734 protein-coding genes, 6 tRNA genes, 1 pseudogene, 1 CRISPR repeat array and 1 riboswitch (1 of these 743 only partly in view) are annotated in these 836,800 nt (G+C 39.3%); of the genes and pseudogenes, 416 read left to right on the top strand and 325 right to left on the bottom strand.

The window, feature by feature from the left end; genetic code table 11:
* The first annotated feature begins 510 nt into the window (after positions 1-510).
* Complete coding sequence (locus ACEXOE_RS05870) at positions 511-948, top strand: DUF5655 domain-containing protein (RefSeq protein WP_394747808.1); 438 nt, start codon at positions 511-513, stop codon at positions 946-948.
* Positions 949-1,031: 83 nt separating this feature from the next.
* Here the strand turns inward: ACEXOE_RS05870 and ACEXOE_RS05865 are convergent, their stop codons facing one another.
* The 4 genes from ACEXOE_RS05865 to ACEXOE_RS05850 all read right to left on the bottom strand — a co-directional run bounded on the left by ACEXOE_RS05865 (position 1,032) and on the right by ACEXOE_RS05850 (position 4,448).
* Positions 1,032-2,456: a Gfo/Idh/MocA family protein gene (locus ACEXOE_RS05865; protein WP_394747807.1), complete on the bottom strand. Its 1,425-nt coding sequence runs from the start codon at positions 2,454-2,456 to the stop codon at positions 1,032-1,034.
* Between the two features lie 92 nt (positions 2,457-2,548).
* The gene (locus ACEXOE_RS05860) at positions 2,549-3,217 is read right to left on the bottom strand and encodes an HD domain-containing protein (protein WP_394747806.1); all 669 of its coding nucleotides are present in this window, start codon (positions 3,215-3,217) and stop codon (positions 2,549-2,551) included.
* Positions 3,214-3,951 carry a lysophospholipid acyltransferase family protein gene (locus tag ACEXOE_RS05855; protein WP_394747805.1) on the bottom strand — a complete coding sequence of 246 codons (738 nt, stop codon included), beginning with the start codon at positions 3,949-3,951 and terminating at the stop codon, positions 3,214-3,216. The genes ACEXOE_RS05860 and ACEXOE_RS05855 overlap by 4 nt, the downstream gene beginning before the upstream one ends.
* Before the next feature lie 86 nt (positions 3,952-4,037).
* The gene (locus ACEXOE_RS05850) at positions 4,038-4,448 is read right to left on the bottom strand and encodes a BrxA/BrxB family bacilliredoxin (protein ID WP_394747804.1); all 411 of its coding nucleotides are present in this window, start codon (positions 4,446-4,448) and stop codon (positions 4,038-4,040) included.
* 144 nt (positions 4,449-4,592) lie between these two features.
* Between ACEXOE_RS05850 and ACEXOE_RS05845 the strand changes: the two genes are divergently transcribed.
* The 4 genes from ACEXOE_RS05845 to ACEXOE_RS05830 all read left to right on the top strand — a co-directional run bounded on the left by ACEXOE_RS05845 (position 4,593) and on the right by ACEXOE_RS05830 (position 8,148).
* Positions 4,593-5,327: a tellurite resistance TerB family protein gene (locus tag ACEXOE_RS05845; protein WP_394747803.1), complete on the top strand. Its 735-nt coding sequence runs from the start codon at positions 4,593-4,595 to the stop codon at positions 5,325-5,327.
* Positions 5,328-5,358: 31 nt separating this feature from the next.
* On the top strand, positions 5,359-5,943 hold the full coding sequence (locus tag ACEXOE_RS05840) for a HupE/UreJ family protein (protein ID WP_394747802.1): 585 nt from the start codon (positions 5,359-5,361) through the stop codon (positions 5,941-5,943).
* 121 nt (positions 5,944-6,064) lie between these two features.
* Positions 6,065-6,511 carry a deoxycytidylate deaminase gene (locus ACEXOE_RS05835; RefSeq protein WP_394747801.1) on the top strand — a complete coding sequence of 149 codons (447 nt, stop codon included), beginning with the start codon at positions 6,065-6,067 and terminating at the stop codon, positions 6,509-6,511.
* On the top strand, positions 6,508-8,148 hold the full coding sequence (locus tag ACEXOE_RS05830) for a S41 family peptidase (protein WP_394747800.1): 1,641 nt from the start codon (positions 6,508-6,510) through the stop codon (positions 8,146-8,148). Before ACEXOE_RS05835 ends, ACEXOE_RS05830 begins: the two co-directional genes overlap by 4 nt.
* A 16-nt stretch (positions 8,149-8,164) precedes the next feature.
* Here ACEXOE_RS05830 and ACEXOE_RS05825 read toward each other — a convergent pair whose 3' ends face one another.
* The gene (locus ACEXOE_RS05825) at positions 8,165-8,368 is read right to left on the bottom strand and encodes a hypothetical protein (RefSeq protein WP_394747799.1); all 204 of its coding nucleotides are present in this window, start codon (positions 8,366-8,368) and stop codon (positions 8,165-8,167) included.
* Between the two features lie 28 nt (positions 8,369-8,396).
* Positions 8,397-8,969 (bottom strand): MarC family protein, encoded by a 573-nt coding sequence (locus ACEXOE_RS05820; protein ID WP_394747798.1) that lies wholly within the window; start codon positions 8,967-8,969, stop codon positions 8,397-8,399.
* Between the two features lie 122 nt (positions 8,970-9,091).
* Between ACEXOE_RS05820 and ACEXOE_RS05815 the strand changes: the two genes are divergently transcribed.
* On the top strand, positions 9,092-9,661 hold the full coding sequence (locus ACEXOE_RS05815) for a DUF3109 family protein (RefSeq protein ID WP_394747797.1): 570 nt from the start codon (positions 9,092-9,094) through the stop codon (positions 9,659-9,661).
* Here ACEXOE_RS05815 and ACEXOE_RS05810 read toward each other — a convergent pair.
* Both ACEXOE_RS05810 and ACEXOE_RS05805 read right to left on the bottom strand, forming a co-directional pair.
* Positions 9,654-11,585 (bottom strand): tetratricopeptide repeat-containing sensor histidine kinase, encoded by a 1,932-nt coding sequence (locus tag ACEXOE_RS05810; protein ID WP_394747796.1) that lies wholly within the window; start codon positions 11,583-11,585, stop codon positions 9,654-9,656. The two genes, ACEXOE_RS05815 and ACEXOE_RS05810, sit on opposite strands and share 8 nt — an antisense overlap.
* Before the next feature lie 9 nt (positions 11,586-11,594).
* Positions 11,595-12,329 (bottom strand): LytR/AlgR family response regulator transcription factor, encoded by a 735-nt coding sequence (locus ACEXOE_RS05805; protein ID WP_394747795.1) that lies wholly within the window; start codon positions 12,327-12,329, stop codon positions 11,595-11,597.
* 359 nt (positions 12,330-12,688) lie between these two features.
* Here ACEXOE_RS05805 and ACEXOE_RS05800 point away from each other — a divergent pair, with 359 nt between their 5' ends.
* The 4 genes from ACEXOE_RS05800 (at position 12,689) to ACEXOE_RS05785 (ending at position 17,806) form a co-directional block, all read left to right on the top strand.
* Positions 12,689-12,844, top strand: coding sequence for a hypothetical protein (locus tag ACEXOE_RS05800; protein ID WP_394747794.1), 156 nt, complete (start codon positions 12,689-12,691; stop codon positions 12,842-12,844).
* Positions 12,845-12,877: 33 nt separating this feature from the next.
* Positions 12,878-13,420 carry a hypothetical protein gene (locus ACEXOE_RS05795; RefSeq protein ID WP_394747793.1) on the top strand — a complete coding sequence of 181 codons (543 nt, stop codon included), beginning with the start codon at positions 12,878-12,880 and terminating at the stop codon, positions 13,418-13,420.
* Between the two features lie 695 nt (positions 13,421-14,115).
* Positions 14,116-15,102 (top strand): ribonucleotide-diphosphate reductase subunit beta, encoded by a 987-nt coding sequence (locus ACEXOE_RS05790; RefSeq protein WP_394747792.1) that lies wholly within the window; start codon positions 14,116-14,118, stop codon positions 15,100-15,102.
* 226 nt (positions 15,103-15,328) lie between these two features.
* A complete protein-coding gene (locus ACEXOE_RS05785) occupies positions 15,329-17,806 on the top strand; it encodes a ribonucleoside-diphosphate reductase subunit alpha (RefSeq protein WP_394747791.1) in 2,478 nt (825 codons plus the stop codon).
* A gap of 838 nt (positions 17,807-18,644) precedes the next feature.
* Here the strand turns inward: ACEXOE_RS05785 and ACEXOE_RS05780 are convergent.
* Entirely contained in the window at positions 18,645-19,295 is a 651-nt protein-coding gene (locus ACEXOE_RS05780; protein WP_394747790.1) for a gluconate 2-dehydrogenase subunit 3 family protein, read from the bottom strand.
* Positions 19,295-21,007 (bottom strand): GMC oxidoreductase, encoded by a 1,713-nt coding sequence (locus ACEXOE_RS05775; protein ID WP_394747789.1) that lies wholly within the window; start codon positions 21,005-21,007, stop codon positions 19,295-19,297. The genes ACEXOE_RS05780 and ACEXOE_RS05775 overlap by 1 nt, the downstream gene beginning before the upstream one ends.
* A gap of 132 nt (positions 21,008-21,139) precedes the next feature.
* Between ACEXOE_RS05775 and ACEXOE_RS05770 the strand changes: the two genes are divergently transcribed.
* From ACEXOE_RS05770 to ACEXOE_RS05755, 4 genes are read left to right on the top strand one after another with little or no spacing between them, the layout of a single operon-like run.
* Positions 21,140-22,144 carry a sugar phosphate isomerase/epimerase family protein gene (locus tag ACEXOE_RS05770; protein ID WP_394747788.1) on the top strand — a complete coding sequence of 335 codons (1,005 nt, stop codon included), beginning with the start codon at positions 21,140-21,142 and terminating at the stop codon, positions 22,142-22,144.
* A gap of 13 nt (positions 22,145-22,157) precedes the next feature.
* Complete coding sequence (locus ACEXOE_RS05765; protein WP_394747787.1) at positions 22,158-22,604, top strand: DinB family protein; 447 nt, start codon at positions 22,158-22,160, stop codon at positions 22,602-22,604.
* 10 nt (positions 22,605-22,614) lie between these two features.
* Positions 22,615-23,841: a nucleoside permease gene (locus tag ACEXOE_RS05760; protein WP_394747786.1), complete on the top strand. Its 1,227-nt coding sequence runs from the start codon at positions 22,615-22,617 to the stop codon at positions 23,839-23,841.
* A gap of 14 nt (positions 23,842-23,855) precedes the next feature.
* On the top strand, positions 23,856-24,992 hold the full coding sequence (locus ACEXOE_RS05755) for a Gfo/Idh/MocA family protein (protein ID WP_394747785.1): 1,137 nt from the start codon (positions 23,856-23,858) through the stop codon (positions 24,990-24,992).
* Positions 24,993-25,058: 66 nt separating this feature from the next.
* Here the strand turns inward: ACEXOE_RS05755 and ACEXOE_RS05750 are convergent, their stop codons facing one another.
* Positions 25,059-25,517 carry an ASCH domain-containing protein gene (locus ACEXOE_RS05750; RefSeq protein ID WP_394747784.1) on the bottom strand — a complete coding sequence of 153 codons (459 nt, stop codon included), beginning with the start codon at positions 25,515-25,517 and terminating at the stop codon, positions 25,059-25,061.
* 297 nt (positions 25,518-25,814) lie between these two features.
* On the opposite strand from ACEXOE_RS05750, the gene ACEXOE_RS05745 reads away from it, so the two are divergent.
* The 6 genes from ACEXOE_RS05745 to nadD all read left to right on the top strand — a co-directional run bounded on the left by ACEXOE_RS05745 (position 25,815) and on the right by nadD (position 30,681).
* On the top strand, positions 25,815-26,867 hold the full coding sequence (locus ACEXOE_RS05745; protein ID WP_394747783.1) for a sugar phosphate isomerase/epimerase family protein: 1,053 nt from the start codon (positions 25,815-25,817) through the stop codon (positions 26,865-26,867).
* 83 nt (positions 26,868-26,950) lie between these two features.
* The gene (locus ACEXOE_RS05740) at positions 26,951-27,709 is read left to right on the top strand and encodes a 3-keto-disaccharide hydrolase (protein WP_394747782.1); all 759 of its coding nucleotides are present in this window, start codon (positions 26,951-26,953) and stop codon (positions 27,707-27,709) included.
* A 3-nt stretch (positions 27,710-27,712) separates the two neighbouring features.
* Positions 27,713-28,540, top strand: a complete 828-nt coding sequence (locus tag ACEXOE_RS05735; protein WP_394747781.1) for a 3-keto-disaccharide hydrolase — start codon at positions 27,713-27,715, stop codon at positions 28,538-28,540.
* Positions 28,541-28,607: 67 nt separating this feature from the next.
* A complete protein-coding gene (locus tag ACEXOE_RS05730; RefSeq protein WP_394747779.1) occupies positions 28,608-29,465 on the top strand; it encodes a YicC/YloC family endoribonuclease in 858 nt (285 codons plus the stop codon).
* Positions 29,465-30,049, top strand: a complete 585-nt coding sequence (gene gmk, locus ACEXOE_RS05725) for a guanylate kinase (RefSeq protein WP_394747778.1) — start codon at positions 29,465-29,467, stop codon at positions 30,047-30,049. Before ACEXOE_RS05730 ends, gmk begins: the two co-directional genes overlap by 1 nt.
* 47 nt (positions 30,050-30,096) lie before the next feature.
* Positions 30,097-30,681 (top strand): nicotinate (nicotinamide) nucleotide adenylyltransferase, encoded by a 585-nt coding sequence (gene nadD / locus ACEXOE_RS05720; protein ID WP_394747777.1) that lies wholly within the window; start codon positions 30,097-30,099, stop codon positions 30,679-30,681.
* Positions 30,682-30,695: 14 nt separating this feature from the next.
* Here the strand turns inward: nadD and ACEXOE_RS05715 are convergent, their stop codons facing one another.
* The gene (locus ACEXOE_RS05715) at positions 30,696-31,097 is read right to left on the bottom strand and encodes an STAS/SEC14 domain-containing protein (RefSeq protein ID WP_394747776.1); all 402 of its coding nucleotides are present in this window, start codon (positions 31,095-31,097) and stop codon (positions 30,696-30,698) included.
* Between the two features lie 169 nt (positions 31,098-31,266).
* Positions 31,267-31,737: an inner membrane protein YiaA gene (gene yiaA, locus ACEXOE_RS05710; RefSeq protein WP_394747775.1), complete on the bottom strand. Its 471-nt coding sequence runs from the start codon at positions 31,735-31,737 to the stop codon at positions 31,267-31,269.
* Positions 31,738-31,893: 156 nt separating this feature from the next.
* Here yiaA and ACEXOE_RS05705 point away from each other — a divergent pair, with 156 nt between their 5' ends.
* Entirely contained in the window at positions 31,894-33,354 is a 1,461-nt protein-coding gene (locus ACEXOE_RS05705) for a hypothetical protein (protein WP_394747774.1), read from the top strand.
* Between the two features lie 129 nt (positions 33,355-33,483).
* A complete protein-coding gene (locus tag ACEXOE_RS05700) occupies positions 33,484-35,973 on the top strand; it encodes a zinc-dependent metalloprotease (protein WP_394747773.1) in 2,490 nt (829 codons plus the stop codon).
* A 546-nt stretch (positions 35,974-36,519) separates the two neighbouring features.
* On the opposite strand, the gene ACEXOE_RS05695 is transcribed toward ACEXOE_RS05700, so the two are convergent.
* The 5 genes and pseudogenes from ACEXOE_RS05695 to ACEXOE_RS05675 form a co-directional block, all read right to left on the bottom strand.
* Positions 36,520-37,245 (bottom strand): DUF6503 family protein, encoded by a 726-nt coding sequence (locus ACEXOE_RS05695; protein WP_394747772.1) that lies wholly within the window; start codon positions 37,243-37,245, stop codon positions 36,520-36,522.
* A gap of 1,270 nt (positions 37,246-38,515) precedes the next feature.
* Positions 38,516-38,920 (bottom strand): hypothetical protein, encoded by a 405-nt coding sequence (locus ACEXOE_RS05690; protein ID WP_394747771.1) that lies wholly within the window; start codon positions 38,918-38,920, stop codon positions 38,516-38,518.
* 162 nt (positions 38,921-39,082) lie between these two features.
* Positions 39,083-39,352, bottom strand: a pseudogene (locus ACEXOE_RS05685) (transposase); the annotation flags it as partial.
* A gap of 555 nt (positions 39,353-39,907) precedes the next feature.
* Entirely contained in the window at positions 39,908-40,141 is a 234-nt protein-coding gene (locus ACEXOE_RS05680) for a hypothetical protein (protein ID WP_394747770.1), read from the bottom strand.
* 797 nt (positions 40,142-40,938) lie between these two features.
* The gene (locus tag ACEXOE_RS05675; RefSeq protein WP_394747769.1) at positions 40,939-43,194 is read right to left on the bottom strand and encodes an inorganic phosphate transporter; all 2,256 of its coding nucleotides are present in this window, start codon (positions 43,192-43,194) and stop codon (positions 40,939-40,941) included.
* Positions 43,195-43,368: 174 nt separating this feature from the next.
* On the opposite strand from ACEXOE_RS05675, the gene ACEXOE_RS05670 reads away from it, so the two are divergent.
* Positions 43,369-44,712 (top strand): deoxyguanosinetriphosphate triphosphohydrolase, encoded by a 1,344-nt coding sequence (locus ACEXOE_RS05670; RefSeq protein ID WP_394747768.1) that lies wholly within the window; start codon positions 43,369-43,371, stop codon positions 44,710-44,712.
* A gap of 18 nt (positions 44,713-44,730) precedes the next feature.
* Here the strand turns inward: ACEXOE_RS05670 and ACEXOE_RS05665 are convergent, their stop codons facing one another.
* Positions 44,731-45,783 carry a DUF3078 domain-containing protein gene (locus tag ACEXOE_RS05665; RefSeq protein WP_394747767.1) on the bottom strand — a complete coding sequence of 351 codons (1,053 nt, stop codon included), beginning with the start codon at positions 45,781-45,783 and terminating at the stop codon, positions 44,731-44,733.
* Between the two features lie 3 nt (positions 45,784-45,786).
* Entirely contained in the window at positions 45,787-47,556 is a 1,770-nt protein-coding gene (locus tag ACEXOE_RS05660; protein WP_394747766.1) for a 1-deoxy-D-xylulose-5-phosphate synthase, read from the bottom strand.
* A 149-nt stretch (positions 47,557-47,705) separates the two neighbouring features.
* On the opposite strand from ACEXOE_RS05660, the gene ACEXOE_RS05655 reads away from it, so the two are divergent.
* Together ACEXOE_RS05655 and ACEXOE_RS05650 are read left to right on the top strand one after the other, a co-directional pair.
* A complete protein-coding gene (locus tag ACEXOE_RS05655; protein WP_394747765.1) occupies positions 47,706-48,821 on the top strand; it encodes a hypothetical protein in 1,116 nt (371 codons plus the stop codon).
* Between the two features lie 95 nt (positions 48,822-48,916).
* On the top strand, positions 48,917-49,366 hold the full coding sequence (locus ACEXOE_RS05650) for a nucleoside deaminase (protein WP_394747764.1): 450 nt from the start codon (positions 48,917-48,919) through the stop codon (positions 49,364-49,366).
* A 63-nt stretch (positions 49,367-49,429) separates the two neighbouring features.
* Here ACEXOE_RS05650 and ACEXOE_RS05645 read toward each other — a convergent pair whose 3' ends face one another.
* From ACEXOE_RS05645 to aspS, 4 genes are all read right to left on the bottom strand, one after another.
* Positions 49,430-49,624, bottom strand: coding sequence for a cold-shock protein (locus ACEXOE_RS05645; RefSeq protein WP_394747763.1), 195 nt, complete (start codon positions 49,622-49,624; stop codon positions 49,430-49,432).
* Positions 49,625-49,716: 92 nt separating this feature from the next.
* The gene (locus tag ACEXOE_RS05640; protein WP_394747762.1) at positions 49,717-49,974 is read right to left on the bottom strand and encodes a hypothetical protein; all 258 of its coding nucleotides are present in this window, start codon (positions 49,972-49,974) and stop codon (positions 49,717-49,719) included.
* Between the two features lie 26 nt (positions 49,975-50,000).
* On the bottom strand, positions 50,001-51,785 hold the full coding sequence (locus ACEXOE_RS05635; protein ID WP_394747761.1) for a chloride channel protein: 1,785 nt from the start codon (positions 51,783-51,785) through the stop codon (positions 50,001-50,003).
* A gap of 78 nt (positions 51,786-51,863) precedes the next feature.
* Positions 51,864-53,618, bottom strand: a complete 1,755-nt coding sequence (gene aspS / locus ACEXOE_RS05630) for an aspartate--tRNA ligase (RefSeq protein ID WP_394747760.1) — start codon at positions 53,616-53,618, stop codon at positions 51,864-51,866.
* Between the two features lie 179 nt (positions 53,619-53,797).
* Between aspS and ACEXOE_RS05625 the strand changes: the two genes are divergently transcribed.
* The 3 genes from ACEXOE_RS05625 (at position 53,798) to ACEXOE_RS05615 (ending at position 58,764) form a co-directional block, all read left to right on the top strand.
* Complete coding sequence (locus tag ACEXOE_RS05625; protein ID WP_394747759.1) at positions 53,798-56,734, top strand: SusC/RagA family TonB-linked outer membrane protein; 2,937 nt, start codon at positions 53,798-53,800, stop codon at positions 56,732-56,734.
* Positions 56,735-56,740: 6 nt separating this feature from the next.
* Entirely contained in the window at positions 56,741-58,054 is a 1,314-nt protein-coding gene (locus ACEXOE_RS05620; protein WP_394747758.1) for a RagB/SusD family nutrient uptake outer membrane protein, read from the top strand.
* Between the two features lie 359 nt (positions 58,055-58,413).
* Complete coding sequence (locus ACEXOE_RS05615; RefSeq protein WP_394747757.1) at positions 58,414-58,764, top strand: toxin-antitoxin system YwqK family antitoxin; 351 nt, start codon at positions 58,414-58,416, stop codon at positions 58,762-58,764.
* Between the two features lie 182 nt (positions 58,765-58,946).
* Here ACEXOE_RS05615 and ACEXOE_RS05610 read toward each other — a convergent pair whose 3' ends face one another.
* From ACEXOE_RS05610 to ACEXOE_RS05595, 4 genes are all read right to left on the bottom strand, one after another.
* Positions 58,947-62,459 (bottom strand): efflux RND transporter permease subunit, encoded by a 3,513-nt coding sequence (locus ACEXOE_RS05610; RefSeq protein ID WP_394747756.1) that lies wholly within the window; start codon positions 62,457-62,459, stop codon positions 58,947-58,949.
* A gap of 5 nt (positions 62,460-62,464) precedes the next feature.
* Positions 62,465-63,634, bottom strand: a complete 1,170-nt coding sequence (locus ACEXOE_RS05605; protein ID WP_394747755.1) for an efflux RND transporter periplasmic adaptor subunit — start codon at positions 63,632-63,634, stop codon at positions 62,465-62,467.
* Between the two features lie 62 nt (positions 63,635-63,696).
* Entirely contained in the window at positions 63,697-65,052 is a 1,356-nt protein-coding gene (locus tag ACEXOE_RS05600; RefSeq protein ID WP_394747754.1) for a TolC family protein, read from the bottom strand.
* A complete protein-coding gene (locus ACEXOE_RS05595; protein WP_394747753.1) occupies positions 65,053-65,658 on the bottom strand; it encodes a TetR/AcrR family transcriptional regulator in 606 nt (201 codons plus the stop codon).
* A gap of 278 nt (positions 65,659-65,936) precedes the next feature.
* Between ACEXOE_RS05595 and ACEXOE_RS05590 the strand changes: the two genes are divergently transcribed.
* On the top strand, positions 65,937-66,911 hold the full coding sequence (locus ACEXOE_RS05590) for a polyprenyl synthetase family protein (protein WP_394747752.1): 975 nt from the start codon (positions 65,937-65,939) through the stop codon (positions 66,909-66,911).
* 1 nt (position 66,912) lies between these two features.
* Here the strand turns inward: ACEXOE_RS05590 and ACEXOE_RS05585 are convergent, their stop codons facing one another.
* Entirely contained in the window at positions 66,913-69,006 is a 2,094-nt protein-coding gene (locus ACEXOE_RS05585; RefSeq protein ID WP_394747751.1) for a DUF4910 domain-containing protein, read from the bottom strand.
* A 228-nt stretch (positions 69,007-69,234) separates the two neighbouring features.
* Here ACEXOE_RS05585 and ACEXOE_RS05580 point away from each other — a divergent pair, with 228 nt between their 5' ends.
* From ACEXOE_RS05580 to ACEXOE_RS05565, 4 genes are all read left to right on the top strand, one after another.
* Positions 69,235-72,090, top strand: a complete 2,856-nt coding sequence (locus ACEXOE_RS05580) for a ligand-binding sensor domain-containing protein (RefSeq protein WP_394747750.1) — start codon at positions 69,235-69,237, stop codon at positions 72,088-72,090.
* A gap of 289 nt (positions 72,091-72,379) precedes the next feature.
* Entirely contained in the window at positions 72,380-72,901 is a 522-nt protein-coding gene (locus ACEXOE_RS05575; RefSeq protein ID WP_394747749.1) for a hypothetical protein, read from the top strand.
* Positions 72,898-73,488 carry a hypothetical protein gene (locus ACEXOE_RS05570; protein WP_394747748.1) on the top strand — a complete coding sequence of 197 codons (591 nt, stop codon included), beginning with the start codon at positions 72,898-72,900 and terminating at the stop codon, positions 73,486-73,488. The genes ACEXOE_RS05575 and ACEXOE_RS05570 overlap by 4 nt, the downstream gene beginning before the upstream one ends.
* Positions 73,485-74,144, top strand: coding sequence for an outer membrane protein (locus tag ACEXOE_RS05565; RefSeq protein WP_394747747.1), 660 nt, complete (start codon positions 73,485-73,487; stop codon positions 74,142-74,144). Before ACEXOE_RS05570 ends, ACEXOE_RS05565 begins: the two co-directional genes overlap by 4 nt.
* A 138-nt stretch (positions 74,145-74,282) precedes the next feature.
* On the opposite strand, the gene ACEXOE_RS05560 is transcribed toward ACEXOE_RS05565, so the two are convergent.
* Together ACEXOE_RS05560 and ACEXOE_RS05555 are read right to left on the bottom strand one after the other, a co-directional pair.
* Positions 74,283-76,502, bottom strand: coding sequence for a M1 family metallopeptidase (locus tag ACEXOE_RS05560; protein ID WP_394747746.1), 2,220 nt, complete (start codon positions 76,500-76,502; stop codon positions 74,283-74,285).
* A 43-nt stretch (positions 76,503-76,545) separates the two neighbouring features.
* Positions 76,546-77,709 (bottom strand): lycopene cyclase family protein, encoded by a 1,164-nt coding sequence (locus tag ACEXOE_RS05555; RefSeq protein ID WP_394747745.1) that lies wholly within the window; start codon positions 77,707-77,709, stop codon positions 76,546-76,548.
* A gap of 173 nt (positions 77,710-77,882) precedes the next feature.
* On the opposite strand from ACEXOE_RS05555, the gene ACEXOE_RS05550 reads away from it, so the two are divergent.
* The 5 genes from ACEXOE_RS05550 (at position 77,883) to ACEXOE_RS05530 (ending at position 82,724) form a co-directional block, all read left to right on the top strand.
* Positions 77,883-78,545, top strand: a complete 663-nt coding sequence (locus ACEXOE_RS05550; protein WP_394747744.1) for a metal-dependent transcriptional regulator — start codon at positions 77,883-77,885, stop codon at positions 78,543-78,545.
* 77 nt (positions 78,546-78,622) lie between these two features.
* Complete coding sequence (locus ACEXOE_RS05545; protein WP_394747743.1) at positions 78,623-79,537, top strand: metal ABC transporter solute-binding protein, Zn/Mn family; 915 nt, start codon at positions 78,623-78,625, stop codon at positions 79,535-79,537.
* Positions 79,538-79,543: 6 nt separating this feature from the next.
* Entirely contained in the window at positions 79,544-80,281 is a 738-nt protein-coding gene (locus tag ACEXOE_RS05540; protein ID WP_394747742.1) for a metal ABC transporter ATP-binding protein, read from the top strand.
* Positions 80,282-80,443: 162 nt separating this feature from the next.
* Positions 80,444-81,571, top strand: a complete 1,128-nt coding sequence (locus ACEXOE_RS05535; RefSeq protein WP_394747741.1) for a metal ABC transporter permease — start codon at positions 80,444-80,446, stop codon at positions 81,569-81,571.
* Positions 81,564-82,724 carry a metal ABC transporter permease gene (locus ACEXOE_RS05530; RefSeq protein WP_394747740.1) on the top strand — a complete coding sequence of 387 codons (1,161 nt, stop codon included), beginning with the start codon at positions 81,564-81,566 and terminating at the stop codon, positions 82,722-82,724. Before ACEXOE_RS05535 ends, ACEXOE_RS05530 begins: the two co-directional genes overlap by 8 nt.
* Positions 82,725-82,741: 17 nt before the next feature.
* Here ACEXOE_RS05530 and ACEXOE_RS05525 read toward each other — a convergent pair whose 3' ends face one another.
* Complete coding sequence (locus ACEXOE_RS05525) at positions 82,742-83,449, bottom strand: hypothetical protein (protein WP_394747739.1); 708 nt, start codon at positions 83,447-83,449, stop codon at positions 82,742-82,744.
* A gap of 138 nt (positions 83,450-83,587) precedes the next feature.
* Here ACEXOE_RS05525 and ACEXOE_RS05520 point away from each other — a divergent pair, with 138 nt between their 5' ends.
* The 3 genes from ACEXOE_RS05520 to ACEXOE_RS05510 all read left to right on the top strand — a co-directional run bounded on the left by ACEXOE_RS05520 (position 83,588) and on the right by ACEXOE_RS05510 (position 86,229).
* Positions 83,588-84,022 carry a hypothetical protein gene (locus ACEXOE_RS05520; RefSeq protein ID WP_394747738.1) on the top strand — a complete coding sequence of 145 codons (435 nt, stop codon included), beginning with the start codon at positions 83,588-83,590 and terminating at the stop codon, positions 84,020-84,022.
* A 45-nt stretch (positions 84,023-84,067) separates the two neighbouring features.
* On the top strand, positions 84,068-84,865 hold the full coding sequence (locus ACEXOE_RS05515; protein WP_394747737.1) for a LytTR family DNA-binding domain-containing protein: 798 nt from the start codon (positions 84,068-84,070) through the stop codon (positions 84,863-84,865).
* A gap of 89 nt (positions 84,866-84,954) precedes the next feature.
* Positions 84,955-86,229 carry a S41 family peptidase gene (locus ACEXOE_RS05510; protein ID WP_394747736.1) on the top strand — a complete coding sequence of 425 codons (1,275 nt, stop codon included), beginning with the start codon at positions 84,955-84,957 and terminating at the stop codon, positions 86,227-86,229.
* A 118-nt stretch (positions 86,230-86,347) separates the two neighbouring features.
* Here the strand turns inward: ACEXOE_RS05510 and ACEXOE_RS05505 are convergent, their stop codons facing one another.
* The 4 genes from ACEXOE_RS05505 to ACEXOE_RS05490 all read right to left on the bottom strand — a co-directional run bounded on the left by ACEXOE_RS05505 (position 86,348) and on the right by ACEXOE_RS05490 (position 89,260).
* Positions 86,348-87,583 carry an RNA polymerase sigma factor gene (locus ACEXOE_RS05505; protein WP_394747735.1) on the bottom strand — a complete coding sequence of 412 codons (1,236 nt, stop codon included), beginning with the start codon at positions 87,581-87,583 and terminating at the stop codon, positions 86,348-86,350.
* Positions 87,584-87,931, bottom strand: coding sequence for a YciI family protein (locus ACEXOE_RS05500; RefSeq protein ID WP_394747734.1), 348 nt, complete (start codon positions 87,929-87,931; stop codon positions 87,584-87,586).
* Positions 87,932-88,034: 103 nt separating this feature from the next.
* Complete coding sequence (locus ACEXOE_RS05495; protein ID WP_394747733.1) at positions 88,035-88,493, bottom strand: GyrI-like domain-containing protein; 459 nt, start codon at positions 88,491-88,493, stop codon at positions 88,035-88,037.
* A gap of 68 nt (positions 88,494-88,561) precedes the next feature.
* On the bottom strand, positions 88,562-89,260 hold the full coding sequence (locus tag ACEXOE_RS05490; protein WP_394747732.1) for a helix-turn-helix transcriptional regulator: 699 nt from the start codon (positions 89,258-89,260) through the stop codon (positions 88,562-88,564).
* A 921-nt stretch (positions 89,261-90,181) separates the two neighbouring features.
* Here ACEXOE_RS05490 and ACEXOE_RS05485 point away from each other — a divergent pair.
* Positions 90,182-91,945, top strand: a complete 1,764-nt coding sequence (locus ACEXOE_RS05485) for a helix-turn-helix domain-containing protein (RefSeq protein ID WP_394747731.1) — start codon at positions 90,182-90,184, stop codon at positions 91,943-91,945.
* A gap of 3 nt (positions 91,946-91,948) precedes the next feature.
* Here ACEXOE_RS05485 and ACEXOE_RS05480 read toward each other — a convergent pair whose 3' ends face one another.
* The 5 genes from ACEXOE_RS05480 to ACEXOE_RS05460 all read right to left on the bottom strand — a co-directional run bounded on the left by ACEXOE_RS05480 (position 91,949) and on the right by ACEXOE_RS05460 (position 96,094).
* On the bottom strand, positions 91,949-92,761 hold the full coding sequence (locus ACEXOE_RS05480; protein WP_394747730.1) for a hypothetical protein: 813 nt from the start codon (positions 92,759-92,761) through the stop codon (positions 91,949-91,951).
* 811 nt (positions 92,762-93,572) lie between these two features.
* On the bottom strand, positions 93,573-93,920 hold the full coding sequence (locus tag ACEXOE_RS05475) for an SdpI family protein (RefSeq protein ID WP_394747729.1): 348 nt from the start codon (positions 93,918-93,920) through the stop codon (positions 93,573-93,575).
* 6 nt (positions 93,921-93,926) lie between these two features.
* Positions 93,927-94,985 carry a branched-chain amino acid aminotransferase gene (locus ACEXOE_RS05470; RefSeq protein WP_394747728.1) on the bottom strand — a complete coding sequence of 353 codons (1,059 nt, stop codon included), beginning with the start codon at positions 94,983-94,985 and terminating at the stop codon, positions 93,927-93,929.
* Between the two features lie 111 nt (positions 94,986-95,096).
* Positions 95,097-95,666: a hypothetical protein gene (locus tag ACEXOE_RS05465; protein WP_394747727.1), complete on the bottom strand. Its 570-nt coding sequence runs from the start codon at positions 95,664-95,666 to the stop codon at positions 95,097-95,099.
* Positions 95,667-95,677: 11 nt separating this feature from the next.
* On the bottom strand, positions 95,678-96,094 hold the full coding sequence (locus tag ACEXOE_RS05460; protein WP_394747726.1) for a DUF6559 family protein: 417 nt from the start codon (positions 96,092-96,094) through the stop codon (positions 95,678-95,680).
* A 179-nt stretch (positions 96,095-96,273) separates the two neighbouring features.
* On the opposite strand from ACEXOE_RS05460, the gene ACEXOE_RS05455 reads away from it, so the two are divergent.
* Positions 96,274-96,696 carry a hypothetical protein gene (locus tag ACEXOE_RS05455; RefSeq protein ID WP_394747725.1) on the top strand — a complete coding sequence of 141 codons (423 nt, stop codon included), beginning with the start codon at positions 96,274-96,276 and terminating at the stop codon, positions 96,694-96,696.
* 100 nt (positions 96,697-96,796) lie between these two features.
* The gene (locus tag ACEXOE_RS05450; RefSeq protein WP_394747724.1) at positions 96,797-97,207 is read left to right on the top strand and encodes a DUF2141 domain-containing protein; all 411 of its coding nucleotides are present in this window, start codon (positions 96,797-96,799) and stop codon (positions 97,205-97,207) included.
* A 37-nt stretch (positions 97,208-97,244) separates the two neighbouring features.
* Here ACEXOE_RS05450 and ACEXOE_RS05445 read toward each other — a convergent pair whose 3' ends face one another.
* The 6 genes from ACEXOE_RS05445 to ACEXOE_RS05420 all read right to left on the bottom strand — a co-directional run bounded on the left by ACEXOE_RS05445 (position 97,245) and on the right by ACEXOE_RS05420 (position 105,469).
* Positions 97,245-98,237, bottom strand: a complete 993-nt coding sequence (locus ACEXOE_RS05445) for a phosphotransferase (protein ID WP_394747723.1) — start codon at positions 98,235-98,237, stop codon at positions 97,245-97,247.
* A 154-nt stretch (positions 98,238-98,391) separates the two neighbouring features.
* Positions 98,392-99,723 (bottom strand): S41 family peptidase, encoded by a 1,332-nt coding sequence (locus tag ACEXOE_RS05440; RefSeq protein ID WP_394747722.1) that lies wholly within the window; start codon positions 99,721-99,723, stop codon positions 98,392-98,394.
* A 37-nt stretch (positions 99,724-99,760) separates the two neighbouring features.
* A complete protein-coding gene (locus ACEXOE_RS05435; RefSeq protein WP_394747721.1) occupies positions 99,761-100,195 on the bottom strand; it encodes a MarR family winged helix-turn-helix transcriptional regulator in 435 nt (144 codons plus the stop codon).
* Between the two features lie 105 nt (positions 100,196-100,300).
* Positions 100,301-100,777, bottom strand: a complete 477-nt coding sequence (locus ACEXOE_RS05430; RefSeq protein ID WP_394747720.1) for a GyrI-like domain-containing protein — start codon at positions 100,775-100,777, stop codon at positions 100,301-100,303.
* A 272-nt stretch (positions 100,778-101,049) separates the two neighbouring features.
* A complete protein-coding gene (locus tag ACEXOE_RS05425) occupies positions 101,050-104,289 on the bottom strand; it encodes a S41 family peptidase (RefSeq protein WP_394747719.1) in 3,240 nt (1,079 codons plus the stop codon).
* Positions 104,290-104,362: 73 nt separating this feature from the next.
* The gene (locus ACEXOE_RS05420) at positions 104,363-105,469 is read right to left on the bottom strand and encodes an XdhC family protein (protein WP_394747718.1); all 1,107 of its coding nucleotides are present in this window, start codon (positions 105,467-105,469) and stop codon (positions 104,363-104,365) included.
* A gap of 152 nt (positions 105,470-105,621) precedes the next feature.
* Between ACEXOE_RS05420 and moaA the strand changes: the two genes are divergently transcribed.
* From moaA to ACEXOE_RS05380, 8 genes are all read left to right on the top strand, one after another.
* Complete coding sequence (gene moaA / locus ACEXOE_RS05415) at positions 105,622-106,605, top strand: GTP 3',8-cyclase MoaA (RefSeq protein ID WP_394747717.1); 984 nt, start codon at positions 105,622-105,624, stop codon at positions 106,603-106,605.
* Position 106,606: 1 nt separating this feature from the next.
* Positions 106,607-107,821: a molybdopterin molybdotransferase MoeA gene (locus tag ACEXOE_RS05410; RefSeq protein ID WP_394747716.1), complete on the top strand. Its 1,215-nt coding sequence runs from the start codon at positions 106,607-106,609 to the stop codon at positions 107,819-107,821.
* 9 nt (positions 107,822-107,830) lie between these two features.
* On the top strand, positions 107,831-108,274 hold the full coding sequence (locus tag ACEXOE_RS05405) for a hypothetical protein (RefSeq protein ID WP_394747715.1): 444 nt from the start codon (positions 107,831-107,833) through the stop codon (positions 108,272-108,274).
* Between the two features lie 390 nt (positions 108,275-108,664).
* Entirely contained in the window at positions 108,665-108,982 is a 318-nt protein-coding gene (locus ACEXOE_RS05400; RefSeq protein WP_394747714.1) for a hypothetical protein, read from the top strand.
* A gap of 636 nt (positions 108,983-109,618) precedes the next feature.
* Complete coding sequence (locus ACEXOE_RS05395) at positions 109,619-110,644, top strand: AraC family transcriptional regulator (protein WP_394747713.1); 1,026 nt, start codon at positions 109,619-109,621, stop codon at positions 110,642-110,644.
* Between the two features lie 316 nt (positions 110,645-110,960).
* Positions 110,961-112,004, top strand: coding sequence for a helix-turn-helix domain-containing protein (locus ACEXOE_RS05390; RefSeq protein ID WP_394747712.1), 1,044 nt, complete (start codon positions 110,961-110,963; stop codon positions 112,002-112,004).
* Between the two features lie 124 nt (positions 112,005-112,128).
* Positions 112,129-113,187, top strand: coding sequence for an AraC family transcriptional regulator (locus tag ACEXOE_RS05385; RefSeq protein WP_394747711.1), 1,059 nt, complete (start codon positions 112,129-112,131; stop codon positions 113,185-113,187).
* A gap of 230 nt (positions 113,188-113,417) precedes the next feature.
* Positions 113,418-114,434 (top strand): helix-turn-helix domain-containing protein, encoded by a 1,017-nt coding sequence (locus tag ACEXOE_RS05380; RefSeq protein WP_394747710.1) that lies wholly within the window; start codon positions 113,418-113,420, stop codon positions 114,432-114,434.
* Here the strand turns inward: ACEXOE_RS05380 and ACEXOE_RS05375 are convergent.
* The 4 genes from ACEXOE_RS05375 to dinB form a co-directional block, all read right to left on the bottom strand.
* Positions 114,431-115,132 carry an SOS response-associated peptidase family protein gene (locus ACEXOE_RS05375; protein WP_394747709.1) on the bottom strand — a complete coding sequence of 234 codons (702 nt, stop codon included), beginning with the start codon at positions 115,130-115,132 and terminating at the stop codon, positions 114,431-114,433. The genes ACEXOE_RS05380 and ACEXOE_RS05375 overlap by 4 nt on opposite strands.
* Before the next feature lie 157 nt (positions 115,133-115,289).
* Positions 115,290-117,347, bottom strand: coding sequence for a polyphosphate kinase 1 (gene ppk1 / locus ACEXOE_RS05370; RefSeq protein ID WP_394747708.1), 2,058 nt, complete (start codon positions 117,345-117,347; stop codon positions 115,290-115,292).
* 454 nt (positions 117,348-117,801) lie between these two features.
* Positions 117,802-120,813: a DNA polymerase III subunit alpha gene (locus tag ACEXOE_RS05365; RefSeq protein ID WP_394747707.1), complete on the bottom strand. Its 3,012-nt coding sequence runs from the start codon at positions 120,811-120,813 to the stop codon at positions 117,802-117,804.
* 11 nt (positions 120,814-120,824) lie between these two features.
* Entirely contained in the window at positions 120,825-122,045 is a 1,221-nt protein-coding gene (dinB, locus tag ACEXOE_RS05360; protein WP_394747706.1) for a DNA polymerase IV, read from the bottom strand.
* A 228-nt stretch (positions 122,046-122,273) separates the two neighbouring features.
* Here dinB and ACEXOE_RS05355 point away from each other — a divergent pair, with 228 nt between their 5' ends.
* Entirely contained in the window at positions 122,274-122,528 is a 255-nt protein-coding gene (locus ACEXOE_RS05355) for a hypothetical protein (protein ID WP_394747705.1), read from the top strand.
* Between the two features lie 3 nt (positions 122,529-122,531).
* On the opposite strand, the gene ACEXOE_RS05350 is transcribed toward ACEXOE_RS05355, so the two are convergent.
* Together ACEXOE_RS05350 and ACEXOE_RS05345 are read right to left on the bottom strand one after the other, a co-directional pair.
* The gene (locus tag ACEXOE_RS05350; protein ID WP_394747704.1) at positions 122,532-123,077 is read right to left on the bottom strand and encodes a TetR/AcrR family transcriptional regulator; all 546 of its coding nucleotides are present in this window, start codon (positions 123,075-123,077) and stop codon (positions 122,532-122,534) included.
* A gap of 2 nt (positions 123,078-123,079) precedes the next feature.
* A complete protein-coding gene (locus ACEXOE_RS05345) occupies positions 123,080-124,036 on the bottom strand; it encodes an alpha/beta fold hydrolase (protein ID WP_394747703.1) in 957 nt (318 codons plus the stop codon).
* Between the two features lie 396 nt (positions 124,037-124,432).
* On the opposite strand from ACEXOE_RS05345, the gene ACEXOE_RS05340 reads away from it, so the two are divergent.
* Positions 124,433-125,284 (top strand): phosphatase PAP2 family protein, encoded by an 852-nt coding sequence (locus ACEXOE_RS05340; RefSeq protein WP_394747702.1) that lies wholly within the window; start codon positions 124,433-124,435, stop codon positions 125,282-125,284.
* A 21-nt stretch (positions 125,285-125,305) separates the two neighbouring features.
* Here the strand turns inward: ACEXOE_RS05340 and ACEXOE_RS05335 are convergent, their stop codons facing one another.
* From ACEXOE_RS05335 to ACEXOE_RS05325, 3 genes are all read right to left on the bottom strand, one after another.
* A complete protein-coding gene (locus ACEXOE_RS05335) occupies positions 125,306-126,493 on the bottom strand; it encodes an acetate/propionate family kinase (RefSeq protein WP_394747701.1) in 1,188 nt (395 codons plus the stop codon).
* 10 nt (positions 126,494-126,503) lie between these two features.
* On the bottom strand, positions 126,504-128,591 hold the full coding sequence (gene pta / locus ACEXOE_RS05330; protein WP_394747700.1) for a phosphate acetyltransferase: 2,088 nt from the start codon (positions 128,589-128,591) through the stop codon (positions 126,504-126,506).
* Between the two features lie 164 nt (positions 128,592-128,755).
* On the bottom strand, positions 128,756-130,258 hold the full coding sequence (locus tag ACEXOE_RS05325) for an aminotransferase class V-fold PLP-dependent enzyme (protein ID WP_394747699.1): 1,503 nt from the start codon (positions 130,256-130,258) through the stop codon (positions 128,756-128,758).
* A gap of 105 nt (positions 130,259-130,363) precedes the next feature.
* Here ACEXOE_RS05325 and ACEXOE_RS05320 point away from each other — a divergent pair, with 105 nt between their 5' ends.
* From ACEXOE_RS05320 to ACEXOE_RS05310, 3 genes are all read left to right on the top strand, one after another.
* On the top strand, positions 130,364-131,821 hold the full coding sequence (locus ACEXOE_RS05320; RefSeq protein WP_394747698.1) for a hypothetical protein: 1,458 nt from the start codon (positions 130,364-130,366) through the stop codon (positions 131,819-131,821).
* A gap of 256 nt (positions 131,822-132,077) precedes the next feature.
* Positions 132,078-144,398 (top strand): T9SS type B sorting domain-containing protein, encoded by a 12,321-nt coding sequence (locus tag ACEXOE_RS05315; protein WP_394747697.1) that lies wholly within the window; start codon positions 132,078-132,080, stop codon positions 144,396-144,398.
* Between the two features lie 205 nt (positions 144,399-144,603).
* Positions 144,604-145,455, top strand: a complete 852-nt coding sequence (locus ACEXOE_RS05310) for a hypothetical protein (RefSeq protein ID WP_394747696.1) — start codon at positions 144,604-144,606, stop codon at positions 145,453-145,455.
* Between the two features lie 79 nt (positions 145,456-145,534).
* On the opposite strand, the gene ACEXOE_RS05305 is transcribed toward ACEXOE_RS05310, so the two are convergent.
* A complete protein-coding gene (locus ACEXOE_RS05305; RefSeq protein ID WP_394747695.1) occupies positions 145,535-145,699 on the bottom strand; it encodes a helix-turn-helix transcriptional regulator in 165 nt (54 codons plus the stop codon).
* Between the two features lie 4 nt (positions 145,700-145,703).
* Positions 145,704-146,237 carry a cytochrome b gene (locus tag ACEXOE_RS05300; protein WP_394747694.1) on the bottom strand — a complete coding sequence of 178 codons (534 nt, stop codon included), beginning with the start codon at positions 146,235-146,237 and terminating at the stop codon, positions 145,704-145,706.
* A gap of 207 nt (positions 146,238-146,444) precedes the next feature.
* Here ACEXOE_RS05300 and ACEXOE_RS05295 point away from each other — a divergent pair, with 207 nt between their 5' ends.
* Positions 146,445-146,783 (top strand): winged helix-turn-helix transcriptional regulator, encoded by a 339-nt coding sequence (locus tag ACEXOE_RS05295; protein WP_394747693.1) that lies wholly within the window; start codon positions 146,445-146,447, stop codon positions 146,781-146,783.
* Between the two features lie 163 nt (positions 146,784-146,946).
* Here the strand turns inward: ACEXOE_RS05295 and ACEXOE_RS05290 are convergent.
* A tRNA-Asn gene (locus ACEXOE_RS05290) sits at positions 146,947-147,020 on the bottom strand.
* Between the two features lie 194 nt (positions 147,021-147,214).
* Positions 147,215-148,534: an RIP metalloprotease RseP gene (gene rseP / locus ACEXOE_RS05285; protein WP_394747692.1), complete on the bottom strand. Its 1,320-nt coding sequence runs from the start codon at positions 148,532-148,534 to the stop codon at positions 147,215-147,217.
* 161 nt (positions 148,535-148,695) lie between these two features.
* Here rseP and ACEXOE_RS05280 point away from each other — a divergent pair, with 161 nt between their 5' ends.
* The 8 genes from ACEXOE_RS05280 to ACEXOE_RS05245 all read left to right on the top strand — a co-directional run bounded on the left by ACEXOE_RS05280 (position 148,696) and on the right by ACEXOE_RS05245 (position 156,488).
* Entirely contained in the window at positions 148,696-149,370 is a 675-nt protein-coding gene (locus tag ACEXOE_RS05280; protein WP_394747691.1) for an SCO family protein, read from the top strand.
* Positions 149,371-149,462: 92 nt separating this feature from the next.
* Positions 149,463-149,708, top strand: a complete 246-nt coding sequence (locus ACEXOE_RS05275; protein WP_394747690.1) for a FeoA family protein — start codon at positions 149,463-149,465, stop codon at positions 149,706-149,708.
* Complete coding sequence (feoB, locus tag ACEXOE_RS05270; RefSeq protein ID WP_394747689.1) at positions 149,705-151,942, top strand: ferrous iron transport protein B; 2,238 nt, start codon at positions 149,705-149,707, stop codon at positions 151,940-151,942. The genes ACEXOE_RS05275 and feoB overlap by 4 nt, the downstream gene beginning before the upstream one ends.
* A gap of 290 nt (positions 151,943-152,232) precedes the next feature.
* On the top strand, positions 152,233-152,769 hold the full coding sequence (locus tag ACEXOE_RS05265; RefSeq protein WP_394747688.1) for an RNA polymerase sigma factor: 537 nt from the start codon (positions 152,233-152,235) through the stop codon (positions 152,767-152,769).
* Between the two features lie 2 nt (positions 152,770-152,771).
* Positions 152,772-153,566, top strand: coding sequence for a zf-HC2 domain-containing protein (locus ACEXOE_RS05260; RefSeq protein ID WP_394747687.1), 795 nt, complete (start codon positions 152,772-152,774; stop codon positions 153,564-153,566).
* A 19-nt stretch (positions 153,567-153,585) separates the two neighbouring features.
* Entirely contained in the window at positions 153,586-154,338 is a 753-nt protein-coding gene (locus ACEXOE_RS05255; protein WP_394747686.1) for a DUF4097 family beta strand repeat-containing protein, read from the top strand.
* Positions 154,339-154,357: 19 nt separating this feature from the next.
* Positions 154,358-155,071: a DUF4097 family beta strand repeat-containing protein gene (locus ACEXOE_RS05250; RefSeq protein WP_394747685.1), complete on the top strand. Its 714-nt coding sequence runs from the start codon at positions 154,358-154,360 to the stop codon at positions 155,069-155,071.
* A gap of 28 nt (positions 155,072-155,099) precedes the next feature.
* Positions 155,100-156,488: a S41 family peptidase gene (locus tag ACEXOE_RS05245; protein WP_394747684.1), complete on the top strand. Its 1,389-nt coding sequence runs from the start codon at positions 155,100-155,102 to the stop codon at positions 156,486-156,488.
* 21 nt (positions 156,489-156,509) lie between these two features.
* Here the strand turns inward: ACEXOE_RS05245 and ACEXOE_RS05240 are convergent, their stop codons facing one another.
* Complete coding sequence (locus ACEXOE_RS05240; protein ID WP_394747683.1) at positions 156,510-156,896, bottom strand: DUF423 domain-containing protein; 387 nt, start codon at positions 156,894-156,896, stop codon at positions 156,510-156,512.
* A 209-nt stretch (positions 156,897-157,105) separates the two neighbouring features.
* Between ACEXOE_RS05240 and ACEXOE_RS05235 the strand changes: the two genes are divergently transcribed.
* Entirely contained in the window at positions 157,106-158,002 is an 897-nt protein-coding gene (locus ACEXOE_RS05235) for a glycoside hydrolase family 16 protein (RefSeq protein ID WP_394747682.1), read from the top strand.
* A gap of 221 nt (positions 158,003-158,223) precedes the next feature.
* Positions 158,224-159,759 (top strand): carboxypeptidase-like regulatory domain-containing protein, encoded by a 1,536-nt coding sequence (locus ACEXOE_RS05230; protein ID WP_394747681.1) that lies wholly within the window; start codon positions 158,224-158,226, stop codon positions 159,757-159,759.
* A 117-nt stretch (positions 159,760-159,876) separates the two neighbouring features.
* Here ACEXOE_RS05230 and ACEXOE_RS05225 read toward each other — a convergent pair whose 3' ends face one another.
* Positions 159,877-161,055, bottom strand: a complete 1,179-nt coding sequence (locus tag ACEXOE_RS05225) for a cysteine desulfurase family protein (RefSeq protein ID WP_394747680.1) — start codon at positions 161,053-161,055, stop codon at positions 159,877-159,879.
* A 175-nt stretch (positions 161,056-161,230) separates the two neighbouring features.
* Here ACEXOE_RS05225 and ACEXOE_RS05220 point away from each other — a divergent pair, with 175 nt between their 5' ends.
* From ACEXOE_RS05220 to ACEXOE_RS05180, 9 genes are all read left to right on the top strand, one after another.
* Positions 161,231-162,100 (top strand): FAD binding domain-containing protein, encoded by an 870-nt coding sequence (locus tag ACEXOE_RS05220; protein ID WP_394747679.1) that lies wholly within the window; start codon positions 161,231-161,233, stop codon positions 162,098-162,100.
* A gap of 4 nt (positions 162,101-162,104) precedes the next feature.
* Positions 162,105-162,584 (top strand): (2Fe-2S)-binding protein, encoded by a 480-nt coding sequence (locus tag ACEXOE_RS05215; protein ID WP_394747678.1) that lies wholly within the window; start codon positions 162,105-162,107, stop codon positions 162,582-162,584.
* 17 nt (positions 162,585-162,601) lie between these two features.
* Positions 162,602-164,959 (top strand): aerobic carbon-monoxide dehydrogenase large subunit, encoded by a 2,358-nt coding sequence (locus ACEXOE_RS05210; RefSeq protein WP_394747677.1) that lies wholly within the window; start codon positions 162,602-162,604, stop codon positions 164,957-164,959.
* A gap of 114 nt (positions 164,960-165,073) precedes the next feature.
* Complete coding sequence (locus ACEXOE_RS05205; RefSeq protein WP_394747676.1) at positions 165,074-165,544, top strand: SRPBCC family protein; 471 nt, start codon at positions 165,074-165,076, stop codon at positions 165,542-165,544.
* A gap of 67 nt (positions 165,545-165,611) precedes the next feature.
* Positions 165,612-166,487, top strand: a complete 876-nt coding sequence (locus tag ACEXOE_RS05200; RefSeq protein ID WP_394747675.1) for an AAA family ATPase — start codon at positions 165,612-165,614, stop codon at positions 166,485-166,487.
* Positions 166,488-166,502: 15 nt separating this feature from the next.
* Positions 166,503-167,636 (top strand): vWA domain-containing protein, encoded by a 1,134-nt coding sequence (locus ACEXOE_RS05195; RefSeq protein WP_394747674.1) that lies wholly within the window; start codon positions 166,503-166,505, stop codon positions 167,634-167,636.
* Positions 167,629-168,627, top strand: coding sequence for an XdhC family protein (locus ACEXOE_RS05190; RefSeq protein WP_394747673.1), 999 nt, complete (start codon positions 167,629-167,631; stop codon positions 168,625-168,627). Before ACEXOE_RS05195 ends, ACEXOE_RS05190 begins: the two co-directional genes overlap by 8 nt.
* A gap of 20 nt (positions 168,628-168,647) precedes the next feature.
* The gene (locus ACEXOE_RS05185; RefSeq protein ID WP_394747672.1) at positions 168,648-169,805 is read left to right on the top strand and encodes a helix-turn-helix domain-containing protein; all 1,158 of its coding nucleotides are present in this window, start codon (positions 168,648-168,650) and stop codon (positions 169,803-169,805) included.
* Positions 169,806-169,927: 122 nt separating this feature from the next.
* Positions 169,928-171,493 carry a serine hydrolase domain-containing protein gene (locus tag ACEXOE_RS05180; protein ID WP_394747671.1) on the top strand — a complete coding sequence of 522 codons (1,566 nt, stop codon included), beginning with the start codon at positions 169,928-169,930 and terminating at the stop codon, positions 171,491-171,493.
* 213 nt (positions 171,494-171,706) lie between these two features.
* Here ACEXOE_RS05180 and ACEXOE_RS05175 read toward each other — a convergent pair whose 3' ends face one another.
* On the bottom strand, positions 171,707-173,605 hold the full coding sequence (locus tag ACEXOE_RS05175; RefSeq protein WP_394747670.1) for a M56 family metallopeptidase: 1,899 nt from the start codon (positions 173,603-173,605) through the stop codon (positions 171,707-171,709).
* On the bottom strand, positions 173,605-173,964 hold the full coding sequence (locus tag ACEXOE_RS05170; RefSeq protein WP_394747669.1) for a BlaI/MecI/CopY family transcriptional regulator: 360 nt from the start codon (positions 173,962-173,964) through the stop codon (positions 173,605-173,607). The genes ACEXOE_RS05175 and ACEXOE_RS05170 overlap by 1 nt, the downstream gene beginning before the upstream one ends.
* 235 nt (positions 173,965-174,199) lie before the next feature.
* On the opposite strand from ACEXOE_RS05170, the gene ACEXOE_RS05165 reads away from it, so the two are divergent.
* Positions 174,200-174,271, top strand: a tRNA-Arg gene (locus tag ACEXOE_RS05165).
* 143 nt (positions 174,272-174,414) lie between these two features.
* Here ACEXOE_RS05165 and ACEXOE_RS05160 read toward each other — a convergent pair.
* From ACEXOE_RS05160 to ACEXOE_RS05150, 3 genes are all read right to left on the bottom strand, one after another.
* Positions 174,415-175,437 (bottom strand): hypothetical protein, encoded by a 1,023-nt coding sequence (locus ACEXOE_RS05160; protein WP_394747668.1) that lies wholly within the window; start codon positions 175,435-175,437, stop codon positions 174,415-174,417.
* A gap of 664 nt (positions 175,438-176,101) precedes the next feature.
* Positions 176,102-176,410 carry an SOS response-associated peptidase family protein gene (locus ACEXOE_RS05155; protein WP_394747667.1) on the bottom strand — a complete coding sequence of 103 codons (309 nt, stop codon included), beginning with the start codon at positions 176,408-176,410 and terminating at the stop codon, positions 176,102-176,104.
* Positions 176,383-176,535: a hypothetical protein gene (locus tag ACEXOE_RS05150; RefSeq protein ID WP_394747666.1), complete on the bottom strand. Its 153-nt coding sequence runs from the start codon at positions 176,533-176,535 to the stop codon at positions 176,383-176,385. Before ACEXOE_RS05150 ends, ACEXOE_RS05155 begins: the two co-directional genes overlap by 28 nt.
* A 114-nt stretch (positions 176,536-176,649) precedes the next feature.
* On the opposite strand from ACEXOE_RS05150, the gene ACEXOE_RS05145 reads away from it, so the two are divergent.
* On the top strand, positions 176,650-176,853 hold the full coding sequence (locus ACEXOE_RS05145; protein WP_394747665.1) for a hypothetical protein: 204 nt from the start codon (positions 176,650-176,652) through the stop codon (positions 176,851-176,853).
* A 197-nt stretch (positions 176,854-177,050) separates the two neighbouring features.
* Here ACEXOE_RS05145 and ACEXOE_RS05140 read toward each other — a convergent pair whose 3' ends face one another.
* The 5 genes from ACEXOE_RS05140 to ACEXOE_RS05120 form a co-directional block, all read right to left on the bottom strand.
* Entirely contained in the window at positions 177,051-178,058 is a 1,008-nt protein-coding gene (locus ACEXOE_RS05140; RefSeq protein ID WP_394747664.1) for a tetratricopeptide repeat protein, read from the bottom strand.
* A gap of 38 nt (positions 178,059-178,096) precedes the next feature.
* Complete coding sequence (locus ACEXOE_RS05135; protein WP_394747663.1) at positions 178,097-178,939, bottom strand: DNA/RNA non-specific endonuclease; 843 nt, start codon at positions 178,937-178,939, stop codon at positions 178,097-178,099.
* A gap of 156 nt (positions 178,940-179,095) precedes the next feature.
* Positions 179,096-179,956, bottom strand: coding sequence for a hypothetical protein (locus ACEXOE_RS05130; protein WP_394747662.1), 861 nt, complete (start codon positions 179,954-179,956; stop codon positions 179,096-179,098).
* A 706-nt stretch (positions 179,957-180,662) separates the two neighbouring features.
* The gene (locus tag ACEXOE_RS05125; protein ID WP_394747661.1) at positions 180,663-181,697 is read right to left on the bottom strand and encodes a carboxylesterase family protein; all 1,035 of its coding nucleotides are present in this window, start codon (positions 181,695-181,697) and stop codon (positions 180,663-180,665) included.
* A gap of 141 nt (positions 181,698-181,838) precedes the next feature.
* Positions 181,839-182,147: a hypothetical protein gene (locus ACEXOE_RS05120; protein ID WP_394747660.1), complete on the bottom strand. Its 309-nt coding sequence runs from the start codon at positions 182,145-182,147 to the stop codon at positions 181,839-181,841.
* Positions 182,148-182,902: 755 nt separating this feature from the next.
* Here ACEXOE_RS05120 and ACEXOE_RS05115 point away from each other — a divergent pair.
* Together ACEXOE_RS05115 and ACEXOE_RS05110 are read left to right on the top strand one after the other, a co-directional pair.
* Positions 182,903-183,385 (top strand): DUF6886 family protein, encoded by a 483-nt coding sequence (locus ACEXOE_RS05115; RefSeq protein WP_394747659.1) that lies wholly within the window; start codon positions 182,903-182,905, stop codon positions 183,383-183,385.
* 65 nt (positions 183,386-183,450) lie between these two features.
* Positions 183,451-184,002 (top strand): AAA family ATPase, encoded by a 552-nt coding sequence (locus ACEXOE_RS05110; protein ID WP_394747658.1) that lies wholly within the window; start codon positions 183,451-183,453, stop codon positions 184,000-184,002.
* 68 nt (positions 184,003-184,070) lie between these two features.
* Here ACEXOE_RS05110 and ACEXOE_RS05105 read toward each other — a convergent pair whose 3' ends face one another.
* From ACEXOE_RS05105 to ACEXOE_RS05060, 10 genes are all read right to left on the bottom strand, one after another.
* Positions 184,071-185,852 carry an eCIS core domain-containing protein gene (locus ACEXOE_RS05105; RefSeq protein WP_394747657.1) on the bottom strand — a complete coding sequence of 594 codons (1,782 nt, stop codon included), beginning with the start codon at positions 185,850-185,852 and terminating at the stop codon, positions 184,071-184,073.
* A gap of 243 nt (positions 185,853-186,095) precedes the next feature.
* On the bottom strand, positions 186,096-186,629 hold the full coding sequence (locus ACEXOE_RS05100) for an adenine nucleotide alpha hydrolase family protein (RefSeq protein WP_394747656.1): 534 nt from the start codon (positions 186,627-186,629) through the stop codon (positions 186,096-186,098).
* A 28-nt stretch (positions 186,630-186,657) separates the two neighbouring features.
* A complete protein-coding gene (locus ACEXOE_RS05095) occupies positions 186,658-186,963 on the bottom strand; it encodes a hypothetical protein (RefSeq protein ID WP_394747655.1) in 306 nt (101 codons plus the stop codon).
* Between the two features lie 70 nt (positions 186,964-187,033).
* Complete coding sequence (locus ACEXOE_RS05090) at positions 187,034-188,104, bottom strand: glycosyl hydrolase (RefSeq protein ID WP_394747653.1); 1,071 nt, start codon at positions 188,102-188,104, stop codon at positions 187,034-187,036.
* 95 nt (positions 188,105-188,199) lie between these two features.
* Entirely contained in the window at positions 188,200-188,928 is a 729-nt protein-coding gene (locus tag ACEXOE_RS05085; protein WP_394747652.1) for a DUF6896 domain-containing protein, read from the bottom strand.
* A gap of 33 nt (positions 188,929-188,961) precedes the next feature.
* On the bottom strand, positions 188,962-189,474 hold the full coding sequence (locus ACEXOE_RS05080) for a hypothetical protein (RefSeq protein ID WP_394747651.1): 513 nt from the start codon (positions 189,472-189,474) through the stop codon (positions 188,962-188,964).
* 5 nt (positions 189,475-189,479) lie between these two features.
* A complete protein-coding gene (locus ACEXOE_RS05075; protein ID WP_394747650.1) occupies positions 189,480-189,827 on the bottom strand; it encodes a hypothetical protein in 348 nt (115 codons plus the stop codon).
* A gap of 65 nt (positions 189,828-189,892) precedes the next feature.
* Complete coding sequence (locus ACEXOE_RS05070) at positions 189,893-190,471, bottom strand: hypothetical protein (RefSeq protein ID WP_394747649.1); 579 nt, start codon at positions 190,469-190,471, stop codon at positions 189,893-189,895.
* 31 nt (positions 190,472-190,502) lie between these two features.
* Positions 190,503-190,940 carry a T6SS immunity protein Tdi1 domain-containing protein gene (locus ACEXOE_RS05065; protein ID WP_394747648.1) on the bottom strand — a complete coding sequence of 146 codons (438 nt, stop codon included), beginning with the start codon at positions 190,938-190,940 and terminating at the stop codon, positions 190,503-190,505.
* Between the two features lie 405 nt (positions 190,941-191,345).
* Entirely contained in the window at positions 191,346-192,449 is a 1,104-nt protein-coding gene (locus tag ACEXOE_RS05060; RefSeq protein ID WP_394747647.1) for a DUF2235 domain-containing protein, read from the bottom strand.
* Positions 192,450-192,678: 229 nt separating this feature from the next.
* Between ACEXOE_RS05060 and ACEXOE_RS05055 the strand changes: the two genes are divergently transcribed.
* The 4 genes from ACEXOE_RS05055 to moaC are packed head-to-tail and all read left to right on the top strand — an operon-like array spanning position 192,679 to position 194,795.
* Complete coding sequence (locus ACEXOE_RS05055; protein ID WP_394747646.1) at positions 192,679-193,269, top strand: DUF4202 domain-containing protein; 591 nt, start codon at positions 192,679-192,681, stop codon at positions 193,267-193,269.
* Positions 193,270-193,301: 32 nt separating this feature from the next.
* A complete protein-coding gene (locus ACEXOE_RS05050; RefSeq protein WP_394747645.1) occupies positions 193,302-193,889 on the top strand; it encodes a precorrin-2 dehydrogenase/sirohydrochlorin ferrochelatase family protein in 588 nt (195 codons plus the stop codon).
* A 19-nt stretch (positions 193,890-193,908) separates the two neighbouring features.
* Entirely contained in the window at positions 193,909-194,352 is a 444-nt protein-coding gene (locus ACEXOE_RS05045; protein ID WP_394747643.1) for a molybdenum cofactor biosynthesis protein MoaE, read from the top strand.
* A gap of 2 nt (positions 194,353-194,354) precedes the next feature.
* Positions 194,355-194,795 carry a cyclic pyranopterin monophosphate synthase MoaC gene (moaC, locus tag ACEXOE_RS05040; protein WP_394747642.1) on the top strand — a complete coding sequence of 147 codons (441 nt, stop codon included), beginning with the start codon at positions 194,355-194,357 and terminating at the stop codon, positions 194,793-194,795.
* Positions 194,796-195,465: 670 nt separating this feature from the next.
* On the opposite strand, the gene ACEXOE_RS05035 is transcribed toward moaC, so the two are convergent.
* Positions 195,466-196,404 (bottom strand): NAD-dependent epimerase/dehydratase family protein, encoded by a 939-nt coding sequence (locus tag ACEXOE_RS05035; RefSeq protein ID WP_394747641.1) that lies wholly within the window; start codon positions 196,402-196,404, stop codon positions 195,466-195,468.
* Positions 196,405-196,468: 64 nt separating this feature from the next.
* On the opposite strand from ACEXOE_RS05035, the gene ACEXOE_RS05030 reads away from it, so the two are divergent.
* From ACEXOE_RS05030 to treF, 3 genes are all read left to right on the top strand, one after another.
* A complete protein-coding gene (locus tag ACEXOE_RS05030) occupies positions 196,469-196,963 on the top strand; it encodes a hypothetical protein (protein WP_394747640.1) in 495 nt (164 codons plus the stop codon).
* Positions 196,956-197,456, top strand: a complete 501-nt coding sequence (locus ACEXOE_RS05025) for a nuclear transport factor 2 family protein (RefSeq protein WP_394747638.1) — start codon at positions 196,956-196,958, stop codon at positions 197,454-197,456. The genes ACEXOE_RS05030 and ACEXOE_RS05025 overlap by 8 nt, the downstream gene beginning before the upstream one ends.
* Positions 197,457-197,542: 86 nt before the next feature.
* On the top strand, positions 197,543-199,135 hold the full coding sequence (gene treF, locus ACEXOE_RS05020) for an alpha,alpha-trehalase TreF (RefSeq protein ID WP_394747637.1): 1,593 nt from the start codon (positions 197,543-197,545) through the stop codon (positions 199,133-199,135).
* Positions 199,136-199,180: 45 nt separating this feature from the next.
* Here the strand turns inward: treF and ACEXOE_RS05015 are convergent, their stop codons facing one another.
* From ACEXOE_RS05015 to ACEXOE_RS05000, 4 genes are all read right to left on the bottom strand, one after another.
* Positions 199,181-199,882 (bottom strand): hypothetical protein, encoded by a 702-nt coding sequence (locus tag ACEXOE_RS05015; RefSeq protein WP_394747636.1) that lies wholly within the window; start codon positions 199,880-199,882, stop codon positions 199,181-199,183.
* A 143-nt stretch (positions 199,883-200,025) separates the two neighbouring features.
* Positions 200,026-200,400, bottom strand: coding sequence for a hypothetical protein (locus ACEXOE_RS05010; RefSeq protein ID WP_394747635.1), 375 nt, complete (start codon positions 200,398-200,400; stop codon positions 200,026-200,028).
* Between the two features lie 124 nt (positions 200,401-200,524).
* Complete coding sequence (locus ACEXOE_RS05005; RefSeq protein WP_394747634.1) at positions 200,525-201,334, bottom strand: SDR family oxidoreductase; 810 nt, start codon at positions 201,332-201,334, stop codon at positions 200,525-200,527.
* Positions 201,327-203,609, bottom strand: a complete 2,283-nt coding sequence (locus ACEXOE_RS05000) for a M28 family peptidase (RefSeq protein WP_394747633.1) — start codon at positions 203,607-203,609, stop codon at positions 201,327-201,329. The genes ACEXOE_RS05005 and ACEXOE_RS05000 overlap by 8 nt, the downstream gene beginning before the upstream one ends.
* A gap of 126 nt (positions 203,610-203,735) precedes the next feature.
* Here ACEXOE_RS05000 and ACEXOE_RS04995 point away from each other — a divergent pair, with 126 nt between their 5' ends.
* Positions 203,736-204,203 carry a CBS domain-containing protein gene (locus ACEXOE_RS04995; protein WP_394747632.1) on the top strand — a complete coding sequence of 156 codons (468 nt, stop codon included), beginning with the start codon at positions 203,736-203,738 and terminating at the stop codon, positions 204,201-204,203.
* A 10-nt stretch (positions 204,204-204,213) separates the two neighbouring features.
* Here the strand turns inward: ACEXOE_RS04995 and ACEXOE_RS04990 are convergent, their stop codons facing one another.
* The 8 genes from ACEXOE_RS04990 to ACEXOE_RS04955 all read right to left on the bottom strand — a co-directional run bounded on the left by ACEXOE_RS04990 (position 204,214) and on the right by ACEXOE_RS04955 (position 211,600).
* Positions 204,214-204,564, bottom strand: coding sequence for a hypothetical protein (locus ACEXOE_RS04990; RefSeq protein WP_394747631.1), 351 nt, complete (start codon positions 204,562-204,564; stop codon positions 204,214-204,216).
* Positions 204,565-204,672: 108 nt separating this feature from the next.
* Positions 204,673-205,248, bottom strand: a complete 576-nt coding sequence (locus tag ACEXOE_RS04985) for a pentapeptide repeat-containing protein (RefSeq protein ID WP_394747630.1) — start codon at positions 205,246-205,248, stop codon at positions 204,673-204,675.
* A gap of 5 nt (positions 205,249-205,253) precedes the next feature.
* The gene (locus ACEXOE_RS04980) at positions 205,254-208,412 is read right to left on the bottom strand and encodes a WD40/YVTN/BNR-like repeat-containing protein (RefSeq protein WP_394747629.1); all 3,159 of its coding nucleotides are present in this window, start codon (positions 208,410-208,412) and stop codon (positions 205,254-205,256) included.
* 148 nt (positions 208,413-208,560) lie between these two features.
* Positions 208,561-209,097, bottom strand: a complete 537-nt coding sequence (locus ACEXOE_RS04975; protein WP_394747628.1) for a GNAT family N-acetyltransferase — start codon at positions 209,095-209,097, stop codon at positions 208,561-208,563.
* Positions 209,098-209,107: 10 nt separating this feature from the next.
* Positions 209,108-209,974 carry a DUF2911 domain-containing protein gene (locus ACEXOE_RS04970; protein WP_394747627.1) on the bottom strand — a complete coding sequence of 289 codons (867 nt, stop codon included), beginning with the start codon at positions 209,972-209,974 and terminating at the stop codon, positions 209,108-209,110.
* Between the two features lie 129 nt (positions 209,975-210,103).
* On the bottom strand, positions 210,104-210,625 hold the full coding sequence (locus tag ACEXOE_RS04965) for a GNAT family N-acetyltransferase (protein WP_394747626.1): 522 nt from the start codon (positions 210,623-210,625) through the stop codon (positions 210,104-210,106).
* A 47-nt stretch (positions 210,626-210,672) separates the two neighbouring features.
* A complete protein-coding gene (locus ACEXOE_RS04960; RefSeq protein ID WP_394747625.1) occupies positions 210,673-211,206 on the bottom strand; it encodes a hypothetical protein in 534 nt (177 codons plus the stop codon).
* Between the two features lie 16 nt (positions 211,207-211,222).
* Positions 211,223-211,600: a nuclear transport factor 2 family protein gene (locus ACEXOE_RS04955; protein ID WP_394747623.1), complete on the bottom strand. Its 378-nt coding sequence runs from the start codon at positions 211,598-211,600 to the stop codon at positions 211,223-211,225.
* 799 nt (positions 211,601-212,399) lie between these two features.
* On the opposite strand from ACEXOE_RS04955, the gene ACEXOE_RS04950 reads away from it, so the two are divergent.
* The 9 genes from ACEXOE_RS04950 to ACEXOE_RS04910 all read left to right on the top strand — a co-directional run bounded on the left by ACEXOE_RS04950 (position 212,400) and on the right by ACEXOE_RS04910 (position 228,434).
* Positions 212,400-212,744 carry a single-stranded DNA-binding protein gene (locus tag ACEXOE_RS04950; RefSeq protein WP_394748494.1) on the top strand — a complete coding sequence of 115 codons (345 nt, stop codon included), beginning with the start codon at positions 212,400-212,402 and terminating at the stop codon, positions 212,742-212,744.
* A gap of 214 nt (positions 212,745-212,958) precedes the next feature.
* Positions 212,959-215,052, top strand: a complete 2,094-nt coding sequence (recQ, locus tag ACEXOE_RS04945) for a DNA helicase RecQ (RefSeq protein WP_394747622.1) — start codon at positions 212,959-212,961, stop codon at positions 215,050-215,052.
* Positions 215,053-215,202: 150 nt separating this feature from the next.
* Positions 215,203-215,388 carry a hypothetical protein gene (locus ACEXOE_RS04940; protein WP_394747621.1) on the top strand — a complete coding sequence of 62 codons (186 nt, stop codon included), beginning with the start codon at positions 215,203-215,205 and terminating at the stop codon, positions 215,386-215,388.
* Between the two features lie 219 nt (positions 215,389-215,607).
* On the top strand, positions 215,608-216,621 hold the full coding sequence (locus ACEXOE_RS04935; RefSeq protein WP_394747620.1) for a GntR family transcriptional regulator: 1,014 nt from the start codon (positions 215,608-215,610) through the stop codon (positions 216,619-216,621).
* Between the two features lie 216 nt (positions 216,622-216,837).
* The gene (locus ACEXOE_RS04930; protein ID WP_394747619.1) at positions 216,838-219,900 is read left to right on the top strand and encodes a SusC/RagA family TonB-linked outer membrane protein; all 3,063 of its coding nucleotides are present in this window, start codon (positions 216,838-216,840) and stop codon (positions 219,898-219,900) included.
* A 33-nt stretch (positions 219,901-219,933) separates the two neighbouring features.
* Positions 219,934-221,517 (top strand): RagB/SusD family nutrient uptake outer membrane protein, encoded by a 1,584-nt coding sequence (locus ACEXOE_RS04925; protein ID WP_394747618.1) that lies wholly within the window; start codon positions 219,934-219,936, stop codon positions 221,515-221,517.
* 121 nt (positions 221,518-221,638) lie between these two features.
* Entirely contained in the window at positions 221,639-224,980 is a 3,342-nt protein-coding gene (locus tag ACEXOE_RS04920) for a VCBS repeat-containing protein (RefSeq protein WP_394747617.1), read from the top strand.
* A gap of 11 nt (positions 224,981-224,991) precedes the next feature.
* The gene (locus ACEXOE_RS04915) at positions 224,992-226,755 is read left to right on the top strand and encodes a glycoside hydrolase family 36 protein (RefSeq protein ID WP_394747616.1); all 1,764 of its coding nucleotides are present in this window, start codon (positions 224,992-224,994) and stop codon (positions 226,753-226,755) included.
* A 20-nt stretch (positions 226,756-226,775) separates the two neighbouring features.
* Positions 226,776-228,434 carry a solute:sodium symporter family transporter gene (locus ACEXOE_RS04910; RefSeq protein ID WP_394747615.1) on the top strand — a complete coding sequence of 553 codons (1,659 nt, stop codon included), beginning with the start codon at positions 226,776-226,778 and terminating at the stop codon, positions 228,432-228,434.
* A 344-nt stretch (positions 228,435-228,778) separates the two neighbouring features.
* Here the strand turns inward: ACEXOE_RS04910 and ACEXOE_RS04905 are convergent, their stop codons facing one another.
* The 5 genes from ACEXOE_RS04905 to metG all read right to left on the bottom strand — a co-directional run bounded on the left by ACEXOE_RS04905 (position 228,779) and on the right by metG (position 236,289).
* Positions 228,779-229,297 carry a ferritin gene (locus ACEXOE_RS04905; RefSeq protein ID WP_394747614.1) on the bottom strand — a complete coding sequence of 173 codons (519 nt, stop codon included), beginning with the start codon at positions 229,295-229,297 and terminating at the stop codon, positions 228,779-228,781.
* A gap of 58 nt (positions 229,298-229,355) precedes the next feature.
* Positions 229,356-230,258, bottom strand: coding sequence for a histone deacetylase family protein (locus ACEXOE_RS04900; protein ID WP_394747613.1), 903 nt, complete (start codon positions 230,256-230,258; stop codon positions 229,356-229,358).
* A 127-nt stretch (positions 230,259-230,385) separates the two neighbouring features.
* Positions 230,386-232,509 carry a Tex family protein gene (locus ACEXOE_RS04895; RefSeq protein ID WP_394747612.1) on the bottom strand — a complete coding sequence of 708 codons (2,124 nt, stop codon included), beginning with the start codon at positions 232,507-232,509 and terminating at the stop codon, positions 230,386-230,388.
* 140 nt (positions 232,510-232,649) lie between these two features.
* On the bottom strand, positions 232,650-234,098 hold the full coding sequence (locus ACEXOE_RS04890) for a hypothetical protein (protein ID WP_394747611.1): 1,449 nt from the start codon (positions 234,096-234,098) through the stop codon (positions 232,650-232,652).
* A gap of 124 nt (positions 234,099-234,222) precedes the next feature.
* The gene (gene metG, locus ACEXOE_RS04885) at positions 234,223-236,289 is read right to left on the bottom strand and encodes a methionine--tRNA ligase (RefSeq protein WP_394747610.1); all 2,067 of its coding nucleotides are present in this window, start codon (positions 236,287-236,289) and stop codon (positions 234,223-234,225) included.
* 280 nt (positions 236,290-236,569) lie between these two features.
* On the opposite strand from metG, the gene ACEXOE_RS04880 reads away from it, so the two are divergent.
* A complete protein-coding gene (locus tag ACEXOE_RS04880) occupies positions 236,570-236,881 on the top strand; it encodes a hypothetical protein (RefSeq protein ID WP_394747609.1) in 312 nt (103 codons plus the stop codon).
* Positions 236,882-236,943: 62 nt separating this feature from the next.
* On the opposite strand, the gene ACEXOE_RS04875 is transcribed toward ACEXOE_RS04880, so the two are convergent.
* Positions 236,944-238,641 (bottom strand): DUF1501 domain-containing protein, encoded by a 1,698-nt coding sequence (locus tag ACEXOE_RS04875; RefSeq protein WP_394747608.1) that lies wholly within the window; start codon positions 238,639-238,641, stop codon positions 236,944-236,946.
* An 11-nt stretch (positions 238,642-238,652) separates the two neighbouring features.
* A complete protein-coding gene (locus ACEXOE_RS04870) occupies positions 238,653-240,164 on the bottom strand; it encodes a DUF1800 domain-containing protein (RefSeq protein WP_394747607.1) in 1,512 nt (503 codons plus the stop codon).
* Between the two features lie 178 nt (positions 240,165-240,342).
* Between ACEXOE_RS04870 and ACEXOE_RS04865 the strand changes: the two genes are divergently transcribed.
* The 3 genes from ACEXOE_RS04865 to ACEXOE_RS04855 all read left to right on the top strand — a co-directional run bounded on the left by ACEXOE_RS04865 (position 240,343) and on the right by ACEXOE_RS04855 (position 241,785).
* On the top strand, positions 240,343-240,702 hold the full coding sequence (locus ACEXOE_RS04865; protein WP_394747606.1) for a YraN family protein: 360 nt from the start codon (positions 240,343-240,345) through the stop codon (positions 240,700-240,702).
* Between the two features lie 51 nt (positions 240,703-240,753).
* Positions 240,754-241,413, top strand: a complete 660-nt coding sequence (locus ACEXOE_RS04860; RefSeq protein ID WP_394747605.1) for an aspartate kinase — start codon at positions 240,754-240,756, stop codon at positions 241,411-241,413.
* 132 nt (positions 241,414-241,545) lie between these two features.
* Positions 241,546-241,785, top strand: coding sequence for a hypothetical protein (locus ACEXOE_RS04855; RefSeq protein WP_394747604.1), 240 nt, complete (start codon positions 241,546-241,548; stop codon positions 241,783-241,785).
* A 104-nt stretch (positions 241,786-241,889) separates the two neighbouring features.
* Here ACEXOE_RS04855 and ACEXOE_RS04850 read toward each other — a convergent pair whose 3' ends face one another.
* The 4 genes from ACEXOE_RS04850 to ACEXOE_RS04835 all read right to left on the bottom strand — a co-directional run bounded on the left by ACEXOE_RS04850 (position 241,890) and on the right by ACEXOE_RS04835 (position 249,749).
* Positions 241,890-243,578, bottom strand: coding sequence for a helix-turn-helix domain-containing protein (locus tag ACEXOE_RS04850; RefSeq protein ID WP_394747603.1), 1,689 nt, complete (start codon positions 243,576-243,578; stop codon positions 241,890-241,892).
* Between the two features lie 208 nt (positions 243,579-243,786).
* The gene (locus ACEXOE_RS04845; RefSeq protein WP_394747602.1) at positions 243,787-245,103 is read right to left on the bottom strand and encodes a thioredoxin-like domain-containing protein; all 1,317 of its coding nucleotides are present in this window, start codon (positions 245,101-245,103) and stop codon (positions 243,787-243,789) included.
* A 53-nt stretch (positions 245,104-245,156) separates the two neighbouring features.
* Complete coding sequence (mfd, locus tag ACEXOE_RS04840) at positions 245,157-248,453, bottom strand: transcription-repair coupling factor (RefSeq protein ID WP_394748493.1); 3,297 nt, start codon at positions 248,451-248,453, stop codon at positions 245,157-245,159.
* Positions 248,454-248,606: 153 nt separating this feature from the next.
* Positions 248,607-249,749 carry an aminotransferase class V-fold PLP-dependent enzyme gene (locus ACEXOE_RS04835; protein WP_394747601.1) on the bottom strand — a complete coding sequence of 381 codons (1,143 nt, stop codon included), beginning with the start codon at positions 249,747-249,749 and terminating at the stop codon, positions 248,607-248,609.
* A 246-nt stretch (positions 249,750-249,995) separates the two neighbouring features.
* Here ACEXOE_RS04835 and ACEXOE_RS04830 point away from each other — a divergent pair, with 246 nt between their 5' ends.
* Entirely contained in the window at positions 249,996-250,427 is a 432-nt protein-coding gene (locus tag ACEXOE_RS04830; RefSeq protein WP_394747600.1) for a TerB family tellurite resistance protein, read from the top strand.
* Between the two features lie 47 nt (positions 250,428-250,474).
* Here the strand turns inward: ACEXOE_RS04830 and fbp are convergent, their stop codons facing one another.
* Positions 250,475-251,476 (bottom strand): class 1 fructose-bisphosphatase, encoded by a 1,002-nt coding sequence (gene fbp / locus ACEXOE_RS04825; RefSeq protein ID WP_394747599.1) that lies wholly within the window; start codon positions 251,474-251,476, stop codon positions 250,475-250,477.
* A gap of 112 nt (positions 251,477-251,588) precedes the next feature.
* On the opposite strand from fbp, the gene ACEXOE_RS04820 reads away from it, so the two are divergent.
* From ACEXOE_RS04820 to ACEXOE_RS04800, 5 genes are all read left to right on the top strand, one after another.
* Positions 251,589-252,059: a GNAT family N-acetyltransferase gene (locus ACEXOE_RS04820; RefSeq protein WP_394747598.1), complete on the top strand. Its 471-nt coding sequence runs from the start codon at positions 251,589-251,591 to the stop codon at positions 252,057-252,059.
* A 5-nt stretch (positions 252,060-252,064) separates the two neighbouring features.
* Positions 252,065-253,315 carry an aspartate kinase gene (locus ACEXOE_RS04815; RefSeq protein WP_394747597.1) on the top strand — a complete coding sequence of 417 codons (1,251 nt, stop codon included), beginning with the start codon at positions 252,065-252,067 and terminating at the stop codon, positions 253,313-253,315.
* 78 nt (positions 253,316-253,393) lie between these two features.
* A complete protein-coding gene (locus ACEXOE_RS04810; protein WP_394747596.1) occupies positions 253,394-254,026 on the top strand; it encodes a hypothetical protein in 633 nt (210 codons plus the stop codon).
* Positions 254,027-254,169: 143 nt separating this feature from the next.
* Entirely contained in the window at positions 254,170-255,960 is a 1,791-nt protein-coding gene (locus tag ACEXOE_RS04805) for a GNAT family N-acyltransferase (RefSeq protein ID WP_394747595.1), read from the top strand.
* A gap of 11 nt (positions 255,961-255,971) precedes the next feature.
* Entirely contained in the window at positions 255,972-256,964 is a 993-nt protein-coding gene (locus ACEXOE_RS04800) for a carboxypeptidase-like regulatory domain-containing protein (RefSeq protein WP_394747594.1), read from the top strand.
* A 124-nt stretch (positions 256,965-257,088) separates the two neighbouring features.
* Here ACEXOE_RS04800 and ACEXOE_RS04795 read toward each other — a convergent pair whose 3' ends face one another.
* The 11 genes from ACEXOE_RS04795 to ACEXOE_RS04745 all read right to left on the bottom strand — a co-directional run bounded on the left by ACEXOE_RS04795 (position 257,089) and on the right by ACEXOE_RS04745 (position 263,426).
* Positions 257,089-257,508, bottom strand: coding sequence for an arsenate reductase ArsC (locus ACEXOE_RS04795; protein WP_394747593.1), 420 nt, complete (start codon positions 257,506-257,508; stop codon positions 257,089-257,091).
* A gap of 52 nt (positions 257,509-257,560) precedes the next feature.
* Positions 257,561-258,052 carry a GNAT family N-acetyltransferase gene (locus tag ACEXOE_RS04790; RefSeq protein ID WP_394747592.1) on the bottom strand — a complete coding sequence of 164 codons (492 nt, stop codon included), beginning with the start codon at positions 258,050-258,052 and terminating at the stop codon, positions 257,561-257,563.
* Positions 258,053-258,062: 10 nt separating this feature from the next.
* A complete protein-coding gene (locus tag ACEXOE_RS04785) occupies positions 258,063-258,548 on the bottom strand; it encodes a DUF6428 family protein (protein ID WP_394747591.1) in 486 nt (161 codons plus the stop codon).
* Position 258,549: 1 nt separating this feature from the next.
* Complete coding sequence (locus ACEXOE_RS04780) at positions 258,550-258,873, bottom strand: ArsR/SmtB family transcription factor (RefSeq protein ID WP_394747590.1); 324 nt, start codon at positions 258,871-258,873, stop codon at positions 258,550-258,552.
* Between the two features lie 88 nt (positions 258,874-258,961).
* A complete protein-coding gene (locus tag ACEXOE_RS04775) occupies positions 258,962-259,342 on the bottom strand; it encodes a TM2 domain-containing protein (RefSeq protein ID WP_394747589.1) in 381 nt (126 codons plus the stop codon).
* Positions 259,343-259,552: 210 nt separating this feature from the next.
* On the bottom strand, positions 259,553-260,326 hold the full coding sequence (locus ACEXOE_RS04770; protein ID WP_394747588.1) for a hypothetical protein: 774 nt from the start codon (positions 260,324-260,326) through the stop codon (positions 259,553-259,555).
* A 328-nt stretch (positions 260,327-260,654) separates the two neighbouring features.
* On the bottom strand, positions 260,655-261,041 hold the full coding sequence (locus tag ACEXOE_RS04765; protein ID WP_394747587.1) for a VOC family protein: 387 nt from the start codon (positions 261,039-261,041) through the stop codon (positions 260,655-260,657).
* A 4-nt stretch (positions 261,042-261,045) separates the two neighbouring features.
* Complete coding sequence (locus ACEXOE_RS04760; RefSeq protein ID WP_394747586.1) at positions 261,046-261,504, bottom strand: DUF1801 domain-containing protein; 459 nt, start codon at positions 261,502-261,504, stop codon at positions 261,046-261,048.
* Positions 261,504-261,962, bottom strand: a complete 459-nt coding sequence (locus ACEXOE_RS04755) for a DUF4199 domain-containing protein (protein WP_394747585.1) — start codon at positions 261,960-261,962, stop codon at positions 261,504-261,506. Before ACEXOE_RS04755 ends, ACEXOE_RS04760 begins: the two co-directional genes overlap by 1 nt.
* Positions 261,963-262,058: 96 nt before the next feature.
* A complete protein-coding gene (locus ACEXOE_RS04750; protein ID WP_394747584.1) occupies positions 262,059-262,478 on the bottom strand; it encodes a response regulator transcription factor in 420 nt (139 codons plus the stop codon).
* A 9-nt stretch (positions 262,479-262,487) separates the two neighbouring features.
* Complete coding sequence (locus ACEXOE_RS04745) at positions 262,488-263,426, bottom strand: 2-hydroxyacid dehydrogenase (RefSeq protein WP_394747583.1); 939 nt, start codon at positions 263,424-263,426, stop codon at positions 262,488-262,490.
* Positions 263,427-263,577: 151 nt separating this feature from the next.
* Here ACEXOE_RS04745 and ACEXOE_RS04740 point away from each other — a divergent pair, with 151 nt between their 5' ends.
* Positions 263,578-264,699: a helix-turn-helix domain-containing protein gene (locus ACEXOE_RS04740; RefSeq protein WP_394747582.1), complete on the top strand. Its 1,122-nt coding sequence runs from the start codon at positions 263,578-263,580 to the stop codon at positions 264,697-264,699.
* Between the two features lie 60 nt (positions 264,700-264,759).
* On the opposite strand, the gene ACEXOE_RS04735 is transcribed toward ACEXOE_RS04740, so the two are convergent.
* The 16 genes from ACEXOE_RS04735 to ACEXOE_RS04660 form a co-directional block, all read right to left on the bottom strand.
* A complete protein-coding gene (locus tag ACEXOE_RS04735; RefSeq protein ID WP_394747581.1) occupies positions 264,760-266,163 on the bottom strand; it encodes a sigma-54-dependent transcriptional regulator in 1,404 nt (467 codons plus the stop codon).
* A gap of 392 nt (positions 266,164-266,555) precedes the next feature.
* Complete coding sequence (locus ACEXOE_RS04730; protein WP_394747580.1) at positions 266,556-267,371, bottom strand: TauD/TfdA dioxygenase family protein; 816 nt, start codon at positions 267,369-267,371, stop codon at positions 266,556-266,558.
* A 35-nt stretch (positions 267,372-267,406) separates the two neighbouring features.
* Positions 267,407-267,967 (bottom strand): RNA polymerase sigma factor, encoded by a 561-nt coding sequence (locus ACEXOE_RS04725; RefSeq protein WP_394747579.1) that lies wholly within the window; start codon positions 267,965-267,967, stop codon positions 267,407-267,409.
* Between the two features lie 127 nt (positions 267,968-268,094).
* Positions 268,095-268,652, bottom strand: a complete 558-nt coding sequence (locus ACEXOE_RS04720; RefSeq protein WP_394747578.1) for an RNA polymerase sigma factor — start codon at positions 268,650-268,652, stop codon at positions 268,095-268,097.
* Positions 268,653-269,142: 490 nt separating this feature from the next.
* Positions 269,143-269,940, bottom strand: coding sequence for a hypothetical protein (locus ACEXOE_RS04715; RefSeq protein ID WP_394747577.1), 798 nt, complete (start codon positions 269,938-269,940; stop codon positions 269,143-269,145).
* A 56-nt stretch (positions 269,941-269,996) separates the two neighbouring features.
* A complete protein-coding gene (locus ACEXOE_RS04710) occupies positions 269,997-270,392 on the bottom strand; it encodes a hypothetical protein (protein ID WP_394747576.1) in 396 nt (131 codons plus the stop codon).
* A gap of 38 nt (positions 270,393-270,430) precedes the next feature.
* Positions 270,431-270,802 (bottom strand): hypothetical protein, encoded by a 372-nt coding sequence (locus ACEXOE_RS04705; RefSeq protein ID WP_394747575.1) that lies wholly within the window; start codon positions 270,800-270,802, stop codon positions 270,431-270,433.
* A gap of 358 nt (positions 270,803-271,160) precedes the next feature.
* Positions 271,161-273,254 (bottom strand): histidine kinase dimerization/phosphoacceptor domain -containing protein, encoded by a 2,094-nt coding sequence (locus ACEXOE_RS04700; RefSeq protein WP_394747574.1) that lies wholly within the window; start codon positions 273,252-273,254, stop codon positions 271,161-271,163.
* Between the two features lie 418 nt (positions 273,255-273,672).
* Positions 273,673-274,038 (bottom strand): cupin domain-containing protein, encoded by a 366-nt coding sequence (locus ACEXOE_RS04695; protein ID WP_394747573.1) that lies wholly within the window; start codon positions 274,036-274,038, stop codon positions 273,673-273,675.
* A gap of 51 nt (positions 274,039-274,089) precedes the next feature.
* Entirely contained in the window at positions 274,090-275,442 is a 1,353-nt protein-coding gene (gene mgtE / locus ACEXOE_RS04690) for a magnesium transporter (RefSeq protein WP_394747572.1), read from the bottom strand.
* A 50-nt stretch (positions 275,443-275,492) separates the two neighbouring features.
* Entirely contained in the window at positions 275,493-276,359 is an 867-nt protein-coding gene (gene rsmA / locus ACEXOE_RS04685) for a 16S rRNA (adenine(1518)-N(6)/adenine(1519)-N(6))-dimethyltransferase RsmA (protein ID WP_394747571.1), read from the bottom strand.
* A 4-nt stretch (positions 276,360-276,363) separates the two neighbouring features.
* A complete protein-coding gene (locus ACEXOE_RS04680) occupies positions 276,364-276,675 on the bottom strand; it encodes a DUF4286 family protein (RefSeq protein ID WP_394747570.1) in 312 nt (103 codons plus the stop codon).
* A 27-nt stretch (positions 276,676-276,702) separates the two neighbouring features.
* Positions 276,703-278,487 carry a tetratricopeptide repeat protein gene (locus ACEXOE_RS04675; RefSeq protein WP_394747569.1) on the bottom strand — a complete coding sequence of 595 codons (1,785 nt, stop codon included), beginning with the start codon at positions 278,485-278,487 and terminating at the stop codon, positions 276,703-276,705.
* A gap of 107 nt (positions 278,488-278,594) precedes the next feature.
* On the bottom strand, positions 278,595-279,866 hold the full coding sequence (gene serS / locus ACEXOE_RS04670; RefSeq protein WP_394747568.1) for a serine--tRNA ligase: 1,272 nt from the start codon (positions 279,864-279,866) through the stop codon (positions 278,595-278,597).
* Between the two features lie 123 nt (positions 279,867-279,989).
* Positions 279,990-281,303 (bottom strand): HTTM domain-containing protein, encoded by a 1,314-nt coding sequence (locus ACEXOE_RS04665; protein WP_394747567.1) that lies wholly within the window; start codon positions 281,301-281,303, stop codon positions 279,990-279,992.
* Positions 281,304-282,230, bottom strand: coding sequence for a bifunctional riboflavin kinase/FAD synthetase (locus ACEXOE_RS04660; protein WP_394747566.1), 927 nt, complete (start codon positions 282,228-282,230; stop codon positions 281,304-281,306).
* A 47-nt stretch (positions 282,231-282,277) separates the two neighbouring features.
* Between ACEXOE_RS04660 and ACEXOE_RS04655 the strand changes: the two genes are divergently transcribed.
* Complete coding sequence (locus ACEXOE_RS04655) at positions 282,278-285,811, top strand: zinc-dependent metalloprotease (protein WP_394747565.1); 3,534 nt, start codon at positions 282,278-282,280, stop codon at positions 285,809-285,811.
* A gap of 36 nt (positions 285,812-285,847) precedes the next feature.
* Here the strand turns inward: ACEXOE_RS04655 and pth are convergent, their stop codons facing one another.
* The 3 genes from pth to ACEXOE_RS04640 all read right to left on the bottom strand — a co-directional run bounded on the left by pth (position 285,848) and on the right by ACEXOE_RS04640 (position 288,172).
* Positions 285,848-286,477: an aminoacyl-tRNA hydrolase gene (gene pth / locus ACEXOE_RS04650; RefSeq protein WP_394747564.1), complete on the bottom strand. Its 630-nt coding sequence runs from the start codon at positions 286,475-286,477 to the stop codon at positions 285,848-285,850.
* Between the two features lie 72 nt (positions 286,478-286,549).
* On the bottom strand, positions 286,550-287,176 hold the full coding sequence (locus tag ACEXOE_RS04645) for a 50S ribosomal protein L25/general stress protein Ctc (protein ID WP_394747563.1): 627 nt from the start codon (positions 287,174-287,176) through the stop codon (positions 286,550-286,552).
* 54 nt (positions 287,177-287,230) lie between these two features.
* Positions 287,231-288,172, bottom strand: a complete 942-nt coding sequence (locus tag ACEXOE_RS04640; protein ID WP_394747562.1) for a ribose-phosphate pyrophosphokinase — start codon at positions 288,170-288,172, stop codon at positions 287,231-287,233.
* A gap of 218 nt (positions 288,173-288,390) precedes the next feature.
* On the opposite strand from ACEXOE_RS04640, the gene ACEXOE_RS04635 reads away from it, so the two are divergent.
* Both ACEXOE_RS04635 and ACEXOE_RS04630 read left to right on the top strand, forming a co-directional pair.
* Positions 288,391-288,636: a GIY-YIG nuclease family protein gene (locus tag ACEXOE_RS04635; protein ID WP_394747561.1), complete on the top strand. Its 246-nt coding sequence runs from the start codon at positions 288,391-288,393 to the stop codon at positions 288,634-288,636.
* Between the two features lie 4 nt (positions 288,637-288,640).
* Positions 288,641-288,721: transfer RNA gene (locus tag ACEXOE_RS04630), tRNA-Leu, on the top strand.
* A 152-nt stretch (positions 288,722-288,873) separates the two neighbouring features.
* On the opposite strand, the gene ACEXOE_RS04625 is transcribed toward ACEXOE_RS04630, so the two are convergent.
* Entirely contained in the window at positions 288,874-290,616 is a 1,743-nt protein-coding gene (locus ACEXOE_RS04625) for a helix-turn-helix domain-containing protein (RefSeq protein WP_394747560.1), read from the bottom strand.
* A gap of 205 nt (positions 290,617-290,821) precedes the next feature.
* On the opposite strand from ACEXOE_RS04625, the gene ACEXOE_RS04620 reads away from it, so the two are divergent.
* Positions 290,822-293,236: an erythromycin esterase family protein gene (locus tag ACEXOE_RS04620; RefSeq protein WP_394747559.1), complete on the top strand. Its 2,415-nt coding sequence runs from the start codon at positions 290,822-290,824 to the stop codon at positions 293,234-293,236.
* Between the two features lie 299 nt (positions 293,237-293,535).
* On the opposite strand, the gene ACEXOE_RS04615 is transcribed toward ACEXOE_RS04620, so the two are convergent.
* The 10 genes from ACEXOE_RS04615 to ACEXOE_RS04570 form a co-directional block, all read right to left on the bottom strand.
* Entirely contained in the window at positions 293,536-294,561 is a 1,026-nt protein-coding gene (locus ACEXOE_RS04615; protein WP_394747558.1) for a redoxin domain-containing protein, read from the bottom strand.
* Between the two features lie 637 nt (positions 294,562-295,198).
* The gene (locus ACEXOE_RS04610) at positions 295,199-295,396 is read right to left on the bottom strand and encodes a hypothetical protein (protein WP_394747557.1); all 198 of its coding nucleotides are present in this window, start codon (positions 295,394-295,396) and stop codon (positions 295,199-295,201) included.
* Positions 295,397-295,700: 304 nt separating this feature from the next.
* Positions 295,701-296,471 (bottom strand): LytR/AlgR family response regulator transcription factor, encoded by a 771-nt coding sequence (locus ACEXOE_RS04605; RefSeq protein ID WP_394747556.1) that lies wholly within the window; start codon positions 296,469-296,471, stop codon positions 295,701-295,703.
* Positions 296,464-297,516: a sensor histidine kinase gene (locus ACEXOE_RS04600; RefSeq protein WP_394747555.1), complete on the bottom strand. Its 1,053-nt coding sequence runs from the start codon at positions 297,514-297,516 to the stop codon at positions 296,464-296,466. Before ACEXOE_RS04600 ends, ACEXOE_RS04605 begins: the two co-directional genes overlap by 8 nt.
* A 30-nt stretch (positions 297,517-297,546) precedes the next feature.
* On the bottom strand, positions 297,547-298,290 hold the full coding sequence (locus ACEXOE_RS04595; RefSeq protein ID WP_394747554.1) for a hypothetical protein: 744 nt from the start codon (positions 298,288-298,290) through the stop codon (positions 297,547-297,549).
* A 138-nt stretch (positions 298,291-298,428) separates the two neighbouring features.
* On the bottom strand, positions 298,429-299,916 hold the full coding sequence (locus ACEXOE_RS04590; protein WP_394747553.1) for a serine hydrolase: 1,488 nt from the start codon (positions 299,914-299,916) through the stop codon (positions 298,429-298,431).
* Positions 299,917-300,022: 106 nt separating this feature from the next.
* Positions 300,023-300,400 carry a hypothetical protein gene (locus ACEXOE_RS04585; RefSeq protein WP_394747552.1) on the bottom strand — a complete coding sequence of 126 codons (378 nt, stop codon included), beginning with the start codon at positions 300,398-300,400 and terminating at the stop codon, positions 300,023-300,025.
* A gap of 61 nt (positions 300,401-300,461) precedes the next feature.
* Positions 300,462-300,911, bottom strand: a complete 450-nt coding sequence (locus ACEXOE_RS04580) for a hypothetical protein (protein ID WP_394747551.1) — start codon at positions 300,909-300,911, stop codon at positions 300,462-300,464.
* Positions 300,908-301,504 carry an RNA polymerase sigma factor gene (locus ACEXOE_RS04575; RefSeq protein WP_394747550.1) on the bottom strand — a complete coding sequence of 199 codons (597 nt, stop codon included), beginning with the start codon at positions 301,502-301,504 and terminating at the stop codon, positions 300,908-300,910. Before ACEXOE_RS04575 ends, ACEXOE_RS04580 begins: the two co-directional genes overlap by 4 nt.
* Positions 301,505-301,666: 162 nt before the next feature.
* Positions 301,667-302,350, bottom strand: a complete 684-nt coding sequence (locus ACEXOE_RS04570) for a DUF6624 domain-containing protein (RefSeq protein WP_394747549.1) — start codon at positions 302,348-302,350, stop codon at positions 301,667-301,669.
* 619 nt (positions 302,351-302,969) lie between these two features.
* On the opposite strand from ACEXOE_RS04570, the gene ACEXOE_RS04565 reads away from it, so the two are divergent.
* From ACEXOE_RS04565 to ACEXOE_RS04460, 22 genes are all read left to right on the top strand, one after another.
* The gene (locus ACEXOE_RS04565; RefSeq protein ID WP_394747548.1) at positions 302,970-303,545 is read left to right on the top strand and encodes a Crp/Fnr family transcriptional regulator; all 576 of its coding nucleotides are present in this window, start codon (positions 302,970-302,972) and stop codon (positions 303,543-303,545) included.
* A gap of 183 nt (positions 303,546-303,728) precedes the next feature.
* Complete coding sequence (locus tag ACEXOE_RS04560) at positions 303,729-304,394, top strand: peroxiredoxin-like family protein (RefSeq protein ID WP_394747547.1); 666 nt, start codon at positions 303,729-303,731, stop codon at positions 304,392-304,394.
* 60 nt (positions 304,395-304,454) lie between these two features.
* The gene (locus tag ACEXOE_RS04555) at positions 304,455-305,240 is read left to right on the top strand and encodes a hypothetical protein (protein WP_394747546.1); all 786 of its coding nucleotides are present in this window, start codon (positions 304,455-304,457) and stop codon (positions 305,238-305,240) included.
* A 74-nt stretch (positions 305,241-305,314) separates the two neighbouring features.
* A complete protein-coding gene (locus ACEXOE_RS04550) occupies positions 305,315-306,394 on the top strand; it encodes a zinc-dependent alcohol dehydrogenase (protein WP_394747545.1) in 1,080 nt (359 codons plus the stop codon).
* 236 nt (positions 306,395-306,630) lie between these two features.
* Positions 306,631-307,053 (top strand): YybH family protein, encoded by a 423-nt coding sequence (locus ACEXOE_RS04545; RefSeq protein WP_394747544.1) that lies wholly within the window; start codon positions 306,631-306,633, stop codon positions 307,051-307,053.
* Positions 307,054-307,113: 60 nt separating this feature from the next.
* Positions 307,114-308,160, top strand: coding sequence for a DUF2911 domain-containing protein (locus ACEXOE_RS04540; protein ID WP_394747543.1), 1,047 nt, complete (start codon positions 307,114-307,116; stop codon positions 308,158-308,160).
* A gap of 96 nt (positions 308,161-308,256) precedes the next feature.
* The gene (locus ACEXOE_RS04535; protein WP_394747542.1) at positions 308,257-309,291 is read left to right on the top strand and encodes an NADH:flavin oxidoreductase; all 1,035 of its coding nucleotides are present in this window, start codon (positions 308,257-308,259) and stop codon (positions 309,289-309,291) included.
* 22 nt (positions 309,292-309,313) lie between these two features.
* Positions 309,314-309,742, top strand: coding sequence for a nuclear transport factor 2 family protein (locus ACEXOE_RS04530; RefSeq protein ID WP_394747541.1), 429 nt, complete (start codon positions 309,314-309,316; stop codon positions 309,740-309,742).
* A gap of 85 nt (positions 309,743-309,827) precedes the next feature.
* Positions 309,828-310,457: an NAD(P)H-dependent oxidoreductase gene (locus tag ACEXOE_RS04525; protein ID WP_394747540.1), complete on the top strand. Its 630-nt coding sequence runs from the start codon at positions 309,828-309,830 to the stop codon at positions 310,455-310,457.
* 204 nt (positions 310,458-310,661) lie between these two features.
* The gene (locus tag ACEXOE_RS04520) at positions 310,662-311,576 is read left to right on the top strand and encodes an MBL fold metallo-hydrolase (RefSeq protein ID WP_394747539.1); all 915 of its coding nucleotides are present in this window, start codon (positions 310,662-310,664) and stop codon (positions 311,574-311,576) included.
* Between the two features lie 437 nt (positions 311,577-312,013).
* Positions 312,014-312,688, top strand: coding sequence for a ZIP family metal transporter (locus ACEXOE_RS04515; protein ID WP_394747538.1), 675 nt, complete (start codon positions 312,014-312,016; stop codon positions 312,686-312,688).
* Between the two features lie 219 nt (positions 312,689-312,907).
* Positions 312,908-313,660 carry an SDR family oxidoreductase gene (locus tag ACEXOE_RS04510; protein WP_394747537.1) on the top strand — a complete coding sequence of 251 codons (753 nt, stop codon included), beginning with the start codon at positions 312,908-312,910 and terminating at the stop codon, positions 313,658-313,660.
* A gap of 99 nt (positions 313,661-313,759) precedes the next feature.
* Positions 313,760-314,602: a helix-turn-helix domain-containing protein gene (locus ACEXOE_RS04505; RefSeq protein WP_394747536.1), complete on the top strand. Its 843-nt coding sequence runs from the start codon at positions 313,760-313,762 to the stop codon at positions 314,600-314,602.
* A gap of 132 nt (positions 314,603-314,734) precedes the next feature.
* Positions 314,735-315,268 (top strand): NAD(P)H-dependent oxidoreductase, encoded by a 534-nt coding sequence (locus ACEXOE_RS04500; RefSeq protein WP_394747535.1) that lies wholly within the window; start codon positions 314,735-314,737, stop codon positions 315,266-315,268.
* 45 nt (positions 315,269-315,313) lie between these two features.
* Positions 315,314-315,814, top strand: a complete 501-nt coding sequence (locus ACEXOE_RS04495; protein ID WP_394747534.1) for a YybH family protein — start codon at positions 315,314-315,316, stop codon at positions 315,812-315,814.
* Between the two features lie 25 nt (positions 315,815-315,839).
* Positions 315,840-316,244 (top strand): nuclear transport factor 2 family protein, encoded by a 405-nt coding sequence (locus ACEXOE_RS04490; protein ID WP_394747533.1) that lies wholly within the window; start codon positions 315,840-315,842, stop codon positions 316,242-316,244.
* A 102-nt stretch (positions 316,245-316,346) separates the two neighbouring features.
* Complete coding sequence (locus ACEXOE_RS04485; protein ID WP_394747532.1) at positions 316,347-316,505, top strand: hypothetical protein; 159 nt, start codon at positions 316,347-316,349, stop codon at positions 316,503-316,505.
* Positions 316,487-316,924 (top strand): redoxin domain-containing protein, encoded by a 438-nt coding sequence (locus tag ACEXOE_RS04480; RefSeq protein ID WP_394747531.1) that lies wholly within the window; start codon positions 316,487-316,489, stop codon positions 316,922-316,924. The genes ACEXOE_RS04485 and ACEXOE_RS04480 overlap by 19 nt, the downstream gene beginning before the upstream one ends.
* A 23-nt stretch (positions 316,925-316,947) precedes the next feature.
* Positions 316,948-317,376: a nuclear transport factor 2 family protein gene (locus tag ACEXOE_RS04475; RefSeq protein WP_394747530.1), complete on the top strand. Its 429-nt coding sequence runs from the start codon at positions 316,948-316,950 to the stop codon at positions 317,374-317,376.
* 52 nt (positions 317,377-317,428) lie between these two features.
* Complete coding sequence (locus ACEXOE_RS04470) at positions 317,429-318,193, top strand: hypothetical protein (protein WP_394747529.1); 765 nt, start codon at positions 317,429-317,431, stop codon at positions 318,191-318,193.
* A 77-nt stretch (positions 318,194-318,270) separates the two neighbouring features.
* On the top strand, positions 318,271-318,819 hold the full coding sequence (locus tag ACEXOE_RS04465) for a carboxymuconolactone decarboxylase family protein (protein ID WP_394747528.1): 549 nt from the start codon (positions 318,271-318,273) through the stop codon (positions 318,817-318,819).
* Between the two features lie 107 nt (positions 318,820-318,926).
* Positions 318,927-319,151 carry a tautomerase family protein gene (locus tag ACEXOE_RS04460; protein ID WP_394747527.1) on the top strand — a complete coding sequence of 75 codons (225 nt, stop codon included), beginning with the start codon at positions 318,927-318,929 and terminating at the stop codon, positions 319,149-319,151.
* A 166-nt stretch (positions 319,152-319,317) separates the two neighbouring features.
* Here ACEXOE_RS04460 and ACEXOE_RS04455 read toward each other — a convergent pair whose 3' ends face one another.
* Both ACEXOE_RS04455 and ACEXOE_RS04450 read right to left on the bottom strand, forming a co-directional pair.
* Positions 319,318-319,881 carry an energy transducer TonB gene (locus ACEXOE_RS04455; protein ID WP_394747526.1) on the bottom strand — a complete coding sequence of 188 codons (564 nt, stop codon included), beginning with the start codon at positions 319,879-319,881 and terminating at the stop codon, positions 319,318-319,320.
* 440 nt (positions 319,882-320,321) lie between these two features.
* The gene (locus ACEXOE_RS04450; RefSeq protein WP_394747525.1) at positions 320,322-321,473 is read right to left on the bottom strand and encodes a helix-turn-helix domain-containing protein; all 1,152 of its coding nucleotides are present in this window, start codon (positions 321,471-321,473) and stop codon (positions 320,322-320,324) included.
* Between the two features lie 150 nt (positions 321,474-321,623).
* On the opposite strand from ACEXOE_RS04450, the gene ACEXOE_RS04445 reads away from it, so the two are divergent.
* The 4 genes from ACEXOE_RS04445 to ACEXOE_RS04430 all read left to right on the top strand — a co-directional run bounded on the left by ACEXOE_RS04445 (position 321,624) and on the right by ACEXOE_RS04430 (position 323,742).
* Positions 321,624-322,025 (top strand): hypothetical protein, encoded by a 402-nt coding sequence (locus ACEXOE_RS04445; RefSeq protein ID WP_394747524.1) that lies wholly within the window; start codon positions 321,624-321,626, stop codon positions 322,023-322,025.
* A 172-nt stretch (positions 322,026-322,197) separates the two neighbouring features.
* A complete protein-coding gene (locus ACEXOE_RS04440) occupies positions 322,198-322,680 on the top strand; it encodes a hypothetical protein (RefSeq protein WP_394747523.1) in 483 nt (160 codons plus the stop codon).
* Between the two features lie 13 nt (positions 322,681-322,693).
* Positions 322,694-323,089 (top strand): hypothetical protein, encoded by a 396-nt coding sequence (locus ACEXOE_RS04435; RefSeq protein WP_394747521.1) that lies wholly within the window; start codon positions 322,694-322,696, stop codon positions 323,087-323,089.
* Positions 323,086-323,742 (top strand): hypothetical protein, encoded by a 657-nt coding sequence (locus ACEXOE_RS04430; protein WP_394747520.1) that lies wholly within the window; start codon positions 323,086-323,088, stop codon positions 323,740-323,742. Before ACEXOE_RS04435 ends, ACEXOE_RS04430 begins: the two co-directional genes overlap by 4 nt.
* 40 nt (positions 323,743-323,782) lie before the next feature.
* On the opposite strand, the gene ACEXOE_RS04425 is transcribed toward ACEXOE_RS04430, so the two are convergent.
* The 7 genes from ACEXOE_RS04425 to ACEXOE_RS04395 all read right to left on the bottom strand — a co-directional run bounded on the left by ACEXOE_RS04425 (position 323,783) and on the right by ACEXOE_RS04395 (position 330,327).
* Positions 323,783-324,322, bottom strand: coding sequence for an exonuclease domain-containing protein (locus tag ACEXOE_RS04425; RefSeq protein WP_394747519.1), 540 nt, complete (start codon positions 324,320-324,322; stop codon positions 323,783-323,785).
* Between the two features lie 94 nt (positions 324,323-324,416).
* Positions 324,417-325,559 carry an NAD-dependent epimerase/dehydratase family protein gene (locus tag ACEXOE_RS04420; RefSeq protein ID WP_394747518.1) on the bottom strand — a complete coding sequence of 381 codons (1,143 nt, stop codon included), beginning with the start codon at positions 325,557-325,559 and terminating at the stop codon, positions 324,417-324,419.
* 57 nt (positions 325,560-325,616) lie between these two features.
* Positions 325,617-326,687 carry a helix-turn-helix domain-containing protein gene (locus tag ACEXOE_RS04415; protein ID WP_394747517.1) on the bottom strand — a complete coding sequence of 357 codons (1,071 nt, stop codon included), beginning with the start codon at positions 326,685-326,687 and terminating at the stop codon, positions 325,617-325,619.
* Between the two features lie 44 nt (positions 326,688-326,731).
* Positions 326,732-327,088, bottom strand: coding sequence for a bleomycin resistance protein (locus ACEXOE_RS04410; protein ID WP_394747516.1), 357 nt, complete (start codon positions 327,086-327,088; stop codon positions 326,732-326,734).
* 126 nt (positions 327,089-327,214) lie between these two features.
* On the bottom strand, positions 327,215-327,982 hold the full coding sequence (locus ACEXOE_RS04405; protein WP_394747515.1) for a class I SAM-dependent methyltransferase: 768 nt from the start codon (positions 327,980-327,982) through the stop codon (positions 327,215-327,217).
* Between the two features lie 7 nt (positions 327,983-327,989).
* Entirely contained in the window at positions 327,990-329,666 is a 1,677-nt protein-coding gene (locus ACEXOE_RS04400) for a hypothetical protein (protein ID WP_394747514.1), read from the bottom strand.
* Positions 329,667-329,829: 163 nt separating this feature from the next.
* On the bottom strand, positions 329,830-330,327 hold the full coding sequence (locus ACEXOE_RS04395) for an MlaD family protein (RefSeq protein WP_394747513.1): 498 nt from the start codon (positions 330,325-330,327) through the stop codon (positions 329,830-329,832).
* 168 nt (positions 330,328-330,495) lie between these two features.
* On the opposite strand from ACEXOE_RS04395, the gene ACEXOE_RS04390 reads away from it, so the two are divergent.
* Positions 330,496-331,740 (top strand): mechanosensitive ion channel family protein, encoded by a 1,245-nt coding sequence (locus tag ACEXOE_RS04390; RefSeq protein ID WP_394747512.1) that lies wholly within the window; start codon positions 330,496-330,498, stop codon positions 331,738-331,740.
* A gap of 73 nt (positions 331,741-331,813) precedes the next feature.
* Here the strand turns inward: ACEXOE_RS04390 and ACEXOE_RS04385 are convergent, their stop codons facing one another.
* Complete coding sequence (locus tag ACEXOE_RS04385; protein WP_394747511.1) at positions 331,814-332,905, bottom strand: NAD-dependent epimerase/dehydratase family protein; 1,092 nt, start codon at positions 332,903-332,905, stop codon at positions 331,814-331,816.
* A 1,106-nt stretch (positions 332,906-334,011) separates the two neighbouring features.
* On the opposite strand from ACEXOE_RS04385, the gene ACEXOE_RS04380 reads away from it, so the two are divergent.
* Positions 334,012-334,629 carry a helix-turn-helix domain-containing protein gene (locus tag ACEXOE_RS04380; RefSeq protein ID WP_394747510.1) on the top strand — a complete coding sequence of 206 codons (618 nt, stop codon included), beginning with the start codon at positions 334,012-334,014 and terminating at the stop codon, positions 334,627-334,629.
* Between the two features lie 221 nt (positions 334,630-334,850).
* Here the strand turns inward: ACEXOE_RS04380 and ACEXOE_RS04375 are convergent, their stop codons facing one another.
* A complete protein-coding gene (locus tag ACEXOE_RS04375) occupies positions 334,851-335,327 on the bottom strand; it encodes a GNAT family N-acetyltransferase (RefSeq protein ID WP_394747509.1) in 477 nt (158 codons plus the stop codon).
* A 242-nt stretch (positions 335,328-335,569) separates the two neighbouring features.
* On the opposite strand from ACEXOE_RS04375, the gene ACEXOE_RS04370 reads away from it, so the two are divergent.
* Positions 335,570-336,166, top strand: coding sequence for a hypothetical protein (locus tag ACEXOE_RS04370; protein WP_394747508.1), 597 nt, complete (start codon positions 335,570-335,572; stop codon positions 336,164-336,166).
* A 15-nt stretch (positions 336,167-336,181) separates the two neighbouring features.
* Here ACEXOE_RS04370 and ACEXOE_RS04365 read toward each other — a convergent pair whose 3' ends face one another.
* Positions 336,182-337,156 (bottom strand): polysaccharide deacetylase family protein, encoded by a 975-nt coding sequence (locus ACEXOE_RS04365; protein WP_394747507.1) that lies wholly within the window; start codon positions 337,154-337,156, stop codon positions 336,182-336,184.
* A 223-nt stretch (positions 337,157-337,379) separates the two neighbouring features.
* Here ACEXOE_RS04365 and ACEXOE_RS04360 point away from each other — a divergent pair, with 223 nt between their 5' ends.
* Together ACEXOE_RS04360 and ACEXOE_RS04355 are read left to right on the top strand one after the other, a co-directional pair.
* Positions 337,380-338,234 carry a LytR/AlgR family response regulator transcription factor gene (locus ACEXOE_RS04360; protein WP_394747506.1) on the top strand — a complete coding sequence of 285 codons (855 nt, stop codon included), beginning with the start codon at positions 337,380-337,382 and terminating at the stop codon, positions 338,232-338,234.
* Between the two features lie 88 nt (positions 338,235-338,322).
* On the top strand, positions 338,323-338,898 hold the full coding sequence (locus ACEXOE_RS04355) for a hypothetical protein (RefSeq protein ID WP_394747505.1): 576 nt from the start codon (positions 338,323-338,325) through the stop codon (positions 338,896-338,898).
* A gap of 11 nt (positions 338,899-338,909) precedes the next feature.
* Here the strand turns inward: ACEXOE_RS04355 and ACEXOE_RS04350 are convergent, their stop codons facing one another.
* A complete protein-coding gene (locus ACEXOE_RS04350; protein ID WP_394747504.1) occupies positions 338,910-339,761 on the bottom strand; it encodes an AraC family transcriptional regulator in 852 nt (283 codons plus the stop codon).
* A gap of 175 nt (positions 339,762-339,936) precedes the next feature.
* Here ACEXOE_RS04350 and ACEXOE_RS04345 point away from each other — a divergent pair, with 175 nt between their 5' ends.
* The 5 genes from ACEXOE_RS04345 to ACEXOE_RS04325 all read left to right on the top strand — a co-directional run bounded on the left by ACEXOE_RS04345 (position 339,937) and on the right by ACEXOE_RS04325 (position 346,573).
* Entirely contained in the window at positions 339,937-340,866 is a 930-nt protein-coding gene (locus ACEXOE_RS04345) for a dihydrodipicolinate synthase family protein (protein ID WP_394747503.1), read from the top strand.
* A 94-nt stretch (positions 340,867-340,960) separates the two neighbouring features.
* On the top strand, positions 340,961-342,544 hold the full coding sequence (locus tag ACEXOE_RS04340; protein ID WP_394747502.1) for an aldehyde dehydrogenase (NADP(+)): 1,584 nt from the start codon (positions 340,961-340,963) through the stop codon (positions 342,542-342,544).
* A gap of 44 nt (positions 342,545-342,588) precedes the next feature.
* On the top strand, positions 342,589-344,289 hold the full coding sequence (locus tag ACEXOE_RS04335) for a DUF885 domain-containing protein (protein ID WP_394748492.1): 1,701 nt from the start codon (positions 342,589-342,591) through the stop codon (positions 344,287-344,289).
* Positions 344,282-345,292 (top strand): 4-hydroxyproline epimerase, encoded by a 1,011-nt coding sequence (locus ACEXOE_RS04330; protein WP_394747501.1) that lies wholly within the window; start codon positions 344,282-344,284, stop codon positions 345,290-345,292. Before ACEXOE_RS04335 ends, ACEXOE_RS04330 begins: the two co-directional genes overlap by 8 nt.
* A gap of 36 nt (positions 345,293-345,328) precedes the next feature.
* The gene (locus ACEXOE_RS04325; RefSeq protein WP_394747500.1) at positions 345,329-346,573 is read left to right on the top strand and encodes an NAD(P)/FAD-dependent oxidoreductase; all 1,245 of its coding nucleotides are present in this window, start codon (positions 345,329-345,331) and stop codon (positions 346,571-346,573) included.
* A gap of 28 nt (positions 346,574-346,601) precedes the next feature.
* On the opposite strand, the gene ACEXOE_RS04320 is transcribed toward ACEXOE_RS04325, so the two are convergent.
* From ACEXOE_RS04320 to ACEXOE_RS04310, 3 genes are all read right to left on the bottom strand, one after another.
* Entirely contained in the window at positions 346,602-347,033 is a 432-nt protein-coding gene (locus tag ACEXOE_RS04320) for a DUF4440 domain-containing protein (protein ID WP_394747499.1), read from the bottom strand.
* A 148-nt stretch (positions 347,034-347,181) separates the two neighbouring features.
* Complete coding sequence (locus ACEXOE_RS04315; protein WP_394747498.1) at positions 347,182-348,246, bottom strand: proline racemase family protein; 1,065 nt, start codon at positions 348,244-348,246, stop codon at positions 347,182-347,184.
* Complete coding sequence (locus ACEXOE_RS04310; RefSeq protein WP_394747497.1) at positions 348,221-349,198, bottom strand: ornithine cyclodeaminase family protein; 978 nt, start codon at positions 349,196-349,198, stop codon at positions 348,221-348,223. The genes ACEXOE_RS04315 and ACEXOE_RS04310 overlap by 26 nt, the downstream gene beginning before the upstream one ends.
* Positions 349,199-349,566: 368 nt before the next feature.
* Here ACEXOE_RS04310 and ACEXOE_RS04305 point away from each other — a divergent pair, with 368 nt between their 5' ends.
* The 4 genes from ACEXOE_RS04305 to ACEXOE_RS04290 all read left to right on the top strand — a co-directional run bounded on the left by ACEXOE_RS04305 (position 349,567) and on the right by ACEXOE_RS04290 (position 355,148).
* Positions 349,567-350,046: a biotin/lipoyl-containing protein gene (locus ACEXOE_RS04305; protein WP_394747496.1), complete on the top strand. Its 480-nt coding sequence runs from the start codon at positions 349,567-349,569 to the stop codon at positions 350,044-350,046.
* 21 nt (positions 350,047-350,067) lie between these two features.
* Positions 350,068-351,540, top strand: coding sequence for an acetyl-CoA carboxylase biotin carboxylase subunit (gene accC / locus ACEXOE_RS04300; protein WP_394747495.1), 1,473 nt, complete (start codon positions 350,068-350,070; stop codon positions 351,538-351,540).
* A 20-nt stretch (positions 351,541-351,560) separates the two neighbouring features.
* Positions 351,561-353,102: an acyl-CoA carboxylase subunit beta gene (locus ACEXOE_RS04295; protein ID WP_394747494.1), complete on the top strand. Its 1,542-nt coding sequence runs from the start codon at positions 351,561-351,563 to the stop codon at positions 353,100-353,102.
* Between the two features lie 768 nt (positions 353,103-353,870).
* Positions 353,871-355,148: an aminotransferase class V-fold PLP-dependent enzyme gene (locus tag ACEXOE_RS04290; RefSeq protein WP_394747493.1), complete on the top strand. Its 1,278-nt coding sequence runs from the start codon at positions 353,871-353,873 to the stop codon at positions 355,146-355,148.
* Here the strand turns inward: ACEXOE_RS04290 and ACEXOE_RS04285 are convergent.
* Complete coding sequence (locus tag ACEXOE_RS04285) at positions 355,145-356,284, bottom strand: hypothetical protein (RefSeq protein ID WP_394747492.1); 1,140 nt, start codon at positions 356,282-356,284, stop codon at positions 355,145-355,147. The genes ACEXOE_RS04290 and ACEXOE_RS04285 overlap by 4 nt on opposite strands.
* 274 nt (positions 356,285-356,558) lie before the next feature.
* Between ACEXOE_RS04285 and ACEXOE_RS04280 the strand changes: the two genes are divergently transcribed.
* The gene (locus tag ACEXOE_RS04280; RefSeq protein ID WP_394747491.1) at positions 356,559-357,254 is read left to right on the top strand and encodes an NUDIX hydrolase; all 696 of its coding nucleotides are present in this window, start codon (positions 356,559-356,561) and stop codon (positions 357,252-357,254) included.
* Positions 357,255-357,447: 193 nt separating this feature from the next.
* On the opposite strand, the gene hutG is transcribed toward ACEXOE_RS04280, so the two are convergent.
* The 4 genes from hutG to hutH are packed head-to-tail and all read right to left on the bottom strand — an operon-like array spanning position 357,448 to position 363,320.
* Positions 357,448-358,443 carry a formimidoylglutamase gene (hutG, locus tag ACEXOE_RS04275; RefSeq protein WP_394747490.1) on the bottom strand — a complete coding sequence of 332 codons (996 nt, stop codon included), beginning with the start codon at positions 358,441-358,443 and terminating at the stop codon, positions 357,448-357,450.
* Positions 358,444-358,454: 11 nt separating this feature from the next.
* On the bottom strand, positions 358,455-360,476 hold the full coding sequence (locus ACEXOE_RS04270; RefSeq protein ID WP_394747489.1) for a urocanate hydratase: 2,022 nt from the start codon (positions 360,474-360,476) through the stop codon (positions 358,455-358,457).
* A gap of 5 nt (positions 360,477-360,481) precedes the next feature.
* Entirely contained in the window at positions 360,482-361,735 is a 1,254-nt protein-coding gene (gene hutI / locus ACEXOE_RS04265; protein WP_394748491.1) for an imidazolonepropionase, read from the bottom strand.
* Positions 361,736-361,739: 4 nt separating this feature from the next.
* A complete protein-coding gene (gene hutH, locus ACEXOE_RS04260) occupies positions 361,740-363,320 on the bottom strand; it encodes a histidine ammonia-lyase (RefSeq protein ID WP_394747488.1) in 1,581 nt (526 codons plus the stop codon).
* Positions 363,321-363,399: 79 nt separating this feature from the next.
* Between hutH and ACEXOE_RS04255 the strand changes: the two genes are divergently transcribed.
* Complete coding sequence (locus tag ACEXOE_RS04255; protein WP_394747487.1) at positions 363,400-364,293, top strand: LysR family transcriptional regulator; 894 nt, start codon at positions 363,400-363,402, stop codon at positions 364,291-364,293.
* A gap of 22 nt (positions 364,294-364,315) precedes the next feature.
* On the opposite strand, the gene ACEXOE_RS04250 is transcribed toward ACEXOE_RS04255, so the two are convergent.
* Positions 364,316-365,239, bottom strand: a complete 924-nt coding sequence (locus tag ACEXOE_RS04250) for a LysR family transcriptional regulator (RefSeq protein WP_394747486.1) — start codon at positions 365,237-365,239, stop codon at positions 364,316-364,318.
* Positions 365,240-365,320: 81 nt separating this feature from the next.
* On the opposite strand from ACEXOE_RS04250, the gene ACEXOE_RS04245 reads away from it, so the two are divergent.
* The 3 genes from ACEXOE_RS04245 (at position 365,321) to ACEXOE_RS04235 (ending at position 366,998) form a co-directional block, all read left to right on the top strand.
* On the top strand, positions 365,321-365,584 hold the full coding sequence (locus ACEXOE_RS04245; RefSeq protein WP_394747485.1) for a hypothetical protein: 264 nt from the start codon (positions 365,321-365,323) through the stop codon (positions 365,582-365,584).
* 31 nt (positions 365,585-365,615) lie between these two features.
* Positions 365,616-366,581: a sodium-dependent bicarbonate transport family permease gene (locus tag ACEXOE_RS04240; protein WP_394747484.1), complete on the top strand. Its 966-nt coding sequence runs from the start codon at positions 365,616-365,618 to the stop codon at positions 366,579-366,581.
* Positions 366,582-366,683: 102 nt separating this feature from the next.
* On the top strand, positions 366,684-366,998 hold the full coding sequence (locus ACEXOE_RS04235; protein ID WP_394747483.1) for a hypothetical protein: 315 nt from the start codon (positions 366,684-366,686) through the stop codon (positions 366,996-366,998).
* A gap of 177 nt (positions 366,999-367,175) precedes the next feature.
* On the opposite strand, the gene ACEXOE_RS04230 is transcribed toward ACEXOE_RS04235, so the two are convergent.
* The 3 genes from ACEXOE_RS04230 to ACEXOE_RS04220 all read right to left on the bottom strand — a co-directional run bounded on the left by ACEXOE_RS04230 (position 367,176) and on the right by ACEXOE_RS04220 (position 370,231).
* Complete coding sequence (locus ACEXOE_RS04230; protein WP_394747482.1) at positions 367,176-368,213, bottom strand: hypothetical protein; 1,038 nt, start codon at positions 368,211-368,213, stop codon at positions 367,176-367,178.
* Positions 368,214-368,343: 130 nt separating this feature from the next.
* The gene (locus ACEXOE_RS04225) at positions 368,344-369,678 is read right to left on the bottom strand and encodes a serine hydrolase domain-containing protein (protein ID WP_394747481.1); all 1,335 of its coding nucleotides are present in this window, start codon (positions 369,676-369,678) and stop codon (positions 368,344-368,346) included.
* Positions 369,679-369,712: 34 nt separating this feature from the next.
* Positions 369,713-370,231: a DUF456 domain-containing protein gene (locus tag ACEXOE_RS04220; RefSeq protein ID WP_394747480.1), complete on the bottom strand. Its 519-nt coding sequence runs from the start codon at positions 370,229-370,231 to the stop codon at positions 369,713-369,715.
* 197 nt (positions 370,232-370,428) lie between these two features.
* On the opposite strand from ACEXOE_RS04220, the gene ACEXOE_RS04215 reads away from it, so the two are divergent.
* The 29 genes from ACEXOE_RS04215 to ACEXOE_RS04075 all read left to right on the top strand — a co-directional run bounded on the left by ACEXOE_RS04215 (position 370,429) and on the right by ACEXOE_RS04075 (position 395,241).
* Positions 370,429-370,791 carry a BlaI/MecI/CopY family transcriptional regulator gene (locus ACEXOE_RS04215; RefSeq protein ID WP_394747479.1) on the top strand — a complete coding sequence of 121 codons (363 nt, stop codon included), beginning with the start codon at positions 370,429-370,431 and terminating at the stop codon, positions 370,789-370,791.
* The gene (locus ACEXOE_RS04210; protein WP_394747478.1) at positions 370,788-372,290 is read left to right on the top strand and encodes a TonB family protein; all 1,503 of its coding nucleotides are present in this window, start codon (positions 370,788-370,790) and stop codon (positions 372,288-372,290) included. The genes ACEXOE_RS04215 and ACEXOE_RS04210 overlap by 4 nt, the downstream gene beginning before the upstream one ends.
* A 70-nt stretch (positions 372,291-372,360) precedes the next feature.
* Positions 372,361-372,933, top strand: coding sequence for an energy transducer TonB (locus tag ACEXOE_RS04205; protein ID WP_394747477.1), 573 nt, complete (start codon positions 372,361-372,363; stop codon positions 372,931-372,933).
* Between the two features lie 22 nt (positions 372,934-372,955).
* Positions 372,956-374,098, top strand: a complete 1,143-nt coding sequence (locus tag ACEXOE_RS04200) for a tetratricopeptide repeat protein (RefSeq protein ID WP_394747476.1) — start codon at positions 372,956-372,958, stop codon at positions 374,096-374,098.
* Positions 374,099-374,194: 96 nt separating this feature from the next.
* Positions 374,195-374,671 carry a hypothetical protein gene (locus ACEXOE_RS04195; protein WP_394747475.1) on the top strand — a complete coding sequence of 159 codons (477 nt, stop codon included), beginning with the start codon at positions 374,195-374,197 and terminating at the stop codon, positions 374,669-374,671.
* Positions 374,672-374,682: 11 nt separating this feature from the next.
* Positions 374,683-375,237 (top strand): crossover junction endodeoxyribonuclease RuvC, encoded by a 555-nt coding sequence (gene ruvC / locus ACEXOE_RS04190; protein ID WP_394747474.1) that lies wholly within the window; start codon positions 374,683-374,685, stop codon positions 375,235-375,237.
* Between the two features lie 41 nt (positions 375,238-375,278).
* Positions 375,279-376,418 (top strand): radical SAM family heme chaperone HemW, encoded by a 1,140-nt coding sequence (hemW, locus tag ACEXOE_RS04185; RefSeq protein ID WP_394747473.1) that lies wholly within the window; start codon positions 375,279-375,281, stop codon positions 376,416-376,418.
* Positions 376,412-377,164 carry a cyclase family protein gene (locus ACEXOE_RS04180; RefSeq protein WP_394747472.1) on the top strand — a complete coding sequence of 251 codons (753 nt, stop codon included), beginning with the start codon at positions 376,412-376,414 and terminating at the stop codon, positions 377,162-377,164. Before hemW ends, ACEXOE_RS04180 begins: the two co-directional genes overlap by 7 nt.
* Before the next feature lie 36 nt (positions 377,165-377,200).
* Positions 377,201-377,836, top strand: a complete 636-nt coding sequence (locus ACEXOE_RS04175; protein WP_394747471.1) for a DUF4230 domain-containing protein — start codon at positions 377,201-377,203, stop codon at positions 377,834-377,836.
* A gap of 90 nt (positions 377,837-377,926) precedes the next feature.
* Positions 377,927-378,259: a Dabb family protein gene (locus tag ACEXOE_RS04170; RefSeq protein ID WP_394747470.1), complete on the top strand. Its 333-nt coding sequence runs from the start codon at positions 377,927-377,929 to the stop codon at positions 378,257-378,259.
* Between the two features lie 9 nt (positions 378,260-378,268).
* Positions 378,269-378,625 carry an MmcQ/YjbR family DNA-binding protein gene (locus ACEXOE_RS04165; RefSeq protein WP_394747469.1) on the top strand — a complete coding sequence of 119 codons (357 nt, stop codon included), beginning with the start codon at positions 378,269-378,271 and terminating at the stop codon, positions 378,623-378,625.
* A gap of 61 nt (positions 378,626-378,686) precedes the next feature.
* Positions 378,687-380,459, top strand: a complete 1,773-nt coding sequence (locus ACEXOE_RS04160; RefSeq protein WP_394747468.1) for a MutS-related protein — start codon at positions 378,687-378,689, stop codon at positions 380,457-380,459.
* Between the two features lie 79 nt (positions 380,460-380,538).
* Complete coding sequence (locus ACEXOE_RS04155; RefSeq protein WP_394747467.1) at positions 380,539-381,543, top strand: metal-dependent hydrolase; 1,005 nt, start codon at positions 380,539-380,541, stop codon at positions 381,541-381,543.
* 122 nt (positions 381,544-381,665) lie between these two features.
* On the top strand, positions 381,666-382,067 hold the full coding sequence (locus ACEXOE_RS04150) for a response regulator (RefSeq protein ID WP_394747466.1): 402 nt from the start codon (positions 381,666-381,668) through the stop codon (positions 382,065-382,067).
* Between the two features lie 77 nt (positions 382,068-382,144).
* A complete protein-coding gene (locus tag ACEXOE_RS04145; protein ID WP_394747465.1) occupies positions 382,145-382,687 on the top strand; it encodes a heme NO-binding domain-containing protein in 543 nt (180 codons plus the stop codon).
* Complete coding sequence (locus tag ACEXOE_RS04140) at positions 382,680-384,278, top strand: sensor histidine kinase (protein ID WP_394747464.1); 1,599 nt, start codon at positions 382,680-382,682, stop codon at positions 384,276-384,278. The genes ACEXOE_RS04145 and ACEXOE_RS04140 overlap by 8 nt, the downstream gene beginning before the upstream one ends.
* Positions 384,275-385,408 carry an FIST signal transduction protein gene (locus tag ACEXOE_RS04135; RefSeq protein ID WP_394747463.1) on the top strand — a complete coding sequence of 378 codons (1,134 nt, stop codon included), beginning with the start codon at positions 384,275-384,277 and terminating at the stop codon, positions 385,406-385,408. The genes ACEXOE_RS04140 and ACEXOE_RS04135 overlap by 4 nt, the downstream gene beginning before the upstream one ends.
* Positions 385,405-386,466 (top strand): sensor histidine kinase, encoded by a 1,062-nt coding sequence (locus tag ACEXOE_RS04130; RefSeq protein ID WP_394747462.1) that lies wholly within the window; start codon positions 385,405-385,407, stop codon positions 386,464-386,466. Before ACEXOE_RS04135 ends, ACEXOE_RS04130 begins: the two co-directional genes overlap by 4 nt.
* A complete protein-coding gene (locus tag ACEXOE_RS04125) occupies positions 386,463-386,783 on the top strand; it encodes an Hpt domain-containing protein (RefSeq protein ID WP_394747461.1) in 321 nt (106 codons plus the stop codon). Before ACEXOE_RS04130 ends, ACEXOE_RS04125 begins: the two co-directional genes overlap by 4 nt.
* Positions 386,784-386,785: 2 nt before the next feature.
* Positions 386,786-387,502: a LytR/AlgR family response regulator transcription factor gene (locus ACEXOE_RS04120; RefSeq protein WP_394747460.1), complete on the top strand. Its 717-nt coding sequence runs from the start codon at positions 386,786-386,788 to the stop codon at positions 387,500-387,502.
* A gap of 182 nt (positions 387,503-387,684) precedes the next feature.
* Positions 387,685-387,778: riboswitch (TPP riboswitch) on the top strand.
* An 89-nt stretch (positions 387,779-387,867) separates the two neighbouring features.
* Positions 387,868-388,071, top strand: coding sequence for a sulfur carrier protein ThiS (gene thiS / locus ACEXOE_RS04115; protein WP_394747459.1), 204 nt, complete (start codon positions 387,868-387,870; stop codon positions 388,069-388,071).
* Between the two features lie 47 nt (positions 388,072-388,118).
* Entirely contained in the window at positions 388,119-389,978 is a 1,860-nt protein-coding gene (gene thiC / locus ACEXOE_RS04110; RefSeq protein ID WP_394747458.1) for a phosphomethylpyrimidine synthase ThiC, read from the top strand.
* A gap of 2 nt (positions 389,979-389,980) precedes the next feature.
* The gene (locus ACEXOE_RS04105) at positions 389,981-390,559 is read left to right on the top strand and encodes a thiamine phosphate synthase (protein WP_394747457.1); all 579 of its coding nucleotides are present in this window, start codon (positions 389,981-389,983) and stop codon (positions 390,557-390,559) included.
* A complete protein-coding gene (locus tag ACEXOE_RS04100) occupies positions 390,556-391,356 on the top strand; it encodes a hydroxymethylpyrimidine/phosphomethylpyrimidine kinase (RefSeq protein ID WP_394747456.1) in 801 nt (266 codons plus the stop codon). Before ACEXOE_RS04105 ends, ACEXOE_RS04100 begins: the two co-directional genes overlap by 4 nt.
* Positions 391,356-392,003, top strand: a complete 648-nt coding sequence (gene thiE, locus ACEXOE_RS04095; protein ID WP_394747455.1) for a thiamine phosphate synthase — start codon at positions 391,356-391,358, stop codon at positions 392,001-392,003. Before ACEXOE_RS04100 ends, thiE begins: the two co-directional genes overlap by 1 nt.
* Before the next feature lies 1 nt (position 392,004).
* A complete protein-coding gene (locus ACEXOE_RS04090) occupies positions 392,005-392,778 on the top strand; it encodes a thiazole synthase (protein ID WP_394747454.1) in 774 nt (257 codons plus the stop codon).
* Positions 392,771-393,892, top strand: a complete 1,122-nt coding sequence (thiH, locus tag ACEXOE_RS04085; protein ID WP_394747453.1) for a 2-iminoacetate synthase ThiH — start codon at positions 392,771-392,773, stop codon at positions 393,890-393,892. Before ACEXOE_RS04090 ends, thiH begins: the two co-directional genes overlap by 8 nt.
* 273 nt (positions 393,893-394,165) lie before the next feature.
* Positions 394,166-394,378: a hypothetical protein gene (locus tag ACEXOE_RS04080; protein WP_394747452.1), complete on the top strand. Its 213-nt coding sequence runs from the start codon at positions 394,166-394,168 to the stop codon at positions 394,376-394,378.
* 17 nt (positions 394,379-394,395) lie between these two features.
* Positions 394,396-395,241 (top strand): hypothetical protein, encoded by an 846-nt coding sequence (locus ACEXOE_RS04075; RefSeq protein ID WP_394747451.1) that lies wholly within the window; start codon positions 394,396-394,398, stop codon positions 395,239-395,241.
* A 58-nt stretch (positions 395,242-395,299) separates the two neighbouring features.
* On the opposite strand, the gene ACEXOE_RS04070 is transcribed toward ACEXOE_RS04075, so the two are convergent.
* The gene (locus ACEXOE_RS04070; RefSeq protein WP_394747450.1) at positions 395,300-395,728 is read right to left on the bottom strand and encodes a DUF1801 domain-containing protein; all 429 of its coding nucleotides are present in this window, start codon (positions 395,726-395,728) and stop codon (positions 395,300-395,302) included.
* A 51-nt stretch (positions 395,729-395,779) separates the two neighbouring features.
* Entirely contained in the window at positions 395,780-396,739 is a 960-nt protein-coding gene (locus tag ACEXOE_RS04065; RefSeq protein WP_394747449.1) for an MBL fold metallo-hydrolase, read from the bottom strand.
* 511 nt (positions 396,740-397,250) lie between these two features.
* On the opposite strand from ACEXOE_RS04065, the gene ACEXOE_RS04060 reads away from it, so the two are divergent.
* Positions 397,251-397,553 (top strand): STAS domain-containing protein, encoded by a 303-nt coding sequence (locus ACEXOE_RS04060; protein WP_394747448.1) that lies wholly within the window; start codon positions 397,251-397,253, stop codon positions 397,551-397,553.
* Between the two features lie 190 nt (positions 397,554-397,743).
* Here the strand turns inward: ACEXOE_RS04060 and ACEXOE_RS04055 are convergent, their stop codons facing one another.
* The 6 genes from ACEXOE_RS04055 to ACEXOE_RS04030 all read right to left on the bottom strand — a co-directional run bounded on the left by ACEXOE_RS04055 (position 397,744) and on the right by ACEXOE_RS04030 (position 406,421).
* Positions 397,744-398,844, bottom strand: coding sequence for a DUF4407 domain-containing protein (locus tag ACEXOE_RS04055; RefSeq protein WP_394747447.1), 1,101 nt, complete (start codon positions 398,842-398,844; stop codon positions 397,744-397,746).
* Between the two features lie 113 nt (positions 398,845-398,957).
* The gene (locus ACEXOE_RS04050; protein WP_394747446.1) at positions 398,958-401,480 is read right to left on the bottom strand and encodes a M56 family metallopeptidase; all 2,523 of its coding nucleotides are present in this window, start codon (positions 401,478-401,480) and stop codon (positions 398,958-398,960) included.
* Positions 401,481-401,536: 56 nt separating this feature from the next.
* Positions 401,537-403,057, bottom strand: a complete 1,521-nt coding sequence (locus ACEXOE_RS04045; RefSeq protein WP_394747445.1) for a M56 family metallopeptidase — start codon at positions 403,055-403,057, stop codon at positions 401,537-401,539.
* 2 nt (positions 403,058-403,059) lie between these two features.
* Positions 403,060-403,425: a BlaI/MecI/CopY family transcriptional regulator gene (locus tag ACEXOE_RS04040; RefSeq protein ID WP_394747444.1), complete on the bottom strand. Its 366-nt coding sequence runs from the start codon at positions 403,423-403,425 to the stop codon at positions 403,060-403,062.
* Positions 403,426-403,507: 82 nt separating this feature from the next.
* A complete protein-coding gene (locus ACEXOE_RS04035; RefSeq protein WP_394747443.1) occupies positions 403,508-404,764 on the bottom strand; it encodes a hypothetical protein in 1,257 nt (418 codons plus the stop codon).
* A gap of 268 nt (positions 404,765-405,032) precedes the next feature.
* On the bottom strand, positions 405,033-406,421 hold the full coding sequence (locus ACEXOE_RS04030; RefSeq protein WP_394747442.1) for a dipeptidase: 1,389 nt from the start codon (positions 406,419-406,421) through the stop codon (positions 405,033-405,035).
* A 107-nt stretch (positions 406,422-406,528) separates the two neighbouring features.
* On the opposite strand from ACEXOE_RS04030, the gene ACEXOE_RS04025 reads away from it, so the two are divergent.
* From ACEXOE_RS04025 to ACEXOE_RS04005, 5 genes are all read left to right on the top strand, one after another.
* A tRNA-Leu gene (locus ACEXOE_RS04025) sits at positions 406,529-406,610 on the top strand.
* Positions 406,611-406,948: 338 nt separating this feature from the next.
* The gene (locus tag ACEXOE_RS04020) at positions 406,949-407,944 is read left to right on the top strand and encodes an SMP-30/gluconolactonase/LRE family protein (RefSeq protein ID WP_394747441.1); all 996 of its coding nucleotides are present in this window, start codon (positions 406,949-406,951) and stop codon (positions 407,942-407,944) included.
* Positions 407,945-408,003: 59 nt separating this feature from the next.
* On the top strand, positions 408,004-408,984 hold the full coding sequence (locus ACEXOE_RS04015; protein WP_394747440.1) for an SMP-30/gluconolactonase/LRE family protein: 981 nt from the start codon (positions 408,004-408,006) through the stop codon (positions 408,982-408,984).
* A 22-nt stretch (positions 408,985-409,006) separates the two neighbouring features.
* The gene (locus ACEXOE_RS04010; protein ID WP_394747439.1) at positions 409,007-409,306 is read left to right on the top strand and encodes a DUF1330 domain-containing protein; all 300 of its coding nucleotides are present in this window, start codon (positions 409,007-409,009) and stop codon (positions 409,304-409,306) included.
* A gap of 168 nt (positions 409,307-409,474) precedes the next feature.
* Positions 409,475-410,356 (top strand): helix-turn-helix domain-containing protein, encoded by an 882-nt coding sequence (locus ACEXOE_RS04005; protein ID WP_394747438.1) that lies wholly within the window; start codon positions 409,475-409,477, stop codon positions 410,354-410,356.
* A 110-nt stretch (positions 410,357-410,466) separates the two neighbouring features.
* On the opposite strand, the gene ACEXOE_RS04000 is transcribed toward ACEXOE_RS04005, so the two are convergent.
* The 3 genes from ACEXOE_RS04000 to ACEXOE_RS03990 all read right to left on the bottom strand — a co-directional run bounded on the left by ACEXOE_RS04000 (position 410,467) and on the right by ACEXOE_RS03990 (position 413,822).
* Positions 410,467-411,576 carry an aminotransferase class V-fold PLP-dependent enzyme gene (locus tag ACEXOE_RS04000; protein WP_394747437.1) on the bottom strand — a complete coding sequence of 370 codons (1,110 nt, stop codon included), beginning with the start codon at positions 411,574-411,576 and terminating at the stop codon, positions 410,467-410,469.
* A gap of 139 nt (positions 411,577-411,715) precedes the next feature.
* Complete coding sequence (locus ACEXOE_RS03995) at positions 411,716-412,831, bottom strand: MBL fold metallo-hydrolase (protein ID WP_394747436.1); 1,116 nt, start codon at positions 412,829-412,831, stop codon at positions 411,716-411,718.
* Positions 412,832-412,958: 127 nt separating this feature from the next.
* A complete protein-coding gene (locus ACEXOE_RS03990; protein ID WP_394747435.1) occupies positions 412,959-413,822 on the bottom strand; it encodes a hypothetical protein in 864 nt (287 codons plus the stop codon).
* A 220-nt stretch (positions 413,823-414,042) separates the two neighbouring features.
* On the opposite strand from ACEXOE_RS03990, the gene ACEXOE_RS03985 reads away from it, so the two are divergent.
* Positions 414,043-414,453, top strand: coding sequence for a winged helix-turn-helix transcriptional regulator (locus tag ACEXOE_RS03985; RefSeq protein ID WP_394747434.1), 411 nt, complete (start codon positions 414,043-414,045; stop codon positions 414,451-414,453).
* Between the two features lie 79 nt (positions 414,454-414,532).
* Here the strand turns inward: ACEXOE_RS03985 and ACEXOE_RS03980 are convergent, their stop codons facing one another.
* The 3 genes from ACEXOE_RS03980 to ACEXOE_RS03970 form a co-directional block, all read right to left on the bottom strand.
* Positions 414,533-415,219 carry a DUF6624 domain-containing protein gene (locus ACEXOE_RS03980; protein WP_394747433.1) on the bottom strand — a complete coding sequence of 229 codons (687 nt, stop codon included), beginning with the start codon at positions 415,217-415,219 and terminating at the stop codon, positions 414,533-414,535.
* 32 nt (positions 415,220-415,251) lie between these two features.
* The gene (locus ACEXOE_RS03975) at positions 415,252-415,650 is read right to left on the bottom strand and encodes an immunity 22 family protein (protein WP_394747432.1); all 399 of its coding nucleotides are present in this window, start codon (positions 415,648-415,650) and stop codon (positions 415,252-415,254) included.
* Between the two features lie 108 nt (positions 415,651-415,758).
* Entirely contained in the window at positions 415,759-417,201 is a 1,443-nt protein-coding gene (locus ACEXOE_RS03970) for a serine hydrolase (protein ID WP_394747431.1), read from the bottom strand.
* A gap of 296 nt (positions 417,202-417,497) precedes the next feature.
* On the opposite strand from ACEXOE_RS03970, the gene ACEXOE_RS03965 reads away from it, so the two are divergent.
* Complete coding sequence (locus tag ACEXOE_RS03965; RefSeq protein ID WP_394747430.1) at positions 417,498-418,079, top strand: TetR/AcrR family transcriptional regulator; 582 nt, start codon at positions 417,498-417,500, stop codon at positions 418,077-418,079.
* Between the two features lie 139 nt (positions 418,080-418,218).
* Positions 418,219-418,671: a hypothetical protein gene (locus tag ACEXOE_RS03960; RefSeq protein ID WP_394747429.1), complete on the top strand. Its 453-nt coding sequence runs from the start codon at positions 418,219-418,221 to the stop codon at positions 418,669-418,671.
* Between the two features lie 365 nt (positions 418,672-419,036).
* Here ACEXOE_RS03960 and ACEXOE_RS03955 read toward each other — a convergent pair whose 3' ends face one another.
* From ACEXOE_RS03955 to ACEXOE_RS03945, 3 genes are all read right to left on the bottom strand, one after another.
* Positions 419,037-420,521 (bottom strand): sodium/proline symporter, encoded by a 1,485-nt coding sequence (locus tag ACEXOE_RS03955; RefSeq protein WP_394747428.1) that lies wholly within the window; start codon positions 420,519-420,521, stop codon positions 419,037-419,039.
* 107 nt (positions 420,522-420,628) lie between these two features.
* Positions 420,629-421,039, bottom strand: a complete 411-nt coding sequence (locus tag ACEXOE_RS03950; RefSeq protein ID WP_394747427.1) for a VOC family protein — start codon at positions 421,037-421,039, stop codon at positions 420,629-420,631.
* An 81-nt stretch (positions 421,040-421,120) separates the two neighbouring features.
* Positions 421,121-422,524 carry an ankyrin repeat domain-containing protein gene (locus ACEXOE_RS03945; protein ID WP_394747426.1) on the bottom strand — a complete coding sequence of 468 codons (1,404 nt, stop codon included), beginning with the start codon at positions 422,522-422,524 and terminating at the stop codon, positions 421,121-421,123.
* A gap of 484 nt (positions 422,525-423,008) precedes the next feature.
* Here ACEXOE_RS03945 and ACEXOE_RS03940 point away from each other — a divergent pair, with 484 nt between their 5' ends.
* Both ACEXOE_RS03940 and ACEXOE_RS03935 read left to right on the top strand, forming a co-directional pair.
* Complete coding sequence (locus ACEXOE_RS03940; protein ID WP_394747425.1) at positions 423,009-423,464, top strand: COG2426 family protein; 456 nt, start codon at positions 423,009-423,011, stop codon at positions 423,462-423,464.
* Between the two features lie 200 nt (positions 423,465-423,664).
* A complete protein-coding gene (locus ACEXOE_RS03935; RefSeq protein WP_394747424.1) occupies positions 423,665-423,886 on the top strand; it encodes a hypothetical protein in 222 nt (73 codons plus the stop codon).
* Positions 423,887-424,390: 504 nt separating this feature from the next.
* Here the strand turns inward: ACEXOE_RS03935 and ACEXOE_RS03930 are convergent.
* The 4 genes from ACEXOE_RS03930 to ACEXOE_RS03915 form a co-directional block, all read right to left on the bottom strand.
* Entirely contained in the window at positions 424,391-426,700 is a 2,310-nt protein-coding gene (locus ACEXOE_RS03930; RefSeq protein ID WP_394747423.1) for a T9SS type A sorting domain-containing protein, read from the bottom strand.
* A gap of 125 nt (positions 426,701-426,825) precedes the next feature.
* Positions 426,826-429,450 carry a hypothetical protein gene (locus tag ACEXOE_RS03925; protein WP_394747422.1) on the bottom strand — a complete coding sequence of 875 codons (2,625 nt, stop codon included), beginning with the start codon at positions 429,448-429,450 and terminating at the stop codon, positions 426,826-426,828.
* 552 nt (positions 429,451-430,002) lie between these two features.
* Positions 430,003-431,316 (bottom strand): sugar porter family MFS transporter, encoded by a 1,314-nt coding sequence (locus tag ACEXOE_RS03920; RefSeq protein ID WP_394747421.1) that lies wholly within the window; start codon positions 431,314-431,316, stop codon positions 430,003-430,005.
* 40 nt (positions 431,317-431,356) lie between these two features.
* Complete coding sequence (locus tag ACEXOE_RS03915; RefSeq protein WP_394747420.1) at positions 431,357-432,655, bottom strand: 3-deoxy-D-manno-octulosonic acid transferase; 1,299 nt, start codon at positions 432,653-432,655, stop codon at positions 431,357-431,359.
* Positions 432,656-432,697: 42 nt separating this feature from the next.
* Between ACEXOE_RS03915 and ACEXOE_RS03910 the strand changes: the two genes are divergently transcribed.
* From ACEXOE_RS03910 to ACEXOE_RS03895, 4 genes are all read left to right on the top strand, one after another.
* Positions 432,698-433,852, top strand: a complete 1,155-nt coding sequence (locus ACEXOE_RS03910) for a DegT/DnrJ/EryC1/StrS family aminotransferase (RefSeq protein ID WP_394747419.1) — start codon at positions 432,698-432,700, stop codon at positions 433,850-433,852.
* Positions 433,849-434,871, top strand: a complete 1,023-nt coding sequence (gene galE, locus ACEXOE_RS03905) for a UDP-glucose 4-epimerase GalE (protein WP_394747418.1) — start codon at positions 433,849-433,851, stop codon at positions 434,869-434,871. Before ACEXOE_RS03910 ends, galE begins: the two co-directional genes overlap by 4 nt.
* A gap of 42 nt (positions 434,872-434,913) precedes the next feature.
* On the top strand, positions 434,914-436,191 hold the full coding sequence (locus tag ACEXOE_RS03900) for a metal-dependent hydrolase family protein (protein WP_394747417.1): 1,278 nt from the start codon (positions 434,914-434,916) through the stop codon (positions 436,189-436,191).
* Positions 436,192-436,254: 63 nt separating this feature from the next.
* On the top strand, positions 436,255-436,611 hold the full coding sequence (locus tag ACEXOE_RS03895) for a hypothetical protein (protein WP_394747416.1): 357 nt from the start codon (positions 436,255-436,257) through the stop codon (positions 436,609-436,611).
* Here the strand turns inward: ACEXOE_RS03895 and ACEXOE_RS03890 are convergent.
* Entirely contained in the window at positions 436,608-437,135 is a 528-nt protein-coding gene (locus ACEXOE_RS03890; protein ID WP_394747415.1) for an alpha-ketoglutarate decarboxylase, read from the bottom strand. The two genes, ACEXOE_RS03895 and ACEXOE_RS03890, sit on opposite strands and share 4 nt — an antisense overlap.
* A 100-nt stretch (positions 437,136-437,235) precedes the next feature.
* Between ACEXOE_RS03890 and ACEXOE_RS03885 the strand changes: the two genes are divergently transcribed.
* Both ACEXOE_RS03885 and odhB read left to right on the top strand, forming a co-directional pair.
* Positions 437,236-440,010: a 2-oxoglutarate dehydrogenase E1 component gene (locus ACEXOE_RS03885; RefSeq protein WP_394747414.1), complete on the top strand. Its 2,775-nt coding sequence runs from the start codon at positions 437,236-437,238 to the stop codon at positions 440,008-440,010.
* A gap of 67 nt (positions 440,011-440,077) precedes the next feature.
* Positions 440,078-441,295, top strand: a complete 1,218-nt coding sequence (odhB, locus tag ACEXOE_RS03880; protein ID WP_394747413.1) for a 2-oxoglutarate dehydrogenase complex dihydrolipoyllysine-residue succinyltransferase — start codon at positions 440,078-440,080, stop codon at positions 441,293-441,295.
* 72 nt (positions 441,296-441,367) lie between these two features.
* On the opposite strand, the gene ACEXOE_RS03875 is transcribed toward odhB, so the two are convergent.
* Positions 441,368-441,814 (bottom strand): retropepsin-like aspartic protease family protein, encoded by a 447-nt coding sequence (locus ACEXOE_RS03875; RefSeq protein ID WP_394747412.1) that lies wholly within the window; start codon positions 441,812-441,814, stop codon positions 441,368-441,370.
* 37 nt (positions 441,815-441,851) lie between these two features.
* On the opposite strand from ACEXOE_RS03875, the gene ACEXOE_RS03870 reads away from it, so the two are divergent.
* From ACEXOE_RS03870 to ACEXOE_RS03820, 11 genes are all read left to right on the top strand, one after another.
* The gene (locus ACEXOE_RS03870; RefSeq protein ID WP_394747411.1) at positions 441,852-442,619 is read left to right on the top strand and encodes a TatD family hydrolase; all 768 of its coding nucleotides are present in this window, start codon (positions 441,852-441,854) and stop codon (positions 442,617-442,619) included.
* A 71-nt stretch (positions 442,620-442,690) separates the two neighbouring features.
* Positions 442,691-443,731, top strand: a complete 1,041-nt coding sequence (locus ACEXOE_RS03865; protein ID WP_394747410.1) for an asparaginase — start codon at positions 442,691-442,693, stop codon at positions 443,729-443,731.
* Between the two features lie 62 nt (positions 443,732-443,793).
* Positions 443,794-443,881: transfer RNA gene (locus ACEXOE_RS03860), tRNA-Ser, on the top strand.
* Between the two features lie 256 nt (positions 443,882-444,137).
* Positions 444,138-445,034: a DUF5777 family beta-barrel protein gene (locus tag ACEXOE_RS03855; protein WP_394747409.1), complete on the top strand. Its 897-nt coding sequence runs from the start codon at positions 444,138-444,140 to the stop codon at positions 445,032-445,034.
* Positions 445,035-445,650: 616 nt separating this feature from the next.
* Positions 445,651-446,415 carry a MotA/TolQ/ExbB proton channel family protein gene (locus ACEXOE_RS03850; protein WP_394747408.1) on the top strand — a complete coding sequence of 255 codons (765 nt, stop codon included), beginning with the start codon at positions 445,651-445,653 and terminating at the stop codon, positions 446,413-446,415.
* A gap of 24 nt (positions 446,416-446,439) precedes the next feature.
* Positions 446,440-446,886 (top strand): hypothetical protein, encoded by a 447-nt coding sequence (locus tag ACEXOE_RS03845; RefSeq protein WP_394747407.1) that lies wholly within the window; start codon positions 446,440-446,442, stop codon positions 446,884-446,886.
* 17 nt (positions 446,887-446,903) lie between these two features.
* Positions 446,904-447,533: an ExbD/TolR family protein gene (locus ACEXOE_RS03840; RefSeq protein ID WP_394747406.1), complete on the top strand. Its 630-nt coding sequence runs from the start codon at positions 446,904-446,906 to the stop codon at positions 447,531-447,533.
* A 25-nt stretch (positions 447,534-447,558) separates the two neighbouring features.
* On the top strand, positions 447,559-448,044 hold the full coding sequence (locus tag ACEXOE_RS03835) for an ExbD/TolR family protein (RefSeq protein ID WP_394747405.1): 486 nt from the start codon (positions 447,559-447,561) through the stop codon (positions 448,042-448,044).
* 119 nt (positions 448,045-448,163) lie between these two features.
* Positions 448,164-448,841, top strand: coding sequence for a porin family protein (locus ACEXOE_RS03830; RefSeq protein ID WP_394747404.1), 678 nt, complete (start codon positions 448,164-448,166; stop codon positions 448,839-448,841).
* A gap of 226 nt (positions 448,842-449,067) precedes the next feature.
* Positions 449,068-449,706, top strand: coding sequence for an ExbD/TolR family protein (locus tag ACEXOE_RS03825; protein ID WP_394747403.1), 639 nt, complete (start codon positions 449,068-449,070; stop codon positions 449,704-449,706).
* Positions 449,707-449,710: 4 nt separating this feature from the next.
* Positions 449,711-450,190 carry an ExbD/TolR family protein gene (locus tag ACEXOE_RS03820; protein ID WP_394747402.1) on the top strand — a complete coding sequence of 160 codons (480 nt, stop codon included), beginning with the start codon at positions 449,711-449,713 and terminating at the stop codon, positions 450,188-450,190.
* A gap of 49 nt (positions 450,191-450,239) precedes the next feature.
* On the opposite strand, the gene ACEXOE_RS03815 is transcribed toward ACEXOE_RS03820, so the two are convergent.
* From ACEXOE_RS03815 to pyrH, 6 genes are all read right to left on the bottom strand, one after another.
* Positions 450,240-450,845 (bottom strand): hypothetical protein, encoded by a 606-nt coding sequence (locus ACEXOE_RS03815; RefSeq protein ID WP_394747401.1) that lies wholly within the window; start codon positions 450,843-450,845, stop codon positions 450,240-450,242.
* On the bottom strand, positions 450,845-452,302 hold the full coding sequence (gene rpoN, locus ACEXOE_RS03810) for an RNA polymerase factor sigma-54 (protein WP_394747400.1): 1,458 nt from the start codon (positions 452,300-452,302) through the stop codon (positions 450,845-450,847). The genes ACEXOE_RS03815 and rpoN overlap by 1 nt, the downstream gene beginning before the upstream one ends.
* 38 nt (positions 452,303-452,340) lie before the next feature.
* Positions 452,341-453,783 carry an asparagine--tRNA ligase gene (gene asnS / locus ACEXOE_RS03805; RefSeq protein ID WP_394747399.1) on the bottom strand — a complete coding sequence of 481 codons (1,443 nt, stop codon included), beginning with the start codon at positions 453,781-453,783 and terminating at the stop codon, positions 452,341-452,343.
* 83 nt (positions 453,784-453,866) lie between these two features.
* Complete coding sequence (locus ACEXOE_RS03800) at positions 453,867-456,284, bottom strand: efflux RND transporter permease subunit (protein WP_394747398.1); 2,418 nt, start codon at positions 456,282-456,284, stop codon at positions 453,867-453,869.
* Between the two features lie 282 nt (positions 456,285-456,566).
* Positions 456,567-457,121 (bottom strand): ribosome recycling factor, encoded by a 555-nt coding sequence (frr, locus tag ACEXOE_RS03795; RefSeq protein WP_394747397.1) that lies wholly within the window; start codon positions 457,119-457,121, stop codon positions 456,567-456,569.
* Positions 457,122-457,211: 90 nt separating this feature from the next.
* A complete protein-coding gene (gene pyrH / locus ACEXOE_RS03790) occupies positions 457,212-457,919 on the bottom strand; it encodes a UMP kinase (RefSeq protein ID WP_394747396.1) in 708 nt (235 codons plus the stop codon).
* Positions 457,920-458,124: 205 nt separating this feature from the next.
* Between pyrH and ACEXOE_RS03785 the strand changes: the two genes are divergently transcribed.
* The 6 genes from ACEXOE_RS03785 (at position 458,125) to ACEXOE_RS03760 (ending at position 464,774) form a co-directional block, all read left to right on the top strand.
* Positions 458,125-459,996 (top strand): M61 family metallopeptidase, encoded by a 1,872-nt coding sequence (locus ACEXOE_RS03785; RefSeq protein ID WP_394747395.1) that lies wholly within the window; start codon positions 458,125-458,127, stop codon positions 459,994-459,996.
* 146 nt (positions 459,997-460,142) lie between these two features.
* A complete protein-coding gene (locus ACEXOE_RS03780; RefSeq protein WP_394747394.1) occupies positions 460,143-460,700 on the top strand; it encodes an RNA polymerase sigma factor in 558 nt (185 codons plus the stop codon).
* Positions 460,700-461,512 carry a HEAT repeat domain-containing protein gene (locus ACEXOE_RS03775; protein WP_394747393.1) on the top strand — a complete coding sequence of 271 codons (813 nt, stop codon included), beginning with the start codon at positions 460,700-460,702 and terminating at the stop codon, positions 461,510-461,512. Before ACEXOE_RS03780 ends, ACEXOE_RS03775 begins: the two co-directional genes overlap by 1 nt.
* A gap of 67 nt (positions 461,513-461,579) precedes the next feature.
* A complete protein-coding gene (locus ACEXOE_RS03770; protein ID WP_394747392.1) occupies positions 461,580-462,449 on the top strand; it encodes a DUF4097 family beta strand repeat-containing protein in 870 nt (289 codons plus the stop codon).
* A gap of 11 nt (positions 462,450-462,460) precedes the next feature.
* On the top strand, positions 462,461-463,267 hold the full coding sequence (locus ACEXOE_RS03765; protein ID WP_394747391.1) for a DUF4097 family beta strand repeat-containing protein: 807 nt from the start codon (positions 462,461-462,463) through the stop codon (positions 463,265-463,267).
* Positions 463,268-463,367: 100 nt separating this feature from the next.
* On the top strand, positions 463,368-464,774 hold the full coding sequence (locus tag ACEXOE_RS03760) for a serine hydrolase (RefSeq protein WP_394747390.1): 1,407 nt from the start codon (positions 463,368-463,370) through the stop codon (positions 464,772-464,774).
* Between the two features lie 72 nt (positions 464,775-464,846).
* On the opposite strand, the gene tsf is transcribed toward ACEXOE_RS03760, so the two are convergent.
* The 4 genes from tsf to rplM form a co-directional block, all read right to left on the bottom strand.
* Positions 464,847-465,812, bottom strand: coding sequence for a translation elongation factor Ts (tsf, locus tag ACEXOE_RS03755; protein ID WP_394747389.1), 966 nt, complete (start codon positions 465,810-465,812; stop codon positions 464,847-464,849).
* A gap of 99 nt (positions 465,813-465,911) precedes the next feature.
* Entirely contained in the window at positions 465,912-466,988 is a 1,077-nt protein-coding gene (gene rpsB, locus ACEXOE_RS03750; protein WP_394747388.1) for a 30S ribosomal protein S2, read from the bottom strand.
* A 221-nt stretch (positions 466,989-467,209) separates the two neighbouring features.
* On the bottom strand, positions 467,210-467,596 hold the full coding sequence (gene rpsI, locus ACEXOE_RS03745; protein ID WP_394747387.1) for a 30S ribosomal protein S9: 387 nt from the start codon (positions 467,594-467,596) through the stop codon (positions 467,210-467,212).
* Positions 467,596-468,051, bottom strand: coding sequence for a 50S ribosomal protein L13 (gene rplM / locus ACEXOE_RS03740; protein WP_394747386.1), 456 nt, complete (start codon positions 468,049-468,051; stop codon positions 467,596-467,598). The genes rpsI and rplM overlap by 1 nt, the downstream gene beginning before the upstream one ends.
* A gap of 253 nt (positions 468,052-468,304) precedes the next feature.
* On the opposite strand from rplM, the gene ACEXOE_RS03735 reads away from it, so the two are divergent.
* Together ACEXOE_RS03735 and ACEXOE_RS03730 are read left to right on the top strand one after the other, a co-directional pair.
* Positions 468,305-470,956, top strand: a complete 2,652-nt coding sequence (locus ACEXOE_RS03735; protein WP_394747385.1) for a DUF5916 domain-containing protein — start codon at positions 468,305-468,307, stop codon at positions 470,954-470,956.
* A 157-nt stretch (positions 470,957-471,113) separates the two neighbouring features.
* Positions 471,114-471,632: a lipocalin family protein gene (locus ACEXOE_RS03730; protein ID WP_394747384.1), complete on the top strand. Its 519-nt coding sequence runs from the start codon at positions 471,114-471,116 to the stop codon at positions 471,630-471,632.
* A 52-nt stretch (positions 471,633-471,684) separates the two neighbouring features.
* Here ACEXOE_RS03730 and ACEXOE_RS03725 read toward each other — a convergent pair whose 3' ends face one another.
* From ACEXOE_RS03725 to ACEXOE_RS03710, 4 genes are all read right to left on the bottom strand, one after another.
* Positions 471,685-472,356: a methyltransferase gene (locus ACEXOE_RS03725; protein WP_394747383.1), complete on the bottom strand. Its 672-nt coding sequence runs from the start codon at positions 472,354-472,356 to the stop codon at positions 471,685-471,687.
* Entirely contained in the window at positions 472,356-473,876 is a 1,521-nt protein-coding gene (locus ACEXOE_RS03720) for a B12-binding domain-containing radical SAM protein (RefSeq protein WP_394747382.1), read from the bottom strand. The genes ACEXOE_RS03725 and ACEXOE_RS03720 overlap by 1 nt, the downstream gene beginning before the upstream one ends.
* Before the next feature lie 91 nt (positions 473,877-473,967).
* The gene (locus tag ACEXOE_RS03715; protein ID WP_394747381.1) at positions 473,968-475,050 is read right to left on the bottom strand and encodes a radical SAM protein; all 1,083 of its coding nucleotides are present in this window, start codon (positions 475,048-475,050) and stop codon (positions 473,968-473,970) included.
* A gap of 210 nt (positions 475,051-475,260) precedes the next feature.
* Positions 475,261-476,043 (bottom strand): sulfotransferase domain-containing protein, encoded by a 783-nt coding sequence (locus ACEXOE_RS03710; RefSeq protein ID WP_394747380.1) that lies wholly within the window; start codon positions 476,041-476,043, stop codon positions 475,261-475,263.
* A 300-nt stretch (positions 476,044-476,343) separates the two neighbouring features.
* Here ACEXOE_RS03710 and cysC point away from each other — a divergent pair, with 300 nt between their 5' ends.
* Positions 476,344-476,892 (top strand): adenylyl-sulfate kinase, encoded by a 549-nt coding sequence (cysC, locus tag ACEXOE_RS03705; RefSeq protein ID WP_394747379.1) that lies wholly within the window; start codon positions 476,344-476,346, stop codon positions 476,890-476,892.
* 78 nt (positions 476,893-476,970) lie between these two features.
* Here cysC and ACEXOE_RS03700 read toward each other — a convergent pair whose 3' ends face one another.
* The 18 genes from ACEXOE_RS03700 to ACEXOE_RS03615 form a co-directional block, all read right to left on the bottom strand.
* Positions 476,971-478,158: a hypothetical protein gene (locus tag ACEXOE_RS03700; protein WP_394747378.1), complete on the bottom strand. Its 1,188-nt coding sequence runs from the start codon at positions 478,156-478,158 to the stop codon at positions 476,971-476,973.
* A 363-nt stretch (positions 478,159-478,521) separates the two neighbouring features.
* Positions 478,522-479,949, bottom strand: a complete 1,428-nt coding sequence (locus ACEXOE_RS03695) for a B12-binding domain-containing radical SAM protein (RefSeq protein WP_394747377.1) — start codon at positions 479,947-479,949, stop codon at positions 478,522-478,524.
* The gene (locus ACEXOE_RS03690; protein ID WP_394747376.1) at positions 479,942-481,207 is read right to left on the bottom strand and encodes a glycosyltransferase family 87 protein; all 1,266 of its coding nucleotides are present in this window, start codon (positions 481,205-481,207) and stop codon (positions 479,942-479,944) included. The genes ACEXOE_RS03695 and ACEXOE_RS03690 overlap by 8 nt, the downstream gene beginning before the upstream one ends.
* Positions 481,200-482,153, bottom strand: coding sequence for a glycosyltransferase (locus ACEXOE_RS03685; protein ID WP_394747375.1), 954 nt, complete (start codon positions 482,151-482,153; stop codon positions 481,200-481,202). Before ACEXOE_RS03685 ends, ACEXOE_RS03690 begins: the two co-directional genes overlap by 8 nt.
* 4 nt (positions 482,154-482,157) lie before the next feature.
* Entirely contained in the window at positions 482,158-483,672 is a 1,515-nt protein-coding gene (locus ACEXOE_RS03680) for a glycosyltransferase family 39 protein (protein WP_394747374.1), read from the bottom strand.
* A gap of 7 nt (positions 483,673-483,679) precedes the next feature.
* Positions 483,680-485,071: a B12-binding domain-containing radical SAM protein gene (locus tag ACEXOE_RS03675; RefSeq protein WP_394747373.1), complete on the bottom strand. Its 1,392-nt coding sequence runs from the start codon at positions 485,069-485,071 to the stop codon at positions 483,680-483,682.
* Positions 485,068-486,177 (bottom strand): glycosyltransferase family 9 protein, encoded by a 1,110-nt coding sequence (locus tag ACEXOE_RS03670; protein ID WP_394747372.1) that lies wholly within the window; start codon positions 486,175-486,177, stop codon positions 485,068-485,070. The genes ACEXOE_RS03675 and ACEXOE_RS03670 overlap by 4 nt, the downstream gene beginning before the upstream one ends.
* Before the next feature lie 14 nt (positions 486,178-486,191).
* Positions 486,192-486,764, bottom strand: a complete 573-nt coding sequence (locus tag ACEXOE_RS03665; RefSeq protein WP_394747371.1) for a D-sedoheptulose-7-phosphate isomerase — start codon at positions 486,762-486,764, stop codon at positions 486,192-486,194.
* Positions 486,754-488,130 (bottom strand): D-glycero-beta-D-manno-heptose-7-phosphate kinase, encoded by a 1,377-nt coding sequence (rfaE1, locus tag ACEXOE_RS03660; RefSeq protein WP_394747370.1) that lies wholly within the window; start codon positions 488,128-488,130, stop codon positions 486,754-486,756. Before rfaE1 ends, ACEXOE_RS03665 begins: the two co-directional genes overlap by 11 nt.
* On the bottom strand, positions 488,130-489,125 hold the full coding sequence (rfaD, locus tag ACEXOE_RS03655) for an ADP-glyceromanno-heptose 6-epimerase (RefSeq protein ID WP_394747369.1): 996 nt from the start codon (positions 489,123-489,125) through the stop codon (positions 488,130-488,132). Before rfaD ends, rfaE1 begins: the two co-directional genes overlap by 1 nt.
* Before the next feature lie 11 nt (positions 489,126-489,136).
* Positions 489,137-489,703 (bottom strand): D-glycero-beta-D-manno-heptose 1,7-bisphosphate 7-phosphatase, encoded by a 567-nt coding sequence (gene gmhB / locus ACEXOE_RS03650; RefSeq protein WP_394747368.1) that lies wholly within the window; start codon positions 489,701-489,703, stop codon positions 489,137-489,139.
* Between the two features lie 44 nt (positions 489,704-489,747).
* Positions 489,748-490,830 carry a hypothetical protein gene (locus ACEXOE_RS03645; protein ID WP_394747367.1) on the bottom strand — a complete coding sequence of 361 codons (1,083 nt, stop codon included), beginning with the start codon at positions 490,828-490,830 and terminating at the stop codon, positions 489,748-489,750.
* Between the two features lies 1 nt (position 490,831).
* Positions 490,832-492,211 carry a B12-binding domain-containing radical SAM protein gene (locus ACEXOE_RS03640; RefSeq protein WP_394747366.1) on the bottom strand — a complete coding sequence of 460 codons (1,380 nt, stop codon included), beginning with the start codon at positions 492,209-492,211 and terminating at the stop codon, positions 490,832-490,834.
* A complete protein-coding gene (locus tag ACEXOE_RS03635) occupies positions 492,208-492,996 on the bottom strand; it encodes a class I SAM-dependent methyltransferase (protein WP_394747365.1) in 789 nt (262 codons plus the stop codon). The genes ACEXOE_RS03640 and ACEXOE_RS03635 overlap by 4 nt, the downstream gene beginning before the upstream one ends.
* The gene (locus tag ACEXOE_RS03630) at positions 492,989-494,452 is read right to left on the bottom strand and encodes a B12-binding domain-containing radical SAM protein (protein ID WP_394747364.1); all 1,464 of its coding nucleotides are present in this window, start codon (positions 494,450-494,452) and stop codon (positions 492,989-492,991) included. The genes ACEXOE_RS03635 and ACEXOE_RS03630 overlap by 8 nt, the downstream gene beginning before the upstream one ends.
* Positions 494,445-495,338, bottom strand: a complete 894-nt coding sequence (locus ACEXOE_RS03625; protein WP_394747363.1) for a nucleotidyltransferase domain-containing protein — start codon at positions 495,336-495,338, stop codon at positions 494,445-494,447. The genes ACEXOE_RS03630 and ACEXOE_RS03625 overlap by 8 nt, the downstream gene beginning before the upstream one ends.
* Before the next feature lie 170 nt (positions 495,339-495,508).
* Entirely contained in the window at positions 495,509-498,340 is a 2,832-nt protein-coding gene (polA, locus tag ACEXOE_RS03620; protein WP_394747362.1) for a DNA polymerase I, read from the bottom strand.
* 57 nt (positions 498,341-498,397) lie between these two features.
* Complete coding sequence (locus ACEXOE_RS03615) at positions 498,398-499,390, bottom strand: isoaspartyl peptidase/L-asparaginase family protein (RefSeq protein WP_394747361.1); 993 nt, start codon at positions 499,388-499,390, stop codon at positions 498,398-498,400.
* A gap of 39 nt (positions 499,391-499,429) precedes the next feature.
* On the opposite strand from ACEXOE_RS03615, the gene ACEXOE_RS03610 reads away from it, so the two are divergent.
* The 3 genes from ACEXOE_RS03610 (at position 499,430) to ACEXOE_RS03600 (ending at position 501,831) form a co-directional block, all read left to right on the top strand.
* Positions 499,430-500,155: a copper homeostasis protein CutC gene (locus ACEXOE_RS03610; protein WP_394747360.1), complete on the top strand. Its 726-nt coding sequence runs from the start codon at positions 499,430-499,432 to the stop codon at positions 500,153-500,155.
* A gap of 54 nt (positions 500,156-500,209) precedes the next feature.
* Positions 500,210-501,439 carry a metallophosphoesterase gene (locus tag ACEXOE_RS03605; RefSeq protein ID WP_394747359.1) on the top strand — a complete coding sequence of 410 codons (1,230 nt, stop codon included), beginning with the start codon at positions 500,210-500,212 and terminating at the stop codon, positions 501,437-501,439.
* Between the two features lie 95 nt (positions 501,440-501,534).
* A complete protein-coding gene (locus ACEXOE_RS03600) occupies positions 501,535-501,831 on the top strand; it encodes a thioredoxin family protein (RefSeq protein WP_394747358.1) in 297 nt (98 codons plus the stop codon).
* A gap of 40 nt (positions 501,832-501,871) precedes the next feature.
* On the opposite strand, the gene ACEXOE_RS03595 is transcribed toward ACEXOE_RS03600, so the two are convergent.
* Together ACEXOE_RS03595 and ACEXOE_RS03590 are read right to left on the bottom strand one after the other, a co-directional pair.
* Positions 501,872-502,669, bottom strand: coding sequence for a PhzF family phenazine biosynthesis protein (locus tag ACEXOE_RS03595; RefSeq protein WP_394747357.1), 798 nt, complete (start codon positions 502,667-502,669; stop codon positions 501,872-501,874).
* Between the two features lie 27 nt (positions 502,670-502,696).
* The gene (locus ACEXOE_RS03590) at positions 502,697-506,011 is read right to left on the bottom strand and encodes a glycosyltransferase family 117 protein (RefSeq protein ID WP_394747356.1); all 3,315 of its coding nucleotides are present in this window, start codon (positions 506,009-506,011) and stop codon (positions 502,697-502,699) included.
* Between the two features lie 265 nt (positions 506,012-506,276).
* Here ACEXOE_RS03590 and ACEXOE_RS03585 point away from each other — a divergent pair.
* The 4 genes from ACEXOE_RS03585 to gwsS all read left to right on the top strand — a co-directional run bounded on the left by ACEXOE_RS03585 (position 506,277) and on the right by gwsS (position 509,698).
* Positions 506,277-506,348, top strand: a tRNA-Gln gene (locus ACEXOE_RS03585).
* An 827-nt stretch (positions 506,349-507,175) separates the two neighbouring features.
* The gene (locus ACEXOE_RS03580) at positions 507,176-507,376 is read left to right on the top strand and encodes a hypothetical protein (protein WP_394747355.1); all 201 of its coding nucleotides are present in this window, start codon (positions 507,176-507,178) and stop codon (positions 507,374-507,376) included.
* Positions 507,377-507,459: 83 nt separating this feature from the next.
* The gene (gwsG, locus tag ACEXOE_RS03575; protein WP_394747354.1) at positions 507,460-508,440 is read left to right on the top strand and encodes a grasp-with-spasm system ATP-grasp peptide maturase; all 981 of its coding nucleotides are present in this window, start codon (positions 507,460-507,462) and stop codon (positions 508,438-508,440) included.
* A gap of 193 nt (positions 508,441-508,633) precedes the next feature.
* Entirely contained in the window at positions 508,634-509,698 is a 1,065-nt protein-coding gene (gene gwsS / locus ACEXOE_RS03570) for a grasp-with-spasm system SPASM domain peptide maturase (RefSeq protein WP_394747353.1), read from the top strand.
* 28 nt (positions 509,699-509,726) lie between these two features.
* Here gwsS and ACEXOE_RS03565 read toward each other — a convergent pair whose 3' ends face one another.
* Together ACEXOE_RS03565 and ACEXOE_RS03560 are read right to left on the bottom strand one after the other, a co-directional pair.
* A complete protein-coding gene (locus ACEXOE_RS03565; RefSeq protein ID WP_394747352.1) occupies positions 509,727-510,668 on the bottom strand; it encodes a DUF6624 domain-containing protein in 942 nt (313 codons plus the stop codon).
* Positions 510,669-511,003: 335 nt separating this feature from the next.
* Positions 511,004-512,344 carry a cation:proton antiporter domain-containing protein gene (locus ACEXOE_RS03560; protein ID WP_394747351.1) on the bottom strand — a complete coding sequence of 447 codons (1,341 nt, stop codon included), beginning with the start codon at positions 512,342-512,344 and terminating at the stop codon, positions 511,004-511,006.
* Between the two features lie 212 nt (positions 512,345-512,556).
* Here ACEXOE_RS03560 and rimP point away from each other — a divergent pair, with 212 nt between their 5' ends.
* The 3 genes from rimP to infB are packed head-to-tail and all read left to right on the top strand — an operon-like array spanning position 512,557 to position 517,112.
* Positions 512,557-513,018, top strand: coding sequence for a ribosome assembly cofactor RimP (gene rimP / locus ACEXOE_RS03555; protein WP_394747350.1), 462 nt, complete (start codon positions 512,557-512,559; stop codon positions 513,016-513,018).
* A 12-nt stretch (positions 513,019-513,030) separates the two neighbouring features.
* Positions 513,031-514,263, top strand: coding sequence for a transcription termination factor NusA (gene nusA, locus ACEXOE_RS03550; protein WP_394747349.1), 1,233 nt, complete (start codon positions 513,031-513,033; stop codon positions 514,261-514,263).
* Positions 514,264-514,307: 44 nt separating this feature from the next.
* A complete protein-coding gene (gene infB, locus ACEXOE_RS03545) occupies positions 514,308-517,112 on the top strand; it encodes a translation initiation factor IF-2 (protein ID WP_394747348.1) in 2,805 nt (934 codons plus the stop codon).
* Between the two features lie 115 nt (positions 517,113-517,227).
* Here the strand turns inward: infB and ACEXOE_RS03540 are convergent, their stop codons facing one another.
* Positions 517,228-517,596, bottom strand: a complete 369-nt coding sequence (locus tag ACEXOE_RS03540) for an SPOR domain-containing protein (protein ID WP_394747347.1) — start codon at positions 517,594-517,596, stop codon at positions 517,228-517,230.
* Between the two features lie 232 nt (positions 517,597-517,828).
* Here ACEXOE_RS03540 and ACEXOE_RS03535 point away from each other — a divergent pair, with 232 nt between their 5' ends.
* The 10 genes from ACEXOE_RS03535 (at position 517,829) to ACEXOE_RS03490 (ending at position 534,337) form a co-directional block, all read left to right on the top strand.
* On the top strand, positions 517,829-519,160 hold the full coding sequence (locus ACEXOE_RS03535; protein ID WP_394747346.1) for a c-type cytochrome: 1,332 nt from the start codon (positions 517,829-517,831) through the stop codon (positions 519,158-519,160).
* Between the two features lie 35 nt (positions 519,161-519,195).
* Positions 519,196-522,309 (top strand): TAT-variant-translocated molybdopterin oxidoreductase, encoded by a 3,114-nt coding sequence (locus ACEXOE_RS03530; RefSeq protein WP_394747345.1) that lies wholly within the window; start codon positions 519,196-519,198, stop codon positions 522,307-522,309.
* 32 nt (positions 522,310-522,341) lie between these two features.
* On the top strand, positions 522,342-524,060 hold the full coding sequence (nrfD, locus tag ACEXOE_RS03525) for an NrfD/PsrC family molybdoenzyme membrane anchor subunit (protein WP_394747344.1): 1,719 nt from the start codon (positions 522,342-522,344) through the stop codon (positions 524,058-524,060).
* Positions 524,061-524,062: 2 nt separating this feature from the next.
* Entirely contained in the window at positions 524,063-524,584 is a 522-nt protein-coding gene (locus ACEXOE_RS03520; protein WP_394747343.1) for a DUF3341 domain-containing protein, read from the top strand.
* Positions 524,585-524,594: 10 nt separating this feature from the next.
* Complete coding sequence (locus tag ACEXOE_RS03515; protein WP_394747342.1) at positions 524,595-525,155, top strand: c-type cytochrome; 561 nt, start codon at positions 524,595-524,597, stop codon at positions 525,153-525,155.
* A 17-nt stretch (positions 525,156-525,172) separates the two neighbouring features.
* Positions 525,173-526,513 (top strand): quinol:cytochrome C oxidoreductase, encoded by a 1,341-nt coding sequence (locus tag ACEXOE_RS03510; RefSeq protein WP_394747341.1) that lies wholly within the window; start codon positions 525,173-525,175, stop codon positions 526,511-526,513.
* Between the two features lie 31 nt (positions 526,514-526,544).
* Positions 526,545-527,648: a cytochrome c oxidase subunit II gene (locus ACEXOE_RS03505; RefSeq protein WP_394747340.1), complete on the top strand. Its 1,104-nt coding sequence runs from the start codon at positions 526,545-526,547 to the stop codon at positions 527,646-527,648.
* 46 nt (positions 527,649-527,694) lie between these two features.
* On the top strand, positions 527,695-529,509 hold the full coding sequence (locus ACEXOE_RS03500) for a cytochrome c oxidase subunit I (RefSeq protein WP_394747339.1): 1,815 nt from the start codon (positions 527,695-527,697) through the stop codon (positions 529,507-529,509).
* Between the two features lie 213 nt (positions 529,510-529,722).
* A complete protein-coding gene (locus ACEXOE_RS03495) occupies positions 529,723-530,547 on the top strand; it encodes a GIN domain-containing protein (protein WP_394747338.1) in 825 nt (274 codons plus the stop codon).
* A 121-nt stretch (positions 530,548-530,668) separates the two neighbouring features.
* The gene (locus ACEXOE_RS03490) at positions 530,669-534,337 is read left to right on the top strand and encodes a T9SS type A sorting domain-containing protein (RefSeq protein ID WP_394747337.1); all 3,669 of its coding nucleotides are present in this window, start codon (positions 530,669-530,671) and stop codon (positions 534,335-534,337) included.
* A 54-nt stretch (positions 534,338-534,391) separates the two neighbouring features.
* Here the strand turns inward: ACEXOE_RS03490 and ACEXOE_RS03485 are convergent, their stop codons facing one another.
* Positions 534,392-536,656 carry an acyl-CoA dehydrogenase family protein gene (locus ACEXOE_RS03485; protein WP_394747336.1) on the bottom strand — a complete coding sequence of 755 codons (2,265 nt, stop codon included), beginning with the start codon at positions 536,654-536,656 and terminating at the stop codon, positions 534,392-534,394.
* 141 nt (positions 536,657-536,797) lie between these two features.
* On the opposite strand from ACEXOE_RS03485, the gene ruvB reads away from it, so the two are divergent.
* Together ruvB and ACEXOE_RS03475 are read left to right on the top strand one after the other, a co-directional pair.
* A complete protein-coding gene (gene ruvB, locus ACEXOE_RS03480) occupies positions 536,798-537,820 on the top strand; it encodes a Holliday junction branch migration DNA helicase RuvB (RefSeq protein ID WP_394747335.1) in 1,023 nt (340 codons plus the stop codon).
* Positions 537,821-537,836: 16 nt separating this feature from the next.
* Positions 537,837-539,204, top strand: coding sequence for a cytochrome P450 (locus ACEXOE_RS03475; RefSeq protein ID WP_394747334.1), 1,368 nt, complete (start codon positions 537,837-537,839; stop codon positions 539,202-539,204).
* A gap of 74 nt (positions 539,205-539,278) precedes the next feature.
* On the opposite strand, the gene ACEXOE_RS03470 is transcribed toward ACEXOE_RS03475, so the two are convergent.
* The 3 genes from ACEXOE_RS03470 to ACEXOE_RS03460 all read right to left on the bottom strand — a co-directional run bounded on the left by ACEXOE_RS03470 (position 539,279) and on the right by ACEXOE_RS03460 (position 545,582).
* Complete coding sequence (locus ACEXOE_RS03470) at positions 539,279-543,256, bottom strand: M36 family metallopeptidase (protein WP_394747333.1); 3,978 nt, start codon at positions 543,254-543,256, stop codon at positions 539,279-539,281.
* A gap of 390 nt (positions 543,257-543,646) precedes the next feature.
* Positions 543,647-544,825 carry an ABC transporter permease gene (locus ACEXOE_RS03465; RefSeq protein WP_394747332.1) on the bottom strand — a complete coding sequence of 393 codons (1,179 nt, stop codon included), beginning with the start codon at positions 544,823-544,825 and terminating at the stop codon, positions 543,647-543,649.
* A gap of 1 nt (position 544,826) precedes the next feature.
* A complete protein-coding gene (locus tag ACEXOE_RS03460) occupies positions 544,827-545,582 on the bottom strand; it encodes an ABC transporter ATP-binding protein (RefSeq protein ID WP_394747331.1) in 756 nt (251 codons plus the stop codon).
* Between the two features lie 152 nt (positions 545,583-545,734).
* Here ACEXOE_RS03460 and queG point away from each other — a divergent pair, with 152 nt between their 5' ends.
* The 9 genes from queG to ACEXOE_RS03415 all read left to right on the top strand — a co-directional run bounded on the left by queG (position 545,735) and on the right by ACEXOE_RS03415 (position 561,105).
* On the top strand, positions 545,735-546,655 hold the full coding sequence (gene queG / locus ACEXOE_RS03455; RefSeq protein ID WP_394747330.1) for a tRNA epoxyqueuosine(34) reductase QueG: 921 nt from the start codon (positions 545,735-545,737) through the stop codon (positions 546,653-546,655).
* Positions 546,656-546,835: 180 nt separating this feature from the next.
* Positions 546,836-548,140 (top strand): MFS transporter, encoded by a 1,305-nt coding sequence (locus ACEXOE_RS03450; protein WP_394747329.1) that lies wholly within the window; start codon positions 546,836-546,838, stop codon positions 548,138-548,140.
* 202 nt (positions 548,141-548,342) lie between these two features.
* The gene (locus ACEXOE_RS03445) at positions 548,343-550,640 is read left to right on the top strand and encodes an NADP-dependent malic enzyme (RefSeq protein WP_394747328.1); all 2,298 of its coding nucleotides are present in this window, start codon (positions 548,343-548,345) and stop codon (positions 550,638-550,640) included.
* A gap of 53 nt (positions 550,641-550,693) precedes the next feature.
* Positions 550,694-551,275: a Holliday junction branch migration protein RuvA gene (ruvA, locus tag ACEXOE_RS03440; RefSeq protein WP_394747327.1), complete on the top strand. Its 582-nt coding sequence runs from the start codon at positions 550,694-550,696 to the stop codon at positions 551,273-551,275.
* Positions 551,276-551,280: 5 nt separating this feature from the next.
* Complete coding sequence (sov, locus tag ACEXOE_RS03435) at positions 551,281-558,462, top strand: T9SS outer membrane translocon Sov/SprA (protein WP_394747326.1); 7,182 nt, start codon at positions 551,281-551,283, stop codon at positions 558,460-558,462.
* A 171-nt stretch (positions 558,463-558,633) separates the two neighbouring features.
* Positions 558,634-559,014 carry a glycine cleavage system protein GcvH gene (gene gcvH / locus ACEXOE_RS03430; protein ID WP_394747325.1) on the top strand — a complete coding sequence of 127 codons (381 nt, stop codon included), beginning with the start codon at positions 558,634-558,636 and terminating at the stop codon, positions 559,012-559,014.
* Positions 559,007-559,414, top strand: coding sequence for a VanZ family protein (locus tag ACEXOE_RS03425; protein WP_394747324.1), 408 nt, complete (start codon positions 559,007-559,009; stop codon positions 559,412-559,414). Before gcvH ends, ACEXOE_RS03425 begins: the two co-directional genes overlap by 8 nt.
* Positions 559,415-559,468: 54 nt before the next feature.
* A complete protein-coding gene (locus ACEXOE_RS03420; protein WP_394747323.1) occupies positions 559,469-560,188 on the top strand; it encodes an energy transducer TonB in 720 nt (239 codons plus the stop codon).
* Between the two features lie 110 nt (positions 560,189-560,298).
* Positions 560,299-561,105, top strand: coding sequence for an energy transducer TonB (locus tag ACEXOE_RS03415; RefSeq protein ID WP_394747322.1), 807 nt, complete (start codon positions 560,299-560,301; stop codon positions 561,103-561,105).
* Between the two features lie 76 nt (positions 561,106-561,181).
* Here the strand turns inward: ACEXOE_RS03415 and ACEXOE_RS03410 are convergent, their stop codons facing one another.
* Positions 561,182-562,087 (bottom strand): MBL fold metallo-hydrolase, encoded by a 906-nt coding sequence (locus ACEXOE_RS03410; RefSeq protein WP_394747321.1) that lies wholly within the window; start codon positions 562,085-562,087, stop codon positions 561,182-561,184.
* Between the two features lie 120 nt (positions 562,088-562,207).
* Here ACEXOE_RS03410 and cyoE point away from each other — a divergent pair, with 120 nt between their 5' ends.
* The 11 genes from cyoE to ACEXOE_RS03355 all read left to right on the top strand — a co-directional run bounded on the left by cyoE (position 562,208) and on the right by ACEXOE_RS03355 (position 571,421).
* Positions 562,208-563,122 (top strand): heme o synthase, encoded by a 915-nt coding sequence (cyoE, locus tag ACEXOE_RS03405; protein WP_394747320.1) that lies wholly within the window; start codon positions 562,208-562,210, stop codon positions 563,120-563,122.
* Between the two features lie 25 nt (positions 563,123-563,147).
* Positions 563,148-563,729 carry a cytochrome c oxidase subunit 3 gene (locus ACEXOE_RS03400; protein ID WP_394747319.1) on the top strand — a complete coding sequence of 194 codons (582 nt, stop codon included), beginning with the start codon at positions 563,148-563,150 and terminating at the stop codon, positions 563,727-563,729.
* 150 nt (positions 563,730-563,879) lie between these two features.
* A complete protein-coding gene (locus ACEXOE_RS03395) occupies positions 563,880-564,854 on the top strand; it encodes a cytochrome c oxidase subunit 3 (RefSeq protein WP_394747318.1) in 975 nt (324 codons plus the stop codon).
* 64 nt (positions 564,855-564,918) lie between these two features.
* On the top strand, positions 564,919-565,302 hold the full coding sequence (locus tag ACEXOE_RS03390) for a cytochrome C oxidase subunit IV family protein (protein ID WP_394747317.1): 384 nt from the start codon (positions 564,919-564,921) through the stop codon (positions 565,300-565,302).
* Between the two features lie 169 nt (positions 565,303-565,471).
* Positions 565,472-566,104, top strand: coding sequence for a hypothetical protein (locus tag ACEXOE_RS03385; RefSeq protein ID WP_394747316.1), 633 nt, complete (start codon positions 565,472-565,474; stop codon positions 566,102-566,104).
* Between the two features lie 2 nt (positions 566,105-566,106).
* On the top strand, positions 566,107-566,835 hold the full coding sequence (locus tag ACEXOE_RS03380; RefSeq protein ID WP_394747315.1) for an SCO family protein: 729 nt from the start codon (positions 566,107-566,109) through the stop codon (positions 566,833-566,835).
* On the top strand, positions 566,836-567,369 hold the full coding sequence (locus ACEXOE_RS03375; protein ID WP_394747314.1) for a DUF420 domain-containing protein: 534 nt from the start codon (positions 566,836-566,838) through the stop codon (positions 567,367-567,369).
* A 50-nt stretch (positions 567,370-567,419) separates the two neighbouring features.
* Positions 567,420-567,632, top strand: coding sequence for a hypothetical protein (locus ACEXOE_RS03370; protein WP_394747313.1), 213 nt, complete (start codon positions 567,420-567,422; stop codon positions 567,630-567,632).
* 97 nt (positions 567,633-567,729) lie between these two features.
* Positions 567,730-568,977 carry an ABC transporter permease gene (locus ACEXOE_RS03365; protein ID WP_394747312.1) on the top strand — a complete coding sequence of 416 codons (1,248 nt, stop codon included), beginning with the start codon at positions 567,730-567,732 and terminating at the stop codon, positions 568,975-568,977.
* 25 nt (positions 568,978-569,002) lie between these two features.
* Complete coding sequence (locus ACEXOE_RS03360) at positions 569,003-570,262, top strand: ABC transporter permease (RefSeq protein ID WP_394747311.1); 1,260 nt, start codon at positions 569,003-569,005, stop codon at positions 570,260-570,262.
* A 43-nt stretch (positions 570,263-570,305) separates the two neighbouring features.
* Entirely contained in the window at positions 570,306-571,421 is a 1,116-nt protein-coding gene (locus ACEXOE_RS03355) for an efflux RND transporter periplasmic adaptor subunit (protein ID WP_394747310.1), read from the top strand.
* 534 nt (positions 571,422-571,955) lie between these two features.
* Here ACEXOE_RS03355 and ACEXOE_RS03350 read toward each other — a convergent pair.
* The 3 genes from ACEXOE_RS03350 to ACEXOE_RS03340 form a co-directional block, all read right to left on the bottom strand.
* Entirely contained in the window at positions 571,956-574,145 is a 2,190-nt protein-coding gene (locus ACEXOE_RS03350; RefSeq protein WP_394747309.1) for a peptidase domain-containing ABC transporter, read from the bottom strand.
* 72 nt (positions 574,146-574,217) lie between these two features.
* Complete coding sequence (locus ACEXOE_RS03345; RefSeq protein WP_394747308.1) at positions 574,218-575,081, bottom strand: thiopeptide-type bacteriocin biosynthesis protein; 864 nt, start codon at positions 575,079-575,081, stop codon at positions 574,218-574,220.
* Positions 575,078-577,327: a lantibiotic dehydratase family protein gene (locus ACEXOE_RS03340; protein WP_394747307.1), complete on the bottom strand. Its 2,250-nt coding sequence runs from the start codon at positions 577,325-577,327 to the stop codon at positions 575,078-575,080. Before ACEXOE_RS03340 ends, ACEXOE_RS03345 begins: the two co-directional genes overlap by 4 nt.
* Before the next feature lie 535 nt (positions 577,328-577,862).
* On the opposite strand from ACEXOE_RS03340, the gene ACEXOE_RS03335 reads away from it, so the two are divergent.
* The 7 genes from ACEXOE_RS03335 to tsaB all read left to right on the top strand — a co-directional run bounded on the left by ACEXOE_RS03335 (position 577,863) and on the right by tsaB (position 585,012).
* Positions 577,863-578,195, top strand: coding sequence for a hypothetical protein (locus tag ACEXOE_RS03335; protein WP_394747306.1), 333 nt, complete (start codon positions 577,863-577,865; stop codon positions 578,193-578,195).
* Between the two features lie 254 nt (positions 578,196-578,449).
* Positions 578,450-579,151 carry an ABC transporter ATP-binding protein gene (locus tag ACEXOE_RS03330; protein ID WP_394747305.1) on the top strand — a complete coding sequence of 234 codons (702 nt, stop codon included), beginning with the start codon at positions 578,450-578,452 and terminating at the stop codon, positions 579,149-579,151.
* Positions 579,144-580,376: an ABC transporter permease gene (locus ACEXOE_RS03325; RefSeq protein WP_394747304.1), complete on the top strand. Its 1,233-nt coding sequence runs from the start codon at positions 579,144-579,146 to the stop codon at positions 580,374-580,376. The genes ACEXOE_RS03330 and ACEXOE_RS03325 overlap by 8 nt, the downstream gene beginning before the upstream one ends.
* A 2-nt stretch (positions 580,377-580,378) precedes the next feature.
* Positions 580,379-581,641, top strand: coding sequence for an ABC transporter permease (locus ACEXOE_RS03320; RefSeq protein WP_394747303.1), 1,263 nt, complete (start codon positions 580,379-580,381; stop codon positions 581,639-581,641).
* A 40-nt stretch (positions 581,642-581,681) separates the two neighbouring features.
* The gene (locus tag ACEXOE_RS03315) at positions 581,682-582,827 is read left to right on the top strand and encodes an efflux RND transporter periplasmic adaptor subunit (RefSeq protein ID WP_394747302.1); all 1,146 of its coding nucleotides are present in this window, start codon (positions 581,682-581,684) and stop codon (positions 582,825-582,827) included.
* 37 nt (positions 582,828-582,864) lie between these two features.
* Positions 582,865-584,223 carry a TolC family protein gene (locus ACEXOE_RS03310; protein WP_394747301.1) on the top strand — a complete coding sequence of 453 codons (1,359 nt, stop codon included), beginning with the start codon at positions 582,865-582,867 and terminating at the stop codon, positions 584,221-584,223.
* 93 nt (positions 584,224-584,316) lie between these two features.
* On the top strand, positions 584,317-585,012 hold the full coding sequence (tsaB, locus tag ACEXOE_RS03305) for a tRNA (adenosine(37)-N6)-threonylcarbamoyltransferase complex dimerization subunit type 1 TsaB (RefSeq protein WP_394747300.1): 696 nt from the start codon (positions 584,317-584,319) through the stop codon (positions 585,010-585,012).
* Between the two features lie 6 nt (positions 585,013-585,018).
* Here tsaB and ACEXOE_RS03300 read toward each other — a convergent pair whose 3' ends face one another.
* The 4 genes from ACEXOE_RS03300 to ACEXOE_RS03285 form a co-directional block, all read right to left on the bottom strand.
* Positions 585,019-585,690 (bottom strand): hypothetical protein, encoded by a 672-nt coding sequence (locus ACEXOE_RS03300; RefSeq protein ID WP_394747299.1) that lies wholly within the window; start codon positions 585,688-585,690, stop codon positions 585,019-585,021.
* A gap of 73 nt (positions 585,691-585,763) precedes the next feature.
* Positions 585,764-586,582, bottom strand: a complete 819-nt coding sequence (locus ACEXOE_RS03295) for a mechanosensitive ion channel family protein (protein WP_394747298.1) — start codon at positions 586,580-586,582, stop codon at positions 585,764-585,766.
* Positions 586,583-586,778: 196 nt separating this feature from the next.
* Positions 586,779-586,979 (bottom strand): dodecin family protein, encoded by a 201-nt coding sequence (locus tag ACEXOE_RS03290; RefSeq protein WP_394747297.1) that lies wholly within the window; start codon positions 586,977-586,979, stop codon positions 586,779-586,781.
* Positions 586,980-587,048: 69 nt separating this feature from the next.
* Positions 587,049-587,951: a NifU family protein gene (locus tag ACEXOE_RS03285; RefSeq protein ID WP_394747296.1), complete on the bottom strand. Its 903-nt coding sequence runs from the start codon at positions 587,949-587,951 to the stop codon at positions 587,049-587,051.
* A gap of 132 nt (positions 587,952-588,083) precedes the next feature.
* On the opposite strand from ACEXOE_RS03285, the gene ACEXOE_RS03280 reads away from it, so the two are divergent.
* Positions 588,084-589,103, top strand: coding sequence for a PorP/SprF family type IX secretion system membrane protein (locus ACEXOE_RS03280; protein WP_394747295.1), 1,020 nt, complete (start codon positions 588,084-588,086; stop codon positions 589,101-589,103).
* A gap of 81 nt (positions 589,104-589,184) precedes the next feature.
* Here ACEXOE_RS03280 and ACEXOE_RS03275 read toward each other — a convergent pair whose 3' ends face one another.
* Entirely contained in the window at positions 589,185-590,363 is a 1,179-nt protein-coding gene (locus ACEXOE_RS03275) for a vWA domain-containing protein (protein WP_394747294.1), read from the bottom strand.
* Between the two features lie 227 nt (positions 590,364-590,590).
* On the opposite strand from ACEXOE_RS03275, the gene ACEXOE_RS03270 reads away from it, so the two are divergent.
* From ACEXOE_RS03270 to acs, 10 genes are all read left to right on the top strand, one after another.
* Positions 590,591-592,831, top strand: a complete 2,241-nt coding sequence (locus tag ACEXOE_RS03270; RefSeq protein WP_394747293.1) for a tetratricopeptide repeat-containing sensor histidine kinase — start codon at positions 590,591-590,593, stop codon at positions 592,829-592,831.
* Positions 592,832-592,875: 44 nt separating this feature from the next.
* Entirely contained in the window at positions 592,876-593,607 is a 732-nt protein-coding gene (locus ACEXOE_RS03265) for a LytR/AlgR family response regulator transcription factor (protein WP_394747292.1), read from the top strand.
* 34 nt (positions 593,608-593,641) lie between these two features.
* Entirely contained in the window at positions 593,642-594,157 is a 516-nt protein-coding gene (locus ACEXOE_RS03260) for a gamma carbonic anhydrase family protein (RefSeq protein WP_394747291.1), read from the top strand.
* A gap of 94 nt (positions 594,158-594,251) precedes the next feature.
* Positions 594,252-595,136, top strand: a complete 885-nt coding sequence (gene fabD / locus ACEXOE_RS03255) for an ACP S-malonyltransferase (protein ID WP_394747290.1) — start codon at positions 594,252-594,254, stop codon at positions 595,134-595,136.
* Between the two features lie 205 nt (positions 595,137-595,341).
* Positions 595,342-598,035 carry an Ig-like domain-containing protein gene (locus ACEXOE_RS03250; protein ID WP_394747289.1) on the top strand — a complete coding sequence of 898 codons (2,694 nt, stop codon included), beginning with the start codon at positions 595,342-595,344 and terminating at the stop codon, positions 598,033-598,035.
* A 17-nt stretch (positions 598,036-598,052) separates the two neighbouring features.
* Positions 598,053-599,027: a PorP/SprF family type IX secretion system membrane protein gene (locus tag ACEXOE_RS03245; RefSeq protein WP_394747288.1), complete on the top strand. Its 975-nt coding sequence runs from the start codon at positions 598,053-598,055 to the stop codon at positions 599,025-599,027.
* A gap of 13 nt (positions 599,028-599,040) precedes the next feature.
* Positions 599,041-600,969 carry an OmpA family protein gene (locus tag ACEXOE_RS03240; protein WP_394747287.1) on the top strand — a complete coding sequence of 643 codons (1,929 nt, stop codon included), beginning with the start codon at positions 599,041-599,043 and terminating at the stop codon, positions 600,967-600,969.
* Between the two features lie 156 nt (positions 600,970-601,125).
* Positions 601,126-601,383 carry a DUF4212 domain-containing protein gene (locus ACEXOE_RS03235; protein ID WP_394747286.1) on the top strand — a complete coding sequence of 86 codons (258 nt, stop codon included), beginning with the start codon at positions 601,126-601,128 and terminating at the stop codon, positions 601,381-601,383.
* 63 nt (positions 601,384-601,446) lie between these two features.
* Entirely contained in the window at positions 601,447-603,138 is a 1,692-nt protein-coding gene (locus ACEXOE_RS03230) for a sodium:solute symporter family protein (protein ID WP_394747285.1), read from the top strand.
* A gap of 60 nt (positions 603,139-603,198) precedes the next feature.
* Complete coding sequence (gene acs / locus ACEXOE_RS03225) at positions 603,199-605,106, top strand: acetate--CoA ligase (protein WP_394747284.1); 1,908 nt, start codon at positions 603,199-603,201, stop codon at positions 605,104-605,106.
* Between the two features lie 55 nt (positions 605,107-605,161).
* Here acs and ACEXOE_RS03220 read toward each other — a convergent pair whose 3' ends face one another.
* From ACEXOE_RS03220 to ACEXOE_RS03140, 17 genes are all read right to left on the bottom strand, one after another.
* Entirely contained in the window at positions 605,162-605,656 is a 495-nt protein-coding gene (locus tag ACEXOE_RS03220) for a hypothetical protein (protein ID WP_394747283.1), read from the bottom strand.
* A 56-nt stretch (positions 605,657-605,712) separates the two neighbouring features.
* Positions 605,713-606,981 (bottom strand): NRAMP family divalent metal transporter, encoded by a 1,269-nt coding sequence (locus ACEXOE_RS03215; RefSeq protein WP_394747282.1) that lies wholly within the window; start codon positions 606,979-606,981, stop codon positions 605,713-605,715.
* Positions 606,982-607,053: 72 nt separating this feature from the next.
* Entirely contained in the window at positions 607,054-607,689 is a 636-nt protein-coding gene (locus ACEXOE_RS03210) for a SanA/YdcF family protein (protein WP_394747281.1), read from the bottom strand.
* Positions 607,690-607,762: 73 nt separating this feature from the next.
* Positions 607,763-608,362 (bottom strand): hypothetical protein, encoded by a 600-nt coding sequence (locus ACEXOE_RS03205; protein WP_394747280.1) that lies wholly within the window; start codon positions 608,360-608,362, stop codon positions 607,763-607,765.
* Between the two features lie 6 nt (positions 608,363-608,368).
* Positions 608,369-608,854, bottom strand: a complete 486-nt coding sequence (locus ACEXOE_RS03200; RefSeq protein ID WP_394747279.1) for an RNA polymerase sigma factor — start codon at positions 608,852-608,854, stop codon at positions 608,369-608,371.
* Positions 608,855-609,006: 152 nt separating this feature from the next.
* Entirely contained in the window at positions 609,007-609,894 is an 888-nt protein-coding gene (locus tag ACEXOE_RS03195; protein ID WP_394747278.1) for a sulfate/molybdate ABC transporter ATP-binding protein, read from the bottom strand.
* Positions 609,891-610,562: a molybdate ABC transporter permease subunit gene (gene modB, locus ACEXOE_RS03190; protein ID WP_394748490.1), complete on the bottom strand. Its 672-nt coding sequence runs from the start codon at positions 610,560-610,562 to the stop codon at positions 609,891-609,893. The genes ACEXOE_RS03195 and modB overlap by 4 nt, the downstream gene beginning before the upstream one ends.
* A complete protein-coding gene (locus tag ACEXOE_RS03185; RefSeq protein WP_394747277.1) occupies positions 610,562-610,966 on the bottom strand; it encodes a TOBE domain-containing protein in 405 nt (134 codons plus the stop codon). Before ACEXOE_RS03185 ends, modB begins: the two co-directional genes overlap by 1 nt.
* Positions 610,959-611,771 carry a molybdate ABC transporter substrate-binding protein gene (gene modA, locus ACEXOE_RS03180; protein WP_394747276.1) on the bottom strand — a complete coding sequence of 271 codons (813 nt, stop codon included), beginning with the start codon at positions 611,769-611,771 and terminating at the stop codon, positions 610,959-610,961. Before modA ends, ACEXOE_RS03185 begins: the two co-directional genes overlap by 8 nt.
* 77 nt (positions 611,772-611,848) lie before the next feature.
* The gene (locus tag ACEXOE_RS03175; protein WP_394747275.1) at positions 611,849-612,913 is read right to left on the bottom strand and encodes a 3-oxoacyl-ACP synthase III family protein; all 1,065 of its coding nucleotides are present in this window, start codon (positions 612,911-612,913) and stop codon (positions 611,849-611,851) included.
* A 169-nt stretch (positions 612,914-613,082) separates the two neighbouring features.
* Positions 613,083-615,932 (bottom strand): aminomethyl-transferring glycine dehydrogenase, encoded by a 2,850-nt coding sequence (gene gcvP, locus ACEXOE_RS03170; RefSeq protein ID WP_394747274.1) that lies wholly within the window; start codon positions 615,930-615,932, stop codon positions 613,083-613,085.
* A 518-nt stretch (positions 615,933-616,450) separates the two neighbouring features.
* Entirely contained in the window at positions 616,451-617,005 is a 555-nt protein-coding gene (locus ACEXOE_RS03165) for a sigma-70 family RNA polymerase sigma factor (protein WP_394748489.1), read from the bottom strand.
* A gap of 229 nt (positions 617,006-617,234) precedes the next feature.
* On the bottom strand, positions 617,235-618,152 hold the full coding sequence (locus ACEXOE_RS03160) for a TIGR01777 family oxidoreductase (protein ID WP_394747273.1): 918 nt from the start codon (positions 618,150-618,152) through the stop codon (positions 617,235-617,237).
* Positions 618,153-618,162: 10 nt separating this feature from the next.
* On the bottom strand, positions 618,163-618,600 hold the full coding sequence (locus ACEXOE_RS03155; RefSeq protein WP_394747272.1) for a hypothetical protein: 438 nt from the start codon (positions 618,598-618,600) through the stop codon (positions 618,163-618,165).
* Between the two features lie 52 nt (positions 618,601-618,652).
* Positions 618,653-619,156, bottom strand: a complete 504-nt coding sequence (locus ACEXOE_RS03150; RefSeq protein ID WP_394747271.1) for a GbsR/MarR family transcriptional regulator — start codon at positions 619,154-619,156, stop codon at positions 618,653-618,655.
* A gap of 146 nt (positions 619,157-619,302) precedes the next feature.
* A complete protein-coding gene (locus tag ACEXOE_RS03145) occupies positions 619,303-619,884 on the bottom strand; it encodes a DoxX family membrane protein (protein WP_394747270.1) in 582 nt (193 codons plus the stop codon).
* A gap of 60 nt (positions 619,885-619,944) precedes the next feature.
* Positions 619,945-620,598, bottom strand: coding sequence for a TMEM175 family protein (locus tag ACEXOE_RS03140; RefSeq protein ID WP_394747269.1), 654 nt, complete (start codon positions 620,596-620,598; stop codon positions 619,945-619,947).
* A 176-nt stretch (positions 620,599-620,774) separates the two neighbouring features.
* Between ACEXOE_RS03140 and ACEXOE_RS03135 the strand changes: the two genes are divergently transcribed.
* The gene (locus tag ACEXOE_RS03135) at positions 620,775-622,406 is read left to right on the top strand and encodes an ABC-F family ATP-binding cassette domain-containing protein (RefSeq protein ID WP_394748488.1); all 1,632 of its coding nucleotides are present in this window, start codon (positions 620,775-620,777) and stop codon (positions 622,404-622,406) included.
* 234 nt (positions 622,407-622,640) lie between these two features.
* Entirely contained in the window at positions 622,641-624,857 is a 2,217-nt protein-coding gene (katG, locus tag ACEXOE_RS03130) for a catalase/peroxidase HPI (protein WP_394747268.1), read from the top strand.
* A gap of 94 nt (positions 624,858-624,951) precedes the next feature.
* On the opposite strand, the gene ACEXOE_RS03125 is transcribed toward katG, so the two are convergent.
* From ACEXOE_RS03125 to ACEXOE_RS03105, 5 genes are all read right to left on the bottom strand, one after another.
* A complete protein-coding gene (locus tag ACEXOE_RS03125) occupies positions 624,952-625,473 on the bottom strand; it encodes a GNAT family N-acetyltransferase (protein WP_394747267.1) in 522 nt (173 codons plus the stop codon).
* 8 nt (positions 625,474-625,481) lie between these two features.
* Entirely contained in the window at positions 625,482-626,174 is a 693-nt protein-coding gene (locus ACEXOE_RS03120) for a hypothetical protein (RefSeq protein ID WP_394747266.1), read from the bottom strand.
* 57 nt (positions 626,175-626,231) lie between these two features.
* A complete protein-coding gene (locus ACEXOE_RS03115) occupies positions 626,232-628,247 on the bottom strand; it encodes a M3 family metallopeptidase (RefSeq protein WP_394747265.1) in 2,016 nt (671 codons plus the stop codon).
* 96 nt (positions 628,248-628,343) lie between these two features.
* Positions 628,344-628,835: a 5-(carboxyamino)imidazole ribonucleotide mutase gene (gene purE, locus ACEXOE_RS03110; protein ID WP_394747264.1), complete on the bottom strand. Its 492-nt coding sequence runs from the start codon at positions 628,833-628,835 to the stop codon at positions 628,344-628,346.
* A gap of 11 nt (positions 628,836-628,846) precedes the next feature.
* Positions 628,847-630,001, bottom strand: coding sequence for a 5-(carboxyamino)imidazole ribonucleotide synthase (locus ACEXOE_RS03105; RefSeq protein WP_394747263.1), 1,155 nt, complete (start codon positions 629,999-630,001; stop codon positions 628,847-628,849).
* 139 nt (positions 630,002-630,140) lie between these two features.
* On the opposite strand from ACEXOE_RS03105, the gene ACEXOE_RS03100 reads away from it, so the two are divergent.
* The 8 genes from ACEXOE_RS03100 to ACEXOE_RS03065 all read left to right on the top strand — a co-directional run bounded on the left by ACEXOE_RS03100 (position 630,141) and on the right by ACEXOE_RS03065 (position 636,936).
* Positions 630,141-631,247, top strand: coding sequence for an adenylate kinase (locus ACEXOE_RS03100; protein WP_394747262.1), 1,107 nt, complete (start codon positions 630,141-630,143; stop codon positions 631,245-631,247).
* 93 nt (positions 631,248-631,340) lie between these two features.
* Positions 631,341-632,342, top strand: coding sequence for a GTPase ObgE (gene obgE, locus ACEXOE_RS03095; protein WP_394747261.1), 1,002 nt, complete (start codon positions 631,341-631,343; stop codon positions 632,340-632,342).
* 70 nt (positions 632,343-632,412) lie between these two features.
* A complete protein-coding gene (locus ACEXOE_RS03090; protein ID WP_394747260.1) occupies positions 632,413-632,937 on the top strand; it encodes a DUF4136 domain-containing protein in 525 nt (174 codons plus the stop codon).
* A 270-nt stretch (positions 632,938-633,207) separates the two neighbouring features.
* On the top strand, positions 633,208-633,348 hold the full coding sequence (locus ACEXOE_RS03085) for a hypothetical protein (protein WP_394747259.1): 141 nt from the start codon (positions 633,208-633,210) through the stop codon (positions 633,346-633,348).
* A 314-nt stretch (positions 633,349-633,662) separates the two neighbouring features.
* Positions 633,663-634,013 carry a hypothetical protein gene (locus tag ACEXOE_RS03080; RefSeq protein ID WP_394747258.1) on the top strand — a complete coding sequence of 117 codons (351 nt, stop codon included), beginning with the start codon at positions 633,663-633,665 and terminating at the stop codon, positions 634,011-634,013.
* A gap of 47 nt (positions 634,014-634,060) precedes the next feature.
* Complete coding sequence (locus tag ACEXOE_RS03075) at positions 634,061-635,152, top strand: sensor histidine kinase (RefSeq protein WP_394747257.1); 1,092 nt, start codon at positions 634,061-634,063, stop codon at positions 635,150-635,152.
* A 6-nt stretch (positions 635,153-635,158) separates the two neighbouring features.
* Positions 635,159-636,214 (top strand): sensor histidine kinase, encoded by a 1,056-nt coding sequence (locus ACEXOE_RS03070; RefSeq protein ID WP_394747256.1) that lies wholly within the window; start codon positions 635,159-635,161, stop codon positions 636,212-636,214.
* Positions 636,205-636,936 (top strand): LytR/AlgR family response regulator transcription factor, encoded by a 732-nt coding sequence (locus tag ACEXOE_RS03065; RefSeq protein WP_394748487.1) that lies wholly within the window; start codon positions 636,205-636,207, stop codon positions 636,934-636,936. Before ACEXOE_RS03070 ends, ACEXOE_RS03065 begins: the two co-directional genes overlap by 10 nt.
* A 31-nt stretch (positions 636,937-636,967) precedes the next feature.
* On the opposite strand, the gene ACEXOE_RS03060 is transcribed toward ACEXOE_RS03065, so the two are convergent.
* A complete protein-coding gene (locus tag ACEXOE_RS03060; protein ID WP_394747255.1) occupies positions 636,968-643,021 on the bottom strand; it encodes an alpha-2-macroglobulin family protein in 6,054 nt (2,017 codons plus the stop codon).
* A 236-nt stretch (positions 643,022-643,257) separates the two neighbouring features.
* Here ACEXOE_RS03060 and ACEXOE_RS03055 point away from each other — a divergent pair, with 236 nt between their 5' ends.
* Positions 643,258-644,139, top strand: coding sequence for a tetratricopeptide repeat protein (locus tag ACEXOE_RS03055; RefSeq protein ID WP_394747254.1), 882 nt, complete (start codon positions 643,258-643,260; stop codon positions 644,137-644,139).
* Positions 644,140-644,152: 13 nt separating this feature from the next.
* On the opposite strand, the gene ACEXOE_RS03050 is transcribed toward ACEXOE_RS03055, so the two are convergent.
* The gene (locus ACEXOE_RS03050; RefSeq protein ID WP_394747253.1) at positions 644,153-644,470 is read right to left on the bottom strand and encodes a cupin domain-containing protein; all 318 of its coding nucleotides are present in this window, start codon (positions 644,468-644,470) and stop codon (positions 644,153-644,155) included.
* Positions 644,471-644,572: 102 nt separating this feature from the next.
* On the opposite strand from ACEXOE_RS03050, the gene ACEXOE_RS03045 reads away from it, so the two are divergent.
* The gene (locus ACEXOE_RS03045) at positions 644,573-645,931 is read left to right on the top strand and encodes a UDP-N-acetylmuramate--L-alanine ligase (RefSeq protein ID WP_394747252.1); all 1,359 of its coding nucleotides are present in this window, start codon (positions 644,573-644,575) and stop codon (positions 645,929-645,931) included.
* 69 nt (positions 645,932-646,000) lie between these two features.
* On the top strand, positions 646,001-646,210 hold the full coding sequence (locus tag ACEXOE_RS03040) for a hypothetical protein (protein WP_394747251.1): 210 nt from the start codon (positions 646,001-646,003) through the stop codon (positions 646,208-646,210).
* Here ACEXOE_RS03040 and ACEXOE_RS03035 read toward each other — a convergent pair.
* Together ACEXOE_RS03035 and ACEXOE_RS03030 are read right to left on the bottom strand one after the other, a co-directional pair.
* Positions 646,201-646,824 (bottom strand): FMN-binding negative transcriptional regulator, encoded by a 624-nt coding sequence (locus tag ACEXOE_RS03035; RefSeq protein ID WP_394747250.1) that lies wholly within the window; start codon positions 646,822-646,824, stop codon positions 646,201-646,203. The two genes, ACEXOE_RS03040 and ACEXOE_RS03035, sit on opposite strands and share 10 nt — an antisense overlap.
* 14 nt (positions 646,825-646,838) lie before the next feature.
* On the bottom strand, positions 646,839-647,282 hold the full coding sequence (locus ACEXOE_RS03030; protein ID WP_394747249.1) for a DUF1569 domain-containing protein: 444 nt from the start codon (positions 647,280-647,282) through the stop codon (positions 646,839-646,841).
* A gap of 167 nt (positions 647,283-647,449) precedes the next feature.
* On the opposite strand from ACEXOE_RS03030, the gene radC reads away from it, so the two are divergent.
* The 6 genes from radC to ACEXOE_RS03000 all read left to right on the top strand — a co-directional run bounded on the left by radC (position 647,450) and on the right by ACEXOE_RS03000 (position 653,134).
* Entirely contained in the window at positions 647,450-648,142 is a 693-nt protein-coding gene (radC, locus tag ACEXOE_RS03025; protein WP_394747248.1) for a RadC family protein, read from the top strand.
* Positions 648,143-648,272: 130 nt separating this feature from the next.
* Positions 648,273-649,520, top strand: coding sequence for a polysaccharide deacetylase family protein (locus tag ACEXOE_RS03020; protein WP_394747247.1), 1,248 nt, complete (start codon positions 648,273-648,275; stop codon positions 649,518-649,520).
* The gene (locus ACEXOE_RS03015; protein ID WP_394747246.1) at positions 649,510-650,202 is read left to right on the top strand and encodes a YjjG family noncanonical pyrimidine nucleotidase; all 693 of its coding nucleotides are present in this window, start codon (positions 649,510-649,512) and stop codon (positions 650,200-650,202) included. Before ACEXOE_RS03020 ends, ACEXOE_RS03015 begins: the two co-directional genes overlap by 11 nt.
* 79 nt (positions 650,203-650,281) lie before the next feature.
* The gene (locus ACEXOE_RS03010) at positions 650,282-650,839 is read left to right on the top strand and encodes a hypothetical protein (protein WP_394747245.1); all 558 of its coding nucleotides are present in this window, start codon (positions 650,282-650,284) and stop codon (positions 650,837-650,839) included.
* Positions 650,836-652,287 (top strand): DUF5723 family protein, encoded by a 1,452-nt coding sequence (locus ACEXOE_RS03005; RefSeq protein ID WP_394747244.1) that lies wholly within the window; start codon positions 650,836-650,838, stop codon positions 652,285-652,287. The genes ACEXOE_RS03010 and ACEXOE_RS03005 overlap by 4 nt, the downstream gene beginning before the upstream one ends.
* A 10-nt stretch (positions 652,288-652,297) precedes the next feature.
* Complete coding sequence (locus ACEXOE_RS03000) at positions 652,298-653,134, top strand: hypothetical protein (protein WP_394747243.1); 837 nt, start codon at positions 652,298-652,300, stop codon at positions 653,132-653,134.
* Here ACEXOE_RS03000 and ACEXOE_RS02995 read toward each other — a convergent pair.
* Together ACEXOE_RS02995 and ACEXOE_RS02990 are read right to left on the bottom strand one after the other, a co-directional pair.
* The gene (locus tag ACEXOE_RS02995) at positions 653,131-654,408 is read right to left on the bottom strand and encodes a replication-associated recombination protein A (protein ID WP_394747242.1); all 1,278 of its coding nucleotides are present in this window, start codon (positions 654,406-654,408) and stop codon (positions 653,131-653,133) included. The two genes, ACEXOE_RS03000 and ACEXOE_RS02995, sit on opposite strands and share 4 nt — an antisense overlap.
* Positions 654,409-654,567: 159 nt before the next feature.
* Positions 654,568-655,305, bottom strand: a complete 738-nt coding sequence (locus tag ACEXOE_RS02990) for a hypothetical protein (protein WP_394747241.1) — start codon at positions 655,303-655,305, stop codon at positions 654,568-654,570.
* A gap of 230 nt (positions 655,306-655,535) precedes the next feature.
* On the opposite strand from ACEXOE_RS02990, the gene ACEXOE_RS02985 reads away from it, so the two are divergent.
* On the top strand, positions 655,536-656,282 hold the full coding sequence (locus ACEXOE_RS02985; RefSeq protein ID WP_394747240.1) for a rhomboid family intramembrane serine protease: 747 nt from the start codon (positions 655,536-655,538) through the stop codon (positions 656,280-656,282).
* Here ACEXOE_RS02985 and rlmB read toward each other — a convergent pair whose 3' ends face one another.
* Entirely contained in the window at positions 656,283-657,020 is a 738-nt protein-coding gene (gene rlmB, locus ACEXOE_RS02980) for a 23S rRNA (guanosine(2251)-2'-O)-methyltransferase RlmB (protein WP_394747239.1), read from the bottom strand.
* Positions 657,021-657,134: 114 nt separating this feature from the next.
* Between rlmB and ACEXOE_RS02975 the strand changes: the two genes are divergently transcribed.
* Positions 657,135-657,881 (top strand): hypothetical protein, encoded by a 747-nt coding sequence (locus ACEXOE_RS02975; protein ID WP_394747238.1) that lies wholly within the window; start codon positions 657,135-657,137, stop codon positions 657,879-657,881.
* Positions 657,882-657,930: 49 nt separating this feature from the next.
* Here the strand turns inward: ACEXOE_RS02975 and ACEXOE_RS02970 are convergent, their stop codons facing one another.
* From ACEXOE_RS02970 to ACEXOE_RS02960, 3 genes are read right to left on the bottom strand one after another with little or no spacing between them, the layout of a single operon-like run.
* On the bottom strand, positions 657,931-658,953 hold the full coding sequence (locus ACEXOE_RS02970) for a hypothetical protein (protein ID WP_394747237.1): 1,023 nt from the start codon (positions 658,951-658,953) through the stop codon (positions 657,931-657,933).
* 25 nt (positions 658,954-658,978) lie between these two features.
* Entirely contained in the window at positions 658,979-660,688 is a 1,710-nt protein-coding gene (locus ACEXOE_RS02965) for a SusD/RagB family nutrient-binding outer membrane lipoprotein (protein WP_394747236.1), read from the bottom strand.
* Between the two features lie 23 nt (positions 660,689-660,711).
* Positions 660,712-663,954, bottom strand: a complete 3,243-nt coding sequence (locus ACEXOE_RS02960; RefSeq protein WP_394747235.1) for a SusC/RagA family TonB-linked outer membrane protein — start codon at positions 663,952-663,954, stop codon at positions 660,712-660,714.
* Positions 663,955-664,393: 439 nt separating this feature from the next.
* On the opposite strand from ACEXOE_RS02960, the gene rpsL reads away from it, so the two are divergent.
* The 39 genes from rpsL to ACEXOE_RS02765 all read left to right on the top strand — a co-directional run bounded on the left by rpsL (position 664,394) and on the right by ACEXOE_RS02765 (position 690,412).
* Positions 664,394-664,768, top strand: coding sequence for a 30S ribosomal protein S12 (rpsL, locus tag ACEXOE_RS02955; RefSeq protein WP_013305196.1), 375 nt, complete (start codon positions 664,394-664,396; stop codon positions 664,766-664,768).
* Between the two features lie 21 nt (positions 664,769-664,789).
* Complete coding sequence (gene rpsG, locus ACEXOE_RS02950; RefSeq protein WP_394747234.1) at positions 664,790-665,266, top strand: 30S ribosomal protein S7; 477 nt, start codon at positions 664,790-664,792, stop codon at positions 665,264-665,266.
* A gap of 8 nt (positions 665,267-665,274) precedes the next feature.
* Entirely contained in the window at positions 665,275-667,407 is a 2,133-nt protein-coding gene (gene fusA / locus ACEXOE_RS02945) for an elongation factor G (RefSeq protein ID WP_394747233.1), read from the top strand.
* A 10-nt stretch (positions 667,408-667,417) separates the two neighbouring features.
* Positions 667,418-667,723: a 30S ribosomal protein S10 gene (gene rpsJ / locus ACEXOE_RS02940; RefSeq protein ID WP_007094989.1), complete on the top strand. Its 306-nt coding sequence runs from the start codon at positions 667,418-667,420 to the stop codon at positions 667,721-667,723.
* Positions 667,724-667,912: 189 nt separating this feature from the next.
* Positions 667,913-668,530: a 50S ribosomal protein L3 gene (gene rplC, locus ACEXOE_RS02935; RefSeq protein WP_394747232.1), complete on the top strand. Its 618-nt coding sequence runs from the start codon at positions 667,913-667,915 to the stop codon at positions 668,528-668,530.
* Positions 668,530-669,159 (top strand): 50S ribosomal protein L4, encoded by a 630-nt coding sequence (gene rplD, locus ACEXOE_RS02930; RefSeq protein ID WP_394747231.1) that lies wholly within the window; start codon positions 668,530-668,532, stop codon positions 669,157-669,159. Before rplC ends, rplD begins: the two co-directional genes overlap by 1 nt.
* A gap of 7 nt (positions 669,160-669,166) precedes the next feature.
* On the top strand, positions 669,167-669,457 hold the full coding sequence (gene rplW / locus ACEXOE_RS02925; RefSeq protein ID WP_394747230.1) for a 50S ribosomal protein L23: 291 nt from the start codon (positions 669,167-669,169) through the stop codon (positions 669,455-669,457).
* Between the two features lie 9 nt (positions 669,458-669,466).
* The gene (rplB, locus tag ACEXOE_RS02920; RefSeq protein ID WP_394747229.1) at positions 669,467-670,291 is read left to right on the top strand and encodes a 50S ribosomal protein L2; all 825 of its coding nucleotides are present in this window, start codon (positions 669,467-669,469) and stop codon (positions 670,289-670,291) included.
* A 13-nt stretch (positions 670,292-670,304) separates the two neighbouring features.
* On the top strand, positions 670,305-670,583 hold the full coding sequence (gene rpsS / locus ACEXOE_RS02915) for a 30S ribosomal protein S19 (RefSeq protein WP_394747228.1): 279 nt from the start codon (positions 670,305-670,307) through the stop codon (positions 670,581-670,583).
* 6 nt (positions 670,584-670,589) lie between these two features.
* Positions 670,590-670,997, top strand: a complete 408-nt coding sequence (gene rplV, locus ACEXOE_RS02910; protein WP_394747227.1) for a 50S ribosomal protein L22 — start codon at positions 670,590-670,592, stop codon at positions 670,995-670,997.
* 10 nt (positions 670,998-671,007) lie between these two features.
* On the top strand, positions 671,008-671,730 hold the full coding sequence (rpsC, locus tag ACEXOE_RS02905) for a 30S ribosomal protein S3 (protein ID WP_394747226.1): 723 nt from the start codon (positions 671,008-671,010) through the stop codon (positions 671,728-671,730).
* Between the two features lie 21 nt (positions 671,731-671,751).
* Complete coding sequence (rplP, locus tag ACEXOE_RS02900) at positions 671,752-672,171, top strand: 50S ribosomal protein L16 (RefSeq protein WP_394747225.1); 420 nt, start codon at positions 671,752-671,754, stop codon at positions 672,169-672,171.
* Positions 672,172-672,189: 18 nt separating this feature from the next.
* The gene (rpmC, locus tag ACEXOE_RS02895; protein WP_394747224.1) at positions 672,190-672,381 is read left to right on the top strand and encodes a 50S ribosomal protein L29; all 192 of its coding nucleotides are present in this window, start codon (positions 672,190-672,192) and stop codon (positions 672,379-672,381) included.
* 13 nt (positions 672,382-672,394) lie between these two features.
* Positions 672,395-672,652, top strand: a complete 258-nt coding sequence (gene rpsQ / locus ACEXOE_RS02890; RefSeq protein ID WP_394747223.1) for a 30S ribosomal protein S17 — start codon at positions 672,395-672,397, stop codon at positions 672,650-672,652.
* 3 nt (positions 672,653-672,655) lie between these two features.
* Positions 672,656-673,024 carry a 50S ribosomal protein L14 gene (gene rplN, locus ACEXOE_RS02885; RefSeq protein WP_066424974.1) on the top strand — a complete coding sequence of 123 codons (369 nt, stop codon included), beginning with the start codon at positions 672,656-672,658 and terminating at the stop codon, positions 673,022-673,024.
* Between the two features lie 12 nt (positions 673,025-673,036).
* Positions 673,037-673,351, top strand: a complete 315-nt coding sequence (rplX, locus tag ACEXOE_RS02880; RefSeq protein WP_394747222.1) for a 50S ribosomal protein L24 — start codon at positions 673,037-673,039, stop codon at positions 673,349-673,351.
* A 2-nt stretch (positions 673,352-673,353) separates the two neighbouring features.
* Complete coding sequence (gene rplE, locus ACEXOE_RS02875) at positions 673,354-673,905, top strand: 50S ribosomal protein L5 (protein ID WP_394747221.1); 552 nt, start codon at positions 673,354-673,356, stop codon at positions 673,903-673,905.
* A 1-nt stretch (position 673,906) separates the two neighbouring features.
* Positions 673,907-674,176 carry a 30S ribosomal protein S14 gene (gene rpsN / locus ACEXOE_RS02870; protein WP_394747220.1) on the top strand — a complete coding sequence of 90 codons (270 nt, stop codon included), beginning with the start codon at positions 673,907-673,909 and terminating at the stop codon, positions 674,174-674,176.
* A 19-nt stretch (positions 674,177-674,195) separates the two neighbouring features.
* A complete protein-coding gene (gene rpsH, locus ACEXOE_RS02865) occupies positions 674,196-674,594 on the top strand; it encodes a 30S ribosomal protein S8 (RefSeq protein ID WP_394747219.1) in 399 nt (132 codons plus the stop codon).
* Positions 674,595-674,614: 20 nt separating this feature from the next.
* Positions 674,615-675,157: a 50S ribosomal protein L6 gene (rplF, locus tag ACEXOE_RS02860; protein WP_394747218.1), complete on the top strand. Its 543-nt coding sequence runs from the start codon at positions 674,615-674,617 to the stop codon at positions 675,155-675,157.
* An 11-nt stretch (positions 675,158-675,168) separates the two neighbouring features.
* A complete protein-coding gene (gene rplR, locus ACEXOE_RS02855) occupies positions 675,169-675,525 on the top strand; it encodes a 50S ribosomal protein L18 (protein ID WP_394747217.1) in 357 nt (118 codons plus the stop codon).
* A 6-nt stretch (positions 675,526-675,531) separates the two neighbouring features.
* Positions 675,532-676,056, top strand: coding sequence for a 30S ribosomal protein S5 (gene rpsE, locus ACEXOE_RS02850; RefSeq protein ID WP_394747216.1), 525 nt, complete (start codon positions 675,532-675,534; stop codon positions 676,054-676,056).
* A gap of 11 nt (positions 676,057-676,067) precedes the next feature.
* Positions 676,068-676,247, top strand: coding sequence for a 50S ribosomal protein L30 (gene rpmD / locus ACEXOE_RS02845; RefSeq protein WP_394747215.1), 180 nt, complete (start codon positions 676,068-676,070; stop codon positions 676,245-676,247).
* Positions 676,248-676,264: 17 nt separating this feature from the next.
* A complete protein-coding gene (gene rplO, locus ACEXOE_RS02840) occupies positions 676,265-676,717 on the top strand; it encodes a 50S ribosomal protein L15 (RefSeq protein WP_394747214.1) in 453 nt (150 codons plus the stop codon).
* A 12-nt stretch (positions 676,718-676,729) separates the two neighbouring features.
* Entirely contained in the window at positions 676,730-678,073 is a 1,344-nt protein-coding gene (gene secY, locus ACEXOE_RS02835; protein ID WP_394747213.1) for a preprotein translocase subunit SecY, read from the top strand.
* 2 nt (positions 678,074-678,075) lie between these two features.
* A complete protein-coding gene (gene infA, locus ACEXOE_RS02830) occupies positions 678,076-678,291 on the top strand; it encodes a translation initiation factor IF-1 (RefSeq protein WP_011710675.1) in 216 nt (71 codons plus the stop codon).
* Positions 678,292-678,300: 9 nt separating this feature from the next.
* Positions 678,301-678,417, top strand: a complete 117-nt coding sequence (ykgO, locus tag ACEXOE_RS02825) for a type B 50S ribosomal protein L36 (protein ID WP_073370549.1) — start codon at positions 678,301-678,303, stop codon at positions 678,415-678,417.
* 3 nt (positions 678,418-678,420) lie between these two features.
* Positions 678,421-678,795 (top strand): 30S ribosomal protein S13, encoded by a 375-nt coding sequence (gene rpsM / locus ACEXOE_RS02820; protein WP_394747212.1) that lies wholly within the window; start codon positions 678,421-678,423, stop codon positions 678,793-678,795.
* 7 nt (positions 678,796-678,802) lie between these two features.
* On the top strand, positions 678,803-679,195 hold the full coding sequence (rpsK, locus tag ACEXOE_RS02815; protein WP_394747211.1) for a 30S ribosomal protein S11: 393 nt from the start codon (positions 678,803-678,805) through the stop codon (positions 679,193-679,195).
* 105 nt (positions 679,196-679,300) lie between these two features.
* Positions 679,301-679,906, top strand: coding sequence for a 30S ribosomal protein S4 (gene rpsD, locus ACEXOE_RS02810; protein ID WP_394747210.1), 606 nt, complete (start codon positions 679,301-679,303; stop codon positions 679,904-679,906).
* A gap of 17 nt (positions 679,907-679,923) precedes the next feature.
* Complete coding sequence (locus ACEXOE_RS02805) at positions 679,924-680,916, top strand: DNA-directed RNA polymerase subunit alpha (protein WP_394747209.1); 993 nt, start codon at positions 679,924-679,926, stop codon at positions 680,914-680,916.
* Between the two features lie 62 nt (positions 680,917-680,978).
* A complete protein-coding gene (gene rplQ / locus ACEXOE_RS02800) occupies positions 680,979-681,479 on the top strand; it encodes a 50S ribosomal protein L17 (RefSeq protein ID WP_394747208.1) in 501 nt (166 codons plus the stop codon).
* Positions 681,480-681,575: 96 nt separating this feature from the next.
* Positions 681,576-682,688, top strand: coding sequence for a glutamine-hydrolyzing carbamoyl-phosphate synthase small subunit (carA, locus tag ACEXOE_RS02795; protein WP_394747207.1), 1,113 nt, complete (start codon positions 681,576-681,578; stop codon positions 682,686-682,688).
* Positions 682,689-682,784: 96 nt separating this feature from the next.
* Positions 682,785-684,074 carry a phosphopyruvate hydratase gene (eno, locus tag ACEXOE_RS02790; protein ID WP_394747206.1) on the top strand — a complete coding sequence of 430 codons (1,290 nt, stop codon included), beginning with the start codon at positions 682,785-682,787 and terminating at the stop codon, positions 684,072-684,074.
* Between the two features lie 125 nt (positions 684,075-684,199).
* Positions 684,200-685,741 carry a glycogen synthase gene (locus ACEXOE_RS02785; protein WP_394747205.1) on the top strand — a complete coding sequence of 514 codons (1,542 nt, stop codon included), beginning with the start codon at positions 684,200-684,202 and terminating at the stop codon, positions 685,739-685,741.
* 145 nt (positions 685,742-685,886) lie between these two features.
* Positions 685,887-687,170, top strand: coding sequence for a citrate synthase (locus tag ACEXOE_RS02780; RefSeq protein WP_394747204.1), 1,284 nt, complete (start codon positions 685,887-685,889; stop codon positions 687,168-687,170).
* A 107-nt stretch (positions 687,171-687,277) separates the two neighbouring features.
* The gene (locus ACEXOE_RS02775) at positions 687,278-688,195 is read left to right on the top strand and encodes a dimethylarginine dimethylaminohydrolase family protein (protein ID WP_394747203.1); all 918 of its coding nucleotides are present in this window, start codon (positions 687,278-687,280) and stop codon (positions 688,193-688,195) included.
* A gap of 316 nt (positions 688,196-688,511) precedes the next feature.
* Entirely contained in the window at positions 688,512-688,877 is a 366-nt protein-coding gene (locus tag ACEXOE_RS02770) for a BlaI/MecI/CopY family transcriptional regulator (protein ID WP_394747202.1), read from the top strand.
* Positions 688,874-690,412: a M56 family metallopeptidase gene (locus ACEXOE_RS02765; protein ID WP_394747201.1), complete on the top strand. Its 1,539-nt coding sequence runs from the start codon at positions 688,874-688,876 to the stop codon at positions 690,410-690,412. Before ACEXOE_RS02770 ends, ACEXOE_RS02765 begins: the two co-directional genes overlap by 4 nt.
* Before the next feature lie 72 nt (positions 690,413-690,484).
* Here ACEXOE_RS02765 and ACEXOE_RS02760 read toward each other — a convergent pair whose 3' ends face one another.
* On the bottom strand, positions 690,485-690,934 hold the full coding sequence (locus ACEXOE_RS02760) for a hypothetical protein (protein ID WP_394747200.1): 450 nt from the start codon (positions 690,932-690,934) through the stop codon (positions 690,485-690,487).
* A complete protein-coding gene (locus ACEXOE_RS02755) occupies positions 690,931-691,287 on the bottom strand; it encodes a PadR family transcriptional regulator (RefSeq protein ID WP_394747199.1) in 357 nt (118 codons plus the stop codon). Before ACEXOE_RS02755 ends, ACEXOE_RS02760 begins: the two co-directional genes overlap by 4 nt.
* A gap of 111 nt (positions 691,288-691,398) precedes the next feature.
* On the opposite strand from ACEXOE_RS02755, the gene ctlX reads away from it, so the two are divergent.
* A complete protein-coding gene (gene ctlX / locus ACEXOE_RS02750) occupies positions 691,399-692,334 on the top strand; it encodes a citrulline utilization hydrolase CtlX (RefSeq protein WP_394747198.1) in 936 nt (311 codons plus the stop codon).
* A gap of 107 nt (positions 692,335-692,441) precedes the next feature.
* Here the strand turns inward: ctlX and ACEXOE_RS02745 are convergent, their stop codons facing one another.
* The 3 genes from ACEXOE_RS02745 to ACEXOE_RS02735 are packed head-to-tail and all read right to left on the bottom strand — an operon-like array spanning position 692,442 to position 695,859.
* Positions 692,442-693,941, bottom strand: a complete 1,500-nt coding sequence (locus ACEXOE_RS02745) for a BCCT family transporter (protein ID WP_394747197.1) — start codon at positions 693,939-693,941, stop codon at positions 692,442-692,444.
* A 14-nt stretch (positions 693,942-693,955) separates the two neighbouring features.
* Positions 693,956-695,395: an SDR family oxidoreductase gene (locus ACEXOE_RS02740; protein WP_394747196.1), complete on the bottom strand. Its 1,440-nt coding sequence runs from the start codon at positions 695,393-695,395 to the stop codon at positions 693,956-693,958.
* A gap of 38 nt (positions 695,396-695,433) precedes the next feature.
* The gene (locus ACEXOE_RS02735; RefSeq protein ID WP_394747195.1) at positions 695,434-695,859 is read right to left on the bottom strand and encodes a hypothetical protein; all 426 of its coding nucleotides are present in this window, start codon (positions 695,857-695,859) and stop codon (positions 695,434-695,436) included.
* Between the two features lie 120 nt (positions 695,860-695,979).
* Here ACEXOE_RS02735 and argS point away from each other — a divergent pair, with 120 nt between their 5' ends.
* Entirely contained in the window at positions 695,980-697,758 is a 1,779-nt protein-coding gene (argS, locus tag ACEXOE_RS02730; protein WP_394747194.1) for an arginine--tRNA ligase, read from the top strand.
* Positions 697,759-697,786: 28 nt separating this feature from the next.
* Positions 697,787-698,638 carry a zinc-dependent peptidase gene (locus tag ACEXOE_RS02725; RefSeq protein ID WP_394747193.1) on the top strand — a complete coding sequence of 284 codons (852 nt, stop codon included), beginning with the start codon at positions 697,787-697,789 and terminating at the stop codon, positions 698,636-698,638.
* On the opposite strand, the gene ACEXOE_RS02720 is transcribed toward ACEXOE_RS02725, so the two are convergent.
* Both ACEXOE_RS02720 and ACEXOE_RS02715 read right to left on the bottom strand, forming a co-directional pair.
* Complete coding sequence (locus tag ACEXOE_RS02720) at positions 698,615-701,170, bottom strand: TonB-dependent receptor (RefSeq protein ID WP_394747192.1); 2,556 nt, start codon at positions 701,168-701,170, stop codon at positions 698,615-698,617. The genes ACEXOE_RS02725 and ACEXOE_RS02720 overlap by 24 nt on opposite strands.
* On the bottom strand, positions 701,151-702,062 hold the full coding sequence (locus ACEXOE_RS02715; protein WP_394747191.1) for a FecR family protein: 912 nt from the start codon (positions 702,060-702,062) through the stop codon (positions 701,151-701,153). Before ACEXOE_RS02715 ends, ACEXOE_RS02720 begins: the two co-directional genes overlap by 20 nt.
* Before the next feature lie 543 nt (positions 702,063-702,605).
* On the opposite strand from ACEXOE_RS02715, the gene ACEXOE_RS02710 reads away from it, so the two are divergent.
* A complete protein-coding gene (locus tag ACEXOE_RS02710; protein WP_394747190.1) occupies positions 702,606-704,354 on the top strand; it encodes a hypothetical protein in 1,749 nt (582 codons plus the stop codon).
* A 65-nt stretch (positions 704,355-704,419) separates the two neighbouring features.
* Here ACEXOE_RS02710 and ACEXOE_RS02705 read toward each other — a convergent pair whose 3' ends face one another.
* Positions 704,420-704,917: an RNA polymerase sigma factor gene (locus ACEXOE_RS02705; protein WP_394748486.1), complete on the bottom strand. Its 498-nt coding sequence runs from the start codon at positions 704,915-704,917 to the stop codon at positions 704,420-704,422.
* A 123-nt stretch (positions 704,918-705,040) separates the two neighbouring features.
* Between ACEXOE_RS02705 and ACEXOE_RS02700 the strand changes: the two genes are divergently transcribed.
* The 3 genes from ACEXOE_RS02700 to ACEXOE_RS02690 all read left to right on the top strand — a co-directional run bounded on the left by ACEXOE_RS02700 (position 705,041) and on the right by ACEXOE_RS02690 (position 708,568).
* A complete protein-coding gene (locus ACEXOE_RS02700; RefSeq protein ID WP_394747189.1) occupies positions 705,041-706,111 on the top strand; it encodes a hypothetical protein in 1,071 nt (356 codons plus the stop codon).
* 149 nt (positions 706,112-706,260) lie between these two features.
* On the top strand, positions 706,261-707,598 hold the full coding sequence (gene ffh / locus ACEXOE_RS02695) for a signal recognition particle protein (protein WP_394747188.1): 1,338 nt from the start codon (positions 706,261-706,263) through the stop codon (positions 707,596-707,598).
* Between the two features lie 85 nt (positions 707,599-707,683).
* The gene (locus tag ACEXOE_RS02690; protein ID WP_394747187.1) at positions 707,684-708,568 is read left to right on the top strand and encodes a bifunctional 5,10-methylenetetrahydrofolate dehydrogenase/5,10-methenyltetrahydrofolate cyclohydrolase; all 885 of its coding nucleotides are present in this window, start codon (positions 707,684-707,686) and stop codon (positions 708,566-708,568) included.
* A gap of 64 nt (positions 708,569-708,632) precedes the next feature.
* Here ACEXOE_RS02690 and ACEXOE_RS02685 read toward each other — a convergent pair whose 3' ends face one another.
* The 4 genes from ACEXOE_RS02685 to ACEXOE_RS02670 form a co-directional block, all read right to left on the bottom strand.
* Positions 708,633-710,135: a TolB family protein gene (locus ACEXOE_RS02685; RefSeq protein ID WP_394747186.1), complete on the bottom strand. Its 1,503-nt coding sequence runs from the start codon at positions 710,133-710,135 to the stop codon at positions 708,633-708,635.
* Between the two features lie 468 nt (positions 710,136-710,603).
* Positions 710,604-711,707, bottom strand: a complete 1,104-nt coding sequence (locus tag ACEXOE_RS02680; RefSeq protein ID WP_394747185.1) for a S1C family serine protease — start codon at positions 711,705-711,707, stop codon at positions 710,604-710,606.
* A 121-nt stretch (positions 711,708-711,828) separates the two neighbouring features.
* Positions 711,829-712,692 (bottom strand): DUF5777 family beta-barrel protein, encoded by an 864-nt coding sequence (locus ACEXOE_RS02675; RefSeq protein ID WP_394747184.1) that lies wholly within the window; start codon positions 712,690-712,692, stop codon positions 711,829-711,831.
* Between the two features lie 11 nt (positions 712,693-712,703).
* The gene (locus ACEXOE_RS02670) at positions 712,704-713,078 is read right to left on the bottom strand and encodes an OB-fold protein (protein WP_394747183.1); all 375 of its coding nucleotides are present in this window, start codon (positions 713,076-713,078) and stop codon (positions 712,704-712,706) included.
* 425 nt (positions 713,079-713,503) lie between these two features.
* Here ACEXOE_RS02670 and ACEXOE_RS02665 point away from each other — a divergent pair, with 425 nt between their 5' ends.
* The 3 genes from ACEXOE_RS02665 (at position 713,504) to ACEXOE_RS02655 (ending at position 716,663) form a co-directional block, all read left to right on the top strand.
* A complete protein-coding gene (locus ACEXOE_RS02665) occupies positions 713,504-713,857 on the top strand; it encodes a hypothetical protein (protein WP_394747182.1) in 354 nt (117 codons plus the stop codon).
* 23 nt (positions 713,858-713,880) lie between these two features.
* The gene (locus ACEXOE_RS02660; RefSeq protein WP_394747181.1) at positions 713,881-714,435 is read left to right on the top strand and encodes a YceI family protein; all 555 of its coding nucleotides are present in this window, start codon (positions 713,881-713,883) and stop codon (positions 714,433-714,435) included.
* A 176-nt stretch (positions 714,436-714,611) separates the two neighbouring features.
* Positions 714,612-716,663 (top strand): GAF domain-containing hybrid sensor histidine kinase/response regulator, encoded by a 2,052-nt coding sequence (locus ACEXOE_RS02655; protein WP_394747180.1) that lies wholly within the window; start codon positions 714,612-714,614, stop codon positions 716,661-716,663.
* A gap of 73 nt (positions 716,664-716,736) precedes the next feature.
* Here the strand turns inward: ACEXOE_RS02655 and ACEXOE_RS02650 are convergent, their stop codons facing one another.
* Positions 716,737-717,594: a DUF4349 domain-containing protein gene (locus ACEXOE_RS02650; RefSeq protein WP_394747179.1), complete on the bottom strand. Its 858-nt coding sequence runs from the start codon at positions 717,592-717,594 to the stop codon at positions 716,737-716,739.
* A gap of 122 nt (positions 717,595-717,716) precedes the next feature.
* Here ACEXOE_RS02650 and ACEXOE_RS02645 point away from each other — a divergent pair, with 122 nt between their 5' ends.
* Together ACEXOE_RS02645 and ACEXOE_RS02640 are read left to right on the top strand one after the other, a co-directional pair.
* A complete protein-coding gene (locus ACEXOE_RS02645; protein WP_394747178.1) occupies positions 717,717-718,631 on the top strand; it encodes a hypothetical protein in 915 nt (304 codons plus the stop codon).
* Positions 718,621-719,073 (top strand): hypothetical protein, encoded by a 453-nt coding sequence (locus ACEXOE_RS02640; protein WP_394747177.1) that lies wholly within the window; start codon positions 718,621-718,623, stop codon positions 719,071-719,073. Before ACEXOE_RS02645 ends, ACEXOE_RS02640 begins: the two co-directional genes overlap by 11 nt.
* 5 nt (positions 719,074-719,078) lie before the next feature.
* Here the strand turns inward: ACEXOE_RS02640 and ACEXOE_RS02635 are convergent, their stop codons facing one another.
* From ACEXOE_RS02635 to ACEXOE_RS02610, 6 genes are all read right to left on the bottom strand, one after another.
* Positions 719,079-719,504: a VOC family protein gene (locus tag ACEXOE_RS02635; protein WP_394747176.1), complete on the bottom strand. Its 426-nt coding sequence runs from the start codon at positions 719,502-719,504 to the stop codon at positions 719,079-719,081.
* A gap of 72 nt (positions 719,505-719,576) precedes the next feature.
* Entirely contained in the window at positions 719,577-720,416 is an 840-nt protein-coding gene (locus ACEXOE_RS02630; protein WP_394747175.1) for an alpha/beta fold hydrolase, read from the bottom strand.
* Between the two features lie 105 nt (positions 720,417-720,521).
* Positions 720,522-720,890, bottom strand: coding sequence for a cupin domain-containing protein (locus ACEXOE_RS02625; protein ID WP_394747174.1), 369 nt, complete (start codon positions 720,888-720,890; stop codon positions 720,522-720,524).
* A gap of 19 nt (positions 720,891-720,909) precedes the next feature.
* On the bottom strand, positions 720,910-721,482 hold the full coding sequence (locus ACEXOE_RS02620) for a DUF1643 domain-containing protein (protein WP_394747173.1): 573 nt from the start codon (positions 721,480-721,482) through the stop codon (positions 720,910-720,912).
* 77 nt (positions 721,483-721,559) lie between these two features.
* On the bottom strand, positions 721,560-722,111 hold the full coding sequence (locus ACEXOE_RS02615; RefSeq protein WP_394747172.1) for a hypothetical protein: 552 nt from the start codon (positions 722,109-722,111) through the stop codon (positions 721,560-721,562).
* 261 nt (positions 722,112-722,372) lie between these two features.
* Positions 722,373-723,887 carry a helicase HerA-like domain-containing protein gene (locus ACEXOE_RS02610; protein ID WP_394747171.1) on the bottom strand — a complete coding sequence of 505 codons (1,515 nt, stop codon included), beginning with the start codon at positions 723,885-723,887 and terminating at the stop codon, positions 722,373-722,375.
* A 94-nt stretch (positions 723,888-723,981) separates the two neighbouring features.
* Between ACEXOE_RS02610 and ACEXOE_RS02605 the strand changes: the two genes are divergently transcribed.
* Both ACEXOE_RS02605 and ACEXOE_RS02600 read left to right on the top strand, forming a co-directional pair.
* On the top strand, positions 723,982-724,434 hold the full coding sequence (locus ACEXOE_RS02605) for a RidA family protein (protein ID WP_394747170.1): 453 nt from the start codon (positions 723,982-723,984) through the stop codon (positions 724,432-724,434).
* A 97-nt stretch (positions 724,435-724,531) separates the two neighbouring features.
* Positions 724,532-725,164 carry a 7-carboxy-7-deazaguanine synthase QueE gene (locus tag ACEXOE_RS02600; protein WP_394747169.1) on the top strand — a complete coding sequence of 211 codons (633 nt, stop codon included), beginning with the start codon at positions 724,532-724,534 and terminating at the stop codon, positions 725,162-725,164.
* A 112-nt stretch (positions 725,165-725,276) separates the two neighbouring features.
* Here ACEXOE_RS02600 and ACEXOE_RS02595 read toward each other — a convergent pair whose 3' ends face one another.
* Complete coding sequence (locus ACEXOE_RS02595; protein ID WP_394747168.1) at positions 725,277-726,098, bottom strand: hypothetical protein; 822 nt, start codon at positions 726,096-726,098, stop codon at positions 725,277-725,279.
* 86 nt (positions 726,099-726,184) lie between these two features.
* Entirely contained in the window at positions 726,185-726,895 is a 711-nt protein-coding gene (locus tag ACEXOE_RS02590) for a class I SAM-dependent methyltransferase (RefSeq protein ID WP_394747167.1), read from the bottom strand.
* A 115-nt stretch (positions 726,896-727,010) separates the two neighbouring features.
* Here ACEXOE_RS02590 and ACEXOE_RS02585 point away from each other — a divergent pair, with 115 nt between their 5' ends.
* Together ACEXOE_RS02585 and ACEXOE_RS02580 are read left to right on the top strand one after the other, a co-directional pair.
* Positions 727,011-727,505, top strand: coding sequence for a YkgJ family cysteine cluster protein (locus ACEXOE_RS02585; RefSeq protein ID WP_394748485.1), 495 nt, complete (start codon positions 727,011-727,013; stop codon positions 727,503-727,505).
* A gap of 49 nt (positions 727,506-727,554) precedes the next feature.
* Positions 727,555-728,379, top strand: a complete 825-nt coding sequence (locus tag ACEXOE_RS02580) for a sterol desaturase family protein (RefSeq protein ID WP_394747166.1) — start codon at positions 727,555-727,557, stop codon at positions 728,377-728,379.
* A 9-nt stretch (positions 728,380-728,388) separates the two neighbouring features.
* Here the strand turns inward: ACEXOE_RS02580 and ACEXOE_RS02575 are convergent, their stop codons facing one another.
* Entirely contained in the window at positions 728,389-729,651 is a 1,263-nt protein-coding gene (locus ACEXOE_RS02575; RefSeq protein ID WP_394747165.1) for an exo-beta-N-acetylmuramidase NamZ family protein, read from the bottom strand.
* A 3-nt stretch (positions 729,652-729,654) separates the two neighbouring features.
* Here ACEXOE_RS02575 and ACEXOE_RS02570 point away from each other — a divergent pair, with 3 nt between their 5' ends.
* From ACEXOE_RS02570 to ACEXOE_RS02550, 5 genes are all read left to right on the top strand, one after another.
* Positions 729,655-730,896 carry an ABC transporter permease gene (locus ACEXOE_RS02570; RefSeq protein ID WP_394747164.1) on the top strand — a complete coding sequence of 414 codons (1,242 nt, stop codon included), beginning with the start codon at positions 729,655-729,657 and terminating at the stop codon, positions 730,894-730,896.
* A 90-nt stretch (positions 730,897-730,986) separates the two neighbouring features.
* Positions 730,987-732,348, top strand: a complete 1,362-nt coding sequence (locus ACEXOE_RS02565; protein WP_394747163.1) for a pyridoxal-phosphate dependent enzyme — start codon at positions 730,987-730,989, stop codon at positions 732,346-732,348.
* A gap of 89 nt (positions 732,349-732,437) precedes the next feature.
* A complete protein-coding gene (locus tag ACEXOE_RS02560; protein WP_394747162.1) occupies positions 732,438-733,733 on the top strand; it encodes a M20/M25/M40 family metallo-hydrolase in 1,296 nt (431 codons plus the stop codon).
* 4 nt (positions 733,734-733,737) lie between these two features.
* Positions 733,738-734,511 carry an aldose epimerase family protein gene (locus ACEXOE_RS02555; protein ID WP_394747161.1) on the top strand — a complete coding sequence of 258 codons (774 nt, stop codon included), beginning with the start codon at positions 733,738-733,740 and terminating at the stop codon, positions 734,509-734,511.
* 73 nt (positions 734,512-734,584) lie between these two features.
* Positions 734,585-735,217 carry a Crp/Fnr family transcriptional regulator gene (locus ACEXOE_RS02550; RefSeq protein WP_394747160.1) on the top strand — a complete coding sequence of 211 codons (633 nt, stop codon included), beginning with the start codon at positions 734,585-734,587 and terminating at the stop codon, positions 735,215-735,217.
* 40 nt (positions 735,218-735,257) lie between these two features.
* Here ACEXOE_RS02550 and ACEXOE_RS02545 read toward each other — a convergent pair whose 3' ends face one another.
* Positions 735,258-736,808 carry a long-chain-fatty-acid--CoA ligase gene (locus ACEXOE_RS02545; protein WP_394747159.1) on the bottom strand — a complete coding sequence of 517 codons (1,551 nt, stop codon included), beginning with the start codon at positions 736,806-736,808 and terminating at the stop codon, positions 735,258-735,260.
* Between the two features lie 252 nt (positions 736,809-737,060).
* On the opposite strand from ACEXOE_RS02545, the gene ACEXOE_RS02540 reads away from it, so the two are divergent.
* The 4 genes from ACEXOE_RS02540 (at position 737,061) to ACEXOE_RS02525 (ending at position 742,290) form a co-directional block, all read left to right on the top strand.
* Complete coding sequence (locus ACEXOE_RS02540; protein WP_394747158.1) at positions 737,061-738,341, top strand: hypothetical protein; 1,281 nt, start codon at positions 737,061-737,063, stop codon at positions 738,339-738,341.
* Between the two features lie 43 nt (positions 738,342-738,384).
* A complete protein-coding gene (locus ACEXOE_RS02535) occupies positions 738,385-739,038 on the top strand; it encodes a hypothetical protein (RefSeq protein WP_394747157.1) in 654 nt (217 codons plus the stop codon).
* Between the two features lie 74 nt (positions 739,039-739,112).
* Positions 739,113-740,846: a SulP family inorganic anion transporter gene (locus ACEXOE_RS02530; RefSeq protein ID WP_394747156.1), complete on the top strand. Its 1,734-nt coding sequence runs from the start codon at positions 739,113-739,115 to the stop codon at positions 740,844-740,846.
* 31 nt (positions 740,847-740,877) lie between these two features.
* On the top strand, positions 740,878-742,290 hold the full coding sequence (locus ACEXOE_RS02525) for an MBL fold metallo-hydrolase (RefSeq protein WP_394747155.1): 1,413 nt from the start codon (positions 740,878-740,880) through the stop codon (positions 742,288-742,290).
* Positions 742,291-742,699: 409 nt separating this feature from the next.
* On the opposite strand, the gene ACEXOE_RS02520 is transcribed toward ACEXOE_RS02525, so the two are convergent.
* On the bottom strand, positions 742,700-744,085 hold the full coding sequence (locus ACEXOE_RS02520) for an exonuclease domain-containing protein (RefSeq protein WP_394747154.1): 1,386 nt from the start codon (positions 744,083-744,085) through the stop codon (positions 742,700-742,702).
* Positions 744,086-744,228: 143 nt separating this feature from the next.
* Here ACEXOE_RS02520 and ggt point away from each other — a divergent pair, with 143 nt between their 5' ends.
* On the top strand, positions 744,229-745,872 hold the full coding sequence (ggt, locus tag ACEXOE_RS02515; RefSeq protein WP_394747153.1) for a gamma-glutamyltransferase: 1,644 nt from the start codon (positions 744,229-744,231) through the stop codon (positions 745,870-745,872).
* Positions 745,873-745,951: 79 nt separating this feature from the next.
* Here ggt and ACEXOE_RS02510 read toward each other — a convergent pair whose 3' ends face one another.
* Together ACEXOE_RS02510 and ACEXOE_RS02505 are read right to left on the bottom strand one after the other, a co-directional pair.
* Positions 745,952-746,599 carry a hypothetical protein gene (locus ACEXOE_RS02510; protein ID WP_394747152.1) on the bottom strand — a complete coding sequence of 216 codons (648 nt, stop codon included), beginning with the start codon at positions 746,597-746,599 and terminating at the stop codon, positions 745,952-745,954.
* 125 nt (positions 746,600-746,724) lie between these two features.
* Positions 746,725-747,594, bottom strand: a complete 870-nt coding sequence (locus ACEXOE_RS02505) for a LytTR family DNA-binding domain-containing protein (protein ID WP_394747151.1) — start codon at positions 747,592-747,594, stop codon at positions 746,725-746,727.
* A gap of 115 nt (positions 747,595-747,709) precedes the next feature.
* Between ACEXOE_RS02505 and ACEXOE_RS02500 the strand changes: the two genes are divergently transcribed.
* Entirely contained in the window at positions 747,710-748,528 is an 819-nt protein-coding gene (locus ACEXOE_RS02500) for an alpha/beta fold hydrolase (protein WP_394747150.1), read from the top strand.
* A 27-nt stretch (positions 748,529-748,555) separates the two neighbouring features.
* On the top strand, positions 748,556-748,972 hold the full coding sequence (locus tag ACEXOE_RS02495; RefSeq protein ID WP_394747149.1) for a nucleoside deaminase: 417 nt from the start codon (positions 748,556-748,558) through the stop codon (positions 748,970-748,972).
* Between the two features lie 50 nt (positions 748,973-749,022).
* Here the strand turns inward: ACEXOE_RS02495 and ACEXOE_RS02490 are convergent, their stop codons facing one another.
* The 12 genes from ACEXOE_RS02490 to ACEXOE_RS02435 all read right to left on the bottom strand — a co-directional run bounded on the left by ACEXOE_RS02490 (position 749,023) and on the right by ACEXOE_RS02435 (position 762,055).
* Positions 749,023-750,003, bottom strand: coding sequence for a hypothetical protein (locus tag ACEXOE_RS02490; RefSeq protein ID WP_394747148.1), 981 nt, complete (start codon positions 750,001-750,003; stop codon positions 749,023-749,025).
* Between the two features lie 9 nt (positions 750,004-750,012).
* The gene (locus ACEXOE_RS02485; protein WP_394747147.1) at positions 750,013-750,936 is read right to left on the bottom strand and encodes a DUF6175 family protein; all 924 of its coding nucleotides are present in this window, start codon (positions 750,934-750,936) and stop codon (positions 750,013-750,015) included.
* Positions 750,933-751,400, bottom strand: coding sequence for a hypothetical protein (locus tag ACEXOE_RS02480; RefSeq protein WP_394747146.1), 468 nt, complete (start codon positions 751,398-751,400; stop codon positions 750,933-750,935). Before ACEXOE_RS02480 ends, ACEXOE_RS02485 begins: the two co-directional genes overlap by 4 nt.
* 1 nt (position 751,401) lies before the next feature.
* Complete coding sequence (locus ACEXOE_RS02475) at positions 751,402-752,250, bottom strand: CsgG/HfaB family protein (RefSeq protein ID WP_394747145.1); 849 nt, start codon at positions 752,248-752,250, stop codon at positions 751,402-751,404.
* A gap of 59 nt (positions 752,251-752,309) precedes the next feature.
* Positions 752,310-753,074, bottom strand: a complete 765-nt coding sequence (locus ACEXOE_RS02470; protein ID WP_394747144.1) for a PP2C family protein-serine/threonine phosphatase — start codon at positions 753,072-753,074, stop codon at positions 752,310-752,312.
* Positions 753,071-754,918 carry a WG repeat-containing protein gene (locus tag ACEXOE_RS02465; protein WP_394747143.1) on the bottom strand — a complete coding sequence of 616 codons (1,848 nt, stop codon included), beginning with the start codon at positions 754,916-754,918 and terminating at the stop codon, positions 753,071-753,073. Before ACEXOE_RS02465 ends, ACEXOE_RS02470 begins: the two co-directional genes overlap by 4 nt.
* Before the next feature lie 27 nt (positions 754,919-754,945).
* On the bottom strand, positions 754,946-755,818 hold the full coding sequence (locus ACEXOE_RS02460; RefSeq protein ID WP_394747142.1) for an LEA type 2 family protein: 873 nt from the start codon (positions 755,816-755,818) through the stop codon (positions 754,946-754,948).
* A complete protein-coding gene (locus ACEXOE_RS02455; RefSeq protein ID WP_394747141.1) occupies positions 755,815-758,166 on the bottom strand; it encodes an FHA domain-containing protein in 2,352 nt (783 codons plus the stop codon). Before ACEXOE_RS02455 ends, ACEXOE_RS02460 begins: the two co-directional genes overlap by 4 nt.
* Before the next feature lie 10 nt (positions 758,167-758,176).
* The gene (locus ACEXOE_RS02450) at positions 758,177-758,995 is read right to left on the bottom strand and encodes a M48 family metallopeptidase (protein WP_394747140.1); all 819 of its coding nucleotides are present in this window, start codon (positions 758,993-758,995) and stop codon (positions 758,177-758,179) included.
* A 161-nt stretch (positions 758,996-759,156) separates the two neighbouring features.
* Positions 759,157-759,828 carry a DUF5932 domain-containing protein gene (locus ACEXOE_RS02445; RefSeq protein ID WP_394747139.1) on the bottom strand — a complete coding sequence of 224 codons (672 nt, stop codon included), beginning with the start codon at positions 759,826-759,828 and terminating at the stop codon, positions 759,157-759,159.
* An 8-nt stretch (positions 759,829-759,836) separates the two neighbouring features.
* Positions 759,837-761,756, bottom strand: coding sequence for a tetratricopeptide repeat-containing sensor histidine kinase (locus tag ACEXOE_RS02440; RefSeq protein ID WP_394747138.1), 1,920 nt, complete (start codon positions 761,754-761,756; stop codon positions 759,837-759,839).
* 149 nt (positions 761,757-761,905) lie between these two features.
* Positions 761,906-762,055 carry a hypothetical protein gene (locus ACEXOE_RS02435; protein ID WP_394747137.1) on the bottom strand — a complete coding sequence of 50 codons (150 nt, stop codon included), beginning with the start codon at positions 762,053-762,055 and terminating at the stop codon, positions 761,906-761,908.
* Positions 762,056-762,267: 212 nt separating this feature from the next.
* Between ACEXOE_RS02435 and ACEXOE_RS02430 the strand changes: the two genes are divergently transcribed.
* The gene (locus ACEXOE_RS02430; protein WP_394747136.1) at positions 762,268-763,050 is read left to right on the top strand and encodes a hypothetical protein; all 783 of its coding nucleotides are present in this window, start codon (positions 762,268-762,270) and stop codon (positions 763,048-763,050) included.
* 7 nt (positions 763,051-763,057) lie between these two features.
* On the opposite strand, the gene ACEXOE_RS02425 is transcribed toward ACEXOE_RS02430, so the two are convergent.
* Together ACEXOE_RS02425 and ACEXOE_RS02420 are read right to left on the bottom strand one after the other, a co-directional pair.
* Positions 763,058-766,702, bottom strand: coding sequence for a glycerophosphodiester phosphodiesterase family protein (locus tag ACEXOE_RS02425; RefSeq protein ID WP_394747135.1), 3,645 nt, complete (start codon positions 766,700-766,702; stop codon positions 763,058-763,060).
* 159 nt (positions 766,703-766,861) lie between these two features.
* The gene (locus tag ACEXOE_RS02420) at positions 766,862-767,386 is read right to left on the bottom strand and encodes an outer membrane protein (protein ID WP_394747134.1); all 525 of its coding nucleotides are present in this window, start codon (positions 767,384-767,386) and stop codon (positions 766,862-766,864) included.
* Between the two features lie 442 nt (positions 767,387-767,828).
* Here ACEXOE_RS02420 and ACEXOE_RS02415 point away from each other — a divergent pair, with 442 nt between their 5' ends.
* On the top strand, positions 767,829-770,234 hold the full coding sequence (locus tag ACEXOE_RS02415) for a hypothetical protein (protein ID WP_394747133.1): 2,406 nt from the start codon (positions 767,829-767,831) through the stop codon (positions 770,232-770,234).
* Between the two features lie 143 nt (positions 770,235-770,377).
* Entirely contained in the window at positions 770,378-771,190 is an 813-nt protein-coding gene (locus tag ACEXOE_RS02410) for a response regulator transcription factor (RefSeq protein WP_394747132.1), read from the top strand.
* 329 nt (positions 771,191-771,519) lie between these two features.
* On the opposite strand, the gene ACEXOE_RS02405 is transcribed toward ACEXOE_RS02410, so the two are convergent.
* Together ACEXOE_RS02405 and ACEXOE_RS02400 are read right to left on the bottom strand one after the other, a co-directional pair.
* Positions 771,520-775,860 (bottom strand): hypothetical protein, encoded by a 4,341-nt coding sequence (locus ACEXOE_RS02405; RefSeq protein WP_394747131.1) that lies wholly within the window; start codon positions 775,858-775,860, stop codon positions 771,520-771,522.
* 15 nt (positions 775,861-775,875) lie between these two features.
* On the bottom strand, positions 775,876-781,293 hold the full coding sequence (locus tag ACEXOE_RS02400) for a hypothetical protein (RefSeq protein ID WP_394747130.1): 5,418 nt from the start codon (positions 781,291-781,293) through the stop codon (positions 775,876-775,878).
* A 362-nt stretch (positions 781,294-781,655) separates the two neighbouring features.
* Between ACEXOE_RS02400 and ACEXOE_RS02395 the strand changes: the two genes are divergently transcribed.
* The 13 genes from ACEXOE_RS02395 to ACEXOE_RS02335 all read left to right on the top strand — a co-directional run bounded on the left by ACEXOE_RS02395 (position 781,656) and on the right by ACEXOE_RS02335 (position 798,082).
* A complete protein-coding gene (locus tag ACEXOE_RS02395; protein WP_394747129.1) occupies positions 781,656-782,825 on the top strand; it encodes a S8 family peptidase in 1,170 nt (389 codons plus the stop codon).
* A gap of 27 nt (positions 782,826-782,852) precedes the next feature.
* Positions 782,853-783,470: a hypothetical protein gene (locus ACEXOE_RS02390; RefSeq protein ID WP_394747128.1), complete on the top strand. Its 618-nt coding sequence runs from the start codon at positions 782,853-782,855 to the stop codon at positions 783,468-783,470.
* Between the two features lie 108 nt (positions 783,471-783,578).
* Positions 783,579-785,372 carry a sensor histidine kinase gene (locus tag ACEXOE_RS02385; protein WP_394747127.1) on the top strand — a complete coding sequence of 598 codons (1,794 nt, stop codon included), beginning with the start codon at positions 783,579-783,581 and terminating at the stop codon, positions 785,370-785,372.
* Positions 785,369-785,983 carry a response regulator gene (locus ACEXOE_RS02380; RefSeq protein WP_394747126.1) on the top strand — a complete coding sequence of 205 codons (615 nt, stop codon included), beginning with the start codon at positions 785,369-785,371 and terminating at the stop codon, positions 785,981-785,983. The genes ACEXOE_RS02385 and ACEXOE_RS02380 overlap by 4 nt, the downstream gene beginning before the upstream one ends.
* Positions 785,984-786,072: 89 nt before the next feature.
* Positions 786,073-786,642, top strand: coding sequence for a hypothetical protein (locus ACEXOE_RS02375; RefSeq protein WP_394747125.1), 570 nt, complete (start codon positions 786,073-786,075; stop codon positions 786,640-786,642).
* Between the two features lie 491 nt (positions 786,643-787,133).
* Positions 787,134-788,660, top strand: coding sequence for a S8 family peptidase (locus tag ACEXOE_RS02370; RefSeq protein ID WP_394747124.1), 1,527 nt, complete (start codon positions 787,134-787,136; stop codon positions 788,658-788,660).
* A gap of 32 nt (positions 788,661-788,692) precedes the next feature.
* The gene (locus ACEXOE_RS02365; protein WP_394747123.1) at positions 788,693-789,337 is read left to right on the top strand and encodes a hypothetical protein; all 645 of its coding nucleotides are present in this window, start codon (positions 788,693-788,695) and stop codon (positions 789,335-789,337) included.
* The gene (locus tag ACEXOE_RS02360) at positions 789,330-791,204 is read left to right on the top strand and encodes a sensor histidine kinase (RefSeq protein ID WP_394747122.1); all 1,875 of its coding nucleotides are present in this window, start codon (positions 789,330-789,332) and stop codon (positions 791,202-791,204) included. Before ACEXOE_RS02365 ends, ACEXOE_RS02360 begins: the two co-directional genes overlap by 8 nt.
* A 178-nt stretch (positions 791,205-791,382) precedes the next feature.
* Positions 791,383-792,486: a M12 family metallopeptidase gene (locus tag ACEXOE_RS02355; RefSeq protein ID WP_394747121.1), complete on the top strand. Its 1,104-nt coding sequence runs from the start codon at positions 791,383-791,385 to the stop codon at positions 792,484-792,486.
* A 188-nt stretch (positions 792,487-792,674) separates the two neighbouring features.
* A complete protein-coding gene (locus tag ACEXOE_RS02350) occupies positions 792,675-793,445 on the top strand; it encodes a hypothetical protein (RefSeq protein WP_394747120.1) in 771 nt (256 codons plus the stop codon).
* 2 nt (positions 793,446-793,447) lie between these two features.
* Positions 793,448-794,116 carry a hypothetical protein gene (locus ACEXOE_RS02345; RefSeq protein WP_394747119.1) on the top strand — a complete coding sequence of 223 codons (669 nt, stop codon included), beginning with the start codon at positions 793,448-793,450 and terminating at the stop codon, positions 794,114-794,116.
* Between the two features lie 484 nt (positions 794,117-794,600).
* Entirely contained in the window at positions 794,601-796,409 is a 1,809-nt protein-coding gene (locus ACEXOE_RS02340) for a hypothetical protein (protein WP_394747118.1), read from the top strand.
* A complete protein-coding gene (locus tag ACEXOE_RS02335; RefSeq protein WP_394747117.1) occupies positions 796,406-798,082 on the top strand; it encodes a hypothetical protein in 1,677 nt (558 codons plus the stop codon). The genes ACEXOE_RS02340 and ACEXOE_RS02335 overlap by 4 nt, the downstream gene beginning before the upstream one ends.
* 221 nt (positions 798,083-798,303) lie before the next feature.
* On the opposite strand, the gene ACEXOE_RS02330 is transcribed toward ACEXOE_RS02335, so the two are convergent.
* The 3 genes from ACEXOE_RS02330 to ACEXOE_RS02320 all read right to left on the bottom strand — a co-directional run bounded on the left by ACEXOE_RS02330 (position 798,304) and on the right by ACEXOE_RS02320 (position 803,669).
* A complete protein-coding gene (locus ACEXOE_RS02330; RefSeq protein ID WP_394747116.1) occupies positions 798,304-802,011 on the bottom strand; it encodes an NACHT domain-containing protein in 3,708 nt (1,235 codons plus the stop codon).
* 66 nt (positions 802,012-802,077) lie between these two features.
* On the bottom strand, positions 802,078-802,800 hold the full coding sequence (locus tag ACEXOE_RS02325) for a hypothetical protein (protein ID WP_394747115.1): 723 nt from the start codon (positions 802,798-802,800) through the stop codon (positions 802,078-802,080).
* The gene (locus tag ACEXOE_RS02320) at positions 802,797-803,669 is read right to left on the bottom strand and encodes a hypothetical protein (RefSeq protein WP_394747114.1); all 873 of its coding nucleotides are present in this window, start codon (positions 803,667-803,669) and stop codon (positions 802,797-802,799) included. Before ACEXOE_RS02320 ends, ACEXOE_RS02325 begins: the two co-directional genes overlap by 4 nt.
* 712 nt (positions 803,670-804,381) lie before the next feature.
* On the opposite strand from ACEXOE_RS02320, the gene ACEXOE_RS02315 reads away from it, so the two are divergent.
* From ACEXOE_RS02315 to ACEXOE_RS02250, 14 genes are all read left to right on the top strand, one after another.
* Positions 804,382-804,588 (top strand): hypothetical protein, encoded by a 207-nt coding sequence (locus ACEXOE_RS02315; RefSeq protein ID WP_394747113.1) that lies wholly within the window; start codon positions 804,382-804,384, stop codon positions 804,586-804,588.
* A 135-nt stretch (positions 804,589-804,723) separates the two neighbouring features.
* On the top strand, positions 804,724-806,595 hold the full coding sequence (locus ACEXOE_RS02310) for a tetratricopeptide repeat protein (RefSeq protein WP_394747112.1): 1,872 nt from the start codon (positions 804,724-804,726) through the stop codon (positions 806,593-806,595).
* A 30-nt stretch (positions 806,596-806,625) separates the two neighbouring features.
* Positions 806,626-807,396, top strand: coding sequence for a LytR/AlgR family response regulator transcription factor (locus ACEXOE_RS02305; protein WP_394747111.1), 771 nt, complete (start codon positions 806,626-806,628; stop codon positions 807,394-807,396).
* A gap of 163 nt (positions 807,397-807,559) precedes the next feature.
* Entirely contained in the window at positions 807,560-808,024 is a 465-nt protein-coding gene (locus ACEXOE_RS02300) for a LytTR family transcriptional regulator DNA-binding domain-containing protein (protein ID WP_394747110.1), read from the top strand.
* A gap of 197 nt (positions 808,025-808,221) precedes the next feature.
* Positions 808,222-808,917, top strand: coding sequence for a hypothetical protein (locus ACEXOE_RS02295; protein WP_394747109.1), 696 nt, complete (start codon positions 808,222-808,224; stop codon positions 808,915-808,917).
* A 75-nt stretch (positions 808,918-808,992) separates the two neighbouring features.
* Entirely contained in the window at positions 808,993-810,273 is a 1,281-nt protein-coding gene (locus ACEXOE_RS02290) for a hypothetical protein (protein ID WP_394747108.1), read from the top strand.
* Positions 810,274-810,276: 3 nt separating this feature from the next.
* Positions 810,277-810,684, top strand: coding sequence for a hypothetical protein (locus tag ACEXOE_RS02285; protein WP_394747107.1), 408 nt, complete (start codon positions 810,277-810,279; stop codon positions 810,682-810,684).
* A 17-nt stretch (positions 810,685-810,701) separates the two neighbouring features.
* Positions 810,702-812,237: a hypothetical protein gene (locus ACEXOE_RS02280; RefSeq protein WP_394747106.1), complete on the top strand. Its 1,536-nt coding sequence runs from the start codon at positions 810,702-810,704 to the stop codon at positions 812,235-812,237.
* 12 nt (positions 812,238-812,249) lie between these two features.
* Positions 812,250-815,894, top strand: coding sequence for a hypothetical protein (locus ACEXOE_RS02275; protein WP_394747105.1), 3,645 nt, complete (start codon positions 812,250-812,252; stop codon positions 815,892-815,894).
* 3 nt (positions 815,895-815,897) lie between these two features.
* Positions 815,898-817,451 (top strand): hypothetical protein, encoded by a 1,554-nt coding sequence (locus ACEXOE_RS02270; RefSeq protein ID WP_394747104.1) that lies wholly within the window; start codon positions 815,898-815,900, stop codon positions 817,449-817,451.
* 11 nt (positions 817,452-817,462) lie between these two features.
* A complete protein-coding gene (locus ACEXOE_RS02265; RefSeq protein WP_394747103.1) occupies positions 817,463-818,599 on the top strand; it encodes a hypothetical protein in 1,137 nt (378 codons plus the stop codon).
* Between the two features lie 162 nt (positions 818,600-818,761).
* Entirely contained in the window at positions 818,762-819,442 is a 681-nt protein-coding gene (locus tag ACEXOE_RS02260) for a hypothetical protein (RefSeq protein ID WP_394747102.1), read from the top strand.
* 94 nt (positions 819,443-819,536) lie between these two features.
* Complete coding sequence (locus ACEXOE_RS02255; RefSeq protein WP_394747101.1) at positions 819,537-821,168, top strand: hypothetical protein; 1,632 nt, start codon at positions 819,537-819,539, stop codon at positions 821,166-821,168.
* 36 nt (positions 821,169-821,204) lie between these two features.
* Positions 821,205-821,804, top strand: a complete 600-nt coding sequence (locus ACEXOE_RS02250) for a hypothetical protein (protein ID WP_394747100.1) — start codon at positions 821,205-821,207, stop codon at positions 821,802-821,804.
* Positions 821,805-821,884: 80 nt separating this feature from the next.
* Here the strand turns inward: ACEXOE_RS02250 and ACEXOE_RS02245 are convergent, their stop codons facing one another.
* Positions 821,885-822,601, bottom strand: a complete 717-nt coding sequence (locus ACEXOE_RS02245; protein ID WP_394747099.1) for a hypothetical protein — start codon at positions 822,599-822,601, stop codon at positions 821,885-821,887.
* A gap of 367 nt (positions 822,602-822,968) precedes the next feature.
* On the opposite strand from ACEXOE_RS02245, the gene ACEXOE_RS02240 reads away from it, so the two are divergent.
* From ACEXOE_RS02240 to cas2, 14 genes are all read left to right on the top strand, one after another.
* A complete protein-coding gene (locus tag ACEXOE_RS02240; protein WP_394747098.1) occupies positions 822,969-823,139 on the top strand; it encodes a hypothetical protein in 171 nt (56 codons plus the stop codon).
* A gap of 82 nt (positions 823,140-823,221) precedes the next feature.
* Complete coding sequence (locus tag ACEXOE_RS02235; protein ID WP_394747097.1) at positions 823,222-825,189, top strand: sensor histidine kinase; 1,968 nt, start codon at positions 823,222-823,224, stop codon at positions 825,187-825,189.
* A 13-nt stretch (positions 825,190-825,202) separates the two neighbouring features.
* A complete protein-coding gene (locus ACEXOE_RS02230) occupies positions 825,203-825,865 on the top strand; it encodes a response regulator (RefSeq protein ID WP_394747096.1) in 663 nt (220 codons plus the stop codon).
* A gap of 647 nt (positions 825,866-826,512) precedes the next feature.
* Positions 826,513-827,577: a type I restriction endonuclease gene (locus ACEXOE_RS02225; RefSeq protein ID WP_394747095.1), complete on the top strand. Its 1,065-nt coding sequence runs from the start codon at positions 826,513-826,515 to the stop codon at positions 827,575-827,577.
* On the top strand, positions 827,574-828,701 hold the full coding sequence (locus ACEXOE_RS02220) for a hypothetical protein (protein ID WP_394747094.1): 1,128 nt from the start codon (positions 827,574-827,576) through the stop codon (positions 828,699-828,701). Before ACEXOE_RS02225 ends, ACEXOE_RS02220 begins: the two co-directional genes overlap by 4 nt.
* A gap of 312 nt (positions 828,702-829,013) precedes the next feature.
* Positions 829,014-829,196 (top strand): YegP family protein, encoded by a 183-nt coding sequence (locus ACEXOE_RS02215; RefSeq protein WP_394747093.1) that lies wholly within the window; start codon positions 829,014-829,016, stop codon positions 829,194-829,196.
* Between the two features lie 11 nt (positions 829,197-829,207).
* A complete protein-coding gene (locus ACEXOE_RS02210; protein WP_394747092.1) occupies positions 829,208-829,468 on the top strand; it encodes an HNH endonuclease domain-containing protein in 261 nt (86 codons plus the stop codon).
* A 51-nt stretch (positions 829,469-829,519) separates the two neighbouring features.
* Positions 829,520-830,347, top strand: coding sequence for an SPFH domain-containing protein (locus ACEXOE_RS02205; protein WP_394747091.1), 828 nt, complete (start codon positions 829,520-829,522; stop codon positions 830,345-830,347).
* The gene (locus ACEXOE_RS02200; RefSeq protein WP_394747090.1) at positions 830,337-830,726 is read left to right on the top strand and encodes a DUF6804 family protein; all 390 of its coding nucleotides are present in this window, start codon (positions 830,337-830,339) and stop codon (positions 830,724-830,726) included. The genes ACEXOE_RS02205 and ACEXOE_RS02200 overlap by 11 nt, the downstream gene beginning before the upstream one ends.
* A gap of 14 nt (positions 830,727-830,740) precedes the next feature.
* Positions 830,741-831,148 carry a hypothetical protein gene (locus ACEXOE_RS02195; RefSeq protein WP_394747089.1) on the top strand — a complete coding sequence of 136 codons (408 nt, stop codon included), beginning with the start codon at positions 830,741-830,743 and terminating at the stop codon, positions 831,146-831,148.
* Position 831,149: 1 nt separating this feature from the next.
* Positions 831,150-832,412 carry an Asp23/Gls24 family envelope stress response protein gene (locus tag ACEXOE_RS02190; RefSeq protein ID WP_394747088.1) on the top strand — a complete coding sequence of 421 codons (1,263 nt, stop codon included), beginning with the start codon at positions 831,150-831,152 and terminating at the stop codon, positions 832,410-832,412.
* Positions 832,413-832,415: 3 nt separating this feature from the next.
* Positions 832,416-833,318 carry a hypothetical protein gene (locus ACEXOE_RS02185; RefSeq protein ID WP_394747087.1) on the top strand — a complete coding sequence of 301 codons (903 nt, stop codon included), beginning with the start codon at positions 832,416-832,418 and terminating at the stop codon, positions 833,316-833,318.
* Between the two features lie 79 nt (positions 833,319-833,397).
* Positions 833,398-834,282, top strand: a complete 885-nt coding sequence (cas1, locus tag ACEXOE_RS02180) for a type II CRISPR-associated endonuclease Cas1 (protein WP_394747086.1) — start codon at positions 833,398-833,400, stop codon at positions 834,280-834,282.
* Positions 834,273-834,602: a CRISPR-associated endonuclease Cas2 gene (gene cas2, locus ACEXOE_RS02175; RefSeq protein WP_394747085.1), complete on the top strand. Its 330-nt coding sequence runs from the start codon at positions 834,273-834,275 to the stop codon at positions 834,600-834,602. Before cas1 ends, cas2 begins: the two co-directional genes overlap by 10 nt.
* Before the next feature lie 106 nt (positions 834,603-834,708).
* Positions 834,709-836,390: a CRISPR direct-repeat array (repeat unit 36 nt; unit sequence AATATCGTGTCTTCCAATCTGAAATCAAACCACAAC).
* 78 nt (positions 836,391-836,468) lie between these two features.
* Here the strand turns inward: cas2 and cas9 are convergent.
* A protein-coding gene (gene cas9, locus ACEXOE_RS02170) for a type II CRISPR RNA-guided endonuclease Cas9 (protein ID WP_394747084.1) crosses the window boundary here: on the bottom strand, positions 836,469-836,800 show its final stretch. It continues 3,061 nt past the right edge of the window; the window shows 332 of its 3,393 coding nt (coding positions 3,062-3,393); the start codon falls outside the window, past its right edge — the gene reads right to left on this strand; it ends in the stop codon at positions 836,469-836,471.

The following is an 836,800-nucleotide window of genomic DNA, read 5'->3' as shown; positions in this document are numbered from 1 at the left end:
TTAGAATCACTAGGTTTGTCTAAGAAACCCTCGAAGTGACAAAAGGCATTGCATATAAAATACTGTCCCCTTGAGGGGACTTTAGGGGTGTTTTTTTGGTGTGAGGGATTGGGTTTGAGGGATGAACAAGACGGTTTTTGTCTCTTCGAGCGCAGTCGAGAAGTTTTTATATGATGACATCTGAAGAGGTCTTGACCCTGTCTGCCGACAGGCAGGTGTGCTCGACCTGACAGCTATTCAATTGCACAGACTTCTCGATACATTTTTAGAATCACTAGGTTTGTCTAAGAAACCCTCGAAGTGACAAAAGGCATTGCATATAAAATACTGTCCCCTTGAGGGGGCTTTAGGGGTGTTTTTTTAGGAATGAGGGATGAGGATTGGATATGGATCTATCGTGCGAAATTGTAAACCTCTCTGAGCATGCATGGAATGACCGGTATCTTTTAATTATCTTAGTAGTTGTAGCCCCTTAGCGTTATTCCAGAAAAAAAGTAAAAACCACAACCAATGTCTATAGAACGACCCATACATCCTGATTTTTTGTACCATCTGAAATACAAAGACCAAAACGTGATCGATCTTTATAAGGGTTTACGAAGCTATATTTTGTCGCTGTGCCCCGAAAGTACGGAATTGCTGTACCATACCCATGCCCTTACTTCTTTATATACGGTTACCGAAAAAATGGGGGATGCCTTTTGCATGATACCGATCTATACACAACATTTAAATTTGGCTTTTTCCAAAGGAACTTTATTATCGGATACGGCTGGACTTCTTAAAGGAACTGGAAAATGGATGCGCCATATTCCCATAAAAACCGTTTCGGACTATGCGAATCCTGAGGTGGAAGGACTTCTCTATGAGGCTATCGCCTTGGCCAAGGAAGATGCAAAACCCCATGAGTTATCTACGGGACAAACCATTTCTAAAATCAAAAAATAAACCTTAATTCCCATCTAAAGCGAAACCCGAAAAGAAGATTCCTTTTCGGGTTTTTTATGTATTCATAGTGGTGGTCCGGGATTTTAAGATAGCTCCCAGCCCTTGCGGTACTCCCGCTTTACCCATTCATTGGCTTTATCATAATTGGTTACTTTCATATTTGGACCATCCCAAATGAGTTTACGTCTACCTGGATATCCAAAGGGATCCCAATCCCCTATTTTCTTCCCTTCTTTCAATACTTTATACTGATAAGCACGAATGGCAAGGTTCCCCATCAATACGGCTTCCGTTAATGGACCTGCCTTGGCAAAATCCGAAGAGGTCGAAGTTCCTTTTAAACAACCTTCTACCCAATTGTTCTGGTGTCCTTGGAAGCTACCCTCCACTCGTGGAAGATACGGTGTGGGAGCATTAAAGAGCTCCATGTTTTTGGAAGGGACCAGGCGCGCATTTTGAGAATAGGTGTCGGTAATCAGAATGCCTTTGGTGCCATAAAAGATACTTCCTCCACCACCGCTACCAATGGTTTCATCGTCCTTTAATTCATCAGGAATATCGGGTTTGATTCCCCCATCATACCAATTCAAGGCAATATCGCCATGAGCTTCGGTATTGAACTTTAAACGCACTATAGAGGAAGGAGGGCAGGAAGCGTTGTAATCGGCTTCTACAAAATCGCCCACCCAAGTAGTGGTACAACTGGCTTCGGCTTCGGTAGGATATCCAAGGTCTAAGACGCTAAAGGGGGTTTCCATAATATGACAGCCCATATCGCCCAAAGCTCCTGTGCCAAAATCCCACCAACCTCGCCATTTGAAGGGAAGGTAAGCGGCATTATAGGGTCGCATGGCTGCAGGACCTAGCCAAAGATCCCAATCCAGCTCCTTGGGAACGCGTTGTTTTCCCACCGGTGTTTTTACACCCTGAGGCCATACCGGCCTGTTGGTCCAACAATCTACCTTATAAATTTTGCCTATAACACCAGATTCTACCCATTCTCGAGCTTGTCTGCTGCCATCATCAGAAGCGCCTTGATTTCCCATTTGGGTGACAATACCATTTTCCCGGGCCACTCGGGTCATCAATCGGGCTTCGTGAATATTATGGGTTAAAGGCTTTTCTACATAGGCATGTTTTTTTGCACGCATAAAGGGTAGGGCAATAGTGGCATGCGTATGATCTGGAGTGGCTACCATAATGGCGTCCATCTCACTTAAATGCTTGTCATAGACCTTTCTGTAATCCTTATATAATTTTGTTTTGGGGTGCAATTCCCGGCTTCCGGCTACCATACGCTCATCCACGTCGCAAAAGGACACAAATTTTACTTTTCCGGTATTGGTCAATTCCCGGATAACGCCACCGCCGCGACCTCCGATACCGAAGGCGCCAACATATAAGGTATCACTGGGAGGTACATGATTTTTTCCCAGAACAAAACTAGGTACAATGGAAAATACGGCTGAAGAAGCCGCTGTATTCTTAATAAAGGTTCTTCTTTTCATTTTTTGCTGGCTGTTGTAATTCTCGACTGGAAGTTACAAAAAAAATGAACGCAAAGATGTACAGCTTTCCTGCTCTTGAGGGGTAGATTTATTCAGCTATTGCCCTCCCATTCCCGATAAAACTGATCGAGATATGCTTCCATGAAACGATGGCGTTCGGCGGCGAGTTGCTTTCCTGTTTCGGTATTCATTTTATCCTTTAACAAGAGGAGTTTTTCATAAAAGTGGTTGATGGTTGGCGCCGTGGATTTTTTATAGGCTTCCTTGGTCATATGCAAATCGGGGGCAATTTCCGGATCATATAATGCTCTGTTCTTAAATCCGCCATAGTTAAATGCCCTGGCGATACCAATGGCCCCAATGGCATCCAATCGATCAGCATCTTGAACGACCTTTAGTTCTAAGGAACTGAATTTTGAACGGGTATCTTGGGGAGAAGCCAAGCTAGATTTAAATGAAATGTTTTCAATGATCTGTACTACATGGTCAATACAAACTTGACCTAGAGCCATGGTATTGAGAAAATCTTTCGCTTTTTTTGGACCCACGGTTTCATCCCCATCGTGAAATTTAGCATCTGCAATATCGTGCAGCAAAGCAGCCAATTGTACGGTTAACGTATCTACCTTTTCGTATTGGGCAATGTGTAGGCTGTTGTTATAAACCCGTTGAATATGAAACCAATCGTGTCCGCCTTCGGCTCCTTCCAAAGTTTTTTTTACAAAGGCGATAGTTTTTGAGATGATAGGATCTTGATTCATTTAAACGAGTTTATACCTTCCTGTATTTGAGTTTCTATTGCAATCAGAAGCTCCTCCATATTTCCATTATTTTCCAAGGGCGGGTGGACATCAAAAGTAAGATGGTTCCCTACACCAGTAGGGTACTTACCATAGCGGAGCATTTTCCAGGAATTATTGATACTGATGGGCACGATCAAGGCCGAAGGGGCATTTTTCATTAATATCTTGAGTCCAGTAGTCTGAAATTTCTTGGGATGCCCGGTACGACTTCGGGTGCCTTCGGGGAAAATAACGGCACTGCGTTGATGTTTTTCAATGTATTTTCCCAATTTGGATATTTCCACCAAGGCCTGTCTACTGTCTTTCCTATCGATCAATACGGATCCGCCATGTCTTAAATTATAGGAAACGCTGGGAATGCCCTTTCCCAATTCTATTTTACTCACAAATTTAGGGTGATGTGCCCGCATATACCATATAATAGGAATGATATCGTACATGCTTTGGTGGTTGGCAACAATGATCAATGGTCTATCTGTTGGAATCTTATGTGGATTGTTAAAGCGATATCGCGTACCTACAAGATGGGTAGATCGCAATAAGGAAAGGTTTAATAAACTCACACTTCGTTTGTGCATTTCATAACCAAAAATATTGAAGGCAATCCACTGGATGGGATGAAATACGAGGAGGACCAATCCAAAGAAAAGTAGGAAAATGGGTGTTAGGAGATGTGCTAAAAGTTTTTGCATGTTGCAAAAATAAAAAACCACGCTTTTACAGCATGGTTTTTAGGTATAATCTTTAATAGGATCTAGCGATTTCTTGAAACGAACGCTTAGCAGAATTCGTTATACGCTTCCATTAGGTTTTCAGCAATCATTTCGGCCGGTCTTCCCTCAATATGATGGCGTTCGATCATGTGCACCAACTCACCGTCTTTAAAGAGCGCCATGCTCGGGGAAGATGGAGGAAAAGGAATCATCAAATTTCTAGCCGTATCTACCGCCTCATAATCCACTCCGGCAAATACCGTGGCCAAAGTAGAAGGGGTTTTATCGTTTTGAAGGCTCAATTTAGCGGCAGGCCGGGCATTGGCGGCGGCACATCCACATACGGAGTTTACAACCACCAAAGTGGTTCCTTCTTTATTGACAGCATTTTCGACTTCCTCAGCCGTATATAATTCTTGAAAACCGGCAGATGCCAGGTCTTCTCTCATAGGTTTTACTAATTCTGCAGGATACATAGTATTTTCTTTTAAATTCAATTGACGACAAATATAACTAATTTGTTGTATTTCAGGGGAGCACTTAACGTTTCCTTTAGGTTGTCATTAAAGCGGAATGCCATATCTTTGGACATTACAAATCGTTAAAAGTTTCAAATACCCATGATCAAATGGCTTGCGGCCCTTCTTGGATTTTCGGTTTTTAGATATCCGGGAGCTATTCTAGGCTTTCTTCTCGGCAGTTTTTTGGACAACCTTAATAGTAGTGGTGGATTAAAAGAAACCATTATGAGGGATGTCGTGCAACAGAAAGTGTCCCCGGCAGATTTTGAATTGAATTTACTTTCCTTATGCTCCATTGTCATCAAGGCCGATGGAACGGTAAGTCAAAGTGAAATGAACTATGTACGCCAGTATTTTGTGCAAACCTATGGCAAGGACAAAGCTAATGCGATATTTAGGACATTTAATGAGGTCATTAAAAAAAGAGAGATTTCTGCCCAACGAATCTGCAGTTATCTCAATCAGCGCACACGTTATGAAGTGCGTCTGCAATTGCTGCATTTTTTGTTTGGTATTGCACAGGCAGATGGGCAGGTAAGCGCTTCAGAGGTAAATAAAATACAGGAGATCGCTGGCTATTTTAGGGTAAATTCGCGAGATTTTGAAAGCATCAAAGCCATGTTTTTTGAAGCCACGGATACGGCCTATAAAATTTTGGAAATAGAACGTTCCGCTTCTGATGATGAGGTAAAGAAGGCGTATAGAAAAATGGCCAAAAAATACCATCCAGATCGGGTGGTCACCGAGAATGAAGCCATAAAGAAAGGGGCGGAAGAAAAGTTTAAAAAAGTGCAAAAAGCCTACGAAAATATCCAAAAGGAGCGTGGATTATAAAGGCGTACAACACCCTTAATCTTGATAGTATATGCTGGAAGACATTACATTTTACACCAAACTTGGGCTTGATCACGTGCTAGATTTCAATGCCTACGATCATATGTTGTTTTTGGCGGCCCTTGCCATTCCATTTACCTTTAAAAACTGGAAAAACGTCTTGGCATTGGTAACCGTATTTACCATCACACATTGTCTGTCCCTGGTACTTGCGGTATATGAGCTGATAGCTGTAAATGTCGAGGCCATAGAATTTGCCATTCCAATTACGATTATATTGACCTGTATTTTTAATCTTCGGTACGCTAAAGAAGGGCAGGGAGTACAACAGAAATGGTTTCATTTGGCTGCCACGGCTTTCTTTGGACTGATACATGGCTTTGGGTTTTCCAATTACTTTAAATTGATCATCAGTGGAGAAGAGGAAAAACTCATGCCTTTATTAAGTTTTGCATTGGGAATTGAACTGTCTCAAGTCCTGATTATTCTCGTAGTTTTATTGCTGACCTATGTACTACAGGATGTCATTGGACTAAGAAAAAAACGTTTTATCCAAATGGCTTCTTTTTTAGTTATCGCTGTAACGACCACAATCTTGGTCAAAATGTTCCTTTGATGGATTTTCACTTAAAATTAACCCTTTTAGGTTGTAAGGCAGCCTTAAAGCAGGTATATTAGTGTTTGTTAGTAGTACTTTTCCACTTTGGATTGTTGTACTATAGAAACAGCGACAGATTTTGACAAAAGAAAACAAACAGGAAAAATACGATAAGGCCTATCTGCGTATGGCCAAAGAATGGGGAAAACTATCCTATTGTAAACGGAAACAGGTAGGCGCCATTATTGTTAAAGATCGTATGATTATTTCCGATGGCTATAACGGAACCCCCACGGGTTTTGAAAATATATGCGAAGATGAAGAAGGCTATACAAAATGGTATGTATTGCATGCAGAAGCCAATGCAATATCAAAAGTAGCCTCATCTACCCAATCCTGTGAAGGCGCAACCTTGTACATTACACTATCTCCTTGTAAAGAATGCAGTAAGCTGATTCATCAGTCTGGCATAAAACGTGTGGTATATCAAGAAGCGTACAAAGACCCCTCGGGTTTAGAGTTTTTACAGAAAGCTGGAGTGATATTAGAACATATGCCCCTCATTGAAAATGCCCCATATTCATGAAAAAGAAATACAATTACATTTGGCCCACCATCATTGCCATGGCACTCGCCATTGGTATTTTTATTGGAGGAAAACTCCATTTTTCCGATAGCCCTGAAAAATTATTCGGGACCAATTCCAAAAAAGATAAACTCAATCGTTTGATCGATTTCATTGACTATGAATATGTAGATGATATTGATACGGATAGTATTGTAGATGTTACGGTAAATAATATTTTGGATAAATTGGATCCCCATTCGGTCTATATTCCCAAAGACGAAATGAAACGGGTCGCCGAGAGTATGAAAGGTGATTTTGTGGGCATAGGAATCCGCTTTTACCGAGTGCAAGATACCATTGCCGTAATGCGAACGGTAGAAGATGGACCTAGTTATCTTCATGGAATTCAGGCGGGAGATCGCCTATTGATGGCCGATAGTGATACGTTGTATGGCCCGGATAAAGATGATGATAAGATTATTGCCTTGTTAAAAGGCAAAAAGGGAACCCCGGTAAAATTGAAGATTTATCGTAAAAAGACCGACAGTATTTTTACCGTAAACCTTAAGCGCGATCGTGTGCCGTTAAAAAGTGTGGATGCCTATTATATGCTGACCGATGATATTGGATATATCAAAGTGAATCGCTTTGCGGAATCTACCTATAATGAATTTAAGGAAGCCCTGAGTTATTTGCAGCGAAAAGGAGCCGAAAAATTGGCCTTGGACCTACGCGATAATCCCGGAGGTTATCTGGGAATCGCAGAAAAAATGGCCGATGAGTTTTTAAAGAAAAATAAATTGATTCTCTTTACAAAAAACAAAAAAGGAGAGATTAAAAAAACCTTTGCGACCTCAAAAGGGAGTTTTGAGAATAAGCCTATCTATGTATTGATCAATGAACGATCGGCTTCTGCCAGTGAAATTATTGCGGGAGCTTTGCAGGATAATGATATTGGTACCATTGTTGGGCGTCGTTCTTTTGGAAAAGGATTGGTGCAACGGGAAATGGAATTGGGCGATGGCTCTGCAGTGCGCTTAACGGTTTCACGGTATTATACCCCCACTGGGAGATCGATTCAAAAATCCTATAAAAACGGAAATAAGGATTATTATAAGACCTTTACGGATCGCTACAAAAATGGGGAGTTGATTTCTGTAGATAGTATTAAAGTGGCAGATTCCCTAAAATTTACCACGCCAAAAGGAAAAGTTGTTTATGGAGGAGGTGGAATTATTCCCGATGTTTTTGTTCCCATCGAAACCAACGGGAAAGAACTGCTGGAGAGTATTGAAAATATTTATGGATACTTCTCAAGATTTATTTTCAGTCACCTTGAAGAAGATCGAAATCGTTATGACGATTATACCGAAGAAATGTTTTTATCCGAATTCAGGGCAGACGACATCCTCTTTGAAGACTTCATCAACTTTTTGGAGCAAAGGGTCGTATTGAAGCCCTTAAATCTGCACTATTACGATTTGGAAGATAAAATTAAATTGACCCTAAAGGCTACCTTGGCCGAACAGTTGTTTACACCCAATCTGCAGGCAAAAATAAAAAGTGTCGATGATGCCATGCTCAGAAAAGTAATGGAATTGGAGGGGTATAAGACGGTGAAAGACGGTATGGGAAATATAAATGTGAACAACTAAGTCACACTTGGTAAACCTAGTTGTCCTCTACTTTCTTTTGGATCTTTTTTGAGGTTACAAAAATCAGGATAAGAACAATAGCACAGAGTGCGGCAACAATCCCAATGAGGGCTATAATGCTGTTGCCTTCCATGGGGTTTTCGAAATCTACCAGGGTGACGTTGTAGGCGATTAGGGCAATGGCGATGACGATGATAATAATGGTGAGTATTTTGTTCATGGTATATAGTATTCTAATAGTTCGATATTCAAAAAAGTTGATTGATATTGGCAGCAAATAATTTTACGGCAATAGCCAATAAAATAACCCCAAATACCTTTCGGATGACACTGAGTCCGCTTTTTCCCAAAAGGCGTTCAATTCGCTTTGAAGACTTTAGGACCAGATATACAAAGATAATATTGATAATGATCGCCACAATAATATTCTGTACGTCATAGGCAGCGCGCAAGGACAGAATAGAGGTCATGGTTCCGGCCCCGGCAATCAGGGGGAAGGCAATAGGGACAATGGATGCACTTTCTACATCATCATCTTTATATAGATGAATGCCCAATACCATTTCAATGGCCAGGAAAAAAATAATGAATGCACCCGCTACGGCAAAAGAATTCACATCTATACCAATGAGGTTCAAAATCTCTTCTCCGATAAATAAAAAGGCAATCATGATACAAGCCGCTACAATAGAGGCTTTTTCAGATTGAATATGACCTACTTTGGCACGCAGACCAATGATGATAGGAATGCTTCCTAAAATATCGATGACTGCAAAAAGAATCATACTGGCGGTGACAATTTGTTTGAAATTAAATTGCATGATGACTGCTTTAAAAATTTCCGCAAATTTACGGTATTAAAGATGGTTTATATCCGTCAAAACAAAATAAATATGGAATGACGTGGACGAAACAAGTATCTTTGTGAGCATACTTTTAAGCCATGTTTCAAATAGGAAAGACCATTGTATCGGAAGAAATCATAGAAAACGATTTTGTATGCAACTTAAATGCCTGTAAAGGGGTATGTTGTGTTGATGGAGAGGCTGGAGCCCCTGTTGAAGATAGCGAGACAGAAATATTAGTAGATATCTATAAAGAGGTGAAACCTTTTTTAAGGGCAGAGGGCATAGCCGCCATAGAAGAACAGGGGGCCTTTATCAAAGGGGAAGATGGGGAATGGGAAACGCCCCTAGTCAATAAAAGTGAATGTGCCTATGTGATATTTTCGGATAATGGAACGGCAAAGTGTGGTATAGAAGAAGCTTATAATCAGGGTGTTGTTTCATGGAAGAAGCCTATTTCCTGCCATTTATACCCTATTCGAGTTACCGAATACACGGAATTGACTGCCGTGAACTATCACAAATGGGAAATTTGCGACCCTGCTTGCTCTTTGGGCGAAGAATTGCAAGTGCCGATATACAAATTTGTTAAAGAAGCATTGGTGCGTAAATTTGGAGAGGCGTGGTATGCCGAATTGGAAGAAGTTGCCAAAGCACATACTAAATAGCAGGGATATATAAGGTCACCTGGGTTCCCGAAGCGGAGCCATCTTCGTTATAGAGATCAATAATATCAATGCTAAAAGTATTTTGGTAATCTTTGGAAAAGTTGGCCAAACGTTCCTTGGTAATGTCAATACCTACAGATTTACGCTTTAAGACCCTGGCCCGCTTTATTTTTTCCGCAGCTTTTCTTCCAATACCATCGTCTATAATACTGATATGAATAAAGTTCTCCTCGGTTTTGCCCGCTTTCAACCAAATATTTTTTTCGCCCTCTTTTGAGGAAAGACCATGCCATAATGCATTTTCCAAGAAAGGTTGAAGAACAAGGGAAGGTATTTTGGCCGTGTGGGTATCAATGGTATTGTCTATTTCAATTTGAAAGTTGATCTCGTTGGAAAAACGGATGTTTTCTATATTCATATAAAGCTCTACGGTTTCCAATTCTTCTGCCAAAGGGATTTCTTTTAAAGAAGAGGCTTCCAAAATCTTGCGGATCAATTTGGAGAACTTATTTAAATAGTGAACCGCATTTTTTTTCTCATTATTGATAATATAAAGTTTAATGGAATTCAGGGAATTGAATAGAAAATGAGGGTTCATTTGGCTACGCAGCATGCTTTGTTCCAAAGTTAAGAGCTTCTTGTCGTTTTTTAATTGGTACTGGCGGTAGAGAATGTATAATATTCCCGCAAGAAGAACTAGGGCAATTATGGTGATCAAATATCTAGATTCCCCTTTTCGCATTTCTAGTTGAAGTTGCTGTATATGATCACTCTGCTTTTTAGATTGATAGCGATATTTAATATCATTTACATAACTCACATTCCCTTCGTTGGAGATAACTTTTTCCAAGGCCGTTGCCTTATGTGTATAGAAAAGTGATTTTTTATAGTCTTCCTTGGCTTCAAAAAGATTGGAAAGCAGGGTGTAGGCCTCTACGGAGATTTCCTGTAAATTATGTTTTTGGGCTTCTTCGAGTCCTTTTAACATATTTTCTTCGGCAAGTTCATAATTTTCACCGATCATCTGGGCCCATCCTAAATTGGAATAGATACGGGAGATTAAAAAACTATCCTTTAGGTCTGTTGCCTTTTGTAATGCCGATTGCAATAAAAAGAGTGCTTCGGTCAACTTCCTTTGTTTGATATAAATTTTGGCAATGCTATTTTGGCAAATGACCCGCCCCATATCCGAATCTATTTCCTCATTATAACGCATAGAGGTTTGGTAACTTTTCAGGGCATCTTCCAAAAAACCTTTTGCTTCAAGACACTCCCCTATATTTTGGTGATTAATGGCAAGGCCAAGCGTATTGCCCAGTTCCGCTTCCAATTTCATGGATTTGGTATAATAGGTTATGGCATCGTCATATTGGTTCAAGGTTTGGTATAGATTACCAATGGAATTTAAAGACACATTAATACTCCTTTTTAGAGATTTTGAAGGATTGGGGACACTTTCGGCCAGTTCAAGGGCCTGTTGGCTATAATCCATTGCCGCTCGTATGGTGGACTTACGACGATAGACAACACCTATCATGTTGAGACTAAAGACTGTGAGTTCCGTGTTCTGCGCCCTATTTGCAATCTCCAAAGCCTGCTCATGAAGGGAGATGGCTTGTTCATACTGGGATGTATTTCTGTATTTTCTTCCTAGTTGATTCAGGGCATAGGATTGTCCTTCTAAATAATTTCGTTGGGTGGCGGTCTTAGCAAAATAACGCATGAGCAAAGTATCGCGTTGATATGGCCGCATCACACGATCAATGGAAATATATCCTCTGGGGCTTATACCAAGGAGGCTATCCGTTATTTTTTCAAAGCTATCTGGAACATCTTGAGCAGTCCCCCAATGAAAGAACACCAAAAAGAACAGGAAAAAGTAACTTTCCCATTTGCCTTTTTTTTTGGTTGGAACAAAATACATCGGAATGAATTATAACAAATCTAGAAAATCAGATTTCTTTTGTCGCGATACAGGTATTTTATCATTGGATTGGAGTACAACATATCCATCAGTTTTTAGAAATTCCTTGATTTTATTCAAATTAATGATGAAAGAATTGTGGATTCTAAAAAAGGAATCTTGAGGAAGAAGCTTTTCCACTTCCTTTAATTTTTTGGTAAGGACTATTTTTTGTCCGTCACTTAAATAAATAGTACTGTAATTTCCATCGGACTCCGCGTATAGAATCTCGTTATTTTCTAGAAATAATAGTTTACCATCGGTGTTAATGGTAATTTTTTTTTGAATGGAATTGGCATTGAAATTTAGGAGAATCTGCTCTAGTTTTTCTGCCGTAAAATTTTTGGCATTGAATCTCTTAACTTTTTCAATGGTCTCCTCAAGATCATCGGTGTCAATGGGTTTTAAGAGATAATCAATGGCCTCGTTTTTCAGTGCTTTGATCGCGTATTGATTGTATGCAGTAGTAATCACTACCGGAAAATCTTTCTTTTTTATTTTTTGAATGAATTGAAAACCATCCATTGCAGGCATTTCTATATCCAGAAAAAGGCAATCAGGACTGTTTTTTTCCAGATAATCCAATGCTTCAAAGGGGTTGGTATATGAGGCTACAACATTAATCTCGTCACTAAAATTGGTCAACTCCCAAGATAAACTTTGGAGGGCTTTTATTTCATCATCTACTATAACTGCTTTCAACATAATCTAGGGGTAAGTTAATCAAAAATAAAATTATTGTGGAAGTTAGCATTAAAATATGTGTCAATGGAAGTATTTCGCGTATGATTGGCAAAAAAAGATCATGTAGCGGTTTTTTAATGATTATGGGGCACAATCTGTGGTATAAAGACTACAAAATGAGCTATTTATGATTATTTTTATATTTAATTCATTGATAATCAGTAACTTAACTGTAATTTTGAATAGAGAGGTGTTTCCATACCATTTACACAATATTTAGAACCGTTTATACATATGCTCATAAACAGAAGGGATATCGATCGTATTTTAGCGGAGCACCAAAAACCCCTGTAAAGGAAATAATAACTAAACTAAAACCAATGAAAAAGTGTGCAATACTATTTTCAATATTTATCATCATGCTGACTTTAGCTGTGATAACAGATAATAGTGATGAAATGACCATAGATGAAAAAATGATGGTAGAAAAAGATAGTACCGATAATATGCTTGCCATAGGCGCTTTGGATAATTAATTAAGGATACAATAACCAAAATTTACGAGAACCATGATACGACACACTTTTTTGAGAATGGGGCGCATACTATTTTGGACCATTGTCCCTATGTTATTTGTATCCCATAATCCTGTAGGAGAAGAGGTTGTAGTTCAATCATTATTAAACTCTAGTTACCACCTTAAAGCAACAGGGGATTTGGAGGAAGATTTGGTAGGGGATTTTGATTTTGAGACTGCCACTAAAATTGCCAATGACGGAACCAAATTCTCGACTTTGGTATTGCGGTTGGAAAATAATAAACTGGATCATGCGGTTGAGTTTTTAATTTCCAAAAAGGATATGGAAGCGAATGCATTTAAAGGTACTTACGAAGTCTCCGAAAATATCAATGGGTTTTTAAATTATTTCGATGGAGTTTTTGGATATGCAGATATAGATGCTTTGGGGGAATTGCCCTTTTTTGCGTCAAAAGGAAGGATTAGCATACAAGAGATAGATAAGGATATGTTGAGTGGAACTTTGTCGGTGACCCTCAGAAATGCAAAGGGAGAAATGATAAACCTTGTAGGGAGTTTTGCTGCAAATAAATAATTTTATTTACGTATTTTCGCAGTATTTACCTACAATATATAGATCAAAGTATATAATCTTTAAAAATTAGAACATAGATTAAGGAAAGAAACATGCGGAAACGCGTCATAGAAATACTGTCAAATCAAAAGTACGATTTAAGGAAGGCATATGATATAATATAGGCCAGCGTTTTAAACGATCCGGATCGATGATATTACAAAGAATTGACCAATCATCCTTACCAATACGTTGGTAATGTATTTGCTGAATTATAGGTTTCGGGGGAACTACCTAGATCGGCGAAAATCAATTCAAGTGATTATAAATTTTGATACATTGATCAAATCGTACGGTTTGACAGTTTTGACATTAGAAGGCAATACCAAAATCAAGCAGCTTTCAAACAAGGAAAACGACTACAAAAAGAGTCGGTTTTCTTTAGAAAATATAAACCAAGGAGTATATCATCAAACATACTTTTTGGTTTATTTTTTTTGTCCAAGCACAATGTTAATTTTATGTAAAATTCGAGCTAGGCCTAAAGGCAATGAACATCACTGGCGAGCCTAGATTTCAACATTCCGTGTTAAAAACTTTGTGGTCTAAAAGCTTAAACGAACTTTAGAAATTGATCGTATTTTTCAATCTTTGTATTCCCTACCGAGAGGTAATTTTCAATCCTATATAGAAAATAACAAAATTTAGAGCAGCTTATGTCCACAGCAGTAGAACCAATTTTAGCGGAAAATCAAGATCGATTTGTAATTTTCCCCATAAAACATCATGACCTTTGGGAATGGTATAAAAAATGCGAAGCTTGTTTCTGGACTGCTGAAGAAATTGATTTACATCAGGACTTGTCTGACTGGAATGACAAATTGAACAATGATGAGCGTTATTTTATCAAGCATATTTTGGCGTTTTTTGCTGCTTCGGATGGTATTGTAAACGAGAATTTGGCCGAAAATTTTGTCAATGAAGTACAATATGCGGAAGCCAAGTTTTTCTATGGTTTTCAAATTATGATGGAAAATATCCATTCGGAGACCTATTCTTTGCTTATCGATACCTATGTGAAGGACGAAAAAGAAAAAAACATTCTCTTTAAAGCCATAGAGAACTTCCCTGCGATCAAGAAAAAAGCGGATTGGGCTTTAAAATGGATCGATTCCCCCAGTTTCGCGGAACGCCTTATTGCATTTGCCGCTGTAGAGGGAATTTTCTTTTCCGGAGCATTCTGTTCTATTTTCTGGTTAAAGAAAAGAGGATTGATGCCAGGACTTACGTTCTCAAATGAGTTGATTTCAAGGGATGAAGGTATGCATTGTGATTATGCGGTGCACCTACACAATAACCACCTGATCAATAAAGTGCCAAAAGAACGTATTAAAGAAATTATTGTTGATGCCCTAAATATTGAACGCGAGTTTATTACAGAATCACTTCCGGTAAGTCTTATAGGAATGAATTCTAAGTTAATGACACAGTACTTGGAGTTTGTTACCGATCGCCTTTTAGTGGAAATGGAATGTGAAAAAGTATACAATGCCACAAATCCTTTTGATTTTATGGATATGATTTCGCTACAAGGAAAAACAAACTTCTTTGAGAAGCGCGTATCAGAATACCAGAAAGCGGGCGTATTGAACAATGATAAAGAAGGAGATTCCCAGAAAATTAGTTTTGACGCTGATTTTTAAATCATCAACATTTTTTTAAGACCATTCGGAAAAAAGAATTTTTCCACTCCCAGATCGAAATGTTAAATTTATTATAATTCCATGAGTATGCTTTGACTGGCATAGTACTGAATGGATTCACTATAACCAATTGACCAAATAAAATTGCTCCGTAGGATTGCCCTTTTTATGAAGAATGCGGATCGATTTTAAACAACTAACGTATCACTAAAAAAGATTGTAGCACATGTATGTATTAAAAAGAGATGGAAGAAAAGAGCCCGTGATGTTTGACAAGATCACCGCTAGAGTTCGAAAATTATGTTACGGACTTAATGGCCTTGTTGATCCTATCAAGGTGGCCATGAGAGTTATTGAAGGATTGTATGATGGTGTGACCACTTCAGAGCTCGATAATTTGGCCGCGGAAATTGCAGCGACCATGACCACCACCCATCCCGATTATACAAAATTGGCAGCTCGTATTTCTGTTTCCAACTTGCACAGAAATACAAAAAAATCCTTCTCGGATACCATGAAGGACCTCTACGAGTATGTGAACCCAAGAACAGGTAAAAAGGCACCTTTATTATCGGATGAGGTGTATCAAGTAATTGCAGAGAATGCGGATCAGTTGGATTCTACCATTATTTATAACCGTGATTTTAATTACGATTATTTTGGATTTAAAACCTTGGAACGTTCTTATCTTCTAAAGTTGAATGGAAAGATTGCAGAACGTCCACAGCATATGTTGATGCGTGTTGCCATAGGGATTCATTTGAACGACTTGAGTGCGGCCATTGAGACCTATGAGTTAATGTCAAAAAAATACTTTACACACGCTACACCGACACTTTTTAACTCCGGGACACCAAAACCGCAAATGTCTTCTTGTTTTTTATTGGCCATGCAAGACGATAGTATTGATGGAATTTATGATACCTTAAAACAAACAGCAAAAATATCCCAGTCTGCCGGAGGTATAGGCTTATCTATACACAATGTAAGGGCAACAGGATCCTATATTGCAGGTACAAATGGAACATCCAATGGTATTGTCCCTATGCTACGTGTATATAACGATACCGCTAGGTATGTAGATCAAGGAGGAGGAAAACGTAAAGGTAGCTTTGCTATTTATGTAGAGCCTTGGCATGCCGATATCTATGACTTTTTGGATTTAAAAAAGAATCATGGAAAAGAAGAAATGCGTGCAAGAGATCTTTTCTATGCCATGTGGATTCCAGATCTTTTTATGAAACGTGTGGAGGCCAATGAAGATTGGACCTTAATGTGCCCTAATGAGTGCCCTAATCTCTTCAGTACCCATGGCGATGAGTTTGAAGCATTGTATTTGGGCTATGAAGCTGAAAACAAAGGAAGAAAAACGGTAAAGGCACGTGAACTTTGGGAGAAAATCTTGGAATCCCAAATTGAAACGGGTACCCCGTACATGTTGTATAAGGATGCGGCAAACCGCAAGAGCAACCAGAAGAATTTGGGAACCATACGTTCTTCCAACCTCTGTACAGAGATTATGGAGTATACCTCACCAGACGAGGTGGCCGTATGTAATTTGGCATCCATAGCATTGCCGATGTTTGTAAAAAATGGGGCATTTGATCATAAGGAACTCTTTAAAGTGACCAAACGCGTAACCAGAAACCTCAACAGGGTAATTGATCGTAACTATTATCCCGTAAAAGAGGCGGAAAACTCTAATATGAGACATCGTCCTATTGGACTTGGAGTTCAGGGGCTTGCAGATGCTTTTATTTTATTGCGATTGCCTTTTACAAGTGACGAGGCCAAAAAATTAAATCAGGAAATTTTTGAGACCCTTTACTTTGCTGCCGTAACTGCTTCAATGGAAATGGCGAAAGAAGAAGGGGCGTATTCTTCCTATGAAGGATCTCCAATATCAGAAGGAAAGTTTCAATACAATCTGTGGGGAATTAAGGATGATGAATTGTCCGGACGCTGGGATTGGGATAAATTACGGAAGAATGTTGTAAAGCATGGTGTTAGAAATTCATTATTGGTAGCTCCAATGCCAACAGCATCTACTTCCCAAATTTTAGGAAACAATGAGTGTTTTGAGCCATATACTTCCAATATCTATACACGTAGGGTACTCTCTGGAGAGTTCATCGTAGTGAATAAGCATTTGTTGGAAGACCTGGTGAAGCTGGGCCTCTGGAATGAAACAATGAAACAAGAATTGATGCGGGCCAATGGTTCTATACAACATATCAATGCTATTCCAGAAGATATTAAAGCCTTGTATAAAACCGTCTGGGAACTTAGTATGAAAGACATCATTGATATGAGTAGGCAAAGAGGGTATTTTATTGACCAAAGTCAATCCCTAAACTTATTCATGGAAAATGCCAATTATGCCAAGTTAACCTCTATGCACTTCTATGCGTGGAAGAGCGGACTTAAGACAGGAATGTATTATTTAAGAACAAAAGCAGCGGTAGATGCCATTAAGTTTACCTTGGATAATACCAAAAAGAAAGAAGTTCCGGTCAGTGTTGCTGCAGAAGCCGAGGTAACTGCGGCCAGCCCTGAAGTGACTGCTGCAATTCAGGTAGAGACAACTCCTGTGGAACAGCAAGAAATAGATATTCAACCGTTGACACCGGAAGAAATGAAAGAAATGATTGCAAGAGCAAAAGAAGGACAAGCAGATGATGATTGTCTGATGTGTGGATCATAATCCATTTTTGTTCCAATCAAAAACGCCTAAAGGAATTTCCTTTAGGCGTTTTTTGGTTTTCGGTTAAATTCAAGAGTGAAAATCTTTTGCTGTCTACCGAGTATCATTAAGATGTCCAAAAAAGCGGATTACGCTTAGCAGACGGTTTTATTTTTTAAAATAAGGCCTAAGCGCTACCGATAATAATAGTGCTGCCGTATAAACCATTAAAATGATGGTATGTTTGTCCATAATTGCCCTTGTTTACAAAACGTCTATAATAGATACGTTATGAAATTCATAAGTGGACTTCAACAAAACGTTAAAAAAATAAAGTTTTTACGATACGGACCAATAGTCCCTATTGTTTCTTAAAATAAGGCTTTAAAACCTTATAAGAGAAGATTAGAATAGCGGTATAAACCACTAAAAGTATAATGTATTTTTCCATATCAGTGCCCCTTTTTGATATATCTATAGTAATATAGCCGTAAATGCCGCTTAAACTTTACAAAAAAGCTTCCCAAAAAATGTTAAAATAACGTAAATCAGACAAATAACCTTCTAGAGATTGCTTTTACGTATCCTCTTTTTGGAATGATTTCGATAAACAATTTTTGCCAAAACCAATAGGCAACAATAGACGAATAATACGTATAGATATGATAACATAGTTACGTATAACGTCAATATAAGAAAAATCTTACAAATTAATGCAATTATTTTAATTTATTTACGGTACTAGACGCTTCATTATATGGGGAGGGCATCTGGCAGAAGAATCATGTTGAACGGGAAAAGTAATTAAAAAAAAGACCCACCATTCCAAGTGGGTCTTTTTTATATAAATTAGAATGCTTTACGATAATGACCATGCTTTGCCCTGGGTCAATGTCTCCACATCGTCACAGGCAACATAGCCTCCTGGGATGGGGTCATAAGCTAACACTTCCTCCCCTATATATTCGCTGGCTCTATATCCTAAAATGGTCATACCTCTAAGACTATCGGCAAAAGCAAATCGGGCAGCTTCATCTGTAATTGTTCCATTTCCGGAACTTGCTTGCGATTCCATAAATGCTCCAATTTGCTCCCTGTACTGCATTTCTTGCGCTTTGTCGAATTTCAATGCACTGGCCAGTACAGGTTCTAAATCCTCGGATAGAAGCGCTTTCGCTTCTTTTTTTCCAGAATCTTGCAAGGCTTTCTCTATAAATTTGCCCAAGCTCATTTTTACAAATTCTTTTTGAGGTTTTTCCATTATCTGATCGGTAAATTGATCGATAAATAGATTTACCTGAACTTCGGAAGCGGAAGGCGTATCAGTTTTTGGAAGAATAATATCAACAAGGTGTGTTATTACTGTTCCTTCTTCCTGTGAAAAGAAATCTGGAGTCCACTCCAGGACCGTCTCCGTTTTACAGCTTTGTACCAGACTCAATAGTGTAGGGGTTGCCACCACATATCCTAAGGACAAGCCCATATTTTTAAGTGCTATTCTTCTATCCATTACAAGTTTCCTTTTTTAAGTTCATTTGCGGCATGATTGGCAGCTCTCGCTGTAAAGGCCATATAGGTCAAAGATGGGTTTACACAGCTAGCAGAGGTCATAAATGAACCATCCGTAACGTAAACATTGGGAACAGCGTGAACCTGATTGTTCCCGTTCAAGACCGAGGTTCTTGGATTTCTACCCATTCTTGCCGTGCCCATTTCATGGATTCCAAGGCCAAGGGCTCCCGGATTGTCATAAGGTTCTACGTCCCGCAAACCTGCATTTTCCAACATCTCTACTGCTTGCTGTTTCATGTCTTTACGCATTTCCCATTCATTTTCTTTGAATTCCGCATCAAAAGTGACCGTAGGCAATCCCCAGCCATCCAATTTATCATAATCCAAAGTCATTCTATTATCTTCATAAGGGAGTACTTCTCCAAAGCCCATCATGCCAAAAGTCCAACCTCCAGGTTCTAGGATTCCTTTCTTAAGGTCCTTTCCGTACGAAGCTTCTGCAATCAGTTCTTCCCAGTTTCCTCTTTTTCCGCCTCCCTGATACCCATATCCACGGATATAATTTTTTTGGTTCGATGTTCCACCTAAATTTCGGAAGCGTGGAATGTAAATACCATTGGGTTTTCGACCCTTAAAATATTTGTCTTTGAAACCATCAAATTTTCCATTGGCCCCTACACCTAAATGATGATCCATAATGTTTCTTCCCAATTGGTCAGAATCATTTCCCATACCATTGGGGAAGCGATCGGATTTTGACTGCATCAAAATGGAAGTAGAAGCAATGGCAGATGCACAAAGGAAAATCACCTTAGCCTTGAATTCAAAAGTTTCTTTGGTAACCCGATCAATAACTTTTACTCCTGTGGCTCTTTTGGTATCCGGATCGTACATCACTTCATGTACAATGGAATCTGGTCTTAAGGTTAGATTCCCGGTGCGTTCTGCAGCGGGCAAGGTAGAAGAGTTACTGCTAAAGTAAGCCCCAAAAGGACATCCCCTGATACATCTGTTTCGATATTGGCATCGGCTTCGGCCATCAAATTTTTTGTCACTATTAATATGGGCGACCCTGCCGGCGGTAACCACCCTTCCATCAAATTTCTCCGCTACCTGCTCTCTAAAATGCTGTTCCACACAATTGAGTTCCATCATAGGCTCAAACTGTCCATCTGGGAGTTGAGGAAGGCCGAGTAATTCTCCAGCCACTCCGATATACGATTCAACCTTGTCATACCAAGGAGCAATATCTTTATATCGTACGGGCCAGTCTACAGCCACCCCATCTTTTCTATTGGCGCCAAAATCAATATCGCTCCATCGATAACTATGACGCCCCCATTGTAAAGATCTTCCTCCTACATGATATCCCCGCATCCAATCAAACCGTTTTGTTTCATTATAAGGATGCTCCGTATCATCTACGAACCAAAAATTATGGGGTGCTCTAACGGTATATCCCGTTCTGGCCTGCTTTAATTGTTTTGCTTTTTGTTCAGGAGAAAGTTCTCCATTATTTGGGAAATCCCAAGGGTCTTTATTGGCCGTTGGGTAGTCTTCAATATGCTTCACCATTCTACCGCGGTCAAGCACTAAAGTTTTAAGGCCATTTTCACATAATTCCTTAGCAGCCCAGCCACCACTTATGCCCGTTCCAACAACAATCGCATCATAAGATTCTTGCTCTTCATTGTAATAAAATTTACCCATCTATTTCAATTGTTTATTTCATAAATTTATTAAATATAAAATTAATTTTCTACATTTAGTCGCTATTATACCGAGGATACCTCACTATAACGTTATAGTTATTCCGAATAATTAAATACTTAAAGGAAAAAGATGAAAAGAAGGCAATTTATTCAAAACGGATCTAAATTTGGACTTGCAGTTTCACTGATGGGAACCTATGCATGTAAAGATGAAAAAAAGAAGGAAAAAGAGACCTCAGAAAATGATACGACCATGGAAAAAGTAGCTGCACCTTTCTTTAAACTTTCTTTGGCACAATGGTCTATTCACAGAATGATTCGTGAAGAGGGTCTGGATCCTTATACTTTTGCCGAAAAAGCAAAAGCATGGGGCTTTGAAGGTCTGGAATATGTAAGTCAGTTATACAATCCGGAATTGTCCGATGCCAATTATTCAGAAGAAGCCATGGCGGCTTTTGTGGCGAAGTCCAATGCGGAAGCAGAAAAACACGGCATGAAAAACTTGTTGATCATGATTGATGGACAAGGGGATTTGGCCGCTGCCGATGCTGGAGAGCGCAAGAAAAATGTGGAAAATCACTTTAAGTGGGTCGACGCTGCCGCAGCCATGGGCTGTCATTCCGTACGTGTAAATCTTGCAGGGGTAATGACCCCGGAGGAATGGATTGCCAATTCGGTAGACGGGCTAACACAATTGGCCACTTATGCCAAAGCCAAAAATATCAATGTGATCGTGGAGAATCACGGTGGGCCTTCTTCCGATGCCAACCTATTATCCCAGGTGATGGTGAAAGTGAATATGGACAACTGCGGTACCTTACCGGATTTCGGGAACTTCTGCGTAAAAAGAGAGGATGGATCCTACTATAATTCACCTTGTATTGAGGAGTACGATAGGTATAAAGGAGTTACGGAATTAATGGTGCACGCCAAAGCGGTAAGTGCTAAATCCCATGATTTTGATGAAGAGGGCAATGAAACCAATACAGACTATGTGAAAATGCTGCAAATTGTAAAAGACGCAGGATATTCTGGTTATATTGGTGTGGAGTATGAAGGAAATGTTTTAGGGGAAGAAGAAGGTATCCTTGCCACCAAGGACTTGATGCTCAAAGCGGCGAAGAAACTCAGTTAAACCAACCATAATTATGAAAGTCTTTCTGAATCAGCTTTTTGATTATAATTTTTATTGCAATAAAAAGCTCATTGAAGAGTGCGGTAAAGTGAAAGACAAACTACCGCAAAAGAGTAAGGCACTTTTCAGTCATATTCTAAATGCCCATCATTTATGGAATGCCCGTCTTTTGGGAAGTACTTCTAAATATGAAGCGTTTCAGTTGCATGACTTTTCCCTTTGGGAAGATTTGCATTATGAAAATCAGCGCAGTTCTTTTGAAGTCATTACACAAACAGAAGATTTTGAAAAACGGGTGGATTATCAAAATGACAAGGGAAGGCTTTTCATTACTTCGGTGAAAGATATTTTATTTCATATCATCAATCACTCTACCCATCATAGGGGACAGATTTCCACAAACTTTAGGGACAATGGTTTAGAACCTTTCCCTATGGATTACATAGAGTACAAACGTTAATTTATATAGAATGAATAGTAAGATTAGAGTACAATTATCCTTAATGATGTTCCTTGAGTTTTTCATTTGGGGGGGATGGTTCGTTACCTTAGGAACTTTTTTGGGAAATAATTTGAATGCTGCAGATGGTCAAATTGCACAGGCTTTTTCCACCCAATCCTGGGGAGCTATTGTAGCACCATTTATTATTGGCTTGATCGCCGATCGCTTTTTTAATGCAGAACGCATTTTAGGCGTGTTGCATATTCTTGGTGCGGTTCTCATGTATTTAATGTCACAAACGACTGACTTTTCTGTTTTCTATCCGTATGTTCTAGGATATATGATTGCTTATATGCCTACCTTGGCCTTGGTCAATTCTGTTGCTTTTAATCAAATGAAAGATCCTTCCAAAGATTTCCCGTTTATTCGGGTTTGGGGTACTGTTGGGTGGATAGTCGCTGGCTTATTAATCAGTTTTCTGGGATGGGATTCAGAGGCTAGCGTTGCCGAAGGGCTATTGTCCAACACCTTCTTAATGGTAGCAATTGCTTCTGGTGTTTTAGGTGTTTTCAGTTTTGTTTTGCCTAAAACCCCACCGAAGGCAAGTGGAGATGAGAAAATAACTATTGGAGATATCATTGGCCTTGATGCTTTGAAATTATTAAAGGATAGAAATTTCTTGGTGTTCTTTATATCCTCCGTTTTAATATGTATTCCTTTGGCGTTTTACTATCAAAATTTGAGTCCATTCTTAACAGAATCAAAGGTAGAAGGATCAACGGCTTGGGCTGCACTTGGGCAAGTTTCTGAAGTGGTCTTAATGTTACTGTTGCCCTTCTTCTTTAAGAAGTTTGGATTTAAGAAGACTATTTTGGTAGGAATGTTAGCTTGGGCGTTGCGCTATTTGTTATTTGCCTATGGCAATGCCGGAGATATGTTTTTTATGATTGTTGTAGGGATTGCACTTCATGGGATTTGTTATGACTTTTTCTTTGTTTCTGGGCAAATTTATACGGATTCCAAAGCAGGAGAAAAATTTAAAAGTGCTGCGCAAGGCCTAATTACATTAGCTACTTATGGTATAGGAATGTTGATAGGTTTTTGGGTTGCAGGAGAGGTTTCCAACGCACATTTACTAGAAGGAGGAGGTCACAACTGGAAGAGTGTTTGGGTATTCCCGGCAATATTTGCGGCGGGCGTAATGGTCTTGTTCGCCTTGTTTTTCAAAAATGAAACAATAGAATATAAAGAATAATAGTAAAGTGCTTTATGGCAAAAAAAATTAGATTAGGAATTTTAGGAGGAGGGGGAGATTCCCTTATCGGAGTGTTGCACCGTGTAGCATCACACATTAATGACAATTATCAGATCGTAGGAGCGGTCTTTAATCCAAATTTTGAGGATAACTTGGGGTTTGCCAAGGAAATTGATATTCCTACAAATAGGATTTATACCGATTTTGATACCTTGGTAGAAGAGGAGTTAAAACTCCCGGTAGAAGAACGTATTCAAGTCTGTGCCGTACTGACTCCTAATTTTCTGCACTTCCCTATGGCGAAGAAGTTGTTGGAAAATGGATTTCATGTGATTTGCGAAAAACCCATGACCACCACTTATGAGGAAGCAAAGATTTTACAGACTACACTGGAACAAGCAGGAACCATATTCGCAGTGACCCATACCTATACGGGTTACCCTATGGTACGGCAGATGCGGGAGATGATCAAGGAAGGGGCTTTGGGCAATATTCAGAAGGTGGATGTTCGGTATTATCAAGGATGGATCAATCCCATTATCCATGATGTGGAGAAACGCGCATCGACCTGGCGTTTAAATCCGGAAAAAGCAGGGATTAGTTGTTGTATGGGCGATATTGGGGTGCATGCCTTCAATATGGTAGAGTTTACAACAGGCCTGCAGGTAAAATCTATTTTGGCGGATTTAAATTACCTCTACGAAGACAATAAAATGGATATTGACGGAACGGTTTTGGTACGTTTTGATGGCAAGGCCAAAGGGGTAATTCGTTCCAGTCAAATTGCAACAGGGGAAGAAAATGGATTGGCCATTGCGATCTATGGAGATAAAGCTGGATTGCGATGGGAACAGGAAAAACCCAACTTCCTATATGTAATGAGCGATGATAAACCGCTTCAAGTATATAAACCTGGACATGGATATAATTCGGAACTGTCTTTAAACGGTACAAAATTGCCACCGGGACATCCGGAAGGAATTTTTGATGCTATGGCCAATATTTATTTAGGTGTGGCTAGAGCCATACGCGGAGAGGCCTATAATTCAGGCGAATTCCCAACAATGATGGATGGAGTGCGCGGTCTTAATTTTATTGAAGGAACCGTGGCCTCACATCAACAAGGAAATGTCTGGTTGGATTTGGATTAAAAACGATATTCATATCACATAAAAAAGTCCCATAGTTTTACATTATGGGGCTTTTTGGTCATATCATTAAAATACCTTTTCAAATTCTTCGCAAACCACGATCATACTTTCTCGGGGAACCCGTCCAAAAGCTTCCAATTCCCTAGTGTAATAGGCCCAATGTACTTCCTTCCAATACGCAAGACTTTTGTCCCCCTCTCCTTCCAACTGCGCAAAGTGCTCACTTACTTGGAAAAAAGGAACCAAAGTAACTTTGGTAGTACGAATAATACATTTGGCAGTGCCTTTCCAATCCGTGATTACGGTAAAGTCCCCTATTTTGGGCAGGGCTTCATTTCTATATTGAAGGCCCAATAAGGAATGGGCCGTTGCCCTTTTGGTTCCTTTAAGAACCAATTGTAGACATTCATTGGCGTCGTCTTCATTATCGCAAAAGTGATCTACCCTAGGCGCATCGCAAGAGGCATATTCCAAATGGGCATCCAAAAAATCGCCCCAAAGGGCTTTAGCGGAGGAATTTTTCATAAGTTGACCAGCAATTTTTAAATAAAATATGGTTGGTTGTCATTTTTTAAGGCTACAATCGCTTCCCAATTTTCAGCCTGCTAAAAATCTTTTTTTACGATAAGGTTTTCGTGAAAACCCCTAAGATATCTACAGGTAAAGGCCTAATTTATCTTGTTGGTTCGTGCTCGTATTCTTATATTTATACCTTCTCTTTTTTAGCAGTGTTTCTCTTGGAAATACCCACTAAATATAAGCTTTAATTCTTAGAATAGAGAATACCGTAACAATTAGAACTAATTTATAGGATATAATAAAATGAAGACAATTAAAGGCCCGGCAGTTTTTTTAGCGCAATTCGTAGATAGTAAAGCTCCTTTCAATACCCTGGAAGGGATGTGTAAATGGGCAGCGGATTTAGGATATAAAGGAATCCAAATTCCGACTTGGGAAAATTTTTTGATCGATTTGGATAAAGCCGCTGAAAGTCAGACCTACTGTGACGAACTTAAAGGAACCATAAATTCTTACGGTCTGGAGATTACAGAGCTGTCGAGTCATCTTCAGGGGCAGTTGGTTGCTGTACACCCGGCTTACGATCTTATGTTTGATAATTTTGCTCCTGATGCAGTGAAAAATAACCCAAAAGCCCGTACTGAATGGGCGGTAGGAATGTTAAAGAAAGCAGCTACGGCCAGTCGCAGGTTGGGATTAAAGGCACACGGAACTTTCTCGGGATCTCTATTATGGCATACCATGCATCCTTGGCCACAACGTCCTGCCGGAATGGTAGAGATGGGATTCGAGGAATTGGCCAAACGATGGATGCCCATTCTAAACCACTTTGATGAAGAAGGCGTGGATGTCTGTTATGAAATACACCCGGGCGAAGACCTGCATGATGGAGATACGTTTGAACGTTTTCTAGAGGCTACCGGAAACCATAAACGAGTGAATATTTTGTATGATCCCAGCCATTTTGTATTGCAGCAATTGGATTATGTAGCCTATATCGATCATTATCATGAGTTTATTAAATCTTTTCACGTGAAAGATTCCGAGTTTAACCCCACAGGGAAAAAAGGCGCCTTTGGAGGCTTTAATGATTGGGGAAATAGAGCAGGACGCTACCGTTCCCTAGGAGATGGACAGATAGATTTTAAAACGATATTTTCAAAGTTGACGCAATACGGCTGTGATGTATGGGCGGTTATGGAATGGGAATGCTGCATTAAGAGCCCGGAACAAGGAGCAAGGGAAGGTGCCAAATTTATTCAAGACCATATCATAGAAGCAACACAGAAAACTTTTGATGATTTTGCCGGAGCGGAAACCGATAAAGAGATGCTTAAAAAAATGTTGGGGTTGTAGGGGGTTTTCATTAAATATACCTATTAGTATTTTATCTTGTAATATTTACATATCTGATTATCAAATAATTAAATATCGAAAAAATGAAAAAACTAGTTTTAGTTGCCTTGATAGGGATAGGAGTGCTAAGCTGCAAGGATAAGGCTCAAAAAGTAGAAGAAATCAATACTGCCTCCAACGAAGAAAAATCAAAAGTAGAAACGAATTCAGAAAAAGACTGGACGGTACTTTTTGATGGAACTTCCTTTGAACATTGGAAGGGTTTTGCTACCAATGAAGTACACCACTCCTGGAAATTGGAAGACGGAGCCATGGTGTTTTATCCTCCAAAAGAGCGAAAGGAAAAAGAGACTTTTGATATTGTAACTAAAAACTCCTATGTAAATTTTGTCCTTTCCTTGGAATGGAAAATTTCAGAAGGAGGAAACAGTGGTGTTTTTTGGGGTGTCAAAGAAGGCGGAAAATTCGATAAGCCGTATCAGACCGGACCAGAGATACAAGTATTGGACAATGAAAAACATCCTGACGCCAAAAATGGAAATACGCATCAGGCAGGATCTTTATACGATATGATTGCAGCTTCCGAAGATGCGACTAAAGCGGTTGGCGAATGGAATACCTATGTGATTTCCGTAAATCACAAGACCAATGAGGGTAGCGTGGTATTGAACGGGAAAGAAATCGTGACCTTTCCCTTACATGGGGAAGCATGGGATAAGATGGTGGCCAAATCCAAGTTTGCCGATTGGGAAGGTTTTGGGAAGTTCAGTCTTGGAAAAATAGGACTACAAGATCATGGAGACATTGTAGCGTATAGAAATATTAAAATCAAGACCTTATAATATATGACCAAATTATGTTCTAGAATTTTTGGGCTACTGTTATGTGCCCTGCTTTTTTTTTCCTGTCAGGAAAAGCAGAAACCAGCTGTTGTTGTAGGCGGGAAAACTGCTGAGAAAGCCATTGTTCACGAAGAATACTCAGGAACCGAACCCACAAAGCCCGAGGAGACCGAGCTTTATACTCCCGTTCCTCCGACCGTTACCCCCGCTACAAATACTAAAATTCCCAGTGATGCCATTGCACTCTTTGATGGTACCAATTTTAACGAATGGATCAGCAGCCAGGATAGCACGGCCGTAGATTGGCATTTAAATTCCGATGGCAGTATGACCGTAAAAGACAAAGTTGGTGATATACAGACCAAACGCGAGTTTGGAAGTATACAACTACATCTGGAATGGCGCTCTCCGGCAGAAATTAACGGAAAGGGACAAAGTAGGGGCAATAGCGGTGTATTCTTGCAGAATAGATATGAAGTGCAGATTTTGGACAATAATAATAACGATACATACGTAAATGGGCAAGTAGGGTCTATTTATAAACAACATATCCCTTTGGCCAAAGCATCTGTCCCTTCTGGAGCCTGGAATACTTATGATATTATCTTTCATGCCCCAGTATTTAATGAAGCCGGCGAGAAAACAACATCAGGAACCGTGACCGTGTTGCACAATGGTATCTTGGTGCAAGATCATGCCGTGCTCAAAGGGTCAACAGAATATATTGGCTGGCCAAAAAATGAAGCCCATGGAAAAGCACCTATACGCTTACAGGACCATGGCGATAATAGTAGGGTGAGCTACAGAAACATCTGGGTTAGGGAACTATAGCGTAAAAACATAGTTTGCCCATAAGAGATTCTTTTATTTTACCTTTGCCAAAATCTAAATAAAATTTATGATTCAATCCATGACAGGGTTTGGGAAGGATGTTGTACAACTTCCCACAAAAAAGATTACCATTGAAATTAAATCCTTAAACAGCAAGAATTTGGATTTAAATGCCAGAATCCCTTCGGCTTATCGGGAAAAAGAATTGGAACTACGAAAAATCATAGCAAGTTCTTTGGTTCGTGGGAAAATAGATTTTGGATTATATGTGGAAGCTACGGGGAGTGAAACCACTTCGGTGATCAATGAGGCTGTTGTGAAGCAGTATATGGATCAATTGCGGGCCATAAGCGAAGGAGAAGACGTAAAACTATTGGAAATGGCCGTTCGCTTGCCCGATGCCCTTAAAACGGAACGAGCAGATATTGATGCAGAAGAATATAAAATTATAAAGGAAATCCTGGAGAAAGCCTTGTTGGCCATTAATACGTTCAGGACAGAAGAAGGAGCCGTATTGGAAAAAGACTTTGTGCAGCGCATAGATAATTTGAGCGCACTGTTGGAGAAGGTAAAGGAGATGGACCCGGAACGCCTTGAAACCATACGTGAACGTTTGGAAAAAGCAGTTGCCGATTTAAAAACCGATGTTGATGCCAATAGATTTGAGCAGGAATTGATATACTACTTGGAAAAGTACGATATTACAGAGGAAAAAGTACGCTTGGCAAATCATTTGGATTATTTCATGACTACCTTAAAGTCTTCCGATTCCAATGGTAAAAAACTAGGGTTTATTTCCCAAGAAATCGGAAGGGAAATCAATACCATTGGTTCCAAGTCCAATTATGCACCCATGCAACAATTGGTAGTGCAAATGAAGGATGAGTTGGAAAAAATTAAGGAACAAATGTTGAATGTACTGTAATGGAGGGAGGAAAACTTATTATTTTTTCGGCACCTTCGGGCAGTGGAAAAACAACGATCGTACGCTATTTGTTGGAACAAGAGGAATTGAACCTGGCTTTCTCGGTTTCGGCTACCTCAAGAGCCCCAAGAGGAGCGGAGAAGCATGGGGAAAATTATTATTTTATCAGTACCTCCGATTTTAAAAAACACATTAAGAATGACGATTTTTTGGAATGGGAAGAGGTATACCGAGATAATTTTTATGGGACACTGAAAACAGAAGTGGAGCGACTTTGGGCCCAAGGGAAAAATGTGATTTTTGATATTGATGTGGTGGGAGGGCTGCGTATTAAAAAGAAATACCCTAAAGAGACGCTCGCCGTTTTTGTAAAACCGCCTAGTGTGGACGAATTAAAAATTCGCCTCAAAAAACGTAGCACCGAAAGCGAGGATAAGATCAATATGCGCGTGGCCAAAGCTTCTGTGGAATTGGCTACCGCGCCTCAATTTGATGTGGTCATAAAAAATTACGATTTGGATGTAGCCTTGCAGGAAGCGCATCAGCTGGTAGCAGATTATGTGGGAGTAACAAAGAAAGCATAGAAATTTCAATGACCCCATGCGTGAAACGAAATTAGAATAGCGTTATAGTGAAGCAGATCGGACTTTATTTTGGAACCTTTAATCCTATTCACATCGGCCATTTGGCCATTGCCAATCATATGGTAGAGTTTTCGGAACTGAATCGGATATGGTTTGTGGTAACACCGCAAAGTCCGTTCAAGCAAAAAAAAACCTTGTTGAGCAATCATCATAGGCATCAGATGGTCTACGAGGCTACGGCGGCTTACCCAAAGCTAGAACCCAGTACCATAGAGTTTGACTTGCCACAACCCAATTATACCATCAACACGCTTGTTCATTTACAAGAGAAATACGGAGAAGAGTATCGGTTTTCCTTAATTATGGGAGAAGATAACCTCAAAAGCTTTCACAAATGGAAGAATTATGAGGTAATTTTAGAACATCACCATATTTATGTATATCCAAGGGTATCCATGGGAGAGGTGCCGGATCAGTTTGTCGATCATCCTAAAATTCATAGGGTTGCTGCCCCAATTATGGAGATTTCATCTTCCTTTATTAGAAAGCATCATAAAGAAGGAAAAAATGTACAGCCTCTACTGCCCCATGCCGTATGGAACTACATGGATGAAATGAACTTTTACCGTTAAAAATACTTTTTTCTTTAGTCCATGACAATGCATTGAGATACCCATGCAACGGCATCCTCCAGTTGGGTAAAGATTTGAACCGGTGCATGTAAAAAAGTTTGCTCCATCTGTGCAATATCTTGACTCATGGCGTCATAGGTAACTACGGCATATCCCTTTAGGTTAGGGAACATAGGAACCGTTTTGAAGTGGGAGGTGGGATTAAAGGAATATGAATTTATCCTATTGGAGATATATACAAAAGGCGTTGTGTTGGAATAATAAGCCTTGCTCAAGGCGAGAAGTTCCGTAGCATTTTCGAAGGAGAAGGCAATGCCCTCTTTTACTTCTACAATCATATAATTTTTATAAAAACGGATCGTACCAATGTCCAATTGGTGCTCTTTAAGAAGTGTTTTGTCGATTTTTGCTGACATTTTAGAGCGCATTAGTCATCCTAAGATACAATATAAGAAGCGAAGAATCAACTGAAAATATATTTTTTGTAAGAAAAAACATATAAAAAGGCGATTGCATGTTGCAATCGCCTCTCCTACTAACATCAAAACGGGAATCTACTGACAAGGTTCCCGTTTTAATATGGGTCTATTCCTCTTTTTCAAAAAGTTGCATGTCCCGCGTGTTTTTTTGTACGGCTATGGAAGCGAATAAGCTTAAGGTAAAAGACATGGCGTAGAAACCTTTTTCGCTCAGGGCCAAATCAACATTCCATAAGCCGATTACCAGAAGTACAATGGAGGTAATAGTGGTAAACCAGCTAATGCCATAGTACATATCCGTAACTTCAAGGCCTTCTTGTCTATCCCGAACACTTTTTTGTACCGAAATCACGGAAAAGAGACCAAAGAGCAGAATGGTAAAATAATAGCCTTTTTCATTCAATAACATATCGGCATTCCATAAACCAATGCAATAGGAAGTCATTCCGATAAGCACGGCAGTCCATGAAGCGCCTATAAAAGCAGCGGTAGGTTTACAAGGAATTACTTCTTTGTTTTCTTTTTGGGTCCCCGAAGATCTTGAATTCTCTTTTTGGGGAAGGATTTGATTGTACATAATCGTATGGTTTTTGATGTTAAATACGATTCAAATTTGCTGGTTTTTCATAAAGGCTGAAATCTAATTTTCAATAGAAACTTATGATTTAATTCAGTCATTTTTGTAGTTTTCTCCTAATTTATTGCCTATTTTTAACTTGTTACTTATGATTAAATGAAAGATTTATACGCTATTGTACATTCCTTGTCCAAAGAAGAGAAGACCGCTTTTTTGAACTATTTAAAACGAAAAAATCGAAGGGGGGATACCAAAAACAGTAGCTTGTTTAAATGTATAGCGAGTGGAAAAACCAAGGATTTGGACGTGCAACTGTATGGAAAACCTTCTAGAAATGCCTATCATGCCCTGTGCAAGCGGTTGCAGGATAGCTTAGTGGATTTTGTGGCCTCCGAAAGTTTTGCGGGAGAAAGTTCTGAAGAATTGGACATTCTAAAATTGCTGCTGGCCAGTCGTATTTTTTTTGAAAGAGCCCAGTATACCATTGCGTTTAAAACCCTGTCCAAGGCAGAACGAAATGCCTATCGGTATGATCTATATGCCATTTTAAACGAGATCTATCACACTAAAATTCAATATGCACATCTTCATCCTGCAATGGATCTCTCCGCCGTCATTGAAGCGGCCAATGCGAATGGGAAGCGCTATCTGCAGGAGCATCAATTGAACATGGCGTATGCAACGATCAAAGAACGTTTGAAAAAGGAGCAAACAAAATCGGCCAATACCATTATAAAGAAGGTTTTTGCCGATTTTCATATTGAAATACATCATACCCTGACCTATAAGTCGTTATTCCAACTCATGAACATTACCACAACTGCGGCCAAATTGCAGAACGACTATCACGTGATTTCACCCTTTATGTTTGAGATGTATGCCATGATCAAGGAAAAAGAAAGTATGGCAGATAAACATCGTTTCTACCATATTGAAATACTACACCTCATGGCCGTGACCAATTTTAGGAATAGGGCTTTTGAGACCTCTAAGTCCTTTGTACGTCATATGGAAGTGGAAATGGATCGAAACAAGCGTTTTTATTACAAACGCTTTTTGGAAAAATTGACCTTGATCAAAGCCTTAAACCTTAACTATACCGGGAAATTTGAACAGGCCATTCAATTGTTGGAATGGTCCCGTAAAGATTCCCTGGAGATACGATTTACCCTATTGTTGTTCTTTTTTCAACAAGAGGATTTTTCATCGGCCTATACCATTTTGAAAAAAATGAATCATAGTGACGGTTGGTATGAAAAGAAAATGGGATGGATATGGGTGTTGAAAAAGAATATCTTGGAACTCTTGTTATTCATTGAATTGGACAAGCTGGATTTGGTGTTGATTCGCTTAAAACGATTCAAACAAAAATTTGCTGCACCTTTGAAGGAAATCAAAGAAACTAGGGTATTGGTCTTTATGACACTTGTAGCTGCCTATTATGAAAAACCAGATGAGGTTACCTCTGAAGAATTTAGACAAGGCGTTGAGGAATCCATCACTTGGAAAGAAACCGAAAGAGAAGATGTTTTTGTCATGAGTTTTTATGCTTGGTTAAAAGCAAAAATGGAAGGTAAAAGCCTCTATAAGACTATTCTGGACCTGGTGCACCGATAAGGTATTTTACCAAATGCCCTAGATTTATCCCTGTTCCCTAAAAAAATGTTAATGTTGATTTAAAAAAGGGGACCGACTTTTCACTTATCATTACTTTCGGCGGAACAACCAAAAAACAGCAGGACAGGTATGAGAAAAATGGTCTTTTTAAGCCTATTGGCTATCTTTTTTAGTATAACGGCAACAACAGCTCAGAAACGAAAGAAGAAAAAAGGAAAAGCAACAACGACTCAGGTAGCAAAACCCAAAAAACCAAAAAAAGGGGGGATAAAAAAATACAGTGAGGTGATTACAAAAGATGCGGTATCCGATCAGGGCGTTTTTGATGTGCATAAAATATCCGATTCCTATTTCTATGAAATTCCCTTCAATCGTTTGGAAAAAGATATGCTTTGGGTGAGCCGTATTTCCCAGATTCCTACAGGTCTTGGGGGAGGTTTTTTCAATGCAGGTACCAAAACCAATGAGCAAGTAGTGCATTGGAAACGGTACCAGAACAAGATACTCTTGAAAATAAAATCCTATACGAACGTTGCAGATAGTACCAAGGCGATAAGCAATTCGGTAAAGGTAAACAACTATGAGCCTACCCTTTTTGCTTTTGATATTAAAGCTTTTAATGCAGATTCAACCGCGGTGGTCATTGATGTAACCAAACTTTTCTCAACAGATGTGGTAGCCATTAGTGGACTCCCTGCCCGATTGCGTACGCAGTACAAAGTACGTCGTTTAGATGCCTCACGCAGTTTTATCAATAGTGTAAAAAGTTTTCCTGAAAATATTGAAGTAAAACAAGACTTCACCTATATTGCTATAGAGCCACCTTCCCAAAGAGCTTCGCAATCCATTAGTTTGCAGATGAATCAGTCCATGATCTTATTGCCGGAGGAACCGATGCAACCCCGTCTTTATGACCCTAGGGTAGGATTCTTTACGGTAAGTCAGTTTGATTATGGGAGTGAAGCTTTAAAAGCGGATCAGAAGACCTATATCCGCCGTTGGCGTTTGGAGCCCAAGGATCCGGCGGCCTATGCCAGGGGGGAATTGGTAGAACCTGTGAAGCCTATTGTATATTATCTAGACCCGGGAACACCAGAAAATTTAAAAGAATACATCAAACAAGGGATAGAAGATTGGCAAAAGCCTTTTGAAACTGCCGGATTTAAAAATGCCATCCTTGCCAAAGATGCGCCTACCCCGGAGGAAGATCCTGAGTTTAGCCCGGAAGACATTCGGTATTCCGTGGTACGTTATGTGGCAAGCACCACAAGGAATGCGGTTGGACCCAGTGTCTCGGACCCACGAAGTGGAGAAATTATTGAAAGCGATATCATTTGGTACCATAACCACCTACGTAGTTATAGAAACCGTTATTTATTGGAAACCGGAGCTGCTAACCCCAATGCACGTACCTTAGATACGCCTGCAGAAGATATTGGCGAGATGATGCGGATGGTCATTGCCCATGAAGTAGGACACGCCCTTGGTTTTCCACATAATATGGCGGCCAGTTTTGCCTATCCGGTAGAATCGTATAGAGATGGCGATTTTACGCAAGAAAATGGTATCGCGGCAAGCCTTATGGATTATGCCCGCTACAATTATATTGCCCAACCTGGGGATCAGAACATCCGATTTATACGTCAAATGGGACCTTATGATCATTATGCGACCAATTGGGGCTATCGTGTGATTCCCAATGCCAATTCTGCAGAAGCCGAAAAAGCAACCTTGAACCAATGGATTATGGAAAAGGCCGGAGATGCCAAATATAAATTTGGACGTCAAAGCAGTCGTTTTGACCCACAATCCCAAACGGAATGTATTGGGGACGATGCTATCGCTGCCAGTGATTATGGAATTAAGAATTTAAAATACGTTGCCAAGAACCTTCCGGCTTGGACTTCGACTGCAACTAATAATTACCAAGATTTGGAAGAATTGTACGGAGAGTTATTAGGCGTCTACAGCCGTTATGTAGGCCATGTGGTGACCAATATTGGGGGTGTGTATGAAAATATTAAAATGCCTTCCCAAGGAGGAAGTATCTACACCCATGTAGACAAGGCCTTACAGAAGAAATCCATGCGTTGGCTACAACGAAATATTTTTGATACGCCAGAGTGGTTGATCGACCCATCCATTCTTCAAAATATTGATCATGCCGGTTATTTTGAGCGCCTGCGTCGCGTACAAACCCGTTATTTAAATAGTTTGCTCACTTTTGACCGTATTGGGAGATTGTTGGATGCCGAGACCACCAATACCAGCTACTATAGTGGTTTGGAAATGCTTCGTGATTTGCGAACAGGAGTGTGGAGCGAAGCTTCCCGTGGAGGTAATGTAGATATTTACCGAAGAAATCTACAGCGTTCGTATTTGGACCGTATGGCCTTTTTGATGACCAATAACGGACCAAGAAACCGTTTTAGTAGACCAGGCTTTGAAGGTACATTTGTATATAATGTAAGTACTTCGGATGTTCGTGCTTTAGTACGCGGGGAATTGAAAAGTTTACGAAGTCGGTTGCGCACCGCCAAAGGAGGTGTCAATACGGTGACTAGATACCATTATGAGGATGCAATCGCAAGGATCGATCAGCTGTTAGATCCTAAATAGGATAATAGCAACTTGAGAAAAAAGGGAGGTTTCGTACAAACGAAATCTCCCTTTTTTTGATTTTTGTATTGTCCATTCAAGCGCAGTCGAGAATGGCCCACCTACCTACCGTCAGACAGGATCGGGAACCAGTTGATAATTTGAAAAATACTTCTCAATACATTTTTGATTTCCCTGCGCTCATCAAGAAACCCTCGAACTGACATAATCTTACAAGGAATTGTCCCCTTGAGGGGACCATAGGGGTGTTCTTAAGGGATTAGAGTAGAGGAATGAGGTTTGAGAGGTGTGTTATAGGATTCCAGTTTCGCAGTTCCTAGTGTAATGGCCTATTCATTGCCGGTACGAAGTCACAGACTTCGCACAGTATAGTTTCAATTGTCAGTTCGAGTGTTTGATTTTGGAATAGCAGATTCAAAAATCAAATGTATCGAGAACAGTTTGAGGTCATAAACGGTTCTCGATACATTTTTCTCCATAATATTCCGAAAAATACTCGAACTGACTCCGCGAAGAAATACTATCGCAATTCAAAATATTATAATGTTATTGACCTCTACCACCCTTTGATAAAATATCTGTTCCGAGGTATTTATCATTGCTGTTGTAATACCAAGCTCGGGTTTTGGGCATTTTTATACCTTGAATGTCTTCGGTTCCACTCAATATAATGTATTCCCCATCATTTTTGGCCTCGTCATGGTAAAACTGATAGACTTCCAAAGCATAGGTTTTTGGATCAAAATAAAAATACCATACATCTTTTCCCACAGCTTCATCATAAGAAGCTTTGAGCACTACATATTCTTTTCCCTTAAAGGTTTTGCTCTGTACCTTTTCATCTAAAATAGTCCCAGGGTCTTTTAATTTCATGGGCAGGCCATAGAGATAGGTATAATAGTTTTTCATGAACTGTCCTCGTTCACAATCCAGCCGATATTTCTTTTTATCCGCGGCTGAAACTTCCGTAAGACCATTTAGGAACACGCTACATTCTTTTCCGCTCAAAGTATAGCCCGTACTAATGGAATCCCGGGTGGCTTCCAATTGAAAGTATTGTTTAGGGAAATCCATATGGATCGCGCTGATGCGATCGCTTCTATCCGGAGTCTGCATCGTCACCCTAAGGTTACCTTGAAAATTTTTCCAAATTCCGTTGGGATCGTGGTGGGCAATGGCTTTATCCAAAAGTTGAGGTCCTGTCAATTCTTGGGCGATGCTGATAGGAGCGATAGCTAAAAAGAAGAGGAGAAGTAGTGGTTTTCGTAACATGATTTTGGTTTTTATACGAAGGTACAAAGAATAAGGATGTCCCCTTGAGGGGACTTTAGGGGTGTTTTTTAAGGAATTAGGGAAGAGGACTGAGGTTTGAAAGGGTATGTTGTGAAGTTCAAGCTTTCTGTCTGTGCTCACTTTGTGAAGTTTGTAACTTCGTAGTTTTTCATTTTTGTCGTCACTCTTTATAGGTGCTAAGTTGCAAACTTTTCACGAAGTCTACGACTTCGCACAGCATTGGCGATATTTTCTAAAAATTAGTTAACCTTTTTAAAACATACTTTGGCAACTTCAGTTTTTCAATTTTACTGGTGTTTGAAAAGTCTACAACATTGCAATTTTTGATTTCCTCCAAATTAGAGTCCAATACCACGTATAGTTCACTATCCAAGATTTGATATCCTTCTTTACAAATTACATATATAAGAATGTTATCGCTATAGATTTGACTGTTGGGTATTACTTTTGCTTTATATAGTCCCGCAAACGAATTGATTCCGCAGCCCGGAGGAGATAAATGTACATTTTCAATCACCACTTTTAATTTTAATGGATTTGAACTTAAATAGGGCCTTATGCTTTTATCCGAGGTTTTACATGAAAAACAAGAAAAGTAAAACCCTAATAAGATTAGTGTTCTGATGTGATTCATTTCATGATAGTTAAATTTTTTAGATAAAATTGATCTTAGTCTTATTTTACTAGATCATTCATTAGTTTGAATTGGTACGCACGAGTAAATTCATGTGCTGGTTCAGGGTGTAAACTTCGTACAGCGGTAAAACGGAAGCATATTATTTTCTTCAATGATTTATTTTTTAGTTTTTAAATAGGAAAATAAAAAGTATAGCTTCATTATAATGGCTGATTGAAAACAAATGTTTAATACCATTAAAGAGATATTAGGAATATTTTCTATGTCGCTATTTGATAAAAATAATGGAAACCCATTTCTAAACATAGAAGTAGGAAAACCAATTAAGTAATTTAAAGATGTATTTCTTATAGTTGCCTCTTGGGAGGGAGATTCACCTCCAATTCCACCAAATAAAACGAAAAAATATGTGCAAACATGTAAAATTGATATCAAAACAATTAACATTAAGTAAACTCGTATTCTTTTATTGTACATTTTTTTGGGTTTTTTGGCCGTGCGAAGTTACAAACTTCACAGAGCAAGGTCTGCCTGCTTCATTTCTGTAATGGATACTTCCTATTAAAGCATGCCATTCTCTTTGATTGACAAGATACGTTGATGTGTCTACAGCTAAGTTTTCTTATAACTCCTAATATTAAAAGTTTTCCAAAATTTATGTTTTAATTTTTGAGGCATCCATTGCACATCAATGGTATTGGCCCATAGTTTTATTTGATAATCTTCATTTAAATTACTATCTCTAAACCAATCTAAGGCCAAAAAACCCCAATAATCCATTTTGTTAGTCAACGGGAATTTAAGTAAAGATATCAACGGGAATCTTTGCATTTTTTCTTTGGGAATATCACGCTGAAAATCGAGGAAATTATCTTCAAGAAGAGGTAGGAGATACATGCTATAATCAGACTGTTCAATATAATATTTTCTGTTTCTGGACTGTAAAACCCAAGATAATTTTTCTTCATCTATATAAAGAAGTTTTTCATCAATGTTATGTTTAAACAGATATTCCATTATTTCCTACTATTTATTGGGATTATACCCCGTATTATTTACATCAATTCCAGTATGTTTTTTCATAAAAACTTCAAATTGATTCCTTATTTCTGGAGTCCAATTCTCTTCTTGCTACCGCCAGTTTGCAACTGGTGGCCACCTCCATTAGCAATGAATTATCTAACCTAAAAAACTAATATTGTCTATTTTCATAATAGTGTGATCCTCATTAAAATTTCGGGCACTACTATACTTCCATTGTATCGGTTCGGTCACAAAACCTGCCTCTACAGGATTTTTATGAATATAATCCATTTTTTGTTTGATTACTTCGGTGCTCCATAGTTCAATGGGTTTATTATGATGTTGCCAAAATTGATATTTCGAAACATTGCTTTTCTTTTTACCGGCCCGTTCAAACATCCATAACAACCATTCTTTTTTACTTTCTCATTCATGGAGGGTAGGAGGTCGCATACTTCGCACAGCAGGGAGGCACGCTAGCGTGATGCGAAAGCCGCTTAAAAATTTAACAGTTATCGCTTGTTTTTATCGTGGAATTCTAGGGGATATTGAGAAGTTTGCACTTTATGATAAGTGTATGCTCAGTATTAAGGGTATCAGCTCTAATTCCAATAAATTTTAAAGATTGATCACAATTTACCATTTCAAGGTCATAATATGTAGTCTTTTTCATTCTAAAAGAAAACTCACCATTTTTATTAGAGCAACCTTCAGAAACTTTATGTCTATGTGCTAACGCATACATATGATCTTCATACTCCCGTATAGTATATTGAACATATGAACATGGCTCATTAGTAAGTCTGTTTATTATTTTAAAAGTAACATAAGAATTTACCTCATTTTTTTCAAAACATCCATAACATAGGACAATTAACAAAAGAATGTACTTACGGACCATACTTAAAGATTTTTGAAATTACGTATAACATAAGAAACTATATTATTATGATTAACACTTCATGTCTACAGTCTAATAAATTACCTTCCTCTTTTATTTAAATAAAGATTTTCTTTAGCCCATTTAATTTTATGCTTAAGTTCAATAATCCATTGTTTTATAGCAGATTTCTTTTTTCCTTGATTTTTGTGGGTTCGTTTTAGTTCTTCTTTTGCTTTCAATTCTTGTTCTTTAAGAATTTGAACATGATCCTTTCTGCCTTTTGAATGTAAACTTAGATTATTCATGGTACCGATAAAGATTTTATAATTCATATTTTGAAATAACACAAAGTATACAGAAATCAGCATATTGACAAATGAATAAGAAATCAAGCGCGTTCTTGTTTTATATTATCAATGCTCACTCATGGCAATACCGGATCGAAAACTAGCACCAACTATTTTTTAAAATACAACTTCATATAATAGCACTAGAATAAGAAGTAAAAAACCTAATAAAAAGAAATACTTTATTGATAAAATAAATTTTTTTAATATCAAATTTTCTTCAAATGTAAGTTCTGGATGATGAGGGGTAAAACCGTTATCAATATAAGTATTGATTAATTTTTCATTCTTGCCCCATACATAAATACTTTTCATTAAAAAAAACTCGTAACTATAGCAGTAATGATTATTAATATTCCCATAGTATTCTTGCTTGAATTTTGAACACTGCTTTATAAGTGATGCCTATTAACATGAAGGCTAAAAAGAAGGGGTGAAGTAGCGGTTTGCGCAGCATGTTTTGGTTTTATACGAAGGTACGAAGAATAAGGATGTCCCCTTGAGGGGACTTTAGGGGTGTTTTTTAAGGGATTAGGGAAGAGGAATGAGGTTTGAGAGAGTATGTTGCGTGTTTTAAATACGGTTATTACTTTTTTATCCAAAGACGGTACGAAGTTGCAAACTTTCGGAGGACTCGTCTATTTTGACAAACAATTTTTGTTTGTCCATAACTAGCACCAACTATTTTTTAAAAAGCAACTTCATATAATACTTACTCATGGACGCCACTAGTTGTAAACTAGCGGTAGCGGGGAGAGTTGTTGTGGATAGTATTTACCCCTTTATACAACAACAGAGGTATTGGCGTTCTGGTCATAGATTTCCAAGAGACTCATGGTGCCGGTCAGTAGATCTTTAGTCTCTAACAGTAGACTAAAGTAAAGGGCCGTGTTTTTAGGACTGGATTCATCCGCTCTTGTACGAGCTACTTGCTTTTCTATTTTTTCGTCTATTTTGACAAACAATTTTTGTTTGTCCATAATCAGAGGGGTCAATTTTGCAAAATCTTTGGTCTCAAAGATGACTTCAATTTCGGAAAACAAACTTTCAATGGTTACATCGGTTTCTTTCAAATCTTTAATTTGATTGAAACGAAGTTTTTTGTGGTTATTGTTTACATGTTTATGGGTAGCCTTTGAGATGTACTGTAAAGACTGCATCATATCCTGTAAATAGCTCAAAGCGGTAATGTAAAAATTACTGGCGCCCACATTGGATTCATCCAGATTTTTAATGAAATAATAGGTGTTGCTGCGAAGCTCTTCCACTTCATCATCTAACTTGTGAATTTCCTTTTTACTTTTCTTGAGGATACGAATATCATGTTTCGCTAAACCATCGATACTCAGGGTGTAAATTTTATTCGCACGTTTTATGGCCAAGGCAATATTGGCAGCACTTTCATCTATAAGGCCTAAAATTGACTTACTTTCCGTTTTCTGGAGTTTTACTTCTTCTTTGGTCTCTTTCATCTTCTTATTGTGCGAAAGATAGTTCCTTCCAATCAATAAGAATGCGATGGTCAATAAAGCTCCTATGGCGTAAATACCTCCAAGGTGAATGCAATAGGCAATAATGGCGGCTGCGGTAAAAGCACTGATCGCCGTAAAAAACCACCCCCCAATTACATTCAATACTCCAGCAACCCTGTAAACCGCACTTTCCGGCCCCCAAGCCCTATCGGCCAAGGATGTTCCCATGGCCACCATGAAGGTCACATAGGTGGTAGACAATGGGAGTTTTAACGAAGTGGCAATGGATATGAGTACACTAGCCACCATTAGATTTACGGCTGCACGTACCAAATCGAAAGCGGGAAGTTCTTGAATCCTATTTTTAGGAACGTATACCTGAGGTTTTTCAAACCTCTGATTCAGTTGTTCCCGTACTTTGATCGGAAGTAATCCAGATAAGTTTTCCGAAGCCTTTATACTAAATTTTACGATTTGTCGGGATAAAAAGTTAGGATGAAAACGTTCGTCCCCCTCATCTTGTCGGGAGAGATCAACACTGGTCTTTACAACATTCTTGGCCTTAGAGGAAAACCACAAGGTAATCACCATAATGGCGCCTGAAGCCAGAAGTAATAATGTTGGTGTGCGTACTGCTGCGGATAGTCCTTCCATGGAATAGGCCGTAGCGGCAGTGCCAGAGGCTTGCCAGGCTTCAAACGACTGAAAAGCAGCAATAGGGACCCCAATGAAATTCACCAAATCATTTCCAGCAAAGGCCATGGCCAAAGCAAAAGTACCCAAGACAATAATGATTTTGTAAATATTAATATTGGATAGTACCGTAATCAACCAAGAGATCAAGGTCCAAAAAACAATATTGCCCAAAAGGAACAATTCTGGATATAAAGCGATAGTTTCATTGATACTGCCCGATAAGATATCAGCACTTTTTAAGCCTTTTACCACAATGAAATATATAATAGCGGTGATGGCAACACCACCAAAAATGGCTCCTATCCATTTGGGCTTTTCGTTGAATTTAAAGGTGATCAATACACGGGAAACAAATTGTACAAAGGCGCCTATAGAGAAGGCAACCACCACAGAAAGTAGTATTCCCAAAATAATACTCGTTGCTTTTTCGGTATTGATATAGGTGCCCAGATCAGAGAATCCCCCGTCAACACCATATATTTTAATCAATGAGATTACCACTGCAGCTCCTAAAAGCTCAAAAACTATGGAAACGGTTGTTGAGGTGGGCATTCCCAGGGTATTAAAGAAATCGAGCAGCAAAATATCCGTGATCATCACGGCCATAAAAATGATCATGATTTCATCAAAATAAAACTCTCCGGGGTTAAAAATCCCTTTACGTGCCACTTCCATCATTCCACTGGAAGACATAGCCCCAAGGGCAATTCCTGCACTGGCCACAATCATAATGGTCTTAAAAGAAATGGCTTTGGAGCCTATAGCAGAATTTAAAAAGTTTACGGCATCATTACTGACGCCTACGATCAAATCTGTAATCGCAAGGATTGCCAAAGCGACAATCATTATTACATAAATATTTTCTCCCATCTGAAAAATCAAATAACCACAAAAATGCTACTATAAATTTTTACTTAGGTTAACATAAGGTTATGAAACACAATATCAGTAGCTTTTAAAAAAGCTAAATGTATGATTTCTTCTGAGATTAGAACATAAAAAACACATCAATTCCTGTATCTTAGCCCCAAATTTCTCGAATACATGAATTGGGAACAATTACTTTCCTTAAAACGCTTTGGCGACACCCATAAAAGATTACGCAAAGAACAAGATGAAACCCGTTTGGGTTTTGAGGTGGATTATGACCGGATTATTTTTTCGGCCGCCTTCCGAAGTCTACAAGATAAGACGCAGGTAATTCCTTTATCGAAGACCGATTTTGTGCATACGCGTTTGACCCATAGTTTGGAAGTTTCTGTAGTGGGACGAAGTTTGGGTAGGGTCGCAGGTAAAAAATTGTTGGAGAAACACCCTTATTTGAAGGAAGTACACGGCTATCAATTCAATGATTTTGGAGCTATCGTGGCTGCTGCCGCATTATCACACGATATTGGAAATCCTCCTTTTGGCCATAGTGGTGAAAAAGCCATTGGAGAGTATTTTAAAACAGGCAAAGGGAAGGCGTACAAGGCTATCTTATCTGAAAAAGAGTATCAAGATATTATTGATTTTGAAGGAAATGCCAATGGATTCAAGTTGCTTACAGCGTCCAAGGAAGGTGTTGAGGGCGGTTTGCGATTGAGTTATGCCACTTTAGGTGCTTTTATGAAGTACCCCAAAGAATCGCTCCCCAAGAAACCCACCAAACATATTGCGGATAAAAAATTTGGGTTTTTTCAATCCGAGAAAAATACCTTTAAAGAAGTTGCCGAAGAATTGGGTTTGTTACAGACACGTAAGGGAAAGGATATTGGATATTCTAGGCACCCCTTGACGTATTTGGTGGAAGCAGCAGATGATATTTGCTATACCATCATTGATTTTGAAGATGGTATTAATCTGGGGTTGATTCCTGAGGAGTATGCGCTAGAATACCTCATTAAACTGGTCAAAAATAGTATCAATACCAAAAAATACAATGCTATTGCCCATAAGGAAGACCGGTTGAGCTATTTAAGGGCCTTGGCCATCAATACCCTGATCAATGATGCCACTGCTATTTTTATTGAAAACGAAGAGGCTATTCTGAAGGGGGAATTTAAGGTGTCCCTTTTGGATAAAAGCAACTATGCGGCGCAGATAGAGGATATCATTCAGTTAAGTATTGCCAAAGTATATCGATCTTCGGAAGTGATCGAAAAGGAAATCGCGGGCTATAAAATTATTTCCGATATTCTTGAGGTATATACGGGTGCTTTAATGCGAAAAAAGGAAAATAAAGCCTCTAATTATGATCGATTAATGCTAGAGACTTTACCGGAATTCTATCGAAAAACAGAACTGTCCCATTATAATATTCTCCTAAACACTTGCTGTTATGTAGCGAGCTTATCCGATAGTGCTGCCGTACACATTCATAATAAAATTATGGGAAGACAGTTGTAAGGAGTCAAAGAAGAACCTCTAAAAATTGTAAACGAGACCGACGCCCAAAAGTTGTTTGAACTGTATTCTGGGGGTGCCATTTTGGGTAACCACACCATCTACGACAACTTCATCAAATAAAATATCATCATCATAGATAATTTGGGTGCCAATCGTGGTGTTTATATATTTATTCACCACCAAATTTAGATTCAATTCCCAATCCAAATCTACATTGCCAAAACTGGTCAGGTAATCGGTATATAAACTTAAGCGGTGTTTTAAGAGCATATTCTTGTAGAGTTTGGTTTCCCAGGTATTGGTCACCAAAAAGCCAAATTCCATGAATATGTTTTCACCCTCTTTGACCACATTGCCATCGGCATCCACCTCGGCTTTTTCAACACCAAAGGCTCCCTGATCGGCTAAATCTTGATCGAGGACAAAAGTGGCTTTTTGCGTAACTGGGGAAATATAAAGGTTAAACTTGTTGTCTTTGGTAATATAGGAGGTTCCGGCTCCAAGGAAGAGGTAGCCTGGAGCCATAAACCTTGAAATTAAAACCGTTCTGTCCTGATCTCTGAACCCTTCGGAAAATTGGGTGTTGAAATTGGCCTTTACCGAATAATACCAATTGCTAATGGTGTCCCTACGATAACCAAAAGTGGAACTGATCCGTATAGCGTCATCTGTTTTTCGGAGTTTCCTTCCCTCTTGGGCATTGAGTCCATAGCGAATATTGAGATCGTTGTTCCACTGGATATATCGAAATTTATAATTGCGTTTAAAATCAGCATTTCCGAGTCCGGAGACAGAGTTGTTCCCTCCGGCATTCCAGTTGACAAAAGCAACCTCACTGACATTGACGCCCAATTTATTTTCTTTTTTCCAGAAGGAGGGAAATTTAAAAGGCTTTACTTTTTTTCGATTGGATTTCACATGCTTAAAGGAGACCCGTGGATTGGCCAACTGAACTCCCCTGGGAATATGATTGATCTTGTCTTGAATAAAACGGATTACAGTAGTGTCCTGTCCTTGCAGGAAATAACAACTTACCATAAAAAAAATAGATAGGAATATTTTTTTTAGCATGGTCTAGTTTAGAATGGATTGTATATATTTTTTAACGGACAACATATCCAACGTGGTCATTTGGTATAATTCCATAACACTTCCGTGAGGTACAAAAACATCATCAATACCAAATAGCTTTATGGATTTATGAACTGCTATACTATTGGCATATTCCAAAATAGCCGATCCAAAGCCGCCTATTTTACAGCCATCTTCTATAGTAATGAGATGCTCATAATGTTCAAAGATAGATTGCAAAAGCGATGTATCCAAAGGTTTTACAAAGCGCATATTATAATGCCCAATGGATTCCCCAAAATTTTCTTCGGAAAGTAAAGCGCTGACCTCATTACCTATGGGCCCTAAAGAAAGGATGGCGATCCGTTTTCCCTGCTGCAGTTCTTCTCCTTTGCCCCATGGAATTTCCTTAAAAGGGCGTTGCCAATCCCTATGAATACCCCTTCCCCTTGGATACCGTATGACAATGGGTTGGGTGAGGCCCAATTGAACGGTGTACAACATATTTCTGAATTCCATGACATTGAGAGGAGAAAAAATGGTCAAATGGGGAATGCAGCGGAGATAAGCAATATCAAAGACCCCATGATGTGTAGGGCCGTCTTGCCCCACCAATCCTGCCCGGTCCAAACAAAAAATTACCGGTAATTTTTGCAAAGCAACATCGTGAATGACCTGGTCATAGGCGCGCTGCAGGAATGTAGAATAAATTGTACAATAGGGAATCAACCCTTCGGTAACCATGCCTGCGGCCAAGGTAACCGCATGTTGTTCGGCAATACCAACGTCAAAGGCGCGGTCCGGGATTTCTTCCATCATAAATTTTAAGGAACTCCCTGTTGGCATTGCCGGAGTGATCCCTACAATTTTTTGGTTTTTTAGTGCCAGTTCCACGAGCGTATGCCCAAACACATCCTGATATTTCGGAGGTTCGTTGTCCACATTTTTTGGGAGAAGGTCACCGGTTTGTTTATCAAATTTACCTGGGGCGTGATAGGTCACTTGATTTTCTTCCGCTTTTTTGAGTCCTTTTCCCTTAGTAGTAATGAGATGTAAAAATTTGGGACCCTTTACGTGCTTTAACCGCTCTAATTCATTGATCACGGCCGCAAGGTCATGTCCATCAATAGGACCGGAATAGTCAAAATTGAGGCATTCAAAAATATTTTCATCCTTAGCTGTACCCTTTTTAACATTGGTCAGGTATTTTTTTAAGGCCCCTACACTGGGATCAATGCCAATAGCATTGTCATTGAGGATAATAAGGATATTGGCATTGGTAACTCCTGCATGGTTTAGTCCTTCGAATGCCATGCCGCTGGCAATCGAGGCATCCCCAATTACGGCGATATGTTGCTTGTCTTCTCCTTTTAATTGGGAAGCAATGGCCATACCCAAAATAGCAGATATGGAGGTGGAACTATGTCCTGTTCCAAAATCGTCATATAGGCTTTCACTACGTTTAGGAAATCCGCTAATGCCTCCAAACTGCCTATTGGTTTCAAAAATGGCTTTGCGCCCCGTCAAAATTTTATGTCCATATGCCTGATGCCCCACATCCCAAATAAGCTTGTCGTTTGGGGTGTCAAAGCAATAGTGCAGGGCAATGGTAAGTTCAACAACGCCTAAACTTGCACCTAAATGCCCTTCTTTTACGGAGACAATATCTATAATGAACGCTCTTAATTCCTTGGCGAGTAGGGGCAATTCCTCAGGGCGCAACCTGCGAAGATCATTAGGGGAATGTATGCCGGAAAGAAGGTTTTTTTGCACGGTAAAAAAAATGAACTACAAAACTACGGTTTTTGATGGTTTTTCAAGGGACAATAGCATTGCTCTCAAAAATTTAATTGGGGTTACAATATAGACTCCTCAATTTGCGTTAGGCATTCAACTTAAAAACCAAAACAAACAACAACAGTATGAAACAAATCATGAGAAGTGCTGCTCTTGCAGCAATGATTATCCTTGCCTCTTGTAGCAAAGATGATACCAATGCGCCCAATGATCCAGAAGGAGAAGAGGTTACCCAATTGGAAAGTACACCCCTGGAAGCAAATATGGTTTCTGACAATGTAGTTATTCCCGGAGGTACAAAGAATACAGGAGAGCTTCCTACACCCAATAATGGCATTAGTTTGGACCTGTCCAATGCAAAGGGTACGGCCTATTTGAATGAAGGCTTTAGTATTCCATTAAGTTCCGACGGTGAAGTTGTAGGGGCATATATTCAGTTTAAAACAAACGATGGTAGTGCTGCCGACAGTTATTATGATATCGATGTGGCTGCGAATGCTCCTTCCAATACCTTTAAGAAATCATTTCGTTCTTTTGGAAAAAAAGAAAGAAACCTTGCCGCCAAAACCGATGATTTGACCTTGGATGTGGATTTTGGAACGCAGATTCCCCCAGGAACTTTTTGCTATGAACTTTGTGTTTATGATGCAGAAGGAAATATCAGTGCGCCTCAGGAAATCTGTGTTACTGTGGAAAGCTGGGGAGGCAACAACGCCTTGGTTGGTGAATGGAATATAGTGCGACAAGAAGAGAATTATGAAGGAATGGATAGGGTGGTCATACCCGGAGAAGAAAGTTGTGATTCTTTTTCTCTTTTTTGCCAAAGTCAGGAAGAATTGTCTGTTGATGATTGTGAGACGCTAGAAAGCGGAATATTAATTTTCAGAGCAGATGGTACGTATAGCTATACTGAAACCTCAAGGGAAACGGAATTGAACTATGGCGCAAGTGAAGAAGCCTGTGAAGCTATTTATAAAGATGAAGTCACGGAAGTATACACCAGTACAGGGTTTTGGGCTTTTGTAGGTAATGAATCCCGTTTGACCATTGTGGAGTATGAATATTCCGAAAACGAAAATGGGGAAGTAGTATATTCCGATACCTATGAACCAGGAGAAGGAGAATTACTGTTTGATGGGATGATCAATGTAAATGGCAATGCGTTTAATATTTCGGAAGAGTTTGATTTTGATGGCGATGGTGTGGCCGATGAGACTTTTGCCATATTTTTTGAGAAATAAACCTTTTTCATTAAGAAAATTAGAAACCCCGATGGCAAGATCGGGGTTTTTTTATGCTTCAGAAATATTACGTACTATTGTGGAAAAACCACAGGATGATCAATCCCTTTGATGATACGTACTTTATGAAGAAGGCCCTACAAGAAGCAGCGGAAGCTTTTAGAAAAGGGGAAGTGCCCGTGGGGGCAGTTATTGTAGTAGAGAATCGTATCATTGCCCGTGCCCACAACCTAACGGAACAGCTGAACGATGTCACTGCACATGCCGAGATGCAAGCCATTACAGCGGCGGCAAATTTCCTGGGCGGAAAGTATTTGAACAAATGCACCTTATATGTTACGTTGGAACCCTGTCAAATGTGTGCCGGGGCCCTATATTGGAGTCAGATTTCCAAAATTGTTTATGGCACTAAGGATGAACAAAGAGGTTGTGGGGTTATGGGGACCAAGTTGCATCCAAAAACAGAAATTATAGGAGGGGTTATGGAAGAAGAAGCCTCGCAGCTTTTAAAACAATTTTTTATTCAAAGACGAAATTTGAATTAAGCACAGGCATAAAAAAACCCCACTGAGGACAGTAGGGTCATTTTCAATACGATTACAATATGGTTATCCGATTACTTGCACTTGTGCAGCAACCACTCCTTTTCTTCCTTCTTCTTCTTGGTATTCCACTTTGTCGCCTTCGTTAAGCTCCGTTCCGTTCAATGCCGTGGCATGGACGAAAATGTCTTTTCCTGTGTCGTCGTTGGTAATGAATCCATATCCTTTAGATTCATTGAAAAATTTTACTGTTCCAGTCATTCAATTAAAATTAAAATAATAAAAAGATTTAACGCTAAGTTATGTTTTTTTAATGAAATCTACTGGAAGAGGAGATCAAAATATTCGTAATATTATTGATTTTCAGGCTTTTCCTCTGTTTTTTGTCGCATTTTTTTAATATTCTCCTCAGTCAGCATATAGTCTTTCATCTTCTTTCCTTTACTTTCTTTAATAAGAAAAAGCGGCATTGCCACTAAAAATAATCCTGCAGTTCCTCCGCCAATAAACTGATTTGCGCGATGAGGTTCTACATCTTTTATGCTGAATCCGTAGACAATGGAACCTAAAGATGCCAAGACAATACTAATGATGATATATTTTGTTTTCATATGCTGAATCATTATAAGTAGGATTATTATTTGGTAAAATTAATCAATTCTCTGCGGTAGGCGGTGAGTAGTTTAGATTTGGAAATAAAACCATGGTACTTTCCATTTTTAATGACGGGGAGATTCCAAGCACCGCTATCCTGAAATTTTTGCATCACTTGTTTCATGGAATCGGTATCATAAAAAATATGTTCCGGGGCACCATGCATAAAGGTGCGAACCGTTGTATTTTCATACAAGGCGGTGTCAAACATAAATTCACGGATATCATCCAATAACACAATACCCACTAAGGCTTTTTGGGCATCAATGACCGGAAAGATATTCCTGCTGGATTTGGCTACGGATTTATGCAGCATTTCCCCTAAAGTCATGTCTGGGCCCACGGTCTTAAAATTCTGTTCTATGACATCGTCCAATTGCATTAAGGTCAATACGGCCTGGTCCTTATTATGGGTCAACAGCGCACCACTTTGTGCCAGTTCCCGGGTATAAATGGTATAATCGATGGCATTTTTGGTCAATAAATAGGAGATGGAAGCGGTAATCATCAAAGGCACAAAAAGTTGATAGCCTCCGGTAATTTCCGCAATGAGGAAAATAGCTGTCAAGGGAGCATGGAGCACTCCGGCGATGAGTCCGGCCATTCCGATCAGTGTAAAATTGCTTTCATTCACTTGAAAACCCAAGCCAAGATTGTTGATTACTTTGGCCAACACATTGCCAAGAGCGCTGCCCATCACCATGGTAGGGATAAATATACCCCCTGCACCGCCAGCCGCAAAGGTAGTAGTCATCGCCACTGCCTTAAAGATCGTAATGCCAAAGAGTAAGGAAATCACTACCCAAATATTGGAAGTATAGGCGTCAAAAGGGGTTATTCCCAAGGCTTCAATATGGTTGCCGTCCAATAGATTGTTGATAAAACCAAATCCTTCCCCATAAAGCGGAGGAATAAAATACAGCATAATACCAATGGTAAGTCCCCCTACCAGCAATTTGTACTTCGGACTTTTAAAGCGTTTAAAAAAGCGTAAAATGGCAAAATACATTTTGGTGAAGTAAATAGAAGCGAAAGCCGTACCTACACCTAAAGCGATATAAAATAAGGTATCCTTTAACTCAAAACCATTGGAAACGCTGTAATTGAAAAGCACTTCATTTCCAAGAAAAAAATAGGAGGTGAGCACCCCAGAGATAGAAGCTAATAATAAAGGAAGCATGGAGAGCATGGTAAGATCCATGCTAAACACTTCTACGGCAAAAATAATGGCAGCAATGGGAGATTGGAAAATAGAAGCAATGGCACCAGCCGAAGCACAGGCGATCAATAAAGAACGTGTTTTGGCATTGATATGAAACAAACTCCCAAAGTTAGAGCTGATTGCGGCTCCGGAGGCAACAGCCGGCCCCAGCAGACCCACAGAACCTCCAAAACCTACGGTGAGGGGAGCAGTAATCAAGGGCACATAGATACCCTTTAAGGGAATGATACCTTTCTTTTTGGACAAGGTAAGGAGAATGGAGGAAATGGCATGTTCCAATTTTTTCTTATGAACGTATTTTACATAGAGATATACCAAGGTAAGTCCTATGATAGGTAGAATGAAATAGAGTTGGTTCTCAGAAAATACAATACCATCCTCTAGCAGGGCTTGAATGAAATAGGTAATGTTTTTAAGGGTTACCGCTGCCAATCCTGCCAAAAACCCCACCAGAATACTAAGAATATGCGTAAAGGTCTTATTGGAAATGTGTTTGTACCGCCAGATGATGAAGCGGGTGAATACGTTTTTTTTGGGATTCGACATTATAAATCAGTATTCCTTAAAAATACTAAAAAATCTTACTAAGCAAATGCATTGCGCATACAGCAAGAGACTATCTTTTTAAGAAGGCGTATCCAGTTTTAAATGCAATTCCTCCAACTGCGCCTTGTCCAAGGCTGCAGGGGCATCGATCATGACATCACGCCCGCTATTGTTTTTAGGAAAGGCAATGAAGTCACGAATAGTTTCCTGTCCACCTAAAATAGCCACCAAACGGTCCAGTCCAAAGGCAATCCCACCATGGGGAGGGGCACCGTATTGAAAGGCATCCATTAAAAATCCAAATTGTGCCTTGGCCTCTTCAGGACTAAAGCCCAAGTGCTTAAACATGATTGCTTGTGTTTCTTTATCATGAATACGGATAGAACCACCACCTATTTCGTTCCCGTTGAGCACTAGGTCATAAGCATTGGCCTTTACGGCACCAGGATCTGTTTCCAATAATTCCAACTGTCCAGGTTTCGGAGAGGTGAACGGATGATGCATAGCGTGATAGTGCCCCGTCTCTTCATCCAATTCCAAAAGTGGGAAGTCCATCACCCATAAAGGGGCAAATTCATCCGCCTTGCGCAACCCTAAACGTTCTGCCATTTCCATACGAAGCGCACTGAGTTGTGCTCTTACCTTATTGGTTGAACCGGAGAGTACACAGATTAAATCCCCCGCTTTAGCACCAGTAACTTCGGCCCATTTTGCCAAATCTTCCTGATTGTAGAATTTATCTACGGAAGATTTAAAAGTGCCGTCCTCATTACAACGTACATAGACCATTCCGAGGGCGCCAACTTGAGGACGTTTTACCCAATCAATAAGCTTGTCAATTTCTTTTCGCGTATAGGTATTGGCTCCGGGAACGGCAATACCTACTACCAATTCCGCCGAATTGAAAACCTTAAAATCTTTGTGTTGGGCAACCGCATTCAGTTCCCCGAATTCCATACCAAAACGAATGTCCGGCTTGTCATTCCCATAACGGCGCATGGCGTCGTCATAGGTGATTCTTGGAAAAGCTTCGATTTCTATAGCATGGATCTCTTTGAGCAAATGACGGGTAAGTCCTTCAAAGGTCTGTAAAATATCCTCTTGTTCCACAAAGGCCATTTCGCAGTCGATCTGTGTAAATTCTGGTTGCCTGTCTGCCCGTAGATCTTCATCTCTAAAGCACTTTACAATTTGAAAATACTTATCCATTCCTCCCACCATCAATAACTGCTTAAAGGTCTGGGGAGATTGTGGTAAGGCATAAAACTGCCCTTCGTTCATTCTACTGGGGACCACAAAATCTCGAGCTCCTTCTGGAGTAGATTTGATCAAATACGGCGTCTCTACCTCAATGAAGTCCTGATCGGAAAGATATTTCCGCACTTCCATGGCTACTTTATGCCTAAAAACAAGACTGTTTTTTACAGGATTTCTACGAATATCCAAATAGCGGTATTTCATGCGGATATCCTCTCCGCCATCGGTTTCATCCTCTATGGTAAAAGGAGGGGTCAAAGAGCTGTTCAATACCTGTATTTCAGAAACCAAAACTTCAATATCGCCTGTGGGGATGTGATTGTTTTTAGAAGCGCGTTCAATAACTTTTCCCTGAACTTGTACCACAAATTCACGGCCTAAGGATCGGGCTTCCTCCAAAATCTTTTTAGAAGATCGTTCTTCGTCAAAAACCAATTGTGTGATGCCATAACGGTCTCTAAGATCTACCCAGACCACAAAACCTTTATCCCTGGTTTTTTGGACCCAACCTGACAGGGTTACTTCCGTATTGATATGCGATGTTCTTAGTTCACCACAAGTATGGTTTCTGTACATATTTATGTCTTTATTTTTCTAAGGGCAAATGTAAGAAGTATACGGGGAAGCAGAAAAAATAAAAGAAGAAAGAGGGCGATTGACAAGAGGTGAGAAAATAAGACAAAAATTATCATTTTATGAATAATTTAATAAATCTTGTGTACATTTGATAAAAATCAAACAAAAAACACATAAAAATGAAACAAAATGTATTTAGGCGGATGATATTTCTTCTGTCATTTTTTTCGTTTCCCTTATTGGTTTGTGCACAAACAACCGTTACGGGGAAAGTCACCGATGCGAGCAGCGGGGAACCTTTGCTCGGTGTTTCGGTAGCCGTTAAGGGAACCACTATTGGAACATTGACCGATTTTGACGGGAACTATTCCGTAGAAGCGCCTTCTGGCGAATCGATCCTAGTATTTTCCTTTATAGGATATGCTAATTTGGAAGTTGCGGCATCTGCAGCTGGGGATGTCCAATTGCAAGTAGATGTAACGAATCTGGATGAAGTAGTCGTAACCGGACTAGTGTCGGGGATCAAAAGATCCAATCTGGCAAATAACATTTCCAAAGTAAGTGCCGAATCCCTTACGGGGACAACCACGGGTTCTACTTTAGATGGAGCCCTTTATGGGAAACTAACTGGGGTGAATATCAATGCGGCAGGAGGTTCTCCAGGAGGGCAAACTGCGGTTCGATTACGAGGTATTTCCTCCTTATCGGGAAACAATCAACCTCTTTTTATTGTAGATGGAGTCTATATCAGTAATGTGCAGTTGACCAATGGTTCTTCTGTAGCTTCGGGAGCAAATGCCGGAAGGGAAGAAGGAGGATCCAATAGGGTTTCTGATATCAACCCAGATGATATTGAGAGTATAGAGGTTCTTAAGGGAGCTTCTGCAGCGGCCATCTATGGAACCAGAGCCAACGCTGGTGTTGTTATCATCACTACAAAAAGAGGTACGGCAGGAAAGACTACCGTGAAAGTCAATCAAGATGTCGGTTTTAATACCATTCAGAATTTTGCAGGAAGAAGACAATTTACATCGGCCACAGTAGCCTCTACTTTCGGAGCTGATGAAGTTCCTATTTTTGAAGCTGCCCAAGCTGCCGGACAGATTTTTAATTATGAGGAAGAACTCTTTGGAGAAGAAGGACTAATCCTAGATACCAGAATATCTGTAGCTGGAGGAAATGAAAAAACAAAATTTTATTTCAATGCGAGTCGTCGGGACGAAGATGGAATCATGTTACGTACCGGATACGAACGAAATTCATTGCGATTGAATCTCGATCATAAGTTCAGTGATGATTTTAAAATAGGCCTTTCCTCAAATTACATTAACAGTAGGGCCGATAGAGGTGCGGTTGGAAATGAAAACAATGGAGGTTTTAGTGTTGGATACAACCTGGCCTTGGTGACCGCGGATTGGGAAAATCTCTTTCCAGATGAAAACGGAGTATATCCTGACGGGCGCTTTGCTGCGACCAATATTATTTTCAATAGAGATCAGGTAGATAACTATGAAGAGATCAACAGATATGTTCAAGGAGCCAATTTGGAATATAAAGCCATTACGGAGCCCAATTTTCAGTTGAAGTTTACCGCAAATGGAGGGTTGGATTATTTCCAGGCCAAAACCTTTGTGTATATCCCAGAAACACAACAAACCCAGCGAGCTACGACCAATGGTTTTGTGAGTGCGGGGAACACCAATTCCCTTCAGTTGAACTACAATGCCTTTGCGGTATTGAATTATTTTACAGAGAGTGACATTAGCATCAACGGGCAGTTTGGTATTTCTTATCTTAACTTTGAAAGTGATGCCGTCATCAACCAGACAACACAGTTATTCCCTACCCAGACCAACTTGGCCCAAGGAAATTCTTTTGCGGTTTTTCAGCGATTGACCGAAGAAGAAGAATTTGGATTTATAGGACAAAGTACGGTGAACTGGGATGATAAACTTATTGCAACAGCAGGAATCAGATTCGATAAATCCAATTTAAATGGAGATCCCAATAAATTCTTTGCCTTCCCAAGAGCATCCCTCGCAGTCAATGTAGCCAATTTTGATTTCTGGAATGTAGATGCCGTAAACCTCTTCAAACTTCGGGTAGCCTATGGTGAAACTGGAAGTAGTGCCCAGTTTGGATCTTTGTTTACGCCCTTAGGGCCCACATCAATAGGCGGAATACCAGGACTTGGTTTGCCAACAGTAGGGCAAAATAATGTGGCGGCACAATTAGGAGATGCTAATCTAGAACCGGAAACTTCCCAAGAAATTGAATTTGGTGCCGATTTCTCTTTTCTCAATGGAAAAGTAGGTTTGGAACTAACAGGATATGTACGGGACGTTAAAAACTTAATTTATCCCTTTTCCTCCATTCCATTGTCTTCCGGATTTGCCAATACCATTAGAAATGATTTTGATTTAAGAAATAAAGGTTTTGAAATTTCTTTAAATGCAAATCCAATAAACAATGCTAAAGTCAATTGGAATACCACACTAAACCTCTGGAAGAATACGGCAGATGTTGAACGTTTGGGAGTGGGTGAATTTCAACCAGCAGGAGAAGGCTTTAGCCTTACTTTTGGTAGTTCTTTCATTCGTGAGGGAGAAACCGCTACTTCTCTTGCAGCAAACATTAACGGGGTAACAACGATCATAGGAGATGCTGCTCCGGATTTTGAAATGAGTTGGTTTAACCAAATAAAACTGTTTAAGAATTTTGACCTTACCTTTTTGTTCCATTGGAAACAAGGAGGAGATGTGCTGAACCTTACCAAGCTCTTGTCCGATTTTGGTGGGGTGACCCCAGATTTGGATGATCCGGATGTCATAGCCAATCCGCGTTTTGCAACTTTTGGTGCGGCCGGATACATCGAGGATGGAACTTATCTTAGATTACGGGAAGCTGGAATCTATTACAATGTTCCATGGAAGACAGACTGGTTCGAGAAAGCTAGAATAGGAATTTCTGGTAAGAACATCTTTACGATTACGGATTATACGGGTTATGATCCAGAAACATCGGCATTTGGACCTTCCGGACTTTCTCAGGGAATTGAGGTTACTCCTTTCCCAAGTGCGAAGCAATTTTATTTTCATTTAGGATTAACGTTTTAAAAAAATATGATGAAGAATATTAAAAAATTAAAAATATTTGGGATAGTGTGCCTACTATTCTCATGCTCTTTGGATGAAGTACCCGATCCAAATCAACCTGGTGTTGAAGGTGTGTTGAACAACCCTACTCAGGAAACGCTGAATTTCTTAATACAAGGATTGGAGTCCAAGGCAAGAAGTGGTGTTGGAGGATTTATTACAGCAACGGGTTCTATTGCGCGCGAATTGTACGATTTTAACGCCTCTGACCCAACCACCACAGCAACACTCATTGGTAAAGATGGTGCCATTTTAACCGGTTCTGAACCACAATTGACCGGAACAATGTTTGCGAGGTATCAAGCGGTGAAGAATGCCGATTTTGTTTTAGATGCCTTGCCCGATACCCCAGGTATTTCTACGGAACAGAGTAATGGATATCGTGGAGTGGCGTTGACCTATAGGGCCTTAATGCTTTTGGACGTGCTGAACCTTTTGGGGGATAACGGAGTTCGATTGGATATTACAGACCCTAATAATTTAGGTCCTTTTGTAGGTAGGGCTGAAGGGTTTCAGGCGCTGAGAGGTTTCTTGGATGATGGTTTTCAAGCCTTACAGAACGCAGAGTTTTCTTTTGAATTTTCTGCTGGCTTTGAAGGATTTAATACCCCGGCTACCTTCGCTCAATTCAATAGGGCCGTAGCAGCTAGAGTAGCCATTTATCAAGAAGATTATGCAGGAGCCTTAACATTGCTTCAAGATTCTTTTTTAACACTGGATGCGGCCAACCTTACGGTAGGACCTAAGCGGATTTATGCCCAGGGGGGAACGGAACTATTGAATCCTATCTTTAAAGCACCTCAACAAAGTGGAGATCAATTGATCGTACACAATAGGTTCATTACAGATATTCAGGCTGGAGATACGAGAATCAATAAATTCCGATTGCGAGATGATCCAGTGCCAAGGGATGATTTAAATGGTACGCATGAGATCAATTTATATGCAAGTGCGACATCTCCTATTGATCATATTAGAAATGAGGAGTTGATCCTGATTTATGCCGAAGCCAATATCCAAGAAGGAAATTTTGCCGATGCAATAACTGCTTTGAACATTATAAGGAATGCCTATGGTCTTGGCGATTATGCCGGAGCTATGACCGAAGGAGAGTTGATCGATGAAATGTTGTACAACAGATCCTATTCCTTTTGGGCAGAAGGGCAAACCATGTTCGATTTAAGGAGATATAATAGGTTAAGTTTAACATTTTTACCCGCAGATAGACCGGGTGATATTGTGCATACGCAATTCCCTATTCCACCTTTCGAAGTGCAATAGCATACTTTAATTAATAACGTTTGAATTTTTAACATCCCATTCCCAATGGGATGTTTTTTTTTGATAGCCTTAAAGTTTGCTGCCAAACCCTGTTCAAAATACATTTTAAATAAGCGATCTACAGTAGCAATAAGAGCTTATTTTTTTGGATAGTCTAGGTTAATTTAATGTAATTTCCGATAAAATGCGAACAATGTAATGCTGTTTTTAATTATTTAATAATGTGATTTACAGCTGTTTAAATTTCCAATGTAAATTTAATGTAAACAAAATGTTACTGAAATGTTGATTTTGGGTAAAATAAATGTATATTTGTTACGTTAAGATAAATGTAGTAATAACGATAATCCCAAATAAATATGAAAAATATAGTAATCATAGCAGCATTTCTTTGCGTTACGGCATTGAGTGCACAAAGCAATAAATCAACTTTTGAAAAGGATGGAGATATGGTGAAAGCTACCTATTTTCACGAGAATGGAGAAATAGCCCAAGTAGGTCATTTTTTAGAAGGAAAGCTTCATGGAGAATGGAAAATGTACAATGAAGAAGGAAAAAAGATTGCCATGGGGGAGTACGTTCAAGGAAAGAAAACTGGAAAATGGTTTTTCTGGCAGAATGAAGCGCTGAATGAGGTTGATTTTGAAAACAGCAAAATTGTAAGTGTGACCAAATGGGACAATAGAAATCCTGTAGTGGTTAATAAATGATAATGACTTCTTTAATTACGAGAAAAGCGCTCGATACTTAGATAGTATCGGGCGCTTTTTTTAACACCTATTGCCGTGCTATAATGTAGATGAGGTTTGGAAAGATAAAGCATGTTAAAAGGCCTCCTTAGTAATATACTAAGGAGGCCTTTTAGGAATTTAAAGTATTGTTGCTCTTAAAATTAAGCGGCAATCTCCGCGTTCTCCGGGGCTGTACTTTCTCTGGAAGGCTTAGCTCCCCAGAGTCTAATTTTTAAGCGATATACTATGGTAAAGAGAACCGGTACGATAATCAGCGTTAAGAAGGTAGCTACGATTAAACCAAAGATTACCGTCCAGGCTAATGGTCCCCAGAAAATAACATTGTCACCACCCATATAGATTTTTGGATCTAAGCTAGAGAATAGCGAAAAGAAATCAATGTTCAGTCCAATGGCCAATGGAATCAACCCAAGAACCGTTGTAATAGCGGTTAGAATAACTGGGCGTAACCTTGCCTTACCTCCCTGCGTTACCAGCGCTACCACTTGATCATTGTTCAATAAGGCCTTTTCATCCATATCCAGCGCTACTTTTTTACGATCAATTAGAATCTGGGTATAGTCTAGGAGTACCACCCCATTGTTCACCACAATTCCTGCTAAGGAAATGATTCCCATCATGGTCATCATGATTACAAAAGACCATCCTGTGAGCATCAGTCCTCCAAATACCCCAATAAAACTGAGGAAGATGGCAATCATAATAATCAAAGGTTTGGATATTCCTCCAAATTGGAATATGAGGATCAGCATGATCAATCCAAGGCCGGAAAAGAATGCCCCGATCAAGAATTGCATTTGTTTGTTCTGCTCCTCTATTTGCCCGGTATAATCAATTTTAACCGTATTGGGAAGGTCTTTATAAGCTTCCATTTCCTTTTTAATTTCATCTACAATGGCTGCAGCATCCGTAAATCCTGGTTTTAAGCCAGAATAAATGGTGACCACGCGTTTCTTCTGCCGGTGCTTAATAGCACTGAAGCCAGAAGTATTGCGTTGCGATGCAACAGCGGATACGGGAATTTCTTTGATCTGTCCAGAGGCTTGATCTCTAAAAATGATGTTTTGGTTAAAGAGCGCATTTTTATCGTAGCGAATATTTTTATTGAAGCGAACATTGATATCATAATCCTCGCCATCCAATTTATAGACGCCCGCTTTTTCCCCAAAGAGGGAACGCCTTAACTGCTGTCCTACCTGTCCTACAGCTACACCTAACTCTCCAGCTTTTTCACGATCTACAACAACCTGTAAGGAAGGTTTCCCTTTGTTCACATCAATTTTTAATTCTTCAATACCGGCAATATTTTTAGTATTGACAAAATTTCGGATATCCTCAGCGGTACTGATCAATTCATTATAATCTTTTCCTTCCAATTCTATATTAATGGGATATCCGGCTGGTGGGCCATTGGCATCTTTTTCCACAGAAATGGCAACTCCGGGATAAATTCCGGTAAGGGCATCTTGGATTTTACCCCGTAATTCTTCCGTATCACGTCCGTCTCTATACTTAAACTCACGCATGGAAACAGTGACCTTGCCTCTATGTGGCATTTCGGCCGAAGATCCCCCATCTGTTTGTGGGTTTCCGGCACCTTCCCCGACCTGGGAAACCGCGGATTCCACTAAATAATTCTCTTCATTCTTTTTTCCATAAGTATATTCACTGCCATTGACTACGGCATAGACCCTTTTTTCAATGGCTTTGGTCAGTTCATTGGTCTTTTCTATGGAAGTCCCTTCGGGATATTCAATATAGGCATAGATCTCATTGGGCGTATTGTCTGGGAAGAATTCAATTTTGGTTCTACCCTCATCTATGGAAACTCCAAAGAGCATGAATGTTACAATCAATAATAAAACGGTAACACTAAAATACCAATAGACGTTATTGCCCTTTAAGGCATGCTTGATCCTGCGTTCATACCAATTCTCAAAGCGCACCATAGTCTTTTTCTGGAAATGCAAGGCCCATTTTTTAATGAAATATTTATAAACCCAGAACATGATGGCCGTAAGAATCAATACAGAGCCAAGTCCTCTTACCGGACCTCCAACAATCAAAATAAAGAGACCGAAACCGCCAAGAATAGCACTAATACGAATTAGTTGTTTTAACTTTAATTCTTTTTCACCGATCTCCATAAATTGGGAAACCAGCATGGAGTTCATAAAGATGGCCACGAAGAGTGAAGATCCCAATACTACGGAAAGGGTAATAGGGAAATATTTCATAAACTGTCCAAAGATACCAGGCCATAGCCCTAGGGGCACAAAAGCGGCCACAGTGGTCAAGGTAGAAATGATAATTGGAAAGGCAATCTCCCCGATTCCTTTTTTTGCCGCTTCGGTACGGGACATTCCCTCGCTCATTAAACGGTATACATTTTCTACGACCACGATTCCGTTATCCACCATCATTCCCAGTCCCATAATCATTCCAAACAGGATCATGGTGTTCAGTGTATATCCCAAGGTATTAAGAATAACAAAGGACATAAACATGGACATGGGGATGGCAAATCCAACAAAAAGAGCATTTCGGAAACCTAAAAAGAACATGAGTACGGTTACGACCAAAATGATTCCGAAAATGATATTATTGACCAGGTCATCCACTTGGTTTAAGGTTCTTCCCGATGAATCATTGGCAATGGAAATATTCAGATCGGCAGGATAATAGTCCTTTTGGGCCGCCTTCACCAATTCCCTTATTTTGGTGGTAGCGGCAATGGTATTTTGCCCAGAACGTTTTTTAATATCCAACATGACCACGCTTTCCCCAAATTCCCGAGCATAGGTGGTTTTGTCTTCTTCAGTGAAAGATACCGTTGCGATATCCTTGAGGTATACTGCCCCATTCTCAGATTTTACTACGAAGTTCTCCAACTCCCTAGGATCGTCAATTTCTCCCAATACGCGGATGGTTCTTCGTTGTTCAGGACTTCGCAGGTTTCCAGCGGACATGGTCAAATTTCCGTTGCTAATAGCACCGATGACATCCTGGAAATTAATTTTGGAGGCCATCATTTTATAGACATCTACGGAAACAGCCACTTCTTTTTCTTGAGCACCCCGAATATCTACTTGTTTGACTTCTGGAAGATCTTCAATTTCATCCTGTAGATATTCTGCAAATTCCTTCAATTTTTCCACAGGATAATCCCCAGTGAAGTTTACGTTCATAATGGGGAAAGATTCCGCTAAATTTAGTTCAAAGACATTGGGTTCTACCTTTGCTCCATTAAAAGTGGGCCAATCTTCACTGGCTTTTTCACTATCCACTTCATCCTTTACCTTTTGCTTGGCCTCGGCAACTTCCAATTCCTCATCGAATTCTACGGTAATAATGGAATAGTCTTCTTGAGAAGTTGAGGTGACTTCCACTACATTGCTCACGTTTTTGAGCTTGTCTTCAAGAGGGTCAGTAATCAATCGTTCAATATCCTCTGCTGTATTTCCAGGAAAAGGCGTACTGATATAAATTTTGGTCTCTACAATCTCAGGGAAATCCTCACGAGGCATGGCAAAATAGGATTTAAGCCCTAACCATAGGAAAATACCGATCATTACATAGATTACCGAAGGGTTGTCAATAGCCCAAGACGATAACCTAAATTCTTTATTGACGTTTTTCTGCTGTTTGCTCATGTTGTTCAGTCCTTTAAAAGTTCTACATTTTGACCTTCTTTCACGCTACGCGCACCTTCTTTGATGAGTTCATCCCCTGCTGTAATTCCAGATAGAACCTCTATGACATTCCCTTGGGTCTTTCCTGTAGTGATAATGTGTTTCTTTACCTGCCGCTCATTTTCGGCTCCTGTTTTTTCTGCTACAAAAACATATTGTTGGCCTTCTGCATTTTCTGAAATAATACTTTGGGGGATAAGAATGGCCTTTTCACTAGTATAGTCATTCAGGCGTACTTTGGCCGTAAGGTTGGGTTTAATGTTCCCACTGGTATTGGGTACGGGAATCTCCACATTAAAGGCACGGTTCCCTGGATTGATAAAGTTTCCGGTCTCCCTAATTTTAGTTTTGATGGTATCGCCCAATACAGGGAAGAATACTTCGGCCTCATTTCCTTTTTGAACCCCTTTTAAATAACGCTCCGGGACATCTACATTAATATACATGTCCGTAAGGTTAATAATACGGAAGACCTCCGATCCAGGGCCAGGAGAAACCACGGTTCCCTGATCTTTGATCACATCATCGATAATACCAGAAAAAGGAGCGACAATAGAGGAGCGTCCCAACTGACTTTGAACTTGTTTTACGCTGTTTTCTGTGGCTTCATAATTGGTTTTGGCCTGCAGGTATTGAATTTCCGAACCAATTTTTTGTTCCCACAAACGCGCTTGTCTTTCATAGGTGGTTTTGGCCAATTGCGCCTGCGTTTTTAATTGTGCCAGTTGACTGCTGATCCCTCCATCATCTATGGTTGCTAAGAGTTGCCCCTTTTTTACACGCTGTCCTTCCTTCACATACACACGCTGCAAGGTTCCGGCCATTTCTGGATAGATCAGTACATTTTGTTTGGTCTGTACTCCGCCTTGAAGCTCCAAGTAATGCCTAAACTGTTGTTCCTTGACTTGAATAGTGGTCACTAAGGGGAGGTTCTTATCAGGATCCATTGCCTGAATGACAGAGTCCAATAAGGCAATTTCATCTTCCAGGATTTTCTTCTGATCGGAAATTTGATTTTTTTGAGAACGTATCTTTTCAAGATCGCCAGAGGCAATAATACTTTCGGTATTTTCTGCTCCACCTCCACATGAGGAAATGAATACGACTATGGCAAGGTAAAATAGAATGTTTTTCATAGTATAAATATTAAGGCGTTGATGAGTGCGATGGTTTAGCTGTTGTGATAAAAAGGCCATACTTAGTTATTTAAAATTCCTTCTAAAATGGTTTTATTGTTGATGACATTGACCATAGATTGCAGGTATTCTTGTTGTGCGGTATACAATTGCGTCTGGGCCTGTCGTAATTCGAAACTTGTAGCAATCCCTTCCAGATACTTCACCTGATTCTTTTGTTCAATACGTTCGGCTAAAGCCAAGTTCTTCTTGGAGGTTCCATATTGTTCAATGGATAGGATATAATTGCTTTTTGCATTTTCCAATTGCAAGCGAATACTGTGTTCTGCCTCCGTCAATTGGGTTTTTGCTTTTTCCAAGGCAATTTTAGCACGTTGGGTCGAAGCACTTCTTTTTAGGGAACTGAAAATAGGAATCTTTAAATCGAACCCTAAAACAGATGACTGAAAGTAGGTCTGACTCAGAAAATCAAATTGATCACTAAAAGCAAAGGCGCTATAGTTTACAAAGGCATTTAAAGTAGGCAAAGCCCTGCTCTTGGCCAATTTTAGTTCAAAATAACGTTGCTCGTTCAAATTGGTGGCCAATTTAAAGTCAACGTTGTTTTCTATGTTGAAATCGGAATCCAAAACACCGCTCGCCATTTGTTTTTGGGCCAATTGATCCAAGTCTTCCAAAAGCTGTGTAGGAGTTTCAATGTCCAAGCCCATAACAAGATTCAGCATCTGAACCGTGATTCTTTCTAGGCGCTCTGCGTTTTTAAGTTGATTTTCCACAGAAAAGAGGGTAATTTGCAATTGCTCTACACTTTCCTCATCTCCCAAACCATTTTCAAAAATCTTCTGGGTTTCAAAAAGATTTTTTTCCAAGGTGGTCTTATTGTTTTTCAGGATAATTACGCTTTCCTTGGCCAAAAGGACATTTCCATAAGCTTCCACCACGGCCTTCTTGACATCTAAAGCGGTCTTTTCCTTATTGTTTGCACTGAAACTTAAAAAAGCCCTGGTAGCCTGTACACCTACAATATATGATCCGTCAAAAATCTGCTGCTGCAAGGTAACCGTAGCGGTGGCCTGTTGTGCCTGTCCAAATACGATGGGAACAAAAGTCTCTGGCCCTTGAACAACACCATCGGGGAGGAATTGCTCCGGAACTAAAATAGAGGGAAACTGGGTTACCGGCTGTTTTAATTGGTTTTGATAACTAATATCCCCGCTAATTTGCGGTAAACCCGTGGCAATGGTTTCCCATTTCTGCTTTTGGGCATCAATAACATCCCGATCGGCATTTATCGCGCTGTAATTGTTTTGTTGTGCATAGGCAATGGCTTCTTCTAAGGTAAAGCTTGTAGCAGGTTGCTGTCCGATTCCAAAGAATCCGCTGAGTAGCCCGATGAAAATCAAAAGGTTGTTTTTCATTTATTCTTGATTTGAATTGATGATTGTGTTTAATATGCTTCTCCCTTTTGGGGTAACAATACCCCTTAGGTGATATTCTAAATAATAATCCATGAGCGTGGTCATGGGAAATATACTTTGCGGGAAATACCGATTGTCCTTTATGCTCGTTACCCCGGAAAAGTAAATCCGTGAAACAAAATCAACATTGAGATTTTCACGATAAATCCCCAGATCGATCCCTCTCTTAATATTGTCAACTACGCAATCCTGCATCACGTCAAATTGTTTAGCGCGTAAAGATTCGTAGAGTTTAGGGTAATACTTTTGCAACTGATATTGGGGAGAAGATTTTTCATCTTTTAGATGTAACATGACAAACTTCTTTATCTCATAAAGTTCTTCGATCGGATTTTTTTTCAAAGCCGATATTTGATCTATCCCCACGGATATTACATTAAAAAGATACATGGTACTTTCTGTGACCAATTTGGTCTTATTCTCGTAATGGGCATAGATCGTCTTCTTGGAAATCCCCATTTCATTGGCTAAATCGTCCATCGTAACACTTTTAAACCCAAGGTTTAAAAATAGTTCTGTTGCTTTTTCTAATATTTTATCTTTCATAGGACTAGGACGTAATTAAGAGGATTTTTTAAGTGACGGTCATTAAGTTAAATCTGTTTGAGGTTCATACTGTAACTTGGTTTTTGGACAGCAAATATACTTCAGGAAACTATAAAAACATTAAAAGTTTCCTAGGTTTTACAGTTTTTTAACATTATGTTGAGGTTTAGCTAAGCCCGCAGTTCCATATTTTATCCCTTTTTAAAAGACTGGATAAAGCATAAAACAGAAAGCCGACCTTGCACTTTTTTAATGTATTTTTGGCAAAAAACCGGTCCATGCACCCAATAGCACATTTTCGCGCGGAATTTACTGCCTACCTAGAAGAAAAAGTTCAAACGAAGAACCCTGTTAACTTATATGAACCCATCACCTATATCCTAAATTTGGGAGGGAAGCGTTTGCGTCCTGTACTGACTTTGATGACTGCCGAAATCTTCGGAGAAGATTATACGAAGGCACTGGATGCTGCACTAGCTATAGAAGTATTCCACAATTTTTCCTTAGTGCATGATGATATTATGGACGATGCACCCCTGCGCAGAGGACAAACCACGGTTCATGAAAAATGGGACATCAATACGGGAATCCTGTCGGGAGACGCCATGCTCATTGAATCTTATCGCTATTTTGAGCGCTACGATGGACCTACCTTTAAGGCTTTGGTACAATTGTTCAGTACCACGGCTTTACAAGTATGTGAGGGGCAACAATTTGATATTGACTTTGAGGACAGGGACGATGTCACTATTCCTGAATACCTTAAAATGATTGAATATAAAACTGCAGTTCTGGTTGCGGCTGCCATGAAGATGGGGGCTATGATTGCAAGAACTTCGCAAGCCTCTCAAGAAGCCATTTATGCTTTCGGAAAATATCTTGGAATTGCCTTTCAGCTTCAAGATGATTACCTGGATGCTTTTGGAGATCCTGAAACTTTTGGAAAGCAAGTGGGTGGTGATATCATAGAAAACAAAAAAACCTTTCTGTATTTAAAATCCATGGACTTCGCTTCTGAGGAACAAAGGAAAGCATTGGACGATCTTTATTCCATACAGCCCAAGGATAGTACGAGCAAAGTGCAGACAGTGAAAGAAATTTTTATGGAGACCGGAGGTGCAGAAAGCACAAAACAGGCTATTGAAGAATACACCAAGAAAGCTTTTACATTTTTGGAACAACTTGAAGTATCTGAAAATAATAAAGAGGTCTTGCGCCAGTTTGGATTACAATTAATGGGAAGGGAAGTATAGTTTATGGGGAGCTCTGAATTATACCAATCTGCTCCAAAGCTTCCAAATATTCCAAGACAGTTTCCAATGGGACAGGTCCAAATTCGGCCGAGAGCAGATTTCGTATGGCTTGCACATTGTTTTTTCCATTTACAAAATTTAAAGCTTCATAGGCATATGTGCTCCCACCTCCACGCAAACCGACATGGCTAAAAAGGACAGGAGGAGTTTTATCTTTGCCGTAATGATCAAAGAAATAATCATAACCAAAAACGGACATGGGACCTTTTACACTTGGGTTTCTTGTATAGATCACCTTAGCTTTTGCATGTTTGGAAAGTATTCTTTTCCCTTTACCGATGGCCTTTTTAAGATGCGTTAGAAATTCCTGATGTTGATTCCAGAGTGTTGTAGGTAAAATAGCATAAGGTGCTATGGAATTCACGACTTCCTCTTCTTGAAGCCAAAAATAGTATTTGGCATTTTCTTGTTCTTCCGAAGGTAAGGATTCGGCATAAGCAAGCATTTTTTTGGCCCGGTTTAAGGTCTGTCGCTTTAAAAGTGCCATGAGACTGGGGAGGTTTTCCCTATCCAAGCTGGCCAGGAAATATGCGGAGGCAGCTCCAATAAAACCGGCCCTTTTTAGTTTCGTAGGATCAATGTTCGCGGGTAGGTCATAGTTGGTATGGATAAAACGATCGGGCCAATCGTGTAAGTAGATGGAGGGAATTCTAAAAGAACCTTCACTGAACACTTGAAAGTCACTTCCCATATGAAACTCCCCCAAAATGGACTGAAGGGATTCTTTGCCGCCTTCTTCAGAAACTAAGGGGAAGGCTACTTTTGCTCCGCTGGCATAGGCATCTGAACTAGCATTGACAAAGGCCCCGAAAGCTTCTCCAATATCATTCATAAAACTAGGGATGCTTTGAGGACTTTTTGAAACGTGAAAGCTAGCCTTGGTCACAGGGCCACCTCCTACCATATCCATATGAATATTGAATTTTATGCGTTGCGCAAGCTCGGGTCTATAATTTAGTAATGCCGTTGTTCCTTCAATTTCAGGCGACCATATAAAGCGGATACTTCGTTTTGGCCTATTCATTTTGCCCTCGTCAATTAATTTTTGAAGGGTTCGGGCCACTTCTAAAATGGCAGTACACCCACTGGCATTATCATTAGCTCCGGGTCTTGGATGATCTAAATGGCACGTAAAGGCGATTTCCTCATTTTTTAAACTAGGATCTGCACCTTCGATCAAGGTGGTTAGAATATCGTAATTTCCCGGATGTTGTGTTGCCTTGACTTTGGCGTGTAATGCAATACGATCTCCCTTTTTCAAACGCTCCTTATAAGCCCTGGCCTGTTTTAGGGATACCATAAAGGCGAAGGTTTTGGTCTCGGAAAAACTCTCCAAATGCCCCCAGCGAATGAGATTCTCGTTTTCCTTCCACCATGCCGTTACCTGATTTTGGGCATAACTGAGAATACCAACGGCACCGTATTTTTCAATGGCTAAAGGAACAATAGCCCCAGGCTGGGAAGAAGTGAGTACCAATTTTCCTTTAACCTCTTTTTGCGCATAGTCAGTATCCAAAGTCCCACTTCCCACATCGATCAAATCGGCAATCACTTCCCCAGTATGGCTATCTTGCGCCAAAACCATAGGAATAGCCGCCCAATCGGCCACTTTTTCATAAGGTGTCCATTTTCCATTCATGTCCTTGACTTCCCAGAGCTCTGCAAAATCTACGTCCCAGGCCAATCTTGATTTTTGGGTGCCGTACATCGTCTTTCCATCCGTAGGGATCTGAATCAATTCTGTTTTGGGCAAATGATATTCCTGGAGCTTCGTACGAATAAAATCAATGGCTTTAGTATAGTCTTCAGATCCCCGCATGCGATGCAGGCGCGAGATGTATTCCAGGTTGCGCTTAGCAATTTCTCCAGACAGTTCTTGATCCAAATGACGTACCAATTCTTCTTGGCCCAAGGGAACCTTTTGTGCAAAGGAAAGCTGTCCTGAAAAAATCAGAAGAAAAAAGATGAAAACAAATCTGTGCTGTTCTAAGATCATACGCTTTAACATGGAGAGGATGGTATTTTGTGCTACCATCTAAATATATTGAATTTACCGAACTTCTAATTCAGAATCTATGATGAATTAAAATATTTTTCCTTGAGGGAGAATGAAACCCAAAAGGGAGATGAAGTTGGGTTTTAGGCGAGACCCATTTGCCCATAGGATTACATCCAAGATCTTATTTAATGCTAACTCCTGCTTTTATAGGACTCTATTTTCCAGATAGTTAATATAATTCATTACTTTGTATAGTGGAACACTATGAGGGTTAATTTACTATTACATACCTGTCTTCTTGTCCCTTTTCTTATCATAGGGCAAAATCAATTATCCAAATTTAGACATCTCACACTCGAAGACGGATTATCCCAATCATCCGTAACCTGTATACTAAAAGATAGTAGAGGGTTTATGTGGTTTGGGACAGAAGATGGTCTTAATAAATATGACGGGGCCGATTTCACCGTATATCGTCATATTCCCAATGATGCGAAGAGCCTTAGCAGCAGCAATATTCAGACAATAGTAGAGCAGGGTGATGGGGTTTTATGGATAGGTACAACAAATGGGTTAAATTCCTTTGACCCGGATACCGAAACGTTTACACGCTATCAGCACCGAGCTGATGCTACTGAAAGCTTAAGCGACAACAATGTCGTAGCCTTAGAGGTACTGAAGGACGGAACCTTGTTGGTGGGTACACAAGATGGTCTCAGCGCCTTTAGTTCTAAAACGGGTTTCGTGCACTATACACCTCAACGACAAGGAGAAAAGTATGCGGTAAGGAGTTTGGTAGAAGACGCTTCGGGACACCTATGGGTATTGAGTTCAGAGGGATTGGAAAAAATATCTTGGAACGGGGAAGTTTTTCGTCAGGTCTATGAACAAAAGACAATTATGGGACCTTTGGGAAGTGCATTGCTTCTGGATACATTAGCGCTATGGATAAGTACTAAAAAAGCCCTTATTCGACTTGACTTAAGGGAGAAGACCACTGAAAAATTTCCGTTTTATACAACAAATGACAGCAAAAGTATTTTGTCCATAAGGCATGGTCCTCAAGGCACTTTGTGGGTCGGCACAAATATAGATGGGTTAATTCAATTTAGCCGCTCCAAGGGCAAGCTGCAACAAATTTCCCACAATCCTTTTAATCCATCCGGCTTAAATTCAAATGCGATTCGGTCTATTTTTTTAGATGAAGAGCTGTTGTGGTTGGGGACCTACGGTGGGGGAATCAATAAATATGATGCAAAAGGATTTAGGTTTGAACATTATAAACATTATCCCGGAGATAAAAATAGTATAAGTGATAACCGGGTGCGGGCCTTACTATATGACCGTGATGGAGAGCTTTGGGCGGGAACTCATGAAGGATTGAATCGCATTAATAGGAACACCAAACAAATTATAGTATATACACATGATTCCTTGGATGTTACAACGATTTCTTCGGGAATAGTCAGGTCTTTGGAAGAAGACGTTAACGGAAAGCTCTGGATTGGGACCTGGTTTGATGGTTTGAATAGTTTTGATAAAAAACGGAAGCTATTTCAGCGATATCTTCATTTTCCGGGAAAGAAGGATACCATAGGTCAGGTCCGTTCCTTGGAAAGTGATGATGAGGGGAATATATGGGTGGGAGCCGCAGATTTGTGGCGCTTTAACCCAAAAACAGGAATAGCTAAAAAGTATTCGCATCAAAAAGGGAATGAAAATAGCCTAAGTGGAGCGGCGGTCAATACGCTTTACTTCGGGAGTAAGGGAAAGCTGTGGATAGGGACCCAGAACGGATTGAACGTTCTCGATACGGTAACGGGAACTATGAAAAGATACCTACATCGTCCAAAAGATACTTTTTCCCTAAGTCATGATTATATTACAAGTCTAGCAGAGGATAAAAATGGGGCATTGTGGATCGGTACCTATGGGGGAGGAATAAATGTCTTGGAACCAAATAGCGCCACATTTCGGCATTATACCATTAGTGAAGGCCTGTTAAACGATGTAATTTATGGGATTTTAATAGATGAAAATAATGCTGTCTGGTTTACGAGCAATGCTGGATTAACCCGATTTGATCCACATACGGAAAGCTTCCGCTATTTTGGCATGGAAGACGGCATTCAAAATGCAGAATTCAATGCGGGAGCCTATGCCAGAGGAAAGAATGGGGAGTTTTTCTTTGGGGGTATTAACGGATTCAATGCTTTTTATCCAGATAATATTAAGGAAAACAGTAAGAGCCGAAGCCTGGTTTTTACAGACTTTAAACTGCTCGATGAGCAAGAGCAAGTCGCCAATACCTTTTTAGATAAACATATATCCAGAGTCAAAGACATTGTACTAAAGCACGACCAGAATACCTTGGCTATTAAATTTGCCGAATTGAATTATGCGGACAAGGTGAATAATACGTATGAGTATCAACTCAAAGGGTATGAAGAAAATTGGAATCTTATTGGAGAAGAACGATGGATCACTTTGGGAAACTTAGACCCTGGATCTTATGTTCTTCAACTTAGAATTCAGAAGGATATCACAAAAAACGCCCTGATGCGCATTAGAATTTTGCCCCCATTATGGCAATCGGGTTGGGCCTATGGGATGTATATAGTATGTATGCTGGTTTTGACGCTTTTGATCTATAGAAATGTAATGAAAGTCAAACGCATTCGCAGGCAATTTGAATTGCGATTGCGAAATTGGGAAAAGGAAACCAATTCGGCACTACAAGCACAGGCCGAAAATAATAGCATGACGCTTTCCCTTCAACAGGTGGAAGTGACATCGGCAGACCAGCAATTTCTGGAGCGCGCTGTGGAAGTAGTGGAATCGCATTTGGAAGATTCCGGTTTTGCCATTGTTAAATTCACATCCGAAATGGGGGTGAGTCGATCAAAACTTCATCGTAAACTCAAGGAGCTAACGGGGTATTCCACGACTAAATTTGTGCGATTGATCCGCCTAAAAAGAGCGGCACAATTGCTTAAGGGCAATTCGGGTACTGTTTCGGAAATTGCCTATAAAGTAGGCTTCGATAATATCGGCTATTTCTCAAAGTGTTTTCGAGAAACTTTTGGAAAATCACCTTCGCAATATTCCGACGAAGAATAAATCTATAAACTCCTGTAATAAGGCACTTTCAATACCCTTTGACACATAATTGTAAAAGTTTGCAACATCTGTGACACTCCATAAAAACCACACTTTCTACATTTGTTTTGAGATAGTCAAGGAACAAAATGAAGCCTGCGGTTCGCTTTGAAAAACCCACAACATTGTTGAAAAGAGACCACCTGCCTATCCCACATTCCCCCTTAAGAATTATGACCTTCACTTTCAGTGGAAAATAACCCTTGTGCCATTGTTTTCTTGATAATGGCGTGCAACTAAAAACCAAACAATGAAGTACTTGATTTCAATACTGTCTTTTGTGATGATTGGGGCAAGCTCTTTTTCCCAAGAAAACAACCAGCGTTCCTATAAAAAGGCCAAGGTCTATTTGGAAGACCATAGGATATTAAAGGTGAACGATCTGCGTTTGAGTGCTACAGAAGCCCTGTTTTCTACTACCGAAGATAAAAGTAAAAATACCTTGCCGCTGGAGGCCATTCGTTTTATTAGAACGCCGAAAGGAAGCTACTGGCTCGAAGGCGCATTGTATGGGGCTGGCACCATGGCTCTTACCGCAGTTCTTATAGATGCGCAACCCGATGCTTTGGGGAGAGATCAAAAGAAAAGTTCTGGATTTTATTTAGGACTTACGGGCGGAGGTGCCGTGGTGGGAGCTCTTGTGGGGTCTATATTCCCAAAATGGAAAGAATTGTATTCCGGAGGAAAGCTTGTAGGGGTAAATCTCCCCTTAAGATTGGATTACGATGCCTTTCATGATCAATTCGTAATTAAAATCACTGTATCCTTATGAACACCTTAAAATGGAATTCAATACTACTGTTCTTCTTTGTATCGATAGTCTGTAGCGGTCAAAATTGTAAGTATTCAAAAAAAGTAGCCAAAAAAGCCAAAAAACAACTCTCAGAAGAGATTGTAAAAGCAACAAAACCAAAAGCCTTGTTTTCTAAATTTAGTCAGGCGGCAAGTGCTAGTTTTATTAAATCCAATAAGGGATACTATCTCGGGTTGGTATTGGCACGCGAATTTGGAGCTAGAGTGGATATTATGAAAAATAACCCTCTTTTGGTGCAATTTCAAAATGACAGTATTGTAACCTTATATCCGGGAAAAGATACTCCAGGGAAATTTACTTTGCCGGTAACTACAGAGATCAACAAACCGTATTATAAAATTACGGAAGAACAATTGGAACTGTTTTCTTCCCAGCGGATTCGTCATATTAAGGTATACTTTACTTCAGATAAGGTGGCCAAAAATAATAGGGGAGAAGATGATTTGGGGACTTTTTTTGATTTCGAAGTATTAAAAGAGCGTTACCAGTCCAATTGTATTGCCCCTGCAAATTGCTTACTTCAAGAATATAGCGGTTCCCAATGATGCGCAGTAAACATTTTTTAACCGCTTTTTTGTTGATGCTTCCTATCATGACGTATGGGCAAGATGGAAAGGACGGCCTTTTTCTTGACCTTGGTTTGGCTTATAACAAGGTAGGCAGTGGTTTTAATGGGGAAAATGTATTGGTTTCCGTTGATGACGTATTCGCCGTACCCAAATTTGATGCAGGAATTGGATTTGGGGTGGCCATGGGATATCGATACTCGGGCTTGTATGTTGAATTGGCCTATCAGCGAACTACACATGATATTGATTTATCGGGAGTTGGAGGGGAAGCAGTGCATAGTATGTGGAGTTTTACTATAAGGAGGTTGTTTCTAAAGGAGTACAGACTACAGCCATTTATACAGCTAGGATGGGTCCCTCTGATGCCAATTAGAGCAAAGGAAAGTGCGTTATTGGTTTCTCAAAATCGTATCAGTGATGCCATTTTTATTGGAGATATTGCGAATTTTACTGCTGGGGGCGGTCTGGAATTTGCCCTGCGCCCAAATATGGCCATACGTCTTAGCGCAATGTATAAACGTGCGCGCTATGTGAGTGTAGAGAGCAGTGAGGAAAATGTGGCGATTTCCCTGGAGGAGGCAATCAATGCCGATGATGTTAATGTTACTTTAGGAGTGATTTTTGTACTTTGAATATGCCTTATATCAAAATAGAAAAATGCATTAAAAACAGCTTCTTGCCTTTAATGCATTTTTATAACTCCAAAGGATGTAACTATGTCAATAGCAGAATAAATTTCAACGCTTTAGAAAAGACATCCCAATAAAAATTTAGTTCTTCTTCATTTGATCAAATTTAGACATCCCCTCCTTTTTAGGGAAACTGTTGTTTTCAAGATCAACATCGGGAAATTCAAAATTTGGATCAAGAACAATAGATACTGCTTCTTTGGATTTAATGAACGTCTTTTTGATTTGATATTCGTTCAATCGCCATATTTCAGCAGGCAAACGTTCAATTTCCGAAGTTCCATCCTTGTACTTCCATTCAATAGTTACTGGCATGACAAGGCCACCGACATTCTTGATGGTCAATTCATAAATATTTTTTCCGGAAAGCTCCCCTCTGATTTTGTCATCATCCAAACGAGATAGGAATTGCCCATAATCCCGATCTCTTGCCGTAATCATGGTGATATCTTCCGGACCGGCAGAGAAATCCTTGGCTTGGGCCGTAGCTCCATTCTCAGCCGCTACCTTAAGGGCAACTTTCTTTTTTTGATTTTCTATATTGCTCTCTTTTTCCAAGACCCTGAACCATTTTACATTGCTTAGTTCCATGTCTACTTGATCCGTGGTAAAAAACCACCCTCTCCAAAACCAATCGAGATCCGTGGCGGTGGCATCTTCTAAAGTCCGGAAAAGATCTCCAGGGTTGGGGTGCTTGTATTTCCATCGGTTGGCATATTCCCTAAAGGCTTCATCAAAGAGCTCCGGACCAATAATGGAATTGCGAAGCATTTGTAAACCTACCGTAGGTTTATTATAGAAATTTGCTCCAATTCTACTCAGGCTCTCACTATCCGAAGAGGTCATAATAGGACGCATTACATTTTTATCCCCACTCATATAAGGAGCAATGTCTTTAGGAGTTATGCTATTATGTTGTGGATAGCGTTCGGCCATGGTTTTCTGATCTAAGTAAGTGTTTAAACCTTCATCCATCCACATCCATTGGCGCTCGTCCGAACTTACGATCATCGGAAACCAGTTATGTCCCACTTCGTGTACAATGGTGCGTACCATTCCTCCAATGGCTTGTTGACTCATTTTCCCATTGGTAGGACGACCTCCATTGAAGCTAATCATGGGAAATTCCATTCCTATATTGGAAGTGTTTACCGAAATGGCAACAGGATAAGGGTATTCAAAAGTGGACTCCGAATACACCTGCAGGGCATTGACTACGGCCTTGGTAGATTCTTTGGGCCATACGGGAAGACCTTCTTTTGGGTAAAAAGACATGGCCATGGTAACATGATCGGAAAATTGTACGGCCTGTGCATCCCAAATAAATTTTCGGGAAGAAGCAAAGGCGAAATCACGAGTGTTTTTGGCCTTGAACTTCCAGGTTTTGGTCTTGCGCGCTTTCTTTTTTTCATTGGCAATGGCCTCTTCCGGGCTAATGATGATTACGGGTTCATCAAAAGAAGTCCGAGCTGCTGCCATTCTTTTGCGCTGTTCTTTGCTAAGTACTGCATCTGCGTTTTGAAGGGCTCCTGTAGCAGCAACAACATGATCTTGAGGCACCTTGATTTCTACATCATAATCTCCAAATTCCAAAGCAAATTCACCCAACTTTTGAAATTGCTTGTTTTGCCAACCTTCTGTATCGCTATAGACAGCCATTCTTGGGAACCAATGGGCAATAAGATACATGGTATTATCATCTGCAGGGAAATATTCATATCCTTCCCGGGAAAGTACAAATTGACTACGATCAGTGATATGATACGACCAGGCAATTGAAAGTTTTAGGGAGGCACCCGATTGTAAGGGTTGCTCCAAACGTACCTTCATCATCGTATTGTTTATGGTAGTGCGCAAATCTTTTCCTGCTGCATTTTTTACATATTTAATGGTATAACCGGCAGGGAAATCCACTGCTCTTGTCAATTGTTGTATTTGACGTGTGGTCATAGAGTCCCGTATGGTTCCTACCATTTCACTGAACCCCTTGTTCTCTTTTCGATTTACATTTTGATCCAATTGCACCCAGAGGTAAGGAAGATCATCCGGGGAATTGTTGTAGTAGGTAATGACTTCTTCTCCATGGAGGATATTTTTGGATTCCTCAATTTCTGCTTTTATCACATAATCCGTGCGTTGCTGCCAATATGCTTTACCCGGGGCGCCACTGGCAGTCCTATACGGGCTTGGGGGACTGATCAAACGATCAATAGGTTCAAACTTGCCCTGCCAAGCTTGCTCTTGGGCTTGCAAGGAAAAAGTAAGTAGAAGTACAAAAAAAGAGGATAAAACAGATTTCATAGTGTTAAAATTTCTTGATAAAAAAATGGGTGATCCAATGCTATTATTTCCTTTCAAAGTTAGCGGAAATCAATCGTCTATACAACGCTTTTATGAAGGGTATTTTGGGAGCTCCAAGAATAACCCATAAGTCCTTTGAAAGTGGGGTCTCTTCATCCAGAAATTGAAAAATCTGTTGTGGAGTCCTATTTTTGAACAAGGCTTCAAAAATTGCGCCTCCCTGGATATTATCGCGATGAAGAATATCCAATAATAAGAGGTCATAATACCAAAAACGATTTCTTTTAACCAATGATTTCAGAGGCTTCCCGTCCTTGAGTTGTTGTACCATTGCCTTTACTTTCTTAGAAGTATTCATAAAGGTATAGCCCGTGCTGGGTTTGGACCATCCGCCAGCCGTACCAATATGGAAGGTGTGTTCTGTGTTGTGCGTGCTAAAATCATAACAAGTCATAGGAATACTGCCTTGCTCTTTTTCCAAAATCTCGTAATCCGAACATTGGAACTTATCATGGAGGTAGGCTTTAATAGCATCCTCATATTCTGCGGTACTTAAAAGCGCTTCAGAAAAAAGCGTGTACTCCACAATGGCTTCGGTTTTAGAAAAAGGAAGCACATACATGAAGCGCGTATTTCCGTCTTGCGGAATGGAAAAATCCATAAAAGTGGCCGTAGTGTCATCAAAGATTTCCTGCCCTGTTTTTAGGCGCCACCCTATAAAATGCTGTTGCAGCACCGGATATTGCTGTTGTTTTAAGAGTTGTTTGTAATCAAAAATGCTATTAAAAACACGTTTTGCAACAAATAGGGTATTGGAAGTCTGAACTTCCACACCTCCTAAAACCTCTTTGGTGTTCAGCACGGTCTCCTGTAAATACGAAACGTTTGGGTGAGACCGAACTCTTTTGGAATATTCATCGTAAAAATCTATGCCCCTGATCATTTTATAGCCGTAGGGTGCAATAGAAAGATTCATGTTGCTCTTTTCCCCCGCGAAATGGATATTGTCCCACTGCCGATACAAGATTTCGTCAAAATCCCCTTCTCCCTTTTCCCAAAAACACCAAGTACGGTCATTGGTGCGTTTTCGGTCTTTATCTAAAAGTAAAATAGAGGTTTCTTTAAAGAAGGAATCTTTTCCCAGGGCATCGGCAAGTAGCAATCCAGCAGCCCCGGCACCAATAATAATATAATCGTACGTAATCATGTTAGACTGCCAGTATTAGGGGCGATATCATAGCTTTGGGGAGGGCCAGGAAATCAGTATTCCAGCAAATATAATGAATAATACAAGGAACAAAATTGTTTTATTTTTTAGGCTTGGCTAAAATATTATTTTGTTCCTTGAAAATTTGTATTTTTGCAGTTCAAATAATTAGTGTGACACATTCAGAGGAAGATTATATCAAGGCCATATACCATCTAGGAAAATACCAGAACAAAGCTGTGGCTACCAATGCCATTGCAGAACAGATGGCGACAAAACCTTCGTCGGTCACAGATATGATAAAAAAGTTATCGGAGAAATCCTTGGTGCATTATAAAAAATATCAAGGAGTGACCCTAACGGAGTTGGGACGGAGCCATGCGCTCGCCATTATTCGAAAACATCGTTTATGGGAGGTTTTTTTGGTAGAGAAGTTAGATTTTTCATGGGATGAGGTGCATGAGGTGGCCGAGCAATTGGAGCATATTAAGAGTGAGAAATTGGTGGACAAATTGGACAAGCATTTGAACTTTCCCAAAGTAGATCCCCACGGAGATCCGATCCCCTCCAAACACGGGGAATTTAAAGAAACCATAAAAATGATCTTAAGTGCAGTGCCGCTGCATAAACAGGGAGTTTGTGTTGGGGTTAAAGATTCCTCGGCTCCTTTTTTGAAATTTTTGGATAAGCATAAAATAGCCTTGGGCGATCGCATTACCGTATTGGAAAAAGAAGAATTTGATGGCTCTTTGACCATAGCTATTGAAAACCGGGAAATCTATATATCCGATCAAATAGCGTCCAACCTCTATTTGAAAATATTGGAGGACGAGTAAGTCAAAACCAAATGGGATGTGTACAGGAATTATTATTTATAAAGTGATTATTAAAAGATAGCATGAATTTGAAATACATGAAAAATTATATCCCTGCCCTAATGGCAATAGTGCTGATCGGTTGTAAGACAGATGCTAAAAAGGATGCAAATGCCACATTAAATGTAGTGACTACAACGACGATGCTCACTGATATGGTACAGAATATAGGCGGAGATGCCATTCGTGTACAAGGACTTATGGGGAGCGGCGTGGATCCACATTTATATAAGGCCAGTGAAGGAGACGTGAGCAAATTGTTCAATGCGGATATGGTGTTCTATAGCGGACTCCATCTAGAAGGGAAGTTGGTTGAGGTATTTGAAAAAATGGAAAGTAGAAATGCCAAAACCGTGGCGGTAGCAAGTACGATAGATGAAGGGAAATTGATAGGGTCGGAATATTTTGCCTCCAATTACGACCCGCACGTATGGTTCAATATTGACTTTTGGAAAGAAATGACACAATATGCTACCACACAATTAAAAGAAGCCGACCCTAAAAATGCAGCTTTGTTTGAAAGCAATAGTAAAAAATATCTTGAATCTTTAAATGCATTGGAAGATGAAATAAAAGCCGTTATTGAAACATTACCTGCTGAAAAACGAATTTTGGTGACCGCTCATGATGCCTTTAATTATTTTGGGGAAGCCTTTGGATTTGAAGTTGTTGGCCTTCAAGGGCTTTCTACGGCAACGGAAGCTGGAGTGCAGGATGTTCAGGAATTGGCAAAATTTATTATAGAAAAAGATGTTAAAGCCATTTTTGTGGAAAGCTCGGTTCCTAAAAGAACCATTGAGGCGCTACAGGCATCCGTACAATCCAAGGGGCATGAAGTAGCTATAGGGGGGACCTTATTTTCGGACGCCTTGGGTACGCAAGGAACTGCGGAAGGAACATATACGGGCATGTTCCGATATAATGTGAGGACTATTGTAAATGCACTGAAATAAGGGATTATGGATAAAAATATTGCTATCAGTATAGATGATCTCACCGTAGCGTATAACTATAAACCGGTACTGTGGGATATTGATCTGGCCGTTCCGGAAAGTATTCTTATGGCAATTGTTGGTCCCAATGGAGCTGGGAAATCTACTTTGATCAAATCTATTCTAGATATTATCAAGCCTATAGCGGGGAGCGTAAAGATTTTTGGAAAACCCTATAAAGAGCAACTCGGGCATGTGGCTTATGTGCCCCAAAAAGGGAGTGTAGATTGGGATTTTCCCACTACGGCTTTAGATGTGGTCATGATGGGCACTTACGGGAGTTTGGGGTGGATCAAACGTCCGGGGCAAAAACAAAAGAAAGCTGCTTTGGAAGCCTTGGAAAAAGTAGGGATGCTGGAATTTAAATCTAGACAGATCAGTCAATTGAGTGGAGGACAACAACAACGAATATTTCTGGCTCGGGCATTGGTGCAGAATGCCAGTATTTATCTCATGGACGAACCCTTTCAAGGCGTGGATGCTACCACTGAAAAGGCCATTATCAACATTCTTAAAGAATTACGGAAAGCGGGAAAAACGGTTATCGTAGTACACCACGATTTACAGACGGTGCCTGAGTATTTTGATTGGGTCACGTTTTTAAACGTGAAGAAAATTGCCACAGGTCCGGTAAAGGATATTTTTAATGATGATAACCTGACCAAGACCTATGGCATTAATTATAAGGTTGCAGTGAATAAATGAGGATATCAGCGTTTGGTTTTTAGCAAGTAGCATGGAAAAAGTGAAGTTCAATTTTGAAGAATTGAAGGGATAAAAAAAAACAACAATGTATTTCGCTGGAAGATCAGGGCTTCAAAAATAGCTGAAAACTAAAGACCAAAGACGAACAAGGAACGATTAGGAATGACCATAACAGAATACATAGAGCTTCTTTTTACAGATTATACCTTGAGGACCATTACTTTGGGGACGGCAGTTTTAGGGGCTGTTTGTGGTATGCTGGGGAGTTTTGCCGTACTTAGAAAACAAAGTCTCTTGGGCGATGCAATTTCACATGCGGCTTTGCCAGGAATTGCCATTACTTTTCTCATTACCGGAGCAAAGAACAGTAATACCCTTTTGATCGGGGCGCTGATCAGTGGTTTGATCGGTACCTTTTGGATCAGGGGTATTGTAAAAAAGACCCATTTAAAATCGGATACGGCCTTAGGATTGATTTTATCGCTATTCTTTGGTTTTGGAATGCTCTTATTGACCTTCATTCAAAAAATGCCAGACGCCAATCAGGCAGGGCTCGACAAATATCTTTTTGGGCAGGCTGCTACACTTGTGGAAAGTGATGTATGGCTCATGTGTATGGTAACCGGAATCAGTTTGCTGGTCGTACTGACGTTTTGGAAAGAGTTAAAATTGTTACTGTTCGATGTGGATTATACAAAATCCCTGGGATTCAATACGCGATTTTTGGATATTTTAATTACCTCCTTTATTGTTTTGGCTATTGTGATAGGACTACAGACCGTAGGTGTGGTTTTAATGAGTGCCATGTTATTGGCTCCCGCCGCCGCCGCAAGACAATGGACCAATAGCCTGGGCATCATGATTTTTTTAGCCGCCATATTCGGCGCCTTTTCGGGAGTCCTGGGAACGGCCATAAGTGCCAGCTCCAACAATTTGTCCACCGGCCCTGTTATTGTTTTGATAGCAGCGGTTTTTGTAATTTTTTCTTTTGTTTTTTCCCCGGGAAGAGGCTTGCTTTTTCGTGAAATTCGCTATTGGAAAAACAGGAATGACTTACAACTTTTTAAAACTTTGGCCTTCATGCATGAGATTGCCAAAAACCATGAAGATATCTCACATCCCCATGCGGTGAAGATCCTGAACAATTTTCAAGGCTATACCAAAAGATCTTTAAAGCGATTGGAGAGTAGGGAATATATTATCGTAAATGGAGCCATGTGGTCCATGACCCAAGCAGGTTATGACAAGGCAGCCAATTTGTACAACCAACAGGAGGAAAGTAATGAGTAGCGCACAGATAGAAATTCAATTGATCGCCTGCATTGTTGCCATTGCTTGTGCCATTCCAGGAACCTTCCTGGTACTTCGGAAAATGGCCATGATCAGTGATGCCATCAGTCACTCTATTCTTCCCGGCATTGTTGTTGGATTCTTTTTAACAGAAGATCTAAATTCTCCTTGGTTGATCCTTTTAGCAGCTGTGACAGGTTTGATTACCGTTTTTTTGGTAGAATTCATTCAAAAAACGGGATTGGTGAAAGAAGATACGGCCATTGGACTCGTCTTTCCGGCCTTATTTAGCATTGGTGTCATCTTAATCGCCAAAAATGCCAATGATGTACATTTGGATGTGGATGCCGTACTCTTGGGAGAATTGGCTTTTGCACCCTTTGATCGCCTGGAAGTAGGCGGAGTGGATATTGGTCCAAAATCCCTTTGGGTCATTGGGAGCATTCTTTTAAGTACTATAGCACTATTGCTTACGTTTTTTAAAGAATTAAAACTAAGCACTTTTGATAAGGGCCTAGCGGCTACTTTAGGCTTTTCCCCAGTAGTAATGCATTATGGTTTAATGAGTGTAGCCTCTATTACGACCGTTGGAGCTTTTGATGCAGTAGGGGCTATTTTGGTGGTCGCTTTAATGATCGCACCTCCGGCTATGGCGTATTTATTGACTACGGATTTGAAGAAAATGCTGTGGTTGTCTACATTGTTCGGTGTAATAGGAGCTTTGGTAGGCTATTGGGTGGCCCATTGGTTAGATGCCTCTATTGCTGGATCGATGACTACAATTCTTGGGGTCCTCTTTTTATTGATTTACCTTTTTGCGCCGAGTAGAGGACTGATTTCTGTGTTGTACCGTCAACGCAGACAGCAAATAGAAGTACATCTGTTGACCTTCTTGCTGCATTTACAAAATCATGAGGAAAAATCGGAACGGCATGTCAATCACCTCAATGAGCATATCAATTGGCAAAAAGTGCGGGCAAGATCGGTGCTGGACCTAGCTATGAAAAACAATATGATCGTTATTGAAAAAGATATCATTTCTTTGACCGAAAAGGGGAAAAGTTTTACGGCAGAAGCCATCAATTATATCATTACCAATAAAAGTGCGGCCATTGAAGAGATGAAAGATCGCTTCTTCCTGTTTAGAGGATGATTCATCTCATTTAAAACTTAATATTTTTCCCCTTTCCTGATTTTCATACCGCTCAAGCTAATAAGATAATTGCAGGCGTCATAAAAACCTCCTTTACTGGGCGACCATTCCCTCACTACGCGATAATTTTTGGTATCATTGCCTTCCATGATCCATTCAGCCCCATCGTTCCCAGATAGTGTGCTACCCAATTCCATATTCCAAAATTTTGATTTTTCGACTAAGGCAATAAAGGTTTGCCATTCTTTTTTGGAGACCACCTTTAGACTATTGATAACAAGTTTTCTTTGCTCATACGCAGGGGCATTACCTAGAACTTTCCAATATAGGACGTACCGATCTTTCCATTTTTCAAACCGAAAACTCATAGGGGCATGAAATGCACGGAGCCACGTAAATCTATATATTTCCTTGATTGTTTTACGATTGAACAAAAGCGGTTCTTTCATCTCAAATAAGGTTTTGGAATACCAGTTGACAGGCAATTCGAAGCGATGATTGAAATCAAAAATAACAAGTGAATCCTTTTTTTGAGTACCGTCTTTCACTTCCGGTTTGATCAATTCCTTGGGAAAATAAGATTGTTTAGCATCCATGGGAACATTTAAAGTGTCCACTTTTATGGTATGATCAATAAACCGATCAACAGATTGCGAAAAAACATTTTGGTGAACGTACAGTCCTAAAAGAAGGAGCATGGCGTTATAGACTAGATTTTTTTTCATGATCAAGTTATGGCCTTATTCCATTTTAGAAATCAAGAATTGTGCCCAATTACCTAGTGAAAGGAGGAGGTATTGTAAATAATTTTTTAAGGAAAAAATTGTACCTTATAGGCTTAGTAACCTAAAAACAAGACCGTTATGAATACCTCCAAACCAAATACCCTATATTGGGTCATTGCCATAATTGCGCTTTTATGGAATCTCATCGGTGTATTTTTCTTCATTTTTGATAATTTTTTGATTACGGAAGAAATTTTGGCTGCGATGCCCGAAGCAGATCGAAATCTTCGGGAAAGTGCTCCCGCGTGGGGACCGGTGGTCTATGGTATCGCCACCATTGGAGGTGTTCTGGCCTCGATCTGTATGTTGATGCGGCGAAAGCTTCAAATACCCCTTTTTTTAATTTCCCTTTTGGCCATTATTGTGCAAATGGGCTATGGGTGGGTCGTACAGAAATCTGCGGAAGTACTGGAACCGGGAATGGGAATTGTATTTCCTGCCATAGTGGTAGCTTTGGGACTTTTCTTTTTCTTCTATAGCAAGCGCATTGTTAAAAAAGAATGGTTGGGATAATAGTTTTTTTGTGCCGGAGCTAGTATTTTTAGGAAAAGCTTTCTTTTGAACCTAAGATTCCCTTTTCAGCCTGTATTTAAGGCTCATATACTATTGGCATTGGGCTTGGCCCTATGGATATTTGGGTTCCTATATTTTACCGAACCGCTGGATGTTGACGAATTTGGAGATCAGGAGAAGTTGATTTACCTACCGCTCTATGGATTAACCGGTGCAATTGCCTATTTGTGCATGCTGCCCTTTCAACGGATACTCTATCGGAAGGAAAAAGAGCAGTGGTTTCTCCGGGATGAACTGCTCTTTTTTATCGTATTCGTTCTGGGGGGATTTCTCCTTTCAAGAGGCGTTTACCGTTATATTATTGTACCCAATGAACCTAATCCATATACGTTGTATTACTATTTATCGGCCATATACCTTCCCGCCATTGCCGTAATGTTGCCCATAATTATCATAGGCCGCTGGGGGATGGGAAAATACTACGAAAAAAAACAAGAGGACCTCAAAGTGAAAATTAATGGGGAGGGAAATTATGAAGGCCTTGCCTTGGCCTTACACGATATTATCTGTATTAAAGCAGATGATAATTATATTGAAGTTTCCTATATCGTTGGCGCTGAAGTAAAAAAACAATTGATTCGGAATCGATTGTCCAGTGTGGAAAAGGACTTGGATACTTTATGTAGAACGCATCGCTCTTATCTGATCAATCCTTATCATTTTGTACAATGGAAAATGGATAAGGGAAAAACGATGATACAGTTGAATCATAATATTTTCGTCCCAGTATCCAAAACTTATGCCCCAAGCTTGAAAACGATGCTAAATTCTACCACAAACTAAGGCTATTTCACCACAAGACCCTATAAATAGGGGATTCCTAAGCTTTACTGTTTTAGGTTTGTTTCTATAATTATGTAAAACAAACCGTCATGAAATCATCAATTTTACAGCAGTTCAATACTCATTTAAAGGTATTGATAGGTATTTTTCTTTGTATAGGAGGACTACATCTAAACGCTCAGGAAAGTGAGTGCAATTGCAGGGCCGATTTTGAGTTTCTTCATCAGAAATTGAAAAAGACACCAGCGTATAGACATCAAACAGAAAAAGAAACTTCCTATACAGCTAGCTATAGGGCATTGCAAGGGGAATTACAAGCAATAAAATCGCCTTTTGAGTGCTATTTTCTTTTAAACAAACTCGTTCTGTCTTTAAAAGACAACCATATGCAGGTATATGGAAAGAAGAATGGGATGAGCACCCAATTGCTTAAGGATAGTATCGGGTTTATGAAATTTAAGAGATCTAAGGCCTATCGGGTTTTACCTAGATTAAGCATGGATTTGGATAGCTTGGAAACGGTATTGAAAACAAAACCCTTTGAAAGCAAAGAAGGCATTTACTACCGGAAAGATTATTTAAAAATAGGCGTGTATTGGGATAAAAGTAGAGGGGCGTTCAATAGCCTTGTACTTTCTTCCAAAACCCCTTTATGGGAGCCTGGGGAATTGTTCAATAGCCTTATTCCCTATGGTCAGAACAATTTAAGGGCCATAGGTGGAGGAATTACCACAAAGCGTTTGATTACTTATGCAGAACGCATTCAGGAAGGACTATTTTTGACCATGCGATTTCAGAAAGATCTTTCAAAATCCAATTTTTCCGTGGCCCCATATCCTAAATTGATCTATAAAAGGGAAGCCTTGTCGCCGGACATCACCTATTTAAAACTGGGGGATTTTGATTCTTTTTATCCTGTGCTTTCCGATGCTGAGGCATTCTATGCCCTTTTAAAGGGTACACTGCAAAAACCAAATCTAGTAGTAGACCTACGGGATAATGGAGGTGGCGGGGATCGAAATTCCAATATTGTCTTCAAAATATTGAAGAAATATAGCAAGACGAATAGCATATTTGTGCTGATCAATCAGAGAACAGGGAGCAATGCCGAACAGTTTGCCTTTAAATTACGGAAGATGGCGAAAGCTGTCGTTCTGGGAGATCAAAGCAGAGGAGTTGTAGCCTATGAAATAAAAAATAGTACCTATACATTGCCTTCAGCGGCCTTCATTGCGCAATTGACATCCAAAAAACATGCAAAATACCTGGAACTGGAATCGGTTGGCCTGACTCCGGATGTATTTCTTGATTACGAAAAAAGCTGGCTGACCCAAGTAAAAGAGTACATTGAAACTAAAAAATAGGAATGGGAAGAACATTATATGGCACTATCGGGACCAATATCATATATGACGGATGATACCATGGTTTTGATGTCTATTAGGGAAGTCAAGCGACTTCCCTTTTGGTTTACCCTTAGGTTTAGACCAAAGCCGCTCTCTTTTTCTGTAAATATTCCTTTTCTAAAGTGTTGGTGACCAAAGCCAAAGCCTGATCAAAAGAAGAGATGGCTTTGAGGGGATGGTTTGTACAAACGTAAAAATCACCCCAAGCGGCATGATATAGATAAGCGCGTTGCGCAAAATCTTCCGCTTTAATTTTTTCAAGATAATTTTTTGCTGCGGCATATTTGCCATATTGTAGGCATACAACGGCCATGGTCAGGACATGGGAAGGCATGGGTTGCAAGGAATGAAGGCAGCTATACCAGTGTAGGATCTTATCCCAATCCGTATGTTCAAAAGTAGGCGCTTTAAGGTGTTCTGCAGCAATGGCCGCCTCGTAATGGTAACAGGAAAACATGCCTTCTTCTACTGCTTTGTTCATCATGGTATTACCTAAAGAAATTAAGGGAAAATGCCATAAGCTCCGATCTTGGTGTTTTAGGTCCAACAATTCATTTTCTGCATTCGTCTTGGCATCCAAACGGGAGGAATGAAAGCACATTAAGGCAAAAAGGGCATAGCTGGCAGGAGATCGGGTATATTCGTTTTTCAATAGCATTTGGCACAAACGCATGGCTTCGCCACATAATTCTTTTTGGATCAATTTTTCTTTCTTATTGGAATGAAACCCTTCGTTAAAAATAAGATAGAGTACTTCCATCACGCTTTCCAGTCGTTTTGGAAGCGCTTTCCCTTGGGGGATATGAAATTTTAAACGCGACTTTTGAATGGTTTTACGGGCACGTGCCAAGCGTTTTTTTACCGTTTCCTCCTTCATTAAAAGAGCTGTGGCAATTTCTTTAATGCTAAAGCCCGATATTGTTTTTAAAGCAAAGGAGATACGATCTCTTGGGTCTAAACTTGGATGACATACGGTGAAGATCATGCGCAATTGCGCATCTTCTATTTCCGTATCCAGAAAGAAATCGTTTAAGGCAATGGCCTGAGGACCATTCGTTAATTGGGGAAGGTATTTTTTTTCTGTTTTTAATCTTCTAAAAATATCAAGAACCCTATTTTTTGAAGCTTGGGTTAACCAGGCTTCAGGATGATCGGGTTGTTGATGACGCCAGGAAAGACTGGCCTTGATAAAAGTATCCTGAATGGCATCTTCAATAATATCAAGATGTTCCAAACCAAAGATACGGGTTAATACAGAGACCATCTTTCCATTATGGTGACGGAAAAGATGGTCTATGAGTTTGGATTCCATTTATTTGTCGAATACCATTATTTCACGAATTTCAACGGTTCCTCCCAAATCGTAATCCGGGAAATCCTGTGCTACTTCCTGAACGGCATCGAAATCCTTTGCTTCAACCAGATAATAACCTCCTACTATTTCCTTGAGTTCGGCTGAAGTAAGATCGGTCACTGTTCTGTTTTCACCTACGATACGCCGAATAGCTGGAGTAAGGGCATTTCCACCTCTTAGGATACCCGCTTGTTCCATTTTGTTGCCCCAGGCAAACCATTTTTCCATACGATTTTGAAGTTCTTCGGGGGAAAGCCCTAAATCGGTGTAATCTGCTCCTAGAAAAATCATCATAAATTCTTTCATAAGTATGTATTTTATATTGTTTATACTACTAAGACGTCTGTATGGTACTGATAGGGGACACTTTTTCTCTAAAATTAAAAAATATCCCCAGCTTTTCTACTTTTTAGGCAATGGCAATTAGAATTTCTGCTTCTCCATCCGTGGGATTCACAGCTTTTTCTCCATAAATCTCCAAATCGTGCGTATAGGCCCTATTTAAATCCGTATTCCAAATATTGACCCAGGCATCGTACACGGCTTCTTTGGTGAGATCGCCTTTGGCCGTAAATTTAGCGTAATTGGCTTCAGGAACCATTTTAACTGTTAAGGCTTCATCTACATTGTCCAAATTTTCAACCTGGTAGCCCAAAAGCATGGTGTAGGGTTGCATATGATCGCCTTCATAATCTGTATATAGCGCATACATAGTGTTATCTACCTTGTTGGGCACTTTATCTCCGATTTTTTCTTCCATGAATTGCTTCCAGAGTTCAGGAATGTCCTTCATTGCCTTTTGATTTTGATTTGTGGTTCGTACAGTAATACCGACTAATGTCAAAGCTTCTTTTTTAGTGTTTTCCATGAGGTTTATTTTTAGTTTTTACAAAAATATTTCATGGCAATGACAAGGGTGTGTCAGGGGTGGGATTTTTATTCGTGTATATAGCGTTTGTAATACTCTTCCAAGGTCATATTGTGCGATTCAAAATGGGTATGGGTTCTTTTTATCTTTGCAATATGATCGATTCTAAATACGCGAAAAGCTGTGCGAAGTCTGCAAAATGCAATCAACAACCACTTTTCCTGGGAACTGTATAGGGCAAAAGGTTCAATACTGCGGGAAGTTTGCTGTTGCTGTAGGGAATGGTATTCAATATCCAACACTTCAAAATTGGTAATGGCCGATTGCAATAACATTAAATAATCACTGGTGCGTTGATAATTATAATTATCCAGGACATAGATGCGCTGGGCAAGGAGGTTTGATTTTTCTTTTTGGGGTTTTCGCAAGGTGGCTTTTATTTTTTGTATGGCCTCCGAGTAATATTTTACAAAGGAAGCATCCTTGTTTTTGAGAACCAACTGTTCTGCTGTGATTAAGGCGTTGGCTTCATTTTCAGAAAGCATAATGGGGGGTAAATGGTACCCGTCCATTAAGGAATATCCCCTTCCTTCCTCAGTGACTATGGGTACGCCAGATCGTTCTAAGGTTCGGATGTCCCTATAAATGGTACGCACACTAACTTGATGTTTATCAGCAAGCATTTTGGCGGTGACCAAGGTGTTGGACTGCAACTGCGTAATAATCGCAGTAAGTCGTGAGATTCGTGGTTTTTCATTGGGCTCCATGGCATTTTTAGGATATCTGGAAATTTAGTTGTGGTCCTTGTCATTGCATTTCTCTGGCCTAGTACGCATAGAAAAATGGACATAAGGATTTAAAATCTGTTTTAAATGTACAACAACCCTTCAAAAAAAACTAAATGCGCCATTTTTCCTAAAAATTTTTCATCTAGGATTATTCTTCATGCCCAAGGATGATTCTAATATTGGGATACATCCGGTAGAATTCCCTCAATTGTTTTAAACTAGCGGTTGCCCTTGGCATCTTTTATCCAAGCGGGAATAATATCATCATCAAAACCATATTTTGTATAGGGGAGCGCCCCTGAATAAAAATTTAAAAGAAAAGCCGACTTCTAAGTCGACTTTTCTCCAGTAAGGGATTAGGATACGCAGATTCCTAACCATTTGTCACATGAAAAGTGAGATCCACAATTGCTTGTACAATCATTATTAGTCTCACAAAATGCAAAACAAGATCCTCCTAGGCCTCCATTGATGTGCATTTGTTGTTGTTTGCTGATCCGTGTGACATTTTTGAGCGATGAGAGTTTTTTCAACATAATTTTAGATTTTTATAATTAATAGACCTCGAATTATTTAAGGACATTCAAGTTTATATGTCCACCATGGATTTAAGAAATTCATTATATAAAACAGCCATAAAGTCTTACTGACTTTGAGCTTAAAAGAATATATTTATTGCTAAACTATAGTTAAAAGGAGTACAGCAAAAAGAAAAAAAACTCAAATTTATAAAATAGAGGATGTATATAATTTTAAAAAACTAGCTGTTGTTATCGAAGTAAAAAGAGATAGGATTATAGCAAGAATAGCCTTTAGAGATGGTTTTTTGATCATGAATAGTTTTATAACCTAAAAGAACCATGCTATATAGATATTTAAATCAAAAAGATGTTTTGATATATGGTGAATAAAAAAGGATACGGTAATTTGGGATTGCACCTTCTTTTGTTTTTGGTATTATCCCTTAGAGGTTTTTCCCAAGAACATATAGCCTTAACCAAGAATCAAATAGACTTTATATCCTCTGCGCCCGAAAAAGAAGTAAATGATTCTTTGCGATATTATTATGATAAAGTAAGAAAAGATGTTCTAGTTGCCTATAGCCATGAGTACTTGAAAAGAGGGGAAATACAGGATAATGAACAAATTAAATATATTGCCAATTTCTATCTAAGCCATTGTTATTTTTATTATAGATCCGATTATTCTACATCCTTTAACTATGCCCATTCGGCATTGATTGCTGCGCGAAAAACAAAAAATCCAAATCGAGTCATACGTGCCTTACAGCTAAAAGGATCGGCATTGGACGAACTGGGAAAGTATCCTGATGCTTTGGAGTGTTTTTTGGAAAGTGCCCGATTGGCACGAGAAAATGGTTTTCTCGTCAGTGAAATCCGGTCAAGATTATATATTGGGAACATAAAAATCCGCTTGAAAGATTATAGCGGGGGAAAGCCTATATATCAGGATATTTTAGAACGCTTAGAGGAACAAAAATACAAATCGCAATATGAGAATAGTGCAATAATAGCGCAATACAACAGAACGTATGCGAGTTCCTTGAATAGGTTGGGCATCTGTTTACGGGGCCTTGAAGAAAGCAATAAAGCTCTTTTGACTTTCAACAAAGCACTATCCTTTATGGAGTCTCGCGAGATGTACGAAAAAGAAATATTGGAAGCATCCATCTATACCAATCTCGGAAAAACACATATTAATCTCGGAGACCATGAAAGAGCGATTTTTTATTTAAGAAAATCGGAGGCATTTCTTTTAGAAACGAAGAATACCTCCAATGTATATTTTCAAAATATTTTTTTTCAAGCCGAAGCGGAATGGAAATTAAATAAACCGCTGAACGCTCTTGAAATTTTGGAGAAAGGATTTGATCATCTTTCCTCAGACGAGTATCCCCCCAAATTGCTGGAAATGTACGACTTGGCTGTTCTGCTTTCCAAAGAACTTGGAGATTTGGAAAAGGAAAATGAGTATAGCAGGCGGAGAAGAGAAGTTTCTGATGCCATTCATGAGAACGATGTTACAACCAGGGTATTGGAAAATAGAGCGCTATCCAAAGAAAATAAGATACTGTCTTCCAAAAATGAAATTATTGGAGACAATCTAAAATTTACCTTAAAACTGCTTGGGATATTGGTAGTGTTACTGCTTATCATCGTGATCATATATCTGCGGAATGCAAAGCTGAACAAGAGAAAGTTTGATGTATTGGCACTAAAAATGGAAAATGAGGTACATATCCCAAAAAAGAATTATCCCTCGCTAAAAATTGCGGATGAAAAAGCAAAAGTAATTCTGGAAAAATTGCAAAAATTAGAGCACGCTCACTTTTATATAAGCAAAGATTGTACGTTGCATAGTACCTCAAAAAAATTAAAGACCAATACCACCTATCTTTCCAAGATCATCAATGGTCATATGCAAAAATCTTTTAATGAATATATCAATGAAATGCGCATTTATTATGTCTTGGAACAGATTAAGGAAAATTCCAAATACAGGAATTATACTATAGATGCAATTGCAAAGGAATTAGGGTATAAGAGCACAAATACCTTTACCAATGCTTTTAAAAAGTACACAGGCCTTAAACCTTCTTTTTATATTAAAAAAATGGAAAAAACGACCGCTTCAAAAGAATAGAATTTAGTTCTTTATAAGTATTCCAGAATCTACTTTTTGTCCTGTATTTGATGTGATCACATAGTAGAACCTTCCTTTGACAGGAGCATTGAAATGGTATTCAAATTTTGAATCCTTTTGAAGTTTTTTCTCCATTTGATCAATGAGAGCACCATTTTCATCGTATATGGTCAGATGGAATGGAGTTGTTGCATCTTTTATGGAAATGCTTGACGCGTTAAAGTCAAAAACAACCTTATTGATAAACGGATTAGGGAAGATGGAGATGCTATCTCTGTCATGAGCATGTATTTTTTCTTCTGATGAAAGGGAAATTGAGAAGTCTGTTTGTTTCTGGGATAAAGATGGAGAAGTAATCTCATGGGTAGACTTTAGAGCGAACGTTATTTTATGATCCCCTTCCCCAAAAGAATATTTTGACGTTTCTTGAGGGAGTTGATCTTTAAATGTCGTATGAGGGCTATTTTCAGGGCCATCCGGTCTAATTGGAATAGGTGTTGTTGCACCTCTTACCATTGAAATGGTAGAGATGGTAGGTCCCGTATGCACTATGTGAAGATAAAAAACTTCTGAACTCTTATTTTGATAACGTACCTCAAAGGGTATAGGGGCATTGTCCTGAAGTACTTTGGGAAATTGAACGATGGAAATTGTATGTTCCAAAGGACCCTGAGATTCCTTTTTATCAATGGTGACCTGTACAATAATTTTGTTTTCCGCTGTTATAATTGGATTTATTTCATTTTGACCTTGAACTTTGAAAAAGAATAATGAAGCAACAAAAAACAGCGGGGATAAGCGGGGTATTCTTTTCATAAGGATGTGATTTAGATGAATAATGAATACTGAATATACCTCTAAATCATTGGGTTTTTAAAAGAAGAATACCTCGTATTTATAAATTTACAGATTAAAAAACCCCTATAAATAATTGATTTTTAATTAACTGCAATGATTAAATAATGATTGCAATTCGCTGGGATAGTAGCTGTTAATATCCTCAAATTTATAAAATTGAAAAGAGGTTATTTTTTTCTGTTACTAAAGCATTTTACCTTCATATTAGTTTTAAACGTGGATATCCATTTTTTACCATACTCATAAAAGGAGTATTTCTTGCAAGAAAAGCCATAGTTTCCAAGTGGCTCTTAATGGATTGGAACAATACAAATTTTAATTTTAATACATGATGGTTAAAACGATAATTAATTTAACAGGTTCTAAAATTTTGAATAAAAAGGAACAACAAGTTATTCATGGCGGAGGACGTCCGCGATGTTTCACAGATGCAGACTGTTTTCAACTAACTGGTGATCCTACAGTGAAATGTTATCATGCGCCTAGGCAAGCAGGTTTTTGCTTGGTTCAGTAGTGCGTTGCGAGTCAATACAGTGACTTGACTCTTGTTCAATGAATCCCGTAAAGGGATACTTTTCGGGATTCATTAAAATTAGATAGGGCATCATACTATTGTCTTAAAATGCAATATTCCCTACCCAAGGAATAATCGCTTTTGGAAATCCCATCTATTCCCATTGGTTTCTTATTGTTTTCACAGGTACCTTTGTTTCAGAATTTAGGAAAATAGCTTCTATTATCCAGATATGCGCTAGGGAACAGTGCTATTTCAGTCCTTGAACCTGGTTTTGATTGCCCTTTCTGTACGTAGCATTAGGATGATAAAGGCAAAAATCATAATTCCCAACCCTATAACGACCCCAATACCAGCCCTGGGCTCCATAAAAACACCCAAAATACAACTTAGGCTGACCATAGCTCCTTGGAACATCATTTCTTTGGCGGAATACTGCTGCGCAAAATCCCAACGTTCCTGGTTTTTCTTGGAGTTTTTTGTACGATAGCCGTAAAATTCATTGATTTTTTTAGGCGGATATTTTTTTAAGATCCAACCGGCTACGAACATTATGGGGCCTGTAAGGATGGGAATAAGGAATAAAGGATTTTCAAAATTCATTTCTTACTACGATGTTACTGGAACCAACCAACCCTTGTCATCTACAATACGTCCTGATCGCAAGCCATTGATTTCAGTATACAGCATTTTTGCAATGCCGCTTTCAAGCGTATCGGCTAAGGTCATTGTGGTGGTTCCATGGGTAATTTCCGAGATATGGGAAACTACCGCCGCGGTGCCTGATCCAAAAGCCTCCTTTAAATTTCCCTCTTTGTAGGCTTGTACCACTTCATCTATATAAATATCCCGGACTTCGACCTTGATATTTTTTTCTTTTAAAAGATCTAGAAAATAACGCCTTGTGGTTCCTTTCAATACTGCTCCGGATAATTTTGGGGTTACTACCGTATCACCGATTACAAAGAAGAGATTCATCATCCCGGCTTCCTGCACTTTGACAAAATCTGGCCCTTCCAACCAAATAATTTGATCGAATCCTTTTTTTTTGGCCAATTCACTGGCCATTAAAGAGCCGGCATAATTCCCTCCTGTTTTGGCTTCCCCTGTTCCTCCGGGGACGGCACGAATCAGTTTTTGTTCCGTAATCAATCGCACCGGTTTTGAAAAATAAGGTTGTACCGGGGCTGTGTAAATATAGAAGGTATAGGTGCTAGAGGGAACAACAGATAAAGCGCTTTCAGAAGCAAACATAGTAGGTCTTACATATAAGGCACTACCTTCTGCGGTTGGAATCCAATCCCTATCCAAATGAATCAAGGTTTTTAGGGCCTGTAAAAAGAGGTTTTCTGGGACAGCAGGCATACACATGCGTTCTGCAGAAAGGTTGAAACGTTCAATATTCAAATCTGGACGTAACAATTTGGGAATGCCATCTGCTCCCTTGGTCGCCTTCATTCCTTCAAAAATACATTGACAATATTGTAGGGCCTTGGATTGGGGATCTAAGGTGAAGCCCTGATAGGGAATGATACGGAAATTATTCCATTCCCCATCAGCGTAATCCATGACAAACATATGGTCTGAAGTATATTTTCCAAAAGGGATATTTTCAAAATCAATAGCGGGAAGTTTACTATTCTCGGTATGCGTAATCGTGATATTCATATTTCTGATAATAAATGTGTCTTGTAATTTGATTTAAAGATAAGCGAGATTTTCTGTTTAGGGGAGATCCAAGACCATTTTAACGCACTCGTCATGCCTCCTTCAAAAGAACTAAAAAGGAATGGCAGGGGAATCAGAGCAATAACTGGCCAAGAACTGATAGTTACCATGTTTAAGTGCCTTAAAGAGGTTTCCTTTCTTGGTTCCCGCTACGAATACTTTGTTATTCCCCACCAGATGGATTTTTCTATCTGGTAATTCATAAACCAGATCCACTTCCATCGAAGCGGAAGAATCCTTAAAATGCCATAAAATTTTTACGATTTTGACATTTACCTTCACAATACTATCCGATGGAAACCCAAGTGCATCAGTATATGCAATTTTCAATTGGGGATTGTCTTTGGCCAAATCTTCGATCGAAGCCCTCATGGTGATATCATAATTGGGATATTCCGAATACCCATAATGCTCTCCGGTATAGGTGACCCGGACAGCTTTGCTGGAAGGGTCCAAAGTAAATTCAAAATTGCTGTCGCAATTAATTTTAGAAGCCAATCTGTTGATTTTCCGATGGGGCGCACAAGCCGAAAAACAAAAAAGAAGGCAAAGAAAGCCAGAAATGGCTTTGATTGTATTATAACTATCTTTTTTCCAATACTGTAAGGATGCTATGCTCATCGAATTTCGAATTAAACATTGGTAAAGATCTCCTCAATAAAACTTCCCAGGCCTTCAAAAACCCCTTCAAAAACTTCTCCAAAATCTAACCATGACGTATCAAGGTCCAAATCGGGAATGTCCATCCAAGATGTCGTTGGGGACTGGGATAATCCATGCAACATTTCGGTTTTCATCGCCTCATAGTTGCAGCTTTCCCCCAACTCGTGGTGATGGGCGGTAAAATCTTCAAGGGAAGAAAACACGCACATGGCCCAGCAAGCATAATCACTTGTTGGGTCAGTGTTGGCTTTACTTTTTTGTGCAACACTCTCTACTTCTGCGGGTTTGTAATACTTTTTCTTTCCATATTCGGCCACCAACGTTTTTCCAATATCTGCGATATATTCCTTTTTGTTCGGGGGAGCAGGAGGGCAAGTTATTGACATAGCTTTGTTGGTTTGGTCCTACGAATATACTATTTAAAGATTTAGCTATAGGCAAATTTCTACAGACGATGTTTCTTTTTGTTCAAATCCCATCTTTTTCCTAAGTTTAGGAATTGAGATAGGCTGTTTTATCAGAAAGCATCCTATGACAGGGATAAAGTGAATGATAAACCTTGAGCATGAAAAAGAAACGACATTGGTTTTGGAATACTTTAATTGTGCTGACCTTGATTACGGTACTTTTGGCGTTCCTGGCGCATTATAAAAATTGGACGAGAATCGAAGAAGGTCATTTTAAGGTGTTGTCAGGAGTCTATTATAAGAAAATCCCCTTAAGTGAAATCAACAGTGTGACCATGGTAGAGAAGATTCCCAGTATGGAACGCATTAATGGGTTTTCGGCGATGGCTAAGGAAAAAGGGGTTTTCAAGGATTCCCTAACACAGGTGAAAACCTATGTGTATGTTGATAATCTGGCCCAGCATAAAATAAAAATTCAGTATCAAGACTCCCTCTATCTCTTTTTTAATTATGCCGATTCTACAGATACGGCAACTTTGTATAAAACCTTTTCCCAAGTAGTGGAAGGGAAAGCAAAATAGTGTCCACAAATGGTAGGAGACATTTCTGAAAAAAAATGGATAGAAAATATACTTTTGGCATAAAAAATGAGTTAATTGTACTAGTAAAACAATGTCGTCAATGAAAAGATTTTGTGTCCTGTTTTTGCTTCTTCCGTGCTTTGCACTGGCTCAAAATACCCTATCCGTCAATGTTTCCGGAGTAAAGACCTCCGATGGTAAAATTAGTGTGGCCGTGTACGATACTTCTGAAGGTTTTTTAAAGTTTGATCAAGTATTTAAGGGAACAAGCGCTTCGGCACAAAAAGGAATTACAAATGTGGTCATCGACGATTTGCCTGATGGGGAATATGCGCTAGCTGTTTTTCATGATAAGAACGCCAATGATGAACTAGATACCAATTGGCTGGGAATTCCAAAGGAAGCCATTGGCTTTTCTAAAGCTAAAATGAAGACTTTTGGCCCCCCGCGTTTTAAAGAATGTGCCATGAAGATAGATGCAGATGCCGAAATTACTATTAAAATTAAGTAATCTTTACCCCTCCTTCCCGTATCGGTTTTCTAATTGATCAGTTTTCTGGTAAAACAATTTTGTGATAGCGCATCCATTTTTTCATGATTCCACACATGCGTTGCAAATGATGGTCATTAAGAAAAATATTGGACCAATCAAAGCGATAACATTGTACCCCAATATAAAATAACATCATCGATAAACATGCTTTTGGGAGTAGTGCCATCTCTTCGTTAGACAGTTGATGGTGTTCTCCATATCCCTTTAGGAAGGCAGAAGCTTTTTGTTCGTAATCCGTCACCTCTGGATGGGTATGGAACAATTGGTACAAGAAGTAAGATACATCATAGGACAACCAACCATTTCCACAGAAATCGAAATCAAAAAGAACAAGTCCGTCATCTGGAGTAAAGTGCATATTGTCAAACCAAATATCAAAATGAATAGCTCCCGTTGGGATGCTGTCCTTTGGAATTGTGGAATGCCAGGAAGTTAAATATACGCCCATTCTTTCTATAAATACGAGAGAGGGGGAAGGAGTTTTGAAAACCGTCTTTATGCGTTTCAAAGATTGTACAAAGAGGGTCTCCCTATCGTAGTTCACGCGTTTTAAAGAAAAGTTTCTGATCATATGATGCATACTGCCCATGACCTTACCTGCATGATAACTGGCTTGTACTGTAAAATGTGGAATCTTTTCTCCTTCCGCAAAAGAAAAGAGCACTGCATAACGCAGACCTTCTGGAGCTTTAAGCTCCTGTATAAAATAACCTTGAATAGCTTCAATGGGATAGGAGACCGGGATTTTGTTTTCTTTTAGATGGATCAAAAGACGTAATTCTTCGAGAATTTCAGTTTTTGTGCGCCAATCTCTGGTATACACTCTAAAAACAAATTTGGCCGAACCATCTGTTACTTTATACAAATCATTCATGCCGGTACGCAATAGTGCACAGGTGGTTGCCCCGCTTAAGGCGTATTTTTTTTGTAGAAAAATAGTCAAATGTGTAGCAGAAAGCGTAGACGAGCTAACCGGAAGAACACTCATGGCAACATAGGTTTAGAAATAGATTACAATAATATTCAATTTTAATGGGAACAAGTACATCTTTCTCAAAATGCAATTCTAAACCATATAGATCGCATACAAAAAAAGGAATCCGATGTGCGGACCCCTTTTAATGGTTCTAGTTTAGTGTTGGTTATTTTGTTTTTAAGTCTTCATCGGTTCTTCCATTGTCATAAAGCCCTTTTATTGCGCTAACCTTGTTTTTTTTGGACAAAAATTGGACTCTAAAATAAGGCACGCCCTCTACCATGAATTTGTCTTTTGTCATGGGTTGGAGCAGGTGTTTTGTTCCAGAACCCCGTTGATAGTACAAGGCCCCATTTTCAAGAGAAACCTTACGTTCTCCATAAATACCGGTATATGATTTTAGCACTTTCTGTGAAAGCGGAATAGGGTTGAGTAGAGCGCGTTGGCCACTTAAACTCCAATCATAACTAAATTTTAATTGAGGATCTTTAGCTTTTTCGGATAGGGCCTCCAAGGCTTTTAGTTGGGCCATCTGCAATGCCTGATCGGCCTTAACGGCAATGTGGGGAGCAACGCCGGTTCCTTCCCAATTGGTATTGGTGATGGGGTTTATGGCCCTACCTGAAGGAACCCAGACCCTAAAACCCTCGGCAGCGTTAACCACACCTCCGGGATGGGCACCACCTCCCGTAGTTTCACCTATTAAAGTAGCGCGTTCCAAGTTTTTTAGGTTATATGAAAACTCTTCGGCTGCAGAAAAGGTACGTCTACTGGTCAAGACGTATACTGCGGCCTTTGGATTCCGCTTTCCACTGATGTGGGGAAGTGTCCAAGTTTGTGTATGGGTGTCCGTTGGTCTCCAATAAAAATTGTTGAGGTGTACAGGTTCTGCATCATACAAATAGCTTGTTATTAATTGGATCATCTTTGGAGATCCACCGCCATTTTGTCGAAGATCTATGATAATGGCATCGGTATTACTTAAAAGATTCATGGCCGCTACGGCAGTTTCTCCAGCATATTGTGGATCCATGAAGGCTCTTAAATCCAAATATCCAATATTCCCATCCAGTATTTTTACCTCTTTGAAGCCAAAGTTTTCGTGTTTCATACGGGCCAGTCTGCGTGCTATAAAAGCAGCACTATCAGCTGCCGTGTGAACCTGTTGTTCTTCGGCAACCCTGGCAGGATCGTAAAGTACGCGAAGGTGTTTATCGTGACTTATGGCTTGTAGCTCTTCCGTTAGTTTTTGCGCAAGTTTTTGGGGATCTTCAATGGTGGAATATGAATTTGTTTGAAGTCCTTTCTTCATTTTTGCGACCATTTGATCGGCGGTTTCCGGAAATATGTAATTCGACGCTAAAATACTGCCAATGGAATCAATGGCCGTGTGGACTTGAGTTGCTGTTAAACGCTTACTGTCCTGCGCAAATATAGCCGCTGTAGATCCGAGAAGCAGCGAGAAAATAATAAGAATTGATGAGGTGATTGTTTTCATGTTGATTTCGTTTAATGATTGATGATAATGAAATGTATTAGGTGCAATTTGCAGTGATTTTTTTAAGAATTTTCTCCAGCTGAATCAGTTCTTCCCGGCTTACTCCTTCGAGAGATTTTTTGCGGTTGTCTAGAACAATGGGGGTTAAAGTTTCCAACACTTGCCTTCCTTTAGGAGTAATCTCAATGTGATAGCGTCTTCGGTTCTCCATATTTATGGAGCGTTTTAAATATTGCTTTTCTACCATAAGATTCAGCATACGCGTCATGGACGCATTGTCCTTAAAGGCTAGCATGGCTATTTCTTTTTGTGTCATTTCCGGATGCTTATCCAGAAAAGCCAGGATCATCCCTTGATCAATAGTGATATCGGAAACCGCTGCGGAAAGCCGTTTTTGCGAAAACCTCCTGTATTCTTTTATGGTTCTTTCAATACGATGAAAAATGGTTTCAGAAGGTAAGGGATTTAGCATTTTTTATATATTTGATACAATAATAATTGATATATCAATTATTTACAATTACAATATATTTTTTAACATTTATTTAAGAATATAATTCTCCTGAAATAGGAGGTATTAAGAAGGCTTAATGGGTATCCAAATCTCTTCTTCGGATTGGGGGTCGTTGTTTTTGTAGGTATCCCCCAAGACTTCAAAATGTGGTCTGTCATCCAAGGTATAGCCCGAATTTGGCAACCAAGTGTTGAAGATGTATTGAAATATACTAGGGTCGCTACTAGAACCTTTATAGTCGAAAACGGCATATGGTCCGGCCATCAATTCAAAAGGTTCCAAACCTTCTGGAATCGCTTCAAAATCTGCTACTTCTACGGTGGCCCATTTTTCAAATGCTGTAGTGGGATTAAAATGGGAATAATACAATTTATCATAGACCTGCATGGAAATTTTATCGGTAGAAAGTCGGTTGCCAATTTCTTTGATTCTAGGCCCAAAACCGGCCCAGAGTTCTGCGGTACGGTTATGGACAAGACTCATGGAAAGTCGTTTTCCTACGAGTTTTTTTTGCTGAAGTTGTTCTATTCTGGGTTGCATCTGTGGTTTTTAAAGCGAATTTGATTGCCGTCCGCTAAAGATAAAGTTTTAGGGGCCATCTGCCAATAGCGTAGAAATACTATGTTCTGCCATTCTCCTTTTGTAGGAATCAGAGGCTTCGCGAGTTATTGAGGATTGAGCAAATGCAAGTCTGGCGGGATACGACTAAGACCCTCGAAGTTAAGACCAGCATTATCGCTATATGATGATACAATAAGAAAAAGGCCAAGAGAGCGCATCCCTTAGCCTATATAGCAATGTCTTCGGTTATCTTAATTCTTAAATCCGGCTGGGCGCTTCCAACGTTTAGGGGCAGCAGGTTCTGGTTTAAGCTCAAACTCCTGTGTTTTGAGCAGGCGCATGGCTTCTTCCACTCCTTTTTCCAATTGTGGATCTTTCCCTTGTAAGACGGCTTTTGGATTTTGAATCACCTCAATATCGGGGGCTATACCAGTTCCTTCCACGGCCCAATTGCCATCCACATCATAGAAACCTCCTCGCGGGGCTACCATACGTCCACCATCGATAAAGGGAGGAGTGTCCCAGGTACCTACTAGGCCTCCCCAGGTACGGGTACCTACCAAAGGACCCAATTGTTTGGCATGGAACATATAGGGCAGTAAATCACCTCCAGAGCCGGAACGCTCGTTGATCAACATCACTTTTGGTCCCCATATTCCTGCAATGGGCGTTGTCCATGGTCTATTGTCATGGGATTTGCTGTTGAAATACCCAAAGAGTTCCCGAGACATGATATCGATCATGTAATCTGCCGCCGCACCACCACCATTGTTGCGTTCATCTACAATAACCCCTTTCTTATCCTGTTGTGAAAAATAATAACGGTTAAAAGAATTGAATCCGCCTCCTCCGGTATTAGGAACATAGACATAGGCCAACTTACCTCCAGAAAGTTTGTCTACTTTCTTACGATTTCCCTCAACCCAAGCAACACTTCGCAATCCACGTTCGCTGCGTATAGGCTTTACTAGAATATCCTTAGCTCCTGTTCTGGAGGGACTACTGTTTACGGTCAATTGAATTTCCCTTCCCGCGGTCTGCTCCAATAGGCTATAGGGGTTGATATTGGCATTTAGCGCTTGTCCATTGATGGCAATGATATAATCCCCGGTTTTTACGCCAAGGCCCGGAACGGCCAACGGAGCCTCCATATTTGGATTCCAACTTTCACCGGTGTAAATTTTACTGATCTTGTAAGCGCCTTTATCCAAAACAATATCACAACCAAGAAGTCCTACCGGGACACGATCAATATCGGGGAGATCTCCCCCGGAAACATACGAATGTCCTATGGAAATTTCTCCGCTCATGATATCCACAACATAATTCAAATCAGTTCTATGGCGCACATGTTTGATCCAAGGGGAATACCATTTATAGATATCGTCCCAAGGAGCACCATGCGTATTGTTCACATAGAGGAAATCGCGCATATACCGCCATCCTTCCTTAAAAATTTGATGGTATTCTGCCGTAGGGTCCACTTTGACACGAATATCCATGCGTAGGCGGCCATCGCTTGGCTTTGGTTTTCCACTGGTCCCTACAATTTGCCAAGATCCATTGCGCTGCAGTAAGATACTTTTCCTATCCGAGGAGGTCACCATTTGTGAAACTCCAGTGGCAAATTCATCTACTTTGTTCTTCTTTAGGTCGTATTTATGCAGGCTCCATCCTCGTTGATTGGCCACATTTTCTGCTACGAAAACCGTGTTTTTCGGTCCTTTGCCGAGTGCAACATAGTTTCGAGCGGGCATATCCAATGGAACAATGCGATTGGCGATACCATCGGTATCAATAGTCACCGTAACCCCGGGAACAACATCTTTTTTGCCACCCGATGTTTTGGCATCACCGACCTTCTCTTCTTTTTCTTCATCAGATTTGGGTGCGGTGGGCGCTTTATCGTTTTTGGACAATACCAATGCATAGAGGCTCCGAACCACACTGGAATCAAAAGAACTCATATCTAACCATCCAGATTGTAAGGCATAATTGGTACTGGCCAGAAAGTAGAGGTACTTTCCATTGGCATCCCAAACAGGGCTAATGGCATCGGCAATGCCATCGGTCAATTGCAGGGTCTTTTGGGTATCAATATTATAAGCAAAAATAGCTTTAAAGTGACTTTTTAATTGCTTGGGATAAGCGATCCATTTACTATCTGGTGACCAAACAGGATTCATCGTTCTTTCGGGGTGGGCATAACTATCCGAAGCTACTTTTTTTGCTTTTCCATTCGTTAGGTTGATGACCCAAATGTTGTAATCAGTGTCCGAATAAGCAATATGTGTACCATCGGGAGACCAATCGGGTTGAAAATAAAAAGTGTGATTGGGCAAGGGATAACTTTTTTGATTCGCCCCATCCTGATCGGCCACTACCAAACGATACTCACCATTGGCATCGGAAAACCAGGCTACCTTATTGCCTTTGGGAGACCAAATCGGAGCGCGATCGGCCACGCCACTGCTTTTGGTCAAATTCCTCCAGCTACCATGCTCTTTAGGAACACTAAAGATTTCTCCACGATGCTCAAAAATGGCTCTTTTTCCGGTAGGGGAAATTTGAGGATTGATCAATTGGCGAGCGGAAATATTCTCCCAACGCGAACGGGCAAAATTCATGTCGCCATTCACATTGATGTTCAATTGCTCGGTGGTTCCAGTGGTAGGATTTAAGAGGTGAAGATAACCTCCTTGTTCATAAACAATGTTGTCCGCACTGGCATCCAAACTCTTAATGTCGAATTTTTTATGAAATGTGAGTTGTTTTTCGGCCTTGGTCTGTGGGTTGAAAGACCAAATATTACTGGCATAGTCACGCTCCGAAAGATAATAGACCGTATTGCCGATCCATACAGGGTCTAGATGACGCTCTTTGGTAGGTTGTGGGGTCCGCACCAAATTTTTGTTCCTCATATTAACAATCCAAATGGGCATGGCCTGACCTCCTCTATAGTTTCGCCATTCTGGATCCCAAAAAGTAATAGGGACATAGGCAATATGCTTTCCGTCTGGAGAAATCTCACCAAATGCCGCTCTTGGAATATCCAAGGCTACGGGTAATCCGCCCGAAGGGGATACGGTAAAGAATTTTGAGGTTTGCGTGGGTCGTGCCTCCCTTCCCGAACGAAAAAGAATCTTGCCATCTGGGGTCCATCCTTGAACGAAATCCCCTCCTGGATGCCAGGTCAGCCGTTTTGGCTCCCCACCTTCCGAAGGGATGACATATACATCGGTATTCCCATCGTATTCTGCCGTAAACGCGATCTGTTTTCCATCTTTGGAGAAATGTGGAAGGGATTCATAACCTTCATTACTGGTAAGACGAATAGCATTTCCACCTTTAATAGAAGTTTTCCAGAGATCGTTTGCATAGACGAAAACAATTTCATTGGAAGAAACTGTAGGTTGTCGCAATAATTGAGTGCCTTGGGCCGTAACCACGAGGCATAGCATGGTGGTTGCCAATGTGAAGAAATATTTCATGTGTGCTCTTGGGTTTAAAGGTCTTGAAGGTATTAAAAAAAAAGTAATAGCGGTGTTTAATAGGGGTTGTAATCTATACGCGTTCATGTATGGGGCCTTCTTTCAGACGTAACATACCTCCAGAATTTCCCGAAAACACCGTCAATATTTCGGAAAAGATGCTTAGGGCGATTTCCTCCGGAGTATTGGCCCCAATCTCTAATCCGCAGGGCGCATAGATACGACTTAAAGCTTGGGAAGATAAAGGTTTCCTTTCTTCTCTAAAGGTGTTCATCATTTTTACAAAACGCTTTTTAGGCCCTAAAGAGGCGATATAAGGCGAAGGACTATCAATCAATTGGGCCATATTTTCACAATCGGTCTTATAATCGTGAGCCATTAGGATAATAGCGGTATGGGCATCAATCGTAGGTCGTTCCTCTTCGTCCTTTAAGTAGATATGCGCTACAGAACGCAAACGTTCTTTTTTTAGTTTTTGAATATTCCCTACCAAACTAACTTCCCAATCCAATACCTCGGCAAGGGAAATCATAGGATAAACATCATAATTATCGCCGTAAATCGCCAAATGAAATTGTGGGGGAATCAACTCAATAAAGACACTGATTTTACTGGATTCTGAAGTAAAATGAGCAGTTTTGGACTTTTTCTTTTCCAATACTTCCGCTACATTTTTGTGGATAAACCCTGCCAATTCAGGATGTTCACAACTTTCTAAAGTATGGGTTGCCGTGTCATAATAGAACTGTTGTCCTAAAGTCACTGAAATATCGTTTCCCGATACTGCCGTAATCGTAATAATAATGTGTTCCCTACGATTGGCTAAACATCGTTCCAATTGTTTGATGGCCGTAGCATCTTCCGTAATGGGAGATATCAGTACATCAATAATGCCATTGCAACCCAAGCCAACTCCGATTTCCTTGTCTTTGGAGGTATCATAGGTAACAATTGAGGGTTCTTGCTTTAGAATGGCGATTTGTGATCGCTGCAAAGCATCACCTTCCAGACAACCCCCACTAATGCCTCCTTCAAAAACTCCAGATTCAAAAACCAACATGCGCGCACCTTCCCTGCGATACGAAGATTCTTCCAAACGTACTACCTGCGCTATGGCCGATTTTTCTTGTAAGCCTACACTGGAATTATAGAGTTTTATAATTGATTTAATTTCCTTCATTGATCTGTTTGTTCTACAATTTTTTCTGCCCTAAAGGAACAATTTTATAAATGTTTGTTAGAAACAAGCCAATATATCCAAAATTTATTATATTCCCTATTCATAGCCTTTTGATAAGGCATCATTTGGCAATATTTTAATAGGCAGAAGAAGTGAAGGATTCCTTTGATCGATCAATAGATTATGTACGGATAGCAGTGACGGATCGCTGCAATTTGAGATGCTTTTATTGCATGCCTAAAGAAGGCATTCCGTATGAACCCAAGGCACATTTATTGAGTTATGAGGAAATCACAAGGTTGCTCACTGTTCTGGCCGACTTGGGATTCAAAAAAGTCCGATTTACTGGGGGAGAACCCTTTTTGCGTAAAGATTTCATGCAGTTATTGGAGAATACGGCACAACTAGCTGCCTATGATTCCATTAATATTACTTCTAACGGAACCCTATTACAAAAGCATATTCCCAAATTAAAGGAATTGGGGATTCAAAAGATAAATCTTAGTATAGACTCTCTAGACAAAGCCCGTTTTCATAAAATTACAAGAAGGGACGACTTTGACAAAGTCATCGATACCTTTCATAAATTACTGGATGCGGATTTTAAATTAAAACTGAATGCCGTAATTATGCATGGCATCAACACCCAGGATATTATTCCCTTGGCGCAATTGGCAGAAAAGTATCCGGTAGATGTTCGGTTTATCGAGGAAATGCCTTTTAACGGAGGCTATAAAGAGAACTTGAAAATGTATAGCGCCCGAGACATTCACAGGGACCTAAAAGAATACTATACGGATTTATCGCCCTTAAAAATGGCTCATGGAGATACCGCAAACCTATATAAGGTTCCTGGACACATGGGGAATATTGGAGTAATTGCAGCCTTTTCCAGAACCTTCTGCAATACGTGCAATAGGCTACGGATATCCTCCAAAGGGGATATTAAAAGTTGTCTTTATGACGATGGTGTTTTTAATATCCGCGATTTTATGCGTTCTGGAGTGTCCGATGATGAACTTCGCTTAAAATTTGCCGAATTGATCAGACAAAAACCTAAAGATGGTTATGAAGCCGAGGCCGCCCGAAAAGATCGTACAAAGGTGTTGGAAAGTATGAGTAGTATTGGTGGATGATATGGAAAATGTATTTATACCTTATGAAAAAGCCCTTGGCATTTTAGAAGCATACAAAGGTGATTTTCCGGAAGAAAACCGCGCGTTGGAGGCATGTACCGGAGCGTATCTTGCCGAAGACCTTTTGGCTGATCGGGATTTCCCTCCCTTTGATCGCGTCACCATGGATGGTATTGCCATTGTTTATGACACTTTTGAGAGGGGACAGCGAGAGTTTCCTATTGAAAGTATAGCCCCGGCAGGAACGCCACAAAGAACACTTCAAAATCCCGCACACTGTATTGAAGTAATGACAGGAGCCATTATGCCCTTAGGTGTAGATACGGTAATACGGTATGAAGACCTTCATATTGAAGAAGGCAAAGCAATCATTCAGGTGGATCAGCTTGTGCATAAACAGAATGTTCATTTTAAGGGAATGGATCGAAAACAAGGGAGCTGTATTGTAGCGAAAGGAAATCGTTTATCCAGTGCCGAAATCAATATTGCAGCTTCGGTGGGAAAGGCGTCCTTAAAAGTAAGAGTCCTGCCCAGGACCTTGATTTTTTCTACGGGAGACGAGTTGGTGCCGATTTTTGAGCAGCCAGCGTTACATCAGATACGTCGATCTAATATTTATGGAATTAAAAATACGCTCCAGGAGTGGGGACTTAAGGCGGATTTGCAGCATTTGCCGGACGATAAGGAAGAAATGCACCGTATTATTTCCAAACAAATGGAAGCCTATGATGTGCTAATTTTTACCGGAGGGGTATCTAAAGGAAAATTTGATTTTTTGCCGGATGTTCTGGAATCCTTACAGGTAAAAAAACATTTTCATAAGATTCAGCAACGCCCAGGAAAACCATTTTGGTTTGGAACCAATGCCAAAGGCAAAAAAATATTTGCGCTTCCTGGAAATCCGGTATCTTCCTTTGTATGTGTCTATGTATACCTACGCTTCTGGCTTAAAAAATCCCTTGGAATAGTAGATCAGGTGCAGCATGTGCGTTTAAAAAAAGATGTGGCCTTTAAGCCAGATCTGGTTTATTTTTTGGAAGCTGCTTTGGAAAGTGATCCCGATGGTAGCTTGTGGGCAGACCCTTTAAAAGGAAATGGATCTGGGGACTTTGCCAATTTAGTAAAGACCGATGGTTTTTTGATACTGCCCCAAAATAAAAGTGAATTTATACGTGGAGAAGTCTATCCTTTTGTATCTTATAGGCTGAAACTATGAAACATAGGCATGGAAACCTTAAAATCGACATCTTGTTGCAAGGCCAAAAAAATCCCCATTGGAAGGGGGATGAAGGCTAATGGAACCTTGTCTTTTTTTTCCACGCTACTGCTGATCTTATTGCCTAAATGTCCTTTGTGCATTGGTGCATATACCGGAGCAGCACTTCTTTTTTTTGATATCAGCAACGCTGAGGTCGCTCCAATTTTATTACATGCAAAACCTGTATTGGGAGCAAGCATTCTTATTATGATTCTGCTAAATAGAAGAGGAAAGAGAACCATCCTGGCCGCCGCTATTGCCAGTACTGCTTTGATCTTATTAATTTTGAGCACCTATTTTTATAGAGCTTATCTTTCGGATGTTATACTGTATTTTGCCTTCTTCTTCGCCATATGGTATAACGGAAACTTTTCACATTTCTATCGCTTTATTCGATTTCGAAAAACTTGAACAGATTCAAAGCCTGGAATTTTATATCACTTTAAGGGGGTTTATAATAAATGTAAACCCTTTCCATGACCATTGATTAAAAATAAGAAGTGGTCTCTTCCAAATGAACAACCAACACAAAGGCGTACAATAGGACCATCCAGAATAGGAAAATTAGGAAGTTCAGGGTTTGCCATAAGGACTCCGGTCGTTGTACTATGAAGAGGTGATGAAGTCAAAACCATGGTAGTGCACCCAACAAAATAAACCTACTAAATATTTGTTTTTCAAAGAATTACTTAATTTTTATGTCGAATAGCGGCAATTTTACATTTGAGTCAAAAGTAAACTCTTTTGAGCAAATCTATCCACACAAATTTGTTTAGCTTTGATTAAATACCTCACCTTGTTATGGATATTCTCTTACAACTCTTGCTTGTGTTAAGTGTGATACTATTCATAGCCTCAGTTATTTTGTTCATTCGATTATCCCCAAAAAACAACTTTAAAAAAAGAACAGCCCAAAAGACCGATGAATTGAAAGAAGCTTCAGATTTTTCTATGGGAACGCTGGATTTTGAAGCAGCGCCTAAAAACAAGATTCTTATGAAATGGTGGGGATTTATTGCAAAAATTAAAAACCTTAATAGCGGACATCGGTATCGAAAAGAGATTAATCTAAGTGATTTTGATTATCGATCAGATAATATTTTGGAAAAAGATATGTAGCATCCAAGAGAGGCAAAATTTGAAGCGAAGAATTTTCGTTTAAGAGAACATTTTAAATACATAAAAATGGAAAAAGGATACTTTCTTACCATATATGATTACTTGGAAAATGAAGGGGATTTTGTTTATGAAAAAGGAAATCTTGAGGAAGTCGTAAATGCCTCCCTATAAGTTTAGTTTTTTTGTTTGGTTAGTTCATATGGGTTCGAGACGTCTTTAGTAGGGTATTTGCGATTTTAAAAGGGCGGTGCGCTTAGTTCAATAAAGAGAGCATCCTTTTTAGAATTTCAATATGGTATGCTGGAGGCGTTCATCGAACTCATTTGAATTATGCTAGCTTTTCTACGGGTTTTTCGGTGCTCTAATTTGAGCTAAACTACTGGCCGATTTGTGGTTTTCTTTCCAATTCTAAATTGCATTGTTACACTTAGAAAGTGCATCAATTGTATCTTTTAATGTTAAACAAAATCGAAAAAAGTACAATTTCTGTGAAAATCATCTAAAATAAGTGCTTCTTGTGTAGTAAGTATTGTAAAGAAAAGGAGGTGAAATTGGAGGTATAGTGTCAATCTAAGGTGCAATAGTGTTAATGCAAAAGAGAGGTTTTGGATTACTTTGATCGCTAAAAAAGTGATTATGAAAGAGTTAATTGTGGATACGTTGAAGCCACAAGAAGTTTTAAAACAACTTCAAATTTATCTAAATGGGAATCTGGAAGAACAATGGGGAGAGTATATTTTAGATTTTAACAGCGAGTTTGGTTCAGGAAAAATACGATGTATAGAGTTTGATTGGGGCGTATCTTTAATGGATTATAATGTGCATTTTAAGGAAGACATCAAGATTGTATTCATGTCTAATATGACCAAACCCATTGAATTTATTTTTGTTACCGAAGGGAATATTAAATACATCAGTGAAGAGAACAATACGGAATTCACTTTGGAGCGCTTCCAGAATATTATTATTTCTAACCACAAGAAGTCCAAAGAGACCTATTTGTTTCCAGGGAAAATTGCCGTTAAAGTAAACTTTATCAATGTACTTCCCAGTGAATATGCGAAGAAGAAAAATAACAATTTAAGTTTTCTAAATGATAAGCTGCGTTCGGCTTTTCAGGGAGCAAAGGATGAGTCATTGTACAATCACTTTGGGAATTTCAACTTAAAGATAGCGGATCAGATCAAGCAGTTGCAGGAAACTTCTGGAAACGGTATCGTGAAGACCTTATCCATTGAGGGGCAATTGAACTTGATTATGGCTATGCAAATGTTGGAGCAGGACAACTTTGAGAAAGGAAATAAACTACCCGATACGTTGCCCAAGGAAGACATCAAAAAAATTCATGAGTTGGCTAGCTATATTGTGGACAATATCTCAGAATCTTTAACGGTTGCTACCCTTTCGGAACGTTCAGGACTGAGTCCAAAGAAATTGCAACTTGGTTTTAGGGTGTTGTATTCCAAATCGGTAAATGAATACATACGTCAAATGAAATTAGAGATTTCCAGGGACTTAATTTTGAATACGGACGATACAATTTCTGAAATCGTATACAATATTGGTTTTAAAAGCAGAAGCTATTTCTCTAAGATCTTCTATGAAAAGTATGGCATATTGCCCACCGAATATCGTAAGAAATCCATTAGACAAGGAGATTGATAGCTTTTGTGAAAAAGCGATATATAGCAAGTTTAATGAGCTCGGGGGTTTATAAAATGAATCCGTTGAAGGCCTTTTTCTAAGAAAGCTTTATATACGGCAATCTTGGAATATTATAAGGGGTAAAACGTTAAACAAAATCCTAAATGAGATAAGCCGTAAAATCCCATATTAGTTAAAGTGGCCCTAAAAAGTGGGGTTTTACTGGCCTAAAAACGTTACATTAAAATTCATAAGCGTCAATATAAGTGAGGAGAAGAGGTTACCTTTGTGTTATACAAACCAAGTGTATCGCACGCTGTTATTGCTTTTTCCTATGGATAAGATGCAATCAAATATTTCCAATAACGTTTCGGACCTAAACTTATTAAAAAAGAAGTTAGGTGGTACGCTTATTCGAAAAGATTATGTTTCTTATCTCATATTGCCTTCAACGGTAGGGACGGGTCAAATTCACTTTTTAGAATTGCAGGAAGGTGTCAAGGTTTTTAATTTTGACGTTAAACTGATTAAAGAGATTGAAATAGAAATTGGAGCGTTCAGTGCCGAAGCCTTACAGTTTCTATATTGTTTGGAAGGAAGTTGTCATCACCAGTTTAACATAGAGGGATCTTTAAATACCATTGGACGATTTCAAACAGCTGTTGCACATAGTACCATGGGAATATCCAGTAAAATTAGGATGACACCTGGTGAGCGATTGATTTTAAATATTATTACCGTCAGCAAGCCCCTATATTTTAAAAAATTCCATGAAGAATCCAACCTCTTTGGACAGCAATTTCAAAAGCTATTGGAAGATTTGGGCTGTAGATCTGGATACTTTCATTTGGGGGGATCCAGTTTGAGAATCGCGGAAGAATTAAAATCTAAAATTACCTCCTATGATGATAATGCCCTTGTCAGGGAGTTTTCGGATAAAGGGCACTATTATATTATTCTGGCAAAGCAAATAGAGCAATTCTGTTCGGAATTAACAGATAACTCCAAGCCTAGTCGTTTTTTGGAGAAAGAATTGCAATGCCTCAATGATATTGGGGAGTATATCAAAGAATTTCCCGGGGAACAATACAGCGTACGTACTTTAAGGGATAAAACAGGAATGTCCCCAGCAAAATTGCAAGATGGGTTTAAGTTTGTTTTTGGTAGAACGGTTTCCGATTTTGTTCGGAATGTACGCTTGGAAAAAGCGGAAGAATTAATTAGGACTACGGATATGAATATTTCTGAGATAGTGTATTCCGTAGGACTTACAAGTAGGAGTTATTTTTGTAAAATATTCAAGCGAAAATACGACTGTAATCCTAGAGATTATAAGAACAAAATATATAGTTCCGAGAAAAAGAGATTGGATAAATAAGGAACTCCTAACTATTTTGTTATAAATCTTTCTTTTTGTTATAAATATAACTTTTAACATAAAATTGTACAAAAGAAATTGATATTCAGTTACTTATGTGTTTTTTTTGCCGAAAAAAAGAAAAATGTCAAGAGAATTACATGTTGAAGATGTTCACGTAAGTGCCATTGTTCTTGATATGGCGCAGGAATTTAATGCGAAATATGAAGTGGATCAGAATCAACATTATCTAAAAATACCAGAGGAATTTGGTGTGGGCTCTATTAAAACAACGGAGTTCTCCAACGGGATCGGTATTGTAGAGGGGAACTTTAGGTTGGATCAGCCCTTCCATTTTAAGGTGAAAAATGGAATCTTACACCCCTTAAAATTTATGTTCAGCAGAAGGGGGTCATTCAAACATTGGTTTAAAGGAGAGAAAGAACAACATGAGGTTAAGAACTTTGAACATCTTATTGTATCCTCTAACCCTGCAAGTGTCAATGAATTTCTTTTTCCGGCCCATAAGCCCATAAGTCTCTTTAGTCTGGAAGTTAATCGCAAAGAATTTGAACCTAAGATTGCCCCTTATCTATTGGAATCCAATGAAGAGCTGGTAGCTTTATTTAGGGATGTCAACGGAATCAATCAATTTTTACATAAAGGGCAATATGGGATCACCATTTCAAAGTTGATCAAGGAGTTTGTGGAATGCCAATTGGAAGGTTTTATGAAATTCGTTTTTCTGGAGAGCAAGGCACAAGAGATACTGGTGTTGCAATTAAAGCAATATTTGGATGATCTGAATGCCCCGGGGAAAATTAAAATGTTGCGACAAGCCACTATTGCAAGCGCTAAAGAAGCAGTACGCATTATTGAAAATGAAATAGAAAATACAGATAAGGTAAGTTCACTAGCAACCAGGGTAGGCCTTAGCACCAATACCTTGCAGCAGGCTTTTCAAGTACTGTTTAAAACATCGGTCAATGATTATATCAGTAATTATAAAATTGAAAAAGCGCGGGAACTTATAGAAACCACGCCCCTTAATATTACCGAAATCACCTATCGTATTGGAATCAATTCCAGAAGTTACTTCTCAAAAAGATTCAAAGAACGTTTTGGGCTTACGCCGAAGCAATATTATACGAAAATAAGGGACAAGAGGATGGCCGAACAGGTAGCCCGACTAAGAGATCTGTAGTATATGGAATAGACTATTCTAAAACAGCTCATTTCTTCTTTGTCGCACAGATTGAAAATGGCGTTAAAATACCTTAAAAAGTGAGGAATGGTCATGGGTACAATAATCCTTTGATTTTTAAAGGGATGTATTCGCATTTGTGTTAATTTGAATTTTGAAAATGTTAAGCTTTTTTTAAAAAATCTAATTTCTTTGTGGAGATCGTTAAACGATAGCTTTAAGATTGACATATGGAAAAAACAATACTTTCTATTTTTAATAGCGAGCAAGTGCTCCGTATATTAAATACATTAATCAAAGGAAATATTTCAGAAGATTACGGGCAATACACACTTAAGTTTGATAATGAAGTTGGAAAGGGAAATATTAAGGCCATGGAATTCGAAAATGGCCTATCGTATCTAAACTTTGAAGTTTTTTTCAATAATACATTTCGGTTAACGCTAGACCAAAAAGAATTCAATCCTATTTTATTTTTATTCCAATGCGATGGCAAGGTATCCTTTGAAATGAAATTCCCGGAAAAAAAAATAAATCTCCACAAGCATCAAAACAGTATTATCAATATGCCTAAGTTTTCTCAAGGCAGTCTTATTTTTCCCAAACAAACCGCAATTGACATTAATGTAATTTCCATAGAAAAAAATATTTTCTTAGAGCAAAAGAATATCTATCTAGATTTTTTAAGCCCTTGCTTAAAAGGTGTTTTTACGGGAGAGACCCATGGGCCCTTTATGCACTTGGGCAAAAGTAATGTGCGCATTGCAAATCAAATTAATGAATTTAAAAACGAATGCTTGAATTCCGGTTTGATCAAAACCTTGGAATTGGAAGGGAGGTTAAAGCTAGTGTTGGCCACACATATTTCTGAACACGAAAGCAGTATTAATGAAGCTGAGGTACTATATCAGTTAAACGATAAGGATTTGGAGAAAATACATAAAATCTCCTCCTATATTTTTGAGAATATCCGGCAACCTATCGATGCCTTATTACTTTCAACCAAGTTCAATTTTCCTTTGAATAAATTACAGCGCGCGTTTTTGTCGGTATATTCTAAGACTATAGAGGCCTATATTGCCGATATTAAACTAAAAATGGCCAAGTATCAAATAGAAAATTCCAATGATTCCATTGCTGAGGTCATGTATGATCTAGGCTTTAGAAAACGAAGTGTTTTTTATAAGGTTTTTATGGAGAAATATGGGATGAACCCAGTGCAGCTCCGAACAAATAAAGAGTGTTAAAGGTTGGGAATCCCATCGTAGTGTACAGGCTCTAACATACTGTCATACGTAATGCCCATATTGTACAATTCCCTAGCTACAGGATGAAAGTCAAGCGTTATTTTTGCTTCTTCATGGATAAGAATTTCCAATTCCATATCCGAAATGTCTAAAGATAACCAACGGTTCTTTTGTGCGGGACTCAAAATTTTTGGAGAATACTCACTGAGATTTTGAATTTTTTTAATGGCGGGATCTACCTTTTGCAATGCTATTGAAAATGTAATAAACCCATCATTTAATCTATTGTAGTAGGCAGCCAAATACAAAGGCTCTTTATTGGCATTGTACACGTGATACGGGTATGTTTTCCCCTGGTGATAATAGGTGGTGAAAAAACCGGTAACGACCACGGTACAGCGTTTTAAGTTATAGGATTCTGCATATAGTGCATTGTCCTGTACCTTAGTGATGTCTATGGTCAAGGTATCCATAATATTTTGAAAAGATTCCCAGTTGCCTTCGTAGTTCTCCGGCAAGAGCCCCCATATGCCATACACAATTTTAGAAGTGTCCTCTTGCACGATAAGGGGTACAATGGTCTCTTCAAATCCTGAAATCAATGGATTTGTTCCATAAAGCTTAGGATATTTTAAGGGGATTCCCGTAAAATTTTCCAAAACTTCCTTAGGAGCCGTATTTGAGATTTTACACTTCATATTGAGAGTGCAAGTAACTCAATTTTAGGCTGAAGTATGGATGGATATGATATAATTTGTAACTCATATAATAGAGAAACTATATTGTTGCCCTATTTTAAAGAATTCTTTGCTGTATTGTTAAAAAAGAACAATAAGGAAATCTACTCCTGTATTTCTATTCAGAAAAGGGTTTTAAATAGTGATATATAGCATATTGGGAGCGTATTGGGTTTTCTCCTTCATTCATTTCAACATAGGGATTTTGGCCTTCTTTTGTGATGCGCCTTGCCTTTTGATTGTCCGAAAATTGAAGCTGAAGAATATCTTTTAACTCTCCAAAAACATCGGGATCCAAAATAGGGGTAAGCACTTCTATACGTCTATCCAGATTGCGGGTCATCCAATCTGCGCTTCCCATGAACATTTTTTCTTTTCCGTTATGATGAAAAAGAAAAACTCGATCGTGTTCTAAAAAACGATCTACAATACTTCTTACTTCTATATTTTCGCTCATTCCTGGAATACCGGGAATCAAACAACAAAAGCCGCGGACCAAAAGTTTGATTTTTACGCCAGCATTACTGGCTTTGTATAACCAATTGATCATTCCCTTGTCTTCAAGACTATTCATTTTAATGTTGATTTCTGCATGGAGACCCGAATTTGCATTATCGATCTCCTCTTGTATACAATGTTCAAATTGTAGTCGGGTATTGTAAGGGGAGACCAATAAAACTTTTAATTTGGGAACAATGATTTCCCGTCGCAGTACTTTGAACACCTGTTCTAAATCTGTTGTAATCTGTGGGTGGGCGGTAAAAAGACCATGGTCACAATACAATTTTGCTGTTTTGGCATTAAAATTTCCCGTACCGATATAAGCAAAACCTTGTGTTCCTCCTGGGCTCTTGCGCTGTATCAGCATTATTTTGGAATGTACTTTGATATTGGGGAAACTATAAAATACTTTTCCACCTCGTTCTTTAAATACTTGGCCCCAGGCCAGATTGTTCTCTTCATCGAAACGTGCCTTGGCTTCCACAAAAATGATAACTTCTTTACCATTGTCCAAGGCGTTTAATAAAGCCGTAGTTAAAAGCGAATCTTTGGCTACCCGATATAAGGAAATATGAATGGATAACACTTCCGTATCATGGGCTGCCTGCATTACCCATTGTTCCAAATAGGAAAAGTGTTGGTAGGGAAAATGCAATATTCGATCTTTGACTGCTATGAGATCGAAAATGGAATTGGCTTGCTCAAAAACCTGTTGCTTTAATTGGGGAAGGGGTTCATAGAATAATTCAGGGTTTTCCAAGAGGCGGGGAAAGCCAAAAAAATCACTAAAGTTATGATGGATGCCGCCTAAGACCATATCTATTTTTCCCAAATCCAATAAGTGTCGGATCTTTTTTTGTACTGCTTTGGGCATTTCTGGCTCAAACAACAAACGTGTAGATTGCCCGGTATCCCGCTTTTCCAAAGATTGGTAGATCTGTTGGATCCATTCACCTTCATAATCATCCTCCAAATAGAGCTCGGCATCCCGGGATATCTTAATGTTGTATTGGGCTTCAATTTCATCTTCAGGGAAAAGAGATTGTGAATTCACTTTGAGGACATCTTCCAGATAGGCATAAGAATAATGTCCTTCTTCAACAGAAGGAAGTGCTATGAACCGATCGAATGAAGTACTGGGGATAGGAATAAAAACAAGCTTTTCTGTATTTTTAAAGGTAACGACTAAATATAAGGCACTATCTTCTAAAGTTTCTGGAGAAATTTCGGTATCATGGATGGGTTGAAGCTCAGAAGCGATATTCTTTTTAAAGAAGACGTCTAACATTTGAAGCTGTTCTTCATTGTATGCATCGTGTTCTAAAAGATGAATACCCTTTTCGGAAAGTTCTGGGAGTATGTGTTCTTTAAAAATAGCGCCAAATTTTTCTTGCTGAAGCTGTACTTCTTCTAAAACAGCTTTTAATGTTTTATTGGGTTTAAGGGCCAAAGGTTTACGAATGGATTTCTTTACTTTTCGTATTTGACGGAGTTTGGAAACCCTTACTTTAAAAAACTCGTCCAAATTGGAAGAAAATATGGCGAGAAACTTAATGCGCTCATAAAGAGGGTTGGTCTGATCCATAGCTTCTTGAAGAACACGCCCGTTAAAATTGATCCAATCAACATCCCTGCTTTTGTATTTGTACGCTTTCTGTACTTCTGTTTTTCCCATGGGATACAAAATAGTGGAAATCCATGAAATGGAGATGAGTTAAAGGTTAATTTAATCAAAGACATCCAATAACTGTCGGATAGGGTAACATTTAGAGGTGTGAACTGGTTTATCGTAGGTTTAAAAAGCTATGATTATATATTCCCTATGGTTCTTGGGGAATTATTCTAGCAAAGACAGAATAATAATGGCCAAGAGATAGGATAATGCAGCGATGACGACCCATATTTCCTTGCTTAAAATGAGTTTTCCGGTGGTTTGAAATTGAAGTTTTTTCATAAGAATGATAGGGTATGTTACTACTAATGTCCCCATTAGTAAAGGATTGATTCAGTAAGAACGTATGCCTGGATAAGGCATAGCAAAATTGCACTTGTAAAATGAAGTTATAATTACCTCAAGATTAGTTTTGGTTTAATTTTTAATGTGTTAAAAAACAGCGTGTATCATCTTTTTATAGGTGTAAGCTTTTATAAGGGTTATTTTTTGGAAACTCGGGATCGGGATCAAACCTTGGATCGGGGATATAAGGCATACGTTCTTGCTTAATGACTTCAATACTCATAAAATCGAATTCCGAAACTACTTTTCCTGTGATGCGATAGATGCCTTTACCTTGAAAAGGATATCTTTTTGCTACAGGGGGGAAATGTACCGTATCGATCCAGGCACCTTCCTGATCCAAGAACGTCCCAAAATGCATTCGTTTCCCTTTAGAGGTTGTCGTATTTTTTGCAGTGATCAAATACCCATAAATAACAATGATTTTGTTGAAATAAGTAGCTAGATGTTTGCTTAATAAAGAACTGGTGGGCGGTTGTTTTAATAAGGAGAAAACATCATAAAGGGTAAAATTTAATAATTCCAATTGATCAAAGGCGTTTTCCAGAGCTGTGATTCCAAATCGGGGCAATTGGAAATCGCGATATTGTACTTTAAAGAGTTGCTGCTGAAGTTCATCCAATACAATATGGTTGCATTTATAATGCGCTTCCCATAAAAGATTTCGCTTTTCTTTTCCTAATGATCTAAAAGCATCTATCCGGATAAGAATGTCCAATTGTTCTATGGATAAAGGAACGCGTTCCATAAAATCGTCCAAGCTAAAGAAAGTTCCTTGCATTCGTACTTGCATTATCTTCAGCATGCTGCGTTTCTCCAACCCCTGTAAGTGTTGAAATCCCAAGTAGATATCTTTTCCAAAAATTGTAGTCTCAATGGCACTGGTATTAATGCAGGGAGCATGGATATGGCCCCCGTTCATACGAGCCTCATGCAAGTATAGCTCTACCCGATAAAAACCTCCTCCATTATTGATGGTAGCCACCATATATTCCAAGGGATAATAGCATTTTAAAAACATACTCTGATAAGATTCCACGGCATAGGAGGCAGAATGCCCTTTGGCAAAGGCATAACCGGCAAAACTTTCTATTTGTCGCCAAACTTCAAAAATAACATCATCCGATTCTCCTTTCTTACGGCAGTTGGAAATGAATTTATTTTTTACGGCTTGAAATTCGGTGCGCGAACGGTATTTCCCGCTCATTCCCCTACGTAATACATCGGCTTCCCCTAAATTTAATCCAGCATAGTAATGGGCCACTTTAATGACATCTTCCTGATATACCATTACGCCATAAGTATCGGGCATAATGTCCCACATAATGGGATGGGCCTGTTTTCTGCGTTCGGGATTCTTATGCCGCAAAATATATTCCCGCATCATACCACTTTTGGCTACTCCCGGACGGATGATGGAACTGGCTGCGACCAAAGTGAGGTAATCACGGACACCTAGTTTTTTAAGAAGCATGCGCATGGCAGGAGATTCTACATAGAAACAACCAATACATTCGGCCTTTGCTATCATGGCATTGATATTGGGATCGGTAAAAAAGGGTTTGGCTTCGTGAATATCGGGAAGTATCACCTCCGGATGATTTTGCTTAATGATACCAAGGGCATCCTTTATTTTTCCTAGACCGCGCTGTCCTAAAATATCGAATTTATAGAGCCCTACATCTTCAGCAATATGCATATCAAATTGTACGGTAGCAAATCCTTTTGGTGGAAGATGGGTGGCGGAGAAATAATGGATCGGGCGTTCGGAAATTAGAATACCCGCGGCATGGATACTCAAGTAGTTGGGTTTTCCTTCCAAATACTTTGCATACCGAAGCACTAATAGGGAGAGTTTATCAAGAGCGTCAAGATGGTATTTGCCACTGCTCAATTTATCGATTTCATGTTTGGGAAGCCCAAAGACTTTTCCCAATTCGCGTACCGCTCCACTGTGTTTAAAGGTCACGTATGATCCCAATAGTGACACCTGTCCCTTAGTCCCAAATTCCTCAAAAATAAAACGAGTGACATCTTCTCTGTCCCAAGTAGAAAAATCAATATCGAAATCGGGGGGATTGGCGCGGTATAAATTCATAAATCGTTCAAAATAAAGATCCAATTCAATAGGGTCTACATCGGTAATCCCCAATAAGTAGGCTACAATGCTATTGGCACCACTTCCCCTTCCTACATGATAATAAGCTTTGGATTTTGCATATTGTACAATCTTCCAATTGATTAAAAAGAAACTGACAAAACCTTGTTGTTTGATGAGGGACAATTCTTTTTCCAAGCGTTTGCGTATAGCATCATCTACGATTCTATAGCGTTTGGGTAACCCAAGGGTACAGAGTGTTCTAAGTTTTTTATAGTCTGCCGATGTATTGGCAAAGACCTGCTTCAAATTTTGATTTTCCCTATCGTCGGAAAAATTAAAATGAATGGTGCAAGTGGAGAGTAAGGCCTTGGTATTTTCCAGAATATAAGGGTGTTCCATAAATGTACTTTCGAGTACCCTTATGGGGTACATCATATCGCTTATTTTTCCTTGCTGGGATTCGGGAAGTTTACTCAACAAGGTATTATTGTCCATAGCACGTAATAAACGATGTATATTAAAATCGCGCTGATTTCTAAAACTGACAGGGTGCAATAGCACTAATTTTTCTTTATGGGCACTTAATTTTGAAAAACGGAGCTTATTGACTTCTTTCATACCTATTCCAATGTATTCATGAGGGAGGAAAGTGGTTTTCTCCAAAGTCAAAAGCACTTCAAAGGGATAGATCACATAGCTATCTTTAAAAGGAGGGGCGATGTCCGGAAAATCGAGTTGATGATGTAAGTGGTGGGAAAGAAAATTATTCAACTCCAAAAAGCCTTCATTGTTTTTGGCAAGAGCCACAAAACATTGTTGGTTGTGATTTCTAAAATCAATACCAAGACAAGGTGTAATACCATATTTGGGTGCTTTACGTACAAAATTGAGGCAAGCGGAAGTGTTATTGATATCGGTCAGAGGAAAATGGGTGCATCCAATTTTTTGAGCCATTTCCAATAAGGTAATCTCGGAAATGGTGCCGTATCGCATACTGTAATAAGAGTGATTGTTGAGATACATTGGATGGTTTTTTATTGATGTCTATGCGCTAAAACAATGGGAGGTTCCCCATTAAATGGATTGGAAAAATTTCCAATGGTACGGGCGCCTTCCCCCATAGTGGCAGCACGCATAATGCTCCGATCTCCGTAGCGGATACGAATATTATCCATGGCTTGGTATAGGTCAACCGTTTTTTTTCCATCATCAAAGAGATTAATTTGATAGGTTCCAGCGGTTAAACTGCTATACCGTACCCCAACAAGACGTATCAATACTCTTCGGTCATAAAGTTTATGGAACAATTCCATAACTGTTGGAATGAGATGATGATCTGCCGAAGTATATGGGATTTTTAGTTGCTTGGAATAGGTCTGGAAATCGGAATACCGAATCTTTACCGTAACACAGGAAGTAAGTTTGCCTCCTCTGCGCAATTGAAAGGCAAGATTTTCGGCCATAGCCGTAATGGTGGTTTTTAATTTGGTAATATCTGTAGTATCCCTTCCATAAGTGCGTTCACTGGAAATAGATTTGCGTTCGTGGTATTGCACTATGGGGCTATGATCGATCCCTTGGGCACGTTCCCATACCACACGGCCATTTTTTCCAAATACGGACAACATCATTTCAACAGGCATTTGTTGTACGGCACGAACGTGCTTAATACCCATATTACAAAAGGTATGATATGTTTTTTCCCCTACCATAGGAATTTTTTTTATGGACAGCGGTGCTAGAAAAGCCTTTTCATAGCCCAGATCTATTTTCAATTGATTATTGGGCTTTGCTTCATTAGTGGCCACTTTGGAAACCATTTTGTTTACAGAAAGTCCAAAGGAGATGGGAAGCCCGGATTCCCGTATAATTTTAGTTCTTAATTCTGTAGCAAATTTATAGCAACCAAAGAAGCGATCCATGCCTGTAAGATCGGCATAAAACTCATCTACACTGGCCTTTTCCAAGGCAGGGACTTCACTTTGCAAAATCTCGGTAACCTGTTTGGAGAATTTGGTATAAGTACCTGCATTTCCACGGATATATATGGCATTGGGGCATAGCTGCCTGGCCATTTTCATAGGCATTCCAGAATGAACCCCATAAGCCCGGGTCTCATAGCTTGCCGCACTGACCACTCCACGATTTCCTGTCCCTCCAACAATAACAGGTTTGTGATTTAGCCTACTGTCCAATAGCCGCTCACAAGAGACAAAAAAAGTGTCTAGATCCAGATGTAATATATTTCGTTGCATTAAATGGAAATTATCCAAAAATATGGAAATTATCCATTTTTTAATAATTAAAATGATGAAATATAGGGTTCCTTATGATAAAAAGGATATAGGATGTAGAAAAACGAAGAAGAAAATGTCAGTCAAAAAAAGAGAAATACAAAAAGTGTAAGAATTTAAGAGCTGCGCTAAAGTGTTCCCGTATAAAATCCAGAATGTGTACTTTTATGTAGAACAAACCAATTGTAAATGAAAGATTTGGAAATTAAATGCCCCAAATGCCATTGGGAACCCGATGGTCAACCCTATTGGCAATGCAGTTGTGGACATGTCTGGGATACCTTTTCCACGCAAGGCGTTTGCCCTCAATGTCATAAGCGATGGCAAGAGACCAGCTGTATATTACATGCAGGAGGGTGTACGGCCTGGTCCCCACATATAGATTGGTACCATATTCCTTTGGATGTAGAAAAGTTGTTGGAAGAAAAAGAAAAAGTAGTGTAAATTTTACACTATGGAGTCGGTATGTTCCATTAAATGCCTGGCAATTTTTTGAAGGCGTTTCACAGGTTCCTGACTCCGATAAAGTTGACTCTCCAAAATGGCATTTTCAAATAGGGAGTAGATGGTATATGCCAATTCCGGATCGGTTATTTCCTGTTCAAAAAAGAGTAAAAAACTCTTTTTGTGATTTTGTAATTCCTCAAATATTGCGGCTTTATGTATTGCGGTTTCAGACAACATATTTAAAAAACTACAGCCGCGATAATCAAATGCGACATTGTTTTCCATAAGAAAATCAAAAGCGCCCAATACTTTTTCTTCCTTATCCTTTATAAAATTGTAGAAATCTGTATTCCACATTTCATTGCGATGTTGCAAATAGGCTACGCAGAGATCATCTTTTGTTTTAAAATGATAATAGAGGCTGGCTTTTGCGACATTAGCTTCTTTGATGATCTGGTTGATTCCCGTTTCATTATAACCCTGCCGATGAAATAATTCATCGGCAGTGTTGAGTATTCTTTTTCTTGCCTCTAATTTGTCTTGCATGCCTATTGTAACTTCTCCATAAAGGAACGCATTTTTTTCATAATAACCTCACCATCTTCTTCTAGGGCAAAATGTCCGGTATCTAAAATATGGTAATCAATATTTTTTAGATCCGCCTTATATGCAGCTGCTCCGGATTCTGGAAAAAAGGCATCGTTCTTTCCCCAAACGATCAGCATGGGAGGTTGATGCGTCCTCATGTACTCTTGCCACTGTGGATACAATTTTAAGTTGTTTTGATAATCGTAAAATAAATCGAGATTTACCTCATGGGCACCTTCTCTGGAGAGGCGTAAATAATCCAGATTCCAAGTGTCGGGATTTACGCTTTCCGGATTGCGCGTTCCATGGGTGTATTGCCATTTTAGGCCTTCTTTGGAAAAAACAGGAAGGAGGGCCGCTCTGTGCTCTTTGGTATCTTCCCGCCATAAGTCGCGCACTCCTGCCCAAGCTTCTCCTAATCCGGCTTCGTAGGCATTGCCATTTTGATTGATGATCGCGTTTACTTTTTCTGGATGTGCCGTAGCAATTCTAAAACCTATTGGTGCCCCATAATCTTGTATCATAAGCGTATAGTTGTCCAGACCAAAACTCTGTACAAAGGCATCCATAACAGTAGCGATATGATCAAAGGTATATTCAAAATCTTCTTTCGATGGGAAATCACTTTCCCCAAAACCGGGATAATCGGGCGCTATCATGTGATAGTCATCGCTGAGCTCATGCAATACCTTTCTGTACTGATGGGAGGAAGCGGGAAAACCATGCAAAAGGATCAATGTGGGGTTATTGCGATTTCCGGATTCCCGATACGCAATATTCACCCCCTGTATTTCCTTGGTTTGATATTGAATCGCTGTTTTTGCGTTACTCATGGGTAGCACTTCTTTTTCTGAAGGGCTAGGTTGATTACAACTGATAAAAGCTATAATAAATGCAAATAATAATAATTGTTTCATGATTTCTATGTTGTTTTCTGTTTTTAAATGGAAGAATAGAATGCTATCTGACTGCTATTCTTTTGGTCAAAAGTAATTTAGAAATTATAGACAGACAAGTCTGTATATATAAATTAACTTTTATTTATGATTTGTAATGTCGATATTAGCCTTAAAACCAAGAGTAGTGGATAAGAGATTTTTGATCACTGGATATCCCTCCATACCGAATGAAAACAGATCTTTTCCCTAGCATTTGAAATAAACAAAAATGCCTCGTATACTTGTATTACGACTTTATTGTTGTTTTCAATACTATGAACCGTATATTGGCGTTTTTTTATTGACCGACCATAACTAGTATCTATGAGAAACCCACATTTTTTCAATTTGTATGTATTCTTTCAAAAGTGTTTTATGATCAAGGGAAAATATTTGTTCGTACTTTTTTTCTTTGGATGTAGCTTTAATGGCACCTTTGGGCAAGTAACCGTTGAAGAGTCTTTTGGAAAAAAGACGCTTTGGCAAATGTTTACCTATGATGTTGGAAACATGTTAAAGGGAGTAGGGCATTCCTATACAAGGCCTTTGCACTGGACTGGAAAGCAGTGGGGGACTTTTGGAGGTATTGCCGCTGGAACCGGGCTGCTCTACGTAGTGGATGAACAAACCTCAGAGTATTTTATCGACCAAGGAGAAGGGGTACCACAATTTTTACGGGATTATGGAGAAAATTATGGAAGTCCACAGAATGTGTATATGCTCACTTCCGGGGTTTATCTTACGGGGCTTTTTCTCAAGAATGAAAAATTGAGAAGAACAGGAGTACTGTTGCTATCTTCTACCACGGCAACGGGTTTGTTTCAGCAGGTTGCCAAAACGGTTACAGGTAGGGCAAGACCCGTCAGTGGAAAATCAAAAGATACTTTTGACCCTTTCAATTCCAGTAGAAATTACCATTCTTTTCCTTCGGGCCACGCTACCATGGCCTTTACCATGGCCTATGGTTTGGGAAAACAATTTAAGAATCCTTGGGTAAAAGCGGGGATCTATACCGTTGGTGCCATTCCTGGGATTTCAAGGTTGTGGGATGGTCAACATTGGCTCTCTGACGTGGCTTTTGGCTTTGCCCTGAGTATTTTTACCGTGGAGGCCATTGATCGGTATTTGGATTCAAAATATGATGAAAAATACAACCGTCAAGACAAAAAGTTGAGTTGGAACCTCAATTTTTCACCTTCTCAAATAGGTGTTGTCGTCAATTTTTGAAAAAGTCTTGAATGCGTTGATCTATCCTTGTAACAAAGCATAGCTCTGTTTGGCAATTTCCAATTCTTCGTTTGTAGGGATAACCAGTATTTTAATGGTACTATCCTTTTTCTGAATTTCTTGGAGCGCGTCTACACGCAGATTATTTTTCGCTATATCCATGTGAATCCCTAGCGCCTCCATATCGGAACATACCATCTCACGAAGCAGTACCGAATTCTCTCCGATACCTGCTGTGAAAATCAGGGCATCCAAACCGTTCAATGCAGCAATATAGGCCCCAATATATTTTTTGATGCGATAGGCAATCATCACTAAAGCCAATTGGCAAGCTTCATTTCCCTGAGCTGCTTGCTGCTGGATTTCCCTAAGATCGGAATGCCCTGTAAGTCCTAAAAGGCCGCTTTGCTGTTGTAGCATTTGGTTGACTTCCGCGGAGGAACGTTTTAGGTTATCCATGAGGTAGAAAATCACAGATTGGTCAATATCCCCACTTCGCGTGCCCATAATGAGTCCGTTCATAGGGCCAAAGCCTAAGGAGTGATCTATACTTTTACCATCTTTAATGGCGGTCATGCTACAGCCATTGCCCAAATGAATGCTGATGATTTTAGCAGAAGGAAATGATAAGTGCGCTATTGCCTGTTCTGAGACATATTTATGACTGGTACCATGAAACCCATATGCTCGGATGTGATGTTCATCGGCCAAGGCTTTTGGAATAGCATAGCGATACGCTTTTTCAGGGAGGGTTTGGTGAAAAGCAGTATCAAAAATGGCTATTTGTTCCGCGTTGGGGAAAACTTCCATGGCCACTCGGATACCGGTAGCATTGGCAGGGTTGTGCAAAGGTGCTAAAGAGGCTAAACGGTCTATTTCCTCCAAAACCGTTTCGTTTATTTTTGTAGGACAATCAAAGCGATTTCCTCCATGGACAACACGGTGTGCTACGACATCAATGGCATCGGCAGCTTGTAAAACCCCTGTTTTAGCATCTAATAGCAAAGAAGTTACGGTTTCAAGACCTTCTTTATGATTGTTGATAGGATGGGTTTTTGAAGAAGTCCCCTCTTTGGTATCATAATGGACTGTAGCATTTTCTGCCCCGATCCGTTCGATCAAACCTTTGCAAATCAAGGTTTCGGAGGGCAGATCCATCAATTGAAACTTAATGGAAGAACTTCCGGAATTTAAAACTAGGATTTTCATGTGCTGGGAATTAAAGTTCTTGGGCCTGGATAGCAGTTACAATTACCGTATTAAAAACATCGTCCACCGTACATCCACGGCTTAGATCGTTCACAGGTTTATTGAGTCCCTGTAACATAGGGCCAATGGCCAAAGCCCCTGTTTCCCGTTGTACGGCTTTATAAGTGTTGTTGCCTGTATTGAGGTCTGGAAAAATCAATACGGATGCTTGTCCTGCAACTTCAGAATCTGGAAGTTTGCTCTTTCCGACCAAGGGATCTACGGCAGCATCATATTGAATAGGCCCTTCGATCTGTAAGTCGGGACGTTTGCTTTTTACCAATGCCGTAGCTTGCCGTACTTTATCTACATCTTCTCCTTTTCCAGAACTTCCCGAAGAATAGGAAAGCATAGCAATCTTAGGCGTAATACCAAAAGCTTGGGCCGAAATGGCAGATGAAATAGCGATTTCCGCCAATTGTTCTGCGGTAGGGTTGGGGTTGATGGCACAATCGCCAAAAACAGAAACCCTGTTTTCCAAACACATAAAAAATACGGAAGACACTACCTTGATACCCGGTCGGGTCTTTACAAATTGTAGGGCAGGACGTATAGTGTGCTGGGTAGTATGCACGGCACCAGAAACCATGCCATCGGCATCACCTTGATATACCATCATGGTACCAAAATAGGAGACGTCGAGCATCATATCTCGCGCCATGTCCATATTTACACCTTTGTGTTTTCTCAAATTATAAAAAGTTTCTGCATACGCATCAAAATTTTCGGCTTCCCCCGGATTGAGGATGGGAATATTGGAAATATCCAGGTTCATTTCAATCGCCTTTTTCTCGATTTTTTCCTCACTGCCCAAAAGTGTTATTCGTACGATACCCAAGCTGTGCAATTCACAGGCGGCTTCTAGGATTCTGGGGTCTTCCCCTTCCGGGAGTACAATATGTTTTTGTTGTTGTTTGGCCCTTTGCAAGAGCATGTATTGAAACATTCTCGGCGTGGTTCCCTTCGGCTCAAAAGTCTTTAATTTATTTAATAGGGATTCCCCATCGATATACTTGTTGAAGAGTGAAATAGAAGTGGCAATTTTTTGCTTGCTCTCTGCATAGATTTTAGACTTTATATTTCCTACGGAATTTGTAGCATCAAAAGTGCCCTGTTGTACCGAAATAATGGGAACATGGGTTTCAAAACCTTCTAAAAGCTTAAGAATGGAAGCTTCTGGAACAAGTCCTCCGGTAAGGACAATACCCGAAATATTAGGATAATTCTCCGATAGATTGGCCTGCAAGGCCCCTAAAATAATATCCGATCGGTCTCCAGGGGTGATCACTAAACTATTATCGCGTAAATAGGTCAGGTAATGGTGTAATTGCATGGCCCCTACACCAAAACTACCGGTTTGATTGTCTAGATTTTCTTTGCCAAAAAGTACCTTCCCGTCTAGAGCATCTAAAATTTCTTTTAGGGTAGGATGCGATAATTGCTTTACCCTTGGCACGGTAAAAGCCAGTGTTTTCTCTTGAAGTTCTTCCACCAAACGCTCTAAAACTACAGTTCTGTTTTCTGGGCGTACCTTATTGGCCACAACGCCCAATACTTCAATATCTTTTTGGATATAGGTATTTACGGCCGATTCCAGATTGCCGCAAAATTCATCTAAAGTCTTTCCCTTGGCATTGTCGATCAGTACTACGGGAATTCCCAAATTCTTGACAATATCAATATTAAGATCAAACTCAATAATACTCCCATCACTGGAAAAATCACTGCCCTCTACCAAAATAAAATCAAATTGCTCTTCCAGCGTCTTATATTTGGCAATAATGATATCTAAAATATCGCCTTGCCTGCCATCATTAAACATGTCTACTACTTGACTTTGGGTCAATGCGTAGGCATCTTCAGCATTAAGGTCCAACGAAAAATGAGAGAGGACCGTATGGATATGATTGTCGATCTCATCGTTTTTTAAATCATCGATAACAGGTCGGAAATAGCCGATTTTTCCTATTTTTCCCAACAACAATTGCATGAGTCCCAGCACGACGAGAGATTTGCCACTGTGGGATTCCAAGGTGGCAATATAAAGGGCTTTGGTCATAATTTTGTAATCCTTTTGTTTGATCCTTAAAGATAAGTCTTTCTTTGGGCAAGCCCATGTCCGCATCTTTAAATATTGATAAATTTAAGGGCGCCCTTAAATCCATAAAAAAACCTCGACGGTCATGTCGAGGTTTCTTTTAAAAGGATTTTATATTCCGTTTTTTATAGCGCAAACCACTTTTCTACGGTTTGTATTATTTTTTCATCCCCAGGGCCGTGAAAATCAAACTCATTGGTTTTGGGGTTGTAGGTATATGCTTTCCTCCACTCCTCAATATTCAGAGCTACCTGTCTAATGGCATCGCATATAAATAGTAGTGCCGTATTTGAGGTAATGGGATGTAGGGATAAGCGTACCCACCCGGGTTTATCGATCAAATTTTTATTGTTGATGTCCTGCATCATATTTTTGGAAGAATCAGCACCAATATCAAATAAATAATGGCTGTAGGTACTGGCACAGGACCAGCCTCCACGAACTTGGATGCCAAAACGATCGTTCAGTAGACGTACCACAAGATTGTAATGGATACCTTTGATTCCAAAAGATACGACTCCAATGCGTTTTTCGTCATTGTCACCCAAAATGAACAAGTCGGGAATTTCTTTGAATTGGGAGCGACAGAGATCCAATAGCTCTTCTTCCCGTTGCGCAATGCGTTCGGTATCCATTTTTTCTTTTAAGCGAATGGCCAGTGCGGTTCGCATCACCTGCAGAAAACCAGGAGTGCCCCCATCTTCTTTGATTTCAATATCATCATGATATTCATAGGCTCCCCAAGGGTCGGTCCATTTTACATTTCCACCTCCGGGCACATCCGGACAAGAGGTGTTGTAGAGCACTTTGTTAAAGACCAAGACACCACAGGTTCCAGGGCCACCTAAAAATTTATGGGGGGAAAATAAAATGGCATCCAAACGCTCCTGCGGATCTTTTGGGTGCATATTCATGGACACATAAGGTGCAGAAGCGGCAAAATCAACAATGCAGATACCTCCATATTGATGCATTACCTTAGCCAGTTCGTGATAGGGTGAAATAATTCCCGTAACATTGGAACAGGCGGTAAAAGCGCCAATTTTTTGAGGCCTATCTTTATATTTTTCAACAGATGCCCTAAGATTTTCAGGGCAAATTAAATGGTTTTCGTCACAAGGTATCATGACCACGTCAGCAATGGTTTCCATCCAAGGGACCTGATTGGAGTGATGTTCCATATGGGAGATAAAAACTACGGGGCGTTGACTTTCCGGAAGTTGTACTTCACGCTTTATCGCATCTGGCCATCGTAGGCCCATTATACGCTGAAGACGGGAAAGTACTCCGGTCATACCCGTACCCGCTGTGACCAATATATCCTCTTCCCCGGCATTGACATGTTGTTTTATAATACTTCGGGCATGTTTGTAGGCGTAGGTAGAAGCCTTTCCGGTCTCGCTGGAAAAAGAATGCGTATTGGCCACCATAGGCCCAATCTGATTTCTCATGGTATCCTCAATGGGACCGTACAACCTACCACTGGCGATCCAATCTGCATATAAAAGCTTTTGGGGCCCATAGACCGATTCAAAAGTGGAATCTTGGCCAACGACTTGATATCTAAAAGGTTCAAAATGCTTTTCCAGGGCCGTTTGTTCTTGTTCTTCTAAAGTAGTATTTGACATGCTTCCCGATTTTGGCGTGTAAATTAGTTAATCTAGATGGATCAACCATTGATGCAATATAAAAAAAGACCTCGCGTTAAACAGAACCAACCAAAACTTTTCTTTATGTTATTTCGAAAAAAAAACCTACTACAATTAGGAATCATTTTATCCTTGACCTTTTCTTCCTGTAGTTCCGAAGATGTTTCAGGAGACATGACTCCCCAGAGTGAGAATCCTACAAATCCATCGTCCCCGGACAATACCCCTCCAGAAGATGGTAGTTCCATGCAAGAAGGCCTTCCGGTAATTACCATTGAAGGAGCTATTTCCAATGAAGAGGCCCAAGCCATTATTGATCGGGACGGAGGCACCTTGACCACTTGGATTACTATAAGTAATACCACTGGATTAACGCAGATCGATCTTTCTACATTCACCGCATTGGGAAATCGGTTATTGATTTTCAATAATGCGGATCTTGAAGAGGTGCTTGTCCCTAATTTAGAACGGGTAGACGATCAAATTCAGTTGAGCAATAATACGGTACTCACCGAAATCAGTTTTCCTGTACTCCGGACTACTGGAGTGCTATCCATTGCAGAAAGCACAGCTTTAAACGAGATTCGCGCCGATCGATTGGAAAGCCTAGATCGATTAAGTTTGGTTGTCGTTGGGAACGGGAATACTAACATAAATTTTCCAAGACTTAGCAATGTAGGACAAGAAATTTTTATTTCTTCCGTTTCCATGCAAAATGCGAATTTTCCACAATTACAAACTATTGATGGGAGGTTATTGTTTCAGGATGTCATAGTGGCCCAAATGAATTTCAATGCCTTGCAAGAAATCAAAAGCTTTACGTTACGTGATGTGGCCCTACTGGAAGAAATCGATTTCCCACAATTGCGCAGTGTGATCGGCGATATAAGTACCGATACGAGCGGGAATAACAATGGTGATGTCCATTTGGGAAGTATGTCCATATCTTCCTGTACTCAGCTTTCACGCATTAACTTTCCACTTTTGGAAGAGATACGTACTGGAAATTTTTTAATAAAGGCCAATCCATTGCTTACACAAAGTAATTTTGAACGTTTGTCGTTCATCAATGCAAACTTGGATTTTTCGGAGAACAATCAACTACAAAATATGGCCTTTCCTGTATTGACAGAGGTGACCAGAGAAATGAGAATTCATCAAAATCCTGCCTTGTTGGCTGCCGATTTTGGAGCACTTTCCCAAGTAGGAACGAAACTAGTGATTTGGGGATCCAATGATTTGGAAGTATTTAATGTAAGTCAGTTGGTTAGTGCAGAGGAAGTCACGCATCTTACCGATCAAGGTATGCCCGCCGATGGAACGTTGGATTTTAGGTTGTCTTCCATTCAAAACGTTGGGAAAATTTTTGCCGATAAATTTGTTTCCGCCGCTCAAGTAGAAGCGTTTCTAGGGAATTTGGTCAATACCAATCCCAATATCCAGAATTTAGATGTGGATGTTCGTGGGGAACTATCTACCAATTCTGCAGGATATGTCCAAAGTTTGGAAGCTAATGGAAATGATATTAGAATATACAATTAACAGGTTTTCTGTCCTGTGAAAATGGAGGTGTTTCCTAAAGCGGAGATACCTCCATTTTTAATTTTAATACGACTGGTATTTCTTCATAGCGGATTTTCGGAAAAGACCGCTATGAACTTCTTACGATCTTGCCGTTTTTCCGACAGGCTAAGGTTACCCACAAAATTGCCTTGTTTGACAACATATTATTGCTGAAGCCATTAAGTTGTATTTGTTTTGGAGTTCAAAGTAGCCAAATCTTATAAACGTTGAACCCATGATACGGAAATTGCTCTATTTGTTATTGGTAATAGGAGCCTGTTTTTCCAGCAATGCGCAATTGAGTGACCTACATTACCTTCCACCTTTAAAACAAGGTCGGAATAATCAGGCCATTCGTCAACAGGCTATTTATTTATCTACTCCAGAACCTACTACCTTTACGGTAAATGCATACCGGGGAACCAATCCCACCCCAGTGGCTACCTTCTCCATTTCTAATGTGAATCCGGCAGTGTATACGCTGGGGAACGGCGATAATAATATTACGCTGGTAAACAATAGCAATACCGGAATTGTACTCAATAATAGTGGACTGCGCTTTGAATCCCCTAGTGGAAATAGATTCTATGTGAATTACAGAGGGTATTCCTCGGCTCAAGCCGCTTCTCTGACCTCCAAAGGTCGCGTGGCTATGGGAACCCGTTTTAAATGGGGAGGTGTTCCCAATTTGGGAGCACACAGCTCCAAATCCAACACCTTGGGAATTATGGCAACGGAAGATAATACGGTTGTCAATGTTTTTGGTTATGACCCGGCATGTGAGTTCAGGCTGCAGAATAATGTTGGAGGCATTACGGCGGACACCTATCAAATTACCTTAAATGCGAATGAATCTTTTGTGTTTGAAGCGTATCTGGCCCAATCTCCGGCGCATCGGGATGGATGGATAGGAGCCTCAATTGTATCTGATAAGGATATCGTGATCAGCAATGGGTCCCTAAATTTTGGGAGACAGCAAAATTCTGGAAACCGTGATGCCGGAATCGATCAGCCGGTACCTGAAAATAGATTGGGAAAAGATTATGTATTTGTTCGGGGGAATGGCGGTACCAATGGCGCTACAGAATTTCCCTTGATTATTGCTACTGCAGATAACACCCAGATTTTTATTAATGGGTCTGCCACTCCGGTAGCCACAATCAACAATGGGGAATATTTTGAGGTTCCCAGCAGTTTTTATTCCTCCAATACCGTGGGTGCCAATATGTTTGTGCAAACCTCAAAAGATGTATACGCCTACCAATGTATGGCTGGTGCAAGTCAAGTATATACCCAAGGCCTTAATTTTGTAGCTCCCGTAAATTGTTTGCTTCCTGATGTTATGGATAATATTCCGGATATCAGAAATATGGCGGGGACGCTCGTAAATGGGGGTGTCACCATTATTGCTGCGGTAAATACACCGGATGCAAATATTGTGGTGAACGATGGAAGTGGTGTTGTGCCATTACCGGCTTCAGTACCGGTAGCGGGATCCACCGATTGGAAAACGTTTTTTATCCCGAATTTAAATGGAGATGTAAGTGTGCGATCTACCGGACCCATTGCCGTTGGATTTTTTGGATTTAATGGTGCAAGAGGTGTCGCAGGATATTTCTCAGGATTCGATACCGTGCCCGAAGTAAACTTGGAAATTAGAGGCGGAGGCGGTTGTTTTGCCGGAGCTTCTATTTTTGAGGCTACCGGAAATTTTGATGCCTATCAATGGTTTGGTGATGGCGTGCTTATTCCTGGCGCCAACGGACCGAGTTATACTCCTACCACTGCGGGAGATTATTTTGTTCGAGGAACCAAAGGACCCTGTACCTATGATTCACAACCTATTTCAGCCTATTATTGTGATCCTGATGTGGTCATCAATAAGACGGTGGACAAGGCAGAAATTATGGAAGGGGAGACGGCTACCTTCAGAATCCACGTTCGGAATTTAGGGATTGGTCCGGTGACCAACCTTCAAATCACCGATAATATACCAACGGGGCTTTCCCTAGTATCCAGCTTTACCATTTCGGGAACATGGAATGGGAATCTCTGGAATATTGGAAGGCTCAATGCAGGCGAAACTGCAGTTTTGGAATTGGAAGTTCGCGGCGATGAGATCGATACCTTGCCCTTATTGAGCCTAACAAATACCGTTACGAACACTCAAGATCAAATAGACAATAATATTACGGAAGACAATCTTTCTGCACATATCACCGTGCACAATGACTATGACAATGATGGAGTTAATGACAGTACAGATTTGGATGATGATAATGATGGTATTTATGATGAAGAAGAGTGCAATGGCTCAAGTTTTAATATTTCTGGAGGCATGGCACATATCAGTCCGCTGTCTAGTACGCCAAATCACCTTATCCTTGATATTTTCAGTCTGGACAACTCTTTAAACCTTCAAATCAATGGAACGGATATCGCAGGGGAAATTCAATTTCAAAATACCATAGGAAACCAAGCTAGGTTTTTGGATGGTACTACCTACGGGGAGAATGGAATAGCCCAGATATATACCTTATCCGGTTCTCCGGGAAGGCCGTTATTGCGTATAGTGATAGACGCCTTAGGGAACTTTGAACTTTTGGGGTCCAGAACTTCCAACGGCCCCTTGGAGCCTATGGTGCTCACCACTCCGGCTATTAGCTATGATTGGAGTTCTTCTGGAAACCATACGCTTACTGTGGGACAGGCCCTTACCGGACCCACCAATATGAGTGGCCTTCTATATACAGCGGCTTGTGATTTGGATACTGATGGTATTCCCAATCATTTAGACTTAGACAGTGATGGCGATGGCTGTAGCGATGCCAATGAGTTCTATAAAGACGCCAATGCCGATGGAGGCGATGGAGGGGTGTATGGAACAGGAGTGCCTATGGTAGATCCTACGGATGGTACAGTCACCACAGCATCTTATACTGCAGTGGTTGCTCCGGAAATCCTTTTGGGAAATACTTCTGAAGACTTGGGAGGCAACGATATCAATGGACAAGGCGTAAGCCTTGGACAAAGTTTTGAATACGTATTGCGGTTTCAAAATACGGGAGACGATAATGCCATAAATTATAGTATTCGGGATGTATTGCCCCATAATGTCACTTTGGACAATGTGGATACCTCGGACGCCATAGGGACGACTTATACTTACGATACAGCTACGCGGACCTTAAACTTTAGCATTCCAGATGCTTTGGTAGAAGTAGGAGATCCGGAATATAGTATTAGAATTGCTGTGACCATTGCATCGAGTTGTTCGGATTTTGTTGCCGCCTGCTCGTCCCAGTTGGAAAACTTAGCTTTTTCTACCTATCAAGGGACAACGAATCCCAATGTTTTTACCGATGAAAATGGATCCAATAGCATAACGGCTTGTCCCAGAACGCCAGAAGTGGCCCGGAATTCCATCCTGAATGATTTGACCAATTGTAATGAATCCAGAACCGTTCAACTTTGTGGTGATGATGTAGTATTGGCCGCCGGAGCGGGATTTGTTACCTATAATTGGGTGTTGGATACCAACGGGAATGGACAAGTGGATGCTGCGGATACGCCTTTGAACGATGGAGATCCAGACGGAGATCCCAGTACGTTGTTGGTCACTGTTGTTGGAGAATATATTGTGGAGAAATCTGCCAATGGAAGCTGTCCTGATCTCGTGGAACGAATTACTGTAGAGCGTTTTGGTGCAACACAAACCAATCCCATTGTAGACTATTTCAATCAAGTGAACAGTGATGTCAATCCAGATAATGATCTACAAGGAGAAATAGCTACCTGTCCTATAGATGGAGATATACTGCCCAAAATCTTTTTATGTGGCGCTAATGATGAAGCTACGATTCAATTGGGAATTACCGATGCCCAGAGTATTGTTTGGACCAAATTGGATGAGGCTAGTTGCTCGGATACCGGAGATGATTGTGCCAATAAAAATAGAAACTGTACCTGGAACACCGTGGCCAATGGTGATAATATTACCCTTAGGGAGGAAGGGGAGTACAGTGTTACGATCAACTACCAAAATGGATGCTTTAGCCGTTTTTATTTTAATGTGTTCAAAAACAATTTGGATATCGATGTAATCTCTTCAGACATCTTATGCAGTACTCCTGGAAACATACGTATTACCAATATAGGAGCTGACTATGGTTTTCAATTGATCGATATTTCAGATAATAGTGTGGTCGTTCCTTTTTCGGCGAACAATGGACCTAATTTTGATATCAACACCAATGGGACCTATAAAGTTCAGGTTACCCAATTAAGTCCTGTTGATGGAACTCCAATAGTAGGCAGCTGTATTTTTGAAACTGCTGATATTGGGATATTGGAGCGGGATTTTAGGGTGAACTTAAGCAGTACGCCGGCAGATTGCAATGACCTGGGAACCATTTCGGTCCAAGCATTGAATGCCCTCCCCAATTATAGTTATGAACTCCGGTTGGACGATGGAAGCAACGGGGGACAGGGATCTTTGGTGAGCAGTCAACCTGCATTGAATGACAATACCTATATCTTTTCCAATGTAAATCCGGAAAACTATATCGTGATTACCCGTACCCAGGATGGTTGTTTTGATCAGCAACAAATTACGGTATCGCGTATTCCCGATCTTAGTTTGGGTGCCGTAACGGCAGCAAATATCACTTGTACTGCGGGAATCGTAAACTTGACCCCTTCTGGAGGACAACCCAATCCGGTATACGAAATGGCCATTTGGAGTAAAGATGGTGTACCCTTATATCCCGATCAACCCAGCGTGCCCAATACAGCCTATCAGAGCACACCAAGCTTTTTGTTTGGATACCGTGGTACCCCGCCGACCTATTTTCCCAATGAAGAAGGAGATTATGTATTTATCGTTCGGGATGGGAGTGGGTGTTATGCTCTTTCCAATACCGTGCGCGTAGAAGATTTGGATGGGTTGTCCATTTCCGCATCCCATACCCCTATTGGCTGTGCAGATAGTGCTACGGCTTCTATGACCGTAGCGGTTACTGGAGGTACCGCACCTTATCAATACAGTTTGGATGGAGGACTTAGCTATCAGGCAGCAGCTACTTTCGTCAATCTTGCAGCAGGGCAATATACCATTACGGTAATGGATTCCAGTGGTAGTGGATCAACGGCCTGTGTAGAAAACTTTGACTATCAGATCGACCAACCTTTTAGGCTTACCGCTTCTTCTGCCATTGTTGAGGATGCTTCCTGTAATCCGAGCGGGGCTTTGGTAAAAATAATCAATGCGAATGGAGGTCAAGCTCCTTATCAGTATAGCTTTGATGGAGGGAGTAGTTTTACGGCCATCAATGAACAACGCCTATCGCCCGGAGATTACCAATTGGTGATTCAGGATGATTTGGGTTGTACTTTCCCAATGGATTTGAGCGTACCCAATGAAGTTCCGGATCCAAGTTTTACCACAAATGTTACCTATGATTGTGATGGTTTGGGTACAATTACGGCCATACCCTCCAATACTGCGGACTTTGGCTATTCTTATGCGCTCAACGGAAGTACTAATACCCCTTCGGATAATGCAATATTTACCAATGTGACCAACGGGACCCACAACCTGACCATAGGGTATAGCCCGATAAATACGCTGAGCCGAACCAATTTGTTCTACGAAGGTTTTGGTGCAGGGCCCACTACATCGATCGCTGAGATAGGACCGGGCTATTGTTATGAACCCCAAGATGGAACAATGACCAATTGTAATCTTGGACCGGCTGGAATTTTGGTCAACGGGGAGTATACGGTTACCAATGTGGTGACCAATCCCATTCCGCTTTGGAGAAATCCCAATGACCATACAGGGCTTACCGATGGAAGGTTTTTGGCCATTGCGGTAAGTACCTTGGCGGGAGATATGAACGTGCTTTGGGCGCGAAGAGGTATTGAAGTTTTGCCCAATAGAGAGATTAATCTTTCCCTTTGGGCCTATAACCTGTTGCGTACTACGGCTACGGGGAATAATCCCGAAATATTGATCGAACTGGTAGATGGTACCGGTACCGTAATTCAGCGTATCGCCACGGCGGAAATTCCTAAAAATTCCAATGCGGACGACTGGCATAATCGCCAGGTTGTTCTAAATCCTGGGGCAAATACTAGCGTGGATATTGTACTGCGCACCAATTTGAATAGTGATTTTGGGAATCACCTTATTTTAGATGATATAGAGGCCTACCAGCTTCCGGAAAGCTGTGAAAAAACCGTAGATATTGCCGTAGAAGTGGAAGATGCCCAAGAATTTAGGGCAACGGTCTTAGGAACCATAGCCCCAAGTTGTCCTGGAAATACTGATGGCGCCATACGTTTTGAAGTGGCCAATTTTGATGCTGCAACGGGCTTTGAATACTCTCTTGACGGAGGGGTAAATTGGATAAGTTCCTTGGTTTCACCTGTTACTACCACGGCAAATTTAGGAGATGGGGCCTACACTATTGATGTCAGACGAGTCAATGATACAACTTGTTCAACAAGCTTAACGGCAACGCTGAGCGAACCCGCGCCTATCGTACCCAGCTTAAGTCAGACCGCCGCATTTAGCTGTTTTACTACAGGAGGGACTTTGGAAGCTTCTGCCACTGGAGGTTCCCCAAGCTATGAATATCAGTTGGAAGATAGCTCCAACACCATAGTTGTAGCCTATCAATCCAATAGCACCTTCACCAATATTGCCGATGGGGATTATGTGGTTCGGGTGAGAGATCAAAATGGTTGTGAGGAAGTTTCCACGACTGCCGTGACCATTAACCCACCGGTTGCGATTGCCTTTGATGTAAGTGCTACCACCTGCTATGATGGACAAAACAATGCGAGCATTACCGTAACTGTAAATGCGGGGAATGGGAATTATAATTTTAGCCTTAATGGTGGGGCATGGGTCGCTCCAACGCCTGCGAGTTCCAATACCTATACCTTCAGTGGACTTTCAGATGGAAGTTATGATGTAGAGGTAACGGATGCCTTTGGCTGTACTTCCAATATAACTATTGTTGATATTCTGCCAAGATTAACGGCCCAAGTGGATGTTTTGAATGTCAGTGCCTGTGCCGATGGGAGTATCGATGTAAATGCTTCAGGAGGCGATGGGAATTTTGTATACGCCTTTGTCAATAATGGAACCACTGTTCAAGATAGCGACTTCGGATCGGCAAGTAGCTTAAGCATTACCAATGCCACGATTGGGGATTATGATGTTTATGTGAGAGACCATAGTGGTACTTCTCCCTATTGTCAATTTATGGAAACGGTTACTGTTTCCAGTAATCCTACCCTTGCCTTTACCGCTACGCCTACCGCAGCGGTCTGCTTTGGAGATCAAGGAAGTATTGACGTCAATATTAGTTCGGGATTGGCACCCTACACTTTTGAATTGATCGATTTGGATCATAGCGTATCCAATCAAATACAGTTTTTTGTGCTTTCGCCCACCAAAACTTATTTCAATCTAACACCGGGGAATTATAACGTTCGCATAACGGATTCCAGTGGTTGTTCGCAAACGATTAGCAATATTGAGGTGACCCAACCCGATGAATTGACGGCAACGGTTACCGGAGTTACTCCGGCTACCTGTACAGGAGATGTAAACGATTTTGGCTTTGAATTCAGTGGATATCCAACCACTTTGGGAACTATTGAATTTAGTGCCGATGGAGGCGCTACCTGGATCGGGGACAACAGTGTTCCCGGAACTACAGATCGGCTTACCGGCTATTTGTCCGGAGATACGGTCCAACCATCCATGCGAACCGTTGATGGTGCAGGGAACACCGTCTGTCAAACCGATCTTCCGCCCTTTATTATTCCTTTTCCTTTGGACGATCTGGATATCACGATTTCGGCCGTTGTGGTGAATTGTGATGAATTACGCGTACGGGTTCAGGGAAGTGAAGGCGTGGCTCCCTACGAATATGCCCTTTCCGACGATCCGGCCAATTTTGATATTGCCACGGCCACCTGGATTCTAGGAGGTGCTACGGATATCCTTGGAAATACGGTGCCGGCAGGACACGGAATGTATGAATGGGTAGGCCTTGTTCCTGGGAAGACCTATGTGTTCTATGTAAGGGACGATAACGGTTGTGTGCGCCAAAGTAATGTCAACGTAAATGATATTACCACAAATCCTATGGAAATTATTGCCACTGTACGGCCTTCCTGTAATGGGGCCAATAACGGTGAAATTACCTATACCATTACGGATACGGACGGAGTCACCGAACCCAATATGAATTGGACCCTATTTGATATCAATGATAATGTCGTTACTTCCAGTGGAGGAAATATTGCCTATACCAATACTGTGACAATTTCCAATTTGGCGGCGGGAGAATATTATATTGTAGTCACTCAGGTCGATGCCGGTGGCCTAACACAATGCTCCAGTGGTAGCGAAAATGATCTTTTGGAAGAATTGGATCCCATTACCGCGAACTTGAACAAAATTCAGGATATTAGTTGTGAGGCAGGGGGGATGATTGCCATAAACGCCATTCAAGGTGGAGGAGGAATGTATACCTATACCGTGACGGGTCCGGCTCCCTTTACCACAATAACAGGAACTACGGATAATCCCGTGGAAATCCCAGCGAACTCCCCTGCAGGAAATTACACGGTGGAAATCAGTGATCAATATGGTTGTTCCTATCCCTTGGGAAGTATTGCTTTGGATCTGTCCCCAAATCCTGTTATTTCCAGTGTGGTCGTCGATAATTGTACTAGCGCTCCCAGTGTTACGATCAATGCGACGAGTAGTGCTCCCCATATATTGTACTCTTTGGATGGGGGGACCACTTATGAAGATAATGCAGGTGTTTTTACCAATGTAAGCCCGGGGAATTATACAGTTTTTATTAGGGATGGCAATGGTTGTACAGCATCGAGCAGCATTGAAGTACATCCAAGCCTACAGGCAACGGCTGTTGTTGCTGAGAACTTGGGATGTGGTGCAGGTCAAGAAGCAGAACTCTTGTTAGAGGTGACTTCCGGTTCGGGAAGTTATGATTATGAAATTCAAGATACTTCCGGGACAGTGGTGGCCCGGCAAGCTTTGGTACCTCCACTAAGGGTGCCGATTACGGCGGCGGAAACCTATACGGTTTCCATTTATGATAACAATACGGCCAGCCCAGAATGTTTCCGAACCTTTAGTTTAGAAATACCGCCTGCAATTGTACCCGATTTTACAGCAATCCCCACAGCTATAAGTTGCTTTGGGAACACGGATGGCACTATCGTGGTGGCACAAGTCAATAATGGGAATAATCCTTTGACCTATAGCTTGATTCCGAACAATGGAAGTTTCAATGCCACGACCAATGCCTTTGAAAACCTCCCTGGAGGAACCTATGAAGTCATAGCGACAGGCCCTAATGGTTGTACCACTTCCATAAGTACTATTGTAGTGGATGAACCCAATGACATTAGTTTTGACCTTCCTACAGTGACCCCTTTTGGCTGTAGTAGCGGAAATACAACAAACAACGCAAGTATCAGCATCAATACGGCAAGTATCCTTGGCGGGAGTGGGAATTTTGTTCGCTTTGAATTTGAGGATGATGGTAGTGGTACGATCCTTCAAAATGGTTCCGATGCTACGTATATTTCTACCGATTTCAACGGTGGAGATATCCTTGTAAGGGTTTATGATGATACAGGTTGTAGTGCGCAAACACGGGTAAATATTCCGGCTTATGATCAATTGATCAATGCTTCTATAAGTATTGATGATGCGATAAGTTGTGGTAATCTGGGAGAAGATATTACCATTGATGTTACAGGAAGTATATCAAACTATACGTCCAATCCAACAAATTATGAATTTGCACTATTGTCCTCAGGTGTATTCCAGGCATCCAATCAGTTTGCCGACTTGGCCGTGGGGAACTATACTTTTGTGATTAGAAATGTAAATACGGCTTGTGAAATTACTATCGATCATGTGGTGGAAGAGCCCAATACCTTTGATGTCACCGTAGAAAAATTATCCGATGCCGTTTGTTTTGGAGACGATGGAACTATTCGCCTTCTGATGGCGGATGCCACGTATTCGGGCAGCTTCAGTTGGAACATTTACAATACCAATGGTACGCCAGCAGATCGCTCGGATGATGGAGCCCCTATTCTTATGGGAACTAGCCCTGATTTTGGCCCAACAATGGCCATAGCTGTCCCGGCCGGAAATTATGTGGTGGAAGTAACACAAGATTCCTTCCCCGCTTGTACACAATTACGAACCTTTAGCATTAGCACGCCCACCGCGGCTATTTCTCTTGCTCCCGTTACAACAATTGGTGTAGGCTGTACCAATGATCAAGGTAGTGCTACCCTTCAACCTCAGGGAGGCATGGCGCCCTATGATATTCAATGGACAAATACCAATACTGGAACATCAGGTACTATAAGCCAGGTGAATATGCATATTTTCCAAAACTTAGTGGCTGGGCAATATGATATTGAAGTGACGGATGCCCTGGGTTGTGTAAGGAATTTTGCCAATGCCTTTGAATTGCTCTTGCCAGATGCCATTTCGGGCAACATTACGGCGACAGCATTGAACTGTGAAGGCGATACGGATGCTTCGGTATCTATCACGCTAGACCCAAGGAATGTTAGTGCGGATTACCGATATATCCTGAATACCTATAGTGATGCTTTAGGCAGTGTTGTATTGCAGCAAACCGCTTCGCAACCTACTCCGACCTTTACGAATCTCGGTGCCGGTTTCTACAGCATTTCGGTCTTGGATGATATGGATTGTACTTTTGAATCTAATATTCTTGAAATTATCGATCCCGTTGCACCCGGTGGGTTCTTGTTGACATCCACTTTGTTGAGCTGCCAGGTGGCCGCAGAATTGGAATTGACAGCTACCGGTGGAACTGCTCCTTATATGTGGAGTGTGGATGGAGTTACTTTCAATGCGATGAATGAAATCAATGGCGCAAATACCCATTTGTTTCAGAATTTGGCGGCAGGAACCTATCAATATTATATCCGGGATAGTTTTAATTGTATTTCCACCCTATCCAATGAAATCACGATCGATCCCATAGAAAACTTGACGCTAACGCTGGATACTTCAGCAGCAGTCATCAATTGTCATGGAGAAAGCAGTGCGCTTATTGAAGCCACTGCGGCTGGTGGATTGGGAAATTACCAATACGGTCTCTTTGCAGATCAGAGCCTTAGCACGGAAATCAGACCGTATCAAAACCAGGGTATTTTTGCAGACTTACCGCATGGAACCTATTATGTTAGTGTACAGAGCGAAGATTGCCAAACCACATCGGTGGAAATTCTTATTGCAGAACCAGCACCCCTGGTAATAGATCCGCTGGTCACCAATATCAGTTGCCACGGAGGAGAAGATGGTAGCATTGTGCTGAATAGTCAAGGCGGATCGGGAAGCTATCAATATGCCATTTCCCCCAACCTGAATCAATTTGATGATGATTCGGTATTCGATGGCCTCAGCGCAGGAGATTATACCGTAATCGCCCAAGATAGTAATGGCTGTTTTGAAGTCTTTGATTTTACGATTACCGAACCTTCCCTATTGGAGATGGATCTTGTTTCAACCCCAGAGATATGCGCCGGAGATCAGGACGGTACTATAGACGTGATGATCACTGGAGGAACACCACCATACAGCACCAGTTTAAACAGCAATAATGATGCAGATTTTGTAACCGGAAGAGTGCGTTTTAACGCCTTGGCTTCTGGAAGTTATGTGGTATTTGTGCGTGATGCCATGGGGTGTGTTACCAATCAGCTAATCGATATTGAAGCGGGGGCCAATCTCAGTGCCCGTGTGGAAATGGTTTATGAATGTAGCGGGGATGTCCCAAACAATCGTATGGTACTTTCCTTGGAAGACGATAGTACATCTGCAGATTTGCTCTATGGCCTGGATACCGTGGATACTTCCAATATGGTCTTAGTTCCCGATTTTCAGAATTTAAGTCCGGGACAACATTTTGTTACCATTGCACATGCCAATGGATGCATCAATACGATCAACTTTGAAGTAGAAGATTTTGCACCATTGACATTAACACTGGAACAACGGGATTTCAATGAGATAACGGCCATAGCTTCAGGAGGGAAAACGGGCTATACCTATTATTTCAATGCTGTGGACAATGGAACGGACAACACCTATTATATTCGGGAAACAGGAACCTATACGGTGCGTGTTGTGGATGATAATGGTTGTGAAAGTACCGCTCAGATTTTTATGGAATTCATTGATATTGAAATTCCCAAATTCTTTACCCCCGATGGGGATGGTGTGAACGATTCTTGGATTCCCAGAAATATAGAGGCATATCCTAATATCTTTATTAACATTTTTGATCGTTATGGCCGAAGAGTCTATAAAATTGAGGATAATGCTGAAGGTTGGAATGGTCTATATAATGATGCCAATCTACCTACCGGAGACTATTGGTACTTGATTAAATTAAATGGGGCAGAGGACCGTCGGGAATTTATTGGAAGTTTTACCTTGTATAGATAACCCCCAAGAAAATAGTAAACAAATAGGCCTTCAGGAGTTTTATTCTTGAAGGCCTATGCTTTATGGGCTTAGCCTATCTCAAAGGAAAACTGGAAAAGGAAGAAGAATACAAGCAATGTTCCTATTTGTCCATTTTTATGCGTCTTCCGTGAATCTATATTTGTTGCCCTTATGGGGTAAAAAAAGAAAAGAAAAAGAAAAAACTATGAAAAATGTAAAATTGGCAGTTGTTGCTTTGGCAGCAATGTCCATCGCTTTCACATCCTGTGAGAGCGAAAGTTTGGAAAACGAATTAAATATTGAACAAGTAAGAACGACATCGGATGTAGATGCTTTTGTAAATATGAAAGCTTCTGACGGTCTTTCTTCCGTAAACGCAACGGCAAGGCTTACTACGGCCCCTACTAGTATTCAGGGATTGCGTGATGCAGGGATCAGCGTGTCCAGAGGGTTGGAATCGTTTATCGGTACCTTTAGGGGAAGTGATTTTGACAATTTGATCTTGGCCTCCGAATTGGCCATTTCAAATCCTAATCTATTGTTACGATTAGGCTTCTTTAGATCTGAAGTTACGGAACTAACGCGCATCAATCGGGAGTATCTCACGTTGTTGGACGAAATCAATAATGTCGGAAGGGAATTTGCTCCGGCCACCGGGCCATTGAACCGTGTTCGCAACCTGTCCGAATTGATCGGATCATGGGAAGTGCAAGGTTTCCGTACAGGAGCTGTACGAACAGGTAAGAATGCGTACGAACTAGCCGCAGATTTGAACAATATCAATAGGGATGCCGTACCATCGGGGTCCGTAAACGGTTTTGAAATTACGGAAACCGAATTTAGATATACGAACAATGGTGTGGTTGTAGATGTGTTTCCAATTACTAGAACAGAAAGCAATTTCTTGTTTGTAAGGGTAAACGGAAGGGAAGAACGTGTTTTCAACCTTCCACTTACGGGTCAGAACGGAAATCTTTTGGTCATTCCTTTTTTCACCGTAGAAGAAGGAGGAAGAGCAAGAGGGCGTGTGGCCAGCTATACGCTAGTGAGACAATAAAAAAATATAATATACTTTTTTGACCCATAAGGGAAAAGGGCTGTTTCTAAGGACAGTCCTTTTTTTGTTTTTGGGAGGATTAAAGGGACAATAAAAAATTGTAGATGTCCTGATCTTTGTCGATGCCCAGTTTCTTTTTTAAGCGATATTTTGAGGTCAATACACTTTGCGGTAATACATTGATTATCAACGCAATTTCTTTGGAGGATAGGTTCTTCAGATATGTATTTTTTATAGCAATCATCGTTCTACCAAAAAATCCTTCGAATTGTGTTTTCTTTTGTTATAATATAATGTTTGATCACGCCAATAACATGCATGACTAAAAGAACCATCATAATGATCGACATTATATTGTGACCTTGTAGTGGCATTACGTCATCTTTATTTAAAATTAAATCAGGATTGTCAGTAATAAGGGCTTCCCCATAACCCCCCAAAATCATCGCTCCTATTCCTGAAATGGATATTCCGAAAAGCAGGAAATAAAATGCATGATGTATCCAAACCGCTAAGATATCATTAAAGCGGGAGCCGGTTTTTAAATCTTCAGGTCTTGGAGCCTTAAAAAACAACCAACTTCTAATGATGGTCATGAGGAACACCAGTATTCCAAGTACGGCATGAATTTTTAGTAATCCCATCTTTTCATTTGGTGCGATATCTGCCATGTATTTTCCCATGGGAAATAATATTAAAATGAGTAATGCGGTAAGCCAATGCGTTATTATTGTCCCACTACCGAACTTCTTTGTGAGGTCGTTTTTGAATGCTTTTTCCATTTCTTTACATCTTCTAATGTCAATTTTCAAGGATTTAAGGTACTCTAGTATTCAAAATTGGACGAATTATCTTTGAATTATTTTAGTACCTTTTAAGGTACTATTTCTTTTGATTTTCTGATTTGAATTCTCTGGGGTTTAAATTAATTTAGTCCTCAAACAGGCCAATTATCGTCAAAGTATTTCAGTGCCTTTTAAAATACGATCATGACCGAGGAAGAAAGAAAAATAAGGATTAGGGATGTAACCGATGTTCTTGAGTTGATCGGAGGTAGATGGCGTGGGCCCATTTTATCCTACTTGTGTGGGGCACCTAAGCGTTTCTCCGAATTAAAGGATACTCTAGGGGCCATTACTCCTAGGATCTTGATCAAGGAATTGAGATACCTTGAAATTAATAAGATGGTGTATTCAGAAAAAAGTACCGTAGCAGGGAATTCTGTAGTTTACGGACTAACCGAGCACGGAGAAAGTATTGAATCTGTCATTGTAGCCATTCATCATTGGGCCAAAGAGCATAGAAAGTTAATGTTGACCGATTTATAGGGGTGGTCTATGATTTGGGGAGATGATGATAAACCCAAAAATTAATATGTAGCTCCCCCTATTGGGCTCCCTTCGGCTTCGCTCAGGATGAACTTCTCGCTAGAGGAACTTATAGTAAATAAAAAAGACCTTACAGTGTTGTAAAGTCTTTCTCCAATTTTTGCTCCCCCTCTTGGGCTCGAACCAAGGACCCTCTGATTAACAGTCAGATGCTCTAACCAACTGAGCTAAGGAGGAGTGTAAGTTGCTGCACTAGTTTACTAGCTAAGCGGGTGCAAATATAAATTGTATTTTTTTAATACCCAAAAGAAAAAAAGCGTTTTATGCATTAAATTTTTAACCGCTTTTTATCCCTTGTTTTTTTGTAAGGCTAAGCCTTGGAATATCACCCATTTGAGGCGGGGATTTCTATGGCTTATGTTCTTGGGCCTCTAATTAAAATAGTTCTTAACCACATTCCAGATATCATTTCCGAAAATCACGGCCATAAGCCCCATGAGAATTACAAAACCTACAATCTGACCGATCTCCAGTACCTTTTCACTAGGCTTTCTCCCGGAAATCATTTCATACAGCAAGAACATCACATGCCCCCCATCCAAGGCAGGAATAGGAAGGATGTTCAGAAAAGCCAACCAGACCGAAAACATGGCCATAAAACCTAGAATGAAGGTCCAATCCCAAGTAGGCGACATTAAACTTACGATGCCTATGGGTCCCTTTACCTGCTTATAGGCACCGGTATCCGTGTTGAATATTACCTTAAATTGCTTTACTTGTTTGGTCAATACTTCTATCGTTCGCGTAAAGCCCGCTGGGATAGCGGCAAAGAAACCGTATTCATCCGTCACGGTAATATCCTTATCGTCTAAACGAACCCCAATAGCTGCTTCTTCGGGTACGGTAAGTTGTATCTGTTCTTTTCTGCCGTTGCGCATTATCTCGATATCTAAAGGCTTATTTGGAGAAGCACCCACAATCTCACGGAATTCGTTCCAGTAGAGCACTTCTTTGCCATTGATGCCCACAATTTCATCTCCGGCCATGATTCCTGCTTTACTGGCTACCGTATTTTCGGTAACGCTCTCGATCAAGGCTTTTCTACGATAGCCCAAAAAGTTTCGGCCCTGGGCTTCAAAAACACTTTTTTTGTTTTCTCCCGTGAGCGGAAATGTCACTTCTTCTCCATTCCTGTTTACTGTAATTTCATCCCCTAAAATGATGTCAATTACAGCTTCGTTGAATTTTTTGGTCTTTTTTCCGTCAATGGCTAAAATTTGATCTCCAGTCCTTAAACCCAATTGCTCTCCAATGGAATCCACCTGAATACCATATTTTAAGCTGTCCGCAGGAATATAGGTATCCCCATTACTAAAGAATAAGAGGGTATAGATAAGCCAGGCCAAGAAGAAATTAACAGTAACTCCGCCCAACATAATGATCAAACGTTGCCAAGCCGGCTTGCTGCGAAATTCCCAGGGCTGTGGTTCCTGTGCCATTTGCTCGGTGTCCATGCTCTCATCGATCATTCCGGCAATCTTCACATAACCGCCTAAAGGTAGCCATCCCACGCCATATTCCGTTTCCCCGATCTTTTTCTTAAAAAGGGAGAACTTTACATCAAAGAACAAATAAAATTTTTCCACTTTGGTCTTGAAATAACGTGCGGGCAAAAAATGCCCCAATTCGTGTAAAATAACCAAGACCGATATGATGAATACAAATTGTACAATTTGAATAAATACTTCCATTAATGCGTGTTTGAATTTTAAACCGATCAAAAGTAAGGCTTTACACGATCTTAAAAAAAGAAACTGGGGTAGCCCCGCTCATTTTAAGAATTTTTTAGGGGCAAAGCGGGTTCAATTGTTGAAAGACAGCCAAAGCTGCCGTATCTTTGCGCAAAAAAAGAATGCGTTCGTTTTTTGCCAAATACAAAGTTTTTGCGCTATTCTTCCTAGTGTTATCAGGAATTATCATCACTTTATTTTACAATGCGCTACAACCGGAAAAAAAGTTAAGGATCTATCATCCGGCAGATTTCAATCCGGAATTGGTAGATTCCACCATTGCCCATGTTAAAAATTACCATACCATTGCCGATTTTTCCCTGATCAACCAAAATGGAAAAACCATCACTCAAGAAGATTATGAGGACAAGATCTATATCGCCGATTTTTTCTTTACCACTTGCCCCACTATCTGCCCTATAATGACCGAAAATATGGTGAACATTCAGGAAGCCATTCGCGATGATGAAGACGTTTTATTGTTGTCCCATTCCGTGACGCCGGTTATTGATTCGGTACCACAGCTCAAAAAGTATGCTATGGAAAAAGGGGTGTTGGATGAAAAATGGAACCTGGTTACCGGAGATAAGAAACATATTTATGAGTTGGCGCGGAAATCCTATTTGGCTGTGAAAACAGATGGGGATGGCGGACCTTTTGATATGATCCATACCGAAAATTTTATTCTGGTGGATAAGGAGCGAAGAATCCGAGGAACCTATGACGGCACAAATCCAGAAGAAATAAAAGAACTTTTGGAGGATTTGAAAATTTTAAAGGCAACCTATGTAAATTAGGCCTTTTCCGCTCATTTTTATCATTTTTTTACACCTTTTATTCGTATTTTTCCGTTATTTTTGCCCTTACTTAAAATCAATCTAAATAAAAATTGATAGTTACCGTTGCCACCTTAGCGCCTGGACAAAAAGGCATTATTCAAGAATTCTCTGAGGGAATTCTTCCCCTGAAATTATTGGAAATGGGATGTTTGCCCGGTAACGAAGTAGAACTGGTCCAAGTAGCTCCCTTAAAGGATCCCATATATATTAATGTAAACGGTTCGCATATTGCCATACGAAGATCAATGGCAGAACAGATAGCGCTTGATCTTATAGAAGACCCTGAATCCTTATGAGCAAGCAAATCAATGTAGCCCTAATTGGAAATCCCAATACGGGAAAGACCTCCGTTTTCAATCAGCTTACCGGTTTAAATCAAAAAGTAGGGAACTACCCTGGAATTACGGTAGAAAAAAAGGAGGGGATCTGTAAGCTTCCTAGAGGCGTTAAAGCGCATATCATTGACCTTCCCGGAACCTATAGCCTTAATACGACCTCCTTGGATGAAAGTGTGGTGGTAGAATTGTTGATGAACCGGAAGAGCAAGGATTTTCCAGATGTCGCGGTCGTGATCACGGATGTGGAGAATCTCAAACGGAACCTTCTCCTGTTCACGCAGATCAAAGATTTAAGAATTCCGACCATCTTGGTCATCAATATGGCCGATAGGATGTCCCGTAAAGGGATTTCGGTGGATATTGAGGCTTTGGAGAAAAGATTAGATACGAAAATCGCTTTGGTCAGTTCCCGAAAAGGAACCGGTATTGATAGGATCAAAGAACTGATAACGAAGTATAAGGAATTGTCGGTGACTCCCAATATAGATACTTCCAGAATTGCTCCGGACTATTTTAAAAGATTGCAAGACGCCTTTCCCAATGAGGATCTTTATAAGTTATGGCTGGTCATAACCCAAGATGTTAATTTTACCTCCATTGAGAAAAAGACAATAAAAGATGCTTCGGATTTTGCCACAAAGTCAAAAGGAGAATTAAAACGACTACAGCAACGAGAAACTATTTTACGGTATCAATTCATTAATAATGCCTTGAAAGAGTCGTATACTGTAGATATGAACGCGGCTAAAGGGTTTCGAGCTTCTTTAGACCGCATTCTGATGCACAAAGTATTTGGGTATGTCATCTTCTTTCTCATTTTGTTGATTATTTTTCAAGCGATATATGACTGGAGTAGCTACCCCATGGATGCCATCGATGGCTTTTTTGCTTCGGTCAGTGAATGGGTAAAAGACACCCTTCCAGAAGGAATTTTAACGACCTTGATCGCTGAAGGTATCCTGGCCGGTATTGGAGGTGTGGTTATTTTCATTCCGCAGATCGCCTTTCTCTTTTTATTCATTGCACTATTGGAAGAATCGGGCTATATGAGCCGCGTGGTTTTCTTAATGGATCGATTGATGCGTCCCTTTGGGTTGAGTGGAAAAAGTGTTGTTCCCTTGATATCCGGTACAGCTTGCGCTATTCCTGCGGTAATGGCTACTCGGACTATCGAGAATTGGAAGGAACGCTTGATTACGATTCTGGTAACGCCTTTTACAACCTGTTCTGCCCGATTGCCAGTTTACCTTATTATCATCGCCTTGGTCATTCCTGAAGGGAGTGTGCTGGGCATCAGTTATCAAGCCTTAACCCTAATGTTATTGTACTTATTGGGATTTGGAATGGCTATTTTCTCGGCCATGGTGCTAAACAAAATATTGAAAATCAAAAGCCGATCTTTTTTTGTTGTAGAAATGCCCAGTTATAAGTTGCCCTTATTGAAAAATGTAGGGTATACGGTATTGGAAAAAACCAAAACCTTTGTTTTTGAGGCCGGAAGGATTATTTTGGCCATTTCCATTATTCTATGGTTCTTGGGATCCAATGGGTATTCTGACAAATTCAAAAATGCCGAAACTATTGTTAAGAATAGAATTGAAACCCAAGGGTATTCCGATTATAACAAGGAGGCTATCGCTACTGTTTTAAAGGAATATGAAGCGCAGTTATATGTAAAAATGACCGATCAACATCATTTAGATACGGCAGCTGCCATTCAAGATTCCTTATCCTTGAAAAGAACAACGCTTTACGAAAAAGCGGAAAGTGAAGAAATCGCGAGTTATAAATTGGAACATTCCTATATTGGCTATGCCGGAAAAGCCATAGAACCTCTGGTAAAACCCTTGGGCTACGACTGGAAAATAGGGATTGCCGTGATTACTTCCTTTGCGGCAAGAGAGGTTTTTGTAGGAACCTTGGCCACGATATATAGTGTGGGTAGCGATGAGGAGGAAACCATAAAAAGTAGGATGGCCGCTGAGGTAGATGTTGCTACCCAAAAACCATTGTTTAATTTGGCATCAGGGATTTCCCTTTTATTGTTCTATGCTTTTGCCATGCAGTGTATGAGCACCTTGGCCATCGTAAAAAGGGAGACGAACAGTTGGAAATGGCCTATGGCCCAATTGGTGTTTATGAGCTTTTTTGCCTATATTGTTGCATTGACGGCCTATCAAATCATAAAGTAATGAGTTATATTCAACCTATATTAGCCTATTTGATTTTAGCAATTGCCTTAGGCTTTCTCCTTAAAAAATTCTTTTTGCCCAAAACCTTGTTCGCTTCCAAAAAAGGAAACACTAAGGGTTGTGGAAGTGATGGTTGTGGTTGCCATTGAGAATTATTTTCTTTCTTTTTTATTGTAAATACCTAATTGTCAGCAAAATATAGTTTGTTGCTGCCTTTTTATTTCTATTTTTTTTAGCTTGCTGTAACCTTTTTCAATTTTCGGACTATATAATACTGAAGATCAACTAAAATGAGCCTAAGGTTGAAGCAACAAACGGACGAGCAATTAATGCAGGAAGTCGCAGAAGGGAATTTGGACACCGTCCGATTTCTTTTTGAAAGACATCATGCCCATCTCTATAATTTTTTACACAAGATGTCTGGAGATGTAAGCTTGAGCGAGGATATTACACAAGATGTCTTTTACAAGATCATTAAATATCGATCGTCCTATAAAAATGGAAAATTTGTTTCCTGGATGTTTACCATAGCTAGGAATAGTTTGGCAACGCATTACTCAAGGGATAAAAACAAGCATGCCGATTTGGAAGTTGTTGCCCATAAGTTAACAGAGGAAACGGTATTGGAAGATGAAGACCATTCCCATTTGCAACGCGCTTTGAATGCATTGCCAGATTCGGATCGGGAATTATTGGTTCTAAATAGATTCCAAGAAATAAAGTACGCGGAGTTGGCGGAAATTGTAGGGAGCACTCCCGGAGCTGTAAAAACAAAAGTAAGCAGGGCCTTGAAAAAATTGCAAGGACTATATTTTAAAAATATCTAAGAATGAAAGAGCATATTCAACAGTTGCTTCCGGCATATCTGGATAAGACTTTAGATCAAAAAGAACGGGCCGAGGTCGAACATCATTTGGAGACTTGTGATGTATGTCGTAAAGAACTGGAGGCTTTACGGGTCTTGTTCCAGGCCTTTGAGACCGAAAAGAAAGCGGAGGTGCCAGATCGTGTAAGAACTAATTTTTATGCGATGTTGGAAGAAGAAAAGACAAAAAATGCGTCCGTGCTGTCTTTGCCCAATTCGGGAACTAAAACCAGAGGTATCGGTTTTGCCAATATGTTCAAGGTAGCGGCCAGTATAGCACTATTGATCGGCGCTTTCCTGTTGGGAAAATATCAGAAAGGACAGGAGTCCAATGCGCTTTTAGCACAAGTGGCCCATGAGAATCTGGCCATTAAGCAAACCGCAATGCTTTCTTTAATGGAAAACAAATCGGCCAGTAAACGCATTCAGGGGGTAGAGTATATCGAAGCTTTTGAGGAGCCCGATGAGGCTATCGTAAAGGCATTGGCTGATCGGGTGCTATATGATGAAAATACCAATGTACGTCTGACAGCAGTGACAGCTTTGCAACAATTCAGGACCTCCGAAATCGTAAAAAACACCTTTATTGAAGCTCTGGGGGTTGAAAAAGATCCAGGGATACAGATTTTGATTATTCAGACTTTGGTGAACCTTCAAGAGAAGAAGGCGGTGAAACCTATGAAAGAATTATTAGAGAATGAAGAAACACAACCGTTTATCAAAACACAGATTCAACAAGCACTACCACAAATAATATAAGATCGAAAAACGAAAAATCATGAAACAAATTATCATTAGTTTAGCAGTAGTACTCTGTGTGTCAGTTCTTAAGGCACAGGATTACTCCAAATCATTGAGCGGTATAGAATGGGTTAAGATAGAATCCAAAGCTACCGTAGTATTAAAAACCCATAATTCCAATGAATTATTGATCAAAGGAAAAAATACCTATGGTACTCCCGACCGGGCAAAAGGATTAAAACTAGTAGGCGCCGGTGGTTCGGACAATACAGACGTGGGTTTTTATGTGGTTGAAGAAGGGAATACTTTGATCGTAAAAAATTTGCGGAAAAATAAAAGCGCCGAAATCTATTTGCCCGAGAACCAAAATGTATCCATTACCAGCAGTTGGAACGGTCATATCAGCGTCAACGGTTTTAAAGGGGAAGTAGAGGCCAGTGCCCAATTGAATGGAGGGATTACTATGAAAGATGTGTCCGGCCCCATTACCGCCAATTCCTTGAATGGAGCTGTAGAGATCCAATTTGTAAAGGTGAACCAAAAGTCGCCCATTACCATTGCTACGACGAATGGCGTTTTGGATGTTACTTTGCCCGGGAATACTCCTGCAGACTTGTCCATGGGTACGGTCAATGGAGAGATCTATACCAACTTTGATTTAAAGACCAAAACGAATAAAGAAGGATATAAGGCCATATCTACAAAGAATGTCAAAGGCAGTATTAACAATGGTGGGGTAAAGATCAAATTGAAATCTGTGAATGGAACCATATACCTGAGAAAAGAATAATCAAAAAAACAGCACAATCATGAAAAATGTACTCACATTACTTTGCATCGGCCTTATGGGTTTTGGTCTCAATGCACAAAAAGTTATCGAGAAAAACCTGGATTATAAAGGAGAATATATAGAAATGAACGTAAAGTTCGCTTCGGAAATAGAAGTAAAGACCTGGGATAAATCCACGGTATACTTTAAGGCCGATATCACCACCAAAGATGGAAAATTCCTAGAGGCCTACCAATTGGATATTGATGAAAGAGGCAATAGTATTGTAATTACTTCGGAAGCAGAACCGGTTTTTAAGAAATTTCAAGAGGAATGGAACAGAAACCATCCAAAAAAGAAAAAAAGATATTACAACACCAATGAGTGGTATGAGTTTAATTACGTTCTCTATGTACCCAAGAATGCCAATTTTAAAGTAAGTAGCATCAATGGGGATTTGAGCGCCGAGCTGATCGAAGGGGATTTTGAAGCTGATTTGATCAATGGGGATATCGATATCAAGCGTTATCAAGGTGATTTAGACCTTAATACGATCAATGGAGAAATAGATGTGAAACTAAAAAACACTAGTGTGGTTGCCGAAACCATTCACGGAGATATCTATGCCGATGAGAATTTGCAATTAAAGACGACCGACCGTCATGTTGGACAGCTAGTGAAAGGAAATTTCGACAACGCCAAGAATAGTCTAAAACTAAAGACGATCAATGGCAATATGTATTTGCGCAAATAAAACCATTGTTCTTATAAACGTATAACCCATGAAAAATACTGCCCTTACCCTATTTCTTTTTTGTACATCCTTGCTTTTTGCACAAATTCCCAATGAGATATCCGAAGAAGAGAAAGTGTACGGGCTTTCCAAGTTTTGGCAGGAAGTCAACTATAATTTTGTGTACTTAAACAAAGTAGATCGGGAAGCATGGGATGCCATGTACAAGAATCTTATTTCAGAAGTACAGCGGACACCCAATGATTATGAATATTATAGATTGTTGCAGAAATTCTGCGCCTCCTTAAAAGACGGGCATACCAATGTGTATTTTCCATCGGAAATTCAAAACAATATATATACCTCCTATTTTGGGGAGTACCGTATTTTCCTGTCCAATATTGAAGGGAAGGCCATCATTACCCGGGTCAATGAAAGTAAAAAAGAAGAACTGCCCCTAGGAACAGAAATTGTAAAGGTCAACGGGGTTCCTGTGAAGGAATACATCGCTTTAAAAGTGCGCCCTTTTATTGCCTCTTCAACCGATCATATTTTGGAAGATTGGGGCATAGAACGAATGCTTCAAGGCTATGTGGGTACTTCCTATGAAGTTGAAATGCGATTGCCCAATGGAAAAAGAAAGACCTTGCGATTGACCCATGCCAAAACGCTGGAAAAAGAGGTCTATCCCCCTTTTGAAAAAAGAGAATTGTTAGATATAAAATGGGTGGGAAAAGACATCGCTTATGTAGCATTGAACTCTTTTTCGGATTGGAAGATTTCTTCGCAATTTCAGGAGCGGGTCAAGGAATTAAAAAAGGCAAAGAAATTGATCGTAGACTTAAGATATAACGGAGGAGGGAATTCCAATGTTGGAAAAGAGATTTTAAAATTTCTCATCAAAGACACTTTACTTTATGGTTCGCGATCTCAGAGTAGGTTGCATATCCCTTCGTTTAAGGCTTGGGGCAAGTGGGCCAAAGCTACGGATACACTCGACAACAGCTGGGGAAAAAAAGCGTATCTATCCTATCGGGATAATGCATTCCATCATTTTGCCTACGAGGCGGATACGGTCAGTAAAGGAGAACTTGTAGGCCTGAAAAAAGACAGATTGGTGGTTCCTACGGCTGTTTTGATCGGACACAATACTGCTTCTGCTGCAGAAGATTTTTTAATATATGCGGACAAACAGGCCCATATGACAAAAATCGGAGAGGCTACTTTTGGCAGTACGGGACAACCCTTTTTGTTTGATCTTCCCCATGGAGGGGTTGCACGCGTATGCACCAAAAAAGACACCTATCCGGATGGACGGGAATTTGTGGGATACGGCATCCTGCCCGATATATGGGTAAAGAAAGAATTACAGGATTACCTAAAGGACAAAGATCCCGTTTTGGATCGTGCCATAGCTTTTTTAAAGACACAAAAATAGATGTCCAACGGGTATAGGACCTTATAGGAATCCTTGTATGAAGGAATAGAGCAAAAGCCCCCAACCCACTACCAAAAAAAGACCGCCTAAGGGTGTTATTGGACCTAAGAATTTAAGTTTTCTTCCCTTGGAAGCAGAAAGGCAAAGACCATAAATACTGAAGGAAAAAAGAAAAGTACCTAGGATAAAACAATAGCTAATGGCATTTTCCAAAGGAGTGGTAAAGCCAAAATTATAGCTTAACATTAAAAGTAAAAGGGCGTGGTACATTTGGTATTTTACACCAGTTTCAAAGCTTTGTAATTGCTCCGGAGTAAATGTTTTTTTTAAGACATGGGCACCGAAAGCGCCAAAAATAACGGCCAATAAACCAAAAAGAGCACCGATAACCTGAACCAATAAAATCATGCTTGTTTTTTCTGCAAATATAACCATTCAAAATATGTGCTTAAGCAAGAATATCGGAGCCGCACGCTATCCTATCGCATTTAAAATACATGGCAGCACTTAATTTCTTTTTTTGAGCTATATTTGTTTCACTTTAAAAATAATATTGGTCTTTATCTATATACTGCAATACCGTTGCCTAGGTAGTGCGTAAAGTTTTAAAAAAAGCTATGATAAAGAAAATTATTTGTGTTACTATTTTAGTCGTATTCGCGTCATGCTCTTCTGATATATCACTTCCTGAAGAGCCCAATATGCCCACAACAGGTGAAAACCCAACTACTCCAGATCCTGTACCTGATCCGGATACCATGCCGATGGGAACAGATGGGGATTGGAATCTAGTATTCGAAGAGAATTTCGATACAGATCTCTCACAATGGAACATATGGGATAGTGGTGCCTTTAACAACGAAATACAATTGTACAGACCCTCCCAACTTTCTATTGCCGATGGTATTTTGAATATCAATGTACAACGCGAAGCGGTAACAGGGGATACCAATCCTTTTGATGCGGCACAAAAGGACTTTGATTATGTTTCCGGACGTGTAGAATCCAAAACCACTTTTGGACCTTCGGAGGGGGAAGGAGAGCGGGAGTATCGTTTTATGGCTCGGATACGAATGCCTCTGGGAAATGGCATGTGGCCTGCTTTTTGGTCTTTTGGAGACCCATGGCCTACCCAAGGAGAGATTGACATTATTGAAGCCCGTGGAAACAATATCTACCAATCCAATTTGTTTTTTGGAAACGAACCCAATATGGTATTGTCCAGAAATGAAGATACGGAGGCCCCGCATACCTTGGATGTAGATTTAACGGCAGATTTTCACACCTTTGAACTCATATGGGGGCAAGATAAAATGACCATCAATCTAGATGGGGAATTGCTTCATGAATACAATGCAGATGAAAAAAACTTTGTAGCTTCTTTTTTTGGGAAAAAACAACAACTGGTAATCAATACCGCTGTCGGCGGGCCTTTCTTTAGAGGGATAGATCCTGCTGACTTTGCCGATAATGCGACTATGCAGGTAGATTGGGTAAGAGTATATAAAAGGTAGTATAAGAAACAATAATAGCATATGAAGCACCCTTTGTAAGGGTGTTTTTTTATGGGATATTCTGAGAGGTCAACATCAATATTTATATTGTTTGGTGTTCAAACCCTAGGAATTCGTACTTTTTTCGTTAAAAAAACAATAAATCTGCCTTAAAAAAATCAAAATCTCTTTTGTAAGAGCAAAGGGATGCTTTAATTCGTGCTCAAACAAACGTACAACATATGACCAAAATTACTTTTCTAACTACTTGCTGTCTTTTACTATTTTTCCACTGGGGAAATGCCCAAGTTATTAGTTCCAAGGTGTTGGATTCGGCTACCCAAAAACCAATTCCCTATGCCACAGTACTCTTATCCAATAAAAAGGGAGTAATCACCAATGAAGAAGGGCGTTTTAGCATCCGTCTTAATGATCAGATGCAACCTACAGATTCGCTCTTCATTTCCTGTATTGGGTACGAATCTATTGGAAAGCCACTAAATCAGTTTACGGAGCCGGTCATCTTTATGCGCTCCAAGGCCATAGAATTAAAGTCGGTCATCCTTACCAACAAGAATTTCACTCCGGAAGAAATCATTGCCAAGGTAAAAGCCAATTTAGATAAGAATTACAACAGGGATTTTACCAAAAAGAAGTTGTTTTTCAGGGAATCTTATCATAACTATTTGGCAAAGACAGATTACACTTTTAAGAAATCTACGATCAAAGAGTTAAACAAGGCCTTTTTGGATAGCGTTATTCAGTCCGTTCCCAAGCGCGATGATCGCTACACCGAGGTCCTTTGCGATTTGTACGGAAACTACGACCGTAAAAATCAAAAGATAAAATTGATAAAAGCTTCTGAACTGTATGATAAAAGCAGTGAATTGGACCTCACTTCTTTAGAGGAACGCTTTAATAAGATCATCAAAGACAACGTAAAACCGAATTCCTATTTTAAGATCAAATCGGGAATTTTCGGAACAAAAGTAGGGGCTGATGAGATTTTTGATGAAGCGGAAGATGAAGAAAAGAACGAAGATGCGGAAGCCTTGAAGAAAGAGTTGGAGGCGAAGAAAAAAAGGGAAGAATTGCGCAAAAAGAATTTTGCCTTGTACCGAAGAAATACCATGGCAGGATTGTTTGATCAGTTTTTCTTTATGGAGGATTCCAAACTCAATTTTTTACGAAAGTCCAAAAGATACGAGTTTACCCAAGTAGATTTTACCTATTTAGGGGATGATGCGGTTTATATTCTTGATTTTAAACCAAAGCGCTCTGCAGATTATAAAGGAAGATTGTATATCAATTCAGATGATTTTGCGATTATCCGCGTGGATTATGACAATGTGAAACCCCTCCGAAACTTCAGGCTATTAGGGATTTCCATGAAAGAATATTTGGATTCGGGAAAAATGATTTTTTCCAAAGGGGCCAATGATAAATACGATCTGCGTTTTCTGGAGTCTGAAAGTGCTAATAGGGTAGGGATACGCAGGCCTTTGAAAATCATTGAAAAGAATAAGTTTGTTAAAGGGAGGCGTAAGCAAAACGAATTGTCGGTCAAAATAGATATGGCCGTGACCAGCAGGAACAAATACGAAATTGTCATTTTTGATACCGAACACGTATCTAACTCCATATTTGAGGGAGTTGCCGAAAACAATGCGGTGCTTCCTACCTATATGCCAAGATACGATGCCTCTTTTTGGGAAGGCTACAATATTATTGAACCAAACCAGGCCATAAAGGAATTTACGGCCACAACCGAGGAATAGGTCACCAAACTTACGTCCTTATCACAAGGGTTTGGAGGTGATTTTTTCTTGTTTTTGTGTATAAATCTAGATGAAATAGGATACCTCTGGACCCTTTTTTTATGGTATGATAGTAGATTATTGCTGCCGTCGTTCCCACAAGATATTGTCCTCACGCAGCGCTTGTACCTCCTTTGAAATAATCGTAATGGCTCTTTTAATGTCGTCCTCCTTGGTATAACGCCCAAGGCTCAATCGCAAGGAAGCATAGGCCAAGTTTTTCTTTACGCCCATAGCGCTTAAGACATGGGAGGGTTCTACAGCAGCAGAATTACAGGCAGAACCATTGGAAACGGCCATAAACTTGCTCAAGCTCCGTAAGAGCGTTTCCCCATCAACATAGGCAAAAGAAATATTGGCGGTATTGGGGAGTCGTGCTACAGCAGTACTATTGGAAGTACTGTGTTCCAAGGCCAATAAACCCTCTTCCAATTGATTTCGTAGCTGTGTTAAATGCTGTATTTCCTGATCAAAATTCGCATAGGCCAATTGGATTGCTTTTGCGAAACCTACAATTCCGGGAGTATTTAAAGTGCCACCCCGCATGCCCTTCTGCTGTCCGCCCCCTTGAATAAAACTAGAGAGAGCTCCCCTACCTTCCAAGTTTTTGATATAGACCATCCCCATCCCTTTGGGGCCGTATACCTTATGGGCTGAAAAACAGCAAAAATCCACCGCTTCAAAAAAGGAGGCTAAAGGAATTTTTCCCAAAGCTTGGGTAGCATCGGCAAAGAGAAAAGTATTGTTCGCCTTGGCCAGAGTAGCAATTTCCCCTAAGGGTTGTACAGCTCCGGTTTCATTATTGGCGTAGAGGAAGGCGGCCAGTACAGTATCCGGACGCAAGGCATCTTTAAAGGCTTTGGGGGAAATAAGACCTTGAGCATCTACATCGAGATAGGTGACTTCAAAGCCTTCTTCTTCCAAAAAAGCGCAAGTATCCAAAACGGCTTTATGCTCTGCCTTGCTCGTAATGAGGTGTTTTCCTTGTTGTTTGTGCGCGCTGCATATACCTTTTAAAATCATATTAATACTTTCCGTAGCACCGGAAGTATATATAATATCACTGGCCGCAATGCCTAAAGTAGCCGCTATGGTCGCGCTGGCCTTGCCTATGGCATCTTTGGCCAACCATCCGTAAGGATGATGACTGCTGGAGGGATTCCCAAAATCTTCATGAAAATAAGGAAGCATAGCTTCTACAACTTCCTGGGCACAGGGAGTGGTGGCATTATAGTCGAGATATATCTGGGAATACATGATTTAAATTTGGATACGGTTAAAATTAAGGAAATAAATCCATTAGCCTAAAAGTGCAGAAATGGATGAATTTTAACATTGCGTTAATTCTTCAGGGATTCTATGCATTTATTGCATTATCAGAAAAAAGTGGCTATATTTAGTAACTACTTTCTAAAATAAATACCTAAAAATTATGATTCCTGCTAATTTCACCTATCATAAGGCTTCCTCTGTCAAAGATGCGATAGCCTTAGCACAAACGCATGGCGAAGAAGCCAAGTATATGTCGGGAGGACATAGCTTATTGCCCATGATGAAGCTTCGCTTTGCCACCCCTGAACATATTATCGATATCAGTAAGATTGAGGGCTTATCCTATATTAAAGAAGAGGATGGGCTACTAAAAATTGGAGCACTCACTACGCAGACCGAAATGGAATATTCCGACTTAATCCGGAACAGCTATCCTATCTTTTCAGATGCGATTAAATTAACGGCCGATCCATCGGTTCGGAATATTGGCACTATTGGAGGAAATATAGCCCATGGAGATGCGGCCAATGATCAGCCGGCGCTAATGTTGGCTATGGGAGCCACTATTGTCGCGGAGGGTGCCGATGGGCGAAAATCCATCCCTATCGACGAGTTTTTCCACGGCTTTTATATGACCGCTTTGGAACCTTCGGATATTTTAGTGGAAATTCAAGTGCCCCAGAGGAAAAAAGGAAGCGGAGGTGCCTATCATAAAGTGGAACGGAAAGTAGGGGATTATGCCACCGCTGGTGTGGCGGTACATGTGGTATTGGATGATGCAGGAGTTTGTCAAGAAATAGGCATTGGCCTTACCAATGTCAGTGCAGTACCGATGCGTTTGGAACGAGGGGAGGCCTTGTTAAAAGGAAAGGAGATTACGGATGAACTTATAGAACAAGTAGGTGTCATGGCCAGTGAGGATTGTGAGCCTACTTCAGATTTGAGAGGGTCCGAAGCCTACAAAAGATCCATTGTGAATACCATAACAAAACGCATGATACATACCGCATTAGAACGCGCTAAAAACTAAAAAAATGAAACACGAGATTACACTAACAATAAATGGGGAAAGTGTCACTGCTGAGGTCGATTCCAGATTGCTTTTGGTGCATTTTATTCGAGAAAATTTAGATTTAACCGGGACACATATTGGTTGTGATACCTCTAATTGCGGCGCATGTACCATACTTTTGGATGGTAAATCCATAAAATCCTGCACCTATCTGGCCGTTCGCGCGGATGGAGCAGAAATTACGACCATAGAAGGGGTAGCTGCCGAAGGAACCAACCATCCCTTGCAAAAGGCCTTTCACGAACAGCATGGATTGCATTGCGGATTTTGCACTCCGGGAATGATCATGCGATCTATTGATTTACTAAAGAACAATCCCAATCCTACGGAAGAAGAGATCCGCTGGGGAATATCAGGGAACCTATGTCGTTGCACCGGCTATAACAATATTGTAAAGTCGATCCAGCAAGCTGCGGATGAATTACAAAATGAATCTGTCTAACCTCAAAAAATACCACTATGTTTAAATGTAAAACATCACCAGAGGTAGGCGGAATGGGTCACTCTGTAAAAAGAAAAGAAGATGCCCGTTTTTTACACGGGAAAGGAAATTATGTAGACGATGTGAAGCTTCCGGGTATGCTCACCATGGTGATGGTACGGAGTCCGTATGCCTATGCAAAGATCAAAAGCATCAATAAAGAAAAAGCCTTGGCTATTCCTGGAGTCCTTGCCGTCATTACCGGGGAAGATTTGGCACAGTACAATTTGCATTGGATGCCCACCTTGTTATCCGATACACAGATGGTGCTGCCAACGGATACCGTAATGCACCAATCCCAGGAAGTATGTGCTGTTATTGCTACAGATCGCTATATTGCCGTAGATGGTGCAGAAGCCGTAGAAGTGGACTATGAGCCCATGCAAGCCATTGTAGATCCCTTTACGGCCTTGAACGAGGATGCGCCTCTGTTACGCCCGGATAAAGAAGGGCAGGAAGACAATAAAATTTACCATTGGGAACGTGGAGACCGGGCCAAGACAGATGAAGTTATTGCCAAGGCCGATGTGGTGGTAAAAGAACGTATCCATTTGCCTAGAATTCATGTAGCTTCCATTGAAACCTGTGGATGTGTAGCTTCCTACGATAAGGATACCCAAAAAATGGTCGTCTATCTCACAACGCAGGCGCCGCATGCCATTAGAACCGTGGTTGCCTTGGTAGCAGGCCATGTAGGGCTTTCTGAGGAGAAGATACGAGTAATCGCGCCGGATATTGGTGGTGGTTTTGGAGGAAAAGTACCGGTATACCCCGCCTATGTGGTGGCCATAGCAGCCACTTTCTTGATCGGGAAGCCGGTAAAATGGATTGAAGATCGCTCTGAAAACTTGGTGAATGGTTTTGCGCGGGACTATCATATGGATTGTGAATTGGCCGCCACAAAAGATGGAAAAATTCAAGCCTTTAAAGTAAGTACTTTGGCGGATCACGGCTATACCGATTCTTCGGCCAATCCTTCCAAATACCCTACGGGAATGTTCTCCATCTGTACAGGATCGTATGATTATGAGCATGCTTTTGCGGAACTAGATGCGGTATATACCAATAAAGCTCCGGGAGGTGTGGCCTACCGATGTTCGTTCCGGGTTACGGAAGCCGTACATGCCATAGAGCGAATGGTAGATAAGCTTGCTGCGGAAATTGGAAAAGATCCCGCCCAATTGCGTATGGAGAATTTCATTAAAAAAGAACAATTCCCTTATGCTTCTCCCTTAGGATGGAGCTATGATAGTGGAGATTACGAAGCCACCTTGAAAAAAGCCATGGATATGGTGGGCTACGACGATTATAAAAAAGAACAGGCCGAAAAACGCAAGGAAGGAAAACTGATGGGCATTGGTATCTGTACCTTTACGGAAGTTGTGGGTGCCGGACCTTCCAAGGATTTTGACATTTTGGGCATTGCCATGTTCGACAGTGCCGAGATCAGGGTACACCCAACAGGAAAGGCTATGGCTCGTTTTGGAACAAAATCACAAGGACAGGGGCATGAAACTACCTATGCCCAGATTCTAGCCGAAGAATTGGGCATCCCGTATACCGACATTGAAATTGAGGAAGGGGATACCGATACGGCACCTTATGGTTTGGGAACCTATGCCAGTAGAAGTACGCCTACAGCGGGGGCCGCTGCAGCTATAGCTGCACGAAAGCTAAAGGATAAAGGAAAGAAAATTGCGGCACATCTTTTAGAAGTGAGCGAAGAAGATATTGAATGGGAAGTAGGGAAGTTCTTTGTAAAGGGAGCTCCTGAAAAATCAAAGACCATTCAAGATGTGGCTTTTGCCGCCTATACCAATATTCCTCCGGGAATGGAACCTGGTTTTGAAGCAACGCACTATTACGATCCGCCAAATTTAACCTTCCCCAACGGCGCTTATATCTGTGTGGTGGAGGTTGATGAACAAACTGGAGCTATTGATGTAAAACGATTTGTAGCCATTGATGATTGTGGAAATATCATTAATCCCATGATTGTGGAGGGACAGGTACATGGAGGCTTAACCCAAGGAATTGCACCGGCGATGTATGAAGGTATTGAATATGACGATGAAGGAAACGTACTGAATGGAACGTTAATGGACTATCTGGTGCCTACGGCAGTGGAATCCCCACATTGGGAAACAGGACATACCATAACACCTTCCCCACACCATCCATTAGGGGCAAAAGGAGTTGCGGAATCGCCAACGGTTGGAGCGCCGCCTGCGATAGCCAATGCTATTATCGATGCTTTGTCACCCTTGGGCATAAAGCATTTGGATATTCCCATTACACCGGCAAAAGTATGGGAAGCCATTCAGGCGCATAAATAACGGTATTGTTAATGTTTGCTAAAACAACTATGATAAACCCAATGATATGAGTTACTTGCAAGAAGCCTAAGATGCTTATCGTTGCTATGACTTGATAATAATGAAAATAACATAATGAAAACAAAATTAGAAAAGTCCTTTGAAGTGCCACAAGGCACGGAATTGGTTTGGGAACATTTGATCGATCCGGAAAAAATTATGGATTGTGTTCCGGGAGTATCCATTGAAGAAAAAGTGGGAGATAACCATTATAAAGGAAAAGTGGGGATGAAGTTTGGCCCTATGGGGGTAAAGTATGATGCCGATATCTACTATGATGAAGTGAATTTGGAAGAGCGAAAAATTGTTCTTACCGGGAATGGTGTCGATTCCAAAGGAAATGGAAATGCGGAAATGAAAATGACCATAGATCTTGATGATGCTTCGGAAGGGGGCGTGAAATTGGACGCCATCATGGATGTTACGATCAATGGAAAAATTGCACAATTTGGATCGCGTTTAATTACCACGGTCTCCAATCAATTGTTTAAGCAATTTGTAACGAATTTTTCTAAAAAATTGGAAGCTGCGGAAGCAGGTGAGTAATCGGTATAAAAACCTTTAATCAAAAGCTGTGTCCATAATGGACATAGCTTTTTTAAAATAAAAACCCTTGAACAAAGAAATTGATGCCCTCATAAGAGATTTTTATACGCACGATTATATCCTGAATGAAGCCTTGGCGACTTCCGTTTTTTTGTTGAAAAATTTAGAGAAGCCCCTATTGCTCGAAGGGAGTCCAGGAGTAGGAAAGACGGTTTTGGCCAAAACTTTGGCTGCGCATCTTGGAACAGACCTCATTCGTTTACAATGCTATGAGGGCTTGGATGTGAGTACTACGATTTACGAATGGAACTATCAAAAACAACTTTTACATATTAAACTCTTTGAACAGGAAGCGGATAAGAAGGCCTTGGGGAATCGGATTTTTGGAATGGATTATATTTTGAAACGTCCTTTGTTACAGGCAATCAGTGCTTCCAAACCGGTGGTGTTATTAATCGATGAGATCGATCGGGCAGATGAGGAGTTCGAGGCCTATTTATTGGAATTACTATCCGATTTCCAAATCAGCATCCCCGAATTGGGGACTATTCCGGCAATTTCAAAGCCCTTGGTCATCCTCACCTCAAACAGAACACGGGAGCTCAGCGATGCTTTGCGCCGACGTTGCCTGTACCATTGGGTAGATTTTCCTTCCAAGACCAAGGAAATCGATATCATTGCCAAGAAATTACCGCATATCGATGAAGCTTTGGCCACCCAGCTTGTTACCTTCATTCATAATTTAAGAAAATCCAGTTTGCATAAACCCCCGGGAATTGCGGAATCCTTGGATTGGGCTAAGACTTTACTCCTAATGAATGCCGATACTATTACAGATGATATTGTACACAATACTATTGGGAGTGTGCTTAAACACAAGGACGATGTGGCTTTTGTACAAAACAAAACGGTACAAGAGTTTTTGTATCCCATAAACGATTAGATCACTTTAAGAAGAATGAAAGAAGTCACCAAAACATTCAAAGAACGCTTGATCGACTTTACGATGTATTGTCGGGAAAGGCAATTTGTTTTGGGGCCACAGGAAACTAGAGATGCTTTCGATATCGCAGAACGCGGATATTTTTTAGATAGAAAGCTATTCCAGTATAGTCTTAAAGCCATTTACTGTAAGCGCAAAGAGCATTTTGATCGATTTGACGAAATGTTCGATCGTTTTTGGAGCCGGTATTATGAGGATAAATTAGTGCAGCGGAAAGCCGCAATCAAGCATAAAAAGAAAGAGCCGGATACAGCTACGATCATTTTTTTAGGGGCCAAATTCAATATTCCCCAAAAAGAAAAAAAAGAAGAGGCCAAAGAGACCAAAGGGGCCAATGAAAGCATCCGTTTACGGCAAACGGATTTTTCAAAAGTTGATGTGGCGGACAAAGAACGGCTGGAAGAATTGGCAGAGGAATTGTTCCATCAAATGAGCATGCGTTTTAAAAGACGTCTCGAAAATGCAAACAAAGGAAGGGTGGATATTCGCAATACCGTACGGCACAGTATTCCCAAAGGGGGGTGGATGTTAGATCTGTCCTATAAAAGAAAACGCAAGGAAAAACGCAAAGTGGTTTTTATTTTGGACATCAGTGGCTCTATGGATACCTATAGTTACTATCTATTGCGCTATGTTATGGTGTTAAAAAAGTATTTTAAGAGTCTAGAGTTTTTTACCTTTAGTACACATTTGACCCATGTGACACCATTGCTTCGCGAAAATAATGAGGAACAAATTTTGAAGCAAATCGGTAAAAAAGTGCATTCATGGTCCAGTGGTACCAAGATCGGGGAATCCCTAACGGAATTTCTTTCGGTCTATGGGAGTAAGTTTTTGAGTCAGAAGCATATTGTGGTAGTGCTCAGTGATGGTCTGGAAACGGGAAATGTGGCCCAACTTAAAGATGCCGTACAGACCATACGCAGGAAGTGCAAGACCCTGATATGGCTAAACCCCTTGAAGGGAATGAAAGGTTATCAGCCCATTCAAAAAGGAATGGTGAATGTGATGCCCCATTTAGATGCTTTTGAGTCGGCCCATAATTTGGATAGTTTATTAAAATTGGAAAAACTGTTGATGGATGTTTAGTGAGTTAGTAGGTAAAATAAAAGAATATCAGGATAAAGGCTTCAATTTTGCCATTGCGCAGATTATTGATCGCAAAGCTCCTAGTTCTGGGAAGATCGGGGACAAAGCCCTTATTTTGGAAACCGGGGAATTGATTGGTTGGATCGGTGGTGGATGCGTTCGGGGCATCGTCATCAAGGAAGCCCTAGAAGTAATAAAAACAAAACGATATCGTCGTGTTCGGATTTCCCCTGAAGGAGGCACGAGCACCTCTGAATATCATAAAAATTATGTGATGTCTTGTCAAAGTGGAGGAACTATTGAAGTATTGATCGAACCTGTTTTCCCCCAACCAGAACTGATTGTGGTAGGAAAATCCAATATCGCCAGGAAACTAGTAACCCTAGCGGCAATCTCAGATTTTAAAGTGACGGCTATGGCTCTTGGAGCAGATAACGAACTGTTTCCACAGGCCACGGAGGTACAGGATAAAGTGAACTTTGACGGTATCGAGAATTTTACCAATCGTTATGTTATTGTGACCACTCAGGGAGAAGACGATGAACTTTCTGTGCAGAAAGCCTTAAATACCCCTGCGCCTTATGTGGGTTTTGTGGCCAGTGAACGAAAGGCAGGGCAATTGCGGGAATATCTAAAAAAGCAGGGACTCCCTGAAGATCGGATAGGAGAATTAAAGAGTCCCGTTGGCATGGATATCAATGCAAAATCGGCCAGTGAAGTAGCCATTAGTATCTTGGCTCATATCATAGCCGACTTTAGAGCGGAAACGACTAAAAGTACTTCTTGTTGCTCTAGCAAAACCGAAGAAACTACAAACAGTGCCTTTGAAGAAGAATATTATATTAATCCCGTATGCAATGTTCCCGTTTCTAGGAAAAACCCAAAACATATTGTGGATTATGAGGGAGAAAAAGTGTATTTCTGTTGCGATGGTTGTAAAGTAAGTTTCGAAAAAAATCCGGCGCAATACATGAGCCCCTCCGAAGGGTAAAATAAAACATTCAGCGTTTAATGTACACAGCGTATATGGATCCCCATATCGATTTTTTATCGGCTATTATTCTCTTTGGAATCGTACAGGGCATTCTTATTTTAATTCTATTCTTTCTGAAAAAGCCAAAGGGGTATATTTTCTTTAGCGTATTGATCGGCATTTTTATCCTGCAGCAAGTGGAGTCCCTACTATACTATTCCGGTTATCTCCTCTATGTGCCACATTTGTATTATACTTCCCTTCCCCTTGTTTTTTTGTGCGGCCCCGCCATCATAGGGTATCGCAATGCAGTATGGGGAAGAAATACCTCTAAAGGCACCATCTTATGGCATTCCGTTCCCTTTGTTCTGTACACCCTGTATACCCTATTTTTTTACCTGCAATCCGGAGCTAAAAAGATACATACCTATATGTTATCCATTGAGGGGACAACCGATCTGCCCAAACCTTCGCAGGCCTTTGATGCCGATCCCCTGGAAATCCACGGCTTTGTTTTTGTAGAAGGAATCGCATTGTACCTCATAGGGTATGGGCTTTTTTTGGTTATCGGTTTGCACAAACGAATGAAGAAAGAGAAGGGCAACAGCTATACGAGCTGGTTAAAGGTACTCTATGCCATTTTGCTAGGCAGTGGTCTGGTGATGCTTATGGCGGAAGGGGGAATCATAGAAGGAGTTAGCCTGTACGAGCCCATTTTGCCTCAATACATGACTCGGGTATATGTCACCTTGAGTATGTATATCATTACGGCTTATCTCTTATTCCATACAAAGCTATATCGGCAAGAAAAGAAATATCAGAAATCTGCCTTAAGCAAGAGTATTCGCGCCGCAAAACTTCAAAAAATCATGGAAGTCTTCGAAAAAGACAAATCTTATCTGGATCAGGAACACTGTTTGAGTCAGCTGTCCCAGCAAACCAATATTTCTGAAAGTCATATTTCCGAGGTATTGAATCAGGAGTTGAAACTGAGTTTTTATGAGCTCACCAATACTTTTCGGATCAAAGAAGCCAAACGCCTATTGGCCGATGATGCCAAGCCCATGAAAATGGAACAGTTGGCCTATGCTCTGGGCTACAAATCCAAATCTACCTTTTTTGCTGCTTTTAAAAAGGAAAGTCGGCAGACCCCTTTACAGTATAAAAAAGCCCTTCAAAACCTAAAAAAGCCCTAGAAAAAGTACTTCTCGGTTGGGAAATACCCGATACCCACCTTAGAATAGTACCGACTTCACCTTGTTGTCATAGTTTTGAGAAACCTTCCTAAAAAGGAAGAAAAACCTTTATATACGAGCTTATGATGAGATTGAAATACCCTATAAACACCATGGGAAATGGAAGAAGTAGAAGAATGCCATGGCGCATGATAAAAGTATTCCTACTGATGAGCCTGCCTTTATTTTCTTGCGGACAAAATAGCACTACCACCAAAAATAAAAAGAGTAGCGCCTCTTTTGAAGTGTTAAAAGAAACACTGGACACTATAGTAGAAGGTGAAATGGAACGTACACATATTCCGGGTGTGGGAATCGCTATTGTAAAGGATGGAAAGACCATCTATAAAAAAGGATATGGGGTTGCCGATATTCGAACCGATAGAAAGGTAGATCCAGATAGTACTATTTTTAGAATAGGCTCCATTTCCAAAGCACTGACCTTATTAGCACTGACCAAGCTTATTGATGATGGAAAACTCGCCATGAATGAAGATGTGTCCCGTTATATCGATGGGATAAAAAATCCTAAAGGGTTTAGTGAAGCGGTAGAAATGCAACATCTATTGACGCATACTACGGGCTTTGATCAAATAGGGATCGGGAGGCATATTTACGATTTTGAATTGCCCTTGGCAGAGCGAAAAGCAAAACGCCCCCACTTGGCCGATTTCCTCAATGCCGGAAATTTAAGAAGGGTGTCCCCGGCAGGGGCCTATTATCGCTACGATACCTATGGAACCACCTTGGCCGGCGCGATTATTGAATTGGTAACCGGATCTCGGTTTCCTGAAGCGATGAAAAAAGAATTTTTTAATCCCTTGGGGATGTATCGTTCCTTTGTGGAGGTGGAAGAGGAGCACCGGAACCATTTGGCCATAGGCCATGGGTATCATGAAGGGCAATATCAAATCGCTCCCTATGAGGTATATCTAACTACCCCAGCCTCATCCATTGATGCCACTCCAGCAGATATGGGAAGGTTATTGGAAGTATTGACTGGGGATGGGGGTGATTTTTTTAGTTCAAAAATGACAAAGGAAATTTTGGGACCCCAGTTTCGTCCACATCCTGAATTTGTGGGGAAGACTCATGGATTGGAAGAATCCCGACTTTGGGGCAGGGCCCCGGATGCCTTTGAAATACATACGGTGGGCCATGGGGGAGATATGTTGGGCTATAAGGCATTTATGTTAGTGGTTCCTTCCTTGAAACTCGGAGTTTTTGTAGCGGCCAATCGGAATAGGGAAGCTGGTGGCGGACCTGTATCGGTTTGGCGCCCACTGATCAATGCGTTGCTGAACCATTATGGAGTGGAAAAGGGCGTCCAAGCTTTTACCGTACCGGAGAAAGATACCGGTATTGACCTCAGGGAGTATGTAGGAGATTATTATTATGGAGTCTTTTGCCATTCTTGTACACCTCAAGAGTTTGATCAAGGGGGGTGGAGCCCTAGCTTTCTCCGGAAGTTTACTCTTGAAAATGGATTGCTGACCTTGGGTGAAGATCACTATTTCCCAGCAGGAAATGATGTATTTGTACGAGCGGATGGCTACGAAAAGCTATTTTTTGGAAGGGATAAGAGGGGCAAGATTGCGTATTTTGTGTTTTCGGATGATCCCAATGTCTTTGAGCGCATAGAAAATTGATTGGGGCAGGGAGCACCTTTCGCTTCAAATATCATCAGCCTATTGCATACCATGTTGGGTCGAGCGCAGTCGAGACCTTTCTCCGAACCTTTGAATTAGATATTTCAGAAAGCATCTTGCTTTTCAATAACACAAAAAAAAGCCCGTTCCAAAAGGAGCGGGCTTTTACGTTTGACTAATAATTGTGTAAGCTTGGTATGAATAGATGCAGTACTATTTCTTGGTCTCGATGACAACTACTCCATGTTTGCCTTTTTTTCCATATTTGCGTTTGGCATTTTTCCCTTTCAGAATGAAGACAGATTTGATGGTATCAGGATCTAGTTTTTCCGCATCAAAATCTCCTTCCACTACTTTACCATCTACAACATACATGGGTTTTTTCCCTCCAGCATTCCGAATCTTGACAACATCTTCAATTTGAATGGATTTCTTGCTATCTGCTTCCGTTCTGTCGGTATCAATAGTGATTTCAACAACACCATCTTTTCCTTTGTCTCCATATTTTTTAGAAGCATTTTTTCCTTTGAGCACATTTATACTCACAATTTGATAGGTTGGTATGGAGGCAATATCCTCTTTCTTGGTCACTTTTCCGTTGACCACATATAAGGGAGTTGTTTCCTGTACCTCATCGGTATCCATACTGACCGCTCCGCTGATATTTATTTCAGTATCATCATCGCCTTGGCTTGAAGTGACCGAAACCGATGTTTTGTTAAAGGCCTTCCCGTTGATTTCAATAGTGGATTCTTCTTCCTTATCCTGAACCTTCAGTACCGCCTTTTTATGGGCATCCAAGTGTTTTTTTGCCTTTTTGTTGAGTTTCCCTGTAGCCTTAAGGTGTTTTTCGTGAGTATCAAAATGCTGTTTCAGATGCACTTTATGCGTATCTGGAGTATCTACACTATACCCAATTTGTTCCACCGTTTTTTCTTGATCGAATTTTACATAGAAATTGAAGGCTTTAATAGGACCCGAACCTGATGCACTATAAGCGCCAGTACTTCCTTGTGGTCCTTTGAAGGTAGAGGATATCCCGATAATTTCCCCTTTATTATTTCGTTGGATACTTGAAAATTTAAGATCGATGCCATCATTTTTGAATTGTGCAATTTCTGCATCCAATTCCTCATCACTACTGTCTTTGTCAATGGTGAGACTAAAAGTTGCCGTGGTAAAGGTAATTTTCACTTCTTCCGCTTCCGCATCATTATCGTTATCATAATTGCTTTCGATAGTGATGGTTTGGGCAACGGTCTCTGTGTTTAAAGTCAGTAAAAATATGGCCAGTAAGGGTATAATGATACTAAATTTAAGGAGATTTCCTTTGTTGGATTTGTTTTTGTTTAACATGACGATTCGTTTTTTGATTAATGAATTAAAAAATGGATTTCCTAGTGCGGATACCGGCATAGGTGCTGCCGATTGCCGCAAGAGCAAATACTGATATTCTTTTTTGTTGGAATTGGTATGCCCCACTTTGTTATCGGCAATATATTCCAGGTTTTGGGACATTAGTTTTTTATAGCCCCAAACAAAAGGGTTCATCCATTGAAAGATGCGCAATAGGTGTACTAAAATAATATCCACAGAATGTTTTTGACGTGAATGGATTTTTTCGTGAGCCAAGATGGTTTCCAATTCCTGTGACGTATAGAGACTAGGGTTGTAGACGATATAATTGAAAAAGGAGAAGGGACTGATCTTTTCCGAAGTTTCTACAAATCTAAAACCATCCTTTTTAAAACGGCTACTTTTAGAGATCAATCTACGAAGCGACAATAACTGGATACAGAAATGTAAAAACAAACAGGAGGCTCCCGTGATATAGGTCACCAAGAGTACGGTCCACCAATCAATATAGTTTTCAGGCATGGCCGGAGCTACAGCATTGACACCTTCAAAAGGAAGGGTTATGGATACCGGTTCTACATAGACCACCTTGGTGATGATGACAAAAGGAAATAACAGGGCAGTACATATCCCTAAGAGGAGAAATAAACGATGCTGCTGAAAAAAAGTATCGCGCTGCAGAAAAAATTGAGAGCAGGCCCAAAACAAAGCGAGCAACAAAGAACTTTTTAAAAGGTAGGTGAAAAATACTTCCATTATTTCTGATTTTCGATGTGTTCAATGATTTCTTTGAGCTCTTCTACACTTATTTTCTCCTGATCTGCAAAAAAGGAAACCAGGTTCTTATAAGAATTGTTATAATAATCGGCAATGGCCTTTTTCATAAAACCCGTCCGATACTCTTCTTTGGCCACAAGTGGAAAATATTGATGGGTATTGCCATAGGCTTCATGGCTCACATATCCTTTTTCTTCCAAGTTTCGAACCATGGTAGATAAGGTATTATAATGAGGTTTGTCCTCCTTAAATTCTGCCATGATATCCTTAACAAAGCCCTTTTGTATGCGCCAAAGGATTTTCATGACCTCTTCTTCCTTATGTGTTAATTTTTTCATATCCGGTAGTTTTTTATTGCTAAAAAGGAATGATTCCAAGATATAGGAATTAAATCTGGTGTAAACCTACAACTATTTTTTTAGTTACGCAACTAAAAAAATAGTTAAGTAACTAAAAAAATAGTTAAATGTTGAAAATCAACAACTTATAAGAATAACAAAATAAGGGAACTTCTTCCGATTTTGTTTTAAAAAATTTTATTTTTGCTTTTCCATTTCAGTGGAATGGAGGAACAGCCTCATAGTTCAACGGATAGAATAGAAGTTTCCTAAACTTTAGATCCAGGTTCGATTCCTGGTGAGGCTACGAACCAGGCTGCGCGCAGCGCAAAAATGCAGGGCATTTTCAATCGAAGTTTATCCTGAAGCCCAACGGTCTGTATATGGTGCGTTGCCGTCCCGTAGGGTGGCTATGCACTATATATCTTATTATGAAGCGTTTTTTGAATATTAATTATCAGAAAACAATGTAGCTAAGTCGGGTGCAGTTGCTAAAATAAAACTTCCTTTATTTCCTTCTATTCCTTCATCTCCATATCCTAAGTTTGGAGGATTTGGAATAGATCCTTTAGAACCTGATTTTCCTCCACCACAATTTCCTTTTCCTCTTCCTTTTTCACCACCCCGACCAGGATTCCCAGGAAAACCGGGAGATCCTCCAGGTCCCCCCAGACCTCCTGCATTTAGAAGTTGAAGGTAGCTAAATGCTTCATTTGCCCCTGAAGTTGATATGATTGTTAAAGATAGCCCATCTCCACCATGTCCGCCATCTCCGCCTTTGCCTCCTTGACCTCCATTACCTCCACGTCCACCATTACCTCCACCTCTTTTGCAATCAGGAAAACCAGGGGCTGCAACTAGACCACTTTCACCATAACCTCCATTGCCACCATTTCCTCCTTCACCACCTTTACCACCTTTTATGCCATTACCAAGAATTGCTAATGGTGCAAACGCAGGAGAGCCATTTGGTGATGTCAATTCTTTAGTAATAATATAAATATGTGGTAAAGTTTTAGTAGTTCCTTTAGTCCCGGTTGTACCTGATTGCCCATGTGCTCCAGGTTTTCCATGTCTTCCACTTCGACCATCAGCGTGTGCACCATTATTCCCATTTGAAGCTTTAAGAGGCTCGGGAATATTAATAGAACCGAATGTAATTCTAGCTGTATGGCTTGGATCACGAAACTTAAATTTTTCAGCAATTAAAATTATCCAAGGTGCATCAACATTCTCAAGCGTAAGGTGTGCATTTTCGGAAAATACTATTTCATTAGCTTTTATAATTTGTCCATCAAAATGTTCATCATTACCGATAGAAAAAATAGAAGTAACATCTGTGATATTCTCTATGGCCTGTATAACTTCTTCTGGAAGAACTTCTTTTACTTTAGATTCAATTATTTGTTGTGCTTTAGATAAATTAATACTTAGAAGTACTATTAAAATTGTAATCAATTTTGATTTTCTCATTATTATTCGACTTTTAAATTATGTTTTATTCTATAATGTAGTATTCTTGGATGAAATGCTTCGCAACTTGTTTATATAGATGTATGATGCACATTTGCATTACCATTTTAGGACATTATAACTGTATTCGTATACTGCTATTACAACAACAAAATCAACTCTAACAGATAATTGCTGTTCCTCGAAGGAGTATTCCCTTCCATTTTTTATGGACTTCATAAAAATCCTTTAAACTCTCCTTCATCGAATTTATCTGCTTTATACTAATTTATGACAAGAGCCAATTCACTATTGAATTATTCATAGATTTGGTCCGCCAAATTATGATTTTACTACCCCCTTACAATACCTATTAATAGGTATTTTGTCTAGTAAAATTGCTTACAAAATAGGTATATAACCTATAGCACTTCAATGTGTTATTTGACGAACAAATACCTCGTTTTAAGGTCTAAACTAATAGCGGCGAGCTGCAAGGGTATTGATGGAATCGATTTTTAAAAAATGTAGAAATATAGCTTAGATGTAAACAGAATAAACTTTCATGTGGTCTGATTTATCGATGAACGGTATATTAAGTATTGAATAAACTATGCCCTACCTAAAATTAATTATTCCAATTGTAGCTGTATTACAGTTTTCCGTAAATCAAAATACAAGTTTGTCAAAATTCTAATTCTTCATACATAAATTCCATACTAATTTCTGCTATGTTGCCCTTATAGGCTGCACCGCATAAACGATTTACAGTATGGTATTTTAGTTTGTCGGATTGGATGGGATTCAATAGGGCGGCAACAGCAGTTTTGTTATTGACTTTTAACCATAGTTCCTCATTTTCTTCATCCAAAATTAGCGGAATCCTAGGTTCTTTCATTTTGGGATTGTTGTGTATTTTTTCCAAAAGAGAATTGGCCTTTGTGGTCGCTATGGCAAAAGTGCTCATTATACCATTGGTGTCGTAGTTTTCCATTCGGTATAGATTGCGGCAAGGGCCAATGGTAAATTGTCTTTTCTACTGATATAGAAGGTTGAACCTGGTGTCAATCCCCAGATGGCCGCAACGGGAGACTCCGGCCGTTCAATGGTGTATATCAAAAGCTTCGCATAATTAATAATTAGGAAATTATTTAAGGTTTTTGTATCTATTAACTTTCATTTAACAGTTTTAAACGTACTTTTTTCTATATATTTATTTAAAAATATCAATATATGAAAACATTAGAGGCTTTAAAAAAATTCGAGATTAAAGGAAAAAGGCAAAAACAAATTATTATCGGAGGTTGTGAGAGTACTTGTATTGGAACATGTAATCATTTTGAGAAAGTAGAAGCAGAGTTCCGAAAATGTTCCGTGCAATGCATAAAACTATGTGGAGGAAATAGCGTCCATGGTGGTTTTCTACAAGATCAGTAGTGCCTTTTTTTAAAAGTTAAAATTTGGCCCGGATATGTGCATACTTCCGGGCTTTATTTATAGTAAACAATAAATTTTACGGAAGAAAAACTAAGTTCCAATGGTTCAATCTCTTCTCCATTAAATAAAAGAACTGGATTTCTACTTTACTTCAAGATCTATTCCTTCCGCTATTACTATTATTCAAATTCAGTATTTTAGACATCTCTAATGCTTTCTAAATACTTCTTTTTAGTCCAAGATCCATCAAGTAGATTAGTTAGACCAATTATTTTTCTTTTCAGTGAATTACTTTCTCTATCTTTTATAGACAATTTTAAATCCGAAAAATCCCAAACAAAATGTTTTTTAACTTCATCAGTATCCATTCCGTCTAGTATGATGGAAATATTACTATTTAATAAATCAACATTTTGCTTATTGAAATTATAAAATGCGTCAAAGAATACGGTTTTTGGGTTTTCTGGATTTAGATCTAATTCGTCTTTGTATGTATTCCTTAGTTGTTCAAATTCTTGATCATCTTTGACTATTAACAGTAATTCTGCTAAATCGAACAGCGAATCATCATTTTTAGGTTCTATTTTAAGTATTTCTTGATGCAGTTTAATTGCCTCTCTGTATTTCTGTAGCCTAAATAAAACAAAAGCTTTAGATTGTTTAAACCCAATTCTTTCTGGATTGATTTCTAAACCAACAGTAATATATTCCAAAGCTTTTATGTATTGTCTGCTTTTTATTAGAGATTCTATTCTTTCTCTAAGGTCAAGAATCTTAAGTGCTATATCCTGTTTTTCATTTATCGAATCAATAGCCTTAATCTTTAAATCTAGTTTATCTAGTTTGTCAATTAGAATTTCATGATCGTTTTCAAACATTGCTTTTAAAGTCCTGATTTCATTTAGCTCGGTTTCATAGTTCTTTTTAAGATTCCAAATGCTTCTAATACCTAAAAAACCTAAAACTGTAAATACACCTAAAATTAAAGTAATTATAGATTGAATTCTTTCATAATTAGTCGTGTACGTCTCTTTAAGTAAATCTTTTTCAATTTTATAATTTAGTTGGTTTTGGCGTATTTGTGAAATTTTATTTTCTAAATCTACTTGTTCTGATTGAAGTTTTTTGAGTGAAACCGAATCTAATTGTGCATTAAGATGAATAGTAAATAGTGCTATTGAAAATAGAATTAATGCATTTTTCATACAGTATTGTATCTTTTAATGAAAAACTATATTGTGTTTTATCCAATATCGTGAATGGTCAAATTTGTACGTTCATTAAATCTCCTCGTTCCCCATATTTCTTTAGCCAATTTAGAATTGACTTTATTTCGATCCGTTTTTGTCATTTTTGGAAAAAAATCAATTTTGGTTTTTTCCTCAATATCCGCTATAGAAGTAATAAATTTATCAGATAATTTGGTATAGCCAGCATTTTGTGGAATTTCAAGGGCCAAGAATTCAACATTAGATACTCTATCAAATGGCCATTTTACTGGATCTACTAAAATGCAGTAAAAACTTTCAGGAATATCAACAAATATCCCTCCTTTTCGTTTTATTTTTTCAGGATTATTGCCAAATATTGGCCCTGTCAAAATCCATATATGGTCTTTTTCGGGCCCATACTCTTTTACTATTTTTTTCTCAAGCCTCTGCCATACACCTCTATTTGTATCTGCTTCTTGCGGACAGATATTACTCATAAAAAAGGTTTCCATTTGGGCTAATCTTCCAAATTGGGTGTTTATTGCAAAGTTTGGAACCATATGTCCCCGGTCATATTTTTTACCGTTAGGTGATTTAAAAGTGTAATCAGAAACCCTATTCTGTTGTGGTAATCTTATGTCATCATAAAAAAGTTGTGGCCGTTCATAATCAACGTCTCTTTTTGCTGCACTTACTCTATAAGCAGTCCAAACGGGCTGATTTCTCGCATAGGAGAAGCCACAGGTATATCCATGATTAACTAGGATGTTAACTTCATTATTAGTGTCTAAGTTTTCAGGTCTTCCTTTAAAACAATATAGGTCTAAAAGGTATTCGAGGTTTTTTGAAGATTCGTTGATTTTTGAATTATCCATAATTTTTGTTTTTAAATTAAAGTCAAAGGTCTTATGAATTAGGAGTAGGAGATTTCTACTCACAAACCTTTCAGTTTTGCACTAACCTTTGTTTTATTTTATGATTTGATTTTTATCACTTAAACCGTTATTACCTAAATACAGTGTTGGCAATAGTTATTTTTTCATCGTTCGGTTTAAGACATAACCTGAAATACCCCCCAATAATGTTCCTAGTACTTCACCAGTAATCATTTTGGCTAAACCTAGAATTAAAATGGTCATAGTTAATAATAGAACGGTTGCAACATCAAGTAAGTACTGTTTGTTATTGGTATTCGGATTATTAGTTTCTGATTTCCTTTCCAAATAATATGGGATTAGAAATAATAACAAGATTGTAACACAGAAAGCGGGAAGCCCCATTAATATTGCAATTCGATGCAAATCTCTATTCTGTCCCTTGTGGCTGTAAAGCTTATTTAGTCTATTGTCTATATCAGAAATCGCAGATTTTATTTGGTCTTCTATTCTATTAAGGTTTCGCAAGTTATCTTCAACAATTTTTTTTGAATTTTCAATATTGCGCTTCAGTTGCTCATCGATTTTGGGAAAATCAGATTCTTTTATTTCATTTATTTCTTCGAATTCATATAAATTGAACTGATAGCTTCTCGGATTGTTTCTTGCAATATCTAACAATTCAAAATTCTCAATTTTTTCATAGACATTTCTACTCATTGTCTTTATTTCAATCTGACGAAGAGAGCTGATTACTTTTTCTTTTGAGTCTATTTTTTCGTGTTTGTAGGAATTAAGACTGTTCAAGTTAGATTGGTTAAGAGATTTTAGTCTTTCTAATTGTATGATTTGTAGATTTTTAGAATTTCTTTGAGCTTCTAATTCACTTACCATTCTTGATATTAAGAATTCATTCTCAGGAATATTAAATTCAATATCTTTTGACTCTTGTGAAAATCCTGAAATAGAGATAACCGATAAGAATATAAATTTTAAAGTAAATTTTAGTATGCTCATTTCTTTATATTTTTTTGAGTTCTTATAATTATTGCCGAATTGTTTATGTAGCTATATAATACACATATACACTGCTATTTTAGGACATTATCACTGTATTCGTATACTTTTACTACATCGGCAAAAATCAACTATAACAAATAATTACTATCTGTAGAATGCCTATTGCCTTCCATTTTTTTATGATGCTCAAAGAGGCCTTTTAATATCTTTTTAAATTCAATCTCATCTATCTGATTTGTTTTATATTGATCTAAAGTGTTGGCCAATGCACTATTAAATTATTCATAAGCTTTGGTCAATCAAATTATGATTTTACTACTTTGCGACAATACCCATTAGTAGGTATTTTATCCGGTAAAATTGCTTACAAAATAGGTATATAACTTATGGCACTCCAATGTGTTGCTTGACGAACGAATACCTCATTTAAAGGTTTTAAAATAATAGCGGGGGAGCTGCAAGAGTATCGATGGAATCGATTTTTAAAAATGTAAGAATATAGCTTAGATATAAACAGAATGATTTTTCAGATATCCGAATTTATCGATAAACGATACATTCAATGTATAATAAGCTGTATCCTACCCAAATTTAAGTATACCCATTGTAGCTGTATTACGGTTTTCCATAAATCAAAAGAAAAGTATAGGAAGGCAGTAATGTATCCTATTTAAATGGCATAGGAATACAATTTTAACGGATTTTATTCATTGATTTTTCGAATCAAAAAGGAAACATAGTCTTCATTGTTTGCATCGTCAAACAAAATAGGATTGCCATAGGTGACCACGGTAGGAACCCCAACGGCATCGGCAAATTCCTTGATTTCCCTGGCGTGAAAGGGATGATGGTTAAAACTACTTTGTGTTAAGGGCTCGTTGTTATGTCCCCCAGTGTTGGTGACCCAGATTTCTGGATCATCTGATGATAGCATCGACAGCATATCCACCCGTTGGCGATAAGCCTCAATTTCCGGACTTTCATATTCCTCCCTAGAGCTGACCCCGTAGAAATTGTAGGTTCTTGCCTCCCCAAATTCTTGAATGATATCTTCTATGGACGTGCCAAATTCGGCAAAAACATCCCCGATCCAGCGTGTTTCAATATCCAGGCTAGATTGGGTTGCGTTCAAGGCAATGCCCTTTACCCGGGTACTTTCTTGTACTACCAAATCGGTACTATTTACTTCCCTTAAATCATTGTTGGTGGCCAACCACAGGGCTGTAGAAGCGCCCGCAGAACTACCGAACAATACAATGTTTTCTTTATCGATATTTAATTCGTTATGAATATATCGGATGTACTGTAAAGCCCTTTTGGAATCATGTAAACTTTTTAAGACACCTTCGGTATCCCCAGTTTCTATAAGTCGATAATTGATGGTGGCCACCGCAATATTCTGGTTTAATAGTGAAATGACTTCATTTTTGAAATTATCATTGTAAATGAAGGTTTTGTCACTTCCGGTAAATCCACCTCCATGAATAAAAATCACCAAACCGGTGGATGTAGTGCTGGTGGGTAAAAAAACATCAAATGTGGTCTTCTCGTAGACGTCATACGAAACATCAGAAGCAAATAGGGCATCTGCGCCCTCAAGATCTATGGGTGGAGTTGTAAACTGTAAGGTTATCAATGGGGCTTGGGCATCGGGATCCGTAAATAGGGTGGATTCATTTTCGCTACAGGAAATGAACGCGACTAATACTAAAAAGTAAGGAATACATGAGGTCTTCATAACATAACATTTTCTTTTTAGACGGTTCTTTGGGGAAATGGTTTAGTAGGGGTATGGAGGACGCCCAACATCTTAGAGTATGATTTTCCGATGTTATAAATGACATAAGGCCCTTAGTTTAGAGGTCATATATGATGGCTTTTACTCCACGGGCCACTTGAATTGAGGCGCTAAATGACTTTTCTTCCACTTCCCATTATCATAGTAGTAGTGTACCCCGTTGTGCTCAAATCTTTGAAAGATATTGATCAGACCCGTAAATATGTTCAGAAGGCTGGCTTTGGATTTGACAGGGGTTTTTAATTGACCTGTATGGTCCATGACGTAATAAGTTCCCAGTTGTATCGCTGCCCATTGGAGTCCGTTGTTCGCTACTTTTAAGTACCCCTTCTCATGGTAGATAAGCTCGAATAAGATGTCTCTAATAAACTTTTGTTGGATATATTCCATAAAATAGGATTTAATCCAAATATAAAAGATCGATTTTGATCTATAAGCGTGGGGAACGCTATATTTATGAACAGATTTGGTAAAGCCCAAAGCCTGTGCGTAGAGATTCTCTGTTTGGTTTTATAAAATTATAAGTAATTGACTACAATAATAAAAATGTTAAACTACATTTTTGTTGGTATTGGTGTAAGAATATATACTTAGCTTTAAAGCATTGTAAATTAAAAATTGTATTGATATGCTTAAAACCATTAAAAAAATCAAAGGCGCTAATTCATTGAGTAAAAAAGAGCAGAGAGAAATCTCCGGAGGATTTTTCGGAGCTTGCCCGGATGCTATATGTAGAGATAACAATGATTGTCGTTGTGGGAGTTGCAGGTTCTTTACCCAAGTCATCAATGGACAGAAAGTATTGTTAGGAGGGATTTGCGTTTGATGGCGGACCATGCAATGCTTATGGAATAAGCGTTTATAAACCGTATTCCTATGCTAAAACAGAACGGTACAGGGAAATTCCTGGGCCGTTTTTTTTTGAATGACCCCATAAGTTTTAAGGTATTCCGCTCTATTTTCTCCAAAACGTCAACACTCGGGGATTTCAGTCGCTCATTCTAGCTGTCTTCCATTCCTTTATTTCTTGATTTCGATCAAGCGCTTCTTGTTTATCTTCTTCTGATATTTGTCTCTAGGCGGAAGATACATTTTGAAAAATTCCCCCTTGTCTTAAAACAAAATGCTTGGAAAAAATAGTTCATATGAGTGAAGAAAAAGGGATTGAAACCTTTGTCCCGCGAAAATCAAAGAAAATATGGGGCTATGAAAATTATGTTTGGGCCATTGGGGAAACCAAAGTGCAAAATTACTACTTGCCTAGAGCCTGCCCGAGAATTTGTATAGATGTAGAAGAACTGCTATGGCATAAAATTTCTTTGGTCGAGTTGAAGGAGGGCTACAAAAAGCTTATCCTAGCGCCGGAAGACTGGCAAAGAAAAATTGAAGAAGTAACCTTATATCAATACGAATTTGCCCGCACTAATTTTAAATGCATCGATACGGTGGCACGCTACTATGTAAGCAATGCGGTGGAAATTCCAAAAAATGTCATTAAAATAGAAGATTGTATTCTTGCGTTGGAAAAAAGAAAGACCCAGTTGGTATTTAGAAAAAGGGGGGATTTGGACCGACTAAAAAAGGAGATCTGGGAAAAGACCCATAAAGTTTCCATTATTCGTTTTTAAGGAAGGCGGACCGTAAAACAACATATTTCAGATGTATAAATCGATTTTAAAGATGTGATGATGCTATGAAAATCATACTATTTGGAGCTTCGGGTTCCGGCACAACAACGCTGGGCAAGGCACTGGCCCAACAAACCAATTTTAAGCATCTGGATGCCGATGATTATTATTGGCGCCCAACCCCCATACCCTATACCGAAAAAGTACCTCTTGAAGAACGGAATAAAAAGATGAAAACCGATTTCCTAAAAAACAAGAATGTACTGGTTAGTGGCTCTTTGGTGAGTTGGGGCAAAGAATGGGAACGCGCATTTGATTTGGCCATATTTCTTTACTTGGATCATCAGATTAGAATGGAACGATTACAGCAAAGAGAAGTGGCACGCTATGGGGAAATACTACAGACTGATAGGGAAAGACGGACACATTACAAGGCTTTTATAGCCTGGGCCGCCCAATACGACAACCCAAATTTTCAGGGAAGGTCCCTACGGGTACATCAGGAATGGATGCAAAAACTGGATGGTAAGCTGCTAAAACTGGTGGGGACCCTAGAGTTGCAAACTAAAGTAGATCGGGTCATAGCAGCAATGCAAAAACTGGATAGCAATGTATAGAGATAGCGCATGCAGTATACATTAAATTTGGTATAATCCTTTCTTTGTCAAGCCCAAGATGGAACACCTTATTCCCATGCGGCTTTTACATCGCTCTCTTGGTCCGTTGCAACTCCCGCTTTTTCGGTATTGCTTTCCTCTGGAACAGTGGCGCTATCACCCTCTTGAAAACCCTTGATTACAAAATAATATCCATAAAGTGCCCCAATTGGACGAACGAAAAGATGATCATCATCGGATTTTACATGTACTTGATAGCCCGGATAGTCGGTAAATCCACGACGATTGATCGTACTATCCAGAGGCCAAAAGTTATTGGGATTATCTTTGCCATCAAACCCCAAATCTTGAATATGATCACCGTCGAGAGCGCTGGATTTTCCCATGGTATGCCCGGACCTGTTTAAGATTTCGTTCAGTTCTCTCTGTTTTTCCCGCTTGCTATCATGACGCACTTTCTTGATACGGTCGTTTAATTGGGTGCCATAACCAGTTCTACCAATAGTGACCGTACTTCCTTTGATATGCGTCTTCGGTCCGGAGTTATATATGGTTGCGGGCCCTGGAAAATCTGTGGTCGTTCTATCATTGTCCGTTGCCTGTTCTTCAGAGGCATAGGCGCTCACGGCGTGATACTTGGTTGCCGGTTTGTACCAGATTATTGGGATTGGATCATCACTGGTTCCTTTATGATAATAGTCTAAGATATCCTCACCTACGCTACTAATATCTACTTGGGCATCTTCTGGTAAAGGTATTTGACCATAGGGAACGCCAAAAACTTCTCTGAAAGCAGCGTTATAGTCTGCGACATTAGTCCGGATTTCTTTGCCAATATCGGGCAGGGCAGAAAGAAAACTTCTTTTTTGCGCACCAATTAATCTATTGTATTTCTGCGATTCTCCCAAGACCAAAGCTGCAAAAGTGCGAAGGTCAATTACTATTTTCGAATGAAATCTTTTTAAAGAACTATAGGTCTTCTTATATAAGGGGAGTTCCTTTGCAGTATCGGCATCCGAAATTTTGGCCTCTATTTGCTCTTCATCATAATACCAGCTATCTATATGGTGTACCCCATCTGATATAGCATTTTCTATTACTGTCTGCTCTGGATGAAGTTTGGCAATTGGTTCAGGAAGAATGACCCCCATTTTTTTGAGGCCATCGAAATACCTTTTTTTCATATGCACATTAATATTATCGCCTGGATGTTGATCGGCATTGGTCTCTGCAATATCACGAGCTTCTTGAATGGTAAAAGTCTGATACGGATTTTTATGTAATTCCTGTATGACTTGCTGTTGCTTCTCCGGAAGCTCTCCATACCAGGCTGCCGCCCTAATATCTACATAAACTCCCGAATCGGCTTTACTAATTTTTCGTTGAACCAATCCGTTATGGGCAATACGACCAGGGACCTCAGTTTGTAGGGTCGGTTGCACGCGTCCCTGCTTTTGCTGTACAACATGCCAAGCTTCATGTGGTAAATGCTTGTCTTGTCCCGGTGCCAAATGAATATCGGTACCATCTGTGTAGGCATGAGCTTGCAATTGGGCAGGTTTATCTGAATTCCGATGTACTTTTACATCATCTAGGGATAGCCCGGATAGGTTCTCCATACCCGTTTTTAGATGATTCGGCAAACCTGTATGATTTATTTTCTTTTGAATTGGTTGAGGCCGTTGTGAAGCATATAGATGTGCCATGGACTGTACTTTCCTTTGAACAATGGCCTCAGGGCGATTATTGGTGAATTGAAAAGCAGCAGTATTTTCAGTGCAAATTTGAGATGTTCCCTGCAAGTAAGGCTGGTTTTTAGACGCTTGCTTTTTTCCAATAAAGGTATGCATATTTGCTTTTCCAGGTTTTGGTTGATCATGGTGTAGCCAAATACAGAGACATGTTGTGCTTTATATAGGGTATACTACTTTCAAAAGGTAGTAAATATAAATTTAATTCAGAAGAATTTTCCTTCGAAATAAATGCGCCTCTCATTTGGGAATAGGAATTTACAGACTGTATGGGGTACTTTCGCTCAGGGTAATCGGTATAAGAATATAGTGTAAGCTACAAATAAAATACTGCAATTGGGGCTATTTGCAGCTAGATTGTGTGATTTTGTTTTTCCATTGGATCCAATATTCCTGTAACCCTTCCGGAGTCGTTTTAAGCGGACTAATGTCTAGTTCATGATGGTCCATCAAAGCGCTTTTAAGCTGTGCCTTTCTGGCCGCTAAGGCGGGCTTGTGGTTCCAACCCCCAACATGGTCAAAGGAGGTATAGGCCTCGCATGGGGTTTCAACCTCTTTAAAAGGGATTTTTAAATAATAGATTACCGTACCACTTCCCATCCCTTTTGTAGTCATTACAATACGATCGAAATCAACCTTGGAGTAGGCTTTCATTTTATACAACAGCTTGAGCTGGTTACCAACAGCAGCCGACATCTTGTTGGAGAATTGATGGGCAATATCCGATCCATTAATGAATTCGGCACCTTCATATTGACCGTAACAGGCTTCGTCGGAGCAACGGATATCATTCTTGGAATCCTTCATGCCACAGGAACATACTAAAGCTAAGAAAGTGATACAACAGATTAAGGATTGTTTTATGAGAATAGTCATGGGTTTTTTTGATGATATCGTGAATACATTAAGAGGCGCGGTCCAAATAGTCTTTCAAGCACATAAGGCATATTGGGGTAAAATCTTCGAAGAAAACTTCAAATTTTTTGAACTCTTTTTGATAGTCAATTTCCAAGTTTTCAATAGAGAGATGATCTATGAGTTTGGAATCTGCCAAGTATGTTCCATCAAAAAGCTTTTCATTGTCGATTACCCTAACTCTTACAAGCTCATTTTTAAGACAGGCCTCCTTTTGCTTGACTCTATCAGCATGATACTTTGATACAAAAGAAGCTACATTTCCACCATGTGCTGAACATTCAATATACGCCATTTGAGTGAGATATTATATTTTCCATATGCTACAAAGTTTGGAAAGCTATGAATAGGCATTCCGATAAAAATTATGGATTGAGTTCTTTAAACCTAAAAAAGCTCATTTTCTTTTCTAAAGTACGGGCATCGATCAATCCGGATCGGGCGTGTGCAGGATTGGCACTTCCTTCTACCAGTTTAAAAAAGTAGGCCTCTTCAACTTCGAGTTCTTCTAAGGTCTCAATGTATTGCACCAATTGATTCGCTTGATATTCTTCGGTTTCTGGCTCAAGATTCACATTTGGACCTCCAAATTCTGTACAAATGATGGGTTTTTGAACCAGGGTTTTAAAATGGGTATAGTAGATGGGCCAATTATCCACATCATCATACAAATGAATGTCCACCAAGTCATAGCGCGCATGCTCCAAAACATAGCTAATCCTATCCTTTACAGATTGAATGACCGGACTAGTACAATTGTTGTCTAGAAAACTTCTGTCATAACGAAAACCCTCATCATCGTAAAATACATCGATGAGTCCTTGGCAGCCGGCTAAAAAACGCAAAGAAATGGTGGTAAAGCCCCCCAAAACAAATTTGGTTTCTGGAGAATACTCCTGTATGGCATCATAGACAATATTACTGACCGTTACAAATTGCTCCGCGTTGCCTATATACCAGAAATCGGATTGCCATTCATTGCCAAATTGAATTTTTTCAATCGTGTTGGGATACCGTTGTAAGAGTTGCTCCACATAGCGCTTAAAAGGTGCATTATCCATGAAAACGCAAGAATTGTCATTTTGTAGTGCGCTGCAGGCCCAATTCGGGCCGTTAGATTGGAGAGTCAGTAAAATTGAAATATTCTGATCTTCGGCCCATTGCATCCGTTCATCCAGGGGCTCCCAATTAAAATTTCCTGCTACGGGCTCCCTTAAGCTCCAATTTTCTCCAATGCGTATACGTTTTACCTTCAGTTCATTTAAAAGAGGGGCCGCAAAATTTCGCTGTTGCACATCGGCCACAGGTGGGAATGATATCCCTAAAGAAATTCCCAAAGGAGATGTTTCTGGAGGAGACTCTGATATAACGGTATTGCTAGAACAGCTGCTTAGGGCCAAAAAAGAAGACACTATGCAGGCATAAATGATATTCATCCTCAAGAAAATAGTTTTGCATTGGGAAAATGATTCAATGAGCTGATAGGCCTTAGAGTAGCAACTGCTTTTTTTATGGAATTCTTCTTTTGGCGTCATACACATTTCGATGTTTTGTAATAGTTCATATACCCGCTGAATTTTAACTCCCCCTTTTCCGTTAAATGTGTCACTACCTTTTTGATTTGGGTTTCATGAGTAAAAAGGGTTTTCACCTTGTTGGTTTGTATAAAGGTCCAAAGTCGATTTGCAGTAAAACCATGGGCCTCCCCAAATTCGCCAAAATCAAAGTCGATTGTATTTTCAGAGTCATGATAATGCAATCCATAACCATGTGGAAATATTGTAATTCCCTGGGTATTTGCGAATGCTGTTTTTTCATAGGTGGTTTGGCTCCAAACCGTCCATTCATCTGCCTTTATGGGAAAAGACATCTGCCATACCCTGGTGAGTTGGGAAACAACCTTGTCCTGGACCTGTCGAAACAATGTTAAGATCTCATAGAATTCGTTGGTTTCAAGGACGGTAGGAAGACTTAATTCAGGAGGGGTACATCCAACTTTAGTAGCGAATTCCGAAATATCATGGAGCAGACTATCGGGCAGATAAATACCTGATTCTTGAATCATATAGACCAGATGCTCATAGGCCAGGGCAAATTCCCGATTTTCTAAAAATTCTGAAATGATTTCCTCACCTTCTAAAATCCCAGACTGGTCAATTTTAGATTGCAATACTTCATTAGCATGAATGAATGTATCAACAGTATTTGACCATTTTAGCAGGGTATTTTTTGTTTTACGGTGTTTTAAGAAGCTGAACATGCGCTATAACATAGTTTTGATTACTATTGAAGCTTATGGATAATGTTTTGGCTCAATTCTATTGAATGGACCAAGTAAGATCAACTTATTGATGTCATCAAATCCAGAAACCTCTAATTCTAGTTCATTTTTTGGATACATCCTATGTTGTCCAAATTTCTTTTCACAAATATGATAATCTGATAATGCATGAAATTCTTCTCCGAAATTTGAGATAATTCCCTTTGGATAGAAACAGAGAATTTTTGTTTTTACCATATCGCCAATTTTGAATTTGTTTTTTAATCGGGACCAATCATCTTCAAATGCCAACATTGATACTTTCCACAGTTGGTTAAATTCTGTTTTTGAACTTAATGTCATATTTGTTACAGCCTCTTTCAGGCTTCCTTCGGGCAGAAAATAAGATTCATCCTCAATGGTTATATAAGTATTGATGATTTCTTTTTTAGTTTTGTATAAAGCTCGTTCACAGTAGAACTCTCTATCCAATTCTAGGAAGCATTCAACTTCATTTGCAGTATTGTATTTGAAATAATGATACATTTCATTTAGTAATTATCCTGATTAAATTTTTTAAGAAACCCATCTATTTCATTATCTGTTGCTTTCCAATGTTCTCCTTTTTTTTTAATTAAATTTGCTAAGCCCAAAAATTCAAGAGGTCCCTCGGCTTTTAGAATCCATGTATCACTTTCCGCAATCCAAATTCCCTCTTGTAGTGTTACCCGGGATCCTTCTTCTACAAGTGTCTTATATGAAGGAACCACTATATTTCCTGAGGTACTTAAATTCTTTTTATTCACTTTTTCGTTTTTTTTAGATAGTACATCATCTAATTCCCCAGAGGGATAAATAAATGCTATACCAACTTTTAATCTCAAATCTCCTTGATCCAATTCGGATTTGTACAATAACTATTTGACAGTGATTAAATCATTGAATGCCACTTGTACGTCTTAGACTACCTTTCTTGTTCAAAAATTTCAACAGGATATTCTAATTCTAAATCCCCATCTAAAAAAAGTTGAATTTCAAATGCTTTTTCAAACTCCATAAACCAACTATTACTTTTATAATATTCACAGATGTGCTTAACAATTTTACCAATAATTATCATTAAAATTACTTGGATATCCCTTCTGTGTTTGGTGAAATTTGGAAATATAGCCAACATATTCCAGTTTACCTTCTCTATTTTCCCCGCATCAGGCTTATACTTTACATTGCGGGAATTCCGTAGTTCAGAAGCGTATTCAACAGAAGCCCAAGCTTCATTTCTAGTGGAATTGAATTCAATTTTAATTCCTTCAATAATTTCGGGTTCCCGAAGAAAAATAATACCTCCGGCAAAGGTATTATGGACATAAACCCGACCTGTATCTTCCAAGTAGAAATCAAAATCTTCTTGGAGCAATAGTTGTTCTTTTTCTGTCAAAAAAGGAAAGACAATGGCAGTAACCCGATTAAAATCAGCATGTAACCTCTCCTTGGACAATCTGTGAAAATCTAATTCTTGGATCTGATCTAATGGTACATTCATTATGATCTAGGCGTTTTTTAGCAATACTCTATTAAGTCTCTCTTTGTATATTCAATTTTATTTTTTGTCCATCTTTCAAATCTTTAATTTGAAACCCCAAACTTCCACTAAAAGAAATCAATTCCTCAAAACTTATTTTTCCGATATTGCTCGCCACGTATTTCCCGCCTATGGCTGCGGGTTTTTTTAAACAATACTTTTGATTTTTGTGTAATTCACCCAGTTCTGATTTGGCAAGGCGTTTAAAATTCGTCATCTCCCAATCCTCAATAAACTGGGAATCATGATAAAGATGATCCAACTCCGATTGCGATGCAGCAATTTTTTTACAGCTAATTTCTTCGGGACATAACCTCCAAAATTCACCATTTTCAGTTTTAAAAATTACATTGCCAAAATCGTTGGTTCCAATGATTTTGGTAGCATGAAATCCTAACCAATGCCATGCTTTATTTATAGAGTCAACCATGTTCCAATGTCTTTTAACGGTCTTAGGTGTTTAAAAAGTCATACTTATTGGGATATCTAAAGATTTTAAAAAGTAAACCACTAACGGAGAGCACTATGAGGATATTAATAATGCCACCGATTATTCCAAAGACTATAGGTGTTATCTTTAAATCAATAATTAACAATGGCATTGCCAGCGTTGTGCCAATTCTTAAAATGAAACTGATAATAACTAGATAAACAAGATATTTTGCTTTCATGAAAAGTTGAGTTTAATAGTGGTATTTATGGAATAAATATGCTTATTCATAAAGTTCCATTTAACACATGAGATTGTTTTCAAGATAAGCTTTTCGTTGTTTTGAACTCCTAATAATCTACTTCTTTTATCTTTTTTCCGCAAATGAAACAAGATATTGTTGGTTTAAGCTTCACCATCTTCTATAAAAATCGTCTCCTTAATCTTCTCTTCCTGGGTTTTCTCGGGCAGATTCTTGGGTTTGTAATCAGATGTTGCCATTCTCTGGAATACGGTTTCATGAACAAAGGCATTGTCCTGTACTTCCCGTGGCCTTCCCCAAGGAATAAACCACTTGCGGTAACCGGTACTGTAATTCACCTTCAGCCTTGGAATGATTTCCAACAGATACCAAATACCGTTTAGCGACTTATGGATCTTTCCATGCGGATCGGGACCCACATAATCTTTGGAATTTTGGAGCACGTACTTGGCGTACCGCTCCGCATCAATTTTTAAATTGGCTTGCTTGGCTTCATTCAGCATCCATTGTAATGTAATTTTGGAAAGACCACTTTCAAGCTCGGGATAAGAGCCCCCAATATCCGAATGTACCCCACTAAACCACACTTCCCGAATACTTTGGCCATCTGTTTTATTAGACCCTAAACTATTCTGATTGTAAAAGGCCCGACGTTCGTCAATAGCCAGGGCATGGCGGACGACCGCTACATTTTTGTTATTGGCCGTGTACGGATAGGATTTCCAATTTCCGAAGTAACCTACGGAAGAAACAGTATCCCATATCCCCATAAAGGCTATGGGACAAGCGCGGGAAAAATTGGATTTGAATCTTCCGGCAATGCGGAAATCCGGTTTTTTTCGAGCATAGATCTGAAAGGCATAGGGGATGAGGTTTTGACAGCCCTTCTCCAGCAATCCCATCATAAAGATGAAACCAGAAAGGACGCGAACCGTATAGGCACCTCGACTAAAACCAAATAGGAAAATCTTATCCCCTTCTTCATAATTCTCCATGAGATAAGAATAGGCTTCATATACATTTTCATAAATGCCGTACCCCGTGGCCACACCCAATATTTTTCGCCACCAACTTTTTATGGAGATAAGAACCCCTGTAGATTTTGTAGTTCCCACTCCCGGGTCGTAGTACGCAATTTGCACTTGGGGATCTCTTTGAATAACACTAAATAATTTTACGACATTGGAGTTGCTATTGCCAAACTGGTTTCCCGTACCGTCACAGCAGATGATAATATTTTTGGACATAATGCTTTAGATTGGGATCGGGGGTGTCCTCGGTTGATTTATTATTGGTTTTGTTTTTCTTGGTATGACTATGGTAGTCAAATACTTATATGGTTTCCCTAAAATACACTTTATTCTGTTACGATAGCAGAAAACTACAGAATTTGTAGTTTTTTCCCCACTATTAATTTCCTTGATCCTATTGCGTATCTACCTATTTCTAAATAGCTTTGGGAAAACCCTTTTGCGCATGTCTACTTCTGAAAAATTAAACAGAGCCTTTGCCCTTTTTGATGCTGCCAATGCTCAAGATCCCAATACTGAATTATGGAAAGGGGAAACCCACCCTAAAGAATTACTCTATGCCTTGCGCATGACGGAAAAATTGAGCGACTTTGCACCGGAAGCTTCGGAGGCCTTGCAACTCACAGCACGTTGCCAACATATCTGCCGTTGGGAAATTCCGCGCGATTCCTATCCCATGGACCGTACGGGTTACTTAAAATGGCGACAGGAACTCAAAAATTTCCATGCGGATAAAGCAGCGGACATCTTGGAAGAAGTGGGTTATGATGTTGAAATCATTGAAAAAGTACGCTTTTTGCTCACCAAAAAACAGTTGAAAAAGAACGAAGAGACCCAACTATTGGAAGATGTGATCTGCCTCGTATTTTTGGAATTTTACTTTGAAGATTTTGCGGTGAAACACGACGAGGCTAAAATAGTGGATATTGTAAAGAAAACTTGGCGGAAGATGTCCGACCAAGGAAGGGAGGCGGCCTTAAAACTGCCTTTATCGGAAAATGGGCTGGCCTTAATACAAAAAGCCTTGGAAGCTTAAGTATCTTTGCAGCAGTAGAAAACAATGGTAACATGGAACGAAACGAACTGTATCCTGTCTTTTTAAAAGTGTCTAACCTTAACATTCTGATTGTTGGGGGAGGCAATGTGGCCCTGGAAAAACTCACTTTTCTCTTAAAATCCAGCCCGGGAGCCCAAGTGGAAATGGTATCCTTGATGTTTCGGGAAGAGACCATTGCCCTAGCCGAAAAGTTCCATATTAAAATGACAGTGGATGCTTATGACAAAAAATACCTCAAAGACAAACATATGGTGGTGGCCACGACCGATAATGTACCGGTCAACGAGCAGGTCTATCACGATTGTAGAGCAGAAAGTATTTTGGTGAATGTGGCCGACAATCCCCCTTTTTGCGATTTTTATATGGGGGGTATTGTGACCAAAGGAAATGTAAAAGTAGCCATTTCCACCAATGGGAAATCGCCTACCACTGCCAAAAGGTTGCGACAATTTTTTGAGGATGTGATTCCCGAGAATATAGATGATCTGGTCAAGAACCTCAATGAATTCCGAAAAACCATCAAGGGAGATTTCGAAGAAAAAGTAGAGACCTTAAATGAATTTACCAAAGGTTTGGTGGAAAAGAAAACGAAAGAATAAAGATGTAACGTAGTAAGCTATGGAAAAGCAAAAAGTAAAAAATGTATTTGTAGAAGGACCGATTAGTCCGGAGTTTATTGCAAATTCCATTAAAAAGCACCAATCCAAGACCCAGATTGGAGCCCATGATATCTTTTTGGGCCAAGTACGGGCCGATGTAATCGAGGAAAAGACAGTTACTGCCATAGAGTATTCGGCCTACGAAGAAATGGCAAATATCAAATTCCATGAGATTCGGGAAAAGGCCTTTGAAAAATTTGAATTGAGCTGCATGCATATCTATCATAGTAGAGGGGTAGTGCCCACTGGTGAGATATGTCTCTTTGTCTTTGTGTCTTCCCCACATCGCAAGGAAGTCTTTGAAGCCCTTCATTTTATTGTGGAAGAAATCAAAGTGGAAGTCCCTGTTTTTGGGAAGGAGCTTTTTGGAGAGGATGGCTATCAATGGAAAGTAAACCGATAATCATGGTAGACATCACCCACAAAAATAATACGCTGCGAACAGCCATTGCCCAGGCTATTGTAAAAGTAAGTTCGGAAGAAACCATTAGTGCAATAAAGGAACAGCGTGTGCCCAAAGGCGATGTGTTTGCCATGAGTAAAGCCGCTGGCCTACTAGGGGTAAAACGCACTCCGGATCTATTGCCCGATTGCCATCCATTGCCCATTGAATATACCGCTATTGATTACGAGATCCAAGGTCTGGAAATCCATGTACGGATGACGGTAAAAACCATTTATAAAACAGGGGTGGAAGTAGAGGCCATGCACGGTGCTTCTGTGGTGGCTTTGAATATGTACGATATGCTAAAACCTATTGATAAAGGCATTGAAATTCTAGCGATACGCTTGTTGGAAAAAACCGGTGGGAAATCGGATATTAAAAATGGAAATGTCCTTATTTAGGAATAGGTCCTTAACATCTTCGTGTTAATTCGGATAAAAAATACAGTGTTCGGTATGTAGTGTCAAGATCAGTTCGAGCCCAGCTATGAACAGAGATGGGGGGATTTATGATAGAGAATATCAATACGAATCTCTACTAGGCTCGATATGACCGTACAATGGTACCATTGTAAAAACATCGTGCATTTAAATTAATCCAACTAAGGACAATGCGGATATCAGTGCTACGCCACACAGGGCTGTGGTGAGTGAAACTACGAGTACTTTTAGATAAAGGGTTGTAAGGAAATGATCTTTCATGGGAATAGAGTTTAAAGTGATACATTTTTGAAAGGGGTATAGGCGTGAAGTCCATATTAAATCAAACCAATTAAGGATAAAGAAGTTCCAAGGGCAACAGATAATAAACCAGCCAATAAGGAAACAATAAGTACTTTTAAATAGGCGATAACGAAGGGATTGTTTTTCATAATATTAAGTTTTAAGTGAAACAGATTTCTTGGTTTTGTTTTCCCTAAATTATAGAAGAATCCTTCTGAATGTGATGCGATTTCGGTCAATGGCAATTTACTGTCGTCCAAAGAAAATAGGAATTAGATAAGGAGCTTAAAACAAAAAATCACCCCGAAGCAAGAGTGATTTTCATGTTGTTAGAAGTACGACAGTTTCCTTATTTTAGGTTTTTCAGCATTGTATGGGTTGTTTTTTCCAAATCAAATCTTGAAACCCATCCCCAATCTTCCCGGGCACGGCTATCATCAATACTACTAGGCCAGGAATCTGCTATGTCCTGCCTAAAATCAGGAGTATACGCTACCTTAAAATCAGGAAGTTGTTGTTGTATACTTTCTGCAATTTCCTTGGGCGTAAAGCTCATGGCCGCCAAATTATAGGAAGAGCGCACCTTTACATTGCCCGCCTCCGTATCCATAAGTTGAATGGTGGCCCTAATGGCATCATCCATGAACATCATAGGTAATTTGGTATTCTCGGAAAGAAAGCAATTGTAGTGGTTTTCTTCTAAGGCTTTTAAATAAATTTCCACGGCATAGTCCGTGGTGCCTCCTCCAGGCAAGGTTTTCCAACTGATTAGTCCCGGATAGCGTACGCTACGAACATCTACCTCGTACTTGTCGTGATAGTAGGCACACCAGCGTTCCCCGGATTGTTTACTAATACCATATACCGTAGAAGGGGCCATGACAGTATCCTGTGGGGTATTTTCTTTAGGGGTATTGGGCCCAAATACAGCAATACTGGACGGCCAGAAGATTTTATCTATTTTTTTATCCTTGGCTAGATTGAGCACATTGAACAGAGAATTCATATTAAGGTCCCAGGCCCGCATTGGGAATTTTTCGGCGGTGGCACTGAGCATGGCTGCCATAAGATATACTTCTTCAATACCATAGTGCATCACAACATCTTCTATGGCATCGTAATTTGTAGCATCCAAAAGCTCAAAAGGTCCTGAAGCCATCAAAGCTTCCGTTCCTTCCCGAATATCACTGGCAATTACCTGATCGTTGCCGTATTGTTCCCGTAACGCCAGTGTGAGTTCCGTGCCTATCTGTCCACAGGCACCTATAATTAATATTGATTTTTGCATCAAAATGAAGTTAAATGAATTTGAAGGTAAAGATAGCTTATCTTAAAATTTGTACATTCGTTCTATGGGAAAATTATTGTTTTTTAGCAGCCTCATGATACTCTTTTTTTCGTGCAGTGAAAAGAAGAGCGATGCTGCCATTACCGATAGTGCTGAGGTAGAATTTGATGTGACCAAATTGCCCAAGAAAATACGCCTGGATTCCAAAGCCACTGCTATTCTCAAAGATTGGCCCGAATTTAATGCCATTGAGGCAAGTTTTGATGCTTTGCTGAAGGTAAAAAACCTAGAAGACCTGGATTTGGCCTTAGAGGCTTTGACCGAGTCAGAGGAGGCTCTGGAACAATCTACCTATCCTGAACGCTTTGATAATCCGGAAATACGAAGCAGGCAAAAAGTATTTAAAACCTATATTTTAAAGGCTAGTGCCAGTTTAGTGGAGTTTTCGGACCCCTTGCCATCGATGTTGGAGATGGTGACGGCCTACAATGCCTATCGAAATCAGTTCAATGTTATTGTCAACAATACGTTGGACATTAATTTAATACTGGATGAATAAGCGAGCCACTGTACTACTCTTTTTAATTGTAACTGCGCTGGGATACGGGCAGCAAACGGAACAAAATACCATTACTACAGTTTTAAATCGATGGCATAAAGCCGCAGCCGATGCGGATTTTAAGGCCTATTTTAATGAAATGACCCAAGATGGGGTGTTCATTGGTACAGACGCCACCGAGAATTGGCAGAATAAAGCGTTTAGAGCATTTTCCAAACCTTATTTTGAGGCTGGAAAGGCTTGGGATTTTACTGCGGTGGAACGCCATATTTACCTGAACGATACTAAAGATTTTGCCTGGTTCGATGAATTGTTGGATACCCAAATGAAATTATGCCGGGGATCCGGAGTCTTAAAAAAAGTAGAGGGTCAATGGAAAATAGCCCACTACGTATTGTCCATTGCCGTTCCCAATGAAAATGTAGCGGAACTGGTAGCGCTTAAAAAAGAAAAAGACAGCCTGTTGTTGCAGAAATTAAAAACCCAGGACTAGGGAGGCTGCTATAACTAGAATATTCCCCTTTCTGCATTCAAGATCTACATTTCAAATTTTGTGCTTACATTTAGAAAAAATAATAAATGATGTCCAAAGCATATATTATACCTGTCTTATTGGTCTTATTTCTAATGAGTTGTGGAAATGAAAAAAAAGAACAAACTCCTGTTAACTTTTACGAAACCGATCTCTTCAAAGCCGTTCAATTGGAAGAAGTTTTTGAGGATTCAAAAACCTTTGTGGATTTGGTACCCAAAGAATCTTATGCAACCCTGAACGCCTTATATCTGGAGCAAAAGGAAACGTCAGATTTCAGTTTAACGGACTTTGTCACCCAGCATTTTAGTGATAAGTCGCTAGCGACACTATCTTTTGCTACGGACACTACCAAAAACATGTATGAGCATATCCATAGCATCTGGCCTAAATTAAAAAGGGGGCCTGACGCTGTACTGCCCTATTCCTCGAGAATAGCCCTGCCCAAGTCGTATATTGTTCCTGGAGGAAGATTTCAGGAGATTTACTATTGGGATAGTTATTTTACATTGGAAGGCTTATTGGTAGATGGGCAAAAAGAACTTGCCAGAAATATGGTAGATAATTTTGCCCACCTTATTGATTCCATAGGATTTATTCCCAATGGAACAAGGGATTATTACCTCACGCGTTCCCAACCCCCCTTTTATACATTGATGGTGGACGCTTTGGCACAAGAAGATCAGGAAATGCTATTGCATTATTTTCCAACCATTCGTAAGGAATATGAATTTTGGATGGAGGACGAAGCGGAGGTTACTGCGTCTTTTCAAGCTCAGAAGAGGGTGTTAAGGACTGCAAATGGGGCTTTTGTGAATCGCTATTGGGATAGTGGCAAAACACCCCGGCCGGAATCGTATAAAGAAGATTATCTGCTGGCACAGGATTTGGGATCTCCAGAAGAAAAAGAAAGATTGTATATCAATTTGCGTTCGGGAGCGGCATCGGGCTGGGATTTTAGCAGCAGATGGTATGCAAAAGAAGGCGATTTTGCCTCTACGGGAACCGCGGATATTGCAGCGATCGATTTAAATTGCCTTCTGTATTTTATGGAATCGAAAATTGCTGAGGGCTATGGTCTACAGGGCGATGATGAAAATGCAGCATTATTCATGAATAAGGCTGAAAAGCGAAAAGAAGCCATACAATTGCTTTTCTGGAATGAAGAATTGGCCTTTTTTATGGATTTTGATTTTAAAGCACGACAGACTACCGATGAGCTTACCTTAGCTGGGGTATTTCCCCTGTTTTTTGAGTTGGCAACACCAGAACAAGCGGAAGCGATTAAGACGCGTGTGATGGATGATTTTTTGAAGGATGGAGGTTTAGTGACCACCTTAAAACATAGTGGACAACAGTGGGATGCGCCTAATGGATGGGCGCCTCTGCAATGGATTGCCGTAAAGGGATTATTGCACTATGGCTATGTTTCGGAAGCAGAAATAATTATGGAACGTTGGTTGGCCCTTAACGAACGGGTGTACAGGAATACGGGCAAAATGATGGAAAAGTATAATGTTGAAGATGTGAGTTTACTTTCGGGTGGAGGAGAATATGAAACTCAGGATGGATTTGGCTGGACCAATGGAGTAGCTTTGGGCTTTAAGGCCTTATTGAGCGAATTGGAAGCTGAAAAATAAAAAAAGCGGGTCTTAAAACCCGCTTTTTTTGAATTGTATTTTGTGCTATTCTTTCGTAGGTTCTGCAGTTCCTGCTTTTCGGGATTCCAAAGCTTGTTTGGTAAGGCTTGCCAAATTGAAGTTTGGTGCTATTTTTAAAGCTTCATCAATGCTGGCTAGAGCACCATCGATATCTGTTTTGTCTTTATTATAGGTCATTAACCCCTTAAGGTGTAGAAAAGCAGCTTTCAAAGGAACCTCATAAGGTTGTTGCCTTTCATAGAAAGCATAGGTCATTTTATCGGTAGCATTAGCAATACCGTATTCAATGTTTATGGCGGCGCCAGCATTGTCACTGGTTTGGATTTTTAAATCGGATAATTCGTAAGCCAGATAGGCGGTAGGATTTCTTTTGTTCAAAATCTCAAACTGTTCCAAAGCTCGTTTGGGCTGGTTCAATGCCTTTAAAGAAACCGCTTTGACTCTTACGGCCAAATCGGAATCATTGGCATTGTTCTCTATACCTATAGTATTCAAAGCCTGTAAATGCTGATTGTTATTGGCATAGACATAAGCCAAGGTATCTTTCCGTTCTTTAGAAGGGGAAATCACATTTAAGTGGGTAAGGGCATTGATGATTCCAATAACATCAGATTGGGATTTCATCTCGTTATAAAAGGCTTCATAGTGCTTTTGTAATTCACTTTTGGTCTGTCCATGGGCAAAAAAACTTCCAGTGAACACAAAAACAAGCAGTAATTTTTTCATCGTCATAATTATTTAGTGGCTAAAACTATTAAAATATTTTCAGTATTCCATTAAGGAAAGCCCGAAACCTTGTCTGGCCCCTATCATCAACCAAAAAAGGTGCCAAAAGCACCTTTTTTCTCCGTATTATGATGGATTGAAACTTATGCGAGCGTCAAATCTGCCTTTTTGCGCTGACGGGCTTGCAAAAGACTGGCATAGAATGCAAGGCTGGCATGGTCCGTAGTCAGGCAGGTTTTTAGAAACTCCCCTAAATTTTTAAAGGTCATATTGGCCCTAAAGGTCGGAAGATGAAGATTCACTGCCTTCTGATCGTAGACCGTATCATCCATGACAATGTCCATATCAATTCTATTCCTGCTATAATCAATAGCAACCTCGGCAGCATTATACGCTTTTTTAAGTATGGCCGTATGTAGATCGTTGAATTCGGAAATGCCATTTAAGTTGGCACAACTCATGGCGATCAATCGTTCAAATTCATCTAAAATTTTCTTTTTTAAACTCAAGCTTTTCATTTTTTTTCTTTTTTTTTGAATACCCTACAAAGTTAGAGGGAAATGCCGTATTCCTTGAGGTTAGCCAATTTTTTTAACGTAAAAAGCAGAGGTTTGTTGTGAAATGATCGTTTTGTGTGGTGTACTATCTTACAATAGAGGTGACAAATTCATAATTTTTAACATTTATCAGCTTTTCCGATGAAATGCACTTGCCCACCATGCTGCTTTTTTCCCCATATTCGGGAGCTTTAAGGCCCCTTTTAAGTGCTTCAGCCGAATAATATTCTTTTTTTGAAGGATGATAGGGGTAAACGGCATTAAAGATGTCGTCCCAATATGCTTCGGCTATAATCCTTTGCACAATACCAATACAATCATCCAAATGAATAAGATTGAGTGGGGCATTGCCATTGGAGAGTCCTTTTCTGCCCGCTAAACGTGTAATAGGATGCCTATGCGGACCTATAAGACCTCCAAAACGAACAATGGTAGTTTGTAATCCCGTCGCATTCCTGAAGATTTTTTCCGAAATAAGCATCTGCTTGCCCGAAGCTGTTTCAGGTTGAGGAGTAGTCAATTCGGTCACTTTTCCATTGATATCGCCATATACCGAGGTGCTGCTTATAAATATAATCTTTCGAACAGTACTGGATTGAATGGCCTCTAACAAAAGCTCCATCTTTTTGGTATAGTCCTCTTGAGATCCACTGCGTAATCTCGGGGGAACATTCACCACCAAAACCTCTAGGCTTTGAAGAAAATCTTGAATAGGTCCGGAGATGCCATTTTCTGAAAGGGAAATCACAAAAGGAAAAATCCCATGCTTTTTTAATTCCTGCGTTTTCGCTGTAGAAGTGGTACTTCCATGGACCAAATGTCCCTCCTTTACCAAAGCTTGGGCTAGGGGCAATCCGAACCAACCACAACCAATAACACCAATATGTTTATTCAAATCGTACGGTTTTAGTGAGCAAAATAGCATCGTTTAAAACAAAAGGCATAGGGATGTTGTCCGCCGGCCGCTCGGGAATGGAAAAGAGTGAATTGCTCAAAAGGTCATTGGAAGCTTCATATAGGGTAAGTTCCAAAACACTGTCCTTGGTCGTATGGATTTCCAATTCCGTATAATTATCTGACCCGGTATAATAGGTAACCAACCTACCGCCATTTCGCTGTTCCATAAAATAGGAAGGCAATGGAACGCTGTTAACTTTAGCTTTGCCGATAGGAATAGCATTGGTAAAGAGTTCCAATCTGTTGATGCTACGCTGAGGAGTGATACAGATGTTCAAGATACGTTCTTCGCCAATGATGGTGTCCCTCGTTTTTTCAATGTGGGGGATAGGAATTGCTTTTACGGGAGCGGGAGCCCTATGGGTAAATCGAGTGCCGTATTTACTACTGATGGTCTTTGCATTTTCAACTTCTTCAGTCCTGTCCACTTTCAAATATTGTTCCGTCCAAGGGGATACACTGTTTTCATAAGTGGCCCATTGGGCCGTATTGGTATCCACATCCAAGACATATAACAAACTGGTGGGTTTGGCATTTTCTTTAGTAAAACCTGCATTGAAATGTGCAGATAGCATAAAACCTACAAACAAAAGCATACTAATATAGGCCAAACGCGATTTGTGTTTATAGTATCCGAAAAGCGGTAAACAGAGGAAGAAAAGGAGTGTGGAAAAGGCCGTGGCCGCCACCATCATTTTTAATCCTAATCCAACCGGGAACATTTTTACAAAAGGAGCCAACATTAAAAGGGCAGGAATACACAGGAACGTAAGTAGATAGGGATTGGGCTTTTCCTGATTGATGGTCACCATAAAGGCAGCCAATAAGGCAAAGACAGGCACGATAAAGAAACTGGCTCCGGGCAAATAGGCCCCTAAAGCACCACAGATAATCAGCCACAGTACTAGCGGAGCTACCAAAAGATTGGCCGTAGTTATTCCTTTAAACCGATGGTAGATCCAAAAACTACTGCCAATGGAAAATAAGGCAAAAGCTAAAATATAGGTATAGCCGTTATAGGTAAAGCCATGCAACATATCCTGATATTGGGGGTATAGCTGTCGTAATACCACCCAACTGTAATACCCCACAATGGCGTTTAATCCTAAAGATAGTAGCAAGGGCAGAAATCCTTTGGACAAATCGGCCAATTTTACGCTTTTCTTGCGAAATCCAATAATCAAAAGAACGATAAAGAGAAATACTGCCAATCCAAACATCGGCCATATCCATTCAAAAGGATAGGAAACCAATTTAAAAAAAGGCACATTGAAATAAATGTAATCGTCCAAGCTTTTTAGATGATCAAGATCTGAATCAGCAAAATAATGTAGTAAGGGCATCAAATAACTTCCTTGATGTGCCAAGGTATTTTTATCCAGTCGGTCATAAGTGTCCTGTGCGGTGTGGTAATCAAAATGATCTCCGATAAAGGCGAAGTTAAAGCCCTCGATATCCCCGTCTTCCCGAAATACGGTAAGATCAGTATCATTGGGAAGCAATTTATAAATGCTGTAGGCCAAGGAATTCGCCACAGGGTACTCGGGAGCTGCCTTGGTAAACTCTTCGATCAATTTCCCATTTCCTCTATTGGTCTCAATGAGCATATATCCTGGACCTCCACTACCTCTGGCTTCAAAATTGAGAACAAGCCCTACTTCCTTGGCCCAAGGATGTTGGTTTACAAAAAGATCGGCCCCATTCAGTCCCAATTCCTCGGCATCCGTAATCAGAATGATAATATCATTTTTAGGGGTCTTCTTTTCAGAAAGAAAGGCTCGGATACCTTCTAAAATAGTAGCGACACCACTTCCGGCATCACTGGCGCCCAGAGAGGAATGCGGATTACTATCGTAATGGGACAGCAAAACCAAAGCTTTACCTTCTTCAGATCCCTCAATGCGGGCCAAAATATTGGTAGCACTACTTAAATTGGCCCAATCTCCTGCGGTATATCCTTCCTGGAGAGAAGTCTCCAGTCCCATTTTGTGTAGTTCGTCGACAATGTACTTTCGTACTTCGGCATGTGCAGGAAAGCCAACGGCATGCGGTTTTTGAGCCATGTTTTTGACATGTTCCATAGCGCGATCGGTAGAGAAAGAACTGGTGGCTATGGAGGCGTCAGGAGTATAGGAAGGCATGGCTGCATTAAAACTCCAATAGATGGCCAATATCACAAAGAGTAGTGTGATAAGTGCTTGTATTCGCTTCATTTTTGTTTGGATTCCAGGGTTTGTATAAAAGTATGAAATTCTAATGGGACGGCGTATTTTGACGAAAAAATTTACATAACCCGAAAAAAATGGTTAGCTTTAGTAATTCACCTAAAAACTAACGCTATGGGAATCAAGAGCTTTCAAGGCGCACGCAAGACCGTGAAAAAAGAGTTCGATGCTCCAATTTTAGTGGAGGACTATATGACAAAAAAATTGATTACGTTCCAAGCGGAACAGTCCATTTTGGAGGTCATGGAACTTTTTACGAAGTATAATATTTCCGGAGGTCCCGTATTGGATGATAATGGATTCTTAGTAGGTATTATTTCTGAGGCAGATTGCATGAAGGAAATTTCGGAGAGTCGCTATTTCAATCAACCTATTTTGGATAAGAGTGTGGCCACGCACATGACCAAAGATGTGGAAACCATCCCACATAACATCAGTATTTTTGATGCTGCGGGAGTTTTTCATAAGAATAATCGGCGCAGATTGCCCGTACTCAAGGATGGATTACTGGTAGGGCAGATCAGTCGCAAGGATATTGTTGTTGCCGCGCTAAAACTGAGTGGTCAGAATTGGAAAAAATAACTGTTTTTCGTTATTCTCGTTTAACAATCATATAATAATCGTTATCCAAGGGCAAGTATCCCAAATCATAAACGAAAAAATAGGTCGTGCCCTTTTTGGTGGTATATATATTGGTGATAAAGTCAAAATCGAAACCTTTATCCAATAAGCGGGTTCGGGTTGTTTTTGTTTTTCCCTCTTTTAAAGGAAAACTATCCAATATCCTATAGTTTTTCCGCAATCTGTTATTGATGTTGCGAATAAGATTTTTACTGTCTTTATTGATTTTATTGTTATAGGCGTTGCGGCAGTAATCCGAGCAAAATTTTTTGTCGATCCTACCGCTGATTTTAGTACCGCATTCTTCACATTTTTTCTTCAAGAGCAGTGTTTTTTATCATGAAACTTCGTGCTTTCGGCAATCCGATTTATTTATAGAAATATTTCGGATAGTAAGATACTGAAAAAAATGGGGAGCACGAAAAATGAATCAATCCTCAATAACAATATCATATGTTCCCAATAAGGATAATGCTCCTTCCCTGGAAAATTTAGCTTTTTTTATCTTGTTTTGTGCCGGGTCAATAGTCATATTGTAGGCGGTGCTAAAATCGGTTTGCATCAGGTCGGTTCGATCAAAAATGGCCCGTGCCAAATTGGAGTTTTCAAAACGACTTTCCGCAAGGACTGCTTCGGCAAAATCCACTTCTTGAAGACTGCAGTCCTTAAACAAGGTTCTGGGTAGGGACAACTGATAAAAGGAGGCGAAATCCAAGCTACAATGCTCAAAACGAAATGCCATAAAAGTCGTATCACAGTCCGAAAATTTTAATCCTAACAATTTACAATCTTGGAATAGCACCTCTTTGAAAAGGGTAAATTTAATATTGGCGTTGCTCAAATTACAATCGATAAATTCACAATCTAAAAAATGCGTATTGGACAAATATGAATTGGAAAAATCGCAACCCTCAAACACACAGGAATCGTATTCGCCCTGTGGTAATCGGGTCGCAGTATAGGATACGCCTTTAAAGGTTTTATCGGCAATAAAAGGTCGGTTCATACCTGTTATTTTTCCGTTTCTTTGATAATGATGGCAGGGAAACCCAAACGCTTATAGAGGGCGTTATAGGCACTCATCCCTTCGTTAATAATGGCATTGCGCTCCGTATTGAAACCCTTCCATTGCTGGCTTAGGTCCTTCAGGCGTTGTTTGGCCCCTTGGGTCAATCTGGGATCGGCAGTATCTATATAACCCTTTAAATTCATAAAGTCCGAATTCAATTGATTCTTATAGTTGATAACATCCTGAAACGTCTTCTGTTGCGGTTGTATCAATGTTTTTTCCCAAGCATCGATACGTTTTAACAATGCCTTGCCCTGAGCTAAGAGCGAATCTGCTTCCGTATTTTCTTTTAAGAGTTTGGCATGTCCCTTTAATTGGTCTTTGGCCGATCGCATTTGATTTACCGCTTCGTGAATGTCACGGATGCTGTTTTCAATTTGAATCAAAGCAGTTTGTTGTTCCTGAAAGTCAGCTGGGGAAACCTGCATATTTGGGTTGGGAAGCACTGTAGCTTGGGTACTGACGCTCTGATCTTCCAGTTTCAATTTTAAGGTATATTCCCCTGGGGCGACCCTTGCACCGGCATAACTTCCAAATACGAAGACATTGGGTACGGCAGGCAAGTTTTCTCGTCTAAAATCCCAAGTGAATCTATTGTGCCCTTTTTTAGAAGGCAATAAAGCCGGTCTTGAAGGACCTCCAGGCCAAGATTTAAATCCTTTTTTCTTTTTATTGGAATAGGATCGCAAAAGCACCTTGTCTTGCCAAACTTCCAAGGTCAAGTCTAGGCTATCTGCAGCTTGAGGCAGGTAGTAGTCAAAAGTAATTCCTGATTTTGGGTTTTGTCCCAGTCCAGGAACGGGACGGGTGCTGCTTCCTCCAAAAAATAGATAGGAATCTTTAGGAGTTACAATACGCAAGGCAGTTTCTGGAGTCATGGGCAATTGTTGTAGACTTCCCAAATCATCCAAGATCCAAAAGGAGCGGCCTGCTGTAGCGGCAATAAGGTCATTGTCTTGGAACGTAAGGTCATTAATGGGCACTACTGGAAGATTCAACTGAAAAGGCTGCCAGTTTAAGCCATCGTCCAAAGAGATATAAAGACCTGTTTCTGTTCCAGCATATAACAATCCCTTTCGTTTGGGATCTTCACGTACCACACGTACAAAAGTGTGCTCACCTTTAATTCCGTTCACTATTTTCGTCCAACTCTTACCATAGTCCGTGGTCTTAAAAATGTAGGGGGCCAAATCCATAAATTTATAGCGCATTACAACGATATAGGCCGTTGCGGGATCATGTGGAGATACTTCAATGCTGTTAATGATGCCTTCTTCCAAATTGGGGGGAGTGACATTGGTCCAGTTTTGTCCCCCATCCTTGGTGAGGTGAAGCAACCCATCATCACTGCCGGCCCAGAGAACACCCTGCTCATGAGGGGATTCCGTGAGGTACATCAAAGTATTGTAGTTTTCACCACCCGCAGCTTCATTGGTGAATGGGCCACCTCCCTTACCATGTTTACTGGCATCGTTGCGGGTCAGATCCGGACTAATAGTTGTCCAGCTTAAGCCTCCGTCCACAGTCTTAAAAACTACGTTTCCAGCATGATAAATGGTATTGCGGTCATGGGGGGAACTAATAATGGGCGCATTCCAGTTGTAACGGTATTTTTGATCCTTAGGAGCATTTCCCAAGCCCAGTTCTGGATACTCCTTGATGGACTTTACTTCCTTGGAACTGGCGATCCATTTGCTAATATTTCCTTGATAGGTACCTCCATAAACCACTTCAGGATTATCGGGGTCAAAGGCCAAGAAAGCACTTTCTCCCCCTGCAACGGGATACCAATCTTTCCAATCTATTCCGCCATCATTGGTTCTACTGGCAATGGCAAGGGTAGAGTTATCCTGTTGTCCGGCATAGAGATGATAGGGCATGCGATTATCGGCAATGACTCGGTAGAATTGCGCGGTATTTTGATTCTGTTGTGTGCTCCAACTGCTTCCGCCAGTATTGCTGATATTGGCCCCGCCATCATTGGAGTTGATCATTTTACGGTTATTCTGAGGGTTGATCCAAAGGTGATGATTATCGCCATGAGGGGTAGGGACAGGGCTAAAGCTTTTTCCACCATCAATCGATCGGGTCATGGGGGCATTGAGTACATAAACCTTGTTTTCATCCTGGGGATCGGCAAAAATTTCCATATAATACCAGGAACGTGTAATGTTGATGCGATCACCGTTGACCTGACGCCATTTTTTACCCGCATCATCCGATCGGTATACCCCTCCTTTTTTCCCTTCTGCTTCAATAACGGCATAGACCCGCTCTGGATTGGCTCGGGAAACCGATATTCCCGCTTTTCCCATCATTTTTGGCAAACCTTCCTTCATTTTTGTCCAACTGTTTCCTCCGTCAGTGGATTTATACAGTCCGGACGATTTCCCTCCCGATTCAATGATCCAAGGGAAACGCCGATGTTGCCATAGGGCGGCATATAGAATCAATGGGTTTTTCATATCCATAGATAGGGAAGATGCTCCCGTAATGCCATCGATATAAAAGACTTTTTCCCAGCTTTCCCCGCCATTGGTGGATCGGTAAATTCCACGATCCGTAGAAGACCCGTATTGTGCGCCTTGTGCGGCGATGAAAATGATGTCCGGATTTGTAGGATGGATAATGACATCTGAAATATGACGGGTATAATCAAGACCAATATGTTTCCAGGTCTTTCCGGCATCGGTAGATTTGTACACGCCATCCCCCATAGAAGTCATTACCCCTCGGGCAGCGTGTTCCCCCATGCCTACAACAACAATATTAGGATTGCTTTCTGCTACGGCAATGGCGCCTACAGTTCCCGTTTTAAAAAATCCGTCCGACACATTTTTCCAACTGATCCCATCATTGGTAGTCTTCCATACACCACCCCCTGTAGTTCCCATATAATAGGTCATGGGTTGACCCACAACACCAGATGAAGCTACACTCCGCCCTCCTCGAAAAGGACCTATATTTCGCCACTTAAGGCCATGAAACGTAGAATCGTTTAAGACAATAGCAGGTGTTTTTTTTCTTTTTTTACGCTTTTGTGCTTGCGTTAGGATAGGAAATAGCAAGAATCCAATAAGGAGGAGTTTGGCAGTTTTCATAGGTGTCGTCTAAAAAAGTTGATTGACGAAAGATAAGGATATTCTTCGTGGAACGAAACAAGGAAGAGAGTGGATCTTATTTTTTATCTAGCAGTATGGTTTTTAAGTGAAAAGATGTTTTTTGACTACTAAAAAAGGAGGGGCCTCATTATAATTTTTCCCATGTCTCACGATCTATCCTGAAAATATACACTGGATTATTGCGATAGATCGTTTGGTAATCTCTATGCATACCGTTTTTAAGCGCTACTTGCTGGGAAGGAAGGTTACTTAGGCTGATGATGGAAATTAGACGATCTGCATACTGTTTTTTAAAAGCAATATCCCTGCAGTGCATTGCTGCTTCGGTGGCAAAGCCTTTATTCCAAAATTGAGGTAGTAAGGAATACCCGATTTCCAGCGCCTGCTGCCCATCTACTTCCTGTACCAGTAATCCACAATGCCCCACCAATAAACCGCTATCTCGTTCAATAAGGGCATTCATTCCGCCTAAACCTTCCTCATAGCGTTGCTTTTGGCGTGCGTACCATTTGTTGCATTCTTTTTCCGGACTTTCATAATTGGCCACCCAGTATTGATGACTCAAAGGATTTTGGAAAAACGGTAACCAATCTTCATAATCCGTAGTTCGGACCTCTCGGAATAGCATACGGGCCGTATGTTCTCCTTGCAGCAAATAGCGCATGTTGGGATACTTAACTTTTTTGTGCGATTTTTTCCAAGAGCAAGGTACATTTGGCAATATAGCCATAGTCGCTCGAACTACTGGCTTTAGCCCCTTCTAAGGACGTGCTGGCATAGGTTTTGGCCGTTTTGTAATCTTTAAGGTGGTAGGCCAATTCAGCCCTGTAATACACATACCAAAAAGCATTGGGCCGCATGGCAATGGCCTTATCGAACCAAGCGGTGGCCGTATCCAATTTTACATTTTTCAGATAATAGAACTGGGCGGCATCAAAATAAGTCTGCGCACTAATATCTCCGGAGGCATTGGTAATTTTAGCATCGATTTCAGCAAAAATAAGGGCGTCCGAATCCACGAACAACGGAATGGCGATTTTCGTATTTTCCCAAGCAATTACCATATCCCCTCCGTTGGTGTTGAAATTTTCAAAATGGATACTAAAGGTTTCCCTGGCATATTTTAGTGGCGTCACGGGAACCGTAAATCGCAATAGATTTTCTTCCGCTTTATAGCCTCCCGCACCCCAAAGTTTACTGTTTTTATGAATAATGATGGTCCAGTCCTTTTTACCTGGGATACTATAAAGGCCGTAGGTACCTGCTGGAATCTTATTGCCTGCTAAGGCAATTTCAGTATCAAAAGTGATTTTTGTGGAGGCATTGGCGCCGGTACGCCATAATTTTCCGTAAGGAATCAAGGCACCAAATATTTTCCGCCCTTGGGCATTGGGTTGCCCATATTCCAAAGTAATATTGGCAAGACCAACCTGTTGTTGGGTAACAATACGGGGGCTTAGACTGGGTTTATTGATTTGCGCTTGAATACCTATGGTACAAAGGAAGAGGGCCAATAAACTACTATAATATCTTTTTTTCATCTGAAGTATTTTTTTCTATAGGAACCTCATAAGATAGACTGAGGAAAATCAATTTTTGGCAAAGATAAAAGTTCTGAAATTCTAATAAGGAAGGATCTCGTTAATGCTATGTGAAATCTAGTGGTAATTTTAGCTTTCAATCGTCTGGCTAGGCACAAAAACCGAGACGAAATTATTTTTGGGGTATTCTGCTGTCCTGTCAAAATGAAGCCCCAGTTTTTGTAATAGCTTTATGGATGCCTTGTTTTCGGGTTTGGTAATGGCGATTATCCTTGGAATGTTCAATACTTGTGTGGCATAAGTCATAGTGGCGGAAGCCGCTTCAAATCCATATCCTTTGCCTGCAAAATTAGGCAAAATGGCAAAACCGATGTCTGCATATTTGAAACGACTTCGCTTCAGCAATCCGCACATACCAATACATTTTCCGTTATGTTTTAGTTGAAGAGCCCAAAGGCCGTACCCATGCTCACGATAACTGTATAAAGGACCGGTTTCCAAATATTTTTTGGCATCCAATACCGTTTTCACACCCCGGTCACCAATAAATTCCAACCATCCGGGCGTATTGAGCAAGCTAAGAATGAAATAGGAATCAGTGATTTCAAATTCTCGAAGGAGGAGGCGATCGGTTTCTAAATTTTTTTTCATAAGTCTAGCCTATAGTTTTAGGAAAACAGCGGTCAATACACCTGATGTCATTTTTTCTTTCGCACTTTTTTGCCGTGAATATATTCCTGAATCAGTACGTCGCCCTCGTCCGTATAACAGAATTCCTGTCCGTGCTTCTTTTTGCCCAAATATTCGCAGCGGTACACTAGTTTTTCGTTTTCAAAGCCCTCTTCCAGTATTTTCTGGCCCTTTTCATTATAACTATTGATTTGACTCCAATCTTTTTTGGATTTTCCATAGATAAATTCTTTTTCAAGGACCCAAAGTTTATAGGATTGGTATAAAGTTTTGCGATAAAGAAATTTCCCTTTTCCGTTATAATACTCATAGGCTTCCCGGATAATGCCATCCTCGTATACTTCTTCATAGACCAAATGCCCATTTTTGCGTTTGTGCTGGACCACGCCACTAAAGCGTTCGTCATTGGATTGGCGGTAGACCAAATCATTTTCCAGATAGATCTCTTTCATTTGGAGGGTATCTTTGGTCTGAGCCCGTAAGGGCAGTGCGGCCAATAAAAGCAGGAAGACGATAATCATATGTCGTACTATAACATTCATTTATGGGAGTAGTTAATCAATACATGGTATTGGGGTTCGCAGATTGCTCGGGAATCTGTTGTATGGCATCCCAATGTTCGCATATTTTTCCTTGTTCATCGAAACGAAAAAAATCCATCGTGACATATTGGTCGTTTCCCGGCCAGGTCTGATGCGTATGCAGCGCCACCAGATTTCCTTCGGCAATGCATCGTACAAAAGAAATGGACTTGTCAGGATATTCGCTTTGCATCCGTTCAAAATAATCAATGAAACCCTGGATGCCGTCGGCCACATCCGGATTGTGTTGAATATATTCTTGTCCAACATATAATGCTATGGCTTCTTTGGGATTGCCCTCATAGGCCATTTTATAAAAGGCTATGGCGTTTTCTTTGTTTTGTTGTACATCCATAGGGTGTTGTGCTTGTATTCCTTTTAAAGGTAGTGAATATAGTGAACTAAAGCGGAATCTTTAGCTCATATCACATAGAGGTATCTTATTCTTATGGATGATATATTGGTACGCTGGCACATATTTTTACCGATCGTATAATTGTATTCTGTCAAAGAAGTCATAGTATTGTGAAAGAAGCTTATGAATTTACGATGAGGACAATCATAAAAAAAGCGAACCGTAGTTCGCTAGTCTCTGTGAATTTCATAGAACAACTCCTAATCCTCTGGCATATCCTCCACTTCACAGTCAGGACAAAGACCACTACTGCTACAGGTTAAATCACAAGGGTCACATGTGCAATTACGATATTTATCGGCGCCATGGATGGATTGTTGTTCTGATTTGGTTAAAACTTTACCTAGGTTTAATACATTTTCCATACTGAATAATTTTAATGATTGTTTAAAGTTGTGCATTAAGTACGATACTATTTCTTTGATTGGGTAACCCCGATTGAGGGATACTTTCCCAATGAACTTGCTACGGATGCCTTAAGGATGATAGCTGATTATTTTATAAAAGTAAGAAAAATATTACAATTAATTATAAAGTATTTTGTTTAGGTGAAATGCATTGATGAATTGAAATAGTCTGTGTTGATGGAAATTATATTCGTTTTCAAACGACTACAAACGTTTACAAACGAAAATAAATGCTTCCTAACCGAATCGTAGGGGAAATGGGGCTTAAGTTTGCCTCGTCGAAACATCAGAACTCGATAGTATCAATTGTTTAACCTTAAAATTTTATTATGATGAATGCACTTAGAAACAAAGTACAGTTGATTGGAAACTTAGGACAGGACCCAGAAATCCTTACCATGGAAGATGGTAAAAAACTGGCAAAATTCGCGCTTGCGACCAATGAGACCTACAAAACGGCCCAAGGCGAAAAAATTACGGATACCCAATGGCACAATATTATTGCTTGGGGCAATACCGCTGAAATTGTAGAAAATTATTTAATCAAAGGCAAAGAAGTGGCCCTTGAAGGAAAACTAACCCATCGTTCCTATGAAACCAAAGATGGGGAACGGCGTTATATCACCGAAATCAAATGTTATGAACTATTGATGTTGGGGAATAAGAGTGCTTCTTAAACCAGAGATAAGATACCAGATACATCAGACAAACTAAAGATAGGTTTCCCTCGAATATGCGTATGGGAAACCTATATTTTGGTTGCCATAAAGTTTTATCGCAATGCTAGAGCAATAGGGAAGATATAATGGTAGAAAATATATTTCCTATGATTCCCATGGAAAGAACGTATTGGAAAAATTACAATTAAAGAACAATCCTTATTTTTAACACATGTCCGAGATACTACCCAAATCTGAATTGCTTGCATTGCTGAAGACGCATTTTGGCTATGATACCTTTCGCCCCAATCAATACGATATTATATCCGATGTGCTATCTGCCAAGGATGTCTTGGCCATTATGCCAACAGGGGGAGGGAAATCACTCTGTTATCAATTGCCAGCGCTGGCCAAAGAGGGCACGGCCATTGTAATATCGCCTTTGATCGCATTGATGAAAGATCAGGTAGATGTACTCAAGGCGAATGGAGTGGCGGCAGCATATTACAATAGTTCCTTAAGACCGGAAGCGCAGGAAGAAACCATTCAGGCATTGAAAAAAGGGGAATTAAAACTCTTCTATATTGCACCGGAAAGTTTGGGAGGACTTCAACTGCTGTTAAAGGACATGGTCATCAGTCTTTTTGCTGTAGATGAGGCACATTGCATTTCTGCGTGGGGACACGACTTCAGGCCTGCCTATACCCAATTGGGGAACCTGAAAAAGGAATTTCCCCAAGTCCCTATGATGGCATTGACTGCAACGGCAGACCGTACTACACAGGATGATATCGTAGCACAATTGAATGTAAAAGAGGCACAGCGTCATATTGCTTCCTTCAATCGACAAAACCTTTACCTTGAAGTATTGCCAGGATTAGATCGAATAGGGAAGATTTTCACCTTTTTGGAACATCGTTCTGAGGAGAGCGGTATTATCTATTGCCTAAGTAGAAAGGGAACCGAAAAATTAGCCCTAAAACTACGGGATTCGGGATATGCTGCCAAAGCCTATCACGCAGGAATGACTTATGAAGAACGAACCCGGGTACAGGAAGATTTTATCAATGACAGAACGCCAATTATTGTGGCGACCATTGCCTTTGGGATGGGGATTGACAAAAGTAATGTGCGTTGGGTAATTCATTATAATTTGCCTAAGAATATCGAGGGCTATTATCAGGAAATCGGAAGAAGTGGTCGAGATGGCCTCCCGGCAGCAACCTTACTTTTTTATAGTTATGCTGATGTGGTACAGTTGCGGAAGTTTATCGATCAGAGTGCAAATGCTGCTGTACAATACGCAAAATTGGAACGCATGCAGCAGTATGCCGAGGCACTGAGTTGCCGGCGAATTGCCTTGCTCCATTATTTTGGGGAAGAGCTTGGGGGTAATTGTGGGCATTGTGACGTCTGTAAACGACCTCCCGCCTATTTTGAAGCTACCGTTCTGGTGCAAAAAATCTGCTCGGCCGTTGCCCGTTTAAAAGAAAAAGAACCAATGGGTGTTCTAGTGGATGTACTGCGAGGGGCTCAAAATGCCCAAATCTATGATAAAGGCTACCAGCAAATCAAAACCTATGGCGCGGTCAAGGACGTATCCTGGCAAGATCTGCAACAATATATCATACAATTACTGAATCAGGGCGTGCTGGAAATTAATTTTAAAATGAACGGACAATTGCAGTTAACATCGTTGGCCTGGGAGATTTTAAAGGGAAAGCGCCCTGTTCAATTAGCGGTATTGCATCAAGAGCCCACCAAAGAAAAAACGCAAAAAAGGAAACGTGCAACCCAAGATACCTTATTCGATAAACTTAGGATGTTGCGATTGCAAATTGCGACTAAGGAAGGTGTTCCGGCCTATGTTATTTTTGGAGATGCCTCACTAAAGGATATGGAAAAGAAATTGCCAGTAAACAGAGCTGAATTTTCGGGAGTTTTGGGTGTGGGAAAGGCGAAGTTGGAGAAATATGCCGACGTCTTTATCGAAGCGATTAAAAATCATCAAAAAGCTGTAACGCCCAAGTTGGCAACGCATAAAAAATCTTTTGCCTTATTTCAAGAGGGATGCTCCGTGGCAGAGATCGCAGAACAACGGGAATTAAAGGAAGACACTGTATATGGTCATTTACAACGTATTCACGAAGAAGGAGGAAAGGTAGATTTACAGCAGTTTTTTGAGGAAGAGGATATGGAAAAGCTAAAAAGTGCAAAAAATGTCTTGAAAGAAGAAGGACTAAAACCGTATTTTGATCATTTTGAAGGAAAATGGCCGTATTGGAAAATAAAACTGGGCTTATATCTGAACGGAGCAAACGAGTAGTTTAAAAAAAGAAAGTAAATTCTTTAAAAAAAGAAAGAATAATAAAAATTAATAGCGAATATTTTCGTATTTTTAAAATATTGAAAATAGACATAGACCGTGCGTGTCTCAAAATGTTCACGGAATTTTAAATCATTAATTTTTAAGACTATGCTAAAGAATGTTTCAAGTTTAGGAAAGGTACTTACACTGCCCGAACAAAAAAAATTGCAGGGAGGACTTTCTCCCAGTGGTGGAGTTGTTTGTAGATCTCCACAATTTAATGCAGATTCCACCTGTCCCGCAGGAACCCATCCACATCCAACCCATGGGGTGTGCATTTGTTGTCAAGACTAAAATAGAACAATGGAAGGTCATTCACAGAATACCTTCCATTGATTTTGAACTATTTTTCCTCTATTGAAATGGTAATCCCACAAGGATGTGAAGAAGCTATTTTCGGCTTTAGATCATGGCTTAGGAATTATTTTGTGCTGAAGCTTCATCTTTTTTTTTGTAATATTATGGACTTAATACCAACAAAAGCCAAGACAAAAGTACTACCGCAAGCCATTCATGGAGTTACTGCAGAACATAAGAAATCTTCAAAATGTAAATACCCTATCCAAGCACGAGCAACTAGTGCATGGGATTATCGAAGCCATCGATGCTGGAGCTCTGGTTACAGGGGATAAGTTACCTTCAATCAATGAAATGGTCCAGGAATTGGGTTTTGCGCGTAAAACCATCGTAAAGGCCTACGAAGAACTTAAGGAACGCGGATTAGTAGAATCCAAGAAATTAAAAGGCTATTATATTATAAGTCAGGAAACCAAGGTTACGCTCAAGATAGCCTTGTTAATGTACTCTTTTCAACGTTTCCAGGAGGAATTCTATAATACATTCCGAAAAGAATTGGGCAAACGATTCCAGATCGATGTTTTCTTTCATCATAACAACAGCGGCATTTTCGAAACTATTTTTTCAAACATCAAAGGAAAATACGGCATGTATGTTGTCGCACCCATTCCCATTCCTAAGATACGTCCTTTGTTGGTGACCATCCCCCCACAAAAATTACTGATTATAGATCGTTATCTGCCCATGCCCAAGGACTATTCCTATATTTCTCAGGAGTTTGAGGAGAATACCTATACAAAGCTGGTTGAACTTTTGCCAAAAATTAATCGCTATGAAAAAATGGTACTGTTTTTCAATGATGAAGCAGACTACCCCATAGGGGTTTTCAATGCCTTCAATACCTTTGTAGAAACCCATGGAATTAACGGAGAGGTAAAAGAAAAATATGCTTCTGGTTCCCTAAAGAAAAATCATCTTTATTTCTTTATCAGTGATACCTTTCTATGGGAAGTACTGCGCGATGCCCATAATAATGACTTCAGCATCGGACGGGATATCGGAATTCTGTCACATAACGATCATGTGGTCAAACAAATTATTTTTGGCGGGATTACCACCATATCCACAGACTTTAACGACATGGCCAAAAAAGCCGCTGACCATGTTAAAAATGGAGGGACTACCCAATTGATTACCTCTTTGAATTTAATCAAAAGGAACTCACTTTAGTATCCTTATAAAATTCCCACAAAAAATAGCAAACAAGCAATTTTTGCAATAGTAAATTGAGTAATAAACGTTTTTTGTACGTTTTATTTTTTGATTTGATAATTTTTATTTTACATTTGCCTTGTAGCATAGAGTATCATAGCATAGATAAAAGCTATCTTTTTTGCTTCAGCTAACTAAGGCTTAAAAGCTAATCAATCTTAAATTCTCAATTTTATGAACAAAAAAAAGCTAAAACAACTGATGGGTTTGGCATTCATTTTTCTCAGTTTTACAATGAGTGCTCAAATACAGGTCTCAGGTACAGTTTCTGACGTAGATGGTCCTTTGGCAGGGGTCAATATCATCGAGAAAGGAACGACCAACGGGATTACAACAGATTTTGATGGTAATTATACGTTAAGTGTTGCCGAAGGTGCAGTACTGGTGTTTAGTTATATTGGGTATGCCACCCAAGAGATTGCTGTGAATGGACAATCTACGATCAACGTAGTACTGGAGATCGATTCCGCGCAATTGGATGAGGTAGTCATTGTAGGTTTTGGTTCTCAGGCTAAGGTAGATATTACTGGAGCCATCTCCCAAATTAAACAGAGAGAGATCAAACAAATTGTAAACGCTGATCCTACAAATGCACTCCAAGGTAGACTTGCAGGGGTCCAAGTAGAAAGCTCTGGTGGGGAACCGGCCGCAGGAACCAATGTTATTGTTCGTGGAATCAGTTCCTTGACCAATACCTTTCCGCTTTATGTTGTGGACGGTACCGTTGTAGATGATATTACCTTTATCAACCCTAAGGATATTGTAGATATTCAAGTGTTGAAGGATGCTACTTCTTCCGCAATCTATGGTACAAGAGCGGCCAACGGGGTAATCATTATTTCCACGAATAGAGGTACAGCAAATACAGCACCTAAAGTTACCGTGGATACTCGCTTTGGTGTAAATACGGTAGGAAGAACTATTGATTTGCTGAACGGACCTGAATTTATCGCTTTCTTAAATCAACGTAGTGCCAATGAAGGCCTTCCGGGAAATATTGCAGACCCTGGAGTCAACACGGATTTTCAAGATTTATCCTTAGATACGGGAATTATTCAGGATTACGGATTTAACATTTCAGGTGGAGGGGAAAATTCTTCTTATTTTTTCTCTGCCAACTACTATGACGAAGAAGCTATTGTAATCAGTAGTGATTTTGAACGAATCAATGTGCGTTTGAATAGTCGCTTTAACTTTGGAAAGTTCTCTGTGGAAGAATCATTCTCTTATAATCAACGCGATTTTACGCAGAATCCATTCTTTGGGAACAACACCTTTACAGCCCCGATCGTGAGAGCGTCTGCTCCAGAGCGGGAAGGCGGATTTGAAGCCATAGATTCCAATTTATTCGATGGTTCTGGAGGAACCAACAACTTCGCTCTGGCGCAATTGGTAGATGATCAAACCACGCAACGCAATGTCCTTGGAAACATCAATGTGAAATTTGAAGTGGTAGAGGGATTGACCCTGGGGCTGAACTACGGGGTGGATTATAGAAATACATACGGCAACTTCTTTAGGCCCACTTTTGATTTGAGTCCTACAGATCAAGAAGTTAATGTCAATGATGCCAATGATTTGACGGAGGTGCGTGGAGAGATTTTGTCGACGAACGTAGAACCGACCATTAACTATAAAAACACTTTCGGGAAGCACAATATCGATGTTTTGATCGGGGGTGCACGGCAGCAAATAGATAACAACTCTCTTGCTGTTCAAGTAGAAGGACTTCCTTCCAATAATATTACCAACGTAGCTGGATTTGCGGACTTGGTACTTAATACTGGAGGAGGTAGATTTCTTTCCCGTTTGTTTTCTGTCTTTGGTAGGGTGAATTATAAATTTGACGACAAATACCTCTTTACGGGAATCCTTCGTAGGGATGCTACCTCCAGATTCTCTTCGGAAAACGGAAACAACTCTGGCGTCTTCCCTTCCTTCTCTGCAGGTTGGGTAACGAGTAACGAAGACTGGTGGCCAGAAGATGGTATTATAAACACATTGAAGTTCAGAGGGGGATATGGGGAATTGGGATCCCAGAATATTGGAGATTTTGTATTCCAATCTGTATTGAACACCTCTTCAAATGTTAGTTTTGGCGATGTGCCTGCGGGCGGATTTGCAATAACCTCCTTAGTAGATGAAAACATTACTTTTGAAACGGCAAGATCCTTAAGTTTTGGTGCAGATGCAAGTTTGTTGGATAATCGTTTAGCGGTGAGTTTGGATTATTTTAGAAGGGATAATGATGATGTCCTTGCTGCAGTTTCTGTACCTTCAACTACAGGTTCGGCCACTCCGGTAATTCAAAATGCAGCATCCATTAGAAACACAGGATTTGAGCTTCAAGCGAACTACAACCATAATTCTGATGGTGATTTTGATTTCAATGTTGGATTTACCTTTGCTACTATAAGCAACGAACTAACCGATCTTCCCAATCCTTTGGTAGGACCTTCTATCGATGAGGAAGGGAATACGCCAAATAGATTTGAGGTGGGGCAACCTTTAGGGTTCTTCTTCGGATTTAGAAATGATGGTATTTATCGAAGCCAGGCAGAAATAGACAGTGACCCGGGCGTTGCCAATGACCCGGAAAGGAGAGCCATATTGCAACCAGGGGATTTTAGAAGAGTGGATTTAGACGGAAACGGAATCATTAATAATGATGATAGAACCAATATTGGAGATCCCATACCAGATTTCACCTATGGATTAACCTTTAACGGAACCTATAAAAATTGGGATTTTGGCCTGGCCTTTAACGGGGTTCAAGGAAACGAAATCTTTAATGCTACACGTTTTACCGGAACATTCTTTTTGGATGGGAATAAGTTTGGTTTCCTGAGAGATGCCTTTGTATTGGGACAAAATGAAAATACCAATGTACCAAGAGCTTCTCTTCCTAATGATGTTGGGAACCAATTGCCTTCTGATTTTTATGTAGAAGATGGATCGTATTTGCGATTGAGGAGTTTGGAAATTGGTTATGATTTAACCAAAGTGGTTAACTTGCCCTGGGTAAGTAGCGCAAGAATATTCTATAACATGCAAAATGTCTTTACCATTACCGGATACTCTGGATATGATCCTGAAGTAGGATCTACACCTTCTGGAACAGGAGGAGGATTTTTCGGAGCTCCTGTGAACACTCCGCCAATTTTTGGTAGAGGTGTAGATTTACGTGCACAACCTAGACCCAGAACCTTTATTTTGGGGTTACAGGCTTCTTTTTAAAATAGTTATGAAAACAAAGAAATTTTTGACACCATGAGAATCAAGACAAGAAAGATTTTAATATTCACACTTTTAGCAGCCCTTTTTGTGCCCATTAATGGCTGTAATGAAGATCAATTGGAGATATCCAATCCCAATACTGTTTCGCAGTTGGATTTCTTTAATACGGAGGCCGATTTTAGAGCTGCCGTAAACGGGATGATTCATCCGATCACTGCAGTATTTTTCTGGGGAAGGGTAGTGCATACGGGGCCTTTGTTACGTTCCGATGCGTTTAACGTAGTGCCCTTTGCCAACAATACCACCTTATCAACACTTCAAGGTGTTCCCGGGGTTAGCCGTTGGTCCGTAGATATGTTCCCACAGTTGTACCAGACTATTTTTAGGGCCAATACCATCTTGGAAGAAGCAAATGATGAAAATTTGCCTACAGGAAGTGCGGCGAGAAATGAAATTCTGGGACAAGCGTATTTTATGCGTGCCTTTGCCAACTGGTATCTTGCCGCTTTTTGGGGGAATGTGCCTTTAATTCTAACGACGCCCCAATCGGACGAAGATTTCTTCCCGAACCAAGCTACTCAGGCTGAGGTGTTCAATTCGGTATTGGCAGATTTGGAACAGGCCGCTAATATGCTGCCTCAAACATGGCCAGATTCGGATATTGGAAGACCTACTTCAGGTTCGGCCCTAGCCCTGAGGGGAAAAACTAATTTGTATATGGGGAATTTTGCCCAGGCTGCTACAGATTTAAGGGCAGTGGTGCAAAGCGGAGTATATCAATTGCTTCCAGCGGCAGAGTATGAAGATAATTTTACCGTAGCCAATGAGAACAATTCGGAATCTGTCTTTGAATTGCAGTTCTCTCCTCAAGACAATTTTGTTTGGGGTGCAGATGTTCCGCAAACAGGTTCTCAGAGTAACTTTTTTATCGATTATTCCCCTCCAACCGTAAGTTTGGATAGAGGACATTATATCAACCCTCACATTCTACAGGTGTTTGAGGATAATGGAGATACCGTTAGAAGAAATGCAACCATCGCATTTGATTACCCTGGTGCTACAGGTTATGGCGGACGTCCATTCCTTGAAGATTTTGCACCGGACATCGAAGCTGCTCAAGTGGCTGGGGTAGATCCTTTATTTACGCGTAAATACGCTTTTCTTTTTGCAGGGAATCGGGAAAGCTTACCTGGATTTGGACATACCGTTGGAGTAAACTGGCGATTGATTCGTTATTCCGATGTACTCCTCATGCTGGCGGAAGCGGAGAACGCAGGCGGGAATTCTGCCGATGCCATAGGCTTGATCAACCAAGTAAGACAACGAGCGCAGATTGCCGATCTTCCGGCAGGATTGGCTCAGAATGAGGTGTTCGATGCCATTGTTGATGAGCGTATTATGGAATTAACGGGAGAAGGACACCGTTACTTGGATTTGGTACGTTGGAACCTGGCTGAAGCAGTTCTGGGAACTGGTTCTACCATTGCTGGAGGAAGACATCCAAAGTCATTGGCCGGTGCTTCAGCCGTCTTTACACCAGGACGTGATGAACTACTTTGGATACCTGTTCCTCAGTTGGATGCCAATCCTAATTTGACACAAAACCCAGGATATTAGATCCTGTTATTTTTTGAGTTTAGTTTAATTTTTTTAAGTTGATTTTTCAAAAGCTAAGCAATTTGTATTGCTTGGCTTTTGTTAAATTAACAATTGCATCGGTTTTTTAGCCAAGCCGCATATGACAAAAAGAGATACATTGCTCATCATGCTGGGAATTCTTTTTCTTTCTTGTACTTCAAGGAAAGAAGGGGAGCTATTTGCCTATGTAGATGCCTCCCATTCCAAAATTACTTTTCAAAATACCATTACGGAAAATGAAACCATTAATGTCATCGATTTTCAATATTGTTATAATGGAGGTGGTGTAGGCATAGGGGATTTCAATGCCGATGGATTGCCTGATATTGTTTTTACGGGAAACCAAGTGTCCTCAAAAATATATTTGAATAAGGGAAACCTGCAATTCGAAGATATCACGGAAAAAGCCGGGCTACAAACACAAAGCTGGGTAACCGGAGTGAGTATTGTGGATATTAATGATGATGGATGGGATGATATTTATTTTAATGTGGGCGGCGCCAATTGTAATCAGGATTGTTACAACCTGCTCTTTATCAATAAAGGGATTCAAAATGACGTTCCCATTTTTAGGGAAGAAGCGGAAGCCTATGGATTGAATGATGGTAACTATGCCCAACAGACTGTATTTTTTGATTATGATGTTGATGGGGATCTTGATGCCTATATCGTTCATAACGGCAATACAAAAATCAATAAAAACACCCCCATACCTAAAGAGTACTATCCCAATACCCTAAAGGATTATCTGATGCAGAACCATTGGGATGTGGAAAAAGGACATCCTGTATTTACCAACGTATCCCAGGCTATGGGCATAGACCATGCGGGTTTTGGTTTGGGGATAGGTCTTACAGACTTTAATGATGATCAATTGCCGGATATTTACGTTTCCAATGATTTCATTACCGAAGATCTGCTTTATGTAAATCAAGGGTATGATAGCATTACCAAGCTGCACAAAGGTTTTAAGGAAGAAAGCAAAGCCTTCTTGGGGCATGAAACCTATAATGCCATGGGCGTGGATATAGCCGATGTTAATAATGATACTCGGCCAGATATCCTAGTGTTGGACATGCTTCCATTGGACTATGAGCGTCAAAAGAAGATGTTGGGGATTATGAATTACGACAAATATATCTTGGGGGTTAAAAACAAGTATACCCCACAGTACATGCACAATACCCTACAATTGAACAATGGTTTTATGGATTCCAAGCCCGTCCGGGCCAGTGAGATTGGTTTTATGAGCGGTATCTCTAGTACGGACTGGAGTTGGGCGCCTTTGGTTATGGATTTTGACAATGATAAGGATAAGGACATTTACATTACCAATGGGTACGTCAAGGATATTACGGATTTGGACTTTATCAATTTCTCCAATCAGAATAACCTCTTTGGTACGCCCGAGGCCAGAAATGCAAAATTGAAAAAATTTGTCAGCGAACTTCCAGGAATTCATGTCCCTAATTTCTTTTATGAAAATACAGGGACGCTCAATTTTAAGGACAAGGCAGGGGAATGGATGGAGCAACAACCTTCTTTTTCCAACGGCGCAGCCTATGCCGATCTGGATTTGGACGGAGATTTGGATATTGTGGTAAACAATATCAATGCCCCGGCTTTTCTTTTGGAGAATACGCTGGAAAATAAGAAAAAGGGACATTACCTCAGGATAGAATTAAAGGCGGAAAAAGGAAATTCCAAGGCCATTGGTGCCAAAGTGATTCTCTGGGAAAACGGTCAACGCCAATCCCAATATCAATCTGTGGTAAAAGGATACTTATCTTCCGTAGAGCCTATCCTTCATTTTGGAAGTAGCAAGACCAGCATTGATTCGCTGAAAATCTACTGGGCCTCCGGAAAAATGACCACACTATACGACCTGGAAACGGATAGGGTATGGACATTTACAAAAGATTCTTTAGTCAATACACCCAAGAAAGAGCATTGGGAAGGGGCAAGACAATTTGTTGAAAATGAAGAAATATTGGAATTTGTACATCAGGAAAATTTTTCCAATGATTACAATTATCAACATCTTCTAATGCGACAGTATTCCCAACAGGGACCTTGTATAGCCGCTGCAGATGTGGATGGTTTGCCCGGAGATGAAATTTTTATAGGTGGTAGCAAGGGGCAAGCAGGGCAATTATGGTTTCAGAATGGAGAGGGGAAATACGAGCCTAGGCAATTTTTCGAGACCCCCTATGAGGATGTCAATGCCGAGTTTTTGGATTTTGATCAAGATGGGGATATGGATCTCTATATTGCTAGTGGTGGAAACGAATATCCTGTAGGTTCTGAATGGTATCAGGACCGTCTCTATGAAAATAATGGAGAGGGAGACTTTACGAAGATAGATAACATTTTACCTTCGTTACATCAAAACAATGGATGTATTCGTCCCTTTGATATCGACCGGGATGGAGATTTGGATCTCTTTTTAGGGGGAAGGATGACGGCACGTGCCTACCCCCATATTCCAGAAAGTACACTCCTGAGGTATACCGAAGGAAAATTTGAGAGCGCCAATATTCCTCTTCTTCGTAATATAGGAATGGTGACCGATGCCAACTGGTCGGATGTGGATAACGATGGATGGGAAGATCTAGTTATTGTGGGCGAGTGGATGTCCATTATGATCTTGAAAAACAACAAGGGAACTTTGGAGCCTATGGATTTGGTTTGGGTTGATGAACAGGGCAATCCCATTACTACGGAGGGATGGTGGAATACTATTGCTGCCAATGATTTTGATGGGGATGGGGATATGGATTTTATCATTGGAAATCAAGGGTTAAACGGGTTTTTACAGCCGCAACAGGGCAAACCCTTGTACCTCTATAAAAATGATTTTGATGCTAATGGAAGTCCTGACCCCGTATTGGCACAATATTACGATACCGCCGAAGGAAGCAGATTGCTGCCTATTCCCACGAGGGACGATATGATGAAGCAATTGGTAAGTTTAAAAAAGCGCTATTTGACCTATGGGGAATTTGCCAAGGTCGATTTTGAACCCATGCTAAATATTAAGAAACTAGAAGAAGAGACGCTGGTAGCCCATACTTTTGCCAGTAGTTACGCCGAAAATTTAGGAGGTGGCCGTTTCAAATTGACAGCCCTTCCAGATGTATGCCAAGTGGCTCCGATCAATGCCATTTTATTGAAAGATTTTGATGCCGATGGAATTATGGATGCCCTGCTCACGGGAAACGATTTTACAGGAGAAGCGCATTACGGAAAACAGGACGCCCTAACAGGGATTCTGTTAAAAGGAAAGAAAAAAGGAGGTTTTGATGCTATTTCCAGCGCGGAATCAGGATTTTATGCGCCTGGGCAAAACCATAACACGATTATGTTTAAGGATAAGGAGGGGAATCCAAGAATACTGACTCCCCAGAACAGTGAAAAGACCCTTGTCTTCAATATCAAATAAAAAGAAAAGAAATGCTTAAAAATACGATGATAGGCACGGATGAGATTACCATACTTGGAGTAGACGAAAAAATGACTTCAAAACTGATAAAATCCCATGATTTAGACGGAATAACGATCTATGATTTGGAGTTTTCCAATACCACGGGTGTTTTTTCGGAAAAGGTGACCTTGGTATGGAAAATCCCATCTATTAATGTAAAGGGAATTTGGAAACCTACAGCCGATTTCTCCAAAAGAATACAGGCAGATTGGGAGTTGCTTCCTATGGAATCAAGAATTTCCATAGATGCTCCCGTACTCAGTATTTTTGGTCATGACGATAGCAATGTTTTTACTTTTGCCTGCTCCGAAGCTATCGAAAAAATAGAAATGAACGCCCAGCTTCGCGAAGAAGATAATTTTATCTATTGCCGCTTAAGCTTATTTACAGAAAGCTGTCATAAAGATAGGTTCAAGGCTCAATTGCGACTGGATCAAAGGGCCGGACATTTTTCAAATGCCCTGAAGCGTGTTGCCGCCTGGTGGGAGAACGACATAGGATTGACACCGGCATCCGTGCCGGCCATTGCTCGTAAACCTTTATACTCCACTTGGTACCAATTTCATCAAAATTTAGAGGAAACAGCACTTCTAAAGGAATTGGAAATGGCAAAAGATATGGGATATCAGTCGGTGATCATTGACGATGGCTGGCAAACCAAGGACGACAATAGAGGGTATGATTTTACCGGGGATTGGAGGCCAGATAGAATTCCTCAAATGGCAGCGTTCATCGCCAAGATCCATGCCCTGGATATGAAAGCTGCTCTCTGGTATTCGGTACCGTTTTGTGGAAAGAAATCGGAAGCCTATCAGCGTTTTAAAGGTAAATTTTTGACAGAGAATCATAGATGGGCACCTGTTTTTGATCCCAGATATCCCGAAGTGCGGGCCTATTTGATCGGCATATATGCAAATGCCCTTAAAGATTGGAATTTAGATGGTTTTAAACTAGATTTTATAGATGATTTTAGAGGGTATGAGGATACAGTTCCCTTCCTAAAAAATGTCATGGATTACACTTCTGTCAATGCCGCTGTAGATCGCCTGATGACAGACATTATCCAGACCTTACAAGGAATCAATCCGGAAATATTTATAGAATTTCGACAAAAATATACGGGACCGGCCATGCGGAAATACGGAAATATGTTTCGTGCTTTTGACTGTCCGGGAGATGCCGTGATGAACCGGGTGCGCATTGCCGATATTAAGATGTTATGTGGAAACACGGCAGTACATTCGGATATGGTGACCTGGCATAAAGAAGAACCTGTGGAAATCGCGGCGCTTCAGATGATAAACACCCTTTTTGGAGTGCCGCAATTATCCATAATGTTGCAGGATGCTCCAAGTTCACATTTGGCCATGATCCAATTTTATACCCAATATTGGATAGCCCATGAAGAAGTTTTACTAGATGGCGATTTTATTCCTTTTAAACCCTTGGCAAATTATCCTTTAAAGAAAATCACTAAAAATGGGTATTTGATTCTTGGAATCTACGATGAATATGTAGCTACCATTGATCAAAAATCAGATAATATTCATATATTCAACGCCCAGATAGCCCATGAAGTGATTTTAAAGTGCCCAGAAGGTTCCCAAATGTATCACAGTGAAGTTTATGATTGTGAGGGGAAAATAGTGGCAGAAGAGAATATCAATTTAGAAAAAGGCTTGCTGCGATTAAAAGTACCTCCTTGCGGTATGGTACAATTAAAGAAAATATAACTAACCCAACGTTTTAGATTATGGAAATACTGTCCATTGGCTCATTTATTGGTTTTACATTATTAGTAGCAGTAATTGCTTGGTTAGGTACCCGGGGTACCAATGAAAAATCGGCCGATGGGTACTTCTTGGGAGGAAGGAGTTTAGGGGCAATAACGATTGCGGGTTCCCTGTTGCTGACCAACCTTTCTGCAGAACAAATTGTAGGCTTAAACGGACAGGCGTTTACCGAAGGTATATTGGTAATGGCCTGGGAAACCTTAGCGGCCATAGCTATGATTTTGACCGCTGTGGTGCTCCTACCAAAATACATGAAACAAGGAATAACCACGATACCACAATTTGTGGAGAATAGGTTTGATGCCAATACGAAATCGATTCTATCTACACTCTTTTTGTTCGCCTATGGTCTTGTCTTATTACCCACGGTATTATATTCAGGTTCTTTGGCTTTTAGTACCATGTTCGATCTTCCCACAGTATTGGGCATATCACAACAGGCCACGATTTGGATCTGCGTGTGGACTATTGGTATTATAGGATCAATTTATGCCATTTTTGGAGGGCTTAAAGCAGTTGCCGTATCGGATTTGATCAATGCCATTGGATTATTGATCGGGGGGCTCTTGATTCCTGTTTTTGGTTTAATGGCCATTGGGGATGATGGGAGTATCAGTTCGGGACTCAATACGCTTTGGGCAGAAAATCCAGAAAAATTTAACCTAAAAGGAGAAGTAGATTCTTCCATTCCTTTCGGCACTATTTTTACCGGTATGATTTTGGCGCAAATGTATTATTGGGGAACCAATCAGGCCATTTTACAACGGGTTTTTGGAGGAAAGAGTTTAAAGGAAGCCCAAAAAGGAGTTATTTTGGCTTCTTTGGTGAAATTCCTTATTCCGGTGATTGTGGTACTGCCAGGAGTCATCGCCTGGAATTTGTTTGATGGAACTTTGGATAATGCAGATTTAGCGTATCCTGAATTGGTAAGAAGAGTACTTCCACCAGAATTTTTGGGGTTCTTTGCGGCCGTCCTTTTTGGAGCCGTACTGAGTTCTTTCAATAGTCTATTGAACAGTAGTGCTACTTTGTTTGGTTTTGATTTATTTAAACGACACTTTAAGACAGATGCCACGGAATTGGAAACGGTGAAGGCGGGGAAAAAATTTGGAATTGGCCTGGCCTTGTTGGCCTTGTTCATTGCGCCTTTTATCGGATATGCCCCGGATGGACTTTTTAGCTATATCCAGCAGGCATTGGGTAGTTTGAGTGTACCTATTTTTGCGGTGATTATTGTTGGGATTTATACCAAACATGTTCCTGCTCTAGGAGCGAAGTTTGTATTGATAGCCGGAGTAATTATGTATTTGATCAGTCTTTTGGGTCTTGGGCCCTATTTTACCAACAGTGCTTTGGAAACTGCCGCGGCAAATGGCATTACAGATCCCAAAGCTTTAAGTGTAATTAAAGCTGAAGCCTATCCGCACTTTTTGCATATCATGGGTATTCTTTTTGTAGTCAATGTAGGAATCATGCTGCTTTTTGGAGCATTGAAACCCAAGACCACTGCCTACGAACCAGAAGTGACCAAGGAAATCGATACCACACCTTGGAAGTATGCAATACTTGCAGGTGGAGCAATAACCATACTGGTATTAAGTACCTATTTTATCTTTTAGATAGCAATAGGGATTCATGCCCAATAAAAAACTCAATACTACTTTTATAGTATCGAGTTTTTTTATATCCAAGAATCTAATTTGGGTTAAGCCACTTGTTTGATTAGGTCAAAACAAGGACAACGCCCACAGCGTTTAGATTCACTTTTTTTATACTTCTTACAGCACTTGGTTTTACATCCTTTGGGGACCATAGCTTTTAGGATACTTTTTTGTTCCTTTTTTAAAGCTTTTTTCAGCTTTTTTTCCGCTACTTTTTTCTTTTTGCCCAATGCTATGGAGTTTATAACCGGGCAAATCTAGTTATTTTAATTCAATCTAAATAAAAAAAGGTGTTAAAAATGTTAAGCACCTTCTCCTCCAGCAGAACTTTCTACGGTAATTTGCTCTACATCGCGATCAAATAAGTATAGCCCTCCCTTGTCATTTCCAATAAGATTGATCTTGTCCAAAATCGTTCTGGCCAAGGCCTCTTCCTCTATCTGTTCGGCCACATACCATTGTAGGAAATTATGGGTGGCGTAATCTCGTTCTTCTAGCGTAATATGTACTAAATCATTAATACTTTTGGAAACAAAAATTTCGTGCTGTAAGGCTTCTTCGAACATACTTTGGAAGGTGCCGAAATCCGTTTTCGGAGCTTTTAAATCAGAAATAAGGGCATGTCCCCCTCTTTCATTTACATATTTTACCAATTTCAGCATATGCATGCGTTCTTCATCTGCCTGTGCATACATAAAGCCAGCAATACCCTCTAGCCCCTGTACTTCGGCCCAAGAAGCCATAGATAAATATATTTGTGAAGACTCGGCTTCTATTCGGATTTGATTGTTCAGTGCAACCTCTAATTTTTCAGATAACATAATCAATAGTTTTAAAGCACAAAGTTACGAATAATAGGAGTTTGAAGAATAATCCCCCTTAGAAATAAATTTGGGTGGCCAATCGGAAGGTATTGGCATGAGCCTCAATAATAGTTTTGATATCTGGAGAATACCCTCCCCCCATACTACACTGCACAGGAATCTTTAAATCATGGCAGGTCTGTAGGACGAAGGCGTCTCTTTTTTTGCATCCGTCCAAACTCAGGCTCAACGTGCCCAATTTGTCACTTTCCAAAATATCCACCCCGGAGAGATAGAAGATAAAATCGGGCTTCAATCGTGTAATTAATTCAGGGAGTGTCTGCTTCAGAATGCTAAGGTAAGTAGCATCCTTAGTGCCCTTTTCCAGAGCGATATCCATATCGGAAGCTTCTTTCTTAAAAGGATAGTTTTTTTCTCCGTGCATGGAAAAGGTGAAAACCTTGGGGTCGTCCTTAAAGATTTCTGCAGTGCCATTGCCTTGGTGCACATCCAAATCGATCATCAATATATTTTGAGCCATGCCTTTTTGTTGCAGATATCGGGCGCCGATAGCTTGGTCGTTCAGCATACAGAAGGCCTCTCCTTTATTGGTGTAAGCGTGATGGGTGCCTCCGGCTATATTCATGGCAATGCCATGTTCCAAGGCAAATTCACAGGCTTTCATGGTCCCATCAGCGATAATACGTTCCCGTTCTACCAAATCTTCCGAAATCGGAAACCCAATTTTTCGAGCTTCTCGAGGAGGAATTTTAATGTTGAGGAGGTCATAGAAATACTCGGGATCATGTACTGCTAAAATATATTTGTCATTGGGGATTTCTGGTTCAAAGAAGTTTTCTGTGGTACATGTCCCTTCATAGATCAATTGTTGTGGTAACAAATCGTATTTGATCATTGGAAAACGATGCTTATCCGGTAAGTCATGACGGTAAATGGGGTGATAAGCAATTTTTAACATGAAAGTATTTCCTTAATAGGGTTTATTTTGCAAGAGCAATTTAGGATATTATTGTATAGGTATTCCCGATGCATCCCATTAACTTTCTTGAAATACCGCAGTAGGTGCACTTTAAGATGTACGCTCCTTATTTGTGCAAAGCCAATTGGATTCGTTTTCTAGAAATGTCCACTTCCAATACTTTAACGATGACCTGTTGATGAAGCGAAACATGCTCGTTGACATCTTTTACAAAACTATCGGATAAATTAGAGATATGAATGAGGCCACTTTCTTTGATGCCAACATCCACAAAGCAACCAAAATTGGTGATATTATTCACAATACCAGGGAGCAATTGGCCAGGACTTAGATCTGTGATCGATTTAATATGCTGATTGAAGGTGAAGACTTTGGCCTTTTCACGACGGTCAAGACCCGGTTTTTCCAATTCTGATAGAATATCTTTCAAGGTGGGGATTCCTACGGTATCCGTGCAATAGGTTTTGGGGTCAATAGTTCTTAATAAGGAGGTATTACCGATTAAAGTTGAAATCGGAACGGCCTGATCTTTGGCCATTTTTTCTACAATACCATAACTTTCCGGATGTACCGCGGAATCATCCAAAGGATTCTTGGGTGCTTTGATCCGTAAAAAGGCGGCACCTTGTTCAAAAGCCTTTCCTCCCAATCGCGGCACTTTTTTTATTCCCGATCTACTGCTAAACGGACCGTTATCTTCTCGGTAGGAAACAATATTTTCTGCCAATTTTGGTCCAATCCCAGAAACATAACTGAGTAGAGGGATACTTGCTGTATTGATATTAACACCAACGGCATTCACGCAACTTGCTACTACGGTATCTAAGGACTGTTTTAATTTTTGTTGGTCTACATCGTGCTGATATTGCCCAACACCAATAGATTTGGGATCTATTTTTACCAATTCGGCCAAAGGATCGGCGAGTCGCCTGCCAATAGAAACAGCGCCTCTTACGGTAACATCGTAATTGGGAAATTCATCCCTAGCTATTTTTGAGGCCGAATAAATAGAGGCTCCCGCTTCGCTGACTACATATACTTCCACCGGCTTTTTAAAGGCGATGCGCTTAATGAGTTGTTCCGTTTCCCTAGAGGCTGTACCGTTGCCTATGGCAATGGCCTCGATCTTATAGGCATCAACCAAGGAACTGATTTTTTTGATAGCCGCTTTAGCCTCATTTTTTGGAGCATGGGGATAAATGGTTTCATTATGCTGTAAATCCCCTTGGGCATTGAGACAAACTACTTTACAACCGGTACGAAAACCAGGATCGATAGCCAAAATATGCTTTTCCCCTAAAGGTGCTCCCAATAGCAATTGTTTAAGGTTTTTGGAAAACACCTGTATGGCCGAGTCATCTGCTTTATTTTTGGCTATTTTTAGGATCTCATTGGACAGGGAAGGAAATAAGAGGCGTTTAAAGGCATCTTGTAGGGCGATTTCAATCTGATCGGCACAAGCATTGTGAGACCGTACAATACGATGCCGCATTTTATCCAAGGCCCGATCGGTATCGATTTCTATTTTAATACGAATAAAGCCTTCGCTCTCTGCGCGCAATATTGCTAACAGACGGTGGGATGGGCAACGACTGAGGGATTCCGTCCAATCAAAATAATCGCGGAATTTTTGGGCTTTTTCCTCTGTTTTTTTGGACGAGACCACCTTAGTAATCAATACCGCAAATTTTTCCAATTGATACCTGATCTGATTGCGGATATCACTGCGTTCATTGATCCATTCGGCAATAATAAAACGTGCCCCTTCCAGGGCTTGATCCACATTTCCAACGGCTGCATTGCAGTATTTTGAAGCAATGTGATCAAGGGTGTCACTGCGTTGACTCATGATAATCTTGGCCAAGGGTTCCAGTCCATTTTTGCGCGCTGTTTCGGCTTTGGTCTGGCGTTTTTTCTTGAAGGGAAGATAGAGGTCTTCCAGAGAGACAAGGTCCGCCGTCTTTTTAATCTTGTTTTGAAGTTCTTCGGTAAGTGCTCCCTGTTCTGTTATGGCTTTTAAAATAGCTGTTTTGCGTTTTTCCAAAGCTTCAAACTGCATTTTAAACTGCACGATGGTACCGATTTGCAATTCATCCAAATTCCCGGTGCGTTCCTTGCGGTAACGTGAAATAAAAGGAATAGTACAGTCTTCTTCTAGAAGCGCAACAGTATTCTCAATACTTTTTTCTGAAATTTCAGTGTGTTTGGCGATATAGGGGATAAGGTTCATTTGGGTTACGATGAAATAGATGATCTAAAATTAATATAGTAACATACGAAGATACGTAAATGTATATATAGAAACTTTCTTCACGCTAATCCCTGTTGTCAAATCCATAATTTTGGTATAAATAGAGAGGCAAGAAGGGACTAAGGATCAAAACGCAATAAGCGATACATTTTTTCCTTTCTTTGATAGTATCCGTAAATAAAGTAATCATCTTTTCTAAAGACGGTTTCAACATTTATTTTTTTCAGCCCTTCGGCATAGTCAAATACAACATCAAACACATTATCTTCAGTAGGGCCCGGAAGATGTTCCAGGGAATTGATGTCAAACAAGCATTTAAAATACACGGAACGAGTACTGCTATAGGCATCGTAAGCAAAAAAAGTAGGATTAAAAGTGACGCTCAGGGCTCCGGCACTTGCCAATGGAATAGATCCAAAGCCTGCAGCAACTGGAAAAGCACCAAATCCACCACCACCGCCAACTTCTGATTTTCCGCCCAATTGTAATTGGAGCAAGTTGTCTTTTTCATAGGCCACCACCCCGATATCTCCTTTGACTACTTTGCGCAAAAATTGCTTGGTCTTTGCCAGTTCCCGTACACCGGAAGAATAGGTGCTGCCATCCTGGAAGATGGCCGAGTTTTTAAAGGGAATTTCTTCCGTATCCTTTGTAAAAGAATATTCCTGAATCAACGTGCCATCCATACTATTTTTAATGGTCAGCTTCAATAATTCCTTGGAAGCGATTACTTGATATAATCGATTCCTATATAAGAAGGAGTTGGATTTTATGTTATAAGTTTTTCCAAAAGGAAGGGTAGAAATACTATGGGCATAGACTTCCGATGAATCCTCCGTTAAATTAAGTTGAATGACTCTGGTAGCGCTATCCCTATGGTCCATAGTAATTAGTAATTGGTTCTTTTTAGGATATATTTTTATAGGTTCCGCGGTAATATCTATGGCACTGGGAACTTCATCTTCTATGATGGGGGCATCTACATTTTTGAAGATATTGGCTAGAGCCGTGCGTTGATCTCTAGTGTTGAAAAAAGACTTCTTGGATAGGTCATAGGTGGTAATTTGGTACTCATCTGCCTGGAATCGGTACAGTTTTAAGATGCTTTTGGCCTTGACAGCAGTAAGAATATAAAAAATATTCTCGTGATTGATAGCTTTGATAAATAGTTCATTTTTAATTTTTAGATCGAATTTCTTTTCGGTCAAGGTTTTTCCGGATTGCAGGGTCTTTACGAAAAAGCGTCTATTTTTTTTGTCCGAGAAATACAAATTGATTTTATCTTTTTCTTCCAAGGAATAGCCCGTTAAGTGATTGAAGGGAGCGACCGGTCTTCTATGGATTTTATGGATAGCAAGATGATAGTTTGCATCGTATTGCAATTGCACAAGGTTGTTCTTTTGAATAAAAAATAAATGCAGATCCTTATTTCCATCGATTACCGAGAACGGAGATTGGGGTAACGGCTGGGAAAATTCCACGGTATCTTTACTCAATTCTTCCTGAGCGGATGCTAGGGATAGGCTAAAAAGAAGGAAGATCGAGATGTAAAAAGAAAGCGTTCTCATAGTGAAATCGTAAGGTTTTTAGGTTTGGCTTGGTTAAATATAGAAAATAAAAACCTATTTAAGCCTATATTTTAGGGCTTAAGGCGATAAAAAATCGAATAAAATCATCGATTTGGAATAACAATTAGCTTATCGCTTCCCCATTGGATACGCCATCGGTATCCGGATTTAAAAAGACCAATTTTCCTTGCGCATCTTCAGTCATAAGAATCATTCCCTCACTTTCTACGCCCCGCAATGCTCTTGGCGCTAAATTTACTAATACCGTGACCCGTTTTCCTATAATTTCCTCAGCGGTGAAACTTTCCGCGATACCCGATACTATGGTACGAGTATCTAAACCAGTATCTATTTTAAGGACCATCAATTTTTTGGTTTTGGCCATTTTCTCGGCACTGATGATAGTCCCTACGCGCATGTCCATTTTGGCAAAATCTTCATAGGAGATGATTTCTTTTTGTGGAGCTACTTCTTTATTGGCGCTTTCATTGGCTTTTTTGGTGGCTTCCAGTTTATCCAATTGTGCCTGTATTTCCTTATCATCGATTTTACGGAAAAGATGTACGGGAGATCCGATCTGATGTTGGGCGGCAAGTAGGACATCCTGAGAGGCCACGAAATCCCATGCTACGGAAGGGAGCTTTAGCATTTGTTTTAATTTATGGGAAGTGAAAGGCAAAAAGGGTTCACTTAATCCGGCTAAGGCAGCAGAAATTTGAAGGGCTACGTACATGATGGTTTGTACGCGTTCTTCATCTTGTTTAATGACCTTCCAAGGTTCGGCATCCGCCAAGTATTTATTTCCAAGGCGCGCCAGATTCATCAATTCCTGTCCGGCTTCCCTAAAACGATAACGATCCAAGGAACTTGAAATGATTTCCGGGAATTTCTTTAAACTGGCCAAGGTTTCTTGGTCAATCGAACTAAGTGCTCCAGGCGTTGGTACAATGCCATCATAGTATTTATTGGTCAGTACCACCACACGATTGATAAAGTTGCCAAAGATGGCTACCAATTCATTGTTATTTCTTGCCTGGAAGTCTTTCCAAGTGAAATCATTGTCCTTGGTTTCCGGGGCATTGGCCGTTAAGGTATAGCGAAGGACGTCCTGCATATCTGGGAATTCCTCCAAATACTCATGTAGCCACACGGCCCAGTTTTTGGAAGTGGATAATTTGTTGCCTTCAAGATTTAAAAATTCATTGGCCGGAACATTCTCGGGTAAAATATAATCTCCATGGGCTTTTAACATGGAAGGGAAGATGATACAGTGAAAAACAATATTGTCTTTTCCAATGAAATGCAACATTTTAGTATCCTTATCTTTCCAATAAGGTTCCCAATCTTTTCCTTCACGGGCGGCCCACTCCTTGGTAGACGAAATATAGCCGATAGGGGCGTCGAACCATACATATAATACTTTTCCCTCTCCACCTTCAACAGGAACGGGAATACCCCAATCCAAATCTCGGGTAACCGCTCTGGGTTTTAATCCATCGTCGATCCAGGATTTACATTGTCCATACACATTGGGTTTCCAATCGGATTTATGCCCCTCCAGAATCCATTCCTTTAAGAAATCCTCATAACGATCCAAGGGAAGGAACCAATGTTTGGTCTCCTTCAAGGAGGGAATTGCTCCTGAAATGGTGGATTTAGGATTGATCAGGTCGGTAGCATTTAAGGAAGAACCACAATTTTCGCACTGATCTCCATAAGCCTCCTCATGGCCACATCTAGGGCATGTACCTATGACAAAACGATCGGCCAAAAACTGATTGGCTTCTTCATCGTATAATTGTGCCGTAGTCTCTTCCAGAAAATCTCCCTTGTCATGCAAGGTTTTAAAAAAATCGGCCGCGGTTTCATGATGTATCTGAGCAGAAGTTCGGGAGTAATTGTCAAAGGATATCCCAAAATCGGCAAAGGACTTTTTGATGATAGCGTGGTACTTGTCGATGATCTCTTGGGGAGATACGCCTTCCCTTTTCGCCTTCATAGAGATGGCCACACCATGCTCGTCACTGCCACATACAAAGGCGACATCCTTCCCCCTAAGGCGAAGGTAACGCGAATATATATCAGCGGGAATATACACTCCGGCCAAATGGCCTATATGTATAGGGCCATTGGTATAGGGTAATGCTGCTGTAATAGTATATCGAGACGGGTGTTCCTGGTTTTGAGACATCAAATTCAAATTTGGCCACAAAAATACAGATTTTGATTTGAGTAATCCCAAATAGTTGCCAAAAGGAGGTCTTTTACAGCCTTCTTTAACCGCTTTTTGTTTTTTCTACAAGGAAAGCACGCTGGAGAAAAGAAATTCTATTTTATGTCCAAGCTATTCTCATTGTTCCTATCGGAATACTAGTTGGGTGCTATTCCCCAATAATTTAAGCCGTATTTTTCCCTATCCAATGCAGTGGTATTGGGAATAACGGAAGTAAAAAATACGAAAAGCGAAAGAAATGATTGTTTGGTCCGGACGGGGATATGTTGCCGTAATTGTGTTGTTGTTAAGTCTCTTTATTGCCTTTAAAATAGTACCTGAAACCCATAAAGACCTAGGCTTTGCCCTTGGGTTTTTAGTGACAGGGGTTTGTAGTTGGATATTGGGAAATAAGTGGAATACCACTTCTGGAAGAAGGGTGGTCGATAAGCGTACAGGAGAAGAGATCATCCTCAAAGGAAATCATAGTCTCTTTTGGATCAAATTGCAGTATTGGGGGATTGTTTTTGGTGTTTTGACCCTGGTATTTTTGATTAAAAACTTTCTTTGAAATGAAAAAGGCCCTCAATACTTGCGTACGTGAAGGCCTTTGTTGCATAATCAGGGCAAGAATTATGCAACCATAACAGATTTGCTCAATTTTTGATTTTGAACTTGTATTCTATAAATATATTTTCCGGTGGCCAGACTAACAGGCATCCGCTCTCTAATATTAATTTCCATGGATCCTTCCAAAACCATCTCATTGAACATAGTGCCCAGGTTTTGTCCCAAAATATTGTATAGCTGAATATCCACATGGGCGGTAAACGGCATTTCCAAATAAATATGGGGCGTTTCTCCCGAAGGATAAAAAGGACGATGTACAATGGCATTGGCCAATTGTGGGTCTAATGGGATATCCGAATCCGGATCGATCGGCGGTGTAGGTGGTGTGGGATCTCCATCGCTCATGGTGATATCGGGGAAATCAACCCCACTACAATTAAAGCCTAGATTAATGGGATTATAAGGATGTCCCAATAAATGTTGTTCCACTAAAGGAATAGGAACACAGAGCCATTCTGCAAGCACGGTGGCATACAGATCTCTAAAATCCATAGTGTATTCCAGATTTCCACGCCCATCGGGATTATCCAATGTAGGATGATCGCCCACAAAAGAACTTCCATTAAGACCGGAACCAAAGAAAAGGGTAGGGGCCGCTTTTCCGTGATCGGTACCATTGGAGCCATTTTCAAAGATTCGCCGTCCAAATTCAGAGAACGTCATACTCAATACCTTATCATCTTGTTGGGTAAAGGCAAGATCTTCGTAGAAATTATTGATGGCTATGGATAAATTGGTCATGAGACGTTGATGCGCTAAAGGCTGATTCCCATGGGTATCAAAACCACCCATAGAGATCATGTATACTTTAGTGCCTAGATTTCCTTTAATCAAGCGGGCCAAAAGAGCCAATTGACGGGCAAAACCATTATTTTGGTATTCAACCTGATTCTGTCCGCGCTCATAGGCTTCATGGATTTTTCCGGAATATTCATAAGTAGTATTGGCGACACCACGTAAAAAACGAAGCTGATCTCCATACATACAATCGTCAAAGAGTGCTTGATCCAAATTGTATTGTACCCCACTTTGGGCAATTTCCTCCAATTGATCAATGTTAGAGGCTACAAAAGCATAATTGGTCTCTTCTCCCTGAAAAATAAGGCTTCCAAAATTACCGATCTGAATCGCAGCTGGGGCTTCTGGTGGATTGACCAAATAATCGGGGAAACAATTTTCAAAATGTCTGCCCATCCAACCCGTGTTCAATCCGTCAAATCCGGTAGTCGTGAGATCCGTATTGGCAAAGATATCGGAGCCTGTAAAATGGGAAAGACTTTGACCTTCATAACCCACTCCATGTACCGCCTTAAATTGTCCTTGGTCCCACATAGGTTCCAAAGGATTCATATAAGAAGGGACACCGAATTCATCGGTCAGTTTCAATATTTTACTCTCAGGGATAAATATATTGGGCCTAGCATTAGCGTAGGTGTCGTATTGTTCTATAGGAATAACGGTACTCAATCCATCATTTCCTCCCGAAAGACGAATAAGAATCAGGATATTGTCCGTTTCCGCACCAGAAATGGCAGCGGTTAAAGGGGATGGGGCTGAAGCCGAAAGTAAGTTACTGCCCAGCATCATAGATCCAGAACCCGCAATGCCCAAGGCCTGCATAAAGGATCGTCTGCTCCAATATTTATGTTCATGATCATGATCATCTTTTAGGTTTGGATTGTTGGGGTGAGTATTGCACATGGTCGTAGGTATTATTTAAGTTGATATTCTGGTTGTCTCACAATATGGAGTAAGAGTAAGTATACTTGTGTAGGGACTTCTATACTAATAGATAGCATCCATAGGGAGAGACCTCCATCAATATAATCGGGGCTATAATATTCTTGAATCAAACCTTCGGCTTCCGCAAACACAGAAAGGGCATTGCCGAAATCAATATCGGTCAATAATCCTTTGGGAAGCAGTTTATTGACAATGGCTTCAACCACAACTCTTGGATTACTGGTATTGTTGTCCGCAGGGCCAACGGCATCCATGGCAAAGGTTCTGAACTGCTCCATATCTTCCTGGAAAAGACGTTCCAACATAATTTCGGAAGTAAGCCAACGTCCGATCATAAAATTGGTATTGATCCAGGTACGATCACGTTGCCATCCGGCCACATCCACGGGATTAAAGAGCTCTTGGCCAATAAGTGCCGAGGCATCAATGATATTGAGAAGCGTGGCATCCGTACATCCAAAATTGGTCTCGTTCATTAAGTTGAGGTACATATCGTATGGACTTTTCAGAATCACGCCAACAGCATCATCATCAAAGAAATGCTGACTGGAAAATAATTCGGTAAGGACAGGCGCTATCTCAAAGTTGTTGGAAACAAAAGTACTTGCCATTCCCTGAATGATCGTTGCCGCATTACCGGCATCATCCTTAGAATCTGGATGAACAAAAAACTCATAGAGTTTTCTGCAAATGAAATTGGCAATCTCATTAGGCCTTTCCTCAAACAAGATGTCCATTACATCATCGTAATCCCAATTACCGGTGCGTCCAAATATGGTTTTGGGTCCAGGATCAAAGCGATCTGCTCTAAAAGTGACAGGGCTACATCCCACCTCACCACGTTCTACATAACCCGTAAGGGCTTTTGCCGTTTCAATGATATCTTGTTCCGTATACCCATTGCCATCGCCCAAAGAAAAAAGTTCGTACAACTCGCGGGCATAGTTTTCATTGGGATTGTTCCCATTGTTGAATACTCCATCCAAATAATAGAGCATGGCGCTGGTCAACCCCATTTCACTGATAAAGGTCTTTAGGTTCCCAATGGCATTGCGCTGTAGGGTATTGGTATAGTAATACAAGAAAGAGTTGCATTCGTATACGCGAAGTTCCGTAACCAAGTGATTGCTCCAAAAGAAACTCAAACGATCACGTAAGTTATTGGTTAGGAGGCCTCGGCTGTATGCCACACGCCATTCTTCTACCTGGGCGTTGACCACGGCTCTGCGAAGATCATCATCTTCCGGATAGTCATCCGCGTTCCAATCGGCCCAAGGCGGGGCAGCCTGTGGTGCCATATTTATCGCTTCATTGATCAAGGTGTTCACCAATGCTGTGGCGGACTGGCCTATAGCGGCATCAATGGTGGCTACTGAAGCACTAAAACCTAATCGCCTGTAGAGGTGCTCTGCTTTTTGTCGATCAAGCGGAGTGGTATAAGGCGTTAAGGGAGAAGTATTACAATTAATGAAATATTCCATAGTCTTAAATGCATTATGTAGGTTACTAGTAATGGGGTTACTACTTAACGTTTGATTGTTTTATATCGTATACGAATTCAATTTTTTTCGCTTATTTACACCTTGATTTACGCTAAGAGGTCGTTTTTGGACGTTGAACTACCAATATTTTCGATAAAATGCACAGTTTGAATACAACATGGGAAAACACAATGAATTTGGACAAGAAGGGGAACAGCTGGCAATTGATCATTTAATAGCCCAGGGATATCGCATTCGTGAGCGCAATTACCGGTATCTAAAAGCAGAGGTGGATATCATTGCGGAAAAAGACGGGCTTTTAGTAGTGGTGGAAGTAAAATCCAGAAGCTCTGAAGCCCTGCAGGATATTGCCGAAACCGTTACGCAGAAGAAAATAAAGCTCTTGGTATTAGCCACGGACCATTATATTACAACAACAGACTTGGATATGGAAGTCCGATTCGATATAATAACGATTCTAAAAGAACATCGGAAGTATACCCTGAAGCACTTAGAAGATGCATTTTATCATTTTTAAAAATTTGTTTTATTTATAACAAATTGTTATTTTTGCATAAATTAATGCAAGATGAAAACAATTTCTTCCGTTGTAGAACAGTATATCAAGAAAAAGCCCTTTTTGCAAAGTGCTTTGGCCCAGGGAATTATTAATTTAACCTCCTTATCCAGAATCGTGAAACCCGAAATTGAGGAGGAGCTGGGGAAAGATATTCGCAACGGCGCTATTGTCATGGCCTTAAAACGCCTATCGGACGATTTGGAATTTAGGGCCACCCACAAGATCATTAAAGTCTTAAAGAATATTGGGGAAATCACGGTACGCTCTTCTTTGACCGACTATACCTTTTTGGCCTCGGAAACCATTCTGCCACGACAGGCCATGTTATTGGAACGGGTGAATGAGAATCAAGATGTTTTTTATACCTCTTCCCGTGGCGTCAATGAAATCAATATTGTGATCAGTAACACTATGGACGCCATTGTAGAAACCTTGTTTGAAAACGAACGGCAGACCCAAAAAGCGGAAAATTTATCTTCAATTACGGTAAAACTGCCCACGGAAAATGTGGACGTTCCCGGAATCTACTATTTTATCTTTCAGCGTTTGGCATGGGAGGGAATTGTCTTGTATGAAGTGATTTCTACCACCAATGAATTTACCATTTTGGTGAATGATGAGCAGGTAGACAGTGCCTTTAAGACCATTAAGGATTTAAAGACCTTGTAACAAACAGGTGTTTAAAAGTTTCTCATATTCCCAATAGGTATCGCTGTATACAAGAATACATCTTCGTCAGAAAAAATAAAGGGTTTCGTAGTTGAGTTCTTACATTTAGAATTCACTTTAAAATTCTTTAGTATGTTAGATCAGATTTCAAAATTAAAAGGCGTTACAACATTAGATAAGAACGCACAATCTCAAATTTATGGACAACTGGGGCCCAGTTTGGCCGGAGAAGAACATTTTAGCTGTCATTGTACCAATGGTACTATAGGCGCCTGGGAAGGGTATTATACTTCAACAGCTCAAAAACACCGATACATTACCCGAAATTGTGGACTCAGCCAATATGGTGGTCCGGGAGGGACTTGTCAGTAGAGAAAAAGTGTTTTGAGAGCCTGTTTTTAATCATTTATCTATTCGTTACTGCATCTGAAGTTTAGGATTGGTAGCGAATAGGTTTTTTTTGGAAAGATTCTTTGTTAGGAACTTTGTTTTTTTAGTTGTTTAATGAAATATGAAGGATAGAGTTGTGTCTGTCTATAAAAAGCTTTGGTGAAAGATTCCGCATTCTTAAAACCTACCTCAAAGGCAATGGCCTTAATGGTGTATTCCCGCAATTTAGGTTGCTCTTTTAACGCTTTTATCGTATAGTTAATGCGTAAGTCAGAGATGTAAGAACTAAAATTTTTCTCTTTATGGTAATTGATGATTTTGGATAGATAATTACTATTGGTGCCCAAGGATTTGGCCAGATGATTTAGAGTAATTTTAGTATCTAAAAATTTTTCCTCTTGTTCAAATACATTCAATTTTTCAAGAATTTCGCGAATGATGTTTTCCGGAATTTGTAAGGCCTCCTTTTTCTCAACAACTGATTTTTTTACCAAGACTGGGGGTAGATGAGTAGTATCTTCCACTAAAGCTTCAAAGCGTTTTTTATATTTTAATCTTTTTTGATAGTTCAATGCGCTTAATACAAGAAGTACTCCAATGAAAACAAGCGTTATATAAAGTGCTATAGATTTTTTATCGCCACTTTTTTCTAGTTTTTCAATAAGATTCTCTTTCTCTTCAAAGAGTTTGGGATTTTCGTATTTGGTTAAAAGTGTATTTTTTAAAAAGAGATTTTGATTATAGAAATTTCTATCAAAGTCAATTAATTTTTCCAAATAAAACAGTTGGTTTTCCATATCCTGATTCTTTCTATAATATTTGTATAATAGATTGTAATTGTCTCTTATTTCTTTAAATACTCCTTTTTTTCTTTTGATTAAAGTATCAACTTTTTTTAGATGAGGAATGGCCTTTTGCCATTTGTTTAACTCGACATAGGATTTACCCAAATAATAGTAAGTAAAGGCAACATCTAGAGTATCCTCATATTTTTCTATCAATGGTAAATACTTTAAAATACTATCTTTGGATTGCTTATATTTCTTAGCGTGATGAGCAATTATAGCTTCATTTACTCTCGCTTTGTTATGATATTCTATATTGTCATATTCAATTGCTTTGTTTATAGTTGAAAGATTGTAGTACATAGCGGAATCCAGCTGTTTCTTTTTCTGAAATGAATGAGCCAAGCCATAAAGAGAGCTCAAATAAAATTGAGATTCATAGATTGTTAAATTCTCTTTTGGCACTAGTCTATGATATTCCCTGAAGCTTTTTATGGCTTGATCTATATCGCCAATACGCAATTGTACGAGACCAATGCTATATTCCAAATCTAATAATACATCTTCATGATTTTCTTCAGTGGCTATTTTTTTTGCCTCCAAATAATTATCCAGTGCCAGTATGTAGTTTTCAAATTGGTATTGTAATACTCCTTTTTCAGAGTATAATAATGCATCGAATTCTGAATAGCCTGTTTTTTTGCTAGCAGCTAAAGCACTGTCTATATAATGAATTGCGATTTTCGGATTCTCATTAAGAAAATATAAATAATAATATCCTTGAACCGTATATTTCAAGTTGTTGTACTTTTTTGCTTTATTTAATAAAGTTTGTATATAATATAGTGCAAGCTCCTGATTTTCTATAGTAAGTGCTTCCCTTGTTTGATCAATAAAATATTCGTAACTCTTACTTTTAAGAGAATCCGGAATTGAGTTTGGAGAGCTTTGTCCATACCCTAAACAAAAAATAAATAGGGCAAAAAACATATTCAAACATCTCATTTTCATACGATAGATAGGACGAGTCGTTGAGGCTAAGAGATCGATAATACATAAATTTTAAGGAAGCATCCAGGCAATACTAACCTTCCAAGTAAGTTAGAGGATGCTTTTGTTTCTTTACCATACAAAATAGCAGAAAATTTTCAGATTGTAAAGCAAATACAAGCTGTCTTTATAGCTTTAAAAGGAAAAATTACTTTAAAAGCCCTAAAACCTCCTCATAATCCTCAGGTTTGGCCCTGATGTTTTTATCTTGATCTAAGATAAAATAGGAAGGGGTACGCCTAATATTGTAGAGTTGGGCATAGACACTTTCCCATTTGCCCAAGGAGATGGCATGGGTAAAGCCGGGAAGTTTGGCCGTTTCTTTTCTCCAATTTCGATCATTGTCTTCCAATCCAATGGCCAAAACCTTAAGCTTGGAATTGCCCTTTAGGGCCTCATGCAATTTGGGCAACTCATTCAAACAATGGGAACAGGTACTGCTCCAAAATACCAGTAAATATTGCGGACTGGAACCCAGAGCACTCAACCTTTTTGTGCTAGAGGCCTCTTTCCATTCTATTTCCGGAGCTTGGGCACCAATACGTAGCCTATTGTGCACTTCTATGGAGGAGATCAAATTGGCATTGCCCGTTTTGGTGGCCAGGGGTTTTAAGAATTGTTGATATACCGCATCGGCAGTGTTATGATAGTCATTACCCGATAAGTCGCTCCAAATAACCTCATACAAATTGGTTTGAAATTTTAGGTCTTCTTTGTTCACCAATTGGGAAACGGTTTGCACATTTTTAAGCAGGGTTTTCTCGGTTGCCGCTGCTGACAACTTGCCCAAGGGAAGGGCCGTAAAAATATAATTGACCACCCGATCTAGGAGAAAACTTGAGTTTTGCAAGATGGGATTACCGAAATCTATCGCATCAAAATAATGTTGGGTCTTGTTTTTAATATATTCTTCTACGGTTTGAAAATGATCGGGCGTATAGGGAACACTGGCCTTAATGAAGTTATGGTTCATTAAGTTGGCCGACTTCCCTTCATAAAAAGTCTGCACTTTTTTGACATTGTCCATGAGGCCTACAAAGGTGGCTTCATCCGTTTTTTTGGCACTGTAAAAATTAAAGATTTCTTGCTCTATGGCCGCCATATCTTTTGCGTAATCGGCATATACTTTATTTTCTTCAGAAGCCGAGAACTTCAACCCGGTATTGGCATCAAAAGTGAGGGTTACGTCTTCTTGTCCGCTGTAAATCACATCAAAATAAAATTCTTCTTGGGGAACGGCATACACCACCCGGTAAGTACCCACGGGATCCTTATCTTTTATTTTTAGCGAAAATTTCCCATTCTTGACTTGCCCATCGGCCACGTAATTTTGTGTCCCCGCGTTTAGGTGATAGGCAATGATCCATTTGTAATCTTCAGCAGGAGTTAGGGTGCCAGAAATGCTATGCTGGGCCTGACTGGCTAGCATGACGAATGCAAAAAGAAAAAATAAGAACTGTTTCATAACCTATAAAAATACGGTTTCTATGCTGTTTATTTTCAAAAATCGCTCCAAACTTATTTGGAAATTACTTCTTGCTTTTGAGCTAAGGGGCGTAGTGCGTTCAATGCCTGATCTATAGCAGTGATATTTTCAAAGACCAGCAACAGGCGCAGCCCGGAACGGGTCTCTTTTTCCTTCATTCTGCACTTATGCGGATGAGCCATGGCAAATTGTACCACTTCTTCAAAAATGGGACTTTGGTAAAATGGGGATTGCTGATCTGAGATAAAATACCCGATGAGTTTTCCCTGCTTCATTACCACCCGTTCCAAACCAATGCGATACGCGATCCATTTGATACGGACGGAGTTCAACAAATCGGATACCTGCGTTGGAAGTTCTCCAAACCGATCGATCAATTGGGCTTCAAAGGTGTTGAGTTCATCCTCGGTCTTGGTGCCATTGAGTTGCGTATACAGGGTCAGCCGTTCCGTTACATTGTTGATATAATCGTCCGGGAACAGGAGTTCAAAATCGGTGTCGATCTGTGTCTCTTTGAGGTAGACTTTTTCCGTATGCCCCTCTACTTCCTCATACAATTCCTTAAATTCATTTTCCTTGAGCTCTTCTATGGCCTCGGCCATAATTTTTTGATAGGCATCAAAGCCTATTTCATTGATAAAACCGCTTTGCTCTCCCCCTAAAATGTCACCGGCGCCTCTAATTTCAAGATCTTTCATGGCAATATTGAAGCCGCTGCCCAAATCGGTAAACTGCTCTAGGGCCTGAATCCTCTTTCGGGCATCATTGGTCATGACATCATAGGGAGGGGTAATAAAATAGCAAAAGGCCTTTTTGTTGCTTCGGCCCACACGTCCCCGCATTTGGTGCAAATCGCTCAATCCAAAATTATTGGCATTGTTGATGAAAATGGTATTGGCGTTGGTCACATCCAACCCACTTTCCACAATGGTGGTGGAAACCAACACATCGAATTCCCCATTCATAAAAGCCAACATTAATTGCTCCAGTTTCTTGCCATCCATTTGCCCATGGCCAATGGCAATTTTTGCATCGGGCACCAAACGTTGTATCATGCCCGCTACTTCCTTGATGTTTTCTATACGATTGTGAATAAAAAATACTTGGCCCCCGCGCTGGATTTCATAGGTTACGGCATCCCTGATGGTCTCTTCGGTAAAGCGAATGACTTGACTTTCGATCGGGTATCGGTTGGGAGGTGGGGTATTGATCACCGATAGATCCCGTGCCGCCATAAGGCTGAACTGTAAGGTTCTGGGGATAGGCGTGGCCGTCAAGGTGAGCACATCTACATTTTCCTTGATCGATTTAAGTTTGTCCTTTACGGCGACCCCAAACTTTTGTTCTTCATCTACAATAAGCAAACCTAAATCCTTAAAAGCTACATTTTTATTGACCAACTGATGGGTGCCGATGATAATATCCACTTTCCCAGCGGCCAAACGTTCCAAGGTCTCCCTTTTTTCCTTGGCAGTCCGAAACCTATTGAGGTAATCTACGGTAATGGGCATTTCCTTTAAACGTTCGGTAAACGTCTTATGGTGCTGAAAGGCAAGAATGGTGGTTGGGACCAATACGGCCACCTGCTTCCCATTGTCCACTGCTTTGAATGCGGCCCTTATGGCCACTTCGGTTTTTCCAAAACCTACATCCCCACAGACCAAGCGATCCATAGGACGTTCACTTTCCATATCCTTTTTGATATCGGCCGTTGCCGTACTTTGATCTGGGGTATCTTCATAGATAAAAGAAGCTTCCAATTCGTGCTGCAAATAACTATCGGGTGCATATTGGAATCCTTTTTCCAAACGGCGTTTGGCGTAAATCTTGATCAGGTCAAAAGCTATTTTCTTGACCCTGGACTTGGTTTTTTGCTTTAACTTTTTCCAGGCAGCAGAACCTAATTTGTAAATTTTGGGAGTGGCCCCATCCTTACCATTGAACTTGGAGATTTTATGGAGGGAGTGAATACTGACATAAAGAATGTCCCGCTCGCCATACATTAGCTTAATGGCCTCTTGTTTTTTCCCTTCTACATCAATTTTTTGGAGTCCCCCAAACTTCCCTATACCGTGGTCAATATGTGTAACATAGTCCCCAATTTCCAGTTTGTTCAGTTCCTTGAGCGTAATGGCCTGTTTTTTGGCATAACCATTCTTTAGCTGAAACTTATGATAGCGTTCAAAGATTTGATGATCGGTATAGCAGGCAATTTTTAAATCGGGATCACTAAACCCTTGATACAATGAAAATACCACCGTCTGATAATGTACTTCCCGTTCCCCTTCCTCAAAAATGTCATGAAACCGCTGCGCCTGTTGCTCAGAAGCACAGAAAATATAATTTTTAAAACCTTGTTCGTGGTTGTTGTTCAGGGTATCGATCAATAGGTCGAACTTTTTATTGAAGGAAGGTTGTGGTTTGGTGGGAAACAAAATAGGAACATCCGAATCTGAAGCGCTGCCATTTCCATAGATACAGATGAAATTTTGGAGCTGGGAGTGCAAGCTTTCCGAGTTCATGAACAGCTCTTCGGGTGTAGCGCGCTTGATGTCTTTGGATAGGGTGTTAAAGGTGCTTTCCGCTTTTTCAAAGAGGCGATCTACCCTGCTGGACAACAAAGTGGTATTCTTGCAAAAAATAACGGTTTTGGAAGCGATGTACTTTAAGAAACTTTCTCTTTTTTCTTGAGTAAACTTATTCTCGACATTAGGAACAATAGTGATTTTTTTTACGGTCTTGGTAGAAAGCTGGGTCTCTACGTCAAAGGTGCGTATACTATCTACTTCGTCCCCAAAAAATTCAATGCGATAGGGTTGGTCGTGGGAAAAGGAAAAAACGTCCACAATACCTCCGCGAACAGAGAATTCTCCAGGCTCGGTAACAAAATCTACCCGCTGAAATTGATATTCAAAAAGAACCTCATTTAAAAAATCCAAGGACAGGGTATCGTCCAAAGAAATTTTTAGTGTGTTCTTTTCAAGTTCTTTCCGGGTCACTACTTTCTCAAAGAGGGCATCCGGATAGGTAATAATGATCGCCGGTTTTTTCTGGGAATTGATCCGATTGAGTACCTCTGCCCTCAGCAGTACATTGGCATTGTCTGTCTCTTCTATTTGGTAGGGTCTCCGGTAACTCCCCGGATAGAACAGCACGTCTTTTTCCCCAACCAATTGTTCCAAGTCGTTCAGATAATAGGCGGCTTCTTCCTTGTCATTAAAAATGAACAAAAAAGGAGCCGAAGACATCTTAAACAGTTGTGAAAACGCAAGGGACAGTGCGGAACCATCAAGCCCCTTTATATAGGTCTTTTTTTGGGCATTGTCCATAGCTTGGCGCAGTTTCAACAAAGGCTGAGACTGTTTAAACAAGGCTAAAATATCAGAAACCTGCAATGCGTATTTTTTTGCAAATATAAGTACTCTTCCTATTTAATGAAAAGGGGAATTCTTCCTAATAAAACCTTTGCGGTATATCTTTCGTTAAAAACAGGATAAAAGCGTTTCCAAATCTTCTTTTGTAGTATACAAATGCATGGAAACCCTAACGGCATTGCCTCTAAAGGAGACATATACATTCTTGTCCGCCAATTTTTTCTTTAGCGCTTCTAAAGAAGTTCCCTCAGGAAGGTATACTCCAAAAAGATGTTTGGCCCTGTAGGCATCTTCTTCCACAAAGTAACCTTTGGTGCGCAAAGCAGCTACCAGAGGTTTGGAAATGGTATCACAATAGGACTGAATATGTTCTGGGCCCCATTCCAATAATTGATCAATGGCATCTGTAAGCATAGGGACCAATACAAAATTACTTCCTTCTCCAACGGAATAACGTCCTGCCTTGGGCTGATACGCTTCTTGATAGTGGGTCAGCGCGCTAAAATCTTCGCTATGCATTCTATTGATCCAATTATCTTCTATTGGAGTCCCATGATCAAAATAATCCCCAAAGTAAGCAACACCCATGGAATAGGGTCCCATAAGCCATTTATATCCTGCACAGATCAAGGCGTCTGGTTGCAATTCCTGTACTGAGAATGGAAGGGCGCCTATACTTTGGGTGCCATCTAAAATCAATAAGGCATCTACGGCTTTTGTTTCCTGTCGAATGCGTTTAAGATCAAATAGGGTCCCATCTGCCCAATGTACATGACACATGGCTACAACTGCGGTACGCTCATTAATGGCCTCCAAAATCGCCTTGTTCCAGGAGGCACCTCTACCTTGGGTGTTTTGTATAGGTTTTACAATCTTTAGATGCGCGCCATCGCGTTCTGCCAGACGTTTCCAGGAATATACATTGCTGGGGAACTGTTCGTCTACCATGAGGATTTCATCACCTTTATTGAGCTTTATGTTGGCTGCAACGTTGGCAATGCCATAGGATACCGAAGGAATAATAGCCATATTACTGGGGTCTGGAGCATCTACAAGGGCGGCAAAACCTTCTTTTAAAAGTTGGGGGAGTTTAAAAAAATCATCTGAAGTCAAAGTGTGGGGCCTACTTTTGCGTTTTAGACTGTGGATACCTATGTCTTCCGTGCTTTTCAGTTGTGGTGCCATATAGGCGCCATTTAAATAGGTGATGTCAGAAGGAAGACTAAAAAGATGTCTTTGATTGGAGAGCATGAACTATAGTTTGAATTTTAGGCTTAAAAATAATGCCAAATTTTGGATTCTTGGACCTTAAGTCACACTTGTTTTTTCGCTTGTCTCACAGGAGAAGGTCAATTCTATATTCTAGAAGAAGAACTGTTGTAAAGGAGAACCCCATACCTCGGGGAATTGGTTTTTCTGTGCTCGAAAATAAATGTGTTTTTTTTAAAATTATGACTTTTAAAAAAATTATATTTGCCCCATTAAATTCTGAATAATATGTCGATTTTAGATTTGTTTGATAGTGGGTTCCAGGAACGTAACCGCAGTCATTTTGCCTCCATTGTGCGCGTCGCAATGAGTGATGGTGTAATCACCGATGAAGAAAAAGCGTTTTTAGACCGCTTGGCAAGAAACCTTGGAATCTCTGAAGAAGAGTACAAAGCGATTTTAAAGGATTATATGACGCATCCCGTAAATCCTCCTATGGAATATAACAGAAGATTAGAGCGTTTGTATGATTTGTCCCGCATGGTCTATGCAGATGATCATTTGGGAGAACGTCAAAAGCCTATTTTGGAGCGCTTGAGCATTGGGCTCGGATTCTCTCCGGAAAACGTGGCTTATGTAGTAGATAAGGCGCTTAAGTTGGTAGATACCGGAGTAGATGTAGACGATTTTATCTCCGCCATTAAAAATATGAACCGATAAGGAGTTCTAAAAATTATAAAAAAAGCAGCGTTGAAACGCTGCTTTTTTTATGGGTTCATAAATTCTTCTGCTTTTTCCACCATCTTTTTGCTGCCGCAAAAGAAGGGTACACGTTGGTGCAATTCTTGCGGTCGTATTTCAAGGATGCGCCTATGACCATCTGAAGCTTTTCCCTTTGCCTGCTCCGCAATAAAAGCCATAGGATTGCACTCGTATAAGAGGCGTAACTTACCGTTGGAGGCCTTACTACTTTTGGGGTACATATAAATACCTCCTTTGATCATGTTTCTGTGGAAATCAGAGACCAAAGAGCCAATATATCTGGAAGTATAAGGGCGGTCTTCCTCTTCGCGCTGGCAATATTTAATATAATCCTTGACGCCTTGGGGAAAATGAATATAATTTCCTTCGTTAACCGAGTAGATTTTTCCGGTTTCAGGAAATTCCATATTGGGATGGGACAAGTAAAACGTTCCAATGGCCGGGTTTAAGGTAAAGCCGTTTACACCATCGCCAGTGGTATATACGAGCATGGTGGATGTACCATAAACAATATAACCGGCGGCAACCTGATTGTCTCCAGGTTGAAGGAAATCTTCCATGGTTACCGGAGTACCTACCGGAGTAATGCGCCGGTAAATGGAAAAAATAGTTCCCACAGAGACATTCACATCAATATTGGAAGAACCATCCAACGGATCGATCAAAACTACATATTTGTTGCGATGCTGTTCATCGTTGCTATTAATGCTGATAAAATGATCCTCTTCTTCGGAAGCAATTCCACAAACAATTTCACGATTCCGTAAGGTCTGAATAAATTTTTCGTTGGCAAGAACATCTAATTTTTGTTGATCTTCTCCCTGCACATTGGTATCCCCTGCAGCTCCCAAAATGTCAATTAAACCTGCTTTGTTTACTTCGTGATTTACTACTTTGGCCGCTAATCGTATGGCATTGATCAATTTAGAGAGTTCTCCAGAAGAGTATTGAAATGACGATTGGTTTTCAATGATGAATTCACCTAAGGTCTTATTCTTTTTATCCATGAATAGAAGCGTGTTTATTTGAGCACAAATATCGGTTAATTTGTGATACTACAACGTTTTCGTCCTAGAATGTTTTTTTAAATTTATAACTTTGTGTTTTATTTATAACATTATGAAACATCACATCAGAGTGGCCACTGCATCCGACATGGAACAAGTGGCGCATCTTATTAAAGAATTGGCCGTATTTGAGAAAGAAGAAAATGCCGTTGAGGTTACTGTAGACGATTTAAAACGGGATGGCTTTGGTGCAAATAAGTTGTTCCATTGCTTTGTTGCCGAAGATGAAGATCGCATTGTAGGGATGGCTTTGGTATATCCGCGATATTCTACTTGGAAAGGACCCGTAATTCACTTGGAAGACCTTATTGTTACGCAAGAAATGCGCGGCAATGGTTTGGGCGGGGCATTATTGGAGGCCGTGGTGCGCTATGGAAAAGAACTTGGCGTAAAGCGCATTTGTTGGGAAGTACTGGATTGGAATGAACCTGCCATAGCTTTCTATGAAAAGAAAGGAGCCAGAGTAATGCGCGATTGGGATGTCGTACAATTGGATGAAAAAGGAATAGCAAATTTTAGTTAGAGTTTATGAGGATTTTTAAGTTTGGAGGCGCATCCGTGAAAGATGCTGATAGTATAAAAAATGTTGTTAGGGTACTACAGGAAGTAGGGTACGATAATACCTTGTTGGTGGTCTCTGCCATGGGGAAGATGACCAACGCCATGGAAACCGTGATCGATGCTTATTTTGAAGATAAAAAGGCCTTGGCTTCTGCCCTTCAAGAAGTCATAAAATATCACAATGAAATACTATTGGAGCTGTTTGAGAACGACCAGCATGCCGTGTTTGAAGATGTAAAACTATTATTTGAGGAAGTACAAGGTTTCTTGGCCTGGAACAAATCCCCTAAATACAATTTTGTATATGATCAGGTCATCGGTTATGGGGAATTGGTATCTACCACCATATTAAGCGCCTATTTAAACGAAGTAGGCATTGCCAATACCTGGTTGGATGTGCGTAATTTTATTAAGACCAATGCCAATTACAGAGATGCCATTGTGGATTGGGAACAGACGCAAGCTCGTATTTCCAAAGGTATTGATGGCACAAAACTGCACATTACACAGGGGTTTTTAGGAAGCGATGAAAATAACTTCACGACGACCTTGGGCAGGGAAGGATCTGACTATACCGCGGCCATTTTGGGCTATTGCCTCAATGCAACCAATGTTACCATTTGGAAAGATGTTCCCGGAGTATTGAATGCCGATCCGCGCTATTTTGAAAACGCACAACTTTTGGATAAAATCTCTTATCGAGAAGCCATTGAATTGGCTTTTTATGGGGCTTCGGTAATCCACCCAAAGACCTTGCAGCCCTTGCAGCGAAAAGAAATTCCGTTACGGGTAAAATCCTTTGTGAATCCAGAAAACGGAGGGACTACCGTAGGGAAAGGGGTAGGGATATCCCCTAAAGTACCTTGTTTTATTGTAAAAAAGAATCAGGTATTGATGAAATTGTCCTCCTTGGATTTCTCCTTCATTGTTGAGGATAGTATTAGTGAGCTTTTTAAATTGTTTCACGATTATAAAATGAAAGTAGATCTGATCCAGAATTCTGCTATTAGTTTTTCGGTATGTATCGATAATAAGTTTGGAAGATTGGAAGGCTTATTAAATCAATTGAAAAGCAAGTTTAAAGTAGTCCATCACGAAGAAGTTTCGCTATATACGATTCGTCATTTTGATGATAAATCTGTAGAAGCCATTCAAAATGGGAAAGAGATTTTATTGGAACAGCGCGGCAAAGAAACCATACAATTGGTCATGAAATAATAGAATTTTAGACGGAATAGGTGGTCCATGGACGAACATTCGTATCTTGTAAGGCGTTGACCATATAAACCAAACCTTATGAGAATACTATTTGCAGCGCTATTGCTATTGTTCACCACAGAAGTCATAATGGGCCAGGAAAAAGGCAATTATATCCTTGTCATTAATAAAGATTCCCTGAAAGTAGCTTTAGACCAAGATTATGCCTACACTACTCCTTCTGGAGAGGAAGTTAGCCTTAAGATTGTTCAACCCAACATTCTCACTTATAGCGATGAGATGATTTCCTTTAAATATGACAAATCCAATAGCGTCTCCAATACAGCAATTGAGAAAGGCATTGCCCAATGCATGATTTTGAAGTCGACAGGGAATGGTTTTATTGTTCAAAAATATGAGAACATGAATCCCAGTAGTCTTACGCAATTCATGTTGAGCGAAATTACCAAGGAAAGTATCTCCTATGGCTATACTATGGAACAAAAAACCTTTAAAAAAGAATTGCAGGGAGGTCAACAATTAGAGGGTGTTGAAGCTATCTTGACGTACAAAGGAGAAAAAGAGGTATATACCGTAGCTACATATGGGCATAAAGATCAGGGCATTATTGTAATTACCATGTTGTTGAGCGAAGATTTTGTAGCAGCGGATAAACCCATGATCGATTTATTTCTTAACAGTCTCCAAGTAAAGATTCCTAGCTTGGATTAATGGCGTATCTGGCCTGAAAGAATACCACTGGGAAAGCACAAAAAGAACCCATTTGAATTGTTCATATTCTATGATAAATAGGTTTTTTACTGCTAGCTTAGGGATTTTTTTATATTTACATTTAGATAAACTTAAATTAGACTATGGGTTTAGTAACCTCAAAGGAAGTAGCAAAGGCTATTCATCTCGATAAATACGGATTTATTGGCACTTTTATAGGATGGATGTTGATGAAGGTTACAAAAATTTCCAGTATCAATAGCTTTTACGATAAGCATAAACACCTTGAAGAAGTCGCATTTTTGGATGCTATTTTGGATTATTATGAAATTAAGTTTGAAGTACCGGAAGAAGATTTTAAACGATTGCCCAAAGATGGCGCCTATATTACGATTTCCAATCATCCCTTAGGAGGGGTAGATGGAATACTACTCCTAAAACTTTTACTGGAACATCGCTCTGATTTTAAGATCATGGCCAATTTCCTCCTGAATCGCATTGAACCCATTGCACCCTATATTATGCCAGTGAACCCTTTTGAAAACCGGAAGGATGTAAAAAGTAGCATTGCGGGCTTTAAGAGTGCAATGTTGCATTTAAAGGAAGGACATCCCTTAGGTATTTTTCCTGCTGGGGAAGTGTCTACTTATCGCGACGGTAAACTCATTGTGGATAAGCCTTGGGAGGAAGCGGCATTGAAATTGATTCGCAAAGCCGAAGTGCCCGTCATCCCTATTTATTTCCACGCAAAAAATAGTCGACTTTTTTATAGATTGTCCAAAATTAGCGATGTCTTCAGGACCGCGAAACTGCCTTCGGAGATCACTACACAGCGCAATCGCCCCATTAAAGTGAGAATTGGGCAACCCATATCTGTAAAACTCCAAAAAGAACAAAAAACCTTGGCCGATTTCACGGAACTTTTGCGAAAGAAAACCTATATCCTTTCCAAAGTATATGTCAAGGAGCGTTTGATCGATAAGGTGCCAACGACCCTTAAATTTCCAAAGGCGCCAAAGAAAATTGTAACCCCTATCGCCAAAAAGGTCTTGGAGGGGGAGATTATCAGTCTACGTGAAAAAGACTGTAGACTGTTGCAAAGTAAAAACTACGAGGTATTTCTGGCGAAAGAAAATCAGATGCCTTATATCCTTAAAGAAATTGGACGACAACGGGAGGTAACCTTCAGGGCAATCGGGGAAGGGACCAATAATTCAATTGATTTGGATGTCTTTGATGCCTACTATCATCATTTGTTTCTCTGGGATAGTGAAGCAAAAACCGTGGTAGGCGCCTATCGCATGGGAATGGGAGCGGATATTTTTGAAAAGTATGGAATAGATGGGTTTTATCTTCAGGATTTATTTCGTGTGGAACCAGAATTGTACGGGATGATGAGTCAGTCCATTGAAATGGGAAGAGCCTATATTGTCAAGGAGTACCAACAGAAACCTATGCCTTTGTTCCTGCTATGGAAAGGAATTGTACATACCACCCTCCGGCATCCAGAACATAAATATCTTATAGGGGGAGTAAGCATCAGCAATCAATTTTCCAATTTCTCCAAGTCCCTGATGATCGAGTTTATGAAGTCTAATTATTGGGATCCCTATGTGGCCCAGTATATTCGGCCAAAAAAGGAATTTAAGGTACAGTTGAAAGATGCGGATAAAGAATTTGTTTTTGATGCGGCCCAAGCTGATTTGAACAAGTTCGATAAATTGATCGATGAAGTAGAACCGGGAAGTCTACGCTTGCCGGTATTGATCAAAAAGTATATTAAGCAAAACGCCAAGGTTGTGGCGTTTAATGTTGATCCACTGTTTAATAATTCCGTGGATGGATTGATGTATATCCGAATAGCGGATTTACCAGAGAGTACGGTGAAACCGGTGATGGAAGAATTTCAAGCAGAATTGGAACGAAAACTCTAAATGCGCAGGCAATGGGACGACTGTGGTTTTTCTTCGTATTGATCGGCACATGCGTACAAGCTCAAGTGAATGTTACTGGCCTAGTGGTGGATGCCCTTAGCCAAGAGCCTTTGGAAGGTGTTTCAGTCTTCTATGATGGCACCACGATTGGTACTATTACGGATCAAGAAGGCAAATTTACTATTCGTTCGACCAAAACACTTACAACACCTTTAGTCATTAGTTTTATCGGTTTTGAATCCCAGACCTTTTTAATATCCAATTCTGGCGATTTGGGAACGGTTTTGTTAAAAGAAAAAGCCGTGGCCCTCGATGAGGTGGTATTGGAGCCCGATACGTGGAGCAGGGAGAAAAAATTGAATATTTTTAGGAGGGAGTTTTTAGGAAAAACCGCAGCCGCCCTACAATGTAAAATCCGCAACGAAAAGGATATCCGATTGTACTTCAATAAAGAGGAAAAGGTATTGTACGCTTATGCCAAAGCCCCTATACGCATACGAAATAACTATTTGGGCTATGATATTGCCTATGAACTTCATGACTTTGAAGTACACTTTAGTATAGGTTCTGGTTTGGAATACGTTTTATCCAGTTATAACGCCGGAACCGTTTTATTTTCGGAAAAAAAAGAAAAAGTAAGGCGCAGATATCAGAAGAATCGGGAGAAGACCTATTTAGGATCGGTGCTCCATTTCATGCGGGCACTTTCCAAAAAGGAGTTGGAGGAAGAAAAATTCAAAGTTTTCAAAGGACGCACACAAATAGGATATTACGATGCCTTTGCCCTAGAATCGGTAAAAGATTTGACTAAGGTGGTTCAGGGTGAAGATGAACTTTCCCTATTGTACAACAATAGACAGCAATCCCTGATCAAAGTGGTGAACAGCACTTTTTTTATTGATCAATACGGGAATCATACCCCAGTTCAAAATGTATTTTTTGGTGGAGAGATGGGGCGTTTACGGGTAGGGGATATGTTGCCTCTAAATTATGCCATAGACTAAAACAACGGCGCATGGGCCTTCTAATAAATTAAGAAATGGCATTTCGTAGTTCCTAAGGGTAAAAAGGGAACACCATAGGGCGTCTATAGTATTCCCATTGTATTTAAAGTCCTTAAGAGGGCAATTAATTTAATTTTTGCGCTACAAAATCACTGAAAAATGCTTTGATTTCTTCCCTAGCCTTTAAAAAAGCAGCATGCTTTTCGCTATCCGTACCCACAACTTTGGAAGGATCAAAGAAATTATGATGAATGCGTTCTGCGTTTTTCGATGGAATATAAGGGCAGTTTTCATTCGCGTGATCACAGACCGTAATGATAAAGTCAAAATCAATATCGCTATATTCGTCTACATGATTGGAGGTATGATGGGATATATCTATACCATCCTCCTTCATAATGGCTAAAGCTCCTGGGTTTAGGCCATGGGTTTCTATGCCGGCACTATAAATAGCGGCTTTGTCTTGTTGAAAGGTGTTGAGGTAGCCATGGGCCATCTGACTTCTACAGGAGTTTCCTGTACATAGCACTAATACGTTTTTCATTGTGAATTAAGTTGTTTATAGGATTGAATTCTAATGTATACTAAAGTTTTGGTCAATCAATTCCAACAGCGGTACTCCTACGTTCAAAGATTAAATTGTCTTGCCAGATTCCCCTACATTTGGCAATTTTTTCACGACGCCCCAAATAGCGGAACCCCATATCTTCGTGTAAAACAATACTGGCCATATTTTCTGGAAAGATGCCGGATTGCAAGGTCCAAAAACCAGCTTCTTCACTGGATTGAATCAGTTGTTTTAGGAGCAATTTGCCAATACCTATACCGCGACTTGATCGTGCAATATACACACTGACTTCTGCTACACCTTCATAAACGCATCTACTGGATACTGGGGAAAGAGCGCACCAACCTGCAATTTTTGCCTGATGAACAGCAACGAGACGTCCTACTTCAAGATGACTTCCATCCCATTGTTCGTAGGAAGGAACTTCGGTCTCAAAGGTGGCAATACCTGTTACTATCCCCTCTTCATATATTTGGGATACTTGAGGCCAATCGGCAGGATTCATTGCTCTAACAATCATAATAAATTATTTAGCAACAACCACTGCCAGGGGCACAGGCATTGGCCTCAGCCGTACTTACCATAGTTATGCCACAGGCTTCTTTGGCCTTGCAATCTGTTTTCTGAACCCCCAATTTCAAGATAAGTTGATCATTGTGCAATACATAGTCGTTCACAAAAAGCTGTGCGGTATGAAAATGGGAGTTGCTATACTCAAATTTCACTTCAGCTTCCTTTACCATGGTTTTTACGCGATCTACTTTATTTAGGATGCCAAGGGCTTTGTAGGTAGACATGAATTCCTGCTTCTCCTTTTCCTCTGGACTTTCCCATAATTGAATAATGGTTTCCTTCCAATAATCAGTGCCCGCTCCGCAATCCACGGAATCTATGGTAATGTTCTTAATTTCAGTGATATGATAATTGGCTCCCACAAATTTCCCTTCCTGATATTCAAATAGCAAACTTTTGTCGGATTGTTCTTTTAACAAGTCTAAAAATTCTATAGTTTTCATACTAACAACAATTTTGATTTATATTTTTAAATAAGGCATTAAAAGATTGATGTAAGGCTTCCCAGTTTTCCTTATCAATGCAATAACACAGGTTTTTTCCTTCATAAGTACCCTTTAGAAGGCCAATTTTTTTTATTTCATTGAGATGTTGGGAAATAGTAGGTTGGGCCAGGCCTATCACATCAACAAGATCATTGCAAATACATTGCTCTTGTGTACTGATGTATTGTAAAATGGCGATTCTGGCCGGATGGGCCAGTACTTTGGCGGCAATGGCCAAGCTATTTTGTGCATCGGTAAAGATGTGCGTTTTAGAGGCGCCCATATTTGATATATATTTATATTGCAATATTACGATGAACAATTGAAATAAAAAAGCCAAATGCATAAAATTTGACTTTTTTGATTGTGTTTTAGAACCAAGGCTTTTGCCCTGCTTGGTATGTATTGTAGAACTCTTCATCAGATTTGGTTAGGTACATAATGCCTTCAATTATACCAATAACGGAAACAATTGCTGTTGGAATGCCACAGAGAAACCAACCCACTACGCCAACTACCGCCATAATTGCACCTTCTTTTGTATACCCCAATATAAATTTGTGTATGCCTAGCCATCCAAACAGTATGGCCAGTATTCCTGCAAGGATTTTTTTGTTATCTCCACTATCGGTATTAAAGGCATCTTTTACTCCATCTGCAAAATCATTTGCAGTTTCTTTGGCGCCTTCTGCAAAATCATTTGCGGCATCTTTAGCCTTTTCACCTAAATCGTTCTTTTCTTCGTCTGACATAATTATTTGATTTTTTGTTGGTTAATTTGAGTTATAAATGTAATAATTATTTACCAATGATAGAAATGAACAACTTTCATTTGAAAGAAGCCTTGTGTTAACCTGCGCTGTGAATTTAAGAAATAAAGAAAGCCATTGACTGTACGCAATGGCTTTCGTGTTATTATGGCAATCTATGACTAGGGTCTAGGTTTTATTGGTGGGTGGTCTTTAGAAAAACCCACCGCCTCCTCCTGGGCCATCGCAGTTAGATGCATTTAGAAGGAACAATTCTGTACGAGAACCTGAATTGTTAGAGGTTACCAAGATTACCCGATATCTTCCAGGTTGTGAAATTCCGACCACAGCTTCATTGCCCGATGGAGCAATAAAGGCGATACCTGGTCCGCTTGGACTTATGGACCAAGTGTATGTATCACAGGGATCAAAAGGTACAGAAAGGATATTGGCAATGGTGGTCGTACAAATTTCATTTCCCCCTAAATTGTTCATGACGTAGCCAGCTGGTACTGGAGGTGCAAAGTCTGAGAATATTGGGGATGGTGTTGGCGGCCCTGGATTACTACAATCTACAATTATGGGGCCTCCCCCTTGGGCAAAAATGTCCAAATCGATGGTACAATCTGTTTGTCCTCCGGGATTATTAATAAATACACGCAGGATACCACCAGTAAATCCACTATTGAATTGTACGGTGACACTATTTTGTGTACTGGAACCTAGAATTTGAAAGTTACCGGAAACTACGGACCATTGTTTGGGAGAACTTGTATTTACGGTATAAGTTCTAGTTTCACCTATAAATTGAATAGGACTTGGGTCTCCCTGTATATCTGGGCAGACTCCAGTTTGAGATCGTACGGTTAGGGAAACTGCTTTAGGATTCTCCTGGACTAAGGGTATGGGTTCTTCCGTTTCTTTTTCGCAAGAAAGAAATATAAAAACCAAAGAAAAAATGGATAAGATTTTGACGGCTTTTTTCATGTCATCGTGTTTTTAAGGTTAAAATAACTTGAATCGTGTACAACGAAATACTACAATACCGCGGAGATTATATAAGCGCTACCGCTTGACAAAATCTTCTTTTTTGCCTAGAACGAAACGATATATAAGGATTTAAATCTATAATTAATGTAGATAATTTTAGATTAAAAAGTAATCTTTAGACTGTTAAATAAAACTTAATTAACATCATTGCAATTGAAGAATAGCTATTCCTACAGAAGGATTTTAATCGGGGGTGTTAACATCAAAAAAGAGGTCCAGGACCATAGCCCGAACCTCTCTTATGATCATTAATGACCTCCTTCTTTTATAGAAAAGCTTTGTCGATGGGTTCCCAAAGCTCTAGTTTATTCCCTTCAGGGTCCAAGATCCAACCAAACTTTCCATAGTCATACTCTTCTATTTCGCCCACAATGGTCACACCTTCTTCTTTTAGGGCCTGCAACAACGCTACGAGGTTTTCTACTCTAAAATTCATCATAAATTGCTTGTCACTGGGCGCAAAATAGGTAGTGTCTTCTTTAAAGGGACTCCATTGGGTACTGCAGTCGTTACCCTCTTTATCTTTCCACCAAAAGGTCCATCCGTATTGATCCGTAGGGATACCTAGTCGTTCTTTGTACCATTGCTTAATTTGATCCGGGTTCTTCGTTTTAAAGAAAAACCCTCCAAGTCCTGTTACTCTATTTTTCATTTGATTATTTTTTTTTGATTGCATTTTCATAGATAGTTATCCATTCCTCAACGGTCATCTTTGTGCAAAGTTCGGCAATGAGTTCATAGGGAATAGTTTCCACTTTCTTAAAACGGACACAGCTTTTCCCCATATCCAATTTTGTTTTTACGTATTTGGGGTATTCGCCCACGAACCAGTCCAATAATGCTTTCTTTGCGTATACTCCGGAGTGGTACAGGGCGATAAAATTTTTTTGGGAAGCAATATTTATAAATGGTAGGGGTGTTTCCGGTTTACAGTGATACCCCTCTGGATAACGCGAATGTGGCACAACATAACCGATCATGCCATAACTCATGGTTTCTTCAAATCCTTCGGGCAAGTTTTTAAGGATAGTACTTCTTAAGGTGCGCATAGGTTCCTGCCTTTCTTCGGGCAATTGTGAAATGTAATCTTCTGGTGAATCTGCTTTGTATTGCATTATGATGGAGTTTTACGTTGTAATATTAAAGAGGAGATCAGGGAAATAATGAAGCCGATTACGAAAACGGTCATGAACATCACCGCGGCCAAGGAAAAACTGCTGTATTCGGGCATATCTGCCTCTCCGCTGGCTTCTATATAATTTTTCATAAAATCGGGATTGATAACTGTAGTATAGAGGTAATCGATACAACCAAAACCGATTCCGGCGAAGACAGAAATCAATAAACCAATAGATAAGGCCCTTCCAAAGGAAACGACTCCATTGTTTTCTTTGTCCCTATAGTGTTTTATTCCAAAGTAGACAAAAATGAGACAGGTGACCATACTGAGATACCCCAAAGCTGCCTGGGTAGTATAATCCAATTCTTTTCCCAGGACCAGTGCTGCCAGGAACAATAGGGCCGCAGTAATCAAGGAATAACTCCCGTATTTTAGTATTGTTTTTTGCATCATTATAAAGTTAAAGATTTTTAACAAATGTAGATTTTGAAGCACAAAAAGTACTCATACTAAAGTACCATACTGCTACTACTTTAGTACAAAATCAACTTATAATGGGATTATGGCCAGGGTTTTGGCAATTTTGATCGCCTGAGTTCGACGTTTGGCATCCAACTTGATCAAAATATTGGAAACATGGGTTTTCACCGTGCTTTCTGATATAAATAAGGTTTCGGCAATTTCTTTATTGGACAGGCCTTTTGAAATTTCCACTAAGACTTCGTATTCCCGCTTGCTCAATCCCAATTGTGCTATTTTTTCATGATCAACGGATGCAGCGTTTGAAGGTGTTTTTCTATGAAGACTTCTTTTGTTTAAATAAACACCAATAAAAAAAAAGATGATTGCTATACCAGAAATGACTATTTCTATGGAAAGATCTCCGGAAATATAGGTGTATTGACTTAATTGGAACAATGCCAAAAGCGCAATAATCAAGGCCGAAAAAATAAAAATTGTTTTTTTCACTGTTTAAAGTTAGCAAAATCTAGCTTTGATTTTGTCAACTATGGTTTGCGCCAATTTTTCTTTGCTTTCAACCGTCCAGCCACCTACATGCGGAGATAATAAGACATTTTCTGCTTTAATAAGATATTGAAATGCTTCGGGTAATTCTTGATCTCTGAAAAGGTGCTCAAAGGAAGATTTTTCATATTCCAGCACATCCAATCCTGCTCCCAGTATCTTGCCCGATTGCAGCGCTGTAACCAAAGCTGTAGTCACTACACATTTTCCTCTTGCCGTATTGAATAACCAAAAAGGCTTTTGAAAGGCATTGATGAATGCATCATCCACCATATTCATGGTCAAAGAAGTTTGGGGTACATGCAGACTAATGATATCCGAACGTTGCTGTAATTCTAAAATGCCTACTTGTCTTGCACTTTCATCGCCTACACCACCTACAATATCATAACAGATAACATCCACCTCAAAGCCACGAAGTTTTTTAGCAAAGGCTTTGCCCATATTTCCATAACCAATAATACCTACGGTTTTGCCATCTAGCTCTATCCCGCGATTGCCTTCCCGGTCCCATATGCCCTGACGCACTTCCCGATCCGATTTGTTCAATTTATTGAAAAGGGACAATAGCATTCCTAAAGTATGTTCCCCAACGGCATTCCGATTTCCTTCAGGGGCTGCGGCCAAATAAATCCCTCGGTTTTTTGCATAGGTTGTGTCAATATTTTCGAGACCTGCCCCAAGCCTGCCAATGAATTTTAAGCGCGTGGCCCGATCTAAAAATTCGGCATCCAAAGAAAAGCGGCTTCGGATAATGATACCGTCGTATTGGTCAATTTTGGCGATGATTTCTTCCTTGGAACTGGTATAATCCTTGTCATTCTGAAACCCTAAAGTTTCAAATTGCGCAATGAGAAGGGGATGGTTGCGATCTACATGTAATACTTTCATAAAAAAAAAGATGATTGCAAATTTACGTTTTCCTGAAGACCTTTATTTTAAAAATAGAAAGAATATATTGGCTTATTTGAGTTGTTTTGTATACAAACGGTCGAATAGAAGCCTCCTAAACCCTTACATTTGGGTATAATTCGGTAGATTCATGAACAGCTTCACTTTTATGGATATTGTGTTGCTCCTAGGCATTGCACAAGGTGTTTTTTTGGCTATTACGCTTCCTATAGTGCATCAAAAAAATACCAAGGCCAACGCTGTTTTGGCCTTGCAATTAGGATTGGCCTGTATTCTTTTGCTCTGTAAAATGGGACTTTATAAGGTGAAAGGGGGAGAAGCGGTACAGTGGTTTATTTTTGGGGAAAGCCTTATTTTTATTTTTGGTCCTTTGGGATATATGTATCTCAAGAGACTGTTGATACAAGGGCAAGAACAGTTTCGTTGTCCCTGGTGGCACTATATTCCTGCAGGGATATATTTTCTTTATTTATTGTACTTGAACCAACTTCCCATGGAGGAATTCGCTCGTCGTGGAGCATCAGGTGAATTCGACTTCATCTTTTTTATTGTAGAAACGCTGGCCTTGATTTTTAATATTGGGTATTGGATGTTGTGTCTAGGGGTAGTGCGAAATTATATGAGAAACGAAAAGGAACAATTGTCCTTTACACAAAAAGCCATTCCCTTTGTGAAGGGAACTTTAATTGGTATTGGAGGTATTCTTTTGGCATGGAGTATTGGTTTTGTCAGTATCTACTTTTTTAAGTATCGACATACCTACTTCAATTATAATGCCGTCTGGATCGGAATTCCAATTCTTATATACGGAATTGGCTACTATGCGTTGAAACAGCCCGAAATTTTCAGAGTTGCCGTGCCCCAACCTAAGACAGGACCTCCCGCTAAAGCCCGTTTGAATGAACCTGAAATAGAGCACTTGAAAGAGAAATTGGAAACCTTGATCGAAACAGATAAGATATACTTGAACAATGAACTTACGCTAAGAGAGCTTTCTATTCAATTGAACACTACGACGAACGATCTTTCCTGGTTGTTGAACAATGTGTACCAAAGCAATTTTTATGATTATATAAATACCTATCGCATAAAAGCTTTTTTGGAGAAAGTAGAGGCGAAAGAACATAAGCGGCATACCCTTTTATTTCTTTCTATGGAAGTAGGGTTTAATTCAAAATCTACATTCAATAAAGCATTTAAGGCCATACTTCAGGATACGCCCAGTAGTTACATAAAGAAAATAGAATGTTGAAACCCTCAGTGAATTGCTACGTTTTAATGGAAAGACTTTTCCCGAGATATCATGAAAGAATTACATGACCTTGTAATCCTTAGTTTTGGTAATGCCCAATTTTTTTATTCTAAAATCCAGCGTATTGGGGTGTAACTTCAGAATTTCGGCAGCTCCCCCTTTGCCTCGTACCTTTCCATTACAGTATTGAAGGGTATGGATGATCTGTTCCCTTTCCATTTCCTCTAAGGACTTCAGTTCAAATTCGTTTTGTACAGCGTTTTTCTCTTGTTTGGAACATTGGCCCACATCTACGGATAATTCTTCGCCTTCTGCCAAGATTACCCCTCTTTCAATACAGTGTTGCAATTCTCTAACATTTCCTGGCCAACCATAGTTGCAAAAACTCTTTACGGTTTGTTTGGAAATGGTCTGGACGCTCTTGTTCATTTGAGCTGCCGTTAATTCCAGAAAATGGTTTGCCAAAGGAATAATGTCTTCCATACGTTCTCTTAACGGAGGAATGCGGATGGGAAAAATATTCAATCTGAAATATAAATCAGCCCTAAATGTTCCTTTTTCTACCTCTTCGGCCAGATCCCTATTCGTTGCGGCAATAATGCGCACATCAATTTTTTTGGTCTGTTGTCCACCAACGGTTTCTATTTCTTTTTCCTGAAGGCAACGAAGTAGTTTGGCTTGACTGGATAGGGGCAGTTCCCCAATTTCATCTAAAAAAATAGTACCGTTATCGGCCAATTCAAACTTACCTATTCTTTTTTCCGAAGCTCCCGTGAAACTCCCTTTTTCATGACCAAAAAGAACAGATTCTATCAATTCATTGGGCAAGGCCGCACAGTTGATTTTAACAAGAGGCTTTGTATTTCTCGGCGAAGCCTGGTGAATAGCTTGCATGAATAATTCCTTTCCTGTACCTGTTTCACCATTTAGGAGGACAGTTACATTGGTGCAACTTACTTGGGCCACTTTCTTAAGTGCAGCTTTTAAAGGAGGACTATCTCCTAAGATGATGGGGCCTTTTTCCAAGGGTGCCTGACTTTTTCTCTTTGGATTATCCTCGGATACAATATTTTGATTCATTTTGGCGAAGGCCATTTCCACCGCCACGCGGATATCTCGCTGATCAAAAGGTTTTAGGATATAACCAGAGGGATTTGTGGCATTCATTTCTTTTAAGGTACCCGTATCCGAATAGGAAGTGACAAAGATGTAGGGAATGCCAAAGCGTTTTTTGATAATTTTTGCAAGATCTATCCCGTTTTTATCGCCAATAATATTAATATCCAACAATACAAGGTCGGCATCTTCCTTAGCGATTTTTTCCAAAGCTTCATCAGCCGATTTGGCCATACCCATCACCGCATAACCTAAATCTGTGAGGATACGCCTTAAATCCTGGGCAATAACAAATTCATCTTCAACAATAAATATTTTACCTTGTATATGTGGTATTGGTTGTGTCACAATGCTTGAATTATACGTTTACTTTTCTTCTTCAGAAATCGGATAGCTCCAATGGTCTAAGAACAATATCTTTTTTGTTTTTCAATACAGAATACCTCATTTGAGGTTCTGAAAAAGCAAAAATCAAAAGGTTCTTTAATGGTTTAGCAATACTTAAAATTAGCATTTATTTTGTAACATATCTTTTTTTTGAGCATTAAAGTCATTATTTGTATGTATAGCGCTCATAATTGTTGTGATTGTGCGTAAAAAGTGCATTTCAACGGATTTTTTAAGAATCAAGGGGTGTTTTCAGATTTTTTAGTCTTAAATAAACACACTTTTAACACAAATGAAGTTAAGTATAGAAGTGTTTTTACAGTTGTATTTAACCTTCAAAATTCGCAGCTATCCTAAAAATAAATGCCCTTGGTCGTTGTTCTTAGCAATACTCTGGTGTCCGATGGATTGTTCAATGCGATGTCCGATTTATGGGCGGCGGCGTAATTGTCAACAATGAGGATATCTCCTGTATTCCATTGATGTTCATAAATAGAGGGTTGATTGGAAAATATAGTATTCAATTGGTTTAAAATCGCATTTGCTTTTTTCAAGGGTAAGGAGTTTGTTTGGCAGGTATCGGTCATAATAGATACAAATCCAAAATCGAAATAAATCGTGTTTTTACCATTAAAAGGGTGTTGCCAAAGAATGGGATGTATAACACTGTTGGCGTATTCTGTGTAATAGCGATTCCATTCTACCTTAGCCGTTTCAGACAAGTCATTATAACTTTCAATTAGGGAAATAAAACTGGTGGTAGTGCCATTCTTAGGAATTTCAACCATTTGAAATATGCTTAAATGTGATGGGTTTTGATGATAAGATCGATCTGAATGCCACATATGTCCGGATTCCTTGACAAAAGTTCTCTTTTCTTTTTCCTCGAAAATTTGGGAAGAAGGAACAGAGTAGGTTATAGGCAATTCCAAGGTTCCCAGATTTTGAGTGAAATTGGTTTGTTCTTGTTCCGTCCATTTTCTTTTACCTCTAAGGACGATCAATTGGGCCCAGGAAATCATTTCTTTAATTTCTAGGAATTGATTTGGGGTGATTTTGGTAATGTCATCCAAGTTGGTGATTTCAATGCCCATATATGGATTGACTTTTTCAAAAATCAATTTTTCGTCAGCAGGCTTTTTCCCAAGTAGTTTTCTAAATAGATCCATATTGGTCTTTTTTATTTTGGCTTGATTTCGCTATCTCACACAAATTCTTCGCGTAAGGATGAAGAAAGTTGTTTTTTTGCTCTGCACATAAGAACCCAAGCATAATCACGCGAAATATTTAGTTTTTCACAGATGGTGTCTGTTTCAAATTCATTGAAAACTTTCATTTTAAACACTTCGGATTGCTTATAGGGAAGTCTTTTTAGGTTAAGAAGAACTTTGCTCTTTAACTCCAGATAGCTTTCTTTTTCAATATAATCTTTTGAGAAAAAAGAGGGGTCTCCGAATTCAGCATGATATATTTCTTTATAGTCCTCATGGGAAATCATATATTTTTCCGTGGCCCCATTCATGGTATTTCCTTTTCTGTAGTAGTCTATAATTTTATGCCTTAGAATAGATAATAACCAAGTTTTTTCGGAAGCTTTTTTTCTATAATTCTCGATGGATTTTAGAGCGGATAAAAATGTTTCTTGAACAATTTCTTCCGCTTCATATTCGCTGGAAACCCTACTGCGAACATAGTTAAGGAAATAATGATGGTATCGTGATACCCAATGTTCCGGGGTCAACTTTCTTGTTAAGGAATCTTGCATAGTGCACGTTTAAAAATTAATACTGAATATGATAAATGCTGTAATCATCTAATTTTGCCCAGATTTCTAGGCGACTTTTACGAATAAAAGAGATCGTTGTTTTCATAATGACTTGGATTCGAACGGGCTAGTTTAATCTGCCTTTTAGACCAATGGATAGATTTGTTTTTGCTTTCCACATTAAACTCCAAGCGTTGTCCTTGGAAATTTCTAGTTTTTCGCAAATGGTTTCGGTTGCAAAGTCATCGAATACCCTCATCTTAAAAACCTGCGCTTGTTTTTTTGGGATGGTCTCCAGATATTTAATGACCATGTCTTCGATATCTGATGAAGGATACAAGTTCTGATATGAAAAATCAAAACAATAATCATCCGCTAGTTCCCTATTGTATAATTCTTTATAATCTTCCTTGGAAATCATATGCTTCTCAACCATTCCCTTTTTAGTGTTTTTACTTCTGTAATAGTCAATGATCTTGTTTTTTAAAATACAGAGTAACCATGTGCGTTCAGTGGCCAGACTTTTATAATTTTTCATAGACTTTAAGCCCGATAACAGTGTTTCTTGAATTAACTCTTCAATGACATATGGGCTATTCACTCTTTTTCTGGTATAGTTGTATAGGTAATCATAATAGTTGGGGATCCACTGCTCAGGATTTAATTCTCTTTGTGATGTTGACATAGTTATTTTTTTAATATTGAAAACTATAAAGTAACTATCATGCCAAAAACCACAAATATTATAAATACATGATAATCAATATGTTATGTATGATATGTTAATAGGTGTTATTGTAGTAGTATCCCATATTTAGGAATTATACCATATGCAGTATGAGAATACCAAAATTGCCCTTGGGCATAAAAGAGATCAAAGAAGAGATCATTGGTCGGGGGTATTAAAATGGAATACTTTTTAGTATGGGTGTTCGCCAAATCGGAAGCTGTAGGAACTGTTATTTGGTATGTTACGAAAAGAACGACTAGCTCGTCTAGGACTGCAGTTTCTCTGGTCAATAGTGCTGGAAATTCAACTAAATTGGTATAGCGCGAGTATAGTTTAGCGTATATATTTTTATAACAACAAAACAGGAGAACCACCGAAGCGATTCCCCTGTTTCCGAATCAATCTAACTCAAACTTAATTAAACAAATCTTTCTACTATCTCGTTTTAGCCTACATCTAGATAAAATTGGTTTTTATAGATATAAATGGTCTCCTCAAAGAAATTGATCATTTCCTGTTTGTTGACCTCTTGTAAGGATACCACGGCACCTTTATTTTCTTCAGAGGACCATTTTCCAACGCTTAAGGCAGGAAAATTGTGGGTAGATACGTTTTCCAAGCCGTGCCACGCGGTCATAAATAGATGATGACTACTATTTTTTATATGAGGTTTGGGGGTTGTCATTCCAAAACTAAGGGTGATGTCCGTTTTGGAATTCAGTAATGCAAAGGCGGAAGTATTGAAATCTTGTGGCCATATGGCTACTTCCATATTGATTTGGTACTTCTCCATAATTTCGTCCAATATTTCCCGGACCGCCTTTCTATATTGGGCAAGCATAGCTAATCGTGCCTTATCTAAAAGTAAAAATTGGAAATCGTTTGTCATAGGGCCATAAGGGAATTCCTTGTTTTGAAGGTATTGATATGGTTTGCCTAAACGGAGTTGTTCCGCACTATTTTTAATCCATTGTAAAACTTCTTTATGGGTTTTGCCATGGAGGAAGAATGGCTTGTTTTTTATATGTTCTTTTTTCCATTGTAGGGAAAAATCATAATTTAAACAAAATCGATCTCCTGCAGCAGTAAGAGGCTGGGTTTGTAAACAATTGTTTTGCTTGCAAAAAGTAATGGTTGCTTGACTTCCATCTGGTCGAGGTTCCAAAAAACTATTCCCAGCCTGGGCCAAATACTGCGCAGCTAAATATAGCATGGCATCCATATTAATTTCATCTTTTTTCATAGTGTTGTTTTTTAGGAGCCCTACAAAGTATCTAATTGGAGACTTTGGTACATGATTTAGGCGGTTAATTTGTTTATGGTTGTTGGCGCATCCAAGATGTTGTTCAAAAATTCCATGGTATTGGATGCTGTAGAATAGCCAAACTTGTCAAAGCGATATGCTTCTTGAATACCCGCTTCCAGAGCCATTATTTCTATCCATCGTACAATTTCAAAATGTGGATTTTCGTGCAATGCTATTTTTCCTCTTACCCCCGTATCAGACCTCCATTCCAAGGTGAAGAAATCATGATTGAAGACCAGCATATCTCCTTTAAAGGTAAATGGACTTGTATGCAGACAATGTTCATTTGTCGAAAACTGAAGTGCAATACCTCTACTTCCGTGCGATGGTAAAAAACTACCCTCTGCTGCAATGAGATACTGAGCAGCGAATTGAATAAATTTTTTCATAGGATTGTATTTAAAAATTCAAATAGGTTTTTCATCATTTAGGTCAATGAATAATCGTATTCTTTGGTTTTATCTGTAATGATATTCAATAGGATGAGAATAGCACCAAGACTTATGCAAAAGGCAATGTCAAAGATTTCCAGATAGGAGAAAAAGAACGCCGGTAGTACAATAAGACTTATGGCAAAACTCAATTCAATACGACCATATGTTCTAATTGTTATGCGCTTAAATAGGCTGTATTTGAAATCGGTAATATTGGTAAGAACGATTAGCAATGTGCCCAGGAAGAGATTAAATTGGATCATCACATCCGATAAAAAATCATAAAGAGCCGATGTTAAAAGGAACAAAGCCAACATGTAATTGACAATGGCTCTTGTGCGGAAATTGAATATGAGGTTTAACATAGAATAGTATTAAAGAGGTTATTGTCCTATAAAAGGCCAAAGTCATGCCAAAACAATGTTAAATATGTAACTTATTGATATATAGTAACTTAGAAATAAAAACGATTTTTTGCAAGTAAGAGGAATCTACTATATACAGTAGACGTACAATATATCATAGTCGATTGGGTTTTTGCAAAAAATCATAGCTAGGGGTGTGAATACAAAAAACAACACTTCTACAGTTTTAACCGTAGTATGATTTATCTGATCAGTACGGATAGACAACAGTGAAATAAGATTTCATTCGTGGAATAACTTGTTTTAGCTAATGAAATTGCTTGTTCCAGAGCAAGGAGACGATCGATATTTTTACATGCTATGCAGCTATAGGTTCTTCCAGATAGATTTGAAAAGCAGCTCCCTTTTCCTGAATCACTTCTATTCTTCCGTGTAACTGTTCTACCAATCCCTGTACCAATTGCATTCCAAAAGAGGACAGCTCCTTCATATCAAAATTTGGCGGTAGTCCTTTTCCATTATCGCGAATCAATAGTTTGAACTGGGAGGAACCTTCTACTTGTTTAAAGTTGAGGCGGATATGGTTGCCTATATCCGTGTGAGCAAAGGCATACTTATAACAATTGGTGATGAGCTCGTTCACAATTAACCCTAAAGGTACTGCCAGCCCCATTTGTATTTCACTAGAGTCAACTTCTATATCAAATTGGATTTCCTTTTTATGCCGCTCAAAACTTTTTTCAATATTGTCGATCAGTTCGGTTAAATATTGTTTAACGGGTACTTTGGCAAATTGGTTGCCCTTATAGAGGTTTTGATGGATAATGGCCATGGATTGTATCCTGTTTTTGCTTTCATCTAAAATCTCCTTGAGGGCCGTATTGTCCTTATGGCTTTCCGTTTGAGCGCTCAGTAGGCCGAGAATGATTTGTAAATTGTTTTTAACCCGATGATGGATTTCACGCATTAATAGAGTGTTCTCTTGGTTTTTTTCCTTGATTATTTTGAAGGCTTTCTTTTTTAATCTAAATCGGTTATAGAGCACTGCCAGTAGCGAAAAAACTAATACCAAACCAATGATTAAACTTAACTGAAGGTTTTGTTGCTGTTTGGCTTCATATCGCTGTCGATCATTGACATTGGCCAATTCCAATATTTCCTTATCTTTTTGCGCCCGTTCTTGGGCAAATTCCAAGCGTTCCGTAATCTTCACATTCTGTTGTGCATTCAGGCTGTCTCGATACACGATATAGTTTTTGTAATGTGCTATACTACTCTGATGGTTTCCTTGAATAGAATCGATTTCATACAAACCTAGATAGGATTGACTAATATCACCAAGATTGACCCCATTTTCACTATTCTTTTGGATACTAGCTAAAAATAGGGAAACTGCCTCGGAAAAATAAGGTTTGGCTTCCCGTGAACGATTTCTGTCGTTATGGATAATACCAATATACTCCATGGCAACCCCTTGCAGGTATAGATTATTAGCTTCTTTGTAATATTCAAGGGATTTTTTAAAGTGGTATATGGCCTTGTCTGGATGATTAAGTTCTTTATGCGCAAAAGCCAACCCTCCTTGAAGTGCTCCTTGGGCATAGGGCATGAGATGAATCTTTTCTGAAACTTCTAAAAAAATATCTAAGGCTTTTTGATGCTCTCCCATCTGATTGTATAGAAACCCTACATTGGACATTGGAATTAGCTGATAAGCCGGATTGTTATCTTTTTTATAATAAGCTATGGCTTTTTGAAAGTTTTGAACGGCTGCTTCATACTTATTGTTCTCCCATTGTACCCCACCCATATTTTCATAAAATATGCCTTTGCTTTCCAATGAAATGGAAGGGTGATCTATGAGATCAATCGCTTCGACCAAGATTTTGGAAGCTTCATTTTCAAAACCCAACATTTGATATTGTGTACTCAGGTCAACGGCGTGATCCAGAATTATATTTTCCGGTTCTTTGTTTTTCTTTGTTAACTCATAGGCCTTTTCAAAGGCAAGTAGGCCTTCGAGATACTCCTGTTGATCCAATAGTATTGTGGCCATGCCCCGATACCCTTTACGTAGGCCCTTCTGATAGTTCACTTTTTTCGATTCGGACAATACTTTTTCCATATAACGCCTTGCCTCATCTAAATTTTCCTCATAGATGTTCACATAACCCATATTGTGCAGGGCGTCTATCCATTTGTTGGAGGTGTTGTTTTTGTGGATTTCACTAATTTTTAGTGCTTTATTTCCATAGTATCGTGCACTGTCTAAATTTTCTGTGTTGATATCCGTATAATACTTGCTGAGCTCCATATAATGGTCGATATTTTCAATATCTGAGCCGCCTTTGGTCAATTTATGCAAGCTATCCAAAGTTGATGTTTGCCCGTGGAGAAACGAGGCAAATGAAAGCCAGAATAGAAGATATAGCTTAAGGATGGTATTTTTCATGAATACAAGTTTGATGGATCATCCAGAATATACCAAAAATATGCCAGATGGATTTTTTTTGTAGAATATGGCCATTTGGGCTTGACAAATGCCCTGCCTATGGGAGCTATTGTAAACGTATTAGGGAGAAAGGATATATCATGGATATACAAAAAATAGATTTTTAACTCCAAGAGACTGTATATATCCAATATGTTGTACTTGAGAACGACTAAAGATGGCCTAGGGAATGAAGTTATTGTTCACCTTGGTATTCGCATTGGATAACTCGATCACAAAAGCTAAAGGAGATGCATATGGGACATGACCCATGTTGTAGGGAAAAGTAAAATAGGCAATATTGATTTATGGGAGTATTGCTTCCCCGTCAAGGATTTCAGGGCACTCAACAGGGAAGAAAATGTGGTGTTTGCCCGCCTTAAATTTTTGGGTATTCGGTCTGCGTCATTTCAGCTTGTACATCTCCGGTATGGGCGGTTGTAAGTTTTTCGAAAAGTAAAATATGCACTTCTTCCCCATCCTTGGTGGATGGGCAGTGTTCCACACCTTTAGGAACAATGATCATTTCCCCTTCGTTAACCACTTCGGTACGGTCACGAAATTTCATGTATAGGGTTCCTTTGGTCACTTGAAACAATTCGTCTTCATTTTCATGGGAATGCCAAACAAATTCCCCTTGGATTTTGGCAATGATGACCTGCATGTCATCTACAATACCGATCTGGTGCGGATGCCATTGTTTGGAAAATTTGGAATGTTTTTCTGCGATATTAATTGGTGTCATAAGCGTTTTTTTATGCCGTTAAAGATACGGTGTTTTGGACTTAAGAAAATCTTAAATCCCCAAAATTAGTTTGGCGACCCAGAAGTAAATGAGAATACCAAAAATATCGTTGCTGGTGGTAATAAAGGGGCCAGTGGCTATGGCAGGGTCTATACCGCGCTTATGCAAAAACAAAGGAATAAAAGTGCCTATAATGCCCGCGACCACAATAACCACAACAAGAGAAATAGAAATGGCCAGGGAGGTCAGGAAATCACCTCTCCAGGCCCAAGTGATCAGTAACAAAAGAATTGCCAATATGATTCCGTTCAAAAGGGCCAAGAGCATTTCTTTGACCAAGCGGTTCCCAATACTGCCGCGTAAGTCGTCATTGGCCAATCCCTGTACAATAATCGCACTGGATTGTACGCCTACATTTCCGGCCATGGCCGCAATCAAAGGAGTAAAATAGAAAAGAGCGGCATGATGTTCAAGAATGGCTTCAAAATTCCCCATGATTCCAGCGGCACCCACACCTCCGATCAATCCCAAAATCAACCAGGGCAAGCGTGCACGGGTCAATTCCCAAATACTATCATCCGCTTCCACCACTTGGGAGATACCCGCCGCCAATTGATAGTCCTTTTCAGCTTCTTCCCGAATCACATCTACAATATCATCAATGGTAATTCTGCCCACAAGGCGCCCTATCTCATCTACCACCGGAATGGCCTCCAAATCGTATTTGGACATAATTTTGGCCACCTCTTCCGGCTTTTCATTCACGGTAACCGAATCTACTTTTGGAATATACACCTCTTTGATCGGCGATTTGGTAGAAGTGGTCAAGAGATCTTTAAGGGAGAGGCGTCCAATTAATTTGTCTTCATCGTTTACGACATAAATAGAATGTACTCGGGTTACGTTTTCCGCCTGCGCCCGCATTTCCTTTACACAAGTGAGTACGTTCCAATTTTCACGAACCTTTACTAACTCCTTGGCCATAAGACCCCCTGCGGAATTTTCATCATAGCGAAGTAACTCTACAATGTCCTTGGCATGTTCTTTATCCTCAATTTCGGAGATAACTTCCTGGACAATATCTTTGGGGAGCTCTGCGACAATATCGGCGGCATCATCTGTGTCCAATTCATCGAGCTCCTCCGCAATTTCCTTGGACGATAGGTTTTTCAGAATAGCTTCCCTAACATCATCATCCAATTCGGTAAGCACATCGGATGTCTTATCGCTATCTAAAAGCTTAATGAGATAGGTGGCTTCATCTTCATTTAATTCATTCAGGATCTCGGCAATATCTGCATAGTGCAATTCCTCCAATAAGGTAACTAAGGAAGATCCCTTGTCCAACTCAATGAGTTGTTCAATACGTGCTAAGAAATCGTCATCTAATTTAAAAGGGGTCATTGCCTGCTGGTTTGATTAACGGTATCGACAGCGCAAATCTAAACAAAGATTTATAAAATATCCTCCTGAATTCTTAAGGTTAGTTGTATAAAATCTGAAACACTGATTTGTTCAGGCCGTTTATCAAAGATGTTCGTTCCGCGTAGCGAATCGGAAAGCTGGAAGGTCTTTAAGCTATTTCGCAATGTTTTTCGCCTTTGATTAAACGTTGCTTTGACCACTTTGAAAAATAGTTTTTCATCACATTCCAAATGATAGCTTTCTTTACGAACAAGGCGAAGTACTCCCGATTGTACTTTGGGTGGGGGATTAAAAACTTCTGGGGCCACCGTAAAAAGATACTCAGCATCATAAAAGGCTTGTGATAATACCGATAAGATTCCATAGGTTTTACTGCCTTCTTTTGCACAAATACGCTCCGCAACTTCTTTTTGGAACATCCCAGAGAACTCTGGTACTAGACTTTTCATTTCCAACATTCTAAAGACAATTTGTGTGGAAATATTGTACGGAAAATTCCCAGTGATGGCAAATGGGGCATTTTCAAAATGTGTTTTAAGATCAAACTTTAGAAAATCAGCCTCAATCACTTCAAAACGGCCTTTGCGTTGCAATAACTTTATATGTTCTATAGGGAAATCTTCGCGTAAATACACAATAGATTCGCTATCCAGGTCCATGGCGGTAAGATCAATATCCTTTTCTAACAAGTACTTGGTAAGAACTCCTGTTCCCGGCCCTACTTCAACAACATGTGTATACCCTATAAACGATAAGGTGTCCGCAATGCGTTGCGCCACGGTTTCATCCTTCAGGAAGTGCTGCCCCAGATATTTTTTGGCTTTTACAGGGCTATGGCCCTGCCGCTCTTTTTTAGTTTTTTTGGAAGTATGGTAATGTTTCTTTCCTTTGGCCATACCCCTAGTGCTCACTAATTACTTCAAGCTCTGTCCTAAAAGAGACCATTTTATCTCCAAATAAGCGCAAGGCATCATTTCTAAGGCTTGCCGCATTCTCCTTGTAATAACGTTCTAAGGTGGCTTTGTCCTGGGTCGTAAATTGTACGGAATAGGTGGTTCCTCCCATTTCTTCTTCAACAAGTACTTTGCACATTTTTGCGGCATGGAACTTCCCGGTAGCCAGCATATCCGGAATATGGGTGTTATTCATCCACTGGATCCATTCGGCTTCAACACTGCTGTCTATATTGGTGGTTACATTATAAATGTACATGCTTTTTTGGCTTAATTATGGTTTTGCTTAGTTAATGGCATCGCCTCTTAGGATGCGATAATTTTTTCTTGCCTGCGGGAAATAATAGCTATCTTGATAATCGTAAATAATTCGTTCGTACTGTTGTTTCGCTTTTTCTGGCATTCCAAGTATATTTTCATAGAGCTGTGCAAGGGCGAAATGCGCATCATCGGCCAAAATACCATTGGAGTAAAATTCTATGATTTTCAGATAACTTAATTCTGCAGCCTCATAATTTTTAATGCGCTCCATAAGTTCTCCGGTTTTCAATAAAGCTTCGTCTTCTATTTTTTCCCCTTTATGGTTTTCCAAAATCCCGTTCAATTCTGCTATGGCATCCCTGGTTTTGTTTTGATAGGCCAATAAATCGGCTCGGGCATATTTTTTTAGGGCTGTTTGCGTAGAATCCTCCAGGGAATTATCAGAGATCAACAAGCTTAATTGCATGGCATCATTGGCAATAAGCTGAGAGGTAGAGCCTCTTAATACTTTAAGCTGTGTCAAGGCCCAGTTGAAGTCTCCTTTGTAAAAACTTGTTTGGGCTACTTTAAAACGTGCGTTTTGCCCGATAATATTATTTTTTAAGGCTTTTTGAACCTGGGAAAAGTAAATCAATGCCTGATTAAAGCGTTTGTCATACACTAAAATATCGCCATAGGCCATTTTTATATGCGCCTTTCCATAGGCATTCAGCGGGAGTTGCAAGCTGTTTTTTAGCAAAGTGATCGCGGCTTCCGGCTCATTTTTTTTGAAAGTAAGGAAATTGGCATAGGCAATTTGTAGCTGCAAGGTCTCGCCCTGATACCCATAAGTTTCCATTAACTGCTCGAAGCTTTTTTGAACTTTGGTATAGGTGTTTTTGTTTTCATCCAAAAGAGCGATATCAATAAGATTTAGGCTTGCATTTAATTGCACTACCGGATTTTGGCCATTTTCAATAATGTACTCAAAAATAGACTTTGCGGTATCGATATCCTGGTTTTCCAAAACCAAATTCCCTAAGCTTTCCAGGCGTTGTAATGAAAGTTGGTCTGTTCTTTTGTACAAGGCTTTTTCTTGATTAAAGGCGCTGCGATATTGTTTTTGTTGTACAAAAAGCCAACTCAATAATTCGTTCCACAACACATCGGGGTTCTTTTGGGCATTCTGCAACAATATTTTTTTCAATTTTATATTGTTCTCGTTGCTCGCATCCGAACTAATAAAGTCATTAATGTTTCGAAGAATGTTCCCTTTGGATACCTGACCAGATTGAATGAGATTGAGATAAGATTGGTACATCTTTTCAATGTCTCCTTTTTCTCCGTAGATACGGGCCAACTGAAAATTGTAATTTAATCTGGGACTTAGCTCCATAGCCCGGGAATAGGCACGTACGGCTTGATCCAAGAGGGCGTATTTTTGAAAACGAAACCCTATGGCATATCCAAGATTAGGATTTTTGTCTATTTTGGATAAGGCCGTATTGTAATAGACCTCGGCTTTATCCGGAAGATTTTGAAGCGCATAATTGTACCCCAATTCAATGTATAGGGTAGGGTAGGCATTTTCATTTTTAATTTTGTCCAGCAGATGGGCCTCTGCATCATCATAACGTTCCAATTGCTGATAACAGGCCACCAAACCTTCAGCGTAATCTGTCCTTCGTGGATTTTTTTCAACCAACTTCTCATAGAAGACTACGGCCTTATCAAAATCCCCATCATTGAAGTATTGTTTGGCCAAAAATTCATTTTGTCCAAATAGGGGATGTATAAAACAAAAAATAAGAATGACAAGAATGGAACGCAATAGGCTATTTTTTCTCAAAGATACACCAAATACCGAAAGTTGGTGTTAAGGTCATTGTAAAGAATTGACCCAATTCCTTCCTCCTCCCGAACAGGGGCTAAAAAATCTTAATCAATACGATCAAATCCACAATAAGGAATCAGCACATCTGGAACACGGATACCATCCTTGGTTTGATAATTTTCAAGGATTCCTGCCAAGACTCTTGGAAGCGCCAAAGAACTTCCATTCAAGGTATGTGCCAATTGACTCTTTCCCTTTTCATCTTTGAAGCGCAATTTTAAACGGTTTGCCTGATAGGTTTCAAAGTTGGAAACAGAACTGATTTCCAGCCAGCGATCTTGGGCTGTGGAAAATAATTCAAAATCATAGGTGAGCGCAGAAGTAAAACCAAGATCACCTCCACAAAGGCGGAGAATTCTATAGGGTAATTTTAATTCCCGCAATATCTCCTTAATATGAGCGACCATACCGTCTAAGGCGGCATAGGAATTATCTGGATGTTCCACGCGTACAATTTCTACCTTATCGAATTGGTGAAGACGATTCAATCCGCGAACATGTGCACCATAGCTTCCGGCTTCTCTCCTAAAACAAGGGGTATATCCGGTATAACAGATAGGAAAATTGGATTTGTCCATAAGTTCTCCTCGAAACAAATTGGTTACCGGAACTTCTGCCGTAGGGATAAGATAAAGATCATCTTCCCCAATATGATACATTTGACCTTCCTTGTCCGGGAGTTGTCCCGTACCATAACCAGAAGCTTCGTTCACTAGATGAGGCACTTGAATTTCAGTATAACCGGCAGCGGTGTTCTTATCCAAAAAATAAGAAATCAAAGCGCGTTGAAGTCGTGCTCCTTTGCCTTTGTATACGGGAAAGCCTGCCCCAGCGATTTTAACCCCTAATTCAAAATCGATAATGTCATACTTTTTTGCCAGTTCCCAATGGGGCAATGCGCCATCTTCCAAAGTGGGGATAGTACCTTCTTTAAAAATTTCCTCATTATCCTCATCGCTATTCCCGGAAGGAACGGAAGGGTGGGGGATGTTGGGGATTTGATATAATAAGTCCTGTAATTTCTCCGCAGTAGCCGCCAATTCCTCATTCAGCACTTTGGCATCTTCCTTAAGGGCACCGGTCTGAGCTTTTATAGCATTGGCCTCTTGCGCTTTACCACTTTTAAAAAGCATTCCTATTTCCTTGGAAAGTTTGTTGGACTCGGATAGGGTTTGATCTAACTTTGTTTGTACCGCACGTCGGGTAGCATCCAAATGTAAGACTTCATCCAATAAAGAAGTCGCATCGAGATTACGTTTTTGTAATGCCGTGACAAAAGCTTCTTTATGATCGCGTATCGCTTGTAGTTGCAACATGGAATTCTTTTTTTAGTGACGCAAATTTAAGGTTAATTCAGGAATGTTACCTATTTAAAATAACCCAATTGCGACAGGATTTTATAAGGAGGTAAAATATACAGTTTTCCGCTCTGAAATGGTCTAAAGTGGTGAAGGTAAGATCCAATCGTGATGGCCAAAATGATTCCAAGGAACATTGGCAATATCTACTTCAGGGTCAATATATTGGCGATAGGGTTTTCCGTTGATGCTTACTCTTGACTTCACATAGACTTCAATGGTTTTTCCTTTTGCGGCATATTCTTTTTTGAGATGCTGGGCAAATTGCCACATAAAATCGGGGTATGCCGCTACACGGCGTTGCTGTTTTTTGGTGAGATAGGTATCAAGGTTTACTACATCCGTAGCCTTAGTTTTAGGGTCTACAACCTTAAATTGAACACGGCCCGTACGACTGCGAAGCATCATGCGCCAACTCAGTCGGTGTCCTTCTTCTGTCCATAGGACATCGTCTTGAATAAAATGATGGCGAACGGGTAGCCCCAATTGTATAATAAAATAAAGTCCTGTAACCACAAACAATAGCCTTTTGGTATTGGGTGGTGGAGCTTCCTGTGTTGGGAAGATTTCTTTGCGCTTGAAAAAGAGTTTTCTAATGGTTTTTGGTTCAAAGAAGAAGACGGTAAAAGCAAGGGCGAGATAAGGAAATATACCTATCTGGAGTACAAATGAATTGAACAAATGAAAAATAATAGCCAATCCAAAGGCAATTTTCCGGGATGGTTTCCACAAAAGTGCGGGAATAATCAACAAATCAAAAACAATTCCCGTTATCCCAATGACCTTATGTACCCATGGAAGCTGTAAAAAACTCCCGACCAAGGGATAATCTGCTCTGCCTTTCATGAGAAGCTCTATGACCCTAAAATCAAGCCAATCTCCATAGACCTTTGCTACGGAAGCATATACGTACACAATGAAGAGTTGCGCAATAATGATCCATTTCACATACCCATACATGCTATGGGTTTTTAGTGCGGGATTTTTTTTGGTCACCCAGGAAATATCCCGATCTGCTGGTAAAAAAATCATTAAAAAGGAAATCAACAGAAGCAGATAGTAATGATTGTTGTACGATGTTTTCTGCATAAAATAGACTCCGGCCCATAGCAGGGTGAAACCTATCATGCTATAACGGTATTTATAGCCTAGGGCAATAAGGACACCCAAAGTGCCCATCACCAAAAAATAATAGTACATCCCATTTCCAGGCAAGGGTTGCAGCCATTCAAAACCAATAAAATTAAAGGTGAATTTAGGCTCTACCAAGGTGCGCCTTACCCATCCGGTGACAATAGCACCGTAACATTCCAGTGCAATGAGGATTCCAAAGAAAACCCGGAAGAGAACCAAGGAAGAATTATCGATTTTTTGAAATAAAAATCGGGATACCATTTATTTGGAAATTAGTGAAAATGAAGTCGCTCTATCTTTCTTCAATTGTTCCGTCAAAGCCGAAACAGAGTCAAATTTGTGTTCATCCCTGATTCGATCTAGAATATCGATTTGGATTTTCTGCCCATAAAGGTCCTCATTGAAATCAAAAAAATGGACTTCAATACTACGCTCGGTACCTCCAACTGTTGGGTTATTGCCAATATTCATCATTCCGTGAACCATGCGGTCGTTTACGGTACTCTTTACGACATAAACGCCATTTTTTGGAATCAACTTATAGCTTTCCGCAATGGCAATATTGGCTGTCGGGAAATTCAATTGCCTTCCTAGCCCTTTACCCTTGGTCACCACGCCCGTAAGCATATAATGATAACCCAGGTAATCATTGGCCGTGCGTACGGCACCTTCCATAAGTGCTTTCCGTATTTTGGTGGAACTTACGGAAACATCATCGATTTCTTGAACCGGAATTTCCTCTACCTCAAAATCGTAGGTGGCTCCAAAAGTGATCAAATCACTAATATTGGCCGTTCTATTTCTCCCAAATCTATGGTCATAACCAATAATTACTTTCTTGGCGCCAATATTATTGACCAGGACATCCCGTACAAATTCTGTGGCGGTGAGTCTGGAAAAATCCATCGTAAACGGATGAATAATGAGGGAATCCAAGCCTATTTTTTCTAGAATCTGGATTTTTTCCTCTACGGTATTTAGCAGTTTAATGTCCGCATCTTTTTGCAGAACCATTCGTGGATGCGGAAAAAAAGTAAGGACTGTAGCTTTTAGGCCAATGCTTTTGGCATCATTTATGAGGCGTTCCAGTATCTTCTTATGTCCGACGTGTACACCATCAAATGTGCCAATGGTTATGGAAGTAGGTTGTGTTTTGTCGTATTTTGAAATGCTTTGAACTGTGACCACCTTTTAGAATAAATAAAAACCTTACATTTGATAATAAAGAACTAGCTATGATTGCAAAATTACGTCTTGTTTTTTCAATTACCATATTATTTCTTTCCTTTTACGGGTATTCACAGACAAATTATTGGCAGTCAGAAGGTAGTTCTAACATTGTTTCACAACGATTTAATGGTAAAACAGGACAAAGATATGCTTTGCAGCAAGCAGCGCTTGAAAAAGAACTGATCGGTATAAACCAGCAAGAAGGGAATGAAGCGCTTGTATATTTCCCCGATTCCCAAGGAAAACTTATTCCCTTTAGGGTTCGGGAAACCCCTGTATTTGCCCCTGCCTTGGCCAAGAAATACCCAAACATAAAATCATATTCCGGATATAGCCTAAAAAATAGCGGGGACAAGGTGCGTTTTAGTGTATCCCATAGAGGCATTCAGAGCATGTTTACTTACCTGGATGGCAAAGCCGATATGTTTCTGGAAAAAGTGGATAGGACCGATACGCACTATACGCTGTATCAACGTGGGGGGGCACAAGAAAAAGATGCAGATTTCATTTGTAATACGACCGCCGAAGTTGAAAAAAGTTTTGATGGCACTACCGCCAGATTAGTAGACGATCAGCGGTTGAGAACGTATAGAATTGCCGTGTCCACTACAGGGGAGTATACCCAATTTCACGGAGGGACAGTGGCAGATGCATTGGCAGCGATCAACGCTACTTTGACCCGAGTGAATTCGGTATTTGAAGTTGATTTGGGCGTCCGATTGGAATTGATAGGGGACAATGATATGCTCATCTATACCGATGGCGCCACGGATCCCTATACCAACAACCTCAATGCCCAGACCCAAACGACCTTGACGAATACGATTGGGGAAGAAAATTATGATGTGGGACATTTGTTTCATAGGGCTGCAAATAATGGAGACGCAGGATTTATAGGGTCGGTATGCTTCGACAATAGAAAGGGAAGTGCTTTCTCTTCTGGAAGTTCCCCCCAAGGGGATCAATTTGATTTAGATTTTGTAGGACATGAATTGGGGCATCAGTTCGGGGCTAACCATACCTGGTCTTTTGCTTCAGAGGGAACCGGTGTACAGGCAGAGCCTGGTAGTGGTACTACGATTATGGGGTATGCAGGGATTGCCCGAAACAATAATATTGCACTTCAAGGCGATGATTACTTTCACTACTATAGTATTCTTCAAATTTCAGAGTATCTGGCCACAACGGCCTGTGGGGGCTTGATAGGTCTTACCAATAATCCCCCTGTGGTTGATCCTTTGGCCAATTATGCCATACCCATGGGCACGGCCTTTGTATTGGAAGCAACAGCTTCCGATGTAGATGGGGATATGCTTTCTTTTGCTTGGGAACAAATCGATAATGGATTAGTGACCAATCTTACTTTTGGACCCGATAATCAGGGTGGGGCAAATTTCAGATCGCAACGCCCTACGACAGATCCTAAACGGTATTTTCCAAGGTTGTCCAGTGTACTCACTGGAGACCTAACACAGTCTAGTCCCACATTGAATTCTGCATGGGAGACCGTATCCAACATTGGACGGGAAATGAATTTTGCCGTAACCGTTAGGGATAATGCCCTCGGAGGGGGACAGGTGGTTTCCGAACAACTAAATATCAATGTAGTGGCCAGCGCGGGCCCATTTGCCCTTACTTCACAAACAGGAGGTGAAAACTATACGGCCGGCTCCACCCAAACAGTGCTTTGGGATGTTGCCAATACTACAGCCGCCCCAATAAATACGCAAACCGTAGATATTTTGCTATCTGTAAATGGGGGAGTGGATTTTTCCATGGTCTTAGCCACGGATGTTCCAAATGATGGTACACATGAAGTACTTATCCCGGGAGTCGAAACAACGAACGCACGCCTTATGGTACGTGCTCATGACAATGTGTTTTTTGCGGTAAATGCAGCGGATTTTGCTATTAGTAGTGCGGATGTTGTGCTTAATTTTGAAGCTTTGGAATACGATATTTGCCAGCCCAATGATACCACCATTCCATTTGATTATGAAACGTTCAATGGTTTTGCCGAAACCAGTACCTTAAGTGTATCGGGTGTCCCTGCCGGACTCAATATTGCCTTTTCTCCAAGTACGGTATCGGGCAATACGACGGTAAATATGGAGATAACCAATGTAAATGCTGTAGTTGAAGGGAGTTATCCTATAACAATAACCGCCACAGCACCAAGTTTTACGAAATCCGTAGACCTCGTACTGAATGTCTACGATGGTAATTTTTCGGAAGTCGTTTTGTCGGCACCTGCAAATGGAGCCTCGGTTTCTGGAATCAATCAAGTACTGCAATGGGAAGCCAATGCTGGAAGTACGGAATATGATGTGGATATTGCAACCGATATGGCTTTTGCGAACATCATAGAAACGGCAACCGTAATTTCCAATACCTATACCACGGTCAATTTAGCAGAAGCCACCTCATATTACTGGAGAGTGCGCCCAAAAAATAATTGTTCCCAAGGTGTTTTTGGGGCGGCATTTCGTTTTACCACAGCCAGTATTAATTGTAGTAGTATTTCATCTACCGATGTGCCTGTTACCATTTCTTCCTCTGGGACCTCAACTGTAATGGCATCCGTTAATTTTCCTAATGATCGCCCAGTCTCCGATGTAAATGTTACTTTAGATCTTGACCATAGTTTTGTGTCCGATTTAACCATCCGATTAACATCCCCGTCCGGGACGTCAGTAGATTTGGTATCGGGTTCTTGTGGTAATGGAAGAAATATTAGTGCGACTTTCGATGATGCCGGGAGTAGTTTAGCCTGTACCAATAATCCTGCAATTACGGGAACCGTGCGCCCTTTAGGGGCACTGGCCAATTTTAATGGGGAATCTAGTTTAGGGGAATGGACCCTAACCATAAATGATACGGCCAATGGTGATGGAGGTACGTTGAACGCGTTCTCTCTGGAGATATGTGTAGAGGGCGATGTTCGTCCGGATGCCGATAATGATGGAGTATTGGACGATGGGGATGACCTTTGTTTAGGAACGCCGGAAGGAGTAGAGGTAGATGCCAATGGATGTCCCGTTTTGCGATTCCCGGATACGAACTTTTCTACCAATGTGCAGAATGAATCCAGTAGGGATGCCAATGATGGGGCAATTGCTATTAATGCTATGGAAATGAACAACTACAGTATTTCCATTACTGGAAATGGTGTAATGGTCAATGATAGCTTTTCTGATGGCTATACCTTAGATAATCTCAGCGCGGGGACCTATATGGTATGCATTAATGCAGAAAGCAACGGAATGATGTTCGAAGAATCTTGTTTTGAGGTCATTGTAAATTTAATTACGTTTTATCCAAATCCTACTACCGATGTTGTGCGTGTGACCATTGATTCGGATATTGATGCTATACGTGTAGGGATTTTTAACCTGAATGGTCGTTTAATGAACGATGAGGTATACGAGACCAATAATGGGGAAGTGATCATGGATCTATCAGCACTTCCATCCGGGGTTTACTTTCTAAAATTTGAAGACCGAAGATTCAATAAAACCTACAAGGTAGTCCGACAATAAAGTTGCCCTCAGGAGTTTCTGAAAAGAGAACGGACTCTAGACACCATTAAACTGATTCATGGTAATTTTGATGCCGGCCAATACAAAAGAACGAATGGTAGCGATTGCTTTTTCCAGGCGTTCGGGCATGGCTTTTTGCTCTTCCTCATTCCATTTGCCCAAGACATAGTCTACCTGCCTACCTTTGCTAAAATTGGCCCCTACGCCAAACCGGAATCTATTGTATTGCGTGGTCTGAAGGATTTGTTGGGTGTCCTTTAAACCATTATGACCCCCATCACTCCCTTTGGTTTTGGTTCTCAGGGTGCCAAATGGAAGATTAAGATCATCTGTGATTACCAACAGGTTTTCCATGGGAATTTTTTCCTTCTCCATCCAGTATTTAATGGCTTTTCCACTTCGGTTCATATAGGTGGAAGGTTGTAACAAAAGGACACTTTTGCCTTTGATTTTTAAAGTGGCAATTGCACCCAATTTGGCAGTTTCAAAGGAAACATCGTGAGCTTCGGCAAGGGTATCTAGTATTTTGAAACCGATATTGTGTCGCGTTTCCCGGTATTCATCTCCTATATTTCCAAGTCCGACGATTAAAAATTTCTTCATATGGTCAGCTTCTTTCAGCACAGTGGCGTTCCTACCAAAAATTACTTTTAACAAATGGAACATAGCACAGTTTTGCTATAAAAATACAAAAGCATCTGCCATGGCAGATGCTTTTTATAAGATTTGCGAGTGGAATTACTCCGTAGCTTCAGCTGCTGGTGCGGCTGCTTCTCCTTCAGTTGCTTCTTCTTCCTCATCTTCCTCTTCCGCTGCTGCGTTTCTGGAAGTTTTCACTTGTACGATAATCGTACTATCCGGGTGAAGGATCGAATAATCATCGCTTAATACAGAAGAAACGGGGATACCTCCACCGATTTTCAGTTTAGAAATATCAACATCAAAGAAATCTGGAAGATTTCCAGGTAATGCTTTGATGGTCAATTTTCTCTTTCTAAATAACAAACGACCACCGTTTCTAACCCCAGGAGAGTTTCCTTCAAGACGTACGGGAATATCCATGGTTACTTCTTTGTCGTCAAAAAGTTGGTAAAAATCTACGTGTAGGATGCCATCGGTTACAGGGTGAAATTGAATATCCTGCATTACGGCGCTAAACGTTTTACCACCTTCCAAATCGATCACAACTGTATGCGCGTTTGGAGTGTACACTAAATTTTTGAATGCTAATTCATTCGCTGAAAAGTGTAATGGTGCATCCCCTCCGTATAATACGCAAGGAACCTTTCCAGCATTACGTAAGGCCTTTGTTGACTTCTTGCCTACGCTTTCTCTTTCTGATCCTTTAATTGTAATAGACTTCATTATATATATTAAAAATTAATAATTCACATTGTGTTTTAATGTACTTCCTATAACTTACATTAAAAATTTAGAGGAAATAGAGGTATTGTGGTGTACTCTTGTCATGACATCTGCGAACAGATCTGCACAACTCAATACATTTACTTTCTCACTTTCTTTTCTAAGTGGAATAGAATCGGTAACGATCAATTCCTGTAAATGGGATTTTTCTATTTTTTCATAGGCATTCCCTGATAATAAGGCATGTGTAGTGATGGCCCTTACACTGGTTGCACCGCGTTCCATCATCAAATCGGCAGCTTTTGCGAGTGTTCCTGCAGTGTCTACCATATCATCTACTAAAACCACATTTTTGCCTTTAACATCCCCAATGAGCTCCATATGCGATATCACATTGGCTTTTGCTCGCTGTTTATAACAGATAACTACATCACATTCCAAGGCTTTGGAATATGCATATGCCCTTTTGGATCCTCCCATATCAGGAGACGCAATTGTAAGGTTATCTAAGTTCAATTGTTTTAGATAAGGTAAAAATAAGGTGGAGGCAAACAAATGATCAACAGGTTTTTCAAAAAATCCTTGTATTTGGTCTGCGTGAAGATCCATAGTAATAATACGTGTAGCTCCAGCAGTCTCCAACATTTTTGCAATTAATTTTGCGGCGATTGGAACTCTAGGTTTATCCTTTCGATCTTGTCGTGCCCATCCAAAATACGGCATAACGGCCGTAATGTGCCTCGCCGATGCTCTTTTGGCTGCATCCAGCATCAAGAGCATTTCCATTAAATTCTCGGAACTAGGGTTCGTGGAACCAATGATAAAGATACGCGCCCCGCGTACCGATTCTTCAAATGAGGGTTGAAATTCTCCATCGCTATATTTGGAGAAAATAACTTTACCTAGATCAGTGCCATATGCTTTTGCTATTTTTTCTGCCAAAGCAGTACTTTGCGTACAAGCAAAGATTTTAGGTTCTGGAACGGTGTAGGACATCGTTAATGTATTGTTATATTGTTTTTTAACCCTCCCTAAAATTAAGGAGGTGCAAATTTAAAAATTTATTTGGGTTGCTAAAGGATAAATGTTGATATTTTTTGTTGCACTAATAAAAATATTTTATAGTTTTGCAGTCCTTAATGAGATGCTCGGGTGGCGGAACTGGTAGACCTGTCTGCCGACAGGCAGGCGCGCTAGGATTGAAATTTTGAATAATGGTTTGGGTTTATGCGATTTCAAGTTTAAATTATAACTATATTTATGTGGGGATGACTATCGATATTGAAGGTAGGTATAACCGGCATAATAGTGGAAGAGAGAAAATCACAAAACCATATATTCCTTTTCGGTTGATATATACGGAAAAGTGCGAGAATAGAATTGAGGCCCGGAAACGGGAAAAATATTGGAAATCTGGAGTTGGCAAAGAACAGCTCAGAATACTGAGAGACAAAAATTAGTAATGCTCGAGTGGCGGAACTGGTAGACGCGCTGGATTCAAAATCCAGTTCCTTTGGAGTGTGGGTTCGATTCCCACCTCGAGTACATCAAAAAAACCTCCTTTTTATAGGGGGTTTTTGCTTTTAGGGATACATAGGCAATCCCATAATCTGATGTGATTATACATAATATTCCCAACAGGCAAAATGATACAGACTCCAAAAAGGAAAATATAAACCGTTTTACCCATCTTAGCACTAGTTCTGTTTTTCCAACGCTTTAATGAAGTAAGAAGGGTAGATACCCGTTTTTTTGTAAAACGCCTTTGAAAATGCACGATCTGTGCTAAAACCGATTTCATTGGCTATAGCTTTGATAGTGAACTTTCTAAATCTCAGGTCGTTTTTTAATTTATCAACCACATAATCTATACGTAAGTCATTTACATATTGACTCACACTTTTACCTTTGGTCTGATTTAGTAGTAGCGATAGGTATTTAGAATTTGTTTTAAAACTCTTTGCCATTTTATCCAGCGTAAGATGCATCTTTAGATACTTCCCTTCATTTTCAAACTGATCCAGGCATTTTGCAATATGATTGATGGTATCTTCAGAGATATCCAATCGTTGCTTTTGCTTTGTGCCGGCAATGGAATCTTTTTTTTGTGTTGCTGTTTTTTCGTTAAGAAGTGATTTAAACCGTTGTTTATAATGTTGTTGTTTCACAAAGAAAAAAAGGAAACCTAAGAAGCTTATTCCTAAAAAAATTGAGATAATTAATCTTGTTTTTGCTGCCTCTACATTTTCATTTTTGAGTGATACTATCAATTTTTCCTTGTCTACAAGGAGGTTGGGAATATCATAGTCCGTTTCTAACCTATCGTTGATGTATTTGTAGTTAATATCAAGTATGCTGTCTACCATTATCAATTTATCTAAATATGCCAATTGCCGTTTATTATCTCCCAATTGTTTGTAATGGTTTACCAACCCTAAATACGCTAATTTCGTCTCAGGTATTAGATAATTGGACGTTGTTGTTAACGAATCAATCCTTTCATAATATAATAGTTTTTGTGTATCGTTACCCAAGGCTTCGTACGATTTTCCCAAATACAAATAAGCTTCGATTAGTTCTTGAATTTCAAATATCTCCCGCTCACTTACATCACTTACCTTGGGTAGAACCGAGGTGATTTTAGCAATACTGCTTTCATAATTTTTATTGTGGCAATCCAAAATACCATCATGAAGTACAAGAAGATGGCCAAAATCGGTATGCAAACCTATTTTTAGGCCTTGATTTGTCAATATTTTTGCAGAATCAATTTCATTGTTAAGTCGATATGTTTTAATTAGTTCAGATAGCGAAAGAATCGATGCTTCAAAATAACCCTTATCATCATTGGGATTATCTTTTAAATAATTTCTTTCGAATGCCAAGTTCTTCTTAAAGATGGATTTTGCACCGTCAAAATCACCATTATCTCTTTTTAGCAAAGCTATGTTGTGATTGAGATAGGTCATTTGAGTACTATTGGGCTCAAAATCTCCAATTTCCAATTTCTTTAAATAGTAATCTAAAGCTTCTTTGAAATTCCCTTTAATCCGTTCTATATACCCTTTTTTACCATACAAAGCAGCTGGATAACTGCGATTTTTAAACCCTGTTTCATGAGCTAAAGTAATTGCACTATCAATATAAATTGTCCCGTTCTCATAGTCATTATCATAAAAATCGGCGAAAAAATGGTATCCCCTTATAATCTCTTTTACATTACTTTCCGATTTGGCTTTTTGTAGATAAGCACTTATATATGACCTGCCCTTAGCGGTATATTCTTGGGAATAATATAGAGAATCTAATACCGTGTAAGATTGGGTTGTCAATGAATCAGAGACCTTTACCTCCTGTGTATAGAGCGGTGATATCATTGCAATAATGAAGACAATTTGAAAGGCTCTTCCAATATACTTTTTCCTCTTGAAGCAATTCATAGGGTAATCGAATTCCACACAAAAGTATCCAAAAATGGGCGATAAAAACCGTATAACACCACAAAAACATATTTAAAAAACAACTATTTGATTATCAGTAAATTAAAACTTGTAATCGTACTGTATTTTCAGGGAAAACGCACTTACTTTTCTTGATTATCTCCTAATCTACGTCTTAGATTTGCTTAAACCATTATAAATAAAAATGAAACATTTACTGCTAATATACATCACTTTAAGTATACATTTAGGCTACACTCAAAATTTAAAAACAACCAAATTATTACCGCCAGATACTACGGCAATTGATGATTTGCGCTTTTTAAAACAGGAGCTCCAAAACAAGTCTTTGGTTATGCTTGGGGAACTTACACATCAATATGGAACAATTTTCCAAATAAAGGCTCGTGTTATTGAATACCTACATCAGGAGTTAGGATATACTACTATTGCTATGGAATCGTCCATGTATACGATGTGGAAGATGAATAAAGGAGGTTTTACGCCAGAAAAATTCAATGAAACCATGTATGGGGTATGGTCAAATACCAAAGAATTTCAACGCTTAGTCAATTATATCGATAAAAATAAATTGAAGGTGGTGGGTTTTGATTCACAAATAGATAATGCGGATGATTTTATAGATGACTTTTTTGATTACTGTGAAGACCGTGATATTAAAATAATGGTTGATGAGGAGGATATGGCCATAGTCATGCAAGGTGTTTTGGATAATTATTCTTTTGAAGAATACGATATGAAATTTTCGGTCTATGAAAAAGAATTGGAGCGTATCATCAAAAAAATAAACACTTTTGAAGCTACTGACCAAAACTATCATTGGAGTCAATTTGCAAAAAATATATTAGCAAATTCAAAAGATGCCTATTATAATCAGGAAGAAATTCGCTCGGTTGACTTTATCAACGAGCAGCATAATATTCGGGATGCACAAATGGCCAATAATATTTTAAGTTATGTGAACAGACATCCTGAAGAAAAAATTGTGCTATGGGCAGATAACATTCATATTGTAAATACTATAAATAGCCTTAAAGTTCCTGTTTTGAACAAGTTTGTCTCTATGGGAAGCAGCATAAAAGTAACGCTGAAAGATAAAGTTTATAGTCTTGCTACACTACATGCCAACGATTCTATTTCCTATCGGGGTACCTGGAGCAAAACACCAATTCAAGAAGGTTCCTTTGAAGATGAATTAAAAAAAATAGGCCATCCTACTCTTTTTGTGAGTTCGAAACAAGAAGCAATGCGCGTTCCAAAAATGCATCGCTTGTTTAGTTATCTGAATTTCTATGAATCTCGTTTAGATGAGCTTCACGATGGTTACATTTTTATAAAACGCGCAGAGGATGCCCAACCAAATAGAAACAAAGGAAAAAAAATAGAAGAATTTGAAGCGGTAGTAGTGGACACGCTCAATACGGAAAAAGCAAAACTAAGAAGAGAAGATAATATAACCTATTTAACCGGTAAAATTACCGATGCTATAACCAATGAACCTGTAGCCTACGCCAATTTAATTTTAAAGGCACAGGAAATCTATAGGATTTCGGACGAAGAAGGAAACTTTAAAATCCCTGTGAACACCAATCTACTGAATAAGGCTTCTGTAGCGATTTCCTCTATGGGATTTTCTACTCAAAGTATACCACTTCAGAAACTACCTAAAGTTGTTCGGCTAAAACCTAGCCTGGATCAGCTTGACGAAGTCGTTGTAACCGGGTATATGCTCCCTCTAACAGTTTTGAAAAAAGCGGTTAAGAAGATTAAAATCAATCACCCAACGACCCCTTTTACGTATCAGAGGTATACAAAAACCTTGATCAATAAAAATGATAAAGATATTCTGGATATTGATTTGTTCACCAAGGAATATGATCAAGGATATCGTCAACTTAATAGAGCATACCGTCGTGTAGACCAGATCAAATGGAATAAAAATGATTTTGGGGAACGGTTAAAAAATACAGGGCAATTATTTGGGTATGCCCGTCAAAATGCAAATGCCTTGCGATACTCTAACATTGTACACCGGAGAAAGTATAAAAAATTTGATTTGGAGTTTGTGAAATCAAACGACCCGAAAGATGATGGCCTTTATATTATTCAATTTAAAACCGAACGGAACAAATGGAATTATACGAATAGAGGGCATCCAACTACCTATAGTGGACTCCTGTATATTAATAGAGACGATTTTGCGATCGTTAAAATTATAGAAAATTGGGAGACGAGGTTAACTGCAGAAGAGATTCTAAAGTATAATGCCTTCAGAAGTAATCTTCCACAAAAAATTGATGAGATAGAAGAAATAAAAGTAAAAGAAGAAAACATCAATGAGTATTCAGTGCACAAAGACGGTAAATATTATGCTAGTCATATATTCAAAAGAGACTATAGAGAACATATTTTAAAAACTGGTGAGAAGTCCAATTATATCTTTGAATCCAATGCATCCCTTTTTAATGTCGAAACCGATAATGTAGAAGTGATCGAATATGATTTTTTAAATGAAAATGAAACTGTTTTAAGACGCGTTAAGTATGACAAAGACTTCTGGAATACGTTTGATAATACATTGTATTTAAGGTTGAAATAGAATTTAAAAATTGATAAACTTCCTATTCGTCTTTGAAGGAGTGAAGGGAGGCCTTCACCAAGAAGGGTTTTCATGAAGAAATGTGATATGCATAGGCACCAATGAAAAAGTATAGTACACTGAATCATCTGCTTAAGGTATTATTCGATTGCCATGCTAGTTCGATTCCCACCTAAAGTATAACTGAAAAAGCCGAGATGTGAATCTCGGCTTTTTTATTTAGGCACAACAAATCAGTTAATTTTAGTGAATGCTTGCTAGTTGTAATTAGAAATTGATTCCCTCACTCCAAAAACACTTTATTCTAACAATTCTGGTAAAATTTGATCCAATGTCGCAACACTAATATCTTTCGCCAATATAATACCTTGTTCATCAACCAAGTAATTCATAGGGATTTCCAATATTTCATAATCATTAACAATATTACTTTCATTTCCCCCTTTACTTATAATATTGGTCCATTCCAAGTCATGTGCATCAATTGCCTTTAACCATCTCTCTTGGGAATCGTCTATGGAAACGCCAATAATTTCAAACCCTTTGTCTTTATATTTGAGGTAAGTTTTGGAGAGTTCAGGAAATGCTTCCCTGCATGGAGCGCACCAAGAAGCCCAAAACTCTATTAAAATAATAGATCCTCTAAAATCTTGTGTTGAAACGCTATTCCCTATTCGGTCATCCAATTCAAAATCCAAAATTTTCTTCCCAACTGTCAAATTTTCCTCTGGAAACAGATTTCCCTTAATTCTTACGTATCTACTAAATTCCTGCGCTTCCCAATTTATATAAGAAAACAATTCTATAAGCTTTTGTTTGGATGCTGTAGGGATAAGGCTTGTCTCAAACAGTAAATCACCACTTAAATTATTGTTAGGATTGTTTTTTATTATTTTCCTTAGTTTTGAATAGTCGATTCCACTGCTCAAAGAATTCATATAATCTGTATAAGTTGAATCGATATTCGACCCCTTAATTTCCACAACCTCAATCCAATCAAAAGTAAAATCCTCACCTCTTTCTTTCTTTTCTATTTTTAGGGATAATTCTATCTCTTGGTTTTCTATGTAGACATTTCTCGCACTAGCAGATGAAGGCGCACTTGTGGCGAAATAAACTGCAGTAGGACTAGCAACGGTTCCTTTAAATTCAAATTCTTCGTTATATACTAGAACACTATCCCTTAAATGATTGTTATCATCCATCATAAAAAGATATTCGTTGTTATACCCCTCTACTTTACCTTTAATTAAATAGGAATCTGTTTTTTCTGCGCAACTTGCGAGGACAAGTAAAATTGATATTACAACTGTTAATCTTAGCATCCCTGATTATCTTTATTACTTTATTTAAAGTTTTTATAAAAAATTACAAGACCTTAAACATTATAATTTATATCGGAAAGTTAAAATATTATTTAATTATTAATAGAAAATATACTGATAATACATTATTAACCGATGGCATTTTCAACTTCATCAAGCAAAGACTCTACTTCTGTTTGATCCATCTGTTCAACTTTTTTCAAAGCTCGCAGTAAATCTATAGATAGTTTTTCTTTTGAGATGTCTATTGCAATGCTCTTTTCTTCGGTGGCTAGGCGTCCTAAACGTCGCGGTAGTGACGTATACCACTTTTGAAGAAACCCATGAATATGGTGTGGTCACCTAGCCCTAGGACAGGCTAGTGCTATTGCAAGGCTTTTGAAAACCATTGAGTGCTTTTTTGGACTGCCACAGATGATTAAAACCCCTTTTAAAAGGGGTTTTAATGTTTTTGCAGATTACTACCTGTTCGTGAAGAAATTGAAGGATAAAAACTTGCAAAAGAAGTTTTTATCCTTCCAAAAAGGATTATAACATAATCTATTTGGAATAAGTTGTTATACAGCTTTTCAGAATTACCTACTTAAACGGTTATTGCGAATAACCTGCCTATTTTATAATGTAACGGAAATGCCTTCTATCCATTCGTTGTAGGCGAGCATACACCGTTTGTACAAAAACCAGTAGGGCAATGTGGCAAGCCTGTTAAACAAGCTAGACCATTGGAACCTAAACCGCAATGTTCCACATATTCTGTTATAAAACCGCCTAAAAGCGCTTTTTGAGCATTTTTTCCTAATTCCTTAACTCCCTGGATTTTCAAGATGTTCTTCATGATAATTTTTTTAGTTAAAAATATTTAATAAACCAACCTTCTAAAGGTATAAATATTTAGGTTTTTACGCTGTTAAATGTAAGTTATTTAATGTTAAAAATTATAGATACTTGCTTTTTAACATGGATTTTCGACAACCGTATTCTTAAATAAGGAAATAAGCTCCATTTAATATTCCATTTAGGTGAGGCATCATTTTTTAATAATCAATTTATTGCACAAGTAGGGTTTAGCCTTGACATAATTGAAGTCAAGAGTTTCTCCTCGCAATAGGTGAGCGATTTATTTAATGAAGCAATGCTACCTATAATCCCATCCAAGCGTTAAAGGACGCGGTAGTACGCTGACTCGTTTTCAAGCGGTGCGACTTTAGGTGAATAACTACCGCATTTTTGGTATAGCGATCTATCTTTTCAATATAATTTCTGTTGACCAATTCACTTCTGTTGATCTTAAAGAAGCTTGTTGGGTTGAGGACCTCCTGTATCTCTTTTAGTGTAGCTTGGTTTAAGAGATGCTTTTTGTTGGCCGAATCATAGGCGAAAACAACACCGTAATCTGCTTGTATAAACACAATATCATCCACTCTTAAGAAGTAAATGCTATTGCTGGATTTTACCGGAATGTACTCTTTATAAATCGGTTTCACGGCTACCTTGCTCTGGTAATAGGCATCCAATTTTTTAAAGAGTTCATTATGGCCAATCCCTATTTTGTTTTTTAAGGAAGTATATTTTTGCCAGGCTTTTTCAAAACGATCAAAGGAATAGGGTTTCAACAGATATTCAATGCCACTGGTCTCAAAAGCATTCATCCAGAATTGATCATAGGCCGTAGCAAAAATAATGGGGCAATCTAGAGTTATTTGATCGTACACCTCAAACACATTACCATCCCTTAATTCAATATCCGAGAAAATTAAATCAACTTCGGGAGCGGTTTCAAAAAATGATTGGGTTTCGTCAAGGGTTTCTATTTCTTTTACGACTTCAAGCGATGTTCCAATTCTTCCCAGATAATTTTTAAGCTTCTTTCTCGCAGGAGCTTCATCTTCTATAATTACTACCTTAATCATTAGTGTTCATTTTAATAAGAGGTAAGCTAACCGCAAAATCAATTTCAGATTCCTCAATGGTAATGGGGTTATTGGTCAATAATTGAAATTGTGTATTTAGGTTTTTTAAGGCCACACCATTGGTTTTTTTCTTTCTGGTTTGTGCTATTTTATTGTTACTGACTTTAATCCCATTTTCAAGTGCAATATTAATGATTATAGGATTTTGAGCTGTTCCTAGATTATGCACGATAGCATTCTCTACCAATACTTGAAGACAAAACGGAGGAACTATGGTATTTGACCCGTAAATACTTTCTGCAATAATTAGCTTATAGTACCCCTGATACTTTGTCTCCATTAATTCAAAATAGTTTTGGGTAAATAACAATTCTTCCTGTAGGGCAATGAGTTCTCTATCAGAGCTCCTTAGGGCATAGCGGTACAGTTCTGAAAAACGACCTAAAAAATTGGACGCTTTCCCTTTGTCTTCCTCGATGAGCTGATCTAAAATGTTCAAATTGTTAAAGAGAAAATGCGGATTTAACTGTGTTTTGAGTTGTTGTATTTTGCTTCTGGCATTGCCTATTTCATAGGCATTTAGTTGCTTCCTATAGTTTTTGTTTTCTTTGAAATACAGATAAGCCAAAGAAAATCCGCCAAAAATAGTGAAATCAATAATTTGATTAAAGACTTTATAGGTCAGTATATAAGAAGAACTATAATTTCTAGAGAAGTTATTGAAAATTAAAGAAATAAAAAGCCCGAATAGATTTGAAAAAAACAAATAGACGATAAGACTTGTTGCGAAAAACTTGAAATATCGTTTAATGGATGGTGTCTTTTGCGCATTATCTTTATCCGCTTTGTTCTTTACAAAATCTATGAACAAAAAAATTAAAACTGCCTGAATAAAAACCCAAAATGGCGCATCAGGGTGAAAGACAAAATCACTCCAAGATGTGGCGTATCCAATTTTATTCTTAAGGGTGAAAATCCAACTAAAAATAAACAGGAAGAAGATAAAGGCTTGATTTTCTTTGAGGTATTGCATGACTTTTTTCATCTCGATTGGGAAAAGTTCAAAGATTCCAATTTATTTTTTTTCGGGCCAAGAGCTGATGATATTTCCTTTTTCGTCATAGGCTACAAGTTTAACACTATTATCCTTATCTACAATAAACTTGGCTCGTGGTCTCCCGTTATCATCATATAAAAATAGGCCATTTTGTTTTCCAGGTGTTTGCCCAAGAGCAACCCGTGGTACCGACCCTATGAGTCCTTTTTTTCGGTATTCGTCATATTTTTTACGTCGTTCTTTTCGGTCTGTTATGCCTTCTAATTCTTTTGAGATTTCCGTCATACTTTCCTTGGTTTCTTTATCTCCACGATCATTAAAGACAAGACGCCCGGATTTATACCTTTCCTCTCCAACCTGATCGTCTGTGGTGATCAATTGCATGACCTGATCTCCATCGTATTGATCATAGGTTAGGGAAAGACCTGCGCTATGACCGTTTTCTGTCTTAGTACCGTCATAGATAAAACCGCCACATTCTTTCCCATCTTCGGTGAAGAATAACATTCCTGCACGCTTTTTACGTTTGTGGTATACCCTGTTATTTATGCTATCTCCAGCGGTAGGGAAGTGATTTGCATTGGTGATCACCATTTTAACCGTTCCATCGTTCTCCACAATATTGATGCGTTCTGCATCGATAGTCCCAAATTTTTGATTGCCGGAATGCGTAAAAGCCACCGAAGCAAATGTCAATATTCCCAAGGCCATGGCAAGGGCAAATGTTCTTAAAAAAATAAGTTCGTTCTTTTTACTTTTCATAATACATGATTTAATGATTAATAATACCCCAAAACTACATTGGATATCATGCTGAAAAAACGAGTTTCTGGCGAACGCAGGAAAAATTAGATAGAACTAAGGAAGAATAGCATATAGCGAAATATTGTAGGGAATGCGTTATTCCTGGGCTTTTAAATCCCTAAGCGCTTTATGGGAGGATGTGCACCAGTGACAATCTTCTTTAGGGGCCAATTGCAGCGCTTTTGTATAACTCCGAATGGCTTCTTTTTTTTGATTATTTGCCAAATAGGCTTCCCCAAGGGAATCCCAAAGATTGCCTTCTTTCGGAAAGAGCGCTGTATTTAATTGAAATAATGCTACGGCTAATTCGGAATTTTTAGTTGTCCTTAAAATAGTATACCCAAGGTCATTTAGACGTTCTGAATTCCTCAAATAAGAACCATACTGTTCTTTGATTCTTGCCATAAGGCGATCGATCTCTTGTAGGTCATGCACGGCTAAATGATCCCAAACGAAATGATATAGGTTCTTTTTTATGGGGGAAGCCTGAAAATTCTTGTCAAATAGCATTCGCTTAATAGGCCAAGCAACTTCATTTTCCCTACTACTGGCATTGGTAAATAATAGAATAAGAACATCTTCTTTGGGCAACCATATAAAATCATGAAAGAAGATGGCATTTCCGCCATTGTGGCTAATGATTTTTGTGTCTCTGTCAGAATTGTAAATGGCCCAACCATAGGCATAATAACTAGATTGTCCTTCGTACTCCAAGACATAGGGCATCGTTAATTTTTCAAACAATGCTTTGGGCAAGATGGTGTTATTTTTTAACGCTAGATACCATTTGTACATATCTTCAATTGTGGAATGAATGCCTCCGTTACCCTTTAACGTCCAGGTTACTTTTTCCATTTTTTCATAGCGCGATAGCATAGTTCCTACATTGGTGATATTGTGATAATATCCATTGGCAACCGTATCTTCGTTCCAGTGCGGAATAAAGTATCCCGTTTTACGCATACCAGCAGGTTTAAACAAATGTTGGTTTAAAAAATGCTCATAGTCTTGGCCGGAAACGATTTCAATAATTCTGGCCAAAATACTATATCCCGAGTTGGAGTAGGCATATTTTGACCCAGGTTGGTGCAGCAGCGTCGTGGCAAATAAGGTTTTGAAAAATTGATCTTTGGGAATATCATCAAAATCTCCATGGCCAATAACATCTACTAATCCGGCCGTATGGGTCAGCAATTGATGTATGCTAATGTTCTTTTTATCCTCTGGCAGATTGTTAAAGAATTGATGTATGCTATCAGTTACTTTTAGTTTATTCAACTCCACCAATTTTAAGATCGCCGTTGCCGTAAACTGTTTGGTAACCGATCCAATAGTAGAAACTGTGGTTGTGGTAAAAGGGATATTCTTTTCTTTATGGGCCATTCCATAACCTTTGGCAAGGAGGATCTTACCTTTTTGAGCCACAAGTACAGATCCGGAAAAACCGTTTTCCACGCCTGCATTGAGGTAATTGTCAAGTTTACTTTTTAACGGGTTATGGCCGCTAATTTGTTGTGCATTCGTCACTAATGAACCGAAGAATACAAGTGCGATAAGGAAGGCGGATAATGGTGTTTTTTTCATGATTTTATCGATTTACGTCGCCCACAATTGGGCATAGGGTTCCATGACCTCAATATCAGGAGGCCCTTAAATGTGTAGTTTAAAAAATGGGAGGGAATCTTTTAGGTTACTTTCCGAAGAGCTTTAAGTAAAGGGTATATACTAGAAATCCAAGCGCAATGCTTATGGTCATTATCCCAATAGAATGTAGGCCTAAAGGCAAGTATTGATTTGTTACAAACAACCCTGCTCCAGTACTTATTAAAATGGCGAACCATTTAACGCTTTGGTGTATTTCGCTGTTCGATGTTCTATGTAAGATAGAAGAAGCTAGTTCTTGGGGTATTTCTTTATCTATAATCCTATTTTTTAATCTGTGGTTCAGCATGGTTTTTAGAATTTTCATGATAAACCACATGACTAAGACTATTATAAAAATGATAACAATTACTTTATAAACGTCCGGGTCAATGCGGGAGATTTGTACGGTGAATATCGGTTTCATTTTAGATTGTTTTAACGTATTAATTAATTAGACCCCTGACTTGCCTAAATGTTGCAAAAGGCTATTCATAATTCAACATTTTTATTTTTTGATGGTATGATCGCAGCATGTCTAGTATTGCTCCTACAGAAATCAAGAGAACAATACCAATGATAAGTGATGTTAAGGGGGCCGAATTACTTTTAAATACTTCAATAAAAATTTCTTTAAAGTAAAATAAACATGATATAATTAGGGCACCTCCCAAGGCAATGATAAAATAGATGAAATAATGGTGTGCCGTCTCCTTTTTTGAGCTTCGCTCCAATTGTTTTACAACTTCATCGGCCAAATTATAATCAAGGATCGGATCGGGTAAGTTTTCAAGAGCTTCGGATACAGAGGAATAGTGCTCCGATCGCATTTTGCATATTTCACATACGGATAGGTGCTGTATAACCTCAGGGCTGCATTGGGATAGGTCAAATGTAAACTCTTGAATGTCTTGGTCACTTAAATGTTTATGTTTCATAAATCTTCCCTTTTGTAGTGTTGTAATAGCTTTTTTCTCAATTGTTTTCTTGCGCGATAGAGATAGTTCTTTAGCGTGCCCTCTGGTAAATTTGTGATTTTGCCAATCTCCTTATAACTTAATTCCTCCTTATGATATAGGGTGATGATTGTTTTATATAAGGGAGGGAGTTTTTCTATGGCCGAAACAAGGAGTTCGGAGCTCTCTTTTTTAAAAAGTGCTGTTTCAGTGGGGCTGCTGTTATGATCTTTAGCTCCTTTTTCTATGGCATCCCATGATTCTATTCCGTCTTCATCAATGACACTGCGTATGGGTATTCTTTTCTTTTCAAGAAATTTTAAACAACTATTATAGGTAATGGTGCCGATCCAGGTAGAGAGCTTTGAATTGAACTTAAAACTTGCGAGTTTATCATAAACTTTTAAATAAACTTCTTGGGCCAGATCTTTTCTGTCTTCCGGGTTTTTAATCATTTTATAAATGATCTGAATGACCAGACCTTGCGTATTCGCAATAATAGTTTTAAAGGCCTTAGAATTTCCTTCTAATACCTCCTTTACAAGTTTTTTATCTGTAGATTGGCCTTGAGTCATTTATCTTGTATGATAAATTAGACCCTAAACTTGGAAAAAGGTTGCAAATTGATCTTTAATAATACATTGAGACGCAAGCTGTGTGTATTTTGAGGGGAACAATAGTTTCGTATGGAGGGTCCTAAGGCGCTACATTTTCTTCAATTTGATACCCTGGAATAATCATTTATTCCTATTTCGGTTTTTTACAAATTCTTCGCTTCTCTTGATCTGTTCTTCAAGATCCCATGGGATATTAAATCTATTTTTTAAATGTTCTGCTATGGGTCCTAAACCTATCTTGGCCCGTCTCTTGTCTATATTGACAGGATCATATACGGGCCACACATCAAAGCGTTTGGTTTCTGGATAATACTTTACCTGACCTCCATATATTTGAAGGTCACCCCGGTCTGTGGCAATGCGATCTTCGGCCCTTACCAAAAACCGAGGGTCAAGTTTTTTACTTAGAACAGCTTCCCTCATCATGGGTAAAAACTGTACCCTTACTTCTGGGCTAGAATGTTGTAGCACATTGCAAATAGTGAGGCTGCCAAGTTCCCCGATACTATCTTTTGAAGGCCAGCCATAGTTGGATAACAAGCCTTTTATTTTAGCTTCATTTAAAATATGGTTCTTTTTGTAAATTTCATTTTGAATTCTTCTTTCTTCAGATTCCATACCAAACTTTTCAGCCAGGGAATCCCTTAATCGTATGGGTTCTTGTTCTGCTCTGTAAATAGTATCCAAAAATGCGATGAGATAGGCGCTGCTTAGAGGTTTTGGATGTGCTAAATCCGTTGTCTTTGTCTTATTGGAACACCCGAATAGACTTATTAGCAGAAAAAAAGGCCATATATATTTCATTATTTTAAGGGATATCGTAACATAGATTTGTCAATACAAGTTAAGAATCTCTTGAAACTTTTGTAAATCACTAAGATGATATGTATCATATGGTGTTAACGCCCCTTTTATTTCTACAGTTGAGGTGGAGTCAAGGCAGCAAAATTCGAACTTTTTGAAGGAAGATATTGAAAGTATTATCAATAAATCATTTCATATCAGAAGCACCTATTTCAATTGAGAGGTATTTAATTTAATAAAAGTGAATGAGTTATTTTTAAAATGTTTTTCGAATAGATATAATTTTTTTTGGATTATGAGCCTAACTTGACCCTGTTTCTTCAAGTTTTTTTTAACTAATTGACTTTTAGGTGTATATGAAAATTAAACTTTGCAAAAAACATCTAAGTATCTACTATAGTGCTTACATCTATTACTGTATTTAAATATGATTTAATGTTATATTGAAAGTAGTTGTTTGAAATAATTAATAACCTTCAAACATATCATGTTAATAAGAATTGAATATAAGCATATTAGGTAAAAAGATTACCTTTGGACCCTATTAGATAGTTTCTGGATAAATCATGGTAATGAGCTTTGGCCCAACACTAGATTATAAGTTAAAAAATGTAAATTGATGAGTAAATACAAAGAAATATTGGATCATGTTGCCAGATATGTTGAGTTATCAGATAGTGAAATCGCAGAGTTTACTTCAATATTAAAAATCACTAGAGTAAAAAAAAGGCAATTTATCATTCAACCAGGCTTTGTATCAGAATATCGAAACTATATAGTAAAAGGTGCTGTAAGGGTTTTTTATTTAGATGGTGATGGAAAAGAACATACAGTAAGTATTGGGATAGAAGATTGGTTTTTCACAGACTTTCAGAGTTACTTAAATAGAACTCCTGCACAGTATTTTGCCGAAGCCCTAGAAGATTCGATAATAATACAAATGAAATATGATGATGTGGAAGAACTTTGCTCAAAAATTCATTCATTATGTCAATACTTTAGATTGTATATAGAAAAAGCCTTGTCTTTTTCAAATCAAAGAGTTATTACCAATATTAGTAAAACTTCAGAAGAACGATACTGGGAGTATGTAAATAAATATCCTCAAATAGCTAATAGAGTTCCACAGTACGTTTTAGCATCTTATCTAGGAATTTCCCCTGAATCAATAAGTAGAATCCGTTCGAAATCATAAAATTGATTTAAATCAATTTTATAGCTTGATAAACATCAAGCGCATTTCTTAATATACGTCATATTTACTTCTTCACGTATGGCGCAACTTTGTCATGTCTATTATTAACTATTCAAAAATAGATAATGAGCACATAGGAAATTTAAAAAACCTACGCTCATTCCTAAAACAAAATTAGTAGTAATGAATAAAAAAGCAATTCCTTCATATAAAAAAGACTCTGAGGAATTAAAAGAAAAGTTATCGCATACACTTCCTGTTGATGCATTTGAGGTTTTTAACTCAGATGCTGAACAAATAGAAAAGGAGTATACTTCTATCTTAAAACTTAAAGCTGGTGATAAAGCACCCAATTTTAGGCTTTTAAATGCCCTTAATGAGTCTGTGATCCTCTATGAACTTTTAAAAACAAAAAGAGTTGTTCTTACTTTTTACAGAGGCATTTGGTGCCCGTATTGCAACTTAATACTAAGTCAGTATCAGACCGTATTTCCAGAAATAGAAAAAGCAGGAGCAACTTTGATAGCTATTTCTCCACAAACACCTGATGCCTCTTTAAATATAAAAGAGAAAAATGCATTGCAGTTCGAAATCTTAAGTGACAACGGAAATATTGTCTCAAAGGAGTTTACCACAATCCATGAGAATCCAGAAAATTCATTAGAAAAAATGGCAGAATTAGGATACGATTACGATTGTTATAACTGTGATGAGAAAAGTGAAATCCCCATCCCTGCCACATTTATCATTGAAAAAGATGGTATAATTTCTTTTGCAAAAACAGAAGGAGGTGACTACAGAAATCGGGTGGAGCCCAAGGATGTTTTAAATGCTTTAAACAAAAAATAACTATCTATTCAAAATTTAATCACAATAAAAACAAAGTAAAACCACAGTAATTAATTTATCATGAAAAAAGTAATATTTAAAATCATATCATTTGTATTAATCACATTCACATTTTCAGTTCAAGCCCAAGAAGCAAAAGAACTAATTGCAAAAGTAGTAGAGGCCAATGGTGGCAAAATAGCATTACATAAATTAAAAGATGTATCCTTTGATTATACATTTAAAGTAGAAGATAAGAATATAGAAGATATTTCTAAAGAGCGGTATATTTTTGATGGAGAAGTTTCCTTTGCAGAATATACCAAAAGACAGGTTTATGCCTTACCGCAAATGCCTGGTAAAACGTATACACAATACTTTAACGGTAAAAATTCTGTATCTAAAATAGATGGGAAAACTATTACAGAACAGCAACCTGCATTTATTGGTCACATTCTTAGAAAAACCAACTATTACTGGTTTACCATGATGTTCAAACTATCTGACCCAGGGGTGAATCACAAAATGTTACCCTCTAGAAATGTTGATAGTATAAACTATAAAATTGTTGAGATGACCTTTGGAGATAATATAGGAGAATCTAGTGCCGATAAATACATCTTATATATTAATCCAAAAACCTATAGAGTAGATCAATTTCTATACAATGCAACAGGATTCGGCATTACTAAACCAAGCATAATGAAAGTAACGTATGAGAAAATAGATGGTGTCTATTTATCAACATACCGTAAATATGCGCCCGCTGACTGGGATGGAAATACGTTGGAAGGATCATGGACCGAGCAGTTTACCAATAATATAAAGTTTAATAATGGATACAATTTAGAGAATATTCAGAAATAAGCCTCTCTATTCAAATCTATCAACAATTTTAATACCTAGAAAAGTAAATTAAAAACAAATTAAATAATAAAAAAATGAAAGCAGTAGCATATAAAGAAAGAGCAAAAATCGAGGTTGTAGATATACCAAAACCTCAATTATTAAAAGATGATGATGTTATCGTACGCATTACCCTTGCTGGTATTTGCGGAGCTGATTTAGAGTTTACTCAAAATGGACCAGAAATGGGCTTATTTGAAGGAATGCGAATAGGACATGAATTTGTGGGCGTCATAGACCAAGTAGGAAAGGATGTTCATACCTTAAAAGTTGGAGACCGTGTTGTGGCTTCTGCGATGTTCGTTGATGGAGATTGTTACTATTGTAAACGTGATTTACCTTCAGCATGTGATCACGGAGGATTATTTGGAACACCACTTTTTGCAGAACATGGAGGTGATGATATCCAAGGAGGACAAGCAGAATATATTCGTGTACCTTATGCTAATTCATCATTATTCAAACTTCCAGAAGGTTTAACCGGAGATGAACATGATACAAAAGTTCTTCCGCTAGGAGATAATTTTGCTACTGGTTATCATGGTGCATTAAATGCGAATATTAAAACAGGAGAAACCGTGGTAGTAATTGGTGATGGTGCTGTAGGACTTAGTGCAGTTATGGCTGCAACATTATTTGGTCCTTCTACTATTATTCTTGTAGGTCGTCATGATAGTCGATTAGAATTAGCTAAAACTATTGGAGCGACGCATGTCGTAAATTCAAAAAATGAAGATCCAGTAGCATTTGTAAAATCACTTACAGAAGGTCGAGGTGCAAACTCTGTTATCGATTCTGTTGGTAATAAAACCGCAATTTCACAGGGTATGGAAATGACTCAAGCTGGTGCATCGATAAGTGTCCTAGGATTTGGACATCTATATGAACCAGTAGATCAGCCATATTCATCGGCTTTGTTTAGAAATATTACCATTCACACTGGTGTGGTAAATGTAGCGGCCTATATGAAAAAATTACTTCCTATAGTAGAAAGAGGTGTTATTGATCCTAGTGTAATTTTTACTGATATTCTACCATTATCTGAAGCAGAAAAAGGCTATGATTTAATGCGTGATCGCACCTCAGGAACGCTTAAAGTAGCATTACGTCCTTAAAATATTTTGTGATGAAAAGATAAAATTGTTTCAAAATTAATGTGTCGAAAAAGGTTCTTTTAAAGCCTTTTTTGACGCATTTTTTATCTAGAAGGTTATTCCTTCTGAGAAACACTATTTTTTATTTTCACTATGCCAGTAAAAAACAGTTAAAATCACGAAGTAAGGTGTTAAAAACACTATTTACAATTATAGCAACAGGACTTTTAGTAGTCTCCTGTACAAATGAGCAAACTATGGAGCAAAGAATAGAACAAAAGAAACAAGAAGAAATCAATTTAATAGAAACCAGTCGAAAATGGTCTGCAGCATTTTCTACCGAAGCATATTTTAGCTTTATACGAGAAGATGGTATCATGATGGTTCCAGATCAACCTCTTTTGCGAGGAACTGAAAAAATTAGGAATGTATTAAAAGAGTTTCAATCATTACCTAGTTTTAGCGTCAAATGGGAACCTCAAGAAGCATTTGTATCTACTAGTGGCGATTTAGGGTATACCATAGACAAAATGTTAGTGAATTTTGATGATGAAGATGGCAACACTGTAAATAAATTTGAAAAAGTTGTTTCTATTTGGAAAAAAAATGAAAAAGGAGAATGGAAAATGGCTGTCGATATTTGGAATGCAGATCCAACCCTAACATCTATTGATAAATAGCAATTTATCGATCATAAAAAAATACTTCATCCATCTTTTAATCTTAATTATTTTTCTAATATGTCAAATTTAAAAGCACAAATTACATTACCTGCTACTAGTCCTGAAGCAGAGGTTAGACAACGTGTAGGAATTACAGATATTACAATTCATTATAACAGACCTTCTGTTAGAGGTAGAAAAATCTGGGGCAATTTAGTGCCATATGGCTTTAATTATTTAGGTTTTGGAACTTCTAAAGCAGCACCTTGGAGAGCGGGTTCAGATTATAATACCACAATTAATTTCACACATGAGGTTAGCATACAAGGAAATAAAGTTTCTGCAGGAAAATATGCGTTGTTTATGGCGCCAGAAGAAAATGGAGAAGTGATGATTATCCTATCCTCTAATACTACTTCTTGGGGTTCGTATTTTTATGATGTAAATGAGGATGTACTTCGTTTTAAAGTTACTTCAATAGATAAAAATACTAGTGCCGAAATGTTGACATATAGTTTTGATTCGGTTACGCCTTATAATACAACAGTTTCTTTGCATTGGGGTACTAAAGAGATACCTTTTAAAATTGACGTAGCAGTAGATGAAATTGTGATGGAAGGAATTCGTAATGATTTAAGGAATCCTAAAGGATTTCAACAGTCTACTTGGGACAGTGCTGCTAATTATGCTTTTAGTATTGGACAATTAACCCAAGCATTAGAATGGATTAATGCATCTATTAAAGGTAGTTTTTTCAGTAAAGAAACATTTAGTAATCTTTCTTTGAAATCCCAAATCTTAGAAAAACAAGGAAAGAATGCTGAAGCAAATAACATGTTACAAAAATCTATTCCATTAGGAAGTGCTGAGGAACTTTATAAATTAGGATTAAGCTTTATCGTAAATGGTCAAGTAGATAAAGCGATAGAAGTTATGCAAGCAAATGTCAAAAATAATGATGGTGCTTTTCCAAGTCATTATGGGTTGGCCAGAGCATATTCGGCTAAAAAAGATTATGCAAATGCTTTGAAGGCTTTAGAAGCAACTGGAACTGATACTCCAGAGCATTTTAAATCTAGATTCGTAAAATATAAAGAACGCTTAGTAAAAGGAGAGGGTATTTAATTCTAAATAACAACTAGATGATTTTAGCTCAATTTCATGAAAACGAATAATCCCATCCAAACTAATGAGGTCTTGCATTTTGCAAACGGAATTAGCATGAAAAACCGATTCATATTAGCACCGCTTACCAATAAACAGAGTCATGATAATGGAATAGTATCTGACCAGGAGTTAACATGGTTAACCATGCGAGCCAAAGGACAATTTGGATTGGTAATGACTTGCGCTGCGAACGTCCAAGCCAACGGTAAAGTTTGGTCTGGACAGTTAGGTATTCATTCGGATACCCAACTTTCAGGACATCGAAGATTAACAGAAAACATTAAGGCCTATGGAAGTCTTGCTGTAATTCAGCTTTTTCATGGAGGAATACGATCTCCAAAAGAATTTATCAAGGGTCAAGCTGTTGGGCCTTCTGACAATATAGAACTTAATGCAAGAGCGCTATCTTTAACCGAGATAAAAGAGCTACGAAACGATTTCATTGCTGCAGCACTAAGAGCAAAAAAAGCAGGCTATGATGGTGTGGAAATCCATGCTGCATATGGCTATTTACTCGCACAGTTTTTAAGCAATGAAACGAATCATCGAAATGATAAATATGGAGGAAGTCTAGAAAATAGAGCACGATTAATTTTTGAAATTGCAGCTGGTATTTATAAAGTTTGTGGTGCAGACTTTCTGGTTGGAGTAAGACTATCTCCAGAGGGATATGGAATGGTATTAGATGAAATAAAATTAGTAGCGCGACAACTTATTGATTCAGGCAAAATTCATTTTTTAGACATGTCACTATGGGATGTCTTTAAAAAACCAGAAGGGCATCCCGATACGAATAAAAGTTTACTCGATCATTTTTTAGAGCTAGATTATAAAAATGTTAAACTAACAGTAGCTGGCAAAATCAACGGAGGTAAAGAAGTTCGTGAGATTCTTAATTCAGGAGTAGATTTTGTTGCTATCGGAAGGTCGGGAATTATTCATCACGATTTTCCTCTTAGAGTTATGAAAGATGACAACTTTATCTCAAAACAATTACCAGTTTCTATTGCACATTTAAAGAACGAAGGATTAGGCCCAAAGTTTATCGAAATGATGAAATCATCTTGGCCTGACTTTATTAGAAATTAAATCATACTCTAAATCAAAACACATGAAAAAAATCCTAATAACACTCATTACAGTAATTACCATGACAATTACAACAGAAACTCATGCGCAACAAACAGATTTAGAGCGTATTGAAACAACTCTAAATTATTATCTCACAGGTCTTGTAAATAACGATGCTAAGACACTTACAAAGGCTTTTCATCCTACAGCAACCATGAAATGGATCGGCAAAGATTACAAAGAAGTGAATGCTATCGAGGGGTTAACTAAAGGAATGGATGGAACTCCATATAAAGAAAAAATAAAAACAAGGGTTGTTTCGGTGAATATTGCAGGAAATACCGCTAGTGCTCAGTTGGAGATTCAATTCCCAACATTTACATACGTTGACTTCATGCATATATTAAAAGTAGAAGAGCAATGGAAAATAGTGAGTAAAATATTTCATACAAGACAAGATTCTGAATAGTGTTTATCAAAGAGTTAATGCAACTTTGAGAAGACCATTAAAAGTAATTAATAAAAAAATCAGTAAAAATTTAATAAATATTAAAATGAAATTAATCGAAAATTTAAAGTGGAGATATGCCACTAAACAATATGATAGTTCGAAGAAAGTTAATTCTGAAGATATAGAAAAGATCAAAGAAGCAATTCAATTATCAGCCACGTCTTACGGATTGCAATTATTTAAGGTTCTTATTGTTGAAGATCCCGTTATACGAGAAAAGCTAAAGCCCGTATCTTGGGGGCAACCTCAAATTACAGATGCCTCTCACTTGTTTGTTTTTTGTGGTTATAATGATATTACAGATGAAGACGTCGAGGCCTATATAAATTTAAAGGCTCAAATACAAGGTGTACAGGTCGCTGACTTAAAGGATGCTAGTGATTTTATGAAAATGAAAATGAAAGAAAAATCAGCGGAAGAAAAACCTTTATGGACGGCCAAACAGACCTACATCGCGTTATCTAATGCTTTAAATGCCTGTGCAGAACTTCAATTAGACAGTACACCTATCGAAGGTTTTGACCCAGAAGCCTACAGTGAAATTTTAAACTTAAAAGATAAAGGGCTTAACGCTAGCGTAGTTTTGGCAATTGGATATAGAAGTGAAGAAGACCATACACAAAACGCAAAAAAAATTAGAAAACCTCTTGAGGCCATTTTTGAAAAAATATAAGCTTACTTACTAATTAATCGGTTCATGATTAAAGATGGATTCATTTACTTAGGTTTAGAATACTGGATGAACCTCCATTGATATAGGTCAATTTTGTTTCTTGATGTAGATCAATCTGTTTTCTTAACATCCGTCATATTTACCTTTTCAAATGCCACATATCTTTACAAAGTCAATTTTAACAAATAATAAAATTTTAATATTATGACTGATTCACAAAAAACAAAACGTCCTGCAGTACCTCAGATAGGTTCTCAGGTCTCGCAGATCTACCGACGAAAACTAGGTTCCTTTGAAATCACTGTACTAGGTGATGGATACGTAGACTTAGGTCATGAAATATGGGCCAATCCTGGTGCTGATAAGCTTGATGGATACTTGACACAAGCTTTCCAGCCACCTGGATCTATCCGTAATGGCGTTAACGCTTATTTGATCAATACAGGTAAAAAACTTATTCTTGTAGACAGTGGTGCTGCTGAATTGTTTGGTCCTGACGCAGGGTTGTTCCCAGGCAACCTCTCTCAAGTTGGACTAAAGCCTGAAGATATCGACAAGGTATTGATTACCCATATGCACCCTGACCATATCGCTGGCCTTTTAACAAGTGAAGGTGGTATGCTTCTTCCTGATGCAGAAATTCACGTCGAAAGCATCGAGTTGGATTACTGGACGAATGCAGAAGCTCAATCTAAGGCCGTAGAAATTACGAAGTCATGGTTCGATTTGGGACGTGGATGGAAAAAAGCCTATGATGGTCGCATCAGTACGTTCCATGGCGAAACGTATCTGGGTGATGGTATCACTGCATTCCCCCTACCTGGACACTCTCCTGGCCACACAGGCTACCGTATTGAAAGTGAAGGCGAAAGTCTACTCATCGTAGGTGATACTGTAATAAGCGCGGCCATTCAGTTTCCTAATCCTGAAGCAGTAGCTATCTGGGATTACAGCTCTGAAGATCTTATCAAAACTCGTAAGAGACTATTTGACATGGCTGCAACAGATCGCACCGCAATCACTGCAACTCATATTCCTTTTCCTTCGTTTGGTTACGTTGACCGTCGTGCTGATGACTCTTACGCGTACGTTCCTGAAGAGTGGCGTTATGGTTTATAAAAAAATGAAGAGACCTTGGCATAAATACCAAGGTCTCATTCATCAAATAGTTGTATTGCTTTCATAGACGTAACTCGTTATCGGTTTTATAAATTACTTTGCGTTAATAGTTTTGATAGTTCCGAAATACTCACCCTATCAGAAATACTAAAATAACTGCTATTTTCGTGTAAAAGTTCGAGTCACTAGAGCGAACCTATCTAATAATCTTATCTGCAGGAGAGATAATCTTAAGTTTACCAGTTTATACTTATTAAATAAACCTTGATATAAATCAAGATTTATTTATGATGAAAGTCAAGCCTTTTTCTTACCACACATCATTTTATTCCTCTTAAACATGAACCAAATTTGCCTTGTTATTAATTAATAAAGCTGGTTTACGTTTTTCTAAACAAATAGTATAAAACTAAGCCCAAATTTTAAATGATATTGAAATGAATTCTTATTTCCTTCCAGTCATTGCCATTTTTATTGGTGTAATCATCGCGTTTATTACTATAAAGCAAAAATCAATAGGCACTAAACTCTTATTGTCATTCAGTGGCGCATTTCTATTGGCATTAGCGCTTTTTGATTTATTGCCTGAAGTCTATCATCATTTAGATTCAAAACAAACGGGTCTGTTTATAATGTTAGGTATTCTATTGCAAATTATTTTAGAATTTTTCTCTAAAGGAGTTGAACATGGTCATCCGAATGTACATAATAAAGATAAAAAGTTTCCATGGGTATTGTTTATCAGTCTCTGTATCCATAGCTTTTTAGAAGGGTTTCCTATACATGAACATAACGATATGGTTTACGGTATCTTGATTCATAAAATTCCGATTGCTACATTAATAACTTCATTTTTATTTCAATCTAACTACAACAAAGTTCAGATTATCGGTTTCTTGGTAGTTTTTGCAGTAATGACACCTTTTGGTACTTACATTTCTAATAATACTGCTTTAGTTGCTGAACACATAGATATAATTAATGCTATAGTAATCGGTATCTTTTTACATATTGCGACAACCATTCTATTTGAAACTGGTGAAGGTCATAAATTCAATGTATCTAAGCTATTAATGATATGTCTGGGCATATCAATTGCCCATTTCATTTAAATATTCTTAAAAAAAGTTAAGCTAGTTGGTTCTTTATAAACAGAACTGGGGAGACCCCTATATGGAATCTTGATTTTTTTGTGATGACACTTCAAATTTTATCAATTACATATTGACCTAATTATCCATCTCTAAGAACGGTTTGTCCATTTAAAATCCTTTCTCTAACCCGAAATTTGTCAAAGTTAAATACTTAACATAAAAATTAAAAAATTAAAAATGAATTTAGCGAATAATATTGAAGGAAAAGTAATTGTAATTACAGGAGCTAGTAGTGGATTAGGAGAAACTACAGCACGTCATTTAGCATCTAAAGGAGCGAATGTAATTTTGGGCGCTCGTAGAGAAGATCGTTTACAAACCATATCAAACGAAATTAATGCAGAAGCTAAGGGTCAAGCTATTTTTGTAAAAACTGATGTTACTCAAAAAGAACAAGTACAAAATTTAGTAGATAAAGCTATAAGCGAGTTTGGTAAATTAGATGTAATGGTTAATAATGCAGGTCTAATGTCTATTGCACCAATGAGTGAGGTTAAAGTAGATGAGTGGGATCGTATGATAGATATCAATGTAAAAGGTGTTTTGTACGGTATAGCATCTGCTTTGCCAATTTTTCAGAAACAAGAATCTGGACACTTTATTAATCTATCTTCTGTTGCAGGGGTAAAAGTATTTAGTCCGGGTGGTACAGTATATAGTGGTACTAAGTTTGCCGTTCGTGCTATTTCTGAAGGTTTACGTCATGAGGTTGGAGGAAATATTAGAACAACTACCATTGAGCCAGGGCTTATAGATTCTGAATTAAAACATGGTAGTTCTCATAAAGAAAGTTCAGATTTTGTAAAAGATTTTTATGAGATTGCTATTCCTTCAGATTCTATTGCTCGAACTATTGCTTTTGCAATAGAACAGCCTAAAGATGTAGATGTAAACGAAATAGTAATTCGTCCAACTTTACAAGATTTTTAAAGTTATGATGATTCGTATTTAAATTTAGAGAACACATCAAATTGTTATTTAAATTTGGATACGGATTTTTTATTTAAACTCAAGTATAAATAGAATTAAATGATTCTTGACCGACAGACATTTGAATACCATGACAAAGTCCTTATTGAAAAGCTGAAGATAGGAACTCCATTTAAATACGAAGCGATTTTTGAAAATAGTGGCTGTTTTATCTATTATAAGGATAGAGCACCTAAGTTAATGTCTGCTAATCAGAATGTTCAGGTAAATAGTCAAGAAGCTGTATTATTAAAATGTGGCAACCACTTTTTAGAAATTTTGAAAGAAACCGATAATGAAGAGGTCGAAGTTATGGTTGTTCATCTATACCCTGAGATACTTAAAAAGCTATATGCAAAAGAGCTCCCTAAAGTTATAGAGAAAAATGATTGTAATGAGCAAAGTGAAGTCGTAGTTTCTAAAGAAGTTATTTCAAGATTTATTGAATCCTTAGAATTTTATTTCGAAAATCCTATTTTAATAAACGACGACCTTCTTGAACTTAAAATAAAAGAACTCATTTTATTACTTATACAATCTAAAAATGTATGTTCTATACAAGAGTTAATTTCAGATTTGTATTCAACTCGAAGTGTACAAGTAAAAAAAGTTATTGATTTACATCGTTATTCAAATTTGGGTCTGGATGAGTTAGCAAAATTATGCAACTTAAGCTTATCTTCTTTTAAACGAGAATTCAAAAAAGTATTTAACGATACACCCAATAACTATATAATAGATCAAAAGCTCAAAAGGGCTAAAGAATTGCTTCAAATCACAGAAATGCCTGTTAGTGAAATTGCTTATGGCGTAGGATTCAATGATCCATTATACTTCACAAGAATTTTTAAAAAGAAAATAGGAAGCTCACCTACAGCATATCGTCATAATAATATACTTTGAACTTAAAGTCCATATCTACGGACTTTTACTCCATTTCTAGCGTTTTCACTCCTTATATCTTTGAAATATAATTTATTATAGACAAATAACACACTCTAAAATTAGAATAGTGGTGTTTGTAACAAAGAAAATATGGGAAAAACATTAGTAATAGTAGCACACCCTAAATTAGGAAGTTCTAGAATAAATAAACGCTGGATTGAGGAGCTTAAAAAACATCCAGATAAAATTATTGTTCACGATGTACACGCTACCTATCCAGATCTTGAGATAGATATAAAAAAGGAACAGGAACTATTGGAATCGGTAGACAAAATCGTACTTCAATTTCCATTTTACTGGTTTAACTGCCCTCCGTTTGTGAAAAAGTGGATTGACGATGTTTTAGCTCATGGATGGGCTTATGGCAAGAACAGTGGTTATAAACTTGCAGGTAAGAAATTTGCATTAGCCATAAGTGCTGGAATCTTAGAAGAAGACTACCGGGCAACTGGACGATATGAATATACGCTAAAAGAGTTGACGGCTCCATTTGAAATAACATTCAAATACGTAAAAGCAGACTATAGACCCCTTTATGCATTTTACGGAGAGGAACATAATCCAACACAAGAGGACATCGATACAAACGCTAAAAATTATATAGATTTTATAGAAAATCTTTAGTACCAAAATTAATTAAATAAGAATATAAATTTAAAAACAGAAACCATGAGAAAAGTAATTTTTATAGCACTTACAGGGTTATTTATAATCTCTTGTGCAAACAATGAAAAAGCAGTTCCAACAGCTGCAGAAATCGCTAAACTGAACCAGAAAGAAGTAGCTAGTTTAATAGAAGCTAGTCGTAATTGGGGAAAAGCAGCAAACCCGGAAGAATTTTTTAGTTACATAGGAGAAGATGCCTTAATGTTGGCACCAGACAAAGGCGTTATAAAAGGTCATAAAGATATTGGCAAAGTGTTACAAGAGTTTCAATCATTACCCGGATTTAAAATCACCTGGGAACCTCAAGAAGCTTTTGTTTCTAACAGTGGTGATTTAGGATATTCAAGAGAACGAATTCTAGTGAATTTTGATGGTGAAGATGGAAAACAAGTTAACCTTTTTGAAAAGGGAATTTCGATTTGGAAAAAGAATGAAAAAGGTGAATGGCAAATGGCCGTTGATATCTGGAATATCGATCAGACAATAACTTCAATTTACAAATAATAATAATTAAATACACATAATAAAAATGGATACAATAACAAAAGAAACAGTACAAGACGAAATTCAGAATTTTAATGCTTATAAAGAAGTAGAAAAAGCACTTCAACCTTATATTGAAAGCGCGAAGAATGGGTCAGGAGAATTAACACGAACAGCCTTTTATGATCATGCACATATTGTAGGCTCTTTAGAAGGTAACTTCTATAATATGGATGCCGATACATTTAAAGACGCAATAGAGTCTGGAGGGCCTTCGGAAAACGTAAAAAGTCATATTGCATGGATAGATATTTCTGGTCCAGCAGCAGCGGCAAAGGTTGAATTTATAGATTGGAATGGGTTCCGTTTTACAGATTTTTTTGTTCTCTATAAAAAGGGTGGGGAATGGAAAATTAGTGGGAAAGTGTACGATTCTCATTCTAAAAATTAAAAAATCATTCTATGAAAATTAGAAACAGACTGTAAAGGTTTTACCTTAAAATCTGTTTCTAATTTTCACTTGACATTCATAGGAATATTAAAAAAAAATATTATGAAGAAATTAAAAGAAGGAGATCCAATAGGCCTCTTTGTTACTTCAACTATAAATGGACGAGAAGTACGTTTAAAAAATTATAAAGGAAAAAAACTGTATTTAGTTTTTTCAGAAAAGCTGCATGTCCATTTTGCAATATGGCATTGCAAAACTTAATAAAAAATTATAATGAATTTGAAAAAAAAGAAATTGAAATACTGGTAATATTCGCTTCACCAATAGAAGAAATTTTCAAGTATGCAGGTAAACAAGTTCCACCTTTTAGCATTATTTCTGATCCAAAATATAAGATTTATAAATATTATGGTGTGGAGATTTCATATAAAGGTATGCTTAAAACTATGTTTAATGTTAATAAGGTTTTAAGAGCCATTAGAGGTGGGTTTTTTAATATTAAATCTACATTTCAAGCCCCAGTACTGCCAGCAGATTTCCTTATTGATGAAAATTTAAAGATTAAAAAAGCGCATTATGGAAAAACTTATGATGATCATTTATCGATTTCAGAAGTTTTAAATTGGAATGTTGACTCCAAGCCAATAAAAGATGCTATAATCAGTCCTATTTCAATGTAATAACAATTTAAAAGTAATTCATTATGAGAAAAATATTTTTAATACTCACAATTATTGGAGTAACGGTAACAAAATTACAAGCACAACAAACAGATTTACAACTTGTAGAGACTACGTTAAATTATTATTTAACCGGATTGGTAAATAATGACGCTAAGATATTAACGAAAGCGTTTCATCCAACTGCAACTATGAAGTGGATAAGCAAGAGTGAGGAATATAAAGAAGTAAACGCGATTGCAGAATTAACTGAAGGAATGAATGGTATACCTCTAAAAGATGTAAAAACGAGAGTAGTCTCTGTAAATGTAGCAGGTAATGCTGCTAGCGCACAGTTAGAAATTCAATTCCCAGCATTTACCTACATAGATTTTATGCATGTGTTGAAAACAGATGGAAAATGGCTAATAGTAAGCAAAATATTTTATACGAGACAAGAACCAAAATCATAGATATAGAGATTTTAGAAGTAGTAAAAGATCATTAAAACAATAAATTATTTCAATGAAAAATTCAATAATAACTTTATGCTTGGCAATTTTTACAATGTCATCAATATCAGCTCAAAATCCTGATAAAATCGTTGATAATATGATTAAAGAATTAGGAGGAAAAAAGACCTTCTATGGCATGAAAAACATCACTTATGATGTAGAGTACAAAGACCCCAATACGCCTATGACACTTGTCAGTAAAGAGGTTTACGTATTTGAGAAAGAGCGTTCTTACGCAGAATACTCTAAACATTCAATCTTTAGTAAGAATGGTAAAGTAACAGAAGCCTATGACGGAGAAAATGTCTGGATAAAGTTTGATGGTAAAATATCTTATGATAAACAAGCTAATAGTATGGCGAGATTTTGGAGAAAAACCAATTACTACTGGTTTGCAATGTTCTTTAAACTTCAAGATGAAGGTGTGAATTTAAAACATGTAGGAACAAAAAAAATAGAAGGACGCGATTACGATTTAATAAAAGTAACTTTTGGTAATGATATAGGAGATGCTCAAGATACTTACATATTATATGTTAATAAAAGAACAAAATTGGTAGATCAGTTATTGTTTACTGTTGTAGCTTTTGGTATTAAGGAGCCAGAACTTTATAAATTTCATTATGAAACAATTAATGGAATTAAAATCCCTACCGAGCGCGTTGAAATATCATCTAATTGGGAAGGTGAGGTTGTCGGTAAAAAATGGGCAACAACGTATTGGACCAATATTAGATTTAATAATAATATTGATATGGCCATATTCTCAAAGTAGTATATGAGTACTATCAAAAGCGTTAATTCCATCGCTTAATATGGATTAAGTGAATTATAAACAAAAAAAAATAAATAATGAAAACGTTTAATGTACCAACAAGAGAGGAAGTAAGTCCTACTAATCAAGCTATCTTTGATCAATTACAAAACACAGTAGGTTTTGTACCAAATCTTTTTGCAACTTATGCTTATTCTGATAATGCATTGAAAAATTATATGGAATTTTCTAATGCTAAAACTTCGCTTAAGGCTAAAGAAAAAGAAGTGGTAAACCTGGCTGTAAGTCAAGTAAACGATTGTCAATATTGTCTGTCTGCTCATACAGCAGTTGGAAAGATGAGTGGATTTACAGATGGTCAAATTTTAGAAATACGTTCTGGAAAATTATCTTTTGACAATAAGCTTGATGCTCTTGCCAGATTAGCAAAGAATATTACAGAAAGTCGCGGAAAAACAGATGATTCAGTAATTAATAACTTCTTCGAAGCTGGATGGACAAAAGAGAATTTAATTGATGTAATTTCATTGGTAGGTGATAAAACAATATCTAACTACATTCACAATACTACTAAAATTCCAATTGACTTTCCAGTTGCCGAACCCTTGAATACGTCATTAGCATAGCTGAGCTAATAAGGGTATTTAAATCGAGTAAAAAGTGATTTACTTATAATCCTTTTACTTAAGCTTAATCTTTTAAAAGAACTTAAATAATTTAAAATACAGAAAATATGCCTACAATTAAAATCAGTACACCGAAAGGAATACTTACTGAAAAAATAAAAAATGAAATCCATAAAGGAATTACCGATGTGATGATTAAAACTGAAGGACGTGGCAATAAAGATTTCGCCCAATTTGTTACAATTATTATTGATGAACAAGATCCGGCCAATTGGAGTATTGGTGGGAATGTAGTTACTCCAGAAATAATTGAAAATCTATCATCATCATAATTAATAATATATATGCTAGTTCAATTTTCTCTACAATCTCAAGTATATCAAGGGATTTGAAGGAAATAAAAAAAGGGAACAACTTCGATATTACGAAATGTTCCCTTTTAAGGCTGGAAAATCTAGTCAAACTTTGCCCAAATGCGCGATGTGATGTAAATATTCCTTAATTGCCATAATGAACAATGGCAGCGCATCTTACGTTAACGATTTCTCCATCTTGCATACCCGGCTTCAATTTGGGCATGAGTTTTAAAACTCTCACGATTTCGGCTAGAATGACAACATTGGGTTCTCTCACTTTGCGATGTGATACTGTGCCGTCTTTGTTCACCATGAAAAATACTTCAACGCTTTGCGGTCCTTTAATCTCCAGCCTATTGGGGATATCCATATTAAATTCGGATGCAATTAAGGAATTAAAACTATCGGTAAAACACTGTTTTGATTCTTCTTGGGAAAGCTCTTCGCACCCTAAATATACAGGGATAGCGTCTACTTCGTCAAAGAGAATGGCATCTTTCAGATCTTCCTGGCTGGAATAGTTTTCATCAGGGGCTACAATACTGGCTAAACTCTTCAAGGCCATTTTTTCCGCTTCGCTTATGTTTCCTTGTTTTGCCATCTGATTTTGGACTGCATTGATTCTCTTGATCAATTCACTTTCCGTGTTTTGGGAGGTGCCTGGGTTTTGTTGGCAGGAAATGCATAATAAGCAAAATAAAGGCATAAAAAATAGGGTTTGCAATAGAGGTTTTTTCTTTAAGTATAGGTTGTAGTACATAGATAAATTTTTTGCGGAAAATTATTTTATTCATTGCCAAAAGTAGGGGTAAGCGGTAATAAATGCTGTATGAAAATAAGGCTTAGGTACAAAATACCCCTTTTTAGGTACAAAAATCACAAAAACAAAATAGCATCGCTATAGGTATTGGCAACCGGGATTTCTATTTTGGCAAGGGAAATAGGAGTGTAACTTTTCCGGAACTTAAAATGTTATGGATAGATGAAGTGTGAAAATTGTTCTTTTTCTCCAATAATGAATGTGTCTTTGGATTTAAGAATCGCATCAAATCCAATCTCTATGGTCTTACTTTATTATTTGATATTCTTTTTTGGGCAAAAGCAGTAGGCTTTATTCTAAGATTATAGTGATGTCCAAAAGAGAACTCAGGAACCCGACGACCTATGGCTTTGAATAAATTCTGAAGGGGTTAGGCCTGCATGTTTTTTAAACACTTTATTGAAGGTGTTTTTATTATTAAAACCGGCATCAAAGGCAATGGCCATGATGGTTAAGTTGTTATTTTTTCGGTCCAGTAATTTTCCTTTGACTGCTTCAAATCTGTATTCGTTGACAAACTCATAGAAACTCTTGCCCAATTCCACATTGAGCACTTGGGAAATAAGGTATTTGGGTTTTCCTAGGGTATCGGCCAATTTTTGAAGAGAGAATTCTGGATCTAAATAGAGGTTTTCATTGCTCATGTGAAATGAGATTTCTTCAAGTATGGCTTTCAAATCAGCGGTACTTGCCTTGGAGGTTTCGTATTTTTTTAGGGCATTGCTCAAGAATATTTGAGAGAAAACCCTGTTATTTTTTAATGCAAAAAGAACAATGGCATTAATGGCAACAGCGCATAAAAGCATCGTAAAATAATACGCTCCTTGATCAATCTCTCCTTTAAAAAAGTACCAGACCGTGGCTATAAAATCAATGGCCCAAAAGAGGAGAAAGGCATAACTGAATTTAACCAGCCAACGGTACTTTTTTTCAAAAGCCCTTGATTTGTTATGGGCCTGCATTCTTGTAAGCATACGCATGCAATAGTAGCTATACGCAAAACTTAGGGCAATTTGTACAAGAAGAAATACAGCGATGGACGGGCTTAGTTCTTGTACCGAATTCTCTAATTGCGTATGTAATATCGCTATCTTTTCCGCACCGCTCTGTATAAAAAAAGGCATAAAAATACCAAGACTCAAAACAAAAGGAATCAGATGTAGAAAATCCGAAATTTTAAAGGAAGGTACTCCTTGAGAAATGGATTTTACGTAGAAATAATAGCAAGGCCCTAGGAGTAACAACATGGGACTGGATAGGTGAACAATATGCGGGATTATGGCATACAGTTTTGTATGTAGCACAAGATAATTCAGCAGGTTAAAGGTGATTATGAACAATAAGAACGCCAAAAGAACATGGGGCACTTTTTTATAGTGCTTGTGCAACAAAATCCCTATGAGAAGTAGCCCTTGGAAAAAGCCAAAAAGCAGTAAGGCCGTCCAAAAATCGAAGCGAATAGGAAATAGATCATCCATGGTCCATGTAATTTATGAAATTACAAATTAACCACAATGCCTCTTTTTAATGGGAGGGAATGATCTGCAAATACGTCATTCTAAACGTAAATACCCCATGAATATCAAAGTTTGGAATACTTTGGATGCTAAATTAACAGCGACATATTTATGAAACATCTTACGCTATTGCGCAGTGCACTCAAAGTGAACGGGTTTTTCTCGTTAACTTCGGCTTTCATAGCCTTACTATTTGGAAATTCGGTTATCGCAGTTTCTGAGATGGTCAATCATCACCCCTTGAGTTTCGCTATCGCTTTATCTCTTTTTGGCCTTGTGGTGTTATTTGCCGGATTTAAGAAAAAAATGTCCATGGCTTTGGTGTGGACCATCATTGTATTGGATTTTATGTACGTATTGCTTGGCTTCGTAAGTCTGGTGTTGCCAAACAACCTAAGTACGGGTGGATTTTTATTGGTGCTGGGGACAAATGTGGCAGTATTGATTTTGGCCGTATTCCAAACGATTGGTATTGTGGGGTATAGCAGGTCGGTGAAAAAACTGGAAACATAATGGTTTGCACCGAAACGAACACCTTGCCCAATACTAAACTTAGCTCGGATGGGGAAAAATGAATGTAGCTGGTGAGTTAAAAAACCTTTCAATTGGTATTCCCTTTGTACATTGCATGATAGAAGAGTTACTTGGGTTGTATGGGAATCAGTAAGAAGATATCTAAGGAAATATGAAGATTCAATTTAAAAAAGGCATTGCAAAGCCATCGGTATTGAACTGTATTCGAGACGATGGGAGTGTCACTTGGGCCAAACTACGCCAAGGTATGGAAACTCACGATTTGGCCCATTACGCTGTGGAAACTGTCATGGAATTTAAAATGGCATTTTTTGGGATTCTTCGTGAAGGCTATGCGATTACCGATTTTGAATTGCCTGCCCATAAAAAGCCTCAGGCCCTCTTGCCGTCAAAAATGCATGAAACGGCACTGCAGACAGAGCATATCGTAAATCTGTTGCAAATTGAATTCTTTAATACCGGACATAACAAAAATTTCTTGTCGGACCTAGAACCTATTCTTGCTGAAAATGAATTGCCTTTTCCCTTAGGTTTGGATGAAGGTAAATTGGAAAAAATAAGAAGCCTGTTCTCCGAATTACTTTTTAAATGGGGAGCTTTGGGAGAAGGGGAAATACTGGAATTAAGGTTTTAATAGGAGGAGTGTGATGCAGATAAGGAAGGGGTTGAAAATTGTAGTTTTAGGTATTTTAATTTGGATGGTTCCATTTCTATTTGGTTTTTTGTTGTATAGCGAAACAGGAGAGTTAAATGTGGATATCTTTCTTTTTAAGTCGATTATGATGATTAATTTGGCTATAATTACGGCTTTTTCCATAAACGTTTATTTAGGAAAGGCAGCATTGAGTTCACTAAAAAACAGCGCTATTGTAGGGGTGCTTTGGATGCTCATTGTACTTCTATTAGATGTATTGATTTTGCTCCCCAGAACTACCATGGATAGCACTGCGTATATTAATCAGATAGGATTGCGATATATGATCATTCCTATTATATGTTTGTCCTCTGGATATTCTTTGATGAAACAAAAACGACTGCCTTGAAAAAAAACATAGACATCCGAACAAAAATTGCTTCTGCCCAGAACAGAAGAGATGAACTTCCCAATCTGGAATTGGCAAAAGAAATCTGCGAAACCGAGGACAAGAAGACAATTGAAGCCTTGATCGAAAATTTGTTCCAAAAAGATAAAGCCATTCAGAACGATTGCATTAAGGTCCTGTATGAGATCGGGGGAGAAAAACCAGAACTGATTGCCCCCCATTTCGAGACTTTTTTAGAACTATTGAATCACAAAAACAACAGAATGCAATGGGGTGCTATGACGGCACTTCATGGTATTGTACAACTAAAGCCCAAAGCGACCTTTGAGAACTTGGGGCGTATTATTGGCGCTGCAGAAAAGGGAAGCGTTATTACCAGAGATCAGGCCATGAACATCATTATAAGTTTGGGAAAGATTCCCCAATATAAAATAGAGGCTTTCGTGTTGTTCAAAGAACAATTGTTAAAAAGCGCTACCAATCAATTGCCCATGTACGCAGAACGGGCCCTTCCCATTATAGATGCAACGAATGGCAAAGCTTTCATTGCCGTATTGAACCAAAGATTGCCGGAACTGGAGAAAGAAACTAAGAAAAAAAGATTGCAAAAAGTCATTGCAAAAATAGCTTCCCTCGATGCTGCTAAGGGATAACTTTAAAAGAAAACTGAGCCTGTACATTGAGCAAAGCTAGTTAGTACGACCACTTACCCAAATACTTCATAAATATTTTGCTGATATTCCGGGCATCATCAATATCGCGGTGATGTGTTCCCTCCAAAGTCAATTGTTCTCTTTGTAAAGCCCCTCCCATGCCCAATGGTCTTCGAAGATTATTCATTTTGGCATATTGATGTTTTAGACTAATGTGGGCATGGGTCCAATTGGCATCTAATGTATGGAGTTTGCAATCGCTTTGAAACTGTTTCTTGTCATAAAAACCCCAACTGCATAAAAGATATTCTTCTTTGGTACCTATCCAGCGGAGAAAATCAGAGCATACCATGGGAAAGGAACTTGCATGGTCTACTTGTAATTGTGTTATTGAAGTAAGGGCTTTGCAAAAATCGGATAAAAAGGGGTTTAATTTGGGTTTGACAAAAGCGTTAAATTCGCCCATACTTTTTCCCGAGGCATCTATCTTAAGGGCACCAATTTCAATAATTTCGCTTTGTTTTGCAATAGATTTTTCTTTCCAGCATGTTGCTTCAAGGTCTAGTATAATATAATTCATTGTAAATTCTTTTTTGATCATCCATACAAGATGCGAGCCGTTACAAAAGGTTGCTTATATTGGTTTGGCCCATATGGACCATAACAATAAGAAGCTATTGGTGTAGGGACATCCATTTTTTTATCACGTCCCTTTCTTTTTGCATCGTATAGTATTTAAGCTGTTTTCCATCCACAATTTCTCCAAATCTAACATCGTCCTTTGGATGTCTGCTTTGATATCCTTTGATTTGGTCTGTAATCATATCTGCCATAGGCCGATGTACGAATCCAGCGGCTAGGGCCTTTTGTACATTAAAATAATAGGATCCGGCAGGGCTCGGTTTCCATAGTGGAACTATTTTATAGGGTTCAAGACCATTTTTTATCAGAAAATCCCCATCGATCCAATGCAATTTTTTGGGCATGGCGGTCGCATGAATAAGCGCGGATACATAATCTTTAAATGGAGTTGGGGGACAAGCAACATTAAATGCGCCGTATGTTTTTGATTGTGAACAATGGACGATAAAATGGGCCAAACTTGTGCTATCTGTAAGCTGTATATGATGATCTTTTACCTTGGGCAATAGTATTTCCCCGCCTCTCAAGAAACGTATGGGCCAGAAAGGTTCGGCATTGGGATCGTTAGATCGTCCAACGCTAAAATCTTTTATGCCGTGTGATCTGTAGATGCTGTAATTGGAAATTCTTGCCCGAATGGCTTCTTCGGCCAAGGTTTTTCGTATGGCATATCTAAAATCTTCACGAATGGTATTCGGAAATTTGGGCAGCGGATTTAAAGCTTCGGTTTCTTCAATGAACTTTTTGTCCCATTTGTCATAAACCGAGACTGTTGATATGTAATGATAATGGCCAAAACGGCCTGCGTATTCTTCAAGAAAATCCGAGACGGCTTTCGGGGATTTTTGCCAAGTATCAATGACAATATCCCAGTAGGAACCCTTGTACTTTTGGGCAATGGATTTAAGTCCCTCTTTGTTTTCCTTTTCCCTATCGCAAATGATGATGGGAAGATTATTGAACAAATGGGTATTGGTCTTTCCTCTATTTAATAGGGTTACCTGATAGCCCGCATCTAAAAAAGTGGTTACAATACGAGGGCCTAGAAAACCTCTCCCACCTAATACCAATACTTTTTTATCCTTGGACAATGGGTTGCCTAAAGCGCGGATTGGATGTAAGGAGGTCCATAATGAAACAGCTCCGGCCGTTTTGATAAAATCTCTTTTGTTCATTGTAGCTTGCTTTGGGACAAAAGAAAAGACTAAAGCTTAATTCATGGAAGTCCTTAATTAATCTGTACCAATTTCCTTCTTAAATTGTCCTGGGGTTTTCCCTGTCTTCTTCTTAAAATTACTGAAGAAAGCAGATTTGGAATTAAAGCCACATTCGTAACCGAGTCCTTCGAGTGTTAAATTTAAATTGTCCTTCTCACGGATTCGTGCCATGGCATAGGCGACTCGTTTCGAATTCACCAAATCATAAAAGGTAGTATTCATCTCTAAGTTAATGATCTGGGAAAGATGATGTTTGGGAATATTTGTTGATTTTGATAACATGGCCAAAGAAAATTCTGGTTTCAAATAGGCATTGTTTTCCTTGAAAAAGCGATCTATGGTTTGCTGAAGCAATGTAATTTCTTTATCCTTAAGAGGACTGTGTTTGTAGCGTTTATCAGCTGTGGCCGCATCGGGAACTAATTCTTCAGCTTTGTACACTACCCCATATTTTAATCCATAAAACCCTATGACCGTAACAAGAATGATATAGCGCAATAAATCCCAAATTTCAAAGTATCGAACACCCACTAAAAGTTCCACAGAAAGTCTAATGATACTGATTCCCGTGCTCACCAAAAACAGAACCGCTATAACTCTGATCCAGGAAAGCTCCAATATTCGCATATCAGCACGTTCTGTCTTTAGCTGTTCCCGTCTTTTGCGATAGCGGTACAGAATATAGATGGGGTAAAAGCTTACAGAGATCAACTTCGTAATTAGAATTATGATTTCCCACGATAATTCAAAATTTGAAGGAATGAAAAAACCAAAAATGGTAAAAAGGACAAAGGTCAAGAAATGCAGGAAATCTATTTGGACAAGCTGCTGACCAAATATGGTTTTGGTATATACATAAAAAAGAGGTCCGTGCAAAAAACCAATGGTCATTATAAATATTTCGGCTATTGGAGTAGGATTTAAGCTTCTGTATATTCCTACGATGAGATGGCTAAAGAACACAAAAAACCATAGCATTAAAATCCAATCAGATAATTTCCTGCTCTTTTTTATGGAAAGTAACAAGAGGAATAAAATGCATTGCGTGGCCCCAATACTTGAAACTATTAAAAATACATTTGACATTATCTGTACTGCGGTTTATCTAAATTAAGGGGTGAGGATTCCTATTAAATAGCCTGACCGAAGGTCAGTAAATTATGATCTGGATCGAGTACTGAAAACTCTTTTTGCCCCCAAGGTTTCACCTCTAATTTTCCGTTGGGATGAATACTCGTTTTACGGTCTAATAAAGAGGTGTAAAATTGGTCAATGTTATTAGTTCTTATATAAACCTGTCCATAATTTTCTTTAGGATCAAGTTCCTTAAATTCAAAAAAGTGAATTTGAATCTGGTCTTTTTTAAGCATTAAATAGCCTTCATAATCGATATTTCCGCATTCTTTAAACCCTAACATATCTATATAGAATTGTCTGGTCAGCTTTTTGTCCCGCATGGGTAATTTTGGATGGATATCATGTAACATAGATGTATTATTAGTATGTGCAAATGAACCAGGTTTAATTTAAGTATTCTAAAATCAATACTGCACTATTGTTTGATCTCTATTTAGGTAGGATACAGCATCCAAAGGAATTCGCAAGCAGGGATGTTACTTTTGCTGTTTCCATGGGCTACTTTTATCCTCCGTTTCTCTTTCGTCTGGATACTCAAATATACCTACCAAAGATTTGCCAAATAAGTTAAGAAAAAACAGATCGAAAAATCTTGACATCGGAATTAGATAGTTGTCCCAAAAGTGGATATTGCTCCTACTTGGAAGTTCTTTTTTTAAAAAAACTTTATTCGCCAAAGATGCAAAAAAACCCATGGAGTCCAGATAAAACAATTTGACCGTGGCGAGTTCGGAGTTGATATCTCTAAGAAGGATTTTCTTATTGTACCTTCTGTAATGCCCAATATGTGTATCAAAGTCACTAAATAAAAAATTATAGGCAGGCACCAAAATTAATAATCGACCATTGGGTTTAAGGCATCGTTTGGCCAATTCAATTTCCTTTCGGGATTCCGCTATATGTTCTAGAACATCAATATAAATGATGGTATCAAATTTTTTATAGGCAACCGATTTAATAGTGCCGTTGTGTACGATTTTTTTTTCAATGGCAATGGCATGGATATTTTCCTGTATTAAAAGGGCCAATTTCTCATCGGGTTCAACACAGGTATATGAGGTAATCTGGGCGGTGTTTTTTGCTAAAAAAACCGAATTAACACCAATTCCTGCTCCAACTTCAAGTACATCGCCATGAATTGAATGCAGTATTTTTTTTGAAAAGTAACGTTTCCAGTTCACTGCATTTTTAAACAACTCGAGCTCATCCCCGATATAGGCTATTTTTTCATTCGTTGCGGTCATTTTTTCTTTACTTCACCATGTCTTTCATAGAATTATTTACACCGGTCATTTCCCAATTGGCCAAGGATATAGGAATATTTCCAATAGTATTTAAAGTGTCAAAAAAGTCTTTTGGCACAAACTCCTTGCCCTGGGATTCCAGTATTCTTGAATAGTCGGCCAATGCATTTTCCAATAAATATTTACCGGTAATATAGCTTGTTCCATATCCGGGTTGGCGCAAATACAGATGTTGTTCAAAAATGAGCAATTCTTTTTCGGTCTTCATCCAACCGCGAGGGGTGTATTCGCTATGAATACCTCCAGCTTCTTCCATGGTCATCTCATTGGCATGGGCATATAACGATCCCAAACCTCTTGCAGCACGTTGCGCAATCATGATATATACAATCTCTTTGGCTCTTGGGCTATCATCGTATAAACCGGCTTGCATAAACATTTCTTCTACAGCGGTGGCTGTTCCTTCATTTCTGGAATCGAAAATGTTGTATAACAAAGGGCCTTTTCGTATGTCACTTTTGTGCGGTTCATTATCCATACGTGCCAATTCAAACCAATGGTAAAAATGGGAATATAGGGGTCTTGGATCATAATGCGCACCGATCAGGAAAAAATTTCGCTTCTCTTTTGGTACGTAGGTGCCCAAATGCTCACGTAAAGCAGGATCAAAATACGATTTTACACTAACGATTTCCTGCTCATCCAAGAAATTCATTAAACTTTTTGCTGCGGCATCGGCCATTTTATTATAGGCCTCTGGAGAGCTCGCGTCAACCAATTTTGGTAGATGTCTATTTCTGTGCTCTTCTAATTTTAGGGAAGTCCAGGCACGGGCCAACTCACGTTTTAAGATCATCACTTCATCTTCCCATGTCAAGGGTACCAGATGTACATTTTGCAGGTACCAGGTATATTGGTCTTTCCCAATTCCCGATGGGCCAGTTTTTGATTGGGATTCTTCCTCTAGCCAAGAAGCGAATGCCTTCGTTGAAGTTATGGCTTCTTCAATTACTGAAACTAATGCTGCATCTTCCGCAATACCTGGCTGTTTTTTTAATTCTTGAAGCACCACCACTTGATTTTGAATGTCTCGAATCCCGGTAACCCATAAATCTCGGGCATTTCCAGTTAAGTTTTGCTTTGCTTGATCATTTAAAGGGGCAATTATTTTTAAGTCCCTTAAGAGTCGGGTTCTTTCTTCTGTAGATAAAGGAAAAGTGTAGGTCCATAGTTCGGTGGTGCCATGATGGGTTGGCCCCTCATGGGCAGGAACATCACTTCTTGCTGTCCAAACTGATTTGTAAAAAGCGGGATCTCGAGTCCAAGGTTTTAAAATGCGATGATTAAAATCATAACCGTTCATTTCGGCCCAAACAATCATCCAATCTACTTTATTTTCTACGGGCCAATCTGTGGTGTCGACCACCTGTAATTGGGCTTGCAGTTCTTTAAACTTGGGCCAGCGTTTTTCAAAGGTTTCCACCGAATAATCAGGAGCACCATGATGTAAAGGCGGTTTTTCAAAGGTTCTCCATGCCTTAAATAAGGCGACCAAGTCCGAATAATCCTTGGACTTAAGATTTTCTGCTGAGGTTTGGGTTGTGGCAATGTCTTCTTTCTTCTCGCTTTGGCAATTAAAAAAGAGCAATACTATAAGAGGAAGAATGATGTTTTTTGTTTTCATTGTACTGGCGTGTTTTTCTGAATTATTCAGAATAGGTTTCGTCGGCGTTATTGTTTTTCTTTTCTCCCCTAAGGGAAAACCTCAAAGCGTTGTATTCTTCATACGAATTTGAATACTTTTCGATAAGGCTCAAAAACCATATAGCTCTTCAGTTTTAGAGGAATCAATAATTTTTCTGCACGCGTATTAAACCTTCAATATTTTTATTCAATCTCCTGAGCTCATAAAGTAAAGAATCCTTTTGTTCGGTATTTGCTAACTTTTCGATCATTTCGTTGATGATATCAGTAAATGAATCTGAAATATCTTTTACATCATTGATTGTCATTTTAATTATTGCTCCGGGTTCCAATAATTCCTTTTCCGTGCCCAATTCAATTCCAATCCCAGTATTCCCTAAAAGGTTTGAATTTTTGATATAGAATTTTGAATTTACGGGGATTTCAACCTCGTTGTTGTCGATCTTACAAATTAAATTTACAGTTCCATTTTCAGCCAAATCCAATTGAGTAACTTGCCCTATTTCAAACCCATTTATCGCTAATTTCGATGCTGTAGTGAATCCTTCGGCATCGGGAGTATTTACAATTATTGTCCGCCCATTCTGGTCGCAGGAAGTCAATAGAATTAGAAAAGCTAAAACCCCAAATAGATTTTTCATGATTGATTACGATTCGTTATCACGCTTCTAATATACACTTTTATCTGCCTAGAATTCTGGCTACAATCTCTTTTAGAATTAATTTTATCCATATTGTTTTTTACGAAATAAATATGTTCTTTCCAGGGCAAAGGGTAATTTTGTAGTATTCTTTCAAAATTGAGGGTTATGAATACGGAAATACGACATTTTTTACGCGATCTCTTTATGGAATGGGGGATGTCTGAGAACATCGCCAATTACCTTAATCTGTTCCTGTTGTTTGTTGCTGCCCTCCTTTTGGTGCTATTGTTGGACTTTGTCGTATGGAAAATACTTAGGGCGCTTTCCTTTAGATTGGCGAAAAGGACAAAGACCGATTTCGATAACTTTTTGGTGAATAATAAGGCCCCGCGTTATTTGGCACATGTTTTTCCGCTTCTGGCCATTTTTGAGTTTATCCCGATTGTCTTTGTAGACTTCCCCTATATTGGGGGGATTATATTGAAATTGGCGCAGATCGTTGCCGTGATTGTTACCCTTCAAATTGCTAAAAGCCTATTGAGAAGTATTCATGATTACCTAAAGACGAAACAACGGTATAAGGATAAACCTATTGACAGCTACATTCAGGTATTTATGATTTTTGCATGGATTACTGGAATTTTGGCGGTATTTGCTATAGTGACCAATATTAGCATTTGGAAATTCTTTACAGGCCTAGGTGCAGCTTCTGCGGTCATCCTATTGATATTTAAAGATTCTATATTAGGATTGGTGGCCAGTATACAGATCAGTATCAATGATATGGTGCGTATAGGAGATTGGATCACCTTTCAAAAATATGGAGCCGATGGGGATGTTATTGAAATTAATTTGGCTACGGTGAAGGTGCAGAATTTTGATATGACCATTACCACGATTCCTACCTATGCCCTGATTTCCGACTCCTTTAAGAACTGGCGGGGAATGAACCAATCTGGCGGAAGGCGAATAAAGCGTTCGCTCATCATCAAGCAACGCAATATTAAGTTTTTGAAACAAGAGGATATCGAGGCCTTGAAAAAAATTGAGTTACTTGCGCCTTATCTGGATACCCGGAGCAACAAGATCATCGCCTACAATACAGAAAACAATATTGATAAGGAGATCTTGATCAACGGGAAAAATCTGACCAATATTGGGGTGTTTCGTAAATATGTGGAATCCTATCTGGAAAATCACAGTGCGCTCAACAAAGATATGACCATGATGACACGACAATTAAGTCCAACACCGCAAGGAATTCCTTTGGAAATATATGCCTTCAGTGCAGATAAGCGATGGCAAAACTATGAGTACATTCTGGCAGATATCTTTGATCATTTGTTGGCAGCAGTACCCTATTTTGATTTGGAGATATTTGAGCTGCCTTCATCCATTCCTGCCCGATAAGCATTGCTGAGGTCTTGCCTTCCAAATACACTTGTTTTTCAACCGTATAGAAACTTATGGACTCTTTGATCCGTTAGACTTTAAGTTTGCCAATTAATTGCAATTCCCTATCCCTTGTAAGGCCTAGGCTTATCTCATTGGTCCCAAATGCTAAGGCAGCACCATTGTCCGTGTACCATCCCATACAGTCTTCCAAAGTCTTGTGAACTGGTGTGAATTTAAATCCGCTTTGAAGCAATTTTACATTGTTTATTTGCATAAATCCGTCTTCGGACAAGGGCGTCCATAAAGGCAGATCGCTAAATGCAGATACTTTATTTGCCCTTAAGAAATCCTCACTTGCCCATATCAGTTCGGTTTTAGAGTTAAACTGTTCTTTTGCAAGTACAAGAAAATCCTTCCAGGTCAATACATTCTCTTGCGGCCCCAAACAATTATATGCCCCTTGAAATTTGTTTTCAGCGGCCATAACAGCGAATCTTCCCACATCGGCCACATCAATAAACTGTAAATGATCCAAACCAGAACCCGGAGCAATAATGGAATCATCGCGATTCAATTTTATGCACCAATACAGTAAATCCATAGCGGGATCTCTCCATCCTTTAATGGCACCAGCACGGATTATGGTATGATTATGCTCAAAACGCGCTTTAACAAATAACTCAGCAGCTAGCTTCTCTTCCGGATACCCCCATTCACTTCTTTCTAGGTCAAGATCAACAAGCTTATATTCTTCATTTAGCCCTACTTGATCAAAATCATGATATACTGCGATGCTCGAAATAAAAACATAGTGCTTTGTATGTTTCATCAATGCCATAGTGGCTTCATTGACCAATTTTGATTTTTGCGGCCAGACATCAATGACAACATCCCACTGCTCTTTAGTCAAAGGATCATAAGATGCTATGCCTTTTTCGCGGTCTCCCTTGATTAAATTTAAATTTGGAAATAGCGTTGGATTGGTAATCCCTCTATTAAATAAGGTGACAGCATGATGGTGTTGCAAGGCAGCTTGTACAATCGCCGGTCCAAGAAAATAAGTGCCGCCTAAAACAAGTATTTTCAACGTATCTGTTGAGGAACTGCAGGAAAATACCGTACCCATGCTAACAAGCATGCTTGCCGCGGCTGAATTTTTTATAAACTTTCGTCTTTCCATTTTGGTACAACTTTAAGGGTCTTTAAGGTGGAGTATGCACATTGCTATATGAGGGTTTTGTAACTATTTTAAAATCAATAATTTAAATATTTAAAAATGGAATTAAAAATTATTTTTCTTAAATAAAACCTTATATTTTCGAGCCCTATGCTTGCAGTAAGGGTTCAGGTATTGTTCAATCCTTTCAATATATTCAGGAGAAATCCTATTCGTTAACCAGTGACCTTAACCCCAATTTGAATACAGGCCATAGTGCTCGTCAAAATCTAATATTTAAGTATTTCTTTTCCATTAATACATGACTTCATGAACTCAATTGTTGAGGATACAAACATTAATGAATTATCTTAGGATTTTGGTCTCATTCAGTTTAGTGGAACCTATAAAAAATAGCGGCATCCTTCCTTTGCATATCGTGCTTGAAAAATAGGATTGCTAAGAAATAGAAACGCGTCAAGGAAAAACGAACCCGATATTTTTAAATTGAGAACCTAGAGAGTTTTAAAAACCATTTGATGTATAGGTACGTAGAATCACAAATGAAACATGAAAGGCTGATCCATATTAAAAATATGAACATTGTTTTTTAGTTTTATAAAACAAAAGCAGTATTGTGAATTAGAATTGTAGACATGAAAATAATTGAGTTCATCTATTTGTTTAGTGCTTTTCATGGATTATTCTTAATCTCCATCCTATTTGTATACAAAAAAACCAAGAATGTTTTTCTTTCATTAATGATCTTGATTTTTTCATATTTTTTGATCGAGAACGTGTTTTTTTTGAATGGTTATATTCGGCAGGCACCTCATTTATATTTGACTTCATCCCATTTAAATTTTCTGATTCCAGCGTTGTTCTATCACTTTATATGTTTTAGCATCAATCCCAATCACAGACTTAAACCTATCCATCTTTTTCACCTGACCCCTTTTATTTATGAACTGATTATTTTAATCCCTTTTTATTTAAGCAATTCTGCATATAAGATTACTGTTTATGAGCGAAATTTAGAAGTGGACGTTGTTCCTGATTTCATGATTGAATTTTGGGTGGGATTTCTATTGTATATGGGATTTGGGTTTTGGTTCTTTAAAACCGCTTTCTTGAAACTAAAAAATCTCCAACCTGTAGGAGTAAAAGATAAACTAAAGAATAAATGGTTAATGAAATTCACCATTGCCTTGATTATCTACTTAATTGCACGGGTCATTTTCACCTTTATCGCTTACTTTGTGACATCCTTGGCCTTTTTTAATGTTCATTTTAAAATATTGGGATTGATTGTAATCATACATGGTCTTGCATATCTGGTATTCTTATTTCCAGAAATCATTCAGAATGCGCCCCCCAAAAAAGAATCGTATAAATTTTCCAAAATAAAGAAGGAAGATGCCAATCTCCTTAAGGAAAGATTGTTGGAACTATTGACAAATAAAAAACTATTCTTGGCGCATGACCTTGCTCCGGAGCAGGTGGCATTGGAATTGGGAATTACAAAAGATAAACTTTCGCAATTACTATCCAACACCTTAAACACTAATTTTTACGGTTTAATAAACTCTTATCGTATAGAAGAAGCCAAGAGGTTACTAGATTCCGAAGCCTATGAAAGGGCAAAAATTATTCATATTGCGTACGATAGTGGTTTTTCCAATAAGTCATCTTTTTTAAGAAATTTTAAAAAACGAACGGGACAAACTCCAAGTGAATACCGATCGTGAAAGCCGGCATAAAGAAATGAGGTTTGATTATTGCCGCTTCAAAATTTCCTTTTCCGAACTGCCTTTTGAGCCGAAATCGCATTCCATAGTTAAAATAGGTTCTTTTATAGTCTTCTTGCCACTACAAGAACGCATAGAAAGTAGTATTGCCAATACTACAATGGCCTTCTTCGTTAACTTTTCTTATTGTGATGATGGAACCCCATTCCTTCCGCTTTGACCTAATTTTTGGTTGGTTTATTCAATTTATATCGGATGAACAATTCGTTTCCAATGGTCAATTCTTTGTCCTTCTTGAATCCCAGGCGCAAGAACCCTTTAATGCGTGTTCTTGAAGGAGGAAATAATACAGTCACAGAGGACAAGTCCATTTCATTAAAGGCGATATCGATGATTTTTTTGTATAAGGTTTTTCCCATACCCCAATAATCCGGATGTAATACCAAAGCCAGATCTACTTCTCCGTCTTCGAGCTGCAATCCGCCCCAACCCCCAAATTGCCCATCTATGATAAAGGCCCAAGGGCCATAACCATATTCCAGCCAAAGTTGTTCTTTGGAAGCGATAAAATTATCACAATGAGTTTCACTGAAATGCCCTTTCAATAAAGGCATCTGCCTTCTTACTAAGGGGTGGTTCATTAAATCTATAATTGCTGATTTTTCAATTTCAGACAGCTTCTTAAATGTAATACTCATGTACTTTTGGTTCGCTGTAAAAATAATATTAATGCTTTAAAGTACATATTTTTACCTAATGTGCTTAGGGTGAATTCCATACGCACATCAAAACCATTGGGTGAAGATGCTCCAATTTCGTTTACGTAAAGGTTGGAGGCTTTTGGTAATTTTAGTTTTTAGGAAGGACCACATTTTATGCTTTTCGTAACTTAGATCCATTGATCCTTTGATGATGGGATTGGATGTAATTATAATCAGCAATGAAGACAGAGGCCTATTTTAAGGAAAAAATAAAGGAGCTTAGGGCAGCACTTTATACAGATATCTATCAACTTGCGACTATGTTTATGGAAGGGGGCGAGGCATGCTTTATGTATCCCCATAAGGGAGAGCAAATATTATTTTATAAGGCGACAACAGATACATTGGAATATCAGGAAGTGGCCGATATTTTAATGGATCAAAAAGGAATCTGTATTTACCCCAAATCCCATGATTTTTTACCCTATCCTTTAACATCGGTGATTCATATTCACGATTTGATGACGCTAAGAGCAATTGTCGAGGGAGATTGTCCTAGGTTTGCCCTATATCAGGAGATAAAGGCACTCGCAATACAATTAAAAGGGGAAAGAAACTCATATAGCCCTCAAATGCCGGTTGAAACGATGAGAATATCGTTTTTACGTACTTCTTTGGATCAATTTGAAAAGGAGGCGGTAAAGAATATTATCGTGCAGGATCAAGATGTTTTTATCTATCCCGTATCGGATGACTTTAAGCCGCATTCTTTATCACGGGTTGCCAATATTCCCGATTTGGAACTTTTAAAAACCTTTCTTAAACAAGAAACATAAACTTCCGTGCCGGTATTATAACCCTAAACCACTCATTTTATCTTTTTCATAACGGCTATCTTCAGCAGGATATCTCAGGGATTGCTGATATTTTCCAGATTGTTTGGCCAATGCATAGATCAAACTTTCTCCTGCAAAATCAGATTTCGGCGATGTCTTGAAAAGATCATCCTGAAAAGCATCCGCTGCGTTAATAACATTCCAACCTTTTTCTTTGAATGCCGCAATTAAGTCGCCCAGAAATAAAGCAGAGGTTAAATTGTGATGAAGGAGCAGGGTATGGGGGATATGCCTTCCGTTGATTTCATAAGAAAGCTTTTCATAATACTGGGCCCGTTCCAGAATATGCCCGATATAGAAGTCCTTATACTTTGTAATTTCGGCATTTTTGAAACCTACTTTCTTAATTCTTCCTATAAGTCGTTGGTTAACGTACCAATCCGATGCATCTATGGTGACATAACCATTGGTATAGTTGTTTTGCGCAAGAATATTGCGGATACTGTCCACTTTCGTTTTATGTTGCCCTTCCTTTAAATAAGGAAAGCGAAAAAGTGGTATTGCATTGCTGTATTTAGAAATAATGGCATCTGTTTTTTTTAATTCAATTTCAAAAAGAGAGGCAGTGTTTTTTGGGGAATTGAAATTGGGATGAGAGTAGGAATGATTGGCAATTTTATGTCCTTTCGCATTCCAGCTTTCCAATAGAAATTGCCCTTTTTTGTCTAATTTGTTCCTTCCTGTTACAAAAAATACGGCCTTTAGCTGTTCTTTTTCTAAGTGCGATAGTATCCTACTATTCCATTCCTCAAACGGGAAATCCAGAATATCAGAAGTATTCCCGTCATCAAATGTAAAACTCACTGTAGGTTGCACTATTGTTGCTTTCTTTGGTACTTTCGTTTCTTTTTCTATCTGCCTTTCCGTAGATTCTTTACATCCTACAAAAAGTATGAGCAATGGAAAAAATAAGCGTTGAATTGATTTCATAGGGGCCTTTAAATTGGTATTTATGCTAAAAAAGAGTCCAGGGCATTCCAATACTCTATCTAAGATACATTTTTATGTCATTGTGGTAGTCAAGTGAATAACTTCTTTTATTTCCTCAAAAAATCTTGGCTTGATTTACAGGACTTAAATCATTATCTTAAAAAAATAGAAATCACTAAAGTAAAGAATCCCAATGCTGAAGGCACACTATAATACTAGGCGCATGCTGTTTTTTCTTATTGTTATCATGACACTATCTATTGTATTTGAAACTTTTCAGCAACAATACTATTTGATCAGGTTTGATTTGGCTCCGGAAGTACGGTTTTTTGAACTTTTAAAAAATCAAAGCTACCGCTGGGTCATATGGGCATTTTTAGCGACACCATTGGTGGTGTATACGTGGAAAAGAAAGGAAACCATACACTTGGGAAAGACCATTTTTCAGTATGGCGTTTTGATCGTATTTCTAGTAATTTTAAATATACTTTTAATTTCAGGAATCTCCTGGTACCTTTCGGGAACTCCATTTCATGGCCCTTCATTTTTTGAAGATTATATGATCTTCTTTGCCTTTCAAAAAGCACCACTGTTTATTTTGGGCTATATTGCTATTTCCTGTATTTTGTTTTTGTATCGAGAGAATAAGGCGCTTTCGGTTAGCATCGAGAGATTGGGGGATTTAAAAAAAATCAACAAGCAACTGTATGCCAAATTGCGGGAAGAATCCCATGACCAGGAAAAAATATTGACCATTAAAATTGGAAACCGATACAAAGCAGTCACCATCAATGACATTCAGTATATTGAAGCGGATGATTATTGCGTGAAAATTATTTGCTCAGGAGATAAAGCCTACGTCATGCGAATATCGCTAAAAGCTTTGGAGCAAAAACTGCCAGATCACTTCATAAGGGTCCACAGGAAACATATTGTGAACGCACAGCTCGTTGCTGAGTTTAACGTAAAAGAAAGGGTGTTGAAATTGAAGAATGGGAAAGCACTTTCCGTATCCAAAAACAAAATGTCCGCCTTACGCACATTCTATTCTAAAACACCAGTGGATTTGGCACCTTAATTCGCAGCATTTTTAGTACGGTTTACTGCATTTTCCTTGTTTCCTGCCCCAATTAAAGGTCTATTTGAGGAAATCAAATAAAAGCAAGATGAAAAAAGTAATAGGTTTCCTGATACTCGGTATGGTTGGTTTTACAGGCTTTGCCCAGTACGAATATGAGCCATCTGTAGAACATCCATATGGACTGCCAAACCCAAAAGCAGCCAGATCGGTTCAGGATTATCAGCAGTTGATTGGGTTATGCCAATGTAGCTCCGTAAGTAGAAAACAAGATCAGACTTGGGCAGAGCCGGTAGAAATGCTATGGAAATTCAAATATATTATGAATGGCATGGCCGTGCAGGATGAAACCCTAAAGGCAGACGGACGACATTCTGGAAGTATACGGCAATTTAATGAAGCCGATGGCAGTTGGTATGTACACTACTATAGTTCAACGGTAGCCTCTCCCCAATTAACAGCATGGAAAGGAGGCATGAAAGAGGGACAAATGATATTGTACAGTGAACAAAAAGCTCCTAATGGAATGGATGGCTTTTTTAAGATTGCCTTTTCCAATATCTCCGATAAAGGCTTCGACTGGCTTGGGGCCTGGGTCAATAAAGACGAAAGCATTGTATACCCCACTTGGAAAATCCAATGTAAAAAACTGCAAAATAAATAAGTCCGATTTTTCTAGGATTTGGATTGATCCCGTTTAAACGCCATCGGATTCATATGCTTGATTGCCTTGAATTGTCGGTTAAAATTAGAGATACTATTGAATCCTGATTTGTCCGCTATTTGGGAAATAGTAAATCCCTTATCAGACTGTAACAATTTACAGGCATTTTCAATGCGCAATTCATTTAAAAATGTAAAATAGGTTTTGTTGGTACGTTTTTTAAAATACTTACAAAATGCATTTTTAGTCATCGCTGCCATGGTGGCAATGTTTTCTAGTGTAATCTCATTATGAAAATTGTTCATGGTGTATTCCATAACGTCCCGCATGCGTTTACCTTCAATATCATTGTATTTTTTGTCGTAAATAAAAGAAGACAAGCTTTCATAGGTTTGCTTAGAGATTACATTTAATATTTCAAATAATAAAATGAACTGGGAGAGCTTGGTAGCATCTTTTAATCTATAGAATAAGAGTTCTAAATTATTTTCATGGGTTTTCACTTTAAAACCATATGCGGCTCTCTTAAAGAATCGATCTAATTCCTTTAAATCTTCCAGTTTAAAAAAGTCTTTCCCAAAAGCATCCTCCGTGAAAAATAAGGTGAGCATATGGGACTGCCCCGTTTTTTTTACATCGCTCTTAAAAACATGGGGGAGATTGCTGCCTATGACAAGAACATCTCCAGTTTTGTAATAATTTATGGTGTCGCCAACAATTAAGGTGCCTTCTCCTTCAATGATCAAACTAATTTGGATTTCCTTATGCTGATGGAATTTATCGTAAAAAATAAGCTCATGATCTTCCTGGAAGACCAGTGCTGCTTGCTCTGGTTTAGGGATGATAAAAGGGAGTACTTTCATGATGGGTTCCTTTTTTTGCTATGCTATTTATTTGATGATAATGTATTCAAAATAAGCAAATACTATTCATTTAATATATTAAAATAAAATTATGGGATAATATAATACCATAAATGGATAAAAAGAGCGTACTGAAATTGAACCATCTAGAAGTACCTTTATAAAAAATTTAAATATGGCTTTACGATGGGAAGGCATTATGCCTGCAGTGACTACAAAATTTAAAGATGATGATACTTTAGATTTTCAAATGTTTGAACGTAATATCAATGCACAACTCGATGCGGGAGTACACGGTATTGTACTTGGTGGAACCTTAGGAGAGGCAAGTACGCTGAGCGACGATGAGAAGCGCCTGCTTACAAAAAATACCATAACAATGGTCAATGGTCGCGTGCCCGTATTAATGAATATAGCAGAACAAACCACCAAAGGAGCTATAGCGGCTGCCCAAAAGGCAGAAGAAGATGGGGCAGAAGGTTTAATGATGTTGCCGCCCATGCGCTATAATGCAGGGGATAGGGAGACGGTAACATACTTTAAGACGGTGGCTAACAGTACTTCCTTGCCCATAATGGTATATAATAACCCAGTGGATTATAAAATTAAAGTGACCTTGGATATGTTTCAGGAACTCTTGGAATGCGATAATATTGAGGCGGTCAAGGAATCTACAAGAGATATTTCGAACGTAACCCGGATTAAAAATCGATTTGGTGATCGCTTAAAAATTTTGACCGGAGTAGATACGCTGGCCTTGGAAAGTCTTTTAATGGGAGCCGATGGTTGGGTTGCAGGTTTGGTTTGTGCCTTTCCTCGGGAAACAGTGGCCATTTACGAGCTGCAAAAAGCGGGAAGAATCAAAGAGGCCTTGGAAATATATCGATGGTTTTTACCCTTATTGGAATTGGATATCAATCCCAAATTGGTGCAAAATATAAAATTAGCTGAAGTAGCTACTGGAATTGGTACAGAAAATGTCCGTGCGCCCAGACTTCCTTTATATGGGGAAGAAAGAGCGCATGTGCAAAGAATTATTGACGAAGGAATGAAAAGCAGGCCTGTACTTCCGGAGTATAAAAACCTAAGTGCCGTTTTAGAGTAGTAATCTGTTGGAGATGGGATAGGGAATCCGGAAAAAAACATCTTGTCAATAGCTAAAAAGAAGGAATACACTCACTTAAAAAGAATCTACTAAAATGATTACAGGAAAGAATTATATCGGCAATCAATTAATGGCTCAAGGAACCAAAACATACACAACCTTCAATCCTCAATTGAATATGGAAAATGAAAATGTGTTTGTTGAGGCCATACCTGATGAGATTGATCGAGCAGTGCAATTGGCTGCTACTGCTTTTAAAGAATACAGCACAGTTTCCGGGATGCGGAAAGCAGCGTTTTTAAATGCTATAGCAGATGAAATAGAAGCGCTAGGCGATGAGCTGATCAACACCTATATTGCTGAAAGTGGACTTCCTTCTGGAAGGGCAAAGGGAGAGCGTGGTAGAACTTTAGGGCAATTGCGTGCTTTTGCGGCCCATATTAGTGAAGGTTCTTGGGTGGAAGCTAGTATAGATACCGCACAACCCGAACGAAAACCCCTGCCTAAAGTGGATCTGCGTAAAATGTTGGTGCCCATAGGTCCCATTGTAGTATTTGGCGCTTCTAATTTTCCTTTGGCATTTTCAACAGCAGGAGGAGATACGGCTTCAGCCTTGGCTGCAGGTTGTCCCGTGATTGTAAAATCGCATCCAATGCATGCCGGAACCGGAGAGTTGGTAGCTTCTGCGATTATTAAGGCGGCAAATAAAACAGGTATGCCTAATGGAGTTTTCTCCAATATCAATAGCAGCGGAATAGAAGTTGGACAGCAATTGGTGTTGCATCCTAAAGTAAAAGGTGTTGGTTTTACGGGAAGTTTAAAAGGTGGAAGGGCATTGTTTGATTTGGCATCCCAACGACCGGAACCCATTCCGGTTTTTGCAGAGATGGGAAGTATTAATCCGGTGGTATTGTTGCCAGAAGCTTTGAAAGAGGAGGGAGGTCATTGGGCCAAAACCTATGCGGGATCCATAACTTTGGGGGCTGGTCAGTTTTGTACCAACCCTGGGTTGATATTGGGGATTAAAGGAGCGGAGTTATCAAAATTCATTACCGTATTACGGGATGAAATAGCAACTATAGCCCCTTCTTGCATGTTGCATCCCAATATCAATACCGCCTACAGCACAAACAAAGAAAAAGCAATGGCCCATGCGACATTGGATGTTGTTATGGATTACGAAAAAGAAGTGCAATCCAACTATGCCAAACAGGCCATTACCAAGGTTTCCGGCGAAAGTTTCATCCAAAATAAAACACTACATCAAGAAGTATTCGGACCCTTTTCAATGATTGTGGAATGTGATGATATTGCACAGTTGGAAAAAGTGATCGATCATCTGGAAGGACAACTTACAGGGACCATCCTTGGAAGTACTACAGATTTTGGGAATAACGCAGGGATCATTTCAGCTTTACAGCAAAAAGTAGGACGTCTTATTTTTAACGGAGTGCCTACTGGCGTGGAAGTATGTCCTTCCATGTTACATGGAGGCCCGTATCCGGCAACTTCGGATGCCAGATTTACCTCTGTAGGAGTAGATGCTATAAAGCGTTGGGTACGCCCATGCAGTTATCAAAATTGTCCCAATGCCCTATTGCCAGATGAACTTAAGAATGAAAATCCATTGAATATTTTGAGACAAGTGAATCAGATCAAGACCCCCATTAAAATTTAAAGCGAGAAAAGATGAATCCTATAAAGTATAGTATTGTTTTTGGAATGATTTTCATCTTTGGTTGTGCTCCCAAGGAGGAATCCCATGATTCATCGGATGCCTTAGGGCGCATCATTGACGAATATCAAAATCACGAAGGCTATGATAAAGAAGAATATCCCTTAGGCCTTTTTACCAGGGAGTATTACAAATCAGAGGCGGCATTTGCAAAAGCCAAACTGGAAGAACTTGCAGAAATCAATAAAGCAAGTTTGGACGAAAACGATGGAATATCTTTAGACGTACTCCAATTTATTTTACAGGATAAAGTCAGCTTTTATGAGTTGGAGCGATTTTTAAACCCTATTTTATCCGATGCAGGTTTTCATAGTAATTTAACTTTTTTGGTACGGCCGTTAACCAACTATGACCAAGTAAAGGAATATCTGAACCAATTAAATGCAGTTCCCAAATTTGTAGATCAGCATTTTGTAATTCTGAGGGAGAGCTTGGAAAAAGGCGTGTCACAACCCAGAGTTATTTTTGAGGGCTATGCATCTACCTATGAAGATCATATTGTAGATCATTATGAAGATAGCTTTTACTATTCTCCTTTTAAGAGCTTGCCAGAAGGACTTACGCAACAACAAAAGGATTCTGTCTTGAGGGTTGCCAAAATGGCTGTTGAAAACCAGGTTACTCCTCAGTTTAAGCGGATAAAGGAGTTTTTTGAAACGGAATACCTTCCAAAAACAAGAACAAGCTTAGGGGCCTCTGACATGCCCAATGGGGCGGCATTCTATCAAGATCGTATTAATTTTTATACTACCAGTACCCAATATACGGCAGATGATATTCATGAAATTGGATTGAAGGAAGTAGCGCGGATCAAAGCCGAAATGGAAAAAATCATTGCAGATCTGAATTTTAAGGGGTCATTTGCCGATTTTTTACAATTCCTGCGTACGGATAAACAGTTTTACGCCTCAACGCCCAAAGAGTTGTTGATGATCGCTAGGGATATGGCCAAGAGAGCCGATGAACAATTGCCTCGGTTTTTTAAAACATTGCCCCGTAAGCCTTATGGTGTAGCCCCAGTTCCCGATGCCTTGGCACCTAAGTATACCGGGGGACGCTATATAGGGACCGCAAAAAATAGTACGGATCCCGGCTATTATTGGGTCAACACCTATGATTTGTCCAGTAGAACATTATATACCCTACCTTCATTAACGGTCCATGAGGCTGTACCCGGACATCATTTACAAGGAAGTCTCAATAATGAATTAGGGGATAGTATTCCAGATTTTAGAAAAAACCTGTATTTATCAGCCTATGGTGAAGGGTGGGGATTGTACACGGAGTTTTTAGCCGATGAAATGGGGATGTACACCACACCTTATGAGCATTTTGGGAAGTTTACCTATGAAATGTGGAGGGCTTGTCGTTTAGTGGTAGATACTGGGATCCATGCCAAGGGTTGGACGCGGGAACAAGTGGTAGATTTTATGGCCTCCAATACGGCCTTATCTATCCATGAAGTGAATACAGAGACCGATCGCTATATCTCATGGCCAGGTCAGGCATTGTCGTATAAAATTGGCGAGTTGAAGATTCGGGAACTAAGAAAGAAGGCAAAAAAAGAACTGCAGTCAAAATTTGATATTCGGGAATTTCATGAAGTCATTTTGGAATACGGTACGGTAACGCTTTCCATTCTGGAAGATAGAGTGAACACCTATATAGAGAAAAAGAAAAATGAGTAGGAAAACCTTTTTTTGTGTGGATGCCCATACTTGTGGGAATCCGGTAAGACTGGTTGCCGGGGGAGGCCCCAACCTTGAGGGCGCCAATATGAGCGAGAAACGCCAGCATTTCTTAAAAGAGTACGATTGGATTCGAAAGGGCCTGATGTTTGAACCTAGGGGGCACGATATGATGAGTGGCTCCATCTTGTTCCCGCCCCATGATCCAGAAAATGATTTTTCCATATTGTTCATTGAAACCTCCGGCTGCCTGCCTATGTGTGGTCATGGTACTATAGGGACGATTACGATAGCCATTGAAGAAGGCCTGATTACCCCCAAGATTCCAGGGAAAATTAGAATGGAAGCCCCTGCAGGATTGGTGCAAATAGAATACGGACAGACCGGGAAGAAAGTAGACTGGGTAAAACTGATCAATGTAAAAAGCTATTTGGCGGCAGAGGGATTGACAGTAGATTGTCCAGAATTGGGCCAAATTACATTTGACGTCGCCTATGGGGGAAATTATTATGCTATTGTTGATCCCCAACATAATTTTTCGGGGGTGCACAATTTCACAGCCAGCACTATCGTACAATATTCCCAGGTGGTACGAGATCGTATCAATGAAAAATATCCGCATATGTTTATTCATCCAGAAAACGAAACCATTCGGGATATTACACATATGTTATGGACAGGGAATCCTATCGATCCCACATCTTCGGGGCGGAATGCCGTTTTTTATGGCGATAAAGCCATTGATCGTTCCCCTTGTGGAACAGGGACCTCCGCACGAATAGCACAATTATATGCCAAAGGAAAGCTTAAGGAAAAAGAAGAATTTATTCATGAAAGCTTTATTGGAAGCAAATTTATGGGACGTATAGAAGAAGTCACCACACTAAATGGCAAGATGGCTGTAATACCCAGTATTCAAGGATGGGCCAAAATCTACGGCTATAACAACATCATTATTGATGATGAGGATGATCCTTATGCTCATGGGTTTCAGGTGATTTAAATCTTTGTATCCCAATGTTTCGAAAAAAGTGATGTCATGAAAAATTGCATAGTTATTGGGGGTGGAATTATAGGATTGTGCACAGCCTATTACCTGCAACAGGAAGGGCATAAGGTGACCGTTATTGATAAATCTGATATCACCAAAGGAGCTTCTTTTGTCAATGCCGGATATATTACCCCAAGTCATATAATTCCCTTATCTGCTCCGGGAATCATTTCAAAAGGAATACAATGGATGTTTGATGCTTCTAGCCCATTCTATGTAAAACCCCGCCTAAACCGGGATTTTTTGGAGTGGTCCTGGGCCTTCAAAAAATCGGCCACCGCTGCCAAGGTGAAGAAAGCCATTCCGGTAATAAAGGAAATCAATCTTTGGAGTAGGGAACTGTATCAAAATCTAAAAGCGTCCCAAGATTTTGATTTTCATTTTGAACATAAAGGCCTCTTCATGTATTATCAAACCGAAAAGGCGGGAGCAGAAGAATGGGAGGTAGGACAGCGTGCTATTTCTGAAGGACTTCAAGTAAGACAATTGTCCAAAGAGGAAGTAAAAGCTTTTGAGCCGCATATGGATTTAAACATTAAAGGAGCCATTTATTACGATTCTGATGCGCATATGACGCCCCATGAATTTATGGGCAACATGTGCCTATTCCTAAAAGCAAAAGGAGTTAAATTTTATACTAATGAAGAAGTAACAGACCTTGTCCTACAAAAATATAAGCTCAGGACGGTGGTTACCCCCCAACGACGATTGGATGCCGATGAAGTAATCTTTGCTGCGGGTTCGTGGACGGCTCGACTTGCCAAGAAGTTAGGGCTAAAAATCACTATGCAAGCAGGGAAAGGATATCGCATCAATGTAGAACGTCCCCTTGATATTAAGATGCCCGGTATCTTGATGGAAGCCAAGGTAGCTGTGACCCCTATGCAGGGGCTGACTCGTTTTGCAGGAACCATGGAGATAGGAGGTATCAACCATGATATTGCCATGAATAGGGTAAGGGCTATTGCCAAAGCCGCAGCCTCGTATTACGAAGGATTGAAAATAAATGAAGCAGAGATTGCCGGTGCCGATTGCGGATTGCGACCATGTTCCCCGGATGGACTTCCCTATATAGGACGGTCAACTACGTATGACAATGTGGTCATTGCTACAGGGCATGCTATGATGGGGTGGAGTTTGGGGCCTGCGACAGGGAAATTGGTTGCTGAAATTATTTCAGATAAAACAACCACAATCGATATAAGTCCTTTTCATCCAGAGCGAAGGTTTTAAAAGAAATGCTAGGAAAAAGAAACTACCCTTAGGAGGACGTATCAGCAATAATTTTCCACTTTCCTTTGATTTTTTTAAAGATAATCATAAAAATACCCTTGGCATCGCCCACCTTTCGAGTAAGGTAATATTCCCCCAGGACAAAATAGGCGCCCGCATTGATTTTGGAGATATCATTGATTTTAAAATTTAAAGTTCCCGTATGGTCTGGCGTGGGATATCTCCTTTTGTAGTTGGCCAAGGTCTTCTTCCATCCATAGGTTAATCCGCTACTCCCATAGAATTTTAAAGAATCAGATTTCCAATAGCCCTCCATAAAGCCCTCTATGTTATTGTTGGACCAAGCTTTTTCTTGTGTTTTTAAAATAGCGAGGATCTTGTCTTTGTCCCCCTGTTCGCCAACTTGTCCAAAACCTTGGGTCACTGTAAGGGTCAAAAATAGGAATACAAATGCTTTCATAGTGTTTGTTTAAAGTGAAAAACTAGAGTTAAATCAGCGGTTTTCCGAATATCAAATTCGATATGGGAATTGTTCAAATGAAATAGAAGATACCACTTAATTTTTTATGAAGGGAAAATCAGGGAAGCGCACTTGGTCTAGCGGGTCCTTATCGAAGTATAAACCCCGACTTCATAGGGTCGTTAGGGTCAATAACAAAGGTTTGCATTCCGGTGATGTAGGCCGACCCTTCTACTTGAGGAATTACAGCAGGGTAAGCGCCATATTTTTCTTCCCTTACCATAGATCCTGTAAAGACGGATCCCACAATGCTTTCAACAGTAAAAGTTTGTCCATAATCCAATTCTTTTCTGGCCCTGTGAAGGGCCACTCTCCCTGAAACCCCGGAACCTGTTGGGCTTCTATCTACTTCTCCTTCGGCAAAAACACAGACATTGGGACTATCTATATCCTTATTCTGAGCATTTCCAATAAAAATGGTGCCGTACAAAAAACTCAAATCTTCCTCATAGGGATGTAAAATGGGATCATCCGCTGCCATTACTGCCTGTTTAATGGCCATTCCTGCGCTGATCAGGGAACGGTAGGAAGCCTTGCTTAAATCAAAATCAAAATGATTTTTGGCCATATCGACATAGGCATAAAAAGCGCCTCCATAGGCCAAATCGTAAGTCACCTTGCCCAAACCTTTTACTTGAATAGTGTTATCCAGGGCCAGCACAAAACTCGGGACACCATAAAAACGCACTCCTATTACTTCCCCATTTTTTACTTGGGCAAAGGAAGTAATGCGACCACAAGGCGCATCAATTTTAATACAATTATCGCCTTCCTGCACATCGATCCAGTACATTTTTACCGCCAAGGTAGCTAGGGCAATAATGGCATGTCCGCACATGGTGGAGTACCCTTCATTATGTAAAAAGATCACCCCAAAATCTCCCTCTTCATCATTTGGGGGCAATAGAATACAGCCATACATATCGGCATGTCCACGTGACTCAAACATTAGTGCTGTTCGCAAATAATCAAAGTGGTCTTTACAATAGCGTCTGTATTCCAATACAGAGTTTCCCTTTAATTCAGGGAATCCATCTACAATGACACGAAGGGGTTCCCCTCCTGTATGCATGTCAATGGTTTTGAGCTGTATCCAATCGTTATTGGGTGTAAATATGGTATTGTTCCTAATATTCTGATATGTTTTCCCCATGACAATATTGGTTATAATAATAGGATGCCGCTACAAGATCTTCCAAGGCATAACCTACCGACTTAAAAACAGTGATTTCAGCCGTATTGGATCGGCCTTTTTTTTCAGCGGTGCACAATTCAAATAGATCGGCTTTGATATCTTCTTCTCGCAAGATGCCATTTTGTACAGGGATAACAATATCCCCACTTTCCTGCATACCTCCCTCATAGGTATCTACAAAAACTGAAGCTTTTTTTATGGTCTCATCATCGGCTTCCCTCATCTCTTTTTTATAGGCGCCTACAAGATCAATATGTTGTCCGGCCTTAAGATACTTCCCTAAAATTAAAGGTGTTTTAGACAAGGTAGCCGAGGAAACAATGTCCACTTCGTTAATTTTATCTGCTATGGTCCTTATGGGGATGCACTCAAAGCTTTCATTTTTCAATTGATTGCTTAAGGCTATGGCTTTTTCATGATTTCTTCCCCATAAATATACTTGTTTAATGGGGCGAACAGAAGCATGTGCCTTGATTAAATTGATGGAAAGGGCTCCTGTCCCGATCATCAAAAGGGAGGACGCTTCTTTTTTGGAAAGAAAGTAGGATGCTAAAGCAGAAGTGGCAGCCGTACGTTTGGCCGTCAAACTTTTAGCATCCAATACTGCCTTTATGGTGCCTTTGAGGGCATCGAAATAAATGTAAGTACCCTGAATGGAAGGAAGATTAAATTGACCGTTTTCTGGATTTACCGTTACAATTTTTACTCCGGAAACCTTGCCGGGAATCCAAGCAGGCATCACTAGTAACGTAGAATCAGCGTTTACCTCAGGATTGGGAAAGTCATGATGATGTCGCATGGGAACAAGAAGCTCTTTAGAAGAAAAACCAGATCGTAAAGCCTGTATCAGAACCTCAAAATCGGTATGCTCTTCTATAAAATCAGCTCCTATTTGCACCATATCATCCATGAACTAAATGTAGCTAAATCTTTAATTGTAATCCTATATTGGCTCAATTTTAAATAAAATGCGCATATTCTTGGATAATATCGTATCAATGGAAATTGCCAATACGTATCCCATTTTCCTTAAAAGCAGATTTGATGTACGAGCCAATATTTGCCGTGGCCCAAGGGCAATTTTACCGATACAAATCGCAAAGTCCAAATCGCATTATTTTTAATAAATCGCAAAAAAAGCAAAGAATTTTACGTCTTTCTTCGATTGCATTAAAAATAGTTATCATAAGTATTTATTTTTGCTTGAATTTTGAATATTTAATAAAAGATAGTTTTTATACCTTTCCGCAAATTGTGGTAACGCGAAAAAAAGAACAAATGGATAATTATAAAGTAACGGTAGGCGATCAAGTCATGGATTATAATTCTGAAGATGTTGCCGCCCTAAATAGTATTCCCAAAAAAAATCAAACTTTTCATGTATTGCGGGAACATGAATCCTATGAAGTTGAAGTAATCGCTACAGACTATTTGAACAAAAAATTTACGATTGCCGTTAATGGAAATTCGTATGAGGTTGGTCTGGAAGATGCCTATGATCAGATGGTACAGCAAATGGGCTTATTGGCAAATACCGCACAAAAAATTAATGAGATCCATGCCCCTATGCCGGGCCTTATCATTGAAATTATTGCCCAAGAGGGACAAGAAATCAAGGAAGGAGATCAACTTTTTATTCTGTCCGCTATGAAAATGGAGAATATCATTTTGGCGCCAGGAGACGGTACGGTCAAAGAAATCAGAGTAAGTACCAATGATGCCGTAGAGAAAGGGCAATTGATCATTGAAATGGAATAATAGCAGCTTTAAAAATTTAAGATGAAAAAAATACTTGTAGCCAATCGTGGAGAAATCGCATTGCGTATCATGAGAACGGCAAAAAAGATGGGAATACGAACTGTGGCGGTATATTCTGATGTAGACCGAAATGCACCTCATGTTACTTTTGCAGATGAAGCTGTAGGCATAGGAAATGCACCTTCGGCAGAATCCTATTTGGTCATGGACAAAATTATCAAGGCAGCCAAAGAAACAGGCGCAGAAGGCATTCATCCAGGGTATGGTTTTTTGAGTGAGAATGCGGTCTTTGCCCAAAAAGTGACGGATAGTGGTATTGTATTTATTGGGCCAAAGCCACATGCCATTGAGGTGATGGGCAATAAATTGGCCGCCAAGGAAGCGGTAAAAGATTATGATATTCCTATGGTGCCAGGCATAGAAGAAGCGATTACCGATGTAGCCCTCGCAAAAAAAATTGCACAGGAAATCGGCTTCCCTATTTTAATCAAAGCCTCAGCAGGCGGGGGCGGAAAAGGAATGCGTGTGGTAAATAGCCTGGAAGAATTACCGGAACAAATGGATCGGGCCATCAGTGAGGCTACGGCAGCTTTTGGTGATGGGGCAGTATTTATCGAGAAATACGTGGCTTCTCCAAGGCATATAGAAATTCAAGTGCTGGCCGATACCCACGGCAATGTAGTTCACCTCTTTGAACGGGAGTGCAGTGTGCAGAGAAGGCATCAAAAAGTGGTAGAGGAAGCACCTTCGGTGGTATTGACTCCCGAGATTCGCGATGCAATGGGAGAAGCGGCTAAAAAAGTGGCCATAGCCTGTGATTATGTAGGTGCAGGTACGGTAGAGTTCTTATTGGATGCAGATAAGAATTTTTATTTTCTGGAAATGAATACACGTTTACAGGTAGAACATCCAGTTACGGAATTAATTACAGGGATGGACCTGGTGGAACAACAGATTAAAGTAGCCCGGGGAGAACTATTGGCCTTTAAGCAAGAAGATTTGTCCATTACCGGTCATGCTTTGGAAATACGGGTATATGCCGAAGATCCCTTGGACAACTTTTTGCCGAGTATTGGAACCTTGGAAACCTATAAAAGACCTGAAGGGGAAGGCATTCGTTTGGATGATGGTTTTGAAGAAGGAATGGAGATTCCTATTTACTATGACCCTATGTTGGCCAAACTGATTACCTATGGTAAAGATAGAAACGAAGCCATACAACGAATGGAAGCGGCTATTGCCGCCTATCAGATTGAAGGTGTTGCTACAACCCTGCCTTTTGGAAAATTTGTATGTGAGCACGAAGCCTTCCGATCTGGAAACTTTGACACCCATTTCGTGAAGAATTATTATACAGCAGATCATTTAAATGCCACCTATGCCAAAGAAAAAGAAATCGCAGGATTAATTGGATTACAACTGTATTTAGAGAATAAAGAGCAATTGAAAAGCCCCGAAATGGCCAACTCCAATTGGAAAAAGAACAGATTGTAACACGGGAAAAAGAAATAGAGATGAAGGATACTAAGAAAATATTGGAAGATAAATTGGCCGAAGCTAGATTGGGCGGAGGGCAAGCGAGAATTGATAAGCAACACGAGAAAGGGAAATTGACAGCGCGAGAGCGGATTCACTTTTTATTGGATGAAGGCTCTTTTGAGGAAATGGGGGCTTTGGTGACCCATAGGACTACCGATTTTGGGATGCAAGATCAACTCTTCTATGGCGATGGCGTGGTTACAGGTTACGGTACCATCGCAGGAAGGAAAGTCTGTGTGTTTGCACAGGATTTTACCGTTTTTGGGGGTGCTCTATCGGAAACCCATGCCGAGAAAATCTGTAAGATTATGGATATGGCCCTTAAAATAGGAGTTCCTGTTATTGGATTGAACGATAGTGGTGGTGCAAGAATACAGGAAGGGGTACGTTCCCTAGGAGGTTATGCCGATATTTTTCATAGAAACGTAATGTCCTCAGGGGTTATTCCACAGATTTCCGCTATTATGGGTCCATGTGCTGGTGGAGCGGTATATTCTCCTGCCATGACTGATTTTACCTTGATGGTGGAGCAGACCAGTTATATGTTCGTTACCGGGCCCAGCGTAGTCAAAACCGTAACTAATGAAGAAGTAACTTCAGAAGAATTGGGAGGAGCGCGAACGCATGCCACCAAATCTGGAGTAACGCATTTAACCTCTGCCAATGAGATACAGTGTATTGCTCAAATCAAGCAATTGTTGAGTTATATGCCTCAAAATTGTGAGGATAGTCCTGCGCGACTTCCATACGATTTACAGGAGGAAACCCGTGAGGAATTGGAAACTATTGTTCCGGAGAATGCCAATCAACCCTATGATATGCGCAAAGTGATACAGGGGATTATAGACGAAAACTCTTTCTTTGAGATTCATAAGGACTATGCAGAGAATATTGTAGTTGGTTTTGCACGCTTGGGTGGACAAAGCATTGGTATTGTGGCAAATCAGCCGATGAGCCTTGCTGGGGTATTGGACGTGGAAAGTTCTAGGAAAGCAGCTCGATTTACCCGTTTTTGTGATTGCTTCAATATTCCCCTATTGGTTTTGGTAGATGTTCCCGGTTTCTTGCCCGGCACAGATCAGGAATGGAATGGAATCATTACCAATGGAGCTAAATTGTTGTACGCTTTGAGTGAGGCTTCTGTTCCAAAAGTGACGGTAATTACACGGAAAGCTTATGGAGGAGCCTATGATGTAATGAATTCCAAACACATTGGGGCCGACTTCAATTATGCGTGGCCTGGAGCGGAAATTGCGGTAATGGGAGCCAAAGGGGCCAGTGAAATTATTTTCCGGAAAGAGATCAAAGCAGCGGAAGACCCGGAAGCTAAACTACAAGAAAAAGAAGCGGAATATGCCGATACTTTTGCGAATCCATACAGCGCCGCGAAAAGAGGATTTATCGATGAGGTAATTCACCCCAAGAATACGCGAAGAAAGTTGATCAAAGCTTTCGCTGTTTTGGAAGATAAAGTGGTAAATATCCCCAAGAAAAAACACGGAAATATTCCTTTGTAAGAATTTAGGAATTGGAAATTAGGTATAAGGTTTGTGCTGTGAAGTTGAAAGGACGTATGAACGATACCTGTCCCTTCGAGCGTACCTGCCTGTCGGTAGATTGGGTCGAGAAGGTTTTACATGATACGGTTTGAATAGGTCTCGACTACGCTCGACCTGACAGAAAGAATGGAGCATAAGGATAATATTGAGAAGTTGCTTCTCGATACATTTTTCTCCATGATATTCCGAAGAAACCCTCGAAGTGACATTCGGGATTAAATGGGAGTTATTGTCCCCTTGAGGAGATTTTAGGGGTGTTTTTTCGGGGAGTTGAAAAGACGTATGAACGATACCTGTCCCTTCGAGCGCACCTGCCTGTCGGTAGATTGGGTCGAGAAGGTTTTACATGATACGGTTTGAATAGGTCTCGACTGCGCTCGACCTGACAGAAAGAATGGAGCAGAAGGATAATATTGAGAAGTTGCTTCTCGATACATTTTTCTCCATGATATTCCGAAGAAACCCTCGAAGTGACATTCGGGATTAAATGGGAGTTATTGTCCCCTTGAGGAGATTTTAGGGGTGTTTTTTCGGGGAGTTGAAAAGACGTATGAACGATACCTGTCCCTTCGAGCGCACCTGCCTGTCGGTAGATTGGGTCGAGAAGGTTTTACATGATACGGTTTGAATAGGTCTCGACTGCGCTCGACCTGACAGAAAGAATGGAGCAGAAGGACTTGCGCTAGAACTTGCAGACTCCACGCTTTTTCTTACCTTGGGGATGATATGAAAAACAATCATCGTAGAAAATTTATACGATCATTGACCAGTGGTATAGCTGGCTCAATGATCATGCCCACTTTCGCCGCAGCAACAACAGATGCACCGATCATTTCCGCTATTGAAGGAGATATTCCTTTGGATGCAGAAGAAGCCTATTGGGAAGCTATTGCCCAACAATTTGTCTTTGCCCCTAAACTGCGTTATTTTAATAATGCTTCCTTGGGGGGATCCCCCATTCCTGTACAGCAGGCCTCAGAACAATTTCGAGCTACCTTAGATGGCTTTCCTTCCAAATATATGTGGGGCGGATGGGCAGACGACAAAGAGGAAGTGCGCGAAAAGTTGGCTCGGATATTCACGGTATCCGCCGAAGAAATTGCTTTGGTACACAATACCACGGAAGGGATGAACCTCATTGCCCGAAGTTTTGATCTGAAAGCTGGGGATGAGGTTATCTTGGCCGATCACGAACATGCCAGTGGAACTATCCCTTGGGAATACTGGCAGGAAACCAAAGGCGTTAAATTGATACGCCCTACTTTGCCGATCCTCCCGGAAAGCGTGGAAGAAGTGGTGGAGGTGTATAAAAAAGCCATTACTCCAAGAACAAAAGTAATTTCCATGTGCCATATCGTCAATACCAATGGGATGATTTTGCCGGTGAAGGAAGTTTCTGAAATTGCCCATGAAAAAGGTATTTTGGTCGCTGTGGATGGCGCACAATCTGCAGGAATGTTTACGATCGACTTGCATGATCTAGGTTGCGATTTTTATGTGGCCAGTTCCCATAAATGGTTGTTCTCTCCAAAAGGCTTAGGCGTGTTTTATGCCAAAAAAGAACAGCAACATCACCTGAAACCTTTAATGGTGGCCAGAGGGTATAAAGACAGCAGCATACGAAGGTTGGAGAATTACAATACCCGAAATTTATCCGAAGTCCTGGGATTGGGAGCAGCAGCTGATTTTCACAATCAGATCGGGAAAAATAGAATACACGAGCGCTCTTATGCCCTAAAAAAATACTTCCGTTCCAAAATCGATGCAAACCCAAAACTTCAACTCAAAACCCCCGCCCTGGATGCTTTGTCCGCAGCCATTCAAGTGGTGGAAGTCAAAGGAAAAGAGGTCAGTATCATCAAAAAACAATTGGGAGACACCTATGGCATTGATTGCCGCCCGATGAACGTTTTTGGCTTAAATGCATTGCGCTTTTCCCTCGCTGTATATATTACAAAAAAGGATATTGATTATCTGGTCCGTGCCTTGGAAGAATTGGCTTAGGATTTGGAAAGCCAAAACTGATCCTTCAAAGGAATCTGTTTCTGTTTTCCCAAGCTTAAAGGATGGAAACCTGTCTTTGCAAAAAGGTACCATACTGTTGAAGAAATGGCAGGAGTACTATCTGCATGTGCCCACAACTTGCTCGTTCCATAGGAAGAACCTAAATTGGAAGCATAAGGAATTCCGGCAATAGAAGCAGCCGCATTTTGCATGATGGCCTTATCCAAATTCTGAAGAATAAGGGCACTTTTTGCATGAAAACCTGCACTTTGAAAGGCTAAGGCCATTTGGGCAGTACCTTCGAACCAAATTACATCTTTATCTTCATCAAAACCATACCCAGTAAGCGGTTCACCAGTCATAGTACTAGCTTGCGTATTAAGGTAACGATCGGCATCCTTCAAGGCCTGCTTTGGAAAATTTTCAAAAATACCATATCCTAAGGAATGTAGATCCATAGCGTAATAATAGGCTTTGTTCGTGGGCCAGGAGACTAAGAGGTGATCCTTGGTGTTCCAGCGATTTTGCTGTAAATACGAAAGAATATTCCTGTGAAAATCGTCATAACCGGGCACGGCATTGAAGGCTGTAATGATGCCTTCGGTCACCTTATGAATTGGGGCTCCATTCGCTTGTTGTCCGCCCCATAACCCGCCATCGGTATCTTGTAAAGAACGGATCCACTGTTCTAAGTGCGTGGAAAGTCCATGATATTTAGTGTTGTTTGTAGCCTTATGATAGTGGTTCAATGCAATGAGCAGCCAAGCGTTGTCTCCCATCCATCTTCGACTCGCATTCTTTCCATTTCGATCACGAAACTGAAAGAATCCACCCTTTCCCTTTAATAATTCACTATGAATTCTGGCTTCAAAAAAATCAAATATTTTCTCGGCACGACTGAACTCTCCTTCTTCAATAAATAATAAGGCTGTTAGGGCATTATCATATAAGGACACGAAATTTCCGTTCTCCGTACTTTCCAATAAGCCATTGGGCAATTGACTATTTTTTAGCCATTGGTATGAACCGCTATACGTGAGTTCTGACTTTTTGGGAATACCTTCCTTTTCCGAAACCATGGAAAAAGAGGATAATAAGAATGCTGTGGCTAGCGTAAAAAGAAATTTGTTGTTCATGTGCGTTCAGTTGTTCAACGGAGACAAAATTAAAGGGAAGCATTGGAGGAATGTCGATTTTAAGATAAGTGACACCAATTGTCGATAAAAACGATAGGATGGAACGGCTCATCCGTTTTATATTCAGTTTATCGCAAGTCGCTTATTTTATGAAAATTACCCTAAACGATTTTTTTCATCCTTTCCTCGGATTAGGCAATCTTATCCGTACAGGATCTTCTAAATTGATGCTAATTTTGATACTTTAGCAAAAACTAAGGAGAAGATAAAGACTTTGGAGAAAAAGCAGGCGTATAGCGAACAGCATAAGCTATTGGTAGCAACCGATTGTATTGTGTTTGGATTTGATGAGGGGATTTTAAAGTTATTGGTGTTCAAGAGGCGAATTGATCCTTTTGCGGGAGAATGGTCTTTGATCGGCAGCTTTGTCAATGAAAATGAAAGTGTCACGGATGCCGCTAAAAGAGTACTTTATGATTTCACGGGATTGCAAAATATTTTCTTAAAAGAATTAAAGGTATATAGCGATGTGCATCGCGATGCGGGAGCCCGTTGTATTTCCATTGCGCAATATGCTTTGATACGGATCGATGAATACGATAAGGGACAAGTAGAAAAGCATGGTGCCAAATGGTATGCGTTTGATTCTCTTCCCACTTTGGTCCTAGATCATGGGAAAATGATAGAAGATGCGCTAAGTGCCCTCCGTGAAAAGGTAAGACATCAACCTATTGGATTTGAGTTATTGCCCCAAAAATTTACCATCCCTCAACTTCAAAGTGTATATGAGGCCATATACGGACGTGCGTTGGACGATCGTAATTTTCGTAAAAAAGTCCTGTCCTTTGGCTTATTGATCAAGCTGGAAGAGAAAGATAAGACCACTTCAAAAAAAGGGGCCTTTCTATATCGGTTTGATCATGAAAAATATAAAAAACTACAAGAATCAGGTTTCGATTTTGTCCTTTAAGCGGATATCCCTTACATAATTGCGAATAATTAAAAAGCTTTCCTATCTTTGCAGCGTTGTGTTGTGTTTCAATAGCAATATTGGAACAAGGTTATAGTTGTCGGAGCTTTTTAAAGTAACGATGCTACACCAATGAAAGGCTTTCCTTCTGATCATGATCAGAAATCGGGAGGCTTTTTTGTTTTTGGAAAAATTAAGGGGATACGCGCGTTTGTTCATGTAGCACCTTATGAATCAATGCTGCTGCTAATTTTGCGGTCTGATGATCGCGATCATAGATGGGATTGTATTCGGCGATATCCAAACTAATGAGTTTCTGGGAATCCATAATCCACTTTAAAACTTCCAGGACGGTGGTTGGAGAAAAACCCATGGGAGAAGCGGCACTAGATCCCGGTGCGTAGGCCGATGAAAATCCATCCAGATCAACAGTGACATAAAGATGGTCTACCTGCTGCATAAAGAAAGAAAGTTTTTCTTGAAGGTGTTCAAAATGACGTGGTGTAAAATCTTCATTTAAAATATAGTGGACGCCCAGTTGTCTAGCAGTTAAGAATAAATCAGCATCATTGGCATCTTCCCGAATGCCTAGGCAACAATACTGAAAGGGGAGTCCCTGTTGTTTGCAATCTTCTGAAATTTGATAAAAAGGAGTGCCGGAATTGCAGGAGTCCAACAAAGGACGCAAATCAAAATGTGCATCAAAATTAATGATGCCAAGGCGTTTTGGTTGTATTCCTTTTTGAAGGTGTTTTTGTATTCCACAATAGTGCCCGTAGGCCATATCATGTCCTCCACCCAAGAGGATGGGGAAAGTTCCTTGTTGGAGTAAAAAACTCACTTTTTCGGCCAATAGTTGCTGAGCCTGTTCCAAATCTTGGGCCATGCAATGTACATTGCCCGCATCAAATACCCTTATGGCAAGGGGAAGATGGTTGGGGAGTTTTCCCAGTTGCTTTCGGATTTCATCAGGCCCTTGAGTAGCCCCTGTTCGGCCTAAATTCCGTCGTACGCCCTCGTCACAGGCATATCCCAAGATGCCAAAACTTCTTTCAAATGACGTAGACTCCAAGGAAGTGCTTAAATCAACACCCTGTATTTTTTCATGAAGGTATAGTTCGCGCCCTGAACTTCGACCTGTCCAAAGGGTTGTGTCAGGAGCTTGATAAGGATGCAGGGATTTTTCCAAAATACAGGATTTTAAATGAATAAGGAATCTAAAACAGTATCATCCACCAAATGTGGCAAGGTTACCGATAACTCGGGTGTACGTTCCATTTCTCGTTTGATGGCGAATAAAGCTTCGTCGTTTCTGGCCCAACTTCTTCGGGAAATCCCGTTGTTTACGTCATAAAAAAGCATATTCTTCAATCGTTTATAGGCTTCTTCGGATCCATCGAGTACCATACCAAAGCCGCCATTAACGACTTCGCCCCATCCTACGCCACCACCGTTATGTATGGAGACCCAGGTAGCCCCCCTAAAACTGTCCCCAATAACATTGTGGATGGCCATGTCTGCGGTAAACTTACTTCCATCATAAATATTACTGGTTTCCCGGTAGGGAGAATCGGTTCCGCTAACGTCATGATGATCCCGGCCCAGCACCACGGGGGCCGAGATTTCCCTTGATGCCACGGCGGAGTTAAATGCAGCGGCTATTTTAGCACGTCCCTCAGCATCGGCATATAATATTCGTGCTTGGGAACCTACCACTAGTTTGTTGTGTTCGGCTTGTCGTATCCATTGAATGTTATCTTGCATCTGTTGTTGGATTTCTTCCGGAGCTTCCTGTTTTATATGCTCCATGACCTGTAATGCAATCTGATCTGTTTTTCGGAGATCTTCAGGGTTTCCGGAAGTACAAACCCAACGGAACGGACCAAAACCATAATCAAAACACATGGGCCCCAAAATATCCTGAACATAGGATGGATACTTAAAACGAATACCGTCCGAAGCCATAATGGCCGCATCGGCGCGGGAAGCTTCCAATAGAAAAGCATTGCCATAATCGAAAAAATAAGTACCTTTTTTCGTATGTCTATTAATGGCCGCGACCTGCCTCCTCAGTGAGGCTTGCACATGTTGTTTAAAGCTTGTGGGGTCTGTCACCATCATGGTATTGGCCGCCTCAAAGGAAAGCCCAATAGGGTAATAGCCACCGGACCAAGGATTGTGCAGGGAAGTTTGATCCGATCCCAGATGAATAAAAAGCCCCTCTTTATAGAATTCTTCCCATACTTCTACCACATTGCCGATATAGGCGAGAGAGATGACTTCTTTGGTTTCTACTGCTTTTTTGGTACGTTCTAGGAGGGTTTCCATGTCCTCAATGAGCTCGTCCACCCACCCTTGTTGGTATCTTTTTAGAGCCGCTTGGGGATTTACTTCAGCACAGATACTGATACAACCCACAATATTTCCTGCCTTGGGCTGGGCGCCGCTCATCCCGCCCAAACCAGCCGTAAGGAAAATTTTCCCGCGGGGATCTTCATCTTTTTTAAGGACCTTTCTAAAAGCGTTCATAACGGTAATGGCAGTGCCATGAACAATGCCTTGTGGTCCAATGTACATATAGGAGCCAGCCGTCATTTGTCCATATTGCGTAACGCCCAAAGCATTGTATTTTTCCCAATCATCGGGTTGGGAATAATTGGGGATCATCATACCATTGGTAACCACGACCCGGGGGGCTTCCTTGGAAGATGGAAATAAACCCATGGGATGCCCGGAATACACATGTAGGGTCTGCTCCTCGGTCATTTTGGCCAAGTATTGCATGGTAATTAGGTATTGTGCCCAATTCTGAAATACTGCGCCATTACCGCCATAGGTAATTAGTTCTTCGGGATGTTGTGCTACCTTGGGGTCTAGATTATTCTGGATCATGAGCATAATACAGGCGGCTTGCCTGGAATGGGCCGGATAAGCTTTTAACGGGCGTGCATACATATCATAGGTAGGCTTAAACCGATACATATATATTCTGCCATAGTCTTGCAATTCCTGGGCAAACTCTGGGGCCAATACCGGATGCCATTCTTCTGGAAAATAACGCAAAGCATTGCGGATGGCCAGTTTTTTTTCGTCCCTGCTAAGAATGTCTTTTCTTTTGGGAGCATGATTGCCGTTTGGGGAATAAGTTTTCTTTGGAGGTAATTTTTTTGGAATACCCTCCAATATCAGAGACTTAAAATCTTTAGGGATTGAATTTTCCATGCGAATTATTTTGCGATGCTGTGTGCTAGTATTCCTTTTTTCCATACCATAGTGGGTTGCAATTCCCCTTGTTGATAAGTGATTTCTTGATAATTTGAAGCAGGGAAGGCGATGAAGTCGGCAATATTTCCCGTTTTTAAGCTGCCGCGGTCATGTAGTTTTAAAGCCAATGCGGCCCTGGTGGTAATTCCAGCAAGGACTTCCGCATTCGTCAATTTTTCAAAAGTTCCCAAAATGGATGCTTGTGATAATAAATTTCCCATGGGGGCAGAACCGGGGTTCCAGTCGCTGGCAATCGCCAAGCAAGCTCCTGCATCCAATAATTTTCGTGCGGGGGTAAAATTACAGCCCAGACCTAGGGAAGCCCCTGGCAAGGCCATGGCAACTACATTGCTTTTAGCAAGAAGTTCTATTTCCTTACCCGTACTCGCTTCCAAATGATCGGCACTTACCGCATTAAATTGTACGGCAAGCTCACTTCCACCCGTGGAAAATTGATCGGCATGTACCGTAAGGTCAAAGCCCATGGCCACCGCTTTTTCAAAATACGACTGAATGGTTTGAGGCGAAAAGGCACTGGTTTCGATAAAAGCATCGATTCGATTACTCAACTTTTCTTTCTTTAAAAGTGGAAAAAGAGTGGTAGCAATTTCCAACAAATAATCCTCTTCCGTACCCTGATAATCTTTGGGTAACATATGGGCAGCAAGACAGGTGGGAATTAAGTCCGTTGGCAAGAGGGCATTTGCATTTTTTATCGCCTTCAGGAGTTTTAGTTCTTCGGCTACGGATAAACCATAACCGCTTTTGACTTCAATGGTCGTGATGCCATTTTTGAGATGGCGCATTGCTCTATCTGCAATAGCACTTTCCAAGGCCGTCTGATCCGCATTTCGAGTCTGGGTTACGGTATCCCAAATACCTCCACCACTTTGGGCGATTTCCAGATAGGTTTTTCCGGCATTTCTAAGGGCATAATCCTTTGCTCGGGATCCGGCAAAGCAAATATGGGTATGGGCATCGATCAGTCCGGGTAGACCTACAAAATCTTCATCCAATACTATTTTTGTGGCATTGAGCGCCTTGGCCTGATGTACAATATTGGTATACTTCCCAATAGCCACAATGAACCCGTCATGTACAATGATACCTCCGTTTTCAATAAGCTCCAAATCGGTATCCTGTAGGGCACCTTTGGCAGGGAGCCCGGTCATGGGCAGTAATTGCTTAAATGGACCTACAAGTTGATAGTTGTTCATGGCATCAATAGGTTTCAAATAGGTTGGTATATGGGGTGTTGAGGCTTCGTTGAGTGCTCTCCATCATCGTATCGATCACTTTTATGATTGTTTTGGCCTGTATCATTTGTATTCCTTTTTCAATATCATGGGCAAATACCCGATCACAATCCGCAAAAGCCACTTCCTTTCGAATTTCTTGATGTATGGCATTGAGAAAAACTCCAGATTTAAGAGGTTTTCTAAACTCGAATGCTTGTGTTGCGGTAAGCAGTTCTATGGCCAAGATTTTTTCCACATTAGTAATGACCTGTAATGCCTTTCTTCCACCAATGGACCCCATGCTTACATGATCTTCCTGCCCCAATGAAGTAGGAATGCTATCGGCGCTGGAAGGAAAACACAAACCTTTGTTCTCGCTAGCAAGGGCAGCAGTAGTATACTGTAAGATCATATAACCCGAATTGATTCCAGTGGCTTCCATTAATAATTTGGGAATGCCAGGGCTATTTCCCTCCAGGGCCAAGTATATCCTTCGGTCCGAAATATTACCGATTTCCGAAGCGGCAAGACAGGCATAATCCAATGCCATGGCCAAAGGTTGCCCATGAAAGTTTCCACCACTTATCGTAAATGTTTCGTCAATAACAATAGGATTGTCCGTAACGGCATTCAATTCTACTTCCAACAATTCTTTTAGGTGTAACCAGGCATTTCTTGAAGCTCCGTGTACTTGGGGAATACAACGCAAAGAATAAGGGTCCTGCACCCGATTACACTTACTATGGTCCTCCATAATTTCAGAGCCGTCCAAAAGCGCCTTGATTCTTGTGGCTACATGAATATTCCCTTTAAAAGGCCTTAAGGCGTGCAACTCGGTATAAAAAGGCTTCACGGAACCTTGTAAGCCCTCGATCATCATTGCGCCGATAATATCTGCTTGGGACAGACAATTGTGGAGTTTTTCCACAACTTTTACGGCGTGTGCTGCAATGAACTGTGTTCCGTTGATCAAGGCCAAGCCTTCCTTTGGCCCTAGATCAATAGGCTTTAATCCGGTCTTTTCAAAGAGTGTTGAACTTTCCATTTCGTTTCCCTTATACCGCACTTTACCCAAACCTATTAAAGGAAGAAAAAGATGGGATAAAGGGGCCAGGTCTCCCGATGCCCCCACAGAACCTTGAGAGGGAACCAAGGGAATGGCATCATGTTGTATATGCCAGATGATCCTATCCAATGTGGCTTCCGAAATTCCAGAATATCCTTTAGCGAGGGAATGTACTTTTAAAATGAGCATTAATTTGGCAATCTCTTCTGTAATGGACTCCCCAACACCCACACTGTGACTTTTTAGAATATTACACTGTAATATTTTGGTTTCTTCTTTGGATATTTTTGTAGTGCACAAAGGACCGAAACCCGTATTGATTCCATAAACGGCTTCGCCTTTTTCAACGATAGCAGCCACGGTTTGGGCACTTTTACGAACCCTTTTACGTGTATCGGGAGATAATACGCCTTTTGTTTTGCCTCCTGCCATGGAAAGGGCCAGACCAGCGGTCAAAAAACCTTCCCCATATAAAAACTGTTTTTGTTGTAATGGCATAGCTCCTACATTTATATTATCAAAGATATTTGCTATTTTTGATAATTACCAATACCATTTTTGTGTATAAATAATAACTATGAGTTATCAACTAGAATTACGACATTTTAAGTATTTCTTGGCGGTTGCGGAGGAACTCCACTATAGGAAGGCTGCAGAAAAATTATTTATTTCTCAACCTGGCCTAAGTAGGCAAATTAAGCAAATGGAGGAAATTCTTGAGACTCCCTTGTTCGTGCGCTCCAAGAAAAAAGTGCGTTTAACGCAAGCTGGTGTATATCTTAAAGGGGAGGTTGAATTTATTTTGAATCATCTTGAAGTAACCAAAAAACAGCTCCGTCTCATTGGCGAGGGTAACTTTGGGGAAGTGCGTATTGGTTTTCTGGGTTCGGCCATGCAAAATGTGATTCCCAAACTTCTATTGGCATTGAAGGAACAATTCCCAAAAATCAAAACAAGTTTGGAAGAACTCTCCAATAGGGCTCAGTTGAATGCCATTTTAAAGGATCAATTGGATATTGGCTTTGTGCGCTTGGCGCGTGCGCCCAAAGGCATCATCATACAAACGGTTTTTGAAGACACCTTCTCTATAGTACTGCCGAAAGATCATCCCATTGATGCCAGAAATTATAGGGAAATGCAACAATTTAGTGAAGAAGATTTTATCCTGTTCTCGCAAGATTACAGCCCTTTGTACTATGATACGGTGATGAGTATCTGTGAAAATGCCGGCTTTACCCCCAAAGTTTCCCATAAGTCGGTTCATGCCCAGACCATTTTTAAATTGGTAGGAAATCATTTGGGGATTGCCATTATTCCAACCTCCCTGCAATACGGTTTTCAAATGGATGTGAAGTTTATAGAATTAAAAAAATTGCCCCAACGTGCTGTTCTCTCGGTCATTTGGAAAGAAGATAATAGAAATCCGGCCATGGCGCATTGTATTGGGATGCTCCTAGGGGATAAGACCTAAAAGTTGAAAAGGTGTAGCTCTTTCAATACTTTTTAAACCAGTCAAAATGGGCATCCATAATGGTAGATTTATTGTTGTTGAGATGTTCAATAAATGTTTTGGCAATACTGGAAAGGTTTTTGGAACTCAACCAAATGAGATTCCAATCGGTCACCATGGGGAGGTTTTTTACCGGGATTACTTGAAGATCTCCATTGTTCAATTCATTTTTTATCCCAATCAGGGGCATTATGGAATATCCCAAACCAGCTATTACCGCCTGCTTTAGCGCTTCATTGGAGGTAAGCTCCATTTTTTTATAGGTAGAAACTTTATGGGAGGCCATAAAACGCTCCATGGCGTTGCGCGTGGCAGAACCTTGTTCTCTATAGATTAGAGGGAGCTGTTCCAGGGTTTTTGGGGTCAGTGCATTTTTCCCTGCTTTGTATTGTTTGCCCCCTACCAAATAGAGCTTGTTTTTCATGAGGGCGATGCGTTCTATCTTCAAATTTTTGGGTATGGTAGAAACCATGGCAAAATCAACATCGTTATTTTCCAATGATCTCACTACTTCAGCCTTATTGGTCACATCCATGACCAAATCAACACCTTGATGTTTTTTGATAAAATCGGTCAAGAAATAGGGCATGGCATATTTGGCCGTAGAGACAATGGCGATTTTTAATTTCCCGGCCAATTCCCCTTGAAAAGACAACGCTTTATAATTGATGGCGTTGACTTCATTCAGGATATTTTTAGCGGCTTCGGCAATTTCTTCACCAAATTCGGTGATGTATAATTTTCTTCCAACAATTTCAAAGAGCGGAATCTGAAATTGATCCTGAAACTTTTTTAATTGAATGGATACTGCAGGTTGTGTAAGGAATAATTCTTCTGAAGCTTTAGTTACGCTGCGTAACTGGGAAATTTTATAAAAAATTTCCAACTGATGCAATGTATAATTCATTAATACAATTTATGAATTTCATTGCAAATATATATAAAAATATATGAATAAAAACAAGGAGCTTTGCAAAAACAAAATGAAATGATTGTACAAAAAATGCACCGAACTACAGGGTTTAGAACGAGCGTAATTGTCTTAGAAACCAGGAGGTATCAGCAGGCATGGATTGTTCCAAATGGGAATATTTTCATGCTCATTGCTTTTAGAATTGACTTCTTATTGACGTCTGTTTGGCGAGGCGGTCTTTTTCTTTTTGAGAAGCTTTTGGGAGAACGTATTATTCTGCTTGCCCTAGACGCTACATCACTGGAAAGGGCAAGTAAAAAAATAGCTCCTAATCGTTAGGGTATATCCTTCATTTAAAAGCTTGAATTTTATGGATTTACATTTGTTGATCGACAATCTTTCCAATCCCGCCCTACTTTTCTTTTTTCTGGGTATTATTGCCGTACAAGTAAAAAGTGATCTTAGCATCCCAGAGAACTCCTCCAAGTTCATTTCTCTTTATTTGCTACTATCTATTGGCTTTAAGGGCGGGCAAGAACTTTCCCATAGTCCATTTAGTATGGAAATCCTATGGTCTTTGCTCTTTGGGGTGCTTTTGGCCTTGCTGGTTCCTGTATATTCGTATTTCATCTTGCGCCGAAAATTCAGTACAGAAAATGCCGGGGCCATTGCAGCTTCCTATGGCTCGGTAAGTGCGGTTACCTTTGTTACTGCGATCGCCTTTTTGGAGATGGAACAAATTGCCTTTAGCGGACATATGGTAGCGGTAATGGCACTAATGGAAGCACCTTCTATTATGGTGGGACTCTTGATGATATCGATTTTCAAGAAGAATAAGGATAAAGCAGAAGTGTCTATGAAGAAGGTCATATTGCATTCGTTCACCAATGGTAGTGTATTGCTTATCATTGGGAGTCTTATTATTGGCTTTTTGGCCAGTGAAGCGCAGGCCGAAGGGATAAAACCCTTTACTACAGACATTTTTAAAGGCTTTCTTGCCGTCTTTCTTTTGGATATGGGGATTACCAGTGGAAAAAAGCTACATGATTTTATGAAGAAAGGGTGGTTTGCAAGTTTGTTTGCCATTCTTGTCCCTATTTTCAATGGAAGTGTAGTAGCGTTGCTGAGTGGATTAACCGATATTAGTATGGGGAATCGACTCCTTTTTGCCATATTGGCCGCTAGTGCATCTTATATTGCTGTTCCTGCCGCTATGAAATTGGCCGCTCCAAAAGCCAGCCCTAGTCTATACATTCCCATGGCTTTGGCGGTAACCTTCCCCTTTAATATTACCTTGGGAATGCCCTTATATTTAGGCCTTATCAATATGTCATAATGATTGTTAATGACTCATATTAATTATATAAATAAAAATATATAAATATTATGTTCGACCTTTGGGGCCAACAAAAAGTGTTAATACGTAGAAATATAAACTATGAAAGTTTTAGAAACAATGCCTCAAACAGCGATTAAAGAACAATCGATCAGACTTATCGATGGTAGTTTTACAGCTTCACAGGCTGCTGATATTATCAATGATGTTTTGGAAGTGAAAATCAACTTTCACAAATTGCAACGTTTGGCTAGAACAGAAGGAAATATTTTGGACCATTGTGAATTTGATAATGGGCGAATCGAAGAATTGATTGCTGAACAAATTATGGCAAAAGAATTTTTGACTCAGGCAAGACTGCAGGGAAAAAAATTGAAAATGAAAAGTACCATACATTTTTCTGTTGAACAGGAATAGTAGAAAAAAGTGTTTTTTGGATATACACTACTTCAGTTATAAGTGTTAGTTTAGTATTGATTGGAAGCGACCCCGTCTCAGGTCGCTTTCTTCATTTTATAGTCATATGAATTTAAAGTGTCATTGTCAAAAACAGAACAATATAAGGCCAAGACGTGCAGATACAAACGCCTTTTTTCATTGAGGAGATGCGCTATAGGGTATGCCTGCCTTGGTCAATAGCTTTAAAAAAGAATCTTTATTGTCTAGATGAAACAACAAAACATCACATTCATCTGTAAAACCATACATTTTTTCTATGGTCTGCGGATATTTAAAGTATAGGGCAAGAGAATGATGGGTGCTTTTTTTGGACAAACCTAAATTCCCAATACGGCTATCTGAAGATGAGATTTCCGCAGAACAGCGCGTTACCGTAGCAATACTGTCCAATGGGATGCGAATATTGGCAAGAAGCCCATTTTTAAGTACAAGTTCTTTTGGAGTCAATAATGAAGGTCGTAGCAGCAGTGCTTTAATATGGGCAATGATCAATACCGCTGTGTACAGGCTACTGCCGGTGAAAATCCAAGCGGCAACCACACTCCACTTCATCAGTAGTATATGAAAGGTAAACGTTTCTATACCTACAACGAGCAATAGCGCCACGGCCATAGCAATACTGGCATTGTCCTTATAATTTGAAAATTCCTGTTTTTGTAATTTTTTAAATCGCCAAGCAAAGCCAGCATAATAGAACATGCTAATTTCAGAGGCAAAGAAAGCGGCAAAAGGTGTTTTGCCGAAAAGCGTTTTTGCACTGGATTTACTAATTTCATAGAAATCGGACCGAGTTTTTGACGCTAAACGAAATGTGCGTATCCCTTTAGAGATTTTAAATACGAGTACACTAAGAACTAAGAGTTCTGTTAAGGGTAAAACGTAAGCTTTTATAGCGTTTAAATGACTTTGCTGTTGTTCAGGCAATATATAAGAGGCTATAATAATTCCAATAACAATGAGGGGGATAAGGGTAATTTTTGGAATATTTCGTTTGCGAATGACAAGAAAATAAGCCAGTGGAGCGGTCAATACCAGGTCATAGGTAATTCCTATAGCAATTTGAGGGTACTGTTGCAGAAGGGGACTTAAACCTATGGCTATAGTGGTCAGTATAATTAGAAGGGGAATCCCATAAGCCAAATTTGAATGCAGAGCCATTTTAGGTAATTTCATCTCATGTCATTTTTTAGAAATAATAATGCACAATCTTACTAAAGTAATACAGCACAAATGCATATAAAAAGAAGCATTCCAGGTTGGGTCAGATAATCCCAAATACTTTTTTTATTTTTTTTCTCCATTTTTATTCTTTGGTAAATGTAAAAGTACCTCCTCCTTGTTTTAAGACCATTTCATTTTTTTCGGGCATGAATTCCATAACCACTCCGGCTGCTTTAAATTCAAAAACAGTTTTACTCTGAGCTTCCAAAGGAAACGCTCCTTGCCCAGTTGCCTGCGCCATCAGGGAGTTATCTTTCTCTGTAATCGTAATTTTTAAGGGGATGTCCGGACTAGCATATATACCCAGATACGGATTTAACTCGTCAGAGGTAAAAACAATATTGGCAAAAACGGGTAAGGTATAAGGGGTGTTGTAAAACGCGCTTAAGGCACCAATGACAATATCGTTATTATTGTAGTTGGTGGCATTGGAGGTAAGGGCAATGCCAAGTTGATCTTCTTTAAAGTAGCCCAACATAGAACCAAAACTATCGATTCCTCCAGTATGCCCTAAAGCCCTCTTCTCGTTAAAAGGAAATTGAAAGATGCCCATACCAAAATTATCGCGTAGCGTGGTCATTTTTGTTAAACTTTCTTTAGTAATGATCTTTTCCGCAAATAAAGCCTCAATGAACTTTAAAAGGTCGGAAGGTGTAGATACCATAGCCCCGGCGCCTAAAGGAAGAGACATGTCTGTTTCGCTTTGTTTGGTCCATTTTCCATCAAATCGGTATGAATAGGCTTCATTGTTATCCGGATCTATTTTGCTGCCTACATAAGTGTTCTGGAGTCCTAAAGGTCCGGTAATGCCTTCTTTAACAATAGTTTTGAAAGACTTTTGGTGTAGATCTTCCAAAATAAAGGTAAGTAAGATATAATTGGAATTACTGTAATCTGCCTTACTATCGGGTTCAAAAATACTGCCCCCTTTGACAATCCTTGCCAAGAGTTCTTTTCTGCTTTGCGGCTTGGTATTCCAACTACCATAGCTGGGGTCATTGGTGATATTAAAGATCCCACTTCGGTGGTTCAATAGATTTCCGACTGTTATTTTTTTGGCGTTTTGGATACTTGGAAAATAGGTAGCTAAAGGGGCATCAAGATCTAGCAGTTTATCCTCTACAGCTTTAAAGATAAGGGCAGAGGTAAACATTTTGGAAATGGATCCTACACGGTAGCGGGAATCAGTGCTCGATTTTTTTTGATGCTCCAAATCGTCATACCCAATGGCACGTTGGTAAATAATGTTGCCTTCATGCGTTAGGGCAATGCTTCCCATGAATCGGTCATTTTTGGCTAAAAGATCAAAAAGACTATCCAGTTTTTGGATATTCATTTTTTGTGCTACTGCTGGGATCGACAATAATAGCAACAGACAAAGGATAACGGTTTTTCTAAACATAGTTTTTGATTTCATGGTGCTGTTCGTATTTCATATATGGTTATAACATCTAGGCATCAAAGAAAGGAAATAGTGCTCCAAAGTGCTCCCAGGAAGTGGAAATGAACAATCCTAAGTATACTATCGTGACCACAAATTTTAAAAAAGTTCCCGTTAAGAAGCCTACAAGAGAGCCAAATGCCGCCTTTAAAGCAGTCTTTTGATCGGCTTTATTGATCAATTCTCCGATCAAGGCGCCTACGAATGGCCAAACGACAATGCCAAAAATGCCGAGAACGGGAAAAACAAGTGCAATGATGAGGCCAATAGTAGTGCCGATCATTCCGGCTTTGGTGCCTCCAAATTTTTTAGTGCCAATGGCAGGAATAATATAGTCTAGGGCAAAAACGATCAGGGCAATACCTAAGGTAATCCCTAGAAATACCCAATCTGTAGGGACAGCTGTGGTAAGATAAAGGAGTAGAAGGCCGATCCAACTAATAGGAGGGCCGGGCAATACGGGTAAAAAACTACCCAATACGCCAATAAACATACAGATAAGTCCGAAGAAAAACAGTACGATGTCCATAGTTTGGTTTTCTATTGGACTAGCTTTTGGGATTTTTGTTACATAAAAAAGGAAGGGAAATGCGTGTTTAGGTCTTCTTTTTTTAAATTATTCAACTAAAAAATTAGTTTAAACTAATTTTTTAGTTATATTAGCCCTGAGAATTAAGGCTCACTTTAGATATAGAGCAGTAAATTAAAATCAAAAAACGAATGAAAATGAAGCAGTTGACCAAAGCAGAAGAGGAAGTAATGCAGTTGTTATGGGACCTGAAAAAATGTAATGTAGCTGCTATTATTGCTGCTTTACCGGAACCCAAGCCTGCTTACAATACCGTATCCACCATTGTACGGATTTTAGAAAGCAAGGGGTTTGTGGATCACGAGCAAGAAGGGAAAGGATACCTTTATTTTCCTATTGTGAAAAAGTCAGATTATAGTCACCAATCCATTAATAAGTTGGTGGACGGATATTTTCAAGGCTCTTTTAAGAGTATGGTGTCTTTTTTTATGAAAAAGAACGATATGAGTCTTACCGAATTGGAATCCATTTTAAAAGAAATTAAAAAAGACGAGAAATGATACAATATATCCTAGAATGTATAGCTTTTCAACTCCTATTTCTTGTGATTTATGAGTTGTTCTTAAAACGAGAAACTTTTTTTCAATGGAACCGGGCCTATTTAATAGGGACCTATGCCCTTTCCTTGATCCTGCCATGGGTAAAGATAGAAGCTTTGGGGCTCAGTGTTCCCGAAAATTATGATATCATTGGTAGGGGTGTGGTGCAATTGGATGCCTTGATTCTTACCCCAGGAACCCTTGTGGAAGAAGCGCCAAAAATAAGCATGGCCATGGGCATGTTTTATATGGGAATGCTGGTAGCAACTCTTGTCTTTGGATACAAGCTCTATACCTTGTATCGTCTGAAACAAAAAGGAGAGCTACGCTATTTTTCGGACTTTACCAGGGTCATTGTTTCACAAAGTAATCTGGCTTTTTCTTTTTTCAAGACCATCTTCTTGGGAGATAAGGTCAGAAAGGAAGATTACGACCATATTGTGGCCCATGAGCTGGTGCATATTCAACAACGCCATTCTTTGGACTTATTATTTTTTGAAGTCATGCGAATCGTATGCTGGTTCAATCCTCTGGTATATATCTATCAAAACCGTATTTCCGAATTGCACGAATTCATTGCCGATGCCCAAGTACCGGAAGAAGATAAAACAGCGCAATATGAATTGTTGTTGTCTCGGGTATTCCAGACACAGCATATTTCCTTTATAAATCCATTTTTTAAATCATCATTAATCAAAAAACGAATAGTTATGTTACAAAAAAAAGAATCGAAGCGTATTGTACAATTAAAATATGTACTGTTATTGCCCCTAGTTTTTGGCATGTTGTGTTATACTTCCTGTGAATTGGACAATGAGCTTACGGAGACCGAAAATGCCAGTGAAATTCCTTTGGAGGAAACCGTTGTTGTTGGTTATTCCTATTCAGGAAATGATATTTCAGGGCAAATAGAGGACGTTCCTTTTGCCGTAATTGAGGAGGTGCCCATTTTCCCAGGTTGTGAAGATGCTACGGATAAGCGCGCCTGTTTCACTGAAAAAATGCAATTGCATATCCGTAAGAACTTCAATTACCCTGCAAGTGCCCAGGCAGAAGGGATACAAGGAAGGGTAAGTGCCCTTTTTACGGTAAATAAAGACGGAGATGTCGTTAACATTAGAAAAAGAGGACCTGCCAAAATACTGGAAGAAGAAGTGGATCGTATCTTAAAAAAGCTTCCGCAAATGACTCCTGGAAAGCAAAAAGGTAGATCGGTCAATGTGCCTTATTCCATTCCAATTACATTTAGGCTGCATGGAACCCCACCGCCGCCGCCAATTTCTGCTCAATCCGTAGCCAAAGGAAATTTGATAAAGTTGTATACGGAACTATATACGGAAAGAGAGCGTCTTTTAAAGAGTGCCGATGAATCTAGTCCAGCCGTTAAAAAACTAGATCAAGAAATGGAAATTTTAGAAAAAAAGCTTAAAGTAGAAATAAAACAGGTCAATATTAATTAGGGATAATGCTCTAGTAAAGTAGTTCCTTTTCAACAATTTTTCGAATCACTAAGCCTTAAAATGAATAGATATGATACAGAAAACCAAGTCAAAAACAATAATGATGGCATTGAAGTATGCCTTGGTACTACCTCTAATTTTTGGGATGTTATGGTCTACTTCCGTAGAAGCTCAATCTCAAGGAACAGATACTAAGGTCGTGATGGGATACCCTACCGATGAAGCTAGGCAAGAACATGATATGATTCCTTTTGTGGTAGTCGAAGAAGTGCCTATTTTTCCAGGTTGCGAGAAGGCTACGAACAAGGGAACTTGTTTTAACAGTAAACTTAAGGCCCACATTAAGGAACATTTCAAATACCCCAAAAAAGCAAAAAATAGAGGTATTGAAGGAAAAGTGAGCTCCATTTTTACCATCAATAAAAAGGGGAATATTGTGGGCGTACGTCAACGGGCTTCTTCCCCAATATTAGAGGAAGAAGTATTGCGCATACTAAAAAAGTTGCCGCAAATGGAGCCAGGTAGGCATAAAGGGAAGGTAGTCAATGTAGCTTTTTCCGTCCCCGTAACGTTTAATTTGCATGGAAAACCGTCGTCCTTCAATATTCCGGAACCTGCGACGCGTACAAAGAAAAAAGAGTAGTACCTTAATATTCATTAGGCCTGTGAAAAAAAATATTGTAATAGTTTTTGTGATAGTCTTGTCTAAAGCCGGAGCTCAGTCTTCGGCTTCGGCTATTGCAGATAGTTTGTATGCCCTTGGAAATTATACGGCTTCCATCAATGCCTATGCCAAGATAAATTCTCCCAAAGCCAAGCAGCAAATTGCCAGGGCTTATAATGCCATAGGGAATTATGACAAAGCCATAGCGGAATACGAAAACTTACTTCAAAAAGAAACTGCCTTGTACCGTGCCGCTTTTGAATTGGGAAAACTGTATTTAAAAACAAAAAAAACAGACCAAGCCTTGACCGTTTTTCAAGAGCTTACGGTGAAGGATGATACAAATCCGGAATATTACTACTATTTGGGGCAAACCCTTCAGAAAGCCGAAAAAGCGAAGGAGGCCAGCACAGCCCATAAGGAGGCCGTAAAAAGGGATAGCACACATCTTAGGAGTCTGTTCCAATTGGGACGGTATTACCTGACCCAACGCGAAAATGATTCCACTTTGAAATACGTTGATCAAGGCCTCCGGTTCTATGAAAACGATGTAGCCTTGATCAATTTAAAAGCCTTGACATTGTATAACAATGATCAAGATGAGGAGGCCATTCCCCTCTTTGAGCGATTGATCGAACTTAAAGAAGAAAAAAAGTACATCTATGAAAAATTGGCGAATGCATATTACAATGTTGGTGACCTGGAGAAGGCAAAAGCGGCATTTAAGCGGATTTTGGTTTTCGATGACGGAGATGCAGAAGCCTATTTTGGTTTAGGAGATGTTTTTTGGGCGCAGAAACAGTTAGACAGTGCAGAAATTTATATCAAGACCTCCATTGAAGTTCAAGAAGTGCTCTTTGTGGAAGAGTACAAAGCTTTGGGAAAATTGGCTAAGGAGCAGGGGGATTTGAAAAAATCCTTAGCCTACTATCAGAAGGCATCGGATGAAAACCCCGAAAACCCGATCAACTATTATCAGGTTTGCATAACGGCAGATCAATATTATAAAGATCCTAAAATTAAGCTTCGATATTATGAGCGCTTTAAAGAGCGCTTTGGAAAGAAAAAGAATTTTTTTCTGCAATTTGCCAATAAGCGTATTGCGGAATTAAAGGAAGAAATATTCTATGCAAAAGAAGAGTAATAGAGAATCCCAGAAGCCTTAAAATACAAGCTGCATAAAGTTGAGGTAGCCTTTACGTCCCCAAAAAATCGTATTTTGCCCAAAAGTAATTTAGGCATGCAAAAGCTTTGGGTAATTTCTTTTCTGATCGTGCTGGGATCCTGTAATTTATTTACTACCAAAGAGGAAAAAATACAGGAATTGGTCGATGTGAAAATGGAGGAGATCAACTGGAATGATGTTGATGTCTATCCGATGTTTGCCAATTGTGATGAAGCTTCAGAAAAGGCAATACAAAAAGCTTGTTTTGAAAGTACTTTTTTAACCCATTTTTCAAAACATCTGACTGCAGAAAACTTTGGGGATGAGATTACCCAAGGCGGAATCATGGCGGTGCATTTTAGCATTGATAATACGGGAATGATTAGCGTATTATCCGTAGAAAAAGATAGTGCCATTGGGACACAGTTTCCGGAATTGAACGATCGAATTGCAAAAATCCTGACCAAAATGCCCAAGATAGCACCTGCGTTGAAGCAGGGCATACCGGTACGGGCAAAGTTTAAATTACCTATTGTGCTCAATACATTGTAAACAAAACTGACTTGGCAAACGAAAAAATTATATTAGGGATAGACCCGGGAACTACTATTATGGGGTTCGGCTTGATTAAAGTGGTGGATAGAAAAATGCACTTTCTTCAAATGAACGAGTTATTGCTTCAAAAGTATAAAGATCCTTATGTGAAGTTAAAACTCATTTTTGAACGTACGATTTCCTTGATCGATACCTATCATCCCGATGAAATAGCCATAGAAGCTCCTTTTTTTGGAAAAAACGTGCAATCCATGTTAAAATTGGGAAGGGCACAGGGCGTGGCTATGGCGGCTGGCTTATCGCGGCAAATTCCAATAACCGAATACTTGCCTAAAAAGATTAAAATGGCCATTACAGGAAATGGGAATGCCAGTAAAGAACAAGTAGCGCGGATGCTCCAAAGTGTTTTAGGGCTTACCTCATTACCCAAGAATTTAGATAGTACAGATGGTCTGGCCGCTGCTGTATGTCACTTTTACAATGAAGGGCGTATTGAAGTGGGGAAAAGCTATAGTGGGTGGGATGCCTTTGTGAAACAAAATGCGAAACGTGTAAAAAAATAAGGATTCCTGCATCAATGATGTAAGGGTCATGATCCATTGAAATGAGCGGTATCTATATTCATATCCCATTCTGTAAACAAGCCTGCCATTATTGCGATTTTCACTTTTCCACGCTCATGCACAAGCAAGAGGAAATGATAACCGCACTATGTTCCGAATTGCGATTGCGCAAAGATGAATTCAAAGGAGAGCCTATTCAAACGCTGTATTTTGGAGGAGGAACCCCTTCTGTTCTAACATCCGAACAGTTAATGCGCCTTATTGAAACAGTTCGCGAGAATTATAAATTGATCGAGGACCCCGAGATTACCCTAGAAGCCAATCCGGATGATTTGTCCACTGAAAAAATTGAAGCGCTGGCACGTTCCCCAATAAATAGATTGAGTATTGGGATACAGTCTTTCTTTGAGGAAGATCTTCGGTTAATGAATCGGGCACATTCTGCCGAGGAGGCCATAAACTGTTTAATAACGGCCTCGCAATACTTTGATAATATTTCCATAGATCTTATCTATGGAATGCCGTATATGAGCGAAGCGCGATGGCAAGAGAATTTGGAAAAGGCCCTATCCTTTAAAGTTCCCCATATTTCCAGTTATGCCTTGACAGTAGAGCCCAAAACAGCATTGGAAAAATTTATTGCTGTCGGGAAGCTGCCACCCTTAGACGACGGCATGGCAGCAAAACATTACCAACAGCTTCTACGTACATTGGAAGTACATGATTATATCCCCTACGAATTTTCAAACTTTGGAAAATCAGGTTTTTTTTCCAAAAACAATACGGCCTATTGGTTAGGGAAAAAATATATTGGTATTGGGCCATCGGCACATTCCTTTGATGGAAAACAACGGGGGTGGAATGTACGCAATAACCATGCCTACATAAAGGCAATTGGAGAGAAGAAACTTCCTATGGAAATGGAGTTATTGTCAGAGCAGGATCAATACAATGAATACATTATGACGGGTCTGCGAACGATTTGGGGGGTTTCCTTGGAAAAAGTAAGATTGGATTATGGGGAGGATTATTATACCTACCTCCTGAAAAGCTCAGAAAAACATGTACAAGAAGGCCTACTTGCATTAGAGAAGGGAACATTGGTAGTGACCACAAAAGGAAAATTTTTAACCGATGGGATTGCCAGTGATTTGTTTATGCTTAATTTAGAATCATGTTGACGACCATTAAACACAATACCAAAAACTATACGATCAACCTTGCAAATCCTTTGGACATCTCCATTCCCATTCGGGGCAATGCCAATAATGTTAATGCTTGGTATATTGATCATCCAAAAATCACTGCCCATCGCGAGGGCGATTTTATTGGAAAAGTAGCCGAAGGCGGAACCACTAATTTCAACAATATCTGGTTTAACCCCCATGCCCACGGAACCCATACCGAATGTTTGGGACATATCACCAGGGAATATTACAATGTAAACGATTGCTTTGACAAATTTTTCTTTTTTGCAGAAGTAGTTACCATTGCTCCCGAAAAGTATCAGGATGATTTCGTGATTTCTAAAAAACAATTACAATATGCTTTGGGGAATAAAAAGCGAGAAGCTGTAATTATACGGACCCTGCCCAATCTCGATGATAAAAAATCCAAGCAATATTCCCATACCAACCCTCCTTATTTATTGGAAGAGGCTGCGCAATTTCTGGTAAATAAAGGTGTACAACATCTTTTAGTGGATTTACCCTCAGTAGACAAAGAGAAAGATGGAGGCGCTCTCTTGGTGCATAGGGCATTTTGGGGTATGGACGATCGGTTACGAAAAAATGCGACCATAACGGAATTCGTGTATGTGGCAAATCAGATATCCGATGGAAGTTATTTTTTAAACTTGCAGATGGCGGCTTTTGAGAATGACGCCAGTCCAAGTAGACCTGTATTATACAAAATACAAAAGCCGTGAAGTTAATTTGTAGATCCAAAGGAAAATATAGAGCCCATGAGTGATATTACAGCGATTTTACTAGGAGGTGTACTCGGGGCTATCGGAATGTATTGGCTGTTCAATTTTTTTAGGCAGAAGAAAGAAAAAGAACGTACGGAACAACAGTCGGTAATTCTGTTGGAAAAGATAAAAACCGTCTGCAAGCTTATTTCGGTAGAAGGCGATTTTACAGAAATCTATACCTATGAGAATACTAAAGAACTCTTTTTAAGCCTGTTCAGTAGCAAAAAGAAAGCCTTGATCGTCGTTAAGGCCAAAGCACACATCGGGTATGACCTCAAGAAAGTACAAATAAAGGCACATCCTGAAACGAAAAAAGTGAGTTTAATGCATTTTCCGCAACCGGAGATTCTCAGTGTTGCTCCGGAGCTTCAATTCTACGATATAAAGAATGGACTTTTTAATTCCTTTTCTCCCGATGATCTAACTTCCTTGAATCAGGAGGTAAAATCCTATATCACCGAAAAAATTCCAGAAAGTGGCTTAATGGAAACCGCCCAGAGAGAAGCCCTGGAAACCATATTGATTATGGAGAAGATTGTAGAAACTATAGGGTGGAAATTAGATTATAGTGCTTTGGCACTTTCCTTGGATGGTGTTGGAATTTTAGAACAAAAAACAGACAATTAATTTTTGAATATGAAAAAAATAGTGCTTGTATTTTTCCTTACTGCAATGGCTTTTACGTCTTGCAAAGAAAACAAATCAAAAGATGCTTCCATGAAGCATTTCGATGCAAATTTTGTACACACCGTATTCTTCTGGTTAAAAAACCCGGAAAGCCCTGTGGATAGAGCAAAGTTTGAAGCCTCTCTCAGTCGTTTTTTAGAAAATTCCAAGTATGCCAAAACCAATTTTATAGGGACACCGCCTAGGGCCACCCGGGAAGTGGTAGATGGCTCTTTTACCTATTCGCTGGTAGTTACTTTTGCCTCTGCCGAGGATCAGGATGGCTATCAAAAAGAAGAGGCTCACCTAAAATTTATTGAGGAATGTCAGGACCTGTGGACCAAGGTCATCGTATATGATTCCAATGGAATTGTACCTAACTAGAACTAAACTATGAATATAGAGCTCTTTAGAGAATATTGCATGCGTAAAAAAGGAGTGACCGAGGAGTTTCCTTTTGATGCGGAAACGCTTGTTTTTAAGGTGATGGGGAAGATGTTTGCCTTGGCCCCTTTGGAAAGACAGCCCTCACAAGTGAACCTCAAATGCGATCCGGAAAGGGCAATTGCCTTGAGAGAAGAATACGACGGGCTTATTATTCCGGGTTTCCATATGAGTAAAGTGCATTGGAACACGCTCTTTCTAGAACAATTACCACCAAGTTTGATAGTGGAGTTGGTAGATCATTCCTATGATTTGGTGGTGGCCAAGTTTACGCGCAAATTAAAAGCGGCCTACGATCTGCTCTAAGCCTTGGGAATATAGGTATATTTGTAGTTGCTGTAATGAATTCTAAATTTCTGTGCCTTCTATGGAGCAACTCCTTTCTTTTTATAAAAATCAAATTGCCGTTCATAAGCAACAACTGGCAGAAGTTAAAAAGCAACTTCTACTATCCAGTATTTTACGTTTAGTTGTTTTTTCTGCAATGGCATTTGGGGTATATATGACCTTTGGTAATGTTAAATTGGTCATGGGTATAGTTTTGGGAGGAATTGCCCTCTTTCTTTTCTTGGTGTCCAAACATACGGATCTTCGCTATAAAAAAGATAAAATAGAGGCTATTCTCAAAATCAATGCCACCGAGATTTTGGTCTTGGAACGTAAATTTCATGACTTGCCGAACGGACAGGAATTTGCGGATTCGGAACATTTTTTTAGTCAGGATATCGACCTCTTTGGGAAGGGATCTTTCTATCAATATTGTAATAGGACTACTTTAAAACAGGGGAGTGAAACCTTGGCGACACTCTTTTTGGCCAATACCCTTACAGCAATTCCTTCCAAACAAGAGGCTATTGAAGAATTGGCAGGTATCCCAGAGTGGCGACAAGAGTTTTCCGCTATTGCTAGCTTGGTGAAAACAGAGACGCCCTATCATAGTATCATCAAATGGTTACAGACCTATACCACCTTTGTTCCTAAAGTGATGAAGCTATTGCCCACGCTATTCTCCGTGATTTCCTTGGTGCTTGTTGGAGGATATTTTTCGGCTTTCCTTCCCGGTTGGCCTGTTTTAATATGGTTTCTTTTGGGATTGGGAATCACAGGACTTTATTTTAAGAGTATTACAAAGCTCGCTATGGATACCAGTAAAGTCCATAGCACCTTTCAACAATATCAGAAGTTGATCGTAGAAATAGAAGGTATTGCGTTTAAGGCCAGCTTATTGAGCGATAAGAAGAATAACGTCATGGATGGGAAGGGAAAAACTTCGGAGCGACTAAAGGAGTTTTCCCGGATTCTAAATGCTTTAGATCAGCGGAACAATATGCTTTTTGGTTTTTTGGGAAATGCCTTTCTGCTATGGGATTTACATCAGGCCTTTAAAATCGAAGCTTGGATCATGAAATACCGTTCTGCGGTGCCGCAGTGGTTCAAAACCATTGCGTTTTTTGATGCCTATAATAGTTTAGGGAATTTTAAATTCAATCACCCCGAATATCGCTTTCCCACCATATCGGAAGAAGCCAATATTGTTTTGGATGCCAAGGCTGCGGCACATCCTTTATTAGATCCTAAAAAAGCAGTGTATAATGATATATTGATCAATGCCGATCAGTTCTTTATTATTACTGGAGCCAATATGGCTGGGAAAAGTACTTTTTTAAGGACGGTTTCCCTGCAAATTGTAATGGCAAATATGGGCTTGCCCATTTGCGCAGAAAAAGCTATCTATAAGCCTATTAAGTTGATTACCAGCATGCGTACCACAGATTCACTTACCGATGATGAATCCTATTTCTTTTCAGAATTGAAGCGTTTGAAGTTTATCGTTGATGAAATACAGCACGACCGTTATTTTATTGTTTTAGATGAAATTTTAAAAGGCACCAACAGTACCGATAAAGCCATTGGATCGCGGAAGTTTGTAGAAAAATTAGTGGGGTCGGGCGCTACAGGGATCATTGCTACCCATGATTTAAGTTTATGTGAAGCTGCAGATGAAATAGCGCAAATTGAAAACCACTATTTTGATGCGGAGATCATAGATGACGAACTGCATTTTGATTATAAATTTAAGAAAGGAATCTGCCAAAATATGAATGCCTCCTTTCTCCTGAAGAAAATGGAGATTGTATAATTGGGAGTTGGCCTTGTGATAAATTAGAAACGAAAAGACAAGGGGAAATGATAGTACGTAAACCCCAATCGTATAGCACATGGATTCTTTAACACAAATTGTATTGGGAGCTGCCGTAGGTGAGGCAGTATTGGGAAAAAAGGTGGGCAATAAGGCCATGATGTATGGTGCCATTGCAGGTACTATCCCGGATTTGGATGTTTTGGCTCGCTACTTCACAGATGCATTGACAACCATAGAAGTGCATCGGGGGTTTAGCCATTCCCTAGTGTTTAGTGTGTTATTTGCTCCTGTTTTTGGATGGCTGATCTCCAAAGTGGAACGAAAACAGCATTTGGGTTGGAAACCTTGGTCTTGGTTAATGTTCTGGGGTTTGGTGACCCACCCTTTATTGGACGCCCATACCACTTGGGGAACCCAATTCTTCTGGCCTTTGGACCTGCGTTTGGCCTATAAAAATATCTTCGTCATAGATCCTTTATACACCCTACCTTTTCTAGTATTTCTGCTGTTGGCCATGCGCCAGAAGAAAACATCCCCTTTACGAAGTTGGTATAATAGCATGGGTTTAATAGTAAGCAGTACCTATTTGGGAGTGACCCTGATGTTAAAAGGGTTGTCCTACACCAAATTTACAGATGCCCTAGAGAAGCAAGGTGTGGCGTATACGGCAATTTCTACAAGAACGACTCCCTTTAATGCAATCTTGTGGACCGCAAATGTGGATGCCGGAGATCATTATCTCATTGGGAACTATTCTTTTTTTGACAGTAAGCCCATACAATTTAGGAGCTATCCTAAAAATCACGCAAAGTTGGGCGCATTACAAGAACATCCTAAGCTGAAACGCTTGATGAAGATTGCAGAATATTGGTTTACCATTTCCGAAAAAGAGGGCAACTTGTATTTTAATGATTTGCGATTTGGATTGGTGAGTCTGGATCCCAAGGAGACCCAATTTGCATTTTCGTACAAACTTACTAAAGAGGAAGAAGTGCTTACCATAGAAGAATCTCCCCGATTTGGCCGTGCAGATGCACGGAAATTATTCCTCGTCCTTTGGGATAGAATATGGGGAAATTAGGGATATCGCTAAAATGTATATCGAAAGTAAATTTCCATTCGTCGACACTTTTCTTCCATTCGTCGACAGCAAATTTTTTTTACATATTTATTGCAGATGTTTGTAGGGCAAAACATACAGTTATGAATATTCTATTTATCGAAGACGACACCATAGAGACGATGAAATTAACACGGACCATAGCAAAAATGGAATGTAAACATCGCGTAGTGGAAGCTAAGAATGGTGAACAAGCCTTGGAAATCTTGAGGTCGGGAGAAGCATTGCCAGATGTAATTCTGCTAGATCTTAATATGCCCAGAATGAATGGAATTGAATTTCTGGAAATCTTAAAAAAGGATGATGTCCTAAAATTTCTTCCTACAATTATTTTGACAACATCCGAAAATCGCGATGATTTATTGAAATGTTATCGTATTGGTATTGCTGGATATATCATAAAGCCCTTAAAATATGAGGATTATGAGCAGAAGTTGAAAAAAGTCTTTGAATATTGGGAAGTAAATGAATTGATAAAAGCCTAACAGAAATCAGGCTTTCACAACATTTATTTTTATTTTAGGTACTAAATTTCCTACATTTATTTCGTAAAATACGTAATATGAAAGGAATAGTTTTTACCGAATTCATGGAAATGGTGGAATCCCAGTTTGGGTTGGAGGTTGCCGATACGATTATCGAAAAATCGAATTTAGACTCCGAAGGTGCCTACACCGCCATAGGAACTTATGATTTTAATGAAATGGTGAGTTTGATCACCAATTTGAGTACAGAGATCAATGTGCCCGCTGACGATCTTATCTATGCTTTTGGACTACATCTTTTTGACAGCTTGAGTAATGCCCACCCCGAAGTAATAAAGAACTACAGGGCGCCCTTGAACTTATTGTACGCCATAGAAGACCATATCCACGTACACGTAAAGAAACTATATCCCGACGCCGAACTGCCCAGCTTTAAAATATTGGAAAAGACAGAGAATAGTCTTTCTATGATTTATTCTTCTTCTAGAGGCTTATATCGTCTGGCTCATGGCCTTATTGAAAAAACATTTGAACATTTTAATGGAACTGCAGAAATCATCTATGAGCTGTTAAAGGAGGATGGGACTGAAGTAAAGTTTGACATCATACAGCATGGATAATAAAGAAGTACTTCTTTTAAAGAAAGCATTGGCCCGACAAAAAAAGGCCCGTATCCAGGCGGAACGCATCTTAGAAGAAAAATCTAAGGAACTGTATGATATGAACAAGCATTTGCAGGAGAGCAATCATAGGTTGCAAAATCTGTTGAATGAGAAAGCTTCTGAACTCGATGGTGTCTTTATCAATATTATTGACCCCTATATTGTCATGGACCTGCAGTTCAATGTGATCAACATGAATGCTTCCGCCAAGAATTTTTTGGGATATGATCATAACGAAGAACACATTAACCTTTCGCAATTGGTGCATAAGGACTATGTAGAATATACCGTGGAATCTATTCGTTCTCTTTTAGAGATTGGAAGCCTTAAGAACTACAAGGCTAAAATTGTAGTAAAGGATGGTACGGAGAAATTTGTGCAGATCAATAGTAGTGTGGTGTATGATGCAAAGGGTGTCCCCATTGCCGCGCAAGGAATTATACGGGATATTACCCAGGAAACGGAAATCAAAAATTTATTGGATGACCAACGCAAAGAACTAGATGTCATTGTTCAAAATTCCCCTTTGGGAATTGTACTTACCACCGAGGGGAAGATAACCAAGGCCAATAAATCTTTTGTAGAACTTATTGGGTACTCCGAAATAGAACTCAAAAGCTTAAAGATTAAAGATATTTCCTCTCCTGAGGATGTGGAGGCTTCCATGGCCTTAATGGAAAAAGTAAACTCTGGAGCGTTGGAGCATTTTTCCATAGTAAAAAAATACGCTAAAAAAGATGGTTCTCGTTTTTTTGCAAAAACTACGGTCAGTGCCTTACGCGATGAAAAAGGAGAACTGAAGCATCAATTAGCATTGATAGAAGATATTACGGCCCAAAGAAATTTGGAGGCGCAGAAAGAAAAACTTTTAAAAGAATTGGAAGCCAGTAATATGGGCCTTCGGGAATATGCACATATTGTATCCCACGATTTAAAATCTCCCTTGAGGAGTTTGAGTGCCCTGGCCACTTGGTTAAATGAAGATTATCAGGACGTCCTTGATGAGAATGGGATATACAATCTTAAAATGATGCAGGAGAAAGTAGAATCGATGGATAAGTTGATCGATGGCATTTTAAAATATTCCACGGCATCCAATGATGCATTGCATGAAGCAGAGGTGGATGTAAACGAAGTGGTCAAAGAGATTCGTGACAGCATCTACATTCCCGAACACGTAGAAGTAAAAATAGCAAACGACCTTCCCACTTTACACGCTGATAAAATCAAAATTCACCAATTGTTTCAAAACTTTTTAAGTAATGCCGTGGTGCATATTGAAGCAAAGAAAGGTCTGGTAGAGATAGGGTGTAAAGATATCCAGACCCATTGGGAATTTTACGTAAAGGATAATGGCGTTGGGATTCCTGAAGAATACCACGAAAAGATATTTAAGATTTTTCAATCCGTTGGAAATAAAGAACGCTCTACAGGAATTGGACTGTCTATTGTAAAAAAGATCATTGATCGCTACAACGGAAATGTCTGGTTGGAAAGTGAAACCGGAAAAGGAACGACCTTTTTCTTCACCTTAAAAAAGAAAACATGAGAATTATTCAGGGCAAAAAAGAACAAGATGGTAATTGGGAGTTTCTATCTGATGAGCGCAATTTAAGGGAACCTCTGGTTTTAGTGTTCGGGAACCGCTACACTTTAGAATCCACGAGTTTGTATGATGAAATAAAAACAATGTTCCCAGATGGACATATTGTTTTTGGATCTACCGCAGGAGAGATTTTAGAAAGCGAAGTATTGGATCAAAGTTTGAGTTTGACCGCTATGGAATTTGAGAAAAGTACCTTTACCGTACAAAGGGCCAATGTGGCCGATTTTACGGATACTGTTCAAGATTTAGGAATGGCTTTGTTGAAAAAACTACCGAAAGAAGGACTACAGCACATTTTTGTAGTATCGGAAGGCAGTAGTGTTAATGGGAGCGGCCTAATTGAAGGAATGGAAAAAGAACTGCCAACTGGAGTTACACTTTCCGGTGGACTTTGTGGAGACGATGCACGCTTTGAACGTACCTTGGCTTCTTATAATGAAAACCCAAAAGAAGGAGAAGTGATCGCTATAGGACTCTATGGAGATACCTTGGAAGTTACCTGTGCCAACTATGGAGGATGGACCGGTTTTGGGCCAAAGCGCACCATTACCAAATCTAAAGATAATGTATTGTATGAGCTCGATGGATTACCGGCTCTGGATCTGTACAAAACCTATTTAGGAGAAAAGGCAAAAGAGTTGCCCCAAGCGGCGCTGCTATATCCTTTAAGTGTAAAAACACTTGATAGTAAGGAGAGTATTGTGCGTACCATTCTAAATATTAATGAAGAAGAAAATACCATGATCTTGGCCGGGGACGTTCCGGAAGGAGCTGAAGTGCAGTTGATGATGTCCACGGTAGATGATATTGTCCACGGAGCTCAGACTGCCGCCACATTTGCCATGAGAGATCGCAAAAATGAACCAGAACTAGGGCTTTTGATCAGCTGTGTGGGTAGAAAATTGGTCATGGACCAGCGTACAGAGGAAGAAGTGGAGGAAGTCATTGAAGTGATTGGGACTAAGGCGAAAGTAGCAGGCTTCTATTCGTACGGAGAAATGGCGCCTTTTGCTGGGGCAGACCAATGTAAATTGCATAATCAAACCATGACCTTAACACTTATTAGCGAATGACACATCCTCTTTTGGAACGGCAGATTCGGAAGTTTCTTTCTGAGGAACTGGCCTCCGCTGAAGAATTACAATCTTTTCTTCAGGCGGTAGGCGCGTCGTATCAAAACAACGATGATAAATTGGCGTTGATCCAACGTTCAACGGTAATTAGTTCCGAAGAATTATCCCAGGCGAATTTAGAACTTAGAAATGAGGTAGAAAACCAGAAGAAAATTTTTAGCGCATTATCCAATGCCATTAAGATGATCGATACCTCGGATACTGCAGATGAAGAAAACCCACTTGCAGATTTCGATGCCTTAAAATTAGCCGCCAAAATAGAACAACAAGCCGATAAATTGGTACAACTTACTTCTGAGAAAAACACCTTATTGGAAGATTTGGAAGTGCAGAATGAATCCTTGAGCAATTACGCCCACATGGTTTCACACGATTTAAAATCCCCAATTCGCAATATAAGCGCTTTGGTAAGTTGGATCGGAGAAGATGAGAAAGAAGGGCTTAGTGAAGACAGCAAGCGGAATTTTGATTTGATTGCCCGAAATTTAACCAAAATGGATAATCTCATCGATGGTATTCTAATGCATGCTACCATTGCCTCCTATGAAGGGGAAAAGACCAATGTAGATGTCACCGGTTTGATCGAGGATATTAGGGAAACCATTTTTGTTCCGGATCACATAAAGATCAAAACAACGGAAGGTTTGCCTACTATTCATACAGAGAAGTACAAACTGGAGCAATTGTTTAAAAATTTGTTGACCAATGCCATTACCGCTATGGAAGATAGTACAGATGGTGCCATTGTAATTTCGGTAAAAGACAACAAGAAATTTTGGGAGTTTAGTGTAAAGGATAACGGTAAAGGAATTCCCAAAAATTACCAAGCCAGCATTTTCGATATGTTTAAAAAGTTGGAAAACAACGAAAATGCCACGGGAATTGGACTGGCCCTAGTCAAGAAAATTGTAAACAGTTATAAAGGAGAAATTTGGTTGAACTCGGATGTGGGAGAAGGCACAACATTCTTTTTTACCATCAAAAAACAAGTAGCATGACAGAAGAACCCAATTTAACTTATATCAAAAATTTAGCAGGAGGAGACAGTGCTTTTGAAAAGAAATTCATAGGCATTCTACAGACCGAATTCCCAATTGAAAAGAAAGAATACCTTGGCAATATCGCCGAGGATATGACTCGGGAAGCTGCTCTGAATGTGCATAAATTAAAGCATAAGTTCAATATCCTTGGTCTAGAAGAAAGCTATAGGTTGGCCGTAACCTATGAAGAAGACCTGAGAACAGGAAATACGGCATTGAAAAATGAATTTCATTCCATTTTGGAAACCATTGAAGTGTATCTTAAAACTATTTAACCATGAATTGTATCATTGTAGATGACGAAGCCGCCGCAAGGGCCATTATGGAACAACTCTGTTCCATGGTGCCAGATTTGAACGTAATGGATTCTTTGCCCAATGCCATGGAAGCCATTAAATTTTTAAATCAACAAACTGTAGATGTGGTGTTTTTGGATATCCATATGCCAGGGTTTACGGGTTTTGACTTTGTACAGACCCTAAAAAATCCGCCCAAAATAGTGCTGATTACCTCTGATACCAATTTTGCCATAGAAGCCTATGAATATGAAGCTATTGTAGATTATTTGGTGAAACCCCTAACATTGGAACGCTTTAAAAAGTCCTTGCAAAAGGTAAAAAATGCCATGGCAAAAACAGTAGTGCCGGCACATGCTTCCGAAGGAGAATTGGAAACCAATTCAGGGGAAGACCTCTATATCAATATCGATCGCAGATTGATTAAGTTGAAGTACGATGAAATTTTACTGATCGAAGCCCAAGGGGATTATATTGACGTAAAAACCCAGAAAGAAAAGTACCGCGTGCATTCCACACTCAAGAAAATCAAGGAGAAATTACCGGACAGTATTTTTCTACAGATTCACCGTTCTTTTATCATCAACTTCTCTAAAATCATAGATATCGAAGACAATAGTGTCTTGATAGAAAAGAATGTCATTCCCATTAGCCGATCCAATCGTCCGGAATTGATGCGACGGTTGAATTTATTGTGAGTTGTTTAGCTTGCTTTTTTACCGTAATAATAAGCCAATACCAACCCTGTCTTTTGTCACTTTTTTTTGAATAAGTGGGACAAAGGATGAGAGCGTGTCCGTTCGTATTCCGTGATTTTCCTTTCCTAAAAAGATTATAAGAAGACATGGATTAAATCCATAGTTTTTAATATATTTACTGCTTTAAGCTTTAGGGGTGTTCCATAAAGGAACTGAGAAATACCCTTTGAACCTGACATGGTTAGTACCAGCGAAGGAAAAAGTAAATGCGAGAACATCGTTGTCCTCCTCTTTTTGGTCAATATCCTCCCGATATTGCTTTCAAAGTCCGTATTGTACCCTGAGTTCATATAATAATTGCAGATATGATAACAATACAGGTCAATGAGGCGGCCATGGAAATCGAAGAAAACCATACCCTTTATCAATTATTGGAACAAATCAATACCACTTCGGACGGTATTGCGGTTGCCATTAACAATAGCATCATTTCCAGAGATACTTGGGCAAGCCAAGCCTTATCAGAGAATGACCATGTATTGATCATACAAGCAGCCCAAGGAGGATAATAATGGTATTTCCTACTTCAAGAACCTTAAAACACTAGTACAAGAGAATGAAAAACAAAGACACAGCACCCAAAGAAGGAATCATCAGTAGAAAACCTTTTCCAAATTCAAAGAAGATATATGTCTCCGGAAAAATCCACCCACAAATAAAGGTGGCCATGCGCGAGATCCATTTGAGTGATACCAAAGATTCCCTTAGTGGAAAATTGATTCCAAACGAACCGGTGACGGTCTATGATACCTCAGGACCTTATACCGATCCGGACAAGGAAATCAATGTGCACCAAGGAATTGAGCGTATACGGGAACAATGGATCTTAGAGCGCGATAATGTAGAGCAGTTAACTTCTTTCACCTCTGAATATTGCAATGAAAGATTAAATGACACTCGCTTAGATCATATGCGTTTTTCACACCTTAAAAAACCGTTGCGCGCTAAAAAAGGAGAGAATGTCACCCAATTGCATTATGCTAAAAAAGGAATCATTACTCCAGAAATGGAGTATATTGCTATACGGGAGAATCAGCGCATTGATGAAATGACCGAGTTGGCAAAACAACATAAGGGAGAGCATTTTGGGGCGGCAATTCCTGCGAAGATCACTCCTGAATTTGTACGCGAGGAAGTGGCAAGAGGGCGTGCCGTTATCCCGTCCAACATCAATCACCCGGAAGCGGAGCCTATGATTTTAGGACGAAATTTTCTGGTAAAGATCAATGCCAATATTGGAAACTCTGCTACGACTTCCTCTATTGAAGAAGAAGTGGAAAAAGCCGTTTGGGCCTGTCGTTGGGGAGCAGATAATATTATGGACCTATCTACCGGACAGAACATTCACGAAACCCGGGAATGGATCATTAGAAATTCCCCTGTGCCCGTGGGTACGGTTCCTATCTACCAAGCTCTGGAAAAAGTGAATGGGGTTGCCGAAGATCTAACCTGGGAGATTTTTAAGGATACGCTAATAGAACAGGCAGAGCAGGGAGTGGATTATTTTACCATCCATGCCGGAGTGCGATTGCGTTATGTTCCCATGACCGCAAAACGCGTTACCGGTATTGTTTCCAGAGGAGGGTCCATCATGGCAAAATGGTGTTTGGCCCATCACAAAGAAAGCTTCCTGTATACCCATTTTGAGGAGATCTGTGAAATTATGAAGTCCTACGACGTCGCTTTTTCATTGGGAGATGGTCTACGTCCTGGATCTATTGCCGATGCCAATGATGAAGCACAGTTTGCAGAACTGGAAACTTTGGGAGAACTTACACAGATTGCCCGTAAGCATGAAGTACAGTGCTTTATAGAAGGTCCGGGCCATGTACCTATGCACATGATCAAGGAAAATATGGAAAAGCAGATCGAACTTTGTGATGAAGCGCCTTTTTATACCTTAGGACCTTTAACCACAGATATTGCACCCGGCTATGATCATATTACTTCAGGTATTGGAGCAGCCATGATTGGGTGGTTTGGTTGTGCCATGTTATGTTATGTGACGCCTAAGGAGCACTTGGGATTGCCCAATAAAGATGACGTACGGGCAGGCGTGGTGACCTATAAACTGGCGGCACATGCCGCAGATTTGGCCAAGGGGCATCCCGGAGCCCAGCACAGGGACAATGCCTTGTCCAAAGCACGATTTGAATTTCGATGGGAAGACCAGTTCAATCTTGGTCTAGATCCAGAATTGGCGCGGGAATATCACGACGAGACCTTACCTGCGGAAGGGGCGAAAATTGCGCATTTTTGTTCCATGTGCGGTCCTAAATTCTGCTCTATGAAAATATCCCAAGAAGTACGTGATTTTGCCGCTACGAACGAAATTGTGGATAATGAGGTCATTCAAAAAGGAATGGATGAAAAATCGCAAGAGTTTAGGGAAAAAGGATCAAAAGTATATCTGTAAACATGATTGTACTCATTGCCCCTGAAACGGATATCCAAGATGAAATACATACCTTGCACCAACTTTTTGAGGCAGGGCTGACGCACTATCACTTTAGAAAGCCAGATAAGGATTATGAAGCGCATTGTGCGTATCTCCATCAGATCGATACGCAATACCATGATCGTATTATGGTACACTATCATCATGAATTGCTTCAGGAATTTGATTTAAAGGGCATTCACTTTCAAGAACAGAAAAGGAGGGATACGCCCCAGATAGCCGAATATCTAAGTGATTTTGAAGGCATAACGGTAAGCTCGTCTTTCCATGAGCCCGAGGAATTGGAGGGTTGTACTTTTCCATTCGACTATCATTTATTGAGTCCCGTATTTGCTTCCATTTCCAAACAAGGCTATGAAGGTAAGGGCTTTGATGTGAATCATAGTGCTAAAAAAATTATAGGTATGGGTGGGGTGACTGCAGATAATATTCCAAAATTTAAGGCATTGGGCTTTCAAGGTGTTGGTGTTTTGGGAGGAATCTGGAAGAGCGCCACACCGATTGCCGATTTTAAACAGATGCAAGGTTTTTTTGAGTGAAGGAACACCATTACATACTATCCATTGCAGGTTTTGATCCTTCAGGAGGAGCAGGGATCATGGCCGATGTGCAAACCTTTCAGGCCCATGGGTTGTACGGATTAGCTGTGTGTACTGCAATAACGGTACAGAACGACATTGAGTTTAAATCTTGTGAGTGGATAGAAGAGCAATTGGTTTTAGATCAGATCGAAATGCTTTTTAAGCGTTTTAAGATTAAAGTGATCAAAATTGGGATTGTTCCCCATTGGAAGAGGCTGCTTAGGATTATTGAAAAGTTGCGGGCTTATGATGCGGAGCTTACGATTGTGGTAGACCCTGTATTAAAGGCAAGTGCGGGCTTTGATTTTCACAGCAAGGATGAGATGGGAATTCTGGATAAAGTCCTGGAAAAAATAGACCTGATTACTCCAAACGATGAGGAGGTCCAGCTGTTGTTCCCTTCAAAATCGGTACAAGATACCCTAGCATTCATGCAAGAACGAACGGCGGTGTATCATAAAGGAGGGCATCGAAAAGATAAAAGGGGTTGGGATGTGCTGTATATGCATCAAGGCGATACTTTGGAAATTCCTCCGGAGGCAGCAACCATTTATGAAAAGCACGGGAGTGGTTGTGTATTATCGGCTGCCTTGGCCAGTCAGCTGGCATTGGGAAATGCTATGGAAAAAGCAGGAATTCTCGCCAAAGCTTATACCGAAGCTTTCTTGAATTCCCATACAGGACATTTGGGAACACATGCCACGATAGCACCAGAAACCTTAACAACATATTGCACAGATAAGAAAGAAGCGTAATGACCATTCCAAAATTACATTATATTTCCCAAGGAGATTCCCCTGAAGCACATTTAGAGGCAATCCAAAAGGCTTGTGCTGCCGGAGCCGAATTGGTACAATTGCGTTTGAAGCATACGGAGCGGCAAATTGTTTTGGATACGGCCGTAGCGGCAAGAAAACTGACCGCACATTTTCAGACCCGTCTGATTATCAATGATGATTATGAGATTGCAAAGGAGGTAAAGGCAGATGGAGTACATTTGGGAAAAACAGATGCTTGTCCCACAGAGGCCCGGGCACATATGGAAAAATGGCAATGTATTGGGGGCACGGCAAACACCCTTCAGGATTGTGAGGAATTAATAGCGAAAGAAGTAGATTATATAGGTTTGGGTCCCTACCGCTATACCAACACCAAGAAAAACCTGAGCCCTATTTTAGGAAGGGAAGGCTATTTGACCATTTTAGAAATTTTAAAAACGGAAACCCCCATTATTGCAATAGGGGGAATCACTTTAGAAGATGTACCCCAGCTATTGACCACTGGAATTCATGGCATTGCGGCCTCCAGTGAAATACATGAAGATTTTAACCGCATAGGGAAGTTCAATCAATTATTAAAAGCACCTGCAACACAAGAGCAAGTTTGGAAACTAGAGCAGTAGTATGAAAGATACGTTGACCATAGCAGATAAAACATTTAATTCCCGACTTTTTACAGGAACGGGGAAATTTAGTAGTGCCGCGCTAATGCGGAAAGCCGTATTGGCTTCGGAAAGTGAGCTGGTAACAGTGGCGCTGAAACGTGTGGATATTGAGGATAAAGGTGATGATATGTTGACCCATCTCAATGCACAACATCTTCACCTACTGCCGAACACTTCTGGAGTACGAACGGCAAAGGAAGCCGTATTTGCGGCACAACTGGCGCGGGAAGCCTTAAAAACCAATTGGGTGAAATTAGAAATTCACCCAGATCCACGCTATTTATTGCCGGATCCCATTGAAACCTTGAAAGCAGCCGAAGAGTTAGTGAAATTAGGTTTTGTGGTGATGCCCTATATTCATGCAGATCCCGTATTGTGCAAACGTTTGGAAGAGGTAGGAGTACAATGTGTAATGCCGCTAGGGGCCCCTATAGGAAGTAACAAAGGGATAAGAACTTTGGATTTTCTTGAAATCATTATCGCCCAAAGCAATGTACCTGTCATTGTAGATGCCGGTATTGGTGCACCTTCCCATGCGGCCCATGCTATGGAATTGGGAGCAGATGCGGTCTTGGTGAATACGGCCATTGCGGTTTCCCAACAGCCCGAAGAGATGGCAAAGGCCTTTAAAATGTCCGTACAGGCGGGAAGAATGGCTTTTAATGCCAAATTGGCCCCTATGAAGAATCATGCAGAAGCCAGTAGCCCATTAACCTCTTTTTTACATGAGTAGTTTTAGAGAGACTTTTGTGCAATACGACTGGGATCAACTGGAAGAGGAAATCTATGGGGTGACTTCCGAAGATGTCCAAAAGGTGTTGTCCAAAGAGAAGATAGGACTGGAAGATTTTAAAGCCTTGATCGCTCCTGCAGCGCAACCTTTTTTGGAAGAAATGGCACAACGGAGCAATCAACGAACCAAAAAGCGTTTTGGAAATACCATCCAAATGTATATTCCCATGTACCTCTCCAATGAATGTCAAAATATCTGCACCTATTGCGGTTTTAGTATGACCAATGCCATCCGCCGAAGAACGCTTACAGATAAGGAGATTTTAGAGGAAGTGGCCCATATAAAAGCCTTGGGCTATGATCACATTTTATTGGTGACCGGAGAGGCGAATAGGAAGGTAGGCGTATCCTATATCAAACATGCCATTGATCTGGTACGGCCTCATTTTTCCAATATCAGTATAGAGGTACAACCCTTGAATAAGGAAGAATATGAGATTTTGATTGAAGCAGGGCTCTATGCCGTATTGGTCTATCAGGAAACCTATCATAAGGCCACCTATAAAATACACCACCCTAAAGGGAAGAAGTCTAATTTTGACTACCGCTTGGAGACCCCCGATCGCCTGGGGAGGGCAGGTATCCATAAAATAGGATTGGGAGCCCTATTTGGTTTGGAAGACTGGAGGGTAGATAGTTTTTATACCGCCTTACACCTTCAATACTTGCAAAAAACCTATTGGAAAACCAAATATTCTATTTCATTTCCCCGCCTACGCCCCCATGAAGGGAATGTGGAACCCAAAGTAGCCATGACCGATGCGGACTTGGTGCAATTGATTTGTGCTTACCGACTGTTGGATGAGGATGTGGAACTTTCCATGTCTACACGCGAAAGTGAAACGTTTAGAAATCATTGTATCCACTTGGGAATTACCTCCATTAGTGCAGAGTCCAAAACCAATCCTGGAGGATATAGCGTTGCCCCGGAATCTTTGGAGCAGTTTGAAATTTCTGACGAACGTTCCACGGCCGAAATCAAAGAAATGATTCAATCCCAGGGTTATGAGGTGGTTTGGAAGGATTGGTCCAAAAGCTATTCGGAAAAATTATAATCAAGAAATTAATCCGTATCCTCTGTTCCCAACAGCTCACCCTACTTAACTTCCCTAAGGGATAGGAGCTATTTGCGATGAGGAGTCCTGTTGCTTCACTACAGCAAGTAATCAGACGCTACCTTGCCCGGCGATCTCCATACATTTCTATTTTTGCATAATCCCATGCTTTTTACCATTCGTCGACAGTAAATTTCCATTCGCCCCTACTGCTCTTTTTTAGTCTTGGGAATACACCATCTTTGAGAAAGTAAAACCTCTAAATCCAAGATTATGGAGAAGCTATTTCAAACAGAAAGAACAGTGGACGACATTATAGAGACTTTGGATACTCAAAATTTAATTGCCATAAAGGATCAATTGCGTCAGCTTATTGACCAAAGTGAGCAATTGTTATGGAGCTTGAAAAAAATTGAGACCCAAACCAAGGAAAATAAAAAAACATACCATAAAGCTAAGGTAATCTCTTTATTGAAAAAGTCTTAAAATAAAAAACAAAAGCGATGAAAGCACTTATGATGCATAGCAGAAAAAAATTCCCCTTGATGCTCTTTTTGGGCAGTCTGCTCCTTTTGTTCGGTGGGGATTACCTCTATAACGAGTTATTGGGGGTAAACGATTTCTTAAACGGGTACTATATTTTTGGTTTATTGTTTTTTGGACTGGTGGCGCTGATTTTCTTAGGAAAGAGAGCGCTGATTTTACCCTTCACTAAAAGGTATTTTTCTAATTTTTTCCAGTTCCAAAAATCAAAGCGACTCTTCCGTTTTATTGCTATGATGTTATTATTTGAGCTCATTCAGATGCTTATGGATTCCAATAATATTTTCCTAATGGATATGTATTTTGAATTTTCCAGCGCTCATTTATATGGTAGTATGGCCTTTGTAGGGAAGTTTCTCCATATCATTGCATGGACTTGTATTTTAGTGTTTTTACCAAGGATTTTCCGGAAAGTTGAAAACGGAATTCGACCAAAGACAATACTCTTGCGTTACGTACGGGCGGTGCTGTTGTTTGCATTGGCTTTTACAACTGCCTCTTATTTTTTTCCCCATACCTTGTCGTATATCATGTACGGAGACGGCTACGCCATGAATGCTGGCCTATTGGGAAAATATATGTTGGTGGTCACACTTTTTATCATCGCTAAAATGTTTACCTATTACTTTTTATATCAGAAACGATACCTACCTGCTTTTTTGACCATAAGCTTAGGGATTTCACAGACCGTGTTGATCGTGCTTTTTCACAGCAGCATTGTTATGGTAGTGCATATGCAACTGATTGTCATGGTAACGCTGGTAGTGGCGCAATTGCTATACTTTGCTCAGAATCAAAATATATGAACCTACTTTATATTGCTTGGATTGAACCAGAAGCTTTTCCCCCGGAGTTTCTGGTTTTTTATATCCCCAAAGAGGGCAGGTGTTTTACCTTGTGATAGGTCAATGCCGCCCTGAGACAGGCTTTCAATGCTGTTAAGGGTAAGGTGTCGGAAAGCTGAAATGTAATTGCTCTATTTCCTTCAAAAGATAAAGTGTCTTTATAGATCATTCTAAAAGTAGGGACTAACTTACTGGTACATTGAAAATACAAGGCATACTGATGCGGTTTTTTGGCTTTCCAATCCATGCGGATGGTACTTCCGTTTTTGGTCAAAAAACTGGGCTCCCCCCATTTTAAGGTTTCTTCTAACTGCCCAATGTCTTGGTGCTCTTTGGCCGTGTTGACGATAAAGGCTCTGAGATCCTGCATCTTTTGGCGTACGTCCTCTGGATAGGCATCAAAGATGGCATCTACCCTAGGGTCGGTTTTTAAAATCAAATCTTTCATAGATACATTTAAATAGGCATTTGTGTCCACATTAGACCATCTAGGCCTTCGCTACAATTCATAAATATCGTGTATTTGGGCAATACGAAATCCATTTTGTATTACTTTTTTGGCTTCCCGACTGCTAGGGTCTAGAATAGGATTGGTGTGGTTAAAATGGATAAAAACTATTTTTTGTTTCTCGGCAGCCGTTAATCCTTTGAACTTTTCCATGCTTTCAATGATAAAAGGATGTGGTATTTGGGAAATATCGCGATTACCGATTTCCTTTCCACTGTAGAAAGTAGCATCTACAAAGGCGTAATCTACCTGGGCAATTTGCTGAATGATGTCTTTGTCCCATTTTTCCCATTTGTCAATATCCGGAATAAATAGAGCAGTTTTATTGGGACCTTTGATACGATAGCCCACGGTTTCAGAATATTCATCGCGGTGCGGCACTACAAGAGGTGTAACACTCAGCGTCTTTGAAAGGGGAATCGATTGCTCATTTTCTAGGGGTAGGAGCGCTATGTTGTTCGTATGCACCAGTTGACTCCAAGGGCCATTCTGGACTAAAAATTGCTGCATTTTAGGCATCGCATATACCGGAGTATTATCGGCATTGGTAGCTTCTTTCCCTAAATACATTAAGCCGGTATAGTGCCCAATGTGGGCATGGGTCAAAAAGATACCATCGGGCAACTCTGCATCTTTCTTTTTTCCAAATTGTTTTAGCGCTTTTAATTGACGTGCAATATCCGGAGTTGCTTCAAAGAGGTATTTTTTTTGAGTTTCTTCATCATATACCCCCAAGGAAACCACTTGTCTTTGTAGGTCTGGGATATCAAATAAGACTTTACAACATTCCCTTTTACAGGCAATATGGGGGGAACCCGCATCTTGAATAGTGCCTAGAATCATCAATGAAGTAGTTGTCTTATGAGGTTGGGAACTTTCTTCCGCTGTATACTTGCCACCGCAAGCTGTCACGAGAATTAGAAAACTTAGACCAAGGAAGTGTTTCATCATATCGGAGAAATATAGGGTTGAAATCCATACAGAAAACAGTGGTAAATTAAAAATATGACAGCTCTTTTTCTAGTAGATTCCCGATAAATGTAGGTATAATTTTGGGGGAATAAGGAAGAAGACTTTTTAAAGTGGATGAGATTTATCAAAACATAAGGGGTACCGGTCTATAGGAAACTGCTACTCACCTAAAATCAAGGGTGGAAATGGGTTTTTTAATGGAAATTTACACTATCAGCAGGATGAAAGAAAGTATCATTTGTTGAAAAAGTATTTTCCAGAATGTTTTGAGGTTAAGTATAAATCTGGAAAATCACTGTAATTATGTGTTTTGGTTAGATAGAAAAGGGGAACGTTGTGGTTAGCGGTTCCCCTTTTCTTATGTTATGAATAAGGTATAGAGCGAATAGTCTAAAAAAGTGTATTTCATCGAAAAATAGGAATATTCTTACAATATAATAATGAATTTACGTTATGATAACACTTTAACCTTAATTTAAAATTAGTAACAATGGCTATCGAAATTAAAAAAGAGAACGGAGCATTTAAAATATTTGGCGCAATTACTTCGCAAAATATGCAATCCTTAAAAAACTATTTTGAATCTGTGATTCACCAAGACGAGCAGATTGTACTGAATGTTGAGCGTCTCAATCATATTGATAAAAGTGGTGCTTTTATGTTGGAAGGATTATACAAAAGTGCAGCTTTTGCCAATAAAGTAATTTCTATAGTAGGAAGACAGAACAAGAAGATTTTCCATAAAATGACAGAAACCAATACCAGTTATATTTTCTGTAATGATCGGGTATAGCTAAATTAGAAATATCCGATTGAATTTATTCGAAATCTACCATTTAGCCCGTATAGGGCTTAAACATAAAAAGATTGCTTGAATTGAAATTGAGGAAATAAGCATGTGACCTCATTGGACTATCGGACGTGCATAATTCCTATTTAAAATGGCCTATGAAGGGCCATTTTTTCTTTTTTAAACAAAAAGGTTATAATCCTTTCACCTGTACATCATGAAAGCTGTCTGCCTGGAGTTTTAGCAATTCTTCGGCCTTTTTCTTCTTATAAGCATAGACTTCCTCTTCTTCGGCAATCTCCCCATATATTTTTTCATTAAGGGAGGCGTCGGTTGCCATGACATGTTTTCGCTGTGCTACCTTCTGTGTTACCCAGGTCTTGAGTACGCTTTCTTCTTCCTCCAATTTTAAATCATATGCCCCTTTGGGGGCTAGTAATTTGGCAATAATAGGAGAAGTTTCGATGGCCAAAAACAAAAGGAAAATGAAAAAGGAAGGTAACCATGGCAATTCTTCCAAAGCATTGATACGTGCCATTAACCCATCAAAACCATCTATAATAGGCTGGGAATCTTTGACCACGCTGGCATATTCCGTGTTTAAAGCCGCAATCTGATCTTCAATGGCCCCTATTTTAGTATTGTTTTTTTCTTTCAGTTGCTGTAATTCTGCGAGGGCGGCATCATGCTTTTCCCTTTTTTCGGCATAGACTGGGCCTTTTCCTAGGAGTTTGGTGCCGGCCGTTCCTTCAGCTTCGGAAATATAAATGTCATATAGGGCATCGGTTGTCGCTTCTTTTTGGGTAATTTCTCGTTTTAAGGCAAGGATATCTTCATTTAAAGCTTCTACCGAAGGCGTATATTGCTGTGCCAATTGTTGTTTATTGGCCAAGGTCATCTCATTCTTTTGTTCCAACAAAACCTGATTGATCTCCTTTTCAAAAATTTTCATTTCCAAAGGCTTGGAAATTACAATAGCAATGATCACGGCCAAGATGATTCGTGGTGTGGCCTGTAGCAGTTCTTTCCAGAAACTGTCTTGCTTTTTTATGGTAGATACAATAAAACGATCTAGATTAAAAATAAGAAGTCCCCATATGAGCCCAAAAAAGATGGCAGTATATACATTGTCAAAAACCGTATATAAAGCATAGGCGCTGGCAATGAAAGCCATGACTGCCGTAAAGAACACTGTAGCACCTATTCCGGCATATTTATTCTGCTCCCCATTGGAGCAAGTGGCTAAAATGTTGGAATCGGCTCCGGAGCAGAGAATGAAAAAGCGCTGTAACATAGTGTTCTGATTTGATTGATAGACTATTAGAACGCGGTTTGAGGTAATTTGTTACAAAAAAGCCTCAAAAAATGAGGCTTTAAGAAATATTTATCACAGCAATGAACTTTTTATCAGGATTTCTTGTAAATCTTGACTTCTGGTTGCTTTGAAGTGTAGGGATAGGTTTCTACTACAATGTCCTTATCACTACGAATGATTTTAAGACCTTCTTCTTGACTAATTTTCTTGTCTTGATAATAAAATTGGGCATTTTTGGCGGCCAATTCTTTACTGTATTTTAGTAAGCTTGAAGGTAGGCGAAATGTAGCAGTATTTTTAGTCTCCCGTATTTCTTCCACTTCTATTTCTTCTCCATCGAAATGAACTTCTTTTACTTCAATTTCTTCCATGATTTCCTCTTCTTCCTCGGCTTCAGGAGCCACTTCTCTCACTTCAATTTCCTCTACAATCTCCTCAATTTCTACCGCCTCTGCTTGTACCTCTTCTACTTCTATCTCTTCCACTTCCACCTCTTTTGCTTCCCGGACTTCTTCAATTTGGATCGTTTTCTTTTTTGGGGGTTTGGGAGCAACCGGTGGTGGAGGTGGAGGAGGCGGAAGCAATGCTTTATCGGCTTCGGTCAATTCGCTTCTTTTTTTATAGGTTTTTTCTCCGTCCTTGATCAAAAGCACATAAGGATGTCTTGGTATGGTAGGACGCCTGGTCTTTCTTTTATCCGTTCTGGCCAATCTAAAATATAAGCTCCCCAATTCGGAGTGGAGTTTTTCCAATTTACGCTGCTCCGCTCTGGATTTATGGATATAGTGGGTCTTCTCATTACGAATACGTTCATAGACTTCCAATTTTTTCTTGTATTCCCCCAATTTGTCCTGGATTTCAATAACTTCAACGAGTACAGGTTTTGGGGGTGGAGGAGGAGCCTGAGGCATGGCCTGTACTTTTTGTTGCTGCTCTGGACTCATGGCGCTATAAATGGCATTCATCCTGTCCCAATCTTTCTTTTTGATGATACGGTCACCTAAAGGAGTGGCATGCATTTTTTTTGCCCAAGCCTCATAGGTCGCCATTTGCTTTGGTGTAGGCCGTTTATCTTGTGGAACGATTACTCTTGGAGCCTCGGGAAGCGTTGGAATCGAATAGCGTTCTTTCTCTTGTTGGGAAAAAGTCTTGTACAATAGTTTCATTTGCGCATGTAAAATGTCACGTTCCAAGGTCTTTTCCGAGGATAAAGCCTTGTATTTCTTCAAAAGCCCTTTATATTCATCACTATCGGATTGCAAGTAGGTTTTGTCGAAGCCCCTTTCGGTATATAAATGATTTTGATAGGCTTGCGGGAAGTTTTTACTACGCGCATTTTTATAGACAAAACTGCTGGTGAAATAGGAAAAATCGCTGGCACGATAATCGTTTAGAACGCTATTGTCCACCACTTTTCCATCGATCCAAAGGGCATATTTGCTTTTGTCTTTCCAGGTTTCCAATTGTGTTTTGGAGGGTTTTTTGCGTTTCACCTCCTTAAGACTGCCTATGGGATTTTCGGGATACTTTTTTACGCTTGCCTTTTGTGCGTCCGTCATCGTGCTATAAATCGCGACAATTCGTTTGTACGCTGCGTAATTGACTACCATTTTTCTGGGGTCCAAGCCAGCCATGAAATCGCGGTATTCTTGCATCATGGCTTCAGAAGCCCCTTTATTCGTGCCTTTTTGTAAGGACCATGGAAGACCTGAAGTGGCTTCGGTGTTAGGGGTAGCTTCTTTTTCGAGTACTACTTTTTCGCTAAAGCTGTACAGCAGTACGGCAACTACCGGGAGGATGATCAATGTCCTCCACAGTGCCGATTTTTTTGAAGTGTTTGTTTTCATGAGTTGAAATCGTTTTTTGATTGATGAATAATTTATAGCATTGGCCAATGCAATGCTCTTCGGATTGGCTGAAAAATCCAATAAGGTTCTTTGATAAGCTGCAGGATCTATCCCTTTGCGGAGTACCGCCTGATCGGCAAGAAATTCATGGTTGAGTTTAATGGCATTCTTCAGCAAATACACTAAGGGATTAAACCAAAGGAGGACCTGCACAAACTCGATCAGCAATACATCGAAACTGTGCTTTTGACGGGCATGGACCTCTTCATGCCAAAATACCTCTTCTGGAATTTCTTGGTGGTCGTATTTTTCCTTGTTCAAAAAAAGATAGTTGAAAAAGGTATGTGGACTGATGAGTTTTTGCAATAACACATGGGTTACCCTATTGTTTTTAAATTTCGGATTCTTGCGTATCCGGAACCAAATACGGATAAGGTTCCTAAAGAATTTAAAGCCAAATAAGAATACGCCAAAAACATAAATACTCCATAAAATTGCAGGGACATAGTCTATAAAACTGGTGGTGCTTATGGCATTAGTAGCTACAGACAGGGTGTTATGTTCCTCCACAATTACCATTTCCAGGGGTAGAGGGGTTACCTCTACATAGGTAGTAAACACCACTAAAGGAATAAGAGCAGAGGCCACAATAGTCCCTAAGAGGTAAAATCGTTTGAACTTATGCATTTGTTCCTGCTCCAAAAAGAGGGTATAGCACAGGAGAAGTACAAAAAGACAAGCACTTGATTTTAACAAGTATATCCACATAATCTATTCTTTTTTAGATCTAAATTGGAATTTAGATATTCTTTATTCGTTTACTGCTATTTGAAAGCTACATGCCCTACCCCTTTTTTCTCTAAGAGTTTGGCTAAGTTTATCGCATAATCCTTTACAATAGGATCTTCTAGAGCAGGAGTTACTATTTTATATGTTGCTTTGAGTTTAGGAAGTTTTGGAGCCAAGTCCCCATACTTATGTTTGGTGTTTTCGGAAGCAATAGTAATATAGGTGTCGTCCAAAGCCCGTATCTGTCCTTTTTTCATGCGGTATCTTTTATAATCCTTATTGCTCATAAATACATAGGTGTTAGAGAGTTCGCGCTTTGAAAATTGATTGATGATGGCTTCAATTTCAGTTATGGTCTTCGGTTCGTCATCTACCATATAGTTGCCGTCATTATCAATGATAATGCTTAAGGATGGCGGACTTTGAGGGTAAGGAGTAGCCTTGTTTATCTGTGCTTTGGTCATTTTGGAAAATATCTGGGCCACGGTAGACATTTCCTTTAGTTTTGTAATAAAAGGCACCTGCGGATAGGGTTTTGCACTATACTTGGCTACAAGTCGTTCGTAGGTGGCCAATTCGGCTGTTGTGGCTCCATTGACTACAGTTTTTGTCGTTTGTTGTACCGGAGAGAGCACAGCAGCTACGGCATTTTCCATGGGCACTTCCCTAACAATTGTTTTGTTGGACGTAAAACCATAGAGTGTAAGGCCCAAAACCGGAATAAGGAATAAGGCTCGTGTAAGGATCGTACGTGTTGAGGTGTGTTTTTTCATGAGTTGAAATCTTTTTTTGATGAATGAATAATTAAGGGCACTGGCAAAGTGCATCTGATGGGTATTGGTTGAAAAAGCCAATAAGGTAGCTTGGTAGGAAGCCGGTTCCATACCCTTTTGGAGTACTGCTTGATCGGCCAAGAATTCATGATTTAATCGAATAGCATTTCTAAAGAGATAGATTAGCGGATGAAACCAAAATACCACCTGTAACAGTTCCATAAACAGGATATCAATACTGTGTTTTTGCCGAGCATGGGTTTCCTCATGCCAAAATACCTCCTGGGGAATATTCCCTTTGTGATAGGCTTTTTCCGGAAAAAACAGATAATTAAAGAAGGTATGTGCTCCGGTCTCATTTGGCAATAACACATGTGTAGTGTGTTTGTTTTTGTATTTTGGATTGTTCCGGATTTTAAACAATAGGTGGTATAGGTTTCGGAGGAATTTGTATCCAAAGAGGAGAAAGCCAATACTATAGACCACACCTAAGAGCACAAGACCATAATTAGAGGACTTTACTGTTGTTATTCCCGTGCTTTCGGACATCATGACCTCAGAATTTCCTCTGGGTGCCACATCGATCAATGATGTGGAGGCAGCTTGTAGGGGCACTTCCACATAGTTCGTAAACACCACCAAAGGTGCAAGGGCCGATAAGAAAATGGCACTCAATAAATAGAAACGTTTAAAGACATGCATTTTTTCCCGCTCCAGAAATAGGGTATAGCAAATCAGAAAGACCAGCAGGCATGCACTAAATTTTAAAAGATAGATCCACATGCTTATTTCTTTTTAAGTTCGTCATCGATCAAGGCCTTTAGCTCTTCCAATTCCTTTTTGCTTAAATCTGTAGCTGTGGTAAAAAAGGATGCAAATTGAGAAGCGCTATCATTAAAGAAGTTTTTGATGAGTCCGTTGACATGCTTGGAGAAATAATCCTTCTTTTTGACAAGCGGATAATATTCCCGCGATTTCCCAAATAAGGTATAGGCTACAAAACCCTTATCGGTCATACGCTTTAATAGCGTGGCAATGGTGGTGGTTGCAGGTTTGGGCTCGGGATAGGCCTCCAAGAGATCTTTCATAAAACCTTTTTCCATTTTCCACAAATGGTTCATCAATTCTTCTTCTGTTTTTGATAACTGCATGTTCTACATTATTAGAGTTTGCTCTACAAACATAGAACATATATTTATATTCTACAAGTGTAGAATGTTAAAAAAACAAAATTTATCGATTTAAGGGTGTCTCATTGATCCAGTGGAAGCCTCGGGAATGTAATAGGAAATCGTCCAAATCCTTGCGTTTTAAGGCAATATGCAAGGTGTCTTTCTCAAGAATACCACGAAGCTCCAGGCGTTCTGGATTGGAGGAAGAATTGCTAAAATTGTATTCCTTCTGATCCGAATTAGATTCATAAAGAGCCAGTTTGGTAAGTGTACTATCAATATCTAAGCGATATCGTTTCACCTGATCATCCATGGTCTGGGCCAAAGTGGCACGTTTATCCACCACAAGGCGCTTCCATCGCTTTGTGGTACTGAGCAAAGGGAGAAGAGTGTCCCCATTCTTGACAAATAGATCAACTTCCCAAATGCCATATAAAGGAGGTTTTTTGCTTCGCTGTTTTTCTAGATTTAAAGCAAAAATACTGGCTCCAATCAAAGCAACGACTAGTCCTACCGACTTTACCCATATAATTATTTTATGATAGGTGGTATTCGCAATGGGATGATAATACTGATACGCTTCTACTGCTTTATTTTTAATGAAGACATGGCTAAACCTCCGGATATCCGTAGAAAAAATTACTGCTGCGATCAAGACGAGATGAATGGAAAATAACTTCACGGGAATATCGAACATCAGATTCATCATAGCTACCTGCGACATTACGCCCATAACGATAAGAGCCCCTAAAGTCTGTGTGCGTTTAGGTATCAAAAGAAGTCCCCCCAGCACTTCCATGATTCCTGCAAATACGCCAAAACCTTTGGAGTAGCCCATATAGGTCCAGGCTAGACCCATAGGGGAAAATTCCCCTAACGGTTGCAACAGGCGAGATAATGATGGAGGTTGAAACTGCACTTGAAAAACTTTGGCAAATCCATATAATAACATGGCACCGACAAGAAGTATACGAAGAACAACCAACAGCCAATAGAACATTTGATGATAATTCTTTGACCGGCGATCAAGCAAGCTCCAAAGTGCCCCGCTAATAATGCCAAGTAGGAGCGTAGCAAAGAGTTTAATATAGGCAAAGGTATTATCCCCACTACCATTGCCATTGGTATCATAATCGTAGTTGATTCCCAAAACCGTTTCTCCCAACCATCGTAAGGGTGTTTCCAGAAAGGCTCCGGCTAAAAAGAACAACAAAAGATACCAGAAAAAGTAGGAGAAGAGGTATCTGAACCATAATTTGTTGATGGTAGACCAGTTTTCTTTGAATTCTTGTGTCAGTCCCGTTTTTGATACCCACATGCTCTACATTTTTAGATGTTACTCTACAAACATAGAATATAAATTTACATACTGGCCGTGTGGAATGTTAAAAAAATGAAATTTTTCTATTTAATGACGTTCTGTTGATTCAGTAAAAAGCTCATAAGAGTACTAGGAAATTATCCCTATCCTTTTGAAGCAATCAACTGTATATAGGTTATAAGCATAATACTATACTTTATCTATTTATGAAGGATTGATGGCGTCGTAGGGAACCACATCTATCAATATTAGAGGAAACAAAAAATCAACGACTCATCGCTGTAAAATGGCGATAAAAGTGGGGGATGGTTTCAATGCCCTTCAGGTAATTCCAGATACCAAAATGCTCATTGGGTGAGTGAATGGCATCACTGTCCAACCCAAAGCCCATCAAAATGGTCTTGCTTTGCAATTCTTCTTCAAAAAGAGCCACAATAGGGATACTACCTCCGCTGCGTTGAGGGATAGGGGTTTTTCCAAAAGTAGTTTCATAAGCCTTGGCCGCGGCACGATAGCCCACACTATCAATAGGCGTCACATAACCTTGTCCACCATGATGTGGGGTAACCACTACGCGAACCCCTTTTGGCGCAATAGCTTGAAAATGGGAGCTGAACAATTCCGTGATTTCCTCCCAATCCTGATGAGGAACCAAACGCATGGAAATTTTAGCATAGGCCTTGCTGGCAATGACTGTCTTAGCACCTTCCCCAATATAACCACCCCAAATGCCATTGACATCCAAGGTAGGGCGGATGGAATTCCGTTCATTAGTGCTATACCCCTCTTCTCCATAGACCGAATCAATATCCAAAGCCTTTTGATAAGCGTCAAGGCTAAAGGGCGCTTTTCCCATTTCTTCCCGCTCTGAAGTAGAGAGTTCTTCTACCTTGTCATAAAAACCGGGAATCGTAATATGATTGTTCTCATCGTGAAGGGAGGCAATCATTTTAGTGAGGATGTTGATCGGATTAGCTACGGCCCCTCCGTATAATCCGGAATGAAGATCTCTATTAGGTCCGGTAACTTCCACTTCCACATAACTCAATCCCCGCAGGCCTGTGGTAATGGAAGGCACATCATTGGCGATCATGCCCGTGTCGGAAATTAAAATAATATCATTGGCCAATTTTTCTTTGTTCGCTGCCACAAATTCTGCCAGGCTTTTACTGCCTACTTCTTCTTCCCCTTCGATCATAAATTTTACATTGCAGGGAAGTTGGTCATTATTCACCATATACTCCAATGCCTTTACATGCATGTACATTTGTCCTTTATCATCGCAGGCACCCCGGGCAAAGATGGCCCCTTCTGGATGAAGCTCGGTTTTTTTAATGACGGGTTCATAAGGCGGGGAATCCCAAAGCTCCAAAGGATCGGCAGGCTGCACATCATAGTGTCCGTACACCAAAACCGTAGGTAATGAGGCGTCCACTATCTTTTCTCCATATACAATAGGATAACCTGTAGTCTCACAGATTTCCACCCCATCACATCCTGCTTGGGTCAAGGCTTCGGAAACGGCTTGGGCCGTATTGAGCACATCCTGGGAATAGGCAGGGTCGGCACTCACGGAAGGAATTTTTAAAAGGGCAATCAGTTCGTCGATAAAACGTTGTTTATGGGTATCCAAATAGGATTTTATGTCTTGCATGCAGCTAATTTTAGGGAAAGTTTAAAATTACGAAAGAACTTTTTAAAGTTTAAGTATTTTTAAATTGATTTTTTGCTATATATTTGCATCCCGAATTATTGGGATATGCAGGCGTGGTGGAATTGGTAGACACGCTAGACTTAGGATCTAGTGCCGCAAGGTGTGAGAGTTCGAGTCTCTCCGCCTGTACATTATAAGAGCTCATAAACTTGATGTTTGTGGGCTTTTTTGTTTTTAGGTGATGTCGTTTTGGAGGGAGAGGCTCGAGGAGTCTCGGAGTTTATCCCAAGCATAATCAAAAAGACTTTACATTTTCTATTCTAAGATATGGTTTACATCGCTTTTCCGTGATGAAGCATTTTTGCTATGGTTGGGCATGCTACTAAACGATCAACAGGATTAAAGGGAACTATACCTCATTTCCATAAATTATTTCTGGACCTGACAATGGGTTTTTTGGACGAAACACGATACCTCTACCCCTCTGTTTCAAGATACTTTTGTGGCATAATTTAAAAACAGAAATAATGAAATTTTTAAAGCATGCGCAAAAGACAATACTGCTATGGATAATTGCAGTTGTTTTTTCATCGGGGAGTCTCTTAGGACAATCCCCTGATCAAATCATAATTAAAGAACCTGGATTGTATCCGGAAGGATTGGTGTACCATCCTGAAACAGGGGCTTTTTACACCACATCAATCGCAAAAGGTAAAATCGTTAAGGTAACCAAAGAAGGAAATGTCACTGTTTTTGCAGCGGATAAGGACTTGATTTCTACGGTTGGACTCGAAATTGACCTTAAAAGAAACAGACTCATTGTTTGTAATAGTGACCCTGGAGCAAGTACTAAGAGTAGTTTGGCTACTAAGGGAACCCTGGCTTCTGTAGTTTTTTACAATCTAAAAACAGCCAAAAGGGAAAAGTATATAGATTTAGCCGCTATTGCTCCAGAAGGAGGGCATATGGCCAACGATGTGACCCAGGATAAAAAAGGGAATTTTTATATTACGGATAGTTTTTCACCAATCATTTATAAAGTCACCAAAAAAGGTAAAGCTACTGTATTTCTTCAGGATGAAAGACTTAGGACCCCTGCAGGTACTTTTGGACTAAACGGATTGACATACCATCCTGATGGCTTTTTTATTGCAGCGGTATACCAAGGAGGAAAATTATTTAAAATACCCTTGGAAAATCCATCGAACCTGGTTGAAATTGAGTTAGGGAATAAGGCCTATCCAACCATTGATGGGGTGCTGCTTTTGAATCATAACACCCTTGCTTTAGCTTGTAACAACCTAACGGGGGCAGATTTTCCCAGTGCCGTGTATAAAGTGCATACCAGTGATAATTGGAAATCTGCAAAAACAATAGCAACTTTTGAAACGGGAAAAACCTTTCCTACAACACTTGCCAAAGCAGGCAATGATACCTATGTCATCTATGCCAAACTGCCATTGCTTTTTGGGGGCAACAACCCCATGGCCCAAGAATTTGAAATAACAAAAGTTAAATTTTAATACGCTTTTATACTCCCAATACAATGAAGAGATTAATGAATAAATGCAATATAATCCTGATGGCAGGATTTACGATCCTGTATAGTTCCTGTAATAGCGATAATGATGTCGCATCATCGACATCTGAGCTTCCGGATACCGTAGTAATTCGTGAATCAGATTTTTACCCGGAAGGAATTGCTTACAATGAAGACGAGCAAGTTTTTTATACAGGCTCTATTAGAAAAGGAAAAATAATTAGTATCGATCTAGACGGAAATCAACAGGTTTTTGCGGAAGATAATACCTTAGTATCCGTTCTGGGCACCGTTATTGATAAAACCAATAACCGATTGATTGTATGCAATACGGATCCTGGTGTGGGAACGAAGTCGGACCCGGCCACCGTAGGACAATTGGCTCAAATTATTAGCTATGACCTGTCTACTGGGAATAAGATTAGGACCGTAGATTTGGGCAGTTTAACCCAGGGGAGTCATTTGGCCAATGATGTAACGGTAGATAATGAAGGGAACATATACGTTACGGATAGTTTTTCTCCTGTAATCTATAAAGTGGATACTTTGGGCAATGCCTCTGTTTTGATCAACGACCCCTTATTTTCCGCACCTCCAGGTTTTTTTGGATTAAATGGTATTGTATATCATCCGGATAACTACCTTATTGTTGGGAAGTACGACGAGGGCCGGTTATTTAGAGTTTCGTTGGATGGTACCTCTAATAGTATCACGGAAATAACTTTGGACGTACCCGTTCATTCTGTCGATGGCCTATTATTAACTGATAACAACACCCTGCTATTGGCTAGTAATAATATCGCGGGAGCTGATTTTGATGAAGCGGTCTATGAAATTACCACTTCGGATGACTGGGTTACAGGAAGCATTGATAATACCTTTACCACTCCTTTAGATGCCTTTCCCACAACCCTAGATCGTGTGGAAAACAATGTGTATGTCGTTTATGCTTCCTTAAGTGCATTATTTGGAGGTGTAACGCCACCAATTGAAGCATTTCCAATTCAAAAAATAACATTTTAACCCCTCTATAGTACAAAAAAATATGTCGGAAAAATCATTAATGATCGTCAATGCCGTATTGAATACGGATCAACAAGAAGCATTTAGATATTATTCGGAAAATGCCGCACCATTATTTAAAGCGGCAGGGGCCACTCCAGTGGCCAAATACAAGGTGACCAAGACCATGGTAGGGACTAAAAGATTGCAAATAGTGGCTATTATGGAGTTTCCAAATGAGCAAGCCATTACCCATGTTTTTGAGTCGGAAGCCTATAAAGCCTTGCTTCCATATAGGGATAAGGCCTTTATGGATTTAGCGGTCTTTATAGGGAATCCATAAAACGAATACAGTATGCGGGAATGAGATAAAACAATTTCCGCATACTTACAACAAAACCCTATCAGCATAGATAATAGATCGACCGTGAGCTAAAGAGGATATTTTTTGACCTAAAAACAATACTATTAAAAGCGTTCATTTTGTAATTTAGAATCCTGATTTTAAGAAATGCTATTAACTATTCCACATGATTTCCATACCGCTCCTTTAGAGAAGGACATTGTGCATACCATAAATGGGAATACGGTTGTTTTATTAGATAGAAATAATGAAACAAGTCGATCTAAAATAAACCTGACACAACATCTGATTGCCTTTGGGATTGAAGGGGAAAAGTATTTTCACTCGCTCGATAATGATACGGTTTTGGGTAAAAATGAAGTTATTTTTCTTAAAAAAGGATTATTTCTGACCACCGAAAAAATAATGGAAAGTAATCGTTATAAGAGTATATTGTTTTTTGTGGATGATCATCTTTTACTTGACTTTTTTGAAAAAAACGGGAAATATTTTCCCTACGCAAATACCTCAAAAGAAGAACCGAGAACGTATTTTAAATTTAACAATAGCATCAATTTAGAGGCCTATATAAAGTCTTTACTCCCTTATTTTGAACACAAAAGTTTACTAACGGAACCTCTTTTCAAGGTAAAGTTCGAAGAACTTCTATTAAACTTGGTCTTAAATGACAAACAGAATATTTTTAAAGAATTTTTGACCAATTTAAACAAGAAAAACACCTATAACTTAAGTGAATTTATGGAGCATAATTTTACTCGTAATTTGAGGATAGAAGATTTTGCTTACTTGAATGGAATGAGTGTTTCTTCTTTTAAGCGGAATTTTGAAAAGACTTTTTATCTATCCCCGGCAAAATGGTTAAAGGAAAAACGTATAGAAAAAGCGGAATTCTTGCTCCAGACTTCAGATAAAAATGTGAGTGAAGTAGCCCTGGAAGTTGGTTTTGAAAACCCTTCTCATTTTATTCATGTTTTTAAATCGCACCACGGACTTACGCCGAAGAAGTTTCAACAGAAATATGCGAGTTAAGCTGTAAGTGTCCATTCAATAGCAAATAAAGTGAAAACGATATTTCCTTCAGACTTTACGTATATCTGCCTGCGCGACTATTTATAAGAAAATCGTATATAAGTTAAGAGTTAAGCATTCATATAGAGGGTCAATTTTTCAAGAATAGTTGTTATATCAGCGGTATCCAACCCCACCAATTCAAAAAACAACGGCTTGTTTTCTTGCTCCGTGTGCAGCACCCAAATTTGGGGATTTCCGGTTTTTAATCGCTGGGCCAATTCCGCAGTGGTTATTGTAGCCTGCGTATTATCCACGGTAATACAGACCCGGGAGAAAGGAAGTCCGGTAGGATCTTTTACGGCCGTGGCTTGGAGTCCCGGGATATCACCAACTTTAGTTACAAAGTCGGCCACCTTTTGACCCTGTTCTTGCTGCCATTCTGGAAGATCCAATTGCTGTCGTGCTTCGATAGCGGCAAGCACTCCTACAATAACTTCCTTGGTAGCTTTCATGGCCCTTCCGATACCTTTTTCATTGGCAAGGACGGCGGCAACATATGCTTTTTTTCCATGAACGATTCCGGCGGTAGGAGCGCGCAGGTATTTTTGGGCACTGTGCAAGATGAGGTCGGATTCCAGGGCTGCTAATGCTGAAATCCTAAAATCTTGGGCCGCGGCATCTAGAATGCTGGGCACCTGATGTTTTTTCGCCAAGACGATAGCTTCTCTTAGATTTAGCTTTGTATCGGCTACCAAGCGAGAAGAGACTAAGAGTAAGCAAGCCACATTAGGGTTGGTCAAAGCTTTTTCCAAGTCGGCCATACTACAGTGATCCGCAGCTCCAACCACAAGAGGCCGCGCTCCAGTTAAACGAATGGCTTGCAAAATGGAATGCCCATAGTTGACCACATGAACTTTGGGAATGATCACGATATGCTTTAAACCATGTACCTCGGGCAAGCCTGCAATGGCTGTTTCGGCAGTGCCGGTCATGATTCCGGCAATGGCCATACTGATGGAAGCGGCGGTACAATGGGTAACTACTCCGGCTTCGGAACCAGTGAAGGCAGCAATCTTTTTGGAAGCTACTGCCTGTAATTCATCTATCCGATAATAGTCGGACAAGGCTTCGGAAACGGCAGCAGTGATAGCAGGAGTGGAACGAGAAACCCCTAAAGGGGTGTAAGTACCCCTAGCATTGATGATCTTGCTCAACTGATATTTCTCGTGAATTCCCATAGAATTTTAAAGTAGCAAAAAGAAAGCGTTTTTAAAAGAAATTCTATTTAAAAACGCTGTATAGGATATCGTTTATTCCGCATAAAACAAACTGCAAGGTCCTTAAGAGCTCCATTCCATATTATTGGAACCCCATGCCTTATAAATTCATGGATTCTTTTTTGGATTCCCACATCTTTTTATCCAACCATTTTACAGTGGCATCGGGCAACCAGGACATGACCTTTTCCAGTCTGGGGTTGAACAACAACCGATGTGTTTCTCCAAAATGCATGCGGGCACTTAAAAACAAAGCCGACTTATGTTCAAGTTTTGGGTATTTTTTGAGCATACTTGCGATCAATTCATCGGAACTACTACTATTTCTCAGAGCGGTTTCATAAGCCTCCAAATACTGCAAACTATGCTTGAGCACCTCTTCTGCTGTCATATGAGGGGTCCAACCACGGGGTACATGTCCCGGAATAACAACTTCCAGGTCCATCTGCATCCACTTTTTGATCTGCTTTCGCTGTTCTGCTAAGCTATGGGGCGTACCACCGCCGGTCATCATATGTCCACCATAATAACAAATGTCGTTGGGCAATAGCGCTTTAAGGTCGGGAATATAGGCTACCGTATGAGGCTCGTCTTCATGGCCGATTCCAACATCTCCGTAGTAATCGTGCCATAGTTGAATTTCCCGACCCTCCAGCATTATTTTATCATGGTCGAAGGCTTCAAAAGGAACCGAGGGTACAGCGGCATTATCCCCATAGCGATCTATGGCCATTGCATCGTCTGCCTCCATGCGTACGTTCTGTATGGCGGCTACTTTAGGTGCAGCGATACACTTGGCTTCTGGAAAACGCTGTTTTAAGATGGAGGCACCTTGCCCATGGTCCAAATGTGCATGCCCTAGGTAAATGTAAGTTAGCTTGCGCCCTAGTTTTTCAATTTCATCGGCCAATCGGGAAGCGGCAGCTTTATTGGCTTGGGCTGCAAAAACCACGGCTTCAGTATTGCCATAGACAATGCTTGAGGATACATTGATTTCCTGAGGCTGTCCTACAAAGTGCATTAGTTTTAATGGGCTTACTGAGTCTATCGCTTCATAGATGCGATATGCAGGCCCTCCGTGAACGACGGGCAAGGATTTGGCGGCGGCTCCTTTATTGCCCCCACTTATCCAAATGCCCAGTCCGATAAGAACAATCAATAGTGCTCCCAAAGTAATCAGAGCAATTTTGATCCCTTTTTTGATGCTTGTTTTCATGATATAAAATGTTAAGAATGTTAATGTTGTTTTTACTTTTGAGTAAGTTGAAATGCAATTGTTGGAATTGGAGTTGAGGTCCATTAAAAGCAACAGTTTTAACCATCTTTTTTAGTGAAATAACTCCTTAGTGTTTTCCTCTGGTCCCCAAATCAGGGTCTGGCATGAGAGCTAGGGGTGGAATTTTGTCTAGAACGATGTCGGAGATTTCTATGGTCTGCGCAATATTATCGTTTTCAGGACCTTTGAGTACCGATGTCATTTTTTGTGGAAATAATACGTTGCCTTTTTCTATATAGGTATCATACTTCCGGGAAGCCTGTGCCGAGGGCATCTTGTCCCGAACGGTATAGTGCAAATACCGCAAACGTTTGGTCTTTCTATCTACCCAAAGGATATATTGGTCCACATCTTTTTGTGGTGCTGCGGCCCCCCAAGTAGCATATACCAAGTCATAGGTATTTCCTTTTAACGAGCGTTCGCCTGCATAACTGATGATATCGGCCTCCAAAATACGCTTTGGTACTTCTATGAAATATTGATAGGTGGGTAGTCCAAATTCAATATCCGAATCATTTTCAACATGGAAAATGGGTTTGGTGGCCCTGCTTCCTTTATAAGTGTGCCAAGATTGAATGCCCCAAATCTGGTCTTTCCATTCACCTGATGCAATGGTCAATCGGCTGGTAAAAGTGCCGGGAATGACATCGAAATGGAAAGTGATTTTATTTTCAGGATAGACATTCATCATCTGGGCGAGAGTGCTCAAATAGTTTTTGGATATCGTGAGGCTATAGCTATGAATGCTATCCCAGTGCTGTATTCCATGGGCTGCTGCCATCTGGTTTAAGATGGTTATTCCTTTTTCCCGATCAAATTGCGCTTTTACCTCTGGAGTTCTAATATCTGCAAGCCGTGTTAGGGAAAAGGCGCCGTAGGCTAGGAGAATGATGAAAAGACCGCCGATAGTTAAAAATATTTTTTTTCTCATGGTTTTGTATAAGATTATAATAATTATATCCTGTGAAGAAAGGGACTCCTTTCTTAAAGGTGTTCTTTCCGGAAGATCCAAGCTAGCATACCAACAGATTTTGGATTACTGCTCAGATACCGGGAGGAATTTATTTTTTATGTTCGTTGTTTCATGAATTTTTATTATTTTTACTTCCAATTTGAAAGCAAAGATATAATAATTATATTTAACTTTCAAAATGAAAGTAATTTTATTGATGAAAAAAAATGAATTTAGATCCTCCTGCCCCATAAGTTCGGCCTTGGATTTGTTTGGGGATAAATGGTCATTACTTATTGTGCGAGACCTATTGGAGCATGGTGAACGTACCTTTAAAGACTTTTCAACAGCGGGGGAGAATATATCGTCTGCCCGATTGTCGGAACGCCTTACCAAATTGATACATTTGGAGGCAATGATTAAAAAGAAACACCCAACAAACAAGAAAGTTTACCTTTATGAGCTGACGGAAAAGGGAAAAGATTTAGCCCCGATAATTGCGGAGCTTGTTCAATGGAGCGATAAATACCTTAACGACCATATCTCGGAAAAAGGAAAAAATGCAGCCGCTTTATTGCGCAAGGAAGATTATAAGTCATTACTCCCTTAGCACGTAATCGGCCATGGGGGATGGGACATCTAATACCTTTATGATTTGCATGCTATGAAAATAAGGGCAGCTGAAGAGGCTATTCTATCTTATATAAGGTAGGCTCAGTGATTCCCTTGTCTAGATAGAGCTGTTTGTTCATTTCAAAATTACTACGACTCATATCATTGAGATACTGCTCTATGGGTTCTAATCCAACAGACTTTCGCCTTTCATTGACCTTGGTACTGTCCGCTAAGTTTTTGGGAAAGGCCTGTGCGATGTCAAAATTGTAATCTACCTGGGTACCATAAATTTGTGGTTTCCCGGTATTCAGTTGTACCCGATCCACCAGAAGGGCATAATTGCTCGAGGATGCATTTCCCTTGTCGACCTCAATTTTCATTTTTTCTAAAATTTGCTGTTGAAAATCGGGATTGTGATCGGAATGCTGTGTCATTAACCAAAAATTGAGCGAACCTTCTTCTCCGACCAAGTCGTAACCGGCAAAGCCAAATTCATTAAAAATTTCTTGCAAGCGCTTTTGATGTGTTCGGTACACACTGTCTTTAAAGGCGTTCCATTCCTCTAGGGAGAGGTGTTGATGGGTTTCGGGGGGATAGGCGTTCCAGGCAGCCAATTGATCTACGACGGTCATCTTTTTGAGTTCATCGGCCAATTCCTGATTGAATGTTGCTTTAGTTGCGGCGGTTTTCGTTGCTTTAGGCTGGTCTTTACATCCCATGAGCAGCAGTACTATGATTGCGAATCCAATGCTATTTTTCATGATGTTGTGGTTTTTAGTTTTCGATTGAGTGTCTATATTTCATATTCAAGCACCCCTATATAGATCAATTCAAAATCCGGCCCTTCAACGGATTGGGGCTTGGCGATTTGATTTTCATTTAAAAAAACCAATACATTGCTATTTTTGGGAATACGGCCTGCACATTGCTGTTCAAGCTCCGTTCCCCAATTTTTGGCGTAGGAGTAGTGTCCAAATTGTTCTTTTATGTGGGCTTGTGGTTCCTCAAATCCCGATTCCATAAAGTCGTGATCAATCCAAACCTCGCCTTGAGAAGCTGCGAATTTAGAAATGGGCACATCATCATAATCTTCCAATTCATAACGGCTATGGTCCTCACCGACAAAATCAAAATACAATTCTTCGGATGTAAAACGGCCTACCCAAAAATGACTTTTCTCTGTTCTTGCCATAGGGTTCTAAAGTAGAAAAAAGGAATCATCCCAGCTACAAATGCCTTCTTAAAAAAGAATTAAAAAATTAATTTCCTACGTCTAACCCATGCATATACAAGCTTTTCCCTAGTCCACCTTTTTGGCTTCATAGCCTGTAACGCTAATGGAATGTACATCCTCTCCTTCAAAAGTGAACCGAAAATACAGGCCCGTAGCTTTACTAAAGAAAGTGGTATCGTTCTCGGGCAAGAGGAAGATAGGGGAATTTGCAGGGCCTTCGGAAAATTCTAAACCATTGTCCTTAATTATAATTTGGGCCTCTCCTGCTTCTTGAAAATCATATTTCCCTACATAGCGTTGAAGTTGGGTAGCAGATTGCGCCCTGTATGTTCGTCGTGTAGGTGCTATCCCCGGCAAGTCATATTCCTGGGCGATACTTAGGAATAGTTCTCTGATTAACGTATTACCGTTATCCGAATTTACCATGATGGCTACCGAAATGGGCTTTTCTTTCCAAGCCATCAAGTCGGCCCGAAATCCTTCATCTGCCCCGCCATGGCCAAAAACGTGTTCAAGTACATAAGGTCCAAGACCCTGATTTCCCTTGTGTTCTGTGAGCATTTCATTAACGGTCTTTGCCTTGAGTATCCCATCTTGCTGATTTTGTGCAATATGCTGTATCTCTTGTGTCCATAAAACCAATTGGGAAGGCGTGGTCCAAAGGCCGGCCGCTGCCATTTCAGGATACACGTGCCAATTGCCTTCTACCTCGCTGCCATCCGAATAATACCCGGCTGCAGCCAGTGTATGGTATTTTTTTGGAAGGGGATTGGCATAGGTACTGGCGGTCATTCCCAAGGGGTTTAAAACATGTTCTTGCATAATGTCCGGAAAAGCTTTTTGTTCCATATCCGTAATGAGCAATTGCATAATAGTATAGCCACCACCTGAATATTGCCAACCTTCTCCCGGGGCTCTAAACACGCGTACGGGAGCCGTATTTCCTTTTCCATCCAAAACGTTCACGATACTAGGGATCGTGTCCTTTCTGGAATAGCCAGGAAAACCGTGCACGGTGAGACCGGCAGCATGGGTCATAAGTCTTCGGGCAGTGGCTTTTTCTTTTTTCGTAAAATCATTATCCGGCAACTTCCAAGTTTTTAGATAATCATTGACGTTGGAATCCAAATGTATTTTGCCTTCTTCTGCAAGTTGTAGGGTCCTAGTGGCGGCAATAGGCTTACTGATGGACCCTGCTTGAAACAAGGTTTTGGGCGTTACTTTACGGTTTTCAGTGCGATCGGCAATGCCGTAACCCTTGGCCCATTCCAGGATACCGTTATTCATTACGGCTATACTCACTCCTGGAATATTCAAAGCTTTCATACGATCTTCAATATGGTAATATGAAATATTGGTATTCTCCCCATCGCGTATTTGTAAGTTGGATTGAAGGCGATTTTCGATTCGGGAAATCCTTTCTTGCAAAGACTTTTTATCGCTAACGGATTGGCCCAAACAGCAATTTAGAAGGAATAGACTGAAGAACAGAAAAAATAATTGCTTCATGATAGCTTGGTTTTAAGTTTCAACTTATAGACAACAACTATTGCAATTGGTTACATGGGACCATAATTTTTAGCTAAATAAAAGTGGGGAACGTCATAGATATGGAAGACACCATAGGGAATTTTAATCTTTGCACAGGGATATCCTTGCGTAAAAAGAATTTTTCCAAATCCTCATAAAGCGTTGGAACTAGGAAAACAATAGGATAATGCAATCTAAGGGAATGGGGCTGAGCGTGTTTGTTGGAAGCTTGGGAAAAAGTTTATATATTTACATTCAATTAGACCGGTCAGTTTATGAACGTCAAATACAATAGAAAAGATATATTGATAAAAGGGATTCAATTGATCCAACAACGAGGCTATGGTAATACGGGTATCCAGGACATCTTAAAAGCCTGTGATATCCCTAAAGGTTCTTTTTATAATTTCTTTTCCAGTAAAGAGGCATTTGCCTTAGAGGCTATTGAGCTCTATAAGGATTATACACTTGGTTTGTTAGAAAAGGCCGATAAAAATGAGGAGTTGTCTCCCAGTAAAAAAATCAAGGCTTTTTTTATGAAATCCAATGAAATATTTATTTCTATGGGCGGACATCAAAATTGTATGTTGTTGTCCTTATCCACGGAAGTGACGCATGAAAACAATACCTTTTCCAAACCCATCATCGACAGCTTTAGGGTATTCAAGACCTACTTGGTAAAATGGATTACAAAGGCTCAAGAAGAAGGCGAAATGCGGAAAGATATGAGCGCCAATGATGTGGTGAATTTATTGTATGACGGGTATCATGGAGCAGTTTTAAGGATGAAGTACAATCAAAATCCAACGCCTTTGCATGAGTTTGTAAACAATACCTTAAGAATATTAATGGTGTAAATTTTTTTATCTCAACGTTAAGTAAACTGGTCTAGTTAATTTGAATTTTAAACGTTGCTTATGGCAAGAACCCTAAAATACAATGTTTTTGAAATGGGCAATACAACACTGATATATGAACTACATAAAAACAAACCGTATGAAAACCTATGTAAAAGCAATCTTTTTAGTATCCTTTTTAATACTACTTTCATCCTTTACAAAACCCGATAATACCCTAAATCAAAAGGTAATGTTGTCAAGGTTATATGTAAATACCTCACAAGGGGAAGGCGTAAAAGAAATATTTCAATTGTATGATGATGGAAACTACAGTTATGACCTTCAGAAAGGGACTCAAGTAGGGGAGTCCGTTACCGGAAAGTTGAGTAAATCTCAGTTTTTTACGATGAAGAAGTTATTGCACAATGGGAAAATAAAATTCCTAAGTAAAAAATATGACTGTAAAAATGATACCACTGATGCCGGAGACTTTTTGTTTTATATCTCCATGCCCTCCGTTACCAAAAGGGTACATGTGGCTGGGAGCTGCACCATGCCCAAAGGACTGAAAGAACTAGATGATTTTGTTCGGGAAATCATCGAAAAATAAGGTTGTTATCGGCAATAGTTAGTAAGAAAGGATGAGTGTATTAGGGATTAAAATGCAAAGAAAAATTCGTAATATCCTCATCCATTTTTCACAAGGGCATGATCAGCCTTCCTGCTGTTGGGCTACCCATGACGCGGCTTCTTCACTTACTGCCCAAATAATGGCATTGGTGATCAAGGCTCTGTATTGTGGGTCTCCGTATACCTGTGGGCCGTGCCCAAATATATGTACGGATGGGTTTTGTTTCTAAGCTGTCAAATTAGATGGTTATGGCAATAATTGGGCGTTTAGAATGTGAAGTAGGGTTTGTTTATGATATGAATTTCTAAGCATTATGAATTGGAAAATAATTCATGGAAAGCGCTTTATCCCTTCTTAGGCGGTGCTATTTTGGAAACAACATAACCTACAATCATGGCCAGGGCAAAAGAAGGGGCCAAAACGTCCAATTCTACAAAGTAAGGGCCTATTCCTTCCATATTGGCGAAAACAAATTTACAGAGGATTACAGATACAAAGCCCGTAATCATAGAGGCTATGGCCCCTTTTTCCGAATAACCTTTCCAGAAAATAGATAAGATGATCACCGGACAAAAAGTAGCGGCAATGCCCGACCACCCAAAAATAATGATCCAGAAAATCTGCCGATCAGGGTATAGGAAATATAAGAGAATGGCAATGCCCAAGGCCGCTAATGCCATACCAATGGTAATTCGTCTTGAGAATTTTGTAAGCTCCTCATCTTTAAGATCGGGCCTAAATATTTTCTGGTAAAAATCCCGTGTAATGGCACTCGAAGCCAAAATAAGCAGGGAATCTATGGTAGACATGATGGCCGAAAGTACAATGGCAATAAAGACAGCCACAAGTAGGGTAGGAAGGAAGGCATTGGTGATCATGCTCAGAACATCTTCCCCGCCCGTTCCCAATATGGCTTCTGGATCCTGCCCTTCTTTGGTAAAATAAATTCGGGTCAGGATACCAATGGTAACGGCAGCCGCATCGGTTAAAAGCGTAAAGAGTAAGGCTACCCATTTTCCTTTATCAATTTCTTTTTCATCTTTAATAGACATAAATCGGACATATACTTGGGGAGAACCCAGGAAGCCCAATCCGATCATGGAAAAACCGAGCAAGGTAAATACATTCATCCACACATCATCACTTCTTCCCATAAACTGGGTTAGTGTAGGGTCAATGGCCAGTAATCCCTCCGTAATTCCCGCGCCTTGATCCATGGAGAACCAGACGACAATGGGCAATAGGACCAGACCAAAAAACATTAAGATACCCTGGAACATATCGGACCAAACAGCGGCCACAAATCCACCAAAGAAAATATAGACAAGCACAATACAGAAACCAATAAGCACCCCAATACGATAATCGATATCGAGCATGGATTCAAAGGCAATTCCGGTAACATCCAATTGGGAGGCTACATATATAACAATAAAAACCACCAAAACCGAAGCAGAAATGATCCGAAGACTGTTTGTGGACGATTTAAAATGCGCCTGGAGATAATCCGGAATGGTAATGGCTTCATAGGTATCCGAGAGTCTTTTAAAACGCTTGGCCATAAATTGCCAGGAAATAAAAACCCCGAGCAATTCCCCTAGAACCACCCAATAGGCAGAATAGCCGGCGATGGCTCCCATACCAGTGAGTCCTATCAAAAGCCATCCCGATTCCCCGGTGGCCCTTGCGGAAAATGCCACGGCCCAAAAGCCCATTTTTTTTCCGCCTAAATAATAATCGCTCATGCTTTTGATTCTACGCGAAGCTACTATTCCAATCAAAAACAAAATGGCCACATAGAGCGCCAGGACTATAATTTTTGTAATCATTCCCTCTGGTTATCTCCTTAAAGATAGCGTTATTCTGCAGATACGAAAGTGTTTGACCTTTGGAGGCAGTTTTTAAAAGGCATTGAGAAGTTGGAACCTGAAATATACTAATACCCTTTTTCTACAAGTCGTTTTGAAATCCACCAATAGTTTCCACTGGGATCTATAATTCCCGATTGCCTGTCTTGATACTCCATATCTGCAGGTTCAAATTCAACCGTCGCCCCATTTTCAATGGCCCTTTGGTGCATTTTGTCCACATCATCTACATACAGGTAAAATGCGGTTCTCATATGGAGGAATTGGCCCCTTGCCTGACTGATCATAAAGCAGGAATCCCCAATTTTAAGAATGACGTTGGCAATGTCTCCACTTTCTGGATGCAGGGAACGATTGACTTCCACCGCATAGAAGGCTTTTTTTAGAAATACAATAAGTTCCTCAGGATTTTCCACGAACAAATATCCATTTACAGTGCCAAACCCTTCTGGTCTATAGGTGTTGAATATGGGTTTCATCTTTAGGAAATTTGTGTGTTAAAGATAACGAATATTCTTCGAGGCGATAAGGATGTGTACCACCCCTTGTGACCAGATTCCCTAATTCCGATATTGCGCTGCTAGGTCATCAATAATTTTTGTGCTTACCCAATAGATATCCTGATTGCTGGTGTAAAAGAAATATTTACCATCCTTAGAGACAAAAGGACAAAGTTCATGATGTTCTGTATTTATTTTTTCTCCCATGCTGGCCGCTTTTGTCCAAGTGCCGTCCAGGTTTTTAAAGCTAATGTAGAGATCTCCCCTACCCAAGCCTTCCGGACGAATACCACAAAAAATAACATAGCGTTCTTCTGGATCTACAAACACATCGGCTTCATAGTCTGGGGTATTGATGGAATTTCCTAAGGAAACCGCCTTTTGAAATGTTCCATTCTTACTTTGCGACGCATAAATATCCAAATCAGAGCTTTTTCTTTCTTCAGGAGCATTCACACTTGAGGAAAAATACATCGTACCATCCTTGGTGAAAGAGATGTAGTATTCGTTGCGATCAGAATTGATGTTTGGTCCGGCATTGATAGGTTGGGACCATCCTTCTTTTATGCGCTCTACGTACCAAATATCATAATCCTTTAAATCTCCGATGCCATCCAAAGCCCTTTCCGATATAAAATACAATCTATTCTCATCCGGAGAAAGAAAAGGGTCATTATACCCATAACGTTCGTGAGAGAGTAGGATTTTGGGAAAGGTCCACAAATCATTTATCCGTTTGGAATATCGAATTTCAGCTTTTCCATTAACATCAACGCCATAATAGAATTCGGTTCCTGCAGCATTGAAAACGGAACCAAATTCATATTCTTCCGTAGATATAAAATTGGGCGCAAAGCGTTGTGGAGTTAACCCGGGGTCCTTTTGTCCCAGATAAGGGCCATTCAATTGAAAGTGTCGTACCCGATTTGAATCGGCACCGCTTGTAAGGAGCCAAGCTGAAATCTCTTTGGCTTGAGTCCGCAAAGCAATTTCTAAAGGAGTACTTCCCCTATCATTCAGAATATGGATGTCTACCCCTTGGGCAATTAACTGTTGAACCATCCTTAAATTTTTGTTCAAAATGGCCTTTTCCAAAAGGGATGCTCCATAGCTAGCGGTCCAATCTGTACTGGTCTGCAACTGGAGAAGTGTATCAAATAATTGCTCATTATTGAAGCGGACCGCCATAAACAATGGAGTGTCTCCCGCCTTATCCTCGAGATTGGTGGCGGCTCCCCGAGCGACTAGAAAGTCAAATACTTTTTTTTGTTTACAGGCCACGGCCCAATGGACCAACGATCTTCCGCGCTGGTCTACCGTATCAATTGCCGTGTTTTGAAGTAGACTATCCAAACGCGTTAGATTCCCTTGACAAGCCGTCCTATAGATATTTTGTGCAGAACTACTGAAAGAGAGGGAAAAGCATAAAAGGAGAAAAAGGAAGTTATGTTTTATCGTGTCCATAGAAATCTAAGCTATATGAGGTATTGAAGAAAAGTTATGGTATTTACGGTCTTAAAAAGTGTTTTGTGTTTGGTTCTAAGTGAGCCATTCTATGCATTTTTCCTTGTTTAAAGATAGCAAATCATGGGAAATACTACTAGATGATAGAAGGGATGTGACTGCTTTTTTGTTCCGTATTACGTACAAGTTATATTCCTTCGACCTGGTTTTGAATTGTGCTACAAACTTTCCTCTGCGTATGCATTTACAAGGGATAGCTGTTTTATGAGACCAAAAATAGCGCATGGAAATTGATGAAAATTGTATCAGATTAACGTTTTGAGCCTAGAGACTTTATGCTTTGATTCTTTATGGAAAAAGGGACGATTTGGCCAATGGTTTAGGCGAAATAGAAACTTTAACGATCATACCATCAATTTTTACGATAATAAATGCTGTAAAAAATAGTTTTGATGACTAGCTTTGTAAATTGCTAAAATAGCTTATGATCAAAGACCTATGTATCGCTATGCTCTGGAGCATTTCACCTTTTGGGGAAGCAAAAGTGGGCATACCGTATGGAATGCTGAAAGATGTAAATGTTTACCTTGTCTTTGTGGCTTGTGTTGCGGCAAATATTCTGGTATTTCCGTTAATGTTGTTTTTCTTGGAATACGTAAACAGGCATCTTTTACGATGGAATTTCTATAAGAAATCTGCATTGTTTATTGCTAGACGGGCGAAGACGGGTTCTGCCGATAAAATTCAAAAATACGGATTTTGGGGCCTTATGTTTTTCGTAATGATTCCACTGCCCGGCACAGGAGTTTATGCCGGAAGTATCGCCACTTATATCTTAAAAATGGAGAAATCCAAGGCATTTTGGGCCAACCTTATTGGCATTATCATATCTTCACTTATCGTCTGGGTCACTACCTTGATATCCATGAAGGCCTATTAATTTTTCTTACCTACAAAGAGTAGTTCTGTTATAGAGAATGGCGTACCGTACTTTGTCAAATGGCGGTGTTCGGAGCCAATGGCATCTAAAATAGTATAGTGCGCTACAACATTGCGGTAGTATTGCTAAAATTATGATAAATTGTAGGAAATTACCTATTATTATGAGTAATTTTAAGGTGCATTCAAAAATAAAACGCTATGGATATTTTAAACGAAGCCTTGGATTTTGAAAATCAAAAAATGAGCCGTATGTCAACAAATGATCGGATTATTGCCTCTAGAAAGGCAAAGGAACTCATTTTAGCCATTAATCAAATTTATAAGGAAACCAAAGACAAAACATTAATGGAATTAATGAAGCGTCTCACGGTGAAAAAACGAAAAATTGAAAAAAGAATTAAAGGAGTCCCGCGGGTATAGATTACGTATTTACGCCCTTATAGAGGAAGGTTTATATAAAAATCGAAAATGAAAAAGGCTTTCCTTTATGGAAAGCCTCTTTACTGCTTCAAAGTAACCTAATTACAACCAAACTTATTAATCCTATTTAATGTTTTATAATCCTAGTAGCGACAAGAGTACACGAAAAGTAATGAAAATCAAGACGGCTTTAAGTGTCACAACAAGCACAGATAGGGTAGTGTTCAATAGTCCGCTTTTGAATGATAAGTTTTCCATACGATATCGAATTTAAATCCTAAGTTGTCTGCTTGTACTAAGATATAAAAAAGAAAGAAAAAACCTACATATAATGTTGTAAAATTATAAAATTATGTGGTCAAGAAGACTTTAAGCACTTTCTAAGGTTTAGAATAGAATTTTAGAAACCATCCAAACCGCTTTGTACTGCATTTTGGGAAAAGACCTGAACTAAAAAACCACGCCCGGGGAAGGGCGTGGTTTTTGCCAAATAATTTTATCTTCTTATTGTTTCACCAGGGGTACCGTACGTTTAATACCACCTGACTGAATTACGAGGTAATAGATGCCCGTATTTCGAGTGTTGAACGACTTTAAGTTGAAAACAGCATTTTCTTGTCCTTCGATTACCGAAACTTTCCCTGTTTCCAATTCTAAACCAGCAGCATTAACTACACTATAAAACATTTCTTGTCCCATATTCTCTGGAATCTGAACAGAAACGGTACTTCCTACTACGGGATTTGGAAAGGCAACAAGTTGTTGCGTACTTGAAGCCGTACCCAAAATTCTAAAAGTTACGGTACGGGAACCCAGTGAGCTTCCGGTCAGGTTACTTCCCGAAAAGGCTTCTGCCCTTAGGGTATAGGTTCCATTTGGAAGGGAACCGTCCAAATAATCATTTCCAACATTTCCGAATAAAGCATAAGGAGCGCCATTTTCAATAGCATCGAAATCTTGTACTCCTGTTAGTTGTATCCCGATACTTCCTACTGCAGCATCGTCATTGGTAGACACTCTAAAGTTAATATTGTTATTTCTTCTGACTGTCGTACCATTTATAACAAACCGGATTGCACGGTCCGTACTGGAATCCATAGCTCTAAAAGTAAATTCTAGCGGATCTTCTCCTTCTTCGCCAGAACCAGCAACAATGGAGAAATCTATGCTTAATGGTGTTCCTGCAGTGCCCGATCTATTGCTACCGCTAAAAGGTGTCGCTGATATCTGATAATTCCCTAAGTTAAAGGCAGCACCGATATAGTTGGTTCCAATGTTCCCAAACAAGGCATAAGGGGCTACATTTTCCGTACGGGAAACAGAAGGGTTCCCCGTTAACGTTAGGGCAACACTACCTACGGTAGTTCCGGTATTGGCCCGAATGTCCAAATTGGTCGTGGGTAAGTCATTGATATTGTACTGCATTCCAGGAGCGATAACACCAATATCTTGATCCGTATCTGCATTGACCAAGACAAAGCTTGTAATAGCACTTTGCGGTGTTGTGGCTGTTACACGAATCGTGTTTGTAGCCGAATCGGAACAACCCGTTGTTGCATCCGTAAAACTATAGGTAATGGTATATGTTCCTGGACCAATCCCGGGGTTGAAGTTACCGTTGCTAACTCCTGTCCCAGAATATGTACCTCCTGCAGGGCTACCCCCTGTCAATGCAAAAGATGCGGTATCTTCTTCCACATCGCTAAAAGAACCCAAGGTTACCGATAACTGAGAACAATCTACCGTAGCATCATCTACTACAGAAAAGTTAATCGTGGTTGTGTTACCTGCAGTTCCACTTTGGGCACTACCGCTATAAGGTGTTACCCTTAAGCTATAATCTCCTTCAGGGAACGCTCGTCCCGTAAAGTTGGAACCGCTATCCCCGAAAAGGGCATAAGGCCTCACATTTTCTGTTCTGTCCGAGTTAATAGGACCGGACAAGGCCATGCGTACACTGCCCACAGTTGAGGGTTGTGTCAAAGCATTGACACTCAATGTTGCATTATTGATATCTGCCAAGTTAATGGTAGTATTATTGGTCAAAGTGCCAATTGCAGTATTGGTATCGGCATTGATCAATTGCAAGGAAGCTATTGCAGGTGCCGGATCTGGGTCTGGTTCTGGATCTTCTCCAGAACATCTTGTCTCTTCTCTGGAAAGACTAGTGGCACTGCTTTCTGAAACAACGCCTTCTCTGTAAAGTACCATGCGATCTATAAAATGACCATTAGATCGTCCGGATACCTGTACCGTATAGGTTCCAGGGGAGCTAAATTCAACAAATATTTCATATCCGATTCCGTCATTGGTTAAGGTAGACCAGGTCCAATTGGTGGAACCGCTTAAATAGGCCTTCAACCAACCATTTCCAGATGCACCTTCGGCTACCTCATTGGATCGCCTGAAGTTTCCGCCTCTAGGGTATACAAAATCGTTCCCTCTTCGCCCAAATAAATCAAAGGCATCTGGAACACGAAACCAAGAATCATTATGTTCGGTACTGTTGCTTCCAATACCTATTCGGCTTCTCCATTGCATGCGATAAACACCGGGAGTGTTAATGCGCACGCTATATTCAATAACACCCCTTCCAGGAGTGTTGAAATTGTCTTGCCCTCTCCAGGCAATAAAGGAATCTCCAGTAAAACCAGATCTTCCAGTTTCTCTTTCCCATCCGGAAGCTAGATTCCCGGATTCCATTTCAATGACGACAATGCCATTTTGTTCTTCAAAATCAGCATTGCACTGTGCTTTGGCTTGATAAAAAAATGCAGCTGTAAATAATAGTAGTAGAGTAGTTTTTAGCCCCATATTAGATTGTTAAATTGTTGAATAAAAGATTAATTGTTATGAAAAATATCTGTGAAAATCCTCTGTCTATAATTTGCCTTAAGGTACGTACGAGTGAGAACCATGAATTGGACTATTTTTTTTGCTTAATTGTTTAAAAAAGAAATTGTTATGGGTTTTTCTAAGGAATTTCCTTCAATTACTAGTCGATATATCCCCTGTTGTAAGACGAGATTGGAAACATTGAAATCGAGAAAATTGCCTTGGCTGTCTATGGTACCCGTTCTCAGTGCTTTTCCAGTGGCATCATAAATCCCATATTCTAGAGGCCCGGTCACATTTTCTGGAATCTTCACCCGATAGCGACCATCCTGGATAGGGTTGGGGAAAATAAATACGCCTTCATTGGTATTTTCAATGACGGTGATGAGCTGTGTTGCCGTATTGGAACAATTGGTGGTTGAATCGGTAAATTCATAGGTAAGTGTAAAGGTTCCAGGTCCTGTTACTGAGGGGTCAAAACGATTATCAACAACCCCTGGACCACTATAAACCCCACCTTCTGGGAAACCTTTGTCCAATACAAGTGGTGTCTCTATTTCCGATATTTCTCGATCAAAAGCGGCAAAGGAAACCTCTGGCAATGTGGTACAAGAATCGGCAATGACAACGATATTCTGTGTTGCGGTATTGGTACACTGCGTGGTACCATCGGTATAGGTATAGGTAATGGTGTAGGTTCCGGGTCCAATGGATGGATCGAACATATTGTTGTTCACCCCTGTACCGGAATAATTTCCTCCTACGGGACTTCCGCCACTGAGGGCGAAGACGGGATCGGTTTCGGAAACATTGGCAAAGGCGGTTAGGGAAACGTTGGGCAGCGCGGGTTCCCCGACGACAATGGAAGCGGAAGCGGGACATCCCGCGGCGTCCATGATGTCCAAGGTGTAAGTCCCCGGTGCGAGTCCGAAGATATTGGGCGTGGTCTCCCCATTGCTCCAGCTATAGGTAACGGCCCCCTGTGCTCCGGATACATTGGAAACGATGCTGCCATCGGTCCCGTTACAGGTAGTTGTGGGCGTAGGGTCAAGGCTGAGCATAAGGTTGCTACAGTCGGTCCCTGCGGGATCTACGGTAATATTCTGTGTAGCGGTATTGGTACACTGCGTGGTACCATCGGTATAGGTATAGGTAATGGTGTAGGTTCCGGGCCCAATGGACGGATCGAACATATTGTTGTTCACCCCTGTACCGGAATAATTTCCTCCTGCGGGACTTCCGCCACTGAGGACGAAGACGGGATCGGTTTCGGAAACATTGGCAAAGGCGGATAGGGAAACGTTGGGTAGCGCGGGTTCCCCGACGATAATGGAAGCGGAAGCGGGACATCCCGCGGCGTCCATGATGTCCAGGGTATAGGTCCCCGGAGCAAGTCCGGAGATATTGGGCGTGGTCTCCCCATTGCTCCAGCTATAGGTAACGGCCCCCTGTGCTCCGGATACATTGGAAACGATGCTGCCATCGGTCCCGTTACAGGTAGTTGTGGGCGTAGGGTCAAGGCTGAGCATAAGGTTGCTACAGTCGGTCCCTGCGGGATCTACGGTAATATTCTGTGTTGCGGTATTGGTACACTGCGTGGTACCATCGGTATAGGTATAGGTAATGGTGTAGGTTCCGGGTCCAATGGATGGATCGAACATATTGTTGTTCACCCCTGTACCGGAATAATTTCCTCCTACGGGACTTCCGCCACTGAGGGCGAAGACGGGATCGGTTTCGGAAACATTGGCAAAGGCGGTTAGGGAAACGTTGGGCAGCGCGGGTTCCCCGACGACAATGGAAGCGGAAGCGGGACATCCCGCGGCGTCCATGATGTCCAAGGTGTAAGTCCCCGGTGCGAGTCCGAAGATATTGGGCGTGGTCTCCCCATTGCTCCAGCTATAGGTAACGGCCCCCTGTGCTCCGGATACATTGGAAACGACGCTGCCATCGGTCCCGTTACAGGTAGTTGCGGGCGTGGGGTCAAGACTGAGCATAAGGTTACTACAGTCGGGCATAGTATTGGTACATACGGTTTCCTCTCTAGAAAGGTCGGTAGCCTGACTTTCTGAAAACTGACTTTCTCGGTATAGCACCATACGATCTATAAAATGACCATTGGAACGTCCGGAAACCTCTATCGTATACACTCCGGCATTATTAAAAGTGGCAAAGATTTCATGCCCATCGTTATCACTGGTCAAGGTAGACCAAGTCCAATTGATCGTTCCATTTAAATACGCTTTCAACCATCCGTCTGAACTTGCTCCTTCAGGTTTCGGGTTTCCTGGGCGATCCCTCGGGAAAACCAAGCCTCCATCGGATGCTCTTCTTCCAAAAAAACTATCGGCATCGTCGATTCGGAGCCAAGAATCATTATGCTCCGTACTATTGGTGCCAATACCCACTCTGCTTCTCCATTGAAAACGATATTCTCCGGGTGTATTGATACGAACGGTATAGGTAATGACGCCATTGCCCGGAGTATTGAAAAAATCACTTCCCCGCCATGCAATAAAAGAATCTCCGGTAAAACCGGCAGAACCCGTCTCTTCATTCCAACCTGTAGGCAGTGTTCCAGATTCCATTTGAATAACAACGATACCGTTTTGTTCTTCAAAATCGGCACCTGTACACTGTGCGTATAGTCCTGAAGGGAGAAAAAGGCATAAGGTCAGGAAAAAAAAGAAATTCTTTTTTATATATTCTGGGACTTCAGAGCAGTTCATATAGCAATTTTTAGAGCGAAAAGCGTCCGTTAATCGAACATTTTGACACTTTAACGACAATCTTACAAAAATATTGCACCTCCTGAAATAGAAAAATATAGTAGCCTTAAGTTATCAACAAATTAACGTTTTTATGCATATAAAACGGTGGAAATTGGAATATGTAGGAATATCCCTGTAAAAAATTGTTTTTCAAGGGCTTAAGAAAAGTATTGGAAAGGGGATACAAGGAAAATCAAATAGGTCGACAGGGTAAGATAGGGGAGGGTTTATTTAGATGATATTAAAGACTGCTAAAAATATACAAATTACAACAGCTGATAAAATACCAATTAAAATTACAACCATAGCGCGAAGGACCGTATTTAGGATCCTTGTACCGACAGATATTTCTTCCATAATCATATTTGTTTCCTCTAATTTAAAAAATAAAAGCGTATAAATACTGAAGGAGGGCACTATTTCGATAAAGGGCTATATAAATCGTATATCTGGAAGATAAACGGCACAAATAATCGATAAAATGCTGATTATCAAATATCAAGATGATTTTTATCTATTGCTTAGTTTTTGATATAGTTCTTCCAAGGAAATTCCTTTGGTTTCTGGCATCATAAAATGAACAAACAGCAGTTGCAGGACCATCATGAACGCAAAAAAAGCAAAAACCAGACCAGGGCCTATCCAGCTGAATAAAAAAGGAATGGAAGATGGAATCAAAGCGGCGAGGACCCAATGGACCGAAGTTCCAAAAGTTTGGCCAGAACCCCTTAGGTGATTGGGGAAAACTTCTGCAATGAATACCCAAATCACAGCGCCTTGGCCTATGGCATGCGAGGCTATGAATAAAAATAGGAAGATGGGAACCATAATACCTTCCCAATTTAATAGAAAGGCCGCTGCCACAAGGGACAGGGATAAAATATAGCCAAAAGACCCATAATACATCAATTTCTTTCTCCCAAGCCTATCGATCAGGAAGATGCCCAAAAGCGTAAAGAGCAAGTTTGTTGCTCCAATTCCCACACTGCTCAAGAGCGCTGTGCTCTCTCCTAAACCTGCGGTTTCAAAAATACGGGGCGCAAAATATAAAAATGCATTGATGCCGGATAATTGATTGAAAAATGCAATGAGAAAAGCAAGGATTAATGGAAATCGATATTTCTTTAAAAAGATATGTTCCTTGTGATTTTCAGCGGTGTCTTCAATGGTTGTCTTTAACATGGAAACCGTAATTTCGGAATCAAATGAAGCTAGAATCTGGGCCGCTTCTTCGTCTCTCTTTTTTGTGACCAGCCATCTGGGGCTTTTTGGGACCCATAAAACGCAAATAGAATAAATGATTGCGGGTAGAGCCTCTATTCCAACCATCCAGCGCCAATCATTTTCCCCGAACCCACTAAAAAGGTAATTGGAGATAAAAGCAATGAGTATGCCCAAAACCAACATGAATTGATAGAAACCCACTAATCTCCCCCGATCTTTGGCAGGTGCAATCTCAGAAATATAGGTCGGTGCCGCTACGGTTGAAGCACCAACACCTAGCCCGCCGATAAACCTAAAAATACCAAATGTGACGGGGTCGTTGGCAAAGGCCGATCCCAAGGCGGAAATTGAATAGAAAACCCCTATCCAAATCAAGGTTTTTTTCCTGCCGAGAGTATTGGTGGGAAGGAACCCTAAAAGCGCACCAACCACGGTGCCATATAGTGCCATTCCTATGACAACAGTGCCGTGAAATACATCTGAGGATCCCCAAAGTTGTTGTAAAGTTTTTTCAGCGCCACTGATAACGACAGTGTCAAAACCAAATAAGAATCCGGAAAGGGCTACAATTAATGAAGCCTGGGTAATTTTTTTGTGCATGGCCAAATACGGTTGATTGCCTTAAATCTATGAAAAATAATTATAGTGGTACAATGCAGGTTTTAATATGATCCATAATTTGGGACGTAGCCCCTATGCTCGCATTGATATATGTGCTGTTGATGTCCCCGGTCTTTTTTAAATATACAGCATCGGAGAGGAAATGGGTCATCTGTTGTTCAAAGGCTTTTGTAGATGTCACCACTATAATTCCCTTTTGGGAAACCAGGTCTTCGGCTTCCTTAAATCCATTATAATGGGGCCCAATGATTACGGGTATACCAAACACAGCTGGTTCTAAAGTGTTATGCAAACCTTTGTTGCCAAAGCCGCCACCTACATAGGCAATATCGGCATAGCTATAAATTTTGGTTAACAACCCAATGGTGTCTATGATCAATACCTCTGTATCTTTTAGTGTTTCAGAAGTGATTTCAGAATAGAGCATCACATTTTTGCTAAAGGACTTTTTTAATATATTAATTTGTTCCGTTTTGATGTTGTGTGGTGCCAAAACATACTTTGTAGAGCTATTGTCGCTATTGATATGCGGAATTAAAATAGCTTCATCCTCGGGCCAGGTGCTGCCGGCAATAAAACAAGGGTATTCTTGTTTAAACTGCATCATAAAATCCAGACTGTTGTCCCGTTCCAAAATCTTGGATACCCGATCAAATCTAGTGTCGCCGCTAATCGTCACATTGCGAAACCCAATGCCGTGCAATCTGGTTTCTGAATCTTTATCTTGTACAAAAAAATGGGTAAACGCTTTTAAGGCATTCCGCATAAATCCCCCATACCATCTAAAGAACACATGGTTTTTTTTAAAAAGGGCAGAGACCAGAAGTGTGGGAGTCCCAGCGCGATCAAGTTGGCGAAGATATCCCGGCCAAACCTCATACTTTACAAAAATGGCCAGTTCCGGATGGGCTATTTTCAAAAATTTGGAAACATTCTTTCGGGTGTCCAAGGGCAGATAGATGGTGCAATCGGCAATCGTATTCTTTTTTTTGACCTCGTAACCCGAAGGTGAAAAAAAACTGAGCAATAGGGTATGGCTAGGATAAACTTCTTTTAATTGTTCTATAATAGGTAAGCCTTGTTCGTATTCCCCCAAGGAGGCTGTGTGTATCCATAATACCCTGTCTTCCGCTGATATGTTTTGGGTCAGTGTAGTCCAAGTAGACTTTCTACCTTGTACAAAAAGCTGGATTTTAGGATTGAAAAGGGCCACAATCTTTAGGAAAAAAGCGGCAATGGACACGGCAAGATTGTAGAGGTGGTACACTTGGTAATCGTTTGTTGCTAAAATACACTCTTTCCATAAATTCATTGGCATCCGTTCCTTATTTTTGTAATTTCGCTATCTTAATACATATAGATGAAGAAAATTCATATGGTTGACCTCAATGGTCAGTACCAAGCCATCAAAACGCAAGTAAATTCCTCTATTGCCCAAATTTTAGAAACATCAGCTTTTATCAATGGTCCGGAAGTCCATGCTTTTCAGAAGGAAATGGAGTCCTATCTCGGCGTAAAGCATGTAATTCCATGTGCCAATGGGACGGATGCTTTGCAAATAGCGATCATGGGACTTGGCCTAAAACCAGGAGATGAAATCATCACAGCAGATTTTACCTTTGCAGCGACCGTAGAGGTTATCGCTCTCCTACAATTAACTCCTGTATTGGTAGATGTGCTGCCCGATACCTTTAATATTGATCCCGCCGCTATTGAAAAGGCTATTACACCTAAAACAAAAGCAATTGTTCCCGTGCATTTATTTGGTCAATGTGCCAATATGGATGCGATTATGGAGATTGCGGAAAAGCATAAATTGTATGTTGTTGAGGACAATGCTCAGGGAATAGGGGCAGATCATATATCGGCCAAAGGCCATAAAAGCAAAGCCGGAACTATAGGGCATGTGGCCGCCACCTCCTTCTTTCCCTCAAAGAATTTAGGTTGCTACGGGGATGGAGGCGCTATATTTACCAATGACGATGCCTTGGCCCATACCTTGAGAGGAATGGTAAACCATGGTATGTACGAGCGTTACCATCACGATGTAGTAGGCGTAAATTCCAGATTAGACTCCATTCAGGCAGCCGTACTTCGGGCAAAATTGCCTTTATTGGATGAGTATAACAACAAAAGGCGAACCGCAGCACGGAAATATTCTGCGGCACTTTCAGGGCATGCCAATATTATTTTGCCTAAAATGGTGAGTGGCTGCACCGAAATTTGCGATAGCTGCAATTGTCATGTATTCCATCAATATACCCTTCGTGTGGTAAATACCGATAGGGATGCTTTGGTACAACACTTAAATGCTGCAGGAATTCCATGTGGGGTATATTATCCTATTCCACTACATTTACAAAAAGCATATAGGGATGAACGTTACAATGACGAAGATTTTCCGGTAACCAATCAATTGGTGAAAGAAGTGATTTCCCTTCCTATGCATACGGAATTGGATGACGAACAAATTGCTTATATAACGCAGACCATATTACAATTTGTAAACAAATGAAAAAAATTCTAGTCACTGGAGGACTTGGTTTTATTGGCTCACATACCGTTGTTGAATTACAACATGAAGGTTATGAAGTAATCATTATAGATGATTTGTCCAATTCTTCAGAAGAAGTACTTCGTGGAATTACATCCATTAGTGGAACAAAACCAGTATTTGAAAAATTAGATCTTCGCGAAAAAGAAAGAGTCAAGGCATTTTTTCAGCAACACCCAACTATTGAAGGCGTCATTCATTTTGCAGCTTCCAAAGCAGTAGGGGAGAGCGTGCAAAAACCTCTGGAGTACTATGAAAACAATATTGGCTCCCTAGTATATTTATTGCAAGAGCTCTCAGCTAAAAAAGGAGCGAGTTTTATTTTTAGTTCTTCCTGTACGGTCTATGGCCAGGCAGATGTGATGCCCATTACAGAAGATGCACCCATAAAGAATGCCATTTCCCCCTATGGAAATACGAAGCAAATTGGGGAAGAGATCATAAGGGATACATGTAAGGTTACCCCTGAGCTTCAGGCAATTTCGTTGCGTTACTTTAATCCGGTAGGAGCGCATCCTTCTGCTCATATTGGGGAACTGCCTACAGGAGTTCCACAGAACTTGGTTCCTTTTATTACGCAGACTGCAGCAGGATTAAGAGAAGAATTGTCCGTCTTCGGAGATGATTATCCTACTTCGGATGGTACTTGCGTTCGGGATTATATTCACGTGGTAGATTTAGCCAAGGCGCATGTTGCTGCCTTGAATAGACTTTTATCGGGAAAGAATGCGGAAAATTACGAAGTTTTCAATATAGGTACAGGTAAGGGGAGTACCGTCTTGGAAGTGATTCAGAGCTTTGAGCGTACGTCCGGAAAATCATTAAATTATAAAGTGGTTGATCGGCGAGAAGGGGATGTTTCGGTGGCCTATGCCGATACAACCAAAGCCAATACGGTTTTAGGTTGGAAAGCCAAAGGAACTTTGGACGAGGCCATAGGGTCTGCATGGGATTGGGAGCGCAAGATCAGAAAGCTATAAAGACCATAGGGTCTCTGGATATAACACTTAATATAGGATAAGATGAAAAAAATAATGCTGCCTTTTGCCCTTTTGTTTGCCGTCTTGGTAGCGGCACAAGATACCTATTTGCAATGTGGGACAATTGTTGATACCAAATCAGGAAAAACCCTTAAGGAAAAGACCATTGTGATTTCTGGGAGTACTATTAAAAGTATCCGTAACGGTTTTGTCAATGGTTCTAAAAAAGACAATACCATCGACTTAAGAAATAAGACGGTGCTTCCTGGCTTCATTGACCTGCATGTTCATATGGAATCTGAATATGATGCCAAGTCCTATGTAGAACGCTTTACCCTCAATGAAGCTGATGTTGCTTTTCAGTCTACAGTTTATGCCGAACGTACTCTTATGGCCGGCTTTACAACGGTTCGGGATTTAGGCGGAACGGGAGTGAATATTGCCTTGCGCAATGCCATTAATGGGGGGAAAGTAGTTGGACCCAGAGTGTACACTGCCGGTAAATCCATTGCATCTACAGGGGGGCATGCCGATCCCACGAATGGAATGAAAAAAGCATTTATGGGCGACCCAGGACCTGAAGAAGGCGTGGTAAACTCTCCGGCGGATGGTAGAAAAGCAGTAAGACAACGCTATAAAAGTGGCGCGGATGTTATTAAAATCACAGCTACGGGCGGTGTGCTCAGTGTGGCCAAGAATGGTCAGAATCCGCAATTTACCCTAGAAGAAATTAAAGCGATTACGGCAACGGCCAATGATTATGGAATGCTTACGGCTGCCCATGCACACGGAGATGAAGGGATGCAACGAGCGGTAAAAGGAGGTATAAAAACTATTGAGCATGGTACCAAAATGAGTGAGGAAACTATGGATTTGATGATTAAGCACGATAGTTATTTGGTGCCAACCATTACTGCAGGAAAACAAGTGACCGAGAAAGCAGAAATCCCTGGTTTTTTTCCGGAGGTAGTTGCAGGAAAAGCCCGAGAAATAGGTCCTTTGATTCAAGATATGTTCGCTAGGGCTTATAAGAAAGGAGTTCCTATTGCTTTTGGTACGGATGCGGGAGTCTTTCCCCATGGGTTAAATGCCAAGGAATTTGGATATATGGTTGAGGCTGGAATGCCTATTATGGAAGCCTTGACTTCGGCCACGGTCACCAATGCAGATCTTTTGGGTGTTGGCGATAGTCTGGGGCAGATAAAAACGGGGTACTTAGCAGATATTGTTGCTGTTGATGGAAACCCTCTGCAAGATGTTGCTTTGTTGGAAGAGGTTAGTTTTGTAATGAAGAATGGAGTGGTCTATAAGAACAAGTAGGCAAGATGCTATAAAAGAAGTAATCAGGGCAACCGTGCTGGGGTATTCCTTCGTACATAGCATATGAAGGAAGATTTTTCAACACCAGTGGAAATGCTCTATAGCGCCATACAGTTAAACCTATACAAAGAAGTGGTAGAGCAGCTGACCAAGGATTTTAACGCGGTTAATATAGCGGTAGATTTTTCTGAAGTGGAGAAGCCCGAAAAATTAGTGGAGCGTTTGCATGAGAAAGTCTATGTTTTACTCTTGGAAAAATTTGATGACTATCTCAATGTGTTGTACCGTATTGATGTTCCAGAGAAAGCGTTTAAGTCCATAAGTCTTACCGATGTGGTCGAAGTGGCTAAAGAAGCTTCTTTTTTGATTCTAAAAAGAGAATTCCAAAAAGTACAGTTTAGAAACAAATACACGTCCTAAAAATAGAGGCGCACAAAGGGTACTATAGAATCGGCATAGATGCTTCGACCTTCCTCGTGTAGAACGTTATAGCGCAAACCAAAAGTAACATTGCGGTTGGTGTAGCCCACTCCTAAAAATAAGGCCGGAGACCAATAGTTATCCGTAATGTCTCCCGCAAAGGTCGCTAGTCTTCTTTGAATGCGAAGTTGTTCAAATTCCTCGGAAAGTTGTAAGAAAGGAAGCGGGTTGTACAGGGAAAGCAAGTTTCCTCCATAAGCCAGTAATCTGTCCTCTGCAAACTTGGCATAATTAACACTTAGGCCCAGGCCAACAGCAACTTGTTGGTTAAACTCGTAAATACCACTTGGAGCTAATACTCCATTGAAGGTGTCGTTTCCAAATCCCAAGCCCAAACCTCCGCCAAATCTAACGTTTTTCCAAAATGCATTGGTGTCGTTCTGGGCACTGCCAATGAAGGGAATAGCAACAAAAAATAACACAAAAAATGCCTTTTTTATGGTAAAGGAATCATTTTTCTTCATTGTCGTTAATTTTTTCCAATAATACCGTCTAAGATAAGACTAGAAATGTTAAATGTTGTATTTTTGATTAAATTTTGTTCTAAAGACAGAGACATCGTTCATGGATAAATATTCCTTTTTAAACGCAGCACATACCTCTTTTTTTTCAGAATTGTATGAAAAGTATGTGAAGAATCCGGATAGTGTAGAACCAAGTTGGCGCGCCTTTTTTCAAGGTTTTGATTTTGGCCAGGAAAATTTGTCTGAGGAAGGTGGTGCAGAACTATTGAGTTCCGCGCAAACTGAGATTCCACAGTCGCTTCAAAAAGAATTTCAGGTAGTAAAATTAATTGATGCTTACAGAGGAAGAGGACATCTTTTTACTAAGACAAATCCTGTACGGGAAAGACGTAAATATAGCCCTACTTTGGATATTGAGAATTTTGGATTGTCCCAGGATGACCTAAAAACGGTTTTTACGGCTGGAGAAATTCTTGGAATAGGGGCAAGTAGTCTAGAAAATATCATCAAGCATTTAACGTCTATTTATTGCGATGCCATTGGTGTAGAGTATATGTATATCCGAAATCCCGAACGATTGGAATGGATACAAAATTGGCTTAATGTTAATGACAATCATCCTATTCTCGATACTTCCCAAAAAAAACATATTCTTCGGAAATTAAATCAGGCCGTATCCTTTGAATCTTTTCTGCATACCAAGTACGTTGGGCAAAAACGATTTTCTTTGGAAGGAAACGAATCTTTGATTCCTGCACTGGATGCCGTAGTGGAAAAAGCGGCGGAAATGGGCGTGGAACAATTTGTAATGGGAATGGCCCATAGGGGAAGGTTAAATGTCCTGACCAATATCTTTGGGAAATCGGCAAAGGATATTTTCAGTGAATTTGATGGGAAAGATTATGAGCAGGAGATTTTTGACGGCGATGTAAAATATCATTTGGGTTGGACTTCCGATCGTAAATCCGATAATGGGAATAAAATAAAAATGAATATCGCGCCTAATCCTTCACATTTGGAGACGGTCGGCGCTGTGGTTGGTGGTATAAGTAGAGCAAAACAGGACACCCACTATCCAGAAGATTTTTCCAGAGTACTCCCTATTGTAGTCCATGGAGATGCCGCTATTGCCGGACAAGGATTGGTGTATGAGGTAGTGCAAATGGCCAAATTAGATGGGTACAAAACCAATGGGACTATACATATTGTGGTTAATAATCAGATTGGTTTTACGACAAATTATCTGGATGCAAGATCATCTACCTATTGTACGGATGTAGGGAAAGTCACCTTGAGTCCGGTATTGCATGTTAATGCAGATGATCCTGAAGCCGTGGTACACGCTTCCTTATTTGCATTGGAATATCGCATGCGATTTAAAAGCGATGTCTTTATAGATCTTTTGGGGTATCGAAAATACGGACATAATGAAGGGGACGAACCGCGTTTTACCCAACCCAAGTTATATAAGGCAATTGCAAAACACAAAAATGCCAGAGATATTTATGCCGCAAAGTTATTGGCAGAAGGAATCATCAAAGAAGGACATGTAAAGCAGTTGGAACAGGAATACAAGGCTTCTTTGGAAGAAGAGTTGGAAGATTCCCGTAAAGAAGATAAAACAGTGATTACTCCGTTTATGGCCGATGAGTGGAGTGGTTTTGTTCCCGTAGGAGAAGTAGAGATGGTGAAAGCTATTGATACCTCTTACGATAAAAAGAAATTAACGGAAATTGCAAAAGTAATTACCACCCTGCCGGAAGACAAAAAGTTCTTGCGAAAATTGGAACGTTTGATCGAAGCACGTAAAAAGATGTTTTTTGACACCAATGAATTGGATTGGGCCATGGGAGAACTTTTGGCCTATGGAACCTTGTTGGAAGAAGGATATGGGGTTCGTATATCGGGTCAGGACGTAGAAAGGGGCACGTTTTCTCATAGACATGCCGTTTTAAAGGTAGAGGAGAGCGAAGAAGAGGTATTGTTGTTGAACAATGTATCGGAGAAGCAGGGGCAATTTCAAATTTATAATTCCCTCTTATCAGAGTATGGTGTTGTAGGATTTGATTATGGTTATGCTATGGCAAGTCCAAATACCTTAACGATATGGGAAGCACAATTTGGGGATTTCAGTAACGGGGCCCAGATCATGTTGGATCAATACATCTCCGCAGCCGAAGACAAATGGAAATTGCAAAATGGATTGATCATGCTCTTGCCACATGGGTATGAAGGACAAGGAGCGGAACACTCATCAGCGCGTATGGAGCGTTATTTGCAATTGTGCGCTAAAGACAATATGTATATTGCCGACTGTAGTACACCCGCACAAATGTTCCATATTTTGCGACGCCAAATGAAGGCTACCTTCAGAAAACCATTGATCATTTTTACGCCTAAGAGTCTTTTGCGACATCCTCAGGCAGTGTCCACAGTAGAAGATTTGGTCTCCGGAAGCTTCCAGGAAGTAATAGACGATATAGTGGCAAAGGTAGCGGCAGTTAAGAGCTTGGTCTTCTGTACCGGTAAATTCTATTATGATTTATTGGCGGAAAAAGAAAAAGAAGGACGAGATGATGTGGCTTTGGTGCGTGTGGAACAATTGTTTCCCCTACCAGCAGATAAGATCAAGGCAATAATGAAAAAATACAAAAATGCGGAAGATTTGGTATGGGCTCAGGAAGAACCTAGAAATATGGGGGCTTGGAGTCATATTCTAATGCATTTTGATGAGGCACATAGGTTTAGAGTGGCTTCGAGAAGATTTTATGCTTCCCCGGCTGCAGGTAGTGCCGTGCGTTCCAAAAACCGACATCAACAGGTCATTGACTATGTTTTTGATAAAACAAAAGATAATATGATAAGGCGTAAATAATAAGTGACGTCTTATTGTGTAGAAGTAAAACAATAGAACCAATTAGGTTAAAACAAAGTAAAGAACGATGATTTTAGAAATGAAAGTTCCCTCTCCTGGAGAGTCCATTACCGAAGTTGAGATTGCGGAATGGTTGGTCAGTGATGGAGATTACGTAGAAAAAGACCAAGCTATAGCCGAGGTAGATTCAGATAAGGCTACTCTGGAACTCCCTGCAGAAGCTAGTGGTACCATTACTTTAAAAGCTGAAGAAGGCGATGCCGTTGCAGTTGGTGAAATTGTTTGTTTGATAGATACTGCCGCAGCGAAACCAGATGGTGCAGCCGCAGAATCGCCTAAAGAAGAGGCGCCTGCAGTAGAAAAGAAGGTAGAGGCCAAAGCTGCAGCCCCAGTAGAAACAAAAACCTATGCTACCGGTTCAACTTCTCCGGCCGCCAAGAAAATATTGGATGAAAAAGGGGTAGCTGCCAATACGGTTCAAGGCACGGGAAGAGATGGTAGAATTACTAAAGAAGATGCAGTAAAAGCTGTTCCTTCCATGGGAACACCAACTGGAGGAAGTAGAGGTGAGAGTCGTTCTAAATTATCCATGCTCAGAAGGAAAGTAGCAGAGCGTTTGGTGTCCGCCAAGAATGAAACGGCCATGTTGACCACTTTTAATGAAGTGGATATGTCTCCCATCTTTGCGTTGAGAAAAGAATATAAAGAAGATTTTAAAAGTAAACACGGGGTAAGCCTCGGGTTTATGTCTTTCTTTACCAAAGCCGTGGTTCGCGCCTTGAAAATGTATCCAGCCGTGAATTCCATGATCGATGGGAAAGAAATGATTTCCTATGATTTTTGTGATATTAGTATTGCGGTTTCCGGACCTAAAGGACTTATGGTGCCGGTTATCCGAAATGCAGAAAACCTTACCTTTAGAGGAGTGGAAGCCGAGGTGAAACGTTTGGCCATTAGGGCAAGGGAAGGGGAGATCACTGTAGATGAGATGACTGGAGGAACCTTTACCATTACCAATGGAGGGGTATTTGGTTCTATGTTATCTACACCGATCATCAACCCTCCACAGAGCGCTATTTTAGGAATGCACAATATTGTGGAACGCCCAATTGCCAAAGATGGTCAGGTGGTTATTGCACCGATCATGTATGTGGCCTTGTCCTACGATCATCGTATCATTGATGGAAAGGAATCTGTTGGCTTTTTGGTCGCGGTAAAAGAAGCTTTGGAAAATCCGGCTACTTTATTGATGGACGATAATATTAAGAAGGCTTTGGAAATGTAATCTAAGCCATTATCCATTGCACATAAAATGCTAAAGCAATCTGCTCTTTTGAATGCAAAAAAGTAGATTGCTTTATTTTTTTTGTTTCAAATACACGCAGTTCTTGTCGTAATCAATAATGGCTTTTCCTTTTCGTAGGATATCGGCACCAATAATACCATCTACGGGAAGCGACTTGTGCGCGGTAAGTGCATGGTTTACATGGCTGAGGTCAAATAATACCAATCGTACCTTCTTTTTACTCCAATGCCCAATTTCAATAATGTTTTTTTTAGAAATCTGGGTCTCCATGTCAATTGCCCCTGCCCCGGCAGCCTTCATTTTGGAATTTTTGGAGATCAGATTAAAAAAAGAGGTTTTATCAAGGCCAACACAGGTACTTGAAGCTCCAGTATCCAAAATGAAACGCCCAGTAATTCCATTGATACTTGCCGTAATTTCAAAATGATTGGTTGCCGTCAGTACTAACGGGATTTTAACGTAATTTTTTTGGGTCAAAAACTTTTTGAGGCCTTTCATGTATTCTTTTTGACAAAGATAAGTCTATTTTTGCAGCATGATACTTACAGATACACATACACACTTATATAGCGAGGCTTTTGATGCCGATCGGGACGAGGTGATCAAAAAGGCTATGGATAATGGGGTAAATCGGTTTTTTATTCCTGCAATAGATTCTACCTATACCCAATCCATGTTTGATCTAGAACAAGCGTATCCAGCTCATGTGTTTTTGATGATGGGGCTTCACCCTACCCATGTAAAAGACAATTATAAGGAAGAGCTGGCGCATGTGGAGCAGCAGTTGGCTTCCCGAAAATTCTATGCTGTTGGCGAAATAGGAGTAGACCTCTATTGGGATAAGACCCTTTTGAAAGAGCAACAAGAAGCCTTCCGGTTTCAAATTAGATTGGCCAAACAATACAAACTTCCTATCGTTATTCATTGTAGGGATGCTTTTGATGAAGTTTTTGAAGTTTTGGAGTTGGAAAAGGGAAGTGACCTATTTGGGATTTTTCACTGTTTTACTGGAACGTTAGAGCAAGCACATCGGGCAATATCCTATCAAATGAAATTGGGTATTGGAGGAGTGGTTACCTTTAAGAATGGAAAGATCGATCGGTTTTTAAATGAAATAGACCTAAAACATATTGTATTGGAAACCGATGCTCCTTATTTGGCTCCGACACCTTTTCGCGGAAAGAGAAATGAAAGCGGTCATTTAATATATGTGCTCGAAAAATTGGCTTCCATTTACGGATTGAGCAAAGAAGAGATTGCCGAAATAACAACGAAAAACTCCCGAGATATTTTTGGGGTTTAATTCAGATTGAAAACATAGTATAGAATGAGGTAAACTTGGGGAAGAAACCTGCTAACAAACAATAATGCAACTTGGAACAAAAGAAAACAAACATACTGCTCATTTATACCGGAGGAACCATTGGAATGGTCAAAGATTACGCTTCCGGAGCCTTAAAAGCTTTTAATTTTAAGAAACTCATCAAGAATATTCCAGAAATCAATCAGTTGGATTGTACGGTGAATAGCATTTCCTTTGAAGAACCTATAGATTCCTCCAATATGAATACGGAACATTGGGCAGCGATTGGAAAAATTATCGAAAGAGAGTATCAAGAGTACGATGGTTTTGTAGTACTGCATGGAAGTGATACCATGAGTTATACGGCATCGGCACTCAGCTATATGTTGGAAAACCTGGCCAAGCCCGTTATTTTTACAGGGTCTCAATTGCCGATTGGGGATTTACGCACGGATGCCAAGGAAAACCTTATTACTTCTGTACAAATAGCGGCGCTCCAGTATCGGAATAAACCGGTAATTAGGGAAGTGTGCTTGTATTTTGAGTATAAATTGTATCGTGCCAATAGAACAACAAAGATAAATGCAGAACACTTTCAGGCCTTTGCTTCCTTGAATTACCCGGCCTTGGCAGAATCCGGTGTCCATTTAAAAGTATACCATGAATATTTGATCGAAAAACCAAAAAGAACAAAGCCCTTGGTGTTGCATACTCAGATGGATAATAATGTAGCTGTACTAAAGCTCTTTCCAGGCTTTAATAAGTTTTTATTGCAAAGCGTATTGCGTACTCCCAATCTTAAAGCCTTGGTTCTGGAAACCTATGGAGCCGGTAATGCTCCAACAGATTCCTGGTTTATCGAATCTCTTAAAGAAGCCAAAAAAAAGGGGCTCTTTATTGTAAACGTTACCCAATGTTCGGGAGGAAGTGTTTTAATGGGGCAGTATGAAACCAGTGAGCAACTGAAGAGTATCGCTATTATTAACGGAAAGGATATTACAACAGAAGCGGCGATCACCAAGTTGATGTACCTCTTGGGCAATAATGTTTCCCCAAAACTATTCAAAACAATATTCGAAACTTCCTTGCGTGGTGAAATGCAAGAAAATTAACGGGTTATATTTTTGTAACTAGTATTTTTTTCGTTTTTTTGCCCACTCTTTTGAAGAGGAATAGAGAGGTGGCCGAGTGGTCGAAGGCGCACGCCTGGAAAGTGTGTATACCCCAAAAGGGTATCGAGGGTTCGAATCCCTTCCTCTCTGCAAAAGAAAAAGTCTATAATGGTATCATTATGGACTTTTTTTGTATCCAAGAATAAGTGGGGTTCAAGGTTAAAATAGTATTTGCGGAATACCCTTTTTTAAAAGTGTATTTTCCAGAAAGGCGATAGGGAATCTAATTTTTTTTGGGACCAAATTGCCCAAATGGAACAGGAGCAGCCTTAAAAAAGACAAAATTTTAAATTTCTATACCTTACTTTTGTGACGGAACGCCGTAAAAAAAACTATAGAGGTTACCATGTTGAATAAGAAGGTTTTGTGTTTTGGTTTTTGCTGTGTTTTTCTCTTTGCTTTTTCCGTTAAGACGGCAGCTCAGACGACTGCTACGCGCACCGCTGAATTAAAAAAAGAAACCGTTTTTGGTGCTTCTAGAATTTTAATAGGGCAATCTACACGAACAAGAGCGGCCGGATCATTTGAAATTACACTTCAAAATAGATTTTGGAATACCCCCGATAGTCGGGAAAATCAAAATGAAAATGCGAGGACCTTTATTGCAGATCGTATCAACTCAAGACTTGAATTGGGCTATAGTGTAAGTGACAGATTAACCCTTGGAGTGGGATATGCGACGAGATACGAATCTATTGATGGTTTTCTAAAATACAAGCTGATCCAACAAGAAGAAGGGACATTGCAGTCTCCTATAACCATTAGCGTATATCAAAACGGGGTATTTCGCAGTAAAACACCAGGTTTTGCTGATATCGATACAGATTCTGGAGGATTAACGACGCAGCTATTAGTATCTCGAAGGTTTACAGAAAACTTTTCATTTCAATTGGCTCCCAGTTATGTTTATGGCCAGATAGCAGATTCTTTTGACAATGGGGTAAGTAAGTTTTTTCTAGGTTTTGGTGCCAGATATAAAGTGGGGAAACGTGTTTCTTTGGCTTCGGAATACTATTATTATATCAATGCACCCGATGATGAGAATGTTTTTGGCCCATTTGCCATTGGGGTGAACTGGCAGGTAAAGCAATTAATACTGCAATTTAGCTTGACCAATGCCGATAAATTGGTGGAGGATAAAATATTGGGTGCTACGGCACGCAATTTCAATTTTAGGGACGGGAATCTTCATTTTGGATTCCAAGCCACGTATCTGTTAAGATTTGGAAAAACAAGATTATAGATAAATTTCCCTGTCCTTTTAAAAGGAACTTTAGGTATAAGTTTCAAGAGCAATGTTATGTTTTTAATAATTCGGGCCCTATTTTGTTAGATGGAGTCTCGGACTAAGGAGAATGTAATTTTTTTTAGTATATTGATAATAAGATATTTATAAAATTGTTTTAAGGATTGATTTTATCCTCAGGCATCATTTACTTTTCCCTATATTGGAGGTGAACAAGTTATTGCCCCCGATGCACTATAGGCTTTTTAGAAGTAGAAATTTAAGGACTTTGTAAGGAATTAGTGACTTGGTCAAATATAAAGTCCCTGTATTGTTTTTGTTTGAAGGAGCCTAATGTTTTTGTTATAGATTACCAAGGGCGGAAAATGCAAGAAAATTAACGGGTTAAATTTCTTTAACTAATATTTTTTTTGTTATTTGGCCCTCCTTAAAAAGTGAAATAGTAGAGTGGTGTAAGATATCCTTCTTTAAAATGGGCTCATCAGAAACGATTATGTAAGAATGGATAGATAGTAGCAAAGCTGCATTCCCATCATTTAAAATTTAATTTTTTAATTATAAAAATTTTTTATCTTTAACCCGATTAACTAACGAATATTTAAGTTTTAAGAAAATGAAAAAATTATTCTCTGTCCTAGCAGTGGCTGGGCTATTTGTCCTAAGTACGAGCACTGTAAGTGCAAAAACAATAGTTTCCAACCTATCTGCAACGGCAGTAATCCTACAAGATGCTCCGGAAGAAGCTGCGAAAGGATTTACGCAAGTTTTAAAAGAGCAGTTTATTCAAGGGGGTGCCGGATTTATGGGTATCGTTCTTTTGTGTTTGATTTTAGGATTGGCCGTGGCTATTGAAAGAATCATCTATCTTAATTTAGCGAGCACTAACAGTAACAAATTGAAGCAACAAGTTGAAGATGCCTTGGCTTCTGGTGGTGTTGAAGCTGCTAAAGAAGTATGTAGAAACACAAAAGGACCTGTAGCTTCTATTTTTTATCAAGGATTAGACCGTGCAGGAGAAAGTATCGAATCTGCGGAAAAAGCGGTAGTTTCTTATGGAGGTGTACAAATGGGACAACTGGAGAAAAACGTTTCATGGCTTTCTTTATTTATTGCTATTGCACCGATGCTTGGTTTCATGGGAACGGTAATTGGTATGATTCAGGCCTTCCAGAAAATTGCAGCTGTAGGTAACTTGAGTGCCTCTCTTATTGCAGGAGATATTCAGGTGGCACTTTTGACTACGGTATTTGGTCTTATTACGGCGATTATCCTTCAGATTTTCTACAACTACATTATTGCAAAAATAGATAGTATCGTAAATGATATGGAAGACTCTTCAATCTCTTTGATTGATATGTTGGTAGACCACAAGAAATAAGTTCAACCTAATACAAAAAGCATTATGCAGAAGATTATAAAAATTGTATTGGTAGTTATTTCATTAATAGGTGCCGTGCTATGGTTTCAATTGCCTTCTAAAGAATTTTCAGAGGCAAATCCAGCAGAAGCTGCCAAGGACGGATATATGGCAGCAATGTTCATGATTACTTATATATTATTGGGTATAGCTGTTGTAGTTAGTGTTTTCTTTACCCTAAAGAATTTGTTTTCCAATCCGGCAGGATTGAAGAAAGCATTATATGTGATAGGAGCATTGGTCGTTGTTGTTGTTATTTCATTTGCTTTGGCAAGTGGGGATGACGTAAATCCTGAGCTAATGGCTGCACAGGAAGTAGATGAGACCGTTGTGAAGCGTATAGGTGTAGGATTAAATGTTTTCTTTATCCTTACGATTGTGGCAGTGGCCTCTATGGTCTTGCCAGGAGTCAAAAAATTATTCAGTAAATAATATAATACTAAGAAGTTATGCCAAAAAGAGGAGCACCACCAGAGGTAAATGCAGGGTCAATGGCAGATATAGCATTCTTATTGCTTATCTTCTTCCTAGTGACCACCATTATCCCAACGGATGCAGGTTTAGATAGAATGCTGCCTCCTATTGAACCACCAGAAGATGACGTTGTGATTAAGCAAAAGAATATCTTTCAGGTTAATATCAATAAGAACGGACAGTTATTGGTCGAGGAGGAATTGGTTCCTTTGAAAGATCTTAAAGCGAAAGCAGTGGCATTCTTGGACAATGGAGGAGCGGCTGCCGGAACGCCGGAATACTGCAATTACTGTAAAGGTAAAAGGGATCCAGAATCTTCGGATAACCCGGGAAAGGCAATTATATCATTAAAGAATGATAGAGAAACCAAGTATGCGATTTATATTACTGTTCAGAATGAATTGGTAGGTGCTTATAATGAGCTTAGGAACCGAGAGGCCCAGCGATTGTTTGGTAAGGATTTTACAGAGATGGAAGCCACCTATCTCAGTCAGGATTCTGGCCTGTCGGAAACGGCAAAGGAGAAATTAAAGGGGCAGGTGAAACAAATTCAGGATCTTTTTCCTCAGAAATTATCCGAAGCTGAAACTTCGGCTTCAAATTAATTGAACGGCTAAAAAAACAAAGAAAATGTCAAAATTTAAAAAGAAAAAAGATGGGGATTTGCCAGCGGTTTCAACGGCATCACTTCCAGACATTGTATTTATGCTCTTGTTTTTCTTTATGACGGTTACCGTGATGAAGGACAGTACGGTAAAAGTGGAGAATACACTACCGAATGCCAGTGAAATAAAAAAATTGGAGAAATTAGATCAAGTAATCTATATCTATGTGGGAGCCCCTACGCGGGAATTTCAAAAAGTATATGGTACGGAGTCGAAAATTCAATTGAATGATAAGTTTTCTGATGTAGATGCCGTAGGGTCATATATCTTGGCGGAAAGAGCGAAAAAAGATCAAGCGTTACAGAACTTTTTAACAACTTCATTAAAAGTTGATAAGAATGCGAATATGGGATTGATTTCCGATATCAAGCAAGAACTTAGAAAGGTGAATGCATTGAAAGTGAACTATACTACGTATGACGGTGATGCATTTATGAATTTGCAGAACTAGATTGTAGAAAATAAGATTTTAAAAAACGCTTCAAAAGTAATTTTGAAGCGTTTTTTTATTGATAGATTTTGAATACTTTTATAAATGGTGCAAGATGCACTCTTAAAACCTTTGTGGCAATGCGTAGATTCTTGGGAGTTTTTCTTTTAATGTGGGCAAGTAGTACAATTGCTCAAGAGGGGGATTTAGACGAGAATTACTTGGAGGATCAGTTTTATGTGGGTATTACGTATAACTTTTTGTTAGAACGGCCCCAGGGAGTTTCTCAGCAAAATTTATCCTATGGATTACAATTGGGTTTTATAAAGGATTTGCCTATAAATAGTGAAAGAACATTTGGTTTTGGAATCGGACTGGGGTACGCTGTGAATTCATACTACAGTAATTTGGTAGCTCAGGAAACATCTACAGATTTTACCTATGCCGTATTCAATGACAATAGTGGTTTTAAACGTAATAAATTAGAAAACCATCTTGTTGAACTGCCTTTGGAGTTGCGTTGGCGTACTTCTAATCCGGAGAGTACAAAATTCTGGAGAATCTACACGGGAATCAAATTTGGATACGCTTTTGGAAATCGCTCCAAATTGGTGCTTGAGGAAACTAAAAACAGCTTTTTTAATAGGGATGCCAGAGATTTTCAATCGGGAGTTACGCTGAGCTTTGGTTACAATACCTTTAATATCCATGCCTATTATGGATTAAATTCCCTGTTTAATGATGGTGTGCAAACCACTACAGGAGAAGATATCGGGTTTAGACCTCTAAGACTCGGAATTATTTTCTATATTTTGTAGAGATAATAAAAATCCATTAGTATAAGTTGTTTACATAAAGCATGTTATAAATGTGTGCTTCCCTTTTTTTACTTTTCCAGTTAAGAAAATAATCACTTGGCATAGAAATTGTTGTATTGATTCTGGCTAGAACCCTTCTTATAAAGAAGTTTAGAAGTCGCCCCATTCCATATTCTAGTTGTTATTGTCATGTATCTATTTTGTTCAATATAAAATCAATACAATTATGTCAAGTAAATCAACTCCTCCAGAGGTCAATGCAGGCTCTATGGCCGACATTGCATTTTTATTGCTTATCTTTTTTTTGGTCACTACGGTAATCCCTACCGATGCCGGTTTGGACAGACAGCTTCCGCGAAAAGATAAAACTCAGCCAGATCCGCCTCCAATTCACCATCGTAATATATTGACAGTAGTCGTTGGGGAAAACAATCAAATCTTGGTGGAAGAAGAGGTCGTCCCCATCACGGCTTTGCGAAAGATTGCCCGAGAATTTTTGGATAACGGGGGCGCAACACCCAATGGAGAGGTTGCCTTTTGTGATTATTGCTTAGGAGCCCGGGATGTACAGTCTTCAGATAACCCGGATAAAGCGGTCATTTCGTTAAAGAGTAATAGGAAAGCATTATATGGAACCTATATTACCGTGCAAAATGAATTGGTAGGAGCCTATAACGAACTTCGCGATAGAGAAGCACAACGGTTGTATCAAATGGATTATACGGCAATGGATGCTAAGTATAACGATGCGAAAACATCGAAAAAAGAAAAAGAAACCCTAAGGATGAAGATTAAGGAAATACAAGCCTTATTTCCGTTAAAACTTTCCGAGGCAGAAACCATTGAAACAAAAACTAAAAATTAATAAGATGTCAAAATTTAAAAAGAAACCAAATGGGGACGTTCCAAAGGTATCAACAGCGTCGCTACCCGATATTGTCTTTATGCTGTTATTTTTCTTTATGACGGTGACGGTAATGAAAGATACCACACTCAAAGTAGAAAATACCTTGCCGAATGCCAGTGAAATTAAAAAATTAGAGAAACAGGACCGTCTGATTTACATCCATATAGGAAAACCAACCCAGGAATATCGCAGAATTGCAGGAGAAGAACCCGTTGTTCAAATGAATGAGTCTTTTCTAAAGCTAAATCAGATAGGTGCTCGTGTATTAGAAGAAATTGGTAAAAAGCCACAGCATATTCAACCTTTTGTCACCGTGGTATTGAAAGTGGATCGAACGGCCAACATGGGTTTAATATCCGATGTAAAGGAAGAGCTGCGAAAGGTAAACGCTTTGAAAATCAATTACACCACCTATGATGGAGATGCTTTTGAAAATTTTTAAGAAAGATAAGTGATGTCCATAAAGAATTGGAGCTAGATATGCGGAATAGTCATATCCAGAATCGCACCGTGAGCAATTGTGATGTAAAACCAATAATAAAACCAATCAATAGCTCCACCTTATTATGCGCCTTTAAATATAGTCGGGAAGTGGCCACAAGTCCAGTCGCCAGGGTCAAAATACTAATGCCTAAAGTGATGTTCATTTCAAAATGAATACTAAGGCTCACCAGAAACATCAGTATGCTTCCCATACCCATCATGTGTATACTGCTTTTAAAGTTGGCAAAGAGCAGTAATAAGGCCATTACCGAAGCTGAAATTAAGCCCAGGAAGTAGTAATTGAGCTCAACGATGAAATTGCTGGGAATCACTTTAAGAAAAACCATAAGTAAGAGCGCAATACTAATATAAAGCGGGTATTTGCGCTCCTTGATCGAGGGCATAAAAATGGAATTGACCAAGCCTATGTTCTTAAGGATAAAAAAGCAGATGATCGGAATAATGACCGTTAGGATAAAAATGGGTAAAATGTTTCCGCTCTGGAGTTCCAAAGGCGTGTATTTTGGGGTTACCCTAAAATAAATAAGCGTACCGACAATAGGAATGAATAAAGGATGGAAAATATGTGAGATTACTTTATGGAAAGCCCTCATTATATCTGTTTTCTAAGCCTTGCAACAGGAATGCCAAGCTGCTCCCGATATTTGGCTACCGTTCTTCTGGCTATAGGATAGCCTTTTTCTTTTAAGATGGTGGCCAATTTATCATCGGTCAAGGGTTTGCGCTTCTCTTCTTCCCCAATGACCGTTTCCAGAATCTTCTTGATTTCCTTGGTAGAAACATCTTCCCCTTGCTCGTTTTTCATCGATTCGGAGAAGTATTGTTTTATCAGTTTTGTTCCGTAGGGCGTATCTACATATTTGCTGTTGGCTACACGGGATACCGTGGAAACATCCATTTGGATGGCATCGGCAATGTCCTTTAAAATCATGGGGCGCAGCTTGCGTTCATCCCCGGTAAGGAAATATTCCTTTTGATACTGCATAATAGCATTCATCGTAATGAAAAGCGTTTGCTGACGCTGTCTTATCGCATCGATAAACCATTTGGCAGCATCTAACTTCTGTTTGATGAAGAGTACGGTATCTTTTTGGGATTTAGATTTATCCTTGGTGTTTTTATAGCCTTCCAGCATATTGTGATACTCTCTGGACACATGAAGTTCGGGAGCATTACGTCCGTTCAGGCTAAGCTCTAGGTTGCCTTCTACAATTCTAATGGAAAAGTCTGGTACAATATGCTCTATGATTCTAGTATTACCGGAATACGATCCCCCAGGTTTAGGGTTTAGTCGCTCAATTTCAGAAATGGCCTCTTTCAATTCTTCTTCGGAGATATTGTATTTTTGAAGAAGTTTTTGATAGTGTTTTTTGGTAAATTGTTCAAAGGATTTTTCAAGAATGCGAATGGCCAGTGCAATGCTGGGAGAAGTCTCTTTTCGTTTCAATTGAATGATAAGACATTCTTCCAAAGATCGAGCTCCAACACCAGGCGGATCTAATTCTTGAACTATTTTTAAGGTTTTCTCTACGGTAGCTTCATCGGTGTAGATGTTTTGGGTAAAAGCCAAATCGTCCGTAATATCCGAAAGTGGTCTTCGGATATATCCGCTTTCATCAACACTGCCCACTAGAAATTCAGCAATGCCCCATTCATCCGGGTTTAGATATACCGTATTCAATTGATTCAGTAGGTATTGATTAAAAGAAGTGCCAGCCGCATAGGGAACACTTTTTTCATCATCATCGGCACTATAGTTATTGGCTTGTGTGCGATATTCGGGAATTTCATCATCACTTAGGTAATCATCAATATTGATATCTTCTGCATTGATGGATTCACTATCCGTATCTCCTTCATAAGTGTCGGCAAAATCGTCCTCTAGGCTATCACTTTGTTCTTTCCCACTTTCCAATGCCGGGTTCTCTTCCAGTTCTTGTTCCAGTCGTTGCTCAAAAGCTTGTGTAGGCAATTGAATCAGTTTCATTAACTGAATCTGCTGCGGTGACAGCTTTTGCGATAGTTTAAACTGTAAATATTGTTTTAGCATCGGGGAATGTTCGTTCCTATAAAGTTAAAGATTTCAATTTAAAATTCCGCATTTTGTGGTGTTCTTGGAAAAGGAATTACATCTCTAATGTTGCCCATCCCTGTGGCAAAGAGCACCAAGCGCTCAAAACCAAGGCCAAAACCGCTATGTACAGCAGTACCGAATTTTCGTAAATCCAAGTACCACCATAATTCCTTTTCATCGATCCCCAATGCCTTTATTTTTTCGAGCAATACATCCAAGCGTTCTTCCCGTTGTGACCCCCCTACAATCTCTCCTATCCCTGGGAATAGGATATCCATGGCGCGTACGGTTTTTCCATCTTCATTCAAACGCATATAAAAAGCCTTGATATTTGCCGGATAATCAAAAAGAATCACAGGGCATTTAAAGTGCTTCTCCACTAAGAAACGTTCGTGCTCACTCTGTAGGTCGGCACCCCATTCGTGAATAGGGTATTTGAATTTTTTCTTTTTATTGGGCTTGCTGTTTTTGAGAATATCGATAGCCTCAGTATAGGAAACACGTTTAAAGGTGTTCTCCGTGACAAATTTTAATTTTTCGATCAGGGATAATTCGCTGCGTTCCGCTTGAGGTTTGGTCTTCTCTTCGTCCAAAAGGCGTTTCTCTAGAAAAGCCAGGTCATCCGCGCAATGTTCCAATACATACGCTAGTACATTTTTGATGAAATCTTCAGCCAGATCCATGTTATCATCCAGATCATAAAAGGCCACTTCGGGTTCTATCATCCAGAATTCTGCTAAATGTCTTGAAGTATTGGAGTTTTCAGCTCTGAAAGTAGGTCCAAAAGTATATACTTTCCCCAAGCCCATGGCGTAGGTTTCGGCTTCTAATTGTCCGGATACGGTTAAATTGGTCTCTTTTCCGAAAAAATCTTGACTATAATCCACCGTCTTTTCTTCATTCAAAGGCGGGTTTTGGGCATCCAGAGTAGTTACTCGAAACATTTCACCAGCACCTTCGGCATCAGAACCTGTTACAATAGGGGTATGTACATAGTAAAACCCACTTTCGCGGAAATATTGGTGTACCGCAAAAGCCAAGGCGGAACGGACCCGCATCACTGCCCCAAACGTATTGGTGCGTACTCTGAGATGTGCCTGCTCACGCAATTTTTCCAAAGTATGTCTTTTGGGGGAAAGAATGGTTAGCTTCAAAGCTTCAGGATCGGCAGTTCCGTGAATCGCAATTTCCTTTACCTGGATTTCTACAGCTTGTCCCTTTCCTTGACTTTCCACAAGGGTTCCCCTTATTTTTAAAGCAGCCCCAATAGTCACTTGTTTTAGCAAATCCTCATCAAATTCCTCAAAGTCAACTACGCATTGGAGCGTATTTAATGTAGAGCCATCATTCAAGGCGATAAAGCGATTGCTTCTAAAGGCGCGTACCCATCCATTGACAATAACTTCCTGTTGTATAAGATCTCCTGTGAGCAGTGCTGCTATACGATATGGTTTCATCTTGATTACTTCTAAATTTGAAGTGGCTAAGATAGCCTTTTTAAGAAAAAAGATGGCCTATAACAGGAGTATAAATGTGCTTTTTACGATGTAGTGCTATCTTCGTCCTCGCTAGTGTTGCCAAGCTCTTCTTTCGGTAGAATATCGATCTGGGGTTTCTTTAGGGTTTCTTTATTGGCTATGCTTTTTTCTAGGGACAATAGGAGTGAAGGCAATAAGGTGAGATTGGCCAACATGGCAAAAAGCAAAGTAGCAGAGACCAAGGCTCCCAAGGCTACAGTACCTCCAAAATTGGAAATGATGAATACCGAAAACCCAAAGAAGAGCACTATGGAAGTATAGAACATACTTACACCCGTCTCTCGCAGGGCAGCATAAACCGATTTTTTAATCTTCCAATTATTTGCAGTGAGCTCTTGCCGATATTTCGCCAAAAAGTGAATCGTATCATCAACGGAAATACCAAAAGCAATACTAAATACTAGAATGGTGGAAGGTTTAATGGGTACACCTACAAATCCCATGACTCCAGCCGTAATCACTAGAGGCAGTAAATTGGGGATCAAAGAAATAATGATCATCCGAAAGGAACGGAACAAATACGCCATAAAAAGGGCAATGAGTCCAATGGCCAGGGCCAATGAGAGCACAAGATTCTTTACCAAATACTTGGTCCCCTTTAAAAATAATAGGGCATTACCCGTCATATGGACCTCATAACGTTCCTCAGGGAATATTTTGGCGATTTCCTTTAAAAGGTCTTCCTCAATTTCCTCCATGCGGTCCGTTTTTACATCGCGCATATAGGTAGTGATACGGGCCACTTGCCCTGTACTGTCTACAAAACTCTTGAGTAAATTGGCATTATTGGAAGATTTTCGGGCTACATCGGTGATAAAGGTATTTTCCTGGGCCGTGGGCAATTGATAATATTTGGGGATGCCACTGTAAAAGGCTTGCTTGGAATATTTCACCAGATTCACCACTGAAATGGGCTTGGAAAGCTCAGGGATATCATCGATGACCTGACCCAGTCGGTCCATTCGTTTTAAGGTTGCCGGTTTTAGAATTCCCCTTGGTCGTTTAGCGTCTACAACGATTTCTACAGGCATGATGCCTTTAAATTCTTTTTCAAAGAAACGTATGTCCTTAAAAAAAGAAGATTTTTTGGGCATATCCTCAATGGGGCTTCCTGAGATATCTATTTGATAAATTCCTATGATACTGGCAACGAGCAAGGCTATGGAAAAAATGTAAACCGCAATTCTTCGTTCCCTAACAATATTTTCCATCCAATTGACAAAACGATCGATCCATCTTTTGTTCAGATGTTTTAGATGTTTGGTCTTGGGAAGTGACATAAAGCTATATACTATAGGAATGATCAGCAAAGAGAGGATAAAAATCCCTATAATGTTTATGGAAGCAACGATACCAAATTCCTTTAATAATTTACTATCCGTAATAATAAAGGTGGCAAAACCTGATGCTGTGGTAACATTGGTCATTAAAGTGGCATTCCCGATCTTGGATATGACCCGTTGCAGGGACAAGGCCTGATTGCCATGTTTCTTGACTTCTTGTTGGTATTTGTTGATCAGGAAAATGCAATTGGGAATTCCAATGACAATGATCAAAGGTGGAATTAAGGCGGTCAATACGGTAATTTCATACTGTAGCAAGCCAAGGATGCCAAAAGCCCACATTACGCCAATAATTACAATACACATAGAAATAAATGTGGCCCTGAAACTACGGAAGAAAAAGAAAAAAATTAAAGAGGTGACTGCTAGGGCCGCACCAATGAATTTTCCAATCTCATCAATAATATTTTGGGAGTTTTTGGTGCGTATGTATGGCATTCCCGAGACACGCACATCCATTTGGGTCTCTTTTTCAAAATCATTGACCAGGTTTGCCAAATCTTCCAGAATAAAGTCTTTTCGCACGGCAGTATTTACAATATCCTGATCCATATACATAATGGTGCGGATCGTCTTAGTCTCTTTATTGTATATGAGATTCTCATAAAAGGGCAAATCATTGAGTAGGTGCTCCACAAGGCTGTCCACTTCCACTTTTGTTTCTAATGTGGATTCAAGAAAGGGCTTGAGGACAAAAACTTCTTCATTGTCGTCCTTGACCAATTCTTGTAAGTTATCTGTGGAAAGCACAAAATCTACCTCTGGAAAGGCTTCTAGTTGCTTACTTAGTTTGTTCCAGCGTTCAAATTTGGATGGCGTGAATAAGGCACTATCGCTAATGGCCATTACAATGGTATTCCCTTCTTCTCCAAAACGCTCCAAAAAAGCTTGGTACTCTTGATTTACAGGATGGTCATTTGGTAAGAGATTGGCCTGAGTGTTGGAAAAACGCATTTTTTCCCATTGGAAGCCCAAGAAGACAGTAATTGCGGCAATGCCAATTAAGATCAGTATTCTATTTCTAAGGATAATTCGTGCTGTTTTGGCCCAAAATCCCTGTGTTAGCTTAGCTACCATTTAAATGTGTTGACTCAAACGAATCCCCTGTATCAATACCATATTGAACCTGGGTAACATACCATTAAAATATGCACATCGCATGCTTTATTTTTCCTTGCGCAAAGGTAAAAAAAGATTGTGAAGCACCTCTATAACCCTGAGGGAGTTTTGGATAAAAATTATGAGGTACAAAAAAGACCTAGATTTTGGGTGAAAACAAAGGGTTTTGTGCGCGTTTTTGTGTACAAAAAAAGGGATGGCATTTAGACCATCCCTTATAAAATCATAGAGAAGCAATACCTATACTTTCATTATTTCTGCTTCTTTTATACTTAAAAGATCGTCTATTTTTTTACTGAAGGTATTGGTTAGTTCCTGAACATCTGCTTCCGCATTTTTTAATACATCTTCAGAAACTTCCAGACTGCGAAGTTCCTTATTGGAATCCTGGCGTACATTTCGAACTCCTATTTTGGCATCTTCCGCTTCCGCTTTTGCCTGTTTTACCAAATCCCGTCTTCGTTCTTCGGTCAAAGGAGGAACATTAATGATAACCGTTTCTCCGTTGTTCATTGGATTGAATCCAAGATTTGCATTCATGATTGCCCTTTCTATTTCTTGAAGCATGCTTTTTTCCCATGGCTGCACCGAAATGGTTCGGGCATCCGGCGTATTCACATTGGCTACTTGTGATAATGGTGTTTGGGACCCATAATAATCCACCATAACATTGGACAACATCACGGGGCTGGCCTTACCCGCTCTAATTTTCACAAATGCCTTTTCCAAATGTTTTATAGAGCCATCCATACTCTCTTTTGTAGTATCTAATATAAAGGTAATGTCTTCGTTCATATATTAAATTTCTGCGATCTCGAAAACTGTGTCGGGATCTAAGTTTAGTTTCCTTTTCTAATTAATACACCCATCATATACCGTACCAAGCTATAAGTCTACCACGGTGCCTATATTTTCCCCAGCAACGATTTTCAATAAATTCCCTTTTTTGTTCATATCAAAAACAACTATGGGAAGTTCGTTTTCCTGGCTTAAGGTAAATGCAGTGGTATCCATAACTTTCAACCCTTTGGTAAGTACCTCATTAAATGAAAGCGTTTCAAATTTGGTAGCGTTCTTATCCTTTTCGGGGTCGGAAGTATAGATTCCATCTACGCGTGTTCCCTTTAAAATAACATCGGCTTCCACTTCTATGGCCCTTAAAACAGCAGCTGAATCCGTTGTAAAATATGGATTTCCTGTTCCTCCACCAAAGATAACGACTCTTCCCTTTTCCAAATGACGCATGGCACGCCTTCGGATAAAAGGTTCGGCAACTTCGTTAATTTTAATGGCAGATTGCAAACGGGTTTCAATGCCCTTGTCTTCCAAGGCTCCTTGTAATGCGAGACCATTGATTACCGTGGCCAACATTCCCATATGGTCTCCTTGTACACGATCCATTCCATTGCTGGCACCGGACAAGCCTCTGAAAATATTGCCTCCACCTATTACTATGGCTACCTGTACACCTTTGTCGACAACAATTTTTATTTCTTCGGCATATTCCGAAAGTCGCTTTGGGTCTATCCCATACTGTCGTTCGCCCATTAAAGCTTCACCACTCAGTTTTAAAAGTATACGTTTGTATTGCATTGTTATGGATTAAAATCAAGCAAAAATAATCAAAATAATTTATGGAAGAGCTCCGTACTATGCTTATATCTGGCAATAATTTTTTAAATCCTAAGCATCAGTTTGATATTATTTTATATTCTTGTAACATAATCGTTGACATCGCGTCAAATACAAGGTTCAAATAAAAGAACTTCATAATCAATAGAATTTAAAAACGGTATTTATGAAAAAAATAATAATGCTATTGACCTTAGGGGTACTGGTATATAGCTGTGGGGGATCCAAAGCTTTGGTTACAGCAGCGAAAACACCTATGGCGACTACCATAGATTTGGTCAATGTTAAAGATGACAAAGTTACCGTTGTGGTGAATCCTGGAGCTTTTACGAAAGATGATGTCAGCTTCTATATCCCAAAAACAGTTCCTGGAACTTATAGTTCTGACAATTATGGGAAATATATTGAGAACTTTAAGGCTTATGATTATAAAGGGGATGAGCTCGCTGTGAGCAAGAAAGATGAAAATACTTGGGTCATCGCAGAGGGAAAGAAGCTGGATTGGGTAAAGTATGAAGTAAACGATACCTATGATACGGAGAGTGAAGTGGCAGATGCTGTTTTTTCCCCGGCAGGAACCAACATTGCCAAAGGAGAGAACTTTATGCTGAATCTACATGGTTTTGTTGGGTATTTTGGAGGATTGAAAGAAGTGCCCTATTCCATAACCGTTGATGTGCCCGAAGGGTTGACCGCGACTACGTCCTTGGAAAAAGTCACTGTTCCCAATGGGAAAGCCAATCAAGATCATTTTAAGGCAAGCCGTTATTTTGAAGTTATTGATAACCCTATTTTGTATGCCAAAGCGGATACGGAAACCTTTCAAATCAATGATATCGCAATTACCTTAAGCGTATATTCTCCTAATAATTTATACACGGCGGCGAGCCTGAAGGATCGTATGCAAAAGATGATGGGGGCTCAAAAATCTTTTTTGGGAACTATCAATAGTACAAAACACTATACGATTTTATTGTATTTATCCACATTGGGAGAAACCGATGCCACAGGCTTTGGCGCATTGGAACATCATACGTCAACAGTAGTGGTCTTGCCCGAACAGATGGCTAAGGACAGATTGGAACAGGCTATGGTAGATGTTGTTTCCCATGAGTTTTTTCATATCGTAACACCTTTGAGTGTGCACTCTAAAGAAATTCAGTATTTTGATTTTAACGATCCAAAAATGTCGGAACACCTGTGGATGTATGAAGGAACCACCGAATATTTTGCCAATTTGTTTCAAATTCAACAAGGCTTGATCGATGAGGCGGAGTTTTACAATAGGATTATGGGTAAAATAACCAATGCCAAGGCGTATGACGATGCGATGTCTTTTACAGAGATGAGCAAGAATGTTCTGGAGGATCCGTATAAAGACAATTATAACAATGTCTATGAGAAAGGCGCTTTGATCAATATGGCTCTTGATATTACCTTGCGGGATTTAAGTAATGGAGAGAAGAGCGTACTGTGGTTAATGAAAGAACTTTCCAATAAGTATGGTAAAATGACCCCCTTTAACGACAGCGATTTACTCGATGAAATTGTGGCCATGACCTATCCGGAAGTGCGTACCTTCTTTAATACACATGTGGTGGGCGAAACGCCTATTGACTATGATGTCTTTCTGAGTCGAGTAGGACTTACCAAAGGGTCTGAGGAAAAAGAAAGTGGTTATTTTTTAGATGGTAATATTCCGTTTATCGATGTGGATCAAGCCAATAATAACGCTATTTTTATTCGCAAGGGAATTACGTTGAATAGTTTCTTTAATAATCTGGGAATTCAAGGGGGAGATGTCATCAAGAGTATCAATGGTACCGCCATTACCTTGGAGTCCATACGGCCCATCATTGGTCAAAGCTTTGGTTGGACTCCGGAGACTGAAGTGAAAATGGTAGTGGAACGCAATGGGGAAGAACTTCAGATAGCAGGAGCTGTGGGGAAACCCATGCTCCAAGTAGAAACTATAAAAACAGCTCCAAATGCTTCAGATGAACAAAAGAAGCTAAGGGAGATTTGGATGAAAGGATAATAAGAAATAAAGTAATAGTTGAAAAAGCGGTTCCGTAAGGAGCCGCTTTTTTTATGATAAATAAGGAGTATCTTAAAAGAAAATAAAATTTTTTGTAACCTTTTTAAAAAGGGGAAGTTTACCCTTTTGAAAATTGAAACACAAGAATGCAAACACTAACCGACAATGCATTAATGCTAAAAGTAAAATCTGGGGAACTAGATAAATTGGGCTTGCTTTACGAACGTCATAAGAGACGTGTTTTTGGGTTCTTTTACAATATGAACGGTAATGCAGCTTTAAGTGAAGATCTGGTACAGAATGTATTTGTACGAATGTTAAAATACAAACATACCTTCACTGGAGAAGGTTCATTTATGGCTTGGATGTTCCGCACGGCTCGAAACGTAAACTTTGACCATTATAAGAAAAATAAAAAAAATAGGTATCAAAGTGAACTCAGTGCGGTAGATTATAAATTAGAGAGTACCGTGAATGTTGAGGAAGGAATTATCAAAAACGATAATCTGAGTCTGTTGAACAAAGCTATGGAGCGATTATCGGTCGAAAAACGGGAAATATTGGTCTTGAGCAAATACAAAGAAATGAAGTTTAGTGAAATAGGGGAGGTTCTTGGTTGTTCGGAGGGCGCAGCAAAAGTGAAAGCACATAGGGCTTTAAAAGATTTGAAAGGAATTTTTATGCAATTGGAAAATAAACAGTGATGGAGGATATGGATAAAGAGCAGTTTGAGATTTGGGCAATGGAATACTTGTCGGAAAAATTGGATGAACAAGGGAGCACGGCATTTGAGGAGTTTTTGGGGAAACATCCAGAATTCCAAGAAAACTTTGAATCGGTATCAGACGCATGGTCAAGAATGGATGACTTTGCCTTTCCGGAACCTTCTGTAGCTATGGATGAAAAGTTTTATGAAGTACTCTATGCAGAAATGGAAAAAGAGAAAGCTAAACCTGCGGCTTGGATGACCAATCTGAGAGATTATTTTGGGTTCTTATTCAAACCTCAATTGGCCTATGGTTTGTTGATATTAATTGCAGGTTTTGGGTTGGGACAGTATATGAGTTCAGGAGAAGATGGGCAGAACGCGAAAGGAGCCTTGACCGGTACGGAGGAAACGCAGGAGGTTAGAGAGCAATTGGTACTGACCTTATTGGAGCAGCCTTCAGCCAATAAACGACTTCAAGGCGTCAATGAGGCTGTAAAATTCAAAGAAGCAGATGATAAGGTCATTAAAGCCTTATTGAAGACGTTGAATAACGATGACAATGTAAATGTACGCTTGGCGGCTATAGAATCCTTAGTAAATTATTTGGATAACCCTATAGTAAGGGAGGGACTGGTAGCATCTATCGTACAACAAGACTCGCCCATTGTTCAAGTAACCCTTGCCGACCTTATGGTAAGCTTGCAAGAGAAAAAATCTATAGAACCCTTTAAGAAATTAATGCGAACATCGGAACTGAACGGAGCAGTGAAGCAAAAGCTCGAAAAATCAATACGGGAAATTATCTAGTTTATTCATCAATAAAGTGCATGATCACATGCCATAATCAAATTACGAACAGTTAAAAACAAATCAAATGAAAACAAAAGTGAGGTATGCCTTCATTGTAGTAGCACTACTAGTGCAATGTGTTACGGCACAGGAAAAAGAGTTTAAAGAAAAGATCAATAAAGAAATCGCTTTTACTACGGAAAGTGCAGAGAATACATTGATCGTACAGAATCTTAATGGATCCATAACCGTAGAAGGTTATAACGGTACCGAGATTCAATTGGTGGTAGAGAAAACCATTCAAGCAAACAGACAGTCAGACGTAGATTTAGGGAAGAAAGAAATTGGACTGGAAGTAGAGAAGCAGGGGAATGAAATTGTGATTTATCCTAGGATTCCCAATATTGAATATAAGAATGGCCATTTAAACTCAAGTTGTAACAATAATTATGAACGTTTGTCCTACGATCACCAAATGGATTTTACTTTGAAGGTGCCCAAGGGAATCAAACTAGTAGTGGGAACTGTAAACCAAGGGGAAGTAGAGGTAACGGATATGGCAGGGAAGTATATCAAAGCCAACAATGTAAATGGAGGTATTGTGCTTACGAATGTTACCGGACAGACCGATGTTCATGCGGTGAATGGAGAGGTACAGATATCCTATGCGAAGAATCCAGAAGCACCATCAAGATACTATGCATTGAATGGGGATATCAACATTGCATATCAGAAAAACTTGTCCGCTGCAATAGCCTTTAAGAGTATGAATGGAGAATTGTTTACGGATTTTGATGTCGTAAAACAATATGCCAAAACATCTAAGAATTCTTCAAATAAGAAAGGGAAAATAAAATTTAAGTTCGAAGCCAGACCTATTGTGGAAATAGGTTCCGGAAGTTTGGATCATAATTTTGAAACGTTGAATGGAAATGTAATTATCAAAAAAATATAAAGGACTTCACCATGAAAAATATAAAACAAATCATTATCGCTTTTGTGTGTTGTATCGTATCTGTGGCGCATGCACAAGAACAAGTAGAATTATTTACGGTTCCTTTAAGTGAACCTGGGAATAAGGGAAAACTGGAATTAGGTCAGATTAAAGGTTCTATTTCCGTAGTGGGCTACGATGGCAACGAAATTATCGTAAAAGCGACTTTGGAAGAACGGAAAACCAGAAACAGTGATGCGGGAAAAGGGATGAAGCGAATTGCAAATTCCTCTCTGTCGATTAGTGCTGAGGAACGAAATAATGTTGTTCAGATTATCAATGAACAACACAACCGAAAAACAGATTTGGAGATAAAAGTCCCGAAGAATTTTGATTTACGATTAAGTACGGTAAATAAGGGGGATATTATAGTTGAAGGTGTGCAGGGAGAAATGGAAATTTCCAATGTTAATGGGGAAATTACCTTAAAGGATATCTCTGGCTCTGCTTCGGCAGACACCACGAACGGTGATATTAAAGTAGTGTTTAATAGCATTACGGAAAATACCAGTATGGCTTTTAGTAGTTTTCAGGGGGATATTGACATTACCTTCCCAGAATCATTAAAGGCCAATGTGAAAATGAGATCGGATATGGGAGAGATTTTTACGGACTTTGATATGGCCATAGAAGATAAAAAACTTACGGTTGAAACCAATAGTAATTCGGATACCCGTAAAATTTCCTTGGAGCAATGGGTGAAGGGAAAGATAAATGGTGGTGGTGCCGAAATGCTCTTTAAGACCTGGCAGGGCGATATTATGATTCGGTCCAATTAAGCCAAAAAAACCTAGTCTAAATCAAAATACGAATCGGATATTCACTCTGGCGGTCGTTTGGAAATGACCGCTAGAGCGAATACACCCTAAAAACAAAGCAATGAAACAAATAGTTACACTTTTGATATTCTTAATGGGGAATAGCTTGACATTTGGTCAATCTTTAGAACAACAGATAGATGATTATATGGATATCAGTATGCAGCGCTATGAAATTCCCGGAGCGGCTGTTGCGGTGATTCAAGACGGAAAAACAATCCATAAGAAATATTATGGAATGGCTGATGTTGAAAAACAGGAACCCGTTACGGCACATACTCGTTTTAAACTGCACTCCCTTTCCAAAGTTTTCGTGTCCACTGCAATTTTTCAGCTCATTGAAAATGGGAAACTCTCTCTAGAAGATGAAATAGGAAGCTATATGAATGAACTCCCAGAAACGTGGAAGGGAATTAAGATTAAGCACCTTTTATCACATTCCTCAGGTTTGCCCGATATGATATTTTTTGATGCTGATAGTGAAGAAGAGCATAAAACGAAGGTGTTTTCAGAGCCCATAGCATTTTCTGCCGGAGACCGTTTTAAATATAATCAGACCAATTTTTGGTTGTTAAATCGCATAATTGCCAAAGTTAGTGGTAGCTCCTTGGAGCAGTTTTTAACAAACCATCAATTTAATGGAGATCACAATGCCTTGGTTTTTGCAGGAGAGAAAGGCATTAGGAAACGGGCTACGGAGTACTTTCCCAATGAGGAAGGCATCGTAGCGCCAAAAATGTATGACATTCCGGAGTACATGTATGGTGCGGCAGGTATTGCGACTACCTTGGATCAGTTCATCGCATGGAATAATGCATTAGATCATAACAAATTACTTAGGGTAGAAACAAAAGCTGGAATGTGGGCACCTTTTGTCTATCAAAACGGTCATGATTTTGCCCATGGTTGGGGAAGAGGAAGCATAAATGGAGAACTTTCCCTAGGATTTTCTGGAGGTACAATAGTGAGTTTAAAGAAGTATCTAGAACAGGATATCACGGTTGTCGTATTGACCAACGGCTATAAGTACTTTCCCAATATCAATGCCATAGCGGATTATATAGGAGGCTTTGCCAATCCTGACTTAAAAGATAAGAGTGCTGTAATTCGGGAAAGGCTGTATACTAGTTTTCTAAATAAATCATTGGGTGTGGCTGTGCAAACGTATCATGAGCAGCGCGCTCAAAATAGTTCGGTGAATTTAGAAACTATGATGAATGGTTTAGGATATGCCTTGGCGGGAAGAAATTTGTTTGATAAGGCCATTGCAGTATTTCAACTCAATACCGAAGAATATCCAGATTCATGGAATGTATGGGATAGTTTGGGGGAAGGGTATGAAATGGCTGGAGATATGGCGAAAGCCATTACCTATTATAAAAAATCCGTAACGCTCAACCCAGAGAATAGTCATGGTCTTGAAAAGTTAAAGTTACTTCAAGAAAAAATAAAGGGTAACGGAAAATGATTTCTATGGATATAAGCATAAAAAAACCGCTTTCGTACGAAAGCGGTTTTTTTTATGAAACATAATGTTTTGTTATCCTAAACTTACACGTTTAAAATCAGAAATAGCAACATCACCATGAGATGAAACATATTTTGCAACATTGATTTTCTCATCTTTAATGAAGTTCTGATCCAATAAACATTGTTCTTGATCTAAAGTAGTGTTGTCTGAAATAAAACGCTCCATTTTTCCAGGAATAATTCTGTCCCAGATTTTTTCTGGTTTTCCTTCAGCAGCCAACTCAGCTTTGGCATCTGATTCCGCCTTGGCCAATACGTCATCGGTCAATTGCGCCATAGAAATATACTGGGGTACGTTCTTTAGGGTTTTTCCTAAACGTCCCAACTCTATATTATCTTTTTCAATGGCCGCAATTCTAGCTTCAGTTTCGGAAGCAACATAGGCGGGATCAAAATCTTTATAGGATAAGGTAGTGGCACCCATAGAGGCAACTTGCATAGATACATCTTTTGCAAGTACTTCTGAGCTATCTACTTTAGCAGATAAACCAACCAAAGCAGCAATTTTATTGATGTGTACATAACTTCCAACATAAGGCGCTTCTATTTTTTCAAATGCCTTAATGTCTAATTTTTCACCAATAACCCCAGTTTGCTCGATTAATTTATCGGCAACGGTCATCCCTCCAAAATCAGCAGCCAAAAACTCTTCTTTTGTATTGTGGTTTAGTGCAAGCTCAGCAAGTTCATTAGCCAATTTGACGAAGTTTTCGTTTTTTCCAACAAAATCGGTTTCACAACCTAGAACGATAGCTGCACCTACGGTGTTGTCAGCATTGGTTTTAGCGATAGCTGCACCTTCCGAAGATTCTCTATCTGCTCTTTTAGCAGCTACTTTTTGTCCTTTCTTACGAAGAACTTCAATTGCTTTGTCAAAATCCCCTTCAGCTTCGACCAATGCATTTTTGCAGTCCATCATTCCTGCACCGGTAGCTTTTCTTAATTTGTTTACTTCTGCGGCGGTAATTTTAGCCATTGTATGATATGTTTTATGATAATGCTAAATATAGATACTGTGTTATCGTATCTCTTTAAGCCAATATTAAATTAATATTCAGTTTAAAAAAAGATATGCCTATTCAACGCCTCCTTTGACGTTATCTTGCCATTCTTTCAGCTCATCCCATTTACCGTCAGCGGCCATCTGAGCCTGCTTAGGCCATGAAGCCGGGTTTTTGGAAGCAAATGTTGAACCTGCCTCAGCCAATACAGCTTTTAATTCCTCTTCTGATTTTCCGGCCAAAATAGCGAATGTGCTGATTTCAGCTGCTTGGAAAATTTCAGCAATCTTAGGACCAACACCTTCTATTTTTGTTAAATCATCTGCGGTTGCAACTGGTGCAGCTTCTGCAGCTACTTTAGGGGCCTCTTCAGTCTTAGGGGCTTCAGCTACAGCCTCTTTAGGGGCAGCAGCTTGTGGTTTAGCTTCTTCCTTACCTTCTTTACCTGCTTGTCTTTCTGATTTGCGCTCTGCCAAACCTGAAGCAACAGCATTAGTAACCTGCGTTAGAATAGCTTCAATGGATTTAGAAGCGTCATCATTGGATGGAATTACATAGTCCACATCTCTTGGGTCGGAATTGGTATCTACCATGGCAAAAATTGGAATGTTCAATTTTTGAGCTTCTTTTACAGCAATGTGCTCACGCATTGTATCTACGATGAATAAAGCTCCTGGTAAACGTGTCATTTCAGAGATAGAACCTAAGTTTTTCTCTAATTTGGCGCGTAAACGATCTACTTGTAAACGTTCTTTTTTAGAAAGAGTGTTGAAAGTTCCATCTTTCTTCATTCTGTCAATGGACGCCATTTTCTTTACCGCTTTTCTAATAGTAACGAAGTTCGTTAACATACCTCCTGGCCATCTTTCTGTGATGTAGGGCATGTTTACTTTAGCAACTTTATCGGCAACGATATCCTTTGCTTGTTTTTTTGTTGCTACAAAAAGTATTTTTCTTCCTGAGGCTGCAATTTTTTTAAGGGCTTCGTTGGCCTCATCTAATTTTGCAACGGTTTTGTAGAGGTTGATTACGTGGATTCCATTGCGCTCCATGTAGATGTAGGGCGCCATGTTTGGATTCCATTTTCTGGTTAAGTGTCCAAAATGAACACCTGCTTCCAATAATTCTTTTACTTCAATTTTGTCTGCCATTTTATTTATAGTTTACGTTCCTTTGAATTAGCAATGCTAAAGTGGCCACCAAATTGATGGGCCTTTAGCATTTAGATGCTAAACTAAATGGGACCTTTATCTCGTAAAGATCTCCATAAATATCGATTGACATATCGATATCTTAATTTACCCGGTATGGGTTATCAATGAACTTATGAAAAAAGTGCCGAAACGATTTCAGCACTTGTATTAAAAATATTTTAACGTTTAGAGAACTGGAATTTCTTACGGGCTTTCTTCTGTCCGAATTTCTTACGCTCTACCATTCTTGGATCTCTAGTCAATAATCCTTCTGGTTTAAGTGTAGATCTATGCTCCACGTCAAGTTCGCATAATGCTCTTGACAAGGCCAATCGGATAGCTTCTGCCTGTCCAGTGATTCCACCACCATATACATTTACTTTTACATCGAAATTGTTTTCATTCTCTGTAAGTACAAAAGGCTGCTTTACTTTATATTGTAAAGTAGCTGTGGTAAAATAGTTGTTCAACTCTTTTTTGTTGACAGTGATATTACCCGTACCTTCGGATACGTATACACGTGCAACAGCTGTTTTTCTTCTACCTATTTTATGAATTACTTCCATTATTTAAGGTCGTTTAAATTAATAGCGGTGGGTTTTTGCGCTTCCTGATCGTGCTCTGATCCAACATACACTCTAAGGTTTCTGAACAAATCAGCACCTAGTCTATTTTTTGGAAGCATTCCCTTAATTGATTTTTCTACGATACGGGCAGGGTTCTTCGCCAAAATTTCTCTGGCAGTTTCAGAACGCTGTCCACCTGGATAACCAGTATAACGCAAATATGTTTTGTCGTTCCACTTGTTTCCGGTCAAATTGATTTTTTCTGCGTTGATAATAACCACATTATCTCCACAATCAACGTGCGGTGTAAAATTAGGTTTATGTTTTCCTCTAAGCAATTTGGCTACTTTAGAAGCAAGACGCCCCAATGTTTCCCCTTCAGCATTAACTAATAACCACTGCTTGTCTACCGTTGCCTTATTGGCCGAAACAGTTTTGTAGCTTAATGTATCCACACTAATATATTTATTGATTAAACATTCCAATCCCTATAAACGGGGTGCAAATGTACAATTATTAACTTGAAATGCAAATGCTTGTTTCAGATTATTTTATAAAATTTTATTTGGCGGTAAGATAAGGCCAAATCCTCCCTGCGAAGATAGATTGAAATAGCGGTTTTTGTTAAATAAAAATTAAAATCCAAAGAAAGGTGTAACTGCTTCCATATTCGCGAGTCCTTACTGTGAATCAATCTAAAACGACAACATGAAACTTCTTATTCCAATGTGCTGCGCCTTTTTTTTGGCGCAGACAACATTGGTGGGCCAAGATACCATCAATACCGTTCCGAAAAAGGTGTATACCACCAAAGCCTTGAACAATTTAAAAGCCCCTGATATTGATGGAATGTTGGATGACGCCTCCTGGGATATCGTAGAATGGACAGGAGACTATATTGAGAATCAACCCGATGAAAACACTGCGCCCAGTTATCAGACCAAATTTAAGATTGTATATGACAAGCGATTTCTATATATAGGAGTACGCTGTTATGATGCAGAACCTCAGAATATCGTTAAGCGCTTATCCAGGCGGGATGGCTTTGAGGGAGATTGGGTAGAGTTCAATATCGATAGCTATCACGATAAACGCACGGCTTTCTCCTTTACGATCACAGCTGCTGGAGTAAAAGGCGATGAATTTATTTCCAATAATGGAGAAGATTGGGATGGGAGTTGGAACCCTATCTGGTATGTAAAAACAAATGTTGACACGGAAGGATGGACTGCCGAATTGAAAATACCGCTAAGTCAATTAAAATTTGGAAGTGGAAAAGAACAGGTTTGGGGATTGCAATCTACCCGACGCTTTTTTAGAGCGGAAGAACGTTCGCTTTGGCAACGAAAACCTATAGATACTCCAGGTTGGGTAAGTGAATTTGGGGAATTGCATGGCCTAATAGGTTTAGAGCCTCAGAAGCAATTGGAGATTCAGCCTTATACGGTTGCCAATAGGGAAACTTTTGAAGCGGAGGACGGGAATCCCTTTAGAGATGGAGACGATAATCAAATTACTGCAGGACTCGATGCCAAAATTGGCGTAACCAACGACCTTACCATAGATCTTACGGTAAACCCTGATTTTGGACAAGTAGAAGCGGATCCCTCAGCCATTGCTCTAGATGGTTTTCAGATTTTCTTTAGGGAGCAACGCCCTTTTTTCGTGGAGAACAAAAACATTTTCGATTATACTGTATCAAACTCCCAAGCGGGCAACACTTTTGGTTTTGATAATGTATTTTATTCCAGGCGCATAGGGAGGAGTCCCCAAGGTTTTCCCAATACCTCGGATGGAGATTTTGTAGATCAGCCCGAAAATACACCCATACTTGGTGCGGCAAAATTTAGTGGGAAGACCCAGGATGGCTGGTCTATAGGGGTATTGGAAAGTGTTACCGCCAAGCGTTATGCTACTATTGCCAATGGCACCGATAGGCGCAAAGAAATTGTGGAGCCGTTGACCAATTATTTTGTCAGTCGAATTCAGAAGGATTTTAATGAGAACAATACCTTCATTGGAGGGATTTTTACGGCAACGAACAGGGATGCCCTAACGGAAAGAGTCAGTTTTTTACACCGTGCTGCTTATTCGGGGGGACTTGATTTTAAGCATCAGTGGAATGAAAGGGACTGGTATTTGGAAGGAAGGTTTATATGGAGTCATGTCCTGGGAAGTGCCGAAGCCATACAAAATACACAGGAGTCTATTACGCATTTATTCCAGAGGGTAGGTGCGGATCATGTGGAAGTGGATCCCGACAAAACTTCATTGACGGGGAGTGGTGGAAACTTAAAAATAGGTAAGATTGGAAATGGTCATTGGAGATTTGAATCGGGGGCAACTTGGCGTTCCCCTGAATTGGAGTTGAACGATATAGGATTTCAACGGCAGGCAGATGATATCAGACACTATACCTGGGTAGGCTATCAAACTCTAAAGCCCGATAATAGTTTTAGAAGAGTGGGAATCAATTACAACCATTGGAGCGTATGGGATTTTGGAGGGAATCATAATAGTTTACGCTTTAATACCAATACATGGCAAAACTGGAAAAACAACTGGTTTTCCAACATAGGGTTCAATTACGCTCCCATTCAATATTCCAACTTTGCCCTAAGAGGTGGCCCCCGATTACGACAATCCCCCGAAATTGGCTTTTTTAACAGCGTGGGCACGGATGGCCGTAAAAAAGTACGTTTGAATATGTTCCATAATGGCCGCAAGGCTACCGATAATTCATACGAATCCTATAATATAGGTTTCGGGGTAACGTATCAACCTATAAATGCCCTTAGCTTTTCGGCGAGACCTTCCTACAATATCAATAACGATCAATTGCAATTTGTAAGCAATATAGATGTGAACGGGGATACGCGATATCTCAATGGTACTATTGCCCAACGCACTTTGAGCATGTCTTTCCGAATGAATTATAATATCAATCCTAATCTCACCATACAATATTGGGGGCAACCTTTTATTTCCAGAGGCAGGTATTCGGATTTCAAAGTGGTGGATAATGCCGAGGCCGCTCGCTTTGAAGATCGATTCTCAGCCTATGGGGGTGGACAGATACAGCTAAACGAAGGCACGTATAATGTAGACGAAAATTTGGATGGTGTAACGGATTTTAGTTTTGGTGATCCGGATTTCGCTTTTGTGCAATTCCGATCGAATTTGGTGGCGCGTTGGGAGTACATCCCGGGCTCGGAGATCTTTTTGGTCTGGTCTCAAGATTTATCGCGTTCAGGGAATCCCCAAGATGGACTTTTTCAAGGCTTGGAGAATACCATTTTTGGCAATGAAAAACCTCAAAATATTTTCTTGATCAAGGCAACATATCGATTTATTCTTTAAAATTATATAGAGTATGCCTCTGTTAAGTGATGAAAATGGAGATTAATCTGACTCTTGGTCGGGGATACCCTGTATTTTATAATAAGAACTTTGAAGTTTTCAAATATACCGATTACATTTACGCCCTAATGAAAAACGAAAATTAAAAAACAAAGTAATGAAACGTAATCTGTTAATTTTATTTTTAGGGACCATGTTCATTTTTTCCTGCTCCAGTGATAGCGAAGTAGACACTTCCGGAGAAACGGAAACACCTCCTGTGGAAGAAGTAAATCCGTTAGTGGGTATTTGGGATTTTTCCGGTTTAGATCTTACTGGGGTCGACGCTACAACGGAATTGGTGTTGATCAATGGTATTTTGACCGCATTGATAGATGATGGCTGTGATATCTCTACCTTGACCTTCAATGAAGACGATACCGCCGTTGTTGAATTCAGGGATTTTTCCGATCAACTTGCCGGCTTAGGCGGGGGCATTCCTATGATAAGCTGTCCTGAAACCTTGCTTACCGAAGAAGCTACATGGAGTTTGGAAGATGATCAATTGACCATCACTCAAGATGGGGAAGAACAAGTGCTTACGGTAGTCTTGGAAGGAGATACCTTGACTATTCCAGCAGAGCTTATTGATGAAAATACCTTGGCAGGGACAGGTGCTGTTTTTACAAGAAGATAATTACATACAGGAACATAATATTTGTCTAAAGTGGGTTCTCATCGGACCCACTTTAATTTTTAGTGCTTAAGGCAAGGGTGTAGATATAATTCATTTCTGCAGCTACCTTTTTTTTATGAATTACTTTCATGGAAATACCTTGGTGTATTGCCAATTTTTGAATTGTGGCTATTTGGCAATCTTCTGAAAGAATCATGTAGGTTTGCGCATTTTCTTCTAAATATGATGGCAATTGCTGAAATAGCTTTTTAAAATATTCAAAATCCTCTCCACAGAACCAGGCCTGCTCTTTTATATTTTTAGCCTTTCGTGGATAATACGGGGGGTTGATAAAAATGTAGTCAAAATGATGTTCCCGTAAATTCTCGAACAAATCGGAATGTCGTATTTCTACAGTGCACTGATTGTGATCCGCCGCTTTTTCCAAAAAAGACAATGCCGTGGTGTTAATATCCGTGGCGGTAACTTTAGCCCCTTTTTTGGAGGCATATAATGCTACTATTCCACTGCCGCAGCCCAATTCTAAAAAACGCTTCCCTTGAAGTTCCATAGGGCTCATGAAATCCAGTAATATTTTAGTGCTGAGTGTTAAATGCGGTGGAAAAACATCGGGATGTACAAGCACTTCAATATCGTCATAGCGGTACTTTCGGGGTTTGGAATAGTACCACTGTGCTCCTTTTTTTAAAAAAGGATGGGTCAGTTTTTTTAGAAATGCTCGCATTATTCAGAATGAAAACCTTCGATTTCGGGCTGGCGATATTTCCATAGCTTGTGCATGGCCTTAATTTCGTAGGGGTATTTATAAAAACCGCTCTTATATCTAAACTTGGATACTCCCCGCAAAAACTGTTTTTTTAATCCTTTGATCCTAAAATCAGAGGCCGTGGGATAATAGCCGTTCAATACCGTTTCAAAGTTTTGGATTTTATCCACCATTGTTGCATTTAACCAAGGTGTTAAGGGGTTCTTGCGTAAATCAAATTTCGCCCAGGCAGGATTCAACCAGTCTTCCAGATCTTGAGGGAACTTAAATCCGGCACTCTGTATTTGCTCATATAGTTCGGATCCTTCCGTGGCAACAGGACTGTAGAGGTAGATAATGATTTCGGTATCCGGATTGATCTCCTTGATTTCTTTGATAAAATTAATATCCCAATCAATTTGTGCCATCACCTCTTCCGGGGTGTCCGCCGGCATACCGAGTACAAATGAAAATTCGGGAATAATGCCAATTGGATATAAGCGTCTCGCAAATTCTTTAATGCCATTTCCAGTTTGCGTACCTCCTTTGTTCATTTGTTTTAGGATGTCATCATTTCCCGTTTCGGCACCCAGAAAAATCATCTTGCAACCCGCTTCCTTCATCAAATTAAGATCGTCGTCACTGTATTTATTGATCGTATCTATTCTACCTTCTCCCCACCAAGTGATATTATCATCTTTAATCAATTGGGCAAATTCAACGACCCTTTTTCTAGAGGTGAAAAAATTATTGTCATGAAATTCAACCGCATCAATATCATATTTATCAATGAAATATTTAACGTCGTCATATACTGTTTGGGCAGATTTTGCCTTCCAACGACCATCATAGATAGGTACTACCGCACAAAAAGAACAGGTAAAGGGACAGCCTAAACTAGAATGGTACGAGAATGTCCGCTTTCCTAAAAAAGTCTTACACAAATAATTGTGTAAGGGGTAAAAAGAATCCAGGTGTTTGTAGGGCAAAGGAGGTAATGAGTCTTGATCCAAAAGAGCTTCCTTTGCTGTTTTGACTATGGTGCCTTCCTCATCTAAATAAATAAGATTTTTAATATTTTTGAGTCCATCCCGATCGTTCTTCTCCAATGCATTCAATAAAGAGGGGAACGTAACGTCCCCCGGACCATTTACAATAAAATCCACAAAAGGGGATTCTATGGATACCTTAAACTGGTTGGAAGCAAAATACCCGCCCCATATGGTAACGGTACCGGGAAAAGACGCTTTTACTTTTTTGGTAAATGGAATAGCCTGACTCAATTGTGGTCCTGGCATTACCGTAGAACAGAAATATTTAAATTCCCCAGTATCAAAATAAGATTTAATCTTAGCCCAAGGATCTTTTTCCAAGTTGCCATCAACAAATACAAAGTCGTACAAACCGTAGATCGATGCACCGACCTGTAAAATGGAATTAGGAATCCGATGCTTGCCTTTAGCACTACGTGGATTAAAAATTAAAGCTTTGTTGCACATGATACGGATAGTTAAAATAAGAGATTGGTAAAGATATTATGATTCTATTGATTTCTCCTTTTGCAATTGCAAGATTTTGAGGATTCCATGATTAAAAGGCACTACAACATCTGCTGCAGGCAGGAAATAACCCTCCCGCTTTATGTAAATCTGTTCTTAATCTTCGCAACACATCGGAAGACCATATTTCCTTCAGTGTTTGTTCGTGCATGTTCCCTAAGGTTAAATTATAACATCTGCCGTGTGCAGGAATGACCGAGCCATCTGATTTTATCATGATGCTTGTGTAGACCGCATGGCACAGTTTGCCAATGATTTTTTCGGTTTGATGATAGTACAATGCTAAGTTTTCCTTTGTAGTGATTTCTGGAGAGAAATATACTTTAAAGGGATAATCCGATTTTTTGATCGTCTGAATTTCCAGAAGCAAACGATCAAGATCCATATTGTCAAAATTCAAAAGATCAATATTGGAGTCGGAAGCAGGATATAGTACGTTCCAAGGAGAATCCTCATGCAATTGCGCAGCTGCCTTGGTGACAAATTGTGTATGCATGAACCCAATATCATGGATAGGTAAATGTTTTAGTGATTCCAGTAATTCGTGTAGTACTTCAATATTCCATTCCGTAATGGCACAAATGATACTGACCCTAGGTTTTTTAGGACCGCTTAAAAGTTCCTCAATACCTTCCAAGGCTTTTTGAAAGGATTTCTTATGCCCTCTTATTTCATTATGAACGTCCTGAGGCCCATCTAAAGATACGTACACTTCATTGATACCTGCATCCACAAGTTTTTTGGCCTTATGCTTTAATGTTAATGCATTGGTGGTAATGGTGGTGCGTAATTGTTTTTTGTCGGCGTATTCTAAAGATTCAATTAAATGTGGATAGACAAGGGGTTCCGTAAAAGCATAGGCCAATTTGGATTTTGGGTAATATGCTGCAGTGTCATCAATTACTTTTTTAATCAAATCCAGAGGCATATTCAAGGGGTGGGTACCTACTAAATTTTGGGCAAAATTACTATCGAGGTTTTGGGTGCCTATATCACACATTTTGCAGTGCAGGTTACAGACATTATTTACCCCTAAAACGATCCATTCGGGATGGAAAAGATAATTCTGAGGTAAAAACTTTTTATTAACCTTCTTTAATACTCCTAAATTCATATAATTTTCTTTATAGCTTTTATACCATTAGTAAGAATCCTTGCGTTGAGAATCTTATAGCTATCGGTATCGTATAAATATCCGAGAAACCCTTGATTTTACCCAAAAATAGGCAAATTTTAACTTTTTACATGCATGTGGTTTCTAAGACAAGAGCCCTTAGCCTTGTTCTTTGATGAAAAAATCTATTTCCCACTATACTATCATTTTTCAATATTTGAAGTGTGAGAATTCTTTTTTCAATGTTTTTAAAAAGAGTTGCTTCTCTGCTGTTGTCAATTCATTTTTCCAATACCCATATTGTCCTTTTCGGAGGAGTTTGGTATCTTCTTTTTTCAGACTTTCGGCTTTTCTATGGGTAAAGGATTGTTTGGAAATACTATCTAATATTTCCTCATCAGTGCGGCTTAATTCAAGATACTCTGTTATTTTTTTACATTCTATTAAAGGCTGACTCAGCATGTTCTCATAAGAAACAAATAGGATATTTTTCTCCAAATAAGGCGTATAATGAGCTTTCCAAGACATCGCACACCATCGATTTAAATTAGGATTCCCTTTTAAGACTGCTTTTATCATTTGTTTTTTTCGATACTTTAAAGGTACAAAGGCATGTAAAAAGCCTTTGAGCATGTGATATAATGCGGTTCCTTTGGGTAGTCTTTTAATAAAAGTTCTAAATGTTGTGGGAAGGAAATCAAAGTAGTGCATCCCAGAGATTACGACATCTCTGGGATCCCGTATGACATAAATAATTTTATGTATACTTTCGGAACTTGCAGAAAATATTTCATCGTAGATATGATGGGATTTACTGCATTGAAATTTGGAGATCCGTTCTAATCCTTCATATTTTTTTTGACTTTGATCAAAATAGCCCCATTCCCCTAGGATAGGACAGTCAGCTAATTCTCCAACCAATCTGCAAATCCAATGCGTTCCACTTTTAGGATATCCTACTACAACGATATTTTTTTTGGGAAACTCAGACATTCGTCCAATTTATGAACGAAGATAGAGAATAATACCAGTTTCTCATTTACAATGACTCCATTTAAAAGTCTTTTTTCTTTCTACTTTCACAAGAAAGAGAAGCTATTACCCTAACTGATCCCAATTTCTCTATTTTTGTGTAAAGAAAAAACATTCCTTCTCTTAGTATCTTTTTAAATGAGAATTAAGAACTGAATCCAAAATATAAAATAAACTTACAATAGTGATAAGGGACAATTGTTTTTGTATTCTGATCAAACAACTATCTTTATGGTTTTCTTGTATGGACATGTATAGGATATGAATTATAAAGAACAAACTCCTTGTGTTATATGGTTTACGGGGCTTTCTGGGTCCGGGAAATCTACCTTGGCAAATGCTTTGGAGAAGGAATTAACGGCCCGTGGTCATCACACCTATGTGTTGGACGGAGATAAAATCAGGAAGGGATTGAACAAAGACTTGACATTCACCCCCTCGGATCGTTCAGAGAATATTCGTCGAATAAGCGAGACCGCAGCTCTATTTTTAGATGCAAAAGTGAATGTGATAGGAGCTTTTATTTCCCCTTATGAGAAAGATAGACTACTTGTAAAACAACGCGCAGGCAGTGATAATTATATTGAGGTATATGTAAGTACCCCAATAGAAATTTGCGAGGCAAGAGATGTGAAAGGGTTTTATAAAAAAGCACGAAATGGAGAAATAAAAAATTTCACAGGTATATCAGCACCTTATGAAGCTCCCGTAAATGCGACTTTTGAAATCGATACAAGCATATTGGATGTCTCGGAGGCTATTCAAATAATTTTGAAATATATTTTAAAAAAAATGAATAGCACCGTGTAGTATATGAGAAATGGCAATAATGTTGAAGCAATGGGGCGGCCATAAAAGTCGGACTTTACCTAAAACCTTTTGGTGCACTTATGAGGTAATTTTCCACCTGCTCTTTTTTATATAAAATAACGCCCCTACACTTATTAGTTGACCTATAACTTTAATAGCAAGAGCACCTTCAATTTTATAGAGAGGAATAGTATAGTATCCTAAAACAATTTGAAATAATGCAATGATTGCAATAACTATGGCAATAGTATATTGTTGATCCCGCTTGTAAAACTCTGTTACTAATATTATGTGTAAAAATAAGGTGGTCACAAAAGTGAATCCCATTGCATAACTGAATATTGTAAAATTAAAGCCATAAACGTAGTGGGTCGTGAAATATAGAACGGGTAAGAATAAAATAGCCGAAATAATACCAATCCATGCTGATTGCCTTTGTATTTTATTTAAAACCATGCTTTTTAAGCGATAGAGGTTTTTTAAATAAGGGTTTACAATATATGCAGTCCCCAATTGTGCTAGGGATAGAATGCTCACAAAAATCTGATAATGACTCAATTCGGATTTCGTAAAGAAAATAGTGCCATAATAGGTGTCAATTCTAGATCTGAAAGTACCCAAGAGCATGGGAAGGAAAAAAGGAATAGATCGTACAATGACTTGCAAGTCGATTTTCATTTTGACATTGGTGAATTTTCTAAGATAGAAAACACTATAGCATACCGCCTTTAGAATACCAGCTATGACTACTAGAGTCAAGAGTAGTCGTAAATCCAATGTTCCATTAAAAATTAGTATGGCGCCGATAATAAATATACTGCGCAATGATTCCACGAAAATACTGAACTTAAAATCCTTCTGGTAGAGGATCAATACTTCAAAAGATTGATTGTAGAATAGCGAGAATGCCCATAAAGAAATGAGAAGGCGATAGTGCTCAAATAATGGTACTAGGAGAATTATGCCTAGACTGACTAGAAACAATAAAATTCTAGAATTAAAATTAGTAACCCAAGATTGATGAATTTTCGAAGGTAATTCACTGAAGGATTTTAATAAAAAACTTTTGTTTTCAAAATATGCGAACAGTACAATTAGATTCACCCATAAAAAGAATTCGACATATTCACCCCATAGAATATCCGAATGCTTTTTTATAATAACATAAGAGATGACCAATTGGGAAAGCGTAGCGATATGTTTTCCTATACCATATAAAGAAGCTATCTTTAATCTTGAAAATGATTTGTATAGATCAAGCTTCATATATCTTTTATTTCGATGAGAATTATGCCTTAGGCAATTTGTGGGTTAAGAAGATAGTATGATGCAAAAAACGGATTAAGGAAAACTTAAGTTTATCATGAATATACATGATACTGGGTTTAAAATGTATTGAAGATGCATGGCGAGAATATTTGGAAGAATATGAAATGTATTTTACACGAGTCTTCATACAATATGGTCGTAGCACCATTGCACTGATTCGAATGTTCCGAAAATGTTCGGGGAATTGGCTTTCAATACACTTTGATTCCAATGTCTTGAAATTCAAAGTATTGACAATCAGACAAACTTTGAAAGGAATCAACATACTATTTCTTATTTGTTGGGTCAATATTAATTAAACTACTCTTTGACCAAAACATGCTTGTAGTTTTTTAAGGCAAATTTAAGCGTTTCCCAAAAATTACGTCTTTCCGATTTAATATATACATGAAAGTAAATCAGGCCAAACCAAGCCCTGAAAAAGATGTTGGAGGGCAAGCGGATCAAACGCTTGATCAAAGGATAGGTCCACGGCCATAAGACAACGGTTTGGAAGAACTTTTGTAAATTTTGAATCTCACGTTTATGTGGAATATCCAATTTAGTTTCTAAGAAGAAAGACTTGTCCAAGGAATCATAATCAAATTCTTTTCCTAAATACCCCTTATTGAAGGCATAATCCGTTAACTCCGTACCCGGGAAAGGAGAAAAAATGGAGCACCATGGATAGTCTGCCTTAATTTTTATATTGAGTTCTACTGTAGAAAAAGCATCTTCCAAGGTTTCGTCGGGCAGTCCCACAATGTTATAGGTTCTAAATGTTATTCCGGCATCGTGAAGCAATTTGGCAGCTTTTAAGATTTGTTCATCCGTTAATTGTTTATTGAGTATTTTATTTCTCAGTTGTTCATTCCCTGATTCAATGCCAAAGAAAACAGATTTACAACCTGCCTCTGCCAATTTATAGGCGTATTGTTCATCCGAAGCAACAATATCGGCTCTTACCAAACAGATGAATTCTACATTGACCTCTTTCTTGTATACTTCCAAGAATTCATAGAGCCATTGCTTTTTCATGCCAAACACATCATCGGCAAAATAGATGATCTCGGCATTTGTTTCTGCAAGAAGTCTTTTACATTCCGCTATAGCCCTATCTATTCCCCGTATTCTAACATACTTGCCTTTTCCTTTGTACATGTCACGCATGGCATCCTCAAAACAAAAGGTACAGTGAAAAGGGCAGCCTCTTGATGTAATTACATTTCGTACTTTTCGTTCTCCCAACTTATTTAAATCGTCATAAAGGGAGCGATCAGGAAAAGGATAGTCATCTAGATCAGGCCTTAAATTCCGCAGTGGGTTATGGGTCTTCTCATTGTTTTCTATAAAAGATACATTGGGAACATCCTGAAAGGACTCGTTGCGATCGATCCTATCCATAATCTCTTTCATTGTTTCTTCTCCTTCACCTCTTACCAGATAATCTACCTCGGGTTCTTCTATAAAATCTTTGAAGAAAGTAGGGTGCGCGCCCCCAAAAATATTTTTGATGCCATATTGCTCCTTAATCTGGCCCGCAATGTTTTTTCCCCAATAATGACTGCCACTCATAATGGAAAAACCTACCAAATCTGGTTGAAACCTTTCTATCCTTTCCTTAAAATCCTCAAAAGTTTGACCTATGGCCAATTCGCATTCATGGCCATGATTTTTTAACATGGATGAGATATACATGGGACCGAGAAATTCATAGTCCAAATTTTGAAGAAACAATAATTTAGCCATAATTCTTTTTCATAGATTTAATATGGTAATAACTAAGGAATAAAAATACACATAATAAGCCCCAAAACCTTGGGTAATGCAGTAATAAATTGATTGTTGGCAATTGACTGAAGTCTGGAATATGATCTGGTCGGATGGTGAGCGTTATAAAAATCAATGCCGAAACGATTATTAGTGCTTGCATTGATTTTACAGAAATGAGCCATTTAAATAGATATAGAATGGGCCATAATAATAGTAAAAAGTGATAGGATGCTGATGCTGGAATTAATACAAAGACTCCAATAATACCAATAGATACTATGACCGGGGTAAGTTGATAGTGATTTTTTTTATAAACAACTCCCATGCACCCAAGAATTATACCGATGAAAAGATATTTTATTAGGGGCTTTAATATAGGTTGATTTACGATCGGAATTGGATTTTTCAATGAATCATAAACAAATAAATTATTAAGTAAGGAGTCGATCGATTGAAAAGCCACGGCATATTTGCCTTGCCCTGGAACATTACCTTGTATGTGGGATGAGAAATGTTGAAAAAAGGCTTCATAAGCTGCCTGATCCAAAAAATAGACTAGCAAGGTAGGTACTGCGATTCCCAAGAAGGTGTAAGCCAGTATGCTCATTCTTTTTTTGTGTTTTAAAAGGTACCCCAAAAAAATAATGGGCAGGTACTTTAATGCCGTTACGATACCCATAAGGAAGCCAATTAATTTAGTTCTGTTTGCCATGTAGTCTTGACCAAACAACTCCATAAGTAAAAAGCCGATAAAAAGATACAACTGCCCAAGATTTATGCAACTGGCAAGAGGAAAAGTAAATAAGGATAGAAAAAAGATGGCCCGCTCTAAGGACCAACCTGTTATTTTTCGAATTCTAAAGGGTAGAATTACTAGCATTAAAACATTAAGTATCAACCAAATTCGTTTGGCCATTAGGGGCTTGAATATGGTTAAGGGCAGATAAACATAGGCAGTAACCGGAGGGAAAGGAGAAAACTTGGCCCCTTTTGGAATGCCCATAGATTCTGCTTCCCCTTTGAACCAATCATTGTCGTAAAATTGATGAATGGATGCTCCTTGGGATAGAAGTTTGGCCGATACATAGTAATTATTAAAATCCCCGGTAGTGGTATTCCAACCATTTACTACGCCTTTAAATATGATTAGGGCCATGGCAATGGAAATCCAAAGCTTGATGACAATGGTATTCGTGAATAGTTTTGTTCCAAGAGTCTTCATAAAACTATTCATTTTCCCCAGTTTTGGTAGACATGCCCTTATTTTTTGTAATGGTCGCATAGAAATCCATATGGCGACCATACGAGTTTTTCAGTAATTGTGTTCCGATTACAAATGCACTTAAGGCAATTAATGCGCCATTAAATAAACCTAAAGTAATGGTACTTGCCCATCCCAGGATGGCATTGCTGGTAAATAATTTTTGGTATAAAATATAAGCCGCAAAAATAGTCAGGCCAATGACTAAAAATATAAATATCCAAAGACATACCAATAGGAGTCGCTCCGAGTATTCAATAAAAGATTTGATGGCATGGTTTAGCAAATCCACTAGATTCATTTTAGATTTTCCATGACCTCTCTTATTTCTGTCAGCCTCGATATATGCTCTACGGGATGCGAATTTGGAAAGAAAAGCGGGAAAATGAACAAAACCAGAAGTAGTAACACGATGTAACATGGTTCTGTTCAATAAGCAAAAGTTCCCAAAATGTATCGCTTGGCCTGTAATCATTTTAAAGATCATTTTATAAATGACATAGCCAAGTTTAAATACAAAGGATTCTTTTCTTTTTTTTCGAATAATATGAACCACATCACAGTTTTTTTGCGCAATCATTGAAGGGATCAGCTTGGTGTCATCTTGGCCATCGCTATCCAAGACTATGAACTGTTTTGAAGTCGAGGTTTTTGCATACATCAAGCCTTGAAAAATAGCTTGTTGATGCCCAACATTAAAATCCAATTCCAACACAGTAAGTACTATGTTTTTGGAGGTAAAAGAAAAGGTGTCCAGTAACTGTGCGGTTTTATCGGTCGACCCATCATTCACAATAACTACTTCAAATAAGGCATCTAAAACCCCGCAACTTTCTTCAAGAGCATGAAGAAAGTTGATAATATTAAGCTCTTCATTGTAACATGGAGCTAAAATTATTATGGAATCATTGCTTATCATGGGACTAAGATTTTTTATAAATTAAATGCCCTTCGGTAGTGTGCTTCAATTCATATTTTTCTGAAAAAATACTATTTATTTCTGGACTATAAGAATTCGCCCAATGCCCGGGAAGTGTTTTCAGGACCACGATCCAATCTGCTTTGTTCGATTGCATATATGCAATTAATTCCTTTTGCCATGCCACAATATGGGAGGGCGTTTTGAAAGTGGGCTCTTTTGTAAGCATTCTACCCTCTCTGGCCAATCTACAGCTTGTAATTGCGCCCAGTTCTAGATAGATATTAGGATCTTGCCCCAATACCAATACTTCATCTTGAGGGTTTACTTGTGTTTTTAAATATGAAACTACCGGTTTACGGAAGCTGTACATGGTTTTGAAATCTGGAGCCAAGAAAGTTTGTCCGGCATCAAAATTGGGGGTGGCAAATCCTGCACGAATAAAAACTGGACCCGTTTTTAAAAGAGGAAAAGCCATGAGAATACAGAAGAGACCCAAGAACACTTTCTGCCTATTTTCTGAAAATCTAGAATGTAAAGTCGTAAACATTTCAATAAGACCCAAGGTCAAAAATGGCCATAAGATGCTATATTGATAGGGGTACAGTCTTCCCTCTACAATGAGCATGAGGCCTATGCCAATGGTCAAAAGTTTTAGCATAGTATTTTTTGAAAAAATAAACAAGCCTAACAATCCGCCAATTCTAAGTACAGGATCATGAAGGAAAGCTCTCCCCGTTTTAGACAAGACCCGGAAACTAATCCGGGATACATTACCCGCATAATTATAAACAGTATCCAATACAACGGCCTCCCAGAAACCGTAGAATGTGTTGGAGAGTAATAAATAGGTTGTAAAAACAATGCTGGGAATCCCTAACCCTAAAAGGAATTGAAATGCTACCTGCCTTTTGGACATGTTCAATGCATTTTTAGATTTCCGCAAGAACGGAAGTAAAAGAGGAACGGCTATAAGTAAGGCGGTAGGTTTTACCCAACAGGCCAACGCAACCAGTATTCCAATGCGGAAATAACGATTTTTCACTGTTGGAGCTATCATATAATAGGCAACTGCAACGTAACAGGCAGTAATGATATTGGTAACATCGGCAGTGTTTCCCGGACCATCAATAAGTACATGTTGCAACCAAAATACAATGGCCATATAACCAATGGATTTTGAATACTTCAGTTGGGATAAGCGAAAGAGAAAAAAACCAATGATTCCTAGGATCAGAAGGTCAAAAAAGCGGTAGGCCATGCTTGTTTCACCAAAAATGAGAGAAGCTAGCGCATAGGTCAATAAACCCATTGGCCCCTTCTTTTCAATAAAACCGGTATAAGGCAATCCCCCGTTTTTCATCACTAAACCTTGATAATGATAGAGTCCCTGATTATAAGCAGATGGAAAGTTAAGATAAAGCACCACGGTCAAAATGATCAATGCTCCTAAAAAAAAGGGTATCCAAAAAGTGGATTTGTAATCAAAAAAGGAATATGAAGGATGACCTATATTCATAAGCTAATTAGTTGAATACTGATTTAAGTACATACCAGCCTTCTCTAAAATGAATTTTGAATTCTGTCCAATTTCGTAAACTGAGCAATTTGTCCCAGATATATTTGGGCCTGAAGTAAAAAGATCGATACGCTTTATTTCTCAACTGTTGCAACTCCTTTTTGCTTAGTATCCCTGTGCCAATAGTCACTTCATTTCCGGATTGGTCCATGATTTCCAAGGAATCATCAATCAATCCGTTGGTGAGCGCCTCTGTTCTGAAAGACGTATTGCTACGCGGTACGGCAACATTAAAGGATGCATAATCAGCCTCAATTTCCTTTGCAAAAACCATGGTATTCAATATGGATTGCTTGGATTGTCCCGGCACTCCGATTAAAAACGTCCCCAGGCGCTTTATCCCAAGTTGTTTTGACAAAGCAAAGGTTGTTTTTATCTGTTCCGTGGTATAGTGTTTTTTATAGTGGGTCAATAACTCATCCTCCGCCCATTCTACACCAAACATAATTAGAGAGCAACCTGCAGCCTTCATCAATTTCAATTCTTTTTCGTCCAACACATCTACCCTAGAAAAGCACATCCAATTTAGACCGTAGTTCTCGGCAACCATCCACTCCAAAACTTCCTTGGTAATGGCTTTGGATTGAAAGAAGGTCTGATCGGAAAAATATAGAAAGCGATATCCATTTTCTTTCAATGTTTTCAATTCGGAAATGATGGAAGCGGCTGTACGTGTGGTATAGGGGAGGGTAGACATAATACAAAATGTACAGGGGTAGGGGCAGGCGTAATTGGTCAAAACTGTAGCTATAGGAAGTGCATTGGCAAAGGGCATTCTATAGTGACCTTTAAAAAGAGATTGTTTTGGCGCGGCCATATCCATTGGCTTGGAACGCTTACTGGGTTTTGTGATAACTCCTTCATTTGATCGGTACACCAGACCTTCAATTTCTTCTTTCCCTTCTAGGAATTGTTTAAAGCCATCCTTGAAAAAATTGGTTATAATGGCATCCAACCAATCATATTTTTGAAATTTCTCCTGATGTTTCTCCAGGAGTGCATCACCAGAACAGGCAATGATAACATTGGGTTTTCTTTTTTTTATGGCTTTGTAAAAGGCGAGGTCTTCGGGTAGGGAAACAGCACCGATCAAGCCAATAATATAATCGGGGTCGGAACGATCAATTTTCTCAAGTGCCGATTTTTCATTTATTTTTTCAGCAATACAGTCTATAACCGAGACCCTATAATCGGGTTCATCGAAAAAGGTAGATTGCATTAATAAATCAACAGGTTGTGGAAGGTAATATGCCTTTGAAACCTTAGAGCAATAGTAGTCCCTGATATAGATTTTTTTTCCGGGAGGATTTAAAAACAGGATGTGTTTGGCTGAACTCATGCTACAATTTCTTTTTCCAGCTTTGCGAAGCTAATTATTTTTGAGGCCATTTCCCCTGTATTTCTCAGCTTAAAGCAGGTGATCTCTCCTTGGCAAGATTTTGCGATTTGAGATTTTGGATGTGTAAAACAAGGCGCACAATCTATTTCTGGGTTAAAGTTAAGCATATGGTTACTGTCTTTATACCCTACTAAACGCGAAGAAGTTGGCCCCCATATACCTACCGTTTTTATCCCAAAGAAATGGGCCAAATGCAAAGGGCCTGAGTCATTGGTAATAAAAAGTTTAGCTTCTTCCAAAAAGGTGATGAACCCGGATAAATTATGTTGGCCAGCAATATTGTATACTTGAGGAGCGGGAATTCCAAGGCTTGTTAAACGATTTTTAAACGCTTCTACATAGTGATATTCAGCCTTTGCTCCGGTTAAATAAAATTCCCAATGGGGGTTTTTATCGTGGAGTGTTTTTATTAAATCGGCATATTTTGAAGGCGTAAATTTGCGTTCGGAAATATAATTTCCAGCATTGATATTTACAAATACTTTATTAGAGCTAATAGGTTTGTTTTCCCGTGCCAAAGGTTCAATATATGTGTGATGGAACATCTCCGCTATAGCCTGTGTTGCGGGTTTATTTTTTAGCGATACAAAGAATTGCCCTGGTCTATTTTGATTTTCCGATTTAAAATGAAAGGAGTGACAAGGTTTTTTAAATCCGATCATCAGTCTAAACAGCCCAGAAATGTTTGAAGCCCGTTCCATATCCAGTATGGTCGTATTTTTTAATTTCCAGATGTGGACAATGAGTTGGAATACACTACGAATAAAAATCAATGGGTGCTTAGTGTTCACATAAAGAGCCTGTAAATCCAAGAGATCAATAACCGATTTGTTTTTATACAGGGTAACAAAGGTCACTCGTTCCTTTGGGAGAGCTATGGCATCCATGACATGAACAATCCTTGTGATACTGCCCAATCCAAAAAACTTTAAAACCAAAAAATGCTGATTTTCAGGAGAAGACTCCCCTTTCCGTTTCAGTGCATTTATCACGGTATAGAAGGGTTTGAAAAGACTGTCGATAAAAATTAAAAATTGATGTTTCATTCAATAAAATGGGCTTATGACGCAGTTTTTATAAAATGTTTATCGATGATATCACAAATGCAATGCGCAATGAATATATGGGTTTCCTGTATTCTTGAGGTGTGCGTTGAGCTTACCACAATGTTTCTGTCGCAAAGGCTGTTCATTGATCCGCCTTCGTTACCACTTAATCCAACGACAAAACTTTGTCTGGCTTTTGCAAGTTTAAGGGCGTTGATCACATTTTTACTTGTTCCACTGGTACTTATGCCAATGACAACATCTTTAGCGGAAACAAAAGCCTCCAATTGCCGGGAAAATACATCGTCATATGAAAAATCATTGCTAATGGAGGTGAGGGCTGAGGTATCTGTTGTTAATGCGATTGCTGGTAATGCCCTTCTTTGCTTGCTGTTGAAATTACCGACAAGCTCTGCAGCCATATGTTGGGCATCTGCTGCACTGCCTCCATTTCCAAATAGGACAATTTTTCCGCCTGCCTCCAGACGTTCAATACAAGTATTTGCGATAAGAAGAATATCCTTTTCATATAACTGAATAGTCTGCTCTATTACCTTAATATGTTCTGTTAATTTTTCAGATATCATTCCTTAATTTGTTAATTATCTCCGATGTGCTTTTGCCTTCTACAAAATCTATGAGCGTAACGGTGTCGGCAATATCACTGCCCACTACTTCTTTATTTTGATAATCGGCGCCTTTGACCAAAACGTTTGGCTGTATCACTTTAATTAATTCGTAAGGCGTGTTCTCATCAAAAAGCACGGTATAGTCAACAGATTTTAACGATTTTAAAAGGTAGGCCCTGTCAAATTCTGGATTAATGGGACGCTTGTTCCCTTTTATTCTTTTCACAGAGTCATCTGTATTTACGCCCACAATTAAAATATCCCCAAGTGCTTTTGCCTTTTCCAAATAGGTGATATGACCAAGATGTAGAATGTCAAAGCAACCATTGGTAAATACTACTTTTTTCTTTTGTCGTTTGGCGTTGTCCGCAATTACTTCGATTTCATCCCGGGTTTTGATATGATGTTGATTGGCATAAATTTCATCAATTGTTGCGGTCGCTACCCCAATTTTACCAACAACAATACCAGCGGCCAAATTCGCGAATTTTATAGCTTCATCAATATGACTATCATGTGCTAATTTATACCCTATGGCAGCAATGACAGTATCGCCGGCTCCAGTAACATCATATACTTCTTTGGCCTTAGTAGGGAATATTCTGAGTTCATCATCAAAAACAGCTATCCCATCCTGACTTAAGGTAATAATGGAAACTTCTAGTTCATAGGCCGATTTGAGTTTTTGAATGCTATCAGATAGATCGGTATTGTTGGGGTCAAAACCCGTAGCAATATTGGCTTCTTTCTTATTGGGAGTTAGCAAATAAGCACCCGTATATTTTGAATAATCACTGCCTTTGGGGTCGGCGATTACTTTGATATTTTCTTCTTTGGCGCGCTTAATGATCTTACTTGTCAATAGGTCTGTTAACACCCCTTTTCCATAATCCGAGAGGATTATTATTTCATAATTTTTAATTATGGACGAATAGATTTCAAAAACTTTGTCTGCACTCTCTTCGGAAATATCTTTTGTGGTTTCCCTATCGTAGCGCACGATCTGTTGATTTGAAGAGAGAATCCTTGTCTTTTTAGTGATTAGCCTACCGTGTTCAACAATAATATAATCTGTGGAAATGTTTTTCTTTTGAAGTAAATTATGCAAGACGGATGCATTGTCGCAACTGCCAATTACGCTGATAACATCTACATGGGCACCAAAAGCCAATAGGTTGTTCACGACGTTGCCCGCGCCACCCAGGACCGATTTTTCTTCACTGATATCAATCACGGGCACAGGGGCTTCCGGAGAGATGCGTTTGCTGCTCCCGATCAGATATTTATCGATCATTAGATCCCCTAAAACTAAAATGTTTTTCATTATTTGTTGCTCCAATTAAACGTTTGTTTGATATAAGGGATATAGTCGCTAATGCCCTGTTCCAAGGTGTATTTTGGTTGGTAGCCTAGAAATTTTTGACTTAAACTGATATCTGCCCTAGTATCCGTTTGATAGGCCGTATAGGGATTTTCAAAATAATCGATTTCGGTATGATTATTTAGTTCTTGTTGCAAGATATGTGCGATGTCATAAAAACTACGACTTATGCCGCTACCGATATTATAAATGCCATTTTTATTTGTAGAGCATGCAAGGATATTGGCGGTGATAACGTCTTTGATGTACACAAAATCGCGCATGATTTTATCCGAACCGATAAATAAACGCGGAGATTTTCCTGCCAAAATTTGGTGTGCTAGTTGAATGACCATGGAAGAAGTCTTGTTTTTATAATATTCTCCCTCCCCATAAACATTGAAATATTTAAGACCTACAATATGCATTTTTGGATATGCTAAACTATAGGTTTTAGCCATTTGATCCATGGCATACTTTGAAAATCCATAGGTGTTTTCCGGGGCATCATCACCAATTTTTTGAGGAGACGGACTGGAACCATAGGTGGCCGCCGAACTGGCATACACAAGTTTTGCCCCATGAGATCGGGTGATTTCCAAAATCCTATGAAAACTATTGACATTGGTTCTCATGATTGCTTCTTGATCATAAACACGTGTATCCGAAATTGCAGCTAAATGGAAAATATAATCGAATTGATACGAGTTCAATGTACCAAGGTCCGCACTATTCGTAATGTCCCCACAGATAATATCTCCTTTAAAACCAATTAAGTTTTTGTAATGCCCAAAACTCCTCAAATTCCCGTTTTCGAAAGTTTCCCCGTTCCTGAACAGATCAAAAACCACGACCTTACTTTGAGGATATACCTCCTCTAAGTGGAGCGCGATGTTGGATCCAATGAATCCGGCGCCACCTGTTATTAATATGGTTTTATTCGTAAAGCTTTCTTCCATTGAAATACGTTCTAACGAATATAATTACTGATTTCATTCAGAGATGGGAGTATAAATTGAGCATCGCTCTTTTGTTTTAAAAAAGTGCGGTCATTTTTAATGAGGATCGTATTGGAAATGCCAAAGGTATTCGCTGCACTAATGTCACTTTCCTTATCACCTATCATCCATGAATTTTTCTTATCTATCTTATATTTCTTATCGGCCTCTTCCAACATGCCCGTTCTTGGTTTTCTGCAATTGCAATTGTCCTCTTGTTTGTGTGGACAATATAGGACATCCAATATTGCTATTCCTTGTTCATTAAATCTATTCAACATCCAATGGGTAAGAATATTAAAATCCTGCTCCTTGTAATACCCTCGCCCAATTCCGGATTGATTGGTCACAATAATTAAATCAAACCCTCTGCTTTTTAAATACTTGAAGCTGTCAAAAACCCCTTCCGAAAATTCAAAATCTTCAATTTTGTGTACATATCCAGTGTCTTTGTTGATTACGCCATCCCTATCTACAAATACAGTTCTCATAATGTAAGCATTTGCCCATTCGTTTATAGGGTCATCTTTTAATTCCATAAAACACTACAGTCTTTTTAAGACCAACACTTTTAGTGATATAGTTACTCCCGAATGCTTTCAGGTGCTTCTTGCACCTGAAAGGGTGCCAAGGCATCGATATCCTTTCTGTGATACGAATCTCCTAAAAACACAAACTCTTCGTAAACATGTGTCTCTAAATGCGATAGTTTCTGTTTTACTTCCGTTACAGGCATATTCCATTCTCTAGATATGCGCTCTGCATTGGGTTCCATAAAAGCAATGTAAAGCAATTCCAATTCGGAATGTAATTTTTTGTTTTTAAAATTTTTGTCCTTCCACAATGAATCTTGATAAGTCTGTAACCTATGGTTAAAATATTTCAAGGTATCATTAAAGGTGGTATATTTTAGATAGGTATCATGATTTTTCTGTGATCTGTATAAGGGTTGTACAACTACCTCATGACACCAAATACACTTTGCGGGCTTTCCGGCCCGGGTAACATTTTTATTGGCAACTCTTTTTATTTTCCCGTCCAAATCGTAAACACCAAATTTTAATTGTCCGTTGGGCATTATCTGCATGGTCTCATATTCTAAGGTATCTTTGCTAATACTATCTATTTCTGCGGATATAAAAGCTTGATTATTTTTTTCATGGATATTGGAAAAAGAAATGATCCGATCTACCTTTGAAATGCTGGAGTTGTCAATATAACCCTTTGCTTCCGAAAACTGATAAAGTTGATCAAATGCCTCGAGATCTTCTGGGACACCTGCAATGGCATAATAATTATGGGAACGCCCAAAGATCAATGATACATACCTGCCAAGGTCAAATGTTTTATTGATAGTATAAGCCTCTGTATTTTTAAAATTGTAATGCAGTTTGGATAGGACGGTGGCCGCCTCTTTGGAAAACCCAAGTTGATTAGCATCTAGCGTAATGATGGAGTCTTTGGGATTAAATTTTAGTAATGTGGAGTCATTCGCTACTGTAGATCCTAAATAGGACAACGCCCATTTTAGCCCTGTAATACTTCTTTCAAAAGTATCCTCATCATGAGCCTTATTCCATTTCAGGGAAATTTCATTGTCTTGCTTAGCGCAGGAAAAACAGACTAAAACCAAGGCAAAAGATAATGTAGAAAGGAATGATTTCATATTATTTAGTGATTTTCATAAAGGCACCGGCAATAGTTGATTTTAATTTATAACGAATCATTTTTTTGAGATTCTTATCACGTTGTTTTTCTCTACTATAATTTACTTCATTCACAATTTTTCTAACCGCATGGTTATAAAACTTTCTGGGGTAGGTTCTTGTAAAGTCGATCTCCCTATCCGTAGACGTTTCCCAATTTGGTTGAACCGTTATTTTATCTTCGATCTCATTGTAAAGCGATGTTCCTTTTATGGGATAGGCAACAGTTATGGTAAAATGTGTTGGATTGGCCGCTTTCAAATAGGTTATTGTTTCACTGATATCCTGTTCGTCCTCACCAGGATAACCTACCATAATAAAAGTGCCGGTTTCTATACCGAGAGCGTTGGTTTTTTGGATGGCCGATTTTACAACATCTACATCAACACGACGATCCATCGCATCAATGATTTTTTGGGAACCACTTTCCGCTCCGATCCAAATGCGATAGCAACCCGCTTCTTTTAATAATTGTAAAATTTCATCGTTAAGCCGTTCGGCTCTGGTAATGCATTCAAAAGGAACAATGATGTCATTTTTAAGAACTTCTTCGTGAAAACTCTTGATCCACTTATGGCTTACGGTAAATACATCATCCACAAACCAAATGGCATCTGGATTATATTTGTGCTTCAACATGGTCAATTCTTCAACCACTAAGTGCGCTGGTCTTCTGCGGTAGCTCTGTCCGTAGACAGCCGTACTGCACCATTTACAGGTGTAGGGACAACCTCTTTGTGTACTTATGGTCATGGAGCTCTGTCCATGATGTGTTTTCCAGGTATCCAAATATTTCTCCATAGGTATGGCATCCCTGTTGGGAAGAGGCAATTGCGACAAATCCTTCATCTTGGTACGTGGAGCTGTTTTTGTAAGCAGACCATCTACAAGATATGCCAGACCGTTAACCGCAGAAACATCGGTTTTTTCTGTTATTGCAGTGTGTAATTCATGCAAGGTTTGCTCGCCTTCCCCAATCACCAAATAGTGGGCTCCCGCGTTTAAATAATTTTCCAGGTTATAGGTGAGATCCGGACCCCCAAGTACAATTTTGGGATGGCCATAGCGGGCGTTATCCTTGAATTCTTTTATAAGTTTAATCACCTCAACTTTGGTCATTAAGTTGGTGTAAATTGCTACGAGGTCGGGTTGTTTTTCTGCGATAAAAGCCAATTGTTCGGCTTTTTTGTAAAAGGTAGTATCAAAGACATGGTTCTCCACGTTGCGCTCGTTCAAATATCCGGAAATATAAAGCAAGCCCAGGGGAGGATAAGGTTTCATGATTTTTTGCTCCTTTTCATCCTCAGCGAGATAATATGCATGTGTCAATACAATGCTCATCGTTTTTCTAATATAATGATAAAATGATCTGCATAGGCACTGAGCGGATTAAAAAAATCCAAACGACGATCAATCCATCCCAAAAGGGAGAGGAGTTTCTTTTTGGTGCTAAAAAAACCTTCTAAATACGATGGGGGAACCAAAAAACCAATAGGTTTAAAGGTCAAGACTTTAAAAGTGTTTTTTGCATAAGCCTTAATATCGGAAGGGTCGTAATACCAGGTTGCTACCTCTTTGCCCTCTACATTGGCCATTACCGGAGTAGTGGTATTTCTTCTAAAAGCTTTTCTTCTATTGCCTTTGATTAAAAAATATAGGCGTTCCATAAACGTTTTCTTGGGCATAATGACTAGGGCCATTTGTCCTCTTTCATTGAGTTTGGAGCCTGCATCTTGAATGAATTTTTCCATTTGCTTTGGAGCGATGCAATTGAGGCCTCCAAAATTCGAAAAAATAAAGTCGAAACCACTTTCGAAAGTCGTTTCCCCAAAATGATTGAGGTCTAAAGTTTTGTAGGTGATGTTGTCCTTTCCCTGGGCTTTGGACTCTGCTTTGGTCAGCATGGCCATGGAAAGGTCTGTGGCAGTAACCCGAGCACTTTTTTGAGACAACCATAGGGCATCTTCACCAGTGCCACAATTTACCTCCAGAACCTCGTTTTTGGGGTTTTGGAAAACGTATTTATTTAAGAAATGATATACTCTGCTTCGCTGTAACCTACCCACATGTGTGTGCGTAAAAGAAACATCATAGTCAGAAGCAGCAAGATCAAAGCCGTTAACCATTGGTCGGTTGCATTCGTTTAAGTTGCGATAAATAGATAGATGCGCTCAAGGCATAATAAAAGTAGAGTGCTGCAGATCTTACTTTTTGATAACTGGCCTTGAGAGGATTCTTTACAATAGTCTTCATATTCTGAATCCCCATGCTTTTGCGATATTCCTTATGGACATATCGATGGAGTTTTCTATAATATTTTGAGTTAAAAGTGCCTTGGAACATCATGGCAAGATCGTCGGAATCTGTCCAATTGGTCTTTAATTTAAGGTCATTCTTTACCTTGTCGTAAAATTTGGTTCCAGGTAAAGGATAGGATACAGATATGCCAATATTATCGGGCAATAGTTCTTTGATCATGGTGATGGTCTTGGCAATATCTTCTTTGGTTTCTCCCAAATAGCCGAACTGGATAAAGAAAGCGATTCGAATGTTTTTTTTCTTCAGCAATCGTGTCGCCTCATAGATTTGCTCAATTTTAGTGCCTTTGTCCATGGCATCCAAAATTTTCTGGGAACCACTTTCGGCGCCAATCCAGACTTCTTGCAGTCCTGAAGCAGCTAAAGCATCTATGTTATCTTCTTTTAATAATAAATCTGCTCTACTCTGTATGTAGTATTTGATGTTGATTTTTTCTTTTTTTAATTCATCCCTGAATTCCTGAACCCAGTTGGGTTTTAATCCAAAAATATCATCGCACATCCAAAAGCGTTTTACGCCAAAGCGTTCTTGTAGTAGCTTTATATGTTGTACGATATAAGATGGAGAATGGGAATTGTAACGATTCCCATAAATAGGTTTCGCACACCAGTTGCATTTATAGGGACAACCCCTGGTAGTGGCAATATTAAGTGTGAACTCTTTATTGCTCTGTTTCCATACTTGTTTATAGGAGGCAATATCTACCAATTCCCATGCGGGCAAAGGCAATTCATCCAAATGATGCATTACCGGTTGTTTGGGATTGGCGATTGTCTTATCCTCCTTTTGGAATACAAGTCCTTTAATTTCTGCCACACTTTCTTCGGCTTCCAGTGTTGTGATCAGTTGCTTCAAGGTCATTTCCCCTTCTCCTTGAATCACGTAATCTGCACCTTCCTTTATGTATTTTTCATAATGATCGGTGGCATCTGAGCTACATACAATGGTAATACACTGATGTTCTTTTCCAATTGCGAGCATTTTAAAAGCCGCTTCGCGCATCGTAGTGAGACACATTTTGGTAAGATAGTTGAACCCATCATCGTATAAGACCAGGTATTTAGGCTTTTGCTCTTCCAACTTAGGCCGTATCGTCATTGGATTATCCAATAAATTGGTGTCAAACAAATCTACACGATATCCTTCTTTTTGCATGAGGGAAGCCGCGTAGAGCGTACCCAATGGAGGGTAGGGAGTCTTGTTTTTCCATTGTTTGCTATCCAGGGGGTAATAGTAGGAATGTGAAAAAAGAATATCAATCATAGAAATGACGATTAAAAACCAACTCTTCTCCAGAGTCAAAATTTTGCTCATATTGCTCGTACATATCCATGATTCTGGATTGGTACGATTTGTTGTGCAATTTAAGAATTCCTTTATTGATTACTTGTTCTTCGTTCTTTTTAATTTTATTCGCGCCCAATTGAAGCCCGGATCTTTTAAGGTAGATTTTTCGCAACTTATCATCAATGGTATCGGCCAGTTTGGTAGATAAGATAAACTCAGAAAACTGTTTTAGTTTACCCGATTTCATGGGTGAAATGCTATTCTGTTCAATGACGGCATTGGGTAAAAAAGTACGGACCCATTCCATGTTCTCCTCCATGAAAGGTTCAAAAAGGCCGGAATCTATGGTAGGGATTAAAGTGGCCATTTCAACGGCGGTATAGATATTTTGCTTTTTGATGTGCAAATTATCTTCACTGATCATATAATTGACACAAAGACTTTTTGAAGCAAAAAACCGTCTAAACAAACCAATCATTGCCTTGGATATGGCAATATTGCCAGATTTCATAATGACAAAAAAATCGATATCCGATGTTTTGTCCATATACCCTTTGGCCAAAGACCCCGATATCATGACCGATCGAACAAAAGGAAACTGACTTAAAATTCGGGACATTCTATTTGCCTTGTCCATTTTTTTTTCAGCAAGCTGATTTCCCTTTATCCTTCGTTTGATCCAGGAGTCGTGATTGTAAGGAAGGTAATACTCTCCAAATTTGTACAAGAATTCTTTTTCTACCAACAGCGCTAAATCTGCATCGATATTATCCGTTTTGTACTGACAGAAGTTTTTTGCTTCTTCTTTTGTGAGGGGATGTTTAAAAATGGCAAAATAAAGAAAGGTCTTGATAAGATCCATTAAATATAGTTTTAATCCATACAATTCCGAACAGGACAACGCTTAAGCAGTCGTAATATAAGGCTAAAACTTAACAGTATTGAGAATTATATTATCTCATTTACGAATACCACTATAAGAAAAACTTAAGATGTTTTCTGAAAAAAGCAGATAACATAAAAGTATTTTTCCTAATGTGCTTCTAGCCAATTGTTTCCGGTTCCCAATTCCACGTCCAAGGGAACGGCCAGGACATGTGCATTTTCCATTTCGGATTTGATCAAAGCTTTAATTTCTTCCAATTCGGGCTTGTACACATCAAAAACCAATTCATCGTGTACCTGTAAAAGCATCTTAGTCTTATAGTTTCCCTTATTTAATTTGCCATGAATATTGATCATGGCAATTTTAATAATGTCCGCGGCACTTCCCTGAATAGGGGCATTGACCGCATTTCGTTCTGCTGCTCCGCGCACAATCGCATTGCTGCCATTGATATTTTTTAAATATCGCCTACGTCCTAAAATGGTTTGCACATAACCGTTATCGCGAGCAAAATCTACTTGCTCGCTCATGTAATTTCGGAGTTTGGGATAGGTTTTATAATAGGTGTCTATCAATTCTTTTGCTTCGGACCGACTTAGGTCGGTTTGATTGCTAAGTCCAAAAGCAGATACGCCATAGATAATTCCAAAGTTTACGGTCTTCGCATTACTTCGTTGTTCTCGTGTAACCTCTTCCAGCGGCACATTAAATACCCTTGCAGCCGTAGAAGCATGGATATCCTCTCCGTTCTTAAAAGCTTCGATCATGGTAGTCTCTTCACTTAAGGCCGCAATAATACGCAGTTCTATTTGGGAATAATCCGCAGCCAACAAAATATAGTCTTCATTGCGTGGCACAAATGCTTTCCTTACCTGCCTTCCTCTTTCGGTACGAATAGGGATATTCTGTAAATTGGGGTTGTTGCTGCTCAGTCTTCCCGTAGCAGCTACGGTTTGCATATAATCTGTATGCACTCTTCCCGTTTCTTGATGGATTTGCTCGGGCAAGGCATCTACATAGGTGCTTTTCAATTTGGAAAGACCTCGGTAATCCAATACATTTTGAATAATGGGATGGTCCTTGGCTAAATACGAAAGTACATCTTCGGCCGTAGAGTATTGACCCGTTTTGGTCTTCTTGGGTTTATCCACCAATTTTAATTTATCAAATAGAATTTCCCCAAGTTGTTTTGGAGAACCTATATTGAACGTAACACCGGCAGCTTCATAAATTTTAGCTTCCAGGGAAGCAATATCATTGGTTAACTCCTCGGAAAGGGATGCTAAGAATTCCTTATCGAGATTTATGCCCTCTAACTCCATGTCACCAAGTACACGAAGTAAAGGAATTTCAATATCCGCAAAAAGACCGTCTGTCTTTGCTTCAGCCAATTCTGGCCTAAAGTGTTCCGCCAATTGAAAGGTGATATCGGCATCTTCAACGGCATATTCGGTTTGTTGCTCCAAAGGCACCTGTCGCATGGACAACTGATTTTTCCCCTTCTTTCCAATCAAAGTGGTGATAGAAATCGGGGTATAGTTCAAGTAGGTCTCTGAAAGAACATCCATATTATGCCGCATATCAGGATTGATGAGGTAGTGCGCCAACATGGTATCGAAAAAAGGACCGTTTACCGTAATGTTATACTTGTGCAATACTTTAATATCGTATTTCAGGTTTTGGCCTATTTTTTCAATATGTTCCGTTTCAAAAAATGGGCGCAACATTTCCACGATTTGTTGTGCTTCATCCCTGTTTTCAGGTATGGGAACATAGAATCCCTTGGTTGCCTCCCAGCTAAAAGCGATTCCCACAAGTTCGGCACTTAAAGGGTCTAAACCTGTTGTTTCCGTATCGAAACATACCGAGGACTGCTTCATCAGATTTTGGACAAAGAGTTTCATGGCCATTCCCGGGGCAATACTCTGATAGAGGTGGGGAACGTTGCTATTTGTTTTTCGTCCAGAAGCTGTGCCAGTGCTGGCAGAAGTGTCTCCGCCTTCTCCAAACAAGGAGAATTGGCCTCCGCCCGCTTCTTTTGATTTTGCCGGACTTGAAGGTGTTGCTTCGGTTGTAGCTCCTTCTTCATTAGGGGTAAAAAATAGTTTTGTGAACTGATCTTTAAGACGTCTGAATTCCAACTCGTCAAAAATCTGTTGTACCTGATCCCCATCTGGTGTAGACATCTTATAATCCTCTGCATTGAATTGTACATCGCAAGTAGTGCATATGGTGGCCAATTTCTTGGAGAGTAATCCCAATTCCGCATTTTGTTCTACTTTCTCCTTCATTTTTCCCTTAAGTTGATCAGTATTCGCCAAAAGGCCTTCCATACTATCAAACTGTTCCAGGAATTTTTTTGCGGTTTTATCACCAACACCTGGAAGTCCCGGAATGTTATCACTGGCATCTCCCATCATTCCCAAATAGTCAATAACCTGTTCCGGACGTTGTACACCAAAGCGTTTTTGAATTTCGGGAATGCCCCAAATTTCTATGCCATTGCCCATTCGAGCAGGGCGATACATGAAAATATTTTCCGAAACCAATTGACCGAAATCTTTATCCGGAGTTACCATGAATACCTTGTAATCCTCTTTTTCTGCTTGTTTGGCCAAAGTTCCTATAATATCGTCGGCCTCCCAACCTTCCAGAACCACCACGGGAATGTGCATGGCTTTTAAGATATTTTGGATATAGGGAACGGCAATCCGTATGGCATCTGGGGTTTCATCCCTATTGGCTTTGTATTCCGGAAATAATTCAGTGCGCTCATGACTTCCTCCTTTATCAAAGCAAACCGCCAAATAATCTGGTTTTTCCCGTTTTATAACGTCAAATAAGGAATTCGTAAATCCCATGATGGCAGAGGTATCCATACCCTTGGAATTAATTCTAGGGTTTTTGATCAACGCATAATATCCACGGAAGATCAGCGCATATGCATCTAATAGAAAAAGTCTTTTTTGTTCTGCCATTTTAGGAATTTTGGTAAGCTTTCAAAGCTACAAAGATTATCTTCTTTTTAAAAAAAATTAAGCGCTAATATAGCTGTCAGAAGGGTTATTGATGTGCCCTTTTTCAGAATAGGTACGATAGGTGAATCCGGGCTGAATACAGTAACCGCCAGTTTCTCCTTTTTTGTTTACCGCGATAAAGCCAATTTGAAAATCGGTATTGTCCTTATTTTTGGCAATAATACGCTTTACGCCCTCCTCGCAGGCCTCTTGAGGTGTTTTTCCCTGCCGCATCAGTTCTACAATAAGGAAACTGCCAACAGTTCGCACAACTTCTTCTCCAACACCAGTAGCGGTGGCACCCCCAATTTCATTATCGATAAAAAGTCCCGCCCCAATAATAGGGGAATCTCCAACTCGGCCTCCTATTTTATAGGCCATTCCACTTGTAGTACAGGCTCCGGAAATATCACCTTTTTGATCAATGGCCAACATGCCTATGGTGTCATGGTTTTCAATATTGATGATGGGTTGGTATTTTGATGTTTTTTTCCACTCGATCCATTCTTGTTTGGATTTTTCGGTAAGCAAATTTTCTTTTTTGAACCCTTTCTCATAAGCAAATTGTTCGGCTCCCTTTCCGGCAAGCATTACATGAGGGGTGTCTTCCATTACTTTTCTGGCAACGGCAACAGGATGTGCAATGTTCTGCATGCACAGTACGGCACCACAGTTCCCATCTTTATCCATGATACAGGCATCTAGGGTGACATTGCCATCGCGATCGGGCCTACCGCCCACACCAACGGTTTGATTATTGACATCTGCTTCTTCAATCATCACGCCCTGTTCCACAGCATCTAAGGCGGTGCCTCCTTTTTCCAATACTTCCCAGGCTTTTGCCGAAGCATTATGAAAATCCCATGTGCAAATAACAATTGGCTTAATGGATGGACTTTCTTCAGCCTCAGTCCTAACAGTAGTGCTCTCCTTACAAGAGGTGGCCAAAGGAGCGGTCATAAAACCAGCAGTGCCGGCAGCAGAATTTTTAATAAACTTTCTTCGTTTCATCTATAAGGTTGCTTAATTTAGTGACTAAATATAAGTAAAATGCTAGTAGAAGTTTGTGCCAATTCTTTGGAATCTGCCCTAGCCGCAGAAAAAGCGGGAGCCGATCGTATTGAACTTTGTTCCGAACTAGGTACGGGAGGGATAACACCTTCTTATGGTCTGCTAAAAGCTGTAAAATCGCATATTTCCATCCCTGTTCACGTATTGATTCGCCCAAGAAGTGGCAATTTTACGTATTCCCAGATGGAATTTGACATTATGAAAGCCAACATTGAACTTTGTCATGAAATGGGATTTGAAGGGGTGGTAAGTGGGGTGCTCTATAAGGATTTTAGATTGGATGTAGAACGCACCAAAGCCTTGATTGCATTAGCAAAACCGTTGAAGTTTACCTTTCACCGGGCTTTTGACTGGGTCTCAGATCCATTGGGGACATTCCAGCAATTAGAGGCTTTGGGAGTCGATTATGTCTTGTCTTCCGGACAGCAAAAGTCAGCTTTAGCGGGAATAGATTTGCTCACTACTTTAACAAAGGATGCAAAAAGCTGCACTGTGCTTCCTGGGGGCGGAGTGCGCGCAGATAACGCGAATACTTTTAAAAACAGGGGATTTAAAGCAATTCATTTTTCAGGAACAACCTTCAAAAAGAGCCTGGAAAGGAAGCCTGAAATCTCGATGAATTCTCCTTCTTTTTTACAAGATGACGCTTTGGCCGTAACGGATGCTGCTATTGTGCGACAAATTATTGAGATTGTTAATAATTAGGTAAAAAAGAGTCCCTTGCCTATGGAAAGGGATACCTTTGTAAAAAAAAGAGGCATGCTACGTTGGATTATCTTTTTAGGGGTATATACTGCATTTGGTTTTTATGCATTTCAAGCATTGAAAACGCTTACGAAAAATCAGTGGATATATGCTTTATTTATTCTTTCATCCCTTCTGATTGTTGGAAACTTTATCTATCAATTTTCCGCAGGAGATACGCCCAATAGGGTTTTGGATCATGGCAGAAGCCTTGCCTTTGGGTTCTTACTTGCAAGTATGGCTTTTTATATGGTCACTATTTTCTTCATATTTTCTGAGGATGTGGTTCGGTTTTTTGTGGCGCTGTATACCAAATTGTTTGGAAGCACCAAGGAGTTTAATGTTCCTTCAAGAAGGAAGTTTGTAAGTGCAATAGCCCTTGGATTGGCCGCTTTGCCCTTTGGGGCCTTACTTTTTGGAATGTACAAGGGAAAGTACAATTTTAAAGTCCTGAACTACGTATTGGAGTTCGATGATCTTCCAGAAGCTTTTGATGGATATAAAATCACGCAGATTTCCGATGTTCATAGTGGAAGTTTTGACGATCGTGAAAAGGTGTCCTATGGGGTAGATCTGATCAACGAGCAGCAGAGTGATGTTATACTCTTTACAGGGGATATGGTAAACAATAGGGCTGAGGAAATGGAACCTTGGGCGGCCTTGTTTTCCAAGTTAGAGGCTAAAGATGGCAAGTTTTCTGTTTTGGGGAACCATGATTATGGGGATTATGTGCGTTGGGAATCCGAGGAAAAGAAGAAAGCGAATCTCCATAGCTTAATGAAACTTCAGAAAGATATGGGCTTTGATCTTTTGCTCAATGAAAACCGATACTTAACCAAAGGAGACGATAAAATAGCCTTGGTCGGTGTTGAAAATTGGGGCAAAGGCGGTTTTAAGAAAGCTGGAGACTTGAAGAAAGCCGCTTCTGGAATTCATAAGAACGATTTTAAGATATTAATGAGTCATGACCCTTCGCATTGGGAAGAAGAGGTGGTTTCCGATGATTATCATTATCATCTTACATTGAGCGGTCATACCCATGGCATGCAATTTGGCATTGAAATCCCTGGATGGTTTAAATTAAGTCCAGTACGTTTTCGATACAAGTATTGGGCAGGCATATATGAAGAACTGGGCCAGTTTATCAATGTAAATAGAGGTTTTGGGTTTATCGGTTATCCCGGAAGAGTAGGGATATGGCCAGAGATTACTGTGATTACTTTAAAAAAGAAAGATCTAGCATAGTATTTTTGCTCGTAGATATGTGATAAAATAGGATATTCGCAGTGTATTAACATTTTTTCTTACATTTGAATATATTAAATTCAGTACTATAAGTTATGTCTAAATTTGGTGAACTAATAGATTTAAAAGTTCCTGTACTGCTGGACTTCTATGCAGAATGGAATGAGCAATCGGCATCCATGCACCCAGTATTGAAAGATGTTGCTGCAGCTCTTGGGGATAAGGGGAAAGTCATTAAAATAGATGTTGATAAAAATAAAGAACTCTCCCAAGCCTTGCGAGTAAAAGGACTGCCTACCTTGATGATCTATAAAAAAGGGGAAATGGTATGGCGCCAAAGTGGAGAACAGGATGCCAATACTTTAATAGGTATCTTGAATGAATATATCTAAACTATGTCAGACATACCTTTTTAATGGACAGATTTAGCCATTATAAGAGCAATTCCCCAATCATATAGGTTACTGCTTTTCCAGTAATTTGAACACGATTCCCTTTCAACGTACAGGTTAATTCTCCTTTTCTTGCAGATAATTGCTGTGCCGATAAGGTGAGTTTTCCCAATTTCTTACTCCAAATGGGCGTTAAGGTAGTATGTGCTGAGCCTGTTACGGGATCTTCGTCAATTCCAGATTGCGGTGCAAAAAAACGAGATACAAAATCAACTTCCTCTCCCTGGGCCGTAATAATTACGCCCCGACTATCACAGCTTTTAATAAGGTTTAAATTAGGTTTTGCCATTTCCACTTCCTTTTGGGAAGAAAAAATAAGCAGATAATCTGTTTTTCCTTTATAAGTTTCAATGGGAACAGCGTCAAAAGCTTCCAGTAGTTCTTGAGGAGGATTTACGCTAGTGTAGCTATCTACAGGAAAATCCAAAGTTAGGGCATCCTCCTTTTTGGTAACGGATAGGACTCCGCTGGCATGGGAATGAAAGTTGACACGATCTAAAGAAAAACCATGATAGGTAAAAAGGACATAAGCTGCTGCAAGAGTTGCGTGTCCGCATAAATCTACCTCGACAGTGGGGGTAAACCATCGAATCTCAAATAAGGCTTTTTCCTTCTGTACAATAAAAACAGTTTCAGCTAAATTGTTCTCATTGGCAATTTTTTGCATTTTCTCTGCGGAGAGCCATTCTTTTAGCAGCAGTACAGCAGCTGGGTTTCCACCGAAAATAGTATCGGTAAAGGTGTCGATTTGAAATAATTGCAATTTTTCAGACATCATGTCTATGGTATTATGCTGCCGGGACCATTATTCAGTGCTATTTTCAAGAAGTGTGTCCAAAACGGCTTCCGGGATGCTATCACTTGGTGGTGGCGTTTCTTCGATACTGTCCTCAAAAGGATTGTCATCACCCATAAAATGCGCGAACTTATCAATATAGGCATTAAAGATTTTTGTTTCTTTTTCTACGTATTCCCGATCTTTATTCTGAATTAAGATATTAATGTTTCGCTGGTAGCCTTCCATATCAGACAGTATATTGTCCAGATATTGATATTGCTCGTCTAAGGGGACTCCGGCATAATAATCCAAGCGTTCTTGGTATTTTTTCTTCAATTGCTCAAAAAGTGCACGCCCTTTCTCTGTTTCCCCAACCTTGTAATAACCATCCAAAAAGGGCTCTACAAACGTATAATAGCCAAAGTAATCCAAGGGCATATTCTCCATGCTGAGATTGATAATATCCTTGGCTTTATCTATCTTGTTCTCATTGATTAAGGTTTCCGTTAAGCGGGCCAAATTCCCTCGATAAGAAAGGCCTTGGGTTCGGGTCTGCGGATCGTGATAGATTTCCGTGCTTCCAGAATTGCCCCAGTCCCAGTTCATGACAATATCATACATAAGATCGGCATCAATTCTACCTAGTTCATAAGGACTTCTGTTCTGTGTTTTTATAGGGACAAGCTTATAAGCAAGACCATCCATCTGCAGATAATCTTTCATCCAAATGTATTCTGCATTGTCAAAACTTCCTCCAGAAAAGTAAATTGGACGTTTCCAATCGTTATTGGCAATAATGTCCAACATCAAAATCCTGTTCTTGGGAAGCGCTCCTTTGGGGAGGTCTATATCAATATAATCCAAGATCAAATCCGCATCTTTTTCCTTTACAATACCACTTTTTAAAACATTTTCCTTATTCACAGGAATTCTAATCTTGTTCGTGGGGTAAAACACCAAATCCAAGGTGCTCTCGGGGTATTGGGAAACATCGGCACCCTGCTTTTGAAGGTGATACTTGATTTTAGTCTGTGGCTTATCGCTATCGATCCAATTCATAAAATCTTTGATGTCCCATCTGGACTCTGTCAGTCCTTGAAAGAGGATGACGTCCCTTGATCCCAAACGATATTTTTCATGGGTCAATTGGGAAGGGATGGGCTCACTATTATAGGCTTTGGCCTTCATCTGATCAATATACCAATCCGTGGCAAAAAGACTGGTGTTGATCACACGAACATCGGTACGGTAATTCTCAATTTCCTGAACATACCAAAGGGGAAAAGTATCATTATCACCAATAGTAAAAATAATAGAACCTACGTTTTCGTGGGTGGAATCTAGATAAGCCTTGGCAGAGGCTCTGGCCGTATAACGTCCTGAGCGATCGTGATCATCCCAATTTTGGTAGGCCATGACCGTTGGTACGGCCAATAGACAAACAACGGTGATAGCGGGTGCCAATACTTTGGGGGAAACTAGTTTTCTAAATTCATCAAAAAGCCCATATACGCCCAAGCCGATCCATAATGCAAAGATGTAAAAAGAACCAACAAGGGAATAATCGCGTTCCCGAGGTTGAAAAATATAGGGGTTGGTGTAAAATTGTATGGCGATTCCAGTAAATATAAAAAACACGAATAGCACCCAGAACTGTTTGGGGTTTCTGGCAATTTGAAATAAAATTCCAATGATTCCTAGAAGAAAGGGAAGAAAGAAATAGGTGTTTCTTCCTTTGTTGTTTTTTACATCACTGGGCAAGTTTTCCTGACTTCCCCTAAACCAATTGTCGACAAAGCCAATACCACTGAGCCAATTGCCATTATTGTTGTATTTTCCTTGAATGTCATCTTGTTTTCCGACAAAATTCCACATAAAGTAACGTCCATACATATAGCCAAATTGAAAGCTGAACATGTATTCAATATTGTCCCATAGAGAAGGAGGTTCCACTTCGATATAGTCGCTGAATTGTTGCAAGAATTGAATATATTGGCCTTCTTCTACCTCACCTCTGGCATAGCCTTCTTTTAATTGAGCCACTGCTTTTCGCAATTCTTCATTGGATTCTTTCATTCTGAAATCCAATCCTCCAAAATATTTCATGTAATTTTCGGCATGCTGTTCGCTCCATAATCTGGGGAGTAGGCCAACATGTTTTTTATTTGGACCTTGAACTGCACCTTCCCAATGGTTTACAATGATATATTTACCCAAAACTTCATCCTTTTCATATTTGGGCTTGTCGTCTTTATCCTCGCCTGCCGAGGCGAATAAATTGGAATAGTAGGTGCCATAAAAAGGACTATCAACACCAGGGTATTGTTCTCGATTGTAATACGCTAATAGGGATCTTGCATCGGAAGGGTCATTTTCGTTAACAACCACATTGGCATTGGCTCGTATAGGGAGCATAAGCCAGGAGGAGAACCCTAGAAAAAGAAACATGAGGCAGAGTACAATGGTATTGGCCGTCCTAAAATCATTTTTCCGCGTATAGTTGAGGCCAAAATAAAAGGCGCCAATAAAAATGAGTCCCATAATGATGGTTCCCGAATTAAACGGAAGTCCAATGCTATTGATGAAGAACACTTCGCTCCACCCAAACAGTTTTAAGACATAGGTCAGCGAGAATTTATACACCAAAATTAAAAGGGTGACCACGGCAATATTGGCCAACAAAAAATTCTTGACCGTTGTGGTTTTGTACTTTTTAAAATAATAGAGCAGTCCAATAGACGGTATGGCCAAAAAGCCCATAAACTGAATTCCAAACGTAAGTCCCACTACAAAGGAGATAAGAATCAGCCATTTATTGCCTCTTGGATGCTCAATATTGTCTGTCCATTTAAGCCCCATCCAAAGCAATAAGGACATAATAAAACTAGCCATGGCATAAACCTCCGTTTCTACAGCATTGAACCAGAAGCTATCCGAAAAAGCAAAAGCTAGAGAACCTACCAAACCACTGCCAAAAACCGCAATGGCACGGGAATTGGTGAAGGCATGGCCCTTAGAGATTAATTTTCGCACCAAATTAGTTATGGTCCAAAACATAAAGAGTACGGTAAAAGCACTTGATACTCCAGAAACATAATTGACCATCAAGGCCACTTTAGAAGGGTCGTTAAAAGCAAATAGGGAGAAGAAGGCTCCGATCATCTGTAATAAAGGCGCTCCAGGAGGGTGACCTACTTGTAATTTTGCAGAAGTCGTAATGTATTCTCCGGCATCCCAAAAACTCCCTGTGGGCTCTACGGTGATTCCATAAACAATAAGTGCAATAAAAAAAACGGCCCATCCTAAGATGGTGTCCCATTTCTGAAAGTTCTTTGAAAACATGAAATACGCGGTTTGTTAGTGAAACACTGATTTCGCAATATGATGATTTTAAAATCATTGGATCATTTCATAAGGTCAATGCCAGATGAAGGTTCCAGTGTTACAATTAAGGGCGAATTTACTAATTTAAATAAAAATTAAACCTACTTTTAAGAAAAGCTTTGGGAACAATTCCAAAGGAATATGAAATTAATCCTAAAATAAATGGTAGAAGTATTTGCGCAAACAAAACTTTGTTTTAAATTTGCACGCTCTTAATAGGTATTGGCCTATGGTGTAATTGGCAACACAGCTGGTTTTGGTCCAGTCGTTCTAGGTTCGAGTCCTAGTAGGCCAACAGAGTTTAAGAATAATCCCGATGTCGTAAGATGTCGGGATTTTTTGTTTTTGGAATTCTCTTGGACGAGAAGTTTATCCTGAGCTTGCCGAAGGGAGTCCTAGTAGGCCAACAGAGTTTAAGAATAATCCCGATGTCGTAAGATGTTGGGATTTTTTGTTTTCGGAATTCGCTTGGGCAAGGAGTTCATCCTTAGCTTGTCGAAGGAGGTCTTAGTGGGCCAACAACGTTTTTAAGAATGATCCTGATACTAAGAAGTGCTCGGATTTTTGTTTTTACCTTACTTGAACAGTTTTTAGTCTTTTATTTCTGTATAAATAAAATAAGATTTTACGTATTTTATTTCGAGTTTGATCTATAATACTTTTTTGAAATAACCTCCGCATTACTACACAGATTTTTAATACATAAATCTACATTTTCAAGCAAATTTTTAGCAGATAGGGCTAAAAAGAATACGAAAGACGCGCACGGCAATGTAATGTTTAATTCTTTCTGGAGAATAGTTCTATATCTGAGGGAAAACTCTAAAAACCCAATGTTTTAGGGAATTTATAGAGGTGAAAGAGTATGTCAGAAGCTGTTTTTTATAAGACAGAAGACCGCTTTCCCTTGATTGGGTACTATAAATACTTGGTAAGTAACGTATAATCAATGAAGTATTGTAATAAAGGCTCGGGAAGAACCAGAGGGTAGAATATTAAATTAAAGTTAAACTTATATTAAACGATGTATTTTCCTACAAATATTTTTTACTTTTAAAAAGTAGGAGGAAGCCGAAAAGCCTTTAAAAAATGAGTAGGCAATAATTGTTTAAATATACTATTATGAAATTAAAAAAGTTTGCAGTTCAGGAAGAAAACATTTTGAGTAAAGACAACTTAAGTATGATTTTAGGAGGCGCAAGTGATGATAGTTCATCCTCTTCTTCATCCTCTTCTTCATCTTCATCTTCTTCTTCATTGACAGATTCTGATTCTGATTCCGATTCTGATTCTGATTCCGATTCTGGTCTAACGAGATTCTAGAATAGTTTTCGGGAAGAAAATATAGAACAAGACGGAAAGCCAATCGTCGCAGATGATTGGCTTTTTGCATAAATACATTGAAAATGATATTGATTCTGACTAAAAGAAACGATGCCTCTACCAATAGAATAATTGATTGGTTGCTCTTTTATAAAGAGGACTTCCTTAGGATTAATGGTGATGATGATGCAACACAATTTACAGAAATAAGCAATGATAAAATTGTTGTGGAACAGCATGGGGTATCCTATAATCTACTGGACTTTGATTGTATTTGGTTCAGGAGAAGTGCTTTTTCTTCCAAATCTTTTAGCTATAATTATGAAGAGGAAGTCTTGAAACAGGTCCTTTTTAATAACACCAAGGCTATTCCAAATAGAATCAAAGCCGAACTAAGGACTATTTTGGATTACGTGTACTACAAAATTGAGGCCAGCGGAGGGAAACTGATTTCGAGTTTTTTTAAGAAAGGTTTGAATAAGCTAATTACCCTGAGCGAAGCAAAGAAAGTGGGGCTAAAGATACCAAATTCGCATATCCTGAACACGAAGGTAAAATTAAAAGAAGTGTTGAACAAAGGTGATGTTATCACCAAAGCAAGTGATGAAGGGATTTATATTACCAATAGGGAGTATGGATATTTTACCTATACCGAGAAAATATCCAAAAAAAATATAGATACGTTATCGGACACTTTTTTTCCTTCGTTCATTCAATCTCAAATAAAAAAAATATATGAGCTGCGCGTCTTTTACCTCAATGGGAAGTGTTATTCAACGGTAATTTTTTCACAAAGCAGAAAAGCTACAAGTGTGGATCATCGGCAGTACACAGAGACACCCATGCGTTACCTTCCCTATGAACTTCCAGTGGAAGAATCTCATAAAATAGATGTTCTTATGAAGAATTTAGGATTGACCATTGGTGCAATAGATCTCATTGTAACCCAAGAAAAGGAATATGTTTTCTTAGAAGTAAACCCTATTGGTCAATTTTCCTTCTACTCGGATAAATGCAATTATTTTTTGGAAAAAGATTTCACGGAAAACCTTATCAAATACTAGCAAATGGAAAAAATAAAACTTAAAAATCGGCAGAAAGAAAAATTGCCTTTATTCTGCAATTTCATAAACTATAAGGCGATGAATTCTTCCAACTATGAATTTGAGTTTTCAGATTCCTCACGCTACAATAGCTACGCTATCTCAGAGCAAACTCAGAAATTAATATCTAAAATAATTGATTATTCCCAAGTAGATGACACCATATAATTCTTACCTTTTTGTATTCACCGATATCTTTTTTGTAAAGGGATATACACGTACAATGATATGTGATATCACAAAAAACACCTGGGAGTTTGTGGATAACGACTATTTTGAATTGTCCCAGTTATTTCGAAAATTTAAAATTGGAGAGCTCTTGGAACATCATGTTGATCACGATTCCCATGAGGCCTTTTTTGACTTCGTTCAATTTTTGATTAAAAATGATTATGCGACCTATGTGGACGATATTCAAAACTTCCCCAAAATTGAATTGAGATGGATAAGTCCGACCCCAATACAAAATGCAATTGTTGATTTGAACGCTCACAGTGTCCATGATTACTATGAAATTGCCAAACAACTAAGTGAACTGCGCTGTGAACATGTTCAAATACGATCCTATGACGATCTAGGATATAAAGAATTGAAGGAAATACTTTTAAGTTTCTCCAATAAAGACTTTAAGAGTATCCATATGATTGTAAAATATACAGCGCATATAGCACTGGAAGCTTATAGGGAGTTTATTCATAATTCTCCCAATGTATCCTTTACAGTGCATTCTTCACCTAAGAATGAATTTAACCCGTCCCCATTAGAGAACCTATTACATGGTATGGGGTATGTGCAATATATAAAACAGCCCATTAACTCTTGTCAGAGTTGTGGTATCATCAACAAAAAAACCTTGCGACTCCCCAACAAATTAGAAACCTTTATAGAGGGAATTACCCATAATAGCTGTTTGAATGGGAAAATTTCGGTTGATGTTCACGGGCATATTAAGAATTGTCCGTCCATGAATGATTCTTTTGGGAAAATTGGAGAAAAATCCTTGAAACAAGTTTTGAGTTTATCAGAGTTCAAAAAGCTTTGGGAAATCAATAAGGATCAAATAGAGGTCTGCAAGGATTGTGAATATAGGTATGTGTGTTCCGACTGCAGGGCATATGTGGATAATCGCTATGCCAAACCGTCAAAATGCGGTTATAACCCCTATAAAGGGACTTGGGAGACTCCAAAAGAGACAGTGCATAAAGAAGTGAAATTGTAAAATAAAGGTGGAAACCCCAATAGTCCAGCTATCTTTTCAGGGTTTTTGCCATTTTCGGTTCGTATAAGAAATTATTCTCCTTAGCATATTCCTCAATGGTGTTCAGTCCCACTGCAGCACGTCGTTTGTTCACACCTTCGTGATTGGAAATGGGATAAATGACATTCTTCTTTTTCATGGGGTCCCATAAAGATTGTGTGCCATAACGTTGCTGTTCCCCTTTGCGCATTAATATTCTATCCTGTAAGAAAGCCAAGTATCGAGCTTTGGACTCTCCCTTGGCTACAGATTTTTCTAACAGGGGAAGATATTTTTCCTGGTCCTCCAAAGGGGCATGTTGAATGACCAGCCAAAGTGTTTGATTGGCCAATTCTCCAACTTTGTTTATTCCTGGCCATCCATTTTTTTGAAGGATGTGTTTTAACTTTGTCAAAACAATACTGTCGTTTCTAGGCATTAATTCATTCCTGAACCAAGAATAGTGATACGAATCCCGGCCAAATCTTTTTTCAGCATCAGGAAGCAATTGTCGTATGCTTTGGTCTTGAACTCTTAGTTTTTCTAAAGCTTCTTTTAAGGGGGTGTCAATAGAGTTCCTATATTCTTCCTGTAAGACCGGAATACTTTCTGTGAATGAGTTCCATTGATCCAATTGCTTTAAGGGAAGGAGGTCGCTATCCTTTTTTAACCATGCAATATCTGTCCAGCCGTTGCGAATGGCTTCTTTTAGGTGAAGCAAGCCCTGTGGTCCCAAACCTGCCAGAGAGAAGGCGCAAGCGGCGTTATAATAATCCGAGGCATATCCTGTATGAATATCGAATGCTTTTTGCCAACGGAGAGCCGATTTTTTGTATTCCTTTTTGGCATGTAATTTTGTAGCTTCAAGTACATGTTCATTGTAGCTCTGCGATACTACAGAAGTATTGATTAATAGGAGTAAAGGGAGAAGAAATATGAATTTGTGTGTCATAGTAGGTTTTTATTAAGATTAAAAATAAGTCAATACGTTTTTATCATATTGCCTCGAAATGGAGCGGAACAAAATAACGTTTGGTCATCACTCGTTTAATGTTGAACATTACAGCAAATAAGACCAGTGTGCCATTTGTTGATAAACTCCTAATTGGGGTTGTTTCTAGCTTGATGAATCCGCAAAGCAATGTAGTAAAAATCTTATAAAAATTAAAAAATAGCCTCGTGTTTAACAGCTTTTTAAGGGGAGGTAACCCCTTATTCTTTATATGATCGGCAACCCTTCAAATTAATTGCGTAAGTTACCAGGAATGGCCTTGAAATAGTCTATCCTTATTCCAAAGGTGTGGGAGGTTCTTCCTCATTACCGATGTCATCTGTTGTCTCGTCTAGGCTGTCATCTATTCTGATTTCAGAGGTGATTTCTTCTTCAATACTGCTTTCATTGGTGATTTCCAGAGGGATGGCTTCAATTTTGGCCTTTTTTATATGTAATCGTTTGTCTCTGATCATCGCCGCTGTCATGATCAAACTGGTGCCAATAATGACAAAAAGTAAAATTCCCGGTTCAAAAGCTTCGGACTGTACCTCCTTGGGAATGGCATAAAATAAAAGTACCGTAATTAAACCGCGAGGCGCGATGAACAATTGTGGAAGAATATCCGAGCCAATAAAAGTGCGTAAAATCACAAATCGTATGGCGTAAATAGAGAGCATGGTCAATACACTGATCAAGGCCACATTAAGGCTCCATAAGGAAGATATGACAATGGTCATTCCAAAAATAACAAAGAAAAAAGTGCGGACCACAAAAGCGGTTTCCAAGGTAATAATATGTAGTTCATGATAGATTTGGTTGATCTTTTCGTTTTCCAAATACTGAGAGAGTCTTCCAGCAAAAAACAATTTCATGTTTGCAATCACCAAACCGAAAATAAGAATGATGATAAGGGAAGATAAATGCATCTTTTTTCCTAGGGCGTACAGGAGTAGCAGTACCGCGATCAATAAGAATAGTTTTACTTGACTTTTTATTTTCTGGAATACCAGAATGATTAGATAGCTAGCTACTAAGGAAACAATAATAGTCAATACAATATTCAAAGAGAAGCCTCCGATGCCATGGTCTTCGGCAGGATTTAATTGTCCTATCAAAAAATAGAACATCATGATACCAAAAATATCGGAAAAAGTACTTTCATAAACATGAAATTCCTTTTTCTTCTGCGCTAGTCCGCCCACGCTCGGAATGATTATGGCACTCGATAATATGGAGAGTGGCGTGGCGTACAGCCAGGCCGATTGCATGGACATCCCGGGGATAAAATAGTGCAAAATGAGGGCGGCAACCCAAGCAGAAGCAATTAAACCTATGAGGGCAATGGCCATGGATTTAAGAATAGGAATCAATTTATCCCGTTCCAGTTTCAATTCCAGAGCGGCTTCCAAAACAATCATGATCAAGCCTACAATGCCAAGAAATTCCAAGCTACTATCCAGATTGGGAGTATCGTCGCTAATAAAGCTGAGTCCAAATTTTAAAAGTATGCCCAAAACAATAAGTAACAGTACCGAGGGAATATTGGTCTTTTTGGCAATGCCATTGAATAAAAAAGAAACAATAATAATGAGGGAGGCAATAATAATAAAATCGTATGGAGAGAGTATGTCCATGGGTTAGCATTTGTGTTTGGCAAAGACTAAAATAAGGGTAATCTTGTAATTTTTTCTATTTAAGGATGTTTTTCGTTAGGGAATGGTATAAATGCTAGGAGTCAAGAGATTCTACCTTGTTGGAGTCATAAAAAGTTGTATATTTGCACTGCTGAAAGGATATCAAGTATTCATGAGGGGACAATTTGTCCCCTCTTTTATTACTTAAATTTATGTTCAAGGAGAAAGTAGCAGCACTTTTGGAAAGTGCATTGAAAGAGAAGGAGTCCATTTTTTTGATTGATTTTACGGTTGGTGCCGATAATAAAATCAACGTTATTTTGGATGGGGATCATGGAGTTACATTACGCGATTGTATGGATGTGAGTAGAGCCATTGAGCACAATTTAGATCGTGAAGAAGAAGATTTTTCCTTGGAAGTTGCTTCGGCCGGAGCAACGGCCCCAATTGTAATGCCTAGGCAATATCGAAAGAATATCGGTAGAAAATTGGAAGTGAGAACACAAGATGAAAATATAGAAGGGCAGTTGACGGCTGCCACTGAGACCAGCATTACCTTGGAGTGGAAGGCGAGAGAGCCTAAACCTATAGGTAAAGGGAAAATAACCGTTCAGAAAAAACAAGAAATTGCAATTTCTGAGATAGAACAAGCAAAAGTTATATTAAAATTTTAAATGTAGATCAAGATGGAAAATATTGCGCTGATCGAATCTTTCTCCGAGTTTAAGGATGATAAATTTATAGACAGGGTAACGTTAATGGCGATTTTGGAGGATGTCTTTAGAAACGCATTGAAGAAGAAATTTGGTTCCGATGACAACTTTGATATTATCATTAACCCGGATAAAGGGGATTTGGAAATATGGAGAAACCGTATTGTTGTTGAGGATGAAGATGTCATGGATCCCAATGAAGAAATATCCCTTACGGAAGCACAGAAAATTGAGCCCGATTTTGAAGTTGGCGAGGATGTTTCTGAAGAAGTGAAATTGATTGATTTGGGAAGAAGAGCTATTTTGGCATTACGTCAAAATCTGATTTCTAAAATTCACGAACATGATAATACTACGATCTACAAGCAGTTCAAGGATTTAGAAGGGGAGATTTATACCGCTGAAGTACATCACATACGCCACAAAGCAATTATTTTGTTGGATGATGAAGGCAATGAGATCATCCTTCCTAAAGACAAGCAAATCCCATCGGATTTCTTTAGAAAAGGAGATAATGTACGTGGAATTATTGAGAGCGTGGAATTGAAAGGGAATAAACCCATGATCATCATGTCAAGAAGCTCTCCTATCTTCTTGGAACAATTGTTTTTTCAGGAAATACCCGAAGTTTTTGATGGGTTAATCACCATTAAGAAGGCGGTCCGTATTCCGGGAGAGAAAGCAAAAGTAGCTGTAGATTCCTATGATGATAGAATTGACCCTGTAGGGGCCTGTGTGGGGATGAAAGGCTCCCGTATCCATGGGATAGTTAGGGAATTGGGCAATGAAAATATAGATGTGATCAACTGGACCAATAATCCACAGTTGTTGGTAACACGGGCATTGAGTCCGGCAAGGGTTTCCTCGGTAAAATTGAACGATGAGAAAATGACGGCCCAGGTTTACCTGAGACCCGAAGAAGTGTCCAAGGCAATCGGTAGAAGCGGTCATAATATACGATTGGCAGGGCAACTTACTGGATATGAAATAGATGTATTTAGGGAAGGTGTTGAAGAAGATGTAGAACTTACCGAGTTTTCTGACGAAATAGAAGCTTGGGTAATCGAGGAGTTGAAGAAAATTGGTCTGGATACTGCAAGAAGTGTCTTAGAGCAAGATGTTAATGATTTGGTAAAGCGTACGGATTTAGAGGAAGAGACAATTTTAGAAGTTGTACGCGTACTTAAAGAGGAATTTGAAGATTAAGCTATATATTAGCAGCAAATTTATAGGACAGGAATAAATTATTTATGGCAGACAATGCAATGATAAGGCTTAATAAAGTTCTCCGGGAACTTAATATTTCACTGGATAGGGCGGTAGACTTCCTAGGGTCCAAGGGACACGAAGTGGAAGCAAGGCCGACTACAAAAATATCCAATGAGGTGTATCAGGTGCTCTTGGATGAGTTCCAGACGGATATGAGCAAAAAAGTTGCGTCCCAAGAAGTAGGAGAAGAGAAACGGAAGGAGAAGGAAGCCATAAGGATTCGCCTAGAGCAAGAACAAGAAGAGCGCAGGTTGGCCCGGGAACGTAGAGCTGCGTCCGATCAGGTTGTAAAGGCAAAGGCAGAGCTTAGCGGTCCTAAGACTGTAGGGAAAATTGACCTGGATGGGGGTAATAAGAAGGTTGAGTCCAATATTGAGGAGAAGACCGAAGAGAAAACAGCACCACCAGTCACCGAAGAAATTAAAAAAGAAGTTGTTTCTCCCGTTGAACCGAAGGAAGAGAAGGAGGCAGCTCCCGTGAAGGTGGAAGTTGAAGCGCCGAAAAAAGAAGTTTCTGAAAGTGTTGAAGCTAAGGTTGATGCTCCAAAAGAGGAAAAAACTGCAGAAAAAGCAACGGATACGGAAAAGCCCAAGACAGAGGATAAACCGGCCGAATCTGGTGCGATTGCCACACAGTATCAAAAACTTAGTGGTCCAAAAATAACAGGAGCTAAAATAGACCTGAGTAAATTTGAGCGACCCAAGAAAAAGAAGGAGCCTGCTAAGGCAAATGAAGGCGCGGATAAGCGAAAGCGAAGAAAGAGAATTGTCAGCAATACCGGAAATAACGCAGGAGCGCGAACAGGGGGTCCTGGTAATAGGGGGAATAGAGGTCCTGCTAAGAAGGGACAGCGTTTTACGCCAGTGGCCAAAGTTGAGCCTACAGAAGAAGAAGTACAAAAGCAGGTGAGGGAAACCTTGGAGAAACTTCAAGGGAAATCCAAGAAAGGAAAAGGAGCGAAGTATAGAAGGGATAAAAGAGATCAACACCGTCAACAGACAGAAAAAGATCTTGAAAAGCAGGAATTGGAAAGTAAAATCCTGAAAGTAACAGAATTTGTTACGGCCAGTGAAGTGGCGACCATGATGGATGTTCCTACGACCCAAATTATTTCAGCATGTATGTCTTTGGGAATCATGGTGACCATGAACCAGCGCCTCGATGCGGAAACCTTATCCATTGTAGCCGACGAATTTGGCTATAAGGTAGAATTTGTAACTGCGGATATCGAAGAATCCATAGTGGAGGAAGTCGATGCGCCTGAAGATTTAAGGCCTAGAGCGCCTATCGTGACAGTAATGGGACACGTAGATCACGGTAAAACATCGCTTTTGGATTATATCCGTAAAGAAAATGTAATTGCGGGTGAAAGTGGTGGAATTACCCAGCATATTGGAGCATATGGGGTTACTTTGGACAATGGACAACGTATTGCCTTTTTAGATACTCCTGGTCACGAGGCCTTTACCGCGATGCGTGCACGTGGTGCGCAAGTAACGGATATTGCCATTATTGTTGTGGCAGCGGATGATGATATCATGCCACAGACAAAGGAGGCAATAAGCCATGCACAAGCGGCTGGCGTACCCATTGTTTTTGCAATCAACAAAGTAGATAGGCCTACGGCAAATCCAGATAAGATTAAAGAAGGTTTGGCCAATATGAATTTATTGGTCGAAGATTGGGGAGGTAAGATACAATCCCATGATATTTCTGCTAAGACAGGTCAAGGCATTAAAGAATTGTTGGAAAAAGTGCTTTTGGAGGCTGAACTCTTGGAGTTACAGGCGAACCCGGATAAACTTGGTTCTGGAACCGTAGTGGAAGCTTTCTTGGACAAAGGAAGAGGGTATGTCTCTACCATTTTGGTGCAAGCCGGAACCCTTAGAATTGGAGATTATGTTTTGGCAGGAACCTGTAGTGGAAAAATCAAGGCCATGCAGGATGAGCGAGGGAACAACGTTAAAGAAGTTGGGCCTTCCACACCAATATCCATTTTAGGATTGGATGGAGCGCCGCAGGCAGGAGATAAATTCAATGTTCTGGAAGATGAGCGTGAAGCCAAGCAAATCGCTGCCAAGAGAGGCCAGTTAATGCGTGAGCAATCGGTTAGAACGCAGCGCCATATTACCTTGGATGAGATTGGAAGACGAATTGCTTTGGGCGACTTCAAGGAATTGAACATTATCTTGAAAGGGGATGTTGATGGTTCTGTGGAAGCTTTGACCGATTCTTTCCAGAAATTGTCTACGGATGAAATTCAAGTGAATATTATTCATAAGGCGGTTGGGGCCATTACGGAGTCCGACGTATTATTGGCGTCTGCATCAGAGGCAATTATTATTGGATTTAACGTTAGGCCAATGGGGAATGCCCGTGCCATAGCGGATAAGGAAGAAATCGATATTAGAATGTATTCCATCATCTACGATGCGATCAATGATCTTAAAGATGCGATGGAAGGAATGCTTTCTCCGGAGATGAAGGAAGAAATTACGGGAACTGCGGAGATACGTGAGACCTTTAAGATTTCCAAAGTGGGAACTATCGCAGGTTGTATGGTGACCAATGGTAAAATCTTTAGAAATTCCAATATCCGATTGATTCGTGATGGTGTGGTGATATTTACAGGAGCCCTATCTTCATTGAAACGATTTAAGGATGATGTGAAAGAAGTGTCCAAAGGTTATGATTGTGGACTTCAGATAAAGAATTATAACGATATTAAGGAATTGGATATCGTGGAAGCCTTCCAGGAAGTAGCGGTTAAGAAAAAATTGAAATAATGCCCATCTTCAGATGAGGAAATAAAAAAGCCACGATATCGTGGCTTTTTTTATGGGATATGATTTTCGGTCCGATTTCTGAAAACCCTAAAAGTTCTTTTCGGTTTCAAGTTTGTTATTTGGATTTGCCTTGAACAACAAAAAAGGCCTGAGGGTATTTTTTTCGAACTTCAACGAGTTTTCGTTCTACTTCCAATTTAGTTTTAAATCTTCCAATCCGCACCTTATAATTAGGCGTGTCAAAATCAATACTGGAACTCAAATTTGGAAAATCAATATTCACTTGATTTTGGATATTTTTTGCATTGCCATATGATCCAAAACCTACTTGAATTCTGTAGTACGTTGCGCTTTGATTGGCGGATTTATAAATTTTGAGTAGTTCTGCTATTTTTTCATCCTGCTGAATGTTTACCTCGCCTTCTTGGGCATGGCTCAAAGCAGTGAAAATGAGAGCAAATAAAGTGGTTAAAACGATTTTCATTGTGTTTAGTGAAGTGAAAATTAATAGCTTATACAAAAGTAAATTTTTAATACGTAAACAAAAGAATTGCCAGTTATTTAGAATAATTATAAATTGTAAATTATAAATAACTTAACATTTCCCAAATAAAGTCTATGTCGTATTTTTGTGCTCGATTTGAGCCGACGATAAACCAAGAACTATTCTTATAACGAAATTATCGTGCCAAAATTTCGATAGAAATATTTTTAATATGAAAAAGGTTATATACCGCAATCGAATTTCTAAAATTTTAGGTATCAGCTTCATAGCTTTTCTACTTCTTTCCACTTCTCTTTTTGCACAAGAGCCAGCCGCGGACGCCGCTGCCGGAGGTGATCATGTAAAAGGGAAATCTATTTTTAATCAAAATTGTGCCGCTTGCCATAAATTAAATGGGAAGTCAACAGGACCCGCTTTGGCAAATGTTGAAGCGCGTTTGGCAGATGAAGGTTTGGACAGGGAATGGATTTATGCTTGGGTAAAGAACAGTGCAGGGGTTATTGCTTCTGGAGATGCCTATGCCAACAAAATTTATAATGAGTATAACCAAACGGCAATGACGGCATTCCCAACATTGACCAATGCGGATATCGATAATATTTTGGCTTATACGGCTTTTGTTCCTGAGCCAACGACTCCAGATGGAGGTGGCTATGTTCCTGCTGCTCAAACTTCTGGAATATCCAATGAGCTTATTTTGGGTGCTTTGGCTTTGGTTTTTGGTTTGTTGGTCATCATGTTGGTGTTGGTGAACAAGACCTTAAAGCGAATTGCAGTGGCCAATGGGGTGCAATTGCAAGAGGAGAAAGAAAAAAGATTGCCGATATGGAAAGCTTTTGTGCAGAACCAGTTCTTGATGATCGTCACCGTAATTTTCTTGTTGTTGGGAAGCGCGTACTTTGTGTACGGTTACTTCATGCAGGTAGGTGTTGATCAGGGTTATGCCCCAATACAGCCTATTCATTACTCACATAAAATACATGCAGGGGACAATAAAATTGAATGTAAGTATTGTCACTCCTCAGCGAGGGTGTCCAAGCATTCTGGAATCCCTTCTTTGAATGTGTGTATGAACTGTCATAAAAATATCAATGAGTATTCTGGTAATCCGGAAGGGCCAAGTAAGGAAGATTTGGCAAATGGGTATACCAATGAATTTTATACCAAGGAAATTAAGAAATTATATAAAGCTGTTGGTTGGGATGAAGAGAATCAAAAGTATACAGGGGAATCTGAACCTGTAGAATGGGTGCGTATACATAATTTGCCCGATTTTGCGTACTTCAACCACTCCCAGCACGTTTCTGTAGCAGGTGTAGAGTGTCAAACTTGCCACGGACCTGTAGAGGAAATGGAAATAATGTATCAATTCTCTCCTTTGACCATGGGGTGGTGTATCAATTGTCACCGTGAAACCGATGTGAATGTTGAAGGAAATGAGTACTACGCCAAAATTCATGAAGAACTTTCCAAAAAGTATGGTGTAGATAAGCTTACGGCAGCTCAAATGGGTGGATTGGAATGTGGTAAATGCCACTATTAATTTAATTTTAAGTAGCTAATTACAGAGATAATCGTATGGCATCAAACAAAAAATATTGGAAGAACGAGGCGGAGTTAAATCCTAACGATTCCATTGTTGAGACGCTAAGACAGAACGAATTTGTTCAAGAAATTCCTGTTGATGAGTTTTTGGGAGATAAGAAAACCTTGTCTTCTTCGGGTACCAATAGAAGGGACTTTTTAAAGTATGTAGGATTTAGTACGGCTGCTGCTTCTTTGGCGGCTTGTGAAGGGCCTGTGGTAAGGTCCATCCCCTATGTGGTGCAGCCGGAACAAATTATTCCAGGTGTTGCTAATTATTATGCTACTACCATAGCGAACGGTTTTGATTTTGCAAGTATCTTGATAAAGACACGCGAAGGAAGACCTATTAAAGTAGAGAACAATACGGATGCAAAAGTGAACGGAAGTGCCAATGCGCGTGTTCAGGCTTCAGTATTGACTTTGTATGATAAAAATAGACTTCAAGGACCAAAAGCAGGGGATGCTGATGTAACTTGGGAGGCTTTGGATGCTACGGTAAAAGGACAATTGAATGCTTTAAGGAATTCTGGAAAACAAATCGCTTTGTTGACGCAGACCTATGCCAGTCCATCTACCACACGTTTGATCGCTGAATTTAAAGAAGCGTATGGGAATGTAAATCATGTAACCTATGACGCGATTGCTGAAGAAGCGGCTTTGAATGCCTTTGAAGCAGCTTATGGTGAGCGTGCTTTGGCGGATTATGATTTTGAAAAAGCGGAAGTTATTGTTGCTTTCGGGGCCGACTTCTTGTCCGATTGGCAAGGAGGGGGTTATGATAGCGGATATGCCAAAGGGCGTGTGCCCCAACATGGTAAAATGTCCAGACATGTGCAGTTCGAGGGGATTATGTCCTTAACGGGTGCAAATGCGGATAAGCGTATCCCGCTAACCGTTGCCGAGCAAAAGATAGCTTTGGCCAAGTTGTATGGAAAATTAAATGGGACCAACGTTGGCGGTACGTTGTCCGCAGAAGTTGAAGCTGCTGTGGATAGTGCTGTTGCTGAGATCAAAAAAGCCGGAGATAAGGCTGTCGTGGTAACTGGTATTGATGATGTGGATGCACAACAAGTGGTTTTGGCCATCAATGCGATGTTGGGAAGCCAAGCTTTTGATCCCAAAGCACCAAAATATACAAGACAGGGAAATGCAAAGGCTGTAGAAGCGCTTATTGCGGATATGAAAAGAGGTCAGATTGGAGCATTGTTGATCGACGGTGTAAATCCAATGTACTCTTTGCCCAACGCTTCTGATTTCGAAGAAGGGCTAAAAAATGTTGACATTTCTGTGACTTTCTCCCAAAATCCTAATGAAACTACAGTGGCTACCACCTATGCTGCCGCTGCACCTCATTATTTGGAGTCTTGGGGAGATGTAGAAATGAAAAGGGGGCATTATAGTTTAATGCAGCCTACTATAAAAGAGATTTTTGATACCAGACAATTCCAATCCTCTTTATTGGGATGGATGGACAGTGATAAAAATTATTATGAGTACATCCGTGAGACATGGGAAGCTCAGATTTTAGTTGGAAATGACTGGAACAAGGCACTTCACGATGGAGCTTATGCGGTTTCTGCAGAACCTGTAATGGTGGATGAAATTGTGGATACTGCAGAAGAGGTCATGGAGGCTCCGAATAGCAATAATATTGTTGCTGCGGTTAGGAATTTGGCAAATGCCAGTGCAAATGGAATGGATTTGATACTGTATTCCAAAGTTGGAATGGGTGATGGTCAACAAGCAAACAATCCTTGGTTGCAAGAATTCCCTGATCCCATTACAAGAGTTTCATGGGATAATTATGTAACGGTGTCCAAAGCCGATGCTACGACACTTGGTTTGGTCAATGAGAATGTGGCCAATGGTGGTTTGGATGGAAGTTACGCTACGTTGACTGTTGAGGGGGCTGAACCTGTGACCGTGCCAGTAATCATACAACCTGGACAAGCAAAAGGAACAGTTGGACTTTCTTTGGGGTACGGAAAAAAGGTAGGGATGCAGGAAGAAATGCAAACCGGAGTAAATGCCTATTCCCTATATAAAGGATTTTCCAATACGCAATCCGTAACGGTTGCCAAGGCTTCCGGAAATCATGAGTTTGCCTGTGTGCAGTTGCACAATACCTTAATGGGTAGGGGAGACATTATCAAAGAAACTACATTAGAGATATTTAATACGAAAGATGCGGCGGAATGGAATCATGTTCCTCAAGTATCTTTGGATCATAACGAAGTCCCTGCGACTTCCGTAGACCTTTGGGAGAGTTTTGATCGTTCCATAGGACATCACTTTAATTTATCGATAGATTTAAATGCATGTACCGGTTGTGGTGCTTGTGTCATTGCTTGTCATGCAGAAAACAATGTGCCGGTAGTAGGAAAAGAAGAGGTACGTAAGTCAAGAGATATGCACTGGTTGCGTATTGATAGGTATTATTCTTCTGAAGATAACTTTGAAGGGGATAATATCAAAAAAGATGAGTTTGACGGATTATCTGGAGATAAAGGTTCTTTGGGTGGTTTCGGGGAATTGGAAGAAGCAAATGCCAATCCGCAGGTCGCTTTTCAACCTGTAATGTGTCAGCATTGTAACCATGCGCCTTGTGAAACAGTATGTCCGGTTGCAGCAACATCACATGGGCGTCAGGGCCAAAACCATATGGCGTATAACAGATGTGTGGGAACACGTTACTGTGCCAACAACTGTCCTTATAAAGTAAGACGTTTCAATTGGTTCTTGTATAATAATAATGATGAGTTTGATTATCACATGAACAATGACCTTGGGAAAATGGTCATTAATCCAGATGTTACCGTTCGTTCCAGAGGGGTCATGGAGAAATGTTCTATGTGTATGCAAATGACACAAAAGACCATTCTGGATGCCAAGCGTGAAGGACGCATGGTGAAAGATGGTGAGTTCCAGACGGCATGTTCTGCGGCTTGTAGTAGTGGAGCTATGGTCTTTGGTGATATCAATGATAAAGAAAGTAAGGTTGCTGACCTTAAGGAAAGCGATCGTATGTATCACTTGTTGGAGCATATAGGGACACGTCCCAATGTATTCTATCATGTTAAAGTGAGAAATACAAACGAAGCATAATAAATTAAGTAACGTAACTATAATAGAGATTTATGGCGTCGCATTACGAAGCACCTATAAGAAAACCCTTAGTTGTCGGAGACAAAGGTTACCACGATGTCACAGTGGATATTGCAGCTCCTGTAGAAGGGGAGGCCAATAAACACTGGTGGATAGTATTTTCCATTGCTTTAGCAGCATTCCTTTGGGGTATTGGTTGTATCATTTATACGGTTTCAACGGGTATCGGTACCTGGGGATTGAACAAAACAGTTGGATGGGCCTGGGATATTACCAACTTTGTATGGTGGGTAGGTATTGGTCACGCAGGAACTTTGATTTCTGCTGTACTATTGTTGTTCAGACAAAAATGGAGAATGGCAATCAACCGTTCTGCGGAGGCTATGACCATCTTTTCGGTAATACAGGCGGGGCTTTTCCCAATTATTCATATGGGACGTCCTTGGTTGGCCTATTGGGTATTGCCTATTCCAAACCAATTTGGATCTTTATGGGTAAACTTTAATTCACCGCTACTTTGGGATGTATTTGCAATATCGACTTATTTATCGGTGTCCTTGGTATTCTGGTGGACAGGACTTTTACCAGATTTTGCCATGATTCGCGATAGGGCTGTACGTCCTTTCCAAAAGAAAATATATAGTTTGTTGAGTTTTGGATGGAGCGGACGCGCCAAAGATTGGCAACGTTTTGAGGAGGTTTCCTTGGTTTTGGCCGGTTTGGCAACACCACTGGTACTCTCGGTACACACTATTGTATCCTTTGACTTTGCTACTTCGGTAATTCCGGGATGGCATACCACCATTTTCCCTCCCTACTTTGTTGCGGGAGCGATTTTCTCTGGATTTGCCATGGTGAACACTTTATTGATCATCATGCGTAAAGTATGTCATCTAGAGGCATATATTACGGTGCAGCATATAGAATTGATGAATATCGTAATCATGATTACAGGTTCCATCGTAGGTTGTGCCTATATTACGGAGCTCTTCATGGCATGGTACTCAGGTGTGGAATACGAACAATACGCTTTCTTGAACAGGGCGACAGGACCTTACGCTTGGGCATACTGGGCTATGATGACTTGTAACGTATTCTCTCCTCAGTTTATGTGGTCCAAAAAGTTGCGAACGAGCATTATGTTCTCCTTCTTTATTTCTATTGTAGTGAACATAGGAATGTGGTTTGAGCGTTTTGTAATTATTGTGACTTCTTTGCACAGGGATTATTTGCCATCTTCTTGGACAATGTTCTCCCCAACTTTTGTGGATATAGGAATATTTATAGGAACCATAGGATTCTTCTTTGTACTGTTCTTATTGTACTCTAGAACGTTCCCGGTAATCGCACAGGCAGAGGTAAAATCAATATTGAAATCTTCCGGAGAACGTTACAAAAAATTAAGGGATGCTGGAAAGCCATTATATGAGGTGAAGAAAATGAATGCTACTACGGTAAAGGAGGAACCAGCTGCATTGGAGGCTGCTCCGGAGAAAGTAGCAGACCTTCTGGGGAGCATAGGAACTTTTGATGCCAATACCCAAACACCGGATGATTTGAAAAAGGTGAAAGGTATTGGACCTCAAATGGAAAAAACATTGAACCAAATAGGAATATTTAGTTTTGCACAAGTAAGTCTGATGACCGAAAAGGAATATGATTTATTGGATTCCATTACAGGGTCTTTCCCGGGAAGGGCGCAACGTGATGATTGGGCAGGACAGGCAAAAGATTTAAATAATAAACAGTAACTATGGCATCTAAAGTTATACAAGCATTATACGACGACGACGATGTGTTGATGCATGCCGTTAAGAAGGTGAAGGCAGAAAAACATCATATTGAAGAAGTATATTGTCCTTTTCCGGTGCACGGATTGGACAAGGCCATGGGATTGGCACCCACACGTATTGCTATCACATCATTTATGTATGGATGTGTTGGACTTACCGTAGCCATCGTGATGATGAATTTTATCATGATTAATGATTGGCCTCAAAACATCGGGGGAAAGCCTAGTTTTAGTTATTTGCAGAACATGCCGGCTTTTGTGCCGATCATGTTTGAGTTAACCGTTTTCTTTGCGGCTCACCTTATGGTAATTACTTTTTATATGAGAAGTAAGTTATGGCCATTCAAAGAAGCTGAAAATCCTGATGTACGTACAACGGATGATCTTTTCCTTATGGAAATTGAAATTCATGATAACGAGAATGAGTTAAGGGATTTATTGGTAGATACCGGAGCAGTAGAGATAAATGTTTCAGAAAAGTAGTCATATAATTATGAATAGTTTTAAAAAGATAATAGTGGTATTGGGATTGGTGCTCGCATTGGCTTGCTGTGCAGATACAAATGCCCCAAACTACCAGTACATGCCTAATATGTATGAGCCCGTAGGCTATGAGACCTATCAAAAGGTAGATTTTCTTAAAAAGGAAATGGAGGCTATGGAACCTGTCGAAAATACCATTCCACGGGGATGGATGCCTTATGAATTTGATAATGGCCCTGAAGGAAAAGAGTTGGCACGTTTACAACCAAGTCCTTTAGATTCTCTAAATAGGGAAGAGAATTTAGCGACAGGGGCAGAGTTATATAATATTTATTGTGCCATATGCCATGGCAATAAGGGAGATGGACAAGGATATTTGGCAAAGAGAGAGAAGTTCGTAGGAGTTCCCAGCTATGATGATGTGGCTAGAAATGTAACTGTTGGAAGTACCTATCATACCATTTATTATGGTTTGAACTCTATGGGTTCCTATGCCAATCAATTGAATATTGAGGAGCGTTGGCAAGTGGCAGAGTACGTTATGAAATTGAAACAAGATTTAACAAAATAATACATAGAGCTAGAAGTATGTACACTTTTTCAAATAGACTAAAAATAGCTTCATTTATTCTGATGGCCGTCGGAGTTTTAGGAATGGCAAGTGGATTTCTTTCCACTCCAGGAACACCTGAAGAAGCCATGAAAATGGTGGCGAGCCATGGTGACGGACATGGAGAAGAAGCTTCTCATGGGGAAGCTGCGGCACATGAGACGAAAGCAGATGGGCATGGTGCATCCGAAGCTGCTGGGGAAGATCATGGAGATGAACATGCGGAACACGTGATGCATCAGTTGCAGAACAAGCCATGGGCCGCGACCTATGTAGCCGCTTTTTTCTTTATGATGATAGCGCTGGGCGTTTTAGCTTTTTATGCCATTCAAAGGGCAGCTCAGGCAGGATGGTCGCCTCTATTATTTAGAGTAATGGAAGGAATAACCTCCTATATGGTGCCGGGGGGTATTATCGTATTTGCATTGTTGGCAATGTCAGTAGCCCATATGAATCACTTATTTGTTTGGATGGATCCAGATGTGGTTGCCCACGACGAATTGCTTCAAGGAAAATCTGGATACCTTAAAGGGTGGTTTTTCCTCTTAAGGGCTGCTATCTTCTTAGGTGGATGGATTGCCTATCGCGAGTATTCCCGCAAGTTTTCTTTGGCTCAGGATAATGCCAATGACAATTCCAATTTCAAGAAGAACTTTAGAATCTCTGCGGCTTTCTTGGTATTCTATTTATATACGGAATCTATAATGTCATGGGATTGGATCATGAGTGTAGATCCACACTGGTACAGTACCTTATTTGGATGGTATGTTTTTGCCAGTATGTTTGTATCTGGAATCACGGTGATTGCTATGGTGACCATTTATTTGAAGTCCAAAGGATATTTGGAAGAAGTAAATAATAGCCATATTCACGATTTGGCCAAGTTTATGTTCGGAATCAGTATTTTCTGGACCTATTTGTGGTTTTCTCAGTTTATGTTGATATGGTATGCAGGTATTCCCGAAGAAGCAACTTACTTTGTGACCAGATTCAACGATTACCAATTGCCTTTCTTTGGCATGGTGGCCATGAATTTCTTGTTCCCTGTACTCTTGTTGATGAACAGTGATTTTAAACGAATGAATTGGTTCGTGGTAATGACGGGTATTGTCATTTTATCGGGACATTATTTAGATATTTATAATATGATTATGCCTGCTACGGTTGGAGATCAATGGTTCATTGGTATTCCGGAGATCAGTGCAATATTATTCTTCGCCGGATTGTTTATTTTCTGGGTGTTTAGAGCATTGGCAAGTGCGCCGATTCAGCCCAAACGCAATCCGTTTATTGAAGAAAGTAGACATTTTCATTACTAGTTAGTTTTTAAAGTATAATATAGATCATACAATGACTGCATTATTAACGATAACCGTTTTAGTCTTAGTGGCAATTGCAATTTGGCAAATGACCAAGATATTTGAATTGTCACAAGTTAGGACAGCAAATTCTGAAATAGCAAACGATACCGATAACAAAAATAATGGGTATCTCATGTTTGCCTTTCTCATCTTTATTTATGGAATTACCATATTTAGTTTTTGGAAATACACAAAATTCCTATTGCCAGAGGCGGCTTCGGAACATGGTGGGGATTACGATTATTTAATGCTGGTATCTTTTGTGATTATCTTTTTTGTACAGACGATTACGCAGGCCTTATTGCACTATTTCAGTTATAAGTATCGCGGAGTTGAAGGTAAAAAGGCCCTTTTCTTTGCAGATAATAATATGTTGGAAGCAGTATGGACCATTATCCCTGTAATTGTTTTGGCGGGCCTAATTTTATGGGGCTTGTACACTTGGACTAATATTATGGATATCAATGAAGAGGATGATCCCTTACATATTGAATTATACGCACAGCAATTTAATTGGACCGCCAGATATGGAGGAGCAGATGACAACACCTTGGGAAAAGCCAATGTTAGAATGATTGATATTGCCAACGCCAATGTGCTTGGTTTGGATATTGCAGACCCCAATGCTGCAGATGATGTTATTGTGAAAGAATTGCATTTGCCGGTAGGTAGAAAGGTGAATTTTGAAATGCGTTCGCAAGATGTATTGCATTCAGCTTATATGCCTCACTTTAGAGCCCAGATGAACTGTGTGCCCGGTATGATAACGCAATTCTCTTTTACTCCAAAATATACCACGGAAGAAATGAGACAGAATCCTGAAGTGGTAGATAAAGTAAAGCGTACGAATAAACTGAGAGCGGAGAAGAACGAGAAAATTCGTGCTGAAAATGCTATCCTACAGGCCAATGGAGAGCCTACAAAAGAATTATTGGACCCTTGGGAGTTTGACTATATCCTACTTTGTAATAAGATTTGTGGAAAATCACACTACAACATGCAGATGAAGATTATTGTAGAAACAGAAGAGGAATACCAAGCTTGGATGGCTAAGCAGAAGACATTTAAAGAGACGATGACTCCTGCTCAATAAGGGGTTGTTTAAAAAGAAAATTTAATTTAAAAATAAATACTGGGTTATGTCAGGAACAGGACACGAACACGGAGAAGATCACGGACATCATCATCATAAAGAAACCTTTGTCACTAAATACATATTTAGTCAGGATCACAAGATGATTTCCAAGCAGTATTTGATTACTGGTTTGATTATGGGATTCATTGGAATCGCTATGTCATTAATGTTCAGAATGCAGTTGGCTTGGCCGGGAGAATCTTTCGCCATCTTTGAAACCTTTTTAGGGAAATGGGCACCAGATGGGGTGATGGATGCAGATATTTATTTGGCATTGGTGACCATTCATGGTACCATTATGGTATTCTTTGTATTAACCGCAGGATTAAGTGGTACCTTCAGTAATTTATTAATTCCATTGCAGATTGGTGCGAGGGATATGGCTTCTGGCTTTTTGAATATGATTTCTTACTGGCTATTCTTCTTGTCCAGTGTTATCATGGTTATTTCGCTCTTCGTTGAGGCAGGCCCAGCATCAGCAGGTTGGACCATTTATCCTCCGCTTAGTGCATTGCCCATGGCGCAGTCAGGTTCTGGAATGGGGATGACTTTATGGCTGGTTTCCATGGCTATTTTTATTGCCTCTTCGCTATTGGGATCCCTGAATTATATTGTTACGGTAATCAACCTTAGAACCAAGGGAATGTCAATGACAAGATTGCCATTGACCATTTGGGCCTTTTTCGTAACAGCAATTATTGGGGTGATATCCTTCCCAGTATTGTTATCCGCAGCTTTATTATTGATCATGGATAGAAGCTTCGGAACTTCTTTCTTCTTATCGGATATTTTTATTCAAGGCGAGGTATTGCATTATCAAGGAGGTTCTCCGGTACTTTATGAGCACTTGTTCTGGTTCCTAGGACATCCGGAAGTATATATTGTATTGCTGCCTGCTCTGGGGATTACCTCAGAAGTGATGTCAACCAATGCACGTAAACCTATATTCGGATATAGAGCCATGGTTGCCTCTATTTTGGCCATTGCTTTCTTATCTACTATCGTATGGGGACACCATATGTTTATCTCGGGAATGAATCCGTTCCTAGGTTCTGTATTTACGTTTACCACCTTGTTGATCGCAATACCATCGGCAGTGAAGGCATTTAACTATATTACCACCCTTTGGAAAGGAAACCTGCAATTGAATCCTGGAATGCTCTTTTCGATAGGATTGGTATCGACCTTTATTTCGGGTGGACTTACGGGAATTATTCTAGGAGATAGTACATTGGATATCAATGTTCACGATACCTATTTTGTGGTAGCACATTTCCATTTGGTAATGGGTATATCTGCACTATATGGTCTGTTTGCCGGAGTTTATCACTGGTTCCCTAAAATGTTTGAAGGAAAGATGATGAACAAAAATCTGGGCTATGTTCACTTTTGGATAACCGCGATTTGCGCCTATGGAGTATTCTTCCCTATGCACTTTGTGGGAATGGCAGGAGTTCCAAGACGTTATTATGAAAATACCGCTTTCCCTATGTTCGATGAATTGACAGATGTGAATGTATTGATTACGGTATTTGCCCTTATTGCCGGTTTGGCGCAGCTTATCTTCCTATACAATTTTATCAGTAGTATCTTCTACGGAAAGAAAGGACCTGTAAACCCATGGAAATCCAATACTTTGGAATGGACAGCTCCTCAAGAGCACATTCATGGAAACTGGCCTGGTGAAATTCCACATGTATATCGTTGGGCATACGATTATAGTAAGACGCAGGAGAACGGGGAGTATATACTTCCAGGGCAGGATTTTGTTCCTCAAAATATCCCCTTACAAGAGGATGAGGAAGAACTCAATCACTAAAACATTACCTTAAAATATAAAGAGAACCCATCTTCACAAGATGGGTTTTTTTATGGTACAATTTGTGATATCCTTTATAATATCACTTTCTTTGTATTAATTAAGTGACTTATAAGCACTTTATGTTTCTTATAATAAAGGAAAGAAAGGAGATCCTTGTATTTTTAAAGAAAATGAAGAATCATATATTCATAAATCAAAAAATCTATCCAAGTGAAAAATAGTATCGTTCTCTTACTCGTTTTATTCAGTATTCAAATACAGGCACAACGTAAGCCAAAGATAAAAGGCAGCAAAAATGTGATTGAAGTCCGCGAAGATTTGCCTCCTTTTAATGCCATAGAGCTTAATGATGACTTGGAAATTAGATTGGTTAAAGGGGCAACCAATGGTTATGATATCAATGCTGATGATAATTTGATCGATGTCCTTAAGTTTAAGGTGTCGGGAGAGACCTTGGTCATTAGTTCGTTTTACAAAATTACCGGAAAGAAGAAATTGGATATCACGGTACGCTATGATCAGTTGCAAAGCATTAGTATAAAGAAAGGGAAGATTGTTGCAGAACAACCTATTGATGCCGATGAACTCTTTATAAACGCTTATGAAAACGCCAAACTGGAATTGAATGCAAATGCTGCGCTTATAGATGTGAATATGGAAGGAAATAGCTCTGGGAATTTCAATCTCGATGTAGATTCCCTATCAATGCATTTGTCGGATAAGATCAACACTAGAATTTATGCGGTAACCGAGCGTACAAATTTAGATATCAAACGAAGTGCAACCCTCAATTTAGAGGGCACCACTGATGTATTGACCGTTGACGCTACGGGCAGTGCCAATATGAAGGCAGAGAAATACGAAGCGGCCATGGCCACTTTAAAAATCAATGGTACGGCAAAGTCAAGAATATACGCCTATAAGGAAATTGAACTCGCGGCAAAAGGATCCGCCAGAATACAACTCTACGGCACACCAAAAATTACCATTACCGAATTCCTGGATACCGCGGTATTGAGCAAGAAAAAGCTTTAGGTGTCCCTTAATTAGTATTTATCTGTAAGAATAGTATTTCTTAACCTATATTTAATAGTTTATTTTATATATATGGATATTATTTTCGTTACTTTGGTTTTAGAAACAAAAGCCAAAGCAAATGAAACAAATTACACTACTACTACTCATCTTATTTACTTTAATTTCTAGTGCACTTAACGGTCAACAGATTGTTCTTGACAACTTAAAAGCCTTTCCTACAGCGGAGGGATTTGGAGAAAATACAACAGGAGGTCGCGGTGGAAGGATAGTTAAGGTAACCAACTTGAATTCAAATGGGCCTGGTTCCCTTGATGCGGCATTGCGAGAGACAGGACCAAGAATTATTGTTTTCACGGTTGGTGGAACAATTATACATACAGGAAACGATTACTTGGATATTAAAGAGGCTAATGGGGACGTTACTATAGCAGGGGAAACGGCGCCTGGAGGTGGAATACTCATTCGTGGAGCTGAGTTACGTATCAGTGCAAGCAATGTTATTGTTAGAAATCTAAGGTTTAGACAGGACAGTATTACAAGTACCGAATCTAATAGGGACGCAATCAAGATACGGGGTTTTAACGAAACTACTGTGAACAATGTCATTATAGATCATTGTTCTATAAGTTGGGCTTTAGACGAAAATGTGGCAATAGCAAATGCTGAAAATATTACTTTTCAGCGTTCCATAGTATCAGAAAATATTAAAAGTTTTTTGATTCAAAGATCTAAAAATGTATCTGTATTAAATACGATACATGCCTTAACGAACGAAAGAAATATAAGAGCGAATACCGTAGACCATTTGGATTTGACTTTTGAACAGATCAATAATTTGATTTATGGGGTTAGGTTCGCAACGCAACCTACTGATGGCCTTAAAGTCACCGTAGAGAATAATGTGTATGAAGGCAGTTCGCAAGTCACTTTAGGAAATTCAAATGCATTTAATAGAGCGGCACCCAATCCGGTAAATGGAGAAACAAATACTATTGAAAATTCTTATTTCTATGTAAACGGAAATGACATAGGCCCTTATAGCAGAGAAATAGCGCCAAACATAGATCCGCAATATGTAAAAACTACACCTTTGTACAGGAGTTCGTATGTTCCTAAGCCAACTGCAGGCCTAAAAGATACCCTATTGTTATATGCGGGTGCTTTTCCTAGGGATAGTCATGATATTCGAATTATTAATCATATTAATTCAGGTACTGGCGTAGTTGCTCAGACAGGTGTTTTTCCTATTATTGCCGGCGGCACGGCAGATGCCGATACTAATAACAATGGGATATCCGATATTTTCGAAAACCAACATAACATTACAGGTGATGGAACAGGAGTTACTATACATTGGGATTTTGGAGCATATCAAGTTGTCAATAATGCGGGATATTCTGATCTAGAAATCTATTTGGCATGGCTGGCAAAAGATTTTGATATTTTGGAAAAACAACAGGTCAATTTAAATGTTAACGGAGAAGATTTAGAAGTCACATCCTATCCTGGAGGGCCAGATCAAGGAGCTTTTGAAGTATTGGAGAATAAGACCACCTTGAAATTATCTGGAAATTCATGGAAAAAGACGGATATGAATTACACCATCACTCCCAATACAGTGGTGGAATTTGAATTCAAGATAAATACCCTTGCAGAGCTACATGGAATAGGGTTTGACAGCGATACCAGTATTGATTTTGCAGGCACTGGATTGCCAGAAGAATTTTTTAAGTTGGCGGGTACCCAAGGAGTCAACTGGGATAATGAAGACTATAACAATTACAGTACTGCCGATATGAATTCCAATGATGGCTGGAAGTCCTATTCCATTCCATTGGGAGATTATCTTACGGGAGATATTGCCCACATTGTTTTTTTTGGAGATAAGGACAATGGCGATAAAAGTTTGCAAGAAAGCTTTTTTAGAAATATTACATTTAGGGAAGAACCATCTGGACTATTGATCAATGGAGAAGATCAGGAAGTCACCTCTTATCCTGGAGGGCCGGATCAAGGGGCTTTTGAAGTATTGGAGAATGGGACGACTTTGAAATTATCCGGAAATTCATGGAAAAAGGCCAATATGAATTACACCATCACTCCGAATACGGTGGTGGAATTTGAATTCAAGATAAATATCCTTGCAGAACTACATGGAATAGGGTTTGACAGCGATACCAGTATTGATTTTGCAGGTACTGGCTTGCCAGAAGAGTTTTTTAAGTTGGCGGGTACCCAAGGAGTAAATTGGGATAATGAAGATTATAATAATTACAATACTACCGATATGAATTCCAATGATGGCTGGAAGTCCTATTCCATTCCATTGGGAGATTATCTCACGGGAGATATTGCCCATATTGTTTTCTTTGGGGATAAGGATAATGGCGATACAAGTTTGCAAGAAAGCTTTTTTAGAAATATTACGTTCAGGGAAGAACCAACGGGCATATTGATAAATGCTATTGAACGTGAAGTAGTAACTTATGCAGATGATAATGGCTTTAATGAAGTTTTGAATTCTGGTAGTACCCTAAGACTTTATGATAATTCTTGGAAAAGAGCAGATTTAAATTATAATATTACGCCCAACACAATTCTGGAGTTTGAATTTAAAGTGACAGGTTTGGGAGAGATTCATGGGATAGGAGTTGACAATGATAATAGCTTTGGAAGCAATTCAAATCAAGCGCAATTCCAGTTGGCAGGAACGCAGAATGCACCTTGGGCTAACCAAACCTATAGGGATTATACTACTGCAGATATGACTGTCAACAATGGTTGGAAAACTTATCGGATTCCTGTTGGGGATTTTGTAACTGGAAATTTTTCGTATGTAACCTTTATTGCAGATAAAGACAGTAACCCAACAGTACAAGAAAGTTTTTTTAGAAACATCAATTTTAAGGAATGTGAATCTATTTTTATTCCTGATGCAAAATTTGAGCAAGTGCTTATTGAAATTGGAGCCGATTCGGATGGCATTGTTAACCAATCTATTTGCCGTTCAGATGCAGAAAGCGTAATTAACTTGGATTTAGATAAATATATGGCCTATCAAGATCCCAATGCAGATGATGACGAACCAGTAGATGTAACAGGATTGGAAGCTTTCATTAATTTGGAGAGTTTAAAATGCGATAGTTGTCTTGGAATTGCAAATCTTGATCTTTCCCCAAATGTCAATCTTAAGACCTTAAGGTTGGTAGTTACCGATGTGAGTACCTTAAATTTGAGTTCCAATACCAATTTAGAAAGTTTGGATATAAGGAATAATGTTTCGTTGAGTAGCCTAAACTTGGCCAATAATCCAAATTTACAGGTGGTAGGTCTATTTTCAAATGGATTGACATCCTTAAATCTTAGAAATGGGAATAATCAAAATATTACAATATTGGATGTACAAGGTAACCCCTCATTGAATTGTGTGGAAGTTGATAACCCCAGTGCAGCAGCAGGGTATTCCGGGTGGTTTAAAAGCTCCCATACGCTATATAGTGCAGATTGTTCTGTAAGTACAAATTTGCAATCCAATTTGATCAATACAGAAGTGGTATCCCCTGAAATGATTATTTTTCCAAACCCTGCAATGAGTAAGGTAACGATTCAAGGAATGCAAGGGAAGAAACAAATACGCTTGATCGATATGACAGGCCGTGTACTGTACGAAACCACTTCTTCCGATTCGGAAAAGGAGTTAGACATGGGGGCATATCCCAATGGATTTTATTTTGTCCAAGTAAAGGGAGCGCAGAAAACGGAAATCCTCAGGCTTGTAAAACAATAAAGATTTTTTTAAGATAAGCTAGAAACGCAGTTGGAATTTTTCAACTGCGTTTTTTTATTGGGCAATAGGCGCCGTAATACAATGTTCGGGAATGCCAAATCCATCAACCAGTACCCCGATATGAGGGCGTAATTCTGTGCAAAGACGCTCTACCCGTTGCCGAATGGCTTTTGATTTTGTGCCACTCAAATATCCCTGTTCCAAATACCAAGAGGCATCCTGTCGTATTTCGTGAAGAGCATATAAGGTACCCAACTTCTCAAACAACAGACGATATTTTTCATCGGTGATAGTTGTTGTGAATGCTGTGAAGGTATCTAGGGCAAGTTCATGACTGTACGCTTTGCCCAGCGCCAGTAAGTGCGTTTGTACCTTTAAAAAGGCCTGATACGATGGAATTCCTTTTTTGATATAGCTGCGAATTCGGGAGGCTAAAGAGTAGGTTAACCTCCTTGTCCTGTAATTAAAGGCGTGTTTGTGAAACTTAGGATTGTATAAATGTTCCTTATCCACCTTGTTGGAATAGATGGGATTGATCGTTGCCAGTTTATCACTTAATTGGGAACTCAACAGTTTTAGGACAGAAGTGAATCCAGCACTATTAAATTCTGCTTTGAAATCGGATAAAACTCCTTTTGCCGCTAACTGAAGAAGTACCGTGTTATCACCTTCAAAAGTGGTGAAGATGTCCACATCGTTTTTAAGGTCACCAAATCTATTTTCCAAAAGATATCCTTTACCTCCACAGGCCTCCCTACAAGCTTGTATAGTGGAATTGGCATACCAAGTAATGACCGACTTCAAACCTGCGGCCTGGGTTTCTACTTTACGTTTGTCGCGAGTACTTTCATCACAATATAAGGCCATCATCTTATCTAGAGTGATATGATAGACAAATGCTTGGGCAATACCAGGGGTCAAACGCAATTGATGGGTAGGGTAGTCCATTAAGAGGTCTTCTTGAACTTTTATACTATCATTGAACTGCCGGCGTTGCAAAGCGTGTTTTACGGCAATCGTCAATGCCATTTTTGCTCCTCCAAGACCTGCTCTAGCCACGCAAATCCTTCCGCCGACCAAAGTGCCCAACATCGTAAAAAAACGTTTGCTCGGTTTGGAAATACTGGAGTAATACGTACCATCATCCCCAATAGATCCATATTTGTCCAATAGGTTTTCCCTGGGGACACTAACTTGGTGAAACCAAATTTTCCCATTGTCAACTCCGTTGAGGCCTAACTTATAACCATTGTCTTCTATAGTCACACCGGGAGAAAGCTTCTGATTCTCGTCGCGAATAGGAACCAATACGGCATGGACACCTTCATTTTTTCCATTGACAATCAATTGCGCAAAGACGGAGGCCATGGTGGCGTGCAAAGCATTTCCAATATACTCTTTATTGTCATTTTTTCCAGGGGTATGAATCACAATGGTATCAGTCTCGGAATCATAGGTGGCCGTGGTTTTGATGCCTCTGACATTAGAGCCATGTCCGGTTTCTGTCATCGCAAAACACCCCAATAATTTTGCTTTACCTGCATCGCCTAAATAGCGATCATGATGTTTTTTTGTGCCCAATTTTTGAATACTTCCTCCAAACAAACCAAATTGGACGCCAAATTTTACGGCAAGACTACCATCGAGGTACATCAAATGTTCAAAAATGTGCGCATAGCCTTCCATATCCCCTGTTCCGCCATATCCCTGGGGATAGGCCAATGCGCCATATCCTTTTTGTGCCAAAAATGCTACTTGATCCAATACTTTTTTCCTAAAACTTTCCTTATCCCTATGAATGCCCCATTGAAACATAGCGTCTTTCATTAGGGTTCTAAAACGATCTATAACAACTGCATTTTCACCATTTAGAATGCTGTCAATATGGGCAGCCTTATAATAATTGGAAGTGATTTCCTCAACAACTTCTACGGAAAATAGATGACTGTAATGATTGGGTTGTATCCCGAGATTGATCTCAATTTCCTTTAGATACTCGTTAAAGGGACATTGCGCTTTATAACTGCAGACCAATCTTTGAGAAAAACTGGTCAAAGGATAGGTATCCCCAGCGATCAACTTTACACCAGCATTGGAAATGGTCTGTTTCCACTGTTTTATTTCGATATCTGAAGGAGGTTGTTTTTTGTCGAGCCAAGCAGAAAGGGTTTTCCGATCCTTCAAGGACAATTCTTGATCCAGTTCTAAAGCTCTTTTGACCACATCGGTTTCCGAAACCGTAAGAAGATCGTCGGACCAAATAATGTAAAAGAAGGGGATGTATTGCAATACGCCAGAAGAATAATCAGTCTTTTTCATGTTATGAAATTACAATATTTTCTAAGAATACCTTCGATAACTAGGCAAAAGGAATTTTATAAAGGGGAGAAGATATCGAACAATTATCCAAAATAGATTTGCTATCTAAAGTACGCTATTTTCCCCTATCTTTGTTAGGATATGAATGAGCATTTAGATCCTACTACAAATAATTTTTCCGATCAGGAATTCGATATAGATAGAGCTTTGCGCCCTATTTCCTTTGATGATTTTACTGGACAAGAGCAGGTGCTGGAAAACTTGAAGGTTTTTGTAAAGGCGGCTAACCTTAGGGGAGAAGCTTTGGATCATACCTTGTTTCATGGCCCTCCCGGTCTAGGAAAAACAACTTTAGCCCATATTTTGGCCAATGAGTTGGGTGTGGGTATAAAAATTACATCAGGGCCCGTTTTGGATAAACCCGGGGACTTGGCAGGGCTGCTTACCAATTTGTCGGAAAGGGATGTGCTTTTTATTGATGAAATACATCGATTGAGTCCTATCGTGGAGGAATACTTGTATTCGGCCATGGAGGATTATAAAATTGATATTATGATTGAAACCGGACCCAATGCAAGGTCCGTACAAATCAATTTAAATCCCTTTACCTTAATTGGCGCTACTACCCGATCTGGATTGTTGACAGCTCCCATGCGTGCCCGTTTTGGTATTCAAAGTCGTCTTCAATACTATTCAACGGAATTGCTGTCTACCATTGTGCAGCGCAGTGCCGAAATTTTAAATGTTCCCATTACCAATGAAGCAGCTATTGAGATTGCAGGGCGGAGTAGGGGAACTCCGAGAATCTGCAATGCCCTTTTGAGGCGTGTACGGGATTTTGCCCAAATCAAGGGAAATGGAAAAATTGATATGGAGATTTCCAAATTTGGATTGAATGCCTTGAATGTGGATGCCCACGGATTGGATGAAATGGACAATAAAATTTTAAGCACTATTATTGATAAATTTAAGGGAGGTCCGGTGGGAATAACAACCTTAGCTACGGCAGTATCTGAAAGTGCTGAGACTATTGAAGAAGTTTATGAACCCTTTTTAATTCAACAAGGCTTTATCATGCGTACCCCTAGAGGTAGGGAAGTAACAGAGTTGGCATATAAACATTTGGGACGTATTAAAGGATCCGTACAAGGCGGCCTATTCTGAAGCCTGCCTCACTACTATGAAAGAAAGCCAAGAAGCTCCGAAAAAAGATACTGAAACGCAGCATCTTCCTACTGTTTCTAATCTACAAGTGCTACTGAACAGCAGGAAAATTTTAAAGAACCCCTTACCGTTTCACCATAAGAATTTTAAGAGGCACGGAAATACGTTTAAAGTGAAGGTGGGTAGTCAAACTTCAGTGGTATTTACCAGAGATCCGGAACTGATCAAACATGTGCTTCAAAAACAGCATAAACACTACCATAAATCCGCATTACAAACCAGGGACTTGGCAAAATACATAGGCCATGGCATCTTAACGTCCAATGGAGAGCATTGGCGTACGCATAGACGAATGATTCAGCCGGCCTTTCATAAGAAGAAATTGTTAGGGCTTATGGAAATTATGCACGAGGCCATTCGTTTTGAACTCCAATCTATTCAAACGGAAAAGGTTCAGGATATTTTTCCCCTAATGGGGGATTTGGCGTTTCAGGTCGTGGCGAAGTCCCTTTTTAGCAGGGCTGATATCCGAAAGCGAATGGCGCGGTTAAAATATATGACTGAAACCAATCAGCAGATGTTGATCAAGGAAATGAGACAGCCTTATCTCAATTGGTGGTTCCATATAAGCGGGAAAATTAAAAGACATTTGAGATTGGCGGAAGATGCACGAACTTTGCTCAATGCCATTATTGAAGAACGTATTGTTTTAGGAGAAGATAAAGATGATCTATTGGATATGCTCTTAAAGGCTCGATATGAAGACGGTACGGCAATGTCTAGAAAGCAACTGATCGATGAAGTACTGATTCTTTTTGCGGCAGGACATGAAACCACCGCAAACACCTTGAGTTTCACCCTGTACTTGTTAGCAAAACATCCAGAGATACAACAAAAAGCCTATCAAGAAGCTAGTAGCGTAAATTTAGGAAATCATGATCTTATGACAAATATCATGCAACTCCCCTACATAAAGCAGTGTATTGAGGAAGCCATGCGTTTATATCCGCCTGCCTATATCATTGATAGGGTCACCATTGCGAATGACCGGTTTAAAGCCATGCTTTTCCCGGAAGACACCATGATTTTGATGTCGATCTATGAGTTGCATAGGAGTCCGGATTTTTGGGAAACCCCATTGGAATTTCGACCGGAACGTTTTGCGGTGGAAGATAAAAAAGTGTACTCGGATTATTATTATCCTTTTGGGGCTGGCCCTAGAATGTGTGTGGGAAACAATTTTGCGATGTATGAAATGGTCATGGCCATTGCAGAAGTGGTGAAATCCTATAGTATTTCAACACCGATGGAAGCCGTGGAAATCAACCCATTAATTTCCATGAAACCCAAGACAGTCCCTTTGCGGTTCACGGCGAGAAAATAAAACCCGATGCTCAAAGGCATCGGGTTTTTGTTAAGGTTAGAATGGTATAGTGTTTCTGGTACTAAAATTCCCATCTACTTTTTTACAAATCGTTTTTGCATTAGGGTCCCTCCCATATCCAAGGTAATCATATACATACCTGTTTCAAGGTTGGAAACATCCATTGTTCTGGTGAATTTTCCAGATTTTACAGCCTGACCAATGATATTATATATGGTATAACTGGTAGGTGTTTCTCCACGAACAGCAATGTTGAGGAGGCCTTGATCTACAGGATTGGGGAACAAGGATAATGTTAGGGCATCATCTTCTTGTATGAATTCATTGCCAATAGATGAAGAAGTTGTGGTTTCCGCAAAACCGGAAGTTACGGAATTAGTCACATTCACGATATAGTCTTCCACTTCCCCAAAGTCAAATGCGCCACAAGGAGATGGAATCGTATTATATCGCATAATAACACGCATACGAGTTTGGCCTTGTGCTGCACCGGCAGGGATATCAAAAGAGCCTGTAATGGGAGTGGTGGTTGAGGCTGCTCTAGTATATACAGTTTCTCCAGCATCTTCAAAGTCTCCATCTCTATTCCAATCCACAAAAACTCCGTACCCTTCCGCGAAAACAGAACCTGTCCAACGTGGTGTTATCGTAATGGTATTGCTGGCACTAAGATCTGTGGAGATATTGGTGAAATCTTCATATCCCCCGGCTCCTCCGGCAGAGGTATTGTCTATGGTACCAATTTGAACACGTTGAATGTATTCTTCCGAATTGTTGTTGGCGTTTGCCGCGCAATAATTGGAAGGTGGATTTGGATCGTTACCGTCACCTGCCACCAAACGGGTATTGTCTATGGCAACATCAGACTGCCATGTACCTCCGGTGATACGGTTAAAGCGTAATTGTATGGATCCTCCAACATAGGGTGTAAGGTCAATATTAACGGTATTCCATTGATTTCCTTGATTTCCAGTTTGGTTCCAAATGCTGGTCCAACTGGCACCATCATCTTGACTCACTTCTAGATTGACACTTCCGCCGTCTGCGGACCCGAACATATGATAATCAAAGATAAAGGATGCGATTGTTTGCGAACTAAGATCAAAACAAGGAGAATTTAGGATGGCCCGTCTATTGGGGAATCCTGTACCATTTCCAGAGGCTTCTACATAAACGTAGAAAGAACCGTCGGATCCTGAAGAAGGTCCTGTACCATTGGAAGGCGTACCTCCGGAGTCTCTCGTCCAATTAAGGTCATCCCCGGCTGCTTGGGTCCAAAGACCAAGACTTGCCTCAAAACTCTCTCCATAAGGCAAACTACTTACTCCTCCAGCGCAACCTGAAGTGCTACCTCCCGAGGTAGAAACATCCAAAGTGTTGCTAAACCCGGAAACATTACCTGCAGCATCTTTGGCCTGTACTCTGAACGAATATGCAGTTCCGGCGGTAAGCCCGGTAATCTGCGCTGTTGTTCCGGTGACTTCACCAAGATTATTGGTTCCTTCAAAAACATCATAGGCAGTAACACCTACATTATCTGTTGATGCCGTCCACGAAAGATCGATTGTGGTATCGGTAACTGCTGTAGATTCTAAGTTTGTAGGATCGCTCGGCGCTTGGGTATCTGCAGTAGTAGCAGTAATTCCAAAAGCATCGATAGCGATATCACCTTGCCAGGAATTCCCTGTGGTGGCACGGTAGCGCAATTGTACCGTATTACCAGCATAAGCAGCAAGATCTACAGTGGCTTCGATCCAATTGGCACCTTGATCTCCAGACTGCGTCCAAATTTCGGTCCATGTGGTTTCCGAATCCAATCGTGCTTCAAGACGGATGGTTCCCACTGCGTTTCCGGTCATTTGATAATGAAAGGAAGCTTGAGGACTGGCCGCTCCCGAAAGATCAAAACAAGGAGAATTAAGGATAGTCGTTCTTCCACCAAAATTTGGATCAGAAGCTTCTACGTACACATAGTGAGTTCCTTCAAATGCACCACTTGGTCCAGTGCCGTTGGAAGGTGTTCCTCCAGTACGCAAAGCCCAATCAAAGTCATCGGTCGCTTCTTGAGACCAATCCCCTAAGGTATTTTCAAAACCTTCGTTATAGGGTAGTGCAGATACCGTGGCATTACAAGTTGGGTCTCCACCGCCTCCGGTATTACATCCATTGACAAAGGAAACGATTTGATCGGAATTGGTATTGGTTCCTCCATTGGAGTTTTCAACAGCATTAAGTCCCACACCTCTCGCAGAGAAGGCAGTCCAAATTAAACAATTGTATTGTCCACCATATAAATCCTGATCGGCCTGAAGAATTCCATCCCTACCTGAAACATACCCTGGATTGTTAGCGGTATTTTTAAGACCTTCAATGACCAAGGCCATTGCAATATTGTTACCTCCCGTACCATTGTAAAGATCGGCATCATAACCTTCCAAATCGATCAATGCCCAGGTCATATCCCAAAGAATGGTGGCAAAACCATAACCAACGCCATGAGGGACGGAAAGACCAGAAATATCGCCATAATCTGTTCCGTTTACAGCTGTATCTGTAGAATAATGTGTAGGGCGTATTCCGCCTCCATTGGGGCCTTGTCCTACTACATACGAACCAACGCCTCTCGGTGTAGCTCCAGTATCTCCGGGTTCAATGGTCATCATCAATCCAAACCAATCGGACCAACCTTCACCCATTTGTTCGGAACCTCCTAAAGCATTTGTTCCAGGACCTCCTACCAAACGGGTAGATATTCCATGGCCATATTCATGGGCAATAACCACATTGTCATAATCCCCATCAATTTGTGGATTTCCATTGAAAAGGAACATCTGCATTCTTGGGTTACTTCCATCTGGCGGGGTGGCAAAGTTAGCATTGTTGGTGCCACTTCCATCTTGGGCATCGGCATTTACAGAATCACTTCCTATACCTCCTCTACCGTAATTGTTTTCTTGAAAGTTTCCACTGGCTTCATTGAATCCATATTGGTACCAGAGATCGTGCATTATATTGTTCCAATAAAATAAATTGGTTGTGGCAGCGTCCAAGGATTGTACAGGAGCTACATTGAGATTCAAGGGGAAGTCAAAATTTAAACTGGTACCACCATCAGGTCTGGCCCCGGATCCATTATTTCCATTGATATCGTCTTGGGCAAGAACATTATTTCCACGCGTTGTGGTAAATTCAGCTCCGGCGGCACCATTGGTATCGTGCCATCCAAACGGAGATGCCGTGGCATCTGCAGGATCGGTTACGATAGTTCTATTTCCATGGATTGGGCTTTCTACTCCCAAAGGAAATACATTGTAAGATCCTCCGCCGACAAGAGCGGGGGCCGGAATATCAAAGGGGAAATCTGCCGCACCCTGAGGATGTGCCTCTCCATTGGCATGGGAATGATCGTGGGCTTCACCGTTGGGATCGTCAAAGTTACACTGGATGACCCAATCTTCGGTACGTAATATTTTTCCGGTTGCAGCGTCTACATTGGCCACCCACCAGTGCTGTCCATCTGCTTGATACAGATTCACCTTCCAAGTCAAATAAAGCGTATCATCCTGATATAGGTATACTCTATCTACTTTAATAGGTTCTCGGGTGATGCCTGAATTGGCATATTCTAAGCTATTGATGCTTTTGGAAGATGCACTGAGATTTGCGGGAGCTTGCAATTGATGTGCATTGACAACGCTCATAATAGCATTTTCTGGAGTGATTGAGGCCTTAGCCGTACTGGCCTTGGTTTCAAGCTCATTAATAAATTGATTGATTTCCCAGCTTACCTGTCCTTTTTTCACGGTTAGCTTATATCTTCCATTATCAATAGGGATACCCTTATGGAATTGCTGTACGTAAACATGTTGAATTTGAGGGTTCAGGGATGGGACAACATCAGTAATCTGCCACTCGGAAAGATCTTTTGCACTAAGGCTGGATTTTTGGGTACTACTATTAAAGTAGTTTTGCACAATGCCATCCATATTTTGGGCATGTAAGCTTGGCCCTATAAGAAAAGCAAATAAGGCCAAAAAGTAGATTTTTTTCATAATTTCAATAGTTTTTTGTCAGTTAATTAGTATTATTCGCGTTAAAATACTTAAAAAAATCACAAAATCCTTAAAATTATCTTAAAAAAATGTATGGCCTATATAGGAACTGGGCTTTATTCGATGAAATGCAAGAAAAATGATTTTTTTTTCTCCTGAAGAACGTTGTGAAACACTTTTTTAATGCGATTTTAGCCTATTGAAGAATATGTAAATTACCTTAGAAATATTTCGTTTTTTTACGAATGTAGATATGAATATGCTAAACTGTTAAACTATCTGTAATGGAAAAGAGTATATGGTGAAAAAAGTACAGCCTGAAATTCTTGTGGAAAGAATCCAGGCTGTACTTCTATTTTACGGTTAAAAACTTAGGTTTCCTAGTTGGTATTATTTAAGGATTGCGTTTTCATCCGAGAATTTTTTATAACTAAAGTAAATAGCGCCAACGGCAAATAAAATAAGAGAGAGCAATATTACCGCATATTGGGCAATGTCTATGGTTCCTGCTGCAATTTCCTTGATGCCCAATCCAATATTGAGAACAGGAACAAATACGGTGGCCCAAGTAAGTTCTACGCCCGGAAGCAATGCCATAACCAAAGGAATAATAATGAGCATAATAACCGGAGTGGCCTTACTTTGCGCTTCCTTAAAAGTAGTGGCGCTTGCAATTATCGCAATTAATAGGCCAGCTAGAAATAGTGCAAACGGGAACAATAGTAATAGAATCATACTTACCGATTGGAAACTTAATAGTTCATTGATGAATTCCAGTATGGCAGGAGGAACATCACTGATCAATTGCAGTCCTACAACCAATCCAATAATATTGAATACGGCAGGGAAAAAACCTAATAGTGAAGCTACGACTGCTTTTCCCATCAAGACCTTAAATTTTGAAATAGGTAGGGATAGCGTAGTCTCAATAGTTTTTCGTTCTTTCTCCCCTGTGACTAAATCAATACATGCCAATAGACATCCACCCCAAAGCGTGAGAATGAAAATGTAAGGAATGAATCCTCCAATTTGTTTTCCAATGGCCTCCTTCTTTTCGCCAACTTCAACATAACTTGGCGTAAAGGGCGTTAATTTTTCAAGTGGAATTTGAAGCTGCGCCACCCTTGTGTTTTTTAAGTTTTCTCCATAGGCACGTATCAGGCTCGATACGCGGTCATTGATACTTCTTCTGGCACCGTTGCGATAAATTTTAATATCGCTAGTGGCCAAAGCACTCATTTGGTTGTCCCAATCTTTTGGAAATACAAGAGCAGTTCCCAGAGTTTCTTCATTGATCAGGGATTTAAAGTCCATTTCCTTTTCATAAGTGGTTACCTTGTTCAAAGTATCCTGAGCCAATAGTTGCTGGAAATCATCTGGAGCATTGACCAAGCCAATTTTCAATGCTTTCTGGCTATCTTTCTCATTGATAAATTGTGAAACTTTAGTAATTCCAATGATAAGGAGAGGTGTAAGTAAGGTTGGGAGAATAATGGAGTTGATCACAGTCTTTTTATCCCGTAAAAGTTCTGTAAGTTCTTTTCTAATGATCAGTAGTATTTCTTTCATCTTATGCTTCTTTTACGCGGTTAATAAATTCTTGGGTGAGGTTATCGGCTTTCATATCCCGTTTGAAATTCTCAAAAGTGTCATTGTAAATAATGCTTCCCTTGTTGATGATCGCCAAATCATCGCATAAAAGATCCACTTCACTCATAATGTGTGAAGAAAAGATGACGGTTTTGTTATTTTGTTTGGATTCTCTGATGAGGTCAATAATACTATCCGCCGTGATGACATCGAGTCCTGAGGTAGGCTCATCAAAAATAAGAACCTCCGGGTCGTGAATCAGGGTACGGGCAATGGATACCTTTTGTTTCATACCGGTACTCATCTGCCCCAATCGTTTTTTACGAAAATCATTGATGCCTAATTTTTCAAATAGATATTCTTTGCGTTCGCTGAAAGTCGCTTCTGGAATATTGTATATTTTGCCAAAAAAATCAATGGTTTCATCGGCATTTAAGCGCTCATATAAGCCCGTGGAACCGGTTAAAAAACCAATGCGCTTTTTGACTTCATCGCTTCCTTGTGAAATATTCACATTGTCCACAATGGCTGTTCCTGAAGAAGGGTTGATGATTCCGGCAATCATACGTAAGGTGGTCGTTTTGCCGGCACCATTAGGACCTAATAGCGAAAAGATACGTCCGGGCTTGCAATCAAAAGAGACATGATCTACTGCATTTACAGTATTCGTTTCTTTTTTAAACCCCTTTTTGGTCGTAGTGGTAAATGATTTAGTTAAATCTTGAACGGTTATCATATATTTATTTGTTTGATACGTTTAGTTAGTGCATAAATTTAAAAAATGTTACATTTTTTCTTTAAATCCATAAAACTATGCTTGGGGAATATGTGAAGAACGTTGGGGAATCTGTACTTTAGCTTCTGAGCTAATAATACCGGGAAAAACCAATGAACCACAAGCAAAACCATACCGATGCCATTAAAGCGGAAGCCAAGCGCTTGGGGTTCTTATCTTGTGGGGTTTCCAAAGCTGGTTTTTTGGAAGATGAAGCTCCGCGTCTGGAAAAATGGCTGAACCAGAATATGCATGGAGAGATGCACTATATGGAAAATCATTTCGATAAACGCTTGGATCCTACCTTATTGGTCGATGGCGCAAAATCTGTAATTTCCCTCTTATTGAATTATTATCCGAAAGAAGCACAGGCAGCAGAAAGCTATAAGTTATCCAAATATGCGTATGGAAAGGATTATCATCATGTCATTAAGGCAAAATTACGTCAATTACAACACTTCATTTCGGAGCATATCGGAGAGGTCAATGGAAGGGCTTTTGTAGATTCGGCACCTGTTCTGGATAAAGCGTGGGCGGCCAAAAGTGGTTTGGGGTGGATTGGCAAACACAGCAATTTATTGACACAACAAACCGGGTCATTTTATTTCATAGCCGAATTGATCGTAGATCTGGAATTGGCTTACGATACCCCCACAACAGATCATTGTGGGACATGTACTGCCTGTATCGATGCCTGTCCTACGGAAGCTATTGTAGCTCCTTATGTGGTAGATGGAAGTAAATGCATTTCCTATTTCACCATCGAGTTAAAAAATGAAATACCTATAGCCGTAAAAGGTCAAATGGATGACTGGATGTTTGGCTGTGATGTGTGTCAGGATGTTTGCCCTTGGAACCGATTTTCCAAAGCACATAACGAACCTCTCTTTGATCCCCATCCAGAATTGTTGACGATGAAAAAGAAAGACTGGGAAGAACTCACCGAAGATGTATTTAAAAAAGTATTTCAAAAATCGGCAGTGAAGCGCACAAAATTTTCAGGATTGCAACGAAATATTAAATTCTTAAAGTGATTGTTATTAACATTCAATCGTTTTCCTGTTCATTTCGTGAGTTTTAAAAAATCAATTTTTTTGCAAGAAGCAGCTAAAATACTATATTGTTTGGCAATAATTTTGTCAAAAGATTGATTTTTGACTGGATAGATTGCAAAGTTTTCAAAAACCTAATTTTAAATTAAGCGCGCTGTATTCATGGAACAACTCAAAAAACCCACCCTGAATTTTTGGCAGATATGGAATATGAACGTTGGATTTTTAGGGATTCAATATAGTTTTGGGTTACAGCAAACAGCCATAAACCCCATTTTTCTATACTTGGGCGCACCTGAAGAAATGTTGCCCATACTAAATATAGCCGGCCCTATTACAGGACTTATTGTGCAGCCGATCATAGGGGCAATGTCAGATAAAACTTGGTCCCCAAGATGGGGAAGACGTAAACCCTATTTCTTGATAGGGGCAATTATAGGGAGTATTTGCCTGTTTGCCTTTCCAAGTAGTCCGGTATTGTGGTTTGCCGTAGGGTTACTTTGGATTTTGGATGTGGGGAATAACATGGCCATGGAGCCTTACAGAGCATTTGTGGGAGATAAATTGCCGGAAAAGCAATTGAGTTTGGGGTATCAAATGCAGAGTCTTTTTGTCGGGGCAGGTATTCTTTTGGCGAACGGATCTATTGTGTTGTTTCAGTACCTGTTTGGTGGAGAGTCTGTAGAAGCAGCTGGGGAAATCCCACAATGGCTTTATTATTCTTTCTATATTGGAGGAATACTGTCCATTACCACCATACTTTGGTCTGTGTTTAAGACCCCTGAGATTCCTCCGAGTAGTGCGGAGTTGGAAGAGATCAATCACAATAGGAGTCAGCCACTGGCTGTCCGAATTGCAACGCCGTTTAGGGAAATTGTTGATGCAGTCAAAGAAATGCCGAAATTTATGTGGAAACTTGGGGCGGTCTATCTGTTTCAATGGTACGCCCTATTCATCTATTGGCAATATATAACGCCGCTGTTTAAGCTTACTTTGGGGTATTCTACCTCCGAAGCTGCATCGCAATCAGCTCAAATGAGCCTGACCTACAATATTGTTACCATGGTCGTAGCCCTTTCTTTAGTCCCGCTGACACTCAAATATGGCGGTAAGAAAATCTATGCCTATAGTTTGGTAGGAACAGGTCTTGCACTTTTTGCCATTCCGTTTATTGAAGATTCATTATTTGTTCTTGCCCCCATGGTATTATTTGGGATCGGCTGGGCAGCCATGATGGGAATACCCTATACCATGGTCTCCAAAGTAGTTCCTCAGGAAAGAAGAGGGGTTTATATGGGAATCTTAAACATGATGATTGTTATTCCAATGGGTATCGAAACCTTGACCTTTGGTCCCATTTACAAGTATTTATTGGGAGGAAGTGCCATTAACGCCATTCTCTTTGCGGGAGCATTTTTTATAATTTCTGCAATACTGGCCATGCGCTTGAATACCGCAAAAACATAAAGAAACTTCTTTTTTTAAGAGCTTTTATAGGGTTTAAGCGCATACTTTTCTACGGGCTTTAAATCACGGGATACGTTACATTTTTCCCATCTGTTGTTTTCTGAATATAAAGCTGTTTTTGTGCGCTTGTTAAGCTTTAAGATTTGCTATGAAATCTTAGAAGAATAGGAGTATATTTGCTATTCACTAAAGAGCAACAGGAATGAGCAATGAAAAAATGAGAAAGGAAGCATTGATTTACCATGCGAAACCCCAGCCCGGTAAAATTAAGGTAGTACCTACAAAGCCCTATGCTACCCAACGTGATTTGGGATTGGCTTATTCTCCTGGTGTTGCGGAACCCTGTTTGGAAATTGCTAAGGATAAAGACAATGCCTATAAATATACGGCCAAGGGAAATATTGTGGCTGTAATATCCAACGGAACAGCAGTATTGGGGCTTGGTGATATTGGCCCCGAAGCTTCCAAACCTGTTATGGAAGGAAAAGGGCTTCTGTTTAAAATTTTTGCAGATATAGATGGTATCGATATTGAATTGGATACTAAGGATATTGACAAATTTGTAGAAACCGTAAAAACCATCGCACCAACATTTGGGGGGATAAATTTGGAAGATATTAAGGCACCCGAAGCCTTTGAGATCGAGCGACGATTAAAGGAAGAATTGGATATTCCGGTAATGCACGATGATCAACACGGTACTGCCATCATCTCTGCGGCAGCACTGTTGAATGCCTTGGAAATTGCAGACAAAAAAATAGATGAAGTCCGTATCGTAGTGAGTGGCGCGGGAGCAGCTGCAGTTTCGTGTACGCGTTTGTACAAAGCCTTTGGTGCAAAAGCAGAAAATATTGTGATGCTGGACAGTAAAGGAGTGATACGGCATGATCGTGAAAACCTGACCAAGGAGAAGGCAGAGTTTGCGTCCTACAGGCAGATCGATACCTTAGAAGAGGCTATGAAGGACGCAGATGTTTTTGTTGGACTATCCATTGCAGATATCGTTTCTCCTGAAATGTTAAAGTCTATGGCCGGTAATGCCATTGTTTTTGCGATGGCCAACCCTAATCCTGAAATTGCGTATGATTTAGCCTGTCGCACTCGTGAAGATATTATTATGGCCACGGGAAGATCAGATCATCCCAACCAAGTGAACAATGTTTTGGGCTTTCCATTTATCTTTAGGGGAGCTTTGGACGTTAGGGCTACCGGAATCAATGAGGCTATGAAGATGGCTGCCGTTGAAGCCCTTGCCAAACTCACTAAGGAACCTGTGCCAGAACAAGTGAATATTGCTTATGGGGAGACAAGATTGACTTTTGGAAAAGATTATATTATTCCCAAACCTTTTGATCCAAGACTTATTGCCGAAATCCCGCCGGCCATTGCCAAAGCAGCTATGGAAAGTGGAATAGCTAGAAAACCAATTGAAGATTGGGATCAGTATAAGGAAGAGTTGAGACAGCGTCTGGGAAGTGACAATAAAGTAATGCGATTATTGCACAATCGGGCCAAGATGAATATCAAGAAAATAGTATTTGCCGAAGCTGATCATTTGGATGTCCTTAAAGCTGCCCAAATTGTATATGAAGAAGGGATTGCCCGTCCTATATTATTGGGTAGGGAAGAGGTGATTTCCGAATTAAAGAAAGAGCTGGAGTTTCATGCTGATATTCCTATCATTGATCCTACAGGAGATGGGTCTAAAGAAAAACGGGAAAAATATGCCCGCACTTTTTTCGAAAACAGAAGACGAAGTGGGGTAACCCTTTATAGCGCCAAAAGAAAAATGCGCCAAAGAAATTATTTTGGTGCCATGATGGTATTGGAAGGCGATGCCGATGGAATGATCTCTGGGTATTCCAGAGCATATCCTACGGTGGTAAAACCAATATTTGAGGTCATAGGAACGGCTTCCAATGTAAAGAAAGCATCCACGGTCCATATTATGATCACCCAGAAAGGACCTTTGTTTTTAGCCGATACTTCTATTAATATCAATCCTAATGCTGAAGAAATTGCCGAAATTGCGCAAATGACGGCCAATGTGGCTTCTACCTTTGGTTTTGACCCCGTTCTGGCATTGTTGTCCTATGCCAATTTTGGATCTTCAACACATCCCAATGCGAAAAAGGTCCGGGAAGCGGTCCGTTTGCTACATGAAACCAATCCGGACTTGATCGTGGATGGGGAAATTCAGACCGATTTTGCCCTGAACAAGAATTTGCGACAAACGCAATTCCCTTTTTCCAAGCTTACCGATAAAAAAGTAAATACCTTGATTTTCCCCAACTTGGAATCGGCAAATATTACCTATAAATTGCTAAAGGAATTGAACAAGGCAGATTCCATTGGTCCTATCATGGTGGGGCTGCGAAAATCTGTACACATTCTTCAATTGGGGGCAAGCGTGGACGAAATGGTGAATATGGCAGCGGTTGCCGTAATTGATGCTCAGGAGCGGGAAAAGAGAAAAAGGGCCAAATTGGGGTATAAGTAGGAAAGGAACCTTAATTTGCGCTGAACAATATAGCATACTAAAGAAAAAAATAAATGATCACCCATTTAAAAGGAAAACTTGTAGAAAAGAACCCTACGGATGTTGTTATAGAGTGCTCGGGGATAGGGTATTTGGTGCATATTTCATTGCATACATTTTCTAAAATTGCCGATGAAGAACAAATTCAGCTGTATACCCATTTGCAAGTACGGGAAGATGCCCATACCTTGTTCGGTTTTGCGGAGAAATCTGAACGTGAGATATTTAGGCTCTTATTGTCCGTTTCAGGTATCGGGGCAAGTACGGCCAGAACAATGTTATCCTCACTTTCCCCTGTACAAGTCAGAGATGCCATTGCCAATAATGATGTAGCTTCCATTCAGTCGGTCAAGGGGATCGGAGCCAAAACGGCGCAGCGCGTCATTTTGGATTTAAGGGATAAAATTTTAAAAGTTTACGATATTGATGAAGTTTCCACTACTTCGAACAATACAAATAAAGATGAAGCGTTATCTGCATTAGAGGTTCTTGGATTTGCGCGAAAACAGTCAGAAAAGATCGTTGACAAAGTACTCATGCAAGATCCTACACTAAGCGTCGAAAATATTATTAAACTCTCGCTTAAAAATTTGTAACAAGTTTGAAAAAAGGGGCAAAATTATTTCTTAAATCATCATCATTTAAGTCTTTCATACTATTCATTATTTTTTCTACGGCAATACACACTTCCTTTGCCCAAGAAACCAATGAACAAGAGACCGATTCGGTTAAAACGGGCTTTTCCTTGGGGAAACTCGCTATAAAAAACCCAAATAGTATTGTGTCCAAGTATACGTATGACCCTAAAACAGATCGTTATATCTATACGGAAAGTGTTGGGAAGTTCAATATCAACTACCCCATTATCCTAACGCCACAGCAATATTATGCCCTCGTAAGAAAAGAAAGTATCAAGGCATATTTCAAAGAAAAAAACGATGCGCTGTCCGGTAAAAAAGAAGGTAGCGAACAGGCGCGAAAAAATCTACTGCCCAATTTTTACGTCAATAACTCGTTTTTCAAAAGTATTTTTGGAGATGGCCCCATTGTTATAGAAACCCAAGGTTCGGTGGCTATGGATTTAGGGATAATTTGGCAGAAAAATGATAATCCGGCGCTTTCTCCTAGGAATAGAACCAATCTTTCTTTTGATTTTGACCAGCGTATCAACCTAAGTCTCTTGGGGAAAATAGGAGAACGCTTAACGGTAACGACCAATTTTGATACAGAGGCTACTTTTGATTTTCAGAATTTGGTAAAATTGGATTATACCCCTACGGAAGATGATATTATCCAGAATATTGAGATCGGTAACGTAAGTATGCCCTTAAATAGTTCCTTGATTACTGGAGCGCAAAGTCTTTTTGGGGTAAAAACCGATTTGCAGTTTGGGAAGACTAAGGTGACTGCTGTTTTTTCGGAGCAAAGATCTCAAAATAGTTCCGTGGTCGCCCAAGGTGGAGGAACATTGAATGAATTTGAACTTACAGCCTTGGATTACGATGAAGACCGACACTTTTTCCTTTCCCAATATTTTAGAGATCAATACGATACGGCCTTAGAGAGTTATCCCTTCATACGGAGTCCGGTGCAAATTAGTCGAATTGAAGTGTGGGTGACCAATAGGAGTCAGCAAACTTTGAACGTGAGAAATGTAGTGGCGATACAGGATTTGGGAGAAACGGTAGCGGAACAAACAAGAATTGGAAGGGAAAATGGAGATCCAGCAGGATTTTTCAATGTTTCAGCGGCTTCTGGTTTTCCCCAAAATAGTGCCAATGACTATGATCCTGGTGCGATAGATGCCGGAGGCGTTTTAAATTCTTCCATACGGGACATTGCTACCGTACAAGCCGGATTTAATATCCCTGGCTATACCGTAAATCAGGGTTTTGATTACGCTATTCTGGAAAATGCAAGGAAACTGGAACAAGGAAGGGATTTTACCCTGAACACCCAATTGGGATATATTTCCTTGAGTCAACGTTTGAGCAATGATGAGGTTTTGGCAGTTGCCTTTCAATACACGGCCAATGGGGAAGTGTTCCAAGTAGGGGAGTTTGCCAATGGTGGAATTGATGCCACTACGGTAGCCCCAGGGGCAGTGGTCACCAATCCTCAAATCAGCAACAATACCTTAGTACTAAAGCTGTTAAAAAGTAATATCACGCAAGTACAAGATCCTATTTGGGATTTGATGATGAAGAATATTTATTCTACAGGTGCTTTTCAATTAAGTGAAGAAGATTTTAGGATGAATATCCTGTATTCCGACCCCACCCCACGAAACTATTTAACACCAGTAGAAGACTTTCCTCCACCAACAGGAGGAAACCGGCCTTTACAGGATAGAATTCTTTTGGATATCTTCAACTTCGACCGCTTGAATGTCTATAATGACATACAGCCAGGAGGAGATGGTTTTTTTGATTTCATTCCCGGAATTACCATAGATACGCAATCCGGAAATATCATTTTTACGAGAGTTGAACCTTTTGGTGAATCCCTATTTGAAATTTTGGGTGGAGGTGTATACGATGTGGAGAACGATCAAGGCTATAACGCCAACCAGGTGCGCTATGTGTTTCGAAACTTGTATACCCAGACCAAAGCGGCTTCCCAAGAAGATGCGGAGAAGAACAGGTTTGTGATGAAAGGACGGTACAAATCGCAAGGGAGTGGGGGTATTCCCATTGGCGCTTTTAATGTACCACAAGGATCCGTACGCGTTACGGCAGGGAATAGGCAATTGCAGGAAGGTATTGATTTTACGGTGAATTATGCGGCGGGGACGGTACAATTGTTGGACCCCAGCTTAGAGGCATCCAATACGCCGATCAATATTAGCGTGGAGAATAATGCTATTTTTAATCAGCAGACCAGACGTTTTACGGGAATCAATGTAGAACATCAAATTAATAAGAATTTTGTTTTGGGAGGTACGTTTCTGAACCTGAGCGAACGTCCTCAGACCCAAAAATCCAATTTTGGACAAGAACCTGTGAACAATACCATTTTTGGGTTTAATGGAAATTTCTCTACAGAACTTCCCTTTTTGACCCGTTTGGTCAATAAACTACCTAATATAGATACGGATGTTCCCTCTAATTTGTCCATTCGTGGGGAAGTGGCGGTTTTAAAACCAAATTCCCCGAAAAATGCAGATTTTCTTGGAGAGACCACGACCTATGTAGACGATTTTGAAGGAGCACAATCCTTAATTGATATTCGTTCTTCATTGGGATGGACGTTGGCCAGTACACCTTTGGAATTTGGAGATGGTTCCAATCAGCTTTTTGGAGTTTCCCCGGAGGATCCCGCAAACCTTCAAAATGGTTTTGGAAGGGCAAAAGTGGCTTGGTACACCATTGACCCTATATTTTATACAAATCAAAGACCGGCAGGAATTGGAGATGACGATATTTCCCTGAATGCCACGAGACGAATTTTTATTGATGAAATTTTCCCTCAAATAGATATTGCCCAAGGACAGACAACGGTGCAGAATACCTTGGATATTGCCTATTATCCCAATCAAAAAGGGCCATATAACAATAGTACGACCTTTAATACAGAAACTCCCGATGATAAATGGGGTGGTATTATGCGTCCGCTGAGCAGTACCAACTTTGAACAATCCAATGTGGAGTTTGTACAGTTTTGGGTGTTGGATCCTTATGTAGATGGTTCGGCTACCAGCTCCGGAGAATTGGTCATCAACCTTGGAAATATCTCGGAAGATATTTTAAAGGACGGTAGAAAGCAATATGAAAATGGATTGCCCGGTGTGGCCAGCAATGACCTTACAGCACCTTCTTCTTGGGGTCAGGTACCCTCAACGCAGTCTTTAGTATATGCTTTCGACGTAGATGAGGCCAGCAGAGCCTTGCAAGATGTTGGTTTTGATGGATTGAACGATACCGAGGAAGCCGCCATTTATACCAGTAATCCAGGAGATGATCCGGCTTTGGACAACTACCAGTATTACCTTAATAGAGAAGGAGGGATTCTGGAAAGATATTTGGATTTTAATAATACGGAAGGAAATTCTCCCATTGCAGTTACCAATACCAATAGGGGATCTACTACTTTGCCTGATGTGGAAGATGTGGATCGGGATCTTACATTGAATACCGTAGACAGTTACTTTGAATACCGGATACAAATTAGACCCAATACCACCATTAATGATCAGTATGTAACCGATATCAGTGAAGGCCTGACTCCAGATTTGCCCAATGGATCTCAATTGAACAGAAGATGGATACAATATAAGATACCCTTGAGCGATTTTACCGCAGCTCTTGGTGGAATAAGCGATTTTAGATCCATTAGTTTTATGCGAATGTATCTTACTGGATTTTCGGATGATATCGTATTGAGATTTGGAACACTGGATCTTGTTCGTGGGGATTGGAGGGCATATACAAGGTCACTTCAGGAAGATGCTGTAGACAACGACCCCTCTGATGACGGCACCTTTACCGATGTAAATGCTGTAAATATTGAAGAAAATAATACAAGAACGCCTATCCCTTATGTATTGCCTCCTGGCGTAGAACGTCAAAGAGCCAATAACAACAATACCATTATTCGTCAAAATGAGCAGGCATTATCCTTTGTCGTAGAGAATTTGGAATCGGAAGACGCCAGAGGGGTATTTAAAAATTTAAATATTGATGTTAGACAGTACGAACGTATCAAGATGTTCTTGCACGCGGAGGAAATTGTAGAATCTGATTTTCCTGAAGGGGAGACCCCTTTGATCGGGTTCCTTCGCATTGGTACGGATTTTACAGAAAACTATTATCAAATTGAAGTTCCGCTACAGTTTACACCTTTCGGCAGTACTGCCAGGGATGTTATATGGCCGGCCATAAACGAATTGGATGTCGCTTTTGATGATCTTTCCAGAATTAAGTCTTTGAGCATCGCCAATCAGACCCTGGACCAAACTACCTTTTATGAAATCATCAATGGGGAATTGGTTCCTGTAGAACAGTTTGCACCTAGGACAGAAGGAGTGCAACGGATCGGAATTAGGGGGAACCCTTCTCTTGGAAGTATCCGAAGTATGATGGTTGGGGTACTCAATACCGATCGATTGCCTGCCCGAGGAGAGGTTTGGTTCAATGAATTGCGTTTGGAAGGATTGGATAATAATGGTGGCTGGGCCGCAGTGGCTGCAGTGGACGCCAATATTGCCGATTTTGCCAACATCACCGCAACAGGAAGTAGAAGTACTTCTGGTTTTGGTTCTATTGATCAACGCCCTAACGAACGATCAAGGGAAGATGCCATTTCCTATGATGTGGTGACCAATGTTAATGTGGGACAATTGTTCCCCAAAAAATGGGGCTTGCAAATCCCGTTCAATTATGGGATTTCGGAAGAATTGATTACCCCGGAATTTGACCCCGTATTTGATGACTTGAAGTTGGAAGATCGTATTGCTGCAGCGGAAACAGCCGAAGATGCCGAAACTATTGAAAAGCAAGCCGAAGATTATACCAAACGGACTAGTATCAATGTCATCGGTTTACGAAAGGATAGAGGAGAAGATGCCGATGCCAATTTTTATGATATTGAGAATTTTACCTTCAACTACTCCTATAATGAAACCGATCATCGGGATTTTGAAATTGCCAATTTGAGGGACCAAAATGTAACTACAGGTTTTGTCTACAATCATAATTTTAAACCTTCTACAATTGCTCCTTTTGCCAAAAAAGATTCGCTGTTCAATGGCGACTATTGGAGGTGGCTAAAAGAATTGAATTTTAATTTCCTGCCCACAAGTGTTTCCGTAAACTCCAATATAAACCGATCGTTTAACCAACAACGTTTTAGAGATGTATTGGAACCCGGTGTGGATGCTTTGCAATTGCCTTTGTTACAGCAACGTAACTATTTGTTCAATTGGCAGTACGCTTTGAATTATACGGTGACCAAATCCCTTCGTGTGAACCTGACGGCCTCCAATAACAATATTGTACGGAACTACTTTAACCTTGACGGAGATGCAGATTCGGGAATAAATCAGGATTTAAATTTATGGGACGGTTTCTTTGATGTGGGGGAACCCAATAGACATTCCCAACAAATGCAGTTGAATTATGAATTGCCTTTTGATAAGATTCCGGGACTTGGCTTTATCAATACCCAATACACCTATACCAGTAACTTTGATTGGCAACGTGGAGGAGATGCCCTTAACGAACTCGCTAGTGAGGAAAGAGGAAGGGATGTGTCCTTGAATACCGTACAAAATGCCAATACCCACAATATTACGGCCACCTTGAATATGCAATCCTTTTATGATAATATTGGATTGAAAAAACGAGATGGAAAGGTACTGGCCAATAGTGCCCCTAGATTGGATAAGGCGGGCAATCCGGCGGAAGGCCAAAAAATCCAGAAAAAAACCAGTAAAGGCTTTAACACCTTGGTGGATATCCTTACCATGGTAAAGCGCGTCAATATCAACTACAGCGAAAACAATGGAAAAGTATTGCCAGGCTATACGCAATCCATTGGTTTTATTGGAACTACGAGGCCTTCTTTGGGCTTTGTGTTCGGAAGTCAGGCCGATGTGCGTTTTGAAGCGGCACGTAATGGTTGGTTGACTACTTTTACCGAGTTCAATCAACAGTTTATTGAAAGAACCACAAAGCAATTAAATATCACAGCCACAGCGCAACCCACACGTGACCTTACTATTGATTTAACGGCGAACCGGCAATTTACAAGTAGCTTCCAAGAGAATTTTAGGGTGAACGATTTAGGAAATGAGCAGTTTGAATTTGAAAGCCTCTTAGGAAATACTTTTGGAAACTTTAGTATCTCTACAGTATTGATAGGAACCGCATTCGGTAAAAGTGATGAGTTTGATTCTAAGACATTTAGGGATTTTCAAGATAGTAGATTGACCATTGCCAATAGAATCGCTGCGGATCGAAATCAGAATACAGGTGTGGTAGATGAAGATGGGTTTCCGGAGCGTTATGGAAAAACAAGTCAGGATGTGTTGCTACCCGCATTCTTTGCAGCCTACTCTGGGCAGAATCCCGATCGAGTAAACCTGGATGCTTTCAGGGACATTCCTATTCCAAACTGGAATATTAAGTATACGGGATTAATGCGCAATAAATGGTTCAAGAAGAAATTCAAGCGTTTTTCCCTAAGTCATGGCTATCGCGCGGCTTATAGCATTAATTCCTTTCAGACCAATTTGGAACGGCAAAATGTTACGATTGACCCTGAGAATGGGGATTTTCTACCAGAGAATATTATTAATAATGTAGTGCTTACCGATCAGTTCAACCCTCTGATCCGTGTAGATTTTGAAATGAAAAATTCATTGAGTGTTATTGCAGAGGTACGAACAGATCGTGCGTTGTCCTTGAGTTTTGACAATAATTTACTCACGGAGGTCAACGGAAAAGAATATACCGTAGGTTTGGGATATCGCTTTAAAGATGTGAAGCTGGTAACCAATATTGGAGGGGAGAAGACCCGCTTCAAGGGAGACCTTAACCTTAAGGCAGATGTGTCCTTGAGGGACAACATTACCATCATTAGAAATTTGGATATCGATAACAATCAGATTACTTCTGGTCAGAACTTACTTTCCATTAAATTTTCTGCAGATTATGCCTTGAGCCAAAGTTTAAATGCCTTGTTCTTCTATGATCATTCATTTTCACAATTCGCTGTTTCTACGGCCTTCCCGCAGACCACGATCAATGCTGGTTTTACACTGCGCTACAATTTTGGAAATTAAGAGCAATATAAAAGGAGGCAAGTGTGTCAATGCATTGGAAATAGAGGGCTGATGTGCGAGTAAAATGATGTCTTTCTGTCAAATAGTTTATCCTTTTGGTTTAGCGCATTTTTTTTTGAATAGCTTGTACTGATCTTATACATTTGCTGCATAACAAATTATAATAGCGATATGAACTTACCATCAGAACTAAAATATACCAAAGACCACGAATGGGTGCGTATAGAAGGAGACATTGCAACCGTAGGGATTACGGATTTTGCCCAAGGAGAATTGGGGGATATTGTATATGTTGAAGTTGAAACCGTAGATGAAACTTTGGATAAGGATGAGGTTTTTGGCACTGTAGAAGCCGTAAAAACTGTTTCCGATTTGTTCTTGCCTCTAACAGGTGAAATTATTGAATTCAATGAAGGATTGGAAGATGAACCTGAAAAAGTGAATACAGACCCTTATGGGGAAGGATGGATGATCAAAATAAAAATTAGTGATGCTTCTGAAATAGATTCTTTGCTTAGCGATGCCGGTTATAAAGAATTGGTAGGTGCTTAAGAAACACTTTTTTAAATTTTTTTTTGTAAGCTGGATGGTGTTGATGACACTGGCCAGCTTACTTAGTATATCGTTCCCGGATAACGATGACGATTCTTTCAAGTTTTTGCATGCCGATAAAGTCGTGCATTTTGTTTTCTACTTTGTCACAACCGTATTAGGAACACTCTTCTTGAGGGAAGTAGGCAAGGGAAGACGGGCTATTGTCCCTACAATTGTTAAGGCTACTCTCTTTGCTATTATTTATGGTGTAATTATTGAGGTAATTCAAGCAGTGTTTACCACGGAAAGAAGCGGTGATATCATGGATGCATTGGCAAATACCATTGGAGCAATAGCAGGTGCATTTTTTATTAAATATTTTTTTTCCGGGAAAAGGCAGTTAAAATGGAGATTATAATTGCTTTTTAATCAAAAAAATAATTAAATTAGCGAACCTTAAAATGTAAGTATTATGGAATTAAAGAAAAATCCAAAGGCAGATTTAAGAAAAAGGAGTAGTCTCTTTTTTGTTGTCGGACTAGCGCTGGTATTGGCTTTGGTCTATGGAGCACTGGAATGGAAGACCTATGATAAAACCAATAACTTTGACTATTCATTGAATGTTGAGGATGATTTGGATGAAGAAGTTCCAATGACAGAACAGATAAAAACACCTCCACCTCCACCACCTCCTGCTGCACCTGAAGTTATTGAGGTTGTTGAAGATGAAGAAGAAATAGAGGAGACGGTAATCGAATCTACGGAGACAAGTCAGGAAGAAGAAGTTATAGAAGTTGATGATGTAGTTGTAGAGGAAGAAATAATTGATGAGGATGTACCTTTCGCGGTAATTGAGGATGTACCAATTTTCCCTGGATGTGAAAAGGAAAAAGGAAAAGGTGCTGATGCCATGCGTGCGTGCTTTAACAAAAGTATGCAAAAACATATCCGTAAGAACTTTAGGTATCCAGAGATTGCCCAAGAAATGGGAGTTCAAGGACGGGTTAGTGTAATTTTTACGATTCAGAAAGACGGAAGTATCGGAAACATCAGAATGAGAGGTCCGGACAAAAACTTGGAAAAAGAAGCGGCTAGAATTATTGGTAAATTACCGAGAATGACTCCAGGAAAACAGCGAGGAAGAGCGGTTCGTGTTCCTTTTAGTATTCCAATTACATTTAAGTTGCAATAGAAAAACCACTTTATAATAGTTAAAAAATCCCCAGCCTAGGTTGGGGATTTTTTTTTGGTACACTTCTTGTGTTTCTTTTATAGTAATAATTCTATAAAATTTTAACTATTATGAAGAAACACACAGCAAAGACTGTTGCTGCCCACGGGAATGGGAGCAATAGCGAAGCAAACCGCAATGCCAAACCCAAAGGGTCCAAGCATGACGCAAATTTACGAAAAAGGGGGTCGCAGCGCTTTCAACTTGGCTTAATTTTAGCACTCCTATTGGTCTATATTGGCCTGGAAGCCTCGTTTAGAAATGTAGCGCCGATAGAATCTAAAGATTCCGCTATTTTGGAAGTATCTCTAATCGAAGTATATCCAGAATTGGAAAAAATTCGGGTAGAGCAACCTAAAGAACCTGAAATAAAGCCTCAGCGGAAGATAGTAAATCCGGATACGTTTAAGGTGGTCGATAATGATACTTTTGTTGAAGAAGCCAAGAAGGTGGTTGAAGTGATCGAAGTTCCAAAAGGGGAATTTAAAATAACGGAAATCCCGGATGAGGAAGAAGATATTATAGATGAGGTTCCTTTTATTTTGGTAGAGGATGTACCCATTTTTCCAGGATGTGAGAAGGTAGAAAAGTCCGAACGAAGAACATGCTTTAATGAGAAGATGAAAAAGCATGTGAAACGCTATTTCAGATATCCCGAAGCTGCACAGGAAATCGGACAGCAAGGAAGAGTGGATGTACTCTTTAAAATTGATACCGATGGCACGGTTACTGATGTTCAAATGAGGGGCCCCGCCAAAATTTTGGAAAAAGAAGCGGCGCGAATCATAGGAAAACTTCCAAAAATGACCCCAGGAAAACAAAGAGGCAATGCAGTCCGCGTACCCTTTAGTATCCCTATTACCTTTAAATTGAATTAGGGATTGAAAGCATATAAAAATCCGCTACAGGGATGAGCAAACTGTAGCGGATTTTATATTCCCTATTATCTAGGACTTAATCTTCTGTATAAAGGCTTTTGTAGAAGGTTTCACGCATTACTTCAGGTTTTATAAAGCCTGTGCCATGTGTCGCATCATAGGCAGCCGTGAGTGAACTGTCTGCTTTGATTTCTTCTTGCGATTTTCCCTCTTGTATTGCGGTAAGTACCTTAGCTTTTATAGTTTCCAACATTTCCAGATAGGCGATCATTTCCTTCTTATTGGAGGGTCGGCCATGCCCTGGAATAACTTTGGTGTCGTCGTTGATGACCATTAAAGCCTTCTTCTGTGCTTCGATCAAACCATCTACACTACCTCCACTTCGGAGGTCAATATAAGGGTATCTTCCTGCAAAATACGTATCGCCCATATGGATTACATTGCTGTCGGAGAAATAAATAATGGCATCCCCATCCGTATGCGCATTGTGGACATGTATGGCCATGATGGTCTCATCCCCATCATGAATGGTTAGGTCATCTGTAAACGTAATTTCCGGTAACATTAAGTCGTAATATTCTTGAGTGATTTTTTGGGCATCTAAATTGCGTTTCATGTTTTCCTGAATACGCACACGGGCTTTTTGATGAGCAATAATAGAAGTCTGGTCGGTGTTGAATTTTGCATTTCCGCCCGAATGATCACCATGCATGTGGGTGTTGAACAAGAAAGAAATGGGTTTGTTGGATAAGCTTTCAATCGCCTTCATGATTTTGTCACTGATGGGAGCAAATTGATCATCGATCATAAATACATTTTTTGTTCCCACATAAATCCCAATATTGCCCCCGCGGCCTGTTAGCATATATACTTTATTGGAAAGCGTGTCAATGGAAATGGTAACTTCATTATTTTGAGCACTCAAGGGAATGCTGCAAAAAAGAAGAGTGAATAATGCAATAAAGAAGGAATTTTTGTTCATGATCAAATCGTTTTGTGTTTCTAAATGAAGGAATAGTCGGTAAAGTTAAGAGAAACATACCCATTTCGTTGCAAAAATAGCATTCTGATCGTATCTTTGCAGCCGTATTAAATAGGAGTAATGAAGACCGCGGTTAGCACAGCAAAAAGTACCTCTTGGTCCTTAATTTTTGCTGATTTTAAGGAGATTACCAAAGCAAGACTTGCGATAAGCGTTGTATTTTCTTCTATTGCAGGCTACCTTCTTGGAGCTCCCGAGATTCACTTTTCAGCCTTGTTTTTGCTTGCCTTTGGAGGGTATTGTATGGTGGGTGCATCCAATGCGTTTAATCAAATCGTAGAGAAAGATTTGGACGTATTGATGAATAGGACGAAGAACCGCCCTATTCCAGCAGGTAGGATGAGCGTGAATGCTGCACTGACTTTGGCTGTAATCTTGACCTTGCTAGGAGTTGTTTCCCTGTATGTACTTAATCCTAAAACGGCAATGTTCGGGGCCATATCCATCTTTTTGTACGCCAGTGTATATACCCCTTTGAAAACAAAAACCCCATTGGCGGTTTTCGTGGGAGCCTTCCCTGGAGCCATTCCTTTTATGTTGGGCTGGGTGGCCGCTACCAATGATTTTGGTATAGAGCCGGGGACATTGTTTATGATCCAGTTTTTTTGGCAGTTTCCACATTTTTGGGCATTGGGATGGATGTTGGATGAAGACTATAAAAAGGGAGGCTTTAAAATGCTCCCCACTGGGAAAAAGGACAAGGGTACAGCTTTGCAAATTATTATGTACACCATTTGGATGTTGGTCATATCGGTAATACCGGCTTTTGGGATTACGGGGGCATTGCACTTATCCGTTGTGGCGGCAATACTCATTTTTTTAATGGGAATGGTAATGTTGTTCTTTGCGTTTAAACTGTACGAAAAAAGAGATAATAAAACGGCAAGACAGCTGATGTTGGCCAGTGTAAGTTATATCACCTTGATGCAGATTGTGTATGTGGCCGATAAATTTATTGTAGACGCTTTATTTTAAAATTGAAGGAATCTAGACAAAGGATATGGATTTAACGAAAGGGACAGAGAGAGAGAAAGATAGTAGGGCTAAAAAAATGATGTTGGCTTTCGGAATCGTAGGCTTATTCATGGGGTTTGCTGGCTGGACCAGTGCATATTTGGTAAGTAGGACAAGGGAAGACTGGGTCAGTACATTAGAATTGCCTTCTTCCTTTTTTGTAAGTACTGCAATTATCGTATTGAGCAGTCTTACTTATATTTTAGCCGTAAAATCGGTAAAACAAAATAAAGTCCAGCTGGGGACCGTTTTTTTGGTGTTGACCTTGGTGTTGGGGGTTTCATTTATTACGTTCCAATACAATGGTTTTACCCAAATGGTGGCGAATGGCTATTACTTTACAGGGCCTACAAGCAACATAAAGTTATCCTATGTTTTTCTAATTACAGCGGTGCATATTGCACATATTGTAGCAGGGATAATCTCCTTGTTGGTGGTATTGACCAATCAGTTGCGCAATAAATATAGTGCAGATAATATGCTTGGATTGGAACTAGGTGCTTTTTTCTGGCACTTTTTAGATATACTTTGGGTGTATTTAATCTTGTTTATGTACTTCGTAAAGTAATAAATAAGGGAGTTTTTGGTTTAGATGTTAGTGAATGCTAAGTCAAAATTTAAGGAATGAAATTTTTTGGCACATTTTGGAAGTCAAAAATTTTCTTTCAAGTAAAAAGATGTAAATTTGTGAAAATTTTATTAAAACGATAATTTATATATGGATTCTACGGTAACAACGGGTACGGAAGAAAACGTTTGGGGAGGTGGCAATGAGCCTTTGAAAGCAAGTTATGGGAAAATGATGATGTGGTTCTTCCTTGTTTCTGATGCCCTTACTTTTTCTGGGTTTTTGGCTTCTTACGGATTCTCTAGATTCAAGTTTATTGAAACATGGCCGATTGCCGATGAGGTATTTACCCACGTTCCATTTTTTCATGGGAATTTCCCAATGTATTATGTAGCCTTCATGACTTTTATTCTGATCATGTCTTCCGTGACCATGGTATTGGCTGTGGATGCTGGACATAAAATGCAGAAAACAAAGGTGATTTGGTATATGTTCCTTACCATCATAGGCGGGGCGATCTTCGTAGGATCTCAGGCTTGGGAATGGGCTACTTTTATCAAAGGGGATTACGGAGCTTTGGAAACCAAGGGAGGTAGAATTTTGCAATTCGTAAAGGCCGATACCGGAGAGCGTGCAAGTTTGGCGGATTTTGCCAAAGTACTTCCTGGAGAACGCGTTACACACGAATCGCAGGAAGGTATTTGGTATGATAGTGAAACAACACTGACGTCGTACTCCTTAGACGAGGTAGTAGCTGGTTTTAAATCCAATCCCAATATATTGATCCGGACCGAAACCATAAACGAGGAAGGGGAAAAAACGTTATTGACAAGAGAAGGTTCCCTGAAGAAAATTAAGGATGCTGTCCAAGTAGTGGAAGGAGCCAATCTGGTGCATAACGAATATGGAAGTCGCCTTTTTGCAGATTTCTTTTTCTTCATAACCGGATTCCACGGATTCCATGTGTTTTCCGGAGTATTGATCAACCTGATTATCTTCTTTAATGTTGTTTTAGGAACCTATGAGAAGAGAGGGCATTACGAGATGGTGGAAAAAGTAGGGCTGTACTGGCACTTTGTAGATTTAGTTTGGGTATTTGTATTTACCTTCTTCTATCTGGTATAAATTTAAAATAAGTATAACATCTGATATTACATCCGTATAGGATCCTATAATAAAAGTATATAAAATGGCACACGAACATAAATTAGCAATTTTCAGAGGTCTTGTAAAGTTTAAGAGTAATACCCAAAAAATATGGGGAGTACTGGCATTTTTAACTTTGGTGACGGCAGTAGAGGTAGCTTTGGGGATTATTAAACCCGAATCCCTTACAGGAAGCTCATTCTTGGGGATGAAGTTGTTGAATTGGATATTCATCATCTTAACGCTGGTTAAAGCCTACTATATCGCTTGGGATTTTATGCACTTGAGAGATGAGAAAAGCGCTTTGAGAAGAGCAATAGTATGGACACCGATTTTCTTGGTATTGTATTTGGTATTTATCCTGTTGTTTGAGGCAGATTATATCTACAATATCTATAAAGACGGTTTTGTAAAATGGAATTTCTAGTATAAGAGATATATAAGGAGAAGCGGTTTTTTAACCGCTTTTTTTATACCATAAACTTTGTTTTGATAGGGATGAATACTTGTTGCTTGCCAATTTATGGCGTATTTTTGCAGTCCCATAACAAAGATGGATATAAGACTTTTTTTTAACCCCTGTTGCGTTTTGTATTATGAAGAAAACCTTTGTTTTAGTCGCTTTGTTCATTCTCCCTATCGTGGCCTATCTTTTCTTTGCTTCAGGGATAAATAATTTTGGAAAATTACCAATCCTTAAAGAAGGAGTGCCAGATTTGATTGCACTGGATGCCAGTGTTACCTTGGATAATAAGATTACGATTTTAGGGTTTTTGGGAAAAGAAACCGAGCTTAACAAAGGGAATGCCTTTAACCTTAATCAAAAGATATATAAACGCTTCCATGAGTTTCATGATTTTCAATTGATCATGGTAGTGCCCAAAGGCACAGAAGAGAAGGTAGGGCAACTTAAAAAAGAACTTGGCGCTTTGGTGTCGATGGAAAAATGGATTTTCGTTTTTGCGGAGGATCAAGACATCAAAAAATACTTTAATGCCTTGGGAACAAACTTAAGTTTAGACAAAACTGTAGGTTCTCCCTATGTATTTATCATCGATAAAGATAGAAATCTAAGAGGAAGGAAAGCGGATGAGGATGAGGGAGTGAAATATGGTTTTAACACCATATCAGTGGCCGAGCTGAACAATAAGATGGAAGACGATGTTAAGATCATTTTGGCAGAGTATCGATTGGCACTCAAAAAGAACAATGCCGAAAGAAAAAAATAAAAATGAAGAATAAGTATACCTATGTATGGGTCTCTTTTGTAATTCTGATCTTCGGAATTATTTTTATCCCGAAAATTGTAAATCGTATTAAAGAAGGATCGGTCGTGGAAAACGATCGGATGAATAGAAAGGACAATAGCGGGGAACTGGCCTATATCATCAATGAACAGGGAATGAAAAGAAGGGTTCCTAATTTTGCCTTTGTGAACCAGGATAGCCTTATGATTACGGACAAGGACTATAGCGGCAAAGTATATGTAGTAGAGTTTTTCTTTACTACCTGCCCCACCATTTGCCCTATTATGAATGAAAATCTAGTAAAGATCCAAAATGAATTTAAAGAGTTCAATGATTTTGGTGTTGCTTCTTTTACAATCAATCCCAAGCATGACACACCCAGAGTATTGAAAGAATATGCAGAGCGGTACGGAATTACCAATATAGATTGGCATTTAATGACCGGAGCACAAGAAGATATCTATGAATTGGCAAACAAAGGTTTTTATATTTTAGCCAATGAAGCTTCAGATGCGCCAGGTGGTTTTGAACATTCAGGACGATTTGCACTCATCGATAAAAAAGGGTTTATCCGCTCTAGGGTAGACAATTTTGGAAACCCCATTATCTATTATCGCGGCACCATTACAGAGGAACAAGGTGTTAATTTAGAGGGGGAAGAGCAGGAAATCAGTATGTTAAAAGAGGATATTAAAAAATTATTGGCGGAATAAATGGAACCTATCTCTCAAAAAGAAAAGCAATTCAATAAATGGATTACCATAGTATCTATTGCTGTTCCACTGGTAGTTGCTGCTTTATTTGGAGTGAAACTGCCCAATGTGGAGCCCTTGGGCTTTTTACCCCCTATATATGCCGCCATAAATGGATTGACGGCCATACTATTGCTGGTAGCGGTATGGGCCATTAAAAATGGACATCAAAAGTGGCATCAAAACATTATGACGACCTGTATAGGATTGTCCTTAGCATTTCTTGTGATGTATATTGCCTATCATATGACTTCGGAATCAACCGCCTTTGGTGGCGAAGGAATTATAAAATATGTGTATTATATTATCTTGATTTCGCATATTCTGCTCTCTATTGTTATTATTCCATTAGTGCTAAAAACCTATGCAAAAGCATATATGAAACGCTATGAAGCACATAAAAAACTAGCTCGGATAACTTTTCCTATTTGGTTATATGTGGCGATAACAGGAGTAGTGGTCTACCTTATGATTTCACCCTATTATGCGTATTGATATGAAGAATGTGGAAAGATGGAATAGAGGTGATGTATAAAAGTTGTAGCATGAGAACAAAAATAGTTGTAGTAAGTGTACTGTTATTTTTAATGCCATTGGTATCGCGGGCACAATGTGCTATGTGCAGGGCAGTATTGGAAAGTGAAGCGGATGGAGCTGCGGCAGAAGGAATCAATAATGGCATTCTTTATCTTATGGCCATTCCCTATATTTTGGTTGGAATTTTGTTTTACTACGTGTTCAAAAAGTTAAAAAATTAACATTTTTTTAAGAACATAACTGTAACAATCCGCTGAATGTGCCGTCTTATGAATGCGCTATACGCTGTATTGTGCATTCATCAATCATACAATCAACATGTTCGATATTGAAAGATGGCAAGAGATCTTTGATACGATTCGTAAAAATAAATTACGAACGTTTCTTACGGGATTATCTGTTGCCTCCGGAATTTTTATCCTCGTTATCTTATTAGGGTTTGGTCAGGGCATGCAGAATGGTATTGCTCAGGAGTTCGAACAAGATGCCGCTACCAGTGTTTGGGTGCGTGGAGGGGTTACTACAAAGAAATTCGGCGGACTTAATCCAGGAAGAAGGATTCAATTCAGAAATGAAAACTACGAAACCGCAGCTACCTTGCTCGGAAATCAAATAGAGTACCAATCCCCTCGTTTTTTTGTGCCTAATACCACCGTTATTTATGGGAAAGAATCCCTAGTATATGGGGTTCGAGGAATTTCCCATCAATTTCAATTTATAGAAAATGAATACTTGTCGGAAGGTAGGTATATCAGTTATTTAGACGAAGAAAATAGCGCTAAGGTAGCCATCATCGGAAATAAAATCAAGCGAGATGTATTTGAAGATGTAGATACCCCTATCGGCGAATTCATTAAAATTTCCAATATTCCTTTTAAAATTGTGGGTGTTTATGGTGATGGGGCAGGAGAACGGGAAGAAGAGCGAATTTTTATACCGATTACTACAGCTCAAACCGTATTTAATGGCGCGGATAGGATAGGTGGAATTGCCTACACGCTTCCCCCTTCGGAAAACTTCAATGAAGCCGTGACCAAATTCCGGAATTTTGAGAAAATTTTGGGGACTTACCTGCAAAAAGCGCATACCGTCTCGCCTGATGATCGTAGTGCCTTGAGAATTTCCGGTTCCATGGAAGACGCACAGCGATTTTATAGCCTTATCGGAAATATCAAATTTTTCTTTTGGTTTGTAGGTATTTGTACCATTATTGCCGGCGTTGTGGGGGTAAGCAATATTATGCTTATCGTAGTAAAAGAACGAACCCGGGAAATTGGTATTCGTAAGGCCTTAGGTGCAAAGCCCTGGTCCATTATCGGCATGATATTACATGAAGCTATTTTTGTAACGGCTATCGCTGGTTTTTCAGGCCTAATTTTTAGTATGGGACTCTTAGAAATTTTTGGACCACAGATAGAAGTAGATTATATCGTAAACCCCTCCGTAAATTTTAATATCGCTTTTACCACCGTAATGGTACTTGTTTTTGCGGGTACCTTAGCAGGTTTTTTTCCAGCTTGGAGAGCAGCTAGAATACAAGTGATAGAAGCATTGCGCGACGAATAACGGAACCAACTAAATACCGTCAAAAATGTTCAACAGAGATCGTTGGAAAGAAATTATAGAAGTGTTGACCAGTAATGTGTTTCGAACATTGCTGACCGCTTTTGGTGTATTTTGGGGCATCCTTATCCTTATTATTTTATTGGCAGCTGGAAAAGGTTTGGAAAACGGGGTGAAATTGGACTTCGGGGATATTGCTACCAATACCATGTTTATGTGGACAAGACCCACCTCAAAGGCCTATAAAGGCTTGCCCGAAGGCCGTAGATTTTCCTTTAAGATAGAGGATGTACAGGCGCTCAGGGACAATGTACCACACCTTAGGTTTATCTCCCCTAGAAATCGTTTGGGAGGTTTTAGAGGAGGTAATAATGTCATCAAAGGAATAAAAGCTGGGGCGTACAATGTTTTTGGGGACTATCCTGAAATTATTGAGCAAGACCCCATGACCATCACTTCCGGACGTTTTTTGAACTATAGTGATATTAAAGAAAAGCGGAAGATTGCCATTATAGGGAATGGTGTTAAAAATGAATTGTATGAGAAGGGAGAGGAGGTACTAGGGACTTTTATCAAAATACAAGGGGTAAATTTCATGGTAGTCGGCACCTACAAGAAAAAAACTAATGATGGAGACGGAGACGAAGGGGAAAAAGAGATTTTTGTACCCTTTACTTCGTTTTCCCAGGCATTTAATAGAGGAGATAATGTAGAGCGAATGGCTATTACAGCTACAGATGGAGCCTCCATTACCGAGCTGTCCGAACAAATTGTGGATCTCATCAAAGAAAATAGAAAGGTCCACCCCGAAGATCAACGGGCTGTTGGTTTTTTCGACCTCTTCAAGCAGTACAATCGGGTGGAAAGCTTATTCGGAGCATTGCGATTGGTAGCCTATTTTGTGGGCATATTGGTATTGCTCTCAGGAATCATTGGTGTGAGTAATATTATGTTGATCGTAGTTAAAGAACGCACTAAAGAAATAGGAATCAGACGGGCTTTAGGGGAAGACCCTTGGTCCATTAAACTTCAAATTTTAATGGAATCCGTATTCCTGACCTTAATTTCAGGAATGACGGGAATTATTATGGGAGCCTTGTTTATCTATGGAGTGAACGCTTTATTGGATTCTGTAGGCCCTGTAGATATGTTTTTAAATCCCAGTGTCAGTGTGGGAGTGGTTGCCGGAGCCTTGGTAATTTTGATTGTGTCGGGTCTCCTGGCCGGATTCATTCCTGCACAAAGCGCCATTAAGGTCCGCCCCATAGACGCCCTGAGAACAGAATAATAATGAATAAATAACAACCAGAACAGCATATAAAATACGAGCCATGAAAAAATCAATAACCATACTCATCTTACTCCTGATCGTCGTTGTCTTTGGCGGGTCCATGTACTATTTATATTCAAAAAATAGTGAAGACCCGGTAGTATACGAAACGGAAACGGCCTCTACCAGAACCATCATAAAAAAAACGGTAGCTACCGGAAGTATTCTGCCTTTGGAAGAAGTCTTGATAAAACCTAATATTTCAGGAGTGATTCAGGAAGTATATGTGGAAGGAGGAGATTTTGTAAAAGCTGGGGATCTATTGGCAAAAATTAAAGTAGTACCAAATCTCAATGCATTGAACGATTCTAAAAATGCGATTGACGAAGCACGCATTGCTCTAGATGATCAACGCCGAAACTTGGAACGTCAGAAGAGTTTGTTTGATAAAGGAGTGATATCCAAAGTAGACCTGGAACGTGCCCAAGTAAGTTATGATCAAGCAAAGCAGGGCTATGGAGCTGCAAATAAGCGTTATGATATTGTAAAGACGGGAACGACCAGTGGTTATGGCAATGCAGCAAATACGCAGATACGGGCTACGGTAAGCGGAATGGTCTTGGAAGTTCCTGTAGAAGTGGGAAATCAGGTTATTGAAAGCAATAATTTTAATGAAGGGACAACCATTGCGGCCATTGCCGATGTAAATAAGATGATTTTTGAAGGGAAGGTGGATGAATCGGAAGTTGGAAAAATCAGTGAGAATCTTCCCTTGGAGATTACGGTAGGGGCCATAGAGAATGCAGTTTTTGATGCGGTCTTGGATTATATCGCCCCAAAAGGCAAGGCCGAGAACGGAGCAATTCAATTTGAGATTAAGGGCACCTTAAAAAAACAAGATTCCATATTTATTAGAGCTGGTCTTAGTGCCAATGCCTCTATTATTTTAGCGAAAGTAGATGATGTAATGGCGGTTAAAGAAGCCTTGGTGCAATATGATGATGAAACAAAAAAGCCTTATGTAGAAGTGGCTACTGCAGGGCAACAGTTTGAGCGTAAGGAATTGGAATTAGGTATCAGCGACGGGATTTACGTAGAGGTGAAATCGGGATTAAGCGCAGAAGACAAAATAAAAATATGGAACAAAGTGGTTCCTGATGAGGTTGAGAATAACTAATTAATAATATTCAATTTTTGGAATTTTAATAAAACTATAGGATATACTTTAGAGGCGTTTCAATATATTACCACTGTTTTTGCTGTTAAAAGGTGTTTATCATATCACTTTATTTTCTTAAAAAGTGATAAAGAAAGTATAAATTTTTTACAAAAATTATACAGTTTGGTAACATTTTTGATGTTAATGACACTAATAATATAATGAGCCACCACTATATGTTTTTGTGTATTGATAAATTTGCCATGTGCAAACCCCATGATAGCGTCTTTGAATCCTATCAATGGTCAGAGTTTGTATATATTACCTTAGTGCTGATTTCCTTAATCATCCTAACCTTGGTTTTAGAATCTCCTGTGCAACAATCAAAATCTCGTCGTTTCTTGGCAAATGCCTTATATCGCTTTCAGCGTTTTTGTAAAAAGAGGGTTAAACTAACACGTTACTTCTTTTATACTTTAGGGAAGAATATATTTGTGAACAAGCGAGAAATGAATGTTCGTCTATAAAGCTCCGGGATAAGATTTCTTTATCCTAACTGCCCAATTCCAATTGATTCTTGACGAGTTTGTAGTAAGCGCCTTTTAGTTGGGTTAATTTCTCATGGTTTCCCACTTCAATGACCTTTCCATGTTCCAAAACCACGATTTGATCGGCATTTTTTACCGTACTTAGTCGATGGGCAATAATAACCACGGTCTTATCCGTAAAAAAGGAATCTAATTTCTGAATGATATGTTTTTCATTGTTGGCGTCCAAAGCAGAAGTAGCTTCGTCAAAAAATAAATATTCAGGGTTTTTGTAGACGGCTCGTGCAATTAAGATACGTTGTTTTTGCCCTGTGCTCAAGCCCATGCCTTCCATGCCTATTTTAGTATTGTAGGATAAAGGCAATTCTTCAATGAATTCTTTGATATTGGCAATATCAATCGCATAAGCCAATCGTTCCTTATCAATATAATCCTCTCCCACCGCTATATTTTTGGCAATGGTATTGCTAAAAATATAGCCTTCTTGCATGACCACTCCGCAAGCATCTCGCCAACCGCGATGCGATAGGGTCTCTAAAGGAGTATTCCCAATAGCAATGTTCCCTTTTTGAGGAGCATAAAATTTGAGGAGCACCTTCATTAGCGTTGTTTTTCCACTACCACTGCTCCCCACAATAGCTGTTACCTTATTCCGTGGGATGCTTAAGTTTACATCTTCAAGAACCAGCGTACTGGTACCCGGATAGCGAAAAGCAATATGTTCCAAATGAATATCTACATCGTCTGGAATAGCAGCACGCTGCTGGCCGGGATTTTCTTCATTGTCCTTATTGTGAATTTCGGAAAGGCGTTCCAGGGAAATTTTGGCATCTTGTAGTTCCCGTACAAAGCCGATCAATTCCGCAATAGGAGAGTTTAATTGCCCTACGATATATGAAATGGCCAACAACATCCCTAAGGTGATTTCTCCATCGATGACCAATTTAGCCGACAATACCGTGATAATAATATTTTTAAACTCATTGATAAAGCCAGATCCAACACTCTGATATTGATTCAAAGCCAATCCTTCCATAGAAATTTTGAAGAGTCGTGCCTGCAAATGTTCCCATTCCCATCGATGTTGCTTTTCAGCATTGTGCAATTTAATTTCTTGCATGCCATTGATCAATTCAATTACCTTGCTTTGTTCTTGACTTACCTGAGAGAATTGTTTGTAGTCCAGGGTTCTTCTCTTTTTCAGGAAAATAATGATCCAACCAAAATAGAGGAGGCTTCCCAACACAAAAATACCAAAGATCAAAAGGTTGTAAAAAGCCAGTACTGCTCCAAAAACAAACAGATTGATCAAGGAAAACAATACATTGAGGGAAGAAGATGTTAAGATGCGTTCTACCCGTTCATGATCATTTATTCTTTGCAAAATATCGCCTGTGAGTCGTGTGTCAAAAAAGGCAATGGGTAGGTTCATCAGTTTAATAAAAAAATCAGAGAGTAAAGAGATGTTGATTCGGGTACTCAGATGCAATAAGATCCAACTACGGATAATCTCAACAGCGGTTTTTCCAAGAAATAAGAACAATTGTGCAACGAGAATAAGATAGATAAAATTGATATCCTGGTTGCGTATGCCCACATCCACTACACTTTGGGTAAGGAAGGGAAATATAAGCTGCAGCAAACTTCCTGCTAACAACCCAAAAATGAGTTGAAAGAGAAAACGTTTGTATTTGATAAGGTATTTGGACAAAAAACGAAAACTCAATCGGTCTTCCTTGGTGTCAAATTCATTCTCATAAAATTCGGGGGAAGGCTCCAATAGCAATATTACTCCTTCTTCTGAAGTTTCTTTGGCATTGTTGCCCATCCAATGTTTCAAAACTTCCTCCTTGGAATAGTGGATCAGGCCATGCGCGGGGTCCGAAATATAGCAGGTGTCCTTCTTTATTTTATAGAGCACCACAAAGTGATTTTTGTTCCAATGAAGGATAGCCGGTAAAGGCACTTCTTTCAGTTGAAGGAAATCTATTTTTGCTGGTAAGGTGCGTAATCCAATATCTTCTGCGGCATTGGTCAGGCCTTGCAAGGTACTTCCAATTCGCGTCGTTTCCGCCAAATCCCGTAAATGTTCAATAGCAATGGCTTTTCCATAATGCTTGGCCACAATTTTTAAGGCTGTGGGCCCGCAATCTTTAGCATCTAATTGTTTATGGAAAGGAAATTTTTTAGGCACGGTTTTGTGTATCGGTGTTGAAGATATAAAATCTTGAAATAGTTTTTTTAAGTAAGGAAAAAAATAGAATTATTAAACCACCACTTTTCGTTTGATACTAGACTTGGTATGACGTTCCAAGAAATCATAAATGACCAGTTCATAAAAACGCTGTTTCCCGCGAAAAGCCCGGTTGACGCACATATGAATGTAACTACTCATTAAACTTTGGATCGGAACTTCCAATGTCCCTTCCTTATTTTTATCCAATAAGGTTGTGATCTCCTTTGAAATGTGAGTGTCCCTGGCTTTCAATAATTCCCAAAGCGGCGCATATTCTGATGCTCCTGAAGATAAAAATTGATCAATTTCTTTACGAAGTCCACGGTACTTTTTATCCAAAGGCAACTTGGAGGACTTATCCATTTTAAACTCTTCCTTAAAGGCAAGAGCATTCTTTTGATAAAAACGCAGTTCTTCTTCCGCTGAAAAAGAAAAAGCCTGTACAAAACTGCGAATACATCGCAGCATAAACAAAAAATACAATTCATCATCTTCCACTAGATCCATAGCCTTAGTGATGAGGATACTGTCGTGAAAAAACAAAGTTTCGGAAAGTTCCATGGTGGTATTGCCATAACGTTCCAATTCGCGGGCGTAGGTGTCCGTTTGTATTTTCCACAGGCGTTTTTCATGGATATAGGGCAAGGTCTCCGTTTTCATTGCTGCAATAACGCTACCAATACTTGAAATCTCCTTAAGTTTAAAACGCAATCGTAAATGCGGTTTTGGATCGGCATATCGAATAAAAAACCACTGCTCAATATGATTTTCGTTCAAAAGCTTTTCTGTTACAGGCAAAATAAGTGTTGAGAGGAGGTGGTCCGCCGTTCGGGCACCGCAATATAATTTGTAATACAACCACTCTTCTCCCAAAATAAATTTTCGTTGTATCATAGGTTCATGTCAGAATTTAAAGCTGTTTTATGAAATGCCAATAGTATTTGATTGGCATAGTTTCCTTGATCATTTTTTACTACGGTATCATCGGCAAACAAAAACTCTTCCAATACAAAGCGATTTCTATTTTTTACCGTTTCAAATAACATAAGGGTAGAATTTTTATTATCGAGATTCACCGTGAGCGTATTGTCACCATCTACCAATTGTACCCATTGTGGAATGTTATACCGCTGCCTCCAGGAAAGAAATTCTTTGGAAGGGAAATTTTGTGTTTTAGTACTCTCTATACTGGCGCGAATCATCTCTTTTTTTACACGCCATTGTGCTTTTGCCAAGATAATATGCTTGTAAACCACTCTAGGTAAAAAATCATATTGGTCAAAAAAGGAACTCCAAGAGAAGCCGTAATGCTGCCGGTGTTGCTGTTGTAAATCACAGAGAAAATGATACACCGGAAGGGCATTATAACTGTAATTATGGGCATTGGTCAATTTAGGAATTACCTCTTTTTGATGTCGCTTGGAATATAGTCGTATACGTTCATGGGTCACAGAAACTTCCAAGTCGGACAATGGGATTTGCTGGTCGAGGGGCATATCTGATTTGCCCAAGCAGGGAATTTCAAAAGCGCGTAAATGCGGTCTTCGTAAAACATTGCCTGTTCGTGATTCTGGTAAGTGAATGATTTCTGCCAAGATTTTATCCGAATGCATCTCGGCTTCTTTGGCCGTAATCTCATGGGCCAGCCGCAGTAAGCCTTTATCTCCATAGCTAAAACGGGCAATGAGGTTAGCCGCACTGGAACCACCTAGATGACTCATGGAGACATAGTTCGTATTGTTGATTTTAACGAGTTCAATGAGAGAAGCTACTGTGTCTGGGGCATTTTTCCAATCAGTTTTCCGTTTCTCGAAATCGCTGTCGGTCAATTCAATACTAGTTGCTTTAGTGTGTGAAAAATTACGAAGCTTGGCATGTAATACGCCTTGCAATGGCGACCACGAGAATTGGGGAATGTTGGTATCTTCTCCTTGGGGAATAATCAAATCGTCTAGAAAAGGCGTAGCTTCCACGGAATTGGGATTTTGGATATAACCGATGCCCGTTTCCACATCCAAGACCTGTAATAGGGGTACTTTTTCGTGTTCATATCGTTCAATAAAAGCAGATTTAAAACGATTTAAATTTTCATTCGAGGGAGGATTGGATATGGTATTTAAAAAAACAATCCCTTCTTTAATCTTTTCCAAGCTTTGCTTGCCCAATGTGTTTTCCTTAGTAGCAGAAAACAGATCCGTTTGGAACAAATATTTATGGTCCACCGCAATATTCAAAGAATCTATAAGTTCACGAACATCTTGATAGGAGTCAATGGGGTTCCCGACCTGTTGATCTAAAGCAACAAGGTGCTTTTTCATGCTTTGGATTAAAGAAAGTTCTTCTGAAACATCTTTTAATGGTTCGAGTTTCTGTTCCAATTGATTCAAAAAATCATCTCCTGTCAAAGTAGGCTCCAGAATACTCTGCAGGATTTGATTTTCTATCAATTCTTGTATAAAACCAGCTGCGGTTTCCTCATCAATATCCATCTCAACCAATACTTGGGACAGCTCTTCCAATTTGGCCCCTTTTGAAGCAGCGGCAATGATATTTTCCAGATAAGGGGAGCATAGCACAGATTCCAGACTATGTATACGGCGTTTTCCCTCATATTGATATTCCACATAGCGATAGCGATCTCCAATTTGGTACAAAGAGGAATTGGGATAGAACAGTAGTTGCGGCTGGATATGTTGTTTTTGTGCTAGGTAATTGGAAAATAATACCAGAAAATGCATGTCGTACCGTGTTACTTTGGTATATGTTTCGCTGGTAAAGGGTTCAATTTTGCGCTCTTCGGCCAATTTTCCCGTGCTGCAATGGGCAAATAACCCAAAAGGCGTGCAACGTGAGGCCATTCTGCTAAGGTATTTTAACAAAGAATGACGTATGCGCTCCTGTTTTCCTTCATTTTTTATAGCCCCTTGACTCCATTTTACAATTTGCGTGTAAAATTCGGGAGAAGCTAAAAAAATAGCTTCTTGCACAAGGGGAATTTCAAACTTTTCTATTAAAACCGAATCTTTAATAGTGGTCGGAGCGGTCAAGTCTTTTAAAAAATCAAAAGGTAAAGTGGGAAGGCGAAGACAATAGGAGGTAAAGGGAGTATAGGGGATTTTTTTCGCTTGCATTAATTTCATTTACTGTAAGATTATGACAATCCCTAAATATACTATTTTCTTATGAAGTCCAATACTTTTTGGCAGAAGATAAGAACCCTCCAAATTCATGAAAAAGGACTCTAAATTCATGAATTGTGACAATGATGGCTTGATTTATAGGTATTTCTAAAATAGTTTTATCTCATCAAAAAAACAATAGCACAAGTGAACATGCTGAAAATAGTCAATCCTTTAAATGGCTGAGTTATGAAAATCAAAATAAATTTTAGTTCAAACCTAATGTTCGCCCGTCTTGTTTAAAAAAAAAGATAAAAGTGTATAAAGAAAGATTTGGTTTAAGGGCCAAACTGAAGTTTGTCCTACGATTTGTGTTACACTTGGTCATTTTACTATGTGTTTGTGTATTGGTATCCATGGCCTATTACACGAATCTTGATCTAAGAACATTAATAAGGTTACAATTAGATTTTATATGGATTACCGTAGGAGTGGCTTTGGTAATGACATGGATGGTGCGCAAATTTTAATATGCAATAGAGAACAATACTGTACTATGATAAGATATATAGATAAATACAAGATGACAACTCCGGGAAACACTTCATGGGATACGGCCGAATGGCGCATTTTAGCATGGATGTTGAGTGCCTTTATGTTGTTTATTTTGGCGAATGTCTTCTGGGAAGTTATTAAAGATAATAGGATGAATAAGGTTCCTACAAGATTCAAAATACCCGAAAGACAAATCGTCATCATTTCCATACGGGAGCAATGCTATCTTTTCCTGCTTAAAACAGGTCACTATCTAATGCTGTTCATACTATTGCTATGGACCTATATTAAGAGTAAACTTCAAGTATTGAAGCATAAAATAGCTATGTTTTAAAAAATTGTCAATTTTTAGTTGGTTAGTAAATTGGTCAGTTAAGGGCCCGCAATAGTAGGCGGGCTCTTTGTATTCGGGCAAGTTCTATGGGCGCTGAAAAAAGCACGGATTGTTTTTTAAGCGCTTTTTAACAAATTATTTAGAAATAAGCTTGTAACAATTCAAAGATAAGGGAGTCATATAACTGGATTTTGCCATGCGAGTTTTAATGGCATAAATCTGGGCAAGACTAAAAATGACTAATATAACTGACCATGATCGAAATTAAAGACCTTCACAAATCTTATAAGATGGGGAGTAACTCTCTCCATGTATTAAAGGGAATCAATTTTTCTGTTGAAGAAGGAGAATTGGTGGCTATTATGGGATCTTCGGGTTCGGGAAAATCTACATTGTTGAATATTTTGGGAATGTTGGATGTGGCAGACCTTGGGGAATATAATTTGGACAATGTTCCCATTAGAGACCTAAATGAGACGAAGGCGGCGCAATACAGGAACAAATTCTTAGGATTTGTATTTCAATCGTTTAATTTGATCAATTACAAGAGTGCTATGGAAAATGTGGCACTCCCCCTGTACTATCAACGAGTAGGTAGAAAAGAACGCCAAAAAAAAGCGTTAAAGTATTTGGATCAAGTAGGCTTAAAAGAATGGGCAGGGCATTTACCCAGTGAGCTTTCCGGAGGTCAAAAACAAAGGGTGGCCATTGCTAGGGCCATGGCAGCAGAACCAAAAGTATTGTTGGCCGATGAGCCAACAGGGGCTTTGGATAGTAAAACTTCGTATGAAGTGATGGATTTGATTCAAAATATCAATGATCAAGGGAATACCATTTTGGTAGTAACCCATGAAGAAGATATTGCCCAAATGTGCAAGCGTATCGTACATTTAAAAGATGGGGTGATTGTTGAAGATAAAAAAGTTGATCAAGTAAGAGCATCACAATATGTTTAATAGAGATACTTGGAAAGAGATTTTCGAAACCATCCAAAAAAATAAGTTACGGACTTTTCTTACGGGCTTTTCCGTTGCTTTGGGGATTTTGATTTTTGTTGGGCTTTTTGGAATGGGGAATGGTTTAAAAAATACGTTTCAAAAGTTTTTTGGAGACGATGCCACGAATGTATTCTTTGTTTTTCCGGGGCAAACAACAGTGCCTTATAAAGGTTTTAAGGCCAATAGGCGTATTGAATTTGAAAATGAGGACTTGGAAGATATCGAAAAGAACTTCGCCTTCTTCATGGAATATATTACCCCACGAATATCTAGGGGGGCATTGGTAAAATATAAAGAAGAGTCCGATAACTATACTACAAGAGCCGTAGGCCCGGCACATCAATTTGCCGAAAAGACCGTAATGATGAAAGGGCGTTACCTGAATGAAACGGATATTCAGGAAAAAACCAAATATGCTGTTATTGGGCGATTGGTGGAAAAAGACCTTTTTAAGGGAGAAAGTAGCATTGGCGAATTTATAGATATCGGTGGCAGTGCTTTTAAGGTGATAGGGGTTTTTCAAGATGATGGAGGAGATAATGAGGAGCGTTATATCTATATTCCCTATACCACCAGGCAGTTGATCGAACGAAATACGGATAAGATAGATCAGATTATTTTAGCTTTTAAACCAGAAATTGGATATACAGGATCTTTAGCTTTTGAAAGAAGCTTGGATAAATATTTAAGGAGCAAGAAAGTTATTAGCCCTAAAGACCCCAATGGTATTTTTATTCGAAATATCGCCGAGCAATTAAAGCAAAATCAACAATTTGCTGGAGTATTGCAAATTATCATATCCTGTATTGCATTGGCCGTAATCATATCAGGGGTTATTGGCGTCAGTAATATAATGTTGTACGTGGTGAAAGAAAGAACTAAAGAAATTGGAATTCGAAAAGCCTTAGGGGCCACACCAAGAAATGTGACCAATACAGTATTGTTGGAGTCTGTTTTTATTACCACGATTTCTGGTTTTCTTGGAATGGTACTGGGTGTTGCGGGATTACAATCCATAGGCACCTCATTGGAAGATGATTATTTTATCACGAATCCATATATAGATATCAAAGTAGCCATTTTTGCTACGATATTATTGATTATTTGTGGTGCCATTGCTGGGTATATTCCGGCAAGAAGGGCCGCTCGTATTAAACCAATTGTAGCACTTAGAGACGAATAATTATGCGACAACTATTTGATAGCAATACCTGGCAAGAAATTTTTCAATCGATCAGTAAAAACAAAGTTCGTACGTTTTTAACGATGGTCGGTGTAATCGTTGGAATCTATATTTATATTGGCCTGTCTGGGGCGGCCAAAGGATTGGATCATGGTTTTGAACGTGAATTTGAAACCGTGGCCATGAACAGTATGTTTGCTTGGGCCCAAAGTACCAGTAAACCCTATGATGGCTTTAAAACAGGTAGGCGATTGCAATTAAAGATTGGGGATGTGGAAGTATTGCAAAATCGCATTCCCGAGATTGAACACATTGCCCCTAGGAATGTACGTGGCGTTTTTGGATCTACACCAGGCGTTATCACTAGAGGTCTAAAGTCGGGAAATTATGCAGTCTATGGTGATTATCCGGTATTTACGAAAATCGCCACCAAAAAGATATATGACGGAGGCCGTTTCATTAATGATGAAGATATTGATCAAAGTAGAAAAGTCTGTGTTATAGGGGAACGCACCCAAAAAGAACTCTTTGAAAAAGATGAAGATCCCATAGGGGGCTATATCAAAATCGATGATATTTATTTTCAGGTCGTTGGGGTGCACAAATTTACCCCTGGAGGTGGGTTTGAAAGTGACAGCGATATTTTTATCCCCTTTACCACCTATAAGAAATTATACAATAGCGGTGATAATGTAGGCTGGTTGACCATTGCGGCTTATGATGACGCTGATGTATTGAAGGTAGAGGAAGATGTAAAGCGCACCTTAAAAAGTATCCACAGGGTAGATCCCACGGACGAAAGGGCTTTTGGCTCCTTTAATTTAGGAGAGATATTTAACAAAATCATGGGCTTTGCCAATGGGCTTACCTTTTTGTCCCTCATCGTAGGAATTGCGACAATTGTGGCCGGAGTCATTGGAATCGGAAATATATTGTTGATATCCGTAAAGGAGCGTACCAAGGAATTGGGGGTGCGAAGAGCATTGGGGGCGACTCCCGCTGAGGTTCGTAATCAAATTATTATTGAATCCTTAGTGCTTACCTTCCTTTCTGGAGTCATTGGAATCATTTTAGGGGCATTGACCTTGAAGTTGATTGATGTTTTGACGGCAGGAACAGATTTTCCCTATGCAAATCCTACAGTGCCTATTAGTTATGTTACAGGGGCATTAATTTTTATGGCTTTCATGGGAACCTTAATCGGACTTATCCCAGCACAACGTGCAGTTAGTATAAAGCCCATAGATGCTTTAAGAGAAGAATAAACAAACCAATATAAATAGAATTCGACTAAATACAATTAAAATGAAAAAAGCTTTAAAATGGACATTAATTATAGTTTTGGTTCTAGGTGGACTGTGGTCTGCTGCCTTTTTTATAAAGTCCAATAGTAAGTCAGCCATTACGTACGAGACCAAACAACCTTTTATTTCTAGTATTGAAAAGAAAACCGTAGCTACCGGAAAAGTGATTCCGGAAGACGAAGTAGCTATTAAGCCTCAAATTTCTGGGATTATAGATAAAATATATCTGGAAGAAGGGGTGCAAGTAAAAGCGGGCGACTTAATTGCAAAAATTAAAGTAGTTCCCAATGAGCAATCCCTGAATCAATCCCGCGGACGTGTTCGAAATGCCGAGATTGCATTGAACAATACCAAGATTGAATATGATCGTAATAAAGCACTTTTTGATAAAGGTGTAATCTCAAGCCAAGATTTCAATAACTTAAAATTGAGATTTGATCAGGCTGAACAGGAATTGGAAAATGCCCGGTCCGATTATCAGATCATACAAAAAGGATCTGCTGGCGGATCATCAACGGCCAACACTAATATCCGAGCAACAGTATCGGGAACCATTTTAGAGATCCCTGTGAAAGAGGGAGATCAGGTGATTCAGAGTAATAACTTTAACGATGGTACTACAATTGCTTCCATTGCCGATTTGGGAAAGATGATTTTTGAAGGAAAAGTAGATGAGGGAGAAGTAGGGAAACTGAAATTGGATATGCCTTTGGAGATTAGCCTTGGGGCCATTGAGAAGAAAAAATTTAAAGCAAGGTTGAAATTCATAGCGCCCAAAGGGGTAGAAGAAGCGGGTGCCGTACAATTTAAAATCGAAGGAGATGTAGAAGTGGAAGACGACTTCGTGATAAGAGCAGGGTACAGTGCCAATGCATCCTTGGTTTTAGAAAAGAAGACCGATGTTTTGGTGATTCCTGAAGCACTTTTGCAATTTGATAAAGATACAGACAAGCCTTATGTTGAATTATCTGTTGGAGATCAACAGTTTGAGCGTAAAGATGTGGAAATCGGAATTTCTGACGGTGTGAATGTTGAAATTATCTCTGGACTTACCGAATCTGATAATGTAAAGATATGGAACAAGACAGAGCCCAAAAAGATAGGCGAAGATGATGAGGATGATGGATCGGATAGTGATGAAGACTAGTAAAAAATCATCAATCATAATATAAAACAATCACCAAATGAAAATTAAGATAGCACTACTACTGATCCTTTTTTCAATAGGAGCAGCGACAGCCCAAGTTCGAAAATGGACCTTGGAAGAATGTGTCACCTATGCGGTGGACAATAACTTGACCATTGAACAATTCGAGTTAGATTTAGAAAATGCAAAAATAGATGAGTCCGATGCTTTAGGAGCCCTGTTACCAAACCTTAATGGTTCGGCAGGAGTAAACTCCAGTACGGGTTTCTCCATTAATCCAACCACCAACTTACCAACCAATAATACGGTATTGAGTGCCAATGGAGGATTTAGCTCCAACGTTACTTTATTCGATGGTTTGCGGAATTACAATAGAATACAACGCGCTAGACTGAATGCCATAGCCAATCAATATCGCTTGGACGATTTAAAAGACGATATCCGTCTGAATGTTGCCAATTCCTATTTGCAGGTACTTTCAAATAAAGAACAATTAAAAGTGTTCAAGGCGCAATATGCTGTTACGGAACAGGATCTAAAGCGTACAAAAGAATTGGTGGAATCCGGAGTGGTGCCCAGAGGAGACCTATTGGAAATTGAGGCCACAGCGGCAACGCAGGAACAACAGGTGGTCAATGGGGAAAGTTTAGTGCTCATTTCCAGAATCAATCTGGCACAATTGTTACAGATAACGGACTATGAGAATTTCGATATTGCCGAAGAATCTTTTGAGATTCCTCCATCGGATATTCTTAGTAATTCGGCTAAAGTGATTTTTGACAAAGCCTTGACGTTTAGAAATGACATTAAATTCTCTCAAGCCAATGTTGAACTGGCGGAAAAAGATTTAAAGATTTCAAAAGGAAACAAATATCCTACACTATCCGCATTCTTTAATTATGGAACGCGATACTCGGATCAGAGTTTCCTTCCGGATCCCAATAATCCTGGGCAAACCTTTTTACCAAGTTTTACAGATCAGTTGTACATTTTTGATGGGATTTCCTATGGAGCAACCTTAAATGTTCCAATTTTTAATGGATTTAGCGTTCGAAATAGTATTAAAAGAGCAAAAATTAATGTAGAAAGATCAAAAATTCAGTTGGAACAGGACAAGCTGGCTTTAGAAACCAATATTAATCAATCTTATGTTGATGTGACCAGTTTTTATAAGGCCTATGAAGCTGCGGAAAAAACACTGGAAGCAAGGCGTTTGGCCTATGATTATGCTAAAGAGCGCTTTGATGTAGGGCTAATGAATTCCTTTGATTTTAGTCAGGCACAATCCCGTTTGGATAATGCCGAAGCCAATGTGGTCCGTACAAAATATGACTATATTTTTAGGCTAAAGATTTTAGAGTTCTACTTTGGAATTCCTTTATCCTTGAATAGATAACAACTTAGAATAATTAAACGGAGAATGTCCTGTTTGACTTTATGTCGGACAGGACTTTTTTATACTTATGGATTCTGGGTATATTTGCCCGATATGGCTATTATTTTAAACATAGAAACGGCAACAACCAATTGTTCTGTCGGTATTTCTAAAAATGGGACGTTGGTTGCGCTTAAGGAAGATAACACGCCCAACTATTCCCATGCGGAGCAATTACATAGTTTTATTCAAACTGTTGTGGAAGAGGCTGCGTTACGATTAACGGATATAGAGGCTATCGCTATTAGCAAAGGACCGGGGTCCTATACAGGGCTTCGAATTGGAGTTTCGGCGGCTAAAGGCCTATGCTTTTCTTTAGGGATTCCCTTAATTGCAGTACCTACCTTGAAAGTCATGGCGCATCAGCATAAATTACAGGAAGGAGAACGCATTATCTCTTTATTGGATGCAAGGCGCATGGAAGTATATTCCGCTATATTCGATCATCACTATAATGAAATACGGGAAACAAAAGCTGAGATTGTGGAAGAAGACAGTTTTAAGGAGTATGTAGGTGAAAATAAAGTATACCTATTAGGTAACGGTGCCGAGAAGTGTAAGACGGTGTTAACAGCTCCTAATTTTGAGTATGATAATTCTATTATGCCTTCCGCAAAACAAATGTCCCTACTTTCCGAACAAAGGTTCCAAGCAGGGACATTTGAAGATGTAGCGTATTTTGAACCCTACTATCTAAAAGATTTTATTGTTGCCAAGCCTTCTAAAACTAAGGTGACAACGAAAAAATGATACGAACTATAAAGAATTATAGTAATCCAATACCTTTATATAATCTTCTTCCTTTTTAAGTTTTATCTTATTGTCTGCAATATATGATTTCACTTCGGAAGACTTATCGCTCAAATACTTGAGAATATCTTTTTTGGACAAGCGTACTCTCTCAGCAGCTTTATCGCCTTTTTTGACGAAATAAGAATTTATCGTAATGTACTTTGGTGGAATATTACGATCATAAGTGGTGGCTGCCGCTCTTCCACGCTTTAATTTAATACGAGGTCTAAATAGCAGCTGAACTTCACCTTTGTTCAATGGATTGAAATAGGATGTTTTTTCCACTTCTCCATCCATAAATCTAAAGATACGGTATGTTTTTCCTTTGATTTCTGCGTAAATATAGGATCTCTTCAACAAAGAATAGGAACTATCATTTCCTTCTTTTACTTCTATCTCACTACGGTATGCATTATACCGCAACAATCCTTCTGCTTTTACTTCTCCACTTACAATTACTCTTCCCGGTAGAAAGGTTTCATTAACGAAAGGAGAACCAGAAGCTTTTTCAGCTGTACTACTGCTACCCGAAGTTTTAAAACTTACAATGCCTCCTTCATCAGGATTCCCAAAACTTATTTGTGCAGTTGCAAAAATGGGTAACAAAAGGGCAAAGATGATTGCTTTTAATTTCATAGTCTTCTTAATTTTTGCGCTAATATAGATATATATTTTAGACGTGCAAAAACTTTAAAACTAACGATGTAGTTTATCGATTAAATTGTACCATATGTGGATAAGGAATTTCTATGCCTTCTGCATCAAATCTGAGTTTAAGTTCCTCTAAAACATGGAAGTGCGCTGCCCAGAAAACATCGTTATTGGCCCAAAAACGCAGCGTTAGTTCAACAGCACTGTCGGCCAAAGCCCCTACATATACCTCGGGCTCCGGGTCACTTAAAATAGTTTCGGTTTCTGCACAGATTTGCAATAAAATATTCTTTGCAGTTTTAATGTTGGCATCATAACTGATGCCGATATCGATCTTATCGCGCCGTGTAGTCTCTACATTATAGTTTACAATATTGTTGTTGGACAATTGCCCATTGGGAATTATGGCCACTTGATTGCCAAATGTATTCAACTTGGTCGTGAAAATAGATATTTCCTTCACCGTACCATCGATGCCCTGGGCCGATATGAAATCTCCAACTTTAAAAGGTTTGAAAATTAAAATTAACACCCCGCCGGCAAAATTGGACAGCGATCCTTGTAATGCTAATCCAATAGCCAAACCTGCTGCCCCTACAATTGCCACTAGGGACGAAGATTTAACGCCTAATTGGGTTACCACCAAAACAAACAATAAGACTTTTAAAGCAATGCTGATAAAACTTTGTAAAAAAGATTCAAGTGTAAGATCATAATCTGTTTTTTCAAAGAATTTATGGACCAGCCGGTTTAGAAACTTAATGACCCACAGGCCAACAACAAAAATTAAAATGGCTAAAATTAGATTAGGTAAGGCATTCCAAATCCAATCAATGGCGTTGGAGATATGTTGCTCGTAATCGGTAAAGTTTTCCATAATTGACAATAGGTGTTTGTGAGGTTTGACTTTTCAAAAATACAATACAGAAAGCTAAAAATGATGTAGATTCTAAGTAAATCCCTTGAATTTTAAAAAGGGCGGTAGGAGGTATATTTTTTAATTTTGGCGAAGGTAGGAAACAAAAAAAGCGTCCAAATCTGGACGCTTAATACGGTATAAAAACATACTTTTTTTATTTGATTTCAAAAGTGATTTTAACGTTCACTCTAAAATCAGAGATTTCTCCATCTTTAACACTTGCGCTCTGATCTTGTACGTATACGGAACGAATGTTTTTTACGCTTTTTGCAGCATGTGCTACAGCTTTTTTTGTGGCATCTTCCCAACTTTTTTCGGAGTTTGCCAATACTTCAATTACTTTTAAAATTGCCATGGTAGTGTTTTTAATATTCCCTTAAAGTTAAGAATTTAAAACCAGGGAATACAAATACAATCCATAAAATTATCCATTTAAGGCAACAACTTCATTTACTTTGTCGCCCATCATATTCTTTAGCATGTTCTCAATACCATTTTTCAAGGTAAAGGTAGAAGATGGGCAGCCGCTACAAGCCCCTTGCAGAATAACATTAACCGTTTTGGTGTCCTTTTCATAGGACTTGAACATGATATTTCCGCCATCACTGGCTACTGCAGGCTTTACATATTCGTCCAAGATGTCAATAATCTGTTTTGAAGTATCGTCTAAATTTTCATCCGCTAATTGTTGTCTAGGTGCTTCCGCGGCCTTTTGGGCAACTTTTTCATGGGAAGCTACTTCTTTTCCATCGGCAATAAAATCCCGAATCATTTCCCGCAAGGAAATAGTGATTTCATCCCAATTGGCAACATCGTACTTTGTGATGGAAACATAGTTTTCGTCAAAAAAGACCTCTTTTACAAAAGGAAGTAGAAACAATTCCTTGGCCAAGTCAGAATCCTTGGCCTCATCAATGTTCTTAAACTCCATAATGGTCGGGACTATTTTTTTGTTCACCACAAATTTCATTACCGATGGATTTGGAGTTACCTCGGCATATACGGTTACCGGCAATTTTTTAGTGTTTTCGGTTTCCAAAACTACCGGCTCTCCAGAATTCAGATAATCCACAAGTTGTTGGGCCACTTCGTCCTTAACGTCTGCCCAATCCACAATATCATAGCGCTCCAAAGCAATAAAACTGGCAGATAAATAGACCGTTTTTATAAAAGGGAGATAAAATAATTGTTGGGCCAAAGGAGAATTTTTGGCGTCGTCAATATTGTTGAACTCATAACTCGTATTCTGAGTGATGAAATGATTGGTGTCAAATTTTAATATACTGGGGTTGCTGGTTTCTACCGTAGTGATGGTATATTCTTTCATTACCTTAATTTTTTACAAAAATACAAAGTAATTCCAACTATAGATCTATATAATAATGTTGTATTTCGTCCGTTATACTATATATTTGAACGTTATAACGCCCTAAACACCAACCTTATCCTTATATCCTAGATGAAACATCTATTTTTTGTCTTAATTTCTTCCTTAATGCTAAGCGTTCCTGCAATGGCACAAGAAGGACTTCCCGTGTATTTTGATTATCTATCGGATAATTACTATTTGGTGTATCCTTCCATGGCTGGGATTGGTGAAGGAGGTAAGATACGTTTAACGGCAAGAAAGCAGTGGTTCGATGTCCGGGATGCTCCTAACTTACAGACGGTTAATGCCCATTTTAGGATCAAGGATAGCAACAGTGGTGTAGGGGGAATCATCTTTAACGACCAAAATGGTTTTCATTCCCAGACAGGCTTAAAGGCAACTTATGCCCATCATTTAAAATTTGCTGGGGATGTCAGAAGTTTAAATCAACTTTCCTTTGGTCTGAGTACTACAGTACTTTTGAGTAGTTTGGATGAAACAGAATTTCGTTCCGTACAACCAGATCCTGCGGTAACAGGAACAAAACAAACAGCGAGTTACTTAAATTTTGATATTGGCGTATCCTACAATTTTTTAGAGTTTTATGCGCATTTTGCAGCCCAGAATGTTTTGGGGGCAGAACGCCGATTGTATAGAATTGGTAGGGCAGATCCGGATAATGTACCCGTTATCGATAACCTGAGACGATACTTGTTTTCTGTGGGATATGTTTTTGGAAAAAAGGAATGGCAAATAGAGCCATCCGTATTGTTTCAATTGACAGAGTTTACCCAGGAAAAAACCATTGACCTCAATGCCAAAGTGTACCGCGATGTGGATTTCGGAAGAGTATGGGCCGGGCTATCGTATAGACGAAGTTTTGACGGAGCACAATTTCAGCAGAATGGTAATTTTGGCGAACAACGCCTTCAATTGTTTACCCCTATTATTGGAGTGAACTATAAACAATTCCTGTTTTCCTATAATTACTCTTATCAATCGGGAGATGTTCGCGTAGGAAGCGGGGGCTTCCATCAAATTACCTTGGGATATGATTTTGGTCAACGGGAAAAAAGATTGGATTGTAATTGTCCCGCAGTTAATTATTGATAGCACCATATCCTGAAAAGGATCTACCCATAAGATATGGATAGATCCCTGACAAACACCAACTACAACTAAATCCTTTGCCTACTCCCAAGTATAATTTTTCTTGGCGGCTTGTTTTTTAATAGCGGTTAACATCGCATTTTCCAACTCTCCTTTAGTACCCTCTTTTTGTTGTTTTGCGATATAGGCTTCGCGTTTTACATTTAAGGCATTGATTTTCTCCTGAATCATTTTTCGATCCGATTTTTTTTGGGCAATGTATTTTTGTATTTGTGCTTCTGACTTTCCTTGAAGTTCTTTGGGCAATTGTTCTTTTGATAGTTTGGACAATTTAAAATCTTTGTCATCACTGGCATCGACCAAATCCCAGGTCGAATTTTTATACAAACGCGAACTCTTGCTTACGGCACGTTTTACTGCGACACCCTCTTCCAATTCCATGGCATTGGAATCCTGGACGGACTGTAACTCCATTTTTGATCTTCCTAAAGAACCATAAGAAATGTAAGTATTATTCAATTTTGAATTGAGTTCAATAATGACCTTGTCATAGGGCGTTTTAATCTGCACCACCTGCCTGTTATGATCAATGGCCATATATTCACCACCTGTAAGGGTTGCCCCTTTTTTCCAATGGGAAGAAATGCCTTGATCGTAATTGCCACAGAAAATAGTGTTGACTACAATGTCTTTTTCTTTGGCATTGGTCACCGCATCCACATAATTTAATTTTCCTTGGGAAAAGGGCTCGTTCCCTGCAATGAAGATCATTTTTAAGTTATCTGGATTCTTGCCCCATTCCAACTGTTTTAGGGAAGTTTGGATTACCTCGCCGCAAAATTCCTCCCCTCCATTGGTCGTTAGGGAAAAGAGTTTTTGGGAAATTTCGTCTAAATCACTACTAAAGCCCAAGACTTGTTGTATGTACCCTTCGTTAGAGGGTAAATCATCATTGCCGTATTGGTATAGGGCTATTTGCAAATTAGGACGGGTTTCATTCCCACATCGTGCATAGGTAAAGTTGTTTACAATGTCCCAAAGTTGCGCTTTAGCCTGATTGATTAATCCGTCCATGCTATTACTGGTATCCAATAACAAGGCAACTTTCACATAATGCTTGGACGGTTTGGATTCCGAAGAAATTGCTTTGGCAATAAGAGTTGGATTTTCCGGTTTTTTTGAATGGAGTTCACACGCTAGCAAAGAGGTGATGGAACAGGCCATAAGACCAATACTTAATATATGTTTTATTGATTTCATTTGTTTGTGATTTTAAAATGATTCTTAATGATGAATAACTGCCTAAAGGTATGTTCAAACTTTTTTGAAAAAAATAGGAAATGAGGGAACGCTCTTTTTTAATGAGGGAAAGGACCCTTTAAGTTCGAGAAGAAGGCAAATAGCTGTTTTTATGGGCTCAAAACCGTATTTCATCATTTTTAAAAACCATTTAAAACCCCTAAGTTTATCCTGTTGAAATGGTTTAAATGCAAAAAATCCACTACATCGTCCTATTTTTTAATCTGCTGTTTTTTTCTGGTTTTTCCCAGTTTGAAAATTCAGTGCGAAAGCCTGCGCCCTTTGAGATTAAAGGAACGGTAAAGGGAAAAGAGAATTATAAACCTATTAAAGGCGTGGAAGTGTCCACGGATAAGGGAAGATATACGGTGACCAATGTTCTTGGGGAATACCGGATCAAAGTGAACATTGGGGATGAATTGAAATTTGAGAGTCCGGAGATCGAAACCTTACGCTATACCGTTATCCAGGATAAAGACAAAAGACTAGATGTGTTGGTCGAGGGCTATGAAGTTGTGGTGCGTAGAAAGAAAGAAGCCCGGTCAGCTACAGGTACAAAGTTAAAAAAGACAGCAGGTTCATTGCACCAAACCTATTTGGATTCCGCGAATAGCTACAAGAAATCCGATATTAAAAAGAGTATTGACTTTATAGCCCAATCCATAGCCAGTTTAGGAAAACGAGGGAACAAAGAAAGTTTGGCAAATTCTTTGGCCCTATTGGGTGAAGTATACCAATACCATGGACAGTATGATTTGGCTATCGCCAACTTCAAAGATGCCTTGAATGCCAAGAAAACAATGGCGGTTTCCTTAGAGTTGGGAAAGACATATTTGCTCAATAAGCAATATAAGGAAGCAGAACTTCACTTTCGTTCCTTAGCTCGGGAAAAAGCTGCGACAGCCTATCAAAAAGTGCAGCTCCATGAAGGCTTGGGAGATGCCTATAAAGGATTAGGGGAATTGGATAAAGCGGTTTCTGAGTACAATATCGCTTTAGAAGTAGCCAAGGAAAATCTAATGTCTCCCCGTATCACCGATTTGAATTCCAAAATTGCCGCGGCCTATGCCGATAACAATCGTTTTCAGGAAGCTGAAGGTTATTTTTCCAACTCTTTGCAATTGGCCGATCAAGAAGCTCCACAAAGGGCGATTCAGGAAAAGGAAAAGGTGGCAGATTTCTACAATAAAAATAACCAATACGATGATGAGATCGAATTGCGTAAGGAAAGTTTGGATGAATTAAAATCACTTCCAAATGCCGTAGTTGAAGATAATGAAGCAGATAAGGTGCTAAAGGATACTATTACAGCACAGCGTATCAATTACAAGATTGCCAATGCCTATATTTCCCAAGATAAGTATGATGAAGCCATTCCGTATTTAGAGGAAAGCATTAATGAGGCGGACAGTAAAAATGATTTGATCGTACAAAAAGATGGTTTGCGCAAATTATCCGAAGTATATGAATACAAAGGGGATTTTACCAAGGCCTATGAAACCTACAGGGCCTACGCCTCCGTTGTAGATACTTTGTATATTAGAAAAGAACAAGAATTGTCTCGTGCTGCTCGATTCAATAGGGAGATAGCTTCAAAACAAGGCCGCATTTCGGGCTTGGAGAAAGAACGGGAACTTTCGCAAAGCAAGTATGATCTAATGCAGGCCAATGAACAATTTGCTCTAGAGAGTAACAAGATGCAGCGATGGGTCATTTATTCCCTAATTTTAGCGATACTTCTTATTGGTTTAACAGCATTCTTTTTTTACAGAAGCAATAATCAACAAAAATTAGCGAATAATCTTTTGGCGTTAAAGTCGCTTCGTTCGCAGATGAATCCTCATTTTATATTCAACGCCCTAAATTCGGTCAATAATTACATTGCAAAAAGTGATGAACGCAGTGCCAATAGATATCTGAGCGATTTTTCAACTTTAATGCGCGCCGTGCTAGAAAATTCCGAAGAAGATTTTATATCCCTATCCAAAGAATTGGAATTGTTGGAATTGTATACCAAATTGGAACATTCCCGTTTTCCAGATAAATTTGATTATAAGATTACTATCGACGAGCATATAGATATTGATGCTTTTCAGATACCACCAATGTTATTGCAACCCTATATAGAAAATGCAATTTGGCATGGACTTCGGTATAAGGAGGAAAAAGGATTTTTGAACATTGATTTAACGCAGAAAACAAAAGGAGTCATAGTGATAACCATTACGGATAATGGCATTGGACGTAAAAAATCCGCTGCTTTGAAGACGACCAATCAGAAAAAGCAAAAATCCAAAGGGATGGGTAATATCAAAAAACGAATTGCTATTCTAAACACTATGTATAAGGATAAAGTAGATGTTCAGATTTCCGATTTGGAAGATGAAGGCAGGGGTACCAAGGTAATATTTACACTAAACAAAGAATAAATGAGGTCTTTTGTAAGACCATTTTCAAGAATAGATCAGCATCAATGGGTATAAAAGCGATAATTGTAGAAGACGAAGCGAACAGTAGGGAGATTTTAAGAAATTACCTAGCAAAATATTGTCCCTCGGTAGATTTAAAGGGTGAGGCCGCTACCATAAAAGAGGGTTTGGTATTGATCGAGAACGAAAAACCCGATCTTGTCTTTCTGGATGTGGAAATGCCTTTTGGGAATGCTTTTGATCTGTTAGATCAGGTTCCCGATCGCAATTTTGAAACTATTTTTGTCACGGCCTACAATCAATATGCCATGGATGCCTTGAATAATCATGCCGCCTATTATCTGATGAAACCTATTAATATTGATGAATTGATCAAGGCTGTGGACTATGTCACAGAAATAAGAACCAAAGAAGATGCCCTTCAAGATAGGGTGCTAAAGCCCAAATTGAAACATGTTGAAGGAAAAATTACCTTGCCTCAGCAAGATGGTTTTCAAGTACTGAATATATCGGATATCCTCTACTGCAAGGCAGACGATAATTACACGGAGATTTATGTGGGGAACAAAAAAATAGTGGTCAGTAAGACGTTGAAATATTTTGAAGACGCTTTATCCCAGTTTTCCTTTGCGCGAATCCATAAATCATATTTGGTCAATGTGAATGAAATTATCAAGTATAAAAAAGGCAAAGGAGGGAGTGTCGTAATATCCAATAATAAGGAATTGCTGGTTTCGGCATCTAAGAAAAAAGAATTACTATCGTATTTTGAATAGTAGGATACTATATTCTAATACCTAAAAATATACTATGATCATAAAAACAGTGAATGGAAAAACTCCTGTGATGGGCTCGGATTGCTATATCGCAGACAATGCAACTTTGTTGGGTGAGGTTAGCATGGGAAATCAATGTAGCATCTGGTTCAATGCCGTTTTACGTGGAGATGTGAACTATATAAAAATGGGAAACAAAGTCAATGTCCAAGACGGTGCCGTTGTACATTGTACGTATAAAAAAGCCGCTACTACTATAGGGAATAATGTATCTATTGGGCACAATGCAATTGTTCACGGATGCACTATAGAAGATAATGTGCTCATTGGTATGGGAAGTATTGTTATGGACAATTGCGTAGTGGAAAGTCATAGTATTGTGGCGGCAGGAGCAGTATTGACCAAAGGTACCCATGTGCCAAGTGGAACGGTGTTCGCAGGCGTACCTGCAAAAAAAATACGGGATATCAGTCCGGAATTGAGTAAGGGAGAAATTGATCGCATTGCCAATAACTACATAGAATATGCCAGTTGGTTCAAAGAAGATTAGTTTAGTGTATTTTACAGAAGGGTGATATCTTACAGCAACGCTATGTGGACTAAGTTTAGAATATGTATTTTTGTTCCACCAAAACACAAAAGTTATGAATGCATATGTATTTCCTGGACAAGGAGCCCAATTTGTAGGCATGGGGCTAGACCTTTATGAGAAATATCCTTTAGCTCAGGAATTGTTTGAAAAGGCCAATGATATTCTTGGTTTTTCTATTACCGATATTATGTTTGAAGGTACCAAAGAAGACCTTCAACAGACCAAGGTCACCCAACCTGCAATCTTTTTACATTCCGTGGTACTCCATAAAATCATGGGAGAGGAATCCAAACCTGATATGGTGGCAGGACATTCTCTAGGAGAGTTTTCGGCTTTGGTAGCAAATGGCACTTTAACGTTTAGTGATGCGCTGCGGTTGGTTTCCCAGCGTGCCTTGGCCATGCAAAAAGCCTGTGAATTACAATCGGGCACTATGGCTGCGGTACTAGGACTGGAGGATAATCTTGTTGCAGAGAAATGTGCCGAAATAGAAGGGATTGTTGTTCCGGCAAATTATAATTGCCCTGGTCAATTGGTGATATCTGGTGAGCTAGCGGCTGTTCAAACCGCTTGCGATCGCTTAAAAGAAGCAGGAGCCAGAAGAGCATTGATTCTGCCAGTGGGCGGAGCTTTTCATTCTCCCTTAATGGAACCGGCACGAGAAGAATTGGCGGCAGCTATAGAAAATACCACTTTTAATGTTCCAAGCTGTCCTATCTATCAAAATGTATCCACTACAGCTATTACAGATTCCGAACTTATCAAAGAAAACTTGATAGCACAATTGACCGCACCGGTTAAATGGACGCAAAGTGTTCAAAATATGGTAAGTGACGGAGCAACAGTATTTACAGAGATTGGTCCTGGTAAGGTTTTACAGGGCTTGGTTAGAAAAATAAGCCCCGGCATTGAAACCACACCCGCCATTATTTCGTAAATAAATGTGCCCTAGTCTTACTTTAAACGATGAATATCGTAATTAACCCCCGTTTTTAGGGTTGTAGACGACTTTTTTAGTAATATTGAACTCTGTTTTTTAGAGATGGGTATGGTATTTAAATCGATCTAAAGAGCACTAGATGAACATTAAAATTAATATGGATTTCCTTTACAAAAAAAAGAGGGTGTCAAAACTAAAGTTTTTGATACCTTTTGTAGCTTGCCTTTTTACCTATGTAAGTGGCTATAGTCAATGTACGGCGGGAACCGCTGCACCTATTCTCGATGCTACCTTGGAAACCTCGTTTTGTAACTCCGCAGGGGTTAACTTAAACGATTATTTTATTGGTACAGAGCCAACACCAGGTTCATTGCGATGGACGACTAATCCTACTCCTGCCATAGGTGATTTGTTAGAGATTACAGACCCCGCCGTGACCAATGCTACGGTTTCCAACACCTATTTTGCGGTTTTTTTGGGGACAGAAGTATCTACCGGAGACCCTTGTTTAAGCCCATTAGCGCCGCTGACATTAACATTTAATATAACACCAACCATAAGCGATGCTGCTGCAGATAGCGCCATTTGTGACTCTGGAACTACCGTTTTGCGAGCGACCACCGATGTAGGTACGCTACGATGGTATGATGTTGCTTCAGGGGGAACACCCTTAGCAACGGGCCCTGTTTTCAATACCCCTAATATTTCCACTACAACTTCCTTTTTCGTAGATGCCATAAACAATGGTTGTGTATCACCAAGAACGGAAGTGGTAGCAGTGGTAAATACAACACCCTCCTTGGGAACTTTAAATCCAAATAATCAATTTTGTAATGTTGCAGCCAATGGGGATACCACTTGGGATTTGGATTTCACCATAATCAATGAATCTATGGGAGGCCCATGGGAGATTGTTTCCACCCCTGCAGGTAGTACGGTGACCATAGGAGCTCAAAATATTGTTGATTTTAATACCCAGCCTTCTGGAGAATATGTATTTCGATATACCACGATCGAGGCCGTTGCACCTTGTGTAGACCAAACGATCGATGTTTCCCTCTTTATTAGTGATTGTGCGCCAGATTGTGATGCAGGAACGATGCGACCTACATTGGATACAGATGTGCCCACGGTTTTTTGTGATGTTATTACCCAAAGTCTTAATGACTATGTCGTGGGAAATGCCCCGGCAGGAAGTGAACTCCGATGGAGTACCAATCCCGATCCCTTGGTAGTGAGTGCACATTTGCCTGATGCCGATGTAGCCAATCCAGCTCCGGGAGGATATTTTGGATTCTTTTTTGATGAGGTGAATATGTGCGCGAGTACTACCTTGGAAATAACGTTGACCCTAAATACAACGCCCACCATTGACGCAGTAGAACCTGATGTCCGTTGTGGAGAGGGAAGTCTTACCTTAGGAGTTAGCGGTAGTGCAGGAGCTACTTTTAATTGGTACGATACGGCGACAAGTACAACTATTTTGTTTTCTGGTCCCACTTTTGTGACACCAAGTATCAATGCTACCAGAAATTATTTTGTAGAAGCTACAGCAAATGGGTGCCCTTCTGCCAGAGTTCCTGTAGAAGCCACTGTAAATATTCAGCCTTCAGCAGGTATCGCAGAAGATATTTTAGCCTGTAGTACAAATAATAGTGCTGTAGGGCCTACCATCGTAGATTTGGATGATCAGCTTATGGGGGCGGACCCTGGAACTTGGGCACTTACCACAGACCCTTCAGCTGGGGAACTGATTATCTTAAGTGGGAATATTATTGACTTTACAGACTTAGCCTCCGGAGATTATGTGTTCACCTACACCACCAATACTGCTACTGCACCCTGTGTGGATGAGTCCACTACCTTAACCATTACGGTGGATCGTTGTATCGTGGATTCTGATGGTGATGGGTTGAGTGATGATGAGGAAACGATGATTGGAACCGATCCCAATAATGAAGATAGCGATGGAGATGGTATCGACGATGCCACAGAAGTGGGGGATGATATTGACAATCCTTTGGATGGAGATAATGACGGTATTATAGATGCGCTGGATTCCAATACCTTGGATGAGGATGGAGATGGTGTCGTAGATCAGCAAGACCCAGGCAATGCAGATCCCTGCGTGCCTGATAATACTATAGGCCTCTGTGATACGGATGGGGATGGAATTCCAGATGGGGTGGAAATTGCTACCGGATCGGATCCTTTAGATCCCTGTGACCCTAACTTAACTCCTGATTGTAACCCAAATCCGGTAGATTTTTCAATTACAAAAGAAGCAGATGTGGGGCAGTCCAATGTTGCTGTGGGAGAAGAAGTAGTGTTCACGATTACCTTGACCAATGAAACTCCGGAAAGAGCCGCAGTGGTTCGTGTCATTGAGTTGATTGAAGAAGAGGCGGGCTTTCGTTATCTGTCACATACCACTTCACGAGGAGAATATACACCTGGAGATGGGGTTTGGTTAATTAATGAGATTGAGGGAGAGGAAGTGAATACCTTGGTTATTCGTACACTGATATTAGATTTGGGGAATCATGTCAATACCGTTAATGTCTTGAACTCTTTTCCTATCGATATGAATTTGGAAAATAACGAGGCTACTGTCGCCATTAATGTGAATCCTGCAGGAATTGTTTTTAATATCTTTTCGCCTAATGGGGATGGTTTTAATGATTTTCTGGTCATAAGCGGAATAGAAACTTTTCCAGGAAACAGTCTGCAAATTTTTGATCGGTATGGCAATGAAGTTTTTAGTGCCACTAATTATGATAATACATGGGACGGTACAGGTAGAAACGGAAACGTACCCAAAGGAACATATTTTTATTTGTTGAACTTGGCCAATGGTACTGAGGTACAAAAAGGCTATATCCAAATTTTAAGATAGAAAAGATGTATAGTTCAATGAATAGGATCTTGTCCTTTAAAAAAATAATGTTTGCCTTATTGGGGTTATGGATTACTTCCGGAATATATGCCCAGCGGGAACCACAGTATACCCAATATGTAAATAACATTGGTAGTTTTAACCCAGCCTACGTAGGGACGGTAGATAAATTTCAGGCCACGGGCCTCTATAGAACACAATGGGTAGATATTCCAGGTGCTCCTAAAACAATTCGTTTTGGATTGAATATTCCGTTTGCGAACGAAAAAACAGGATTAGGGTTCAATGTGGTAAATGAGGAATTGGGAGCCACCACCCAAACTTTTCTGGATATTGCCTATTCCTATCAAGTGAACTTCTCGGAAGAGACCAAATTATCATTTGGCTTAAATGCGGGAGGCGCCTTGTACGATTTTGATTTTTCCAATCAAAATATTGAAGATTTAAATGAACCCCTGTTAAATACATTGCAGTTTAACGAGTTTTACCCTATTGTAGGGGCCGGGGTATTTCTTTATGCAGAAGAATGGTATGTGGGATTGTCTGCACCAAACTTCTTAACAGGAATTGTAGACAGTGAGATCAACAGTATTGTGGATGATGAAACACAGTTGAATTTCATTGGAGGTTATGTTTTTGACCTTTCCGAATCGCTCAGGTTTAAGCCGGCCTTTTTAGCCAATTATACCCAGGGCTTACCCGTAAACCTGAACCTTTCTGCCAATTTTTTAATTCGGGATGTACTTACGTTGGGAGCATCCTATAGGTTAGACAATGCTGTTAGTGGGTTGTTAGGGGTGCAAATATCAAAGGGAATACTGGTAGGCTATGCCTATGATTACAATACAAATCCTTTAGGGGAATTTAGTCAGGGCTCACACGAAATTATCATGAAATTCTCTTTTAGTAAGAAAGAAGACAGACAAAACAAGAAGAAGGCAAATAAAGCCAAGGGCAAACCAAAACAGATCGATTCCCCACGATTTTTCTAAAAGAAAAAAGGATATGAAATTTAGGATCGCCATTATATTTTTAGTAATGAACCTTATGGGAAATGCCCAGGATATTCAATCCAAAGGAGATGCCCTATATTTTCAGTATGCCTATAAAGATGCTATTGTTCAATACAACAAAGAGGCGCTAAAGAAACCCTTGTCCAATACACAGTTATTGAACCTGGCCGATTCGTATCTAAAAGAAAAGAAGAGCGAGCAAGCGTTAGAGGTGTATTTAGAGGTGCATCAAAAAGATTTTGAAATGCCTACCCATGATGTCAATAAAATGCTCCAAAGTATGGCAAAGATCTCAGGGTTAGAAGCGGTACAGTCTTTTTTGAAGGAAGAAGATGTACTTCTTTCCAAAGAATTAACGGAAAACGCCAACTTTAATTTTGAACTCTTGGAATCAGATATGGGCAACGAGAAAGGGATTACTGTTTTTAATAGTGAGGGGAATAGTCCTCAATCCGATTTTTCGCCTAGTTTTTACAAAGAAAAACTGCTTTTTGCAAGTGGAAGACCAAAGCCGTCCAAAAAGAAATTTAGGAGGTCAACTGGTTTTCTAAACATTTATGTTGCCAAGATATCGAACCAGGGTAAACTAATGAATCCAAATGCCTTTGAGGGAATTCCAAAAACAAATTTCCATAATGCAACCCCTTTTTATTCGGAAGCCTTGGAAAGTATTTTATTTATACGATCAAATGCATTTGGTAACGAACTGGCTTATGACAAGAATGGGAAGAATGCCTTAGCTATGGGAATTGTAGATCTTAATGGGGATTTCCGTATGCTTTTAAGTGATTTAAGTACGTCTTTCTATTATCCATATTATGATGCTAAAAATAGCAAGCTTTATTTTACGGCCAATTTTGAAGATAGTTATGGCGGAACAGATATCTACTATGTGCATACCAATAATGGTCAGATTATGTCGGCTCCCATTAACTTGGGCCCAAGAATAAACACTCCTGGAAACGATATGGCTCCTTATATATTTAATAACAGCCTATACTTTTCTTCTGATGTGTTTTATGGGCAAGGAGGTATGGATATATATCGTTCCAATTTCCAACCCGATGGGTCTTTTAGTACGCCTGTGAACTTAGGAGAAGGAATCAACTCAGATTCAGACGATTTTGGATTTATTATTAGGGAAGGAGGCACTCAAGGATTTCAGGGATATTTTGCTTCCAACAGACAAGGGGGTAATGGAGATGACGATATTTATGGTTTTTATGCACAAGAGAAACCGGGCTTGCGCACTATTATTGTTAAAGGACAGGTCCGAACCACAAACTCCGGAGATCGTATTGCCAATGCCCGGGTAAAAGTGTTGGACGCCAACAAAGAAATAATTAAAGAACTTGTTACAGCAAACGATGGGACCTATGCCTTTGAAATCCCTTGGAGAAAAGAAATAGTTATTGAAATTTCAAAAAATAAATATTCCAGCTTTACCAAAGTCTTTGGAGAACAGGCACTGAATGAGAATGAGGAATATGCGGTATTGGATGTGGATATGGTGTTATTGGACGATTTGATCGAGGACAAAGAAAATGAGACCGTACTGAAGCTCAAGAAATTCTATTTTCAACGTTATAAGGCGGTAATAACTCCAGAGATAGCATTGGAATTGGATAGAGTGGTAAGTGCCGTAAAAGCTTTTCCAAAATTACAGTTGCAGATAGAAACACATACGGATAGTAGGGGAGGGAGTACTACCAACTTAAGGCTTTCGCAAAGACGTTCACAAGCCATTCTTAATTACCTTTTGGAAAAAGGAGTGTCCCAAGATAATATTGTTGATGCTATTGGTTATGGAGAAAGTAAAATAATAAATAACTGTACCAACGGGGTATACTGCCTAGATTTCTTACATAAAAAGAACGAACGCTCCAATGTTATCATCAAGAACTACGATCAACTGAAATAGGGAAAATAACTCGAATCAAGCCGTCGAGTTCTTCTTTGCTCCCTTTCTGCAGGAGCCTTCCATTTTATGCATACTATGATTGCCTAAGGGCAAATTAATCGGTTTGCCTTTTTTATAGTTTTCAGGATTAACTATATTTAGAGAAATATAGTGGTCATGGACAAAAAAGCACGCGCCAAGGCATATTGGAAAAAGAATGTATCTTATCTAATACTACTCTTAGGAATATGGTTTTTGGTTTCTTATGGGTTTGGAATACTTCTAAAGGATTTTTTGGATGAGATTTCCTTGGGGGGATTCAAATTGGGCTTTTGGTTTGCACAGCAGGGATCAATTTATGTTTTTGTAATACTCATATTTGTTTATGTTGCTTTAATGAATCGTTTGGACAAAAAATATGGTTTTGACGAATGAATCTTATGGCCATATACCACACTATTTTTTCCTTGAACATACTACATTAAACCTTCCTGAATAATGAGTGTACAACTATGGACTTATATTTTTATACTGCTTACGTTTTCCGTTTATATTGGCATTGCGATATGGTCTAGAGCTGGCTCTACAAAAGAGTTCTATGTTGCGGGAGGAGGAGTGCCTCCTTTGGCAAATGGATTGGCCACGGCAGCAGATTGGATGTCGGCAGCTTCTTTTTTAGGGATGGCCGGTCTAATCTCTTTTGGAGGGCATGATGGTTCGGTCTATCTCATGGGGTGGACCGGGGGATATGTGTTACTAGCCTTGTTGTTGGCTCCCTATCTCCGGAAATTTGGAAAATTTACGGTCCCGGATTTCATCGGAGATCGTTACTATTCCAATGTGGCACGAACCGTAGCCGTTATTTGTGCCTTATTGGTTTCCTTTACCTATGTTGCCGGACAGATGCGAGGGGTAGGTCTGGTGTTTTCCCGATTTTTGGAAGTATCTATAGAGGAGGGAGTAATCTATGGAATGATCATTGTTTTGTTTTATGCCATTTTGGGAGGAATGAAAGGAATTACCTATACGCAAGTAGCACAATACTGCGTACTCATTTTTGCCTTTATGGTGCCTGCAATTTTTATTTCCCTTCAAATGACGGGAAACCCTATTCCACAATTGGGAATGGGTGCAAATCCCCTTGGAGAAGAGATTTCTTTATTGGATAAATTGGATGGTTTGTCCACCGAATTGGGATTCTCCCAATATACAGATGGTTCAAAATCTACAATCGATATCTTTTTTATAACAGCAGCCTTAATGTTGGGTACTGCGGGCCTCCCTCATGTTATTGTACGGTTTTTTACAGTGCCCAAGGTAAAGGATGCTCGTAAATCTGCAGGTTATGCCCTTTTGTTTATTGCAATCTTGTATACTACCGCCCCAGCGGTTGCGGTTTTTGCCAGAGTGAATCTTATTGAAACGGTACGGGATAAGAAGTATGCGGAGATGCCAGAATGGTTCTCGAAATGGGAAGAAACAGGCCTTATTACATTTGAGGATAAAAATAAAAACGGAACCATTCAATATGTTGCCAACGCTAATGAGAATGAACTTACTGTGGATAGGGATATCATGGTATTGGCAAACCCGGAAATCGCCAATTTGCCCAATTGGGTGGTAGCTTTGGTTGCAGCAGGAGGTTTGGCTGCAGCCCTCTCCACGGCAGCAGGCTTGTTGCTTGTTATTTCCACATCCATTTCTCATGATCTTATTAAAAAACAAATAAGACCGGATATTTCGGATAGGGGCGAGTTGATCGTAGCCCGCTTGGCAGCCTTTGTTGCGGTTTGCATAGCCGGCTATTTTGGCATAAACCCTCCAGATTTTGTAGCAGCAACGGTTGCTTTGGCCTTTGGTTTGGCGGCAGCCTCTTTTTTTCCCGCCATAGTCATGGGAATTTTTTATAAAGGAATGAATAAAGAAGGGGCAATAGCCGGAATGATAGGCGGTATTGTGGCCATGTTGTTCTATATGTTGAAGTTTAAATTTGATATGTTCGGAGGCGGAACGGCTGAAGATTGGTGGTTCGGGATTTCCCCGGAAGGCTTTGGTACTATTGCAATGTTACTTAATTTTACAATAGCCTTGGTAACTTGTAGGTTTACTAAGAAAACACCTGAAGAAGTGCAACAAATTGTGGAAGACATCCGTATTCCTTCGGGGGTTAAAGAAGCCTCATTACATTGACAACTAGAATACAAAGCGATTCGGACTAGCGAATGACGTTTTGAAAAAAATAAGAAAAACATGAGTAATTATCACATAAAACATCTGGAAGAATATTTTCAAGTATATCGTAAATCTGTTCGCGATCCAGAGAGTTTTTGGGAAGAAATTGCAGAAGAACATTTTGTTTGGCGAAAAAAATGGGATAATGTTCTACGTTGGGATTTTACAAAACCTGAAGTAAAATGGTTTGAAAATGCCAAATTAAATATTACCGAAAATTGTTTAGACCGACATCTTCCGACCAGGGGCGATAAAACAGCTTTACTTTTTGAACCTAATGATCCAAATGAGGAAGCCCAACACATTAGCTACCGGGAATTACACGAACGTGTATGCCGAATGGCAAATGTGCTTCTGGATAATGGCATTGGAAAAGGAGATCGCGTCTGTATTTACTTGCCAATGATTCCTGAACTGGCGGTTTCCCTTTTGGCATGTGCGCGAATTGGAGCCATACATTCCGTGGTTTTTGCAGGTTTTTCTGCGAATGCCTTGGCTACTAGAATCAATGATTCTGATTGCAAAATGGTGATTACTTCGGACGGTTCCTATCGCGGAAATAAAATGATTGATCTAAAGGGGATTGTAGATGCCGGTCTTGAAGAGTGCAAGGGCATACAGTCCGTATTAGTGGTTAAGCGCACTGGGGCCGAAGTGGCTATGAAGGAAGGAAGAGATCAATGGCTACAACCGCTTTTGGATAATGCCTATGCCGATCATATCGCTGAGGTTATGGATGCCGAAGATCCGCTTTTTATCTTATATACTTCAGGTTCCACTGGAAAACCTAAGGGAATGGTGCATACTTGTGCTGGGTATATGGTCTATACCGCGTATACCTTTAAAAATATTTTCCAATATCGGGAAAACGATGTGTATTGGTGTACGGCAGATATTGGTTGGATAACAGGACATTCCTATATTTTGTATGGTCCTTTGGCCAATGGGGCCACTACGGTGATGTTTGAAGGGGTGCCATCCTATCCCGATTATGGACGCTTTTGGGAAGTGGTTCAAAAACATAAAGTGACCCAATTTTATACGGCTCCAACGGCCATTAGGGCCTTAGCCAAAGAAAGTTTGGATTTTGTTGAAAAATACGATTTGTCTAGCCTTAAAGTTTTGGGCTCTGTAGGAGAACCTATCAATGAAGAGGCCTGGCACTGGTACAATAACAATATTGGAAAAAAGAAAAGCCCCATTGTAGATACGTGGTGGCAAACGGAAACCGGAGGAATTCTCATTTCTCCCATCCCTTATGTAACGCCAACGACCCCCACCTATGCAACATTGCCGTTTATTGGTATACAACCTGCTTTAATGGATGAGAATGGTGAGGAAATTAGAGAAAATCAAGTTGATGGACGCTTGTGCATCAAATTTCCCTGGCCCTCTATGGCTAGAACTATTTGGGGAAATCATCAGCGGTATAGAGATACTTATTTTTCCGCTTATGAAGGGAAATATTTTACGGGCGATGGAGCCTTGCGCGATGCCGTAGGCTATTATAGAATTACAGGAAGAGTAGATGATGTTATTATTGTTTCGGGTCACAACTTGGGTACTGCGCCTATCGAAGATTCGATCAATGAACATCCGGCGGTGGCAGAGTCAGCCATTGTTGGGTTCCCTCACGATGTTAAGGGAAATGCGTTATACGGTTTTGTGATTTTGAAGGAAATAGGACAAAGTAGGGATCGGGATAATCTACGTAAAGAAATCAATCAGCAAATTACGGAACAAATAGGCCCCATAGCTAAATTAGATAAAATTCAATTTGTGTCTGGTTTGCCCAAAACCAGAAGTGGAAAAATTATGCGAAGAATTTTGCGGAAAATTGCTTCTAAAGATACAGCGGCCTTAGGGGATATCAGTACTTTGTTAAACCCTGAGGTAGTAAAAGAAGTGATGGATAATGCTTTGTAATGCACAAGGCATTATCCTTGGGTCTTTTTTCAGTAGGGATGCTATAGGCGCAGGATTATCGAAAGGATTCTGGCAGTATATTCACGTATTCCAAGGTACCATCCGTACTTGTGGCATATAAATAAAAATCGGCCAATCTATAGGTATTGCTCACATCTATTTTCAATTCCACGGCCTTGATATCTTCATTCGCGGTTATGAGACGATAGCGCATGGTTTTCAGAATTTTTTTGTCCACCACTTCAAAGAGCTCATAATCGGTAATGGAACCAATAATAGCTGTGCCCATAACATAGGCTTCATTGTACATATCCAAATTGGACATGATCCTACCATGAATTTTTGGAGTAATGTATTCCTTGTCCAAAAGATACCTCGCCCCATCCGGATGGTTTAAGGAGGTTAGAATATCCCCTACAATCAATTCTCCCCTGTTTTTGAATTTAGGGTCTAACTGATCTAATGGGATGGTTTGATAGTTATTTGGTGCGCATGAAATGGAGACTTGGCAAAGAAAAAGGCCTATAAGGACCATGCATATGCGTCTCACATACAAGATTTTCGCGGGGGAAGAAAATTTCATAAGTAGGTGTTGTTGTACTATATTTAGTCTTTTAAAACGATGACCTTTACACAATAGTATATGGCAAATAAAGATAAAAATAAAATTCCGGCATACGTCAATATACGTAACCCTAATTTAGGTCTATCTGCTTCGGGAAGGTCGGAACTCATCACATTTTTTAAGTTCATATAGCCTACCACGGGGGCTAGAACAAATGAGATAAAAGTGGCTAGGGCCACCAATTGTCCCATATTTCCGCTAAAGGCTGCTATCACAATGAAGTTTACCACCGCCAGTATGATTACTGTAAAGGCAAAAGATTGTTTTTTTCGCTCGCTATAGACTGTGGTTTTTGGGAAAAGCAGCTTTAGAATATCAATGATTACCCGGGCAACGGCATCGTGTGCCGTCATACAGGTGCTGAACATGGTAGCAAAAGCGGAAACAGCGATAAAAATATAGGCCCACTGACCAATGTTCGAAGTAAACAGATTTACCAGTTGGTCGGCAAAAATAACAGAATTGGTACTGAGCTCGGTATTTGTTCCATACAAGGTCATCCATCCTATAATAAGGAAAAAAACAGCGAATAAGGCCGTTAATATATACCCTGTATTGAATTCTTGTAAGGCTTCTTTTAAAGACAGTCTTTTTCCTGTAAGTTTAAATTTTTCAATGCTCCATAGGCTTACCCAACCTGAAGCTTCAACAGCAGTAGGCATCCAACCTACCAAACTGATTAGGAATAGAATACCGGCGTTCTCAAACAAAAAAGGGGCTTTGAAATCAGCTACAGGAGTAACTTTGCCATTAAATATGACCAGGGCAGTAGTGACAATCAAAGCAATGAACAATATGGAAACAACGAATTTTAGGGAGGTTTCTAAAAAAGCATAGCGTCCAATAATCAATAGGGCGCTGATAAAGATGAATAGACCCAAGGCCACAATGCTCACCGAAAAATCGGATATTTTAAATAGATTAATGAAGAGGCCTGAAGTTACTACATATAAAGCTGCCAATATGGTAAAAGTGGTTACTAGGGTAATGAGGGCGTAAATCCATAAATAGGTCTTCCCGCGTTTCAGATACCCATCGATCAGGCTTTCTCCGGTAATGGTCGTATATCTGATTCCAAATTCAAAAAAAGGATATTTTAGGACATTGGCCAGAACAATGGGAATAACCATGATCCAACCATATTGGGCGCCTGCTTTGGTAGATAAAACTAAATGGGAAGTTCCAATGGCCATACTAGCGAATAACAATCCTGGGCCTAGATTCTTTAGAAGCGTTTTTATCGTGGACATGCTTGGGTAACTTATGCCTCTAAAATAGGGTATTTTATTCAAACGATATGCGCTATATCACATCAATATTACCTATTTGATTTCTATTTTTTTGCCATAAAATTTAGGTTGTGTATTCAGCACAAGATCTACAAATACCTTTACCCGTGCAAAATACTCGCGCAATTGCACTTTTAAACCCTGTTTGGTAGAAACATCCTTGGCATTGTAGCCTACAGCAAAGAGGCCTTTCTTTTCGGCCAGGTAAACTGCCCGTTCCGTATGAAATTTCTGTGAAATCACTGTTACACTATCCAATCCAAAAACGGCCTTGGCGCGTACCATGGAATCTAAGGTCCTAAAGCCCGCATAATCCAGAAAAATTTTGTCTTCGGGAATGCCTCTGGCCATGAGATCTTTTTTAATGGTCGTAGGTTCATTATAATAAATACTTCCGTTATCACCACTGACTAATATATACTCTATTTTATGGGCATTGTACAAACGTATTGTTGCATTGATCCGAAACGTATAATAGGGGTTTGCTCCACCTTCGGCCAATCTTTTGGCAGTGCCTAAAACAAGGCCTACCCTGTTTTTGGGAAGATTGTCCAAGTCATAGAAGGTTTTGCCTTTCACCGACCTTTCAATGGCGTAATTGCACAGGAGTAGAATACTTAACGGTGCAAAAACCATAAATAATACTACATTCCTGATTTTTTTCTTCATATATCTTCCACCAAAGATGACCTTAAAGATAATGAAAGCTGTAGGAATTCGTATAGAATTTCTGGACCTTAACTTATTCTTTTAATTCTTCCAAGATGGTATCCGATCGTTTTATGACCCCTTTATAACATCTTGTGACAAATGCGATAAATAGAAAAAAGAACAGGATTCCAAAAGGCAAACTATACAATAATTTGAGGTTAAAAATTTCAAAGAAATCTTTGTCATTGAATAACTTGGAGAATACCGGAATGGTAAGAAACATAAAGACGAAACTTATTCCGATATTTATTTTTTGAAAAAAAACAAAGCGTTTTTTTTCTTTGGCATAGGTTTCCAGAGTTTGCTTATAGTTATTTTTGGAAATATCAATACGTTGCATGGCCCGTATTGTCCTTAGGGAAGCAATGGGTAAAAATGCCATGATCAAAGCACATAGTACGCCTGAAACCTGCAACGGAAAAGAGTCCAATCGGCGAAAATTGACCAATAATAATATAAGGGCCGTATAACAGATAAATGTGCCTATTTTTTCGGGCCATGCAATTTTATTCCATTGATTTTTATAAGCTTGTTGGGTCATTTTTAAAATAATATCGTTCGTTAATTTTTTTTGTGTCTCCAATTGATCGCTCATCTGAGACCAGGCTGCTTGCATTTCTTCTAGTTCCATAAATGATTAGCAATTTGTCATTTGTTTTTTTAATTTTTGTTTTATGCGGGAAATACGTGTTCCTACATTGGTAGGGGAAAGGCCAGTGATATCTGCGATTTCCCCATATTTTTTTCCTTCCAATAGTAATAGGATCAATCCTTTTTCCAGATCACTCAACAATTTGATCTGTTTGTATAGTTGCTTTAATTGTTCTTCAAGCATGGGGTCGTGAACCTCGTAACTCAAATCAATATGATCTAAGGGAACGGCATGCCCTCTGCGTTTGTTCCTCCTTATATGGGTAAAAGCCGTATTTAACGCTACCCGATACATCCAAGTGCTGATTTTTGCATCCCCGCGAAAACGCTCATATCCTTTCCACAATTGGTATACAATCTCTTGGTATAGATCTTTTTGGTCACTGGAATTGCTGGTATATACACTGGTAATCTTGAAAATGACTCCCTCATGTTCCTTGATCATCTGTATAAACGCTCCTTCTTTGCGCATTAAAGAGTATAGTTTGTACTATTAGTATCCCGTTGTTTTAAATTGTCACACTTTTTATGAAATAAATCTTTCGAGGGGCATTATTTGCATTGAAAAAAATAGTGCTACCTGTTTTTTTTGGCAACATCACAAACTTTTGTGCTTGTGTAATGTTATTTTTTAGATTGTTCTATTTTGTACAGGATAGGGTTAAATGCTTTTGAGGCTACCAAGACGCTATCACCAAGCTGTAGTCCTTCAATTTCAGAGGAATCTGCTATAACTTTAATAATAGTATTGTGAACAAGAACAGTAACGATATACACCACATCTTGCTGTTCAATAGCTAGGACTTCGCCGGTAACACTGAATTTTCCACTAATTTTTTTCTGGATGAATACTTCTGTAGGGGTACCTTGCCGTGTGATTGTTCCATTTTTTAACACCACAACACGGTCAGATAATTTAACGATCTCTGGGATATCATGACTGATGAGGATTGTGGTTAAGTTAAATTCACGATGGACCCGAAGTAGGTAGTCTTGTAGTTTTTTTCGAATCTGAAGGTCCAAAGCAGAAAACGGTTCGTCCAAAAGTAAAATGGATGGACGTTGCACTAGGGCACGCCCAAGAGCAACACGCTGCTGTTGTCCACCGGATAAGGTCTGGGGCTTTCGGTCCTGCAACTCCCCAAGGGCAATGATATCCATGATTTCTGCAATGATTCCTTTATCTTTTTTTTGAGGCAATGCAAATTCTAAATTTTGACGAACCGTCATATTGGGGAAAAGGGCATAATCCTGAAATACAAATCCAATTTTTCGTTCTTGAGGACTGCGATTGATTTTTTTTTCTGCATGGAACCAAATCCTATCCTTAACCACAATACTTCCGTGATCAGGCTTTAAGAGCCCGGCCAACATGCGCAAGGTGGAGGTTTTTCCGGCGCCGGAATCTCCGTATAGGGTGATGAATTCCCCTGCTTTGATTTCAATGGGAACATGGAGCTTCATACTGCCCGAGGCTGCTTGCAGTGTTTTGTGGATATCGATTGCTATCATTTCAAAAATCGTTTTAGATAACCTCCGTTAATAAGATACACCGCTAGCAAAATGCAAAAAGTAATGCAAAAAAGGACTAAGGAATAATTATTCGCAACATCATAATTTAGGGCCTCTACTTCGTCGTAGATCGCAATGGAAGCCACTTTGGTTTTTCCGGGAATATTTCCTCCGATCATAAGAACGACTCCAAATTCGCCGATGGTATGGGCAAAACCAAGAACTATTCCGGTGAGCAAGGATGGCTTTATATTGGGGAGTAAAACCCGAAAGAGGGTAGTGAGTTTTGTTTTTCCCATAACATGCGCCGCATCGGTCAAGGAAGAAGGAAGATTGGAAAGGCCAGATTGAATAGGATGAACCATAAACGGTAAACTATAAATAACAGAGGCTAGAACCAGCCCCGTAAAGGAAAAGACCAATTTAAGTCCCACCCAGGTGTCGAGCCAATTCCCAAAAGCATTTCCCGGACTAAAAGCCATTAGAAAATAGAATCCCAAGACGGTTGGAGGGAGCACTAAAGGCATACTCACCAAAGTTTCGATAACTGGTTTTATTCTTGATTTAGAGTTGACCAACCAGTAGGCCAAAGGAATGGAAACCATTAAAAGAATCACTGTAGTTACAGTGGCCAGTTTAAAAGTTAAAAATAAAGGTTCCCAATCCATCATTGTTCTGATAACATTATTTCGTTCAATTTAATCATGGCAACAACAGGAAGTCCTACAGTTAATTTCAGTTGTGTTATCGCTGCGGTACTTACAATAGATACCAATTCCCCAACAGAAGAGTTTATGGTCACTTTGCTGATCAACACCCCTTTGTCCAGTTTTTTTATTGTGCCCTGAATTCTATTCTGAAGACTAATAGCAAGAGGCTCGGCAGCACCAAGAACAACCTCAGTTTCTTTAAAGATAGCCCGTATGGGATGTCCTTTAACCAAATAAGGGGCAGTTTTTGGGGTTTCCACAATGATGGTTTTTAAAAAAACCGAGGTGCCAATTTTCAGACTGACCAGGGATAAACCTCCATGGACTTCAATAGTAGTGATATGTCCGCTTAAACTATTCATCTATAGTATATCCATAAGTTTTTAGTATTTCAGCAGCAGTATCCGAAAATAGAAATTCATAAAACTGTTCGGCGGCTTTGTTTGATTTTTCTTGTCGTTTGATAAGAACCACTCCTTGGGCAATGGGACTGTGAAAATTGGAATTCAAGGGAGCCCACTGTCCTATATCTTTAATTTTAGGAGAACGAACTACAGCCATTGCGGTAAAACCGATGTCTGCAGATTGCGACATGATAAATTGATTGGCCTGGGAAATACTTTCCCCATATACTAACTTATGGGTTACTTGGTCCTTAATCTTATAATGCTCTAAAACTTCCATAGCGGCACTTCCATAAGGGGCAGATTTAGGGTTTGCCAAGGCAATATGATCAATATGTTCTTGTGTTAAAGATGCCATATTTGGATCTAATCCGACTATGGTTGTCCAAAGTACCAACTGCCCATAAGCATATATTTTAGGAGGACTTTCCGTAAAGCCTTTGGAGAACAATTCTTGAGGGTATTTCATGTTTGCCGAAACAAAAACGTCATAGGGGGCGCCTTCTTGTATCTGGGCAGTAAGTTTTCCTGAAGAACTTATGGTCAGTTCACATGTAATTTTGGTGCTCTCCGTAAATTTTTTACTAAGGGCCTCCATGGCAAATTGCATATTTGCTGCCGTAGCAATGACTACTTTATTTACTGAAGGATTACTTTGCCCGCATCCATACAAACATAGGAGAAATATAAAAACAAAATTGCGCAGTTGTTTGCTGTTTTTCATAAAGTATACCTGTAAGGATAGTAAAGCTGCGAGCCGCATAAAATTACAGTTTTCAATTCCTTTTGGCAAGTTGTGCTATGGGAAACAGGGGAAATAAAAAGAAAAGCTGGGAAAAGCTAATAACGATACACAATAGTGTTGATATTCATCCCCGCCCCAACACTCGCAAACATAATAACGTCACCTTTTTGAAGATCCTGATGTTCCAATGCTCCTTTTCGGACCATATCAAAAAGAGTGGGTACTGTAGCAACCGAACTGTTTCCGAACTGGCCAATATTCATGGGCATAATACCTTCAGGAGGTTGACTGCCAAATAAGCGGTAAAAACGCTTTACAATTGCTTCATCCATTTTTTCATTGGCTTGATGGATAAATATTTTTTTGATTTGATGAATGTCTACATGGCTATTGTCCAAGCATTCTTTCATAGCTTGTGGCACCTTGGAAATGGCAAACTCATAAATTTTTCTGCCATACATTTTAATATAGCGGTTGTCATCTCCGGAAGTCTTGGCATAGGAATCCCCGAAGAATAGATAGTTGGCCTCATCATAAGCGTAAGTAGCCGAAGAATGGCATAGAATGTCACCGCTATCCTCATCTTCCTGTGCTTCTAGAATAGTTGCTCCAGCACCATCGGAATAAATCATGGAATCCCGATCAAAATCATCGATGACACGGGAGAGTGTTTCTGCACCAATGACCAGACACTTCTTGGCCATACCACTTTTTATAAAGGCATAGGCTTGGATCATTCCTTCTACCCAACCAGGACAGCCAAAAATAATGTCGTAAGCAACGCATTTTGGATTGCGAATCCTTAAATGATGTTTTACCCGTGTAGCTAAACTGGGCAAGGTGTCGGTTTGGCATTTCCCATGCGTAATGTCGCCAAAATTATGGGCAAAAATAATATAATCAAGGGTTTCCCGATCAATCCCTGCATCCTCAATAGCCTTCTCGGCTGCAATAGCGGCAATATCCGAAGTGTTGAGGTTGTATTCTGCATAGCGCCGTTCCTCTATTCCGGTAATGGCCTTGAATTTCTCAATAATAACCGTATTGTCTTGTTCAAATGCAGTACCGTCACTATTTAGGAATTTATGCCTACCAAAGTTTTCATTTGGTACAACAATAGGGGGTAAATAGCAACCCGTACCAGTAATGCCAATATTCATACAGTTTTATTCTAAGGTTGGTACAAGGTAAGCTAATTTTATTCAAATTACTATGCATGCATAATAATTAATACGATGCCCAGCAAGAAAAATAGAGATTATGCAACAAAAAAAAGCGTTTTTCCGTTTAGGGAAAAACGCTCGTAAGTACTGTTTTTATTACGATTTTCTATGCTTCTACATAAGCTTCGATAGGAGCGCAGGTACAAATTAAATTACGATCGCCATACGCATCGTCTACTCTTCTTACACTGGGCCAAAACTTATTTTCTGCAATATAATCCAATGGGAAAGCTGCTTTTTGACGATCATATGGTAAATCCCAATCGTTTCCGGTCAACATTGCCAACGTATGTGGAGCATTTTTTAGCACATTGTTCGGGTTGTCTATCGTGGCCGCATCAATTTCTTTTCGTATGGATAAAAGCGCCTCACAAAAACGCTCCAGCTCTGCTAAACTCTCACTTTCTGTAGGTTCTATCATTACTGTTCCGGCAACGGGGAAGGAAACAGTAGGGGCGTGAAATCCATAATCCATTAAACGTTTCGCGATATCAGTAACTTCAATACCATTTTGTTTAAAAGGCCTGCAATCCAAAATCATCTCATGTGCAGCTCTTCCTTTTTCGCCTGTATACAGCACATCGAAACTACCTGAAAGTCTGTTCTTTATATAATTTGCATTCAATATAGCAATCATGGTAGCTTTTTTAAGACCACTTTCCCCAAGCATTTTAATGTAGCCATAAGAAATTAGGCAAGCTAACGAACTACCCCAGGGAGCAGCTGAAATTGCCGTAATGCTTTTTCCTCCTCCAGTGGGAATAACCGGATTTCCTGGCAAGAAAGGAACCAATTGCTTTGCCACGCAAATTGGACCTACTCCAGGGCCTCCTCCTCCGTGGGGAATAGCAAAGGTCTTATGCAAATTTAAATGGCAAACATCTGCTCCAATGGTTGCCGGATTGGTGAGGCCAACTTGTGCGTTCATATTTGCACCATCCATATATACCTGGCCACCATGATCATGTATGAGTTGGGTAATCTGCTTTATGGAAGATTCAAAAACACCATGTGTAGAGGGATAAGTAATCATCAAAGCGGCTAAATTGGAAGCGTGCAACTTTACTTTTTCTTCCAAATCCGTAACGTCTATATTTCCACGGTCATCCGTTTTGGTCACCACAACCTTCATTCCTGCCATTACAGCCGAAGCAGGGTTGGTTCCATGGGCCGATGCCGGAATAATACAAATATTTCTATGCTCTTCCCCTCTAGATTCGTGATAGGCGCGAATAGTCATTAAACCTGCAAGTTCTCCCTGTGCTCCGGAGTTTGGTTGCAGGGAAGTTCCGGCAAACCCGGTAATTACATTGAGTTGCTGCTCCAGTTCTTTCAACATAATTTGATATCCTTCGGCCTGTTCAAGGGGAACAAACGGATGTATATTTCCCCATTGTGCGGAACTTAATGGGAGCATTTCCGAGGCAGCATTTAATTTCATGGTACAGGATCCCAAAGAAATCATAGAATGATTCAAGGCCAAATCTTTTCGTTCCAACTTCTTGATATAACGCATCAATTCCGTTTCCGAGTGAAAGCTGTTAAAAACACTATTTTCCAAAAAACTTGTAGTACGTTGCACGCTGTTCGGAATAGCAGAAGAAGTGTGTAATTCGTTTACGGTGAGCGGAGTTTTTTCCAAGGCTTCGGAAAAAATGTCAACAATGCGCTGTACGTCTTTTAGCGCGGTAGTTTCGTTTAGGGAAATTGAAAGTGTCTCTGAATCAATATAATTGAAATTCACTTGATGTTTTTCCGCAATAGGACGAATACGTGTTGTATCTACTTTAAAGGTAATAGTATCAAAGTAAGAAGTATTGGTTTGATAGATGCCCAACTTCTCTAGGGTATCCGCAAGCGTTACAGCCGCTGCATGTACATTTTTAGCAATATATTTTAATCCTTGGGGGCCGTGATAAACGGCGTACATTCCTGCCATTACAGCCAACAATACTTGTGCCGTACAAATATTTGATGTTGCCTTGTCCCTTTTAATATGTTGCTCCCTAGTCTGCAAGGCCATGCGCAATGCCTGTTTGCCATCTACATCTTTGGTCACCCCAATGATTCTTCCAGGAATATTTCTTTTGTAGGCTTCTTTCGTGGCAAAATATGCTGCGTGCGGCCCACCATACCCTAGAGGAATTCCAAAACGTTGCGTTGTTCCCACAACAACATCGGCACCAAAATCTCCTGGGGCGGTCAATAAAACAAGACTAAGGATATCGGCAGCTACCGCTATTTTGATATCATTTTCCTTGGCTTTTTGTGCAAAAGAAGCATAATCATAAACCTGTCCATGTTTTCCTGGATATTGTAATAATACCCCATAGAAATCTTCGTCAAATGTAAAGGCCTCATGATTGCCAACAACCAATTCAATACCTAAAGGGGCTGATCGTGTTTTTAAAACGGATAGTGTTTGTGGTAATATCTCTTCGGAAACAAAAAACTTGAGCACTCCATTTTTTTTCTGGGTTCTGCTACGAAGATCAAATAGCATCGTCATTGCTTCCGCAGCAGCAGTACTTTCATCCAAAAGAGAGGCATTGGCCAATTCCATCCCAGTAAGGTCACAGACCATGGTTTGAAAATTGAGCAGGGCTTCCAAACGCCCTTGTGCAATCTCTGCTTGATAGGGTGTATATGCCGTATACCAACCCGGATTCTCAAGAATATTTCTTTGAATAACCGATGGAGTGATACAGCCATGGTATCCCAAACCGATATAGGTTTTGAATATTTTATTTTTTAAGGATAGCTGATGAATGTGTTCCAGGAATTCATGCTCACTCATAGCGGCATCGAGTTTCAAAGGTTCAGAAAGTTTGATATCATCAGGGATGGTTTCAAAAATCAACTGATCTAAATTTTCCACATCGACTACTTTTAGCATATGCTCATAGTCTTTTTCCTGAATACCTATGTGGCGAAAAGCAAATTCATCTGTCCTCATAATGTAAAGGGTCTTTTTCTAAAATTACGGTGGACAAAATTAGGGATTAATTCTTTGAAAACTATTATTTTGTTCTTAGTATCAGTATTAAAGTTTTTAACGAAAAAGGCAGGTTATAAACAGCTTGAGGGCTTTGATTCGTAAATTGGCCCAGATGTAAGAAAAAAGGGTGCTCTTAGGGAGAATTTAGAGCAGAAAAAAACTCTGGTCATGTTTGAATCCATATCACCAGAGTTTTTATTTTATATCATTGAAATCCCTAGATTGGGATTTCACGAAAGAGAAGTATTAAAATTTTCCTTTTAACTCTTCTTTCATGCGTAATTTTTCTTTTTCAGAGAGGCTCTGCAAGTGTGCATTTTGACATAGTGTCGTAAACTGCGTATTTTTTGCAGAATATTTAGAACATGTTTTGCAATAGGCTAAATGAAATCGAAGTTTTAATTTTTCGAACCACGAAGCCTCGTTATACTGACTTTTATTACAAATGATTGATGCTTTCTCACAAGAAATCATAGCTAATACCAATTTTGATTAAGGCAACCCATAAGAGCGGTTCTCGCTCTATGGATCATTACCCAAAGGTTAGACGGATTAATTCCCAATTCATTACAAATATCTTCCGTACTAACCCCCTGAATCGTTTTCATAGTGAAAACTTGAGACTGTTTTTGGGGCAATTTAGCAATACATTCGTGAATAGCCAAACCTAATTCTTCGTTCTCAATGGCATTGTTTTCCAATTTGCTAAAAGGATCGGCCACCTGTTCCTCGAGCCAATCTCCTTCGGAATCACTATTGGAATTATAATTGACCCTTACCTCGGCTTTTCCTTTATTGGAGTTTATTTTTCTGTAATGGTCAATTACCTTGCGTTTTAGAATAGCAATAAGCCATGTACGTTCGGCGGCATCACCTTTGTAATTTTTCGCGGAATTTAAGCCTGCAAAAAAGGTTTCTTGTACCAAATCTTTGGCAATTTCAGAATTACTTACTCGGGATACTGCGTAATTGTAAAGATAATCTGCATATAAGTCTACCCATTTTTCGGGTTGAAGTTGATGCTCTACCATGTGATCTAATGCCATAATGTTGTCTGTTTTCAAAGATAGGAGATAAAAAGTTAAAAACTGTAATTATCTTTGCTCTAATCGGATATACTTTTAACGCGATACCTTGAGAACTATCTTCAGATTTAATTTGATACAAACAAAATGAAAACTTATCACAGAGTTTTCACAAAAGACTCCAATAAGTGTTTGTAAATGTTAAAATTATCATAATCATTTAATTTTTAGTAGGTTATAGTCGATGAAGACAGTTTTTTATCGCACTTTTTAAAGTAGGATGGTTGTAGGTGAAGCCATGATTTAACAGTATTTTGGGGATGACATTCCTGCTTTTTAAAACCAACTCTGTTTCAGTTCCTATGATGTTCGCGCCTAGGTGAAGAAGCCATTCCGGTAATGGAATTCCCCAAGGTCTTTTCAATGCATTTCGGAAGGTTTTCATAAGTTCAGTATTGGTGGTAATCTGTGGCGCTACAATATTAATGGGGCCTACTAAGGTTTCATGTTCCATGATGTACTCCAGACTACGAAGGAAATCCTTTAAGTGAATCCAACTAAATTTTTGATTTCCGCGTCCCTGGCGACCTCCCAAACCACACTGTACAAGCATTTTCAATGGTTTGAACGCCCCTCCCTGTGGTCCGAGAACAATACTGGTTCTAAGGGCCACTTTTCTTGTTGTGGGAGTAGGGTGTTGGAAAAAGGCTTTTTCCCATGCCCTAGCTACTTCAACCGAGAATCCATGGCCAATTTCCCCTTGGGATTCGCACATTTCAAGATCTAGGGAATGCCTGTAAATGGTAGCCGTGGAGGAGTTTAACCACAATTTTGGCGGATGTTGGGCTAGTGCTATAGCCTTTCCCAAAATAGTGGTGGAGTTCACTCTAGAGTTTAGTATAGTGACCTTATTCTTTGGTGTATACCTACAATCTACCGATTTTCCTGTTAAATTGAGGAGTACATCACAATGATTAATATGAGAGGCCCATGGTCCTAGGCTTTCGGCATCCCAATGCATGTAATCCAAATTATTTGAGGTACGACTTTCCCCACGGGTAAGAACGATGATTTTTTCAAACATAGTTGCAAAATGTTGAGAACAGGCCTGACCTAAAAATCCGCTACCTCCTGCGATGACCAATTTTTTCATAACGTCAATTTTAGTGTATAAATAGCATTAAATTATGTACAAAAAGCCATGAGAACACCACCATAAAGAGAACGAACAAGCAGTTCATACCATAGCTGCCCACTTTAAATAAGGTTTTTTGTGGAATGTCGTACATGGGGTAATAGGCAATTTGCGTAAGCACTTTACCTATCCAATACGCAGCAATGAGTAAGCTAATGGCCAAAGCAAGCTTACTGCCGTTTTGAAGTTCTTCCGTCAATGTTAAGGCGATGATACCAAAGGAGAAATTTAACCCTTGAATATACCTTCCATAGGTCTTTGCAATCTCCTGGTTTAATGGTTTTAGTTGTTTTACATCGGTATACCAGTCAAAAACATGGTGTCTTATATAGGGATAGATCAGAGCGGTAAAGATTTGACCAAGACCCCCAATGATGATAAGATAATGAAGGATGTGTAGTGTCATTATTTTTAGTTTTAAAGTTTCAGAAAATATTGAAAGTATAGAATAAATTTTTTTACTTCATAAATTTTAGAATAGATTTCGTAAGCCAGTTTTGCTCCCTATTGACCATCTTGTGCAACATACTGTCCGCCGTTTGCGCCAAGTCGTGCAGGGCTTTGGTCTGTGTAATGAGTTCCAGAGCCTCTTTACTACCATCGTGTTTTATGCTGGATACTTCCTTTAAGGTTTTTATAACCGGCTGTATTTCCCTTCTACTGCGTTCTTTTGCAATAATACGCGCCAATTCCTGTACATCTTTTTCTGTGGAGAAATACTCTTTCCGTTCACCCATCCTGATTTCTTTGGAAACAATGCCCCAATCGATCAATTGCCTTAAATTGGTGCTGGTGTTTCCTCTTGAAATTTTAAGTTCTTCCATGATTTCTTCCATGGATAGTGAGGCTGGAGTAACAAAAAGTAATGCTTGTATTTGCGCCATGGCCTTATTAATGCCCCACAATGTGCCTAAACTTCCCCAGGTTCCTATAAATTTCTCTTTTGCCTCCTTGAACTCCATAAAGCAAATATATTAATATTTCTGAACTTTCAGTAATTATTGAAAGTTTATTTTTTAATTTTTAGATGAAATACCAATATACTCGAAAAATGACAGCTAATATGTATTGACAATATGAAGGACGATATGCCTAAGGCAGGACTTTGTTAGAATCCAAAAAGAAGACGTAATAAAGCCCCCGGAAGCGCCCCGAAAAACTCTAAAGCTAATGCCATTACCGGTAATATAAGGTAAGCCCACAACGGAAATCTAAACTTGGTGTTCACATTATTCCAAACGGCATTCCCTATCAGGGCCATTTTATCCTTGTAATGCCATAAAATTAGAAAATCCAAAAGTATATAGAAAGAAAGGCGCCAGGTAAAAGCATAGGCCATGGCCTTGGGCATAAAGGTCATGTCTATAATTAAAATAGTACTCACTATAGGGAGAAAAAGAAAAGCTCCAACAAGGGCAGTTCTATTCACCATCAATAGTAGGCCGCATACAAGTTGGGAGATTCCAACGAAGGCTTTAAAGGGTTGCTGGTCAAACAAATACCAAGAAAGTTTAAAAAAGCTCAAATCTTGCACGGGAGTGGCCAATTCTTCAGGAGTGATACCAAATTGTCCATCGGTTAATTTGCCATAGCCATAACTCAGGAATACAAAACCAAGCAGAAACCTACTTACAAGAATAAAATAATCCCAATACTGGGCTTTAGAGATACTTTTAAGATATGTGATCATGGCGTAATTCTTGGTTTGGTGTACATTGACGCCCTATAGGTCTAGCCTTGCCCTACAATGTTACAGCTGTGCTGTTTTTATCTTTTTCTTGAAGTAACGATTGCCAAAGAATTGAAAAATAAAAATCAAAATAAATGCCATCCGGGCCATATTTGGCGCAAAAGGAGCCAACACAGCAGCAAATCCCCATACGAATACGGCATTCAATGCTCTAAACTTTAATAAAGCTCCGGTGATTTTATCCAAACCATTATTCCCCATTTCTTTTTGAACAATGGCTCTTATGATGAGGTAGTTGAAACTTCCTAAAAACACCAGATTGAGGCAGTAAAAAACAAAAGGTGCCGTACCATAAAAATCACCGACATAAATGGCTGTGGAAAAAGGAATGAATACCACAAAAAGTAAAAGGAAAATATTGAGCCATACCAATCGTTCACTCATGGTGGTAACAAATTTGTAGATGCGTAAGTGCGACATCCAATAGAGTGCAATGACGAGAAAGCTTACCAAAAACCCAATGAAACTCGGAATGCGATTGGAAAGAATTGATGAGAACTCCATAGTATTCAGCGTTTCACTGCTTGGCACTTCTATCTCCAGAATCAGCAAGGTCATGGCAATAGAAAAAACGGCATCACAAAATGCGGCTATTCTATTTTTATCGTATACGAAGGTGGGAAGCATATGATTTGGTCTAGTTGGTCTTTGCACAAGATACTGTTTTATGACATAAGATACCAATAGCTTTGTGCTGTACTGCCTTTTCTGGGGTAGAATTTTAAAAAATGGATAACGACCTGACGTCCTTACAATATTTTGCAGTTTTCCTGATTTTTCCACCAACGATTTTAGTAGTTTTGCGGCCAGCAAAGAAAGAAGAAATAGCGATGATTTCAGTAGACGGATTGGAAGTAGGTTTTAGTGGACAAACATTGTTCAGTAAAGTATCCTTTGTAATCAATGAAAATGATAAGATTGCCTTAATGGGTAAAAATGGGGCAGGGAAATCGACCCTAATGAAAATTGTGGCCGGAGTACAAAAGGCCAATAAGGGGCATGTTAGCCGACCAAAAGATACGGTGATTGCCTACCTGCCGCAGCATTTATTAACCGAAGATGATTGTACGGTATTCGAGGAAGCGGCAAAAGCCTTTGCCCATGTCTTTGAGATGCGCGATGAAATGAATCGCTTGAACCAAGCGCTGGAAACTCGTACGGACTATGAATCCGATGCCTATATGAAAATCATTGAGCAAGTGTCCGAGTTAGGGGAGAAATACTATGCCTTGGAGGAAGTAAATTACGATGCTGAAGTAGAAAAGGCACTTAGGGGCCTTGGTTTTAAGCGAAGTGACTTTAATCGTCAGACCAATGCGTTTAGTGGAGGTTGGCGTATGCGTATTGAATTGGCTAAAATACTACTTCAAAAGCCAGATCTGATCTTGTTGGATGAACCTACAAACCATATTGATATTGAATCCGTGGTGTGGCTGGAAGATTTTTTGGTGAATAAGGCCAAGGCAGTGATGGTGATTTCCCACGATCGAGCCTTTATCGATGCCATTACCAATAGGACCATTGAAGTGGCCATGGGACGTATATACGATTATAAGGCAAATTATTCACATTATCTTCAATTGCGCGAAGAACGCAGGGCGCATCAATTAAAAGCATACCAAGAGCAACAGAAGTTCATTGCAGATACCATGTCTTTTATTGAACGATTTAAAGGGACCTATTCCAAAACCAATCAAGTAAATTCCAGAGAGCGTATGCTAGAGAAATTAGAGCGTATTGAAGTGGATGAAATAGATACTTCGTCCTTAAAACTTCGTTTCCCTCCAGCGCAACGTTCTGGGGATTATCCGGTGACGGTAAAAGATTTGAAAAAATCTTATGGAGAACATATCGTATTTAGCAATGCTAATATGTCCATAGCAAGAGGGGAGAAGGTCTGTTTTGTGGGACGCAATGGCGAAGGGAAATCTACGATGATCAAATCTATTTTAGGAGAAATCGATGTAGAAGGAACCTGTACTTTGGGACATAATGTCAAAGTAGGGTATTTTGCGCAGAATCAGGCAGCTTTATTGGATCCGGATTTGACCATTTTTCAAACCGTGGATGAAGTGGCCAAAGGCGATGTGCGTACACAGATAAAAAACATTTTAGGGCGTTTTATGTTCGGGGGAGACGATGTGGAAAAAAAAGTAAGCGTGTTATCAGGAGGCGAAAAAACACGTTTGGCCATGGTGAAACTGCTTTTGGAACCCGTAAATCTACTTATTCTTGATGAGCCTACTAACCATCTGGATTTAAAATCAAAAGATGTGCTGAAAGAAGCGCTCCTATCTTTTGATGGGACACTCGTTTTGGTTTCGCACGATAGGGATTTTTTACAGGGCCTAGCGCAAAAAGTGTTTGAGTTCAAGGAACAACGGGTCATAGAACATTTTGAAACTATTGATGCTTTTTTAGACCGAAATAGGATTGAAAGTGTAAGGGATATTGACCTGTGATCGACAATCTTGTAAAGGTTGGAAATTTACCGTTGACGATCAATTGATCGGATGCTATCTTAAGTCGATTTTTTTTTTAACAAGACTAGAGTATATCGTTAATCTATGATTTTAGATTTAAACTATAGATTTTGTTTATACTACGGTTGCATAATTAAATGAGGAACTATTGTAAGCAGGGGAACTATTGGGTAAATTTGCGACTATTGAAGGCATAAAAACAATTATAATACTATGGAGAACAACAATCACATGAACGGGGACATCAGCAAATGCCCATTTATGGGTGGTGCGCAACCAACCACCGCTGGTAGTGGTACAACAAATCGCGACTGGTGGCCAAACGAATTGAAACTGAACATTTTGCGTCAGAATGCAGAGAAATCCGATCCTATGGGAAAAGATTTCAATTATGCTGCAGCATTTAACAGTATTGACTTTCCAACGTTAAAGCAAGAAGTCATTGATTTAATGACAGAATCTCAAGATTGGTGGCCGGCAGATTATGGTCACTACGGTCCATTTATGATTCGTATGGCATGGCATAGTGCAGGTACGTATCGTGTTGGTGATGGACGTGGAGGTGCTAGTTCAGGGTCGCAGCGATTTGCACCCTTGAACAGTTGGCCAGATAACGGAAACTTAGATAAAGCACGCTTGTTATTATGGCCGATCAAAAAGAAATATGGAAGAAACCTTTCTTGGGCAGATTTATTGATCCTAGCAGGAAACTGTGCCTTGGAATCTATGGGCTTTGAAACTTTTGGTTTTGCCGGCGGACGTGAAGACGTTTGGGAACCGGAACAAGATATCAACTGGGGTTATGAAAATGTTTGGTTGGGAGAAGATGAGCGTTATGAAAACGAAAGAGAATTAAAAGGATTTTTAGGTGCGGTCCATATGGGGTTGATCTATGTGAATCCTGAAGGACCTAGCGGTAATCCAGATCCAGTAGGTTCTGGTCATGATATTAGAGAAACGTTTGGTCGTATGGCCATGGACGATGAAGAGACCGTAGCCTTAGTTGCTGGTGGACATACATTTGGAAAAGCTCACGGAGCTGCCGATCCTGATAAGTACGTAGGTGCAGAACCACATGGTGCACCGATCGAAGAAATGAGCACAGGTTGGAAAAATACCTTTGGTACAGGAGTATTGGACGATGCCATTACTAGTGGTATTGAAGGAGCCTGGACGCCAAATCCAACACGTTGGGACAATGAATATTTTGATGTATTGCTTAATTATGATTGGGAATTGACGAAAAGTCCTGCTGGAGCACATCAATGGACGCCTACTGCAGCTTCTCAAGCAAAAATGGCTCCTAAGGCTGGTGATGCTTCACAGACACAAGCTTTAATGATGACCACTGCTGATATGGCTTTGAAAATGGATCCGGCATATTTGGAAATTTCAAAACGTTTCCATGCCGATCACAAAGCTTTTGAGGATGCATTTGCAAGGGCTTGGTTTAAGTTGACACACCGTGATATGGGACCTATCTCTCGTTACTTAGGTCCAGAAGTTCCTAAAGAGGAATTGGTTTGGCAAGATCCTATTCCTGCAGGAACCAGTGCTTCTGTGAATGATGCGGATATTACAGGGTTAAAAAATAATATAGCAGCGTCCGGCTTGAGTATTTCCGAATTGGTATCTACGGCTTGGGCTTCTGCTTCTACCTTCCGTGGATCGGATAAGCGAGGTGGAGCCAATGGAGGACGTATTCGTTTGGCACCTCAAAAAGATTGGGCAGTAAATAACCCTGCGCAATTAGCAAAAGTATTGGATACTTTGGGAAGAATTCAAGAAGAATTCAACAGTACCTCTGGTAAGGAAGTCTCTATTGCAGATTTAATTGTACTTGGAGGATCTGTAGGTGTTGAGCTAGCTGCTAAGAATGCGGGTCACACCATTAGTGTACCATTTACACCAGGGCGTGGAGATGCTTCTCAAGAGCAAACAGACATACAGTCCTTTATGCATTTGGAACCACGTGCCGATGGATTTAGAAACTATATCCGAAATGGTGAAATTGCTGCTGCAGAAGAATTATTGATCGATCGCGCGCAGTTGTTAACCCTTTCTATTCCGGAGATGACGGTCTTGGTTGGAGGTCTTCGTGTTATAGGGGCCAATTATGATGGTTCCAAACATGGTGTGTTTACAGCAAATGAGGGAAGTCTTTCCAACGATTTCTTTGTAAATCTTTTGGACTTTGCGACCACTTGGAGCTCAGCTTCAGAAGACGATTCGGTATTTGAAGGTCGTAATCGTGCAACAGGAGCGGTACAATGGACAGGTACTAGGGCTGATTTGATTTTCGGTTCAAATACAGAATTGAGAGCCATTGCCGAAGTATATGGTTCAGATGATGCTCAAGAGCAATTTGTAAACGATTTTGTTGCTGCTTGGACCAAGGTAATGAACCTTGATCGTTTTGATGTAGCTTAATAGCTAACGTTATATGATAAGATAAGGCAATCTGGAAACAGATTGCCTTTTTTTATAATAAAAATGGTCAAGGTTTACTAATAAACTCCATTGCCTACTCTTTTTTGAGTTCCCAACGATTCAACTGCAATTCAAAATTCCATCCAGAAGGAGTGTTCTTGTAGCCTTTTTTAAATTCAAATCCCAAGCGATCTAAAGTCTTGTTGGGAGCAGGGTTCAATGCATAGGGTTCGCATATCAAAATCTTTAACTGTAGTTTTTTAAAGAAATGGGGAATAGCTCGTTGTACCATTTCTCTTCCCAGGCCTTTTTGCCTGCGATCCGAGTTCCATACATGCAAATGCATATGCGCCTCTTCCCCAAATTCAATACTATTAACGTAGCAATGTCCATAAGGTTCCTTGTCCAAGAGCCCGATCATAAATAGCGCTTCCTTTTTTGAGTAAGGCAATTGTAGTTGCTTTTTGAGGAAAGGACCTAAGTGTATATACCGTTCTAAAGCTTCTTTGGGAACCCCCATGCTTTCTAGTTGTTCATGGGTCATCGTATTCCAGTAGGAAACAATATGCGGAATATCCTGGGGCTGCATTTCCCGTATATCAAAAGAGTATGTCATGTTTCTATTTATTGGGTTCCTTCCTTTGAATGTAATGCTCTTTGTCGCCGAATACGGGCAATTCCGCTTTTTATGCGATAGGTATGTCCACCATTTTTATCAATTCGGTCCAGGTCTTGGAATAAATCCTCTAACATCGCAAAAACATCCAAAACATCAACGATTTCATAAATGGCTCGTATAGGTTTAAATGTGGGCGTGTTCAAACTTTTGAGATGATTGCTTAAATTAGAAGATTTGGGATGCACCAACTGGTTTCTCCAGCTCACCAATTGTTTCAGTTTTCCATAGTACGATTTGCTTTTATCTAGTTCTTTACCTGTAATCAATCTGGGAATGATCATCCATTTACTAACTAAATCCAGTTTGTCCAAGTGCTTTCTTGAATATTGATCTCCTAAGACAATACCCGATAGATCATTGATGTAAGATTCCAAAAACGTAGCTAAAAATGTTAGGGTCTTTATTACTTCTTTGGTCATACGATCACCACAAGCAAGATATTCCTCCATGCGATCATAAACCATAAATCCTTCATGAAGCTCCCCGCCTTCGGCAACGATGACATCGTGCTCATGCTTGTCCTTAAGGTATTGGACACAGGCGTCAATTGCAATTTCAAGATAGATGTCTATAAAGCCAATTCGTGCATAGGATCGGGGCTTATTCCTATCTTTTAATTTGTCAGTTGTCTTTTTCATAGGGCATGGAAAAGCAATGCCTCACCAATACTATTATTTTTAAATACTACACTTGACTTACAATAATCCCGCCCGTTCTAAAAGAGCTTCTACTTTAGGCTCACTTCCCCGAAAACGTTTGTACAATACCATTGGGTTTTCTGTACCTCCTTTGGATAAGACATGTTCCTTGAATTTTTGGGCAATTGTTGTATTGAATATTCCTTCTTCCTTAAAATAAGCAAAAGCATCTGCATCTAAAACTTCGGCCCATTTATAACTATAATATCCAGAGGAGTAACCGCCTTGAAAGATGTGCGAAAAAGCGGTGCTCATACAGGTTTCCGGAGTTTCCGGATACAAGCTTGTTCCTGTAAAGGCTTTATTTTCATGTGCTTTTACATCATTAATAGCTCTGGGGTCTGCACCATGCCAGGACATATCCAACAAGCCAAAACTCAATTGGCGCAAGGTGGCCATTCCTTCTTGGAAGGTGGCCGAAGCTTTAATTTTTTCAACCAATTCCATTGGAATCACTTCTCCGGTTTCGTAATGGGTAGCAAAGAGTTCCAAAGCTTCTTTTTCATAACACCAATTTTCCATGACTTGACTAGGCAATTCTACAAAATCCCAAAAAACCGAAGTTCCCGACAGACTGGGGTAGGTGGTATTCGCGAGCATTCCATGCAATCCATGTCCAAACTCATGAAATAAAGTGGTTACTTCATTAAAAGTGAGCAAGGAGGGTTTACTTTCTGTTGGTTTCGTAAAATTGCATACGTTAGAGATATGAGGACGTATGTTTTCACCTTCCTGTATGGATTGGGATTTAAAAGAGGTCATCCAAGCCCCACCGCGCTTTCCTGGTCTAGGATGGAAATCGGCATAAAAAAGCGAAATAAAATTGGCTTCTATGTCATATACCTTATACGTTTTAACTTCTTCGTGGTATTTGTCGATATCAAATACTTCCTGGAAGCGTAGTCCAAATAATTTTTCTGCTACGGTAAAAACCCCTTGAATCACATTTTCCAACTTAAAATAGGGTTTCAATTTTTCATCATCCAAACTGAACCGCTTTTGTTTTAGTTTTTCGGAATAAAAGGCCCCGTCCCACTTTTCCAAACGATCAACACCATCAAGGGCTTTTGCAAAGTCTTCCAGTTCTGCAAACTCCCGTTCCGCTGCTGGTTTGGCTTTTTCCAGTAATTCGTTTAGGAAAGCATATACATTTTCTGGGGTTTCGGCCATCCGTTCTTCCAATACAAAATGTGCGTGGGTAGTATATCCCAATAAATTTGCACGTTCATGGCGTAAATTTGCAATTTTCAACACATTCTTTTGATTGTCGTGCGCATTCCCTTGGAATGCTTTACTACCAAAAGCAATGGACAATTGCTTTCGAAGTGCCCTATTTTCGGCATACTTCATAAAAGGAATATAACTTGGGTAATCCAAGGTAATTAACCAACCTTCTTTTTCTTTGGATCTGGCCAATTGGGCCGCAGCTTCCTTGGCGCCCTCTGGAAGTCCTTTTAAATCTTCTTCGTTGGTCAGTACTAATTCAAAAGCATTGGTTTCCGCAAGGACATTTTCTCCGAATTTTAATTTTAATGTGGCAAGTTCAGCATCTATCTCTCGCAAACGATTTTTTTTATCCTCGGCAAGATTAGCACCATTTCTGCTAAAGTTTTTATATTTTTTATCCAATAAAGTACGTTGCTCAGTAGAGAGGTCTAAGTGCTGTCTTTGCTCATATACCGCTTTGATTTTTTGGAACAAGGTCTCATTTAAGTTAATATCATTAGTGTATTCTGAAAGCAAAGGAGAAACTTCTTGCGCTATTTTTTGAATCTCAGCATTGGTTTCTGCTGAATTTAAATTAAAAAACACACTGGAAATACGATTTAATTGCTGCCCAGAGTACTCTAAAGCCTCCAAAGTATTTTGAAAAGTTGCGGGCTCTGGGTTTTGGGTGATGGCCTCGATTTCGGCTCGGGCATCCTGGATAGCTTGTAAAAAAGCAGGCTTAAAATGTTCGTTTTTCAGTTGAGAAAATGGTGCCGTATCAAATGGGGTCAATAATGGATTCATATGGAATACTATTTTTGGGGTTTCGAGTAGAAATCTCGATAGGGATAAATTTAATTTTTAACGATTAAACAAAGGATTGTTTTCTGTATGAACATTTTACTTCATGTTCCGAACTTCCTCTGCTCCGTTGATTACTTTCTGTTTTAGGCCTTCCTTATAAAGAATAATTTTGTCCAAAACACAGTTGTCTGCACTACCGATGATTTGTGCCGCTAATATTCCAGCATTCTTGGCACCGTTCAAAGCTACGGTAGCAACAGGAACACCTCCGGGCATCTGAAGAATAGACAATACAGAATCCCAACCATCTATGGAATTGCTGCTTTTTACCGGAACACCAATAACGGGAAGTGGCGACATAGATGCGACCATTCCAGGTAAATGCGCGGCACCTCCTGCTCCAGCAATGATAACGCTATAGCCATTGGTATGGGCATTTTTGCTGAATTCAAACAATTTTTCCGGGGTTCTATGGGCCGATACAATATCCACATCAACCTCAATGTCAAATCCTTTAAGGATGTCAATGGCATCTTGCATAACGGGAAGGTCACTTGTACTTCCCATGACTACGGCTACTTTACTCATATTCAATTCCTTTATTTACTTATTACTCGTATGGTATCTTTAACTAATTTTGCAATGTTTCGGGCCTTATCCATATTGCTATCAATAATGGTTACATGTCCCATTTTCCGAAAAGGCCTGGTTTGTTTTTTTCCATAGATATGTGGAGTCACCCCATCCAATTCAAGAATCTTTTCCATGTTTTCATAATGGACTTCACCAGTATGTCCTTCGGCACCTACTAAATTGACCATTACTCCAGCTACTTTACTCTGGGTATTTCCTAGAGGAAGTCCTAATATCGCCCTTATATGCTGCTCAAATTGATTGGTATAGCTGGCCTCTATGGAGTAATGTCCGCTATTATGTGGTCGTGGTGCTACTTCGTTTACCAAAATCTCATCTTCCTTGGTTTGAAATAGCTCTACGGCCAAGAGTCCTACATGTTGTATGTTTTCGGCAACTTTTAAGGCCACGGCCCTTGCTTTCTCTGAAATCTCTTCGGGAATACGGGCTGGGCATAGCACGTATTCCACCTGATTTGCTTCTGGATGGAATTCCATTTCCACCACAGGATATGTTTTGATTTCTCCGGTACTACTCCTGGAAACAATAACCGCCAACTCATTTTTGAAAGGAATCATTTCCTCGGCTATACATTCCACATTAGGCAACAGATCCAGATCGGCAAGTGTTCGAATGACCTTTACGCCTTGGCCATCATACCCAAACTGGGCAGCTTTCCATACAAAAGGTAGGTGAAGCCCACCATTGGAAATGCTATCCTTTATTTCGGTGGTATAGGCAAAACGTACAAAAGGTGCGGTGGGAATTTGATGGTCCGTATAAAACAGTTTTTGGGTGGCCTTATTTTGTATCAAACGTAGCGCTTTGCTCGGAGGATATACTTTGAGACCTTCTTCTTCCAAGCGTTCTAAGGCTTCCGTATTTACATTTTCAATCTCAATAGTAAGTAAATCTACTTGTTTTCCAAATTGATATACCGTATCATAGTCCAAAAGACTTCCTTGAGTAAAACTATTGCAGGCTATAGCCGAAGGTGCCTCGGCAGACGGATCCAACACAGCCGTTTGAATATCAAATTTTCTGGTTTCATAGAGCAACATTTTGCCCAATTGTCCCCCACCTAGGATTCCCAATTTAAAATCTGAAGAAAAATAATTCATTCGTATTACTTTATGCCCTTAACCGCAATGGGCAGCCATTAAAAAACAAAAATACAGCTAAATCTTAGAAACCCCTCTAATGCACTTAAAAAAGAGAAATCAAAATGTTATCTTTGCGCACTTATAAATGAGACGTCCATTGCTAAAGTTACACGACAAATATTTTAAGCCCTATCTGTCCGAGACAGAAATCCTTACCGCAGTGCAAACTGTTGCAGATAAGGTAGCGGCTGATTATAAGGACGAGGTTCCTATTTTTGTCGGTGTATTAAATGGAGCTTTTATGTTTGTGGCCGACTTCCTGCGTGCCTATAAACATCCCTGCGAGGTGTCTTTCGTAAAGTTGAGTTCCTATCAGGGACTTACTTCGACAGGAATTGTTGAAACACTTTTGGACATTCCGGATAACCTGGAGGGAAGAAGTGTGATTATTTTGGAAGACATTATAGATACCGGACGTACCTTAAAGGAATTGGTGCATTTATTCTCGGATACGCATGTGAAAGAATTCAAAATTGCAGCACTCTTTTATAAATCCAGCGCGTACAATGGCGAATATGCCATAGACTATTTTGGTATTGATATCCCGGATAAGTTTATTGTGGGATATGGGTTGGATTATAACGAATTAGGAAGAAACCTCCGTGAGGTATACCAATTAAATAATGATCATATGATTAATCTTGTATTATTCGGAAAACCTGGTGCTGGAAAGGGTACACAGGCAGCTTTCCTAAAAGAGAAATATAATTTGAAACATATTTCCACTGGAGATGTTTTCCGTTATAATATCAAAAATGGGACTGACTTGGGCAAATTGGCGCAGTCTTACATGGATAAAGGAGATTTGGTTCCTGATGAAGTGACCATAAAAATGCTGCAGGATGAAGTGGAGAAAAATCCAGAAGCCAATGGATTTATTTTTGACGGTTTTCCTAGAACTACGGCACAAGCTCAGGCGTTGGATGCTTTTCTAAGTACAAAAAATATGAAAATCAATGCTACGATTGCCCTAGAAGCCAACGATGAGGTTTTGATCGAACGCCTTTTGGAAAGGGGAAAGGAAAGTAAAAGACCCGATGATCAGGATGAAGGTAAAATTAGAAACCGTTTTGAGGAGTACAATCAAAAAACGGCACCTTTGCGATCGTATTATGAAGGTCAGGAGAAGTTCCATAGTGTAGATGGAATAGGATCAATAGCCGAAATCACCGATCGCCTGACCACTGTCATCGAAGAACTCTAAGAATACCGCTACCTATTTCATGCCAGTATAGGTGTATTGAACATAGAACAAAGCATTCCGCACGCGCACAACAACTTGTAATATAGGGATAACATGACCGAAGGTAATTTTGTGGATTATGTAAAAATTAGTCTTAGTTCCGGAAATGGAGGGAAGGGCTCTGTGCATTTGCATCGCGAAAAATACATTACCAAGGGAGGACCCGATGGAGGAGATGGAGGTCGTGGAGGACATGTAATTGCTAGAGGAAATAAAAATTTATGGACTTTGGTGAATTATAGATATTCTCGGCATTTCAAAGCAGAGCACGGAGGACATGGAAGTAAAAACAGAAGTTCAGGGGCCGATGGTGCCGATGTGTATCTGGAGGTTCCGCTAGGGACTATTATCCGGGATCGTGAAACCAATGAAGTAGTATTGGAAATCACAGAACACGGAGAAGAAAAAATTATTTTGGAGGGCGGTATGGGAGGTCGTGGAAATTGGCATTTCCGATCGGCAACCAATCAAACTCCGAGATATGCACAGCCGGGAGTACCGGGAAAAGAACTTTTGGTAACACTTGAGTTGAAGATATTGGCCGATGTTGGACTTGTAGGGTTTCCCAATGCGGGCAAATCAACTTTGCTATCTGTGATGACTTCGGCTAAGCCAAAAATAGCAGATTACGAGTTTACAACGCTGAAGCCCAATCTTGGAATCGTAGAATATAGGGATTTTAAGAGTTTCGTAATGGCCGATATTCCTGGTATTATAGAAGGTGCAGCAGAAGGCAAAGGGTTGGGGCATTATTTTTTGCGTCATATAGAACGGAATGCCACACTCCTATTTTTAATTCCGGCAGACAGTGATGACATTGGGAAAGAGTATAAGGTTCTTTTGGATGAATTGCGCAGGTACAATCCTGAACTATTGGATAAAAGTCGCCTGATTGCCATCTCTAAAAGTGATATGCTCGATGAAGAACTCATTGCGGAGATGCGTTTAGAACTAGATAAAGATCTGGATAATGTGCCCTATATGTTTATATCTTCTGTTGCCCAACAGGGCCTGCAAGAACTTAAAGATGCCCTTTGGGGACTGTTGAACGATTAAAGCGGCTTTCTTCCTTTTTGAATTGCTTTTTTTGCTACATTAGTAGATGGTCTTATAATAGATAGTGGTAATGAAAGCTATAATCCTCGTTTTCCTAAGCATTGTATTTTTATCCTGTACTGCCATACGGGTGAATTACGACTACGATAAACAAACGGATTTCTCTAATTATGCTACCTACAATTATTACCCAGAAATAGATACCGGTTTAAGTGAATTGGATGATAAGCGCCTTTTCAAGGTAATTGATTCTACTATGCAAGCGAAAGGATTTCTGTTATCTGAAGAACCCGATTTTTTGATGAATATTCAAAGCTCCACTTTTGTTGCCGGTTCCCGAAATTCTGTTGGAGTTGGTTTGGGAAGTGCTGGAAGAAATGTAGGTGGTGGTATTTCCTTTGGAGTTCCCGTGGGAGGAAGAAAAGTCAATCGTCAAATCATATTTGATTTGATCGATACGAAAAAAGATGAACTCTTCTGGCAGGGTTCTACTGAGAGTGCCTTTAAGGAAAATGCATCTCCTTTGCAAAGAGAACAGGATTTTATAGCGATTGTAGCGAAGGTATTTGCCGCCTATCCTCCTTCTAAGAACTAAAGGGGAGTTGCTTATTTCTTCATAAAGTGTGCTTTCCGATCTATTCCTTAGCTGAAAAACCTTTCTTAAATTACACTAGTTAATGCGTTGTTTTTCAGTAAATTGAGTTGTAAAAATGCGCTAAATTCACTTCAAAACGGCTTTTTCATGATTCAGTAACAGTTTTCTACCATTCAGATTTAAAATTTTACCGTTGGTCATATTCTAATTTCAAAATGCTGACTTTCCACATACTTTTACACCATCAATAACAAACAAAATTTTTATATCATGGAAACAGTAAGCAGAATTCAATTAATCAAAAAGACAGAAATTATTAAGGCGGCAATTATCGCAACCGTAATTGTAGGATCTCTTTTGTACAAATTAGGACATATTTTAGGAAGTGTTGTTTATCAATTCATCAACTAATATTACGTTTGATCGTATGATAGTTTACATAACACTACCACCATATGATTCTTGGTCTATTAAAATTTTTGATGCCGCATTGCAAGAATTCCACAAAATAGGGAAGTTACAATTCCGCTTAGCATGAAAATTTTACCGTTGGCCATATTTTCAGATAAATAGGGGTAGGCCAAGATTACCTTTACCAAACCATAAACCTTAAAACAACAATAACATGATCGCACTTGCTAAACTCGTATTGACATTGATCGTAAGCATTTTTGTATAGCCTAAGAAGACAAAATCAAACGCAAAGTACTAATACAATCCGTGAAATGACACATTCAGGAACTGATACCACTACAAAAACAAGAAACGAAAAGATACTTAAAAGCTTTTTTATCGGAATATTGATAAGTACGGGAATCTTTTTAGGTATGGCTTACGTTTTGGGAAATGGATCTATGTATGGAACTGGTTATGAGTTTGGGAAATTAATAGGATTGACGCTGGGGCAAATCCAAACGTCAATCACAAAGGGAATACAATTAAGCGGCGCACTATTGGCCTTAATGGTCTCTTTTAAAAAAAACAAATCGATTTTGTGGGCGCTAATACATATGGCCTTTGGATGGGGCTACATCCTGTATTTTTTGTACCGGGAACGAGGACAGGAATACTGTTAAAAAGAACCGATTCGTATCCTTATCTTTGAATTTTACAGGGGGGCATTATGTATAAACTACAAGGGAAACATACTTTTTGGATACTACAAATCCTAGGATGGGGAAGCTTGTCCCTATTTTCCATTACAATTACAGGTATCGCTAAAAACTTCACAGCAGCCAGTATTGTTTTTTCGGGATCTTTAATGATCGGTATATTGATGAGTTCACTATTGCGGTGGTATTATAAAAAATACATCGATCTTGATGCGCTGAATCTTTGGAGTTTTGTGAAGATAGCCTTTGGAATCCTTGTCGTTGTATTATTATCACCTTCAATAACCTACTATTTTGGGTACCTCATAGGGTATGTTATCCGATTCTTTATAGAGGATTCAAAAAACTATTTTAACGCTTCAAGAACACCAAACTCCTTACGATATTTCGGTCATTTTATCATTTACTTTGGTTGGTCCGTGCTGTATTTTTCAATTAAAGGCTTTCGCAAGCTAAATAAGCAGCGCATGGCGCGTTTGCAGCTCCGGGATAATGTAAAGCAGGCACAACTGAATACCCTAAAAGGACATATAAATCCGCAGTTTATGTTTAGTGCCTTAAATAATATCAAGGGTTTAATGCTAGAGGATGTTTCCTTATCTCGAGAAATGCTGACAAAACTTTCGGAGATGCTCCGCTATTCCTTGACAAAGAACAATGTGAATACAATTCCCTTGGAAGATGAGTTGGAAATCGTGGAACATTATATTGCATTGAGCCGTGTGCAATACGGTCAACGATTGGCTTTTTCTATGCAGATAGATGCCAATCAGCGTACTACTTCGGTTCCTCCAATGCTGATACTCAATCTTATAGAAAATACAACTAAAAATGGAATCTTTCAAATTCGGGAAGGTGGAAAAGTGATGTTGAAAATCACAATAACCAAAGGATTTCTTAACCTTTTGGTGGAGCATTCCGGGAAAATCGAAAAGAATGAATCTTACAATTTTGGGCTGCAAAAAATAAAGCAACGTTTACGATTATTGTATAAAGATAAGACTACTTTTTCCCTAGAAGAGGGGTCAAATAATGTTTTGGTACACATCGTCTTGCCACTGGAAGGGGCAACCAATGATGATGTATTTTCCAAAACGGCATAACAACATATGGAATTCACACCTAAAAATAGAAATCGACTCTTTTGGACATTACAGCTAGTGGGCTGGGGAATCGTTAACGCCCTGACCTTCCTTTTGGCAGCGGTGTTCAGTGCAAAATACATGCTGTTTTCCTATGCATTGTATACGGTTTTTGGGATTTTGTTGACTTGTATTTATCGGTATTATTTAAAAAAGTATGTTACGATAGATTGGTATGGTAAAAATACCATTTTGCCTTTATTCGTGATTATGGGAATCGCTATTCTGGCCTTTATGGGCGTAGAATATGGGATAGAATACACCTATGAAATCTTTTTTGAACGCACCCCTTCAGAGGAAAAATTTATTGTGGAAGGTATGGGGGTTGTTTCCATTTTTGTTGGTTCGGCCATCTATATCGTAGGATGGACCTTGCTGTATTATGGAATTAAAATTCTTTTAAGATCCAATCAGAATAGACTGGAGGAAATGGAATTAAAGGCAACATTGAAAGAGGCACAGTTGAATACCTTAAAGGGGCAAGTGAATCCCCATTTTATGTTCAATAGCCTAAACAATATACGAGGATTGATGTTGGAAGACGTGGATCGTTCTCGTGAAATGATTACAAAACTTTCGGAGATGTTGCAGTATGCGCTGGTGAAGAATGACGTGGATGCCATACCCATAGCCGAAGAATTGGAGATGGTGGAAAACTACATTGCCCTTTCCAAAATACAAATGGAAGATCGTCTGGAGTATGCGGAAGAGATCGACCCTGATACTTTAAAGATTCCAATACCCCCCATGGTCATTCAATTGTTGATCGAAAATGGAGTGAAACATGGCATTGCCAATCTTAAGGCCGGAGGAAAAGTGAGTTTAAAAACGGCCATTGATGGTGACCGTTTATGTATTAAAGTCATTAATACAGGAACATTGAAGATTGCCGAAAATTCTACCCAATTGGGATTGAAAAATATCAGGCAACGCCTAAAGTTGTTATATGGAACCAAAGCTGTTTTCTCCTTGGATGAAGTAAACACAGAGGTAGTAGCCAACATTAAAATACCATTAACATGATTAAAACTGTCATTGTAGAGGATTCCCGCCTAGCGCGAAATGAATTGAAAGAATTGATCAAAGGCTTCGATGATATTACACTTTTGGGAGAAGCGGAGAATGTGGACGAAGGATATGAATTGATTGAAAAAACGCAACCAGACTTGCTTTTGTTGGATATTAATATGCCCGAAAAAGATGGTTTTGAACTCTTGGAAATGTTGGATGAGGTACCCATCACTATTTTTACTACGGCTTTTGATGAATATGCCATAAAATCTTTTGAGTACAATGCCTTGGACTATCTCTTGAAACCTATAAATACGAAACGCTTTCAACGGGCAATGGAAAAGGTAAGGGCACAATTGGAAGGAGCAGTAGCTAAAGAAGAAACTCCTTCCGAACGTTTAACAGAGAGCAGCCAGATTTTTATTAAAGATGGCGAAAAATGTTGGTTGGTTCGCATCGGGGAGATTTCCCATATGGAAATTGTAGGCAATTATACCCAGGTCTTTTTTAAAGATCAAAAGCCTATGCTCTATAAGTCCCTGAACCAAGTAGAGGGAAAACTTCCTGAAGCAACTTTTTTTAGGGCCAATAGACAACAGATCATCAATATTGGTTACATCAAAAATGTAGTGCCCTGGTTCAATGGAAAACTAAAACTAACCATGCAGAACGGGGACGACATTGAAGTATCCCGCAGGCAATCCTATATTTTTAAGGATAAAATGAGTATCTAAGGGTAGGAGGTAATTCTACCCTCACTACTTCTTAATCTTCGATCATTACCCGAACTCCTTCACTGTGACTGCTAAATTCGGGAGCGTACATACTTTGTATGGTGGTGATACCATTACTGAAATCCCCCGCATTGTTTACCCTTAAGTCATACTCAAAAACGTAGACACCTTTTGGTAAATAATCAAAAAAGAAATTCGTACTGGCATCCTTTGTGCTTTCATAATACCCAAGGCCATCCTGCCATTTATAACGGGAAAATACGTTGATAGGCTCTAGACCGGAAGCTCGCATATCTTTCATATGCACGAATTCCATGGCTCTATCCGCCCTTAGTTCTATGCGAACGCGGACCAGATCTCCAATCTTGAGCCTTGTCTTCTTGGTAATTTCACGAATTTCTTCCCCAGTGTTCGTATTCTTTTTTAGGAATAATTTCTTTTTGAGTTGTAAAGGAGTTTTTGCGGAAGTGATTTTGTCCAAATCTTCAAAATATTGCCAATACAAGGCACCCCAAGCAATTCCTTTTCCTTTTTTGTCTAACGTAATTTCAGCCATCTCGGGCTGTATTTCGTGGGCGTTCCAACTGGTTTTATAATAGCCGGTTCCTGCTTCGACTTTTACTTGGGCCAATTTTTCATTGGAAATGGACTTTCCACCAACCAGAACGTCTACCGCTTCACTTACGGACAACCATTCAGATCCCTGTAGCAGCAGGGCGTAAATAGCATCGGTGGTTGCTTTGGTAGTACTCCATTGATTGGTCTGTTTGTTTTTTAGCAACCATATTTTAAGATTGTCAATAGTAGCGATATCCTGTTGTATTTCAGAAAAAGCCTCTATCATTATAGCTTGGGTTTCTATAGGGGCTTGATGCCAATACCAGGAGGCGGTATTTGCTTTCCAATACATGCCCAATTCCTCACTGACAATACTGTTCTCTTTCAACGAGCGTAAAATTTGATTTGCAGCTGGGGTATCATCCATCCTGTGCAGAATAAGGGATAAAAGGCCTTTGGAATATAAGTTTTTGTTGTTCCAATACTTCTTGGCCTGCCCTTTGTAATAGCTGCGTATTCTAGAAGCTTCCTTGGATAGTGGGATGTCGTTAAAAAAGCTGCGGGTATACAGATAGTGAATTTGTGTATAGCTCAAATGATCTGCGTTGATATTGGAAGTATTTCGCTTCATCACTTCATACTCTTTGATAAACTCCCGATCGAGGTAAGCAATAGCCTTTGATATCATCTGCTTATGTTCTGGAAGATGTACCTTTAATTGCTGTAGATGTCCTATACCTGCTATAATATGTTGGGTAATGAATCTATTGTCGCGCCCCCCCTGAAACCAGGGCCATGCTCCAGAAGAGGACTGATTCCCTTTTAATTTGCTCAGAGATCTTTTTTGTTCATCCTTCATTTTATTCATGTTGAATAAAAGGGCAATGCGCTTTTTTTGTTCGGTTTCCGATTGCGCATCACGTAACCACGGAGTTTCCTGAATTAATAAAGATTTTAATTCTTGATTCTTTTCCAAATTACTGAGTAAGGCATCTGTATTGGCCCATTGCTCAAATACTTGTTGTATCCTAGGATTGGAGTTGGCAATATGACTGGCCAAACTATTGGCGTAAAAGCGTGAAAAGGTTTGCTCATTGCACTCATATGGATATTCCATAAGATAGGGGAGTGCCTGTACAGCATACCATGCGGGATTCGAAGTAATCTCTAGGGTTAATTTATGGTGCTTTAAACTGGTAGAAGTATTGTCCCGAAGCTTTTCCAGACGAAAGCTTTTCCGCTGATCGGAACGAACCCACATCGGTAAGGTTTCCGTAACCAACATTCTATTTTGAAGCACTGGAAGTACATTTTGTTCGGCATCACTATAGTCTCCGGCTTTGGCAATAACCGTATACTGTACTGCCTGTATATTTTCCGGTATGCTAAGTGACCAGGAAATCACGGTATTTCCTTTCGCATCGACTGTAAAATCTTTTTCGGGACTTGTATTGCCCAGTGCATTATCAATAGGTTTTCCCGAAATAGGATCGATCAAGACCAAGCTTGCTTTCCCTTTCAATTCACTCTCCGTAAGGTTAGCAATTTTACTGCTAAATCGGATTTGATCTCCCTCTCTTAAAAAACGGGGCGCATTGGGTACCACCATCAATTCTTTTTGGGTGACCGTATTCAGGCTTAAGGTAGCGCTCTGCAGTGTTTTGGTATGCGCTAAAAGCTGCAATTTCCACTGGGTCAATGCTTCGGGAGAAGTAAAGCTAAAAGAAAAATTCCCTTCTTTATCGGTATGCAATTGGGGGAAAAAGAAGGCCGTCTCCTGAAGGTTTTTCCGAATTTGCACTTCATTTTTCGCCTTTTCCTCCTTATTTTCCTGATGCTCTGGAGCCTGTGTTGGGGCCGGGGCACCTTCTTGAGGACTGGAAGCCACGGCAAACGCAAAACCATCTTCGCTTTCCACTACAATTTCTTCTAATGCGGTTTCATTATCAATTTCTACTCCAGCGGAAAACCCTTCTAGTCTTCTAGATTTATTGCGATACAATCTATACCCTTGACCAAAATAAAACTCAAACCAATCCAAAGCATCATAACCTTGGGAAGGATAGGGGTAACGGTTTGGGTTATGATTATAACTTCTGAAATTGCTTACCCGTAAACTGTTGCGGGCATTGCTATTGGAATTGGTGTAATAATTCCCCCGGTACAAGGGGTTAAATCCCCAATAATGCCCTTGGAAAGCGTCAAGGGAGGCATCGTACATACTGGCAAGGATCTCAGCGGTCACCTGATCTCCCTGAGGCCCTTTTACTTTAAAAGTCCATTGTTCCTCTGTTCCCGGTTTCAGTTTGTCTCTAAACGTAATGGTCTCGAACCGCAATTGCGTATCCGGATAGGGTACCTCAATATTGAGCGAGCCCGAATAAAAACTATTGTGTATGGCGTAACTATACTGAATCCCAAAGCCTCCAAGATCTGCTTCTTTGACCGGAATGCTAAGACTTTTGCTATTGTTCTTTAAATGAATAATATGGGTATCTACAATCTTGTGATCCTTCTCAATATATACGGTGACCTTTAGATTTTTGGCAGCGGACATCAAGGTAAGCGTTACCTTATCTCCTATGTCGTAACCGTTCTTATCCGTTTTTATATGGAACAATTGGTGATCCGAAGGACGTTTGTCAGTGGGGCTAAAAAGAGTGGTTTGGGCAACATCCCGTACAATTTGATCAAGTCGATCTTTAGCTTCCAATTCAATAATGTACTTTCCGGAAACCCATTTTTTAAGATCTCCCAGAGCCACAGTGTTTCGAATTCCCGTATCAAAGGCTTGTTCGTAGCGCAAAGGGCCTTTTTTCCAATTTTTAGCGTCGTTCTCGTCCTGAAAAGCTTCGTAAGGATATTGCTCCTTAAACTCCTCTTCGGTGAAATAATGATAGTCTGGAGCGGGCCAGGGTCTATTTCTAAGTACGCGGCCAGGACCTTCTAATTTATAGACTTTAATGCTTCCCTTGGTAGCAACAAATTGACCGTTGAGGTTTGTTGTCGAAACCACGAGGCTGTCATTTCCTTTCGTTTTATCCAAAAGAGTGGCCACATTGATATTGGCATTGATAAGATGGTAGCCAACATTTACATAAGTGGTAGCGCTATGGGTTTCTCCGTTGATATCAGTAACATCGGCAGTAACTTCATAGGTGAACGTGGGATGATTTTCTTTTTTTGCGGTGAGATCGGGAAGTGCTTCAAAAGGAATGGTATAGCTGCCCTGTGCATCCGTCAAAGTTTCCCCCTTTGCAATGATAACATCGCTGCCCCTATAATAAGAGGAGCTGTAATGCCAGTACCATCTAGGGTAATATACGCTGCGCCTTACCGTATAGCTTACTTGGGCATCTGTAATCATATTACCCGCGTAAGCTTGTGCTTTACCTTGGACAACAACACTATCATTAACTTTGAAAGTTTGTGTAATGGGATCAAAAGAGGTTTCGAACTTTGGGCGTTTATATTCTTCTACGGCGATATTGGCGTAACCACTGAGGTTTACCGAGTTTGCCCGTACTTGAAGCGAAAAGCTTCCGGTTAAACCACCATTGGGAATAATAAATTCTCCTTGAAAAGAACCAAAATCATTGGTTTTGAAAGTTGCTTTGCGCACTTCTTGCCCATTCACATCACGAAGTGTCACGGTAACTTCGGTGTTTTCCAAAACCTTGGAGGATTCTTCATTCTTTTCTATGGCAATCCCCTTAAAATAAAGGGGTTGACCGGGCCTGTAAATACTTCGGTCGGTAAAAAGAAAACTAGTGTATTGCGTGCCAGGTTTTCTTCTTTCACCGCGTTTGTAGAAGTAATATCCATTAAAAAAAGCACGATCTTTTTCATGTCTCACCACGACATTGACATCGCTCCACCGTTGTTGGGGAGAAATCGGAACAAGACCATTTTTATCACTTGTAAATGTTTTGGTATAGCGTTGTCCGTTATAATTTACCTGATAATTAATACTAAGCCTGGCATTGGCCAGAGGTTTGCCATCATTTCGATCAATTACTTGAAAGTCGTTTGCCCCATTGTTCCGGTGCTCTACCAAAAGGATATCGGTGACCTGAAGAGGATTAAAAGCGAAAGAATACGTACCACCTTTCTTTTTTGGCGCCGCAAAGATAAGATACGATCCAACTTCCATGGAAGGAACGGGAACTTCTATACGATGATTTTGATAGTCGCCTTCATTTTTCAATTCAGCACCCCATGTTTTATAAGGGCGCAACTTTTGAATAAAGTCCAGTTTTTTATCCTCCCGGTACAGATCGTTCAATACCCTAATCTGTTCATTGGAAATGTGATAGGCCGTAAATTCAAGGGCATTGTGGTTTTTATAGTCGATCAATAACTTGGCCGGACGATTCACAGGAATATGACTTTCGCTAGCAAGAATGAGGTTCTTGTTTAAAATGGTTTCTTTGAGGGCTTTGGATTTTAAGGTCCCTGTACTTTCGGGATGTTTGTTAATAATGTTATCGCAAAGCGCAAGAGCTTCCTTATGTTTCCATTGATGTGTCTCATTTGTTTTGGCCTGATAGGTATTTCCCTGTTGGTGGTAGAAAGCGGCAACTTCATAATGATACTCTCCTGAAATTTCATGCGTGCTATAACGAGAAGCAGAATTCTTCAATACTTCTACATATTGCTCATCCTTGGTATCAAAAATAGCATGTTGGTGGATAAATTTTAAGCGCTCAATATCTAAATATACCTGTCCTTCAGGGCTAGGATCTTCTTGATGTTGTTGCAAGAGTAATTGATATAATTGCAAGGCGCGTACTTGGAGTGATGCACTGTCCTTGGATGTGATTTTTAATTGTTGAAATTGTGCTGCCTCACAAAGGTATTCGGGATCCGTTAGTTGAAAAGTATAGGATGGCTTGTCTATAGTATTCTCGTTTGTTCGATAAAAACCCAATGCGGTATGCGCTAAAAGATCTAGCAAAGAAGGTCTATAAAGCGTAGAATTATCTTCGGTATCCAAGATGAGTTCATAATCACGAATGGCAATTTTGCGTAAATCCGAGGGGCGTTCCAAAGAATTCTTAAAATGAATTCCAATTTCCGTAAACAAAGTCCGCAAATCCCAAGTCCTAAAATCAAGCGAATCTACTTTGGTTTCAGTAGTGCTGCGGTTATAGAAACGATATCGGTTCTGCTGGAAATACTGCCAATACATATTTCCCAGATAACTTTCCAAAACATTTGTGGTGGGAAATGTGCTTTGTTCAATCTCTTCTTTGAATTGATTTACAATCTTCAATTGGGCATCTTCTTCTAAAATCAATAGGTATTTAGATCTAAATAGTAGTGATTTAATGAGTTGGGGCGTATTATGGTCTTTTCGGGCAGCATGGGAAATGGTATCCACGGTTTGAAGCGCAGATTTGGTCAACCCTTTTTGTTCCTGTAGATGCACTTTGTTCCAAAGTAAGGTATAAGGATCGTTTTGGTCTTGTGTATATCCCATATGTGAAAAGAATAAGAGAACAACTATTGTGGTTATGTGTTTCATACTGTTAAATTTAAGAACAAATATGTAGGTTAGGAATTTTATGTACAATAATAAATGAGCCAATACATATGTTCAATGAGTTAAGGCTTGGAAATTGAAGAAAAACAAAAAAGGTGCCACAAATACTTTTAAAGGGCATGCACCGTTGTAAGTATAGCATTTTAGCAAAGTTCTAACACCTATACGGATTAAGGATACGTATGTTCTTTCGACTATAGAAGTAAAATGTAAAGGCTATGAAACTTAAAGTTGTCATTTTCGCGATGCTATTCTCGGTAATGGGCTTCGCACAGCAAAATACAGTGTCGGAAATTGATGCATACATGGCCGCTAAAGAGTTCCAAAAAGCCGAACAGTTACTTTTGATCCATCACGACATTGACAAGAATGCCATTTTAAGGGATAAATTAGGAGAAGTGTATGCGCAACAAGGAAAATGGGATAAAGCCATACCTATTTACAGCAAGCTAAAGGAAGAATACCCCAAGAATGCCGAGTATTGGTTTAGATATGGGGGAGTGCTTGCAAAAAAAGCACAGAGCAGCAGTAGATTTCGAGCACTGACCATGATCGGAAGGATAAAGTCTTCATTTATAAAAGCGGCCAATTTGGACAGTAAGCACGTGGATACCCGATGGGCTTTAGTAGATCTGTATCTTTCATTGCCTGGCATAGTTGGAGGTAGTGTGTCCAAGGCACGTAAATATGCAGGCCAGTTGAAGGAAATTTCATTGGTAGATGGCTATCTTGCCTTAGGGTATGTCTATGAATATGATGATGAACCGGGAAAGGCAAGGATCAATTACCTAAAAGGACTGGAGTTTTTAGATGGCCTGGACCATATAGGACGTAATCAATTGCGATATCAAATAGGCAAAGTTTGTGGAGATTATGGCGTGAAAGTAGACGAAGGGATACGCCATATGGAAGAATTTGTAGCGCAATACTCGGTAAAAGATGGTGTTCCCATTGAATGGGCCTACTATAGATTAGCGCGTCTCTACCGTCAAAAAATGGATAAGAAAAAGGCCGATGAATGGATTGAAAAGGCTTTGACCATGCGGGGCGATTTTGAGTTGGCCATAGCAGAGCGGGACCGCATCTCTGCCCTGCCATAACCAATGGGTGTTCTTATTTGTACTCTTCCCTCGCAGGGCTAAAAACATCTAATAACTTACAAGCTGTCAATGCCTTTCCACTATGGGGCGCATTCGAAGGAATCACTACAATATCATTGGGTTCGTAAACTTTTGTAACACCATTTAAGGTAAATTCAAAACGGCCTTCCAGAACCTGCATTACCTGTTCGTTCACATGAAAATGCTCGGGCACAGAGGCCCCTTCTTCGGCCGTCCAATAGGCCAAGGTCATGTTTTCGGTGTGAATTAATTTCCCGTGATACCCGGGCATGATTTCTTTTGAGATAACATCGGAAAGTTTAATATCCATAATCTAGTATATTTAGATAGCGAAGATAAAGGAATTTGGAGCGTGAAGAAAGGTTTGTTGCCGACTTTTCAATGCGTATCTTTGGCCCTATAATTTTTATACATGAAGATTCATTTTATTGCTATTGGAGGTAGTGCCATGCACAATTTGGCTTTGGCATTGCGTCATAAAGGATATGAAATTACAGGAAGCGATGATGTTATTTTTGAACCTTCCAAAAGCAGATTGGCTGCCCAAGGAATATTGCCAGAATCTTTTGGGTGGTTTCCGGAAAAAATCCACAAGGGTTTAGATGCTATTATTTTGGGGATGCATGCAAAACCAGATAATGCAGAACTGCAGAGAGCACAGGAACTGGGGTTGAAAATCTATTCCTATCCTGAGTTTTTATATGAACAGTCCAAACATAAAACCAGGGTCGTTATAGGCGGGAGCCATGGGAAGACCACTATCACCTCTATGATATTGCATGTTTTGAATTATCATGAAATAGCCGTGGATTATATGGTGGGAGCACAGTTGGAGGGCTTTGATCGTATGGTACATCTTACGGAAGAAAACGATTTTATTGTTTTAGAGGGAGATGAATATTTGTCTTCCCCTATAGATAGAAGACCAAAATTTCATTTGTACCAACCCAATATAGCCCTGTTAAGCGGCATTGCCTGGGATCATATCAACGTATTCCCCACCTTTGACAATTATGTAGAACAGTTTCGGATTTTTGTAGATGGGATTGTTAAAGGAGGAAGCATAAGTTACAACGAAGAAGACCCAGTAGTCAAGGATGTTGTGGAGGCTTCAGAAAATGCCATTAGAAAACTCGCTTATAAGACTCCGGAATATACGGTAGATAACGGTCAAACCTTATTGGAAACCCCAGAAGGACCTATGCCCATTGAAGTTTTTGGGAGACATAATTTAAACAATCTTGCCGGGGCAAAATGGATTTGTCAAAATATGGGGGTGGATGAAGATGATTTTTATGAAGCGATTACCACTTTTAAAGGGGCTTCCAAACGTCTTGAAAAAATAGCGGAAGGAAAACAAAACGTGGCTTATAAGGATTTTGCGCATTCTCCCAGTAAAGTGGCGGCCACCACCAAGGCTGTAAAGGAACAATATCCCAATCGAGGATTATTGGCTTGTTTGGAATTGCATACCTATAGCAGTTTAAATGCGGAATTCTTAAAAGAGTATAAAGGCGCTCTGGATGATGCCGATACGGCAGTTGTGTTTTACTCTCCCGAATCTGTGAAGATAAAGCAATTGGACGCCGTTACCCATAGTCAGATTTCCCAGGCGTTTGATCGCGACGATATTAAAATTTTTACGGATGCTGAAACCTTTAAAGCGTTTCTGTTCTCCCAGACTTTTGAAGAGTCTGTACTCTTGTTAATGAGTTCTGGAAACTACGGAGGATTGGATTTCAATGCCGTAAAAGAGCGCCTGGAGCACTAATACCATAAATTATTGCTGTAAATCTGTCATGGTTTTCAGGTAGGGAACAGATTTTGAATTATCCTAAGTATGCGATACAAGGGCATACATCTTATTCAGAAAGGTATCTTATTGCTAAAACGAAAATTGGGAGTACTCCTAATTGCTTTTATGCTGGGGATGTCCAATGCTATTTTAGAAGAAACCAGAATGGTAAACGACACTAGAAAACATGTGGAAATAGCAGAAGTGCTTCCAGATGATCTCGAATCCGACAAGGAGGGATTTACTTATTCCTGATGGTGATTTTTAAAGATTTTTGCTACAAATTCGGAAACATCCCGCTGTTGGCTTTTGATCAATTCTTGCTTTGCCAATTCCCGGTCCCTAGCTAATTTGTCTTGTGAAAATTTAAATTTCCCTTCCCAAGCGGTAATCTTAATTTCAAAACCAATGATATAATCAATTAAACCATCCATTCTAGGGTCGTCCTGGGCCAATTGGTATTTGGGATGCTCGCCTTCTAAGAAGGAAGTCATGCGTACCATGGTGCTTTTTACGGCTTCTTTATCCTTTAAAAGATGCACGGTTCCCCTTAAATGAGCAAAAATATAGTTCCATGTGGGCAATTGTTTTGTACTGTAAATGGCCGGGGAAATATAGCAATCCGGTCCATAAAAAACTGTTGTAACCTCTGCATTTTCAGTTAAAGTAGCTACTTGGGGATTGTATTTGTCTATATGGGCCACTAATTTTCCATAAGTACTGCCGTCCTGCTCATACACCATGGGAATATGGGTAATAAAAGGAAGATTGTCTTTAGCTGTAATTAAACTGGCAAAAGGGTAATTTTTCACTACCGTGATCACATTGTCAAAGTAGTGCTCTTGATGATGCTTGGGCGGATATTTCATAGTGTGCAATGTCTTTAAACATTGAATTGTGTGAGGTGATGGTCCAAATGTTTATACTGCATAATGCCCCATTGTTCTGGAGTAAGCTTGCCAAAAACAGGATGGGGGTTCCAATCTTTCTTTTCTTTCAACGCATGGAAACTACTGACCAAATCCAGAAGTTCCTTCTTTTCTACCTGAATATCCTTAGGTTCTTTAGTCTTTAGCATAGGTGAAGTAGGAAGGTTTTTACGAAAAGGTTTTTCGTTGTACATAGATTTCTTAAAGAAAAATATGATCAAGGGATTGGGCTTTTTGGACGGAATTTTATTCTCTAAACCTATTTTTAAAGGGAATTTACAATGCCATGCCATTTGACCTACGGTCATCTTACCCCATTGACGTGAGGAGCCTTCATTAAGATGTTCAATACGTTTCCGTAATTCCTCATGCGTGGCTTCTTCAAAAATTGATTTCATTTGAGTGGCAATTTTGTTTGATACCGGAAATGTACAATAAAATTTCAGATACTTTTACACGCAAAACGATGCTTATTTTCTATTATTTAAAACTGTATTGTTTGACAGATATTAAAATATAGATTAAATTCGTAATTTAATAATATATTTATAACCCCAAAATGATAATGGTATCCAGCTCACTTCCCATAAAATATTGGTCAAAAGATGACAAACCCCGTGAAAAGTTGGCACAAAAGGGGAAAACTACCTTATCTGATGCTGAATTATTGGCCATCCTCATTGGAACAGGAGTAAAAAACGAAAGTGCAGTTTCACTTTCGCGGAAAATTTTAGCCTCTGTATCGCACAATCTACGAGATCTAGGGAAATTATCCGTAACACAATTAAAAGAGTTCAAAGGCATAGGGGAAGCTAAGGCAATTACTATAGTTGCCGCTTTGGAGATGGGAAGGCGAAGAAGAGAGGAAAGAGCGCGAGAGATTGTAAAAATTACGGGGAGTAACGATGTTTTTACCGTGTTGCATTCACATATAGGTGAATTGCCCCATGAAGAATTCTGGATCATCTACTTAAACAATTCCAATAACATTATGGATATTGTACAATTGAGCAAAGGAGGCATTACAGGAACTATCGTAGACATACGATTGGTTCTGAAAAAGGCATTGGAACTTGGGGCAATAGCGTTGATTTTAGCACACAATCATCCTTCGGGAACCTTAAAGCCCAGTGCTTCCGATAAAAAAATGACCAAAAGAATACAATCCGCAGCCGAAGCATTGGACATTAAAGTGTTAGACCACCTCATTATAACACGGAAGGATTATTTCAGTTTTGCCGACAACCAACTCCTTTAAATAAAAATGATCGTATAGGATTTTATATTCTTCTTCCTAATTTGGGGTATCACTAGGATTTAGATGTTATATTTGAACTTCTATGTTATTGATTTATACCCATAAAATTACACCGCGTTTCATGTATATCATGAAACAGTTATTTACGAGGATTCTGGGAATCGAGATCAGTTATACCACAAAAGTGGAGGATTTCATAAAGCATAAAGGACCAAAGATCACCTATACCAAGCAACCTTTACAAAGTGAATTCTTTATAAGAAGTAATGAACTTCTGTTTGAGCAAGGGATCAATGACATTCAAATTACCATGGGCACATGGGAAGATGTTCCCTGCTTTTTTTCTGCGGGAGATCGGAGTACCATCCCCTTTGATATTTTTTCGGCAAGTTTTTATCTCTTAAGCAGGTATGAGGAGTATTTGCCCCATATTAAGGATGTTCATGGACGATTTTCACCAAAGGAGAGCATAGCATATAAGTATAATTTTTTGCAATTACCCATTGTAGAAATATGGGCATTTAAGTTTTTTGAGAAGTTAAGGGAACGTTTTCCGGAGGTGAAGTTGGTACAAAAAAAATATCAATACACTTCCATTATAGATGTTACCAGCTCGCATGGGTTTGCCCATAAAGGGTTGGTGAGAAGCATCGCCGGGGTATTTTTGGACCTTTCCTCTTTTAAAATACGCCGTATGATTCGTCGAATTTTGGTTTGGACAAGAATTCGAAAGGACCCTTATGATAACTTCGCGTTCTTAATAGCACTTCATAAAGAAAAGGCGATTCAGAGCATGTTTTTCTTTTTATTTGCGGAGTATTCTACCTATGATAAAAACGTATCTCCCAACAACAATAAATTTAAATACCTTATAAAGTCCATTGCCGACTATAGCATTGTGTCTTTGGCCACGTCCTATGTTTCCTTTGGAAATATCGATCTTTTGAAAAAAGAGAAGAAGCGTTTGGCAAACGTGATCAATAGACCTATTAACTGTTCCAGGGCCCGTTATAATAGGGTTGATATTCCAGAAACGTATAGGGATTTGGTGACTGCAGAATTTACGGACGACTATACTATGGGATATACGCATGAGATTGGTTTTAGGGCAGGCACTTCCGTTCCTTTTTATTTCTATGATATTTTATTGGAAGTACAACAGCCCATCCGTGTGCATCCGTTTGCAATACATGATTATGCGCTGCGCGATTTTAAACATAAAGAAGAAATTTTAACTCATCTTTCATCAATTCATAAACGCCTAAAAGAGGTCAATGGCCATTTCGTAACCATTTTCTCCAATGAACTTTTAGGCGGGGAACATCCTGTAGATTGGAAAGATCTATATCAATCTGTCATAGAAAAATATGCAGTATAGTACTATTATTACAGACGTTTTTTTTGATTTGGACCATACCTTATGGGATTTTGAAAAAAATTCGGCCTTAACTTTTGAGAAAATTCTAAACAAACATCAAATAGACGTGTACATAGACGACTTCTTGCGCACCTATGTTCCTATCAATCAAGCGTATTGGAAATTGTACAGAGAAGGTAAAGTAAGTAAGGAAGCCCTGCGGTATGAACGTCTAAAAAAGAGCTTTGACGCCATTGGATTCCCTATTTCGGACCAACTTATAAACCGTCTCGCCATTGATTATATTGAAGAACTGGCATCGTTTAATTACTTATTTCCAAATACTTTGGAAATATTGGATTATTTAAAGCCCAAATACCGACTCCATATCATAACCAACGGTTTTCAGGAAGTGCAGAAAAGGAAAATGAAAAATTCCGGAATTCTGAATTACTTTGATCAAATTATTGATTCGGAGATGGCAGGGGTTAAAAAACCGGACCCGTATATTTTTCAATTGGCCTTAGACAGTGCAGGCGTAACTTCTAAAGAAGCAATGATGATCGGTGACAATATAGAGGCAGATATTCTTGGAGCTCAGGCCTTGGGGTTCCATACCTTGCATTTTAACGGACATAACGGACCGAAGCACGAATATTGTCATATGATCCATGGACTGGATGAAATAAAAATGTATTTGTAGAGTTATATATATAGGTCCTGACCGTCACCAAATCATTTTGTGGAGAAGAAGGGATACCTATAATTGCTATACTATGAGAATGTCCAAAAACCATGCTATAACCGTCTTTCTTCTTGTTGCTGCGCTTTTTATTTCCTCTTGTGCGGAAGATCAGGATTTTGACCAAATAGAAAGTGTAGAGCTTAGACCTTCGGTGCAATCCAGCCTTTTCTTAATTGAAGCTCCGGAAAGCTTGGTCAATGCTTCAGCAGGGGCAAATGTATTTACGCAAACTTTTGAATTTGATCCTTTTAATGATAATGTCATTGGAGATCGGGTCATTGATGGTTCCATTACTTATGAAGTAGAAAATTCTACAAGCAAGGAACTACAGGTGATAGTAGATTTTTTGGATGCTTCAGGGACTGCTTTGGATCAAGAAACTTTTACAGTTTCTCCCAGTATACCACCACAACCGTTTATAGAGCGCCGGGAAGTATTTTATGGTCCTGGTGGGAAAGATATCACTATTCTCCAAAACACAACTATTTTGAGCATTGTGGCCACAAATCTAGGAGATAATATAAGCACATCTTCATTGACAGAGCCAAAAATCATCTTACGTTCAAGCGGTAATTTTAGGGTGAGGATTAGATGAGAAAATACAGCTTACTTCTTGTGGGCCTGCTCGGAACAGGCATTTTCTCATATGCTCAAAACAAACAGTTGTTGTATGATTTCGTAGAAATACCACAATCCTTATTGGTCAATCCTGGTGTTGAAACTAATTTTAAATGGTATGCGGGTATTCCTTTAGCCTCTCAGATTTCTTTTCAAATTGGTACTAGTGGGGCAACAGTACAAGATATTTTTGCCAACGATGGGGTCGATTTTAATACCAAGCTAAGAGAGCGTGTTGTTTTTGGTCAAACAGAACGTGATGAACTCAGCGGGACCCTTCAAATAGAACTATTGAGTGGTGGCTTTAGAGGTCCCAATCCGAGGGATTTTTATTCTTTTGGACTTTATCAAGAAGGCGATGGGATAGGCTATTGGTTCCGGGATCTGGCGATTCTGGCTTTGGATGGAAATACATTGGGAAGAAGATTTGATCTTAGTCATTTGAAATTTAGAGGAGAATTGGTCAGTGTTTTTCACTTTGGAATCAACCGCAAGATCAATAAGAAACTTACGGTTGGTGCAAGAGGAAAATTGTATTCCAGTATATTTAACTTTAGCTCCAGTAGGAACAAAGGTTTTTTTGAAACTGTTCCGGGGACCGATAATTTATTGCGTAACACTATAAATGCAGATTTGGAATTAAGAACCTCTGGAGTGGAGGCGGTTAGGGAGATTTTAAGAAGGGATGATGATGAAAACAATGTGGCCAATATTACGGATTTGGTTAGACGCAGGGCTTTATTGGGTGGAGATTTAGGATTGGGTGTTGATTTTGGATTTACCTATAAACTCGATAAGCAAACCGTAGTCACTGCCAGTGTTCTGGATCTGGGATTTATATATCATACTACGGATGTGAAGACCTATACCCTGCAAGGAAATGCATCTGTGGAGGGTGTTGAAGTTATATTTCCAGATATATTGTTAGATCCAGATAATGATTTTATTCAAGAGATTATTGATGAAGTTGAAGAATCGGTTCCCTTTGATTCCAATGAAAACAACTATATCACTTTTCGCCCAACGCGGTTAAATGCCTCGATCCGACGTGATTTTGGAAAACCAGTGGAGAAACGGAAAGATTGTGACTGTAATTATAAGGTAGGAGCAGAAAGCAATAATAAAATTACCTACAAAAACAGTTTTGGAGGTCATCTTTATATGGTGAACCGGCCAAGGGGACCGCAAGCTGCATTGAGCGCTTTTTATCAACATAGGGTAGGAACGGGACTTTCGTTGAAAGCATCCTATACCGTCGATAAATTTACTTTTAGCAATGTGGGACTGGGTATTAATTTACAAGCAGGACCAGTTAATATCTATGCCTTGGCAGACAATCTGCTTTCCTATCAAAATCTTGCCGATACCAATTATCTCTCTTTCCAATTTGGATTAAATATCATATCTTGGGGAAAGAAACAATAGCACTGTATTTATGAAGAATATCGTATGGGCCCTTCTATTTATTGGAAGCGGTATGCTCTATGCTCAAGATGAATTTAATGCATATCAGTATATCATAGTACCCAAAAAATTTGATAATTTTAAAAAGGAAAATCAGCACCAAAGCAGTACGTTGATCAAGTATTTGTTGGTGCAAAAAGGACTCCCTGCGATCTACGACGATGCCTTGCCCAAGGAATTGAGAAATAATAGATGCCTTGCCCTACTTGCCAGTATTGATGAAGTATCTTCTTTATTTTCTACCAAACTTAAGATTGTATTTAAAGATTGCAATGCACAGGAAGTTTTTGTGACCGAGCAGGGAAGAAGTAAAAAAAAGGAATTTAAAGCGGCCTATACTGAAGCTATTGGCAAAGCAATGGCTTCCTTGGATGGTGTTAACTATAAATTTAGTGCAAAGAAAGAAATGAAACGTATTCCAGGAGAACTTATAGTAGAGACCATAGAAGAAAATACAACTTTGGGAAAGCAGAATAAGGTTGTTGAACAAATTGCAACACCCCAAGAACAATCGTATAAAGATAAAAAACCGGTTGATTTGCCTCGCAAAACGAATAATGCGATACAAGAAGTGCCAGCGGTTGCATCCCAAAACGTGTTGTATGCCCAAGCCATTGCCAATGGTTATCAATTGGTAGATAGCACACCAAAAATAAAAATGAAAATTTTCAAAACATCCATGTCCAACGTTTTTCTAGCCAAACAAGATACCGTTAATGGGATGGTCTATGAAAAAAATGGAAACTGGTTTTTTGAATATTATGCTCAAGAAAAACTTGTGGTAGAGGCGCTGAACATTAAATTTTAAAGGTCGTATTTATCTTTCCATCGGTTTTTTAGGAATTCCTTGATGGCTTTCTCTCTAGGGTTTTTACTTGGAGTATAAAAAGAAGTTCCTTCTAAGGTTTCCGGAAGAAACTCTTCTTCCACAAAATTATTGGGATAATCATGGGCGTATTTATAACCTTTACCATAGCCAATATCCTTCATTAATTTCGTAGGTGCATTTCTCAAGGGAATAGGGACCGATAAATCCCCGGTTTCTTTTACGGTATGCTGTGCTTTTTTGATCGCCATATAACTGGCATTGCTCTTGGGGGATGTAGCTAAATAAATGGCACATTGACTCAAGATGATGCGAGCTTCAGGGTATCCAATAGTGGTTACGGCTTGAAAAGTGGTATTGGCTAGAACCAAGGCCGTTGGATTGGCGAGTCCAATATCTTCAGAAGCGGAAATAAGCATGCGTCGGGCAATAAATTTCACATCCTCTCCTCCCTCGATCATGCGGGCCAACCAATAAACCGCACCATTGGGGTCACTACCTCGAATAGACTTTATGAAGGCGGAAATGATGTCATAATGTTGTTCTCCGGTCTTGTCATAACGCACCGTGTTCTTTTGAACTTTGCTCAATACCAGTTCATTGGTAATGGTGACAGTATCTGTTTCCTCAGAATTTACAATAAGTTCAAAAATATTTAACAGCTTTCTGCCATCTCCACCGGAGAGGCGTAATAGCACATCGATTTCTTTTAGGGTAATTTTTTTTGATTTCAAAAAGCGATCTTGCGCTATTGCCTTTTTGAGTAGGGCTTCAAGATCTTTCTTTTCAAAAGCATTTAAGATGTAGACCTGACATCGGGATAGGAGGGCGGGAATAACCTCAAAACTTGGATTTTCAGTGGTAGCCCCTACTAAGGTGACCCAACCTTTTTCCACTGCCCCTAGCAGGGAATCCTGCTGGGATTTGCTGAAACGATGAATCTCATCGATAAACAAAATAGGGTTTTTGGTCGTAAATAAACCCCCGCTCTGTTTTGCTTTTTCAATGACTTCCCGTACATCTTTTACCCCACTGCTTATGGCACTCAAGGTATAAAAAGGGCGTTTGCTCTCATTGGCAATAATATTGGCCAAGGTAGTTTTTCCCGTACCTGGAGGTCCCCAAAGAATTAAGGAAGGAATAATTCCTTTTTTTATTTGTTGCGTCAAAGATCCGTTACTCCCGATCAAATGAGATTGACTCACATAATCTTCCAATTTTTTAGGGCGTACCCGTTCCGCAAGTGGCTCGTTCATGACGTAAAAATAAGCATTATTCCATCAAAAAAATGAATGCCAGATCATGGGAACTTTAAAAAGTTATGCCTATGCTTTCTGCTTTGGAAGTCGATAAGCACTAAAAAAACCATCCATTAGGTATGGATGGTTTTGTACTGTTATAAGATAAAAAGATGCTTATTTGGCAGCATAATCTACCGGAGCAGTATTGACCAAATTCAAAAGTTTGATCAAATCTCTCTCCCGATGTAGTTTAAAAGATCCTTTTTTTACTAGACCCGCAACACTTATTTTATCTGCATTCTTGAATACTTTGAGAAGATCTGATTTTTTGCTCGGCAACTCTAGCATTAAATTGCTCTTGCCATCTCGTACATAATATTCATTTACACTTGTAAAACGTCCTTGAGTATCCCTTTCATACGAGTCTTCGGCTTTTCTACCTTTTCTATACTTTATTTTCACTCTGCGGTACAGGGTATATTTATCCCCATCGGCTACAGTCATCAAATAGTCATATTGTTTTTCACCTTTTCCATTGAGAAAAGAAGCGAATTGTAGTGTTTTGTCATGGTATACTACTTTAACACTTCCGTCTCTGGATAGTGTTTGGTAGGCTTCTTCCTTTAAGGTAGTTTTCTTTACTTGGATTTCCTTTCTATGCGCGTTGTAGCGTGTATAGAACGTACCTACCAGTTTATTGTCCACATAAATTTTGCTAGATTCAAACGAAGCTGTTAAATACGGTGAGCCTGTTGAATTTTTATATACGGAAGCCGCAGCATTGGCGTTTAAGGTGTTGACAATTCTTGTGAGTGGATTTCCAGATTCCAAAGAAGGGATGGCACAGTGTTGTGCCATGGCTACATTTAAACATCCGATTGCCAGGAGAGAGAAAAAATAGTTGATTTTCATATCTAATTGGATTTTAGTGGTTAAGCTAACAAGATATAAAATAATCGTCACAAGGACAAGTTTGAAAACGGTATTTTGTTGATATATAGGTGCTAATGTGCACATCGGAACCTCTTCGTGAGTTTATAAAAGCATCCTTTTTTCGAAATAGTGTTTGATGCTTTCATGACAATATTTCAGAAAAGTAAACTCTGGCTAAAAAATTGTAAAAGAAGTTGTAATTTAATCTTATGTCCGATACCTATTTTAAATTTTCGTACAATGTCATTCTGGTTCCCTTAATGGCCATATTGGCCATGTGGACCGTCTTTTTAGTGGAACTGCGATTTAAGATAAATTTAAACGAATATGGAGTGTACCCAAGAACTCTTTCGGGTTTAAAAGGAATAGTGTTCAGTCCGTTTATCCATAGCTCCGTAGATCATTTGTACAACAATACCTTACCTATTGCAATACTGTCTATGGCCTTAGTATATTTTTACCGAAAAGTGTCCTTAAAAGTGCTCTTTTGGGGAATACTCCTGTCTGGTTTTTTTACATGGGTGTTAGGAAGGCCTTCCTATCATATTGGGGCAAGTGGATTGATCTATGTCCTGGCAAGTTTTATTTTTTTTAAAGGAATATTTACCAAACACTATAGGTTGGTGGCTTTGTCCTTGGTCGTGGTTTTTATTTATGGGAGCCTTCTTTGGTATATTTTTCCAATAGAGGAGCAAATTTCTTGGGAAGGACATTTAGGCGGTTTTGTTGCAGGTCTGTTCTTGGCTTTTCGTTTAAAGACTGCATTACCGGAATTAAAGAAATTCGAATGGGAGAAGGAAGAATTTAAAGAAGAGGAAGATGAATTTCTCCGACATTTTGATGCCGATGGGAATTTTATAGAAACCCAAGAAGAAAAAATTGAAGAGGACAATACCCTGAATCTCAATATCCAATATCATTTTAAGCCGAGCACAAAAAAAGATACCGAAAACTGATTATACCTGCCGTTGTCGTACAGCTTCATATAGGAATACCCCACAAGCAACGGAAACATTTAAAGATCCTATATCGCCCAATAGGGGCAATTTGGCAGTAGCATCGGCCGCTTTCAAAATAGAGGGGGAGATACCAACATCTTCAGCACCCATAATAATGGCACTTCCCTGTTTAAATGAGATGTCGTAAATGGTATTTTCTGTTTTTTCAGTAGCAGCAATTACCTGCACGCCTGAAGCTTGTAGATAATGTACGGCATCTTTAAGATGGCCCACTTTTGAAATAGGAATCTTAAATACGGCTCCGGCAGAAGTTTTTATGGTGTCTGCCGTAACCGGAGCAGTTCCTTTTTTTTGAATAACAATGGCATCGACTCCCGTACATTCAGCAGTTCTGATAATAGCGCCAAAATTGCGGACATCAGATAATTGATCTAATAAGAGAAATAGCGGTTTTTCTTTAGTGGCCACAATCTGTTCCACTAGGGATTCAAAATCATGGAACGAGATGGGAGATATATTGGCAATCACGCCTTGATGATTGTTTTTGGTAAGTCGGTTTAATTTTTCAACAGGAACATAAGAAGAGCCAATGTCATTTTTTCGAATTAAAGATTCCAACTCTTTGGAAAGGTCTCCCCGTAGACCTTTTTGTATAAAGACTTTATCGATTTCTTTTTGGGCCTGTATGGCCTCTATTACGGCCCTTACGCCATAAATTTGAGTGGTGTTCTTCACAAGTTCCTTGAATTTGGGGATAAAGGTAAATCTTTTAATTTATTTTATGATCTATACTTTATTTATATCTTTAAGTGATTGAATAAGAGAATATTGATTTTTAAAATATACGCCATGAAGAAGCTTAAGTTATCTCTAGCATTACTTTTGTGTCCAACAGTAGTGTTGCTTGCTCAAAATCTGCCAAACACCAATTTTAACCCTGGAAATGCCGATTTGGATGCGGTGGGCAGGAATCCCAATCTCGATTTTATCTTCCAACAATATCGAAATCAAAAAGATGCGATACCACTGACCAATATACAAGGATCTCCTTTTTTGGAGGAGAATTTTGTAAAAACGGCTATCTATAGTCCCGATGGTTTGGAAGGATATGCATATAGTAGGTACGATGGGTATAACGAAGAGGTGCAATTGAAGAAATTTTTAGGTCAAAAGAAAATAGAAACATTGTTAAAACGGGAGGATATCTATTGTGTGCGCAATAAGGAAACCATTGTGTATACTCCGTACTTCGATAAAAAACAAAATCGCTTGCAAGGGCATTTATTTCAGCGTATGGCTACGGATGAGCTCGTCATCTATGAACGTATGCGGAAAAGATTCAAAGAAGGAAAAGAAGCCAAGACTTCATTGGAAATTCCAGTACCCGATAAATTTGTGGAAGCTTCGGAATTTTACGTAAAGAAAAAAGAAAGTAAGGTACTTTTTCTCAAACGCTCCAAGAAAGCTTTACTGGAATTGTTTAAGGATGATCCAGGGAAGCAGGAAGCTCTTAAGGCGTATATCACTAAAAATAGGATCAATTTGAAAAAGGGAGAAGGAATGCTGAAAGTCTTGAGTTATTATCAAGAATTATAAATAAAAAGCCCTCCATTTGGAGGGCTTTTTTTATAAATGGTAAACGGTATTAGTTGTTCGCCGTAAAGATGGCTGGCCAATCTGCTCCACCTTCCCTTGTTATAACAACCGTTCCTCTATCCCCTGCAGAACTCGAGAAATCAATGGTCATGTCTGGACCTGTTACATTTGTAATGGTGTAAGAATAGGTGAATTCCTGATCATCATTGTCATCATTTGGTGTTACCACCCCATCTTCATCCAAGTATACCTCTCCATCCGGAGTTAGAAGGGTACAATCCCATACAATGGTAATATCTTCTCCCGCGGCCGGACCTCTGATGGTATAACAATCTTCAAATTGACCAAAACTCATATCCGAAGAAGAATATTCGCCAGGTTCAACTTCGGTCCAAGTAACGGTACCCATAACATTTCCTCCAGAGCACATGCCTCCTGCTCCAGGAGCAGAATCAATGTTGGAAGTTACGTAAGTATGCGTGCCAGCGAGACTCTCGGTAATGGAACAAGCTACTTCAGGGAAATACTCAAAGGGGGCAGAGAAGAAAGAACCTCCACTTACCGGACCTCCAACATCATTATTGGAAAATACTTCGCCATTGGTGAGATTGAGCACCAATCGGAACTCAAATCTATCTTTTCCTACAACCATGGACTCGGTAATCCCTGTAGTAGATACCAACTGATCCGAAGTATAGGATACGGATGCCTCAGGTAATCCGCGTTCTCCTGTAGTAAAATCAGAAGCCATTAAGGTTTGGAGCGGGACTTCTTGTGTGGTCATCTCTCCTCCAGAATTATCTCTATAGGCTACAAAAATCTCTACAGACTCTAATAAAGCACCTTCTTCCTCATCCTGTTCTTCTATGGTCAAGGCGTAATTGGACCCTGCATCGAATGTTCTTGTAACATCGTTAAAAACAAGGTTGTTGGTTTCGCTTCTGGTTCTCAGAATGGCACCAGTGCCTACTCCTTCTAATATCTGATCAACAATCTTGTCATCAGAGGAGCAAGAAAATATAGTACTTACAGCAAGGCCGAAGACCATTATTTTAGTGATATATCTTTTCATAATGTTTATGAATTTTTTATTGTTTTTAATTAGCTATGGGAAAAGTTGGTGCTGCTGGATTGTTGTCCCAGAATACCTGAACCTCCAAATTAGGTTTAGGATCTACGGAAGAATTGTTGTTTGCAAAATCCGCAGGATAGTTCAAGGAACGTACAAAAGCTCCTGGATCCGGCTCTAAATTAGGCTGTAAAGTAGTTGGGAAACCAGCTCTTCTGTAAAAGTTGTACCCATCTGTTCCATTTCCAAATAGGGAGATGAAATACTGCTCCGCAAGAATATTCCATTTTCCAGTATCATCCGCTGCATCAAATGCGGCTCCGATATTGTTTAAATGGTTATCAATAGCTCCTTGAGTAGGGGCGAAGGATAAATCTGCTCCAGAATCCAATGAACCAAAAGCAGCTACTTTCGTTACAGACTGCGTAATACCATTCAAAATAAATGGTCTTCCGGCATCAGCACTGCCTAACATGGCAACTTCCGCTAACATAAAATCTACCCACGAAGACATAAGTATAGGAGTAATACCGGCACCGGCACCACCACCACCTATACTAATTCCTTCGAAACTACTATCATCAAATTGTCCTCCGGCAGGATATACACCGTATACTGTTCTGGTAAATCCATCTGGCGGAATACCTGCATTTTGTCCGTGATCACGTCCCCAGTACCCGTTAGGCAATACGCAGAAGGTAAACCCTCCATCGGTATAGTGCTGCGGTACGGGCTCTAACGAACAGGCAATAGTCTCTTCGTCTGCAGGAACTTCAGCTCCAGGAACCGCATTTACTTGTCTGTAGAAATAATAACGTATTCTTGGATCCCCAGTAGTATCCATTAAATTCATCAACCAATTGGACATATACGTCTGCCCTCCAGAAGCAATATAGTTATTGGCATACTTTGGATGACGTACATCGGGCTGAACCGCATTAGTTCCCCATTGGAATTGAAGATCTCCTGCACTATCTTGAATGTAATCTCCGCTGGCAACTATAGCGTTAAAGCTGGCAACTGCCGTAGGATCTACCAAACGTCTCTGTAAATGAATTTTCATTTTCAAAGTATTGGCCGCATCGATCCAACGACCTGTATTTCCTCCATAGAAGAAATCATTTTCAGGTTCCGTTACCGGATCAAGATTAAAGTTGGCAATGGAGGCATCCAGTAGTGCCAATGCAGCATCGTAAACACTAGATCCTGGGTCTAAAGCAGGGTTTAGAACGGGAGTTTCAGCATTGGCCTGAATAGCTTGGGAATAAGGAATGTCTCCAAAATAATCTACCAAAGTGACTATGGTATAGGCTTCAATAAATTGCCCAATAGCCGTGTGGTGAAACAATTCATTGGCTTCTGCTTCTGGAGCCATTGCTCTGATATCGGCTAGAATACCGTTGATTTCCAATCCTGTAGGAAGTGCTTCCCCTGCATCCGCTTGATACGCAATATTCCACTCTTGATTTAAGTTGGTGGGAGAGTACGCATTTACATTGGGATAACTTCTTCCGTTCATATTTTCAATTCTGACCAATTCTCCTCCATTGTCTCCCATGACTTCGGCGAAAGTTGCGAAATCGACTTGTATCGAATTCAAAAATAAATCCGCAGAAGATTGATCAGGACGCAACTGATTCGGATTTTCGGTAAGATCTAATTCGGTAGTTTCACAAGAACTAAAGAACAAAGCTCCTATGCATAATACCAAACCTAAATAGTTATGTATTTTTTTCATTATCATAAATTTTATTATTGTTATTAGAATGAAGCTTTAAGACTAATTCCATATCTTCTAGAGCTTGGCCCAGCCAAGAAATCAAATCCTCTACCGTTTCCAACACCTAAACCAGCCTGATTTGGATCAAAATTTGTTCCTTTAGGCACGTTTACGGCATTGTAGTATAAGTTGAAACCGGAAACGGATAAGTCTAAAGATCCAAAAGGAGTTTTGTCCAACCATTTCTTTGGTAAGGAATATCCTAGGGAAACTTCTTGTAAACGTATCACGGTTCCATCAAAAACCCCTAATTCATTAGGGCCGAACAATACATTGTTAAAGTAGAATGTAGAGTTGTTGATTTGTTTTGTATTTGGACTGCCATCAGATTCCTGTACTCCCGGAAGAATGAATGTATTCACACGATCAACCGTATCTGTGGTCAATCCCCTTCCTAATAAGGTAGAAACCGTTCTGGAATAAATATCCCCTCCTTGCGTATAATTGATAAGGAAAGAGAAATTAAAATTCCTGTACGAGAATTGGTTGCTCACATTCAATACCCAGTCTGGATTTGGATCACCAATAACAAATTGCCCATTTTCCTCTACATAATCCCCAGCACTGTCTACCAAGAATTCCCCAGCGTCATTTCTGGCAATTCTACTACCCACGATAACGCCTAATTGCTCACCTTCAATGGCTGCATTTCCTAAGTTTCCAAAACCGGCGTATACAATAATATCTGTATCCTGACCTAAATCTACAACTTCAGCGTTGTTTGTGGTGAAGTTACCATTTACGGACCAGTTTACACCACGGGGATCATCACTTCTGAAAATATCTACACCTAAATCAACTTCAAGTCCATCCCCTTTAATTTCACCAACATTGGTCTGTTGAGTAGTAAATCCTGTAGAAGGATCTAAAGGTCTGTCCACGATCAAGTCCGTAGTTGTTCTAGAGTAATACGAGGCTTCAAGGGTTACCCTGTTTTTGAATAAACGGGATTCAACCCCAATTTCAAATTCGTTTAAAAGCTCTGGCTTTAAATCTGGATTACCCAATCTGTTTCCTACGGAGTTGGTTACGATATCTGTTCCTCCATCCTGGAAGAATTGTGTATTGATATTCAATACAGAAACGGTTGGGAATCCGGTTGGGAAGTTTGCGGAAGTACCGAAACCAGCCCTTACTTTTAAGTAGTTGATTCCGTTTTCTGTTTTCAACCCATCAATAACAGATGTTGGTATAACAGAGACACTGGCACTAGGATAGAATACCGATCTGTTCGCCGTGTCTAGGTTGGAAACCCAGTCGTTTCTTCCTGCAAGCGTTAAGTAAGCCCAGCGATCGTAATCAAAATCTGCCTGACCAAAGAGTCCCACAATATTTCTATTTTGTGTGAATTCAATTTCATTCTGATTGGCGAAGTTGACATGTCTGAAGACATCAAAAACTTGTTGTCCATTACTGGAAACACCTACTCTATTGAAAGCTTCCCTTCTTGAAGTAGCTCCCAAGTTGAAGGTCATCCCGATTTTCTCGCTCAAATCAAAATCCCCGTTCAAGATAAAGTCATGATTGGAGATGGTACTTGTATTGTTCCAAGTTTGATAAATTCCACTGACCAAGGCAGCATCACTTTGTCCTCTACCACCTCTATTCTGTCTATTGACATTGTTCTCACTGTAAACATCAAGACCAAAACGATACAAAATGTTTAAGTTGTCATTAATTTCATAGGTAAGGGAAGATTGTCCAAATACCCTATTGGTCGTTTGTCTTGTCTGTGCATTGGCCACCGTCCAAAGTGGATGCTGAATACTATTGTTCTGTCTGTAGTATACACTTGATCCATCAATAGGATTTTGGAAAGGCAGGCCTATAAGGTCAACACTTCGAGGTGTAAAGAACAATTCTCCAAATACGGAAGATCCGTTACCAAAGGCTCCATTCCCCGTACTTGCTGCTACTGGAGGAGATTTGAAATCCGTATTGGAAAAATTCAAAGTTCCCGCTACGGTGAATTTGTTGGATAAAATAGCTCTACCACCTACACCTAAAGTATATCTTCTTAAGTTGTTGCCTGGTGTAAACCCTTCATCGTCCAAATGTCCGAAGTTAGCATTATAAGATACTTTTCCATCGTCCGATGCTCCTCTGAAGTTGATAGAGTTTGTTTTGACCGTTCCAGTTCTAAAGAAATTGTCTACACTATCATAAGGTCTCCACTCGTAACGCGCTCCTGCGAACTCAGGAAATGCTGCTGGAATTCCAGTAGAGCTGGCCGCAGTGGAATACGGATGCGCTAAAGTACCATCCTCATTAAACCCTCTGTTGTCTCTGGCATCCACGCCATTGATCCAACCGGCAACACCATCTCTTTGGAAACTTGGTCCCCAGTTACTAAAGAACCATCCAAACGCTTGGTCAAAACCGTTTCCAAATTCATCTTGATAATCGGGTAATGAAGCAATCTCATTAAAGAATAAGGAAGATTGTACGGTAACCTCGTTCTTTTTGGATGCGCCTTGGGAACTGGAGTTTTTGGTGGTAATCAAAATCACCCCATTTCTACCAGCCGTTCCATATAAGGTGGCCGCTGCCAAACCTTTAAGAACGTTTACACTTTCAATATTGTTAGGGTCTAAATCCAAAAATCTACTGGATCCATTGTTTCCGTTCACAAAACTTCCTTGCGCATTGGTGTCACTTCCAAAAGGAACACCATCCACAATAAATAATGGCTGGTTACTACCACTAAAAGAACTGAATCCTCGAATAATAATATTGGTACCGGAACCGGAAAGACCACTCTGTTGTGTAATGTTCAAACCAGAGGCTTTACCGGTAAGAACCCTACCGACATCTCCTTCTGCCCGTTGTTCCAGTTGTTCGCTGCCGACTTCAGCTACCGAATATCCAAGTGCCTGTTTCTCTCTTTTGATACCCTGAGCAGTTACGATTACTTCTTCCAACGCTTGGGCGTCTTCTACCATCTGTACATTTATCGTATTTTCTGCACCAATGGTTCTTCGGATATCCTTTTGACCAATGTAAGAAAAGAGGAGGGTTTGACCCACATTTCCTGTGATGGTGTAGTTACCATCAAAATCGGTCTGTGTACCGTTATCAGTGCCTTCGACAACGATATTAACGCCCGGTAAGGGGAGACCATCTTGGTCTGTGACCGTCCCTGTAATCGTTTTTTCTTGCGCAAAGGATAAATGCACAACAAACGCGAAAAACAGCGTTAAAATTCCATTTAATTTTGTTCTCATTTTTTATGTTATTTGAATTAGCTACAACTAAAGTCATAAATTCGTGTTAATAATCCAAGACATATTGCATAAACTTTTAACGAATTGTTAAATAATGTGACTTTGTGTAAAAAATGTGTTAAAAATTAACGGGTATGTATATTTACTATATTTTTATTTTCAATGTCGCATTTTAAGCGATAGTGAAACCTCCCTCGATTCCCTTACAACTGTCATCCAAGGCTTACATATTTAACAATCCTTATATAGCCTATAGGGTATATTCCAAGAGGAATTTTAAGCCATAAAAACAGTAGTGTAACGGGTGTTTTTTAAGACAATATTTTGCGAGTGGAAAAAAATATTGAAAATTAATCAGTTGGGGTTTGAATTATAAGAGATAATTACTACATTTGCCAGCCCTTAAAAGAGGGTAATTTATATATACATATAATATAGTATGCCAACAATTTCACAATTAGTACGAAAAGGAAGGGCCACAATTACTAAGAAGAGTAAATCGGCTGCTTTGGATTCGTGTCCTCAAAGAAGAGGGGTTTGTACGCGTGTTTATACTACAACGCCAAAGAAACCAAACTCTGCAATGCGTAAAGTTGCAAGGGTAAGGTTGACCAATGGTAAAGAGGTGAACGCTTACATCCCTGGAGAAGGACACAATTTACAAGAGCACTCGATAGTATTAGTAAGAGGCGGAAGAGTAAAGGATTTGCCAGGTGTTAGATACCATATTGTTAGAGGTGCTTTGGATACGGCAGGTGTTGCCGGAAGAACTCAGCGCAGATCTAAGTATGGTGCAAAACGACCTAAGAAGTAATCAAAACTTTAAAGAGAAGACATGAGAAAAAAGCAGGCTAAAAAAAGACCACTTTTACCAGATCCAAAATTTAATGATCAATTGGTGACTCGTTTTGTCAATATGATGATGTGGGACGGTAAGAAATCTATCGCTTTTAAAGTATTCTACGATGCTATTGATATTGTAGATCAAAAGAAAACTGACGAAGAAAAAACGGCATTGGAGTTGTGGAAAGACGCATTATCCAATGTAATGCCCCATGTAGAGGTTAGAAGTAGAAGAGTTGGAGGGGCCACTTTTCAAATACCAATGCAGATTAGGCCAGATAGAAAAATTTCAACCGCAATGAAATGGTTGATTAGTTATTCTCGTAAGAGAAACGAAAAATCTATGGCACAAAAACTCGCTTCTGAAATTTTAGCGGCTTCCAAAGAAGAAGGTGCTGCGGTAAAGAAAAGAGTTGATACCCACAAAATGGCTGAAGCAAATAAAGCATTCTCTCACTTTAGATTCTAATAACGGTAATGGGAAGAGATTTAAAATTCACAAGAAATATTGGTATTGCGGCACATATTGATGCTGGAAAGACCACAACTACAGAACGTATATTATTTTATACGGGTGTAAGTCATAAAATAGGCGAAGTGCACGATGGTGCTGCTACGATGGACTGGATGGAGCAAGAGCAGGAAAGAGGTATTACAATTACTTCTGCGGCGACAACATGTACATGGAACTTCCCTACTGAAAATGGAAAGCCAACGGCAGATGCTAAAGGTTACCATTTTAATATTATCGATACTCCGGGACACGTTGATTTTACCGTAGAGGTGAATCGTTCTTTACGTGTGTTGGATGGTTTGGTATTCTTGTTCAGTGCGGTTGATGGTGTAGAACCTCAGTCCGAAACAAACTGGAGACTTGCCGATAATTACAAAGTGCCACGTATTGGTTTTGTCAATAAAATGGACCGTCAGGGTTCCAATTTCCTTAATGTATGTAATCAGGTAAAGGAGATGTTAGGTTCCAATGCGGTTCCTATTGTATTGCCAATTGGTGATGAAGCAGATTTCAAAGGTATTGTTGACTTGGCCAAGAATAGAGCTATTGTTTGGCATGATGATAACTTTGGTTCTACTTTCGATGTGATCGACATTCCTGAGGAAATGCAAGCTGAGGTGAAGGAGTATAGAGCTGCTTTGATCGAGGCTGTTGCAGAATATGATGAAGAGTTGATGGAGAAATTCTTTGAAGATGAGGATTCCATTACAGAAGAAGAAGTGCACGCTGCATTGAGAGCTGCCGTTATGGATAGGGCTATTATCCCTATGATCTGCGGGTCTTCATTTAAGAATAAAGGAGTTCAGTTCTTGTTGGATGCCGTATGTAGATATTTGCCTTCTCCTATAGATAAGGATGCAATTGTTGGTACAGATCCTGATACTGGTGCTGAAATTAGTAGAAAGCCGGATGTTAAAGAGCCGTTTTCTGCCTTAGCTTTTAAAATTGCTACAGATCCATTTGTAGGTCGCTTGGCATTTTTTAGAACGTATTCAGGACGCTTGGATGCTGGATCGTACATCTTGAACAATCGTTCCGGGAAGAAAGAGCGTATTTCACGTATCTATCAAATGCACTCCAATAAACAAAATGCTATTGATTTTATCGAGGCAGGGGATATTGGTGCGGCTGTAGGATTTAAGGATATTAAAACTGGAGATACAATGTCTGCTGAAAAGCATCCAATTATTCTGGAAAGTATGGATTTTCCAGATCCAGTAATCGGTATTGCTGTAGAGCCTAAAACAAAGGCGGATGTAGATAAATTAGGTATGGCTTTGGCAAAATTGGCCGAAGAAGATCCTACATTTCAGGTAAAGACCGATGAGGCTTCCGGACAGACGATTATATCTGGAATGGGTGAGCTTCACTTGGATATTATTGTAGATCGTTTAAAGCGTGAGTTCAAAGTAGAGGTGAATCAAGGTGAGCCACAAGTGGAGTACAAAGAATCCCTTACGAAAACAGCTTCGCATAGAGAAACCTACAAAAAACAATCTGGTGGTCGTGGTAAGTTTGGAGATATTATCTTCGAAATGGGGCCAGCTGATGAAGATTTTGAAGGAACTGGATTGCAATTTGTGGATGAAATCAAAGGAGGGCGTATACCAAAAGAATTTATTCCTTCTGTTGAAAAAGGATTCATTGCGGCAATGAAGAATGGACCTTTGGCAGGTTATGAAATGGACACGATGAAAGTAGTGTTGAAAGATGGATCTTTCCACCCAGTGGATTCCGATGCGCTTTCTTTTGAATTGGCCGCCAAAATGGGGTATAAGGCTGCGGGTAAAGCTGCAGGTGCTGTAGTTATGGAACCTATTATGAAATTGGAAGTATTGACTCCAGAAGAAAATATGGGGGATATTGTAGGTGACCTTAACCGTAGAAGAGGGACTATTAGCGATATGAGCGATAGAGCCGGATCTAAGGTGGTGAAGGGAACTGTGCCACTTTCTGAAATGTTTGGATATGTAACTTCCTTAAGAACTTTATCTTCAGGTAGGGCTACATCAACAATGGAGTTTTCACACTATGCGGAAACACCATCCAATATTGCAGAAGAAGTAATTAAGGCAGCTAAAGGTGTAACCGCTTAAATTGTAGAAAATGAGTCAAAAAATTAGAATAAAACTAAAATCTTACGATCACAATTTAGTGGATAAATCTGCTGAGAAAATCGTAAAGACGGTGAAGACTACCGGGGCTGTTGTTACAGGTCCAATTCCTTTGCCAACACATAAGAAGATATTTACGGTATTGCGTTCTCCGCACGTAAATAAAAAATCGAGAGAGCAATTTCAATTGAGTTCATACAAACGACTTTTGGATATCTATAGCTCTTCTTCAAAGACTATTGATGCTTTGATGAAGCTAGAGTTGCCGAGTGGTGTTGAAGTGGAGATTAAAGTATAACTCCTAGTTATTGGGGTTGCTTCACTGAAATCAGTTGAGTATAATGACTTCCGCATTGTGGAGGTAGACATGTCCGGAGCGTTTCGCGAAGGAAAAACGGAAAAAAATACATTCAGGGTTGAAGTGTTTTTGACCCTGTTTTTTTGTCAGAAAAATAAAGAAGAGTAAATAATTTAATTAAATATAAATATGTCTGGGTTAATAGGAAAAAAAGTAGGTATGACCAGCATCTTTGATGAAAATGGAAAAAATATTCCATGTACTGTAATCGAAGCTGGGCCATGCGTAGTTACCCAAGTCAGAACCGAAGAGGTTGACGGGTACAGTGCCCTTCAGCTTGGTTTCGATGACAAGGCAGAGAAGCGTACCAACAAGGCCGAAGCAGGTCATTTTAAGAAAGCTGGTGTTTCTCCCAAGAAAAGAGTCGTTGAGTTCCAAGATTTTGAAGGAGAGTATAAACTAGGAGATTCCATTGGAGTCGATTTGTTTGTAGAAGGAGAGTTTGTTGATGTTGTTGGAACATCAAAAGGTAAAGGTTTCCAGGGTGTGGTGAAACGACATGGCTTTGGCGGTGTAGGACAAGCGACACACGGACAGCATAACAGATTAAGAGCTCCTGGTTCTATCGGTGCTGCTTCGTATCCGGCAAGAGTATTCAAAGGAATGCGCATGGCTGGAAGAATGGGGGGTGAAAGAGTCACTGTTCAAAACCTTAGAGTTTTAAAGATTGTACCGGAGAAGAACCTTATCGTAGTTAAGGGAGCTATTCCTGGGCATAAAAACGCTTACGTAACGATCAATAAGTAATGAAAGTAGCAGTTTTAGATATTAAAGGAAAAGAAACAGGTAGAAAGGCAGACCTTTCTGATGCTGTTTTTGGGATAGAGCCGAATAATCACGCTATTTATCTAGATGTAAAACAATATTTGGCGCATCAGCGTCAAGGGACTCACAAATCCAAAGAGAGAGGTGAGATTGCAGGTAGTACTAGAAAGATCAAAAAACAAAAGGGGACGGGTACAGCGAGAGCTGGTAGTATCAAGTCTCCAGTTTTTAGAGGTGGAGGACGTATTTTCGGCCCTAGACCTAAAGATTATACGCAAAAATTGAACAAAAACGTAAAGCGTTTGGCACGTAAATCTGCCTTGACGTTGAAATCAAAGGAGAACGCGATTATCGTTGTTGAAGATTTTAGTTTTGAGACGCCAAAGACAAAGGATTTTGTTCAGGTTTTACAGTCCTTAGGATTGGAGAACAAAAAATCTCTATTTGTGTTGGGCGATTCAAATAATAGCGTATATTTGTCGTCACGCAATTTGAAGCGTTCTGAGGTTATAACTAACTCAGAATTAAGTACTTACAAGATACTTAACGCTAATAATATTGTTCTTTTGGAAGGTTCCTTGGAAGGAATCGAATCAAATTTAAATAAATAGAAAAGTCATGGGTGTGTTGATAAAGCCAATTATTACGGAAAAAATGACAGCAGATAGCGAATTATTCAATCGTTATGGGTTTGTTGTTGATCCTGGGGCAAATAAAATTCAGATCAAAGAAGCGGTCGAAGCCACTTATGGGGTTTCAGTGAAGAAAGTACGTACCATGAATTATGGTCCTTCCCGTAAATCGCGCTACACCAAGACCGGTGTACAGCACGGTAAGACAAATGCTTATAAGAAAGCGGTTGTTGATGTTGCGGAAGGCGATATTATTGATTTTTACAGTAATCTATAAAGACAAGAAATGTCAGTTAGAAAATTAAAACCAATCACTCCTGGACAGCGTTTTAGAGTAGTAAACGGATTTGACGCCATTACTACTGATAAGCCGGAGAAAAGTTTACTTGCTCCGTTAAAAAAGTCGGGAGGTAGAAACAGTCAAGGAAAGATGACCATTCGCCAAAAAGGTGGAGGTCATAAAAGAAGGTATCGTATCATAGATTTTAAGCGGAACAAACATGGAGTTGAAGCCACTGTAAAATCGATTCAATACGATCCAAACAGAACAGCTTTTATTGCATTGGCGGAATATGCCGATGGGGAGAAGCGGTACATTATTGCTCAAAATGGGTTGCAGGTAGATCAGAAAATTTCCTCTGGAGCAGATGCGGCACCGGAAATTGGTAATGCCTTGCCAATGAGTGCAATTCCTTTGGGAACTATTATTTCTTGTATAGAATTGCGTCCTGGACAAGGAGCTGTTATGGCAAGAAGTGCTGGTACATTTGCTCAATTAATGGCAAAAGACGGAAAATTTGTTACGATTAAATTGCCTTCCGGTGAAACAAGATTAGTACTTGCTGGATGTTATGCAACGATTGGGGCAGTTTCCAATTCCGATCATCAATTATTGGTGTCTGGTAAAGCGGGTAGAAGTAGATGGTTGGGAAGAAGGCCAAGAACAAGGCCAGTAGTAATGAACCCTGTTGATCACCCAATGGGTGGTGGTGAAGGTAGAGCTTCAGGTGGTCACCCAAGATCTAGAAACGGTATTCCTGCAAAAGGATACAGAACCCGTTCCAAGACAAAGAGCACCAATAAGTATATAATAGAACGTAGAAAGAAATAAAAAGTAGAAAGAAATGGCACGTTCACTAAAAAAAGGACCTTACGTTCATCATAGTTTGGAGAAGAAAATCCAGCAAAACGTAGAATCAGGAAAAAAAGCGGTTATTAAGACTTGGTCTAGAGCTTCTATGATTACGCCGGATTTTGTTGGTCAAACAATTGCAGTTCATAACGGAAGACAATTTGTACCGGTCTATGTTACAGAAAACATGGTAGGTCATAAATTGGGAGAATTTTCACCTACACGATCTTTTAGAGGTCATGCAGGGGCTAAAAATAAAGGTAAAAAATAGTAAGCTATGGGAGTTCGAAAAAGACAGATGGCCGAAAGAATAAAGGCTGAGAAAAAGCAGATAGCTTTTGCTAAATTGAACAATTGCCCTACTTCACCACGAAAAATGAGGCTGGTTGCCGATTTAGTGAGAGGAGTTCAGGTAGAAAAAGCGCTTGCTATTTTGAAGTTCAATCAAAAAGAGGCTTCACGAAGATTGGAGAAGTTATTGTTATCTGCCATTGCAAACTGGCAAGCTAAGAATGAGGATGCCAATATTGAAGATGCGGACCTTATTGTAAAAGAAATCCGCGTAGATAGTGGTAGTATGTTGAAGAGATTGAGACCTGCACCTCAAGGAAGAGCACATAGAATAAGAAAACGTTCCAACCATGTTACTATGGTTTTGGGATCTAATAATAACACAGAAAGCTAGAGCATTTAGTATGGGACAGAAAACAAATCCAATCGGAAATCGTCTAGGTATCATTAGAGGTTGGGAATCCAACTGGTATGGAGGAAACGACTACGGTGATAAATTGGCCGAAGACGATAAGATCAGAAAATATGTTCATGCACGTTTGGCAAAGGCGAGTGTGTCTAGAGTGATTATCGAGCGTACGCTTAAACTTATCACAGTTACAATTACTACCGCAAGACCTGGAATTATCATCGGGAAAGGTGGTCAGGAAGTTGATAAGTTGAAAGAGGAGCTTAAGAAGATTACGGATAAAGAAGTTCAGATCAATATTTTTGAAATTAAACGACCAGAGTTGGATGCAAATCTCGTTGCTGCCAGTGTTGCTCGTCAGATCGAAAATAGAATTTCTTTTAGAAGGGCTATTAAAATGGCTATTGCGGCTGCAATGAGAATGAATGCTGAAGGAATAAAGATTCAGATTTCAGGACGTTTGAACGGTGCGGAAATGGCGCGTTCGGAGTCGTATAAAGACGGAAGGATTCCTTTGTCCACTTTTAGGGCAGATATTGATTATGCATTGCATGAAGCACATACAACCTACGGAAGACTAGGGATAAAAGTATGGATCATGAAGGGCGAGGTTTATGGAAAGAGAGAGCTTTCACCATTAGTGGGAATGTCAAAATCCCAAGGAAATAAAGGTGGAAAGTCTCAAGATGGAGGAAAGAAACCGCGTCGTAGAAAGTAATTTTTAAAGAAGTAGAAAGAAATGTTACAGCCAAAAAGAACGAAGTTTCGTAAAGCGCAAAAGGGTCGTATGAAAGGACTTTCCGGAAGGGGTCATCAACTTTCAAACGGGATGTTCGGTATAAAATCCTTGGATTCCAAATTCATAACATCACGTCAAATAGAGGCAGCACGTATTGCCGCGACCAGATATATGAAAAGGGAAGGACAATTGTGGATTAAAATATTCCCGGACAAGCCTATTACAAAGAAACCATTGGAAGTACGTATGGGTAAAGGTAAAGGTGCTCCTGAGTATTTTGTAGCCGTTGTGAAACCAGGAAGAGTAATGTTTGAAATAGCCGGTGTTCCTATGGACATTGCAAAAGAGGCTTTGCGTCTTGCTGCACAAAAGTTGCCGGTGAAAACTAAATTTATTGTTGCTAGAGATTACTCGGCATAACTGAAATAGCAAAGAATCATGAAACAATCAGAAGTAAAAGAATTATCAATTGAAGGTTTGCGAGAGCAGTTGGCTGAATTTAAGAAGCAGCATGAGGATTTAAAAATTGCACATAGCGTTACACCTTTAGAAAACCCACTTCAAATCCGTAAGGTGAGAAGAACGGTGGCTAGATTGGCAACAGAATTAACAAAAAGGGAATTACAATAATTGGTTCTGCTTTATGGAAAATAGAAATTTAAGAAAAGAAAGAGTAGGCGTTGTTACAAGTAACAAGATGGAGAAATCAATTGTGGTTTCCGAAGTTAAGCGAGTAAAGCACCCTATGTACGGTAAATTCGTGTTAAAGACAAAGAAATATGTTGCGCACGATGAAAAGAACGATTGTAACCTTGGTGATACAGTGAAAATAATGGAGACGCGTCCATTGAGTAAGACCAAGTGTTGGAGATTAGTTGAAATTATTGAAAGAGCTAAATAAATTATGTTACAACAAGAATCTAGACTAAAGGTAGCGGACAATACTGGGGCGAAAGAAGTTTTGACCATTCGTGTGCTTGGAGGTACAAAAAGAAGATATGCATCTGTTGGCGATAAAATAGTAGTTACTGTTAAAGAAGCTACTCCTAATGGAGCAATTAAGAAAGGAGCTGTTTCAACAGCTGTGGTGGTACGTACCAAAAAAGAAGTAAGAAGGCCAGACGGATCCTATATACGTTTTGATGATAACGCTTGTGTGTTATTGAACCCAACAGGGGAAATGAGGGGAACCCGTGTTTTTGGACCGGTTGCAAGAGAGCTTAGAGATAAGCAATTCATGAAGATTGTATCATTGGCTCCTGAAGTCCTATAATATATCATAAAGATGATAAAGTTAAAAATAAAAACTGGGGACCTTGTCAGAATCATTGCTGGAGACCATAAAGGTGTTGAAGGTAAAGTGGTTAAAGTTGACCGTGAAAAGAACAAGGCTATTGTAGAAGGTGCAAATATGGTTTCCAAGCATGAGAAGCCAAGTGCAAAGAACCCTCAAGGAGGAATCGTAAAAAAGGAAGCTCCAATACATATTTCAAACTTGTCACTTATTGATCCAAAATCAAGTGAGGCCACTAGAGTTGGATTCGAAGTAAGAGATGGTAAGAAAGTGAGGTTTTCCAAGAAATCTAAAGAAGTAATTTAATTATGGCTTACGTTTCAAGATTAAAGAAAGAATATGGGGAGCGCGTTGTTGGTTCGCTCAAGGAAGAATTTGGTTACAAAAATGTAATGCAGGTTCCCAAGCTTGAAAAAATAGTTGTGAGTAGAGGAGTTGGTGCTGCTGTGGCAGACAAAAAACTTATTGATCACGCTGTAGATGAGCTTACCATAATAACAGGTCAAAAAGCGGTTTCTACCGTATCTAAAAAGGATGTTGCAGCCTTCAAATTGCGTAAAGGAATGCCTATTGGGGCCAAAGTGACTTTACGTGGTGAAAGAATGTACGAATTTTTAGATAGATTAGTGACTTCTGCATTGCCTAGGGTACGTGATTTTCAAGGTATCAAAGCTACAGGCTTTGATGGTAGAGGGAATTATAGCCTAGGGGTGACAGAGCAAATCATCTTTCCAGAGATAAATATTGATAAAATCAATAGAATCAATGGAATGGATATTACATTTGTCACTTCTGCGAATACAGATAAAGAAGCAAAATCATTATTAACTGAATTGGGATTACCTTTTAAAAAGAAGTAATATGGCTAAAGAATCAATGAAGGCCCGTGAGGTCAAGAGAGCTAAAATAGTAGCCAAGTATGCAGCTAAACGTAAAGCGTTAAAGGAGGCAGGAGACTATGATGCATTGCAGAAATTGCCTAAAAATGCTTCTCCAATCCGTATGCATAATAGATGTAAACTTACTGGTAGACCTAAAGGGTATATGAGAACTTTTGGTATTTCGCGAGTGATGTTCAGAGAGATGGCCAACAAAGGTTTGATTCCTGGAGTTAAAAAAGCAAGTTGGTAATAGGTTAAAAGTTAAGACAATGGTTACAGATACTATAGCAGATTATTTAACAAGAGTAAGGAACGCCAGCAGAGCGGGTCACAGAGTAGTGGAGATTCCTTCTTCCAATGTTAAGAAAGAAATCACAAAAATATTGTTCGATCAAGGGTATATCTTAAGTTATAAATTTGAGGAGAACGAAGTGCAAGGCAGTATTAAAATTGCTTTGAAATATGATAAGTTCACAAAAGAGCCGGTAATCAAGAAAATACAACGTGTAAGTAAGCCAGGACTTCGTAAGTATGCAGGTTCAGGGGAATTGCCAAGAGTATTGAACGGATTGGGAATTGCAATAGTTTCTACTTCCCACGGAGTGATGACCAGCAAGCAAGCCAAGCAAGAGAATGTTGGTGGCGAGGTTTTGTGTTATGTATATTAATAGGATAAAAGAGTTAGAACATGTCTAGAATAGGTAATAACCCAATAGGAATTCCAGAAGGCGTAACGGTAACAGTGGAAGATAACGTAATTACTGTAAAAGGTAAATTAGGTGAACTTACTCAAGAGTTTTCTGATGTTTCTGTAAGTGTTGAAGATGGAAATGTTATGTTGAAAAGACCATCGGATTCCAAAGATCACAAGGCCAAACACGGTTTGTACAGAGCTCTTGTCAATAACATGGTTCAAGGAGTTTCTAAAGGTTGGACAAAGGAATTGGAATTGGTAGGTGTTGGATATAGAGCAAGTAACCAAGGACAAAAATTAGATTTAGCATTAGGTTTTTCCCATAATATCGTCATTGATGTTGCTCCGGAAATCAAAGTGGAAACTGTTTCTGAAAAAGGAAAAAACCCAATCGTGAAATTAACTTCTTTCGATAAGCAATTGGTAGGCCAGGTTGCCGCCAAAATAAGAGGTTTCCGTAAGCCGGAACCTTATAAAGGAAAAGGAGTTAAGTTCGTTGGAGAACAATTAAGAAGAAAAGCAGGTAAATCAGCTTAATAAGTAGTATTATGGGATTATCAAAGAGCGAAAGAAGACAACGCATTCAGAGAAGGATCAGAAAGATTTCCTTTGGGACCGAAACTAGGCCTAGATTGTCTGTTTTTAGAAGTAATAAAGAGATTTACGCTCAAATCATAGATGATAATAAAGGGGTCACATTGGCCACGGCATCATCTAGGGATAAGGCGTTGAGTTCAGAAAAAGGAACAAAAACTGAAATTGCAAGTCTTGTTGGAAAGGCAATTGCTGAAAAGGCCAAAGCAGCTGGTGTTGAAACTGTTGCTTTTGATAGAGGAGGTTTTTTATACCACGGAAGAGTTAAATCATTGGCTGAAGGAGCAAGAGAAGCAGGACTAAAATTCTAAGATATTATGTACCAAAAATATAAAAACGCAGAGATTGTTAAGCCAGGAGGTTTAGAGTTAAAGGATCGATTGGTCGGAGTTCAAAGGGTAACCAAAGTTACTAAAGGAGGTAGAGCCTTTGGATTTTCAGCAATTGTTGTTGTTGGTGATGAAAATGGTGTCGTAGGACATGGTTTGGGGAAATCCAAGGAAGTTGCCACTGCAATTGCAAAAGCAATTGAAGATGGAAAGAAAAACTTGGTAAGAATTCCTTTGAACAAAGGAACATTGCCACACGAGCAAAAAGGAAAATATGGGGGAGCTAGTGTGTATATACAACCAGCTTCACATGGTACCGGAGTAATTGCAGGTGGTGCAGTAAGACAAGTATTGGAAGCCGTTGGGGTTCACGATGTATTGTCTAAGTCTCAAGGTTCTTCCAACCCACACAACGTGGTAAAAGCAACTTTTGATGCACTATTGCAACTTAGGGATGCGAGAACAGTAGCAAAACAAAGAGGTATTTCTTTAGAAAAAGTCTTTAAAGGATAATTTAGGATACTATGGGAAAGATTAAAGTAACTCAGGTAAAAAGTAGTATCAAGAGAACCCAAAACCAAAAAAGGACTTTGGAAGCTCTTGGTTTGAAAAGAATAGGTCATGTTGTAGAACACGAGGCCACGCCAAATATTATTGGTATGATAAATAAAGTCAAACACTTAGTTTCTTCTGAAGAAGCTTAACATATAATTATAGTGTAATGAATTTAAGCAATTTAAAACCGGCAGAAGGCGCATCCAATAGAAGTGGAAAGATTGTTGGTAGAGGACAAGGTACTGGTAAAGGAGGAACGGCAACAAGAGGTCACAAAGGGGCTAAGTCTCGATCTGGATATTCCAAGAAGATTGGTTTTGAAGGTGGACAGATGCCTTTGCAACGTCGTGTTCCTAAATTTGGTTTTACCAATATCAATAGAAAAGAATACAGCGGAATCAATTTAAATAAATTACAAGAATTGGTAGATAAAGGTATCGTTAAAGACGAGGTTACTTTAGATACGCTTGTAGAAAATAGATTGGCCCGAAAAAATGATTTAGTAAAGATTTTAGGTGGGGGTGAATTAAAAGCTTCCCTTAAAGTTTCTGTACATAAATTTACTGCCACAGCCAAAGCTGCTATTGAAGCTGCAGGAGGAGAAGCAATAAGTTTATAAGCAACGCATGTTATGAAAAAGTTTTTTGAAACATTATCCAATATTTGGAAAATAGAAGAGCTCAAAGGGAGAATTTTAGTGACCTTGGGTTTGCTTTTGGTATACCGTTTTGGTGCACAGATTGCACTGCCCGGAGTTGATACTGCGCAATTGGCAGAACTGGCTTCCAATACAGGTGATGGAATCTTTGGACTTTTAAATGCATTTACAGGAGGGGCTTTTTCCAATGTTTCTGTATTTGCCTTGGGTATTATGCCTTACATTTCTGCTTCCATTGTGGTTCAGCTTATGGGAATCGCAATTCCTTACCTTCAAAAATTGCAGAAGGAAGGGGAAAGTGGAAGAAAAACCATCAACCAAATCACAAGGTGGTTGACTATTGGTATTTGTATCGTTCAAGCTCCTGCATATTTATATGGATTAGGGGCATTGGGTGTTCCAGACAGTGCTTTCGTACTTGGAAAAGGATTGGATTTTATTATCCCTGCCGTAATTATTTTGGTAACAGGTTGTGTGTTTGCCATGTGGTTGGGGGAGAAGATTACAGATAAAGGTATTGGTAACGGTATTTCCTTGTTGATTATGATTGGAATCATTGCCACATTGCCACAATCTTTCGTTCAAGAAGTTATCTCTAGAAATACCGATGGTAATGGAGGTCCTTTGTTGGTTCTTGTAGAAGTAATCATCTGGTTTTTGGTCATTCTTGCTAGTGTGTTATTGGTAATGGCTACGCGTCAGATTCCAGTACAATATGCAAGAAGAACGGCTTCTGGAGGCTACGAAAAAAATGTAATGGGATCAAGACAATACATTCCTTTAAAATTGAATGCTTCTGGGGTGATGCCTATTATCTTTGCACAGGCTATTATGTTTGCGCCAAGTTTAATTGGAAAGACCTTTAACAATACTGCAGCGGGACAATGGATGGAAGTGCAGTTTGCAGATATTTTTGGCTTGGCTTATAATATTTTGTTTGGACTGTTGATTGTGATATTTACGTATTTCTATACGGCCATAACAGTTCCTACCAATAAAATGGCAGATGATTTGAAGCGTAGTGGAGGTTTTATTCCAGGTATTCGACCAGGAAAGGAAACAGGAGATTATCTAGATAAGATCATGTCATTGATTACGTTGCCAGGATCGTTATTTTTGGCATTGTTGGCCGTATTGCCGGCAATCGTAGTTAAATTATTGAATGTACAACCGGGATGGGCCTTGTTTTATGGAGGTACATCACTCCTCATTATGGTGGGTGTTGCTATAGATACCGTTCAACAAGTGAATTCGTATTTATTGAACAGGCATTACGATGGGTTAATGAAAACCGGTAAAAATAGAAAAGTAGCATAATTATGGCTAAACAAGCAGCAATAGAGCAAGATGGAACCATAATTGAAGCATTGTCCAACGCGATGTTTCGAGTAGAATTAGAAAATGGTCATGTTGTAACAGCACATATCTCAGGAAAAATGAGAATGCATTATATTAAATTACTTCCAGGAGATAAGGTGAAGTTGGAAATGAGTCCTTATGACTTGACCAAAGCAAGAATTACATATAGATATTAAGCGAACAGGATGAAAGTTAGAGCATCAGTTAAAAAAAGAAGTGCCGAGTGCAAAATTGTGCGTAGAAAAGGCAGGTTGTACGTAATCAATAAAAAGAATCCTAGATTTAAACAAAGACAAGGGTAAGTTATGGCAAGAATCGCAGGTGTTGATATACCAAAACAGAAAAGAGGGGTTATTGCCCTTACGTATATTTATGGTATTGGAAAAAGCAGAGCTCAAGAGATTTTGAGTATTGCTCAAGTTAGTGAAGATACTAAAGTGTCTGAGTGGAACGATGATGAAATAGGTCGTATCCGTGAGACCGTTTCTTCTTTTACAATAGAAGGGGAATTACGTTCAGAAACACAATTGAACATCAAACGTTTGATGGATATTGGGTGTTATAGAGGTATCCGTCATAGATCAGGTCTTCCTTTAAGAGGACAACGGACAAAGAACAACTCTAGAACGAGAAAAGGGAAAAGAAAAACTGTTGCTAACAAGAAAAAAGCAACTAAATAATAAATAGATGGCAAAGACAGGTGCAAAAGCAGCAAAGAAGCGCAAGGTTATCGTAGAGTCTATTGGAGAAGCTCATATTACAGCCTCTTTTAATAATATCATCATTTCTTTGACAAATAAGAAAGGTGATGTGATCTCTTGGTCTTCAGCAGGTAAAATGGGCTTTAGAGGTTCTAAAAAGAATACTCCATATGCCGCTCAAGTTGCTTCAGAAGATTGTGCTAAAATAGCCCATGAAGCTGGATTGAGAAAAGTGAAAGTCTATGTTAAAGGACCAGGTAACGGAAGAGAATCCGCTATCCGATCTATTCATAATTCCGGAATTGAGGTAACAGAAATCATCGATGTTACGCCAATGCCGCACAATGGATGTAGACCTCCAAAAAGAAGAAGAGTATAATTAATTATTAATCTCGCATAAGCGAAATATTCATTGGAAGTATAGTTACGATTATCGAAGGATACTAAGCCTTAATTCATAATCATATTTCCTAATTTAAAGAAGATGGCAAGATATACAGGACCAAAAACAAAAATCGCCCGTAAATTTGGGGAAACTATTTTTGGAGAAGATAAGTCTTTTGAAAAAAGAAATTATCCTCCAGGACAACACGGACAGAACAGAAGACGTGGAAAAAAATCTGAATATGCAGTCCAGTTAATGGAAAAGCAAAAAGCAAAATACACGTACGGTATTTTGGAAAGACAGTTCAGAAATTTATTTGCCCAAGCGAATAGAAGCAAAGGCGTTACCGGTGAAGTATTATTACAATTATGTGAGTCTCGTTTAGATAATGTGGTATACCGTATGGGTATCTCCAACTCTAGAAGAGGAGCAAGACAGTTGGTTTCGCACAGACATATTACGGTAAATGGAGAGTTGGTAAATATTCCTTCATATTCCCTAAAAGCCGGTGATGTTGTAGGTGTAAGGGAAAAATCAAAATCATTGCAGACCATTTTGGATGCACTTGCAGCAAATAGCAGTGTGTACGAGTGGATTACTTGGAATTCAGATAAGAAAGAAGGTACGTTCGTTAGCATACCTGAGCGACTTCAGATTCCAGAGAATATTAAAGAACAATTGATCGTCGAACTATACTCTAAATAAACAACACAAACCTAAATATGGCATTATTTAATTTTCAGAAGCCCGATAAAGTAATCATGATCGACTCCTCAGATTTCGAAGGGAAATTTGAATTTCGTCCTTTGGAGCCTGGTTATGGACTAACGGTTGGGAACGCATTGAGAAGGGTATTACTTTCTGCTTTGGAAGGTTTTGCTATAACTTCTGTTAGAATCGATAAGGTTGAACATGAGTTTTCAGTCATTTCAGGTGTTGTTGAGGATGTTACCGAAATTATCCTAAACTTAAAACAAGTTCGTTTTAAGCGTCAGATAGAAGATGTTGATAGTGAGGCGGTATCCATTTCCGTTAGTGGGAAAGATCAGCTGACTGCAGGTGATTTTCAAAAATTCATTTCTGGTTTTCAAGTATTGAACCCAGATTTGGTCATTTGTAACATGGACTCCAAAATCACGATCAATATGGAATTGGTCATTGAAAAAGGAAGAGGATATGTACCCGCTGAAGAAAACAAGAAGTCAGGTGCCCCTATGGGAACTATCGCTGTTGATTCTATTTTCACACCGATAAAAAATGTAAAATATAGCATTGAGAATTTCCGTGTAGAGCAAAAGACCGATTATGAAAAATTGGTTTTTGAAATCGTTAGTGATGGTTCTATCCATCCTAAAGACGCCCTTACTGAAGCGGCTAAGGTGTTAATACATCACTTTATGTTATTCTCCGATGAGCGAATTACATTGGAAGCGGATGAAATTGCACAAACGGAAACCTACGATGAGGAATCACTACACATGCGTCAGTTATTGAAAACAAAATTGGTAGATATGGATCTTTCCGTGCGTGCCTTGAATTGTTTGAAAGCGGCAGAAGTAGATACCTTGGGAGATTTGGTTTCTTTCAACAAGAATGATTTGATGAAGTTTAGAAACTTTGGTAAGAAGTCATTGACCGAATTGGAAGAATTGGTCATTAACAAAGGCTTGAGTTTTGGAATGGATCTATCAAAATATAAATTGGATAAGGATTAAATTAGATTTCTTATCACCTATGGTATTCCATTTTTAGATAAGGAAATATATAGTAAAGAGCAATGAGACACGGTAAAAAAGTCAATCATTTAGGAAGAAAGGCAGCCCATAGAAGAGCTATGTTGGCAAATATGGCATGTTCCTTAATAGAGCACAAGAGAATCAACACAACAGTGGCCAAGGCAAAAGCGCTAAAGCAATTTGTAGAGCCTTTGATTACAAAGTCAAAAGCGGCAAATAATCAAACTGTTGAGAAAGGAACGCACAACAGACGTATTGTATTCAAAAATCTTAGAGATAAGAACGCAGTAACAGAGTTGTTCAGTACGGTAGCGGAGAAAGTTGGAGAAAGACCTGGAGGATATACCCGAATTATCAAATTGGGAAATCGTCTAGGGGATAATGCAGATATGGCATTGATCGAACTTGTAGATTTCAATGAATTGTACAACGCTGATAAGCCAGCCGCGAAGAAAAGTACAAGAAGAAGTAGAAGAGGTAAAAAGGCGTCTACGCCACCTGTTGCAACTACCGAAACAAAGACTGATGATTCAGAAGAATAAAATTGTTATTAAATTTTAATAATTGTAAAAGGATAAGCCTAAAAGCTTATCCTTTTTTTATGTTTATTTGTCAAATTAAATTTTGTAAGAACACCTATGAAGTATCAAGCAAGGAAAAGAGCATTGTTATTATTGGCCGATGGCACTATTTTTCACGGAAAAGCTGTGGGGAATAAAGAAGGAACTGCCTATGGGGAGGTTTGTTTCAATACTGGAATGACGGGCTATCAGGAAATTTTCACGGACCCTTCTTATTTTGGCCAACTTATGGTAACCACGAATGCCCATATTGGGAATTATGGTACCAATGCCAAAGAAATAGAATCGGACAGTGTTAAAATCTCTGGTTTGATCTGTAAAAATTTTAGTTATGAATATTCTCGGGAAAGAGCCGATAAGAGCTTAGAGGATTTTTTGGAAGACAATTCCCTTTTTGCAATTTCAGATGTAGATACCAGGGCTTTGGTAAGCTATATCAGAGATCATGGTGCAATGAATGCCGTGATAACCACAGAAGTCGATGATATTCCAAAACTGAAAGCAGCGCTTGAAAAAGTACCGAGTATGGAAGGATTGGAACTTTCTTCCAAAGTGTCTACCAAAGAAAGTTACTTCTATGGCGATGAGAACAGTACCTATAAAATTGCCGCTTTGGATATTGGCATTAAGAAAAACATTTTAAGAAACCTGGCCAAACGAGGGGCTTACATTAAAGTTTTTCCATACAATGCCTCTTTTGAAGATATGAGTGCATGGAATCCAGATGGTTACTTTATTTCCAATGGACCCGGAGATCCAGAGCCTTTGGAAGACGCCATTGAAACTGCCAAAAATATCATTGCGAATGACAAACCGCTATTTGGAATATGTCTGGGACATCAGGTAATTGCTTTGGCCAACAATGTTTCTACCTATAAAATGCATAATGGACACCGTGGAATCAATCACCCCATTATAAATTTAACTACAGGAAAAGGCGAGATTACCTCACAGAACCACGGTTTTGCAGTAAATAGGGAAGAAGCGGAAGCAAATCCAGATTTGGAAGTAACGCATATACATTTGAACGATGATACCGTGGCCGGAATTCGTATGAAAAACAAGAAGGTGTTCTCCGTACAATATCATCCAGAAGCCAGTCCGGGACCCAACGATGCGACCTATTTGTTCGACGATTTCTTTAAACTCCTGAAAGCAAGTGCAAACTAAAACGTTTGCGTAGTTTTTTGAGAATATAAAACATGCTAAAACCAAGGGCTTACGTATATTTGTCCCTTAAGAAATCAACCTGTAATAAAAGTAGATATGAGTATCATTATTAGTGTTCATGCAAGACAAATTTTAGATTCAAGAGGTAACCCAACTGTAGAGGTTGATGTATATACTGAAAATGGTGTAATGGGTAGGGCGGCAGTGCCCTCGGGAGCATCTACAGGGGAGCATGAAGCGGTAGAACTTAGAGATGGGGGAACAGCGTTCATGGGAAAAGCGGTGACCAAAGCTGTAGATAATGTAAATAGCTTGATTGCCGAAGAAATTTTGGGCATGTCCGTTTTTGAACAAAACTTGGTGGACCAAGTCATGATAGACCTAGATGGTACCCCTAATAAGTCTAAGTTGGGGGCCAATGCTATTTTAGGAGTTTCTTTGGCAGTAGCAAAAGCGGCTGCAAATGAATTGGGAATGTCTTTATTTCGGTATGTAGGTGGCGTAAGTGCCAATACACTTCCGGTTCCGATGATGAATATTATCAATGGAGGATCCCATTCGGATGCCCCTATTGCTTTTCAAGAGTTTATGGTGATGCCGGTAAAGGCGAAAAACTTTTCGCATGCCATGCAAATGGGAACAGAGATTTTTCATAACCTCAAGAAAGTGCTGCACGATAGAGGTTTGAGTACGGCCGTGGGTGATGAAGGTGGTTTTGCGCCCACATTGGATGGTACGGAAGACGCTTTGGATACTATTGCCAAAGCAGTGGAAAAAGCCGGATATACCTTAGGAGACGATGTGATGATCGCTTTAGATTGTGCGGCAGCGGAATTCTATGTCGATGGAAAATATGATTACACCAAGTTCGAAGGAGATAAAGGTGCAGTGAGAACATCGGAAGAACAAGCGCAGTACTTGGCCGATCTTTGCGCTAAATATCCTATTATTTCTGTTGAGGATGGTATGGATGAAAATGATTGGGATGGCTGGAAAGCCCTGACGGATAAAGTTGGTGAAACTGTACAATTGGTCGGAGATGACCTTTTTGTGACCAATGTAGAGCGTTTGTCCAAGGGGATTGCGAATGGTATTGCCAATTCCATCTTAATCAAAGTAAATCAAATAGGTACCTTAACGGAAACTATCGCGGCAGTAAATATGGCAAAGAATGCAGGATATACTTCTGTAATGTCACATCGATCTGGAGAAACAGAAGACAATACCATTGCGGATTTGGCAGTGGCTTTGAATACTGGGCAGATTAAAACAGGTTCGGCTTCTCGATCTGATCGTATGGCGAAATACAATCAACTACTTCGCATTGAAGAGGAATTGGGAAGTACCGCATATTACCCTCAAGAAAATGCATTTAAGTTAAAATAAAACAATTTCTTAATCTATAAAAAGCCTTTCCAATTTGGGAAGGCTTTTTCTTTGCAAAATTAGCTGGGGTAAGGTGTTAAATTCAAATTAAAGACTTATCTTTTGGTACTTAGAACTAGTGTTATATGAATACCTTTTTATTTGTAGCGGCAGAGAACGACGCTATTCCTGATTGCAAAGCCGGAGGCATGGGCGATGTGGTCAGAGACGTCCCCCGTCAGATTTCCGAACGCGGGGATAAAGTCCATGTTGTAGTACCTTCGTATTCGAGATTGCATCAACAGGGAACCTTTAAAACCAATTTAAATTTTCAGTTGAGAGGGGTTACCTATACTGCTGAATTGTATGAAGTGATTCCGAAAAAAGAATTTCCCAATATCTATCACTATGTCATCCATCATCCGGAAATAGAAGCGGGAGATATTGCGCATATCTATCACGATGATCCGGAAGAACCTTTTTTTACCGATGCCATAAAATACTTTATTTTCAGTACGGCCGTAGCCGAAGCTATTAAGAAAGGCTCGTTTGGAAATTTAGACATTGTTCATATGCACGATTGGCATTCCAGCCTTGTTCTGTTCTTAAAAGAATATCATCCGGCCTACCAGATTTTAAAAAGAATGCGATTTGTATATAGTATCCATAATCTGGCCATACAGGGCATTCGTCCTTTTGAGGATAACTATTCTTCCTTAAAGAATTGGTTTCCCGAGATACCTTTGGATTACAAAAGATTACGCGATTACCGCTATCAAGATTGTATCAATTTAATGGCCGTGGGTATCCGTTTTGCCGATGCCGTACATACTGTTTCCCCCTCCTATAAGGAAGATGTTTTAAAACCGAGTTCGCCCCCTGAATTTATCGGTGGCGAAGGTTTGGAACAAGATTTATTGGAAGCGGAGAATCAAGGAAGATTATTCGGGATTCTTAATGGATCTAATTACAATAATATTCGAACGGCGGATAAAGGAAAACTGTATCGGAATACGGTAAAGGCACTTTTTAGCTGGTTGCAGGAGGAATCCAAACAATATAAAGCGCATTTTTTGGCGCATACCGGAGAGAAAACCATGCAATATGTAGATCAGCGCCCGGCATTTATTGTATCTAGTGTGGCCCGGTTAACGGAACAAAAATTTTACTTTTTTAAGCGCTCCCCGGATGCTTTCGTGGAGATACTTAAAAAACTGGAACGCGTCAATGGTATTTTTATGTTATTGGGTACCGGAGCACCTGAATATGAAGAACTTTTTAGGCAATTGAGTTACGAGCATAAGAACTTTATTTTTACCAATGGCCAATCTGAAGATCTTATCGACTCTATCTATTTGGAGTCCGATCTCTATTTTATGCCTAGCCTTTTTGAACCTTGTGGAATCAGTCAGATGTTGGCCATGAGAAATGGCAACCCCTGTTTGGTTCATCATACTGGCGGACTTAAAGATACCGTTACCCCCATGAAAACCGGATTTAGTTTTGATGGGGATACCTATGATGAAAAGATCAAGAATATGTTGGCCAGTTTTGACCAAGCTTTGGATGTCTATAGCAATGACAAGGCTTTGTGGAAAAAGATACAATCCAACGCCAAGAAAATGCGATTTACCTGGAAAAAATCGGTAGACGAATACTATAAATTACTCTACTCTATTTCAGATTGAAATCGCATTAAACTCACCGACCTTCGGGAGAAATAACTTAAAAAAATACGCTTGTTAATAATTGACTAAAACCGGCATGGAAATTGTTAAGATGTAGTGTTTTTCATAAATTTACGACTATTAAGCAAACAAGTAAAAAATAAACATGTCAGATAAAGCTACTTTAGAATATAATGGGAATTCTTTTGAATTTCCGGTCATAAAAGGCACCGAGGATGAACTTGCCATAGATGTTAAAACGCTCCGTGCTGCCACCGGGATGACAACCATAGATCCCGGGTATAAAAACACAGGTTCTTGCGAGAGTGCCATTACTTTTTTAAACGGAGAGCAGGGAATTTTGCGATACAGAGGCTATTCCATTGAGGAATTGGCGGAGAAAGCAGATTTTCTGGAAGTAGCCTATTTGTTGATTTTTGAAGAATTGCCGAATAAGGAGCAATTGGAAAAGTTTCATGCGGATATCAAAGCAGAATCCCATGTCGATGAAGAAATGAAAAAGATATTGGACGGATTCCCAAAATCTGCCCACCCTATGGGTGTATTATCTTCATTGACCAGTGCCTTGATTGCGTTTAACCCCGCTTCCGTAAATGTGAGTTCGGAAAAAGAAATGTATGGTGCAATTGTTCGAATTTTAGCAAAGTTTCCGGTCTTGGTCGCTTGGACCATGAGAAAGAAAAAGGGATTGCCGTTAGATTACGGGGATGATACCTTAGGTTATGTGGAAAACATCCATAAAATGATGTTTAAAAGACCAAATCAGGAATATGTAAAAAATAAAATAGTCATTGATGCTTTGGACCAATTGCTCATTTTACATGCGGATCATGAACAGAACTGTTCTACTTCCACTGTGCGAATCGTGGGGTCGTCCCATGCAGGTCTTTTTGCGTCCTTATCTGCTGGAATATCAGCTTTATGGGGCCCCTTGCATGGAGGTGCCAACCAAGCTGTATTGGAAATGTTGGAAGCTATTGAAGCTGATGGGGGAGATACCAAAAAATATATGGCCAAAGCCAAGGATAAAAGCGACCCTTTCCGTTTAATGGGCTTTGGACATAGAGTCTATAAAAACTTTGATCCCCGTGCCAAAATTATTAAGAAGGCAGCGGACGAAGTCTTAGGAGATTTGGGAATAGATGATCCTATTTTGGAAATTGCTAAAGGTTTGGAAAAAGAAGCCTTGGAAGATCAGTACTTTGTGGATAGAAAACTATATCCAAATGTAGATTTCTATTCGGGAATTATCTATAGGGCTTTAGGAATCCCTACCGAAATGTTTACCGTAATGTTTGCCTTGGGAAGATTGCCCGGCTGGATAGCACAATGGAGAGAAATGCGATTGAGGAACGAACCAATTGGTCGTCCAAGACAGATTTATATTGGAGCAAACTCAAGGCCCTTTGTTGCTGTAGAAAAGCGATAACAAACAAAAATTTAAGGAGCTTAAAACACCACGATCACAATTTTGTCATCGTGGTGTTTTCTTTATAAATACCCTGCAGAGATTACCTATATTTGCAAAAAAAAGCAATGCTGCAATTACATGTAAACGATGAGACTTCACCCTTAAAAGCAGTTCTCTTGGGAACCGCACAAAGTTGTGGGCCCACACCAACTGCGGAAGAGGCGTATGACCCAAAATCGTTGGAACATATCCTAAATGGAACCTATCCGGTAGAGGAGGATATGACAAAGGAAATGGAAGCATTTGCTGCCGTATTTCGGAAACACGGCGTACAGGTATTTCGACCTACGGTACTGGAAAATTGTAATCAAATATTTTCAAGGGATATTGCCTTTGTGATCGAAGATAAATTGATCAAAGCAAATATTCTTCCGGATAGGGAAAAGGAATTTGAAGCCATACAGCATGTATTGAAGCAGATCAACCCACAAAACATTATTTGCCCTCCAGAAGAAGTACATATTGAGGGCGGTGATGTCATGCCTTGGAAAGAGTATATCTTTATAGGAACATATACTGGAGAGGACTACCCGGATTATATAACAGCAAGAACCAATAAGGCAGCAGTGGCCTACATTAAGGAACTGTTTCCACATAAAAAGATAAAGTCTTTTGAATTGCGAAAATCCAATACCGTCGCCAAGGAGAATGCCCTGCATTTGGATTGTTGTTTCCAGCCAATTGGGAAGGACAAGGCAATTTTACATAAAAACGGCTTTTTAAGAGAAGAGGAATATCAATGGTTGGTCAATTATTTTGGGAAGGAACACATTTTTGAGATTACAGCAGACGAAATGTATCATATGTTCAGTAATGTCTTTTCCATTTCTCCGGAAGTTATTGTTTCCGAGCAAAACTTTACGCGACTCAATACTTGGCTAAGGGAGCAAGGATTTACCGTAGAGGAAATTCCTTATGCAGAAATTTCCAAGCAAGAAGGCTTGCTGCGCTGTAGTACCATGCCTTTGATTCGGGAAAAATAAGATTCGGACAAAGTAGCTTTACTTCGGCTTCGTGCCATTTCTCTTTTACTATTAAAAAAACCTCTACTTGTATTATTCCAGGGGGAGCAGACCCCTGTTCTTTCTGCGCTACAAGGGAGCGGTTATTTCATCACTTCATGTAAAATTTTCTAGCAAGAACCATCAAATTGGGGTTTTTTTACAATTTAAGTTTATTTGTAATTAGTTGGTAATCAATGTGTTTTTAATTTTTTAAAAAATAATAAACTAATTTATTAGTTCGAACTAAAAAAATAGTTAGATTTGTTCCAAAGTTAAACTAAAAAATTAGTTTGAAATGAAGCAATTAACCAAAGCACAAGAAGAGGTCATGCAATTGTTATGGCAATTGAAAAAAGCCAGAGTACCTGAAATACTCCAACAATTGCCAGAACCCAAACCTGCCTATAATACCATATCTACCATTATTCGCATTTTGGAAGACAAAGGCTTTGTGGGTCATGAAAAAAAAGGAAAATGGCATATCTATTTTCCATTGGTGGAAAAGGAAGAGTACAGCAATCAATCTATTTTTAGATTGGTCGATGGTTATTTTCAAGGTTCCTTTAAGAGTATGGTGTCCTTTTTTATGAAAAAGAACGACATCAGCCTTAGTGAATTGACAGATATCATGCAAAAAATTCAAAAAGACGAAGAGGAATGATTACGTATTTATTAGAATGCCTGGCCATTCAATTGGCATTTTTATTGGTTTACGATTTATTTTTAAGAAGAGAAACCTTTTTTCATTGGAATCGAACATATCTTTTGGCCACTTTCATGGGGTCCTTGATATTTCCAACAATCAGCTTTGATGCGCTAAAAACGACAGTACCTGAAAATTTAGTGGAATACCAAGAATTTTTTACGCAATTGGATGAAGTTGTGGTGGCAACGCAACCTAAGGATAATTTTTGGCAAACTTTTGATTGGGGGTATCTGGTATATACTATTGTAGTAGTCTTGATGATATTGTGGTTTGGAATCAAACTCTATCGTATCTATTGCCTAAAAAAAGGAGGTACTATCTCTTTAGAAAAAGGATATGTGAAGGTGATGTTACCCAAAAGTGGACAAGCTTTTTCATTTTTTAGATACATATTTCTCGGGGAGGATCTACCCAAAAACAAAGTGGAGAGTATTCTGGCACATGAAATGGTTCATGTGCGGGAATGGCATTCCGTAGATCTTATTTTTTTTGAATTGATGCGCATTGTGTGGTGGTTCAATCCCTTGGTTTACGTGTATCAAAATCGCATTGCCGAGCTTCATGAATTTATGGCGGACGACCAAGCTGCCAAAATAGATAAGAAAAAACAATATGAATTATTGCTCTCTGAGATTTTTGAAAGCCAAAATTTCAGTTTGGTCAACCAATTTTTTAAACAATCATTAATTAAAAAACGAATCCTTATGTTAACAAAAGAAAAATCAAAAACCATTTATCAATTAAAGTATGCCTTATTATTTCCTCTCGTCTTGGGAATCTTGATGTATACTTCATGTAGTGGAACAGAAGACACCTCTCAAATGTTAGATGCACAGGAGACTGAAACAGGAGTGCCTCTTTCGGAAAGAACCATAATAGCTTTTACTGCCGTTGAGACCGTGCCAATCTTTCCTGGATGCGAAGGTGCTAGCGATAAAAGAGCATGCTTTACAAGTAAGTTACAAGAGCATATTGCAAAACACTATAGAATTCCCGAAAAAGAAGAGGGCCAAGATTTTCAAGGAAAAGTAAAGGTACTTTTCTCGATTGCGGAGAATGGAACAATTAGCAACTTTACCGATGCTCCCAACGAGACGGTTCACAATGAAATTGAACGTGTACTTCAGCTTTTGCCACGAATTAAGCCTGGCAAGCTAAAAGGCGAAACGATTGAAACCCTTTACTCATTTCCGCTGTCCTGGAAATACCACCAACAGAATGATCTAGAATCAAGTACATCCCCGAAAGCCAATCCAAGTGAAAAGATGGAGGTCATAGGGGCATTGGATAAATCCGGGGCGATCTTCTCTGGGAAAGTAGTGAGCGATAAAGAGCCATTACCAGGGGTTAATATTACGCTTAAAACAAATAAAAATTATGGGGTAGTATCGGATTTTGATGGCAAGTTTAAAATCATGGCTAGAAAAGGAGACGTTCTTATTTTTCAATTCGTAGGTTTGGAAACCCTACAGTTTGAAGTCAAAGAATAAAGACATCTAATACCATTAGAAGTAAAAGAAGGGCTTTAGTAGTACTACTAAAGCCCTTCTTTTGCTATACCATTAAGCTTCTTTAAGCTGGTGAACAGATTTTTTATAGAGTTGATAGCAATAAAATGGAACTACACTTACAGCAAACAAAAAGATTCCACCCATGGCGATGTAGCCCGAAACTTCCTTGTCTAGGATAGATCCTGGTAAGTAAAGTGCAAAAGCCATAATAATCTGTAAGATACTGATGTACCCTAATATGAATACAATTTTTCGTAACATAATTTCATGATTTATGGTTAATAAATAAATTAAATCTTCTTCTATTTTTTTTACCCCATCAGGAGCAATTCTTTCTTTTGCCAAATCAAAAGCTGTTGCAAAAGATACGTCCTCCTCTAAGTATTCTTCTATGGCACAGCTAAAATGATCCACCAAATCTTCCTGAAGTGTCGCCTTGGATACGCCTTCTTGGCGTAAATACGCTTGTATAAAGTTGAGTTGTTGATCGTTTATGGTCATGACATCACTGTTTTTTGTTGAAATAGCGTCTGCAAGGTCGTAGAGAATTCCAATAATTCATTGGTAATCGGTTCCACTTGGGTTTTGCCAGTTCGAGTTAAGCGATAATACTTTCTAATTCTATTCCCTATAGGTATGGATTCTACTTCTAAAAACCCTTCTTTGGTTAAGGCGTGAAGGGCGGGATAAAGCGATCCTTCTTTGATTAGGATTTTATTTCCCGATATTTTTTTAACGGTTTGTGTGATTTCATAACCGTACATCTTATCATTTTCAGATAGAAGCTTGAAAATAATAGGTTTTAAAATGCCTTTTAATAGTTCTCTTGAATACATAGGACAAATATACATCATTATTTGATGTATCAAAATATAATACATGTATTTTTTAATATTTAATTCGCTCTTTTTAGAAAGAAGGGGGATAGAAATTAGTAATTTTGCTCACATTAAATAGGAAAATAAATGCGTCAGGTTACCAACTCCATACTAATGATCCGTCCGGCTACATTTCGTTCTAATGAGCAGACCGCGGTAAACAATTACTATCAAAAATCAGATGAAGGTATTTTGCCCGAAACCTTATTAAAACGAGCGCAACAAGAATTTGATGCTTTTGTGGCGAAGTTGGAAGAAAAAGGTATTGATATCACTGTCGTGGATGGGATTTTGGAAAGAGATACTCCCGATGCCCATTTCCCAAACAATTGGATTTCCTTTCACGAAAATGGAACCGTGGCACTTTATCCCATGTTTGCAGAGAATAGAAGGGCGGAACGCCGGGAAGATGTTTTGGACATTTTGGAGGAAAAGGGATTTGTGATCGAAAATGTAGTAGATTATTCTTCTGCGGAGGAAGAAGGTTTTTTTCTGGAAGGAACAGGAAGTATTCTTATGGATAGGGTAAATAGAAAAGCCTATTGTGCCTTGTCGCCCAGGGCCGATGAGGAATTATTTATTGAATTCTGCGAAGATTTTGAATATACTCCTGTTATTTTTACGGCCAACCAAAATGTAAATGGCCAGCGGATGCCCATCTATCATACCAATGTGATGATGTGCCTTGGAGAAGAATTTGCCGTCATTTGCCTCGATTCCATTGACGATAAGAAAGAACGCAAAAATGTTATCGCGCATTTAAAGCAGGATAAAAAAGAAATCATTGCCATTACCGAAGCGCAAATGCACAATTTTGCAGGTAATATGTTACAGGTGACCGGGAAGGACGGTCAACCCTATTTGATTATGAGTTCAGCTGCCCATGATTCCCTGCGACAAGATCAACTTAATACTATTGGAAAGTATTGTGAGATTATTCATAATTCTTTAGAGAATATCGAAACCTGTGGTGGAGGGAGTGCACGTTGTATGATGGCCGAAGTTTTTCTGCCCAAAGCCTAGGCTTGAACATGGCATTCAATTATTGCGGTGATACCATGAATTAAGGATAATCTTAAGAAAGATACTCCTCGGAACACTAACGGACCTATTTATTTTTTGAAACCATATTAGTCGGCTACCTTTTTGCTTTTACCCAAAACTTCTTTCAAGAAAATAAAAATCATCAAGACCATGAAAAAAGCAAAAGGCAAAGAAGTAATGATGAGTAGTTTTTGCACGGCCTGAAGAATATCTATTCCTGGATGAACGTTGCCCAATAGAATAAGGGCAATAGTAGCCAATAAAATAAAGAAAGACCATAGGATACGATGTTTTTTACTAGGGTCTTTTTTTCCTTTGTCTGTAAACATGCTCAGTACAAATACGGCAGAGTCTACCGAGGTAACCAAAAAGCTGATGAGTAAAACTATAGTGGTGATATTCAATACAGTTGCCAAAGGATAGTGTTCAAAAAAAACAAAAATAGACGAAAACACATTGCCAAATTCGTTTTGATATACGCCCCAATGCTCAATAAGTTGAAAGGCAGAGGTTCCAAAAACCGAAAACCAAAAGAAAGTTCCCAAAGAAGGAATGATCATCACGCCCAATAACAATTGCCGTAGTGTTCTTCCTCTAGAGATACGGGCAATAAAAATACCCGTAAATGGGGCCCAGGCCAGCCAAAATGCCCAATAATAAAACGTCCAATCGGTCAAAAAAGCAATGCCGGGATCAAAACCTCCCAAGGCCAAACTCATCGGAATGAGGTCCAGGATATAATGCAGAGATGCTTCGGCAAAAGCCATTAAAATAGTTGACATATCACTTACTAAAAAGATAAAGGCCAGCACCAACATTGTAATGAGAATGTTGAGCTTGGAAATCACCTTGATACCTTTGTTGACTCCCTTCCAGGCAGAGAAACAAGCAAGTACAGCTATCAAAATGCTTAGGAGTATGGTAGCCCCCACACCAAAATTTTCGGAATAAAGATGATTTAAACCCCCATTGATCTGCGCCGTTCCCAGCCCCGTAGCTGCGATCAAACCAAAAACTGTAGTAATGATGGTCATGATATCAATGCTATTTTTTACAGATTTGTTGGAAATGCTTTGATCAATAGTACTGCTTACCCGCGCAGTTTTTTTACGAACAAATAGTGCGTATCCCATGACCATGGCAAAAAGGCCATAGAAGGCCCAAGCCGTAAATCCCCATTGATAGAAAGTAAATTCCAAGGCCAATATCTCAGCAGATAAAGCAGAAGCGTAGGGGGGATTTTGCTGCATAAATACGGGCTCTTGAACAGCGCGGAGTAGAATCCCGGCACCCATCCCGGCACTGTACAACATAGACACCCAGGCCCAAAGGGAATGTTCGGGTTGTTCCTGATCTTTTCCCAGTTTTATTTTCCCCAAAGGAGAAAAGGCAATTCCCAGTACAAGGAGTACACAACCTAATCCTAAGTAGAGGTAAAAATAACCGAAAAGGTCCCTTACCCAAATCGAAGCCGCTTCAATACCCTGGTAACTTTCTTCTGTAAATACACCAATAACCATAGAAAAAATCAAAACTAGGCCTATGGAAATAGATAGGAGCGGACGTTTTTGTACGAGTGCAATCACAGCGGTATTTTTTGTCAAGGGGTTTTGGCAATATTTTTAATCATTCCTCCAAAGATAAAATAATGGAAAGGAACAATACTGTACCAATACAATCTTCCCCGAATCCCTTTCGGGCGAAAAGTGGCGGTTTGATGGAGGATATTGTTTTTATCAATTTTGAATTCTAACCATGCTTCCCCCGGCAACCTCATTTCGGCAAAAAGGAGAAGTCGTTTTTCTTTTTTGTCGGCAAGAAGGACACGCCAGAAATCAAGGGCATCGCCTGGGGAAATTTTATCGGGATGTGTTCTTCCTCTTCGAAGACCGACACCTCCATTCAGTTTGTCCAAAAAACCTCTTAATTGCCATAACCAGTTAGCATAATACCATCCCGTATTGCCACCTATTTGCCAAATTTTTTCTAAGGTATGCTCTGGTTTTTGAAGAAGGACTTTTTTCTGGTCCGTCAATACCCCGAATTTCGGAACTTGAATGTATTGCCCCAGACTTTCTTTAAAACGTCCACTTATCATGCTGTCTTTCCAGCTACTGACAACAGAGTTCTGGGCGATTTTTTTAAAAGCCATGGTAATGGCTTCTTCGTAGGTGTGTGTCTTGTATTTCAGAAGTTCTTGAAGTCGATGATCTTTGGCCACAACTTCCATTTTCATGCTGTCTACTAAGTTGATGGCCAATTTATAAGAAGTAGAGGTAACAAAATACAACCAATAGGAGGATAGTTTTGGTGTCATAACGGGAACAGAGAATATCCAGTTTTTAAACCCCCTTACTTTAGCGTATCCCTTGAGCATTTCCTTATAGGTCAGGATATTGGGGCCTCCAATATCAAAAGAGTCGTCATAGGTTTGATGGTTTTGAAGCACTGCCGTCAAAAAATAGATGACATCCCTAATGGCTATAGGTTGGGATTTTGTCAACACCCATTTTGGAGTTATCATAATAGGGAGTTTTTCACAAATATCCCTGATGATTTCAAAAGAGGAACTCCCCGAACCAACAATAATACCTGCGCGAAGGACGGTAAGATGAAATGCGCCCTTATAGAGAATCTCTTCCACATTTTTTCGGGAGGACAAATGTTTAGATAAATGGGCGTCATTGACAATGCCACTTAAATAAATGACCTGTTGTACACGGGTATGGGCTAAGTACGCATTAAAGTGATGGGCGGTAGTAGCTTCTTGTTCATCAAAGTTTTTAGTGGACGAGCTCATAGAGTGAATCAGGAAATACGCAATATCGATATCTTGAGGTAGCTTATGGGGAGATGGGGAATCTAAAAAATCGATTTCAATAATATCGATTTTGACTCTGGTCTGAGTATCAATGGATAGTCTTTCGGCATTTCGTACCGCACAGATTACCTGATGTTCCAAACGCAATAATTCTTGTAGCAAGCGCATTCCTATATATCCATTTGCTCCGGTAAGTAATATTTTTAAAGGCTTAGGCATTCTTCAATACGGTGTTTTCAATGCATACTATGTTCTCGTTACAAATCGCCGATGGACGAAGGGGTGTGGTTTGCTTTATAGCTCAGGATTTTCTTGAAAAATTTCTGAATGGCCTTGGTATCGGATTTGACCTTAATAAAATAATGATCCTTGAAAATAGAATAGATCGCTGAATCTCCCTTGTAAATTGTGAGTTTGTACCAGGGAATCACCAAGGCATAGGTTTCTAAAAGCGAGCGAAACCGGACGATAATGCCTTTAGGGCGAAGTTCTATATTGCAGGTATTGACATTATTGTCCAAAATCAATAAATGGTATATTTCCAAACTCGTTTCCGTAATGAACAATTTTGGAGATCCTATACCACCCAGAGAAAAGCGTTCTTTCAGGGAAAATGGTTTTCCCACTGCGGCATCCACTTTTTTAGTAATCTCTTTGTTATTGTACGATACATTGACAAGCATAGGGAAAGGCAATTTTTTAAGTATGGACTTAAAGTTAACCAAAATAGCGCGGAATACCTTTTAGGTCCCTTAAAAGCATATTTTTTTACGTAGTTTTGTACGCTTAAATTGCTTTTATTGATGAATATTCAAGATATCTTGACTGCTAAAGTAAAGGAAGCTGCTTTAGCGCTTTTTGAAAAAGAACTTCCTGCTGTGGAATTTCAACCTACCCGTAAAGATTTTGAAGGGGATATTACTGTTGTTGTTTTTCCAATGCTTCGGCATATCAAAGGAAATCCCGTACAAATTGGGGAACAGATAGGCGCTTTTTTGAAAGAACAGGTTGCCGAAGTAGAGGGGTATAATGTGGTTAAAGGATTTCTAAATGTCATCATTGGTAATGCCTTTTATCTAAAATTCTTTGAAGATATCAGGGCTGTTGAAGATTACGGATATGCCACCACATTGGATGCAGATGCGGTCATGGTGGAATATTCATCCCCAAATACAAACAAGCCGCTCCATTTAGGGCATATCAGAAATAACTTATTAGGGTATTCTGTTGCTCAAATTTTAAAGGCTGCGGGCAAGAAAGTATACAAGACCCAAATTATCAATGATCGTGGAATTCATATTTGCAAAAGTATGTTGGCCTGGCAAAAACTTGGAAATGGAGAAACACCCCAGAGCACAGGTTTGAAAGGAGATAAGCTGGTGGGGAATTATTATGTAGCATTTGATAAGTGGTATAAGAAAGAGATTCAAGAAATGGTAGCTGCAGGAACAGACCCTAAAGTTGCTGAAAAAGAAGCTCCAATACTTTTAAAGGCCCAACAGATGTTACGCAAATGGGAAGCGGGTGATCAAGAAGTTGTTGCCTTGTGGAAGACCATGAACGGCTGGGTATATGAGGGCTTCGATGTGACCTATAAAAACTTGGGCGTCGATTTTGATAAACTCTACTATGAAAGTGATACTTATCTTTTAGGGAAAGATGTGGTTGCCGATGGATTGGAAAAAGGAGTTTTCTTTAAGAAAGAAGATGGAAGTGTGTGGATCGATCTTACGGCAGATGGTCTTGATGAGAAAATTGTATTGCGTTCGGATGGCACGGCCGTATACATGACTCAGGATATTGGTACGGCAATACAGCGGGTAACGGATCAGCCCGACATTGGAGGTATGGTATATACTGTGGGAAATGAGCAAGATTACCATTTTAAAGTATTATTTCTCATCCTTCAAAAATTGGGTTATTCCTGGGCCAACAGATTACATCACTTGAGTTATGGCATGGTAGATTTGCCCAGCGGTAAAATGAAGAGTAGGGAAGGCACTGTTGTTGATGCCGATGACCTTATGATAGATATGACCCAGACAGCCGAAGAAATTTGTACGCGTTTGGGGAAACTGGAAGGGTTTTCGGAAGAAGAGAAACAGGCTTTGTACAAAACCATTGGTTTGGCTGCCTTAAAATATTATATCCTAAAAGTGGATCCCAAAAAGCGAATTCTTTTTGATCCGGAGGAGTCCGTGGAATTTCAAGGAAATACAGGACCTTTTATTCAGTATACCTATGCTAGGATACAGTCTATTTTAAGAAAGGCAGATTTTGAATATTCCAATACCGTGGCCGAACTAACGGAACTTCATGAAAAAGAAAAGGAGTTGTTGAAACAATTGCAATTGTTCCCAGAGACCATACAATTGGCCGCTACAAATTACAGTCCGGCATTAATTGCGAATTATACCTATGATTTGGTCAAAGAATTTAATTCGTACTATCAAAACGTTCCTATTTTGCCAGAACCAGATCTTCAAAAGAAAATTTTCAGGGTGCAACTATCCGAGAAAGTAGGGAAGCTTATCAAGTCTTCTTTACGCCTACTCGGAGTGGATGTGCCGGATAGAATGTAGTTCAATTTAACAAAAGAAAAACCAATTTATGCAAGGAGTAGCGCTCTATATTGATGTTAAGTCAACCGTAGAGATTGCTTTTATGATTTTTTGCATATTGGTAGCCTTGGCCGTGTTGTATATGTTGTATTATGCGGTAGCCCTATATTTTATTGACCCTTATATTCGTCTAAAGAAACTATCCGTACGGGAAGAAGGTTTTATTTCCTATCATTTGCCTTTTTACCGAAAACTATCTCTGGCCCAGCGAAATAAATTTAAAAAACGGATCATTCGGTTTAGATCAAGAAAAGAAATTGTCTTTAATGGAGAGGTAGAAGACAAAGGCGAGATTATTTTGTTGATTAGCGCCACCGCAGTAATGCTCACTTTGGGACATCGGGATTACTTACTGGATTCGGTAAAAAGAATTATTGTTTACCCTTCACGTTATTATTCGATTTTTACAAGAAAAGACCACTATGGAGAATACAATGCAGGATTAAAAACGTTGGTTTTTGCTGCCGATCAATTACGGGAAGGTTTTAAGTTGCCCAACGACAATATCAATCTTGGTGCTCATGAGTTTGCCCATGCCTTGATCTTTAATATGAAGGGGAAATCATTCTTTCAAGGCTTCGATTTTAAAAAGGGATTGAAAAAAATGAAAAAGATATCGGGCGATTCCCAATTTATTCAGAAGGTAAAGGATACTAAATATTTTCGGGCCTATGGTCAGACCAATCTGCATGAATTCTTTGCTGTTGCAGTAGAAAATTATGTAGAGACCCCTGCTGTATTCAAAAAGGAATTCCCCGCCTTGTATAGCACCATGAAAAAAATGTTGAATTTTGATTTCAATAAGCCCTATTCCAAATTAGAAACTCACTCTAAAACTTAAATTGGGAGTAATGCCCAGCGAGATGTTTTCTATACGCTCTATTTCATCTTCGTCGTTTAAAATAAAATAGGTTTCCAGAATATTATTACGGTTGAAAAGATTCAATATGGAAGCACCAAGAGAGGCTTTGATTCCTGGAGTCAAATCAAAATTGTAAATGGCAGAAGCATCTACCCTGAGGTAATTGGGCAGCCTACTGCTGTTGGGGGGTTCAAAATTAATAGCTAAGGGAAAACTAGTATTATCAATGCCGGCATCCCCTTCCAAGGGTACGGTAATAGGTTTTCCAGTGCGATAGTTCACGCCAAGACCAAGCTTTAATTTTTTATAGGTATAGGTTCCAGCAAAGGTTAAGGTATGTCGGGTATCCAGATTATTGGGGAAAGTAGGGGGGACAATGTCCTCAAAGGTATAATTGTTTACATTGTAGGTATAGCTGAACCAGGTACTATAGCGGGCCGTTTTTTTATTGATAAGAAATTCCAGGCCCTTAATGGTATATCCTCCTATTTCTCCTCGAAATTGATTCTGATTTTGGAACCCCTGTGTAGAGGTACTGATACCGTCAACGTCTTTGTAAAAACCTTCCAAGCCTATATAAAGACTTTTTTGGTCGTACGTAAAGCCTAGGGAAAGCTGTTTACTTTTGGTAATGGGCAAGCGTTCCCCATCCGACAAAATCCATCGGCGCTTTTCAATACCCAAAAAGTTTTGCTCCAGATCAATGACCTGATTGGTAGTCTGATTTTTGAACTCCCCCAATAAGGTAGCCTTTATCTTTTTACTAAAGGAATAATTGAGATTGATCCGTGGTTCAATGATGAGTTCCTTGAAAGAATCCAAATTTTCAATATAGTTGAAACGGAATCCTCCTCTCAAATCTAGTTTTTCATTACGGGAACTATAGTCAAGGCCCGAGAAAAGGGCATGGGTTCTAATAACCCCTTTATTATTGCTTCTAAAGGGGGGAAGGCTTACGTCGGTAAGATTTACGACCCCTACTTCATTGAACTGGTAGCCATTGCGCCATTGGAGGTGGTCAAAAAAACGATAGGCGGTATTGAGTTTTATGGAGAAATCAATCACTTGATTGTTTTGAAAAAGCTGTTGCAAATTATTTTGTGAACTGCTAAAAGCATCTAGATTATAACGGGTATAGTACACATTCAATAAGCTGGAAAAATCTGGGGACCAATTGCTCTCTAAACTGGCACCTCCAGAAATATTGGTTTGATCCAAAGTACTTTCCGTAGATCTGGGCGTATTTGTAGATCGTTCCAAATAATCCAATCGGTTGTTGCTGTTCAGAAAACTAAACCGCAGTTTTTGCGTAGGGTTGATGTCATACAATACTTTGGCTGCAAAGTCCGAATAAAAAAAGTCCTCTTCCCGTTCAATATTATCGTTTAGGGATTGTCCGGTTCTAATTTCGGTATCCTGAAAGACACGATCAAAGAATTGATTGAAGGTAGGTGATTCAAAGAAGTCGGTAAAGGAGCGTCTAGCAGAAAATTGAAAAGCTAGGCGTTCTGTAATGGGCAATATCCCATAAAAATCCCCGCTCAAGAGATTAACACCACCACCACCTGAAAAAGAGGAGGTGATTTCATTTTTGGTCTGGATATTGATTACACTGCTAACGCCATCCCCATAGGCTACACTAGTACCATTTTTTACAATATCCACTTTATCTACCAAATAAGGGTTAAATGCAGAGATCAAACCGAAGAAATGACCAGATTGGTAGGTTTTTATGCCATCCCATAAAATAAGGTTTTGATCGTTGGTGCCTCCTCTTACATTGATGTCGGATACGGTTTCATTGATGCTTTTAATCCCAGGGAGTGCTTGAATGGTCTGTAGAATGTCGGGTTCTATAAGCCCGGGGATAATCCCAAATTCTTTCGTACTCAGACGGATGCTGGCATCTTTTTGTTTGCTTAGCCCTGAGGTCAGGAAGTTATAGAGAATTACCTCACTGAGTTCCTGATATTGTTTGGACATTAAAATTGGAGCGCAGGGAGTCTTGACCAGATCATTGGCTTGTACATACATAGGTTTATAGCCTAAATACTGAATGCGTAAAACCGCGGTTTCGGCTACTTCCCGAAATTTAAAATAGCCTTCGGTATCCGTGACCATAGCTTCCTTGGTATCCAATACTTCCACTGAGGCTCCCATGATCGTATTTTTTTCAAAATTATCAAGCACCCGTCCACAGATGGTAACCAAGGTATGCTTTACGATAGAGTAATAACGCGGATTGAGCTTTACGATTTTCAGGGAAGTCTGGCCTTCGATCGCCTTAAGGATTTCTGAGAGTGTATTTTGTGCAATGGGAAGTATGCTACTACCATCAATATCACTATCTACATAGGAAAATTTAATGTCAAATCTGGTTTCCAATTCCCCTAAATAGGAAATCAAAGGTATTTTTTGAGCTAGGGAATCCTGTGCCTTACCAATGGACATGGTAAAAAGGAAAGACAGCAAAAAAATAAGGGAAATGTGTTTACTGTTCGCTTTTGGCATAGAATAGTACCTTATCGTCTTCTAAATTAAACTTTATTTTAGAAGGGACACAAATACTTTTTAAAGCGAGGTCAATATTTTTATTGCTAAAGCTACCGGTAAACAACTGATCGGTATCAATATCCTTAATGTCCATAGAGATATTGTACTGTCGTTCAAACTCCTGTAATACATACAGAAGGGGAATACTGGTAAACGAACTTTCATCGTTTATCCAAGTGGGTTCATTATATTTCGTAGGAGGAACTATTTTCACATCATTATCAATGACCAAGAAAGAACTTCCGGCAGGGAGTTCGGTTTCAATAGCATTATGGGTAACACGCACCAAACCTTCATAGCAGGTTACTTCGAACAAGCCCGAACGTTGTTCCACATTAAATTGCGTACCTAAAACGGTAACTTCTCCGATAGTGGTCTGTACGGTAAATTTTTTTCCTTTGGCCACTTTAAAGAAAGCTTCTCCATCTAGAGTTAAACTTCGATCTTCATCCCATTTGCTTTCATTATAACTGATCTCGGAATCGGCATTCAGGATGATTTCAGAAGCATCGGGAAGTATGGCCTCACTATGTTCCGCATAAGAGGTAGTCACTGTTTTGTCCAATGAATTGGTGAAAAAATAAGCGCCCGTAATCAAAAGGATAACTGCAGCGGCTATTCGAGACCATTTCTTGATTGGAGATAAAGAAACTACTTTAGAAGATTCATGAACTCGTTTGGCCTTAATAGTGTTATAGGTATTCTCCATATCAAAATCGGGCCCTTCCAAAGTCTCGGAAGCAGCTATGATTTTCTGATATGAATGATAGGCATCGGTTTTTTTGAACTCTTCCAACTCTTCCTCGGAAAGTTCGTTATTCAACCATTTTGCCAAATAATTTTCTTGCATCTTTCAGTCACTATTGATTAGTATAACAACTAAAAATAGGAATACCCTACCATATATCGTTATAATCTTTATACAAAAACATCAAATATAGAATTTTATTTGGTCTTCAATCCCTGGTTAACCCTACTTCATGCGGTCCTAAAAATATTGAAATGAGGGTATAAATCATGCCTAATTTCCATAACGTAAAAAAACAACTATTGTTTTCATGAGCAATTCAGTATAAAATCCACGCCAAAAAAGAATGGAGCCCAAGGGGTTTTGTCTCGCTGCGTTGGATATCATTTTCTGGTTCATGGAAAGGGAACGAAGACTATTGTTTTTGAATAATTTTCATCCTTGAATTGGACAGAGGTTTCTTCGCTGGGATTTTTTTTACCCCAATACCACGTATATTTTTAAGATTGTGTAAACCCCTTTGTATTAAGGGTTTGAAGACTTTTTTTGATGTGTAAAAATGAAACTTGAAAAAATAAAAAAGGTAGGGTTTTTAAAAAACGGATTGTTTTACATGAACAGAAACAAATAAAAATCCCAAACTTTATGAAACATTTTTTTAAACTTCCGATGTATGTCATCATGTTCCTGATGACCCTTATTTTTAGCGCTTGTAATGAAGAATTTGAAGAGGTCGATTTGTTGCGTCAACAAGAAACCTTATCTGCGGATTCAACAATTGCTGAATTAATTTCCAAAACGGCTTCCAATGACGGATCCTTTGACAATGTCGTGGACGGTGCAAGTTGTATTGATATTAAATTCCCGTATACTGTTGCCGTAAATGGATTGGAACTTACCATTACTTCTAGGGAAGATCTACAGTTGATTGAAGAAATTTTTGATGCCTTGGATACTGATGATGATATTTTAGAAATTATATTCCCTATTACGATAACACTTGCCGATTTTACTGAAATTACCATCAATAGTCCTGCTGACTTAAGGGAATTGGTGGAAAGCTGTATTGAAAATGGAGATGATGACGATATTGAATGTATCGATTTCGTATATCCAATTACCCTTTTTACCTATGATGCCAATAATGAACAGACCGCTAGGGTTGAAATCAATAGTGACCTGGAATTACGTCGCTTTTTTAATAATTTGGAGGAAGGCGATGTTGTAGGAGTCGACTATCCTGTGACTTTAGCACTTTTTGATGGAACAACAAAAGTGGTCAATAGCAATATGGAATTGCAAGATGCGCTGGAACGTGCCAAAGATATTTGTGATGAGGATGATGACGATGATTTTAATGATGATGATTTTACCAAAGAGCGTTTGGATCATCTTTTAGTAGAATGCCCATGGTTGGTAAAAGAAGTGAAAAGAGATAATCAAGATAGAACGGATACCTTCTTTGAGTATGCCATGAATTTTAGAGAAAATGGTGAGGTTGTAGTTCGTGATAGGGAAGGGAATAACCTTATCGGTAGCTGGGCCACACGTGTTACGGATAATGGTGCCCTGCTTCGCTTGGAATTTGATGTTTTGGTCGATTTTACTTTGGAATGGATGGTGTATGATATTGGAGAACGTGGCATTAAGCTTTTCAATGGAGAAGGCAATCGTATTATTTTAAAGCAATGGTGCGAAATGGACGAAAATGAAGACCCTGATACTTTGCGAGAAATCTTAAGGGAATGTTCTTGGATCATCAAGAAAGTAAAAAATGAGGGACAGGAAGTACGTCGTTTGCTAGGTTATGCCTTTAGTTTTGAAGGAGACGGTGTTGTGACCTTGAGTAATGGAGAAAATACAGCTACTGGAAGCTGGGAAATTGGTCAGAATGCCCAAGGAGTTTTGGTTTTGGCAATCACCATGGGGTCGGAACCTGGAGTAAGTTTTGAATGGCCATTGCGCGATTTGGATGATTCTCGATTGAAATTCGAAGTTGAAGGTTTTGAATTGGTATTGCTGAGAGAATGCGAGGCTAATGGAGATGATGATATTCCTGAAATTAGAAATATTTTATTTGGAGGTGCCTGGACGGTAGCGCAATATATGAATGATGGTGTAGACCAAACCAGCGCCTATGAGGGATATAGTCTGGCCTTTGACCAGGACAACCGGGTAACGGTAAGTGAAGGTTCAGATCCCATCCTAGAAGGATTGTGGAGAGTGCTTAGAGATAATGAGCAATTCCTAAAAGTGTTCTTGAATTTTGAGGGGAACACGCTCTTTGAGGAATTGACGGACGACTGGGATTTTGTATCCATCACTACAAATCGTATTGAGCTGAAGGATACGGACGAATACGGTCACCTACGTACATTGGTGTTGGAAAAATAAACAGTGAACCCTACTATAATGTAAAGGATGGTATGCCCGCATATCATCCTTTTTTAAGTCAATTTTTATATACCATCAATATGTTGGCGTAGACTTTTTAACGCCAAATGCATTCTTTTTTCAATGGCCTTAACACTAACCCCCTCCATTTCGGCAATTTGGGCATATTTCTTTCCGTCGATCCTATTCAGTAAAAATGTGGTACGCTGATTTTCAGGCAAACTGGCCAGAGCCCGCTCCAATTTCTCTTGATATTGTTTTTCTTCCAACAAGAATTCAGGAGTTTCGTTAAAGGTATCGTTCCGGCTTTTGGCATGGTTAAGACGTACTTTTTCGGCCTTAATAATATTGAGGTAGGTGTTGTTGGCAATAGTGTATACATAGGACTTTGCCTTATCCGGATGTACTTTTAGACAGTTCTCCCATAATTTTAAAAAAGCCTCTTGCACAACATCATAGGCCTTTTCTTCGTTACCAAACTTATAATAGATATAATTGAAAATGGTTTTGGAGTTCGCTTTGAAAAGGGAACTGAAGACTTGTTCTTCACATACATTTTCTATATTTTTAGTATCCAATAGGTCCGAATATTTTTTTCAAAGATATCTTAAAAAAAGAAAATAAGTAGGGTATTTTTTTTTACTGTTGTTGTATAGTGGGGGCAAATCAACGAACTTTGAATCGTTATGGAAAAGTTTTATAGACATTTAAAAAGCTTTGGAATAGTTTTGTTGCTCCTACATGTAATGGCATGTCAGGTAGAAACCAATGAGCCTCCTATGACTGCAAATGGAGATGCTATTTCCGTAAATTCCCCAATGACCAGACTACTAAAAAGAACAGCGGCACATGATGGCTCTTTTGATAATATTGTAGATGGTGTAAGTTGTGTCTCCTTAGTGTTTCCCTATACCATAGAAGTGAATGACAAACGTTTGTCCATAGATTCCGTAGATGATTTTATTGAGGTGGAAGAGCTATTGGATGCCGATGAGGACAATCAAGATCAAATTATCATTTTTGTGCCCATAACAGTACAAAAACCAGATTTTACACAAGTAGTTGTAAACAGTATGGAAGAGTTTGATGCTATTGCGAACGCCTGTGTTGAAGGAGGAGACGACCTTGATATAGAATGCGTGGATTTTGTGTATCCACTCACTTTTTTTTCCTTTAGGGTAGAAGCCCAATTTACAGATACAGATGCTGTTAACTCCGACGAAGAGCTCACGCGATATCTAAATGGACTTTCCCCAGATGATTTTATCAGTATTCGTTTTCCCATAGGCTTGGAATTGGCCAATGGTACTAGAATCAATGCAAATGATGCTACGGAGTTGACCCAAGTATTACTGAATGCGGTAGGAGCCTGTGATGAAGATGACGATGATGATCATAGTGACGATGATTTTACCGAAGAAAACCTAAGGGGGCGTTTGGTGTCTTGTCCTTGGGATATTACGCGTTTGACCAGAAATGAGGAAGAGGTGCCTTTGGAAGAAGGCCGCTTGACCTTTATGCCCGACAATACCGTACTTTTTGAAGATGGAAATACTACTGAAGTGGGCCAATGGACCATATCTCCCTCGGATGACGGAGTGATCGTGGAACTTCAATTTGAAAATTACGAACAGCTCAATTTTAGTTGGATCGCCCATGATACAGGAGAAGGCAGGGTACGCCTTTTCGGGACCATCTACGACAAACTACTTTTGCAAATGGACTGCGATGATGTGCAGTCTGGTAGGCTGTATTGAATCTTTCCTCAAGGCTTTTGTTTTTTAGCGACAACATTTTGTGAAAAAATAAGCGAATACCCTTAAAATATCCCATGTAAATAGGGCTTTCATTTGCCTAACGATAGCATATTCCTTTTCTTTGCATTTCCCAATAATTGCATAAGATTATGTTTGATAATTTAAGTGAAAAGTTAGATAAAGCCCTTCATGTTCTTAAAGGACATGGACAAATTACAGAAATTAATGTAGCGGAAACCACCAAAGAGGTTCGTAGGGCCTTATTGGATGCGGATGTCAATTTTAAGATTGCCAAGGAGTTTACCAATAGGGTACGTGAGAAGGCATTGGGGCAAAATGTATTGACAACTTTGCAACCTGGACAGTTGATGGTAAAGATTGTAAAGGACGAGCTTACCGAATTGATGGGAGGAGAGAGCGAAGGAATCAATCTTTCTGGGAAGCCTTCTGTAATTTTGATGTCTGGTTTACAAGGATCGGGAAAAACAACTTTTTCCGGAAAATTGGCCAACTTTCTTAAGGATAAGAAAAGTAAGAAGCCACTTTTGGTTGCCTGTGACGTGTATCGTCCTGCGGCTATTGATCAGCTTCATGTGGTTGGGGAACAGATTGGTGTTGAGGTATACTCGGATCGTGGAAATACAGATCCGGTAGCCATTTCCAAAGCAGGTATTGCCCATGCGAAAACCAATGGTCATAATGTAGTGATTATAGATACTGCGGGTCGTTTGGCCGTTGATGAGGAAATGATGAATGAAATTGCCAATATTCATTCAGCCATTACCCCTCAAGAAACACTTTTTGTAGTGGATGCCATGACCGGGCAAGACGCTGTAAATACCGCAAAAGCTTTTAATGATATTCTGAATTTTGACGGAGTTATCCTCACCAAGCTTGATGGGGATACACGTGGAGGTGCTGCCATTTCCATTAAATCTGTGGTAGATAAACCTATTAAGTTTATCGGTACTGGGGAGAAAATGGAAGCCATAGATGTTTTCCACCCTTCCCGTATGGCCGATCGTATCTTGGGGATGGGGGATGTAATATCCCTTGTTGAGCGAGCCCAAGAACAATTTGATGAAGCAGAAGCTAGAAAGATCCAAAAGAAAATCGCTAAGAATAAGTTTGGTTTCGATGATTTCTTGAGTCAGATTCAACAAATTAAGAAAATGGGGAATCTTAAGGACCTTATGGGAATGATTCCGGGTGCGGGGAAAGCCCTGAAAGGACTAGACATTGATGATGATGCCTTTAAACATGTGGAAGCGATCATACATTCCATGACCCCTGATGAGCGGGCAACACCTTCAAAATTGAATGCAAGTAGAAAAAAACGTATTGCTAAAGGAAGTGGCCGTACCATACAGGAAGTCAATCAACTGCTGAAACAATTTGATCAAATGGGAAAAATGATGAAAATGATGCAAGGCGGTGGCGGTAAAAAAATGATGCAGATGATGAGCGGTATGAAAGGGGGACGCTAGTTGTCCACCCGAAATGCGCACAGCATTGACATAAACCAAGTGCATAAAAACCACAAATAAGCAGAGATCAATCCTAAACAAGCATATGGAGTTATTAGACGGAAAAAAAATATCCAATCAGATTAAAGAAGAAATTGCTGCGGAAGTAGTAAAAATGAAGGAGCGGGGGGAAAAAGTACCTCATTTAGCTGCTGTAATCGTAGGAAACGATGGGGCAAGTTTAACGTATGTTGGAAGCAAGGTGCGTTCGTGTAAACGTATTGGTTTTGAATCTACCTTGGTGCAATTGCCCAGCACCACCAGTGAAGTGGAACTCCTTAAAAAAATCGAGGAACTCAATAAAGATGAAGATATCGATGGTTTTATCGTGCAATTGCCCCTGCCAGATCAAATAGATACCCAGAAAGTTATTATGGCCATTGATCCGGATAAGGATGTCGATGGTTTTCACCCAACCAATTTCGGGAAAATGGCTTTGGACATGAGTACCTTTATTCCAGCAACTCCCTTTGGAATATTGGAATTATTGGAACGCTATAATATTGAGACCCAGGGAAAACGCACTGTAGTCATTGGAAGAAGTCATATTGTTGGAAGGCCCATGAGCATTTTAATGGGACGTAAAGGTTGGCCAGGAAACTGTACAGTGACCCAAGCCCATAGTAGGACCAAAAATATTGAAGAGATTATTGCCAATGCAGATATCGTTATTTCAGCTTTGGGAATACCACAATTTGTAAAAGCCCATATGGTTAAAGAGGGCGCTGTGATCATTGATGTAGGAATCACCCGCGTTCCGGATGAGACCAAGGAAAAAGGATATTATATTACTGGGGATGTGGATTTTGAAAATGTAAGCAAAAAGGCATCCTTTATTACTCCAGTACCTGGTGGAGTAGGCCCCATGACCATTGCCATGTTATTGAAAAATACCTTATTGGCTAGGGAACGGCATAGATCAAAAGGATAACAAAGAAAAAATCCGTTATGCAAAACATAACGGATTTTTTTTATGGTTATCTTAAACCTATTTTTTACTCCCCAGAATTGGTAACAAAGGCAATATACTTGCTATCGGGAGACCAACTGGGAACATTGATGGTTCCCTGGCCACCATAGACATGGGCAATAATTTTTGGAGTACCTCCTGCTAAGGGCATGATCCGTAAAACACAATGCTTGTAGAAGGGATGATCTCCAGAAGGTACTTCCTTTGGAAAGGATATCAATACGATCTTCTTTTCATCTGGGGACACATGCGGAAACCAATCGTTGAGTTCATCAAAGGTCAATTGGGTTTGTTCACTACCATCTGCTTTCATCCGCCATGCCTGCATAGTGCCCGTGCGATTGGAGTTAAAATAAATGTATTTTCCATCCGGGGAGTATTCCGAACCATCATCAAGGGTCTTGGTATTTGTTAGTTGCTTTTCTTTTCCGCTGGCGACATCCAATTCGTAGATGTCATATTGCCCTTTGCGATTCCCCGTAAACAGCATCTTTTTTTCATCGGGAGACCAACCATGAAGATAGGATGCGCCTACGCCCGTTTTAGTGACCTTTATGGGGGAATCACTCCCTGTAATAGGGAGGTAGTAAATGGCCGAATCACCATTATCGTCATCATTGTGATGACTGATTGCAATTTTTGTCCCCTTGGCATTCAATACGTGATCATTGTTGTTGCGGTTGGCAAAACCACTATTTAACATGGTTATTTTTCCTGTTTCCAGATCGTAATTGTACAGTAGTCCATTAGAATTATAGATCAATGTTTTTCCATCCGGGGTCCAATTGGGGGCTTGGATACTGTGTTCGGAAGTCGTCAATATTTTACGTTCTCCGGTGGCTACATCCATAATTTCCAAACGGCTTCCCAAATAATCGCGATAAGGCTGTAAATCTTCAGGCGCAGGTTTTACAATACGTACATTCTTAAAGATCGCCTTTTCGGTCACTTCAGGGTTATGAGCGCAGATAAATAGGCCCACAAAGACCTCATTTCGCAAGTCGAGTTCCGTAGATACTGTGGTAAAGGCCTCTCCAAATTTAGCAGTGCTCATGATGTAGGTGTTGCCCCTACGTTCCAATTGTATGATATCTGGAGCCGTAGCTGTTGATTTGGTTTCTGTAACCTCACCATTGGCTTTTTTTCGGTATTGTAAAGAGGTTAAACCATCTCCATGCACAGTGCCTACTGCCATGGGAGAACCTGTATGAAAACTGTTTCGGATGGCCCATCCGATTTTTCGGTGGGGGTCCACACCTTCCCCTACAAATTCCATTTGCGCTCTCAGGATAAAATCGCCCTGAATGGATTTCCATACGTATTGAAATTCGTCTTGTGTTCCCCATATATTGGTTCCCGAACCCGTTAAGGTATAGGATTGGGAAGAAGCATCATAATGGGTGCTTCCAGGATGTTTTACTTGGCCAACGTCTTGGCTATTTTCAAAAATTCCTAAAGATTGTGCTTGGGTCAAGGTCATAGTGAATAGAAAAAGAAGCGTAGTGCGAATCATGCTTTTCGTGTTCATAGTGCTGTAAAAGTATAGAATTTTAAAATGTGCCTTAAAGATAGCTAAAGCGATGATGCATGGATATCACGGATGTTGCATTGTGTGGGACTTTTGGTTTTTTTGTGAAAAAAGTGGAAATGGAGGGCTTTATGCCCATGGTTGTAGTGGAGTAGGTCTCGACTGCGCTCGACCAGACATTGTTCACGATCCGTATTTTCTCAAAAGTATCAGATTGAAAAAGCTACTTGAGCAGCGTTGATTCCATGAATTAACCTAGATAATGTCTCCTCGAGTACACCTGTCTGTCAGCAGATTTGATCGAGAGGCTTTTTATTCATGTTGTTGCCGATTTTTTAGCGATGAGGTTTCAATGGTCACTTCGAGTGTTTTTGATGCGTATTACGTATCAAAAAATGTATCGAGAAGGAACTCGTTAGCATTAACATTCAATTTCCAATGTAAAACCAAAAGCTTCTCAGAAATCACTTAATTTTTAGACAGGAAGTTTCTTCTGGTTTCAGAAACATCTACTACTGCGATACGTTCTATGCCTTCCCGAAGGTATCTTATGTTTATGGTATTTTTATCTTTTAGGTGTTGTTTAGCTCCTTCCAAGCAGGCCACATGACAAGCCTCTTGCTTTCCTATTTCCAAGATGATATCGCCTCCTAATAATAAGGAGCGTCCAAGAACATTTGCAGTAATGGTGCCTCCGCGTAAACCCGCTTTACTGGCCGGACTTCCCTTAGCTACTTTTTGGATCAACAAGCCACCAGGGATGTTTAAATTGAAGACTTGAGTGAATTCTTCTTTTCGTAGCAAAATACCATCGATACCGATCCAAGGACGATCTTCAAAAGATAAGAGGTCTTTGGCGGTGTTTATGGTGACTGCCATTCCAATACCTTGAAACCCGCCACTGACCGTTAGGATACTGGAGGCAATTCCAATGACTTCCCCTTTGGAATTGAAGAGGGGGCCGCCACTGTTCCCGGAATTAATTGCCGCATCGGTCTGTATGAATTCAATACTGACCGTACCGTCATATACTTTATTAAAGCCTCTAAAGGCAGAAACAATTCCGGCAGAGAAGGAATTTTCCATGCCATAAGGGCTCCCTATGGCATAGATGTTTTGCCCAACAGCCATTACATCGGAATCTCCTAAAGTGGCATGGACCAAGGAAGTATCGGGTTCATCCAAACGCAGTAGGGCAATATCAGCCGATTTCTCACTGAAAAGTACCGTGGCGCTCCGCCTTTTTCCATCATAAGTCTTCACTTCTATTTTTGTAGAACCATCTACTACATGGGCAGCCGTTAAAATATGGCAGTCATGGGAGATGAGTACACCAGATCCCAAGCCTTGATTCTTGCTAGGTCCTTTTTGGGTATAGGAATCACTGGTGGTATAAATAGTAACGACACTAGGAATTACTTTTTTATACAACTGGGCAATATTGAATTCGTTTTTGGACAAATAATCAGGGAAAGTACGTTCCTTCGTGGAAGCGTGGGCCGGCGCTTGCGCCAGAAGCATTCCATTCCCCAAGAATAACAAGATTCCAAAAATGATAGGATACAATTTCATACAACAATTTTTTAATTTTATAGGCATTACAACAAATCCATACAATCAAAAGATGGTATGGAGATAACACTTTTGTAAAATTGGTTTTTTATGTTCCTCCTTTTAAAAAATCTCAAAGGATTTAAAATACCCTACTTAGGTTAAAGCCAAAAAAGAAAATGCCTTCGGTCCAATCTCCAGCGGCATTGGCGAGGAAACCATCTTCAAACATGGGTTGGGCATTGGTAAAATGCAATTGGAATACGTGTCCTCCGGTTTCCAAATCGAATCCAATGGATAAGGCATTTCTAAATGGGGAATTGTCCGCACGATTAAAATGATAGGCGTAATCTGCATTAATACTCCATCGTTTATTGAGTTTATGTCTCCCTCCAATACCCAATACAAATTGCGTATTATCTTGATCTACAAAACTCACAAAGTTCTCATGGACCAAGGACGGGGCCAATTGTAAAGAGAAGTTTTTATTGAATTTTCTGGAAATCAGGAATTGGGAGGTATAGGATAACCGATTTTGAAATTCCAATCGCGGCAATAGATCACTTTCCAATTCTGTATTGGCCGTCACAATATTAAATCCAACAATAGTAAAAGGAAAGCCTTTTTCCTTTTGGCGGATAATTCTATACTTTACATGGGCACCGTAGGTTTTTTCAAAAGAACTACGCGCAATACCTACATTGAAGGCATCACTGATTCCCCACAAGAAAGACAATTTGGTCACGGCATTATCCAAACCAAAAAAATCGTCGATACCATTTTGAACACTGCCAAAACGGTGTGAGACTACAAAATAAAAATCTCCTTTGGCGGCCAATTTGGTCGATTCAAAGTTGACAATTTTTAGCCCTTTAAAAGCAGAATCCGCATAGTTTCCTTCTTGGGACGTTTCCACTTCCGCTTCCAATTCATCCAATAAGTCATCCTGGGCATAGCTTAGGAAAGGAAGGGCTGCGCTACATACAAAAAGTATTAATTTCTTCATTATTCTTGATATTATTTTATAAGTGTACATTGATCAAATTTAATCTCCTCGAGCAATTCATCATACCCTAAACAGCGTCCTTTAAAGGTAATCGCTCCTTCTGCTTTAACTGCCGTGTCCGTAAATTGGGCAAAGATAGTATTGTCAATGGTGATATTGTTCTCCTCTTGTGATGTCACTGAACCAGAAACCTCAATGGTCTGATTGGTATATTTGGCCGATGCCGCTTCCGCATCTTCTTGAAAAGCTGCAATCATTTCCGATGCTGTAGTGACAAATGCCGCTTTTTCGGTTTCTATATTCCGGTGTTCCTGATAGGCGTATTTATAGACGCCTATAGCAGCTACGATGACGATTGCCAAGAGAATCAAAATCTTTTTTTTCATAAAATCATTTTTTATGGAACCTATAGCTCCTGAAGAATTAGTATTGGTATTTATTTTAACTTAAGTCGTTCCCAATCTTTCATCCCTACTATTTTTTGTATAAATATTTCGGACAAACAATCAGGAAGAAGATATTTCAAGACTAAAAATATGGAATGTATGGCTAAAAAGAGCAAGAAATGTATAAATTAGGGAAGAAAAATAATCGTAGAATTTTTCTTGATCCCTTAAACGAGATTCAAATAAAATAAAAAGCAGCAAAATAATTCGGGAAATCCCCAGTTTGTAATAGAAGAATAAAGCAAATAGGGATAAGGTAATGGAGAATCGATTTTCAGAAGAAACTGTAAAAAGCACGAATCTAAAGTTTTGTGTTTGCTTTTTGAATTTTTAACGACTTAAAGAACATAAAACTGCAAGATGCTATGAAAATAAACACAAAACTAATGATTATGGGAAGTATATTGATCGCTCTGGTTTCCTGTACCAGTGTTAACGAAGAGGATCTTATAGACCCGCCCGTAGAGGGAATTATTACTTTTGAAGCTAATATACAACCTATTACACAAGGTATTTGCAATGAGTGCCATTCAGATCCTCCTCAAAATGGAGCGCCAATTCCGTTAGTGACGTTGGAAAATGTACGTTCGGCTATTGAAAATAGAGGTTTGATAGGTAGAATAAATAGTAATACAGCGCCAATGCCACCTTCTGGTCTACTGCCGGTTGCCACTCGTGAATTGTTTGACCGATGGGTAGAAGATGGATTTGCCGAATAAGAAATAAACAAAAAACAAAAAAAATGAAGAAGAGTACAATTTTTACAGTAGGGATATTCCTTTTAGGTTTTAGCCTATCCTTTGCCCAGGACAAGTATATTACAAAAAATGGAGCTATAGATTTTGAGGCTTCGGTAGCCTCTTTTGAAGAGGTGAAAGCAAAAAATGAGAATGTTACCGGGATATTAAATACGGCAAACGGCGATATTGCAGCCTTGGCCTTAATGCGTGGATTTAGATTTAAAGTAGCACTGATGGAAGAGCATTTTAATGAGAATTACATGGAGTCCGAAGAATATCCAAAAGCCACTTTTAAAGGAAAATTGGAAGGTTTTTCCGCAGGGGATCTATCAAGTTCGGCAAAAGAATATCCTTTAAAAGGGAGTTTAACCTTGCATGGTAAAACCAAAGAAATCAATACTACAGCAAAAGTGTCTAAAAGTGGTGATGTGATTTCTTTTACGACAAGTTTTAGAACAAAGCCGCAAGATTTTGCGATTGATATTCCTAAAGTAGTAAGCAATAAAATAGCTAAGGAAATTAATGTGGTGGTCGACTTTGAGATGAAGAAGAGGTAATACAGCACTCATAAAATTTGATGAAAGCCCAAGGGATATCCCTTGGGCTTCTTTTTTTGCAAAAATCTATTTTATGCGTAATTGGAATTATTAATGTAATCTAAAACCTACTTTTTATTCGAAAAAATGCAATATTTTGATTCTTAAGCCGTTAAAAGCTGAAACAAAAGACCATTATGAACTCTAACCTACCTATGCCTGAAAATGAAGAACTCCGCTTAGAACGATTGCGGCATTACTCCATTTTAGATTCTAAAGAAGAAGCAATGTTCGACGACCTAACGAAACTTGCAGCCCGAATTTTAGATGTCCCTATTTGTTTGCTTTCCTTTGTAGATGAAGACCGACAATGGTTTAAATCACGATTAGGTACAGATACTATTGAAACAGATCGGGATATTTCTTTTTGCCAATATACCATCATGGGCGAAGATACTTTTGTAGTCAATGATGCCTTGGAAGATGATCGCTTTAAGGATAGCCCTTTGGTCACTGACGGGGATAAAACAAGATTTTATGCAGGTACTCCGTTGATCGATGAGTATGGTGCAGCCCTTGGATCTTTTTGTGCGATAGATAGCAGCCCGAGAGAACTAACGGAAGATCAACAACAGGTCATGGAATTGATTTCCAAAACCATCATGAATCTTATCACCTTAAGGAGAGAGAAATTGGAAACTGAGAAATTGTCCAAAGTGAAGGATGAATTCCTTTCCAATATGAGTCACGAAATTCGAACCCCGCTCAATGCGATCATTGGGTTTAATGACTTGCTGAGTAAGACGGTATTGACCCAAGAGCAAAAGGATTATTTGGATACCATTGCCACATCGTCGCAAAACCTGAAAGTTATTATCAATGATGTATTGGATGTGGCCAAATTGGAAAGTGGAAATCTGAAATTGGAGATGAAATCCATTTCTTTGAACAAATTAATGGATCATGTCATAAAATTACAGGGTCCCCAAGCGAAAGAAAGAGGGCTAAAATTAATTTCCAGTATAGATCATGAAATACCGCCTTATGTTTTGGGTGATGAAACAAGGTTGACACAGATTTTGATAAATTTAGTGAGTAATGCCATAAAGTTTACCAAAAAAGGATTTGTGGAATTACGCGCAATGGCCTATGAAATAAAAGAAGGCAAGGCCAATATCTCTTTTTCGGTCAAGGATACCGGTATTGGAATTCCCGAAGATAAATTGAAAATTATCTTTGAACGTTTTTCCCAAGCAGAGACCTCTACCACCAGATTGTATGGAGGAACCGGTTTAGGATTGAATATTGTTGACATGTTAGTGCGATTGCATAACGGAAAGTTAACGGTGGATAGCGAACGGGATAAGGGATCGGAATTTAAATTTGAAATTACTTTTGACATTACCAATGGGGTGCCGGAAATTGGGACTACAAAGGTGGTCAAAAAACAAGAAAAACCAATATTTAAAGGAGATAAGATTCTTTTGGTGGAAGACAATATTCACAATCAATTACTGGCAAGGAATTACTATAAACGCTGGGGTACGGATATCGATATTGCCGAAAATGGCGCCATAGCACTGGATATGTTGGCGGAAACCACATATGATATTATTCTGATGGATTTGCAGATGCCGGTCATGGATGGATTTACCACCACCAAAAAGATACGTAAAGAATTGAAGTTAAAAGTGCCTATTGTTGGCTGCTCGGCCCACTCCTTAGTGGGGGAAAAGGAAAAATGTATCAGTATTGGAATGGACGATTACATCGCCAAACCCTATACGGAAGACGAGTTGATACGGACCACTTTTAAACATTTACATCCCAATAAAAAAGAAGCTATTGCGATTGAAAAGGAAGCTATAACGACTGAAGTCAAGGAAGGAAAAGAGGAAAGCAATGTGGAACTCAGTACAATAGTTTTTGATGATTTCGATACCTTGATCAAGAATTTGACCGAGCAAGAAGGGAATGATTTTGTCGCTATTATCAAACGTCATTTTAATAAGCGTACTCCGGAGGATATTGAAGAAATCAAAAGAGCTTTGCAAGAGGAGAATATGGATGTACTTAAAGACAAGTCACATTTTATCGCGGGCTCCTTAGGCGTTTTTGGTTTTGAGAACGGACATAAATTAGCTAAAAATATCGAACGCTGCATTGCAGATGGAGCGCATGATAAGGCAAGGGAATTGGGACAGCAACTTATACCCTATTTGGAAGAGGCCCTGACCTTGACGGTCTGATGCATTAACAATAGCTTAAATATCCCATAGCGACGGTAGATACGGTACGCTATGGGATCTGTAGTTAAAAAAACTAGGATGGTATAGATTTGGACTTTCTCCTGCGATACCTCCAAGATAGTAGAACCGCAATTAAGATGAACAACAGAGGCCAGATATATAGAATACCCAGAAGAATCCCTTTGAGCAGATTCCAACCGAAACCTAAACTTTCCTTCATTTTAGATCCATAGGACTGAATGTAAGTTTCGGGCTCGTCTACATGGGACACGGTTTCATATAAGTCCACCTGAATGGTACTAAGGGCTACCTTATTGCTCAGATAATGTAACCTTCCTTGCGCGGCCTCTATTTCTTCTTGTAATCGTCGCAACTTCTCTTCCGTTTGTAAAATTTCTTCAACCGTGCGGGCCTTGTTCCGTAAAATGTCTTCATAACGCGCCTGCACCCTTAACTTTGTATTTAAACGCGCTTGCAGATCAACATATTCTTCGGATACATCTTCCGAATTGATATTTTTATAGTCAATGAATTCTGCATAATTGGCCAATTCAAATAATACCGATTCAAAGTGTTGTTGGGGCAGACGAATGGTACATCTGTTTTCTAAGCTATGGCTGTTTTGTTGAAAACGCATATCCGAAATATAACCGTTGTGGCGTTTAATGAGGCTTTGCATCAGTTGCGTAATACTATCTACATTCGCTACTTTAAAACGACAGCTTGCATTTTTTATAATTTTGAGATTGGAAAGCAGATCAGCTTGTGTTCTTTCAGGCGCGCTGGTAGATTCTCTTGCAATGGAATTGTAGTCTTGATTTTCCGCTACTTTTTCCAAAGAGACATTTTCTAGTTCATATTTTGAACTTTGGGAACAAGAACCTAAAAGAAGGAATACGGAAAGGATACCGATAAAAGTGTTTGATTTCATAAGGATTTATTTAAATTGATGTTTCAAACCTAAAAGGGAATGCAGAAATACTGTTGTAAAACCCTTGTAAAAGGATTGTATTATACTTGAAAAATGTAACTATCTTATAATCAAATAATTAATTGAAGGAAGTTTCTAAGGATATTCAATTGTTTCAATTGCTTTTAAAGCAAGTGAATACGGTGTTTTTAAAAACGCATGCGAGTTCGCACAAGGATATTTCCCAATGGAAGGGAGAAGATATTACTCGATTTCAGGAGGATCTTAGGGATAAGACGCAATCCAGCGTGAGTGAAAAATGGTTCTATAGTTATGTGAAAAACCAAGCTGAAAAACTACCGCGAATCGATATTTTAAATGTACTATCGCGTTATGTGGGTTTTGAAAACTGGCACGCCTTCCGACAAGAACATCATGCGCTTTCAGGACCTAAGAATACGATAAAAACCTATTGGATGATGTATATAGGGGGTATGCTGCTTATAGGAATCCTTGGTTACGCCTTTATCAATACCAATACGAATTTGCACTTTTGTTTCCAGGATATGGATACCGGACAAGCAATCACCAGAGCGCCTATAGATATTATCGTATTAAAGGAGGGAGAATCTCCCTCATACCATAAAACAGATAGTCTAGGATGTTTTAGCTATACTACAACAAAAAAACACGTCCGTTTTATTGCCCAATCTCCTTATTATAAGACCGATACGATTTACAGGGAAGTAAGCTCGGAAACTTTGGAGCCTATTCGTTTACGTACGGACGATTATGCATTGATGTTACATTATTATGGCAATTCCAATGTTAAGGATTGGAAAAAAAGGAGGGAGGAATTGGAACATTTGTTGGCAGATGATGCCATTATTTTTGAGGTATTGCCCGGACGGCTTGGTGTGGAACGCCATCGGAAGAAAGCTTTTATCAATATCTTGACGACTCCCACCCAAAGACTTAAAAACTTAAGGGTGCTAAAGACAGAATACCGAAGAGGAAAAATAGTTAAACTTAAATTCCGAATAGCTCATGAAAACTAAACATTGGATATACTTGGGGTGTATGGGTATTTTGTTTTCCTGTGCCAACAGATCCTCAAAAGAAAATACGGATTTACTATTGGAAATGGAAGTGGAAGCCTCCAAGGAGATGTCTATGGACAAGGCACGCGAGCTTTTGATATTGGAAAAAATAAAGGCCGCTTTGGACCAGTATAAATTGCGCCAAAGTCATCCAGAGTTTAACCATGATTTTGTTGAGGATTTATCATTTTTGGAAAGCGCCTCCAAGGCTACTACCATAGAAAAAATTGAACTCCTAAAAGAAGAAGTCAAGGGCGACAGCACACAGATAGAATTTGTGGTGCATATGAAGGACGGCGCGCGCAAAGATTTGGATACCCTACAGGCACTGCTGACTACTAAAGAAATTGAATTGGAAGGGGAAACGCTTAAAACAACAACAATTTCCTTTCAACAATGAATTTTTTATTTGGCAAACAATTGATCCATATCCTTAAAAGCCTTAAATTCCAAGGCATTCCCTGCTGGATCTAAGAAAAACATCGTGGCTTGTTCCCCAACCTGTCCTTCAAAACGGATATAGGGTTCAATAATAAAGGATATCCCTTTGGCCCTTAAGGTCTTGGAGAATTCTTCAAAAGTATCCCAAGGCAGTACAACACCATAGTGGGGTACAGGAACATTATGTCCATCAACAGGATTGGAATGCAAATCTGCTTCTTCGCTTTTGGGCTTATAATGAATTACCAATTGATGCCCAAACAAATTAAAATCCACCCAATGATCACTGCTCCTACCTTCTTCACAATTCAGGATTTCTCTGTAAAAGGTTCTACATTCCGCCAGATTATGAACAGGGATTGCGATATGAAAAGGTGAAACTTGTGCCATAGGATTCAATGATTTTAATAGTGCATTCCCCTTGATAGAGGACTATGATTAAAGGCGTAAAATTACGTCTTTTTAAGATTTTAAAAAAGCAATAATACGGTCTCTGACACCATCTTGATGTAAAGAGTGCCCCAAGCCCTTTGTTTTGATCAAGGTGCTGTCTTTCCAATTGGCATGTACACGCTCGGAACAACTAACGGGGGCTATAGCATCCAATTCATCATGAATCAATAATCCCTTTTTATGGAGCTCCTTGGCGTATTTGGAGGTTGAAAAATCTTGGATGTGAAACCCAAAATGTGTCATAAAATAGTCATCCAAAGCTTGCATTACCCGTTGATTCAAATTTAAAATTTGTTTAAACTGTGCCATGATTTCCGGGAGTTCTGATGGTGCTCCCAAGGAAATTATTTTTTCAATGGCTGCATTAGGGTATTTGTATTGGTGATAAACCAAGGTCATACCTCCCATAGAATGTCCAATGATATATTGAGGGTTATAGGTTTCAATTACCTTTTGGGCGCATTTGGCATAGACCAACAAATTTAGACAAGTGCCCGAGGAATATCCATGTCCGGGAGCATCCATGGCGATTATGGTATATCCTTCTTCCTGAAGTCTGGGGATTAAGCGCCACCAACGAAAACTATTGCTCTCCCATCCATGCATTAAGAGTACGGTTTTTTCTCCGCCAGACCATTTATAGGTTTGTATGCTATGATGATTAAATGCCAAACGCTGATCTTTGGCCCCATCCAAAAAAGATCGTTGTTCTTCCAGAACTCTTCCCTTACGAGGCGTACAGAACAGATGATATGCTGTCTTCGCCGCTTTTTTTCTTGCGAATATGACCAAGATTTTAAGGTATAGCCCGTAGAGCAGTGGGAGGTACTTTTGGAGTGTCTTTTTCATGATTTGGGCTACTTTTATTGCTGCCGAATAAGCCGACAAAATTACGTATTCGTACTTCAATAAAAAAGTTTCTTCAGTTTAAGATTCTCCTTCTAAAATTTAAGTTCATTCTGCTTCGCGATGGACACTTTCCATGGAAAAGGCCGGCGTACATATGGCAATGTACTCACAGGCTTCCTCAAAGGGATTGGCATAACGAATGCGAGTGTTTTTTTCAATTTTAATAGATTGCCCAGCACTTAGGGTCACTTTTTCCCCCTCGATCGTAAATTCTTTTTTACCGCGAATAATATAGGTGTATTCATCAAACTCTGGGGTTTGAAAAGGCTCGCTCCAGCCCGGAGGGGCAATCAAATGGGCTAGGCTCAATTGCGTATCCCCATTGGTGGCCCCACCAAAATGTTCTTCAATGAGTTTCCCATCCGTTGTAGGTACAACAAAAGGATTTTTCTGGATTTGATATTTTTTGGGCATAATGTAGTATTTCTTTGCTTTATGTTCGGACAATGTCCAAAATATACCGGTTAAAATCAAATGGAATCAATCGAATCTTAGTATAGTCCTTTCGGAATTTCTGCGCTAACGCTTGAGGTGAAGGATGGGTGGGATGCCCCGAATGATTGATGCCAATACTAACAAAGTTAAAAGAAAGTCGGGTAGAAATCAGGTAAAGTTGTTCAGCCGCCTCTCTCAAATAAGGATGTTCGGTTGAAGCAATTCCATTGCCCCAAGCCAACCATATGGTACGGATTTTAAAATCGTTATGTTCAAGGAAAGTTTGGATATAACTTAGGTTTTCTTGGAATAAAAGCAGATCGGCCCTAGTTTCCAAGAGGGCTACTTTGGCCGTTCGTTTAGGATATAAATTCATTAAAAACCAGCCGTCATATCCGTGATTTTGGGCAATTTTTGCTACATTTTTTGAAGTAGGATCTAATTTTTTTCCATGGGCAGTATGGGGATTGATTCCTATGCACAGGAGATTTTGACTTCCTGGCTTGCCGAGAAGAAGCCGCTTTTGGGCATCCTCTTTGGGAAAGCAAAGCAATTGGTTTTGTACGGGCATAGCTGGTAATTGGACAGTATTAAAAATACGCATTTAATACCAATATGCCGTACGCCCAGATATAAGCGCTACTATGCTTACCAACCCACCATGAAGTACTTCACTTTGGCTTCGTCAGGAATTTGAACTGCTTCTACATTGGAGCTCGCAGCATAACGCAAACTCGTGGGTAATTCCTCCTTGGAAATGGTAAAGTACATATCGCTGTCCTTAAGATAAATGACCACATTATTCATAGTGGTTATCGTATTTTTTATATCGTAATTGTCTTTAATCTCTTTAAAAGTGCTGCTGAACCCTATTCCTTTTTCCGTGACAAAACGGGAATCCATAATCCTGATGTTCTCTATTTTAGGGATACTATCTGTACTCGGTGTAAGGGTCAATAAGTGTTGTCCCCCTTTTTCGTAGATCTGAATACGTTTTGTACTAGAGCGTAGTTTGGAGGTACTGGTATCGCGGACAACGGAATCTGTGACAAATATAGTTTCCAGATCGCTCACAGTGGTATCGCGCTTTAATTTCCCAACACTATCTGCCGTAATTAAAAAATCAGTACTAGTCTTTTGACATTGTATAAAAAATAGGCTGATGAGAATACTAAGGATGAGTGTGTTCTTTTTGGTCATTGGTTTTTTTGATTGATTTTAACTTGATGATTGGTCTTTTGGGAACGCATTGTTGTGATGATTTTTTTGATGAATGCAATCCTTCCTATAATAAATACGTTTGGGAATCACTTTTATTTTGCTAGACCATATGTTTTTTGATGCAGCGTACTGAAGAACTCTCCAACCCTTTTGTTTTCCCTTGATGAAAACATCTATGCGTAAGGAATACCTATTGGGGTAGCGCCCAAAAAATAAGAAGAGAACCGCTGTGTGTTAAAATTAACGCATTACCTTTTTTAAGATTCCCAATACGCCCCGGATAAACGTGGCACTAGTCAATACTTTTACAACAGGATTTTGACGTGTGCTGGTTCTGCGTCTACTCGTAGTTCTCCGCGCGGCTGGCTTGGCTTTTTCTTTTTCGGCAAGAATTTCTGCTTTTTCAATTTTTTCATTCAGCATTTCATAGGCGCTTTCGCGATCAATGACCTCACTATATTTTTTTACCAATTTAGAGGCATCAATGACTTCTTCCAGCTCCTGATCGGTCAATACATCCATGCGACTCATGGGGGCCCGTAGTAAGGTTGCTGCCAAAGGAGTGGGCCTTCCTTTTTCATCCAAAGCGGAAATCAAGGCCTCTCCAATTCCCAAGGAAGTCAGCACCTCATTGGTATCATAAAATGCCGATTCCGGATAATTTTCTGCCGTTAATTTTATGGCTTTACGATCTCTGGCCGTGAAAGCTCTTAACGCATGTTGTACCTTTAATCCCAATTGGGAAAGTACTGCGTTGGGAACATCGGTTGGGTTCTGTGTTACAAAATACAGCCCAATACCCTTAGACCGAATTAACTTCACAATGCTTTCGATCTGATCTAGTAATGCTTTGGATGCTTCTTTAAAAATCAAATGGGCTTCATCGATGAAGAGTATCAATTCTGGCCGGTCGCTATCTCCCTGTTCTGGAAAACTATCATAGATTTCTGCCAAAAGACTCAACATAAACGTTGAAAATAACTTGGGCCTGTCCTGTATATCTGTAAGGCGTATGATGTTAATATAGCCTCTTCCTTTGTTATCCACTCGTGTAAGGTCGTCTACATCAAATGACTTTTCCCCAAAGAAAAGGTCGGCACCCTGCTGTTCCAACTCTATAATTTTCCGCAATATAGATCCTGTAGAACTTGTGGAAATCCGGCCATAACTCTCGGTAAATTCTTTTTTCCCTTCCTGTGTAGCATATTGCAGTACCTTTTTAAAGTCCTTAAGGTCCAATAGGGGTAATTTATTATCATCGCAATACTTAAAGATTACCGCAACAATTCCCGTCTGCGTTTCGGTAAGGTCCAAAATACGGGAAAGTAGCGTAGGCCCAAATTCGGAGACCGTGGCCCGTAATTTTACGCCATCCTGCTCCGATAGCGACAGAATTTCTATAGGGAAATTTTTTGCCTCAAAGGGTAAAGACCCAATCTTTTCATGGCGTTCATCAATTTTAGGGTGTCCGGGACTTGGTTGCGCCAAACCGCTTAAATCCCCTTTAAGGTCCATCAATAGTACGGGAATGCCTTTGTCCGACAAATTTTCGGCAATGACCTGTAGTGTCTTTGTTTTTCCCGTTCCTGTGGCTCCGGCAATCAAGCCGTGCCGGTTCAGGGTTTTTAGGGGGATCTTCACATGAGCATTGGCTACAGCCTCTCCATCCAGCATGGCTGCGCCCATGGTAATAAACTCTCCTTTAGTGGTATATCCTTTCTCAATATGGGAAAAGAATTCTTCTTTGGTGTGCATTTGGTTTATTTTTGATAAAAATAGGGTAATTTTGCACAACAAAAAAAGTTCGCGAATACGAATTAAAAAAGCAACATTTAATACGGACAATACTATGAAAAAGCACTTCTACATTCTCGGCATCCTCAGTATATTTTTTTTAATTCCGGCTACAGCACAGGAAAAAACAAAAATTACATTTCATGAATCCCATGAAGTAAAAAAAAGAAATGCTCCCTTTAGTGATGCTGTGCAAGTAGGCAAGCTGTATTTTCTTGCCGGGCAGATCGGAATGGATCAAACCACGAGAACGATGGTTGAAGGAGGAATAAAAGCGGAAACCGAACAGGTCATTAAAAATATAGAAGCCGTATTGAAGCATCACGGTATGACTTTGGACAATGTGGTGAAATGTACAGTGATATTGAGCACTATGGAAGATTTCTCGGCTTTTAATGAGGTATATTCCAAGTACATGACAAAGAAACCGGCAAGAACTACTTTTGCCGCTAAAGGCTTAGCGAGAAACGCAAAGATCGAAATAGAGACCATTGCGGCCAAGGAGTAATCCATGGCAGTGAACTAGAAGTATTGCACGTGCGTTTTGGTGGTGCACCACACCTAACCCACAATTAAAACAAAAAAGGAAAGCATATCTTTGCAGGATGGTAACAGATGAAGTTTTGGCGTTGGTAGATAAAGGGGAAATGCTTCCTTTAATGGAAGAGTTCTATACCATACAGGGGGAAGGTTTTTACAAAGGTACCGCAGCCTATTTTATACGTGTAGGAGGTTGTGATGTAGGGTGTCATTGGTGCGATGTAAAGGAAAGTTGGAATGCGGGCACGCATCCACCCACTTCCATTGATGCCATCGTAAAGAATGCAGCAAAATATTCAGATACCATTGTAGTTACCGGAGGAGAACCCTTGACCTGGAACATGGAGCCTTTGACACAGGCCTTGAAAGCAAAGAATTTAAAAACACATATTGAAACCTCTGGTGCCTATCCATTGACTGGAACTTGGGATTGGATATGTCTTTCTCCCAAAAAGAACAAGTTGCCCAAAACAAAAATTTACGAGTTGGCGCAGGAACTCAAGGTCATTGTTTACAATAAACATGATTTGATTTTTGCCGAGGAACAAGCGGCCAAAACCAATGCGAATTGCATTTTGTATTTGCAACCGGAATGGAGTGTAAAGGACAAAGTGGTTCCCATGATCGTGGACTATGTTATGGCACACCCTAAATGGAAAGTCTCCTTACAAACGCATAAATACCTTAATATCCCTTAGATTTAAATGAAGCGGTATCCATAACCACTTTCACTAGAGATCTAGTGAAGTTAGTTATCTAGAAATGGGTTTTAAGGATATACTTTAGCGTTTTGTTTTCTGAAAAATAGGATTATCGGGCCCCGTTAGCCTGAATATCCAAGATACATTCTGCATCCAGCACAGGCACAACACCCATATTCTCCATCATATTCATCATTCCTGATCCAAATTCCAATTCGGCTCGCATTAAACATCCAGGAACATTACAGTGATTCGGTGCCCCTGCATCTTCATGGTCATTTACTGCGGGGCTTCCTAGATTCACTAATCCGAACAAGTGCCCAAATTCATGATTTAAGGTTGCTGTTTCTACATTGGCCAAAGTAACTGCACTGGAATTACTACGGGAGAGTAATATTCTGATCGTGGATTCATAAATGACCATGGAAGTATTTCTATAAACGGCTCCTAAGGTTACCAAACCACTATCCAAGTCATCTCCATCTGAAGGCGCATCGGCAAAATAAATATAGATTCCTAAGGTATTACCATCATTGTATACGGTGCGGTTTGCAGTCTCCAAATCGGCAATTTCCTGAAGGGTAAGATCTTCTTCATCCGTTGCCGGTAATTCGTTAAAAACAATTTCAATATCTTCTTTAAAACTAAAGGCTCCTAAAAATTCCGTAAACTCCGATATTGCCTCTGTTGTTGGGCGAAATCCGGTAACAAATGCAATTTCAATACGGAGGCTTGTAAAACTATTGTTGGATAAAATATCATTGGCGGAAGCTCCTGTGGCTAGAAGATTGCCCGAGCGGTCTACATTGGGGTCTGGCGTGGGATTGGAAACTTCCTCAGGAGGGGCTTGCCCATCCGAATTGCTATCACTGGAACATCCCAGGGCTAAAAGCAATACTAAAATCCAAAGTAAACGGTTATATTTTTTCATCTGATATCTCCTTTAAAAATAAAGCCCATCAATACTTTTTATTAGATGGACCGTTAATGATTATAACGATAAAAGAGCAAGGTCTATTATCCTTTCCAAGTAATTTTTGTTAAATAGTCGTAATGATTTCCCTGGCTTACAAGTTCACAGGTTAAATTGTTGTGAATGGCCGCCCTTTGTAAGGTGTTGAAATCCAGATATAACCAAGGGAATGGAGCGCTCTTTTCGCTCTTGTATTCCATAGTGAAAATCACTTCTCCGTAGTAATCCACGGTATCTGGAATCCAATAACCCCCGTCATCATCCGTGTCAAACATATAGATAATATCACTGGAATCCAACAGGATTTGTCCGCCCGGAAGCAGAAGGGATTTTAAGTGCTGTAAGAAGCTGTCCAAATCTGCTAAGCGTCCTGCCAATCCTATACCATTCATCAACAATAAAAGCGTATGGAATTTTTTTCCGGAATAGGTGAGAACAGTGGAGTGCACTACATTGGTAAGTCCACGTTGTTTGCACACTTCAACCGCTCCTTTGGACTGATCTAGAGCGGTAACCTCATATCCCTTTTCTTGTAGGTATAAACTATGACTCCCTGCACCACATCCAATATCCAAAACGGTACCTTGGCACAAAGCAAGGGCCTGTTGTTCCAGAAAGGGCATTTCTTCGTAGGATCTAAAAAGATAGGGCAAGGGAATGTTATCTTCTTCTTCAAGGGAGGAGAAGGTCAGGATGTCCTGGTCATAATGGCCCAATTGATAGTCCAATAGTGCTTTCCCAAAAATATCGCCCATTCTACTTGTATTTACGCTGCAAATGTGAGACTTTTAAACTACTTAAAAAAAGGAAGATCGGCATAAATTATTTTGAGATGGCACAGAACCTATGAGTAGTACAGGAAAAGAAGACATGACAAGTTTTTTGAAGACTTTGCCAAAAAAAGCTAGAGAGAAAGCAAAGGAGAACAAGAAGTTTTTTGCCAAGTTAAAAAAGAAACCCCCGAAAAATTTAGATTACGTCATGCAAGAATTGCATGAAGAAGAATTTGAACGCACGGACTGCTTGGAGTGCGGAAATTGCTGTAGCACTACGGGACCCTTGTTTACCCGTGCCGATATTGAGCGAATCTCAAAGCATTTGCGTATAAAGCCACAAAAATTTATCGCCACTTATTTGAAGGTCGATGAAGATAATGATCATGTATTGCAACAAGTGCCTTGTGCTTTTTTGGGAGAAGACAATTACTGTTCCATTTATGAGGTGCGTCCCAAGGCCTGCCGAGAATTTCCACATACTGATCGTAAAAAGTTTCAGCAAATCAGTCATTTAACGCTAAAGAATGTCGCTATTTGCCCTGCAGCCTACCGTATTGTAGAACGTATGAAACAGCGAATAAAACCCTAAGTTTTTCTTTTAATTTGATAAAACGAAGTTGAAGGATTATCTTGTGGGAATGGAAACAATAGTACAATATTTTGAAACCATACCTCCAACCCATAGAAGCCTTATTTTGGTTTCGGGAATTACCTTTTTCTGGTTGTTGGAGTATGCCGTTCCCTTATTTAAGTTTGACTACAGAAAATTTAGACATGGCGGACTAAATATCTTTTTTACCCTCACTACAGTAGTTGTAAACTTTTTTCTCGCTTTTTTGTTGTTAGAGAGCAGTGATTGGGCAGTGGCCCAAAATTTTGGGGTGCTACAATGGTTGTCCATGCCTTTATGGGCCAATATTTTAGTTGGGGTTTTATTGTTGGATCTCATTGGTGCCTGGCTAGCACATTGGGTACAGCATAAGATTAAAGTATTATGGGGGTTCCATATCATACATCACACAGATGGTCATGTAGATACTACAACAGCCAATAGACATCATCCGGGAGAAAGTGTCATTCGCTTTGCATTTACCTGTTTAGGCGCTGTTCTTGTGGGTACCCCAATAGGTGTCATCATGATCTACCAATCTTTGTCTGTTGTTTTTTCGCAGTTTAATCATGCCAATATTGCTCTTCCCAAAAAACTGGATGACATCATAAGTTGGATCATTGTATCGCCCGATATGCACAAAGTGCACCATCATTATATACTGCCTTATACAGATTCCAATTATGGTAATATTTTTTCTATTTGGGATCGTCTCTTCGGAACCTTCTATAAAATGCGAAACGAAGATATTGTCTATGGCGTGGACACACATCCGGACAGAAAAGCAAATACCAATATTGGGGCATTGCTCAAAATCCCATTTGAAAAGTATCGCACTGTTCCCAAGGAGTAAAGCGTATTCTTAATCGTACAGAAGATATTTGGCTCTAATGACTTTGAACGCATTAATATCTTCTTGCCATGAGGCTTTGATTGCCGCTTCTGAAAGTCCCTCCTCCAATTGTTGTTGTAATTTGGTAGTTCCGGCGTGTCTGGTAAATCCGGCAGTCTTAAAAAAAGCATCGCGCTTGGTGGAATTTTCATAGGCATCCTGTATCCATGCCAAAGAAATTTCATTCATTTTTGGTGTCTGCGATAAATCCTTCCCGTAGGCACGTTTGCCTTCTTCTTTGGGATATTTGGATCCAAAATTGGGTTTTGGAGTATAGGTAAAATCATACTTTAAACTATCTAAAAAGGAAGCGCCATAGCGTTGAAACTGTTGTTCGGTTCCTCTTCCCGCATTGACGGTAGTGCCTTCAAAAAGCCCTAAACTGGGATAGAGATTAATGGCAATATCATTGGGTAAATTGGGGGATGGACGTATAGGAAGATGGTAACTGCGTGTATGGGAGTAATTTTTTAATGGAATTACCGTGAGATCTACGGTCTTGGCATTAGCTAACCATCCTTCTCCATTGAGCATCTTGGCATACTCCCCAATAGTCATCCCATAAACCAAAGGAATAGGGGTCATCCCTAAAAAATTAGTATGTGCTTCCTCCATGGTAGGGCCATCGATATAATGTCCGTTGGGATTGGGGCGATCTAAAACTATCATGGGAATGTTGTTTTCTGCACAAGCTTCCATGACCAGTTGTAAGGTAGCAATATAGGTGTAAAATCGTACGCCTACATCCTGAATATCAAATAAGATCAGGTCCAAACCTTGGAGTTGTTCCGCTGTAGGTTTTCTATTTTTGCCATGTAAGGAGAGCAGAGGTAACCCGGTTTTGGCATCTACTTCATCCTTTACTTTTTCACCCGCATCGGCCCTTCCCCGAAATCCATGCTCTGGGGCAAAAACTTTCTTGATTGTGATATGGTGCAAGAGCAGGGAATCTACCAAATGGGTATATGGTTTTATGCTTTCCTCTACATCTTTAGGGTATTTAAAAATTACACTGGTCTGATTGGCTACAATGCCTATTTTTTTTCCTTCCAGTAGCGGAAGGTATGCCGCGGTGTTGTTGGCTGCTACAATAATTGGAGCCTGGGGTGCGGCCTTCTGGGCGCTGGATGTAGGTTCCTCATTTGTTTTTTGGCCTTTTGTAGGGTTTCCACAGGAAGCGCCTATTAAAACCCATAAGAAAACTGTACTTTTGAAACTGGATAAAAACGCCATCGATTGAATTTAGAATTTTTTATAGCAAAACGCCTGATTAAAGGTAAGGAGCATAAAATTAGCATTTCCGCACCAATAATAAAAATAGCCATTATGGCTATCGCCTTGAGCATTATTATGATGCTGATCGCTATAGCGGCGGGCGTTGGCCTTAAACACAAGATTCGAGAAAAAGTAGCTGCCTTTAACGGACATATCCAAATTCAAAATTACGATAATAACGCCTCTAATGTATCTGTAGCTCCTGTATCTCTGGAACAAGATTTTTATCCCGAATTTACTACAGTAGATGGCATTTCCCATATACAGGCCATAGCGAGCAAGGGAGGGGTGATCAGAACAGAAAAAACCTTTAGTGGCATTATCGCCAAGGGGGTGGGGAAAGATTACAATTGGGATGCATTTCAAGAATATTTGGTCGAAGGACGACTGCCCGATTATAGTGGGGAACTCAATGAAGAGGTATTGCTTTCCCGACTTATGGCTAGTAGTCTACAGCTAAAATTGGGAGATTCGTTTTTTTCTTTTTTTCCAAAGGAAGCTGACATTTCCAAAGCACCCAACAATCGTAATTTTACTATCGTAGGAATTTACGATAGTGGATTTGAAGAGTTTGACAATACCCTCGTTTTTGTAGATATACGGCATATACAGCGCATGAACAGATGGGGAGAGAATCAAGTAGGACAATTTGAAGTGTTTCTTGATGACTTCGATGCCATTGAGGAGAAGACAAATGAAATTCACGGAAAAACCCTGTCCACTTTGGATACCTGGAATATAAAAAATAAGTATTTCAATATCTTTGAATGGATCGGCCTTTTCGATATTAATATTGCCTTGATCATTGGCATCATGATCATTGTAGGGGGCATTAATATGATCACCGCGCTTTTGGTTTTGATTCTGGAACGCACACAAATGATCGGAATTCTTAAAGCCTTGGGCACTTCCAACTGGAGCATTCGAAGCGTATTTATTTACAATGCCGTATACCTTATTGGCATTGGACTGCTATGGGGCAATGGGATAGGATTGACCTTGTTGTGGTTGCAGCATAAATTTAGAATATTCAAGTTTGCCAACCCTCAGGAATATTATATTGACTATATTCCTATCTATATTGATTTTCCTATGGTACTGCTGCTAAATAGTTGCGTGTTAGTGCTCTGTAGTTTAATGCTATTGGTGCCTTCTTATATTATTAGCGGTATAACCCCTGTAAAGGCTATAAAGTTTGAGTAAACCGCCTTTGGTGTTCCTCTTTTTAAATTCCCACAATTTTTTAGTAGGCTAACCCTATTTATCCTCAGGGAACTTTTATCTTTGTGCACGATGGAATACGCGAATACTATTTTGGAAACCATAGGGAATACGCCTTTGGTAAAATTGAATACACTGACTGCCGAACTGCCCTGTTTGGTGTTGGCAAAATACGAAACTTTTAATCCTGGGAATTCGGTAAAAGACCGTATGGCACTACAGATGGTAGAAGATGCTGAGGCTGCCGGTATTCTGAAACCGGGAGGAACGATCATTGAAGGAACTTCAGGGAATACGGGAATGGGATTGGCCCTGGCCGCTGTGGTCAAGGGGTATAAAATGATTTGCGTGATCAGCGATAAACAATCCAAGGAAAAGGTAGATATTTTGAAAGCTGTGGGCAGCGAAGTTCATGTGTGTCCTACCGATGTAACTCCAGAAGATCCCAGAAGCTACTATTCCACGGCGAAAAGGTTGTCCAAGGAAATTCCCAATTCGTGGTATGTTAACCAATATGACAACCCTTCGAACACCAAAGCGCATTATCAAAGTACCGGGCCGGAGATTTGGAAACAGACCGATGGAAAGGTAACACATTTCGTAGTTGGTGTAGGAACGGGAGGAACCATTTCAGGGGTTGGGTCTTATTTAAAAGAACAGAATGAAAATATTAAAGTATGGGGCATTGATACCTACGGCTCCGTATTTAAAAAATATCATGAAACCGGTATTTTTGATGAGAATGAAATTTATCCCTATATCACAGAGGGAATAGGGGAGGACATTCTGCCCAAAAATGTGAATTTTGATGTCATAGATGGTTTCACCAAAGTGACTGATAAAGATGCTGCCGTATATACACAGCGTTTGGCTAAGGAAGAAGGGATGTTTCTTGGAAATTCGGCAGGTGCGGCTGTAAAGGGCTTATTGCAGTTAAAGGAACATTTTTCCGAAGAGGATGTAGTCGTGGTTTTGTTCCATGATCATGGAAGTAGATATGTTGGTAAAATGTTCAATGACGATTGGATGCGTAGCAGAGGATTCTTGGACGATGAGGTGACCAAAGCTGTGGATTTGATCAAAGATCATTTGGATTTTCCACTAGTAACGGTAAAAACCGAGGAACTGGTACAACACGCCATTACCCGCATGAAAAATAATAAGATTTCCCAAATTCCAGTGGTAGATACTGAAGGATTTGTCGGCTCTTTGGACGAAGCTATTTTATTCCGTGCGATCATGGAGGATGGCGATATTACTTCTAGACCCATTAAGGAAATGATGCAGGCTCCTTATCCTATTGTAGACAGGAACACGCCTATTGATGAAGTGGCCAAATTGATCAATAAAGATGTTCAGGCCGTACTTGTGGACTTGGGTGATGGTGCACATCATATTATCACCAAATACGACATCATTAGTGGCTTGCACTAGAGAAGATGCTTTGTAGAGGGTATTGAAAAATACTGTGTCTTTGGGCTTAGGAACACATATATTGTATTTACGAATAATAAAACTGGAATATGAAACGGATATACCATTTGCCCCTATTCATTTTTTGCCTCTGTCTAAATACGGTAATAGCTCAAAAATTATCGCGTACCGAGAAAAGAATCATCAAGACCGTAGAGCAGAACAATGGGGAGGCCATTGGCTTTTTGGAAAAAGTGGTCAATATCAACAGTGGAACCCTTAATTTGGAAGGTGTAAAAGAAGTTGGTGCAGTTTTTGGTGATGCCTTTGAACAGCTTAATTTCAATACCACATGGATCGACCTTTCAGAAGTAAAGCGTTCAGGACATCTTTTTGCCGAAACCCAAGGCAAAAAAGGGAAGAAATTATTACTTATAGGACATTTGGATACCGTTTTTGAGGAAGATAGCCCCTTTCAAAAATTTGAACGTATCAATGATAGCATTGCCCATGCTCCAGGAGGCAATGATATGAAGGGAGGCAATGTAATCGTATTATACGCCCTAAAAGCCTTACATGACAATGGATTGCTTAAAAACGCCCAGATTATTGTGGCTTTCACAGGAGATGAGGAAAGTACAGGGAAACCCTTGAGCATTAGTAGAAAAGATCTTATCGATGCTGCCAAACGCAGTGACGTGGCTTTAGGGTTTGAAACATCAACAGGGTTCAACTATGCCACGGTGGCACGGAGAGGTGCTTCGGGTTGGGCTGTTGAAGTTACCGGAAAACGGGCACATTCCTCCGGTGTTTTTAGTGAACGTACAGGCGCTGGTGCCATTTTTGAGATGTCTAGAATTCTCAATGCCTTTTATGATGAAGTACGGGGAGAAGAATACCTTACTTTTAATCCGGGCGTAGTCCTAGGAGGGACTTTTGTGGATTATGACCCTGCTACTAGTAAAGGAACTGCATTTGGAAAAAGTAATGTGGTTTCCCAAACAGCAACTGTAAAAGGGGGATTGCGTTTTATTTCAGAAGAACAAAAAGAAAATGCCCGAGCCAAGATGCGGGAAATCGTAACTCAAAATTTACCGCATACTTCAGCGACCATTAGCTTTACAGATAGTTATCCGGCTATGGGACCAACAGAAAGAAACAAAGCCTTATTGGCACAATTAAATCAGGTGAGTCTCGATTTGGGAGATGGGGAGGTCCTTGGATATGACCCTGGGAAAAGAGGCGCTGCAGATACCTCTTTTGTTGCCAAATATGTTGCCTGTTTGGATGGTTTGGGAACTATGGGGAATGGCGCGCATACGCCCAAGGAAACCGTAAACCTCAAGACCATTGAGTCCTTGACCAAGCGAACGGCTTTATTGATCTACAGACTCATCAATCAATAGGGATATGATTACATTACAAGCATTTGGACAGTATGTAGGTGTTGATTCAGGAGAATTGATCAGTTACAGAAAGGAAGGGCATGAATACATTCATCAAAAAGGAAGTCCGGGTTGGCGAAGTTCCGATACCGAAATGTTTCCGATTATAGGCCCTACACAAGAAGCAGCTTTTAGAGTAAAAACACCTAAAGGAACTGCCGTTCAGGACCAACATGGGTTGTTGAGGGAATTGGAGTATCGCCTAGTTGATAGTTCTTCCACAATGGCTGTTTTTGAAAAAGAATATAGTGCGGGCACAGCAGTTAAGAACTCCAAATATCCTGAAAAATCATCGGAAGCGACATTGGAATGGCCTTATGATTTTCGTTTCCGAAAACACTTTGTATTAGGGGAGAAAGGCCTGGAAATACATTTTGAAATTGAGGCGAAAGAAGAAATGCCCTTTATGTTGGGGTATCACCCTGCCTTTAAACTCTATACGGAAAAGCCGCTCGTGCTGGCCAATGACAAGGAAATAAGTTTAGCCTCCGTATTGGCCGTAGGAAATAGAGCTTTTCAGCTTGCCCACTGTACCAGCATTGGTCTTAAGGATAAAAAAGAACTGCAGATTGTTACCGAGGGATTTGGGCATTTTATGCTATGGACCGAAGTGCCCAATATGATTTGTATAGAGCCTATTACATTTTATCCCTATGCGGTAAGTCAACAGGATTTGCATCAAGGCTTTCAGCATACAGGAGAAATTTTAAAGACCTTTAAAGTTTGTCTGTTCCCTTGAGTTAGAGGAGCAACCCGTAGCACTAGAGCAAATGATATATAGCATGGCTTTGTAATTTCAATGATAAACCCGTATGAAAGAGACCTTAAAAGCACAGTATGGATACCTTTTTGAACCTGAGTTATTACAGGAAATAGAACAAATTGGAACTTTGATTAAGGCAAAACAGGGCCAGGCTTTAATGGATATTGGAGATACCATTACGGCAATGCCTCTCTTACTGCAAGGTGCCATAAAAATACTTCGGGAAGATGATAAAGGAGATGAATTGTTGCTCTATTTTTTGGAACAAGGAGATACCTGTGCCATGACGTTTTCCTGTTGTTTGGGAAATTCTATAAGCAAAATTAGGGCCGTAGCAGAGATGGATACGGATGTACTTATGATTCCGGTACAACAGATGGAGTTGTGGATGGGAAAATACAAGAGTTGGCAAAACTATATTTTGGAGAGCTACCATACCCGAATGATGGAATTATTGGAAACTGTGGATACCCTTGCTTTTCTAAAAATGGACGAACGACTTTTAAAACACTTGCAGGATAAGGCCAAAGTAACCCATGATGATATGATTCATGCCACGCATCAGGATATTGCCTATGATTTGCACACTTCCAGAGTGGTTGTTTCCCGTTTACTAAAAAAGATGGAACGGGAAGGAAAGATCGAATTGCATCGCAATCAAATCAAAGTACTGGAATTGTAGGAGTGAAAGTCGTACGGTAATTTCAGTACGAACACCTAATTCATTCTTTTTTTCGCAATTCTTTTTTCAAAATTTTTCCAGTGGCACTCATGGGAAGATTCGGCATGAATTCAACAATACGCGGATACTTATAGGAAGCAATTTGTCCCTTGGTCCAGGCCATCAATTCTTCTTCAGATAAGGCACTTCCTTTTTGTAGCACTACACAAGCTTTGATTTCCTCCCCTAATTTTTCGTGGGGAACCCCAATGACGGCCACTAAAGAAATGGCATCGTGTTTCATCATCACTTCTTCAACCTCCCTGGGGTACACATTGAGCCCTCCGCGAATGATCAGATCCTTGGTGCGATCCACAATATAGAAGAAGCCCTCCTCATCCTGCACCGCAATATCTCCAGAATGCATCCATCCACCTCGGAGCGTTTGTGCATTAGCTTCCGGTTTTTTGTAGTAGCCTTTCATTACATTATGGCCGCGATATACAAGCTCCCCTTTTTCTCCTACAGGGACGTCTTGATCATTTTCATCTACTAATTTTACTTCAACACCCCATACCGCTTTGCCGATACTGCCCGGTTTCCGACCTATATCCATTTGATTAAAGGTCACTACCGGGGATCCTTCGGACATCCCATAACCTTCTAAAATGGGAACCTTGAATTTCTGCTCAAAACCTTCCAGTACGGCTATGGGGAGCGATGCTCCTCCTGAAACACATATCTTTAGAGGGGCGGCTATAGCTTCCAGGTCGAATTCAGTTCCAGGATAGTTGAGCAGGGCCCAATACATGGTAGGAACCCCTGCGAAAACCGTAATCTTATGATGGAGCATGAGTTGCAATACCGTAGCGGCTTCAAATCGGGGGAGCAATATATGGGAAGCTCCTTTATAGATGCCCGCATTCATTAAACAAGTCATACCGAAAATATGGAATAAGGGAAGCACTACTAAGAGTTTGTCCGTATAATGCGTGCTAAAGATATCACTGGAGAGAATGGCATTTTGTAAAAGGTTGGAGTGCGTTAATTCTGCCCCTTTAGGCTTTCCCGTGGTGCCCGAAGTATAAATAATGATCGCGGTATCTTCGGCTTGTGTAGGGTAGGTATTTGCTATAGGTAGCTGTCCCTGCATCAAACTTCCCAAGGTATGGGTACCTGGAATGGTACTGGCATCTGAAGCTTGGGGCGTGATCATGTAAAAATGTTCACAATCCGGAGCTTTTTGAAAACCGGCATAACCTTCTTCGCCCATGGGTAAGGCTTCGGTTCCGGAGAAACAAAAATAGGCCTTGGCGTCCGAATCCTTTAAATGATAAGCCACTTCGTCCCGTTTCAATAATACACTTAAGGGAACAATGACGGCACCAGTTTTTAAAATACCGTAATAAATCATTGGAAAGTAGGGCAGATTCAGACAGCTCAACGCAACTTTATCTCCGGCCCCTATTCCAATGGCATTTAGACCATTGGCGATTTGATTGGCGGCGGCATTAAGTTGTTCATAATTAAGTTGGGTTTCTCCAAAAACAAAAGCTTCTTTGTTGGCATAGCGTCGGGCACTATCTTCTAGAAGTACAGCAAGATTTAGCATTATATGGGATATTTAGCGTTTAAAACTAGTATGGATTGCTCGCAGTAACGGCAAAGGCTTTCTAAAATAACAATTTTTAGATCAAATTTCAGGAAATGCCCATAATCATTCTAACACAAATTTGCCTTAAGGTATAACCTAAGCTGATGAAGGCTTTCCTTTGACCCCAAAAGAGTGAAGTATTCCATGAAAACAGGATTAAAATGTGGTAGATCTTATTTATATTCGTGAATGGCTAGAAAACAAAAAATCATGGTACGGATTCAAAAACGCTTTTTGAATGGGAAACACATTTTATTCCTAGGACTTTTTCTTCTTTGTATAAGCGGGATAAGGGCACAGCAAACCCAGACCGATAGTTATACCCGTTATGAGTTGTTAGAACCGGGAACCCAATCTTTTCGTATTATTTATGATGTTAGTGCTACGACGCCAGGAGCAAAATACTATTGGAATACGCTTCGAAAAGGAAGCGAACATCAGGTACAGGCGGTATGGGATATCTATTCGGGAGCGAAATTGAAGTGGAAAATTGTTTCTGGAAAAGAGGCAAAGAAAAACGGACTGGCCCAGGCCGCCGAAGACACGGAATACCTTCAGATAGCCTTGGCCAGACCTGTGCCAAAAAATGGAGAAAGCAGATTGCGTATTGATAAAACCTATCAAGACGGAGCTAGTTATTTTTCAGAAAACGGCAGTATTGTGTTTTCCAGAACATTGGGGATAAAGCGAAATAGCGTTGTCTTGCCTAAAAATTATGAGCTCACCCATTGCAATTATCCCGTTCAGGTACAACTTACCAGTGACGCTAGAATAAAACTTAGCTTTTTAAATAGACGAGCGCAGGCCGTGCCCCTTGTTGTTAAGGCGAAACCCCTACCGCAAGGAGTTACGGTTAAATTTTCTAAAGAAGAAACCTATGAATATGACGGTTCGGGACGAGCTCGAAATACTTCTAAAGCGCGAATTGGCTGGGATTTTGAAGAACGTGCTTTTCAAAATCGGGAAATTGTATATTTCTTACAACAGCCCGAAACGCACTCTTTTCGATTATATCATGATTATACGGAATCGAGATTGGGTGTAGATCGTTATTTGAATATCGTTAGAAATGGCAGTAAGGCAACCGATCCTTCGGCCGTGATATTGGATACGGGAGAGTCATTGAAAGTGGAGTCCTTGAAAGGAAAAGAAATTACAGCAAAAGGAATTACACTGAATATTGAAATCAATGCCGATACGGAAGTAGTTGCCATTTGGTTCGACCCTGTTCAGGAAGGAGAGTCCAAACGCTTGCGCATCACAGAGACCTATACAGATGCCAATAGGTATTTGCTGCATAACGATCAGCTGATTTGGGATCGGACTTTTGGACGAAATCGAAATGATGTGGTACTGCCTTCCGGATGGTTTTTGACCACGAATTCCATTCCGGCAATTATTGACCAAACCCCTGAAGGACAAACGATATTAAAGTATGTCAATGATCGCCCTGATGCCATTGAAGTATACATAAAGGCCCAGCGGAAGTAGTGAAGGAGAGAAACTTCGTTTAAAAATAAACCAAACCAAAACAATGAAACTATATCAAGCTCAAATAGTTCAGGATCTAAGGGCATTTTATGGAGATATACTTTTACCGGCAACAACCTACACCTCAGTGTATGATTATTTAAATGGTATTACTACTAGAATGTGGGAAGGATTCCAAGCGCGGAATGCGGCAATAGCAGTTGAAATTAACAATTACCATCCTTCTTATCTGGGATGGCCCGTTCCCGAAATTTTTGCTTTAAACTTTACACTGGCCGATTGTAAGCATACGGTGGCCAATCAATATGGATTTGCCGACTGGACTATCGTAAAGCAACAAAATCAATCTTATGATCTTGAATTTGAAACTGCAGTAAATAACCTATTGGAAGGGAATTTGGAAGGTTTGGAAGGGCAACTAAAAGCAGCGCCCCAACTGGTTAACCATCGTTCTCAGTTTGGACATCGTGCAACTTTGTTACATTATGCGGGGAATAATGGCGTGGAATTATGGCGACAACAGATTCCGCATAATTTGGCCGAAGGGATTCGTCTATTGCTACAATATGGGGCGGACAAAGAAGCTACAATGCCGGTTTACGGAGGGCAATTTACCACCGAACAACTATTAAAAACCAGTGCTCACCCCAATGATTGTGGATTAATGGGGGTGTTGTCAGCGGCCTTTGAAGATTAAAGTGCGCACAACAAGAGAACCCTTGGGTAACTTTGGTTACGTTGGGTTCATGGATTTAATCATAAATTTGAGCAATGCAACAATTTTTTCCGATCATATCATGGCTGCCCAAGTATAGAAAAGCGGATTTTTCCAAGGATCTAGTCGCTGGGATTACCCTGGGTATTATTCTCATTCCTCAGGGAATGGCTTATGCCATAATAGCAGGAATGCCACCAGTATACGGACTTTATGCGGCTGTTTTTCCATTGATCATGTATGCCATTCTGGGGACTTCCAGACAATTGGCGATTGGACCCGTGGCAATGGACTCCCTTTTGGTGGCTGCCGGTTTGGGGACTTTGGGAATAACCGGCTTGGAAAACTACATTGCTATGGCACTTCTTTTATCTTTTATGGTAGGTGCCTTTCAGTTAGTGTTGGGCATATTGCGCATGGGATTTCTCGTAAACTTTTTATCTAAACCCGTGATTAGTGGATTCACTTCAGGAGCTGCTTTGATTATTATGTTCAGTCAATTGAAGCACTTAACGGGGACGCAGATAGAACGAAGCAATCAATTTCATCAATTGGTGGTGAATGCCTTTGCCGAATTGCCCAAAACCAATAGCTACGATCTTGTGATAGGTCTTCTAGGTATTGCATTGATCGTTGGCCTGAAGCAGTGGAATCGAAAAATTCCATCTATCCTGTTTGTAGTTGTTCTAGGTATTCTAGCCGTGTATTATCTAGATATGACTGCACAAGGAGTTCAGATCGTTGGTAAAATCCAAAGGGGTTTGCCCAGTTTTAAAATGCCAGATTTTGAAGTCCAAGAAGTATTGGATTTATGGCCTATTGCCCTTACCTTGGCGTTGGTGGGCTATATGGAAGCTATCTCCATTGGCAAAGCCCTTGAGGATAAAAGTGGTATAGAAACCATAGATGCCAATCAGGAATTGGTGGCCTTGGGCGCTTCCAATATGTTGGGGTCCTTTTTTCAATCCTATCCGGTTACGGCCAGCTTTTCCCGATCAGCAATTAACGGGGAATCCGGAGCTAAAACACCTTTGGCAACGCTCTTGAGCGTGGTCATGGTTATAGTTACCCTCTTGTTCCTAACACCCTTGTTCTTTTACCTTCCAAAGGCCGCCTTAGCTTCGATCATTATGGTATCTGTATTTGGATTAATCGATGTAGCCTACGCAAAGAACCTTTGGAAACATCGAAAGGATGAATTTGTGGTTTTGGTGTTCACTTTTTTGATTACCCTTTTTGTGGGAATAACAGAAGGAATCCTCATTGGGGTGCTCTTTGCCTTATTATTGATGGTCTATCGCACCTCCAAACCTCATTTTGCCGTATTGGGAAACATAAGAAATTCGGACTATTATAAAAACGTCAATCGTTTTGGAGAGGAGTTGATTATTCGAGATGACCTGCTCATTGTACGTTTCGATGCCCAATTGTATTTTGGCAATGCCGCTTTTTTTAAAAAACAACTTTTTAAACACATACGGGAAAAAGGAAACCCATTGAAAGGGATTATTTTAAATGCGGAAGCCATCAATTATATCGATTCCACAGCGACAAAAATGTTGATAAAACTAATCCATGATATTCATGCGCAAGGATTACAGTTTTATGTGGCCGGAGCAATAGGCCCCACAAGAGATATTATATTCAACAGCGGTATCATCAATGTGTTGGATCGGAAGTTTTTGTTTGTAAAAACGAAGGAGGCGGTCGCCTATTTTGATGATCCCACATCGCTGTCCGACCTTCAAGGAAAAGTAGCATATCAAAATCAAATTGAAAGTAAGGTGTAACAACACCCAATAACACAATAAATTTTAGGAGATGATTATAGAGCAAATGTATACGGGATGTTTGGCACAAGGTGCCTACTACATCGAAAGTCAAGGAGAAGTTGCCATAATAGACCCGCTGCGAGAGGTTGGGCCTTATATAAAAAAGGCCAAATCGCGCAATGCAAAAATCAAGTATATTTTTGAGACCCATTTTCATGCCGACTTTGTAAGCGGACATGTGACCCTTTCTAAGGAAACGGGCGCTCCTATTGTGTACGGCCCCAATGCGAACCCTGCTTTTGAGGCGGTCATTGCAGCGGATGGTCAAGAATTTTCTATAGGGGAGTTAACCCTTCAAGTACTACATACTCCGGGACATACCATGGAAAGCACTACCTATTTACTAAAAGATTCAAAGGGTAAAGACCATGCTATATTTTCCGGAGACACCTTATTTCTGGGAGATGTAGGACGTCCGGATTTGGCACAAAAAGCAGCTAATATGACCCAGGAAGATCTGGCCAGCATGCTCTACGATAGCCTTCGACTTAAAATTATGCCCTTGGCCAATGATGTTATTGTGTACCCTGCCCATGGTGCCGGTTCTGCCTGTGGCAAGAATATGATGAAAGAGACCGTGGATACCTTGGGAAACCAGAAGAAAATGAATTATGCCCTTCGAGAAGATATGACAAGGGAAGAATTTATAAAAGAAGTAACGGAAGGATTATTGCCTCCACCGAAGTATTTTCCTTTAAACGTAAAAATGAATAAAGAAGGTTATGAAGATATTGCCGATGTGCTCCAGCGTGGAACAACAGCACTTTCTCCGGAAGCCTTTGAAAAAGCAGTGAACGATACCCATGCCGTAGTTTTAGATGTTCGGCATCAAAACGAGTTTGTGCAAGGACACATTCCTAGATCCATATTTATAGGATTAGATGGCAGCTTTGCTCCTTGGGTGGGTGCTTTGATCGCTGATACCGCGCAGCCCATTCTTTTGGTTGCCCCAGTAGGAAGGGAAGAGGAGACCATTACACGCCTGTCTAGGGTCGGCTTTGATGGAACGCTAGGATATCTGGATGGTGGTTTTGAGGCTTGGAAAGAAGCGGACAGGGAATACGATAGTATCGTTTCAATTGATGCAGTGGAATTACAGGCGCGTTCCAGCCAGGGAAAAACTTTGATTTACGATGTGCGTAAGGAAAGCGAATTTCAGGCAGAACATGTGGTTTCTGCCCATAATACACCTTTGGATTTTATCAATGAACATATGGATGAATTCCCTATGGAAGATACTTTCTATGTCCATTGTGCAGGGGGATATCGATCGGTCATCGCTGCTTCTATTTTAAAGAGTAGGGGGATACATGATCTCATTGATGTAAAAGGTGGCTTTGCCGCTATGAAGGAAGCCGGGATGGAGGTGACTGCCTATGTTTGTCCGTCTACCTTAAAATAAATAGATTTTTAAATAATTAGTTATCAAAGGTTTAATCGAAGATATTTCATCGAAATAACGAATTCATTTGGAATTTTATAATTGTTAATGAAATCTTAATTTTTTTATAAAGTCTTGTAGGAATAATTACTACCTTTAAGTAAAACTGCATTGGAAAATATATGTTTTTGAGAAAAAATAGGTATGTGCAGGTTTTAATACCCACGTTCAATATGTTCTATGGAGGATGTCTTAGCGACGAAGTCCTTTAGTACTTAAAGTAGAAAAAGCTATGGATTTTATAGGATTATATGCTATTTTCTTCGGTGTTATTTTGATTTTTTGGATACGGTTCATCATTCGCATGTATCATAAGATGAAAAAATAACAAGAAAACCTCTTGGGCCAGATTCCGGACCGGAATAAAAGGCTATGGTACTATGGTTTTATAATCCATTGTGTACGCATTCTGTGGATGTTTTTGAATATAGCTGCGCAAAATGCTTTCGGTTTCAATGGTATTCTTCTGTCGAATAATATGGGCTTCAATATCCGCAAAAGAAGAGATATCCATCTCCTTCTCAATAAACCCGTAACCTACGTAAGAGGCATCTTTTAGTAATACTATGCTATCTTCATGTGGTGTCCTTCCTTTTTCCCGAATAACAATGTTGTTTTGTGAAGGTGTAATTTCTTGTATGGCTTCCCTTACTTTTTGATTATAGCTTGCAGGCGCCTCCGTTCCTCTACAGACCCCTTCACAGCTGTTAATGGCATAGTGCGAGCAATGAGGTACCTGCTCCTGTAAATGACAATATTTAGGGCACAGTTGAAAGCTTTTGCAAATTTGTTCCAAATAAAGACGACAATCGGAAAGACGATGAAAATGTAGCAGTGGCTTGGGAACAAGTTTTAGCGTATTGAACGCCAAGTGTTGTATTCCATTTCTATCTTCGTAGGTGAAGATACCATATTGGGGCAGCTTTCTTTTTTGGGCACGATTATATTTAGGGAAATGCCCTTTAATTGCTGCAGATTCCATGAGCAAAGCAAGGAGTTCGCTTCCGGAAAGTTCAAAATCAATAGTTGCGGTATCCTGGCACATCAAGATTTCCTTATTCGATTTATCATAAAAATGACTCAGTACCCGCTTCTTGATATTTTTGGCTTTTCCAATGTAGATGATTTCCCCTTTCTTATCCTTAAAATAATAGATTCCAGCCTTTTGAGGAAGGCTATCGTAGACTTCTCGCGAAAGGGAAGGGGGAAGGGTCGCCTCTTGAGATCGCGCATTTAAAAAGCTTTTGAATACCGCTGGTGCACCTTCTACATTTAAAAGCTGTTGAAATAATAATACCGTAGCATGTGCATCCCCTCTGGCCCGATGACGGTCTGTTAACGGTATTCCCAATGCACTGCACAACTTTCCTAAACTGTACGAACGATATCCAGGAATTAACTTTCTGGACAATCGAACGGTACAAAGTTTCTTTTTGACAAAATTGATGCCCAAGTTTTTAAACTCGTTCTGAATGACATTATAATCGAAATTTACACTGTGGGCCACAAAAATGCAATCTTTCATGATTTCCAAAAGCTGATCGCTGATTTCCGATAAAACGGGCGCATCCCGCACTAGGGCATTATCGATACCCGTTAGACCTGTAATAAAATAGGGAATTTCACATTCTGGATTGACGAGGGAGGTGAATTCGTCAACAATACGTTCTCCATCAAATTTAAATATAGAGATCTCTGTGATTTTATTCCCTTTGATGCCGTTTCCAGTGGTTTCAATATCTACAATGCAATACATGCGAAAGGTTTAAGTATATATTGGAAACTTAAAGTTACGTTTTTTTGTAGCCTGGTTTTGTAGATGATCCAAATTCTTTCCAAAAAATGAGCGTTAAGGCACTTATTTGATGTAAGTTTAGGCAAGCCTTTAAACCTTAGAAAATGAAGCAACTATTTTTAAGTACTATATTGGGCTGCGTGCTCCTTATTTTTGGGGCATGTGCCGATGAAAAAAAACAAGGCCCTCCTATTGGAAGTGTGGCCTCTGCCCATCCCTTGGCAACCCAGGCAGGGATGGATATACTGCAGCAAGGAGGAACGGCATTTGATGCGGCCATAGCCATAGCGGCCACTTTGAATGTAGTAGAACCTATGATGTCGGGACTTGGGGGTTACGGAACTATTCTGGTGTATGATGCCAAAGAAGAAAGCGTCCGTTTTCTGAATGCGAGTGGAAGATTTCCTGCAAAGTCCAATGCTGACCTGATGCGAGCCCCGACCCCCAATTTTATGGAAAATAGAGTAGGACCAAAGTCAATTTCCACACCGGGAAACCTCAATGCTTGGGCCATGATGCATAAAGACTATGGAAGCTTGGAATGGAATACGCTTTTTGACCATGCTATAGATCATGCTAGGAATGGATTTGAAATTAGCCCGAATACGGCGAAATGGATCGCCATTGCTTTTGAAGATTTTTCACCCTATACGAAAGAATTTTATGGAAAGGACGGAGTTCCTTTGGAAGAAGGGGATCTTTTGGTACAGACCGATTTAGCAACAACCTATGATCGTATTGCCAGTAGCGGTACTACAGATTTTTATACCGGAACACTAGGAAAGAAAATTGCCGCAAAAATGGATGCAGTTGAAAGTTTTCTTTCCATGGAAGACCTTAAAAATAATAGAGCAGAGTGGTGGGATCCCCTGCAGTATCATTATAAGGGATACGACGTATATACGGCTTCCTTACCTGCTAACTCGTTTCCTGCTTTTGTGAACCTGGGTATCATGGAACAATTTGCTTCCGAAGAATTAACACATAATTCATCGGACTATTTACATCTTTTTGCCGAAATGACTAAAGCATCCTATAAGGCGCGTTTGGCCTATTCATTTGACCCGGAAATTACCGAAGCCCCTATTGATAGTATCTTATCAAAAGAGGCGTTAAGGGCCGAAGCAATGGCCATTGATAGGAATAAGGCTTCTGTTTTTGTTCCTCCTTTTGCTGCGGAGAGCAAAAATACCACACATTTTGTAGTGGTGGATCAATGGGGTAATACCGTGAGTGCTACCCAAACTTTGGGAAATTTATTTGGGAGTAGAGTGATGCCAGAAGGGACAGGGATATGGCTGAACAATTCCATGGCCTATGCCACTTACGAACCTAAAGGAAACCCAATGGATGTATTTCCGGGGCGACATAAGTTGTCGGGAGATTGTCCCGTAATTATTATGAAGGATGGAGCACTATGGGCGGCCTTGGGTACGCCGGGAGGACATACCATTACACAAAATGTCCCACAGATTATTTTTAATCTCATCGATTTTGGAATGCCAATGCAACAGGCGATAGATGCTCCTAAGTTGGTGTTTGCAGAACCTAACCGTATTCTTGTGGATACGCATATGCCCAGATCACAGGTTAAAGATTTAGAGGCCAAAGGACATCAGGTCGTAAAACGTAGTATTGGAAATGCCTCTGGAATCAGAGTGGTCCGGGATACCGAGGGCAAAATCAGTTCCTATGATGTGGGTAGTGATACCCGTGGAGAAGGAAAAGGAGCCGTAGTGGATCATTGAACTATTAAGATAAGAACAATTCCCCCTAGGAGATGGAGGAATTGTATCTTAATTATGGAATGTGCCAATTTGTAGCCTTTTATTTGGCCATGCAACTAATGAATTCGCAGAAGGAAATTGCAGCACCTACCCATCCAAATTTTCGTATGGCTTGACGTTTTACGATTCGCCATAACATCTTCTTGGTCAATCTGCCATTTCGATAGTGTTTCAATAATTTTTTAATATCGTCAACACCAATAATTTTGACGACGCATCTAAAAAATTTCGTGGCAAATCCAGGATCTTTGGCGGTAGTGTTTAAGGCATCCAATTCCGTAATGTAATGAAAGGTCACTGCCGTGATCGATAGAATGGCAGTAGGGTCATTCGTACCGGCATCTACATATTCATAAACCTCCCCTTCATATTCAAAAGGCGCTAAGTCTGGATCGCTCCATGCTTCGTCCAAACAGTAGCCAAAATCTCCCATGATATCCACAGGAACAGCAGTGACACCAGCGGTGCCAGGAGCACCAAGATCAGCCGGACAGGTTTCTGGAATCTCAGGTAAGTCGCAGAGATCTGTAGGTGTTGGATCGCCAGGAGAACCAGGTCCCTCTCCAACGGGCACACCTATCTCCGTAGCTAGAGGAACGGCATTTTCAAGTTCAGGGGAATCATTGCTTTCACAAGCCATGAATAACGATACTGTGCATACGAGCAATACTACATTTAGTTTTTTCATAATCTTTTGATTTTAAGTTATTTATTTTTCTGAAATCAAAAGTATTTGGAATTAGAATCGACTTTGAAATTTTGTGATGAACGATTATTTTTTGTGACGAATCAACAAATAAAGGGGGTTGTGGCCTAATTTATCAAAGAAGACACCTTCTTGAAATGTCCTTTGCTGACCGGTATTCTACTGCTATTGTCTTTTAACAAAAGTATTCTTTGCTTCGCGTTTTTACCTAAGGCCGCCACTTGTTGGACATTTACATAATATTGACGATGACATTGTACGATAAATGGAAAGGCGCTTAATTTTTTGGCTACGTAGTGCAAGGGCGCACGCAGTAATTTGGTGTTGTCATTGTCTTTTGAACATATTTCAACATAATTTCCATAGGACTTAAAGTAAAGTAGATTCTGAGGACTTAAGGCGATCTCTTGTTTTATGGCTGGAGATTCCAAAAAAATGGTAGTATCCTGGGATTCCTTCTTTGCGGTATCGGGAACAGATTTGCTGATGTTTTTTAAACGTTTCTCCTTTAAATGTAGTTGATCTAGCAATACAGAAACCATAATGAAGGAAACGGCAATAAGGATGGTACGCGGAGCGGTTACCAATAGTACGTAAGAAGTGTCAACTTCACCTACATCCATAAGGAGACGATGATAAGCCAAGCCTGTATATCCCATAGTAATGACCATAACAATGAGCAGTACAAAATGCTGATAGGTTTTCCAGGGAAGTTTAGGGGAACCAAAACCAATTTTGCGGAACATAAACCAATAAAAAGCATAAATGGTTAATGTGGCATTCATACCATAACCCAATTGGATGATAGGGATGGCAATGTCATAGCGTGGCGGGTCGACATAATTTTCGTAAGGGTCAAAAAAGAAAACGTAAGCGGTAAGGGCCAAACCTATAATGATAGATAATCGTAGGTAATAATAGGGGTTGTCGATCAATTCATAGTCTTTAAGAAGATAGTTTTTTAAGGTGTTTCTCATAGCATTGGGGTTGAAGAAAGTCTGTTGAAAAATGGTGGTTATTGCTTTTAAAAATACAATATTTTCAATATAAAAAGTAAGAAAAATAGCTCTAAAACAAAATCGATCTAAATTTGTGTTACCGCCCTTTTTTAACGACATTGCCGCCTCGCCTATGGTAAAAACAAGAAAAATAAGAATTGAAGATAAAGAATTGCACACGATGCAATTTTCCGTTTCTTCTGACCTGTCCAGACCTAGCTTGGTATTTTTACATGATGCCTTAGGATGTACCACTTCATGGAAATCTTTTCCTAAAAATTTGTGCCAAGCGCTTCAAATGAACGGATTGGTGTTTGATCGCCTTGGTCATGGATTATCTTCGCCCTCCACAACAACTAGAAGTGTGGATTATTTAGAAAAGGAAGCTTTGGAAATATTGCCCCAGGTATTGCAAAAGATGGGAATACGCACTCCCATACTCATTGGTTCAAGTGATGGGGGCAGTATTGCCCTGGTTTATGCAGGCAAATATCCCGTAAAAGCCTTGGTTTCCCTTGCCGGACACAGTAAAGTAGAATCCATTACCTTAGAAGGGATACGGGAAGGAGTAAAGGTACTGAAGAAAGCTCCCTTATTTCAAAAATTGGAAAAGCTACATGGAAGGAAGTCTCAAAAACTATTGAACGATTGGGCGGATACTTGGTTGTCTCCTGCATACAGACATTGGAACATTGAGAGGTTCCTTGAAGGAATAGACTGCCCCGCCCTGATACTCCAAGGGAAAGAAGATCAATATGCCACGGATCAACATGCCATTGGCATAGCCAAAAGAATTTCCGGACCTTCTGCTTACCAAATTATGCAAGGTTGTGGACATTTTCCGCATTTGGACAAAGCCGAAGAAACCATAGCTTTGATTAAAACATTCTTTGAACATCAAGATGTTTGTTGAAGCTAAGCGTATTAAGATCATGATTTTATGAAAAAAGAAGCCCTACAAACCTATATGAGACAATGCGAAGCTTTGGCCGTGAAGGCGGGGACAAAGGGCAATACTCCCGTAGGCTGTATCATTGTACGTAATGATAAGGTCATTGCGGCAGCAGAAGAAGCCACAAAAACCAAGGAAGATGTCAGTTGCCATGCCGAAATGGAGGCCATACGACAAGCCAGAAAAAAGCTGGGGAAAGATTTATCTGGAGCCGTTTTAATTTCTACAAAAGAACCTTGCGTATTGTGCGGTTACGCCATTCGCTTTCATGGTATCCATACCGTTGTGTATAAAGATGAAGTATCACATCTGGGTGGAGTAACCGGCCCCTTTCCCATATTGACCACGACAGAAGTTCCTGAAACTTGGCCCCCGCCCATAAATATTGTACATTTTGAAGAATAGGGCAAAGTCCATAAGAATGGATTTTGCCCCTCTTTCAAAAAATATGCCTCCTAAATTTTATCAATTACAGATTGGTGCCTTGATCGATATTGGCGTGCGGCGATTGTTTTAATTTTTTTGGAACGTCTCTTTTTAACACTGATAGAGGTTTCTTTACGTATAGTCCTTGTTTTAACCTCCGTTTGTGTCGCGCCCTCCGTTATGGGTTTATCGCTCGTCGATGTTTTTACGGTGGTCTTGGTCGTTTTTGCTTCGATTTTTAGTCGCAATGAAATGGCCGTTTTATTACAATTGGATGCTGGATCTATTTCAGCCAGAATTTCTAATGCCGTCTTATCATTATTTTCGCGCATAGCATTTTTGGCATCGGCAATATTTTTTTCACAGGTCTTGTTTTCATAGCCCAAGTAGGCCTCATCCAATTTGCGCTGTATTTTCGCATAACAATCTGCTCCTGCTTCTCTCGGAACAGGATAGAGTAAAGCGATGGCATCCTTAAAGTTTTTTCTGCGGATCAAATTATCGGCTTCTTCATAAATTTGATCACAATGCGTTCTGTAATAATTCAATATTTTTTGTTTGGCCTTGCTCAAAAAAGAAGCAATCTTATCTCCACGGGTTTTTATTTGGGAGATACTTTGGGTAATGGCCTTGGATTGGGTCGTACCTTCTCCAGTAATACTTTGGGTATAGGTGCTATATATTTTTCCAGTCTTCAACTCTTTAATGAGAAGATTGAATTCTACTTTTAGGATATGTAGATTTTGCATGCCTTCAAGGATTTCCTGATCGTAAATTTCATACTTGGGATACATGACAAACTTATCGATGTATCCTTCTCCGGAAATGCCATAGTTGGTTACCATCTTTTGCATTTTTGTAGCCATTTTTGATAAATGACCACTGTGGAGTCCTTCCATAACTTCTGGGACATAAACCGATAAATGTAGATTGTCTTCAGAAGCATCTTCTTCTTGTGCCTTTCCCTGGAACAAACCAAGTAAAATGAAAATGAGTATTAAATTTTTCATAGTCATGAATTATAAAATGGTTACAAATAAAGTACCTCGGCTATTGTCTATTTTAATGGGGATTTTGATACGATCAAAAAAGCGATCCAATTTCCGTTCAATATGTCTCGGCGTAATATTCCTATTGGTTTTTTCGTCCTGAATGGGATAATGGTAGCGTTCTACGAATAGTTTGGTATCTGTGACAATGGGTACCACTACTTGATTCTTATAAGCCGTATCCTCTAACCAATCTTCAATGACATATTTTAATTTGTCATTTTTAACGGGAACATCTTTGTTCATCGTCCATGAAGAATCCTCGTGAAAACTAAAATCGATTTTCACCTGTTTTCCGTTGTCGCGTATGGCTTGCCATTTAGGTCGCATACGCTCCAAGAATACCTCAAAACAGGGAAGTTTTAGGTCCCGGACTTCTTTTTTCAAGGCACGATCGGTAAGGTCACTAATTTTAGGGGTATAGAATTGGTTGGATTTGCAGATATAACTCCCCATAGATTGTCCATTGTCCGTAAGATTGGCTTCCAAAACAATATCCACGGAATTTCCTCCTTTGGTGAAATAGGGGGTAAGATCGATCTCAACGATGATATCTGCAGCGATATTCCGGAAAAGACGATTTTTAAATTCTGATTGGGAATCTGAAGTAGCTGCTTTATCTACAATCATGGATTTCAATAAGGTTTCAAAATCCAGTGTGGTATAGCCGCGATCATCAAAACCTTGTTTTACCCTGGAAATTCCAATTCTGATTTCTGGTTTGGTATCCATTATTGTCCGTAGGTCCTCTCCTTGCTTCGTCCTAGGGAGTACAATAATGGAAGGTTGCACACGCTCCACTTCTTCAGATTGACCAAAACTAATATTGGGGATACAGCAGCATATTCCCAAGATGAATACGGTTGATTTTAATAGGGTTTTAATAGTTCTCATATGCCAAATTTTTCAATTACGTTATTTGCTTCAAGGTCCTTGCGCAGGGCCTTCATGTTTATGGTGATATTGACCAACGCTTGTTTTTGCCCTTTTTTGGCCTTCGATATGGTTTCATACGAATAGGTAATAAAGGTCTGCATGCGTTGTTTGTAAAAAGTGTCTAGATAGTCTCGGTTTTTTCTGTACTGTTCTTGTTCATTGATGCCCAACAAGGGGTTTTGAAAAGGAGAGCGGGGTATCCCTCGGAAGAACAGATTTTGAAAGGCCAATTTCTCGGCATTGTAAATGGCTTCTTCCTTTGTTTTTCCAAAGTCGATGCTCCGTAGACTCAAAACGTTCATTCCGTTATTGGAAACATAGTATACTTTAGCCGAATTGAATGTAGCATTTTCGGTGCTTTTACAAGCTCCGGATAGCAGCACTAGCGAAGCGGTAAGGATAGATAAAATAATTGGTTTCATATTATTTGAGTTTACAGATTAAGACCGCATTGTCGTTCAGTTTTTTTAAAAGTTCTTTCCCTCCTTTGGTCACTTGGGCTATGGAGAGTTCTTCGCCTTCCACGGCTTTAATTTTCAGGTCAGCGATCCATTTTTCACGTTTGGTATCTTTTCCGCCAATGTTCATTATGGTGATTTCATGCACGGTAAGCTTATCATTTTTCTTGACTCCTCCGGCGGTACCCGCATTGATCAATAAGGTTTGAGCCCCTTTCTTGTCGTTTTGCTCTTCAATAGTTACAATGTTGATGGCCGTTGGCAAAAATTCGTTGAGGTATTTTTTTATTTTTTTATCAATGGAGTTTAATGCATTTTGAAAGGCTTCCCTTTCTGTAATTCCTCCATAACTCTTTAAATCCAATACTCCTTTTTTAAAAGTTTGGGTCTGTATGGTCTCCGAAGTTTCCGTACTGATAATATCAATGGAGAATACAAAGGAGGCACGAAATAAAAGGTCTTTGGATTTCCCGATAATTTTTGGTTTTACTTTTTTGTATTCCAAACTCAACAACTTGCCACCAATTACATGCTCAGCTCCTGCAATACGGCCTTGCTCTACTACTTTGGCATTAATGGAAGTAATCTGTTTTTGGATTTCCTGCTCGTCCAGAACAATGCCCAAGCTTTCTCGATCCAGGATGGAAAAGCGTTTGGAATTGACAAAGACTTGCTTTATTTTTTGAAATAAGATTTCTGCTTCGGCATAGTGCGAATCTCTATTGGCAGCTTCAAAGGATTGAAGGGCCATCGTTGGTTTTTGCGCTAAGGCAAAACAACTTATAAAGAACAGGGGTAGTAGACATTTTTTCATCTTCGTGTTTTTTTTGAGTAATTTGTTTTTTAGTTAATTTTCTTTCAAAAGGTGTTGGTTTAATTATGTATTAGTGGGATGTCTTTGACTTTAAGAAGTATCATAGAAAAATTATCCCGAGTACGTCCGGCCGCATTTTCCCATATGTACTTCCGTATTTCTTTTGTGGTATAATGGGAAAGAAACCATTGTTGTATCTGTGACTCGGTCAATGTTTCTAAAATTCCATCGGAACAAAGCATGAGGAAATCGTTGGAAACAATATTCGTAATGACCTTGTAATCCATCCGGGTAGGGGTATGGCCGTTAACAGCTCTTAAAAGAACATTTTTTTTAGGATGCTGCTTTGCCTCTTCTTCCGTAATTTCCCCCATGTCCATAAGACTTTGTACCTGGGAGTGATCCTTGGTCCGATATAGAATGCAACCCCTTCTAATATGATATATTCTGCTATCCCCGACCCAGGCCAAGTGCAAGGTGTTTCCGGTATTGGAAAAATATAAAAGTGTCATGGTACTGGCCATATTGCCCGTAGTTGGATACTGTTGAACATGATTTTTCATCTGAAGTTCCACGAAGCGAAGCCCCGATTCCAAAAAGGACTTGTTTATACTACCTTCAGGATTCTGATTCATATAAGTGCTAAAAGCAGTACAAACAATTTCAGCGGCCACTTCGCCTTTATCTTGCCCCCCTACACCATCGCAAACCATGAACAGCCTATCCCCATCCGAAGGGACCCTGGGAAAAATAACATCCTCATTATTGGGTCTACGACCTTTTTCATGAATGTATGCTGGCTGATGTATTGTTATTTTCTTCATTTCGTTGCCTTTAAAAATGCATCGGCATAGTCATATTTAAACGAGATCACCACATTATCATCTTCATCAATAAACCCCTCTTTGCCATTAAGGCGTACGCCAGACATCCCGTTGGAAAAGCCAGAGGCATCTTCATATTTTGGGGGAATGCGCAGCACGCCTTCCTTAGTAATGAATCCCCACTTTTCATCGAGGCGCACTGCGGCTAAATTCTCCGAAAACCCCCAAGTATGTTCGTATGTGGCCGGAATGACCATCTTTTCCTCTTTGTTGATAAACCCCCATTTTTCATTGATGTTTACTGCCGCCAATCCTTGAGCAAAAGAGAGTGCATAATCGTAGGAAGGCGTAATGACCATTTGCCCCCTTTTATTGATGAATCCTTCTTTTTGCTGTATGCGGACCACAGCGAGGCCTTCAGAAAAAGAATAGGCGCCGTCATACTGCAAGGGAATGACCATCTTTTCCTCTTTGTTGATAAACCCCCATTTTCCTTTTGACTTTATAGGGGCCAAACCTTCTTTGAAGGATAGGGCATCATCGTAGTTTAGGGGGATTTTAATGGTTCCTTCGGGGTCGATAAACCCCCATTTTCCATCAGATTTGATGGCAGCCAATCCATCTGCAAAGGAATGTGCATCATCATATTGAAAAGGAATAACGGTTTCTCCTTCTTTATTGATGAAACCCCATTTTTGATTTTTTTGCACCAATGCCAAGCCTTCGGAAATACTCCATGCCCCATCATAAGCAAAGGGAATGGCTTCATTTCCTTCAGTGTTGATATATCCGAATTTTTGATTCATCCGCACTACGGCCAATATGGCATCCTCCTCTTTCTGGAGCGCTAAAAAAACGGCTAGGGCAATGCCTAAGATCGATAGGACTCCAACAATAGGGACCCATTTCTTTTTTTTGGATGTAACGACTTTTTTTTGAGGTTTGGGGACATTGCGTTGCACCAGGGTAAGATCTTCTTCAACAAAATGTTCTTCTTGAATAAGGTCCAATAGCTCTAAGGCGTTTTCCGGACGATCTGCCGCTGTTTTTTGCAAACAAGACCGAATCAGTTTTTTATAATTTTCAGGGACTTTAGCCAGATTAACGATATCATTGATAATGGCATCCCTGATGATTTCATAATCGGAACTTTGATGTTCAAAAGGACGCTTTTTACAGAGAATGCGATAAACAATAATGCCTATCCCCCAAATATCCGTGCGCGGACTGATGGTGCCCTGGAGTCCGAATTTTTTCTTGAAGAATTGCTCGGGAGCCATGTAATGAGGCGTTCCAACACCCTCCGTTAGCGATTGTTCGATGGAGTCTTCCATGGTATCTTTGCTAATTCCAAAATCGGTTAATTTTACCGTGGGTTCTCCTCTTCTATTTTTGGTTATGAGAATGTTTCCGGGCTTTAAATCCCTATGAATGATCCCTTCCGTATGTAAATAGGCCACGGCTTGGATAAGTTGGGTAATTAGGGTATCGATAGTGGTTTGGTCGGGATTGGTCTTCAAAAAGTCATGTAAAGTGCCCTCGGTAGCATATTCCATTATAATTACGGGATAGCTGGTATTTCTTCCCATGGCATCCTTGGATTTTAGATACTCCAATCCATAAAAGCTGATAATATTGGTGTGGGAAAGACCGTCTATTTGCTGAAACTCCTTTTCTAAGGTATACCGGTTATCCGCAGCCCCTTTGGCCATACCTTCTTTGTATATTTTTAAGGCAACATACCGATTTTGATGATGGATATCTTTTGCCTTAAAAACTTCGGCAAACGCTCCTGTGGCGATCATGTCGGTATCAGGATTCCATTCGTATTGATTGAGTTTCATCTTCTTTTACTATTGTTTTTAAGGATTTTAGTTCATAAAAGGATTTAAATTGGCTTCTATCTCCTTGCTTAGCGGAAAATCAAAGGCATATTTGCCCAGACTTATGCGTACTTCCCCTTTTGCATATAACGTCGCCTTACCCTTTACAAACCAGGAGAGCTTGGATTGTTGTGCCATACTAAAATTGTTGATATTGACTTCCAATGGAATGGCCATGTTCCCTTGTTTTTTTATCAAAATAGGTTCCTCGGAATGCCATTGGGCCACTGCTCTGTTCTGGGGGTCTACATGGAAATCAAGGCGAAGTGCTTCAATGGAATAATCAAAAGGCAAGGTATTCTCCGTTTCTATTTCCAATTTAAAAGTGGTACTGTTCAATGAAGGAAGTCTGTCCACAGAAACTTGCTTTATGGCAAAGTTGCTCATCGGATTCTCTTCTTTAAGTAAGGTTTCAGCAATAAGTTTTTTAACATTTAAATGTACTTCTTCATCAATTTTAAGCGCTATTGTGCCTCCAAGGAATCCAATCCTGTTCGTTCCTTTTGCGTGAAGAGAAATGGAATCAGATCCTAACAATTGTTTTTGAAACCGGCTCAGTTTGTCCAGAAGTATTATACAGTCCATGGGCAGCTTCAAGCTATCTTTTGGACGAAGCACTACCTTGTTCTTCAGGGTTCCCCTTCCTACTAAACTGCCTTCGTAATACAAATCCACCTCAGACGACTTGAGCGTATAGGTAGTAGTATTAGGATTGTAAATGACATAATCCATGCTGGCGGTCAGCTGAGTATCTTCAAGATCTCCAAAAACCCAGTTATCAATACCAATAAATTGAGGTTTGGCACTACTGCATGCTGCCAAAAGAAGGGTCAATATTCCAATGATGAAGCTGTGTTTCATGAGATGCTATCTTTATTTTTTAGGAAGTAATAGATAAAGAAGTACATGAGAACATCTAGAACCAGAATGGCGAGTAGATTTGGGGAGAGGCTATCGAAAAAAGAACCGATCAGTGTCCCATTATCCATTAATCTTTGATCATATAATCCCAATTGATCTAGGGCTTGGGTCGCTTGACAATTACAATCGCTAAGCGCATTGGGATCCACAACGAACTCTGGTGCCAACACGCTTTCAACGGCTCCACCTTTTTCTTCGAAGTACTGATCTTGTAGTCTGGAGAAGCCTTCCGTGCCCCACCTTCCCAAGGTGAAAAAACTGAGGATTTCAACAAAAACAGTATCTATTTTTGTCATCACTCCCGCTAACAGAATTTGAGGCATTAGCGTAATCGGAACAACCGTCATTACCTTTTCCGTAGAGCTGAAATAGGAGGATAACAAAAGGCCGATCAATGTGGCCGAACAGGAAATGTAGAACATGAAACCAACACTTTCCCAAAAGGGTTGTAAATACGTTTCTGGGAATTCGGACACGGTATTCCCTTTGAAATTCCAGTAGATGATAGTAATGAAAACGACGATCTGAATAAAAGCAATAAGGGCCAGTACAATGCATTTGGATAAAATGTAGGTATGGATATTGAGATTAAACATACGTTCTCGACGATATACAGATAACTCTCCAACAATCTCCTTGGCAGCATTGCTGACACCAAACCAAATGGCGGAAATCGCCGTAAGGAAGAGCACCCCAACTCTAAACTCACTAAAAACCAAGCTTACCAAGCCTCCAATAATGACAGGTTGGGCGAGTAATAAAAAGAGGTTGGCCCTATCATTTAATTTAATTTTTAAATACCGCAGGGTCAACCAGTACAACTGTAACCACAAAGAGTCTGGCCGATCTCTTTTTATTTCGGAAGCCGTAATTGTAGCGGGATTGTTTTCATGAGGCTTCTGATAATATTGTTGTACTGCTTCGGGCTCACTCATTTTGCTGTACACTTCCACAATGGTATCTACCTCAAAATGAGCGGTGAGGAATTTTGCAGGTCCTTTATAGGTCAGATGCCCCTGAACTCCTAAAAAAATTACTTGATCCACATAATTTAAATCCTCAGGTTTATGGGTCACCATGATAATAGTGGTCCCTTGTTTGGCAAGATCTTGAAGACTTGTAAGGAAGCTCTCTATGGTCTCTGGATCTAAAGGAGAAGTGGGTTCGTCCAAAAAAAGAATTGTAGGTTGGGTAAGCAGCTCCACGGCAATGGAAATACGTTTTCGCTGCCCTCCTGAAAGATTGCCTACCGCGATTTCCCGAATATCCTTATGCTTATCCTGATCTAATTTTAAACTTTCAATAACCTTATTGATTCGGGAATCGATTTCTTCATTGGACGTATCATCGGGCAAACGTAATTTAGCAGCATAATAAAGGGTTTTATATACACTGAGTTCCCTATGGATGATATCGTCTTGCGGAACATAACCTATTTTCTTTTTGATCAGCTTAAAATTCTCCTGTAGGGAAAGTCCATGAATGAAAACTTCTCCCGAAGTAGCTGGATTGTCCCCATTTAAACATTTCAAAAGGGTAGATTTTCCGCAGCCTGAAGGGCCCATCAAAGCAGCGAAATTTTTATGGGGCACTTCAAGAGACATGGATTGCAATCCAATTTTATTGTTGGGGTATTTTTTTTGAATGGCTACCCCGCTTATGGCGTGATGTTGCTCTTTGAGATTGATAACACCTTCGGAAAGCGTAATGGAATAAAAGGAAATAACAATACGATCGCTACGCTTCAATGCCTGTTTTGTTTTTAAAACCTTTCCGTTGTAATAGGTTTTATTGGTAGCGCCTAAATCTTCGATCCAATAGACATCATTTTCATAGGTTAATTTCGCATGTCGGCGAGATACTGTAGGATCTTCTAAGACAATATCATTGGTGGAAGACCTCCCGATATATAGTATCTTTTCTTGGGAAAGTCTTTTTTTGAAATCCTCTTGAATTTCAGCGGGAGGTGCTTTCCTTTCAGATTTTACAGGAGTGATGTCTTCAGCTTTCTCTATGAGAATCAAGGAAGAAGTTGCTATTTTTATGCGATCGGTTATCTTGATTTCAACAGGCTCATGTGCCGTAATTCGTTTGCCGTTCACAAAGGAACCATTGCTGCTGTCCAGATCCTTTAAATATACTTTTCCATTGCTTTTCCATACTAGGGCATGCATTCTTGAAATGCTGGGGTCATCAATGTTGATGATGGCTGAGGACCCAGATCTTCCAATAGAATACTCTTGGTCTTCTTTTAAGGCAATAGCGGAATGTGCATATTGTATAAACATGGGTTACGGCTTAGTTTTGAAGGTAATTTTCAATGCATTTTTTGCGATCTTGGGCAAAAGGATGTGTAGAGGAAAGCTTTTTTAATAAATTTCGTTGTTCTACTTTTTCCATTTTTTTAAAAAAATCGGCAAACTTGGAGGGATTATAACCTGCTTTTTTTGCGATAGAAAAGCCTTGCTTGTCCGCTTCATATTCATCAATCTGATCAAAAGGAGCGCCTATGGTGGTACGGATATTGTTGGCTACTTTCATGAAGCCTTCCATTTGGGTCAATTCCAAAAATTGTGAGGTCAATACAATTTTCATAATTTTTCGTTCTACATGACGCTTGTCTTGATGGGCTATTTCATGCCCCAGAATAAAGGCGAGTTCGTCGTAAGAATCAACAAAATCGAGGAGTCCGGTGGTGAGGTAAACGTAGCCTCCGATGGTTGTGAATGCATTGATTTCTTTAGAATCGATAAGATTTAATGAAAATGTGGTGGTGCTTTCGGAATGTTGGATGAGTTTAGTGAACATTTCCAAAAGCTTTTCAGCATCTTTATGCGTTTTTAATAAGGACTGCCTTTTTCCAATCTCCTCAAAATTCTTTTTTCCAATCTCCTCCTTTTGTTTTTCGCTCAATTGAATCATCCTATCTAAAGAACGATTCTCTATTTGCTTCACTACAGCGGCGGGCCCGTCTAAAATGTGACCACAAGTGGCAATGGTCTTGGTGTTTTCTATATCGGATTTATACTGCTGAATGGCTTGGTCCAATGACGTACCTTGGGCAGAGAGCATCAGGGAGAAAAATAAGAATAGTACTAGGAATACGATTTGTTTCATGCTAGTGTTTTGGTCATCTATCAAAACAAACCTAAGGGGGATCGCCTAGTTTTCCTTACGGGTAACCGTAAAGGCATTAAATAAACCGGAATATAGCGCTAAATGCCTAGTATGACTACGATTACTGTGAATATTTCAAGAAGAAAAGTGGTATTTTTCCTTCAAATTAGGCCAAGGTCTTTGGCACTTGCGATGAGGTGTATCGCATTTTTTGCCTTGAACTCCATTTTAAGTCTATTCAATCTTTTTTCAATGGAACTAATGCTTGAAGGTGAGATTCCTTTTTGTTTAAAATTTAAGGCAATCTGCTCTTGTGTAAAACCGGAGGATAGGTGTGATAGCAGCATCACATCATAGTCCTCTATTTCAAAAGGTTCTTTCCGGTGCATAAAGGAGGATAGCTCTGGGGATACGTAACTTTTTCCTTCTGAAATTTCTTTAATGGCCTCTACTAAATTGCGCAAGCCATAGCGTCCTTTGATCACATAACCGTCTATTTTTCTATTTTCGAAGAGCTTTTTGATTTTACTGGAACGGTCTTCAACGGAATAAATGATGGTTTTTAAGTTTTCTTGTTTAGCGCGTAATACAGAGGCCAATTCCGCACCCGATTTGATTTTGGTTTCCCGATGGTCTTCCTTAAAGGAGAGATCGGTAATCACCAAATCAAAAGGGGATTCGTCTTTTTGGGCTTTCAAAAATTTAAGATGGGCATCATCACAATAAAGTGATTGTACAATGCTCTCAATAGCTACCTCTTGACGCAGCATTTCTGCAATACCAAAACCGATACTGTGTAAATCTTCAACAATTAGAACTTTCTTGAACATCATTTTTGATTTTATATGGGAAAGATGATATTGAATTTGACACCTTTCTTGAATTCTGTATCAAAAATAAATTTTCCATCAATGCTATGGATACGGTTTTCCACATTCACCAGACCATTTTTCTTTTTTAGACCTATAGGCATACCTTTTCCATTATCGATATAGTGAATGTTCATACGCTGTGATTTGCGCTCAAAATGAAGTGAAACTACATTGGCTCCGCTGTGTTTTTTCATATTCACCATCAATTCATTGATGACTCTATAAATGGCAATTTTCTTATACGCTACAATATTTTTCCATAAGTTTTCATCTAATCCCTTTACGGCCACTGTGGTAAGGTCGCTCTGGTATTGGGCCAGTAATTTTTTCATTTCAAGATGGAAATTTCGCGTCTGAACATCCCCGGTTTCATGTGAAATATCTCTTGTTTTATCGTATATACTTTCTAAAGTATCCAGCAGTTCCTCGTTCTTTAAACGCGTGCTGTGCTGTAGATTGGTCATCACACCATAGATGTCATTGGCAAGTTCATCGTGCACTTTTTTGGAAATTCGCTTCTCTGTCGCATAGATTTGCTCCACACGTTCCCGTTTATGACGCTGTCGCATGTAAACGAAAAGAAAGATTCCCATAAGAAGTAAAAACCCACTGCTGGCAAGGTAGGTGATTTTTTGAATCCGTTGTTTGGCCAATGCAGCATCCTTTAAAGCTTGATCTGCTTCTAAAGATAGTATGGCTTCTTGCTTTATGCGATCGTCATACTTCATCTTGGCGAATTGTGTTTTTACTTGCAATTCTTTTTGATACATGCTGTCCTGAAGAAAAATGTAGCGTTCCTTGTAATCCGTATTTTTGGGCATCATCTCCATAAGAAAACCCAACGCATCTTTTTCGGCTTTTGGTATTTTAAGTTGTTTGGATATTTGTATAACAGTATCCAGGTAACGTTTAGCACGGATGGGAGCACTATTGGCATAAAACTCTCCCAAATGCGTATAACTAGCTAGTTGACCGCGTTGGTCATTTCCAATTTTTCGTAAATCCAAGGCTCGGATCAAATTCGTGCTATTTTTTTCTTCCCCAGATTTCCATTGCGCATAACTCATATTATCTAGGACGCGTGCATACGGTATAGTTAGGTTTCTAAGTGTTGAATCTACTTCGATTTCTTCTAATAATGCAATAGCCTTTGGGTATGCCTCAATATCGATGTAGACCGTAGCCAGATTATTGGTGTAAATTAGGATGTCTCTATGGGAGGTAGATTCTCGGATGGCCTTTTGATAATAACCAATGGCATCTTCAAAATTCAGTAATTTATTATTGTTGGTGCCCAATTCGTTATAGACCGAAGCAATGAACTTTTGATCTTGATTTGGGTTTAGATACTGCAAGGCTTCGGTAAGGGTCTCTTTGGCGCCGAAATAGTCGTTTCTTACTTTTTGTATCACTCCCATACTCAATAGACGCCGCCCGGCACGTCCACTGTCACCCACCTTTATAAATTGATTTTTAGCCTGATTATTATAATAGAAGGAACTATCCAGATTAAACGCGTTCGTTCTGTGGTAATAAGCCAGTAGGTGATAATACCTTCCTTCGGCCAGAAAGTTATTGCCTTGTTTGGTGCTATGTTTTAGAACTTCACCAAAATGGAAAAGGCTATCGTATTCTTGCAATGATAGATGGATGTTGCACTTGGAATAGAGGAGTATGGATTTCAGAGAATCTGTTTCTGTATGGAGACGCAGTGCTCTGTTAATAGCTATTTTTCGCTCTTTTAAGGAAACACTATCCGTTATTGCACGTTCATATAATTGTTGTACTTCCTCTGAAGAAAATGGTACGCCGGTGCTTTGTTTCTGGAATGAAGTATCCGTACAGCAATAAAAACAAACAAGGATAAGAAGAAAAATAAAATGACGCACAAGACACTTTTTTTATAAATGTACCAAAAAAATAGAAGGGGCAGTAAAAATTTGTCAGTTTGAATGCTCTTGCCATACGTATCTTAAAAAGGCCTCAAGGGTACTCAAACTGACAGTTGATTATACATTACAATTACTTCCGCGGATGTTTAGTTTCCGGGTTTTTCCTCTACGGAACCATCATTACCTTCGGTTAAACTCTGTTGGTACAGAGCATCATCTTCCGTACTGGTCGTACATGAAGCGAATAAAGGTGTCATTACTAAAGTTAGAACGATTACTTTGATTAAATTTCTCATTTTTCTTGGGTTATTTATTATACTTCCTGTTAAAAAATGAGAGCGCCCTCGTTGTAATTCTATAAGTTTACCGGTAAAAGAATCACACTGCAAGATCACCTTTATCTTACAGGGTATGGGACATCCGGGGACGAGTTCGGACATGTCGGATGATGTCAAGAGATGTTGGTTCTCTTTTTTAGAACATGTTAGCTTTTTAAGTACATTTGAGTATGGAAACAATCACTAAACTCACTAAAGGCTTTCTACCAGAATTTGTTTTTTTAACAGATGCCATCTTACAGGCCGATAATGATGTGTTGGACCTTGAGGATATGGTTGTAGCTTTGGAAGAACTAGGATTTAAAATTAGTTCAAGAACACTTCAACGGGCATTTGATTTGCGCAAAGCTCTGGAAACCAATACGTATGAAGATAGTTTAGTGGTTCCCAGCAGAAAAACACTGGATGGACTAACCTTATTTTATTATGGAGGAAATCCCGGAACTTTCCTCGAATTGGTCCAGTACAAGCATGGTCAATTAAAAAAGGAAGAAGTACTGGACTATTACGAAACATGTACCCCTTCTGATAGGATGATAAAACAAGTTTTTGACCAACCTAAAAAAATACAATTACGGCAGGAATATATTGAGGGTTTGGAGTTGTTGCTTTACGAATTGCAATACAAATCCCTGGAATCCTTTGTGGACAAGATGTTGGACAATCGCTTTAAGGAGTTGCGGGAAAAATTGGGAACGCAGGAACTGAAGGAAGAGCTAGAGGGCTATATTGAAAAACGTTTAGAGGAAGAAAAGAAAAAAAGAAAACGTTCTTCATTTATTTATCGTATTCTTGGTGGTATTGCCTTATTCTTTATGACTACTCCCCAATTCGACGATTTAAAGACAGAAGTTCTTTCCGCATTTTATGATGATTTTGATGAGACTCTTGATATTACCGAAGAAAGACCGGACGGAGAAGGAAAGGGCGATGAACCCTTCGATGAGATATAAGGTCTTTTTATCTACCCATAGCGGTCTTTAGTACATCGGGGTAATCAGTGATAATGGCATCTATTTCCTGATCCAATAAACGTTGCATTGAGCGTTGCGAGTTTACATTCCAAGCATAGATTTGATAGCCTTTTTCCCGTAGTTTTTTTTGGAAGGAGGGAAACAGCAAAAGACTATGGTAATACACACCTATGGCATCTATCCCCTTAATAGTGTTGTAGTCTAAAGGACCAAAAACAAAAATACCTGTATAAAATTCCGGATAGGTTTTCTTAAATTCTTGAATGAATTTTTGATCAAAAGATAGGATTTCCACGCGATTCGTAAGATTGTAGGCTTTGATCAAATCAACCAGGTTTTTGGCCAAACCAGGATATGATCTGGAGTTTTTAACCTCGATCAATAGCTTGGTCTCTTCGTAAGGACGAACAAGTTCCAATACTTCTTTTAAACTAGGAATACGCAAGGGAAGGTCCGTATTTCCTTGGGAAGTTTTCAACTCCAAACTTCTTAGGGTATTAAAATCTTGGTTTTTGATAAACCCTTTTCCGTTGGTAGTTCGATTTACTTTTTTATCATGCATTAAAACAAGGGTCCCATCTTGCGTTTGGTGAATATCTATTTCAATTTTATCCGCACCAAGGGCAAGACCCTTTTGAATGGCTTCCAATGAGTTTTCAGGAGCTAGACCTGCTGCACCTCTATGGGAAATGATGTGCATCTTTTTTCTGGTTTTAGGGACATCCATGACCTTAACAAGAAATTTTCCGGTATTGTTCTGCCATTCCCGATCGTTTATTTTCAATACCAAGGTATCACTATTTGAGATATTGAGCAATAGCTTACGTTGTGTTTCAAAGAGCCCGTAAACATCTTCTTCAGGGAAGTCGTGCCACTTAGGAGTTCCTTTTTTGGAGATGGCCAGCGCGCCATGATTTACAGGATACAATTCTGGATAATCATAAGTATTTCCTATCCCCATGCCCAAAAAGGCAGCCTCGGTCCCTCCCGCCGAAACATAGCCTACGAAGGTGCCGGTTCGGATTCTTCCTTGGGCATTGAATTGTAACTGCCTAAGCGCGCCGGATTCTATATTTTGTGCCACCAACATTTGGGGTTTCCCGGATACTTTTCTCAAATATGGCGTTTGAAGGTTAATTTCAAAACCATGGGGGTCAGACCAATGCGGGTCATTGTAAAAACGTTGAAAAATGCTATAGGCAAGGGGAATGCTTACTATAAAACAGAACAAGGGTACAACCCACTTTTTCAAGGATTTTCGTTTTAACGTACCAAAATCCTCTTGAGCAAAATAATCCTTTAGCGTAGGGTGGGTAAATTCATAGCCAGAGCCTACTGCTTTGATAAAGCGAAGATGGGCTGCCTCTTCCAAAAAGCGGGTGTAGTTTAAAGGTCCCGAATTGTCTAAAAAAACTAGTGCCCTAAGGACATAATGGCTCAATACATCGAGTCCTCCGAACCATACAAAACCCAAAATACCAAAGGCGATTCCAACTTTGACCGCTTTGATGGTAGACGTAATTTCTCCCTCCAGTCCGCCAATTACGGTGCCAAATAAGAGGGTCATTACGATAATGGACAGAAATCCGGATTTCAAGGCATTCTTAAAGGATTTGCGAATCCCAAAATTAGGTCTGCTCTTTTGGGCCTTTTTTTTGCTTTTGGCCAAAAGCGTATCATTGTCATTGAGGTAACCGGTTAGACCGATCAGGAAAAAGCCTAGGCCGGCACCGGCACAAAAAGCAAAGAGATAACTATTTTCAATATATAACTTTTCCTGTAGCCAGATATTAAAGATCGAATTTCCAGTCATTCGCTTGAAGATATACAATAATGGAATTAGAAAGAGGCCAAGGGAAAGCCCTCCAAGGATACCGTATTTAAAAAAATTCCGCCAATCTCTTCGTATGCGTTCCACCGATCGTATATCAATATCCACTTTTTGCCAACGGGATCGTATGCCAAAAAACAATCCCATTAAAATGGCAATCAGCAAGCCTACAATGGCCTCGGTAATGGAAAATAAACCATTGAGTTGCAATTCTCCCGCAAATTCGGGGGATCTGGGGGTAGAAAAACCGAAGTAAGCCCCCAAACTGATGATCAAAGGAATTAAGAACAAAAATACAGCTCCTAAGGAATTTCCTAAGCTCGTGTTCTTTTTATACCGAAGTGCCGCATCTAAATTGGTGAAAATCTCTTTGCCTTTTTTTCTTTTATACGACCTGCTCAACCAGATTACGCTCACTATGGTAAAAGCAGAAATAAGGGCGGCACCCCAAAAGTCAAAGGGGTCTGACATGAAAAATCCTGCAGCCACCGATAGAAGGAAGGCTCCGAGAATCCTGGACAAGAGATAATAGTTAAGGCGCATTAATTTTGTGGATAGGAACAAGGGCTGCAATTCCTCAATAAAAAAAGCATCGTCTTGGTGTGCCATGTTCTTTAACCAATTCCGCATTTTTTTTGGCGTATACGGATGCTGGTCATAGTTGAGGTATTGATCAGTTTTAAAGATATGGGCATCGTACTTTTTCCAAAGTTTGTTAAAAATACTACGATCATCCTCTTGTTCAAAGGAGGCAATATCCTTGGCATCCAGATCTTCAATAATGATGCAAATGATTTGTAGGACCATAGGATAACGCGCTAAACTCTTCAGTCGAGGACTTTTGTCAAACAATTCCTGAAAAGTATCCTTTGTGGGCAGCTGTTTTGTAATGTCCCGTACCTGTACTAAGGAAAGGGGGCGCAATTCAAAAACGTTGAAGATATTTTGAGTGTTGATCTTCTTTTTTTTCAAAAAAGCGATACTCTCCTTAAAAGCATCGGGCCTGGAGGTAATCCCCAATGGATTGTGCCTAGTGTATTGATAGATTTGAAAGAAGCACTTTTCCCGATAATCGTTGCCCATTTGATCGAGGCCATCCAAAAAGGGAAATACCTTATGTTTGCTCAAAAAGTATTCCGCAGGAATTTTGTCTACATGATAAATACGTTTAAATTCTTGTATCAACCACTCCTTTATGGATTGGTTTTTTTTCCATGAGGATAGGGAAAAATAAACGGGCACAAGATCTTTTTCTTCTTTTTCAGCTGTGTTGTCAAGGGATTCCAGAGACGTTTTTAGATATTCATAGATGGCCGAAGTCTTTCCCACTCCGGGTTTTCCATATACCACAAAGCTTTTGGGGCCAAATTTGGCCATAGCGGGGACAACTTCCGATAGGGCCCCGCTCAATTTAATGATTTCGCCAGTGGCCTTATGGTATTTCCAATGGAGCTTTCGAATATATTTTACCTCGGTCTCCTCAATAATCCGTAGCGGAGCTTCACAAAGTTTATACACTTGGTCCTTTAAATTGTTTAAGACAAATTGTTTTTTATCAAAAGTGTATTCTGGGACAAGTTTTTTAGCACGTTTGCTTTTGATACCTAAAAATTGCCGTAATTTTTGAGTGATTTTAGAAAAAAGGGTGGGGAAAAGAAATTTGGCCAGAAAGTAGACGAAAGAAAAAGAGGAAAAACTATAGATTCCTACCAGAATATCCGTAAAACCGAAATTGTAGATCAACAGGCCTACAACACAGAGTAAGGCAAAGACAATAAAAATGCTTCTTTTCAAGGGCATGCGCGGCAGTCAGTTGGTTGATTTTCTTTCTTTTAAGATGTTGAAAGTACATTTTTTGAGGAAAACCGCAATACGGTTTTCCATAAAATGAGCCCGACAAACAGGAAGAATGCCGAGCCCAACAAGAAAAATAATCAAACTAACCCACTACTCAAAAAATCATAAATCAAAATAGTAATGCACTCCTCCTCCAAAAAAGACTCCGGAATAACTGAAGCCACCGGAAAAGGATCCCCCACCATAGCCTGCCTCAATATTAAAACCTAGTTTTTCCAATCCAGTAAAGGCGTATTCCACACCGCCGCCAAAACCATAGGCCAAGGAGGTGGAACTTTCATTAAAATTGGAGCCAAAGAAAGAATCATTGAATTTCACCGTCCAGAATCCCAATTGGCCAAAACCATAAGGCCGGAGATTTGAATTCTCCCCCGGGAAACTATAAAGATATCGTCCTGAAAAAGTAAAGGCATTGACACTGCCCCCTAAACCATAATTTGCACTTCCTATGATGGCCTGTACACCATGGACTTCGGTAAGGTTATAACGCCCACTTATACCATAGTTTAGACTAGTGGCCTGAACGCCGACGCCTAAGGCGCCGACATTGGATATTTCCTGTCCATGCAAAATATTTAAATGGAACAGAAAGATAAAAAGCATTGTAGCAACGATTGATTTTTTCATGATTTCAATATTTTAGATTTATGCAACAAACCTAGATATCCTAGGCACTATTTCCTTACGGGAACCCTTTGGTTTCTTTACGGAAATCCCCTTGGTAGTTCGTGATTTTTAGGAGTGGGCGTTTTAACTGTATTTTGGAAGGAAATTTTTGGGTAATTGTACTGTGATACACCCTTAAATATTTTTAATTCTAGCAAATTATTCATAATTTACTGACATCTTCCCCCTGAAATACAGCCATCTTTTACTTACTTTTAGGATGATGGAAAAAATACACATGGATGGGGATGTTTTTCCCATTTAATTTTAATGATTTTCGATGTAGATACTACATCGAAAGAAAAGTGAGGTCTCGACCCATAGGCAGGCAGAGGGTTATTAAAATACATGGGTATGTAAATGGATTAAAAATGACACACAAACAAAATAACGAAACACAAGAATGGACATTTTAAAAAAAACAGGTACGACAGCCAAAGCCTTTTTAGAAAAGTTACAATTGGATAAATTGGGCATCAATGAAAATCTGGGTGATCCGGCAGCTATAAAGGAAGTTCTGGAGTACAAATTACCTCCTTTGATCCCCATTGAAGTAGATAGTAGCAGTTTAAAATTGAAAAGCAGCGCCAATGTTTCCCATAGTACGCAATTGTTCAATGAGGAAAAGGATAAAGATGAGGATGGTATCTTGGGGAAAAAAGATGGAAAAGCCACATTGGTTCCTCTGAACGTCAATAATCCTGTCTTGAAACATTCCCTAGCCTTTGGGGTTAGTTTGGGCGCAAGCGTGCCTGCCGGAAAATTAGAATTTGGGATTGAAAGTGGTGCAAATTTAAAAACCATTGCTTATCTAAAACACACCAAAGGAGAAAAAGTAAAAGATGCCTTACTGGCCGATATTCAAAACATGCCTTTTGTGTATTTCCTGCCCCAATTAAAAAAACTCAAAGTAGGGGAAGCCGTAGCTGTGGTCAGCGATGCCAAATTGGGTGTAAGCCTGAAATTTGAATTTTCCGATGTGATTTCTGCCGGATTGACGGGATTGTCCACCTATATTGGATCGGAAGAAGTATTGACTATAGAAGCTAATCTTGGGGCAAAAATTGGAGTGGATTTCGCAGTTAAAGGAGCTTATGAACTCGTATTTGTAAAGCAAACCTCGAAGAAATATATCGTCTACGTAAAATCTGCTGTATCGAAAGATCTTAAAGGTAGCGTGGATTTAGGATTGGAAGTTTCCTTGAAAAACCCTAAGGTACTCTCTAAGTTCCTCGATGAAAAATTAGATGCTATTCTAGAGCAGATTACCACTTTGGATGATGAAGAACTTGCTGCTTTTGAAAAAAAATTGGCTGATTTCTCTGCAGATAATCTCGGGATTTTGGATTTAGGACAAAAGGAACAGAAAATAGCCAATTTCCTCATAGACAAATTAAAATTGGAGGATGAGTTGGATAAATTGGGGGGACTGGCAAAAAAATTGGCGGGGCTGCGAAAAGAACTGAAAGATGGTTTTGAGAAGGCGGCAGAAACAAAAATAAAAGCAGGGTTCAATTATGAATACGCAAGAATAAGCACGAGAAAGGTGCTCTTAAAAGCTGAAATCACCGAGGATATCCTAACAAAAACCCATAAGGACCTGATTTTATTCAATTCGCTTCCGTTGGTGGATTTAGCGGTTAAACCTGCAAACGCCGCTAAAATAAAAGTTCAGGAATACCTAGAGGAAGCCACCTTAAAAACAACCCAGGAATGGGGATTGTCCTTTGGAATCGGGAAATACAAAGTGGGAGGTACGGATAAGAAAGAATTGGAATCAGAATCCCAAAAAACCATTGATAATGGGGAACTATTGGAAAAGGTATCGTATAAAGGAATGCGAAAATATAAAGAAGCGGGAGATTTAGGGGGCTTTGGCGATGATTATTGGGTGGCTTTTAACGTGGGAATGGAGGACTTTATGAAACAACCGGGAGCTGCAAATTTCGATTATGGGTTTTCATTTTTTCTGGAACACCGAGAGAAAAAATGGTTTAGTAAAAGCAGAAAGGAACGTTTGATGAAATTGGTAGATTTGGCCCAATTATGGAATATTGTTCCAGAAACTTCTTTTGGGGAGCAAACCGAGAGTTTATGGAGTTTATTGGGAAACAGGTCTAAAGTAAAAGACATTCGTTTTTCATATCAACTTAACGTAACTCCTGAGGCCATTGATGCTTTAAAGCATGTATTACATCACATGATGTTGCAGCAACCTGATCGTCATATTGCTTTTTTGGCCAATGCCTTTGGGAAAGCAATGCCTTTTGACCAACTTTCAAAATTCCGTTCGGATCCTAGTCTTAGGGCAAGGGCTTATGGGGAATTATGGAATACCTACTTTAAGAGTGAAAGCTTTAGCGCAACGCCTAAAGGAGCTGATTTTAAATTTTATACAGATTTGGCAGAGCGCTATTTTAGGACCAAAGATGCTCGATTGAGCAAATTTGAAGGGAATTATGTGAATGAGTCCGGAACTACTGGGGAAGGAGATAATGTTTGGTTCGGAGGAATTATTCGGATCAATAAACCAGCAAGGCAAGTAAAAAACTTTTCCAATGGATTGGAACGCCTACTAGGGGCCATTCTCAGCAATGATCCGAAATACGATAAGGTCATCAAAAGTACGTTTAATGCAATGCAAGATGGGTGGAAGCATCAGTTTTGTATTAAGGCTTTGGGTATTTATTTCTTGGATTTGGCCCGCACAAAAGGAGTAGAACATCTTGTAGAATCTAAATTGGAAATAAAATATAAGGATGCCGAAGGCAAAGAAAAAGCTTATTTCTTGCAAAAAGGAACTTCTTAGTCGAACAAGTGTTTCTTAAAGAACTATTTTTAATACGCTTGCCCTTTATATCCTAATGTTGTTATATAAGGGGCAATTTCTCATTTAAAAAGGGAGGTTAGTTTTTTGTATATTTTAGTTAATATACTGTTAATTAGTATGTTGTGCGTGATAAAAACACACCATTTACACAAAAAAATACACGAATCATACAATATGGAGGAGGTGAAAAAGAATCTTTTTTATTTTTAAGTAAAGAGAACTCCAAGCCCCAAATGGAATCAGTGGAAAAGTATGATTTTCTAACGTCTTTTACTTCCAATGGAAGTGAGCGTAGCTGTTCGTCAAAACTTTCGAAAATTTTTGAAGTCTGCGATTTTTCAAAGCACCTAATGGTGGGCATTTATGTGATAGAGAAAAAACAGTTTCTATATTTCAACCGATCTTTTAAACGAAACCTTGGACACTATAGTGCCCGACTTTTGGATGAAGGTTGGGATTTTTGGTTTTCCCGTATCTGTCCAACAGAGTTGGAAGGAGTTCGATTAAAGTTACTCCCATTGCTTCACCCTGATGCTAGTGGAAGTAGTATTCCCCTGAACTATCATATTATAAACGCTTCAAATACCATACTTAGTGTAAGACATGAGTTGATGCGCTATATGCTGGGGGACCATACGTTGATTATAAACTACTTTTTGGATACTACGGATAAAGAGCGTATTGAACATTGTTTAAACGGAAGTCAAGGTCAAGGGTTTCCCAAGGAAACGCATTTGCAAACAAAGATGATATCCCCAAGGGAAGAAGAGGTATTGAAATTGATTGCCGAGGGCTATTCTTCCAAAGAGATTGCGGACCAACTTTTTATCAGTAACCATACGGCCATATCCCATAGAAAGCATCTCATTGAAAAGTTTAAGGTAAAGAATACGGCCCAACTGATCAAAAAGGCGTCCAAAGTAATGGAACTTTAGATTGCACATTTGCTTTTAATGTAGAAAATTGGGTTCCCCATAGTTCTGATGCACTTGCCAAAGTGCTATTTTGTTTTTTCACCGTAGTCCGAAACAAGATCGTTCGACTGGACTCCTATGTTTTTTGTTGGTATTTCGAGAGTCACTTCGAGTGTTTTTTACGAAGGGGAACGAAGTAAAAAATATATCGAGAAGTAATGTGAGCACTGTTTTTTTCGTTTTAAAAAGTTCTCGATACGTTTTTCTTTCATTGCATTACAAAAAAACACTCGAACAGACATTCTTGTTTTTGATCACCTTATCGAAATATATAATGGTTCAAAATTACGTTAACAATCCGTACAACACACTTCTGGCACCTTCGTTAAGGGGGAGGTCCGCATAATTCTATGATGCCCTAATTGGTCGCTTACGGGGCTGGGCTTCCTAGCTGCTTGGGACGTACTTACTCCTTCCCTTGCTCCAAATCGTTTTTTATGCTCCCGATCAAAAGCAATTTTTTGATTGTTATCCATGAAATCAGCAGCAGCTTGAGCGGTTCCGAACTGTTGCAAATTGGTCATGTGCTCAAAGATATTGGTAATTTGAGGCAGGGTTTCAACAACGATTACGCTTAGGGAGGCATCCTGGGGCAGACCACAAATTGCCAAGAGTTTCGCAATTTCTTCGTTGCTCCATACCGTAGTCCCGTATTTGGTGGAACTCTTGTTCTTTTTACTGAAATCTACCAATTTCAATAGGTTTCCGGTCTGGGCAATAGAAACATTGGTTTTTAATGTTTTTACGGTGATATTATTCAACAACTGCAATTCGTTCTCCGAATAGCGTTCAAATACATTTACTGTTTTATCGGTCTCTATTTGTATTCTCCAATCCAGAGGACGGTCGTCCAGTAGGATATTTCTATAATCGGCATTATCTGCTTGCTTGACCTGCGCATATAGTAGCGCCCATAATTCTGTTCTTGGTGGATCTGCCGTCACATTTTTGCCATCATGTACCGCAACGGCATAAGGAGCGGTAACCCACAATTTATCTTCATCCCTATTGGTCATACAAGTTAAGGTAGGTGCAGGGTGTTGGATACCCTGCGATTTCAATCGTCTTCCATAGCGTCCTTGTCCAGTGGTCCACACTTTTTGAGGCTCCGCGTTGCTATCTTCTGCCGGGCGTTCAAAGTGTCCCACTCTGAACTCATAGGTGAAGAAACCAAACATTTCATCGCTGTTGGCATGCAGGCCTGGGGGCAAAGGTAAAATGTAATGACGATTACTAGAGGTACTTTTGATCATAGGTTGCATGGCATTAAGACCCGCTAGATCATTGGATGAAGCTGGCGAAATAATACGAATTTGTTCTGGATCGAGGGGTAAAGGCGGCTCTTCCGGAGCAATAAATAATGAGGGATGATTATTGCTGATCAACTGATCGGGTGCATTGGCCAATACTCGGGCAAAGTAGGTGTCTTGAGGATCTGCCACTTCTTCTTCAAACTCGATCCATAAGAAACGTTTTCGCGATTCCGATGAAGTGTATTTCTCATCACGTACATAGGGAGATAATGCCATCCCTGCAGAGACAATTTTTGGCACTTGCGCTGGAGGGGTCGTAATGGGTAAGGTCATGGCCAATGCCTCTGGGTTGTCTTGTTGTTGGGCATGATTTTCTTTGAAATTGGGCTCAAGGGTATAACGTACATCAATGGTATCCGGAAATAGAGGAACATTGCCTTGGGCCTCTTTTTTTGGCTCTACGGCATCAATGAATACGATTCTGGTGGAATTGCGTTGCGGTCCATCCAAGGCCTCAAAAGAGGCGGTACGAATCATTTTAATACGACCAATTTCGGCATTGGTCGCCAAGGGTTGCTCGTCATGGGTAAAGCCATAGGTCCTATTAACGAGGAATGCATCTGTTTTTAGGGCATCCCACATCCAATCTCGATCAATTTCAACGCTTACACAACATAACCAATGGTTGATCAAGTCACTTTTAGAAGCAAAAGTGATCGATGATCCGTCGGGCGACAGTGTATGACGAATACGACTAGAGCAGCCAAATACTACCCGTTTGCCTTTAGCTCCAGTGAGCGTAAGTCCGGTGCTTTCCAGATCCAGTTGATCGGCCAATTGTTGTACATTGTTCAAGACCCTGGTATTTTGCTTCCCAAAAAGAAGTGTACTGACTTTTCCATCAAATACATTTTGAACATCAGGCTGCATATAGATTCCCTGTAGTTGCGGTACTCCTGCGGTCTGTACCAATAAATTGGTTTCGTCTTCCGAAGCTTTGTACAGTTGTATACTAAAAGCTTCCCCATAACGCACATCCAACTGGGTATTGGCCTCGTCAATGACACCATAATACGCATTGGTTTCACTAGGTGTAGCTTTATCTTCGCACACCGCACGAATGGTTAATCGTGCCATGCGGGCCGTAGGAAGAACGAGTTCCGATAGATTGTCAATGGTATCGGCTAGGCCTAAATCCTGTGCCAGATTCAATTCGTTCCCTAAATTCAAAACCTTGTCCGGGCCCTGTATATCTACATATTGTATGGGAATGTTAAGGTTGGCTTCATAATCATCATCGTTGGCAATAGGAGGGAAGGTTCTACGTGTCGTATATAAATGTACATAATCTTCTTTCCCGTTTACACTTTCAAGCTTATCTAGTTTTAGGGTTTCTATTTCCACAGTAATTTCTATGGCGTAAACATCAGGATCGGCAATACCAAGACCCACACGATGTTCCGCATTGGCCAGATCGGGCTGAAGTCCTAGGTTAGATTGATTTAAAAGCCGTTGGACCGGATCGGCATACTTGTCCGTGTAAGCTACTGCTGGAAATCCTAGTTTGGGCCGTCTAATATTCAGCTCGTTAAGTTCCGAAGGTCCGTCCGTGCTGAGGATAGGATGTTCTACATTTTCATCATCGGTTTGTAGTGCCTCTATTTCCTGAATTCTAGGTTGAATAGGTGCAATATATCTTTTGAAATTACAGGTAGCGATATCGGAAGGGGTATCATGGATAGGATTTTGATCAATACTGGGTGCACCACCACTAATGTCTTGCATTCGAATTCTGAACTGATAGCTGCTTCCATAGCGCAATTGGGCAGAAATAGCTCCGGCGATGTACATTTGATTCAATTGATTTTGCGCAGCACCGGTGACCCCGGTTCCTGTGGTCCGTTGAATGCCATTTTCATCCAACACCGGATTTCCATCTTGATCAAAAACCGGAGTGCCAAAAGGATCTGAGTCTACATTGGCATTCGTAGTTTGATAGATAGTGGCAGCATCTTCGTTGGGCAATACCATGCTATGTCCGTTCCAATTTGCAAAATACATGGGAAGCCAGTAGGTCTGTAATTGTCCGGTAACTTGCTCCGTGCCGTCCAATTGGGTAGGATATACTTGATAGGGGAGTTCCCCTTCAAAACTCCCCAATTCAATACGCTCTCCTGGGTTCAGTGGATTTCGGGCTAAGGTTAAAGGTTGCCTACTGCTGACGCGATTCAGTGACTCCCAAGGATTTTCAGGATCTCCGGCATCGGCCAATTGGCGAACATCAATGTGATATCCTAGGATACCTAAAGGCGCATCCAAACGTTGGGAAGGTCCTGCCACTGAAGAATCTATCATCAATTGACGCATGTACCAAATCAATATTTGTTGATCGTTCCAGGAGAAGTGAATGCCGGTTTCCTTGGTAGGATAGGACCCATCGGCTTCTTCTTCCAACGGATTCCGATGTGGCGGTTGATGGCAATGCACAATTTTGGCAAAACCATCGTCAAATTCTGCGGTTTCCTGGAATAACTCGTCATAATTACCATCGTGTATGGCTAATACAGGGTACAGCATAGGAGCGAAAACCTGACGTGGTTCCCCCGGAGTCAAGGCCGGAATTCTGGCCGCATAGCTTTTGATAAAAGAAGCATCCGCCGCCTGCTGGGGACTGTAACTACTGCCCTCGGCCAGATCGATATAAAGATAACCCCCATCCGGAAAACTATTGGCATCTATGGGAAGGGTCGTAGAGTATATAAATCCGGCAGCTCTGGCCAACAGCGGTTGACGCAGCATATGGGCAAAAACTTTTCCCCAACTCACAATGTCAGGACTGCGCTTAAAACCGGCATAGAACTTAGCCGCCTTCACTGCACAGTGATAGCTGTCGTCCGTGACCGCATTTTTGGTCCTGGGAGCCGTGAAATGGGTAGCGTTTCTATAACTTTTTGGAAGGTATTTGCTTACCGATACTGCTCTGGGACGGGCATCTTCAAATTGTCGTTCCTTGGGAATGTTTTGAAGATTTATATTGGAATTTTCCATGGTGGCATCGAAAATTTGGAAATGATTACCCATAGCTTCAAAAATCGCTCTGGGATTCCCTGGATTTTCCGTAGTTAGAGGAACGCCAAGGTTCAATGCCTGTGGTTGTGGAAGTGGATGTGTTCCGAACCCTTGCAAGAGTTGTGCATTAAATGAAAAATTGGCATCGGCAAAAGCCACTGTACTATCAGGAATAGGGGCATCACCCCCAATGATGATTGGATTAAGGGGATTGTGATCTCGCGGAAGTACTACAATATTCACATGAAGTTGATTTCCATCAAAAAATTGTGGAAATGTCATTATGGATAATCTCTGATTCGGTGTCATAATCAATTTCTTTACTTAAGCGATCTGGCGTTGTTCTGACCAGGATTCGGAAAAACTTATGTTAATGATAAAGGCAATACTGATGTCCAGACCAAAAGTGACCTGACATTCAAGGTCGGTGCGGGACCCAGTTCCAATGGCTTTTTTAGTGTAGGTTCCTTTTGCTTCAATACGAATGGTTATGGCTACGATACCTCCTAAAATTTCAGCATGACCTTCAAAGAGTAAAAAGGCAGATACTTCAACGATGCCGGAGGCGATAAAAATCTCGGCCCCCACTACAAAGAGCACGCTAACGTTCCCGGCTACTGGCAACCCAATAACGATCTGGGCGCCAAAACCAAACTTCATGCGTAGGGAAGGACCTATTTTGGTATCTGCGGCAATAGCTACGTTAGCTTGTCCAATCGCATATATGGTAGCTGCAGAAATGGAAACGCACATTACCGAGAGTCGTGCATAGAAACCAAGAGAACCACCCGCACTGGGCAAGAGTTCATTGGCATCCGTGGTGACTTTTAAAGCTGCGTTGAAATAAGCGCCAATGGTGAGGCCACATTCCAGTTTAAAGGGAGTATTGGGGTCATTATATACGGCATCAGGTACAGGAAATCGCAAGACCGGAATTTCTTTGGATGCCTCAAATTTATATTCCCAACTGCCCGCTTTATTGCTCATGGCCAACTTTAACCCCTTGCCAATGGCCGCCCCATAATCACCACTTTGTAAGCTCTGTAGAATTTCCAATAGATCTACCAGAGGTTGGAGTTCAGGAGAAAATTTTAATTCTGGTTGAGGGTAACTGGCTTCTTCCCCATTTTTGGAATCCCAATTCCCGCGTATGGTCATCAAGCGCTTTATTCCGGCCAAATCAATGACCAAGCCTATGTTGTTCATTTTACTTTTCCAGCTCTTGGCCACGGAATTGATATCAAATTCCAGAGAACCGGCTTCTTCTACACCACCATTATTATCGGTCTTGGCGTACTCAATGTAAATCCTAAAATTGCCATCGCCTACATCAATAAGTTCAAATTCGGTGGGCAAATCAAATACTTCTTCGGGATTGTGCAATAGCTGTAGTCCTTGTTGCTTTACACCATCTATGGTATCCTGGATGTCCATCAATTCAAAAACATCCTGTCCCAAATCTTGTAAGCTGCTGGTGTCAAAAGGGAAGCCTCCATTCTTTTTCATGAGAACGGCCTCGCCGATAGTGTCTCCTATAAAATTTGTTGCATCGCCTATGTTGGGAAAAATACCTTTGGAATTTACAATACGAAAAGCATCCACAAATAGAGGAGGTGTTTTACTCAACAATTTCTTATCTCCCTGTTTAAAGGAAGGGGTCAAGAATAGGGCTTTTTGGGTATCGGTACTTTGCAAGAATCCATAATTCAAAGTAGTGTCCACGGGATTTCGCAAGAGTTCGGTGGGCTCAGCTATTCGTGTAAGCGCACCTCCTGGGGGGCTTTCTACTTTTACACTATCGTTGGCCACATCCTTTACAATTTTTCCTTCCCGGATTACAGGAATGCTCAAATTGGTGGGTACCGGACTTACATCACCCGTGCTACGCTCGTGCTTTACCATACTCCAACTCCCGTCTTTGGGCAGGAGTACATTTCCCCTACCCGCGATGGCAAAAGTGGGGTCCACACCATTATTCCCAAAAGAATTGCTAAAGTCAAAACGACTCAAGCGCATTTTTTGAGTGCTCTCCGCAAGGTCAACCTCACAATCCAAAGGCCCTCCAATAGTACCTTGGCGTGTAATAAGTCGCTTTAAGGCCTCGTTGTTCAAAGGAATTCCTTTTGGAGCCAATTGAACAAAGCCTACGATACGCTTGGAAGGGACTACATCCTTCTCTCCATCGGCCGTTTTTTTGGAAACAAAACCTGTGGTAGTATGTTCTATTTCCACATCTGCATCAAAATAGAGTGGCTGTAATTTAACCTCAAAACTTAAATTGCCTCCTGTAGTATTGGTAACTTCCCGTCCATCTTCGTCCACATAAAGTTCTCCATTCGCAATGACCAGCTGATCTATAAAGGGTTCGATTTCTGAAGTTTCCGTGATATTGCTGATATTGTATAATCCTTTTACAAGGCCAGGATGTATTTCATAGTCCGTTGATCTTTCATCGGCTATTAAGGGAGGTACGGGGGGATTTGCCGGATTGGGCACAAAAACAAAGTATCGGAAATCGAATTTCCCATCACTCTCTGCCCGCCAACCGGAATCAAAGCGATAGGTATATCCACTGGCCACCCTAAACAAAGTAATGGTTCGCACTACTTTTATGGCCCAGGGATATACGATACTCTTAACCTGAATGACCTCATGGGCACAGCGTCCCATGAAAATATCGAATTTTGCCTGACTTGTTTCGGCCAAGGCAGCTTTGGTGTTCAACCAATTGCTAAACATATTGGCCCCATAACCACTCATGTCCATACGGGTCATGGGAACTCCTCGATTTTTTAAAAGGTTGAAGGGCCCCGGTTGAGGATTGAAAAACTCCCCGTTAAAAATTTCAGTAACACTTCCCCCTAGGGTACTATTGCCAGTAGTGCCTCCGAATAAATTAAGAATATTATTTAGCTGTACGGTAGTGCCCATAAACATCTTGCTATCTCCTTCACGCAGCGGCATTCCCGCATCCAATCGCAATTGTAAACCATTTTTCACCTCATTTTCAAACTGAATGTCTTCCTGATTGATGTCACCACCATCCCTAGTTTCATTCCCTGTACCGTATTGTTGTTCCAAAGAAGCCACAGCCTTTAATCCAAAAGGAAGGGTGAAAAATGATAGGGCCTGGAAATCATCGTCTTCAGCCCTTTTTTTGACCAAAAACTCCGTTATGGGAAGCGGAGCTAGAGCCACTTGCTCCATACTGTTGTTGAGAATATGTGAAGGACCTCCATCATTCGGATAATAATTAAAACCAAAATCAGGATCCCCAGGAATAGGGCCCGTTGGAGGGGGTACCTGAGGAGTAAGGTTAAATACGGGCTCCCATGAAATTTGAGGAACCGTAAAAGCTTTTACATTGGCCCCTGCGCTAACCACTTCCATGCCCACCACTTGAACCGGAAAAAAACTGGAAGTGTTTTCTCCATTGGCATTCACGCCGGTAGTCACACGAAAATCCCGACGGGTAAGGAGATCAAAGCTAATCCCAAAAAGATCGGCATTGGTACTTACATCCAACAGGGCGAAGAGATCACGACGATATCTGGACGTTTCCTTATCCCATTGCGATTCATAATCGGGTAAACGCGGCAAATCCGAACTAGCAGCGGCTGAAGCGGTATGTACGTCACGCCCTGTTTCATTGCTAAAGTCGGTGTTGGTCAATGTGCCTCTAAAGGCATCGGTTCTGGAGGTAGTTTCTAAAGAAGGTACGGGAGTACTTGATCGAGAGACGCTATGTACACCAGAGTCGGTGTGTATTCCCGTACCTATGGCAGTTGTGTTTTGGGCATCTTCTTCTGGACTTTCCAAAGAAATGCTGGCGAAAGGATTGTTTAAAGGTGCGAAATGGAAAGATACCTCCACCCGATCGTTTTCTTCGGCGGTTAGTGGAACATCCCAGGCAACTCTGCAGACCAACCAAGCAGTAAATTGTTGGGGATTTGCTACTGCGCCCGTAGTTGGATTGCCCTCCCTACCCCGAATTTGTCTACGCAGTATACCTAGATTGGCCGCATATGGGTCAGGTAGGGTAGGGATGTAGGCGAACAATCCAAAAGTGAGAAACAAGAAACCTTGTTCTACTTTAGTATAAGTATCCGATAATGTGCCAAAAAGGAGACACCCATTCGGTTGCGTCACCTTAAATAAGGCATTTTTAATAGCAAAAGCCATGCGTTCTGGAATAAAGGGATCTTCATTCGTGATTTCGGCATCATCCAGAATAAGATTATCGTCCAATAGGTATATCAATTTATTGGCCTTACTCACGGCAATAAGCAATAAAGAGTTCATGGAACGTACAGTTGGTGGGGTACCATTTACCCGTACCGGACGATCTATATTTAGCTTGGCATTGGTAAATGTCATCAACAACTCATTGCCATTGGCATTACTGGCATAGTAAAATGATGTTTTATCTGTAAAACCTAGTGTTAGCGTAGTCCCGAAAGGATTTAGTTCATCTTTCCATAAATCTAAAGAATGCTGTGCATGAGGGTTTCCGGCCAAAAGATCCAATAAAAAAATCTGCCCTGGGCTGATCAGAAAAGCAGGGGCACCCAATAAGAGTCCGCCACCTTCCATACCTTGCCATGTTGTAGATATCCCTTTTTGGGTTTGTGCAAAAATGCCGCCTATTCCCTCCGCTGCCAAAGGCTGGGTGATATCGATATCTGCTACAGGAAGTACCCAACCACTTTTTTGGAGGTTAGCCTCATTTTTCAAGCTGTTGAAAGGAGAGCCATGCTCCAGAATGCTCATTTTTTGCTCGGAAGCTTTAAAAGAAAAATAAATACGTTGGATGATGGCATCGTAGGTGGCTTGTTTGTCTTCCTGCCAGTCAAAAGCCATTTTTTGCCCATAAAGCCCCCAGTTGGCATTGGATACGGCATCAATTTTACGGCCATTCCCGGAGAAATGAAAAGCGAGCTTTTTAGGAAGTTCCAATTGCATCTTTCGTGCATCAGCCCCGTAAGGACTGTTTTTATCCGCATCTTCTACTTCCGGTTGGTCTAACTGTAGCTGTACCTTAATCATCGTATTGGCCGAAGCTGTAAGTTTTTCATTGACCAATTGCGGTGCACTGTTCAAAGTGATTTTTCCACTATTGATGGTCAGCCCGGTATACTTTCCGGTTGGTGCATTAGGAGCAAGAAATTTGGACAAGATCCAAATACTGCCCTTATTTAAGGTGTAGGTTTTTGAGGGATTGACTCGTATAGGAACATTCAAATTTGGGGTTAGGGTTCTACCCTGTTTTATAGAAAAGAGGAGCACGGGATGAGCTTCACCTTGAATATATAAGGCAATTTTCTTTTCAATGGGAAAGAAGTCGTACCAGAATTGCCGTCCATCCTTATTTTTAAAAGGCCCTAAAGAATGATCCACTCTGGCTCCAATGGCCCAATCGGCAATGGAATTGTACAAAAGGTGTTCCCTGATAGGCGCTTCCCTACGGAAAACTTTGTATTGTGTTTTGCTTTTTTTCTTCTCTCGGTTTTTGGTGATATTAAGAATGGCTTTTTTCTGGGTTCCCCTGATGTTATCCTTAAAAAAGATATCCGATTTTTCGAATTTAAAGGAGGTTTTAACCGGAGCTTGCAACTCCTCTTCCAAAGAAGATTGTGATAAGGACTTGGTAAGTCGATCAAATTTCTTCTGCTCTTCAGGCGTATCCAATGTTAAATGCCCAATGAGGTTGTTGAGGGTATTGTTCAATTGTTTTGTTTCCATCCTGACGTTTTTAGTGGTTTTTGTAGGTATGCCATCTTGAATACTACTTTGGAGTATTCCATTATTCAGGAGGAACTTTAGAATAGTATAAAATTAGAAGAAAACGCAATGAAGGGCAATCCCCATTTTTAGGGATTTTGGTTTTGGACAATAAGTAGTGTTATATGCTAAACGATATAAAATCGATATTTGAAGTTTTTAATCTCATGAAAAATCAGTACTTTACTGACATCTGCCCCCTTTCTATTTACCAGTTTTTACTTACCCGTGTTTGTTTTATGGAAAAATCCCTATGAGTGGGGATTTTATAAGTAAAAGTATTAGAGGAATTTTGAATTTTTTACTAATAAAATATTTGATTTATGAATCGTAAGTATGCAATCTTTGAACAAGGTGCAACCTTGGATTATATAAAAAAAAGTTTAAAACCCTATAAAATTGATAAGTTTTATGATAGTCTTTCTGAAGATATTATATCTAAAAATTTAAAAAAAAATGAGGCAATCATATTTAAAGAAATTTCTGTTGCTCTAGTGGGTAATGTTAATGTGCCTAGTAGTTTTGGAATACGAGAGAAATTTATCGGATATGAATTTATAAATGAAGAATCATTTGAAGTTGACGAAAGAGATATGTTTTCTAAACCTGATGATGAACCCAATAATTGGGGAATACAAAGAGTAAATGTTTTGAATTCAAATTTAACAGGTGATGGGGTTAATGTTGCCATTTTAGATACAGGTTATGATAAATTTCATAAACAATTTGCCAATAGGAAAATAATAACAAAATCTTTTATAAGTAAAACAGCGCAGGATTTTAACGGACATGGAATGCATTGTATCGGAATTGCTTGCGGATATAAAGATTCGGATGGGATAAGATATGGTATAGCTTATAAAAGTAATATTTATGCTTGTAAAGTTTTGGATGATAGTAGAAAGAAAAGAGGATACAAAGCTGATATTATTAGAGGTATTTTATGGGCTGTCAAGCATAAGTGTAAAGTAATTAACATTTCTTATGGTATTCGAAATAATGGAAAAGAATATGATAAAGTTTTCGAGAGAGTTATTAAATACGCAAAAAACAAAGGAAGTATTACAGTAGCCGCTGTTGGAAATCATAGTATTCGAACTAATTCATTGTGTGGAATGGAGTGTTACTCAATTGCAAGCCCGTCTGATTCTCCAAGTGCTATAGCGGTAAGCGGTATAAATGAAGAGTACGATGTTTATTCATTGGCTAATCAAGCTAATCTTTATTTAAAACAGAAGATTGATTTTGTAGCCCCAGCTACTAATATTTATTCTTCATGGTCAACCAAATCAAAAATTAAAACTGGTTCTAATATGATATTTAGTGGAACAAGTATGGCTGCGGCTTTCGTTTCAGGTATTCTAGCTCTATTATTTGAAAAAAAACCTAAAGCGAAATGTGATGAAATTTTAAAGATTCTAAAACAAAATGTCTTGAGTTGTACAGATTGGGAATTACAAGATGTTGGTTCTGGATTAGTTCAAATTACCTAATATAATTAACTTAAATTATTACTTAATATGAGAGAAGCAGCTAAAAAAACAAATGTAATCGGAAATATAGATTTGTCTAATAAAGATGATTTTCAAGCAATATACGCAAGTCAATTGTATGGGACTTTTTTTATGATTTTTGCAAGGTTTACTGCTAATAGTAGAAAAGCGAAAGGAGGATATACGTTTAGAAAAATTGAATTGAGATTGTTTAATTACAAAGGATTAATAAACATAGGGCTAAAAAGAGCTCGTTATGTAATAATAAAAAACTCAAAAAGTGAAGTTATAGGAGGAAAAATAATAGTTGAGGTAGAGGGGAATAGTAACAAGTTCTATTTAAAAAGAGTTTCTGACGTCTATGGCAAGCACTGTCAAATAAGTAATAAAATAGAAGTCGATAGACGATTGGCTAGATTACATTCAACAAGTCCACTTATAAGACACAAAGTTTTTGATAACGAATTTTATTACCGAGAAGGAGTGGAACCAGAAGAAAAAAAACCTCCATATGATTTAAATAAGGTAAAAGTGAAATTTGAAAATAGAAAGCCTTTGCCAAATGAGGATTATTATGATGACGGTTTTGGTAGCGGACAAGGAGGGCTTATTTGTCCAAGATCTCAAAATATTATAATTAGATAACTTAATAATTTGAGTGGAAAATTTAAAATACTATTTTTAATAATAGCCTTAAGCTGTTTTTCCGTGTATAGTTTCTCTGAAAATAAGAAAACTTCTTTTACAAAATTCATGGAAGAATTGAACAGTTTTAATTTTGAAAAGGCATCAGAAATTGCGAAAAAATTTGAAGATAAAACTTTAGGCTTAGAATGTATCCAATTATCTCGAATACTTTTTGAAGCTGGTCAAAATACCTCTAAAGTATACATAGATTATGCCTCCCAAGACATAGAGGGGTCTAAAAAAAATGTATTGTCTCTTTTGTCAAAAGGATATGATACGCTTTACAAAAATCCTTATACATCAATGCCCTATCGTTTTTTTTCAGAAGCTCTAATACATTCTAATGAATTAAACGATGAATCACTTATCAAATTCTCTTTATTATCGATCATTCAAGTTTATAATTGGGAATTTTCGCAATCGAACGATGATGTTTTAGAATTCTTACATCTTTTCAAGTCATTTATTAAAGACGATACAGATCGTTATCATTTCATGATTAATAAATTTCTTTATCATTTAAGAGAAATTAGTAAAAAACCAAGTATAACAAGAGATGATTGTAATTCCTTTGCGAAATTGATGGAAAGTTTTCCTGAAAATCATAGGTTTTGGCCAAATTACTATTCTACAATGGGCGTAGTGCATAAATACTTTAAGGATAATGTAAAAGCTATTTCGTTTCATACTAAAGCAGTACACCTAACTAAAGATTTACCTTTCCTGAAATATGTTAAATTTCGTTCTTTAATACATCTTTCTTTTTTTGAAACTAGTGAAAATAATTTTGAGAAAGCTCTTGATTATATTTCTCTTGCCAGTGAGTATTCAAGCTTTTCTGATCCTAAAAGAGATCAAAGTTATATTGCAAATTATAGAGCAGATAACTATGCGGGAATGAGAATGTATAAAAAAGCATATGAAGAAAAGAAAAAAGCTGATGATATTATTGTTTCATTGGGTTACGACAAAAATAGCTTAGAAATTGCCAACTTGAATCTTAAATATCGAACTACTGAGAAAGAACGTGAAAACCTAGAATTAACTAATCAAAATTTAATAATAAAAAATAAAGCGGAGCAAAATTTCTTCTGGCTGGTAATATTAATTTCTGTTTTGATTTTTGGAACAGGTATTGCCGTACTTCTCCAAAAAAACTCCACCAAAAAACGCAAACTGGCAGAACAGCAAGCACTTTTGGAACAACAAAAAACAGAAACCCTATTAAAAGACCAGGAATTATTGAGCATTGATGCCATGATTGCTGGTCAGGAAAAAGAACGGCAGCGGGTGGCTAATGAATTGCATGATGATCTGGGGAGTAAAATGGCAACCATTAAACTGCATGTAGAGAACATAAAAACAGATAAAGAAGATCCCTCATTTAAACATGCGACAAAACTTTTGGAAGAAGCCTATCAAAAAATACGGGGCATTTCCCATGTAAAAAATTCGGGAGTCATTGCTAAACAAGGCCTGTTGCGAGCCTTGCAGGGGATGGCCAGAACCATATCCGAAACCAATAAAATTCAATTGACGGTACACGATTTTGGCCTGGAAAACCGTATGGAAAACTCTTTGGAACTCAATATTTTTAGAATGGTGCAAGAGATAGTTACCAACATCATTAAACATGCAGAAGCTTCCAAAGGCTGTATTCAATTGACCCAACATGAAGAGAGCCTGAACATTATGATTGAAGACAATGGAAAAGGCTTTGACCCTACAAGCATTCGGGAAACGGATAGCGGTATTGGACTTCGCAATATTGAAAAACGCATAGAACATTTAGAAGGGAATTTTACCATTGATAGTGCCCTTGGCAATGGAACTTCCATAATAATAGATATACCCATATGATAACCGTAGCCATAGCCGAAGACCATCAAGCCTTGATCGATGGTGTCCAATCCTACTTAGAATACGAGGACGATATTAAAATTATTGGGCATGCCAATGATGGGGAAGCCTTATTGGAATTGGTACAAAAGAAATCACCCGAGATTGTATTGTGCGACATTCGCATGCCTAAAATAGATGGCATTGCGGCCACAAAAATTATAAAGCGAGATCATGCGAAAACCAAAGTCATCGCCTTTACCATGTTCGATCAAGAAGGGGCCATTGAGCAGATGCTGAAGGCAGGTGCTTCGGGTTATATTGTAAAAAACTCCTCCCTGCAGGTGGTTTTGGAGGCCATTCGCACAGTAGCCCAAGGGAAGCTGTATTTTGATAAAAAACTGCATTTGCCCACCGCAGAAAAAAATACTTCAAAAAGCGTTTTGTCCTCCCGGGAACGAGAAATTCTGGGCTTGATCAGCAGAGGGAAAACCTCCCATGAAATTGCTGATCAACTCTTCATTGGAAAAAGTACAGTGGACACCCATCGTAAAAATATGATTCGCAAACTAGGTTTAAGCGGAGCGGGAGAACTGTTGCGATACGCCATGGAGAAGAAGTATGATTTTTGAAACCTGTAATAGGAAATGCCGACCATTGAAATTCGGGGATTTTAAAGCTATAAAATAAACCAAAGTCTAACTTTTAAAACAATAACAACATGGAGAAGAGTAGTTTTATTGGACTGACCTTTAAATGGATCATTCCCTTATTGGTGATTATATTAGGTGTTTTGCTAAGCGCAAAAACCGATATTTTAAAGGATTCTTGTGATAATTGTGATGAACGACCTTACAGTTTTTCCAAAACGCAACTGATGTGGTGGTCCATGATCATTCTTTCCTGTTTTTCCATAGCTTTTGGGGTACAACCCGATAACATACCAGAACCCTCAACAGCCATGTTGGTGTTGTTGGGCATCAGTATTGGAACCACAGCGGCAGGACAGATGATCGACAGTTCAGATAAGAATAATCCTCAAGTACTGAGAAGATTCCAGGAAGAAGGAAAGAAAGGAAGAGGGTTTTTGCAGAATTTATTACGGGATAAGAATGGCGTTAGTATTTCTAGGTTTCAAGCTCTATTTTTCAATCTTATCTTTGGCATCATTTTTATCATACAGTTTTTCCCGGAAGCAACTACTTTTCCAGATTTTGATACCATGGCATTAGGCCTTATGGGCATCAGTTCTTCTGCTTTTGTTGGCATAAAAATCAATGAGAATGCTTGAGGTGAATTAGAAGTGTTTGTTTCAAATCTAAGAGAGAAGTATTCTTAATTGGGTTTACATAAAAAAAGCCTCTTTTTGGAGGCTTTTACTTTTTTTACAATTCATATATCCAAGCAGTTTCATATAATTATAATAATTTGTAAATCAAGTATTTACCATTTAATTTCGTAATGTAAAAATTTCCTATAACTTCTAAGTATCTCGGAATGGAGCAGGTTGTTGCATAGTCTTATCTCCAAATCTCTTTTTTAGTATTAGGTTCTACATAGGATATTTTAATCAGAATCATTCTGATGACCCCATGTTTCGCTAAAAGAGCTTTAAAGTTGTTATAATAGTTGGAATTTGATCCGTATGGCCTAAGGTATTTTGTAACATGCTATGCACAACTGAATTTAGTTAGATGTATGGTTATTGCATGCACTAGCTACTCCAAAATACCTAGGAATGGGTATTGTTCTATAGGGAGGCTTATGCCTTATTTTGTCCTTATGAATCAGGAACTTACAAAATATGAACACCAGTACGAAGGTAAAACAATTTCCTTTGAACTGATTACAGATGCAATTCGCGTAGAAAGAAATAACAATTTTATAGATCCTTCAGAGGACTATGACTATTTGGAGAAACTAAAACAGAATGGAATCCGCCCTCCTTTAAATGAAAATGCAAGGGCAGAAGTTCATTTGTACCGATTAGATGCGTCCAAACGTGAGGCGCAAATAAACTTTTTACATACTTCAGAAAAGGTTAAGCGGGTAAGAAGTATATATAAGTCGGGTAACGATATTTTTTTTGGTACCGGGGAATTAATTGTAATTCCAAAATCTGAAATGACAAAGATTGCTGTGGAACATTTAACTTCCGGTAAAGTGATCGATAGTATTAAGGGGGTCTTTTTAGTGGACTTTGGAACAGATGCTCTTGCAGATGAAAATTACAGACTATTGGTTGAAAATCCTCAGATCAAACATATCGAAAAAAATTTTTCGACATTGGAAGAACGTCGTTCTGAGAGTACACTCGGTAATTCAATGAATCCATTATATACACAACCCTTACCAGAACAAAGGGCATATGATATGACGGAAACATTTAAAACCCATGAGACATTTTATGTTTGTAAAGAATTTCGTGAGGCTTGTTCAAAGATAAAAATCGCTCTTTTAGATTCTGGAGTAGATGTAGGACATCCTGATTTGAAATCAACTGTTGATGTAGAGGGTTGCTGGGATTTTGTAAAAAAAAGAAAAAACCAAATGCCAAATGACTATGATTTTCATGGAACACTATGTGCAGGAATGTTAACTGCAAGGCGTTCCCATGATATTGGTGTTGATGGCGTAGCCAAAGGCTGTACACTAATCAGCTATAGAATTGGCTTAGGAGATTCCCGTAGAGGTTTTGAGATAAATCTCTTTTTGATCATAAAGGCCATTCTAAGGGCGGGATTAGAAGAGAAAGTGGATGTCATTAATTGTTCTTGGACCTTTAAAAAAGAGTTTTCTACTTTGAAGTTTGCGATAAGCGAGTTGGTAAGAAAAGGCCGTGACGGAAAGGGAACAATTATTGTTTTTTCTGCGGGAAATGATGGTAAGCCTACAAAGTTTCCAGGAAATCTGAAAGAGGTAATTACAGTTAGTGCGGTCAATGAAGATAAACATCCTGTAAAAATTAGCGATAGATCACCTTGGGGCTCTAGTTTTGGGAATGAAGTGGATATTGCCGCTCCAGGAACAAATTTAGTGACTACTGATATTCGAGATCATTTAGGGCGTGTAGGCGGATGGTCCAATCACGATGATTACTACAAACATTTTGGAGGAACGTCTGGTGCGGCACCACAAGTAGCTGGTTGTGCAGCACTAATGCTGGCTAGAAATCAAGATTTAACATGGGATGAGTTGAAAATAAAGTTGATTGACACTACCGAAATTTTTCCTGAACCTAGGGAAAAAGAAAATTACGGATCCGGAATATTGAATGTATATAATGCTGTTAGCTCGGCATTGGAATAAGCGAATAATTGTTTAACTTTAACTAAATCAAAATGATAGATTTTAACTCTAATATTAGGCTGATGCCATCGGAAAACAGTCGGTTTCAAACGGTGTATGCGAGCCAATCCTACGGGACATTTTATGCCATTTTTGCTAGATTTACTGTGAAGGATATTTTTGAAGAAGATTCGATTGTCAAGAAGAAAAAACTTTTGGAACGTGTTGAATTGAAATTAGTAAACTATAAGGGACTTCTCAATATGGGCCTTGTGAGAGAAACAGAGGCTGATCCTAACGCCTATGAAGCTGAAGCTGGTGTAAAATCCCTTTTAATCAAAGTCAATGTCAAAGGTGCAGCTGGTGGAGATACGACAGATAGCGATGAAATTTTGTTCAATCCTCCCGTAGTAATAGAAAACGGAATGTATCTGAGTTTAATTAGAGAGCTAATTTCATTGGCTGGAGAGGATAGGGCCGAATTTAGTGAAAATCCATTAAATCCTGAGATAGGAGGTGTTTTTGATCAAGAATTCTATGAAAGGGATGGTTTATTGGTTAGAAAAAAAGAAACTATCGGTTTTTCTTTGAACGAATCTAATGAAAGTGTTTCAGGAAGTGAATATCAAACCATTGTAGATTTAAATTTTCCTGGAAAAGTATGCCATATAGGACTAACTAAAATTAATATTGAATAGAAGAAAAATTACTATAACAGTTTTATTGATTCCTTTCGCTCTTTTTGGTCAAACCATAACGAGTGAAAGGGATTTTATTATAGATGCCTTAATAGGATTTCATTTTTCCCAAGCACGTATTTCCATTGATAAACTGCCAACAGAAAAAGAGCGACTGGAATTTAAAACGCTTTATACAATAATCTACAATGCGGGTAGGGACAGAGAAAATGATTCGATATCGATTAATACATTGGACAAACTATCTTTGAATACTACAAATAAGGTAGTTCCACTCCTTTCTAAAGCATATTTCCACCTCTTTAATAATAGGAATGACACCATTTCATTTAAGTACTTTGATGAGGCCTATACATTGTCCAAAAAACAGAAATCCAGATCATTAAATAAGTTGAGTATTTTAGGATTTCTACACTTGTATGGTAAGGAAATTGTGTTAAGCAGTAATGCTTTTATGCATTATTTGGATGAATATAGATTGCTGTCGACTACAATAGATGATCGAGCTTGGTTGGCTTATTATAAAAATTACTTTACGCTCTCCATATTAGATGACAATGAAAAATATCGTAAGACTTCAAGAAACCTAATTGCCTTTTTAAAAAAAAATACACTAAGTGAAGCCCTTGATTCCTATTTTTATAAAGATATAGGATTGTATTACAAAGCTTTGGGAGTAAAAGATAGCGCTAAATTTTACTTCAAGAAAGTACTTGATTTGCCGGACTTACCTATCATTCAAAATAAAAAATACAATGCCTTATTGTACCTAGCTGATATCAATGGAAGTGAGAAACAATTTAAAAAATCTGACGAATACCTCAAATTAAGCAAAAAGGATAAAGAAAAAGTAGACCCCTTATTGGCTGATTTTAATTTTGAAAGGTTTAAAGCACTGTATCACTATGAACATATGTCCAAATTTGATAGTGCATATTGGTTCTTGAAGCGTTCGATTGTCACAGAGGCCCAATTGGGAATTAGAACAAATAGATTGCATATTTCTAGATTAAATGTACAACTTAGAACAAGCGAAAAAGAGAATAAGATTTTAGTGCAAAAAGGACAAATTGAAAAAGAAAAAAGACAAAAGAGAGTTCTTTTTTTTGGCGTTGTGATCTTCCTGGTGTTAGGCAGTTTTATTAGTGTTTTGCTCTTTAAAAACACCACAAAAAAGCGTAAGCTTGCAGAACAAAAAGCGCTTCTGGAACAACAAAAGACAGAAACTTTATTAAGAGAGCAAGAATTGATGAGTATCGATGCAATGATTTCCGGGCAAGAAAAAGAACGACAACGTGTGGCCAATGAACTGCACGATGATTTGGGGAGTAAAATGGCAACGATAAAATTACATTTAGAGAACATAAAAACAGATAAGGAAGATCCATCATACCGACATACTTCCAGGTTATTGGAGGAAGCATATCAACGAATCCGGAGCATTTCCCATGTGAAAAACTCTGGAGTCATTACGAAGCAGGGCCTGTTGCCCGCTGTACAACGTATGGCAAAAACCATTTCTGAAACCAATAAAATACAGCTTGCCGTAAACGATTTTGGTTTAGAAAATCGTATGGAAAATTCTCTAGAATTAAACACTTTTAGAATAATTCAAGAATTGGTCACGAATATCATTAAACATGCCAATGCAACTAAAGGAAGTATACAACTAACCCAGCATGAAGAAAGTCTAAATATCTTGGTTGAAGATAATGGAAAGGGATTTGAACCTAAAAATATCAAGTCAAATAGTAGCAGTATTGGCCTTCGGAATATCGAAAAACGCATAGAACATTTGAACGGCAATTTTACTATTGACAGCACGTTAGGGAAGGGTACCTCTATAATTATCGATATACCGATATAATACCGCAAATGGAAGGAATAACTTCAAGTCGTATTTAACAGTGTTTAAAAATTTTCAAAGTATAAATCAAGTTATCTTCATTTAATATAAGGGGTATATGCCATTAAAATACCCATAATCAGGTATGTTTTAGTGTGTTTTGCTTCCATAGTTTTAGCTTGAAACTAAAACATCTAAAATGGGAAAAGTGGAAAAAAAACAGCCAAAAGGGAGGATGCAATATTGCAATCTTCCAATCGTTAAAGAACGCATCTTTGATAATAGAATATCTAGCAAAAGAGAAAAGTTAATTCGAGTTTCGGAGAAGAAATGGGCAAACGGAACAGTACTCAATTATTACTTTTTCGATTCGAACGAAGATGGAGAATGGATACATTATTCCGATGGATCAAAAGAATGGATCACCTATAAAGGAAGCAACAAGGAGAAAGCCGTGGTAAGGAAGGCATTTGACGTATGGAAATCAATAGGAATAGGTTTAAGTTTTACAGAGGTGAAAGATATTGGCGACGCTGAAATTAGAATTGGTTTTATGAAGGGAGATGGTTCTTGGTCCTATATTGGACGGGATGTATTAGAAGTTCCCGTTTCGCAGCGTACCATGAATTTTGGATGGAATATACAAGATGAAATAGACACGGCCCTTCATGAAATAGGGCATTCTTTAGGGTTTAAACATGCCCATCAAAGCAATAATTCAGGAATTGAATGGGATGAAGAAGCGGTTTATAAGTTTTTTAGTGGAGCCCCAAACTATTGGGACAAAGAGACAATTTTTTATAATATTCTTAGAAAAGTAGATCCTGATAATGTTGAAGCTTCAAAATGGGATCCAAATTCCATTATGCAATACTCTTTTAATTCTGGTTTGATTGAAGCACCTGAAATATACCAGGATGGTCTATACCCTGAATCAGGACTTTCCGAACATGATATAGAGTGGGCACGGTTCTTTTACCCTATCGTTGACGACACTATGATTGCTTTGACCCCAGCTAAAACTGAGCAAATAACATTGAGTTACGGAACCCAGAGCAGTTTTGTTTTTAAACCCAAAGCTTCGCGCAAGTATAGCATTAAAACGCTAGGGGAGATGGATGGAGTCATGGTTTTGTTTAAAAAAGGCCCTCAAGGGAGATTACAGTATCTTTCAGGAGATGACGACAGTGGTGTTGATGAAAATGCAGAAATAAATTATAAACTACTGAAGGATGAAGAATACGTAATTACATACCGACAATATTATAACACAGGGAAAGAATCCGCAATTGTATTGTATTAATGATTTTTTCTGTCATAGTATTGATTGAGAAGTACCTGTAAAAATTATTCCAAATAAGGTTGTCTTAAATAGTTAGAAGGTAGTTGTTCAAGGAAAAAATATCAAAAATCCCCATCATTGGGGATTTTTTTTATACTCAACTTTAGATTACTTGCAAGCAATACTGTTAACCAATCCATTTTTTACTAATGAATAAACCCCAGTACTCAGTTTTGCCGATTGCCGAAACCCTAGCGGATTATGCCTTATTCCCGGAAAAGCTTAATAAGGACAATATCAATGATATAGCAGAAATACCAGAAGAGCACTTACTTTATGATATTGTTCAAAATCTAAACAACCTTAGAGATCAGCATGAGTTTTTGAGCAAAAATCATAAAATTTTAAACTACCCATGCCAAGAACTAAATGGAGAATGGTTACCAATGGACCTTTTGGATGTGCTTGAAGATGATTTTCAAAAAGATAAAGACATCACCGCGCTTCCTATATTAGGAGATGAAATAGTAAGCAAAATTGAAAATACGAAGGAATACAAATTGGTTGCACCTAAAAAAATTAAACGAAGCCTTGCATTGCAACTTTCCAGGTTCATACAGTCGAGAATCGATCTTGTTCGGGAAGCCGATAACCAATCATTGGATAAATCAGAACCTAGACAAATCAAATTCCTTGGTAAAAAAGTGAATCTAAGTGTATTTATGAATAATAGCGCTTTATATTCGAGCAATACTGGATTTCCAGTAGAAGTTCATACGATTACACCAAATCTTACCGTAGAAATTAGTACTCGTTATATGGTGAGATGGATTTATTTTGGTTCCCCGACCTCACCGGTAAAGAACAAGGTAAAACCAGGACTCTACCAATTTAGAGTATCCGGAGGTAAATTCTCCCAGCATATAGTTCCTGTAGTTCACCATATTAAGTCAGAAGCACAAATAAACTTAAACGTATAGGTATGGATACCATTATCATAGTACAAGAAACAACTGAGAATACTATTTTTTCTGGAATCTTAACCATAATTACAGCATTGGTAAGTTTTGTGTTGGCAGTTTGGAATTTACTTTGGAAAGGAAGCGGGAGTTTTAAGCTGCCCGAAGATATAACTACATCCGCGAGAGGAATTTTAATTACTATGATTTCAATTTATGTTGTTTTTATAGCAGTGAAAATGAATACTGAAAATGTACAATCTTATGAAAACAATATCATAGCCACGGTAATAATAGCTTTTATAGCATACCTCTTATACAATGCTATTTTCAATGCATATTCATTTACCACACCCATTGCTGCTGAAGATGGTAAGAGAATGACTAGATCTTCTTCGTTTTTTGGTGGTTTGTGGGTTTCTGCATTGGCCAAAAAAGATATTCAAAAGGAAGGACTCACAGGACCTCAGGAGCTCCTTGAAAATGGTGTGGACAAAAAACGCATATGGAGCCCTTGGGCTATAGAAGTTGTTAAGGCTATAATTACGCTATTGTACGTCGTCATTATTTATAGTACCATAATTGCACTTTCTACTTCTGGATTTTATCTGCAAACCATCATTACCGAGAAAAGTCCTCTGGAAACTATTCAAAATAGTTTTGAGCCGCCAGAAAAAACTATTGACCAATGAGTGAATCTTTATGAAAATTCGCTAGAGCTATCCTTTTTGAAATGGTTCAGGAATTGGTGACCAAAGTTTAAAACATGCCAAGTGTTACCCAAGCCAGTATTCACATGACACAGCACTAGGATGACTTGAATATTTTGGTAGAGTATAGTAGAAAAGGCTTCTAATTATCAGAAATTAATACTTCGGATTCGAGCATGGGATTGCGTACTATTGAAAAACGACCTGAGCATATGGAAGGTAATTTTACGGTAGCTAACGTTTTGAGTAAAGAACCCACAATGATTATGGGGATTCTGGTTTAGGTTTTGAACGTTTTAAATTCTTTTAAGCTTCCCAAAATACAATAATCAGCAAAAGAAATTCCCAATGGATTTGGTTGAAAATCCCCACTAATAGGTATGGTAAATCACTTTGAATTTGACCAAATTGCATACATATACCTTTCGCGCCTTTAAGTAAATAACAACACCAAAAAATTATTTTTATGGAAAATGATGATATTGTTGTTTTTGTCACTATTCTCTTTGCATTAAGTTTAATTACAGAGAAGACCACCCAGTTTATACGTGATTATACGGTAAGGGCAAACTACTTTATTATAGGATTGATCTTGTTATTGCAGATCTGTATTGCAAATGAGCTATATCCAAACGACAATGTATGGACTTCTCTTCTGCTATTTTTTCTCCTTATTCTAAATACTTGGATTTTGCTAAATGATTATTTCCGTTGGATATCGCTTCCACCTTTTCCTTTTAGTAATATAAGGTGGTATACTCTGGTACGGGTTATTTTAATGGCATTGATTGTTGTGGTTTTCCTTTTAGCCCCAATATTCTATGGCCTAATGCTGCTTTTAGAGTTGCTTTTTGTTCTTGCACTACTAAGTTTGAATATCATAAAAGTTGCCTTTCCAATGTATAAGACCAGTATAATGGGAGAACCTACTTTTTTGACGATTCCAAATGTTATACAAAGACAATTTTCTGCTTCACATACCAAGAAAAACAATTCTCAAATTAACCTTTTGGCCTTTTTTGTTGGATTTCTTTTTGCTTCATCTTTTAATGTGAACGTTTTTAAATTGAAAGACTTTTTAGAAAGCAAAGCTGAAATAAATCCTTTTTTTTCAGGTATTTCAAAAAGTTTGGGTACCTCTATTGCTGCTGAGGAGGTATATGCCTTTTTAAGCTATGTGCTAGTAGGTTTCTTTCTTTCCTTTGGCTCCAAATTTTTTCATGACCTGTTGGATTTGGTCTATTCTGTAAAGCGTACTGGACAGGCAGTAAGGGACAAAAATTTTTATTCCCTTCAGAATGCCGAACAAGTGTTGTCTTTTCTAGAAAATTATCAGGTTCGTCACCATTTGGAGGAGAAACGAAAAGAATTACATCAGGTCAAGGAAGTTGTGGGAAGCGGAATTGTTCTGGAACAGATCAATGGAAGATATATAGAACATATAGAAGTGGCTATAAAAGATGAAAATATTGATCTCACCTCTTATTTCAAATCAGAAAACAAAACAGGGGATATCATAGAAATTCCATATAAGATTAAGAAAGTAGGGAATTTTGCCCAATTATTGGCTTCTCCTAAAATAGATTGGAATGTTACTATTGGTAATAGCTCTCTAGATGCCCAACGGGGGTCTTTTTCCGTTGTTGTTAAGAAGAACAACGGACTCAAATACCTTCTTACCTGCTATCATGTGCTAAAACATAATAAACATGATTTTAAGAACTTCAGAATAACCCCAAATGTTCATAAGAATGTAAATCAGGGTACAAAGCAAATAGGGGAAATTCATGAAGGAGTTATCGATTATTATATTGATGCAGCCCTTATTGCCCTAAATGAAAACATTGATTTGAGCGATTTTGATCTGGAAAGACCAATTGATGCCGGAAGTGTTCCTTCAAAAATTGAAAACGGATTAAATATTGTGCTATACGGACAACAGTCCAAAAAACTTCGATATGGTCAGGTTAAAGCTGTTAATCAAGCTTATAAAATAGACTACAGAGGTTATAAACAGCCCAATAGGGATGGGAGTTATTCTCATGAACTTAATTTTTTGTTCGCTGTCAACGAATTTATTCCAGAAACGGGCCTCAGTGTAGAGGGTGATTCAGGCTGTTGTGTATATCGTCGAGGAGATAAGCTTCCTATAGGTATTGTAGTTGCCAAGGAGGACACAATCAACGGAGATACCCTTGTTGTACCCTTGAAAAACATACTTGATGAATTCAGGGAAATAAAATTTATCTATCCACTTAAAACTTTAGAAATATGAAAACAATGATTACTATTCTACAGATGGCAATTGTCTTATCCTGTTTTACCCTATTTTCCCAAGAAGATACCGAAAAAGCAACCTTAACGCTAGAAAAAGATTCTGTAGGAAAACTTAAAATCGTTTATCAATACAAAAAGGACAAATTAGAGTACACCGCAAATGGAGAAGTTCACTTGGTTGGTAGGGGATTTAAACTAATCGATAAAATCAAGGATTCCGTGTATTCTCTATATTTTATACCAACGGCTAAAGGTGCAAAATGTAAAAAAATAGATTTTGACGATATGTCTTATGGAGATAGTTTTATAAAGAAAGGAGATCAGTTACAGATTTACAAAAATGTAAAAGTGGACAAGGGTAATGGTTGTCCAATAAGTGGAACTGTTATAAGTCTTAGCGCAATTGCTCCTAAAGATATTGCTCTAGGCCAAGTTGAAACAAAAGATCCCAATAAATCCAGAAGAGAACTCAATCCCATTGACCCAAAAACCTATAAAACAGAACAATTTTTTCCAAAACAGATAAATTTTGCAGGGGAAAGCACCTTAATTACTTATGATTTTCTAAACCCCAAACCTAAGAACAGAAGGTTGAAACCAGATGAAAACGTAGCTTTTCGCTTTTTAAATTACGAGAAAAAATACAAGTCCATAAGTATTACTCCCTCTTTTGAGAATTACAATTTAGAAGGGCAGCAGCAGTTTATAGACTTATTGGGGTTGGATAAAAAAGAAGAAAAAGAAGTCAATGAGGATAAAACTGCTAAACCTACCGCGGCTGGGGTTAAAGATACGCTTGCCACCAATACCGAAAAATATATCAACGACTTTGAAACTCAATTAGAGAAGTATGTCTATCAGTTAAAGACTACCACAAAGTATTCTCTTGAAGTTGAAAAAGATTTGAACGACGCTCTAGACAAATATGCCAAAATCTTTGAAATATCGAGCAATCTTTTGGTATCTGAATTTCAACAAGTTCTTGAAAAGCTAAATTTTTATGAAGATCATATAAAGTTGATCATGTCCAATCTGTATTATCTCAATAATTACAGTAATGGTATTAGCTTACCTATTCAGGTCAAGGATGCAGATGCACTTAAACTAGACATAAAAGCAACCAAGTCAGACGGTACAGAAGTAGACCTAAATTCTTTTACTTACAGGATAAAATGTGGTTTTAAGATAGATTTTAGTACCGGTTTTGTGCTTTCCTATTTAACAGATGACAAATTTCAGATTGTCGATGTGTCTGCTGAACAAAACATGGATATGAATGGTGGAGGGGATATGATGACTAGACAAAGGGTGATTGAGGCCAATTCCGATCCCTTTAATTTTGGGATTTCCCTTATGGCCCATGCCTATACCCGATGGTTTAACTATGTAAATCCTGTGGTCAGTTTTGGTTTTGTATTGGATAATAGTAACATCGTCAGCTTTCCCATTGGTTTGGGAGCCACAATAGGAAGAGAATCGCGAATCGTAATTTCAAGCGGGGTGGTGTTTGGAAGGGTGGAAAGACTCTTGCCCAAGTATACTCTTAATGAGGCTATGGATTCCAGTTTCTTTAGTGGAGTTAATGATGAACAGTTGACTTCCGATGTATTCAGAGCACGTCCCTTCATCTCTTTGACTTACAATTTTGCAGGAACGGGGGAGAAAAAGTAGTAATGGGTTTTAAATACTATCTAGTCATTTTCTTTCACTTAAATACTAAAGATTTGGTACTAAATTAAACGATAATGCCTCGGAAGAATTCTTTCGGGGCATATTGCTTAAGTTCAAGAAAAATATATAGTTTAACGGTACATGCAAGGAAATTGTAGTCAGCTGAGAAAATTAGTGTGGTCACATATGTGAATAGCCAGAGCGAACGACACAAGCCCCACCTATGGTGATAAATTAGAAGAGTGTAATTGCTTTATTTCCTGAACATTCACCTGTTGGAACAAGGAAAGATAATCCCGTTGATGCTTCAAAATGATATTCACCAGTCGTTTCCCAAGAATGGGTTGGTAGTTTTCAATCTTTTCTAAACTAAAAACTCTAAGGATGTTATTACAAAAATCAAAATCTCCCTCCAAGGAAGTATAAACTTGTTTAAGGGGAAGGATTCCCTGCAATTCTTCATCATCCGATAATTCTATTAATTGTAAAGGAAATAGTTTAAAATAGTCCAGTTCATAGATCATTACATTGGCAAAATGTTCTCGAAAAAGCCTTAAATTTTCATTATATAGAATTTCTGTCAATTGACAGACGATTTCATGTTCATATTGATAAATAGTTTTTTTATAATAGAGCATTGCCCGTGTTAAATGGTATCCGATACGACAGAAATTTTTAAAATAATGGATATCTGTGGGACTCTCTAATGAAAATGTATGATTTTTGATATCGGTATCAATCAGCTCCATTAATTTTATAATCTCAGGATAATTGCTGGAGTAGGAATAGATTTCCTCTTTATCAAGAATACTTAATACTTCAGAAATCCTGCCCTCGTGAGCCAAACGATGTACATAGCTCCAAACTTCTTTACTATGATTGGATAATCCTGATATAATCAATAATGGAATTAATTCTTCTTTAACATAATTAAGTTTAATGAAAGGAGAACGGGTCAATTTTAAAAACAAAAAGTACCTACTATGTGGAAAAGTGGCAAGTTCCAATAGTCTAGTTATTGTGCTTTTGGCCTTATCAGTATAATAAGACGATGTATTTCCTCTTTTAAACTTTGTGTGTTTACGTTCAATTCTTGGTCCATATCGCTCCAAAAGATCGTTTAGAATAATATATAAGGTATCTTGATGTCTATTTAAGGCGTATTTTCCATATTCGAAATAAGAAAGGATATTGAAGAACCTATTGAATTTGTCCCAGTTATCCAGTCGTTTTATATAATCTTCCAAGGCCAATAAAATATGGTGTTCTACAACATCCATATCATCAGTCTCAATCCATTCAATGATTTTATTTTCAAAAAGAAGATCAATCAAATTTCCAACAAAGTTGGTTGCTTTAAGTTCATTTATTGCTGTAATAAACGGATCTAGGGCCATTGCGCTATCCTGAGATAATAGAAAAATCAATTTTTTTGCCATATTTAACCCATCAAATATGTGATCGACAACCTCATTTTTTTCGTCGATTTTCGAACCTTTAAAGCTTAAGGCCAATCCTTCAGTTTTGATTCCCAATAAACTTAAGTCGTGCTCCTTATCATTAATGTCAACCGTATTATCCTCATAGTATCCGGTTTTTAATTTTTTCCGCAAGGAATGTAGAAAAGTTATATACTGGGATTTTACATATGATTTGGGCTGTATACTATCGAGTAATGGAATGGTATGGGTTTTGAACGTATTAGATAGATCAGTAATGGAAGTTAGAATATCCTTATAGTTTTTTAAAATGCCTTTGGGGCTAATTGCAAGTTGTTTGAACAAAAGATGAATGAAACCGATATATCTGGATATACGCTCATCATCCAAGTAATTCTGTTTGGGCATATCGTTTAAGGTGGATAGGTAAGGATCGTAAGTCTCTATTTCTATTCTATATTTAGTAATGACGGCAAGAATCTGTTCTAAAGAGGCTTTTACAAAACGAGCGTCTTTGGCCAGCTGCAATTTTAAAGCGATTTCGTCTATGTAATGAAATACATGTTCTGGGTTATCTTGAAAGCTTTTTTTTGCTAAATCAAGAATAGCTCCTATGAAATAACCTTTTTGAGCATAACTTGCCTTATGATAAATTTGGAAAAAAGAGTGTTTTAACATCATGGACCAACTATGGATATGATGTGTACTCTGGAGACTTTTAACAATGCCCTGGATTTTTTTTCTTTTTAAATGAAAATGTATAATATCATGTGGAGTCTCTCCGAGTAAAATGACATAGAGATAAAACAAGTTCTTTTTACGGCTTTTTTTATAATCGATCAATATAAGCTCCAAGGTGGCATTTACTCTATCCTTATCAAAAAGGCTTAAGCCTCCAATAATCATTTGCGTAAAATTCCAGTACAACTGATTTTTTAGTAACATTATAATATGAAAGGGTTCTATATTGGGAATAACGGCCTTGGCAGCCAAAAACTCCTGAAAGCTTGCACTATTGAAAAAAAACCTCCAATTTTTTTCATATCCTAAACCTAATTCTTCCTTTTGGCCAATACCTATTTTAGATAATCTATTGGTAATCTGGTCAACATTTAGAAAAAAGCTTTTTTCCAAAACTACATACTCCTGGTCGAGTTCCATATTCAAGGCCATAGCCTCTGCTTTTTGCATGGTTTTCGTAAAGGAGATGGATGCTGTTTTTTTGCTCAAATGATACTCTTTGAACCAAGCTGATATCTGGGATTGTAAATGATAAACGGAAGTAATATTTTTAAGCCCCTTGGCTCCTTGGTATATGAAGATGAGCATTATATAAGATAACATTAAGGGATTGTAGGAGAAGTCAGAAAGTACGCCGTTTTCATCAATGGTTTTAATGATTTTCTTTAAACTAAAATCTACCATGGCCCTCTTCATCAGGTTTTCTATATAGCTGAGACGCATTGTTGGATTGAATCCTATGATTTCCAATGCACTATCATAAGATATTTGCTGATTGAGAATACCATAGGGCCGAGAAAACAGGATATAATGCGGTTCATCTATCCACTGATAAAGACTCTCAAAAACTATTTTTTTGTGCTGATTTTTAACTTCATCAAAACCATCCAAAACAAAAAGTAAATTTGGGCCATAGGGCCATACTTCCCTATTGGTAGTTTCGTATTTTTCGAAATAAACCGTGTAGATATAATTTGGGATACATTCTAGGTTCTTATCAAAATCTAGATTTTTAAGGTCTATATAAAGAAAAATTTTTTCAGATTGTGAAATTCCTTTGGCCCATTTATGGCAAATGTACCTAGCAAAAGTTGATTTCCCTACACCTGGATTTCCCAGAATCAAAGTTCTTTTATTACTCAAAAAAACAATTTCGGCCAATTGTCTGCTGGTGTTCAGTTTCTCGCTGTACAAGAAGCTCCCATATGTTCTTTTTTCCTTTCCCAAAATTGATTTATGGGATTTAATGTCCTCTTTTTCCAGTACAGAAACATCAGTATAAAAATCTTCAATTGGGAGTTTCCCGAATTTCTGTTCAAAATCGCCAACAATGGATATGCATCTAAATTTTTCTTTGTTGAGGTAGTATAGAATTGTATTTTCCCTAAGGGTTTTTAATTCTTTGGGATTGATATCAACCGTATGTGCTAATCGCAGAACATTCCAATCAACTTTCGGATTTTTAAGAAAAGACCACCAACTTTTTCTCCCGGTATAATGGCAAAGTGCATCCAATTGCTCGGCTTTTGCGGTAAACGGAATTTTCCCTAGGTATATTTTAACATAGCGCCTTATGGTATTTCTAGATACTTTACTTGCAGAAGAAACCTCTACTTTTTCAGAAATTGACTTAAACTTCTTGTTGCCATTGTCAAGGCTTATTTTGTCTTTAAATCCCGCCTCTTCGAATACGTCTTCCAACAAAGTTCTGAATAGGAGGTACTCCTTTTGTAAAGACTTATTCGCCATAGCTTGATAACATATTTAGAAATGAGAAGGTTCCTAAAAATAATAACTTTTAAAGAATTTTCTGAGTTAATCTTCAGAATAGGAATCTTTTCTGGTGTAACTCTTTTTCTCCCTAATGATGCGCCTAACAATGCTGATAGATTTAAGAGCTTCCGTTAAAGAAAACTCTCCTCCATCCGAAACTTCCTTTAAAACCCCTTCTTTAAGTATCACAGAGATACTGGTGCCTCCGGTGGTCGTCAATTTAAATTTTTGAGTGTAGTCGTATTGATGTATTTTCCCGGTACGTATAAGTGAATCGAGTAGAGGTATTGAATTAACTATTTTATCACGCCAATTGTAATCTGTAACAGTACCCGATTCGGAAAAAGTTTCAAAGGATACGATTTCGTTGTAGAAATATTCAAAAGTCCCCTCATTAAGGGCATTATTTGTTCTTGGATCAAAAGTGCATTGGTAAGCGATTAATGAATGATCTGTAAAATTGTAAATGGTAATTCCCAAGGGAATAAAGCGAAAAAAGTTGTCTTTTCCTTTTTGTATTTCAAATGTTAGACCATTTAAATTCTCAAGATGGGGTAATCCAATGATCATTACAGGATCATGGATACTGTCTTCTGAATCTAAATCTGTTAAATCAAGGGACCTGTCAAAAAGGAATTGTACCGATTCACGTATTAGTCTATCATAATCCGTATCGGATGGACGTGATTTTAAAATGTTCTTGGAATAATAATTGGCAATTTTTTTTCCTTTTGGGGTTAAATTTTTTGCTGTTGTACTGCTCATTGGAAGATAGTATTAAGGTTGATTTCGCTTAGGCCAGAACATTTGGATAGAAAAGCCATCCACTCAACAGGTCTGTCATATATGGGTTTAACAATGCGATTTCCGTGCAAAGAAAAGCCTATTCGCTTATGAAAATCTGTATAGATAACGTATAGGAAGTCTTGGTAAATAGGGTTTTCGGGTTGTAGTCGAATAGCGAATTCCAAGATTCGAATCAGTTGATCAATCAAAGCCTTTTTATGCCGAAATGGCCTTTTGCCTTCTAAGAGGCAAAGTGCCCTAAAGAAGTAAGGCTCTGGATTCTGGGATTCAAGGAAGGCGCATTTTTTAAAGAAGACATTTGCCCGTTTATAATGATGTAAATCCAAGAGGTAAATTCCTAGATTAAAATTAAGTTCGGCTGAGTTTTTATTAAGATGCAGGGCATTTTCACAACGACTGATGGTATCGGAATCATCTGAATTTGTTTTTTGTTGAATCAATTCGAATATGTTAGAGGCCGTATAAAAAGATTTGCCTAAATTGGATTTGGGCTCTCCACCATGATTTTCAAGAAAATCACTCCAAGTTGTATAATTAGGATAATCTTCGATGATATAACTACAAAGGATATCCAATTTCTCCGATGCTATGAAAAAAGGTTCCGTTCTATTAGCACCAAAACATCGTAAACGATAATCGCGTATAGCATTGGCACTAATTGGAGGGAATTCATCATTTGGACGCAATTTTTTGTGGATTCTTTTGGATAGGTTACTTTGTTCTTTTCCTCGAAATTGTTCAAATGGCTTCTCAATGCCACTTACCTCAACTACTAACTTCATTAACTTTAGAAAAATGGGTACGTATTCTTCTCCTCTAACAGTCATCACAATAATTTAAAATGTAATCTGAAGTTGATTAATTTTTTCTGTTTTTTAGTCTAAACGGCGTGAAATCGATATTTCAATTCGTGAATTCTCTAGAAATGATTACTTAGAAGGCAGGAAAGATGGGATAACTACTCCTATAACATTCTACTTACCTATGGGTCAAATGGATAATAGTATCCATTTTAATCCTGAAAATGACAGTTTATCTCAGAAAAACTGTCGACGACAGAAAAATTTAAGAATTTTTTTGATGAAGTTTGAAATTATAAATAATTGATTTTCAATTATTTAAATGCAAATAAAATATCACATTACACTTTTTATCGTATCGCTTGTCGGTCGACATTGTCGACAAGATTGTAATCGCAAATTTGCTTTTAGATAGTTACAAAAGCATGATCAACTTTAGTCACTGTCTAAAAGATAAAGATGAATTATAAAGATACGAAAATGAAGAATATGGCAACCATAAAAGTATGGGGTACAACACACAAAGTGGTTCACCCAACATTAGTAAGACGATGTAAAGTCTGTGCCATAGGGAATTTTACGATCACCATAGCTAGTCTAAGTCTTCAAATGCCAAGTTATTGGTGCGCCTTAATACAAGGTTTAATCAAATTATTAACCCGTGTTGAATTTTTGCTTTCCTATTCACTGAATGTGTACACAGTTTTTTTTGGTGATGTGGAGGGTATACCTAGCAATCATGAGATGCACATTTTTTATTATTATGCAAAAACGTGCAGTTTTATTTATTGTTATGATTGGCTTGTCTTTCTTTACAAGTTGTACTTTAGACGAATCAGATGCTGTTTATTCCAAAGACCGGTCGGCTACAACCACTGGAAACAATGGAGCCAATGAGGAAGACGATTGCAAAGGAAATTGTGAGGAGTCGGACATAAATGGATAAATGTCCAAAAAAATGGAGCGCTATTAGCGCTCCATTTAATTTTATAGCAAGATTAAAGGAATACGTTAAACGACTATAATTTGTAAGATAAATTAACTATATTCAGGTGTAATTTACCAACCAATAAGGCCGTTTATGATACAGATTAATCGTACGAAGATTAATTTTTTATTCATTGTATGGATTGTTTTTGCACATTTTGGTTTTAGCCAGAACAATGCGCCTACTGAAAAACTTGGAGTACAGAAAAAAATAAACAAAGGGGATTACTTATACCAGCGCGCAGACTCAAGTTATTACAAACATCAATACCTAAATGCAATTGATGGATATCATGATGCCGCCCAAGCTTTTGCATTGGAATTAGATACTATAGGGCTTAGGAAATCCTATAACGATATCGGTCTGTCTTTTCGAAAATTAGGACAAATGGATTCTGCTAGGGTTTACTATAGGAAAGCACTTTTGCTAGATCGGATAACAGACGATAAAAAAGCCATTATTGGTCGCCTCAAAAATATTGGCATTACGTATACCTATTCAGGAAATTATATAAGAGCAATAAAATATTATATTGAAGCCTTGCAGATAGCCGAAGCAGAAGCGTATAATTCCCAAAAGGCCTCTATAAAGAATGCGCTTGGAAATTTGCACAGTGACCAACAACGTTATGTTAAGGCCTTGCAATACTATGTGGAAAGCCTAGAATTGTATAAAGAGCAGGGTAAATTAATAAAACAGGCCCTAGTTTACAATAATATTGGAAATACATATATGGCTTCGGACGATTTTATACAAGCCTTGGAATATCATTTTTGCGCATTGGCGATTAAGCAAAAAGAAGGCGCTGATAAAAATCAACTTGCCCATAGTTATAATAATATAGGAGTTACATTTAAGGGGTTGAATCAGTTCGTATCTGCGGAAAAGTATTTGCAAAAAGCCTATAAGTTATTCCAAGATTCTAATGATAAAAGAAATCTTGCAGAAACTGGAAATCAATTGGCAGGTGTATTCTTGGAATCGGCCCAAGTAGACAGCATCTTCCCTTATTTGGAGGGAGTCTTGTCCTATGCTCGAAGAACAAATAATTTTATTCTCGAAAAAGAGAGTTTAAAACATTGGGCGATGTATTATGCTCTTATTGGTAGTTATAAGAAAGCCTATGAAAATGAGTTAAAATGGGGAGTGCTTCAAGATAGCTTATTCAATATTCAGAAAATTTCAGTTCCAGAGGCATGGAATCAATATGAATTGCAACAAAAAGAAAATATCAACTTAGTACAGAAGCAGCGCGCTGATAGTGAAAAAGCCAGAGCAGAAAATAGATTGATGCTTTTAAAAATAGCATTAATCGTATTTATGGTGCTCCTGATATTTTTGGGAATAGTGTATCTGCAAAAAAGAAAAATAAAAATACTGAACACGGATCTGGATCTTTTGAATATGGATATCGTGCATCGTAAAAATAATGATTACCAGAGAGTTCTTCAGGAATTACGAAAGGCCGGTTTCAAATCCATACAAGCCGTTGAAAATATGTTGTATGCCTCTTCCGCTCTTGACGATATGCTTTCTGAGACTCCTAAAGGCAGCATACACATAAAAAAACACCTTGATCGTGTACTAAAAGAGAAATTTCAGGCATTGAATCTAAAACCAGAAGAAATACATCTGGAAAAACAAATCGGATCTTCAATTGTCTTAGCAGGAGATGTTGCCCTTAGGCTAACTTTTATCTTAAGTGAATTGATAACCAATTCTAATAAACATGCCTTAAAGGCAAAAGAAGAAACTTCCAAAATAAGAGTTTATGTGGATGAAACTCCAGAAGGAATACAATTCTCATATGGCGATAATGGAGAAGCTTTCCCTCTCGAAAGCCTAGAAAAGTCTGAAGGTTTAGGTTGGCAAATTATAAAGAAATTTTCGAAACAATTAGGTGGTCCAATACATTTTGAACGTAAAAATGAATGGAATGTCTTTTCATTGGCAATAAAAATATAAACAAATAAATACCTAAATAATAATACTATTGTGAAAGTCTTGGTAGTAGAAGATGATGAACTTCATGCAACAGAAATTGCACGATACATTATAGATTTTTTTAAGGATAAAGCAGAGATTATCGGGCCTTTTTCCCAATCAAAAGAGGCACTGCAGCAGATTCGCAAAAACAGCTTTGATATGGCTGTATTGGATATTCAGTTACAAGAGGATAGATATGCGGGGATACATATTGGGGAAAGCCTGGAAGCATTTCAAAGCATTCCCATTTTGTTTGTTACCGGGCTATCAGATCAAAAAATATTGGAACGTACTAAACATATAAAACATTGTAATTATATACACAAACCCTACGACAATGCAACCATTACAAGAGCCCTGGAACAGACGGTACATGAGGTTGGAATGTTAAGAGAACAAAAAAATGTCACTAGGATATCTTTCAAAGCAGGCTTCCGTGATAAGTATTGGGTTAAGGAGCCCCCTTCAGGGCATTTGGGGTTATTGATAAGTGACATTGTACTGATACAATCGAATGATAAATTCTGCGAATTTTATATGGCGAACGATGAAGTTTTTCAGAGCAGGGAAACCTTGGATAGAGAGGTGTATCAAGGAAGACTTATAGGCTATCCGAATTTTTACAAATTGGGAAGAAAGTTTATCATCAATTTAGATCATGTAGTAAAAATCAGGGGGAAAAGAATTATCTATCCCGGTCTTAAAAAAATCCCTTTGGGTATAAGCATACCAGATAAACATATAAAACCGTTGTTTGAAGCTCTGGGAATGGATTACTAAAATAAAATCATAAATCTTTCTAAATGAGTTGTTAATTCTGAACCACTCACGACCTCTCTTCTTAGTTTCACGAACTTTCTTACATACTTTACGGAATAGTTTTGCTTGAGTCTAAATTCTTTATCAAATTCAGGAACTCGTAGGTGCTTGAAAATGAATAAAGATGAATACTAAGTCACTTTTGTTGTATAAAATTGTACTGCTTTTCCTTAAGCCTATTTTCTTGCGCTTTAGTTTTTCTAGGTATAAGGACAATACGAAGTTTAAGCTTCTGAATACCATCAATAGACATTACAGTAATATCAAAAAATTATGGGTCTCTCAAAAAAGAGGAGTTTTTGAAGGGATAGAGTTTGAGGATATGTTGTATATCAAAGCGGAAGACCATTACATTAACATTTTTGTCATTGGCGCAAAGCCTTACTTGGTGAAATCTTCCTTGCGCGATTTTTATGAGAAATATCTAGTGCAACAGGGAGTATTTCATCGTTTGAGCAAATCATATATAGTTAATCTAAATCAAATTTATAAAATAGAGAACAATAGGTTATTTCTTAACGGAGATACCGTACTTAAAATTCCTAAAAACAGGCAAAAGGATTTATTAATGGCTATTGGGGCCAAGTAATATAAGCTTGGTAGCCTGATGCTTTTTGGAACAAGGTAAAAAACAGTTGAGCACATTGCAATATGAATACAGGACGTAAAAATATACGCTATTATTTTGTTGACTTAAGTATTAAAAAGGTCTTGCTATTAATGCTGTTGTCTTTTTGCTATTTCATAGGCCTAATACCGCTGATCTATTATGTAAGCCGTTATTTTTTGCTGAGACATAAAGCCTGTACGGATAGGGAATTTGACGAAGCTTTAAGCAGAGATATCACAAATCTTAAACAATTGCTTATCCAAAAAGCGAATATAGATTCAGAGGATGTTTTAAATCAGTTTGAGATACGGGCACATTATTATAGGCCACAGCTATTCTTAGGGTTAAGTGCATTATTAAAGCGATTGGAAATCCCTTTTAATCGTAAAAAAAGAGGAAAAGATGATGTCTACAGGTATACGCCCGTGATTTTTCAATTTTTACTATGTATGGAAGATAAATTGGTAGTGGCCATTGCCAAATTAGATCTCCTCACCGGAAACCTTTTAGATACGGCTATTTATAATATCTATTTTAATGAAATAACAACATATTATTACCAAGACATCACACAAAAGAGTATTGTACTTAATACATTCATTCGATGGTTAAAAAAAATAATAGGCCTTGAAACTAGAACTTCTAAAATGGAAAAGGCCTTTCCAACCATTGTCCAGGGAAATATAGAAGAAGTAAACTTATCCAGAAATTTCATTATAGAAACAAAAGGAGGCACATCCATAGAGTTGGTATTACCTGATAAATTTTTCATTGAAAACCTTAAAGATGAAAAACCTTATTTATCTGAAGCAAGCGATACCATCTTTGCCATTCAAAAATTGTTGGATGATAAAAAGGTTGGGTTGCAATGAAATTAGGCCTGTGAAGGAATTCAAGATTCCTATATAGCAGCCAAAAATGAGTATCTAAGATAGAGGAAACAAAATATGAGAGAAAAACTTAAAATAGTATTGATTGTTTTTTTGGCGATTTCATGTCGAGATAATCGATTGATGTATACCTTGGATAGTGTTTCTAGAGAAAATACAACAAGTAACCCTCAAATCAACTTTTATTTGGAAACATCCTTAAGTATGAAGGGGTACGTTAATACTGATGTTGCTGGCGATTACAAATTAAAGGACATTGTACCTTATTTGATTACCGATTTGGAATCCAAATTTTCTGCTATTGATTTGTATACCATTACGGATAAACCCTTAAAGTATACGCGTAATTTAAGTGATTTTTATAATGCACTGCGCAAAGGGGAAATCTTTACAGGGAAATCATCAAGACTACATCAAATATTTCAACAAATGGTTGAGGATGTTGATAGTGCCTCAGTTAATATTGTAATATCAGACTGTATACTGGATTTTGGAGATGAAGACAACCTAGCGGAAGGAGGTCTGTTGACACATGGTATCTATCAAAAACTCGGAACAGAAGTTTCCGCTGCCGTTTATAAATATACCAGCGATTTTAATGGTAATTGGTACTACGACAGAAAAAATACAGGAGGACTTAATAGCCCTGATTTACCCAAACCTTACGAAAATATAATTCTTCATAATCGCCCTTTCTATATATGGGTTATAGGCAGGCAAGAAAATTTAAAAGAAATTATTTCATCAGGTATTATTAAGGATTATGATGATGCCCATTTTTATAATATTGATTATACTGATATTCCTGTACACTTGTTATCACACCCTAGAAAAGGGAAAATTTTCATTAACACGGAACAACAACAACTTACGGTAAACGAAGTCAGTAAAGATCGACCTATACTTTTTACACTAGGGTTGGACTTAAGTACACTTCCTAATAGCCTTAGAAATACGGCATATTTATCTAAAATTATACATATTTCCCCTGCCTACCTTGAACAGTATGCTACCATCGAAATGTTTGATGAAGTATCCTTTACGTCCGTTAAAAATTACGAAAAAGTACAAGGGCAGATTTACAAGAATAAATTGAGCCATTTTATTACAATTTCCTTTACGACATTAAATGAGAATGATACGCATTTTAAACTGGATTTTTCAAATAAACAACCTTCCTGGATAAAGGACTCGCATTTGGAGGATGATTATCAGAAATCGACGGATTCCTTAGAAGGAAGAACTTTTGCTTTAAACAGGATAACAGATGCTTTTGAAGAACGATATAACGATATCCAATTAATGGAAATACAGTTTACACTTAAAACTAAACAATAAACTATGTTTGAACTTTTTTATGCTCTTTTTGAACCCTATGAAACCGATTGGGAAACTTGGAATAGAACAGGATTTTTTCTTGGTTTTCTAACACTTTTTGTCACCTCTTTTATTTTTTGCCTTGTATACTACTTGGTTTTAGGAAGAGGTGGCACCAAGCGTTATGCCTCTATGCAATATTGGTTTTTATTTATGCTGTTCAATTCGTTTTTGAATTTTCTGCTTACGGTAATTTTATGCGGGTTTGTAGCCTTTGAGACTAAGGGTGATTTAGGAAGTATTGTTATGGATATTTGGCGTTTTTCCCTGTGGAATGGCACTGCATATGCCATCCTGTTTTATCTATTCTGGTCTCTTGTGTTCAATAGATTTAGCATTCATCATAAATACATCCCTTTTAAATTATTTTAATCATTTAAAAAAAAGATATGTCCAAATTATATGTTTTCGGTATTGGGGGCTCAGGTTCTAGAATATTAAAATCCCTAACCATGTTATTAGCATCTGGCGTGTATGCTAATACGGAACGTATTGTGCCAATGATAATAGATACCGATGTTAACAATGGCGATCTTAACCATTTCCGAGATACAATTAAATTATACAATAAAATCAGAAGTGCTGCTTTTAAAGATGCCACAGTCGAGGATGAAAACAATACTAAGTTTTTCCGAACACAAATAGATGAACCTAAAGAATTAAATATTAGTGGTTCCACATACGAAACTTTAGCGAAGATGATAGAGTATACCACTCTTCCGTCGAACGAATTAAGTAAAACAAAAGCATTGGTAGAATTACTTTTTGGAACAAAAGCCCTACATATGAATTTGGAGAAAGGGTTTTTAGGTTCTCCCAATGTGGGCAGTATTGTTTTAAGGGATGTAGTAAATACAAAAGGGTTTCGGGAATTTGCTCAAAAAATCCAATCTGGGGATCGCATCTTTATTCTCAGTTCCATATTTGGGGGTACGGGGGCAGCCGGTTTTCCACTATTGTTAAATTTATTTAGGGATGAAACCAGTAATCTTCCCAATGCGAAGTATATTAAAGAAGCTATAATTGGTGGTATTTCCTTGATGCCTTATTTTGAGGTGGATAAATCCAAATACGATACAGGGGAAAGTGCCATCAATTCAAATACTTTTGTAACCAAAACCAAGGCGGCCCTTACTTATTATAACCGGTACCTTACAAAAAACCTTGATGCTCTCTTCTACATTGGGGATTATCGCAGGAGTTCCTATGAGAATAATGATGGGGGAACCCAACAAAAAAACCCAGCCAATTTTATCGAATTTGCTTCGGCGTTGTCCATATTGAAATTTCTGAATTATGATAAGAAGGCGGAAACGCGGAATATGCTGGAAAAACCTATAAAGTACTTCGAGTTTGGAGTTGAAAATGATGCTAGTATTTTGGATTTAAATCACCTGGGGGGTAGTAAGGATACCATGGTTAAATCCCTGATTAAGTTCATGTACTTTAATCTATACAATACCAATTTCCTGAAAAAAGCACTAAAAGATCGTAGAATGACATGGCATAGAACCTTGGAGACTCCAGGTAATTTTGCAGAGAGCACTTTTGTTAATGGGCTATACCATTTTGCCAGCACCTATTTTTATCGTTGGCTCTATGAAATGGGCTTGGACGTTCATGCTAGAAAATTTGTTCCCTTTAATCTTAACATCTCCAATGAGGAGGAGTTAAAAGAACAACCTTCAGCAGGCATAGAACTGGATTTATCTAGAAAAGATGCGCTTTTTAATATTGTGAGGGACATCAAACCTGTGCGATCGAATAGCACTTTTAAAAGAGATAATATAGACCCGGATACCATTCTAAATCACATGGCAGATAAATTGGAATCTAAAGACAGTAAGGATGCTATAGCATCAAACTTTCTTAGCCTGTTACACGCTATGGTCGAAAATATTTATGAAACAAGGTTCAATAATTAATAATAAAAAAATATGGCAACCAAAATAAGTTCAGTTAAAAATCAGACTACTGCAGCATTGCTTTGGAATGCGTATGATGGCAACCCTTTTAATGATGAAGGGATCACTAAAATTATAGACAATATGGAAAATGTAGATGTACCCGTAACGTCTATACCTTCTCCATATGCTCAAATGCATCTGTTTGTAACCGCTTTTTCCGAGGTTAATAGCAACTTCGCAGAAGCGGAAAAAGCACAGGACAATCTAAAAAAAGTGTTGGACGGGACTTCTACTTATCATAAGGTTATATCGGATTGCCTTGATATCTATGAATTACTGTATTCGTATGAAATACTATCACTAAAAGGCAGTATCGTCATAAAAACATGGGATGATGATGAACTGGAGAAGCTTAAGGAAAGTAAGGCGCAAGGACAAGTCACTTTTGCTAAAACATTGGAAGTATATGGGCATAATTATAGTCAGGGAAAACGTTTTAACAACATGCCATCAGGAGTAGGTGAAAAAAAGGCTTTCGATCAGTTTATCTTAATTTTTTATAAGGATCGTATTCTGGCCGGGGGATCTCCCTTAAGTGGTTTCTTTATGAATAGGGAAATTAGCTTGCCAAAAATAAAAAAACTCGATGGCAAGGAATTTTTTAGTGAAAATATTCCGCTTTATCGGCGGGATTTAGAGTTTCAGATTTTCTTAAACATATTTTTTAGTCAAAGCCCCGGTGTGCAAACGGCATTTCCAGAGTTAAATGTCTATAGGAATAATAATAATACGGTAAGAAATAACAAAGAACTTAACCAGGTAGTGGATAAGTTAAACAATATGAGTGAGTTGCCAGAAGAATATATAGCAAAATACGATTTGTTGAATATCGGTAATGCTCCCATCTATCTCCTTGGAGCATTAGAAAAAACACAATACAAATATAAGCCTATTAAGGTAGCCGAAATAGAAGGTAAACTAAATGTGAGTGATTATAGGATTCGATCTTCTAAAAACTTGACGAGCTATCCGTTGGCTTTAATTGAAGGTTCCAAGAAAAAACATTGGAATTTATTCGATGGCCCTTTGGAAGAAGATATTGACCTTCGGAAAGATTTAGAGGTTGCTATTGAAGAAAGAAAGATTCCCGGAACCAACATATCATATCCTTATCTACAATTAGGGGATGTGTTGGCTGATCATATCATTCAGCTATCCTATGATATTAATGAAGAATGTTTTTGGGCTTTTGGCGATCAGGGATATGATACCTCAAACCTTAAAAATATACTACTGCCATTAAAACCCACATATTTCAGATATTTTACGGTAGAAGATCTTAAAGAGCAGCTTTTTATAGAGTGTTTAGGTAGTGGTGCTATTACTGTGCAACTACGTATTCCCGTACTAGGTGATAATGGGAGTGGGAGTATTACTTACGAGAAATTGTATGTGAAATCTAGTGAGCCCAGTATAAAAGGAGGCGAGAATAGAAATGGAGCTATAGTAGGGACCTCATTGGGATTAGGTATTTATCCTTTTATAAAAGTGGACAATACTCGGTACAACGATCAATATAAAATAGTACAATATTACGATACTGATGTAATGGTTAATTCCGAGTTTTTCAGGGAGAACAAGGAAACGAATAAAAATACTTACGTAAACATTAAAGATGAATTTATACGTACCCGTAAAGAGGAAAACCAGAATTATGTTTCTAAATATACCGAGTTGTCTGTATTTGATTATAATGAAACCCAAGGAACGGTTATTCATAATGATGACGTAAGCTTTGATTTGATTTCCCTAAAAATTAATACTAAAAATGTAGTGGCACAAGGTATAGTCTTTCCTCTTTTTAGTAAAAGGATAACGCCCATTGTTGAAAATACGAAGTCCATGGTCGCTTTCGATATTGGTACCAGTAGTACGCATGTTGTCTGCGCTACCAATAAAGACTACTTATTTGAATTGGATACCTATAATGAATCATCTAAAGGAGAAGGGCTTCACTTGGCATTTTTGCACAAACCAGAATATGAATTTAATGGAAGTGAACAATATAATTTTAATTCAAAGAATATTGATGATTTTAGTGTTCCTCAATTGGCAGAATTTCTCCCTTCTTTAATTGGATCAGCGGGGGAGTATACTTTTCCCATTCCAACGGTGATTAACGAAGATAATGATACAGATACTACGAGATTAGAGACTTTACGTAGTTTGACCAATATTAATATCCCATTCGCCTATGGAATGGAAGAATTAAGAACAAATTCGGGACAAGGAGTAGCTTTAGATAATTTATATTCCAACTTAAAATGGGATTTTTCTACAATAGGGGATAATGCGGCTAAAAATAGGTTGCGCCTTTTTATTGATCAATTGGTGTGGATGGCACGGAACAAAATAATAAGTAAGGGATTAAATCCTGAACTTACTGAACTTATTTGGTTTAAACCGCTAAGTATGGGAACGAGGCAGCGAAATGCTTTTGACGAAATTTGGAATTCAGTCTATGAAAAATATTTCGGTAAAAGCACAACTAAAACTAAAAGAATTACCTCTATTACAGAGTCATGGGCACCTTTTTTTGGACAGGTAAAAGCCTACGGTGCTGGAAAAATTTATTTGAATATTGATATTGGAGGAGGAACAACAGATATCCTAATTTTTAAAGATGATAAGCCATCATTGACTACTTCTTTTCGTTTTGCAGGAAATGCCCTGTTCAATGGTGGATTGAATAAAGGTAATGGTAAAGACAATGGTTTTTATATCAAGTACAAACATATATTACTTCAAGAATTTCAAAACGATATAAAAGCCAAAAAAATTATTCATGGAATTGATGGGTCCGAAGGGCTACTATCTACTGATATGATTAGCTATTTCTTCCGCTTAAAGGAGTTTCGAGATCGCCTAAAATTGGATGAAGACTTTCAAGTACTTTTTTTATTGCATAATGCCGCCATTTTTTATCATGCGGCTCAACTTATGAAAATGGGAGGCTATGAGATTCCTCACAAAATTGGACTAAGTGGCAATGGTGCTCGCCTAGTATCCATTACTAATAGAGATTTGGATTTAAATAGGTATCAAGGCATGTCCGAAATGGTATCAAAAATATTTAGCCATGTTTTTGATGCAGAAAATGAAGAAGAAATTGATTTGGAAATTTTGGCAGACCCCAAAAAAGCAACGGCAGAAGGAGGCATAAAGGGCTTGCAGACTATTAAAGGACAAAAGAATAGTGATGAGCGAAATTTTAAAATTGGATTTGGAGATGCCAATACTTTGCTTAAAGGTAAACGGGAATTGGCAGACTATGGTTATAGTACAATTAGAGATTCGGAAGAAGATCTAATCGATACGGTTGTTGAGAACGTTTGTGCTTTTATCGATATGATGTTCAACGAACTTTGGTTTGAGGTAGATTTTACAGATTCTTTTGGTCTGTCCAAAACATTCAACAGAAAAAAACTCCGTGAATATTTTAGTAATAAGAATAGGATACGGAGTTCCATTAGAACGGCAATTAACAATAAAATCAATCAAGAAGGAGTTGATGAATTCTCGGAAACCTTGTTTTTCTATCCGATTATTGAAATGATTTTTCATTTTTCTAAAGTACTGGTTAATGAGGATGAGTCTAATAAATATAGGAATTAGAAGATGAAAGTAAAGTATTTATTTTTTTGTGCCATAATAGGTAATTTCTTAGTAATGGCTCCGGATAATGAAGAGATTACGTTTAGTAAACCGAAATTTACTCAAGCCGGTGATAAAATCAATTGTCTTTTTGCAAAATTTCTTTTGGAAAAGACAGATCATAGCATAAATAAGTTTGATTGTAACACCTGCGTATACGGTGAGTCAAGTATCGGAGCAGAAAAGGACCTTAAAGATGCACTTGAAGCTACTAAACTTGGACCAAATATTGAAATAGCTAAGATTTTCGAGAATACCAAGCAGAATATTAGGAATGCTGTTATTAAGGATGCAGAAAAAGCAAGTAAGGTACTATATCGTAATTTTATTAAGCTCTTAATCGCGTATTCGAAAAAACAATTGGTTAATACGAGTAGAAAAGATGATAAAGCGTTATTGGATTCTATTTTTAAAAAAAACTTTGAGAATACATATACTTCTGGCGATAATAATCAACCAAGTAACCCCTCAACAAATAATGATACTCTAATAAAGAATGTTCAGACTCAGTTGAAAGTGCTAGAAGGAAACAGTCAGGCAAAATTAACAGACTTGGATGAAAAACTGAGTGGCATTGTTGATCTTTTGCTTTTTTTTAGTTTACTGTTAATTATAGGAATAGGCTTATATATAAAAAGAATAGTAGATGAAAAGTTTAAAACTAAGAATAATATGGAAGTTGGCGGGAAGACTGATCATCTTTATGAAAAATTGATGCCTGAATTCGAAAATGTAATAAGTAAGCTTCAAACTTCATTTGAAAAGGAGAGGAGGAAATGGTCAGAAATAGAGATGAAACCTGTAGAAAAATCACTTGCAAATATAGAAGAGATATGTGAAGAAATTAAAGTGATATCGGAAACAATCTCAGAGAGTAGTTTTATTTCGGGACAGAATGTTTTAAAACTAATTAATGAGATGTTCGATATCGAAAATTTTGTTCGTCAATTTAAAAAATTACGTAGAGAGGTTGTCCAAGAAACTACTGACAAATACAAAAAAGAATTTATACAGGAAAATTCGATTAATGAGACTTTTTCTAAAACTACTTGGAAAGAAAAGATAAAGCTAAAAAGAGATGAATTGTTCGCAGATTTGGAAAAGCAAATTACTTCAAGAGAAGAAAATATAAATGCTCAACAGAATAACCCATATCAAAAAGAGGAAATATTGGATGAAACTCCAGCTCTTACTTACTTATATTTATACGGACCCACTAAAGAAGGTTTTTTTTGGCGAGATAAAATTCATGATACTCCAGAAAATAGAAGTACCTATGAAATGACATTAATGAAGGGGAATCCTGAAAGGGCAACATTTCGTTTTTGGAAAGAAAGTAAAAACATAAATGCAGCAATAAATAAGTATGATAAATTTTTAGAGCCAGTTTGTGAACTTGTAGCGCATTCTGAGGGGGGGAGGGAGATACAACAGATTGGAGACGATGGCGAACTGTATTTAGATGGTAATAAATGGCGAGTCGTACCAGATAAAAAATTAAAAATAAAGATCGTTTAACACTGCCCAGAATGAATGAATCTCCTTGGATTATTATTTTAGGATTGCTGATACTATTTATGCAAATTGGTTTGGGAATCTATTTTTATCGATACCTAGAATTGTTTAAAAAAGAGACAACAATACAATTGAACTTTGTGAAAAGCGAGGCTAATAGTATAGTTGTAGATACCAAAAAGGAAATAGCAAAACTTGGATTAACGAATGCTACTTTTTTAGAGCATCAAAAAGAATTATTTGAATCGTTTACCAAGGCATTGGAGTTAGACTATCAGTATTATGTTGATTTGGTAGCGAAAACCAACCAACGTTTCACGGAAATCAATGTCCAACTGGAAACAAGTATTACAGATTATGAAAGATTAAAAACTGTATTAGTGCAAAGTGCAAAACAGTTAGAATTCCTTTCCGATCAATTCCATGAATTGATTTCTCAAAACCAGCAAGAAGCTTCCAATTTTAGACAATACTCGGACACTTTATTTGCCTCCTTAGCCAATTCTGGGGAAGATAAATTTAACAGACTTACAGCTCAAGGAGAAAAAAAACTTTCGGAATCTGTACGTACGTATAAGCAGCTTATACTTGAGGTGGTAGATTCCAGTAAAGAGATGGTGAATAAGTTTTTTGATCAACGCCATAGCGATAACTTCAAAAAGGATATAGAAGAATTGGCCCAACTAAAAATGCAATTCTATGGTATTTCTACTAATGTAGTGAGTGAAATCAAAACAATTGGACTTGAACTGGAGAACGCTTTAGAAATGATTAAAACGAAAAAGAAAAAAAGAAATTCATCATTTAAAGAAAAGTCTTATCCCTTAGTATACCATCAATTCCCGGATAAAGAAGGTTTTTTTTGGCGAGATAAAATTCATGATACTCCAGAAAATAGAAGTACCTATGAAATGACAATAATGAAGGACAATCTTGAAAAGGCAACATTTCGTTTTTGGACGGAAAGTATGAATATTAAAGCTGTTATACATGACTACATTGTATACCTAGAGCCGGTTTGTGAAATTGTAGAGCATGCCAAAAATGGGACAAAAATCGAACAAATAGGAGTTGATGGCGAACTGTATTTAGATGGTGATAAATGGCGAGTCGTACCAGATAAAAAATTAAGAATAAAAATTGTGGAATAAGAATAATGAAATGCTTTTTTCTAATCTGCAATAATGAAGTGCCGATTGCCTGAAAAATTGGAAATAAAACATAACTCTTTTTCCAGAGTCATAGTAAAAGTATGGATAATTGAGTATTAAGAGGAATTTGATTTAAAAAGAAAAGTTAAAAAATCTGCAAATATGCACATAGAAGATATAGAAAGAAAAGCCACGCCATTTTTTGTTGGAATGCCGGACGAGGCAGGTCATTTTTGGGGAGATAAGTCGGTTGAACGAGAAAATGCCATATTCGAGGTTTTGGTAGATAGAAGTAACGGAAGAAAAGCCATTTTCACCATAATTTCAGGAAGTCATAAAGTCATTCAAAGAATATTAAGAAAAGAAATTGCTCATATAGATGTAGCCTGTAGTTTTCAGGATAGATATATCAATTGTAATCAAATACAAACTGTAACTCCAGGGATTTTAGAACTACAACAAGAGAACCGATGGAAGATTGTAAAAAAGACACTTTTACGAACAGATTATATTAAACAAAGTGACTACGAAGTGCAACTTTTTTCCAAAATAGATACCAAAATACAAGCATTCTTAAATCATCTACAAGAGCGGATACAGCACGTAAAGACAGATAGTATCATGCAGCATACTACTATGGATGAATATGTTCTCAAAAAAACAATGGAACCTTTTCACGAAAAGCTACAGGAGGTAGAAACAAAATTAGATCAAATGATTAAAGCAAATGCGAAGCCTAAAGTTATTGAAACCATAGATAATACCACTGAAAATAGTGGTAATGTGTTAAAAAATATTCGAAGTAAGATATGCAAGTTTCTTAAAGAACCTATAGCTGAATAAGATGCAGTTTCGAAAAATCTTAAAATCCCTTGGGACTACCACCATTTTTCACTGGGAAGTCATTGCCATATGTTTTACCATTTTAGCTGTGTTTATGGGAATGAGTTTTAGTGTGTTAAATAGAAATGGAGATCATAAGTCCAATATTCTATGGCCAAAAAACCTTGTAGCATTTTGTAATAAACAAATTATAATTACTAGAGAAGTTCCTCAAAAAATACCATTGGATATAACGGAAGAAAATAAAAATAATGATTTCGCTTTTTTATTTGTCTGGGATAAAACTAATTCAGCTGAGATCGATGCAAGAAAAATAAGTAGTGTTAGGGAAACGGTTATAGATTCTATATTTTTCAATCATCCGAACATCACAAATAAATTGGCCGGTACTATTAAAAAAGCCAAGTTTACGGAATTATTGTTGGCCAATGCTATTTCGGATATGACACGAAATGGAGAATATGATGGAATTGAATTGGGTATAGGAGTATACTATCATCAGGATAAGGGGTTGCTTCCGATTGGATTGTCTAATACAAATTCTAAGACATATTGGGAGACAGTGGCTAATGGAGATGCAAAAAGTATAGAAAAGGTTTTTGCGTTTCAAGAAGAAAAAAAGAGTACTGTACAGCAAACCAATTTTGGTAAAATTTTGGATGGTGTGGATAGAGCCCTGTCCCAATTAGATTCCATTACAAAGAAAACTAAAAAAAAGAATCGACTTGTTGTCATATTTGTATCGGATTTAATTCATGATGACCCCAATTCAAGGGAAAATATCAAGAATGATTTTTATAAACTAAAAAAAAACGCAAATATAGAACAGGTAAAGCTTATTCAGTTGGATTACCTGCTCTTTAATGCACCTAACGCTAAGAAACTGCAAAGTGCTCAAAGAATAAAAAATTTGTTTGAACTCTATTTTCAGGATAATTTTTCAGAATTCAATGTGCTAAATGATGGTGAGTTTCTGGCAAAAGATATTGGTGAGCTTTTAGAGAATTTTATAATGCCATATGATTTTACAACTAAACCCGCAACAATTACCTTCTATAATTCTGGTTTTTCCAATGATAGCCCCAAACAGTTTGAAGCGACCATTGACTTCTGTGTTGATGATACATTTACCACAAAACAGGATTCTACTCTTCGATCGTTACTTGCGTTTGGGAGTAGATGGCCCACACAGAATACACTTTCCTTGAATATACAGACCAATGATTCCAATAATGAGCGCAGTATAAATAAACTGATTGTTAATGATTTTACAAGAGAATATACTTTCAATGCAAAGGATGATGAGTATTCTAGATTAAGTATAGCAGGCAACACAAGTGAAACAATATACAATAACTATTTTCTGGAGATGTACTTACCAGATTACCATTATAAAAAGCGTTTTAATTTTCAATTTAAATGGGTATTGAACAATCATTATGCAAAGGCCACAATTATTATTTTATGGAGTTGCCTTCATACCATATGGTCATGGTTTTTTCTATGTCTATTGGTTTTATGGTTATCTCATATTAAAAAAAGAAAATCGGTTTTATTGATTTCGAACTATGCAGTATGCTTAATAATTTATGTGATTTTACTTTATGTATTAGAACCCGATATGTCTATGTACGGGTCATTGTTTATAACCAGTGTGTTAATAAGTAGTGTGGGAATAATGTATCATTTTAGTGCCATTGGTTGGCTTAAAAAGGAATATGCATAAATGAGGTTTAGTAATTCATAGCATACTATATTTTATATGCGGAAATTTAACATATACACCATTTACCCAGGAACGATTTGGCTAAAACGCCTAGGACATTTGGCCATGGTCTATGGTATAGGATTAAACCTGTTTTTAGGTAATGTCCAAGATAGGATGCTTCTTGAAATTGAAAAAGGGGTTACGGAAATAGAAACAAAAAGTAAAGTTCTACAAGTTCAAGATTTTCCGAATCTGGATATTCTAAAAATAGAAAAAGGAAGTCCTTTTGAAAAAGGATATAATGCGTTTAGAGATGTGTCCCAATCTTGGGTCAATAGTGACTTGCCGAGTGTCAATAGAATCAATAACATCGCCAATTTAGGAAATGTTGTTCACGAAGAATCTGAAAATATAACCAACTATATTTCAGAAATAAAGGAGTCGTTGACTGTTATCGTTAAGGTGCTAAAAGTAGCGAGCTATTTTATTTGGATTCCTATTATTTGGTCCTTGATTTGGCTCTATTGTGATTTTATGGAAGGCAGCCATCGACGTTTTTTGAAATTCTTTATAATGCTGGCTATACCACTTAATATTATAGCTTATGTTTTGTTATCCAATTACGTATTGGACGCAATTCAACTAGATCTCTGATAGTTATCAGAATTAAGAATACGAACTAAAAAGATAGACTAAAGACAAGTTAGACATGATGAGAGTAGGGAATTTTGCTTCTATTCCACAAAAGAATTCGCATGATAAGAATGTATAGGTACATAGGTATTAATAATATGATCTGTAATGGCTTTCAGTGTTTTTCCATTTATAGGATGTAAACCTGGAGCGGTAAAATATTCAATCTCCCCATTTTTATTCTTATAGTACCAAATAAGGGGTTTATTGGTTTCTTCAGAAAAAAAATCGGTTGCCATGGTAACTTCCACCTTTCTAAAATTGGTTAACTTAATGGGGTCTAGGGGCTCCACATTAGCGCTGTATTTTGTGGCGCATGAAATTTCCTCATAATGGGTCTTGACCCATGTCATACATGAAATTGTATTTAAAACGGGACCATTTTCAAATATTGAAGGAATAAGAATTGAGGCTCCAAAAACGATACTAATTGAGATAGTAAGTATCCATTTGCGTTTTTTCTTTTTAGGTTCTTTTGGAGGAGTATCAGTTTGATTTTGATTCAAAAAATCGGCATAATCTTTATATTCTAAATACTTGCATAAACATACTAAAAGCTTAGACTTTAAATCATTCTGTAATCCTATTGTTCCATTGATATAGCCAGAATAATAATCGCGCAAAGTGCGTTCATTTATAGTATAATTATAATTCTCCAAAAGTATATCTGAAAGGTGCTGAGCACGATGAGTCTTCTTTTTTGAGCCAATTTCTCTTCCAGCTTTTTCAAAAGCAAGCATTAAAACTTTTATAGACATATACTAAGCTAGTTTGTATTCATAAATCTAATCATCAATGGAAATTCCAAGGAATTTATTTTCCGGATATTCTTTTCCCTCATTTCTCCATGAATTGATTTTTTCTACCCATTACTTTGTACTCAAGAATGATTCCTGCTATGTTTTGCTAACATAGCTTTTCTAGAAAAATCATTCTTACGGAAATCTGTAATACAGTGGGTATTCTGCCAAAATGGAAAGTAGCGCAATGCTACTGTATACGGTTTTTGCTTTCCAAAAAAACAAAGGGAGCGCTCCCCATTTTAATGGATGGCTGATACAAAAAAACAAATCCGAGAAGATCCCGGACAGCCATCCCTTTGTTCAATTTTAAAAAGTAAATAGTATGAGAAAAATTATCATAGCCGTAATGGCACTGGTTTGTAATGCGTTTTTGTTTTCCTGCACTTCGGATACCATAACTGAGGAAGAGATTCTTTATGAGAATCAAGGGACCGAAGGGGATGATGGTCAAGTAAAGCCACCACCTCCACCACCTCCAGGAACTGGAAATTAACAAATTGAGTTTTAATGTTTTTGAGTCACGCTATTAGGCGTGACTCTTTTTTTTTAAATACTTTTAAGGAAAAATATGTTTAATGAATAAAATTTTACTGTTATTTTTTATAAGCTTATTCTTATCATGTGATGAAATGAAAGATGATGATTGGAGTAAAAATACAAGAATGAAGGATGATAATTTATCGGTTAATTATAAAATTTTCACTGATGAAAATGAAGCATTGGACAAACGACTTAAAGCTGTGAATATAGCTTTTGATTTGATGAAGAACAATGATAAGGGAACATTGTTTTCTGAAATCCTTCATGGAAAAGCCTATATACATTACTCTTTAGGTCAATTTGATAGCCTTCTTTTTTATGGTAAACTATTGGAGCGGCATGCAAAAGTGATTGGAGATGAATTTTATTTGGGAAGACAATATTATTTAAACGCACATTATTTTGATAATGTTGCAAAGGTACCCGACAGTGCATTTTATTATTACAATGAGGCAAAAAATCAATACAAAAATATTAATGATAGTATTTGGGTGGGAAATTCTACTTTAAGAGCGGCACAAGTTCAGCATAATCAGGGAGATTATTTTGGGAGTAAAGAAACAATTACAGAGAGCATAAAATACTTAGAAGCTCTTGGAAATGCTAAATTGACTTCATCGGCTTATAATACTTTAGGAACAAATCATAGGAAACTTTTGAATTATAAAGACGCCTTTTTTTATCATATTAGAGCTATTGAAACAACGGATTCTGAAGTAGATAGATTAATCTACAAAAATAATTTATCGACGACTTATATTGATGGTAAAGAATATCAGAAAGCGATTAAGGTATTGAAAGAAATTTTGAATCATCAAGAATTAAAGGAAAAACTAGAAGAATATGCGCGAGTACTTGACAATTTAGCATATGCAAAATGGTTATCAGGACTTAATATCAGTAGAAAAGAGTTTTTAAACCCGTTAAAAATGCGTCTTCGAATCAAGGATTATCGAGGGCAGATTGCTAGTTATACACATTTAGGGGAGTATTTTTCGAATATAAATCAAGGAAAAGCTATTAAATTTTTGGATACTGTAATTCAAATTTCAAAAAAACAGAATATACCAAGAGGAGAATTGGACGCTTTGAAATTTCTGATGAAAATGCAGAAGAATAATATTGAAATTCGAAACCAGTATATCCTTTTGAGCGAAACGCTTTATAATCGTGAATTGGATGTAAAAACCCAATTTGCAAAATATAGATATGACAATGAAGAAGTTCAAAAAGAAGTTTTACAACTACAAGTCGATAGAACCAATCAAGCCCTGATATTAACTAAAGAACGCACTCAAAAAATAGGATATCTTTTAGGGCTAATTATAGCTTCGCTAGTCATTGGATTTGGGACCTATTTTTATAACCAGCGTACCAAAAGGTTAAATGAAAAGACCAAATACTTGGAACAACAAAACAAAATAGAAAAACTGGAAGCGGCCTTTGAGACCGAAGCGCGCTTGTCCCGTAAAGTACATGATGATTTTTCAGGAAATATATACCAGGCCATGATGTTGGTGGAAACTAAAACCGATACTACGGAAGCACTAGATGTTTTGGAAGAGGTGTACAATCAAAGTCGGGATTTTTCCAGAGAAATCAATGAAGTGGATACTGGAGAGAACTTTGAAGTAAAGCTATTTGGAATGCTCCAATCCTATCTGCTCCCGGAAGCAAAATTGTATACCAAGGGGCTGGACAAGATCCATTGGCAAAATGTAGGGCGATTAGAGAAAATGACGATTCATAAAATTCTCCTGGAATTAATGATCAATATGCAGAAATACAGTGAGGCAAAAAGAGTCACCTTTGTTTTTACGGAAGATGAAACGGGCTTAAGGATTATCTATACGGATAATGGCCGGGGTGCCACCGAAGCGGCATTAAATGTAAAGAACGGACTACAGATTACAGAAAAGCGTATTCAGGATGTGGGCGGGACCATTATCTTTGAAACCGAAAAAGGAAATGGTTTTAAAGCAACAATGGAAATTCCCAAATAATAGTATGTAGGATATGTTTAAAAAAGTTTTGATAGCAGAAGATTTTCAGGCCACACACCAGGGCATTCAAAAGTTGATGTCGGAACTTGGTATTGATGAGGTTCAGGAGGAAACCTATTGTGATACGGCCTATAACCGGCTAATGGTGGCCTATAACCAAGGAATCCCCTATGAGGTGTTGATCACCGATCTTCGTTTTAAGGAAAGCCATGTGGAACAGAAACTGAGCTCGGGGAATGCACTTATTGAAGCGATCCGTAAAGCGCAGCCCCAGATAAAGATCTTGGTATACTCCATGAGGGACAATCTAACGGAAATCCAAATGCTTTTTGAAAAAAGTAAGATCGATGCCTATGTCTGTAAAGGGCGTCAAGGCCTAAAGGAATTAAAAGAAGGTATACTGGACGTATATCATGGTAATACCTATTGTTCCCCCCAAATAAATCGTTACAAACAGAACAATGCCATTCAATTGGATGATTTTGATATGCGGGTATTACGACAATTGGCAGGAGGGCATAGTAAAAGAGATATTGTAGCGCAACTCAAAAAAGAGAAGATCACCCCCAATAGTGAAAGCATGTTGGACAAACGGGTCAGTAAATTGTTTGATGATTTTGAAGCTAAAAATACCACCCATTTGATTGCCATTTTAACACGGAATGGTATTTTATAGCACAATCACTTTCTTCAATAAAAACCTCGATAAGGATTGTCTTTTTCGAGGTTTTTTTATGGATTATCATCTCTCTTTTTTATAAAATTTTGCCCCTTACGGATATCTGTAAGGAATTCATTCTATGTAAGCTTAGGTTTGCGGTAGTATTAATTTAAAAGAAATTGTTATGGCAGTTAAACATATACCAACAAAAGAAATTCACAAAAGACAAAAAGGAGGGACTACGGGATGCGGTTTTGATACATCGGAGCATTCAACTCATTGGATGAGCACAAATGAGAAAATAACATGTGATAAAAATGGCTGTGAAAATTAACTTGTTTTGGACAAAGAGTAATATATGAAATATCAAACTCCTCTTGAAAAATTTGTCAATAGTAAGAAGGATTGGGAAGATAAACATGTTCAACTGGCACAATTGTACGAATTAAAATTAATTCATGAGAAACTGGAAAGAAATAGGGCAAATACATCCACATTAGTTTGGTGGCTAATTGCTTTACCAATAATCTTCGCGTTAATGATTTTAATGTTAATAATGTTTGGTTCAACTTTAGAAGTCATTTCATAGTGTGCAACCATCAGAATTAATTTTTTTTAAATAATCCTTTTGAGAATGGAAAACATCATAATTGAATAATAATATGGAACTACAAAACCAACTCAAAGCTTTAGCAGATAAGATTCATCAGCTAAAAGAGAAGATTTCTACGGAAGAATCTACCAAACATGCCTTTGTATTGCCCTTTATCAATAGTTTGGGCTACGACACTTTTGATCCCACAGAAGTAGTGCCCGAGTTTACTGCGGACATCGGATTAAAAAAAGGAGAGAAAGTAGATTATGCTATTTTCCAGAATGACAATCCCATATTGATCATAGAATGTAAACATTGGAAAGAATCCCTAGATGCACATAACTCCCAATTGTTTCGATATTTCCATGTTTCCAAAACACGTTTCGCATTGTTGACCAATGGCATTGAATATCGTTTTTATACCGATTTGGATGCCCGGAACAAAATGGATGATAAACCTTTTCTGGCGTTCAATATTGCGCAATTAAAGGAGAATATCGTCCACGAGATCGCTAAATTCCATAAATCGAATTTCGATGTCAATAAAATCGTGAACAATGCAAGTGCTCTAAAATATACCCGGGAGATCAAAAAACAGATCATTGAAGAATTACAGGCACCTTCATCCCATTTTGTGAAGCTCTTTGCGAGTACGGTATACCCTGGACGTCTTACAGAAAGGGTCATGGACGAGTTTACGGATTTGGTGGCAAAGGCCTTTAATCAGACCATTAGTGAGAAGGTAAACGATCGCCTGAACGCTGCCTTGAACAAGGAAGCGGAACAACAACAGGATGAAATTGTTGAACCCGAAGAAGTGAGTAAAATTGTAACTACCGAAGAAGAGTTGGAAGGTTTTAGGATTGTGGTGGCTATTTTGAGAAGGAAACTGCCCATAGCCCGTATCGCTTATAGGGACACCCAATCCTATTTTGGCATCTTGCTAGACAATAACAATAGGAAACCGTTGTGCCGACTTCATTTAAATGCTGCTACAAAATACATTGGACTTATCGACAAGAAAAAGGATGAGACTCGAGTTGTCATTACATCCATAACAGATATTTATGAACATGAAGAGGCATTGTTGGCAACAGTGGCTTACTATGAAACAAATAAAGAAAAGTCATGAAAATAAAGATAACCATACTAATGCTACTTATATCCTGTTACGATTATGGGCAAGGCATTATCCCCATAACGGAAACCAGCTTGCAACTAACCTATGATGAAACCAAAGAAGTGTATTATAGTTTTGAGGAAGGCGATCAAATTTTGTTCAATCTCAATATGGTCCAAGGGAGGCATATGCGAGAAATTGAGATTGTGGAACTCCCTGCTAACACCGTGTTTTCGACGTTTAAAGCCAATGAAATTATAGGAAAAAAGATTAAGGTTAGACGTAGAGGTGTCTATAAATTCAGATTTTATAACTCTTCATTGACCAATAGAACGTGTAGGTATACGATCCATAGAATTCCGGCGAATGAAAGTACACGCAGCTTCAATACCAATTGGGAATGGGCGATACAGAGGGATACGACCTATACGTCGTATCAACAAGATAGTTTGGTCGGTCACGAAACAATTAAATATCAGGAAACCAAGAGAGAATTAAAGAAATTGGAAAAGCAAGAAATATTGGTTTTTGATAAATGGCAAAAAGTGAATTCATTGGCGAGAGGTAATGACAGTAGAAATTTCGTTAAAGTTGATTTGCCAAAGGGAATTATGGGAAATTTAAGGGAAGAAAAGATTATTGGTTGGGCATATTGGGTAGGGGTTGGTCAAGCTTCTAAAAATGCTTTGGAGAAGAATAAAAAATCCTTAGCAAATCTTACAAAAACTGTTGCATCAAATTATATTTCCCCCTTGGGAGCCTTAGCTCTTGGGGAACTGACTAATTTGATTATTCCCAATACGGGTGAAGACGTAGAATATTATTTTATGACCGACTATGACAATGTGCTTTTGTTTAAAGCTTGCAAATCGTTTTATTTTTTTGACACCGGTAAAGGAAGAGCGGCATATGGAATAAGTGATAATATCAGAGAAAAATCATTCTATATAGGTTTGCTAAACAATAACTCCTTAATTCCGATCGAAGTAAATGTGAAAGTAATAGCCATAAAAGAAATTAAAACTTTCGAGAATGTGACTTATAACAGAGAAAAAGAGAACCCTCAATACCTAACATTGAACAAAACCCAAATGCATATTGAAGAAACCAAAATACGGGTACCCGTAGAACATTAAATCCAAATTCACATAAAAACCTATTTCATCATTATTTCTAGCATCCTTCTTTTTCTATTTTTTTTGATCAGAAGGAAAGTAAGGTGTACATCTATAAAGGAAAAGGAAGTAAACGTTATCATCTTATAAAAACATGTAGGGGGGTGTCCCACTGCTCCACGGATACTTTTGAAGTGCCATTGAAAAAAGCAAAGGAAATGGGCAGGACGCTCTGCGGGTGGGAAGATTGATTTTGTATTACGGATATCTGTAATGTAGTGTGCGCAATAGGGTTTAAGTTTGATTCATCAACAATTTAAAAAAGAAAGAATCATGACATTTCCAAAATTCATCATTAAAAAAAGTTCGAACGATCAATTCTATTTTAATCTCCATTCAGTCAATGGAAAAATTATAGCGACCAGTGAGCTATACGTATCCAAACAATCTTGTGAAAACGGAATTGCAGCGGTGAAACGAGATGCTCCTAAGGCAGGTATAGAAGATCAAAGCTAAGATATAGAAAAATGGCAAATCAGGATGAAATACAGAAGGTTTGGGAACGGGGAAAGCCTATGCCCGGAAAAGATCCAAAATTGTATCGTCAGGACAGTATGGGAAATAAGCTCTATAGATATTCCTATGGAAGGAGTTCGGAAATGGGCTGGGAGATCGATCATAAGAAACCAAAGAGCAAAGGTGGGTCGGAATCCATTAGAAACAAACAACCCTTACAAACACAAGAGAACAGGAAGAAATCGAATAAATATCCTTACAAGAAGAAATAAAAGTAGGGAACAAACAGAAAATCCAATAAATAACCCATTAAAAGAAATCGTATGGCCATTATATATACAGTTCCCCAAAATCATGTTTTGATGATCAAAAGATTTGGCAAACATGCTAGAGTTCAAAAAGAAGGGATACGTTGCAAGATTCCTTTTATAGAAAGTATCAAATATGTGCAGAATTGGCGTAAGGTGGCCAACAAAAAAGATTGTTTTATAGAATTGTCCGAACAACAGACCGATACGCCACCAAGGCAATGTCAGACCTTGGACAATGTCACGATAGAGGCCAATGCGTCCATTTATTGGAGAATCGTGGATCCGATCAAAGCAGTCTATGATATTGATATTTTACCCAAGTCCATTGCCGATATCGCACTGAATGCATTACGGGCTAATCTCGGCAAGCTCAAGTTGGATCAAGTATTGTCCGAACGGACAGATTTAAACCAGAAGATTGCGATTGAACTTGGGGAGAGTGCTTCAAAATGGGGCGTTGCTTTTACGAGGGTGGAGATCCAGGAAATTGACTATTCAAAGGATACAGCAGATGCCATGATGCAGGAAATGTCGGCAGAAAGAAAAAAAAGAGCTTTAATTGCCGAATCGGAAGGTATGGCACAATCAGAGCTGACCAGGGCAAAAGCAGAAGCGGAGGCCAATCTCATCCGAGCAAATGCCCAGGCCGATATGCTGAAAATAATAGCCGAAGCGGAGAGTAATTATATTTTAAAATTAAAAGAACATACAACTGGAGATACCGCCACTCAGATTATGTTATCCCAAAAATATATCGATGGAATGAAAATCGTTAGCCAGAATCCGAGCAACAAGGTTTTTCTTCCCTCTGATTTTAACGGAAGAATTGATGTTGGATAATCGATCACCGTTACAGAAGACTCTTCGGAATGTTTCACGAACGGTATCGATTCTCTCTGCTTTGGCATTGTTCATGGCCGTTATTAATTTACCTAGGGAATACTATTGGGTATTGCGGATCCTAGTTTTTTTCGGGGCCGCTTTGGTCATTGTTAAAAATATTGAACAAACGTATTGGGTGTTGATTTTTGGTGTGATTGCCGTATTGTTCAATCCCATATTCCCTATTTATCTCTATAGAAAGATAATCTGGATGCAATTGGATATTATCTCGGGCGTAGTATTCTTAATTGAACTCATGTTGACAGGGATGCCGAAAGTATCGGAGAAAATTAAACCTGAAAACCAGAAAAAATATAAAAGAGATAAAGTAGTTTAATCAATCCTGTTGTCATGGAAGAAAAACCAATTCCTACCGAACTTAAAAGTCATTTTTTACGATTATATCAAATCGCCATAGCGGATGAGGATTTTGATGTGTTGGAAATGCAAATGTTATACAAATTTGCCGAAGACAGGGGTGTTTCCAAAGAGCAATTAAAACAGCTTTTATTAAGTCCAACCAAATATACGGCCATCCCCGAAGGTGTGGGAAAAAGGGTAGAATATTTGTATGATCTGGCTACTATGATCTGGGCAGATGGGATAGTTATGGAAGATGAATACAATATGATAAAGAAGTATTGCCAGAAGTTTGGGTTCGAGGAGGAAAATATCATTCCTATCGTGGACTACTTATTAAAGAATGCAAAAGAGAACATACCTAAAGAAACTATCCTAAAAAGTTTAAATGTGGAATAATATGGAAAATATCAGTAAGCTTTTCACCTTAAAAAAGAAGCCTTCCATTGAAATAGAAACTGTAGATGACAATGGATCTCGGGAAGAGATACGGGTAACCTATTATCAAACAGGTTATGGCGCATCAAAAAAAGCTTCGGGAGAAGCGGTTACGTTTGGCGTGGGCCTTAAAAATCTGTACAATAGCTTTGAAAATCAATGTAGAAAGCAATTGGATGAACAACATCGATTAAAACAACCTTATAAAGAAGAACAGGAACGGTACAGGACAGAGGTAAAAAAGAGAGAGACGGCGATAGCCATTATCGAAGAACAACTAAAAGATACGACATTGGAAGTGGCAGAAAGGAAGTCTGAGATTATTGATGTGGTCAACAAGCCCGCAAATCATGGAATCAATGCAAACAAAAGGCCCAAAGCACAATTCTATATTGGATTGTTATTGTTGTTGCCGATCACCATCTATTTGTTCGTGTTCTATATTTCCGCTTCCTATTCCGCATTCTTTAAAGATTTTGAGACAGATAGTTTAACAGCGGCCATTTTTGATGCGAATGCTTTTTCTAAAGCTATTTCCGATGGTTGGTTAGAGGCCATTTTTGTAGGTACCTTGCCTTTTGTGTTTATGGGACTGGGGTATTTGATCCATATGTTCCATAAGATCAAAGGGTGGAAAGCGATCATGAAATTAGTATCATTATTGTTGCTTACGTTTATTTTTGATTTGATATTGGCGTATTTGATCGAACAGAAAATATTTTTGTTCGATGCTGTGGTAGGTCAGGAATTTTCCATTCCGGACGCATTGCAAAGTGTTAGTTTTTGGGGGATAATTTTTGCAGGCTTTATCGTATATGTCATTTGGGGGCTGGTATTTGATTTCGTGATGAAAGAACACGAAAATGTAGATAAAATAAAAGCATTTGTACGTGCTAAAAAAGAGGAGATCAAGAACCTTCAGGTAAAAATAAAAGTGTTAAAAAAGGACATAGATGTTGTGAAACAAGAAATAGTGTCTTTTGCCGGAAAAATAACGGAATTACAGGCAAAGATAGATGGGTTTATTTTACCTGTAAAAGAATACTTGTACTATCATTATCAATATAAGGAGGGCTGGTACCAGGCGATCAATTCAGAATTGTCCTTTCCCTTAAAGCAATTGGAGGAATTGCGTAGGGCCTGTGAAGAAGTGGAACAACAGCATTTGACAAATCTTGACTTGATTGACATGGACTATCAAAATTTAATTTTTGAAACCAATTAGGACATGAAAAAACAATTACTTATCGCTTGTCTATTGTTATTGATCGGCACTTCCTGTAAAAATGAAGGGAAGCATAAACCAGTGGGAACCCCAAATAGGTCGATCAAAAAAAAAGGAAAGCCTGTAAACTTGAATATCAGTGTTCTTTTGGATTTGTCCGATCGAATAGATACCATTAAGAACGGAAATCAAACCATGCATTATTACCAGCGAGATTTGGAGTATATCCAATCTATTTCAAATGCATTTATCGCGCATCTGGAACTAAAAAAAATAAGGACCATGAATGATAAGATCGCATTGTTCTTTGACCCGGAACCAAAGAATCGAAAAATCAACGCAATTTCAAAAAACCTGAAATTCCATATTATCAGGAAAAATGCCACGTTAGAGATGTTCCATAAGATTAGGGATTCATATCAAAAATTACCAAAAGAAATCTATGAACAGGCCATCACGGATGGAAAATATATTGGATCGGATACCTGGCGTTTTTTTAAAAATAAAGTGAATGATTACTGTATAGAGCATGGATATAGAAACATTTTAGTGATTTTGACCGATGGGTATATCTATCATAAGAATACTAAAATTCAAGAAGACAATAGAACAACATTTTTAACACCACAGAATATACGTAAGGATAAGCTTAATACTGCAAAATGGAGTGATCGTTTTAACCAGAAGGATTATGGATTTATAGCAAATAACAAAGATTTGTCCAACCTTGAGGTACTTGTTTTAGGAATTAATCCAGCTACGAAACATCCTTATGAGGAAGACGTAATCATCGCCTATTGGAGTAAATGGTTGGAAGAGATGAACCTTAAGAATTTTGAAATTAAGCAAGCAGATCTGCCTTCCCATATGGAAAAAGTGATACATAATTTTGTTTTGAAAGAATGATGCTTAGAACAATTGGAGAGCCATTACGAAACCTTCCCCATATAAATAAAGTACACACGAATCTGTATTTGGTGATAAAATGATAAAAAGATCAGTTTTAGTAGAGAAGAAGGCCAAAATCACCTGTAAATACAAACAACTTCGTATTGAAACAGATGAGCGTATAGCGTCATTGCCTATTGAAGACATAGGTTTTTTGGTGCTGGACCATCAGGAAACCTATATTAGTCTGCCGGCTCTGAATCTATTGATCGAAAACAATAGTGCCGTAATTATCTGTAATACGCTGCACCTGCCCAATGGAATGTTCCTTAATCTGAACGGGCATCATATACAACAACAATTGTTCAATGCACAGATCAATGCGAGTGCACCGTTGAAGAAAAACCTTTGGCAACAGACGGTTAAAGAAAAAATAAGAAACCAAGGATTTATGCTTAAAAAGATTACTGGGATAGACAATAAATTTGAATTTTTGGCATCTAAAGTTTTAAGTGGCGATACATCCAATATGGAAGGCGTTGCGGCCGGTTTTTATTGGAATTCCTTTTTTGAAAAGACATTTAAACGGGAACGTTATGGTAAATATCCCAATAATTTTTTGAACTATGGTTATGCGATTTTACGTGCCGCCACGGCCAGGGCATTATCGGGTAGTGGTCTGCTCAATACGCTGGGGATACACCATAAGAACAAATATAATGCCTTTGCCCTTGCCGATGATATTATGGAACCTTACCGCCCTGTTGTGGACGAATGCGTTCATGGTATTGCCCAAAAGTTCCGAGAAGAAGAACTGAACACCCCTATAAAATCGGAATTACTGAACCTTCTTACCAGAACGGTCTATTTTGGGAATGAAAAAAGCCCGTTGATGGTTGCGCTGCAAAAAACGGCAAGTTCCTTGCAGCAATGTTATACGGGAGAGCGAAAAAAAATTAAATATGCTCAATTGTGGAATTAAACGGATATCGTATTATGTGGTTGTTCGTTTTTTTTGATTTGCCAACAGGAACCAAGAAAGATCGCAGGAATGCAGCGGGATTTCGAAAAAATCTTCTAAAAGATGGTTTTGATATGATGCAGTATTCCGTATACATCCGTCATTGTGCCAGTAGTGAAAGTGCCGATGTGCATGAACGACGTGTGCATCGTTTGTTGCCCCCTTTGGGAAAAGTGAGTGTGTTGCGAATCACAGACAGGCAATTTGGCAATATCCTCAATTTTTGGGGCAGGGCAGAGATTCCAAAAGCTCCACCTCCTTTACAGTTAGAATTGTTTTAGAAATAAAAAAATGCCTCAATTAAGCCTTATCACTACTAAAAAGAAGCATTTTTTAAAACGATATTCTTATATAAACACTTGGTTATAAGAAGCTAAGAAACCAGCTAATATCGTGTCTTCCAATCTGAAATCAAACCACAACGCACATTATTAACATTTAAACATTTATATTAATATCGTGTCTTCCAATCTGAAATCAAACCACAACCATTGCCGCATCACTGTCCAAAGGCGCTGAAATATCGTGTCTTCCAATCTGAAATCAAACCACAACAGGAATACATTGTTAAAGAAAATCACCCGGAATATCGTGTCTTCCAATCTGAAATCAAACCACAACAGTCGGATGTTTTTGGATCCCTAATTTTTCAATATCGTGTCTTCCAATCTGAAATCAAACCACAACTGTTTTAGGTCAATTGTTGCCATAACTTGAATATCGTGTCTTCCAATCTGAAATCAAACCACAACATAACGGGTCCCTTAGAGGTGCTAACAACAAATATCGTGTCTTCCAATCTGAAATCAAACCACAACGAGTAGGTGCTTTATTTAGAGAGGCCATACAATATCGTGTCTTCCAATCTGAAATCAAACCACAACAGTTGCGCCTCTCGCTCCGCTTTGAGTGTTAATATCGTGTCTTCCAATCTGAAATCAAACCACAACGCTTGGTTATTCCGGTGTCCGAAACACTGTAATATCGTGTCTTCCAATCTGAAATCAAACCACAACCGTTTGCTTATCAATACCACTACTTCCATGAATATCGTGTCTTCCAATCTGAAATCAAACCACAACGGTATGACCATTGGGGTCAGTTACGAAGTCAATATCGTGTCTTCCAATCTGAAATCAAACCACAACAGAACTTCATGATCGAGAAGGTAGAAGAAAATATCGTGTCTTCCAATCTGAAATCAAACCACAACATAGCTTTGCATCTTACCCTTGTTCGATCTAATATCGTGTCTTCCAATCTGAAATCAAACCACAACCGAACCGAAACTCTCGATTGCCAAGAAGAAAATATCGTGTCTTCCAATCTGAAATCAAACCACAACACGATGCGGTACTTCTTTTGAACGATAAGTAATATCGTGTCTTCCAATCTGAAATCAAACCACAACATGCGCTGATTACACCGGAGCAATGGGACGAATATCGTGTCTTCCAATCTGAAATCAAACCACAACCATTTAAGTCTTTTTGTAAACGCTGTAAAAAATATCGTGTCTTCCAATCTGAAATCAAACCACAACTAGTTGGTGATTTAGATGGTATAAGGTTTAAATATCGTGTCTTCCAATCTGAAATCAAACCACAACCCATGGGCACCGGCTTCGATCGTGAAACCAAATATCGTGTCTTCCAATCTGAAATCAAACCACAACTAGACCCTTACGTCCCAGAAATGGTTTAGGAATATCGTGTCTTCCAATCTGAAATCAAACCACAACCTACAAGGGTCAACGATCTAGCTTTAGGAAATATCGTGTCTTCCAATCTGAAATCAAACCACAACTAAGAAACTCTTTAGACCCCTCGTATAAATAATATCGTGTCTTCCAATCTGAAATCAAACCACAACTCAGGGAAACAAGACATTTCACGGACATTTAATATCGTGTCTTCCAATCTGAAATCAAACCACAACGGACGGGACAAAACTCAATTTCTATTACAGAATATCGTGTCTTCCAATCTGAAATCAAACCACAACCAGAACTTGGCGAACGTCCCGTGCGCGTCAATATCGTGTCTTCCAATCTGAAATCAAACCACAACACCTACCAACAAAGGTAGAGTGAAGATTACAATATCGCGTCGTCTAATTTTACTATATCAAAGAACGTGATGGCAAACCTATGATGATATTTTGGTTATTTCGCCCGTAACTGAAATATACACTTTTATTGGGTTAAAGGTGAGCCAACCTGTCTTGCCTTCTCCGAAGCTCTGTATCCTGACATAATGTGGTTGAAAATTCTTCTGTATTGAAGCTTCCGTATTCAATCTAAATTCATAAAATTTAGAGGATAATTTTTGTACACGATATAAATGTTCTCTCAAAACACTAAAATTAGGTTTTTTCCAATTGATCTCATCTTCATGTAAACCTAATAAAAACATATCGTTTATATGCAAAGCACTAACTATTTCTTTTCCATCTAAAGGTAATTTGTATATGTTTCCTC

Source organism: Spongiimicrobium salis (genome assembly GCF_043678055.1).
GTDB lineage: Bacteria > Bacteroidota > Bacteroidia > Flavobacteriales > Flavobacteriaceae > Spongiimicrobium > Spongiimicrobium salis.
This window is presented reverse-complemented; position numbering and strand designations above follow the sequence as displayed.

Coding starts and splice junctions, on each gene's coding strand:
- ACEXOE_RS05870 (WP_394747808.1), top strand. CDS start 511: ATGTCTATAGAACGACCCATACATCCTGATTTTTTGTACCATCTGAAA.
- ACEXOE_RS05865 (WP_394747807.1), bottom strand. CDS start 2,456: ATGAAAAGAAGAACCTTTATTAAGAATACAGCGGCTTCTTCAGCCGTA.
- ACEXOE_RS05860 (WP_394747806.1), bottom strand. CDS start 3,217: ATGAATCAAGATCCTATCATCTCAAAAACTATCGCCTTTGTAAAAAAA.
- ACEXOE_RS05855 (WP_394747805.1), bottom strand. CDS start 3,951: ATGCAAAAACTTTTAGCACATCTCCTAACACCCATTTTCCTACTTTTC.
- ACEXOE_RS05850 (WP_394747804.1), bottom strand. CDS start 4,448: ATGTATCCTGCAGAATTAGTAAAACCTATGAGAGAAGACCTGGCATCT.
- ACEXOE_RS05845 (WP_394747803.1), top strand. CDS start 4,593: ATGATCAAATGGCTTGCGGCCCTTCTTGGATTTTCGGTTTTTAGATAT.
- ACEXOE_RS05840 (WP_394747802.1), top strand. CDS start 5,359: ATGCTGGAAGACATTACATTTTACACCAAACTTGGGCTTGATCACGTG.
- ACEXOE_RS05830 (WP_394747800.1), top strand. CDS start 6,508: ATGAAAAAGAAATACAATTACATTTGGCCCACCATCATTGCCATGGCA.
- ACEXOE_RS05825 (WP_394747799.1), bottom strand. CDS start 8,368: ATGAACAAAATACTCACCATTATTATCATCGTCATCGCCATTGCCCTA.
- ACEXOE_RS05820 (WP_394747798.1), bottom strand. CDS start 8,969: ATGCAATTTAATTTCAAACAAATTGTCACCGCCAGTATGATTCTTTTT.
- ACEXOE_RS05815 (WP_394747797.1), top strand. CDS start 9,092: ATGTTTCAAATAGGAAAGACCATTGTATCGGAAGAAATCATAGAAAAC.
- ACEXOE_RS05810 (WP_394747796.1), bottom strand. CDS start 11,585: ATGTATTTTGTTCCAACCAAAAAAAAAGGCAAATGGGAAAGTTACTTT.
- ACEXOE_RS05805 (WP_394747795.1), bottom strand. CDS start 12,329: ATGTTGAAAGCAGTTATAGTAGATGATGAAATAAAAGCCCTCCAAAGT.
- ACEXOE_RS05800 (WP_394747794.1), top strand. CDS start 12,689: ATGAAAAAGTGTGCAATACTATTTTCAATATTTATCATCATGCTGACT.
- ACEXOE_RS05795 (WP_394747793.1), top strand. CDS start 12,878: ATGATACGACACACTTTTTTGAGAATGGGGCGCATACTATTTTGGACC.
- ACEXOE_RS05790 (WP_394747792.1), top strand. CDS start 14,116: ATGTCCACAGCAGTAGAACCAATTTTAGCGGAAAATCAAGATCGATTT.
- ACEXOE_RS05785 (WP_394747791.1), top strand. CDS start 15,329: ATGTATGTATTAAAAAGAGATGGAAGAAAAGAGCCCGTGATGTTTGAC.
- ACEXOE_RS05780 (WP_394747790.1), bottom strand. CDS start 19,295: ATGGATAGAAGAATAGCACTTAAAAATATGGGCTTGTCCTTAGGATAT.
- ACEXOE_RS05775 (WP_394747789.1), bottom strand. CDS start 21,007: ATGGGTAAATTTTATTACAATGAAGAGCAAGAATCTTATGATGCGATT.
- ACEXOE_RS05770 (WP_394747788.1), top strand. CDS start 21,140: ATGAAAAGAAGGCAATTTATTCAAAACGGATCTAAATTTGGACTTGCA.
- ACEXOE_RS05765 (WP_394747787.1), top strand. CDS start 22,158: ATGAAAGTCTTTCTGAATCAGCTTTTTGATTATAATTTTTATTGCAAT.
- ACEXOE_RS05760 (WP_394747786.1), top strand. CDS start 22,615: ATGAATAGTAAGATTAGAGTACAATTATCCTTAATGATGTTCCTTGAG.
- ACEXOE_RS05755 (WP_394747785.1), top strand. CDS start 23,856: ATGGCAAAAAAAATTAGATTAGGAATTTTAGGAGGAGGGGGAGATTCC.
- ACEXOE_RS05750 (WP_394747784.1), bottom strand. CDS start 25,517: ATGAAAAATTCCTCCGCTAAAGCCCTTTGGGGCGATTTTTTGGATGCC.
- ACEXOE_RS05745 (WP_394747783.1), top strand. CDS start 25,815: ATGAAGACAATTAAAGGCCCGGCAGTTTTTTTAGCGCAATTCGTAGAT.
- ACEXOE_RS05740 (WP_394747782.1), top strand. CDS start 26,951: ATGAAAAAACTAGTTTTAGTTGCCTTGATAGGGATAGGAGTGCTAAGC.
- ACEXOE_RS05735 (WP_394747781.1), top strand. CDS start 27,713: ATGACCAAATTATGTTCTAGAATTTTTGGGCTACTGTTATGTGCCCTG.
- ACEXOE_RS05730 (WP_394747779.1), top strand. CDS start 28,608: ATGATTCAATCCATGACAGGGTTTGGGAAGGATGTTGTACAACTTCCC.
- gmk (WP_394747778.1), top strand. CDS start 29,465: ATGGAGGGAGGAAAACTTATTATTTTTTCGGCACCTTCGGGCAGTGGA.
- ACEXOE_RS05715 (WP_394747776.1), bottom strand. CDS start 31,097: ATGTCAGCAAAAATCGACAAAACACTTCTTAAAGAGCACCAATTGGAC.
- yiaA (WP_394747775.1), bottom strand. CDS start 31,737: ATGTACAATCAAATCCTTCCCCAAAAAGAGAATTCAAGATCTTCGGGG.
- ACEXOE_RS05705 (WP_394747774.1), top strand. CDS start 31,894: ATGAAAGATTTATACGCTATTGTACATTCCTTGTCCAAAGAAGAGAAG.
- ACEXOE_RS05700 (WP_394747773.1), top strand. CDS start 33,484: ATGAGAAAAATGGTCTTTTTAAGCCTATTGGCTATCTTTTTTAGTATA.
- ACEXOE_RS05695 (WP_394747772.1), bottom strand. CDS start 37,245: ATGTTACGAAAACCACTACTTCTCCTCTTCTTTTTAGCTATCGCTCCT.
- ACEXOE_RS05690 (WP_394747771.1), bottom strand. CDS start 38,920: ATGGAATATCTGTTTAAACATAACATTGATGAAAAACTTCTTTATATA.
- ACEXOE_RS05680 (WP_394747770.1), bottom strand. CDS start 40,141: ATGAATTATAAAATCTTTATCGGTACCATGAATAATCTAAGTTTACAT.
- ACEXOE_RS05675 (WP_394747769.1), bottom strand. CDS start 43,194: ATGGGAGAAAATATTTATGTAATAATGATTGTCGCTTTGGCAATCCTT.
- ACEXOE_RS05670 (WP_394747768.1), top strand. CDS start 43,369: ATGAATTGGGAACAATTACTTTCCTTAAAACGCTTTGGCGACACCCAT.
- ACEXOE_RS05665 (WP_394747767.1), bottom strand. CDS start 45,783: ATGCTAAAAAAAATATTCCTATCTATTTTTTTTATGGTAAGTTGTTAT.
- ACEXOE_RS05655 (WP_394747765.1), top strand. CDS start 47,706: ATGAAACAAATCATGAGAAGTGCTGCTCTTGCAGCAATGATTATCCTT.
- ACEXOE_RS05650 (WP_394747764.1), top strand. CDS start 48,917: ATGATCAATCCCTTTGATGATACGTACTTTATGAAGAAGGCCCTACAA.
- ACEXOE_RS05645 (WP_394747763.1), bottom strand. CDS start 49,624: ATGACTGGAACAGTAAAATTTTTCAATGAATCTAAAGGATATGGATTC.
- ACEXOE_RS05640 (WP_394747762.1), bottom strand. CDS start 49,974: ATGAAAACAAAATATATCATCATTAGTATTGTCTTGGCATCTTTAGGT.
- ACEXOE_RS05635 (WP_394747761.1), bottom strand. CDS start 51,785: ATGTCGAATCCCAAAAAAAACGTATTCACCCGCTTCATCATCTGGCGG.
- aspS (WP_394747760.1), bottom strand. CDS start 53,618: ATGTACAGAAACCATACTTGTGGTGAACTAAGAACATCGCATATCAAT.
- ACEXOE_RS05625 (WP_394747759.1), top strand. CDS start 53,798: ATGAAACAAAATGTATTTAGGCGGATGATATTTCTTCTGTCATTTTTT.
- ACEXOE_RS05620 (WP_394747758.1), top strand. CDS start 56,741: ATGATGAAGAATATTAAAAAATTAAAAATATTTGGGATAGTGTGCCTA.
- ACEXOE_RS05615 (WP_394747757.1), top strand. CDS start 58,414: ATGAAAAATATAGTAATCATAGCAGCATTTCTTTGCGTTACGGCATTG.
- ACEXOE_RS05610 (WP_394747756.1), bottom strand. CDS start 62,459: ATGAGCAAACAGCAGAAAAACGTCAATAAAGAATTTAGGTTATCGTCT.
- ACEXOE_RS05605 (WP_394747755.1), bottom strand. CDS start 63,634: ATGAAAAACATTCTATTTTACCTTGCCATAGTCGTATTCATTTCCTCA.
- ACEXOE_RS05600 (WP_394747754.1), bottom strand. CDS start 65,052: ATGAAAAACAACCTTTTGATTTTCATCGGGCTACTCAGCGGATTCTTT.
- ACEXOE_RS05595 (WP_394747753.1), bottom strand. CDS start 65,658: ATGAAAGATAAAATATTAGAAAAAGCAACAGAACTATTTTTAAACCTT.
- ACEXOE_RS05590 (WP_394747752.1), top strand. CDS start 65,937: ATGCACCCAATAGCACATTTTCGCGCGGAATTTACTGCCTACCTAGAA.
- ACEXOE_RS05585 (WP_394747751.1), bottom strand. CDS start 69,006: ATGGTAGCACAAAATACCATCCTCTCCATGTTAAAGCGTATGATCTTA.
- ACEXOE_RS05580 (WP_394747750.1), top strand. CDS start 69,235: ATGAGGGTTAATTTACTATTACATACCTGTCTTCTTGTCCCTTTTCTT.
- ACEXOE_RS05575 (WP_394747749.1), top strand. CDS start 72,380: ATGAAGTACTTGATTTCAATACTGTCTTTTGTGATGATTGGGGCAAGC.
- ACEXOE_RS05570 (WP_394747748.1), top strand. CDS start 72,898: ATGAACACCTTAAAATGGAATTCAATACTACTGTTCTTCTTTGTATCG.
- ACEXOE_RS05565 (WP_394747747.1), top strand. CDS start 73,485: ATGATGCGCAGTAAACATTTTTTAACCGCTTTTTTGTTGATGCTTCCT.
- ACEXOE_RS05560 (WP_394747746.1), bottom strand. CDS start 76,502: ATGAAATCTGTTTTATCCTCTTTTTTTGTACTTCTACTTACTTTTTCC.
- ACEXOE_RS05555 (WP_394747745.1), bottom strand. CDS start 77,709: ATGATTACGTACGATTATATTATTATTGGTGCCGGGGCTGCTGGATTG.
- ACEXOE_RS05545 (WP_394747743.1), top strand. CDS start 78,623: ATGAAAAATTATATCCCTGCCCTAATGGCAATAGTGCTGATCGGTTGT.
- ACEXOE_RS05540 (WP_394747742.1), top strand. CDS start 79,544: ATGGATAAAAATATTGCTATCAGTATAGATGATCTCACCGTAGCGTAT.
- ACEXOE_RS05535 (WP_394747741.1), top strand. CDS start 80,444: ATGACCATAACAGAATACATAGAGCTTCTTTTTACAGATTATACCTTG.
- ACEXOE_RS05530 (WP_394747740.1), top strand. CDS start 81,564: ATGAGTAGCGCACAGATAGAAATTCAATTGATCGCCTGCATTGTTGCC.
- ACEXOE_RS05525 (WP_394747739.1), bottom strand. CDS start 83,449: ATGAAAAAAAATCTAGTCTATAACGCCATGCTCCTTCTTTTAGGACTG.
- ACEXOE_RS05520 (WP_394747738.1), top strand. CDS start 83,588: ATGAATACCTCCAAACCAAATACCCTATATTGGGTCATTGCCATAATT.
- ACEXOE_RS05510 (WP_394747736.1), top strand. CDS start 84,955: ATGAAATCATCAATTTTACAGCAGTTCAATACTCATTTAAAGGTATTG.
- ACEXOE_RS05505 (WP_394747735.1), bottom strand. CDS start 87,583: ATGGAATCCAAACTCATAGACCATCTTTTCCGTCACCATAATGGAAAG.
- ACEXOE_RS05500 (WP_394747734.1), bottom strand. CDS start 87,931: ATGAAAGAATTTATGATGATTTTTCTAGGAGCAGATTACACCGATTTA.
- ACEXOE_RS05495 (WP_394747733.1), bottom strand. CDS start 88,493: ATGGAAAACACTAAAAAAGAAGCTTTGACATTAGTCGGTATTACTGTA.
- ACEXOE_RS05490 (WP_394747732.1), bottom strand. CDS start 89,260: ATGGAGCCCAATGAAAAACCACGAATCTCACGACTTACTGCGATTATT.
- ACEXOE_RS05485 (WP_394747731.1), top strand. CDS start 90,182: ATGGTGAATAAAAAAGGATACGGTAATTTGGGATTGCACCTTCTTTTG.
- ACEXOE_RS05480 (WP_394747730.1), bottom strand. CDS start 92,761: ATGAAAAGAATACCCCGCTTATCCCCGCTGTTTTTTGTTGCTTCATTA.
- ACEXOE_RS05475 (WP_394747729.1), bottom strand. CDS start 93,920: ATGAATTTTGAAAATCCTTTATTCCTTATTCCCATCCTTACAGGCCCC.
- ACEXOE_RS05470 (WP_394747728.1), bottom strand. CDS start 94,985: ATGAATATCACGATTACGCATACCGAGAATAGTAAACTTCCCGCTATT.
- ACEXOE_RS05465 (WP_394747727.1), bottom strand. CDS start 95,666: ATGAGCATAGCATCCTTACAGTATTGGAAAAAAGATAGTTATAATACA.
- ACEXOE_RS05460 (WP_394747726.1), bottom strand. CDS start 96,094: ATGTCAATAACTTGCCCTCCTGCTCCCCCGAACAAAAAGGAATATATC.
- ACEXOE_RS05455 (WP_394747725.1), top strand. CDS start 96,274: ATGAAAAAGAAACGACATTGGTTTTGGAATACTTTAATTGTGCTGACC.
- ACEXOE_RS05450 (WP_394747724.1), top strand. CDS start 96,797: ATGAAAAGATTTTGTGTCCTGTTTTTGCTTCTTCCGTGCTTTGCACTG.
- ACEXOE_RS05445 (WP_394747723.1), bottom strand. CDS start 98,237: ATGAGTGTTCTTCCGGTTAGCTCGTCTACGCTTTCTGCTACACATTTG.
- ACEXOE_RS05440 (WP_394747722.1), bottom strand. CDS start 99,723: ATGAAAACAATCACCTCATCAATTCTTATTATTTTCTCGCTGCTTCTC.
- ACEXOE_RS05435 (WP_394747721.1), bottom strand. CDS start 100,195: ATGCTAAATCCCTTACCTTCTGAAACCATTTTTCATCGTATTGAAAGA.
- ACEXOE_RS05430 (WP_394747720.1), bottom strand. CDS start 100,777: ATGCAACCCAGAATAGAACAACTTCAGCAAAAAAAACTCGTAGGAAAA.
- ACEXOE_RS05425 (WP_394747719.1), bottom strand. CDS start 104,289: ATGAAATATTTCTTCACATTGGCAACCACCATGCTATGCCTCGTGGTT.
- ACEXOE_RS05420 (WP_394747718.1), bottom strand. CDS start 105,469: ATGAAGGAAATTAAATCAATTATAAAACTCTATAATTCCAGTGTAGGC.
- ACEXOE_RS05410 (WP_394747716.1), top strand. CDS start 106,607: ATGGAAAATGTATTTATACCTTATGAAAAAGCCCTTGGCATTTTAGAA.
- ACEXOE_RS05405 (WP_394747715.1), top strand. CDS start 107,831: ATGGAAACCTTAAAATCGACATCTTGTTGCAAGGCCAAAAAAATCCCC.
- ACEXOE_RS05400 (WP_394747714.1), top strand. CDS start 108,665: ATGGATATTCTCTTACAACTCTTGCTTGTGTTAAGTGTGATACTATTC.
- ACEXOE_RS05395 (WP_394747713.1), top strand. CDS start 109,619: ATGAAAGAGTTAATTGTGGATACGTTGAAGCCACAAGAAGTTTTAAAA.
- ACEXOE_RS05390 (WP_394747712.1), top strand. CDS start 110,961: ATGGATAAGATGCAATCAAATATTTCCAATAACGTTTCGGACCTAAAC.
- ACEXOE_RS05385 (WP_394747711.1), top strand. CDS start 112,129: ATGTCAAGAGAATTACATGTTGAAGATGTTCACGTAAGTGCCATTGTT.
- ACEXOE_RS05380 (WP_394747710.1), top strand. CDS start 113,418: ATGGAAAAAACAATACTTTCTATTTTTAATAGCGAGCAAGTGCTCCGT.
- ACEXOE_RS05375 (WP_394747709.1), bottom strand. CDS start 115,132: ATGAAGTGTAAAATCTCAAATACGGCTCCTAAGGAAGTTTTGGAAAAT.
- ppk1 (WP_394747708.1), bottom strand. CDS start 117,347: ATGGGAAAAACAGAAGTACAGAAAGCGTACAAATACAAAAGCAGGGAT.
- ACEXOE_RS05365 (WP_394747707.1), bottom strand. CDS start 120,813: ATGTATCTCAACAATCACTCTTATTACAGTATGCGATACGGCACCATT.
- dinB (WP_394747706.1), bottom strand. CDS start 122,045: ATGCAACGAAATATATTACATCTGGATCTAGACACTTTTTTTGTCTCT.
- ACEXOE_RS05355 (WP_394747705.1), top strand. CDS start 122,274: ATGAAAGATTTGGAAATTAAATGCCCCAAATGCCATTGGGAACCCGAT.
- ACEXOE_RS05350 (WP_394747704.1), bottom strand. CDS start 123,077: ATGCAAGACAAATTAGAGGCAAGAAAAAGAATACTCAACACTGCCGAT.
- ACEXOE_RS05345 (WP_394747703.1), bottom strand. CDS start 124,036: ATGAAACAATTATTATTATTTGCATTTATTATAGCTTTTATCAGTTGT.
- ACEXOE_RS05340 (WP_394747702.1), top strand. CDS start 124,433: ATGATCAAGGGAAAATATTTGTTCGTACTTTTTTTCTTTGGATGTAGC.
- ACEXOE_RS05335 (WP_394747701.1), bottom strand. CDS start 126,493: ATGAAAATCCTAGTTTTAAATTCCGGAAGTTCTTCCATTAAGTTTCAA.
- pta (WP_394747700.1), bottom strand. CDS start 128,591: ATGACCAAAGCCCTTTATATTGCCACCTTGGAATCCCACAGTGGCAAA.
- ACEXOE_RS05325 (WP_394747699.1), bottom strand. CDS start 130,258: ATGTCAAATACTACTTTAGAAGAACAAGAACAAACGGCCCTGGAAAAG.
- ACEXOE_RS05320 (WP_394747698.1), top strand. CDS start 130,364: ATGTTATTTCGAAAAAAAAACCTACTACAATTAGGAATCATTTTATCC.
- ACEXOE_RS05315 (WP_394747697.1), top strand. CDS start 132,078: ATGATACGGAAATTGCTCTATTTGTTATTGGTAATAGGAGCCTGTTTT.
- ACEXOE_RS05310 (WP_394747696.1), top strand. CDS start 144,604: ATGAAAAATGTAAAATTGGCAGTTGTTGCTTTGGCAGCAATGTCCATC.
- ACEXOE_RS05305 (WP_394747695.1), bottom strand. CDS start 145,699: ATGATTGCTATAAAAAATACATATCTGAAGAACCTATCCTCCAAAGAA.
- ACEXOE_RS05300 (WP_394747694.1), bottom strand. CDS start 146,237: ATGGAAAAAGCATTCAAAAACGACCTCACAAAGAAGTTCGGTAGTGGG.
- ACEXOE_RS05295 (WP_394747693.1), top strand. CDS start 146,445: ATGACCGAGGAAGAAAGAAAAATAAGGATTAGGGATGTAACCGATGTT.
- rseP (WP_394747692.1), bottom strand. CDS start 148,534: ATGGAAGTATTTATTCAAATTGTACAATTTGTATTCATCATATCGGTC.
- ACEXOE_RS05280 (WP_394747691.1), top strand. CDS start 148,696: ATGCGTTCGTTTTTTGCCAAATACAAAGTTTTTGCGCTATTCTTCCTA.
- feoB (WP_394747689.1), top strand. CDS start 149,705: ATGAGCAAGCAAATCAATGTAGCCCTAATTGGAAATCCCAATACGGGA.
- ACEXOE_RS05265 (WP_394747688.1), top strand. CDS start 152,233: ATGAGCCTAAGGTTGAAGCAACAAACGGACGAGCAATTAATGCAGGAA.
- ACEXOE_RS05260 (WP_394747687.1), top strand. CDS start 152,772: ATGAAAGAGCATATTCAACAGTTGCTTCCGGCATATCTGGATAAGACT.
- ACEXOE_RS05255 (WP_394747686.1), top strand. CDS start 153,586: ATGAAACAAATTATCATTAGTTTAGCAGTAGTACTCTGTGTGTCAGTT.
- ACEXOE_RS05250 (WP_394747685.1), top strand. CDS start 154,358: ATGAAAAATGTACTCACATTACTTTGCATCGGCCTTATGGGTTTTGGT.
- ACEXOE_RS05245 (WP_394747684.1), top strand. CDS start 155,100: ATGAAAAATACTGCCCTTACCCTATTTCTTTTTTGTACATCCTTGCTT.
- ACEXOE_RS05240 (WP_394747683.1), bottom strand. CDS start 156,896: ATGATTTTATTGGTTCAGGTTATCGGTGCTCTTTTTGGTTTATTGGCC.
- ACEXOE_RS05235 (WP_394747682.1), top strand. CDS start 157,106: ATGATAAAGAAAATTATTTGTGTTACTATTTTAGTCGTATTCGCGTCA.
- ACEXOE_RS05230 (WP_394747681.1), top strand. CDS start 158,224: ATGACCAAAATTACTTTTCTAACTACTTGCTGTCTTTTACTATTTTTC.
- ACEXOE_RS05225 (WP_394747680.1), bottom strand. CDS start 161,055: ATGTATTCCCAGATATATCTCGACTATAATGCCACCACTCCCTGTGCC.
- ACEXOE_RS05220 (WP_394747679.1), top strand. CDS start 161,231: ATGATTCCTGCTAATTTCACCTATCATAAGGCTTCCTCTGTCAAAGAT.
- ACEXOE_RS05215 (WP_394747678.1), top strand. CDS start 162,105: ATGAAACACGAGATTACACTAACAATAAATGGGGAAAGTGTCACTGCT.
- ACEXOE_RS05210 (WP_394747677.1), top strand. CDS start 162,602: ATGTTTAAATGTAAAACATCACCAGAGGTAGGCGGAATGGGTCACTCT.
- ACEXOE_RS05205 (WP_394747676.1), top strand. CDS start 165,074: ATGAAAACAAAATTAGAAAAGTCCTTTGAAGTGCCACAAGGCACGGAA.
- ACEXOE_RS05195 (WP_394747674.1), top strand. CDS start 166,503: ATGAAAGAAGTCACCAAAACATTCAAAGAACGCTTGATCGACTTTACG.
- ACEXOE_RS05190 (WP_394747673.1), top strand. CDS start 167,629: ATGTTTAGTGAGTTAGTAGGTAAAATAAAAGAATATCAGGATAAAGGC.
- ACEXOE_RS05185 (WP_394747672.1), top strand. CDS start 168,648: ATGTACACAGCGTATATGGATCCCCATATCGATTTTTTATCGGCTATT.
- ACEXOE_RS05180 (WP_394747671.1), top strand. CDS start 169,928: ATGATGAGATTGAAATACCCTATAAACACCATGGGAAATGGAAGAAGT.
- ACEXOE_RS05175 (WP_394747670.1), bottom strand. CDS start 173,605: ATGGAAGTATTTTTCACCTACCTTTTAAAAAGTTCTTTGTTGCTCGCT.
- ACEXOE_RS05170 (WP_394747669.1), bottom strand. CDS start 173,964: ATGAAAAAATTAACACATAAGGAAGAAGAGGTCATGAAAATCCTTTGG.
- ACEXOE_RS05160 (WP_394747668.1), bottom strand. CDS start 175,437: ATGAGAAAATCAAAATTGATTACAATTTTAATAGTACTTCTAAGTATT.
- ACEXOE_RS05155 (WP_394747667.1), bottom strand. CDS start 176,410: ATGGAAAACTACGACACCAATGGTATAATGAGCACTTTTGCCATAGCG.
- ACEXOE_RS05145 (WP_394747665.1), top strand. CDS start 176,650: ATGAAAACATTAGAGGCTTTAAAAAAATTCGAGATTAAAGGAAAAAGG.
- ACEXOE_RS05140 (WP_394747664.1), bottom strand. CDS start 178,058: ATGAAAAATGCATTAATTCTATTTTCAATAGCACTATTTACTATTCAT.
- ACEXOE_RS05135 (WP_394747663.1), bottom strand. CDS start 178,939: ATGGATAATTCAAAAATCAACGAATCTTCAAAAAACCTCGAATACCTT.
- ACEXOE_RS05130 (WP_394747662.1), bottom strand. CDS start 179,956: ATGAGCATACTAAAATTTACTTTAAAATTTATATTCTTATCGGTTATC.
- ACEXOE_RS05125 (WP_394747661.1), bottom strand. CDS start 181,697: ATGAAGACCTCATGTATTCCTTACTTTTTAGTATTAGTCGCGTTCATT.
- ACEXOE_RS05120 (WP_394747660.1), bottom strand. CDS start 182,147: ATGGAATATATCCAACAAAAGTTTATTAGAGACATCTTATTCGAGCTT.
- ACEXOE_RS05115 (WP_394747659.1), top strand. CDS start 182,903: ATGAGTGAAGAAAAAGGGATTGAAACCTTTGTCCCGCGAAAATCAAAG.
- ACEXOE_RS05110 (WP_394747658.1), top strand. CDS start 183,451: ATGAAAATCATACTATTTGGAGCTTCGGGTTCCGGCACAACAACGCTG.
- ACEXOE_RS05105 (WP_394747657.1), bottom strand. CDS start 185,852: ATGCATACCTTTATTGGAAAAAAGCAAGCGTCTAAAAACCAGCCTTAC.
- ACEXOE_RS05100 (WP_394747656.1), bottom strand. CDS start 186,629: ATGACTATTCTCATAAAACAATCCTTAATCTGTTGTATCACTTTCTTA.
- ACEXOE_RS05095 (WP_394747655.1), bottom strand. CDS start 186,963: ATGGCGTATATTGAATGTTCAGCACATGGTGGAAATGTAGCTTCTTTT.
- ACEXOE_RS05090 (WP_394747653.1), bottom strand. CDS start 188,104: ATGAATATCATTTATGCCTGCATAGTGTCTTCTTTTTTGGCCCTAAGC.
- ACEXOE_RS05085 (WP_394747652.1), bottom strand. CDS start 188,928: ATGTTCAGCTTCTTAAAACACCGTAAAACAAAAAATACCCTGCTAAAA.
- ACEXOE_RS05080 (WP_394747651.1), bottom strand. CDS start 189,474: ATGTATCATTATTTCAAATACAATACTGCAAATGAAGTTGAATGCTTC.
- ACEXOE_RS05070 (WP_394747649.1), bottom strand. CDS start 190,471: ATGAATGTACCATTAGATCAGATCCAAGAATTAGATTTTCACAGATTG.
- ACEXOE_RS05065 (WP_394747648.1), bottom strand. CDS start 190,940: ATGGTTGACTCTATAAATAAAGCATGGCATTGGTTAGGATTTCATGCT.
- ACEXOE_RS05060 (WP_394747647.1), bottom strand. CDS start 192,449: ATGTCCAAAAATATTATCATCTGCTGTGACGGTACGGGAAACCAGTTT.
- ACEXOE_RS05055 (WP_394747646.1), top strand. CDS start 192,679: ATGTCTACTTCTGAAAAATTAAACAGAGCCTTTGCCCTTTTTGATGCT.
- ACEXOE_RS05050 (WP_394747645.1), top strand. CDS start 193,302: ATGGAACGAAACGAACTGTATCCTGTCTTTTTAAAAGTGTCTAACCTT.
- ACEXOE_RS05045 (WP_394747643.1), top strand. CDS start 193,909: ATGGAAAAGCAAAAAGTAAAAAATGTATTTGTAGAAGGACCGATTAGT.
- moaC (WP_394747642.1), top strand. CDS start 194,355: ATGGTAGACATCACCCACAAAAATAATACGCTGCGAACAGCCATTGCC.
- ACEXOE_RS05035 (WP_394747641.1), bottom strand. CDS start 196,404: ATGCAAAAATCAATATTAATTATAGGTGCCTGTGGACAGATAGGCACG.
- ACEXOE_RS05030 (WP_394747640.1), top strand. CDS start 196,469: ATGGGAAAATTATTGTTTTTTAGCAGCCTCATGATACTCTTTTTTTCG.
- ACEXOE_RS05025 (WP_394747638.1), top strand. CDS start 196,956: ATGAATAAGCGAGCCACTGTACTACTCTTTTTAATTGTAACTGCGCTG.
- treF (WP_394747637.1), top strand. CDS start 197,543: ATGATGTCCAAAGCATATATTATACCTGTCTTATTGGTCTTATTTCTA.
- ACEXOE_RS05015 (WP_394747636.1), bottom strand. CDS start 199,882: ATGAAAAAATTACTGCTTGTTTTTGTGTTCACTGGAAGTTTTTTTGCC.
- ACEXOE_RS05010 (WP_394747635.1), bottom strand. CDS start 200,400: ATGAAAAGCTTGAGTTTAAAAAAGAAAATTTTAGATGAATTTGAACGA.
- ACEXOE_RS05000 (WP_394747633.1), bottom strand. CDS start 203,609: ATGAAGCGAATACAAGCACTTATCACACTACTCTTTGTGATATTGGCC.
- ACEXOE_RS04995 (WP_394747632.1), top strand. CDS start 203,736: ATGGGAATCAAGAGCTTTCAAGGCGCACGCAAGACCGTGAAAAAAGAG.
- ACEXOE_RS04985 (WP_394747630.1), bottom strand. CDS start 205,248: ATGAACCGACCTTTTATTGCCGATAAAACCTTTAAAGGCGTATCCTAT.
- ACEXOE_RS04980 (WP_394747629.1), bottom strand. CDS start 208,412: ATGAAAACTGCCAAACTCCTCCTTATTGGATTCTTGCTATTTCCTATC.
- ACEXOE_RS04975 (WP_394747628.1), bottom strand. CDS start 209,097: ATGCGCTATTTGCTGCAAGGAGAACATACGGCCCGTATGCTATTCCGA.
- ACEXOE_RS04970 (WP_394747627.1), bottom strand. CDS start 209,974: ATGAAAAAAAGATATTATAGTAGTTTATTGGCCCTCTTCCTTTGTACC.
- ACEXOE_RS04965 (WP_394747626.1), bottom strand. CDS start 210,625: ATGAAAAAAAATTTAGAAACCGATCGCCTCCTCCTTCGAGAATTTGAA.
- ACEXOE_RS04960 (WP_394747625.1), bottom strand. CDS start 211,206: ATGAATGTTATAGTACGACATATGATTATCGTCTTCCTGCTTTTATTG.
- ACEXOE_RS04955 (WP_394747623.1), bottom strand. CDS start 211,600: ATGGATGTACAACAAAACAAAGAAAACGCCATAGCCTTTTATAAAATG.
- ACEXOE_RS04950 (WP_394748494.1), top strand. CDS start 212,400: ATGAATGCACTTAGAAACAAAGTACAGTTGATTGGAAACTTAGGACAG.
- recQ (WP_394747622.1), top strand. CDS start 212,959: ATGTCCGAGATACTACCCAAATCTGAATTGCTTGCATTGCTGAAGACG.
- ACEXOE_RS04940 (WP_394747621.1), top strand. CDS start 215,203: ATGCTAAAGAATGTTTCAAGTTTAGGAAAGGTACTTACACTGCCCGAA.
- ACEXOE_RS04935 (WP_394747620.1), top strand. CDS start 215,608: ATGGAGTTACTGCAGAACATAAGAAATCTTCAAAATGTAAATACCCTA.
- ACEXOE_RS04930 (WP_394747619.1), top strand. CDS start 216,838: ATGAACAAAAAAAAGCTAAAACAACTGATGGGTTTGGCATTCATTTTT.
- ACEXOE_RS04925 (WP_394747618.1), top strand. CDS start 219,934: ATGAGAATCAAGACAAGAAAGATTTTAATATTCACACTTTTAGCAGCC.
- ACEXOE_RS04920 (WP_394747617.1), top strand. CDS start 221,639: ATGACAAAAAGAGATACATTGCTCATCATGCTGGGAATTCTTTTTCTT.
- ACEXOE_RS04915 (WP_394747616.1), top strand. CDS start 224,992: ATGCTTAAAAATACGATGATAGGCACGGATGAGATTACCATACTTGGA.
- ACEXOE_RS04910 (WP_394747615.1), top strand. CDS start 226,776: ATGGAAATACTGTCCATTGGCTCATTTATTGGTTTTACATTATTAGTA.
- ACEXOE_RS04905 (WP_394747614.1), bottom strand. CDS start 229,297: ATGTTATCTGAAAAATTAGAGGTTGCACTGAACAATCAAATCCGAATA.
- ACEXOE_RS04900 (WP_394747613.1), bottom strand. CDS start 230,258: ATGTTAAAAATTGCTTATCACCCCATTTACCGTCATGACTTACCGGAT.
- ACEXOE_RS04895 (WP_394747612.1), bottom strand. CDS start 232,509: ATGAACCTTATCCCCTATATCGCCAAACACACTGAAATTTCAGAAAAA.
- ACEXOE_RS04890 (WP_394747611.1), bottom strand. CDS start 234,098: ATGAGAACGCTTTCTTTTTACATCTCGATCTTCCTTCTTTTTAGCCTA.
- metG (WP_394747610.1), bottom strand. CDS start 236,289: ATGTCTCAAAACCAGGAACACCCGTCTCGATATACTATTACAGCAGCA.
- ACEXOE_RS04880 (WP_394747609.1), top strand. CDS start 236,570: ATGATTGTTTGGTCCGGACGGGGATATGTTGCCGTAATTGTGTTGTTG.
- ACEXOE_RS04875 (WP_394747608.1), bottom strand. CDS start 238,641: ATGTGCAATACTCACCCCAACAATCCAAACCTAAAAGATGATCATGAT.
- ACEXOE_RS04870 (WP_394747607.1), bottom strand. CDS start 240,164: ATGGAATATTTCATTAATTGTAATACTTCTCCCTTAACGCCTTATACC.
- ACEXOE_RS04865 (WP_394747606.1), top strand. CDS start 240,343: ATGGGAAAACACAATGAATTTGGACAAGAAGGGGAACAGCTGGCAATT.
- ACEXOE_RS04860 (WP_394747605.1), top strand. CDS start 240,754: ATGAAAACAATTTCTTCCGTTGTAGAACAGTATATCAAGAAAAAGCCC.
- ACEXOE_RS04855 (WP_394747604.1), top strand. CDS start 241,546: ATGTTAGATCAGATTTCAAAATTAAAAGGCGTTACAACATTAGATAAG.
- ACEXOE_RS04850 (WP_394747603.1), bottom strand. CDS start 243,578: ATGTTTTTTGCCCTATTTATTTTTTGTTTAGGGTATGGACAAAGCTCT.
- ACEXOE_RS04845 (WP_394747602.1), bottom strand. CDS start 245,103: ATGAAACAGTTCTTATTTTTTCTTTTTGCATTCGTCATGCTAGCCAGT.
- mfd (WP_394748493.1), bottom strand. CDS start 248,453: ATGGACAATGCCCAAAAAAAGACCTATATAAAGGGGCTTGATGGTTCC.
- ACEXOE_RS04835 (WP_394747601.1), bottom strand. CDS start 249,749: ATGCTCTCCAATCAAAGACATCTTTTTAGTCTTCCTTCTGACATCACC.
- ACEXOE_RS04830 (WP_394747600.1), top strand. CDS start 249,996: ATGTCGATTTTAGATTTGTTTGATAGTGGGTTCCAGGAACGTAACCGC.
- fbp (WP_394747599.1), bottom strand. CDS start 251,476: ATGGATAAAAAGAATAAGACCTTAGGTGAATTCATCATTGAAAACCAA.
- ACEXOE_RS04820 (WP_394747598.1), top strand. CDS start 251,589: ATGAAACATCACATCAGAGTGGCCACTGCATCCGACATGGAACAAGTG.
- ACEXOE_RS04815 (WP_394747597.1), top strand. CDS start 252,065: ATGAGGATTTTTAAGTTTGGAGGCGCATCCGTGAAAGATGCTGATAGT.
- ACEXOE_RS04810 (WP_394747596.1), top strand. CDS start 253,394: ATGAGAATACTATTTGCAGCGCTATTGCTATTGTTCACCACAGAAGTC.
- ACEXOE_RS04805 (WP_394747595.1), top strand. CDS start 254,170: ATGGGTTTAGTAACCTCAAAGGAAGTAGCAAAGGCTATTCATCTCGAT.
- ACEXOE_RS04800 (WP_394747594.1), top strand. CDS start 255,972: ATGGGACGACTGTGGTTTTTCTTCGTATTGATCGGCACATGCGTACAA.
- ACEXOE_RS04795 (WP_394747593.1), bottom strand. CDS start 257,508: ATGAAAAACGTATTAGTGCTATGTACAGGAAACTCCTGTAGAAGTCAG.
- ACEXOE_RS04790 (WP_394747592.1), bottom strand. CDS start 258,052: ATGATTGTTAGAGCAATGAATCCTGCCGATTGGCCTCAAGTATCCCAA.
- ACEXOE_RS04785 (WP_394747591.1), bottom strand. CDS start 258,548: ATGAAAACTATAGAATTTTTAGACTTGTTAAAAGAACAATCCGACAAA.
- ACEXOE_RS04780 (WP_394747590.1), bottom strand. CDS start 258,873: ATGGGCGCCTCTAAAACGCACATCTTTACCGATGCACAAAATAGCTTG.
- ACEXOE_RS04775 (WP_394747589.1), bottom strand. CDS start 259,342: ATGTCAGACGAAGAAAAGAACGATTTAGGTGAAAAGGCTAAAGATGCC.
- ACEXOE_RS04770 (WP_394747588.1), bottom strand. CDS start 260,326: ATGAAAAAAGCCGTCAAAATCTTATCCATTTTTTCTTTGGTTTTTATA.
- ACEXOE_RS04765 (WP_394747587.1), bottom strand. CDS start 261,041: ATGAAAAATAGAGTAACAGGACTTGGAGGGTTTTTCTTTAAAACGAAG.
- ACEXOE_RS04760 (WP_394747586.1), bottom strand. CDS start 261,504: ATGCAATACAAAGCAGATTCACCAGAAGATTACATTTCACAATTGCCC.
- ACEXOE_RS04755 (WP_394747585.1), bottom strand. CDS start 261,962: ATGATGCAAAAAACAATACTAAAATACGGGAGTTATTCCTTGATTACT.
- ACEXOE_RS04745 (WP_394747583.1), bottom strand. CDS start 263,426: ATGAAAGTATTACATGTAGATCGCAACCATCCCCTTCTCATTGCGCAA.
- ACEXOE_RS04740 (WP_394747582.1), top strand. CDS start 263,578: ATGAACAGCTTCACTTTTATGGATATTGTGTTGCTCCTAGGCATTGCA.
- ACEXOE_RS04730 (WP_394747580.1), bottom strand. CDS start 267,371: ATGGATCTATTTAGAAAACTACTTGGGAAAAAGCCTGCTGACGAAAAA.
- ACEXOE_RS04725 (WP_394747579.1), bottom strand. CDS start 267,967: ATGCAAGATTCCTTAACAAGAAAGTTGACCCCGGAACATTGGGTATCA.
- ACEXOE_RS04720 (WP_394747578.1), bottom strand. CDS start 268,652: ATGTCAACATCACAAAGAGAATTAAATCCTGAGCAGTGGATCCCCAAC.
- ACEXOE_RS04715 (WP_394747577.1), bottom strand. CDS start 269,940: ATGAAAAAAGATGAAATTAATATGGATGCCATGCTATATTTAGCTGCG.
- ACEXOE_RS04710 (WP_394747576.1), bottom strand. CDS start 270,392: ATGAAAAAATTTATTCAATTCGCTGCTCAGTATCTCATTGCAGCAGAG.
- ACEXOE_RS04705 (WP_394747575.1), bottom strand. CDS start 270,802: ATGTTAAACCTCATATTCAATTTCCGCACAAGAGCCATTGTCAATTAC.
- ACEXOE_RS04700 (WP_394747574.1), bottom strand. CDS start 273,254: ATGAAAAATACCATCCTTAAGCTATATCTTCTATTCTGGCTTTCATTT.
- ACEXOE_RS04695 (WP_394747573.1), bottom strand. CDS start 274,038: ATGACACCAATTAATATCGCAGAAAAACATTCCAAATTTTCCAAACAA.
- mgtE (WP_394747572.1), bottom strand. CDS start 275,442: ATGACCCCTTTTAAATTAGATGACGATTTCTTAGCACGTATTGAACAA.
- rsmA (WP_394747571.1), bottom strand. CDS start 276,359: ATGGCCAAAGGAAAGAAACATTACCATACTTCCAAAAAAACTAAAAAA.
- ACEXOE_RS04680 (WP_394747570.1), bottom strand. CDS start 276,675: ATGTACATTTATAATGTAACCACCAATATAGACAGCAGTGTTGAAGCC.
- serS (WP_394747568.1), bottom strand. CDS start 279,866: ATGTTGCAACTACAAGCGATACGCGATCATAAAGAAGCTTTTGTCACG.
- ACEXOE_RS04665 (WP_394747567.1), bottom strand. CDS start 281,303: ATGGTATCCCGATTTTTATTTCAAAAAATCGATAATTCTTCCTTGGTT.
- ACEXOE_RS04655 (WP_394747565.1), top strand. CDS start 282,278: ATGATTGCAAAATTACGTCTTGTTTTTTCAATTACCATATTATTTCTT.
- pth (WP_394747564.1), bottom strand. CDS start 286,477: ATGTTCCATTTGTTAAAAGTAATTTTTGGTAGGAACGCCACTGTGCTG.
- ACEXOE_RS04645 (WP_394747563.1), bottom strand. CDS start 287,176: ATGAAGTCTATTACAATTAAAGGATCAGAAAGAGAAAGCGTAGGCAAG.
- ACEXOE_RS04640 (WP_394747562.1), bottom strand. CDS start 288,172: ATGTCCTACACCGTTCCAGAACCTAAAATCTTTGCTTGTACGCAAAGT.
- ACEXOE_RS04635 (WP_394747561.1), top strand. CDS start 288,391: ATGGTTTGGGTTTATGCGATTTCAAGTTTAAATTATAACTATATTTAT.
- ACEXOE_RS04625 (WP_394747560.1), bottom strand. CDS start 290,616: ATGAATTGCTTCAAGAGGAAAAAGTATATTGGAAGAGCCTTTCAAATT.
- ACEXOE_RS04620 (WP_394747559.1), top strand. CDS start 290,822: ATGAAACATTTACTGCTAATATACATCACTTTAAGTATACATTTAGGC.
- ACEXOE_RS04615 (WP_394747558.1), bottom strand. CDS start 294,561: ATGCTAAGATTAACAGTTGTAATATCAATTTTACTTGTCCTCGCAAGT.
- ACEXOE_RS04610 (WP_394747557.1), bottom strand. CDS start 295,396: ATGAAGAACATCTTGAAAATCCAGGGAGTTAAGGAATTAGGAAAAAAT.
- ACEXOE_RS04605 (WP_394747556.1), bottom strand. CDS start 296,471: ATGATTAAGGTAGTAATTATAGAAGATGAAGCTCCTGCGAGAAAGAAG.
- ACEXOE_RS04600 (WP_394747555.1), bottom strand. CDS start 297,516: ATGAAAAAAGTCATGCAATACCTCAAAGAAAATCAAGCCTTTATCTTC.
- ACEXOE_RS04595 (WP_394747554.1), bottom strand. CDS start 298,290: ATGAAAAGTAAAAAGAACGAACTTATTTTTTTAAGAACATTTGCCCTT.
- ACEXOE_RS04590 (WP_394747553.1), bottom strand. CDS start 299,916: ATGAAAAAAACACCATTATCCGCCTTCCTTATCGCACTTGTATTCTTC.
- ACEXOE_RS04585 (WP_394747552.1), bottom strand. CDS start 300,400: ATGAAACCGATATTCACCGTACAAATCTCCCGCATTGACCCGGACGTT.
- ACEXOE_RS04580 (WP_394747551.1), bottom strand. CDS start 300,911: ATGAAACATAAACATTTAAGTGACCAAGACATTCAAGAGTTTACATTT.
- ACEXOE_RS04575 (WP_394747550.1), bottom strand. CDS start 301,504: ATGACTCAAGGCCAATCTACAGATAAAAAACTTGTAAAGGAGGTATTA.
- ACEXOE_RS04570 (WP_394747549.1), bottom strand. CDS start 302,350: ATGAAATATATATGGCCTTTTTTTCTGCTAATAAGTCTATTCGGGTGT.
- ACEXOE_RS04565 (WP_394747548.1), top strand. CDS start 302,970: ATGAGTAAATACAAAGAAATATTGGATCATGTTGCCAGATATGTTGAG.
- ACEXOE_RS04560 (WP_394747547.1), top strand. CDS start 303,729: ATGAATAAAAAAGCAATTCCTTCATATAAAAAAGACTCTGAGGAATTA.
- ACEXOE_RS04555 (WP_394747546.1), top strand. CDS start 304,455: ATGAAAAAAGTAATATTTAAAATCATATCATTTGTATTAATCACATTC.
- ACEXOE_RS04550 (WP_394747545.1), top strand. CDS start 305,315: ATGAAAGCAGTAGCATATAAAGAAAGAGCAAAAATCGAGGTTGTAGAT.
- ACEXOE_RS04545 (WP_394747544.1), top strand. CDS start 306,631: ATGGAGCAAAGAATAGAACAAAAGAAACAAGAAGAAATCAATTTAATA.
- ACEXOE_RS04540 (WP_394747543.1), top strand. CDS start 307,114: ATGTCAAATTTAAAAGCACAAATTACATTACCTGCTACTAGTCCTGAA.
- ACEXOE_RS04535 (WP_394747542.1), top strand. CDS start 308,257: ATGAAAAACCGATTCATATTAGCACCGCTTACCAATAAACAGAGTCAT.
- ACEXOE_RS04530 (WP_394747541.1), top strand. CDS start 309,314: ATGAAAAAAATCCTAATAACACTCATTACAGTAATTACCATGACAATT.
- ACEXOE_RS04525 (WP_394747540.1), top strand. CDS start 309,828: ATGAAATTAATCGAAAATTTAAAGTGGAGATATGCCACTAAACAATAT.
- ACEXOE_RS04520 (WP_394747539.1), top strand. CDS start 310,662: ATGACTGATTCACAAAAAACAAAACGTCCTGCAGTACCTCAGATAGGT.
- ACEXOE_RS04515 (WP_394747538.1), top strand. CDS start 312,014: ATGAATTCTTATTTCCTTCCAGTCATTGCCATTTTTATTGGTGTAATC.
- ACEXOE_RS04510 (WP_394747537.1), top strand. CDS start 312,908: ATGAATTTAGCGAATAATATTGAAGGAAAAGTAATTGTAATTACAGGA.
- ACEXOE_RS04505 (WP_394747536.1), top strand. CDS start 313,760: ATGATTCTTGACCGACAGACATTTGAATACCATGACAAAGTCCTTATT.
- ACEXOE_RS04500 (WP_394747535.1), top strand. CDS start 314,735: ATGGGAAAAACATTAGTAATAGTAGCACACCCTAAATTAGGAAGTTCT.
- ACEXOE_RS04495 (WP_394747534.1), top strand. CDS start 315,314: ATGAGAAAAGTAATTTTTATAGCACTTACAGGGTTATTTATAATCTCT.
- ACEXOE_RS04490 (WP_394747533.1), top strand. CDS start 315,840: ATGGATACAATAACAAAAGAAACAGTACAAGACGAAATTCAGAATTTT.
- ACEXOE_RS04485 (WP_394747532.1), top strand. CDS start 316,347: ATGAAGAAATTAAAAGAAGGAGATCCAATAGGCCTCTTTGTTACTTCA.
- ACEXOE_RS04480 (WP_394747531.1), top strand. CDS start 316,487: ATGGCATTGCAAAACTTAATAAAAAATTATAATGAATTTGAAAAAAAA.
- ACEXOE_RS04475 (WP_394747530.1), top strand. CDS start 316,948: ATGAGAAAAATATTTTTAATACTCACAATTATTGGAGTAACGGTAACA.
- ACEXOE_RS04470 (WP_394747529.1), top strand. CDS start 317,429: ATGAAAAATTCAATAATAACTTTATGCTTGGCAATTTTTACAATGTCA.
- ACEXOE_RS04465 (WP_394747528.1), top strand. CDS start 318,271: ATGAAAACGTTTAATGTACCAACAAGAGAGGAAGTAAGTCCTACTAAT.
- ACEXOE_RS04460 (WP_394747527.1), top strand. CDS start 318,927: ATGCCTACAATTAAAATCAGTACACCGAAAGGAATACTTACTGAAAAA.
- ACEXOE_RS04455 (WP_394747526.1), bottom strand. CDS start 319,881: ATGCCTTTATTTTGCTTATTATGCATTTCCTGCCAACAAAACCCAGGC.
- ACEXOE_RS04450 (WP_394747525.1), bottom strand. CDS start 321,473: ATGGATGATCTATTTCCTATTCGCTTCGATTTTTGGACGGCCTTACTG.
- ACEXOE_RS04445 (WP_394747524.1), top strand. CDS start 321,624: ATGAAACATCTTACGCTATTGCGCAGTGCACTCAAAGTGAACGGGTTT.
- ACEXOE_RS04440 (WP_394747523.1), top strand. CDS start 322,198: ATGAAGATTCAATTTAAAAAAGGCATTGCAAAGCCATCGGTATTGAAC.
- ACEXOE_RS04435 (WP_394747521.1), top strand. CDS start 322,694: ATGCAGATAAGGAAGGGGTTGAAAATTGTAGTTTTAGGTATTTTAATT.
- ACEXOE_RS04425 (WP_394747519.1), bottom strand. CDS start 324,322: ATGAATTATATTATACTAGACCTTGAAGCAACATGCTGGAAAGAAAAA.
- ACEXOE_RS04420 (WP_394747518.1), bottom strand. CDS start 325,559: ATGAACAAAAGAGATTTTATCAAAACGGCCGGAGCTGTTTCATTATGG.
- ACEXOE_RS04415 (WP_394747517.1), bottom strand. CDS start 326,687: ATGTCAAATGTATTTTTAATAGTTTCAAGTATTGGGGCCACGCAATGC.
- ACEXOE_RS04410 (WP_394747516.1), bottom strand. CDS start 327,088: ATGTTACATGATATCCATCCAAAATTACCCATGCGGGACAAAAAGCTG.
- ACEXOE_RS04405 (WP_394747515.1), bottom strand. CDS start 327,982: ATGACCGCAACGAATGAAAAAATAGCCTATATCGGGGATGAGCTCGAG.
- ACEXOE_RS04400 (WP_394747514.1), bottom strand. CDS start 329,666: ATGAAAACAAAAAACATCATTCTTCCTCTTATAGTATTGCTCTTTTTT.
- ACEXOE_RS04395 (WP_394747513.1), bottom strand. CDS start 330,327: ATGAAAAATCTATTTGGGGTTTTAGCTTTTCTAATTCTATTGACTTCC.
- ACEXOE_RS04390 (WP_394747512.1), top strand. CDS start 330,496: ATGAATACGGAAATACGACATTTTTTACGCGATCTCTTTATGGAATGG.
- ACEXOE_RS04385 (WP_394747511.1), bottom strand. CDS start 332,905: ATGGAAAGACGAAAGTTTATAAAAAATTCAGCCGCGGCAAGCATGCTT.
- ACEXOE_RS04375 (WP_394747509.1), bottom strand. CDS start 335,327: ATGAGTATTACATTTAAGAAGCTGTCTGAAATTGAAAAATCAGCAATT.
- ACEXOE_RS04370 (WP_394747508.1), top strand. CDS start 335,570: ATGAAGACAGAGGCCTATTTTAAGGAAAAAATAAAGGAGCTTAGGGCA.
- ACEXOE_RS04365 (WP_394747507.1), bottom strand. CDS start 337,156: ATGAAATCAATTCAACGCTTATTTTTTCCATTGCTCATACTTTTTGTA.
- ACEXOE_RS04360 (WP_394747506.1), top strand. CDS start 337,380: ATGCTGTTTTTTCTTATTGTTATCATGACACTATCTATTGTATTTGAA.
- ACEXOE_RS04355 (WP_394747505.1), top strand. CDS start 338,323: ATGAAAAAAGTAATAGGTTTCCTGATACTCGGTATGGTTGGTTTTACA.
- ACEXOE_RS04350 (WP_394747504.1), bottom strand. CDS start 339,761: ATGAAAGTACTCCCTTTTATCATCCCTAAACCAGAGCAAGCAGCACTG.
- ACEXOE_RS04345 (WP_394747503.1), top strand. CDS start 339,937: ATGGCTTTACGATGGGAAGGCATTATGCCTGCAGTGACTACAAAATTT.
- ACEXOE_RS04340 (WP_394747502.1), top strand. CDS start 340,961: ATGATTACAGGAAAGAATTATATCGGCAATCAATTAATGGCTCAAGGA.
- ACEXOE_RS04335 (WP_394748492.1), top strand. CDS start 342,589: ATGATTTTCATCTTTGGTTGTGCTCCCAAGGAGGAATCCCATGATTCA.
- ACEXOE_RS04330 (WP_394747501.1), top strand. CDS start 344,282: ATGAGTAGGAAAACCTTTTTTTGTGTGGATGCCCATACTTGTGGGAAT.
- ACEXOE_RS04325 (WP_394747500.1), top strand. CDS start 345,329: ATGAAAAATTGCATAGTTATTGGGGGTGGAATTATAGGATTGTGCACA.
- ACEXOE_RS04320 (WP_394747499.1), bottom strand. CDS start 347,033: ATGAAAGCATTTGTATTCCTATTTTTGACCCTTACAGTGACCCAAGGT.
- ACEXOE_RS04315 (WP_394747498.1), bottom strand. CDS start 348,246: ATGGGGAAAACATATCAGAATATTAGGAACAATACCATATTTACACCC.
- ACEXOE_RS04310 (WP_394747497.1), bottom strand. CDS start 349,198: ATGGATGATATGGTGCAAATAGGAGCTGATTTTATAGAAGAGCATACC.
- ACEXOE_RS04305 (WP_394747496.1), top strand. CDS start 349,567: ATGGATAATTATAAAGTAACGGTAGGCGATCAAGTCATGGATTATAAT.
- accC (WP_394747495.1), top strand. CDS start 350,068: ATGAAAAAAATACTTGTAGCCAATCGTGGAGAAATCGCATTGCGTATC.
- ACEXOE_RS04295 (WP_394747494.1), top strand. CDS start 351,561: ATGAAGGATACTAAGAAAATATTGGAAGATAAATTGGCCGAAGCTAGA.
- ACEXOE_RS04290 (WP_394747493.1), top strand. CDS start 353,871: ATGAAAAACAATCATCGTAGAAAATTTATACGATCATTGACCAGTGGT.
- ACEXOE_RS04285 (WP_394747492.1), bottom strand. CDS start 356,284: ATGAACAACAAATTTCTTTTTACGCTAGCCACAGCATTCTTATTATCC.
- ACEXOE_RS04270 (WP_394747489.1), bottom strand. CDS start 360,476: ATGGAAAATTCAATCCCTAAAGATTTTAAGTCTCTGATATTGGAGGGT.
- hutI (WP_394748491.1), bottom strand. CDS start 361,735: ATGAACAACTATCAACTTGTAGGTCCATTTAAGCAATTACTGCCCATG.
- hutH (WP_394747488.1), bottom strand. CDS start 363,320: ATGCCATTACAACAAAAACAGTTTTTATATGGGGAAGGTTTTTTGACC.
- ACEXOE_RS04255 (WP_394747487.1), top strand. CDS start 363,400: ATGAGTTATCAACTAGAATTACGACATTTTAAGTATTTCTTGGCGGTT.
- ACEXOE_RS04250 (WP_394747486.1), bottom strand. CDS start 365,239: ATGAATTATACATTGCATCAGTTGGAAATTTTTTATAAAATTTCCCAG.
- ACEXOE_RS04245 (WP_394747485.1), top strand. CDS start 365,321: ATGATTGTACAAAAAATGCACCGAACTACAGGGTTTAGAACGAGCGTA.
- ACEXOE_RS04240 (WP_394747484.1), top strand. CDS start 365,616: ATGGATTTACATTTGTTGATCGACAATCTTTCCAATCCCGCCCTACTT.
- ACEXOE_RS04235 (WP_394747483.1), top strand. CDS start 366,684: ATGAAAGTTTTAGAAACAATGCCTCAAACAGCGATTAAAGAACAATCG.
- ACEXOE_RS04230 (WP_394747482.1), bottom strand. CDS start 368,213: ATGAAATTACCTAAAATGGCTCTGCATTCAAATTTGGCTTATGGGATT.
- ACEXOE_RS04225 (WP_394747481.1), bottom strand. CDS start 369,678: ATGAAATCAAAAACTATGTTTAGAAAAACCGTTATCCTTTGTCTGTTG.
- ACEXOE_RS04220 (WP_394747480.1), bottom strand. CDS start 370,231: ATGGACATCGTACTGTTTTTCTTCGGACTTATCTGTATGTTTATTGGC.
- ACEXOE_RS04215 (WP_394747479.1), top strand. CDS start 370,429: ATGAAGCAGTTGACCAAAGCAGAAGAGGAAGTAATGCAGTTGTTATGG.
- ACEXOE_RS04210 (WP_394747478.1), top strand. CDS start 370,788: ATGATACAATATATCCTAGAATGTATAGCTTTTCAACTCCTATTTCTT.
- ACEXOE_RS04205 (WP_394747477.1), top strand. CDS start 372,361: ATGATACAGAAAACCAAGTCAAAAACAATAATGATGGCATTGAAGTAT.
- ACEXOE_RS04195 (WP_394747475.1), top strand. CDS start 374,195: ATGCAAAAGCTTTGGGTAATTTCTTTTCTGATCGTGCTGGGATCCTGT.
- hemW (WP_394747473.1), top strand. CDS start 375,279: ATGAGCGGTATCTATATTCATATCCCATTCTGTAAACAAGCCTGCCAT.
- ACEXOE_RS04180 (WP_394747472.1), top strand. CDS start 376,412: ATGTTGACGACCATTAAACACAATACCAAAAACTATACGATCAACCTT.
- ACEXOE_RS04175 (WP_394747471.1), top strand. CDS start 377,201: ATGAGTGATATTACAGCGATTTTACTAGGAGGTGTACTCGGGGCTATC.
- ACEXOE_RS04170 (WP_394747470.1), top strand. CDS start 377,927: ATGAAGCATTTCGATGCAAATTTTGTACACACCGTATTCTTCTGGTTA.
- ACEXOE_RS04165 (WP_394747469.1), top strand. CDS start 378,269: ATGAATATAGAGCTCTTTAGAGAATATTGCATGCGTAAAAAAGGAGTG.
- ACEXOE_RS04160 (WP_394747468.1), top strand. CDS start 378,687: ATGGAGCAACTCCTTTCTTTTTATAAAAATCAAATTGCCGTTCATAAG.
- ACEXOE_RS04155 (WP_394747467.1), top strand. CDS start 380,539: ATGGATTCTTTAACACAAATTGTATTGGGAGCTGCCGTAGGTGAGGCA.
- ACEXOE_RS04150 (WP_394747466.1), top strand. CDS start 381,666: ATGAATATTCTATTTATCGAAGACGACACCATAGAGACGATGAAATTA.
- ACEXOE_RS04145 (WP_394747465.1), top strand. CDS start 382,145: ATGAAAGGAATAGTTTTTACCGAATTCATGGAAATGGTGGAATCCCAG.
- ACEXOE_RS04140 (WP_394747464.1), top strand. CDS start 382,680: ATGGATAATAAAGAAGTACTTCTTTTAAAGAAAGCATTGGCCCGACAA.
- ACEXOE_RS04135 (WP_394747463.1), top strand. CDS start 384,275: ATGAGAATTATTCAGGGCAAAAAAGAACAAGATGGTAATTGGGAGTTT.
- ACEXOE_RS04130 (WP_394747462.1), top strand. CDS start 385,405: ATGACACATCCTCTTTTGGAACGGCAGATTCGGAAGTTTCTTTCTGAG.
- ACEXOE_RS04125 (WP_394747461.1), top strand. CDS start 386,463: ATGACAGAAGAACCCAATTTAACTTATATCAAAAATTTAGCAGGAGGA.
- ACEXOE_RS04120 (WP_394747460.1), top strand. CDS start 386,786: ATGAATTGTATCATTGTAGATGACGAAGCCGCCGCAAGGGCCATTATG.
- thiS (WP_394747459.1), top strand. CDS start 387,868: ATGATAACAATACAGGTCAATGAGGCGGCCATGGAAATCGAAGAAAAC.
- thiC (WP_394747458.1), top strand. CDS start 388,119: ATGAAAAACAAAGACACAGCACCCAAAGAAGGAATCATCAGTAGAAAA.
- ACEXOE_RS04105 (WP_394747457.1), top strand. CDS start 389,981: ATGATTGTACTCATTGCCCCTGAAACGGATATCCAAGATGAAATACAT.
- thiE (WP_394747455.1), top strand. CDS start 391,356: ATGACCATTCCAAAATTACATTATATTTCCCAAGGAGATTCCCCTGAA.
- ACEXOE_RS04090 (WP_394747454.1), top strand. CDS start 392,005: ATGAAAGATACGTTGACCATAGCAGATAAAACATTTAATTCCCGACTT.
- thiH (WP_394747453.1), top strand. CDS start 392,771: ATGAGTAGTTTTAGAGAGACTTTTGTGCAATACGACTGGGATCAACTG.
- ACEXOE_RS04080 (WP_394747452.1), top strand. CDS start 394,166: ATGGAGAAGCTATTTCAAACAGAAAGAACAGTGGACGACATTATAGAG.
- ACEXOE_RS04075 (WP_394747451.1), top strand. CDS start 394,396: ATGAAAGCACTTATGATGCATAGCAGAAAAAAATTCCCCTTGATGCTC.
- ACEXOE_RS04070 (WP_394747450.1), bottom strand. CDS start 395,728: ATGAAAGATTTGATTTTAAAAACCGACCCTAGGGTAGATGCCATCTTT.
- ACEXOE_RS04065 (WP_394747449.1), bottom strand. CDS start 396,739: ATGATGAAACACTTCCTTGGTCTAAGTTTTCTAATTCTCGTGACAGCT.
- ACEXOE_RS04060 (WP_394747448.1), top strand. CDS start 397,251: ATGGCTATCGAAATTAAAAAAGAGAACGGAGCATTTAAAATATTTGGC.
- ACEXOE_RS04055 (WP_394747447.1), bottom strand. CDS start 398,844: ATGTTACAGCGCTTTTTCATTCTCTGCTCCGGAGCCGATTCCAACATT.
- ACEXOE_RS04050 (WP_394747446.1), bottom strand. CDS start 401,480: ATGTGGATATACTTGTTAAAATCAAGTGCTTGTCTTTTTGTACTTCTC.
- ACEXOE_RS04045 (WP_394747445.1), bottom strand. CDS start 403,057: ATGTGGATCTATCTTTTAAAATTTAGTGCATGCCTGCTGGTCTTTCTG.
- ACEXOE_RS04040 (WP_394747444.1), bottom strand. CDS start 403,425: ATGCAGTTATCAAAAACAGAAGAAGAATTGATGAACCATTTGTGGAAA.
- ACEXOE_RS04035 (WP_394747443.1), bottom strand. CDS start 404,764: ATGTGGGTATCAAAAACGGGACTGACACAAGAATTCAAAGAAAACTGG.
- ACEXOE_RS04030 (WP_394747442.1), bottom strand. CDS start 406,421: ATGCAAGACATAAAATCCTATTTGGATACCCATAAACAACGTTTTATC.
- ACEXOE_RS04020 (WP_394747441.1), top strand. CDS start 406,949: ATGAAATTTTTAAAGCATGCGCAAAAGACAATACTGCTATGGATAATT.
- ACEXOE_RS04015 (WP_394747440.1), top strand. CDS start 408,004: ATGGCAGGATTTACGATCCTGTATAGTTCCTGTAATAGCGATAATGAT.
- ACEXOE_RS04010 (WP_394747439.1), top strand. CDS start 409,007: ATGTCGGAAAAATCATTAATGATCGTCAATGCCGTATTGAATACGGAT.
- ACEXOE_RS04005 (WP_394747438.1), top strand. CDS start 409,475: ATGCTATTAACTATTCCACATGATTTCCATACCGCTCCTTTAGAGAAG.
- ACEXOE_RS04000 (WP_394747437.1), bottom strand. CDS start 411,576: ATGGGAATTCACGAGAAATATCAGTTGAGCAAGATCATCAATGCTAGG.
- ACEXOE_RS03995 (WP_394747436.1), bottom strand. CDS start 412,831: ATGAAAACAAGCATCAAAAAAGGGATCAAAATTGCTCTGATTACTTTG.
- ACEXOE_RS03990 (WP_394747435.1), bottom strand. CDS start 413,822: ATGAGAAAAAAAATATTTTTAACTATCGGCGGTCTTTTCATCATTCTC.
- ACEXOE_RS03985 (WP_394747434.1), top strand. CDS start 414,043: ATGAAAGTAATTTTATTGATGAAAAAAAATGAATTTAGATCCTCCTGC.
- ACEXOE_RS03980 (WP_394747433.1), bottom strand. CDS start 415,219: ATGAAAAATAGCATTGGATTCGCAATCATAGTACTGCTGCTCATGGGA.
- ACEXOE_RS03975 (WP_394747432.1), bottom strand. CDS start 415,650: ATGGCAAGAACAGAGAAAAGTCATTTTTGGGTAGGCCGTTTTACATCC.
- ACEXOE_RS03970 (WP_394747431.1), bottom strand. CDS start 417,201: ATGAAGCAATTATTTTTTCTGTTCTTCAGTCTATTCCTTCTAAATTGC.
- ACEXOE_RS03965 (WP_394747430.1), top strand. CDS start 417,498: ATGAACGTCAAATACAATAGAAAAGATATATTGATAAAAGGGATTCAA.
- ACEXOE_RS03960 (WP_394747429.1), top strand. CDS start 418,219: ATGAAAACCTATGTAAAAGCAATCTTTTTAGTATCCTTTTTAATACTA.
- ACEXOE_RS03955 (WP_394747428.1), bottom strand. CDS start 420,521: ATGATTACAAAAATTATAGTCCTGGCGCTCTATGTGGCCATTTTGTTT.
- ACEXOE_RS03950 (WP_394747427.1), bottom strand. CDS start 421,039: ATGAAACCCATATTCAACACCTATAGACCAGAAGGGTTTGGCACTGTA.
- ACEXOE_RS03945 (WP_394747426.1), bottom strand. CDS start 422,524: ATGGACACGATAAAACATAACTTCCTTTTTCTCCTTTTATGCTTTTCC.
- ACEXOE_RS03940 (WP_394747425.1), top strand. CDS start 423,009: ATGATCAAAGACCTATGTATCGCTATGCTCTGGAGCATTTCACCTTTT.
- ACEXOE_RS03935 (WP_394747424.1), top strand. CDS start 423,665: ATGGATATTTTAAACGAAGCCTTGGATTTTGAAAATCAAAAAATGAGC.
- ACEXOE_RS03930 (WP_394747423.1), bottom strand. CDS start 426,700: ATGGGGCTAAAAACTACTCTACTACTATTATTTACAGCTGCATTTTTT.
- ACEXOE_RS03925 (WP_394747422.1), bottom strand. CDS start 429,450: ATGAACTGCTCTGAAGTCCCAGAATATATAAAAAAGAATTTCTTTTTT.
- ACEXOE_RS03920 (WP_394747421.1), bottom strand. CDS start 431,316: ATGCACAAAAAAATTACCCAGGCTTCATTAATTGTAGCCCTTTCCGGA.
- ACEXOE_RS03915 (WP_394747420.1), bottom strand. CDS start 432,655: ATGCCAATGAATTTATGGAAAGAGTGTATTTTAGCAACAAACGATTAC.
- ACEXOE_RS03910 (WP_394747419.1), top strand. CDS start 432,698: ATGAAGAAAATTCATATGGTTGACCTCAATGGTCAGTACCAAGCCATC.
- galE (WP_394747418.1), top strand. CDS start 433,849: ATGAAAAAAATTCTAGTCACTGGAGGACTTGGTTTTATTGGCTCACAT.
- ACEXOE_RS03900 (WP_394747417.1), top strand. CDS start 434,914: ATGAAAAAAATAATGCTGCCTTTTGCCCTTTTGTTTGCCGTCTTGGTA.
- ACEXOE_RS03895 (WP_394747416.1), top strand. CDS start 436,255: ATGAAGGAAGATTTTTCAACACCAGTGGAAATGCTCTATAGCGCCATA.
- ACEXOE_RS03890 (WP_394747415.1), bottom strand. CDS start 437,135: ATGAAGAAAAATGATTCCTTTACCATAAAAAAGGCATTTTTTGTGTTA.
- ACEXOE_RS03885 (WP_394747414.1), top strand. CDS start 437,236: ATGGATAAATATTCCTTTTTAAACGCAGCACATACCTCTTTTTTTTCA.
- odhB (WP_394747413.1), top strand. CDS start 440,078: ATGATTTTAGAAATGAAAGTTCCCTCTCCTGGAGAGTCCATTACCGAA.
- ACEXOE_RS03875 (WP_394747412.1), bottom strand. CDS start 441,814: ATGAAAGGCCTCAAAAAGTTTTTGACCCAAAAAAATTACGTTAAAATC.
- ACEXOE_RS03870 (WP_394747411.1), top strand. CDS start 441,852: ATGATACTTACAGATACACATACACACTTATATAGCGAGGCTTTTGAT.
- ACEXOE_RS03855 (WP_394747409.1), top strand. CDS start 444,138: ATGTTGAATAAGAAGGTTTTGTGTTTTGGTTTTTGCTGTGTTTTTCTC.
- ACEXOE_RS03850 (WP_394747408.1), top strand. CDS start 445,651: ATGAAAAAATTATTCTCTGTCCTAGCAGTGGCTGGGCTATTTGTCCTA.
- ACEXOE_RS03845 (WP_394747407.1), top strand. CDS start 446,440: ATGCAGAAGATTATAAAAATTGTATTGGTAGTTATTTCATTAATAGGT.
- ACEXOE_RS03840 (WP_394747406.1), top strand. CDS start 446,904: ATGCCAAAAAGAGGAGCACCACCAGAGGTAAATGCAGGGTCAATGGCA.
- ACEXOE_RS03835 (WP_394747405.1), top strand. CDS start 447,559: ATGTCAAAATTTAAAAAGAAAAAAGATGGGGATTTGCCAGCGGTTTCA.
- ACEXOE_RS03830 (WP_394747404.1), top strand. CDS start 448,164: ATGCGTAGATTCTTGGGAGTTTTTCTTTTAATGTGGGCAAGTAGTACA.
- ACEXOE_RS03825 (WP_394747403.1), top strand. CDS start 449,068: ATGTCAAGTAAATCAACTCCTCCAGAGGTCAATGCAGGCTCTATGGCC.
- ACEXOE_RS03820 (WP_394747402.1), top strand. CDS start 449,711: ATGTCAAAATTTAAAAAGAAACCAAATGGGGACGTTCCAAAGGTATCA.
- ACEXOE_RS03815 (WP_394747401.1), bottom strand. CDS start 450,845: ATGAGGGCTTTCCATAAAGTAATCTCACATATTTTCCATCCTTTATTC.
- rpoN (WP_394747400.1), bottom strand. CDS start 452,302: ATGCTAAAACAATATTTACAGTTTAAACTATCGCAAAAGCTGTCACCG.
- asnS (WP_394747399.1), bottom strand. CDS start 453,783: ATGAAACCATATCGTATAGCAGCACTGCTCACAGGAGATCTTATACAA.
- ACEXOE_RS03800 (WP_394747398.1), bottom strand. CDS start 456,284: ATGGTAGCTAAGCTAACACAGGGATTTTGGGCCAAAACAGCACGAATT.
- frr (WP_394747397.1), bottom strand. CDS start 457,121: ATGAACGAAGACATTACCTTTATATTAGATACTACAAAAGAGAGTATG.
- pyrH (WP_394747396.1), bottom strand. CDS start 457,919: ATGCAATACAAACGTATACTTTTAAAACTGAGTGGTGAAGCTTTAATG.
- ACEXOE_RS03785 (WP_394747395.1), top strand. CDS start 458,125: ATGAAAAAAATAATAATGCTATTGACCTTAGGGGTACTGGTATATAGC.
- ACEXOE_RS03780 (WP_394747394.1), top strand. CDS start 460,143: ATGCAAACACTAACCGACAATGCATTAATGCTAAAAGTAAAATCTGGG.
- ACEXOE_RS03775 (WP_394747393.1), top strand. CDS start 460,700: ATGGAGGATATGGATAAAGAGCAGTTTGAGATTTGGGCAATGGAATAC.
- ACEXOE_RS03770 (WP_394747392.1), top strand. CDS start 461,580: ATGAAAACAAAAGTGAGGTATGCCTTCATTGTAGTAGCACTACTAGTG.
- ACEXOE_RS03765 (WP_394747391.1), top strand. CDS start 462,461: ATGAAAAATATAAAACAAATCATTATCGCTTTTGTGTGTTGTATCGTA.
- ACEXOE_RS03760 (WP_394747390.1), top strand. CDS start 463,368: ATGAAACAAATAGTTACACTTTTGATATTCTTAATGGGGAATAGCTTG.
- tsf (WP_394747389.1), bottom strand. CDS start 465,812: ATGGCTAAAATTACCGCCGCAGAAGTAAACAAATTAAGAAAAGCTACC.
- rpsB (WP_394747388.1), bottom strand. CDS start 466,988: ATGGCAGACAAAATTGAAGTAAAAGAATTATTGGAAGCAGGTGTTCAT.
- rpsI (WP_394747387.1), bottom strand. CDS start 467,596: ATGGAAGTAATTCATAAAATAGGTAGAAGAAAAACAGCTGTTGCACGT.
- ACEXOE_RS03735 (WP_394747385.1), top strand. CDS start 468,305: ATGAAACTTCTTATTCCAATGTGCTGCGCCTTTTTTTTGGCGCAGACA.
- ACEXOE_RS03730 (WP_394747384.1), top strand. CDS start 471,114: ATGAAACGTAATCTGTTAATTTTATTTTTAGGGACCATGTTCATTTTT.
- ACEXOE_RS03725 (WP_394747383.1), bottom strand. CDS start 472,356: ATGCGAGCATTTCTAAAAAAACTGACCCATCCTTTTTTAAAAAAAGGA.
- ACEXOE_RS03720 (WP_394747382.1), bottom strand. CDS start 473,876: ATGTGCAACAAAGCTTTAATTTTTAATCCACGTAGTGCTAAAGGCAAG.
- ACEXOE_RS03715 (WP_394747381.1), bottom strand. CDS start 475,050: ATGAATTTAGGAGTATTAAAGAAGGTTAATAAAAAGTTTTTACCTCAG.
- ACEXOE_RS03710 (WP_394747380.1), bottom strand. CDS start 476,043: ATGTCTGAGTTTCCCAAAAAAAATATCGTTGTAGTAGGATATCCTAAA.
- cysC (WP_394747379.1), top strand. CDS start 476,344: ATGAATTATAAAGAACAAACTCCTTGTGTTATATGGTTTACGGGGCTT.
- ACEXOE_RS03700 (WP_394747378.1), bottom strand. CDS start 478,158: ATGAAGCTTGATCTATACAAATCATTTTCAAGATTAAAGATAGCTTCT.
- ACEXOE_RS03695 (WP_394747377.1), bottom strand. CDS start 479,949: ATGGCTAAATTATTGTTTCTTCAAAATTTGGACTATGAATTTCTCGGT.
- ACEXOE_RS03690 (WP_394747376.1), bottom strand. CDS start 481,207: ATGAATAGTTTTATGAAGACTCTTGGAACAAAACTATTCACGAATACC.
- ACEXOE_RS03685 (WP_394747375.1), bottom strand. CDS start 482,153: ATGATAAGCAATGATTCCATAATAATTTTAGCTCCATGTTACAATGAA.
- ACEXOE_RS03680 (WP_394747374.1), bottom strand. CDS start 483,672: ATGAATATAGGTCATCCTTCATATTCCTTTTTTGATTACAAATCCACT.
- ACEXOE_RS03675 (WP_394747373.1), bottom strand. CDS start 485,071: ATGAGTTCAGCCAAACACATCCTGTTTTTAAATCCTCCCGGAAAAAAA.
- ACEXOE_RS03670 (WP_394747372.1), bottom strand. CDS start 486,177: ATGAAACATCAATTTTTAATTTTTATCGACAGTCTTTTCAAACCCTTC.
- ACEXOE_RS03665 (WP_394747371.1), bottom strand. CDS start 486,764: ATGATATCTGAAAAATTAACAGAACATATTAAGGTAATAGAGCAGACT.
- rfaE1 (WP_394747370.1), bottom strand. CDS start 488,130: ATGAAAAACATTTTAGTTTTAGGGGATCTAATGATCGATAAATATCTG.
- rfaD (WP_394747369.1), bottom strand. CDS start 489,125: ATGGAAGAAAGCTTTACGAATAAAACCATATTAATAACAGGTGGCGCC.
- gmhB (WP_394747368.1), bottom strand. CDS start 489,703: ATGGAATTAAAAGATGACCCTATAAACGAATGGGCAAATGCTTACATT.
- ACEXOE_RS03645 (WP_394747367.1), bottom strand. CDS start 490,830: ATGAAATCATTCCTTTCTACATTATCTTTTGCCTTGGTTTTAGTCTGT.
- ACEXOE_RS03640 (WP_394747366.1), bottom strand. CDS start 492,211: ATGAGCATTGTATTGACACATGCATATTATCTCGCTGAGGATGAAAAG.
- ACEXOE_RS03635 (WP_394747365.1), bottom strand. CDS start 492,996: ATGGTTAACGGCTTTGATCTTGCTGCTTCTGACTATGATGTTTCTTTT.
- ACEXOE_RS03630 (WP_394747364.1), bottom strand. CDS start 494,452: ATGATTGATATTCTTTTTTCACATTCCTACTATTACCCCCTGGATAGC.
- ACEXOE_RS03625 (WP_394747363.1), bottom strand. CDS start 495,338: ATGGATCTTATCAAGACCTTTCTTTATTTTGCCATTTTTAAACATCCC.
- polA (WP_394747362.1), bottom strand. CDS start 498,340: ATGGCAGAACAAAAAAGACTTTTTCTATTAGATGCATATGCGCTGATC.
- ACEXOE_RS03615 (WP_394747361.1), bottom strand. CDS start 499,390: ATGAAACGAAGAAAGTTTATTAAAAATTCTGCTGCCGGCACTGCTGGT.
- ACEXOE_RS03610 (WP_394747360.1), top strand. CDS start 499,430: ATGCTAGTAGAAGTTTGTGCCAATTCTTTGGAATCTGCCCTAGCCGCA.
- ACEXOE_RS03605 (WP_394747359.1), top strand. CDS start 500,210: ATGCTACGTTGGATTATCTTTTTAGGGGTATATACTGCATTTGGTTTT.
- ACEXOE_RS03600 (WP_394747358.1), top strand. CDS start 501,535: ATGTCTAAATTTGGTGAACTAATAGATTTAAAAGTTCCTGTACTGCTG.
- ACEXOE_RS03595 (WP_394747357.1), bottom strand. CDS start 502,669: ATGATGTCTGAAAAATTGCAATTATTTCAAATCGACACCTTTACCGAT.
- ACEXOE_RS03590 (WP_394747356.1), bottom strand. CDS start 506,011: ATGTTTTCAAAGAACTTTCAGAAATGGGACACCATCTTAGGATGGGCC.
- ACEXOE_RS03580 (WP_394747355.1), top strand. CDS start 507,176: ATGAAATTAAAAAAGTTTGCAGTTCAGGAAGAAAACATTTTGAGTAAA.
- gwsG (WP_394747354.1), top strand. CDS start 507,460: ATGATATTGATTCTGACTAAAAGAAACGATGCCTCTACCAATAGAATA.
- gwsS (WP_394747353.1), top strand. CDS start 508,634: ATGACACCATATAATTCTTACCTTTTTGTATTCACCGATATCTTTTTT.
- ACEXOE_RS03565 (WP_394747352.1), bottom strand. CDS start 510,668: ATGACACACAAATTCATATTTCTTCTCCCTTTACTCCTATTAATCAAT.
- ACEXOE_RS03560 (WP_394747351.1), bottom strand. CDS start 512,344: ATGGACATACTCTCTCCATACGATTTTATTATTATTGCCTCCCTCATT.
- rimP (WP_394747350.1), top strand. CDS start 512,557: ATGTTCAAGGAGAAAGTAGCAGCACTTTTGGAAAGTGCATTGAAAGAG.
- nusA (WP_394747349.1), top strand. CDS start 513,031: ATGGAAAATATTGCGCTGATCGAATCTTTCTCCGAGTTTAAGGATGAT.
- infB (WP_394747348.1), top strand. CDS start 514,308: ATGGCAGACAATGCAATGATAAGGCTTAATAAAGTTCTCCGGGAACTT.
- ACEXOE_RS03540 (WP_394747347.1), bottom strand. CDS start 517,596: ATGAAAATCGTTTTAACCACTTTATTTGCTCTCATTTTCACTGCTTTG.
- ACEXOE_RS03535 (WP_394747346.1), top strand. CDS start 517,829: ATGAAAAAGGTTATATACCGCAATCGAATTTCTAAAATTTTAGGTATC.
- ACEXOE_RS03530 (WP_394747345.1), top strand. CDS start 519,196: ATGGCATCAAACAAAAAATATTGGAAGAACGAGGCGGAGTTAAATCCT.
- nrfD (WP_394747344.1), top strand. CDS start 522,342: ATGGCGTCGCATTACGAAGCACCTATAAGAAAACCCTTAGTTGTCGGA.
- ACEXOE_RS03520 (WP_394747343.1), top strand. CDS start 524,063: ATGGCATCTAAAGTTATACAAGCATTATACGACGACGACGATGTGTTG.
- ACEXOE_RS03515 (WP_394747342.1), top strand. CDS start 524,595: ATGAATAGTTTTAAAAAGATAATAGTGGTATTGGGATTGGTGCTCGCA.
- ACEXOE_RS03510 (WP_394747341.1), top strand. CDS start 525,173: ATGTACACTTTTTCAAATAGACTAAAAATAGCTTCATTTATTCTGATG.
- ACEXOE_RS03505 (WP_394747340.1), top strand. CDS start 526,545: ATGACTGCATTATTAACGATAACCGTTTTAGTCTTAGTGGCAATTGCA.
- ACEXOE_RS03500 (WP_394747339.1), top strand. CDS start 527,695: ATGTCAGGAACAGGACACGAACACGGAGAAGATCACGGACATCATCAT.
- ACEXOE_RS03490 (WP_394747337.1), top strand. CDS start 530,669: ATGAAACAAATTACACTACTACTACTCATCTTATTTACTTTAATTTCT.
- ACEXOE_RS03485 (WP_394747336.1), bottom strand. CDS start 536,656: ATGAAAAAGACTGATTATTCTTCTGGCGTATTGCAATACATCCCCTTC.
- ruvB (WP_394747335.1), top strand. CDS start 536,798: ATGAATGAGCATTTAGATCCTACTACAAATAATTTTTCCGATCAGGAA.
- ACEXOE_RS03475 (WP_394747334.1), top strand. CDS start 537,837: ATGAAAGAAAGCCAAGAAGCTCCGAAAAAAGATACTGAAACGCAGCAT.
- ACEXOE_RS03470 (WP_394747333.1), bottom strand. CDS start 543,256: ATGAAAAAAATCTACTTTTTGGCCTTATTTGCTTTTCTTATAGGGCCA.
- ACEXOE_RS03465 (WP_394747332.1), bottom strand. CDS start 544,825: ATGAAAGAAATACTACTGATCATTAGAAAAGAACTTACAGAACTTTTA.
- ACEXOE_RS03460 (WP_394747331.1), bottom strand. CDS start 545,582: ATGATAACCGTTCAAGATTTAACTAAATCATTTACCACTACGACCAAA.
- queG (WP_394747330.1), top strand. CDS start 545,735: ATGAACCACAAGCAAAACCATACCGATGCCATTAAAGCGGAAGCCAAG.
- ACEXOE_RS03450 (WP_394747329.1), top strand. CDS start 546,836: ATGGAACAACTCAAAAAACCCACCCTGAATTTTTGGCAGATATGGAAT.
- ACEXOE_RS03445 (WP_394747328.1), top strand. CDS start 548,343: ATGAGCAATGAAAAAATGAGAAAGGAAGCATTGATTTACCATGCGAAA.
- ruvA (WP_394747327.1), top strand. CDS start 550,694: ATGATCACCCATTTAAAAGGAAAACTTGTAGAAAAGAACCCTACGGAT.
- gcvH (WP_394747325.1), top strand. CDS start 558,634: ATGAACTTACCATCAGAACTAAAATATACCAAAGACCACGAATGGGTG.
- ACEXOE_RS03420 (WP_394747323.1), top strand. CDS start 559,469: ATGGAATTAAAGAAAAATCCAAAGGCAGATTTAAGAAAAAGGAGTAGT.
- ACEXOE_RS03415 (WP_394747322.1), top strand. CDS start 560,299: ATGAAGAAACACACAGCAAAGACTGTTGCTGCCCACGGGAATGGGAGC.
- ACEXOE_RS03410 (WP_394747321.1), bottom strand. CDS start 562,087: ATGAACAAAAATTCCTTCTTTATTGCATTATTCACTCTTCTTTTTTGC.
- cyoE (WP_394747320.1), top strand. CDS start 562,208: ATGAAGACCGCGGTTAGCACAGCAAAAAGTACCTCTTGGTCCTTAATT.
- ACEXOE_RS03400 (WP_394747319.1), top strand. CDS start 563,148: ATGGATTTAACGAAAGGGACAGAGAGAGAGAAAGATAGTAGGGCTAAA.
- ACEXOE_RS03395 (WP_394747318.1), top strand. CDS start 563,880: ATGGATTCTACGGTAACAACGGGTACGGAAGAAAACGTTTGGGGAGGT.
- ACEXOE_RS03390 (WP_394747317.1), top strand. CDS start 564,919: ATGGCACACGAACATAAATTAGCAATTTTCAGAGGTCTTGTAAAGTTT.
- ACEXOE_RS03385 (WP_394747316.1), top strand. CDS start 565,472: ATGAAGAAAACCTTTGTTTTAGTCGCTTTGTTCATTCTCCCTATCGTG.
- ACEXOE_RS03380 (WP_394747315.1), top strand. CDS start 566,107: ATGAAGAATAAGTATACCTATGTATGGGTCTCTTTTGTAATTCTGATC.
- ACEXOE_RS03375 (WP_394747314.1), top strand. CDS start 566,836: ATGGAACCTATCTCTCAAAAAGAAAAGCAATTCAATAAATGGATTACC.
- ACEXOE_RS03370 (WP_394747313.1), top strand. CDS start 567,420: ATGAGAACAAAAATAGTTGTAGTAAGTGTACTGTTATTTTTAATGCCA.
- ACEXOE_RS03365 (WP_394747312.1), top strand. CDS start 567,730: ATGTTCGATATTGAAAGATGGCAAGAGATCTTTGATACGATTCGTAAA.
- ACEXOE_RS03360 (WP_394747311.1), top strand. CDS start 569,003: ATGTTCAACAGAGATCGTTGGAAAGAAATTATAGAAGTGTTGACCAGT.
- ACEXOE_RS03355 (WP_394747310.1), top strand. CDS start 570,306: ATGAAAAAATCAATAACCATACTCATCTTACTCCTGATCGTCGTTGTC.
- ACEXOE_RS03345 (WP_394747308.1), bottom strand. CDS start 575,081: ATGATACAACGAAAATTTATTTTGGGAGAAGAGTGGTTGTATTACAAA.
- ACEXOE_RS03340 (WP_394747307.1), bottom strand. CDS start 577,327: ATGAAATTAATGCAAGCGAAAAAAATCCCCTATACTCCCTTTACCTCC.
- ACEXOE_RS03335 (WP_394747306.1), top strand. CDS start 577,863: ATGATAAGATATATAGATAAATACAAGATGACAACTCCGGGAAACACT.
- ACEXOE_RS03330 (WP_394747305.1), top strand. CDS start 578,450: ATGATCGAAATTAAAGACCTTCACAAATCTTATAAGATGGGGAGTAAC.
- ACEXOE_RS03325 (WP_394747304.1), top strand. CDS start 579,144: ATGTTTAATAGAGATACTTGGAAAGAGATTTTCGAAACCATCCAAAAA.
- ACEXOE_RS03320 (WP_394747303.1), top strand. CDS start 580,379: ATGCGACAACTATTTGATAGCAATACCTGGCAAGAAATTTTTCAATCG.
- ACEXOE_RS03315 (WP_394747302.1), top strand. CDS start 581,682: ATGAAAAAAGCTTTAAAATGGACATTAATTATAGTTTTGGTTCTAGGT.
- ACEXOE_RS03310 (WP_394747301.1), top strand. CDS start 582,865: ATGAAAATTAAGATAGCACTACTACTGATCCTTTTTTCAATAGGAGCA.
- tsaB (WP_394747300.1), top strand. CDS start 584,317: ATGGCTATTATTTTAAACATAGAAACGGCAACAACCAATTGTTCTGTC.
- ACEXOE_RS03300 (WP_394747299.1), bottom strand. CDS start 585,690: ATGAAATTAAAAGCAATCATCTTTGCCCTTTTGTTACCCATTTTTGCA.
- ACEXOE_RS03295 (WP_394747298.1), bottom strand. CDS start 586,582: ATGGAAAACTTTACCGATTACGAGCAACATATCTCCAACGCCATTGAT.
- ACEXOE_RS03290 (WP_394747297.1), bottom strand. CDS start 586,979: ATGGCAATTTTAAAAGTAATTGAAGTATTGGCAAACTCCGAAAAAAGT.
- ACEXOE_RS03285 (WP_394747296.1), bottom strand. CDS start 587,951: ATGAAAGAATATACCATCACTACGGTAGAAACCAGCAACCCCAGTATA.
- ACEXOE_RS03280 (WP_394747295.1), top strand. CDS start 588,084: ATGAAACATCTATTTTTTGTCTTAATTTCTTCCTTAATGCTAAGCGTT.
- ACEXOE_RS03275 (WP_394747294.1), bottom strand. CDS start 590,363: ATGAAATCAATAAAACATATATTAAGTATTGGTCTTATGGCCTGTTCC.
- ACEXOE_RS03270 (WP_394747293.1), top strand. CDS start 590,591: ATGCAAAAAATCCACTACATCGTCCTATTTTTTAATCTGCTGTTTTTT.
- ACEXOE_RS03265 (WP_394747292.1), top strand. CDS start 592,876: ATGGGTATAAAAGCGATAATTGTAGAAGACGAAGCGAACAGTAGGGAG.
- ACEXOE_RS03260 (WP_394747291.1), top strand. CDS start 593,642: ATGATCATAAAAACAGTGAATGGAAAAACTCCTGTGATGGGCTCGGAT.
- fabD (WP_394747290.1), top strand. CDS start 594,252: ATGAATGCATATGTATTTCCTGGACAAGGAGCCCAATTTGTAGGCATG.
- ACEXOE_RS03245 (WP_394747288.1), top strand. CDS start 598,053: ATGAATAGGATCTTGTCCTTTAAAAAAATAATGTTTGCCTTATTGGGG.
- ACEXOE_RS03240 (WP_394747287.1), top strand. CDS start 599,041: ATGAAATTTAGGATCGCCATTATATTTTTAGTAATGAACCTTATGGGA.
- ACEXOE_RS03235 (WP_394747286.1), top strand. CDS start 601,126: ATGGACAAAAAAGCACGCGCCAAGGCATATTGGAAAAAGAATGTATCT.
- ACEXOE_RS03230 (WP_394747285.1), top strand. CDS start 601,447: ATGAGTGTACAACTATGGACTTATATTTTTATACTGCTTACGTTTTCC.
- acs (WP_394747284.1), top strand. CDS start 603,199: ATGAGTAATTATCACATAAAACATCTGGAAGAATATTTTCAAGTATAT.
- ACEXOE_RS03215 (WP_394747282.1), bottom strand. CDS start 606,981: ATGTCCACGATAAAAACGCTTCTAAAGAATCTAGGCCCAGGATTGTTA.
- ACEXOE_RS03210 (WP_394747281.1), bottom strand. CDS start 607,689: ATGAAGAAAAAAATCAGGAATGTAGTATTATTTATGGTTTTTGCACCG.
- ACEXOE_RS03205 (WP_394747280.1), bottom strand. CDS start 608,362: ATGGAACTAGAAGAAATGCAAGCAGCCTGGTCTCAGATGAGCGATCAA.
- ACEXOE_RS03200 (WP_394747279.1), bottom strand. CDS start 608,854: ATGCGCAAAGAAGGAGCGTTTATACAGATGATCAAGGAACATGAGGGA.
- ACEXOE_RS03195 (WP_394747278.1), bottom strand. CDS start 609,894: ATGATAGCAATCGATATCCACAAAACACTGCAAGCAGCCTCGGGCAGT.
- modB (WP_394748490.1), bottom strand. CDS start 610,562: ATGGATTGGGAACCTTTATTTTTAACTTTTAAACTGGCCACTGTAACT.
- ACEXOE_RS03185 (WP_394747277.1), bottom strand. CDS start 610,966: ATGAATAGTTTAAGCGGACATATCACTACTATTGAAGTCCATGGAGGT.
- modA (WP_394747276.1), bottom strand. CDS start 611,771: ATGCGGCTCGCAGCTTTACTATCCTTACAGGTATACTTTATGAAAAAC.
- ACEXOE_RS03175 (WP_394747275.1), bottom strand. CDS start 612,913: ATGAATATTGGCATTACTGGTACGGGTTGCTATTTACCCCCTATTGTT.
- gcvP (WP_394747274.1), bottom strand. CDS start 615,932: ATGAGGACAGATGAATTTGCTTTTCGCCACATAGGTATTCAGGAAAAA.
- ACEXOE_RS03165 (WP_394748489.1), bottom strand. CDS start 617,005: ATGGTAGAGCATCAACTTCAACCCGAAAAATGGGTAGACTTATATGCA.
- ACEXOE_RS03160 (WP_394747273.1), bottom strand. CDS start 618,152: ATGAAAAAATTGGTCATCGCAGGAGGTAGCGGATTTTTAGGTCAGGCC.
- ACEXOE_RS03155 (WP_394747272.1), bottom strand. CDS start 618,600: ATGACACTACACATCCTTCATTATCTTATCATCATTGGGGGTCTTGGT.
- ACEXOE_RS03150 (WP_394747271.1), bottom strand. CDS start 619,156: ATGGAGTTCAAGGAGGCAAAAGAGAAATTTATAGGAACCTGGGGAAGT.
- ACEXOE_RS03145 (WP_394747270.1), bottom strand. CDS start 619,884: ATGATCACATATCTTAAAAGTATCTCTAAAGCCCAGTATTGGGATTAT.
- ACEXOE_RS03135 (WP_394748488.1), top strand. CDS start 620,775: ATGATTTCAGTAGACGGATTGGAAGTAGGTTTTAGTGGACAAACATTG.
- katG (WP_394747268.1), top strand. CDS start 622,641: ATGGAGAACAACAATCACATGAACGGGGACATCAGCAAATGCCCATTT.
- ACEXOE_RS03125 (WP_394747267.1), bottom strand. CDS start 625,473: ATGACATACTCTTTTGATATACGGGAAATGCAGCCCCAGGATATTCCG.
- ACEXOE_RS03120 (WP_394747266.1), bottom strand. CDS start 626,174: ATGAAAAAGACAACTGACAAATTAAAAGATAGGAATAAGCCCCGATCC.
- ACEXOE_RS03115 (WP_394747265.1), bottom strand. CDS start 628,247: ATGAATCCATTATTGACCCCATTTGATACGGCACCATTTTCTCAACTG.
- purE (WP_394747264.1), bottom strand. CDS start 628,835: ATGAGTAAAGTAGCCGTAGTCATGGGAAGTACAAGTGACCTTCCCGTT.
- ACEXOE_RS03105 (WP_394747263.1), bottom strand. CDS start 630,001: ATGAATTATTTTTCTTCAGATTTTAAATTGGGAATCCTAGGTGGGGGA.
- obgE (WP_394747261.1), top strand. CDS start 631,341: ATGACCGAAGGTAATTTTGTGGATTATGTAAAAATTAGTCTTAGTTCC.
- ACEXOE_RS03090 (WP_394747260.1), top strand. CDS start 632,413: ATGAAAGCTATAATCCTCGTTTTCCTAAGCATTGTATTTTTATCCTGT.
- ACEXOE_RS03085 (WP_394747259.1), top strand. CDS start 633,208: ATGGAAACAGTAAGCAGAATTCAATTAATCAAAAAGACAGAAATTATT.
- ACEXOE_RS03080 (WP_394747258.1), top strand. CDS start 633,663: ATGACACATTCAGGAACTGATACCACTACAAAAACAAGAAACGAAAAG.
- ACEXOE_RS03075 (WP_394747257.1), top strand. CDS start 634,061: ATGTATAAACTACAAGGGAAACATACTTTTTGGATACTACAAATCCTA.
- ACEXOE_RS03070 (WP_394747256.1), top strand. CDS start 635,159: ATGGAATTCACACCTAAAAATAGAAATCGACTCTTTTGGACATTACAG.
- ACEXOE_RS03060 (WP_394747255.1), bottom strand. CDS start 643,021: ATGAAACACATAACCACAATAGTTGTTCTCTTATTCTTTTCACATATG.
- ACEXOE_RS03055 (WP_394747254.1), top strand. CDS start 643,258: ATGAAACTTAAAGTTGTCATTTTCGCGATGCTATTCTCGGTAATGGGC.
- ACEXOE_RS03050 (WP_394747253.1), bottom strand. CDS start 644,470: ATGGATATTAAACTTTCCGATGTTATCTCAAAAGAAATCATGCCCGGG.
- ACEXOE_RS03045 (WP_394747252.1), top strand. CDS start 644,573: ATGAAGATTCATTTTATTGCTATTGGAGGTAGTGCCATGCACAATTTG.
- ACEXOE_RS03040 (WP_394747251.1), top strand. CDS start 646,001: ATGCGATACAAGGGCATACATCTTATTCAGAAAGGTATCTTATTGCTA.
- ACEXOE_RS03035 (WP_394747250.1), bottom strand. CDS start 646,824: ATGAAATATCCGCCCAAGCATCATCAAGAGCACTACTTTGACAATGTG.
- ACEXOE_RS03030 (WP_394747249.1), bottom strand. CDS start 647,282: ATGAAATCAATTTTTGAAGAAGCCACGCATGAGGAATTACGGAAACGT.
- radC (WP_394747248.1), top strand. CDS start 647,450: ATGGTATCCAGCTCACTTCCCATAAAATATTGGTCAAAAGATGACAAA.
- ACEXOE_RS03020 (WP_394747247.1), top strand. CDS start 648,273: ATGAAACAGTTATTTACGAGGATTCTGGGAATCGAGATCAGTTATACC.
- ACEXOE_RS03015 (WP_394747246.1), top strand. CDS start 649,510: ATGCAGTATAGTACTATTATTACAGACGTTTTTTTTGATTTGGACCAT.
- ACEXOE_RS03010 (WP_394747245.1), top strand. CDS start 650,282: ATGTCCAAAAACCATGCTATAACCGTCTTTCTTCTTGTTGCTGCGCTT.
- ACEXOE_RS03005 (WP_394747244.1), top strand. CDS start 650,836: ATGAGAAAATACAGCTTACTTCTTGTGGGCCTGCTCGGAACAGGCATT.
- ACEXOE_RS03000 (WP_394747243.1), top strand. CDS start 652,298: ATGAAGAATATCGTATGGGCCCTTCTATTTATTGGAAGCGGTATGCTC.
- ACEXOE_RS02995 (WP_394747242.1), bottom strand. CDS start 654,408: ATGAACGAGCCACTTGCGGAACGGGTACGCCCTAAAAAATTGGAAGAT.
- ACEXOE_RS02990 (WP_394747241.1), bottom strand. CDS start 655,305: ATGAAAATCAACTATTTTTTCTCTCTCCTGGCAATCGGATGTTTAAAT.
- ACEXOE_RS02985 (WP_394747240.1), top strand. CDS start 655,536: ATGTCCGATACCTATTTTAAATTTTCGTACAATGTCATTCTGGTTCCC.
- ACEXOE_RS02975 (WP_394747238.1), top strand. CDS start 657,135: ATGAAGAAGCTTAAGTTATCTCTAGCATTACTTTTGTGTCCAACAGTA.
- ACEXOE_RS02970 (WP_394747237.1), bottom strand. CDS start 658,953: ATGAAAAGATATATCACTAAAATAATGGTCTTCGGCCTTGCTGTAAGT.
- ACEXOE_RS02965 (WP_394747236.1), bottom strand. CDS start 660,688: ATGAAAAAAATACATAACTATTTAGGTTTGGTATTATGCATAGGAGCT.
- ACEXOE_RS02960 (WP_394747235.1), bottom strand. CDS start 663,954: ATGAGAACAAAATTAAATGGAATTTTAACGCTGTTTTTCGCGTTTGTT.
- rpsL (WP_013305196.1), top strand. CDS start 664,394: ATGCCAACAATTTCACAATTAGTACGAAAAGGAAGGGCCACAATTACT.
- rpsG (WP_394747234.1), top strand. CDS start 664,790: ATGAGAAAAAAGCAGGCTAAAAAAAGACCACTTTTACCAGATCCAAAA.
- fusA (WP_394747233.1), top strand. CDS start 665,275: ATGGGAAGAGATTTAAAATTCACAAGAAATATTGGTATTGCGGCACAT.
- rpsJ (WP_007094989.1), top strand. CDS start 667,418: ATGAGTCAAAAAATTAGAATAAAACTAAAATCTTACGATCACAATTTA.
- rplC (WP_394747232.1), top strand. CDS start 667,913: ATGTCTGGGTTAATAGGAAAAAAAGTAGGTATGACCAGCATCTTTGAT.
- rplD (WP_394747231.1), top strand. CDS start 668,530: ATGAAAGTAGCAGTTTTAGATATTAAAGGAAAAGAAACAGGTAGAAAG.
- rplW (WP_394747230.1), top strand. CDS start 669,167: ATGGGTGTGTTGATAAAGCCAATTATTACGGAAAAAATGACAGCAGAT.
- rplB (WP_394747229.1), top strand. CDS start 669,467: ATGTCAGTTAGAAAATTAAAACCAATCACTCCTGGACAGCGTTTTAGA.
- rpsS (WP_394747228.1), top strand. CDS start 670,305: ATGGCACGTTCACTAAAAAAAGGACCTTACGTTCATCATAGTTTGGAG.
- rplV (WP_394747227.1), top strand. CDS start 670,590: ATGGGAGTTCGAAAAAGACAGATGGCCGAAAGAATAAAGGCTGAGAAA.
- rpsC (WP_394747226.1), top strand. CDS start 671,008: ATGGGACAGAAAACAAATCCAATCGGAAATCGTCTAGGTATCATTAGA.
- rplP (WP_394747225.1), top strand. CDS start 671,752: ATGTTACAGCCAAAAAGAACGAAGTTTCGTAAAGCGCAAAAGGGTCGT.
- rpmC (WP_394747224.1), top strand. CDS start 672,190: ATGAAACAATCAGAAGTAAAAGAATTATCAATTGAAGGTTTGCGAGAG.
- rpsQ (WP_394747223.1), top strand. CDS start 672,395: ATGGAAAATAGAAATTTAAGAAAAGAAAGAGTAGGCGTTGTTACAAGT.
- rplN (WP_066424974.1), top strand. CDS start 672,656: ATGTTACAACAAGAATCTAGACTAAAGGTAGCGGACAATACTGGGGCG.
- rplX (WP_394747222.1), top strand. CDS start 673,037: ATGATAAAGTTAAAAATAAAAACTGGGGACCTTGTCAGAATCATTGCT.
- rplE (WP_394747221.1), top strand. CDS start 673,354: ATGGCTTACGTTTCAAGATTAAAGAAAGAATATGGGGAGCGCGTTGTT.
- rpsN (WP_394747220.1), top strand. CDS start 673,907: ATGGCTAAAGAATCAATGAAGGCCCGTGAGGTCAAGAGAGCTAAAATA.
- rpsH (WP_394747219.1), top strand. CDS start 674,196: ATGGTTACAGATACTATAGCAGATTATTTAACAAGAGTAAGGAACGCC.
- rplF (WP_394747218.1), top strand. CDS start 674,615: ATGTCTAGAATAGGTAATAACCCAATAGGAATTCCAGAAGGCGTAACG.
- rplR (WP_394747217.1), top strand. CDS start 675,169: ATGGGATTATCAAAGAGCGAAAGAAGACAACGCATTCAGAGAAGGATC.
- rpsE (WP_394747216.1), top strand. CDS start 675,532: ATGTACCAAAAATATAAAAACGCAGAGATTGTTAAGCCAGGAGGTTTA.
- rpmD (WP_394747215.1), top strand. CDS start 676,068: ATGGGAAAGATTAAAGTAACTCAGGTAAAAAGTAGTATCAAGAGAACC.
- rplO (WP_394747214.1), top strand. CDS start 676,265: ATGAATTTAAGCAATTTAAAACCGGCAGAAGGCGCATCCAATAGAAGT.
- secY (WP_394747213.1), top strand. CDS start 676,730: ATGAAAAAGTTTTTTGAAACATTATCCAATATTTGGAAAATAGAAGAG.
- infA (WP_011710675.1), top strand. CDS start 678,076: ATGGCTAAACAAGCAGCAATAGAGCAAGATGGAACCATAATTGAAGCA.
- ykgO (WP_073370549.1), top strand. CDS start 678,301: ATGAAAGTTAGAGCATCAGTTAAAAAAAGAAGTGCCGAGTGCAAAATT.
- rpsM (WP_394747212.1), top strand. CDS start 678,421: ATGGCAAGAATCGCAGGTGTTGATATACCAAAACAGAAAAGAGGGGTT.
- rpsK (WP_394747211.1), top strand. CDS start 678,803: ATGGCAAAGACAGGTGCAAAAGCAGCAAAGAAGCGCAAGGTTATCGTA.
- rpsD (WP_394747210.1), top strand. CDS start 679,301: ATGGCAAGATATACAGGACCAAAAACAAAAATCGCCCGTAAATTTGGG.
- ACEXOE_RS02805 (WP_394747209.1), top strand. CDS start 679,924: ATGGCATTATTTAATTTTCAGAAGCCCGATAAAGTAATCATGATCGAC.
- rplQ (WP_394747208.1), top strand. CDS start 680,979: ATGAGACACGGTAAAAAAGTCAATCATTTAGGAAGAAAGGCAGCCCAT.
- carA (WP_394747207.1), top strand. CDS start 681,576: ATGAAGTATCAAGCAAGGAAAAGAGCATTGTTATTATTGGCCGATGGC.
- eno (WP_394747206.1), top strand. CDS start 682,785: ATGAGTATCATTATTAGTGTTCATGCAAGACAAATTTTAGATTCAAGA.
- ACEXOE_RS02785 (WP_394747205.1), top strand. CDS start 684,200: ATGAATACCTTTTTATTTGTAGCGGCAGAGAACGACGCTATTCCTGAT.
- ACEXOE_RS02780 (WP_394747204.1), top strand. CDS start 685,887: ATGTCAGATAAAGCTACTTTAGAATATAATGGGAATTCTTTTGAATTT.
- ACEXOE_RS02775 (WP_394747203.1), top strand. CDS start 687,278: ATGCTGCAATTACATGTAAACGATGAGACTTCACCCTTAAAAGCAGTT.
- ACEXOE_RS02770 (WP_394747202.1), top strand. CDS start 688,512: ATGAAGCAATTAACCAAAGCACAAGAAGAGGTCATGCAATTGTTATGG.
- ACEXOE_RS02765 (WP_394747201.1), top strand. CDS start 688,874: ATGATTACGTATTTATTAGAATGCCTGGCCATTCAATTGGCATTTTTA.
- ACEXOE_RS02760 (WP_394747200.1), bottom strand. CDS start 690,934: ATGACCATAAACGATCAACAACTCAACTTTATACAAGCGTATTTACGC.
- ACEXOE_RS02755 (WP_394747199.1), bottom strand. CDS start 691,287: ATGATGTATATTTGTCCTATGTATTCAAGAGAACTATTAAAAGGCATT.
- ctlX (WP_394747198.1), top strand. CDS start 691,399: ATGCGTCAGGTTACCAACTCCATACTAATGATCCGTCCGGCTACATTT.
- ACEXOE_RS02740 (WP_394747196.1), bottom strand. CDS start 695,395: ATGCCTAAGCCTTTAAAAATATTACTTACCGGAGCAAATGGATATATA.
- ACEXOE_RS02735 (WP_394747195.1), bottom strand. CDS start 695,859: ATGCTTGTCAATGTATCGTACAATAACAAAGAGATTACTAAAAAAGTG.
- argS (WP_394747194.1), top strand. CDS start 695,980: ATGAATATTCAAGATATCTTGACTGCTAAAGTAAAGGAAGCTGCTTTA.
- ACEXOE_RS02725 (WP_394747193.1), top strand. CDS start 697,787: ATGCAAGGAGTAGCGCTCTATATTGATGTTAAGTCAACCGTAGAGATT.
- ACEXOE_RS02720 (WP_394747192.1), bottom strand. CDS start 701,170: ATGCCAAAAGCGAACAGTAAACACATTTCCCTTATTTTTTTGCTGTCT.
- ACEXOE_RS02715 (WP_394747191.1), bottom strand. CDS start 702,062: ATGCAAGAAAATTATTTGGCAAAATGGTTGAATAACGAACTTTCCGAG.
- ACEXOE_RS02710 (WP_394747190.1), top strand. CDS start 702,606: ATGAAACATTTTTTTAAACTTCCGATGTATGTCATCATGTTCCTGATG.
- ACEXOE_RS02700 (WP_394747189.1), top strand. CDS start 705,041: ATGGAAAAGTTTTATAGACATTTAAAAAGCTTTGGAATAGTTTTGTTG.
- ffh (WP_394747188.1), top strand. CDS start 706,261: ATGTTTGATAATTTAAGTGAAAAGTTAGATAAAGCCCTTCATGTTCTT.
- ACEXOE_RS02690 (WP_394747187.1), top strand. CDS start 707,684: ATGGAGTTATTAGACGGAAAAAAAATATCCAATCAGATTAAAGAAGAA.
- ACEXOE_RS02685 (WP_394747186.1), bottom strand. CDS start 710,135: ATGAACACGAAAAGCATGATTCGCACTACGCTTCTTTTTCTATTCACT.
- ACEXOE_RS02680 (WP_394747185.1), bottom strand. CDS start 711,707: ATGAAATTGTATCCTATCATTTTTGGAATCTTGTTATTCTTGGGGAAT.
- ACEXOE_RS02675 (WP_394747184.1), bottom strand. CDS start 712,692: ATGAAGAAATTAATACTTTTTGTATGTAGCGCAGCCCTTCCTTTCCTA.
- ACEXOE_RS02670 (WP_394747183.1), bottom strand. CDS start 713,078: ATGAAAAAAAAGATTTTGATTCTCTTGGCAATCGTCATCGTAGCTGCT.
- ACEXOE_RS02665 (WP_394747182.1), top strand. CDS start 713,504: ATGAAAATAAACACAAAACTAATGATTATGGGAAGTATATTGATCGCT.
- ACEXOE_RS02660 (WP_394747181.1), top strand. CDS start 713,881: ATGAAGAAGAGTACAATTTTTACAGTAGGGATATTCCTTTTAGGTTTT.
- ACEXOE_RS02655 (WP_394747180.1), top strand. CDS start 714,612: ATGAACTCTAACCTACCTATGCCTGAAAATGAAGAACTCCGCTTAGAA.
- ACEXOE_RS02650 (WP_394747179.1), bottom strand. CDS start 717,594: ATGAAATCAAACACTTTTATCGGTATCCTTTCCGTATTCCTTCTTTTA.
- ACEXOE_RS02640 (WP_394747177.1), top strand. CDS start 718,621: ATGAAAACTAAACATTGGATATACTTGGGGTGTATGGGTATTTTGTTT.
- ACEXOE_RS02635 (WP_394747176.1), bottom strand. CDS start 719,504: ATGGCACAAGTTTCACCTTTTCATATCGCAATCCCTGTTCATAATCTG.
- ACEXOE_RS02630 (WP_394747175.1), bottom strand. CDS start 720,416: ATGAAAAAGACACTCCAAAAGTACCTCCCACTGCTCTACGGGCTATAC.
- ACEXOE_RS02625 (WP_394747174.1), bottom strand. CDS start 720,890: ATGCCCAAAAAATATCAAATCCAGAAAAATCCTTTTGTTGTACCTACA.
- ACEXOE_RS02620 (WP_394747173.1), bottom strand. CDS start 721,482: ATGCCCGTACAAAACCAATTGCTTTGCTTTCCCAAAGAGGATGCCCAA.
- ACEXOE_RS02615 (WP_394747172.1), bottom strand. CDS start 722,111: ATGACCAAAAAGAACACACTCATCCTTAGTATTCTCATCAGCCTATTT.
- ACEXOE_RS02610 (WP_394747171.1), bottom strand. CDS start 723,887: ATGCACACCAAAGAAGAATTCTTTTCCCATATTGAGAAAGGATATACC.
- ACEXOE_RS02605 (WP_394747170.1), top strand. CDS start 723,982: ATGAAAAAGCACTTCTACATTCTCGGCATCCTCAGTATATTTTTTTTA.
- ACEXOE_RS02600 (WP_394747169.1), top strand. CDS start 724,532: ATGGTAACAGATGAAGTTTTGGCGTTGGTAGATAAAGGGGAAATGCTT.
- ACEXOE_RS02595 (WP_394747168.1), bottom strand. CDS start 726,098: ATGAAAAAATATAACCGTTTACTTTGGATTTTAGTATTGCTTTTAGCC.
- ACEXOE_RS02590 (WP_394747167.1), bottom strand. CDS start 726,895: ATGGGCGATATTTTTGGGAAAGCACTATTGGACTATCAATTGGGCCAT.
- ACEXOE_RS02585 (WP_394748485.1), top strand. CDS start 727,011: ATGACAAGTTTTTTGAAGACTTTGCCAAAAAAAGCTAGAGAGAAAGCA.
- ACEXOE_RS02580 (WP_394747166.1), top strand. CDS start 727,555: ATGGAAACAATAGTACAATATTTTGAAACCATACCTCCAACCCATAGA.
- ACEXOE_RS02575 (WP_394747165.1), bottom strand. CDS start 729,651: ATGGCGTTTTTATCCAGTTTCAAAAGTACAGTTTTCTTATGGGTTTTA.
- ACEXOE_RS02565 (WP_394747163.1), top strand. CDS start 730,987: ATGGAATACGCGAATACTATTTTGGAAACCATAGGGAATACGCCTTTG.
- ACEXOE_RS02560 (WP_394747162.1), top strand. CDS start 732,438: ATGAAACGGATATACCATTTGCCCCTATTCATTTTTTGCCTCTGTCTA.
- ACEXOE_RS02555 (WP_394747161.1), top strand. CDS start 733,738: ATGATTACATTACAAGCATTTGGACAGTATGTAGGTGTTGATTCAGGA.
- ACEXOE_RS02550 (WP_394747160.1), top strand. CDS start 734,585: ATGAAAGAGACCTTAAAAGCACAGTATGGATACCTTTTTGAACCTGAG.
- ACEXOE_RS02545 (WP_394747159.1), bottom strand. CDS start 736,808: ATGCTAAATCTTGCTGTACTTCTAGAAGATAGTGCCCGACGCTATGCC.
- ACEXOE_RS02540 (WP_394747158.1), top strand. CDS start 737,061: ATGGTACGGATTCAAAAACGCTTTTTGAATGGGAAACACATTTTATTC.
- ACEXOE_RS02535 (WP_394747157.1), top strand. CDS start 738,385: ATGAAACTATATCAAGCTCAAATAGTTCAGGATCTAAGGGCATTTTAT.
- ACEXOE_RS02530 (WP_394747156.1), top strand. CDS start 739,113: ATGCAACAATTTTTTCCGATCATATCATGGCTGCCCAAGTATAGAAAA.
- ACEXOE_RS02525 (WP_394747155.1), top strand. CDS start 740,878: ATGATTATAGAGCAAATGTATACGGGATGTTTGGCACAAGGTGCCTAC.
- ACEXOE_RS02520 (WP_394747154.1), bottom strand. CDS start 744,085: ATGTATTGCATTGTAGATATTGAAACCACTGGAAACGGCATCAAAGGG.
- ggt (WP_394747153.1), top strand. CDS start 744,229: ATGAAGCAACTATTTTTAAGTACTATATTGGGCTGCGTGCTCCTTATT.
- ACEXOE_RS02510 (WP_394747152.1), bottom strand. CDS start 746,599: ATGAAAAAACTAAATGTAGTATTGCTCGTATGCACAGTATCGTTATTC.
- ACEXOE_RS02505 (WP_394747151.1), bottom strand. CDS start 747,594: ATGAGAAACACCTTAAAAAACTATCTTCTTAAAGACTATGAATTGATC.
- ACEXOE_RS02495 (WP_394747149.1), top strand. CDS start 748,556: ATGAAAAAAGAAGCCCTACAAACCTATATGAGACAATGCGAAGCTTTG.
- ACEXOE_RS02490 (WP_394747148.1), bottom strand. CDS start 750,003: ATGAAAAATTTAATACTCATTTTCATTTTACTTGGTTTGTTCCAGGGA.
- ACEXOE_RS02485 (WP_394747147.1), bottom strand. CDS start 750,936: ATGAGAACTATTAAAACCCTATTAAAATCAACCGTATTCATCTTGGGA.
- ACEXOE_RS02480 (WP_394747146.1), bottom strand. CDS start 751,400: ATGAAACCAATTATTTTATCTATCCTTACCGCTTCGCTAGTGCTGCTA.
- ACEXOE_RS02475 (WP_394747145.1), bottom strand. CDS start 752,250: ATGAAAAAATGTCTACTACCCCTGTTCTTTATAAGTTGTTTTGCCTTA.
- ACEXOE_RS02470 (WP_394747144.1), bottom strand. CDS start 753,074: ATGAAGAAAATAACAATACATCAGCCAGCATACATTCATGAAAAAGGT.
- ACEXOE_RS02465 (WP_394747143.1), bottom strand. CDS start 754,918: ATGAAACTCAATCAATACGAATGGAATCCTGATACCGACATGATCGCC.
- ACEXOE_RS02460 (WP_394747142.1), bottom strand. CDS start 755,818: ATGAAACACAGCTTCATCATTGGAATATTGACCCTTCTTTTGGCAGCA.
- ACEXOE_RS02455 (WP_394747141.1), bottom strand. CDS start 758,166: ATGTTTATACAATATGCACATTCCGCTATTGCCTTAAAAGAAGACCAA.
- ACEXOE_RS02450 (WP_394747140.1), bottom strand. CDS start 758,995: ATGAAACAAATCGTATTCCTAGTACTATTCTTATTTTTCTCCCTGATG.
- ACEXOE_RS02445 (WP_394747139.1), bottom strand. CDS start 759,828: ATGATGTTCAAGAAAGTTCTAATTGTTGAAGATTTACACAGTATCGGT.
- ACEXOE_RS02435 (WP_394747137.1), bottom strand. CDS start 762,055: ATGAGAAATTTAATCAAAGTAATCGTTCTAACTTTAGTAATGACACCT.
- ACEXOE_RS02430 (WP_394747136.1), top strand. CDS start 762,268: ATGGAAACAATCACTAAACTCACTAAAGGCTTTCTACCAGAATTTGTT.
- ACEXOE_RS02425 (WP_394747135.1), bottom strand. CDS start 766,702: ATGCCCTTGAAAAGAAGCATTTTTATTGTCTTTGCCTTACTCTGTGTT.
- ACEXOE_RS02420 (WP_394747134.1), bottom strand. CDS start 767,386: ATGAAAAAATCAATCGTTGCTACAATGCTTTTTATCTTTCTGTTCCAT.
- ACEXOE_RS02415 (WP_394747133.1), top strand. CDS start 767,829: ATGGACATTTTAAAAAAAACAGGTACGACAGCCAAAGCCTTTTTAGAA.
- ACEXOE_RS02405 (WP_394747131.1), bottom strand. CDS start 775,860: ATGACACCGAATCAGAGATTATCCATAATGACATTTCCACAATTTTTT.
- ACEXOE_RS02400 (WP_394747130.1), bottom strand. CDS start 781,293: ATGGAAACAAAACAATTGAACAATACCCTCAACAACCTCATTGGGCAT.
- ACEXOE_RS02395 (WP_394747129.1), top strand. CDS start 781,656: ATGAATCGTAAGTATGCAATCTTTGAACAAGGTGCAACCTTGGATTAT.
- ACEXOE_RS02390 (WP_394747128.1), top strand. CDS start 782,853: ATGAGAGAAGCAGCTAAAAAAACAAATGTAATCGGAAATATAGATTTG.
- ACEXOE_RS02385 (WP_394747127.1), top strand. CDS start 783,579: ATGGAAGAATTGAACAGTTTTAATTTTGAAAAGGCATCAGAAATTGCG.
- ACEXOE_RS02380 (WP_394747126.1), top strand. CDS start 785,369: ATGATAACCGTAGCCATAGCCGAAGACCATCAAGCCTTGATCGATGGT.
- ACEXOE_RS02375 (WP_394747125.1), top strand. CDS start 786,073: ATGGAGAAGAGTAGTTTTATTGGACTGACCTTTAAATGGATCATTCCC.
- ACEXOE_RS02370 (WP_394747124.1), top strand. CDS start 787,134: ATGAATCAGGAACTTACAAAATATGAACACCAGTACGAAGGTAAAACA.
- ACEXOE_RS02365 (WP_394747123.1), top strand. CDS start 788,693: ATGATAGATTTTAACTCTAATATTAGGCTGATGCCATCGGAAAACAGT.
- ACEXOE_RS02355 (WP_394747121.1), top strand. CDS start 791,383: ATGGGAAAAGTGGAAAAAAAACAGCCAAAAGGGAGGATGCAATATTGC.
- ACEXOE_RS02350 (WP_394747120.1), top strand. CDS start 792,675: ATGAATAAACCCCAGTACTCAGTTTTGCCGATTGCCGAAACCCTAGCG.
- ACEXOE_RS02345 (WP_394747119.1), top strand. CDS start 793,448: ATGGATACCATTATCATAGTACAAGAAACAACTGAGAATACTATTTTT.
- ACEXOE_RS02340 (WP_394747118.1), top strand. CDS start 794,601: ATGGAAAATGATGATATTGTTGTTTTTGTCACTATTCTCTTTGCATTA.
- ACEXOE_RS02335 (WP_394747117.1), top strand. CDS start 796,406: ATGAAAACAATGATTACTATTCTACAGATGGCAATTGTCTTATCCTGT.
- ACEXOE_RS02330 (WP_394747116.1), bottom strand. CDS start 802,011: ATGGCGAATAAGTCTTTACAAAAGGAGTACCTCCTATTCAGAACTTTG.
- ACEXOE_RS02325 (WP_394747115.1), bottom strand. CDS start 802,800: ATGAGCAGTACAACAGCAAAAAATTTAACCCCAAAAGGAAAAAAAATT.
- ACEXOE_RS02320 (WP_394747114.1), bottom strand. CDS start 803,669: ATGACTGTTAGAGGAGAAGAATACGTACCCATTTTTCTAAAGTTAATG.
- ACEXOE_RS02315 (WP_394747113.1), top strand. CDS start 804,382: ATGAGATGCACATTTTTTATTATTATGCAAAAACGTGCAGTTTTATTT.
- ACEXOE_RS02310 (WP_394747112.1), top strand. CDS start 804,724: ATGATACAGATTAATCGTACGAAGATTAATTTTTTATTCATTGTATGG.
- ACEXOE_RS02300 (WP_394747110.1), top strand. CDS start 807,560: ATGAATACTAAGTCACTTTTGTTGTATAAAATTGTACTGCTTTTCCTT.
- ACEXOE_RS02290 (WP_394747108.1), top strand. CDS start 808,993: ATGAGAGAAAAACTTAAAATAGTATTGATTGTTTTTTTGGCGATTTCA.
- ACEXOE_RS02285 (WP_394747107.1), top strand. CDS start 810,277: ATGTTTGAACTTTTTTATGCTCTTTTTGAACCCTATGAAACCGATTGG.
- ACEXOE_RS02280 (WP_394747106.1), top strand. CDS start 810,702: ATGTCCAAATTATATGTTTTCGGTATTGGGGGCTCAGGTTCTAGAATA.
- ACEXOE_RS02275 (WP_394747105.1), top strand. CDS start 812,250: ATGGCAACCAAAATAAGTTCAGTTAAAAATCAGACTACTGCAGCATTG.
- ACEXOE_RS02270 (WP_394747104.1), top strand. CDS start 815,898: ATGAAAGTAAAGTATTTATTTTTTTGTGCCATAATAGGTAATTTCTTA.
- ACEXOE_RS02265 (WP_394747103.1), top strand. CDS start 817,463: ATGAATGAATCTCCTTGGATTATTATTTTAGGATTGCTGATACTATTT.
- ACEXOE_RS02260 (WP_394747102.1), top strand. CDS start 818,762: ATGCACATAGAAGATATAGAAAGAAAAGCCACGCCATTTTTTGTTGGA.
- ACEXOE_RS02255 (WP_394747101.1), top strand. CDS start 819,537: ATGGGAATGAGTTTTAGTGTGTTAAATAGAAATGGAGATCATAAGTCC.
- ACEXOE_RS02250 (WP_394747100.1), top strand. CDS start 821,205: ATGCGGAAATTTAACATATACACCATTTACCCAGGAACGATTTGGCTA.
- ACEXOE_RS02245 (WP_394747099.1), bottom strand. CDS start 822,601: ATGTCTATAAAAGTTTTAATGCTTGCTTTTGAAAAAGCTGGAAGAGAA.
- ACEXOE_RS02240 (WP_394747098.1), top strand. CDS start 822,969: ATGAGAAAAATTATCATAGCCGTAATGGCACTGGTTTGTAATGCGTTT.
- ACEXOE_RS02235 (WP_394747097.1), top strand. CDS start 823,222: ATGAATAAAATTTTACTGTTATTTTTTATAAGCTTATTCTTATCATGT.
- ACEXOE_RS02230 (WP_394747096.1), top strand. CDS start 825,203: ATGTTTAAAAAAGTTTTGATAGCAGAAGATTTTCAGGCCACACACCAG.
- ACEXOE_RS02225 (WP_394747095.1), top strand. CDS start 826,513: ATGGAACTACAAAACCAACTCAAAGCTTTAGCAGATAAGATTCATCAG.
- ACEXOE_RS02220 (WP_394747094.1), top strand. CDS start 827,574: ATGAAAATAAAGATAACCATACTAATGCTACTTATATCCTGTTACGAT.
- ACEXOE_RS02215 (WP_394747093.1), top strand. CDS start 829,014: ATGACATTTCCAAAATTCATCATTAAAAAAAGTTCGAACGATCAATTC.
- ACEXOE_RS02210 (WP_394747092.1), top strand. CDS start 829,208: ATGGCAAATCAGGATGAAATACAGAAGGTTTGGGAACGGGGAAAGCCT.
- ACEXOE_RS02205 (WP_394747091.1), top strand. CDS start 829,520: ATGGCCATTATATATACAGTTCCCCAAAATCATGTTTTGATGATCAAA.
- ACEXOE_RS02200 (WP_394747090.1), top strand. CDS start 830,337: ATGTTGGATAATCGATCACCGTTACAGAAGACTCTTCGGAATGTTTCA.
- ACEXOE_RS02195 (WP_394747089.1), top strand. CDS start 830,741: ATGGAAGAAAAACCAATTCCTACCGAACTTAAAAGTCATTTTTTACGA.
- ACEXOE_RS02190 (WP_394747088.1), top strand. CDS start 831,150: ATGGAAAATATCAGTAAGCTTTTCACCTTAAAAAAGAAGCCTTCCATT.
- ACEXOE_RS02185 (WP_394747087.1), top strand. CDS start 832,416: ATGAAAAAACAATTACTTATCGCTTGTCTATTGTTATTGATCGGCACT.
- cas1 (WP_394747086.1), top strand. CDS start 833,398: ATGATAAAAAGATCAGTTTTAGTAGAGAAGAAGGCCAAAATCACCTGT.